This is a genomic window from Comamonas testosteroni TK102 (genome assembly GCF_000739375.1).
Lineage (GTDB): Bacteria > Pseudomonadota > Gammaproteobacteria > Burkholderiales > Burkholderiaceae_C > Comamonas > Comamonas brasiliensis.
The window spans coordinates 3,479,124-4,392,382 of record NZ_CP006704.1; the positions used below are offsets into that span (position 1 = coordinate 3,479,124).

At 62.0% G+C, this 913,259-nt stretch carries 818 protein-coding genes, 15 tRNA genes, 13 pseudogenes and 5 riboswitches (2 of these 851 cut by a window edge); of the genes and pseudogenes, 400 read left to right on the plus strand and 446 right to left on the minus strand.

Annotated features, from left to right (window positions below):
- From O987_RS15695 to O987_RS15715, 5 genes are all read right to left on the minus strand, one after another.
- Positions 1–478, minus strand: the beginning of a protein-coding gene (locus tag O987_RS15695) for an MFS transporter (protein ID WP_019042087.1). 920 nt of this gene lie to the left of the window's left edge; only the first 478 of its 1,398 coding nucleotides appear in the window; its start codon is at positions 476–478; the stop codon falls past the left edge of the window.
- A 161-nt stretch (positions 479–639) separates the two neighbouring features.
- Positions 640–1,332, minus strand: coding sequence for a substrate-binding domain-containing protein (locus O987_RS15700; RefSeq protein WP_080731538.1), 693 nt, complete (start codon positions 1,330–1,332; stop codon positions 640–642).
- A gap of 384 nt (positions 1,333–1,716) precedes the next feature.
- A complete protein-coding gene (locus tag O987_RS28175; RefSeq protein WP_080731539.1) occupies positions 1,717–2,226 on the minus strand; it encodes a hypothetical protein in 510 nt (169 codons plus the stop codon).
- A gap of 322 nt (positions 2,227–2,548) precedes the next feature.
- Positions 2,549–3,490 (minus strand): PDR/VanB family oxidoreductase, encoded by a 942-nt coding sequence (locus O987_RS15710; RefSeq protein WP_003054180.1) that lies wholly within the window; start codon positions 3,488–3,490, stop codon positions 2,549–2,551.
- Positions 3,491–3,498: 8 nt separating this feature from the next.
- Positions 3,499–4,464, minus strand: coding sequence for an IclR family transcriptional regulator (locus O987_RS15715; protein ID WP_235214159.1), 966 nt, complete (start codon positions 4,462–4,464; stop codon positions 3,499–3,501).
- Between O987_RS15715 and O987_RS15720 the strand changes: the two genes are divergently transcribed.
- Genes O987_RS15720 through O987_RS15735 form a run of 4 tightly spaced genes read left to right on the plus strand, consistent with a single transcriptional unit; the run spans position 4,453 to position 8,474 of the window.
- Complete coding sequence (locus O987_RS15720) at positions 4,453–5,766, plus strand: Rieske 2Fe-2S domain-containing protein (RefSeq protein ID WP_043373341.1); 1,314 nt, start codon at positions 4,453–4,455, stop codon at positions 5,764–5,766. The two genes, O987_RS15715 and O987_RS15720, sit on opposite strands and share 12 nt — an antisense overlap.
- Positions 5,763–6,545 carry an HpcH/HpaI aldolase family protein gene (locus tag O987_RS15725; RefSeq protein WP_003054174.1) on the plus strand — a complete coding sequence of 261 codons (783 nt, stop codon included), beginning with the start codon at positions 5,763–5,765 and terminating at the stop codon, positions 6,543–6,545. The genes O987_RS15720 and O987_RS15725 overlap by 4 nt, the downstream gene beginning before the upstream one ends.
- A gap of 2 nt (positions 6,546–6,547) precedes the next feature.
- Complete coding sequence (locus O987_RS15730) at positions 6,548–7,531, plus strand: thiamine pyrophosphate-dependent dehydrogenase E1 component subunit alpha (RefSeq protein WP_003054173.1); 984 nt, start codon at positions 6,548–6,550, stop codon at positions 7,529–7,531.
- Complete coding sequence (locus tag O987_RS15735) at positions 7,521–8,474, plus strand: alpha-ketoacid dehydrogenase subunit beta (protein ID WP_051962188.1); 954 nt, start codon at positions 7,521–7,523, stop codon at positions 8,472–8,474. The genes O987_RS15730 and O987_RS15735 overlap by 11 nt, the downstream gene beginning before the upstream one ends.
- Before the next feature lie 222 nt (positions 8,475–8,696).
- On the opposite strand, the gene O987_RS15740 is transcribed toward O987_RS15735, so the two are convergent.
- The 18 genes from O987_RS15740 to O987_RS15825 all read right to left on the minus strand — a co-directional run bounded on the left by O987_RS15740 (position 8,697) and on the right by O987_RS15825 (position 26,976).
- Positions 8,697–8,942, minus strand: a complete 246-nt coding sequence (locus O987_RS15740) for a DUF2274 domain-containing protein (protein ID WP_038212423.1) — start codon at positions 8,940–8,942, stop codon at positions 8,697–8,699.
- The gene (locus O987_RS15745; protein ID WP_043373346.1) at positions 8,939–10,198 is read right to left on the minus strand and encodes a TrbI/VirB10 family protein; all 1,260 of its coding nucleotides are present in this window, start codon (positions 10,196–10,198) and stop codon (positions 8,939–8,941) included. Before O987_RS15745 ends, O987_RS15740 begins: the two co-directional genes overlap by 4 nt.
- 2 nt (positions 10,199–10,200) lie before the next feature.
- Positions 10,201–11,214 (minus strand): P-type conjugative transfer protein TrbG, encoded by a 1,014-nt coding sequence (trbG, locus tag O987_RS15750; protein ID WP_043373349.1) that lies wholly within the window; start codon positions 11,212–11,214, stop codon positions 10,201–10,203.
- Positions 11,211–11,915: a conjugal transfer protein TrbF gene (trbF, locus tag O987_RS15755; protein WP_043373352.1), complete on the minus strand. Its 705-nt coding sequence runs from the start codon at positions 11,913–11,915 to the stop codon at positions 11,211–11,213. The genes trbG (O987_RS15750) and trbF (O987_RS15755) overlap by 4 nt, the downstream gene beginning before the upstream one ends.
- An 11-nt stretch (positions 11,916–11,926) precedes the next feature.
- Positions 11,927–13,294: a P-type conjugative transfer protein TrbL gene (trbL, locus tag O987_RS15760; protein WP_043373355.1), complete on the minus strand. Its 1,368-nt coding sequence runs from the start codon at positions 13,292–13,294 to the stop codon at positions 11,927–11,929.
- Between the two features lie 12 nt (positions 13,295–13,306).
- Positions 13,307–14,062, minus strand: a complete 756-nt coding sequence (gene trbJ, locus O987_RS15765; RefSeq protein WP_043373357.1) for a P-type conjugative transfer protein TrbJ — start codon at positions 14,060–14,062, stop codon at positions 13,307–13,309.
- Positions 14,059–16,524 (minus strand): conjugal transfer protein TrbE, encoded by a 2,466-nt coding sequence (gene trbE, locus O987_RS15770; RefSeq protein ID WP_043373360.1) that lies wholly within the window; start codon positions 16,522–16,524, stop codon positions 14,059–14,061. Before trbE (O987_RS15770) ends, trbJ (O987_RS15765) begins: the two co-directional genes overlap by 4 nt.
- A 9-nt stretch (positions 16,525–16,533) precedes the next feature.
- Positions 16,534–16,806 (minus strand): VirB3 family type IV secretion system protein, encoded by a 273-nt coding sequence (locus tag O987_RS15775; RefSeq protein ID WP_011806061.1) that lies wholly within the window; start codon positions 16,804–16,806, stop codon positions 16,534–16,536.
- A complete protein-coding gene (locus O987_RS15780) occupies positions 16,803–17,180 on the minus strand; it encodes a TrbC/VirB2 family protein (RefSeq protein ID WP_011806062.1) in 378 nt (125 codons plus the stop codon). The genes O987_RS15775 and O987_RS15780 overlap by 4 nt, the downstream gene beginning before the upstream one ends.
- Positions 17,177–18,214, minus strand: coding sequence for a P-type conjugative transfer ATPase TrbB (trbB, locus tag O987_RS15785; RefSeq protein WP_043373364.1), 1,038 nt, complete (start codon positions 18,212–18,214; stop codon positions 17,177–17,179). Before trbB (O987_RS15785) ends, O987_RS15780 begins: the two co-directional genes overlap by 4 nt.
- Entirely contained in the window at positions 18,211–18,675 is a 465-nt protein-coding gene (locus tag O987_RS15790; protein ID WP_012436232.1) for a CopG family transcriptional regulator, read from the minus strand. The genes trbB (O987_RS15785) and O987_RS15790 overlap by 4 nt, the downstream gene beginning before the upstream one ends.
- Positions 18,672–20,690, minus strand: a complete 2,019-nt coding sequence (locus O987_RS15795; protein WP_043373367.1) for a conjugal transfer protein TraG — start codon at positions 20,688–20,690, stop codon at positions 18,672–18,674. Before O987_RS15795 ends, O987_RS15790 begins: the two co-directional genes overlap by 4 nt.
- Positions 20,691–20,907: 217 nt before the next feature.
- A complete protein-coding gene (locus O987_RS15800) occupies positions 20,908–21,138 on the minus strand; it encodes an EexN family lipoprotein (protein ID WP_027015135.1) in 231 nt (76 codons plus the stop codon).
- A 25-nt stretch (positions 21,139–21,163) separates the two neighbouring features.
- A complete protein-coding gene (locus tag O987_RS15805; protein ID WP_027015136.1) occupies positions 21,164–22,078 on the minus strand; it encodes a LysR family transcriptional regulator in 915 nt (304 codons plus the stop codon).
- Between the two features lie 17 nt (positions 22,079–22,095).
- Positions 22,096–23,028 (minus strand): electron transfer flavoprotein subunit alpha/FixB family protein, encoded by a 933-nt coding sequence (locus O987_RS15810; protein WP_043373371.1) that lies wholly within the window; start codon positions 23,026–23,028, stop codon positions 22,096–22,098.
- On the minus strand, positions 23,029–23,778 hold the full coding sequence (locus O987_RS15815) for an electron transfer flavoprotein subunit beta/FixA family protein (protein WP_015014594.1): 750 nt from the start codon (positions 23,776–23,778) through the stop codon (positions 23,029–23,031).
- A gap of 24 nt (positions 23,779–23,802) precedes the next feature.
- Positions 23,803–25,584 carry an acyl-CoA dehydrogenase gene (locus tag O987_RS15820; RefSeq protein ID WP_043373373.1) on the minus strand — a complete coding sequence of 594 codons (1,782 nt, stop codon included), beginning with the start codon at positions 25,582–25,584 and terminating at the stop codon, positions 23,803–23,805.
- 24 nt (positions 25,585–25,608) lie between these two features.
- Positions 25,609–26,976 (minus strand): MFS transporter, encoded by a 1,368-nt coding sequence (locus tag O987_RS15825; RefSeq protein ID WP_043373375.1) that lies wholly within the window; start codon positions 26,974–26,976, stop codon positions 25,609–25,611.
- Positions 26,977–27,187: 211 nt separating this feature from the next.
- On the opposite strand from O987_RS15825, the gene O987_RS15830 reads away from it, so the two are divergent.
- On the plus strand, positions 27,188–27,523 hold the full coding sequence (locus O987_RS15830; protein WP_235214160.1) for a transposase: 336 nt from the start codon (positions 27,188–27,190) through the stop codon (positions 27,521–27,523).
- Between the two features lie 188 nt (positions 27,524–27,711).
- On the opposite strand, the gene O987_RS15835 is transcribed toward O987_RS15830, so the two are convergent.
- Complete coding sequence (locus tag O987_RS15835; RefSeq protein WP_172671677.1) at positions 27,712–28,761, minus strand: MBL fold metallo-hydrolase; 1,050 nt, start codon at positions 28,759–28,761, stop codon at positions 27,712–27,714.
- A gap of 331 nt (positions 28,762–29,092) precedes the next feature.
- Positions 29,093–30,133 (minus strand): AraC family transcriptional regulator, encoded by a 1,041-nt coding sequence (locus O987_RS15840; RefSeq protein WP_027015141.1) that lies wholly within the window; start codon positions 30,131–30,133, stop codon positions 29,093–29,095.
- Between the two features lie 194 nt (positions 30,134–30,327).
- On the opposite strand from O987_RS15840, the gene O987_RS15845 reads away from it, so the two are divergent.
- The 8 genes from O987_RS15845 (at position 30,328) to O987_RS29690 (ending at position 37,854) form a co-directional block, all read left to right on the plus strand.
- Positions 30,328–31,473, plus strand: coding sequence for an acyl-CoA dehydrogenase family protein (locus O987_RS15845; protein WP_012436220.1), 1,146 nt, complete (start codon positions 30,328–30,330; stop codon positions 31,471–31,473).
- 2 nt (positions 31,474–31,475) lie between these two features.
- Positions 31,476–32,543 (plus strand): CaiB/BaiF CoA transferase family protein, encoded by a 1,068-nt coding sequence (locus O987_RS15850; protein ID WP_043373378.1) that lies wholly within the window; start codon positions 31,476–31,478, stop codon positions 32,541–32,543.
- Positions 32,540–34,207 (plus strand): long-chain fatty acid--CoA ligase, encoded by a 1,668-nt coding sequence (locus O987_RS15855; protein WP_043373381.1) that lies wholly within the window; start codon positions 32,540–32,542, stop codon positions 34,205–34,207. The genes O987_RS15850 and O987_RS15855 overlap by 4 nt, the downstream gene beginning before the upstream one ends.
- A gap of 27 nt (positions 34,208–34,234) precedes the next feature.
- Positions 34,235–35,416 carry a thiolase family protein gene (locus O987_RS15860; protein ID WP_027015144.1) on the plus strand — a complete coding sequence of 394 codons (1,182 nt, stop codon included), beginning with the start codon at positions 34,235–34,237 and terminating at the stop codon, positions 35,414–35,416.
- Positions 35,413–36,213: an enoyl-CoA hydratase/isomerase family protein gene (locus tag O987_RS15865; RefSeq protein WP_034386985.1), complete on the plus strand. Its 801-nt coding sequence runs from the start codon at positions 35,413–35,415 to the stop codon at positions 36,211–36,213. The genes O987_RS15860 and O987_RS15865 overlap by 4 nt, the downstream gene beginning before the upstream one ends.
- Positions 36,214–36,243: 30 nt before the next feature.
- A complete protein-coding gene (locus O987_RS15870) occupies positions 36,244–37,026 on the plus strand; it encodes an SDR family NAD(P)-dependent oxidoreductase (RefSeq protein ID WP_015014604.1) in 783 nt (260 codons plus the stop codon).
- A 110-nt stretch (positions 37,027–37,136) separates the two neighbouring features.
- Positions 37,137–37,430 carry an enoyl-CoA hydratase/isomerase family protein gene (locus tag O987_RS29685; RefSeq protein ID WP_253279286.1) on the plus strand — a complete coding sequence of 98 codons (294 nt, stop codon included), beginning with the start codon at positions 37,137–37,139 and terminating at the stop codon, positions 37,428–37,430.
- A 31-nt stretch (positions 37,431–37,461) separates the two neighbouring features.
- Positions 37,462–37,854 (plus strand): enoyl-CoA hydratase/isomerase family protein, encoded by a 393-nt coding sequence (locus O987_RS29690; RefSeq protein WP_268746964.1) that lies wholly within the window; start codon positions 37,462–37,464, stop codon positions 37,852–37,854.
- A 47-nt stretch (positions 37,855–37,901) separates the two neighbouring features.
- Here the strand turns inward: O987_RS29690 and O987_RS15880 are convergent, their stop codons facing one another.
- The 9 genes from O987_RS15880 to O987_RS15920 all read right to left on the minus strand — a co-directional run bounded on the left by O987_RS15880 (position 37,902) and on the right by O987_RS15920 (position 45,326).
- The gene (locus tag O987_RS15880) at positions 37,902–39,884 is read right to left on the minus strand and encodes a relaxase/mobilization nuclease domain-containing protein (protein WP_043373384.1); all 1,983 of its coding nucleotides are present in this window, start codon (positions 39,882–39,884) and stop codon (positions 37,902–37,904) included.
- A gap of 448 nt (positions 39,885–40,332) precedes the next feature.
- Complete coding sequence (locus O987_RS15885) at positions 40,333–40,932, minus strand: S26 family signal peptidase (protein WP_023114176.1); 600 nt, start codon at positions 40,930–40,932, stop codon at positions 40,333–40,335.
- Entirely contained in the window at positions 40,929–41,474 is a 546-nt protein-coding gene (locus tag O987_RS15890; protein WP_043373386.1) for a DUF2840 domain-containing protein, read from the minus strand. The genes O987_RS15885 and O987_RS15890 overlap by 4 nt, the downstream gene beginning before the upstream one ends.
- Entirely contained in the window at positions 41,471–41,755 is a 285-nt protein-coding gene (locus tag O987_RS15895; RefSeq protein WP_043373393.1) for a hypothetical protein, read from the minus strand. Before O987_RS15895 ends, O987_RS15890 begins: the two co-directional genes overlap by 4 nt.
- A complete protein-coding gene (gene parA / locus O987_RS15900; protein WP_043373395.1) occupies positions 41,752–42,390 on the minus strand; it encodes a ParA family partition ATPase in 639 nt (212 codons plus the stop codon). The genes O987_RS15895 and parA (O987_RS15900) overlap by 4 nt, the downstream gene beginning before the upstream one ends.
- A 253-nt stretch (positions 42,391–42,643) precedes the next feature.
- On the minus strand, positions 42,644–43,501 hold the full coding sequence (locus tag O987_RS15905) for a replication initiator protein A (protein ID WP_051962306.1): 858 nt from the start codon (positions 43,499–43,501) through the stop codon (positions 42,644–42,646).
- 26 nt (positions 43,502–43,527) lie between these two features.
- On the minus strand, positions 43,528–43,812 hold the full coding sequence (locus O987_RS15910) for a helix-turn-helix transcriptional regulator (RefSeq protein ID WP_043376554.1): 285 nt from the start codon (positions 43,810–43,812) through the stop codon (positions 43,528–43,530).
- Between the two features lie 83 nt (positions 43,813–43,895).
- Positions 43,896–44,666 (minus strand): DUF2285 domain-containing protein, encoded by a 771-nt coding sequence (locus O987_RS15915; RefSeq protein ID WP_023114173.1) that lies wholly within the window; start codon positions 44,664–44,666, stop codon positions 43,896–43,898.
- Positions 44,667–44,975: 309 nt separating this feature from the next.
- Positions 44,976–45,326, minus strand: coding sequence for a DUF2958 domain-containing protein (locus tag O987_RS15920; RefSeq protein ID WP_023103962.1), 351 nt, complete (start codon positions 45,324–45,326; stop codon positions 44,976–44,978).
- A 240-nt stretch (positions 45,327–45,566) separates the two neighbouring features.
- Between O987_RS15920 and O987_RS15925 the strand changes: the two genes are divergently transcribed.
- Positions 45,567–45,872: a helix-turn-helix domain-containing protein gene (locus O987_RS15925; protein WP_023103963.1), complete on the plus strand. Its 306-nt coding sequence runs from the start codon at positions 45,567–45,569 to the stop codon at positions 45,870–45,872.
- A 63-nt stretch (positions 45,873–45,935) separates the two neighbouring features.
- Here the strand turns inward: O987_RS15925 and O987_RS15930 are convergent, their stop codons facing one another.
- The gene (locus tag O987_RS15930) at positions 45,936–46,250 is read right to left on the minus strand and encodes a DUF736 domain-containing protein (protein WP_023103964.1); all 315 of its coding nucleotides are present in this window, start codon (positions 46,248–46,250) and stop codon (positions 45,936–45,938) included.
- An 809-nt stretch (positions 46,251–47,059) separates the two neighbouring features.
- Between O987_RS15930 and O987_RS29100 the strand changes: the two genes are divergently transcribed.
- Entirely contained in the window at positions 47,060–47,221 is a 162-nt protein-coding gene (locus O987_RS29100) for a hypothetical protein (RefSeq protein ID WP_023114172.1), read from the plus strand.
- 129 nt (positions 47,222–47,350) lie between these two features.
- Here O987_RS29100 and O987_RS15935 read toward each other — a convergent pair whose 3' ends face one another.
- The 10 genes from O987_RS15935 to O987_RS15980 all read right to left on the minus strand — a co-directional run bounded on the left by O987_RS15935 (position 47,351) and on the right by O987_RS15980 (position 56,912).
- Positions 47,351–47,560 carry a hypothetical protein gene (locus O987_RS15935; RefSeq protein ID WP_023114171.1) on the minus strand — a complete coding sequence of 70 codons (210 nt, stop codon included), beginning with the start codon at positions 47,558–47,560 and terminating at the stop codon, positions 47,351–47,353.
- Between the two features lie 62 nt (positions 47,561–47,622).
- On the minus strand, positions 47,623–49,674 hold the full coding sequence (locus tag O987_RS15940) for a ParB/RepB/Spo0J family partition protein (protein WP_023114170.1): 2,052 nt from the start codon (positions 49,672–49,674) through the stop codon (positions 47,623–47,625).
- 78 nt (positions 49,675–49,752) lie between these two features.
- Entirely contained in the window at positions 49,753–50,577 is an 825-nt protein-coding gene (locus O987_RS15945; protein WP_017677013.1) for a DUF932 domain-containing protein, read from the minus strand.
- A 711-nt stretch (positions 50,578–51,288) separates the two neighbouring features.
- Complete coding sequence (locus O987_RS15950; protein ID WP_023114169.1) at positions 51,289–51,567, minus strand: hypothetical protein; 279 nt, start codon at positions 51,565–51,567, stop codon at positions 51,289–51,291.
- Between the two features lie 65 nt (positions 51,568–51,632).
- A complete protein-coding gene (locus O987_RS15955; RefSeq protein WP_023114168.1) occupies positions 51,633–51,983 on the minus strand; it encodes a DUF2958 domain-containing protein in 351 nt (116 codons plus the stop codon).
- Between the two features lie 268 nt (positions 51,984–52,251).
- Positions 52,252–53,556, minus strand: a complete 1,305-nt coding sequence (locus O987_RS15960) for an MFS transporter (protein WP_038206985.1) — start codon at positions 53,554–53,556, stop codon at positions 52,252–52,254.
- Between the two features lie 9 nt (positions 53,557–53,565).
- Positions 53,566–53,823 (minus strand): metal-sensing transcriptional repressor, encoded by a 258-nt coding sequence (locus O987_RS15965; protein ID WP_003111693.1) that lies wholly within the window; start codon positions 53,821–53,823, stop codon positions 53,566–53,568.
- 83 nt (positions 53,824–53,906) lie between these two features.
- Positions 53,907–54,299, minus strand: coding sequence for a hypothetical protein (locus tag O987_RS15970; protein ID WP_043373402.1), 393 nt, complete (start codon positions 54,297–54,299; stop codon positions 53,907–53,909).
- 352 nt (positions 54,300–54,651) lie between these two features.
- Complete coding sequence (locus O987_RS15975; RefSeq protein WP_023114165.1) at positions 54,652–55,716, minus strand: PDDEXK nuclease domain-containing protein; 1,065 nt, start codon at positions 55,714–55,716, stop codon at positions 54,652–54,654.
- Positions 55,713–56,912, minus strand: a complete 1,200-nt coding sequence (locus tag O987_RS15980) for a tyrosine-type recombinase/integrase (protein WP_023114164.1) — start codon at positions 56,910–56,912, stop codon at positions 55,713–55,715. The genes O987_RS15975 and O987_RS15980 overlap by 4 nt, the downstream gene beginning before the upstream one ends.
- Positions 56,913–57,413: 501 nt before the next feature.
- On the opposite strand from O987_RS15980, the gene O987_RS28200 reads away from it, so the two are divergent.
- Genes O987_RS28200 through O987_RS16005 form a run of 5 tightly spaced genes read left to right on the plus strand, consistent with a single transcriptional unit; the run spans position 57,414 to position 61,359 of the window.
- Positions 57,414–58,394, plus strand: coding sequence for a Bug family tripartite tricarboxylate transporter substrate binding protein (locus O987_RS28200; protein WP_003054169.1), 981 nt, complete (start codon positions 57,414–57,416; stop codon positions 58,392–58,394).
- Between the two features lie 8 nt (positions 58,395–58,402).
- On the plus strand, positions 58,403–59,089 hold the full coding sequence (locus tag O987_RS15990) for a 3-oxoacid CoA-transferase subunit A (protein WP_003054167.1): 687 nt from the start codon (positions 58,403–58,405) through the stop codon (positions 59,087–59,089).
- The gene (locus O987_RS15995) at positions 59,086–59,790 is read left to right on the plus strand and encodes a 3-oxoacid CoA-transferase subunit B (RefSeq protein ID WP_003054165.1); all 705 of its coding nucleotides are present in this window, start codon (positions 59,086–59,088) and stop codon (positions 59,788–59,790) included. Before O987_RS15990 ends, O987_RS15995 begins: the two co-directional genes overlap by 4 nt.
- Positions 59,787–60,185, plus strand: a complete 399-nt coding sequence (locus O987_RS16000) for a Zn-ribbon domain-containing OB-fold protein (protein WP_003054162.1) — start codon at positions 59,787–59,789, stop codon at positions 60,183–60,185. The genes O987_RS15995 and O987_RS16000 overlap by 4 nt, the downstream gene beginning before the upstream one ends.
- A gap of 1 nt (position 60,186) precedes the next feature.
- Positions 60,187–61,359 carry an acetyl-CoA acetyltransferase gene (locus O987_RS16005; RefSeq protein ID WP_003054160.1) on the plus strand — a complete coding sequence of 391 codons (1,173 nt, stop codon included), beginning with the start codon at positions 60,187–60,189 and terminating at the stop codon, positions 61,357–61,359.
- A 195-nt stretch (positions 61,360–61,554) separates the two neighbouring features.
- Here the strand turns inward: O987_RS16005 and O987_RS16010 are convergent, their stop codons facing one another.
- The 17 genes and pseudogenes from O987_RS16010 to O987_RS28210 form a co-directional block, all read right to left on the minus strand.
- Positions 61,555–61,902 (minus strand): hypothetical protein, encoded by a 348-nt coding sequence (locus O987_RS16010; protein WP_043373406.1) that lies wholly within the window; start codon positions 61,900–61,902, stop codon positions 61,555–61,557.
- Positions 61,899–63,284 (minus strand): cytochrome P450, encoded by a 1,386-nt coding sequence (locus O987_RS16015; RefSeq protein ID WP_043373407.1) that lies wholly within the window; start codon positions 63,282–63,284, stop codon positions 61,899–61,901. Before O987_RS16015 ends, O987_RS16010 begins: the two co-directional genes overlap by 4 nt.
- On the minus strand, positions 63,281–64,591 hold the full coding sequence (locus tag O987_RS16020; protein WP_043373410.1) for a hypothetical protein: 1,311 nt from the start codon (positions 64,589–64,591) through the stop codon (positions 63,281–63,283). Before O987_RS16020 ends, O987_RS16015 begins: the two co-directional genes overlap by 4 nt.
- A gap of 21 nt (positions 64,592–64,612) precedes the next feature.
- Positions 64,613–66,049 (minus strand): capsule biosynthesis protein, encoded by a 1,437-nt coding sequence (locus O987_RS16025; RefSeq protein WP_043373413.1) that lies wholly within the window; start codon positions 66,047–66,049, stop codon positions 64,613–64,615.
- 158 nt (positions 66,050–66,207) lie between these two features.
- A complete protein-coding gene (locus O987_RS16030) occupies positions 66,208–68,313 on the minus strand; it encodes a capsular polysaccharide biosynthesis protein (RefSeq protein WP_043373415.1) in 2,106 nt (701 codons plus the stop codon).
- Positions 68,314–68,520: 207 nt separating this feature from the next.
- Positions 68,521–69,576 carry a pseudaminic acid synthase gene (gene pseI, locus O987_RS16035; RefSeq protein WP_043373418.1) on the minus strand — a complete coding sequence of 352 codons (1,056 nt, stop codon included), beginning with the start codon at positions 69,574–69,576 and terminating at the stop codon, positions 68,521–68,523.
- 24 nt (positions 69,577–69,600) lie between these two features.
- Positions 69,601–70,101 (minus strand): annotated as a pseudogene (pseH, locus tag O987_RS29855) (UDP-4-amino-4,6-dideoxy-N-acetyl-beta-L-altrosamine N-acetyltransferase).
- Positions 70,094–71,212, minus strand: coding sequence for a UDP-2,4-diacetamido-2,4,6-trideoxy-beta-L-altropyranose hydrolase (pseG, locus tag O987_RS16045; RefSeq protein ID WP_200879560.1), 1,119 nt, complete (start codon positions 71,210–71,212; stop codon positions 70,094–70,096). Before pseG ends, pseH begins: the two are co-directional and overlap by 8 nt.
- Complete coding sequence (pseF, locus tag O987_RS16050) at positions 71,209–71,904, minus strand: pseudaminic acid cytidylyltransferase (RefSeq protein WP_043373421.1); 696 nt, start codon at positions 71,902–71,904, stop codon at positions 71,209–71,211. Before pseF ends, pseG begins: the two co-directional genes overlap by 4 nt.
- On the minus strand, positions 71,901–73,061 hold the full coding sequence (gene pseC, locus O987_RS16055; protein ID WP_043373424.1) for a UDP-4-amino-4,6-dideoxy-N-acetyl-beta-L-altrosamine transaminase: 1,161 nt from the start codon (positions 73,059–73,061) through the stop codon (positions 71,901–71,903). Before pseC ends, pseF begins: the two co-directional genes overlap by 4 nt.
- 3 nt (positions 73,062–73,064) lie before the next feature.
- Complete coding sequence (pseB, locus tag O987_RS16060) at positions 73,065–74,063, minus strand: UDP-N-acetylglucosamine 4,6-dehydratase (inverting) (RefSeq protein WP_043373426.1); 999 nt, start codon at positions 74,061–74,063, stop codon at positions 73,065–73,067.
- The gene (locus O987_RS28205; protein ID WP_080731541.1) at positions 74,056–77,499 is read right to left on the minus strand and encodes a hypothetical protein; all 3,444 of its coding nucleotides are present in this window, start codon (positions 77,497–77,499) and stop codon (positions 74,056–74,058) included. The genes pseB and O987_RS28205 overlap by 8 nt, the downstream gene beginning before the upstream one ends.
- A 14-nt stretch (positions 77,500–77,513) precedes the next feature.
- Positions 77,514–79,292 (minus strand): polysaccharide biosynthesis/export family protein, encoded by a 1,779-nt coding sequence (locus O987_RS16070; protein WP_043373430.1) that lies wholly within the window; start codon positions 79,290–79,292, stop codon positions 77,514–77,516.
- A gap of 26 nt (positions 79,293–79,318) precedes the next feature.
- Positions 79,319–79,648, minus strand: coding sequence for a hypothetical protein (locus tag O987_RS29515; RefSeq protein ID WP_235214161.1), 330 nt, complete (start codon positions 79,646–79,648; stop codon positions 79,319–79,321).
- A 9-nt stretch (positions 79,649–79,657) separates the two neighbouring features.
- Entirely contained in the window at positions 79,658–80,449 is a 792-nt protein-coding gene (locus O987_RS16075) for a hypothetical protein (RefSeq protein ID WP_235214162.1), read from the minus strand.
- Entirely contained in the window at positions 80,446–81,117 is a 672-nt protein-coding gene (locus tag O987_RS16080) for an ABC transporter ATP-binding protein (protein WP_043373431.1), read from the minus strand. The genes O987_RS16075 and O987_RS16080 overlap by 4 nt, the downstream gene beginning before the upstream one ends.
- Positions 81,114–81,926, minus strand: a complete 813-nt coding sequence (locus O987_RS28210; RefSeq protein ID WP_235214163.1) for an ABC transporter permease — start codon at positions 81,924–81,926, stop codon at positions 81,114–81,116. The genes O987_RS16080 and O987_RS28210 overlap by 4 nt, the downstream gene beginning before the upstream one ends.
- Before the next feature lie 556 nt (positions 81,927–82,482).
- On the opposite strand from O987_RS28210, the gene selD reads away from it, so the two are divergent.
- A complete protein-coding gene (gene selD / locus O987_RS16085; RefSeq protein WP_043373434.1) occupies positions 82,483–83,553 on the plus strand; it encodes a selenide, water dikinase SelD in 1,071 nt (356 codons plus the stop codon).
- 121 nt (positions 83,554–83,674) lie between these two features.
- Here selD and O987_RS16090 read toward each other — a convergent pair whose 3' ends face one another.
- The 5 genes from O987_RS16090 to O987_RS16110 form a co-directional block, all read right to left on the minus strand.
- Entirely contained in the window at positions 83,675–84,151 is a 477-nt protein-coding gene (locus O987_RS16090) for an Lrp/AsnC family transcriptional regulator (protein WP_043003769.1), read from the minus strand.
- A 767-nt stretch (positions 84,152–84,918) separates the two neighbouring features.
- Positions 84,919–84,995, minus strand: a tRNA-Gln gene (locus O987_RS16095).
- Positions 84,996–85,110: 115 nt separating this feature from the next.
- The gene (locus tag O987_RS16100; protein ID WP_043373436.1) at positions 85,111–85,431 is read right to left on the minus strand and encodes a heavy metal-binding domain-containing protein; all 321 of its coding nucleotides are present in this window, start codon (positions 85,429–85,431) and stop codon (positions 85,111–85,113) included.
- 270 nt (positions 85,432–85,701) lie between these two features.
- Positions 85,702–86,604, minus strand: coding sequence for a LysR family transcriptional regulator (locus tag O987_RS16105; RefSeq protein ID WP_043373439.1), 903 nt, complete (start codon positions 86,602–86,604; stop codon positions 85,702–85,704).
- Positions 86,605–86,627: 23 nt separating this feature from the next.
- Entirely contained in the window at positions 86,628–87,176 is a 549-nt protein-coding gene (locus O987_RS16110) for a MarR family winged helix-turn-helix transcriptional regulator (protein WP_043373441.1), read from the minus strand.
- A 272-nt stretch (positions 87,177–87,448) separates the two neighbouring features.
- Between O987_RS16110 and O987_RS16115 the strand changes: the two genes are divergently transcribed.
- The 15 genes and pseudogenes from O987_RS16115 (at position 87,449) to O987_RS16185 (ending at position 101,538) form a co-directional block, all read left to right on the plus strand.
- Positions 87,449–88,576 carry a cupin domain-containing protein gene (locus O987_RS16115; protein WP_043373443.1) on the plus strand — a complete coding sequence of 376 codons (1,128 nt, stop codon included), beginning with the start codon at positions 87,449–87,451 and terminating at the stop codon, positions 88,574–88,576.
- A 156-nt stretch (positions 88,577–88,732) separates the two neighbouring features.
- The gene (locus O987_RS16120) at positions 88,733–89,440 is read left to right on the plus strand and encodes a fumarylacetoacetate hydrolase family protein (RefSeq protein WP_043373445.1); all 708 of its coding nucleotides are present in this window, start codon (positions 88,733–88,735) and stop codon (positions 89,438–89,440) included.
- Positions 89,441–89,452: 12 nt separating this feature from the next.
- Positions 89,453–90,097 carry a maleylacetoacetate isomerase gene (maiA, locus tag O987_RS16125; RefSeq protein ID WP_043373447.1) on the plus strand — a complete coding sequence of 215 codons (645 nt, stop codon included), beginning with the start codon at positions 89,453–89,455 and terminating at the stop codon, positions 90,095–90,097.
- A gap of 137 nt (positions 90,098–90,234) precedes the next feature.
- Complete coding sequence (locus tag O987_RS16130; protein ID WP_051962307.1) at positions 90,235–91,209, plus strand: tripartite tricarboxylate transporter substrate binding protein; 975 nt, start codon at positions 90,235–90,237, stop codon at positions 91,207–91,209.
- Positions 91,210–91,593: 384 nt separating this feature from the next.
- Entirely contained in the window at positions 91,594–92,262 is a 669-nt protein-coding gene (locus tag O987_RS16135; protein WP_043373448.1) for a hypothetical protein, read from the plus strand.
- A gap of 292 nt (positions 92,263–92,554) precedes the next feature.
- Positions 92,555–94,078 carry a CoA-acylating methylmalonate-semialdehyde dehydrogenase gene (locus tag O987_RS16140; RefSeq protein ID WP_019042050.1) on the plus strand — a complete coding sequence of 508 codons (1,524 nt, stop codon included), beginning with the start codon at positions 92,555–92,557 and terminating at the stop codon, positions 94,076–94,078.
- An 82-nt stretch (positions 94,079–94,160) separates the two neighbouring features.
- Entirely contained in the window at positions 94,161–94,634 is a 474-nt protein-coding gene (locus O987_RS16145; RefSeq protein WP_235214164.1) for a lysozyme inhibitor LprI family protein, read from the plus strand.
- Positions 94,635–94,672: 38 nt separating this feature from the next.
- Complete coding sequence (locus O987_RS16150) at positions 94,673–95,122, plus strand: lysozyme inhibitor LprI family protein (protein WP_370458241.1); 450 nt, start codon at positions 94,673–94,675, stop codon at positions 95,120–95,122.
- A gap of 54 nt (positions 95,123–95,176) precedes the next feature.
- A complete protein-coding gene (locus tag O987_RS16155; RefSeq protein WP_043373456.1) occupies positions 95,177–96,343 on the plus strand; it encodes an acyl-CoA dehydrogenase family protein in 1,167 nt (388 codons plus the stop codon).
- Between the two features lie 31 nt (positions 96,344–96,374).
- Positions 96,375–96,878 carry a TfoX/Sxy family protein gene (locus O987_RS16160; RefSeq protein ID WP_043373458.1) on the plus strand — a complete coding sequence of 168 codons (504 nt, stop codon included), beginning with the start codon at positions 96,375–96,377 and terminating at the stop codon, positions 96,876–96,878.
- Positions 96,879–96,896: 18 nt separating this feature from the next.
- Positions 96,897–97,316, plus strand: coding sequence for a DUF488 domain-containing protein (locus O987_RS16165; protein ID WP_043373460.1), 420 nt, complete (start codon positions 96,897–96,899; stop codon positions 97,314–97,316).
- Between the two features lie 72 nt (positions 97,317–97,388).
- Positions 97,389–98,285 (plus strand): 3-hydroxyisobutyrate dehydrogenase, encoded by an 897-nt coding sequence (gene mmsB / locus O987_RS16170; protein WP_043373462.1) that lies wholly within the window; start codon positions 97,389–97,391, stop codon positions 98,283–98,285.
- Positions 98,286–98,289: 4 nt separating this feature from the next.
- A complete protein-coding gene (locus tag O987_RS16175; protein ID WP_043373465.1) occupies positions 98,290–98,622 on the plus strand; it encodes a cupin domain-containing protein in 333 nt (110 codons plus the stop codon).
- A 271-nt stretch (positions 98,623–98,893) separates the two neighbouring features.
- Entirely contained in the window at positions 98,894–99,982 is a 1,089-nt protein-coding gene (locus O987_RS16180) for a saccharopine dehydrogenase family protein (RefSeq protein WP_043373467.1), read from the plus strand.
- A 34-nt stretch (positions 99,983–100,016) separates the two neighbouring features.
- A pseudogene (locus O987_RS16185) lies at positions 100,017–101,538 on the plus strand (aldehyde dehydrogenase family protein).
- 57 nt (positions 101,539–101,595) lie between these two features.
- Here O987_RS16185 and O987_RS16190 read toward each other — a convergent pair.
- The 5 genes from O987_RS16190 to O987_RS16210 all read right to left on the minus strand — a co-directional run bounded on the left by O987_RS16190 (position 101,596) and on the right by O987_RS16210 (position 107,383).
- Positions 101,596–102,513, minus strand: coding sequence for a LysR family transcriptional regulator (locus O987_RS16190; RefSeq protein WP_043373470.1), 918 nt, complete (start codon positions 102,511–102,513; stop codon positions 101,596–101,598).
- A 972-nt stretch (positions 102,514–103,485) separates the two neighbouring features.
- Positions 103,486–104,649: an acyl-CoA dehydrogenase family protein gene (locus O987_RS16195; protein ID WP_043373472.1), complete on the minus strand. Its 1,164-nt coding sequence runs from the start codon at positions 104,647–104,649 to the stop codon at positions 103,486–103,488.
- Between the two features lie 82 nt (positions 104,650–104,731).
- On the minus strand, positions 104,732–105,124 hold the full coding sequence (locus O987_RS16200) for a cupin domain-containing protein (RefSeq protein WP_043373477.1): 393 nt from the start codon (positions 105,122–105,124) through the stop codon (positions 104,732–104,734).
- A complete protein-coding gene (locus O987_RS16205) occupies positions 105,109–106,395 on the minus strand; it encodes a CaiB/BaiF CoA transferase family protein (protein ID WP_080731542.1) in 1,287 nt (428 codons plus the stop codon). The genes O987_RS16200 and O987_RS16205 overlap by 16 nt, the downstream gene beginning before the upstream one ends.
- 1 nt (position 106,396) lies before the next feature.
- Positions 106,397–107,383 (minus strand): Bug family tripartite tricarboxylate transporter substrate binding protein, encoded by a 987-nt coding sequence (locus O987_RS16210; protein ID WP_043373481.1) that lies wholly within the window; start codon positions 107,381–107,383, stop codon positions 106,397–106,399.
- Between the two features lie 461 nt (positions 107,384–107,844).
- Here O987_RS16210 and O987_RS16215 point away from each other — a divergent pair, with 461 nt between their 5' ends.
- On the plus strand, positions 107,845–108,180 hold the full coding sequence (locus tag O987_RS16215; protein ID WP_043003822.1) for a cupin domain-containing protein: 336 nt from the start codon (positions 107,845–107,847) through the stop codon (positions 108,178–108,180).
- Between the two features lie 7 nt (positions 108,181–108,187).
- On the opposite strand, the gene O987_RS16220 is transcribed toward O987_RS16215, so the two are convergent.
- Together O987_RS16220 and O987_RS16225 are read right to left on the minus strand one after the other, a co-directional pair.
- A complete protein-coding gene (locus tag O987_RS16220) occupies positions 108,188–108,979 on the minus strand; it encodes a hypothetical protein (protein ID WP_043373484.1) in 792 nt (263 codons plus the stop codon).
- A gap of 101 nt (positions 108,980–109,080) precedes the next feature.
- A complete protein-coding gene (locus tag O987_RS16225; protein WP_043373486.1) occupies positions 109,081–110,568 on the minus strand; it encodes a PLP-dependent aminotransferase family protein in 1,488 nt (495 codons plus the stop codon).
- Between the two features lie 134 nt (positions 110,569–110,702).
- Here O987_RS16225 and O987_RS16230 point away from each other — a divergent pair, with 134 nt between their 5' ends.
- Both O987_RS16230 and O987_RS16235 read left to right on the plus strand, forming a co-directional pair.
- Positions 110,703–111,320 carry a LysE family translocator gene (locus O987_RS16230; RefSeq protein ID WP_043003791.1) on the plus strand — a complete coding sequence of 206 codons (618 nt, stop codon included), beginning with the start codon at positions 110,703–110,705 and terminating at the stop codon, positions 111,318–111,320.
- A gap of 322 nt (positions 111,321–111,642) precedes the next feature.
- Complete coding sequence (locus O987_RS16235; protein WP_043373490.1) at positions 111,643–112,170, plus strand: GNAT family N-acetyltransferase; 528 nt, start codon at positions 111,643–111,645, stop codon at positions 112,168–112,170.
- Positions 112,171–112,209: 39 nt separating this feature from the next.
- On the opposite strand, the gene mnmH is transcribed toward O987_RS16235, so the two are convergent.
- Complete coding sequence (gene mnmH, locus O987_RS16240; RefSeq protein WP_043373493.1) at positions 112,210–113,265, minus strand: tRNA 2-selenouridine(34) synthase MnmH; 1,056 nt, start codon at positions 113,263–113,265, stop codon at positions 112,210–112,212.
- A 329-nt stretch (positions 113,266–113,594) separates the two neighbouring features.
- Positions 113,595–114,055 (minus strand): annotated as a pseudogene (locus O987_RS29785) (retropepsin-like aspartic protease family protein).
- Between O987_RS29785 and O987_RS29525 the strand changes: the two are divergent.
- Together O987_RS29525 and O987_RS16250 are read left to right on the plus strand one after the other, a co-directional pair.
- Entirely contained in the window at positions 114,003–114,155 is a 153-nt protein-coding gene (locus tag O987_RS29525) for a hypothetical protein (RefSeq protein WP_235214426.1), read from the plus strand. The pseudogene O987_RS29785 and the gene O987_RS29525 overlap by 53 nt on opposite strands.
- Before the next feature lie 126 nt (positions 114,156–114,281).
- Positions 114,282–115,052 carry a DsbA family protein gene (locus O987_RS16250; RefSeq protein ID WP_043373496.1) on the plus strand — a complete coding sequence of 257 codons (771 nt, stop codon included), beginning with the start codon at positions 114,282–114,284 and terminating at the stop codon, positions 115,050–115,052.
- Positions 115,053–115,206: 154 nt separating this feature from the next.
- On the opposite strand, the gene O987_RS16255 is transcribed toward O987_RS16250, so the two are convergent.
- Together O987_RS16255 and icd are read right to left on the minus strand one after the other, a co-directional pair.
- Complete coding sequence (locus O987_RS16255) at positions 115,207–117,594, minus strand: membrane-bound PQQ-dependent dehydrogenase, glucose/quinate/shikimate family (protein ID WP_043373498.1); 2,388 nt, start codon at positions 117,592–117,594, stop codon at positions 115,207–115,209.
- A 203-nt stretch (positions 117,595–117,797) separates the two neighbouring features.
- Entirely contained in the window at positions 117,798–119,060 is a 1,263-nt protein-coding gene (icd, locus tag O987_RS16260) for an NADP-dependent isocitrate dehydrogenase (RefSeq protein WP_043373500.1), read from the minus strand.
- Between icd and O987_RS29860 the strand changes: the two genes are divergently transcribed.
- The 3 genes from O987_RS29860 (at position 119,059) to O987_RS16275 (ending at position 120,778) form a co-directional block, all read left to right on the plus strand.
- Positions 119,059–119,478, plus strand: a complete 420-nt coding sequence (locus tag O987_RS29860) for a hypothetical protein (RefSeq protein ID WP_419177845.1) — start codon at positions 119,059–119,061, stop codon at positions 119,476–119,478. The two genes, icd and O987_RS29860, sit on opposite strands and share 2 nt — an antisense overlap.
- A gap of 214 nt (positions 119,479–119,692) precedes the next feature.
- Positions 119,693–120,193 (plus strand): DUF192 domain-containing protein, encoded by a 501-nt coding sequence (locus O987_RS16270; protein WP_019042029.1) that lies wholly within the window; start codon positions 119,693–119,695, stop codon positions 120,191–120,193.
- Positions 120,194–120,217: 24 nt separating this feature from the next.
- Positions 120,218–120,778, plus strand: a complete 561-nt coding sequence (locus O987_RS16275; protein WP_043373502.1) for a hypothetical protein — start codon at positions 120,218–120,220, stop codon at positions 120,776–120,778.
- Here O987_RS16275 and O987_RS16280 read toward each other — a convergent pair.
- Positions 120,758–121,048 (minus strand): CPCC family cysteine-rich protein, encoded by a 291-nt coding sequence (locus O987_RS16280; protein WP_043373505.1) that lies wholly within the window; start codon positions 121,046–121,048, stop codon positions 120,758–120,760. The two genes, O987_RS16275 and O987_RS16280, sit on opposite strands and share 21 nt — an antisense overlap.
- A 188-nt stretch (positions 121,049–121,236) precedes the next feature.
- The gene (locus tag O987_RS16285) at positions 121,237–123,468 is read right to left on the minus strand and encodes an NADP-dependent isocitrate dehydrogenase (RefSeq protein ID WP_029158278.1); all 2,232 of its coding nucleotides are present in this window, start codon (positions 123,466–123,468) and stop codon (positions 121,237–121,239) included.
- Between the two features lie 587 nt (positions 123,469–124,055).
- Here O987_RS16285 and O987_RS16290 point away from each other — a divergent pair.
- Positions 124,056–124,352 (plus strand): hypothetical protein, encoded by a 297-nt coding sequence (locus tag O987_RS16290; protein WP_043373508.1) that lies wholly within the window; start codon positions 124,056–124,058, stop codon positions 124,350–124,352.
- Positions 124,353–124,540: 188 nt separating this feature from the next.
- Positions 124,541–125,377 (plus strand): hypothetical protein, encoded by an 837-nt coding sequence (locus O987_RS28845; RefSeq protein ID WP_144244934.1) that lies wholly within the window; start codon positions 124,541–124,543, stop codon positions 125,375–125,377.
- A 114-nt stretch (positions 125,378–125,491) separates the two neighbouring features.
- Here the strand turns inward: O987_RS28845 and O987_RS16295 are convergent, their stop codons facing one another.
- A complete protein-coding gene (locus O987_RS16295; RefSeq protein WP_051962193.1) occupies positions 125,492–125,893 on the minus strand; it encodes a GNAT family N-acetyltransferase in 402 nt (133 codons plus the stop codon).
- Between the two features lie 378 nt (positions 125,894–126,271).
- Here O987_RS16295 and O987_RS16300 point away from each other — a divergent pair, with 378 nt between their 5' ends.
- Positions 126,272–126,565: an H-NS family nucleoid-associated regulatory protein gene (locus tag O987_RS16300; protein ID WP_043373510.1), complete on the plus strand. Its 294-nt coding sequence runs from the start codon at positions 126,272–126,274 to the stop codon at positions 126,563–126,565.
- 58 nt (positions 126,566–126,623) lie between these two features.
- Here O987_RS16300 and O987_RS16305 read toward each other — a convergent pair whose 3' ends face one another.
- Together O987_RS16305 and O987_RS16310 are read right to left on the minus strand one after the other, a co-directional pair.
- Complete coding sequence (locus O987_RS16305) at positions 126,624–126,845, minus strand: hypothetical protein (protein ID WP_043373512.1); 222 nt, start codon at positions 126,843–126,845, stop codon at positions 126,624–126,626.
- Positions 126,838–128,709 carry a hypothetical protein gene (locus O987_RS16310; protein WP_043373514.1) on the minus strand — a complete coding sequence of 624 codons (1,872 nt, stop codon included), beginning with the start codon at positions 128,707–128,709 and terminating at the stop codon, positions 126,838–126,840. The genes O987_RS16305 and O987_RS16310 overlap by 8 nt, the downstream gene beginning before the upstream one ends.
- Positions 128,710–129,543: 834 nt before the next feature.
- Between O987_RS16310 and O987_RS16320 the strand changes: the two genes are divergently transcribed.
- On the plus strand, positions 129,544–131,394 hold the full coding sequence (locus tag O987_RS16320; RefSeq protein ID WP_158407678.1) for a diguanylate cyclase: 1,851 nt from the start codon (positions 129,544–129,546) through the stop codon (positions 131,392–131,394).
- Between the two features lie 295 nt (positions 131,395–131,689).
- On the opposite strand, the gene O987_RS29695 is transcribed toward O987_RS16320, so the two are convergent.
- A complete protein-coding gene (locus tag O987_RS29695) occupies positions 131,690–131,824 on the minus strand; it encodes a hypothetical protein (protein WP_019042470.1) in 135 nt (44 codons plus the stop codon).
- A gap of 157 nt (positions 131,825–131,981) precedes the next feature.
- Between O987_RS29695 and O987_RS28215 the strand changes: the two genes are divergently transcribed.
- On the plus strand, positions 131,982–132,542 hold the full coding sequence (locus O987_RS28215) for a GNAT family N-acetyltransferase (protein ID WP_080731543.1): 561 nt from the start codon (positions 131,982–131,984) through the stop codon (positions 132,540–132,542).
- 175 nt (positions 132,543–132,717) lie between these two features.
- Here the strand turns inward: O987_RS28215 and O987_RS16325 are convergent, their stop codons facing one another.
- The 4 genes from O987_RS16325 to O987_RS16340 form a co-directional block, all read right to left on the minus strand.
- Positions 132,718–133,140, minus strand: coding sequence for an Imm10 family immunity protein (locus O987_RS16325; RefSeq protein ID WP_043373517.1), 423 nt, complete (start codon positions 133,138–133,140; stop codon positions 132,718–132,720).
- A gap of 100 nt (positions 133,141–133,240) precedes the next feature.
- Complete coding sequence (locus O987_RS16330) at positions 133,241–133,915, minus strand: dihydrodipicolinate reductase C-terminal domain-containing protein (protein ID WP_043373521.1); 675 nt, start codon at positions 133,913–133,915, stop codon at positions 133,241–133,243.
- Between the two features lie 780 nt (positions 133,916–134,695).
- Complete coding sequence (locus tag O987_RS16335; protein WP_019042467.1) at positions 134,696–135,499, minus strand: anti-sigma factor; 804 nt, start codon at positions 135,497–135,499, stop codon at positions 134,696–134,698.
- Positions 135,500–135,517: 18 nt separating this feature from the next.
- Entirely contained in the window at positions 135,518–136,093 is a 576-nt protein-coding gene (locus O987_RS16340; RefSeq protein WP_043373523.1) for a sigma-70 family RNA polymerase sigma factor, read from the minus strand.
- Between the two features lie 425 nt (positions 136,094–136,518).
- On the opposite strand from O987_RS16340, the gene O987_RS16345 reads away from it, so the two are divergent.
- The 5 genes from O987_RS16345 (at position 136,519) to O987_RS16370 (ending at position 143,197) form a co-directional block, all read left to right on the plus strand.
- Complete coding sequence (locus O987_RS16345; RefSeq protein WP_019042465.1) at positions 136,519–137,082, plus strand: fasciclin domain-containing protein; 564 nt, start codon at positions 136,519–136,521, stop codon at positions 137,080–137,082.
- Between the two features lie 1,253 nt (positions 137,083–138,335).
- Positions 138,336–138,623, plus strand: a complete 288-nt coding sequence (locus O987_RS16355) for an H-NS family nucleoid-associated regulatory protein (protein WP_043373527.1) — start codon at positions 138,336–138,338, stop codon at positions 138,621–138,623.
- A gap of 410 nt (positions 138,624–139,033) precedes the next feature.
- Complete coding sequence (locus O987_RS16360; protein ID WP_043373530.1) at positions 139,034–139,393, plus strand: DUF2946 family protein; 360 nt, start codon at positions 139,034–139,036, stop codon at positions 139,391–139,393.
- An 88-nt stretch (positions 139,394–139,481) separates the two neighbouring features.
- The gene (locus O987_RS16365) at positions 139,482–141,668 is read left to right on the plus strand and encodes a TonB-dependent receptor (RefSeq protein ID WP_043373534.1); all 2,187 of its coding nucleotides are present in this window, start codon (positions 139,482–139,484) and stop codon (positions 141,666–141,668) included.
- An 11-nt stretch (positions 141,669–141,679) separates the two neighbouring features.
- The gene (locus O987_RS16370; protein WP_043373536.1) at positions 141,680–143,197 is read left to right on the plus strand and encodes a PepSY domain-containing protein; all 1,518 of its coding nucleotides are present in this window, start codon (positions 141,680–141,682) and stop codon (positions 143,195–143,197) included.
- Between the two features lie 198 nt (positions 143,198–143,395).
- Here O987_RS16370 and O987_RS16375 read toward each other — a convergent pair whose 3' ends face one another.
- Together O987_RS16375 and O987_RS16380 are read right to left on the minus strand one after the other, a co-directional pair.
- A complete protein-coding gene (locus O987_RS16375) occupies positions 143,396–143,764 on the minus strand; it encodes a DUF1428 domain-containing protein (protein WP_019042460.1) in 369 nt (122 codons plus the stop codon).
- 437 nt (positions 143,765–144,201) lie between these two features.
- On the minus strand, positions 144,202–145,437 hold the full coding sequence (locus O987_RS16380) for an MFS transporter (RefSeq protein WP_043373538.1): 1,236 nt from the start codon (positions 145,435–145,437) through the stop codon (positions 144,202–144,204).
- 175 nt (positions 145,438–145,612) lie between these two features.
- On the opposite strand from O987_RS16380, the gene O987_RS16385 reads away from it, so the two are divergent.
- Together O987_RS16385 and O987_RS16395 are read left to right on the plus strand one after the other, a co-directional pair.
- Complete coding sequence (locus O987_RS16385) at positions 145,613–146,386, plus strand: AraC family transcriptional regulator (RefSeq protein WP_043373541.1); 774 nt, start codon at positions 145,613–145,615, stop codon at positions 146,384–146,386.
- Between the two features lie 517 nt (positions 146,387–146,903).
- Positions 146,904–147,473: an SMI1/KNR4 family protein gene (locus tag O987_RS16395; protein ID WP_043373545.1), complete on the plus strand. Its 570-nt coding sequence runs from the start codon at positions 146,904–146,906 to the stop codon at positions 147,471–147,473.
- Between the two features lie 187 nt (positions 147,474–147,660).
- Here the strand turns inward: O987_RS16395 and O987_RS16400 are convergent, their stop codons facing one another.
- Both O987_RS16400 and xseA read right to left on the minus strand, forming a co-directional pair.
- Complete coding sequence (locus O987_RS16400) at positions 147,661–148,245, minus strand: superoxide dismutase (protein WP_043007846.1); 585 nt, start codon at positions 148,243–148,245, stop codon at positions 147,661–147,663.
- 325 nt (positions 148,246–148,570) lie between these two features.
- Positions 148,571–149,908, minus strand: coding sequence for an exodeoxyribonuclease VII large subunit (xseA, locus tag O987_RS16405; protein WP_043373549.1), 1,338 nt, complete (start codon positions 149,906–149,908; stop codon positions 148,571–148,573).
- Between the two features lie 446 nt (positions 149,909–150,354).
- Between xseA and O987_RS16410 the strand changes: the two genes are divergently transcribed.
- Both O987_RS16410 and O987_RS16415 read left to right on the plus strand, forming a co-directional pair.
- Complete coding sequence (locus O987_RS16410; RefSeq protein ID WP_019042941.1) at positions 150,355–150,987, plus strand: MotA/TolQ/ExbB proton channel family protein; 633 nt, start codon at positions 150,355–150,357, stop codon at positions 150,985–150,987.
- A gap of 19 nt (positions 150,988–151,006) precedes the next feature.
- Positions 151,007–151,438 (plus strand): ExbD/TolR family protein, encoded by a 432-nt coding sequence (locus tag O987_RS16415; RefSeq protein ID WP_019042942.1) that lies wholly within the window; start codon positions 151,007–151,009, stop codon positions 151,436–151,438.
- An 80-nt stretch (positions 151,439–151,518) separates the two neighbouring features.
- On the opposite strand, the gene O987_RS16420 is transcribed toward O987_RS16415, so the two are convergent.
- Entirely contained in the window at positions 151,519–152,439 is a 921-nt protein-coding gene (locus tag O987_RS16420) for a Dyp-type peroxidase (protein ID WP_043373552.1), read from the minus strand.
- A 174-nt stretch (positions 152,440–152,613) separates the two neighbouring features.
- Here O987_RS16420 and O987_RS16425 point away from each other — a divergent pair.
- The 3 genes and pseudogenes from O987_RS16425 (at position 152,614) to O987_RS16430 (ending at position 154,312) form a co-directional block, all read left to right on the plus strand.
- Positions 152,614–152,690, plus strand: a tRNA-Val gene (locus O987_RS16425).
- Between the two features lie 577 nt (positions 152,691–153,267).
- Positions 153,268–153,582 (plus strand): annotated as a pseudogene (locus O987_RS29865) (type VI secretion system ImpA family N-terminal domain-containing protein); the annotation flags it as partial.
- Between the two features lie 19 nt (positions 153,583–153,601).
- Positions 153,602–154,312, plus strand: coding sequence for a hypothetical protein (locus O987_RS16430; protein WP_235214165.1), 711 nt, complete (start codon positions 153,602–153,604; stop codon positions 154,310–154,312).
- 209 nt (positions 154,313–154,521) lie between these two features.
- Here the strand turns inward: O987_RS16430 and O987_RS16435 are convergent, their stop codons facing one another.
- Positions 154,522–155,739, minus strand: a complete 1,218-nt coding sequence (locus O987_RS16435) for an MFS transporter (protein ID WP_043373555.1) — start codon at positions 155,737–155,739, stop codon at positions 154,522–154,524.
- Between the two features lie 97 nt (positions 155,740–155,836).
- On the opposite strand from O987_RS16435, the gene O987_RS16440 reads away from it, so the two are divergent.
- Entirely contained in the window at positions 155,837–156,286 is a 450-nt protein-coding gene (locus O987_RS16440; protein ID WP_019042947.1) for a winged helix-turn-helix transcriptional regulator, read from the plus strand.
- A 228-nt stretch (positions 156,287–156,514) separates the two neighbouring features.
- Here O987_RS16440 and blaOXA read toward each other — a convergent pair whose 3' ends face one another.
- The 4 genes from blaOXA to O987_RS16460 all read right to left on the minus strand — a co-directional run bounded on the left by blaOXA (position 156,515) and on the right by O987_RS16460 (position 161,922).
- The gene (gene blaOXA / locus O987_RS16445; RefSeq protein ID WP_043373557.1) at positions 156,515–157,315 is read right to left on the minus strand and encodes a class D beta-lactamase; all 801 of its coding nucleotides are present in this window, start codon (positions 157,313–157,315) and stop codon (positions 156,515–156,517) included.
- A 229-nt stretch (positions 157,316–157,544) separates the two neighbouring features.
- Complete coding sequence (locus O987_RS16450) at positions 157,545–159,992, minus strand: TonB-dependent siderophore receptor (RefSeq protein WP_051962308.1); 2,448 nt, start codon at positions 159,990–159,992, stop codon at positions 157,545–157,547.
- A gap of 295 nt (positions 159,993–160,287) precedes the next feature.
- Positions 160,288–161,358 (minus strand): FecR domain-containing protein, encoded by a 1,071-nt coding sequence (locus O987_RS16455; RefSeq protein ID WP_043373562.1) that lies wholly within the window; start codon positions 161,356–161,358, stop codon positions 160,288–160,290.
- Between the two features lie 27 nt (positions 161,359–161,385).
- Positions 161,386–161,922, minus strand: coding sequence for a sigma-70 family RNA polymerase sigma factor (locus tag O987_RS16460; RefSeq protein ID WP_051962197.1), 537 nt, complete (start codon positions 161,920–161,922; stop codon positions 161,386–161,388).
- 493 nt (positions 161,923–162,415) lie between these two features.
- On the opposite strand from O987_RS16460, the gene O987_RS16465 reads away from it, so the two are divergent.
- A complete protein-coding gene (locus tag O987_RS16465; RefSeq protein WP_043373566.1) occupies positions 162,416–164,062 on the plus strand; it encodes a hypothetical protein in 1,647 nt (548 codons plus the stop codon).
- 289 nt (positions 164,063–164,351) lie between these two features.
- Here O987_RS16465 and O987_RS16470 read toward each other — a convergent pair whose 3' ends face one another.
- The 6 genes from O987_RS16470 to O987_RS16495 all read right to left on the minus strand — a co-directional run bounded on the left by O987_RS16470 (position 164,352) and on the right by O987_RS16495 (position 171,453).
- Complete coding sequence (locus O987_RS16470) at positions 164,352–164,807, minus strand: DUF4198 domain-containing protein (protein ID WP_235214166.1); 456 nt, start codon at positions 164,805–164,807, stop codon at positions 164,352–164,354.
- A gap of 581 nt (positions 164,808–165,388) precedes the next feature.
- Entirely contained in the window at positions 165,389–167,803 is a 2,415-nt protein-coding gene (locus tag O987_RS16475) for a TonB-dependent siderophore receptor (protein WP_043373570.1), read from the minus strand.
- Between the two features lie 130 nt (positions 167,804–167,933).
- Positions 167,934–169,094, minus strand: a complete 1,161-nt coding sequence (locus O987_RS16480) for a FecR family protein (protein WP_051962198.1) — start codon at positions 169,092–169,094, stop codon at positions 167,934–167,936.
- A gap of 80 nt (positions 169,095–169,174) precedes the next feature.
- The gene (locus O987_RS16485) at positions 169,175–169,672 is read right to left on the minus strand and encodes an RNA polymerase sigma factor (RefSeq protein WP_029158488.1); all 498 of its coding nucleotides are present in this window, start codon (positions 169,670–169,672) and stop codon (positions 169,175–169,177) included.
- Between the two features lie 436 nt (positions 169,673–170,108).
- The gene (locus O987_RS16490; RefSeq protein ID WP_029158489.1) at positions 170,109–170,591 is read right to left on the minus strand and encodes a GreA/GreB family elongation factor; all 483 of its coding nucleotides are present in this window, start codon (positions 170,589–170,591) and stop codon (positions 170,109–170,111) included.
- A 412-nt stretch (positions 170,592–171,003) separates the two neighbouring features.
- Positions 171,004–171,453 carry an SRPBCC family protein gene (locus tag O987_RS16495; protein ID WP_043373573.1) on the minus strand — a complete coding sequence of 150 codons (450 nt, stop codon included), beginning with the start codon at positions 171,451–171,453 and terminating at the stop codon, positions 171,004–171,006.
- Positions 171,454–171,606: 153 nt separating this feature from the next.
- Between O987_RS16495 and O987_RS16500 the strand changes: the two genes are divergently transcribed.
- Positions 171,607–172,077 carry a hypothetical protein gene (locus O987_RS16500; RefSeq protein ID WP_235214167.1) on the plus strand — a complete coding sequence of 157 codons (471 nt, stop codon included), beginning with the start codon at positions 171,607–171,609 and terminating at the stop codon, positions 172,075–172,077.
- A 202-nt stretch (positions 172,078–172,279) separates the two neighbouring features.
- The gene (locus O987_RS16505; protein WP_043376568.1) at positions 172,280–173,119 is read left to right on the plus strand and encodes a CHAD domain-containing protein; all 840 of its coding nucleotides are present in this window, start codon (positions 172,280–172,282) and stop codon (positions 173,117–173,119) included.
- A 21-nt stretch (positions 173,120–173,140) separates the two neighbouring features.
- On the opposite strand, the gene dkgB is transcribed toward O987_RS16505, so the two are convergent.
- On the minus strand, positions 173,141–173,947 hold the full coding sequence (gene dkgB / locus O987_RS16510) for a 2,5-didehydrogluconate reductase DkgB (protein ID WP_019042777.1): 807 nt from the start codon (positions 173,945–173,947) through the stop codon (positions 173,141–173,143).
- 432 nt (positions 173,948–174,379) lie between these two features.
- Between dkgB and O987_RS16515 the strand changes: the two genes are divergently transcribed.
- The 5 genes from O987_RS16515 to adk all read left to right on the plus strand — a co-directional run bounded on the left by O987_RS16515 (position 174,380) and on the right by adk (position 178,733).
- Positions 174,380–175,282 (plus strand): LysR family transcriptional regulator, encoded by a 903-nt coding sequence (locus tag O987_RS16515; protein ID WP_019042778.1) that lies wholly within the window; start codon positions 174,380–174,382, stop codon positions 175,280–175,282.
- 292 nt (positions 175,283–175,574) lie between these two features.
- Positions 175,575–176,618: a tetraacyldisaccharide 4'-kinase gene (gene lpxK, locus O987_RS16520; protein ID WP_043373579.1), complete on the plus strand. Its 1,044-nt coding sequence runs from the start codon at positions 175,575–175,577 to the stop codon at positions 176,616–176,618.
- A gap of 96 nt (positions 176,619–176,714) precedes the next feature.
- The gene (locus O987_RS16525) at positions 176,715–176,906 is read left to right on the plus strand and encodes a Trm112 family protein (protein ID WP_003054006.1); all 192 of its coding nucleotides are present in this window, start codon (positions 176,715–176,717) and stop codon (positions 176,904–176,906) included.
- 3 nt (positions 176,907–176,909) lie between these two features.
- Positions 176,910–177,686, plus strand: a complete 777-nt coding sequence (gene kdsB, locus O987_RS16530; protein WP_019042781.1) for a 3-deoxy-manno-octulosonate cytidylyltransferase — start codon at positions 176,910–176,912, stop codon at positions 177,684–177,686.
- Between the two features lie 390 nt (positions 177,687–178,076).
- Complete coding sequence (gene adk / locus O987_RS16535) at positions 178,077–178,733, plus strand: adenylate kinase (RefSeq protein WP_003054002.1); 657 nt, start codon at positions 178,077–178,079, stop codon at positions 178,731–178,733.
- A gap of 274 nt (positions 178,734–179,007) precedes the next feature.
- On the opposite strand, the gene O987_RS16540 is transcribed toward adk, so the two are convergent.
- Positions 179,008–179,991 carry an asparaginase gene (locus O987_RS16540; RefSeq protein ID WP_080731546.1) on the minus strand — a complete coding sequence of 328 codons (984 nt, stop codon included), beginning with the start codon at positions 179,989–179,991 and terminating at the stop codon, positions 179,008–179,010.
- 82 nt (positions 179,992–180,073) lie between these two features.
- On the opposite strand from O987_RS16540, the gene lexA reads away from it, so the two are divergent.
- From lexA to O987_RS16560, 4 genes are all read left to right on the plus strand, one after another.
- Positions 180,074–180,745 (plus strand): transcriptional repressor LexA, encoded by a 672-nt coding sequence (gene lexA, locus O987_RS16545; RefSeq protein ID WP_029158456.1) that lies wholly within the window; start codon positions 180,074–180,076, stop codon positions 180,743–180,745.
- 164 nt (positions 180,746–180,909) lie between these two features.
- Complete coding sequence (locus tag O987_RS16550) at positions 180,910–181,320, plus strand: hypothetical protein (RefSeq protein ID WP_029158457.1); 411 nt, start codon at positions 180,910–180,912, stop codon at positions 181,318–181,320.
- Positions 181,321–181,745: 425 nt separating this feature from the next.
- Positions 181,746–181,991: a hypothetical protein gene (locus O987_RS16555; protein WP_019042785.1), complete on the plus strand. Its 246-nt coding sequence runs from the start codon at positions 181,746–181,748 to the stop codon at positions 181,989–181,991.
- A 133-nt stretch (positions 181,992–182,124) separates the two neighbouring features.
- On the plus strand, positions 182,125–182,586 hold the full coding sequence (locus O987_RS16560; protein ID WP_019042786.1) for a universal stress protein: 462 nt from the start codon (positions 182,125–182,127) through the stop codon (positions 182,584–182,586).
- Positions 182,587–182,873: 287 nt separating this feature from the next.
- Here O987_RS16560 and O987_RS16565 read toward each other — a convergent pair whose 3' ends face one another.
- The gene (locus O987_RS16565; protein ID WP_019042787.1) at positions 182,874–183,257 is read right to left on the minus strand and encodes a hypothetical protein; all 384 of its coding nucleotides are present in this window, start codon (positions 183,255–183,257) and stop codon (positions 182,874–182,876) included.
- An 892-nt stretch (positions 183,258–184,149) separates the two neighbouring features.
- On the opposite strand from O987_RS16565, the gene O987_RS16570 reads away from it, so the two are divergent.
- The 3 genes from O987_RS16570 to O987_RS16580 all read left to right on the plus strand — a co-directional run bounded on the left by O987_RS16570 (position 184,150) and on the right by O987_RS16580 (position 185,715).
- On the plus strand, positions 184,150–184,458 hold the full coding sequence (locus O987_RS16570; RefSeq protein ID WP_019042789.1) for a hypothetical protein: 309 nt from the start codon (positions 184,150–184,152) through the stop codon (positions 184,456–184,458).
- 95 nt (positions 184,459–184,553) lie between these two features.
- Positions 184,554–184,958: a hypothetical protein gene (locus O987_RS16575; RefSeq protein ID WP_029158458.1), complete on the plus strand. Its 405-nt coding sequence runs from the start codon at positions 184,554–184,556 to the stop codon at positions 184,956–184,958.
- A gap of 115 nt (positions 184,959–185,073) precedes the next feature.
- Positions 185,074–185,715: an FABP family protein gene (locus tag O987_RS16580; RefSeq protein ID WP_043373585.1), complete on the plus strand. Its 642-nt coding sequence runs from the start codon at positions 185,074–185,076 to the stop codon at positions 185,713–185,715.
- 89 nt (positions 185,716–185,804) lie between these two features.
- Here the strand turns inward: O987_RS16580 and O987_RS16585 are convergent, their stop codons facing one another.
- Complete coding sequence (locus tag O987_RS16585; protein ID WP_043373587.1) at positions 185,805–187,610, minus strand: alpha/beta fold hydrolase; 1,806 nt, start codon at positions 187,608–187,610, stop codon at positions 185,805–185,807.
- Between the two features lie 329 nt (positions 187,611–187,939).
- Here O987_RS16585 and O987_RS16590 point away from each other — a divergent pair, with 329 nt between their 5' ends.
- Entirely contained in the window at positions 187,940–188,383 is a 444-nt protein-coding gene (locus O987_RS16590) for a universal stress protein (RefSeq protein ID WP_019042793.1), read from the plus strand.
- 232 nt (positions 188,384–188,615) lie between these two features.
- Here O987_RS16590 and O987_RS16595 read toward each other — a convergent pair whose 3' ends face one another.
- Complete coding sequence (locus O987_RS16595; RefSeq protein ID WP_080731547.1) at positions 188,616–190,442, minus strand: clostripain-related cysteine peptidase; 1,827 nt, start codon at positions 190,440–190,442, stop codon at positions 188,616–188,618.
- Between the two features lie 359 nt (positions 190,443–190,801).
- Here O987_RS16595 and O987_RS16600 point away from each other — a divergent pair, with 359 nt between their 5' ends.
- The 5 genes from O987_RS16600 to O987_RS16615 all read left to right on the plus strand — a co-directional run bounded on the left by O987_RS16600 (position 190,802) and on the right by O987_RS16615 (position 194,328).
- Positions 190,802–191,662, plus strand: a complete 861-nt coding sequence (locus O987_RS16600; RefSeq protein ID WP_019042795.1) for a hypothetical protein — start codon at positions 190,802–190,804, stop codon at positions 191,660–191,662.
- Positions 191,663–192,133: 471 nt separating this feature from the next.
- Entirely contained in the window at positions 192,134–192,328 is a 195-nt protein-coding gene (locus O987_RS16605) for a hypothetical protein (RefSeq protein WP_029158459.1), read from the plus strand.
- A gap of 68 nt (positions 192,329–192,396) precedes the next feature.
- Positions 192,397–192,744, plus strand: a complete 348-nt coding sequence (locus O987_RS16610) for a PRC-barrel domain-containing protein (protein WP_043373591.1) — start codon at positions 192,397–192,399, stop codon at positions 192,742–192,744.
- A gap of 1,151 nt (positions 192,745–193,895) precedes the next feature.
- Positions 193,896–194,066: a hypothetical protein gene (locus O987_RS29105; RefSeq protein WP_155496371.1), complete on the plus strand. Its 171-nt coding sequence runs from the start codon at positions 193,896–193,898 to the stop codon at positions 194,064–194,066.
- Between the two features lie 67 nt (positions 194,067–194,133).
- Positions 194,134–194,328, plus strand: coding sequence for a hypothetical protein (locus O987_RS16615; RefSeq protein WP_019042799.1), 195 nt, complete (start codon positions 194,134–194,136; stop codon positions 194,326–194,328).
- A gap of 390 nt (positions 194,329–194,718) precedes the next feature.
- On the opposite strand, the gene O987_RS16620 is transcribed toward O987_RS16615, so the two are convergent.
- Complete coding sequence (locus O987_RS16620) at positions 194,719–194,973, minus strand: DUF333 domain-containing protein (protein WP_043376572.1); 255 nt, start codon at positions 194,971–194,973, stop codon at positions 194,719–194,721.
- A gap of 320 nt (positions 194,974–195,293) precedes the next feature.
- On the opposite strand from O987_RS16620, the gene O987_RS16625 reads away from it, so the two are divergent.
- Complete coding sequence (locus O987_RS16625; RefSeq protein WP_043373594.1) at positions 195,294–196,511, plus strand: GGDEF domain-containing protein; 1,218 nt, start codon at positions 195,294–195,296, stop codon at positions 196,509–196,511.
- Positions 196,512–196,653: 142 nt separating this feature from the next.
- Entirely contained in the window at positions 196,654–197,433 is a 780-nt protein-coding gene (locus O987_RS16630) for a YoaK family protein (protein ID WP_029158460.1), read from the plus strand.
- Between the two features lie 11 nt (positions 197,434–197,444).
- On the opposite strand, the gene O987_RS16635 is transcribed toward O987_RS16630, so the two are convergent.
- Positions 197,445–198,611, minus strand: a complete 1,167-nt coding sequence (locus O987_RS16635; RefSeq protein WP_029158461.1) for a GGDEF domain-containing protein — start codon at positions 198,609–198,611, stop codon at positions 197,445–197,447.
- 213 nt (positions 198,612–198,824) lie between these two features.
- Positions 198,825–200,255, minus strand: coding sequence for a sensor domain-containing diguanylate cyclase (locus O987_RS16640; RefSeq protein ID WP_235214168.1), 1,431 nt, complete (start codon positions 200,253–200,255; stop codon positions 198,825–198,827).
- A 621-nt stretch (positions 200,256–200,876) separates the two neighbouring features.
- On the opposite strand from O987_RS16640, the gene O987_RS16645 reads away from it, so the two are divergent.
- Positions 200,877–201,896 carry a D-2-hydroxyacid dehydrogenase family protein gene (locus tag O987_RS16645; protein ID WP_029158462.1) on the plus strand — a complete coding sequence of 340 codons (1,020 nt, stop codon included), beginning with the start codon at positions 200,877–200,879 and terminating at the stop codon, positions 201,894–201,896.
- Between the two features lie 36 nt (positions 201,897–201,932).
- On the opposite strand, the gene O987_RS16650 is transcribed toward O987_RS16645, so the two are convergent.
- From O987_RS16650 to O987_RS16660, 3 genes are read right to left on the minus strand one after another with little or no spacing between them, the layout of a single operon-like run.
- Positions 201,933–202,739 carry a hypothetical protein gene (locus O987_RS16650; protein ID WP_043373598.1) on the minus strand — a complete coding sequence of 269 codons (807 nt, stop codon included), beginning with the start codon at positions 202,737–202,739 and terminating at the stop codon, positions 201,933–201,935.
- A gap of 3 nt (positions 202,740–202,742) precedes the next feature.
- On the minus strand, positions 202,743–203,174 hold the full coding sequence (locus O987_RS16655) for a DNA polymerase III subunit chi (protein ID WP_029158463.1): 432 nt from the start codon (positions 203,172–203,174) through the stop codon (positions 202,743–202,745).
- A gap of 52 nt (positions 203,175–203,226) precedes the next feature.
- On the minus strand, positions 203,227–204,783 hold the full coding sequence (locus O987_RS16660; RefSeq protein WP_019042808.1) for a leucyl aminopeptidase: 1,557 nt from the start codon (positions 204,781–204,783) through the stop codon (positions 203,227–203,229).
- A gap of 23 nt (positions 204,784–204,806) precedes the next feature.
- Between O987_RS16660 and lptF the strand changes: the two genes are divergently transcribed.
- Genes lptF through O987_RS16685 form a run of 5 tightly spaced genes read left to right on the plus strand, consistent with a single transcriptional unit; the run spans position 204,807 to position 209,655 of the window.
- Positions 204,807–205,916, plus strand: coding sequence for an LPS export ABC transporter permease LptF (lptF, locus tag O987_RS16665; RefSeq protein ID WP_019042809.1), 1,110 nt, complete (start codon positions 204,807–204,809; stop codon positions 205,914–205,916).
- Complete coding sequence (lptG, locus tag O987_RS16670) at positions 205,913–207,016, plus strand: LPS export ABC transporter permease LptG (protein WP_019042810.1); 1,104 nt, start codon at positions 205,913–205,915, stop codon at positions 207,014–207,016. Before lptF ends, lptG begins: the two co-directional genes overlap by 4 nt.
- 3 nt (positions 207,017–207,019) lie before the next feature.
- A complete protein-coding gene (locus O987_RS16675) occupies positions 207,020–207,448 on the plus strand; it encodes a sirohydrochlorin chelatase (protein ID WP_019042811.1) in 429 nt (142 codons plus the stop codon).
- A gap of 58 nt (positions 207,449–207,506) precedes the next feature.
- Complete coding sequence (locus tag O987_RS16680; RefSeq protein ID WP_019042812.1) at positions 207,507–208,448, plus strand: CysB family HTH-type transcriptional regulator; 942 nt, start codon at positions 207,507–207,509, stop codon at positions 208,446–208,448.
- 40 nt (positions 208,449–208,488) lie between these two features.
- Positions 208,489–209,655 (plus strand): pyridoxal phosphate-dependent aminotransferase, encoded by a 1,167-nt coding sequence (locus tag O987_RS16685; RefSeq protein ID WP_043373601.1) that lies wholly within the window; start codon positions 208,489–208,491, stop codon positions 209,653–209,655.
- Positions 209,656–209,771: 116 nt separating this feature from the next.
- Here O987_RS16685 and O987_RS16690 read toward each other — a convergent pair whose 3' ends face one another.
- The 11 genes from O987_RS16690 to O987_RS16740 all read right to left on the minus strand — a co-directional run bounded on the left by O987_RS16690 (position 209,772) and on the right by O987_RS16740 (position 219,777).
- On the minus strand, positions 209,772–210,881 hold the full coding sequence (locus O987_RS16690; RefSeq protein ID WP_043373603.1) for a YeeE/YedE family protein: 1,110 nt from the start codon (positions 210,879–210,881) through the stop codon (positions 209,772–209,774).
- Between the two features lie 96 nt (positions 210,882–210,977).
- Positions 210,978–212,711, minus strand: a complete 1,734-nt coding sequence (gene soxB / locus O987_RS16695; protein ID WP_043373605.1) for a thiosulfohydrolase SoxB — start codon at positions 212,709–212,711, stop codon at positions 210,978–210,980.
- 181 nt (positions 212,712–212,892) lie between these two features.
- Entirely contained in the window at positions 212,893–213,546 is a 654-nt protein-coding gene (soxX, locus tag O987_RS16700) for a sulfur oxidation c-type cytochrome SoxX (RefSeq protein WP_043373607.1), read from the minus strand.
- Between the two features lie 9 nt (positions 213,547–213,555).
- Positions 213,556–214,365: a sulfur oxidation c-type cytochrome SoxA gene (soxA, locus tag O987_RS16705; protein ID WP_019042817.1), complete on the minus strand. Its 810-nt coding sequence runs from the start codon at positions 214,363–214,365 to the stop codon at positions 213,556–213,558.
- A gap of 167 nt (positions 214,366–214,532) precedes the next feature.
- Positions 214,533–214,844, minus strand: a complete 312-nt coding sequence (soxZ, locus tag O987_RS16710) for a thiosulfate oxidation carrier complex protein SoxZ (protein ID WP_003053938.1) — start codon at positions 214,842–214,844, stop codon at positions 214,533–214,535.
- Positions 214,845–214,876: 32 nt separating this feature from the next.
- Positions 214,877–215,332: a thiosulfate oxidation carrier protein SoxY gene (gene soxY / locus O987_RS16715; protein ID WP_019042819.1), complete on the minus strand. Its 456-nt coding sequence runs from the start codon at positions 215,330–215,332 to the stop codon at positions 214,877–214,879.
- A gap of 36 nt (positions 215,333–215,368) precedes the next feature.
- Positions 215,369–216,439: a c-type cytochrome gene (locus O987_RS16720; RefSeq protein WP_043373611.1), complete on the minus strand. Its 1,071-nt coding sequence runs from the start codon at positions 216,437–216,439 to the stop codon at positions 215,369–215,371.
- Positions 216,423–217,775: a sulfite dehydrogenase gene (gene soxC, locus O987_RS16725; RefSeq protein WP_043373614.1), complete on the minus strand. Its 1,353-nt coding sequence runs from the start codon at positions 217,773–217,775 to the stop codon at positions 216,423–216,425. The genes O987_RS16720 and soxC overlap by 17 nt, the downstream gene beginning before the upstream one ends.
- Positions 217,776–217,830: 55 nt before the next feature.
- Positions 217,831–218,151: a c-type cytochrome gene (locus O987_RS16730; protein WP_019042822.1), complete on the minus strand. Its 321-nt coding sequence runs from the start codon at positions 218,149–218,151 to the stop codon at positions 217,831–217,833.
- Between the two features lie 115 nt (positions 218,152–218,266).
- Positions 218,267–218,761: a hypothetical protein gene (locus O987_RS16735; protein ID WP_043373615.1), complete on the minus strand. Its 495-nt coding sequence runs from the start codon at positions 218,759–218,761 to the stop codon at positions 218,267–218,269.
- The gene (locus O987_RS16740) at positions 218,758–219,777 is read right to left on the minus strand and encodes an MBL fold metallo-hydrolase (protein WP_043373617.1); all 1,020 of its coding nucleotides are present in this window, start codon (positions 219,775–219,777) and stop codon (positions 218,758–218,760) included. The genes O987_RS16735 and O987_RS16740 overlap by 4 nt, the downstream gene beginning before the upstream one ends.
- 160 nt (positions 219,778–219,937) lie before the next feature.
- Between O987_RS16740 and O987_RS16745 the strand changes: the two genes are divergently transcribed.
- The gene (locus O987_RS16745) at positions 219,938–220,351 is read left to right on the plus strand and encodes a DsrE family protein (protein ID WP_043373619.1); all 414 of its coding nucleotides are present in this window, start codon (positions 219,938–219,940) and stop codon (positions 220,349–220,351) included.
- 59 nt (positions 220,352–220,410) lie between these two features.
- On the opposite strand, the gene O987_RS16750 is transcribed toward O987_RS16745, so the two are convergent.
- Positions 220,411–220,719 carry an ArsR/SmtB family transcription factor gene (locus O987_RS16750; protein ID WP_003053925.1) on the minus strand — a complete coding sequence of 103 codons (309 nt, stop codon included), beginning with the start codon at positions 220,717–220,719 and terminating at the stop codon, positions 220,411–220,413.
- Positions 220,720–220,952: 233 nt separating this feature from the next.
- Positions 220,953–221,546 (minus strand): NUDIX domain-containing protein, encoded by a 594-nt coding sequence (locus tag O987_RS16755; protein ID WP_043373622.1) that lies wholly within the window; start codon positions 221,544–221,546, stop codon positions 220,953–220,955.
- 97 nt (positions 221,547–221,643) lie between these two features.
- On the opposite strand from O987_RS16755, the gene O987_RS16760 reads away from it, so the two are divergent.
- Positions 221,644–222,582: an MBL fold metallo-hydrolase gene (locus O987_RS16760; protein WP_019042827.1), complete on the plus strand. Its 939-nt coding sequence runs from the start codon at positions 221,644–221,646 to the stop codon at positions 222,580–222,582.
- A 143-nt stretch (positions 222,583–222,725) separates the two neighbouring features.
- Here the strand turns inward: O987_RS16760 and O987_RS16765 are convergent, their stop codons facing one another.
- Positions 222,726–223,796 (minus strand): 3-keto-5-aminohexanoate cleavage protein, encoded by a 1,071-nt coding sequence (locus tag O987_RS16765; protein WP_043373625.1) that lies wholly within the window; start codon positions 223,794–223,796, stop codon positions 222,726–222,728.
- A gap of 482 nt (positions 223,797–224,278) precedes the next feature.
- Here O987_RS16765 and O987_RS16770 point away from each other — a divergent pair, with 482 nt between their 5' ends.
- On the plus strand, positions 224,279–225,331 hold the full coding sequence (locus O987_RS16770; RefSeq protein WP_235214169.1) for a Bug family tripartite tricarboxylate transporter substrate binding protein: 1,053 nt from the start codon (positions 224,279–224,281) through the stop codon (positions 225,329–225,331).
- Between the two features lie 78 nt (positions 225,332–225,409).
- Here O987_RS16770 and O987_RS16775 read toward each other — a convergent pair whose 3' ends face one another.
- Positions 225,410–226,432, minus strand: coding sequence for an AraC family transcriptional regulator (locus O987_RS16775; protein WP_043373628.1), 1,023 nt, complete (start codon positions 226,430–226,432; stop codon positions 225,410–225,412).
- Positions 226,433–226,542: 110 nt separating this feature from the next.
- Here O987_RS16775 and O987_RS16780 point away from each other — a divergent pair, with 110 nt between their 5' ends.
- The 4 genes from O987_RS16780 to O987_RS16795 all read left to right on the plus strand — a co-directional run bounded on the left by O987_RS16780 (position 226,543) and on the right by O987_RS16795 (position 230,579).
- Positions 226,543–227,454: a TauD/TfdA dioxygenase family protein gene (locus O987_RS16780; protein WP_051962202.1), complete on the plus strand. Its 912-nt coding sequence runs from the start codon at positions 226,543–226,545 to the stop codon at positions 227,452–227,454.
- 15 nt (positions 227,455–227,469) lie between these two features.
- Entirely contained in the window at positions 227,470–228,072 is a 603-nt protein-coding gene (locus O987_RS16785; RefSeq protein WP_019042832.1) for an RBBP9/YdeN family alpha/beta hydrolase, read from the plus strand.
- 99 nt (positions 228,073–228,171) lie between these two features.
- Positions 228,172–229,224: a Bug family tripartite tricarboxylate transporter substrate binding protein gene (locus O987_RS16790; protein ID WP_043373631.1), complete on the plus strand. Its 1,053-nt coding sequence runs from the start codon at positions 228,172–228,174 to the stop codon at positions 229,222–229,224.
- A 242-nt stretch (positions 229,225–229,466) separates the two neighbouring features.
- Positions 229,467–230,579, plus strand: a complete 1,113-nt coding sequence (locus tag O987_RS16795; RefSeq protein WP_235214170.1) for a porin — start codon at positions 229,467–229,469, stop codon at positions 230,577–230,579.
- A gap of 138 nt (positions 230,580–230,717) precedes the next feature.
- Here the strand turns inward: O987_RS16795 and O987_RS16800 are convergent, their stop codons facing one another.
- The 3 genes from O987_RS16800 to O987_RS16810 form a co-directional block, all read right to left on the minus strand.
- Positions 230,718–231,071, minus strand: coding sequence for a Rieske (2Fe-2S) protein (locus O987_RS16800; protein ID WP_050874111.1), 354 nt, complete (start codon positions 231,069–231,071; stop codon positions 230,718–230,720).
- The gene (locus tag O987_RS16805) at positions 231,040–231,696 is read right to left on the minus strand and encodes a DsbA family protein (protein ID WP_043373633.1); all 657 of its coding nucleotides are present in this window, start codon (positions 231,694–231,696) and stop codon (positions 231,040–231,042) included. The genes O987_RS16800 and O987_RS16805 overlap by 32 nt, the downstream gene beginning before the upstream one ends.
- A gap of 92 nt (positions 231,697–231,788) precedes the next feature.
- Positions 231,789–232,769 (minus strand): quinone oxidoreductase family protein, encoded by a 981-nt coding sequence (locus tag O987_RS16810; RefSeq protein ID WP_043373636.1) that lies wholly within the window; start codon positions 232,767–232,769, stop codon positions 231,789–231,791.
- 484 nt (positions 232,770–233,253) lie between these two features.
- Here O987_RS16810 and O987_RS16815 point away from each other — a divergent pair, with 484 nt between their 5' ends.
- Positions 233,254–235,044 (plus strand): acyl-CoA dehydrogenase, encoded by a 1,791-nt coding sequence (locus O987_RS16815; protein ID WP_043373638.1) that lies wholly within the window; start codon positions 233,254–233,256, stop codon positions 235,042–235,044.
- 631 nt (positions 235,045–235,675) lie between these two features.
- Here the strand turns inward: O987_RS16815 and rng are convergent.
- From rng to O987_RS16850, 7 genes are all read right to left on the minus strand, one after another.
- Positions 235,676–237,163 carry a ribonuclease G gene (rng, locus tag O987_RS16820; protein WP_019042841.1) on the minus strand — a complete coding sequence of 496 codons (1,488 nt, stop codon included), beginning with the start codon at positions 237,161–237,163 and terminating at the stop codon, positions 235,676–235,678.
- A gap of 140 nt (positions 237,164–237,303) precedes the next feature.
- Complete coding sequence (locus O987_RS16825) at positions 237,304–237,918, minus strand: Maf family protein (RefSeq protein WP_043373641.1); 615 nt, start codon at positions 237,916–237,918, stop codon at positions 237,304–237,306.
- A gap of 110 nt (positions 237,919–238,028) precedes the next feature.
- Positions 238,029–238,496, minus strand: coding sequence for a 23S rRNA (pseudouridine(1915)-N(3))-methyltransferase RlmH (gene rlmH / locus O987_RS16830; RefSeq protein WP_003053899.1), 468 nt, complete (start codon positions 238,494–238,496; stop codon positions 238,029–238,031).
- Positions 238,497–239,174 carry a ribosome silencing factor gene (gene rsfS, locus O987_RS16835; protein ID WP_003053898.1) on the minus strand — a complete coding sequence of 226 codons (678 nt, stop codon included), beginning with the start codon at positions 239,172–239,174 and terminating at the stop codon, positions 238,497–238,499.
- A 250-nt stretch (positions 239,175–239,424) separates the two neighbouring features.
- Positions 239,425–240,378 carry an oxygen-dependent coproporphyrinogen oxidase gene (hemF, locus tag O987_RS16840; protein ID WP_003053896.1) on the minus strand — a complete coding sequence of 318 codons (954 nt, stop codon included), beginning with the start codon at positions 240,376–240,378 and terminating at the stop codon, positions 239,425–239,427.
- Positions 240,378–241,670, minus strand: coding sequence for a phosphoribosylamine--glycine ligase (purD, locus tag O987_RS16845; protein ID WP_019042844.1), 1,293 nt, complete (start codon positions 241,668–241,670; stop codon positions 240,378–240,380). Before purD ends, hemF begins: the two co-directional genes overlap by 1 nt.
- Positions 241,667–242,386, minus strand: a complete 720-nt coding sequence (locus O987_RS16850; RefSeq protein ID WP_043373644.1) for a YebC/PmpR family DNA-binding transcriptional regulator — start codon at positions 242,384–242,386, stop codon at positions 241,667–241,669. The genes purD and O987_RS16850 overlap by 4 nt, the downstream gene beginning before the upstream one ends.
- Positions 242,387–242,466: 80 nt before the next feature.
- Between O987_RS16850 and O987_RS16855 the strand changes: the two genes are divergently transcribed.
- The 5 genes from O987_RS16855 to upp all read left to right on the plus strand — a co-directional run bounded on the left by O987_RS16855 (position 242,467) and on the right by upp (position 248,718).
- Positions 242,467–243,993, plus strand: a complete 1,527-nt coding sequence (locus O987_RS16855) for a helicase HerA-like C-terminal domain-containing protein (RefSeq protein WP_019042846.1) — start codon at positions 242,467–242,469, stop codon at positions 243,991–243,993.
- Positions 243,994–244,253: 260 nt separating this feature from the next.
- Positions 244,254–245,828 (plus strand): methyl-accepting chemotaxis protein, encoded by a 1,575-nt coding sequence (locus O987_RS16860; protein WP_043373646.1) that lies wholly within the window; start codon positions 244,254–244,256, stop codon positions 245,826–245,828.
- 93 nt (positions 245,829–245,921) lie between these two features.
- Positions 245,922–246,818: an enoyl-CoA hydratase-related protein gene (locus O987_RS16865; RefSeq protein WP_043373648.1), complete on the plus strand. Its 897-nt coding sequence runs from the start codon at positions 245,922–245,924 to the stop codon at positions 246,816–246,818.
- A gap of 181 nt (positions 246,819–246,999) precedes the next feature.
- Entirely contained in the window at positions 247,000–247,974 is a 975-nt protein-coding gene (locus tag O987_RS16870) for a threo-3-hydroxy-L-aspartate ammonia-lyase (RefSeq protein ID WP_043373650.1), read from the plus strand.
- A gap of 111 nt (positions 247,975–248,085) precedes the next feature.
- Positions 248,086–248,718: a uracil phosphoribosyltransferase gene (upp, locus tag O987_RS16875; RefSeq protein ID WP_003053872.1), complete on the plus strand. Its 633-nt coding sequence runs from the start codon at positions 248,086–248,088 to the stop codon at positions 248,716–248,718.
- Between the two features lie 118 nt (positions 248,719–248,836).
- Here the strand turns inward: upp and O987_RS16880 are convergent, their stop codons facing one another.
- Positions 248,837–249,940, minus strand: coding sequence for a DUF6817 domain-containing protein (locus O987_RS16880; RefSeq protein ID WP_043373652.1), 1,104 nt, complete (start codon positions 249,938–249,940; stop codon positions 248,837–248,839).
- Positions 249,941–249,944: 4 nt separating this feature from the next.
- Positions 249,945–250,745 (minus strand): MetQ/NlpA family ABC transporter substrate-binding protein, encoded by an 801-nt coding sequence (locus O987_RS16885; protein WP_003075612.1) that lies wholly within the window; start codon positions 250,743–250,745, stop codon positions 249,945–249,947.
- A gap of 293 nt (positions 250,746–251,038) precedes the next feature.
- Here O987_RS16885 and O987_RS16890 point away from each other — a divergent pair, with 293 nt between their 5' ends.
- Entirely contained in the window at positions 251,039–251,725 is a 687-nt protein-coding gene (locus tag O987_RS16890; protein WP_043373656.1) for a type 1 glutamine amidotransferase domain-containing protein, read from the plus strand.
- Here O987_RS16890 and O987_RS16895 read toward each other — a convergent pair.
- Positions 251,710–252,159 carry a MerR family transcriptional regulator gene (locus O987_RS16895; RefSeq protein WP_043376586.1) on the minus strand — a complete coding sequence of 150 codons (450 nt, stop codon included), beginning with the start codon at positions 252,157–252,159 and terminating at the stop codon, positions 251,710–251,712. The two genes, O987_RS16890 and O987_RS16895, sit on opposite strands and share 16 nt — an antisense overlap.
- A 266-nt stretch (positions 252,160–252,425) precedes the next feature.
- Here O987_RS16895 and O987_RS16900 point away from each other — a divergent pair, with 266 nt between their 5' ends.
- On the plus strand, positions 252,426–252,821 hold the full coding sequence (locus O987_RS16900) for a hypothetical protein (protein WP_003053857.1): 396 nt from the start codon (positions 252,426–252,428) through the stop codon (positions 252,819–252,821).
- A gap of 34 nt (positions 252,822–252,855) precedes the next feature.
- Positions 252,856–253,854, plus strand: coding sequence for a catalase family peroxidase (locus O987_RS16905; RefSeq protein WP_003053854.1), 999 nt, complete (start codon positions 252,856–252,858; stop codon positions 253,852–253,854).
- 307 nt (positions 253,855–254,161) lie between these two features.
- On the opposite strand, the gene O987_RS16910 is transcribed toward O987_RS16905, so the two are convergent.
- The 3 genes from O987_RS16910 to argH form a co-directional block, all read right to left on the minus strand.
- Positions 254,162–254,599 carry a RidA family protein gene (locus O987_RS16910; protein ID WP_051962203.1) on the minus strand — a complete coding sequence of 146 codons (438 nt, stop codon included), beginning with the start codon at positions 254,597–254,599 and terminating at the stop codon, positions 254,162–254,164.
- 82 nt (positions 254,600–254,681) lie between these two features.
- Positions 254,682–255,641 (minus strand): Bug family tripartite tricarboxylate transporter substrate binding protein, encoded by a 960-nt coding sequence (locus O987_RS16915; RefSeq protein ID WP_043373658.1) that lies wholly within the window; start codon positions 255,639–255,641, stop codon positions 254,682–254,684.
- 144 nt (positions 255,642–255,785) lie between these two features.
- A complete protein-coding gene (gene argH / locus O987_RS16920) occupies positions 255,786–257,300 on the minus strand; it encodes an argininosuccinate lyase (protein WP_043373661.1) in 1,515 nt (504 codons plus the stop codon).
- Positions 257,301–257,443: 143 nt separating this feature from the next.
- Between argH and O987_RS16925 the strand changes: the two genes are divergently transcribed.
- Together O987_RS16925 and O987_RS16930 are read left to right on the plus strand one after the other, a co-directional pair.
- Entirely contained in the window at positions 257,444–258,337 is an 894-nt protein-coding gene (locus O987_RS16925) for a LysR substrate-binding domain-containing protein (RefSeq protein WP_034365755.1), read from the plus strand.
- Between the two features lie 215 nt (positions 258,338–258,552).
- Positions 258,553–259,347, plus strand: a complete 795-nt coding sequence (locus O987_RS16930) for a hypothetical protein (RefSeq protein ID WP_043373663.1) — start codon at positions 258,553–258,555, stop codon at positions 259,345–259,347.
- A 217-nt stretch (positions 259,348–259,564) separates the two neighbouring features.
- Here O987_RS16930 and O987_RS16935 read toward each other — a convergent pair whose 3' ends face one another.
- Complete coding sequence (locus O987_RS16935) at positions 259,565–260,545, minus strand: GlxA family transcriptional regulator (RefSeq protein WP_003053824.1); 981 nt, start codon at positions 260,543–260,545, stop codon at positions 259,565–259,567.
- A 108-nt stretch (positions 260,546–260,653) separates the two neighbouring features.
- Between O987_RS16935 and O987_RS16940 the strand changes: the two genes are divergently transcribed.
- Positions 260,654–261,247 carry an isochorismatase family protein gene (locus tag O987_RS16940; RefSeq protein WP_043373666.1) on the plus strand — a complete coding sequence of 198 codons (594 nt, stop codon included), beginning with the start codon at positions 260,654–260,656 and terminating at the stop codon, positions 261,245–261,247.
- Positions 261,248–261,476: 229 nt separating this feature from the next.
- On the opposite strand, the gene O987_RS16945 is transcribed toward O987_RS16940, so the two are convergent.
- The 4 genes from O987_RS16945 to O987_RS16960 are packed head-to-tail and all read right to left on the minus strand — an operon-like array spanning position 261,477 to position 265,453.
- Positions 261,477–262,358 carry an amidohydrolase family protein gene (locus O987_RS16945; protein ID WP_080731549.1) on the minus strand — a complete coding sequence of 294 codons (882 nt, stop codon included), beginning with the start codon at positions 262,356–262,358 and terminating at the stop codon, positions 261,477–261,479.
- Positions 262,359–262,377: 19 nt separating this feature from the next.
- Positions 262,378–263,445 (minus strand): isocitrate/isopropylmalate dehydrogenase family protein, encoded by a 1,068-nt coding sequence (locus tag O987_RS16950; RefSeq protein ID WP_043373668.1) that lies wholly within the window; start codon positions 263,443–263,445, stop codon positions 262,378–262,380.
- 23 nt (positions 263,446–263,468) lie between these two features.
- On the minus strand, positions 263,469–264,473 hold the full coding sequence (locus tag O987_RS16955; RefSeq protein ID WP_043373670.1) for a Bug family tripartite tricarboxylate transporter substrate binding protein: 1,005 nt from the start codon (positions 264,471–264,473) through the stop codon (positions 263,469–263,471).
- Positions 264,474–264,475: 2 nt separating this feature from the next.
- On the minus strand, positions 264,476–265,453 hold the full coding sequence (locus O987_RS16960; protein WP_043373672.1) for a tripartite tricarboxylate transporter substrate binding protein: 978 nt from the start codon (positions 265,451–265,453) through the stop codon (positions 264,476–264,478).
- A gap of 92 nt (positions 265,454–265,545) precedes the next feature.
- On the opposite strand from O987_RS16960, the gene O987_RS16965 reads away from it, so the two are divergent.
- Together O987_RS16965 and O987_RS16970 are read left to right on the plus strand one after the other, a co-directional pair.
- Positions 265,546–266,436, plus strand: coding sequence for a LysR family transcriptional regulator (locus O987_RS16965; RefSeq protein ID WP_003053812.1), 891 nt, complete (start codon positions 265,546–265,548; stop codon positions 266,434–266,436).
- A 206-nt stretch (positions 266,437–266,642) separates the two neighbouring features.
- On the plus strand, positions 266,643–267,617 hold the full coding sequence (locus O987_RS16970) for an NAD-dependent epimerase/dehydratase family protein (protein WP_043373675.1): 975 nt from the start codon (positions 266,643–266,645) through the stop codon (positions 267,615–267,617).
- 18 nt (positions 267,618–267,635) lie between these two features.
- Here O987_RS16970 and O987_RS16975 read toward each other — a convergent pair whose 3' ends face one another.
- Both O987_RS16975 and O987_RS16980 read right to left on the minus strand, forming a co-directional pair.
- Entirely contained in the window at positions 267,636–269,510 is a 1,875-nt protein-coding gene (locus tag O987_RS16975) for a hypothetical protein (protein ID WP_235214171.1), read from the minus strand.
- Positions 269,511–269,639: 129 nt separating this feature from the next.
- Positions 269,640–270,344 (minus strand): YebC/PmpR family DNA-binding transcriptional regulator, encoded by a 705-nt coding sequence (locus O987_RS16980; RefSeq protein ID WP_003053809.1) that lies wholly within the window; start codon positions 270,342–270,344, stop codon positions 269,640–269,642.
- Positions 270,345–270,532: 188 nt separating this feature from the next.
- On the opposite strand from O987_RS16980, the gene O987_RS16985 reads away from it, so the two are divergent.
- A complete protein-coding gene (locus tag O987_RS16985; protein ID WP_043373678.1) occupies positions 270,533–271,675 on the plus strand; it encodes a PQQ-dependent sugar dehydrogenase in 1,143 nt (380 codons plus the stop codon).
- A gap of 33 nt (positions 271,676–271,708) precedes the next feature.
- Here O987_RS16985 and O987_RS16990 read toward each other — a convergent pair whose 3' ends face one another.
- Together O987_RS16990 and O987_RS16995 are read right to left on the minus strand one after the other, a co-directional pair.
- Positions 271,709–272,134, minus strand: coding sequence for a hypothetical protein (locus tag O987_RS16990; protein WP_019042173.1), 426 nt, complete (start codon positions 272,132–272,134; stop codon positions 271,709–271,711).
- A 284-nt stretch (positions 272,135–272,418) separates the two neighbouring features.
- Complete coding sequence (locus O987_RS16995) at positions 272,419–274,506, minus strand: autotransporter-associated beta strand repeat-containing protein (protein ID WP_235214172.1); 2,088 nt, start codon at positions 274,504–274,506, stop codon at positions 272,419–272,421.
- Positions 274,507–274,925: 419 nt separating this feature from the next.
- Between O987_RS16995 and O987_RS17000 the strand changes: the two genes are divergently transcribed.
- Both O987_RS17000 and O987_RS17005 read left to right on the plus strand, forming a co-directional pair.
- Positions 274,926–276,155, plus strand: coding sequence for a nucleoside recognition domain-containing protein (locus tag O987_RS17000; RefSeq protein ID WP_019042175.1), 1,230 nt, complete (start codon positions 274,926–274,928; stop codon positions 276,153–276,155).
- A 62-nt stretch (positions 276,156–276,217) separates the two neighbouring features.
- Positions 276,218–276,835, plus strand: a complete 618-nt coding sequence (locus O987_RS17005; RefSeq protein WP_043373681.1) for an N-methyl-D-aspartate receptor NMDAR2C subunit — start codon at positions 276,218–276,220, stop codon at positions 276,833–276,835.
- A 6-nt stretch (positions 276,836–276,841) separates the two neighbouring features.
- On the opposite strand, the gene O987_RS17010 is transcribed toward O987_RS17005, so the two are convergent.
- Positions 276,842–277,495 (minus strand): flavin reductase family protein, encoded by a 654-nt coding sequence (locus O987_RS17010; RefSeq protein ID WP_019042177.1) that lies wholly within the window; start codon positions 277,493–277,495, stop codon positions 276,842–276,844.
- Between the two features lie 320 nt (positions 277,496–277,815).
- Between O987_RS17010 and O987_RS17015 the strand changes: the two genes are divergently transcribed.
- Positions 277,816–278,838: an ABC transporter substrate-binding protein gene (locus O987_RS17015; RefSeq protein WP_003053799.1), complete on the plus strand. Its 1,023-nt coding sequence runs from the start codon at positions 277,816–277,818 to the stop codon at positions 278,836–278,838.
- 36 nt (positions 278,839–278,874) lie between these two features.
- Here the strand turns inward: O987_RS17015 and sbcB are convergent, their stop codons facing one another.
- Complete coding sequence (gene sbcB / locus O987_RS17020; RefSeq protein WP_003053798.1) at positions 278,875–280,314, minus strand: exodeoxyribonuclease I; 1,440 nt, start codon at positions 280,312–280,314, stop codon at positions 278,875–278,877.
- Positions 280,315–280,416: 102 nt separating this feature from the next.
- Positions 280,417–282,027 (minus strand): RNA repair transcriptional activator RtcR, encoded by a 1,611-nt coding sequence (rtcR, locus tag O987_RS17025; RefSeq protein WP_043373683.1) that lies wholly within the window; start codon positions 282,025–282,027, stop codon positions 280,417–280,419.
- A 202-nt stretch (positions 282,028–282,229) separates the two neighbouring features.
- Here rtcR and O987_RS17030 point away from each other — a divergent pair, with 202 nt between their 5' ends.
- The 4 genes from O987_RS17030 (at position 282,230) to rtcA (ending at position 287,708) form a co-directional block, all read left to right on the plus strand.
- Positions 282,230–283,807: a vWA domain-containing protein gene (locus O987_RS17030; RefSeq protein WP_043373685.1), complete on the plus strand. Its 1,578-nt coding sequence runs from the start codon at positions 282,230–282,232 to the stop codon at positions 283,805–283,807.
- Between the two features lie 700 nt (positions 283,808–284,507).
- On the plus strand, positions 284,508–285,734 hold the full coding sequence (locus O987_RS17035; protein WP_043373687.1) for an RtcB family protein: 1,227 nt from the start codon (positions 284,508–284,510) through the stop codon (positions 285,732–285,734).
- A 53-nt stretch (positions 285,735–285,787) separates the two neighbouring features.
- On the plus strand, positions 285,788–286,666 hold the full coding sequence (locus tag O987_RS17040) for a nucleotidyltransferase domain-containing protein (RefSeq protein WP_043373689.1): 879 nt from the start codon (positions 285,788–285,790) through the stop codon (positions 286,664–286,666).
- Between the two features lie 4 nt (positions 286,667–286,670).
- Positions 286,671–287,708 (plus strand): RNA 3'-terminal phosphate cyclase, encoded by a 1,038-nt coding sequence (gene rtcA / locus O987_RS17045; RefSeq protein WP_043373692.1) that lies wholly within the window; start codon positions 286,671–286,673, stop codon positions 287,706–287,708.
- Positions 287,709–287,725: 17 nt separating this feature from the next.
- On the opposite strand, the gene O987_RS17050 is transcribed toward rtcA, so the two are convergent.
- The gene (locus tag O987_RS17050) at positions 287,726–288,571 is read right to left on the minus strand and encodes an NAD-dependent protein deacetylase (RefSeq protein ID WP_043373695.1); all 846 of its coding nucleotides are present in this window, start codon (positions 288,569–288,571) and stop codon (positions 287,726–287,728) included.
- Positions 288,571–290,010, minus strand: a complete 1,440-nt coding sequence (gene cls / locus O987_RS17055; RefSeq protein WP_003053784.1) for a cardiolipin synthase — start codon at positions 290,008–290,010, stop codon at positions 288,571–288,573. Before cls ends, O987_RS17050 begins: the two co-directional genes overlap by 1 nt.
- Positions 290,011–290,178: 168 nt before the next feature.
- Here cls and O987_RS17060 point away from each other — a divergent pair, with 168 nt between their 5' ends.
- On the plus strand, positions 290,179–290,433 hold the full coding sequence (locus O987_RS17060; protein WP_003053782.1) for a helix-turn-helix transcriptional regulator: 255 nt from the start codon (positions 290,179–290,181) through the stop codon (positions 290,431–290,433).
- Between the two features lie 84 nt (positions 290,434–290,517).
- Entirely contained in the window at positions 290,518–291,051 is a 534-nt protein-coding gene (locus O987_RS17065) for a GAF domain-containing protein (RefSeq protein WP_003053780.1), read from the plus strand.
- Positions 291,052–291,132: 81 nt separating this feature from the next.
- On the opposite strand, the gene O987_RS17070 is transcribed toward O987_RS17065, so the two are convergent.
- Complete coding sequence (locus tag O987_RS17070) at positions 291,133–291,981, minus strand: fumarylacetoacetate hydrolase family protein (RefSeq protein WP_043373697.1); 849 nt, start codon at positions 291,979–291,981, stop codon at positions 291,133–291,135.
- Between the two features lie 131 nt (positions 291,982–292,112).
- Positions 292,113–292,844 (minus strand): aspartate/glutamate racemase family protein, encoded by a 732-nt coding sequence (locus O987_RS17075; protein WP_003053777.1) that lies wholly within the window; start codon positions 292,842–292,844, stop codon positions 292,113–292,115.
- 273 nt (positions 292,845–293,117) lie between these two features.
- On the opposite strand from O987_RS17075, the gene O987_RS17080 reads away from it, so the two are divergent.
- The 6 genes from O987_RS17080 (at position 293,118) to O987_RS17105 (ending at position 298,911) form a co-directional block, all read left to right on the plus strand.
- Entirely contained in the window at positions 293,118–294,422 is a 1,305-nt protein-coding gene (locus tag O987_RS17080) for an MFS transporter (protein ID WP_003053774.1), read from the plus strand.
- Positions 294,423–294,581: 159 nt separating this feature from the next.
- The gene (gene hydA / locus O987_RS17085) at positions 294,582–296,015 is read left to right on the plus strand and encodes a dihydropyrimidinase (RefSeq protein ID WP_043373701.1); all 1,434 of its coding nucleotides are present in this window, start codon (positions 294,582–294,584) and stop codon (positions 296,013–296,015) included.
- A gap of 15 nt (positions 296,016–296,030) precedes the next feature.
- Positions 296,031–296,777 carry an aspartate/glutamate racemase family protein gene (locus tag O987_RS17090; protein ID WP_019042191.1) on the plus strand — a complete coding sequence of 249 codons (747 nt, stop codon included), beginning with the start codon at positions 296,031–296,033 and terminating at the stop codon, positions 296,775–296,777.
- Positions 296,778–296,922: 145 nt separating this feature from the next.
- Positions 296,923–297,570 (plus strand): GntR family transcriptional regulator, encoded by a 648-nt coding sequence (locus O987_RS17095; RefSeq protein WP_003053771.1) that lies wholly within the window; start codon positions 296,923–296,925, stop codon positions 297,568–297,570.
- 157 nt (positions 297,571–297,727) lie between these two features.
- Positions 297,728–298,315 (plus strand): chromate transporter, encoded by a 588-nt coding sequence (locus tag O987_RS17100; RefSeq protein WP_003053770.1) that lies wholly within the window; start codon positions 297,728–297,730, stop codon positions 298,313–298,315.
- Complete coding sequence (locus tag O987_RS17105; RefSeq protein ID WP_019042193.1) at positions 298,312–298,911, plus strand: chromate transporter; 600 nt, start codon at positions 298,312–298,314, stop codon at positions 298,909–298,911. The genes O987_RS17100 and O987_RS17105 overlap by 4 nt, the downstream gene beginning before the upstream one ends.
- 12 nt (positions 298,912–298,923) lie before the next feature.
- Here the strand turns inward: O987_RS17105 and O987_RS17110 are convergent, their stop codons facing one another.
- A complete protein-coding gene (locus O987_RS17110; protein ID WP_050874183.1) occupies positions 298,924–299,724 on the minus strand; it encodes an SIR2 family NAD-dependent protein deacylase in 801 nt (266 codons plus the stop codon).
- Positions 299,725–299,815: 91 nt separating this feature from the next.
- Between O987_RS17110 and O987_RS17115 the strand changes: the two genes are divergently transcribed.
- The gene (locus O987_RS17115; RefSeq protein ID WP_043373704.1) at positions 299,816–301,756 is read left to right on the plus strand and encodes a hybrid sensor histidine kinase/response regulator; all 1,941 of its coding nucleotides are present in this window, start codon (positions 299,816–299,818) and stop codon (positions 301,754–301,756) included.
- A gap of 84 nt (positions 301,757–301,840) precedes the next feature.
- Here O987_RS17115 and rlmB read toward each other — a convergent pair whose 3' ends face one another.
- Complete coding sequence (gene rlmB / locus O987_RS17120; protein ID WP_019042196.1) at positions 301,841–302,611, minus strand: 23S rRNA (guanosine(2251)-2'-O)-methyltransferase RlmB; 771 nt, start codon at positions 302,609–302,611, stop codon at positions 301,841–301,843.
- 306 nt (positions 302,612–302,917) lie between these two features.
- Between rlmB and sstT the strand changes: the two genes are divergently transcribed.
- Complete coding sequence (sstT, locus tag O987_RS17125; protein ID WP_043373707.1) at positions 302,918–304,150, plus strand: serine/threonine transporter SstT; 1,233 nt, start codon at positions 302,918–302,920, stop codon at positions 304,148–304,150.
- A gap of 99 nt (positions 304,151–304,249) precedes the next feature.
- On the opposite strand, the gene O987_RS17130 is transcribed toward sstT, so the two are convergent.
- Positions 304,250–304,930 (minus strand): ABC transporter ATP-binding protein, encoded by a 681-nt coding sequence (locus O987_RS17130; protein WP_029158317.1) that lies wholly within the window; start codon positions 304,928–304,930, stop codon positions 304,250–304,252.
- On the opposite strand from O987_RS17130, the gene O987_RS17135 reads away from it, so the two are divergent.
- On the plus strand, positions 304,929–305,627 hold the full coding sequence (locus tag O987_RS17135) for an arylesterase (protein WP_003053762.1): 699 nt from the start codon (positions 304,929–304,931) through the stop codon (positions 305,625–305,627). The two genes, O987_RS17130 and O987_RS17135, sit on opposite strands and share 2 nt — an antisense overlap.
- 17 nt (positions 305,628–305,644) lie before the next feature.
- Here the strand turns inward: O987_RS17135 and O987_RS17140 are convergent, their stop codons facing one another.
- The 5 genes from O987_RS17140 to O987_RS17160 all read right to left on the minus strand — a co-directional run bounded on the left by O987_RS17140 (position 305,645) and on the right by O987_RS17160 (position 310,164).
- Positions 305,645–305,866, minus strand: a complete 222-nt coding sequence (locus O987_RS17140) for a hypothetical protein (protein ID WP_019042199.1) — start codon at positions 305,864–305,866, stop codon at positions 305,645–305,647.
- Between the two features lie 20 nt (positions 305,867–305,886).
- Entirely contained in the window at positions 305,887–306,684 is a 798-nt protein-coding gene (locus tag O987_RS17145; RefSeq protein WP_043373710.1) for a DUF2189 domain-containing protein, read from the minus strand.
- Positions 306,685–306,907: 223 nt separating this feature from the next.
- Complete coding sequence (locus O987_RS17150; protein ID WP_043373713.1) at positions 306,908–308,131, minus strand: PLP-dependent transferase; 1,224 nt, start codon at positions 308,129–308,131, stop codon at positions 306,908–306,910.
- A gap of 84 nt (positions 308,132–308,215) precedes the next feature.
- The gene (locus tag O987_RS17155; RefSeq protein WP_003053758.1) at positions 308,216–308,722 is read right to left on the minus strand and encodes a BON domain-containing protein; all 507 of its coding nucleotides are present in this window, start codon (positions 308,720–308,722) and stop codon (positions 308,216–308,218) included.
- A 176-nt stretch (positions 308,723–308,898) separates the two neighbouring features.
- On the minus strand, positions 308,899–310,164 hold the full coding sequence (locus tag O987_RS17160; protein WP_051962205.1) for an MFS transporter: 1,266 nt from the start codon (positions 310,162–310,164) through the stop codon (positions 308,899–308,901).
- A gap of 274 nt (positions 310,165–310,438) precedes the next feature.
- Here O987_RS17160 and O987_RS17165 point away from each other — a divergent pair, with 274 nt between their 5' ends.
- From O987_RS17165 to O987_RS28235, 10 genes and pseudogenes are all read left to right on the plus strand, one after another.
- Positions 310,439–311,470, plus strand: coding sequence for a patatin-like phospholipase family protein (locus tag O987_RS17165; protein ID WP_003053755.1), 1,032 nt, complete (start codon positions 310,439–310,441; stop codon positions 311,468–311,470).
- 223 nt (positions 311,471–311,693) lie between these two features.
- The gene (locus tag O987_RS17170; RefSeq protein WP_028240170.1) at positions 311,694–312,893 is read left to right on the plus strand and encodes a tyrosine-type recombinase/integrase; all 1,200 of its coding nucleotides are present in this window, start codon (positions 311,694–311,696) and stop codon (positions 312,891–312,893) included.
- A complete protein-coding gene (locus tag O987_RS17175) occupies positions 312,890–313,189 on the plus strand; it encodes a hypothetical protein (protein ID WP_033045758.1) in 300 nt (99 codons plus the stop codon). The genes O987_RS17170 and O987_RS17175 overlap by 4 nt, the downstream gene beginning before the upstream one ends.
- A 13-nt stretch (positions 313,190–313,202) precedes the next feature.
- A complete protein-coding gene (locus O987_RS17180) occupies positions 313,203–313,586 on the plus strand; it encodes a type II toxin-antitoxin system RelE/ParE family toxin (RefSeq protein ID WP_028240169.1) in 384 nt (127 codons plus the stop codon).
- Positions 313,570–313,872 carry a helix-turn-helix domain-containing protein gene (locus O987_RS17185; RefSeq protein ID WP_028240168.1) on the plus strand — a complete coding sequence of 101 codons (303 nt, stop codon included), beginning with the start codon at positions 313,570–313,572 and terminating at the stop codon, positions 313,870–313,872. The genes O987_RS17180 and O987_RS17185 overlap by 17 nt, the downstream gene beginning before the upstream one ends.
- Positions 313,873–313,951: 79 nt before the next feature.
- Positions 313,952–314,419 carry a TIR domain-containing protein gene (locus O987_RS17190; RefSeq protein ID WP_028240167.1) on the plus strand — a complete coding sequence of 156 codons (468 nt, stop codon included), beginning with the start codon at positions 313,952–313,954 and terminating at the stop codon, positions 314,417–314,419.
- Complete coding sequence (locus tag O987_RS28225; RefSeq protein ID WP_033045760.1) at positions 314,419–315,045, plus strand: hypothetical protein; 627 nt, start codon at positions 314,419–314,421, stop codon at positions 315,043–315,045. Before O987_RS17190 ends, O987_RS28225 begins: the two co-directional genes overlap by 1 nt.
- 3 nt (positions 315,046–315,048) lie before the next feature.
- Positions 315,049–316,179 carry a nucleoside triphosphate pyrophosphohydrolase family protein gene (locus tag O987_RS17195; RefSeq protein WP_028240166.1) on the plus strand — a complete coding sequence of 377 codons (1,131 nt, stop codon included), beginning with the start codon at positions 315,049–315,051 and terminating at the stop codon, positions 316,177–316,179.
- A 2-nt stretch (positions 316,180–316,181) separates the two neighbouring features.
- On the plus strand, positions 316,182–316,844 hold the full coding sequence (locus O987_RS28230; protein WP_071534888.1) for a uracil-DNA glycosylase: 663 nt from the start codon (positions 316,182–316,184) through the stop codon (positions 316,842–316,844).
- Positions 316,845–316,904: 60 nt separating this feature from the next.
- Positions 316,905–317,018, plus strand: a pseudogene (locus O987_RS28235) (JAB domain-containing protein); the annotation flags it as partial.
- Between the two features lie 82 nt (positions 317,019–317,100).
- Here O987_RS28235 and O987_RS17200 read toward each other — a convergent pair.
- From O987_RS17200 to O987_RS17215, 4 genes are all read right to left on the minus strand, one after another.
- Positions 317,101–317,670, minus strand: a complete 570-nt coding sequence (locus O987_RS17200; protein WP_033041349.1) for a hypothetical protein — start codon at positions 317,668–317,670, stop codon at positions 317,101–317,103.
- The gene (locus O987_RS17205) at positions 317,667–318,836 is read right to left on the minus strand and encodes a toll/interleukin-1 receptor domain-containing protein (RefSeq protein ID WP_158407679.1); all 1,170 of its coding nucleotides are present in this window, start codon (positions 318,834–318,836) and stop codon (positions 317,667–317,669) included. The genes O987_RS17200 and O987_RS17205 overlap by 4 nt, the downstream gene beginning before the upstream one ends.
- 14 nt (positions 318,837–318,850) lie before the next feature.
- The gene (locus O987_RS17210) at positions 318,851–319,453 is read right to left on the minus strand and encodes a TIR domain-containing protein (RefSeq protein ID WP_033041352.1); all 603 of its coding nucleotides are present in this window, start codon (positions 319,451–319,453) and stop codon (positions 318,851–318,853) included.
- 105 nt (positions 319,454–319,558) lie between these two features.
- Entirely contained in the window at positions 319,559–320,035 is a 477-nt protein-coding gene (locus tag O987_RS17215) for a TIR domain-containing protein (protein WP_033041353.1), read from the minus strand.
- A gap of 625 nt (positions 320,036–320,660) precedes the next feature.
- On the opposite strand from O987_RS17215, the gene O987_RS17220 reads away from it, so the two are divergent.
- The 4 genes from O987_RS17220 (at position 320,661) to O987_RS17235 (ending at position 324,975) form a co-directional block, all read left to right on the plus strand.
- Complete coding sequence (locus O987_RS17220; protein ID WP_028240164.1) at positions 320,661–321,488, plus strand: DUF932 domain-containing protein; 828 nt, start codon at positions 320,661–320,663, stop codon at positions 321,486–321,488.
- 79 nt (positions 321,489–321,567) lie between these two features.
- Complete coding sequence (locus tag O987_RS17225) at positions 321,568–323,631, plus strand: ParB/RepB/Spo0J family partition protein (RefSeq protein ID WP_028240163.1); 2,064 nt, start codon at positions 321,568–321,570, stop codon at positions 323,629–323,631.
- 61 nt (positions 323,632–323,692) lie between these two features.
- Entirely contained in the window at positions 323,693–323,902 is a 210-nt protein-coding gene (locus O987_RS17230) for a hypothetical protein (protein WP_028240162.1), read from the plus strand.
- Between the two features lie 758 nt (positions 323,903–324,660).
- Positions 324,661–324,975 (plus strand): DUF736 domain-containing protein, encoded by a 315-nt coding sequence (locus O987_RS17235; RefSeq protein ID WP_014646114.1) that lies wholly within the window; start codon positions 324,661–324,663, stop codon positions 324,973–324,975.
- Between the two features lie 70 nt (positions 324,976–325,045).
- Here O987_RS17235 and O987_RS17240 read toward each other — a convergent pair whose 3' ends face one another.
- Positions 325,046–325,339, minus strand: coding sequence for a helix-turn-helix domain-containing protein (locus tag O987_RS17240; RefSeq protein WP_015476703.1), 294 nt, complete (start codon positions 325,337–325,339; stop codon positions 325,046–325,048).
- A gap of 318 nt (positions 325,340–325,657) precedes the next feature.
- Between O987_RS17240 and O987_RS17245 the strand changes: the two genes are divergently transcribed.
- The 9 genes from O987_RS17245 to O987_RS17285 all read left to right on the plus strand — a co-directional run bounded on the left by O987_RS17245 (position 325,658) and on the right by O987_RS17285 (position 333,118).
- Complete coding sequence (locus O987_RS17245; protein ID WP_015476702.1) at positions 325,658–326,008, plus strand: DUF2958 domain-containing protein; 351 nt, start codon at positions 325,658–325,660, stop codon at positions 326,006–326,008.
- Positions 326,009–326,343: 335 nt separating this feature from the next.
- Positions 326,344–327,141 carry a DUF2285 domain-containing protein gene (locus tag O987_RS17250; protein WP_028240160.1) on the plus strand — a complete coding sequence of 266 codons (798 nt, stop codon included), beginning with the start codon at positions 326,344–326,346 and terminating at the stop codon, positions 327,139–327,141.
- A 75-nt stretch (positions 327,142–327,216) separates the two neighbouring features.
- Positions 327,217–327,501 carry a helix-turn-helix transcriptional regulator gene (locus tag O987_RS17255; RefSeq protein WP_026069907.1) on the plus strand — a complete coding sequence of 95 codons (285 nt, stop codon included), beginning with the start codon at positions 327,217–327,219 and terminating at the stop codon, positions 327,499–327,501.
- Positions 327,502–327,527: 26 nt separating this feature from the next.
- Positions 327,528–328,385 carry a replication initiator protein A gene (locus tag O987_RS17260; RefSeq protein ID WP_051962309.1) on the plus strand — a complete coding sequence of 286 codons (858 nt, stop codon included), beginning with the start codon at positions 327,528–327,530 and terminating at the stop codon, positions 328,383–328,385.
- Positions 328,386–328,638: 253 nt separating this feature from the next.
- Positions 328,639–329,277, plus strand: coding sequence for a ParA family partition ATPase (gene parA / locus O987_RS17265; protein ID WP_043373395.1), 639 nt, complete (start codon positions 328,639–328,641; stop codon positions 329,275–329,277).
- Complete coding sequence (locus tag O987_RS17270) at positions 329,274–329,558, plus strand: hypothetical protein (RefSeq protein ID WP_043373393.1); 285 nt, start codon at positions 329,274–329,276, stop codon at positions 329,556–329,558. The genes parA (O987_RS17265) and O987_RS17270 overlap by 4 nt, the downstream gene beginning before the upstream one ends.
- Positions 329,555–330,100, plus strand: coding sequence for a DUF2840 domain-containing protein (locus O987_RS17275; RefSeq protein WP_043373725.1), 546 nt, complete (start codon positions 329,555–329,557; stop codon positions 330,098–330,100). Before O987_RS17270 ends, O987_RS17275 begins: the two co-directional genes overlap by 4 nt.
- Positions 330,097–330,684: a S26 family signal peptidase gene (locus O987_RS17280; RefSeq protein WP_043373728.1), complete on the plus strand. Its 588-nt coding sequence runs from the start codon at positions 330,097–330,099 to the stop codon at positions 330,682–330,684. Before O987_RS17275 ends, O987_RS17280 begins: the two co-directional genes overlap by 4 nt.
- Before the next feature lie 448 nt (positions 330,685–331,132).
- Entirely contained in the window at positions 331,133–333,118 is a 1,986-nt protein-coding gene (locus tag O987_RS17285) for a relaxase/mobilization nuclease and DUF3363 domain-containing protein (RefSeq protein WP_043373731.1), read from the plus strand.
- On the opposite strand, the gene O987_RS28265 is transcribed toward O987_RS17285, so the two are convergent.
- Together O987_RS28265 and O987_RS17290 are read right to left on the minus strand one after the other, a co-directional pair.
- Entirely contained in the window at positions 333,107–333,559 is a 453-nt protein-coding gene (locus O987_RS28265) for a MarR family winged helix-turn-helix transcriptional regulator (RefSeq protein WP_197026306.1), read from the minus strand. The two genes, O987_RS17285 and O987_RS28265, sit on opposite strands and share 12 nt — an antisense overlap.
- Positions 333,556–334,215, minus strand: coding sequence for a TetR/AcrR family transcriptional regulator (locus O987_RS17290; RefSeq protein WP_005304557.1), 660 nt, complete (start codon positions 334,213–334,215; stop codon positions 333,556–333,558). The genes O987_RS28265 and O987_RS17290 overlap by 4 nt, the downstream gene beginning before the upstream one ends.
- A 212-nt stretch (positions 334,216–334,427) precedes the next feature.
- Between O987_RS17290 and O987_RS17295 the strand changes: the two genes are divergently transcribed.
- The 19 genes from O987_RS17295 to O987_RS17385 all read left to right on the plus strand — a co-directional run bounded on the left by O987_RS17295 (position 334,428) and on the right by O987_RS17385 (position 352,714).
- Positions 334,428–335,963 (plus strand): efflux transporter outer membrane subunit, encoded by a 1,536-nt coding sequence (locus tag O987_RS17295; RefSeq protein ID WP_005304555.1) that lies wholly within the window; start codon positions 334,428–334,430, stop codon positions 335,961–335,963.
- A complete protein-coding gene (locus O987_RS17300; RefSeq protein WP_005304552.1) occupies positions 335,960–337,531 on the plus strand; it encodes an MFS transporter in 1,572 nt (523 codons plus the stop codon). Before O987_RS17295 ends, O987_RS17300 begins: the two co-directional genes overlap by 4 nt.
- Positions 337,532–337,538: 7 nt before the next feature.
- On the plus strand, positions 337,539–338,573 hold the full coding sequence (locus tag O987_RS17305) for an HlyD family secretion protein (protein ID WP_005304549.1): 1,035 nt from the start codon (positions 337,539–337,541) through the stop codon (positions 338,571–338,573).
- 30 nt (positions 338,574–338,603) lie between these two features.
- Positions 338,604–338,915, plus strand: coding sequence for a DUF3861 domain-containing protein (locus O987_RS17310; RefSeq protein WP_005304546.1), 312 nt, complete (start codon positions 338,604–338,606; stop codon positions 338,913–338,915).
- A 33-nt stretch (positions 338,916–338,948) separates the two neighbouring features.
- A complete protein-coding gene (locus O987_RS17315; RefSeq protein ID WP_005304543.1) occupies positions 338,949–339,893 on the plus strand; it encodes a LysR family transcriptional regulator in 945 nt (314 codons plus the stop codon).
- Positions 339,890–340,168, plus strand: coding sequence for an EexN family lipoprotein (locus tag O987_RS17320; protein ID WP_005304541.1), 279 nt, complete (start codon positions 339,890–339,892; stop codon positions 340,166–340,168). The genes O987_RS17315 and O987_RS17320 overlap by 4 nt, the downstream gene beginning before the upstream one ends.
- Before the next feature lie 235 nt (positions 340,169–340,403).
- Positions 340,404–342,404, plus strand: a complete 2,001-nt coding sequence (locus tag O987_RS17325; RefSeq protein ID WP_043373736.1) for a conjugal transfer protein TraG — start codon at positions 340,404–340,406, stop codon at positions 342,402–342,404.
- The gene (locus O987_RS17330; protein ID WP_043373739.1) at positions 342,401–342,865 is read left to right on the plus strand and encodes a ribbon-helix-helix protein, CopG family; all 465 of its coding nucleotides are present in this window, start codon (positions 342,401–342,403) and stop codon (positions 342,863–342,865) included. The genes O987_RS17325 and O987_RS17330 overlap by 4 nt, the downstream gene beginning before the upstream one ends.
- Entirely contained in the window at positions 342,862–343,914 is a 1,053-nt protein-coding gene (gene trbB, locus O987_RS17335) for a P-type conjugative transfer ATPase TrbB (protein ID WP_028240150.1), read from the plus strand. Before O987_RS17330 ends, trbB (O987_RS17335) begins: the two co-directional genes overlap by 4 nt.
- On the plus strand, positions 343,911–344,294 hold the full coding sequence (locus tag O987_RS17340) for a TrbC/VirB2 family protein (protein WP_003103996.1): 384 nt from the start codon (positions 343,911–343,913) through the stop codon (positions 344,292–344,294). Before trbB (O987_RS17335) ends, O987_RS17340 begins: the two co-directional genes overlap by 4 nt.
- Entirely contained in the window at positions 344,291–344,563 is a 273-nt protein-coding gene (locus O987_RS17345) for a VirB3 family type IV secretion system protein (protein ID WP_023083647.1), read from the plus strand. The genes O987_RS17340 and O987_RS17345 overlap by 4 nt, the downstream gene beginning before the upstream one ends.
- Before the next feature lie 15 nt (positions 344,564–344,578).
- A complete protein-coding gene (trbE, locus tag O987_RS17350; protein ID WP_028240149.1) occupies positions 344,579–347,032 on the plus strand; it encodes a conjugal transfer protein TrbE in 2,454 nt (817 codons plus the stop codon).
- Positions 347,029–347,754, plus strand: a complete 726-nt coding sequence (trbJ, locus tag O987_RS17355; protein ID WP_028240148.1) for a P-type conjugative transfer protein TrbJ — start codon at positions 347,029–347,031, stop codon at positions 347,752–347,754. Before trbE (O987_RS17350) ends, trbJ (O987_RS17355) begins: the two co-directional genes overlap by 4 nt.
- An 11-nt stretch (positions 347,755–347,765) precedes the next feature.
- Entirely contained in the window at positions 347,766–348,107 is a 342-nt protein-coding gene (locus O987_RS17360) for a hypothetical protein (RefSeq protein ID WP_028240147.1), read from the plus strand.
- Positions 348,104–349,480, plus strand: a complete 1,377-nt coding sequence (trbL, locus tag O987_RS17365; RefSeq protein ID WP_028240146.1) for a P-type conjugative transfer protein TrbL — start codon at positions 348,104–348,106, stop codon at positions 349,478–349,480. The genes O987_RS17360 and trbL (O987_RS17365) overlap by 4 nt, the downstream gene beginning before the upstream one ends.
- Positions 349,481–349,492: 12 nt before the next feature.
- Positions 349,493–350,197, plus strand: a complete 705-nt coding sequence (trbF, locus tag O987_RS17370; protein ID WP_028240145.1) for a conjugal transfer protein TrbF — start codon at positions 349,493–349,495, stop codon at positions 350,195–350,197.
- Complete coding sequence (gene trbG, locus O987_RS17375) at positions 350,194–351,186, plus strand: P-type conjugative transfer protein TrbG (protein ID WP_028240144.1); 993 nt, start codon at positions 350,194–350,196, stop codon at positions 351,184–351,186. The genes trbF (O987_RS17370) and trbG (O987_RS17375) overlap by 4 nt, the downstream gene beginning before the upstream one ends.
- A 2-nt stretch (positions 351,187–351,188) precedes the next feature.
- Positions 351,189–352,472, plus strand: coding sequence for a TrbI/VirB10 family protein (locus O987_RS17380; RefSeq protein WP_028240143.1), 1,284 nt, complete (start codon positions 351,189–351,191; stop codon positions 352,470–352,472).
- Complete coding sequence (locus tag O987_RS17385; RefSeq protein WP_028240142.1) at positions 352,469–352,714, plus strand: DUF2274 domain-containing protein; 246 nt, start codon at positions 352,469–352,471, stop codon at positions 352,712–352,714. Before O987_RS17380 ends, O987_RS17385 begins: the two co-directional genes overlap by 4 nt.
- A 310-nt stretch (positions 352,715–353,024) precedes the next feature.
- Here the strand turns inward: O987_RS17385 and O987_RS17390 are convergent, their stop codons facing one another.
- The 10 genes from O987_RS17390 to O987_RS17435 all read right to left on the minus strand — a co-directional run bounded on the left by O987_RS17390 (position 353,025) and on the right by O987_RS17435 (position 367,567).
- Positions 353,025–354,884 carry an acyl-CoA dehydrogenase gene (locus O987_RS17390; RefSeq protein WP_043373747.1) on the minus strand — a complete coding sequence of 620 codons (1,860 nt, stop codon included), beginning with the start codon at positions 354,882–354,884 and terminating at the stop codon, positions 353,025–353,027.
- Positions 354,885–355,023: 139 nt separating this feature from the next.
- Positions 355,024–356,199, minus strand: a complete 1,176-nt coding sequence (locus O987_RS17395; protein ID WP_043373749.1) for an acetyl-CoA C-acyltransferase — start codon at positions 356,197–356,199, stop codon at positions 355,024–355,026.
- Between the two features lie 157 nt (positions 356,200–356,356).
- Entirely contained in the window at positions 356,357–358,456 is a 2,100-nt protein-coding gene (locus tag O987_RS17400) for a 3-hydroxyacyl-CoA dehydrogenase NAD-binding domain-containing protein (RefSeq protein ID WP_043373752.1), read from the minus strand.
- 249 nt (positions 358,457–358,705) lie between these two features.
- Entirely contained in the window at positions 358,706–359,401 is a 696-nt protein-coding gene (locus tag O987_RS17405) for an ABC transporter ATP-binding protein (protein WP_003053748.1), read from the minus strand.
- Position 359,402: 1 nt separating this feature from the next.
- A complete protein-coding gene (locus O987_RS17410) occupies positions 359,403–360,221 on the minus strand; it encodes an ABC transporter ATP-binding protein (protein WP_051962206.1) in 819 nt (272 codons plus the stop codon).
- A 3-nt stretch (positions 360,222–360,224) separates the two neighbouring features.
- On the minus strand, positions 360,225–361,565 hold the full coding sequence (locus O987_RS17415) for a branched-chain amino acid ABC transporter permease (protein ID WP_043373754.1): 1,341 nt from the start codon (positions 361,563–361,565) through the stop codon (positions 360,225–360,227).
- 3 nt (positions 361,566–361,568) lie between these two features.
- Positions 361,569–362,522 (minus strand): branched-chain amino acid ABC transporter permease, encoded by a 954-nt coding sequence (locus tag O987_RS17420; RefSeq protein WP_043373756.1) that lies wholly within the window; start codon positions 362,520–362,522, stop codon positions 361,569–361,571.
- A 113-nt stretch (positions 362,523–362,635) separates the two neighbouring features.
- On the minus strand, positions 362,636–363,871 hold the full coding sequence (locus O987_RS17425; protein WP_043373759.1) for a branched-chain amino acid ABC transporter substrate-binding protein: 1,236 nt from the start codon (positions 363,869–363,871) through the stop codon (positions 362,636–362,638).
- Between the two features lie 230 nt (positions 363,872–364,101).
- Positions 364,102–365,337 carry a branched-chain amino acid ABC transporter substrate-binding protein gene (locus tag O987_RS17430; RefSeq protein ID WP_003053735.1) on the minus strand — a complete coding sequence of 412 codons (1,236 nt, stop codon included), beginning with the start codon at positions 365,335–365,337 and terminating at the stop codon, positions 364,102–364,104.
- A 586-nt stretch (positions 365,338–365,923) separates the two neighbouring features.
- Complete coding sequence (locus O987_RS17435; RefSeq protein WP_043373762.1) at positions 365,924–367,567, minus strand: 3-(methylthio)propionyl-CoA ligase; 1,644 nt, start codon at positions 367,565–367,567, stop codon at positions 365,924–365,926.
- Between the two features lie 204 nt (positions 367,568–367,771).
- Between O987_RS17435 and O987_RS17440 the strand changes: the two genes are divergently transcribed.
- The 5 genes from O987_RS17440 (at position 367,772) to O987_RS17460 (ending at position 371,649) form a co-directional block, all read left to right on the plus strand.
- Entirely contained in the window at positions 367,772–369,307 is a 1,536-nt protein-coding gene (locus O987_RS17440; RefSeq protein WP_043373764.1) for a protein adenylyltransferase SelO, read from the plus strand.
- Positions 369,304–369,720 (plus strand): peptide-methionine (R)-S-oxide reductase MsrB, encoded by a 417-nt coding sequence (msrB, locus tag O987_RS17445; protein ID WP_003053727.1) that lies wholly within the window; start codon positions 369,304–369,306, stop codon positions 369,718–369,720. The genes O987_RS17440 and msrB overlap by 4 nt, the downstream gene beginning before the upstream one ends.
- 217 nt (positions 369,721–369,937) lie before the next feature.
- Entirely contained in the window at positions 369,938–370,507 is a 570-nt protein-coding gene (locus O987_RS17450; protein WP_003053725.1) for a septation protein A, read from the plus strand.
- Positions 370,504–370,770, plus strand: a complete 267-nt coding sequence (locus O987_RS17455; protein ID WP_043373767.1) for a BolA family protein — start codon at positions 370,504–370,506, stop codon at positions 370,768–370,770. The genes O987_RS17450 and O987_RS17455 overlap by 4 nt, the downstream gene beginning before the upstream one ends.
- An 87-nt stretch (positions 370,771–370,857) precedes the next feature.
- Positions 370,858–371,649, plus strand: a complete 792-nt coding sequence (locus O987_RS17460; RefSeq protein WP_419177846.1) for a peptidylprolyl isomerase — start codon at positions 370,858–370,860, stop codon at positions 371,647–371,649.
- 75 nt (positions 371,650–371,724) lie between these two features.
- Here the strand turns inward: O987_RS17460 and O987_RS17465 are convergent, their stop codons facing one another.
- From O987_RS17465 to O987_RS17475, 3 genes are read right to left on the minus strand one after another with little or no spacing between them, the layout of a single operon-like run.
- On the minus strand, positions 371,725–372,609 hold the full coding sequence (locus O987_RS17465) for a hypothetical protein (RefSeq protein ID WP_043373770.1): 885 nt from the start codon (positions 372,607–372,609) through the stop codon (positions 371,725–371,727).
- Complete coding sequence (locus O987_RS17470; RefSeq protein ID WP_003053718.1) at positions 372,606–373,193, minus strand: RNA polymerase sigma factor; 588 nt, start codon at positions 373,191–373,193, stop codon at positions 372,606–372,608. The genes O987_RS17465 and O987_RS17470 overlap by 4 nt, the downstream gene beginning before the upstream one ends.
- A 35-nt stretch (positions 373,194–373,228) precedes the next feature.
- Positions 373,229–374,125: a hypothetical protein gene (locus tag O987_RS17475; protein WP_043376612.1), complete on the minus strand. Its 897-nt coding sequence runs from the start codon at positions 374,123–374,125 to the stop codon at positions 373,229–373,231.
- 415 nt (positions 374,126–374,540) lie between these two features.
- Between O987_RS17475 and O987_RS17480 the strand changes: the two genes are divergently transcribed.
- A complete protein-coding gene (locus tag O987_RS17480) occupies positions 374,541–375,833 on the plus strand; it encodes a purine-cytosine permease family protein (RefSeq protein ID WP_043373773.1) in 1,293 nt (430 codons plus the stop codon).
- Between the two features lie 66 nt (positions 375,834–375,899).
- Here the strand turns inward: O987_RS17480 and O987_RS17485 are convergent, their stop codons facing one another.
- Positions 375,900–376,667 (minus strand): ankyrin repeat domain-containing protein, encoded by a 768-nt coding sequence (locus O987_RS17485; RefSeq protein ID WP_043373776.1) that lies wholly within the window; start codon positions 376,665–376,667, stop codon positions 375,900–375,902.
- 124 nt (positions 376,668–376,791) lie between these two features.
- Between O987_RS17485 and O987_RS17490 the strand changes: the two genes are divergently transcribed.
- On the plus strand, positions 376,792–377,265 hold the full coding sequence (locus O987_RS17490) for an SH3 domain-containing protein (protein WP_043373781.1): 474 nt from the start codon (positions 376,792–376,794) through the stop codon (positions 377,263–377,265).
- A gap of 67 nt (positions 377,266–377,332) precedes the next feature.
- Here the strand turns inward: O987_RS17490 and thiD are convergent, their stop codons facing one another.
- A complete protein-coding gene (gene thiD / locus O987_RS17495) occupies positions 377,333–378,205 on the minus strand; it encodes a bifunctional hydroxymethylpyrimidine kinase/phosphomethylpyrimidine kinase (RefSeq protein WP_003053709.1) in 873 nt (290 codons plus the stop codon).
- A 65-nt stretch (positions 378,206–378,270) separates the two neighbouring features.
- A riboswitch (TPP riboswitch) is annotated at positions 378,271–378,432 on the plus strand.
- A gap of 63 nt (positions 378,433–378,495) precedes the next feature.
- Here thiD and O987_RS17500 point away from each other — a divergent pair.
- The 7 genes from O987_RS17500 to O987_RS17530 all read left to right on the plus strand — a co-directional run bounded on the left by O987_RS17500 (position 378,496) and on the right by O987_RS17530 (position 385,528).
- Positions 378,496–379,590 (plus strand): FAD-dependent oxidoreductase, encoded by a 1,095-nt coding sequence (locus O987_RS17500; protein ID WP_019042493.1) that lies wholly within the window; start codon positions 378,496–378,498, stop codon positions 379,588–379,590.
- A 105-nt stretch (positions 379,591–379,695) separates the two neighbouring features.
- Positions 379,696–379,893, plus strand: a complete 198-nt coding sequence (gene thiS / locus O987_RS17505; RefSeq protein WP_003053705.1) for a sulfur carrier protein ThiS — start codon at positions 379,696–379,698, stop codon at positions 379,891–379,893.
- A 135-nt stretch (positions 379,894–380,028) separates the two neighbouring features.
- Positions 380,029–380,832 (plus strand): thiazole synthase, encoded by an 804-nt coding sequence (locus O987_RS17510; RefSeq protein ID WP_003053704.1) that lies wholly within the window; start codon positions 380,029–380,031, stop codon positions 380,830–380,832.
- A 10-nt stretch (positions 380,833–380,842) separates the two neighbouring features.
- A complete protein-coding gene (gene thiE / locus O987_RS17515) occupies positions 380,843–381,784 on the plus strand; it encodes a thiamine phosphate synthase (protein ID WP_043373784.1) in 942 nt (313 codons plus the stop codon).
- A gap of 339 nt (positions 381,785–382,123) precedes the next feature.
- Complete coding sequence (locus tag O987_RS17520) at positions 382,124–382,843, plus strand: Crp/Fnr family transcriptional regulator (protein ID WP_029158393.1); 720 nt, start codon at positions 382,124–382,126, stop codon at positions 382,841–382,843.
- Positions 382,844–383,116: 273 nt separating this feature from the next.
- Complete coding sequence (locus tag O987_RS17525) at positions 383,117–384,202, plus strand: phosphotransferase (RefSeq protein ID WP_019042490.1); 1,086 nt, start codon at positions 383,117–383,119, stop codon at positions 384,200–384,202.
- Between the two features lie 51 nt (positions 384,203–384,253).
- Entirely contained in the window at positions 384,254–385,528 is a 1,275-nt protein-coding gene (locus O987_RS17530) for an acyl-CoA dehydrogenase family protein (RefSeq protein ID WP_003053697.1), read from the plus strand.
- Between the two features lie 258 nt (positions 385,529–385,786).
- Here the strand turns inward: O987_RS17530 and O987_RS17535 are convergent, their stop codons facing one another.
- Positions 385,787–387,565, minus strand: coding sequence for a methyl-accepting chemotaxis protein (locus O987_RS17535; RefSeq protein WP_029158392.1), 1,779 nt, complete (start codon positions 387,563–387,565; stop codon positions 385,787–385,789).
- 295 nt (positions 387,566–387,860) lie between these two features.
- On the opposite strand from O987_RS17535, the gene prfB reads away from it, so the two are divergent.
- The 7 genes and pseudogenes from prfB (at position 387,861) to O987_RS17570 (ending at position 396,112) form a co-directional block, all read left to right on the plus strand.
- Positions 387,861–388,965 (plus strand): peptide chain release factor 2 gene (gene prfB, locus O987_RS17540; RefSeq protein WP_141567813.1). Its coding sequence is split into 2 segments (ribosomal slippage): positions 387,861–387,941 and positions 387,943–388,965, totalling 1,104 coding nucleotides; the frame shifts between segments, so codons are not numbered across the junction.
- A gap of 18 nt (positions 388,966–388,983) precedes the next feature.
- The gene (gene pepN, locus O987_RS17545) at positions 388,984–391,686 is read left to right on the plus strand and encodes an aminopeptidase N (RefSeq protein WP_043373789.1); all 2,703 of its coding nucleotides are present in this window, start codon (positions 388,984–388,986) and stop codon (positions 391,684–391,686) included.
- 11 nt (positions 391,687–391,697) lie between these two features.
- Positions 391,698–392,678, plus strand: a complete 981-nt coding sequence (locus tag O987_RS17550) for a hypothetical protein (protein WP_235214175.1) — start codon at positions 391,698–391,700, stop codon at positions 392,676–392,678.
- A 65-nt stretch (positions 392,679–392,743) separates the two neighbouring features.
- Complete coding sequence (locus O987_RS17555) at positions 392,744–393,766, plus strand: class 1 fructose-bisphosphatase (protein ID WP_003053692.1); 1,023 nt, start codon at positions 392,744–392,746, stop codon at positions 393,764–393,766.
- Between the two features lie 13 nt (positions 393,767–393,779).
- Positions 393,780–393,855, plus strand: a tRNA-Thr gene (locus O987_RS17560).
- A gap of 239 nt (positions 393,856–394,094) precedes the next feature.
- A pseudogene (locus O987_RS17565) lies at positions 394,095–394,579 on the plus strand (thermonuclease family protein).
- 82 nt (positions 394,580–394,661) lie between these two features.
- Positions 394,662–396,112, plus strand: a pseudogene (locus O987_RS17570) (IS1182 family transposase).
- Positions 396,113–396,609: 497 nt separating this feature from the next.
- Here O987_RS17570 and O987_RS17575 read toward each other — a convergent pair.
- Both O987_RS17575 and O987_RS17580 read right to left on the minus strand, forming a co-directional pair.
- Positions 396,610–397,701, minus strand: a complete 1,092-nt coding sequence (locus tag O987_RS17575; RefSeq protein WP_043373795.1) for a porin — start codon at positions 397,699–397,701, stop codon at positions 396,610–396,612.
- A gap of 54 nt (positions 397,702–397,755) precedes the next feature.
- A complete protein-coding gene (locus O987_RS17580) occupies positions 397,756–399,054 on the minus strand; it encodes a gallate dioxygenase (RefSeq protein WP_003053683.1) in 1,299 nt (432 codons plus the stop codon).
- A 198-nt stretch (positions 399,055–399,252) separates the two neighbouring features.
- On the opposite strand from O987_RS17580, the gene O987_RS17585 reads away from it, so the two are divergent.
- Positions 399,253–400,152 carry a LysR family transcriptional regulator gene (locus O987_RS17585; RefSeq protein ID WP_034400441.1) on the plus strand — a complete coding sequence of 300 codons (900 nt, stop codon included), beginning with the start codon at positions 399,253–399,255 and terminating at the stop codon, positions 400,150–400,152.
- A gap of 107 nt (positions 400,153–400,259) precedes the next feature.
- Here the strand turns inward: O987_RS17585 and O987_RS17590 are convergent, their stop codons facing one another.
- The 3 genes from O987_RS17590 to O987_RS17595 are packed head-to-tail and all read right to left on the minus strand — an operon-like array spanning position 400,260 to position 403,723.
- Positions 400,260–401,369, minus strand: a complete 1,110-nt coding sequence (locus tag O987_RS17590; protein WP_003053679.1) for an aromatic ring-hydroxylating dioxygenase subunit alpha — start codon at positions 401,367–401,369, stop codon at positions 400,260–400,262.
- Positions 401,370–401,390: 21 nt separating this feature from the next.
- Entirely contained in the window at positions 401,391–402,368 is a 978-nt protein-coding gene (locus tag O987_RS28270; RefSeq protein WP_003053678.1) for a PDR/VanB family oxidoreductase, read from the minus strand.
- A 14-nt stretch (positions 402,369–402,382) separates the two neighbouring features.
- A complete protein-coding gene (locus O987_RS17595) occupies positions 402,383–403,723 on the minus strand; it encodes an MFS transporter (protein ID WP_034400438.1) in 1,341 nt (446 codons plus the stop codon).
- 155 nt (positions 403,724–403,878) lie between these two features.
- On the opposite strand from O987_RS17595, the gene O987_RS17600 reads away from it, so the two are divergent.
- Positions 403,879–404,757, plus strand: coding sequence for a LysR family transcriptional regulator (locus O987_RS17600; protein WP_003053676.1), 879 nt, complete (start codon positions 403,879–403,881; stop codon positions 404,755–404,757).
- Positions 404,758–404,920: 163 nt separating this feature from the next.
- Here O987_RS17600 and O987_RS17605 read toward each other — a convergent pair whose 3' ends face one another.
- Together O987_RS17605 and O987_RS17610 are read right to left on the minus strand one after the other, a co-directional pair.
- Positions 404,921–406,081, minus strand: coding sequence for an IS30 family transposase (locus O987_RS17605; protein WP_034400431.1), 1,161 nt, complete (start codon positions 406,079–406,081; stop codon positions 404,921–404,923).
- Positions 406,082–406,188: 107 nt separating this feature from the next.
- Positions 406,189–406,449 (minus strand): hypothetical protein, encoded by a 261-nt coding sequence (locus O987_RS17610; protein ID WP_003053674.1) that lies wholly within the window; start codon positions 406,447–406,449, stop codon positions 406,189–406,191.
- Between the two features lie 61 nt (positions 406,450–406,510).
- Here O987_RS17610 and O987_RS29015 point away from each other — a divergent pair.
- Positions 406,511–406,601: transfer RNA gene (locus O987_RS29015), tRNA-Leu, on the plus strand.
- A 763-nt stretch (positions 406,602–407,364) separates the two neighbouring features.
- On the opposite strand, the gene O987_RS17615 is transcribed toward O987_RS29015, so the two are convergent.
- Genes O987_RS17615 through O987_RS28860 form a run of 3 tightly spaced genes read right to left on the minus strand, consistent with a single transcriptional unit; the run spans position 407,365 to position 410,228 of the window.
- Positions 407,365–409,245: a PDZ domain-containing protein gene (locus O987_RS17615; protein ID WP_043376615.1), complete on the minus strand. Its 1,881-nt coding sequence runs from the start codon at positions 409,243–409,245 to the stop codon at positions 407,365–407,367.
- Positions 409,246–409,253: 8 nt separating this feature from the next.
- Complete coding sequence (locus O987_RS17620) at positions 409,254–409,988, minus strand: PDZ domain-containing protein (protein WP_043373798.1); 735 nt, start codon at positions 409,986–409,988, stop codon at positions 409,254–409,256.
- Positions 409,989–409,994: 6 nt separating this feature from the next.
- Entirely contained in the window at positions 409,995–410,228 is a 234-nt protein-coding gene (locus tag O987_RS28860; protein WP_144244936.1) for a hypothetical protein, read from the minus strand.
- A gap of 307 nt (positions 410,229–410,535) precedes the next feature.
- Between O987_RS28860 and O987_RS17625 the strand changes: the two genes are divergently transcribed.
- The 3 genes from O987_RS17625 to O987_RS17635 all read left to right on the plus strand — a co-directional run bounded on the left by O987_RS17625 (position 410,536) and on the right by O987_RS17635 (position 412,980).
- Positions 410,536–410,790, plus strand: a complete 255-nt coding sequence (locus O987_RS17625) for a hypothetical protein (protein ID WP_043373801.1) — start codon at positions 410,536–410,538, stop codon at positions 410,788–410,790.
- A 498-nt stretch (positions 410,791–411,288) separates the two neighbouring features.
- Positions 411,289–412,209 carry an MgtC/SapB family protein gene (locus O987_RS17630; RefSeq protein ID WP_232536024.1) on the plus strand — a complete coding sequence of 307 codons (921 nt, stop codon included), beginning with the start codon at positions 411,289–411,291 and terminating at the stop codon, positions 412,207–412,209.
- 132 nt (positions 412,210–412,341) lie between these two features.
- Positions 412,342–412,980, plus strand: a complete 639-nt coding sequence (locus O987_RS17635) for a DUF4136 domain-containing protein (protein ID WP_043373803.1) — start codon at positions 412,342–412,344, stop codon at positions 412,978–412,980.
- Between the two features lie 177 nt (positions 412,981–413,157).
- Here O987_RS17635 and O987_RS17640 read toward each other — a convergent pair whose 3' ends face one another.
- Positions 413,158–413,760 carry a hypothetical protein gene (locus O987_RS17640; protein ID WP_043373806.1) on the minus strand — a complete coding sequence of 201 codons (603 nt, stop codon included), beginning with the start codon at positions 413,758–413,760 and terminating at the stop codon, positions 413,158–413,160.
- Positions 413,761–413,940: 180 nt separating this feature from the next.
- On the opposite strand from O987_RS17640, the gene O987_RS17645 reads away from it, so the two are divergent.
- From O987_RS17645 to O987_RS17655, 3 genes are all read left to right on the plus strand, one after another.
- Positions 413,941–414,159, plus strand: a complete 219-nt coding sequence (locus O987_RS17645; RefSeq protein ID WP_003053657.1) for a hypothetical protein — start codon at positions 413,941–413,943, stop codon at positions 414,157–414,159.
- Positions 414,160–414,183: 24 nt separating this feature from the next.
- On the plus strand, positions 414,184–414,363 hold the full coding sequence (locus tag O987_RS28275) for a hypothetical protein (protein ID WP_003053654.1): 180 nt from the start codon (positions 414,184–414,186) through the stop codon (positions 414,361–414,363).
- 1,537 nt (positions 414,364–415,900) lie between these two features.
- The gene (locus tag O987_RS17655; RefSeq protein WP_019042093.1) at positions 415,901–416,098 is read left to right on the plus strand and encodes a hypothetical protein; all 198 of its coding nucleotides are present in this window, start codon (positions 415,901–415,903) and stop codon (positions 416,096–416,098) included.
- A gap of 141 nt (positions 416,099–416,239) precedes the next feature.
- On the opposite strand, the gene O987_RS17660 is transcribed toward O987_RS17655, so the two are convergent.
- Positions 416,240–416,542, minus strand: coding sequence for a hypothetical protein (locus O987_RS17660; RefSeq protein ID WP_019042094.1), 303 nt, complete (start codon positions 416,540–416,542; stop codon positions 416,240–416,242).
- 318 nt (positions 416,543–416,860) lie between these two features.
- Here O987_RS17660 and O987_RS29530 point away from each other — a divergent pair, with 318 nt between their 5' ends.
- Positions 416,861–417,658, plus strand: a complete 798-nt coding sequence (locus tag O987_RS29530; protein WP_235214176.1) for a phospholipase D-like domain-containing protein — start codon at positions 416,861–416,863, stop codon at positions 417,656–417,658.
- A 311-nt stretch (positions 417,659–417,969) separates the two neighbouring features.
- Positions 417,970–418,482 (plus strand): MgtC/SapB family protein, encoded by a 513-nt coding sequence (locus O987_RS17675; protein WP_003053647.1) that lies wholly within the window; start codon positions 417,970–417,972, stop codon positions 418,480–418,482.
- A gap of 115 nt (positions 418,483–418,597) precedes the next feature.
- Here O987_RS17675 and O987_RS17680 read toward each other — a convergent pair whose 3' ends face one another.
- Positions 418,598–419,053 carry a DUF5990 family protein gene (locus tag O987_RS17680; protein WP_003053646.1) on the minus strand — a complete coding sequence of 152 codons (456 nt, stop codon included), beginning with the start codon at positions 419,051–419,053 and terminating at the stop codon, positions 418,598–418,600.
- Here O987_RS17680 and O987_RS17685 point away from each other — a divergent pair.
- From O987_RS17685 to O987_RS17695, 3 genes and pseudogenes are all read left to right on the plus strand, one after another.
- Positions 419,052–419,921: pseudogene (locus O987_RS17685) on the plus strand (substrate binding domain-containing protein); the annotation flags it as partial. The gene O987_RS17680 and the pseudogene O987_RS17685 sit on opposite strands and share 2 nt — an antisense overlap.
- A gap of 173 nt (positions 419,922–420,094) precedes the next feature.
- A complete protein-coding gene (locus O987_RS17690) occupies positions 420,095–420,898 on the plus strand; it encodes a PhzF family phenazine biosynthesis protein (RefSeq protein WP_043376621.1) in 804 nt (267 codons plus the stop codon).
- Between the two features lie 184 nt (positions 420,899–421,082).
- The gene (locus tag O987_RS17695; RefSeq protein ID WP_043373811.1) at positions 421,083–421,529 is read left to right on the plus strand and encodes an SRPBCC family protein; all 447 of its coding nucleotides are present in this window, start codon (positions 421,083–421,085) and stop codon (positions 421,527–421,529) included.
- 268 nt (positions 421,530–421,797) lie between these two features.
- Here the strand turns inward: O987_RS17695 and O987_RS17700 are convergent, their stop codons facing one another.
- A complete protein-coding gene (locus O987_RS17700; RefSeq protein ID WP_043373812.1) occupies positions 421,798–422,697 on the minus strand; it encodes a LysR family transcriptional regulator in 900 nt (299 codons plus the stop codon).
- Positions 422,698–422,794: 97 nt separating this feature from the next.
- On the opposite strand from O987_RS17700, the gene O987_RS17705 reads away from it, so the two are divergent.
- A complete protein-coding gene (locus O987_RS17705) occupies positions 422,795–423,763 on the plus strand; it encodes a Bug family tripartite tricarboxylate transporter substrate binding protein (RefSeq protein ID WP_043373815.1) in 969 nt (322 codons plus the stop codon).
- A gap of 796 nt (positions 423,764–424,559) precedes the next feature.
- Here O987_RS17705 and O987_RS17710 read toward each other — a convergent pair.
- Both O987_RS17710 and O987_RS17715 read right to left on the minus strand, forming a co-directional pair.
- Positions 424,560–424,636 (minus strand) — tRNA-Met (locus tag O987_RS17710).
- Positions 424,637–424,820: 184 nt separating this feature from the next.
- Entirely contained in the window at positions 424,821–425,003 is a 183-nt protein-coding gene (locus tag O987_RS17715; RefSeq protein ID WP_003053637.1) for a CsbD family protein, read from the minus strand.
- 868 nt (positions 425,004–425,871) lie between these two features.
- Between O987_RS17715 and O987_RS17720 the strand changes: the two genes are divergently transcribed.
- The 3 genes from O987_RS17720 to O987_RS28865 all read left to right on the plus strand — a co-directional run bounded on the left by O987_RS17720 (position 425,872) and on the right by O987_RS28865 (position 427,794).
- Entirely contained in the window at positions 425,872–426,759 is an 888-nt protein-coding gene (locus O987_RS17720) for an SPFH domain-containing protein (protein ID WP_003053633.1), read from the plus strand.
- On the plus strand, positions 426,756–427,052 hold the full coding sequence (locus O987_RS17725) for a hypothetical protein (protein ID WP_043373818.1): 297 nt from the start codon (positions 426,756–426,758) through the stop codon (positions 427,050–427,052). The genes O987_RS17720 and O987_RS17725 overlap by 4 nt, the downstream gene beginning before the upstream one ends.
- 370 nt (positions 427,053–427,422) lie before the next feature.
- Positions 427,423–427,794, plus strand: a complete 372-nt coding sequence (locus O987_RS28865; protein ID WP_144244937.1) for a hypothetical protein — start codon at positions 427,423–427,425, stop codon at positions 427,792–427,794.
- Positions 427,795–427,946: 152 nt separating this feature from the next.
- Here O987_RS28865 and O987_RS17730 read toward each other — a convergent pair whose 3' ends face one another.
- The 3 genes from O987_RS17730 to O987_RS17740 all read right to left on the minus strand — a co-directional run bounded on the left by O987_RS17730 (position 427,947) and on the right by O987_RS17740 (position 431,723).
- Positions 427,947–429,716, minus strand: a complete 1,770-nt coding sequence (locus O987_RS17730) for a methyl-accepting chemotaxis protein (protein ID WP_144244938.1) — start codon at positions 429,714–429,716, stop codon at positions 427,947–427,949.
- 830 nt (positions 429,717–430,546) lie between these two features.
- A complete protein-coding gene (locus tag O987_RS29535; RefSeq protein ID WP_235214177.1) occupies positions 430,547–431,125 on the minus strand; it encodes a potassium channel family protein in 579 nt (192 codons plus the stop codon).
- A 355-nt stretch (positions 431,126–431,480) separates the two neighbouring features.
- Positions 431,481–431,723 (minus strand): hypothetical protein, encoded by a 243-nt coding sequence (locus O987_RS17740; RefSeq protein WP_043373825.1) that lies wholly within the window; start codon positions 431,721–431,723, stop codon positions 431,481–431,483.
- Positions 431,724–432,504: 781 nt separating this feature from the next.
- Between O987_RS17740 and O987_RS17745 the strand changes: the two genes are divergently transcribed.
- From O987_RS17745 to O987_RS17755, 3 genes are all read left to right on the plus strand, one after another.
- Positions 432,505–432,840, plus strand: coding sequence for a winged helix-turn-helix domain-containing protein (locus tag O987_RS17745; protein WP_043376623.1), 336 nt, complete (start codon positions 432,505–432,507; stop codon positions 432,838–432,840).
- A 357-nt stretch (positions 432,841–433,197) separates the two neighbouring features.
- Entirely contained in the window at positions 433,198–433,482 is a 285-nt protein-coding gene (locus O987_RS17750) for a hypothetical protein (protein WP_003053624.1), read from the plus strand.
- A gap of 189 nt (positions 433,483–433,671) precedes the next feature.
- Positions 433,672–434,580: a nitroreductase family protein gene (locus tag O987_RS17755; RefSeq protein WP_043373828.1), complete on the plus strand. Its 909-nt coding sequence runs from the start codon at positions 433,672–433,674 to the stop codon at positions 434,578–434,580.
- 102 nt (positions 434,581–434,682) lie between these two features.
- On the opposite strand, the gene modB is transcribed toward O987_RS17755, so the two are convergent.
- Together modB and modA are read right to left on the minus strand one after the other, a co-directional pair.
- Positions 434,683–435,363: a molybdate ABC transporter permease subunit gene (gene modB / locus O987_RS17760; RefSeq protein ID WP_268746915.1), complete on the minus strand. Its 681-nt coding sequence runs from the start codon at positions 435,361–435,363 to the stop codon at positions 434,683–434,685.
- Positions 435,364–435,380: 17 nt separating this feature from the next.
- Positions 435,381–436,184, minus strand: coding sequence for a molybdate ABC transporter substrate-binding protein (modA, locus tag O987_RS17765; RefSeq protein ID WP_019042108.1), 804 nt, complete (start codon positions 436,182–436,184; stop codon positions 435,381–435,383).
- Between the two features lie 90 nt (positions 436,185–436,274).
- Between modA and tsaA the strand changes: the two genes are divergently transcribed.
- Entirely contained in the window at positions 436,275–436,757 is a 483-nt protein-coding gene (tsaA, locus tag O987_RS17770) for a tRNA (N6-threonylcarbamoyladenosine(37)-N6)-methyltransferase TrmO (protein ID WP_043373834.1), read from the plus strand.
- Positions 436,758–437,066: 309 nt separating this feature from the next.
- On the opposite strand, the gene O987_RS17775 is transcribed toward tsaA, so the two are convergent.
- Entirely contained in the window at positions 437,067–438,002 is a 936-nt protein-coding gene (locus O987_RS17775) for a DMT family transporter (RefSeq protein WP_043373837.1), read from the minus strand.
- Between the two features lie 50 nt (positions 438,003–438,052).
- On the opposite strand from O987_RS17775, the pseudogene O987_RS17780 reads away from it, so the two are divergent.
- Positions 438,053–438,935, plus strand: a pseudogene (locus O987_RS17780) (LysR family transcriptional regulator).
- 181 nt (positions 438,936–439,116) lie between these two features.
- On the opposite strand, the gene O987_RS17785 reads toward O987_RS17780, so the two are convergent.
- The 5 genes from O987_RS17785 to O987_RS17805 all read right to left on the minus strand — a co-directional run bounded on the left by O987_RS17785 (position 439,117) and on the right by O987_RS17805 (position 444,241).
- A complete protein-coding gene (locus O987_RS17785; protein ID WP_003053617.1) occupies positions 439,117–439,977 on the minus strand; it encodes a DMT family transporter in 861 nt (286 codons plus the stop codon).
- A gap of 114 nt (positions 439,978–440,091) precedes the next feature.
- Positions 440,092–441,498 carry a PLP-dependent aminotransferase family protein gene (locus O987_RS17790; RefSeq protein ID WP_029158298.1) on the minus strand — a complete coding sequence of 469 codons (1,407 nt, stop codon included), beginning with the start codon at positions 441,496–441,498 and terminating at the stop codon, positions 440,092–440,094.
- Between the two features lie 482 nt (positions 441,499–441,980).
- The gene (locus O987_RS17795; RefSeq protein WP_003053614.1) at positions 441,981–442,364 is read right to left on the minus strand and encodes a Fur family transcriptional regulator; all 384 of its coding nucleotides are present in this window, start codon (positions 442,362–442,364) and stop codon (positions 441,981–441,983) included.
- A gap of 55 nt (positions 442,365–442,419) precedes the next feature.
- The gene (locus O987_RS17800; protein ID WP_080553870.1) at positions 442,420–443,589 is read right to left on the minus strand and encodes a DUF1624 domain-containing protein; all 1,170 of its coding nucleotides are present in this window, start codon (positions 443,587–443,589) and stop codon (positions 442,420–442,422) included.
- Between the two features lie 148 nt (positions 443,590–443,737).
- Entirely contained in the window at positions 443,738–444,241 is a 504-nt protein-coding gene (locus O987_RS17805) for a GNAT family N-acetyltransferase (RefSeq protein ID WP_043373841.1), read from the minus strand.
- 58 nt (positions 444,242–444,299) lie between these two features.
- Positions 444,300–444,526: riboswitch (cobalamin riboswitch) on the plus strand.
- Positions 444,527–444,728: 202 nt separating this feature from the next.
- Here O987_RS17805 and O987_RS17810 point away from each other — a divergent pair.
- The 8 genes from O987_RS17810 to O987_RS17850 all read left to right on the plus strand — a co-directional run bounded on the left by O987_RS17810 (position 444,729) and on the right by O987_RS17850 (position 451,971).
- Entirely contained in the window at positions 444,729–445,664 is a 936-nt protein-coding gene (locus O987_RS17810) for an ABC transporter substrate-binding protein (protein WP_235214178.1), read from the plus strand.
- Positions 445,665–445,718: 54 nt separating this feature from the next.
- Positions 445,719–446,795, plus strand: a complete 1,077-nt coding sequence (locus O987_RS17815) for a FecCD family ABC transporter permease (protein WP_200879562.1) — start codon at positions 445,719–445,721, stop codon at positions 446,793–446,795.
- Positions 446,792–447,595, plus strand: a complete 804-nt coding sequence (locus tag O987_RS17820; RefSeq protein WP_019042118.1) for an ABC transporter ATP-binding protein — start codon at positions 446,792–446,794, stop codon at positions 447,593–447,595. The genes O987_RS17815 and O987_RS17820 overlap by 4 nt, the downstream gene beginning before the upstream one ends.
- Positions 447,596–447,610: 15 nt before the next feature.
- Positions 447,611–448,090 carry a pseudoazurin gene (locus O987_RS17825; protein WP_043373845.1) on the plus strand — a complete coding sequence of 160 codons (480 nt, stop codon included), beginning with the start codon at positions 447,611–447,613 and terminating at the stop codon, positions 448,088–448,090.
- Between the two features lie 46 nt (positions 448,091–448,136).
- Complete coding sequence (locus tag O987_RS17830; RefSeq protein WP_051962310.1) at positions 448,137–449,468, plus strand: OprD family outer membrane porin; 1,332 nt, start codon at positions 448,137–448,139, stop codon at positions 449,466–449,468.
- A gap of 984 nt (positions 449,469–450,452) precedes the next feature.
- Entirely contained in the window at positions 450,453–450,671 is a 219-nt protein-coding gene (locus O987_RS17840) for a hypothetical protein (protein WP_003053604.1), read from the plus strand.
- Positions 450,672–450,694: 23 nt separating this feature from the next.
- Positions 450,695–450,958: a translation initiation factor IF-1 gene (infA, locus tag O987_RS17845; RefSeq protein ID WP_003053600.1), complete on the plus strand. Its 264-nt coding sequence runs from the start codon at positions 450,695–450,697 to the stop codon at positions 450,956–450,958.
- Positions 450,959–451,650: 692 nt separating this feature from the next.
- Positions 451,651–451,971, plus strand: a complete 321-nt coding sequence (locus O987_RS17850; RefSeq protein WP_043373851.1) for a hypothetical protein — start codon at positions 451,651–451,653, stop codon at positions 451,969–451,971.
- A 4-nt stretch (positions 451,972–451,975) separates the two neighbouring features.
- Here the strand turns inward: O987_RS17850 and O987_RS17855 are convergent, their stop codons facing one another.
- Positions 451,976–452,908: a LysR family transcriptional regulator gene (locus O987_RS17855; RefSeq protein WP_043373853.1), complete on the minus strand. Its 933-nt coding sequence runs from the start codon at positions 452,906–452,908 to the stop codon at positions 451,976–451,978.
- A 119-nt stretch (positions 452,909–453,027) separates the two neighbouring features.
- Between O987_RS17855 and O987_RS17860 the strand changes: the two genes are divergently transcribed.
- The gene (locus O987_RS17860) at positions 453,028–454,017 is read left to right on the plus strand and encodes a bile acid:sodium symporter family protein (protein WP_043373855.1); all 990 of its coding nucleotides are present in this window, start codon (positions 453,028–453,030) and stop codon (positions 454,015–454,017) included.
- Between the two features lie 68 nt (positions 454,018–454,085).
- Here O987_RS17860 and O987_RS17865 read toward each other — a convergent pair whose 3' ends face one another.
- The 9 genes from O987_RS17865 to O987_RS17905 all read right to left on the minus strand — a co-directional run bounded on the left by O987_RS17865 (position 454,086) and on the right by O987_RS17905 (position 488,797).
- Positions 454,086–456,071 (minus strand): LapD/MoxY N-terminal periplasmic domain-containing protein, encoded by a 1,986-nt coding sequence (locus tag O987_RS17865; RefSeq protein WP_029158303.1) that lies wholly within the window; start codon positions 456,069–456,071, stop codon positions 454,086–454,088.
- Between the two features lie 65 nt (positions 456,072–456,136).
- A complete protein-coding gene (locus O987_RS17870; RefSeq protein WP_235214408.1) occupies positions 456,137–456,796 on the minus strand; it encodes a transglutaminase-like cysteine peptidase in 660 nt (219 codons plus the stop codon).
- A gap of 300 nt (positions 456,797–457,096) precedes the next feature.
- Complete coding sequence (locus tag O987_RS28870) at positions 457,097–481,783, minus strand: VCBS domain-containing protein (RefSeq protein ID WP_158407680.1); 24,687 nt, start codon at positions 481,781–481,783, stop codon at positions 457,097–457,099.
- Positions 481,758–482,333: a retention module-containing protein gene (locus O987_RS28875; RefSeq protein WP_144244941.1), complete on the minus strand. Its 576-nt coding sequence runs from the start codon at positions 482,331–482,333 to the stop codon at positions 481,758–481,760. The genes O987_RS28870 and O987_RS28875 overlap by 26 nt, the downstream gene beginning before the upstream one ends.
- 264 nt (positions 482,334–482,597) lie before the next feature.
- A complete protein-coding gene (locus tag O987_RS17885) occupies positions 482,598–483,236 on the minus strand; it encodes a response regulator transcription factor (RefSeq protein WP_003053584.1) in 639 nt (212 codons plus the stop codon).
- A gap of 33 nt (positions 483,237–483,269) precedes the next feature.
- Complete coding sequence (locus tag O987_RS17890; protein WP_043373866.1) at positions 483,270–484,682, minus strand: HlyD family type I secretion periplasmic adaptor subunit; 1,413 nt, start codon at positions 484,680–484,682, stop codon at positions 483,270–483,272.
- On the minus strand, positions 484,679–486,817 hold the full coding sequence (locus tag O987_RS17895; RefSeq protein ID WP_051962311.1) for a type I secretion system permease/ATPase: 2,139 nt from the start codon (positions 486,815–486,817) through the stop codon (positions 484,679–484,681). Before O987_RS17895 ends, O987_RS17890 begins: the two co-directional genes overlap by 4 nt.
- A gap of 176 nt (positions 486,818–486,993) precedes the next feature.
- Entirely contained in the window at positions 486,994–487,230 is a 237-nt protein-coding gene (locus O987_RS17900; protein WP_003053579.1) for a hypothetical protein, read from the minus strand.
- A 43-nt stretch (positions 487,231–487,273) separates the two neighbouring features.
- Complete coding sequence (locus O987_RS17905; RefSeq protein WP_003053577.1) at positions 487,274–488,797, minus strand: TolC family outer membrane protein; 1,524 nt, start codon at positions 488,795–488,797, stop codon at positions 487,274–487,276.
- Between the two features lie 549 nt (positions 488,798–489,346).
- On the opposite strand from O987_RS17905, the gene O987_RS28880 reads away from it, so the two are divergent.
- Positions 489,347–489,589, plus strand: a complete 243-nt coding sequence (locus O987_RS28880) for a hypothetical protein (protein WP_144244942.1) — start codon at positions 489,347–489,349, stop codon at positions 489,587–489,589.
- A 22-nt stretch (positions 489,590–489,611) separates the two neighbouring features.
- Here O987_RS28880 and O987_RS17915 read toward each other — a convergent pair.
- The 10 genes from O987_RS17915 to aceA all read right to left on the minus strand — a co-directional run bounded on the left by O987_RS17915 (position 489,612) and on the right by aceA (position 499,707).
- Positions 489,612–489,688: transfer RNA gene (locus O987_RS17915), tRNA-Pro, on the minus strand.
- Positions 489,689–489,718: 30 nt separating this feature from the next.
- Positions 489,719–490,168 carry a MerR family transcriptional regulator gene (locus tag O987_RS17920; protein WP_043373871.1) on the minus strand — a complete coding sequence of 150 codons (450 nt, stop codon included), beginning with the start codon at positions 490,166–490,168 and terminating at the stop codon, positions 489,719–489,721.
- A gap of 240 nt (positions 490,169–490,408) precedes the next feature.
- Positions 490,409–490,735, minus strand: coding sequence for an integration host factor subunit alpha (locus O987_RS17925; RefSeq protein ID WP_003053575.1), 327 nt, complete (start codon positions 490,733–490,735; stop codon positions 490,409–490,411).
- Positions 490,736–490,763: 28 nt separating this feature from the next.
- A complete protein-coding gene (pheT, locus tag O987_RS17930) occupies positions 490,764–493,217 on the minus strand; it encodes a phenylalanine--tRNA ligase subunit beta (RefSeq protein WP_043373873.1) in 2,454 nt (817 codons plus the stop codon).
- A gap of 166 nt (positions 493,218–493,383) precedes the next feature.
- Positions 493,384–494,436 carry a phenylalanine--tRNA ligase subunit alpha gene (gene pheS, locus O987_RS17935; protein ID WP_003053573.1) on the minus strand — a complete coding sequence of 351 codons (1,053 nt, stop codon included), beginning with the start codon at positions 494,434–494,436 and terminating at the stop codon, positions 493,384–493,386.
- 201 nt (positions 494,437–494,637) lie between these two features.
- Positions 494,638–494,997, minus strand: coding sequence for a 50S ribosomal protein L20 (gene rplT / locus O987_RS17940; protein WP_003053572.1), 360 nt, complete (start codon positions 494,995–494,997; stop codon positions 494,638–494,640).
- 26 nt (positions 494,998–495,023) lie between these two features.
- Positions 495,024–495,227 (minus strand): 50S ribosomal protein L35, encoded by a 204-nt coding sequence (rpmI, locus tag O987_RS17945; protein ID WP_003053571.1) that lies wholly within the window; start codon positions 495,225–495,227, stop codon positions 495,024–495,026.
- A 192-nt stretch (positions 495,228–495,419) separates the two neighbouring features.
- Entirely contained in the window at positions 495,420–496,052 is a 633-nt protein-coding gene (gene infC, locus O987_RS17950; RefSeq protein ID WP_019044015.1) for a translation initiation factor IF-3, read from the minus strand.
- A gap of 82 nt (positions 496,053–496,134) precedes the next feature.
- Entirely contained in the window at positions 496,135–498,054 is a 1,920-nt protein-coding gene (gene thrS / locus O987_RS17955; RefSeq protein WP_043373875.1) for a threonine--tRNA ligase, read from the minus strand.
- A gap of 321 nt (positions 498,055–498,375) precedes the next feature.
- Positions 498,376–499,707 carry an isocitrate lyase gene (gene aceA, locus O987_RS17960; protein ID WP_003053566.1) on the minus strand — a complete coding sequence of 444 codons (1,332 nt, stop codon included), beginning with the start codon at positions 499,705–499,707 and terminating at the stop codon, positions 498,376–498,378.
- A 508-nt stretch (positions 499,708–500,215) separates the two neighbouring features.
- Between aceA and O987_RS17965 the strand changes: the two genes are divergently transcribed.
- On the plus strand, positions 500,216–501,127 hold the full coding sequence (locus O987_RS17965; RefSeq protein ID WP_043373877.1) for a DMT family transporter: 912 nt from the start codon (positions 500,216–500,218) through the stop codon (positions 501,125–501,127).
- A gap of 13 nt (positions 501,128–501,140) precedes the next feature.
- Here the strand turns inward: O987_RS17965 and rraA are convergent, their stop codons facing one another.
- Complete coding sequence (rraA, locus tag O987_RS17970; RefSeq protein ID WP_003053562.1) at positions 501,141–501,656, minus strand: ribonuclease E activity regulator RraA; 516 nt, start codon at positions 501,654–501,656, stop codon at positions 501,141–501,143.
- Positions 501,657–501,747: 91 nt separating this feature from the next.
- The gene (locus O987_RS29155; RefSeq protein ID WP_162473290.1) at positions 501,748–502,017 is read right to left on the minus strand and encodes a hypothetical protein; all 270 of its coding nucleotides are present in this window, start codon (positions 502,015–502,017) and stop codon (positions 501,748–501,750) included.
- Here O987_RS29155 and O987_RS17975 point away from each other — a divergent pair.
- A complete protein-coding gene (locus O987_RS17975; RefSeq protein WP_003053560.1) occupies positions 501,935–502,243 on the plus strand; it encodes an SWIB/MDM2 domain-containing protein in 309 nt (102 codons plus the stop codon). The genes O987_RS29155 and O987_RS17975 overlap by 83 nt on opposite strands.
- A 157-nt stretch (positions 502,244–502,400) precedes the next feature.
- On the opposite strand, the gene O987_RS17980 is transcribed toward O987_RS17975, so the two are convergent.
- The 5 genes from O987_RS17980 to O987_RS18000 form a co-directional block, all read right to left on the minus strand.
- On the minus strand, positions 502,401–503,804 hold the full coding sequence (locus O987_RS17980) for a sulfite reductase subunit alpha (RefSeq protein ID WP_043373880.1): 1,404 nt from the start codon (positions 503,802–503,804) through the stop codon (positions 502,401–502,403).
- Entirely contained in the window at positions 503,801–504,919 is a 1,119-nt protein-coding gene (locus tag O987_RS17985; protein WP_235214179.1) for an FAD:protein FMN transferase, read from the minus strand. The genes O987_RS17980 and O987_RS17985 overlap by 4 nt, the downstream gene beginning before the upstream one ends.
- 84 nt (positions 504,920–505,003) lie before the next feature.
- Positions 505,004–505,804 carry a DUF4198 domain-containing protein gene (locus O987_RS17990; RefSeq protein WP_003053554.1) on the minus strand — a complete coding sequence of 267 codons (801 nt, stop codon included), beginning with the start codon at positions 505,802–505,804 and terminating at the stop codon, positions 505,004–505,006.
- A gap of 164 nt (positions 505,805–505,968) precedes the next feature.
- Complete coding sequence (locus O987_RS17995; RefSeq protein ID WP_003053552.1) at positions 505,969–506,490, minus strand: DUF2271 domain-containing protein; 522 nt, start codon at positions 506,488–506,490, stop codon at positions 505,969–505,971.
- A 28-nt stretch (positions 506,491–506,518) separates the two neighbouring features.
- On the minus strand, positions 506,519–507,169 hold the full coding sequence (locus tag O987_RS18000) for a PepSY-associated TM helix domain-containing protein (protein WP_003053550.1): 651 nt from the start codon (positions 507,167–507,169) through the stop codon (positions 506,519–506,521).
- A 369-nt stretch (positions 507,170–507,538) separates the two neighbouring features.
- Here O987_RS18000 and O987_RS18005 point away from each other — a divergent pair, with 369 nt between their 5' ends.
- The 8 genes from O987_RS18005 to hemP all read left to right on the plus strand — a co-directional run bounded on the left by O987_RS18005 (position 507,539) and on the right by hemP (position 514,937).
- Positions 507,539–509,830: a TonB-dependent receptor gene (locus O987_RS18005; protein ID WP_051962208.1), complete on the plus strand. Its 2,292-nt coding sequence runs from the start codon at positions 507,539–507,541 to the stop codon at positions 509,828–509,830.
- A 289-nt stretch (positions 509,831–510,119) separates the two neighbouring features.
- Positions 510,120–510,800, plus strand: coding sequence for a Fe2+-dependent dioxygenase (locus tag O987_RS18010; RefSeq protein WP_019044007.1), 681 nt, complete (start codon positions 510,120–510,122; stop codon positions 510,798–510,800).
- A 118-nt stretch (positions 510,801–510,918) separates the two neighbouring features.
- Positions 510,919–512,046 carry an alpha-hydroxy acid oxidase gene (locus O987_RS18015; RefSeq protein ID WP_034400405.1) on the plus strand — a complete coding sequence of 376 codons (1,128 nt, stop codon included), beginning with the start codon at positions 510,919–510,921 and terminating at the stop codon, positions 512,044–512,046.
- Between the two features lie 95 nt (positions 512,047–512,141).
- Positions 512,142–512,435 (plus strand): (2Fe-2S)-binding protein, encoded by a 294-nt coding sequence (locus O987_RS18020; protein WP_029158775.1) that lies wholly within the window; start codon positions 512,142–512,144, stop codon positions 512,433–512,435.
- 144 nt (positions 512,436–512,579) lie between these two features.
- Positions 512,580–513,308 carry an energy transducer TonB gene (locus O987_RS18025; protein WP_019044004.1) on the plus strand — a complete coding sequence of 243 codons (729 nt, stop codon included), beginning with the start codon at positions 512,580–512,582 and terminating at the stop codon, positions 513,306–513,308.
- Positions 513,309–513,331: 23 nt separating this feature from the next.
- Positions 513,332–514,054, plus strand: coding sequence for a MotA/TolQ/ExbB proton channel family protein (locus O987_RS18030; protein ID WP_003053540.1), 723 nt, complete (start codon positions 513,332–513,334; stop codon positions 514,052–514,054).
- A 3-nt stretch (positions 514,055–514,057) separates the two neighbouring features.
- Positions 514,058–514,474, plus strand: a complete 417-nt coding sequence (locus O987_RS18035; RefSeq protein ID WP_003053538.1) for an ExbD/TolR family protein — start codon at positions 514,058–514,060, stop codon at positions 514,472–514,474.
- 253 nt (positions 514,475–514,727) lie between these two features.
- On the plus strand, positions 514,728–514,937 hold the full coding sequence (gene hemP, locus O987_RS18040; RefSeq protein WP_003053537.1) for a hemin uptake protein HemP: 210 nt from the start codon (positions 514,728–514,730) through the stop codon (positions 514,935–514,937).
- A gap of 205 nt (positions 514,938–515,142) precedes the next feature.
- Here hemP and O987_RS18045 read toward each other — a convergent pair whose 3' ends face one another.
- Positions 515,143–515,550 carry a GlcG/HbpS family heme-binding protein gene (locus tag O987_RS18045; RefSeq protein WP_003053536.1) on the minus strand — a complete coding sequence of 136 codons (408 nt, stop codon included), beginning with the start codon at positions 515,548–515,550 and terminating at the stop codon, positions 515,143–515,145.
- A 192-nt stretch (positions 515,551–515,742) separates the two neighbouring features.
- Between O987_RS18045 and O987_RS18050 the strand changes: the two genes are divergently transcribed.
- The 6 genes from O987_RS18050 (at position 515,743) to O987_RS18075 (ending at position 519,844) form a co-directional block, all read left to right on the plus strand.
- Complete coding sequence (locus O987_RS18050; protein WP_003053535.1) at positions 515,743–516,435, plus strand: Bax inhibitor-1/YccA family protein; 693 nt, start codon at positions 515,743–515,745, stop codon at positions 516,433–516,435.
- A gap of 144 nt (positions 516,436–516,579) precedes the next feature.
- Positions 516,580–516,933 (plus strand): hypothetical protein, encoded by a 354-nt coding sequence (locus tag O987_RS18055; RefSeq protein WP_043373883.1) that lies wholly within the window; start codon positions 516,580–516,582, stop codon positions 516,931–516,933.
- Between the two features lie 315 nt (positions 516,934–517,248).
- Entirely contained in the window at positions 517,249–517,746 is a 498-nt protein-coding gene (locus tag O987_RS18060; protein WP_043373885.1) for a DUF2325 domain-containing protein, read from the plus strand.
- The gene (locus O987_RS18065) at positions 517,743–518,258 is read left to right on the plus strand and encodes a hypothetical protein (RefSeq protein WP_019044001.1); all 516 of its coding nucleotides are present in this window, start codon (positions 517,743–517,745) and stop codon (positions 518,256–518,258) included. Before O987_RS18060 ends, O987_RS18065 begins: the two co-directional genes overlap by 4 nt.
- A gap of 29 nt (positions 518,259–518,287) precedes the next feature.
- A complete protein-coding gene (locus O987_RS18070; RefSeq protein ID WP_043373887.1) occupies positions 518,288–518,923 on the plus strand; it encodes a superoxide dismutase in 636 nt (211 codons plus the stop codon).
- A 3-nt stretch (positions 518,924–518,926) separates the two neighbouring features.
- Positions 518,927–519,844, plus strand: coding sequence for a ZIP family metal transporter (locus O987_RS18075; RefSeq protein ID WP_019043999.1), 918 nt, complete (start codon positions 518,927–518,929; stop codon positions 519,842–519,844).
- Positions 519,845–519,881: 37 nt separating this feature from the next.
- Here O987_RS18075 and rlmD read toward each other — a convergent pair whose 3' ends face one another.
- Together rlmD and O987_RS18085 are read right to left on the minus strand one after the other, a co-directional pair.
- The gene (gene rlmD, locus O987_RS18080; RefSeq protein WP_043373889.1) at positions 519,882–521,381 is read right to left on the minus strand and encodes a 23S rRNA (uracil(1939)-C(5))-methyltransferase RlmD; all 1,500 of its coding nucleotides are present in this window, start codon (positions 521,379–521,381) and stop codon (positions 519,882–519,884) included.
- A 163-nt stretch (positions 521,382–521,544) separates the two neighbouring features.
- A complete protein-coding gene (locus O987_RS18085; RefSeq protein WP_003053526.1) occupies positions 521,545–521,856 on the minus strand; it encodes a hypothetical protein in 312 nt (103 codons plus the stop codon).
- A 233-nt stretch (positions 521,857–522,089) separates the two neighbouring features.
- On the opposite strand from O987_RS18085, the gene O987_RS18090 reads away from it, so the two are divergent.
- The 4 genes from O987_RS18090 to O987_RS18105 are packed head-to-tail and all read left to right on the plus strand — an operon-like array spanning position 522,090 to position 524,470.
- Positions 522,090–522,641, plus strand: a complete 552-nt coding sequence (locus O987_RS18090; RefSeq protein ID WP_003053524.1) for a GbsR/MarR family transcriptional regulator — start codon at positions 522,090–522,092, stop codon at positions 522,639–522,641.
- 47 nt (positions 522,642–522,688) lie between these two features.
- Complete coding sequence (locus O987_RS18095) at positions 522,689–523,573, plus strand: NAD-dependent epimerase/dehydratase family protein (RefSeq protein WP_043373894.1); 885 nt, start codon at positions 522,689–522,691, stop codon at positions 523,571–523,573.
- Positions 523,566–523,997: a DoxX-like family protein gene (locus tag O987_RS18100; RefSeq protein WP_043373896.1), complete on the plus strand. Its 432-nt coding sequence runs from the start codon at positions 523,566–523,568 to the stop codon at positions 523,995–523,997. Before O987_RS18095 ends, O987_RS18100 begins: the two co-directional genes overlap by 8 nt.
- On the plus strand, positions 523,994–524,470 hold the full coding sequence (locus O987_RS18105) for a DUF2269 family protein (RefSeq protein WP_043373897.1): 477 nt from the start codon (positions 523,994–523,996) through the stop codon (positions 524,468–524,470). The genes O987_RS18100 and O987_RS18105 overlap by 4 nt, the downstream gene beginning before the upstream one ends.
- 90 nt (positions 524,471–524,560) lie before the next feature.
- On the opposite strand, the gene O987_RS18110 is transcribed toward O987_RS18105, so the two are convergent.
- On the minus strand, positions 524,561–526,105 hold the full coding sequence (locus O987_RS18110) for a PAS domain-containing methyl-accepting chemotaxis protein (RefSeq protein WP_043373901.1): 1,545 nt from the start codon (positions 526,103–526,105) through the stop codon (positions 524,561–524,563).
- Positions 526,106–526,302: 197 nt separating this feature from the next.
- Positions 526,303–526,779, minus strand: a complete 477-nt coding sequence (locus O987_RS18115) for an Lrp/AsnC ligand binding domain-containing protein (RefSeq protein WP_003053519.1) — start codon at positions 526,777–526,779, stop codon at positions 526,303–526,305.
- 115 nt (positions 526,780–526,894) lie between these two features.
- Here O987_RS18115 and putA point away from each other — a divergent pair, with 115 nt between their 5' ends.
- Positions 526,895–530,719, plus strand: coding sequence for a trifunctional transcriptional regulator/proline dehydrogenase/L-glutamate gamma-semialdehyde dehydrogenase (gene putA, locus O987_RS18120; RefSeq protein WP_043373902.1), 3,825 nt, complete (start codon positions 526,895–526,897; stop codon positions 530,717–530,719).
- A 93-nt stretch (positions 530,720–530,812) separates the two neighbouring features.
- On the opposite strand, the gene O987_RS18125 is transcribed toward putA, so the two are convergent.
- The 9 genes from O987_RS18125 to O987_RS18165 all read right to left on the minus strand — a co-directional run bounded on the left by O987_RS18125 (position 530,813) and on the right by O987_RS18165 (position 539,748).
- Complete coding sequence (locus tag O987_RS18125) at positions 530,813–531,028, minus strand: TOBE domain-containing protein (RefSeq protein ID WP_003053517.1); 216 nt, start codon at positions 531,026–531,028, stop codon at positions 530,813–530,815.
- Positions 531,029–531,492: 464 nt separating this feature from the next.
- Positions 531,493–532,425 (minus strand): CysB family HTH-type transcriptional regulator, encoded by a 933-nt coding sequence (locus tag O987_RS18130; RefSeq protein ID WP_043373903.1) that lies wholly within the window; start codon positions 532,423–532,425, stop codon positions 531,493–531,495.
- A 69-nt stretch (positions 532,426–532,494) separates the two neighbouring features.
- Positions 532,495–533,481, minus strand: coding sequence for an ATP-binding cassette domain-containing protein (locus O987_RS18135; protein WP_043373905.1), 987 nt, complete (start codon positions 533,479–533,481; stop codon positions 532,495–532,497).
- Positions 533,482–533,605: 124 nt separating this feature from the next.
- Positions 533,606–534,451 (minus strand): aliphatic sulfonate ABC transporter permease SsuC, encoded by an 846-nt coding sequence (gene ssuC, locus O987_RS18140; RefSeq protein ID WP_019043991.1) that lies wholly within the window; start codon positions 534,449–534,451, stop codon positions 533,606–533,608.
- 10 nt (positions 534,452–534,461) lie between these two features.
- Positions 534,462–535,685, minus strand: a complete 1,224-nt coding sequence (gene ssuD / locus O987_RS18145) for an FMNH2-dependent alkanesulfonate monooxygenase (RefSeq protein WP_043373906.1) — start codon at positions 535,683–535,685, stop codon at positions 534,462–534,464.
- A 23-nt stretch (positions 535,686–535,708) separates the two neighbouring features.
- Positions 535,709–536,791, minus strand: a complete 1,083-nt coding sequence (locus O987_RS18150; protein WP_003053509.1) for an aliphatic sulfonate ABC transporter substrate-binding protein — start codon at positions 536,789–536,791, stop codon at positions 535,709–535,711.
- Positions 536,792–536,808: 17 nt separating this feature from the next.
- Positions 536,809–537,831: a sulfonate ABC transporter substrate-binding protein gene (locus tag O987_RS18155; protein WP_043373907.1), complete on the minus strand. Its 1,023-nt coding sequence runs from the start codon at positions 537,829–537,831 to the stop codon at positions 536,809–536,811.
- 219 nt (positions 537,832–538,050) lie between these two features.
- Positions 538,051–538,647 (minus strand): NADPH-dependent FMN reductase, encoded by a 597-nt coding sequence (gene ssuE, locus O987_RS18160; RefSeq protein WP_003053505.1) that lies wholly within the window; start codon positions 538,645–538,647, stop codon positions 538,051–538,053.
- A gap of 69 nt (positions 538,648–538,716) precedes the next feature.
- The gene (locus O987_RS18165) at positions 538,717–539,748 is read right to left on the minus strand and encodes a sulfate ABC transporter substrate-binding protein (RefSeq protein ID WP_003053504.1); all 1,032 of its coding nucleotides are present in this window, start codon (positions 539,746–539,748) and stop codon (positions 538,717–538,719) included.
- Positions 539,749–539,891: 143 nt separating this feature from the next.
- Here O987_RS18165 and O987_RS18170 point away from each other — a divergent pair, with 143 nt between their 5' ends.
- From O987_RS18170 to mnmC, 3 genes are all read left to right on the plus strand, one after another.
- Positions 539,892–540,167, plus strand: coding sequence for an oxidative damage protection protein (locus tag O987_RS18170; RefSeq protein ID WP_003053502.1), 276 nt, complete (start codon positions 539,892–539,894; stop codon positions 540,165–540,167).
- A 200-nt stretch (positions 540,168–540,367) separates the two neighbouring features.
- Positions 540,368–540,460, plus strand: a riboswitch (glycine riboswitch).
- Between the two features lie 13 nt (positions 540,461–540,473).
- Positions 540,474–540,593: riboswitch (glycine riboswitch) on the plus strand.
- 52 nt (positions 540,594–540,645) lie between these two features.
- Positions 540,646–541,311, plus strand: coding sequence for a trimeric intracellular cation channel family protein (locus tag O987_RS18175; protein WP_003053501.1), 666 nt, complete (start codon positions 540,646–540,648; stop codon positions 541,309–541,311).
- 176 nt (positions 541,312–541,487) lie between these two features.
- Positions 541,488–543,434 (plus strand): FAD-dependent 5-carboxymethylaminomethyl-2-thiouridine(34) oxidoreductase MnmC, encoded by a 1,947-nt coding sequence (gene mnmC / locus O987_RS18180; protein WP_080731649.1) that lies wholly within the window; start codon positions 541,488–541,490, stop codon positions 543,432–543,434.
- 77 nt (positions 543,435–543,511) lie between these two features.
- Here the strand turns inward: mnmC and O987_RS18185 are convergent, their stop codons facing one another.
- The gene (locus O987_RS18185; RefSeq protein ID WP_003053499.1) at positions 543,512–544,831 is read right to left on the minus strand and encodes a hemolysin family protein; all 1,320 of its coding nucleotides are present in this window, start codon (positions 544,829–544,831) and stop codon (positions 543,512–543,514) included.
- A 285-nt stretch (positions 544,832–545,116) separates the two neighbouring features.
- Between O987_RS18185 and O987_RS18190 the strand changes: the two genes are divergently transcribed.
- The 7 genes from O987_RS18190 (at position 545,117) to O987_RS18220 (ending at position 552,067) form a co-directional block, all read left to right on the plus strand.
- The gene (locus O987_RS18190) at positions 545,117–546,901 is read left to right on the plus strand and encodes a nitrite/sulfite reductase (protein WP_003053498.1); all 1,785 of its coding nucleotides are present in this window, start codon (positions 545,117–545,119) and stop codon (positions 546,899–546,901) included.
- Between the two features lie 24 nt (positions 546,902–546,925).
- The gene (locus tag O987_RS18195; protein ID WP_003053497.1) at positions 546,926–547,312 is read left to right on the plus strand and encodes a DUF934 domain-containing protein; all 387 of its coding nucleotides are present in this window, start codon (positions 546,926–546,928) and stop codon (positions 547,310–547,312) included.
- Positions 547,309–547,956: a phosphoadenosine phosphosulfate reductase family protein gene (locus O987_RS18200; RefSeq protein ID WP_003053496.1), complete on the plus strand. Its 648-nt coding sequence runs from the start codon at positions 547,309–547,311 to the stop codon at positions 547,954–547,956. The genes O987_RS18195 and O987_RS18200 overlap by 4 nt, the downstream gene beginning before the upstream one ends.
- A gap of 62 nt (positions 547,957–548,018) precedes the next feature.
- The gene (cysD, locus tag O987_RS18205) at positions 548,019–548,951 is read left to right on the plus strand and encodes a sulfate adenylyltransferase subunit CysD (protein WP_003053495.1); all 933 of its coding nucleotides are present in this window, start codon (positions 548,019–548,021) and stop codon (positions 548,949–548,951) included.
- Positions 548,952–549,112: 161 nt separating this feature from the next.
- Positions 549,113–550,486, plus strand: a complete 1,374-nt coding sequence (locus tag O987_RS18210; protein ID WP_043373913.1) for a sulfate adenylyltransferase subunit 1 — start codon at positions 549,113–549,115, stop codon at positions 550,484–550,486.
- Between the two features lie 144 nt (positions 550,487–550,630).
- Positions 550,631–550,960 (plus strand): ferredoxin FdxA, encoded by a 330-nt coding sequence (gene fdxA, locus O987_RS18215; protein ID WP_003053491.1) that lies wholly within the window; start codon positions 550,631–550,633, stop codon positions 550,958–550,960.
- A gap of 36 nt (positions 550,961–550,996) precedes the next feature.
- Positions 550,997–552,067, plus strand: coding sequence for an NAD(P)/FAD-dependent oxidoreductase (locus O987_RS18220; RefSeq protein WP_051962209.1), 1,071 nt, complete (start codon positions 550,997–550,999; stop codon positions 552,065–552,067).
- 141 nt (positions 552,068–552,208) lie between these two features.
- On the opposite strand, the gene O987_RS18225 is transcribed toward O987_RS18220, so the two are convergent.
- Both O987_RS18225 and def read right to left on the minus strand, forming a co-directional pair.
- Positions 552,209–553,699: a nucleobase:cation symporter-2 family protein gene (locus O987_RS18225; RefSeq protein ID WP_019043982.1), complete on the minus strand. Its 1,491-nt coding sequence runs from the start codon at positions 553,697–553,699 to the stop codon at positions 552,209–552,211.
- A gap of 529 nt (positions 553,700–554,228) precedes the next feature.
- Positions 554,229–554,768 (minus strand): peptide deformylase, encoded by a 540-nt coding sequence (def, locus tag O987_RS18230; protein WP_003053486.1) that lies wholly within the window; start codon positions 554,766–554,768, stop codon positions 554,229–554,231.
- Between the two features lie 182 nt (positions 554,769–554,950).
- Here def and O987_RS18235 point away from each other — a divergent pair.
- From O987_RS18235 to O987_RS18255, 5 genes are all read left to right on the plus strand, one after another.
- Positions 554,951–555,026: transfer RNA gene (locus O987_RS18235), tRNA-Asn, on the plus strand.
- Between the two features lie 45 nt (positions 555,027–555,071).
- Positions 555,072–555,147, plus strand: a tRNA-Asn gene (locus tag O987_RS18240).
- A gap of 46 nt (positions 555,148–555,193) precedes the next feature.
- Positions 555,194–555,269, plus strand: a tRNA-Asn gene (locus O987_RS18245).
- A 46-nt stretch (positions 555,270–555,315) separates the two neighbouring features.
- Positions 555,316–555,391, plus strand: a tRNA-Asn gene (locus O987_RS18250).
- 46 nt (positions 555,392–555,437) lie between these two features.
- Positions 555,438–555,513 (plus strand) — tRNA-Asn (locus O987_RS18255).
- A gap of 44 nt (positions 555,514–555,557) precedes the next feature.
- Here O987_RS18255 and O987_RS18260 read toward each other — a convergent pair.
- Both O987_RS18260 and O987_RS18265 read right to left on the minus strand, forming a co-directional pair.
- Positions 555,558–555,875 carry a hypothetical protein gene (locus tag O987_RS18260; protein WP_003053484.1) on the minus strand — a complete coding sequence of 106 codons (318 nt, stop codon included), beginning with the start codon at positions 555,873–555,875 and terminating at the stop codon, positions 555,558–555,560.
- 472 nt (positions 555,876–556,347) lie between these two features.
- Positions 556,348–557,640, minus strand: coding sequence for an NAD(P)/FAD-dependent oxidoreductase (locus O987_RS18265; RefSeq protein WP_003053482.1), 1,293 nt, complete (start codon positions 557,638–557,640; stop codon positions 556,348–556,350).
- 214 nt (positions 557,641–557,854) lie between these two features.
- Here O987_RS18265 and trxA point away from each other — a divergent pair, with 214 nt between their 5' ends.
- The 7 genes from trxA (at position 557,855) to O987_RS18300 (ending at position 566,929) form a co-directional block, all read left to right on the plus strand.
- Positions 557,855–558,184, plus strand: coding sequence for a thioredoxin TrxA (gene trxA / locus O987_RS18270; RefSeq protein WP_003053480.1), 330 nt, complete (start codon positions 557,855–557,857; stop codon positions 558,182–558,184).
- Positions 558,185–558,460: 276 nt separating this feature from the next.
- Positions 558,461–559,723 (plus strand): transcription termination factor Rho, encoded by a 1,263-nt coding sequence (rho, locus tag O987_RS18275; protein ID WP_003053478.1) that lies wholly within the window; start codon positions 558,461–558,463, stop codon positions 559,721–559,723.
- Between the two features lie 227 nt (positions 559,724–559,950).
- Positions 559,951–561,378 carry an efflux transporter outer membrane subunit gene (locus O987_RS18280; RefSeq protein ID WP_003053476.1) on the plus strand — a complete coding sequence of 476 codons (1,428 nt, stop codon included), beginning with the start codon at positions 559,951–559,953 and terminating at the stop codon, positions 561,376–561,378.
- Positions 561,379–561,389: 11 nt separating this feature from the next.
- Positions 561,390–562,469: an HlyD family secretion protein gene (locus O987_RS18285; RefSeq protein ID WP_043373916.1), complete on the plus strand. Its 1,080-nt coding sequence runs from the start codon at positions 561,390–561,392 to the stop codon at positions 562,467–562,469.
- 20 nt (positions 562,470–562,489) lie between these two features.
- The gene (gene rbbA, locus O987_RS18290; protein ID WP_043376633.1) at positions 562,490–565,279 is read left to right on the plus strand and encodes a ribosome-associated ATPase/putative transporter RbbA; all 2,790 of its coding nucleotides are present in this window, start codon (positions 562,490–562,492) and stop codon (positions 565,277–565,279) included.
- 156 nt (positions 565,280–565,435) lie between these two features.
- The gene (locus tag O987_RS18295; protein ID WP_043373918.1) at positions 565,436–566,563 is read left to right on the plus strand and encodes an ABC transporter permease; all 1,128 of its coding nucleotides are present in this window, start codon (positions 565,436–565,438) and stop codon (positions 566,561–566,563) included.
- Between the two features lie 117 nt (positions 566,564–566,680).
- Entirely contained in the window at positions 566,681–566,929 is a 249-nt protein-coding gene (locus O987_RS18300; protein ID WP_003053468.1) for a hypothetical protein, read from the plus strand.
- Positions 566,930–567,016: 87 nt separating this feature from the next.
- Here the strand turns inward: O987_RS18300 and O987_RS18305 are convergent, their stop codons facing one another.
- From O987_RS18305 to O987_RS18325, 5 genes are all read right to left on the minus strand, one after another.
- On the minus strand, positions 567,017–568,222 hold the full coding sequence (locus tag O987_RS18305) for an acetate/propionate family kinase (RefSeq protein ID WP_043376636.1): 1,206 nt from the start codon (positions 568,220–568,222) through the stop codon (positions 567,017–567,019).
- A gap of 71 nt (positions 568,223–568,293) precedes the next feature.
- Complete coding sequence (locus O987_RS18310) at positions 568,294–569,421, minus strand: bifunctional enoyl-CoA hydratase/phosphate acetyltransferase (protein ID WP_080731553.1); 1,128 nt, start codon at positions 569,419–569,421, stop codon at positions 568,294–568,296.
- The gene (locus O987_RS18315) at positions 569,418–571,736 is read right to left on the minus strand and encodes a DUF3141 domain-containing protein (RefSeq protein ID WP_043373920.1); all 2,319 of its coding nucleotides are present in this window, start codon (positions 571,734–571,736) and stop codon (positions 569,418–569,420) included. Before O987_RS18315 ends, O987_RS18310 begins: the two co-directional genes overlap by 4 nt.
- A gap of 169 nt (positions 571,737–571,905) precedes the next feature.
- Positions 571,906–572,379, minus strand: a complete 474-nt coding sequence (locus O987_RS18320; protein ID WP_019044263.1) for a phasin family protein — start codon at positions 572,377–572,379, stop codon at positions 571,906–571,908.
- Positions 572,380–572,553: 174 nt separating this feature from the next.
- Entirely contained in the window at positions 572,554–574,257 is a 1,704-nt protein-coding gene (locus tag O987_RS18325) for a PHA/PHB synthase family protein (RefSeq protein ID WP_043373922.1), read from the minus strand.
- A gap of 433 nt (positions 574,258–574,690) precedes the next feature.
- On the opposite strand from O987_RS18325, the gene O987_RS18335 reads away from it, so the two are divergent.
- The 3 genes from O987_RS18335 to O987_RS18345 all read left to right on the plus strand — a co-directional run bounded on the left by O987_RS18335 (position 574,691) and on the right by O987_RS18345 (position 578,210).
- A complete protein-coding gene (locus O987_RS18335) occupies positions 574,691–574,936 on the plus strand; it encodes a type B 50S ribosomal protein L31 (protein ID WP_003053459.1) in 246 nt (81 codons plus the stop codon).
- 173 nt (positions 574,937–575,109) lie between these two features.
- Positions 575,110–576,837 (plus strand): hypothetical protein, encoded by a 1,728-nt coding sequence (locus O987_RS18340; RefSeq protein WP_003053458.1) that lies wholly within the window; start codon positions 575,110–575,112, stop codon positions 576,835–576,837.
- The gene (locus O987_RS18345) at positions 576,834–578,210 is read left to right on the plus strand and encodes an MATE family efflux transporter (RefSeq protein ID WP_043373925.1); all 1,377 of its coding nucleotides are present in this window, start codon (positions 576,834–576,836) and stop codon (positions 578,208–578,210) included. Before O987_RS18340 ends, O987_RS18345 begins: the two co-directional genes overlap by 4 nt.
- On the opposite strand, the gene phoR is transcribed toward O987_RS18345, so the two are convergent.
- The 7 genes from phoR to pstS form a co-directional block, all read right to left on the minus strand.
- Positions 578,204–579,580 (minus strand): phosphate regulon sensor histidine kinase PhoR, encoded by a 1,377-nt coding sequence (phoR, locus tag O987_RS18350; RefSeq protein WP_034400399.1) that lies wholly within the window; start codon positions 579,578–579,580, stop codon positions 578,204–578,206. The two genes, O987_RS18345 and phoR, sit on opposite strands and share 7 nt — an antisense overlap.
- Positions 579,581–579,667: 87 nt before the next feature.
- Positions 579,668–580,363 carry a phosphate regulon transcriptional regulator PhoB gene (phoB, locus tag O987_RS18355; protein ID WP_003053455.1) on the minus strand — a complete coding sequence of 232 codons (696 nt, stop codon included), beginning with the start codon at positions 580,361–580,363 and terminating at the stop codon, positions 579,668–579,670.
- A gap of 18 nt (positions 580,364–580,381) precedes the next feature.
- Entirely contained in the window at positions 580,382–581,083 is a 702-nt protein-coding gene (phoU, locus tag O987_RS18360; RefSeq protein ID WP_003053453.1) for a phosphate signaling complex protein PhoU, read from the minus strand.
- A gap of 10 nt (positions 581,084–581,093) precedes the next feature.
- Complete coding sequence (gene pstB, locus O987_RS18365; RefSeq protein WP_003053452.1) at positions 581,094–581,870, minus strand: phosphate ABC transporter ATP-binding protein PstB; 777 nt, start codon at positions 581,868–581,870, stop codon at positions 581,094–581,096.
- 17 nt (positions 581,871–581,887) lie between these two features.
- Complete coding sequence (pstA, locus tag O987_RS18370; RefSeq protein WP_003053451.1) at positions 581,888–582,778, minus strand: phosphate ABC transporter permease PstA; 891 nt, start codon at positions 582,776–582,778, stop codon at positions 581,888–581,890.
- Positions 582,775–583,713 (minus strand): phosphate ABC transporter permease subunit PstC, encoded by a 939-nt coding sequence (gene pstC / locus O987_RS18375; RefSeq protein WP_003053450.1) that lies wholly within the window; start codon positions 583,711–583,713, stop codon positions 582,775–582,777. Before pstC ends, pstA begins: the two co-directional genes overlap by 4 nt.
- Positions 583,714–583,886: 173 nt before the next feature.
- Entirely contained in the window at positions 583,887–584,918 is a 1,032-nt protein-coding gene (gene pstS, locus O987_RS18380; RefSeq protein WP_003053449.1) for a phosphate ABC transporter substrate-binding protein PstS, read from the minus strand.
- A gap of 456 nt (positions 584,919–585,374) precedes the next feature.
- On the opposite strand from pstS, the gene O987_RS18385 reads away from it, so the two are divergent.
- Positions 585,375–586,856 (plus strand): Ppx/GppA phosphatase family protein, encoded by a 1,482-nt coding sequence (locus tag O987_RS18385; protein WP_043373928.1) that lies wholly within the window; start codon positions 585,375–585,377, stop codon positions 586,854–586,856.
- 175 nt (positions 586,857–587,031) lie between these two features.
- Here O987_RS18385 and ppk1 read toward each other — a convergent pair whose 3' ends face one another.
- From ppk1 to O987_RS18410, 5 genes are all read right to left on the minus strand, one after another.
- Positions 587,032–589,098, minus strand: a complete 2,067-nt coding sequence (gene ppk1, locus O987_RS18390; RefSeq protein WP_043376641.1) for a polyphosphate kinase 1 — start codon at positions 589,096–589,098, stop codon at positions 587,032–587,034.
- Positions 589,099–589,573: 475 nt separating this feature from the next.
- Positions 589,574–590,908 (minus strand): phosphoglucosamine mutase, encoded by a 1,335-nt coding sequence (gene glmM, locus O987_RS18395; protein WP_003053446.1) that lies wholly within the window; start codon positions 590,906–590,908, stop codon positions 589,574–589,576.
- Positions 590,909–590,944: 36 nt separating this feature from the next.
- On the minus strand, positions 590,945–591,793 hold the full coding sequence (folP, locus tag O987_RS18400; protein WP_043373932.1) for a dihydropteroate synthase: 849 nt from the start codon (positions 591,791–591,793) through the stop codon (positions 590,945–590,947).
- Between the two features lie 71 nt (positions 591,794–591,864).
- Positions 591,865–593,787, minus strand: coding sequence for an ATP-dependent zinc metalloprotease FtsH (gene ftsH, locus O987_RS18405; protein WP_043376643.1), 1,923 nt, complete (start codon positions 593,785–593,787; stop codon positions 591,865–591,867).
- 246 nt (positions 593,788–594,033) lie between these two features.
- A complete protein-coding gene (locus tag O987_RS18410) occupies positions 594,034–594,696 on the minus strand; it encodes an RlmE family RNA methyltransferase (protein WP_003053442.1) in 663 nt (220 codons plus the stop codon).
- Between the two features lie 32 nt (positions 594,697–594,728).
- On the opposite strand from O987_RS18410, the gene O987_RS18415 reads away from it, so the two are divergent.
- On the plus strand, positions 594,729–595,199 hold the full coding sequence (locus O987_RS18415) for a YhbY family RNA-binding protein (RefSeq protein ID WP_003053441.1): 471 nt from the start codon (positions 594,729–594,731) through the stop codon (positions 595,197–595,199).
- A 62-nt stretch (positions 595,200–595,261) separates the two neighbouring features.
- Positions 595,262–596,020, plus strand: a complete 759-nt coding sequence (locus O987_RS18420) for a hypothetical protein (protein WP_019044272.1) — start codon at positions 595,262–595,264, stop codon at positions 596,018–596,020.
- A gap of 114 nt (positions 596,021–596,134) precedes the next feature.
- On the opposite strand, the gene O987_RS18425 is transcribed toward O987_RS18420, so the two are convergent.
- The 21 genes from O987_RS18425 to rpsB all read right to left on the minus strand — a co-directional run bounded on the left by O987_RS18425 (position 596,135) and on the right by rpsB (position 618,420).
- Positions 596,135–597,019: a Kdo hydroxylase family protein gene (locus O987_RS18425; protein ID WP_043376644.1), complete on the minus strand. Its 885-nt coding sequence runs from the start codon at positions 597,017–597,019 to the stop codon at positions 596,135–596,137.
- A gap of 46 nt (positions 597,020–597,065) precedes the next feature.
- Positions 597,066–597,485, minus strand: a complete 420-nt coding sequence (locus O987_RS18430) for a DUF4149 domain-containing protein (RefSeq protein WP_029158828.1) — start codon at positions 597,483–597,485, stop codon at positions 597,066–597,068.
- A 135-nt stretch (positions 597,486–597,620) separates the two neighbouring features.
- Positions 597,621–598,097 carry a transcription elongation factor GreA gene (gene greA / locus O987_RS18435; RefSeq protein WP_003053437.1) on the minus strand — a complete coding sequence of 159 codons (477 nt, stop codon included), beginning with the start codon at positions 598,095–598,097 and terminating at the stop codon, positions 597,621–597,623.
- A gap of 220 nt (positions 598,098–598,317) precedes the next feature.
- Positions 598,318–601,569, minus strand: a complete 3,252-nt coding sequence (gene carB / locus O987_RS18440) for a carbamoyl-phosphate synthase large subunit (RefSeq protein WP_043373934.1) — start codon at positions 601,567–601,569, stop codon at positions 598,318–598,320.
- Positions 601,562–602,734, minus strand: coding sequence for a glutamine-hydrolyzing carbamoyl-phosphate synthase small subunit (carA, locus tag O987_RS18445; protein WP_003053434.1), 1,173 nt, complete (start codon positions 602,732–602,734; stop codon positions 601,562–601,564). The genes carB and carA overlap by 8 nt, the downstream gene beginning before the upstream one ends.
- 172 nt (positions 602,735–602,906) lie before the next feature.
- Positions 602,907–603,698, minus strand: a complete 792-nt coding sequence (locus O987_RS18450) for a TrmH family RNA methyltransferase (protein WP_003053430.1) — start codon at positions 603,696–603,698, stop codon at positions 602,907–602,909.
- A 215-nt stretch (positions 603,699–603,913) separates the two neighbouring features.
- A complete protein-coding gene (gene rnhB / locus O987_RS18455) occupies positions 603,914–604,645 on the minus strand; it encodes a ribonuclease HII (RefSeq protein ID WP_043373937.1) in 732 nt (243 codons plus the stop codon).
- Entirely contained in the window at positions 604,608–605,804 is a 1,197-nt protein-coding gene (gene lpxB / locus O987_RS18460; RefSeq protein ID WP_003053427.1) for a lipid-A-disaccharide synthase, read from the minus strand. The genes rnhB and lpxB overlap by 38 nt, the downstream gene beginning before the upstream one ends.
- A 50-nt stretch (positions 605,805–605,854) precedes the next feature.
- Positions 605,855–606,652: an acyl-ACP--UDP-N-acetylglucosamine O-acyltransferase gene (gene lpxA, locus O987_RS18465; RefSeq protein ID WP_043373939.1), complete on the minus strand. Its 798-nt coding sequence runs from the start codon at positions 606,650–606,652 to the stop codon at positions 605,855–605,857.
- Between the two features lie 6 nt (positions 606,653–606,658).
- A complete protein-coding gene (fabZ, locus tag O987_RS18470) occupies positions 606,659–607,099 on the minus strand; it encodes a 3-hydroxyacyl-ACP dehydratase FabZ (protein ID WP_003053425.1) in 441 nt (146 codons plus the stop codon).
- Positions 607,099–608,100, minus strand: coding sequence for a UDP-3-O-(3-hydroxymyristoyl)glucosamine N-acyltransferase (gene lpxD / locus O987_RS18475; protein ID WP_003053424.1), 1,002 nt, complete (start codon positions 608,098–608,100; stop codon positions 607,099–607,101). Before lpxD ends, fabZ begins: the two co-directional genes overlap by 1 nt.
- Positions 608,101–608,116: 16 nt before the next feature.
- Positions 608,117–608,623 carry an OmpH family outer membrane protein gene (locus O987_RS18480; protein WP_003053423.1) on the minus strand — a complete coding sequence of 169 codons (507 nt, stop codon included), beginning with the start codon at positions 608,621–608,623 and terminating at the stop codon, positions 608,117–608,119.
- Positions 608,623–610,938 carry an outer membrane protein assembly factor BamA gene (bamA, locus tag O987_RS18485; RefSeq protein WP_003053422.1) on the minus strand — a complete coding sequence of 772 codons (2,316 nt, stop codon included), beginning with the start codon at positions 610,936–610,938 and terminating at the stop codon, positions 608,623–608,625. Before bamA ends, O987_RS18480 begins: the two co-directional genes overlap by 1 nt.
- Positions 610,939–610,981: 43 nt before the next feature.
- Positions 610,982–612,352 (minus strand): RIP metalloprotease RseP, encoded by a 1,371-nt coding sequence (rseP, locus tag O987_RS18490; RefSeq protein ID WP_003053421.1) that lies wholly within the window; start codon positions 612,350–612,352, stop codon positions 610,982–610,984.
- 91 nt (positions 612,353–612,443) lie between these two features.
- Entirely contained in the window at positions 612,444–613,622 is a 1,179-nt protein-coding gene (gene ispC / locus O987_RS18495; protein WP_003053419.1) for a 1-deoxy-D-xylulose-5-phosphate reductoisomerase, read from the minus strand.
- Complete coding sequence (locus O987_RS18500; protein WP_003053417.1) at positions 613,619–614,476, minus strand: phosphatidate cytidylyltransferase; 858 nt, start codon at positions 614,474–614,476, stop codon at positions 613,619–613,621. Before O987_RS18500 ends, ispC begins: the two co-directional genes overlap by 4 nt.
- 14 nt (positions 614,477–614,490) lie before the next feature.
- A complete protein-coding gene (gene uppS, locus O987_RS18505; RefSeq protein WP_003053415.1) occupies positions 614,491–615,228 on the minus strand; it encodes a polyprenyl diphosphate synthase in 738 nt (245 codons plus the stop codon).
- A 23-nt stretch (positions 615,229–615,251) separates the two neighbouring features.
- The gene (gene frr, locus O987_RS18510; protein WP_003053411.1) at positions 615,252–615,812 is read right to left on the minus strand and encodes a ribosome recycling factor; all 561 of its coding nucleotides are present in this window, start codon (positions 615,810–615,812) and stop codon (positions 615,252–615,254) included.
- A gap of 37 nt (positions 615,813–615,849) precedes the next feature.
- Positions 615,850–616,572: a UMP kinase gene (pyrH, locus tag O987_RS18515; protein ID WP_003053409.1), complete on the minus strand. Its 723-nt coding sequence runs from the start codon at positions 616,570–616,572 to the stop codon at positions 615,850–615,852.
- Positions 616,573–616,665: 93 nt separating this feature from the next.
- The gene (tsf, locus tag O987_RS18520; protein WP_003053404.1) at positions 616,666–617,559 is read right to left on the minus strand and encodes a translation elongation factor Ts; all 894 of its coding nucleotides are present in this window, start codon (positions 617,557–617,559) and stop codon (positions 616,666–616,668) included.
- A 108-nt stretch (positions 617,560–617,667) separates the two neighbouring features.
- Entirely contained in the window at positions 617,668–618,420 is a 753-nt protein-coding gene (gene rpsB, locus O987_RS18525) for a 30S ribosomal protein S2 (RefSeq protein WP_003053402.1), read from the minus strand.
- Between the two features lie 225 nt (positions 618,421–618,645).
- On the opposite strand from rpsB, the gene O987_RS18530 reads away from it, so the two are divergent.
- Together O987_RS18530 and O987_RS18535 are read left to right on the plus strand one after the other, a co-directional pair.
- The gene (locus O987_RS18530) at positions 618,646–620,034 is read left to right on the plus strand and encodes an amidase (protein WP_003053400.1); all 1,389 of its coding nucleotides are present in this window, start codon (positions 618,646–618,648) and stop codon (positions 620,032–620,034) included.
- Positions 620,035–620,131: 97 nt separating this feature from the next.
- Positions 620,132–621,715 (plus strand): NAD(P)H-hydrate dehydratase, encoded by a 1,584-nt coding sequence (locus O987_RS18535; RefSeq protein ID WP_043373943.1) that lies wholly within the window; start codon positions 620,132–620,134, stop codon positions 621,713–621,715.
- A 64-nt stretch (positions 621,716–621,779) separates the two neighbouring features.
- On the opposite strand, the gene rnr is transcribed toward O987_RS18535, so the two are convergent.
- The gene (rnr, locus tag O987_RS18540) at positions 621,780–624,392 is read right to left on the minus strand and encodes a ribonuclease R (protein ID WP_043373946.1); all 2,613 of its coding nucleotides are present in this window, start codon (positions 624,390–624,392) and stop codon (positions 621,780–621,782) included.
- A gap of 34 nt (positions 624,393–624,426) precedes the next feature.
- Between rnr and O987_RS18545 the strand changes: the two genes are divergently transcribed.
- The 5 genes from O987_RS18545 to O987_RS18565 all read left to right on the plus strand — a co-directional run bounded on the left by O987_RS18545 (position 624,427) and on the right by O987_RS18565 (position 627,137).
- Positions 624,427–624,511: transfer RNA gene (locus O987_RS18545), tRNA-Leu, on the plus strand.
- A gap of 144 nt (positions 624,512–624,655) precedes the next feature.
- Positions 624,656–624,740: transfer RNA gene (locus O987_RS18550), tRNA-Leu, on the plus strand.
- A 144-nt stretch (positions 624,741–624,884) separates the two neighbouring features.
- Positions 624,885–624,969, plus strand: a tRNA-Leu gene (locus tag O987_RS18555).
- A 653-nt stretch (positions 624,970–625,622) separates the two neighbouring features.
- Entirely contained in the window at positions 625,623–626,459 is an 837-nt protein-coding gene (locus O987_RS18560; RefSeq protein ID WP_144244945.1) for a hypothetical protein, read from the plus strand.
- Between the two features lie 593 nt (positions 626,460–627,052).
- Positions 627,053–627,137 (plus strand) — tRNA-Leu (locus tag O987_RS18565).
- A 148-nt stretch (positions 627,138–627,285) separates the two neighbouring features.
- On the opposite strand, the gene O987_RS18570 is transcribed toward O987_RS18565, so the two are convergent.
- Both O987_RS18570 and O987_RS18575 read right to left on the minus strand, forming a co-directional pair.
- Positions 627,286–629,937: a DUF349 domain-containing protein gene (locus tag O987_RS18570; protein ID WP_019043192.1), complete on the minus strand. Its 2,652-nt coding sequence runs from the start codon at positions 629,935–629,937 to the stop codon at positions 627,286–627,288.
- A gap of 215 nt (positions 629,938–630,152) precedes the next feature.
- On the minus strand, positions 630,153–634,046 hold the full coding sequence (locus tag O987_RS18575) for a DUF748 domain-containing protein (RefSeq protein WP_043373951.1): 3,894 nt from the start codon (positions 634,044–634,046) through the stop codon (positions 630,153–630,155).
- An 869-nt stretch (positions 634,047–634,915) separates the two neighbouring features.
- Here O987_RS18575 and O987_RS18580 point away from each other — a divergent pair.
- The 3 genes from O987_RS18580 (at position 634,916) to nrdR (ending at position 637,805) form a co-directional block, all read left to right on the plus strand.
- A complete protein-coding gene (locus O987_RS18580; RefSeq protein ID WP_003053391.1) occupies positions 634,916–635,749 on the plus strand; it encodes a lytic transglycosylase domain-containing protein in 834 nt (277 codons plus the stop codon).
- A gap of 114 nt (positions 635,750–635,863) precedes the next feature.
- Positions 635,864–636,018: riboswitch (ZMP/ZTP riboswitch) on the plus strand.
- A 35-nt stretch (positions 636,019–636,053) separates the two neighbouring features.
- Positions 636,054–637,301: a serine hydroxymethyltransferase gene (gene glyA / locus O987_RS18585; RefSeq protein ID WP_043373954.1), complete on the plus strand. Its 1,248-nt coding sequence runs from the start codon at positions 636,054–636,056 to the stop codon at positions 637,299–637,301.
- Between the two features lie 21 nt (positions 637,302–637,322).
- Complete coding sequence (gene nrdR / locus O987_RS18590; RefSeq protein WP_019043195.1) at positions 637,323–637,805, plus strand: transcriptional regulator NrdR; 483 nt, start codon at positions 637,323–637,325, stop codon at positions 637,803–637,805.
- Between the two features lie 131 nt (positions 637,806–637,936).
- Here nrdR and O987_RS18595 read toward each other — a convergent pair whose 3' ends face one another.
- From O987_RS18595 to O987_RS18605, 3 genes are read right to left on the minus strand one after another with little or no spacing between them, the layout of a single operon-like run.
- Positions 637,937–639,772, minus strand: a complete 1,836-nt coding sequence (locus O987_RS18595; RefSeq protein ID WP_043373958.1) for a bifunctional metallophosphatase/5'-nucleotidase — start codon at positions 639,770–639,772, stop codon at positions 637,937–637,939.
- Between the two features lie 50 nt (positions 639,773–639,822).
- Positions 639,823–640,920 (minus strand): chorismate synthase, encoded by a 1,098-nt coding sequence (gene aroC / locus O987_RS18600; RefSeq protein ID WP_019043197.1) that lies wholly within the window; start codon positions 640,918–640,920, stop codon positions 639,823–639,825.
- 29 nt (positions 640,921–640,949) lie between these two features.
- Positions 640,950–642,404 (minus strand): CoA transferase, encoded by a 1,455-nt coding sequence (locus O987_RS18605; protein ID WP_200879564.1) that lies wholly within the window; start codon positions 642,402–642,404, stop codon positions 640,950–640,952.
- 171 nt (positions 642,405–642,575) lie between these two features.
- Between O987_RS18605 and O987_RS18610 the strand changes: the two genes are divergently transcribed.
- The gene (locus O987_RS18610; protein ID WP_051962211.1) at positions 642,576–643,856 is read left to right on the plus strand and encodes a citrate synthase family protein; all 1,281 of its coding nucleotides are present in this window, start codon (positions 642,576–642,578) and stop codon (positions 643,854–643,856) included.
- 69 nt (positions 643,857–643,925) lie between these two features.
- Here O987_RS18610 and O987_RS18615 read toward each other — a convergent pair whose 3' ends face one another.
- Positions 643,926–644,378, minus strand: a complete 453-nt coding sequence (locus tag O987_RS18615) for a CBS domain-containing protein (protein WP_003053381.1) — start codon at positions 644,376–644,378, stop codon at positions 643,926–643,928.
- A 254-nt stretch (positions 644,379–644,632) separates the two neighbouring features.
- Between O987_RS18615 and O987_RS18620 the strand changes: the two genes are divergently transcribed.
- The 4 genes from O987_RS18620 (at position 644,633) to O987_RS18635 (ending at position 648,134) form a co-directional block, all read left to right on the plus strand.
- Positions 644,633–645,931 (plus strand): O-acetylhomoserine aminocarboxypropyltransferase, encoded by a 1,299-nt coding sequence (locus tag O987_RS18620; RefSeq protein WP_019043201.1) that lies wholly within the window; start codon positions 644,633–644,635, stop codon positions 645,929–645,931.
- Positions 645,931–646,353: a GNAT family acetyltransferase gene (locus O987_RS18625; RefSeq protein ID WP_019043202.1), complete on the plus strand. Its 423-nt coding sequence runs from the start codon at positions 645,931–645,933 to the stop codon at positions 646,351–646,353. The genes O987_RS18620 and O987_RS18625 overlap by 1 nt, the downstream gene beginning before the upstream one ends.
- A gap of 66 nt (positions 646,354–646,419) precedes the next feature.
- Complete coding sequence (locus O987_RS18630; protein ID WP_043373961.1) at positions 646,420–647,229, plus strand: alpha/beta fold hydrolase; 810 nt, start codon at positions 646,420–646,422, stop codon at positions 647,227–647,229.
- 17 nt (positions 647,230–647,246) lie between these two features.
- Positions 647,247–648,134 carry a PoNe immunity protein domain-containing protein gene (locus tag O987_RS18635; RefSeq protein WP_043373963.1) on the plus strand — a complete coding sequence of 296 codons (888 nt, stop codon included), beginning with the start codon at positions 647,247–647,249 and terminating at the stop codon, positions 648,132–648,134.
- On the opposite strand, the gene O987_RS18640 is transcribed toward O987_RS18635, so the two are convergent.
- Positions 648,120–648,932: an alpha/beta fold hydrolase gene (locus O987_RS18640; RefSeq protein ID WP_043373966.1), complete on the minus strand. Its 813-nt coding sequence runs from the start codon at positions 648,930–648,932 to the stop codon at positions 648,120–648,122. The two genes, O987_RS18635 and O987_RS18640, sit on opposite strands and share 15 nt — an antisense overlap.
- Before the next feature lie 252 nt (positions 648,933–649,184).
- Between O987_RS18640 and O987_RS18645 the strand changes: the two genes are divergently transcribed.
- Positions 649,185–649,541, plus strand: a complete 357-nt coding sequence (locus O987_RS18645; RefSeq protein ID WP_003053368.1) for a DUF962 domain-containing protein — start codon at positions 649,185–649,187, stop codon at positions 649,539–649,541.
- 129 nt (positions 649,542–649,670) lie between these two features.
- On the opposite strand, the gene O987_RS18650 is transcribed toward O987_RS18645, so the two are convergent.
- Complete coding sequence (locus tag O987_RS18650) at positions 649,671–650,954, minus strand: YihY family inner membrane protein (protein ID WP_232536356.1); 1,284 nt, start codon at positions 650,952–650,954, stop codon at positions 649,671–649,673.
- A gap of 533 nt (positions 650,955–651,487) precedes the next feature.
- Here O987_RS18650 and O987_RS18655 point away from each other — a divergent pair.
- Positions 651,488–652,003 carry a DUF2069 domain-containing protein gene (locus O987_RS18655; protein ID WP_003053364.1) on the plus strand — a complete coding sequence of 172 codons (516 nt, stop codon included), beginning with the start codon at positions 651,488–651,490 and terminating at the stop codon, positions 652,001–652,003.
- Here O987_RS18655 and O987_RS18660 read toward each other — a convergent pair.
- Positions 651,990–652,943 (minus strand): LysR family transcriptional regulator, encoded by a 954-nt coding sequence (locus O987_RS18660; protein ID WP_043373972.1) that lies wholly within the window; start codon positions 652,941–652,943, stop codon positions 651,990–651,992. The genes O987_RS18655 and O987_RS18660 overlap by 14 nt on opposite strands.
- A 143-nt stretch (positions 652,944–653,086) precedes the next feature.
- Here O987_RS18660 and O987_RS18665 point away from each other — a divergent pair, with 143 nt between their 5' ends.
- Positions 653,087–654,517, plus strand: a complete 1,431-nt coding sequence (locus O987_RS18665; RefSeq protein ID WP_043373974.1) for an FAD-binding oxidoreductase — start codon at positions 653,087–653,089, stop codon at positions 654,515–654,517.
- A gap of 64 nt (positions 654,518–654,581) precedes the next feature.
- Here O987_RS18665 and O987_RS18670 read toward each other — a convergent pair whose 3' ends face one another.
- Complete coding sequence (locus O987_RS18670; protein ID WP_043373977.1) at positions 654,582–655,202, minus strand: hypothetical protein; 621 nt, start codon at positions 655,200–655,202, stop codon at positions 654,582–654,584.
- 243 nt (positions 655,203–655,445) lie between these two features.
- Between O987_RS18670 and O987_RS18675 the strand changes: the two genes are divergently transcribed.
- The 3 genes from O987_RS18675 to O987_RS18685 all read left to right on the plus strand — a co-directional run bounded on the left by O987_RS18675 (position 655,446) and on the right by O987_RS18685 (position 658,173).
- Positions 655,446–656,276, plus strand: coding sequence for a thymidylate synthase (locus tag O987_RS18675; RefSeq protein WP_003053357.1), 831 nt, complete (start codon positions 655,446–655,448; stop codon positions 656,274–656,276).
- Between the two features lie 123 nt (positions 656,277–656,399).
- Positions 656,400–656,903, plus strand: a complete 504-nt coding sequence (locus tag O987_RS18680) for a dihydrofolate reductase (RefSeq protein WP_043373980.1) — start codon at positions 656,400–656,402, stop codon at positions 656,901–656,903.
- A gap of 187 nt (positions 656,904–657,090) precedes the next feature.
- Positions 657,091–658,173, plus strand: a complete 1,083-nt coding sequence (locus tag O987_RS18685; RefSeq protein WP_003053352.1) for a metallophosphoesterase — start codon at positions 657,091–657,093, stop codon at positions 658,171–658,173.
- A 109-nt stretch (positions 658,174–658,282) separates the two neighbouring features.
- Here the strand turns inward: O987_RS18685 and O987_RS18690 are convergent, their stop codons facing one another.
- Positions 658,283–658,489: a DUF333 domain-containing protein gene (locus O987_RS18690; protein WP_043373983.1), complete on the minus strand. Its 207-nt coding sequence runs from the start codon at positions 658,487–658,489 to the stop codon at positions 658,283–658,285.
- A gap of 274 nt (positions 658,490–658,763) precedes the next feature.
- Between O987_RS18690 and xth the strand changes: the two genes are divergently transcribed.
- A complete protein-coding gene (gene xth, locus O987_RS18695; protein WP_043376652.1) occupies positions 658,764–659,540 on the plus strand; it encodes an exodeoxyribonuclease III in 777 nt (258 codons plus the stop codon).
- An 11-nt stretch (positions 659,541–659,551) separates the two neighbouring features.
- On the opposite strand, the gene O987_RS18700 is transcribed toward xth, so the two are convergent.
- From O987_RS18700 to surE, 32 genes are all read right to left on the minus strand, one after another.
- Complete coding sequence (locus tag O987_RS18700) at positions 659,552–660,301, minus strand: hypothetical protein (RefSeq protein WP_235214180.1); 750 nt, start codon at positions 660,299–660,301, stop codon at positions 659,552–659,554.
- A 185-nt stretch (positions 660,302–660,486) separates the two neighbouring features.
- Positions 660,487–662,037 carry a nitrogen regulation protein NR(I) gene (ntrC, locus tag O987_RS18705; RefSeq protein ID WP_043373985.1) on the minus strand — a complete coding sequence of 517 codons (1,551 nt, stop codon included), beginning with the start codon at positions 662,035–662,037 and terminating at the stop codon, positions 660,487–660,489.
- Positions 662,038–662,083: 46 nt separating this feature from the next.
- Positions 662,084–663,193, minus strand: a complete 1,110-nt coding sequence (gene glnL / locus O987_RS18710; protein ID WP_003053347.1) for a nitrogen regulation protein NR(II) — start codon at positions 663,191–663,193, stop codon at positions 662,084–662,086.
- Between the two features lie 36 nt (positions 663,194–663,229).
- Positions 663,230–663,742, minus strand: coding sequence for a hypothetical protein (locus O987_RS18715; protein ID WP_043373987.1), 513 nt, complete (start codon positions 663,740–663,742; stop codon positions 663,230–663,232).
- A 179-nt stretch (positions 663,743–663,921) separates the two neighbouring features.
- Positions 663,922–665,337 carry a type I glutamate--ammonia ligase gene (glnA, locus tag O987_RS18720; protein WP_003053345.1) on the minus strand — a complete coding sequence of 472 codons (1,416 nt, stop codon included), beginning with the start codon at positions 665,335–665,337 and terminating at the stop codon, positions 663,922–663,924.
- 320 nt (positions 665,338–665,657) lie between these two features.
- Positions 665,658–666,536 (minus strand): EI24 domain-containing protein, encoded by an 879-nt coding sequence (locus O987_RS18725; protein ID WP_003053344.1) that lies wholly within the window; start codon positions 666,534–666,536, stop codon positions 665,658–665,660.
- A gap of 14 nt (positions 666,537–666,550) precedes the next feature.
- Positions 666,551–667,531, minus strand: a complete 981-nt coding sequence (locus tag O987_RS18730) for a sterol desaturase family protein (protein WP_043373991.1) — start codon at positions 667,529–667,531, stop codon at positions 666,551–666,553.
- A gap of 3 nt (positions 667,532–667,534) precedes the next feature.
- The gene (locus tag O987_RS18735) at positions 667,535–668,380 is read right to left on the minus strand and encodes a polysaccharide deacetylase family protein (RefSeq protein ID WP_043373993.1); all 846 of its coding nucleotides are present in this window, start codon (positions 668,378–668,380) and stop codon (positions 667,535–667,537) included.
- A 71-nt stretch (positions 668,381–668,451) separates the two neighbouring features.
- The gene (locus O987_RS18740; protein ID WP_003053338.1) at positions 668,452–669,633 is read right to left on the minus strand and encodes a YncE family protein; all 1,182 of its coding nucleotides are present in this window, start codon (positions 669,631–669,633) and stop codon (positions 668,452–668,454) included.
- Between the two features lie 281 nt (positions 669,634–669,914).
- Positions 669,915–670,439: a phosphoribosyltransferase gene (locus O987_RS18745; RefSeq protein ID WP_003053337.1), complete on the minus strand. Its 525-nt coding sequence runs from the start codon at positions 670,437–670,439 to the stop codon at positions 669,915–669,917.
- Positions 670,440–670,479: 40 nt separating this feature from the next.
- The gene (locus O987_RS18750; RefSeq protein WP_003053336.1) at positions 670,480–671,856 is read right to left on the minus strand and encodes an adenylosuccinate synthase; all 1,377 of its coding nucleotides are present in this window, start codon (positions 671,854–671,856) and stop codon (positions 670,480–670,482) included.
- Positions 671,857–671,893: 37 nt separating this feature from the next.
- A complete protein-coding gene (locus O987_RS18755) occupies positions 671,894–673,042 on the minus strand; it encodes an ATP phosphoribosyltransferase regulatory subunit (protein ID WP_003053335.1) in 1,149 nt (382 codons plus the stop codon).
- A gap of 93 nt (positions 673,043–673,135) precedes the next feature.
- Entirely contained in the window at positions 673,136–673,324 is a 189-nt protein-coding gene (locus O987_RS18760; RefSeq protein WP_003053334.1) for a DUF2065 family protein, read from the minus strand.
- Between the two features lie 150 nt (positions 673,325–673,474).
- Positions 673,475–674,365 carry a protease modulator HflC gene (gene hflC, locus O987_RS18765; protein WP_003053333.1) on the minus strand — a complete coding sequence of 297 codons (891 nt, stop codon included), beginning with the start codon at positions 674,363–674,365 and terminating at the stop codon, positions 673,475–673,477.
- A gap of 11 nt (positions 674,366–674,376) precedes the next feature.
- Positions 674,377–675,768, minus strand: a complete 1,392-nt coding sequence (hflK, locus tag O987_RS18770; RefSeq protein ID WP_043373995.1) for an FtsH protease activity modulator HflK — start codon at positions 675,766–675,768, stop codon at positions 674,377–674,379.
- Positions 675,769–675,839: 71 nt separating this feature from the next.
- On the minus strand, positions 675,840–677,003 hold the full coding sequence (gene hflX, locus O987_RS18775; protein ID WP_003053330.1) for a GTPase HflX: 1,164 nt from the start codon (positions 677,001–677,003) through the stop codon (positions 675,840–675,842).
- 101 nt (positions 677,004–677,104) lie between these two features.
- Entirely contained in the window at positions 677,105–677,359 is a 255-nt protein-coding gene (gene hfq, locus O987_RS18780; protein ID WP_003053328.1) for an RNA chaperone Hfq, read from the minus strand.
- A 103-nt stretch (positions 677,360–677,462) separates the two neighbouring features.
- Positions 677,463–678,803, minus strand: a complete 1,341-nt coding sequence (der, locus tag O987_RS18785) for a ribosome biogenesis GTPase Der (RefSeq protein WP_043373998.1) — start codon at positions 678,801–678,803, stop codon at positions 677,463–677,465.
- 15 nt (positions 678,804–678,818) lie between these two features.
- Positions 678,819–679,994 (minus strand): outer membrane protein assembly factor BamB, encoded by a 1,176-nt coding sequence (bamB, locus tag O987_RS18790; protein ID WP_003053324.1) that lies wholly within the window; start codon positions 679,992–679,994, stop codon positions 678,819–678,821.
- Between the two features lie 2 nt (positions 679,995–679,996).
- Complete coding sequence (locus O987_RS18795; protein ID WP_003053322.1) at positions 679,997–680,674, minus strand: YfgM family protein; 678 nt, start codon at positions 680,672–680,674, stop codon at positions 679,997–679,999.
- A gap of 49 nt (positions 680,675–680,723) precedes the next feature.
- Entirely contained in the window at positions 680,724–681,992 is a 1,269-nt protein-coding gene (gene hisS, locus O987_RS18800; protein WP_216594959.1) for a histidine--tRNA ligase, read from the minus strand.
- 235 nt (positions 681,993–682,227) lie between these two features.
- On the minus strand, positions 682,228–683,508 hold the full coding sequence (gene ispG / locus O987_RS18805; RefSeq protein ID WP_003053320.1) for a flavodoxin-dependent (E)-4-hydroxy-3-methylbut-2-enyl-diphosphate synthase: 1,281 nt from the start codon (positions 683,506–683,508) through the stop codon (positions 682,228–682,230).
- Between the two features lie 19 nt (positions 683,509–683,527).
- Positions 683,528–684,511: a helix-turn-helix domain-containing protein gene (locus O987_RS18810; protein WP_043374004.1), complete on the minus strand. Its 984-nt coding sequence runs from the start codon at positions 684,509–684,511 to the stop codon at positions 683,528–683,530.
- Entirely contained in the window at positions 684,504–685,355 is an 852-nt protein-coding gene (gene pilW / locus O987_RS18815) for a type IV pilus biogenesis/stability protein PilW (protein ID WP_003053318.1), read from the minus strand. The genes O987_RS18810 and pilW overlap by 8 nt, the downstream gene beginning before the upstream one ends.
- Before the next feature lie 25 nt (positions 685,356–685,380).
- Complete coding sequence (rlmN, locus tag O987_RS18820) at positions 685,381–686,502, minus strand: 23S rRNA (adenine(2503)-C(2))-methyltransferase RlmN (RefSeq protein ID WP_043374006.1); 1,122 nt, start codon at positions 686,500–686,502, stop codon at positions 685,381–685,383.
- Positions 686,503–686,632: 130 nt separating this feature from the next.
- Entirely contained in the window at positions 686,633–687,058 is a 426-nt protein-coding gene (gene ndk, locus O987_RS18825) for a nucleoside-diphosphate kinase (protein ID WP_003053316.1), read from the minus strand.
- 122 nt (positions 687,059–687,180) lie between these two features.
- Positions 687,181–688,782, minus strand: coding sequence for a pseudouridine synthase (locus O987_RS18830; RefSeq protein WP_043374008.1), 1,602 nt, complete (start codon positions 688,780–688,782; stop codon positions 687,181–687,183).
- Positions 688,779–689,933: an SMC-Scp complex subunit ScpB gene (gene scpB / locus O987_RS29870; RefSeq protein WP_003053313.1), complete on the minus strand. Its 1,155-nt coding sequence runs from the start codon at positions 689,931–689,933 to the stop codon at positions 688,779–688,781. The genes O987_RS18830 and scpB overlap by 4 nt, the downstream gene beginning before the upstream one ends.
- A gap of 99 nt (positions 689,934–690,032) precedes the next feature.
- Entirely contained in the window at positions 690,033–691,091 is a 1,059-nt protein-coding gene (locus O987_RS18840; RefSeq protein WP_043374011.1) for an RluA family pseudouridine synthase, read from the minus strand.
- A 2-nt stretch (positions 691,092–691,093) separates the two neighbouring features.
- Positions 691,094–691,960, minus strand: a complete 867-nt coding sequence (locus O987_RS18845; protein WP_043374014.1) for a peptidoglycan DD-metalloendopeptidase family protein — start codon at positions 691,958–691,960, stop codon at positions 691,094–691,096.
- 13 nt (positions 691,961–691,973) lie between these two features.
- Positions 691,974–692,759 (minus strand): protein-L-isoaspartate(D-aspartate) O-methyltransferase, encoded by a 786-nt coding sequence (locus O987_RS18850; RefSeq protein WP_003053306.1) that lies wholly within the window; start codon positions 692,757–692,759, stop codon positions 691,974–691,976.
- Positions 692,756–693,541, minus strand: coding sequence for a 5'/3'-nucleotidase SurE (surE, locus tag O987_RS18855; RefSeq protein ID WP_003053304.1), 786 nt, complete (start codon positions 693,539–693,541; stop codon positions 692,756–692,758). Before surE ends, O987_RS18850 begins: the two co-directional genes overlap by 4 nt.
- A 123-nt stretch (positions 693,542–693,664) precedes the next feature.
- On the opposite strand from surE, the gene O987_RS18860 reads away from it, so the two are divergent.
- The 3 genes from O987_RS18860 to O987_RS18870 all read left to right on the plus strand — a co-directional run bounded on the left by O987_RS18860 (position 693,665) and on the right by O987_RS18870 (position 698,029).
- The gene (locus O987_RS18860; protein WP_003053302.1) at positions 693,665–694,642 is read left to right on the plus strand and encodes an NADPH:quinone oxidoreductase family protein; all 978 of its coding nucleotides are present in this window, start codon (positions 693,665–693,667) and stop codon (positions 694,640–694,642) included.
- 86 nt (positions 694,643–694,728) lie between these two features.
- A complete protein-coding gene (locus O987_RS18865; RefSeq protein ID WP_043374018.1) occupies positions 694,729–696,336 on the plus strand; it encodes an alkaline phosphatase D family protein in 1,608 nt (535 codons plus the stop codon).
- Positions 696,337–696,358: 22 nt separating this feature from the next.
- Positions 696,359–698,029 carry a phospholipase D family protein gene (locus tag O987_RS18870; protein ID WP_003053298.1) on the plus strand — a complete coding sequence of 557 codons (1,671 nt, stop codon included), beginning with the start codon at positions 696,359–696,361 and terminating at the stop codon, positions 698,027–698,029.
- A 1-nt stretch (position 698,030) separates the two neighbouring features.
- Here the strand turns inward: O987_RS18870 and O987_RS18875 are convergent, their stop codons facing one another.
- A complete protein-coding gene (locus tag O987_RS18875; RefSeq protein ID WP_043374021.1) occupies positions 698,031–699,410 on the minus strand; it encodes an NAD(P)/FAD-dependent oxidoreductase in 1,380 nt (459 codons plus the stop codon).
- Between the two features lie 386 nt (positions 699,411–699,796).
- Between O987_RS18875 and O987_RS18880 the strand changes: the two genes are divergently transcribed.
- The 3 genes from O987_RS18880 to O987_RS18890 all read left to right on the plus strand — a co-directional run bounded on the left by O987_RS18880 (position 699,797) and on the right by O987_RS18890 (position 701,337).
- Complete coding sequence (locus O987_RS18880) at positions 699,797–700,060, plus strand: ParD-like family protein (protein ID WP_003053294.1); 264 nt, start codon at positions 699,797–699,799, stop codon at positions 700,058–700,060.
- Complete coding sequence (map, locus tag O987_RS18885; protein WP_003053293.1) at positions 700,057–700,863, plus strand: type I methionyl aminopeptidase; 807 nt, start codon at positions 700,057–700,059, stop codon at positions 700,861–700,863. Before O987_RS18880 ends, map begins: the two co-directional genes overlap by 4 nt.
- A gap of 141 nt (positions 700,864–701,004) precedes the next feature.
- Positions 701,005–701,337: an SMR family transporter gene (locus O987_RS18890; protein ID WP_003053292.1), complete on the plus strand. Its 333-nt coding sequence runs from the start codon at positions 701,005–701,007 to the stop codon at positions 701,335–701,337.
- On the opposite strand, the gene O987_RS18895 is transcribed toward O987_RS18890, so the two are convergent.
- From O987_RS18895 to O987_RS18915, 5 genes are all read right to left on the minus strand, one after another.
- A complete protein-coding gene (locus O987_RS18895) occupies positions 701,331–702,023 on the minus strand; it encodes an alpha/beta hydrolase (RefSeq protein ID WP_043374024.1) in 693 nt (230 codons plus the stop codon). The genes O987_RS18890 and O987_RS18895 overlap by 7 nt on opposite strands.
- Positions 702,024–702,218: 195 nt before the next feature.
- Entirely contained in the window at positions 702,219–702,629 is a 411-nt protein-coding gene (gene arfB / locus O987_RS18900) for an alternative ribosome rescue aminoacyl-tRNA hydrolase ArfB (RefSeq protein ID WP_003053290.1), read from the minus strand.
- Positions 702,626–703,564, minus strand: coding sequence for an alpha/beta fold hydrolase (locus tag O987_RS18905; protein WP_019043063.1), 939 nt, complete (start codon positions 703,562–703,564; stop codon positions 702,626–702,628). Before O987_RS18905 ends, arfB begins: the two co-directional genes overlap by 4 nt.
- Positions 703,558–704,001, minus strand: coding sequence for a type II 3-dehydroquinate dehydratase (gene aroQ / locus O987_RS18910; RefSeq protein ID WP_003053288.1), 444 nt, complete (start codon positions 703,999–704,001; stop codon positions 703,558–703,560). Before aroQ ends, O987_RS18905 begins: the two co-directional genes overlap by 7 nt.
- Before the next feature lie 134 nt (positions 704,002–704,135).
- On the minus strand, positions 704,136–704,471 hold the full coding sequence (locus O987_RS18915) for a hypothetical protein (RefSeq protein ID WP_043374028.1): 336 nt from the start codon (positions 704,469–704,471) through the stop codon (positions 704,136–704,138).
- 225 nt (positions 704,472–704,696) lie between these two features.
- On the opposite strand from O987_RS18915, the gene O987_RS18920 reads away from it, so the two are divergent.
- From O987_RS18920 to O987_RS18940, 5 genes are all read left to right on the plus strand, one after another.
- On the plus strand, positions 704,697–706,514 hold the full coding sequence (locus O987_RS18920; RefSeq protein ID WP_043374030.1) for a glutamine--tRNA ligase/YqeY domain fusion protein: 1,818 nt from the start codon (positions 704,697–704,699) through the stop codon (positions 706,512–706,514).
- A 309-nt stretch (positions 706,515–706,823) separates the two neighbouring features.
- Positions 706,824–708,245: a YdgA family protein gene (locus O987_RS18925; RefSeq protein WP_043374033.1), complete on the plus strand. Its 1,422-nt coding sequence runs from the start codon at positions 706,824–706,826 to the stop codon at positions 708,243–708,245.
- 325 nt (positions 708,246–708,570) lie between these two features.
- Positions 708,571–710,658, plus strand: coding sequence for a DUF3300 domain-containing protein (locus tag O987_RS18930; RefSeq protein WP_043374036.1), 2,088 nt, complete (start codon positions 708,571–708,573; stop codon positions 710,656–710,658).
- A gap of 118 nt (positions 710,659–710,776) precedes the next feature.
- Positions 710,777–711,403 carry an FMN-binding negative transcriptional regulator gene (locus O987_RS18935; RefSeq protein ID WP_043376657.1) on the plus strand — a complete coding sequence of 209 codons (627 nt, stop codon included), beginning with the start codon at positions 710,777–710,779 and terminating at the stop codon, positions 711,401–711,403.
- A 113-nt stretch (positions 711,404–711,516) separates the two neighbouring features.
- Positions 711,517–712,398, plus strand: a complete 882-nt coding sequence (locus O987_RS18940) for a M23 family metallopeptidase (RefSeq protein ID WP_003053281.1) — start codon at positions 711,517–711,519, stop codon at positions 712,396–712,398.
- 112 nt (positions 712,399–712,510) lie between these two features.
- On the opposite strand, the gene O987_RS18945 is transcribed toward O987_RS18940, so the two are convergent.
- The gene (locus O987_RS18945) at positions 712,511–713,017 is read right to left on the minus strand and encodes a DUF2242 domain-containing protein (RefSeq protein WP_050785711.1); all 507 of its coding nucleotides are present in this window, start codon (positions 713,015–713,017) and stop codon (positions 712,511–712,513) included.
- 380 nt (positions 713,018–713,397) lie between these two features.
- Here O987_RS18945 and O987_RS18950 point away from each other — a divergent pair, with 380 nt between their 5' ends.
- Positions 713,398–714,231 carry an META and DUF4377 domain-containing protein gene (locus O987_RS18950; RefSeq protein ID WP_003053279.1) on the plus strand — a complete coding sequence of 278 codons (834 nt, stop codon included), beginning with the start codon at positions 713,398–713,400 and terminating at the stop codon, positions 714,229–714,231.
- A 421-nt stretch (positions 714,232–714,652) separates the two neighbouring features.
- Here the strand turns inward: O987_RS18950 and O987_RS18955 are convergent, their stop codons facing one another.
- On the minus strand, positions 714,653–715,000 hold the full coding sequence (locus O987_RS18955) for a MoaF-related domain-containing protein (RefSeq protein WP_003053278.1): 348 nt from the start codon (positions 714,998–715,000) through the stop codon (positions 714,653–714,655).
- A 344-nt stretch (positions 715,001–715,344) separates the two neighbouring features.
- Here O987_RS18955 and O987_RS18960 point away from each other — a divergent pair, with 344 nt between their 5' ends.
- On the plus strand, positions 715,345–716,640 hold the full coding sequence (locus tag O987_RS18960) for an MFS transporter (RefSeq protein WP_043374039.1): 1,296 nt from the start codon (positions 715,345–715,347) through the stop codon (positions 716,638–716,640).
- A gap of 101 nt (positions 716,641–716,741) precedes the next feature.
- Here the strand turns inward: O987_RS18960 and O987_RS18965 are convergent, their stop codons facing one another.
- Together O987_RS18965 and rarD are read right to left on the minus strand one after the other, a co-directional pair.
- Positions 716,742–717,737: a diaminopimelate dehydrogenase gene (locus O987_RS18965; RefSeq protein WP_003053276.1), complete on the minus strand. Its 996-nt coding sequence runs from the start codon at positions 717,735–717,737 to the stop codon at positions 716,742–716,744.
- Between the two features lie 81 nt (positions 717,738–717,818).
- Complete coding sequence (rarD, locus tag O987_RS18970) at positions 717,819–718,709, minus strand: EamA family transporter RarD (RefSeq protein WP_003053275.1); 891 nt, start codon at positions 718,707–718,709, stop codon at positions 717,819–717,821.
- 200 nt (positions 718,710–718,909) lie between these two features.
- Between rarD and O987_RS18975 the strand changes: the two genes are divergently transcribed.
- Complete coding sequence (locus tag O987_RS18975; RefSeq protein ID WP_003053274.1) at positions 718,910–719,662, plus strand: pseudouridine synthase; 753 nt, start codon at positions 718,910–718,912, stop codon at positions 719,660–719,662.
- A 52-nt stretch (positions 719,663–719,714) separates the two neighbouring features.
- Here the strand turns inward: O987_RS18975 and O987_RS18980 are convergent, their stop codons facing one another.
- Positions 719,715–720,734 carry a DHH family phosphoesterase gene (locus O987_RS18980; RefSeq protein ID WP_043374042.1) on the minus strand — a complete coding sequence of 340 codons (1,020 nt, stop codon included), beginning with the start codon at positions 720,732–720,734 and terminating at the stop codon, positions 719,715–719,717.
- Between the two features lie 338 nt (positions 720,735–721,072).
- On the opposite strand from O987_RS18980, the gene O987_RS18985 reads away from it, so the two are divergent.
- Complete coding sequence (locus tag O987_RS18985; protein WP_043374045.1) at positions 721,073–722,272, plus strand: M20 aminoacylase family protein; 1,200 nt, start codon at positions 721,073–721,075, stop codon at positions 722,270–722,272.
- A gap of 61 nt (positions 722,273–722,333) precedes the next feature.
- Here O987_RS18985 and O987_RS18990 read toward each other — a convergent pair whose 3' ends face one another.
- The gene (locus tag O987_RS18990) at positions 722,334–724,619 is read right to left on the minus strand and encodes a putative bifunctional diguanylate cyclase/phosphodiesterase (protein ID WP_043374046.1); all 2,286 of its coding nucleotides are present in this window, start codon (positions 724,617–724,619) and stop codon (positions 722,334–722,336) included.
- 159 nt (positions 724,620–724,778) lie between these two features.
- Positions 724,779–725,726, minus strand: coding sequence for a ribosome biogenesis GTPase YlqF (gene ylqF / locus O987_RS18995; RefSeq protein ID WP_043374048.1), 948 nt, complete (start codon positions 725,724–725,726; stop codon positions 724,779–724,781).
- Between the two features lie 123 nt (positions 725,727–725,849).
- Here ylqF and O987_RS19000 point away from each other — a divergent pair, with 123 nt between their 5' ends.
- Positions 725,850–726,074, plus strand: coding sequence for a hypothetical protein (locus tag O987_RS19000; protein WP_003053269.1), 225 nt, complete (start codon positions 725,850–725,852; stop codon positions 726,072–726,074).
- Entirely contained in the window at positions 726,071–726,289 is a 219-nt protein-coding gene (locus tag O987_RS19005; protein WP_003053268.1) for an oxidoreductase-like domain-containing protein, read from the plus strand. The genes O987_RS19000 and O987_RS19005 overlap by 4 nt, the downstream gene beginning before the upstream one ends.
- Before the next feature lie 17 nt (positions 726,290–726,306).
- On the opposite strand, the gene O987_RS19010 is transcribed toward O987_RS19005, so the two are convergent.
- From O987_RS19010 to O987_RS19020, 3 genes are all read right to left on the minus strand, one after another.
- On the minus strand, positions 726,307–727,968 hold the full coding sequence (locus O987_RS19010; RefSeq protein WP_043376660.1) for a methyl-accepting chemotaxis protein: 1,662 nt from the start codon (positions 727,966–727,968) through the stop codon (positions 726,307–726,309).
- Positions 727,969–728,122: 154 nt separating this feature from the next.
- On the minus strand, positions 728,123–729,649 hold the full coding sequence (gene gshA / locus O987_RS19015; protein WP_003053266.1) for a glutamate--cysteine ligase: 1,527 nt from the start codon (positions 729,647–729,649) through the stop codon (positions 728,123–728,125).
- 317 nt (positions 729,650–729,966) lie between these two features.
- On the minus strand, positions 729,967–730,878 hold the full coding sequence (locus O987_RS19020; protein ID WP_043374050.1) for an SDR family NAD(P)-dependent oxidoreductase: 912 nt from the start codon (positions 730,876–730,878) through the stop codon (positions 729,967–729,969).
- Positions 730,879–731,430: 552 nt separating this feature from the next.
- Here O987_RS19020 and O987_RS19025 point away from each other — a divergent pair.
- The 11 genes from O987_RS19025 (at position 731,431) to prfH (ending at position 740,733) form a co-directional block, all read left to right on the plus strand.
- Positions 731,431–731,736 (plus strand): 2Fe-2S iron-sulfur cluster-binding protein, encoded by a 306-nt coding sequence (locus O987_RS19025; protein ID WP_043374053.1) that lies wholly within the window; start codon positions 731,431–731,433, stop codon positions 731,734–731,736.
- 358 nt (positions 731,737–732,094) lie between these two features.
- Positions 732,095–733,216, plus strand: coding sequence for a bifunctional 3,4-dihydroxy-2-butanone-4-phosphate synthase/GTP cyclohydrolase II (gene ribBA / locus O987_RS19030; protein WP_003053263.1), 1,122 nt, complete (start codon positions 732,095–732,097; stop codon positions 733,214–733,216).
- A 15-nt stretch (positions 733,217–733,231) separates the two neighbouring features.
- Positions 733,232–733,705, plus strand: a complete 474-nt coding sequence (gene ribH / locus O987_RS19035) for a 6,7-dimethyl-8-ribityllumazine synthase (RefSeq protein WP_003053262.1) — start codon at positions 733,232–733,234, stop codon at positions 733,703–733,705.
- Complete coding sequence (gene nusB / locus O987_RS19040) at positions 733,698–734,234, plus strand: transcription antitermination factor NusB (protein WP_003053261.1); 537 nt, start codon at positions 733,698–733,700, stop codon at positions 734,232–734,234. Before ribH ends, nusB begins: the two co-directional genes overlap by 8 nt.
- 206 nt (positions 734,235–734,440) lie before the next feature.
- Positions 734,441–735,634 (plus strand): pyridoxal phosphate-dependent aminotransferase, encoded by a 1,194-nt coding sequence (locus O987_RS19045; protein ID WP_200879565.1) that lies wholly within the window; start codon positions 734,441–734,443, stop codon positions 735,632–735,634.
- 7 nt (positions 735,635–735,641) lie between these two features.
- Positions 735,642–736,121, plus strand: a complete 480-nt coding sequence (gene ybgC, locus O987_RS19050; protein WP_003053259.1) for a tol-pal system-associated acyl-CoA thioesterase — start codon at positions 735,642–735,644, stop codon at positions 736,119–736,121.
- Entirely contained in the window at positions 736,118–736,822 is a 705-nt protein-coding gene (gene tolQ, locus O987_RS19055; RefSeq protein WP_003053258.1) for a protein TolQ, read from the plus strand. The genes ybgC and tolQ overlap by 4 nt, the downstream gene beginning before the upstream one ends.
- Positions 736,823–736,972: 150 nt before the next feature.
- On the plus strand, positions 736,973–737,404 hold the full coding sequence (locus tag O987_RS19060; RefSeq protein ID WP_003053257.1) for a biopolymer transporter ExbD: 432 nt from the start codon (positions 736,973–736,975) through the stop codon (positions 737,402–737,404).
- Between the two features lie 77 nt (positions 737,405–737,481).
- On the plus strand, positions 737,482–738,612 hold the full coding sequence (gene tolA / locus O987_RS19065; RefSeq protein ID WP_043374056.1) for a cell envelope integrity protein TolA: 1,131 nt from the start codon (positions 737,482–737,484) through the stop codon (positions 738,610–738,612).
- 388 nt (positions 738,613–739,000) lie between these two features.
- Entirely contained in the window at positions 739,001–740,155 is a 1,155-nt protein-coding gene (locus tag O987_RS19070; RefSeq protein ID WP_043374058.1) for an RNA ligase RtcB family protein, read from the plus strand.
- Positions 740,155–740,733: a peptide chain release factor H gene (gene prfH, locus O987_RS19075; protein ID WP_235214181.1), complete on the plus strand. Its 579-nt coding sequence runs from the start codon at positions 740,155–740,157 to the stop codon at positions 740,731–740,733. The genes O987_RS19070 and prfH overlap by 1 nt, the downstream gene beginning before the upstream one ends.
- A gap of 72 nt (positions 740,734–740,805) precedes the next feature.
- On the opposite strand, the gene O987_RS19080 is transcribed toward prfH, so the two are convergent.
- Complete coding sequence (locus O987_RS19080) at positions 740,806–741,564, minus strand: sulfite exporter TauE/SafE family protein (protein ID WP_043376664.1); 759 nt, start codon at positions 741,562–741,564, stop codon at positions 740,806–740,808.
- Between the two features lie 146 nt (positions 741,565–741,710).
- Between O987_RS19080 and O987_RS19085 the strand changes: the two genes are divergently transcribed.
- From O987_RS19085 to O987_RS19095, 3 genes are all read left to right on the plus strand, one after another.
- Positions 741,711–742,616, plus strand: a complete 906-nt coding sequence (locus tag O987_RS19085; RefSeq protein ID WP_043374063.1) for a LysR substrate-binding domain-containing protein — start codon at positions 741,711–741,713, stop codon at positions 742,614–742,616.
- A 27-nt stretch (positions 742,617–742,643) separates the two neighbouring features.
- On the plus strand, positions 742,644–744,032 hold the full coding sequence (gene yegQ, locus O987_RS19090; RefSeq protein WP_043374065.1) for a tRNA 5-hydroxyuridine modification protein YegQ: 1,389 nt from the start codon (positions 742,644–742,646) through the stop codon (positions 744,030–744,032).
- Positions 744,033–744,187: 155 nt separating this feature from the next.
- Positions 744,188–745,048, plus strand: coding sequence for a plasmid replication/partition related protein (locus O987_RS19095; protein ID WP_043374067.1), 861 nt, complete (start codon positions 744,188–744,190; stop codon positions 745,046–745,048).
- Between the two features lie 17 nt (positions 745,049–745,065).
- Here the strand turns inward: O987_RS19095 and O987_RS19100 are convergent, their stop codons facing one another.
- A complete protein-coding gene (locus tag O987_RS19100; RefSeq protein ID WP_051962212.1) occupies positions 745,066–745,869 on the minus strand; it encodes an IclR family transcriptional regulator in 804 nt (267 codons plus the stop codon).
- Positions 745,870–745,973: 104 nt separating this feature from the next.
- Between O987_RS19100 and O987_RS19105 the strand changes: the two genes are divergently transcribed.
- The 4 genes and pseudogenes from O987_RS19105 (at position 745,974) to O987_RS19120 (ending at position 750,134) form a co-directional block, all read left to right on the plus strand.
- Positions 745,974–746,963, plus strand: a complete 990-nt coding sequence (locus tag O987_RS19105; protein ID WP_043376669.1) for a Bug family tripartite tricarboxylate transporter substrate binding protein — start codon at positions 745,974–745,976, stop codon at positions 746,961–746,963.
- A 19-nt stretch (positions 746,964–746,982) separates the two neighbouring features.
- Positions 746,983–748,498: pseudogene (locus O987_RS19110) on the plus strand (class I adenylate-forming enzyme family protein).
- A gap of 12 nt (positions 748,499–748,510) precedes the next feature.
- Positions 748,511–749,296 carry a citryl-CoA lyase gene (locus O987_RS19115; RefSeq protein ID WP_043374069.1) on the plus strand — a complete coding sequence of 262 codons (786 nt, stop codon included), beginning with the start codon at positions 748,511–748,513 and terminating at the stop codon, positions 749,294–749,296.
- A 1-nt stretch (position 749,297) separates the two neighbouring features.
- Positions 749,298–750,134 carry an SDR family NAD(P)-dependent oxidoreductase gene (locus tag O987_RS19120; RefSeq protein ID WP_043374071.1) on the plus strand — a complete coding sequence of 279 codons (837 nt, stop codon included), beginning with the start codon at positions 749,298–749,300 and terminating at the stop codon, positions 750,132–750,134.
- 79 nt (positions 750,135–750,213) lie between these two features.
- Here O987_RS19120 and O987_RS19125 read toward each other — a convergent pair whose 3' ends face one another.
- Both O987_RS19125 and ilvD read right to left on the minus strand, forming a co-directional pair.
- On the minus strand, positions 750,214–751,209 hold the full coding sequence (locus O987_RS19125) for a Bug family tripartite tricarboxylate transporter substrate binding protein (RefSeq protein ID WP_043374074.1): 996 nt from the start codon (positions 751,207–751,209) through the stop codon (positions 750,214–750,216).
- Positions 751,210–751,306: 97 nt separating this feature from the next.
- On the minus strand, positions 751,307–753,121 hold the full coding sequence (gene ilvD / locus O987_RS19130; RefSeq protein WP_043374076.1) for a dihydroxy-acid dehydratase: 1,815 nt from the start codon (positions 753,119–753,121) through the stop codon (positions 751,307–751,309).
- A gap of 469 nt (positions 753,122–753,590) precedes the next feature.
- On the opposite strand from ilvD, the gene O987_RS19135 reads away from it, so the two are divergent.
- The 3 genes from O987_RS19135 (at position 753,591) to O987_RS19145 (ending at position 757,490) form a co-directional block, all read left to right on the plus strand.
- A complete protein-coding gene (locus tag O987_RS19135; protein ID WP_051962213.1) occupies positions 753,591–755,807 on the plus strand; it encodes a TonB-dependent receptor family protein in 2,217 nt (738 codons plus the stop codon).
- Positions 755,808–755,869: 62 nt separating this feature from the next.
- On the plus strand, positions 755,870–756,994 hold the full coding sequence (locus tag O987_RS19140; protein WP_003053245.1) for a PepSY-associated TM helix domain-containing protein: 1,125 nt from the start codon (positions 755,870–755,872) through the stop codon (positions 756,992–756,994).
- Positions 756,995–757,100: 106 nt separating this feature from the next.
- Positions 757,101–757,490 carry a VOC family protein gene (locus O987_RS19145; protein WP_043374078.1) on the plus strand — a complete coding sequence of 130 codons (390 nt, stop codon included), beginning with the start codon at positions 757,101–757,103 and terminating at the stop codon, positions 757,488–757,490.
- A gap of 72 nt (positions 757,491–757,562) precedes the next feature.
- On the opposite strand, the gene O987_RS19150 is transcribed toward O987_RS19145, so the two are convergent.
- From O987_RS19150 to O987_RS19175, 6 genes are all read right to left on the minus strand, one after another.
- Entirely contained in the window at positions 757,563–760,466 is a 2,904-nt protein-coding gene (locus tag O987_RS19150; protein WP_043374081.1) for an aconitate hydratase, read from the minus strand.
- A 204-nt stretch (positions 760,467–760,670) separates the two neighbouring features.
- Positions 760,671–761,771: a CaiB/BaiF CoA transferase family protein gene (locus O987_RS19155; RefSeq protein WP_043374084.1), complete on the minus strand. Its 1,101-nt coding sequence runs from the start codon at positions 761,769–761,771 to the stop codon at positions 760,671–760,673.
- 82 nt (positions 761,772–761,853) lie between these two features.
- Complete coding sequence (locus tag O987_RS19160) at positions 761,854–762,861, minus strand: tripartite tricarboxylate transporter substrate binding protein (RefSeq protein WP_043374087.1); 1,008 nt, start codon at positions 762,859–762,861, stop codon at positions 761,854–761,856.
- A 30-nt stretch (positions 762,862–762,891) separates the two neighbouring features.
- Positions 762,892–764,073 (minus strand): M20 aminoacylase family protein, encoded by a 1,182-nt coding sequence (locus O987_RS19165; protein WP_043374089.1) that lies wholly within the window; start codon positions 764,071–764,073, stop codon positions 762,892–762,894.
- Between the two features lie 168 nt (positions 764,074–764,241).
- Positions 764,242–765,237, minus strand: coding sequence for a Bug family tripartite tricarboxylate transporter substrate binding protein (locus O987_RS19170; RefSeq protein WP_043374092.1), 996 nt, complete (start codon positions 765,235–765,237; stop codon positions 764,242–764,244).
- 100 nt (positions 765,238–765,337) lie between these two features.
- Positions 765,338–767,044, minus strand: coding sequence for an acyl-CoA dehydrogenase family protein (locus O987_RS19175; RefSeq protein WP_051962214.1), 1,707 nt, complete (start codon positions 767,042–767,044; stop codon positions 765,338–765,340).
- Positions 767,045–767,297: 253 nt separating this feature from the next.
- On the opposite strand from O987_RS19175, the pseudogene O987_RS19180 reads away from it, so the two are divergent.
- Positions 767,298–768,207: pseudogene (locus O987_RS19180) on the plus strand (LysR family transcriptional regulator).
- 5 nt (positions 768,208–768,212) lie between these two features.
- Here the strand turns inward: O987_RS19180 and O987_RS19185 are convergent.
- Positions 768,213–768,863, minus strand: a complete 651-nt coding sequence (locus tag O987_RS19185) for an MSMEG_1061 family FMN-dependent PPOX-type flavoprotein (RefSeq protein ID WP_043374095.1) — start codon at positions 768,861–768,863, stop codon at positions 768,213–768,215.
- A 123-nt stretch (positions 768,864–768,986) separates the two neighbouring features.
- Between O987_RS19185 and O987_RS19190 the strand changes: the two genes are divergently transcribed.
- Positions 768,987–769,787, plus strand: a complete 801-nt coding sequence (locus tag O987_RS19190) for an AraC family transcriptional regulator (protein ID WP_043374097.1) — start codon at positions 768,987–768,989, stop codon at positions 769,785–769,787.
- 222 nt (positions 769,788–770,009) lie between these two features.
- Positions 770,010–770,957: a bifunctional helix-turn-helix transcriptional regulator/GNAT family N-acetyltransferase gene (locus O987_RS19195; protein ID WP_043374099.1), complete on the plus strand. Its 948-nt coding sequence runs from the start codon at positions 770,010–770,012 to the stop codon at positions 770,955–770,957.
- A gap of 142 nt (positions 770,958–771,099) precedes the next feature.
- On the opposite strand, the gene O987_RS19200 is transcribed toward O987_RS19195, so the two are convergent.
- From O987_RS19200 to O987_RS19215, 4 genes are all read right to left on the minus strand, one after another.
- Positions 771,100–772,428 carry a sensor domain-containing diguanylate cyclase gene (locus O987_RS19200; protein ID WP_043374101.1) on the minus strand — a complete coding sequence of 443 codons (1,329 nt, stop codon included), beginning with the start codon at positions 772,426–772,428 and terminating at the stop codon, positions 771,100–771,102.
- A gap of 211 nt (positions 772,429–772,639) precedes the next feature.
- Positions 772,640–773,038, minus strand: a complete 399-nt coding sequence (locus O987_RS19205; RefSeq protein WP_043374104.1) for a YkvA family protein — start codon at positions 773,036–773,038, stop codon at positions 772,640–772,642.
- Between the two features lie 122 nt (positions 773,039–773,160).
- Entirely contained in the window at positions 773,161–773,781 is a 621-nt protein-coding gene (locus O987_RS19210; RefSeq protein ID WP_051962215.1) for a sugar O-acetyltransferase, read from the minus strand.
- Between the two features lie 136 nt (positions 773,782–773,917).
- On the minus strand, positions 773,918–774,625 hold the full coding sequence (locus tag O987_RS19215) for a class I SAM-dependent methyltransferase (RefSeq protein ID WP_200879623.1): 708 nt from the start codon (positions 774,623–774,625) through the stop codon (positions 773,918–773,920).
- Between the two features lie 321 nt (positions 774,626–774,946).
- Between O987_RS19215 and bfr the strand changes: the two genes are divergently transcribed.
- On the plus strand, positions 774,947–775,411 hold the full coding sequence (bfr, locus tag O987_RS19220; RefSeq protein WP_003053228.1) for a bacterioferritin: 465 nt from the start codon (positions 774,947–774,949) through the stop codon (positions 775,409–775,411).
- A gap of 122 nt (positions 775,412–775,533) precedes the next feature.
- Here the strand turns inward: bfr and O987_RS19225 are convergent, their stop codons facing one another.
- The 3 genes from O987_RS19225 to O987_RS19235 form a co-directional block, all read right to left on the minus strand.
- Positions 775,534–776,553: a cytochrome-c peroxidase gene (locus O987_RS19225; protein WP_003053227.1), complete on the minus strand. Its 1,020-nt coding sequence runs from the start codon at positions 776,551–776,553 to the stop codon at positions 775,534–775,536.
- A 270-nt stretch (positions 776,554–776,823) separates the two neighbouring features.
- Positions 776,824–777,504, minus strand: coding sequence for a 7-cyano-7-deazaguanine/7-aminomethyl-7-deazaguanine transporter (locus O987_RS19230; RefSeq protein ID WP_003053226.1), 681 nt, complete (start codon positions 777,502–777,504; stop codon positions 776,824–776,826).
- Between the two features lie 248 nt (positions 777,505–777,752).
- The gene (locus O987_RS19235) at positions 777,753–778,175 is read right to left on the minus strand and encodes a hypothetical protein (RefSeq protein ID WP_043374106.1); all 423 of its coding nucleotides are present in this window, start codon (positions 778,173–778,175) and stop codon (positions 777,753–777,755) included.
- A 140-nt stretch (positions 778,176–778,315) separates the two neighbouring features.
- Between O987_RS19235 and O987_RS19240 the strand changes: the two genes are divergently transcribed.
- The gene (locus tag O987_RS19240; RefSeq protein WP_172671693.1) at positions 778,316–779,176 is read left to right on the plus strand and encodes a helix-turn-helix domain-containing protein; all 861 of its coding nucleotides are present in this window, start codon (positions 778,316–778,318) and stop codon (positions 779,174–779,176) included.
- 82 nt (positions 779,177–779,258) lie between these two features.
- Here O987_RS19240 and acnB read toward each other — a convergent pair whose 3' ends face one another.
- The 5 genes from acnB to O987_RS19265 form a co-directional block, all read right to left on the minus strand.
- Positions 779,259–781,844, minus strand: a complete 2,586-nt coding sequence (acnB, locus tag O987_RS19245) for a bifunctional aconitate hydratase 2/2-methylisocitrate dehydratase (protein WP_003053223.1) — start codon at positions 781,842–781,844, stop codon at positions 779,259–779,261.
- A gap of 97 nt (positions 781,845–781,941) precedes the next feature.
- The gene (locus O987_RS19250; RefSeq protein ID WP_003053222.1) at positions 781,942–782,499 is read right to left on the minus strand and encodes a hypothetical protein; all 558 of its coding nucleotides are present in this window, start codon (positions 782,497–782,499) and stop codon (positions 781,942–781,944) included.
- A 31-nt stretch (positions 782,500–782,530) separates the two neighbouring features.
- Entirely contained in the window at positions 782,531–783,535 is a 1,005-nt protein-coding gene (locus O987_RS19255; RefSeq protein ID WP_043374111.1) for an HpcH/HpaI aldolase/citrate lyase family protein, read from the minus strand.
- Positions 783,532–784,356, minus strand: coding sequence for a trans-aconitate 2-methyltransferase (gene tam / locus O987_RS19260; RefSeq protein WP_043374113.1), 825 nt, complete (start codon positions 784,354–784,356; stop codon positions 783,532–783,534). Before tam ends, O987_RS19255 begins: the two co-directional genes overlap by 4 nt.
- Positions 784,357–784,370: 14 nt before the next feature.
- Positions 784,371–785,360: a malate dehydrogenase gene (locus tag O987_RS19265; RefSeq protein WP_003053219.1), complete on the minus strand. Its 990-nt coding sequence runs from the start codon at positions 785,358–785,360 to the stop codon at positions 784,371–784,373.
- A 229-nt stretch (positions 785,361–785,589) separates the two neighbouring features.
- Here O987_RS19265 and O987_RS19270 point away from each other — a divergent pair, with 229 nt between their 5' ends.
- The 8 genes from O987_RS19270 (at position 785,590) to O987_RS19305 (ending at position 792,234) form a co-directional block, all read left to right on the plus strand.
- Complete coding sequence (locus O987_RS19270) at positions 785,590–786,381, plus strand: GntR family transcriptional regulator (protein ID WP_003053218.1); 792 nt, start codon at positions 785,590–785,592, stop codon at positions 786,379–786,381.
- Positions 786,382–786,527: 146 nt separating this feature from the next.
- Positions 786,528–786,953, plus strand: a complete 426-nt coding sequence (sdhC, locus tag O987_RS19275) for a succinate dehydrogenase, cytochrome b556 subunit (protein WP_003053216.1) — start codon at positions 786,528–786,530, stop codon at positions 786,951–786,953.
- 41 nt (positions 786,954–786,994) lie between these two features.
- Positions 786,995–787,360, plus strand: a complete 366-nt coding sequence (gene sdhD / locus O987_RS19280) for a succinate dehydrogenase, hydrophobic membrane anchor protein (protein ID WP_003053214.1) — start codon at positions 786,995–786,997, stop codon at positions 787,358–787,360.
- Between the two features lie 33 nt (positions 787,361–787,393).
- Positions 787,394–789,199, plus strand: coding sequence for a succinate dehydrogenase flavoprotein subunit (sdhA, locus tag O987_RS19285; RefSeq protein ID WP_003053213.1), 1,806 nt, complete (start codon positions 787,394–787,396; stop codon positions 789,197–789,199).
- Positions 789,200–789,226: 27 nt separating this feature from the next.
- On the plus strand, positions 789,227–789,931 hold the full coding sequence (locus O987_RS19290; RefSeq protein WP_003053210.1) for a succinate dehydrogenase iron-sulfur subunit: 705 nt from the start codon (positions 789,227–789,229) through the stop codon (positions 789,929–789,931).
- A complete protein-coding gene (locus O987_RS19295) occupies positions 789,931–790,224 on the plus strand; it encodes a succinate dehydrogenase assembly factor 2 (RefSeq protein WP_003053208.1) in 294 nt (97 codons plus the stop codon). The genes O987_RS19290 and O987_RS19295 overlap by 1 nt, the downstream gene beginning before the upstream one ends.
- A 30-nt stretch (positions 790,225–790,254) precedes the next feature.
- Positions 790,255–791,565, plus strand: a complete 1,311-nt coding sequence (locus O987_RS19300; RefSeq protein WP_003053203.1) for a citrate synthase — start codon at positions 790,255–790,257, stop codon at positions 791,563–791,565.
- A 264-nt stretch (positions 791,566–791,829) separates the two neighbouring features.
- Positions 791,830–792,234 (plus strand): nuclear transport factor 2 family protein, encoded by a 405-nt coding sequence (locus O987_RS19305; RefSeq protein ID WP_200879566.1) that lies wholly within the window; start codon positions 791,830–791,832, stop codon positions 792,232–792,234.
- A 31-nt stretch (positions 792,235–792,265) separates the two neighbouring features.
- Here O987_RS19305 and O987_RS19310 read toward each other — a convergent pair whose 3' ends face one another.
- A complete protein-coding gene (locus O987_RS19310) occupies positions 792,266–793,261 on the minus strand; it encodes a quinone oxidoreductase family protein (protein WP_043374116.1) in 996 nt (331 codons plus the stop codon).
- 124 nt (positions 793,262–793,385) lie between these two features.
- Between O987_RS19310 and O987_RS19315 the strand changes: the two genes are divergently transcribed.
- The 3 genes from O987_RS19315 (at position 793,386) to O987_RS19325 (ending at position 800,468) form a co-directional block, all read left to right on the plus strand.
- Positions 793,386–794,675 (plus strand): DEAD/DEAH box helicase, encoded by a 1,290-nt coding sequence (locus O987_RS19315; protein ID WP_043374119.1) that lies wholly within the window; start codon positions 793,386–793,388, stop codon positions 794,673–794,675.
- Positions 794,676–795,037: 362 nt separating this feature from the next.
- Positions 795,038–795,577 (plus strand): hypothetical protein, encoded by a 540-nt coding sequence (locus O987_RS19320; RefSeq protein WP_043374121.1) that lies wholly within the window; start codon positions 795,038–795,040, stop codon positions 795,575–795,577.
- 94 nt (positions 795,578–795,671) lie between these two features.
- The gene (locus tag O987_RS19325) at positions 795,672–800,468 is read left to right on the plus strand and encodes a DUF3320 domain-containing protein (RefSeq protein WP_043374123.1); all 4,797 of its coding nucleotides are present in this window, start codon (positions 795,672–795,674) and stop codon (positions 800,466–800,468) included.
- Positions 800,469–800,556: 88 nt separating this feature from the next.
- On the opposite strand, the gene O987_RS19330 is transcribed toward O987_RS19325, so the two are convergent.
- Complete coding sequence (locus O987_RS19330) at positions 800,557–801,066, minus strand: hypothetical protein (RefSeq protein WP_003053191.1); 510 nt, start codon at positions 801,064–801,066, stop codon at positions 800,557–800,559.
- A gap of 188 nt (positions 801,067–801,254) precedes the next feature.
- On the opposite strand from O987_RS19330, the gene O987_RS19335 reads away from it, so the two are divergent.
- Positions 801,255–801,725, plus strand: coding sequence for a helix-turn-helix domain-containing protein (locus O987_RS19335; protein ID WP_043374126.1), 471 nt, complete (start codon positions 801,255–801,257; stop codon positions 801,723–801,725).
- A gap of 51 nt (positions 801,726–801,776) precedes the next feature.
- On the opposite strand, the gene O987_RS19340 is transcribed toward O987_RS19335, so the two are convergent.
- Positions 801,777–802,799: a GlxA family transcriptional regulator gene (locus O987_RS19340; RefSeq protein WP_043374129.1), complete on the minus strand. Its 1,023-nt coding sequence runs from the start codon at positions 802,797–802,799 to the stop codon at positions 801,777–801,779.
- Between the two features lie 179 nt (positions 802,800–802,978).
- Here O987_RS19340 and O987_RS19345 point away from each other — a divergent pair, with 179 nt between their 5' ends.
- Positions 802,979–803,767, plus strand: a complete 789-nt coding sequence (locus O987_RS19345; RefSeq protein WP_043374132.1) for a hypothetical protein — start codon at positions 802,979–802,981, stop codon at positions 803,765–803,767.
- Positions 803,768–804,204: 437 nt separating this feature from the next.
- On the opposite strand, the gene O987_RS19350 is transcribed toward O987_RS19345, so the two are convergent.
- The 3 genes from O987_RS19350 to O987_RS19360 form a co-directional block, all read right to left on the minus strand.
- The gene (locus O987_RS19350; RefSeq protein ID WP_043376680.1) at positions 804,205–804,822 is read right to left on the minus strand and encodes a flavin reductase family protein; all 618 of its coding nucleotides are present in this window, start codon (positions 804,820–804,822) and stop codon (positions 804,205–804,207) included.
- Between the two features lie 304 nt (positions 804,823–805,126).
- A complete protein-coding gene (locus O987_RS19355; protein WP_003053182.1) occupies positions 805,127–805,846 on the minus strand; it encodes a FadR/GntR family transcriptional regulator in 720 nt (239 codons plus the stop codon).
- Between the two features lie 125 nt (positions 805,847–805,971).
- Positions 805,972–807,306, minus strand: a complete 1,335-nt coding sequence (locus tag O987_RS19360) for an MFS transporter (RefSeq protein ID WP_043374135.1) — start codon at positions 807,304–807,306, stop codon at positions 805,972–805,974.
- Positions 807,307–807,499: 193 nt separating this feature from the next.
- On the opposite strand from O987_RS19360, the gene O987_RS19365 reads away from it, so the two are divergent.
- Positions 807,500–808,057, plus strand: a complete 558-nt coding sequence (locus tag O987_RS19365; protein ID WP_043374138.1) for an ureidoglycolate lyase — start codon at positions 807,500–807,502, stop codon at positions 808,055–808,057.
- A 752-nt stretch (positions 808,058–808,809) separates the two neighbouring features.
- A complete protein-coding gene (locus O987_RS19370; RefSeq protein ID WP_043374141.1) occupies positions 808,810–809,784 on the plus strand; it encodes a Bug family tripartite tricarboxylate transporter substrate binding protein in 975 nt (324 codons plus the stop codon).
- A gap of 137 nt (positions 809,785–809,921) precedes the next feature.
- On the opposite strand, the gene O987_RS19375 is transcribed toward O987_RS19370, so the two are convergent.
- The 3 genes from O987_RS19375 to O987_RS19390 all read right to left on the minus strand — a co-directional run bounded on the left by O987_RS19375 (position 809,922) and on the right by O987_RS19390 (position 812,040).
- Positions 809,922–810,335 carry a GNAT family N-acetyltransferase gene (locus O987_RS19375; RefSeq protein WP_043374143.1) on the minus strand — a complete coding sequence of 138 codons (414 nt, stop codon included), beginning with the start codon at positions 810,333–810,335 and terminating at the stop codon, positions 809,922–809,924.
- A 26-nt stretch (positions 810,336–810,361) separates the two neighbouring features.
- A complete protein-coding gene (locus O987_RS28355; protein WP_080731554.1) occupies positions 810,362–810,913 on the minus strand; it encodes an NUDIX hydrolase in 552 nt (183 codons plus the stop codon).
- 206 nt (positions 810,914–811,119) lie between these two features.
- Positions 811,120–812,040: a LysR family transcriptional regulator gene (locus O987_RS19390; protein ID WP_043374150.1), complete on the minus strand. Its 921-nt coding sequence runs from the start codon at positions 812,038–812,040 to the stop codon at positions 811,120–811,122.
- Positions 812,041–812,137: 97 nt separating this feature from the next.
- Between O987_RS19390 and leuC the strand changes: the two genes are divergently transcribed.
- The 3 genes from leuC to O987_RS19405 are packed head-to-tail and all read left to right on the plus strand — an operon-like array spanning position 812,138 to position 815,110.
- A complete protein-coding gene (gene leuC / locus O987_RS19395) occupies positions 812,138–813,553 on the plus strand; it encodes a 3-isopropylmalate dehydratase large subunit (protein ID WP_043374152.1) in 1,416 nt (471 codons plus the stop codon).
- Complete coding sequence (gene leuD / locus O987_RS19400; protein ID WP_043374156.1) at positions 813,546–814,229, plus strand: 3-isopropylmalate dehydratase small subunit; 684 nt, start codon at positions 813,546–813,548, stop codon at positions 814,227–814,229. The genes leuC and leuD overlap by 8 nt, the downstream gene beginning before the upstream one ends.
- Positions 814,229–815,110, plus strand: coding sequence for an alpha/beta fold hydrolase (locus tag O987_RS19405; protein WP_043376682.1), 882 nt, complete (start codon positions 814,229–814,231; stop codon positions 815,108–815,110). The genes leuD and O987_RS19405 overlap by 1 nt, the downstream gene beginning before the upstream one ends.
- A 160-nt stretch (positions 815,111–815,270) precedes the next feature.
- On the opposite strand, the gene O987_RS19410 is transcribed toward O987_RS19405, so the two are convergent.
- From O987_RS19410 to O987_RS19420, 3 genes are read right to left on the minus strand one after another with little or no spacing between them, the layout of a single operon-like run.
- A complete protein-coding gene (locus tag O987_RS19410; protein ID WP_003053162.1) occupies positions 815,271–816,062 on the minus strand; it encodes an enoyl-CoA hydratase in 792 nt (263 codons plus the stop codon).
- Positions 816,059–817,204: a CaiB/BaiF CoA transferase family protein gene (locus O987_RS19415; RefSeq protein ID WP_043374159.1), complete on the minus strand. Its 1,146-nt coding sequence runs from the start codon at positions 817,202–817,204 to the stop codon at positions 816,059–816,061. Before O987_RS19415 ends, O987_RS19410 begins: the two co-directional genes overlap by 4 nt.
- The gene (locus O987_RS19420; RefSeq protein ID WP_043374162.1) at positions 817,201–818,187 is read right to left on the minus strand and encodes a Bug family tripartite tricarboxylate transporter substrate binding protein; all 987 of its coding nucleotides are present in this window, start codon (positions 818,185–818,187) and stop codon (positions 817,201–817,203) included. Before O987_RS19420 ends, O987_RS19415 begins: the two co-directional genes overlap by 4 nt.
- A 311-nt stretch (positions 818,188–818,498) precedes the next feature.
- On the opposite strand from O987_RS19420, the gene O987_RS19425 reads away from it, so the two are divergent.
- The 3 genes from O987_RS19425 (at position 818,499) to fghA (ending at position 821,910) form a co-directional block, all read left to right on the plus strand.
- Positions 818,499–819,422 (plus strand): LysR family transcriptional regulator, encoded by a 924-nt coding sequence (locus O987_RS19425; protein WP_144244946.1) that lies wholly within the window; start codon positions 818,499–818,501, stop codon positions 819,420–819,422.
- A 272-nt stretch (positions 819,423–819,694) separates the two neighbouring features.
- On the plus strand, positions 819,695–820,807 hold the full coding sequence (locus O987_RS19430) for an S-(hydroxymethyl)glutathione dehydrogenase/class III alcohol dehydrogenase (protein ID WP_003053153.1): 1,113 nt from the start codon (positions 819,695–819,697) through the stop codon (positions 820,805–820,807).
- A gap of 251 nt (positions 820,808–821,058) precedes the next feature.
- Positions 821,059–821,910: an S-formylglutathione hydrolase gene (fghA, locus tag O987_RS19435; protein WP_043374164.1), complete on the plus strand. Its 852-nt coding sequence runs from the start codon at positions 821,059–821,061 to the stop codon at positions 821,908–821,910.
- Between the two features lie 51 nt (positions 821,911–821,961).
- Here fghA and O987_RS19440 read toward each other — a convergent pair whose 3' ends face one another.
- Positions 821,962–822,909, minus strand: coding sequence for a GGDEF domain-containing protein (locus O987_RS19440; protein ID WP_235214182.1), 948 nt, complete (start codon positions 822,907–822,909; stop codon positions 821,962–821,964).
- A gap of 144 nt (positions 822,910–823,053) precedes the next feature.
- A complete protein-coding gene (locus O987_RS19445) occupies positions 823,054–823,329 on the minus strand; it encodes a VF530 family DNA-binding protein (RefSeq protein WP_003053147.1) in 276 nt (91 codons plus the stop codon).
- Positions 823,330–823,559: 230 nt separating this feature from the next.
- On the opposite strand from O987_RS19445, the gene O987_RS19450 reads away from it, so the two are divergent.
- Entirely contained in the window at positions 823,560–823,916 is a 357-nt protein-coding gene (locus tag O987_RS19450; protein WP_043374168.1) for a cupin domain-containing protein, read from the plus strand.
- Between the two features lie 53 nt (positions 823,917–823,969).
- On the opposite strand, the gene O987_RS19455 is transcribed toward O987_RS19450, so the two are convergent.
- A complete protein-coding gene (locus O987_RS19455; RefSeq protein WP_003053143.1) occupies positions 823,970–824,269 on the minus strand; it encodes a putative quinol monooxygenase in 300 nt (99 codons plus the stop codon).
- Between the two features lie 142 nt (positions 824,270–824,411).
- Positions 824,412–826,331: an FAD-binding monooxygenase gene (locus O987_RS19460; protein ID WP_043374171.1), complete on the minus strand. Its 1,920-nt coding sequence runs from the start codon at positions 826,329–826,331 to the stop codon at positions 824,412–824,414.
- A gap of 135 nt (positions 826,332–826,466) precedes the next feature.
- On the opposite strand from O987_RS19460, the gene O987_RS19465 reads away from it, so the two are divergent.
- Positions 826,467–826,985 (plus strand): MarR family winged helix-turn-helix transcriptional regulator, encoded by a 519-nt coding sequence (locus O987_RS19465; protein ID WP_003053140.1) that lies wholly within the window; start codon positions 826,467–826,469, stop codon positions 826,983–826,985.
- A 98-nt stretch (positions 826,986–827,083) separates the two neighbouring features.
- Here O987_RS19465 and phnX read toward each other — a convergent pair whose 3' ends face one another.
- From phnX to phnD, 5 genes are all read right to left on the minus strand, one after another.
- Complete coding sequence (phnX, locus tag O987_RS19470) at positions 827,084–827,947, minus strand: phosphonoacetaldehyde hydrolase (protein WP_043374173.1); 864 nt, start codon at positions 827,945–827,947, stop codon at positions 827,084–827,086.
- 60 nt (positions 827,948–828,007) lie between these two features.
- On the minus strand, positions 828,008–829,096 hold the full coding sequence (gene psrA / locus O987_RS19475) for an iron-containing alcohol dehydrogenase PsrA (protein ID WP_043374175.1): 1,089 nt from the start codon (positions 829,094–829,096) through the stop codon (positions 828,008–828,010).
- Between the two features lie 120 nt (positions 829,097–829,216).
- The gene (gene phnE / locus O987_RS19480; RefSeq protein ID WP_003053135.1) at positions 829,217–830,053 is read right to left on the minus strand and encodes a phosphonate ABC transporter, permease protein PhnE; all 837 of its coding nucleotides are present in this window, start codon (positions 830,051–830,053) and stop codon (positions 829,217–829,219) included.
- On the minus strand, positions 830,050–830,895 hold the full coding sequence (phnC, locus tag O987_RS19485) for a phosphonate ABC transporter ATP-binding protein (RefSeq protein WP_043374178.1): 846 nt from the start codon (positions 830,893–830,895) through the stop codon (positions 830,050–830,052). Before phnC ends, phnE begins: the two co-directional genes overlap by 4 nt.
- The gene (gene phnD, locus O987_RS19490) at positions 830,892–831,767 is read right to left on the minus strand and encodes a phosphonate ABC transporter substrate-binding protein (RefSeq protein ID WP_043374181.1); all 876 of its coding nucleotides are present in this window, start codon (positions 831,765–831,767) and stop codon (positions 830,892–830,894) included. Before phnD ends, phnC begins: the two co-directional genes overlap by 4 nt.
- A 169-nt stretch (positions 831,768–831,936) precedes the next feature.
- Between phnD and O987_RS19495 the strand changes: the two genes are divergently transcribed.
- Together O987_RS19495 and O987_RS19500 are read left to right on the plus strand one after the other, a co-directional pair.
- The gene (locus tag O987_RS19495) at positions 831,937–832,872 is read left to right on the plus strand and encodes a LysR substrate-binding domain-containing protein (RefSeq protein WP_043374184.1); all 936 of its coding nucleotides are present in this window, start codon (positions 831,937–831,939) and stop codon (positions 832,870–832,872) included.
- A 174-nt stretch (positions 832,873–833,046) separates the two neighbouring features.
- Complete coding sequence (locus tag O987_RS19500; protein WP_043374187.1) at positions 833,047–834,042, plus strand: Bug family tripartite tricarboxylate transporter substrate binding protein; 996 nt, start codon at positions 833,047–833,049, stop codon at positions 834,040–834,042.
- A 328-nt stretch (positions 834,043–834,370) separates the two neighbouring features.
- Here the strand turns inward: O987_RS19500 and O987_RS19505 are convergent, their stop codons facing one another.
- The 9 genes from O987_RS19505 to O987_RS29875 form a co-directional block, all read right to left on the minus strand.
- Positions 834,371–835,258 (minus strand): hypothetical protein, encoded by an 888-nt coding sequence (locus O987_RS19505; protein ID WP_043374191.1) that lies wholly within the window; start codon positions 835,256–835,258, stop codon positions 834,371–834,373.
- A 255-nt stretch (positions 835,259–835,513) separates the two neighbouring features.
- The gene (locus O987_RS19510) at positions 835,514–836,380 is read right to left on the minus strand and encodes a hypothetical protein (protein WP_043374194.1); all 867 of its coding nucleotides are present in this window, start codon (positions 836,378–836,380) and stop codon (positions 835,514–835,516) included.
- 46 nt (positions 836,381–836,426) lie between these two features.
- Positions 836,427–836,975: a fimbrial protein gene (locus O987_RS19515; protein ID WP_235214183.1), complete on the minus strand. Its 549-nt coding sequence runs from the start codon at positions 836,973–836,975 to the stop codon at positions 836,427–836,429.
- A 10-nt stretch (positions 836,976–836,985) separates the two neighbouring features.
- Positions 836,986–837,492, minus strand: coding sequence for a fimbrial protein (locus tag O987_RS19520; protein WP_043376689.1), 507 nt, complete (start codon positions 837,490–837,492; stop codon positions 836,986–836,988).
- Between the two features lie 10 nt (positions 837,493–837,502).
- Entirely contained in the window at positions 837,503–838,087 is a 585-nt protein-coding gene (locus O987_RS19525; protein WP_043374197.1) for a fimbrial protein, read from the minus strand.
- A 139-nt stretch (positions 838,088–838,226) separates the two neighbouring features.
- On the minus strand, positions 838,227–838,997 hold the full coding sequence (locus tag O987_RS19530) for a fimbria/pilus periplasmic chaperone (protein WP_043374200.1): 771 nt from the start codon (positions 838,995–838,997) through the stop codon (positions 838,227–838,229).
- A 43-nt stretch (positions 838,998–839,040) separates the two neighbouring features.
- On the minus strand, positions 839,041–841,539 hold the full coding sequence (locus O987_RS19535; protein WP_043374202.1) for a fimbria/pilus outer membrane usher protein: 2,499 nt from the start codon (positions 841,537–841,539) through the stop codon (positions 839,041–839,043).
- 233 nt (positions 841,540–841,772) lie between these two features.
- Entirely contained in the window at positions 841,773–842,306 is a 534-nt protein-coding gene (locus O987_RS19540; RefSeq protein ID WP_003053102.1) for a fimbrial protein, read from the minus strand.
- Positions 842,307–842,955: 649 nt separating this feature from the next.
- Positions 842,956–843,297 (minus strand): DDE-type integrase/transposase/recombinase, encoded by a 342-nt coding sequence (locus tag O987_RS29875; protein ID WP_367114414.1) that lies wholly within the window; start codon positions 843,295–843,297, stop codon positions 842,956–842,958.
- A 396-nt stretch (positions 843,298–843,693) separates the two neighbouring features.
- Here O987_RS29875 and O987_RS28895 point away from each other — a divergent pair, with 396 nt between their 5' ends.
- Both O987_RS28895 and O987_RS19545 read left to right on the plus strand, forming a co-directional pair.
- Positions 843,694–843,948 carry a hypothetical protein gene (locus tag O987_RS28895; RefSeq protein WP_144244950.1) on the plus strand — a complete coding sequence of 85 codons (255 nt, stop codon included), beginning with the start codon at positions 843,694–843,696 and terminating at the stop codon, positions 843,946–843,948.
- Between the two features lies 1 nt (position 843,949).
- Positions 843,950–844,216 carry a hypothetical protein gene (locus O987_RS19545; RefSeq protein WP_043374204.1) on the plus strand — a complete coding sequence of 89 codons (267 nt, stop codon included), beginning with the start codon at positions 843,950–843,952 and terminating at the stop codon, positions 844,214–844,216.
- 1,169 nt (positions 844,217–845,385) lie between these two features.
- Here the strand turns inward: O987_RS19545 and O987_RS29880 are convergent.
- Positions 845,386–845,511 (minus strand): hypothetical protein, encoded by a 126-nt coding sequence (locus O987_RS29880; protein WP_419177847.1) that lies wholly within the window; start codon positions 845,509–845,511, stop codon positions 845,386–845,388.
- A 250-nt stretch (positions 845,512–845,761) separates the two neighbouring features.
- On the opposite strand from O987_RS29880, the gene O987_RS19560 reads away from it, so the two are divergent.
- The 5 genes and pseudogenes from O987_RS19560 (at position 845,762) to rnk (ending at position 854,502) form a co-directional block, all read left to right on the plus strand.
- Positions 845,762–848,572, plus strand: a complete 2,811-nt coding sequence (locus O987_RS19560) for an ATP-binding protein (protein ID WP_043374210.1) — start codon at positions 845,762–845,764, stop codon at positions 848,570–848,572.
- Positions 848,573–848,577: 5 nt separating this feature from the next.
- Positions 848,578–849,807 (plus strand): EAL domain-containing protein, encoded by a 1,230-nt coding sequence (locus O987_RS19565; protein WP_003053090.1) that lies wholly within the window; start codon positions 848,578–848,580, stop codon positions 849,805–849,807.
- 5 nt (positions 849,808–849,812) lie between these two features.
- Positions 849,813–853,064 carry a response regulator gene (locus O987_RS19570; RefSeq protein ID WP_043374212.1) on the plus strand — a complete coding sequence of 1,084 codons (3,252 nt, stop codon included), beginning with the start codon at positions 849,813–849,815 and terminating at the stop codon, positions 853,062–853,064.
- Between the two features lie 32 nt (positions 853,065–853,096).
- Positions 853,097–853,760 (plus strand): annotated as a pseudogene (locus tag O987_RS19575) (response regulator).
- A gap of 334 nt (positions 853,761–854,094) precedes the next feature.
- Positions 854,095–854,502: a nucleoside diphosphate kinase regulator gene (gene rnk / locus O987_RS19580; RefSeq protein WP_003053084.1), complete on the plus strand. Its 408-nt coding sequence runs from the start codon at positions 854,095–854,097 to the stop codon at positions 854,500–854,502.
- Between the two features lie 61 nt (positions 854,503–854,563).
- Here rnk and O987_RS19585 read toward each other — a convergent pair whose 3' ends face one another.
- Complete coding sequence (locus O987_RS19585) at positions 854,564–855,736, minus strand: acyltransferase family protein (RefSeq protein ID WP_051962313.1); 1,173 nt, start codon at positions 855,734–855,736, stop codon at positions 854,564–854,566.
- A 248-nt stretch (positions 855,737–855,984) separates the two neighbouring features.
- Here O987_RS19585 and O987_RS19590 point away from each other — a divergent pair, with 248 nt between their 5' ends.
- Complete coding sequence (locus tag O987_RS19590) at positions 855,985–856,569, plus strand: GbsR/MarR family transcriptional regulator (protein WP_003053080.1); 585 nt, start codon at positions 855,985–855,987, stop codon at positions 856,567–856,569.
- 10 nt (positions 856,570–856,579) lie between these two features.
- Here O987_RS19590 and O987_RS19595 read toward each other — a convergent pair whose 3' ends face one another.
- Positions 856,580–857,653, minus strand: coding sequence for a LacI family DNA-binding transcriptional regulator (locus tag O987_RS19595; protein ID WP_043374215.1), 1,074 nt, complete (start codon positions 857,651–857,653; stop codon positions 856,580–856,582).
- Between the two features lie 182 nt (positions 857,654–857,835).
- Here O987_RS19595 and O987_RS19600 point away from each other — a divergent pair, with 182 nt between their 5' ends.
- The 6 genes from O987_RS19600 to eda all read left to right on the plus strand — a co-directional run bounded on the left by O987_RS19600 (position 857,836) and on the right by eda (position 863,903).
- Positions 857,836–858,372 (plus strand): gluconokinase, encoded by a 537-nt coding sequence (locus tag O987_RS19600; protein ID WP_080731558.1) that lies wholly within the window; start codon positions 857,836–857,838, stop codon positions 858,370–858,372.
- Between the two features lie 19 nt (positions 858,373–858,391).
- The gene (locus tag O987_RS19605; RefSeq protein ID WP_003053072.1) at positions 858,392–858,898 is read left to right on the plus strand and encodes a TRAP transporter small permease; all 507 of its coding nucleotides are present in this window, start codon (positions 858,392–858,394) and stop codon (positions 858,896–858,898) included.
- Positions 858,899–858,904: 6 nt separating this feature from the next.
- Entirely contained in the window at positions 858,905–860,185 is a 1,281-nt protein-coding gene (locus tag O987_RS19610) for a TRAP transporter large permease (RefSeq protein WP_043374217.1), read from the plus strand.
- A 124-nt stretch (positions 860,186–860,309) separates the two neighbouring features.
- Positions 860,310–861,317: a TRAP transporter substrate-binding protein gene (locus O987_RS19615; protein WP_019043869.1), complete on the plus strand. Its 1,008-nt coding sequence runs from the start codon at positions 860,310–860,312 to the stop codon at positions 861,315–861,317.
- Positions 861,318–861,423: 106 nt separating this feature from the next.
- The gene (gene edd, locus O987_RS19620; RefSeq protein WP_043374219.1) at positions 861,424–863,271 is read left to right on the plus strand and encodes a phosphogluconate dehydratase; all 1,848 of its coding nucleotides are present in this window, start codon (positions 861,424–861,426) and stop codon (positions 863,269–863,271) included.
- Positions 863,256–863,903, plus strand: coding sequence for a bifunctional 4-hydroxy-2-oxoglutarate aldolase/2-dehydro-3-deoxy-phosphogluconate aldolase (eda, locus tag O987_RS19625; protein WP_043374221.1), 648 nt, complete (start codon positions 863,256–863,258; stop codon positions 863,901–863,903). The genes edd and eda overlap by 16 nt, the downstream gene beginning before the upstream one ends.
- 72 nt (positions 863,904–863,975) lie before the next feature.
- Here eda and cydX read toward each other — a convergent pair whose 3' ends face one another.
- The 12 genes from cydX to O987_RS19680 all read right to left on the minus strand — a co-directional run bounded on the left by cydX (position 863,976) and on the right by O987_RS19680 (position 877,183).
- Positions 863,976–864,116 carry a cytochrome bd-I oxidase subunit CydX gene (gene cydX / locus O987_RS19630; RefSeq protein ID WP_019043872.1) on the minus strand — a complete coding sequence of 47 codons (141 nt, stop codon included), beginning with the start codon at positions 864,114–864,116 and terminating at the stop codon, positions 863,976–863,978.
- Positions 864,117–864,211: 95 nt separating this feature from the next.
- Complete coding sequence (gene cydB / locus O987_RS19635; protein WP_019043873.1) at positions 864,212–865,366, minus strand: cytochrome d ubiquinol oxidase subunit II; 1,155 nt, start codon at positions 865,364–865,366, stop codon at positions 864,212–864,214.
- A 13-nt stretch (positions 865,367–865,379) separates the two neighbouring features.
- Positions 865,380–866,969 (minus strand): cytochrome ubiquinol oxidase subunit I, encoded by a 1,590-nt coding sequence (locus tag O987_RS19640; protein WP_019043874.1) that lies wholly within the window; start codon positions 866,967–866,969, stop codon positions 865,380–865,382.
- A gap of 31 nt (positions 866,970–867,000) precedes the next feature.
- Positions 867,001–868,725 carry an amino acid ABC transporter ATP-binding/permease protein gene (locus O987_RS19645; protein WP_043374224.1) on the minus strand — a complete coding sequence of 575 codons (1,725 nt, stop codon included), beginning with the start codon at positions 868,723–868,725 and terminating at the stop codon, positions 867,001–867,003.
- A complete protein-coding gene (cydD, locus tag O987_RS19650; protein WP_200879567.1) occupies positions 868,722–870,452 on the minus strand; it encodes a thiol reductant ABC exporter subunit CydD in 1,731 nt (576 codons plus the stop codon). Before cydD ends, O987_RS19645 begins: the two co-directional genes overlap by 4 nt.
- A gap of 242 nt (positions 870,453–870,694) precedes the next feature.
- Positions 870,695–871,651 (minus strand): NAD(P)H-dependent flavin oxidoreductase, encoded by a 957-nt coding sequence (locus O987_RS19655; RefSeq protein ID WP_019043877.1) that lies wholly within the window; start codon positions 871,649–871,651, stop codon positions 870,695–870,697.
- A gap of 73 nt (positions 871,652–871,724) precedes the next feature.
- The gene (locus O987_RS29700) at positions 871,725–871,853 is read right to left on the minus strand and encodes a hypothetical protein (protein WP_255265059.1); all 129 of its coding nucleotides are present in this window, start codon (positions 871,851–871,853) and stop codon (positions 871,725–871,727) included.
- A gap of 79 nt (positions 871,854–871,932) precedes the next feature.
- Positions 871,933–873,063 carry an ABC transporter substrate-binding protein gene (locus O987_RS19660; RefSeq protein ID WP_043374226.1) on the minus strand — a complete coding sequence of 377 codons (1,131 nt, stop codon included), beginning with the start codon at positions 873,061–873,063 and terminating at the stop codon, positions 871,933–871,935.
- Between the two features lie 139 nt (positions 873,064–873,202).
- Positions 873,203–874,135 (minus strand): electron transfer flavoprotein subunit alpha/FixB family protein, encoded by a 933-nt coding sequence (locus tag O987_RS19665; protein WP_043374229.1) that lies wholly within the window; start codon positions 874,133–874,135, stop codon positions 873,203–873,205.
- Between the two features lie 154 nt (positions 874,136–874,289).
- Entirely contained in the window at positions 874,290–875,039 is a 750-nt protein-coding gene (locus tag O987_RS19670) for an electron transfer flavoprotein subunit beta/FixA family protein (protein WP_019043881.1), read from the minus strand.
- Between the two features lie 386 nt (positions 875,040–875,425).
- A complete protein-coding gene (locus O987_RS19675) occupies positions 875,426–876,202 on the minus strand; it encodes an enoyl-CoA hydratase (protein ID WP_043374231.1) in 777 nt (258 codons plus the stop codon).
- A gap of 21 nt (positions 876,203–876,223) precedes the next feature.
- Positions 876,224–877,183 (minus strand): histone deacetylase family protein, encoded by a 960-nt coding sequence (locus O987_RS19680; protein WP_043374234.1) that lies wholly within the window; start codon positions 877,181–877,183, stop codon positions 876,224–876,226.
- Between the two features lie 36 nt (positions 877,184–877,219).
- Here O987_RS19680 and O987_RS19685 point away from each other — a divergent pair, with 36 nt between their 5' ends.
- From O987_RS19685 to mltB, 4 genes and pseudogenes are all read left to right on the plus strand, one after another.
- Complete coding sequence (locus tag O987_RS19685) at positions 877,220–878,140, plus strand: AAA family ATPase (RefSeq protein ID WP_043374237.1); 921 nt, start codon at positions 877,220–877,222, stop codon at positions 878,138–878,140.
- Positions 878,141–878,171: 31 nt separating this feature from the next.
- Positions 878,172–879,233, plus strand: coding sequence for a DUF58 domain-containing protein (locus O987_RS19690; protein WP_043374239.1), 1,062 nt, complete (start codon positions 878,172–878,174; stop codon positions 879,231–879,233).
- Positions 879,234–879,315: 82 nt separating this feature from the next.
- Positions 879,316–881,437: pseudogene (locus O987_RS19695) on the plus strand (transglutaminaseTgpA domain-containing protein).
- Positions 881,434–882,576, plus strand: coding sequence for a lytic murein transglycosylase B (gene mltB / locus O987_RS19700; protein ID WP_043374240.1), 1,143 nt, complete (start codon positions 881,434–881,436; stop codon positions 882,574–882,576). Before O987_RS19695 ends, mltB begins: the two are co-directional and overlap by 4 nt.
- Positions 882,577–882,644: 68 nt before the next feature.
- Here the strand turns inward: mltB and O987_RS19705 are convergent, their stop codons facing one another.
- Positions 882,645–883,937: a branched-chain amino acid ABC transporter substrate-binding protein gene (locus O987_RS19705; protein ID WP_043374242.1), complete on the minus strand. Its 1,293-nt coding sequence runs from the start codon at positions 883,935–883,937 to the stop codon at positions 882,645–882,647.
- 91 nt (positions 883,938–884,028) lie between these two features.
- Between O987_RS19705 and O987_RS19710 the strand changes: the two genes are divergently transcribed.
- Complete coding sequence (locus O987_RS19710) at positions 884,029–884,412, plus strand: Hsp20/alpha crystallin family protein (protein WP_043374244.1); 384 nt, start codon at positions 884,029–884,031, stop codon at positions 884,410–884,412.
- A 274-nt stretch (positions 884,413–884,686) separates the two neighbouring features.
- Positions 884,687–885,289, plus strand: coding sequence for an NAD(P)H:quinone oxidoreductase (wrbA, locus tag O987_RS19715; RefSeq protein WP_043374246.1), 603 nt, complete (start codon positions 884,687–884,689; stop codon positions 885,287–885,289).
- 55 nt (positions 885,290–885,344) lie between these two features.
- On the opposite strand, the gene tsaD is transcribed toward wrbA, so the two are convergent.
- The 7 genes from tsaD to O987_RS19750 all read right to left on the minus strand — a co-directional run bounded on the left by tsaD (position 885,345) and on the right by O987_RS19750 (position 891,972).
- On the minus strand, positions 885,345–886,385 hold the full coding sequence (gene tsaD, locus O987_RS19720; RefSeq protein ID WP_043374248.1) for a tRNA (adenosine(37)-N6)-threonylcarbamoyltransferase complex transferase subunit TsaD: 1,041 nt from the start codon (positions 886,383–886,385) through the stop codon (positions 885,345–885,347).
- 174 nt (positions 886,386–886,559) lie between these two features.
- On the minus strand, positions 886,560–887,015 hold the full coding sequence (locus O987_RS19725; protein ID WP_043004812.1) for a CBS domain-containing protein: 456 nt from the start codon (positions 887,013–887,015) through the stop codon (positions 886,560–886,562).
- Between the two features lie 153 nt (positions 887,016–887,168).
- Entirely contained in the window at positions 887,169–887,879 is a 711-nt protein-coding gene (locus tag O987_RS19730; protein WP_043374252.1) for a DUF937 domain-containing protein, read from the minus strand.
- Positions 887,880–888,013: 134 nt separating this feature from the next.
- A complete protein-coding gene (locus O987_RS19735; RefSeq protein ID WP_043374254.1) occupies positions 888,014–889,060 on the minus strand; it encodes a porin in 1,047 nt (348 codons plus the stop codon).
- A gap of 133 nt (positions 889,061–889,193) precedes the next feature.
- Positions 889,194–890,162 (minus strand): Bug family tripartite tricarboxylate transporter substrate binding protein, encoded by a 969-nt coding sequence (locus tag O987_RS19740; protein ID WP_043374256.1) that lies wholly within the window; start codon positions 890,160–890,162, stop codon positions 889,194–889,196.
- A 44-nt stretch (positions 890,163–890,206) separates the two neighbouring features.
- Entirely contained in the window at positions 890,207–890,926 is a 720-nt protein-coding gene (locus O987_RS19745) for a hypothetical protein (RefSeq protein ID WP_043374258.1), read from the minus strand.
- Positions 890,923–891,972: a zinc-dependent alcohol dehydrogenase gene (locus O987_RS19750; protein WP_235214185.1), complete on the minus strand. Its 1,050-nt coding sequence runs from the start codon at positions 891,970–891,972 to the stop codon at positions 890,923–890,925. Before O987_RS19750 ends, O987_RS19745 begins: the two co-directional genes overlap by 4 nt.
- 131 nt (positions 891,973–892,103) lie before the next feature.
- Here O987_RS19750 and O987_RS19755 point away from each other — a divergent pair, with 131 nt between their 5' ends.
- From O987_RS19755 to cobA, 3 genes are read left to right on the plus strand one after another with little or no spacing between them, the layout of a single operon-like run.
- Positions 892,104–893,051, plus strand: coding sequence for a LysR substrate-binding domain-containing protein (locus O987_RS19755; RefSeq protein WP_043374261.1), 948 nt, complete (start codon positions 892,104–892,106; stop codon positions 893,049–893,051).
- 58 nt (positions 893,052–893,109) lie between these two features.
- On the plus strand, positions 893,110–894,126 hold the full coding sequence (gene ybiB / locus O987_RS19760; protein ID WP_043374263.1) for a DNA-binding protein YbiB: 1,017 nt from the start codon (positions 893,110–893,112) through the stop codon (positions 894,124–894,126).
- Positions 894,123–894,923 carry a uroporphyrinogen-III C-methyltransferase gene (gene cobA / locus O987_RS19765; protein ID WP_043374266.1) on the plus strand — a complete coding sequence of 267 codons (801 nt, stop codon included), beginning with the start codon at positions 894,123–894,125 and terminating at the stop codon, positions 894,921–894,923. Before ybiB ends, cobA begins: the two co-directional genes overlap by 4 nt.
- Positions 894,924–894,981: 58 nt before the next feature.
- Here cobA and O987_RS19770 read toward each other — a convergent pair whose 3' ends face one another.
- Complete coding sequence (locus O987_RS19770) at positions 894,982–895,461, minus strand: acyl-CoA thioesterase (RefSeq protein WP_003053005.1); 480 nt, start codon at positions 895,459–895,461, stop codon at positions 894,982–894,984.
- Between the two features lie 193 nt (positions 895,462–895,654).
- On the opposite strand from O987_RS19770, the gene O987_RS19775 reads away from it, so the two are divergent.
- Positions 895,655–896,929 (plus strand): NAD(P)/FAD-dependent oxidoreductase, encoded by a 1,275-nt coding sequence (locus tag O987_RS19775; protein ID WP_043374269.1) that lies wholly within the window; start codon positions 895,655–895,657, stop codon positions 896,927–896,929.
- A gap of 34 nt (positions 896,930–896,963) precedes the next feature.
- Here the strand turns inward: O987_RS19775 and O987_RS19780 are convergent, their stop codons facing one another.
- Positions 896,964–898,013: a BMP family protein gene (locus O987_RS19780; protein WP_235214186.1), complete on the minus strand. Its 1,050-nt coding sequence runs from the start codon at positions 898,011–898,013 to the stop codon at positions 896,964–896,966.
- A 478-nt stretch (positions 898,014–898,491) separates the two neighbouring features.
- On the opposite strand from O987_RS19780, the gene rpsU reads away from it, so the two are divergent.
- Both rpsU and O987_RS19790 read left to right on the plus strand, forming a co-directional pair.
- On the plus strand, positions 898,492–898,704 hold the full coding sequence (gene rpsU, locus O987_RS19785) for a 30S ribosomal protein S21 (RefSeq protein ID WP_003052999.1): 213 nt from the start codon (positions 898,492–898,494) through the stop codon (positions 898,702–898,704).
- Positions 898,705–898,886: 182 nt separating this feature from the next.
- On the plus strand, positions 898,887–899,333 hold the full coding sequence (locus O987_RS19790; protein ID WP_043374275.1) for a GatB/YqeY domain-containing protein: 447 nt from the start codon (positions 898,887–898,889) through the stop codon (positions 899,331–899,333).
- 107 nt (positions 899,334–899,440) lie between these two features.
- On the opposite strand, the gene O987_RS19795 is transcribed toward O987_RS19790, so the two are convergent.
- The gene (locus O987_RS19795; protein ID WP_003052995.1) at positions 899,441–900,376 is read right to left on the minus strand and encodes a LysR substrate-binding domain-containing protein; all 936 of its coding nucleotides are present in this window, start codon (positions 900,374–900,376) and stop codon (positions 899,441–899,443) included.
- Between the two features lie 128 nt (positions 900,377–900,504).
- On the opposite strand from O987_RS19795, the gene O987_RS19800 reads away from it, so the two are divergent.
- Complete coding sequence (locus O987_RS19800) at positions 900,505–901,593, plus strand: tartrate dehydrogenase (protein ID WP_043374277.1); 1,089 nt, start codon at positions 900,505–900,507, stop codon at positions 901,591–901,593.
- Between the two features lie 117 nt (positions 901,594–901,710).
- On the opposite strand, the gene O987_RS19805 is transcribed toward O987_RS19800, so the two are convergent.
- On the minus strand, positions 901,711–902,172 hold the full coding sequence (locus tag O987_RS19805) for a DUF1801 domain-containing protein (protein ID WP_043374279.1): 462 nt from the start codon (positions 902,170–902,172) through the stop codon (positions 901,711–901,713).
- Positions 902,173–902,263: 91 nt separating this feature from the next.
- Positions 902,264–903,199, minus strand: coding sequence for a LysR substrate-binding domain-containing protein (locus tag O987_RS19810; protein ID WP_003052989.1), 936 nt, complete (start codon positions 903,197–903,199; stop codon positions 902,264–902,266).
- A gap of 111 nt (positions 903,200–903,310) precedes the next feature.
- Between O987_RS19810 and O987_RS19815 the strand changes: the two genes are divergently transcribed.
- From O987_RS19815 to hpaI, 7 genes are all read left to right on the plus strand, one after another.
- Entirely contained in the window at positions 903,311–904,294 is a 984-nt protein-coding gene (locus O987_RS19815) for a Bug family tripartite tricarboxylate transporter substrate binding protein (RefSeq protein ID WP_043374280.1), read from the plus strand.
- 47 nt (positions 904,295–904,341) lie between these two features.
- Entirely contained in the window at positions 904,342–905,871 is a 1,530-nt protein-coding gene (locus tag O987_RS19820; protein WP_043374283.1) for a UxaA family hydrolase, read from the plus strand.
- Between the two features lie 62 nt (positions 905,872–905,933).
- Positions 905,934–907,415: an NAD-dependent succinate-semialdehyde dehydrogenase gene (locus tag O987_RS19825; RefSeq protein WP_043374286.1), complete on the plus strand. Its 1,482-nt coding sequence runs from the start codon at positions 905,934–905,936 to the stop codon at positions 907,413–907,415.
- Between the two features lie 42 nt (positions 907,416–907,457).
- Complete coding sequence (locus O987_RS19830; RefSeq protein ID WP_043374289.1) at positions 907,458–908,450, plus strand: Bug family tripartite tricarboxylate transporter substrate binding protein; 993 nt, start codon at positions 907,458–907,460, stop codon at positions 908,448–908,450.
- A 177-nt stretch (positions 908,451–908,627) separates the two neighbouring features.
- Positions 908,628–909,782 (plus strand): sialidase family protein, encoded by a 1,155-nt coding sequence (locus O987_RS19835; protein ID WP_144244951.1) that lies wholly within the window; start codon positions 908,628–908,630, stop codon positions 909,780–909,782.
- Positions 909,779–910,741 (plus strand): NAD(P)-dependent oxidoreductase, encoded by a 963-nt coding sequence (locus O987_RS19840; protein ID WP_043374293.1) that lies wholly within the window; start codon positions 909,779–909,781, stop codon positions 910,739–910,741. Before O987_RS19835 ends, O987_RS19840 begins: the two co-directional genes overlap by 4 nt.
- A gap of 63 nt (positions 910,742–910,804) precedes the next feature.
- On the plus strand, positions 910,805–911,608 hold the full coding sequence (gene hpaI, locus O987_RS19845; protein ID WP_043374296.1) for a 4-hydroxy-2-oxoheptanedioate aldolase: 804 nt from the start codon (positions 910,805–910,807) through the stop codon (positions 911,606–911,608).
- 147 nt (positions 911,609–911,755) lie between these two features.
- On the opposite strand, the gene O987_RS19850 is transcribed toward hpaI, so the two are convergent.
- A protein-coding gene (locus O987_RS19850; protein ID WP_003052973.1) for an EAL and GGDEF domain-containing protein crosses the window boundary here: on the minus strand, positions 911,756–913,259 show its 3' portion. Its footprint extends 1,103 nt past the window's final position; only the last 1,504 of its 2,607 coding nucleotides appear in the window; the start codon falls outside the window, past its right edge — the gene reads right to left on this strand; it ends in the stop codon at positions 911,756–911,758.

Genomic DNA, 913,259 nt, shown 5'->3' on the forward strand with positions numbered 1-913,259 from the left:
AGTTGGTGATGAAGGAACGCTTGCTGTCGGGGCAGTATTCGTTCATCAGCGTGATGGCGTTGGGCATGGCGGCGCCAAGACCCAGGCCGGTGATGAAGCGCCAGATGGTCAGGCCTTGCAGATCGTGCACCAGACCGGAGGCAATCGATGCACCGCCCATCACCACCGCAGCGATGATCAGCACGGTCTTGCGGCCCACGCGGTCCGCCAGCGGACCCGCGCCCAGCGCGCCGAACGCCAGGCCGAACAGGGCCGCGCTCAGCACCGGGCCCAGATGGGATTTGTCGATGCCCCATTCGCCGAGCAGCGAAGGCGCGATGAAGCCGATGGCGGCGGTATCAAAACCGTCGAGCAGAACAATCAAAAAACAGAGGAAGAAAATCCCCCACTGGAAGCCCGAGAACGGGCTCTCGTTGAGCACGGTCTGCACGTTGACGACCGTCGGGTCGGTGTTCTGTTTGCTAGTTTGCGAAGTCATAGTTGGAATCTCAGTTGCCTCTCTTTGTCGCCTCTATCTCCTGTCTCGCGGCTGGCGCCAAAGCCTCGAAGGCATCTGGTACGTCCGTCACGAAAGGGCTATGACTGCCCTTTTGCTGGATGGGGTGCAGTGCCCAGGCCCCCGCCTGGACACGAATCAATTCAAGCGGGTTCCATGCCCTGGCGGCGCTTGGCCGCTGCGGCCTCGGGCGAAGCCATGAAGGCCAGCAGACGCTGCACGGCATCGGCATGGGCCGAGCCTGCCACCAGGCCGGCCGAAAACACGGTGTCGATGGCAATCGCAGCAGGCAGGCCGCCCACGATCCTGATGCCCTCGACATGGATCAGCTCGCTCAGCTGCTGAAAGCCCAGGGCCACTTCGCCCGAAGCAATCATGGAGCCCACGGGAACGCCGGGCCTGGCCTGCACGATGCGGGACTGGATCTCGTCGGCAATGCCCCAGCGCTCGAACAGCTTTTGCAGCGCCACACCGCTGGGGCCGGTGGAGTAACCAATGCTGGGCGCCGCCAGCACGGCAGCGCGCACGGCCTCTTCCGAAGCGATATCGGGCTGGGCCGCAGCGGCAGGCACGGCCACGGCGGTGCTGGAGAGCACCAGATCCACCTTGCTGCCTGCAACCACACGGCCGGCGGCCTGCAGCTTGTCGATGGCGTTGGAGGCCAGGAAGACCACATCGAAGGCCTCTGCGCCGGACTGCACACGCTGCGCGGCATCCACACCGCCCACGGATTCGATCTGCACCGGCTCGCCGCCCTGCTCCTGCCAGGCTGCGGCCAGATCGGCGAGGACCTGGCGGGTTGCCATGGAAGAAATGCCCTTGAGTGCTGCGCTCATGCCGAAAGACTCCTGAAGTGGATGCAGTGGCTGCCCCGCCAGATTCCGCAACCCAGCCTTCCAGGCTTTGCGAGCCACTCCCTCATGCTGCGGGCACACTGCACCGGCAGGACAGGGACGCTCGACAGGGTTTGCGCAAGGGCAACCATCTAGTCAAAACGAATGAGACTATTGTCGATAGCCCCGAGCGCCCCTACTAGGCAAGCCCTCCGCTAGCAGCTATGCCAGGAAGGCATAGCAAAGTGCTTACTCATATCACGTATAAATACCTACAAACAAACCACAAATCCAATAAAGAGAAAAGGCTGAATGCTATTTTTTCAATAGCACCCAGCCTTCATTGCTGTGCACAAGCAACAGTAAATTTAGTGGTTAACCCCTAATTTAGTCGCCGTGGCGTCCATGTCCATGTCCACGGCCATGACCATGACCGTGCCCCCGGTCGTCGCGATCATGCCTGTCCCAGTCACGTCGGTCGTGGCGATCGCCTCGGTCCCAGTGGCGATGATCGCGGCGTTCGTCACGCCAGTCGCGCCTGTCATGATGGTGATGCGGCGGTGGTGCTGCACGCCAATGGGGTGGCGGATTGCGCAGGAAATAGACCGGCTGGCCGCAGGCATGGTAGCGACCGCAGTAACGGCGCCAGTTGCGCGAATGACCGGGTGGCACCCACATATAGATGGGCTGCACCTGCGGCACCACCGGGCCGCCCCACATCGGCTGGGCATAAAGCACCTGCGGCGGCGCATTGCCGATATTGACCTGACCGTAAACCCCGGGCGCCAGCTGCCCGGAAACGGAGCCACTGATATAGGCCTGGGCCTGGGCGGCACCCGCTGCGCAAACCAGCGCCAGAGCCGCCAGGCAGCGAGTGAGTGAAGTGCGATTGGACATATGTCTCCATGCTCGATTGAGATCACCGTGGGGCCGGCGAGATCGCGCTTCAACCCGGAAACGCTTAAGCCCTTAACGCGCCAGAGCCGGTTCCCGCTGACCTGTATCCATCTCGAAGCGTAAAGAGGCGTAATGCGCGGATTCGGCTCAATCGGCTGAACGGGCCGGCCAGCCTCTGACCTTATCGTCCGGCCCCACATCTCACCGCCCACAGATGCAGCGCAAGCTCGATTGCGCCATGCACCATCCTATGGCGGCGCCGGGCCTTGCCGACACGCCGCCAGAAGCCATCACGCTAAGGCAAAGGGCGATCGCCATGCGCTCAGAGCGCAATCACGAGCATGCTGGACTTGGCCCGCGAACAGCAAGGCAGGAAGACGCTGCAAGACTGCTTTTCATCGTCCGTGAGGTACATGTCGCGATGCTCGGGCTCCCCCTCGACCACCCTGGTCAGACAGGTCCCGCACACGCCTTGCTCGCACGAGACCGGAATCTGTATGCCTGCAGCGGCCAGCGCATTGACCACCGTGACCCCCTCTGGCACCCGCACGATCCGGCCCTGCCCTTGAATCTCGATGTCGAATCCGCTGGAGTCGGCCTGCGAGACCTGCGCAGCAAACAATTCGTAGTGCACGCGATCCGAAGCCCAGCCCAGGCTTTGGGCACAGTCCAGGACCGCGTCGATGAGACCTTTGGGGCCACACACATAAAGGTGGGCATCGGCGGCGGGATTCTCCAGCAAGGCTGCCAGCTCCAGCCCGCCTTGGTCGTCAAAGTGAAACTGCGCGTGCTCGCCCAGCTCTGCAGCCAACAGGTCATGGAACGCCATCTTGCTGCGGCTGCGTGCTGCGTAATGCAGACGAAAGCCGCGTCCCAGTGCCTGCAGACGACGCGCCATGCCCACCATCGGGGTGATGCCGATGCCGCCAGCTATCAGCAGCGAATGGGCGGCCTCCTCCCGCAGCGCAAAGTGGTTGCGCGGTTGGCTGATCCAGAGCTCGTCGCCCTGCTGCACCGCAGCGTGCATGTTCACCGACCCGCCACGGCCCTGCGGACTTCTGAGGACGGCAATCTGGTAATGCTCACCCGGCGTATTCATCAAAGAATACTGACGGATGAGGCCATTGGGCAGATGCACGTCAATATGCGATCCCGGTGAGAAATGCGGCAGCGGCTGCGGCCCGGCGGCTTCCAGCCGGTAGCTGGATATTTCATCGGTTTCCGCTGTTTTCCGCGTCACTTTGACCTTGATTTTTCCCACCATGGACTCCCTTACCTCATTGCAACACCCCCCGTCAAACTGCCAACCAGCGACAGCAATCGAGGGCCGTAATTGGACTCAAGCTCGCCTTTTGCCACCTGATATGACTGCAACACGCAATTCATGACGGCAATTTCCATATTCGGCTCCCGGATCAAGGGAACCGCCACCGCATAAATATCAGGCCTCAAATCACCATACGAATAACAAAAGCGCTTTACCCTGTATTCCGCCAAGCTACGCTCCACCGCCTCGCCAAATTTTTCCCAGAGCTCCGGGGTTTTCACCTTGGCCTCATTGAGCAAGGCGTCCCGCTCCACGGAAGTGCAGGCACATAAATAGGCTCGACCAATTGCACTCGAAATCATCGAATGTGCCATCCCTACTTCAGCCATATTGGCGGAGTACACAGAGCGAGCCCTTGCCGTCTCCACATAAACCATTTGCATGCGCTCCCGAAAACCGAGAGAGACCGAGCCTTGAACCGCATTGGCAAAATCATGCATGGCGGGCCTGGCCATTTGGCGTACCCCGAGATTCGCAAGCAAAGGGTAGGCCAGGGTCAGGATCGCCGGAGCCAGCAGATAGCGGCCCGTGTCCTTGTCAGAGCGCAAATAGCCCAATTGCATCAAGGTATAGGTGAAGCGGGACACCGTCGCTTTCGGCATACCCGTCAACCCCGAAAGCTCCTTGTTGCTCAGGCTTCCGCGCTCCGGCGAGAAACAACGCAGCACATCCATGCCTCTGGCAAGCGTGTAGGCGAACTGTCGATCCGAGGGATTTTTATCGTCTTGAGGGTAATCAACCATGGTTTGACTCGCTAAGCAGAACTTTGTTTCGACATGCGAAACAAAACATATTTTCTGTTCCGAATCGAAAAACAATATACGCATATTCCAGCTTTGTCCACCCTGCTGGATCAAACCAAGAACGTATCCAGCCGATTCCATCCCCACGGAGCGCCCATGTTGAACCATGAAGACAACCAGCTATTGACATCGACCCTGCCTCAAACCGGTATGGGTGATTATTTCAGGAGGTTTTGGCAGCCCGTTTTGCTATCGTGTGAACTTCCCGATGCCGATGGCCCTCCCAAGAAAGTAAAGATCCTCGGCGAAGATCTTCTGGCCTTCCGGGATACCGATGGCTTGGTGGGCCTGGTGGATCATATTTGTTCACATCGCGGTGCCAGCCTCTATTACGGCCGAAATGAAGAAAACGGCATTCGCTGCGTCTTTCATGGCCTCAAATTCGATCGCCATGGAAAATGCATCGATATTCCGATTGCCGCTCCAGGCACCTGCCGTGAAAAGCTCAATCTCAAGTCTTACCCCACGCACGAGGCCGGGGGATATATCTGGGCCTATATGGGCCCCAGGGAGGAAACTCCCGAGTTCCCGGCCATGGAATTCACCGCCGTTCCGGCGAATCATGTTTACGTCTCGAAAAAATGGCAGGACTGCAATTGGGCCCAGTGCCTGGAAGGCGCCATCGACACCGCCCATTTCTCGTTTCTTCACATGGTGATTGCCAAGGACGAAGAAGAGGCACTGAGCAAGCTGCAGCACGCGGCCATCGGCGCGCAATCCGCCCAGAACGCACGCATCCGCTGGGTCAAGGACGACCCGACGCCCAAGTTCGAAGTGCTCGAAACCGATGTCGGTCTGACGATTGGTGGCGCTCGCAAGGCCGACGGCGATGATCTGTACTGGCGCATTGCCCAGTTCCTGCACCCCAACCATGCGCTTGTGCCGAGTGCCTTTCCTGGAGAGAACTACCACGGCCAGACCTTTGTGCCCGTGGATGACCACTCCTGCTGGATCTACACCTACACATGGAACCCCGATCGCCCGCTCACGGATGAGGAAATCGCGCGCTGCAAGATAGGCCATACCGTGCACGCGCAGGTCGACGACAACTACGTTCCTCTGCGCACCAAGGGCAATGACTACCTGATTGACCGTGCCGCCCAAAAAAGCCACAGCTTCACGGGCATCGAGGGCGTCTCCGAGCAGGATGCCGCCATCCAGGACAGCCAAGGCCCGATTGCCGACCGCACCCGCGAGCACCTCTTCCCGACCGATGTGGGCGTTGCGCGCTTTCGTCGCCACATGCTGCAGGCGGTGCGTGCGCTGAAGGAAACACAGCAAGCCCCCAAGGCGGCAGCCCCTGCCGGGTCCTACAAGATGCGTTCCGGCGGCTGGGTGGCACACAAGGACAAGAAGCTGCACGAAGTGATGGTCGAGCGCTTCGGCCACCAACAGGGCATCGTGGCATGAGCACGATCGCCAGCAGCCTCAAGCAGAAGCTGCAATCGGGCCAGCAGGTCGTCGGCCTGTTTTGCTGCACCTACAGCCCACAGATCGCCGAGGCCCTGGGCGAAACAGGCCTCGACTTCCTGCTGTTCGACAACGAACACACCCCCAACAACTCCGTCAACCTGCATGCGCAGCTGTGCTCCTTGAAGGGCACCGGCACAGAAGCGGTGCTGCGCCTGCCCATGATCGACGAGTTCACGATCAAGCTCGCGCTGGACCTGGGCGTGCGTTCGCTGATGCTTCCCAACGTCAAAACCCCGGAAGAAGTGCAGCGCATGGTGCGCTACGCCTACTACCCGCCCCTGGGGCAGCGCGGGATTGCGGGCTCGGTGCGAGCTGCCCGATACGGCAGAAACCAGCAGTACCTGCAAGAGGCCAACCAACAGACTTCGCTGATCATTCAGATCGAATCGCTGCAGGGCGTGAAAAACCTCGAAGCAATTCTGCAAAGCACCAGTCATGTCGATGCCGTTTTTCTCGGTCCGCATGACCTGGCCGCAGACATCGGCCTGATGGGCCAGCCCCGGCATGAGCGCGTGGCGGCACTGTGCGTCCAGGCCATCCAGACCGCGACACGCCTGGGCAAGGCCTCGGGCATTTTGTGCACGCCGCAAGACATGCCCGTTTTCCAGGAGGCGGGGGTCCGCATGTTTGTGCTGGGCTCCGACATGGGCGTGCTGCTGAACTCCACAGCCCAACTGCTTCAACGATTCGAAGAGCTCGCCAATACAAGGAGATGACGATGCAATATTCAATAGAGCCGATCAGCGCCAGCGATGTCCTTGCGGCAAAGGAGTTGCTGGAGCAAATGATCCGCATACGTCTGCTGGAAGAGAAGATTGCAGACCTGCGCAAAAGTGGCGAGATTCAGGGTTCCGTTCACCTGTGCATAGGTCAGGAAGCCATCTACAGCGGCAGCTGCGCTGCCCGTCAACCCGGCGATCGGGTGTTTTCCACCTATCGAGGCCATGGCTGGGCCCATGCCTGCGGCGTGCCAGCCGAAGCCATTCTGGCGGAATTGCTGGCCCGTGAGACCGGGGTGTGCGCGGGCCGTGGCGGCTCTGCCTACTTCAGTGCGCCTGAATGGGGATTTTTTGGCGAAAACTCCATCGTCGGTGCCGGTGCCCCGATAGCCTGCGGTGCCGCATTGGCCAGCACGATGGCCAAGGACGGCAGCCTCGCCATCACCGCCTTCGGTGATGGGGCGATGAACCAGGGAGGCGTGTTCGAGGCGATGAACTTCGCCTCATATCTCAAATTGCCAGTGATTTTTCTGTGCGAGAACAACACCTATGCCGAGCTGACACCGATTGCCGACACCGTGCGCGATGCCGCACTTTTCAAGCGTGCCCGCGCCTTCGGCATGGATGGCGTACGCATCGATGGCAATGACATCCTGGGCGTCAGGCAATGCATGGAGCATTTCGGTCAGAAGGTGCGCAATGGCCACGGGCCTGTGCTCATCGAGATGATGACGCAGCGCCTGGTGGGCCACTACATCGGCGACATGCAGAGCTACCGCACAGCCCGTGAAATTGCCGAGGCCAAGCTGCATGAACCCATCGTGCGCCTGGGTCAACGCCTGCAACTCAGCGGCGTGTCCGATGCCGAGGTTCAGAACATCCACCTCAATGCTGCCGCCCATATCGAAGCGGCCACCGCCAAGGCACTGAACGCCCCCCTGGCCTCTGCCGACACCGTGATGGAGCACCTTTATGCAGAATGAACAAGCCACATCGACCCTAGCACTGAGCTACGCCAAGGCCATCAACGCGGCATTGAGCCGGGCCTTGACGCACATGCCTGAAACCTTGCTCTTCGGCGAGGATGTGGCCAAACCCGGTGGCGTTTTCGGGGTCACCAAGGATCTGCAAAAGGAGTTCGGCAGCGCACGCGTTTTTGACACGCCGATCAGCGAAACCGCGATGCTGGGCACCGCTGTGGGCGCTGCCATGTGCGGCATGAGGCCCATCGTCGAGATCATGTGGATCGACTTCAGCCTGGTCGCCATGGACCAGATCGTGAACCAGGCCGCCAATGTGCGCTATGTCTCGGCCGGCAAGCTGCAGGCCCCCATGACCATCCGCACGCAGCAAGGCGCCCTGCCCGGCTCCTGCGCCCAGCACTCGCAGAACCTCGAGGCCATGTTTGCCCATGTACCCGGCCTGCGGGTCGGGCTGCCGGCGACTGTGCAGGATGCCTACGACATGCTGCTGACTGGCATTGCCTGCAACGACCCGAGCCTGATCATCGAGAACCGGGGGCTTTATCACACCCTGACGGAGCCGGTCACCCTGAACGGCCCGGTGCAAAGCAGCTTTGACGCTCACATCACACGCAGCGGCCGCGACCTGACCATTGTGACCTGGGGCAGCATGCTGCACCGCGTGCATGAAGCAGCGCAGACCTTGCACGCCGAGCATGGCATCGATGCCGAGGTCATCAATGCACGCTGGATTGCGCCTTTCGACTGGCCCACACTACAGCAAAGCGTGCACAAAACCGGTCGCCTGCTGATCGTGCACGAAGCCAATCTGACCGGTGGCTTCGGCGCCGAGATCGCGGCCCGCATCCATGCCGAGTCCTTCGGCGCTCTCAAAAAATTGCTCATGTCAAGCCCTGGCCCGGAATTTCCAGGGTTTGAAATCATAAGCAGGGCAATAGGTTAGCTCTGTTTTGGGCCACTTGAAGTGACTGCTGCGTCGTGGGCTAGGTGCCACATAAGAGCGTCGGGAGAGAAAGCCGGATCGCACTTGGTCGTGCTGGATTGCCGGGAGGCGGCGGGCTTGTCGCACCATGATAGCCCAAGTGGCTTCGCAGCATCCAGAACGAAGAACGCGCAGCCGAAGGCTGCGCGTTCGATGAATGCCGTTGGATGGCACGCGACGCCATCAGGCCGGTTTCGTTGGCGCGCTCCGTATCGCCGAGCCCTTCCTGAATCCCCTGTCCCCCGCCATGAAGGCTTCCAGCATGTACGGAATCAGCGTCATGGCATCGACCACCTCGCCATACGCTTGAGCGTGCAGCGCGGCGTAGCAGTCGAGGTCGGCCTTGAGGCTGGCCGGGCACGAGAACGTGAGCTTCGTGCTCTCAGTCTTGGGAAGCGGCCCGAGCCGCAGCTTCTTGGTGGTGTTCATCGCATTGCTCCCCGGTTGAAGAACATTGGCTGGTACGGTCGCAGCACCAGATCGCGGTTGACGATGATCCGCACCGGCAGGCCCGGCCGCTCCGTCAAAGTCGGCTGGATGTTCATGTTGCGCCTGGTCATCTCCTGGCCCACCTGGTTGATGCTGTCTTGTGCGCTGTCGCGCCCAGCGATCACGATGCGGTTGCCGTTCTGCCGGTTCTCCGGCGCGGCCAGCTCGGCACCCACGCCCAGCAATGTGGTCAGCGCCGCACCGGCAAAGACGCGATCCCAGTGCCAATCGACACCATCCTCCAGGCCGGCATAGCCGGCCGGATCGGTGCCCGCGAGGTTGTCGAGCTTCAGCGAAGACGTGTCCGGCAGGATGATTCGGTTCCACACCACCTGCACGCGGCTTTGCCCGTAGCTCACCTGGCTGTTGTACTTGCCCAGGATGCGCGATCCCTGCGGGATCAGCAGGAACTTGCCCGTCGCCGTGTCGTAGACCGGCTCCGTCACCGTGGCGATCACGTCGCCCGGCAAATCAGACTTGATGCCCGTCACCAGCGCACCGGCGATCACCGTTCCCGCCATGACCTGATACGGCGAGGACGGCATTTGCAGACTGGTGGAATTACGGGTTTCCGTAGAGGCGCCTTTCAGGAAAGCCTCTTTCTGGTTTTGCCGGTTCTGCACGGCGGTTGGGTCGGCAGGCTGGGCCGCCGTCGAGGCCGGGCCAGCGGCCAGCGGGTCGAAGCCCGCCAAGGCCGATGCCGGGCCAGCTGCTTGCGCGGTCGCTGGCGCTGCGGTCTTGCCGGGAGTGCCTGAGCGGAAAAACACCGACGAGGCTGCGGCTGCTTCGGCCTCCTTGCGCCGCGCATCCTCCGGGTCATGACCCGGTGGCGCATAGGTCGGCGTCACCGGCTGCTGCGACTTCACGATGGCCGGGCCAAGGTCGCCGGGCAGCGGCGGCCCCAGCTCCGGCACCTTCGGCAGCTTGGAGTAGTCGGAGGGCAAGCCATCCAGCCCTTCAGACTTCGACACGCGATCGACGTTGTACAGCTCGGTCCGCTCGCCTGCGCCGCGCCGATGTGACTGCAATGACCAGATCGTGGCTCCCAGCACGGCGACCGACAGGCCGCCGGTGAGCATGGCCAAGGTGCGCCGGTTCAGGCGCGTGACCGGACGCGGCTGCGCGCGCAGCGCCACCGCCTCGGGTGCCACCTTGCCCGCCTGCGGCGCAAGGTCAGGAGAATCGTCCTGGCTCATGGTCAGTTCCTCCGCGTGCCACTCGAAGCGCCATCCGTGCGCTCAATCCGCACCACGTCGCCATCAGTGCCCTTGCCACCACCCAGGCGCAGCTCGGCCGCGCCGAACAGGCGGTCCACGATGTAGTACGGCGAGCGGAAGCGGTAGTTCACCAACTGCCCGTCACCCTGCGCGCCGATGACGAACAGCGGCGGCAACTCGCCTTGCGCGATGCCCGGCGGAAACTGGATGTAGACCTTCTCCCCGTCATCGAAGGCCCGCAGCGGCTTCCACGGCGGATTGCTGCCACTGACGGCGTAGCGGAAACGGATCTTCTCCAGCGACAGGCCAGCGTCCAACGGCGCAGCCGCATTCGCGACCTGTGCCTGGCGCTGCAAGGCCAGCATCTTGTCCTTCGGATACTCCCAGGACACCGAAGCCATCCACGTCTTCTCGGTCGAGGTCAGCTCCAGCAGATACGTCCTGCGACTGGTGGTGATGACGAGATTGGTTTTCAACCCCGAGCGGATCGGCTTGACCATCACGTTCACGCGCAACGCATCGCCGCTGGCGCTCGATGTGTCCCCAACGATCCAGCGCACCGTGTCGCCAGCGGCCACCGTCACCAGTTCCTCACCCGGCTGGAGCGCGATCACCGTCACGCGGCCCACGGCCGCATAGACCTGGTACAGCGCGCCATCGGTGAAGGGCCAGACCTGGATTGCGTTGACGTAGCCCTCGCGCGTCGGCGCGATGCGCGCCTCGGCGTTGGCGCGGGACACCCGCACGGTTTCATCGGCGGGCTCCGGCGTGGGCTTGGTATCCGGCACAGGTTTTATTTGCGCCGGCATCGGCAATACCTGCGGCACGGCCACCACCTCCACAGGCGCAGGCGGCTCCGGCAGCGGCTGGGCCTGTACCGGCTCATCGAGCGAGATGGCCGGCGGCGGCTTGCCCTGCGAAGCGCAGCCTGCAAACAGGACGGTGGATGCCAGCAGGATCACCGGCAAGGCGGATTTACGCAAAAGATAATTCATGGTTTTGCTCCTTCGCTTCCTTCCAGTTCGCGGCTCCACGACAGGCCGTTGACGTAGATACCCAGGGGGTTCTTGCGCAGCCGCTGCTCGGTGCGCGGCGTCTGCTGCACGATGGAAACCACTGCGTTCCAGCGTTCGGTGCGATCCAGCGCACCGTTCACAAAGCGCGTCTCCGTCCAGCGCACGTTGAACGACTGGTCGCTGGCGCGGGTCACGCTGCTGATCTGCACCGTCACCGACTCCTTGCCGATGCGCGCGAACGGATCGTTCACGCGGGCGTACTCGTTGAGCGCCACGGCACCCTTGTCCGTGGTGTAGTTGTAGGCATCGAGCCAGTTCTGTCGCACGACGATGGAGTCGATGGACAGCGAGCGCACCAGCCCGATGAAGCGGCCCAGGTGATAGGCCATCTGCGCATCGTTGGGTCGATATGGCGTGGCGGCCTCGCCGACCGCGCGCACCTGGCCCGCGTTGTCCACCTCCACCACGTAGGGCGTCACGATGGACTGCGCGGAACGCCAGACCAGGCCGCCCGCCATCAGCACGGCCAAGGTGAGGCAGCCCAGTGCCATGAAACGCCAGTTCTTTGCCTGCACGCGGGCCGAGCCGATACGTTCGTCCCACACCTGGCCTGCGGCTTGGTACGGAGTGGCAGGTTGCGGTGTGTCGGCGTAGCGCACCTGCGGTCGTTTGAATCGCATGGAAGTTCTCCTTATGAATCGGAATCGCGAAGGCTTGGGCCCTGGCTGGAGCTGCCGCCATCGCCGCCGCGCAGCGTGTGGGCGGCGGTGGTCGCGGCATGGGTGAGCTGCTGCCTGCGATGCAGGCGCTTGGCCCAGGCGGGCTGCTCGGTGGATGGGGGCGGTGCGGCGGCTTCGCTGCTGCTCTGCGTCCCAGCAGCTGCCCCCGACGTCGATTCGGCGTCATCGGGTCGGAAGGCGGCGGCGACGCGCTCCTTCATCGAGCGCGCTCCGTCGGCCACCTTCTGCCCGGCCGCGTGTGCGCCGGTCTTGGCGACATTGCCCACGCCAGCGGCGGCCCCCTTGAGGCCGCCACCGGCTGAGGCGGAGCCCGCCAGGTACGCCGACCGGGCGCCGCTGGCGGTCGATGCCATCGAGCGGACACCGTCCCCAGCCATCCTGGCGGCGGCAGGTGCCATGCGCGCTCCGGCCGCCACGGCGCTGCCGACGCCAGAGGCCGCGGCGCCGACCACCACGGCGGTTCCGGCCGCGCCGATGGCAGCACCGGCCATCGCACCCGCGCCGAGCTGCGGCCCGCCGGACACCAGCCCCGTCGCGATACCCGGCCCGAAGATGCCCAGGGCCAGCAGTGACAGCGAGGCCAGCATGATGACCAGTGCCTGGTCGATGGAGGGCTCGGAGCCAGGCGGTATCCGGAATTCGGCGAACAGCCCCGAGCCGATGCCCACGATGACGGCAAGCACCAGTACCTTGATGCCTGAGGACACCACGTTGCCCAAGACCTTCTCGGCGAGGAACGCCGTCTTGTTCCAGAGGGCGAACGGTACCAGCACGAAGCCCGCCAGCGTGGTCAGCTTGAACTCGATCAGCGTGACGAAGAGCTGCACCGCCAGCACGAAGAAGCTGACGATGACCACCAGCCACGCGAGGAACAGCACGACGATGGGCGCGATGTGGATGAACACCTCGGGGAAGCCCGCCATCTCCCGGATCTGGTCGAGGATGGGTGCCGCCGCGTCGATACCGGCCTTGGCCAGCCGTCCCGGCTGCAGGAAGTTGCCCATGCTCAAGGTCGAGCCGCTGGCCGTCAGGCCCAGCCCGGCGAAGGAACGGAACAGGATGCCCGCCAGGGTGTTGAAGTTGCCGATGATGTAGGCGAAGGCACCCACGTACAGCACCTTGCGGATCAGCTTGGCGATCACGTCCTCGCCCTGGCCGGTGGCATGCCCCATCGCCCAGAACAGCCCGGCCAACGTCATGTCGATGACGATCAACGTTGCGGTCAGGAACGCCACCTCGCCCTGCACCAGGCCGAATCCCGAGTCGATGTAGCGCGAAAAAACGTCGAGGAAGCGGTCAATGACCGAAACATCGTTCATGGCCCGGCTCCGTCAGCGGCTGTAGAAGTTCACGGGCTGCGGCGTGTACGGCGTACCAGTGCCCACGAAGCGCCGGTTCACCTCGCGGCCACGCTCCACGGCAGCGGCCTGCCGCGCCAGCTCCAGCGAGGCCGCGCGATCCTGCGTGATCTGCAGCCGCTGCGTCTGGATGGACTGCTTGGCCTGCAGGGCCAGCAACTGGTTCATGGCTTGCATCGCCTGCAGGGCGCCGACGGCCGACTGGCTCTTGCCCACGAGGTCGGCCAGCGCGCCTTCGTCGTCGCTCAGGTTCTGCGAGGCCTGGGCCTGCATCTGCATGGTGGTCTGCAGGCCATTGAGCGTATGCTTCCAGCGCTCCCGCGCATCGCGGTACATCTGATTGCCGCTCACCGTGGCGGCGTACTGCTCGGGATACAGGCGTGCGAATTCGCGGTCGATGCTCGTCACGTCGTAGGCCAGGCCCTTGGCCTGGGCGATCAGCCGTTGAGTGGTCGCCAGGTTCGCGCGCAACTGGCCCACCACGCTGGACGGCAGGCTGGCCAGATTGCGCGCCTGGTTGATGAGCATCTGCGCTTCGTTCTGGAGCTGGCGGATCTGGTTGTTGATCTGCTCCAGCGTGCGAACGGCGGTGAGCGTGTTCTGCACCAGATTGGTCGGATCGAACACGATGTCGCCAACGCCGAACAGTGCATGCGCGGGCTGCGCGATGCCGAAGGCGAGCACGCAGGCGGTGGTCAGCGCAGCGAGCTTGTGGGCATGGGGCTTCATGGCAGGTTCTCCTGGAGATGGCTGGGGATGGGGGCGGCACCCGGCGCGGGGCCGGGGAAATCGCGCAGCAGATCGGCCGCCCAATCGAGGCTGCGGTGGCGCAGCCATGCGGCTGCGAACGGGGTGGAGACGGATGAAGCGGCAGCGAGCACCGCGTCGATGTCACGCTGGTCTTGTTGCGTGGAGGCGCCCGCGAAGGCCAAAGTCGCGGCGCCCAGGTCGAGGTCGAACAGACGGTTGCCGAGGCGCGATTGGTAGTAGTAGTCGCGCTTGGGCTGCGCGGTAGTGACGATTTCGATCTGCCGCCTGTTAAGACCGAAGCCCTCGTAGATCGTGCGAATCTGCGGCTCGGTCGCCTGCGGGTTCGGCAGAAAGATGCGGCTCGCGCAGCTCTCGATGATCGCGGGCGCGATGCTCGAATCCTTGATGTCCGCCAGACTCTGCGTGGCGAAGATGACGCTCACGTTCTTCTTGCGCAGCGTCTTGAGCCATTGGCGGATGCGCGCCGCGAACACCGGGTCATCGAGGAACAGCCATGCTTCATCGAGGATCAGCAGCGTCGGTGCGCCGTCAAAGCGTTCATCGAACCGTGCAAAGAGGTAATGCAGCACGGCCATGACGGCGGCCTTGCTGTGCATCAGCTCTTCCATCTCAAAGCACTGCACGGAGCCGGAGCCCAGTCGATCCGAATCCGCGTCCAGCAGCTTGCCGTGGGCGCCGCCGAGCACATAGGGCGCGAGCGCCTGCCGCAGCGCGTTCGATTGCAACAGTACGGAAAGGCCCGTCATCGTGCGCTGCTCCACCGGAGCTCCGGCCAGGCTTCCCAGCGCCGACCAGATGGCCACCTTCTCCTCGGGGCCGACGGCCACGCCCTCATGCCGCAAACGGCCTTCGATCCATTCAGCCGCCCAGGTGCGGTAGCCCTCGCGGTCGATGCGCGCGAGTGGTTGGAAAGCGATCTCGCCATCCAGCCCAAGGTCGTAGTGCTCGCCGCCCAGGCCCAGGATCGTGGCGCGCATCGAGCGCCCCATGTCGAAGGCGAAGATGCGCGAGCCGCGATAGCGCCGAAACTGCATCGCCAAAGTGGCGAGCAGCACGGACTTGCCCATACCGGTTGGCCCAGCCACCAGCGTGTGGCCCACGTCGCCGATGTGCGTAACCAGCCGGAACGGCGTCGCGCCCTCAGTGCGCGTGACGATCAGCGGCGGGCCGTCGAGATGCGCGTTCTTCTCCGGCCCGGCCCATACCGCCGACACCGGCATCAGGTGCGCCAGGTTCAGCGTCGAGACGATGGGCTCGCGGACGTTGGCGTAGGCATGGCCCGGAATGGACGACAGCCACGCATCCACGGCGTTGAGCGTTTCGGGGATGGTGACGAAGCCACGCCCCTGGATGACGCGCTCCACCCTGCGCAGCTTCTCGTCGGCCACGGCGGCATCCGCGTCCATGACTGTGACGGTCGCCGTCACGTAGCCGAAGGCCACTTGATCGCTGCCCAGCTCTTGCAAGGCAGCATCCGCATCGGTGGCCTTGTTGCTGGCGTCGGTATCGACCAGCGGGCTTTCCTGCTGGAAGATCGTCTCGCGCAGCAGCGCGATGACGTTTTTGCGCTTGGCGAACCACTGGCGGCGTAGGCGGGAAAGCTCTTTTTCCGCATCGGCTTTGTCGAGGCAGAGAAAGCGCGTACTCCAGCGGTACGCAAAGCTGAGACGGTTGAGGTCATCCAGAATCCCCGGCCAAGTCGAAGTTGGAAATCCCCGCACCGTCGCCACGCGCAGGTGCTGGTCGCCCAGCATCGGTGCCAGTCCGCCGATCAGCGCGGAATCGGCCAGCAAGGCATCGAGGTGGAATGGCACCTCTGGCACGCCCACGCGGTAGCGCCGCGTGGAAATAGTCGAGTGCAGGTAGGTCAGCGTCTGGCTGTCATCGAGCCACGCAATCTCCGGCATCACACCATCGAGCAGGTCGAAAATCCGATCCGTCTCCGCGACGAACGCGGTCAGGCGCTCACGCCAGTCCACGCCCTCGGTCGGACGGTTCTCGTACAGCATTCCGACCGCACGGGCGCGGGCCTCCTCGGGCGGTAGATACACCAGCGTGAGGTGATAGCCGCTCTCGAAGTGGTTGCCCGAGTCCTCGAACGTAGCGCGGCGTTCCTCGTCCACCAGCCACGACAACGGCTCGGGAAACTCCGAGTGCGGATAGTCGGCTGCGGGCCGGCGCTCGGCTTCGATGAACAGCGCCCAGCCCGAACCCATACGACGCAGCGCGTTGTTCAAGCGCGCCGACGTGGCAATCAGTTCGCCTTGCGTTGCGCTATCGAGGTCAGGCCCGCGAAACCGGGCCGTGCGCTGGAAACTGCCGTCCTTGTTCAAGACGACGCCCGGTGCGATCAGCCCGGCCCAGGGCAACCAGTCGGCGAGCAAGGCCGGGCGCTGGCGATATTCGGCAAGGTTCAGCATGGCATCACCTCACACGTCCAGCAGCGGCCGGTGCTTGATGTGCCGCGCGAACACGGCCATGAACTGCGGATCGACACGCGCACCCCAGACCGCCAGCGAATGGCCGACGATCCAAAGCACCAGCCCAGGAATCCACATCTGCAAGCCCAGGCCCACGGCAGCGGCCAAGGTGCCGTTGGTGATGGCCACGGTGCGCGGAGCGCCGCCCATCAGGATCGGCTCGGTCAGAGACCGATGTAGCGGCACCTCGAAGCCGGGTATTCCATCGTGTGGGCCGTTCATACGACGGCCCCACCGGAGAAGCTGAAGAACGACAGGAAGAAGCTCGAAGCGGCGAACGCGATGGACAGGCCAAACACGATCTGGATCAGCTTGCGGAACCCGCCCGAGGTATCGCCGAAGGCCAGCGCCAAGCCCGTGGCGATGATGATGATGACCGCGACGATGCGCGCCACCGGCCCCTGGATGGATTCGAGGATGGATTGCAGCGGCCCTTCCCAGGGCATCGAGGAACCCGCGGCCTGCGCGGTGCCTGCGAGCAGCAACATCAGCGCCGCGAGCATCAAGCCCTGCATGGCCGGGCGAGCCAGGCCATCCAGCCGTGCGGGCCGAGGAAGCGGATTTGCGGAAATACGGAAAGCATCAGCGTGCGTCATGGAAGTTCTCCAGAGTGGTCAGGGGACAGGGAGGAAAGGTCGGACTGCGGCAGCAGCTCCGGGAATGGAGCCTCCAGCGCATCCGCCAGTTGGTAGCCCACGCCATCGAAGCCGACGACGCGGGCGATGCTCTCGATGCGGCGTTTGCGCCCGCGCCCGGCGATGTGGATGACCACGTTGACCGCTTCCGCGATCAGCGCACGGGGCGGGTTCACCGCCACTTCGAGAATCAGTTGCTCCAGGCGCAGCAGCGCACCCAGCGCGGAGCCGGCATGGATCGTGGCGATGCCGCCGGGGTGACCCGTGCCCCAGACCTTGATGAGATCCAGTGCCTCGGCGCCGCGCACCTCGCCGACGACGACGCGATCCGGGCGTAGGCGCATGGACGAGCGCACCAGCTCGGTCATGGACACGACGCCCTGGCGCGTGCGCAGCGGCACGTGGTCGCGCGCCGCGCATTGCAGCTCCACCGTGTCTTCGAGCACCAGCACGCGGTCGCCCGTGGCTGCGATCTCGGCGAGCAGCGCATTAGCTAAAGTCGTCTTGCCCGTGCTGGTGCCGCCGGCGATCAGGATGTTCTGGCGCTCGCGCACCGCACGCACCAGCAGGCCCGCCTGCGCGGCGGTCATCATTCCGTCCTCGATGTAGCGCGACAGCGGGATCACGCCCACGGCGCGCTTGCGCAACGCGAAGGCCGGCCCCGGCGCAGCGGGCGGCAGGATGCCCTCGAAGCGTTCGCCGGTTTCCGGCAGTTCGGCCGTCAACAGCGGCTGGCCGCGATGCACTTCGGCGCCGACATGGGCAGCGACGAGGCGGATGATGCGTTCGCCATCGGCCTCGGACAGCTCCACACCCATCGGCGCGCGGCCCGTGGACAGGCGATCCACCCAGAGCGTGCGATCCGGGTTGAGCATGATTTCCACCACGTCTGGGTCTTCGAGCGCGGCAGCGATCAGCGGCCCCATGGCCGTGCGCAGCATCTGGATGCGGCGATCCAGCGAGGTGGCCGTGAAGGAGGAAGGAACGGCGCTCATAAGGCACGCTCCTGGGCATCCGCGACGGCCGCAGCGCCCTCCGGTCGCGTCGGATCGGTGTGCAGTTCCTCCACCACATCCCGCACCAGGCTGCGCCCGCGCAGCAAATGCCGTCCGAGCTGTTCGACGAACTGCTCGAAGCGGGCCTTGCCCTGGGCGCGAGCGGCATCCTGATGGGCCTCGGGCACGGGTGTGCTCACCGTGAGGAAATAGCGGATGAACAGCGCCAATGTTTCGATGGCAATGTTCTGGTCGCGCTCCAGGCGCTCGGCGTGGCGCGACAGGCGGTCCAGCCGCTTGGCAATTGCCGCCTCGCGCTGGTCGGCCGCATCGGGCGACAGCCAGGAGGCCAGGGCCGCCGCGACGATGCTGGACTTGGACACGCCCTTCTTGGCGGCCAGTTCATCGAGCCGCTTGCTGTGCTCCGGCTGGATGAACACATTGAGGCGGTGTTGGGTCATAGGTCGATTCCGTCGTCAGGGTCGAGGGAAGCCAGCCGGGCCGTGCGCTGCAGGGCCGGATCGAGCTGGCGAGGAAGGGGATGCGGCATGTCGTCGTCATCGAGCAGCCCGAGGTCGGCTGCGGGCGCAACCAGGTCGGGGTCGTAGGTGACGGCTTCGGAAAGTTCGGGCTGGCGGCGTGGGCCGCTGTCGTCGGCCGAACCCAGGTTCTCCAGCCCATCGGCGGCGTCGGCCGTCGGTGCGACCGGCATGGCGGGAATCGCCAGCCCGCTCCAGTCGTCGGCGCGTTCCGGTGGCACATCGGCATAGCGCCCCTGCATGGACAGGGTTGCAAGCACCGGCGGCGGAAGCACGCGCCGCTTGAAATTGCTGTCCGCGTAGTAGCGCAGCTTCTTGGCCTTGATGGGCGCCACGCTGGACACCATCACCACGGCCTCGTCGGGCGGAAGCTGCATTACCTCGCCCGGCGTGAGCAGCGGACGTGCCGTCTCCTGGCGCGACACCATCAGATGCCCGAGCCATGGCGCGAGCCGGTGGCCGGCGTAGTTGCGCTGCGCGCGCAGCTCGGTCGCGGTGCCCAGCGTTTCGGAGATGCGCTTGGCGGTGCGCTCGTCGTTGGTGGCGAACGTCACCCGGACATGGCAGTTGTCCAGGATCGAATGGTTCTGGCCGTAGGCTTTGTCAATCTGGTTGAGCGACTGGGCGATGAGGAAGCTGCGGATACCGTAGCCGGCCATGAAGGCCAGGGCCGTCTCGAAGAAGTCGAGCCGTCCGAGCGCGGGGAACTCGTCGAGCATCAATAGCAGCTTGTGGCGGCGCGCGATGCCATCGCTGCCGTCGAGCGATTCCGTCAGCCGTCGCCCGATCTGGTTGAGGATCAGGCGAATGAGCGGTTTCGTCCGCGAAATGTCCGAAGGCGGCACCACCAGGTACAGCGACACCGGATGCTCGGCCGCGATCAGGTCGGCAATGCGCCAGTCGCAGCGCGAGGTGACTTCGGCCACCGTGGGGTCGCGGTACAGGCCGAGGAATGACATGGCGGTGCTCAACACGCCGGAACGCTCGTTGTCCGATTTGTTCAGGACTTCGCGCGCTGCCGATGCCACCACCAGATGCGGCCCACCACCGATGTGCGGCGTGGTCATCATCCGATGCAGGGTCAGCTCGAAGGGACAGGCCGGGTCGCTGAGGAAGTTGGCGACTCCGCGCAGCGTCTTGTCTTCGCCTGCGTAGAGCACGTGCAGGATGGCCCCAACCAGCAGCGCATGCGAGGTCTTCTCCCAATGGTTGCGCCGCTCCAGTGCTCCTTCGGGATCGACCAGAATGTCTGCGATGTTCTGCACGTCGCGCACTTCGTGCGCGCCGCGCCTCACCTCCAGCAGTGGGTTGTAGGCCGACGACTTCGCATCGGTCGGGTTGAACAGCAGGCAATGCGAGAAGCGCGAGCGCCAGCCGGCGGTGATGCTCCAGTTCTCGCCCTTGATGTCGTGAATGACGGCCGATGCAGGCCAGCTCAACAAGGTGGGAACCACCAGGCCCACGCCTTTGCCCGAGCGGGTAGGCGCGAAGGTCAGAACATGCTCTGGGCCTTCATGTCGCAGGTACTGCTGGCGATGCTGGCCGAGGAACACGCCCGCAGGCTGGTCAAGCCCCGCCTTGCAAATGTCCTCCGCGTTGGCCCAGCGAGCCGTCCCGTAGGTCGTGACCAGCTTGGACTGGCGCGAGCGCCAGATCGACATGCCGATGGCAACCACCACCGCGATCAGGCCGCTGCCTGCGGCAATGGCACCGCCCACGTCAAAGACATGCGGCGCGTAGGCGTCGAAGAAGAACCACCACTCGAACAGGCGCCAGGGGTGATAGACCGGCGTGCCGAAGAAATCGAACCACGGCGAGCCCAGGCGTAGCTGGTAGCCCAGGGCGGCGGCCGTCCATTGCGTAGCGCTCCATACGCCAGCGATCACGATGCCGAAGACAACGGCAATCTGACCGAACAGCACGTTCGTTCCTTGCATTGGTCAACCTCCCACTACGGCACAGGAACGTGCCGTAGTGCCGAGGATCAAGGCGAGCGTGCAGGTCGGTCAAAGACCGTTGTGGCGGGGATTCAGGCCAAAAGAGCCAGACTTATTGCTGTGGCGAAGACAATAAAAATGCCGCATGCGCGAGCGCGCTGCGGCGTGATGAGGTAACAGTGAGACCTTCGTCGCGGCGCCGCGACGGAGGGGTGCCCTATTGAGGCTTCTGCTCCGGCCGATCACCGAAGAAGCGGCGATTCGCGGCTTCGGCGGCACGTCGGCAGAGTTCTTCGCCGGCCTTCGCGCGCTCTTCCTTGCACAGGCGCTGGACTTCCTTGAGACGCTCAGGATGGGCCACGAGGAAGTCCACGGTTTCCGTCGGTTGGGATGGCCCACAGGAGGCTGTCAGTGCAGCGGCCATCAGCAGCGACAGGAATCGGGGCATGGCTTGGGTCCTTTCAGCAGGTGGATCAGGAGTCCTCGGCGGCGCTGGAGCCATCCGCCGAATCAATGGAGTCCACTCGTGCGATGAACCGAGCCAGCATTTCGGAGGGCTCCACGTCACGGTGCAGCAGATACGTGGCCAGCATCTGCGACTTGCCCGCCAAGCGCCGGGCCACAACACCTGGCCCACGGCCGGATGCAATGTGCGCGGCGCCCGCCAAACCAAGTGCCAATCCGGCGGAGACTAAGGTCATCATCACCTCATAGGACGCCACGCGCTGGGCGATCAGTGGCTGTTGCTCGTAGCGCTGCAAAACGCGATCAACTTGGCGTGCATGGCCTTCGCATATCGCCGGATCGCATAGCGCCAGCGGATAGCGCAGCACTTCTTCCAACGGAACGTGCTTGTGGGCCAGCACAGGATGGCGAGCTGGGACCGCCACCATCAGCTCGTCTTCCCACGCAGGCCTGACCACAATGCCGTCGCCCACCTCTTCGGCCATCGAAAAGCCGACGTCATACAGGTCATCGTGCAGACCCTTGATCTGTTGGTCCAACGGCACCTCAAATAACCGAATGTCAATCTCTGGATCTTCCTCTCGGCACCGTGCCAGCAGCGTCGGCATTCGCGAGGGCGTGATGCCATCGGACAAAGCGATGCGCAACTGTCCCTGAAACCCACTGGCGGCGGACTTGACGCCGTCACACGCCTGTTTCAGAGCTTCGAAGATTCGCGGCACCCGCTCCAGGAATGCCATTCCGGCAAAGGTCAGGCGGGTGCTTCGCGTGGTTCGCGTGAACAGTTGCGCCCCGAGCTCTTCCTCTATCTCCTTGATGGTGCGCGACAAAGGGGACTGATCGATGTGCAGCTTTTCCGCTGCGCGGCCAAAGTGAAGTTCTTCGGCCACCGCTATAAAGCAACGCAAATGCCGAAGCTCCATGGTGTATCTCATCCAAGTTAAAAGGCCTTGACGAGTTCCGGCACAGCCGCGAACAGGTCCGCCTCCAGCCCGTAGTCGGCCACGCTGAAGATCGGCGCCTCCGGGTCCTTGTTGATCGCCACGATCACCTTGGAGTCCTTCATGCCCGCCAGGTGCTGGATCGCCCCCGAGATGCCCGCCGCCACGTACAGCTGCGGCGCCACGATCTTGCCGGTCTGGCCCACCTGCAGGTCATTGGGCGCGTAGCCCGCATCCACCGCCGCGCGGCTCGCGCCGATGGCCGCGCCCAGCTTGTCGGCCAGCGGGGTGATGACTTCGTCGAATTTTTCCTTGCTGCCCAGCGCACGGCCGCCGGAGACGATGATCTTGGCCGCCGTCAGTTCGGGCCGGTCGCTCTTGGCGATTTCGCTGCCCACGTAGCTGCTCTTGCCGGTGTCTGCCGCTGCGGTTGCCGTTTCCACTGCTGCGTTGCCTCCGGTCGCCGCTGTGGCGTCGAAGCCGGTGGTGCGCACGGTGATGACTTTGGTGGCGTCGCTGCTTTGCACGGTGGCGATGGCATTGCCGGCGTAGATGGGGCGTTCGAAGGTGTCGGCGCTCACCACCTTGGTGATGTCGCTGATCTGGGCGACGTCGAGCTTGGCGGCCACGCGGGGGGCCACGTTCTTGCCGCCGGCCGTGGCCGGGAACAGGATGTGGCTGTAGTTGCCGGCGATGGCCAGCACCTGGGCGGCCACGTTCTCGGCCAGGCCGTGGGCCAAGCCTGCGGCGTCGGCGTGGATGACCTTGGCGACACCGGCGATCTGGGCGGCGGCTTGTGCGGCAGCGCCGACATTGTGGCCGGCCACCAGCACGTGCACGTCGCCACCGCAAGCGGCTGCAGCCGTCACGGTGTTCAGGGTTGCGCCCTTGATGGATGCGTTGTCGTGTTCAGCAATAACGAGTACCGACATTTAGATCACCTTCGCTTCGTTCTTGAGTTTTTCGACCAGGGCGGCCACGTCAGCCACCTTCACGCCGGCGCCGCGCTTGGCGGGTTCGGTCACCTTCAGGGTCTTCAGGCGCGGGGCGACTTGAACGCCGAGGTCTTCGGGCTTGATGGTGTCCAGCGGCTTTTTCTTGGCCTTCATGATGTTGGGCAAGGTGACGTAGCGCGGTTCGTTCAGACGCAGGTCGGCGGTGATGACCGCGGGCAGCGTGAGGCTAAGGGTTTCCAGGCCGCCGTCCACTTCGCGGGTCACGGCTGCCTTGTCGCCGGCGAGCTCGACCTTGGAGGCGAAGGTGGCTTGCGGCAGACCGGCCAGCGCCGCCAGCATCTGGCCGGTCTGGTTGCAGTCGTCGTCGATGGCCTGCTTGCCCAGGATCACGAGGCCGGGCTGTTCCTTGTCGATCAGGGCCTTGAGCAGCTTAGCCACGGCCAGCGGCTGCAGTTCTTCATTGGTCTCGACTAGGATGCCGCGGTCGGCACCGATGGCCATGGCGGTGCGCAGCGTCTCCTGGCATTGAGACACGCCGCACGAGACGGCGACGATCTCCGTTGCCGCGCCTTTCTCCCTGAGCCGCACAGCCTCTTCGACGGCAATCTCGTCGAAGGGGTTCATGCTCATCTTGACATTGGCGATGTCCACGCCGCTGCCATCGCTCTTGACGCGGACCTTGACGTTGTAGTCAACCACCCGCTTGACGGGAACCAGGATTTTCATGGGAGGGTTTCCTTTCAGGATCATTCAGAGTTGATCGTCCGCCAGGGCCAGCGTGCTGGCGGCGCCGCCCGTGACGATGTCGCGCAGCATCGGCGCCTGCACCAGGACATGCGCCGCGTAATGGCTGGCTGTGGCGCGCTTGGTACCGAGAAAGCCCGCATCGCCCGCGCCCGCCGCGAGTTGCGCGGTAGCGGCTTCGGCCATGCGCGCCGACAGCCAGCCGCCGATCACGGTGCCCGCCAGCCGCAGGAAGGGCACGGCGCCCGCCGCGCACTGCGCGGGTTGACCGTCGTGGGCCAGCAGCCAGTCGACCGCTTCGTCCAGCGCCTGGGCAGCGGCTGCCAACGCGCGGCCGATCTGCGCCAGCACTGCATCGGGCGATTCGACCAACCGGCGCGCATCGCCGTCGATGCGGCCCAGCAGCGCCTTCAGCGTGCGCCCGCCCTCGCGTGCCAGCTTGCGGCCGATCAGGTCGTTGGCCTGGATGCCCGTGGTGCCTTCGTAGATGGTCGTGATGCGCGCGTCGCGCATGTGCTGGGAGGCGCCGGTTTCCTCGACGTAGCCCATGCCGCCATGCACCTGCACGCCGTCGGACGTGATGCCCTGCGCGCTGTCGGTACACCAGCCTTTGACCACCGGTATCAGCAGGCCGACCAGGGCCTGCGCCTGCGCGCGCTCCTGCGCATCGGCGTGGCCCGCGGCGCGGTCCATCTGACCGGCGCAGAAGTAGGCCAGCGCGCGCATGGCCTCGGTGCGGGCCTTCATGTCCATCAGCATGCGCCGCACGTCCGGGTGGCCTGCGATGGCGGTGCTGCCGCTGATCAGCGGCTTGCCCTGCACCCGCTCCAGCGCATAGGCGCGTGCGCGCTGGTAGGCGCGCTCGGAAATGCCCACGCCTTCCAGGCCAACGTTCAGCCGCGCGTGGTTCATCATGGTGAACATGCAGGCCAGCCCCTGGTGCGGCTCGCCGACCAGGTAGCCGATAGCGCCGCCGCTGTCGCCAAAACTCATCGACGCCGTGGGGCTGCCGTGGATGCCCATCTTGTGCTCAATCGACGTGCAGGCCAAGTCGTTGCGTTCGCCCAGGGTGCCATCGTCGTTGACCAGGTACTTCGGGCACAGGAACAGCGAGATGCCTTTCACCCCCGGTGGCGCATCGGGTAGGCGCGCCAGCACCAGGTGCACGATGTTCTCGGCCATGTCGTGCTCGCCCCAGGTGATGAAGATCTTGTTGCCGCTGACGCGGTAGTGGTCGCCCTCGTGTACGGCACGGCTGCGCAGCGCGGCCAGGTCAGAGCCGGCCTGGGGCTCGGTGAGGTTCATGGTGCCCGTCCAGCGGCCCTCGACCATGGGTGCCAGGAAGCGGCGCTGGAGTGCGTCGCTGCCATGGTGCGCAATGGCCTCCACCGCGCCCAGCGTGAGCATCTGGCACAGGCTGAACGCGAGGTTGGACGACTTCCACATCTCCAGCACGGCGGTGGAGACCAGCGTGGGCAGGCCCTGGCCGCCCCATTCGGTGGCAGCGGGCATGCCGTTCCAGCCGTTCTCGCAGAAGCTGGCCCAGGCTTCGCGAAAGCCGTCGGCGGGCGTGACCCGACCATCGTGCCAGCGCGCGCCCTGCACGTCGCCGGGGCGGTTGAGCGGATCCAGCACGCCAGCGGCGTAATTAGCCGCCTCCTGCAGGATGGCCTCGACCAGGTCGGGCGTGGTTTCTTCATGGTCGGGCTGGGCGCAGATCGCGTCCAGGCCGCCGACCTCTTTCATGGCGAACAGCATTTCGCGCAGGGGGGCTATGTAGACAGACACAGCGAATTTCCTTGATGGCTACGATCAGGCGTTTTGCGGCGTCTGTTGCGACGGGCGCAACTCGCGTGCAGCCTCTTGCGGGCCCACCGACGCCGGGCCGCCATGCCTGATGAACGCCAGAGCGATCGAGCCGATGATTCCGAAAGCCCCGATCACCAGGAAGTTCTGCTCCAGCGGCAGCTCAAGCGCAACGATCTGGCCGATTAGCAGCGGCGCCGCGATCGCGCCCAGGCGCCCCACGCCGGAGGCCATGCCGATGCCGGTCGAGCGGATGGACATCGGGTAAAACTGCCCGCAGTAGGCATAGGCCACCAATTGCGCGCCGGTGGTGCAGGCGCCGACCGCGCCGATGATCAGATAACGCAGCTCGGTCGAGGTCTGGAACGTCATCAGGTACAGCAGCACGCCGCCCAGCGCATACATCCCCACCAGCACCCACTTGATGTTGAACTTGTCGGCGAGCCACCCGCCTCCCACGGCACCGATGATGGCGCCAACGTTCAGCGCGATCGCGAAGCTGAGGGCAGACCCCAGGCTGTAGCCAGCCATAGCCATCAGCTTGGTCAGCCAGCTGCTGAGCGCATAGACCATGAACAGGCCCGAGAAGAAGGCGATCCAGAACAGCACCGTGCTCGGGCCTCGCCCGTCCTGGAACAGCCGGGAGACCGGCGCACCCGCCACGCGGTCGGCGGTGGGCACGACGAACTGGGCGTCCGCCGGGTGCTTGACTCCCGGCTGGAGATTACGGGCCACTTCGGCCAGTTCGCCGTTGCGGCTGCGCGAGATCAGGTAGGTCATTGATTCCGGCACCAGCTTCAGGATGAACGGAATCAGCAGGACCGGCACACCCGCTGCGATGAAAACGACCTGCCAGCCGTACTCGCCGATCAGCTGCTTGCCGAGCACCGCGGCCAGGATGCCGCCCAGTGCGTAGCCCGAAGTCATCAGCGCCGTCATCAGGCTGCGGATCTTCTTGGGCGAGTACTCGACCATCTGTGCCACGATGACCGGCAGCACACCGCCAATCCCCAGGCCCGCGATGAAGCGCACCACGCTGAAGCTGATGGGATCCTTGGTGAATCCGGCGGCCGCGGTGAACACGCTGAACAGCATGACGCCAATGGAGAGGGCCCAGCGCCGACCAATCCGGTCGGACAGCGTGCCCAGAACCATGGCGCCGAACATCATGCCGAACAGGGCCGAACTGGCCATGAAACCGGCAGTCGATGCGTTCACGCCCATCTGCTGCATGATGGACGGCAGGGCGATGCCCACCACGGCGATGTCATAGCCGTCGATGATGAGAATCAACAGGCACCACAGAAGCACCTTGGCATGAAAGCGGTTAAAGCGAGCGTCGTCGGCGAGCTTCTGCATGTCGATTTGGCACACGTGTTTGTCTCCTTTGAGTTAGGCTCTGGATCGTGGGGCGGCGGTCATCGCCGCTCCGCTACATGTCGTCCAGCGCACACAAGGAATCCTAGGTGCCGGTGCTGCGAGCCGCGATGACGAAGCGCCCCGATCGAATGACAAACGGCCCCTTTCTGAGAGCACTGTTCAAGTGCGCCAAGAGGTCAGGCGTCAAGCTGAATATGGTCGCCGCGTGCGGCTGATATTCCAGCACGAAGGGCGCTTCTGCCTGCTGGGAACACCCCGGCAGTGTTGGGTGCCCAGGGGCTCGCGCCCCATCGTCGGCGCACGCCTCAACGCCAGACCCTGTACGGCCTTCGCCGCCGTCAGCACGCACGATGGCGTGATTGACTCTCTGGTGCTGCCCTGGGCCAACGCTGAGACGATGCAGGTGTTCCTGGCCGAGATGGCGCGACGCCATGCCGTCGATTTCATCATGATGGTCATGGATCAGGCGGGTTGGCACATCGCGGGTCACTTGGATGTGCCACAGAATATGCGCCTAGAGTTTCTGCCAGCCTTGAGCTGAACCCGGTCGAGCATCTGTGGAAGGTGCCGTGCCAGGATTGGTTTGCCAACACGGTGTTCAAAGAACTGGAGGCCGTACACGACGCGCTGGTGCAAGGACTCATTGCTCTCGAAACACATCAGCAAAGAACCCAGTCAATGACAGGCTTGATTGGGTTACTTCTATATCCTTGAGGGCAAATTAGTGCATCAGGCGAGCCGATAGCGCATTGCGCCGTCTTCGTCTTCTGCAGACACGATTTCCGCACGCTGGTCGAGATAGTTTAGGTGGGCGAGCGTCTCTCCGGTCGAGAGGTTGAGGTGCATTTGCTCCGCAACAATGGACGAACGGTACAGGGCGCGAACCAGGTCGATGACCCTCAGAGGCTGCGCAAGTTGTTGCCTGACGCGGTCGGTGCCTCTGACGGTGCTCGCACGCAGTTGCTCCAACCGTAGGTGCAGGCCATGGAAAGGTTCGTTGTGGGCAGGCAGAATCAGGGCGCTCCCAGGTACGCGTTGCATCAACCGGTCGATGGAATCGAGCCAGCCCTGCAGAGGATTCGCATGCGGCTCGGTGGCGTACACGGAGGTATTGGAACTGATCCTGGGAAGAACCTGATCCCCCGATATCAGCAAATCCAGTTCGCGCGAGTAGAAGCACGCGTGCTCGGGGGAATGTCCTGTGCCGACGATGACTTCCCATTCCTGGTCCCCGATCCGCAACATCTGGCCATCCGTGAGCCGCACAAAGCTGTCAGGCAATGGATGGATCATTTTACCGAAGTCACCGAACCGGGTGCGGTACTCATCCACCTCGGTGTCGCTCCATCCGGCCCTCCGATAGAAGCGAACGCCATCGACTGGCGCTTCCCGCCCCGTATCGGCAAGCATCACCCGACAGCTCAAATACTCGTCTCGTGTCATCCAAAGCGCGCATTCGAAGCGACGTGTCAACCATCCCGCCATGCCCACATGATCCGGGTGCATGTGCGTCGCTATCACACGGGAGATGGGTCGGCCGGCTAGCGGCCCCTGCGGAGCGAGCAAGGCGAGCCACGCGTTCCTGACGTCCACGCTGCGAATGCCCGTGTCCACGACCGCCCAACCAGGACCGTCGCTCAATGCCCAGAGGTTGATGTGATCCAGGGAAAACGGCAGCGGCATGCGCAGCCACAGCACACCAGGCTTGATTTCCGTGGCTTGGCCAGGGAGTGGGAGATCCGAGAACGGATACGAGAGTGCCGGGGCTGCGTGGGTCATGATGCTTGATTTACATTCTGGCAGTGCTGCTCCTAATGGCGCAGAGCCATCACTCCTATGCAGTGCGAGCTCAGTTTTAGCTTAGGAAGCTTAGAAGTCAGCCTCAACGGTGGCAATGACGAATGACCTCGATAGGCTGACGGAAAGCGTCTGCTTCCTGGCGCAGCCTGTCGCTGCGCTGCCGTCGGTGCAACTGCCAGGGCTGCAAACAGTCTCTTGAGCGCACGAAAGCCTCGCTCGATGTGGGCCAAGACCCGGCAGCTATGAAGGCGCCGATCTTCTCGGTGGTCGGCTACAGCCTCGTGGCCGTGCCGGAATTGGTCGAATGCCTCTATGTAGGGTGCTGCGGGCTACGCGAGCGGGCGCGGTAGGCTCCCGGCGCGCTGCCGGTCCAGACCTTGAAGGCGCGCTGGAAGGCGGTGCTGTCGGTGAAGCCCAGGTCGGCGGCGATGGCGATGAGCGAGGCTTCGCTGCTGGTTAGGCGCACGATCGCCATGTCGCGCCGCAGTTGGTCCTTCAGTGCCTGGAAGGAAGTGCCCTCGGTGGCCAGGTGCCGCTGCAACGCACTCACCGACATATGCAGGCGCTGCGCGGTGACGGGCAGGTCGGGCCATTCGGGGTTGGCCAGCTGCAGCACCATGCGGACCCGCGCGCTGGCGCTGCGCTCGTTCAGGTGCGGCCCCACCACGTTGCCCGGCGTGGCGCGCAGAAAGGACTGCAGCGCGTCCCGATCGCGCCGCACCGGCAGTTTGAAGGCGTCGGCGTCGAACCAGGCGGCCGTGCGCGGCTGCCCGAAGCACAGCGAACCGGAAAAGATGCGCCCGTAGCTCATCGCATGGAGCGGCAGCGCAAAATTGAAGTCGAATCGCTGCGGCACCAGCCGGCCGCCGTGCAGCCACAGCAACAAGCGCCAGAACACGCGCAGCAGATGTGCATGAAGGAATTCGGCATGTGCGCCCGGGCCGCCGCGCATCTCCAGCGCGAAGCCCCCCAGCGCGCCCTCGGTCACGGGCACCAGCGTCACGTCGTCCTGCAGCAGGGCGAAGGATTCGCTCAGGCGACGCAGGGCGCATGACAACGAATGGGCAGTGAACGCGCTGCGCACCATTAGCGCGAAGCTGCCCGGGCGCATGGGTCGCTCATGTAGGTAGCCCAGGCACTCGTCGTTCAGGCTGTCCTTGACAGCGATAAATAGCGCGTTGAACTGCTCCACGGTTACGCGCGAATCCTCGAGCTCCAGCAGCGATTCGCTGATGCCGGCGCGCCCCAGCACGCCCTTCAGCCATTCTTGCGTGGCCAGCCCCTTGCCGCGCGCGCCGTCCAGCAGGCCATGCACGGCAAAGATAGGAGCGGTGAAGACGGGTTGCAGCATTGCGTGTGATCGAAGGAGCCAACGCCGGTCGCGCGGGCCAAAAGAAGTTATTTGTCAGTTGATTGAGGCAATCCGCTATCGCCCTTGCAGGGGCCAATTATTACGATTGTCGCATCCCCAAAAACACTTCGGCAGTGGCGCTGTGCGGAACGCCCGGTGCGGGGTCAGAAGCCAACATACAAGGAGACATGCCCATGCTGCCACAGCTGTATCGCCACGCCTGGATGGACCACGAGATCGACGCTTTTCGCGAGCAGGTGCGTCGCTACGTTGCCGCCGAATTCACTCCCCGGCTCGACGAATGGCGCCGCCAGGGCTACATCCCGCGCGAGGTCTGGCGTCCGTTCGGCGGGATGAGCTTTCTGCTGCCCGAGATGCCCGAGACCTATGGTGGTGCCGGCGCCAGCCTCGCCTACCAGCTGGTGGTGCAGGACGAACTGGCCAAGGCCGAGATGCCGGTCAATATCGCGGTGCACACCATCGCTTCGCATTACATCCTGGACTTTGGCACCGAAGCGCAAAAGCAGCGCTGGCTGCCCAAGGTGACGAACGGCGAGATGCTGGCCGCAATCGCGATGACCGAGCCGGGCTGCGGCTCGGATCTGAAGGCCATCTCCACCCGGGCCCGGCGCGACGGCGACTACTACGTGATCGACGGCGCCAAGACCTTCATCACCAACGGCTTCACCGGAAACCTGCTGATCGTCGCGGCGCGCACCAGTGGCGCGGGCAGCAAAGGGGTGTCGCTGTTCGTACTGGAGACCGAGAACCTGCCAGGCTTTCGTGTGGGCCGCCTGCTTGAAAAGATTGGCATGCAGGCCTCGGACACGGCGGAGCTCTTCTTCGACAGCGTGCGCGTTCCAGCCGACCAACTGCTGGGGAGCGTTGAAGGCCAAGGCTTTGGGCAACTGATGGGCGCGCTGCCCTACGAGCGCATGGTCATTGCAGTGCCGGCGGCGGCCGTCATCGACCGGGCGTTGGAGCTCACCATCGAATACACGAAGCAGCGCAAGATATTCGGTGCGCCTCTGTTCGACATGCAGACAACGCGCCAAAAGCTGGCCGAGATGGCGACCATCGCGCATGTGGTGCGCAGCTTCGTCAACGACTGTACACAGAGACTGCTGGACGGCACACTCGACAACGAGGCCGCCTACATGGCCAAGTGGTGGTGCACCGAACAGCAGTGCCGCGTGGTGGACGAGTGTCTCCAATTGTTCGGCGGCTACGGCTACATGGCCGAGTATCCGATCGCGCGGATGTATGCCGCTTCGCGAGTGCAGAAGATCTACGGCGGCGCCAACGAGGTCCTGAAAGACCTGGTTTCGAGGAAGCTGTGAACATGCCGCACACGCTGCAGTTGCCTCTGCACGGCGTCCGTGTGGTGGAGTTTGAGGGCATCGGTCCAGGCCCTCTGGCCGCCAGGATGCTGGTCGACATGGGCGCCGAGGTGATCGCGCTGGCACGGGCCGAGCAGGCTGCTGGGGCGCAGCGGCTGGGCGGGGCGGTGGAGAACCCGCTGCACCGCGGCAAGAAGGTCGAGGTCATCGACCTGAAGTCGCCCGGTGGCAAGGCGCGCGCACTGGAACTGATTGCCCAGGCCGACGCTCTGATCGAAGGCTTTCGCCCAAGGGTGATGGAGCGGCTGGGCTTCGGCCCCGCAGATTGCGCGGCGCTCAATCCCCGGCTGGTCTATGGCCGGATGACGGGCTGGGGCCAGGACGGGCCACTTGCCCACGCCGCGGGCCACGACCTGAACTACGTCGCGCTGACGGGCCTGCTGTCGCTGTCGGCGCACAGGGGGCAGGCGCCCATCGTGCCGCCCTCGGTACTCGGGGACGGTGCCGGGGCGCTAGGCATGGCTTTTGGCATCGCCTGCGCGCTGGTCGATGCACGGGCCACCGGCCGTGGCCGGGTTGTGGACGCAGCCATCGTGGACATCGTGGCCATGCTGGGCACGCTGGTGCACTGGATTCGCGCCAACGGGCAGATCGACGGCGCACAGCCGAGCCCGTTCCACGATTCGCCGTTCTATGACGTGTACGTCTGCGCCGACGGCGGCTTCATCAGCCTCGGCGCGATCGAGCCGCCGTTCTACGCATTGCTGTTGTCCAAGTTGGGCCTGGCGGACGTGAACCCTGCAGACCAGTACGACACGGCGGCGTGGCCAGCGTTGAAGGAGCGCATCGCGGCCCTCATCCGCACCCAGCCCCAGGCGCACTGGTGCGCGCTGCTTGAAGGCAGCGACGCCTGCTTTGCACCCGTGCTCAGCCTGGCCGAGGCAGTGCGGCATCCGCACAACGCGGCACGGGGCATCTACCAGACCACCTCTTTCGGCGCCATCGAAGCGGCCTCGGCCCCACGGTTCCAGGCACTCAACGCAACCACCACCCAGGAGACAAAGAAATGACTGCTACCACCCACATCGTCCGCGGCTGCCCGTCCACCACGGGCAACGACCGCCAGCTCAACACCACGACGCTGATCCGGCACGCCGCGCGCACCCATGGGGACCAGGAGATCGTCTACCGCACACCCGATGGCGGCTGGGATCGCTACACCTACGCGGACTGCTACGCGCGCATCTGCCGCAGCGCCAATGCACTGCGCGCGCTCGGTGTCGAGCCCGGCGACCGGGTCGGCATCCTGGACTGGAACAGCCGACGTCACTTCGAGCTGTACTGGTCTATTCCCGGCCTGGGTGCTGTCATGTTGCAGATGAATCTGCGCCTGGGCCCAGAGGACCTGGGCTACGTGGTCGACCACAGCAAGGTGTCCTACGTTTGCGTAGACGAGTCATTGCTACCCCTTGCCGAATCCGTCGCAGCGAATTCGCCCCAGATCAAGGGCTGGATTGTCATGACCGACAAGCCGCTGGACCAGATCAAGACCACGCTGAAACCGCTGCTGCACTACGAAGACCTGCTGGCCGCCGCCGACACGAAGATCGACTGGCCCGAGATCGACGAAACCTCGGCCTACAGCGCCTGCTATACCACCGGCACCACAGGCAAGCCCAAGGGCGTGTACTACTCGCACCGCGGCATCTATCTGCACTCCACGGCCATGGCCACCAATCTGGGCATGACGCTGGACGACTGCGTCATGCTCATCACGCCCATGTTCCACGGGCAGTGCTGGGGCCTGCCACAGGCCGCCACGCTGCTGGCCGACAAGATCGTGCTGCCGGGCCGCTACGCTGCCGAAGACACCAAGCCGCTGGTTGACGCCATGATCGCTGAGGGTGTGACCATCACCAACGGCGCACCGGCCATCTTCCAGCCCATGCTGCAGTACATCGAGACGATGCAGGTCAAGCCGGACTTCAGCCGCATGCGCATGCTGTCTGGCGCCTCCGAGCCGCCGCTGTCGATGATGATCGGTTTCTACGACCTCACGGGTGCTGAGGTGGTGCACGCCTACGGCGCCACCGAAGCCACGACGCTGGTGACGATGAACCGCCTCAAGTCCACGCTCAAGAAGCGCTTGACCGAGGAAGAGAAGTGGAACCTCAAGCGCAAGCAGGGTCTGGTGCTGACCGGGGTGGATATTCGCATCCTCGATGCCGACGACAAGGACTTGCCGCACGACGGAAAGTCAGCGGGCGAGATTTGCGTGCGCGGCCCCTGGATCACGGCCAGATACCACGACATGCCTGATTCCGCAGACCGTTTCCTGGAAGACGGCTGGTGGCGCTCGGGCGATGTCGGAACGGTGGACGAGAACGGTTACCTCAAAGTTACCGACCGCATCAAGGACGTGATCAAGAGCGGCGGCGAATGGATTTCTTCCATCGACATGGAAAACCTGCTCATGGGCCACCCCGCCGTGCGCGACGCCGCCGTGGTCGGCGTTCCGCATTCGAAGTGGCAGGAACGGCCACTAGCCCTGGTGGTGCTCAAGCCCGACCAGCAGGCGACCCAGGAACAACTGAAGGAGTACCTGGGCAGCGCCTTCGCCAAGTGGCAGTGGCCGGATCAGGTCCTGTTCGTCGAAGCCATCCCCAAGACCAGCGTCGGCAAGCTCGACAAGAAGCGCATCCGCGCCGAGCATGCGGGCCGCTACGCCGAGTGAGCCAACCTTTTGAACCAGGAGAACAACATGAATGACCATGAACCCGTCATCGTCGGTGCGCTGCGCACCCCCGTGGGCAAGCGCGGCGGGCGCCTGCAGAAATGGCATCCCGTCGATTTGTTGGGCGAGACGCTGCGCCAACTGGTCGAGCACTCCGGCATCAACCCGGCCGATCTGGACGATGTGATCGTCGGCTGCGTGCTGCAGTGGGACCAGCAGCACGGCAACCTGGGCCGTCATGCCGTATTGGCGGCGGGGCTGCCCGAATCCGTGCCGGCGGTGACGGTCGATCGGCAATGCGGGTCGGGCCAGCAGGCGGTGAGCTTTGCCGTGCATGGCATCCGGGCGGGCGCTTACCAACTGGTCATCGGTGCCGGGGTCGAGTCGATGTCGCAGGCCCCCATGCCGCCGTCGTTCAAGCCCGGCGCGCCGCTGGGCTCGCAATACAGCCCGAGCGAACTGGCGCGCTACCAGGACAACCCGCTGATACCGCAGGGCGCTTCCTCGGAGTTGATGAACAAGCGCTTCGGTCTCACGCGCGAGGCCTTGGATGCCTTCGCCGTGCGTAGCCATCGGCGGGCCACCGAGGCCTCGCAGGCTGGCCGCGTCAGGGATCAACTGGTGCGGCTGACCGAGGATCCGGCTGATCCGGACAGCCCGATCGTCGCCGCCGACGAGGGCGTGCGCGCGGACCCCAACCCCGAGAAGATGGCCACGCTGAAAGCCGTGTTTGCCGCCGACGGCGCCACCACGGCCGCCAACTCATCGCAGATCAGCGACGGTGCCGCCGCGCTGCTGATCGCCAGCCGTGCCTACGCCAAGCAATACGGCCTGAAGCCGCGTGCGCGCTTCGTCAGCACCGCCGTGGCAGCCGCCGACCCGGTGATCCAGTTCACCGCCGTGCTCGACGCCACCCGCAAGGCACTGAAGGAATCGGGTCTGACCCTCGACGATATCGATCTGTTCGAAGTCAACGAGGCCTTCGGCGGCGTGCCGCTGATGTTTCAGCAGGAGTTCGGCATCCTGGACGACCGCCTCAACGTCAACGGCGGCTCGATAGCCATCGGCCATCCGCTGGGCTCTACCGGCGCGCGCATGCTCACTGACCTGCTGTGCGAGCTGGAGCGCCGGGGCGGCCGCTATGGCCTGCAGACGATTTGCGAGGCCTCGGGCACGGCCAACACCACCATCATCGAGCGGCTTGGATGAGCGGGGCCACCATGAGCGAAGCCAGCGAAGTGCTCGTCAGCCGCGATGGCGCCATCGCCACCTTGACCATCAACCGCCCGCGCGCGAAGAACAGCTTGAACCGCGCGGTATTCGATGGCCTGCGTGCGCAGCTTGTGCAACTGCGCGACGACGATACCGTGCGCGCGGTCATCATCACCGGCGCCGAGGGCGTGTTCTGCGCCGGGGCCGACATCACGGCCTTCGATGCGCTGCGCGCCGAGCCACTGCTGGGCGATCGTGCGGCAGCAGGCGGCCACTTTTGGTCGGAACTGGAGCGCTTCCCCAAGCCCGTCATCGCAGCGGTGGAAAAGCTCGCGCTGGGCGGCGGCACAGAATTAGCGCTGGCCTGCGACATCGCGATCGCTGGCGAGTCTGCCAATTTTGGTGTGCCGGAAGTCAAGCTGGGCGCCATTCCGGGTGCCGGGGGCACGCAGCGCCTGATCCACGCTATCGGTAAGTCCAAGGCCATGGCCCTGTTGCTGACCGGCGATTTCATCGACGCCCGCAAGGCTTGCGATGCAGGCATGGTCGCCGAAGTGACGGCTGATGGCCAGGCCCTGCCGACGGCGTTGGCGATGGCCAACCGGATTGCAGCCAATTCGCCGCTGGCCGTGGCGCTGGCGAAAGATGCGGCACTGGCCAGCTTTGAGACTCCGCTCGCGCAAGGCCTGGAGCATGAGAAGCGCAATTTCCTCGTCGCTTTGCGTTCGGCCGACAACCTGGAAGGGCAAGCGGCATTCCTAGGCAAGCGCACACCCAACTTTACCGGCCAATAACGCCTGTTTCTCACCCATCGAGGAAAAACCATGCAACTGAACTCCGACATCTCTGCCGTCATCACCGGGGGCGCTTCCGGCCTGGGAGCCGCCACGGCCCGGCGTTTGGCCAGCCATGGCGTCAAAGTCGCCATCTTCGACATGAACGAAACCGTCGGCCAGGCGTTGGCTAGCGAACTCGGCGGCGTTTACTGCAATGTGGACGTGATGTCCGAGGAGCAGGTGGACGCCGCCTTCGCCAAGGCCCGCGCGGCCATTGGGCAGGAACGCATTCTGGTCAACTGCGCCGGCACTGCCGATGCCGTCAAGACTGTCAGCCGCGACAAGAAAACCGGCGAAATCCGCCCATGCGCGGCAGATCGTTTCAATCGCATCATTCAGATCAACCTGGTGGGCACCTTCCGCTGCATCGCCAAGTCAGCTGCGGGCATGTTGACGCTCGCGCCGCTGGCCGATGGCGACCGCGGCGCCATCGTCAACACTGCTTCGGCCGCCGCGCAGGACGGCCAGGTCGGCCAGGCCAGCTATGCGGCCAGCAAGGCAGCCATCGTGGGCATGACCCTGCCAATCGCGCGCGACATGATGGACGAAGGGATCCGGATCAACACCATCATGCCGGGGATCTTCGGTACACCGTTGCTGCTGGGTCTGCCGGACAACGTCAAACAGGCGCTGGCGGCCAGCGTGCCCTTCCCCAAGCGTTTAGGCGACCCCGATGAATTCGCGCAGGCCGTCGAGTTTCTCGTTACTTGCGGCTACATGAATGCCGAGTCCATTCGTGTGGATGGTGCCATTCGCATGGCGCCGCGCTGACGCTGACGCTGAAATTTTGATCAATCAGGGAACGTCAGCATGCCTGGAAATCCGGTAATTCTCGAAAAGAATGGTGCCGTCGCGACCATAACACTCAACTCGCCAAAAAAATGAATGCGTTGAGCACGTCGGTCGTAAACGTGCTCGCTGGTGTCATTGCAGATGTCGAACGCGATGGCTCGATCCGAGCTTTGCCGCTGCGCGGCGAGGGCCGGATGTTCAGTTGCGGAGGCGACATCGAAGAAATGGTGGCCGCAGGCGATGCGTTGTCTACCTTGGTCGATGACGAACTGAGAGTGGCCGAAAGCATGATTCCTCAATTCGCCAGCCTGCCGTTCCCGGTAGTCTGCGCCGTACAAGGCGCGGTAGCCGGAGGCGGTCTCGGGCTTGCCTTGGCCTTCTGACTACCTGATTGCCGCAAGTGGGACGAAGTTTGTGGCGGCCCATACCGGCCTCGGATACGCGGGGGATTTCGGCATCAGCTGGCTACTTCCACGCGCAGTGGGTGGACGACGCGCACGAGACATGATCTTGACCAATCGCGTAGTCAGTTCGAACGAGGCCTTGGCCTGGGGATTGGTCGAGAAAGTGGTTCCTGGCGAGAGCCTGCTGGGCGAAGCGCGGCGTATGGCGGTGCAATTTTCGGTCGGACCAACGCAAGGTTATGCGGGCGCCAAGCGCCTGCAACTCGCTGCCTTCGAGAGTGATCTGGCGACCTCATTGAGGCTGGAGGCGGCCGAAATGAATCGAGCCTCGAAAACCACAGATTCGCTGGAAGCGGTTCACGCGTTCGTCGCAAAGCGAGTCCCGCAGTTTGCCGGACGCTGAACGGCTGTAGACGCATCCGGTCGGTAGGTGCTCAATCGCTGCTGGCGTCAGGTAACGGATAAACCCTGCTGCCGTCGGATTTGCCAGGATAGGGTGCCACCATGTACCTGCCCAGAAATCAGCATGCCGAGTCGTTGTTCGATGACCGGCGTCCATGGCACCAAGCTGAACCCCATACCATCATCGAGCATGGCAAAGCGGCCACTGGCGAGCATGAGGCTGCGCCGGTAGATGCCGGTCACGCGCTGGCCATCGGCCGCCAGACGGTGTTCCAGCCCGGTTTCGGTGGCAATATCCTTGGCAGCCCGAATCACATCCCGATCGCGTAGTGTCGCCAATAGATTGCGCGCGAGGATTACGCGCTGCCCGCGCCGCTCTGCCAGCCCCTGTTCGGCCAGGAATTCGGCGCGCTGCTGCATCGCCTGGTTGACCTCGCTGCCAAAGCCCAGGTTGCCCAGGCCCGAGCCGCCGCCGATCAACTGCTGGTCGAGCCAGGTGGCTCCGATCACGCGGGCCTGCCGCTCGATGGGCAGGTGCGATTTCAGCTCCACCGCCACGCCGCCCAGGCGCTGCGCATCGTAGCGACGGCCCTGCTCGGGCAGGTCGTCCGGCACCTTCCATAGCCCCTCGGCCACCCGTTCCACGATACCGGCACGGCGCAAGGCTTCCAGCCGGCGGACGTGGGACGCGACCACTTCCTGCGGATCGCGGCCGGGCACGGCCTGACCCTGCGCGATGGCAAGGTGGTGGTCGGTGCGGTACAGGCCATCGCTCGCCAACGCGGCGATGTTCTTGTCGGCCGCGCGCACGTCAGCCGATCTCCTTGCCTCCACCACGGCGCCGGTCGGATAGTTCGCCAGCTCGTCGCGGGCGTTGAGCGCAACGTAGTGGGCCTTGCCGTCCACGCCGTCGATGACCAGATAGCCCCGGTCGTGCAGTTCGTCGGCCAGCCCCTTCGCGGCCACGCGGCCGAGGATGGTTCGGCCATCGTCCCCAGGCTCGAACACCGCCAGTTCGCGCGGCTCGCCGCGCATGGCCCGCTGCATGGTGCGGATGATGTCGCCGCGCTCGCCCAGGGCGCGCAGGGTCTTTTCCGCATCGTTGTGGACGGTCCACGTGCCGGGCTGGGCCTCGTCGGCCAGGCCCAGGCGCTGCAAACGCTGCAACCTGCCGATCAGCAGCAGACGCTGGCGTTGCAGTCGGGGTTCGTTGAGCCGTTCGACATGCACCATGCCATCGTCGCCGGCCTCGCGCTTCAAGGTGCGATCCAGGCTCGTCCACCGCTCCTGATCCACCTCGCGCCGCAAGGTCTGCTGGATCTCCAGCTCGGTGCGTGGCCCCAGCCATTCGGTCGCCAGTTCGGCGGCGCGATGGCGGAACCCATCGGCGATGTAGTCGCCCGCGATGATGAGGTCTTTGCCGGTGTCGTCGCACCCGCGCACGACGATGTGCGTGTGCGGGTTGTCGGTGTTCCAGTGATTGACGGCCACCCAATCGAGGCCCGTGCCAAGGTCGGCCTCCATGCGACCCATGAGGTGCCGGGTATAGGTGCGCAGGTCTTCCAGCTCCGCGCCATCTTCGGGCGAAAGGATAAAGCGGAAGTGATGCCGGTCGTCGGCGCAGCGTTCCTTGAACGCATCGAGGTCGGCGGCATCGGTCTGCGGCCCGTAGGCTTGGCCCGACTCGCCATCGCGGCCCACACCATCGCGCTCGATATAGCGCAGGTGCTTGGCAAGCGACTGCGGGCTGGTTCGGTGCTGATTGAGCAGCAGCGTCTTGATGGTCACACGCCGCGACATGGACGTGAGCTTCGCCCCCGCGAAGCGCGCCGCCGTGTGGCCGCGTCCCAAGCGTGAGCCGGGCCGCTGGCCGGAGCCGGCACTCTTGCTACTGCCACCAGGACGGCGCACCGCCGACTTGCCGCTGCTGGCCTTGCCCGCCTGCTTGAGTACCTTGGAGACGAAGCTCTGGCCCCGGTTCTTCGGGGCGCTGGGACGGATGCGGAAATCGTCGTCGCGACGGTCGGTCATGGCTGTGCTCCTTGCAAGTTCTGGCGTGTCCGGGCGTGCGAAGCACGCGGACATGCCCGCATCGGCGCGGGCTTCGCGCCCCACGCGGCACGGTGGCGAAGCTGCTGCGTGTCGCGCCACCCCCATGTGCAGACTGGCTTTGCGGGCCGACAGGTGCCGAACCCTTTTGTCTTGCCTTCCGCCTTTGCCCCTCGCTGGCGCTCCGGGCAGCGGCGGCCCGGCGGTGCTGCTGCGCGAGCAGCCAGCGCGCCGGCGAACGCGGCGACGGCCATAGGCCGGGCGCGTTCGAGGCAAGACGCCTGCACGTTGGACGGCTGCGCCGAAGGCAGCGCGAAGTGCGGTGCGAATGCACCCGCACTGCACGCGCGACGACACGGCGACGGCCAGCAGAGCGACACGCCCGATGGCACGACAAGATGCACGGCAACGTGCAGCGAGTCGGCGGCCATCATGGGCGGGATTCCAGCCAGACTGGATGCGCGACCCCGATCACGGCGGATGCGCTGACCGGCCCGAAATACCGGCTGTCGAACGACGCCGGGTTGGTCACACTCAAGAGGAACAGTTCGCCGGATTCGAGGCGGCGGCATTGCTGCCAGGATGGCAGCGGCCGGCCCCAGCGGTCGGCAGGCAGCACGGCGGCCGAAGGCACGCCGTCGATGCGGACGACGCGGCCAGTGCTGCACACCTCCTGCGGCGCGACGGCGCCCACGCGCTTGAGCAGCGGCACGCGCGCCGGCAGGTAGCCGCGCTGCGCGGCCAGCGCGGCGGCGTCTGGCGGCAGCGTGGTCAGGACGATGCTGCCCACGGACAAGGGACGTGGCGGCGAGTCGGTGCCGTGGCCTTGCGGATCGACGCGATACCAGCCGACCGCCACGCTGTCGGACGGGTTGTAGATCAGGCGCGGCAGCGGATGCACGAAGGACGCCCAGGCGAGCGCAGCGAGGCCGCAGGCGGACAGGCCCGCCAACACGAGGCGAGCGCGCAGGCGCGAGCGAGGATGCGGCGGGATGCCGGTTGCGCTGGCAACGGCGGATGGAAGCGTCATGGCAGCGTCCTCCCGGTTAGCCAGGCAGCGTGCCGCTCGGCGGTGTATTCGGGCAGCGGCAGGCGGGCAGCGAGCCGGTTGGCGAGCGTGCGCCAGTACGCGGGCGAGACAGCGGCGGGGGCGATGTCCAGCGCCTCGATGGCGTCGATGCGCTCCAGCACGGCGCGCACCTGGTTCTCGCCCTCGGCGTGCAGCAGCAGGCGTGCGCCGGGCTGCACGCCGGGGATGCGCTGTGCCGCATCGAGCGGCGTACAAGCCTGCATCACCATGAGCTGCCAGCGAACGGTGCCGTAGTCGTTGGCCTGCCAGCGGATAAGGCACAACATGGCGCCTGGCAGGAACACCGCGCAGCGACGCCAGCGGTCGAGCTGGTGCGTGCGCGCAGGTTCACCGAAGCGCAGGTAGAGCTTGAAGCGCGGTTCGATGTAGGCCAGCGCCACGCGCGTCAGCGGCGCGCCGGCAGGCTGGTCGAAAGGTACTGCGAGCTCAGCCGTAGCCGCGAAGGCAACAGGCGCGGGAGCAGACGAAGCGGATGCAGTCATGGCGTGTTCTCCCTGCGGTGTTCTGGAAACTCCCGCTCCAGCAGGCCGCGCAGCAGGTCGGCTACGGTCACGCCTTGCGTGAAGGCGGAAACCTTGATGCGCGCCCGCATGGCGGGCGTGATGTCGAGGGTCAGGCGTGCCGTGTAGAGGTCGCCCTTGTTCAGCGCATCGGCGTCGCCCTGGCGAATCCACGCCTCGGCGTGCGGATTCGCGGGCGGACGCGCGCCGATGCCGACGCGCTTGGCCGTGCGTTTGCTGTTCGGTGGCGGCTTCGCTGTCATGTCGGCCACCGCAGCAGTTCGTCCGCCAGTGCGGTGATTTCGCGGGTGGCGGCGCTGTCCGGTGCCGTCTCGCGTGCAAGCCGGCCAGCGGCCACGCTGTCGGCGAACACGATGCGCTGATGCACTTCCGCGCGCAGCGCAGGAAGCGGCTGGTCAGCAAGCGCCTGGCGCGCTTCGCGCCCGATCACGGTGGTGCTGACGCGCCGATTGATGACGAAGGCCGCGCGCAGCGCAGGCCGAAAGACCTGCGCCTCGCGGATCAGCGCCACCATCTCGGCGCTGGCCCACAGGTCGTAAGGACTGGGCTGCACGGGGATCAGCACGCGCTCGGCCGCCAGCAGCGCGGAGCGCGCCAGTGCCGCGATGCGTGGCGGGCCGTCGATGATGACGTGATCGGCCCGCCTGGCGAGTTCTGGCGCTTCCTGATGCAGCGTTTCGCGTGCAAGGCCCACGGCGCTGAACAGCCGTGGCAAGCCTTGCTGGCTTCTGCGCTGTGTCCAGTCCAGCGATGAACCCTGCGGGTCGGCGTCCAGCAGGACGACGTGCTGTCCGCGCATCGCCAGCTCGCCGGCGATGTGCGTGGCGAGCGTGGTCTTGCCCACGCCACCTTTCTGGTTGAGCAGAGCGACGATCATGGCGCGGCCCTCCGTGTTGGAAAGCCGGGCTTTTGCTGCTGCGTTTTTGGCCGCGTGGTAGTTGTCCACCGCAGCGGCGCTTCCCTACTAAAAGTTAGAGAAATTAAGTTAGGGAAGTTAGAGGACGCGCAAACCCAGTGCTGGCGCGGGTTTGCAGCCGGTCGGCACGCCTGATAGCACGATAGTCCCACGCCCGATAGCACGATACCCCGCACGCCTGATAGCACGACACCATTTACAGGCTTTCCCGGAGTTATCCCCGTGCCGTCTGCGGCACGGGCCGGAATGTCAGCAGCTCCATGCCGTTGTCCGGCATCCGCTCGATGCCCAGGACGTAGCCGGGCAGCGACTGCCGCGCGACCAGCGCGCGCAGGTCGCAGGCGAAGTCGTAGGGCTTGGCGGTGCTGCCGGATTTCTGGTGCAGGTAGCGAAAGTCGAACTGCCAGCCGTATGACTGCTTGCCGCCGTGCTTGCGCACCAGGCGGTACAGCCACCGCTCGATGCCGCCCGTGAGCCGGAAATACGCCGGGTCGATGGTCAGCACCAGGGCGGCATCGAGCACGCCGGCATAGAACCAGTCCGGCAGGATCAGCTCGATGCCCAGCGGCGTGCCGCTGGCGTCGGCCAGCTCGCGCCATTCGTTCACCCACGAAAAGCGGTGCAAGCGCCTCCCGGTGGTTTCGCGGATGGAAGTCGCCACGCTGGTCGATTGCAGCCGGTCGAGCGCGGCTTTCAGGCGCTGGTAGTCGTTCAAGGACGTGCCGCGCCCGATGAAGCGCAGGATTTCGTAGGGCGTGGCGTGTATCCAGCGCGACGGGCGAATGCCTGCGTCGCGCGCCTCCACGATCTGCGAGGCCGCCCAAATCAACACGTCGGCATCCCATATCGTGGCGATGCCGTGCTCGGCCGTGCCTTCCACGCGGATGGTGATGTTCCCGCTGCGGAAGTCGATCGGCGCCGTGCGCCGCGACTTCGCCAGCGAGAAGAACGGAAAGGCCATCAAGTCCTGGCTGTCGCGCGGCGCCATGCCGTCGCCCGGCAGCGCGCGGAACAGGTCGAGCTGTTCCCGCTGCTGCGATCGCTGCCCCGACGGCAGCGATGGGCTGGACATGACGATGGCCACCGGCGAGCCGACGATCAGCGGCCATCACGGTAGTCGCCCGCGTGACGCTCGGCATATTCCGGGTCGGACGTGGCCTCGTAGCTGCGCTGGTCGGCCCAGGCATCGAGGTCGGCCACCGCGTACATGACGCGGCGGCCGAACTTGCGGAACTTCGGACCACCACCGATCACGCGCTGCTTTTCCAGCGTGCGCGGCGACAGCCGCAGGTACTCGGCGGCTTCGTCGTTGGTGAGATAGCGTTGGGGCTGCGCGGCAGCGGTCGAGACAGTGGCGGCAGGCCGCAAAGGAGCGGGACGCATGGTGTGAACCTCCATAGCTTTCAAAGCTCCGGCCACACAGCGCAACCGGATGGAGGCAGTCTCAGAAAACCAAGCTGTCCTGCTCAGGGCCGTTTTGCGTCGTCCTCAAAACGACCCTTCTCAAGCGGCGGAAGCTGTGCTAGGCGGCGATAGCCGCCGCGCATCAGCGCATCGCCGCGCCGTACCAAGCGGCGTACCTTGGAGCGCAGGCCGCCGTCGCTGTACCAATCGGCTGCGGCATCGCCGCCGAACAAGCCTTCGGCCACCTCGCGCAAGGACGCACCCGCTAGGGTTGCGTCGAGCGCCTGCAAGGTGTGTAGCTCAAGCAGCGCGGCGGGTGCCGGCCTGGGCTTCGCAGAAGCCAGGGCCGCGCCGAGCGCATGGTTGCGCGCAGGTGCGGCGGCGCCGCCGCGGCGGGCATAGGCGACAGCCATCCCGTCTTCCAGGCCGGGCGCCAGCGCGAAGCGCAGGCAATGACCTGGGCTGTGCGCCATCAGCGCCAGCCCTTTGCCGTCATGGAGCAGTTGCTTGTGCCCGGCAATGCGCCAAAACGTGAACGCGGGAGCATACTGCGGCGGATCGGCGTCGGGATAGAGCTGCACCACGGCCACATGGCCGGGCAACCAGGCTGGATGCGCGTCGCGCGCATCCAACGCCGGATCTTCCAGCAGGCGCAAGCCCCAGCGATGCGCCGCCTGCTGCGCGGCTTTCGGCCGGCGATGATGGCGCAGCCAGTCGAGCCGGTAATCGGGGTTTCTGCGCAGATATTCCCAGGCCGTCCCAAGGTCGTCCAAGTGCAGCACGTACAGATACGCGGCAGTCGGATACCAGTGCTCGGCGCTGCGATCGACCATGACGCAACCTCCCTGCGAACAGGACTGGCCGCGACGGAAGAACTACGTGCTACATCGGTGTCATCAGAACGAAATGGGTTAAGGGAATAGTTGGGCTGTCAAGTCCGACTGGCTCCGATGCGTTGCGGTATTCGTCTCAATGCTGCGGCGGCAGCGTCCCTCCCGTGGGACGCCGTACAGGCCAGCCTGCCGCAGTCCGCGTCAGGCATCATGTCCGTTTGGATCAGACTGGCGCGGCTACGCCGCAAGAATCTCGATTGAGACCTGCCCGGTATGACACCAGACTGAAAAAGTCACAGTAGGCTGTGTTCAGTCCGGGATAGCCCCGTCGCGCTCGGCCAGCCGGGTGTATTCCGACAGCGTGCGCGTGGGCCGGAAGTAGCGGTCGCGCATCACGGGCTGCTGATGCGGCCCGACGATGCCAGCCAGCTCGGACAGCTTGACGGTTCCTTGCGCCGGCATTCCGATTCCCAGGTCGATGAGGCCCCAGGCGGTGTCGCCATCGGCGGGATCGAGTGCGGCCAGCAGCCAGGTCACATGCGCGTCCGGCGTGAACAGCCGCACCACGGGCACCGGGTCGATGGCCTGGCCGGCGGCACGAGCCTCGCCGTTGGCGAGCAGTTGCGCGCGCTCCGGGACGGTGGCGAGTGGCTGGGGCATGGTTGGCAATCCCACAAATCCAATGATGCACGGATGCGGTTTCACGCCCAAGCGCAGAACCGCCAAACCGGATTTACGCCTTCGTGTGCAAGCACGGATGCGCTTGCGTGGCTTTGCTGGAACCAGCAAATGCGGATTTCCGTAAAGGCACGAAAACGTAGAACACCAAATGAACACTATAGATTGTAGCCCTATAGGGCGCAATGGGCTGTCATCTTGGTTTTTCGAGGGAAACCATAGGTGGCGGCTGGGAACTCATTGGCGAAGGCGTTGAAGACAGTCAGGAAGGCGCGTGGCTTGAGCCAGGAAGCCTTCTCTGACGTGTCCAGCCGCACCTATATGAGCACCCTCGAACGCGACCTGAAAAGCCCGACCCTGCATAAGCTGGCCGAGCTGTGCGAGGTGATGGAGATCCACCCGCTCACGCTGCTGACGCTGGCCTACGCGGGCGACAGCCCGCACAAGGCCGACGAGCTGCTGGCGCAGGTGCGCCGGGAGCTGGAGGCGGTGCTGAAGGAGCGCGGCGCGGCGAAGCCGCGCGCGTGACGTGGTGATGTGCTGCGAACAGCAGCACAGCGCCCCGCCGCGATGGGCGGGGCGCTGCGGCGGTCACGCCGCCTGGGGCTTGCTGCGCGACCAGATCAGGTCGTGCGTACCGTCCTCGCCTTCGATCAGGCGGGCATAGACCGGAGCCGGGAACGAAGGATCGTCGAGGGTCACGGACTTGTATTCCCGCCCGGCCTCGCTGGTCTTGTTCCACGCCGCGCCGATGTCGTGGCCGGCGGCTTGGAGGCGGAAGTCGGGGGCGTTCTCGCTGCTGCCCTTGTCGTTGGGAACCAGCTTGACCTTGACGTTGAGCGTCAGGGTGCGCAGCGTGCCGGTGAAGCCGTCTTTGTCTGCGGTGAAGGTGCCGATGTTGGCCATGATGATTTCTCCTTTCGGTTGAACAAGGTTCGCGCCCATCGCGTCCTTGTTGTGATCCGGCCGGCGGGGGACGGGCTGGCTGCACCGCTTGCGGTCGAAACGCAGTGGAGAGCCTGGAGGCGAAAAGAATTTGCTGCGCGAGGAAGCCGCGCAGCGGCGGGGAAATTGTTTTCGCCGGACGGTTGCAGCCATGAAGCCCGAGGCGCAGCCGCGCCCCGCCAGGATTCACAACGAGACAAGGACGCCTTGGGCCGAACCGCTCCGAAAGGAGATGGGGCCGACTCGGCATCCCCGCCCGAAGGCTTCGCCGGCTCGCCCGCTGACGCGGGCCAGGTCAACCACCCGACGACAGGCGAGAACGCCCCTGCCGCACCTTGCGGCGCCGCTCTTGAGGCGTGGCGTGGAAGCTCCATAGCGATGCCGGGCGGGTTGTCCGTGAACCTCCTTCGTGACGTGATGGGCAGGCACCGCCAGCGTTGAGGACGGCATGCACCTGCACAACCTGCCGCAGCAAGCGCCAGCGTGTTCGCCAGCGCCCCGTCCGTCGCGGCGGGGCGCGGGCCGGGCCGATCCGGCGCAGCCGGTTCGGCGGCATCGAGGGGCGCCAAGCATCGCGCGGCGGGGATAGCCCGCAGGGCTTTCCCCTGGAGGCAAGCGAAGCGCGCAGCGCCGCAGGCGCGAAGGCGTGAGGGATTGAAGCCGAATGGGCCGTGACGGCAAAGACGGCACGGGGCGTAGCCCGAAAGCCCGGCGGCGCTGCGCGCCGACACGCCCAGGCCGTTCCAGATTTCCAAGCAGGAAACGCGGACATGCCTCTGATGAAATGGGCGCGGCTTACGCTGCGGGGTATGCACGCGGCAAGCCGAAAACTGCGGGTGATTCCTGCGCACTGCGGGCGCTTCGGCTTGCAGGCCCATGCGGGCCTGCCATCGCCGGGCGGGAAGCCCGGTCACGTCAACGCCGCCGCCTGAACTGCCGTGATGGCGGCGGCGTTCCGATTCGGCTGTGGGCTTGGAACACCGGGCGCGGCCACTGCCGCGCCCGGATTTTGCGTCCACCGCGCCCAGGACGGTACGGCCTGGGCGCGGTGCTGATCGCGGTTATCCCTTCGTCTCGATGAGCCACCACACGGCACGCGGCAAGGCGCGGCCTGTGATGGGATGAATGTCGGTGAGGTCGGCGCGGGCTGTCCAGCCCGAGGGCGGACGGTAGCCGCGCACGTCGCCTGCGCCGTGCCAGCGGCGGGCGCGCACAGTGCCGGGGGCGTAGATCGCCGCCATGCGCGGGCGGCGGGTGGTGGTGCGGGTCATGGGGGCTTCTCCTTCCAGCGAAGCGCCCCGGTCGAGGCCGGGGCGCTTGCCTTCGGCGCGGGTCAAGCGGCCAGCGCCTCGGCGGGTTCATCCGCCATTGCTTCGGCATCTTCCGGGGCGTCCTGCTCCGGGCCTGCCTCCTGCGCGGCATCCTGCGGGCCTGCGGCCTTGAAGATGGCGGGCATCCAGCCCGTACCATCGGCCAGCCGCTCGGCCTCGCTGGCAATGTCGGCCTTCTTGAGCTTCGCCAGCCGGGTGACGGATTCCGGTGCGAACGCGCCCACGGCATCCAGAATCACGGCCTTCGGAACGTGCTTGAAGTAGCCTTCTGCGGTCGGCTTCCACCATGCGGCCATGTCGAGGCCCACGGCCTGCGCCAGTTCTGCGCCGGGCTGGTGCGGCGTGGCGCGAGGCGTCACCACGTCCACCGTGGAGGCCACGCACACGGCCAGCAGCCGCACCAGTTCGTCTTGCGACTTCGCCAGCAGCACGGCGAGCAGTTCGGCGCTGTCCTCCGGCAAGGCTTCACCTGCCACCTGTTGCAGTTCGCGCAGCGCCACGGCAGCAGGCGATTCCGGCCAGTCCGGGGCCATGCCTTCCAGCCGGTCTTGCGCCGTGAGGCGCACGCCGAGCGGCAGGCCATCGCCATAGGCGTCGGGCTGCAAGACGGTCTGCACCATGTCATGCACCAGCGCGGCCAGCGCGACGTGCGGATGCCGTGCGACTTCGATTTGCAGCGCCGCCGTGCGGTGGGCGCTCAATCGCTGCGCCAGCCGGTCGGACAGGCTCGCGGCCTTGGGCGCGTCGTCGGCGTCCTCGTGCTCGTCGTTGGCGGCTTCGCCTTCGGTGCTGCCGAAACCGCGCCGCAGCTTTTCCAGCGTGCGCAGCGCCTTGGCCTCGGCTTCGCGCAGCAGGCCGCGATGAATGACGGCCTCGCCGTTGCGGTCGATGGTGACGATGGCACCAGCCACCTCGCGCACCTCGGGCGCATAGCCTTGTAAGGCGTCCTCCGCGTCTTGCAGTTCCCCGACCACCTGATCGCGCCGCTGTTCCAGCTTCTCGGCCTTGGCCTCGTCCTCGGCGTCGCAGGCTTCTTCCAGTTCGGCGTCGATCTTTTCGAGGCGGGTTTCCAGCGAGGCGATGCGGCGGGCCTCGCGGGTGGTCGGCTCGCGGCGATGGCGCGGGGCGTTCTGGAACGCTTGCCGTTCCTCGTAGGCCAGATGCGGCACGGCCTCCACCCATGCCCAACCCTCGCCGCGCACGTCCTCGGCCAGCGTTGCCAGCTTGTCGCGCACCAGCGTTTCCAGCACTGCGGTATCGGTGAGGTAGGTTCCGGCATCGCCTTCCGCGAACAGGTCGCGGCGGATGCCGCCGCCTGCCTGCCGGTAGGTGTCCAGCCCGACGAAGCGCACCAGCGCGTGCGTGGCGTCGATTTCGCGCTCGGTCAGGCGCTCGCGCAGCTTGGACGGGCTGCGCTGCCATTCCGGCGCACCATAGAACGCGGCTTCCTGCGCGGCGTGGTCATCGGTGATGGTCAGGGCCATCAACTGTTCCAGCGTCACGCCACCGGCCCGGTAGTCGGCCATGAGACGCGGCGAGACGTTCGCCAGCTTCAAGCGGCGCTGCACCACCAGCGGGGACACGCCGAAGTCGGCGGCAATGTCCTCGACGGGCCGGCCTTCCTTGACCAGCGCGGCGAAGGCCGCGAACTGGTCGGCGGGGTGCATGTTCTCGCGCTGCACGTTCTCCGCGAGGCTGACGGTGCGGGCGGACGCATCGGCCACCAGCAGGCACGGCACTTCGTAGTCAGTGGGGATGCGCTTCTTCTTCGCCAGCAGCTTCAAGGCGGTCAGGCGGCGGTCGCCTGCCACCACCTCGTAAGCCTCGCCATCGGCGGATGCAATCACGATCAGGTTTTGCAGCAGGCCGATGCGGGCAATGCTCGCGGCCAGCTCGGGGATGGACTGGCGCGGGGTCGTGCGGACGTTGCGCTTGGAGCGGCGCGGCAACAGTTGCGACAGCGGAACCAAGATCAGGTTCTTGGTCGGATCGGCCACTTCCAGCGGTGCGGCGGCTTCGATGGCGACGGTTTCGGTTTTGAGTACAGCGTTCATGGTGATAACTCCTTGCGGTTGGGATGCAGCAGCGAGAGAAGCGGCAAGGGCTGCTGCCTGCCCCTGCCGCGTGGGGATTCAGGCTTTCAACTGGCGCAGGCCATCGGCCAGCAGCCACAGGGCGCGATTGAGGCGCACGCTTTGGTCGATGCCCTGCACGGGCCGGGTGGTCTGGCGGCGGCCATTCGCGGCGCGGGCGGACAGGCCGCCTTTGGTCAAGTTCTCCTGCGTGCGGTTGAACACGCTCCACAGGTCGCGGCGGTCGTCGTCGTGGCGGCGTGGCATCAGGATTTGCGATTCCGTGATGGGCGCGGGCTTGTCCTCGTCGTACTTCAACGCCAGCGCAGCGCGGGCGAACACTTCGGATTCCCCGGCGTCGAGCGTGATGGCGCGCATGGCATCGCGCGATTCCTGCGCCCGGTCGAAGCCGTGCAGGACTTCGTAAGCGCCTTCGATGACGTGCCCGGCTACGTCGCCCTTGTGCGGCACGCGCACGTCGGCCACGGTGTCGCCGCAGACAAGGCCATTGCTGCAAACGAAGCGGAACATCCCGGCCAGCATCTGATAGCTGCTGGTGCCGTCATGGGAGTTCAGCAGGATGATTTCGTTGGCCTCGCGGCCGTTGATCTGGCTGGCGTGGCGCAGCCGGATCATGTGCTTGGTGTAGTCGCGGCGGTCGTCGTGGCGCACGCGGGTTTGCGTCACCATGAAAGGCTCGAAGCCTTCCCCGCGCAGTTCTTGCAGCACGGTCGCGGTGGGGATGTAGCTGTACCGCTCAGAGCGGCTTTCGTGCGGGGCGTCCGCGAAGATGGACGGGGCCACGGCCCGGATTTGGTCGTCGGACAAGGGACGTTCCGAACGCAGCACCGGGGAACGGGAAGCGAAGCGGGATGCGAGTTGCATGGCATTTCTCCTGACAAAGAAAAAAGGGGTTGCTGTTCACCGCACACCGGATTCCTAGATTCGGAAGCCCAGCCTTTCGGCGGTTCGGTGCGGTCGGCACGAGGAACCCGGTTGGCCCTGTTGCCACCGTCTTTCCTGAGTTCATCGCCCGCGACGGTCAGGAGCGCGCGGACGGGGGCCGTCAAGGAGGCAAGCGCAGGGTTGGTGCGGCCCGCAGGCGCAGCCGAGGACACGGCCCTGCGCGCCTTGACGGCACACGGCCGCGGGCTACAGTCGCGGTGAAGGTGATGAAGTCAGGGGAGACGGTTGGACATGGCAACGGCCCCTCAGCACGCCGACAGCACGGCAAGCGAAGCGCGCAGGCCCGGATCTAGGAATCCGGGCCGGAGGCGTCAGCCGAGCGGAGCGAGGGAACGATGGAAGCCCGTCAGGGGCGAGACGCCGCAGGCGGCTCGATGCGCTACGCGCACGACAGCGCGACCGGCCATGTTTCTTGGCCGGGGACGCACGGACTCCAAGGCTCGATGTACAAGCTCATGCGCCAGTCATCGGGAAACAGGTTCGACAGCGGCTGCTGCGGTCTGGCCGATCCGGCGCAGCCGGTTCGGCGGCCTTTGAGGGGCGCCAAGCTCCGCGCGGCGGGGATAGCCCGCAGGGCTTTCCCCTGGAGGCAAGCGCAGCGCGCAGCGCCCCGTCAGGGGCACTTAGGCATCACGCCGAGTCGTCAGGACGCAGGCTGGATTCCGCAACCGGCATCCAAGGCGAAGTCGAGTTCAGGTAGTAGCGCCTGCCACGCGCATACAGCCCCGAAGGCTCGGTAGGCTGGTAGAACCCGGTGACGCGGCGCCGGAACTGCGCGCCAAACTCGTTGGTGTAGATCACCGCGTCGCCGATCTTGAAGCGCAAGGGCTGACCGTTCTCCGGCGCGAACGGCTTGAGCGCATCGTGTTGCGCCGTGATTTCGATGATGTAGTCGTGATGGCTGCTCATGGCATTGATCTCCTGCGAAGGTTGGGAAAGCGCAAGGAGCGCCTTGCGGCGCTCCAAGGGCTGGTTCAGACGACGACACGCCCGACCAACCGGGCATCGCGCGCGTAGGCGCTCAACCGCTTCTCGGCGCGGAAAGACAGGTCGCGCTCGATCGGCAGGCCCAGCCTGCCGCGCACGGTCGCCAGCTCGCCCAGGCTGACCCAGCCGATTTCCGGCATCCCCAGGCCCAGGTCGCAAAGACCAAAGGCGTGGTCGTGGTCATCGGGATCAATCTCGGTCAGCAGCCAGGTCGCGCCGGCATCCGGCGTGAACAGCTTGACGACGGGTGCCGGATCGAAGTCCGGGTTCTCCAAGGATTCGCGGCCGTTGGCCAGCAGCACGATGCGCTGCTCGTCAGTGATGAGTGCGTTGTTCATGGTGAACTCCTGAAAGGTTGCCGGGCGGAATTGCCCGACCCTTCCGGGGCACGGCGCAGCGCAAGCAGTCAGGGGTCAACGACGGCCGCCAGGACGCAAGCGCCATCGGCGCGCAGCCCTTGACGGCGAGAACGCCGTGGCACGATGAAGGGGACAGCAAGACCGCCTCCCTCGCACCTCCACGCACGCGGTTTTTGGCAAGCGAAGCGCGCAGGCCCGAATAGCAATCCGGGCCGGAGGCATCAGCGATGTGAAAGGCGGGCAGTTCTTAAATGCGCGCCCAGTCCCGGTGCAGATCGTCAACGATCATGGGATGACGGTGCCCGCCTCGGTCTGCTTGTTCGCGCAAGTGAGGATGATCTGGCGGTAGATGATCGTGGGCGATGTCGGAAGAATCACTAGCGGGCCAGAGCCACAGCGCCAGTCCCACTCCGACAAGACCAATCAGCGACATGATGATGAAGGTCGATTGCAGCCCAAAGGCAGCGCCGAAGCGACCGGCCAAGGGATAGCAAATGAGCCAACACGCATGGGACAGGGCGAATTGCGCGGCAAAGACCGCGGGGCGATCCTCGGGATGAGCGGAGCGGCGCAACAGCCGGCCGGAAGGTGTTTGCGCCACGCTGTAGCCGAAGCCGACCACCAACCAGATCACCACCAGAACGGCATAGGTCGGAATCATTGCCCCGGCTGCCGTTCCCACAACCAGCATCGTCGCTCCCGCAATCATGACAGGTCGATCAGCAATCTTGTCGAGCAGGCGAGGCAGCGCGAAGGCCGCAACCATCGACCCGCCTCCGAAGGCCGCCAGCGCCCACGCTACCTCGGATTCGCCCAGGCCAAAGCGTGCCTTCACGATGACCACCGTGTTCACGATCACCATTGACCCCGCTGCTGCCACAGCGAGGCTGATCGCCAGCAGACCCCGAAGGCGCGGCGTGGCGAGGTAAATGCGCGTGCCCCGCGTAGTACGATCCCATATGCCACGACACGGGCCGGGAACGGTTGTGGGAAGCCTCACGCTGACCACAAGCGCGGCTGACACGAGGAAGCCGAGAACCGTTCCGGCAAACAGGTTGTGGAAGCTGATGACCGTCAGTAGCGCGGCGGCCAGCATCGGGGAAATCAGGCTTTCCAAATCGTAGGCCAGCCGGGAAAGCGACAGTGCTTTCGTGTACTCGTCTTCGTCGGGAAGGATGTCCGGGATAGTGGCTTGAAAGGTCGGCGTGAAGCCTGCGGACGCCGCCTGCAAGACGAAGATCAGCAGATAGATTTGCCAGATTTCGCTGACAAAGGGCAGGCAGAGCGCAACGGATGCTCGTACTAGGTCAAGGGCAACGAGCAACGACCGTCGCGGCAGCCGGTCGGCGAACGCCTGCGCGACCGGGGCGACTCCGACATAGGCCAGCATCTTGATTGCGAGTGCCGTCCCGAGTACCGCGCCGGCATTCGCCCCGGCCAGATCGTAGGCAAGCAGGCCAAGGGCCACCGTCATCAGGCCGGTGCCGACAAGCGCAATCACCTGAGCGGCGAACAGGTGACGATAGGTACGGTTCTTCAGGACGGAGAGCATCGGCGGGCCTCAGAGCAGTTTGGTCAGTGCCTTCATTTCGGTCAAAACGGAGTCTTCGTCATGGGCCAGGCAATGGTCGATGTGGTCGTGGATCAGGACGCGCTTTGCGGCCGTCACCGCGCTTTCCACCGCCGCGAGCTGGCGGGCGATGTCGAGACAGGATTCGCCACTTTCGATCATCCCTATGACGTGCCGAAGATGACCATCGGCGCGTTTCAGCCGCTTCACGAGATCGGGATGGGTTGAGTGCTTGTGTGTCGCGTTCATGTGGCAATTGTATCCCCCCTGGGGGGATATGAAAAAGTGCGCCGCCCGCGAAGGAGCGACGCACCGAAGGCCGCACGACGCAATCAGCCCGCCGCCGGCGCTGTCATCGACTGCAACTGCTCGATCACGCCAGGCTCAACGAACACGCAAGCCTGCTCGTCCGCGATCGGCACGTTGAACACCTGCGCGAACACCGTGCGCCGCAGATGGGCCAGCCGGCCCGTCCGGTATGCCTGCTCGGGCTTCATGCGCCCGCCAGCATGCGACCCGCTGCGCTGCGGATCGCATTCGACCAGCGCGACAAAGCCATCGTCGGCCAGCTTCTGATGCTCGGGGCACAGGCCCCAGCCGGTCGCCGTGTGGCGCTCCATGCTCGCGCGCAGGCGCTTGTCCAGCAGGATCGCGCCGGTGTCGAACGCCGTGCCGCAGACCAGGCAAACGTGCTGTTCGAGGGAAACGTGTGATTTGTCGTTCATGACGGTTCTCCGGTTGCAAGGGCGGAATTGCCCGGAACCGTCGCCCTCACGGCGCAGCGCAGCAGTCAGGGGTCGCAGACGGCCGCCAGGACGCAAGCGCGCAAGGCGCGCGCAGCCCTTGCACGGCGAGAACGCCGTGATACGGTGAAGGGACACAGCAAGACCGCCCCCTCACACCACCCCACGCACGCGGGTTTTTGGCAAGCGAAGCGCGCAGGCGCGGATCAGCGAGCCGGGCCGGAGGCGTCAGTGATGGAAGCCCGACAGGGGCGAGACTCGCGCAGCGAGGCTCGATGCGCAGCACGACAGCGCGACGGCGGTACGCCGGGACGCCCGACTGCTTGGGACAGGACTATTCGTTGTCGGTCTTGCGCTGCTCGAGCTGCAACTGCGCCCGTTGCGTTGCTTGTTGCAGCCGCTCCACCAGCACGCCCCTCGGCGGCAAGGCGGTCAGGTACTCGGCGACGTGGATGCCCGACTTGTCCAACTCCAGCAATTCGATCTGCTCGCGCTTCTTGCCGGTGCAAAGGATGATCCCCAGCGGCGAGGCTTCCTCCGGCTCCCGTTCGTGCTTGTCCAGCCAGCGAAGATAAAGCTCCATCTGTCCCTTGAAAGCTGCCTTGAACTCGCCGACCTTCAACTCCACTGCCACCAGCCGCCGCAGCTTGCGGTTGTAAAACAGCAGGTCGAGGTGGAAATCCTCGCCGTCGATCTGGATGCGCTTCTGCCGGGCCACGAAGCTGAAACCCGCGCCCAGCTCCAACAAGAACGACTCCATTTCGCGGATGATCGCCGCCTCCAAGTCGCCTTCCTGCCAAGTGTCCCGCAGCCCCAGGAAGTCGAGGATGTACGGGTCGCGCATGACCAGGGCGGGCGACATGCGCTGCGCATCGCGCATCGTCGCCAGCTCGTGCGCGATCGTCTCGCCCGGCTTTTGAGACAGCGCCGTGCGCTCGTACAGCATCGAGTCGATGCGCTCGCGCAGCGTCCGGACGCTCCAGCGTTCGGCGCTCGCCATCTGCGCGTAATAGTCCCGCTGGAGCGGGTCTTTCAGCGGGATCAGGGCGATGAAGTGCGTCCAGCTCAATTCTCGTATCAGTGATACGAGAATCTGCTCGTCGGGGAAGGTGGCCGCGAACTGCACCATGCGGCGCAGGTTCTGCTCGGCAAAACTGCCGCCGTACTCCTTCACCAACTGCGCCGCCAGGGTGGGCAGGACTTCCTTGCCGTAGGCGCCCCGGCGTCCGTCCAAGACGTGCGTGCGGATGCGCTGGCCGATGCGCCAGTAGAGCATCGTCAGCTCGCTATTCACCGTCGAGGCGGCGCGCTTGCGCGCCGCCTCGATCAGTGCCCGAATGTCGCCCAGCAGCGCCGAAGGCGCTGCGGACGATGCTGCGGATGACCGGCGCGTGTTCATGCCGCCGCCTCCGCAAGCTGGCGCGCACCCGTGATGGCTTGGCGGCGGCTGGCCACCAGCTCGGCCGCATCGCGCACCGGCTTGTCCTCGGTGTGGACGTAGTGCATGAACATCGCCACGGTCTTGTGGCCCGTCAGCTTCATGCCCACTTTGGTCGGCACGCCCGAATTGGCAATGTCGGTGGTCGAGCGATGGCGGATGCCGTGCGTGCCGACGTGCGGGACGCCGGCGGCCTTGAGCACCCGGCACCAGCCGCCATAGTGCTCGCCAAAGGTCAGGTGCTTGGCCGGGTCGTTCGGCGATGGCAGGACGTAGGGGCAGCCCTCCCGGCGCGGCGCCGTCGAAAGCAGCCGATAGGCTTCCTCGCTCATGGGCTTGGAAATGCCGCCGACCTTGCTGTCGGGCCACACCACGCGCCGGTTCTCGAAGTCCAGCCAGCTCCATTCGAGCGGGCAGATTTCGGAGCGCCGGGCGGCGAACTCGAATTGCAGGCGGATCGCCAGCGGGATGACGTAGTTCTCCAGCCCCTCCGCCTCCAGCTTCTCCAACTGGCGGAAGATCCGCACCATTTCCTCGTCCACGATGAGCCGGGTTTCCTTGCCCGGCGGGTACATGGGGACGTGGCGGCACGGGTTCGTGCCGTCCGGGCGGTAGCCCCACACTTCGGCCAGGTTGAACATCTTGCGCAGCACGCCGAAGGTCTTGTTCGCCTCGGTCGGCTTGTAGGCCAGTTTCTCCATCAGCCCGGCAATGTCGGGCCGCTTCACGTCATGCACCTTCTTGCGGCCCAGCAGCGGGATGATGTTGCGGTCTATGACGCCCTGATAGCCGTCCTGCGTGCTGGGCTTGTTGCGCTTCTTGGAGTAGTCCTCCATGAACTTCTTGCACAACTCGGCCATCGTGGGCGCCTTGCGCGCCTCGGCCTTGGCGCCGCCGGGGTCGCCGCCCCGGCGAACCTCGGCCAGCCAGTCCTGTGCCTTGACTCGTGCCTGTTCGACGGTCAGCTCCCCGTACAGCCCCAGCGAGGGCTTGCGGGGCTGGCCGGAGTTCGTGCGGTACTGGAGCATGAACACCCGGCGGCCGGTCGGGGTAATCTTGCACAGGAAGCCGGGCACCACGGTATCTCGCAGTTCAACATCCTTGGCCTGGGGTTGGGCCGACTCCACGGCGGTCTTGGTGAGCTTGATCTTTGCCATGATGACTCCTCGGAACAACCCGGATTCCAGGAGCCAGATAGGAGCGGCGCGAGGGAAAACCGGGTCAAGTTTCAGAAAGCACCGGCATATGATGGACGCGCGTAAGTTATTGATAAACCTGCTGTATCTAGCTACGGCGCAGTCCAGCGAACTACCGGGCTGGAGTCATCGTGAAACAAAAAACCTGTGGCGCGCCTGGCAACACCGGATATTCGAATCCCCGCAGCGCCCCACTTGCAAACGGCTGTCATTCCTTGTGCAAGAAACATTATTCAAAAAGCGCGAGAGCTCGTCGGTTAGTTTCGAGTCACCGTCAATCAAGGAGGCGCCAAGAGCGACACATTGACCCAGGTATCTCTCAAGAACTGAAACCAGACAGAAAGTCAGCCCTTCAATCGGCAACCGTACAAAAAAGGCGCTGCACCCCGATTCACTCACTAACTCATGACATAGATCCATATTCCTGACAGCCATTAAAACACTTACAACGGAGACAGCCCCATGCGATTGAACATCAAACTCTGGTTCGCCACCCTTGCCACCTGCGCAATTGGAATGACCAGTGCTCACGCCAGCGACATATATCCAAGCAGGCCCATTCGGCTTATCGTTCCCTACCCTCCTGGCGGTCTGGCCGACACATTTTCGAGATCACTCGCAAAAAATATCGGTGACAAGCTCAAACAGCCGGTGATCATTGAAAACAAGCCGGGTGCCAATCAGGTCATAGGCGTGGAATCTGCTCTACGGGCACCCGCAGATGGATATACGCTGTTTCTAGGCTCCATGACCAGCCTGGCCACAAACATCGGGGTCTACCGACAATTACCTTACGACCCGATAAGGGATTTTTCTCCGGTCTCAAGCCTTTTTTCATCGCCACTCATTCTCACCGTTCGGGCCGATATTCCTGCGTATAACGTTGAAGACCTGGTGACAATCGCAAGAAAGAATCCCGGCAAGACGACCTATGCCTCACTGGGAGATGGCGGCAGTCTTCATCTCGCCAGCGAGCTGTTTTCTCAGGCCGCCGATATCAAACTCCTGCGCGTGCCCTACAAGGGCAGCGCTCAGGCCATCAACGATGTGATGGGCGGCAACATCACCATGATCTTCGATGCAGGATCGACGGTGATTCCGCAGGTCGAGGGCAAGCGGCTGCGTGCACTGGCCGTGACCGGAGACAAGCCAATCCCGGCGCTGCCGGGTATTCCGTCGATGAAGCAGGCTGGCTATCCTTCCGTGGATATCAGTGTGTGGTGGGGGCTGGTGGTACGCAGCGGAACTCCGAAACCCATTGTGGATACGCTCAACAAAGCCGTCAAAGCCACTCTCGCCAGTCCCGAATTCGCGCAACCGTTTGTGGGCTATGGCTTGACGATCGAGTCCAGCTCTCCCGAGCAATTCGGGAACTTCATGCGGGAAGAATCGAAACGCTGGCCGACTTTCATGGCAAAGATCGGCATTCAGGCTCAGCAGTAAAGCCCGCCATGCTTGACAAGATCCATACGGATATTCCTTCGGCCTTGGCCGACATCGTCGATGGGGCCACCGTCCTGGTGGGCGGCTTCGGAGGAGCCGGCCTGCCTTACGAGCTGGTTCATGGACTGATAGACCAAGGCGCCCGCGACCTGACCATCGTGAACAACAACTCGGGAACCGGACATGGCGGTCTGGCTGCACTGGTGGATGCCGGACGGGTCAGAAAAATGATCTGCTCCTTTCCCAAAGCGGCAAACCCCAAGTCCGATCCCAACATTTTTTCTCGCTGGTACAGGGAAGGACGCATCGAACTGGAGCTCGTGCCGCAAGGCACCATCGTGGAGCGCTTGCGAGCGGCTGCAGCCGGCCTGGGCGGTGTCTACTGCCCGACCGGAGTCGGCACACTGCTGGCCAAGGGCAAGGAAATGCGCATGATTGGCGGCAAACCCTATTTGCTGGAGTTGCCCTTGCACGGGGACTTCGCCCTGATCAAAGCGCATCAAGGTGACCGCTGGGGCAATCTCACCTACCGCAAAGCGGCACGCAATTTCAATCCGGTCATGGCCATGGCGGCGAAAGTCACCATTGCACAGGTTCACCAGACGCTGGATCTCGGCCAACTCGATCCGGAGCATGTTGTCACCCCGGGGATTTTCGTTCAACGCGTGGTGAATATTGCGGGAGCACAGTCATGAGCCTTTCTGCCAACAGGGGTCGCAGCCGCCAAAGCCTGGCGCGGCGTGTCGCCGATGACATCGAGAACGGCTGGTATGTCAATCTAGGAATTGGACTGCCCGAACTGGTTGCAGGCCATATCGGCGCAGGCAAGAGCGTGATCTTGCACAGCGAAAATGGCCTGCTGGGCATGGGTGGCCCCGCAGCCCCTGAAGCCGTCGATTGGGACCTGATCAATGCGGGCAAGAAGCCGGTAACCCTGTTGCCGGGCGGCTGCTATTTCGACCACCTCAGCTCATTCACCATGATGCGCGGAGGCCATCTCGACCTGTGCATTCTGGGTGCGTTTCAAGTCTCGGAGCAGGGAGACCTCGCCAATTGGTGGACTGGCGACCCGGACGAGTTACCCGCGGTGGGAGGAGCCATGGATCTTGTGACCGGAACTCGCAGGGTTTTCGCGATCATGGACCATGTGGATCGCGATGGCCGCCCCAAGCTGGTATCGACATGCACCTATCCTCTTACGGGAGCGTCAGTCGTCAACCGCGTCTACACCGACCTGGCGGTCATCGATATCACCCCGCAAGGCATGGTCGTGCAGGAAATGGTCGATTCCCTGGATCTGAAAATGCTTCAGGAAGTCACGCAAGCACCGCTGAGCGCAGCACCTGGCCTCACGCTGTTTGCCCGTTCTGACGAAGACAGGAGAAGCAGCTCATGAGCACTCTTGAACCAGAGGATCATGGCGTGCAGGCTCGCTATTTCGATTACCTGGCTTCTGGCCAATGGCGAATACCTGTTTGCACCGACTGCAGCAAGATCATTTTTTACCCGAGACAAATATGCCCCAACTGCGGGGGAGGCAAATTCCTATGGATAGCCCCCAAAGGCACGGGCACCATTTATTCCCAAAGCGTTATCCCGCGCTCTGAAAAAAATGGCGGCGCCTACTGCATTGTGCTTGTCGATATGGACGAGGGCTTTCGCATGATGAGCCGCATGCACAACCTTCCACCGGAAGAGACTTATATCGGAATGCGGGTGAAGTCACTGCTTGCGTGTCTTGATGGTATTGCACAGCCCCAGGTTTTGTTCGAACCGATAGTCGGCAATTGAAATGAGAGATATCAATCAACTGCGCGCCACGGCAGCAATTACCGGAATAGGTCTGGCGGGGATGGGAGATGCCACCGGTTTTACCGAGATGGAAATACTGGCAAAATCCGCACACACTGCCGTGCGTGATGCCGGCCTCAAGATGTCCGACATCGACGGACTTTTTACGGCAAGCTTCAACCGATTCTTGCCGGCACTCTCGGTCGCTGAATACCTTGGCATCAATCCAGCATACATGGACAGTACGAATATTGGCGGAAGCGCCTACGTCAGCTGCCTAAAAAATGCTGCCATGGCCTTGAACAGCGGTGCATGCAATGCGGTGCTGGTTGCCTACGGAAGCACCGCTTTTTCCGCTTCAGACTTTCGCCAGCAGATCGCTGCGCGCGCTCAGCTTGAGCCCCAACCCTTTGAGGCGCCTTATGCACCGTTCAACCCCGCGAGCTCCTATGCTTTGGCTGCGGCGAGGCATATGCATGAATATGGAACCAGCCGCGAGCAGTTGGCCGCTATTGCCGTCGCAGCCCGGCAATGGGCACAAGCCAACCCGCTGGCCTTTCGTCGCGGGCCATTGACTGTCGAAGATGTGCTCTCGGCTCGCATGATCAGTGACCCGCTGACCACCCTCGATTGCTGCTTGATCACGGACGGCGCAGGTGCCTTTGTCATGACCCGCTCGGATCTGGTTGGACCCAGCGCAGCGCAACCCGTCTATATCCTGGGCGTGGCTGCCTCACAGACACACCGGCAGATTTCCTGCATGCCAGACCTCACATCCACGGCGGCCCGCGAGTCGGGCGCTCGCGCATTCGCCATGGCCGGACTTTCCGCGAAAGACATACATGCAGCGCAGCTGTATGACGCCTTCACCATCAACGTTCTGCTCTTTCTCGAAGACCTGGGTTTTTGCGCGAAAGGCGAGGGAGGAGGCTTCATCACAGAAACGGGTATCGGTCCTGGCGGCGCGCTGCCCGTGAACACCAACGGAGGTGGCCTTTCTTGCGTGCATCCTGGCATGTACGGGATATTCACCGTCATCGAGGCCGTTGAGTTGCTTCGTACAGGTGGACAATCACGCGGGCTCAAGCAGATCGATGCCGTGCTTTGCCACGGCAATGGGGGAGTGCTCGCCAGCCAGTCCACGGCCATATTAGGTACGCAAGCCACGCTCTAGGTGCTGCGCTCAAAAGGCTCCACGCCCTCTCCATGCTTGACGACACCAATGCCAACCGCCTGTTGATGAGTTCTGCAAGCTACCTGCAGGGCTGCGCTGGCAGCCGAGATGAGGCCTCTTGATCACGCCCACTTCATAAGCCATTGCCCCAAAGAGATCAGTGCGCAATGAAAACTGGCAGGCCAGGCAAACCGCCTATTTGATGGTCTGGCCCTGCAGGCCTTTTTTCAGGATCAGGTCCACCACGGGCTGCTCGCGCTTGTTGGCGCGCATGCAGTGATCCTTCTGGAAGTGGTCTGTGACCCTGATCACCCAGCGCGCCCAGCGCTTGTTCTCGCGTTCGCGCCAGGCATGCGATGAGACGCTTTCCCAGGCATAGCCGTTGAGCACTGCGGCATTGACGAAATGGTCCAGGGCGCGCACTCCGGCCCTGCCTCGCTCCGTCTTGCCGAACAGGCCGACCCAGCAAAGAATCAGCCAGCCCAGGACCGCCAGCGGGACGACGGCGCACATCAACACAAAACCTGCCAGGCGCTCCTTCATGCATCCTTCCTCTTGCGCAACTTGATACGTACCCCATTTTCAGAGCGAATCGTCAACCGCCCCACGGGCTGCGGCACATGGCCCGGCGCGGGCAGGATTTCATAGCGCTGCAGCAGGCAGGCCAGAATCAGGACGGCTTCCTGCAGGGCAAATGCAGCGCCCAGACAGACGCGCGGGCCCATGCTGAAAGGCATGTAGGCGTGTTTGATGGCCTCCTTGTCCTCCTCACGGTCAAAGCGATCAGGGTCGAAGGCATCGGGGTTCTGCCACCATTTGCGGTGACGTTGCAGCAGCCAGGGTGCCACCACCACCGTGCTGCGCTCCTTCAATTGCTTGCCCCGTATGGGGCAGGACTGAACGTTCTCCCGGGCAAAGAAGCCCACTGGCGGGAACAGGCGCAAGGTTTCGCGAAAAATATTCCAGACCTGCGAGAAGCTCTTCATATCCGCCTGCTGCGGCAGACGGTCGCCGACCACCTCCAGCACCTGTTCATAGGCACGCTGCTGCACGTCGGAAGACTGGGACAGCAGATAGCTGGCCCAGGTCAGTGCGCTGGCAGAGGTTTCATGCCCCGCCAGAAACAGCATGGCAACCTGATTGACCAGCTCTTCCTCGTTGAAAGGCTCGCCCGTATTCGGATCCTTGGCCTGCATGAAGGCGGCAAGAATATCCTCCTGCTCCTCGGCCTCGCCCCTCAGGTGCGCTTCATAGCGCGGCTTGATCATGGCGTGCAGCAGGCCGCGAATTTCGCGGGCGGCCTGGTTGCTCTGCCAGCGATACCAGGGCATGGTCAGCCAGCGAACGCCGAACAGGGCCGGCAGCATGAGCTTGGGAGCCAGCGCCTGGTAGCGGGCAAAGGCTTCGAAGATGCGATGCGCATCTGGCCCCTGCAAGGGCGTGGAAAAGATCGTGCGGAAAATGATATCGGCAGTGACATGAGTCATCTCGATCTCGATGTCGTAGGGCTGGGCCTGGTCCACGGCATCCAGGCGCTCCAGCATGGCCTGCGCGGCACCGAGCATGCGCGGGAAGGCGACGTTCACGCGGGCCTGGGCAAACGCCGGGTTCATCATGGTGCGCTGACGCTGCCACTGCTCGCCATTGGTCGTGAAGATGCTGTCTCCCAGCAAGGGCTCCAGCGACTCGTGCAGCAGATGGCTCTTGGGAAACTGCTGCGCCTCGCTCTGCATGACTCTTTTGACTTCCGCGATGTCGTTGAGCATGTAGAGATCCACGCCAGGCAGATGGACCTCGCCCATCTGCATGCTGTAGCTGCGCTCGAACAGCGCATCCATCCAGGAGCGCCGTGCATGCCAGAACATGCGCAGCTTCGATGTCTGCTCGGGATGGGGTTTGGGATAGGCGGGGCAAAAACGACTCATCGCACCAATTTCCTCTCTATGTAGTCACGCATCGGACCGGCGCTGGTGAGCAACTCGAAATAGTCATAGGCACCGGCAACTTCGCCGGCCATCAGATACTGAAAATGCATGCGCATCTTGTTCCTGCGCAACCAACGGTAAGTTGCCGGCAAAAACAGCTTGTGAAAACGCGGTGAGCACACGGCTTGCGGATTAAGCCCCCACTGGGCCCGGCGCTTGCCAGCCTCGGTAAAGGAGCGGACGGCCTGGGTCTCATCCTTGCGCCCATCCTCGCGCAAGGACAGCCCCACCACATCGCACATGCCAAAGCACACGCTGTCGCCGGGGGAAGAGATATCGGCCCAGTACACCGCTTCGTCCATGGCGATCTCGCGCAAGGTCTGGCGCAAGGCACCGGCACCTGGAAACAGCCCGAACAGCGGAATGCAATTGCCCAGGGTGACCAGATTCACCAGCGGCCTGCGCGAAGGCTGCAAGGATAAGGGACTTTCTGCCAGCTTGCGGCGAAGTGCCTGAGTCAGCTTCAAAGCCTGCACACTGCCGACACTGAAACCGACCACCACCACTTCGCGCCAGCGCTGCTGCTGCAGGGCCTGCGCCACCTCGGCGGCCATGGCCTCGATGCGCGCATCCAGCACCGCAAAAGTCTTCCCGGAACTGACATGGGCAAAGTTCAGAATCCTCAGAAGCCAGCTGATATGCAGATAGCCATCCAGCACCAGACCGCCCCAGCCGACGACAGCGACCGCAGCCAGCATCAACGCGGCTGCGCCCGCCGGCGCCAAGCCGCCCCAGGCACTGACAAGCAGAGAGCCCAAGCCCAATCCGGCCAGCAACACCAGCAGCATGTAAAACAGCGGATACATCAGCGCCCACAAGGTAAAGCGCGCCTGCTCCCGCACGGGTTTGAGCCACTGCCTCAAGTTCCAGATGGAAACATAGGTGCCCACGGCCTGGCGAAAAACCTCTGCCCGGCTCGAAGGCCAGTGCAGACGGACCTGATCATGCCAGTCGAAAAAAACGAAATCGGCGCAGGCCGAGTCTCCGGAATCCGTCTGAGACACCCGCCAGCGAGCATGCAGCGATTTCTCCTGCCCATGCTCACCCACGCTCCATTTTTCCCTGCTGCCAATCGCGTATTTTCGATGCGCAGAAGCCACCGGCTGCTTTTGCGCCTCGGCACGCATCAGCTGGTGATAGTGTCTTGCACCGCGCGGATCAAAGCCGCCCATGAAGATCACCAGGCGCTCGCCATCCCCTGTCTTCTTTGAAGAATCGAATGAGATGTTCTTTTCGCTGCCAGTCATTGGTCCCCTCCATACCAAGGCTTATTCGACAGAGGCGACCCCCTGCAGCATGGAAGGCATGGCATCTTTCTGATTGGCCGGCCTGGAAACAAGGACTGGCTCCGCAGCCTCTTCGGGCCACAGCACAGGATCGACCGACGGGCCACCGCCCCACAGGCGCTGGGCCATCTGACCGTCCAGCGCAGCCCCGCAGCGCCAGGAGACCCCCGACAGCCGGCGATAGAAGCTGCCGTTGATCTGCGTGCACTCAATCAAGGCCTTGCGAAAGCGCGAGAGCATTTCCTGATCGGGAATCGCCTGATGGGCCCGAAACCAGAAGTCGCGCATCTTGCCCTGATAGGTCAAGCCTTCCAGGTCATACAAGGCATTGCCGCAGACCTTGACGGGAGCGCCATGACCCAAGGCCGAAAGCCCGGTCGTGCTGTTGACCAGCACCACCCCCTTGGCGCTCTTGAGCAAGGAAGGCAGATGCTGGTCATGGATATAGAGCACCTTGCCCTGCAGGCCATGGCGCCGCGCCAGCAGATGAATGATGTTGGCGTAGTTCCTGTGTCCGCGGTCCATGGGGTGGTGCTTGAAAACCACCACGTCATCCGCAATCGACTCTCCACCTTCGGGCACGCCACTCGTGCGCTCCAAGGCCTGGGCCCGGGAAAACGAATGCAGTACGTGGTTGATGAAATCCGTCACGAAATCATAGTTGGAGTGGACCACGATCTGGGCATCGTTATAAACCTGCAAGGGAGCCAGAAAGAACTTCTTGCGCAGGTCACCGAGCAGCCGATCTTCGATGTCCTTTTCAGTGCGCCGGTACCAGAATTTGCGCAGATAGCTCAGCCACCACCAGGGGGCATCGCGCACCGTCATGCTTCGGTGATGCAGGGCGTTATTCCAGAACCACTGGCCCAGCCAGGCCGCAAAAAAATACAGCATGCCCCACATGGCCGAATGCCAGAATGAGTTACCGACCTTCTTCCACGACTGCGTGGCCGGCCCGTTCGCATGAGAACGCGGTGGCACGTCTTCCTGGTGCGCCCTCTGTTTCAGCCATAAGGCCAGTCTCTTTTCGAAATGCGAATGCCCGTTGACGCCCATGGGCTCGAACGTGATGTGATCGGGCCGCAGATAGCCCTCTTCGAACACCCCGAAGGCACAACCCAGACGCTCCGTCATGGAGCGCACGCAAGCATGGACCGGCCGGCAATCGCCGAACAGCAGCACCGCATCGATACGGTGCCTGACGATAAAGGCCTCCAGCACCTCGGGCCACTGGGTCAGATCCCCCCGGAACGAATGGGCTTTGCGCGGATAGAACAGCCAGTCACCGGCATTGAAGTTGAATTTGAAGACAGTCGCCCCCACCGAGCGCAAGTCCTTGGCCAGGTTCCAGAAAAAAGGCCCTACCGGGCCTTGCAGCAACAAAACACGTTTAGACGCAAATCCACTCTTGTTCTTCATGCGTTCAGGACTGCGGACTGTCAGGCCGCTTGGTATTTCTATGGAGGCGTCATGAGGCATGACCCCTGCATTTTAGGGGTTTCACCGGACAACACCCTCGCACATCACTGCACGATGACAACAAATCGATGGAAAATAATTGCAAAAAAAGGTAAGTGTCACCAGTCCGACAAAATCGACCGCAGCAACACCCCGCTTTTGCGCCATTGCCGCCGCAACCAGCCGGACTTCAGGCGATGCAGGCCGCCAGACTGCTCCAGCGCCGTACGCTGCTCCAGCAAGCGCCTGAGCACCGCCTCGCAACTGGTGTAGCCCCGGAGCACCGGATCCCAGTACAAGGGGTAGTGCAGCAGCGCCCCTGCCACCAGTTCATCCAGACACAGCGGGCGGCTGCGGCGCGGCACGGGCAAGCGGTCCTGCGTCAGACCCCAGCCGGCGTAGAACGGGCGCCCATGCACAACCACCTGCTTGTTGCGCAGCAAGGCATCGAAGCCCGTCAACGAGGTCATGGTCACCACCACATCGCAAGCCTCGATGCAGCTGACCACCGAAGCGCCCTGTTCAATGCAGTCGGCATGCTGCAAAGCCTGGGCCGGCTCGACATGGCCCTTGCGATTGCCGCTGCTCACATCGGGGTGCGGCTTGAAGACAATGAATGCATGAGGAAACGCAGCGCGCGCGGCCTGGATCAGACCCAGATTCGTGCAGACGCCATCGGTATCGCAACCAAAGCGAATGGAGGCATCGTCTTCCACCTGACCCGGCACCAGCACCACCTGCCGACCGGCCTGCGGACGATCCGTGCTGAACCAGTCCACCGGGCGATTGGGCTCGAGGTTGTACTTGGTGATGCCATGCTCGACGATAAACGCACGCACATTGCGCGCACGCTGCAAATCCTGCTTCGTGAATGCCCGGGTGTTGAGCAGGTCCTCCAGCTCCGACGGCTGACCCGGGTCGAAATAAATGCCCTTGGCGTCCAGCACAAAGGACTGCGGCGGGATCAGGTCGGAGCCCAGGCCCACGGAGCGGACAAAGCCATCCTCCATGCGAAGCAGGCGCACGCCCGATGCATCCGCCAACTGCTGCACACCTGCCGGCGGCACGCGACCCCAGCAGACCAGGCAATCGTCACCGCCAGGCTGCAAAGCCCTGGCCGCAGCGGCATTCTTGACGAAGACCACCTTGCCCGGATGCAGGGACAACATGGCCTTCACGTTCGCAGCCTTCCAGCGCCGAAAGCCCACCACGATCATGCGCCCGCCAAAGCGCCCGGCCACCATGCGTTGACGCTGCAGCCAGTTGGTCACGTCCAATACATTACCGCGTTGGCGTGTCTCCGGATTCAGATAACGGCTGTAATGCACATAGCCCGCGGCGAACAACTCGTCCACCGAGCGTCGGCGACCAGCGCGACGCAGCATGGCCGGGTGCTGCGGCTGGCGATCATCCGTCACACCCCAGCCCGCATACCAGGGCACGCCAAAACAGACCACCGGTTTGCCGGCCAGCAAGGCCTCGAAGCCCATCGTCGAACTGACCACATAGACCTTGTCCATCTGCGCAATCAGGCTCATCGGATTGACGGCGTCGCGCAGCACCACCGTGCGGGCATCAGGCTGCACGCCCGTCAAATAGCCGCCCTTGCGGCCCGAAGTCACCTCGGGGTGGGTCTTGACATAGACCGTGGCCTGCGGATTCTCGGCCAGCGCAGCGGCCAGCATGGCGTCGAAGGTCCCGGCATCCGCCCCGCCCTTTGCCACGCTCATATCGCCCGCCGTCTGGTCAATCACCAGTACCCGCTGAACATCATCGCTGCGCAGCATGCCCTCCGGCAGGTCAGGAGCATGGTTGTATTTGCTCAGCCCTGCGGAGAGCAGCTTCTCTCGGGCCTGCTGCACCAGCACGGCATCTGCAGCCAGCAGATCGACATCGCTGCAAAGCAAGCGCTCCAGCGCACTGGGCCGCGTGCAGTCGTAGTAGATGCCTTCGTCATCGACCACCAGCGACAGCGGCGGGAAATGTTCGCCGGTGCCGAAAGAGCGAAGAAAGCCATCTTCGAATGAGAAATAAGAATACCTACAAAAAACTGCGTACTTTTTCAGCAATCTGGTATTCGGCCGGCATCCCCACCCTGCCAAAATAAACTTACCGGCTCTCCACCAGGGGCGAAAAAAATATACGTGGAGGCCTACTAACTGGGGAAGAAAAGGAATCCTCAGGATCCCAAAAGAAACTACACACAGTCTTACTTTGTTAACCATGAAAATGGAAGATCCTCAAATACTGCTATGCGTATTTCAAAATATATGTACTTTTAATAAAAAACTAACAAATTACAATAACAAATACACTCTTAATCACAAAAATTCACAAAAAGGCGGCATTCAAAAGGTAAATTACCCAATAAATGGCCGCCAAAAATTTAATAGTTAGTCATCACACTTCCCTCTGATTCTTCGAAATCTACTTCAGGGGTTTCTTTCAATAGCCTCCCACTGGACAGGTGAATTCTCACTCACGTCAACTGTTATTTTCCTGCCTATGACTTGTGGCAAAAATTTTGGTGCCAGACCAAAGCCAGGTCGAACGCTTCGAACGGAGTCTTCTGTCACAATGTCGCCAGCCTTCAAAGCTTTGACAAAATATAGCGAACGTCGGAACTTCGCGTTGCCTTGCTCACTGCTTGTCCGGGCATAATTGACTTTTCCTGCCGCATACCAAGCCGTCTTCGCATCTCTGCATAATGCCGCCATTTCCTCAGGCTCAAGTGAGAAGCTATCATCTGGACCACCACCATTGCGATCCAAAGTGAAATGCTTTTCGATGATGGCAGCCCCCAAGACAACACTAGCTATAGCAGTTGTATTGTCCAATGTGTGATCCGACAAGCCAGTGACCAAGCCAAATCGTGCAATCATGTCAGGAATTGTACGAAGGTTGTAATCTTCTGATGCCGCCGGATAGCCACTTACGCAATGAAGAATTGCCAACTCCCGACATCCCCCCTCTCGAGCCGCGTCAATGGCCTCCTGAATTTCGTTCGCGTCAGCCATACCCGTCGAGATAATCAATGGTTTACCAGTGCTGGCTGCATATCTTATTAATGGCAAATCGACCGCTTCAAAGGAAGCGATCTTATAAGCCGGTGCATTCAGATCCTCCAGCAGGTCAATGGCTGTATTATCAAAAGGGGAGCTAAATATGGTGATCCCCAACTCACGTGCATAATCGAAAAGTGGCTTATGCCACTCCCATGGCATATGAGCCTCTTCATACAAGTCATAAAGTGTACGACCATCCCAAAGACCACCACGGATACGAAACTCTTCTCCATCGCTCTTCAGAGTTATCGTGTCAGGCTTATAGGTTTGCAGCTTAATTGCATCTGCTCCGGCCTTCTTGGCTTCTTCAATAATTCTCAGAGCAGTTTCGATCTTCCCATTATGGTTAGCGGAAAGCTCGGCAATAATATACGGAGGGAAGTCGTAACCAATGCTTCTTCCAGCAATCTGAATGTTCTTCATGTTGATTTCCTAATATCTTAAGAACTATTTCCATTCACTCTTCAAAAGGCCAAAGCAAAATAAATCCGAGCGTTTTCCAGCTATTTTTGACTGTTCGCGTAAAACACCTTCTTGAACAAATCCAAGGCGTTGATGAAACGAGATAGACGCGATATTTTCTGCGATAGCTTGGCCACACACTTTGTGCAAATTCCAGGCTTGGAAAGCATGAGTCAACGCCGCTTCTCCCAGCTTTCTTCCACTGCCTTTCGGAGCATTTGGTCTGACATAGAAGCCCTAGTCTGAAACTTCATCAACGCCGACGTTAGAGAATTGAACAAAGCCAAGCGGTTGACTATCTTCCTCAACAAGCATTAGCCTACGCGTTGGATCAGTGCTGGCCCTCTTGAACCACATCGTGTGTTCTTCAAGAGAAATTTCATGCTGGGTAAGCATGAAGCGACGAATATCAATGTGATTTCGCCAATGCAAAACCAGCTCAACATCTTGCTCAGTCATTGCACGAATCAAAAATGAATCACTCATAAACACTTAGTACTTCCATTATGATGCGTGGTATTCCTTGCCCATCAGTAACTGCACCTGCTGCACGACTAAGCTCGCCAAGCAACTTGAACAGGTCTTCCGAAGCAAAGAGTCGTCGCAAATAGTCTTTCACTTCAGCGATATCCTCGACATAAACTGCAGCGCCCTGGGCCTTAAATGCCTTTGCGCCTTCAAGCTGATTTTCCGCTAGGACCAGCACCACACTCGGTACCCCAAGACAACAACGCTCCCAAGCCGTACCCCCTGCTGCGCCAATCGCCAGGTCACTCTCAGACATTAGTTGTGCCATATCACTGACTCCCACTAATACCTGCGTGGAACAGTGCATGCGACCAGCTTGTTCTCGCACCTTCTCGAGCCATGGAGAATATGGTCCCATGACCACGCTGACTCGAAGGTCCTTAGGCAGGTCACATAAGTTCAATGCTTGCAACACATGCTCGGTAGCATTGTCCTTGTCCACCCCTCCCATCGTGATGAGCAAGTGCTTCATTTCAACGACGTTGCGTCGAGCCAGACTCACACAGCGCAACTGCGCGAATTCCGGCCGCAGCATTGCATACTGTGGTCCGATCAATAGAGTCGCCTCAGCTGGAACCAGATCACAATAGTCTTCCACAAGACGACCTAGATTCTGATCCACAAGCAAATCACAGCTATGCCTACGGTCCGCTAGGTCATCTATCACCAGCAGCCGCTGGTAACAAGGACGGAGAGCCTCCTCCCATTGCTGCTCTATAGCGTAGTGATCGACAACCAGCCAATCCACCGTATCGCCACCTAATGCAGATCGTGTCTGGTCTGCGTCGTTGGCCCAGTCCGTACCCAACCACGCCGAATGCGCCGTGATCATGGGTAACGGATCTAAAGGAACATCCAACTTAGGGAGAGGCACAGCGCTGTGCCCCCGTTGACGTATCAGCTCTAACAAGTGCCCATCATGGGGACGGCAAATGAATAGGCACTCGGCACCATTTTCACGCAATGCGTCAGCCAAAGTCAGGCAGCGCATTACATGACCGGTTCCAATTTGCACAGATGCATCAGTGCGAAATGCAACACGTAAACGCGGATGATCAAACTTCATCATTCGCGACCTTGCTGCATAGCCCTAAACATCCACTCTGCGCGCTCCCAATCCTCCGGCGTATCAATATCTTGCACACGATATCGCGGAAGGATCAATGGAGCCGAACGCGAACCAAAAATAATACGCTCCTCGCACCAAGCTTCGCCCCGGCCCCAATAGAACTGACCAGCATCATGAAAAGCTTCGGTCAAATCCTGAGATCGGGTATTGAAATGCTCAGGATTGAACATTTCAATATGCCCATCTGCCTTCAGGCATATTGCACGTTGGATGGGGAAAGCATAGCTGGTGACCGAGAAAACGTAATCGGCACCTGTTTTCTGCAGCAACTCCTGACCACGTCGCAGATCGTCGGCACTCACAAATGGAGCAGTTGCATACAGGCAACATGCCTGCACCACAGTCTGCCCATGAGCACTGATGGTTTCGACAGCATGGCGAATCACAGGAATGGTGCCAACATGGTCATTCGATAACTCGGCCGGACGTATGAATGGGACCTCCGCGCCATGCAGGCGTGCAACCTCAGCGATCTCTTCATCATCGGTGGAAACAATAATGCGATCAAAGCTACCGCTTTGATGCGCGGCCTCAATCGACCACGCAATCATTGGTTTTCCACAGAACTGCTTGATATTCTTGCGTGGAATGCGTTTGCTGCCGCCGCGCGCAGGAATGACCGCCAGTCTCATATTTGCAGCGCCTTACGTAAAGCCGCAACCACTTCGTCCTGCTGTGCGTCACTCATGGCCTGAAACATCGGCAGGCTGATCGCTTCACTGTAATAACTCTCAGCCTCAGGAAAATCACCCACCTTGAAACCCATGTTGAGATAGTAGGGCTGAGTGTGTACAGGAATGTAGTGTAGGTTAACCCCAATGCCCAGCTGGCGCAAAGACTCGAAGACTTGGCGGTGAGTCTGCCCAATCTTGTCCAACTGAAGGCGAATTACATACAAGTGCAAACCGGAATAGCTATCAGGATGCTGCCAAGGTGTCGAAACCGGCAGGCACGATAGCAGGTCATCGTAGCGACGGGCTAATTCATGGCGACGTGCCACGTATTGGTCAAGACGCTCCATTTGCTTCACACCCAACGCTGCCTGCATCTCAGTCATGCGATAGTTAAAGCCAAGATCGACCTGTTGGTAATACCAAGATCCATCTGACTCATGCGTCATCTCCGACTGATCGCGAGTAATGCCATGACTGCGCAACAAACCCATCTTTTTTGCAAGTTTGGGGTCATTGGTCAGCGCCATACCACCTTCGGCGGTGGTGATGATCTTCACGGGGTGAAAGCTAAACACAGTAATGTCACTGTAACGGCAGTTACCAATGAACTCACCCTTGTATTTGCCACCGATAGCATGAGAAGCATCCTCGATGACCTTGAAACCGTAGCGCTGAGATAGTGCATGGATTGCCTGCATGTCGCAAGGCTGACCACACAAATGAACCGGCACAACAACTTTAGGCAATTTTCCTTCACGCTCTGCCTGTGCTAGCTTTCTTGCAAGGGCGTCCGGGCAGAGGTTATAGGTACGTGGATCAATGTCCACAAAATCGACATCTGCACCGCAATATAGGCCGCAGTTAGCCGAAGCCACAAATGTTATGGGTGTGGTCCATAAACGGTCGCCAGGACCAAGACCAAGAGCCAGACATGCAATGTGCAGTGCTGACGTTGCGCTATTGACAGCCAAGGCGTGTTCACAGCCAACATGCTCAGCCACACTTTTTTCAAAACGTGGCGCCATCGGCCCTTGGGTCAAAAAATCTGAACGAAGAACGGCAATGACTGCGTCGATGTCTTCTTGAGTAATATCCTGACGTCCGTATGGAATCATGGTTTAAATGCTCCCGATCTTTTCGCGGTTCTTTTCAATCCAAGCCTGCAGGTCGCGATCAGACATCCACTCGCTATTGTTATCACTGGCGTAGACAAAGCCTTCAGGAACAGTCTTGCCATTCTTGATGCGCTTGGGATCAGCTGCCCAACCATTAATATTCGGCAAAATTTTGTAATGCTCAGGGTAGTCAAAGGTGTAGTGAGCATCTTCAGCACCAATCATCTGCTCATGCAGCTTCTCACCAGGTCGGATACCAACCACTTCTTGCTTCGCTTCAGGCGCAACAACCCGTGCCAGATCCGTGACTTTCATCGAAGGAATCTTTTTCACATAAATTTCGCCGCCTTCCATATCCTCGAAAGCATGCCAAACCAACTCGACTCCATCTTCCAGAGAGATCATGAAGCGAGTCATCCGATCATCAGTGATCGGCAAAACACCCTTCTCCTTGATGGACATAAAGAAAGGAATTACAGAACCTCGGGAACCCATGACGTTGCCATAGCGGACCACCGCGAAGCGCGTATCATGGCTACCGGAATAGGAGTTGCCAGCTACAAATAGTTTGTCTGATGCAAGCTTCGTTGCACCGTATAGATTAATGGGACTGCTGGCTTTGTCGGTTGACAAGGCCGCCACGCGCTTTACACCCTTATCAATGCAAGCATCAATAAGATTCATTGCTCCATTGATATTGGTCTTGACGCACTCGAAAGGGTTGTATTCCGCAGTAGGGACAATCTTCGTGGCTGCAGCATGTACCACGTAATCTACGCCATCGAGCGCGCGATACAAACGCTCTTTATCACGAACATCACCGATGAAAAAGCGCACACGGGAGTCACCGACGAATTTCTTCGCCATTTCCCATTGTTTCATTTCATCACGAGAGTAAATGATAATTTTCTTGGGGTTAAATTTTTCCAGGGTCATTGGCACAAACGTATTACCAAATGAACCGGTCCCACCAGTTACTAGAATTGTTGAGTTCTTAAGCATAAATCACCTCTTTACTAATCAAATTTTCTCTTGCAAACAACTCAAGGCTCTGAGCAAGATTCCTAACCAATCCAAGCTTATCGCCCAGATTATCACTTTCGATGTGTCTCACGGAGTTATGCCACACATCTGTCTTATTGGCATCAATTTTACGCCACTTCAACTCCGCGGAGTTTGAGATCATCCAGGTTTCACAACCCAAAGCACCTGCAAGCTCCACAACAGTTGTAGCAGGAGATATCACCAAGTCTAAACTCGACATCAAAGATGCCACAGAATCCAAATCATTGAACTGATCTAACTCTGAAAAATTAATTAGTTTTCCAGGGAAATACCTCTCAATTTTTTCCAACTCAGCCCGACAATCATCATATTGCAAATTAACAAACCTGACACCTTCAACCTCGAATAAAGGCATCAAATCTTCAACACTCAGATAATGCTCGTTCCGCGAGAAATTCTGCAAACTGCTTCGCCAACTAATGCCTACCAGCAACTCCCCCTTAGGGAGCCTATTTTTAAAAGACGCCGTAACAACATCATCAGAAATCAGATATGCCCGCCCTGGAAAGCAAGAATAACTCTTTCGATAACGAGATATTAAATCAGTTACGCAAACAATCTTTTCAGCCCTATCAATATGGGGTAACGCTGAATTATCAAGAACTACGCAAAGCTCCGAACCCGGAAGCTCATTATATAGTTTCATCGGATAATTCTTACTAAACTCCCTGTTCCGTCTGACAGGCAAAAATTTCAGATTGGGAAAAGACCTGCTCAGAATTTTCTCAAGGCGATAGTCACAAGTTATTTGCAATGAATTTATGGAGTCATCCCGCTCAAAATCAGAATACAAAGATGCAAATCTTATTTCATCACCCGGCCCATATACAGCCATAATAAGCAAATTTTCACAATCCAATTCCTCATCAACAAAATATTTATCTTTAAAATAATTAATTAAATCATTTCGGAAAGAGGATTTTAAGTACTGAGAGTAACCTTTCTCGATCTGACCAAGCCCCAGATAAACAGGAATTGAAATTGTTTCACTTATTGCCATACCTCGATATTTCGCTTCAGCAATAACTGCAAGGGCCTCTCCAAAATCACCAACATGAACCAGTTGTCGAACCAATTCACGACAGACCAAATCGGAGCACTTTAAATCTTTAGCTACCCTTAATATTCTCAAAGATTCTTCACTTTCCCCCAAGGCAAAAAGCGCTTTCGCATACGCAATATTAGCTTTATCCGATAAATCCCCTGAAACTATGACATTTTTTGCGACACGTAACGCAAGGTCGTAGCTGCCGACCTCCAAATAGGCTTGTGACTTTTTTACTGTTTTTTCATTATCCAAAAAGATACTGGATTTAATAATATTTATATACTTCTCAGATAATCCATACTTCTTTAATAGAACAGCAAAAGCACTAATTCTCTCAGGATTTAGATCAATACTCAGAAAAATACTTTTTATCAGCTCAATTTCATCAATCAACCCCTCTTCCAAGGGAAGATTTTTAAACTCAAGCAGCAATGCTTTCCGATTATCCCCAAACAAATCGATTTGTTTGCAAAGCTTTGAAAATGCAAGAGCCGATTCAGCATCAAAAAGCATTTCCGACAAATTACCAAGCTTAATCAAAAATGAGTATCCGGAATAACCATTCAATAATAGCTTTTCGGATATCAATAAAGCATCATGGTAATTTTTATTATCAAAAAAAACCAAGAATAATCCATAAAGATTAATCTTTTCAGAATCTGCCATAGCAGCACTCTCGAAATTCCGCCCCTCCTCTTGAATATCTCCTATTTTCTCCACAGTAAATCTTGATTTAGATAAATAATCCAAATATTCCAACTCACCACATTCATTCAAGAGCCAAGAGAAATGCTTCCTCAAATACTCTCCAGGAAAATATTTTGAAACAAGACTGAGTACATCTCCAAAATCTGAAAGACTCAATACAAGTCTGTACTTTAGAATAAAAGCATCACGATCCTCATCTTTATTCGCCTTCCCAAGTATGGCCAAAAATACAGACTTCTTATAGATCTCCGATTTTTTCATCGAGAAGTATTGGGAAAAATCTATACCATTAATTCCAATTGGGCTTTTATTTGCACCCAAAACAAATTTGGGCCAAAAAATAGATTTTTGCTTCGCATCAAAAATCTCAAAATCTGATACTGCAATCTTCTTATAAAAAGCACATTCTCTCTCTGCTGCAATTTTATAGCAGGTCGCAATAAAACCTTCTTTTGCTTCATTGATATTTGCCAAGTACCGCGGATACTTTAGATAAATAGCATAAAACAATTCTTCCAATTTGAGAGAACGATTTCTTCGAGGAACCTCCACTCGATCATCTGTCAGCCCCCAACCTGCATAAAAAGGCTGCCCAACAACTGTTACTTTTTTTCCAAGTAATAGCGCCTCCAGACCTGACAAAGATGTAATCGTATAAACGTGATCAACAGAATTCAGAAATTCAATTTGATTCGAGGTTGGAGAGACTATTGTGCAATATTTTGCTACTCTTCTCTTTTTTAGTATACTTTTCTGAAATCCATTATATACATCTGGATGCGGTCGATAAATTATTTCTGCATCAGGATTTTCAAATTTCGCCAATTTAATTAGCTGCTCAATGCTCCACCGATTTATATTCCCCAATCGAATGGACTGATCCCCATCTACCTGACCTATAACAGCAACCCTTCGAGAAAACTTGTAATCCACCTCATCTCTTTGAATTATTCCTTGCGAATTATATTTCGACAACTTCAAATCATGAAGCAGCTTTAGGCATTCTCTTGAATCGTCAATATTTTTCTTCGTAAATTCGTAACTATTCAAGAGCCGCTCAATCTCAGACTCACTTCTAGGATCGAAATATAAACCAACGCCATCTACGATTAAAGAATAGGGAGTTGCATGCGATGCACCCAAATCAAATGATCTTAGAAATCCATCCTCCATACGGAGGACATTTAATTTCATTTTCTTTATGAAAAAAGAAAAAAATCTCGGATCATTATATCCCCATACAACTATTTTCTTAACAGGCACAGGGAAATTTTGAATGCTTTGATATATTTCATAGGAGCTTGCCTTCCTTTTAAAGAAAATAGCCTTAGATCCCTCGAAATATTTACTAACAAAACCCCATTTCCAATCATTGAATCCCACAAATGCAATTACTTCTGCACTTACAGAATTTTCCCAAGAATCACCAACCAAAAAACACTTAATCCGCTTACTTAAATCACCAAAAATTTTTTCTGGGTTTATTAACTCATAATCATATTTAAATTTTTTTCTCTTAAAAAGATTGAATAATTTTTTTCTCGAAAAATAGGACTCCAAATCATTTATTGTTTTTTTATGATTACTGAAATAGTTATTTTTTAAAAAGAATTTCATTTTAATATATTAATTTACAAGCCAAACACGACTTTCGCGCCAATCGCGATCTGGTACATGATCTGAGTGATGTCCTTCCAGAACTGGCGTTTTTTCTCATCCACCTTGGGCAATACCAGCACCTGATCGCCCGCCTTGAGTCGGGTATTCTCAAAAAGCTTGCCGGTATCCACCTGCTCAAACGCGCCATCTCGGTGTGCGACAACGACGCGAGCCGCATCTGCAGTCTGGGTAAAGCCGCCTGCTCGATCGATATAGTCCTTGAGGCTCAAAGAGCCATCGAATGCCACGGCATTGGGAAAGAGAACTTCACCACTGACCAGCACCAGTCCATCCTTGCGCGGTATTCGAATGACATCGCCGTTTTCCAGCAGCATGTTGTCGCGCTGTGCCGCCTGGGCAATCTGCACCTGCCCGGTGGGCTCCACCTTCTTGGCACGCTCCACCCATTGCAGGGTCAGGTCAGCTTCATCTTTACGAAGTCTGGCTTCTTCGCTGCTGCCACTGCGAGCGGTGAGCAGTGCCGTTTCCAGGCTGCGCAAGCTGGTAGCGAGCATCTCTTTCTGGCGATCCTTGACGCTCTGGCGGAAGAGCTGGATGCTTTCAGGCTCGGCGTCTGCCGAGGTCTGAATGCTCTGCATCAGCGCCCCCAGGCGTGTGCCATAGGGCAGCACATACTCCTGCGAATTCATATGCTCGCCTTCGACGCGCACGGTAATGGTGCCGGGCTTCTTGTCCGCAGTGAATTCGAGTTCATCGCCGTTTTGCAGCACTAAAGTATTGGCTTCCTGCAGCGGGTAGTACTCGGTGTTCTTCACGGTTCCGGTATTGCGAGCAATACGCACATGCGTGGCCTGAGCCTGTGGCTTGGCCAGTTGCATCAACTGGGCAACAGTCTCAGAGCCCTGGGCAAACTCAAAGCGCTTGGCGTTATTCACAAGGCCCGATACCCGCACCCGGTTGGCAATGGGGGGGACAAAAATCACATCTCCATCATTGAGCTGCAGCAGCGGCAACTGCCCTTTGAGCAAAAAGTCATAGAGATTGAAAGTGCCACGCACGGAGTTGCCGCGCTTGACCTGCACAGTCAAAAAGCTGCCCCGCTCCGGGTCAATGCCACCCGCCTGGTCCAGATAGTTCAACAAGCTGTCCATGCTGGTGCCGTTGTACAGGCCCGGGCGCATGACATTGCCGCCCACAAAAATGCGCACCGGCTGGGCGGCGGCCAGGCTGGCATAGCTGTAGACATTGGCGCGGAACACGCGCCGCACAGCAGCCTCTACCTGCAGCTGCAGATTCTTGTTGGCAATACCCAATACCTTGATAGGCCCGACCTGGGGCAGGAAGATATTGCCCTGCGGGTCAACAGAAGCCACGCTGTCAAAGGTATAGCCGCCCCAGAGGCGCAGATGAACGCGGTCGCCGACTGCTACCAGATAGTCGGGGTTGAACTGCGTTGCCCCGGCGCGCGCAAAGTTGCCGGTAAACAGGTTCGCCCCAAAGACATCGCTATTGAGGTTGGCCGTGTAATCAGCGGTCTGTGGGGCTTGCGGCAACACAGGGGACTGCATGGGGACGGCAGCACCAGAGCGACTTACCGAAGCATCGCTAGATCCACCAGAAGGAACCAGCCCCAGCGCCTGATTGATCTGGAAAGGATCAATACTGGATGCCGATGTATCTTGGCTGGACCGGGCTTGAGAGGTCTGGGTCTGGGCCAGAGCCGGTACCAAACCAGTCAGCAGCACCGCGACTGCCGAACTGATACAGGTACGCGCGATAAAACATTGCATGATGAGACTCGAAAAATTCAGAACAATCAGTCGCGGTGATCGCGTACGATGGATGCCAGCAATTGCACCAGCCCGGCCAGCAGCAAGGACCCCAGAATAAAGGTGGCGATGTTATAGAGGCGACGGGGGCGCAGGGGGTATTCAGGCATCGACGGGCTTTGCAGCACCAGCACCTTCTTCAGAGTACGCGTTGCTTCCACCCGGCCTTTTTCCAGCGCCACCAGAGCGCTCTTATAGGCATCCTGCTGAAACTGGGCCTCCAGCTCCAGGCGCTGGTACTCTTCTACCGTCTTGTTCAGCGACTGCCCCTTGGCACTGGTCAATCGGGCCTTTTCTGTCTTGATCTGCTTTTCCACGGCCTGTATCTACAGATCGACCTCTACAACCGCGGGAGCGGTAGGAGCCAGATAGCCCAGCAACGCAGTCTTGCGCGCGCTAAGTTCGGTCAACTGCTCATCCAGCTTGTTGACCACACCGGCCAGATTTTCGGCAGCAGACTGTGGCGAGATCAGTCCCTTGGCATTCTGGAAGGCCAGCACGCGCTGACGCGCGTTCAGCGCATGCTCACCACGCTCCTTGACCTGCTTTTCCAGAAAGTTCACCTGCTCCTGGGCCAACTGGTGGCCCAGTGTATTCATGTAACGCTCGCCTTCATGTACCAGTGCGCTGGTGATCTTCTTGGCCATTTCTGCGTCGTAGGCCTGGGCCTGAATGACCAGTACACCGGCATATTCGTCATATTCCACACTGATGCGCGAGAGAAAGTGCCGGTGAAAAAATTCCAGAGACGCATCATGGAAGAACATGCGCGAAAGAATGTCGTGATCATGGCTGCTGTAGTGCTCGCGCAGGTTCAGGTCTTTATCCAGTTGCAGCAGCATATCGACAGATAGCAATCTATCGCGCAGCAGCATCTGATCTGCACGCGAGATTCCATCGCCACCGGCCAGCAGCGCGCTGAAATCCATGGCCTGCGATGCAGCCATGTCAGTACGTTGAATCAGCACACGGGCTTCAGACACATATCGATCAGAAGCAATAAACCCCCAATAGATAATCGCCAATACAGATACGCACAATGCAATGGCAAGAGCCTTCATCCGCCATATGGCTTGGCAATAGCCCTTAAGGCATTTTCTTTTAAAGAAATCGGTCATTTGGAAATACTGTCTTTGTAATTCTGTAAAGCATCTTCAATACTGTCGAACCAATAGGCTTGGCCTTCATGCAGCCAAATACCGGCTTGACAAAACTCGCGTAAGGTGCCGTTGCTGTGCGACACCATAATGAGCCCGGAGCGATCCGCAATACGCTTGAATGCATCAGATGCTTTCTTTCGAAATGAAGCATCCCCGGCCGAAGTGGCTTCATCCGAAATATACACATCAAAATCAAATGCCAGAGATAGTCCGAACTGCAGGCGAGACTTCATGCCCGAAGAATAAGTACGAACGGGCTCATCAAAGGATGAGCCCAACTCAGCAAATTTTTCAATATAGCCAATCCTATCCGTCATGGCACATGCGTCGCCGAACCCATGTAAACGGCAGACAAATTTGGCATTCTGGCGTCCGGTCAACGAGCCTTGCAGCCCACCGCCATAGCCCATAGGCCAGGAGACCCTGCTGCGCCGCTCAACTACACCGCGCGTGGGTGTGTCGACTCCTCCAATCAGATTGAGCAACGTCGATTTGCCCGCGCCATTGCGCCCCACCAAACCTACACTAACCTTGGAAGGAATGGTGATATTGACACCTTTGAGTATCCAACGCCCAGCCCCATGTGGTGTCTGATAGCGTTTATGCACGTCATTAACAATTATCATTGTGCTCTCAACCGTTGAGAAAAACGTACTTGCAGCGCGAGTCCTAGAAATACCGAAATAACAGCAAAGCTGTAGAGATAATTAAAATTAGCCTCGGGGGCAGCATGATAATTTGGAAAAAAGCTGCTTCTTAAGAGCTCTAAGCCATGTGCAAACGGATTTAAAAAGGCCCATTCCCTGAATTTTATAGGTATTGCAGAAAGTGGAAAAATAACACCCGATAGCAAATAAAGAGGTCGAAACAAGAAACTCACTAGATTTGCAACTTCCGGAATCAAATCGCTAAAAACCGATAGAATAAGCCCTATCCCAAGTGCGCAAGAAATCAATCCAATAAATGCAAGTAGTGACTCCATAGGAGCCTCAGGAATAACTGATCGACCAAAAAATGCCAAAACCACCAACAAAACCGTTAATATAATTAGGCCCATCAGTGTTTCAAGCGCTGCACGAACAATGACGGTGTCGATAGGACGCACCTGTCGGTAAGCAAACAACGCCTTATTAGCATCGACCGCCCCCATTGACCGCTGAAACACGTTTTGCACTGTGAAATAGCCGGTCAGGCCGAGCGCCAGCCAGACAGCAACGTCAGCCCCAGCCACTGTGCGAGCACGCAACACTGTGTACAGAAGCAACATGAAGCATGTGTGCAAGACAGGCTCCAACACAATGAGTACCCAGGCGCCGCGCGTGGCGCTCAGACGCGCGACCGCTTCGCGCAGGAAAAGTGCGTTCCATACCGCAAAGGTGACGGAAAGTGAACTACGTGGCGCAGAGATCGCACCAGAAGACGGGGCTGAGTCCAAGATAAATCCTCGTTCTTTTGGACTCAAGACGCACTGAAATCCAATCGGCTGATTGTAAATGAAAACATAAGCAAAACCTTATTACAGGCAGCCACTGCCTCCCACTTCACATTCAATTACATTACTAATAAACTATCAAATACAATGAATTGATATATTTTATCTATTAGATAATCTTAATTCAATGAAAAATCAATTAGGATTTTTCAATCACAAGAAGAAAATTAGCATATCAATATCAGAATCATTTCTCATATATATTTTCAAAGTAAACATTCAATAATAAAAATCGAAGAAACATAATCTCAATTATTTACCTCATATTTAAAACATTGAATAGTTGAAAACATATTTCACGTCTCCAGGCACACCACCGCACCTTCTTCATGCCTCGCCCGAGCAGATCTCCGATGGAATCGACCACAAGACGGCAGATCCACACCCCGGGCAGTCAATAATGAGAGCCTACTGTGCGTTCAGGATGAACTTCTGACCGAGCACAAACATCGCTACCGTCACCGCAGCAACATCGGAGCTGCTTGCCGTCTGGATTGATATGAATACCACTCAAGAAACCGCCTCCCCCGCGACCCCGCGCCTGACCTCTCTGTCTCACGGCGGCGGCTGTGGCTGCAAGATTGCGCCCGGCGTGCTGTCGGAGCTGCTGGCCAAAAGCAATCTGCCCAAGCAGTTTTTCCCCGACCTGCTGGTAGGCACGGAAACCGCAGACGATGCCGCCGTCTACAAGATCAATGACGAGCAGGCCATCGTGGCGACGACGGACTTTTTCATGCCCATCGTCGACGACCCCTATGACTTTGGCCGAATTGCCGCCACCAACGCGCTGTCCGATATCTACGCCATGGGCGGCACGCCGCTGATGGCGCTGGCCATTGTGGGCATGCCCATCAATGTCTTGCCCCACGATGTCATTGCCAAGATTCTCGAAGGCGGCGAATCGGTCTGCCGCGACGCCGGCATTCCGCTGGCGGGCGGCCACTCGATTGATTCGGTCGAGCCCATCTACGGCCTGGTCGGCATCGGCATCGTCAACCCCAGGCAGATGAAGCGCAATGCCGATGCCAAGGATGGCGATGTGCTGATTCTGGGCAAGCCCCTGGGCGTGGGCATTCTCTCGGCGGCGCTCAAGAAGAACTTGCTCGACGATGCAGGCTACCGCGCCATGGTGGATGCAACCACCAAGCTCAACCGCCCCGGCACCGAACTTGCCAAGCTTGACGGCGTGCACGCGCTGACCGATGTGACGGGCTTCGGCCTGCTGGGCCACGGCCTGGAACTGGCCCGTGGCGCCCAGCTCAGCGCACGCATTGACAGCGCCCGGCTGCCTGTGCTCCCGGGTGTCCAGGCGCTTGCAGAGCAGGGCATTTTCACGGGCGCTTCGGGACGCAACTGGGCGTCTTATGGAGAACATGTCCAGCTGGCTTCGTCCCTGAGCGATGCCCAGAAGGCGCTGCTGACCGACCCTCAGACCTCCGGCGGCCTGCTGGTTTCCTGTACCGCCGATGCCGTGCAGCAGGTGCTCAAGGTCTTTGCCGATAGCGGGTTTGCCGATGCCGCCGTGATTGGGCGCATGGAAGCAGGTGCACCCAAGGTCTTTGTGGACTGAGAGCGGCTGGAAGTCAAAAAAAACGGGACGAAGAGGCATGAGCCCCCTGCTCCCATCTTCCCGCCTCATGCAAAAACGCCCGGCATAGACCGGGCGTTTTTGCATGAGGCGCCTGATGAATTCAGGGGGCCGAAGTCTCACCGACCACCTCGGCCGTAGTGCGGCGGTCGATCTTGCGGCTCAGCACCACCGAGGTATAGGTCTGCTGGATACCGTCGATCAGGCCGATGCGGTCTAGCAGCGCATCCAGTTTTTCATTGCTCTCGCAGCGCACAAACACCATGTAGTCGTACTGTCCGCTAACGGCCGACACCTCTTCCACCTCGGTGAAGCGGTTGAGTGCCTGCATCACCGAAGTGGCCGTCTTGGGCTGGACACGGATGCCGCAGTAGGCACGCACGGCGGACTGCTCCATGCGAGAGCCAAGGCGAACGCCATACCCGGCGATCACGCCTTCCTGCTCCAGCTTGGCGATGCGGGCGACCACCGTGGTGCGTGCCAGATTCATCTGCCGGGCCAAGTGCGCGGTCGAGGCGCGCGCATTGGTCTGCAGCAGGCGCAGCAGCTGGCGGTCCGTTTCATCCAGTCGATATTCCATACCTTGTCTATCCAAATCTTGCCGTGCTCTTACGCAAACGCTGCGCCAGACACTCATCCCCAAGAACTCTCTGCCAGCAACTGCAGTCATTCATTTGCCAAGTGGCTTGTGTTCCTGTTTGCTATCGGCCAAACGCTTGGCGCGAGCATCAACTGCACCCAACTGCCAGTGATTGTGTCAGCTAACCCAGTTTGGTAGCGAGCTTGTCTTTTCAGATGGCAAATCTGTATACATTTGTTTCATCCAGGCAAGAAATTCAACCTATCTGCACTTGCCTGTGCTTGTGGCCAGGGCAAGAGCGCGCTGCGATACCTTCAGCCGGGATTACTGCCAAAGTCAGGCTTCTGCAGCGAGCATTCCAGCTCGTTCACAAAGACCCGGGAGCGCTCATTGAATAACAGCGACACAAAAGAGCGAAGAGTCTACCGGCTGTTTTCCCGCACCCATTCAAACCACCGACGATACGGCGAAATCGCTCGGTAAGTTTGGCTGGTTTAGCACAACTATCTGCAAATGGTAAGTACTTACCCTAGGCGATTCATTGAGCCTACGCGTCGTTTTCTCTCATTCACGACTCCGCCAGACAACACGGCTGCCCTCAATCGTTGCAACCCTGTACCCGGCAGTGCAGTCGCCCACCGGAAGACGCACCTGCATGCCCAAGGCAGAGGCCACAAACTCGGGGCTCGCTACCAACGCACAGCACACATCGCTTGGCCCGCAAACAAAAAAACCCTGCTCACGGTGATGAGCAGGGTTTTGAATTTTGGCAGGGGAAGAAGGATTCGAACCTTCGCATGCTGGAATCAAAATCCAGTGCCTTAACCAGCTTGGCGACTCCCCTACGATGGGTCGAATTCTACAACGACTTTTCGCTACAAATTTCGAAGTGGTCCAAAAATGTGCAATTGCACATGGAACAGGTTTGCAGCCATCCAGCAGGCTCAGGCCCAGGCCGCCTATTCCACCACGACAGCCGTGCCGCTGGCCGAGACCATGAGCATGCCGTTGCCCTGGCCCAGCACCTCAAAATCAAGATCCACGCCGACCACGGCATTGGCTCCGGCCTCGGCAGCACGCTGCTCCAGTTCCCTGAGGGCAATCTCGCGCGCCTTCTGCAACTCGCGCTCGTAGGTTCCCGAACGCCCGCCCACGATATCGCGGATGCCGGCAAAGAAGTCCTTGAACACATTGGCGCCCAGAATGGCCTCGCCCGCCACCACGCCGCAATAACGGGTGATGCGCTTGCCTTCGATGGAGGGAGTGGTGGTGACAATCATGTTGGGCTTTCAAAAAAACAGCACACCGAGATCGGTGCGCGTCCGCACTGCCGGGAATCGCTCAGCGCTCCTGATGCAGCAGATGCAGACGGGATCGGTGCAATCCGCCAGGCCCAGTATAGGCATGCAAACCATGCGTCATGACTAGCCACGACCCTGGACTGCAAAACGTCAATGCAGCAATGCCGAACTGCATCTGTCTCGCATCGATATTCAACATCAAATACCGCTCAACCCCGATACCATCAAGCGAAAGGCGCTATCAAATATTCATGAGTCCGGCAGCAGCAGCTTCTGCATGCCTTGCACGGCGTCGCGCAGAAAGCTCCAGGTCGTGGCTATGCGTGGAATCTGGCGCGACTCCACGGGCATGCTCATCCAGAAAGTGCGCGTAAAACATGCCTGCTCGGGCAATACACGGCTCAGTATCGGGTCCTTGTCGGCCACAAATGCGGGCAGCACGGCAAGACCGGCGCCGGCGCGCACGGCCTCATATTGCGCGGTGATGCTGGTGCTGCGCAGCGCAAAACGTTCGGGCCGGTGCAAGGTGTCCAGCAATTGCAGCTCGCGTGTGAACAGCAGATCATCCACGTAGTGCACAAAGCTGTGGTGGCGCAGATCCTCGGTTCTGGCCACCAGTGGCTTGCGCGCCAGATATTCACGCTGGCCGTACAGATACAGCCGGTAGTCGGTCAGCTTGGTCACCACCACCGAACCTCGCTTGGGCCGCTCCAGCGAGATGACGATATCGGCCTCGCGGCTGGACAGATGCAGCATGCGCGGCAGCGCCAGCAGATCCACGCTAAGCAGCGGGTAGCGCATTGTGAGCCTGGCGAGTTCGGAGGCCAGCATCTGCGTGCCGAAGCCTTCGGTGGCCCCCACCCGCACCAGCCCGGCCGGGCCCTCAGCGGCGGCGGCATGTGCCAGCGGTCCTCGCTCCAGGCCATCGACTGCGCTTTGCATGGTATTGGTCACGCCCTGCAACTGGCGCCCGGCCTCGGTCAGCCGCCACTGCCCGCCTTCACGCGCGAACAGCACGGCACCGAGCTGCTTTTCCAGCGCCTGAATGCGCCGCGAGACCGTGGTGTGCTCGACTCCCATGCGCCGCGCAGCAGCGGCCATGCTGCCGCTGCGGGCCAGTTCGCCAAAAAAACGCAGATGGTCCCAGTCCAATGTCTTTCCTTGCGATCAGTGATTCAGTCGTTCACGCTGTCCTGCGCGTTGCCCGCGAGGCCCTTGACCGCCTTGACCGCCGCACTGCGCTTGCGCTCGGCACTGCGCTGGGCAACTGCGCTGGGCGCGCGCGCGAACTCGTCGTTCTCGTGAATCAGCAGCGACAGCATTTCCATGAACTGTGCCCGTTTGTCGTCGGCAAGAGGCTCCAGCATGCGGCGCTGGGCACGCAGCACCGAAGGCTCGGCAGCGACCAGCAGATCGCGCCCCTCTTCGGTCAGGCTCAGCAAACGCACGCGTCGGTCCGCAGGGCTGGCGTTGCGCGCCATCAGGCCACGCGCTTCCAGACGGTCGATCACGCTGCCTATGGTGGAGGTGTCGAAGCCGATATTGCGTGCCAGCGTGCGCTGGTCAATGCCCGGCTGACGCAGCACGGCCGACAGGGCTGCGTACTGCACGGGCGTCACGCCGAACTCCTCGGTTTCTTCCATGAACACGGCCACCGCGATCTGCTGCAGCCTGCGGATGTGATAGCCGGGATAGTTTTCTAGTTCTGCGGGTTGGTATTGCATGTCTTGAGGGCCGACGCCGGGCCCGCCCTGCCGCGCGGCAGTTGAAGGGCCATGACTGAAAGACCCCGATATTCGCACGAGTGCCGCCCTGATTCGCGTTAAGCCTGCTACCGGGTTTCACCCAATCAACGCTGACACAGATCAACATTATGCTAATCATCAGTGTGCTGTTTATTTGATTCGCAGCCTTTCCTGGCCCAACTCAAGGCCACCAGAGCCTGACTCAAGGCAGCAACGCACTGCCCGGCAGATACCAAAGAAAGAGACAAACCATGAGCCTTGTGCAAGCCCAGCCCTCACCGGTCAAGCTCACGGCCCGCAACACACCCGGCCAACCCGAACCCACCGCTGCGCTGGAGCAGTTGTACCGAGGCTTCGAGCAGGAAATGCTGGTGCCGCTGTGGACGGAGATCGGCGGCCTGATGCCCGCCCACCCCAAAAGCCAGGCTGCCGCGCATCTGTGGCGCTGGGAGAATCTGCTCAAGCTCGCTGATGAGGCCGGTCGCATCGTGCCCGTGGGCCGGGGCGGCGAGCGCCGCGCGATTGCCCTGGCCAATCCGGCGCTGGGCGGCCGTCCCTTTGCCACGCCCACGCTGTGGGCTGCCATCCAATACCTGATGCCCGGGGAAGATGCCCCCGAGCACCGTCACACCCAGCATGCCTTCCGATTTGTGGTCGAAGGCGAAGGCGTGTGGACTGTGGTCAACGGCGACTCGATCCGCATGTCGCGCGGCGACTTCCTGCCCCAGGGCGGCTGGAACTGGCACGCCCACCACAATGCGGCCAGCCAGCCCATGGCCTGGATAGACGGGCTGGATATTCCGTTTGCTTACACCACCGAATCCCAGTTCTTCGAGCATGGCCGCCTGCATCTGGACCCGCAGGAGCGCATCACGCCCGAGTTCTCGCGCTCCGAGCGCCTCTGGGGCCATCCCGGGTTGAGCCCAGTGGCACATCTGCAGGACCGCCCGACCACGCCTTTGCTAGCCTACCGATGGGTGGATACCGACCGCGCGCTGACCGAGCAGCTGGCGCTCGAAGCCGAAGGCCATGCCGCCACAGTCAGCCCCGGCCATGCCGCCGTGCGCTACACCAATCCCGCCAATGGCCGCGACGTGCTGCCCACCATACGCTGCGAAATGCACCGCGTGGCTTGCGGCGCCAGCACCCGACCGAAGCGCGAAGTGGGCTCTGCCGTCTTCCAGGTCTTCGACGGCCAGGGCACGGTGACCGTGGGCGAGCGCCAATGGCAGGTGCGGCGCGGCGACATGTTCGTCGTGCCCTCCTGGCAGCTGTTCAGCGCGCAATGCGATGCCGACCAGCCGCAGCTGGACCTGTTCCGCTTTGCCGATACGCCGATCTTCGAGGCCGTCCACGCGTACAGGGCAGAAACCCTCTGAGGCGCTTTGCGTCTTCCCCGTGCCCGTCACCCCCTTGAGGGACGACAACCTTTACTGCGGGGCGGCGGAGCCGCCTAGGCCCTTGCTGGCTGCCTCACACATAGAACGTGTCTTTTTCAAGCACCTAGTCACCAATACCCCCATCAGGAATCACACATGACCCAAGCCAACTATCTCTGGGCGCCGCCCCCCGTGCAATCTCTGCCCGTGCGCGGCAGCGAGCAGCGCCTGCCCGTCAACCGCCTGTTCTTTGTGGGCCGCAACTACCACGCCCATGCGGTGGAGATGGGCCGCCCCGTGGACAAAAGCGTCGAGCGCCCCTTCTACTTCACCAAGGCCCCGCAGACACTGACCGAATCGGGTGCCTGCGTGGCCTATCCCCCCGAAACCGCCAACTACCACTTCGAGATGGAGCTGGTCGTGGCCATCGGCAAAGCGGGCTTTCGCATTCCTGCCAGCCAGGCCCATGAGCACATCTACGGCTATGCCTGCGGCCTCGACATGACACGCCGCGATCTCCAGCTGGTGGCACGCGACAAGGGCCGCCCCTGGGATCTGGGCAAGGATGTGGAGCAGTCCTCCGTCTCCAGCGAAATCGTGCCCATGGCCGGCAAGGTGATCGAGTCCGGCCTGATCGAGCTGAGCGTCAACGGTCAGATCAAACAGCAGTCCGATGTGAACAAGCTGATCTGGAACATCCGCGAAATCATTGCCGACCTGTCCCTGTTCTATCACCTGCAAGCCGGCGACCTGATCTACACGGGTACGCCCGAGGGCGTGGGGGCAGTAGTGCCCGGCGACCAGATCACGGGCCGCGTGGAAGGCGTGGGCGAGATTGCACTGAGCGTGGGCCAGCCCGAGTAAGGCGCACAGACCATGAAGCTCTACAGTTTTTTTCGCAGCGGCACCTCGCACCGTCTGCGCATCGCCCTCAGGCTCAAGGGCCTCACGCCCGACTACCTCCCTGTCGATCTGCGCGTGGACGAGCAGGCCGAAGCGCCGTTCAAGCAAATCAACCCGCAAGGCCTGGTGCCCGCGCTGACGCTGGACAGCGGAGAGACGCTGATCCAGTCGCCGGCCATCATCGAATGGCTGGAAGAGCGCTACCCCACGCCTGCCCTGCTGCCGACCGACCCCGAGGCACGCGCCCATGTGCGCGCCCTGGCGGCCATCGTGGGCTGTGATGTGCACCCGATCAACAACCGCCGCATCCTACAGACCCTGCGCCAGCAGTTCGGTGCCGACGAGGCCGCCATCAACGCCTGGTGCGCCACCTGGATCACGGCCGGCTTTGACGCCATCGAAGCCTTGCTGGCACAGGACGGCACACGTGGGCGCTTCTGCTTCGGCAAGGCCCCCGGCCTGGCCGATGTCTATCTGATTCCGCAGGTCGAGAGCGCACGCCGCTTTGGCGTGGATCTCGCCCGCTGGCCGCTGATCAGCGCCGTCGATGCAGCCTGCAGCGCCCTGCCCGCCTTTGCCCAGGCAGCGCCACTGGCCCAGCCCGACGCCCCGCAATAGACCTTTCCCCCTGCAGCCGTGCCCTGGCCCGGCTGCCCACCAACGCTCTGCAGTCCCTAAAAAATATCCACCGGAGACAAACTGTGAAATACGAGCAAAATCAGCCCAAAAGCCAATCCACACATACCCAAACAGCTATCAAGACCATAGTTGCCGCAGCCGCTCTGCTGGCTGCAGCCGGGCCTGCGCTGGCCCAGGGCGATGCGCCCGGCTATCCCAACCGCCCGGTGACCGTGGTCACGGCCTTTGCCGTGGGCAGCGGCCCCGATGCCGTGCTGCGCATCGTGGGCGAAAAACTGGCCCAGCGCTGGAAACAGGGCGTGACCGTGGACAACCGCCCCGGCGGCGGCGGCTTTGTAGCCATCGAGTACGCGCGCCGCGCCAAGGCCGACGGCTATACCCTGCTGCAGCTGGACAGCGAGCATATCTCCGCCCTGCCCTATCTCTACAAGAACAAGAACTTCAACACGCTCAGCCACTTCGACCCCGTGGCCCCACTGTTCCTGACGCCCTTCTTTGTGGCCGTCCCCACGACTTCGCCGTGGAAGAACATGGGTGAGCTGATCAAGTCCGCCAAGGCCGAGCCCGGCAAGATCAGCTATGGCTCCTGGGGCGTGGGCAGCCCCGGCCATCTGGGCGGCGAATGGCTGGACTATCTGACCGGCAGCAAGATGACCCATGTGCCTTACCGCGAGGTCAGCCAGTTGTTCACCTCGGTCGCCAATGGCGACCCGACCTGGAGCTTTGCCAGCCTGCCCTCCAGCCAGGGCATCTACAAAAGCGGCAAGATCCGCTATCTGGCCGTGGCCGCACCCAAGCGCATTGCGCAAATGCCGGACGTGCCCACGGTCGCCGAAGCCGGCGGCCCTGCCGAGCTGGATGTGAACTCCTTTGTCTCCCTGCTCAGCCCCAAGGGCGTGGACGCCGCCGTGCGCGACAAGATCCGCAACGATGTGGTGGCCGTGCTGCAGGACCCACAGGTCCGCGAGAAGTTCTCCACCTTTGCCTTCCAGCCTATGAGCTTTACCGTGCCCGAAATGCAGCAATTTGCCAGGAAGAAGTCCGAGCAATACAAGCTGCTGATCGAGAAGGCCCAGATCAGCCTCGACTGAGAGCTGGCTGCAGCCATCCCGAAAGCGCGGCCCGGACACATCCCCAGCCCTCAAAAAGCCCCGTCAGCACTGGCTGCACGGGGCTTTTTGCCTGCCGCACCGACACTGGGCAACAGGTGCTGCGCAGGGGCTGCAGTTCTCGATCCCGTTGCAGCGCGCTTCCTGCAGGCCTGCAAAAATGCTAGCAAGCCAGGGTTACACTTGTTGCGAGGCGCTCCCACGGACTTGCATCCAGACTCTGGAGCGCCCCCATGCCAAGAGGCTGCTGCCGATCCGCGGCAGGCCTTCTCTCAAGGCCGCTTACCGCCCAGGCTGCAGCGCCGGGCTTCCTTCTGTTTTCACGTGACTCCACGCGATTCAGCCCCTTCAAATCGTTATAAAAAGATGAACAATTCCATCAAGACAGCCATCGCCTTTTTGCTGCTGCCCCTGGCTGCAGCCTCACAGGCGGCCGAGCCGCCCTCGCCCATTGCTGCGGCCGAGCTGTACATCCGCACCTTGGTCAATCACGACGAGCAGGCCATCAGCCAGCTCAATGACTATCTGCGCCCCGACCGCCTGCGCTCGGGCCGCAGCGCGGACTACGCCAATGCAGCCGAGTTGAAAGAGGCTGACAAGGACTTCCCGCGCGAAATCGCCGATGTGGCCCTGCCCCTGTTCCCCGAAGCACAACGCAATGCCCTGCGCGCGCCCGTGGAAAGCCTGATGAGCACGGTGCAAAAGACGCGCCAGCAATCGCAGTGCAAGACCGTCTCCGCCAGCAAGCCCAAGCTCGACAAGCATGGCGTGCTCAATACCGAAGTCAAGTTCAGCTGCCAACTGGTCAAGACTCCCGAAACCTGGGCTGAAGGCATTCAGCGCATGGTTCGCAACAAGCTCAGCGTGGATCAGGTGCAGGGCGAGCTCAAGAAGCTGCAGGCCGCCTACTCGGCTCCTGCCAACCACACCTACGAAGGCACGCTGTCTCTGGGCATGGTGCCCAAGGACAAGGACAAGGCATGGCGCAACGACTTCGCGCGCGAAACCTTTGACGAGATGTTCAGCGAACTCTAAGAGCGTCTGAGCCCTGCGAAAGGGCCCAGCGTGATACGGCCCGGCCTCCGCGGCTCGGCTTCTGCGGCCCAGCCCGCCCACAGGCATTGCAGCAATGCCTGGGTCGCAGCCGGGCCGTTTCGCCTTGTGCCGCCGCAGGTACTGCAGCCATGCCTGCGGCACGAGCTCCAAACCGCTGGCAGACATAGCATCCACTCGTGCACATTTGCACACCCTATGTGCAGTGTTTGCTATTGCTAGAGCAAATCCGCACACATACCATGAGGAACAAATTCACCAACGGAGACACCTCATGAACGCACCGACTTCCGCCAAGGTTCTGGCGCCCACGGTCAAGCTGCTCATCAACGGGCAGATGGTCGAATCCAAAACCACTCAGTGGCGCGATGTGGTCAACCCTGCGACCCAGGAAGTGCTGGCGCGCGTGCCTTTCGCCACGCCCGACGAGGTCAACGCTGCCGTGGCCAATGCCAAGCAGGCGTTCAAGACCTGGAAGAAGACCCCCATCGGTGCACGTGCGCGCATCTTTCTGAAGCTGCAGCAGCTGATCCGCGAGAACATGAAGGAGCTGGCCGCCCTGCTGACGGCCGAACAGGGCAAGACCCTGCCCGACGCCGAAGGCGATGTCTTCCGCGGCCTGGAAGTCGTGGAACATGCGGCCAATATCGGTACGCTGCAACTGGGCGAGCTGGCCAACAATGTGGCCAACGGCGTCGATACCTATACGCTGAACCAGCCGCTGGGCGTGTGCGCAGGCATCACCCCCTTCAACTTCCCGGCCATGATTCCGCTGTGGATGTTCCCCATGGCCATCGCCACGGGCAATACCTTCATCCTCAAGCCCTCCGAGCAGGACCCCATCGTCACCATGCGCCTGGCCGAACTGGCACTGGAAGCCGGCGTGCCTCCCGGCGTGCTCAATGTGATCCACGGTGGCGAGGACGTGGTCAACGCCATCTGCGACCACCCCGATATCAAGGCCATCAGCTTCGTGGGCTCCACCAAGGTCGGCACCCATGTCTACAACCGCGCCAGCCTCAACGGCAAGCGTGTGCAATGCATGATGGGCGCCAAGAACCACGCCATCGTCATGCCCGACGCCAACAAGGAGCAGTCGCTCAATGCACTGCTGGGCGCGGCCTTCGGTGCGGCCGGTCAGCGCTGCATGGCGGTCTCCGTGGCGGTGCTGGTGGGAGAAGCCCGCAACTGGATTCCCGATCTGGTGGCAAAGTCCAAGACCCTCAAGGTCAATGGCGGCACCGAGCCCGGCACCGATGTCGGCCCGCTGGTGAGCTGCGCGGCCCTGTCGCGGGTCGAAGGCCTGATCGAGCGCGGCCTGGCCGACGGTGCCACGCTGGAGCTGGACGGTCGCAAACCCGAGGTGGCCGGCTATGCCAAGGGCAATTTCGTCGGCCCCACCATCTTCAGCGGCGTCAAGCCCGGCATGAGCATCTACGAGCAGGAAATCTTCGGCCCCGTGCTGTGCCTGGTCGCGGCCGAGGACATCGATCAGGCCATCGAGTTCATCAATGCCAACCCCAATGGCAACGGCACGGCCATCTTCACCCAGTCGGGTGCGGCCGCGCGCAAGTTCCAGGAAGACATCGATGTGGGCCAGGTCGGTATCAATGTGCCCATTCCCGTGCCGGTGCCGCTGTTCTCGTTCACGGGCAGCCGGGCCTCCAAGCTGGGCGACCTGGGCCCCTACGGCAAGCAGGTGGTGATGTTCTACACCCAGACCAAGACCATCACGGCGCGCTGGTTCGACGACAGCACCACCAGCCACGGCGTGAACACCACCATCAGCCTGAAGTAAGCCGGCCATGAAACCCGACAGTGCCGCCCTGCCTCTTGCAAGGCACGGGCCGCACTGCCTGGCTTTGCTCATGATGGCTGGCATGTACGCTCAAGAATTGTCCCGTTGCCCATCTCAGCGCCCTGCCACCGGCACAGCCGGCATTGCTGCCCGGCCGCTGGCCCGACTCTGCGCCCTGGCCGTCAGCGGCCTGCTGCTCATCCCTCTGCCTGCAACTGCAGCCCAGGAGGGCGATCAGGACCCGCCGCATTGCCCGTCCGGCCAGCCGCTGTCGCTTGCCTGCCTGCAGCAGCAGGCCCAGGTCATAGAACGCAGCATGCAGGTGCTCTATCTGTCGTTGCAGCGCCGGCTGCCGCAGGCCAGCGCCCGGGCTCTGCAGACCGAGCAGCAAGAGTGGACACAGGAGCGCGACCGGCGCTGCCAGCCCAATGGCTATGTCCATGAAGCCGAGGACATGGCTGCCTGCCGCATCGGCATGGCCCTGAGCCGGGTCGTGGTCTTCAAGAACCAGTGGCATCCGCTGGCCTGGAACGAGCAAGGCGGCGAACAGCCATGAACCGGGCAATTGCACACCGACAGCGCCTGCAGCCCACCATGGGCTGCGATGATGCGGGCATGACGATCCGCAATCCCCAAAGCAGGCGCACATGGCCTGCAGCCGTTGCCAGCCAATCGCTTGCAGCTCTTTTGATGACAGCCAGCTTGAGCCAGCATGCACTGGCACAGGCCGGTGCCGACTGCGTGCCCGGCGGCACCACGGCCCAGACCAATGCCTGCGCCATCAAGGATTTCCAGCAGGCCGACACCGACCACCAGATTCTCTACGGCGATGTGATGCGTGCGCTATCGGCCCATGAGCGCCCCGCCCTGCGCAAGGAGCAAGGCGAATGGAGCCGCCATCGCGTCACCCATTGCAAGCAGGCCACGAAGGCCTTTGAAGCGCAGCCCGACTGGCCCAGCCGCTACCACGGCTGTCTGGTGCAGCAGATCACGGCCCGCGATGCGGTGCTCAAGCGCTGGCTGCACCAAGGGCCGCCGGACTGAACTGCAAAGCCGTCAGGGGCCAGAAGACGAGTAGAACAAAAAAGGAGACATGAAATGGACTTTGAACTCAGCGAAGATCAACGCGCTTTTGCCGATACCGCCCGTGCTTTTGCGCAGGCCGAGCTGGCGCCGTATGCGGCAGAGTGGGACCGCGAGCATATCTTCCCGCGCGAGGCCATTGCCAAGGCCGGCGAGCTGGGCTTCTGCGGCCTCTATGCTCCGGAAAGCATTGGCGGCCTGGCCCTGCCACGACTCGATGCGACCCTGGTCTTCGAGGAAATGGCAGCCGTCGACCCATCGACCACGGCCTTCATCACCATCCACAACATGGCGACCTGGATGCTGGGCACCTGGGCCACCGATGCCGTGCGCGCCGAATGGGGCGAGCAGCTCACCAGCGGCAGCAAGCTGGCCAGCTACTGCCTGACCGAGCCCGGCGCGGGATCGGATGCAGCCTCGCTCAAGACCCGGGCCGAGCTGGTGGGCAACGAGTACATCGTCAACGGCAGCAAGGCCTTCATCAGCGGCGCGGGCAGCACCGATGTACTGGTGCTGATGGCAAGAACCGGTGATGCCGGCTCCGGGGCTTCGGGCATCTCGGCCTTTGCCGTGCCTGCCGATGCGGCCGGCGTGAGCTATGGCAAGAAGGAAGAGAAGATGGGCTGGAACAGCCAGCCCACGCGCGTCATCAGCTTCGACAATGTGCGCATTCCTGCGCACAACCTGCTGGGCCGCGAGGGCGAAGGCTTCAAGATCGCCATGAGGGGGCTGGATGGCGGTCGCATCAATATCGCCACCTGCTCGGTGGGCGCGGCCCAGGGGGCGCTGACCCAGGCCCAGCACTACATGCAGGAGCGCAAGCAGTTCGGCAAGACCATTGCGAGCTTCCAGGCCCTGCAGTTCAAGCTCGCCGACATGGCAACCGAGCTGGTCGCGGCACGTCAGATGGTGCGCCTGGCTGCATCCAAGCTGGATGCCGGGGCGCGCGACGCATCGACCTATTGCGCCATGGCCAAGCGCTTTGCCACCGATGCCGGCTTCATGGTCTGCAACGAGGCCCTGCAGCTGCATGGCGGCTATGGCTACATCCGCGAGTACCCGCTGGAGCGCCTGATGCGCGACGCCCGCGTGCACCAGATTCTGGAAGGCACGAACGAAATCATGCGCGTCATCATTGCCAGGCGCATGCTGGAAGGCGATGCGCCGGAGCTCATTCGCTAAGCTGCTGCCTTCCTACCAAGCAAGGACTGCCATGCCCGCCAAACCCATCGCCCCTGAAACCCTGCAGCTCATAGACGCCGTGCGCGATGCGCTGCAGGATTGCACAGCCGTGGAAGAGAAGACCATGTTCGGCTGCCATGTGTTCATGGTCGACGGCAAGATGTGCCTGGGCGTGGAAAACGACGAGTTGCTGGTGCGCCTGCCGCCGGCCGGCCACGCGCAGATTGCGGAGATGCCGGGCGTGCGCCCGCTGTCCTCGCGCGGTCTGATGGACGGCTACTTTCTCGTCGGCCCCACGGCCTATGCCAGGCGTGATCAATGGCTGTACTGGATAGGCGAGGCCCTGGCCTTCAACCCGCTGGCAAAGGCCACGCCAAAACGCAAGACCGCCAGCAAGGCCGATATCAGAAAGCCGGCCGCCGAAGAAAGCCCCGACGCTCCAAGCACAAGCAGCGCACGCAAGCGCTCAAAGCCGTCGCCCAAGCCGCTGGATACCGACGCCCCCCGCAAGCACCCCATTTTCGACAGCGAATAAGCACCAAGGACTGAACTCATGGCCATACGCATAGTCCAGCTAGGCAGCGAACGTGCCCCCGACGAGGGCCTGCGCATAGGCACGGTGCGCAGACCGCCGCGCGGCGTGCCCAAGGCCGAGTTCGCAAGCCGCAACTACTACGACTGCTGGTATCCCGAGCTCTCGCCCGAGGTGGAGCTGATGCAGCAGGCCCTGGAGTCCATCAAGCTGCGCAAGGCAGGCCAGGAGGCACAGGCCGACAAGCTCTGGAAGCAGTTTGAAAAGCAGTTTCGCAAGCAACTGGCCGAGCCCGCCGCCGATCGCACACTGGGTCTGCTTGCGGCCCTGTCGCATAGCTCCGCCTTTTCTCTGGGCTGCTACTGCGACGACGAGGCGCATTGCCACCGAAGCATCCTGCGCAGCCTGCTCGCGGACAGAGGGGCAACTCTCAAGGATTAAGCGAAATATCGATCAATCGCTTATGGATAAAGCGTTAGACGCTATCAATTCAATAACAGCAAGGAGACAGACATGCAAATCGCTTTTATCGGCCTGGGCAATATGGGAGCCCCCATGGCCATCAATCTGGCCAAGGCCGGCCACAGCGTCAAGGCCTTTGATCTGAGCCAGGAGGCCATCGCCAAGGTCGTGGCCGCAGGAGCCCAGCAAGCCTCCAGTGCCCAGGATGCCGTACAGGGCGCCGAAGCCGTCATCACCATGCTGCCTGCCAGCCAGCATGTGGAGAGCCTGTTCCTGGGCCGCGAGGGCGCGGCCGGCCTGCTCGCACATATCGCCAAGGGCACGCTGGTCATCGATAGCTCCACCATCGCCGCAGCCACCAGCCAGAAGGTGGCACAGGCGGCCCAGGCGGCAGGCATCGACTTTATCGACGCCCCGGTCTCGGGCGGCACCGGCGGTGCGATTGCCGGCACGCTGACCTTCATGGTGGGCGGCAGCGATGCGCAGCTGGCACGCGCCCAGCCTCTGCTTGAAAAAATGGGCGCCAATATCTTCCACGCCGGCGCTGTGGGTGCGGGCCAGACGGCCAAGATCTGCAACAACATGCTGCTGGGCATTCTGATGGTGGGCACCAGCGAAGCGATTGCACTGGGCGTGGCCAACGGCCTGGACCCCAAGGTGCTGTCCGAAATCATGCGCCGTAGCTCGGGCGGCAACTGGGCCCTGGAAAAATACAACCCCTTCCCCGGCGTGCATGAGAACGCACCGGCCAGCAAGGGCTATGCAGGCGGCTTTGGCACGGACCTGATGCTCAAGGACCTGGGACTGGCGCAGGACAACGCCACGGCCAATCGCGCCAGCACGCCGCTGGGCGGCATGGCGCGCTCCATCTATGCGGCGCACAGCCTGTCGGGCCATGGTGGTGAAGACTTTTCCAGCGTCATCAAGATGCTGCAGAAAAAGGCCTGAGGCCATGGCCTTGCCCCATGCCCAACCCGGGGTTCCCGTCGACGTGCTGCCCTACGGCACTTCGCTGGGAAGCCAGGTGTCCACGGCACTGTTCAAGTCCGACACCCTGGAAGTGATCCGTCTGGTGCTCACGGCAGGCAAACGCCTGCCTGAACACGAGGTGCCGGGCGAGCTGACGATGCAATGCATGGAGGGCCGGCTCGCCGTCATCCAGGGCGCAAGTCGCCAGACGTTGAGCGCGGGGCAATTGCTGTTTCTGCCCGCCCAGGTCCGATACGAGATCGAGGCCGAGCTCGACTCCTCGGCCTTGCTCACCATCGTGCTGCACAGCCACTAACCACCAGACCCGGTCACCGGCCAGCCGACCCCGCTTTGCTGCAGCGGGTATCACGACTGACCTCCGGGACTGAAGCCTGCCAAGCTGTCAGCTCTGATTTTTCAAGCGCTGACAGCTATTGTTTCTGAAGTCAGACAGCCGCCAGAAGACTTCTTGTCTGCCCACGCAAATCGACTCCTGCTGACGCTTGCCACGGTGGTGCAAATCGCTGCCCTGTGTTTAAGATGGCCCCAGAGGAAGTGATCGCTGCGTTGCTCTCAAGGAGTTCTCCATGATGAAGCTGACTGGACACAACATTCTCATCCTCGGCGCCGGCAAGATCGGCTCAACGATCGCCGACATGGCTGCCGAGCTGCATGAAGCCACCGTCACGCTGGCCGATATGCAGCCCCCGCCCGGCAGCGACCCGCAGATCCACCCACTGCAGCTGGACATCCACGACGATGCGGCGCTGACCCGCACGCTGCAGCAGCACTCGCTGGTCATCAATGCCCTGCCTTTCTTCTGTGCCGAGCGCGTAGCCCGGGCTGCGGCGCGGCAGGGCGTGCATTACTTCGACCTGACCGAGGATGTGGCGGCCATGCGCGCCATACAGGAGATGGCGGCGCAGGCACGCTCGGTGCTGATGCCGCAGTGCGGACTGGCGCCGGGTCTGATCGGCATGCTGGGTGGCCATCTGGCCCAGCAGTTCGACGAGCTGTTCGATCTGCAGCTGCGCGTGGGCGCACTCACGCGCCATGCGACGAATGCGCTGCGCTACCACTTCACCTGGAGCGTGGACGGCGTCATCAACGAGTACTGCAAGCCCTGCAACACCATCGTCAACGGACAGCCCATGCTGGTGCCGCCGCTGGAGGGGGTCGAAGCCCTGATTCTGGACGGTGAGAACTTCGAGGCCTTCAACACCTCGGGCGGCCTGGGCACGCTGTGCGAGACGCTGCAGGGCCGGGTGCGCAACCTCAACTACAAGACCATACGCCATCCCGGACATCGCGATGCCATGCATTTGCTGCTGCATGGACTGCGCCTGATCGAGCGACGCGATCTACTGCGCCAGGTGCTCGAAGGCGCGGTGCCCCACAGCCGCGAAGACATGGTGGTGATTGCCGCCATGGCCAGCGGCATGCGCGCGGGCCGGCTGGAGCAGCTGACGCGCGGCGCCCGTGTCTTTGGCGCTGCACTGCGCGGCAAGCAGCGCACGGCCATAGAGCTGACGACCTCGGCAGGCATGCTGGCCGCGGTGGAGCTGTTCGCCACGGGCCAGTTGCCCCGGCATGGCTTTGTGCGCCAGGAGCAATGCACGCTGGCCGCACTCTCTGGCACCCGCGTGGCCCATTACTTTGCAGGCCTGCTCGACTGAGGCCTGTATCTCACACCCATCAGGAGGCAACGCCATGACTGCCATCTCCGCCGCCGACTTCCAGACCGTACTGAGCCGCTGCGGCATTGCGCTGCAGGCCCTTGAAGGCAAGGACATCAGAGTGCACTCGCCCATCGACGGCACGGAACTGGCTGGCCTGGCCGCCCTGCCAGGTGCCCAGATCCCGCCGGTCATAGACCACGCGGTGCAGGCTTTCAAGCAATGGCGCCTGATGCCCGCCCCGGTGCGCGGCGAGCTGGTCCGGCTCTGGGGCGAGGAGCTGCGCCGCGCCAAGGCCGATATAGGCCATGTGATTTCCTGCGAGGTCGGCAAGATCGTGCAGGAAGGCCTGGGCGAGGTGCAGGAAGGCGTGGACATCTGCGAATTTGCGCTGGGCCTGTCGCGTCAGCTGCATGGCAAGACCATTGTCTCCGAGCGTCCCGGCCACCGCATCATGGAGCAATACCACCCGCTGGGGCCGGTGGCCGTCATCACGGCCTTCAACTTTCCCAGCGCCGTATTTGCCTGGAACGCGGCGATTGCCCTGGTCTGCGGCAATCCGGTGATCTTCAAGCCCTCCGACAAGGCACCGCTATCGGGCCTCGCCACCTTCAAGGCGCTGGAACGCGCCATTGCCCGGTTTGGCGACCGGGCTCCGGCAGGTCTGGCGCAGATCGTGCTGGGCGGCGCAGCTGTCGCCGAGGCCCTGGTGGACAGCCCCCCGGATTGCGCTGGTTTCGGCCACGGGATCGAGCCGCATGGGCCGTACCGTGGGCCCCAAGGTGGCGGCGCGCTTTGGCAAGCGCATTCTGGAGCTGGGCGGCAACAACGCCATGGTGGTCACGCCGGCAGCCGACCTGGATCTGGCCGTGCGCGCCATCGTCTTCAGCGCCGTGGGCACGGCCGGCCAGCGCTGCACCTCGCTGCGCCGCCTGATCGTGCACCGCGATATCAAACAGCCGCTGCTGGACAGGCTGCTGCCGGCCTACCGCAGCCTGCGCATCGGCAACCCGCTGCAGCCGGATACCCTGGTCGGCCCCTTGATCAACCAGGCATCATTCGAGGCACTGCAGCACTCGCTGAGTCAGGCTCTGAAAGACGGAGGTCATTTGCTGACGGGCGGCCAGCGCCAGCTGGAGCAGCAGTTTCCTCAGGGCTTCTATGTGGCACCGGCGATCGTGGACATGCCGGCCCAGACCGGCATCGTGCGCCACGAGACCTTTGCCCCGCTGCTCTTTGTGCTGAGCTACGACGAGCTGGAGCAGGCCATTGCGCTCAACAACGATGTGCCTCAAGGCCTGTCCTCCTGCATTTTCTCCAACGATCTGCGCGAGGTGGAGCTGTTCCTGAGCGCGGCCGGCTCGGACTGCGGCATGGCCAATGTCAACATCGGGCCCAGCGGTGCCGAGATCGGCGGCGCCTTTGGCGGCGAAAAAGAGACCGGTGGCGACCGCGAGAGCGGCTCGGACGCCTGGAAGCAGTACATGCGCCGCACGACCAACACCATCAACTATTCGCGCGAGCTGCCGCTGGCCCAGGGCATTCAATTCGGGTGAACCACAGGTACCGCAGCCCGTGACTGCCAGGGAAGCCATGCAACGCGGATTCCGGGGTTAACGGACTCCATCCAGGAGTCCTGGCTGCCCGGCTTCCACCAGGTTCTGCACGCTGGCCACAAAGGCCTCGAGCACGGCCGGCATGCCCTGTGGCCGCCAGGCCAGCACGGCCGGCGTGGTCACCCGGCTGCCGCGCAGCGCCGCAAAGCGCACGCCGTTCATGCCCACGGTCTGCATGCAAGCAGGCACCAGGGCTACCCCCTGCCCGGCCGAAACCAGTGCCATGACGGTCAGCCACTGGCGAGCGGCATGGCGTGTATGGGGATGGATGCCGGCCTGCTGCAGACAGGCGATGACGTTGTCGTAGTTGGCCGGCGCCACCTCGCGCGCAAACATGACAAAAGTGTCCTGGGCCAGTTCGCGCAGATCGATTTCGCCGCGCTGGGCCAGCGCATGGTCACTGGGCAGGCAGCAGACAAAAGGCTCCTCGCCTATGGACAGCGTGCGTATATCGTCCTGCGGCGTGCCGATATTGAGAAAGCCGCAGTCGATCTGCCCGCTGGCGATGGCCTGCAGCTGGTCGCGCGTGGACATCTCGTGCAGGCAGAGCTCGACCAGCGGGCGCTCGGCGCGAAAGGCCCGGCAGAACCCGGGCACCTGCCGGTAGACCATGGACCCGGTGATGCCGATGTCCAGCCGCCCCTGCAACCCCTGGGCCACGCCGCGCACCACCTCGGCCGCATGCTGGAGCTGGGCCAGCACCTTGCGTGCCTCATGCAAGAAGGCCTCGCCTGCCGCAGTGAGCTTCACGTTCTTGGCGTCGCGCTCCATGAGTACCGTGCCCAGATCCTGCTCCAGCGCCTTGAGCGCCATGCTCAGCGGCGGCTGGGTGATGCACAGGCGCTGGGCGGCCCGGCCGAAGTGCAGCTCCTCGGCCAGGACCACAAAGTAACGCAGCAAATGGGTTTTCATCATGATTCGCAAAGTTTGGCCAAGACCTTACCTGATGCAGCAAGACAGTAGCTATCAAAACAGCTAGCAGATTTGTCGCCAACGACAGAGACCTTGCCGGCCACGCCGGGTTTTCGCCCCGGCGGGCGACTCACTTTCTGACGCGTCAGAAAGTAAGCAAAGAACGCCTCCCTACCGTCTACGTCCCTGCGCTTCGCTGCGGGCAAACCTGCATCACGCCATTCGAGCTGCGCTGCCGCCCAACTCGCTGCGCGGCAAGCCGCTTCGCTCAAACAGACGGCGGCAAGCCAGTTCACGATGCAACGCTGTCCTGCGGCAGCGTTGCCCGCATCCCGAACCCCGTGCCGCAGGCGCAGACACACGGGTAGGTACGGGCGGCCTGCAAGAATTGGGACGAAGCCGGTTGTTGGTCTCACCCCTTGTGCCCACGCCTGTGACGGCAAGCTCTTGCGGCGTGCAGCTGCTCCGCAGAGTGCAGCTGCATCGTCATCAAATCTGCGGCCGTGTGTCTGAGCGAAGCGGCTTGCCGCGAAGTGAGTTGGGCCGCATAGCCGCAAGAGCTTGACGGCGCAGGTTGCCCGCAGGCGAAGCCGCAGGGACGGGGGCAGCGGGGTCGCCTTCTTTTGCCTACTTTTCTTGGCGAAGCAAGAAAAGTAGGTCGGCATGGCGGGCCGAGACCCGCCGGGGGCGCCCCGCCCTCTGTCTAAAGATCCGGCATGTTGCCGAAGCAGAAATCCAAGCAAAATCACCCTCTAACCCACTTACAGCAAACGCAAGCAGCTATCAAAACAGCATGGCTTGATCGCGGGCGACAGAGGCCTTGCCGGCCGGGCCGAGATTTCGCCGCGGCGGGCGACTCACTTTCTGTTGCCAGAAAGTAAGGCGGCTGGCGGGCCGAGACCCGCCCTCTGACCTTGGCGAAGAAAGGTCAATCAGGTCATTGGCTCGACCCTCCATCCCCTGCACCTCGGCCAGTCAATACGACTTGGGCAAGCCCAGCACCTTCTCGGCGATAAAGCACATGATGAGCTGCGGGCTCACGGGCGCCAGGCGCGGAATCCACGACTCGCGCATATAGCGCTCCACATGGAACTCCTTGGCATAGCCCATGCCACCGTGCGTGAAGATGGCGGTCTCGCAGGCCTTGGCGCAGGCTTCTGCGGCCAGGTACTTGGCGGCATTGGCCTCGGCGCCGCAGGGCAGGCCCTTGTCGTAGAGGAAGGCGGCCTTCTGCACCATCAGATGTGCGGCCTCCAGGCCCATCCAGGCCTGGGCCAGTGGGTGCTGCACGCCCTGGTTCTGGCCTATGGGCCGGTCGAAGACCACGCGCTCGTTCGCATACTGGGTGGCGCGCGCCAGGGCCGCACGGCCCAGGCCCACGGCTTCGGCCGCGATCAGGATGCGCTCGGGGTTGAGGCCGTGCAAGATGTACGAAAAGCCCTTGCCCTCCTCGCCGATGCGGTCCTGCACCGGGATGCGCAGCCCGTCGATGAAGAGCTGGTTGGTGTCCACGCATTTGCGGCCCATCTTCTCGATCTCGGTCACGGCGATGCGGCTGCGGTCCAGGTCGGTATAGAACAGCGACAGGCCCTCGGTGCCCTGGCACTCCTCCACGGGCCTGGTGCGAGCCAGCAGCAATATCTTGTTGGCCACCTGGGCCGTGGAGATGAAGACCTTCTGCCCGTGCACCACATAGACATCGCCGTCGCGCACGGCACGGGTCTGCAGCTTGAGGGTGTTGAGCCCGGCATTGGGTTCGGTCACGCCGAAGCAGGCCTTGTCCCGGCCAGCGATCAGCGGCGGCAGCCAGCGCTGTCTTTGCTCGTCGGTGCCGAAGACCACGGCCGGGTGAAGGCCGAAGATGTTCATGTGCACGGCCGATGCGCCCGACAGGCCTGCCCCCGTGGCCGAGATGGTGTGCATCATCAGTGCCGCTTCGGTGATGCCAAGACCCGCACCGCCGAACTCCTCGGGCATGGCAATGCCCAGCCAGCCGGCTTCTGCCAGGGCCTGGTGGAAATCGTGCGGAAAGCCGCCGTCCCTGTCCTTCTTGAGCCAGTAGTCATCGTCGAAAGGCGCGCAGGCCCGCTGCACGGCATCCCGGATCTGTTCCTGCTCGGGGCTCCATAAAAAATCCATGGCGGCTTCTCTCTATCGGTTGAATTTCAATGAAATCCGCCTCAAACGCCCGTCTTACAAGCGCTATCAGCTATTATTTTTATCAATCAGGTCGACGCACGCGTGCCGGATTCTCGCCATAGGGCGGGCTGTAGATGACCAGCAGACGCACGGGTGTGTCGCTGGTGACGCGAAACACATGCATGCAGTCCTCCGGGAAGAAGCAGGTATCGCCCGGCTGCATGGCAAAGCGCTCGGTCTGGCCCTGGCTTTGCACTTCCACCTCGGCCGTGCCGTCCAGCAGATAGCAGGCCTGCTCCATGCCCGGGTGGGCATGCGGCAGCGCACCGCCGCCTTTTTCCAGCGTTCCGAGCACCACTTCCATATGCTGCGCGCCGACATTGCCCTGGCTGACGAGGCGCCGGTTCACCGTGCCGTGGTGGTTGGCGGGGCTGTATCCCTGTACGTCCTGCTCGCGGATCAGATAGCGGGGCATATGTCTGTCTCTCTTTTATCGTTGGATGATGAAGCCTGCATGCAGCCACCGCTGGCCTGCAGCGCGGCGATCTGCGCCTCGCCAAGACCCGCCTCGCGCAGCACCTGCAGCGTGTGCTGGCCCAGCTGCGGCGCCGCGCTGGCTTCGCGGCCCGGGGGTGTTGCGCTCCACTGCGTGGGATTGGCCGTGGTGCGCAGTCGCCCCTCGCTGGGATGCTCGATCTCGCGCACGAATCCCGTGACCGCATGGTGGGGGTCGGCCAGCAAGTCCTCTGGAGAGGCCATGGGCATATTCGGCACGTCGGCCGCATCGAGCAGCGCACGCCACTCGGCCGTGCTGCGCTCGCGCATCAGGCTCGCCACCTCGGCATAGACGGCATCGATATTCGCTGCGCGCTGGCCGTGGGTGGCAAACATGGGCTCATGCATGCGCTCGCCCTGCCCTATGGCGTTGAAGAAGCTGTGCCAGTGCTTGTCGTTGTAGATCAGCACACAGAGATGGCCATCGCTGGTGCGGTAGGGCTTGCGATGGCGCGTCAGCAGCCGCGCATACCCGGCATCGCCCAGCGGCGGCTCGAAGCTCAGCCCGGCCATGTGATCGCCGAGGATGAACTGCGTCATGGCCTCAAACATGGGCACGACCACCGCCTGGCCCCGGCCGCTCTTCTCGCGCGCATACAGCGCAGCCGTGACCGCATAGACCGCATGCAGGCCCGTGACCCGGTCGCCCAGCGTCATGGGCGCATAGGACGGCTCGCCCCCGCCGTACTGCTGGGCCAGCCAGGGCACGCCTGTCGCCCCTTGTATCAGGTCGTCGTAGGCCGGCTTGGCCGCATAGGGGCCGGCCTGATCGAAGCCGCAGCAGCTCACATGGATCAGGCGTGGATGGCTCGGCTCCAGCGTCTGCCAGTCCAGGCCGAGTCTGACCATGGCCTGAGGCCGCACATTGCTGATGAAGACATCGGCATCGGCCAGCAGCTGCAGCAGCGCCTGGCGCGCTGCGGCCTGCTTGAGATCCAGCACCACCGAGCGCTTGCCCTGGTTGGCCTGGAGAAAAATGGGGCCCATGCCGGGGTTGCGCATGGGGCCTACATGGCGCATGTTGTCGCCCTCGGGGGACTCCACCTTGATCACATCGGCACCCAGGGCAGCCAGAATCTGCGTGGCAAACGGCCCCATGATCACCGAGGTCATGTCCACGACCCTGACGCCTGCCAATGGTCCGGCTGAGGTACCTACAGCCTGACGGCTATCGCTGTGCATGCTCGTCATCTCACTGCGCCTCGATGCCGGCCTGCTTGACCAGTTGCCCCCATTTGGCCAGCTGCTCCTTCACATAGAGTGCGAACTCGTCGGGCGTGGCCGTGGGCCAGACTTCAAAGCCGACCTGGGCCAGTTGCTCCTGCACGGCCTTGTCCTTGAGGATGAGCTGCAGCTCGCCGTTGATGCGCTCGGCTATGGCCTTGGGCATGCCGGCCGGGCCGAAGATGCCATTCCACGAGGTGATGTCGAAGCCCGGCAGCGTCTTGCCGATGGCCGGCACGTTGGGCAGCAGCTGCGATCCCTTGGCCGCCGTCACGGCCAGCGTGCGCACGCGCTCGGTCTTGAGCGTGCCCCAGGCCGAACCCAGGTCGGCCACATACATCTGGATCTGGTTGCCCATCACATCGGTCAATGCCTGCGGACTGGATTTGTAGGGCACGCCGGTGATCTGCGTACCCGTGATGTATTTGAAGGTTTCCGAAGCCACCAGCGAGGTACTGTTGGGCGTGCCGTAGGAGAGCTTGTCCGGATGCGACTTGGCATAGGCAATCAGCTCGGCCACGGTCCTGGCCGGCACCGAGGGATGGACCACCAGCGCAAACGGCAGCTCGCCCACGCGCGCCACGGGCGTGAAGTCCTTGATGGGGTCGTACTTGAGGCCCTTGACCAGCCAGGGGTTGGCCGAATGCGAGGTGTTGGTGGTCATGAACAGCGTATAGCCGTCCGGCTTGGCCTTGACCACATGCGCGGCCGCAATCTGGGCATTGGCCCCGGCCCGGTTGTCCACCACCACGGCTTGCTTGAGCCGCTCGCCCAGCTTGTTGGCCACCACGCGGGCCACCGCATCGGTGCCGCTGCCCGCAGCAAACGGCACCACCAGCGTGATGGGGGCCGCTGGATAGCCCTCCTGCGCCAGCGCTGTCCCCGCAAGGCCAATGCCCATGGTGGCAGCCAGGCCTGCGCTCGCACAGGCACGCAGTAAGAATCGCTTGTTCATGCTTGTCTCCTTGTTCAGGCTGCGGCACCTGTAACCGGTGCCTGCACTGCATGCTGAAGCGTTCAAGCATTCAAGTCCAATTGTTTAAGAAGAGTGAACGATTCGATTTTCCAATCATTAAATCCAGCTAGACATTTGCGGCCGCTGCGCACGGCGCCTCGCCACCCCCTCTGAGGCCAAATGAGCCGGATCTGTACCTGCGTCATTCGATCTTGCTGATACGCTGGGCTGGAGCATTCTCTACAGCGGGCTTCAGCCCCATGCCTGCCGAGAATCTACGGCAGTTTGCATGATCGCAGCCAGCGCACCCGGACCTGAGTGATACGCGCTGACCAGCGCTGATGAGCAACGAAGCGAGGCGATAAGGCCTGATGCCCTACAGCGCTGTCACAAAACGGTGATTGAACTTGGGCCACGCTCGGGGGAGAATGCGTTATTACCGCTTTCGCTCAGGTGCTGTCATGGACCATATCCACTCCACGCCCACCCACCAAGCTCTGGATGTCGCTCCTTACGGAGCCAGGCTTTCAGCCGCTCACTCGAGCGTGCTCTTCAAGGCGGAAGATCTGGAAGTCATTCGCGTCGTGCTGCGCTCGGGCCAGTCGCTGCCGCCGCATCGCGTACCTGGCAGCGTCAGCCTGCAATGCCTGGAAGGTCGGCTCGAGGTTCTCATCGGTCAGACCGTACATGAACTGGGCCCCAAGCAGCTCATGCATCTGCCAGCCAATATGCCCCACGCCGTGCGTGCCATGGAAGACTCGTCTGCGATTGCCACCATCGTGCTCTGTGAGGCCTGAAGCATTTCTATCGAACAGGCAAAAACTGCATGAAAGGGCCGGCAAGCAGGCCCTGGGCATAGCCGATGACGGAGCGCCGGTAGCGCTCGGTGGTGTAGTCCGCCACCAGATCCAGCCGGCCGATGATCTTGCCCATCTCGCGCTCGAAGCTCAGATTGCGGCCTTCCTCTGCTATCTGGTTCGATAGCAGCAAGGGCTTTCCACCGGGCGCCTTGCGCGAGTTGAGAATCCAGTTGGCAATCTCCAGATTGCGCGCCGCATTGAAGACATGCTGCGGGTCCAGCCCGTCGATCAGCGTGAAGCTGGTTCGCCCGCCATGCGCGGTGATCAGCATATCTGCCGCAGCATGTACGAAGGCCGCGACCCGGTCCCCGGCGAACTCGGGCTGCAAGGCCAGGGACAGCGCCGCCACGTCGCGCTTGTCCTGCAGCTCATGCCAGGGCTGGCGCTCCATGACGGCAATGCGCACATAGGTCATGGCCGCTTCCCGGCTGGAGGCGGTCTTTTTCCATTCGGCGGGATTGCGGCGGTAGAGCTTGTCCATGATGAGAAACAGGCTCTCCAGGTTCTCCTTCATGGCCAGCGTCGCCATGCGGTTGCTGTCGGACTGCAGCAGCTCGCGCGAGTGAAAGTTCTCGCCCTTTACTTCGCCATGATTCGTGGGGGCGCTGGAACAGGCGGCCAGACTGCACAGCACCAGCCCTGGCAGCAGCCACAGCCCCATGCGCAAGCCGCCGCGCAGAGGATCGCGCGTGCAGTGGCCTGCGGCGGCAAGGGGCAAAGCTCGTGCTGCTGTCATGCTACAAACATAACAGCAGATGCTGCCGGGTCAGTCACGCCAAAGGCGCGCGATTGTTATCAATCGTGAACAAAGCCCGGGCCCGCTCACCGGCCAGGACGCTATTTGCGCAGCTGCCTGAGGATCTGCTCCAGCACCCGCCACGGCTCGGCCTGGTCGGCCATCGCCACGGGCACGCGCAGCTTGCTGCTCGTTGCCTGCTGCGGCGAAAACAGCAGGCCCGGCGCCAGCAGCAGATTGCTCAGCGCCGCCTGACGCGCCAGTACCTCGGTATCCACGCCGCAGTCCACCCAGGCAAAGGTGCCGGCCACGGGTTCGTACTCCGCATGGCAGCCCAGCGCTTCGAGCTTGCGCAGACAGCGCCCGCGCGCCCTGTCCACCCGCTCGCGCAACCGGTCCACATGCTTGCGAAAGGAACCGTCGGCCAGAATATGGTGGACGATCTGCTCCGCCGGCAGCGAAGAGGTCAGCCCCGCCAGCAGCTTCATGTCGGTGAGACGGTGGACATATTCGGGCTTGGTCGCGATATAGCCCACGCGCAGGCCGCCCGACAAGCTCTTGGAATAGCCGCCCACCAGAATCACACGCTGCAATCTGTCCATGGCCGCCAGCCGCAGCGGCATGGCGCCCAGGAATTCGGCATAGGTATCGTCCTCGACGAGCAGGAAATCATGGCGCTCGGCAATGCGCAGCACCTCGTGGGCGACACCGGCAGACAGGCTCAGCCCCGTGGGGTTGTGCACCGCCGTGTTGAGGATGAAGAGCTTTGGCTTGTGGCTCTGGGCCAGCGATGCCAGGGCCGCCACATCGGGGCCGCCGGGCAGGCGCGGCACACCGACCACATTCACGCCCATGTATTTGAGCCGCCCGAAGATCAGGAACCAGGCTGGGTCTTCGACCAGCACGGTATCGCCGGGCTTGAGAAAACAGCGCACGACCAGATCCAGGCCATGGGTCACCCCGCCCACCGTCATGAGATTGGCCTCGGGATGGGCCGGCACCTCATGGGCCTGCAGATTCGAGGCGATCTGCTGGCGCAGCGGCAAAAAGCCCTGGGGATGACCATAGCTGAGAAAGCTCTGCTCGGCGCGCGCATTGTTGCGGGTGATGGCGCGCATGGCACCGGTGATCAGGCCCTGGTCCATCCAGCTCGAAGGCAGGCAGCCCGCACCTCCGGTGCCCGCACTGTCGTCGCGAAAAATGCCGCGCAGCAGATAGGCGGTGTCAAAGTCCGCTGGCTGCGCCGAGGCTGCAGCGGCGGCCGCAGGCTCCATCACGCGGCGCTGGGCCGCCACATAAAAGCCGCTGCCGCGCCGCGACTGCAGCAGACCCTGGGCCGCCAGCTTGTCATAGGCCTGGACCACGGTGTCGCGGCTGACACCGGCGTTTTCCGCCAGCGCCCGCACCGAAGGCAGGCGCACGCCCACACGCAGGCCATGGTTGCGGATCAGGCCGCCGAAATGCTCGACCAGCTGATCCACCAGTCCCACCGCACTGGAGCGCATGGGCTGCCATCCCATGGATCCCGTCCCGGCCAAGGGCAATGTTGCCGGGGCCGCTGCCCCGCCGTCGATCTGTGCATCCAGCATCGGGCGCTTTCTCAAAGTGTCAGGTCAATTAGAGCAGGCCAGCTCATCAACTGGCCTGCAAAAGTGTACTGATGGTGTACTGATATCCAAGCTTAGCATAGAGGCACAACGCTTATGTCGCCCCAAGGTTCACCATGTCATTCCTGCCTGAATCCTCAGCCTTCATCCTGCCACTGGCCATGTTTGCCTTTGTCAGTTCCGTGACGCCCGGCCCCAACAATGTGATGCTGACAGCCTCGGGGGCCACTTTCGGCTACCGCCGCAGCGTGCCGCATATGCTGGGCATCTGTCTGGGCGTGGTCATCATGGTGCTGCTGATCGGCGCGGGTCTGGGCAAGCTGTTCGAGGCCGAGCCGCGCATCTACACCCTGCTCAAATATGTGGGCGCCGCCTATCTGATCTGGCTGGCCTGGAAAATCGCCCGTGCCGGCGGCGTGGATCAGGGACAGTCGGGCAACCGTCCGTTCGGCTTCTGGCAGGCCGCTGCCTTCCAGTGGGTCAACCCCAAGGCCTGGATCATGGCCGTGGGTGTGGTAGCAACCTACACGCCGCGTGAAGGCTTTTTTGTCAATCTGATGCTGTCGGCCCTGGTGCTGGGCCTGGTCAACTACCCCAGCATCAGCGTCTGGACCCTGTTCGGCAGCACCGTGGGGCGCGCACTGCGCACGCCACAGGCGCTGCGCATGTTCAACGGCGTGATGGCCGGCCTGCTGCTGCTGTCGCTGGTGCCCATCTTTGCCGAGCATGTCTAAGAACCTGTCTGCGAGCTCTACGCAGCCGCGTTGGAGCGCCATCGGGATGAGTTCGAAGCGATGGCTCGCCGCTTGCACCGGGGTGCAAGCAAGAGACAGGGCGCAGCAGATCGCCCGATTTCGCGCCAACCTTGCGGGACAGGTGCCTTGCGCACGCCCGGTCAGGGGCGGTCTGCGGCGTTGCCTCGCCGGCCGCGCGAATCCTCGCATTAGCGCGGCTGTTGCTGCGGTATCGCGCGCGGGGGGGCCGCCCCCTGGCATCCCATCCCGCAAAGCCTGTGTCGCGGTGCGAGAAGATCGTCAGCACGTTCTAGACTCACCCATGTCCTATGCCATACGCCAGCTGAACAAGTCCGATCTTTGCAGTTATCGAGCCCTGCGCCTGCAGGCCCTGACCGAATGCCCCGCCGCCTTCGGCGCCACGCCCGCGACCGAGCAGGCACTCGGCGAGGCACAGCTGCTGAGCCGCTTCAGCGGCGCCCTGGGCCAGGCCATGTGGGGAGGCTTTGATGCAGACGGCAGACTCTGCGCCAGCCTGGGCCTGTATCGCGACCAGGGAGAGAAGACCGCGCACAAAGGCCATCTCTTTGCCATGTATGTGGCTGCACCGGCGCGCGGCCAGGGCCTGGCCCGCGCCCTGCTGGAGACGGCGGTGGCCCACGGCAGAGTGCTGAAGTTGCGCCAGCTGATGCTGGGCTGCAATGCCGGCAACGACAAGGCGCTGCGCCTGTATGAACAAGCAGGCTTTCGCGCCTACGGGCTGGAGCCGGCGGCCCTCTATGTGGGCGGCGAGTACTTTGACGAAGTGCTGATGGTGCAGGAGCTGGGCCGGCCTCTGGCCAGCCCCTGACGGCTGGTCAAGCCGCTCGCAGTGAATAGGCGGCCCGACTCAGCGCGCCTGCATCGCAATGATCTGCTGCGCCAGACCGGTGATGGCCTCGTCCGAGAGCTGGTCTGTCTCCAGAATCTGGCGCCGGGGCCATTGCTCGAAGTGATTCGACTGGGAGCGCTCGTAGTGCGGGTCGTAGTGGCGCAGCATCAGCTCTTCGAACAGCGCAGGCAGCTCCCCTTCCCGAGCCCATTGCTGCCAGCGGCTCACGGTCTCCTTGCCCTGCAACTCCTTGAGCCAGCCCAGCTTGGTGGCCAGCACTTCAGGGTCGTCGCCCAGATAGGCATAGTCGCGCAACAGATAGGACAGACGTGCGGCAGCCGTGGCGCGTACCTCGATGACCGGAGCCTTGTGCAGATGCTGGACCAGCACCAGCGGCAAGCCGACACGGCCGATCTTGGCGCTCTCGCCCTCCACATAGACGGGGCGGGAGAGATCGAAGCTCTCCAACTGCTCGGCAATCAGGGTCTCGAAACGCTTCTGGCTGGGCTGCTCGATACCGGGCAGACCGCCCAGCAAGGAACCCTTGTGGCTGGCATAGCCCTCCAGATCCAGCACCTGCTCGCCGCTCTGGGCCAGCGCATGCAGCACGCGCGTCTTGGCCGAGCCGGTGGCGCCGCACAGCACCCGCATCTGCAGCTGCGGCACCAGGCTTTCGAGCTGCGCGATCACATGGCCGCGAAACGCCTTGTAGCCGCCGGCCAGTTGCTGGGCATCCCAGCCGACCAGACGCAGCCAGGTCACCATGGAGCCGCTGCGCAGGCCGCCGCGCCAGCAATAGACCAGGGGCTTCCAGTTGGCGGGCTTGTCGGCAAAGGTTTCCCGCAGATGGCGCGCCAGATTGGCCGACACATAGGCAGCGCCCAGACGCTTGGCTTCGAAGGGGCTGACCTGCTTGTAGATGGTGCCGATCTCGGCGCGCTCGGCATTGCTCAGCACGGGGCAGTTGATGGAGCCCGGAATATGGTCGAGCGCAAACTCGGCGGGCGAGCGGGCATCGATCAGGGCATCGAACTGGTGGCGTTCAGGAACGCGAACGGGCTGGCGGTGGGACACGGCAGACTATCCATGGCTGGGCCTGACGGCCTGCAGGGCCGCCGGGCAAATGGCGTGTGCTCGGGCGTGAAGCGGCAATCGCGATGGGCTGCGATTCGACTTGAGGCTCGGCAACATGAAAAACCTGCCGCCTCCTCCAACGATGGAGCCCGGCAGGTCACGAAGCATGGGCGTGGATCGAGCCTCGATACGCACCACCGCTGCGGCAAGCTTGCCCGCAGCGGTCATTCCCTGTGTGCTGCATTTTCGCAGATGTGGCGGCCTGCTTCAGCGCCGGCAGCCAAAACCCGGCACACCCGGGCCCAGACCGAATCAAGCTCTGGCACTACTCACTTGCGCGGACGCAGCAGCATTTCGTCGCCGCTCATCTGCACATCGAAGAAGCGCAGAAAGTTCTGGCCCAGCAAGGCGTCTTCGCTGTCGTCGCCGGTATAGCCCGTGCCCACGCGCACATCGCGCACACGCAGGCTGGCAATGCGCACCTCGTCGGCCGTGACGATGCGGCCATCACGCTCGCCGTTGGCCGTGCGAAAACGCACTTTCTCGCCCCCTCCAGGCCGGCACGCTCGGCCAGCGCATCGGTCACGCTGACCGAGGTGGCCCCGGTATCGACCATAAAGGTGACTGGCTGATCGTTGACATAGCCCTTGGCGCGGAAGTGCCCGTCCATGCCGCGCTCGATGCGCACCGTGCCATCGGCCAGGACCTTGGCCTGGGCCGGCTTGAGGAAATGCTGCATGACCAGATACATCGCTGCCATGACCACCAGCCAGAACAGCAGAAACAGCATGGTGCTGCGCCGTGCCACGGATTGCGGGGAAGGCTCGGACTCTGGCGAGGACTGGGGCGGCGGCGTGACATTCAGGCGCATGGACAGGCAAAGAAGCTGAGGACAATGCAGCCATTTTGCCAAGACCGGCGCCAAGGTCATCCCCCGCATCACGGCACTGCGGCCCCGGCAGCGCTTACATTGAAGCTTGTCTGCAAAATCCACCGGCCTTGCCGGTCGTCCAACCATGAACACATCCCAGCTGCCCGCTCTGGTGCTGCACTATATTTTCGATCCCCTGTGCGGCTGGTGCTATGCCGCCGCCCCGCTGGTCAAGGCCGCGCGCGAAGTGCCCGGCATCGCCGTGCAGTGGCATGCCGGCGGCATGCTGACCGGCGCCCACACGCGCACCATCACCGCAGACTGGCGTGACAAAGTCATGCCCAGCGACCAGCGCATTGCCGAGATGACGGGCCAGCCTTTTGGCGATGCCTATCTCAACGGCCTACTCAATGACATCGGCGCGCCGCTGGATTCCGAACCCCCGACCACGGCCCTGCTGGCCGCCGAAGCGCTGGCCGGCAAGGGCCTGGAAATGCTGGCTGCCGAGCAGAAAGCCCATTACGTGGAGGGCCGCCGCATCAGCGAGCCCGCCGTGCTGCGCGAGCTGGCGGCCGGCATCGGTCTGGACAGCGCGGCCTATGACGCAGCCTGCGCCGAGCAAAGCGGCGCGGCCACGCAAAAGCATATCGCCGAAAGCCGCGAATGGCTGGGCATGGTGCAGGGCCAGGGCTTCCCCACCCTGGCGCTGGAGTTCGACCACCCCGAGCAGGCTGGCCAACGCGCCGTGCAGCGCATCGAGATCGGCGAATGGCTGGGCGATGTCGACGGCTGGAAGCAGCAGCTGGCCGCCTGGGCCGAGCAGATTGCCGAACTCAATCAGCAGCAGGCCGGCGACACCGACACCAGTGGCGACCCCAGTTGCGGCCCCGACGGCTGCGAGCTGCCAGCGCGCTGAGCGGCATGGCTTGCGCGGTAGATACTCTTTTATTTATAGCTTACAGCGCTTGTTATTTAAAGATTTCAGGCATTATTCAATCTGAATTCCTTATCTATAAAGCGCAAGCAGCTATCTTTTTTAATCCATCTACCGACGGCTCCGCACCCTGCCGCTACTGCGGCAGGGCATAGGCGATCACATAGTCACCGCGCTTGGGCGACTGGCGTGCGCCACCGGCGGTGATCACCACATACTGCCTGCCGGTTCTGGGCGAGACATAGCTCATCGGCCCTCCCTGGCTGCCCACGGGCAGGCGCGAGCGCCAGATCTCCTTGCCGTTGGCGCTGTCGAAGGCACGCAGATAGAAGTCCTGCGTGCCTGCGAAGAACACCAGCCCCGACTTGGTGACCATGGAAGGCCCCAGCGTGGGCATGCCGATGGGAATCGTCAGCCACATGGGAATGCCCAGAGGACCGGTATCGCGCACCGTGCCCACGGGCACCTGCCACTTGATCTGGCGCGATTTCAGATCCACGGCCGTCATGGTGCCGAAAGGCGGCTTCTGGCAGGGAATGCCCAGCGGCGACAGAAAGCGCTGGCGCATGGCACCAAACGGCGTGCCTTCCTGGGGCACGGCCCCCATCTCGATACCGCTGGCGCCGGGCTTCATATCGGCGCGTGCAATCATGTAATTCGCCAGGCCCAGACGCATATCGTTGACGAACATGGTCTGGGTGATCGGGTCTATGGAGACGCCGCCCCAGTTCATGCCGCCCAGCGAGCCCGGGAACTGCAGTGTCGGCCCCATGCCCGGCGGCGTGAACACGCCCTGATGATCCATGTCCTTGAAGGCAATCCGGCAAAGCAGCTGGTCGAAGGGCGTGGCGCCCCACATGTCCGACTCCTTCAGGGTCTGGTTGCCGATATTGGGCATGCCCGTGGAATGCGGCTGGGTCGGCGCATAGCGCTCGCCGGGTACATGGCCTTGCGGCACGGGCAGCTCCTGCACCTCTGCCAGAGGCTCGCCGGTCTCGCGGTTGAGCATGAAGATCATGCCCTGCTTGGTCACCTGCAGCAGCGCGGGGTCCACCCCGCCCTGGGCATTGGTCACATCGACCAGAGCGGGCTGGGACGGAATGTCGAAGTCCCACAGATCGTGGTGCACGGTCTGGTAGAGCCAGCGCGGCTTGCCGGTCCTGATGTCCATGGCCACGATGGCGGAGCTGTTCTTCTCCATCTCCGGCGTGCGCTGGGCCGCATAGAAGTCCGGCGTCGCATTGCCCGTACCCAGATAGGCCAGGCCCAGTCTGGCGTCATAGGACATGCCGCCCCAGACATTGGGCGAGTTGCGCGTATAGGTCTGCCCCTGCGGCGGCTGCCCGGTGATGCCGGCATTGCCCGGGTCCCAGGCCCAGACCAGCTTGCCGCTGAGCACATCAAAAGCGCGCACCACGCCCGATGGCTCGTCGGTCGAGAAATTGTCGGCCACGCGGCCGCCCACGATCACCAGGTTCTCGGCCACCAGCGGTGCCGAGGTCTGCTGATACCAGCCCTGCTTGACCTCACCCATGCCCTGGGTCAGATCCACCACACCGTCCTTGCCAAAGTCGGTGCATGGCTTGCCCGAATCGGGATCGAGCGCGATCAATCGCGCATCGATGGTGGGCAGAAACAGCCGGCGTCGGCAGCCCGGTGCGACATCACCGGACCTGCCGGACGCGCCCGACGCCCTGAGCGCGGCCTCGTTGCCGTCAAAGTAGGCCAGGCCCCGGCAGCGCTGCCAGTTGGGCGACTTGGCCTCGGGGTCGAATTTCCACTTCTCCTCGCCCGTGTCCACATCCAGCGCCAGCACCTTGCCGTAGGCCGTGCAGACATACAGGCGGTCCCCGATCTGCTGCGGCGTGTTCTGGTCTTCGGCGCCCGAGCCGGTGCTCTGGGGCACATCGCCGGTGCGTGCCGTCCAGGCCACGGCCAGCTTGTCGACGTTGTTGCGGCTGATCTGCTCGACGGCCGCAAAGCGCTGGCCTGCGGGTCCCTGTCCCCAGTCGGTCCAGTCCGAGGCCTTGATCTCCATGGAGCCGAGCGATGGCAGCTCGGTGACCTCGGGGGCGATCACTCCCTTGGGCGAGAAGGCGCTGACGGCTGTCGCGACGATGGCCAGGCCCAGCACCACCACCGACACTGCGGCGCCCAGGCGGCCATAGTCGTTCATGACCAGCTTGCCCGCTTCAAGCTGTGCATAGCCCAGGGCCACCAGCAGGCCCAGCACGGCAAACACCATCAGGCGCGAAACCAGCGGCCAGAACTCCCAGCCTGCATCCCACCAGGCCCATACCAGGGTCAGCACAAAGGCCAGCGCATAGAGATGGGCACCGGCTCTGCGCCGCGCCAGCAGCAATGCCGCCGAGACCAGCAGCGCCAGCCCCATCAACACAAAGTACCAGCTGCCTCCCTTGCCGAGCAGAATGCCGCCGCCTATGGTCATGTACAGACCCATCAGCAGCATCAGCAGCCCCACCACAAGCCAGTACCAGCGCCCGTCATTGGATGAAGGAGCCATAGCCTCACCTGAAATTAATTGCCATTTGTGTATTGCACGCCTTAACGCCGATACACATCGACATACTTTCGAGGGTTTGCACGCCAGCCTCAGGACTACAAGCGACAGGTCTCGGGCGCAAAAAAAGCCGCACCGTAGGGACGGTGCGGCCGCTCAGATCGCAGTGCCGGCAACTATTGCAGCTGCCGGGCAGGCAGCGCAGCTCAGTCCATCATCGAGATCACCACATCCCCGAAGCCCGAGCAGGACACCTGGGTCGCACCGTCCATCAGACGGGCGAAGTCATAGGTCACGTGCTTGCTCTGAATGGCTTTTTCCAGCGACTCGACGATCAGGTCCGCAGCCTCGCGCCAGCCGATGTGGCGCAGCATCATCTCGGCACACAGAATCATGGAGCCCGGATTCACATAATCCTTGCCCGCATAGCGCGGCGCCGTGCCGTGGGTGGCTTCGAAGCAGGCAATGCTCTCCGAGAGGTTGGCACCGGGAGCAATGCCGATGCCGCCCACCTGCGCGGCCAGCGCATCGGAGATGTAGTCGCCATTGAGGTTGAGCGTGGCCACCACCGAATACTCGGCCGGACGCATCAGAATCTGCTGCAAAAAGGCGTCGGTGATCGAGTCCTTGATGATGATGTCCTTGCCCGTCTTCGGGTGCTTGATGCGGCACCAGGGGCCGCCGTCGATCAGCTCGGCACCGAACTCCCGCTGCGCCAGCGCGTAACCCCAGTCACGGAAAGCGCCTTCCGTGTACTTCATGATGTTGCCCTTGTGAACCAGGGTCACGCTGGGCTTGTTGTTGTCGATGGCGTACTGGATGGCCTTGCGCACCAGGCGCTCCGTGCCCTCGCGCGAGACGGGCTTGATGCCGATGCCCGAGGTTTCGGGAAAGCGGATCTTGTTGGCGCCCATTTCCTTGGCCAGGAAGTCGATGAGCTTCTTCGCCTTCTCGCTGCCGGCCGCGTATTCGATGCCCGCGTAGATGTCCTCCGAGTTCTCGCGGAAGATCACCATATTCGTCTTCTCGGGCTCCTTGAGTGGCGAAGGCACGCCCTTGAAGTACTGCACGGGGCGCAGGCAGACATACAGGTCCAGTTCCTGGCGCAGCGCCACGTTCAGCGAACGGATGCCGCCGCCCACGGGCGTGGTCAGCGGGCCCTTGATGGACACGGCATAGTCGCGCACGGCGGCCACGGTTTCCTCGGGCAGCCAGACATCGGGGCCGTAGATGCGCGTGGCCTTCTCGCCTGCATACACCTCCATCCAGGCGATCTTGCGCTGGCTGCCATAGACCTTGGCCACGGCAGCGTCAGCCACCTTGCGCATCACCGGCGTCACATCGACGCCGACACCGTCGCCCTCGATGAAAGGAATGATGGGTTGATTCGGAACATTCAGTGTCTTGTCCGCATTGATGCTGATCTTCTCACCCTGCGGCGGAACCTGGATGTGCTGGGACTTGCTCATGCTGTGGAATCTCCTAGTCTTGAATACTGCGCGGCGGCGCACCTTTTTGGTGCTGCTTCTTGCCCCCGATTTTGGCACCTTGAACTCAGCAAATTTTAAGAAATGCCGCATAAAAATCTGTCAACGGCGGCACAGGGCTGCCGTTGAGAGGCTGTGGCAGCAGATGGGCTGCTCCACACTTCAACCTGAAGCCTGGCATTGCCGCATATTTGGGAAATTGGCATCCATGAAAAAACTACTCGCTGTCCTGATTGCTGGTTCGTTCGCTGCTGGCGCCTTTGCTCAAACCGCCACGCCGGCGCAGCCTGCCACCCCTGCCGCTGCAGCAGCGGCGCCTACCGTCAAGCATATGAAGGCCCAGCCAGCCCAAAAGCATCATATGCAGCACAGCACCAAAAAGATGCACAAGCCCGCCTGATCGCTCACTGAGAGCAGCCCGGTGACATCGAGGGGCCCATGGCCCTGACAACCGGATCTGACTCGCCCCCGGGCCTGCCGGACCGCAAGTCCTGCGGGCTCTGCATTTTGCAGACCGGCTACGGCCGCATCCCCATGACGCTGATTTGCACCGCAACCTGCCCGGATTGCTATAGGCTTGCGACTTCCGACTTCCTGTTTGGCAAGCAAGGCTCATGAAGACCCTCTCCACCAAGACACCCCAACAATCCGGCTGGCGCGCTCCGCTGCTGGCCCTGGCCTGTACCGCCCTGCTGGGCCTGTTCGGCAGCCCCGCGATGGCCCGCGACGAAGGTCAGCCACAGATGAATCTGCGCCGCATCGACCTGACGGCCGGCATGTACCGCATCGACACCCAGCTGGCCGTCACGCCGCAGCAGCGCGAGATCGGCCTGATGTTCCGCAAGGAGATGCCGCAGCAGGAAGGCATGCTCTTTGTCTTCGAGGTGCCCGGCGTGCAGTGCTTCTGGATGCGCAACACCATCCTGCCGCTGACGGCGGCCTTTGTGGCCGATGACGGCACCATCGTCAATCTGGCCGACATGAAGCCCATGAGCGAAGACTCCCACTGCTCGGCCAAGCCCGTGCGCTATGTGCTGGAGATGAACCAGGGCTGGTTCACCAAGCGCGGCATCAAGGCCGGCACCAAACTGGGCGGCGCTCCCTTCAATCGCTAAGCACCGCCAGAGTCAGCATCCTTCATGCTCTACCGGCCCCAGTTTCCGCAAGCGCTGAGCGATACCGCCGCTGCGCTGCTGCAGAAACTGGGCAAGTCGCAGGCGCTTGAGCCCTGCCCCGGCTTCACGGTAAGGATTGATGGCGAATTGCTGCATGCTCCCTACCGCGTGTACTACGACGAACGTGAGCTGCAGCAATGCATTCAAAAAAGCACCGGCCCCGCACATCCACTGGCCCTGTGCCTGGGCAGCCGCCACGCCAACGGCCATGTGCGCGAAACCTGTCTGCGCCAGTTGCTGGCGCATGACTGCGACTGGGTGCTACCGTTTGTAGTCCGCGCGGCTGGCGAGTATGTGCTGGAAATTGCCGAGCATCTGCCAGCCCAGACCCATAGGCTATCGCCACACAACTACGGGCGTTTTGCTGCCGAAAACCCCGAGTTTGTGACTGCCTGCAAGCAGCAGGCCGCCAGTTACTGGGATTGCTACCACCGCCAACGCTATCCGCTGCTGCACCAGCATCCAGGCATGCGATTTCTGCGCTGGGTTGAAGAGGCACGCCAATCACTGCCCCACGCGGATTGATGCCACTTTACTCAGAACGCGCGGCCCATGCCGATAGCGGTTGCGCGCTGCCAGTGGGAGCACGCTCTTGAGCATTCGGTAGTCGCAGGCACCAAAGTACTGAAAGTTGCGCCGACCATCGCGCAGCGTCATATGGTTGGGGCCGGAGTATTCATCCGGGCAGTCCACATCCCAGCCACTGTCTTCCCAGAAGCAGACGCTGCAGATGCTGTACTCGCCACGCTCATCCAGCGAGAAATAGTCGCAGCACGGACACTGATACAGCGGCATGGAGCGCCTTTCATAAATTCGAATCAATCAAGCTACAGCGCTCATACATCAAGCACAGGCAGCTTCTATTTATATAGCAACCACTGAGACCGGACACAAAAAAGCCGGAGACCTTTTCAGGCTCACCGGCTTTTATGGGGCACTGCCTGCACGCAGGCGGGGCAACCCGCTCTGCGAGGCAGGCTGGCTTACACCGACGCGATGGCGGCGTTGAAGGTGGCGCTGGGGCGCATCACGGCGTCCAGCTTGGCCACGTCGGGCATGTAGTAGCCGCCGATATCGGCAGCCTTGCCTTGCACTTCCTTCATCTCGGCCACGATCTTGGCTTCGTTCTCGGCCAGGGTTTTAGCCAGAGTGGCGAACTTGGCCGCCAGTTCTGCATCTTCGGTCTGAGCAGCCAGAGCCTGGGCCCAGTACAGAGCGATGTAGAACTGCGAACCACGGTTGTCCAGCTCGCCGGTGCGACGCGAAGGCGACTTGTCTTCGTCCAGCAGCTTGCCGGTGGCTTCGTCCAGAGTCTTGGCCAGCAGCTTGGCGCGGGCATTGTTTTCCTTGATGCCCAGGTCTTCGAATGAGACGGCCAGGGCCAGGAATTCACCCAGCGAGTCCCAGCGCAGGTGGTTTTCTTCCACCAGCTGCTGCACATGCTTGGGAGCGGAGCCGCCAGCACCCGTTTCGTACATGCCGCCACCAGCCATCAGAGGCACGATGGACAGCATCTTGGCCGAGGTGCCCAGCTCCAGAATCGGGAACAGGTCGGTCAGGTAGTCACGCAGAATATTGCCGGTCACCGAAATGGTGTCCAGACCACGGGCCACGCGCTCCAGCGTGTAGCGCATGGCGCGCACTTGCGAGAGGATGTGGATTTCCAGGCCGTTGGTGTCGTATTCCTTCAAGTAGGTCTGCACCTTCTTGATCAGCTCGGCTTCGTGGGGACGATAGGGGTCCAGCCAGAACACGGCAGGCATGCCGGAGTTGCGGGCACGGGTCACAGCCAGCTTCACCCAGTCACGGATAGGAGCATCCTTGACCTGGCACATGCGCCAGATGTCACCGGCTTCCACGTTCTGGCTCAGCAGTACTTCGCCGGTGGCAATGTCCACGATGTTGGCCACGCCGTCTTCAGCGATCTCGAACGTCTTGTCGTGCGAGCCGTACTCTTCGGCCTTTTGAGCCATCAGACCCACGTTGGGTACGGTGCCCATGGTCTTGGGGTCAAAGTTGCCGTGCCATTTGCAGAAGTTGATCACTTCCTGGTAGATACGGGCAAAGGTGGACTCAGGCATCACGGCCTTGCAGTCGTAAGGCTTGCCGTCAGCCGCCCACATCTTGCCGCCTACGCGGATCATGGCGGGCATGGAAGCATCCACGATCACGTCGTTGGGCGAGTGGAAATTGGTGATGCCCTTGGCGGAGTCGACCATGGCCAGACGCGGACGGTGCTCCTGGCACTTGTGCAGGTCACGGATGATTTCTTCGCGCTGCGAAGCAGGCAGGGTCTCGATCTTCTCGTACAGATTGGCCATGCCGTTGTTCACGTTCACGCCCAGTTGATCAAACAGCTTGCCGTGCTTTTCGAAGGCTTCCTTGTAGAAAATCTTCACGCAGTGACCGAACACGATGGGGTGGGACACCTTCATCATGGTGGCCTTCACGTGCAGCGAGAACAGGATGCCCGACTCGCGGCAGTCTTCGATTTCCTTTTCATAGAAAGCGCACAAGGCCTTCTTGCTCATGAACATGGAATCGATCACTTCTGCAGCCTGCAGCTTGACCTTGTCCTTCAGAACGATGCTGTTGCCGGACTGGGTCTCCAGCACCATCTTCACTTCGCGGGCCTTGTCCAGCGTCATGGACTTTTCGCCATGGTAGAAATCGCCCTCTTCCATGTGCGACACATGGGTTTGCGACCACTGCTTCCACTCACCCATGGAATGGGGGTGCTTCTTGGCGTAGTTCTTCACGGCAGCAGGTGCGCGGCGATCCGAGTTGCCTTCGCGCAGCACGGGGTTCACGGCAGAGCCGATGCACCTGTTGTAGCGTGCCTTGATGTCCTTTTCGGCATCGGTCGTGGCGGTTTCAGGATAGTCGGGGATGGCGTAGCCCTTGCCCTGCAATTCCTTGATCGCGTCTTGCAGCTGGCCCACGGATGCGGAGATATTGGGCAGCTTGATGATATTGGCTTCAGGCGTCAGCGTCAGCTTGCCCAGTTCAGCCAGATTGTTCGGAGCGCGTTGGGCTTCGGTCAAAAAGTCGGGAAACTCGCCCAGGATACGGCCTGCCAGCGAGATATCGCTGGTCTCCACATTGATGCCGGCCGGCGCTGCGAAAGCACGGATCACGGGCAGGAATGCGCTGGTAGCCAGGCGGGGAGCCTCGTCAGTCAATGTGTAGATGATGGTGGGTTGCTGCGTACTCATCTCTTGTCTCAGGTTGTGAAAAAAGGGGGAAAGGTGCCTTGGGCCTGCATCCCGGGCTTGCGCAATGGGGCCTGACACAGCGGGACGACACTTTCTTGATGCAATGCGTTCCCACAATACAAAATTCTACGCGCAACCGGGCCGGTTTTTTTAAGTCTTGTACAAGACTCAGGGATTTAGCTCAACTTTCATCAGCTGTTTTCATAGGGAAACCGGCCTTTTCGCCGTGTTTTCGACCATGTAAAAATATCGCATCCTGCAGTCATTCTGCGGCCATCGCCGCCATGAAAGTTGCGAGTTAAAGTTGCGTGGCGCGGCCTTTGGCACAAATTTGCGCGATCTTTGGCACAAAGTAGCACAGGCTTTGGCACCAAGGCTGACAAATCGGCAAGCATTACTTCACCACAAGTGTTGCTTTGCTGCATATCAATAGCTCGCTGATCCATATAAGACTTCGGATCTCTGCTCATCACTCTTAGTCATCGACAAAGTTCTTCTGAGACAAGCGTCGTGCTTTTGACGTATGCCTGCTAGCGAAAGCATCTACTAACAAGCTGCGCCCAAAGATACTGTATAAATATACAGCCATGGAAGCTAAAATTTTGATCCTGCGCGAGCTCGGCCACCTCAAAGTGCCGGTGGGAATCGCCAACAAAGCGTCTGGCTCGATCACGCTTTATCACGAGCGCCCCAGCTCATCCGACGAGCGCACCGTGCCTGTTCTACACATTCTTGATGGCAGCAGCGCCTTGCCTGCAAAGCGCAGAAAGCTCTTTGAGCCGCGCATAACGTACATGGGTTCAGGAACCATCAAATTCAGCGGCCTGGAATATGTAGACGGCGGCTGGTATGCGCAGGAATGGCGCTGTGACTTCGACTACTGACAGCCACCCCACTCTGCTGCGCACGCCAAAATCGACTTTGGGCAATTTTTCCTAGGCTTGACATTTAACCACCGCTAAAATTCAAGGCCATTCGAGCTTAGATCGTTAATCACTGTCTAGAGGAATTTTTTCAGATTCATTTGAAAAGATAGCCTCAGAATTTTCTACATAAAAAAGAAGGGAGGAGCATGTCAGATGCCGAAATGTCAGCTTTAGCTACTGTACTTCTGGTAGTTGTTGGTGCAGCACAGGTAGTAATTCTTTTTGGGCAACGGCTTCAGCAACGACTAGATTGGTCCGAGATGTACCGACGCAGATGGATTGAGCTTCAAGCAGATTGGGCTACGGTGGTATTTCTGGGCAGAAGGGTCACGGACTATTACCAAATTGCTCATCATGAGTCTCTTCAGGAACTACGCAGAGCATCAATGACGACATCAAATGAGTTTGCTTCCTCATGGGCACAAGCATCGGTTAGAAATGTCTGCGGTATGTTTAGTGACCTCTGCTCAAGAATATTGCAGGGGCAAATTAAAGTACATGAAATTTATCCGATATTTGGCACAGAGCTGCTTCGCCAAGGGGCACCATTGCGCACATTGCTAGACGGTACCAGTGAGCACCTCAGATGTTATGGGTCTATGGGCCCCACAGAAGAGGAAGCCAAGCATGACAATCTGCGCCGCGAGATGTCAGTCTGGTTAGCTTGCCATGATGGAATCAGGCGGCGCTGTCTGATCTTGATTGATCTTCTATGGGCCGAAGCCGCCAGACTTGAAGATTTACCTCCTTACGAATTAGCCACTGCAGCAGATGCCAAGGCCTTGACCGGACATTTAAATCGAGACCGAGTTCGAGCCGAAACATTTAGGTTAAATGGTTGGCGGGCATGGGGTAGATCAATATTCCTTGCATATCATTTACGCCATGCCGAATGGAAAAAATTTAGATGGTTCCGTGGATTATCAAAAGAGAGGGTTGAATATCTAGACGATGAGTGGTCTAAGAGGTATTTAAATTCCTAGCTTAGCCCTCGCTTAGCCACTAAGCTCCGAGAGCTGCCAAAAATACAAGACAGCTCTCGACTCAAAAGCAAACCATTAATCCCCCATTCTAAACCAACACCCCTACCTTATGAATTAGCAGGCAAGATGCTTCAGCATCCCACTAGACTCGCTGGTATCTCGAATAAAGCCTTTGCGCCCGTACCAAGACATTAGAGTATCATCCTTGATGAACTGCTGATCGAGTGAGCGCGCTGTGAGACGCAGTGTCTTACACGCAGAATCACGAGCTACATTTTCTGCATGTGACAAAATCAGGTTACCAATGCCCAAGCCCCTGAATTCATTTAGCACATAGATCTCGTATATCAATCCCCAAGAGTCCCTGGGAAAGTGCTCAAAAATCAAAAGGCCAGCCTCAACACCTTCGATTAACGCAACAAACTCCCTAGTTCCAGATCGCTTACCCTCTCTAACTCTCTCGCAAAGGAATGGGTGGTTTATCACGTTTGTCTCTACAATAGCAACGGAATTCATACTGGATTTCCAAAGACAATGTTTCACTTAAAAATCAATTTCTCAATGATTTGAATTATTTTTATAGTTTAATATTCAATCACCAGATCATTATTCAGGCACATTGAGTGGCTATTTCTGATCGAACATAGCCTATCACGCCCCAGCTTGCAATCAGAAATTTCTCAGACTAAAAATCTCACCCTCAACGAGTAAAGCATCTCCACCAAAGAGCTTGCTTTTTGGGTCCTATTTTTACATCTAACACATCCAAAACTAGGACACAATGTGCGTGGTCGCTTTCGATTGAAAGTGAACTAACTGCATAAGCGATGTATCTCATGTATGAGTGCACCAATTTAGTGCTATCTCAAACATTTACAGAGGATGTCTTTTTAAATGAGTACACATTCGTACAAGGAATTGTTGGCGCAACGCGAAGCTCTTGAGCAGCAGATTGCAGCCGCTCGAAAGGCCGAAGTCGCAGGCGCGGTGCAAAAAATCAAGGACTTGGTCGAGGCTTTCGGCCTGACACAGGACGATGTCTTCCCTCCCGCCAAGCAAAAACAAAAGCGTGAGACTGGCTCCGTCGCCCCTAAATACCGCGACCCCGCCACAGGTCAAACATGGACTGGCCGAGGAAAGCCTCCAAACTGGATCAAAGATCAAGACCGTTCCAAGTTCGCAATCTAAAAGTGGCCCCAGTGGCCACTTTTTATTTCTTACCGTAGCCACCGCCTCGATTAGGCTGCTACACCTCCCCTTCTGTATAGGTGAGGCTCGGAGCCTCCCCCTCGATCGCTCCATCACGCACAAACACGCGCTGGCCAGCCTGAGCCGGTCCTCTCGCCTGCAGGCGACCACCGCCTGGCAGGTTGACCGTGGCCACACCGTTGATCACAAAGGCCACCGTGCCCACTAGCAAGGGCTTGGGCGACTGCAGATCCATAAACTGCTTGTAGAGGTTAGGCATGGGTTTCGACCTCCAGCGTCTGACGCAGCTTGGGGGTCGCCCAGTTGATCGACGTCGACCGCACAATCCCCATCACGGTCTCCGGCCCCAGATAGCGAATAAATTGCCCAGGCAGAATCACACCGGTCTCGGGCAGCACCTGCATGGATAGCGACACCCGCGCCTGGCGGCCAGTATCGGCAAGTTCAGCCAGGCCGCGCAGCCTGTGCACCGTGGAGTCGGTGGTCAAGGCATGCGTGACCTGAGGCGCAATCAGGTCGCCAGCAGTTCCAGCCCGAGTGATCGGACCAAACACACCCGCGCTCATGCCACCGACAAACACCCGGTTGTAGTCCGGCTTGTCCAGGAACTCCGTGCCGTCGACCTCTGCCGCTGCCCCTGGAATTTCAAAATCCGGCACCACATCACCCCAATGCCAAGGTGCGGCGGGGTACTTGGGCAGGATGCGCAGCACTTGGTCGGTGTTATGGGGCTGCACATAGCCGCCAGCCGCAGCCGCGATATCGTTGATGGCGTCGATATAGCTGCCCTGCAGCGTCCAGGCTCCGGCAGGCACCTGCCAGTCCACCAACTGCCAGTCGATACCCCAGCCAATGGAGACGCCATTGACCTTGAGCACCTCAGCCGCCAGTTGCTGGGCCGTCAGCGTCTGCGCCGTGCTGCCAAAGGACATGGACTTTGCCCAAGGCTCAGCCAGCACTGCAGCCAGGCCCCGGCCCGAGACAGACCAGCGCTCCTGCGGCAAAAACCTACGGTCGCGGCTGGTGCGCTCCAGGCGCAGCTTGAAGGGCACGCCATTGACGCTGGCCAGGAACTGCGCAGGGTCGCCATCCACATCACGGCCAAGGTGCAAAGCCGCATCCTTATGCAGTGATGCCGTCCAATTCCACGTCCAGCTCTGAAAGTCCAAGGACATACTGAAGGCCAGAGCAGGCAGCTCGACGCCGGTATCCAGGCGCGTGAGCATGATCTGATTGAGCACGATGTAAACCTTTCGAACGGGAACGATGACCTTGCCGGGTTGCGGCCCTCCATCCCTGCAGCACGCAAAGACCAGCGCGGTCGACGCGGCCCAGGGCTTGCAGAACAGCAATCGGATGGGGCCGCCCACCAGTTGCTCATAGCAACCGGGCTTCTCCGGCTCTGGCGGTTTGGTCTGTGACTTGCCTGCAGGCGGCTTCATGGCCTGCTGATAGCGGCCCTCAAATCCCCGGTACAGCGGCACCGATGGGCCTGCGCCCGTAGTGAAGAGGTATTGCAGGCCCATCGCGTCCTGGGCAGTGGCCTCGACCATGCGGCGACGGTCGCGCAGGCTTTCCTGAAACCGCACTGACCAGCCCGCCCGCACGGGCGCGGCATCCTGGGCCGTGGCCTGCAGGCCCACGCGAACGCTCTGGGCCTCTTGCCAACGGGCCTGGGTTGTTGCTCCAGTTAGAGGCCGGGCCTGTTGAAACCGCCCCTGCTGGGCCGCCCCTTGCCGCTGGCCTTCCTGCCAGGCGACGCCGAACTGCTCTTGCATGCTCATGGCGTCTTGCGCGGTCGACACCCAACCCGCAGGCAGTGCATCCGTGTCCTGCCAGCCGGAGATCCAGCCCTCTGTCACAGGCTGCGCCTGCTGGGCACTGGCGGCCACCTCGGCCACCACAGACCGGGGCGTGTCGGTGTGGTAGCGCACGAGCGCACTGCAGCGCAGGCCCGGCATGCGGCCCGCTGCGACCAGATCCTTGCGTACATGCACCAGGGATCTGACCCGCAGACCTGGCATGCGCGCGGCAACGGCCAGGGTTGCATTGGGCACCTGAGCGCCGCCGCCATCGTCGCCAAACACCAGCTCGACAGGGTTGCCGGTCGTGTCAGGCAGCATTGAAATGAATCAGGCCTTCCCATCCCCATTGACCTGCTACCACCGCTGCTGCAGGAGTTTGAGCGCCTGGTGGGTCTACAGGCCACCATGGCTCTGATGCGCAGATGGGGCGGGCTGCGGGTGTACTTCCCCACCCCAGAGCGCGTCACCGAACATCACCCCTATGCCGCGGTGATTGGCGTCGACGCGCTTTTAAAGCTGGCAAAGGAGTATGGAGGCCTGCCTCATTTCCAGCTGTCCAAAGCGGAAAGAGCGCTCCAGGCCGTGCGCAATGCACGGATTGCGGCAGAGTATGCGACGAACAAGACCGCTCGGGAGATCGCTGCCGAATATGGTCTTACTGAGGGGCAAGTCGTTCGCATCGTGGCCAGCATGGGAGTGACGGCCCCGCTTGACCAGAGGCAAGGAGCGCTCTTTCAAGCCCGCCATACACCTCGCTTAACATATGCCCGACCATGCTTGGTTGGGCGTCTTTCATTCAACAAAGCTGTGCCAGTTTGCTGGCCTATCAGGTCCACAGCGTATTCAACGAAATGAGCTGCCATGTCCCCCGACGGCCAGAAGCTGCCGGTGACTCTTGCAGAAAGCAGACATCTATCAAAACTCTACGTTTCTTCGCAACAAACTCACGTGTCAGAGCATTGATGTGGGGCAGAAAAGTTGCTTAGATCGGCTGAGACAGTTGCTGGAGCCTGTGCTCTACTCGCTGAGTGAGCTTCTCCTGACACAACGGAATTCATGTTGAGCATTCGCGCCCCGCACAAGAAGGGAGTCAGCTCCATTGATCAGCTGATAGATGGCTTAGTTAGAAGTCTTATCCAGTCTAGATGTCTTTTGCTGAAAACCATTGTAGGAGTTGTCTTTATTGCTTCTATATTGATAGCAACTACTTGGCACAATCTGAACGAGTCGTATGACTATCACGTTCAGCGGGGAGTGGATGCATCGGTTAACCAAGCTCGCCTGTTGAGCTATGAGCTAAACACCGAGATGCGGCTTATCGATAACGCTCTAGCGACGATTGCTCAAGAATTCCAAGAGACAGGACTCACCGCACCTCAGTTTGAAAACGCCGTTATCAATCAGCAGGCCTTGCTGCCTTTTTCCAAGGCCGTACGCGTGGCTGATGAATCCGGCATGGTTCGACTTGGCCTTTTATCTGGCGAGCGCCCCTTCTCAATCAAGGATAGGGGCTACTTCGACGCTTTGAAGCACTCAAACCAGATGGTGATCTCCGAGCCACTGATCAGCCATTCTTTTAGACAATGGAGTCTTGTCTTGGGCCGCAAGCTGGAGTCCCGTGATGGGGCATTCAAGGGGGCCGTCTTTGTTGTTTTGGAGGTGGAACATTTCCGCAAATTGTTTGAGACGCTGACACCAGGTGAAGACAGCGCCACCACCTTGCGCTCTGCCGAGGGCCGGGTAGTGGCTCGTTACTCCGCTGCTGACCCAACGTCGACGAAAGGTATCGGCGGAACCTTGACATCCTCGGCGCTCAAAGAAACCCGGCGGCTCAACCCAGAGCATGGCTGGTACATCACGCCTACGGCATTGGACGGCATCGAGCGCATTACCGCCTATCAACGCCTTTCAGCCCCCTATCCATTGACGGTGTATACAGGTCTGGGCACTGCAAGCTACCTTCAGCCTTGGCGCAGTGAAGCGGTGTCCGCGTGGAGCTTGACCGCGTTTTGCGTGCTGCTTATGGCGTTTGGTGCTGGGAACTTGTTCTTGCACCAGCAGCGGGAGCTCGCTGCCAAACTCCAGAACGCACAGCTGCTTAAGGAGCAAAACTTCTTTGTGGAAAATGAGCTGATCGGCATGATCAAGGTACGCGACCGCAAAATACTCTGGGCTAACAAAGCCATGGCACGCATGGTGGGCAAGCGCGTTTCCGAGTTACTCCAGCAATCCAAGCGCTGCATTTATCCCAACGATGAAACATATGAGCGGATGGGGAGACTTTCCAGCGAGGCACTCAACCACAATAGGCGCTTTCGCACCGAGGTGCAGCTGCAAAACAGCAGTGGTCAAATCTTCTGGGTCGATGCCAATGCTGCACAGATCACTGATACCGATTCAGTGTGGATTTTTGTGGATGTGGAAGCTCATAAAAAGCGCCAGAAAGAGATTGAATATCAAGCCACTCATGATGCTCTGACGGGGCTGCCTAACCGCCGTCTCGTCATCGCGCAAATGAAACAGTCCATCGCGCTTGCTGATCGAGACCAAGGCACTGTTGCCGTGTGTTTTATCGATCTGGATGGTTTTAAGAGCGTGAACGACACGCACGGACACGACGCAGGCGACATTGTGCTGCAGACAATTGCCGAGAGGTTGAACAGTGCAGTGCGTTCGCATGACTGTGTAGCCCGTCTGGGTGGCGACGAGTTCGTGGTGGTGTTGACGGGGAAAAACAATCGCGAGAATGCGGTGGGCATCATGCAGCGCTGTTTGGACATGGTGCAGATTCCCATCGTGGTAGAGGATGGACATGCCGCCACGGTGGGTTGCAGCATCGGCATTGCCTACTATGCGGGCGACAACGAGTCCTGCGACTCATTATTGGAGCGTGCCGATGAGGCCATGTACATGGCAAAGCACGCCGGCAAAGGCCGCATCATCGAGTCTGTTCGGACGCAGGCTAGTGGATCCACATTCGAGCATTCGCCAGTCGCAGCTTAACCCGCGAATGATGCAATATGAAAAGTGCCTTTTTATTCGGATGAACTCTACGTCTGCTTTGTGTGAATGTTTCAGTGGCTGATCTGGGCCGATCTGTGACTGGCGCAGTCCGGCCAGAAGCAGTCGGTCTCGGCAGATGAAAGCGACGCTCAACGTCCCAGTTACACCACCTAAAACATCGGGCCACCGGGCCCGGGATAACGGTGCCGTCATGCATCCAATGGGATGAAAATTGAGTCGGAGCATCCAAGGATGTGACAACCATATGGCGTGGAACGCATTATTGCGGGCTACATCAAAAGAGATTTACAAAGCTGAGCAACATCGACCAAGCCAGCTCCAGCAAAGCCCAAGCAGAAAATAATCCATTCACCACAAGAAAAATCGCGCCAACGACAATCACTAAAACGATGAGTTGCACAGCCTTCATACTATGAAGTCTCCCGAAAAAACCAATTCTATGGCTCATCTTTGGTTGGTCATGCACTGCCCCCTCTGGGTCTAACTGCGACTGTCGTTGTCAGGCCGGGAACAGTCGCACATGGTGAGAATTTGGTCATAGACACGTTGACGCGAAAGGATTAGTGATGCGCATTCAGGAAATAGAGACCAAGCGCTTGCGTCTCAGGCAATGGCGAGACCCTGACTACCCTGTATTTGCTAGCATCAATGCAGACGTGGAGGGTATGCGCTTTTTTCCCGCGACACTTACTGTTGAACAGAGTAATGACTTGGCGAGGTATTGTCGTAGCCTCATCGAGCAGCAAGGTTGGGGGGTCTGGGCTGTGGAGGAAAAGACGACGGCCAAATTCATCGGCTTTACCGGATTGCACAAGCCTACGGATGAACTTCCGTTTACTCCATGTGTTGAAATTGCTTGGCGCCTTGACAGAGCATCATGGGGAAATGGTTTTGCAACAGAGGCGGCCAGCGCAGCACTCTCCTTTGCATTTGATAAGTTAGCCCTGCCTGAAGTAGTTTCCTTTACAACTTTGGATAACACACCCTCCGAACGCGTTATGCAGCGCCTAGGCATGAAGCGAGAGCCTAGAACATTTGAACACCCGTCCTTGCCTACGGGGCACCCGTTGCGTGAACACCTTCTGTATCGAGCTCACCCAGGCGAAAGGGCATCAGATTCCGTATAACGATACTTGGAATGAGAAAGCAGCTAACGTCTACTAAGGGGCCTTCGGCGGCCGGCTGCTACCGGCCACCGCGCCAACTGGGCCGGTAAAAATACTCACTGAAGCACAGGCACAATCGACCATAATTGGCTGCGCTCCATCCGAACTAAAGACCCCTAGTACTCTACCGCCATGCCTATGAGGTCCTGGTAGCTTGACTATCGGTCATTTCAAAGCAGCCATCTCCAGCAAAAATATCCGTCAAGGCTGCTTTCAGCTCCTCGTATTCGCTGGCCGAAAGATCGAAGTCGATGGACATGTGCTCCAGACTATTCATGCCCTGCGCCCCCTCGCGTTTGAACGTGACCTCCACACCAGAACGTTTCAGCACAAACTCCGCGATGCCGCCATAGCAAGGACTTTGCGGGCCGCTCCACTCGACATGGTAGGTGTCCATGCCCAGCACTTCATCCTGTTCGTCTTTGTCCTCTGCGAAGGAGCGTTGGAGCATCAGGTAGTGCTCCGTGCCGTGCTTTTTGTCGGCGAAGCCGACAAGGTGGCAGAAGCCTTCAGGGTCTTTTGTGACTATGCAAGCAGCGGTGAACGAGAGGCTGTTCATGTTGGTGGTTTGAGAGGGCAAAGCAGCGACAGGAGTATGGTACGTCCTGCCGCTCACTAGCGGCCAGAAGCGGTCGTCGGAAGCTCGTGACTGAGCTTGTTCAGAGCCATCGCTTCTCAATGAACTCAGTAATCGAGTAAATCCGATTTAGTAGCTTTTGCCCTATCACTGCACTTACGATTTGCTGTACGCCATGAACGTAAGGAGAGTCGCCAACTACTCTCGATTCCATCTCGATTTGGCACGAGCCGTCATTGATTCTGATTTGATGAAGGGCATGCCGCCCCAGATGCTCTTCGTGAATGTTTAACTCATCTTTTTGGATCGCTGTATCACGAACTGAAGCAATCTTGTCTAAAGGAATGTTCAATGCGTTGGCAATAGAAACAGCAGTGCCTGGAACAGACTTCTTAGATGCTTGGTGAGATTCCGTTAGCTTTATGTCATAGCCGCTGAACAAGCTGCCTGAGCATTCCAACATATGCATAAATTTAAGCATGAGGATGTTGGTGTTTGGGCATAGCACAACTGGAAAGCAGACATCAACGGACTCAATTGCGGAACCCGTGGACAGTTCAATCAGTACGGAGGATGTGCGGGAGCAGAAAGTGGAAATTGTTTGCAGCTCACGTCCAGAGCCCGCATGAATGACGATGCTCTTTTCATTCGAAATCGGCCCGCCATGCCAGGGAAGAATTGCCTGTCCCTCTTTAGAAGTGAGAGATTTCAACAATTCAGAACCAAGTTTTCCTGTACCGGCCACAAAGACTTGCATGAAATAGATCTACCCGTTCAACCACTATTGATGTACTGCATCGTATCGTGAAAATGATGCCGCGAATGACCGCAAGGGGTAGAACAGCGACAGCCGCAGATTGTCTGGCCACGAGATATTTGCAATGCCTCGCCACACCTACAGCCAGGAGCGCAGAACTGCGGCCTGCTTGCGTGTAACCGTCTCTCCGACGCTAGGGCAATGAGCCTTGTTTTAAGCCCTTTACCAATTTCAAGACGCATAAACAGCGTCCGACCTCCACGCAGGTCGGACGTCGCTGCATTGAGCCGATCTTGCGCCTATGTCACTGATATACATAGAGAAGATGAGGTTGGACATAAATGCATGTCCAACCTCATCTTGTCCGACCTCGGTGAACTGACAGGAACCCGGCCCTATCGGCGCTGATACCCGCTAAGCGCCCGCCATACAAGGGAAATAGGAAATCCCAGCACCTGCCCTATTCAGCAAGCTATCGGCCCATTCCGGCCGTTTGTGCCCCTGATCGGCCCATTCGGTGCCAAAGCGCCCAAGATGCCCCGCAGACACCAAATCGCACGCAAACCCGCACCAACATTAGCGATCCCAGAATTTGCTTGGACAAGCCTCTGTGCCAAAACGGTCACTCCCCCACACGTGGCCGCGAGCGGCTGATTCACAGATGGCTGTAGTCGTTCAAGTATCAAGTGTCAATGACTGAAAGCAGTCAGGGCACCAGGACTTGTGCTTTGCATTGAGTTAATTAAGTGCAGCTTGCCTCAGAGCTGGCGCAGACATAGTTCAAAGATCTCGACGAATGAGTGCCCCTTTGAACAGCACTGGGCCAGTCGGCCCCGCTGAGCTGGGTACGCCGCCTTTGGGCTCCAGACTGATGGCCAGTGCAGGAATCGCTCTCATCTCGGATTCTTGTGCCGTGAGCTGCTCGAGCTTTCCATCACCCATGATCCCGAGGGAACGTGGCGCGCCTTGCTGAGGCAAGGCCCACAATTGCAGCGACTTGTTGTCCGCCTCCTTGAAGCCGCTCACGCGCTGCAAAACCAGTTGCTGGTGTTGGGGATCAAAGGTCACCAGCATGGATGCATCAGCCTTGCCATCGGCCAGTACCGCCACATATTGAATTTGGGGTACTGCCTGCAATTCAGCCTGCGCCATCTGGAGCTGAGTCTGCAGCGCAGACAATTTCTGTTGCGAGGCTTCCCTGAGACCTTGATGCGACCAAAGCCCTACCGAGATAGCCGCCACCGTGGCCAAGCCGCCTGCCAGGGCCAGTCCGCGCCACCATGCCAGCGCTCCTGAAGGCGACTTCGATGCAGCGGCTTCACGCTGCCGTGCCAGCCTGGCGCCGGACTTCTCTGCCTGCAGCAAGTTGGCGATGCGTGTCCAGACTACTGCGTCGGGCTGCACCGGAGCCTGCACCTCGGAAAAGGCTGACCAGCGACCTTGCCAGAGCAAGGCCGCCGCACGAACCTGGGGAAACTCACGAGCCATCTGCTCAAAACGCCTGCGCGCTCCGCCGTGCAAGGTACCTAGCGAATAGGAGGCTGCCAGGCGATCGAGCAATTCAGGGTTTCGGATCAGATTCATGATGTGGACTCCTGGCACTCAGACATGGCGCGCCATGCATTTGCGCAGTTGCTCAAGGCTGCGGCGTACCCATGTTTTGACGGTCCCCAGCGGCAGCTTCAGGCTGCTGGCCAGCTCGCTATGGCTCAAATCCCTCAGATAGGCCAGGCTCACCACTTGGCGCTGGGGCGGCTCCAGCTTTTCTAGACACTGATGCAAAACGACGGCTTGTTCACTGGCCTCCACCAATTGCATTGGCCCTCGCGTGTCCTTGTCCTGCGGCAACGCATCGGCATCCTCAATAGGCACATTGAGATGCAGGCGTTCGGCTCTGCGGCGGCGCAAAAAATCCAATGCCCGGCTGCGCACCAGCATGCCCATCCAGGCCAGGGGTGGGCTGAGCGAGTCCCGGTAAGTCCCCGCACTGCGCCAGATGGCCAGAAAGCTCTCTTGCAGCACATCCTCGGCCCACTCCTTGTTGCCGAGGATGCGCAAAGCCAGACCATACAACCGGGAAGCAGTCTGATCGTATAGAAGCTTGAGAGCAACCTCATCCCGGGTTGCTACGCGATCGAGTAAGTCCATCAGTTCGTGGTCCGGTGTATTGGCGCTCATGTAGCCATTGTGATCAGAAGCACATCCTTCATGCGGCGCTGTTGGATAACTGCCAAGGCATGTTGCTGACCTTGGGTATTTACCTATACGCAGCAACTGAGCTGCTGGATGTGGGCAGCGCACGAATTAACAGAAAAATATTCTCAGAATCTTGAATGCATCTTGCCAAAGGCTGCATGCTCCAAGCGTCGGACATCGCAGCGCCACAAATTGCAGGGCGTGACCAGACGAACCGCCCGAATAGCTCGCAGACGGGGCACTGACTTCTACCGCTGAAATAAAGTCAGAGGCAACCTTGCTGTATGTCCGCGCATCCGTCTCATCGCCAACAAAGAATGAATAGCAAAAATCAATGAATCCAGACAGGAATTGGCTGCGTATTCCTTACAGCCGGCATTTTTCGGCTTGTACATCAAGGAGCATCCATGTACTCGATTCAATCTGCACGCAAGTTGGCTTCGTTCGGTCTGGCTATCTCGATGACTGCGGCCTCCGTCGCAGCGATGGCTGATGTGATGGTTGGTGGTGCACCCATGCTGCCTACCAAGGACATCATCGACAACGCGGTCAACTCCAAGGATCACACCACGTTGGTTGCAGCGGTCAAAGCCGCTGGTCTCGTCGACACGCTCAAGGGACCTGGTCCGTTTACTGTCTTTGCGCCTACCAATGCGGCGTTTGATGCGCTTCCTGCTGGCACCGTAGACACGCTGCTCAAGCCTGAAAACAAGGGGATGCTGACAACGATCCTCACATACCACGTTGTACCGGGCAAGTGGGATGCCGCAGCACTGAGCAAGATGATCAAGGATGGAAACGGCAAGGCCATGATCAAAACCGTCAGTGGCGGCACTCTTACGGCCAAGTCGAGTGGACAGAAAATTATGCTGATGGATGAAAAAGGTGGCGCAGCCACGGTGACCATTCCCAACGTATACCAATCCAATGGCGTGATTCATGTGATCGATAAAGTACTACTGCCCAATTAACGGAAGGGTTGTCACAAGGGTATCGTCTCGATCACTGACCACAAATTTGAGTGGTCAAAATGCAGTATCAGGACAACCAAATAGGATTGGATGCTCAATTTTCCTAAGTCCAAGAGGCGTGAATTCGAGCAAAAAATCAGAGAGTCTTGATTGAGACGAGGCGCGAAGCCGAATCGAGTGTGAAAGGCTTCGCGCCAATGCATCAGTGGTAGTACCGCCAGGCGGTCCTGGTGAGTCAGAACAGTTGCCGCACCGAGCAATGGGTCGATCGCAGGCTCTCACAAACGACCGCTAACCGGCATGCAAACTTGCGGCCAAACCTCGTCCAGATTGCCCAGTGTCGAGTGACTGCTCCCGCCGAGAGCAGACGCTGGCTGGCGATCTTGCGAGCGACCGCAATGGATCGTGTTGCGATGTTCAAGATACGCTCAAGGCCTTCGACAAGCCAGACTGGCCGTGAGCTCTCCTGACGGCATTTGCTTCCCGAAGATATGTGGGAAGCTTGCGGGGTGACTGAACCACCAAAGCGAAGGCAACGATCCTTGTTTTAAAGGTCACCTTCGGCAAGCTGGGCACACTACTTTGAGATGCGCCTTTAAGGGCTAATTCTTCCACTTCCGACGTTCGCGACGTGGGAAGTTCAGGTGCTCCGGGGCATCTCCAGATAACTATCTGATTTTCATAGGCTTCCAAGGTTGGAAGCAACAGATCTTCCGACCTAAAAACTTCCGACCCTGGCGCATTGAAAAATTCCAAGCTTTGCAGCCAATCATGCCTGTAAACGCTCGAGGCACAGGAAAAACCGGCAGTCGCGTGCCAGCCCTCTCCCGGGCACTATCTGCCCATTCTGGCCGATTTGTGCGCTGGGCCGGCCCAGTTCGAGCCAAAGCTGACAACACCCCGCGCTCGGCCCAAATCGCCCGCAAACCCGCGCCAGCATTAGCGAATCCAGAATTCCCCTGGACCAGCCCCTGTGCCAAAACGGTCACTCCCCCACATGAACTCAGCCAGGCATTCCATCGCTTGCGATGGAATATGAGCCCTGCGAGATGACTGAGCGCAGATCAGCGCAACCCACGAGAATCGTTTTTTTGTGTCGCGCCTGAGTTTTTGAAGTTGACCCGCCTCAAACCAAGACACAATGTACGCGGTCACTTTCCACTGAAAGTGAACCAACTGCATAAACGACGTATCTCATGTATGGGTGCATCCCTTTAGTGCTGGTTCATAACTTTACATAGGACCTCTTTTAGATGAGTACACATTCTTATAAGGATTTGTTGGCGCAACGCGAGGCTCTTGAGCAACAGATTGCTGCGGCCCGAAAGACTGAAGTCGCAGACGCGGTGCAAAAGATCAAGAATTTGATTGAGGCTTTCGGCCTGACACAGGACGATGTCTTTCCTCCAGCCAAGCAAAAGCGCGAGGCAGGCACTGTGGCTCCCAAATACCGCGACCCCGTGACTGGCCAGACCTGGACCGGCCGAGGAAAGCCGCCGAACTGGATCAAGGATCAAGACCGTTCGCAGTTTGCGATTTAAAAGTGGCCCTAGTGGCCACTTTTTCTTTATGGAGACATTCACGACCGACGGCCTGTCGGCGACACCTTTTCTGGTGCATCACTGAGGCTCCTGGTCTCTCTCGCTATCACTTCGTCAAATACTGGCTGCACCGGCTTGCTAACCCTGCTCCTGGCCACTCGGCCATCGCAAAATTATTGACCGCAGAGACTTGGACGATGCTGCCCCGGAAACCGCTTGCCGCGGTCAGGAGCAAAGGCATACCCGGCCTCTGGAAGACCAATCGTTTTTATCGCAGGCTTTTGAGAGTCAGGCCTGGGCAAGAATGCTGGATTCGATTGCAGAAAGATTAGGGTGACTCGACTCTGCTCAAACGCGGTAAACGCAGGTCTTTGCTCAGTTCCCGCGCGAAGGCTTCATAATGCGCGACCATGCAAGCGCTGCGTAACTCACTGTCACTGACCCGCCTGGTTTTGGCGTGGTTCATACTGACTTTGGCAATTGCAGTCGCGTCACCCATCGTGCATCCCAAAGTCATCGAGGTTGTTTGTACCTCGAGCGGCAGCATGCAGGTGATCATGCTGGATGACGATGGGCAAGCCACACCCGGTCTGCATCATTCGCTGGACTGCCCCCTGTGCCTGACCATCACAGCACCTCCGGCCTACTCCTCCCAGCATCTTGAACAGCCACAGCCGCTTGGCCTGGCACTGCATCCTGTGGTTTCGGCGCGCATTGCCGCGCTGGTGGGGGCCGCTTTGCCCCCGCGAGGACCACCAGCACTCGTGTAAGTCCGCTGTGCCCGTCTACTGAGACGGCCGCACCTTAGCCGTCGGGCTCAGCCCTGCACGGCCGATTCCACTTGCACGCAGTTTTTCCATGACCTCTTACTCTTCTGGTGCGATGCCTGATGGCAGCGCTCGCTCTTTTTCGTCCCTACCGCTCCAACGCCAGCATGTGGCGCTGACGGTTGCCCAGCTATCGCTAGCCGCGCCTCTTCTCGCGGCCTCTTCAGCGGGTTGGGCGCAGGCCGATGTCACCCTGGACACGGTCACCGTTCACTCTTCGGGCAATACCTCTTTGGAGCGTGCGGTAAGCACCGGCAGCCGGCTTGACCTCAGTGCACGCGATACACCGGCCAGTGTCGAGGTCACCACGCGCGAGCAACTGGAGGCTCGCGGCGACACGGCTCTCGTCGACGCCATCACGCGATCTACCGGCATCACCAGCCTCGGACATCCGGGCAATAGCGGCAGTTCTCTTTCGGCCAGAGGTTTCACGGACACCACCTCGGTCATGCGTCTATACGACGGCACGCGTCAGTACGGCGGCGTCGGAGTGAGCTTTCCTTTCGACACCTGGTCCATCGAGCGTATTGAGGTTCTGCGTGGACCGGCATCCGTGATCTATGGTGACGGCGCCATTGGCGGCGTGGTCAACGTGATCCCCAAAAAGCCGGCACGCGGGCCTGTTCAGAACGAAATCCAGGCCACCGCAGGAACCAATGGCAGGCGTGCGCTGGCCTTTGGCAGCGGCGGCGCAATCAACGACCAGTGGTCCTACCGCCTGGATGTCAGCGGTGATCAATCAGAGGGCTGGGTGGATCGCGGGGACTCCAGCAACCGCACAGTCTCTGGCGCATTGCGCTGGGATGTGACACCTGATCTCAACCTGCAGCTGTCGCATGCGCAGGGCCGGCAAAAGCCCATGCGCTACTTCGGCACACCGCTGATCAATGGGGTCCAGGATCCAGCCATCCGTGAGCGCAACTACAACGTCGCGGACAGCCGCATTCAGTACAAGGACCGCTGGACCGAGCTGCTCGCCCAATGGGCCCCCAGCAGCAAGGTGGTGGTGCGCAGCAAGCTCTACCACATCGGCAGTGATCGCTATTGGCGCAATGCGGAAGCCTATCGATACAACATGGCCACAGGGCTGATCGACCGCTCGGACAATACGGAAATCGGTCACGACCAGACCCAGACAGGCAACACGACGGATGTGAGCTTCAGCGGCAGTCTGTTCGGGCGCGCCAATCAGGTCTCCCTGGGGTTCGACGTCAATAGGGCATCGTTTCAGCACACCAACAACACCTACACAGGCAGCTCGGGCTCCGTGGATCCCTACAACCCGGTCCCCGGCAACTACAACAGCTCTGTCCCTTTCATTCCCCGCTATGAGAACAAGGCCGAGCAGTATGCGCTGTTCGCGGAAGACAGGCTGGAACTGACCGATCGCTGGTCTGTCGTGGCGGGCGCGCGCTTCGACCACACGGACCTCTCGCGCCAGGATCTGGTCGCCGGCAATCAAGCCTTCAAGCGAAGCTATTCCAATACCGGATGGCGCCTTGGCACCGTCTACAAGCTGAACCCGGATCTGTCACTCTATGCGCAAGCTTCCAGGGCGGCAGATCCCGTCAGCGGCCTGCTTCTACTGTCGGCGGCCAACTCCACCTTCGATGTATCGACCGGCAGACAGTTCGAGATCGGCGTCAAGCAATCGTTCTGGGAGGGCAAGGGAGACTGGACGCTTGCCGCATATTCCATCACCAAGAACAATCTGCTGACACGAGATCCTGCCAACCCTGCCTTGCGCGTGCAGGTCGGCGAGCGTTCGTCCAGGGGGATTGAAGGCACGCTATCGATGCCGCTTGGCAAGACGGTGCAGATCGATGCCAACATCGCCTTGCTCAAGGCTCGCTATGACGATTTCAGCGAGTCGGCAGGCGGCGTTACGGTCTCGCGTAACGGCAATGTGCCGACGGACGTACCGGAACGTGTTGCCAATGTCTGGGTCAGCTGGAAGCTCGTGCCTGACTGGACACTGTCCGGCGGTCTGCGCCATGTGGGCAAGCGCTATGCAGATAACGCAAACACCTTGAAGCTGCCGGCATACACCACCGCTGGCCTGGCGCTGCAATGGAAGGCAGCCAAGGCCACCACGCTCACACTGCGCGGGTTCAACCTCTTCGACAAGCACTATTTCACGACTTCCTACTACACCAATACCCAGTGGTTTGTCGGGGAAGGACGACGTGTCGAGCTGACCTTGAACCATCGTTTCTGATCGGGCTGCTGATGTGGACTTACGCCCATGCCAAACGCTTGGTGTTCCTGGTGCATCGATGGACAGCAGTGGCTGCCTGTGTACTGATGGCCCTCTGGGTCTTCAGCGGAGTGGTCATGCTCTTTGTCGGCTACCCCAAGCTGCTGCCGTCCGAGCACCTGCGCGCACTGCCCTCTCTGAGCACTGGTCAGTGCTGCCTGCCGGTTGAGGTAGCGCTGAACCACAGCCCATCGCCGGACAAGGTGCAGCAGATCACCCTCACCACGATTGCAGGCCGTCCCAGCTACCGGCTCAAGGAGGCTGACGGCACGCTGCGAGTCGTTGATGCCGGGACGGGAGCTGTTGCTCCGCCACCCGATGACGCAACCGCACTGCATAGCGCCCGAGCATTCACGTCTGGAGCGAATGGCGTTCTACAAGGTCGAACCCAGGACGATCGCTGGACGCACTCGGCCCTGCTGAATCCCCATAGGCCTCTCATCAAGGTCCGGATGGATGATTCCGCATCAAGCCTGCTGTACATCTCCTCAAGCACCGGTGAGGTGGTCATGGATGTGCCGCGTCATCAACGCTACTGGAACTACGTGGGGGCTTGGCTCCACTGGGTATACATGTTCCGCGATGGCTCCAGGGATCCCCTATGGAGCTGGTTGGTCATCGGCCTTTCCGCTTGGGGCACCTTGTGTGCCATCACTGGCACCTTCGTGGGCATCTGGCGATGGCGCTTCCATGGCCGCTACAAATCTGGCTCCAAGACTCCTTACCGGGAGTTCCAGATGCGCTGGCACCACATCACGGGCCTCGTATTCGGGGCAGTGATGACCTGCTGGATTTTCAGCGGCCTGATGTCCATGAATCCACTGGGACTCTTCAGCCCGCAGGGAACCCGTCCCGACCTGCACACCTATCAGCATGCAGGCCCTGGTGCCACGAGCGCTGGACTCACCACGCACCAGGCACTGGCCCTGCTCGATGCCCAGGGCTTTGACACGCGCGAGGTCACATGGAAATGGCTGAACGGGCAGCCCTATCTGCTGGCCTTTGGCGGAGCGGGCGACACCCGCGTGCTGCCCGCAAATGCTGTTGCGCCCAAGGTGGAGCGCACATTTGAGCAGTCTCTGCTGGAGCAGGCAGCGCAGAGGTTGCTGCCCTTTGCCATACGCTCCACCGCCTGGTTGCACGAATTCGACGCCTACTACTACCGTCGGGGCGAGGCTTCCATGTATGCTGCAGCGGCGCGCGAGCTACCCGTACTCAGGGTCCAGTTCGAGGATCCGGGCAACACCATCGTCTACATCAGCCCGTACTCCGGTGATGTGGTGCTGAGCCTGGACCGTAGCCAGCGTACAGGCAGATGGTTGTTCAATTTCCTGCACAGCTGGGACTTGCCGTGGATGCTGCGCAGCGCTTGGCCGCGAGATGTCATGCTGGTCCTGCTCAGCCTGGGTGCGTTTGCGCTGGCATTCACAGGCATCGTGCTGGGCTACAGACGGCTCAAGCTATTCATCAGCCACAAGCTCGGCAGCTGACCTGGGCCGCAAGGGCTACGGCCCAGCCTCGCGTGCTATCGCCATGAAAAGACACCCGACCTTGTTCCGGGTCGGGCGTTGCACATTCCCGGCTGCACTTGCGCCAGGGATTGGCGCAAGCCGATGCCGCAGTCACATGTGAAGTGAGACCGTTGGCGAGCCAATCAGCAAGCCGCAATCAGTGGCACGGCGCAGGGTTCATGCCTTCACTTCGACGACCTGCTCAAAGCCACCAAAGATCATGCGCTTGCCGTCGAAGGGCATGGGCGGGTTGCCGGGAGCTGACGGGTCCATGCGCGGGTCTTCCATCATCTTCTTCATTGCGGCGTCGCGCGTGGCCTTGTCCGGCCATTCAACCCAGGAGAAAGCCACCGTCTCTTCGGACGTGGCCAGCACCGAGCGCCGGAAATCCGTGACCTTGCCCTCGGGGACATCATCGCCCCATCCCTCGATCACGCGGATTGCACCCAGTTCGAGGAATATCGGATCGAGCTTGCGTGCGTGCTCGATGAATTTTTCCTTGTTGGCGGTGGGGACTGCGATCACGAAACCATCGATATATGACATGTTTTCACTCCTGCCAAGTTGGCCCGTCGGTGCTTGAACAGCACCGCTACAGAATGCCCGCCGGGTTCACCGCTGCATTGCTTTCAACATGGACCCTTTGGGCTCGCAGCTCAGGCTCGGGCAATAGGAGCCGAGCCTGAGCATTCAACATTGTCTTTGGCGAACAGCAACCAGACCAATGCCCAAGTACGCTGGCCCTGGACCTGATTGGCAGGATCGCCGGGAAGGTGGTGATGACTAGGGGTTCGATGGTACTGCTGCTCCTGTGCACAAAGGCTGACGTTTGTGACCGACGGCTTCTGGCCGGATCGCCCCCAGCAGACCTTGACTCTGCCTGCGCGAAGCAGGAGGCCATCGGCGGACTTGCATTGCGGGCATCTGGAAGCCACGCGCCTTTGCAGGGCATGGCCCGGAAGTGATCGTCACAGGCCTGAAGATCACGCCTTGGGGTGCGTGCTGGGGAGAAAGGCGGTGGCCAGCCCCAGCAAAGGCAGGAACGATGTGACGCCGTAAACCCAGACGATGCCCTTTATATCTGCCAGTTCGCCAAGGCCGGCGGCGCCGATGCCACCAATGCCGAACATCAGACCAAACATCAGGCCAGATACCAGTCCCACGCGGCCGGGAACAGCCTCCTGTGCGTAGACAACGAGTGCTGCGAAGGCCGATGACATCACCAGACCCACGGTGATGGCCAGTACCGCCGTCCAGAACAGGTTTGCGTAGGGAAGCGCGAGAGCGAACGGAGCAACGCCGAGAAAGGAAATCCAGATGACGGCCTTACGCCCTATGCGATCACCCACCGGGCCGCCCACGAACGTTCCAGCAGCGACGGCAGCGAGGAACAGGAAAAGAAACATCTGGCTTTGCTGCACGCTGAGGTCGAAGCGCTCGATCAAGTAGAAGGTGAAGTAATTCGTGAACGATGCGATGTAGACAAATTTCGCAAACATCAGAATACAGATGACGATCACGGCTTGGATCACATGAGCCCGGCTGAGGCCGGCTCCATGGCTTCTGGCCAGACTCTTGGCCTTGGCCTGACCATGGTGCTGCACCCACACCGTAAGGCGATACAGCACAAAAATGGCGACCAGCGCCACGAGCATGAACCAGGCTACTCCGCCCTGGCCGAGCGGTATGACGATGGCGGCCGTGAGAAGCGGTCCGATGGCGCTTCCGGTATTGCCACCGACCTGGAAGGTGGACTGCGCCGTGCCGAAGCGGCCACCCGACGCCAGACGCGCTATGCGCGATGCTTCGGGGTGGAAAGTGGCAGAGCCCACTCCGATGACAGCCGAGGCAATCAGCAGCATGGGAAAGGAATTTGCCGTGGCGATCAGTGCAATGCCAATCAAGGTCATCACCATGCCAGAAGGCAGCAGGTAGGGCTTGGGATGCTTGTCGGTGTACATACCGATCCAGGGTTGCAGCAGGGAGGCTGTGACCTGATAAACAAGGGCAATGATGCCGATCTGCCCGAAGCTGAGCGAGAAATTCGACTTGAGCAGAGGATAGATCGACGGCAGCATGGCCTGGATCAGGTCATTGAGCAGGTGGGCAAAGGCCGCACCTCCGACGATGGGCAGCAAAAAGCCGTGTGGCTTTTGCTCCGCCACTGATCCAGAAGATGACACGGTCGGCGCGTCGAGCGTTGCAGATTTCGCAGACATGAAAAGGCTTGTAGAGCAGAAGCCTGCGGACGAGAAGTTCGACAGGCCCAGTGGACAAAATGGATTCGGGCATCTAGGCCTTGAGGATGATCAAGGTCACAGCCAGCACTGGAGCGTACCGAGAAGCTGCACGGCAGTCGCACGCTGATCTGCCAACTTCTGTAGAGTTTCTGCCATGCACGCCCATCCATCAGACAAGCACAAGCACTTCGACAACCTGCCGCGCCCTTTGGTGGTAATGGAGAACGCCTGGCCGACGGGAAGCTCTACCGGATGGCACTCACACCCGAGGGGGCAGCTGCTCTACGCCACCGATGGTGTGATGGTGGTGCACTCGGACATCGGCTCATGGGTGGTTCCGCCCAACCGGGCTCTGTGGATGCTCGCGGGGCTGCGACATAATGTGACCATGTCCGGTGATGTGCTGATGCGCACCGCGTACATCGACGAGACAAAGATCGCGAATCTGCCAGCCGAAAGTTGCGTCATCAACGTATCGCCGTTATTGCGCGAACTGCTGGTCGAAGCCGTCAGAATTGCGCCAACCGCGCAAGTCGAAGGCCGCGAAGCCTTGCTGTTGGACCTGCTGGTCTGCGAGCTTCGAGTCTCCAGCAGCATACCGCTGCACCTGCCCATGCCGGTCGACACGCGGATACGCTCGATATGCGATGCCTTGTCCAAACGCCCCTCGGATACATCCAGTGCCGCCGACTGGGCGCAATCCATAGGCGTGGCCGAGCGAACATTGCACCGGCTTTTTGCCAAGGAAACCGGTATGACTTTCGCGCAGTGGCGTGAACAGGCGCGCTTGCTCCACGCCTTGCGCCGGATCGCCGAGGGCGACAAGCTCATCGAAGTGGCCATGGACTGCGGCTACTCAAGCCCAAGCGCGTTTGCAGCGATGTTCAGGCGCCACTTCAAGACCCCGCCGTCCAGTTTCTACCAATGACGCTGCGCCTCATCTGGCTGCTACAGCTCGTCGGACGCGATCAATATCGAGTGGCCAGCCATAGTCCATCTGTGCGCATCCTCTGAGTCCGGGACGAGCTGCCCCAAGCTGAATCTCCTCGCATCCCGCCAAATGATTGCCAGCCGGGTGCTCTTGCGCGCGGGTACGAGCCTGCGTGCATGCCCAGCCCTCCTGATTTCAGCAACGGGAGCAGCCGGCCATGTCCCGCTTCACAGTGACCCGCTCACGAAAAGCCGATCGATGCGCCACTGCGTCCACCGAACTAGCTGCAAGACCTCGCCAAAAACATGCGGCATCACTGGCGTCGGCCCATTCAGCGCAGAAATGTCCCCCTGACTGGCGTACCTCTGGAAGCTCTCCCGTCGCGAGGTCTCCCAAGCCACGATCGGTCGCAGTTTCCTGCGAACATTGGTCACTCCCTGAATTTCCGCCCTCCGATCTCCAACGGCCCCCTCGCTCCAACCCATCCACCTCCGATGAAGGCGCTCCAATCACCATGAGACCTGATCAGTATCTTGCGCATTTGCAGGCCGTGTATGCCGCATTCCAGTTGCCCTTCGATCCGATGCCTCCGGCCGGCGAGCAAGAGCTGGCCGCTCTGGTGGCAGAGCTCGGGCCGCTGGATCCCGATCTCGCCGCCCTCTGGCGTCTGACGGCGAGCAGCAGTTCCGACCGCACCCAGCCCTTGTTCCAGCGGCCGGGCTTTGTGGATGCGCTGGACCTTCTCACGCCAGCGCAGGCCAAGGCCCGGGCAGCCGGCATGGAAAAGCGGGCCCAGCGCATGTGGGATCTGGCCGGTCCTGCGTCGCAGGACCCGCGCCTTAGCGGGCGCTGGTGGCAGGCCGGCTGGCAGCCATTTGCCAGCTTTTACGGAGATATCGTGCTGCTGGTCGATCAACACCCCGGTCCTGAAGGCCAGCGTGGCCAGATCATTGCCTACGTACACGACCCCGACCAGATCCAGTGGATTGCGCCCAGCTTCGGTGCCTACCTGCAGGCGGCAGCCGATTCCATCGACTCCGACAGAGAGGAGTTCTTGAACGGCCCACTTGACGAGCTTGAATGAAGCCAGGCAATGCAGATCGGAGCTGCCGGCGGGCATTGGCGGCGAGGCATGGCCGGGCACTGTCTGGCTACCCTCACCGCCGCCCCCCTGCGCACCAACGCAAAAAACAATGGGCCCACGATCGCAATCTCGTGGGCCCATTGATCATTGCAGACGGCCTGCAGTCAGCGACCGCAGCTGTGCAGCATCAAGCGAAGTTGGCTTCAGCGAACTTCCAGTTCACCAGCTTTTCCAGGAAGGTCTCGACAAACTTGGGACGCAGGTTGCGGTAGTCGATGTAGTAAGCGTGTTCCCACACGTCCACGGTCAGCAGCGCCTTGTCGGCGGTGGTCAGGGGGGTGCCAGCAGCGCCCATGTTGACGATGTCCACGGAACCGTCGGCCTTCTTCACCAGCCAGGTCCAGCCGGAACCGAAGTTGCCCGCAGCGGAAGCCACGAAAGCCTTCTTGAACTCGGCGTAGGAGCCCCACTTCTTGTTGATGGCATCGGCCAGCGCGCCTGTAGGTTCTGCACCGCCGTTGGGAGTCATGCAGTTCCAGAAGAAGGTGTGGTTCCAGATCTGGGCAGCGTTGTTGTAAATGCCACCGGAAGACTTCTTGACGACCTCTTCCAGATCCATGTTTTCGAACTCGGTACCCTTTTGCAGGTTGTTCAGGTTCACCACATAGGCGTTATGGTGCTTGCCGTGATGGAATTCCAGCGTTTCCTGGCTGTAGCCGAACGGAGCCAGTGCATCAATAGCGTATGGCAGGGGGGGCAGGGTGCGTTCCATGATGGTTTTCCTCGTGGTTGAAATTTTTGGGAGCCGTCCAGTGCCATGGCGCCTGAGCGGTGACCGTTGTGCCGGCCAGGGCGGCAAGCACATTGCTGTACTGCAGACGTCAAGTATTGCACTAACCGAACCATTGTAGAAAGAACTGAGAGGCTGCGCGCCATTCATCAGGACTATTGCTCACGCGGGAAAAAGCATGCGCTAACGGCTTACAGCGCATGAACGCTGGACCCTGCTGCATTGCCTGCGCCGATTGCAAAAGAGTTCTGATGAAGAACCCGGTGAGCGTGGAGGTGTTTTGTGACCCGCCTGTGGCTGGCGAGCCTCAAAGCAGACGCGGCTGAGTGACCACCACATCCACCGCTCCGTCCGACAACTGGGCCTTCAGCGCCGCTCCCGGCACGGCCTGTCCAACCTGAGTCACAGGCCTGCCCTGCTCATCCGTCAGCAAGGCATAGCCGCGCTGCAGCACCAGGCGAGGGTCCAGCAACTGCATGCGCAGGTCGATACGATCGAGCTTGTGCCTTTGCTGCTCCAGGCTGCGTCGGAGAATATTGGGAAAATTAGCCTGAAACGCTTTCTGGTTCTGCGATAGATGCTGTAATTTAAGTAGCATCGCATGGCGCAGACGCTGCGCTTGCCGGCTGAGCTGCAACTGGTTGCGTGTCAGCTGCTCACTGGGCCGGCCCAGGCGCTGGGCCGCCATATCCAGGCGCTGGGCCTGGCGATCCATCACCCGCTGCACGGCGTTGTCCAGACGGTCCCCCATCAGGCCCAACGCGCCCAACCAGACCTCGCGCGGCTGGGTCACCAGCTCGGCCGCTGCCGTGGGCGTGGGCGCGCGCAGATCGGCGCAGAAATCGGCAATCGTGAAATCAGTCTCATGGCCCACGCCACTGATCAGTGGCACCGGGCTTTGCACAATGGTGCGCGCCAGCTGTTCGTCGTTGAAGGCCCAGAGGTCTTCCAGCGAGCCGCCACCGCGCACCAGCAAGATGGTGTCAATCACCGGCTGCCGTGCGGAGTCAGCAGGCAAATTGCCGCTTGAGCCTTGACCGTCTTGTGCCAGCCGATACAGTTTTGACAATGCCTGCACCAGTGACTGCGGCGCCTGTGCGCCTTGTACCAGAGCAGGCACGATCACCACCGGAATATGCGGCACCCGACGGCGCAGCGCCGTCACCACGTCGTGCAAGGCGGCTGCGCCCAGGGACGTGACCAAGCCGATGCCGCGCGGCAAGGGGGGCAGCGGCCTCTTGCGCGCAGCGTCGAACAGCCCCTCTGACTCCAGTTGGGCCTTGAGGCGCAAAAACTGCTCGAACAGAGCCCCCTGCCCGGCTCGCTGCATGGTATCCACCACCAGTTGCAAATCACCGCGCTGCTCGTAGACGCCTAGACGCCCTCTGACTTCGACCAGCTCGCCATCACGTGGCGAGAAACCGACCTGCTCGGCCGCACGGCGGAACATGGCGCAGCGAATCTGCCCGCTCGCATCCTTGAGATTGAAATAACAATGCCCGCTGGCGGCGCGCGAAAAGCCACTGAGTTCGCCACGCACCGCGACTGGATTGAAGCGCGCCTGCAAGGCATCACCGATGGCGTGGCATAGCGCGCCAACTTCCCATACATGCTGCGTGGCTGTTGGGTTTGATCGTTCAAACATTGAATTCATGCGGTGTCAGCGAGGTCATACGCGGGCCGGATTCTCCACAGATGTCGGCGTCCAGCCTTGTCGGCGACAAATCCGGAACGACTCTAAAAATCACCTTAAGAACAAAACCCATCTCATTGATTTAAAACAATTTATTGCCATTCACACAGCTGTCAAACTCGTAACAAGCCTTCACTGCAACGCCGACAGACTGCCGACACGGCGACTAGATCACAAAGTTATCCACAGATTTCTGTGCTATACGCGAAAACATTCGCAAAGAAACGCAAGTTCTGCGTGCCCTGCTGCCTGAACAAGCTCCATCGCTCAAGCCTCGCTTGGCGATCTTGCTGCACTGACTCAAGTCAACATATCAGGCCCGCAAAAACGGCTCGCAACAGCACGACAGTGGGTGATAATCATCGGCTGCAATTTCAGAACGACGAGGGAGAGCAACGTTGCTGTCGATCATACAAGCCGCAGGATGGCCTATCTGGCCTTTGATTGCCTGCTCGATTCTGGCTCTGGCCCTGATTTTTGAGCGCTTTGCCTCGCTGAAAGCCAGCAAGGTTGCGCCAGCCAATTTGCTCAACGAAGCGATTTCGGTCTCCAACAAAAACCTGCCCAGTGCAGAAACCACCCAGCAACTGGCGCAAAGCTCGGTACTGGGTGAGGTGCTGGCCACCGGCCTGCGCACCCGCCAGGCACACCCCGAAAGCAGCGAGGAAGAGCTGCGCTCGGCCATGGAAGGCGCAGGACGCGCCGCCGCCCACAAGCTGGAAAGGTATTTGAGCGCCCTGGCTACCATCGCCTCGGCGGCGCCGCTGCTGGGCCTGCTGGGCACGGTGATCGGCATGATCGAGATTTTCGGCTCCCAGCCCGGTGCCAGCTCCGGCGCTGGCAACCCCGCCCAGCTCGCTCATGGCATCTCGATCGCGCTCTACAACACGGCATTCGGTCTGATGGTGGCCATTCCCTCGCTGATCTTCTGGCGCTATTTCCGCGCGCGGGTGGATGGCTATCTGCTGGGCATGGAACTGGCATCCGAGCAGTTCGTGCGCCATCTGGGCCGCCTCAAGCCTGCCAAGTAAGAAGCGGAACGCATCCACCATGAACTTCCGTCCTCGTCACCGCGATGAGCCCGAGATCAATCTGATCGCCTTCATCGACGTGCTGCTGGTGGTGCTGATCTTTTTGATGCTTTCCACCACTTACAGCAAGTTCACCGAGCTGCAACTGACCCTGCCCGTGGCAGATGCCGATCAGCAACGCGACCGGCCCAAGGAAATCATTGTCGGCGTCTCTGCCGACGGGCGCTACTCCGTCAACAAGCAAGGCGTGGATGACCGTAGCGTCTCCTCCGTCGCCGCCGCTCTTTCCGGCGCGGCAACGGCAGGCCGTGACAGCGTGGTCATCATCAGCGCCGATGCCAACTCCCCGCACCAGTCGGTCGTGACCGTCATGGAGGCGGCCCGCCACGCCGGAATGTCGCAGATCACGTTTGCGACCCAGTCATCGGCCAGCGCAGGCAAGGCCAACTAGCCCCCGCCTCCATCCCCTTATGGGTGAAATACAAAAAAACGGGCCATCTGGCCCGTTTTTCTTTACCCTCGCGTCCTGACTCAGGCCTGCAGGCCCAGCGCCGTCAGATCGAGCTTGCCGCCAGACAGCGGCGGGCACCAGAAATAGCAGCCCGTCAGCGGCCTGGAGAAACGAAACAGCCCGTCGCTGATACCGTCATCCATGCCCAGCATGCGGCGCATCTGGGCCTCGAACGCGTCAAAGCTGCAACCAAAGGCAGAGAACATCAATCCGCTGCGATCGCTGCCCTGCGGACTGACGCTCCACCAGGGCATGGAGCGGCGCACCACAAAGGCTTCAGGTTCAAAGCTCTCCTGCGCCGTGCGCTTGACATGGGCCGACTCCGGAGCATCGTCCAGCTCCTCGTTGTCGCTGCGGCGGCGACCCACGGCATGGTCCTGCTGAGTGGTGCTCATGCTTTCAAAGGCCGAATAGTCGTGTTCCCACTGCTGCAAAGCCCAGTAGCTGCAGCCATCCAGCCCAGCCCCCTGCTCTGCAGCAATGCCGGCAGCCACGGCTTCATCCTCCTCGGGGTTCTCGGTGCCGTCTTCATAGCCAGTCAGATCTCGGCCGTGGCCGTTATCCGAGCGCTGGTGCACAAAGGCATCCACCACATGATCAAGCTTGAAGGCCGGCGCCAACAAGGTCGCCAGCCTGGCCGTCAAAGTGATCAGTTCACCGCGCTGGTCGCCACGCAGCCACAGACACAGCGCATAAGGTGTGCTGGGCACTGCGAACTCAGGGCCCTTGAGCGGGGGAAACTCGCGCATCAGCGGCAGCTTCCTGTCCAGTTGCTGCAGCACCTGCAGGCCCAGACCCACCACTACCTGCTGACCGTCAACATTTGCCTGCAATTTCCTCAGGCTGTCCTGCAAATCCGTACTTGCACCGGCCAGGGTGAAAAAAACATAGCGTCCCTGCTCAGGAAGAGACGCCAGAATACCTGCTTGTGCTTTTGTCATGGGGTTGCCGATTCATTGGATGGAAAACACATCAAAGTTTAGTAGCGAATCAGCCGTCCCCAGCCAAGCCTTGAGCGGGTAGCAGAATGAGAAAAATGGGGCTCGAACGCAAAAAAGTCGCGACTTTGCCCAAACCACCATTTTTCCGCTGCTAGAATTCATCCCATCGACGACAGGCGCGTAGCTCAGCTGGTTAGAGCACCACCTTGACATGGTGGGGGTCGTTGGTTCGAGTCCAATCGCGCCTACCAAATATCGCAAGCAAAACCAGAGCTTGCAAACAAGACAGCCCGCTTCACAGCGGGCTTTTTTGTTTTTGCGTTTCGCAACAGGCACGTCAAAACGCGATGCATGGATGGCACGCAAGAACTTGCTCATCCCGCCCTGCAACTTCAGTCCGGCTATGACTATATCGGTGCCGGTCGAACCAAAGAAACAGTACCCGCAATGACGGGAACTGGGAGCATCTGACACTGAAGACTTCATCGAGGTCTCAAGCACCGGTAGACCAGTGACTCCTGAGGCCCGTCTTTGTCGTTTCCCTCGGGCCCCAACCAACCCTGCTTCGTGAAGCATGATCTCCTGGAAAACAGTCAATCGCCGGACTGACGGCTGCCGCGAGGCAGCACATCGGTTACCAGAAATACTGCACAGCGAGGAAGTCACCTGCCCGCAGGCGGGCGGCATTGGTGAGCCCGTGAAATCTTGCAGACTCTGGATATTCCTCAATGCTTTCAGAGTTCATTGCATATGCGCTTCATTTTTTGCTCTGACACACATCAACCCCAGCCCATGTAGTCCATCACACTCTTTGACCTCAACGATCTTCTGCGGCCCGTCACCAGCGAGGACCCTCGTGGAACAGACATGCTGCTGAGCACGGAGTTCGACGAAATACAGAGTGCGCTCCAACAGGAAGATCCGTCACTCGATCAAGGCGAATGGATCACGGCCCGCAAGGAAGCTGACCTGCCATTTGTCACGCGGCGCTGCATCCAGTTGCTTCAGGAGCAAACCAAAGACCTTCGACTCGCGATATGGCTCACTGACGCCGTGGCCAGCCAGCACGGCCTACCGGGTCTGACGCAAGGCTATGCCTTGCTCGACGCCTTGGCCGCTCGCTATGGGGACAGCCTTCACCCGCAGCCGGAAGATTGGCGATATGGGGGCTCGTATTGGCAATATCAGCTGGTTTCTCAAACGCTCCGTAGAGCAGCTGGGAAATGCACCTCTGCTGCAGTCTGGCAGCATTCGCATCAATATGCTGGCCTGGCAAGCCGCAGTGGCGCTGGATCAAGCAGTACGGCGCCATCCTTGCGAAGCGCATGAAATTGTGAAGGGCAGGACAACTCTTGAAGAGCTGGAGAGACAGCGATCCTCGGTTCCCGACAGCAGTCTGAAAGTGCTGGCCGCGCAGCTGGCTCAATTCTGTGCAGCGTCGAAGTCCTTGGAGGATACGCTGAATGACAGACTGGGCGATGATGCCCCCAGCTTTGCAGCCATATGGGCGGCATTGGAAGATCTTCAGCATCTGGCTCGGCGTTGGGGCGCCAATGATGAACCCGTTCAGCTGCCCACAGCTGATGAGGCAGCTGCCGATTCCGCACCTTTCGAGAATGCCGCTCGGATGCCTGCGCCAACCGGATCGGAGCACGGGCCTCACTCCGACACGCTTGTCCGCACTCGTGCAGATGCGATTGCACTTCTCGAGCAGGTCGCCGCCTCTCTTGAACACACCGAGCCATCCAGCCCGGCCGCCTATATGGCCCAGAGGGCCGCATGCTGGGCCCGATGGCCACTGCTTGAGTGGCTCAAGCATGTCATCAAAAACGATGATGAGCTGGCTCAACTCTCGAAGAGATGCTTGGCGTGAGCAGCCACGCACGAGTGAACAACAATGGCTAACGCGGTCCGGGCCCACCAAAAAGCAGCACAGCCGTGCCTCTGCATATTCCGGCTGAATCTACCGCCTGCTCCGGTTGTGGCTGAGCCGTCGGCCCACAGCGGATCTTGCGGCTTGCCAAGGAGATGCGTGCGGCGCTGCGCCGGTAGTGAAACCGGCCCAGGTATGGGCAAGCATCTTCATGACTGAACGCAGACACTGCGAGCGCCGCTTCGTTGCACGCTCGCTGCCCAGACCATGAACGCAACCATACTCACGCAGGCGCCCAATATGCAGACGCCAATCCAGCCGCCCCGCGCATAGACCGCGGTGGAAGCCAGTGCACCGGCGCCGCTGCCCATCGCGTAGAACAGCATGTAGCAAGCGACCAACCGGCTATGCGCCTGTGTCGAACTTTGAAAAATCATGGCCTGGTTGGTGACATGCAGTGCCTGGCAGCCCAGGTCGAGCAGCAGGATGCCGACAGCCAGCCACCACAGCGATACGTCCAGAAAACTCAGCGGTATCCACGCAAGCAGTAACAACACCAGGGCCGCCGCGCTGACTCTGTGGCTCCAGCCCCGGTCGGCCCATCGGCCGGCTCGGCCTGCAATGAAGGCCCCTGCTGCGCCGATCAGCCCGAATGCGCCAATCGCCGAATGCGGCAGCGACAACGGTGGAGCACTCAGTGGCAGAGCCAGCGCGCTCCAGAAGATGCTGAACACGGCGAACATCAGCAGCGCCAGCAAGCCTCGAACCTGAAGCACCCGGTTCGTCCGCAACTGTGCGAGCATCGAGCCGACGAGTTCGAAATACGAAAGACGCTGAACAGGCGCTATCTGAGGCGGCAAGTTTCGCCAGATCAGCGCGGCCAGCATGCACATGAGCACCGCCGAGCCGGCATACACGCCGCGCCAACTGCTCAGATCCGCAATCACTCCGGACCAGACTCTGGCGAGCAACAGCCCCACGACCACACCCGCCTGAGCGGCCCCCACCACCCGTCCTCGCTCCCAAGGCGCTGCAACGCTTGCCGCGTAGGCAATCATCCCCTGTGTCATCGCAGTGCCAAGCAGTCCCACGAACAGCATGCCCGTCATCAGGCCGACGGCGTTCTGGACCATCGCCAGCCAGACAAGAGCAAGAACGAGGCTTACCAGCTGCCATCGGGCGAGCCGGCGACGATCAAGCTGGTCCCCCAGAGGCACCAGGAATAGCAAGGCAAGCACTGAGCCAGCCTGCGTGGCAGTAACCACACCACCAATCGCGCCGAGCGAGACACCAAAGTCCGCCGCCAATCGGTCGAGCAACGGCTGCGCAAAGTAAACGTTGGCGACACTTGCACCGCTGGTACAGGAAAAAAGAGCCACGAGCTTTCGGGGCATGGCCGCTGCAGCATGGGAAGAATTCTGAGACATTGCCAAATCTGGTTTCAATATAAAACCAGATTGAGCATAGTGAAGTAAGTTTTAAAATGCAACCAGAAAAGACGGAAAACTTGATGGAGCTGGTCTGATGGCAGAACGCAAACGCATGGATACCGCGACTTGCCCGGTGGCGCGGGCACTTGATGTCATTGGTGACCGCTGGTCACTGCTGATCGTGCGAGACGCCTTTGACGGCATCAGCCGGTTTAGCGACTTCCAGAAAAATCTGGGTGTGGCGCGCAATATCCTGGCCGGCAGACTCAAGGCATTGGTGGAAGCAGGCATCCTGGAGGCACAACCCGCAGCCGACGGTACGGCTTATCAGCAGTACATGCTCACGGCGAAAGGGCAGACCCTGTTTCCTATCGTCGTCGGGCTGCGCCAGTGGGGTGAGGACAACCTTTTTCACCACAATGAACATCATTCGAGGCTTGTGGAGACAGCCAGCGGTCAACCCATTGCCCGCCTGCAAGTGCAAAGTGCTGACGGACGAAGCCTGGCGTTCAAGGATGTGGTTGTGATTGAGAAATCGAAATAGCTTGCCGGGAGGCGAACTTTTCTCGTCGCTCCCTCATCGCCGCAGTGGCTCCACCTCGTGGTTTGAAGGCCGGCTGAAGAGGATGGGAAGATCGGAGCTTGCAAGCCCGTCCTCCATGTTCGCGTTGGTGTCTGCGTGGAGCTAGCGGAGCTGGCGGACCTGGCAGCAAGCCAGCGCAGGCTCTGCTGCACGCAAGCCTGGCGGCATGTTGCGAATCGTGAGCCGGAATCAGGGCACAGTCGGCAGCGCGTTCATGGAACGCAGAACCTTGCGGGCAATGCTCTGGCGTTTGGCAAGGTCGCCGAGCCTGTTCGGAGTATCCATGTTCAACGCGAAGAAGACGGGGCCGCCGGGCCACTCGACCCAGCCCACCCACCATCCGATTTGGCCGGTCCAGCCCGTTTTTGCACGCAGTATCCAGTCAGGGCCGGCTTCATTGACCATCACATCCTTCACAAGTCGTTGGTGTTCGAGCTGGAAAGGCAGTTGATTGAGGTACAGCCGCTGCAGGAAAGCAATCTGCTCGAAGGATGAGATGGCAAGTTCTCCCTCAACCCAGAACGGCTTGTCGCCCGTGGCGATGGCATTGCCATACCCTATCTTTCGCAGGTACCCGGTCTCGCGCACATCGCCGAGTTCCTTGGCAAAGCGCTCATACACCCAGACGGTGGAATTCCTCATCGCCGAGCGCAGGTTCTGGTCCATGTTCCATGCGGGCGTGGGACGCTTCATGCCATCCCAGGGGATGACCTGAAATTCGTCACGCAGCAGCCCCGCATCAAGCGCGAACAGGCTGTGCGGGATCTTGAAAGTAGAGGCCGGCGAGTAACGGCGATGGGCGCGCGAGACGTTGTAGACCAGAGTCGTTTCGGCTGGAGCTCGCGCATCAAGTACAACAATGCTGCCTTGAGCATCGGCTTCCGTGAAAAACCGGGACCATTCCGTCATTTCCTGAAATGGCTGACCCGCCACTGCTATTTGAGCAAACCCTGCAGCCAAGGCCGATAAGACCAAACTTCGTCGATTCATGCGAACAGTTTAAAGGTCAACGGAACCTACCCGAGGGGACCTGAGCGGCGATAGCACCGGCTAGGGCGAGGATGGACGTCTTCTGCGGTTCCTGTGCAGTGGTTGCTTTCGGCCATACACGAACATTTGCGGCCTTCCCTGCATGGCAGCGGCGGACACCCCGAAGATCAATGACGATGCCAAACAGCCAGTCGACGTTTAGCATCGCCGAGTGCTGCGCGCCCTGCCCTCAGAACCGATAGCGCGCTGTCACCAGTACATTGCGCGGATCGCCATAGACGCCCGTACCGTAAGAGCCCAGACCCGGCATATAGGTCTTGTCGAACAGATTGTTCACGTTGATCGACATTGACCAGTGCTTGTCCATCTCATAACGTGCCATCAGCCCCACCACGGCGTATGACGGCTGGGTAGCACGCCAGTATGGGGCGCTGGGTTGCTGGTAATAGGTTTCGGTTTGCCAGGTGACATTGCCACCCACGGTCCAGCGCGACCAGTCACCGCGCAGGCGGTAGGTGCTGCCCAGCTTGAGCAGATGGCGGGGCTGATTGGTATTCACCGCTGGCGTGACCACATCAGGCTGTGCCGGTGCCTTGGACGTGCGGTAGGTATACCCCCCGAACAGGTTCCAGCCCGGCGCGATACTGCCGGACAACTCGGCCTCCAGGCCCTGGCTGGTGATGCCATCGATGGCGGTGTAGATCTCTTCACCGCTGGCCCCGTTCATGCCCTGGTACTGCGCCGCATTCTTTTGCTTGATGTGGAACAGCGCAACGCTGGTGTTGAGCTTGCCATCCAGCAACTCGCCCTTCACGCCCACCTCTTTGCTCAGCCCCGTCAGCGGCGACAAAGGGTTGCCGCTTGCATCCTTGTAATAGGTCTGCGGGTTGAAAATATTGGTCACGCTGCCGTACACGGACCACTGCGGGTTCAGGTCATAGACCAGGCCTGCATAGGGCGTGATCTTGCGGTTCACCTGCAGGTCATTGCCCACAGAGCTCTTTCCCGTGGCCAGGACCGTGGTGGCGTCCAGCATGTCGTACCAGCTTGCGCGGGCACCCAGAATCACCGACAGGTCATCCGTGGGCCGCAGGCGGGTGGCCGCCGAAAGGCCTTTTTCCAGCACCACGATCTCGCGGTCCGAGCTGCGCGTGAACGTGGGCTGAGCAATGTTGCCGTCCCAGGCAAAGTAATTGGGGATGTTCGTCCAGACCGTATTCGACAACTGGGCTGCCCGGTGTTGACGCGAATAGCCCGCACCCAGCATCACATCATGGCTGCGGCCCAGCAGCTGAAACTTGCCGTTCAATGCAGCGTTGAAGGTGTTGACGTCGGTCTGCGTGGGAATGGTGCCCGCGATCATGCGGATACCCGCCCCCGTCACCCTGTTCACGGTGCCGTTATAGGCCGCACCGTAGACCACGTCACGCGACTGCGTGAGATGGCTGGCCGATGCATCCAGCACCCAGCCGCCACCAAAATCATGCTTAATACTGCCAAACAGGTTGCGACTGTCGTTGTCCCAGTAGGACCAGCGCGCAGCCGGATTGACCGAGCGGCTGAAGTCGGTGCGTGTGCCATCGCTGTAGAACAACGGCAAATGGCCGAAGGTCGAGCCATCGGCCTTGGACTGCATGTAGTCAAAGCCCAGGCTCAGCAGCGTGTTGGGCGTGAGATCTGCCTCGACGATGGCGTAGAAGTTGCGGGTGTCCCGGCTGTAGTAGTCCACATTGGACTCGGCATTCTGTCCAGCCACCACGACACGGCCGCGCACCGTCCCTGCCGCATTCAGCGGGCCGGAAACATCGGCGGTGGAGCGGTAACGGTTCCATGAACCTGCGCCCACCTCCACCGAGGCTGCAAGCTCCTTGGTGGGCTTTTTGCGCACCAGATTGACCACTGCCGATGGGTTGCCCGCCCCGGTCAACAGGCCGGTGGCGCCTTTGACAACCTCCACACGCTCGTAAATGGCGCTGTCGGCCAGCGAGGTCGTGTACTGGTTGGCCGAGTCCATGGTGTTGGGCACGCCATCGAACTGGAAGTTCTCGATGGTGAAGCCACGCGAATAAAAGGTGTAGCGCTCGCTATCGTTGCGGCCCACGGTGATGCCAGGGGTTTTCTCCAGCACGTCGGGCATGGCCGTCAACGCCATATCGTCCATCAGTTGGCGCGTAACGACGCTCACGGATTGCGGCGTTTCACGCAGCGTCATACCCATGCGTGTGGCCGTGGCCACAGTTCCTGTGGGGGTGTATGCACCCTCTGCCACAACCGGGCGCTCTGCAGCTGCAGTCACCGTGACCGCAGCCATCTCTGTTTCCCCCGCAGTTGATCCGGCAGCGGTCTGGCTTATCTGCGGCACACGGCGCAACGCCCAGCCGCCATTGCTCTGGCGCACGGCTTGCCAGTCAGTGCCCTTGAGCAGCGCTCCAAAAGCCCCTTCTACGGTGTAGCTGCCGCGCAGCCCGCTGCTGCTTCGACCTGCCGTCTGTTCCGGCGTAAAGATCAGTGCCACACCTGCTTGGCCGGCTGCGCTGCGCAAAGCCGTATCCAACGGTCCGGCGGGAATATCGTAGCTGTGCTGCTGTGAGGTTTGGGCATGAGCGGTGGTCACGGCCAGCGGCAATGTGGCAATGACACCTGCACACAAAGCCCAGTGCACGGAATGAGCGAGCATGGATGGAGCGAAAAGGCGGCGCGCCGGCCGCTGGAAAGTTTGAAAGTGCATGACGTTGGACAGTCTTTGAAATCCGATGGCAATGAATGAAAGCTTTCGGAAATAAAGAAGCCTGAGAGTTCGTATCGGGTCACCTCCCGTGCAAATATTTTTCGGACGCTTGGAAAGCTATCGCTGCAAGCCGCATCTGGATGGGGTTAACAGAAGAGGTCAGGAAACAGGCCGGGCCAGCCAGGCACTCAATCGGCCGAAGTCCTAGGCGGCAAGACAGCTAAGAAGCAGTACCACCGTTGCCTCAATGACCGCTGGCCTGGGATGCCTCCACTCTCACCCACCACTGTGAGCGCCAGCGCACCTGCACCGGCAATGAACTCGGGAGCATTGCCAGAACCGCATCGGTATTGGCGACACCTCCTTCTGCCCCCAGAGGGAAGGCGCCCGAAAAACGCAGCCCGGCCACCGCTGGGTCTACGCGTAGCCAGCCACTGCGGTAGCGTCCCAGCTCGATCAGAAAATCATCAAGGCGCTGGTTGTCCACCCACAACTGCCCTTGGCTCCAGGCCAGCTCGCGCTCACCGGCGGCGCCCGGATCATGCGCGTGCGTGCGTTCAAAAACGACGACCTGCCCTGCATCCAGTCGCAAAGGTGGGCTGCCCGGGGAAGCATCGACGGGGTGTATCTCCACGGCGCCCTGGAACACCGCCACCTGCGTCATGCCGCTGTTCTGCCGCACTGTAAAACGCGTACCTATGGCACGTACAAGTCCTTCGGCGGTTTCAACCACAAAAGGCAACTCGCCCAGCTCGCCAGGCGGATGACCGGTGGTGAACAGCGCTTCGCCCTGCAGCAAACGCACACGGCGCTCAGGGCGTGCGAAGTTCAGTGCCACCGCACTGCGCGTACCCAGCAGCAGCTCCGTGCCGTCGGGCAATGTGTGACGCTGGCGTTCGCCGGTACCGCTGCGGTAGTCCGCCGCCAGTTGCTTCCATTGCGGTGTGCGCGTGACCATCCAGCCTGTGCCTGCGGCCGCTCCCACGCCCACGAACAAGCCCAGCAAATGGCGACGTGACGCGGATGTGGGTGCAGTGTGCAAGGTTCGATAGCCCACACCGTCCGCATTCAAACCGTGCAGCGCACCGGTAATGGACTGCAAATGCTGCCATGCACGGGCATGGTCTGGGTGAGCGTCATGCCACTGACGCCAGCTCTTTTTCTCTGCTGCCGTAGCGGTGCAGCCATGCAGACGCGTAAACCAGTCTGCGGCAGCTTCGGCAACGGCAGCATCCAAGGGGGCACCACCGGCGCGCAGTTGCACACCAGTGCCCGGTGTAGGGGCCGCCAGGCGGCAGGCAGAGCGATTGGTCATGACGAAACAGAAGCGGTGCTCAAGGGATCAGGAAAGCGCCAGGAGAAAGCATTGACGATGCGCCTGCATCAGATAGCGTTTCACCGAAGTCATGGAGACACCGAGCCGCTCTGCAATGGCAGCGTAAGTCAGGCCTTCCAGATGAGCCAGCAAGAATGCTTCGCGTGCCTTTGGAGCCAGGGCATCCAGTACTTGATCGACTGCCTGCAACGACTCAAGAGCAATCAAGCGCTCCTCTGGCGGTGGCACCAGATCTTCTGCCAATAGCGCCAGCGCATCCAGATAGGCTTGTTCCAGCACACGACGGCGGTAGCGACGAATGACCAGGTTCTTGGCCACCGTGACCAGGAAAGGCCGTGGCTGCTCGATGCGCGTCGCCATCCCGGAGACGATGACGTTGACAAAGGTGTCGTGAGCAATATCTGATGCCTCGAAGGCATTGCCCAGCTTGCGCCGCAGCCAATGCTGTAGCCAGCCATGATGTTCAACGTACAGCGCGTGAACGGGATCAGCAGGAGCAGAGGAAGATGCGGTCACAGACGGTAGACCGCGATGACGCGGCATTATTTGATAGTGAGAACTATTCTCATTCTAGCGTCTAATCAAATTGCTCTTTGCGAGCCCGCCTGGCCAATGGCCCTGCCCGGTTGCTTGTTTCGCAACGAGGCCTGGCATCAGCGTCATGGCTCGACCACCACCGCAGCTTTGTCAGCAGTGAGCCCATTTTCGAGCTAAGCAGCGAATGCCTGCGGCAGCCCGCATGCCGCGCGCTCAACGCTCAAGTTGATCACGAGCAGTGCAGCAAGAGCAACGCGTGTCCAATCTGCGGGCATCCTTGAATGGCCTACTGCGTTACCCAGCGAATTATTGGCATCTTCAGATTGAAGGTGGGATAGCTTGCGACCATATAGCCAAACAACCCACCCTGGATCGGATGAAGCATTCCGATCCTCCGCTGTCATTGGGTTGTCACGACACAGGCGGAGACTGCGGGTTTTCACCAATCCACATGCCATGTGGATGGGCCGCAAAGCCTTGCCTCCTTGTATTCGCTGTCATGAAAACTGCATCCCCCGGCTTCGCCCCCAAACGCGTTGCCTATGCCGCTGCCACACTCTTCCTCAGCACTGCCGTGCTGGTGGCATGCGGAGGCTCCGACGATTCTGATCCTCCCCCCACCACGCCCCAGCCACCGGTCGTACAAGGCCGCTGGACCACGGGTGACCTGCATGTGCACACCATGCAGTCCGACGATGCGCAGCAAGTAAACACCTTGGACAAAGTGCTGGCCTCCGCTTTTGACCGCTTTGGTCTGGACTGGGCTACGCTGTCCGATCATCTGCGCCTGAGCAGTTGGGACAATGACGGCAACCGTCTGAATCCGCAGATTCCGATGTCGGAAGCCATGGCCAAATTCCAGGTGCCGCGCATCAAGGAACTCCAGGCCCAGGGCAAGTACGCCGACAAGGTGATCTTCTCGTCCTTTGAATGGGATATGCCTTCGCACGACCACGGCAACGTCGGCATCTTGACCGACAACCCCATGTCGGCAGGTGCGCTCAAGGCCGCCAGCCAGTTCGAGTATCTGTTCACCAACCGCGACGCGGCATTGTTCAAGCCCGAAGATGTGGCGGTCTGGGGCCCCAAGGCCGGCACCGGCTACAACACCCATGCCGAAGCCATGGCCGCCATTGCCTGGCTCAAGCAGAACTACCCCAGCACAAGCTATCTGCAGATCAACCACCCATCTCGCAACCCTGGCAAATACACGATTGCCCAACTGCGTGAGATGAATGATCTGGCCCCCAATATTGTCTTTACCCTCGAAGGCATGGTGGGCAACCAGATGGAGCCGGACCGCGGTGGCTACACCAGCGACTACATCGAAGCCAATCTGCCTTCGCGCACCTATGGCGGCGTGGACTATATGGTGGCCAAGCTCGGAGGGACCTGGGATGCGCTGCTGTCCGAAGGACGCCGCATCTGGAACGTGGCCGACTCCGACTACCACTTCACCATGTCGCAAGGCAAATACAGCAGCGGCTACGCGCCGGGCGAATATGCCAGGAACTACCTGTGGGGCGACGTCAAGGACCCGCAATCGCTGCTGGCCACGCTGCGCACCGGCAAGCTGTTTGCCGTGTATGGCGATCTGATCAATGCGCTGGACTTCAAGGTGAAGAGCGCCAGGGCCACGGGCGAAATGGGCTCCGAAGTAGCGGCACAAAGCGGCGAAGACCTGAGCATCACCATCCGCTTCAAGAGCCCTGATCGCAACAATTTCGAATACCAGCTGGGCAGCGGGCTGTATGCCAACGTCAAGCCCATGGTGGACCATATCGACCTGATCGCGGGCAATGTCACCGGCCGCAAGACCCCGGGCACGTCTGGCTACGATGAAGCCACCAGCCCATCGACCCGTGTGCTCAAGCGCTTTACCCGTGCGGACTGGACGCTCGACTCCGAGGGCTACTACACCGTGACCACCACGGTCAAAGCCACTGGCGACCAGTACTTCCGTCTGCGCGGCACCAACCTGGGCACCGATGTGGCCGGAGAGACAGCGAATGGCGAACCGCTGCCCGATCTGAAGACCGATGACGGCACCGACCATGTGGCGCGCTTCAACAAGATCAATGCACGCAACTACGGCGACCTGTGGTTCTATTCGAATCCGGTGTTTGTGAAGACGGCAGCCCAGTAATTTCTGCACTGTCCCCTGAACTGCCCGGCTCACTGCCGGGCATTTTTGTTCCACGAACTGGTGCCGCGGCAGAGTGCTGCGCCTCATCCGTCCCGGGAATCGCAGCAATTCCGGGTGACCGCCTTTTTGCATGTCTGGACTTGGTGCAATAGACCCTTAGCAGCCATGCGCGAAGTTCATGCCGATGGCAGCTTCGCAGCAGACGCCGTCCTTTCCCCTCAGCTATTGCGATGACTGGCCTACGCTTCTTGGCAGAGTCGATAGAGGTGCGCCTTCACCGCGGGACAACTCACCTCCCCTCTGGCTGAGGGACGGTAAAGCTGAGCGTCGCCGTGTAGCGCACATCGTGATACTTCCTAGCGCCCACAGTCACCGCTGCATCATTGACGCGCGCCGATACCTCAAGCACATACAGGCCAGGGAAGGACGGCGTAAAGCTCACCGTACCATCCTTTGACGGAGCCAGTGAACGCCGCCACCCCTCCCCCGTTTCGACGTTCACCTGACTGGCGGCGACGGGCCGTCCCTTGAACATCAATCGAAAGGTGTTTCCATCAGGGTGGGTCGGAACCAGTTCCAGGTCGTTCAGGGCCTGAATGCCCTGGCGACCGTAGCGGGCTTGATAGTAGGTAAGAACGCCATCATCGAACCCGGTAGCAGTGAAGCGCAGATCGCTGACGGGTTGGGGAACAACGAGATGGTTGATCGCAGCCTGCACTGGCAGTGCCTTGCCATCCGCTTGCATTGCCCTGGGCTCCAGCAAGGCAGGCCACTTTTCCAAAGGGCGGTGCAGCTCTCCCGCGTAGGCACGGACCTCCGCCCCTTCGGGCTGCACCCAGAGATACTCCGCTTGCGCCTTTGCCGAACACCCTAGGACGCTGCTGCTTAACAGGCACAGAGCCGTTCGATGGAATACATCAGGTAAATGCACTAGGTAATCCTTGTCCTCAAACTTGCATCCAATGCGCTCGGCCTATTGGCGCCGCTTGGATTTCTTCCAGCCCGACACCGGCCTGCAACCCAGACCCGGTGTCGAGCAGCACATCACAAAGGCTGGGCGGGCTACGACGATCAGGCCCTGCCTCCACTATCTGCTACCTGCTCGCATCAGATAGTGGCGATCAGCATCCGTGGCCGTTCGCACTGCATTCAGCGCGTGACGCCTTGCGGGGAACCGCTGGGCTTCCGTTGACGCGGATGAAGAACCGCACCGAACCGACCCTAAGTCCGGTCCAGATATGCAGCCAGGCCCTGCTTCACCTTGGCGTCTGATCTGCCATCGAAGCTGGCTCAGGCCGTCCTCTGGATGACCTTGAATGTCGGCGTTCAAAAGTCATAACGCATCCCTACATTGACGCTGCGCGGAGCACCCCAGGTATAGAACAAGCCTGCCGCCGTAAAGTTGGTGAGACCGGCCATGTACTTCTTGTCCAGTGCATTGTTCACGTTCAGGCTGAACGACAGGTGCTTGTCGACTTGATAGCGCGCCATCAGGTCCAGCACCGCGTAACCCCTCTGCGACAAAGTGGCGGCGCTATTGCTCATAGACGTCTTGCCTTGCCAACGTGTGGCGGCTCCCACAGTCAGCCCACGCAAGAAGCCTGCGTCGAAACGATAGGTCGTGCCCAGCTTGAACTGGTATTTGGGATATTGACTGGCGCTGGTGAGTGAGCTGCTTTGCTGCACCAGGCTGCCCTGTGCCTGCCAGCCGCGCGCAAGCTCGCCCGCCAACTCCAGCTCCCAGCCACGCCGCGTGGCAGAAGAGACCGCACGATAGGCCGTATTGCCTGCAGGAGTGAGATCACCACTTTCCTCTGCAGTGTTTTCCGTCTTCATCCAGAAATGCGCAATGCTGGCGTTCAAGCGCTTGTCGAAAAACTCCCCCTTGGCGCCGATCTCATAGGTATTGCCCTGTTCCGGTGCCAGTGTTGCACCCCGTGCATCCTGAGCCGTTTGCGGCTGGAAAATATTGGCATAGCTTGCGTACAGCGACATGTTCGGCTGCACCTCGTAGACCAACCCGGCATAGGGGGTGATCACGCCGTTTTCCTTCATGTCATAGTTCCACCAGTAAGGTGTGATGTCACGCTCTTCAAACCGCGTAACGCGCAACCCCGTGATCATTTGCAGAGGATCCGCCAGCCGGAAGCGCCCCGCTGCATAGGCATAACGCTGCTTCTGACTGAACTTGTTGTTGCCGTAGTTCAAGACACTGAAGTCGGGCTGAGGCAGCACAGCGCCTCCTTGTGCCATGTTGATGCCGAGATTGCCCAGCGGCACCAGGTTCAACGCATTCAGCGGCAATTGCACATTGCTGTGAAAACGCGATACACCCGCACCTGCCAGGAGCTCATGCGAACGCCCCAACAGCTCGAATGTCCCCTTCACATCCAGATTGACGCTCCAGTTATCGGTCTCCATATTGCGCCATCGACCAAAGCTTGCGCGGTCCTGGTCGTAGAAGTAGCCAGCCTTCATATCGTCCATGGAGACGTTCTGATGTGAGAACTTGAGCGTGGCGGCCCAGTTATCCGCCAGTCTTTGCTCCAGGCTGCCGAAGATATTGAGGCCTTTTTGCGTATATCCCCCCCAGGGGGCGCCGGTGTTGAAAGAGCGTGGCAACCACGCCACCTCACCGCCTGTGCGCGTGTATCGCTGGATCGGTTGCGTGGTGCCAATGCCTTGCGCATCGCGTTCGCGATAGGTCATGCCAAGGTTGAGGACTGTGCCAGGGGCGATGTCCGCTTCAAGTGCCCCAAACAGCATCTTGCTGCGGCTCTTTTCATGGTCACGGAAACCACCGGCGTCCATGGCGGAGGCAACCAGACGCCCCCGAACCGTGCCCGCTTCGTTCAGTGGGCCGCTCACATCGGCCTGTGTTCGATAAGTATCCCAACTCCCCACATTGGCGCGCACGCTGGCCTGAAATTCGCGGGTCGGTCGTTTGCGGATCATGTTGACCGTGGCGCCGTAGTCACCCTTGCCCACAACCAGACCGGATGAACCTTTGAGGACCTCGATCCGGTCAATCTCCGCCATGTCGTCGAGCGAAAACATGGTGCTGGTCAGGTAATACCAGCCGCTGCTCAGTTGTGCCATGCCGTCGGTCTGCAGGTTGACCTTCGCCCCGCGCGCTTGAAAATCGGTAGCGTTGTTCTGCCTGTACACGGCGATGCCGGGTGTCTGCTCCATCACATCGGTCAGGGTCTCCAGCTTGAAGTCATCCATGCGCTGACGCGTCATCACGGTCACGGACTGAGGTGTCTCGCGCAGCGAGAGATTCAGTCCCGTTGCTGTCCTGCTGGGACCGGTCTGGGTGTAACTGCCCGTACCCTCGGTCACGCCGTCCCTCTCGAGCTGGGCAGTCACAGTGACGGTGGCCAGGGATGAGGAGTCATCGTTTGGCGCGATGGCTTTGATGACCAGGCCTCCTCCTTGGGGGACCGCGACCAGACCACTTCCGGCCAGCATCTGCTGCGCCGCCTGCCTGAGCGTGAGCGCTCCATGCACGGGACGCGCTGTCTTGCCGGCTACCAGCGCGGGAGCAAACCCAATGGAAGTGCCAGAGGCTGCTGCCAGTTCGTTAAGTGCGCTCCCCAAGGGCTGGGAAGTGATCGTGAAACTGATGTTTTTTGCATTCTCAGCCGCGGATTGCGCCTGCGCAATCACCGGAGAGAGGACGGCCAGGGCTGCGGCCAGAGCAAGAGGAGCGGGCTGAAAATGAGGCTGCGTGAAGCGCATGGAGAGGGATTCCGAACGTCGAGTAATGAATGAAAATAAGACTCACTACTCTTTAAGACGCATCAGATCACCAGAAATACACCCCTAGTCCGAAGAAAATTTGAAATTCCCGCATCGAGCCTGAAAGTGCTCAAGGCGCGCTGACGATTTCGGTCTTCCCAGATGGCTCGCTGACCAGCTTCACAGGCAGGATCTGAGTCAGCATGCGCGCAAATTCCCCGGGTCTATCAATCTGGTAGCTGCCGCCGATGGTCATTGCAGCGACCGCCGGGTCGCGAATCTCCAGACCCGTAGACCCGTAGCGCTCCAGTTCAAACAATGCATCCGCCAAGGCGGTGTTATCAAAACGCACCAAGCCCTTGCGCCATAGGGCGACACTGCCGGGAGCAACACCGGCCACCTGGCCTAATACGCCGTCCGATGACACCCTCAGGCCTTGCCCTGCCAGCAATTCGACATGCAGATCAGCCTTCTCGTTGGCGCTGCTGTAGGAACCGGCGACCTGCACACGGCCCTTCTCCACCGAAACATTGACCGCCCCGGCATCGGCCCCCTGGTTGCGATAGCGAACGGAAAACCGTGTCCCCAGCACCGTGACACGCGCAGGCCCAGCGAGAACATGGAATGGCTTCTTGGGATCGGCGGCAACCGAGAACATGATCTGCCCATCAGCAATCCGCACTTCTCGGCGGTCGCGGTACATGGTGACCTGTGCCTGCGTGTCGGTGTCCATGGCGAGCTCGGTGCCATCTGGCAAGGTGACAAGCTTTTGCTGCCCCTTCTGCGCAACATAGCTGCTCTCGAATGTCGGCTGCAGCATCCATTGGTGCCATCCAATCCCTGCCGCAAAGAGCGCAGCACAACAGGCAGCGACCAAGGCAGAGCGCGGCTGCATCCAGTTCAACAGCGCGCCTGCGCGCGCCCGTCCCTCCATCGCCTCCGGTTTCGCAGGCCCACCGGCAGACTGCGCAGAAGATCCACCACTGGCAATGGTTTCGCGCTCGAACGAGGACCGTGCTTTTGCAACCATGTCGGAAGGAGCAGAACGCAGCACCGCCATGTCTTGCGTCAGACGACGAAATGCCGCGTCATGTGCCGCATCCTCAGCCAACCACTGACGCAGGGCTTCATGCTCGCTCTCGCTCAAGCCTTGCTCCCAGCGAGAGTGCCATTCGACGGCCGCCACCTCTACCGGATTCTGTCGACTGAAAAAATCCGCAAGCTCGCGCGCTTCCTCTGCCTCGTCAAAGGAGGCTGGCACTTTGCGCTGGGATGCAAAAGAGTGACTCATCTTATGGATAGGGATGCGCGGGGCGCGGCAAGAATTCACCCTCGGCGAAGCAGCTACGCAAAACGAACGCAAATTTGCGATCACTCGACATTATCAAGTTCCATTCTGCGCGCAGCACATGCAAGTTTTCCACGGCTGATGTACTGATTCACCATGCTCAGCGACACTCCCAGACGCTCTGCGATCTCCTTGTTGGGCAACTCATCGAAGATGTACATGCAGAAGGCATCACGACACCGAGGCGGCAGCCCCTCGATAGTGTCAAGATACGCTTGAATGCTCTGAGACGATGCATAGGCATGCTCGGGCTGCAGATGCAGAGGGCTCGCAGGCTGGTCCAGCTCCTCCAAGGAATCGATACTTTGATGCTGGCGCACCTCAGCCCGTCTATCCATATCGATTTTGGCGCGCAAGGCCACCTGTCTCAACAGTGCACCTGGCTCAAGAATGACCTGCCCCTTCTGCTGCATGGAAAGCACACGGGCATAGCTTTCCTGCGCCAAGTCGGCCGCAGTATCGCGGTCTCTCACTTTGCGCATGCAGAAATTCAACAGATCTCTGTAGTAGCGGGTCAGCACGATCCAAAAAGCCAGTAGCAATAAGTGAGGCCGAACATGCGCGGCGATAAGACAGCCTTGGAGCCCTGGCGCAAAGAGTTGCAATCAACTACACGGCAAAATTATAGATTGCTAATGCGACTTATTCTCAATGAATCCATGCAATATGATGCGAGTCATAGGTACGGATCAGCCACGGCCCCATTCGACCCAGCGTTGACCGGCATGTCTGTGACGACTGTCGACAGCAAGTAGCCAGAAACAGCCGTCAGGGTCGATGAGCAGAAATTCAGCCCATGGCCGAAAACTCCATCTCGCTTGCGAGTCCGAAATCAGGCGCAGGCTGAGGCAGCGCGCATGTCGAACGCTTGCTGGCCACCGCCTCCCCGCCAGGGGCCATGCCAGGCGGCTTGGAACGAATCACTGCTGATCATTTCAGCGTGAACTCGCTCGCGGCTTAGTGAACCCACAGCACCTCAAACTGCTGGCGGGTTGAAGTGATCTGTATCGACACCTCATCCCCTTCGCTCCTACCCAGCACCGCCCTGCCCAAAGGCGCTTTGCTGCTGATGACCTGAATGGGATCTGCGCCGTTGACCAGCTTCATATTCCCTCCATCCGGTCCGAGAAAGAACTGTTGTTGCTTGTCGTCTGAATCCACCAGACAGAACAGCGCGCCGAGCTGAATCCCTTTGCTGGCGTCGTAAGGTTGCGAGCGGAACTGGCGCCAATCAGCCATCGCCTGGCGGATGGCTTCTGCGCGACGAGCCTGGCCGGTAGCCAGGTAGGCAGCTTCGAGACCCAATGTGTCGTACTTGTTCTCGGCGATGTTTTCCTCATGAGTCGCCGTTTCATGAGCAGCCATAGCGGCCTTCTCGGCCTGCAGAAGGTCCTCCGCGAGCCGTTCCAGCACCTGCTGCTGCAACAACAATTTATCCATAGCGAAAAGAGGCATCTCGAACAAGTTGAGGGGCCCCGATTATGAAGGGCCTGTTCACCGCTCGACGCTTCCCATTGGCTACGTCAGCGCCTGTTCACTGGCCGATAAGCCGCAATGCACCATAGGCCTCTTAGACTCTAAATTTATAGCTGGCTGCGCTTCTATATATTGATTTCAAATACATTTGATATTGAAATCAATGCTAGACATACGCAACCAGCTCCACTATTGATAGCTTTTGTCGATCTTCAGACCATGGCACGAGGCGCAAAACAACTTGCGGCAGGCTTCTTTTTGAACCGCTCTCAGTGCTGAATATTTGCCAATGCAGACAACAGATGGCGCTTGTGGTTGTGGGCCCCAAGGCATGATCCTGAGGCCCCATATTCCACTTCCAGAGGCACGGCCGCACTCACGCTCCATCAGGGATGGTTGGCTCCACCAAGAGGGCAAGCAATTGCAGTGATTCCTGCCAGCCCAGATAGCAGGCCTGCTCTGGAATCATGTCGGGAACGCCTTCCTGCACCACATGCAGCTCGGTACCGCAAAAGACCTCCTTCAGATCGACGGTGGTGATCATCTCGCCGGGCAGATTGGCGTCCTCGAATCGATCGGTATGACGTATGCGCCTGCCCGGCACCAGTTCCAGAAACTCACCGCCAAAGCTGTTTTTGCTGTTGGCGGAAAAATTGATGAAGCTCATGCGGTAGCGGCCCCACACGCGTGCGTCAAATTCATGCACCTGCGCCGCGAAACCATGCGGAGGCAGCCACTTGACCATGGCCTCGGGGGTCGTGAAGGCCCGGTAGACGCGTTCGGGCGGAGCTTTGATCACACGGTGCAGTCGAATGGTCTGTGGCATGCGAGACTCCTGAGATAGAGGCCAGCAAGCTTAGCCCTCATCACCGCAGCTGGCTACCAGGCTTTCTTGGATGTATTCATCAGTCGCCTCTTCGGCACAACGCCATCACACCTATCCCGCGGACAGGCCGCTTCGGCTCCGCACCCAAACCCCATGCAAGATTCGCCGACATTAAGCAGATGGTTAACCATGGCGCGCGATGACGAAATCGTCGTCGATGCCACCGACATCAACCACGAAGCATCGTCCAATCCATGGTGCTTTTCTCCAGACGATGAGGAGTCTCTGGGCATCAGCGCTGAAGCCCTTGCCGATTTCATCGGGCAGGTCGTGGCAGCCAGACAGGAGCAATTGGGTGGAAATGCACCCATGCTTTTCTATTGCTGGCATGAGGCACAGACCAGGCAGCTGCGCTTCAGCCTTGTATCCGCCGCGCATGGCCGGCTGCCTTTCGGCTGCGCCGTCGACCCCGCAGCGAAGCTTGCATCCATTGCCGCAGATATTGTCGAAAAGGACTGGCTCAATGCCGAGTGGGGCCAGCCTGGGCCAGACCAGGCTGCGCCCGATGACCTCTGTGAGGAGCCGGCGTTGAGCTTGGCGGTGTTCGTCGCCCATCTGCCATAGCCTGATCTTCAGGCGCATGTTCAGGCTCTTCGCAACCCGAGCCGCTGCCGATCTGCACACACAGCTGCCGGAATTCAGGCAGCGTTCCCCATACGGCCAGAGGCACGGAACATGGCACACTGTGGCGAACATCGGCGATTACCGCACCGCATTGCGCGTCGCCGCCTGTCGCAGCCCCATGACAACAGCCCGGGGAGTTCGTATGGGCAAAGGCAAAACCGGCGCCAAAGCGGCGTTTTCAGCTCTCGCAACCCCGCTCGTCGACTCGGCAGTCGAACAGGCCCGGGACATTGCACGGGTACCTGACGTCGAGGGGATCCACCAATTGCGCGTCACTTTGCGCAGCCTGCTGACGCTGTGGTGGTTTTACCGGCCTCTGATGGAGGCAAGAGAGTATGCACGGCAGCGCAGCAGCCTGAAATCGATTGCCAACGCAGCAGGCATGGCCCGCGATTACGACATTTTGATCGAGCTGCTGAGACGTAACGACAAATGCAGCGCAGCCGGCATTGCGGCCCTATCGACCGCCCGCGAATCCGCTCTGCAGGCTGGCCGGGAAAACCTTTCGCCCCCCCATATACAGACACGATTGCAGGAAGCTCTGGCGCAAACGTCGGCCAGCTTGGGCCCTGGGTCCGGCCAGCCGCGACTGCGAGCTCTTGCACAGGCCCGGGTTGCGCAGGCAGCGAGGCAGCTGCGCCGACGCACCAAGCGGGCGATCACCGCCGGCAGGCCAGACCTTGAAGCCTTTCACGATGTCAGAAAGGCCGGCAAGAAAACACGTTATCTGCTGGAGCTGTTCGGGCCCTTGCTGCCCGCAGACCATCGCCACTTGCTCAAGCGGCTGCAGAAAATCCAGCAGCCGCTTGGCGAGCTGAATGACCTTGCTGTCAGCGAAAGCCTGCTCAGGCAGAACCCGCACCTGATCCCTTCTGCGCATCAGGCGAAACAAATAAGACGCTGGCTCAGAAAGAAACGCAAGAACCGCCTGAGCGCCCTCTCCTGCCTGCTGCGCAAGGATCGGACGCTCAAGCAGGCTTGAGCGTTCACGACGGCGCCGCTATCAGTCCCAGACAGGAGCCAGTCCCTCGGGGCTGACTTCGCGGCCGTTGCGCTCCAGCGCCGCGATCAGCGCCATATCATCGGCGTCCAGCTTCAGATCGCGCGCCAGCAGGTTGCTCGCAAGGTTCTCACGCTTGGTGGACGACGGAATCACCGCATAACCCAGCTGCAGCGCCCAGGCCAGCGCCACCTGCGCCACCGTGGCCTGATGCTTGGCCGCGATCTGCGCCAGCACCGGGTCCTTGAGCACCTTGCCGTAGGCCAGGGTCATGTAGGAAGTGACCTGAATGCCCTGCTGCTGGAGGAAGGCCGTCAGCTTGCGGCCTTGCAGATAGGGGCTCAGCTCGATCTGGTTGGTGGCAATCTCGCCCTGGCCCACGGCGGCGATGGCCTGGCGGGTCAGCTCGATATTGAAGTTGGAGATACCGATCTGGCGGGTCAGGCCCCGGGCCTTGGCTTCGGCCAGGGCTTCCATGTACTCGGACAGCTCCACGCCGTTTCCGGGTGCGGGCCAGTGGATCAGGGTCAGGTCCACATAATCGCAACGCAGTTTCTTGAGGCTGTCCTGCAGGCTGGGGATCAGCTTGGCGCGGCTGTAGTTGTCGGTCCAGATCTTGGTGGTCACAAACAGATCGCTGCGCGCCACACCGCTGTCGGCAATCGCCTGACCGACTTCAGCTTCGTTGCCATAGATCTGGGCTGTGTCGACCGCGCGGTAACCCACATCGAGTGCGTTGCGCACGGAATCGATCACGACCTGACCGTTGAGGCGGAAAGTACCGACGCCGAAGGAAGGAATAGGGCTCATGAAATCACTCCTGAATGAGATTGAGGGCAGCAGCCCGTCCGGAGCCTGCATGTCTGCTGGCCGTACCGGCTTTCCCGATGCCTGAAGTTTGCCGCGTTCATATTCGCGGATTAAGCCTTGTATTTCACAAATACTCTTGAAATCAAATCAAATATAGAACCAGAATCTTGCAGCAGCCGCCGCCAATTTTCATGATCTGTGATTACCGCACGCACCCGGCCCGACTTGAGCCCCATGCCCGCTGCGGGAAGCTGCGGAACACGGGTCTGAGCGCCATCGGCAATCACTGGCGCTGTTCAATGGAAGTGAATTCCGCAACACGCCGTTGACCAGGGCGAACAGAACCACGGACAGGTTTGCGGCGCGGTGTCCTCGATTAACATTTGCAGATCAAGCTTGGCATTCCCCATTTTTCTTGAACCGAATTCAACAATGAAGACCACGCTCGACGAACTGCAGGCCTTTGTGGCTGTCGTGGACACGGGGTCCATCACGGCCGCGTCGGAACTGCTGGGCCTGACGATTTCAGCCACCAGCCGTACGCTGGGGCGGCTGGAAGAAAAGCTCCAGACCACGCTGCTGCGCCGCACCACCAGACGCCTGGCGCTGACCGAGGAAGGCACCACTTTCTTGCAGCACGCCCGCGCCATTCTTGCATCGGTCGACGAAGCGGAGGAGTTGATGGCCGCGCGACGCATGCGTCCGGCGGGAAGGTTGCGTGTCGATGCAGCCACGCCCTTCATGCTGCATGTGCTGGTGCCGCTGATTGCAGGATTTCGTGCGCGCTACCCCGAGGTGGAGCTGGAGCTGAACTCCAACGAAGGCATCATCGACCTGCTCGAAAGGCGCACCGACGTGGCATTCCGCATCGGCGTGCTCAAGGACTCCACCCTCCATGCCCGCCCTGTGGGCATCAGCCGCATACGCGTGCTGGCCAGCCCGGCCTATCTCAAGCGCCACGGCATGCCCGCCAGTGCGGCACAGCTCAGCCAGCACAGCCTGCTGGGCTTTACCCAGCCCGAATCGCTCAATGACTGGCCGCTGCGCGACGCCGACGGCAACGCCGTGCACATTCGCCCGGACATTGCATCTTCCAGCGGCGAGACGCTGAGGCACATGGCGCTGGCCGGCCTGGGCATCGTCTGCCTGTCGGACTTCATGACCCGCGCAGACCGCGAGCAAGGAAATCTGGTGCAGCTGTTCGGCAAGCAGACGCTGGACATCTGCCAGCCCGTCAATGCGGTCTACTATCGAAACACCGCACTAGCGGCGCGCATCACCTGCTTTGTGGACCATGTGGTGGAAACGCTGGGCAGCCGCCCGTTCGAGACCTGAGCGGCCCGAGCCGGCGCGGTGGCTGCCGTACCTGTATCGCGGTGAGGCTGCGCTATGGGCCGGCAGCGCAGCACTTGCAGCGAGGCTGTAACGCCGCAGCAGGGCACTCCATGGCTGGACGGCAGAATCAGGCCTTCCGCCTTGCCCTGCAGCCCTTGCCGTCATCGAGGCGCTGGGTAGCCTCTTTGGCAGCTTCTGACCTCAGACTGCCAGGATCAAGGCCCAGGTATTTGCGCATCCCAGGCCGGTTGGCTGCGGGAACTCCGGTCGCGCCCGTATGATCCGAACCCCTATGCCTCAAAACACCGTCCAAGCTTCCTCCTCGCAACATGGCTTGCGCGCCCTCTGGCGCCAGCGTGGAGTGGGTGCCTGGCTGCTGTGGCCGCTGTCGCGACTCTATGGATTGCTGCAGGCCTGGAACGCACGGCGCATGCGCAGCCGCCAGCAAAGCACGGGGCTGCCGGTCATCGTCGTCGGCAATGTGATTGCAGGCGGCGCGGGCAAGACCCCCGTGACGCAGGCCGTGGTGGCCCACCTCAAAGCCAGGGGCTGGCAGCCGGCGATCATCTCGCGCGGTTATGGCCGCAGGATCGAGAGCGGGCAGGATTGCCGCGAGGCCCTGCCGGACAGCCCCGCCAGCGAAGTCGGCGACGAGCCCGCCCTGCTGGCGCGCAGCACCGGCGTGCCGGTCTTTGTCGCCTCCAGACGTCTGGAGGCAGCGCAAGCGCTGCGCCAGCGCTACCCGCAGGTCGATGTGATCGTGAGCGACGACGGCCTGCAACATCTGGCCCTGGCACGCGATGTGGAGCTGTGCGTCTTCAATGATGAAGGTGTCGGAAACGGCTTTCTGCTGCCCGCAGGCCCATTGCGCGAGCCCTGGCCCCGCCCGGTGACGGCCACACTGCATGCGGGCCAGCCGCCCAGGCCGCCGGGCACAGCCCCGACGTTCGCGTTGCAGCGCAACCTGGCCGATACCGCCTACAACGGCCATGGCCAGAGCATCCCGCTGCGCAGCCTGGCTGACCAGAACCCGGAGGCCGTGGCCGCCGTGGCACGCCCCGAGTCCTTTTTTGCCATGCTGGCCGCCCAGGGCATCACTGCGGCAGCAACCCAGGCCTTGCCCGATCACTATGATTTCGAGAGCTTCTCGCGCAAGCTGGAAAACGACAAGCCCTTGATTTGCACCGAAAAAGACGCCGTCAAGCTCTGGCGCAGGCATCCCGAAGCCTGGGCCATACCCCTGCAGCTACAGCTGCCGCAGGCCTTCTGGGAACTGCTGGATGCGCAGCTGACCAAGGCCAACGCCAATATTCGCCGCGATGGCAAGCCAGCCTGACTATCATTGAGCCTATGGATCGGCCCCGGCTGATCACCCCTTTTTTGCAGCGCCAGCCCCTGCTGGCGCCCTCATCCCGTTTTGCAGGAATATTCCATGGACGCCAAACTTCTCGAACTGCTGGTCTGCCCCGTCACCAAGGGCCCGCTGCGCTTTGACCGCGAGCATCAGGAACTGATCAGCCACAGCGCGCGTCTGGCCTACCCGGTGCGCGACGGCATCCCGGTGCTGCTGGAAAACGAAGCCCGCACCCTGTCCGACGACGAGCTGGAAGAAGAAAAGCAATAAGCCATGAGCTATACGGTACTGATCCCGGCCCGTCTGTCCTCGACCCGTCTGCCCGGCAAGCCGCTGGCCGATATTGCCGGCCTGCCCATGGTGGTACGCGTGGCCCGACGTGCGGCTCTGGCCGGCGCAGCCCGCTGCGTGGTGGCGGCCGACGACGAAAGCATTGTGGCGGCCTGCGCCCGGCATGGCGTCCAGGCCATCCTGACACGCAAGAATCATCCCAGCGGCAGCGACCGTCTGGCCGAAGCCTGTGCGCAACTGGGCCTGTCCGGCGATGATGTGGTCGTCAATGTGCAGGGCGATGAGCCGCTGATCGACCCCAAGCTCATCGAGGCCGTGGCGCAACTGCTGCTGGCCCGCCCCGAAGCCAGCATGGGCACGGCCGCCCATCCCATTGATAGCCTGACGGATTACCGCAACCCCAATGTGGTGAAAGTGGTCTGTGACGCCAAGGGTCTGGCCAGCTATTTCAGCCGCGCGCCCATCCCTTTCTCGCGCGACCACGGCGATGAAGCCTGGTGGCAGACGGCGGCCCCCAAGGCCGGTCACACGGGTTTCACACCGCTGCGCCATATTGGCATCTATAGCTACAAGGCCGGTTTTCTGCGCGAGTTCCCACAACTGGCACCCGCGCCGACCGAAGCCATGGAACAGCTGGAGCAGTTGCGCGCCCTCTGGCACGGCCACCGCATTGCCGTGCATATCACGCCCGATGCACCGGGTGCCGGCGTAGACACGCCCGAAGACCTTGAGCGCGTGCGCGCTGTTTTTGCTGTCTGAGTAAAAGACCTGCGCACCTTGGCGACACCGGTGCGCAGGCCGTCTTCGTCCAGGGCTGCTCACGCATCAAGCCGGCAGCAGCCCTGTCGGCGTGCGCCATCCCAAAGGGCCCTGGGCCAGTCCAGGAAAGCGCCGATCGCTATACTTTCCGCATAGTCCGAATAGCATATGTAACGGCTTCGGCATCTGGATTACAACTACAGCAATCGCGTTTGCAGCGGATACATGCCTTCAATTGGCCGCGCTTGTGACAGCCTTGACTGAATTGTGTAAGCCTGTGTTGGTCTTGTGCGTGCTATCCTTGCCCGCGAAAAAATACGGCCCGGGGACTACGGACGACCACCCGTCTGCCTGGGCCAGCAAGAATTTCTACTCTCCTCAAGGATTTCCATGAAACTGATTTTGTTGGGTGCACCCGGCGCCGGCAAAGGCACTCAGGCGGCCTTCATTTGCCAAAAGTACGGTATCCCTCAAATCTCCACGGGCGACATGCTGCGCGCCGCCGTCAAGGCTGGCACCCCTCTGGGTCTGCAAGCCAAGGCCGTGATGGACGCCGGCCAGCTGGTCAGTGACGATCTGATCATCAACCTGGTCAAGGAACGCATTGCCCAGCCCGACTGCGCCAAGGGTTTCCTGTTTGACGGCTTCCCCCGCACCATCCCCCAGGCCGACGCCATGAAGGCCGCCGGCGTGAAGCTGGACTATGTGCTGGAAATCGATGTGCCCTTCGACGCCATCATCGAACGCATGAGCGGCCGCCGCAGCCACCCCGCCTCGGGCCGCACCTACCACGTCAAGTTCAACCCTCCCAAGGTGGAAGGCAAGGACGATGTGACCGGTGAAGACCTGGTGCAGCGCGAAGACGACAAAGAAGAAACCGTCAAGAAGCGCCTGGACGTCTACAGCAACCAGACCCGTCCTCTGGTGGACTACTACAGCAACTGGGCCAAGGCCGACGCAGCAGCGGCCCCCAAGTACCGTGCCATCAGCGGCACAGGTAGCGTGGAAGAAATCACCGAGCGCGCTCTGGCCGCCCTGGCTTCCTGATCGCCCTGATCACTCGCTCATGGAGCCTTGCCGACTTTTCGCGGTCGGGCATCTCTGGGCAAAAAGGCCGGTGTCTTCACCGGCCTTTTTTGTTCTCGAGCCTCAAGGCCCCTGCCGTTCGGCCGGAATCCATCCGATGCGGGCAAACTGCACCGTGGTGGAGTTGCTGCCATCAATATTCATAGCTATCTACGCTCATATTCATTGATTCTTAGGCAAAAAACATCCAAGATTCCAGGTATCACGAAGGATAGAAGCTCTCAGAATAAGAGCATCAACCCAATGCGCGAGGCCAGCCCATCAACTCCAGCATCAGGCTGATTCTGGCCTTGGCCGCCGGCAGGCTGCCCGCACGGTCATCCGGTGCACCCTGAGCCTGCACCACCTGCCCCTCCTCGCACCGGGTCGTGATGCGCAAAACCATGCCCTGCGCCTGCGCCCAGTCCAGGGCTGGCCCAAATGCCTGATGGACCGTGCCGTTGCCCGTGCCCACCACCACCACGCCACGCACGCCCGCCGCATGCCAGGCCTGCATCACCGCCAGCGCCACGGCACTGTTGCAGCCCGCATGGCTGTGCAGCAGCTCCACCTGGGGCCATTGACCTGCGGGCGGTAAAGCGATTGCAGACGAGCCAGCCGCAGCAGCCCTCGGCAGCCCGCCCGTTGCCCAGCGCAGTCGCCCCTCTTCCACCCAGCCCTGCGGACCCGCGCCGCTTCCGTCAAAGGCATCCACACGGTAAGGATGCACCTTGCGCACCTGGCGTGCGCTGAACACCCTGCCCGCCACCACCGCCAGCACGCCCCGGCCAGCGGCCTGTGCATCGGCCGCACAGGCCACGGCATCACGCAGATTGCCAGGGCCGTCAGCCGAGATGGCTGTGGCCGGGCGCATGGCACAGGTCAGCACCACGGGCTTTGCCGGGCACAGAACACACTGCAGAAACCAGGCGGTTTCCTCCAGGGTGTCGGTGCCGTGGGTGATCACGATGCCGCTCACATCATCACGCGCGAGCAGCTCGGCACAGCGCAGCGCGAGCGCATGCCAGGTGGCGTGATCCATATCCTTGCTGTCCAGCTGCGCCAGCTGCTCCGCCTGCAGCGACGCGGCAGCAACGCGCTCCAGGTCCGGCACGGCCTGCAGCAGCTGAGCCACGCCCAGCTGGGCCGCGCGGTAGCCCACGCTGGTGCCAGCCTGCTCGGCGACACCGGCAATCGTGCCGCCCGTGCCCAGGATGACGATTTTTTTGTCACGTTCCACTTGCAGTCCTCTTTAAACTGATTAAAAATACAGGTACTGGATGAACACACAGTATTCATCATCGATCGATCAAGGAATGCCCATGGACCACCCCAAGCTCACTCCCCGCCAGCAGCAGATTCTGGACCTCATCCAGTCCACCATCGCTCGCACGGGTGCGCCCCCTACCCGGGCCGAGATTGCCAGCACCTTCGGCTTCAAGTCGGCCAATGCTGCAGAAGAGCATTTGCAGGCACTGGCCCGCAAGGGCGTCATCGATCTGGTCAGCGGCACATCGCGCGGCATTCGCCTGCGCGCCGACACCGTGCGCACCATCAATGCGGCACGCGGTGCCAGCTTTGCGCTGCCGCTCACGGCCCTGGCTCCGCTGGTGCTACCCCTGGTCGGCCGCGTCGCGGCCGGCTCGCCTATTCTGGCCCAGGAACATATCGATCAAAGCTATTCGGTCGAGCCCAGCCTGTTTGCCGCCAAGCCCGACTACCTGCTCAAGGTGCGCGGCATGTCCATGCGTGATGCCGGCATCATGGACGGCGACCTGCTGGCGGTACAGGCCACGCATGAAGCGCGCAACGGCCAGATTGTGGTGGCCCGTCTCGGTGATGACGTGACCGTCAAGCGCTTCAAGCGTACGCCGCAGGGCATCGAGCTGCTGCCCGAAAACCCCGACTACAAGATCATTCACGTCTCGCCTGAAGAGCCATTCGCCATCGAAGGCCTGGCCGTAGGCCTGATCCGCAACAGCATGTTCATGTAGCGGCCAGGCGGCCTGCCGACATCTCCGTCTGCGTACAGGAGGTGCCCCTCTCGAGCCCAGGTGGTAGGCGCGAGGCTGCCTAGCCTCGCCCTGGGCGGAGCTTTGCCTGAAGCACGCAATCCTGCCCTTATTCATGCCGCAAGGTCATCAAGAGGAGTTGTCAAATGGGATTCGCCACATCACTGCAGTCTTTGACTCGCCGGACACTGAAAAGCCTGTCGTCCTTGCATCCGCTCACCCCGGACTTCCATTCCGGCAAAGCAAGCGCGACCGCCACAGAGACTGCCTCCTGCAAGGCCCATCGCCCCAAGGCGGCGCAGATCAGCATTCCGGTCATGCGCGCCAATCGCGGCCGCAGCCGCCTTGGCAACCGCGTGCTTCATCCTCGGACCTTGGTCACCACCTCGCCCATCACCGCCGAGGCGGTGCAGCCCCCCTCTGCACGGCTGCTCAAAATCGTTCAGCGTGAACCACGCAAGCAACCCGAATGCCTGCTGATCTCCGGGCGCATGGCCGATGTCTGCGCAGCGTTGGAACGCATGGTTCTCAATGAGCAGGCAGCCCGGCAGGCCTGAAAGCACGACGAGCTTGGGCTCACTGCGCTCATGCAGCGCAGCGCGAGTCGCGACAGACTTGCAACTGATGCAGCAAGGCTTCCATATGCCCGCCTGACTGGCTGACTCGCTGACTCGCTGTGGGCCGCAGGCGCTCTCTGAAGTTTCTGCCCCGTTGATCGACCGATGGCGCGAGATGCCACTGCCGCCAGTACCGCGACGAAAAACTTCATTTCGTCGGCGCCAAACGATCTGGATCGCCATGTAAATTTCTTGCCGGACGTTCAGGCTGCTCCTGCCTGCAGAAACGCCTTTTGCAGCAGCCCGCAAGCGACAAAACTCCTTGTCAGGCGCGAATATCCGCGATCGCAGTACCCGGATCAGGGTATTGCGGCACCTTCTCGACAGTGGAAACATTCATACACACATGTCAACGAGGGCGTCCTATGAGTGCCTACCGCAAGCTCTTGCAGCACATACAGGCCAAGGACGCCAACGGCAACCTGCGTCTGATTCTGGTCTATCAGAGTTTTGACGAAGTCGACATGCCGCATGGCGTCTCCATACGCCCGTCTGCCATTTACTTCGAAACCTCCGATCACCAGAAGGTCAACTGGCTCAATCCCCAGCAGTTCGAGATGGAAGCCACTGGCGAGATCCTCAATCGCGTTCCGGCTTCACCGGAGGAATAAGCCATGCCTTGGCCTGGGCAGAATTCCCCTGCGTTCATCGCCCTGCTCCAGACAAGGTTCTGAACATTGCGCAGCCTGAAATATTGGAATAAATTGGCATTCTGGGACATCTTCCGGTATCAGGAGATTGAACATGTTCAAGCACCTGCTCATTCCCACCGATGGCACCAAACTGTCCGAGGCAGCCGTGCGCGCAGGCGTTCTGCTGGCGCGTGAGCAAGGCGCCAAGGTGACCGGCCTGTATGTCATGCCCGATTACCGCGCCATCATCTATGGCGCGGATGCCCTGCTGACCTATAACAGTGCGGAATTCGAGCGCAGTGCCAACAGCGATGCCGATGCGGCCCTGCAGTTTGTCGACCAGATCGCCAGGCCTGAAGGCGTGCCCTGCAACTTCGTGCGAGTCACTCACGCTTCTGTTTACCAAGCCATTGTTCAGCAGGCCCAGGAACTGCAATGCGACCTGATCTGCATGGCCTCCCATGGCCGCAAAGGCATAGGCGGAATCTTGCTGGGCAGCGAAACCCAGCGCGTTCTGACGCACAGCCATGTCCCGGTGCTGGTGCACCGGCCCGCCTCAACCGGCAATCACTAAGGAGCACAAAATATCAGGCAGCGGATCTATCGTTGCACGCATGGACGCCGACCACCGATAGACCATGACTGCTTAGCAATGCAGGCCAGCCAGCCCAAGCTGCCGGCCGCACCCGATGGGGCAACCTGTCGACCGTTCAAACGCGTCAGCAACAGTGCAAGAGCGATAAACGGCAACCGAGGCTGGAGCCTCTGCCAACTATTCAAATGCATTGACTGTGTGAGCTGCAGAACGGAATCGAAGGGACCCCGAAACTTGCCCGCCTTGCGCGGGCATTTTTTTGGGTGCTAGGCACATCGTGCCGATGTCTCACCCAAGCGCTCTCGATGCCCGGGCAAGGTGAACAGGATCTGGAGATTCTGCGAATCCATTTGCTGCACCACGATGGAGCCGTCTTCGTGCAGATAGATCCGCACCGTCCGGTCATCGTCCAGATCCCAATGTGCCACGCTGGTATTCACGCCCCGCCAGCCATGCTCCTCGCACAGGCGGCGCCGACGCAAAGCCCTCAGGAACTCCGGTGAAGCGCCGAGCTCCGCGTTGACATGCACCCAGCTGTCGATCACCAGCTCATAGGCCATCTGCTGCGTATGGCACGGCTTAGCCATCTTCATATGCCTGATCCAGGCATCCAGACGGGAGGCAAAGGTGTATTGCAGGTGGTGAGGCATGAGTTTTCTTGAATTCAATAGCGCACCAGGCTAAATCGCCATTTGCACATCACTTTCAGAATTTTCCTACGCACAATTTACCTAAAACTTCGTCTGAAACAAAATACACATCACCAATAGGCTCAGGGTTTAAGGCTGTCAATAGCTGGATCAAGAGAGCCGGCCCGGTGAAACCCTAGGAATCTGCGGTCTCGGGCTGCCGTATCCGTCATGTCAATGCCTCGATGGACGCATCGACCAGGCCTAACTCTGCGCCCTGATCGGTAGTGGCTGTACCGGCTCAGTCGTGCCAACCGGAGTGCTCCAAGGCAATCAGCTTGCGCGCGGTGGCTTCCTGGATGGGCGATCCGGCAATGCGAGCCGATTCAGCGGCCCATGCCGACACTGCCCCCACGACTCAGGACAGCGGCATGAGCAGAAAACAGCTGGATGAAGCCAGCGTCCCCTGCTTCGAAGTCCTATGTCGCAGCACCCGGGGCCAGCGCAGCCCAGCCACGTTTTTCTTGCTCGAATCGAGACAGGCAACCAAGCGATTCAAGCCGCGAATTCTGTTCGCGGACATCGACATACCCCCCGTTCGGGTTCGCTTCTCGGCCCTGGAATGCAGAGCGGATTTCCACATCTGCACAGGCTTCACTCAATTAATAAAAACTATCTTTTCACTCCGTTACTTAGCACGCTTACTTCATCAAGAAAAGATGACAGCCGCACCGGCAAAGTGCTGCCTCCGAGCTTCCTGCAAGCTCACAAACGGGATCAGAGCTATCCATCGGCGCGATCTGTAAGTGCCTACATACTTACTTACATCCGCTTGATACAACATCACTCAAATGCAAAGAAATGTCAGCTCGCAGGTTCTGCGGCATGTGGTTGAGCAACTGGGAGTGTGAACATGAGAAAAGTTAATCCTGCCGCCAAGAACGCGAATCGCGCCTTTGTCCGGCTGCACACCTATGTGACCAAGCAATTCGACTGGGATATCTTCACCAAGGACTACCGGGTCGTTCTCAACACCGACGAAGACGGCGGCGTCACGCTCTTCATCGTCAAGGTCTTCGACAAGAACGGCCAGCCCGCTGCGCTGGGGCCGAAGATCCCTAACCAGATTACGTTTTCTTACCGCCAGGCTCCCATCATGTCGGTATGGACAGAGTTCTTCAATGACGGCAAATTCAGCTGGCGCAATGTCTCCTGCCGCTAGGGCGCAGCAGTGGGGGATGGCGGCCCGGCTGTCGGCATGGACACCTGCCGCAGCGCCAGGGGCGCCATCCTGTCCAGCACCTTCAGGAGAGTTGCATGACCCGCTTCCAACCGATGCTTGCAACTGCTGCCCTGCTCAGTCTGATGACCCTACACCTCAGCAGCAGCTCGATGGCCCAGGCCGCCTTCACGACGCCGGGCGGCTACACCAACTCCTACAGTGGCCAGATCACGGGCAATGGGGTTGTGCAATACGGACTGGAAACGCGGCCCTTCCAGCGCATGACCGTCACGCTCGACACCAACAATCCGTCCAGCCAGATGAACGTCTTCAAGGACGGCAATGCCCAGCCGCTTTGCGCAGGCTCGGCCAGGCAAAACGTCTGTACCTTCCGCGTCGAACGGGGTGCGAGCTACCGCGTGCTGATCTATCTCACACGTGATGCCGCCCAGCGCGGCGAGAGTGCACGTTTCACGCTCACGACCGAAGAAAGCACCTGACTGCTCTCACCGGCAGCCCTGGTGCGCCCGGCGTCTTGACTACCCTCAATTTGACCTTGGCCAACGGCTTGTAAACTGGCTTCACCAGATTCAAAGTGAAAGCTCGTTACACGATATGGAAAACTTTCCCAAGGACATCTACACCGAGCCCACACCCGATGCGAACACCCTGGCCAACCTCGGCCCCTTCACCGGCATGGCCGGCATCTGGACCGGCAGGCGTGGCCTGGACATCAATCCCAAGGCTGACGGGCCCGAAAAACAGGCCTTCATCGAGCACATGGAGCTGCAACCCATTGATGCGCAGACCAATGGTCCACAACTCTTCTACGGGCTGCGCTATCACACGCGCATCGTCAAGCCCGACGACGTGGAAACCTTTCACGACCAGGTCGGCTACTGGCTGTGGGAGCCTGCCACCGGCAACATCATCCAGACCCTGAGCATCCCGCGCGGGCAGACGGCCATGGCCACGGGAAACACCACGGCCGATGCCACCAGCTTCACCCTCAAGGCCGTGCGCGGCTCCACGGTCAACGGCATCTCCAGCAACCCGTTTCTGGAGCACGCCTTCAGAACCGACGCCTACACCATCACCGTCACCAAGCACGCCGACGGCACCTGGTCGTATGAGCAGGAAACCACGCTCACCATCCCCGGTCAGGGCGAGCCCTTTGCCCATACCGACCGCAATACCCTGCACAAGATCGGCGAGCCCACGCCCAACCCCACGGCAAGAGCCGCAGTCGAGATCTGATGGCGAATAGCCAGGACGTTGTCGTAAGCATCGCGCACTCCCCGACCCCGGCAGCGAGGGGTTGAGCTCAATGCTTGCGCAGCGCTGCATCAATGCAATGAGGCAGAGCTGATGGCCTTGCGCAGGCGTTCAAGCAGCGTCCGAGCCAGTTCCGGATCTTCGAAATTGCTGGGCTCCTGCCCTGAGGTCGACAGGGACCTGATGCTGCGTGCCTGCAATGTCTGCACCTGGGCATCCAGCGGCAAGGGCTTGCCCTGGCATTGCGTCAAGCGCTGCGCTGGTGCCTGGCCCAGCAGATAGTTCATGACCGTCAGGTCCACGCACTCTGTCTGATAGACCATCAGGCCATGGCTGCCTTCGTTCATGACGTAAACCATGCTGGTGGCCGGCAACTGCTCGAAGGTCTCCATGGCACCGGCCAGCGGTGTGGGCACGTCGTACTCGCTTTGCACCATGAGCATCCTGGCGGTCTTCAGACTGGCCATCGACGGCTTGGAGAACTGCAACTGTCGTTTCCAGTACAGGCAGGGCTGGCCCGCAATACGGTTGTTGGCGATGGGCAGCGTTCGCGCCAGCTCGAAGCCCTTGTTGACCCAGTAGACCGGATCTCGCTCCAACAAGAGTTCGTCGTTGCAAACCACCGTATTGAAGACCGAGTCGGAGTTGTCCGCAGAAAACGGCACGGCCGCTGTCCAGTACTGCGGATCGTTCAACATCGATATCCCGCTGCCGATGCTGGATGCCTTGTCTGGAATGCTCGCATCCACATCAGGATCACCGGTGCTGACCTGAATGTTCTGCAGCCGGTTGGCAATGTCGGAAGGCTGCATGCCATTGCGCAGATAGCCGCTGGCATCCATGAGCATGCGGGCATAGAGAAGCTCGTTGGCAATCGTGTCGGGCTCGGCCCGGAAGCTGCTCTGCACCAGCATTTGATTCAAAGGTGGCGCGAGCCTTTTCAGCCTGTCCACAATCTCCTGCGTGCTGGTGCCCATGCCCAGGCTGCTGTTGTGGCGCGCGGCATAGGGAGCAATATGGTTGGCAAAGCTGTGTATCTTGCCGACTTCGTAGCTGATGCTGGCCGCATGAATGCTCTGGCTGAAGTTCATATTGCTGTCGACGACCATAGGGCCGACGCGCTCGGGGAACAGACCCGCGTACCAGAAGCCCAGCCAGGTTCCATACGAGATGCCGTAGTAATGCATTTTCTCGTCGCCGAACAGATGGCGCATCAGATCCATGTCACGCGCCGTGGCATCGGTATTGATGAAATCGGAGATCGGGTTCTTCTGGCAGTTGACGGCCATGTATCTGGCTGAATCAGTGATTCTGCGGATGTTCTCTGCGTTCTCCCCGTCGGCCGAGGAGTCCTGCGCATAGACCTGCTCGTTGCCGCTGCACTGCAAATTGGTGCTGGCCCCGACCCCTCTGGGCGAGAACCCGACGAAGTTGAAGCTTTCACTGACCTTTTTGTAGATCGCGCCGAGGGCGGTATTCGGGTTGCCGCCGGCAAGCATCTGGGAATATGCCAGCGACAAGTTGAGACCATCGCCACCGGGCCCGCCGGGATTGAAGAACAGATGAGGCTTTTTCTCGGGGGCATCGGCGGCCTGCACCCTGAGGGCCGAGACCTTGATCTTCAGTCCATCGGGATGCTTGTAATCCAGCGGAGCCTCGATATCTGCACACTGCAAACGACTGCCGAGCTTGCTGATGTAGCGCTCGGCCCCCTCCGAGGAGTACTTCGAAAAATACGCATCGCAGCTGCCCCAGCTCAGCTTCTGGTTCTTGTATGCCGCCAGCGGATCTTTGGTTTCAGGCTCGGCATCGGAGCCGCCACAAGCCACCAGCAGCACGGCCAGCGTTACCAGCCCCAACCATTGCATCGATTTCATTGCTCCCCCTCTTACTTTTTGAAAAACTCAGGCAAGAGCAATTACATATTTCGGGCTAGACAAGGACAATCACTGGAATCAGGTATTTGCCGAAAGCAATCCAATGCCACAACTATTCTTTTAATAGCTATCAGCGATTCAACTACAGATGATTAATCCGCTTTCCAATCATTTTTTTACTTCTTGATTTTGATCAAGATACTGCATGAACCGACACTCCCAAGCTTGCATTAACTGCTTCCGAGTGTGAGTATGGGGACGGAAATCGGCCTGAAGCGGTCCATTTCATCTGGCAACCAATATGCGCACTGGCGCGCAAGGAGGCAGACATGTTCAAGCATATTTTGATTCCCACGGATGGCTCGAAACTCTCCGAAGCAGCGCTGCACGCAGGCATACAGCTGGCCAAGGAGCAAGGCGCGCAGGTAACCGCGCTGTATGTGATGCCGGACTACTCCGCCATCATCTACGGCGCCGAGGCACTGATGTCGTACAACTCCGCCGAGTTTGACAAGAGTGCCCAGAAGGAAGCCGAAAAGGTACTGCAGACTGCGGCCGACATTGCCGCAGCCGCGGGCGTGGAGTGCAAGACGCTGCGGGCGACCAGCATCTCCGTCAACCAGGCCATCATCAAGACAGCCCAGGAAAGCCATTGCGATCTGATCTGCATGGCATCGCATGGCCGCAAGGGCATCGCCGGCATTTTGCTGGGTAGCGAAACCCAGCGCGTGCTGATCAACAGCAGTATCCCGGTGCTGGTGCACCGCCCCTGAGGGGGCTACGCGGCAAAGACTCGCGGCGGCACTCGGCAGACCAGCAACGCTCCCGACGCCTTCGTGCGTCGGGGCGCTTTTCAAGCATGCCAGCCAGACCTGCCTCGGGAACACGGAGCATTGCCAGCTGGCCCACGAAGAGAGCACCGGGATGCGCGACGAAGGAGTATGGCAAAGCTCAGGCACGGAATGAAAAGGCCATCTGTCGATGGCCTTTTGCGTTGGGCGAGCTTCAGTTCGCCGTGACCAGATCCACCGAAGTGGGCGAAATCCTGAGGCGCCCGACCAGATCGGAGGCTGCGGCATAGAGCCTGTAGCCGCTTCCACTGACTGCCTGCATCTCGATGATCCAGTCGCCTTCGGGGGCGATCAGCTCGACGCCGGAATCCACCAACTGCCCTTGCGCGTTCATGACGAGCGGATGGAATTCTTCGTCTTCTTCAATCTCGGCCATGGCCAGGCCGATACCGGCAAGCCCCTGCGAGGAAAGCTTGTACTTCACGACCAAGCGGCCCTGCTCGTCCTGCAGCGCATAAAGCATGCCGTCAGCTTCGCTACCATATTCGTCAAGCATCCTGACAGGGATCATGAACACCGTGTCCTCATCGTTTTCGGGCAGCATGGTGATCACCTGCCCATCGAGATGCGGCCAGACCTGGGACTGAGGTAGACGAACTTCATTGCCGTTCACATCCAGCTGCTGCATGGCCAGTGCCACGCCGTTTTGTGTGAGCACGGCATAGCCCCGGTCAAATACACGGCCCAGGCCCGGCATATTGCTGTTGACCAGCGCGCTGAAGGCATTGCCGCTGAGCACCGGGCTGGTCACAGTGATTTGCGGCATCAGCGAACTGCCCGCAAAAGCGGCATAGGCCTGCACAAAGCCTTTGATAGGGGCGGAGAAGCCCAGCTCCGCGTACTGCGCCAGCAGGCGAGAGTTCAGCGTGGAATAGCGCGGGAAGTACATCATCAGTCCGTAGGCTTCGTCCTCGCCGCCATCCTTGTGAATCACCGCACGGTCGAATGCAGTGCGAATGTCCTGCTGCATCGAGCTGCTCAGCAGATTGCGCGCGGCAAGCTCATTGACCCAGGAGAGCACGTCCACCAGATCAAACTGCGTGTTGAAGATATTGGTCTGGAAATCCTCGGCATTGCGCCGTGCCGCAGCCAGTTGCACCCAGACGTCGAGCCCGCCGCTCTGCAGTGACTGATGCAGGCGGGCAGCAGCCTTTTCCAGCACGGCAATCAGCGCCGGAATCTGCTGGAGGTCGGTCACCGCATAGGCCGTGAAGTCGAGCGAGCCATTCTGTTGCTTGTAGGTGTCCACGATGGTCTTGCCCAGGGCATCGCCCCTGGCCAGGGGGTTGTCCACCATGTACTGCACCAGTCTGGTCCAGTCCCAGCCGGTGGTCACCTCTTCGGAAGCCACCAGATAGTTGACATAGGGCTGTAGCGACGCAGCCACTTCCAGGCTGGACATCAGGCAGGCGTCAAAGCCCAGCAGCTCCAGCCTGACATCGGCCTGCTGGATTGCGCTGGTGATGTCTTTCACGCTCATGGATTTACCACCGCCATATGCCTCGTCCCAGCCGAATCCCGCGACCGGGCCGCCACCATGGTTCCAGAGCGTCAGCGCATATTGCTGCGCGGGGTACTGGCGTGCTCCCCACTGAATGAAGTTGCGCAAGGTATCGGCCTTGTTCATGGCCACCTGGGCTCCTGGCTGCTCTGCCTGAGGCAGTCGCTCCAGAGTCCAGCCCCTGCCATTCGAAGGGGCTGCGGCAGGAGTCAGCCGGTAGCGCACCGTCTGCGTCAGATCGACACCAGCCACCGAGCCTGCAGCCGAGCCGCCGCCGACCTGCAGAACCACGTTGATGTCCTTGCTGCTGGCCGCTGCCAGCATATGGGTGAGATCGCCCTCCGCGCTGGCAATCAGATCCGAGGCCACCAGATAGACCAGCATCGTGGTTTTTGCGCGCGGCCTGTCACCATCGCCTCCGCCGCAGGCGATCAGCAGCATCGTGAGCAACAACATCCCCCACCATCGAATCCATCGCATAGCTGCCTCCCATTACTTTTTGAAATATTCAATGAATAGGAATTACAACTTTTGAGGTAGACAGAAACAATCACTGGAATCAGGTATTTAGCAGCGCAAACGGATCCATCGATCACTCCATCCAGGCCCCGCCCCATGAATCGACTTTTATCGGCTTTTTCAGGGTGCGCACACATTCCTTGCCGCCCGTCCCTGCAAGCAGGATTCACACGCCTATTCCCCGGAGAAGGAGCAGGTCAAAGCACTGATGAATAAAGCACCTGCAGCTATCAAAATTGATTCCACAGGCGCCATAATCATCGCGCTGGGCAAAAGCGCGAATGAGCCTTTCCAGCCATCCAACCGGCCCCAAGACCCCCATGAATCGCACCGAATTTCTGCAACAGCCCGAAGTGGCTGGCTTCACCGACTGGCTCGCAGCCACACTGCCGCAGCGACAGATTCGGCTGGACATTCGCTCCTCCACCTATGTACCCAAAGGCTTGAACGCCACTACCTGCTTTGCCGACCTGGTGCCCGACCACTACCGCTGGCGGGCGACCGGCCTGACAACGGGCGACTGGGCAGAGTCGTGCGCCAAGACCGGTGCCCTGTCTGCCGGGCTGCGCGCCGCCGTGCAGGCCGGCGATGCCGCAGCCACGCTGGCCGCCTGCAGCGATGTGCTGGACTGGGGCGGCGAGCGCAACCCCAGGGAAGGTGCACGGCCCTTTCTCGTGGGCCTTGGCAACCACATCAGCCAGTACATTGCCCAGACCCACCAGGAGATGGCGCTGGGCACGGCCAATCTGCGCAGCGGCTTTCCGGCGGTACAGCTCATGAACTCCATGCTCACCAAGGTGCATGCGTTCTATTCGGCAGAAGGTCTGCCCATCTATGATTCGCGCGTCAGCGCCGCAGCGGCTGCGCTGGTGGAGTTCTGGCGTCGCCACAGCCGCACACGCCAGTTGCCAGACACGCTGAGCTTTCCCCTTGCCGGCGGCAGCCAGAAGCCCCAGCACAAACTGGCTTGCCTGTTTGACCAGCCCCCATCGCCGGGCACCCTGCTCTACACCAGCCAAGGCACTCCCCAACGCTGGGCCGGCGCCAAGGTCCGGCTGGCCTGGGTCATGGCCGAAACCCTGCGCAAGAGCCCGGGCCTGTTTGCCGCCCAGCCCGATCGCATGCGCGCCATGGAAGCCTCGCTCTTCATGGTCGGCTACGACCTGAACTGCCTGGCCTGAACAGCAAAGCCCTACCGGTCAGTCACTGCAGCGGAATTTGACGACGCCCAGCCTCTATCGCTTATCCCAAAAGCGCTGGCAGCGATCAAAATTGGAGATTCAAAGCCTGCATCTGCAGGCCTGGCTGCTGACGTCCGCGCCAGCAGCTGCGTGCCATATCGACACACGGAGCTGCTCACCCTTCACACCGTGCGCATTGCAGAGACTGCGGCAGGAGCGCCTGCGCAGACTGCAGGCATGGCCAGATCCGGCGGGAATCGCGGCAACACCCCCCGCCTGCCGGATTAATCCTGTTAGGAATATCGAGAGTTCCGCCTCAAACGTAAACCAAATGCTACGTAATGGCGGCTCACTCACAGTTTTCAGGTTTGCGCCCCGTTCTCCTACAGAAGGGTTTTTCCTGAGTCGGTGACCATGGACCCTCAGCAAGCCAACCGGTTTGCTGATCGCCAACCTGAAGGAGTGAAGGAAATGACGCAACAAGCCAACCAGCAGCACAGCCCCAACCAGCAGGACAAGCAGCAACAGCAGCAGCAAAGCCCTGGGCAACGCCAGCCAGGCCAGAACACCAGCCAGCCCGGCCAGCAACAGCAGCAGAGCCCGGGCCAGCAAAAGAATCCCGCCCAGCAGCAGCATGGGCAGCAGCACAAGACGCCCCAGCACTGAAAGTGCACGCCTCAGCGCTGGCCCTGTGCGGCAGCGCTGTTCTGAACCACGCAAAGAAAGGAGCAGGAATGCAATCAGCCTCACCTGTCATCTCATCCGATCGTGTCAACGGCACCAATGTCTACAACCCCAACGGCGACAAGCTGGGGTCCATCGACTCACTGATGATCGACAAGCTCACCGGCAAGGTTCGATACGCAGTGATGCAATTTGGCGGTTTCCTGGGCATAGGCACGGATCTCTATCCCCTGCCGTGGGACAGCCTCAAATACGAGCCCAGTCAAGGCGGTTACGTGGTTTCCGTCACCAAGGAACGGCTTGAAAACGCCCCTCACTACGCAGGTGGCGCATTGCCCGAATACACCGACGACTACGGCCGCCGCGTCTACGATCACTACGGTGTGCCCTTTGTCTAAGCCCGGCGCGCAGCCGCGCAAGCGCTAGCGCCCGATCCGAAGAAGAACTGCAGGCCGGTGAGCGCCGGCCGCCATCCTGTTGGAGTTCAGCCCACCTCGCGGTAGGCTTTTTTTTGCCCGGAGATGTTCAAATCTAGCTTCCCGGCCCTGCGGGTCGCAAGAACGTGTTGACGATCTCCTCGCGCCGCGACACAGGCTTTGCGGGCTGGGATGCAAGGATGCAAGGGGGCGCCCCTCCCGCACGCGATACCGCAGCAATAGCCGCGCTATTGCGAGGATTCGCGCGGCCGGCGAGGCAACGCCGCAGACCGCCCCTGACCGGGCGTGCGCAAAGCACCTGTCCCGAAGGGTTGGCGCGAAATCGGGCGGTGTGCTGCGCGCTGACTCCTGCTTGCACCCCGGTACAAGCGGCGAGCCATCGCTTCGAACTCATCCCGATGGCGCTCCAACGCGGCTGCCTAGAGATTGTCAACACGTTCTCAGCGCGGCCTCCACGCAGGGCCAAGCGGGGCCATCCGGTGTGATCGTCCGGGCAGACGGTCTTGCTCAAGATCAAGGCCTGAAATACGCTTTGCGGATACTGCAGTGCACCAACCATGGGCTGCGCCGGATCGCCGGATCGCCGGATTGCCGGATCGCCGCAGTCGTCACACCCGATGGTGAAGACGCCCATCGTTTTCTGCCGAGCCTGAGGTTCTCTGACCCTCCCTCCGCTTCCTCAGGCACGCCGCAAGGCATCGGCCTTTATTCAAAAGCCCACCCGCGAAAGCCGGTGGGCTTTTCTTTGCCCGCAGACATCCGCTGCAGCCACGCAACACCCTGCGTTCACGCCTGTTGACGCGCTATGCAGCTCAGCCCTAAACTACTGTACAAACAAACAGCACTGATAAAAATAACAGTAAAATCCGATGCAATCGCTGCTTGCAGATCCGTGCCTCAGCCCTCGTTTTCCCCGCCAGAGCGCGAAGCGCATTCACTCCGCACCTTCGTTGGTTTCGCCTGCTCGCAAGAGCACTGGCCTTTTTATTCGCCCCCGCCCATGCAGCGGGCCTGCCTCTCGCCAAAAGGAAATTCCATGCTGTACAGCACCGTGCCTCAGCCCGTTGATGAAGACCTCGTGCAGCGCCTGCGCGAGAAGGGAGGCCTGTGAAATGGCCACACATCCCCACCGCCCTGCTCGCACTGCTCCTGGCGGTCCTGCTCCTGCTCGCCCCGGCCTTGGAGCAAAGCTTCTGAGTGCCGCGCAATGGATGCTTGCGCTGCTGGGCCTCATCAGCGCCGTTGCCGTCATTGCCACCACGCCCGAAGCCTGGCCGCTTTGACCGCTTAATCCATCAATTCTGATAGCTATATGCGCTTGATTGATAAGCGCCAGACCGGAGAAACATCATGGAAAAGATCATCGAATCCCTGATCCTCGTCGCCGCCATCGGCATGGGTGCCCTGTGGCTGGCAACTCCCAGCGCCCAGGCGGACGAACCCACCACCCTCACCAAATCCGTGCGCGATGATTTCGCCTGCCCGGGCATGCACGCCGAATGGCTGGATGCCCATACCGTCCAATGCCTGCGCGAAAAGCCCTGACCTGCCGCCACGCACATCGCCCATCCACGGCGGCAGCGTTATGCTCATCAATCTGCCCGCCTTCCGCTATAAAAATCAAAGCATACAACGCAATCTATACTTAGGTTTCATGATAAAAACACCTTGAAATTCATATATATAAAGCGCAAAGCGCTCACAAATTCAGCGAGTATTCAGTCAATTCGACATGTAAATCAAGGCCCGCAAGGTTTGCTACCCGGCGGGCCTTTGCCATTCCTGGTCGCAGCAGCGAGCTTGCGCAGGCCGCAGCGGCAGCCTTGACCCCGACCAGATGCAGGTCAGACCTGCCGGCACGCAGCACATGCGCAGCATGAGCTGCACCGTCTCGCCCCGGTGGCCAGGCCCGCCCAATGCCAGGTCAGGGCGTCGTTACCGGGAGGGGTGGTCGCGGCGGAACAGTTCCCACTCGTCAATTTCCTTACCGTCGGGCAGCACGCAGATGCCGCGCTCGCCAGCGCCCGTCTTCTCGATACGGGTCTTGCCACCCAGCTGGGCGCAGTAGACCGAGGCCGGGTTGGCCATGCCGACCATGGGCGCGGCAGGCGCTGTGGCCCGAGGCTGTGCACAGCCGCTGATGGCAATCGCGCTAAGAACGGCGCCGGTGGTTTCAAGTGCTTTTTTCATGGGCCCAATGTAGCAAATGCCCACCCTCTCGCTGGGGCTCATAAAGTCATGCTTCAGAGCCATTTCATCAGGGCTTCACCCATTGGGGCCAAGGGTTTGCGCCAACCACCCCCGCGCACGCTGTCAGCGAATGTCACTTTTAGTCATTTCCCCTCAAAAAAAGGAAAAAGGGAACTGTCAGAAATCGCAAGAAGTTGTTAATTTCTGATCCGGAAGATCAGCGACTGACACATTGCCGATCGCCATGGCATTTAGATTCCATGAGGGATATGGCCAGTCTGGCCTGTCTGTTGGTAATCACTAGCAGAAGGGCTGCGTGTATGCATACGAGCAACGACTACATCTATGTGCTGATGCCATCGCTGTCCCTGCTGTTTCTCGCGGGCTTGCTCGGTGTGTGCTGGGTGACCCAGCCACGGCAACGCTTTCTGCTCTGGCTGTGCGCCGCCTTCATGCTGACGGCAGTGTCCGTCAGCATTCGCAGCGTGCTGAAGTTCGAGGTCCTCAACCACTATGTCATTCTCGTCAACGGGCTGTTTCTGGCGGGAGCATGGTGTCTGTCCAAGAGTTTTTCAGAGCGCCGGCGTGTGCCGATGCATCCGCTCGCCGTCCTTGTCCTGTGCTCCATCACCCTGGCTTCGCTGTACTACTTCGCCAATCTGACGCAGAACCCTGAAGGCCGGCTGCATGCATTCAGCATAGGCGTCGCTCTGATTCTTCTGCTGCCGGTGCCCGCAGTCCTCAGGCGGGGCCTCTCCAGTGACTGGCTGGACAGGACTTTGCTGTGGTCCTATCTGTCCTATGCCGTCCTCACCATGCTGCGCCCGACGCTGGTGGCGACTTTCGCGCATAACGGCCTCAGCGATGCCATGCAGGCCAACTCGACCTACTGGCTGACCACGCTGATGAGCATTCTGTTTTTTGCGCTTCTCTTCACCGTGCTGATCTGCGCCGTCACCATCCGCGACACCGTGCGCCAGCTGCGCACCGAGCGCGATCTGGATGCTCTGACCCAGGTACTGAATCGCCGCGCCTTTGGAGAAACGGCACAGCACCGCCTGGCCGACAAGCGCCTGTATCCCATGGCGCTGGTAGCCAGCGACATTGATCACTTCAAGCGCATCAACGACAACTGGGGACATGACAAGGGCGACGAGGTGCTGCAACTGGTCTCCAGAGCCATGCAGCACAATGTGCGCAGCAATGATCTGGTGGCACGCTTTGGCGGCGAGGAATTCATGGTGCTGCTGACCCGCATCGATTTGCCGGGCGCCGAGCAGGTCGCCAGGCGCATAGGCCTGGAACTGAGAAGCGACCAGAAGGTGCTGCCCGACGGGCCGGCCGTGACGCTGAGCTTTGGCATCACCGCCATCCACAATGCCAACCAGCTCGAAGGAGCGCTGCGCCAGGCTGACCAACTGCTCTACAGCGCCAAGAATGCAGGGCGTGATCGCGTGCATGTGGAGGGCCGCCTCTACCCGGACATCAGCTTCGAGCAGACCATGCCGGCAGACCATCCCATGGCCCTGCTGATGTAGGCTAGGCATCCGGCCATCACGCACCGGACAGCTCGTTGATCCAATTTGGCCCACAATCAAGGATTGACCATGGGTTGCCGGCGCCCGGCTCGCCGGCATTGCTGCATCCGCCATGGCTGCACTTTTGTCAGTGGAATCCTTGATGCGCAGACTTCGCCATCTCACCAACCGGCACCGCACGCCGTCCACCAATGTCGCCCTGGGTCTGCTGCTGGCCTTCAACGCCGGCGCGGTCAATGCAGGCGGATTTCTGGTGCTGCGCATGTATACCTCGCACATGACGGGCTTCGCCTCGCAGGTGGCCGACGGCATGGTGCTGGAAAACGCCACGCTGCTGTTGAACGCACTGGGCGCCATCATCGCCTTCACGACCGGCGCGGCCGTTTGCGCAGTGCTGGTCAACTGGGGGCGCAAACGGCATCTATACAGCGTCTATGCCCTGCCCCTGATGCTGGAAGCGCTGATGCTGATCGCCTTCGGCCTGATGGGCGCCGTCACCCTGACGTGGAACACCCCGTTCGCGGTGCCGCTGACCGTGCTGCTGCTGTCATTCATGATGGGGCTGCAAAATGCCGTGGGTTCCAAGACTTCAGGCGGCAGCACGCGCACCACGCACATGACCGGCAATTTCACGGATCTGGGGATGGAACTGGGCAAGATGTTCTTCTGGAAGCGCCACGCCCAGGCCGGCCTGCCCCTGCCGTCCCTGGTCCGGCATGACTGGCGCCGCATGCAGGTTTCGGCAGGACTGATCCTGATGTTCGTGCTGGGCGGCATTACCGGCGCCCTGGGCTTCAAGCATATCGGCTTTATCTGCGTGGTGCCGCTGGCCGCTCTCTTGCTCGCCCTGTCCGTACCGCCCTTTCTGCGCGATGCCGCGCAAGCGACGGAGCGGCCCTCCCTCTTCAGCAAGAAGGGCTGAGCGCCCGCGGCTCAAGCCGCTGCTGCGGAACCCGTCGGATCGTGCACGACAACCTGGTCGCGCCCCTGCTCCTTGGCCTTGTAGAGTTGCCGGTCAGCCTGCATCACGGCCTCGCGCAAGTCGCTGCCCAAGGGACATGCCACGATGCCCAGGCTCAAGGTCACGCGCTGACCGTCGGGCAAAGCGTCTATGGCTTCGCTGATTCCAACACGGATGCGCTGGGCCACCCGTCCTGCGGTATCGATGTCGGCATGGGTCAGCAACAGCACGAACTCCTCGCCGCCAAAGCGGGCAACCAGATCGGTGCCACGCACCCCTGCCTGTATGACTTGCGCGGCGGCCTTGAGCACCTTGTCGCCAAACTCGTGCCCCCAGCTGTCGTTGACCCGCTTGAAGTGGTCCAGATCGGCCACGACCACCGAGATCGGCTGCGCTTTTCGATCGCGGACCAGCGGCTCTGCAAGCTCCCAGAAGCTGCGACGGTTCAATACCCCGGTGAGCGCGTCGTGGTTGCGCTCTTCCCTGAGCTTGGACATGGCATCCGCCATGGAAACAATGAGCATCAGTCCCGAGAAGACCAGACTGAACAGCAGCGAGCCCAGCATGGTGACCAGCCAGTAGATCGAGCTGAGCATGTCCTGAAGCTCGCTGAAGCCCAGATACAACACCATGACCGGTCGCAGCACCGTATAGATGGCAAACACGCCGTAAGACCAGTACAGCAGCTTTTCCAGCCCGTCACGCTTGACCTTTTTCAGCGCGATCGCAGGAAAGGGAATGAAGTGAATGATGCCCAGCCCGGTATTGAGCCAAAGCACCCGCGCCGCAATATTGTTCTGCACGACGCTGTATTCATAGAGCGCAGCGACAACGATGATGGACACCAGGGCCGAGGTCTTGGGATAGGAGGAAACGGAGAATTTCTGGGCAACTCCCCAGGTGCAGAGCCAGGCCCCCAGCAGATATACAGGCCCGGTGTAAACAGCCCATTTCACCAGCTCACCGGCAGGCATCAAACATTGCAGTCCCAGGGCAATCCCGGTCAGCGTCAGGCCGCAGGCCGTCGAGAGCAGGAATACGGAACGGCGCTGCGCCAGCCAGCAAAAAGCCATGAGCGCGCCCAGCGCGGTAATGCACACCGGCGCGACCAACAAATAGAGCTGCAAATTGCTAGGCATGAATCAGCCGTTCAGTAAAGCTCATTCGCGCGGCTACACATTGGTGGCTACCCATGCTCTGAGGTTAGGAAGAAGGAGTCCGTTTGATCAGTGGACTGTTGAATTCGGGGCGATGTTAGCAAGTGTCCAAAAATCGGTGAATTTATTTCCTGAGAAATCTCTGCTCCCATAGACCGACATCGAGCTGTCGCAGGCAACGGCAAACATGGCTGGCTAAGCATCGGAGCTCCGCGAAAGCGCCTGCACAGGGGTCTGTGGGCCGGAGGCCACCTGATTGCGGCCCGAGTTCTTGGCACGGTACAAGGCCTGGTCGGTGCGGCGCAGCACATCCACACCGGCCTCTCCGGCCTGCCAGCCGCCCACGCCGAACGACATGGTGATGGTTCCTGCCCCTGCGTAGCTGTGCGATGCGATGCTGCGGCGCAGCCGCTCGGCCAGCTCCAGGGCCGCCTGCAGGCCGACGCCCGGTACGATGATCAGGAATTCCTCGCCACCCCAGCGCGCAACATGCTCCGAGGACCGTACGGTGCTCCTGAGGACTTTGGCGATCTGCTGCAGAACCCGGTCGCCGGCTTCATGGCCGAACTGATCGTTGACCTGCTTGAACAGATCGACGTCGCACATGATCAGTGCATAGGGAACGCCTTGACGCTCGGCAATTCGCTGGCAATTTTCCAGCTCATAGCTTCCGGCGCTGCGGTTGGGCAAGCCCGTCAGATCATCCCGGTAGGCCCGTACCAGCAGTTCCTGTTCACGCTGAACCAGGTCGCTGATGTCTTTGGAAATGCTCACATAGTGCGTTATCCGCTGCCTGGCATCGCGCAGCGCCGAAATGCTCTGGGAGGCATGGTAGAGCTCGCCATCCTTGCGCCGATTGATGAAAGTCCGGCTGAAGTTTTCTCCGCGCGCCAAGGCATCGCTCAACTCGGCATAAAACTGTGCCGTATGTGAGCCGGAGTGCAGCATGGCCGGCGTGCGACCCATTACTTCAGCGGCGCAATAACCCGTCTGACGCTCAAATGCATCATTGACAAACACAAGATAGCCGTTGCGATCGGTAATGAATACCGGCGCATTGGCCGAGTTCAATGCCTGGATCATCAAATCCCGCTGCCTTTCGCTTTCCACCTGCCGCGTCACATCCTGCTGCACGGATACAAAATGCGCGATCTTCCCGTCTGCATCCCGCACTGCAGAGATATTCCAGGACACATGGTATGGCGTTCCATCCTTGCGGTAATTGACTGCACTGCCTTCGAAAAAGCGTCCCTCGGCAAGGCATTGGCGCAATTGCTCAATCACCTGCGGGTCCGTCTCGGGGCCCTGCAATATACGCGGAGACCGGCCCAGCAGCTCCTCTGTGGAGTAACCGCTCATGCTGGTAAATGCCTTGTTGCAATAGCGAATGAACGGGCCGCCGCCGGTCATTTCAGCATCGGTTATCACCACGGCATTAAATGCCTGGGCCACAGCCACCTCAAGCAATTGCGTTTGGGCCTCCAGGCGAGAATCAGAAAGTGACGAAATATAACTATTATTCTCCATCGCCACATTCTCACCTTGATTGGGAACGCAGCGACATATTAATTTCTGACCGGCCCTGACACCCGCACGGTCACCGCTATCTGCACCGGTATTGAGCAAGCGGCCAGCAGAGGTGTTAATGATTGGACATATATGAAATGCTTGACAGGCGTTTTGCCTCTATGGACCGGTTTGCGAACCGGTTTGCGAACCGGTTCGCATTTGGCAGCGCACCGACAACGACTGCCTGGTCAACAGACCGGACGCGCAAGCCTTGGCCTCTGAATCAAGCAGAAGATACTACCAAGCGACTGCACATCGGCAAGGCTAGAACGGTCGGCCTGAAGCGGCCATGCCGCAGATACCGCGCAAGCCCGGCAGTACGGCGTTTGGGGATCGTGCTGTCTCGATGCGCAGACGCACAGGTCCGTCTACCGGTAAACCCCAGTTTTGCCGGTCACAGCCACTGCAAGCCACGGACCGTCTCCGGCCTGGATCACAATGGCATTCGCAACCCGGAACTTCGTGCGGCATGGTCATCAAGCAGCTGCAAATGCCGTGCGTCAGCCTGGCTTTGAAATCCGGTGCCAAACCTGAGCTAAGCTCTGGTATGTGTAGGGTGTGCACGCAGGGAATCTGGTGGCGTCGATTTGGCGTAAGTTTTCACGAGAGCAATCCTAAGCCTTTGATCGCATTGAATTTCATTCAATAAACTCAGCCACTTACTTAAGGATGCCAGTGGTGAACATCGTTATCCTGGACGATTACCAAGACGCGGTTCGCAAGCTCGATTGCGCCAAGCTGCTCGATGCCTTCAACGCCAAGGTCTACACCAACACCATCAAGGGTGTGGGGCAGCTATCGGTCCGGCTGCGCGATGCGGATGTCATTGTCCTGATTCGCGAGCGCACCCAGATCTCGCGCCAGCTGCTCGATAAATTGCCCCGGCTCAAGCTGATCGCGCAGACAGGCAAGGCGGGCGCGCATATCGATGTGCAGGCCTGCAGCGAGCGTGGCGTGGCGATTGCGGAAGGCGTGGGCTCTCCGATTGCGCCGGCAGAGCTGACATGGTCGCTGATCATGTCAGCCATGCGCCGCCTGCCGCAATACATCGCCAATCTCAAACATGGTGCCTGGCAGCAGTCGGGACTCAAGGCAGCATCCATGCCGCCCAACTTCGGGCTGGGCAGCGTGCTGCGCGGACGCATGCTGGGCATCTGGGGCTACGGCCGCATCGGCCAGTTGCTGGCGGGCTATGGCAGGGCTTTCGGCATGCAGGTCTGTGTCTGGGGCAGCGAAGCCTCGCGCCACAAGGCCGAGGCCGACGGCTATCTGAGCGCCCCCTCCAAGGAAGCCTTTTTCGAGCAATGCGATGTGCTGTCGCTGCATCTGCGTCTGAACGACGCAACGCGGGGCATCGTGACGGCACAGGATCTGGCGCGGATGAAACCGACCGCCCTGTTCGTCAACACATCGCGCGCCGAGCTGGTGGAGCCCGAAGCCTTGCTATGCGCCCTGAACCGCGGCCACCCAGGTCTGGCTGCCATCGATGTCTTCGAAAGCGAGCCGATACTGCAAGGCCATGCCTTGCTGAGGCTGGAGAACTGCATCTGCACCCCCCATATCGGCTATGTGGAGCAGGACAGCTATGAGCTGTATTTCCGCGCGGCGTTCGAGAACGTGGTGAACTTTGCCAACGGCCAGCCCAGCAATATCCTGAACCCCGAGGTTTTCAACGGTCCGCTGCGCCTGAACCGCTAGGCTGGGATGCCGCGGCCAGCGGCCCGCGGCTATCGGCTATTGCCGGGTCTGCTGCGCAAGCTCGGCCTCCACCGCCTCGTAGACCGACTGACGCACCACGGTCTCCACCTCTTCACGCAGGCGCAGCACCATGGATCGGGTCTGCGCCTCCACGACCTGCGCTATCGCTTCCCTGAGCTTTTGCTCCAGCACCAGGTCCACCCGCTGCATGAGTCTGTGGACCAGATACTCTTCGGTCACCACGGCTCCGTGCGCATCCAGCGCCTGCTGCAGCCCGGCTACCTCGAAGACCGGTGCGGGCTCAACGGCCTGCTCCAGATCCTGTGCCTGGATAAGTGGCTCGGCGGCTTCCTCATCGAGTGCTTCAGACCCGGGTTGAAGCTCTTCATCCTGGGGTTGGCCGGCGTCCGTAACGGCTGGCTGCTCCGCCGGGTCTGCGAGCGGTAGTGCCTCCACGACTTCGGCAGCTGCCAACCCAGTCTCAGGCTCCGCCTTCCCGGCCGATATGGCTTCCACCACCTCCTCCGCCATGCTTTGCGCAAATGACTGCTGCGGCGGCAAGGATTCGGGCAAAGGGGGCAACTGATGCGGAATGCCTGCAGGCCGGCCGCGACCGTAGAGACCATCGGCCAGCCAAGAGGCGTGAAACGACGGCCGCGCCAGAGCGACGACGCTGTCTCCCAGCGTCCGCGGGCCTGGCACCTGCTGCACAGCTCCCTGGGACGACTCGGGCGCCGCCGGCTGAGCGCTGTCTGCAATGCCTTCGGGCGCGGCAGCTTCGGGCTGGACCACCTCAGTCAGGGTGGGAACAAAGCGTGGCGGAACCTTGGATGAGGAGTTCATGACCTAGCCCTTGAGATTCAGGTCGTGCCGGACGATGGAAAAACCACGCGCAGCATAGTCGCGCCAGCGGACACGCGCATCCTGGCGATCCATTTCATCGCCCGAGGACACGATCTCCACCACACGCGCAAAGCGCTCGAACTCGGCAGGCACCTGCGGCGTGAGGTTGACCAGCACATCGTGATGGGGCAGGCCCTGCAGGTGTTCGGCCAGGATGATGGGGGAAGCCGCAAGCATCTGCGCACCCTCGGACTCGCAGGCATGGGCCAGAAAGTCCGTGGCCGAGACGCTCCACAGGCGAGGCGAAAGCCGGCTCAGCGCGGCGCCGTCTCCCAGTACCACGAGGCGCGCACCATGACGCAAAGCCTTGCGTGCGAAGCGGCACACATAGCCCAGCTTGTCCGGTGCGTTGAAATGAAAGGCAATTTCTGTCACAGCTATTGGCGGCAGCAGCAATCCGAAACCAGGCTGCTCCTGCCGGCTTTCCTTAAGTCGAGGCCTTGGCGGTCGTACGCGTGCGGCGCGAGGCCACAGGCTTGGCCGTGCTCTTGCGCGACGCCGGGGTCTTGGCCGTTGCGGGTGCAGCGGCAACCTTGCCTTGCTGGCCCAGCAGATATTGCACCAGCAGACCGACGGGGCGGCCGGTGGCGCCCTTGGCAGCACCGCTCTTCCAGGCGGTGCCGGCGATGTCCAGATGCGCCCAGGGAATATCGCCCACGAACTTCTGCAGGAACTTGGCGGCCGTCACAGCACCCGCAGCGCGCCCTGCCACATTGCCCATGTCCGCAAAATTGCTCTTGAGGCCATCGGCGTACTCCTCGTCCAGAGGCATGCGCCAGCAAGGGTCGAGCGCCGCATCACCCGCAGTCTGCAGGGCCGCTGCCAGCTCGTCGCTGGTCGAGAACAGGCCGCTGCGCAAGCCGCCCAGGGCGATCACGCAGGCACCGGTCAGCGTGGCCATATCGACCAGTGCCGCAGGCTTGAAGCGTGCCGCGTAGTGCAGCACATCGCACAGCACCAGACGGCCCTCGGCGTCGGTGTTGAGAATCTCGATGGTCTGGCCGCTCATGCTGGTCACCACATCGCCGGGCTTGACGGCCGCGCCGTCGGGCATGTTCTCGCAGGCGGGGATCAGGCCCACGACGTTGATGGCGGGCTGCAGCCTGGCCAATGCCTGGAACACGCCCAGCACGCTGGCAGCGCCGCCCATGTCGAACTTCATCTCGTCCATCTCGGCCGCAGGCTTGAGCGAGATGCCGCCGGTGTCGAAAGTGATGCCCTTGCCCACCAGCACGATGGGGGCCTCGCTCTTGGCCCCACCGTTGTAGTGCAGCTCGATGAAGCGCAGGGGCTCGCGCGAGCCCTGGGCCACCGCCATGAAGGCGCCCATGCCCAGCTTGGCCACTTCGGCAGGGCCGTGGATCTTGCAGCTCATGCGTGCGGCCTTGGCAATGCTCTTGGCCGCATTGGCCAGCAAGGTGGGCGTTGCATGGTTGGCCGGACGGTTGGCCCATTCGCGGGCCGTGTTCACGCCTTCCTGCTGCGCCACGGCCGTATTGAAAGCAGCGGTAACCGCAGCGGCCTTGGACGACACGCCGAGCACGACCTTGGTCAGTGCAATGGGCTTGGCCTGGGATTTGGTGTGGGTATAGAGATAGGTCGCATCGGCCACTGCCTGCACGGCAGCCGCCACCGCCTGGGCGCTGGCCTCAAAGGCAAAGCTCACCACGGCCTTGGCAATGCCGTCGGTCTTGAGCACCGCGCCACAGCCGGTCAGCGCATTGCGCACATCCCTGGCCGAGCCGGATCCCGCGCCCAGCAGCACCACACGGCGTGCGGCAATGGCGGGCACTTGGTACAAAGGCAATTGCTTGCCGCAAGACAGGGCAAAATCCCCCTGTTTCACCGCGTGAGCCACCATGGCTCCGATGGCGTCGCTGCCGAATGTGCCCGAAGCTGCCTGCTCGGAAACCAGCACCAGCAACAGATCACATTTTTCACGCGCTGCGGCAGCAGCGGTCAGAGCCTTCAGTTCAAAGTTCATAATCGGTGTTTTCCTTTTAGCCAATGTTATTCGATTCATCCATACGCAAAGAGCTGGCCCGCAGCTTTGGCGCGACGGCCGTGGTTCTGATCACTGTGGTGATGACCATGATGCTGATCCGCACCCTGGGTCAGGCTTACAAGGGCAGTGTCAGCCCTTCCGACGTGATGCTGGTCATGGGTTTCACCGTGCTCGGACAACTCCCCACCATTTTGGGCCTGAGTCTGTTTGTTGCCATTGTGGGCTCTCTGTCCCGCATGTATCGCGACAGCGAGATGGTCATCTGGTTTGCTGCCGGCCAGGGTCTGGCCAGCCTGCTCAAACCCTTGCTGCGCTTTGCCTGGCCGGTGATTCTCATCACTGCAGTCCTGGCCCTCGGCGTGCTGCCCTGGTCCTATCAGCAAATCGAGCAGATCAAGACCCAGTTCCAGCAGCGCAGCGACTTGGATCGCATCGCACCCGGCGAGTTCCAGGAATCGGCAGGCGGCACACGCGTGTTCTTCGTGGACAAGGACTCCCCCTCCGACCTGGCAGCCAGCAATGTCTTCGTGGTCTCGCGCGACCCGGGCAAGGAGTCCGTGACCTCGGCCAAGGGCGCGCATCTGGCCGTCATCAAGGGCCAGCGCATGGTGATTCTAGAAGACGGCCAGCGCATGGAGACACGCAGCGACGACGGCTCGGTGCGCATCACCGAATTCAAGGAATACGGTGTGCAGGTCGACAACGACAACCCCGTTGCCATCGAGGAGATGGCGGCACGCAGCATGCCCACCAAGGACTTGATCGGCAAGGATGAACCGATTGCCCGCTCGGTGCTCGCATGGCGCCTGGGCCTGCCCTTTGCCGCGCTCAACTTCGTCATCCTGGGCCTGGCCATCTCCAGCGTGAACCCGCGTGCGGGCAATAGCAGCAGCCTGATGATCGCCCTCTTCGCCTTCATCGTTTACTACAACCTCATGACCCTGGGCGAGAGCTGGGTCAGCGCCAACAAGATAGGCATGTGGGGCCTGCTGGGCCTGCTGCATGGCAGCATCCTCACGGTCAGCGTGCTGGTGCTGCTGGCGCGCCATTTCCGCTGGTCGCCGCGCGATCTGCTGCAGCGCTCGGGCACCCGCAAGGAGGCCGCACGATGAAAGTCCTGCGCAACCTGATCTATCGCGAGGTCATACAGGCCGTCCTGTATGTCTCGCTGGCCTTTCTGGCGCTGTTCTTCTTCTTTGACCTGGTCGATGAAATGCGCTGGGTGGGCAGCGGCAACGCCGGCTATACCGCCACGCGCGCCCTGCTGTTCGTGGCCCTGTCCATTCCGGGCCACCTCTACGAGCTGATGCCGATTGCGGTGCTGATCGGCGCCATCTTCGTGATGGCCAAGTTCGCTCAGAGCTCGGAGTTCACCATCATGCGCACCAGCGGCATGGGCCCCTGGCTGGCACTGCGCACGCTGCTGATTCTGGGCATGAGCTTTGTGCTGCTCACGGTGCTGGTGGGCGACTACATTGCCCCTGCTGCCGACAACTTCAGCCAGAAACTGCGCGTGGTCAGCAAAGGCCAGATCTCCCGAGGCGCCACCGGCGCCTGGCTCAAGGAAAAACAGGGCAATCACTCGGTTGCCATCAACGTCGGCGCAGTCAAGAGCCCTGGCGACTTCGTCAATGTGCGCATCTTCGAGTTCGACAGCAAGGGCCGTATCGCCGCGCAGATCAACGCCAAGTCGGCACAGGTCGATGAAGACAAGGAGCAGTGGACGCTGCAGGGCGTGCAAGGCAGCAAGGTGGCCCAGGATGGCGATGTCACCCAACTCAGCCAGATCAACGAAGCCAGCATGAACTGGCCCACCAAGGTCACGGCGGCCATGGTCTCGGGCGCGCTGCTCAAGCCCGATCGCATGACCACGATTGCGCTGTTCCAGTTCATACGCCATCTGCAGGACAACGGCCAGGCCGCGCAGAAGTACGAAATCGAGTTCTGGCGCAAGGTCTTCTACCCGCTGAGCTGCCTGGTGATGGTGGTGCTCGCCCTGCCTTTTGCCTATCTGCATTTCCGCTCGGGCGGCATCACGGCCTATGTGTTTGGCGGGGTGATGGCCGGCATCAGCTTCTTCCTGCTCAACAACGTGTTCGGCTATATCGGCACCCTGCAGTCCTGGTGGCCCTGGCTGGCCGCCGCAGCACCCGGTCTGCTCTACACCGCACTATCGCTCTCGGCCTTCGGCTGGCTGGTATTGAGACGCTAAACCATGGTTGACAAGCAAGCTACTTTTCCTGCCCCATCCGGCCTGATCCTGCTGGCCCATGGCTCCAGAGACCCGCTCTGGCGCCAGCCCATAGAAGCCGTGCACCAACTGCTGCAGGCAATGCAGCCCGGCCTGCCCTGCATCTGCGCCTATCTGGACGCCTGCGCCCCGGATCTGCCTGCCGCCACGCAGAGCCTGATTGCCCAGGGCGTCCAGCATCTGATCGTGCTGCCGCTGTTCCTCGGTACCGGCAAACATGCGCGCGAAGACATTCCGTGCCTGCTGGACGAACTGCGCCGCCAGCATCCCGGCTGCCAGTTCGATCTGCAGACCGCAGCCGGCGAGAATCCGCGCGTCACGGCCCTGCTGGCACAGCTGGCGATAGAGGCAGTCGGCGGGACCGAAGCACTCAAACATACAGATTTCAAATAAAAAATGGCTTCTTTAGATATTTGAAGCATAATGATGCAAGTTCTTAGTCCATGCCGTCATGAACCTGCATCAATTCCGCTTCGTCCAGGAAGCCGCCCGCCGCAATCTCAACCTCACCGAGGCGGCCAAGGCCCTGCACACCTCCCAGCCCGGAGTCTCCAAAGCCATCATCGAGCTTGAGGAAGAGCTGGGCATCGATATCTTTGCGCGCCACGGCAAGCGTCTCAAGCGCATCACCGAGCCTGGACAGGAAGTCCTCAAGAGCATAGAGCTGATCATGCGCGAGGTGGGCAACCTCAAGCGCATCGGCGAGCAATACAGCGCCCAGGACAGCGGCACGCTGAGCATCGCCACCACCCACACCCAGGCACGCTATGTGCTGCCGCCCGCCGTGGCACGCCTGCGCGAGCTCTATCCCAAGGTCACCATCAGCCTGCACCAGGCCACGCCCGCCGAAGTCGCGCGCATGGTGATCGACGAAGTGGCCGAGATCGGCATGGCCACCGAATCGCTGGCCGACTACCCCGACCTGGTGACCCTGCCCTGCTACGAATGGCAGCATGTGCTGGTCATCCCCACTGGCCATCCGCTGGCGCAGAAAGAGCGCATCACGCTCGAGGACATCGCCCAGGAGGCCCTGATCACCTACCACCCGTCCTTTACCGGACGCGGCAAGATCGACCATGCCTTCGAGATGCGCCGCCTGCATCCGCATATCGTGCTGGAAGCCATCGATGCCGACGTGATCAAGACCTATGTGCGACTGGGCCTGGGCATCGGCATCGTGGCCGAGATGGCCATGCGCGACGACACCGTCAATGACCTGGTGATTCGTCCCGTCGGCCATCTGTTCGGCACCAGCGTGGCCCGTGTGGCCATCAAGCGCGGCGCATACCTGCGCAACTTCGTCTACCGGTTTGCCGAGCTGCTCAGCGACCGTCTCTCGCGAGACCTCATCATGCGCGCCATGAACGGCAGCGTGGACGACTTCGGGCTCTGATCCGGCCCGCCTCAAGGGCCGGTGCCTGTGCGCCCGGCCCATGCATTGCAAGACTATCGTGACTCCCAACTTCCCCAGCAAGCTGCCCAATGTGGGCACCACCATTTTCACCGTCATGTCGGCGCTGGCTGCCGAGCACAAGGCCGTCAATCTGGGCCAGGGCTTCCCCGACTTCGGTTGCGACCCCAGGCTGCTCGACGCTGTCAACGACGCCATGCGCGCCGGTCACAACCAGTACCCGCCCATGACGGGCTGGCCCGCGCTGCGCGAGGCCGTGGCCGCCAAGATCGAAACGCTGCACGGCCGCCGCTATGACGCGGGCAGCGAAATCACCATCACCGCCGGCGCCACCCAGGCCATTCTCACGGCCATTCTGGCCACCGTGCATGCGGGCGACGAAGTCATCGTGCTCGACCCCTGCTACGACAGCTATGTGCCCAATATCGAGATGGCCGGCGGCGTGGCCGTGCGGGTGCCGCTGACGCCCGGCAGCTTCCGCCCCGACTTTGCCTCGATCGCGGCCGCCATCACGCCGCGCACGCGCCTGCTGATCATCAACAGCCCGCACAACCCCAGCGCCACCCTCTGGACCGATGCGGAAATGCGCCAGCTCGAAGCCCTGCTGGCACCCACCAATGTGCTGCTGATCAGCGACGAGGTCTATGAGCACATGGTCTTCGACGGCGCCCAGCATCTGAGCAGCGCCCGCTACCCGGGCCTGGCCGAGCGCGCCTTCATCGTCTCCAGCTTTGGCAAGACCTACCATGTCACGGGCTGGAAGGTCGGCACCGTGGCCGCGCCCGCTGCCCTCAGCGCCGAATTCCGCAAGGTGCACCAGTTCAATGTGTTCACCGTGAACACGCCCATGCAGGCGGGTCTGGCGCAGTACATGCAGGACCCGGCGCCCTATCTGGAGCTGTCGGCCTTCTATCAGGCCAAGCGCGACCTGTTCCTCGGCGGCCTGCAGGGCTCGCGCCTGAAGCTGCTGCCCACGGCCGGCACCTATTTCCTGTGTGCCGACATCTCCTCCGTCTCGGATCTCAACGAGGCCGAGTTCTGCCAGTGGCTGGTCAAGGAAATCGGCGTGGCCGCGATTCCGCTGTCGGCTTTCTACGGTGACGGCTTCGATCAGCGCGTGGTGCGTTTTTGCTTTGCCAAGAAGGACGAAACCCTGATCGAGGCAGCCGCGCGCCTGCGCAAGCTCTGAAACGCTGCGGCCCTTAAAAAAGGAGCGCCTATCGCGCTCCTTTTCTCATTTTCAGCATGTTTTCATGCTGAATCTGTTTATCAGCAGGCGCAAGCAGCTATCGAATTTACTTTGCTTCATGCCGTCTCCGCCAGATGGCGCAGCATCAGCACCGCCCCCAGCACAATGCCGGCCAGCGCCAGAAAGCTGCCCAGGCTGAGCATGGAAATCGCACTGATGCCCTGGCCCACGGTGCAGCCCATGGCCGTCACCCCGCCCACGCCCATCAGCAGCCCGCCCAGCAGATGGCGGGCCAGGTCCCGGCGGTCGGCAAAGCCCTGCCACTGAAAGTCCCTGCGCCACAGCGCATGGGCAAAGCTGCCCAGAACCACGCCTGCCACCGAGGCAATGCCCCAGGTCAGCACCTTGTTGCGATCGCTGAAGAACATCAGCCAGTCCAGCGTGTGCGCCACCGGCGTGACAAAGCTGAAGGCCTCGATGCGGCCACTGTAGGTCGCGGCATAGACCTGCTCCAGCGTCTCGGGGTGCTCGGCCACCCGCGCCAGATGGCCGCCTAGCCACCAGGCCGCCGTCACGCACAAGCCGACCAGCAGCCCGCCCAGCAGCAGGGCCCGGCTGCGCTGGGCGCCGGGCCGGGGATCGAAGGCCAGCAGCAACAGCATGCCCCCCAGCCCGAGGCCCAGCAGGCCGCGCAGCAGCGTCAAGGGCCAGTCGACATGACCGGCCAGCCACTCGGGCAGCAGGGCCGGGCCCGCGAATTCAAGATGCACGCTGTCCAGCCAGCGCACCCGCGCCACGGCGGTAATGCCCTTGAGTGTGGCAAAGGCGGCCACGCCCATGACCAGCAGCACCACCAGCGCCTTGAGGCTGCCGCTGCCCAGCCGGGTCAGATTCCTGGCCCCGCAACCCGATGCCAGCACCATGCCTGCGCCAAACAGCAGCCCTCCGGCCAGGGCCGACAGCCACAGCAGGCGGCGGCTGGCATACAGGGCATCGCCCACCTGCAACTGGCCCCACAGCGCCAGCGCCGTGAAGCCCAGCATGCTCACGGCGATGGCCATGCACCACTGGCGCGCCCGCCCCCAGTCCTGCAGATAGACCACATCGCTGATGGCGCCCATGGTGCAAAAGCGGGTCTCGCGCATCACAAAGCCCAGCACGGCGGCCAGCAACAAAATGGCCACCAGAACGGTGGCCGTCAGGGATTCAAACTCGGCAGGACTCATGCGGGCATTGGACGGCGCGGCCCGGCTTCAAGGCATTGGCATATACCCCAGCCCGCGCGCTAACACTGTCTTAATCGGCTTTCGAATCGGCTTTCATCAGGCCTTGGCCAGCCCCTGGTTGCCGCCGACATTGATCAGTCGGGGCTCGTCGAGCCGGCGCGGCCCCAGCGTCTTGCGGTCCTTGAGCCAGGGCTCGACCAGCTCCCAGATCGGCTTGTTGCTGGCCGTCCTGGCTTCCTCGGCCACCGGCGCCCAGCCGGCCACCTTGTATTTCTTGTCCGCCTCCAGCCACTGGCCGTTCAGGCGCATGTCGCTGATGCGCCGACCCGCGCCAGCCGCCGGGTCGCACTGGTATTGCAGACCGCCCACGCGCACCATGTCGCCGCCCTGCTGATAGTAGGGATCGGGGTTGAAGAGATTGTCGGCCACGTCTTCGAGCACCGTCTTGATCGTGGCACCCGTCATCTCGGTCACCGTGGCGTAGGAATAGGTGGTGGCCGTCATGTCCATCAGCCATTCGCGCGTGATGTCCTGCCCGGCCAGCAGCGAGGTTCCCCAGCGAAAGCCCGGCGAGAAGGCAATCGGCGCATTCTGCACCTCCATCATGGCATCCAGCAGCAGCTGGTCGCCCGTGCCGTTGAAGTTGCCGCGGCGGTACAGCGTGCCGTCGGTGCGCGCCAGCACTTCGCCCAGCCGGCTTTCATAGGGCGCACGCACCCGGGTGATCAGTGCCTGCATCTGGGCATCGGCAGGCAGGATGTTGGCGAATACCGGCAGCAGCCGGTACTGGAAGCCGCGCACCTGGCCGTCCCTGACATCGAAGTCCAGCACCCCGAGAAACTTGCCGTTCGAGCCCGCGTTGGTGACGATGGTCTTGCCGCCTGCATTCTGCACCAGGGTGGGCACGGGCATGCCGTCATGCGTATGGCCGCCCAGGATGGCGTCTATGCCGCGCACGCGCCCGGCCATCTTGAGGTCCACGTCCATGCCGTTGTGCGAGAGCACCACCACCACCTTGGCGCCCTTGGCGCGCGTCTCGTCCACCATCTTCTGCAGATGCTCGTCCTGGATGCCGAAGCTCCAGTCCGCCACCATATAGCGCGGGTTGGCGATCGGCGTGTACGGAAAGGCCTGACCGATGATGGCCACGGGCACGCCGTTGATCTCGCGGATCACATAGGGCTTGAACACCGGGTCGCCAAAATCGGCCGTCTTGACGTTCTGTGCCACAAAGTCGAGCTGCGAGCCAAAGTCCTTGTCGATGATCTCCTGCACACGCTGCATGCCGTAGGTGAACTCCCAGTGGCCCGTCATCACGTCCACGCCCAGCAGCTTGCAGGCATCGACCATGTCCTGGGCATTGGTCCACAGCGAAGTGGCCGAGCCCTGCCAGGTATCGCCGCCGTCCAGCAGCAATGCGCCCGGGCGCGAGGCACGCATGCGCTTGACCAGCGTGGACAGATGGGCAAACCCGCCCACCTTGCCATAGCGCCTGGCTGCCGCCTCGAAGTCCAGATAGCTGAATGCATGGGCCGATGGCGTGCCGGGCTTGATCCCCACGGAGCGCAGCAGATGCTCGCCCACCAGATGCGGGCGCTGATTCTTCATGGCCCCGATGCCGAGATTGACGCTGGGCTCGCGGAAGTGCACCGGATTGAGCTGGGCATGGCAGTCCGTCATGTGCAGCAGCGACACATTGCCGTAGGGCTTCACGTCATACAAAGCCTTATCGGCCTGCTTCTGATCGGCATAGGCATGGCGCTGCAAGCCCATGCCCGAGACACTGGCCGCCGCCAGCACCTGCAGAAATTCACGTTTGGAAAGACTCATGGTGATATCCGTTGGTACTTGTTCCAACCAGGGACAAGCACGGGCCTTTGCGTCAACAGAACGCCCCGCGCTACCCCAACTGGCACAAGCCATTTCCGCAATGCTGCGTCGCCCGGTCTCGTCCCCCTGCCGAATGGCTAGGCATTGCGAGACGGGCAAACAGCGGCGCCGCTTGAAAAAGCTATTTGTTGACGGGAGAGGCTGGATCGACCAGCAGCGCGACAAGGTCTCGCGTCTGCGCTTCAGTGAGGATGCCGGAGTGACCGAAACGCGGCATGCCCGAGCAGGCGTTGTAGGCCTTGGCATTCCAGATCTTGCCCCAGGTGTACTCGACGATGGCTCTGGATTCGGGGCTGGACGGATCCTTGATGCCGCGAATCTTGCCGTAGTTGTAGAGACTGGGGCCCAGCGTGCCAAAGGAGATTTCTTCCTTGCTGATCTGGTGGCAGTTGTAGCAGTTGCCGCCATTGGCACTGCCCGCCTTGTCACTCCAGGTCATGCCCCGGCCGTTCTGGGCTATTTTTTCGCCCTCTTTCCAGTCTCCGACCAGCTTGCCGTCCTGAGGCCATTTGACGGTCTTGAGATTGGCCGCCTCTATGCCCTGTGCACGCTCAGGCGCCAGCGGCTTGCCGGAAGCATCGGCAGCGCTGCAGGCCGCATTCGATTCGTCCTGCTGCAGGCGATCGACCTTGGCGATGCCCTGATCGCGAAAAGAGGTCTGCACCATCTTGGCCGTCAAGGCATCGATGTCCGCAGCCCCGTCGACGGAGGCACAGCCCAGCACCAGCAGCGATGCGGCCACGGCCAGGTACGACATGTATTTTTGCTTGCGCATAGGGCCTCCTTATCGCTTGATGGCCGGTGCAGTCGATGCCCCGCCCTTGCCGTTGACGCCCATGAACACTTCCAGCGCCACCGTCACGTCACTGGCGTAACCGGGATAGGGAAAGCGCTGCTGACGGAAGCAGTCGTTGAGGCGGCGCTGCATGCTCCACAGCTCGCCCGACGAGACGCGATAGGCGGGCCAGGCGCCAAAGCCTTCCGCAGCGCCTGGGTTCTTGGTCAGATTGGGCAGATCCTGCATGCGGATGCGCTTGCCGTCCGCACCATGGCAGGAGGCACAGGCAAAGTCATGCGGGCCGCCGCGCATATAGAACAGGCGCTTGCCCGCCTCATACATCTGCCCTTCCTGCGCATGGCTCTGGGGCAGGTTGAACTTCATGCCTTTGGACTGCGATGAAATCCAGGCCACCAGCCCTTCCATGTTCTTTTGCTCGTCCTTGCCGAACGGTGTTGCCGCAATCTTTTGCACGTCCAGCCCCTGCAGCCTGTCCATGCAGGTCAGCAGGCGCGACTCCAGATCCTGCACCTTGCCCGTGTCGGCAAAATAGCGCGGCAGCTCTACAAATACGCCCTTGACCACGCCCGGCCCCTTGCCCAGATCGCACTGCTCCATGGACGCCTTGCGGGGGCCGCGCCTTTGCTTCCACAGCGCCTCGCCCTTCATCTCGAACAGCTCGGCAGGGTTGCCGTCCTGCAGCATCTCGCGGTACTCGGCAATGCCGTCGGCCGTGGACTTTTGCGCCAGCACCGGCGCGGCCATACACAAGGCCAGCACGGCGGCAGCCGCCTGGCCCGGGGAGGAATGTCTCATGGGGCACCTCTCTGTTTTTTGGATCTAGGACTTACGCAAACAAGAATGCAACAACGGCCTGCCTTCTGAGGCATTCGCCTTGCCTGAACCCGTTTTGCGTAAGTCGTGGGATTGATTCTGGTCCAGGGTGAAGGCTGGCCGCCGGCCAGCCGCTGTCTGCGCCGTGCTCAGCTCACGGTCGCTTCATCGGTGCGGGTCTCGCCCTTGTTGTCCTTCCAGCTCACCGAGATCTTGTCCCCCGCCTTGGCCCCCTTGACCACGAACTGCAGAAACGGGTTCTTGGAAACCGCAGGCCCCCATTCGGCCTGCAGCACCTGCTTGCCGTTGTGCGCTGCCGTCACCTCCTGAATAAACCATGCGGGCACGGTCTTGCCTTCCGCATCCTTGCGCTGGCCAGTCTCCATCTCATGGGACATCAGCACGCGCACGGTAGTCTTGTCACCTGCAGCCTGGGCACGAATACGCATTGGATCAGCCATGTTCTTCTCCTGTTTCAGAGGATTGGTTGCCATCAGCCGCCGCAGCCACCGAGGGTGACCTTGACTTCCTTCTTGGCGTAGAAGGCCTTGCCATCGTTGGTGATGGCCACGGCATACACATCCGAGGACTGGCCCAGCTTTGCGCGGGTCAGGAAATTGGCGTCCAGCGCCTCGTTGACGGTGAAGGCCGCCACCAGCGTATTGGGGTTCTTTTCCACCAGCACCAGCATCTGCTTCACATTGGGCAGGCTGGTGGCCGCGCCCAGGGGCACGACGGCCCCGTTTTCGGCGATGTCGGGCGCCGTCAGCGTCACGTCCTTGCTCTCGGCGGGCGCAGCAGCCCCCATGGCCTTGAGCACATCGGCCACGGTCTTGGCGTCGAAGGCGGTCTTGTTATAGGCCGCCTGCGCAGCCTGCGGCAGCAGGCCGGCGGCCATCAGCATGCCGAGCACGGCCGCGCTGTTCCTGAGGGCGTCTCTACGTTTCATCGTTGTCTCCTTTTCATTCACATCACACAAGCGGGCTCAGGGCTTGGCCCCGGCAGCCAGCCACTGGGCAATCACCCTGGCATCAGCATCGCTGAGATTGGGCTGAGGCGGCATGGGTGTTGATCCCCAGACGCCGGAGCCTCCGACCCTGATCTTGTTTGCCAGATAGTCCGACTGGCCGCCGTGCTTGCCGGCAATGTCGCTGAAGGCCGGGCCGACGAGTTTCTGCGCCATGCCATGGCACGCCATGCAGGCGTTCTTTTCCAGCAAGGCCGTCGGCGCCGCACTGGCCGATTTCCCGGTGGCTGCGGGCGGCCCTGCCTTGCTGGCACCGCCATCGGTGGTTATGCCGCGCTGGGCACCGACCAGCCGGTTCTGCTGGGCCAGATTGCCGTGGTTGTTGCCGGCATGCTCGGGCAAGGCCGAGCGCAGCGTGGGCGCGGGGCCGCAGTTGCTCATGCAGGCAGTAGCCAGCACATCGGGCCTGGCGCCTTTGCCGAACTCGTTGCCGGGCCACAGCGCATGCCGAGTCGTCATGCCGTTGCGGTTGGGCAGCTTCTGCTGTACCTCGGCGATATTGCTGTCGCTGAGTGTGAAGTTCTCGGGCACCACGCCGCCGAGGTTGAGCAGATAGGCGGTGACGGCATACACCTCTTCGGTGGACAGCGACTTGGGCGCATTCCAGGGCATGGCACGGTTGATGTAATCCCACAGCGTGGAGACCGTGGCCACCTTCATCAGGGTCGTGCGCCCCGGAAAGGCCGGATCCTTGAGCCGCGCCACATGGCCGGTCCTGATGTCCTCGGCCGTGGTGCCGCCGACCAGCGGGCTGAACACCTCGTTGGATTCGCCGAACACCCCGTGGCAGGACGCGCACTTCGCCTCCCACACATCCATGCCTTTTTGCACGGACCCCGAGCCCGGGGGCAGCCCCTTGAAATCCGGGCGCACATCGATATCCCAGGCCAGAACCTCCTTGCCCGTGGCATTGCGACCCACGCCGGGATAGCGGTCTTCGCCAGACTTGCCCTGTGCCGCAGCGGGCCCGGCAGCCACGCCCATGGCCAGCAGCGCCAGCAGCACCAGCGGTTTACGCAAGCTGAACATTGGCGACCTCCCCGTTGGCTCGTACCACCCAGGACTGGATGGAGTTGTTGTGATAGATGGAGCGCGTTCCGCGTGCGGCACGCAGTTGCTGGTTGCTGGGCTGCACATAGCCGGTTTCATCCATGGCGCGGCTCTGGATGATGCATTCCTCGCCATTCCAGACCCAGTCCAGATGAAAGCGCGTCAGGCACTTGTCCATCACCGGCCCTTCGAGCCGGGCCGTGCGCCAGTTGCGGCCGCCGTCCACGCTCACATCCACGCGCCTGACCTTGCCGCGCCCCGACCAGGCCAGGCCCGTGATGTTGTAGAAGCCCTTGTCCAGCAGCATCTGCCCGCCGGACGGCGTGGTGACCACGCTCTTGCACTCCTGAATGCTGGAGTACTGGCGGTGCTGCCCATCGGGCATCAGGTCCACATAGTGGATGGCCTCGTCCTTGGCCGCATAAGGCATGTCGCCCACTTCGATGCGGCGCAGGTATTTCACCCAGCTCACGCCCTGTACGCCGGGCACCACCAGGCGCAGCGGATAGCCCTGCTCGGGCCGCAGCATCTCGCCGTTCTGGCCGTAGGCGACCAGCACCTCGCCGGAAGTGATCAGCTCCACGGGAATGGTGCGCGTCATCGACGAGCCGTCCGCCCCCTCGGCCAGGATGAAACGGCCTTTCTTCAGATCGGCGCCGGCCATCTCCAGCAGGGTGATCAGGGGCACGCCTGTGAACTCGCTGCACGACAGCATGCCGTGCGTGTACTGCACCGTGGGCACGGCCACATTGCCCCACTCCATGCCGGTATTGGCGCCGCATTCGATGAAATGAAAGCGCGACACCGAAGGCAGACGCATGATCTCGTCCATGGTGAAGACCTTGGAGTGCTTCACCAGACCATTGATCATCAGCCTGTGCTTGGAGGGGTCGATATCCCACCAGCCCTGGTGGTGCCGCTCGAAATGCAGACCGCTGGGCGTGACGATGCCGAACAGCGACTGCAGCGGTGCAAACGATACCGAAGCCTGCTTGGTCTGGGTCAGCCCCGGGCTCTGGCGACGCTGCACATTGGCCTCGTACCTGGAAGGCTTGCCGTAGCCGTCGGTGACCACCGGCTGGCCCAGGCCCTTGCTGTGCGCGGGCAGCTCCAGAATATTCGGGTCTCCCTCGCCGCTCACGGCCTGCCGGCGCTGCGCATGGACAGCTGCAGCGCCGGCCGCTGCGGCCGCGAAAGCCCCGCGGATGAAGTCCCGCCGGCCGGCCCTGCCCTCGGCAAACACGGTGCCGACATCGCCTGAGCGCACGAAATTCTCGGGTGCCTTGCGCACCTTGCCCATCAACTGGCTTTGCATAAGCTCTCTCTTTGATCGCTGGTGGTGCTTGCCGGGAAAGCGTGAAGCGCCTGTCTCATCTGGCACCCTTGAGAATCCAGGCCGCCAGTGTCTGGGTGTCGGCATCGCTGAGTGCGGGCTGGGCAGGCATGGGCACCGGCCCCCATTTGCCGGAGCCGCCGGCCTTGATGCTCTTGACCAGGTAGGCCTGTGCATCGGCCTGGGCCGCATATTTGCTGGCCACGTCCTGAAACGCCGGGCCTACCAGTTTCTGCTGCGCCGCATGGCAGGCCATGCAGGCGTTCTTCTGCGCCAGCGCCTGATCCGCCTGCGCCAGCGCAGGAACAGCCAGCCCCAGAAGCACCGTCAAGCCACCCAGCCAGAATGCAGTCTTCATCGCTTGGTCTCCTTATATTTATATATAAGCATGTTGTTATTTAAAGTATCGACCAGGATGCCCAATTTGAAATCCCGCGCTAACCCTCGTTATTCCTGAACAGGAACAACGAGGCTCAGCGCCCCTGCAGCGCCGCGCGGGCCGTCTGCATGCGCTCATCCAGATAAGCGCCATAGAAGTCGGGGATGGAGCTGCCGCTCAAGCGCTCGGCCACCTCCTTGTGAGCGGCTCCATAGAAGAGCACGGTCGGCGCGACCTCGATGCCCAGTTGCCTGACCATGTCGCCATGCGTGGTCGCCGCGCCATTCCAGTCCTGCAAAGCCTCACGCGACAGAAAATGAATCTGGGTCACCAAGGCCCCGGAGCGCTGCAGCGGCAGCAGATGATGCTCGCGCACCAGCTTGCAGAACGGACAGCCATGCAGGCTGGCCATCACCACCAGCGGCTGCTTGCGGGCCAGCGCCAAGGCCAGGTCATGCCGCAGACTCTGGCTGGTGGGCAGCAGACGCTCCGAAGCATCGAGCGCCGCCCACGCCGGTGCCGCGCCCGCCAGCAGCAACTGCAAGCACAGTCTTCTGCGGGCATCAAGGAAGCGGGCCGTGGCCGTCACGGCTTTTCCTGCTCCATCAGCAAAAAGGTGTTGTAGGCATTCATGCGATTGGCTTCCTTGAACAGCGGGTAGGCCGAAAACCTGGACCAGTCCGTCGCCTGATAGGCCTCGTCAAACGGGTCGAGATTGGCGGCGGCCTTGCCCATGGCTTCGCGCAGATAGTGCAGATAGTCACGCGTCAGCTGCATGTCCTGGCGTGGTTGCTCGGAGGCCGGGCCGTGGCCCGGCACCATGACCTTGACGGGCAGCCTGAGCAATTCGTCCAGCGCGGCAATCCAGTGCCGGCTGTCGGCCTGGCCCACATAGGGAATGCGGTTGCGAAACACCACATCGCCGATGAAGAGCACGCCGCTTTGCGGCAGGAAGATGGCCGTATCCTCCGGCGTATGCGAGGGCCCCATGTGCTGCAGCACAAGGTCCACGCCCCCGACCCTGAGCGTGGAGCTGTCGCCCGACACCCATTGACTCGCCGGCACCAGGCGCGTGCTCCGGTCGACCCAGGGAGCCAGATCCTTGCGCGAAGCCTCAAGCCGCAGATGCGCGGTCTCGGAGTTGATGTATTCACGCGCCTGGGCATGGGCCACGATTTTGGCGCCCAGTGCCTCGAACACCTGCAGGCCATAGATGTGGTCGGCGTGATAGTGGGTCAGCAGCACATGGCTGATGGGCTTGGGCGTCAGCGTGCGGATTTTCTGCACCAGCTCCTCGGCCAGCGCGGGCGAGCCCAGCGCATCGATCACGACCACGCTGTCTGCGGTGATGACAAAGCCCGCGTTGGAGATGAAATTGCGATTGGCCGCACTGCCCAGTGCCGATACACCCTGCACGAAAAACACATTGGGCGCCACCTGCTGCAGCGCCATGACGGGTGCGCTGGCCGCCACGGGAGTGCCCGCCACGGGGGTGCCCGCCACGGGGTGCCCATCATGCGCAGCCGCTGCACCCGGCGCTGCGATGGTCGCTGCGATTGCCATTCCTGCAAAGCTCCCCAGCGCAGCTCCTGCCCAGCTTGTCATCGCGGTGTCTCCCTTGCGTGTGCAGCGACCGGCGCCATCGAAGCCGCCACTAGCGCTTGCCCTATTTTTGAATGCCTGCCTCCCCATTAATATAAGCAAGTGGCAATATTTAACCAGCAGCATCTTCCCTGATGCCCACAGACACCACAGGAGACCTTCGATGAAGCGCCAACTTGTTGCCCTGAGCTTTGCCCTGTGCACGGCGATTGCCGCTGCACAGGATGTGAAAGTGGTCTATCACGTCAACACCGGCGTGGAGACGGCGGCCGCCATACTCGGCAATATCACCAACGAACTCAATGCCTCGCCCACCGACAAGATCGTGGTGGTCACCCACGGGCCCGGCATAGACTTTCTGCTGAGCAACGCCAAGGACAGCAGGGGCCGCGAGTTCAGCGGCCAGGTCAGCGCGCTGGCGGGGCGCGGCGTGGAGTTCAAGGTCTGCAACAACACGCTGCAGACACGCGAGCTCGAAGCCTCCAGCCTGCTCATGGAAGCGTCGGTCGTCCCCTCGGGCGTGGCCGAAGTGGCGCGCCTGCAGGCCAGGGAAGGCTTTGTCTATCTCAAGCCCTGAGCTGGAAGCGGGCATGAAAAAAGGCGCCGCAGGCGCCTTTGCTTCGAGGGCTCCAGCCCTCAGTTCTGTTCGATGGCAATCTGCACGCAGATGGTGCGGCACATATGGACGACCTTCTCGTTGGCGATGAAGTAGTAGATGCTGACCCCTTCGCGCCTGCGGCCCAGAATGCCGGACTGGTACAGCGTGTTCAGATGCTGCGACATATTGGGCTGGGTGGTGTCTATGGAAGCCAGCAGCTCGGAGACGTTTTTTTCTCCGTTGCACAACGCGCTGATGATCTTCAGCCGCATGGGCGCGGCCATGGCCTTGAACAGCTCGGCCGCACTCTCGAACACGCTGTCATCCTCAAGCTCTGACGATTCCATGAAACACTCCTGGGCACCTTGGCGGCCTGCAAGCGTCCCGTCTGGATTGCGTGCCGTGGTGCATGGCGCCAGTTTATAGGAAGGTCATGCAGCGTCTGCCATCGCCCGACGACAAACAATGACGGGCATCAGGCAATCCCAAAAAAAGAAGCAGCTAGCGCTTGATTGACAATGATTTTAGGAACTTTCCTATCTGAAATCCATTGTTGATGTGCAAAAGCAGCTATCAAAAATCAGGTGGGCTTCCAGTCCAGAGACCAGGCACCGCTTTGCACGTTCTGCAGCCACAGGCAGCAGCTCAGGGTCTTGGCGTCCGTGACCTGGCCGGTGCGCACGCCTTCCAGCAGTTCGGCAGCCGTCATGCTGCAGACATCCAGAAACTCGTCGGCGTCGAGCTGGCGCTCGCCCGCAGTCAGGCCGCGCGCGAAGAAGATGTGAATGATCTCGTCGGAGTAGCCGATCGCCAGATGCATGGGCCCGGCATAGGCCCATTCGCGCGCGCTGTAGCCGGTTTCCTCCAGCAGCTCGCGCTGGGCGCAGATCAGCGGCAGCTCGCCCTCATCCAGCTTGCCTGCGGGGAACTCGGTCATGACCCGCCCCACGGGGTAGCGAAACTGCCGCTCCAGCAGCACGCGGCCATCGTCGAGCAGCCCGATCACCACCACGGCACCGGGGTGCACCACATACTCGCGCGTGGCCTGCCCGCCATGGGGCAGGCGCACGGTATCGAGCCTGACCTGCAGAAAACTGCCCTGGTGTACCAGCTCGCTCTTGATGGGATGCTCAATCAGATGGGCTTCCTGAATTTCGGGGTCTTGTCGTGTCATCGCTGACTCATCCTTCACACGCGCCGTGGCGACAGCGCAAAAACATGCATGGGCTCAATCTTCGCAGAAGCGGGCTTCACTTTGCTGCACTCAGACCATGACACTCCCCAGCCTTACCAGCCAGATGGAAATACAGCGCCACCAGTTCGGCCGCGTGGCGGTGTTTCGCGGTGCCAAGGGCGGCAAATACCCGGATGGCAACCAGATCATGATCCGCGGCAGCGACACGCTGGCGGTACTGGACACGCCTATCGTGGCCAACCATATCGGAGCCGAGTTCGATGCCGCCGAGCTGGTGGTGATGGGCCATGTGCATGAGGACCATATGGCCGGCCTGCACCGCCTGCCAGACGCACAGGTCTTTGCTCACCTGAGCGATCTGGCGGCGCTGCAAAGCTGGGAGGGCCTGGTAGCCACCTTTGGCTGGGCCGATTCGACTCAGGCCGACATCATGCGCAGCAAGCTGGAGAGCGAATTCTTCTACGCGCCCAGACCCGATGCCAGGGGCTACGAAGATGGAGCCGTCTGGGGGCTGGGCCAGTCGCAGATTCGCGCCATTCATATGCCGGGCCATACGGCGGGCCACAGCGTGCTGCTGATCGAGCCCGAAGGTGTTGCCTTTATCGGCGATATCGACCTGACGGGCTTCGGGCCCTATTACGGCGACGCCTGCTCCTGTCTGGCGGACTTTCGCCGCAGCCTGGCGCGGCTGCCCGAGATCGAGGCCAGGATCTGGGTGACTTCGCACCACAAGGGCATTTACACCGAGCGCGAGACGTTTGTGCGAGACCTCAAGCGCTTTGCTGCGGTCATTGACGAGCGCGGTGCACGCATTCTCGAATGGCTGGCGCAGCGGCCCATGACGCTCGCCCAGATGGTCGAGCAGCGCCTGCTCTACCCGCCGGGCTTTGATGCGCCATGGGTACGGGGGGCCGAGGCGCGCAGCATTTCCCAGCATCTGGACGAACTGCTGGCGGCCGGAGAAATCCTGCAGCAGCGCAACGCGCAGGGCGAAGACCTTTATCTGAGGGCTTGAATCCAGAGAGATAAAAAAGCCGACTTCTCAGGGAAGTCGGCGTGGCCGGGCGCCCGGCCACGCATCCACCAGGCAAGCGTGACAAACGCACAGCGGCTACCCCTTGGCTGATGAGCCGGTCCCCGTCACCCGGGCTTTGAGATTCAGGCCACAGCGTCCATGGGCTTGCGCAGAAAGCCCTGATTGGCGCCCTTGCGGTTGGGCGCAAAGCCGTTCCTGGCCAGGGTTTCGTCGGCAGTTTCGTAGAACACGCCGATCTGCTTGATATCGCGCGCCTGCCGGGCCGTGGCAATCGGGCGCCCGAACTCGCCCGCAATGCGCACCAGCTGCCTGATCTGCTCCACGGTGCTCATCTTGCCCGTGCGGGTCTGGTTCCACAGCACGTCTTCGATACCGCAGCGCACATGCAGGCCCAGGGCCATGCCGATCATATTGATGGGCAGCACGTTCAGCACCGAGCTCTCCACGGTCACGATGGCGTTGTCAGGCACGGCGCGCAGCATATTGGCCAGGTTGTAGATATTGGCCTGGTCCATGCCGCCGCTGATGGCGACCCAGTTCATGACCAGCGGGCCTTTGTAGACGCCGCGGCGGATCATGCGCTCTATCGTTTCGAAGCTGTTGATGTTGTAGACCTGGAAGGCGCTCTGGATGCCTTTTTCGGACAGGCGGCGGATATGTTCCTCGATGAAGCTGGGGTTCGAAGGAACAATCATGTCCTTGTAGGTCTTGTGCAGATGCGGGAAGCCGCGCGAGACACCGCGGAAGTCGTCTTCGCCGGCATGCTCGGTCACGTTCATCTGCGTGGTGTTGACGGTCACCGTCACCTGATCGGGCACGGGAGTCAGCTCGGCCAGCATGTGGCGGGTGTCGTCGGAGAGCCACTTGGCCTGGCCATCCGGGCCTTCGGGCGCAAAGCTGATGGAGCCGCCGACCTGGATGATCATCTCGGGCACCCGCTCGCGCACGCCGGCGATCAGCTCGTTGAACTTGGACAGGCGCTTGCTGCCCTTGCCATCGTCTTCACGCACATGCAGGTGCAGCACGGTGGCACCGGCCTCATAGCAGTCCACAGCCTTCTGGATCTGCTCTTCCATGGTGACGGGAATGTCCTCGGGGAAGTCCGAGGGAATCCAGCCCGGAGCGTAGGGGGCGGCCGTGATGATCAGCGGCTGCTGATTTTCGGGATACAGGTGACCGTCAAGAAAGTTCATGGTTGTCGTCTCCGGTTTGAGTGCGGGAAATCAGTGTCTGGACCAGCGGCAGCAGGGCATTTCAGCCCCTTGCCGATGCGTGAGGCCAGTATCAAGCGCGGTGCGGGATGCCACTTTGCATTTCAGGACACGCACTTTCTCAATCACGACAGGGCCGGCAAGCCACGCCTGAAAGCGAGACAGGCAGCAAAGCTGCGCCAAGCGCTTTGCGGGCCGCAGACTCAAGCTGCCGCAGCCTGCGAACGACATCACCCGCATCGGGTAAGTGCGGGGTACTGCAGTCATCAAATGCGAAGTCGCAGGCATGAAACGTCAAGTCCGGCGACTGGCCGCCAGCCATGATGAATTGCTGCATTCCTCCACACGGGCACCTGCACGCAAGGACATGCCAGCCGATTCAGCGCCGTATCTGCACTCTGCCAGGAGCGAGATCGGCAGCTTGACGAATGCCAGACCCCATGACAAAACGACAGGAGACCTCCATGACAAGCGCCGTGAATTTCGCAGAACCCGCCACGCCATCACGCAAGCAACATAGGCGCAGCATGGTTCAAAGCCTGCGCTGTTGCGCCGCCGTGCTTTGTACCGGCCTGCTAGCGGGTACGGCTGCGCAGGCCCAGACCCCGGCCCCCGCCTGGCCCAGCAAGCCCATACGTATCGTCATTCCTGCACCTCCGGGCGGCATCACTGACGGCGTGGCGCGTCTGGTGGCCGATCATCTGCAGACCAATCTGGGCCAGCCCGTGGTGGTGGACAACAAGCCCGGCGGCTCGGCCGTGATTGCCGAGCGCGCCGTGATGAATGCACCTGCCGACTGGCACACGCTGATGATTGCGCCCTCCAGCGTCTGGACCGACTTTCCGCTCACCGTGAAGACGCCGTTCGATGTACACAAGACCTTCACCTATGTCTCGGATGTGGCGTCCATGGTGCACATGCTGGTGGCCAACAACAGCTTCCCGCCCAACAGGATTCAGGAAGTGCTGGACTACGCGCAAAAGAGCAGCAGCCCGGTCAATATCGCCAACCTGAGTCCCGGCACCCGCTCCGACATGCTGGGCGAGCTGCTGAGCGAGAAAAGCGGCGGCAGGATCACCGCCGTGCCTTACAAGGGATCGGCCCCGGCCATCGTCGACCTGATCGGCAATCAGGTGCAGCTGACCTTTGAGGTGGTGACCAATGCCGCCCCGCTGATCAAGGCCGGCAAGATCAAGGCCCTGGGCGTGGTTTCACCCAGCCGCTCGCGGCTGCTGCCCGATGTGCCCAGCTTTGCCGAACAGAACATGCCCGACTTCGTGCTGCCCGATGCCAGCGTGGGTCTGTTCGTGCTGAGCAGCACGCCTGCGTCCTTGGTCCAGAAGGTGCGCCAGGAAATGGACAAGGTGACCCAATCCCCCAAATTCCAGGCGCAGCTCAGGAGCCAGGGCTTTGATGCGCCCCAGCCGAGCACCATGCCGCAGCTGCAGCAAAAAATGCTGAGCACGGTGGAGCAGAACCGCAAAATTCTGAGCAAGCTCAGAGTCGCCGGCAACTGAAGGAAGCTGGCGTCGCCGTCCTCATCTCACGGGCGGCATCTTGGTAGTGTGTTTGGCGGGCCCTTGCGGCCCGCCTTTTTATGCGCCGCCCTGGCCTTCGTGTTGCGCCCTGGCGCGGCTGTCCTTGGCACTGCAGCCAAACTGGCTCTGATACCAGCGCGAAAAACTGCTGGGGGCCGTAAAGCCCAGCAACTCGGCCACTTCGGTCAGCGAGCGGCTGCTCTCGAACACATAGCGCACGGCCAGCTCCTTGCGGATATCGTTCATCAGCGAGGAAAAGCTCTGACCCTTTTCCGTCAGCCGCCGCTGAATGGTGCGTGGCACCACACCCAGGTGCTCGCTGACCTTCTCAATGCTGCAGCGGCCGCTGGGCAAGAGCAGCAAGATGGTGCGGCGCACATCGTCCAGCACCGCATCGTCGCTCACGGGTGCCACGGACTCCAGCAGCTTTTGCGCATAACGCACCATGGCGGGGTCGGCGAACTCGTTGCGCGTATCGAGATCGGCCTTGGCGCAGACAATGCAGTTGAACTCCTGGTTGAACTCCACGCGCTGGCCGAACATCAGGTGGTGCATGCTCAGGTCCTTGGGCGCGGCATGCTCGAAACACACCATGCGAGGCTGCCAGTCGCGACCTATCAGCTGCCGAATGGCGCGCACCATCACGCCCAGCGCCAGCTCCACGCGCTGGCGCGTAGGCTCATGGGCACGGCCGGCCAGCAACAGCTCACGGATCAACACCGTGTCGGCCTGCTCGTCCAGCTCCAGCGTCATGGCGCCGTTGAGCAGGGCCAGATGACGCACCAGCAGGTTCAGCGAATCGCGCAGCGTGGCCTGATCGCGGATCAGCAGGCCCACCGGCCCCATATTGGACAGCAGGCGCGAGCGCGCCATGCACAGACCAAAGCTTTCATTGCCCGACTGCGTGGCCGAGGCCTGCAGCAAACGCCCCACCTTGTCCACCGGGATCATCAGATCCGGCTCGTCGAGCACCGCAGGGCTGAGACCAGCATCGAGCAGCATGCGCACGCCATTCAACCCCGAAGCCTGGGCGACTTCGGCGTAATTGGTCAAGCAGGCTGCGCGAACGAGAGAGGCCATGGGGTTTCACTAACTTGGCACTAATTGCAAAGCACCAGTCATGTAATGACAAGCGCCGATCGAGGGGAGTTTTCACACTGGCGACATTGATTCTATAAGGAGACTTCCCAATGAAAAACGAGGTTGGCGCAGCACCCGCCCTTATCCGCTCCAGCTCTTTGACCCGCTCTCTGGAAGTCAATCCTCTGACCTGTTCCATCGGTGCGGAGCTGGCCAACGTTCATCTGGGTGCGGCCGCCGAGGACGAAGGCCTGATGGCCGAGATCCGCCAGGCGCTGCTCAGGCACCGCGTGATCTTTTTCCGCGACCAGGACATCACACGCGCCGAGCATGTGGCGTTTGCGCGCAAGTTTGGCGAACTGGAAGACCACCCGGTGGTGGGCAGCCACCCCGAGCACCCAGGCCTGGTGCAGATCTACAAGACCCCCGACAGCCCTCTGGACCGCAACGAGAACTCCTGGCACACCGACGCGACATGGCGCGAGCAGCCACCCATGGGCTGCGTGCTGCGCTGCGTTGAGTGCCCGTCCGTCGGCGGCGACACCATGTGGGTGAACATGGTGATGGCCTATGAGAACCTGCCAGCCGACATCAAGGTCAAGATCGAGCACCTGCGTGCCCGCCACAGCATCGAAGCGAGCTTTGGTGCCGTCATGCCTATCGAAAAGCGCCTGGCACTCAAGGCCCAATACCCCGACGCGGAGCACCCCGTGGTGCGCATCCACCCCGAAACCGGCGAGAAGATTCTGTTCGTCAACAGCAGCTTCACCACCCATTTCACCAACTACAACACACCCGCCAATGTGCGCTTCGGCCTGGACAAATCGCCCGGCTCCTCGCAACTGCTCAATTACCTCACCAGCCAGGCAATGATTCCCGAGTACCAGGTGCGCTTCAAGTGGCGCAGGAACAGCGTAGCCTTCTGGGACAACCGCTCCACCCAGCACTACGCAGTGATGGACTACCAGCCCTGCCACCGCAAGATGGAACGCACGGCCATCATCGGCGGCCCCACGGACTGAGCCAGGAGACAGAAGATGACCTTGAACCACACGATTCTCATCATCCCCGGCCTGCGCGACCATGTGCAAGAGCACTGGCAGACGCTGCTGGCCAAGGAGCTGGCTGCGCAGTCCATCCCCTGCGTTACCGTGCCGCCGCTGGAGCAGGACAAGCTCAGCTGCCAGGCCCGCCTGGACGCGATCGACCGTGCACTGGACGGCATCGCCGGCCCCGTCATCATCGTGGCGCACAGCGCCGGCTGCATGATGGTCGCGCACTGGGCGCTGCGCCGAGCCCGTCCCATTCTCGGAGCCTTGCTTGCTGCCCCCGCCGATGTGGAAACCCAGATGCCTGCCGGCTACCCGCCCAAGGATGTGCTGGCAGCCCACGGCTGGACGCCCATCCCGCGCCAGCGCCTGCCGTTTCCCACACTGCTGGCAGCCAGCAGCAATGACCCGCTGACCCAGTTGGAGCGCGCGCGCAGCTTTGCGCGCGACTGGGGAAGCGAGCTGGTGGAGCTGGGCCCCCAGGGCCACCTGAACCCGGCCTCGGGCCATGGCCCCTGGCCGCAGGCAAAACAGCTGATCGAGGATTTGCAGGCGCGGATCGAAGCCCGTCAGCCCGAACCAACGGCCTGAGCCGCCAGACGACCATCACGATGAATGCGCAGCCACCCACAAACTATAAAAGGTGCGCGCAGATGGGGAGCCAGATCTCCCCGTTGAAGGAGACAAGCAATGAAGGCAACGACACCCGCCTCGCGCAAATCAGTGGACACCGCAGCTTCTCGCACCGCGACAGCCAGCGCACTGCGCCGGAAATCAGGCCTGGCCGTCATGGCCGTGGCCGCCAGCCTGGCCTTGCCCGCACAGGCCGAGCAGACCGCAGACTGGCCGACCAGGCCCATACGCCTGATCGTCACCGGGCCTGCCGGCGGCACGGCCGACACCCTGGCCCGTCTGCTGGCAGAGGGCATGACGCAGGAGCTCAAGCAGCCCGTGATCGTGGAGTCCAAGCCCGGAGCTTCGGGAGCCATCGGCATCCAGGACCTCAAGTCGCATGGAAAGAGCGGCTATACCTTCCTGGTGATTCAGGACGGAGCGCTGAGCGAGGCACCGCAGGCCCAGAAAGTCAGCTTCGACCCCTTCAAGGACCTGACGCCGCTGGCCCAGCTCACACGCACCGGCCTGGTCATGGTTGCCAACAAGGACCTGCCTTTTCAGACGCTGCCCGAGTTCATCAGCTACGCCAGGCAGCAACGCGACGGCGTGGACTTTGCCTCCTACGCCACGGGCCTGAAGGGCCACACCTCGGGCATGCTGCTGGGCCAGTTGGCCAAGATCAATATGCGCCATGTGGGCTACAAGGGCTCGCCCCCTGCTCTGGTGGACCTCATGGGCGGCCATGTCCCGGTGATGTTCGATGGAGTCACCACTTCGCTGCCCCTGATTCACAGCGGCAAGATCAGGGCGCTGGCAGTCGTCTACCCGAGCCGCCTGCAGACTTTGCCCGAGGTGCCGACCTTCTCGGAGCTGGGCTACCCCCAACTTTCCAAACCAGGCTGGTTTGCCGTGTGGTCCCATCCGCAAACCCCGGCAGCCATCCAGCAGAAGCTGCGGGATGTGGCGCTGGCGCATTTCCGCAAGGAGGCCGTTCTCAAACAGCTCGCTTCGCTGGGCATGGAGCCCGGCCAGCCGCTGAGCACAGCCGAGATGACGACCGACCTCCAAGAAGCCAGCCGCAAGCAGGCGGCCCTGCTCAAGTCCCTAGGCTACAAGCCCGAGAACTGAAGCCCGGGTCCTTGAGCAATTGCTCTCAAGCGGCCCCATTACTTATCTGATTCAAGCCCTCTGCCCGGTGCCCCCTTGGCACCGTGGGCGGCTGCACCCGGCTCAAGTCCTTTGGCGGGATTCGAGCCGGGGCTTGTCTGCGCCTTCAGCCCATCCCCAAGGCCCGGGTCCGGCCTTGCGCTGCTGTGTTTCTCGTCGGTTTGCCTTCAGGCATCTTTTTTCAACGGTTCAAGGAGACATGAATGACTACAAGAAAAATGGCTTTCAATGCGCTGAGCGCTCTCGCATGCACGCTGGCGCCGCTGGCGGCTTCGGCGCAATCGTCGGTGCAGATCTACGGCGTGGTGGATATGGCCGTATCCAACTACCGAGGCGCGGGCGCGGGCTCGCGCCAGATGCTGACCTCCAGTGGCAACCAGGCCAGCCGTCTGGGCTTTCGGGGCCGCGAAGATCTCGGCAGCGGTCTGGCCGCCGGCTTTGATCTGGAAGCGGGCCTCAATACCGACAACGGTACCGGCCAGGCCTCCAACACCAACAACCAGCCCTCAGGGGCAGGCAGCGGCAACGGCCTGAGCTTCAACCGCAAGTCCCTGGTCTATCTGCAGAGCAAGCAATGGGGTGAGGTGCGCCTGGGCCGCGACTATGTGCCCGCCTTCTGGAACATGTTCAACTACGACCCCTTTCGCCTGGGCGTAGGCATGAGCCTGCATGTGCTGCACGGCACGACGGTGACGGGCTTTCGCGCGTCGAACAGCATTGGCTACCTCTCGCCCGGCTGCTCCAGCTCCAGCTGCAAGGGCCTGTTCTATCAATTGATGACGGCATTCGGCGAAAACGATGCCGGCCCCAACCGCCAGGACGGCCGCGTCTATGGTGCACGCCTGGGTTATGGAGGTGATAACTGGGATGCAGCCGTCGCCATCACGACCACCAAGAACCGCGCCGCCGACGATTACAGGCAGATCAATGCCGCCGCCTCCTACCTCTGGGAGGGCCACCGCCTCATGGTTCTGGCTGCCGATCACCGCACCGGCAACCGCCTGGCAGGCCTGGACAACGCCAACCATGTGCGCTACTGGCAGCTGGGCGCCATCTGGAAGGTCGGCAACGACAACATCCCCATGAGCTTCATGCGCCTGAGCCGCAACGACAACAGCGGCAGCAGCTCCAACAAGTACGCCGTGGGCTATGTGCACAACCTCTCCAAACGCACTGCCCTCTACGGCACCTATGCCTATGTGGACAACCGCGGCAGCATCAACCTGCCGGTGGCCACGGGCGCTCTGCAGGGCCCGATCCCGGTCGCTGGCGGCAATGCCTCGGGCTTTGACATCGGCATTCGCCACACGTTCTGAGTCCAATCCATGGCAACCGGCGTCTGCCGGTTGCCGATTTCCGGACTCTGGCCAGAGGGCATCAATCCTGTAACCATAAAAAAAGGCCCGCAGAGAAAATCTGCGGGCCTTTTTCATCGCACACAAGCGCTCGATGGTTTACCAGCAGTTGTCAGGCGGTTTGAGCCAGAGCAGTCCCTCCCTGACCAGGACTTCGTGCAGAGGAATCGTCATCTGCGGCGATGCCGTGCACTTGCCGCTGCGGATATCGAACTTGAGTCCATGCGCGGGGCAACTGAGCACATGAGCATCGCAATTTCCGCCTGCCATGGAGGCACCCGCATGCGGGCAGCTGTTCTCCAAGGCATAGAACTCGCCTTCGACATTCAGCAGCAAGATGCTCTGACCACCAGGCGTGAAGACCAGCTTTCGCCCGCCAGGCGGCAAATCCCGCACGGCGCCGGCAGCCAGCAATGCAGTATCAGGCGAAGATGCTGTCGGCAACACGGGCATGCTCCATGGCGCGCAGCAGCTCCGCAGGCGCCACCGCGCCCGTCACCTGCAGACGCCGGTTGAACACCATATGCGGCACGCCGCCGGTATGGCTGGCCTCGCTTTGGTAGCGCAGCGCATCAAAGCGGGAAGGATTCCAGTCCAGTGCTGCCGAGTACGCCAGCTGCTGCAACACCATGACCGAGCCTATATCGCGGCCCTGCACAAAGTAGGCGGCAAAGATGGACTCCACAAAGCGGATCATGGACTCACCATCGAGCAGAGTCTGGGCGTAGTTGACCAACGCGCAAACCAGGCGCGTGCTGGGGAAGGTCTCAATCAGCGCATGATTGATCTGCAGGCCCGCCGCGTGGGCCGCCGAGCGCACCTGGGCACGGCGAACCTCCACGGCCCTGGGGCCGCCGAGCCGGGCTTCGTAGAAGGCCTGATAAGGCACTCCATGCTCCGGGATCTGGGGCTGCAGAGTGTCGGCATGCCAATGGATTGCAAGCTGCTGGTCGGGATATCTGGCCAGCAGCATCTCACGGGCGGCCAGCAGATTGCGCAGACCGATCCAGCACCAGGGGCAGATCAGGTCCAGCGAAAAGTCGACCTGCAGTGTCGTTGCAGCAGAGCTTTGAGTCATGACATTTATTTCTTTGGGCAATCATCGGAGTTGATGCAAAAAAGGGCTGAATGGCTCAGCCCTTTTCATACCGAAGTGCTGCCTTCGATATCTCAGAGCGTGAAGATGGCCGATCCCACAATCTTGCGGGCTTCCAGGTCGCGATGAGCCTGCGCGGCGTCTTCCAGCGCATAGCGCTTGCTGATGTCCACCTTGATACGGCCTTCGGCCACATGGGCGAACAGCTCGTTGGCCAGCTCTGCACGCTCCGTGGGGTCGGCGATGTAATGCGCCGATGCGGGACGGGTCAGGAAGAGCGAGCCCTTGCCTGCCAGAATCTGTGGGTTGAATGGCGCAATGGAGCCTGAAGCCGTGCCCAGACAGACCATCAGACCGCGCACCTTCAGGCTGTTGAGCGAGCCCTCGAAAGTGTCCTTGCCCACGCTGTCGAAGACGGCATTCACGCCCACGCCATCGGTCAGCTCACGCACGCGCTTGGCCACGTCTTCATGGCTGTAGTTGATGGTGTGAACGCAGCCGTTGGCCTTGGCCACTTCGGCCTTGGCATCGCTGGAGACGGTGCCGATCACGTTCAGGCCTTCCAGCTTTGCCCACTGCGACACCAGCAGACCCACGCCACCGGCTGCAGCATGCAGCAAGATGGTATCGCCCTGCTTGAAGTCCCAGATGCGGCGCATCAGGTAAGCCGCGGTCAGTCCACGCATGGTGATGGCTGCTGCGGTTTCAAAGCTGATGTTGTCAGGCAGACGGATCAGGGGGGCAGCAGAAATCAGGCGCTCCGTGGCGTAAGCGCCGATGGTGTTGAGTGCGCCGGTATAGGTCACGCGGTCGCCGACCTTGAAATCCGTCACGCCGTCGCCCACGGCCGTGATCGTGCCGCAAGCCTCGCTGCCCACGCCTGCGGGCAAAGGAGCGGGATACAGACCGGAGCGGAAATAGGTATCGGCAAAGTTCAAGGCCACAGCGCCCTGCTTGAGGCGGACCTGACCCGGACCGGGTTGGCCGACTTCAATGTCTTCCTGTCGCAACACCTCGGGGCCGCCAACTTCGTGATAACGGATTACTTTAGCCATACAAACTCCCAGTCAGATACCAATCGAAAGGTGATACGGCACACGCCCTCACCTCGAACAGAATCGATACAAATCAATGGCTTAGACCATATCTCCGCTATCTCTCCATTCAGACTGGACTGAATTTATGGGAGTTCGTCTCCAGGACATTTCCCGAGAGCGCCGCTCTCTTGTCTTTACGCGACACCACGGGTAAATACCAGGCGCAAAAAGTTAACTACAAAGTTTCTCTTTGATTGAAAGCTTGCCGCAAGCGTTGGCCACCATATTGCGCGTCTGCGACTGCGGCAAGCCCGTCCCAGCCTCTAGAATCATTCCGTTTACGTAAACGTCAAACCAATGCGAGGGCCTGGCATTCTTGCCAGGCGCCGGACATGAAGTCGAGGGAAGCCCCTGCCATCCGTGGCAGGCAACTTCCCCAACAATCCAAGGCACAACCCAGGTCTGGCAGCCAGCCGGGCCAGCATTCGAGGAAACAGAGACGATGACCTATAAAGCGCCCATCAAAGACATGCTGTTCGACATGGAGCATCTGGCCCAGATCGAGCAAGTCGCCCAGATTCCCGGCTTTGAAGACGCGGGGCTGGAGACCGCGCAGGCCGTTCTCGAAGAATGCGCCAAGCTTTGCGAAGGCGTGGTCGCTCCCCTGAATGTGCCAGGCGATGTCAACCCCTCGTCCTTCAAGGACGGCGTCGTCACCACCACGCCCGGCTTTGCCGATGCCTTCAAGCAGTACGCCGAAGGCGGCTGGCAGGGCCTGCAGCACCCAGCCGACTTTGGCGGCCAGGGCCTGCCCAAGACCATTGGTGCGGCCTGCATCGAGATGCTCAACAGCGCCAACCTGAGCTTTGCGCTGTGCCCGCTGCTGACCGACGGTGCCATCGAGGCACTGCTCACTGCAGGCAGCGATGCACTCAAGTCCACCTACCTGGAAAAGCTGGTGACCGGTGAGTGGACCGGCACCATGAATCTGACCGAGCCCCAGGCCGGCTCCGACCTGGCCCTGGTGCGCACCAGGGCCGAGCCTCAGGGTGATGGCAGCTACAAGGTCTTCGGCACCAAGATCTTCATCACCTATGGCGAGCACGATATGGCGGACAACATCGTCCACCTGGTCCTGGCCCGCGTGGCCGGCGCCCCCGAAGGCGTCAAGGGGATCAGCCTGTTTGTCGTGCCCAAGTTCCTGGTGAACCAGGACGGCTCCTTGGGCAAGCGCAACGATGTGCACTGCGTCAGCATCGAGCACAAGATGGGCATCAAGGCCTCGCCCACGGCCGTGCTGCAATTTGGCGACAACGGGGGAGCCAGCGGCTACCTCGTGGGCGAAGAGAACCGCGGTCTCGAATACATGTTCATCATGATGAACGCCGCCCGCTATGCCGTGGGCCTGCAGGGCCTGGCCGTGGCCGAGCGGGCCTACCAGCACGCCGTGGCCTATGCCAAGGAACGCGTTCAAAGCCGCCCCGTCGACGGCTCGGTCAAGGCCAGCGCCACCATCATCCACCACCCCGATGTGCGCCGCATGCTGATGACCATGCGTGCCAGCAACGAAGGCTGTCGCGCCATGGCCACCGCGGCCGCTGCCGCCTACGATGCCGCCCACCACCACCCGGACGCCGAAGTGCGCCAGGCCAACCAGACCTTCTATGAATTCATGGTGCCGCTGGTCAAGGGCTACAGCACCGAAATGAGCCTGGAAGTCACCAGCCTGGGGGTGCAGGTGCATGGCGGCATGGGCTTCATCGAGGAAACCGGCGCCGCCCAGTACTACCGCGACGCCAAGATCCTGACCATCTATGAGGGCACGACCGCCATCCAGGCCAATGACCTGGTCGGCCGCAAGACCGCACGTGATGGCGGCCTGACCGCCAAGGCGATTGCCGCCCAGATCGAAAAGACCGAAGCCGCCCTCCATGCCAGCGGCACCGATACGGCCAAGGCGGTCGCCAGGAATCTGGCCCAGGCCCGTCAGGCCTTTGTGCAGGTGGTGGACTTCATCGTGGCCCAGGCCAAGGCCGACCCCAATGCGGCCTATGCGGGCAGCGTCCCCTATCTGATGCTCACCGGCAATCTGGTCGCCGGCTGGCAGCTGGGCCGCTCGGTGCTGGCTGCGCAGGAGCTGCTGGCCAAGGGCCAGGACACGGCCTTCATGCAGGCCAAGCTGGCCACGGCCCGGTTCTATGCCGAACATATCCTGACCCGGGTACCCGGCCAGGCCGATGCCGTGATCAACGGCGCGGCCAGCGTGATGGCATTGTCCATGGATCTGTTCTGATCCTGCACCTGAGGGCGGGGCGGCAACGCCCTGCCTCATCATGAAATGCATGGAAATAGCGGCTGGTACTTATGGATAAAGCGCTAGCCGCTATGTTTTTTAATCCCTGAGGCGCACCAAGACCAGCCACTCGGCAGACTCTGGTGCCATCACTTAGGCTTGCACTGCCGGCGCAGGCCGCCGAGGGCTATTGATGGAATGAGTTTTCCAGGCAGAGCAGTCTGCCCAGGCAAGGCATTGCGGCGATGGCTACGGCTGCGCAATCAGGATGGAGCGCAGACGGTCCCGTTCTCGGCGATTGCCCGCCAGTCCCTCGTCCAGAAGCGACTTCAGGGCATCGATATGCGCAATCATCAGCTGCTCGGCCTTGGCGTTATCGCCTTCGGCCAGCGCCTCGACGATGGCCGCAGGACTGGGGGCCTTCTTCTACTGGATGGTCGCCCCCAAGGGCCTGACCTACACCGACCGGGATGGCGAAGCCATCGCTGTGGCAGCGGCCAAGCACCAATCCACTGCACCTGTTTTAGGCAGGCATATGGAACGAGGCGCCCAAGCGCCTCGTTTTGCTTCAAGCCGCAGCGTGCCAGCTCAGCAGCAGCGCGGTCGGTGTCTCACGCCGTCTCAGCGCTCCTCACAACAGCACGATATCGTATTGCTCCTGCGCCATCGCGGTCTCGGCCTGCAGCGAAATGGGCTTGCCGATGAAGTCGGAGAGGCTGGCCAGATGCTGGCTTTCCTCGTCGAGGAACATCTCCACCACCTTGGGCGATGCCACGACGCGGAACTCATGGGGATTGAACTGGCGCGCTTCGCGCAGGATTTCGCGCAGCACCTCGTAGCAGATGCTGCGCGCGGTCTTGACATCGCCCTTGCCGGAGCAGGCCGCACAGGGCTCGCACAGCATATGGGCCAGCGACTCGCGCGTACGCTTGCGCGTCATCTCCACCAGGCCCAGCTGCGAGAAGCCGCCGGCCATGGTCTTGACGCGGTCGCGTGCCAGCTGGCGGCGGAATTCGGAGAGAACCTCGCCCTGATGCTCCTCGCGCACCATGTCGATGAAGTCCACGATGATGATGCCGCCCAGATTGCGCAGGCGCAGCTGACGCGCGATGGCGTGCGCCGCTTCCAGATTGGTCTTGAAGATGGTGTCGTCAAAATTGCGCGCACCGACATAGCCGCCCGTGTTGACATCGATGGTGGTCAGGGCTTCGGTCTGATCGACGATCAGATAGCCGCCCGACTTCAGATCCACACGCCGCCCGAGAGCGCGCGCGATTTCCTCGTCGATGTTGTAGAGGTCGAAGATCGGACGCTCGCCCTTGTACAACGCAAGCTTTGGCACGGCCGCCGGCATGTATTCCTGGCCAAAGCTCTTGAGCAGCGCAAACTGTTCGCGCGAATCGATGCGAATGCTCTGGGTGTTCTCGCCGACCAGGTCCCGCAGCACACGCTGCAGCAGGTTCAGATCCTGGTGCAGCACCGACATGACGGGCAGCTTCTGTGCCGTATCCTTGATGCGCGCCCAGGTCTTGCGCAGATAGCGGATGTCATCGGCCAGCTCGGCATCGCTGGACTCCTCGCCATTGGTGCGCAGTATGAATCCGCCGCCACCGCCCCCCTCCTTGGTGCCGACCAGCTCCTGCAGACGAGCCCGCAAGGCATCGCGCTCGTTCTGGGGAATTTTCTGGGAGATGCCTATATGGTCGTCCTGGGGCAGAAACACCAGCAGACGCCCGGCAATGCTGATCTGCGTGGACAGACGGGCACCCTTGGTCCCTATGGGGTCCTTGATGACCTGCACCATGATGGACTGGCCTTCGAACACCTGCTTTTCGATGGGTGTCAGCGGCTGGTCCTTGCGCGCGAACATCGGGGCTTCGCCGCTGTCCTGACGCTGCCAGACATCGGCCACATGCAAGAAGGCAGCACGCTCCAGACCGATATCGATGAAGGCGGACTGCATGCCGGGCAGCACGCGCGAGACCTTGCCCAGATAGATGTTGCCGACGAGTCCCCGCTCCAGCGGGCGCTCCATGTGCAGCTCCTGCACGGCGCCATTCTCGACAATCGCCACCCGCGTTTCCTGCGGCGACCAGTTGATCAAAATATCTTGCTGCATTGACTGTCGTTCTTTCTTTATATGTCCTGGCTTTTGCTGCGCCCAGTGTGCGACGCGCGCATGGCTGGCGCAAGACAGCTGCCATGCAGAACTTCCCTCGGGGCAAGCCTCAAGAACAGAGTGCCGATTGCGCCAAAGGTTCAGAGCGGCCAGCCCAGCTGGCGCAAAAGCTCGGCAGTTTCGTAAACGGGCAGGCCCATGATGGCCGAATAGCTGCCGCGGATCTCTGCGATATGTGCGGCCGCCCTGCCCTGTATGCCATAGGCTCCGGCCTTGCCCATGGGCTCGCCCGTGACCACATAAGCCTCGATCTGTGCCTCGGTCATGGGAGCAAAGCGCACGGTGGACACCGACAGGGCCTGCAGACGCCGCGCGCCGCTTTGCAGCGCCACGGCGGTCAGCACCTCATGTTCGGCCCCGGAGAGCAGACGCAGGATGCGTCGCGCGTCTTCGGCATCGGCGGGCTTGCCCAGAATCTGCTTGCCCAGCGCAACGGTGGTGTCGGAGCACAGAATGGGCGCTGCCGGCAGACCACGCCGCGCATGGCGGGCCACGGCGGCATCGAGCTTGCCGGCCGTCACGCGCTGCACATAGTCATGGGGATCTTCACCGGCCAGCTCGGCCTCTATGGCCTCGGCATCCTCGGCGATATCGTCGGCTGCATTGGGCAGCAGCAATTCATGCGCCACGCCCAGTTGCTCGAGCAGCTGACGACGGCGGGGACTTTGGGATGCAAGATAGAGAATGGGCGCCATGATTTTGATTAAAAATGGCCTCTAGCGCCCATATATAAAGCGCAACAGGCTATCAAAATCATAGTATCACGCACTGCGTGAAATTGCACGCAGAGTCCGATCACAAGCGCTTATTCGCGGTGATAGGGATGACCGGCATTGACCGACCAGGCTCGATAGAGCTGTTCAATCAGCAGCACGCGCACCATGGCATGCGGCAGGGTCAGGTCGGAGAGACGGATGCGCTCATGGGCTGCGGCCTTGAACTCGGGGTCCAGACCGTCGGGCCCGCCAATGACCAGGGCCACATCGTCGCTCTCGAGCTGCCAGCCCTTGAGGCGCTGCGCCAGTGCCTTGGTGGTCAGATTGGTGCCGCGCTCGTCGAGCACCACGATGCGGGTGCCCCTGGGGATGGCGGCTTCGATACGCTTGCGCTCTGCCGCATACAGGGTCTCCAGCGTCTTGGAGCCGCGCGGCTCGGTCTTGACGGCCTTGAGTTCGACCTTGAGTTCGGGCGGAAAGCGCTTGGCGTAATCGTCGTAGGCCGTCTGCGCCCAGTCGGGCACATGCAGGCCTACGGCCACGATGGTCAGCTTCATTTAGGCCTTGGCGCGGGGAGCACGCTTGGCTGCGGGTTTGGCAGCAGCCGGCTTGGCAGTACGAGGAGTGCTGGGCTTGACGACCACGGTCTTGACCGTCTTGGCGGCGGCGGACTTGGCAGCGGGCTTCTTGGCTGCAGGCTTGGCACCGGCAGCTGTCTTGGTGGCTGGCTTCTTGGCCGCAGCCTTCCTGGCAGCAGGCTTTTTCTCGACCACGGTGTTTTCCGCAGCGGCCTTGTCCACGGCCTGCCTGGCGGCCAGCTTCTTGGCGGCCACTTCGGCAGGCTTGGGCTTGGCGGCACCGATCTTCATGCGCACCGGTGTCTCGCCCCAGATTTCTTCCAGGCGGTAGTACTGACGAATGGCCGGCTGCATGATGTGGCAGACCACCGAGCCGCAGTCCACGATGATCCATTCGCCGTTTTGCTCACCTTCCTGACGAGGCACGGGAAAGCCTGCTTCCTTGACGGCTTCGCGCACGCTGGAGGCAAGTGCCTTGGTCTGGCGATTGGAGGTACCCGAGGCCACGATCACGCGCTCGAACAGCGGGGACAGCGCTTCGGTGTTGAACACCTGGATGTCGTGGGCCTTGACGTCTTCGAGGCCGTCAACAATGGCTCGCTGGAGTTTGGTGACGTCGCGCTTGGCTGCGGAATCCGATTTGGTGGAGGTGGTCATCAGGCGATGGAATCAGTAAATGATGGGATCAATATAGCGTGTGCCGCGCCACACCCGTATCAGGGTTGGGTTGGCATAGGCGTCCAGACCGCCAGGGGCCTGTGCTCTTCACGCATTGAAAAAGGTTGACGCGCCAGTCAATAGCGCGCATCCAGCTATGGAAATTATAGTTTTCTAAAAATTTCCCTGCTGACAGGGCTTTATGCCCGATCAACAGGGGAATCCGGCCTACCGGACAAAGGCCTGTGCCTCAGAGCCAGTCACGGCGAATCAGGTATTTTTCAAGCAGATCGCGCTCGGGCGTACCGGGTGCATCCTCACGCTGATAGCTCCAGTCCGCATGAGGAGGCATGGACAGCAGGATGGACTCCGTGCGGCCGCCGGACTGCAGGCCGAAATGCGTGCCTCGGTCCCAGACCAGGTTGAATTCCACATAGCGGCCACGGCGGTAGCGCTGGAAATCCACCTGCTGCTGAGTGTACTGCGCCTCCCGGCGTCGCTCCACGATGGGCAGATAGGCCTTCAGAAAGGCATCGCCAACCGAGCGCAGCATGGCAAAGCTCTGCTGCTGGCCCAGTTCGCTGAAATCATCGAAGAAGATACCGCCAATGCCGCGCTGCTCGTTGCGATGCTTGAGAAAGAAGTACTCATCGCACCATTGCTTGAAGCGCGGATAGAGCTGATCGCCAAATGGCTCCAGCGCATCACGGCAGCTCTGGTGGAAATGCACGGCATCCTCCTCGAAGCCGTAGACCGGCGTCAAATCCATGCCGCCGCCAAACCAGCAGGTCTTGGGCTGACCCTCATGGCCGGCCGAGATCATGCGCACATTCATGTGCACCGTGGGGACCAGGGGGTTGCGCGGATGAAACACCAGCGACACGCCCATGGCCTCGAACGGCGCCCCTGCCAGCTCGGGCCGGTGCTGTGTGGCCGAAGGCGGCAGCTGTGGCCCGCGCACATGCGAGAAACCGCAGCCTGCGCGCTCGAACACGCGCCCGCCCTCCATGATCCTGGTGACGCCGTTGCCTTGCAGCTTCTCGCCCGGCTCCTTGTGCCAGGCATCTGCCAGAAACCGCGCACCACCCTCGCCTTCGATCGCTTCCAGCGCCTCGGTGATGCGGGTCTGCAGACCCATCAGGTACTCACGCACCTCGGCCGCAGGCAGCTGATCAGCCACAGAAGATGAGGATGTCTGGGTCATCAGTCGGCTTTCTTGACAGCGCGGAAGCCGATGTCGCGGCGATACTGGGCACCATCGAAATGGATGCCACGTGCCACGTCATATACCTTCTGCTGCGCCTGCTTGACACTGTCGGCCAGCACGGTCACACACAGCACGCGGCCACCGCTGGTCACGGGCTGGCCGTCGTCGCCCAGCTGGGTGCCGGCATGGAAGACCATGGCATCGTCGGCTGCGGCGGGCAGGCCCGTGATGACATCGCCCTTGCGCGGATCTTCGGGGTAGCCGGCAGCAGCCATGACCACGCCCAATGCAGTGCGGCGGTCCCATTGCAGCTCCAGCTGATCCAGCTTGCCTTCGCAGGCAGCCAGCATCACATCCACCAGATCGCTCTTCAGGCGCATCATGATGGGCTGGGTTTCCGGATCGCCCATGCGGCAGTTGAATTCCAGCGTCTTGAGATGGCCTGCCTTGTCGATCATCAGGCCCGCGTACAGGAAGCCGGTGTAGGGCACGCCGTCCTTTTCCATGCCGCGGATGGTGGGCAGGATGATCTCGCGCATGGCGCGGGCATGCACATCGGCCGTCACCACGGGCGCAGGCGAATAAGCGCCCATGCCCCCGGTATTGGGACCCTGGTCGCCATCCTTGAGGCGCTTGTGGTCCTGGCTGGTTGCCAGCGCCAGCACGTTCTTGCCGTCGCACAGCACGATGAAGCTGGCTTCCTCGCCTTCGAGGAACTCCTCGATCACGACGCGTGCACCGCCTTCGTTGTGCTGAACACCGTACTTGTTGTCCACCAGCATGAAGTCCACGGCATCATGGGCTTCCTGCAGCGACATGGCCACCACCACGCCCTTGCCGGCAGCCAGGCCGTCAGCCTTGATGACGATGGGAGCGCCCAGACGATCCACATAGGCGTGGGCCGCGACGGCGTCGGTAAAGGTTTCATATTGCGCCGTGGGAATGCTGTGGCGCGCCATGAAGTCCTTGGAAAAGGCCTTGGAAGACTCCAGCTGGGCTGCAGTCTTGGTCGGGCCGAAGACCTTGAGTCCGTGGGCACGGAACTCATCGACCACACCAGCCGCCAGCGGAGCCTCGGGCCCCACCACCGTCACGGCAATCTTTTCGGCCTGGGCCCATTCGCGCAGAGCCTTCACATCGGTGATGTCGAGGTTCTCCAGCTTGCCGCCAGCCAGGGCTGTGCCACCGTTGCCGGGAGCCACATAGACCTTGGTCGCCTTGGGCGATTCGGCCAACTTCCACGCCAGAGCGTGCTCACGGCCACCGCCGCCAATCACAAGAATTTTCATATTTCTGCGTTGTGGTAGACGTCCTGAACGTCATCCAAGTCTTCAATCATGTCCAGCAGCTTCTGCATGCGAGCTGCATCATCGCCTTCGAGAGCGATTGTATTTTCGGGGCGCATGGTCACCTCGGCCATGTCGGCGGTAAAGCCGGCGGCCTGCAGTGCGTCACGCACGGCTTCAAAGTCGCCGGGAGCCGTCAGCACCTCGATGCCACCTTCGTCATCGGTGATCACATCCTCGGCACCAGCTTCCAGCGCGATCTCCATGACTTTTTCTTCGTCCGTACCGGGGGCAAACATGATTTGACCCACATGCTTGAACTGGAAGGCCACCGAGCCTTCGGTACCCATATTGCCGCCGTACTTGCTGAATGCGTGGCGAACATCGGCCACCGTACGCACGCGATTGTCCGTCATTGTGTCCACAATGATGGCCGCGCCGCCGATGCCATAGCCTTCGTAACGGATTTCCTCGTAGGTCACGCCGTCGAGGTTGCCCGTGGCCTTGTCGATATTGCGCTTGATATTGTCGGCCGGCATATTGGCTGCCTTGGCCTTGTCCACCGCCAGACGCAGACGCGGGTTGGCGCTCAGATCGCCCCCACCCTGGCGGGCGGCAACCATGATTTCACGAATGATGCGCGTCCAGATGCGGCCACGTTTTTCATCCTGACGACCCTTGCGGTGCTGGATGTTGGCCCATTTGCTGTGTCCTGCCACAGGGAATCCTTTGATATTTGATTTAACCTAGCGGGAGCGATTTTACTTTTGACTGCATGCCCCCCCAGAGGAAACCCGAAATGGCTTCACCCCTTTTGATTGCCCAGCACTCTGCCACAGAATGTGTACTGCTGCCCGGACTGGCCAATCGGCATGGCCTGATCACAGGCGCAACCGGCACCGGCAAGACCGTCACGCTGCAAAAACTGGCCGAAAGCTTCTCGCAGATCGGCGTGCCGGTTTTCATGGCCGACGTCAAAGGAGACCTGAGCGGCATCAGCCAGGCCGGCAAGATCGAAGGCAAGCTGGCAGCCTCGCTCAAGGATCGCGGCCTGGCCCTGCCCCAGCCCCTGGCCTGCCCGGCAACGCTATGGGATGTGTTCGGCGAGCAGGGCCACCCCGTACGCGCCACCATCTCGGACATGGGCCCTCTGCTCATCGGCCGCATGCTGAATCTGAACGAGACCCAGATGGGCGTGCTCAATCTGGTGTTCAAGATTGCCGACGACAACGGCATGCTGCTGCTGGACCTCAAGGATCTGCGCGCCATGCTGAACTTTGTGGGCGACAACGCCAAGCAGTTCACCACCCAGTACGGCAATATCAGCTCGGCCAGCGTGGGTGCCATACAGCGCGGCCTGCTGACCATCGAAAGCCAGGGCGGCGACCGCTTCTTCGGCGAGCCCATGCTCGACATCAACGACCTGATGCAGACCGATGCCAGCGGCATGGGCGTGATCAACGTGCTGGCGGCCGACAAGCTGATGAATGCCCCGCGCCTGTACTCGACCTTTTTGCTCTGGCTTCTGTCCGAACTGTTCGAGCAGTTGCCGGAAATCGGCGACCCCGAGAAGCCCAAGCTGGTGTTTTTCTTTGACGAGGCCCACCTGCTGTTCAACGATGCGCCCAAGGTGCTGATCGAGCGCATCGAGCTGGTCGTGCGCCTGGTGCGCTCCAAGGGCGTGGGCGTGTACTTCGTCACCCAGAACCCGCTGGACGTTCCCGACAGCGTGCTCGGCCAGTTGGGCAACCGTGTGCAGCACGCCTTGCGCGCCTTCACGCCGCGCGACCAGAAGGCCGTGGCCTCGGCCGCCTCCACCATGCGCCCCAATCCGGGCCTGGATATTGCCGCCGCCATCACCGAGCTGGCCGTGGGCGAAGCCCTGATCAGCTTCCTCGACGAAAAAGGCCGCCCCAGCGTGACCGAGCGTGTGTTCGTGATTCCGCCCGGCAGCCAGCTCGGCCCCATCACGGCCGAGCAGCGCAAGGCGCTGATCGAGGGCTCCCTGGTTGCCGGCGTCTATGAGAAAGCCGTGGACCGCGAATCGGCCTTCGAGATATTGCGCGGCCGTACTGCCAGCGCCGTGCCCGCCAAGCCCGGCGATGCGCCTGCTGCGGCCGGAGCGGCCGCGCAAGGCGGCGCCACGGACTCCATGATGGACGGACTCAAGGAGCTGCTGTTCGGCCGTACCGGCCCGCGCGGCGGCCAGCACGACGGTCTGGTGCAGACCATGGCCAAGTCCACGGTGCGCACCGTGGGCAACAGCCTGGGCAAGGAGATTCTGCGCGGCGTGCTGGGCGGCATTCTGGGCAACAAGAAGCGCTGATTCCAGGGTGTGCACTCGCCCCAAGGGCCTGCGTCAGCAGGCCTTTTTTTGTAGCCGTCGGACAGAAAGCGCTCAAGGCGGCAGTCATTATGACGATACATAATAAATCCATCCCCTGGTGCCAGCCGCCAGTCTCTTGGACATGTGCTGCTGCCTGCAGGCACAGCCGCTTCTTTCCTCAACGCTAACCACGCTGCCCAGTCTTGCCGCAGACCACCAGTTCGCTCGGGCCGGGCAGTGCTTTTGCAAATTTTCAGCCAATGCAATTCAATCAATGGCGTGTATCCACCAAGCTGTGGTGCACTTTGGGCGGGCTTCTGACCATGATGCTGGCCGTCTCGCTATGGAACCAGCACTCGTCCACCCAGGCCCTGCAGGCCGGCATGCAGACCCTGACCGACTATGACAATCGCATCAATCTCGCCCTTCAGTGGAAAGGTGCCACCGAGACTACGGGCGAACGCGTGCTCACCAGCAATATGACCACCGACGAAGCGCTGACCCTGCGCATGGACGAGCGTGTCAGCGAAGGCGTGGCCGTCAATGGGGCGCTGCAGGCACAGGTCATCAAACTGGCTCAAAGCGATGCCGACAAGGCCGCCCTGCAGAAGATCGCAGCCGTGCGCGCCGAAGTTCTGGCGCTGAACAAGAAGGCGCGGGAGATCAAGCTGAGCGGCGATATCGAAGCCATGCGCGACTTCATCCGCCTGCAGTATCTGGGCGCCATCGGCCGTTATGTAGCTTCCCTGCAGGACTTTGTGAAGCTGCAGGAGCAGCAGCGCGACGCCGCCAGCCTTCACCTGCAGCAAGACCAGCAAAAAGCGATCTGGCTGTCCTGGGCGGTGCAGGCCCTGGTGCTGACTGCCGCACTGGGCCTGGCGCTGGCGCTGACCCGCTCGATTACCCACCCCCTGAATGAAGCCGTGGAGCTGACCCAGGCCATTGCACAGGGCGATCTCACGGTGACCGCCAGCAACAACCGCCATGACGAGTTCGGCCGCCTGCTGAGCTCCGTCTCGACCATGGCAGCCCAGCTACGCAGCCTGGTGAGCGATGTACGCACCAGCGTGCACTCCATCAGCACCGCCTCGGCCGAAATCGCCACCGGCAACCATGACCTGTCTGCACGCACCGAGCAGACCGCCGCCAATCTTGAGGAAACCGCGGCCAGCATGGAACAGCTGACCGCCACCGTCGCCCAGGCCTCGGACACCGCCCGCCAGGCCAACCATCTGGCAGGCAATGCCGCGCAGGTCGCTCAGCGCGGCGGCCATGTGGTGCAGTCCGTGGTCAGCAGCATGGGACGCATCAGCGACAGCGCACACCGCATCTCCGACATCATCGGCGTGATCGACTCCATCGCCTTCCAGACCAATATCCTGGCCCTCAACGCGGCGGTCGAGGCCGCGCGCGCCGGCGAACAAGGCCGAGGCTTTGCCGTGGTCGCCGGCGAAGTGCGCGCCCTGGCCCACCGCAGTGCCGAGGCGGCCAAGGAGATCAAGGCCCTCATCACCACCTCCGTGGACGCCGCCCAGGAAGGCGCAGACCAGGTCTCCCAGGCGGGGCGCGTGATGGAGGAAATCGTCAGCAGCGTCGGCAAGGTCTCGGACATGATTGGCGAGATCAGTGCCTCGGCCATGGAGCAGCATGACGGTATCAGCCAGGTCAACCAGGCCGTGACCAACCTGGACCAGATGACGCAGCAAAATGCCGCCCTGGTCGAGGAATCCACGGCGGCCGCTGTCTCGCTGAGCGACCAGGCCCAGCGCCTGACCGGCATGGTGTCCGTGTTCAAGGTCCAGGCTGCGGACAGGGCGCCGGCGCTGACGGCCTGAACCGGCAGGGGCATGCCGGCTGTCCACCCCGGTTTGCCCGGGGCAGTCACGCTTGTGACTGGCCCGCTCGGCGCCGCAAGACACCATGCCGGCATGCCCCATACCTCTGACGACACCTTGCTGACCGCCGGTCTGAGCAGCTTTCGCCTGGACCTGGTCGACCATATCGCCCATCTGGTGCTCAACCGCCCCGATGCCTTCAACACCCTGAACCCCAGGTTCTGGCAGGAGCTGGACCTGGTGCTGGATACGCTGCAGCGCAGCGGCCAGTCGCGCGCGCTGGTGATCAGCAGCACGGGCAGGCATTTTTGCGCCGGCATGGCACTCGAGACCTTCGCCGACCCCGCCTTTGCGCCCAATGACCGCACGCCCGAGGGCCGCGCCGCCATCATCGACACCCTGGCCCAGCTGCAGTCCACCTTCAACAAGATCGAAGCCCTGCGCATGCCCGTGATCTGCGCCATCCAGGGCGCCTGCGTGGGAGGCGGTCTGGATCTGGTGGCCACGGCCTGCATACGCTATGCCAGCGCCGAGTCCTTTTTCTGCGTGCAGGAGATCAATATCGGCATGACCGCCGACCTGGGCAGCCTGCAGCGCCTGCCCAAGCTGATGCCGCTGGGCATCGTCAAGGAGCTGGCCTATACCGGCCGCCGCATGACTGCGCAGGAGGCAGCCAGTCACGGTCTGGTCAACGCTGTCTGCGACACGCCCGAAGCCACCGTCACGGCAGCTCTCGCCTGCGCGCGCGAAATTGCGGCCAAGCCGCCCGTGGCCATCTGGGGCAGCAAGCAGGTGATCAATTACGCGCGCGACCACAGCGTGAGCGACTCGCTGCAGCAAATGGGCTGGGTGCAGAGCGGCATCTGGAGCAACCGCCATGTCATGGAGGCCGTGAGTGCCATGCAGGCCAAGCGCGCCGGCGATTTCCCCCCGCTGGAGCCGCTGCAGGCGTTTGCACCAGCACTGCCTCCAGCGGGCAATTACTCCTGATTAAATAGCTATCAGTACTTACCAGCAAAGGTTTATGTGCCTTTTCTTCTCGTATTCCTCTATCTGCTCGATGGCCCGCTGAGCGCCATCGACAGGTAGCCGAACCGCAACGCAGCAAATCGGCTTGAAGTGGGCGAGGCGCCGTTATCATGGATTCAGTACCACCCCAGCCTGTCTTGCCATGAGCACAAACAACGCCCCCCTGCCCACTTATGACGATGTCGTGGCCGCTGCCCAGCGCCTGCAGGGCGTCGCCCACCGCACGCCGGTGCTGACCAGCCGCACCATGGACGAACAGCTGGGTGCGCGCCTGTTCTTCAAATGCGAGAACCTGCAGCGCATAGGCGCCTTCAAGTTTCGCGGCGCCTACAACGCTCTGGCGCAGTTCACGCCCGAGCAGCGCAAGGGCGGCGCCCTGGCCTTTTCCTCCGGCAACCATGCCCAGGCCATTGCCCAGGCGGCCCAGTTGCTGGACATGCCGGCCCTGATCGTCATGCCCGAGGATGCACCAGCTTCCAAGATGGCGGCCACGCGCGGCTATGGCGCCCAGGTCGTCACCTACAACCGCTTCACCGAAGACCGCGAAGCCATCGCCGACAAGCTGGCGACCGAGCGCGGCATGACCCTGATCCCGCCCTACAACCACCGCGACGTGATCGCCGGCCAGGGCACGGCCGTCAAGGAACTGCTGGAGGAAGTGCCGGACCTGGACTATCTGTTTGTCTGCCTGGGCGGCGGCGGTCTGCTCTCGGGCAGTCTGCTGGCCGCCAACGCCCTGGCTCCGCAATGCAAGGTGATCGGCGTCGAGCCCGAAGCCGGCAACGATGTGCAGCAGTCGCTGCGTGCCGGCCATATCGTCAAGATTGCCACGCCGCGTACCATTGCCGACGGCGCCCAGACCCAGGCAGCGGGAGATCTGACCTTTGCCATCATCCAGCAGCGCGTGAACGAGGTGCTGACCGTTAACGACGAGCAATTGGTCCAGGCCATGCGCTTTTATGCCGAGCGTATGAAAATCGTGGTCGAACCCACGGGCGCGCTCTCGCTGGCTGCCGCCATCAACGGCGGTCTGCCGCTCAAGGGCAAGCGCGCGGGCATCGTGATCAGTGGCGGCAATGTGGATTTAGAGCGTTTTGCCAGCCTGCTGTCCGAGTGACAGCGAAAATAGCGTCCGTTGCGGCCCGGCCCGCATCCTCCTGATCTCCATTTTGCAAGCACGAGCCCGCCACAAGCGGGCCTGCCTGCCTTCACCACAAAGACCAAGAACATGAGCACTTTGCATTTGATCGACCACCCTCTGGTCCAGCACAAACTGACACTGATGCGCCGCAAGGAAGCATCGACCAACAGCTTTCGCCGCATGCTGGGCGAGCTGTCCACCCTGATGGCCTATGAGCTGACGCGCGACTTCCCGCTGCAGGACATCGAGATCGAGACGCCCATGGAAAAAATGACGGGCAAGGTCATCGACGGCAAGAAGCTGGCCCTGGTCTCCATCCTGCGCGCCGGCAACGGCTTCCTGGATGGCATGCTCAACGTGGTGCCCGGCGCCCGTATCGGCCACATTGGCCTGTACCGCGACCCGGAGACGCTCAAGCCCGTCGAGTACTACTACAAGATGCCCGAAAACATGGGCGAGCGCGACGTGATTGTGGTCGACCCCATGCTGGCCACCGGCAACTCGGCCGTGGCGGCCGTGCAGCAGCTCAAGGACAAGAGCGCGCCCAAGTCCATCAAGTTCATGTGCCTGCTGGCCGCCCCCGAAGGTGTGAAGACCATGCAGGCCGCCCACCCCGACGTGGACATCTACACCGCCGCCGTGGACCGCGAACTGGACAGCCATGGCTACATCCTGCCCGGCCTGGGTGATGCGGGCGACCGTATCTTCGGCACCAAGTAAGCACGGCTGCTTGCCAACAAAAAGCCCCAGGCGCAAGGCGTTGGGGCTTTTTTCATGCTCAAAACAGCCTGCAGCGCTTATGTATCAAGCGCTGACAGCTATCAATATGAGATCCGGTTCAACTCTGATTCAGCGCCAGATTGTTGAGCTTGTCCAGCCGGGCAGGCCAGCTGTCCTGCCGGGCCGACTGCAGCAAGATACGCGTCCAGGCAATCCAGGCATCCCACTGCACGCGCTTGTCCCAGGCATTGCCCCAGCTGCAAAAGCACTGCAGCGCGCTCTCGGCGGCCCGGGCGGCATCGGCACTGCGGCCCGCACTCAGATAGAGCTGGGCCAGCACCATCTGCGGCTCGCCCACCCAGGGGTTGAGGGCCACGGCCTGCTCCAGCGTGGCGGTGGCAGCGTCCAGATCGACCAGCGGCTGATCGAGCTGAATCACCGACCAGTAAAGTGCCACGGCCGCAGCCTCGTTGCCAGCGCTCAGCAGCTGGCTGCAGTTCGCAAACACAGGCGGCAGCGGCAGCCGGGTCTTGAGCGCAGGATGCTGCAGCGCCCGGCCCAGGCCGCTGATCTGGCTGAGCATGCGGCTGCTGGGGCGCATGGGGCCGGGCCACAGCGACGCCGCCCAGTGCACGGCCTGCTGACGACTGTGGTCCACGGCCGGGAAGCGCGAATAGATGTCTTCCTGCCAGCTGAACCACTGCTCCATGCTGTCGGCCATGCTGACAATCGCGAACACAGCCACTTCATAGGCGGTGAGCCTGATGGTCTCGCGCGGCTCGGGGCCGTTGCGCTCGATCTGCAGGCTGCCGTCGGCTCCCAGCTCGCCCGCCAGCAGTTTTTGCACAAACTGGGTACGGCTCATGGTGCAGAACAGATAGACCAGATGCTCGGCCTGCTCCCCGACCAGGCTCTTGAGCTGCTCACGCTCGTTGCCGGCATCGAACTTGACCAGATCGACAAAGGCATTGCCATAGACACTGTGCAGCAGACCCAGCTGGCGCACCTGCCTGGGTTGCTGCCACAGCGCCAGAGAGCGCGCCACACCTGCCAGATGGTGGCGAAAAGTGCCGGCCTTGTGCCAATCCTGGCCCACACCGCGCTCCAGCACCACAGGCAGCAGCGGCGCCAGATCGGCGTCACGGCTCAGCCATTCCTCGTCCAGCAAGGTCTTGGCGCGTTCGAACAGCGCCTCATCCAGTTGATTCCAGGGCTGATTCATGCGCTCACCATGCAGTTGTGTAGGCACCCTTGAAGGTCTTTTCCACAAAGGCCTTGACCTCGGGTGACTGGTAGGCCTTCACAAAGGCCTGCAAGCCTTTGCTGTTTTCGTGGCCGGCACGCGTGACGATGAGCACGGTCACATAAGGCGTGTTCACATCTTCCAGCGCCAGCGAGTCGCCCTGGGGGGACAGGCCGGCTGCCACGGCATAGCTGCTGTTGACGGCCGCGGCATCCAGATCATCAAGGGCGCGGGCCAGCTGGGCGGCTTCGAGCTCGACAAACCTGAGCTTTCTGGGGTTGGCCGTGATGTCCAGCACCGAGGCGCGCGCACCGGCATCGGCCTTGAGCGTGATCAATCCCTGCTTGGCCAGCACCATCAGGGCACGCGAGCCATTGGTGGGATCGTTGGGAATGCCCACGCGCGCGCCACTCTTGAGATCGGCCAGCTTCCTGACCTTTCTGGAGTACACGCCCATTTGCTGGTTCACGGCCTTGGCCACGGGCACCAGCTTGTAGCCACGGTCCTTGTTCTGGGCATCGAGGAAGGGCTGGTGCTGGTAGATGTTGGCGTCGAGATCGCCGGTGGACAGCGCCGCATTGGGCTGGATGAAGTCGCCAAATTCCACCAGCCTGACCTTCAGGCCCTGCCTGGCCGCAACCTGCTTGGCCACTTCGGCAATCTGGGCGTGGGGGCCGGCCGTCACGCCGACGGTCACGGCCAGATCCTGGGCCTGGGCCAGCAATGCGGCAGGTACCAGGGCGGCAACTGCCAGGGCTTTTACGAGAGAACGCTTGTGCACCATGGGCACCTTTCAAGACAAATCCGGGAAACTCGGGTCCGCCAAGCATGTGCACGCTCAGGGACAGCAGCTTGAAACTTAACGCATAAAGCAAACCTCGGCAGCCAGGCTGAGGCCTGCCACCATCACAAAGCAGGATGGCTGGCAGCGCGGCTCGGAAAATATCTATAAAGACCGGATCAATCCCTTACCTAACAAGCGATTAAAGCTATCAAAACAGGAATACCTCCAGCACACCGCATGCTTGACATTGAACTGAACTTCAAGCTTAAGTTGGGAGCCACAGGAGACTCCCCATGCCTCGTCGCATTCTTCACGTTGTCAGCAACGTCGCCCATTACAATGACCCTGCCGAGCCCACCGGACTGTGGCTGTCGGAACTCAGCCATGCCTGGGAAGTCTTTGCCAGGCAGGGTTATGCGCAGCAACTGGTCAGCCCGCTGGGCGGCCGCTCGCCGCTGGAGCCGCGCTCGCTGAAATGGCCGAACCGGGATGCCACGGCCAGGGCATGGCTCGCGGATGCAGCGCGCATGGCCCTGCTCTCCAAAACGGCCGCCCCTGATGCCTTGGACGCGCAAGACTTTGATGCCATTTATTTCACCGGCGGCCATGCCGTGATGTGGGACTTTCCATCCTCGCAGGGACTGCAGCGCATCACGCGCGACATCCATGAGCGCGGTGGCGTCGTTGCCTCGGTCTGCCACGGCTATTGCGGTCTGCTCGAAACCCGCCTGTCCGACGGCTCGCTGCTGGTCGCCGGACCCAGGCTGACAGGCTTTTCCTGGCTGGAGGAAAGGCTCGCCGGTGTGGCCGGCAAAGTGCCGTACAACGCCGAAGCGCTGATGCGCCAGCGCGGCGCCCAGTATGAGAAAGCCTGCCTGCCTTTTGTCTCCAAGGTCGTGACGGACGGCAGGTTGGTGACTGGGCAGAACCCGCAGTCGGCCCGGGCCACTGCCCTGCAGGTGGCTCAGTTGCCGGGCTGAGCGGGCCGGCCCGCCGCCTCCTCGTCCCGCCCCAGCAAGCGCATCTGCGACAGCACACGCCGAGCGTTGCCGGCGCAGTCCATGTCTTCGGGTCTGGCCTCGATCTGGGCGATCAGCTCGCCCAGTTCGGCGCGATTTTGCGTCAGCTGTGCCAGCATCAGATCGATGCTTTGCAGCTTGCGATGCAGCGTGGCCAGCAACTCGTCATGCTGCCACTTCTCCAGATCCTCGGGCAGCAGCTGGCGCAGCTCCTGCAGGCTGAAGCCGGCCCGCTGCGCCGTGGCAATCAGCCTGAGCGCCAGCACCGCCTCTTCGGGATAGCTGCGATAGCCATTGGCCTGGCGCTGGGCAACGCCCAGCAGGCCGATGCGCTCGTAAAAACGAATGCGCGATGCGGCAAGACCTGTGCGCTGGGCGAGTTCTCCGATCTTCATGTGCGCCATTCTCGCGCAATCCGCGCTTGACCTTGAACCGAGCTTCAAGCTCACGCCTACACCATTCCCGGTCGTTGAGGCCGGCGAAGCCTGTGCTTCAAGGAGTTGAAGCGCCGATTCATATCGAGCACCAATGGTCAGATCGCCTTGCGCGGAGTACGGCGATTCCTGCCTGGGCAGTCTCGGAGGATGAACGGCCAGAGATTCCAATGGAATAAACAACGTCCTTGAACTGTTTACAGCAGGTCAACCTCAAGGAGATCTCAATGACCCGTCTCGCTTCCTTCGCCCCCCTCACCTCGGTGTTCCTGGCGGCCTGTGCCGTGACAACTGCCGCCCAGGCGCAGGCGCAGGCGCCCGCTTCTGCCATGAATGGCGTGCTCGTGGGCCCCAACCAGATGACGCTGTATGTCTTCGACAAAGACGCCGCCGGATCCGGCAAGAGCGTATGCAACGGTGGCTGCGCCACGAACTGGCCGCCTCTGACGATGGCCCCGGGTGCGACGGCTACCGGTGACTGGAGCTTGATTGTCCGCGACAACGGTGATCAGCAATGGGCCTACAAGGGCCGTCCTCTCTATTACTGGGCCAAGGATGCCAAGCCCGGAGACAGAACGGGAGATGGATTGCTCAACAACAGCTGGCACATCGCCAAGCCCTGAGAACTCAAGCCTGGATCATCAAGAGGAAGAAGCAATGAAGCTCCGAAAAATGAAGCTCGCGCTAAGCTGTGTCATGGTGGTGTCGCCGGTTTTCACCCTGGCAGCCGAGCAGGAAGTGACGGCACCGCGGGTGGTCCAGGCCCTGGAAGCGACCTTTGGCGTTCATCAGGGAGAGCGCCGCAATCACATCAAGGGGACCTGCGCGGTGGGCGAGTTCACCGCTACCGCCGAGGCCGCCAGCTACTCGCGCTCTGCACTGTTTTCCGGCCAAGCCGTTCCGGTGATTGCGCGCTTCTCGCTGGCAGGAGGAAACCCCAAGGTTCCAGATGTTGCCCAAAGCGCGCGTGGAATGGCCCTGCAATTCAAGCTCTCAAAGGGACAGTTGCACCAGATGACCATGTTGAACACCCCCATGTTCGGCGCCGCCCACCCCGGAACGTTTCTGGACCTGACCGAAGCTCAGCGCCCCGATCCAGCCACCGGCAAACCGGACCCGGAAAAGCTCAAAGCATTCAGGGCCTCCCATCCTGACAGCTTGGCTCAGGCGCAATATCTGGCCAGCCACAACCCTCCCGACAGCTACACCCGCAGCGCATTCTTTGGCATTCACACCTTCAAGTTCATCAATGCACAGGACAAGGTGACTCTGGTGCGCTGGCGCTTCGTACCGCAGGAAGGGGAGAAGCCGCTGAGCAACGAGGCGCTGAAGACGGCTGGGACGGACTTTCTGGAAACCGCATTGATCAGCAGTACATCGAAAAAACCGGCTCGCTGGGACATGCTGGTGACGGTCGGGCAGCCGGGTGATCCGCAGGATGACCCCACGCAATCATGGCCCGCACAGCGACCTGAGTTCAAGGCTGGCACCTTGACGATCACGAGCGCTTCGACTCAGAAAGGAGGCTTGTGCGAGCCGATCAACTTTGATCCGATGGTGATGGCCGACGGCATTGCGCCCACCAATGATCCGGTGCTCCGCTTTCGCTCCCAGGCCTATGCGGTGTCATTTGGCAAGCGCTTGAGTGGTCAATGAACTCCGAGGATCAAGCTCGGTACATTCCTCCTTAGGTTCCAGCAAGGCCAGGTCCACGCCAGGGCAAACCAGGAAAGCAAGCTACCGGCCGATCTTCGACTGTCGATGATCGGCCATTGAGGAAATCGGACTATGCGACTGTTTTCGCCTGCAGCCGCCAGTAGCGTCATCCAAGCAATTCGCTTGCGATGTATGTCAGCGTTCACCAAGACACCCAATGCCATTGCTTGATCGGCGGCTGTGACATCGAGTGCCTGATGAGCCTGAAGTCCTGGCTGCCATCTTCGCCAGTTCAATACTTCAAGCCTCAGGCAGAGGTCCGCACTGCAGCGAAGGGAGCTGCTGGCTCCCACTCTCGCTTTACCGCCACGCACTTGATCTCGGCGAGCAAGCCCGGATGTGCGAGTTCTGCAACGCCTATTGACGTCCATGCGCAGGTGCCGCGTGGAAAAACCCTATTCTTCACCTCGCGAAACACGGGCATATGTTTGCTCATCTGCACATGGTAGGTGGTCATATCGACCAGATCCTCAAATGTGCATCCTGCAGCTTCCAGCACTGCGCGCAGATTCTCCCAGCAGGCCAGGAATTGCGCCTCGGGATCACCAATCACTTCTAGATCGACGGTGCGCCCAACCTGCCCGGCGCAGAAAACGGTAGCGCCGACCTTCACGGCCGGCACATACCCCGCACGCTCCACTATAGATTGCATCGTCGGTGGAACAATTAATTCACGGTCTGCCATATCCAGTTGTACCCGTCTACCTCCACACCCGCCAGCTTGCGCCGTCAGACTGACGGGCCTGGAGGGCATGACTGAGGCTTGGTTAGTCCATTGAGATCTTCGCGCTCTGGATGATTCCGGTCCAGCGCCTTACTTCCATATCCATCAGCTTGGCGAAGTCAGCCGCACTGTTGGGATAGGGATAAGCACCCTGCTCAGCCAGATGAGCCACAAAATCCTTCTCATGTGCAATGGTCAGGATCGTATCTTGTAGCTTTTTGACGATGGCAGGCGAAGTTCCAGCCGGAGCCATGATTCCATACCAGGATTCAACAACCACATCCTTCACACCACCCTCGGCAAATGTGGGAACTTCTGGAATAGCGGCTGCGCGCTTGTCCGAAGCGATTCCCAGCAAGCGCACCTTGCCACTCTTGGCGAACGGCAAAACATTGGGCAGGTTCGCAAATAGAACGTTGACCTGCCCTGCTTGCAGATCTGTGGTGGCTGGCGACGCCCCCTTGTAAGGAATATGGGTCAACTTGATGTTCGCACGACTCTCGAACATCTCACCTGTCAGGTGATTGATGGAGCCGATACCTGCGGACGCCATGTTCAGGCCGCCCGGGTGGGCCTTTGCATAGGCCACGAACTCGGAGAGATTCTTCGCGGGAGTGTTCGTGGATATGGCCAGAACATTTGGCACCGTGGCAAAGGTTGCTACCGGCGTAAAAGCCTTGTTGCCGTTGAAAGACAGCTTCTTGTACAGCAGCGGCTGCACAGCTTGCCCCATGGAGCCCATCAGCAAGGTGTATCCATCTGCCTGGGCTTTCGCAGCGTAGGCTGCACCAATCGTACCGCCGGCCCCCGCACGGTTGTCCACCACCACTGGTTGTCCCAAAAGTGATCCCATGCGATCTGCGATGAGGCGACCCATCAAATTAACGGTTCCACCTGGAGGAAACGGCACCACCAAGGTAATAGCCTTGGAGGGATAGGTGTCTGCGGCTGCATTGAACGAAAGAGTCAGTACGGCCGCGAGAGCTGCAAGGTGCTTAATCATCGGAGTATCCAGTGGGTCAGGAAATGGTGTTTTCAACTGAGGTTTAAGGCATTTGCCATTGAGGGTATGGCAGGGCTGTTTTTGTCTTCTTTATTCGAAAATCTCGGCACAGGGCAGGCTGTTGGCGCACTGCCCGACAAGTGGTCATGCGTGAAACGAGGCCTGAACAATCTCGTTGACGGCATGCTCCAGCTCATCATTGGCAGCATCCAGCTTCAACCTAGTGCTATGCAGCCAATCAATATCACCTGCGTTGTCCGTCAGCGCTTGGCCGAGCAGCTTGGCCACCTGGGCAGGGCCCACACTCCCATCCGTTATGCGAGTCTCCACAAAACGGCGCGGGTTCAATGCCGCCTGAATAAATTCGTCGCTCAGACCCAGCGGTTTCCCTCCGATATCCACGGCGGCCTTGTCAAGCATCGCACCAGTCAGTTCATAGGGCGGAACACCTGCTGCCAAGCTGTCGCGAACAAGGCGCGCAACAATGTGGTGGACTTGGCGGAAAGACAGCTTGCATTCACGCACGATGAGGTCTGCGAGGTTGCTGGACGTACACCAGCTGTTCTTAAGCGATTGGGACATGCGCCCCTCGTGGACGATGAGCGTTTCCATGACACCGGTGAACAGGTCCAGCATCGCCCCGGTCGTCGTTAATGCTTCATCAAGCACTGGTAACTCACGCATTGCCTGGTCACCCGTACCCTCCCCTCGAAAAGTTGCCAGCGCGGTTGCGACCCAGGTCACCGACCCTCCGGCCGCACGGCGGATGGTTTCCAGCGCGGAAGGATTCTTCTTTTGCGGAAAGATACTGCTTGTCCCACAGTAGCTGTCATCGCACTCCACGAGACCAAACTCGCTACTTGACCAGATGTGCAGGTCTGTCGCCAGATCATTGAGATCAGCCATCACGAACGACAGTGCACTCAATGCGTCAACACCGTAGAAGGCTTCACGACCCAGCTTCGAATTCTCGATCAGACCATCAAAACCCAGCAATTGCGTAGTGCGCCTGCGGTTCAAAGGCCAGGAAGTTCCCGCCAGCCCGACAGCGCCCAACGGGTTGCGATTGACCCGTGCAAACGCCTGGGTGAGGCGCTCGAAGCTATCGTGCAGCCGAGAACTGAAACTGAGCAGGTAGTGGCCGAAAACCCAGGGCTGTGCCTGCTGCATATGGGTGTATCCGGGCATGATGGTGCCCGCATGTCTGCCGGCTTTCTCGGCAATCACCGCCTGAAATGAGACCAACTGCGCAATCACCTCAAGCATGCGATTGCGCTGATAGAGCCTGCGAACGGTTGCACCTTGGTCAATGCGACTGCGGCCGGTATGCATTTGACCACCGATATCTTCGCCAACTTCCGAAAATAGAAAAGATTCAATCTGCAGTAAAAAGCTGCCTTTTCGGACATCGACAGGAAAATCCTCTTCCCCCAATTTCCTAGCGGAGAGTAACTGCTCCAATATTGCACGCCCGGCGTCGAAAGAAATAATCTCCTGCTCTACCAGCATTGTGGTGTGAGCCAAATCCACCGCCAGAAACTCATCGAATTTCCTCTTCTCTCCTTCAAGCTTTGGTAATTCGTTGTATTTCAAATGTCGTGCAGCAGCAGGAGACTTGAGACGGGCATCCGTCAAAAGGGTTTCGGTACTTGATGTCATTTTTCTACAGCAGATGTATCTGTTGTTCCGTGAATGACTAAATGATGAATGGCACGAACACATAACACAACCCCATATTCACTTTGACGCACATAACAAAATGTTATGAACTTAAAAGCACGCAACAACTTACAGTAGGAGGCATGGAACTCAATCCAAGACAGCTAGATGCCTTCCGAAAAGTGATGCTCACAGGCAGCATGACCGTTGCGGCAGAGCGATTACAGGTGAGCCAGCCAGCAGTTAGCAGACTTATCAAGGACCTGGAAAAGACTATTGGAATACGTCTGTTCCGCAGGGAGGGCAATCGCCTCATTCCGGGAGCTGAGGCGCAAGTGCTGTTCCGGGAGGTCGACCTGTTCTATCGAGGCATCGAACAGGTCGAGCGTGTTGCGAGGGATCTCAAGTCAGTACGCATTGGCCGACTTCGAATTGCATCGCTCAGCGCCCTGGCCCTCAATGTCTTGTGCGAGTGCATCAACCAGTATTCGGCGTCGCGACCAGGCGTTGAGGTTTCACTCGACGTCAGGAACTCACTCAGTGTTTTAGAGTTGGCGGCCGCAAATCAGATTGATGTGGGATTCGTACACCAACTCAAAGCGGAATATCCAGGAGTCGACACCTTTCCTTTGAAAAGTGTCCCTGCCGTTTGTGTCATGCAAGCGAGCCATCGATTGGCTGCACAGGACTCGGTTCATCTCCACGACCTGAGCGGCGAACAGATCATCTCGTTGGGCCAGAACAACCCACTGCGAGTTCGGCTGGAGTCCGCTCTGAGTGATGCAGGTGTCGATTATCAAAGGCCGATTGAGACAACTCTTGCCTATTCGGCCTGCAATTTTGTCCGAGGTAACTTGGGGATCACTGTCGTGGATCCATTCACTGCAGCGAACTTCAAAGATCCCCTGGTGGTCAGCCGCCCTTTGTTTCCGATGATTCCGTTTGAATGCTCCTACGTTCTTCCGTCCCACCAGCACCGCCCCAAAGCCGTGGAGGATTTCATTCATACAGTCAAGGAGCATTTTGAAGCGGTTTGATGCTGGCGCAATGTGTGACGGCAACCGCTGAACAGAAAGCGCTGACCGCTAAGACTCAAACGGCCGCAACAGGTCGAAACCCGCAGCAGGTCAATCACAACTCTCGGTCAGGCACAGATGCTGACAAGGTGTGGAGCTGGGGTGGCTCGCCAGACTGCGGCCCTTGAAGGCAAAGTCTCTGAGATACTGCCCGGAGTCTCATCGAGCGGCATGCCATGAACCTTATAGACCTTTCGCAACTGAACGCTGAGCAGGTGCGTGCCATTTGGGCACTCGTCGACACGCCCTGCCAACCTCTGCAGCGCAAGGTGGCCTGGTCGTTTGAAGGCAACGGTATTCGCACTCGCACAAGCTTCATCCAGGCGTTTCAAGAGCTTGGCTTATCATTTGTCGAGCTGCCCAATTTGCTCAAAACACCCGAGAGAGCTGCCGATCTGGCCGGCTATCTCGACCCTTTTTACGATGCTTATGTCGTGAGGGAATCGAATCATCAGCGCCTCGCTGAGTTTGCCTTTGCATCACAACGCCCGGTAATCAATGCCATGTCCGGCATGGGGCACCCATGTGAGGTGCTAACTGACGCTTTCTACATTGACAGGTCGATAGCGCCCATTGAGCAAGCCCGCATCTGTTTGTGGGGCCCGACGACCAATGTGCTGCGGTCGTGGCACGAGCTGGCTTTCTCGCTGCAACTGCCAATCATGCATATCTGCGATGAACGGCTGCATGAGACCCTGCCATACGTTGAATTTGCATCAGCTCCATCCCAAGCCGCTGACATTGTCATTACCGATGGCTGGCCAAGCGGTGCCGAAGCAATGGCTAAGTCACTCACTGTGGCAGATCTGGATTGCATGGGCATGCCCATGCTGCTTGCGACACCGCCATTTTCCATTGGGCGCGAGATTGCATTTGACCCGGTGCAATATCCCCGCTTCTCCGGCTACAGTCAAAAGTCGTTATTGCTGCCCGTGCAAAAAGCAATTCTGCGATACCTGCTCGCCCGCTGAGCTTCCGTATCGATGCAGAGATTGATGCCAGTCTCTGACAGAGACAGCCACTATGCCTGACCTGGCATCCGATGTCCGTTTCAACTGGAAGCTTGCCAGAGCAAAGCAAGCAAGAAAATCTGAGCGGCAGCGCCTGCAAGCTGCGAGCCGGTGATGCCTGGTCTGATCGCTTGGGCAGTAGCTACGCATGAGTTGCCCGGTTCTGTGGCCAGCCTCTTTATTCATGGGTGCGAAATCGGCTGCGGTATTCGGCAGGCGTGGTGTTCAGTTGCCTGCGGAACGCGCGAGTCAGCGTATCGGTAGTGCCCAGGCCGCAGGCAGTGGCGATGCGCACCAATGACTCATCAGACGTTTCAAGGCGGTTGCGTGCCATCTCCACACGCACGGATTCTATGTACGCGGCAGGTGTGGTGCACAACTCGGTCTTGAACAGGCGGGCCAGTTGTCGCTCGCTGACATGGATTCGCTCGGCCAAAACCGGCAGCGTGAGCGGTCTAGCAACGTTCTGCGCTATGTAATGGCGTAGCGCGTCCATGCGACGTGTGGTCGAAGGCTGGGCTATGGCGACACTGAACTGGCTCTGCCCGCCGGGCCGCTTCAGGAACATGACAAGCTGCCGGGCCACACGCTGTGCTGCTGCCTCACCGAAGTCGTCTGCCACCAGGGCCAGAGCCAGATCAAGACAGGCGGTCAGACCCGCCCCCGTCCACAGATTGCCCTCGCGGATAAAGATCGGCTCGGCATCCACAGTAACGGCCGGGTACTCTGCCGCCAGCTGCTGCGCGGTGGACCAGTGCGTGGTGACACGCTTGCCATCCAGCAGCCCTGCCGCGGCGAGCACATGTGCGCCCACGCAGACAGAGGTAACGCGGCGGGTACGGGCAGCCAGCTTCTTCACCCAAGAGACGACCTGCGGGTCGACCACGGCGCGCAACTCGCGCGCCGCATTCCTTTGCACCGCACCAGGCACTACCAGCGTGTCGATGCGCTTGCGCGCCAACTGGGCAAAGGTGATGTCGGGCAGCACACGCACACCCGCGGAGGTCTGCACCGCCTCCAATGTCTCGGCCGCCAGCACCACACGATAGCCTGTGGGCTGATCCATCTCACGCTCGAGTAGCGAGAACACTTCGGCGGGACCGGTCATGTCCAGCAGATCCACCTGGTTGAACAGGACGATGACGATGAGGCGTTCCATGTGCTGCCTGCAGAGAATGTCTGAATCTGCATGTTATATGACATTGCAGACATTCCCCCGCATTCCTACCATTCCTTCATCGCTCAACATTGACAAGGAAGCCGGACCATGACGCCCTCCAAGACCCTGAGAGAACTCAACGCTCTCGACGCCTCGCCTGCCAACCTGGCCAACGCCACCTTGGTGCTGGTGGACTACCAGAACACCTACACACACGGCGTGATGGAACTCACGGGCTGGAAGCCTGCGCTGGAAGCAGCCTCAGCCCTGCTTGCCCGCGCACGTGCAGCGGGAACAAAGATCATTCATGTGATGCATGACGGCGGCGCGGGCTCTGCCTACGACATCAGGAAGGACATCGGGCAGATTCACGCCAGCGTGGCGCCCATCACCGGCGAAGCCGTGGTGGTGAAACAGGCCCCCAACAGCTTTGTAGGAACCAATCTCGGCGAGCTGGTGGACGCAGCAGGCCGCCAGCCACTCATCATCATCGGCTTCATGACACATATGTGCGTGACATTCACGGCCGAGGGAGCCTTTCTGCGCGGCAACCAGCCAACCATCGTGGCCGATGCCTGCGCCACGCGCCCGCTGCGCAGTGCCGTGGCAGACGTAGAGGCAAAGCAGTTGCATCATTGCGCGCTGGCGACCATTGCCGATTTGTACGGTGTCGTCGTCCCCTCGGGGGCCGCGCTGCACTGAAGTTTGGTCGATTCGGGAAGCTCCGGTGGACTGCTTCTACCGACCTGGGCCCAAGAGATTGAGCCCTTTGTCGACCTAGTGATGCCAAGCGCGTATGTCCACGCAGAATCACCCCGGTAGCGCTGGGCATGTTCTGGGCAAATGCCGCGGCACGCTCAGCCACCTTTGTCTTTGAGCAGCCAGGCGGTTGCGCCCTGGTGTGCTGGACACTTTCAGCCCAATTGAGCACTCAACCTGAAGCCCAGCCAAACAGGCGCGCAGGATTTTTCACCAGCACCTGTTGCTGATCATCGTCATCCATCAGCCAATGAGCGATGTCCTGTTGGATGGTCTGGGTAGGCACCGTGCGAAACTGACTAGGCTCCAAGGCGGGGACGCCAGCATCCCTGGCTGTATGCGGCCAGTCACTGCCCCACAGCACTCCGTGTGGTGCATGGCTCACCAGATGTCTTGCCCAGGCGCGGGCCCATTGCGCATCAGCCAGACGATAAGGCGCGGAAAGCTTGACAAATATGCAGCCACTTTCAGCAAGCCGCAGCAGCAATCCGTCATCTTGAGAGGCTGTAGCCGAGAACGGCACCATTGCGAAATGGTCCAGGACAAAAGACCCCGGCAACCGACTCAGGTGCGTGCTCACGGCTTGCAGCACCGGATAAGCCATGTACAGCTGGATACTCCAGCCCAGGTGACAGACGCGTTCACTCCAGTAAGAGAGTTCGTTGCAAGCCGAGGCGACGTCTTCGTTGCCCGAGCTTTGCAGGTTCACGCGGATTGCTCGCACACCTGCTGCATGCCAGACCTTCAGCTGAGCTTCGCTGACGTCGCGCGGTGCGACTGCCACGCCACGCGCACTGTCGCCGAGCTCGGTCAGGGCATCCAGCAGGCACTGGTTGTCAAACCCGTAAACGCTTGGCTGCACCAGCACCACGCGCTGCATGCCGATAGCCTGCAAATGTTGCCGCAGCGCCTGCACAGATGCCTGATGCGGTGTGTAGTGCCGCATCGGATCCATGGAATATTGATGCTGCGGCCCGAATACATGGGTGTGCGTGTCGCAGCGGAAAGCCGGAGGCCCGGCCTCCGTCCTTGAACTTCGTTCAACTACCTCCATGACTTCGCCTTTCCCGGCTTCACAGCGTCAACGCAGCGATACGCTGTGCCAGCTTGCTGCCTGTGGCGGCCGTGCCGAGCTGACCGCCCACATCGCGTGTGGCCTCGCCATGCTCGACAGCCTGGCCTGCACAGGTGACGATGGCCTCGCTGGCCCGCACAAAACGCATGTCATTGCTGCGCTGACCGTACCAGTTCAGCAACTGGCTGGCCGACAAGATCAGCGAAAACGGATTGGCGATGTCCTGGCCTGCGATGTCCGGCGCAGATCCATGAGCCGCTTGCCCCATCGCATATTGCTGGCCGGCGTTGACGGAGCCTCCCAGGCCCAGACTGCCGGACAGCTCGGCCGTCAGATCAGAGAGGATGTCGCCGAACATATTGGTCGTGACGATGACGTCGAAGCGTTGAGGCGCACGCACCACATGGGCCATCATCGCGTCGACGATGAACTCGTCAACTTCGATCTCCGGGAAATCCTTGGCGACACGCTGACATTCTTCAATGAACATGCCGTCGCCCAGCTTGAGCACATTGGCCTTGTGGACGATGCTGACATGATTGCGCCGGCGCTGGGCCAGCTCGAAGGCCGAACGCGCCACGCGTGCGCAGCATTCGCGGGTGATCCGGCGAAGAGAGACGACCACGTCAGGCGTGATCAGCATTTCACTGCCGCCCGATGCGATGTTGCGATCTGCGTAAAAGCCTTCGGTGTTCTCACGAACCACGACCAGATCGAAATCATTCACCTTGTGTGGCACGCCAGCCCAGGTTCGCGCAGGCCGGATGTTGGCAAACAAGTCCAGCTCCTTGCGAAAGAACTTGGAGGGGTTGATCTCCCCCTTGGCTTCGTCCTTGAAGTCATAGGTGGCCATAGGGCCGAGCATCAGGCCGTCGGCGGCCTTGACCTTGGCCAGAAGTTCCGGCGTGACCGTCGCACCATATTTACGCAGACTTTCGTGGCCCGCGATATCGTGGTCCAGGGCCAGATTCAGATCAAATTTATGAGATACAGCCTCCAGCACCTCCACTGTGGCGGCCATGGTTTCCGGGCCGATTCCATCGCCAGGCAATACAACCAGTTTCATACTCAACTCTCTTTTCTCAACGCTTAGTCAATCAATACGGAAGTGCTTCGGACCAGTTGCCGGTATTTGGTGATTTCCTTGCGGACAAAAGCATCCACCTCCTGCGGCGTATAGCTTTTGACCAAAGTGCCCTCTGTCTCGAAGCGTGCCTTCAACGCGGGCTGCTGCACGATCTGGTTGATTCTTTGCGACAGCAGTTGCACCACCGACGCCGGGGTCTGCCTGGGAGCGAAGTAACCACCCCAGAGGCTGAATTCGAAGCCCGGAAATTTCTCTGCAACCGTGGGCACCCCAGGCATGGCCGCAATGGGCTCCAGACCGGTGACCGCCAATGCCCGCACCTTGCCGCCTTTGATATGTGACAGGATGGATGGCGTGCTGGCCATGAAGAACTGCACCTGCGCTCCAATGAGGTCGGTGATCGCCTGACCGGCTCCCTTGTAGGGAATATGAACCATTTGCACTTTGGCGGCCTCTGCAAGGGCTGCTGCGGCCAGGTGCCCGGGCGTTGCCGTACCGGACGAAGCGTATGCCACCTTGCCTGGCGCCGCCTTGGCTGCGGCGATCAGGTCGTCCAGCGATTTCCATGGTGCGCTGGCAGGAACCGCCAGCACCAGCGGAGAGTCACCAACCAGGGCCACACCTTGCAGATCCTTCAGGCTGTCATAGCCTGGGCTCTTCATGGCCGCACCGTTGATGGCGATCTCTCCGGTCTGGCCCAGCAGCAGTGTCAGGCCATCAGCGGCAGCGCGCACCACCATGCGTGTACCCAGCGCTCCACTGGCGCCAGGACGGTTGTCAACGATCACGGATTGCCCAAGTGCCTTGCCCAGATCGTTGGAAATCAGTCGTGCGAATACATCGCCCTGTCCTCCTGGCGCATACGGAACGACGACTGTAACTGGCCGCCCGGGAAAGCCTGCCTGCGCTCTTGCCATACTCGCGGCCGCCGCTGCAGAGCCAGCGCAGATGGCAGCCAGCACCTGTCTTCTCGACACCAGGCCTGATGGGTCGTGGGATGGCAACATGCTCAGAGCTCCATGCCGGGCTTGCTTGCCACAGCTTTCCATTTGCCCAACTCATCGTGAAGTTCCGCGGCAAAGGCTTTCGGGCTCAGGGAAATAGGCGTTGCGCCTTCATGCTTGAGACGCAAGCGCACTGGCTCAGCAGCGGCGGCTGCATTAACGGCTTGATTGAGCTGATTCACGATCTCTGGTGACGCCCCGGCGGGCGCAAGCACACCCCACCATGTGGTCACGTCATAGCCCTTGATCCCGGCTTCTGCCATGGTGGGCACCTGCGGAAACAGGCTGGAGCGCTGAGCACTGGTGACGGCCAGAAGCTCCAGCTTGCCGGTCTTGAGGTGCGGAAGAATGGTCGGCACCGTGGCAAAGAATGCATCCACACGACCTGCCAGCAGTTCCAGCGCAGCAGGGCCGCTGCCTTTGAAAGGGACATGCGTCATTGGAAGCGTCGCCTGCTGCCTGAAAAGTTCGCCAGACAGGTGGTTGATGCTGCCTGCGCCAGCTGAACAGTAATTGATGCCGCCTTCGCGTGTTCTGGCAATCCTTGGCAGATCCGCGACCGACTTCGCTCCCAGAGCCTTGTTGGTTACCAAAAGCAGAGGCCCACGACCGATCATTGCCACCGGAGCAAAGTCAGTTTCCGGCTTGTAGGGCAGCTTTGGATCAATGGCTGCGTTCGTCGCGAAAGTGGATGTTGCAAACAGCAGCGTATAGCCATCGGCCTTGGCTTTTGCCACAAAGTTCGCACCTATGGAGCCACCTGCCCCACCCTTGTTGTCAACGACAACTGGTTGACCAAAGCGATTTGACAACTGGCTGGCAATGTCACGTGCGATGCTGTCTGTACCACCACCTGCCACAAAAGGAACAACCAGTGTGATGGGACGCTCGGGCCACTTTCCCTGCGCTGCTGCCGAGTTCACCAGCATCAATCCAGCGGCAGCGGCGAGCCACGCTTTTCTGAAATCACCCAAGCCTTGCATTTCGTCTCCGTTTCTTATGTTCTGGACGAATGATCAGTGATTTAATTAATGCAGTAAATTGCAAAAAAACTTCTCATTGATGCGTTTTTCAAATGAATTTCGACATTGCTGATCTCAAAGCCTTTGTGGCTGTGGCAGAGCTGGCCAGTTTCAAGCGCGCAGCCGAGTTGCTGCACATCTCCCAACCGGCCTTATCGAGACGAGTCGAAAAACTGGAGCAAGCCCTGTCGCTCAAGCTCCTGGAGCGCACCACTCGCAAAGTGGAACTCAATGCCATGGGACGTGTGTTCTTGCCTCGTGCCCAGCATGTGCTGGCCGAACTGGAGGCCTCTCTGATTGGGATGACCGAACTCAACGAACGGCTGCACGGTCTGGTGACCATTGCCTGCATCCCTTCTGTCGTGGATACAGTGGTGGCGAGCGCCATCCATCAGATCAAGAAGCAGTTCCCTCGCATTCGGCTGCGCATCCTGGATCAACCCGCTGCAGACATCCTGCTGACCGTGGCGCGCTCCGAAGTGGATTTCGGAATCGGCTATCTCGGAGCCAGCGAGCCTGACCTCGACTTCGAAGAACTGGCTTCGGAGTCTTTTGTGCTGGCCTGCCGCAAAGACCATCCTCTGGCCACCCGCAGCAGCATTTGCTGGAGTGAGCTGGCACATCAGGACTGTGTCACTCAAGCGCAAGGCAGCGGCAATCGCCTGCTCATCGACCAGGCTCTGTCAAACACCGTCACCCGACCCCATTGGGTATGCGAAGTTCAACATGTCCCCAGCCTGCTCAGCCTGGTTCGGCGCGGGGTGGGCGTGGGCGCGGTCCCTCAGCACGCAATCAGCGGGACCGATCTCTGCGGCATCCCGTTGGTAGAGCCGCAGGTATTGCGCAGCATCGGTTTGATCTCGCGACGGGGCAAGGCTCTTTCTGCCATGGCTCAGGAACTCCAGAGGGCATTGCGACTGGTTCATATCCAGCAGTTGAACTGAGCGCAAAGCTGTGAGTAGACGGCTGCCTGATGGGAGCTGCTGGTGAAGCGCGCTATGCCTCGCTCAAGCCTGCTCTCCCTCCGGACTGAGCGGGAGAGCCCGTCATTCCTGCGTAATTTGCGCTTGACCTTGAACCAAGCTTCAAGCTTACGCTTGCACCATTCCCGGCCATCAAGGCTGGTGAAGCTATTCATCAAGGAGCAGGAATGCAGACCATATTGGGCGCCAACGGGCAGATCGCCACCGAGCTGGCGCGCGAACTCAAGCGCCACTACACCGATGAGCTCAAGCTGGTGAGCCGCAGGCCACGCAAGATACATGACTCGGACCTGCTCGAAGCCGCCGACCTACTCGATGCCGCGCAAACAGCCAGAGCCGTTCAGGGCAGCAGTGTGGTCTATTTCACCGCAGGCCTGCCTCCCGATACCCAGCTTTGGGAGCAGCAGTTTCCAGGCATGCTGCGCAACGCCCTGGCGGCCAGCCGCGCTGCGGGTGCCCCGTTTGTCTACTTCGACAACACCTATATGTACCCGCAGGACGCACAGCTGCAGACCGAGCAGACGGTATTCGCCCCCTTGGGACGCAAAGGCCGGGTGCGCGCCGCCATGGCCGAGATGGTGCTGTCCGAAATCGCACGCGGGGAGATTCCCGTGCTGATCGCACGGGCGCCCGAGTTCTACGGCCCTGCCCAGACGCAGAGCATTACCAACACTCTGGTGATTGACAGACTCAGGGCCGGCAAGACACCGCTGGCCCCGGTGCGAGACGACCGTCTGCGCACCCTGATCTGGACCCCCGATGCCAGCCGCTCACTGGCTTTGCTGGGCAACACACCCGATGCTTACGGCCAGACCTGGCATCTGCCATGCGACGATGCACGCCCCAACTACAAGCAGTTGATCGACTGGGCCAGCCAGAGCTTTGGCCGCTCTTCCCGCCTTCACAGACTGCCCCGCTGGGCACTGGGCGTAGCCGGCCTGATCTCGAAACCCGTGGCCGAGCTGCAAGAGCTACTGACCCGCTATGCCCACGACAATCTGTTTGACTCCAGCAAGTTCAAGCAGGCATTTCCGGGGTTTGCCGTCACCAGCTACCGGCAGGGGCTGGCGCTGATTGCCGATGAATTTCAGAGAAACAAGCAGCAATCCCTTGCCCAGCCTTCGAAAGCAGCTATCAAATGAGTATCAATAGTTAAAAGGCTACCAACTCAGCGCCTGGGCCAGTTGCTCGGCCCGGGTTTGCTCGCGCGGGCTCGCCACCGGAGCCCGCAGGATGGCGCGGCTTGCGCCCTGGTCAACGATCCAGAAGACGACGCGCTTGACGGAAGCTGCGCCCGGCCTGCTCTCCTGCAGGCTCACTTCAAACGTCCATTGCCGGCCTTCAGGCCGACGGTCCCTGGAGCGCGTCTGCGCAGTGAAGCTGCGCTTCTTCAAGCTCCCCGTTGTCAAGCGGAACTGCTTTTCCAGCGCGGTGCGCAACAGCTTCTCCTGCGCTTCGTCGGACTCGGGGATCTTCAGCCCCGTGGTCAGGCCCAGCAGTTGTCCCGTCATCAGATCACGGTACATCATGCGCTGCGAATCCTGCGACTCCTGCAGATGAAAGCCGGCCGCACGCATGGGCAGCACCATGCCGGTATGCCGATTTTCCAGGTCGGCCACCTTCGGGTCCCGGGCCTGCACCCAGATGTTCTGCAGCCCGCCGGCATTGCGCAGGTACTGGCGCATCAGTCGCGCGGCATCGGCGTCACGACCCTGCTGCGCCGCCAGCTCGGCCCCATATTGCTGGGCCAGGTCCACCAGCTCGGACTCCAGCCTGAACAGGCTGACATAGGGCCAGGCCTGCAGTGCCTGCTCCAGATAGCGGCCGGCCTCGGCTTGCTGAGCGGCCTTGAAGGCCGAGATGCCAGCCACCGTATTCAGGCGTGCCAGCTCGGCGGGGAACTGGGCATCGGCCAAGGCCGCGCGGGCCAGTTGACCGGCCCTGGACCAATCGTCATCGACCCGCCAGGCATGGCTCACCTCGCGCTCCTGGCGCGGCAGCTCGGGCGGCAGCTCGGGCGCTTTGGGCCATTGCATGGCCTGCCACAGCTGGGGCAACTGCTGCAGCGCGCTGTCACTCTCGCTGTCCATCTGCTCGGCGTGCAGGCTCAGTTTCCAGTTACCGCGCACCAGCCCCCAGTCCAGATGCAGGACATCGGGCCTCCCCTCTTCTCTTTTCTCGCGGCTGGCCTGCTGGCTTTGCACGACGTCAGCGAACGGCAGGGCCGTCAGCCTCAGCCCAGGCTCTGGCGTCTGCTCGCTGGCAAAAAAGCTGCGTTCCTGCTGCAACGACTTCTGCCTGGCTGCTGCGTCCATGTCTTTCAGACCAACGTCATAGCCGAGCCGCATGCGGACCCGCAGGCGCCTGCCATCGGGTTTCAGATAGACATACTCCAGATTCGCGGCCTCCTTGCGATCCCTGGCCGGCTCCAGCTGGACCAGTACCCAGCGCCCCTGCACCAGCGGCACCGTGAGCTGCGCGGCCTGGTAGCGCAGCTGCTGGTCTGCCGTATTCCACTGCCACAGTGGTGCAAAAGCCTTGGACTCCTGCTGGAGCGCCTGCAGATAGCGAGCCAGTGCGCCCTGATCGCCGGCCATCATGGCGGCCGTCAGACCGCGCTGTATCAGCGCCTGCATCTGCCCGCTGACCGGGTCGTAGCCGTCGGCGGCGGCCAGAGCCATCATCTGGTCGGTCTGCAACACGGCCTGCGGGTACTGCCCTTGCTGATAGAGCAAGGCGTAGAGCAAACCCGAAGCATCGAGCTGTTCGTAAGGATTGCCACGCGGCAGCGTCATGTCCAGCAGCTTGCGCGCCTGCGCGGTCGCATCGTCCCAGCGCCTGGCCTGTGCGGCCTCGACCACGGCACGGCGCAGCCTCAAAAAAGGCGAATCCTGTTCGGCGGGCAAATCCGCCTGTCCGGCAGCCCCCGTCTGCCTTGCAGGTTCAGCCGCCTGCGGCGCAGGGCCCGCCAGCAGCAAGGCCACCGCCATGGCGGTCAGGGAAACAGGCGCGGGGATGCGCGGCAAAAAAACCATGAAGTCGATCCACAAGACAGTTCAGCAGACTTGCAGTATAGAAAGCTGCTGCCTGCCCGCAGGCCCGGGACGACTCAGGGCAAAAAAAGAGCGGCCCAGGGCCGCCCTCTTTGACATGCTGCAATGGCCTCAGTCCACCAGACCGGCGTAGACATGCTGCACGTCGTCGTCGTTTTCCAGACCGGCCAGGAATTCCTGAACTTCTTCCTGCTGCTCGGCAGACAGGCTGCTCATGCTGATGGGGTTCTTGGCCTTGTAGCCCAGCTTGACCGACAGCACCTTGATACCTTGCGCGGGCAAAGCCTTGCTCACGGCGTCCAGATCGGCAATATCGGTAATGAACAGGGTGGTGCCTTCTTCTTCGCCAGCTTCGAAGTCTTGCGCGCCAGCTTCGATGGCGGCCATTTCGACGTCGGCGCCGTTTTCAGGCTCGCCTTCGATCATGCCTACATGGTCAAAATCCCAGGCCACGGCGCTCATCTGGCCCTTGCGGAAGCAGACACGCATATTGGGAGCCGTGCGATTGGGATTGTCGGTCAGGCACTCCACCATCACGGGCACGCGATGGGGGGCATAGCCTTCAAACAGCACGCTGGAGTAGTTCACGGCGTCGGCGCCAACGCCGGCCCCCTTCTTGATGGCACGATCCAGCGTGTCCTTGGGCATGGAAGCCTTGCGGGCCGCTTCCACCGCCATGCGCAGACGCGAATTGGCTGCAGGATCACCGCCGCCCAGGCGCGCAGCAACCATGATTTCCTTGACCAGCTTGCCAAACAGCTTACCCTTGGCATCGGCGACCAGCGCCTTGCCCTTTGCTTTCCATTGCGCGCCCATGGCTGCGTTCCTTGTTGAATATGGTCCAAGCCTGCGTTGTGCACACACAGGCCGCTCGCCAAACTGTGGCGAGCAAAAGCCGGATTTATACACCTGCGCGCAATCTTTTGTTGGCAAACTGCATCAAGCCCGGGTCATAAGCACAGGCAAACAGCACATTGCCACCCAGCCACCCAAGAGGAGAAAACATGCATCGCACCACCATTCAAGCCCTGAGTTGCAGCGTGCTGGCCCTGCTCGGTTCGCACGCCCTGGCTGCCGCCGAGCTGGGCACGCAAGCCGTGGCAGCAGGACTGGAGCACCCCTGGGCACTGGCCTTTTTGCCGGACGGACGCTATCTGGTGACAGAGCGCCCTGGCCGCATGCGCATTGTGGAGGCCGGGGGCAGGCTCAACGCCCCTCTCAAAGGCCTTCCTGCCATCGCCACAGCCGGGCAAGGCGGCCTGCTGGACGTGGTGCTTGACAGCGACTTTGCCAGCAACCGTCAGCTCTATTTCTGCTTCTCGGAGCCGGGGCAAGGACCAGACCGAGGCAAGAACAGCACGGCCATGGCCAAAGCCCGACTTTCAGCCGACTCCGGCACCCTGGAAAACGTGCAGATTCTGTTCAGCCAGCGCCCCAAGATCGATTCGGCCCTGCACTTCGGCTGCCGCATCGTGGAACGCAAGGTGAACGGCAAACCCGACGGCTCGCTGTTTCTGACGCTCGGAGAGCGCTACAAGGCCATGCAGGAGGCCCAGAACCTGCAGACCCATCTGGGCAAGATCGTACGCGTCAACAAGGATGGCAGCGTGCCTCGCGACAACCCCTTTGCGGGCAGGTCCGATGCGCTGGCCGAGATCTGGAGCTATGGCCACCGCAACAGCCAGGGTGCCGCACTGGGGCCAGGAGACGAGCTCTGGATGACAGAACATGGCCCGCAGGGCGGTGACGAGCTCAACCGTATCGAGCCGGGCAAGAACTACGGCTGGCCCGTCATCACCTATGGCGAAAACTATGGGGGCGGCAAGATTGGTGCCGGCATCACCGAAAAAACAGGCATGGAGCAACCCCGGCATTATTGGGTACCGTCCATCGCCGCCTCGGGGCTCGCCTATCTGAGCAGCGAGCGCTATGGCGTGGCCTGGAAAGGCTCCTTCATCACGGGTGCGCTCAAGGCCATGCAACTGCAGCGCCTGCAGATTGCCGATGGCAGGGTCACCGCCACCGAAGTGCTGCTGCCGCGCCTGGGCCAGCGCGTACGCGATGTGCGCCAGGGTCCGGACGGTCTGCTGTACCTGCTCACCGATTCATCCGATGGTCAATTGCTGCGCGTGCTGGCAAAGCCCTGAGCAGCCCTCGCCTCCCTGCAGCTGCGACGACGCTCAGCACAGCACAGCCCGTCGCCGCAGCCAGTACAGATAAGCCACAATGGCCGACCAGAACAAGGCCTCGGCAAGCCAGAAGCCGATGGACAACGCATCGACACGGCTGCCCAGCCTGGAGACATACCAGGACATGGCGCCCTGGCTGGCAATGCCAAGAGCCACATAAAGAGCGCCCACCAACACCGCTGCGCGATTGCGAGTCCACAGCAGCCACACCAGCGTGAAGCACAAAGCCGAGTTCAGCGCCAACAGGGCCTGCAGCAACAGCGCCCACCAGGCTCGTCCTGAAGACTGCCAGCCGTCGGAAAAATCCGCCTCCAGCAGCATCCAGCCGCTCATCAGACCCAGAATTCCGAACAGGCACATCAGCAGCGACAGGCCTTTGCCGTGTGGCTGCTCCCAAAGCGTCTTCGTTGTTTTCATCAATGCAAGGCTTCCCGTCTGATCCTGCGAATCGGCGTGACCGCCGTGACGGCGCGCAGCCGTCCCTCGACATAGGCTGCCAGACCGCCGATATCCTACTGCGGCCAGCTTCGCGGTCCAATGCCGGGCGACGGTACTCAAAGACGCCCATGCTCAGGTCGGGCGATATCTGGCCATCGAGGCTGGCCAGTGAGAGCATGCATGCGCCCCGGCACCATCAGGCACCCCGAAAGCAAAAAGGCCTGCGCGGTCGAACCGCGCAGGCCCTTGACTGGCATGCCGGCTCAGCTGGCCAGCGTGATGGTCACCTTGGTATCGCCATAGCTCACGGTGGATTTGGCAAAGCCATCCACGGCAACGCTATCGAACCTGTTGTGTACGCCCTTGGCGGTTAGCACAACGATCTGGTCGCCAGCCTTGGGAACGTAGCCCTGGGTAAAGCTCACCTTCAGCGCACCGGCCAGCGCTGCGTGCTCGCTCACCACCAGCGTACCGGCGCTGCTTGCGGACAGAGCCAGATTCAGCGTACCGGATTTCTGGGTGTAGCTGCTTGCCACATTGACCTGGAGGCCGTTGGTGGCCAGCGTGCCGCCATCGACATAGACCGCCCCCTTGCCCATCGCGGACGAAGAGTCGGCGCGCAATGTGCCCGCAGCAATGACGGTGCCACCGCTGTAGGTATTGGCACCTGTCAATGCCAGCGTGCCGTCTCCGCGCTTGGTCAGCTTGCCTCCGCCGCTGATGTCGTTGCGCCAGCGATCAAAGGAGCAGAAACCTGAGACGCAGAAGCCGTCGGTACGGTTGTTCATGGTGACGCTGACGTCGGCCTCAAACCGGCCATAGCCGCTGGCCGCATCGAACAGGTTCAGGCGGCCAAAGCCTTCCTCGTCATCCAGCACCGGATAGCCCGAATCGATGGCAGTGGTCTTGAGCACTGCGCGTCGCTGGTCGGCACTCAGATAGGGGAAGCGGGTCTCCAGCAGAGTTTCCATTCCCTTTGGCACGACGGCAGGCTTGCCTGCCTTGGCACTGTCCTTGGCAAAGCCAAAGGTCAGGCGGCGCAGATAATCGGCTCTGGCGGCCTGGAAATCCGCAAAACGGTCTTCGCTGACACTGGCCGAGTGGGCGATATTCCAAAGCTCGACCCCGGTCTTCGCGCCGAGCTTGGTCCGCAGCTGATCCTGGGCCTGCTGGAAAACGACCGCACGCTGGGCTTCGGTATAGGCCAGGCCTCGATCCCCGGCACCTTTGAGGAATGGCATCCAGACGGAGGAGCCAAGCATGCGCCCACCCATGACGCCCAATGCCGAGTGCATGCCTGCGCGGATGCGGTTCTCTCCGGCCTCCAGTCCACGGGCGACCGCTTCATGGAAGCGCTGCGGTGCCACATAAGCAACGGCCATGGAGTAGCGCACGAATTCGGCGGTGTGACCACTGGGGAAATCGGAGTCCTGCTGTGCTTTCGTCTGGGCTGCCGCCGCGTCATCGCCTGCCGCGCGGCGCGCCAGCAGTTCAGGCAGCACCTTGACCACCGGAAGGCTGCTGTCTGCAGCAGACCAGCGATAGGGACGGGCAAACTTGTAGAAGCCCTTGGGCCCGTTGTCCGAAGCAATGTTGCCCACCGTGGCATTGTCCACAAACTGAAGCACCGCGCCGAATTCGGGATTGGTCTGCGTGCTGGTGTCGCCCCATCCCGATTTGGGATTCTTCGCAAGATCGTCCCAGGCCTGGCCCAGCGGGCCCAGCGAGCCGCCCATGACGGTGCGAGTGACCTTGTTGCCGGTATCGTCCAGCTTGATATCTTCCTTCTGCGCATCGGTGTAGCTGGTCTGCGTGGTCAGCTTGGAGGAATACGCCATGTTCTGCAGGAACAGATCGTTCCTCTTGACCGATCCCGTAGTCCCGGCCGTTGGCGCCTGACCTGGCGTGCCATTGGTATTGTCGGCAGTCAGCACATGCCAGACGCCATTCCAGCTGGTCAAGGCGAACGCATCACAGCCTTCCCTGCCGGCCACGTTCTTGTCCGGCGTGGTCGCATCGGCGGCAAAAATGCCGGCATAGTCGGAGGCCTTGAAGCCGTTCATCTTCCTCTCGGAAGGCTCCCAGATGTCGAGAAAGCCCGACAGGATGCGCAGCGTGCTGTTGGTGGTGTGATCGGCGTAGCAGGAGTTGTTGCCGTCGGCCGTTGCATCGTGTCTGCCGGAGTTGTAGACCGTGGCATCTTCCCGGTACTTGGGCACATCCGTGCGCGACGCAGGCATGCTGGTGGCGGCTTGCGGTGTGGTGTTGAACGTCTGCGAGCCCAGTCCTGCGGGCGGGCCGGGAATGACATAGCCTTCGGCGGTCTCTTCGCCCCCCCGCCGCCACCGCATGCTGCCAGGGTCAGGAGAGTTGCCAGGGCGACGGCGCGGAGCGCGAAGCTTGTCCTGGGCGCCGAAAAATGAACGAAAGTTTGCATACGCTAACGGATCTCTATGGGCGAAAGCTCGCCATGTTCAAGACCAACCATGAAACCCTAGTGACATAACAAGTCGGTACGGTACGGTTATTGCTCTATCGCGGCTTGTGCCGATTGCTGCCTGAACTGGCCGCAACCGGCGTGCCACGCAAGGTTCGAGCGACTGCGGCTGCAGGCCGCCATTGAACGTCTGCAGCAGCCGGACTCAGGCCGGAGCAGCGCTCTATGCTTCCCGCAAACCGGCCTTCGCATCTGCGATGGATAGCGGACATCCAGCACTATTCCCCCCTGGTTTCGCGCCACAATCGGCAGCAGTACAGAACAGGCGCTCATATGCTCAATGCCTTGTGGCTCGGTTTTTTCTTGGTGGCGGCCGTGGCGGCTCTCGCGCAATGGCTGCTCGGCGGTCAGGCCCAGGTGTTCTCGGCCATGGTGCAGGCCCTGTTTGCCATGGCCAGGCTGTCGGTCGAAGTGATGGTGCTGCTGTTTGGCACGCTCACGCTGTGGCTGGGCTTTCTGCGCATCGCAGAAAAGGCGGGTGTGGTCGAATGGCTGGCAAAAATGCTGGGCCCGCTGTTTGCCAAGCTCATGCCCGAGGTACCGCGCGGCCACCCCGCGCTCGGTCTGATCACGCTGAACTTTGCCGCCAACGGCCTGGGGCTGGACAATGCGGCCACGCCCATGGGGCTCAAGGCCATGCGCGCGCTGCAGGAGTTGAACCCCCAGCCCGACAGCGCGACCAACGCGCAGATTCTGTTTCTCGTGCTCAATGCCTCGTCGCTGACGCTGCTGCCGGTCACCATCTTCATGTACCGCATGCAGCAGGGCGCGGCCGATCCGACGCTGGTCTTCCTGCCGATTCTGCTGGCCACTTCCGCCTCCACGCTGGTGGGCCTGCTCAGCGTCGCACTCGTGCAGCGGCTGCCTCTCTTCAGCCCCGTGGTGCTGGCCTATCTGCTGCCGGTGGGGCTGGCGCTGGCAGCCTTCATGGCCTTTCTGGCCACGCTCAGCGCGGCGGCGCTGGCCCAGCTTTCCGCGCTCATGGGCAATCTCACGCTGTTTGCGCTGATCGTGCTGTTCGTGGGTCTGGGCGCATTGCGCAAGGTGGCCGTGTACGACAGCTTTATCGAGGGCGCCAAGGAGGGCTTTGATGTAGCCAAGAACCTGCTGCCCTATCTGGTCGCCATGCTTTGCGCCGTTGGCGTGTTTCGCGCCTCGGGGGCACTGGAATATGCGCTGTCGGCCATCCGCTGGACGGTGGACGTTCTGGGCATGGATGCCCGCTTTGTCGATGCCCTGCCCACGGCGCTGGTCAAGCCCTTTTCCGGCAGCGCAGCGCGCGCCATGCTGATCGAGACCATGCAAAGCCAGGGCGTGGACAGTTTTGCGGCTCTGGCTGCAGCCACGATTCAGGGCAGCACCGAAACCACGTTCTATGTGCTGGCCGTGTACTTTGGAGCCGTGGGCATTCAGCGCGCGCGCCATGCCGTGCCCTGCGCGCTGGTGGCCGAGCTGGCCGGCGTGGTCGCCGCCATCGTGGTTTGCTATCAGTTTTTTGGATGAATCCCTGAACTGGCGGTCGTTGCAAGCCATTTTTCATCAAGTCAACCGGAAAGAGCAATGCCATGGACACCGCAGCTTCCCTGTTCCAGACCTCCTGGCAGCGCACATGGCAGGCCCTGGGGCTGACGCCGCCCGCAGATCTGCTGCAACGCCTGCTCGCGGCCTGGGCCGAACCCCAGCGCCACTATCACACCCAGCAGCATCTGGCCGAATGCCTGGGCCAACTCGACTGCGTCTGGGCACAGGCGCAGCGGCCCGGCGAAGTGGCTGTGGCACTCTGGTTTCACGATGCTGTCTACGACATCAAGGCCAGCGACAACGAGCTGCGCAGCGCCGACTGGGCAGCTCAGGCACTGCAGGACAGTGGCGCGCCTGAGGCCTGCTGGCGCCGGGTGCATGAGCTGATCATGGCGACCTGCCACACCGCCACACCCACGCAGGCCGATGCCAGGTTGCTGGTCGATATCGATCTGGCGATTCTGGGTGCCGACCCTGTACGTTTTGCCGAGTACGACCGCCAGGTCGCCGCCGAATATGCCTGGGTGCCGCCGCTGGTCTATGGCTTCAAGCGCAAGCAGGTGCTGCGCGGCTTTCTGGATCAGGCCTTCATCTATGCCACACCGCACTTTCGGCAACTGCTGGAGGCCCGGGCCCGCAGCAATCTGCGGCGGATCACCTGAACAGGTCTACATCTCGTCAATGACCGTGCTGGCCGTGGCGCTCAGCGCAGGCGCCCTGCCCTCATGGGCCTCGACGGCAAAGCGGTCGCGGCAGTTGACGTAGAAGCTGGCCCCGAAACGCCCCACGGGGAAGAACTCCTGCAGACGCACCCGCCATTTCTCGGTGTCCACCAGCCCTTCGCGCACGGCCAGCCATTGAACGCGGCCGATAAAGACATAGCGGCTCTCGGTCTCCAGCGTCTCGTGCAACACGCATTCAAAGGCCACTGGCGCCTGGGCAATGCGCGGCGGCTGCACGCTCTGCGACGGGGTCGCTGTCAGGCCGGTGTGCTGCAGCTCGCTGTGCTCGGGCGGCAGGCTGTCGCCGCAGCGGTGCATGGCGGCGGCCATGGCCTCGTCGGTGATGTGCACCACGAACTCGCCCGTGCGCAGGATATTGGTGGCCGTATCCTTCTGCGCCATATCCTGGCGCTTGTTGACGCTGAGCATGACCACCGGCGGGTCCTCGCCCATCATGTTGAACATGCTGAAAGGCGCCGCGTTCACCGTGCCATCGACACCCAGCGTGGTCACGAGTGCGATCGGGCGCGGCACGATCAGGCTGGCCATCAGCTTGTAGCGGGCATAGGTGTCCAGTTGCGCAAAATCAATTTCGGTCATTGCAGTCTCTCCCGGCCCTTGTAGCCGTTCTCGCCCTGGCGGCGGATCTGGTATGGATTCGATAGCAGGCTGCGCAATCAGCAGCAGCCCTGAAGCTGTACAGGAGTGCAATATTCATGCCGGACGCCTCCAGCTGATCCGCGCTCGATCTGCGCACGGCCACGCACCATCGCAGGCGCCCCATGCACCAGAGCCGGACATGCAGGTCCGGGACGCACCGTCGCAGTGCCCTCTCCAGCGGTTCACGCTTTGTATACACATTGGCATCGATCTTGCGCACAGGCAGCAGTCCCTTCGCCATCGATAAACCAAGGAGTCATATGCGCAAACGAACCTTTCTTCAGGCCGCCACGGTCGCTGCAGCCCTGAGCTGGGGCACTGCCCAGGCAGCGGACACGCCGCTCAAGTTCCAGCTGGACTGGCGCTTCGAAGGACCTGCAGCCCTGTTCGTCCATCCCGAGCAAAAAGGCTATTTCAAACAGGCCGGTCTGGATGTGAATGTGGAGGCCGCCAGCGGCGCAGGCGCCATCCAGCGCGTGGCCTCAGGCACCCATGATCTGGGCTTTGCCGACCTCGCCGCACTGATGGAATTCCACGCCAACAACCCCGACGCGCCCATCAAGCCCGTGGCGATCATGGTGATCTACAACACCACGCCGGCCTCGGTGATGGCACTCAGGAAGTCGGGCATCACCAAGGCCGCCGACCTGACGGGCAAGAAAATGGGAGCCCCCATCTTTGACGCCGGCCGCCGCACCTTCCCCATCTTCGCCCAGGCCAATGGCGTGGGCGAGGTGCAATGGAGCACCATGGAGCCGCAGCTGCGAGAAACCATGCTGGCGCGCGGCGACCTGGATGCCGTCACCGGCTATACCTTCACCAGCTTGCTCAATCTGGAGGCCCGCGGCATCAAGCGCGAGGATGTGGTGGTCCTGCCCTACGCCACGCACGGCGTTCAGCTCTACGGCAATGTGATCATCGCCAGCCCCAGGCTGATTGCCGAAAAGCCGGAAGCGGTGCGTGCCTTCCTCAAGGCCTTTGCGCGGGGTGCCAGGGAAGGGATTGCCAATCCCGAAGCCGCCATTGCATCCATGAAAGCCAAGGACGGACTGGTCAACGTGCCACAGGAGGTCAAACGCCTGAAGCTGACGATCGAGACCGCCATCGACAGCAAGGGCGCACGTGAAGAAGGCTTTGGCCAGTTGCGCACCGAGCGCCTGGCCAGGATGGCCGAGCAGGTCGCCAAGGCCTATGCCACCAAGAACCCGGTGCCGGCCAACGCCGTATGGAACGGCAGCTTCCTGCCCACCGCAGCAGAGCTGGACATCCTGCCCAAACGCTAGGCCTGCATAGAGTCAGCGAGCGCCACCGCCGAGGCCTCAGGCCTCGGGCACCATGGCGTCGGCATAGTCGTAGAGCTCGCCCAGAATCTCCTCGGCGCGCTCGTCGGCGGCTTCGGACAGGCTGTCGATCATGGCGAACATCTGCTCGGCCGTGCGTGCCCCGCCCTGGCCTTCGATCAGGCAGGCAGCACGGTGCTGCTCCCAGCGCTGCTGCTCGCCGGCATCAAGCGTCTGCGGGAAGTTGCGCGCACGGTAGCGCCAGACCAGCTCGGTCAGGCGCGCGTCATCAAAGCCGGTCTTGTCCAGCGCCAGCTCCTGAGGCGAGAGGCGCTTGATGCGCTCCAGACGGCGGCGGTCCTCGTTGCCTACAAAGCCGCCATACAGATCCTGGTCGGCGTCCAGCGGCTCACCCGCCTCGCGCGTGAAGACGGCCTTCCATTGCGCGCTCATATCGGGCAGGTCGCGGGCCATCGCCGCATGCCGCATCGCCAGCTCCATGTCCACGCCCCATTTTTCGGCCATGGCCGGGCTCAGGGTCTTGAGGCTGCCCACCACCATGGGCGACTTGTTGACGTGGATGCTCTTGATGGGCAGACGGCTCACGCCCTCGGGTAGCTCGGCCTGACGCGTGAACAGACGCAGGCGCAGGTCCTCGATGCTGATGCCCGAAAGCTCGGTCGGGTCGGCCGCCAGATCCCAGCAGATGACTTCGTTCTTGTTGGTGGGGTGGGTAGCCAGCGGCCACATCACGGCCAGGCAGCCGCGCGCGGGGCTGATCATGCCGGTCACATGCAGAAAGGGGCGCGCGTGCTCCTGCGTGGCAGGCAGACCCATCTCACGCAGAGCGCCATCCTTTTTATGCAGGCCAAAGGCAAAGTCAAACAGGCGCGGCTGCTTTTCGCGGATCAGCCGGGCCAGGGCAATCGTGGCGCGCACATCGCTCAGCGCATCGTGTGCCTGCTCGTGCAGCAGACCATTGGCGCGGGCCAGGTCCTCGAGTTTGAAGCTGGGCGTGCCGTCCTCCTTGGTCGGCCACTGAATGCCGTCGGGACGCAGCGCATAGACCATGCGCACCACATCCAGCAAATCCCAGCGGCCGCAGCCGTTCTGCCACTCACGCGCATAAGGGTCGGTAAGATTGCGCCAGAACATGAAGCGCGTGATCTCGTCGTCGAACCGAATCGTGTTGTAGCCCACGCCCACCGTACCGGCCTGGGCCAGCTCGGCCTCGATCAGCGCTGCAAACTCATGCTCGGCAACGCCTTCCTGCAGTGCACGCTGGGGCGTGATGCCCGTGATCAGGCAGGATTGCGGGTCGGGCAGATAGTCATTGGCCGGCTGGCAATACCACATCACGGGCTCGCCGATTTCATTGAGCTGGTCATCCGTGCGTATGCCCGCAAACTGCGCGGGACGGTCATAGCGCGGCTGAGCGCCAAAGGTTTCGTAGTCGTGCCAGAAGAAGGTATGAGCCATGGGCCCGAAGTATGCCTGCGAACCGGCACAGCTTACGACTCAGCCCTATCAACTTAAAGCATTTTTGGCCTTTACCCCTTATGGATAAAGCGTAGGCAGCTATCAATATGATTGTTTGAACTGCTCCCAATTCAAACCAAATTTGTGCAGAAATTTGCGCAGCCGGTCTGCATCGTTGACCACGGCCTTCTGCTGGCGTGACTGGTCAAACAGCTTGCGCCCCGCATCGGACAGCGTGGTCGATGCGCGGCACACGGCAATCACGGACTGCAGTTGCAAGCGGTCAAACAGATCGATCTGGGCGATGGCGTCTTCGGACAGATAGTCGCCCAGATCCACTTCGGCCTTGGGCAGGACATGGTTTTGCGCATGCTGCCACAGCCAGTCCAGGCGCTTGATCTCGGCCTGCACCTGCGCGGTGGTGATGCGGCCGCTGTCGGCCAGCGTGGCCAGTCGCGTGATGCTGGCCGCAAGGTCACGGAAGTTGCCGCTCCAGAGAGCCTGGGCAGACTTGGCGAACTGCAGATACAGCGCCCTGGCCTCGGCGTTGAAGCGCACGGAGCTGCCGGTCTCGGCAACTGTGCGTAGCAGCAGGTGGTCGATATTGGGCTCCAGATCCTCGGGCCGCTGGGCCAGGCCCGGCAAGGTATAGGACCAGAGATTGATACGCGCAAACAGGTCTTCGCGAAAGCGCCCCTCGGCCACATCGACGCGCAGGTCGCGATGGGTGCCGGCTATGAGCTGGAAGTCGCTGCTGACCTCCTTGTCGCTGCCCATGGGGAAAAAGCGCTTTTCCTCCACGGCCTTGAGCAGCATGGCCTGCTCGTCCAGACCGAGCTCGCCGATCTCGTCGAGAAACAGCACGCCTTCATGCGCCGTGCGCAGCAGGCCGGCACGGTCTGCCGCCGCCCCGGTGAACGCGCCCTTTCTGTGGCCGAACAAGGTGGAGGCCGCGCCGTCGCCACGCAAGGTGGCGCAGTTGACCTCGACAAACTCGCCGGCCACCTGGTGGCGCGATTTCTTGAGCTCGAAGATGCGCCGCGCCAGATGCGACTTGCCCGCACCCGTGGGCCCGGTGAAAAGAATCGGTGCGCGCGAACGAATCGCCACGCGCTCTACCTCTTCAATCAACTGGTTGAACTGCGGGTTGCGCGTGGCAATACCGTTCTTGAGGAAGTCCAGCGCCTCGGTCTGGGCCTGATGGAAGCGCTGGGCCAGGGCTTCGTAGCGCGTGAGGTCCAGATCGATCAGGATCATGCTGCCCGGCGAGCCCGCCTGCTGCTTGCGCGGTGGCGAGGTCTGCAGCAGCACGCCCGGTATCTGGCGCGACTCCACCAGCAGGAACATGCAGATCTGGGCCACATGGGTGCCCGTGGTGATGTGCACCCAGTAATTCTCGCGCTCGGTATCAAAGCGGTAATTGCGCGCCCAGTCGTAAAGCACGGCATACATCTCGCCAAAGTCCCAGGGGTCCTGGACTTCGGACTCCACCAGATTGACCCGGGTTTCGGGTGAGACATTGGCAATGTCCTGCACCAGGGTCTGCGCCAGCTTGTCGTAGCGGCTGGAGTACAGCAGCTCCAGCCGGTCTATCACCTGGTCCTCATGCTGGGTCAGAGACACCGTGGGCCGCCACTTGTTCCAGCGCCCCGCTCCCTGCCCTGAATCGAGCTGCGTGCCCATGAAGCCAATCACCACATTCTTTTTGGACATATCTTTCCAGATAAATATCTATCTTTGATTCTAATAATCTTTCAATACCTCATCCCTCTCAACTACCACCAAAAGCAATGGATATGGAATTTATTCAATCAATTCAATGACTTGTAATTTAATCACTTGATCTTCGAGAAGTTGGCACACCGCTTGCAATAACCAGAGCATCTGCAAGTTGAATGCAAACAGGAGAAGAAGAATGGTCAACACGCAATTGTTTCAAACCAGCCGCGGTGCACTGACTGCAGCGGCCAACACGATCAATCAGGAAGGCGCCGCAGCCTATGCCTTCAGCCCCCGCCACCAGTTGGCCCAGATGGCCGTGACCGGCTGCCTGAGCCAGACTTTCTATGCCAGCGGTCAGGATCAGCTGGAGCAGCTGGGCAATCTGGTGCTTGAAGTGGACACGCGTTTTACAGCCCAGACGGCCATCTACGCCCGTCAACGCGGCTATATGAAGGACGTGCCAGCTACCTTGGCTGCCGCGCTGGCTGTCTGGGATACCGCGCTGCTGAGCCAGGTGTTCGGCCGCGTGATCGACAACGGCAAGATGCTGCGCAACTTTGTGCAGATCGTGCGCAGCGGCGCCATGGGTCGCAAGTCCCTGGGCTCGGCACCCAAGAAGCTGGTGCAGAACTGGCTGCTGAACGCGAGCGAGAAGCAGTTGCTCAGCGCTGCCGTGGGCAATACCCCTTCGCTGGCCGACGTGGTGAAGATGGTCCACCCCAAGCCCCGGGAGGCCTGGCGTTCCGCATGGTTTGCCTGGTTGATCGGCAAGCCTTTTGATGAGGCAGCGCTGCCGCCCATCACCCAGGCCTTCGAGCGCTTCAAGCGCGATGCGGCCCAGGGCCTGTTGAGTGCCGAGCTGCCTGATGTGCCGTTTCAGATGCTGACCGCGCTGGAGCTGAACGCCCAGCAATGGGCGCAGATCGCCCGCAACGGCTCATGGCAGATGGTGCGCCAGAACCTGAACACCTTTGCACGCCATGGCGTGTTCGAGATCCAGGGGATGGCGGCGCTGATTGCCCGCAAGCTGGCGGATGCCGGCGCCGTGGCCAGGGCCCGCGCCATGCCCTACCAGCTGCTGTCGGCCTACCAGGCTGCCGGCGAGCAGGTACCGGCCCAGGTGCGCGATGCGCTGCAGGATGCTATGGAGCATGCGATTGCCAACGTGCCCTGCTTTGCAGGAGCGGTGGTGGTCTGCCCCGATGTATCGGGCTCCATGCACAGCCCTGTGACGGGTTATCGCGCCGGAGCCACCTCGGCGGTGCGCTGCATCGATGTGACCGGCCTGATGGCCGCCGCCGTGCTGCGCAAGAACAGGACGGCCCGCGTGCTGCCCTTCGAGCAGAAGGTGGTGAAGCTGGAGCTCAACGGCCGCGACTCGGTGATGACCAATGCGACCAGGCTGGCAAAGATCGGCGGCGGCGGCACCAACTGCAGTGCACCACTGAAGCAGCTGGCCGATGAAAAGGCCCGGGTGGATATGGTGATCATGGTCTCGGACAACGAGTCCTGGGTCGATGGCGTGCGCCGCGGTGCTACCGAGACCATGCAGCAGTGGGAGCGCATCAAGCAGCGCAACCCCGACGCCCGGCTGGTCTGCATAGACATCCAGCCCTATGGCACGACGCAGGCCATGGAGCGTGACGACATTCTGAATGTCGGCGGCTTCAGCGATGCGGTATTCGATGTGGTGGCAAGTTTTGCCGAAGGCAGGCTTGGTGCCGAGCACTGGGTGGGCGAGATCGAGAAGATCGCTCTCGAACCTCAGTGATTTGAAGTGATCATCTGTTGCTGGCGAATGCTGGTGGGACTACATCTCCAAACTGTCCCGTCTCACCACCCCCTTGTCGCCTGCGGCGGATGTCCTGAATGAAGTTAAGCGGTTTGAATGACTGGCTGCGAATGCCGGTGGAACTACATGGGTGCCCGGATTGCAGGTTCGATTCCTGCCCGCCTCGTCGGATCGGAAGATCAACGAGCGGTAGCCAAAGGTACAGCACGGGTTATGTTTCACCCAAACCTTGTCGCAGCCAGACATTCATCACCATGGTTTGCGTTTGGCGCGAATGCCAGCAGGACTACATCGGTTGCCACGGGTTCGACTCCCAAGCCGGGAAACCGGTCACGGCTATGTCTTGCTTCTCTGGTCGCGCCGCCTTTTTTTGAACGCGACTTGCGCAAGCGTGAGTCCAAATGAATTATCGGTTTGGCTGCCTTGTAGCGAATGCCGGTGGAACTACAGACTTTTAATCTCGTGGTCGCGGGTTCGAATCCCGCCAGCAGTTGCAAAGCTGTTGTAGCTCAGCCTGGTAGAGCACGATGTTTCACCACCCCTTGTCGCTGCAGGGCCGTCATCCATGACAGGAACAACAAGGAAACGACTTGCGCAAAACGGGTTCAGGCAAGACGACTGCCTCAGTCGGCAGTCAGCTGTTGCCTTCCTGTTTGCGCAAGTCCTAAAGGAAATCAAGATGTCCGAACAGAATTACCAACTGCTGGAAGTCGCTGGCGGCGTGCCCGTCAAGATGTGGACCAAGGGCGTGCCCGTGGAAGCCGAGGCCCGGCAACAACTGGCCAACGCCGCTCGCCTGCCCATTGTCTTCAAACATATTGCCGCCATGCCCGATGTGCATCTGGGCATTGGTGCCACCATCGGCTCGGTGATTCCCACCGTCAAGGCCATCATCCCCGCAGCCGTCGGCGTGGATATCGGCTGCGGCATGATGGCCGCCAAGACCACACTGCGCGCCGAAGACCTGCCCGACAGCCTGGCCACGCTGCGCTCGGCCATTGAAAAAGCCGTGCCCCATGGCTCGGCACCCAAAAGCCGTGGCCGCGACCCTGGTGCCTGGGAGAACCCTCCCGATCTGGTGGACCAGAAATGGGCCACGCTGGCCGACGAGTTCGACGCGCTGTGCGAGCTGCACCCGCGCCTGGAAAAGACCAATAACCGCAAGCACCTGGGAACTCTGGGTAGCGGCAATCACTTTGTGGAAGTGTGCCTGGACGAGGTGGGCTTTGTCTGGTTCATGCTGCACTCGGGCTCGCGTGGCGTGGGCAATGCCATCGGCAACCATTTCATCGAGCTGGCCAGAAAAGACGCCGAGCTGCATCAGCGCAATCTGCCCGACCGGGACCTGGCCTACCTTGAAGAAGGAGCCCGCTACTTTGGCGACTATGTGCGCGCAGTTTCGTGGGCGCAGAAGTTCGCCATAAGCAACCGCGAGGTGATGATGGCCAACCTGATCGCCACCGTGCGCCAGGTGATTGCCAAGCCTTTCGAGTCCCATGTGGAGGCCGTGAACTGCCACCACAACTATGTGCAAAAGGAACACCACTTTGGCGAGGATGTGTTCGTCACCCGCAAGGGTGCCGTGAGCGCCAGGCGCGGCGAGATGGGCATCATCCCCGGCAGCATGGGCGCGCGCAGCTATATCGTGCGCGGCCTGGGCAACCCCGAGAGCTTTGAAAGCTGCAGCCACGGCGCGGGCCGCGTAATGAGCCGCACCAAGGCCAAGAAGCTGTACTCGGTGGCTGACCAGATCAAGGCCACCGAAGGCGTGGAATGCCGCAAGGACGAGGGCGTGATCGACGAGATCCCCATGGCCTACAAGGACATCGACGCCGTCATGGCCGCCCAGAAAGACCTGGTGGAAGTGGTCCATACCCTCAAGCAGGTGATCTGCGTCAAGGGTTAGCAAATGCAGCGGGAGCATGGGTTCTCGCTGCCGGTAAAAGAACGAGAACCATCATGCAAACCGTTGAACAAGCATTCAAACCCCAAGAGAGCGTGCTGAGCGCGCACCCGATATCCGGCGCCATGCGCAGTGCCGTGCTAGCCCAGCTCAAGGCACTCGAGCGCGAACACGATGTGAAGGTGCTGTTTGCCTGCGAATCAGGCAGCCGCGGCTGGGGCTTTGCTTCGCCCGACAGCGACTATGACGTGCGCTTTGTCTATGTGCCACGCCTGCCCTGGTATCTGCGCACCCGCGCGGGCCGCGATGTGATCGAGCTGCCTGTGAGCGCCGAGCTGGACGTGAGCGGCTGGGAACTGCGCAAGGCGCTGCAGCTGATGCAGGCGTCCAACCCGGTGCTGCTGGAGTGGCTGCGCTCGCCCGTGGTCTATTGCAGCGAGACCGCCTGGGTCAAGCGCCTGCACGAGCTGGCGCTGCAGAGCTTTTCGCCCGTGCGCGGCTATCACCACTATCTGTCCATGGCGCGCAAGACCATGAAGAACCACTTGCGCCCGGACAACGAGCTCGTGAAGTACAAAAAATACTTTTACGCGCTGCGCCCCCTGCTGGCCGCACGCTGGATACGAGAGATCGGCGGCGTGCCGCCGATGCGCTTTGCCGAGCTCGCGACGGCGCTGCTGCATGATGCCGAGCTGCTCAGCGAACTCAATGCCTTGCTGACGGTCAAGATGCGCGCCGGCGAAGCGGCCACCAGCGCCCCCTGGTCTCGCATACAGGAATTTCTGCGGACCGAGCTGGACCTGGCCGAGCAATATGCGCCGCAGGCCAAGCCATTGAGTGCCGAAACGGTGCAAGCCGCCGATGCGTTTTTGCTGGAGGCCGTAACGCACTTCAACACCCAATCATCAAGAAAAAATCAAGAACAAGAGGAATAGAACCATGATAGAAATCGACGGCTCCCAGGGTGAAGGCGGCGGCCAGATACTGCGCAGCGCCTTGGCCCTGTCCATGTGCACGGGCCAGGCTTTTGCCTTGACCCGGATCCGTGCGGGCCGCTCCAAGCCCGGGCTGATGCGCCAGCACCTCACCTGCGTTCACGCAGCCACCGAAATCAGCAGCGCCCGGGTGGAAGGTGCAGCGCTGCATTCGCAAACACTGCACTTCACGCCCGGCACCGTGCGCTGCGGCAGCTATACGTTCAATGTGGGCTCGGCCGGCAGCTGCACCTTGGTGCTGCAGACCGTGTGGCCCGCGCTGATGCTGGCCGCTGGCGACAGCCGTGTCCAGCTCAGGGGCGGCACGCACAACCCCATGGCTCCGCCCTTTCATTTTCTGGAGCGCAGTTATGCACCGCTGCTGCGCCGCCTTGGTGCGCCTGTGCAACTGAGCCTGCAGCGCCACGGCTTCTACCCCGCCGGAGGCGGCGAGTTCGAGGCCGTGATCGGCGGCGCCAGAGAGGTGCTGACTCCTTTTGACCTTAACGAACGAGGCAGCGCTCTAGAGGCTTATGCGGACTGCCTGGCCCCGGCCCTGCCTTCGTCGATTGCCCGGCGCGAGCTCAACAAGCTGGCCACCCTCATGGCCTGGCAGCCCGGGCAGCTGCGCCAAGCCGGCGTGCGCCAGAACGAGGGCCCTGGCAATGCGCTGCTGGGCACGCTGGTGCACGAGCAGGTGACCGAGGTCTTTACCGAATTCGGCGAAAAAGGCGTAACCGCCGAAGCCGTGGCCACCCAGCTGGCACAGCAAATGCGCCGCTACCAAAGCAGCGATGGCGCTCTGGGCCCGCACCTGGCTGACCAGTGGGTGCTGCCGCTGGCGCTGGCCGTGCATTTGCGCGGCCAGCCCGCCAGCTATAGCTGCACGCAGTTGACGCCCCACGCATTGAGCAACTTCGCGGTGATTCAGCGCTTTCTGCCTGTGCGGATCACAACAGAGTCCGGGGCGCATGCCCATCAGGTGCAGATCGCCCCGGGCTGATCCAACTCCGGGACCAGCTATAGACTCAGGCTCGTCAAGACCTGCCCCACATCGGCCTCAAGCTTGAAATCCAGCAGTGCATCGGCTCGCGTCACCCCCTGATTGATGGCCACGACGGACTTGCCCTGCGCATGCGCTGCCAGCACAAAGCGGTAGCCCGAATACACCATCAACGAAGAGCCGGCGATCAGCAGTGCATCGGCCCTGGCGACGGCAGCCATGCAGGCCTGCACACGCTCACGCGGCACGGTTTCACCGAAGAACACCACATCGGGCTTGATCAGGCCCGTACCGCAATGCGGGCACGCCGGCACGGCAAAGCGGCTGAAGTCCTGCCCTTGCAGATCGGCATCGCCATCAGGGGCAGGAGCCGCATACAGTTCGGCCCAGGCGGGGTTCAGCGCCAGCAGCCGCACTTGCAGATCGGCGCGGGCAGAGCTCTTGCCGCAGTCCATGCAGCGCACAGTGTCGATGCGACCGTGCAGGTCCACGATGTTCAGGCTGCCGGCCGCATCATGCAGGCCATCGACGTTCTGGGTAATCAGCAACTCCAGCCGGCCTTGCTGCTCCAGCCGCGCCAGCGCCTGATGGGCGGCACCGGGCCGCGCCTGGCCCATCACGCGCCAGCCCAGCATGGATCGCGCCCAGTACCGCTGACGCACCAGCGCATCGCCCATGAAGGCCTGATAGGTCACGGGCTGCGGACGTTTCCACTGCCCGTTGCGGTCACGGTAGTCGGGAATGCCGACTTCGGTGCTGCAGCCGGCACCACCAATGACCACCACGCGCGGATGCGCATGCAGCCAGTCCTGCAGGCGCCACAGCGCCAGAGCGTCCACACAATGATTCACGGTTTCACGCATTACAGCAGCGGCGATGTCAGCCGGGCCATGGAGCCGAACAACCGTCGCCGCAGACCTTTCTCGCTGCGATATTGCACCATTCGAGCCTGGCCCAGGTCGGCCTCGAACTGGGCAGCGATGGCCTGATTGAGCTCCGGCCCATAGCCGATCACGCAGACCTCGTAATTGAGGAAAAAGCTGCGATAGTCAAAATTGGCCGTGCCAATCATGGCCATATTGTCATCGACCGCCAGCGTCTTGGAGTGCAACATGCTGGCCGCATATTCATAGATATGCACACCGCAGCGAATCAGCTCGTCAAAATAGGAGCGCGCAGCGGCCGTCACCAATAGCGAATCCGACTTCTTGGGCACGAGGATGCGGACCTCCACACCGCGCAGCGCGGCATTGGTGAGAGCCGTCAGTGCGCCTTCGGTCGGCACAAAATACGGTGTGGTCAGCAAGATGCGCTGCTGGGCTGCATTGATGGCCGCCAGATAGGCACGGTAGATGGCGTCCAGCTGGTCGTCAGGCCCCGAGGTCACGACCTGCATGGGGATGGGGCCGTCTTCGCAGTCGGGCAGCAGGTCATCGAGATCGTCGGGCAGGCGGTACGGATCATCGCTGCGGGTGTAGGTCCAGTCCTCGAGAAACACCGTCTGCAGCCAGTTGACGACGGAGCCTTCGACCCGGAGATGCACGTCGTGATAGGCATCGTCGCAGATGCGCTCGTTCTCTTCATCGGTGACGTTCACGCCGCCGGTAAAGCCCACCTTGCCATCGCAGACCAGAATCTTGCGGTGGGTGCGGAAATTGACCACAGGCCGCAGCCGCCGCCCTATCTTGGCGTCGTGAAAGCGCAGCACCTCGGCCCCGGCCTGCAGCAGCGGCTCCAGAAATTTGCGCCCCAGCTTCTTGGAGCCCAGAGCATCCACCAGCAGACGCACCTGCACACCTGCACGTGCTTTATCGATCAGCAAATCACGCAAGGCCGTGCCGGTCTGATCGGGCTCGTAGATGTAGTACTCCAGATGAACATGGTGACGTGCGGCGCTGACAGCCTCCGCAATCGCATCAAAGGTCGCGGCTCCGCCCACCAGCAACTGCATGGAGGTGGCCGTGCTTACCGGGAAGTCGCTGGTCATGCCGACCAGCCGCGCCACCTGGCGCAGGCGCTCCTGCTGGGCCGGAATGCGCTCCCGGAGCTTTTGCATGCTGTTGCGCACACGCGAGCGCTTTCGCGAGCGCAGCCGCTTGATGCGCTGGCGCTTCATGCGTTGCGGGCCGAAGTAGTAATAGACCAGCAGACCCACCACGGGCAGCGCTGCCATGGACAGCAGCCAGCTCAGTGTGGCAATCGGTTGGCTGCGCTGCAGCAAGATCCAGATGCCCACCACGATGACATACAGCGACCAGCCCACGGACAGCCAGAGCTTGACGCTCTCGTGGCTCAGCTGCATTGCTATCCAGTCCAATTGCGCACTCCTGTTGTTCCGTGAACCATCGCCACCATGCCCTCGCAGTATGGCAGTGGCGTGGCAGACTGCGGCGCCCGGCCTGCCCCGGGGAAACACCCTCCAGCCGGCGCCACGCTTTTGCACCGCGCTACAAAGAGTATATTGATACGCATGACTTCCGAACTCATCACGACTTTGGCCCAGGCCCGCAAGGCCGCCCGCATCACCCAGGCCGATCTGGCCGAACGCGCCGGTCTGTCGCGCATGGCAGTGCAACGCACGGAAACCGGCGATGTCGACCCGCGCTTTTCCACCCTGCAGGAAATGGCCCGTGTGCTGAATATGGAGCTGATCGCCGTGCCCGCCGAGCTGCATGCCCAGGTGCTGGCGCTCATCCAGACTCAAGCCGGCCAGGATTCACTTTGAAGTCTTACGTATTGTTAGCTTGAGAACCCTGTTGGCTCGGCCAAAATGGACCGAGTTTTTGCGCGATATGCAGAGGTTTGAGAGATGGCGATTCACAACTGGGACTACGCACCCGAGGCACTGGAGGTACAGGTCAGCGAATTATTGCTGGCCACGGCAGATCAAAGCGACGAACTGGTCGATGAAAACGTGCGCCTGGTCCTGCAGGAGCTGCGCCAGCACCTGCATATGGAGGTGATTTTTGTCTCCGAGATCCGCAACGGCCAACGCATGTTCCAGCATGTCGATACTGCCCCCGGCAAGGAATTGATTGCCACCGGCGGCGGCGGCTCTCTGGAAGAGTCGTTTTGCCAGTGCGTGCTCGACGGCGTTCTGCCCGGCCTGGTCCATGACGCTGCCACCCATCCGGCCTTTTCCAAGCTGCCGGCAACGCCTTTTCGCGTAGGTGCCCATCTGAGCACACCTATCGTGCTGGCCAGCGGCAAGGTCTACGGCACACTGTGCTGCTTCAGTCAGGCCGCCGATGAAAGCCTGACAGCCAAGGATCTGCAAAAGCTCGAATGCGTGGCCAAGATCACGGCCAGGCGAATCGACATCAAGCAGGCCCAGCATCCGTAGCGGGCCAAAGAAAGGCGCGCGCCTTCCGCTCCGGTTTCTCCAGGAAAGCTCTGAAAGCCAGCTCTCCGGAAGGAATGCAGCTCAGCTCACGGCCACGCAGACCTGGCGCTGCTCGCCCAGTCCGTCGGCACCCAGCCGCACCACGTCGCCGGGCTTGAGAAAGACAGGCTGCGGCTTTTGCCCCAGACCCACGCCTGCAGGCGTGCCGGTAAGAATCACATCGCCCGGCTCCAGGGTCATGAACTGGCTGATATAGCTGATGACCTTGGGCACGCCAAAGATGAAATTGCGGGTATTGCCGCTTTGCATGCGCTGGCCGTTCACTTCCAGCCACAGCGCAATGCAGTGCGGATCGGCCACCTCGTCGGCCGTCAGCAGCCAGGGCCCCAGGGGCGCAAAACTGTCATGGCTCTTGCCCTTGCCCCAGGTGCCGCCGCGCTCCATCTGCCAGGCACGCTCGGACACATCGTTGCCCAGCACATAGCCGGCCACATGCCCCAGCGCGGCCTGCTCGCTCACCCGCGTGGCGCGGCTGCCGATGACCACACCCAGCTCCACCTCCCAGTCCACCTTGGTCGCAGCCGGCACGATCTGTATGTCGTCATTGGGCCCGCTGATGGCCGTAACCGCCTTCATGAACAGCACCGGCTCGGCCGGTGGCGCGGCCCCGGCCTCTGCCGCATGGTCTGCATAATTCAAGCCCACGCAGACGATCTTGCCTACCTGCGCCACCGGGCAGCCCAGTCGGGGGGCTCCTGACACGGCCGGCAGCTCCTCCGCTTGTCGGTCGCGCCATAGCGCCAGCTTTTCAGGCTGCAGCTCGGCGCCGCGCCAGTCGGCCACCCAGCTCGAAGCATCGCGCAACACCCCTTGCGCATCCAGCAGACCGGGCTTTTCCTCTCCGGCAGCTCCAAATCGAACCAGTTTCATAGTCTCTCCATTCCTCGGACATCACTTTCGGGCGCACGGCGCAAGCCCGGGTCTTTCTTCACCAAGCGCCGCCATCCCCGACTCGTCTTTCACCACAGCCTGCCGGCAGCCCTTGCTTGAGCCACCGGCTGTCACGCCACTTCAAACAAGCGCCCCCATCCCTTGATATCTGCCGGACTGCGTCCTGCCGCACGCAGCATCCCCCACACCGTGGTGCTGACCGTATCGAGCAGCGGCACATTCCAGCGCCGCTCCACCTGATCCGCCAGCTGCGCTGCATGCAGATTGGTGCAGTAAGTCACCACCGCATCGGGGGCTCCCTCCTCGATCACCTCTTCGATCAGCCCCAGCAACTGCTCCGGCTCCACGAGCGCAAAGCGGTGATTGACCGAAATGTTCAGATGTCGATGAGCCGTGGTTTCCACGCCGGCTGCGCGGTAATTGTTGACGATACATTGCTGCACATCCGCGGTATAGGGGCTCACGATGGCCAGCTTTTTGACGGAAAGCTTTTGCATCAGCTCATTGAGCGCCAGGATGGCCGTCGTTGCCTTGATGCCCGTACGCTGCTCGATGCGCTCGCATAGCTGCCGATCGCATTCAAAGCCGCGCCAGCCAGCAGCGGTACCACTCCAGCCGATCACATCCACTTTGGCATCCGCCAACAGCTCTGCGGCCGCAAGAATCTTGCTGTCATCAAACTGATTGAGCGCGGCCTGCGCCAACGAAATCTCCGTCACCGTGAAGCGCGAAAAATGTGCCGAGCATCGACCCGCGCTGGCGGCCAGCGCACTGGTCAGAGGCTCCAGCGCCGTATTCGAAGAAGGCGTCAGCACGCCCAGGCATGTCTTGGTTGCAGTCATCTCTTGTGTTTCTCCGTGAAGGGCTGGCCGTCTCGGCAGCCAGATCACATTGTTCTCAGTCCACCACAAAACGTCAACAACACTGTCAACAACAATAAAAGCATCAATTCTCAAAGTTGCCAGAAAATACATTCCACTTCGTCTGTAGCACTGCGGAAACGCAGATATTTCAACGCGAATTTAGTCACATAGGTGTTTTCTATATTGTTTACAACATTGTCGACATTTAAATTTTCATCACATCAACCAACCCTGGATGGAGTGACCCCGAAGATGCATATCCCGACCACAGCCGCAGCGGAGCACACGCAGGCTCCGACCAAAGTCCGATGGAAGATCTTCCTGATGATGTTGTTCCTCATCTCGATCAACTACATCGACCGAGCTTCCCTATCGGTGGCCATGCCGATGATTGCCAAGGAATTCGATCTGAGTCCTGCCATGCAGGGTTTGCTGCTGAGTTCGTTTTTCTGGACCTATGCCTTCATGCAGATCCCGGGAGGCATGCTTGCCGACAAATACGGCCCACGCTCCGTCATCGCCGGCGCCACCCTGGGCTGGGGTCTGTTTCAAACCATCGCCGCCTTCACCACGGGCTGGTTCTCTCTGCTGCTGACACGCCTGGGGCTGGGAGCCGCCGAAGCCCCCATCTACCCGGCCGGAGGCAAGCTCAACGGCATCTGGATGTCCCAGAACGAGCGCGGCCGCGGCGCCACGCTGCTTGACGGTGGCGCACCGCTGGGAGCCGCCCTGGGAGCCATCATCATTGCGGGCCTGATCGCCTTCTTCGGCTCCTGGCGCATCTCCTTCGTGGTCGCCGGCGTCGGCACCATGATCGCGGGCTACTTTGCCTGGTCCTATATCCGCAACCACCCTCGCGAGCATTCCGGTGTGAACGAGGCCGAAGCCCGTCACATCGAAGCAGCACATGCCGAAGATGCCAGGGCCGACGCCGGAACCAGCAAGGGCAAGCTGCTGGACTTCTTCAAGTACCGCTCGGTATGGGGCATGTTCTTTGGCTGGATGTGCTTCAACGCACTCTTTTACGGCCTGCTGACCTGGATGCCCACCTACCTGTCCAAGGTGCACGGCATGGACATCAAGGCCATGGGCGGTGCGCTTTTCGCCATGTTCTTCTCCGGCTTCGTGGGAGAAATGATCGGCGGCTGGATCGCCGACAAATGGCGTGAGAAAGGTGGCAACCAGGCCACCGTGCTGCGCACCCTGTTCGGCATTGCATCCATCATCGCCACCATCGCCATCTATGGCGTCTCGCAGATCACCGACCCCGTCACCGTCGTCATCCTGCTGTCGATCACCCTGTTCTTCCTGCGCTGGTGCGGCCTGTTCTGGTGCATCCCGTCCCTGATCGGCACCCGCAATCGCGTCGGCTTTCTGGGCGGCGTCATGAACCTCGGCGGCAATTGCGCCGGCATCGGCGTGCCCATCATCGTGGGGCTGATCGTGCAGGCCACAGGCTCCTACTTCATGGCGCTGATGATGTTCACCGGCGCAGGCCTGGGCTTGTTCATCTGCTCGGCCCTGCTAATCGACTACAGCAAGAAAGTACCCGTGTAGACCTGGGACCCGAAGACGGCAGGAGCGGCACGCTCCTGCCCGCCCGGCACCAGGCACCCCCTCGCTGGAAGCGATGACACCTCATCGTTCTGCAAACCTCGCCACAGTCATGCCAGCTGCGACTGGCCTCTCACACTCACCGTAAAACCGATCCCGAACATGAACCCCTGCGAATTCGATATCGTGGTGCGCAATGCACAAGTCGCGACTGCCAGTGACATCTTTGAAGCCGACATCGGTATCCGCAACGGCAAGATCGCCCAGTTGGGCAAGCAGTTGCCCGCCGGCACTCACGAATACGACGCTCAAGGCCAGATCGTCACGCCGGGCGGCATCGACGCCCACTGCCACCTGGATCAGCCCATGGAGCCGCCGGTGCGCATGGCAGACGACTTCGAAAGCGGCACCCGTGCGGCGGCCTGCGGCGGCACCACCACGATCATTCCCTTCGCCGCCCAGGCCAAAGGCCAGTCCTTGCGCGCTGCCGTGGCCGATTACCACCGCCGCGCAGAAGGCAAGGCCTATGTGGACTACGGCTTTCACATGATCGTCAGCGACCCCACGCCCGAAGTGCTGGCAAACGAGCTGCCCGCGCTGATTCGGGAAGGCTATACCTCCTTCAAGATCTACATGACCTATGACGATCTGAAGCTCGATGACGGTCAGATTCTCGATGTCCTGGACGTGGCCCGCAAATACGATGCCACGGCCATGATCCATGCCGAGAATGCCGACTGCATCCAATGGCTGACCAAGCGCCTGGAAGCCAGCGGCCGCACCGCCCCTCGCTACCACGCGGTCTCTCGCCCCATGCTGGTGGAGCGCGAGGCCACGCACCGCGCCATCGCGCTCTCGGAGCTGGCCGATGTGCCTATCCTCATCGTCCATGTCTCGGGCCGCGAGGCCGTCGAGCAGATCCGCTGGGCGCGCTCCCATGGCATGAACATCATGGCCGAAACCTGCCCTCAATACCTGTTCCTGAGCGCAGAAGACCTGGGCCTGGACGACAGCTACCAAGGCGCAAAGTGCGTATGCAGCCCGCCGCCACGCGACAAGGCCAACCAGGAGGTCATCTGGAACGGTCTCAACGACGGGCTCTTCACCGTATTCTCATCCGACCATGCGCCATTCAACTACGACGCCCCGGAAGGCAAAAAGCCGGGTGGCCAGGAAGTGTCCTTCAGCCATATTCCAAACGGCATCCCGGGCATCGAGACCCGCCTGTCCCTGCTCTACACCCATGGCGTGCTGGCGGGACGCATGACACTCAACCGCTTCGTGGAGCTGACCTCCACCAACCCGGCCAAGGTCTATGGGTTGCACCCGCGCAAGGGCAGCATCGCCATAGGTGCCGATGCCGACCTGGTCGTCTGGCAGGAGGGCGAGCGCACCATCCGCAACCGCGACCTGCATCACAACGTGGACCATACTCCCTACGAAGGCCAGCTGCTCAAGGCCTGGCCCTGCCTGACCCTGTCGGGCGGCCAGATCGTCTGGGATGGCGAGAGATTCCAGGCCAGAGCCGGCCAGGGACGATTCCTGCAGCGTGGCGCCCCCACCTTGCTGCCCAAGCGACCCGCACCCCGCTTCTGAACCGGAGCACACACCATGAAACTGCTGATCATCAATCCCAATATCTCCGAGAGCGTCACTTGCTTGATAGAGAAAGAGGCCAGGCTGGCCGCTGCTCCGGGTACGGAAATCACCATGCTGACCGCCCCCATGGGTGTGGCCTATATAGAGACGCGCTTCGAGGCCATGATTGCCGCCTACGCGGTGGCCGAGCTGGCAGCCACCCATGCCGCGCGGCATGACGCCGTCATCCTGGCGGCCTTTGGCGACCCCGGTCTCGAAGGCCTGCGCGAGGCCCTGGACATTCCCGTGCTGGGCATGACCGAGTCCGCGCTCATGAGCGCATGCATGCTGGGCAAGCGCTTTTCCATCATTGCCATCTCCAGGCGCATCACCGCCTGGTACCGAGACATGGTCGAGCGCAACGGACTCATGGACCGGCTGGCCAGCATTCGCTGCCTGGACGAGCCTCTGCGGGACATTGCCAGCGTACAGGACGATCATGCAGCACGCCTGCAGGCCTTGTGCGAAGCAGCGGTCAGCGAAGATGGCGCCGACGTCCTGATCATTGCCGGCGCACCGCTGGCCGGCCTGGCACGCTCCATCAAGCAGCGCTTGCCGGTGCCGGCCGTCGATGGCGTCTCCAGCGCCGTCAACCACGCGCAAAGCCTGGTCTCGCTGGCACCCGCAGCGGCACGCGCCGGCAGCTTTGCCAAGCCGCCGCGCAAGGAGTTCAGGAATCTTCCCCCGGGCCTCACCCAGCTCTTTAGCCAGCTACCCTGAACACGCGGCTGCGGGATAACCTCCATCGAGATGATGCAAGCCGGCATGCTGTGTGACACTAGAATTCAGCAGCATGTCGACAAAAAACACTACAAAAGTGAACAATCGAAGCAATACATCTCGATCCGAAATTACCGTGGATGAAATGGCCGCCCGCATTGCCACAGCCATCCATGAGCATCGCCTGTTGCCGGGAACCAAACTCGGCGAAGACCGGCTGGCCAATATCTTCAACACCAGCCGGGCTCGCGTACGCGAGGTGCTGGCCCGCATGGCACGCGACCAGATGGTGGAGCTGTTCCCGCAACGTGGAGCCTTTGTCGCCAAACCCAGCATCGAACAGGCACTGGACGTCTTCGAAGCACGCCGGCTGATAGAGCCGGGCATTGTGCGCCGCCTCGTCCTGCACATGGACAATGGCAAGATCCGTCGTCTGCAAGCCCATCTGAAGCAGGAGCGCGATGCTCGCGCCAACTCCGACAAGCGAGCCACGGTGCGGCTGTCCGGCGAGTTTCATGTGCTGCTGGCGGAGCTGGCCGGCAACTCCGCGCTTCTGCGCAGCATGCGTGAACTGTCCACGCTGACCTGCCTGACGATCTCGCTGTATGAGTCGGCAGTCAACACCTGCTGCCTGGTGGACGAGCACGAAGCCGTGGTCGATGCCATTGTCGCGGGCAATGGCGAGCTGGCAGAACAGCTGATGCTCAGCCATCTGGATCACATACAGGGCAGCCTGCGCCTGGAGGCCGATGCCGACGACGCCGATCTGGAACAGATACTGGGCGACCTCTGATCACAGCCGGCGTCGCGATACGGCAACGGGAGCCATCAAAGTGGTCGATACGCCCTTCTCGACTGGAGATGGCTGGCAGCTATCCGGGCAGAGGCGCCCGCATTAGCATCCACGGCTGATCGCCATCACTTTCTCCAGAGGCCTCAAGGCCGTTTCAATGAGCGCACCCGCCCCACCATCCTTGCCGCAAGCCCAGCGGCCACGCCCAGCCCATCTGAGCGAACTTTTCTGGTCGCTGACCTTTCTGGCCTTGCAGGGTTTTGGCGGCGTGCTGGCCGTGGTGCAGCGCGAACTGGTCGAAAAGCGCCAATGGCTGAGCAATGAGGAGTTCATGGAGGACTGGGCCGTGGCGCAGATCATGCCCGGCCCCAATGTGGTGAATCTTTCCATCATGCTGGGCGAACGCTACTTCGGCTGGCGCGGTGCCCTCGTGGGGCTGTGCGGCATGCTGACCTTTCCCATGCTAGTGGTCATCAGCCTCACTCTGGTCTATTCCCAGTTCGCGGCCAATCCGGCCGTGGCCGGCGCCCTGCGCGGCATGGGTGCCGTGGCGGCGGGACTGGTCGCAGGCATGGGCCTCAAGCTGGCCGGCACGCTGCGCAAACACCCGCTGGGCAAATGGTATTGCGCAGGGCTGGCCATTGCCGCCTTTGTGCTGGTTGCCGTGCTGCGCCTGCCGCTGTTCTGGGCCTTGCTGCTGGTGGGCGCGACCGGCTGCGTGCTGACCTATCGGAGCCTGGAATGAACACCCTGGTGATCGATCTGCAGACCGTGGACTGGCTGCATCTGCTTGTCTACTTCCTGACGCTGTCGTTGATGGCCGTGGGTGGCGCCATCACGGCCGCGCCCGATATGCACCGCTATCTGGTCGACGGCAACCACTGGCTGTCGGAAACCCAGTTCACCAGTTCCATCGCCATTGCCCAGGCAGCCCCCGGCCCCAACGTGCTGTTCATCGCCCTGCTGGGCTGGAACGTGGGACTGAATGCAGGTGGAGGCACCGGCCCTGCTGCCTGGGGCCTGGGTGCACTCGGTGTTGCCGTATGCATGGTGGGCATTCTGCTGCCCAGTTCGCTGCTGACCTGGCAGGCTTCGCGCTGGGGCCAGCGCAACCGTGACAAGCGCGGCGTGCGTGCCTTCAAGCAAGGCATGGCTCCGCTGGTGATCGGACTGCTGCTGGCGACTGGCTGGCTGCTGGGCAGCGCCAGCGGCAGCCCAGGCAAGGACTGGAAGCTATGGCTGCTGAGCCTTGCGTGCACCCTGCTGGTATGGCGCACCCGCATTCATCTGCTGTGGCTGCTGGCTGCCGGTGCGGCGCTGGGTGCGCTGGGCTGGGTCTAGTAGAGGCAGGAGTCAGCAGGGCTGTCCCGGCTGCAAGCCATCCTCGGGACTTGCCAGCAGCAAGGGCAGCGCCAGCGCCGACGGCATCGCGATCATCTGATCAGCCACCGAGTCCAGCTCGCTGGCATGCGGGTTGACAATGACCACGCGGGCCCGGTTGCGCCTGGCAATCTTGGCCAGACCTGCGGCCGGGTAGACGGCGCCCGATGTGCCTATCACCAGCATCAGCTGACATTGCTCTGCCGCCTGCTCTGCCCTGGCCCAGGTCTGACCAGGCAAAGACTCGCCGAACCAGACGACCGCAGGCCGCAGCAAATTGCCGCAGGCGGCACAATGCGGCGGCTCGCCAGGGACAGCATGCTCGAGATCGCATGACGCACAGCGGCGATTCAGCCAGCGATTCCTGCTCAGCTCACCATGCAGACTCAGCACCTCTTCGCTGCCCGCCTGCTGGTGCAGCCCATCCACGTTCTGCGTGACGAGCGTCATCTGCCCGGGATGCTGCCTTGCCCAGCGCGCCAGCGCCAGATGTCCCTCGTTGGGAGCCGCCCTGGCAAGCAGGGATCGCCGGTGCTGGTACCAACGCCAGACATGAGCCGGATCGCGGCGATACCCCGCCTCGCTGGCCATTTCCTCGGGCTTGAACCGGGACCAGTAAGAGTTTTCCGTGTCCCTGAAAGTAGGTACTCCCGATTCGGCACTGACGCCGGCCCCGGTAAGCACGGTCAGCCGCTGCGCCTCGCCCAGCCAGCGGCGCACGCAGGCAATCGCACCCAAGGAGGCCGAAGAATTGTCAATAAGTGCTTGAACCAAGGCAATGACCCCAAAAATCAAGTTGCAACGTGGAATACTTGAATCACTGTGCAGAGCGTTTGCCCTGCCTGATATTGCACCACACCAGCACATGAACGAATCGGGCCGATTGTTCGCACTTCAGCAAGCCATGCTGCCTGCAGCATTGGCATGGGCTGTTGTTGATGCCAGAACGCTGGAACTTCGCTTTGCCAACCCCGCAATGCAGCGGCTGCTGCAAGCCGGCATTCAATCCCCTGCCACGCAGGGGCTGGCGATGTTCGATTCGGCCAGGAAGGCTGTCGGCCAGTGCATGGAAACAGGCCGGGAAACCACGACCCATTTGCCCGGTCTCGCCGGGCTCTGGCATTTCTCACCGATTCCGGACGATGGAATGCGCCCCGCAGTGCAGTGCTATGTATTGCAGGCCGAGACCGCATCGCATGAGCCCGATGACGAACTCGGGCTGGGCCATGTCAACCGCTTCGAGGCCTTTCTGGATCACCTCCCCTATCAGATCTGGATGGCCACCCCCCATGGAGAAGTGACCTGGTTCAACCAGGCCCTGCAGGAGTATGCCTACCGGGAGGTACGCCCGCTGAGCCTGCGCGAAGGCATCTGGATCGACATCGTGCATCCCGACGATCTGGCCGCCGTCAACACCGGGCTGTCGCGTGCCCTGATCACCGAAAAGCCGACGGGATACCGGCTGCGCATCAAGCGCCATGACGGCCAGTTCCACTGGTTTTTTTCGTCGCTGTCTCCGGTCAAGAATGTGCAGGGCAGAATTCTCTACTGGGTCGGCGCCAATCTGGGCATAGACAGCATCCGGCAGTCCGAGAACCAGTTGCGCGACCAGATCACCACGCTGAGCCACCAGCTGAGGCTCAAACAGCAAGCGCTGGATCAGGCTGAAACCTACCTCGCACAGGCCCAGAAAATGGGCATGGTGAACCAGCTGTCTGCCGGTGTTGCGCACGACATGAAGAACCTGCTTTTCATCACCGGCCTGCATGCCGGCATGCTGGAAAAGCAGCTGGGCGAGCCCGAGCAGCTCGAGCATGTGGACGTGATCCTCAACACGATTCAGAAAGCGGGCAGCCTGGCATCGCATCTGACCGGGTTCAGCAGCCGCAAATCCATGCAGCTGGCCGCTGCCGACCCCCGTGCGCTGGTACAGGATCTGGAGCCTCTGCTGAGCAAGGCCGTCGGCCAGAACGCTGAACTGCAGCTGCACATGGCGTCCAGCATCTGGCCCATCAGCGTGGACAAGCTGTATTTCGAGAACTCGCTGATCAATCTCTGCATCAATGCGCGCGATGCCACCGAAGAACATGGCCAGATCACGCTGACCGCAGAAAACGTGCTGCTCAAGCGTGCCGGCCATGCGGGCGACTATGTCATGGTCAGCGTGGCAGACAACGGCATGGGCATGAGTGAAGAGATCAAGGCCCGCATCTTCGACATGTTCTTCACCACCAAGCCCGAGGGCAAGGGCGCGGGCCTGGGCCTGCCCATGGTCAAGAACTTCATGGACCATGTCCAGGGCCTGATCGAAGTCGAAAGCACCCAGGGCCTGGGCACCATCGTGAGCCTGTACTTCCCGCGTGCACAGCCGGCTGCTGCGCAGGTCCCGCAAGCGGCTACCCCGGCAGGCCGGCAGGAAACGATCTTGCTCATCGAGCCGGACCTGGCCGCGCGCAATGCCATGGCCCAGGTGCTGTACGGACTGGACTACCAGGTCGTGACCGCCTACCTGCCCGAAGTCGCGCTGCGCTATATCAACAGCGGCATGAAGGTGGACCTCATCATTGCCGCCGATGAATTCCCGGCCCCTTTGAACATTGCGAACATGCAGCAGGAGCTGGCCCGCAAGCAGATTCTCATTCCGCTCGTCCTCATGACCAGCAGCGAAGAGGCCGAACTGCCGCAGGCCCGGGAATGCCGCTATGTCGTACTGAGCAAGCCCATGGATATTGGCGAGCTGGCACGCACCGTACAGCGCATGCTGCACCCGGGCTGCACGACCCCGGCCGATCTGCCGGCCGCCTGAGAACGGATCGGCCGCCCGCAAAAAAGGCGCCACCGCTGTCGCAGTCGCGCCTTGCTTTCGCTTTCAGCGGCCTGGCTAGCCTGCTCAGGCCTTGATCGCCACGGCTGCTGCCAGACGCTGGCGCAATGCCTCATACAGGCACACACCACTGGCAACGGACACATTCAGGCTTTCCACCGCACCTTGCATGGGGATGCCGACCAGTGCATCGCAGGTCTTGCGGGTCAGCTGGCGCATGCCATCGCCCTCGGCCCCCAGCACCAGCGCCGTCGGGCCGGTCAGATCCATCTGGTAGAGATGCCTGTCGGCATCGCCGCTGGTGCCGATGATCCAGATGCCGCGCTCCTTGAGTTCCTTGAGCGTGCGCGCCAGATTGGTGACCATGAAGTAGGGCACGGTCTCTGCCGCACCGCTGGCCACCTTGGCCACGGTGGCGTTGATGCCGGCCGCATGGTCCTTGGGGGCGATCACGGCGTGCACGCCTGCACCATCGGCCACACGCAGGCAGGCGCCCAGATTGTGAGGGTCGGTCACGCCGTCGAGCACCAGCAGCAGCGGGGCCTTCACGCCTTCATCTTCCAGGTCATCGAGCAGCTCGTCGAGCGTACGTGTGTCCTTGACCTCTTCCACACGAGCTGCCACACCCTGGTGACCGTGCGAGCCGACGAGCTTGGCAATGCGCAGGGCATCGGCCTCGATCAGACGCACCCCGGCCTCCTTGGCGCGCTCCAGAAACTGGCGCATGCGCGCATCGCGGCGCGAAGCCTCGAAATAGACTTCGATGATGGATTGAGGGGCGGTCTTCAGACGCACGCCGACGGCGTGAAAGCCGAAAAGAACTTTGGGGGACGACATGGGGCCGTATTATCCCGGCGTTTGCGGCAGACCTGGGACTCGCAGGGCCATGTCTGGGCTGGCAGCTGAGGTTTTTCATTGCCGCTACACTGCGCCCCCAACGGGCGGCACCCGCTTCATCAAGCAGAACCGGCATGGCTTGTGCCGAGTGCAAGTCTTTACATGAAGCCGCGCAGCCGCCCAGAAAGACTGGCAGCAGGCCTGCCCTGCAGCTCCCCCTGCATTCGCGCACAGGGTCTCTTCATGCCCGGCATGACGAGATTGGCGCGCCTGCATCCCCTTCCAATCCCCTAACGAATACCCAGCATGCTCAAAGCCTTGCTCGATTGGTTCAACCGCACCAGCCTGGTGCTGCAGATTGTGATTGCCCTGATTCTGGGCGGCCTGGTGGCCTGGCTATGGCCAGCTGCCGCCCAGCCCTCAGCCTTGCTGGGCGGCCTGTTCATTGCCGCCCTCAAGGCCGTGGCACCGGTGCTGGTGCTGCTGCTGGTCATGGCGGCCATCAGCAGCCACCGCCCGGGCCAGGAAACGCAGATCAAGCCCGTGCTCTGGCTCTACGTGATCGGCACGCTGGCGGCGGCCTGCGTGGCCGTGGCGGCCAGCGCCATCTTCCCCTCGGTGATTCACTTTCGTGAAGCGCCCAAAGTCCAGAGCGTGCCCGGCGAGATCAGCCAGGTGCTGAGCACTGTCGTCCAGAGCCTGTTCGACAATCCCGTCAATGCCTTGCTGAATGCCAACTACATCGGCATTCTGGCCTGGGCCATCGCACTGGGCATTGCACTGCGCCACGCCAGCCCCAGCACCCGCACCATGGTGGAGGACTTCGGCGACGCCATCACCCGCGTGATTCAAGGCGTGATCCGTCTGGCCCCCTTTGGCATATTCGGACTGGTGGTCGCCACCTTCTCCTCGGGCGGACTGGATGCACTCAAGGACTATGCCCATCTGCTGGCCGTGCTGGTCGGCTGCATGGTGTTTGTGGCCCTGGTGGTCAACCCCGCCATTGTCTGGACCCAGACTCGCCGCAACCCCTACCCGCTGGTGCTGACCTGCCTGCGCGAGAGCGCGGTAACCGCCTTTTTCACGCGCAGCTCGGGCGCCAACATTCCCGTCAATCTGGCCCTGGCCCAGAAGCTCGGGCTCGACGAGAACACCTACACCATCTCGATTCCGCTGGGCGCCACCATCAATATGGCCGGTGCGGCCGTGACCATCAGCGTGCTGACGCTGGCCGCAGCCCATACGCTGGGCATCAGCGCGGACATCCCCACAGCCATATTGCTGTGCGTGGTCTCCGCAGTCTGCGCCTGCGGTGCCTCGGGCGTTCCAGGCGGCTCGCTGCTGCTGATTCCGCTGGCCTGCAGCCTGTTCAACATCCCCAACGATGTGGCCATGCAGGTGGTGGGTGTCGGCTATGTCATCGGCGTGATTCAGGACTCTACCGAGACGGCTCTCAACTCCTCGACCGACGTGCTGTTCACCGCCGCCGCCTGCCGCGCCGCCGAACGCAAGGCCGGACTGGAAGTGGCACGCATATGAGGCCTGCCTCTCGAAAGCCATTGATTTGATAGCTGCAAGCGCTTTTCTGATAAGCGCCAGATGAAAGAAGGCCTGTGATCACACAGGCCTTTTTGCTTCCTAGACTGCGCGACCGGCCTCGATGGTGATGCTGCGCTCGCATTGCGCCGCTATCTCGCGGTCATGCGTGACCAGGATCAGTGTCGTGCCGCGCTCGCGGTTGAGCGCAAACATCAGCTCCATGATGGTCTGGCCCGTGGCGAAATCCAGGCTGCCCGTGGGCTCGTCGGCCAGCAGCACGGCAGGCTCCACCACAAAGGCGCGCGCCAGGGCCACGCGCTGCTGCTCGCCGCCCGACATCAGCCTGGGATAGTGATTGAGGCGCTGGCCCAGGCCCACGCGCTCCAGCATCTGCGCGGCGCGCGCCCTCGCATCGCGCTGCCCCGCCAGCTCCAGCGGCAGCATGACGTTTTCCAGTGCCGTGAGATTGCCCAGCAACTGAAAGCTCTGGAATACAAAACCCATCTTCTGGGCCCGCACCGCCGCCCTGTCGTCCTCGCTGAGTGCAAACAAATCCTGGCCCAGCAGCCGGACCGTGCCGTGACTGGGGGTATCGAGGCCGGCCAGAATCGACAGCAAAGTGCTTTTACCCGAGCCCGAGGCACCGACAATGGCAACAGTTTCACCGGCCGTGAAGCTCAGATTGATATCCCGCAAAATATCCAGCACGCCTGTGGAATCGCTCACCGATTTGGACAGTTGCTCAACGGCAATCAAAGGAATGGCAAGAGTTGTGGACATGAATCAATTGGATAGCAAAAACGTCAAGGATCGCAGCCCGCAGTTTGCACTGCAGCGTCGTCACTGTATCGCTGTTGCCCTGACGCTCGCCATTTCGGGGGCTTGCGGCATTGCAGCGGCGGCCGCGCCCGGAGCTAAATCCGGCCCGGTGCTGGTGCTGGGCGATTCGCTGAGTGCCGAGTACGGACTGACGCGCGGCAAGGGCTGGGTTCAGTTGCTGCAGCAGCGCATGAATGATGAAAAAAACCCGCGCAAGGTGGTCAATGCCAGCATCAGCGGCGAGACCACGGCTGGCGGCAGAGCGCGCCTGGCGTCGCTGCTCAGGCAGCATGAACCCGGCATCGTGATTCTGGAGCTGGGCGGCAACGACGCATTGCGCGGTCTGGCGCTGCAGAGCACGCAGCAGAATCTGGAAGTCATGATCAAGGCCGCCAAGGAAGCCGGAGCCCAGGTACTGCTGGTGGGAATGCAGGTGCCTCCCAACTATGGAGCAACCTACACCGAGCAGTTCGCCGGCATGTTCAAGAAGGTTGCCGACACGCAAAAGCTGCCGCTGGTGCCGTTTCTGCTGTCGGGAATCGGCGATGCGGCGGATGCCGAGCAGTGGTTTCAGAGCGACCGGATTCACCCCAATGCCCAGGCGCAGCCCCAGATGCTGGCCAATGTCTGGCCCAAGCTCAGGCCGCTGCTGAAATAGGCGGTGCCCGCGCGGCCTCAGTCGCTGCCGCCGCCTCCGCCATCACCGCCGGAATCGCCGCCATCCGTGCTGCAGGCCCCCTCGCTGCTGCCCGCGCCACAAAAATAGCTGTCGTTGAAGACGTCGCTGCCGTCTTCGCGGCTGCTCGCCGAAGTCCATGCCAGCTGCGAGTCGGCGCTGCGCCCCGGCACGCCGGACTGAGACGAGAAGACTTTTTTCAACCAGTTCCAGAACTCCATGGCATCCCCCTCATTGCGCCTCAGGCAGCGCCCTCCTTGCTTTCGGCGCGGACGCTGGCTTTATACGCATGCCAGCTGGCACAGCCCAGCAGCGGCCCGATGACGATCAGACCCACACTGTAGAACAGCAGCGAGGCCGCGATCAACACGGTGATGATCAGCCCCCACAGCAGCATCACGCCCGTGTTGGCGCCCACCACACGCATGCTGGTGATACAGGCCGTCAACGCATCGGTATCCAGATCGAGAATCGTGGGCAGCGAAACCACCATGCTGGCAAACACCAGGGCCGCAAATATCCCGCCAACCGCGCTGTAGCCCAGCAGAAACTCCCAGTTCTCGGGGCGCAGCAGGGTCTGCAGCAAGGTTGCCGTGCTGGGCATGCCGGTGTCGAACGAGATGGCGAACACCACCATGGCGGCGCGCCCCCAGAGCATCTCCAGCACCATCAACACCATGACCAGCATGCCCATGCTGGCCAGGTGTCGGTCCCAGCAGGTCAGCGACTCCGACAGCAGCACGGGCTTGCCCTGCTCCTGCTGCTTGCTGACGTAGTACAGGCCCATGGCCATGAAGGGTCCGACCAGCAGACAGCCGCTGGCCATGGACATCACATATTCGGGACTGGAGCGGAACACCCAGGCCAGCAGCCGCGCCATGCCCCAGAAGCACAGGCCGTAGAACAGCGCAATGATGGGTGCGCGCCGCACATCGCGCAAACCGAGCAGCAGCCACTGCCAGGGCTCGCTCCAGCGCAGCTGCAGAATCTGCAGATTGCCGGACTCGGCCTTGACTTCGGAAACAGGGGAAGCTTGCATGCGAGACCCTCCTTGTCGCCCGTGCCGCGCCTGGGTGGCGGCAGCTGACAGGAACAAGTTACCCGCTCGACCCTGAATCTGCATTGCGGAAAGCCCGCATGCCCAAACATAGGTCTTCACTATAAAAATAAGAGCTTATAGCAGCCATCCATACTTGATTTCAATAAAAAACAACCTTGAAATCAATGATCAGCAGGCGCTAGAAGCTCTCATCTCAATAGCATCAACCAAAAGCCTTGAGCAGCGCCTGGGCCAGATCGGCCTGCAGATCGGTCGCGTCTTCGAGGCCGATGGCAAAGCGCACCACGGTCCCCGCCTTGATATGCGGTGTGGCACGGCTGCGCATCTCGGGCAGCTCGTAGGGCACGACCAGACTCACCGGCCCGCCCCAGCTGTAGCCCAGCTTGAACAGGCGCAGGCTGTCGCAGAAGCGGTCCACGGCCGCCTGGTCAAAACGTTCGTCGATGACCACGCTGAACAAACCGGCAGCCACGCCATCCTGGCCCTGGCCTTGTGCGCACAGCTGCTTCCAGTAAGCATGGCCCGGGGCGTCAGGCATGGCGGGGTGCAAGACCTGCGCCACCGCACTGTGGGTGGCCAGCCACTGTGCCAGCCGGCGTGCCGAGCGATCCTGTGCGTGATAGCGCAGGCCGATGCTGGGCAGGCTGCGCAGCACGGCCTCGGCATCGTTGCCACTCACGCCCAGGCCCAGGCGCATGTGCGCGAGCTTGATGCGCATATGCAGGGGCTGGTTGCGCGTGATGATGCTGCCCATCAGCACATCGCCGCCGCCGCTGGGGTACTTGGTCAGTGCATGGGCCGTGACATCGACGCCCAGACTGCCATCGCCCAGCAGGTCGAAGGGGCGAAACGCCAGGCCCGCGCCCCAGGTGTTGTCCAGCACCATGGTCACGCCCCTGGCCCGGCACAGGCGCACCTGCTCGACGAGATTCGGGAACTCCATGGTCACCGAGCCCGGAGCTTCCAGCCAGACCAGCTTGGTGGCGGGCGTGATCTTGGCCGCAAGATCTTCGACACTCATGGGGTCGTAGTACTGGTGGCCGATGCCGAAATGGGCCAGCTCGCCTTCGGTCAGGGTCTTGTTGGGGCCGTAGACGTTGTCGGGAACCAGTACCTCGTCGCCCGTCCTCAGCAGCGCCAGCGACACCGTGGCAATCGCGGCCAGTCCACTGGGCACCAGCAGGCATTGCAGGCCCCCCTCCAGCGAAGCCAGACGCTCTTCCAGGGCATAGGTCGTGGGCGTGCCATGCAGGCCGTAGGTGTAGCTGCTCTTGTCCAGCCAGCGGCGTTCGCGCATGGCCTGCACGTTCTCGAAGTACACGGTCGAAGCCTTGTGCACGGCCGGCTGCGGGCCTTCGAAGTCCGTGGGAGCCTTGTAGGGATGGTGAATCAGATGGGTGGAAAGCTTGTGGTCGGCTTGGGTCATGCCCTGATCTTAGTGCCATGCGAGCACAAAAAAGCCAGAGGGCTTGCGCGCTCTGGCTTCATGCGAGATGCAGGCCGAAAGGGATCAACCAGCCTTCACGGTCAGATTGTTGTTGACCGAGGTCACACCCTTGGCGGCCTTGGCGATATCGCCGGCCTGGGTCTTGACGGCTTCGCTGGGCACGGTACCGGTCAGGGTCACTGCGCCGGCCTTGGTGTCCACATTGATCTGCAGCGCACTGATTTCCGGGGCCTTGATCAGGTCGGTCTTGACGGCGGCGGTGATGCCTGCGTCATCCAGGGCAGCACCTGCCTTGGCAGCGCCCTCTTCCATCTTCTCGCCAGCCTTGTCCACAGCAGCGCCAGCAGCTTCACCAGCCTTGGCCAGTGCATCGGCAGCCGCATCGCCGGCCTTGGCCGTGCCTTCTTCAATCTTGGTGCCTGCATTTTCCGCAGCCTTCTCGGTCTGGGAAATGGCGGAATCGAGCTTCTGGCCAGCGGTCTTGTCTTCGGACTTGCCGCAGGCAGCCAAGCCAAAGGCCAAGGCGGTAATGGCCAGAACTTGAGCGGAGCGCTTGAACATAGTGGTCATATCGATTTCTCCCTTAATGCTTGCAAAAACATGACTATTAACTGTAACCAGTCCCCATTTTGGCCCGGATACGAACTTTTCCCGCATCCCTGTAGGACAAATTTATCCAAATTTGTGACATTTAATTAATGAATGTTATTTTCTGTTATTTACAGAAACTATCTGCAAGCCCCGCCTCAGTCCGCAGCCTCCCGTATGCGCGGGTGTCGCGCGAATGCCAGTCCCAACAGGGTAGCCAACAGCATGACAAAACAGGCAAACAGGCTCACGGCCAGCGTGATGCTCCAGCGGTCGGCAATCCAGCCCACGACCAGCATGGGCAGCATGGAGCCGAGCAAGCCTATGGTCTGATAGGTGGACAGCAGCCCTGCCCGGTTGTCAGGCCCCGCAAGACGGCCGACCATGCTCATGCCGGCAAGCATGCACATGCCATGCCCGAGCGCCGTCAGACACACTCCCAGGACAAACAGCAGCATCGATCGGGCCTGCAGGTTCAATATCAGCACGGCGTTGCTGAGCGCCAGCAGCGCCATTGCGGCAAAGCCGCAGCGATGCAGTGGCAGACTGGCAGCCAAGAGCTGAATGCCCGCAGAGACGAGCAGGATCAGCGCAATGGCCGTGCCGCTGACCACTGGGCCGCTCCAGGCAATCATCTGCTGCAGAAACAGCGGCGCCATGGAGGCATAGAGCCCGAACACGCCAAACGCCACGAACGGATAGCCGCAGGTCAGCGCAAAAGCCAGGGAGTCCTCGCGCCCAGGCCAGGTCAGCCGCGGCAGACAGTCCTGCCAGCGCAGGCAAGCCGCCGCCTGGGCGGGCCGCCCTGGATTCAGCTGCGCCGACTCAGGCAGCTTGAGCATGAGGACGCCGGCCACGCCAATGCAGCCCAGTACCAGCGGCACCAGATAGGCCGTCGCCAAGGGCCGGGGCAGCCACTGCCCGGCCACACCGCCGATCAGCGGCCCCAGGCCGAAGCCCAGCACATTGAGAAAACTGGCCACCATGGCCACACGCCGAGGCTGCAGACGGGTGGCACCGCTGGCCGCCAGCAGCGTCAGTCCCGTGGTGGCGCTGATGGTGATGAGGCTTGAGGACAGCCCCACCACAAAACGCCCGACCATCAGGCTGGGCAGATTCCAGGCCAGCATCGAGATCAGCGTGCCCACCAGCGTCAGACACAGAAAGCACAGCATCACGCGCTGGAAACCAATGCGATCGGGCAAACGCCCCAGAAACAGCAGGGCGCACAGCCCGCCGCACATATAGAGCACATAGATCAGCGAGATATCGCTGGGCCGCAACTGCCAGTCCTGCTGGTAGAGCGCATACAGCGGGCTGATCAGCGCTGCCCCCAGCACTCCCACCACCAGGCCGAAGCCCACCCACCAGACTGCGGCCTGTGCCTTTTCGACTTCCACCTGCCATGTATTGCCTTGCGACATCTGCTGCCTCTTCATGGTGCCGCTCCCGCATCAGGGACAGAACGCACAGGCGTTCATCCTGCCGCGCCGTCAGAGCGGACCAGCCACTTGCTTGCGATGAGAACATTGTCGGCAGCACGGCTTGCTCGCGCATAGGCCAAACAAGGGATACATGCCTCAAACGATTTACAGGCAAGCGATGACGGCTATGCTTTTTGACAAGCAAAACCGCACATCACCGACTCCGGCACCCATCGCTATACTTTGCGCCCTAATGACAGCAGGATTTCCCGGCATGCGCCCGAACGTTTTTTTGCGCCCTTTGCTCTGTTTGAGTCTGCTTGGCCTTGCCGCCTGCGGCAGCAATCCGCCCAGCCCCGCAGCGACACCCGAGCCGCCTACCGCCACCACCTCGGCCCCCGCGATCAAGATCGGACTGGCCCTGGGCGGCGGTGCGGCCAAGGGCTTTGCCCATATCGGGGTCATCAAGATGCTCGAGGCCAATGGCCTGACGCCCTCGTTCGTGGCCGGCACCAGTGCCGGCAGCGTGGTGGGCGCGCTCTATGCGAGCGGCATGAACGCCTTCGAGCTGCAGGAAAAAGCCGTGGCGCTGGACGAGGCCAAGATCCGCGACCTGCAACTGTCCTCCGGCGGCCTGGTACTGGGCCAGAAGCTCGAAGACTATGTGAATGAACAGGTGCACCGCAAGCCGCTGGAGCAGATGGCCAAGCCCTTTGTCGCCATCTCCACGCGCCTGGAAGACGGCGAGCGCACGGTGTTTGCCCGTGGCAACGTGGGCCAGGCCGTGCGCGCCTCCAGCAGCGTGCCCGGCGTGTTCCAGCCCGTCACCATCGGCAAGTACCACTATGTGGACGGCGGCATTGTCAGCCCCGTGCCCGTGGATGCCGTGCGCAATCTGGGGGCCGACATCGTGATTGCCGTGGACATCTCCAACAAGGCCAGCGGCAAGACCCCAGCCAATATGCTGGGCGCGCTCAACCAGTCGATTGCCATCATGGGCCAGAAGCTGGGACAGGCCGAGCTGGCACGCGCAGACATCATCATCCGCCCCAAGGTTCTGGACATCGGCCCGGCCGACTTCGCTCAGCGCAGCCATGCGATTGTGGAAGGCGAGAAGGCCGCGACGGCGCTGATGCCGCAGATTCGTGAACGCATCGCCCAGCTGCGCGCCGAACGTGCCAAGGCCACCCAGGTGGCGCAGCAAAAAGCCGCCGAAGCCAGCTATCAGGAATGTCTGAAACAGCGCTCCAGCCTCCAGAAGATCTCCGGCATGGTGGGCATGAGCGATAACTGCGCAAAGCCCTGAGCCGAGCCCTCGCCAATAAAAAGGCCCGCTGACGCGGGCCTTTTTTGTTTGACGATGACTCCAGCCCGGTACTTCGCTGGACTGCGCCGTAGCTCGATGAAGCAGGTTTATCAAGGACTTACGCGCGTCCATCATATGCCGGTGCTTTCTGAAACTTGACCCGGTTTTCCCTCGCGCCGCTCCTATCTGGCTCTTGGAATTCGGGTCGTTCCAAGGAGTCATCATGGCGAAGATCAAGCTCACCAAGACCGCCGTAGAGTCGGCGCAACCCCAGGCCAAGGACATCGAACTACGGGATACCGTGGTGCCGGGTTTCCTCTGCAAGATTACCCCGAAGGGCCGTCGGGTGTTCATGCTCCAGTACCGCACGAACTCCGGGCAGCCCCGCAAGCCCTCGCTGGGCCTGTTCGGGGAACTGACCGTGGAGCAGGCCCGCGTCATGGCGCAGGACTGGCTGGCCGAGGTTCGCCGAGGCGGCGACCCCGGCGGCGCCAAGGCCGAGGCGCGCAAGGCGCCCACGGTCGAAGCGCTGTGCAAGAAGTTCATGGAGGACTACTCCAAGAAGCGCAACAAGCCGAGCACGCAGCGCGGCTATCAGGCCGTCATCGACCGCTGCATCGTCCCGCTGATCGGCCGCAAGAAGGTGCAGGACGTGAAGCGGCCCGACATTGCCGGGCTGATGGAGAAACTGGCCTACAAGCCCGCCGAGGCGAACAACGCCTTCGGCGTGCTGCGCAAGATGTTCAACCTGGCCGAAGTGTGGGGCTACCGCCCGGACGGCACGAACCCGTGCCGCCACGTCCCGATGTACCCGCCCGGCGAGGAAACCCGGCTCATCGTGGACGACGAACTGGCGCTGATCTTCCGCCAGTTGGAGAAGCTGGAGGCGGAAGGACTGGAGAACTACGTCATCCCGCTGGCGATTCGCCTGCAATTCGAGTTCGCCGGCCGCCGCTCCGAAATCTGCATGCTTGAATGGGATTGGGTCGATCTGGAGAACCGGCGCGTGGTCTGGCCCGACAGCAAGACCGGCGGCCTCTCCAAGCCCATGAGCGCGGAAGCCTATCGACTGTTCTCGACGGCACCGCGCCGAGAAGGTTGCCCCTACGTCCTGCCTTCGCCCAACGACCCGACCAAGCACCTGACCTTTGGCGAGCACTATGGCGGATGGTGCCGGGTGCTCAAGGCAGCCGGCGTCCCACACGTCGGCACGCACGGCATCCGCCACCGCTCCACGACCGACATTGCCAATTCGGGAGTGCCGACCAAGGTAGGCATGAAGCTGACGGGCCACAAGACCGTGGCGATGTTCATGCACTACGTCCACACCGAGGACAAGCCGGTGCGGGATGCTGCCGAACTGGTGGCGAGTCGGCGGCAGGCCATCACGGGCGCGCGGCGCCCTGCGGAGGCCACGGCATGAGCAAGAGGACGCTTTCGGTGGCGCCCCCCGCCGCCTTGGCGGCCGACTATCCCCGTTCCGCAATTTCCGAGACAGTGTCTGGGAAATTCGGCCTCGCCGAGCTGGCCAAGGTCTTCACGCTGCCGTGGTCGGCCTATGCGCTGCTGATTTCGGTCAAGGATGCCCGCGGATCGGTGGCCGGCATCCCGTCCAGTCGGCTCCGATTGTCGTGCCGGCGTCACGACAATCGGGCGGGCCATCCCTTCTATCTAGGTGCTACACCGGAGACTGGAAAAGTATGCCCGTTTCGGGTATAGTTTGGAGGTCGAAATGACGGTCATCCTCAAGCGCAAGGACTTTGCACGCTGGCAGTCGGGCGAGAAGCTGTCCGATGCCGCGTTGTGCAAGGCGGTTCAGGAGATGGAAAGCGGTCTGATCGACGCGGACTTGGGCGGCTCCCTCTACAAGAAGCGGGTGGCCCGCCCCGGTGGTGGTAAAAGCGGCGGCTACCGCACACTGGTATCGGCCAGGATCGGCAGCCGCTACGTGTTCCTGCATGGGTTCCCGAAGAACGACAAGGCGAACATCACGCAGGACGAGAAGAAGGCGCTGCAATTCGCCGGCAAAGCGTTCTTGCAACTGTCCGGGGAAACGTTATCGAAGGCGTTGCAGTCGGGCGTGTTATTGGAGGTGCATTGTGAGCAAGATCATTGAATCCCTGCGTGACGACCTGGCCACGCTTCATGAAGTGGGTGCGATCAGCAAGGTGACGATGCGCGAGTTCGACGCGATCTGCCCGCCGCCAGTGCGGGAGTTTGGCGCCGAGGACATTAGGCGCCTACGGGAGACGCTGAAATTCAGCCAGCCGGTGTTCGCGCATCACCTGCACACCTCGGCCTCGACCGTGCGCAAGTGGGAGCAAGGTGAAACCCGACCCGCTGGCCCGGCGCTGAAGCTGCTCAACATCATCGCCGACAAGGGGCTCCGGGCGATCCTTTGATTGATCTGCGTTTTCTGCCATAACCACCTAATTTCAGTTACGATCTTTTACGCTATCAAAACGTCGATGGAGGTGACAGATGGCAGAGAAAAGGAACGTGTTTATCAGCCATGTCCATAAGGACGATCATGGGCTCCAAAAGCTCAAAGATCTGCTGGCTCCGAAAGGGATGGATGTAAGGGACTCCTCCATCCATACAGGAAAGTTCAACAACGCCACGGATGAGCATTACATCAAGACGCAGATTCTGGCCCCAGCGATAAACTGGGCGGGCGTATTTATTTGCTACGTCTCACCCCAGACGAAAGATAGCGACTGGGTGACCTGGGAAATCGAATATGCAGCCAAGCAAGGCAAACGTATTGTTGGCATCTGGGAGCATGGTGAGAAGGAATGCGACATTCCTGAGGCACTGAAAGAATACGCCGATGCCTTGGTCGGCTGGAATGGTGACTCAATCATTGATGCGATCAACGGAAAAGATACATGGGAAAAACCCGACGGTGGCGCCTGTGATCCGGTTCCTCTGAAAAGGCATCCCTGCTGATGGCACGTGTCCACTCCTACGTGGTGCGGTACGACAGTGGTTTCGCACCCAATCCCTTTTACGAATACTGCACGCTTGCAACCTGCAAGCCAAATATCCGCAAGGGCGCTGACATCGGTGATTGGGTGGTAGGCAGTGGCAGCAATGATCGAAGTGTTCGGCGAGGCGGGTATCTGGTTTATGCGATGCAAGTCACCGAAACGATGACATTTGATGAATATGGGGCAGATCCACGGTTTGAATCTAAAAAGCCCTATCGCAACGGTAGTCGGAAGCAAAGTTGCGGGGACAATATCTACTTCAGAGCCGCACCAGCGGCCGTCTGGCAGCAACGAGATTCCTTTCACTCTCGCCCCGATGGTTCACTTAATCCTGATCACGTCACTCGCGACACGGGTGTAAACAGGGTTCTCATCAGCAATGACTTCGTGTACTTCGGAGGAGAGGGGCCGGAGTTCCCGGAAGAGCTAAAAGACCAGCAAGGCCGGTCTCTATGCAAAACAGGAATAGGTCTAACTACTTTTGACGATCCAAAACTGATTGCGAACCTAGAGCAATGGGTTCGTAGCTTTGGGCTGAATGGATATCAGGGCGCTCCATTCGAATGGCTGACGCTTCGGAGGTAACCGATGCACAAGGAAGGTTCTCTGCTGCTTTCGGACTACGCTTCGGAAATTGCAGCTACGGATGTACTCAGTCCAACCGATTTCAATCCTGTCCTTCAAGGGCTTTATGGGGAAGTCGGTGGAATAATGTCTACTGTCAAAAAACATGTCCGGGAAAAATCTGCGTACCCTGGTTTCAGAAGGGCGGCGGAAGAAGAATTCGGTGATACGCTTTGGTATTTGGCTGCGATCTGCCGGCGCATGCAAGCTCCACTTGAAGATATCTTTGCCGAGGCGGCGAATCACGGGAACTTCAAGAACATAGGGGCAGCAAGCGACATAGCCGAAGGTGCATTCGCTTACATCGCCATGCCTGTGGCGGCCCCTGCGTCGTTGGACATTACCTTGGTACGCTTGGGGCAGGCGGCCGCAGCTCTGCTGGGAAGTGGGCCTGCGCGCAATGACGTGGTCACCTTCGCGCGAGCCTATCTCGATGCAATCCATGCCGCAGAGTTGGCGTTCTCGGACGTAGCGCGGGGGAACCTCCGGAAAGCTAGGGGTGCATTCTTGGAGCCACAGGCGGTTGACCTGATTGGCCTTGATTTCGATAGCGAGTTTGGAATAGAAGAGCAGCTCCCTAGAGAGTTCAAGATCCGAGTCAATCAACGCGGTAGCGGCAAAAGCTATCTCCAATGGAATGGCGTATTCATAGGTGATCCCCTGACCGACAACATCGCTGACCGAGATGGCTACCGATTTCATGATGTTTTCCATTTTGCATATGCAGCCATCTTGCATTGGTCACCTGTAATACGGGCATTGATCAAGCACAAGCGAAAGAGCCAGTCCAAATATGATGAAGAGCAAGACAGCGGCCGGGCAATCGTCGTTGAGGAAGGGCTTACGGCATGGATTTTCTCTAGAGCCAAGGAATTAAACTATTTTGAGAATCAAGAAAAGGTTTCCCTTGGGATTCTCAAAACCATTGAAGAGTTTGTGAGTGGCTATGAGGTTGAGAAGTGCCCGCTAAAGCTTTGGGAAAAAGCCATCATGGACGGATATTCCGTATTCCGTCAAATCAAGAAAAATCAAGGCGGCTGGATCATCGGCAACCGAAAAGAACGCACCCTACAATATATGCCGCTTGAGTCTTAAGAATGAAAATCCACCCCTTTGTTGAATCAGTTTCCTCGCTGCAATTTGAGGACTGCTTCAATCCTTATTCTGATCGCTGTGAAGTTCATGATCGTCGAGACGCGCCCCGCCGCCGCGCCGCCGCACTTTCCGCATTATTGCGTCGCGCTTCAGAGGAGCCTGTAGATGCGATTTGGATCGGTCGAGATTTGGGGTATCGCGGAGGCCGCCGAACTGGGTTGGCCCTGACTGACGATGTTCACATGAGCCAACATGCCAAACGTTGGAATGTCGATCTGGCTCCAGAACGGCCCACAGTCGGCAATGCCGTAGCCGAGCGAACCGCTGCGGTTATATGGGGAATGCTAGAGCACATTGATGCTCGCATCTTTCTCTGGAATGTTTTCCCACTTCACCCTCATGAATCAGGGGATCCGTTCACCAACCGGCAACACAACGCCCGTGAAAGGCGAGCCGGCGAAGAGCTACTACAACAGCTCATCGTTCTGCTTCGTCCCTCGCGCATCGTCGCCATCGGCAACGATGCTGCCGCAGCCGCTCATCGAATCACGGATAGCGTGCCTGTTATCTGCGTGAGGCATCCGAGCTATGGCGGACAGACGCAGTTTCAAGGGCAAATCTCTGAACTGTATGGACATCCAATGAAGACTGGATCGCTGTTCTGACGAATTGCTCCAGCATTTTAGCGAGCGGATACCGCCCCTTCTATCCAACTCGCCAGGTTTTCACTGATGCAGCGACTGAAAGAGGCTCTGACGCTGGTGGAGGTGCGCACACTGGATCACGTCGTTGTGGCCGGGCAGGAAACAACTTCATTTGCAGAGCGAGGGCTATTGTGAACCGAGGGGGCTGCACAGGCGGCCCCATTTTTTTATTCGCTCCATCAAGCTTACTGAACGCAGTTACTGCAAAATTTCCCGGCTAATCCACAGGCAGAAGCTTTCGACGAAATAAGCTGGAATAGGTTCGGTCGCGTGAAAAAATTGGATCATATTCTCCCTGTTGATAAATTATTTTGGCGGCGGCCCCTGTTGTTGAAAGCGGGAGCACTGTAGCTTTGGGATGGTGTTCGACGAACAATTTATGCTCCTCATAGATCCCCTCCATGCCGCCGACGAACACCGCTGCGCTGAAACGGCGGCTTTCGATCATTGCTTGCCTCATGGCCGTCAAACTGGCTTCTCTGTTGCCATCAACCGCTGGCACCATATGCACGTCGACGAACTCCGCTAGCTCAGGAGGCAATCGACCCTCAAAAAGCTTACTTTGGTAAATCGCCACCCTGTTGCGGTCAAGGTTTGCCTCGCGGGAAAAGAGAGCCAATAGCGGCGTTATCGCCGGATGGCCGCCGCACGTGATTCGTCCAATCGGCAACACTACTTCAACCAAAGCCTTGATTGCTTCCCGTATAGCAAGAACATCGGCGGTGTCGAAAAATACCCGATTGCGATCAGGCAAAGGCACGCTGGCAGATAGAAATATATCTATCATGCGGTGAGCTCCTTCAGAAGTTGTGGCGCCTTCGACATTTGCACGGCCCGGATCGGCAAATACGAGTCAAGCCAATCTAGGTGAGAGAGCCACGTTCTCAGTACACCTCTATTGTCGTAAATCACCCATATTTCTCTCGTCTCAACAGTGGGGTTGGTAATGGCTTCGAACACTTCGTTGATGCGATCAGCGGTTGGTATTCCCACTGCCGGTACGATCGCCAGCGTTCGATTGGACTCGGTTTTGAGAGAAATCCAGCCTTCAATCTGAACACTTGGATCAAGTCCCTCGTCGCGGGCGGCGTCGCAAAAGTTATCGACCAAATATCGGTGGCGGGCGGCAATTGCTGGTGCGCGTAGCCGTTCGACCTCGTCGCAAATTCTCGTCACCAATCCCTTCGTGGCCCAACGCCCCCGCATTGGAATAAATCCAAAGAAGTCCCGACGCCTAAGCTTCATGAAGTGGCTGAAGGACGATGCAGGGTCTTCCTTTTGCCCCGGCCATAGTAGGTGCAAGATTTGCACATTGGTCGCGTTTGCGCGCGCCAATTCTTCAGCCGTCCAACGACCTTCTCTGAAGCCAGGTGTGTCGATCAGCACCACGACATCGGAATCCGACATCCTGTGCCAGAGTTGTGATTGGAAATCTGCGGCTGGAGGCACTGACCTCACGTCGATGAAAACGTCAAAGCCACGAGCATCGAGCGCATCGTACAACCGATCGGCCAGCGGCTGAGACCCTGTTCGTTTGTAACTGATGAAAAGTCGTCGCTCACGTCGCAACAGCCTAAATGTCTCAAGGACTAGCGTAACGAGGCGGGTGATGCCTTCATCGTTGGTGCCCAATACAATAGCATTGACATGTCTGAGCTGCGGCGGAATTTCTGCATGAACCTGGGACAAATCCGAAACGACCGGAGCGATAACGATCGAGTCATCAATCAACTCCGTCACAAGTGCGGTATCGGCAGTGCTTTCCGACGAGCCGAAAAATACTGCCATCACCGGCGATTTTAAGCTGCGGTTAGAGGCGTTGGCATCGCTGAGAAACGTAATTGCGTTGCTCGGAATCCCGAGCCCCTGAAGCGCCAGATCAACGCTACGGCGGAGGCGAGTGTCATGCCCATGGACCGCACCCAGCAGGATAAGCTGGTAGGGTGATCTCATGCTTGAGTTCTCGCTCATCGGCCAGCCATTCCCGCAGCAGTTTCAATCCATCCGCCAATATTTTTCCTGCCATCCTGGCCTATGAAATCGTAACTCAGGCAGTGATTTGACAGTTGGACTACGCTATTCGTTTTTGGTGCTGTGAACCACAGATCACCCTCAGGAATCGCAAGCGTGTAATCTGCGTAGGCCACCCACTTTCCGTCCTTCCACTCGGCGAGATATATGCCGCGATCGGTTCTATAAAGTCCCATCTGCGCCAATGGATCAGCACCCTTTGTAGATGTCGCTTTGTCTTTATTCTGGACACCGTGAATGAAAACGGTTAGCAAGCCGTTTCCCTTGATAACACTGCGAGCAATTTCGTAGCGCACCCATCGCCGTGACCATGTATGGGTTCCAGCAAGGACACAAGTTACCGAAGTATTCTCCAACCCCTTGCGGAGAAAAGTCTTTAGTGCATCGTCACTCTCTTTTTTCGATGCCTCAAACACGCTGCTGTCAAAGAAGCCCCGGCTTTCCTCATCGGATTCCTTCACAACCCAACTGTTGCGGACATTCCAGGCGCGCCATACATCAGGCTCATAGTGAAAAGAAAAGAATGTTCTGCGTGGCATTTTGACTCCATCTATTACACTAAACCCAGGCAAATTTGGATGTAGGTGACCCGCATCCTCCACAGCAAACGACACCTCGCAGGATGCAATTCAGATATTGCCGGTTCATCGTGCCTTTATAGCGTCGCTGACCCAAGTTTCAATATTCGACTTGATGTAGTCATACACATTGGTGCTGGTGGTGTATGGCGGATCGTAGACTTTACCCGTGACAGCTTCTCCATCAACGGTGAGGCCTGTAAACGGATTAGATCCTTTCGACGACTGATTTCCGTCTGAGTCTTTCAGATTGTGGACATGGATGGCGAGTACACCCAGCCCGTCCTTCCAGGCTTTCTTTATCTCGTGTTTGACCCAGCGGCGGCTGGCAGTCTTCTCGCCCACAAGTACGACAAGGCATTCTTTGCCTTTCATGTTGTCGGCGATCCATTTTTTGATGGCATCATCGCCTGCTTTCTTGATTTCTTCCCATTTGTTCGAATCCAGTAGAGGCTGTTTTTCGATAGCTCCGATTTGCCGAACTTGCGACACGCGCCAACTATCCTGTTTATAGTGAAAGCTCAGAAAGCATTTATTCGCCATGACTTATCTCCATTTGTCGTTGGTGCTTCGATGAAGCAAATCTCGAATTGAGGATTGCGATAGTTATTTAACTGAAGTCGTAATTAATCGCTGGCTTGAAATACTTTCTTGTAAATTTCCTTACAAATGATAGCTGAAAGTGTGCGCCTGCGTCTCCGCTTCGCGGACCGCGCTGCTCCAGGTTCGCTATTCGCTCATCCCTGACGGGACTGGCATTCGCCAGCCTTCCACATCCCTGACGCCTCCGGCCCGGCTTCCAGCTTCGGGCCTGCGCGCTTCGCTTGCGTGCGGTCAGCACAAAGGGATGGCCGTTGCCTTGTCCAGCCGTCTCCCCTGACTTCATCACCTTACCCGCGACCGTAGCCCGCTCCCGTGTGCCGTCAAGGCGCGCAGGGCCGTGTCCTCGGCTGCGCCTGCGGGCCGCACCAACCCTGCGCTTGTCTCCTTGACGGCCCCCGTCCGCGCGCTCCTTTGGCCGCGGGCGATGAACTCAGGAAAGACGGTGGCAACAGGGCCAACCGGGTTCCTCGTGCCGACCGCACCGAACAGCCGAAAGGCTGGGCTCCGAATCTAGGAATCCGGTGTGCGGTTTGAACAGCAAACCCTTTTCGTCAGGAGAAATGCAATGCAACTCGCATCCCGATTCGCTTCCCGTTCCCCGTCGCTGCGCAGCGATTACCCGCTGTCCGATGACCAAATCCGCCGTGTGGCCCCGTCCATCTTCGCGGACGCGCCGCACGAAAGCCGTTCCGAACGGTACGCCTATATCCCCACCGCCGCCGTGCTGGCGGAACTACGCAAGGAAGGGTTTGAACCCTTCATGGCAGCGCAAACCCGCGTGCGCCACGACGACCGCCGCGACTACACCAAACACATGCTGCGCCTGCGCCACGCCAGCCAGATCAACGGCGCGGAGGCTAACGAAATCGTGCTGCTGAACTCGCATGACGGCACGAGCAGCTATCAGATGCTGGCCGGAATGTTCCGGTTCGTGTGCAGCAATGGCCTTGTCTGCGGCGACACGGTGGCGGACGTGCGCGTGCCCCACAAAGGCGACGTGGCCGGTTCCGTCATCGAAGGCGCTTACGAAGTCTTGCGCGGCTTCGACCGCGTGCAGGAATCCCGCGATTCCATGCGCGCCATCACCTTGAACGATGGCGAATCCGAAGTGTTCGCCCGCGCCGCGCTGGCCCTCAAGTACGACGACCCCGACAAGCCCGCGCCCATCACGGAATCGCAAATCCTGATGCCGCGCCGCTTTGATGACCGCCGCCCGGACTTGTGGAGCGTGTTCAACCGCACGCAAGAGAACCTGACCCAAGGCGGCCTGCGCGGGCGCAGCGCCAACGGACGCCGCCAGCAAACCCGCCCGGTACAGGGCATCGACCAGAACATCCGCCTCAACCGTGCGCTTTGGCTGCTGGCCGATGGCATGCGCCAGTTGAAAGCCTGAACCCCCACGCGGCAGGGGCAGGCAGCAGCCCTTGCCGCTTCTCTCGCTGCTGCATCCCTAACCGCAAGGAGTTATCACCATGAACGCCGTTACCCAAACCGAAACCCGCGCCATCGAAACTGCCGCGCCGCTGGAAGTGGCCGACCCGAGCAAGAACCTGATTTTGGTTCCACTCTCGCAGTTGCTGCCGCGCCGCTCCAAGCGCAACGCACGCAAGACCCCGCGCCTGTCCATTCCCGAACTGGCCGCGAGCATCGCCCGCATCGGCCTGCTGCAAAATCTCGTCGTCATCCTCGCCGCCGATGGCGAGCAGTACGAAGTGGTGGCCGGCGACCGCCGACTGACCGCGTTGAAGCTGCTGGCGAAGAAGAAGCGCATCCCTGCCGACTACGAAGTGGCGTGCCTGCTGGTGCCCGATGCTTCGGCCCGTACCGTCAGCCTCGCGGAAAACCTGCTGCGCGAGCAGATGCACCCGGCCGACCAGTTCGAGGCGTTCGCCGCACTGGTCAAGGAAGGCCGCCCCATCGAAGACATTGCCGCCGACTTCGGCGTGACCCCGCTGGTGGTGCAGCGCCGTCTCAAACTCGCCAACGTCTCGCCGCGCCTGCTGGCCGACTACCGCGCCGGAGCCGTCACCCTGGAACAGTTGATGGCCCTGACCATCACCGACGACCACGCCGCGCAGGAAAGTGCGTTCTACGGTGCGCCAGAATGGCAGCGTGGCGCGTCCGCGCTGCGCGAACGCCTGACCGAACGCGAAATCGACGCCACGCATCCGCTGGTGCGCTTCGCCGGGCTGGACGCCTACACGGCGGCGGGCGGCGGCATCCGCCGCGACCTGTTCGCGGAAGGCGATGCCGGAACCTACCTGACCGACGCCACGCTGCTGGAAACGCTGGTGCGCGGCAAGCTGGATGCGCTGGCTGGGGACGTGCGCGCCGAGGGTTGGGCGTGGGTCGAAGCCGTGCCGCACATGAGCTACGCCGAGCGGCAGGCGTTCCAGAACGCACCGCGCCAGCGCCGCGAACCGAGCGCCCGCGAAGCCCGCCGCATCGCCTCGCTGCAAACCCGCCTCGACAAGATCGACACCGAACTGGAAGAAGCCTACGACGCCGAGGACGAGGACAAGACCGAAGCGCTGGAACCGCGCCGCGAACAGGTTGCCGGGGAACTGCAAGCCGTGGAGGAAGCCTTGCAGGGCTACGCCCCGGATGTGCGCGCCGTGGCCGGCGCCATCGTCACCCTCGACCGCAGCGGCGAAGCCGTGATTCATCGCGGGCTGCTGCGCGAGGCAGAAGCCAAGGCGCTGCGCACGCTGGAACGCTTGCGGCAGGGTTTCGGCAGCGCGGAAGGCGAGGCCGGGAACGACGACGAAGGCGAGGACACCGAGCAGCCCAAGGCCGCGAGCCTGTCCGACCGGCTGGCGCAGCGGTTGAGCGCGCACCGCACCGCCGCGCTGCAAATCGAAGTCGCCCGGCATCCGCAAGTCGCGCTGGCCGCGCTGGTGCATGGCATGGTGCAGAGCGTCTTGCAGGACAACCACTACGGCCACGACTTGCCGCTGGGCGTGAGCCTGAAAGTGCAAGACCGGCTGGAAGGCATGGCCCCCGACTGGCCCGAGTCGCCCGCCGCCGTCGCCCAGCGCGAGTTGCAGCAGGTCGCGGGCGAAGCGCTGCCGCAGGACAGCGCCGAACTGTTCGTCGCGCTGCTGGCGATGGAGCAAGGCGAACTGGTGCGGCTGCTGGCGGTATGCGTAGCGGCGACCGTGGACGTGGTGACGCCTCGCGCCACTGCGCACCAGCCGGGCGCGGAACTGGCGCAGGCTGTGGGGCTGGACATGGCCGCATGGTGGCAGCCCACCGCAGACGGGTATTTCCAGCATGTGCCGAAGGCCGCGATTCTGGAAGCCGTGGGCGAGTTCGCACCGTCGCACGCTGCACGGCTGGCGAAGTTGAAGAAGGCCGACATTGCCAGCGAAGCGGAACGGCTGGCCGATGGTACGGGCTGGATGCCCGCCATCTTCCGCACCGAAAGCCCGCAACAGGACGCGCAGGCCGTGGCAGTGGATGCGGGCGCCGAAGCGCCGGAGGAAGTCGCCGCCGTGGCGGATGAGCTGCCGCAGGCCGAGGCACTGGCCGCGTGATCCTGCACCGCAGATAGCGCCCCGGTTCCGGCCGGGGCGCTTCACGCCAAGGATTCCTATCATGAGCCGCAACACCACGGACCGCCCGCGCATGGCGGCGATCTATGCCCCCGGTACGGTACGCGCCCGCCGCTGGCACGGCGATGGCGACGTGCGCGGCTACCGTCCGCCGCGTGGCTGGACGGCCCGCGCCGACCTGACCGACCTACATCCCATTACCGGCCACACCTTGCCGCGTGCCGCGTGGTGGATTGTCGAAACCAAGGAATAACGAGCAGCACCGGCCCCAAGCCGTTCCGCCTTGGGGCCGGTGGTCAAAAATCCGGGGCGTCGGTGGCCGCGCCCGGTTCCAACGTCGAAGTCAAAATCGCCCCGTTGCCGCCTTCGTCCAGGCGGCAACGGGGCGGACGTGCAAGTGCCTTGCACGCGACACGTCCATCGGTGCCCGCTGGCGCGGGCAAGGTTTCGATGGCGCCCCGCCGCAATGGGCGGGGCTTGTAGGGCTACGCCCCGGCTTGCTGCGGCAGGTTGTGCGATAGCGTGCCGTCCCCGACGCTGGCGATTCGCGCCTGTACGTCACGAAGGGCGATTCACCGACACGCCACCCGGCCTCGCTATGGAGCATCCACACCACGCCTCAAGCATGTGGTCGCGCGCTGCGGCAGGGGCGCTCTGGCCTTGTCGTCGGGGCTTTGACCTGGTTCGCGTCAGGGCGCAAGCCGGTGCAGCCGTCACGCGGGGATGCCGAGTCGGCCATGTCTCCTTTCGGGGGCGGGCGGCCCGTGCGTCCTTGGCTTGTCGTGAATCCTGGCGAGGGAACGGCTACGCCTTGGGCTTCATGGCCGCAACCTTCCAGCGAAAACAATTTCCCCGCCGCTGCGCGGCTTCCTCGCGCGGCAAATTCTTTTCGCTTCCAGGTTCTCCACGGTGTTGCGACCGCTGCGCGGTGCGGCCAGCCCATCCCCCGCCGGCCGGATCACAACAAGGACGCACTGGCGCGACCTTGTTCAACCCGAAAGGAGAAACATCATGGCTAACATCGGCACCTTCACCGCAGAGAAAGACGGCTTCACCGGCCAGCTCCGCACCCTGACCCTGAACGTCAAGGTCAAGCTGGTTCCCAACGACAAGGGCGACAGCGAGAACGCCCCCGACTTCCACCTTCAGGCGGCCGGCCACGAGATCGGCGCGGCGTGGAAGAAGACCAGTGAGGCCGGGCGCGAGTACCTGTCCGTGAGCATCGACGACCCTTCGTTCCCGGCGACGGTCTATGCCCGCCTGATCGAGAACGAGGACGGCACGCACGACCTGATCTGGTCGCGCAGCAAGCCCAAGGCAGCCTGACGGCCGCCCACCGCGCCCCGTCCATTGCGGCGGGGCGCCGTGCTGCTGGCGCAGCACGTCACGCACGCGCCTACGGCGTGTCGCGTTCCTTCAACACCGCCTCCAGCTCCTGGCGCACCTGCGCCAGAAGCTGATCGGCCCTGCGCGTGCTGTCGCCGGCATAGGCCAGCGTCAGCAACGTGAGCGGATGCACGTCCATGACCTCGCACAGCTCGGTCAGCTTGTGCATGGTCGGGCTCTTCAGGTCGCGCTCCAGCAAACTCAGGTAGGTACGGCTGGACACGTCGGAGAACGCTTCCTGGCTCAAGCCGCGCGCTTTCCTGACCGTCCGTATTGCTGTCGCCAATGAGTCTTTCGCCGCCACCTATGGTTTTCCTTAGAAAACCAAGATGACAGCCGATTGCGCACTATAGGGCTACAAACTATAGTGCGCATTTGGTGTCGTTGATTTCCGTATTCGTGCCTTTGCAGAAATCCGCATGGGCGGATTCCGACAGAATCTGGGAACCGCATCTGTGTCTTTCCTGGCCTGCGCAATTCCGCTTCCGCGTTTCCGTGCATGTACGGATTCGATGGCTTGCGCCTTCGTGCTTTCCCGCCAAAGCACGCATCCGCTTCGGCGGTTCCGCGCTTCGGTGGAAAATCGTATCCGTGCATCCTCGGATGCGTGGGGATTCGGGCCATGACCCAGCCGCTCGTCACCGCTGAACAGCGGGCGCAACTGCTCGCCGTCGGCGCGGCACGCGCCGCTGGCCGAAGCATCGACCCAATGCCGGCGGTGCGACTGTTCACCCCCGACGCGCACGCCACCTGGCTGCTGGCCGCGCTCGACCCGGCCGATGGCGATACGGCATGGGGGCTGATCGACCTGGGAATAGGCATGCCCGGCCTGGGCCATGTGAAGCTGTCCGATCTGGCGTCCATCGTCGGGCCGCACAAGCAACCTGTGATGCGCGATCGCTACTTCCAGCCCGTGCGGCGGCTGTCGGAGTACCTGCGGCTGGCCGAGGAAAACGGTTCGATCACCGACTGAGCAGTCCCAGCCAACGACGGCGCATTCTGACTATTTCAGTCTTACCCAAGACCTGATTGGTCTGAATCCGCACTCTTGCACCGAAGCGGTGCGCTTCTGATGCAAACAGTCATGATCTATGGCGCGGGCTGCTGCACGGTGCTCCATGCTGCGCACCATTTTTGTGGCGCGCAACCGTCGCATTCAGACGATTTCCGCAATGCCCTGGAGCCAATCGGTCTTGACACCGCAGTTACAGAGTACCCCGATTTCGATGACGACTTGATGGCGACTCGATAGCTCCCGCACAGCGGAATCCGTGGCGACGTTCCTGCTGAATGACAGGAGGCTGCGTCATGGCTGACCCGAGCGCCGAACACTGGTATCCGACCGCCGCGTATCTCTACATGCTGCACCTCGACGGCCCCGCGCTGGCGTGGGAATACCTGCGTCGCCACCCCGACTACCGCCGCGACTGGCTGCGCCGCCGCCGCCGGCCAGAGGCCGCCGCGCGCTGGGGACTGCGCCTGCTGGAAGATCCCGCCCTGGATGCGCGCGACGCGCACCCGGCCTGGTTCCCCGATCACGATGCGGTAGTGCAGCTCTACCCGGACGCCGACCCGCCGCCCGACGCGGTGGCTTTCGCGTTCTGGTGCCTTCCCGGCCAGAAGCACCTGATCCACGACGGCAAGCGCCTGGTGCTGCTGACACGCTGGCTGGGCTGCTGCCTGCGGCTGGTGATCGCTCCCGGCCTGGCCGACGGCATGGCTTACGCCTATGCCATTCGCGCCTGCGCCGCATCCTGCGGACGCTATCAGGCGCTGGCGGCCGAACTGGACAAGCTGGCCGCCGCTGGCGATGCAGCGCCAGCGGGAACGGCACGGTCGCGGCCGGCACCCGCTGCGCTGCTGGAGTTGAACACGCTCCAGGCGCTCGACGGCACCCTCGCGGGCGCGTCCCTGCGCGACGTGGCCGAAGGGCTGTTCGGCGTCGATGCTGTCGCCGCCGACTGGTACGCCGATAGCGCCTTGCGCGCCCGCGTGCGGCGACTGGTGCACCGGGGCGATGCGCTGATGCGCGGCGGCTATCGCCGCCTGGCACAGCTTCCGCCCGTTGCACAGGGACGCGCTGCATCCCCTGCAAAACGTCCCTGAGCAGGAAGCCTTGCTTTCTTGAAAGTGCCTCTATCCGGCCGCGTGGTGTGGCCGGGCTTGATGGAGGTACATCCCATGCGACCCGCTCCCTTGCGGCCTGCCGCCGCTGCTGTCGCTGCGCCCGTGCAGCCCCAACGCTACCTGACCAACGACGAAGCCGCCGAATACCTGCGTCTGTCGCCGCGCACGCTGGAGAAACAGCGCGTGATCGGCGGCGGCCCGAAGTTCCGCAAGTTCGGCCGCCGCGTCATGTACGCGGTGGCCGACCTCGATGCCTGGGCCGACCAGCGCAGCTACGAGGCCACGTCCGACCCGGAATATGCCGAGCGTCACGCGGGCGACTACCGTGATGGCCGCTGATCGTCGGCTCGCCGGTGGCCATCGTCATGTCCAGCCCATCGCTGCCGTCGGGGCAGCGATCGCAGCAGCGGGAACAGCTCGACCTGTTCCGCGCGCTGCCGGGCGACGGCATGGCGCCGCGCGACAGCCAGGACTTGATGGCCTTTCCGTTCTTCTCGCTGGCGAAGTCGCGGCGCACGGCGCCGATCGACTTCCGCAGCGGGAACATCACCATCCGCGTGGAAGGCACGGCCGAGCACGGCATCGCCACGATATGGGATGCCGACGTGTTGATTTGGGCGGCCTCGCAGATCGTGGAGGCGCGCGACGCAGGCATTCGCCCGTCGCGCTGGATACACGCCACGCCCTACGAAATCCTGCGCTTCATCGGGCGCGGCACGTCCTTGAACGACTACCAGCGCCTGAAAGCCGCGCTCGACCGGCTGCAATCGACCAGCGTGGCGACTTCCATCCACGAAACCACCGGGAGGCGCTTGCACCGCTTTTCGTGGGTGAACGAATGGCGCGAGCTGGCCGACGCCAGCGGCACGCCGCTGGGCATCGAGCTGATCCTGCCGGACTGGTTCTATGCCGGCGTGCTCGATGCCGCCCTGGTGCTGACCATCGACCCGGCGTATTTCCGGCTCACGGGCGGCATCGAGCGGTGGCTGTACCGCCTGGTGCGCAAGCACGGCGGCAAGCAGTCATACGGCTGGCAGTTCGACTTTCGCTACCTGCACCAGAAATCCGGCAGCACCGCCAAGCCCTACGACTTCGCCTGCGACCTGCGCGCGCTGGTCGCGCGGCAGTCGCTGCCCGGCTACGTCCTGGGCATCGAGCGGATGCCGGACAACGGCATGGAGCTGCTGACATTCCGGCCCGTGCCGCAGACGGCACGGGGATAACTCCGGGAAAGCCTGTAAATGGTGTCGTGCTATCAGGCGTGCGGGGTATCGTGCTATCGGGCGTGGGACTATCGTGCTATCAGGCGTGCCGACCGGCTGCAAACCCGCGCCAGCACTGGGTTTGCGCGTCCTCTAACTTCCCTAACTTAATTTCTCTAACTTTTAGTAGGGAAGCGCCGCTGCGGTGGACAACTACCACGCGGCCAAAAACGCAGCAGCAAAAGCCCGGCTTTCCAACACGGAGGGCCGCGCCATGATCGTCGCTCTGCTCAACCAGAAAGGTGGCGTGGGCAAGACCACGCTCGCCACGCACATCGCCGGCGAGCTGGCGATGCGCGGACAGCACGTCGTCCTGCTGGACGCCGACCCGCAGGGTTCATCGCTGGACTGGACACAGCGCAGAAGCCAGCAAGGCTTGCCACGGCTGTTCAGCGCCGTGGGCCTTGCACGCGAAACGCTGCATCAGGAAGCGCCAGAACTCGCCAGGCGGGCCGATCACGTCATCATCGACGGCCCGCCACGCATCGCGGCACTGGCGCGCTCCGCGCTGCTGGCGGCCGAGCGCGTGCTGATCCCCGTGCAGCCCAGTCCTTACGACCTGTGGGCCAGCGCCGAGATGGTGGCGCTGATCCGCGAGGCGCAGGTCTTTCGGCCTGCGCTGCGCGCGGCCTTCGTCATCAATCGGCGCGTCAGCACCACCGTGATCGGGCGCGAAGCGCGCCAGGCGCTTGCTGACCAGCCGCTTCCTGCGCTGCGCGCGGAAGTGCATCAGCGCATCGTGTTCGCCGACAGCGTGGCCGCTGGCCGGCTTGCACGCGAGACGGCACCGGACAGCGCCGCCACCCGCGAAATCACCGCACTGGCGGACGAACTGCTGCGGTGGCCGACATGACAGCGAAGCCGCCACCGAACAGCAAACGCACGGCCAAGCGCGTCGGCATCGGCGCGCGTCCGCCCGCGAATCCGCACGCCGAGGCGTGGATTCGCCAGGGCGACGCCGATGCGCTGAACAAGGGCGACCTCTACACGGCACGCCTGACCCTCGACATCACGCCCGCCATGCGGGCGCGCATCAAGGTTTCCGCCTTCACGCAAGGCGTGACCGTAGCCGACCTGCTGCGCGGCCTGCTGGAGCGGGAGTTTCCAGAACACCGCAGGGAGAACACGCCATGACTGCATCCGCTTCGTCTGCTCCCGCGCCTGTTGCCTTCGCGGCTACGGCTGAGCTCGCAGTACCTTTCGACCAGCCTGCCGGCGCGCCGCTGACGCGCGTGGCGCTGGCCTACATCGAACCGCGCTTCAAGCTCTACCTGCGCTTCGGTGAACCTGCGCGCACGCACCAGCTCGACCGCTGGCGTCGCTGCGCGGTGTTCCTGCCAGGCGCCATGTTGTGCCTTATCCGCTGGCAGGCCAACGACTACGGCACCGTTCGCTGGCAGCTCATGGTGATGCAGGCTTGTACGCCGCTCGATGCGGCACAGCGCATCCCCGGCGTGCAGCCCGGCGCACGCCTGCTGCTGCACGCCGAGGGCGAGAACCAGGTGCGCGCCGTGCTGGAGCGCATCGACGCCATCGAGGCGCTGGACATCGCCCCCGCCGCTGTCTCGCCCGCGTACTGGCGCACGCTCGCCAACCGGCTCGCTGCCCGCCTGCCGCTGCCCGAATACACCGCCGAGCGGCACGCCGCCTGGCTGACCGCGAGGGCACTGCCATGACCGCCGTTTCCACTGCCGGCACCGCGCCGCGTCCTCGCTCGCGCCTGCGCGCTCGTATCGTGCTGACGGGTCTGTCCGCCTGCGGCCTCGCTGCGCTGGCCTGGGCGTCCTTCGTGCATCCGCTGCCGCGCCTGATCTACAACCCATCCGACAGCGTGGCGGTCGGCTGGTATCGCGTCGATCCGCAAGGCCACGGCACCGACTCGCCGCCACGTCCCTTGTCCGTGGGCAGCATCGTCCTGACCACGCTGCCGCCAGACGCCGCCGCGCTGGCCGCGCAGCGCGGCTACCTGCCGGCGCGCGTGCCGCTGCTCAAGCGCGTGGGCGCCGTCGCGCCGCAGGAGGTGTGCATCACTGGCCGCATCGTCCGCATCGACGGCGTGCCTTCGGCCGCCGTGCTGCCTGCCGACCGCTGGGGCCGGCCGCTGCCATCCTGGCAGCAATGCCGTCGCCTTGAACCCGGCGAACTGTTCCTGCTCAGTGTGACCAACCCGGCGTCGTTCGATAGCAGGTACTTCGGGCCGATCAATGCGGGCGCCGTGATCGGCATCGCGCATCCGGTCTGGCTGGAATCTCGCCCATGATGGCCTTCGATTCGCTGCACGTCGCCGTGCATCTCATCGTGCCATCGGGCGTGTCGTTCTGCTGCTCGTCGCCGTGTCGTCGCGCATGCAGTGCGGGTGCATTCGCACCGCACTTCGCGCTGCCTTCGGCGCAGCCGTCCAACGTGCAGGCGTCTTGCCTCGAACGCGCCCGGCCTGTGGCCGTCGCCGCGTTCGCCGGCGCGCTGGCCGCTCGCGCAGCAGCGCCGCCGGGCCGCCGCTGCCCGGAGCGCCAGCGAGGGGCAAAGGCGGAAGGCAAGACAAAAGGACGCGGCACCGGGCCGCGTCGAAAGCCAGTCTGCACATGGGGGTGGCGCGGCACGCAGCGGCTTCGCCACCGTGCCGCTTGGGGCGCGAGGCCCGCGCCAATGCAGGCATGTCCGCGTGCTTCGCACGACCGGACACGCCAGAGCTTGCAGGGAGCGCAGCCATGACCGACCGCCGCGACGATGATTTCCGCATCCGCCCCAGCGCCCCAAAGAACCGGGGCCAGGGCTTCGTCTCCAAGGTGCTCAAGCAGGCAGGCAAGGCCAGCAGCGGCAAGTCCACTGTGCGCCGTCTTGGCACTGCGAGCGGCACCGGGAGGGGCACCGGCCAGCGGCCCGGCTCGCGCCTGGGGCGCGGCCACACGGCGGCGCGCTTCGCCGGAGCGAAGCTCACGCCCATGTCGCGGCGCGTGACCATCAAGACGCTGCTGGTCAACCAGCGCCAAGCCAGCCCGCAGTCGCTCGCCAAGCACCTGCGCTACATCGAGCGCGACGGTGTGGGCCGCGATGGCGAGCCGGGCCAAGCCTATGGGCCGCAGACCGATGCTGCCGACCTCGACGCCTTCAAGGAACACTGCGCCGACGACCGACACCATTTCCGCTTCATCCTCTCGCCCGAGGATGGCGCGGAACTGGAAGACCTGCGCACCTACACGCGGCACCTCATGGGCCGCATGGAGGCCGACCTGGGCACGGGCCTCGATTGGGTGGCCGTCACTCACTGGAACACCGACAACCCGCACACGCACATCGTCGTGCGCGGGCGCGATGACACCGGCAAAGACCTCATCATCGCGGGCGACTACATCGCCGATGGCTTCCGCCATCGCGCCGCCGAACTGGCGACCGAATGGCTGGGGCCGCGCACCGAACTGGAGATCCAGCAGACTTTGCAGCGCGAGGTCGAGCAAGAGCGATGGACGAGCCTCGACCGCACGCTGCAACGTGAGGCCGGCGATGATGGCCGAGTGCATGTCGAACGCCTCAACGAACCGCGGTTGCAACGTCAGCGCCTGCTGCTGATCGGCCGCCTGCAACGCTTGCAGCGCCTTGGCCTGGCCGACGAGCTGCGGCCGGGCACCTTGGCCTTCCATGCCGACGCCGAGAAGACCTTGCGTGCCCTGGGCGAGCGTGGCGACATCATCCGCACCATGCAGCGGGCCATGCGTGGCGAGCCGCGCGAGTTGGCGGTGTTCGAGCCGGGGGACGATGGCCGAACCATCGTCGGTCGCGTGGCCGCGAAGGGGCTGGCCGACGAGCTGCGCGACCGGGGCTATCTGGTCATCGACGGCGTGGACGGCAAAGCCCATTACGTCGCGCTCAATGCCCGCGACGAACTGGCGAACTATCCGACCGGCGCGGTGGTGGAGGTGAAGGGATCGGCTGACGTGCGCGCTGCCGACAAGAACATCACCGCACTGGCGAGCGGCGGCCTATACCGCACCGACCATCACCTGGCCGTTGCGCAGGGTCAAGCCGTGCCCGGCCGCGATCCGCAGGAAGTCGTCGCGGCCCACGTCCGCCGGCTGGAAGCCCTGCGCCGCGCAGGCATCGTGGAGCGCGTGGCCGAGGGGCTATGGAAGGTGCCGGACGACCTGGCCGAACAGGGCCGCCGCTATGACGCACAGCGCCTGGGCGGCGTGGCCGTGGAACTGAAATCGCACCTGCCCATCGAGCGGCAGGCCCGCGTGATCGGAGCCACCTGGCTCGACCAGCAACTGATCGCTGGTGGCTCGGGCTTGGGCGACCTGGGTTTTGGTGGCGAGGCCAGACAGGCGATGCAGCAACGCGCCGACTTTCTGGCCGAACAGGGGCTGGCCGAGCGGCACGGGCAGCGTGTGATCCTCGCGCGCAATCTGCTGGGCACGCTGCGCAACCAGGACCTGGCGCAGGTCGCCAAAGACATTGCGGCCGACACCGGCTTAGAGCATCGCCCGGTGGCCGACGGGCAGCGCGTGGCTGGCATCTACCGGCGCTCCGTCATGCTCGCCAGTGGGCGCTACGCGATGCTCGATGACGGCATGGGGTTCTCACTGGTGCCGTGGAAACCCGTGATCGAACAACGCTTGGGGCAGCAACTTGCCGCCACGGTGCGCGGCGGCGGGGTGTCGTGGGAGATTGGGCGGCAGCGTGGGCCGTCAATCAGCTAGTGCTAACCCATGTATTTCGCTTTGTTTGAAAGCCTCGGTCAATTCCGAGCGAGCGGACTGCCAATGTGACTTCAACTCACGTATCGCGTTGCATCCATGTTCAGTCAGAATAATCTCGACAACTCTGCGGTCATGCGTGCGATCCATGCGCTCTTGTGCTGCTCTTTGGAGCATGCCCTTGTTTTCAAGACGGTCCAATAGCCTTGTCACAGAGGCTGAGTCGACTGCCAGACTGCGGGCCAAAGTGCTAGGCGTACATGCTGGAGTGGCTGAAATATGGTGTAGCGCCATCACCTGCACAGCGGTCAAACCGAACGGAGCAGCCACGCGATTCAGCACTTGATTCCTTGCTGTGCAAAGCCGCGTGATGGCCGTAGAAAGCTCCATCACCCGAAGGGCGTCGTCTGATTTCTCCGTGCCGATTGACCCATTCGGCATCATGACCGGGAACGCTTATTGGGCGAGTCCTCGCCGCAACCATAGGCACGCATGAATGTCATTACGGCTGCATTCGCCCACTGGTCAATCTGCGCCGAGGAAGGCGCGGCATCCGGATGAGTCAGGCACTGAAGCTGGGGTTCACCCCGAACCAGGTTGATGAACAGACTGGCGGCCGTCTCGCGGCCAATCTCGCCAAGATCGACCTCGCCGGATGCTGCCGCATTGGCCAGTTGTTCGGCCACCATCGCCGTCATGACCTGCGGGCCGGCCAGATAGAACGTCCGTGCGAGCTGGGGAAAGCGTGGGCCTTCGGCGATCACGACGCGGAAGACAGCCAGCCCGCCCGGAGACAGCACGATGTTCAAGTAGGCCCGAGCCAACAGGGTCAACGTTTCTCGCAGCTTCCCCGGGCGGAACTCGATGCCCTGCACCGTGTTCGTGAACGCTGCACATTCGGCTTCGATTACCGCGGTGAAGAGTGCTTCCTTGTTCGCGTAGTGCGCGTAAACCGTGGACTTGGACACGCCAGCCTCGCGCTGGATCATGTCGGTTGTTGCCGCGCTGAACCCATGGGTCAGGAAGACGTTTCGCGCAGCGCGCAGAACGGTGAGAGCCTTGGCGTTCAGCTCGCCGCTGCTCGGCGGCGGGGCGGTCATGACTTGGTTGGTTCGTCGCATCTGCTTGGGTCGGAAGTTTTGACACGGTGGCCAGGATTCTATATAGTACCAAACCGCTCGGTACGCATCAACCTAACCATTCGTCTCACAGGCATCTGCACCTAAGCAGGTTTCTTGTGAGCCGTCGGCTTAACTTTTATCGTAAATCACACCGAGCGGTTCGGTACTATTCGCGCATTGGATAAACCTTCATGACGTCACAACCGCTGCTCTCACAACTGCTGCGACAAGCAGGCACGGCGCTCTGCACGATCTCACTGGTCGGCTGTGCGGTGGGTCCTGACTTCGTGAAACCCGACGACAGGCTTGCAGCCGTTCAACTGTCGCCCAGGGCGGATTACGCGCAGGCTCAGGAAACATCCGCTGCGAACTTCCCATCGTCATGGTGGACGCTGTTCAACGATGACGTGTTAGCGGATCTGCAAGCCCGTGCGCAGGCGGGCAACCTGAACCTGCAGATCGCTTCCGAGCGCATTGAGCAAAGCCGGGCGCAGTTGGGGATTGCTTCCTCGCTGCTGCTGCCCAGCGTGGGCGCATCGGCAGGCTATTCCCGCGAGGCCCTCAGCGAGCACGGCAAGTTTGCCGCGTTGGGTGCACCGACGAGCGCGAGCGATTTCTGGCAGTTGGGATTCGACGCCAGTTGGGAACTCGATCTGTGGGGCCGCGCGCGGCGATCGCGCGAAGGCGCCGCAGCCGCCTTCGAGGCCACTGTGTATGAGCGCGAGGCGGCACGGGTGGCCTTGTCCGCCGAAGTGGCCCGCACCTACCTCCAATTGCGAGGAACGCAGGCGCAACTGGACATCACCCGGCAGAACCTGGAGGTCGCCGATCGCACCCTGCGCCTTGCCGAAAGCCGTGAGCGCAACGGTGTCGCCACGCGCTTTGAAACCGCTTCGGCGCGCGCGCAACTGGCAACGGTGGAGGCGCTGGTGCCAGAACTGGTCCAGCGCCGCAACACGCTGATGAACGCCTTGGCACTGCTGCAGGGGGAGGAGCCGCGCGCCCTCGATGCGCAGTTGCTTGAGGCGATGCCCTTGCCTTCGCTTCCTTCCAATGTGCCGGTGGGCCTGCCCTCCGAATTGGCGCACAGGCGGCCGGACATACAGCGCGCCGAAGCCCAGCTCCATGCCGCGACGGCGGCCATCGGCGTCGCCAAGGCCGATTTCTACCCGCGGATCGGCTTGCGGGGAAGAGTCGGCGTCGAGGCCTTCGAGTTCAACGACCTCGACAGTTGGGATTCCCGGTTCTTCTCCGTTGGCCCGACAGTCTATCTCCCGATCTTTCAGGGCGGTCGTTTGAAGCAGCGCCTGGCGCTGAACGAGGCACGGCAAAGAACAGCCGCCATTGCCTATCGGCAGACGGTGCTGCAAGCCTGGCATGAAGTGGACAACGCCCTGGACGCCTGGGCAGCCCAGCAGCACCGACATGCCGAATTGCTGGTTTCGTATGAACAGAACAAGCAGGCGCTGCATGCTGCCGAGCGCGGCTATCAGGAAGGCGCTGCCGACTACCTGAATGTCCTGGCCGCGCAGCGTGGCGTCCTTGCCAGCCAGACCAGCCTCAATGCCAGCGCCACCAACGCCGCGCTCACCCTGGTCAATCTCTACAAGTCGCTGGGCGGTGGCTGGGACCCTGACGCACTCACATCCGACCGGCAGGCCGGCGGCGATGCGCCCCTGACGACCACTGCGTCGTCTGCCACCTCGCCATCAAAGGCCGGCCAATGAGTGCCGCAGCATTGCAGCCGACAGCGGCGCCACCCGCACCCGCTGCTGCGGTAGCCCCTCCGAAGCGGGCGATCGCCGGGCTGGTCGGCATCCTCATCGCGGCCATGATGGCCGGACTGAACAACCGCGTGGGCGCGTTGGCGCTGGCGGACGTGCGTGGCGCGCTGGGCTTCGGCCTGGACGACGCCTCCTGGCTCACGACCGTCTATAGCGCCGGCGAAGTGATCGCCATGCCGTTTGCGGCATGGTTCGCCATCACGCTCTCAGTGCGCCGCTTCGAGCTGTGGATGATCGGCGCATGCACCTTGCTGGCGGTGTGCATTCCCTTCATCCATGACCTCGATCTGCTGCTGGCCATGCGCTTCCTGCAAGGCATCGCCAGCGGCACGATGATTCCCGTGCTGATGATGGCGGCGTTGAAGTTCCTGCCACCCCACATACGGCTGCACGGACTGGCGCTGTATGCACTGACGGCCACCTTCGCCCCCAACCTCTCGATCTGGCTGGCGGGGCAATGGACGGATGGCCTGTTCGATTGGCGCTGGGTGTACTGGCAAATCCTTCCGCTCGCGGCCATTGCCGCCTTGTTGATCGGATGGGGCCTGCCGAAAGACCCGATCCAGACAGACCGCTTCCCGCAGGCCAACTGGCCGGGCATGGCTTTCGGCATGCCGGCATTTGCCCTGATTACCGTCGCCCTGGATCAGGGCGTGCGGCTGGACTGGTTCAACTCCCCCCTCATCGTCGTCTCATTGGTGGCCGGGCTGACGCTGCTGGCGGCCTATCTGCTGACGGAGTGGTATCACCCGGCGCCGTTCATCAAATTGCAGATGCTCAGCCGCCGCAACCTGGCGTTGGGCTTCACCTTGTTCATCTGCCTTCTGGTCGTGCTGACCTCTGGCGTGATGTTGCCGATGACCTATCTCGGGCCGCTCCAAAGCTACCGACCGCTTCAGATGGCACCAATCGGGCTCATCGTCGCGCTGCCTCAACTGGTCCTGGGTTCCGTGGTGGCGCTGTTCCTGTACCGGAAATGGGTCGATGCCCGATTCGTGTTCGCGGGCGGCCTGCTGCTGATCGCCCTGGCGTGCTTCTTTGGTGCGCAATTGACTTCCGATTGGAACCGCGACCAGTTCGTTATGACGCAGACGCTGCAAGCCTTTGGCCAGCCCATGGCTGTCGTCTCGATGCTGTTCCTGTGTACCAGCGTCGTACATCCCAGCGAAGGCCCGTATGTGTCGGGGAACATCAACACGCTGCGCGCCCTGGGGTCGGTACTCGGGGGCGCGGTGGTTGGGCAACTCGTGACCGTGAGACAGCGGTTCCACGCGGAAATGCTGCTGGACCACGCTGCGTTGGTAGGCAACTCCGTCCCGCTTGCTCCGGAGCCCGCTCAACTGATGGGAATCATCGGCCAGCAGGCGCTGGTGCTGTCAGTCGCGGATGCCTATCGCGTACTCGGCGTTCTGGCGCTGGTGATGGTCCCCTTCGTATTGCGGCTGACCTGCATTCCCGCCCCCGACTTGCAGGCCGCTGCTCCTCAATCCAAACCTTTGCCCCAAGGATAGTTTCACCATGGCCATGCCGAAGAAAGCCAAGATTACCAGTGCCGTGCTGCTGCTCGCAGTCGCAGTGGGCTGTGTCATTTATCTGAATCGTCCCGAGTCCAGCGCATCGACCCAATCTACGGACGATGCCTACGTCCAAGCCGATTTCACCCTCGTCGCGCCGCAGGTGTCCGGCGTGATCGGAAAGGTACTGGTCGAAGAAAACCAGCCAGTGAAGGCTGGGGATTTGCTCGTCGCCATCGACGACCGGGATTTCATCGTTGCGGTGAACACGGCAAAGGCACAGGTCGCCGCTGCCGAGGCCAGTGTCGAGGGGCTTGCCGCGCGTGTGGTGCAGCAGGAAACCGCGATACGTCAGGCGCAGGCGGCCGTTGCGGTGGACGATGCAGAACTCAAATTGGCAGAGGCCAACCAGAAACGCTACCGGAACCTGGCCTCCGATGGATCAGGTTCGATCCAGGCACAGCAACAGGCCGAGGCGCAGTTGGCCATTCGGCTGGCCAGCCGGGACAAGAATCGCGCGGGCCTGCAAGCGGCGCGGCAGCAGACGGACATCCTGAAAGCCGATCTTGAAAAGGCCAAGGCTGCGCTTTCTCAAGCGCAAGCCGCACAGGCCGCAGCGGAGTTGAAGCTCTCCTATACCCAAATCACGGCGCCCATCAGTGGCGTGATCGGCCAGAAGTCAGTGCGCGTCGGATCGTTCGTGAATGCCGGCAAACCATTGGCGGCCGTCGTTCCGCTGGATGCGGTCTACATCACGGCCAACTTCCGCGAAACGCAGTTGGCGCGCGTGCGGCCTGGGCAGCCGGTGGACATCAAGGTGGATGCCTTGCCGGGTACCGAGTTGAAGGGAACCGTGGAGAGCCTGGGGCCGGCCAGTGGCGTCAGCTATTCGGCCGTCGCGCCACACAACGCCACGGGCAACTTCACCAAGATCGTCCAGCGCCTGCCTGTGCGTATTCGCATCGACTCCGACCAGCCTGATGCGGCGAATCTGCGCGTCGGTATGTCCGTAACGCCGAAGATCCGCATCGGCGACTAGGTCATCACTCCAACATGAGGAGCCACACAAATGAGGCAATACCTTTATCGCGTAACTCTGGAGCAATTGACGGATTCACATGGCGTCCCCAGTGAACGCAAGCCTCTGCAGTTTAAGGTTGGGAATCATGACGACATCATCTCTGTCGTGACGTGGATTCGCAGCAGAGGTGATTTCAGCAGCCAGGCAGATGCGGCGGCATTTGCGGTTGGCCTGAAGCTGTTTGGCGGAGCCATCCTGGCGAACAAAGACAACCCGCTTCTATTTTCATTCCTGCCGCAGCTATATCAGTTTGTCAAGGATTTGAAAGCAGGATCAACCGACAGCCAAAGAAAAGACTGATTGTTCTCTTTGCGAAATGGGATGTGAATCGCCATGGAGCTTCGTCACCTTCGATACTTCCTGGCCGTGGCCGAAGAACTCCGTTTCGCTCGTGCGGCGGAGAAGCTGCATATTGAACAATCGCCGCTGTCGCGGGCCATCAAGGAACTGGAGGAAGAACTCGGTGTGGCGCTGTTTGCCCGTACCACGCGCAGTACGCGGCTAACCCATGCCGGAACATTGTTCTTGGAGCATGTGCGTCGCGTGTTTGCCGCCTTGGAACAAGCGCGTGATAGCGTGAAAGCGGCAGCTAATGGCTTTCATGGACAATTGCGAGTGGCCTTGTCGGATGGCATTACACCGTCGCGCTTGCCGACCTTGTTGGCGTTATGTCGTCAGGAAGAACCCGAGGTCGAAATCCGCTTCTTCGAGGTGCCGCTGTCGCAGCAGATTAAAGGGTTGCACGATGATCTATACGACGTGGGGTTTGCTCAGTCCGACGAGGTGGGCGATGGCATCGTCGCGTTGCCAGCTTGGAGTGATGCGCTAATGGTGGCGGTCCCCGCTCGCCATCCTCTACTGGCCCACAAGCGTATCCCCTTGGACGAACTGCTGCGCTATCCGCTGGTTTTGTGCGATCCGCAAGTGTGTGAAGGCCATGCCAAACACGTGGAACGAGTGCTGCGTCGTGCTGACATGGAACCGTTGATCGCAGAGCGAGTTGCCACATGCGATCTGATGATGGCGCTGGTATCAGCCGGCTTCGCGCTCGGGCTGGCGGGCGCTGCGCATATTTCCGCCAGCCGTGAACCGGGAGTGGTAGCGCGGCCACTTGCGTCGCGTGTACCTCCGCTGACGACTTACTTGCTTCGTCTTGACGGTGATCCGTCCGACGAACTTGCACGGTTCATCGAACGGGTACAGACAATTGAAACGCCGGAGACTCCCAGGCCCATCCGAGGCCGCAGTTCTGATCCACCGGAGGAATTGATGCCATGAAGAAAATCATTCCGTTCTTGCTCGTGACCGCCTTGTCTGCTTGCGGCCAATCCGAGGCACCTCAGAAGGCCGCCGATTCGGAGACGAATATTCCGACGGTGGAAGAGCTGGCGGCCAACCCTGACCAGCTTAAAGGACTGCGCCAACAGTGCAAGACCGATCGCCCCAAGCTGGGCGACATGCTGTGCAACCGGGTGGCCGAAGCCACGCGCAAGCGATTCTATGGCGACGGCGAAACGCCCTATACACCGCCGAAAGAGTCGCCAAAGTTCTGATTGTTGGCCGCTCGCCGATTCGCCTTCACTTTTTTTTCGACACGCCGCAATGCGCTCGCGCTTGCGGCGTTTTTCTTTGGTTCGCCGTCGCACTCATTCTGTCTTTTTGCTCGACCTTTCTTCTGAAAACGGTCTTTGACCGGCACTGACCCGGCACCGATCCTGACGCCTGCGGCACGCCTTTGTGCCGCTCTTTCCATGAGGAATCAGCTCAGGAGAAATCGGAGGCCAGGTCATGCAAGGGACGAACGTGCTGTTCGGTCAGATCGCCGTGGTATTCGGCATCGTGATCGCCGGCGTGTGGGGCGCCACACAATGGACAGCAGCGGCCCTTGGCTACCAACTACGCCTTGGCTCGCCCTGGTTTGATTTCTTCGGCACGCCGGTCTATCACCCGTGGCGGCTGTTCGAGTGGTGGTTCTTCTTCGACGCCTACGCGCCGCGCGTGTTCGACACCGGCGGCGCCATCGCGGGCGGCAGCGGTCTTGTTGCCGTGCTGGTGGCGATTGGCATGTCGATCTGGCGCTCGCGGCAATCGCGCCTGGTCACGACCTACGGCTCGGCCCGCTGGGCGAACGCGGATGACATTCGCAAGGCCGGCCTCACACAGCCGGCCGGCGTGTTCCTCGGCCAGCACGATCGCCAGTACCTGCGTCACGAAGGCCCGGAACACGTCCTGACCTTCGCGCCCACGCGCTCGGGCAAAGGTGTCGGCCTGGTGGTGCCGACGCTGCTGTCCTGGCCGGCCTCGGCCGTCATCCATGACATCAAGGGCGAGAACTGGCAGATCACCGCCGGCTGGCGCAGCCGATTCAGCCATTGCCTTCTGTTCAACCCGACCGATGCGAAGTCGGCGGCATACAACCCGCTGCTGGAGGTGCGGCGTGGCGCGCATGAAGTGCGCGACGTGCAGAACATCGCGGACATTCTGGTCGATCCCGAAGGCGCGTTGGAGAAGCGAAACCATTGGGAAAAGACCTCGCACGCGCTGCTGGTCGGGGCCATCCTGCATGTGCTCTACGCCGGCGAGGACAAGACGCTGCGCGGCGTCGCCAACTTTCTCTCCGATCCGGCCAGCCCGTTCGAGCTGACCTTGCACCGGATGATGACCACGCCGCACCTCGGCGACGGGCCGCATCCGGTCGTCGCATCGGCGGCGCGTGAAGTCCTCAACAAGAGCGACAACGAACGCTCGGGCGTGCTGTCCACGGCCATGTCGTTCCTCGGCCTTTACCGCGATCCCACGGTGGCCGAAGTCACCTCGCGCTGCGACTGGCGCATCGCCGACCTGATCGCTGCGGAACATCCGGTGTCGCTGTATCTGGTGGTGCCGCCTTCGGACATTTCGCGGACGAAGCCCCTCATTCGCCTGATCCTCAACCAGATCGGGCGGCGGCTCACCGAATCGCTCGACGGTTCCGATGGCATCGCGCGCCGCCACAAGCTGCTGTTGATGCTCGACGAGTTCCCGGCGCTGGGGCGCCTGGACTTCTTCGAGACGGCGCTGGCCTTCATGGCGGGCTACGGCATCCGCAGCTTCCTCATCGCGCAGTCGCTCAACCAGATCGACAAGGCGTATGGGCAAAACCACTCCATCCTCGACAACTGCCATGTGCGCGTGACGTTCGCCACGAACGACGAGCGCACCGCCAAGCGGATTTCCGAGACGCTGGGCACGGCCACCGAGCTGCGCGCGCAGCGCAACTATGCCGGCCACCGGCTCGCGCCGTGGCTAGACCACCTGATGGTGTCGCGCCAGGAAACCGCGCGCCCGCTGCTGACGCCGGGCGAAGTCATGCAGCTTCCACCTGACGAGGCCGTGGTGATGGTGTCCAGCGTGGCACCGATCAAGGCCAAGAAGCTGCGCTACTACGCGGACGCCAATTTCAAGCGTCGCGTGCTGCCACCGCCCGCGCTGGCGGATGGGCAGTACGCCGACGCGCCGCCATTGCGGCCCGACGACTGGAGCGGGTTGGCGATTCCCGCCGTGCCCACCGCACCCGCCGCGGCATCCGCTGATGGCCTGGGTTCCGCCGATGACGGTGGCCCACGCCGTCAGCCCGAACTCTCCGAAACCGTCGCCTACGACCCCGAGCTTGCCGCGCCTGCGGCCGACCTTGGGCTGCTCGATGACGACGACGACCTGCCGCTTCCCCTTCCTCGCCAGTTCGATCCAGCCATGCAGCGCACGGCCCGGCTGGCTTCCCTCGACCCCAACGACGGAATCGAGCTATGAGCCAATATCGCCTGAATCTCTTTATCCAGCCGGAGCACGCCAAGCGCCTGGACGAGCTGGCCGCCAAGAAAGGCGTGTCCAAGTCGTCCATCGTCGCGGCGGCGCTCGCATCGTGGCTGTCGCCCGATGCCGCCGACCAGCGCGAAGCGGCTATCGCCAAGCGGCTGGATCGCCTGTCGCGCCAAACCGAACGCCTGGAGCGCGACCAGAACATCCAGATCGAGACGCTGGCGCTGTTCATTCGCTACTACCTCACGGTCAGCACGCCAGTCCCCGAGGCACACCAAGAGGCCGCCCGCGCCCAAGGCAAAGCGCGCTTCGAGCAGTTCGTTGAACAGTTGGGCCGGCACCTGCTGCGCGGGCGCAGCCTGGTGCGCGACGTGGTGGAAGAACTGCATCCCGACCCGATGCGGATGGAAGACGCGGCGGCAGCCGCGCAAGCGCAGGAGCGTGCGTCATGAGCGCCGTTCCGCAGTCCATGAGCGCCACGTCGCTCGACCGCCGCTTCCAGATGCTGCGCACGGCGATGGGGCCGCTGATCGCCGCGGCACTCGAAGACCCGGACGTGGTGGAGGTGATGCTGAATCCCGATCGCACCCTCTGGGTGGATCGGCTTTCCAGTGGTCGGGCGCCGATGGGCGTGGAACTGTCCGAAGCGGACGGTGAGCGAATCATCCGCCTCGTGGCAGCCCATGTCGGAGCGGAGGTGCATCGCGGCCAACCGCTGCTGTCGGCCGAGTTGCCGGAAACGGGAGAACGCTTCGAGGGCATCTTGCCGCCTGCCGCGCCGGGGCCAGCCTTCGCGCTGCGCAAGCGCGCCATCGGCGTCATTCCGCTGGAGCGGTACGTCATCGACGGGATGATGACCAGCGCGCAAGCGGGCTTTCTCGTTCGCGCCGTGCGCGAGCGGCAGAACGTCTTGATCGCCGGCGCTACCAGCAGCGGCAAGACGACCCTGGCCAATGCGCTGCTGGCCGAGATTGCCGCCACGGGCGACCGCGTGCTGGTGCTCGAAGACACGGTGGAGCTGCAATGCGCGGCCCGTGACCACGTTCCCCTGCGCACGCGCGCAGGCGTGGTGTCGATGACCGAGCTGGTTCGCTCGTCCATGCGCCTGCGGCCTGATCGCGTCGTCGTTGGCGAAGTGCGCGGCGCCGAGGCGCTGGATCTCATCAAGGTATGGGGCACGGGCCACCCCGGCGGCATCGCCACGATCCATGCCGGCTCCGCGCTCGGCGCGCTGCTGCGCCTGGAGCAACTGATTCTCGAAGTGGCGGTGAATCCGCCCCGTGCGCTGATCGCCGAGGCGGTCAACGTGGTGATCCACATCGCCGGACGCGGGCGCAAGCGCCGCATCGAGAGCATCGCCCGTGTCGTCGGCTTCGACGCAGTGGGCTACCAACTGGCGGACGCGCTGGAAACGCCGTTTCCCGAGCTTCAGCCACTTCCCGATGCCGCACCCGCTGCGGCGACTTCCCCACCCCCTGACTCACTTGGAGAACTGCCATGACGCAGATGACCATTCCTGCTTTCCGTTTTTCTGCAAATCCGGCTTTGCGTCTTGCGCGGCTGCGCTGCCTGGCCCGTCCTGCGGGACAAGGGCTGCTGCTGGCCGCGCTGCTGTTGTTCCTGGCCGGAACCGCGCAGGCCGCCGGTTCCTCGATGCCGTGGGAAGGCCCGCTGCAATCCATCCTCGAATCCATCCAGGGGCCGGTGGCGCGCATCGTGGCCGTCATCATCATCATCGCCACGGGCCTCGCGCTCGCCTTCGGCGATACGTCGGGCGGATTCCGCAAGCTGATCCAGATCGTCTTCGGCCTGTCCATCGCGTTCGCCGCTTCGAGCTTCTTCCTGTCGTTCTTCAGCTTCTCCGGCGGGGCCGTCGTATGAGTGCCCCGGACACCTTCGCCGCCGGCTTCGAGGTGCCGCTGCATCGCTCGCTGACCGAGCCGATTCTGCTGGGCGGTGCGCCGCGCACCGTGGCGATCGCCAACGGCACGCTGGCCGCCGCTGTCGGGCTGGGCCTGCAATTGTGGATACCGGGCGTGGTGCTCTGGATCGTCGGCCATTCGCTGGCGGTCTGGGGCGCGCGCCTTGATCCGCAGTTCATGGCCGTGTTCGCCCGCCACATCAAACACAAGCCGCTGCTGGATGTTTGAGGGGAGGACGCCGCGATGCTGAATCTCGCCGAATACCGCCAGCGCCCGGCCTTGCTGGCCGACTGGCTGCCCTGGGCCGGACTGGTCGCGCCGGGCGTCGTCTTGAACAAGGACGGCAGTTTCCAGCGCACGGCCCGGTTTCGCGGGCCTGACCTCGACAGCGCGACGCAAGGCGAACTGATCGCCACGTCGGCGCGACTGAACAACGCGCTGCGCCGCATGGGATCGGGCTGGGCGCTATTCATCGAAGCCGAGCGCCATGCGGCCGCCGACTATCCGCGCTCGGAGTTTCCCGAGCCGCTTTCGTGGCTGGTGGAGGAAGAACGCCGGGCCGCGTTTGAGGAATCCGGCCATCACTTCGAGAGCGGCTATCACCTGACGCTGGTGTACCTGCCGCCGGAGGAATCCCGTGCTCGTGCAGCCAAGATGCTCTACGAGAACACGCCGACAAATGGCGTGGACTGGCGCGAGCGGCTGCAAGCCTTCGTCGCGGAAACGGATCGCGTCTTTGACCTGCTCGACGGCGTGATGCCGGAAATTGACTGGCTCGATGACGCGCAGACGCTGACCTACCTGCACGCGACCATCTCGACGCGGCGCTACCGCGTCGGCGTGCCCGAAGTGCCGTTCCACATCGACGCGCTGCTCACCGATTCCGCACTGATCGGCGGCCTGGCGCCCATGCTAGGCGATCAGCACCTGCGGCTGGTGTCGGTGCGGGGCTTCCCGACCTCGACCTGGCCGGGGATTCTGGACGACCTCAACCGCCTCGGTTTTGCGTACCGCTGGAGCACGCGCTTTCTCTGCCTCGACAAAGCCGAGGCGGAAAAAGAACTTTCCCGCCTGCGCCGCCAGTGGTTCGCCAAGCGCAAGAACGTCATCGCGCTGCTGCGCGAAACGATCTTCCAGCAGGAAAGCCCGCTGGTCGATACCGACGCCAACAACAAGGCCGCCGATGCCGACGCCGCCTTGCAGGAGTTGGGCAGCGATCAAGTCGCCTTCGGCTATCTGACGGCGACCGTCACCGTCATGGACGAGGACGCCGCCGTCGCAGACGAGAAGCTGCGCATGGTGGAGCGCGTCATCCAGGGTCGGGGCTTCGTCACCATCCCTGAAACGCTCAATGCCGTGGATGCCTGGCTGTCCTCGCTCCCCGGCAATGCTTACGCCAACGTGCGCCAGCCCATCGTCTCGACGCTGAATCTGGCGCACATGATGCCGGTGTCGGCGGTATGGGCCGGGCCGGAGAAGAACGAACACCTCGACGGCCCCCCGCTGATCGTGACACGCACCGACGGCGCCACGCCGTTCCGGCTGGTGACGCACATCGGCGACGTGGGTCATACGCTGGTCGCGGGGCCGACCGGCATGGGCAAGTCGGTCTTGCTCGCCACGCTGGCGATGCAATTTCGCCGCTATCGCGGCTCGCGCATCTTCGCCTTCGACATGGGCCGCTCCATGCGGGCCGCCATCCTCGGCCTGGGCGGCGAACACTACGACCTGGGCACGGATGGCGAAATCGCCTTCCAGCCACTCGCGCGCATCGACCGTGAGGGCTACCGCACCTGGGCCGCCGAATGGATCGAAGGCCGCTTGCTGCACGAAGGCGTGGCGATCGGCCCCGACGAGAAGGCGGCTATCTGGTCGGCGCTGGGAAGTCTCGCCGGTGCGCCGGTGGAGCAGCGCACGATGACGGGACTTTCCGTGCTGCTGCAATCGAACACGCTGCGACAAGCGCTGTCGCCCTATGTGCTGGGTGGCGCCCACGGCAAGCTGCTGGACGCCGACCACGACCGGCTGGGCATGGCCGACGTGCAGTGCTTCGAGATGGAGGAGCTGATGCACAGCAAGGCCGCCGTCATGGCCGTGCTGCATTACCTCTTTGCGCGTTTCGATGAACGCTTCGACGGGGCGCCCACGCTGCTGATCCTTGATGAAGCGTGGCTGTTCCTCGATGACCCGGTGTTTGCCGCGCGTATCCGCCAGTGGCTCAAGACACTGCGCAAGAAGAACGTCAGCGTCATCTTCGCCACGCAGAGCCTCGCCGACATCAAGGATTCGAGCATCGCGCCCGCGATCATCGAGAGCTGCGCGAGTCGGATTTTCTTGCCCAACCCGCAGGCCACCGAGCCGCAGATTCGCACGATCTACGAGGGCTTCGGCCTCAACAGGCGGCAGATCGAGATCGTCGCCACCGCGCAGCCCAAGCGCGACTACTACTACCAATCCCGCCTCGGCAACCGCCTGTTCGAACTCGACCTGGGGCCGGCGGCTCTGGCGTTTGCGGGCGCTTCCACGCCGCAAGACCAGCGCGACATAGACCGCGTGCTGCTGGACGCCGGCGTGCCCGGCTTCGCGGGCGCCTGGCTGCGCCATCGCGGCCTCGATTGGGCGGCCGACCTGCTGCCCTCGTTCCCCGGCCTCGCGCCGGGTTCCCTCGCTGACCAACCTCTGGAGAACCTGCCATGAATAAGCGCCTTATCGCCGCCGCCATCGCGGCCATGCTTTGCACCGCCACCGCCCATGCGCAATGGGTCGTGGTCGATCCCACGAACCTCGTGCAGAACACGCTGACCGCGATCCGCACGTTGCAACAGATCAACAACCAGATCCAGCAGCTTCAGAACGAAGCGCAGATGTTGATGAACCAGGCGCGCAACCTCGCCAGCCTGCCGTCCAGCGTGGTGAACCAGTTGCGCGCCAATTTGGCGACGACCGAGCGGCTAATCGCCCAGGCGCGCGGCCTGGCCTACGACGTGACGAATCTGGATCGGGAGTTCGCGCGCCTGTATCCCGAGCAGTACGCCGCCACCGTCAGCGGCGACCAGATGTACCGCGACGCGCAGGAGCGTTGGAGGAACACGCTCCACGGCTTGCAGACCACCATGCAGATGCAAGCGCAGGTATCGCAGAACCTGGGCGAAGACGAAAGCGTGCTGGCCGACCTCGTGGGCAAGAGCCAGTCGGCCGAAGGCGCGTTGCAGGCGATGCAGGCCATGAACCAGTTGCTGGCTTTGCAGGCCAAGCAGTCGATCCAGTCGCAGCGGCTCCAGATCACGCAAGACCGGGCCGCCTCGCTGGAGCTGGCGCGGCAGGCGGCGGCCACCGAACGCGCCCGCGAGGTGCGGCGGCGCTTCCTGGGTGAAGGCACGCCGTACACGCCGCAGCGCGTGGACTTCTACGGCAACTGACGGAGGCCGCCATGCGATGCGTCCTCGCCCTGTCGGTTTCGCTGCTTGTGGCGCTGCTGGCCGCTTGCAGCGAGCAGCCGACCGACAACCTTGCCGATGCCCTGACCGCCGATCCCGTGCGGCTCAAGGCATTGCGCGCGCAATGCGCGGCCGACCGGCAGGCCACGGGCGAGGACGCTTGCCGCGCCGCCGCCGAAGCCTTCCGGCGGCGCTTCTTCTCCGGCCAGGCCGGGCCGGATGAGTACCAGACGCTGGCCGACCTGCCGCCGATCCCGCCAAGTTTCGATGCACCGGCCGAATCGGACGACGGCAGCGAATCGCCGGCCGCATCCGATCAAGAGGACGCGCCATGAATGACGTGACCATCATCGACCGCTTCCTCAGTATCTTCGCCGCCTACATCGACTCGGGTTTCGGGCTGTTGCAGGGCGAAGTGGCCTTCCTCACCGCAACGCTGATCGTCATCGACATGACGATCGCCGGACTGTATTGGGCGATGAGCCACGCCACCGGCCAGGGCGAGGACGTCATCGCCAAGCTGCTGCGCAAGGTGCTCTACGTCGGTGCCTTCGCCTACATCATCGGCAACTTCAACTGGCTGGCCGGCATCGTGTTCCGCTCCTTCGCCGGGCTGGGCATCACCGCCACCGGCTCGGCCATCACGATGGAGAACTTCTTGCAGCCGGGCCGGCTGGCGAAAACCGGCATCGACGCAGGAGCGCCGATTCTGGAGCAAGTCGGCGAGATGGCCGGCTTCCCCGAGGTGTTCGTCAATCTTGACGCCATCACGGTGATGTTCCTCGCCTGGCTGATTGTGGTCTTGAGCTTCTTCGTGCTGGCGATCCAGCTATTCATCACGTTGATCGAGTTCAAGCTGACCACGCTCGCAGGCTTCGTGCTGGTGCCTTTCGCGCTCTGGAATAAGACGAGCTTCTTGGCGGAAAAGGTGCTTGGCAACGTGGTGTCGTCTGGCGTCAAGGTCTTGGTGCTGGCTGTCATCGTCGGCATCGGTTCGGGCGTGTTCGCGGAGTTCCAAGTCCATCCCGCCGAGCCTTCCATCGACCATGCGCTGGTCATCATGCTGGCCTCGCTCACCTTGCTGGCGCTCGGGATCTTCGGCCCCGGTATCGCCACGGGCCTGGTGTCCGGTGCGCCGCAACTCGGCGCGGGCGCGATGGCCGGGGCCGCTGTCGGCGCCGCCGGCACGGCCGTTGCCGTCGGCGCTGCCGCGACGGGCGTAGGCGGCGCCGTCATGGCCGGGGCGCGCATGGCGCCTGCCGCCGCCAAGCTCGCTGGCAGCGGCGCGCGTGCTGCCGCCTCGACGGCCAGCAGCGCACGCTCGGCGTTTCAGGCCGGTTCCGCCGCCGCAGGCGGTGGCGCGAAGGGCGCGATGGCCGGCTTGGGCAACGTCGCCAAGACCGGCGCGCAGTCCGCCGGGCGCGGCATCGCATCCCGTGCTTCCGCTGCTGGGCAACGCATGGCAGCTCCCTTCCGCTCTGGTTGGAACGGCCAGGCGGCTGACGGCGACTCGGCAGCCGGAGCATCCGGCCAGGCCGCCGCAGGCGAGGCCACGTCCGGCGCAGCCAATACACAGCCCGCTTGGGCCAAGCGGCTGCATCGCCGCCAGCAACTCACCCATGCCGCGACCACCACCGCCCATGCGCTGCGCGGCGGCGACGGCGGCGGCTCCGGCCAGGGGCCGAGCCTGCGCGATTCCGATTCATAAGGAGAACTGACAATGCGATTCAAGAAACCGCAGGTGCGCTATGCCGACACGCCGCAGCCTGCCACGCCGTACCAAGCTGCCGGCCAGGTATGGGACGAGCGTATCGGCTCGCCGCGCGTGCAGGCGAAGAACTGGCGGCTGATGGCCTTCGGTTGCCTGACACTCGCGCTGCTGATGGCTGGCGGCCTGGTGTGGCGCTCGGCGCAGTCCATCGTGACGCCCTACGTGGTGGAGGTGGACAGCGCGGGCCAGGTGCGCGCCGTCGGCGAAGCCGCCACGCCTTACCGGCCCAACGATGCGCAGACCGCGCACCACATTGCGCGCTTCGTGACGCTGGTGCGCTCGCTGTCCATCGACCCCATCGTCGTCCGCCAAAACTGGCTGGACGCCTACGACTATACGACCGACAAGGGCGCAGCCGTGCTCAACGACTACGCGCGGGTCAACGACCCATTCGCACGCATCGGCAGGGAGTCGGTGACAGTGCAGATCGCCAGCGTCGTGCGCGCCAGCGACACGTCTTTCAACGTGCGCTGGACGGAACGCCGCTACGTCAACGGCGCCGCGGCTGGCCTAGAGCGGTGGACGGCCGTGGTGTCCATCGTGCTCCAGCCGCCGCGCACCGAAGAACGCCTGCGCAAGAACCCCCTGGGCATCTACGTCAACGGCTTGTCGTGGAGCCGAGAACTGGATTCTTCCGAAGGAGCCAAGCCATGAACCTGTCTTTCCGTATTTACGTTTCCGTGCTGATGCTTGCGGCCCTGGCGGGCTGCGCCACGCAGGGCAAACCGCCGCCGGTGATTTCGCTCGATGAGCCGGTGCAGGCTCAGCCGCTGCCCGAGCCGCCCGCGCCGGTGGAGGTGGTGGCCGTACCCGAGGTGTTGCCGATGCCGGCGCAGTTGAAGCCAGCGCCCGAAGCAGAAGACGCCAAACCCACGCCGGAACCGGCCGACGAGAAGGTGCGCGTCTCGCGCGCCAATGCCGAGGCCCGCGTCGCACCCACGCGCGAGGGCTACGTCAACGCGATTCAAGTCTGGCCCTTCACCGATGGCGCGCTGTATCAGGTCTATGCCGCCGTGGGTCGCGTGACCGTGATTTCGCTCCAGCCGGGCGAAGAACTGGTGACGGTAGCCGCCGGCGATACCGTGCGCTGGATCGTGGGTGACACGTCCAGCGGCAGCGGCGCCGAGTTGCGCGTGAACGTGCTGGTCAAGCCGATTCGCTCGAGCCTCAAGACCAACCTCGTCATCACTACCAGCCGCCGCACCTATTTGCTTGAGCTGACCTCGACGGAAAAGACGTGGATGGCGTCGGCGTCATGGGAGTACCCGCGCGACCGGATGCTGGCATTGCAGCGCCAGGCGCAGGCGGCCAGTGCCGCCGCCCCGGTCGATACCGGACTGTCGCTGGAGAAGCTGCGGTTCCGCTACGCGATCAGCGGCAGCAATCCGCCGTGGAAGCCGCTGCGCGCCTTCGATGACGGCGAGAAGGTCTATATCCAGTTTCCGCCGGGCATCGCGCAAGGCGAGCTGCCACCGCTGTTCGTCATCGGCGCGCAGGGCGATGGACAACTGGTGAACTACCGCTTCCGCTCGCCGTACTACATCGTGGATCGGCTGTTCGGCGCGGCCGAACTGCGCCTGGGCAGTGACAAGGGCGACGTGGTGCGAATCGAGCGCACGGACGGCGTTGCGCGGAGGAACTGACCATGAGCCAAGACGACGCCCCTGACCTTGCCACGCCGCAGGCGGGCAAGGTAGCGCCCGAGGCGGTGGCGCTGCGCGCCCAGCCGCGCCCGGTCACGCGCCTGAATCGGCGCACGCTGGCCATCCTTGCCGGCGGCCTGTCGGTCGCCGTGTTCGGGGCCACGATCTGGTCATTGCAGCCGCAGCGGCGCGGAGCCAGCGAGCAGGCCGAGCTTTACAACGTCGATCGCGTGTCGAAGTCCGAAGGGCTGGACGCGCTGCCAACCGATTACTCGAAGCTGCCGGCCTTGCCGCCCGCCGCACCCGAACTGGGGCCGCCACTACCGGGCGATCTTGGCCCGGCCATCGTGAACTCGCAGCAGCCGGTGACACCGGCCTATACGCCTCCGGGTCACGATCCCGAGGATGCCTTGCGCAAGGAAGCTGATGCGGCGGCGGCTTCGTCGGTGTTCTTCCGCTCGGGCGGCCAAGGCCAGGCCGCCGCCACGGTGGCGCAGGCGGCGCCGGGGGTGCCTGGCGCTGCCAGCGCGCTCGCGGCCTTCGACCCACTCGCTGCCGGGCCGGCCTCTGTGGCTGCACAGCCAGCCGATCCGACCGCCGTGCAGAACCGGCAAGACCAGAAAGAGGCATTCCTGAAAGGCGGCTCTACGGAAACCCGCAATTCCGGCAACCTGGCGCTGCCGGCATCGCCTTATCAGGTGATGGCGAGCACGGTGATCGCCGGCGCGCTGGTGACAGGTATCAAGTCGGACTTGCCGGGCGACGTGATCGCCACGGTGACAGAGCCGGTCTATGACACGGCCACGGGCAAGTTCCTGCTGATCCCGCAGGGATCGCGCATCCTCGGGCGCTACAACAGCCAGGTCAGCTACGGGCAGAGCCGCGTGCAGGTGGTGTGGAACCGGATCATCCTGCCCGATACGTCCTCGCTGACGCTCGACAACCTCGTGGGCACCGACCCGGCCGGCTACGCCGGCCTGGAAGACGACGTGGACTGGCATTGGGATCGCATCGTCGCCGGTGCTGTGCTGACGACGCTGCTGGGCGTTGGCGCCGAGCTGGCCGCGCCGGAGAACCGCCAGGACGGCAACCGCATCGTCATCGCCGGACGCGACAGCGCACAGGACAGCATCAATCAGGTCGGCCAGGAGATGACCCGGCGCAACATGAACATCCAACCCACGCTGACCAGCCGGCCCGGCCTGCCGGTGCGGATCATCGTCAACCGGGATCTTGTGCTGCGGCCGTACCAGCCGCTGTTCTTCAACCGGGGGGCTTCGCAATGAGCACGACCAAGAAGCTGCGGCTCGGGCCGCTGCCCAAGACCGAAAGCGTCAAGCTGACCTTCGCCTGTCCGGCCAGCCTGAAAGCCGACCTCGATCGCTACGCCGCGCTGCACGCGCAGGCGTATGGCGAGGCGGTAGATGCCATGACGCTGATCCCGCACATGCTGGAAGCCTTCATGGCGGGAGACAGGGGATTCAGGAAGGGCACGGCCACGCGGAGCGCGCCATCGAAGCCGGCATGATGGTGTCGTACATCGCCCGCCGCATCCATCGAACGCGCAGCCCCAAGGCTGCGCGTTCTTCGTTCTGGATGCCGCCAAGCCTCTTGGGCTATGATGATGCGGCAGGCCCGCCGTTCCTCGGCAATCAAGCACGACACAGTGCGATGCGGCTTCCCCTCCCGACGCTCTTATGTGGCTCCTAGCCCACGAAGCCGCAGTGCTGCAAAGCGGCCCCGAAAAGAGCTAACCTACTGCCCCACATACGGTTTCAAGCCCTTCGTGATTTACACGAAAGACTTGACACCGGCACTTTTTTGTTGCGCTGCGCGGATTAGAACGCCTCTTCCTCCATACCTGCACAGGTCATGTCGCGCGCCTTGACCACCTGGAGCCAGGCACCGATGCGCGGCAGCTCGTAGTGGAAGAAATAGCGCTGCGCCGCCAGGCTGCCGCGATGGGCAGCAATCGCCAGATCCCTGTCCATGGCCAGCACGGCCAGCGCCACATCCAGCCAGATCCAGGCCAGCACCATATGGCCGAAGGCCTGCATATAGGGCACGGCATTGGCCAGGGCCTCCTGGGGATTGCCGCTCGCCCAGGCCGCCTTGGTGGCGGCGCCTACATCGGCCAGCGCGCGCGCCAGCTGGTTGGCATGGCTCGCCAGCTTTTCATGCTGCATGGCACGCTGGATGGTGGCGTTGATGCGGGCCGCCAGCAGCTGCAGCCCCTTGCCACCGTCCATGACGACCTTGCGGCCCAGCAGATCCAACGCCTGGATGCCATGCGTTCCCTCGTGAATCATGTTCAGACGGTTGTCGCGCCAGTACTGCTCGACCGCGAAGTCCCGCGTATAGCCATAGCCGCCATGGATCTGGATGGCCAGCGAATTGGCTTCCAGGCAGAACTCGCTGGGCCAGCTCTTGGCAACCGGCGTCAACACCTCCAGCAGCAGCCTGGCTTCTGCCGCCTCCTGACTCTGGCCGGTGTACTGCTCGTCCACCAGCCTCGCGCACAGCAGGTTCAGGGCCAGCGCGCCTTCGCAATAGGCCTTCTGCGCCAGCAGCATGCGCTTGACGTCGGCATGCTCGATGATGCGCGACTGTGGCCGGCTCGCATCCTTGCCGCCCTCGCCTATGGGCCGGCCCTGAGGGCGGCTTTGCGCATATTCGAGACTGGCGTGGTAGCCCGCCATGCCCAGCATGGAAGCCGCCATGCCGATGGAGATACGCGCCTCGTTCATCATGTGGAACATGCATTTGAGGCCCTCGCCGGGCTGGCCGACCAGGTAGCCGATCGCACCCGCGCCGCGGCCATCCAGGCCCCCGCCATGCTGGCCGCGCACCGGGTATCTGCCTTCGCCGAAATTGAGCAAGGTATTGGTCGTGCCGCGCCAACCCAGCTTGTGGTTGAGGCCCGCCAGGGCCACGTCGTTGCGCTCGCCAGTCAGCCGCCCCTCAGCATCGACCAGCTTCTTGGGCACGATGAACAGCGAAATGCCCTTCACGCCGGCAATGGTCTTGCCATCGGCCCCGGGAATCTTGGCCAGCACCAGGTGCACGATGTTCTCGGTCATCTCGTGGTCGCCCGAGCTGATCCACATCTTGTTGCCCTTGAGCCGATAACGCGGCCCCAGCGCATCGCTCTCGTACTCGACGCCATCGGGCTCGGCGCGCGTGGCGATGTCCGACAGCGAGGAGCCCGCCTGCGGCTCGGACAAGGCCATGGTGCCGGCCCAGCGGCCGTTGAACTCATTGGCGGCAAAGACTTTTTTCTGCCGCTCGGTGCCATGGGCCATGATGGCGTTGGCATTGCCCGAGGTCAGCATGTTCGAACCAATGCTGATCGAGGCCGCTGCGAAAAAGCAGTTGGCCGCTGCCTCCACGGTATAGGGCAGCTGCATGCCGCCCATCTCGTAGTCCTGGGCCGCGCTGAGCATGCCCGATTCGGCATAGGCCTCGCGGGCTTCATAGGTGCATTGAGGCAGGATGACTTTTTCGCCATCGAACTGCGGCTCATGCAGATCCACCGTGCGGTTGAAGGGCGCGTATTTCTCGCGCGCGATGCGCTCGCAGGTATCCATCACCGCATCAAAGGTATCACGCGAATGATCGGCAAAGCGTGAGCGACTGGTCAGGCCTTCGGCCTGCAGCCAGTCGTAGAGCAGAAAGTCAATGGTGGAACGCAGGCGCATAGATTACCTATCAGAACAGGCTTCACCGCTTATGAATAAAGCGATCAAAGCTATCAATTTCATAAATCCAGAGGAGAAAAAAGCCGCCTCCAGCCCCCCATCCCAAGGTGGCCAGAAGACGGCTTGACCCAAGCCCTGCTTACAGGACTTCAAACACGCCTGCCGCGCCCATGCCGCCGCCAATGCACATGGTCACGCAGACACGCTTGGCGCCGCGGCGCTTGCCCTCGATCAATGCATGGCCCGTCAGGCGCTGGCCCGAAACGCCATAGGGGTGGCCCACGGCAATCGCGCCACCGTTGACATTGAGCCTGTCGGCCGGAATGCCCAGCTTGTCACGGCAGTAGATGACCTGCACGGCAAAGGCTTCGTTGAGCTCCCACAGGTCAATGTCCTGCACCGACAGACCCAGCTTCTTGAGCACCTTGGGAATGGCGTAGATGGGGCCGATGCCCATTTCGTCGGGCTCGCAGCCGGCCACGGCAAAGCCCAGGAAGCGGCCCAGGGGCTTGAGGCCCTTGCGCGAGGCGTATTCCTCGCTGACCACGGCGCAGGCGCCGGCCCCGTCGGAGAACTGGCTCGCATTGCCGGCGGTAATCACCCCGCCGGGCAGCGCGCTGCGCAGACCGCTGATGCCTTCCTTGGTCGTGCCCTCGCGAATGCCCTCATCCTTGCTGACGGTCACCTCCTTGGTGATCAGGCCGCGCACCTTGTCGGCCACGCCCATGACGGTCTTCATGGGAGCAATTTCCGCTTCGAACAGGCCAGCCGCCTGTGCCGCAGCCGCTTTTTGCTGGCTGGAGGCGCCGTACTCGTCCTGGGCATCGCGGCTGATGTTGTAGCGCTTGGCCACCTGCTCGGCAGTCTGCAGCATGCTCCAGTAGATCTCGGGCTTCATGGCTGTCAGCTCGGGATCGAAAGCCATGTGCGGGTTCAGATGGGGTTGCACGCAGGAGATGCTCTCCAGACCGCCGGCCACCAGCACATCGTTCTCGCCCGCGATGATGCGCTGGGCAGCCAGCGCAATCGCCTGCAGGCCCGAGGAGCAGAAGCGGTTGATGGTCAGGCCCGAGGTCGTGACAGGTAGACCTGCACGCATGGCGATCAGACGGGCGACATTGCCGCCTGTCGTGCCTTCGGGCAGGGACATGCCCATGATCACGTCCTCGACCTCGGCGCCCTCAATGCCTGCGCGCTCCACAGCCGCCTTGACGGCGTGGGCACCCAGGGTGGGGCCATAAGTCATGTTGAAAGCGCCCTTCCAGCTCTTGGCCAGCGGGGTGCGCGCGGTAGAAACAATCACTGCGGATGTCATGTTCTGTCCTTTGATTCTGGGTATTTCGTGGCAGATCGCCGTTCACACAGGCCCGCAAATCGACGATTTGCGTTGGAGACGGGGAGCGAAGCCGCAAGCAGTACGAGTAGTACGACAAGGCTTCGCTACGACGTCTCAAGGTCTGTGTGCGCGGCGCTTAGCTGAACTGCTTGCCTTCGGCGGCCAGCTTGGCCAGCAGCGGAGCAGGCTGCCAGAACTTGGCATCGTCGTTGGGGTTCTGGGCAAAGCGACCCATGGCCTGAACCACATTGAACAGGCCGACTTCGCCCGCATAGTGCATGGGACCGCCGCGCCACAGCGGAAAGCCGTAGCCGGTCAGATACACCATGTCGATATCGCCGGACTTGCTGGCAATGCCGTCCTCCAGAATGTGCGCGCCTTCGTTGACCAGCGCAAAGACCAGGCGCTGCACGATTTCCTCGTCGGAGATCTTGCGCGGCGTCAGCCCCAGGCTCTTGCGATGCTCGTCGATCATCTTGGTCACCACCTCCGAAGGGATGGCGTCGCGCTTGCCGGGCACATAGTCATACCAGCCCGCACCGGTCTTCTGACCAAAGCGGCCCAGCTCGCACAGACGGTCCGCGCTGGCGCTGTACTTCATGTCGGGTTGCTCGACATGGCGACGCTTGCGGATGGCCCAGCCGATATCGTTGCCGGCCAGATCGCCCATGCGGAACGGGCCCATGGCAAAGCCGAACTTCTCGATGGCCTTGTCCACCTGCTGTGGCGATGCACCTTCGTCCAGCAGGAAGCCGGCCTGGCGCGAGTACTGCTCGATCATGCGATTGCCGATAAAGCCGTCGCAGACGCCGGAGACCACGGCCGTCTTCTTGATCTTCTTGGCCACCTTCATCACCGTGGCCAGCACATCCTTGGCCGTGGCCTTGCCACGCACCACTTCCAGCAGCTTCATCACATTGGCGGGACTGAAGAAATGCATGCCCACCACGTCCTGCGGACGCTTGGTGAAGGCTGCGATCTTGTCCACATCGAGCGTAGAGGTGTTGGATGCCAGAATTGCGCCGGGCTTGGCCACTTCATCAAGCTGCTTGAAGACCTGCTCCTTCACGCCCAGTTCCTCGAACACGGCCTCGATGATGAGGTCGGCATTCTTCAGATCGCCATAGTTGAGCGTGGTGGACAGCAGGCCCATGCGCTGCTCGTACTTCTGCTCGGAGAGCTTACCCTTCTTGACCTGCGCTTCGTAGTTCTTGCGGATGGTCGCCACGCCACGGTCCAGGGCTTCCTGCTTGGTCTCCAGAATCGTGACGGGAATGCCCGCATTCAGGAAGTTCATGGAGATGCCGCCGCCCATGGTGCCGGCACCGATCACGCCCACAGTGCGGATTTCGCGAACTGGCGTGTCTGCGGGCACGTCGGGGATCTTGGAGGCGGCACGCTCGGCCATGAACAGATGGCGCAGCGAACGCGACTCGGGCGTCATCATCAGCTGCATGAAGGCTTCGCGCTCAGCCACCATACCGTCATCGAACTTCTTGGTCGTGGCGTTCTTGACGGCTTCCAGGCAGCGCAGGGGCGCAGGGAAGTTCTTGGACATGCCCTGCACCATGGTGGCGGCAAACTCGAAATAGGCCTCGCCCTGGGGATGCTTGCAGGACAGGTCGCGCACACGCGGCAGCGGGCGGACATCGGCGACCTCCAGCGCCAAGGCCCTAGCCTCGGCCAGCAGCGTCTCGGCCGAGGCCGACATCTTGTTGAACAGCTTCTGGCCGGGCAGCGTGGCCAGCATTTCGCTCATCACGGCCTCGCCGCTGACGATCATGTTGAGCGCGGCTTCCACACCCAAGACGCGCGGCAGGCGCTGGGTGCCGCCGGCGCCTGGCAGCAGGCCGAGCTTGACCTCGGGCAGCGCCACGGCCGTGCCGGGAGCCGCAATGCGGTAATGGCAGCCCAGCGCCAGTTCCAGCCCGCCCCCCATGCAGACGCTGTGGATCGCAGCAATCACAGGCTTGGTCGACAGGTCCAGTTGCTGGATGACCGAAATCAGATGCGGCTCACGGTAGGCATCTTCCTTGCCGAATTCGGTGATATCGGCTCCGCCCGAGAAGGCCTTGCCGGCCCCGGTGATCACAATGGCCTTGACGGCATTGTCCGCCAGAGCCTGGCGCAAACCTTCGACCACACCTCGTCTAGTGGCCAGACCCAGGCCGTTGACCGGCGGGTTGTTCAAGGTAATGACGGCGATGGCTCCGTCGACTTTGTATTCAGCAGTCATGCTGTTGTCCCCTGTTCAATAAATAGAAAAGAACGGTCGTGCGTTTTTTATTTTCCGAGTTTTGCTGCGTTGCGCAACTGATGCTTGTCCTCAATGAGACATCCCTGGGAAACAACCACTGACGCCATCCCCGTCAGAGATGCCATGCAAGCCGCGGCGCGGCGAGGCCGCCCGGGCGATGGCATCCTCCCCCTCCCGCAAGGCGAGGCAGGGGAAAGGCGCGAGAGGCGCCCCAGGGCGAGATTCACCTCAAACTTCCAGCCACTCCTTGCGAACCTTTTCGTTCGCCCTGAGGGTCTCGGGAGTGCCGTCGAACACGATATGTCCATGGCCCATGACCAGGGCCCGATCCGAGATATTCATGGCAATGGTCAGCTTTTGCTCGATCAGCAGCACGGACACGCCGCGATCCTTGATCTTCTTGAGGTATTCGCCCACCAGCTCCACGATCTTGGGTGCCAGCCCTTCCGTGGGTTCGTCGATGATGATGAGATCCGGGTCGCCCATCAACGTGCGGCAGAGCGTGAGCATCTGCTGCTCTCCGCCCGACATCACGCCGGCCTCGGTGTGCTGGCGCTCCTTGAGGCGAGGAAACATGGCATACATATCGTCAAAACCCCAGCGGCTGCTTTTGCCCTTGCCTTTCTGGCCCAGCATCAGGTTCTGATGCACGGTCAGATTGGGGAACACATCGCGGCTCTCCGGCACATAGCCGATACCCAGATGGGCCACCTCATAGGCTTTTTTGCCGTTCAGGTTCTTGCCTTTCCAGTCCAGCGCCCCCTCCCAGTGCACCAGGCCCATGATGGCCTTGGCCGTGGTGGAGCGGCCCGAACCGTTGCGCCCCAGCAAGGCCACGATTTCGCCCGCATGGACCTCGAAGTCCACGCCATGCAGCACATGGCTTTTGCCGTAGTAGGCATGCAAATCGTTGATCTTCAGCATCTCAATGCGCTCCTGCCTGTTGGTCTGCGACGGAAGATCCCAGATATGCTTCCTGCACTCTGGCGTTGGCACGCACGGCTTCGGGCGTGTCATAGGCGATGACCTCGCCATAGACCACCACGGCAATCTTGTCCGCGAGCCCGAAGACCACGCCCATGTCGTGCTCCACGGTCAGCAGCGTCTTGCCTTCGGTGACCTTCTTGATCAGCTGGATGAAATGCGCGGTTTCGCTGTTGCTCATGCCGGCCGTGGGCTCGTCCAGCAGGATGACGCTGGCACCGCCGCCGATGGTGATGCCGATCTCCAGCGCACGCTGCTCGGCATAGGTCAGGTTCACCGCCAGCGTGTCGCGCTTGCGGTGCAGGCCGATCATCTCCATCAGCTCGTTGGCGCGCTCGTTGGCGTCATGCAGATTGGAGAGAAAGCGCCAGAAGCTGTAGCGATAGCCCAGGCTCCAGAGCACGCTGCAGCGCAGGTTTTCAAACACCGAGAGCTTGGGAAAGATGTTCGTGATCTGAAAGCTGCGCGACAAGCCCATGCGATTGATTTCGAAGGGCTTCTTGCCGTTGATGCGCTGGCCGTGCAGCAGCACCTCGCCGCTGCTGGGCTCGAAGCGACCGCTGATCAGATTGAACAGCGTGCTCTTGCCGGCACCGTTGGGGCCGATGATGGCGATACGTTCGCCGGCATTGACCGCCAGGTTGGCGCCGCGAATGATTTCGGTCTTGCCGAAGCTCTTGCGCAGATCACGCAGCTCCAGCGCATGAGAGGACTGCTGCACCACTTGCGCAGCCGGTTGATGGATGGCGATGCTGGACATGGTTCAGCCCTCCCCTTTCTTGATGCTTTCTTCGATCGCTTCCTGTATGCGTCCCCAGCGGCGGGCCGTCAGGCGGCGCACGCCCTCCAGCAGGCCCAGGCCCACCACGAACACCACAATCGCCACGGTCCACGTGGAGGCTGCGCTGGTGTCCAGCTCGGCGCCCATGAAGGGCACCTTGGGGCCCAGCGCCGCGTTGAGCTGCATGTGATAGATCATCTCGATCAGCGACGCGGCACCTACCACCGTCACGATTCCGGCCGCCAGAATGCCCAGATAGGGCATCAGCAGGCGCTTGAAATGACCGAACTTGGCCACGCGCAGATTCATCATGATCAGGCTGGCCACACCGCCGGGCGCATACATGACCATGAGCAGGAACACCAGGCCCAGGTACAGCAGCCAGGCCTTGGTCAGCTCGGACAGCAACACCGAAGCCAGCACCAGCAGCACCGCACCGATGATGGGACCGAAGAAGAAGGTGGCGCCGCCCAGGAAGGTGAACAGCAGATAGCCGCCCGAGCGCACCACGCTGACACTGTCCATTGCCGTGATGATCTCGAAATTGATGGCCGTCAGCCCGCCACCGATACCCGCAAAAAAGCCTGCAATGATGAAGGCGAAGTAGCGCACGCGCTGGGTGTTGTAGCCCACGAACTCGACACGCTCGGGGTTGTCGCGCACGGCATTCAGCATGCGCCCCAGCGGCGTGCCGGTGAAGGCGAACATGGCTGCCGTGCAGACGAAGCAGTACACGGCAATCAGGTAATACACCTGCAGACCCGAGCCGAAGTCCAGCCCGAAGAACTTGCTGTAGACACGGTCCGTGGTGATGCCGCCCTCGCCGCCGAAGAACTCGGGGAACATCAGCGCCATGGAGGCCACCAGCTCTCCCAGCCCCATGGTGATCATGGCAAAGGTGGTGCCCGATTTCTTGGTCGTCACATAGCCGAAGAGCGCCGCAAAGAACATGCCCGCCAGGCCGCCCACGATGGGAATCAGCACCAGCGGAATGGCCATCTCGCCTGCGGCGGCCTTGTTCATGGCATGGATGGCCAGGAACGAGCCCAGGCCGGTATAGACCGCATGTCCGAAGCTCAGCATGCCGCCCTGTCCCAGCAGGATGTTGTAGGACAGGCAGATGATGATCAGATAGCCGATCTGGCTCAGCATGGTCAGCGCCAGCGAGCTGGTGAAGATCAGCGGTGCCACGATCAGCGCCAGCGCGAACAAACCCCAGACCAGAATGCGCCCTATGTTCAGGGGCTTGAAGCGGTAATGTGCCTGCGCCCGAGCTTTGTCTGCAGCAGAAGAATTCATGGGTGTTTTTGCAATCGAAGACATGGCTCAATCTCCTCTGGTACCCAGCAGGCCCTTGGGCCGGAAGATCAGAATCAGCACCAGAAACAGGTAAGGCAGAATCGGCGCGACCTGCGACAGCGTCAGCCGCAGCACGGGCCAGCCGAAGGTGGATTCATTGACCTGATGCCCCATGGAACTGAACAGGCCGGCCAGCGACCAGTCCAGCGCCACGGCAAAGGTCTGTACCACGCCGATCAGCAGCGAAGCCACGAAAGCCCCGGCCAGCGAGCCCATGCCGCCGACCACCACCACCACGAAAATGATGGAGCCCACGGAGGCCGCCATGGCGGGCTCGGTCACATAGGTGTTGCCACCGATCACACCGGCCAGACCTGCCAGCGCGCAGCCGCCGCCAAACACCAGCATGAAGACGCGCGGCACGTTGTGGCCCAGCGCCTCCACCATTTCGGGGTTCTTGAGCGCGGCCTGGATCACCAGGCCGATGCGTGTGCGCGTCAGCAACAGCCAGACGGCCACCAGCATCAGCAGCGCCACCAGCATCACAAAGGAGCGCGACTTGGGGAACTGCGTGCCGTACAAGGTAAACAGCGGCCCCTGCAGAGCCGCAGGCAGCGCATAGGGCACAGTGCCGCGCCCCCAGACGAGCTGCACCACTTCCAGAATCAGATAGGACAGGCCAAAGGTCACCAGCAGCTCGGGCACATGGCCGTACTTGTGCACGCGGCGCAGGCTGTAGCGCTCGAACAGCGCCCCCAGCACGCCCACCAGCACCGGGCTGAAAAAGAGCGCGGGCCAGAACCCGATGATGCCGCTGAGCGTGTATGCGAAATACGCGCCCAGCATATAGAAGCTGGTGTGGGCGAAATTCAGCACGCCCATCATGCTGAAGATCAGCGTCAGGCCCGAGCTGAGCATGAAGAGCAGCAGCCCGTAGCTCACACCGTTGAGCATGGATATGGTGAAAAATTCAGGCGTCATCGACTTGCCTTGTTCTCATGAGCGAAAAGACCGCTGCAGCACTGCACCTGTTATGCGTTCTGGTCGGTGCGGATGCTGCAGCACGAGGGAGGGTGAGAATATTCGGGCCCGGCTCAGGACGGACGCTTCATCTGGCAGCTGGTGGGCGTGCTCGCCACATAGGGCTCGTAGTACTTCACGGGCGCGAAGGTGTAGCCGGTGTTTTCGGCGTCATAGGGGAACTTGCCACCCGCCTTCTGCCACTTCGAGATGTACAGGCCCTGCTGCAACTGGTGGTCGCTCTTGCGCATTTCGACTTCGCCATTGAAGCTTTTGATCTTCATGCCCTCGAGAGCCGCCGCCACCTTGACCGGGTCGGTGGAGCCCGTCTTGACAAAGGCCGCATCCAGCAAGGCGAACACATGGTAGATCGAGCTTTGCGTCAGGTCGTCGTTGAACTTCTTCTTGAAGCTCTCCATGCTGGCCTGAATCGGCGCTCCCATGTTGTAGTGCCCGTAAGTCACGGTATAGACCTTGCCGTCGGAGGCCGCACCCATGGCGGTGGGAGCGCCGGCTCCAAACGCGTAATAGGTATAGAACTTGACGTTGTTCAGGCCGGCGTCATTGGCGGCCTTGAGCAGCAGCGACAGATCGGCCCCCCAGTTGCCGGTGATCACCGTATCGGCACCCGACTGCTTGATCTTGGCCACATAGGGCGCGAAGTCGCGTACCTGGGCCAGCGGAGAAAAGTCATCGCCCACGATCTGCACATCGGGACGCTTTCTCTTGAGCAGGTCCTTGGCGTACTTGGACACCTGCTGACCGTGCCCGTAGTTCTGGTTGATCAGATAGACCTTCTTGACCTCGGCATCGTCCTTCATGTAAGTGGTCAGCGCCTCCATCTTCATGGAGGTATCGGCATCGAGACGGAAATGCCAGTAGCTGCATTTGCTGTTGGTCAGGTCCGGGTCCACGGCCGCGTAGTTGAGATAGAGCAGCTCCTTGCCCTTATTGCGGCTGTTGTGCTTTTCCAGCGCATCCATGATGGCCAGCGCCGGGCCCGAGCCATTGCCCTGCGTCACATAGCGCACGCCCTGATCCATGGCCGAGCGCAGCGCGGCCGTGGTTTCCTGCGGGCTGAGCTTGTTGTCCAGCGCCACGATCTCGAACTTCACGCCCGAGGCATTTTTCTTGTTGAACTCCTCCGCCAGCAGCTGAAAGGTCTTGAGCTGATTCGTTCCCACAGCGGCCATCAGACCTGACAAGGGATCAATCCAGGCGATCTTGACGGTTTCGCCCTTCTGAGCCCAGGCTCCACCTGCACTCACGGCCATGGCCGAGACGGCCACTGCTCGCATAACCCATTTCATACTTGTCTCCTTTCACCATTTTTGCTAGCGACTGACGCCAATCTACCGGTCGGTAGACTTTTTCCCGCTGGGGAAAGCCTTAGGAACTATCACGCATGCGACTTGCCGGGCCGATTCGCAGTAGTTGGCGACACTTGCGCGACAGCTGCTCGCACTTGCAGACGAATGAAACCCGCGATCAAAAAAGGGCGCCACCAGGGCGCCCCGAAATCCGCTTCTCTCGCATCGCCTCAGGAGGGACGCTTCATCTGGCAGCTGGTGGGAGTGCTGGCCACATAGGGTTCGAAGTACTTCACGGGTGCAAAGGTATAGCCCGTGTTCTCGGAGTCCATGGGGTATTTGCCGCCGGCCTTTTCCCAGCGCGCGATGTACAGACCCTGCTGCAGCTGGTGATCGCTCTTGCGCATCTCGACCTCGCCGTTGTAGTTCTGGAACTTCATGCCCTCCATGGTCGCCGCGACCTTGACGGGATCGGTGGTCTTGGCCTTGGCAAAAGCCTGATCGAGCATGTTCAGCCCCGTGTACACGGTGCCGGTGTACATATCCTCGTTGACCTTGGCCTTGAAGCCCTTGACGATCTTGTCCATGGCGCCGGGCATGTTCAAGTGGCCGTAGCCCACCATATAGACCTTGCCTGCCGCCGCCGCACCCATGGCCGTGGGAGCTCCCGTGGCAATGGCGTAATAGGTGTAGAACTTGACGTTGTTCAGGCCCGCATCGTTGGCAGCCTTGATCAGCAGTGCCAGGTCCGAGCCCCAGTTGCCCGTGATCACCGTGTCTGCGCCCGACTGCTTGATCTTGGCCACATAGGGCGCGAAGTCGCGCACCTGGGCCAGCGGCGAGAAGTCGTCACCCACGACTTCCACATCGGGGCGCTTGCGCTTGAGCATCTCCTTGGCGTACTTGGACACCTGCTGGCCATGCGAGTAGTTCTGGTTGATCAGATAGACCTTCTTGATCTCTGGCACGTCCTTCATATACGTGGTCAAGGCCTCCATCTTCATGGAGGTATCGGCATCGAGACGGAAATGCCAGTAGCTGCACTTGCTGTTGGTCAGATCGGGGTCCACGGCCGCATAGTTGAGGAACACGACCTCCTTGCCCTTGTTGCGCGCATTGTGCTTTTCCAGCGCATCCATGATGGCCAGCGCCGGTCCCGAGCCGTTGCCCTGGAACACATAGCGCACGCCCTGGTCCATGGCCGAACGCAGCGCGGCCGTGGTCTCCTGCGGGCTGAGCTTGTTGTCGATGCCGATGATCTCGAACTTCACCCCCGAAGCATTGCCCTTGTTGAGTTCCTCTGCCACGTACTGCAGGCTTTTGAGCTGGTTGGAACCCAGCGCTGCCATCAGGCCCGAGAGCGGGTCAATCCAGGCGACCTTGACGGTCTCTCCCTTCTGGGCCATCGCGCTCCCCGCGCACGCCAGGATCACCGATGCTGTCAAAGCCTTGATTGCAAACTTCATAGAGCGTCTCCGTTGGTGTTTATGAGCGACACCCAGACTAAAGGGCAAGCCAGCGCCTGCGGCCTGGGGGTTGCCCTAGCGCATATCACATTGGCGACTGCAGGGTTTACCTTAGGCCACAACTTCAAAAACCATAGCTGCATTCTCCTACCCATTAAGGGCCAGAGGCACTTGAGACTTCAACAGTCTGGAGCGGCAACTGGCTTCCGTCAGCCGCTGGCCGCCCAAGCTGCTCAACACCTGGGCTTGGGCAATCTCCTCTCCTCCAGATGCGGTCGCATCTGCAGCGTCAACGGGCCGAAGCTCAACCTGCCGGCCTTGACCCTGGCCTGCTGCTCCACCCCACCGGGTAGAGCTTTTCAAAGCGTGCTTCCTCCATCGGCGCCAAAGCAGATAGTGGAACAGGCCACGCGCTCCCTCAAGCCCATGGGGACGAGCAAACACCGGTTGCTGACGCACCCACCATTGCATGGCCAACGGCGGCAGTTTGTCGCCCAGATCGATCCAAATGGCCCAGCCGCCCAGACAAAAAAGCCATCATCTCGCGATGATGGCTTTGGTCGGGCCGCGTCAGGCCTAAGGCGGTTCAGGCTGCCGTGGGCAGCTTGTAGTCCTTGAGCTCCTCACGCAAACGGGTCTTGAGCATCTTGCCCGTGGCGCCAATCGGAATCGCCTCCACAAACACCACATCATCTGGAATCTGCCACTTGGCCGTCTTGCCCTCGTAGAACTTCAGCAGCTCCTCGCGCGTGATTTCCGCGCCGGGCTTCTTGACCACCGCCACGATGGGGCGCTCGTCCCACTTGGGATGCGGCATGCCTATGCAGGCTGCCATGGCCACGGCCGGGTTGGCCATGGCGATGTTCTCTATATCGATGGAGCTGATCCACTCGCCGCCGGACTTGATCACGTCCTTGCTGCGGTCGGTGATCTGCATGTAGCCATCGGGGTCGATCGTTGCCACATCCCCCGTCGGGAACCAGCCATAGCCGTCAGCCCCGCGCACCAGGGGGTTGCCACTGCCTTTGTAGTAGCTGTCGATGATCCAGGGGCCGCGCACCAGCAGGTCGCCATAGCTCTTGCCATCCCAGGGCTGCTCGTCGCCGGCGTCGTTGACGATCTTCATCTCCACGCCATAGATCGCGCGCCCCTGCTTCTGCCGGATCTTCATCTGCTCGTCCTTGGGCAGGTCCAGATGCTTGTTCTTGAGCGTGCACAGCGTGCCCAGGGGACTCATCTCCGTCATGCCCCAGGCGTGCAGAACCTCCACGCCATAGTCATCCTGGAAGGCCGTGATCATGGCTGGCGGGCAGGCGGAGCCGCCGATCACCGTGCGATTGAGCTTGGAAAAACGCAGGCCGCCCGGCTTCATGTAGCCAAGCAGCATCTGCCAGACGGTGGGCACGCCGGCAGCAAAGGTGACGCCTTCAGACTCGATGAGTTCGTACACCGACTTGCCATCGAGCGCCGGGCCCGGGAAGACCATCTTGCAGCCGGTGAGCGCCGCCGAATAAGGCAAGCCCCAGGCATTGACGTGAAACATGGGAACCACGGGCAGCACCGAATCACGGGCCGACAGGCACATCACGTCCGGCAGCGCGGCAGCATAGGCGTGCAAGGTACTGGAGCGGTGGCTGTAGAGCACGGCCTTGGGATTGCCCGTGGTGCCGCTGGTGTAGCACATGCTGGATGCGGTGTTTTCGTCGAACTGCGGCCAGCGGTATTGATCGGACTGGCCCGCAATCCAGCTCTCGTAGCTGATGAGGCCGGGAATGCCGCTGTCTGCCGGCAGGCGGTCCGCATCGCAGAGCACCACCCATTGCCGCACCTCTGGGCATTTGGCATGCACCGCCTGGATGATGGGCAAAAAGGTCAGGTCAAAGCACAGCACCTTGTCTTCGGCGTGGTTGACGATCCAGGCAATCTGCTCGGGATGCAGGCGCGGGTTGACGGTGTGCAGCACCCGGCCCGAGCCGCTGACGCCGAAATACATCTCCATGTGCCGATAGCCATTCCAGGCCAGGCTGGCCACCCTGTCGCCATGGGCCAGGCCCATAGCATCGAGCTTGTTGGCCAGCTGACGCGAGCGGGCCGCCAGTTCCTTGTAGGTATAGCGGTGGATATCGCCCTCCACACGGCGGGAGACGATCTCCCCGTCGGCATGGTTGCGCGCGGCAAACTCGATCAGGGAAGAAATCAACAGCGGCTGGCTTTGCATCAGACCCAACATTGGCAGTCTCCTGGATAGCGTTGTGATGATCGGCAAGCATCCTATCTCGGGCTTCCCTGCCGTCATCCGAGGACTGTCACCAATGCGTAACCGTGGCGACGTTTGTCTGCATCCTCCCTCTGAACGACAAACAAGCACTCAGGGAAAAACCTAGGACGATCTCCAGCGTCAACCGGCTCAACAACCCTGCAAGCCCTGTCCCTGATGCCGCTCAAGCACAATGCCTGCATGAGCGAATCCCCTGCCCCGCAATGGCGCAAGCCCGGCCGCTTCGAAGCCCTGGGCCCGGCTTTTTTCACCTATCTGCAACCCACGCCCGTACCCGAGCCGCAATGGATTGCCACCAGCACCAGCGCGGCACGCTGGATGGATCTGGACCCCGAATGGCTGCACAGCGCCGAAGCGCTGCAAATCCTCAGCGGCAATGCCGTCTCCGACCAAGGCAGCGGCGGCAGCAAGCCGCTGGCCACGGTCTATAGCGGCCACCAGTTCGGCGTCTGGGCCGGCCAGCTCGGCGACGGCCGCGCCATCCTGCTGGGCGAAACCGAGCAGGGCTTTGAAATCCAGCTCAAGGGAGCAGGCCGCACGCCCTATTCGCGCATGGGCGACGGCCGGGCCGTGCTGCGCTCGTCGATTCGCGAGTTTCTCTGCAGCGAAGCCATGGCGGCCCTGGGCATTCCCACCACGCGTGCGCTGGCGCTGACGGGCTCGCCCCTGCCCGTGGCGCGCGAGACCATGGAAACCGCCGCCGTCGTGACGCGTGTGGCCGAGAGCTTCATCCGCTTCGGCCATTTCGAGCATTTCGCCGCACGCGATATGCAGGCCGAGCTGCGCGCCCTGGCCGATCTGGTCATAGACCAGCACTATCCCGAGTGCCGCACGGCCACCGCGCTGAACGGCAACCACTACGCCAATTTGCTGCAGGCCGTGAGCGAGCGCACGGCCCAATTGCTGGCCCGGTGGCAGGGTGTGGGCTTCTGCCACGGCGTGATGAATACCGACAATATGAGCATTCTGGGCCTGACCATCGATTACGGCCCCTTCCAGTTTCTCGACGCCTTCGACCCCGGCCATATCTGCAACCACAGCGACAGCCAGGGCCGCTATGCCTTCAACCGCCAGCCCCAGGTGGCCTACTGGAATCTGTATTGCCTGGGCCAGGCCCTGCTGCCGCTGATCGGCGACGAAGAGCTGACGATTGCGGCGCTTGAGTCGTACAAGACCGTCTTTCCCGCCGCCTATGCGCGCCAGATGCTGGCCAAGCTGGGCCTGCCCGAGAACGAGGCCGGCACGCCGGCCACCGAAGGCCGCTTTGCACTGCTGGTCAACCCGCTGCTGCAGATCCTGGCCGACAACAAGGTGGACTACACCATCTTCTTCAGTCGCCTGACCGATGCCGTCGCACAGGGGCAGGCAAGACCGATCGACTTCGAGCCGCTGCGTAACATCATTCTTGACCGGGCCAGCTTCGATGCCTGGTCGCTCACTTATTCAGAGCAGCTGGCGCAAGTGGATAGCGTGCAGGCCATGGCTTTGATGCAAGAATCCAATCCGCGCTTTGTGCTGCGCAACCATCTGGGCGAAACCGTGATCCGCGCCGCCCAGGACGGTGACTTCGCGCCGGTGCAGCAGATGCTGGCCGTGCTGCAAGCGCCTTGTGACTCGCATCCGGACCACGCTGACTGGGCCGGCTTCCCGCCCGACTGGGCTTCCTCGATTGAAATCAGCTGTTCATCATGAGCTTTCCCATCCAGAAATCCGACCAAGAATGGCAAGCCCTGCTGCAGGACAAGGGGGCTGAAACCGCGGCCTTCCAGGTCACGCGCCATGCGGCCACCGAGCGCCCCTTCACCGGCAAATACGAGCAGTTCTGGGCCGACGGCAGCTACCACTGCGTCTGCTGCGGCAACAAGCTGTTCGACTCGCACACCAAGTTCGATGCGGGCTGCGGCTGGCCCAGCTTTGACCAGGCCGTGCCCGGCGCCATCACCAATATCGTGGATCGCAGCCACGGCATGGTGCGCACCGAGACGGTGTGCAGCAACTGCGGCGCTCATCTGGGCCATGTCTTTCCCGACGGTCCCACCGACACCGGACTGCGCTACTGCATGAATTCAGCCTCGCTGGATTTCCAGGGTGAACACCAAAAATAAGAGCTGACAAGGCTTGAGCAGCAAGGCCTCAGCCATGCCGGCACGGGCGCGCTGCGCAGGCCCTGGCTATCAGCTTTGATAGCTGAATCCGTCCGGCTCACAAGGCTTTGCTGGCGGTACGGCCCGAGCTTTGGTGCATGATGCGGATTTGCTCGCTGCGCCGGGAACCTTGCCGGTGCTGCGCAGTCTGAATTTCAGAACGACTACCATTTCGCGCATGAAGCTGCTGATTGATTTCTTCCCCATCATCCTGTTTTTCGTGGCCTTCAAGGTCTGGGGCATCTACACCGCCACGGCCGTGGCCATTGTCGCCACCGTGGCGCAGATTGCCTATCTGCGCTTGAAGACCGGCAAGATCGAACCCATGCAATGGATGAGCCTCGGTGTCATCGTGCTGTTCGGCGGCGCCACTTTGCTGGCCCATGACGACAATTTCATCAAATGGAAGCCCACGGTGCTGTACTGGCTCATGGGCGGCGCGCTGCTGATCGGCCAGCTGGTGTTCAAGAAGAACCTGCTGCGCTCCGTCATGGGTGCGCAGCTGCAGCTGCCCGATGCCATCTGGCTCAAGCTCAACTGGGCCTGGACCGCGTTCTTCGCGGCCATGGGCGCGCTCAACATCTGGGTGGCCTATAACTTCGACACCGACACCTGGGTCAACTTCAAGCTGTTTGGAGGCATGGGACTGATGGTGGTGTTCGTGATTGCGCAAGCCATCTACATGAGCCGCTACCTGCCCCAGGACGGCGCGCCCAGCGCCGCCGAAGCCAAGGACAAGCAGCCATGAACCTGACCATCAGTGCCCAGGCCATGGACGCCGCCCTGCGCCAGCGTCTGGCCCCGACCCAGCTCGAAGTCATCGACGAGAGCTATCAGCATGCTGGCCATGCCGGTGCCAATGACAGCGGCGTGGGCACGCATTTTCGCGTACGCATTGCTTGCCCAGCCTTTGATGGCAAAAGCCGCGTGGCACGCCATCGCCTTGTGTATGATGCACTGCAAGACTTCATTGACCAGGGTGCTCATGCCATCGCCATTGAAGTACTTTGAGAACCCACGGTTCTGACCACAGGCTCCTTGACGGGAGCCTGTTGTGTATGGACTGAACTTCATTCACTTTTCTCGATCTCAACTCGAATGAGCATGAAACAAAAGCAACTGGCCCGCATCGTGGGCGCCACAGTTCTGGGCTTTGCCGCCCTGTCCGCCTCGGCCCAGAATGTGGCCATCGTCAATGGCAAGGCCGTGCCCATGGCCCGCGTCAACGCCCTGAAGGCCCAGATCGAAGCCAGCGGCCAGCCCGTTGCCCCCGAGATGGACAAGATGATCAAGGACGAGGTCATCGCACGTGAAGTCTTCATGCAGGAAGCCAACCGCCGCGGTCTGGCCGCCTCCGAGGCCTACAAGCAGCAGATGGACATGGCCCGCCAGACCGTGCTGATCCGTGCGCTGTTCGAAGACTTCCAGAAGAAGAACCCCGTGACCGATGCCGAAGCCAAGGCCGAATACGACAAGTTCGTCGAGGCCAATGGCGGCAAGGAATACAAGGCCAGCCACATCCTGGTGGAATCCGAGGACCGCGCCAAGGCCATCATCGCCGAAGTGAAGGCCGGCAAGAAGTTCGAAGACATCGCCAAGAAGGAATCCAAGGACCCCGGATCGGGTGCCCGCGGCGGCGATCTGGACTGGGCCAACCCCAACAACTACGTGCCCGAGTTCACAGAGGCACTGATCAAGCTCAAGAAGGGCGAGATGACCGACACGCCCGTCAAGAGCCAGTTTGGCTGGCACATCATCCGCATGGATGACGAGCGCCAGGCCGAAATGCCCAAGTTCGAGGACGTCAAGCCCCAGATCACCCAGCAGCTGCAACAGCAAAAGCTGCAGCAATTCCAGGATCAGCTGCGCAAAAGCGCAAAAATCCAGTAACATGCTCTTACGCCAGACCTGAAAAGGACTGGCCAGACCATCACCCAAGCCCGCGTCAAGCGGGCTTTTTTTGTCTCATCGCTGCGGTTTTGCTACATCTTCCGCAGCACCCTGACCAGACTCAGACTTGGCTGGCGGCAATTGCTCGGGCTTTCTTGGACGGCAATGCGGGGGCTTTCGTGCCGCGCCAGAGCCTTCTTCCGCCCCCTCTTTGGCGGCTCGCCGACGACCCTGGTCCTCGGTCTGCAAAGGACACAGCGGCAATTGCGCCGACAAACGAGAGTTTTGTGGCGCCATCGCATCGGCCACCGTGGCGTCGGCCACCGTGGCATCGGCTGCCGGGGCAACAGGCTGCACAGCGTCCGTGCTCCGAGAAGACGCCTTGGCTGCCGGAGCCCCGCGCGCAGCCGGTGCCGCACTGGGAGCGGGAGCAGCTTGGAATGGCGGCATGGGCGCCGACGCAGATACGGCAGCCTCCATGCCCAAGGCCTCCGGTGCTTTCTCTGTCTGCACTGACGCCCGGCTCCCCCTGGATTCCGGGGTCTGCGCAGCCGCGCGTTCAGCGCTGGCGGCCGAAGCAGCTGGCTCAGGCGTTGCCCGCTGTGCATCGACGGCCTGCGACGCAGCGTCCCCCTCAGGCCGGGCCACGGCTTCGGCCCTGGAATCCGGTTCGCCCCCCCTGCCCTGGTCCGGGCCACTCCACCAGGCCGCATGCTGCAGCATCAGCCAGCCCACCAGTCCGACGGCCGCCAGCCCACCCAGCGCATGCCGCAGCCAGTAGCGGTCGTTGGCCGCAGGCTGGTCCGCCGGTGCCCCGGCCGCACGCTGGCGTGCGCACTCGAGAATGGCGGCGCTGCTTTGCGCACTGGGGCCACGGTCCTCTGCCACGGCCTCGTGGTAGAGCTCGCGCAGCACATCGGGCTTGCCGTTGCCGGGCGGGGTTTCGGGGTGCATATTCATGCCAGTTCCTCCAGCGCGGCACGCAGTTTGGCACGCGCATAGCGCAAGCGGCTTTTAGCTGTTTCCTCGGCAACACCGGTGGCCTGGGCAATTTCGGCCAGTGTCAGATCAGCCTCGACCTGCAGCAGAAAGCACTCGCGCTGCTCACAAGGAAGCCGCGCCAATGCCGCCAGAATGGCCTGGGCCATGAGTTGGCGATCGAGTTGCTGCTCAGGCTCGAAGCCCGATGCCGCAAACAGGCTTTCGGCCAGCCGCAGGGACTCTTGCGTGTCTGCCGACAGGCTGATGCCCGGCCTTTGCCTACGCCAGTGATCGACCAGGCGGTTGTGTGCCATGGTGAACAGCCAGGTCGTGAACTTGCTGCGCACCTCATAGCGGGAGGCACTGTCCACCACGGCAAACCAGAGGTCCTGCGCCAGATCGTCGGCCAGTGCCGCATCGCCCGTGTTGCGATAGAAATAGCGCCACATACGCAGGCTGTGCCGGGCATAAAGCGTCTCGAACGCCGTGGCCTGCCCTGCGGCATAGCTGCGCATCAGGGCTTCGTCGGCGGGTGTGTCTGGTGCAGGCTGCGGTGCGAGCATGCCCGCGATTATGCAAACTCCGCAGCCCACCTTGCTCAGTTGCGCGGCGGGTCCGGGACAAAGCCATCGTCCCCGGGAAAGGGATTGGGCGCGCGCGGCTGCGACGGCCGTGGGCGAGGCTCGCGGATCACACCTCTGGCGACCAGATTGGCATAGCTGTCGTAGCGGATACGCACCATCTGCCGCGGCTGGTCGGTATCGGCCTCGAACTCCACCTGGGTGACTTGCGAGCGCTCCACCGCGCCATGGCCCGTGCCCAGCGAAGGGGCCGGCGAAGCCGATGGAGCCCGGCGTTCGGCACTGCGGCTCTTGCTGGCGGCCTGCGGCACGGCGACATCCGCCGTCGCAGATTCAGCCGCGGAGGCACTGGCTGGCGCTTGCGGCTCATAGAGCGGCCCCTGGTAGGCGGCAGGCTCGGGCAGTTTTTCACGGTACAGCGCAACCCCGATCACGCCCACATCCTGCGGCCGGCCGGTCCTGGCGGCATAGGACATATCGCTTTCGGAGAAATAGAACGCGGCCACGTTGTCATTGCTCTTGCGCCAGCCCCGCACGTCATAGCTGTCGCCCGCATCCAGCACGTAGCCGCCTTCGGCGCGGGAGCTCGCCGCCCGGCCGTTGATGGCATTGACCCCGTCGACGCTGATGACGCCCATGATGCGACGGCTCTCGAGGTTGCGGATGCGCACCGCATAATTGGCACCGGGACGGCCCACCACCCACAGCTCGCCCTCGTGGCTGTACTGGGGCAGTACCCGCCCCGTGGCACGTTCGACGATGCTGATCTGGGCCAGCTTTGGGTTGCCGCGCGTCCAGGCCGAAGCCGGCGCGGCGACCACCATTGCGGCAGCGCAGAGCAGCGAAGCGCGCAGCAGACGGCCGCGCGACAGCAAGAAACCAGGAACCGGGGGTTCGGTACGGACAGACAGCATGGACAAGGCCTCCTCAAGACACAGCCACAGCGGCTGAAACAAACTTGTCGGAGGCTCAAACGCAGCAGCAGACGCAACGGGGTCAGGACAGGCGCTCTGATTTGCAAGCATTTGCAACACCATTTGCAACACCGCTTGGCATCGCAGTCGTGCTCCGGCCCGGCATGTCTGGCACAATCGCGCTCGCTGCAGCCCAAGGCAGGCAGCAATGCTGGGGGTGTCCTGACTATGACCGGTCAGGGCTGAGAGAGTCCCTTTGAACCTGATTGCGCAAGCGGTGTCTTGACCACCGCTTGCCCGAGATCATCCTCGCGCAGGGAAGCTGTCCAAGGTGTCAGACCGCGACTCGCCATGTCTTTCATGGCCCGCCGCGCAAACCATGCGGCCCCTGCTTCGTTTTTCTGGCGGAGCATTCATGAAGTCATCTTCTTCCACATCGGCCAATCGGGCCCTGGTCCCGGTGACGGCGCAGGAGCGCGTCTTTGCCTGGCGCGACCATGCCTCGCTGTGGTTCAGTCTGGGCGTAGGCCTGCTGGTCATGCAGATGGGAGCCTTTCTGCTGCCAGCGCTCAGCCCGCTGCATGCGCTGATCGCGATCGGCATCGGTTCCCTGATCGGCGCCGGCCTGCTGGGCTGGGTGGGCAAGCTGGGCTGCGACAGCGGCCTGTCCAGCGCCGGGCTTATGCACAGCGTCTACGGCCGCCGCTTCGCACGACTGCCTATCGTGCTCAACATCATCCAGTTGCTGGGCTGGGGCAGCTTCGAGCTGGTGGTGATGCGCGACGCCACCGTGGCGCTGGGCAGGCAAAGCGGCATCATGGGCGCGCCCTACTGGCCCTGGCTCGCCACGCTGCTCTGGGGTGGCGTGATCCTGCTGCTGATGAGCGGCTCCATGACCACCCTGGTGCGCCGCATCATCTCGCGCGTGGCCTTGCCTCTGGTGATTGCCTCGCTGCTGTGGCTGAGCTGGCAATTCCTGAAAATGGCCGGAGCCACCGGCCTCGGGCCCCTGCTGGCCCGCGAGGGTGCGGGCGGCATGAGCATGCTCAGCGCCGTCGATCTGGTGATCGCCATGCCCATCAGCTGGCTGCCGCTGGTGGCCGACTATGCGCGCCACGGCAAAAGCGGCAAATCCGCGCTGACCGGAGCCTGGACCGGCTTTGCCGTGGCCAATATCTGGTGCTACTCCCTGGGCGTGCTGGTGGCCCTGACGCTGCCCAGCGAAGACCTGGTCACGGCCCTGCTGCTGGCCCAGGGCGGGCTGATTGCCCTGTCACTGATTCTGATCGACGAAGTGGACAACGCCTATGGCGATGCCTACTCTGGCGCCATGTCGGCCCACAGCCTGCAACCGGGCTGGAGTGTTCGCCGCTGGGGCCTGCTGATCGCGTCCCTGTGCACCGCGTTGGCCATGGTGCTGCCCATGCACAGCCTGGAGCCGTTTCTGCTGTTGCTCAGCTCCTGCTTTGTGCCGCTGTTCGGCGTGATGCTGGGCCGCCTGGCCTTTGGCACCGATGCCGTGGAGCTGATGCAGAAAGCGCCCGCCGTGCGTTGGGATGCCGTGGCCATCTGGGTGCTGGGCATTGCCTTCTATCACCTGCTGCCCTATGCCAGCACGGCCCTGGGCTCGGCCCTGCCCACGCTGGCGCTGACCTTTGTGGTGGCTCTCGCCACACGCCAGCTGCAGCCGCGCTCCGTTGCCGCCTGAGCAAAAAACAAATTCAATAGCAGCCAATTCCCTTCAACTGGGCAACTCAGCCATTTTCTCTGTTTTTCATCTGGCGCCCGCCGCCCGCAGCAGCTGCACGACGGCCTGCTGCCCGCGCTGGCGTGCATGGGCCAGGGCCGTCACCCCATCCTTGTCGGGCAGGTTCAGATCCGCTTTCGCTTCGATCAAGGCCTGGATGATGGCCTGATGGCGCGGCCCGCCATCGCTGAGCACCACAGCTTCCATCAGACAGGTCCAGCCCAGCCGGTTGACATGGTTCACATCCACACCTGCCGTGATCAGCGCATGGGCTGTTTCCAGATGGCCGCGCTCGCAGGCCGGAATCAGGGCCGTGCCGCCATAGCGGTTGGTGCTCTTGAGATCGGCGCCATAGGAAATCGTCATGCGCACAATCTCCAGCCGGCCCTGCGCGCCGGCCAACAGATAGGCGCTGTCCTGCATCTGGTTCTGGATATTGGGACTGGCACCATGCATCAGCAGCGAGCGTGCCACCTCGATATGGTTGGCTGCCGTGGCCAGCAGCAACGGGGTATTGCCTCGGGCGTCCTGCACGTCGACGGGCGCGTTGCCAGCCAGCAGATTGCGCACCGCCACGGCATCGCCCTGCGCGGCAGCGGCCAGCAATTGCTGGCCTAGCATCTGCGGGTCCCCGGCTTTTGCCGCCGTAGCAGCGGCAGGTGTTGCAGCGGCAGCATTCGCCGACGTGCCGCTCTGGCAGGCCGTGAGCAGCGTCACTGCGGCCGAAGCCGTCAATGCAATCGTCAATCGGGTAGTCAACGAGGCGCTCCCACGGGCGCGGACTGGCTGGTTCATGGCATTCCTTGATGGCTGGCTGGGTGTTCAGCCCCTGTCAGCTTTCTACAGGAACTATAGCTAACCACGCAAGTCCGATGAGGGTTACAGCATGTTTTCAATCGATAAAAGGAGAATCTGCCCCGTGTCTTGCAACCGCTGGATCCGCACCGCCGCCACTTCAAGTCTGATCGCGCTGGGTGCGCTCACCGCCGGCCTGCTGCCGGCCCTCGCACAAGCCCAGGAATTCGTCAGCATCAAGGGCAAGACCGTGAATGTGCGCGAGCAGCCCAACACCCGCTCCGCCACCCTCTGGGAACTGAGCAAGGGCTACCCACTGCAAGTCACCCAGCGCAAAGGCCAGTGGCTGCGTGTGAAGGACTATGAGTCCACACTGGGCTGGGTCCACGCCCCGCTGACCAGCAAGAGCCCGCATATGGTGGTGACGGCACGCACGGCCAATCTGCGCTCCGGCCCCGGCCAGAAGCACAACCGGGTCGGCAAGCTGGAGCAATATGAGGTATTGCAGACGCTGAAAAAGCAAGGTAGCTGGGCCCAGGTCCAGCGCAGCAACGGCCAGAGCGGCTGGGTAGCCAAGAATCTGGTCTGGGGCTGGTAAGTGCGGCAACAGGCGCCCCAAAAGGCAAAGGCCTGCAACTGCAGGCCTTTTTTGCGAGTGTCGGCAATCAGCCTTCGACGATCAGCTGCGCGCGCGGCGCATAGCCGTGGTTGAGGGGGCCGTGGCCCTGGCCGGTGTAGACCTCGGCTCCCGCCTCGATGGCGCCCAGGATATAGCGCCGCGCCTCGGTCACTGCGGCCTCCAGTGCCAGCCCCTGGGCCAGGAAGGAGGCAATCGCCGACGAAAGCGTGCAGCCCGTGCCATGGCCGTTATGGGTGACGATGCGCTGCGACTGCAGACGCAGATAGTCGCTGGCTTGCTGGCCTTGCCGACCCAGCACATCCATGACCAGATCGCCGCTCAGATGCCCGCCCTTGAGCAGCACCGCAGGCGCCCCCATGGCCAGCAGATCGGCCACGGCCGCATCCAGCGCGGCAATGCCGTCGATGCTGCGACCCAGCAGCAAAGCTGCTTCATCCAGATTGGGGGTAATCACCGTCGCCAGCGGGAACAGCTCCCGCACCAGCGCCTGGGCCGTCTCGGGAACGATCAGGCGATCGCCGCTGGTGGCCACCATCACGGGGTCCAGCACCACATTCCTGATCTGGTGGCGACGGATCGCATCCGCCACCACGCTCACCACATCGGGGGTTGCCAGCATGCCGATCTTGACCGCATCGACGCCTATGTCTTGCACAACGGCATCGATCTGGCCGCGCACGGTATCCAGCGGAATGCCGTGAATGCCCGTCACGCCCAGCGTGTTCTGCACGGTGATGGCCGTGATCGCCGTCATGCCATAGCAGCCCAGGGCCGCACAGGTCTTGAGATCGGCCTGGATGCCGGCGCCACCGCCGCTGTCCGAGCCGGCGATGGAGAGCACGCGTGCATAGCGCTTTTTTGCGGCGCCAGAGATAGAGGAAGGAGCAATCACTGTCATGGCAAAAATTATCGCCCATGCGCATGGTCAATGCGTGCTGTTTGCGGTTGTGCTGTAATGTCCAACGGACGAAACAGGGGTGTCCCGCAGGCAAGCAGCCTGTGCGGACTGAGAAACACCCTGGGGCTGCGCCAGCTGCCGGCTGCGCACCAGAGCACCATCCGTGCCCTGTGCCCCCTGCACCCGATCCAGGTCATGCTGGCGTGGGGAGTTTCACAAGCCGCAAGGCATGCCGCGTTTTGTCCTGCACATGGCCCTGTTCCTGTGTCCGGATGGAAAACGATTTGCACATGTCATTGCTACAAGCTTCTTCAAAGATCGCAATTCTCGGCGGCGGCCTCATGGGCCGTCTGCTGTCGCTGGCCCTGGCCCAGCGCGGTCACGCCATCGACCTCTATGACGCCCATGGCCCGCAAGGCGATGGCGCAGCCGCGCGCGTGGCGGCCGCCATGCTGGCGCCGCTGGCCGAGTCGGCCATTACCGAGCCCGGCGTGGTGCGCATGGGCCAGCATGGGCTCAAGCGCTGGCCCGAACTCATAGCCCAACTTGAGCAGCATGTGTTTCTGCAGCAGAACGGCACGCTGATTCTCTGGCACCGCCAGGATCAGGGCGACGCGGCACGCTTTTTCGGCCTGCTGGAAAAAAACCGGCGCATCAACCCCAGCCTGCCAGCCATGCAGGAGAAGACCGGCGCGGCGCTGCAGGACTGCGAGCCCGCACTGCAGGGACGCTTCAACCAGGCCGTCTACCTGCCCGGCGAAGGCCAGCTGGACAACCGCCAGCTGCTGACGGCGCTGGTCGACAAGCTCACCGCACTGGGCGTACAGCAGCACTGGGAGAGCCCGCGCGAAGTTGGCGACTTCCGCCCCGGCGAGGCTGGCCAGCCCGACTTCGTGTTCGACTGCCGGGGCCTGGGTGCCCGCACCCAATGGAAGCAGCTGCGCGGCATTCGCGGCGAAGTGGTGCGCATCCATGCGCCCGAAGTCACGCTGCAGCGCCCTACACGCCTGATCCATCCACGCTACCCCATCTATATCGCGCCCAAGGAAGACCATCTGTTCGTGATCGGCGCGACCGAGATCGAGTCCGACGATATGTCGCCGGCCAGCGTGCGCTCCACGCTGGAGCTGCTGAGCGCGGCCTATACCGTGCACTCCGGCTTTGCCGAAGGGCGGATTGTGGAAATCGCCACCCAGTGCCGCCCCACCCTGCCCGATAATCTGCCCGCCGTGCGTCTGCTGACTCCACGCGTCATGGAAGTCAACGGCCTCTACCGTCACGGCTTCATGATCTCGCCCGCCATGCTGGACGTGGTGCTGGAGCTGCTGGACCACGACGACTCGCCGCTGGCGCGCGAGTTCGATGTCGCCGTGCATCGTGGCTGAACTGCGAGCCCGAACTTTGACGCACAGCACTTGCACCCCTGGCGCACGCAAGCGCCGCCGTGCAGAGGTTTAACTTAGCACCCGCTTTATTTTCCGTTTCATGCCATGAAGATCACTCTCAACCAGCAAGCCGCCGAGCTGCCAGCCCATGCCACCGTGGCCGATGCGCTGGCGCAGATGCAGGCCAAGCCCCCGTTTGCCGTGGCGGTCAACACGGTGTTTGTGCCCAAGACCCAATATGCCGCCCATGCACTCAACGAGGGCGACAGGATGGAAGTCATCTCTCCCGTCACCGGCGGATGAGATGAATCCCCCTGAGTCGCTACGCGCCTTCCCCCAAGGGGGGCGACACCTGCGCTGCGAGGCGGCTCTTGCTGGGTGTCTCTCACTTGGGTCGTGCCTGTGCAATGGCTTGCTGATCAAAGATAAAGACCAATCATGAATACAAAAACTAACGACGACGCCCTGGTTCTCTACGGCCAGCGTTTTGAAAGCCGCTTGCTGCTGGGCACCTCGCGCTATCCCTCGCCCGCGATTCTCGAAGCGGCCGTGGAGCGCTCCAGGCCCGCCATGGTCACGGCCTCGCTGCGCCGCCAGGGCAGCAATGCCGCCGAGACCGGTGCCAGCTTCTGGGAGCTGCTGCGCAAGCTCAACGTGCCCGTGCTGCCCAACACGGCAGGCTGCATGACCATCCAGGAGGCGGTGACCACGGCCCAGATGGCGCGTGAAGTCTTCGACACACCCTGGATCAAGCTGGAGCTGATCGGTGACGACTACACGCTGCAGCCCGACACGCTCAATCTGGTGGAAGCGGCTTCCATCCTCATCAAGGACGGCTTCCAGGTCCTGCCCTACACCACCTACGACCTGGTGCTGTGCCAAAAGCTTGTCGACGTCGGCTGCCAGGCCGTCATGCCCTGGGCCGCGCCCATCGGCACCGGCCGCGGCCCCATCAACCCCTATGCCATGCAGATGCTGCGCGAGCGCCTGAAGGTGCCGCTGATCGTCGATGCCGGCCTGGGCCGTCCCTCCCACGCCTGCACCGTGATGGAGTGGGGCTATGACGCCGTGCTGCTGAACACCGCCGTGGCACTGTCCGAAGACCCCGTGGCCATGGCCGGCGCATTCACCGATGCCGTCAATGCCGGTCACGCCGCCTGGCGCGCTGGCGCCATGGCAGAGCAAAATGCCGCCCAGCCCAGCACTCCCGTGCTGGGCACCCCTTTCTGGCATCAGGAATAAAGGTCGGCCCATGGACTCCGCAGAAATCAAGGCTCTGGCGCAAGCCATCGTCCACCAGCACAGTGCCAACTTTGGCGCCCAGCTGCACCATGATGCCAACTCGGTCGAGCTGACGCCACAGCCCGTGCCGCCCGCACTGCGCCAGGAACCCGCCTATCTGGCCGCGCTGGAGGCCTGCAGCCAGCTGGGCTTTATCGCCGTGGATGCGCAGACTCTGGCCCAGGCCTGGCAGTGCCAGAGCGAGCGCAACAATCACTTCGATGCCACCCACTGGCCTGACGACCCACGCGACTTCGGTCTCGGCAAGGCCGACCCGGCCCAGGCTTTTGCCCATTGCCCGCGCGAGCTGGGCCTGTATGGCGTGCTGCCCACGGCCGAATGGGTGGGCCGCATGGCCCGTGCTGGCGTGCCCACGGTGCAGCTGCGCTTCAAATCCGGCGACCAGGCCGCCGTGGCCCGTGAGGTCAAGGCGGCTGTTGAAGCCGTCAAGGGCACGCACGCACGCCTTTTCATCAACGACCACTGGCAGGCCGCGCTGGACGCAGGCGCCTACGGCATCCATGTGGGTCAGGAAGATCTGGACGTCATCGGCCAGCGCGATCTGGAGACCATCCGCACCTCGGGCACACGCTTGGGCGTCTCTACCCATGGCTACGCCGAGATGGTGCGCGCCCATGCTGTCCAGCCCAGCTATATCGCCCTGGGAGCGGTGTTCCCGACCACGCTCAAGAAGATGGCGACGGCCCCGCAAGGCCTGGCTCGTCTGGCGGCCTACGTGCGACTGATGCAGCAGTACCCGCTGGTGGCGATTGGCGGTATTTCCGAAGACCTGTTCCCCGCCGTGCGCGCCACGGGCGTGGGCTCGGTGGCCGTGGTACGTGCCCTGGTCAACGCCCCCGACCCAGAAGCAGCAGCCCAGCATCTGCTGCAGCGCATGCAGGCTGCGGCCTGAGCGCATCGAAGCGCATCGGCTTCCCATTCAATAGCCGCCGGCGCTTGATACACAGGCGCCGGCGGCTATTTTCATTGAGAGACTCAAAACTCCCGCCGCGCCAGACCTGACTGGCACAGAAAACACCGGAAACGACCAGAAAAAATGCCCGCAGCCAGCGGGCTTTTTTTCTGGAGCCCCGCTGCACAGGCCGCATGGCTGCTGGGTTTTCTTGATTGGCGCAAGCCCTCTTCGCCGTAAAAGCGGACACACAGGTGACAACCCTGAGTCCATCAGCTTCGGCATGGCCGGTCCCACACGCGACAATGGGGCGGTTACCAGTCACGCATAAGACAGAACATGGACGAGCCAATTCTTAGTATGGAAGAACGTGAGGCGATCAACTCTGGTCGCTGGTTTTCATCCCTTTCGCCCTCTTTGCGGCACGACATTCTTCGATGCGCTTACGTCAAACGATACAAAGATGGCATGCTCATCTGCGCTCGCGGCGAACCGCCCGAGGAGTGGATTGCCTGTGCGCGTGGCGCGGTGCGGGTCAGCTCCACCTCCATCACGGGCAAGCAGATCACGCTGACCTATGTGGAGCCGGGCATCTGGTTCGGGGATGTGGCGATTCTGGATGGCGACAAGCGCACACACGACGCCTATGCACATGGCGAGACCACGCTGCTGTGCCTGACCAAGGCAGACTTCAGGCGCATTCTGGCCGAACATGTGGAGTTTTCCGAGGCGATCCTGCGCCTCAATGCGCGCCGTGTGCGCCAGCTCTACGGTCTGGTGGAAGATCTCAATACCTTGCCGCTGCGCGCGCGCCTGGCCAAGCAACTGCTGCACCTGACGCGCAGCTATGGCGTGATGAGCCTGTCGGACAGCAACGAGATCCGCATCGGCCTGCATCTGGCGCAGGAAGAGCTGGCGCAGTTGCTGGGTGCCTCGCGTCAGCGGGTCAACCAGGAGCTCAAGTCCATGGAGCGCGAGGAAGTCATTCGCATCGAGCCGGGTGGCCTCATCGTGCGCGACCGGGTGACGCTGCTGCGTATTGCCGACACCGACCACTGATTCACCCCCTGAGCGGCTTTGCCGGGGGCGCCCCCGCCGCTTCCCCCTCTCTCGCTTCGCTGCGCTTGCGGGAGGGGGACGATGCCATCGCCGCGAGGCGGCTCTTGCTCGGCATCTCTGGCTGGGATCGCGCCAGTTTTCACCTTCGTTTCTCGCTTCATTGCCGCGTTCTGCGGCAACTCTCCCCTTTCACGCATTCGCTCGCTGCGCCTTCGGCGCAGGGTGGCGGGCTGCGCCTTGCGCATCACAAATCGAACACAGGACTGAGACAGCATGAGCACTTATGACCATTTCGTCGGCACCCGCGCGGTTTCCGATCAGCATGCTTTTGACACCGATGCCATGGGTGCCTGGATGAGCGGGCATGTCCAGGGCTTTGAAGGTCCGCTGCAGGTGGAGATGTTCAAGGGCGGCCAGTCCAACCCCACCTACAAGCTGATCACGCCCGGCAAAAGCTATGTGATGCGTGCCAAGCCCGGGCCCGTGGCCAAGCTGCTGCCCTCTGCGCATGCGATCGAGCGCGAGTACCGCGTGATGAAAGGCCTGGCCGGCACCGATGTGCCCGTGCCGCATATGTATGCGCTGTGCGAAGACGAGTCCGTCATCGGCCGCGCCTTCTACATCATGGAATTCATGGAAGGCCGTGTGCTCTGGGACCAGTCCCTGCCCGGCATGACGCCCGCCGAACGCGCAGCAATCTACGACGAGATGAACCGCGTGATCGCGGCCCTGCACAGCGTGAAGTTTGCCGAGCGCGGTCTGGCCGACTACGGCAAGAGCGGCAATTACTTCGAGCGCCAGATCGGTCGCTGGAGCAAGCAGTATGTGGCCTCCGTGACCCAGCCCATCCCCGAGATGGACAAGCTGATGGAGTGGCTGCCCGCCCATATGCCGGCCAGTGCGCGCGACGAGGGCCGCGTCTCCATCGTGCATGGCGACTACCGCCTGGACAACCTGATGTTCCACCCCACAGAGCCGCGCGTGATCGCCGTGCTGGACTGGGAGCTGTCCACGCTGGGTCACCCGCTGGCCGATTTCAGCTACCACTGCATGAGCTGGCATATCCCGGCCGAGCTGGGCCGCGGCATCGCGGGCCTGGACATCGCGGGCCTGGGCATCCCCGCCGAGCACGATTACATGCAGCGCTACTGCCAGCGCACCGGCATTGCCGATGTGGCCACGCTGCAGCGCGACTGGAACTTCTACCTGGCCTACAACATGTTCCGCATCGCGGCCATCCTGCAAGGCATTGCCAAACGTGTCGAGGCCGGCACGGCCTCCAGCGCCCAGGCCAAGGCCTCGGGCGACACCGCCCGCCCCATGGCCGAGCTGGCTTGGTCCTTCGCTCAGCGCGCCTGACTTTCATCCACCACCACGCAATCAGCCCGTCCCACAACAAAAGGAGCACTCATGGACTTCGACTACTCGCCCAAAACCAAGGACCTGCAGCAGCGCCTGCTCAAGTTCATGGAAGAACACATCTACCCGGCGGAAAAGGAATATGCCGAGGAGATGCAGGCCAACACGGCCGCCGGCAAACGCTGGACGCCGCTGCAAACCATCGAAAAGCTCAAGCCCAAGGCCCAGGCCGCAGGCCTGTGGAATCTGTTCCTGCCCGTGGACAGCGCCGAGGCCTCGGGCTACCACGGCGCGGGCCTGACCAACCAGGAATACGCACCGCTGGCCGAAATCATGGGCCGCGTGCCATGGGCTTCCGAAGTCTTCAACTGCTCCGCGCCTGACACCGGCAATATGGAGACCATTGCCCGCTACGGCAGTGCCGAACTCAAGGAGCGCTGGCTCAAGCCCTTGCTGGAAGGCAAGATCCGCTCGGCCTTCGCCATGACCGAGCCCGAAGTCGCCTCCTCCGACGCCACCAACATCTGCACGCGCATCGAGCGCCAGGGCGACGAATACGTGATCAACGGCCACAAGTGGTGGATCTCGGGTGCCGGCGATCCACGCTGCCAGGTCTTCATCACCATGGGCAAGACCGACCCCGAAGCGGCCAAGCATTCGCAGCAGAGCATGATCATCATCCCGGCCGATGCCAAGGGCATCCGCATCGCGCGTCCGCTGAACGTGATGGGCTATGACGATGCGCCCCACGGCCACATGGAGATGTATTTCGAGAACGTGCGCGTTCCCGTCGGCAATATCTTGCTGGGCGAAGGGCGCGGCTTCGAGATCGCCCAGGGCCGCCTGGGCCCGGGCCGCATTCACCACTGCATGCGACTGATCGGCCTGGCCGAGCGCGCGCTGGAGCTGATGTGCAAGCGCGCCAGCAGCCGCGTGGCCTTCGGCAAGAGCGTGGCCCAGCAGACCGTGACGCAGGAGCGCATTGCCGAAGCGCGCTGCAAGATCGACATGGCGCGCCTGCTCACGCTCAAGGCCGCCTGGCTGATGGATGTGGCCGGCAACAAGGTGGCCAGGACCGAGATCGCCATGATCAAGGTCGTCGCCCCCAGCATGGCCTGCCAGGTCATCGACTGGGCGATGCAGGTCCACGGTGGCGGCGGCATGTGCGACGACTTCCCGCTGGCCTATGCCTATGCCGCAGCCCGCACGCTGCGCTTTGCCGACGGCCCCGACGAGGTGCACCGCAACGCGATTGCCAAGTGGGAGCTGGGCAAATACGGCAGCTACGGCAAGAACGCCGAAGTGCCCATCACGCGCGGCGGCTGATGCGGGACAGCGGTAGCACATCGCGCCGCTGCTGCTCCCCGGAAACAAAAACACCCCGTCAGCCACGGCTGCGGGGTGTTCTTGTTTCGAAGGCAGACTTGCTATTCGCTATCAATAAAGAAGCTTATATCTCCCTGCATCAAACGATTTCAGATATAAAACATCTTGAAACTCAATGAATACGTGCGATAAATGCTTCTTAATCAATAGCAGCATGGCTAGCAGCACCGGGACCGGCACCGCATGCCCGTACCGTGCTTAGAAGCTCTCCCACTCTCCATCGTCTGCCGTTGCGGCTTTTTGCGGCTGGGGCGCTGCTGCGCTTTTCGCCGAGCTCAGGACCGGCGGCTTGCTCGCCGCCGACATCACGGGGCGCTTGAGCGCAGTCGACTGGGCCCTGACCGGAGCCGAGACCTTGATGGCGGCCCTGGCAGGCGCGGGCTTGAACGTGGCTGGCGCCATGGCCGGCGCGGCCTGCAGGCCGGACTGGGCGCCGAGCTTGAAGAAGCTCACCGTCTCGGCCAGCGCGGCGGCCTGGCCGCGCAGTGCGTCGGTCGCGGCTGCGGCCTCCTCCACCAGGGCGGCGTTCTGCTGGGTCATCTGATCCATCTGCGTCACGGCCTGGTTGACCTGCTCGATGCCCGAGGTCTGCTGGTGGCTGGCCACCGAGATCTCACCCATGATGTCGGTGACACGGCGCACGCTCATCACGATCTCGTCCATGGTCTTGCCGGCCTCGTCGACCTGGGTGCTGCCTTCCTGCACCTTGCTCACGGAGTCGTCGATCAGCTGCTTGATCTGCTTGGCCGCCTCGGCCGAGCGCTGGGCCAGGGTGCGCACTTCGGAGGCCACTACGGCAAAGCCGCGGCCCTGGTCGCCCGCACGGGCCGCTTCCACCGCTGCGTTCAGCGCCAGAATATTGGTCTGGAAGGCGATGGAGTCGATCACGCCGATGATGTCCACGATCTTGCGCGAGGACTCGTTGATGGCCGACATGGTCTGCACCACCTGGGCCACGGTGGCACCGCCGCGCACGGCCACCTGCGATGCGGCAGAGGCCATCTGGTTGGCCTGCTGGGCGTTGCCGGCATTTTGCTGCACGGTGGCGGTCAGCTCTTCCATCGAGGCCGCCGTCTGCTCCAGCGAGCTGGCCTGCTCTTCGGTGCGCGAGGACAGATCCTGGTTGCCGCTGGCAATCTGGCTGCTGGCCGAGGCGATCGAGTCCGTGCCCTGGCGCACCTGGCCCACGATGCGCTGCAGGCTTGTGTTCATGCCCTTGAGCGCCTGCAGCAGCTGGCCCACTTCATCGCGGCTTTGCACGGTGATGCTGGCGCTCAGATCGCCTGCGGCCACGGACTGCGCCAACTGCACTGCCGACTGCAGCGGAAGCGAGATGGAGCGCGCGATCAGCACTGCCAGCGCCACGCCGATGGCGATGGAGCCCAGCAGCAGCGCCATCACCCACCAGCGGGCAGCGGCATACAGGTCGTCGCCCGCCTGGTTGGTTTCCTCGGTGGCCTGGTAGTTGATCTCGCTGAGCGCATCCAGACGGGTGTTGATGCCGCGGCTGATCTTCAGCGACTCGCCGCGCAAAATCTCGCTGGCGTCATCGTTGAGCAACTGATGGGACAGATCCACCACCTTGGCCGTCTGCACGGCATAGGCCTTGAGATCCTCGCCGATCTCGGCCAGCAGTGCCCGCTCCTTGTCGGTCTTCACATACTTGGCATAGGACTGCTGGTTCTGGACCAGTTCGTCCCAGAGCTTGGGCATGCTCTTGTCATACACCGCCATTTCCTCGGACGACTGCGCCATCACATGCTGCATGGTCTGCGAGCGATAGCGCTGCAGCTGATAGCGCATGTCCTGCAGGTTGCGCGCCGCCGGCAGCCACTGGCGCGCCAGATCGGTGGCCGTGGCATTGACACGCTCCATCTGTACCAGGCCGTACAGACCCGATACCGCGCTGATCAGCAGGATCAGCACAAAAGACACCAGCAGCTTGTTGGCCAGCTTGAGGTTGCGAAAGAAGTTCATGGGGGATGGGGGGCCTGGGCGACCTGGAAGGTCTGGCACCTGCGAGATGGGAAGTAGGAAGAACGGTCAGAAAAGCGCGTGCACACTGCGCGCGCCTGCGAATTCTATGCAGTATTTGTTACCTCGAGTAACGGCATCCATGAATAAAACCGATGGGGGTATCAGGGACATAGCGGGGATCAAAAAGACACCCCGATGACGCACGCAAAAGCCCTGTCAAAGGCCATTGCATCCCCACAGCCGTTTGGCATGAGAAAATCACCCGTTATTTATCAGCAAGAACAACGGATTCACCATGGAAGCAGAACGCGTCAACTCTATCGGCAACACCCTCCAAGATCTGTCCGAGCGCACGGCAGATCTCCGGAGGTATCTTTGACTACGATGCCAAGTACGAACGTCTGCGCACGGTAAACGCCTCGCTGGAAGACCCGGCCGTCTGGAACGACCCCAAGAAGGCGCAGGAGCTGGGCAAGGAAAAGAAGTCGCTCGACTCCGTCGTGCTGACGCTGGAGAAGCTCACCACCGAGTTGGCCGACAACGTCGAGCTGTTCGAGATGAGCAAGGAAGAAGGCGATGATGCCGGCCTCGAGACCATCGAAGCCGAAACCGCCAAGCTCAAGCCGCTGATCGAGGAGCTCGAGTTCCGCCGCATGTTCGGCGGCGAAGCCGACCCGCTCAACTGCTTCATCGACATCCAGGCCGGCGCCGGCGGCACCGAGGCCTGCGACTGGGCCAGCATGCTGCTGCGCCAGTACCTGAAGTACGCCGAACGCAAGGGCTTCAAGGCCACGGTCGAAGAAGAGACTCCGGGCGACGTAGCCGGCATCAAGAGCGCCACCATCAAGGTCGAAGGCGAGTATGCCTATGGCCTGCTGCGCACCGAAACCGGCGTTCACCGCCTGGTGCGCAAGTCGCCCTTCGACAGCTCGGGCGGCCGTCACACCAGCTTTTCCTCGCTGTTCGTCTATCCCGAGATCGATGACTCCATCGAGATCAACATCAATCCGTCGGACGTGCGCACCGACACCTACCGCGCCTCGGGCGCCGGCGGTCAGCACATCAACAAGACTGACTCGGCCGTGCGCCTGACCCACATCCCCACGGGCATCGTGGTGCAGTGCCAGGACGGCCGCTCGCAGCACAGCAACCGTGACGTGGCATGGCAGCGCCTGCGCTCCAGGCTGTACGACTTCGAGATGCGCAAGCGCATGGAAGAGCAGCAAAAGCTCGAGGACACCAAGACCGATGTGGGCTGGGGTCACCAGATCCGCTCCTATGTGCTGGACAACAGCCGCATCAAGGACTTGCGCACCAACGTTGAAGTCTCGGCCACCCAGAAGGTGCTGGACGGCGACCTGGACGTGTTTATCGAAGCCTCGCTCAAGCAAGGCCTCTGATCCTAGAAAGGAATCGATATGCTGCAACTGCGTGACGGGCAAGCCCCGGCCACCGCGATTTATCGTGCCGACTACGAGGCCCCGGCCTGGTGGATCGACACGGTGGACCTGACTTTTGACCTGGACCCGGCCAAGACGCGCGTGCTCAGCAAGATGCGCGTGCGCCGCAACCCCGAGGTGCCGGCACAGGCGCTGCGCCTGGACGGTGACGAGCTGAATCTGGCGCGGGTGATGGTCAACGGCGGTGGTACCTCCTTCAAGATGGATGGCGACCAGCTGGTGCTGGAGAACCTGCCCGAGGGCAACGAGCCCGTGGAGCTGGAGATCTTCACCACCTGCGCCCCCATCAAGAACACCAAGCTCATGGGCTTGTATGTGAGCGAGGACACGTTCTTCACGCAGTGCGAGGCAGAAGGTTTCCGCCGCATCACCTACTTCCTGGACCGCCCTGACGTGATGGCCATGTACACCGTCACGCTGCGCGCCAGCAAGGCCCAGTACCCGGTGCTGCTGTCCAACGGCAATCTGGTGGAGTCCGGCGATCTGGAGGACGGCCGCCACTTTGCCAAGTGGGTCGATCCGCACAAGAAGCCCAGCTATCTGTTTGCACTGGTGGCCGGCAATCTGGTGGCCCGCGAGCAGAAGATCAAGAGCCGTGCCGGCCGCGATCACCTGCTGCAGGTCTATGTGCGCCCCGGCGACCTCGAAAAGACCGAGCACGCCATGAACTCCCTCATGCACTCCGTTGCATGGGACGAGGCCCGCTTTGGCCTGAGCCTGGATCTGGACCGCTTCATGATCGTCGCCACCAGCGACTTCAACATGGGCGCCATGGAGAACAAGGGTCTGAACATCTTCAATACCAAGTATGTTCTGGCCAGCCAGGCCACCGCCACCGACACCGATTACGCCAATATCGAATCCGTCGTCGGACACGAATACTTCCATAACTGGACCGGTGACCGCGTCACCTGCCGCGACTGGTTCCAGCTGAGTCTCAAGGAAGGCCTGACGGTATTCCGCGATCAGGAGTTCAGCATGGACATGGCGGGCACGGCTTCGGCCCGCGCCGTCAAGCGCATCGACGATGTGCGCGTGCTGCGCACCGTGCAGTTCCCCGAGGATGCCGGCCCCATGGCCCACCCCGTGCGCCCCGACAGCTATATCGAAATCAACAACTTCTACACGGTCACGATCTACGAAAAAGGTGCGGAAGTCGTGCGCATGCAGCACAACCTGGTCGGCCGCGAAGGCTTTGCCAAGGGCATGAAGCTGTACTTCGAGCGCCATGACGGCCAAGCCGTGACCTGCGACGACTTCTCGCAAGCCATTGCCGACGCCAACCCCGACTCTCCCCTGGCCCTGCATCTGCAGCAGTTCCGCCGCTGGTACAGCCAGGCCGGCACGCCCGTGCTCAAGGCCGTGGGCCAGTACGATGCCGACGCCCGGACCTATACGCTGACGCTGTCGCAAAGCTGCGCGCCCACCGTGGGTCAGGCCGAGAAACTGCCGTTCGTCATTCCCGTGCAAATGGGTCTGCTCACGGCCAGCGGCCAGCCCATCGCCCTGCAATTGCAAGGCGAGGATGCGGACCAGGCAGTCGCCAGCCGCATGCTGGTGCTAACCGAAGCCGAACAGCGCTTTGTCTTCAGCAATGTGAGCGAAGCTCCCGTGCCCTCGCTGCTGCGCAGCTTCAGTGCCCCCGTGGTGCTGGAGCATGAATTCAGCGATGCCGATCTGCTGACCCTGCTGGCCCATGACAGCGACCCGTTCAACCAATGGGAAGCCAGCCAGCGCCTGGGCCTGCGCTATGCACTCAAGGCGATCGCTGCCAGCGGCGACGCCAACGCCGAGATCTTGCCGGCAGACTTCATCGAAGCCATGCGCCGCGTGCTGCGTGACGACAAGCTGGATGCCGCGTTCAAGGACCTGGTGCTCACGCTGCCGTCCGAGAGCTATATCGCCGAGCAACTGGCCGAGGTTGATCCGCAGCGCGTTCATGCCGTGCGCGAAGCCATGATCTTGCAGCTGGCGAGTGCCCTGCAGCCCGAGTGGGAAGCGGCTTGGGAGGCCAACCGCGACACCGGCGCCTACCGCCCCGACCATGTCAGCGCCGGCCGCCGTGCTCTTGCAGGCCGCGCCCTGTCCATGCTGTGCCTGCAGGCCGCCCGGACTGGCGACACGGTCTGGCCCGGCAAGGCCTACCAGCGCTGCAAGGACGCCGGCAATATGACGGACCGCATGGCGGCCCTCTCCGCCCTGGTCTACAGCGCCAGCCCCCTGGCCGAGCAGGCGTTGCAGCGTTTCCACGCCCTGTTCAAGCAGGATGCACTGGTGCTGGACAAATGGTTTGCACTGCAGGGCGCAGCCAGCGACCGCGGCGGCGATGTGCTTCCGGCCGTCAAGGCGCTGATGAAGCATGCCGACTTCCAGATCAAGAATCCCAACCGCGCACGCAGCCTGATCTTCAGCTACTGCAACAATGCTGGCGCCTTCCATCGCGCCGATGCGGCGGGCTATGTGTTCTGGGCCGATCGCGTAATCGAGATCGACGGTATCAACCCCCAGGTGGCCTCCCGCCTGGCCCGGGTCATGGACCGCTGGAAAAAACTGGCCGAGCCCTACCGCTCTGCAGCCCGCGAAGCCATTGCCCGCGTGGCAGCCAAGCCCGATCTGTCCAACGATGTGCGCGAGGTCATCACCCGCGCCCTGGCGGACTGATGGACCTGCACATGCTTGCCCGACGCACGGCCCGGGGCTTCCAGGCCCTTGCCGTCGCTGCGGCGAGCATGTCGCTGGGCGCGGCAGCCAAACCCGATGCAGGATTCCAAACCCGTTTCGCGCCCTTGTACGCCACCGTCTTCAGCGAAGGCGGCAGCTTCAGCGGACGTGCCATGAGTGCCGATCTGCAGGCACTGGAGCCGTTGTTGAAAAAGCCCGGAGTCGTTGCTCGCGACGCCTTCCGGCTCTACTACACACAGGCCAGCGTCTATGCGCGCCGCGGCATGTCCAAGGAGGCCGCCAAGGCAGCCAGCACAGCGCTGACCGCTTTGCCCGCCCCCCAGACAGACCCTGAGCTGTCCTATGCACAGTTCTTCCTGCGCTATTCCAGCATCCGCTGGCTGGCGGATGCTGGACAGCACGCGGCAGCGCTCAAGCAGGTCAAGGCCCTTCAGGCTCAATACCCGCTGCAGCAGATTGCCGGCCTGCCCGCCGAGATGCGCTGGGATGAAAGCGCGAAACCCGCACGGGCTCTGGATTTTCCGAGCCAGATGCAGATTCTCGGCATCTACGAGGACGAAGGCTATCTGCTGCATGAGTTGGGGCGATTCCGCGAAGCCAGGCAGGCCAATGAGCGGCTGCTGCCCGTGGCGCGCGAACGCCTCAACGACATGGGCAAGCTGCAGCAGATACGTGGTGTGCTCACCAATATTGCGCAAAATTGCTATGAGCTGGGCGACCTGAAGCAGGCTGGTGCCTACCTTCAGGAGCGCCTGCAGATTGCGCAAACGGCACAAGACCATGCCTCCGTCTACGACAGCTATTTCCAGCTCATGGTACTTGCCCATGAGCAAAAGCAGGAACCGCAGGCCCGCCAATGGCTGGCCCGCTATGAACAATACGCGCTAGACCAGAAAGACAGCGAGCAGCAAACCCGCGCCAGGGAGCTGCTGACGGAACTGGAGCAGCGCACCACGGGGCATCGTCCGTGAATGCGGACGCCCTGCCCTGTTTTCTGTCCATTTCAGACTTGCATCGAATTTCAAGGAGTTGAAACATGAAGAAAAACATCAGCCTGACCCGCTATCTGGTCGAGCAGCAACGCGTGGACGGGCTCATCCCCGGCCAGCTGCGTCTGCTGCTGGAAGTGGTGGCCCGCGCCTGCAAGCGCATCAGCTTTGCCGTGAACAAGGGTGAACTCGGCGACGTCATGGGCACGGCCGGCAGCGAGAATGTGCAGGGTGAAGTGCAGAAAAAGCTGGACATCATCGCCAACGAAACCCTGATCGAAGCCAATGAGTGGGGCGGCCACCTGGCAGCCATGGCTTCGGAAGAAATGGAAGGCATCTATGTGGTGCCCAACCGCTATCCCCAAGGCGAGTACCTGCTGATGTTCGATCCCCTGGACGGCTCGTCCAACATCGACATCAACATGTCCATCGGTACCATCTTCAGCGTGCTCAAGAAGCCCGAAGGCCACCCCGGCGTGCATGACAGCGACTTCATGCAGCCCGGCACCCAGCAAGTGGCGGCCGGCTACTGCATCTACGGCCCCCAGACCACCCTCGTGCTGACCGTGGGCGACGGCGTCTCCATGTTCACGCTGGACCGAGAGCAAGGCTCGTTCGTGCTCATCGAGGAAAACGTCAAGATCCCCGAAGACACCAAGGAATTCGCCATCAACATGTCCAATATGCGTCACTGGGACGCCCCCGTGAAGCGCTATGTGGACGAATGCCTGGCCGGCGCCGACGGCCCGCGCGGCAAGAACTTCAATATGCGCTGGGTGGCGGCCATGGTGGCCGACGTGCACCGCATCCTGTGCCGCGGCGGCATCTTCATGTACCCCTGGGACAAGCGCGAGCCGCAAAAGGCCGGCAAGCTGCGCCTGATGTACGAAGCCAACCCCATGAGCTGGCTGGTCGAACAGGCCGGCGGCATGGCTACCAACGGCCGCCAGCGCATCCTCGACATCCAGCCCACACAACTGCACGAGCGTGTGAGCGTCGTCCTCGGCTCCAAGAACGAAGTGGAACGCGTGACCGGCTACCACCTTGAGGCCGACGAAAAAGCGCTATAATTTGCAGCTTATCGCCGGTGTAGCTCAGTCGGTAGAGCAGCTCATTCGTAATGAGAAGGTCGCGTGTTCGATTCATGTCTCCGGCACCAAAATACTACCAATTCATTGGGTTTCAGGCAAAAAGTGGGCGCTAATTGGGCGCTGCGAAAAAGCAGCGTCAAACAGCTCCCACACAAAGCCGCCCTGAAGAGGAACACAAAAAAGCCTGCAATCGCAGGCTTTTTTGCCTTGCTCCGGCAATGCCATAACAAACGGCTATCCCGCAAGTTCAAAAATCGGCATCCGCACACTGCAAAGCGGAAGAGGCATACTTGGCTACACTCAGCCCATGCTCACAGCCACCCTGCCCTGCCTTGTCGTCTGCATTTCAGACGGTGACACCCTGACCGCTCGATGCGGCGTCCGGGGCAATACGAACAGGTCAAAGTGAGGCTGCAGGGCATCGACGTCCCTGAGCGCAAGCAGCCCGCCCGGCAGGCACTGGCCGAGCTGACCTTTCAGAAAGAGGGCGAGCTGCGCTGCACCAAGACAGACCGTTACAAGCGACAGGTGTGCTCTGTCTGGGTTGCGCCCGCATCATCGCCTGCCGGGCCTCGCACACTAGATGCAGGCTTGGCAATGGTCACACAAGGCATGGCCTGGTGGTATTGCGCCTACGCCCGCGAACAGTCAGCGCAGGAGCGCGGGCAATACGCGTTTGCTGAGCAAGAAGCCGCGCCGCACAAAGTGGGTCTCTGGCGTGATTCGCAGCCATTAGCGCCATGGGATTGGCGCAAGGCCTCACGCAAGCTTCGACAAAGCCTAAGTCCGTAAACGACCGAGGCTGTGTGGAAACGCTTGGCTGACCACGCTTCAAAAATTAAAATCACAGCACCCGTTTTGAGCGAAGTGACCCATGAAGCGATTCATTGAAGGCCAGACCCGCGAGCAAGTGACCTTGCTGCCCGAGTGTCTCGATGACTTTGTGGGTGCAGACAATCCGGTGCGTATTGTCGATGCGTTCGTTGAAGAACTGGACTTGCTCTCACTGGGCTTTGATGGGTCAACACCCGCAGCCACAGGCCGCCCGGCTTACCACCCTGCGGTACTACTCAAGGTCTACATCTACGGGTATCTCAATCGCATCCAATCCAGTCGACGCTTGGAGCGTGAAGCGCAGCTCAATGTGGAGTTGATGTGGCTTACAGGGCGCTTGGCGCCAGACTTCAAAACGATCGCTGACTTCCGCCGAGACAATGGCTCGGGCATTCGCAATGTATGCCGACGATTTGTTGTTCTGTGTCGTGATCTGAAGCTATTCAGCCAAGCGCTGGTTGCGATTGATGGCAGCAAGTTCAAAGCCGTCAACACCCGTGACAAGAACTTCACCATGGGCAAGATCGACAAGCGCCAACAGCAGATCGAAGAAAGCATCCAACGCTATCTGACCGCTTTGGATACAGCGGACCGTACGCAGCCTGTGGAACTGGAAGCCAAGACCACCAGGCTCCAAGACAAGATCACAATGCTGCGCAAACAAATGCAGGCTCTCGATGAAGTGAAAGAACAGCTCAAAGAGCAACCAGACAAGCCAAGCAACTTTCAACGACAGACCCTGATGCCAGATCCATGGCCACCAGTGGCCGAGGCTCAGGCATGGTGGCCTATAACGTTCAAGTGGCAGTGGATGCCAAACATCACTTGATCGTTGCCCATGAAGTGATCAACCAAGGGCATGACAGAAGTGCTTTGGCCTCCATAACGCTGGCTGCACGCAGGGCCATGGGCAAACGTAAGCTGCAAGCCATTGCAGATCGAGGCTACTACAGCAGCGAGCAGATCAAAGCATGTGAAGACACTGACGTCGCAGCCATTCTTCCCAAACCCAATTCCTCCAACGCTCGCTTCCAAGGACGCTTCGATCATTCGGACTTCATCTAGATCCCGAAGGATGATGAATACCAGTGCCCTGCAGGGCAGCGTGCCATTTACCGCTTTACCCGCGAGGAAGGCGGTTTGCAAATGCGGCGCTACTGGAGCAGCGCGTGTACGCAATGTGCGATCAAATCCAAGTGCACGTCCAGCGATTACCGACGTATTAGCCGATGGGCGCATGAAGGTGTTGTGGAACGTGCGCAGCAGCGTTTAGATCAAATGCCAGACGCCATGATGGTGAGAAGGCGAACAGTGGAGCATGTGTTCGGCACGCTCAAGCACTGGATGGGGTACACGCACTTCTTGACCAAGCGGTTGCCCAATGTCAGCACCGAGATGAGCTTGAATGTACTGGCCTACAACCTCAAGCGAGTGCTTAGCATTCTTGGGTTTGAGAGAACAATGGCCGCGATGCGTCTGGTGGGCAGATGAGCCTTTTTACGCGGTGAAATTAGAGCAAAAAGGCCTGAATGCCCGATTGGGAGGGGGCAGATTGTTCTTGGCTGGAAAAATCTTCGACACCATGAAAGGCTGGAAATCTATCGATTCGTTGGCTGAGATGCTGATGAAGTTTTTGAGTTTCCACACAGCCTCGACCCCAAGCAGCCGACCGCAAAGCCTCGATCAATGCCGGCTGCGTAGCGAGTGCTGCGGCTCCTAGCGGCCCCGTCACTTGTTGGCCGCAGCCGCATAGCGGTCGTCTGATCACCAGAGCTGGCGATTGGTCAAGGACAGTTTCTAGGCTATCAGCTGACAAGGCGGTATGAAGCTGCTTGAGTTCGGCCAACTCCAGACGCCACGGCTCTACTTTTAAAGGCGATTACAAGCAAAGAGTTCGCTACAAATTTACCTATTGGGGCGCACGCATCAACCTGGGAGCCGTTGAATACCCAACTACATGCTATGCAGACGCCCCTGTTTACAACTACTTAGAACGAGTGCCTAATGCCCACCGCTACGCCAGTCTGCGAACCTCCGGCAGTGGTTCCTCCACCAGCAGCAGCGCCACTGACTGACAAGGCCAACGTACCATCATTGGCGATGTGACCCGCCGTGGCGAACAACGCCGTACGCTTGGACAAGTGATACGTACCGCGGACGGCATACAACAGTGCCTGATTATCACTATGCTTGTAATCGAGCTTGAAGACTTGGCCATCCAGGACAAGTGCCTGCGTGATGGGGTAAGAAGCGCCCAAGTACCAAAGGTTGCTTCGTCGTGTCGCAGGCGTTGCGTCATTGCTGCGAGCTATCACACCTCCTCCAACTTTTAGCGCTGCAAACTCGGCCCAGCCAGCCACGGTTGTACGGCGATCCTTCTTGTCACTAGAGTTCAGACCCGCGAAGGCGCCAGCGCCACCGCGGATTTCATCTACGGCAGCAGATGCTCCCCAAGTGGGCGCGTCATACTTTACCATAGCGGACCATTGGCGGCAAGCCGACTTGTCAGTTGCGCTCTCGCCAGCGCAGTTGGTCCCTGACGGGCTATTCGCATTGACGGTATCGCGCCCAAAGCTATATGTGGCACCAACTGTCAAGCCATTGAATGTGCCGCGATAGGCGATGGAGTTATCTACGCGAGCATTTGGAAGATAACTATCCAGCGATCCCGCTCCATAAGCGTTGGGACCCAATATGTCCGCGTCGATCTGCGACCAGAACAACATGGAATATTGACGGCCAAGCGTCAAACTTCCCCAATCCCCAGACAACCCTACGAAAGCTTGGCGCCCAAAGAAGCGACCTCCTTGATTGAGAGTGCCACTGTCCGTGCCGAAGCCAGATTCCAACGTAAAAATTGCCTTGAGCCCGCCGCCCAGATCCTCGGTGCCGCGAAAACCAAGGCGCGAAGGAACGCTTACACCCAGGCCAGGCATACGGGTCAGGCTGCCGTTGCCGCCGACGTTGCTCAGATGCTCAACACCTGCATCCAGTACGCCGTAAATGGTCACGTTGGTCTGAGCCTGCGCGGCTCCGCAGGCTGTGGCCAGCAGCGCGCAAGCGAGTGCTACATGTTTCATTCGAATGTCTCCTCTTTCCTCTTTGTGGCTAACAAAAAAATTGGCCGCGAAGACTCAGGCTTCGCTTCGGCCGTTTGCATCCCAGTCCAATGGGCCGGCGCTATTGCCGGCCACTGAATACAGGGCCTGGGTATTACGGGTTTTCTGGAACTCCTGTAGTGATTGACCACGCATTGCCGCGTAGATGTGCAGGTTTGATACGCCGATGACGGCGCCCAGCTTTTCCAGCATGAAAAAGATCACGCCGTAATGAATGAGTCCGCGCCAATCGCGGCGGCGCAGCAGGTCGCGCTCTGTAGCGCTGAGGTTTGCGCGCTCATAAGAGGCTTCTTCATCGGCCAGGAACGCTGTGCGCGCATCGGGCTCGATCAGCGTATGTAGAAAACCGTTCAGGCGGAACGCTTTAACACTGCGCTCGAGATTGAACGGATACGTGCCCTGAAGCGATTCAGCACCTGCCAGTTGCGTTGCCATACGCGAAAGGTGGCGCTGCATTGCTGCTTGAGGCAATCCACTCTCGGTTGGCTCATAGATGGCGGTGGCTATGCCGGTCATCGACGGCAGGTAATAGCTCCGATGCAGACACTGGACCTGGGCCGCCAGAGCACCACGCATGGCCAGCCACATGATGACTTCGGCACCTTCCAGTCCGCCCAGGGTGGCGTACTCGGCCTGCGTCATCTCAGCCAGTTGTTCTGGATCCTTCTCTAGTAGATCGAGAAAGCGAGCATCCCACTCAGGGTTGTTGAAGCCGGCGCGCTCTCCATGTACTTGGTGGGACAGGCCGCCGGTGGCCACTATGGCAACGCGAAGCTCCTCGGGATAGCTCTCAATGGCACGGCGCAAGGCCTGACCGAGCTTGAAGCACCGCCGTGCACTGGGAATAGGAAACTGCAGCACACCCATCTGCAGCGGCACCAGCTTGACCGGCCACTCTGGTTGATGCGGGCACATGACGGAGAGTGGTGAGAAACAGCCGTGATCCAAGGCCTTACCCTGGAAAAACGACATGTCGAACTCCTCGCTCATCAGTGATTGGCCGATGTGCGCCGCCAGGCCTGGATGTCCTGCAACAGGTGGCAGCTCACGTGCTCCACCGCCCTCATCCGCAACGGCCCATTGTTCGCCTACGCCAAGCGTGAACGCCGAGTAGTGGTCGAAGAAAAATGAAGTGACATGATCGTTGTAGATGAACAGCAGAACATCTGGCTGCTTCTCGGTCAGCCAAGCTTGTACAGGCTCGAAAGCCTTGAAGATCGGAGCCCAATCAGGGTCTTCGCGCTTGTCGCGGTCAAAGGCAAAACCAATCGTGGGAGTGTGCGATGCGGCAATGCCGCCAATGATCTTGGCCATGGTTTTGTGGCCCTCCTGAAGCCACAAGGGTATTTCGTCGATGGATGCAGGCGCGATAACTTGCCCGTGCGAATCACAGATTCGCGTTCAGCTTGAATTGAACTGCTTCAAATACAGGGCGAAAGTCTAGAAATCGGAGGAGTGTTTGAGGAGATGTTGTGCTGCCTGGCGCGATAACCGGGAGCTATCATCTCCAACATGAAACTGACGAACCTGCGAGCGTTGATTGCCGCTATTGAGGAAGGCAGCCTGAGAGCAGCTGGCAAGCGGCTTGGCGTTTCGCAGCCTGCGCTGACAAAGCTGATCCGAGAGTTAGAAAGGGAACTGTCAACGACTCTACTGGTGAGATCGACGACTGGAGTTATCGCGACTGCGCAGGGTTTGGTGATGTACGAGCGGGCCGTGGCGGCCGAGCGTGAACTGACACAGGCTGTGGAGCAGGTGCGCCAACTCGATGGCAACATGAGTGGTGTACTCAATATAGGTGCAGTGCCGCTGGCTGTAATGCTGTTGATACCGGAGACTTTGCGCACATTCGGCAGTGCATTCCCAGCAATTCAATTGCGCATTGTCGAGGAGCTCTATATCGCCCAGCTCACCAGGCTACGCAAAGGAGAAGTCGACATTGCTCTGGGGCCCCTGCCTCCTGAACTACCGCCAGGTGAGTTCGTCGTGGAGAAGCTGATGCCTATTGCCATGGTTGCCGTAGCACGCAAAGGCAGTCCCATGGGACAGGCGCGCTGTCTGCGCGATCTCGCTGAAGCACCTTGGGTCTATACAGGGGCCACGTCGGATGCGGGCTACGCAAAGACCTTGTTCGCCCAGCACGGCCTTCCACCCCCACCGGCAGGGGCTATTGTCAATTCAACGCTTGGCCTACTGTCTATCGTTGCAAGCGGAAAGTGCGTAGGCCTGTTGCCAAGGCAAATCGCCGCCCATCCCATGGCCATGCAACATTTGGATGTCATCAAGCTGGAAGAAGGTCCGCTAATCGCCGAGCTCTGTGTGCTCACACGCACGGAAACACACCTCAAACCAAGTGTGCGTCACTTCATGGCGCATCTGCATAGGGCTGCACATCAAATTGCCGAGCAATGATCTTGGCTTGCGCGGCTGATGAACGTCGTTCTTGGAGAAGAAATGAAATAGCTCCACGCAAGTGCTGCAGACACCGGCGTAGAGCTATTTAAGGTATTCAGTTGTTGTCAAATATCGGCACCGGCTTCTGCCGCGGCGAGCCGGTATAGGACTTGTCGCATGAGTAAACCAGGTTTGTCAGGGGCAAAGTTCAAATCAAACTGAGGCTCGCTGTCGTTCCGAACGACATCCAGTATCCATTCCAGTGCGTCAACGTCCTCTTGATAAGCCTTCGTTGATGCAGCCAACAAGTGTTCGTCTGCGGCCTCGTCATCGAGGTTGAAGTTGCGGCTGCAAAACCACCAGTAATGAATGCCGCCGTTTGTCTCCGGTGTGAAGATGTGGCTGATGTTGAAGCGATAGGTGCGAGGCTGCCCACCGGGGTCGTTGTTGTCCACGATACGCGCGTATGCCGTATGCAGCGCAGGAGAGACGAAACGCGCATCGGAAAAACGGTCAACCGGCTTGCCAGTGAGGCCTGTAGGCACCCCATACACGCCCGGTGGCGGCGAGTTGCGAAGCTCGCGGTCGATGATGACGGTGTTGTTCTCCTCACGAACCTTCAGCCTGGAGCGGGCGTACTCGGGGGTTCCGATGGCGCCTGGGTGCAAGAAGGGAAAGTGGGTTTGGTCCAGTAGGTTCTCATGCATTGCCACATAGTCAGAAGCAATGTGGAAGCTGCCACTGACGGTTTTCCAATCGTCGCTGGCCAGCCATGTGGTGTCCGGCACGAGGCTTTCATCGGCATGATCCGGATCACCCATCCAGATCCAGATTAGAGGTCCTCGTTCAACCGTCGGGAAACTACGCACATTGGCATTTGTCGGAACAATTGGCATGGCGGGCATGTTGACGCAGCGGCCCGATGGGTCGAACTGCATGCCGTGGTACCCGCAGACGAGTGTGTCACCGATGAGTTTGCCTTTTGCCAAGGGAAATGATCTGTGCGGGCATCTATTCCGAACGGCTACTGGCTCCCCCGCCAGGGTTCGGTACAGCGCGACATCGATACCAAGCAGACGCCGGCTAATAATTTCACGCGATACCTCGCTGGCCAAAGCTGCAACGTACCAGCAGTTTCGAATTAGGGGTGTTGAGTGATCAGCAAATCCACCTGGCACAAATTCACGCTGCTCATGTACTTCGATCTCAATGGGGCGTTCAACAATCAGTTCCATTTATCTCTCCGGCAATAGCCATTAGGCGTCGAGCACGAGGCGAGAACCTCGAGTTCGCGAGACACAGATGCATAGCGTCTCATCTGATTCTTTTTCTTCTGCTGTCAGGTAGTGGTCGTGATGTTCGATGCCGCCTTGAGCCTCTATCACGGGAAGTGGGCACAGTCCGCATTCGCCGCGGCGGCAGTCCCAGAGGACAGACACGCCATCTGCTATCAATGCATCAAGGATGCTCACATCGCTGCCGACTTGTACGGTCTTACCAGATCGTTGTAGATGGACTGTGAATGGGCTTGCGTCACCGGAAATGGCCGCGGTGAACTTTTCACTGCGTACTCGCTCCGGAGCCCAACCCAGTTGGGCTGCAGCAGCATGTGTTGCATCAATCATCGGCCGAGGACCACAGACATAAACGCGAGTCCCCTCCGGTTGGTTGCGCAATAACGCTTCGATATCAGGGGGGCCTTCAGAATCGCTATGGTGAAAACTCACCCGGTCACCAGCAAGCCTGGCTAGTTCGGAACGGTAAGCCAAGGTCTTGGCACTTCGACCTGCATAAAACACTCGATAGTTGCAATGGCGGCGATGTAGGCTGCGGGCCATCGAAAAGATGGGCGTGATGCCGATACCTCCGGCAATCAACAAAACATTTTGGTCACGCCTATCGAGGGGAAAGTTATTGATAGGTGGCCCAATTTGCAGCTTGGTACCTACCTCAAATGTCGCGTGAATATGCGCGGATCCTCGGGCATGATCCTCTCGCAGGACTGCAATTCGATATGTGTTCCGAGCATCGTCCTCGAGGTTGTCTCCTCCCACAAGAGAGTAGTGACGGACGATTAGACCTCGTTCCGGAGAGATGGTATGCAGTGCGATGTGTGAACCAGCTGAGTAGGTTGGTAGTTGATGACCATCTGCCGAGGTCAAAAGATACTCGCGAACTCGATCCGTCAATTGACGCACCGACGCGACTTGAACATTGAAGTTGGGTCTTGCCATAACGATTTCCTTGATCAGGAATGAGCCAGCGACTTTGTTTGCCCTTGGCTACGCTTGCCTTCTGCCCAACTGGCCAACATGGCAAAGGCTGCGATCCCTGCCGGGATGGCCAGCGTGGAAACGATGCCCGTAAATCCCCACCCCATTCCGAGCAGAATGCCTCCGACGGCTGAGCCGAGAATGCTCCCGAATCGGCCCATGCCTTGCATCCAGCTCACGCCAGTGGCTCTCGCCATGGTCGGATAGCACGCCGGTGCAAAAGCATTGAGTCCCGTTTGGGCGCCGTTCATGAAGAAACCGGCAGCGAGCATCCACAGCGGCAATGTCGATGCAGTCGCACCGGCACCACCAACACCCAGCACGCATATAGCACCACCCAGGTAAGCAACCGAAATGACTAAGGCAGGCTTGAGTCGGTCCATCATCCAGCCAGTGAGAACGGCGCCGAGAATGCCTCCGGTCTGGAACATGGCCGTGATATTTGCAGCCTCAGTGATTGGCAAACCCGCATCCTTCATCAAGGTTGGAAGCCATCCAGTGATGAGATAGATGACCAGGAGACCCATGAAGTAGGTCACCCACAAACTCACGGTCGTGAGTGCATAGCCTTGTGAAAAGAGAACACCGATAGGCTTCTTCGTATGCACAGGAGGCTCCGGAGCAAAGAAGGTGGTCCCTGGGGCAAACTCCGTCTTGCAGACAGTTGCCAGAGTGCAGGCAATGCGCGTCGTTGGATAGTTACGCACAAGCATGAATCGGACTGATTCCGGTAAAAGGAAGAACAGGAAAGGCAACAAGGCCAAGGGAAGAACGCCACCAGCGATCAAGACTGAGCGCCATCCCCAATGCGGAATCATCCAGCCAGCTGCGAATCCGACTATTGCCGAGCCAACGCCAAAGCCGATAAACATGATCGTGATCAGCAAGGAACGGCGACGTTCGGGCACATACTCGGATAGCAGCGTTGTCGTGTTAGGCATGGCCGCACCTAGGCCGATGCCTGTGAGGAAGCGCATGACAACCATTTGGGAAATGTCATGGGTAAAAGCGGTCAGGACTGTGCAGACTCCGAAAGCCAAGACAGATGCCAGTAAGACGGTCTTTCGTCCCAGGCGGTCTGATGAAGGACCCGCTGCAAGTGCTCCAATGACCAAGCCCACGGGGGCTGCGCTCATCACCAGTCCAAAGCCTGCTCGTGAAATTCCCCATTCTTGAATGATCGAAGGGGCAAGGAACCCCATGATTGCTACGTCGATACCGTCCGCTGCGACTATCAAAAAGCATAGCAACACCAACAGCCATTGCCGGCCTGTGATGTGTCGTTGATCAATAAAGGACTTGACGTCCACCGACATTGGCAAATTACTCACTTTTGTCTCCTGTGCACCGCCTGAACCGACGGTTTATGAGCAAGTAAGTTTATTGATTCCAATCGAAGTCAATTAAACTCAATTCTGGAAATCATTTGACGATTTATTGAATAAATAAAGACCTACATAGAGGTCAAAGAATGGACATAGTCACCCACGTTCAAACCTTTGTAGCGGTCGTGCGCTATGGGAACTTCTCCGAAGCTGCTCGGCATCTGGGGGTAGTCCCCTCTGTCATTGCCAAACGTGTGAGCCAGCTCGAGACAGAACTCAATACCAAGCTCTTTGAACGAACCACGAGGCGTGTCACAGTGACCGAACAAGGCGAGAAGCTCTACGCAAGGGCTACCAATGTCGTCGCAGAGTTCGAGGATCTGGTGCGTTCGGTTGAGCGAGATGAAGGCAAACCAGAAGGGCACTTGAAGGTGATGGCCCCGACAACTTTGACCATGACGGAGCTTGGACAAGTGTTCTGCGGATTCCTGCAAAAGAATCCCGGCATTACCTTGGAGCTGACTTTAGAAGATCGCTCCACCAATCCATCTGAAGGCGGCTTCGACATGGCCATCAGCGGACGAGCCGCCAGCTATGAAGGTGTCGTCGACGTACCGCTACGTCCAGTCAAGCCTCTACTGTGTGCTTCACCGTTTTATCTGCGTGCACACACGCAGATCAATCATCCACGAGACTTGGCTGACTGCGCTTGCCTGGTTTTTTCTGCGACAGGACGGAATTGGACTTTCCAAAGTAATAGAGGAACTCTATCCATTGACGTTCACCCTCGACTTATGGCGGATGACAATCGCACGCTTTTGCAAGCTGCAGTCGCGGGACTTGGGGTGGCGCTGCTCCCTACCTACATCGCGTCTGAGGCAATCGCGGCCGGTGAGCTGGAGATCCTACTGCCAGGCTACGCGCCGCAGGAAAACTGGTTTAAGGCCTATGTTCCTCGACGGCGGATGGGCGTGCAGCGGGTTAAAGCGTTGCTAACGTATCTTCAGGATTACTGGGTGACCTAGTTATTCAATTTGAGCCCTGTGCACATGATCGACGAGCCGCACGATCAAGTCGCTGACTCTGCAGGTTAATCTGTCAATTAAGGCTGGCGACATTCAGCAATCGCTGTTGACGATTGATGTCACCCAGATACTGCAACATGAATGACTCTGATTAGCTGTGGATTCAACCGATGGATGCAACACATTCGTTAAACATCTCAGCCGGGGTTCTGTACCCCAAGGTCTTCCTGGGCCGCTCGTTTAATTTTCTCGCAATCGCATCCAATTCATCTTGCGAGTAGCCAGAGATGTCGATGCCCTTGGGCAGGTACTGCCTCAGTAGCCCATTGGTGTTCTCGTTCGTTCCGCGCTGCCATGGGTTTTGTGGATCGCAGAAGTAGACCTGGATGTCGGTGGCCACAGTGAATCGTTTGTGCCCCGCCATTTCCGATCCTCGATCCCAGGTCAAGGAACGATAGAGCTCTTGTGGCAAGGTCTGCGCATGCTTGGCCAGCGCCGCCGCCACGGTGTACGAGTCCTTGTCCACTAGTTTGACCAACATTACGTAGCGGGTGTGCCGCTCTACTAGCGTTGCCACCTGGCTGTAGGCATCGCCAAACAACAGATCGCCCTCCCAATGGCCCGGCACTGCCCGATCCTCTATGCAGGCTGGGCGCTCGCTAATGGGCACTGCATCGACGATTCGGCCATGGATCGGCGTCTTCTGGGTGTAATGGCGTGAGCGACGCATTCCTCTGGTGCGCCGCAAATGCTCCAGAAGCTCTTTCTTCAAGGCTCCGCGTGTTTGGACGAAGAGCGTGCGATAGATGGCTTCGTGAGACACCTGCATATCCTTTGCGCCCGGGTAAGTTCGTTTGAGCCACCCTGCTATTTGCTCGGGCGACCATTGACTCTGCAATTTACCCGCCACGATCTGTGCCAGCGCAGGATTGCAGGCCAACTTGCACATCTTTGGGCGGTGCGCTCGCTGCCAGGCTGCCTCATCTGCATTTGTAGCTCGGTAGCAAGTCTTGCCGCCATTGCGTAGGAGTTCTCGGCTGATGGTGGATGCTGCTCGTTTCAAGCGCCTGGCAACGCAGCGGATGGATTCACCTGCGGCCAACGCCCTGGAGATTTCTTCTCGCTCAGAAATGGTCAATGCCCAGCGAGACCGACGCCTCGCTGGTGGCCGGATGCCCCCCGTCGCACTCAAGATGGTGTGAATGGACGAGTGTGGTCGGTCAAACAGCTTGCCGATCTCGTGCAGGGTATCGCCCGCTTTCCAGCGATCCCACATCAGGGCCTTCTGAGCTTCGGTGTAGTAAAACCGCGGTCTTTGCTTCATGCCAACACTCCATCCGCCAGAGGCAGTCATTGTGTTGCATTGACCAGTTGAATTCACAGCCTGAAGCAGTCGCTGGCGGAAACACATCAGAGGACGGCTCCTGGCCGCTAGCAGGCATCTGGAACAAGGCCGGGCCAGCATCGAATACGCCGACCGGCAGACGCCTCTTGCTGGGTCCCCGCCAGCCACTGATCCAGATCCTCCATCTCGATCGGGATCACGCTGCGCTTGTCCTGCTGGTCAGTCGGCAGCCTGGGGTCTGGCTTGTGCATGCGGCTCATCAGGGGATGCGAGTCGGCATTGATGGTCAGAATGGTGTAGCCCTCCGCCAGCGCACCGGGCGTCAGATCCTTCCAGCGATTCCACAACTCGGCCAGCCCACACGGTGCGCCATCGCGCCTGGCGAAATCTACACCACATGTTTTACCTGCCCCTAGCTCGGCTCATCGAGCGCCCAACCCAGGGGACTCAAAATCCCCCGCTGCAAGGCGTGCCGGGTCGATTCCGGTTCGGGGCACCAAAGAAATAATGCTATAACTTTTAAAGACTTTCCGGGAAATGTTCCGGCATGTGTTCCGGTTTTAGCAAAAAGATTGCCTGCACGATGACTCATCTTGCAGGCAACCTTTTTCCAGCACCCAAAGTTCGAGACTGCAGACACCCAGGCACCATTGATCATGCGTTGGTAAGCCGCTGCTCGAAGTGCCGACGAGGTTCTTTTAAGACTCTCAAAAGTCGCACCGACACAAAGCCTATCCCTTACCTACTTGTTCTCAACCGGTGCCTCAGAATTCAGGACTGGCGCAACTGTTTCGGACCCTGTAGCTTTGCGCTGAGCCTTCTCAGCCTTCTTTTTCCTCTTCTCGAGCTCCCGCTGCCTTTTTTCGAATTGGTAGTTGGGTTTTGGCATCAGGCGATTCCTTAGTGGTTTAAGTTACCCACCATAACCGATGCACCGTCCTGGGGGGTCTTCATTCGCCCGGAAGTGTTTTTGTTTTGCTTCCAGCTCAGCTCAATGGCCTACAAGCCGTAGCTACTGCCCCGGCAGATGTTGTGCGCTCCCCTGCGCTTTTTTTAGTGCCGTGCGCAGGTTCACACCGACATGAAGCGGTCAGCCGCAGGCAAATTCGGCCTGACAACCATTGACCGAAAATGCCAGTTCGTCACTTAGCAAGGAACCTGCCGTCCGGCGCCGCCCGTGAACGGGTCCTGAACCGGGTCAGTCAAGGCGACCCAGGGTGGGGGCTGGGCATTGGCAAGACCAGGGCCAGTGACTCGACCGACTACTTCGGATTGAATTCGATGCGCGGCAATGACTTTCCGCGTTCGGAAGCGATCAGCATATCGTCCGCCTGTTGCCGGTCGGCCGAGCAGAACGAGGTCATCATGTGATGACGCTGAGTACTTATGCCGCTGCAGTGGGAAGCTTCGCAATAGACCCGTGCAGGGCTGTCCCACCGAGCCGGTTCCGCCTCGTTAGCTCGGGCGATAAAGGCGGTCATCACACGCAAGGCGGTTTTCTCACTTTCGTCCGCATTCAACTCGAAGACGTTTGACCGCACACCCTTGTCGAAGAAGTCCTGCGTCGTTTGCACGTGCATATGGCAAAAACGCTTGACGACAGGCGGCGGCACGATCTTGGCAGCGAAGGCATAGGTCCGTCCGACCGGCAGCGCTGGCGTATCGCTGCGGATCGGGCCGACTGGAAGGTCCAGGTCGCGGCCGCCCCGCAGAATACGCAGCATGACCGTCTGGCCGTCAGGCACCTGCCCGAGAATGGTGGCCAGATCGTTCAGGTCGCGCACCGGCTGGTCGAGCGCCTGCAGAATGACGTCTCCGCTGCGGATACCCGACTCCTCAGCTGCTTTGCCGGGTACGGTGTTCGTTACCATGACTCCATCGGTCGAAGCGGCGCTCAGCGCCTGCTGCAGCGCAGGGGTCAGCTTCGTGACTTGCGCGCCAATCAGCCCGCGCGGTAGCGGGCGCGCGGGGCCGGACGGAGTCAGTGCCGGCATAGCCACAGGTACAGGCACCTGCACGCTTGCCGACAAGGTGATCGAGATGTTCAGCAATGCCTGTTTGCGCCATACCTGCAGCGGGGCGCGGTAACCGGCCCGTGTGCTAGCGACGATGGTTTGCAGCTCAACCGGTCCGGACACCTTCTGCCCGGCGAACTCCAGAATGACGTCCAGCGGCTTCAAGCCGGCTGCTGCGGCAGCTCCACCCGGCGTCACATCCACCACCATCACACCCTTGCGTTGACCCAGTTGCAGGGCTTCCGACAAGGAAGGTGTCAGTGCACCGAAAGTGGCGCCCAGACCGTCGGCGGAAATCGGTGTGGCGACTGTGCCCGGCCCCTGCTTTCCGGCGGTGGATGCCGGCACGGGTCTGGTCGATGAGCGCCGCACCGGCGCAGCCGAGGCGGCGTCGGGCAAACGCGCAGTCGGCCGCCAGCTCAGATCGACGAAGGTGAGGTTGAAACCATCGAATACCTTCTTGTGCACTGCGCGTCCGTGCTGGGCCTCCGCCATCGATTCAAACGAAAGGCAGCTCGGATAGACCGCCGACAGCCTCAGGCCCGGGAGCACATCGCGGGTGAATTCCTCCGTGTAAAGCTCGGCCAGGGTGAAGGCGGCGGACGGGTTGGCCGCCGGAACCTCAACCGGGAAGACGCTGGTGGCGGCCCCCTTGCGTAGGTCTGGGTCGCCGACAGCGCAGAAGAAATAGCGAGTCCGGTTGCCGGAAAGGGACCGCTGCGCGGGATCCCAGGGCCTGGGGGTGAAGGCGAGGTCCTGCCATTTCTGCAGGAAGGTACTAGTTCCCAGTCGCTTAACTTCCGCCCGCTCGGAATCGGCTACCGCTTTGGACTCGTTTGGCGGATAGCAATTCTTCTGACCGGTGCCGCCAACGGCGGTGACTACGGCCAAGAACTCAGTCGCCAAGGCTTCCGCCCGAGGAAGTTCTTCACCTGGCTTCCACGACACCGGGAACACCGGCGAGGCATAGGTCTTAAAGCTGGTTAAATCCTGCACATAGCAGAAGCCGAAACCTGTCTTGGCCTGAGCCTGAGCCTGAGCCTGAGCCTGCGCAGAAGCAGCCAAGCCAAGCAGGGTCAGTGCCGCCAGGGTCCGGAAGAAAGAGATCGACGGCGATTTCGATTGCATGGCGAACCTCACTTCGCGGCCGATGCCGGCGTCGCCACCTTGGGTGCAGGAGCGGCGACCGCTCCGATGCGCGCCAACGACACCGTTACCTCGCGCTCGCCTGTATCGCCCCGGACGACCAGAGGCAAGGGATAGCCATCGCGCATGCGCTTGACGATTGCATCGAGCTGGGCAGGCGACTCCAGCACCTGGCCGGAAGCCTCCAGCACCACCTCGGTCGGCTTCAGGCCGGCGCGGTCTGCGGGACGCCCTTTTTGCAGTGACACCACTAGAACACCGCGCCCCGTCGGCAACTGCATGGCAGCGGCCAGCGCCGGAGGTACCGCATCGACCTTCACTCCAAGCCGCTGAAGGTTGAGCGGGCCTGCCGCCATGGCAGCGTTCGACTTGGCGGTCGGAACCGGTGGCATCGCCGGTTTAGCCTCCGCCGCGGAGACCGGCCTAGCGGCCGCACAGTTCTTCTCCACCTGCACCCGCTGGATCGCGGCGACGTTGATCCGGCGGCCGTAGGACTGGCCGGTCGATTCGTTGGCCGTGTTTCCCTGCATTCCTTTCAATGAATTCGCCAAGCCGTCGCAGTCGAGACCCCGGTAGGACTGCTGCATCATGACGATCCCGCTCTCGTCCGAATCATCGTAGGCGCCGGTGTAATACTGCACCGCAGCGCAACCACTCATTAAGACCACGGGCGATAGTTTCAATAGCCGGAAAATGAAGGAATGGGGCATGGTGATTTCTGGCATAGATTTTTATTGAACAGGCAAACGTTCGTCCGCAGCGTATCGCGCATTGCGCTCAGCTCTTGCTCTGTCTGCTGCTACAGAGCTACCACGTGAAGCAGTTTCAACATTGGCCAGCTGCTGGCGCAAGTTCGTCGATAGATTTGACAAGTCGCGTTGAAAATTTGCTGAGCTTTGTGCTTTTCGGCGCTTGGTTTCAACCAACGTTTCACCTGTGTCGGGATTGATCCCTTTGTTGAGCATTCCGAGACGCCAATGCAGCCCTCAAGTCAGGAAACCCGCCCGGGTGCGCAGCCTGGAGCAAAAACTGCCGCAAACACTAATAGAAGTCGCATATCGCCTATTCATTGACTGGGAAGCAATATTTTTCATGCCTTGGCTCGCCAAGTCTTCACCCAAACTGGCTAAAGGAAAACCCAGCCTAGAAGACTGGACCACATTGCCGTTCACGAGACTCACTCCAAACGACAACTGCCTACAAACATCTGGTCCCAGACGAAGGCTTCCACGGGATTGGTGTCACGGCAACATGCTCTGACACAATCGCACCATGACCGATGAATCGCCGATCCACATCGCCCACAAGCGCGTCTGCCAAGCCTTCCTGAGGCACTGGAAGGCCCACGACAACGCCTACCCCAAGCTGATCAAGATGCCGCCGGAAGCATTGCGGCAGTTCAACATCGTCAACTCCTTGGGCAAGCCCAATGAGCTGTGGGGCGTCCCAATAGAAATCGCCCCCAACACCACGGGCGTGATGATTGCGGTCGATGGGACGGCAATGCCTTTGGTCGAGGGCTATTGAGGGAGCGTGCAGGCTTGACCCCTCCTCCGTCACGCGGAGGCCTTAGATAGAGATTTAGGCGTCTTACGATCCAGCTCTTATTGCTTTCGGCGTCATCTCGTACTCAACTATGCTGCGTAGTAGTAGCTGAGGCGCAGTCCCATCAATCGGACGAGCCTTACTCACATCGAGAGGTTGAGACTTATGCAGCTGAGTTGGGCCGGTGTCGATCATTGGGTAGTCTCCTTAGGCTGTGGTCTGCTTATCGGGCTCGTGAGTGAGCGTCGCGGGAGTGAGCACGAGAGCATCGCTGGAACTCGTACCCATGCCATAGCAGCGTTGCTTGGCTGCGCGGCCTGGTGGTTAGGCGTGCTGCCCTTTGCCGTTGTACTTCTGTTGGTCGGTGCTCTGACCGTTGCAGCCTACTGGCACTCAGCCCCCAAAGACCCAGGGTTGACCAGTGAAGTGACTCTACTTTTTACATTAACTCTGGGTGCCCTATCGCACAAGAGTCCTACCTTGACTGCAGCCCTGGGCATCCTTTGCGCCTTGCTGGTGCATTCCAAAGGCCCCATACAACGCTGGAGTCGTGAGTTACTCACAGAGAATGAACTGAGGGATGGCCTTCTGCTGGGTGCTGCAGCGCTGGTCGTGATGCCACTTTTGCCGCACGCGCCTGTAGATCCATGGGGTGTACTAAGCCTCGCAGCCCTTTGGAAAGTGGTTGTGCTGTTCATGGCTGTCGGCATGCTGGGCCACATACTTACCCGAGTGCTCGGCCCACATTGGGGACTGCCTGTTACCGGATTCTTTTCTGGGTTTGTGTCATCTACTGCGGCTATCGCCAGCCTTGGCAACTTGGCCAAGTCAGACGAACATCAGCAAGCGCAAGCCTTCGGCAGTGCAATGCTGGCTCAGTTGGCCTCGCTATGTCTGTTCATAGCCATTCTCTCTGCCACATCCCTTGCGCTAATGCTATCCATGGCAGTGCCTCTTATCGTTGCAGCAGCCTGCCTTGTGCTGGCTGCTGCCACAGGATTGCTGAATCGACCAAAAATTGCCACGCAAACTGCGTTTGAGACCGAACGGGTATTTAAGCTTTCAACTGCATTGCTGATTGCCGGCACCATTGCGCTGATGTTAGTTCTAGGCGCCTGGCTCCAGCATGCCTTTGGCAGCACTGGCGTCCTGGTCGCGGCGGCATTTGCAGCTTTGGCCGAACTGCATGCCGCGGCTGCTAGCTTAGGGCAGCTTTTTGCATCAGGTAGTCTGCCCCTGTCCACCGCTCAATGGGGGTTGGTTGTGATTCTTGCTTCCAGCGCAATCGCCAAATCCGTACTGGCGTTCGCCGTCGGGGGAGCCAAATATGGAACACGAGTCAGTCTGGGACTGGCCTCTATGGTGACAGGGGCAGGTCTGTCACTGCTGTGGATTGGCTAATGCGGACTGATCATCAGCGATGTGGTGCGTGATGATTGCGGTCAATGGGACGGAAATGCCTTGGGTCGAGGGCTACTGACAGACCGCAGTTGCTCCTCTGCTACATGCCTTCACATAGGAGGAATGAGAAAGATGAGAGCTTTTCAGATCGCGGCCATTACCGGCGCATGCATTGTTCTTGTAGGGTGCGGCAGCACGGTTCGCTCGCAGGTGTCCGCGTTTCATGAGCTCGATGCGGTCAAAGGCTCAACCTTTGCCATGATTCCCTACCCGGAACAAAAAGCTGATCTGGAATACAGGACATATGCAAAGGCCCTGGCTTCTGGCTTGACCAAAGCTGGGTTGCTTGAGACAAACCTGTCAAATGCTAAATACGCGGTGCTGATGAACTACAGCATCGACAACGGCAAATCCGAAATCTCGTCTGTACCCATCATTGGCCAGACTGGTGTCGCCTCATCAACCACCTACGGGCAAGTGAACCGCTCCGGCAGTTTCTCGGCAACAACATACAACACACCAACCTACGGCATCGTTGGTGCGACAACCAGATCAGACACAGTATTCACACGCCAGCTCACTGTAGACATCGTTGACGCCAACGAGAAGGACGCCGATGGAAAGTATCGCCGTCTCTATTTAGGCAAAGTGCAAAGTCGTGGTGCTGGTGGTCAGATCGCGCCCGTCATGCCGTACATGATTGAGGCTTTACTGCAGGACTTTCCAGGGAAAAGTGGACAAACCAAAACTGTAGATCTCACAGTGCACTGAGACTTCAAACAGGCTTACGCCCCACATAAGCTGCGCCGATCATCCCTGCAGCGCGCTCCCCAAACCTCCCCCACAGCGAATTGCTCGAGGAATTGGCTGCGATCTGGTTCTGATTGATCTGGCTGTATGTATTCGCAGCCCCAGCTAGCCCGGCCTGGGCGCCCGCGTATCCTGAATTCAGAATCCCCTGCCCGCGCTCGTAGCCGCGCCCAGTCCAGCATTGGCGCTGCCCACAGCGCCGGCGCCCAGTTGGGATGCGATAGAGGCATTCGTGCCCTGCGCGCTGGCAATATTGCGCCCAAGGTTGGCAGCGTCCATGCGTCGAGCGTAGCCCTGCTGCTCCACCGCTTTCATGGCGGCATTCGCCGCGCCGGCCTTGGCCTTGGCTTTGGCCGCGCCAATGTCCATGGAGCCCTGTAGCGCCATCGCCTTGCCGCTGGCTGGATTCACACCAGAGCGTTCCATCGCGCGCATCGTGGCGCCGCGCTGGGCCGCGATGCAGGTTTCCACATCGGCGCTCGCGGCTGCCGCCTCGGCTGCGCGGCGCTCCGGGGTGTCATAGGCCTGAGCATCTGCCACCAGCTTCTGCTCGAGCAGCCGATAGGTGCTTGTGTAGTCCTCGTAGCCCGCCTGCGCCACCTTGTTCTGCAGGTTCTGCGCTTCCAGCTGCGAGCGGGATACCTTGTCGGCAATCGCCGTGGCCGCAGCGCGTTCATCGGCTGTCTCGCCGTAAATCTGCTTGGCCCAGTCCAACTGCTCCTTGGACAGCTGCGCCTGCATCAGCGCGGCCGCGTTTTGCCAGATCCTGAGCCACCTTTCAAGGTGGCTTTTTCGTTGGAAAAACGGCTGCGAATGACGCCCCGCAGTTCATTGCTGACGTGATCCGTTTAAGGGCATTAAAAGGAGTACTGTGGTGTGAGACGGCCTATCTTGGACCGCCAGCATAGACCGGAGGTCTATATGTCTTTCATCGACAAAACCATCTTCAACATCCGCTCCCGGCTTCCCGCCGTGAAACAGGAAGTCGATTCCCGGACGGTGCCGGATGACGACCGAATCTTTCACACGCCATTTCAAACGGATGCACAGCTGCAGGAGGAATCTCCTGAGCAGATGCTGCGCAAAAAAACGAACCGTCTTTTGCTGCAAGCGGTCCTCAACAAAATCTCTGCCGCTTGAGCAAGCATCTGACCGGAGGTCTATATGTTTTCATTACTTGGCTACAAGCGTCAGTCCGAGTTCTGGCGTGATATGTGGGTGATGCTCCTCGAGCCGATTTCACAGATTCAACCCATCGAATCCAGTCTCGATCCACCACTCGCACCGACACCAAAAGCCCCACAGCCCAGCTCCGAAGCACCTGCTGTCAACGACAAGGTGTGACAGTACCACACGGAGACGCAGCGAGCCCGTAGCCCGCGCGTGTCAGTCCGGAGGTCTATATGTCAGTAAACCGCATCCCATCTTCATTCCTGAAGGTTTGGAGAACAGTCAGACGAGTCTTCGCCAGAGGCGAGCCACTCCCCAGTCCACCCAACATCGAGCAGTGCGGACCTCCTGAAAAAAACAAGCGGAGGCAAAAAGAGAAGCAATCGCGCATGCACCATAGCTATCGTTACTGGTAGCTACAGTGCTCGACAGTCCTCCCACGATTTCGTGGTTTCATTTTCAACAGCCACCTTCCGAGGTGGCTTTTTGGTGCACGGAGATCTCGAGATGTGAGCGTTCGGCCAGCATGCGACATGCATGTGCCTTCCCCCGCAGGGCTCTAACGGGGCCATCCGGTGTGACCACTCGATCAGGTACGGCAGTTCAGGAATGGGCCTGGGCTGGCGGCAATCAGGAGCACGGCGCTTGCGTCTTGGCAACAGTGACCACACCAGATGGTTCTACCTCCTTTGGTGTAAGACGAGCTCCTATTGATCGCCCTAAACGCGTCATGCAGAATTCGACCCCATCTACCTGTTACGCCGGGCCTGGGATATCTCCCCCTCCCTTTCTGACCTCTCCCCAGGCGCGACCCGAAAGGTCACCGGCTCTTTATTCAAGCCCGCAGCAAACGCCAGCGGGCTTTCTTTTGTCATCACCAGCGCTTGCGAAAGACACTGAGTGTTGATCAGTGAAATGCCTAGAGTGCGCCCCACACTTCAACGAGGCCAACCAAGTGAAACAGCCCAATCACAAGACAGATGCCAGATGACACCAGCCAGAAAGTCTGCGTGTTTGCAGGGAACACCGGTTTGAGAAGTGGAAAAGCAACCGCCCGCGCCAGATACACGGCACAGATAGCTGTGAGAGCGAGTTTGGTTAGCGGCAAGGGCTCAATGATGCCAGCTCCGGCCAATGCGTAACCCGCGCAAATGAACCAAATCATTGCGATGAAAAGCGTTATCAGTGCTGGCCTAGGCTTTCCTTGCTCGGCAGCTCGGACCATCCGCTCACTCGCTCCCATCACCCGGTAGGCGGGAGCGCCCATTGCGATACACGCCAAGTGTGCTACTGCGGCAAACGCGCTCAGTGCACCGCCAACGACTAGCGCCGCGATCCCAAACTCGACATGGCTCCCCCATTAACTCTGATGATCTGTCAGCATAACAAGTCGCCATTGCCGAATGAGCACCACAGTTTCAGCGATGCGATGAAGACTTGATCGCCAGATCTCCACAAAACACACTGCTTCTCACCTAACGCCCGCAGCAATCGCTTGCGGGCTTTTTCTTTGCCTACAGGAGACCAAGCATTCGACTCCATCCAGATCCCACACCACAAAGCTGCTGCTCGCCGCGCAATGGGCTCTCACCGGCTTCGGCCTCTTCTGCCTAGTCGGTGCGGCCGTGATCATGGCGCTCACACCCGAAGCCTGGCCCCTCTATGCATTCAGCTTTGATAGCTGCGCGCGATTATTGAACAGGAGATCCTCATGCTCAAGACGATTGTTGACTCCGCGCTAGTCATCGTTGGCGCCCTGCTTATCGTGGCCTGGCTGACTGTGCCTGATGCCCAAGCCGATGACCCCCAAAGCATCACCCCAAGCCTGCGCGACGAGTTCGCCTTCCCGGGCATGCACACCGAGTGGCTGGACGGCAAGACTGTGCAATGCCTGAAAGTGCCGCCGTGACTTCGGCACCCACCTGTTTCCATCCGCCACCGATTCGGTGGCTTTTTCTTTTCTGGAGCTATGCCGCTCAAGGGCAACCGCACGACCGATAGCCGCCAACATCGTGTTAAGTCACAGTCTGTCGGCGCGAGCACTGCGCAATCACAGCCAGGAAGCTAGCAGTACTTCGAGATTCGACCGTATTTTCCCAAGCGCCTCTCTGAAGCGCGCCCCTTCCTCGGCCAGCTTCTCGTGGTCAGGCTCTTGCTGGCTTCTTAGGGCCGTCAAATGTTGATCCAACTTTGCGTGCTGCTTGGCGGCCTGCTCTAAAAGCATCTCGGCTTCTGCTTGATCTGCGGCGTTTGCACTCGCCTTCTGCGCACGCTTCATCAGCACATCGATGTGATTCAGATCAGCTTCGGACTCGCGTATGTGTCTTTCAGCCATTTGCTCAATCGTTTCCATGACCAGCTCCTAGCTGGGGACCAGTGCGTTGAGAACCACGTCAATTTGACCGAAATCTCGCTCCTAAAAGAGCAAAGTAGTCAGATCTACCGTGCCGGCGCCATCACCCCAATATGTAAAGTACCGCATGTCCTCAACCCACAACAAGCTGCACGTTATCCATGACATGAGCCGCAACGCTCAAGCCCCAGTACTCAGCGGCCGCAACCGCCAACTTTTAAATCTGAACGGCCCGTCATTGAGCGGGCTTCGTCATTTCAGGAGTCCATAGGTTCACGAGAATGACCATTTGGCCTACGCATTTCAGGCGCCGACATCATGCAAGCACTAGTGGCGGCCAAGAACCGCAGCGTCAAGGGCAGAGTTGTGGTCGACAAGAAGCGCAACAAAGGCAAGACCAGCAAAAAGGCCATGGTCTTTGCCACCAGCAACGGCGTCGATTCAAGAACCAACGACCACTTTCACATTCATCACGACAAAGTCATCATCGTTGACGGCTCTACCGCAGAAACAGGCTCATTCAACTTTGCACCGTCTGCTGAAACAGCCAACTCAGAGAAAGTCGTTGTCATTCGCGACATGCCTGAAGTTGCGAAGCAGTACATCGCTCACTGGCAGTCACGCGGGGATCTCGGAAAGCCCTATCCGCCCATCGACTTGCTGCCACCTACCCATCTTTACCTGAAGCCCGCACCTGCGGGCTTTTTCTATTTCTGGAGTCTCAATGTTCAAGAGCATGAATATTTCCCACCTGAGCACCAACACCCCAGCCCGCCGCCGCGGGCTTTTTCATTCCGAATGACCTCATGCCAGGAGGGAAGAAGCGTAAGCTGGAGGCCATGTCACGGAGGAGCGAACATGACGAGCAATGCTTCAGTAACCGTACAGACATATCGCTACGAACTGTTGCCCAGCAACCTTCACGCTGATTGGAAAATCATCGTTGACAGGGTTCGCGCAGCCTATGACAAGAAGCCGGAATCGGCGATACAGCTGGAAAACGCTCGACAGCATGGGTTCGGCTTTGTGCGCGCACTCGCGGCAGCTGGACTAGTGACGGTAGCTGGCAAGGCAGACCTGATGGAGCTATTGCTATACCCCAGGTCATCCTGTTGAGTACCGGGATTCCCGGTCCGTAGACGGCTCTGCCCTTTGGCACCTGAGCTCATCCAATGCACATAGCTTTTCGGGCGGGCCAGCGCCCCCGTGCGCAATACGGCTCGCGGCTCACTACTAACTGAGCTGAAGCTGGCCGGCACGACCAGTCACGACCTATCCACCCATCAACAGCCCGCCAATAAGCAGGCTTTTTGCTATCTGGAGCCCTATGCCTACTCCTCAATTCCTACAGCACAACCAAAATGGCTTTGCATGCCTGCCTGCACCTCGCTTCATCGCCGGTTGTTCACCGATCGAAGGACCCATCAATGAATGACACGCTCAACACCATCACCAGCACCATTGCCAGTGAGTTTTCAGATGTCCCAGACGCTGCCCAAGCGACAAGAATCGTGGTTCGCCTGTTTCTGGCGGCCGTCCTGGGTGGGCTCCTCGGCTGGCAACGCGAGGCCAACGGAAAAGCTGCTGGCTTGCGCACCCATATGCTGGTGGCAATGGGATCATCTTTGGTCGTGCTGGTGTCGCTACAGTCTGGTGTGGATACAGCGAATGCTGCACGAGTAGTGCAAGGGGTCATCACTGGCGTCGGCTTTCTCGGTGCCGGGGCGATCCTTAAATCTGATGGAGAGAATTCAGCACCTCATGTAAAGGGCCTGACTACTGCTGCCGGACTTTGGCTCACGGCTGCCATCGGCGTATGCGCAGGACTCGGTGAAGAGGCAACAGCAGTCATCAGCACAATCTTTGCGCTTCTTATCCTGAGCGTGATTCCCATGCTGACAAAAAACAGCCAATCCAGACAGACGACGAAATCAGAATAGTCTCCAAAGGAGGTGCAGGCCGCACATCGGCCTCGCCAGCCACCAAAACTCACAGCCCGCAATAGCGGGCTTTTCTCATTCCGCGGAGAACATGTACCAACAGATGTATCGGAGACTAAGCCGCATCGTGCGCAACGCCCCAGACGACTGCATGCGGCTTCAGCGAAGCGCAAACAGGGCCGCCGTCTCCCATCGTCCCTTGAACGCGTGCCTCAATGACTCCTCCAGAGGAGAGCACGGCGTCGACGACTTCCTGGGGAATAGACGCCAGCTTCAGCTTGGCGCGACGAGTCCAGGGCGAGCCCGCCTGCCCCGCAAGGGTGCCGGAATTGATGTAAACGAAACGTTCGGAAGATGGGCCCTGCGCGAACTCACCCAGGAAATTGACTGCGCCCGTTGCGAGGGGCGATCCCAAGCGAAGCGAGAACTCGAATCGAAGAGGCTCCTGCTGGCCGTCCAATGGATCGAGCAAGTCCGACTTGCCGCGCTGCACGGCGAACCAAACTTCAGGTGGGGCATCGACCACCAGTATTCGTATACGAACGGACTGCGCGGAGTTTGCTTTGCTCATGACGACAAACTGCTTTCACTGCTGGATTTCAACGGTCTCCAAAGGCTCTGACTGTACATGCGTAAAGATGTCATGCAACTGCCAGTTGGAGCAGGCCGTCCGGATACCGCTTATCGAACTGCAGCACTCTCAGTTGCATAACGGACATCTGCGCATGACGGAAGCCGGCCGACTGCTCTACGAGCGCACCGTGCCCTTTCTCGACACTTTGCTCTCCACGCAGGATGAACTTGGTGCGGTACAGTGCGAACTGCGTAGTCCTTTGAGGATGTGCATGCCGGGCTAGGCGCCTAGGCTGCTTGCTCCCGTCATCGCCGAATTCTGTAGCCTCCATCCGGGGATCAAGCTCGAATGCGATACCCGAATGACCGGATTGGAAGTGCTTCGAGAAGACCTCGACCTTTCTATCGTCTTCCACCGAGGTCACCAGGAGGACCGCGCTTTCATCACACGCGAAGTCGCCACACTGCCCAGCATCGTGGTTGCCGCCGCATCCCTGCTGGCCAAGACAGGTATGCCACGCCATGTGCGTGGACTGAAGTCTCTGCCCTGCATCATCACCCTCAGTGCGCTGAAGGGGCAGCCCTGGCAGTTTCAGGATGCTGCGGGCGACATCGTCAAGGTACCGGTTCGCAGCCGCTACCGCGTCAAAAGCGGAGAACTGGCCGTGGCAGGCGCACGGCAAGGCATAGGATTTGCGATTGTGGCGGCCTATCCCTGCCAGGAAGACCTCGCTGCAGGCCGATTGCAGTAGTTGCCACTGAACCTGCGCCCCGCGCCACTGCAATTGCAGGGAGCGTACAGCCATCGCCATTCCGTGACGGGGCGTGTCAGGGCGCTGCTGAAACGGATACAAGTGCGCCTGGCTGCCTCGGCAAAAGTACTGATGACCGGCCTAATCCACGCCATTGACGGCTGGCAGCGGCCTCGCCCGGCCCGACTATCATGCTCAGCGTGGGAATGGCAGTGCGAAGGCAGCAAGCGCAGCTGCAGGTTCATGCACCAGCCAAAGTCCCAAAATTCCCCCTCGGCCTGTTCACCATGCAACTTCCCATCCACATCGTTGACGCATTCACATCCGTCCAGTTCAAAGGCAACCAAGCTGCGGTTGTCTTGCTGGAAGATTGGCTCGCGGAGCCCACACTCCAGGCCATCGCAACGGAAAACAACCTCTCCGAAACCTCCTTCCTGGTTTGGAGCCCTGCGCGAAATGCCTTTGAGATCCGGTGGTTCTCTCCGCTCAAGGAAATCGCATTTTGTGGCCACGCAACGCTGGCCAGTGCATTTGTTCTCTTTGAGGCCGACCGACAACTGCGCAACATAACGTTCTGGGCCGCGGCAGTCGGCGATGTCACAGCAGCAAGAGAGCACACTGGGCGTATCGTCATGACCTTCCCACGCCGAGATGCACGCCCCTTGGGCGAGGTTCCAGCGGCCCTTCTTGAGGGTCTAAGCCCCTCACCCGACCATGTCTGGGTGAATCAACAGGCTTATATGGCTGTCTATACGTCCGAAGCTGGCGTGCGGTCGGTCAAACCCAACCTAGAACTGCTCGAATCTTTGGGCCCATTGGACGTGGTGGTTACGGCACCTGCGGACGTTGGTGCTCCCTACGATTTTGTCAGCCGCTATTTCTGGCCTGCAAACGGCGGGGATGAAGATCCGGTGACCGGCTCCATACACGCAGCACTTGCTCCATACTGGTCCGAGAAACTCCATAAGAAGGTCCTGATTGCGCACCAGGCATCACAGCGCACAGGCACCCTGTTTTGCGAGGTGACCGATTCAAACGTCAAAGTGGCCGGTCACTGTGCTCGTTATTTGACAGGCACTATCACAATCTAGGTGCGCCAGTTTGGAGTGGCGGCTTGGCAACTCGCCTGTGGACATAGGTTGAAGCAGTTGATCTCCAACTTCTGCTCGCGGTCAGAAGCCGCCGCTGGGACTGAATTCCAAACTCAAGTCCACTCAAGTATTGGGAGGCATCGCCAGCGACAGCTTTCGTCTGAATTTAACTGTCCCTCAAAATATGCGCATCTCCGTCTCCTCCATCATCGCAAAGCCAACTGCTGTGCTTTTCTGGCTTTCTCAGGACTACGCACGCAGACTCGAATGGGATAGATATCTTTGCGAGGCATACCTCATTGGGGGCCATCAAACTGCGGCGGTTGGCATCAAGTCTCATTGCAAGAATCGAAGTGGCTCAGTGATTGAGTCGAAGTACATATCGTTTTCTCCCCCTACGCACGCAGCGGTCCTAATGACCAAGGGGCCATGGATCCTTAGCAATTTCGGTGGGACGTGGCGCTTTAAACCACTGCAGGACGGAAAGACAGAAGTTTGCTTCATCTACAACTTTAAGGCCCGTCCTGCGCTTCCAGGATGGATCATTGAACCATTGATCGCTGTGTTCTACCGCAGAGATATGCAGCGTCGTTTGGATGCTTTCACGAAGTGGGCTCAAGCTATAGAGTAGCCCCCATTTGACGTACTCCAGTATCCCCCACTTCACTTGTATTCGGAGTCCGACCTCAATGATTGCTCAGGGTCGAACCAGTCCGTCGCTGCAATCAAAAGCGGCCACGGCGTTCAACGGCTGGTGTCAGTGATTACCGCCATTCAGGTCCTGGCTCCTGAATGACTCAGTTCAGCCAGATTCGCAATTGAGAGTTTCTGGCAAATTGCAGGCCAGTGTGTTTGCACCTGACGCATCTCTTCTGAGTGGAAATCAACAGCGTGGGGATTCAGAGATCCACATGGGCAGCGAGCAAGCGAGTCTTCAGAGATTCAGCGGCAGGACTAAGCACACGCCCTCGCTTCTTTATCAAGCCCAAAGTGCGCCACAGCTGAGGCTCGGTCAGCGGCACACCACGGATCTTCGGATGACTCTCTGGCAGCGCAAGCTGCGGAATGGCTGCCATGCCCAACCCGGCCTCTACAAGAGCGAGTGCGCCGGTGACATGGTTGCATTCGTACCAGGCCATTGGCTGATCCGGCAAGCCCGCCATGACTTGGTCCAAAAGCAGGCGGTTACTGCTCTGATGCGATACCGATACGAGGCGCTCTCCGGCGAGTTCGGTCCATGCAATCTCTGAGCGACATGCCCATGCATGACTGTGCAGCATCGCCAACACGTATCGCTCACGCGTCCAGGTCTCGAATTGGATTCCGGGCTCCTGGCTTCCAGTAAAGCTCACGCCGAAATCTGCTCGACCGCGTACTACGGCATCCAGGACATGGCTTGCATTCTCATCAATGACATGGACTTGAACTTCCGGGTACTCGGCAGCAAAGGCACGCAGTGCATTAGGCAGGAGATGGTTTGCAACCGATGGGATGCAAGCCACCGTCACCGATCCCCGACGAGGCAGGGTCTGATCGTTAACCCGCTGCACTGCAGTCTCAAGGCCCTCTAACGCAGCACGCGCTTCAGTGAGGAACTCCTGGCCAATTGCGGTCAGCTGAACGTGTCTGGTTGTGCGCTCAAGCAGCTTGGTTCCCAAAGCATCTTCCAGGCGCTCAATTCTTCGACTCAACGCCGGCGCTGATAGGCAAAGACGCTCTGCAGCGATGCGAAAGCTTGAATTCTCAGCAGTGGCTACAAAGGCCTGCAGCTCGGAGATGTCGAATTTAATGCGCTCCATGCAATAGTCTACCCATATCTTGCAATTTACAGAATAGTCCCTGAAATTTACGATGGCCGCTTGCACAGAGTTGATTACGACTCGACCAGGAGACAACATGCAAAGACGCCCTCTCGTCCTGGCTGCCGCATTGGCAGCCTGTCTGCCGCCTGCCGGCGCCTACGCCCAGGAATTCCCACCCAAACGGCCCGTCACCATGGTGGTCGGCTTTGCCGCCGGTGGCTCAGCGGACATCGCGGCACGCATCATTGCCAAGAAACTCGGCGAAAACATCGGCCAAAGCGTGGTCGTAGATAACAAACCTGGCGCAGGTGGCAACCTGGCACATGCCCAGGTAGCTCATGGGGCCACAGATGGCTCCGTCTTGTTGTTTGGCTCCATCGGCCCCTTGAGCATCTCACCTCACTTCATGAAAGTGAGCTACGACCCTCTCAAAGATCTCGCCCCCATCACCATGGGCGTGACCTTTCCCAATGTTCTTGTCGTGCCTGCAAGCAAAGGCATCAAAACCTTGGGAGAGTTTGTCGCTGCGGCCAAACGCGAACCGGGCAAGTTGGACTTTGCCTCCACGGGCCCCGGCTCTGCAGCTCACCTGGCGGGAGAATTGCTGAACGACATTGCCAAGATCGATACGGTTCACATTCCCTACAAGGGCGGAGCACCGGCTTTGCAGGACGTGCTGGGAGGGCGCGTGGGCTCTTTCTATGCTGCGCCGCCTACGGCACTGCCGCATATCGAGTCCGGCAAGCTCATTCCGCTCGCGACCACCGGTCTGACACGCCCAGCCTACCTGCCCAATGTACCCACCGTTGCAGAGTCCTATCCCGGCTTCAATGCCACCAATTGGTATGCGTTCGTTGCGCCTGGAAAAACACCCAAACCATTGCTGGACAGATGGAACATTGAACTCGTAAGGGTGCTGAATGCGCCTGAGGTTCGGGCGAACCTGCTCAAGCACGGTCAAACTGCGGCCCCTACCTCGCGTGAAGAACTAGCCAAATTCATTTCGACAGAGAATGAAAAGTGGAGCCGCATCATCCGTGAACGAAAAATCACGGCAGATTGACTGAGCTGCCAGCCGACTGAGATTGCCAAGGCCCATCGCAAACAAGGGGTCTGCGGAGTCGGCCACTGAACTCAGAGGCTGCCGCTCAGTTCCGTCGCAAGGCGGCTTGCAGGACTGGATAGCTTCGATGCTAGTGCCACTGGCCCTTGATCCAGAACCAGTTGCCCAGCTCTCCGCGCCATATCCAACGACCAGGAACCCAAACAATGGGTCGGGCTCGGTGCCGGCGGTCTGTTTTCAACGATGCTCTGCAGCATGGGAGGCACTGTACTCGCCAAGCAGTGGCCTTTATGCCAAACCCACTGGTCTCACTCCCAGCGCCAGCACCGGTTCACCCAATGCCACCGAAGCGACGGCGGTGCGCCTCGCTCTTCGATGATGACTCAGGCATCACGCGCTCTTGGACATGAACCACCGCTAGCCGTGAATGTCGCTCGGGAGCCACGACGCCCCCGATCAACCGAGTACCGACATCAGTCCCAGAGAGAGCAATCCAACCGAGAAGACCTTCTTGAGCCTCTTTCGCCGACCTCACTTGCTGTAGAACAGTCACGCCTATTCTGCAGGTTGCTTGACGCGTCGGCGGCAAGTAAAGCGGCCGTCGCGACAGCCACACCTGCAAGCGCACCAGGCCAACCAAAAAAGCCTCGGCACGGTGACCGAGGCTTGGGAATTAGCGCCAGGGATCAAGCCATCTTTCAGTGCTTCAGCCTGAACCCAGCGACACGCACCTTGCGCTCGAGATATGACAGCCAGATGGCAAAAAGCCCCGACCGTTTCCGATCAGGGCTTTAAGTGGTTGCGAGGGCCGGATTTGAACCAACGACCTTCGGGTTATGAGCCCGACGAGCTACCAGACTGCTCCACCTCGCGATATTCCGCGTCGGGGGCCGACCACCATTCCTAGGCGCCAGCTTCTTTCCCCGACCAAGGCATTCTAGCACATATGTATAAATTCACAGCATGAATCTTCATTCAGTGGCCTACACCATGACCAGAAAATGAACACAGCCCGCTGGCGTACCAAGCGGGCTGTGTTCATTGCAACCTGAGAAGCTTACTTTTTGGCCGCGTCGTGAATCGCTTCCTTCAAGTCACCGGCTTTCTTCTGGGCAGTGCCTTGAACCTGTTTCGCGATGCCCTTGGCTTCCTGTTCAGGGCTGTCAACGAGTTCACCAAACTTCTGCTGAACCTTACCTGCTGCGTCCTTCAACGTGCCCTTGACTTGATCAGTATTCATGATGTTCTCCTTATGAACAAGGCCACGAACTGCGGCCTTGGTTCAAAGGTAAACGCTATGAAGGTTGACTGCCGTGGGACTAGTTTGGGCATCTTTGTGGTAGATACCCTTACACGTTATCAATTGCTCACAACGGTAATTCCAAACCAAAGTTCCGCGGTACACGCGGGCCAGAGCACTGCTGAATCGATGCCAGCGAGAGCATCGCGACCAGGCAGCCACACGTTGCGAAAAAGATCACGCACGAAATGGCGAGATGAACAGGCTGGATGACCAGGACCGAGCGCAACCATCCGCAGGCAAGCGTGGGAGCCACGGGAAAGACGGTAGGGGCTCAAAGCTGACCGATGATTTGAGGAGTGAGCCACGCGCATATGACCGATATAACCGCGAAAGCAGCGCCAGCTCCTGGACGAGATCAGCGCTCAAACCAGCGCCTGGCGCGCAGAGCATTGGTTTGAGTAGAGCGAGCCAATGACACGCATCAACATCACCGAAATATGGGAGCGGCACGGCTACAAGGTCGAACACATTGAACGGGCATGGGTGCACCCCAGCGCAATGTTTATGGGCCTGACGGCGTGCTGCCGATTGAAGATGCTGAGTACATTCAGGAAACAGAAGCGCTGCGCGACCTCGGCCTCATCGATTAACCCATGCCCGCCCTGAGCGGGCTTTTTATAGCCACCCTTTAGCTAGCTTTATTGTGTCTGCAGATTCTGAAACGTGAGCGTTTGGGCAGCCTGCGGCATGCTTATACCCTGCCCGCCCGGCCAGACGGACCATTCGTAATATCCTGGGCGCCTTGCATACAGAGCTGCAGTTTGTTTCAATCTCGGCTTGATAGCTCCGAAGGAGGCGGCTCGATTTGAATTTATTGAAGAAGCACAGAATCAGTTTGTCAGCGGTGACTGCCGCCTTTGTGTTAGGAGCATGCGGTCAAAAAGTGGAGGTTCCACCTGCACATGTTGGCAAGATCATGACCAAAGATGGCTATCAGGAAAGCTTGATCCCCACGTCCAAATTTCGCTTAGGCCAGTGCTGGGCATACTGTGACCGCCTGGTCTTGCTGGATGTATCAGACAAGGCCTATCAGGAGAGCATGAACATCTTCATACCTGAAGATAAGCTGAATCTGGAAGTGACCATCCGCGCGACCTTAAGCATTAATCCAAAGAAAACGGCGGAGCTGTTCAATGCTGTCGCACCGACAGAGGTGACGGGAGATATCTCCACTATTGCAAACGAGCAGGTGTATCGCACCTATGCCAGTCAAATCATTCAAGCCGAGGTACGCGAATACCTGAGCAAGCTCTCTATCAGTGAAATCGCTTCGAGCAATGAAAAGATCAACTCTGACTTGCGGGCACAACTTGGCAAGGCCATCGAATCGTTGACCCCCTTCTCTGTTCGCTTTGTGGGCATCACCAATCTGAAGTACCCCAAAATCATCACGGATGCGCAGGAGTCCGCTGCAGAGCGCCGCGAAGCGATCCAAAAAGAAGAAGCTCAATTGGCGATCTCCAAAGCGCAGTTAGAGCGCGAATTGCAGGAAGCCCGTCTGCAGCGAGCGATTGACAAGGAAAAGGCGGAAACGGAAGCCATGTCTCAAACAGTGCTGGCTCAATCCGTAGACAGTCGGGTTCTTCAGTTGCGCAAGCTGGAAAATGATCGTGCCTGGATCGAAAAGTGGAATGGTCAATTACCCACCACAACGTTGGGTGATGCGGTTCCCATGGTGAGTATTGGCAAATGACGCTGCTCTTCAACCTTCTGCCTTTCATGATCGTGGCAGCAGGTCTTGGCTTGAGTTGGAGGCTAAAGAAGGTTTGGATCCTGCCGGCAACAGTAGCGATCCTGTTTGTGTATTTCCAGGCACAGCCCTCATACCTGCCCAAAGGCGCTACCACTCGCTCAGAGCTTCCTGCATTCCCTGAGTCCGAAGCAAAAATTGAGGACCGCCTCAGCAAGCCTGTTTCTGGCGACGAGCGGGACCAGCGCATGAGGGATGCTGTACAGAAAGGCTTGGATTTCAAGCAGCAGCACTGACCCAGTCACTCGCTCAGCAAAAGCGCCTCAAATGAGGCGCTTTTTTTATCAACCAAAGATGGCACTCACCTCGAAGACGAGAACGTGGGCAATTGGCCAGCATCCGGCAACTATGGCGCGCCTCCGCAAAGCGGAGTGGGGCCATCCTGCGAGACGACTGGAGCAGGTGGGGCCGCTCAGGAGTACGCCAAGGCGACGGCCGATTGAGAGCGCGCGTCGTGAGCGACAGCGGCCACGCCAGACAGCGCATCACCACTTTTAGGTAAGCCGAACTCGTCTTGTTTGCCCCAGAGGCCTCAAGCAGAATTCGACGCAATCCAACAGTTTTGCCGAGCCTGGGCCTTCCCTCCCTCAACCAAATTCCCCAGGCATGACCCGCAAGGTCGTCGGCGCTCTATCCAAGTCCGCAGCAGCCGCTCGCGGGCTTTTTCTTTGTCCAAATGAAATTCCACGCACGCCACTCGCAACCACCAACAATTCATGGCCCTTGCAGCACAGCCTGGGTCATAGAGATGGTTGCTTGCTATTGATGGATATGTGCCACGAAGCGATTCATGACACATCGCGCAAAGGCAAGAAGGAGAAACGGGAGTTCAAGGACGCGGCCAAACCGGGCCGCGCCGACTGGATCGGCACGGTGCCGAGAAGGCCTGTCCATCTTTGCCGGCTCTGCTGGTCACTCAGGCCAAGCCATAGCGCATGGTTGGATCACCCTGGAGCCGTCGGCGGGCTTCTCCTTTGAGCCAAGCCCTGAACCAGAACTGAAAACCAGGACCAAGGCGCCTTGCTGCACGCTGTTGCAGATCGGATATCACTTGACGCATTCCAACCTGACATCCTGGCAGCACTCCTTGGCCGCTCCACGGCCTTCATCCAGCCCAGTCAGCCCGTGATTCAGAACCTCTCCCAGTCGTCCAATGAACCGCTCAACGCTACGGGCTCCTTGGGCGCCCGGGCAGGTGCCGCGGCAGGCGCCAGCATCGTGGCCTTGGTGACAGCGCGTGGCATGGCAGATGTACGAGCTGACGCAGCAGGTGCCTTCGCCTGTCGCTGCGTCACCGTCACGGACGCGCTTGGGCGAACGGGAGCAGCAGTGTCAACGACTGCCCCACCCAAACGAAAGACCCTGACCAGCTCGACCAGACGCGCTGCCTGGCTGCTGAGACTGTCGGCAGCGGCAGAGGATTCCTCTACCAAGGCAGCATTCTGCTGCGTGACCTGGTCCAACTGGTTCACTGCAACATTGACCTGGGAGATGCCCTGTACCTGCTCTTGCGTGGCCGCGCCCACCTCGTCCAGGAGTTCGGCGACGCGCCGAGCCTGCTCGACGACTTCCTGCATGGTTGCGCCAGCCTGATCCACCTGATGGGCGCCGGCGTCAACTTTGGACACGCTTTCACCGATCAGGTCCTTGATTTCCCTGGCAGCCTGCGCCGAGCGATGGGCCAGGGTGCGAACCTCACTGGCGACCACGGCAAAACCACGCCCCTGCTCACCGGCCCGGGCCGCTTCCACTGCAGCATTGAGGGCCAGAATATTGGTCTGAAAGGCAATGGAGTCGATGACACCGATGATGTCGCTAATGCGGCGCGAACTGGCAGTGATGTCTTCCATGGTGCGCACGACCTGACGCACCACCTCACCACCACGGCCTGCCGTCGAGCTGGCGGCATTTGCGAGCTGAGCGGCCGTGCGCACGGTGTCGGCATTCTGGCGCACCGTGGAATTCATCTCTTCCATCGACGCCGCAGTCTCCTCAAGGTTGGACGCTTGCTCTTCGGTTCGCTGGCTCAGGTCTGTGTTGCCTGTCGCAATCTGGTTTGCACCTGTTGCAATGGATTCGCTGCTGGCCCGTACCTCGCCCACGATCTGAGCCAAACGGCCGCGCATCTGGTCCATGGCAGCCAGCACACTGGTTTCGTCGCCCATGCGGCGCTCCACATTCACAGCCAAATTGCCCTGAGCCACCTGTTGCGCGATCTGCACGGCATACGCCGGCTCGCCGCCAAGCTGCCCCCTGACACGGCGCGTGATAGCCCAGGCCACCGTCACACCCAACACAGCTGAAAGCAGGGACAGAATCAGCAATGCGGCGCTGGCAGCCATCACATCCTTGGCTGAGGACTCGGCTGTTGCGGAGGTCATTCGCCGCTGGTAGGCGATCATTTCATCCAGGGCTTCGAGATACTGGCGCTGCAGCTGACGCTGCTCGCCCAGGATCAGGTCGCGTGCGCCCTCCTGATCATTGTCCAGGCCCATCTGTGCCGACTTGTCCAGGGCCGCAATATAGGCGGGACGCAATTGCTCCACTTTTTGCATGTGGACACGCAACTCAGCCGATTTCAGGTTGGTACGCAGTCGCTCAATCACTCCCGCGGCATGCTTGCGCACACTGGTGTAGCGTGCGTGTTCTTCGGCAACCTGAGCTGGGTCTGTCAGCAGGGCCAAGTTGCGCACTTGGCGCTCGATAAGGCCGATATCGTCTCGCAACTCCTGCAACAGCAGCATATTGGCCACACGCTCCTGCGAAAGCACCTGGACTTCCTCGCCGACCTGTACCAACTCCAGCCGAGCATAAGCAGCGACCAGGAAGCCAATCAAGATCACAGTTGCAAATCCAAAGGCAAGCATGCTGCTCAGTTTCATATCTTTCAAAAAGCCCATAGCCATCCTTTATTAACAATAGAAAACAATCTACGTTATTTAAAATAACGTGTCTTTATGTATCTTTTGTAACCAAATAGAGATAGTACATCTTGTCTCATAGGTGATACATCAACCGTCCATGGTGACGGTGGGCTCTTTCCCATTTCAGACAATGTCAAGCGCAGGATGCGGCTTGCAACGCATCGGCTTATGCCAAGACGGCAGCCGGTCTTTGGGCGCAAGGGCCTGTTGAGCCCCTCAAAAAGGGGAGTCAGATGAAGAAGGCGCAGTGCTCCTACAGACCGAGGCAGGCCCAGCCCTCGCCTCGCTGCCGATCCTGGCTGACCCTTAGGCAGAGTCATGTGACTGGATACGCAAGCAAGCACCATGTCACCACACATGGAATTCGGAGCAGCTACACAGCCCGGCCAGAATCAAGTTCGCTTTCTCGATAAGCAGCTGCAAGCCACCAGGCAGTACCTCGGAGCCCGCCCCTGTGCGGGGTTCATCATCTCAGTAGCCCATAGAGGCAAGAACCCGCTCGAGACTCTAGACGCCCCGGGTGTCCACCATCCAGAGCGGCCAGAAAGCAAGACGCGCCGATTGGCGAAGCCACAGCCGGCCCGGCGTCAAGGAATGAGGAATTCCTACGGCTCTGGCTCAAGGTAACCGGCGTGCATGGACAGCGCCTTCATTCCATCAATGAGATAGATGCGTCGTGCGAGATGCCTGGAGTGCAGCACCGGAGCACGGGGCTACTCCTTGCCTGGCACACGTACGGTCTGGCCATGCCTGCGCTGGCCTGGAACTGCCCCCGAGCCTTGCTCCTCACAGACAGGGCAAATGCTCTATCGGCTTTGATTCATACGCTGCGCGAGGGAGGTGATGTAGACCGTGAATATGGGAAAGATCGTCATTCCACAGGTCGCCAGCAGCGCAGTACAGACTTTGCCCAGAGTTGTCTCGGGAACGATGCTGGAGCCCACGGAGGTGACCGTCATGGAAGCCCACCACAGCGCGTGCTCGATCATCGGCGCATGCGAATGCCGGCCAGCCAGGGCCCGTTTCCACAGCGCCGGATCGCCCGTTGCTTCCACATCTCTAGTGACGGATTGGGCCTGGCACACCCAAGCTGGTATATCTTTCACGCCCGATTCACACAGGAGGATGGCCTGCAAATGTCCAAACTCACGAGGCAGCCCCATGGCGTGTCCTGTGTGGAATGCGCCATGACCGCTCGGAGATGGCAATGCGTTACGCACTGCGGATTCCTTCAGTCTTGCCGAGTTGCGGCCAGGGATACCAGTCTTGCGGAACAGACGCCAAGATGCACATGAAAAAGCAGGATTGGCCGAGGCGGCGACTGAGGCGTACTTTACCCACGCCACTGCCTCTCGTGCCTTGTGCCGCTGGATGACCGATTCCATGAGCAATCGCGCACTCGCATATCGCGCCGGATGCAACCACAGTCAGCACACAATCGGACACCGATTTGAGTATGTGATTATTTGATCACTCCAAATGTGAAGAGCGTTTTCCTCAAACGATCCCAGAAAGTAGAGCAGTCATGAAAATCTGTCTGCCAATGCTTGCTGTTGCAATTCCAATATCTGTTCCCCCCTTGACCCAGGCAGCCAGTGGAAGCATCCATTTCGTCGGCCCGATCTCGGCCACTTTGCATTAGGCCGTGTGAGACATGGAAGCTCTCCAGAGATTACAAGCAATGTCCAAGACTAAAGCCTGGAGGGTTCATGGCAAGCAGCCGGTGCAAGCGCTTGAGCCCTATGCAACTGTAATGACCACCGTTTTTTCTACGCCCTCCTCCGTCACCGCAACCGAAGAGCGATATGACGTGCCCTGTTGTTTGGCATGGAGAATGCCCTGGAGGTCTATGCCCCGACCTGCAAGCTCTTTGCTGGCGGAAGCGGGTAGAAGCTGAGCCAGAATATTCACCGCGAATAAAGGGACTCCAAAGCTGTTTTCCAAGGTTCCGGCCACGTATTTTTCCACCGTGATTTTTGACACAAGACGCTTCCTAAAGATGGTGAGTAAACCAGCGTAATATTTTCAGCGGGAAGTCGTCGCCCCTGTTGAATGCTTGCTGACTTAAGTCAACACAGCCATGCATCTCCTCGAAATCAGCGCGTTGAACTGTTCGGCGATATTGGTGCTGACCCATCTTCATGGTTCCTCCCACCTTGATCGAGAGTGTTTAGACACATGCTTGTCATCTGGCGGTGAAGCGAGCCATGCCATGCAAGAGTCAGTTGCAGTCTGAGGCTTTGTGCCTGGCTACTCTCATTAAAAAGTGAGCTTCTCACGTATTGTTTATATGCATTTCACTATGAAAAGTACCTGAAGTCTTTTCTGGTCATACGCTACGCGCTCACTTTTTGATGTCCATGGCCTTGCGGCGAGTGTAGATTTCCTGTCTGCTCTATCAAGGCGCCGTTGACGCCTGGCGTCACGCGCGCAATTGCTCCAGCGTGACCAATGCGGCGAAGACAGGCCTCGCGTGCACCGAACAGCAAGGCTGACTCGCTAGATGCTCTTTCAAGTTCACCCGAAGACAGCCACTCTGTCCGAGTCCCCAACGCCTTGAAAAGTGAGTCATCGCACGTCCCCCTTTTCGGCAGGAATTTGCGCAGCTGCATCCCCTCCCGATCATTCATGCTGCGCTGCAGTAGCCCCGCTTAGGCGGCATGGTTAGACTGCGTGTCCAGTCACTTCTCGGTTCTCGATTTCAAACCACATGTCCCACACACCCTCAAGCTCCAATCTTGCTGCACCAGTGGTGAAGCTTCGCATGCGTGTGATGGCAGATGACATCATTGCCATTGGCCCCGGAAAGATCGAGCTCCTGGAAGCCATCAACGACACCAAATCCATCGCTGCGGCGGCCAAATCCCTGAGCATGTCCTACCGCCGGGCCTGGCTGCTGGTCGATGGCATCAATCAGGCGCTGAAGACCCCCGCAGTGGTCACATCAACCGGCGGCTCTCATGGCGGCGGTACCGCGCTCACCGAAACAGGCCATCAGGTCGTCGCCTTGTATCGGCGCATCGAGCAGCATGCTCTCAAGGCCTGTGAAGCCGATTTGGACCAGCTAGTCGCCATGGTCCGCAGCAGCCAGGCGGGCTGACAACGCCGTCGCCGGCATGCCGCGGCATCGTGCACAACCCGGACGGGCCTCATGCAAAGCATGCGCCCATTGCATTGGGCCCGATCACTTCAGCATGAACTTCACAGCACAGCGCCGCCCCTGCAGCACGGCAACAGGACGCTGAACGCATCGAACCATGCTCGGCGGCCCCGGTAGCAAACCGCATCACAAGTGTTCATCCCGGCATTGGGAGCAAAGCTCAACGCTTCGTAATATATACTGAGATATAGCGAAAGCCGACCTGGCAGATTGCATCTGCCGGGCGTGCAGCGACTTGTTCTGCACTCCGCTGCTCCAGCCTCCCGAACCCTTGCGCTTACGTGAATTGAGATCCATATGGGCAGCGAAAAACTCAGCCTCGAAGAGCGACTGCAGGTGCTGGAAATACTGTTGGAGGAGTCCATATGGGGACTTCACCTCGACCGACCGGAGCAACGCAAGGCCATTGCATCGGCGCTCTACACGCGCCTTGAAGTGGCCAGCCGGCATCAGGCGTACCCTGCAGGCGTGGCCGCTGCCTTGTATGAGCATGCCGATGCGCTGTCCGAGCTGGACAATACGCCTGACCCGCTCAAGCCTCTGTTACGTCCCTTGATCCGATATTCAGGGGCTGATGACTGAATGCTGCCTCCTGAAAGATATGCGCCAGCCGTCACAGCCCTGCGAAGGCAGACATCCGTTCGAGAAGATGCGCGCTCCATGCGCCAGGACATGATCAACCCGCTGGCACCAATCACCGTTCATGGGCTGGTTCGACCACCCCGTTCCTTGTTCGTATTCCACAACGATCATGTCGAGTAGAGGGCTCTAGTGCAGCAAGATCAGATTTCCTACCTGCTGGCCCTCCATCGGCAGCAGGACTGGGCGGCCGCAGCCGCCGCATGTCAACTCTCTCAAGCCCAGCTGAAAAAAGCAGTGGCAGGCGTCGAACGCGAATACGGCTGTGCCCTGGTCAAGACAGGGGCAGTTTTTCGCGGGTTCACGGTGGAAGGCGAGAAGGTTGTTGCCTGGGCGCAAAACTTGTCCGAAGCGCTTTCCACGCTCAAGCAGGTATTTGCCGCTTCAAATAGCAGGAAGGCGATTGCCCCTCTCCTGGAGCGACGCTCCATTTCGCCGAAGCGGCTTGAGGCACCGGGACCAGATCGCCAAGAGATCGATCTGATGATCGAAGCTGCACTCAGCGCACCAGATCATGGCGGCTTGCACCCTTGGCGTGTGCTTGTATTTCCCGCTGATTCCCGCGCGAAGCTGGCAGATTTGTTTGAACAGGAGAAGCTCAGGCGCGACCCTCTGGCGTCCCCTGAGGATATCAAGCGTGCCCGCGAGCACGCCACGCGCAGCCCAGCCTTGCTGGCTTTCGTCATATCGCCCAAGCTGCGCATGCGAGTGCCGGAGCGTGAGCAATGCCTGGCAGCCGGCTGCGCACTGAGTAACCTCCTGAATGCAGCACATCAGCTCGGCTATGGCGCCATCATGCTCAGCGGTGAACGCTGCTTCGACTCCTTGCTCTGCACGGAACTGGGGGTCGAGTCCACGGAGTATCTGGCAGGATTCATCAGCCTGGGCAGTGTTGCTGTGACCCCGCCGCCGCGAAAGCCTGCCATGCTCGATGCGGTAAGAGCCGTCTGGGGCCCGGGCGTGCCAGAGCCGGCCCAGCGCAACGGCTGCCGCGATTCAATGCCCAGCACAGCAGTTACCGAGTCGCAAAAGCCTCACTGAGCGTTGTGCACGCCTCCCCGAAAGTACATGCCGCAAACAGGTTTCCAAGCGAAGTAAACGCGGCCATGCGAGCAACGCTGGCAGGAGAAATGAAAACAGGCCTCAACCTGTTTTCGCAATTGGCCGCTCGAACTTCCGGAGCAAGAAGAACGCCAGCGCGGCCAGCCCGGCCAGCACCAGGGACAGCGCATTCGCACAGTCTGCTTCCGACCCCAGTACATGGTTGTAGACAGCCAGCGACAGTGTTTCGGTGCGCCCGCTGATATTGCCTCCCAGCATCAGCGAAATACCGACCTCTCCCATCGACCGCCCGGCGGCCAGCACCAGGCCAGCCAAGATGCCAAGCCTGCCCAGCGGCAACTCGATCTTGATGATCACTTGCCAAGGTCGTGCCCCCAGCGTCGCAGCCACCTCACGCAATGAGTCATCCAGTTCGGCGAAGGCAGCTTGAGCAGGTTTGACCATCAGCGGCAGGCCAGCGACCACCGCAGCGATGACCAGGCCTGTTTCACTGAAGACCCAATGTGGTCTCCAATCCTGCGGCAACCAGGCCAGCAGCCAGCCCTCTCTCCCGAGCAATAGCAGCAGTACATAGCCAATGACGATCGGCGGAAAGACGAGGGGCAAGGTCACCAGTGCATCGAGCAAGGCCTTGCCGCGAAAGCTGCAACGGGCCAGAACCCAGGCCAGCGGGACGCCAAGCGCCAGTTGCAGCAGCACGCTCCAACCCATCACTTTCAGAGTGAGCGGAAAGGACGTCCAGGCACAAGTCTCGGGGAGCAAATCAGTCCGCCAAAAGCTCAGAGGCCATTGGCGGTCATGATGCGCCGGGCAGTGTCGCCTTGCATAAAGGCCTGAAACCGGCTCTGCGACTCGGTAAGTGCACGATCCCTGACGGTGCCGAGCGATATTTCTATGGGGTCGTAGCAACTCTGGGGCAGTTCGAGCATGGGGCCTGCGCGACCGGCAAGCGCCAACGCCTCGGTCTTGTTCACAAACCCTGCATCGACCTCGCCGGAGCTTAAGTAGCTCCCCACCTGAGGCACACCTTCAACCTCGAGCAGCTTGGACGACAGCGCATCGGCGAGGTGAAGTCGCTTCACGCAAGCATCGGCTGCGCCGCCAAATACCGTCCGGGTGCGATGAGGAAGTGCAACCCGGCCGAAGGCTGCGTCTTTCAGATCCTCAGGGCTGCTTAGCGACTTGCCCTTGCGGGCCACCAGAACCAGCCGGCCTGTCCCGAGACGGTCGAAGCGGCTGAAAAGTCCGGTGGGCTCCAGCAGACTCTTGTCACCAATCAGAAAGGCGACTTCCCGGTTCTGCCGAGCCTGGGTCTCGATCTGCTTGATATGCCCGAAGGCAGCCTGCGCTTCAACTCCCGTTTGCTTGCGAAACGCCTCAATCAGTTCAAGCACCGGCTTGCGATAGCCTCCCATCGCGGCAACCAGTACGGTCTCGGCGGCCCTTGCGGGCGTGCTGGCAAGCAGCGTGGCCACGCAGGCCAGCCCCAGAAGGTTGCGAGCGAAGACGCGTCGCGAAAAATGGAGCCCTCGATTTCGATTCAGATCAAGGGGGCCGGCGTTATCGGTAATAGCAATCGACATTCAGAACTTCGGTAGAAGATGGCATCTGTGTTGCAACGCACACGTTATATTCGACGGAATATAACACTAGGAAACAAGAGATCACCGCCTATGACCGACACCATCACCCTACGCCCCATTGGCATCATCCATAGCCCTTTTCAAAGCACGCAGGGCATGCCGATACAGACCGTGGCGGCGGCCGATGCGGAAGGCGAGCTGGAGATCCTCGAAGAATTCACCGCAGGATTGCGTGATATCGAAGGCTTTGAATTTCTCATCCTGCTCACCCATCTGCACCAAGCCGTGGAGAAGCTGGAAGTCGTGCCGTTTATGGATACCGTGAGCCACGGGGTGTTTGCCACGCGCGCTCCGGCCCGGCCCAACCGGATTGGTCTGTCCATCGTGAAGCTGGTGCACCTGAATGAGCGCATATTGCGCTTTCGCGGCAACGACATGCTGGACGGCACCCCCGTGATAGACATCAAGCCTTACGTTCCCCAGCTGGATGTGCGCCAGACGGAGCGCATTGGCTGGTTTGGTCATGGCCTGCAACGTCTACCTGCCACGGTCTCGGATGACCGCATGTCCTGATCCGGTTGGGAGCCTGCAATCCGCTGCTGACTCCCGTCGTGACGCCTAATCTGCCGCGTCGAGGGTCAAGCGATTCGCCGCAGCCGGCGACATTCGGATTCGCTTCTGCAATTCGCTGCGCCTGGCTGCACGAAACGAACGAGAGCAGCAAGGGGCCGCTGAGGTGGGGCCCTGGCATCTGGGGTCACTCGCAGAGCAATTGGCTCGACTGCGAGAAAACATGAACAGCCCAACGAGCATCAGGATATAGACCCCTGGCGGAGGGGCATTGGCGAATGGGCTGCATCGAGTGCCTGAACCCATGGCAAGTCAGACATTCGTCGCAGGGACTTCTCTCCCCATCCTCATACGCCCCGCATTCATCAACAACATACCCAGAATGGAAGCCGCGCCGCCCTCCAGCAACGATCTGGTGACGGGCTCCTGCAGCCAGAGGCTGGACCACAGCATGCCAAACAGTGGCACCAGTGCCATATATGCGGCAGCCACTCCGGCACCCAGCTGTTGTACGCCTTTCAGATACCAGACGTTTGCCAGCGCCGTGGCCCCCAGCGCCAGTGCCACCAGGCTGTACCAGGCTGCAGCAGTCGCCTTCAACAGGCCGGCCCATGCAGAGCCCCCCTCCTGCACGAAACTCGCCACCAACAGCAGCACCGCCCCCATGCAGGCAGTCACCGTTGTCGCGGTGAGCGCATCCACGCTGGTCAGCACGACGCGTCCAATCAAGGTGTACGCGACCCAGCAAGCAGCGCAGCCCAGCAGCAGCCACTCTCCGGCACCAGAAGAAGACATCAGAGCGGCTGGAGCACCATCACTGAGCGCATACAAAGTGCCCATCACGGCCAAACCCAGGCCCAGGCACATGACGGTGTTCACGCGTTCACGAAACAGCAGCACCGCAAAAAGCATGGTCAACACCGGATTAAGCGCCACCACCGTAGCCGCCTTGCCTGCAGGCACTGTCTTGAGTGCCAGCAAAAAGAACACCGAGTAGCCCAGCACCCCTACGGCGCAAGCACAGGCCAGGCCCGCCCATTGGCTCCCCCCAAGGGTGCGCAATGCACTCATGCGGCCGCTGCGATACAGCCACAACAGCAGCAACAGGCTGGCCAGCCAGAAGCGCAGGCTGGCTGCAGCCAGCGGGGGCATGGCCTGGGCGACGATGCGCCCCCATGGCCAGGAAGCGCCCCACAGGGCAGCCATGGCAATCAGTCCCATATGGGTTGAGGTTCGTGAGGTGTTCATGCCAGCTACTATCTGCTAATCGGAACTCATCGTCGAATGAGCAAAAACTCATGACATTCACGCAACTCGAAGTCTTTGCCGCACTCGCCCGGATGGGCAGTTTCTCGCGCGCAGCGGCCGTACTCGGTATTTCTCAAAGTGGCGTCAGCCATGCCATCAAACAGCTGGAAACAGCGCTGGGCGTCACGCTTGTCAAGCGGGAAGGCGCTGCCGCAACATTGACCGAGGTGGGCGCCCGGCTACTGATCCGTGCCAACGACGTCCTCCAGCAGAAAGAGGCCTTGCAGCAGGAAGCCGATGCAGAAACACGGCATTGCCCGGGGCCGCTTGCGCATTGCGTCCTTTGGTGCCACTTCGTCGCTGCAGCTGCTGCCAAAGCTACTGGCACGCTTTCAGAATGAGCACCCCTTGGTCGAGGTGCACATTGAGGAAGCCACCGACAGCGTGGTCGTTCAATGGCTGCTGGAGCGGCGCGTGGAACTGGGCTTTGTCACCTTGCCCGATGAGCGCTTCGACACCCTGACCCTGGCCAAAGACGAACTGGTGGCAGTGATGCCTGCTACGCATTTCCTGGCGTCCCGATCCGCCATCGGCGCCATGGACCTGCATGGACAGCCCTTTATCCGAACCAGCGCTGGCTCAGGCCCCCACATCGATGCATTTCTGGCCAGCCACGGGGCCGAACCCAGAACGCTATTCAGGTTTGAGCAGCTCACCTCCATGATGGGCTTTGTCGCACAAGGCAGTGCCGTCACTATTGCCGCGCGTCTGGCTCTGCCTGTCCCACCTGCAGGTGTGGTCTATCGCCCGCTGAAGCCTCGTTGCCGCCGTGAAATAGCATTGGCCGCATTGCGCTTTGACAAACTCTCGCCGGCTGCCCTCGCCTTCGTCGAACTGGCCCGCAAAAGCCGAAGCAGCCTGAAGCTCGAATAGTCGTATCCGACCAGGCTTTGCCTGACAGTGGCTGAGCCCGCTGCGGTCTTGAGCAAGCATGAATCAGCAACGGCTTTGCTGCTCCTCAAATCGCTGCAGGGCTCGTATCGGCGCCTGCCATGGCTTCCCGATCTGCTCACGCAATCGACAGTCCCGGAATGCCATGGTCGCGGCATGCCCATCAGGCATACTTTTTGGCGCCAGAGACACAGACCACCGCAAGCAAAGTCACGACAAGCATCGACCAGCTCACGGACTCGTTCAGCAGCAGAGCCGCAAGGCCCAGGCCCATAAAAGGCTGCAGCAGCTGCAGCTGGCCGACTGCCGCTATGCCGCCCTGGGCCAGGCCGCGATACCAGAACACAAAACCGATAAGCTGACTGAAGAGTGCCACATAGGCAAAGCTGAGCCAAGCGTGCATGCCGACATTCGCCAAGGCCGGCGGAGTCGTCCACAGCGCAATAGGCAGCATCACAGGCAAGGACAGGATGAGTGCCCAGCTGATGACCTGCCAGCCCCCTAGCTTGCGCGAAAGACGAGCGCCCTCCGCATAGCCCATGCCGCAAACGACGACGGCGGCGAGCATCAGCAAATCACCGGTGAGGGATGCCTGCGCCCCTCCCATTGCCGCATAACCTGCAACCACCGCAGCGCCCGCTGCCGAGAAGACCCAGAACAGCGGCCGAGGACGCTCGCCACCGCGCAGCACGGCAAAGGCCGCGGTACACAGCGGCAACAAGCCGACAAATACGATGGAGTGCGCCGAAGTCACGTGCTGCAGCGCCAGCGCTGTAAACAATGGAAATCCGACGACCACGCCCGCTGCGGTAATTGCCAGTGATGGCAGATCGGCCAACGATGGTCGGCGCTCCCGTTGCAAAAGCAGCAGCAGCCAGGCCAAAAGCGCTGCAACTGCAGCGCGTGCGCATGTCAGAAATGTGGGATTCAAATCTGCGACGGCCACGCGAGTGGCAGGCAACGATCCGGCAAAGATGGCGACGCCAATCATCCCGTTGACCCATCCGCCAGTACTTTTCTCCATTCAAGGCTCCTCAATCGAGCCTTGAGTACATCATGATGCCTGTGCGTCAACCATGCACAAAACAGCACAGTTTAAAGAAACTGTATTCAATAAAAACCAGTACAGAACGTAAGCCTAGTCCTGAATCCGGCCCAGAGCCGGGCGCTTCAATGCTCGAGCCAGGACGGAAAAAACACGCTCGTCGGAGCACTGTGAAACGTTGAAGCGCAGAAAATCTCCGGCCGACTGGGACTGGCTAAAGGAATTGCCTGGTGCAAGCACCACGCCCTCGTGAAGACAGGTGCGCGCAAGCGCTGCGGCATCGATGCCTTGCGGCAGCCGGCACCAAAGAAACATGCCTGCCTGCGGTATCAGGGCGGGCCTGACCCCCATCTTCTGCAAACGACCGGCCACCTTTTCCATCTCCTGCGACAGCCGCTGACGCACGGTTTCCATGTGCTTTCTGTAACCGCCATCCGTCAGCGTCTTCAGAATAAGTGCCTCCGCCAAACGGCCTCCACCGAAGCTCGTGGCAATTTTGAGGTCGACCAGCGCATCAATCCACTCGGGCCTGGCAGCCACGAATCCGCAACGTATGGATGCCGACACCGTCTTTGAAAAGCTGCCGATGTGGATGACGCGTGCAAGCCCGTCAAATGCAGCCAGTCTGGGCGCGTGGGTGCTCTCGAAATCCGCGAAGATGTCGTCCTCCACGATCACCAGCTCGGAGCTGTCAACGAGCTTGAGGAGTCTGTGGGCAACGAGTGGAGACAGGGCTGCTCCCGTCGGGTTGTGAATCCCCGAATTGGTGATGTATAGCCTCGGTGAATGCTCTTGAAGAGCCTTTTCGAACAAGGGCAGATCCGGCCCCTGGGCCGTGTAGGGCACTCCAATCGCCTGGACCTGATGGGCTTTGAGCAGGGCATGGAAATTGAAATAGCAGGGATCATCAACCAGAACCTTGTCCCCGGGCTTCAGCAGAAAACGGAAAATCAAGTCGATTGCTTGCGTTCCTGATTCCGTCAGCATCACCTGCTCGGGTGACGCATCGATACCCGTGGCAGCCATGCGACGGACCAGAAGCTGGCGCAAGGCCGGGTTCCCGAGAGGTGTCGAATATTCCGTCAGCTCCGACAGCGAGCCTCGCGCCTGTGCCCGCAGTGCTCGCCTCAGTCCGTCCTCGAACATCCATGTGGGCGGCAGCCAGCCACAACCGGGCCGCAGCGATGCAGGGTCGCTCTCCAACGACTGACGCGACACCCACAAGGGGTCGACAACACGGTCGAGCCTGGGCCCCAACTTCATCAAGGCAAGCGGCGCCACGGGCCCGTTGACATAGAAACCGGCACCGGGGCGCGATACGACAGTGCCTTCTGCCGCCAGTCGCTCATACGCTTCCACCACGGTGGAAACCGACATTTTCAGCAGTCGGGCCTGCTGCCGGATCGAGGGCAGCCGCGTTCCGGGCAAGATGCTTCGAGAAGCAATGCCCGCCCGAATATGCGACATGACCTGGTTGATGAGAGTACCGCTGCGCGCCATCAGAATGTCCACCGTGTTGGCAAGCACTCCACTACAGTGTGGAGTAATTGTGATTGATTGTGCCCCATGACTTGCCTGCAGAACCTCCAGACTCCCGCAAGGACAACGCACCCACTTTGCCGAAAGCGATGGGGCTATCCGGCAGGAGCCGACTCAAGGCAGGCTCTGCACCTGTTCGTCACCCATAGATTGGCAGTGCGGGACGCCAGTCATTTGCCACGCCTGTGCCTGCCAGAAGATCACCGAACAATTGGTTCACGAGCCGGAGCAAAGACCTGCCTGATGCACAAGGCGCAGGCCATGCACCGAATGCCAACAAAGCGCTCTCGACATTGGAAGTATCAAGCGTTGTCAACGCCATCCAACTGCTCTTTGCCGCCACCGGAAATCCACCTGCGAACGGCAGCCTTGAAGCAGTAGGCAGCGGTCAAGTCGCCCGCTGCGCTCCTCAGGTACCGACACCGCAAGCAGGCCATGCTAGTTCAGGCTGCGCAGTCACGGCAACGGCCATACAGCGTGATTTCATGGCTGTCGACCAGAAATCCCGCTGGCGCCAAGCTCGCCAGATTGCCGGGGCAGGCATGCACATCGAACACCCGCTGGCAGACCGTGCATTGGAAATGATGATGGTGGCCGTGCCCTGCCACCTCATACATGGGGGTGCGCTCGGGCAGGTGCACCTCATGAAGGAATCCCTCTTCGGCCATCGCCTTGAGTGCCCGGTACACGGTTGCAATGCCGAGCCCGGGTAAGCTTGCCTGCGCCAACTCCAGCACCTCCTGTGGCGCAAGCGGCCTGTCGGCCTCTGCCATGGCCTGCTCAATGGCCGCGCGCTGCTTGGTGGATCGTTGCTTGGAGGTGTTCATCGTGGCGAGGCGGGGTCAATAGCGACAGGAGGCCGTATTGTGCCGTGGCTCGATCCTAGAGGTACTTGAGCCAGGTAATGTCGCGCCGGCGCTGCTTGAGTGCGGCAAACCAGCTTGCTGCGGGATACAGAGCCACGGCCAGCAGCGCTGCGATCGCCCACAGCCAAAGCAGGCTGCTCAGTCCGAACAACTGTCCCTGGTTGGCCCCCCAGAACGCCACCGCCGCCAGGTACATGAACTTGAGCACGTACAGGTGCAGCACATAAAAGAACATGGGTGCGGCCCCCAAGGTGGCCAGCATTTGCAGCCCGGTGCGGCCTGCGGCGTTCTCGAAGGCGCATAGCAGCAGCAAGCCGATACCGAGCGTCAACATCAGGAACAACAGCGAGGGCGGATACTTGGTGACGTTGAACCAGGACATCAGTGTCTGCAGCGCATTCGTACCGGCCAGCCAGGGCGCATCACCATAGACATTGAGCGTGCGCAGCATCGCAAAGCCCAGCAGGGAGGCAATGCCTGCCATCAGCAGACAACGGCTGCGCTGCGCCGAATCACAGGCTTTGCCAAACCACGGACCGATGCCGTAGCCCAGAGCAATCACGCCGATCCAGGGCAGCAGAGGATAGGACGTGCGCAGTTGCACTCCAGCCAGCTCCAGCCAGCCACGGTCATGCAGGATCGCCCAGGGCATATGCATCACGTGGCCCGCAGGAAAATGCAGACCATCGAGCAGGTTGTGCCCCGCAATCAGCACCAGCCCCAGCAGCAGCAATGCCTTGCGTGGCAGCCATACCAGCACCGACAGGGCCAGCATGGAGAGACCGATCGCCCAGATCACCTGCAGAAAGATCTTGGCGGGAGGAAATTGGAAGGTCCAGGCAAAGTTGACGACCGTCACCTCCAGCAGCACCAAGAACAGGCCGCGCCGCCACAAAAAGCCGGATGCGGTGCGCGCCTGAGCAGCCCCGGCATGCCGGCTGGCATACAGATACGCCCCCAGGCCCGTCAAAAACACGAATACCGGCGCACACAAATGGGCCAGCATGCGCGGGAAAAACAGGCCGGGCGGAGTGTCAGCCACGACCATGGGGTCGGGAACCTGCAGATGCAGATAAAAGGTTTCACGGACATGGTCGAGCAACATGAACAGCATGACCAGACCACGCAGCGCATCGATCGATTGCAGACGGCCAGCACTTGCTGATGGAGAAGACAGAGAGGACAAGTTGTTGGCTTTATTGATATCGAATTATCAATATCATAACAATTCATACCCGGTGTCTGGCGCAGACATGCTCGATTTCACCTCCGCTTCCAATGCGCAGGTCGAGGACCCGGTCGACAGCCCGAGCCTTGGACAGCTCTTCCAAGCTTCACATGAGACGCTGCATATGAACGGTCTGCCATAGCGGGTCTTCTTCGCGCTCGATCACCGCAAAGCCCTGTCTTTGCCAGAACTCAAGAGCTCCCTGCAGGAATGGATGGGTGTGCAGATAAAGCACTTGCACCTGCTGGGCCAGAGCATGGCGCATCAGCACATCCAGCATCGCCTGCCCCACGCCTGAGCGCCGGAATTGCGGCGCGACAAACAGGCGCACGACCTCGACCACCTTCTGCGGTCCGAAATCCAGTTGCGCAAATCTGCCGTCATAGTCCCGGCAGGCAATCGTGGCCTGCATGCTTTGGTCAGCATCGAGAGCCGCCAGCATGCAGCCGCTGCCCGACAGATAGGTCTCTTCGAAATGGCGAAGATCCTCGGGAATTTCCAGTGAAGCGATGCGCCCTCCGAACATGGAAACACGTGCGCTTTGCAGAAAGCTGTGAACCTGATGCAATTCACGAACGCGCTGGATGGAAACGTCTTGCAAGCGGGGCATGGAGAGGCAATCCGAGCTCATTCGTCGTCTTGGCTTGGGACTGTTGCTACAAAATCAGCTACATTACCGCAACTTTGGTTTCACAAGAACATGCGTGCGCTGCGGCGAATGCATGAGGGAATCCAGTGGTCAGGCACCTTCGGGGCCGGCCCGTGAAATGGAACTGCCCCCGCAACTGTAGGCAATGAGCCAGCCATCACACAGCCACTGAACATCTGTTTGGGAAGGCGATGAGCCAGCGATGATTTGCCAGTCAGGAGACCTGCCAGAGCACCAACAATTCATTGCCGGCGGGGTGTCCGGGAAGTGAGCATTTCATCGCTCCGCTAACGTGCTGCCACTCAAGGCAAAGTTCAGGCGCGTGTCCTGCTATGTCTTCCAAGGTGCTTTTCGCCGCTTCTGGAAAGATATTCCGATGCTGCTTCGAAGCCTTGCCAGCACTGCCCTGCTCGCTACCGCATTTTCCGCTCATGCAACCGACTTTCCTGTGCAACTGCAAAACTGCGGCTACACCCTCACTCTCGACAAGGCGCCCACCTCGGTGGTCACCATAGGTCAGGCCGGCACTGAAATGCTTTATGCCCTCGGCCTGGGCGACAAGGTTGTCGGAACAGCGCTCTGGTTCAACCCGGTACAGCCCCGCTTCAAGGCTGTCAACGACAAGGTGCCACGCCTGTCCGACAACATTCCCAGCTTCGAGTCGGTCCTCGGCAAGCGCCCCGCCTTGGTGGTTTCGCAGTTTGAATGGATGGTGGGCAAGGATGGCGTGGTGGGCACGCGCGAGCAATTCCATGATCTGCGCATCGCCACCTATGCCATGCCTGCCGACTGCGAAGGCAAGAACAATCTTGTGGGATCGGACGGCACGCGTACTGCCAGCTACGACGTGAAAGCCCTGTACAAAGGCATTCGCCAGCTGGCCCAGGCTTTTGATGTCGAGGCCCGCGGCGAAAGCCTGGTCAAAGCGCTGAGCGATCGCCAGACCCAGGCCGTGGCCAAGGTCAAATCCTCGGGGCTCCAGAACCTGTCTGCCGCACTGTGGTTCTCCAGCGCAGACCTGGCCGCCGACCCCTATATGGCCGGCAAGAACGGCGTGGCCGGCTACATGATGCAAGCTCTGGGCTTGCGCAACGTCATCACATCCGCAGAGGAGTGGCCGACCGTAGGCTGGGAGACGATTGCCAGGGCCAATCCCTCGATTTTGATCGTTGCCCGCATGGACCGTCGCCGCTTCCCTGCAGACGACTACCAGAAAAAGCTGGACTTCCTCAAGAAGGATCCCGTCACCCAGCACATGGATGCCGTCAAGAACGGCCGCATCGTGATCGTCGACGCCGATGCCCTGCAGGGATCCATCCGCCAGGTGGACGGCATGGAGCAGATTGCCAATGCGGTGCTGAAGATCGAAGGCCTCTCCAAATAAGCCAGGCATCAACGAAGTCCGCATGCCGGCGCACCTTGCCCCGGCCGCTGAGCCATGAATACCTACACGCCGAGCCTTTCCAGACCGCATCTACCGGCCGGCCGGTTGCTGCGCGCCGCCCTACTCGGGGCCGCAGCAGCGGCCTTGCTGCTGCTGGCCGTCGTGTCCGGCATAGCGATTGGCGAGACCGATATCTCCGCCCGCATCGTATACGAGGTGCTCGCAAATCAAATGCTGGGCACCAGCTACGTCATAGACCCCATCAATGCGGGCATTGTCTGGAATTACCGCCTGAGCAGAGCCCTGGTCGCAGCCAGCTGCGGGGCCGGGCTGGCCGTCTGCGGCGTTGTTCTGCAGTCCCTGCTGCGCAATGCCTTGGCCGAGCCCTACCTGCTGGGCATTTCAGCAGGCGCTTCCACGGGGGCCGTGCTGGTTTCGGTCGCCGGCCTGGGTGCGGGCTTGGTATCGATGAGCACCGGGGCTTTCCTCGGAGCAGTTTGCGCATTTGCCCTGGTGGCCTTGCTGGCCCATGCCGCTGGCAATGGCGGCCTGCGTAACGGCGGGCAAATCGTGCTGGCCGGCATTGCCGGCTCGCAGCTGTTCAATGCGCTGACCTCGTTAATCATCACCAAGTCCGGCAGTGCCGAGCAGGCGCGCGGCATCATGTTCTGGCTGCTCGGCAACCTGAGCGGCGTGCGCTGGCCCGATACGGTTTTGACGGCATCGGTGACTATGGCAGGAGTGCTGGTGTGTCTGATGCATGCCCGCTCTCTGGACGCGTTCACCTTCGGCAGCGAATCGGCCGCCGCGCTGGGAGTGCCCGTGCGCCGCGTGCAGCTGACCCTGCTGCTGGCAGCTGCCTTGATGACAGCCGTCATGGTTTCCGTGGTCGGAGCGATAGGCTTCGTGGGCTTGGTGATTCCTCATGCGGCCCGTCTGCTGGTTGGCGTGCGCCATGGGCGCCTGATCCCGGCCAGCGCCTTGATCGGAGCCATCTTCCTGATTGCCGCCGATGTGGTTTCACGCACCCTGATCAAGGGACAGGTTCTGCCCATTGGCGTCATCACCGCCCTGGTCGGCGCGCCGATGTTTGCCGGCATTTTGCTCAGAGGCCGAAGAGGTCATGCATGACGCCTGACCCCCTCGCCAAGCCGGACATTGTCGCGCTTGAAGCATGTGATATCAGCTGGAAGGCGCGTGGCACAGCCATTGTCCAGCAGGTCTGCCTGCAAGTGCAGCCGGGTGAAATGCTGGGACTCATAGGGCCGAACGGCTCGGGTAAATCCAGCCTGCTGCGACTGCTATCCGGTGTGCTCAAGCCCAGCTCGGGCGAGGTGCTGCTGGGGGGACAGGCACTGCGGCGCCTGCCAAGGCGTGCCGTGGCGCGCCGGCTGGCCTTGGTGGCGCAGGACGCCGACACCCTCGATGCCATCACCGTGGCCGAGGCCGTGGAGCTCGGGCGAACGCCCTGGCTGTCCGCGTTGGCTCCTTTGTCGGCCGCCGACCAGAACATCGTCAAAGATGCGCTGCGCGATGTCGGCCTGCTATCCAAGGCAGGCAGCCGCTGGAACACCTTGTCGGGCGGCGAGCGCCAGAGAGCACATATTGCACGGGCTCTGGCGCAACAGCCCCAGTTGATGCTGCTCGACGAACCCTGCAACCACCTCGATATCCACCAACAACTGTCGCTGATGCAGCTGATCCGGAAGCTTCCCATCACCAAGGTGATCGCGCTGCACGACCTCAACCAAGCCATGGCCTGCGACCGTCTGGCCGTCATGCATCAGGGCCGCCTGGTTCAGCTGGGCAAGCCCCTGGAGGTGCTGAGTCCGGATTTGCTGCAGCAAGTCTTTCAGGTTCAGGTGCGCGCCTTGCTGGATCCGGAAGACGGCAGCCACGTGCTGCGCTTTCAAGCGATGGCCAGTCACTAAAACCGAAAGTTCCTCATGCCTGCTCCCAGCGCCATCCGTATTGCCGCCTTGCTTGCCTGCAGTTTGTCAGGGCACTTCGCCACAGCAGAAACCGTCGAAATCAAGATGCTCAACCGAGGTCCTCACGCAGCCATGGCGTACGAGCCCGAGTTCGTCAGGATCGCAGCAGGCGACAGCGTCAAATTCCTCGCGACCAGCAGCGGGCACGATGCGGTATCCATCGCGGGGATGGCGCCGGCAGGCGCGACGCCCTTCAGAGGCAAGACCAATCAGGAAATCACGGTCACCATGACCGAGCCAGGTCTTTACGGCGTCAAGTGCCAGCCCCACTATGCAATGGGCATGGTGATGCTGATCCAGGTCGGCGACAGCCCCTTGTCCCAGCTATCCGTACCGGATGACGTGCCTGAACAGGCGAGGCAGCGCTTCCAGGACATCGCTGCACGCGCCCAGACCGCAGCCCGAACATCCAGAGAGCCACACCATGGCCAATGAAATCCGGCCCATCGGGCCTGCAGCCGCCACTGAAAAGATCCATTCGATGAGAGTCCGTGTTTGTCGTCTTTGGGCACTGCGCACCGTCATGCTATGCGCCAGTGGTGGCGCTGTTGCCGGTGCACAAGATGACGCCAAAGGCTTTGTCGAGGGCGCTGCACTCCATATGCAAAACCGCATGCTGCTTGAACAGCTCGACTACCAGAAAGGAAGCAGCTTTCGTGCGGCCAGCGGACAAAGAGGTCAGACACTGGCCCGAGAATCGGCTTACGGCCTGATGCTCAATTACGAATCGGGCTACACGCAGGGCGTTCTCGGCCTGGGGCTCGATGCACATGCCTATGGCGCCGTCAATCTGGGGACACAGGCCGAGCATGCACGGGCAACGCCTCGCTACGTGGCCAAGGATGGGCAAGAGATTGCGGATAGCTTCGGTCGTGCCGGCGCTGCACTGAAAGCCCGAATCTCTTCCACGGAACTGAAAGTGGGCGAGATGCGGACCAAGACACCGATCTTCAGTTCGTCCGATACCCGATTGCTGCCTGAAAGCAATCGGGGCTGGCAAGTCACCAGCAGAGACATCCCCACACTCACGCTGCAGGCCGGGCGATTTACCGGCTGGGCCGACCGCAATGCGCGCAAGAACGGTGCCGACCTGCTGGGCAACTATTCGGGCGTAACCAGCGGCTCCTTCAGCTTTGTAGGCGCAGCATGGGACACTCCCGTTCCACATCTGACGCTGAGCAGCTACTACGGACAATACGCGGATAACTGGAACACCGCGTACCTGGGAAGTTTTTACAAGCTTCCTCTGTCAGACAAGCGTGCGCTGTCGTTCAACCTGAACCTCTATCGCAGCACCGATACCGGCAGGGCCAGGTCTGGCGAGATTGACACCACCACCTGGAGCCTGATGAGCAGCTACGTCGCAGGCGCTCACAGATTCGGCCTCGGCTACCAGAAGGTCAACGGCAACAATCCGTTTGACTATGTGAACCGCGGCTCCATCTGGTTGGAGAACGCCATGCAGCTGTCCGACTTCAACGGCCCGCGCGAAGCGTCCTGGCAACTCAAATACGATGTGGACCTGGGTTCCATCGCCACCCCGGGGTTGAGCGCGGGCGTTGCCTACACCAGAGGCTCCGGAATCGACAATAGCCGCCTCAATGCCGTGTATGCCAGCTACCTCGGCTATTCGGGAACCCAGGGCAAGCACTGGGAACGCGACCTTCTGCTCAGATACACGGTGCAGCATGGGGCGGCGAAGCATCTGAATTTGCAGCTGCGCTACGGCGTGCATCGCACCAACAAGGCCCAAGGCGAGGCCAATATGAATCAGCTTCGACTGCAGGCGGAATTGCCGTTCAAGATCCTGTAGACCTGGACAAGTCCGGCAATCCAGCGATTCGTTGGGACTGCGTTTTCGGGCCAGCAAAAAGCCCCGGCACTGGGGCCGAGGCTTTGGAATTGGCGCCAGGGGTCAAGCCATCTTTCAGTGCTACAACCAGAACCCAGCGCTACGCATCTTGCCTTTGAAATGTGACAGCCAGATGGCAAAAGTCTCAACCCGTTAGCGGCAACCCGCACAAGCCGCCCTCTTGCAGGGCACCCACAATATTGATCGCCGCCGGCCTGACTCTGGCTGTCTGGCCTTCTGCCGCGTTCCCGTCTGTGGTCCTCTCTCTTGCCGGCCTGCATGCCTTGGTCTCGGCGTTCATGGCCGGCTCTTTGGCCGCCGCTTCCTCAACCCTTAGTCCTCAACGTCAAAGGGTTATTTGTGAACGATTCTCAATTGCGTTTATGATTCATCCCATGGTGCAGCAAATCGCTGTACCGCCTCTTCATCGTGGGGCGCTGACAAGCAGGGGCTTGCAGCGTTTTAGCTAGCCAGCGGCCCTCTCCTATTAGCCAAGCCTTTTTTCCACGATCGAGCCTCTCAGCTCTGCAGCAAGCGCTGCTGCGGTCTTGCAGTCCTTGCATGACAACTTCCACCTGGATGCCAAGAGCGCTTTAACCTCCACACCCATCACCCTGCGCAGCCTATCAGCCGCGCGATGCGCAAGGGCCGGCCACCCGGCGACCATCTCTGCCAGCACCGCTGGCTCATTACGATTTGCGCATAAAAGAGCAATGCTTTATAATATCTGCGTTGCTGCGCGGCACTTGCCCTGCGCAGCATCTCTCAGGCAGATCTCACGTTGCCCACGCTCGGCTACATACAGCCGGAGCATTCCCTGGCAAGAAGCATGAGCCACCCGCAAGCGGGCTGGCTTATTTGATCCCGACTCGTCAGAGCCGGATTCCTTCATTTTTCATTGGACGGCATGCCCTGCCCAGGGTTGGTGCCGCCCGTTGACTCGATATGCACACAGAACAAATCACAGAGCGTGTCGGCAACTACATTGTGACTGCCCTCACCCAAATGACTCACTCCGGCAAGGTTGCTGCAGCGGTTTCCATCCGTCGCGGAACCTATGACCGGATTTTCAGATTTATCCGCCAGTTCGACACCCCGGACATGGCCAGCAAATATGCACTCGCCGAAGGGCGCAGTATGGTGCTGGACAACCAGTTGAACTGACCTTTTTGTTGAAAGGAAATGTTTTGGCCAAAGAAGAATTGATTGAAATGCAAGGCAGAGTGGACGAAGTTTTGCCGGACGCCCGTTTTCGTGTAACGCTGGACAACGGCCACCAGCTGATTGCCTACTCCGGCGGCAAGATGCGCAAGCACCGCATTCGCGTGCTGGCAGGCGACAAGGTAACGCTGGAGATGTCTCCCTACGATCTGAACAAGGGTCGCCTGACCTTCCGTCACATCGAGCGCTCCAACAACAGCCATCCCGCGCCGCAGCAGCGCCGCCACTAAGCATCAGCAGTGGATCTGGTGGACGGCCCCCGACCACCAGCTTCGGCGCTGCGCAAGCGCCCGCTCAGCAGCATCGTGCCAACATCAGGGCTCTGGCACCGGAATTCGCTTGAGGCAGGCTCGCGCCACTTGGCGCCAGATGCTGCATCACCTCCGAAGTCGGCAGTCAGCCTTGACCGACATCCCTTAGGCATGCGGAAGCCGGAGCAGCAAGGCTGCAACCGGCCTCACCCCAACTATCCCTCCAAGAACTCTGCGCCCCATGGCATGGCTGCTATCGCCCTGCTGATGGTGCCGCACTGTCAGGCAGGCCATCATCGAACTGGCCTTGCAGGCATCCCGGCGCCGCGGCCCGGGAGGAATGCCTGGACCCGGAAGCCATGGCATTCACGGGTTCGTGTCTACCGAAGTCCACGTCAAAACAGCCCTCGAAGAAAAGCTACTTAATACATAGCTTCTTCCGCTGTCCAATTCTCCATTTCAGATGGAAAATAGTCTGAAGTTCCCGTATTTACTGCGTAAGGCGCTCATATTTTTTATGAGCATGGAACAACAACCCACGCACAAGCCACAGCCACAGCGCGAATTGCGCTCATGAATTGATACAGTCTCCTCGGTGCATTGCGCTTATGCTCGCAGCGTTTTGAACACCGATGCAGCCATGGCTCCGGCCTTTGACTGCCCCATCCAGAATGAAGAAAACCCTTGCTCTCGTTTCCATCTGCCTGCCCATGGCGCTGATTGCCACACCTCTGACCAGCCTGGCACATGACCGCCATCATCATCACCATCACCACAAGCGCGAGCACAAGGAAGAGTACTGGGATGGCCAATGCAAGGTGGAGCGCAAGTGGAAGAGCAACGGCGAGTACAAGGAAAAGCGCAAGTGCAGGAGCCGTCCCGCGGCCTACCATGTACCCCAGCCCGTGTACATGGCCCCGCCCCAGCCGGTCTATGTCGCGCCGCAACCGCAGGGGCTGGTGATTGATTCGCGCATCGTGCTCAGGCCCTGAGCCGCTATCCGTCCAGCAGGCTGACGGCCTCTGCCGCAATCAGATCCCAGACCAGATGCGCGACGGGCGATAGTTCACGCTGCTGGCGCTTGACCAGCATGATGCTGCGCTGCACCCGGGGCACCAGGGGACGACTGACCAGGAGCGCACCGCCAGCCGCCGCGACAGTGGCGGTCTGCGCAGCCCAGGCCGAAGGAATAGCGAGACGCGGCACCACGCTCAGACCCAGACCCTGCTGCACCATGCTGTAGATGGTGGTCGTATGCCCCACCTCCTGAACCACCGATGCCGCCGCGCCATGGGCCTGCAGCGCGGCATCGATCAGGCGGCGACTGCCCGATGCATGGTCCAGCAGCACCAGGGATTCGCCCGCCAGCTGTGCCCAGTGCACCTCTTTCTTGCGCGCCAGGTCATGCGAGGAAAGACAGACCAGACAAAAGGGCTCGGCCAGAATGGTCTGAGCATGCAGATCCTGTTTCTCGGAAGGGTCGATCACCACGCCAAAATCCACCTCGCCGCTGCGCACGCTGAGCAGCACATCGCTTTGAATGCGATCGAGCAGCTGGATATTGACGCCCGGCGACTGCTGCCTGCCGCGCGCAATGCATTGCGGCATCAGGTGGGCGGAAAGCGTGGGACTGCTGGCCACCTTGACCCGGCCCTTGCGCTGTGTCGCCAGGCCCTGCACCTCCAGCAGACAGGCATCCAGATCCTCCAGCACGCGCGAGAGATTGCCCAGCAGCAGACGCCCGGCTTCGGTCAGCTCCACCTCACGCGTGGTGCGATGCAGCAGCAGCAAACCCATGGCTTGCTCCAGATCCGTCACATTGCGGCTGACGGCAGGCTGCGTCAAGGCCAGGGCGTCGGCGGCGCGGCTGAAACTGCTGCTTTGGGCCACTGCCACAAAGGCTCGCAGTTGACGCAGACTGATATTCATATCGAAAAATTATAGGTCTATCGAATAAATCCATTTCTCTTTTAAATGGATTGCGTGTCCAATACGCAGCCATCGCGCACCGACCCGGTGCCTTGCATGGATGGCTTCAGCTCAAGAATATGTCTCGCCCCCGCTTTCTCCCCGATAACTTCACGCTGGCACTGATTGCCACCGTCATCCTCGCCAGCTTTCTGCCCGCATCGGGCCAGGTGGCTGAATATGTGGAACTTGTCACCACCGGCATCGTCAGCCTGCTGTTCTTTCTGCACGGCGCCAAGCTCTCGCGCCAGGCCATCCTGGCGGGCATAGGCCACTGGCGCCTGCATGTCTGGATCTTCATCGCCACCTTTGTGCTGTTCCCCGTGCTGGGGCTGGCACTGCGCCCGGTGCTTTCGCCCCTGGTCACCACCGAGATGTATATCGGCGTGCTGTTTCTCTGCACCCTGCCCGCCACCGTGCAATCGGCGATTGCCTTCACCTCCATGGCGCGCGGCAATGTGCCTGCGGCCGTGTGCAGCGCATCGGCCTCCACCTTGCTGGGCATTCTGGTCACGCCGATTCTGGTGAGTCTGGTCCTGCACAAGAATGCGGAAGGCGGCGATGCATTGCATGCCATTGGAAAGATTGCCATGACGCTGCTGCTGCCCTTTGTCATCGGCCATCTGATGCGCCCCGTGATCGGCGGCTTCCTGCAGCGTCGCGCTTCCATCATCAAGCTGGTGGACCAGGGCTCCATCCTGTTTGTGGTCTATGCCGCCTTCAGCGCCGCAGTCATCAGCGGCCTGTGGAAGCAGACGCCGATTCCCTCACTGCTGGGCTTGATCGTGCTGTGCTCCATCCTGCTGGCCGCCGTGCTCTTCATCACCACCTGGGGCGCACGTCGCCTGGGCTTCAGCAAGGAAGACGAGATCACGCTGGTCTTCTGCGGCTCCAAGAAAAGCATGGTCAGCGGTATTCCCATGGCCAATGTGCTCTTTCCTGCCGCATCCGTGGGCGCGATCGTGCTGCCGCTGATGCTGTTCCACCAGATCCAGCTCATGGTCTGTGCGGTGCTGGCGCAGCGCTATGCCAGGCGGGTCCAGATTGCCGATCAGACCACGACCCATTAGGATCCCATGACCCACCAAAAAGGGGCGCCTCATGCGCCCCTTTTTGGTGGGTTGGAGAATTCGCCGTTTCAGACGGCCAGCGTCAACGCGTTTTGCCGATGCAGCAGTTGCGCGGTCTCCGCATTGACGGAGTCGCTCACCATCACCTGGATTCCCAGTGCTGTCGCGGTCTCGGCGATGGCTTGCAGCAGATGCAGGGCACCCGGGCTCTGGGCGGCCTGCTCCGAGAACTCGCTGCCCAGCTTCACATAGCGCAGCGGCAAGGTGTGGAGCTTGGTCAGGCCCATGGGCTGCTGATCCAGACGGCGCAACCCCACGCCGACACCGGCCAATGCCATGGCCCGGCAGAATTCGGCCACCTCATCGGGATAGGCCGTCAGTCCATGCGCATCCAGCTCCAGACAGAGCAGGGACAGGCGATGCTCCCACTTCTGTGCACTCAGCTCTTCACGCAGACGGCCCAGGAAGTCGGGCTGAGCCAGCGAGGGCAAGGAGATTCGAATGACCAGCTCGCAATCGTTCTGCTCAAGCCACGCAGCCCCAAGGGCCACCGCTCGCAAATCGAACTCTGCCGACAGGCCCAGGCGCACGGCAACCGGCAGGAACAGAGAACCCATCAAGGTCTCGCCGGAAGCAGTGCGCAGCGAGAGCGACGCTTCGCCGCGCTCCTGCATCCCGTTGCTGCCCTTGAATTGCAGCGGCTGAACGGACAGGGAAAGCGCATCCTGCGCCTCCAGGGCCGCAATCAGCATCTGACGCCACAAGGTTTCTCCGGCCAGATCGGAAACCACCTCATCATCGCCGTAGGCCACATATTCCACTTCGGCCTGTCCCGAGCTCTCGGCACGCATCAGACCGTAGTCCAGCCGTGCAAGCACACCGGTTACCGAGCTCGATGCCGAGTAATCGGTCAGGGCAAAGCTCCAGCGGCACCACTGACCACTGCTCAGGGTCACACGCATGGACAACAGCACCTGACGGATCTGCTGCACCAGTGACATGGCCTGAGGCCCCGCCAGGGCCGGCATGAGCACCACAAAGTCCGAGCCATTGAGGCGGGCCAGCTGAGCCTTGCAGTCAGCATGACTCTTCAACACCTGATTGACCTGCTCACCCATCGCCGCGAGCCAGGCATCGGCGCTGGCTCGCGACATCTGGGCATTCAGGGCCAGCAGATCGCGCTGGCGAAACAGCATCACATGGCCATGCGCTGCCAGACCATCGGCACCGCTGAGCGCGCGACGCAGCTCGTTGACGAAATACTTGCGGTTAGGCAGCTGGGTGACCGGATCACGATTGACCTCGATCTCCAGCGATTCGATACGTGCCATTTGCTCCAGCGCCGTTGCCTGCACCCGCTCACGGGTATCCGCAATAGCGCTGAGCACCGGTACCAGCTCGGCCACTGCAGCCCTGGCAGGCTGCGCCGATTCCGCCTCATCCGGCTGGCGGCCAATCGCCTGAACCTGTGCCGAGATTTCCTGCTGCAAGACCTTGCGGAACCAACGAAACAGCAAGACCACGAAGAAAGCCCAGGCCAACCCGGCCAGCACAACCACTCCGGCCAGACGCACGCTGCTGCCCCAGAGCGCCTGGCTGGCATAGCTGTCGTCCACCACCAGCGTCAGCTGCCCGACCTGCTTCCAGCCATCGCTGATCACACGCTCGGCCTTGGGCGAGCGCAGCGGCAGCATCTCGACAAACCACCGTGGAGCAGCACTTTGCCTGGGCTTGGCTGCAGCGGCAGAACTCTCGGTCGTGCCGTTGTCGCGCCGGCGCTCGAACAAGGTCTCGCCCTGGGGCGAGGCCAGTCGAATCAGCTTGAACTGTCCGCCGTCGAACAAGGCCATCATCAGCAGCTCCTGCGTGACCGGGTCCTGATTGGCCGGCTGCGACAGTGACAAGGCCAGCGACGATGCCGCGTTCTCGCTTTCGGACTGCAACTGTCCATCCAGATACTGGCGCGCGGCACCAATGCTGAACGCCAGGGTGCCGATCAAGATGGCCACAATGGCCACCGTCACGCTGATCAAAAGTTGTTTCAACAACGACATCTTGCTGCCTTATTTGTGTCTACCATTCAATAGGGCTTCGCTGCCTGCACCGCGGAACATGGCATTCATGGCAAAAAACCTTCCTGCTTCATGCGCGCCAACAAATCGCGCCAACGCGTAATTCGATCCACTGACGTTGTCTGTGCACCCGCGACATAGACACCCTGGGCATTGAAGCTGAACACGGGAGTCAAGTCCTTGCGCTGGCTGGCCAGCATGATGTTGTCCAGCAAGCTGTCCAGCACCAGCGGCTCGGCAGCAGGTGTCTCGTAATAGCCCAGCACCATATGCGCAATGCTCTGCGTACTGCCCACGCCACCCAGGCGCGCGCGTACATAGATCAGGCGCAGTTTCTCTACCGCCACCCCCAAGCGCTGCAGCGAGAAATACTTGCCAATCACATAGTCCTCGCAGTCTCCCGCTCCCTTGCCCAGCGTCTCCAGCGGCGTGGCCCAATAGTCGGGCTGAGACCAGAGCGTGCTGTCCTCCGATTGCAGCACCGCGCGGTTCCAGAAGGTATTGACGGCCGACAACTGCTGTTGCAGCGGCCTGTCTTTCTGGGCCTGCAGCATCGCCAGCCACTGCCCCAGTCTCTGCACCCCGGCACTGCCATAGCGCGACTGCATGGTGCTCTGCAGCCGTTCGCTGTCGAAATCCAACGCAGCGGCTTCAAAGCCTTTTTGCAGCGCCCAGCCCCCGACAATCGCCGAGCCATACAAAAGCATGCCTCTGCGCGACAGACGCTGGGTTCTTTCCACGGGATGTGGAAACAGTAGGCTGGGCGAGGTGCTCAATCGAGTTGCAGGAAGAGCAAGCGTCCAAGACAGAATCTGCTTAGAACGCCTGTAGATATTGTGATAACCGCTATGAATCTTGATAGTTCCGAAAGAACACGACCAAGACTCGACGCTCACAAATGTAACCAATCATGCAAGCTCTGAAAACGACCTGGCGATCGCCACCGGGCAAGGCGGCAGAAGACTTGATATTTCAAGACTTCTGCCGGCCCTCGCCGGGCCCTTCTATCAGCTGTGGTCGATCTTGAGCTTGCCCTGATCGATCAATTGCTTGATCAGCGCATTCTGATCATGGCTCGTGCCCACCAGATCCACGCCCTCGACCAAGATCTTCTGGTTGAAGCCATTGCCATTCGCATCGAGTGCACCAGCCGTCGAGACCTTGATCACCGTATCGATGGTCTTACCATCGGCTTCGGTGCGGGTCTCAAGGTGCAGGAACTTGCTCAGATCACTCGAAGTCTCTTCGCCTTGCAGCAAATCGCCCAGATCAAGTGCGTCGTTACCCGAAGCACCGAAGTTCTTCACCACATCGGTGACTGGACTCGACACAGTACCCGCATCGCCCTGGTGCCAGATGAACAAGTCGTCTTCGGCCGTGCCCAGCAGCGAGTCGCCGGACGAGGTGCTGTGCACTTCATGGCTGCCGGTATCGCTAGCCATGCGCGAAGCAGCCAGCGTCGTGGCACCCGGTCCGGTCGCGTCGATGCTTATGTCCAGGCTTGCCGTATCGGTATCGCCATCGGCCTGAGTCAGCTTGTAGTCGAAATGTTCGACCTTGCCTGCTCCGGCTGCGCTCGCGGTCGGTGTGTAGGTGTAGGAGCCGTCGGCCTTGATCAGCAACGTGCCGTAGCTGCCGGTGATTGTCGTGCCGCCCGATGCCGCATTGACCCAGGTCGAACCATTGAACACCGAAAGCGTCGATGTCTCGCCCAGAGTGCCCAGCGTGTCATTGGACGTGACAGAGCCGGTGACGGCCGTGCTGCTCCAGACAATAGTGTCCGGGTTGGGAACGTTGGCCGTGAAGTCATCGAACGTCACCGCAGCATCCGTGCTGTTGCTGTTTCCCTCATGCACTGTCAAGAGAATGCGATAGGTCGCGTCCGCTTCAAGTGCCGTCGTGGTGTAGGTGCCCGTTCCGGTAATGACGCCGGAGTTGGCTTGCCCGGGAACAGCAGACCAGGTTACCCCGCCATCGGTGCTCTTGTAGAGCGTCCAGTTCACAGAATCACTTGAGTTGCTCGCATTGCTGAAGCCTGTCACCTTGAACTGCAGCGTGGTCCCCGCCACGGTCGAGGTGTAGATGGGCGTCACCGCCTTGGCATCACCGCTCGCCCGACCGTTATTGTCTGTCAGCACCAAGCCGCCGCCGGTGGAGATGCCATCCCATGTCGTGCCATTGACGGAACTGACCAGCCATTTGCCCTTGTCGCTGTTCAGCGTGTCCGTGCTCGACAGCTCGGAGTTGCTCTTGTAGACGCGAGTGCTGCTTGAATTGTCAAGCTTCCACGCGTTGGCTTCACCACTGGTGAAAGTCGCCAGCGCAGTAATCGACGGTGCGGTAGCCACGCTCTTCGATGTCAATGTTGCGCTGTTCGTATCGTCGACTGCATCCGGCTTGCTGGTGAAGCTCGCGCTCCCGTCCGCCGTACTGCTGCCGTCGGCAACTACTGCAACGACCTTGATCTCATTGACCTGCACATTCTCAGGAACGGTCATATTCAGACCGGTGATGGTGACAGCCTTGGTAATGGGATCAATGCTCACCGAGTAACTGCCGTTGCTGACCAATGGCAAGGACCAGTGAGTCGCATCAATCTGGGTTCCAGCGGACAGCGTGACGCCCTTTGGTACTTCCACAGTCACCTTCGTGACCGCCTCGGAGTAGTCCACATCCTGAGGAGTAGCCGTGATCGTGACCGGATAAGTCGTTGCCGTCGTGTAAGTTACCTTGTTGATCAGATAGTCATCATCCACACGCGGTGCGTCAAAGACGATCTGACTGATCGTGTTTCCTGCGGGCACACTCAGTTTGAACTGCGTATCCACCTTGTCGGTGCCGCCCTTGACGAATCCATAAAGACCGCTGGCCGCATTGACAGTGCCGTCTGCGTTGTATCCCAGAACAACGGGCTTTTTCGCCTCGTCAAACATTTGATAACGCGCCCACTCTCCCGAAGCCAACCAGGCAAACTGCACCGTGATGGCCGTCACAGGTACATTGAATTGAATAGCCAAAGATTCAGAACCTGACGAACTGCGTCCAATTTCAGTGGAATCGCCGGACGCGGCGCCAACCACACCAAAACCATCGTGATCCGTTCCGGTCACGACACTCACCGCCCCCTTCGAGCCATTGATGTTGTAAGCCGTCACGGTGTGGCCCGCATTTGAGCTGTTCACGCTGGTAGCAGTGATCGAAGTCGTAACCGGCGTCGATCCTGCACCCACATTCACCGTCACCAAGGGAGTATCCGCAACTGGCGTCACATCAATATCCAGCGTGCTGGTGACTCCTGTATTGGTGGTGTAGGTCACGGTCGGAACCTTGCCGCTCCAATCGCTGCTTGGCGTAAAGACATAACCGCCATTCGCAGCCAAAGAAATCGTTCCGACGACCTTGCCCGCATCCATCACGTTCACGGCACTAGCACCCACGCTGTAGGTCGAGCCGTTGACACTAAAGCTTGTAATGGCAAGAGTTCCACCCGAGACATAGCCCTCATCGTTGAGCAGCACATTCCCTGAAACAGCGTGATCCTCGGTCGTCGTGTTTTTATCAGGGAAAGCGTCGTTTACCCCGTTGATCTGGAAGGTGACATTGTTGCTGCGCTGGTCGCCGTCCTTGTCGGTAAGCGTATAGCCCATCGTCACGATGATGCTCTGACCGGTGGTCAGCGCCTGGGTGGCAGGCTTGCTGTTGTCCAGCTCGAACTTCCAGGTCCCGTCGGAGTTTTGCGTGAGCTTGCCATAGTCGCCGAGGTTGACCGTGGTGGCTCCCAGCTTGGCGCTGACGCTGCCCCAGCCGGTGGCTCCCGTGGTCGCCGCACCGTCGCCGCCAAAGCTATTGCTGTTGCCTGCTGCCGGTGCCACCGTGCCGCTCAGAGAAGTCTGCGCCGCATCTTCGGTCAGCGAGCCAGCATTGATGCTGGCCGCCACCGGGGTGTCGTCCACGATGGTGACCGTGACGGTGTTGGTGACGGTGTTGCCGTTGGCGTCCTTCGCGGTGTACGTGAAGCTATTGGTCTCTGCCTGGCCGGCCACGTCCGTGGTCGCCGAGGTCAGCGTGAAGGTGTAAGTGCCGTCCGCCTTGACCGTGTAGGTGCCGTTGGCCGTCGTGCCCGAGGCCGCCTGCGCCGTCCAACCCGACTGAAGGCTCAGGCTGCCGCTGTAGACGTTGCCTTGCCCGGCGCTCGTGCCGCCGGCCAGGCCTGCTTCGGTGACCGATCCGCCCGTGGTGGTCACGGGGGTGCCGGTCACGTCGGCCACGTTGATCGTCAGGGTGGCGGTGCTCAGGTCACCGTCGCCGTCCTTGACGGTGTAGGTGAACACGTCTGCCTCGCCCTTGGTGACGGCATTGGGGTTGGAGGTGTAGCTGTAGCTTCCGTCCTTGTTCAGGCTCAGGGTGCCGTACTGGCCCACGATCGTGAAGCCGGTGGCGTTGGCTGTGCCCTGCACGCTGCTGCTGTTGCTCACGCCCACCACAGCGCCGCCCGCATTCCAGCCGTCGGCACCGGCCTTGTCGTTGGCCAGAACGCCTGCGGCGGCTGCCACGGTCAGGGTCGAGCCTTCGCTGACGTTGCCCGAGTCGTTGGCCGCCACCGGGGTGTCGTCCACGATGGTGACCGTGACGGTGTTGGTGACGGTGTTGCCGTTGGCGTCCTTCGCGGTGTACGTGAAGCTATTGGTCTCTGCCTGGCCGGCCACGTCCGTGGTCGCCGAGGTCAGCGTGAAGGTGTAAGTGCCGTCCGCCTTGACCGTGTAGGTGCCGTTGGCCGTCGTGCCCGAGGCCGCCTGCGCCGTCCAGCCCGACTGAAGGCTCAGGCTGCCGCTGTAGACGTTGCCTTGTCCGGCGCTCGTGCCGCCGGCCAGGCCTGCTTCGGTGACCGATCCGCCCGTGGTGGTCACGGAGGTGCCGGTCACGTCGGCCACGTTGATCGTCAAGGTGGCGGTGCTCAGGTCACCGTCGCCGTCCTTGACGGTGTAGGTGAACACGTCTGCCTCGCCCTTGGTGACGGCATTGGGGTTGGAGGTGTAGCTGTAGCTTCCGTCCTTGTTCAGGCTCAGGGTGCCGTACTGGCCCACGATCGTGAAGCCGGTGGCGTTGGCGGTGCCCTGCACGCTGCTGCTGTTGCTCACGCCCACCACGGCGCCGCCCGCATTCCAGCCGTCGGCACCGGCCTTGTCGTTGGCCAGCACGCCTGCGGCGGCTGCCACGGTCAGGGTCGAGCCTTCGCTGACGTTGCCCGAGTCGTTGGCCGCCACCGGGGTGTCGTCCACGATGGTGACCGTGACGGTGTTGGTGACGGTGTTGCCGTTGGCGTCCTTGGCGGTGTACGTGAAGCTGTTGGTCTCTGCCTGGCCGGCCACGTCCGTGGTCGCCGAGGTCAGCGTGAAGGTGTAAGTGCCGTCCGCCTTGACCGTGTAGGTGCCGTTGGCCGTCGTGCCCGAGGCCGCCTGCGCCGTCCAGCCCGACTGAAGGCTCAGGCTGCCGCTGTAGACGTTGCCTTGTCCGGCGCTCGTGCCGCCGGCCAGGCCTGCTTCGGTGACCGATCCGCCCGTGGTGGTCACGGGGGTGCCGGTCACGTCGGCCACGTTGATCGTCAGGGTGGCGGTGCTCAGGTCACCGTCGCCGTCCTTGACGGTGTAGGTGAACACGTCTGCCTCGCCCTTGGTGACGGCATTGGGGTTGGAGGTGTAGCTGTAGCTTCCGTCCTTGTTCAGGCTCAGGGTGCCGTACTGGCCCACGATCGTGAAGCCGCTGGCGTTGGCGGTGCCCTGCACGCTGCTGCTGTTGCTCACGCCCACCACGGCGCCGCCCGCATTCCAGCCGTCGGCACCGGCCTTGTCGTTGGCCAGCACGCCTGCGGCGGCTGCCACGGTCAGGGTCGAGCCTTCGCTGACGTTGCCCGAGTCGTTGGCCGCCACCGGGGTGTCGTCCACGATGGTGACCGTGACGGTGTTGGTGACGGTGTTGCCGTTGGCGTCCTTGGCGGTGTACGTGAAGCTGTTGGTCTCTGCCTGGCCGGCCACGTCCGTGGTCGCCGAGGTCAGCGTGAAGGTGTAAGTGCCGTCCGCCTTGACCGTGTAGGTGCCGTTGGCCGTCGTGCCCGAGGCCGCCTGCGCCGTCCAGCCCGACTGAAGGCTCAGGCTGCCGCTGTAGACGTTGCCTTGTCCGGCGCTCGTGCCGCCGGCCAGGCCTGCTTCGGTGACCGATCCGCCCGTGGTGGTCACGGGGGTGCCGGTCACGTCGGCCACGTTGATCGTCAAGGTGGCGGTGCTCAGGTCACCGTCGCCGTCCTTGACGGTGTAGGTGAACACGTCTGCCTCGCCCTTGGTGACGGCATTGGGGTTGGAGGTGTAGCTGTAGCTTCCGTCCTTGTTCAGGCTCAGGGTGCCGTACTGGCCCACGATCGTGAAGCCGCTGGCGTTGGCGGTACCCTGCGCGCTGCTGCTGTTGCTCACGCCCACCACGGCGCCGCCCGCATTCCAGCCGTCGGCACCGGCCTTGTCGTTGGCCAGAACGCCTGCGGCGGCTGCCACGGTCAGAGTCGAGCCTTCGCTGACGTTGCCCGAGTCGTTGGCCGCCACCGGGGTGTCGTCCACGATGGTGACCGTGACGGTGTTGGTGACGGTGTTGCCGTTGGCGTCCTTCGCGGTGTACGTGAAGCTATTGGTCTCTGCCTGGCCGGCCACGTCCGTGGTCGCCGAAGTCAGCGTGAAGGTGTAAGTGCCGTCCGCCTTGACCGTGTAGGTGCCGTTGGCCGTCGTGCCCGAGGCCGCCTGCGCCGTCCAGCCCGACTGAAGGCTCAGGCTGCCGCTGTAGACGTTGCCTTGTCCGGCGCTCGTGCCGCCGGCCAGGCCTGCTTCGGTGACCGATCCGCCCGTGGTGGTCACGGGGGTGCCGGTCACGTCGGCCACGTTGATCGTCAGGGTGGCGGTGCTCAGGTCACCGTCGCCGTCCTTGACGGTGTAGGTGAACACGTCTGCCTCGCCCTTGGTGACGGCATTGGGGTTGGAGGTGTAGCTGTAGCTTCCGTCCTTGTTCAGGCTCAGGGTGCCGTACTGGCCCACGATCGTGAAGCCGCTGGCGTTGGCGGTACCCTGCGCGCTGCTGCTGTTGCTCACGCCCACCACGGCGCCGCCCGCATTCCAGCCGTCGGCACCGGCCTTGTCGTTGGCCAGAACGCCTGCGGCGGCTGCCACGGTCAGAGTCGAGCCTTCGCTGACGTTGCCCGAGTCGTTGGCCGCCACCGGGGTGTCGTCCACGATGGTGACCGTGACGGTGTTGGTGACGGTGTTGCCGTTGGCGTCCTTCGCGGTGTACGTGAAGCTATTGGTCTCTGCCTGGCCGGCCACGTCCGTGGTCGCCGAAGTCAGCGTGAAGGTGTAAGTGCCGTCCGCCTTGACCGTGTAGGTGCCGTTGGCCGTCGTGCCCGAGGCCGCCTGCGCCGTCCAGCCCGACTGAAGGCTCAGGCTGCCGCTGTAGACGTTGCCTTGTCCGGCGCTCGTGCCGCCGGCCAGGCCTGCTTCGGTGACCGATCCGCCCGTGGTGGTCACGGGGGTGCCGGTCACGTCGGCCACGTTGATCATCAGGGTGGCGGTGCTCAGGTCACCGTCGCCGTCCTTGACGGTGTAGGTGAACACGTCTGCCTCGCCCTTGGTGACGGCATTGGGGTTGGAGGTGTAGCTGTAGCTTCCGTCCTTGTTCAGGCTCAGGGTGCCGTACTGGCCCACGATCGTGAAGCCGCTGGCGTTGGCGGTACCCTGCACGCTGCTGCTGTTGCTCACGCCCACCACGGCGCCGCCCGCATTCCAGTCGTCGGCACCGGCCTTGTCGTTGGCCAGAACGCCTGCGGCGGCTGCCACGGTCAGGGTCGAGCCTTCGCTGACGTTGCCCGTGTCGGGCTTGGCTTCGGGAGCCGTGTCGGTGATGAGCACGACCAGGTTGTCGGACTTGCTCTGGTTGGCCGCATCGGTGACGGTGACCGTGAAGCTGTCCTTGACGGAGTCGTCGCCAGCGGTGTGGTCCTTGGCCGTGCCGTCTTGCTGGTAGCTATAGCTGATCTTGCCGGTGCTGGCGTCGTAGCCAGTCAGCGTGAGCTTGCCTTCGGTGCCGGTGATGACACGCGGGGTGGTGCCCAGCGCTTGCAGCTCGGCCACGGTGAGTGTGACGTTGCCGATCTGGACGCTGGCCAGGCCTTCGGGAGCGGAGACGCTCAGCTCGCCGGTGACCGGCTGGGTGGCGTTCTCGGCGATGCTGACGTTGCCGGCTGCGGCTCCGTTGGCGTCAGGGATGGTCACGCCCGGCACACCATCGGTGTGGCCGTTGATGGTGACCGTGATGGTGGTGGTGCTGAGGTCGCCGTCGGCGTCCCGGATCGTGTAGCTGAAGGTGTCCTCGAGCTTTTGGCCATCGAGCAACGCGTTCACGCGTGGGTCGTTGTTGTTGAGCTCGTAGGTGTAGCTGCCGTCGGCCTTGAGCACGATCGTGCCGTACTCGCCGCTGACTGTGGTGTTGACGCTGCCGCTGACGTTCTGGCCGCCAGTGACGGTGCCCTTGGCCACGCCCACGACGTTGGTGGCATCCGCTCCCAGGCTGTCGGCGCCGGTGCCGCTGATGACGTTGCCGCTGGCGCTCAGCCCGGTGTCTTCCGTGACGGAGGCCGTGTCGGGCTTGGCTTCGGGAGCCGTGTCGGTGATGAGCACGACCAGGTTGTCGGACTTGCTCTGGTTGGCCGCATCGGTGACGGTGACCGTGAAGCTGTCCTTGACGGAGTCGTCGCCAGCGGTGTGGTCCTTGGCCGTGCCGTCTTGCTGGTAGCTATAGCTGATCTTGCCGGTGCTGGCGTCGTAGCCAGTCAGCGTGAGCTTGCCTTCGGTGCCGGTGATGACACGCGGGGTGGTGCCCAGCGCTTGCAGCTCGGCCACGGTGAGTGTGACGTTGCCGATCTGGACGCTGGCCAGGCCTTCGGGAGCGGAGACGCTCAGCTCGCCGGTGACCGGCTGGGTGGCGTTCTCGGCGATGCTGACGTTGCCGGCTGCGGCTCCGTTGGCGTCAGGGATGGTCACGCCCGGCACACCATCGGTGTGGCCGTTGATGGTGACCGTGATGGTGGTGGTGCTGAGGTCGCCGTCGGCGTCCCGGATCGTGTAGCTGAAGGTGTCCTCGAGCTTTTGGCCATCGAGCAACGCGTTCACGCGTGGGTCGTTGTTGTTGAGCTCGTAGGTGTAGCTGCCGTCGGCCTTGAGCACGATCGTGCCGTACTCGCCGCTGACTGTGGTGTTGACGCTGCCGCTGACGTTCTGGCCGCCAGTGACGGTGCCCTTGGCCACGCCCACGACGTTGGTGGCATCCGCTCCCAGGCTGTCGGCGCCGGTGCCGCTGATGACGTTGCCGCTGGCGCTCAGCCCGGTGTCTTCCGTGACGGAGGCCGTGTCGGGCTTGGCTTCGGGAGCCGTGTCGGTGATGAGCACGACCAGGTTGTCGGACTTGCTCTGGTTGGCCGCATCGGTGACGGTGACCGTGAAGCTGTCCTTGACGGAGTCGTCGCCAGCGGTGTGGTCCTTGGCCGTGCCGTCTTGCTGGTAGCTATAGCTGATCTTGCCGGTGCTGGCGTCGTAGCCAGTCAGCGTGAGCTTGCCTTCGGTGCCGGTGATGACACGCGGGGTGGTGCCCAGCGCTTGCAGCTCGGCCACGGTGAGTGTGACGTTGCCGATCTGGACGCTGGCCAGGCCTTCGGGAGCGGAGACGCTCAGCTCGCCGGTGACCGGCTGGGTGGCGTTCTCGGCGATGCTGACGTTGCCGGCTGCGGCTCCGTTGGCGTCAGGGATGGTCACGCCCGGCACACCATCGGTGTGGCCGTTGATGGTGACCGTGATGGTGGTGGTGCTGAGGTCGCCGTCGGCGTCCCGGATCGTGTAGCTGAAGGTGTCCTCGAGCTTTTGGCCATCGAGCAACGCGTTCACGCGTGGGTCGTTGTTGTTGAGCTCGTAGGTGTAGCTGCCGTCGGCCTTGAGCACGATCGTGCCGTACTCGCCGCTGACTGTGGTGTTGACGCTGCCGCTGACGTTCTGGCCGCCAGTGACGGTGCCCTTGGCCACGCCCACGACGTTGGTGGCATCCGCTCCCAGGCTGTCGGCGCCGGTGCCGCTGATGACGTTGCCGCTGGCGCTCAGCCCGGTGTCTTCCGTGACGGAGGCCGTGTCGGGCTTGGCTTCGGGAGCCGTGTCGGTGATGAGCACGACCAGGTTGTCGGACTTGCTCTGGTTGGCCGCATCGGTGACGGTGACCGTGAAGCTGTCCTTGACGGAGTCGTCGCCAGCGGTGTGGTCCTTGGCCGTGCCGTCTTGCTGGTAGCTATAGCTGATCTTGCCGGTGCTGGCGTCGTAGCCAGTCAGCGTGAGCTTGCCTTCGGTGCCGGTGATGACACGCGGGGTGGTGCCCAGCGCTTGCAGCTCGGCCACGGTGAGTGTGACGTTGCCGATCTGGACGCTGGCCAGGCCTTCGGGAGCGGAGACGCTCAGCTCGCCGGTGACCGGCTGGGTGGCGTTCTCGGCGATGCTGACGTTGCCGGCTGCGGCTCCGTTGGCGTCAGGGATGGTCACGCCCGGCACACCATCGGTGTGGCCGTTGATGGTGACCGTGATGGTGGTGGTGCTGAGGTCGCCGTCGGCGTCCCGGATCGTGTAGCTGAAGGTGTCCTCGAGCTTTTGGCCATCGAGCAACGCGTTCACGCGTGGGTCGTTGTTGTTGAGCTCGTAGGTGTAGCTGCCGTCGGCCTTGAGCACGATCGTGCCGTACTCGCCGCTGACTGTGGTGTTGACGCTGCCGCTGACGTTCTGGCCGCCAGTGACGGTGCCCTTGGCCACGCCCACGACGTTGGTGGCATCCGCTCCCAGGCTGTCGGCGCCGGTGCCGCTGATGACGTTGCCGCTGGCGCTCAGCCCGGTGTCTTCCGTGACGGAGGCCGTGTCGGGCTTGGCTTCGGGAGCCGTGTCGGTGATGAGCACGACCAGGTTGTCGGACTTGCTCTGGTTGGCCGCATCGGTGACGGTGACCGTGAAGCTGTCCTTGACGGAGTCGTCGCCAGCGGTGTGGTCCTTGGCCGTGCCGTCTTGCTGGTAGCTATAGCTGATCTTGCCGGTGCTGGCGTCGTAGCCAGTCAGCGTGAGCTTGCCTTCGGTGCCGGTGATGACACGCGGGGTGGTGCCCAGCGCTTGCAGCTCGGCCACGGTGAGTGTGACGTTGCCGATCTGGACGCTGGCCAGGCCTTCGGGAGCGGAGACGCTCAGCTCGCCGGTGACCGGCTGGGTGGCGTTCTCGGCGATGCTGACGTTGCCGGCTGCGGCTCCGTTGGCGTCAGGGATGGTCACGCCCGGCACACCATCGGTGTGGCCGTTGATGGTGACCGTGATGGTGGTGGTGCTGAGGTCGCCGTCGGCGTCCCGGATCGTGTAGCTGAAGGTGTCCTCGAGCTTTTGGCCATCGAGCAACGCGTTCACGCGTGGGTCGTTGTTGTTGAGCTCGTAGGTGTAGCTGCCGTCGGCCTTGAGCACGATCGTGCCGTACTCGCCGCTGACTGTGGTGTTGACGCTGCCGCTGACGTTCTGGCCGCCAGTGACGGTGCCCTTGGCCACGCCCACGACGTTGGTGGCATCCGCTCCCAGGCTGTCGGCGCCGGTGCCGCTGATGACGTTGCCGCTGGCGCTCAGCCCGGTGTCTTCCGTGACGGAGGCCGTGTCGGGCTTGGCTTCGGGAGCCGTGTCGGTGATGAGCACGACCAGGTTGTCGGACTTGCTCTGGTTGGCCGCATCGGTGACGGTGACCGTGAAGCTGTCCTTGACGGAGTCGTCGCCAGCGGTGTGGTCCTTGGCCGTGCCGTCTTGCTGGTAGCTATAGCTGATCTTGCCGGTGCTGGCGTCGTAGCCAGTCAGCGTGAGCTTGCCTTCGGTGCCGGTGATGACACGCGGGGTGGTGCCCAGCGCTTGCAGCTCGGCCACGGTGAGTGTGACGTTGCCGATCTGGACGCTGGCCAGGCCTTCGGGAGCGGAGACGCTCAGCTCGCCGGTGACCGGCTGGGTGGCGTTCTCGGCGATGCTGACGTTGCCGGCTGCGGCTCCGTTGGCGTCAGGGATGGTCACGCCCGGCACACCATCGGTGTGGCCGTTGATGGTGACCGTGATGGTGGTGGTGCTGAGGTCGCCGTCGGCGTCCCGGATCGTGTAGCTGAAGGTGTCCTCGAGCTTTTGGCCATCGAGCAACGCGTTCACGCGTGGGTCGTTGTTGTTGAGCTCGTAGGTGTAGCTGCCGTCGGCCTTGAGCACGATCGTGCCGTACTCGCCGCTGACTGTGGTGTTGACGCTGCCGCTGACGTTCTGGCCGCCAGTGACGGTGCCCTTGGCCACGCCCACGACGTTGGTGGCATCCGCTCCCAGGCTGTCGGCGCCGGTGCCGCTGATGACGTTGCCGCTGGCGCTCAGCCCGGTGTCTTCCGTGACGGAGGCCGTGTCGGGCTTGGCTTCGGGAGCCGTGTCGGTGATGAGCACGACCAGGTTGTCGGACTTGCTCTGGTTGGCCGCATCGGTGACGGTGACCGTGAAGCTGTCCTTGACGGAGTCGTCGCCAGCGGTGTGGTCCTTGGCCGTGCCGTCTTGCTGGTAGCTATAGCTGATCTTGCCGGTGCTGGCGTCGTAGCCAGTCAGCGTGAGCTTGCCTTCGGTGCCGGTGATGACACGCGGGGTGGTGCCCAGCGCTTGCAGCTCGGCCACGGTGAGTGTGACGTTGCCGATCTGGACGCTGGCCAGGCCTTCGGGAGCGGAGACGCTCAGCTCGCCGGTGACCGGCTGGGTGGCGTTCTCGGCGATGCTGACGTTGCCGGCTGCGGCTCCGTTGGCGTCAGGGATGGTCACGCCCGGCACACCATCGGTGTGGCCGTTGATGGTGACCGTGATGGTGGTGGTGCTGAGGTCGCCGTCGGCGTCCCGGATCGTGTAGCTGAAGGTGTCCTCGAGCTTTTGGCCATCGAGCAACGCGTTCACGCGTGGGTCGTTGTTGTTGAGCTCGTAGGTGTAGCTGCCGTCGGCCTTGAGCACGATCGTGCCGTACTCGCCGCTGACTGTGGTGTTGACGCTGCCGCTGACGTTCTGGCCGCCAGTGACGGTGCCCTTGGCCACGCCCACGACGTTGGTGGCATCCGCTCCCAGGCTGTCGGCGCCGGTGCCGCTGATGACGTTGCCGCTGGCGCTCAGCCCGGTGTCTTCCGTGACGGAGGCCGTGTCGGGCTTGGCTTCGGGAGCCGTGTCGGTGATGAGCACGACCAGGTTGTCGGACTTGCTCTGGTTGGCCGCATCGGTGACGGTGACCGTGAAGCTGTCCTTGACGGAGTCGTCGCCAGCGGTGTGGTCCTTGGCCGTGCCGTCTTGCTGGTAGCTATAGCTGATCTTGCCGGTGCTGGCGTCGTAGCCAGTCAGCGTGAGCTTGCCTTCGGTGCCGGTGATGACACGCGGGGTGGTGCCCAGCGCTTGCAGCTCGGCCACGGTGAGTGTGACGTTGCCGATCTGGACGCTGGCCAGGCCTTCGGGAGCGGAGACGCTCAGCTCGCCGGTGACCGGCTGGGTGGCGTTCTCGGCGATGCTGACGTTGCCGGCTGCGGCTCCGTTGGCGTCAGGGATGGTCACGCCCGGCACACCATCGGTGTGGCCGTTGATGGTGACCGTGATGGTGGTGGTGCTGAGGTCGCCGTCGGCGTCCCGGATCGTGTAGCTGAAGGTGTCCTCGAGCTTTTGGCCATCGAGCAACGCGTTCACGCGTGGGTCGTTGTTGTTGAGCTCGTAGGTGTAGCTGCCGTCGGCCTTGAGCACGATCGTGCCGTACTCGCCGCTGACTGTGGTGTTGACGCTGCCGCTGACGTTCTGGCCGCCAGTGACGGTGCCCTTGGCCACGCCCACGACGTTGGTGGCATCCGCTCCCAGGCTGTCGGCGCCGGTGCCGCTGATGACGTTGCCGCTGGCGCTCAGCCCGGTGTCTTCCGTGACGGAGGCCGTGTCGGGCTTGGCTTCGGGAGCCGTGTCGGTGATGAGCACGACCAGGTTGTCGGACTTGCTCTGGTTGGCCGCATCGGTGACGGTGACCGTGAAGCTGTCCTTGACGGAGTCGTCGCCAGCGGTGTGGTCCTTGGCCGTGCCGTCTTGCTGGTAGCTATAGCTGATCTTGCCGGTGCTGGCGTCGTAGCCAGTCAGCGTGAGCCTGCCTTCGGTGCCGGTGATGACACGCGGGGTGGTGCCCAGCGCTTGCAGCTCGGCCACGGTGAGTGTGACGTTGCCGATCTGGACGCTGGCCAGGCCTTCGGGAGCGGAGACGCTCAGCTCGCCGGTGACCGGCTGGGTGGCGTTCTCGGCGATGCTGACGTTGCCGGCTGCGGCTCCGTTGGCGTCAGGGATGGTCACGCCCGGCACACCATCGGTGTGGCCGTTGATGGTGACCGTGATGGTGGTGGTGCTGAGGTCGCCGTCGGCGTCCCGGATCGTGTAGCTGAAGGTGTCCTCGAGCTTTTGGCCATCGAGCAACGCGTTCACGCGTGGGTCGTTGTTGTTGAGCTCGTAGGTGTAGCTGCCGTCGGCCTTGAGCACGATCGTGCCGTACTCGCCGCTGACTGTGGTGTTGACGCTGCCGCTGACGTTCTGGCCGCCAGTGACGGTGCCCTTGGCCACGCCCACGACGTTGGTGGCATCCGCTCCCAGGCTGTCGGCGCCGGTGCCGCTGATGACGTTGCCGCTGGCGCTCAGCCCGGTGTCTTCCGTGACGGAGGCCGTGTCGGGCTTGGCTTCGGGAGCCGTGTCGGTGATGAGCACGACCAGGTTGTCGGACTTGCTCTGGTTGGCCGCATCGGTGACGGTGACCGTGAAGCTGTCCTTGACGGAGTCGTCGCCAGCGGTGTGGTCCTTGGCCGTGCCGTCTTGCTGGTAGCTATAGCTGATCTTGCCGGTGCTGGCGTCGTAGCCAGTCAGCGTGAGCTTGCCTTCGGTGCCGGTGATGACACGCGGGGTGGTGCCCAGCGCTTGCAGCTCGGCCACGGTGAGTGTGACGTTGCCGATCTGGACGCTGGCCAGGCCTTCGGGAGCGGAGACGCTCAGCTCGCCGGTGACCGGCTGGGTGGCGTTCTCGGCGATGCTGACGTTGCCGGCTGCGGCTCCGTTGGCGTCAGGGATGGTCACGCCCGGCACACCATCGGTGTGGCCGTTGATGGTGACCGTGATGGTGGTGGTGCTGAGGTCGCCGTCGGCGTCCCGGATCGTGTAGCTGAAGGTGTCCTCGAGCTTTTGGCCATCGAGCAACGCGTTCACGCGTGGGTCGTTGTTGTTGAGCTCGTAGGTGTAGCTGCCGTCGGCCTTGAGCACGATCGTGCCGTACTCGCCGCTGACTGTGGTGTTGACGCTGCCGCTGACGTTCTGGCCGCCAGTGACGGTGCCCTTGGCCACGCCCACGACGTTGGTGGCATCCGCTCCCAGGCTGTCGGCGCCGGTGCCGCTGATGACGTTGCCGCTGGCGCTCAGCCCGGTGTCTTCCGTGACGGAGGCCGTGTCGGGCTTGGCTTCGGGAGCCGTGTCGGTGATGAGCACGACCAGGTTGTCGGACTTGCTCTGGTTGGCCGCATCGGTGACGGTGACCGTGAAGCTGTCCTTGACGGAGTCGTCGCCAGCGGTGTGGTCCTTGGCCGTGCCGTCTTGCTGGTAGCTATAGCTGATCTTGCCGGTGCTGGCGTCGTAGCCAGTCAGCGTGAGCTTGCCTTCGGTGCCGGTGATGACACGCGGGGTGGTGCCCAGCGCTTGCAGCTCGGCCACGGTGAGTGTGACGTTGCCGATCTGGACGCTGGCCAGGCCTTCGGGAGCGGAGACGCTCAGCTCGCCGGTGACCGGCTGGGTGGCGTTCTCGGCGATGCTGACGTTGCCGGCTGCGGCTCCGTTGGCGTCAGGGATGGTCACGCCCGGCACACCATCGGTGTGGCCGTTGATGGTGACCGTGATGGTGGTGGTGCTGAGGTCGCCGTCGGCGTCCCGGATCGTGTAGCTGAAGGTGTCCTCGAGCTTTTGGCCATCGAGCAACGCGTTCACGCGTGGGTCGTTGTTGTTGAGCTCGTAGGTGTAGCTGCCGTCGGCCTTGAGCACGATCGTGCCGTACTCGCCGCTGACTGTGGTGTTGACGCTGCCGCTGACGTTCTGGCCGCCAGTGACGGTGCCCTTGGCCACGCCCACGACGTTGGTGGCATCCGCTCCCAGGCTGTCGGCGCCGGTGCCGCTGATGACGTTGCCGCTGGCGCTCAGCCCGGTGTCTTCCGTGACGGAGGCCGTGTCGGGCTTGGCTTCGGGAGCCGTGTCGGTGATGAGCACGACCAGGTTGTCGGACTTGCTCTGGTTGGCCGCATCGGTGACGGTGACCGTGAAGCTGTCCTTGACGGAGTCGTCGCCAGCGGTGTGGTCCTTGGCCGTGCCGTCTTGCTGGTAGCTATAGCTGATCTTGCCGGTGCTGGCGTCGTAGCCAGTCAGCGTGAGCTTGCCTTCGGTGCCGGTGATGACACGCGGGGTGGTGCCCAGCGCTTGCAGCTCGGCCACGGTGAGTGTGACGTTGCCGATCTGGACGCTGGCCAGGCCTTCGGGAGCGGAGACGCTCAGCTCGCCGGTGACCGGCTGGGTGGCGTTCTCGGCGATGCTGACGTTGCCGGCTGCGGCTCCGTTGGCGTCAGGGATGGTCACGCCCGGCACACCATCGGTGTGGCCGTTGATGGTGACCGTGATGGTGGTGGTGCTGAGGTCGCCGTCGGCGTCCCGGATCGTGTAGCTGAAGGTGTCCTCGAGCTTTTGGCCATCGAGCAACGCGTTCACGCGTGGGTCGTTGTTGTTGAGCTCGTAGGTGTAGCTGCCGTCGGCCTTGAGCACGATCGTGCCGTACTCGCCGCTGACTGTGGTGTTGACGCTGCCGCTGACGTTCTGGCCGCCAGTGACGGTGCCCTTGGCCACGCCCACGACGTTGGTGGCATCCGCTCCCAGGCTGTCGGCGCCGGTGCCGCTGATGACGTTGCCGCTGGCGCTCAGCCCGGTGTCTTCCGTGACGGAGGCCGTGTCGGGCTTGGCTTCGGGAGCCGTGTCGGTGATGAGCACGACCAGGTTGTCGGACTTGCTCTGGTTGGCCGCATCGGTGACGGTGACCGTGAAGCTGTCCTTGACGGAGTCGTCGCCAGCGGTGTGGTCCTTGGCCGTGCCGTCTTGCTGGTAGCTATAGCTGATCTTGCCGGTGCTGGCGTCGTAGCCAGTCAGCGTGAGCTTGCCTTCGGTGCCGGTGATGACACGCGGGGTGGTGCCCAGCGCTTGCAGCTCGGCCACGGTGAGTGTGACGTTGCCGATCTGGACGCTGGCCAGGCCTTCGGGAGCGGAGACGCTCAGCTCGCCGGTGACCGGCTGGGTGGCGTTCTCGGCGATGCTGACGTTGCCGGCTGCGGCTCCGTTGGCGTCAGGGATGGTCACGCCCGGCACACCATCGGTGTGGCCGTTGATGGTGACCGTGATGGTGGTGGTGCTGAGGTCGCCGTCGGCGTCCCGGATCGTGTAGCTGAAGGTGTCCTCGAGCTTTTGGCCATCGAGCAACGCGTTCACGCGTGGGTCGTTGTTGTTGAGCTCGTAGGTGTAGCTGCCGTCGGCCTTGAGCACGATCGTGCCGTACTCGCCGCTGACTGTGGTGTTGACGCTGCCGCTGACGTTCTGGCCGCCAGTGACGGTGCCCTTGGCCACGCCCACGACGTTGGTGGCATCCGCTCCCAGGCTGTCGGCGCCGGTGCCGCTGATGACGTTGCCGCTGGCGCTCAGCCCGGTGTCTTCCGTGACGGAGGCCGTGTCGGGCTTGGCTTCGGGAGCCGTGTCGGTGATGAGCACGACCAGGTTGTCGGACTTGCTCTGGTTGGCCGCATCGGTGACGGTGACCGTGAAGCTGTCCTTGACGGAGTCGTCGCCAGCGGTGTGGTCCTTGGCCGTGCCGTCTTGCTGGTAGCTATAGCTGATCTTGCCGGTGCTGGCGTCGTAGCCAGTCAGCGTGAGCTTGCCTTCGGTGCCGGTGATGACACGCGGGGTGGTGCCCAGCGCTTGCAGCTCGGCCACGGTGAGTGTGACGTTGCCGATCTGGACGCTGGCCAGGCCTTCGGGAGCGGAGACGCTCAGCTCGCCGGTGACCGGCTGGGTGGCGTTCTCGGCGATGCTGACGTTGCCGGCTGCGGCTCCGTTGGCGTCAGGGATGGTCACGCCCGGCACACCATCGGTGTGGCCGTTGATGGTGACCGTGATGGTGGTGGTGCTGAGGTCGCCGTCGGCGTCCCGGATCGTGTAGCTGAAGGTGTCCTCGAGCTTTTGGCCATCGAGCAACGCGTTCACGCGTGGGTCGTTGTTGTTGAGCTCGTAGGTGTAGCTGCCGTCGGCCTTGAGCACGATCGTGCCGTACTCGCCGCTGACTGTGGTGTTGACGCTGCCGCTGACGTTCTGGCCGCCAGTGACGGTGCCCTTGGCCACGCCCACGACGTTGGTGGCATCCGCTCCCAGGCTGTCGGCGCCGGTGCCGCTGATGACGTTGCCGCTGGCGCTCAGCCCGGTGTCTTCCGTGACGGAGGCCGTGTCGGGCTTGGCTTCGGGAGCCGTGTCGGTGATGAGCACGACCAGGTTGTCGGACTTGCTCTGGTTGGCCGCATCGGTGACGGTGACCGTGAAGCTGTCCTTGACGGAGTCGTCGCCAGCGGTGTGGTCCTTGGCCGTGCCGTCTTGCTGGTAGCTATAGCTGATCTTGCCGGTGCTGGCGTCGTAGCCAGTCAGCGTGAGCTTGCCTTCGGTGCCGGTGATGACACGCGGGGTGGTGCCCAGCGCTTGCAGCTCGGCCACGGTGAGTGTGACGTTGCCGATCTGGACGCTGGCCAGGCCTTCGGGAGCGGAGACGCTCAGCTCGCCGGTGACCGGCTGGGTGGCGTTCTCGGCGATGCTGACGTTGCCGGCTGCGGCTCCGTTGGCGTCAGGGATGGTCACGCCCGGCACACCATCGGTGTGGCCGTTGATGGTGACCGTGATGGTGGTGGTGCTGAGGTCGCCGTCGGCGTCCCGGATCGTGTAGCTGAAGGTGTCCTCGAGCTTTTGGCCATCGAGCAACGCGTTCACGCGTGGGTCGTTGTTGTTGAGCTCGTAGGTGTAGCTGCCGTCGGCCTTGAGCACGATCGTGCCGTACTCGCCGCTGACTGTGGTGTTGACGCTGCCGCTGACGTTCTGGCCGCCAGTGACGGTGCCCTTGGCCACGCCCACGACGTTGGTGGCATCCGCTCCCAGGCTGTCGGCGCCGGTGCCGCTGATGACGTTGCCGCTGGCGCTCAGCCCGGTGTCTTCCGTGACGGAGGCCGTGTCGGGCTTGGCTTCGGGAGCCGTGTCGGTGATGAGCACGACCAGGTTGTCGGACTTGCTCTGGTTGGCCGCATCGGTGACGGTGACCGTGAAGCTGTCCTTGACGGAGTCGTCGCCAGCGGTGTGGTCCTTGGCCGTGCCGTCTTGCTGGTAGCTATAGCTGATCTTGCCGGTGCTGGCGTCGTAGCCAGTCAGCGTGAGCCTGCCTTCGGTGCCGGTGATGACACGCGGGGTGGTGCCCAGCGCTTGCAGCTCGGCCACGGTGAGTGTGACGTTGCCGATCTGGACGCTGGCCAGGCCTTCGGGAGCGGAGACGCTCAGCTCGCCGGTGACCGGCTGGGTGGCGTTCTCGGCGATGCTGACGTTGCCGGCTGCGGCTCCGTTGGCGTCAGGGATGGTCACGCCCGGCACACCATCGGTGTGGCCGTTGATGGTGACCGTGATGGTGGTGGTGCTGAGGTCGCCGTCGGCGTCCCGGATCGTGTAGCTGAAGGTGTCCTCGAGCTTTTGGCCATCGAGCAACGCGTTCACGCGTGGGTCGTTGTTGTTGAGCTCGTAGGTGTAGCTGCCGTCGGCCTTGAGCACGATCGTGCCGTACTCGCCGCTGACTGTGGTGTTGACGCTGCCGCTGACGTTCTGGCCGCCAGTGACGGTGCCCTTGGCCACGCCCACGACGTTGGTGGCATCCGCTCCCAGGCTGTCGGCGCCGGTGCCGCTGATGACGTTGCCGCTGGCGCTCAGCCCGGTGTCTTCCGTGACGGAGGCCGTGTCGGGCTTGGCTTCGGGAGCCGTGTCGGTGATGAGCACGACCAGGTTGTCGGACTTGCTCTGGTTGGCCGCATCGGTGACGGTGACCGTGAAGCTGTCCTTGACGGAGTCGTCGCCAGCGGTGTGGTCCTTGGCCGTGCCGTCTTGCTGGTAGCTATAGCTGATCTTGCCGGTGCTGGCGTCGTAGCCAGTCAGCGTGAGCTTGCCTTCGGTGCCGGTGATGACACGCGGGGTGGTGCCCAGCGCTTGCAGCTCGGCCACGGTGAGTGTGACGTTGCCGATCTGGACGCTGGCCAGGCCTTCGGGAGCGGAGACGCTCAGCTCGCCGGTGACCGGCTGGGTGGCGTTCTCGGCGATGCTGACGTTGCCGGCTGCGGCTCCGTTGGCGTCAGGGATGGTCACGCCCGGCACACCATCGGTGTGGCCGTTGATGGTGACCGTGATGGTGGTGGTGCTGAGGTCGCCGTCGGCGTCCCGGATCGTGTAGCTGAAGGTGTCCTCGAGCTTTTGGCCATCGAGCAACGCGTTCACGCGTGGGTCGTTGTTGTTGAGCTCGTAGGTGTAGCTGCCGTCGGCCTTGAGCACGATCGTGCCGTACTCGCCGCTGACTGTGGTGTTGACGCTGCCGCTGACGTTCTGGCCGCCAGTGACGGTGCCCTTGGCCACGCCCACGACGTTGGTGGCATCCGCTCCCAGGCTGTCGGCGCCGGTGCCGCTGATGACGTTGCCGCTGGCGCTCAGCCCGGTGTCTTCCGTGACGGAGGCCGTGTCGGGCTTGGCTTCGGGAGCCGTGTCGGTGATGAGCACGACCAGGTTGTCGGACTTGCTCTGGTTGGCCGCATCGGTGACGGTGACCGTGAAGCTGTCCTTGACGGAGTCGTCGCCAGCGGTGTGGTCCTTGGCCGTGCCGTCTTGCTGGTAGCTATAGCTGATCTTGCCGGTGCTGGCGTCGTAGCCAGTCAGCGTGAGCTTGCCTTCGGTGCCGGTGATGACACGCGGGGTGGTGCCCAGCGCTTGCAGCTCGGCCACGGTGAGTGTGACGTTGCCGATCTGGACGCTGGCCAGGCCTTCGGGAGCGGAGACGCTCAGCTCGCCGGTGACCGGCTGGGTGGCGTTCTCGGCGATGCTGACGTTGCCGGCTGCGGCTCCGTTGGCGTCAGGGATGGTCACGCCCGGCACACCATCGGTGTGGCCGTTGATGGTGACCGTGATGGTGGTGGTGCTGAGGTCGCCGTCGGCGTCCCGGATCGTGTAGCTGAAGGTGTCCTCGAGCTTTTGGCCATCGAGCAACGCGTTCACGCGTGGGTCGTTGTTGTTGAGCTCGTAGGTGTAGCTGCCGTCGGCCTTGAGCACGATCGTGCCGTACTCGCCGCTGACTGTGGTGTTGACGCTGCCGCTGACGTTCTGGCCGCCAGTGACGGTGCCCTTGGCCACGCCCACGACGTTGGTGGCATCCGCTCCCAGGCTGTCGGCGCCGGTGCCGCTGATGACGTTGCCGCTGGCGCTCAGCCCGGTGTCTTCCGTGACGGAGGCCGTGTCGGGCTTGGCTTCGGGAGCCGTGTCGGTGATGAGCACGACCAGGTTGTCGGACTTGCTCTGGTTGGCCGCATCGGTGACGGTGACCGTGAAGCTGTCCTTGACGGAGTCGTCGCCAGCGGTGTGGTCCTTGGCCGTGCCGTCTTGCTGGTAGCTATAGCTGATCTTGCCGGTGCTGGCGTCGTAGCCAGTCAGCGTGAGCTTGCCTTCGGTGCCGGTGATGACACGCGGGGTGGTGCCCAGCGCTTGCAGCTCGGCCACGGTGAGTGTGACGTTGCCGATCTGGACGCTGGCCAGGCCTTCGGGAGCGGAGACGCTCAGCTCGCCGGTGACCGGCTGGGTGGCGTTCTCGGCGATGCTGACGTTGCCGGCTGCGGCTCCGTTGGCGTCAGGGATGGTCACGCCCGGCACACCATCGGTGTGGCCGTTGATGGTGACCGTGATGGTGGTGGTGCTGAGGTCGCCGTCGGCGTCCCGGATCGTGTAGCTGAAGGTGTCCTCGAGCTTTTGGCCATCGAGCAACGCGTTCACGCGTGGGTCGTTGTTGTTGAGCTCGTAGGTGTAGCTGCCGTCGGCCTTGAGCACGATCGTGCCGTACTCGCCGCTGACTGTGGTGTTGACGCTGCCGCTGACGTTCTGGCCGCCAGTGACGGTGCCCTTGGCCACGCCCACGACGTTGGTGGCATCCGCTCCCAGGCTGTCGGCGCCGGTGCCGCTGATGACGTTGCCGCTGGCGCTCAGCCCGGTGTCTTCCGTGACGGAGGCCGTGTCGGGCTTGGCTTCGGGAGCCGTGTCGGTGATGAGCACGACCAGGTTGTCGGACTTGCTCTGGTTGGCCGCATCGGTGACGGTGACCGTGAAGCTGTCCTTGACGGAGTCGTCGCCAGCGGTGTGGTCCTTGGCCGTGCCGTCTTGCTGGTAGCTATAGCTGATCTTGCCGGTGCTGGCGTCGTAGCCAGTCAGCGTGAGCTTGCCTTCGGTGCCGGTGATGACACGCGGGGTGGTGCCCAGCGCTTGCAGCTCGGCCACGGTGAGTGTGACGTTGCCGATCTGGACGCTGGCCAGGCCTTCGGGAGCGGAGACGCTCAGCTCGCCGGTGACCGGCTGGGTGGCGTTCTCGGCGATGCTGACGTTGCCGGCTGCGGCTCCGTTGGCGTCAGGGATGGTCACGCCCGGCACACCATCGGTGTGGCCGTTGATGGTGACCGTGATGGTGGTGGTGCTGAGGTCGCCGTCGGCGTCCCGGATCGTGTAGCTGAAGGTGTCCTCGAGCTTTTGGCCATCGAGCAACGCGTTCACGCGTGGGTCGTTGTTGTTGAGCTCGTAGGTGTAGCTGCCGTCGGCCTTGAGCACGATCGTGCCGTACTCGCCGCTGACTGTGGTGTTGACGCTGCCGCTGACGTTCTGGCCGCCAGTGACGGTGCCCTTGGCCACGCCCACGACGTTGGTGGCATCCGCTCCCAGGCTGTCGGCGCCGGTGCCGCTGATGACGTTGCCGCTGGCGCTCAGCCCGGTGTCTTCCGTGACGGAGGCCGTGTCGGGCTTGGCTTCGGGAGCCGTGTCGGTGATGAGCACGACCAGGTTGTCGGACTTGCTCTGGTTGGCCGCATCGGTGACGGTGACCGTGAAGCTGTCCTTGACGGAGTCGTCGCCAGCGGTGTGGTCCTTGGCCGTGCCGTCTTGCTGGTAGCTATAGCTGATCTTGCCGGTGCTGGCGTCGTAGCCAGTCAGCGTGAGCTTGCCTTCGGTGCCGGTGATGACACGCGGGGTGGTGCCCAGCGCTTGCAGCTCGGCCACGGTGAGTGTGACGTTGCCGATCTGGACGCTGGCCAGGCCTTCGGGAGCGGAGACGCTCAGCTCGCCGGTGACCGGCTGGGTGGCGTTCTCGGCGATGCTGACGTTGCCGGCTGCGGCTCCGTTGGCGTCAGGGATGGTCACGCCCGGCACACCATCGGTGTGGCCGTTGATGGTGACCGTGATGGTGGTGGTGCTGAGGTCGCCGTCGGCGTCCCGGATCGTGTAGCTGAAGGTGTCCTCGAGCTTTTGGCCATCGAGCAACGCGTTCACGCGTGGGTCGTTGTTGTTGAGCTCGTAGGTGTAGCTGCCGTCGGCCTTGAGCACGATCGTGCCGTACTCGCCGCTGACTGTGGTGTTGACGCTGCCGCTGACGTTCTGGCCGCCAGTGACGGTGCCCTTGGCCACGCCCACGACGTTGGTGGCATCCGCTCCCAGGCTGTCGGCGCCGGTGCCGCTGATGACGTTGCCGCTGGCGCTCAGCCCGGTGTCTTCCGTGACGGAGGCCGTGTCGGGCTTGGCTTCGGGAGCCGTGTCGGTGATCTGGATGACCAAGTCATTGCTGCGAGTCTCGCCGGCAAAATCCTTGACGGAAACTTGGAATAGGTCGCGGACCGAGTCATCACCAGCACCGTGGTCAGCGGCGCCGCCAGTCTCCTGGTAGGCGTAGGTGATCTTGCCGGTGGCAGCGTCGTAGCCGCTGACGGTCAGGATGCCCTTGTCAGTGGTGATGACTACCGGGCTGGTGGCGGTGGCGCCGGTGATGTCCTTGCCGCCGACGGTGACGCCGGCGATGCCGGCTTCGGCGATGACCGTCACGGAACCGGTGACGGTATTGCCCGTGCCTTCGACCACGCTGTTGTGGGCAGTGCTCACGCCGCCGTCGCTGTCCTCGGGCGTGATGACCGGAAGCGCATCGGTCTGACCGGTGATGGTGATGGTCAGCGTGGCGGTGCTGGTACCGCCTTCACTGTCCGTGACGGTATAGGTGATCGAGCTGGTTGCCGTCTGGCCGGTAGCTAGGTACTGGAAGGCATTGCCGGGGTTGAACGAGTACGAACCGTCGGCATTAAGGATGAACGTACCGCCGTTGGAGCCAGCCGTCGGCGTGCCTACGCTGGCGGTGGCACCATTGACTTGCGAGACAGTCAGGGTGTCGCCGTCCGGGTCAACGTCATTGGCCAAGACGCCGTTCTGAGCGTCGACATTGAGCGTGGTGTCCTCGTCCGTGGTACCTGTATCGTCGGCGGCAGAGGGGGCCGGGTTGGTGACGTCCCAGTTGAAATTCTGGGAGGTCGTAGCGCCGGATGGGTCGGTCGCAGTCACAGTGACCGTGTAGACACCGTTGTTGCCGCCCTGCGAAGCGGAATGATCGATGCTGCCAGTGATTAGGCCGGTGTTCGGATCGATGCTCAGGCCTGGCGGCAAGCCGGCTGCGGTGTAGGTGAGTTTGTCGCTGGTGTCCGGGTCCGAGAAATGGCTGGATACGTCATAGCTCACACCGGCTTGAGCATCGATGCCCGAAGTGTCGGAAATGGAAGTGGAAACCGGACCGTCGTTGGTACCAGTGATGGTAACGATGATGGTCTGGGTCGCTGTGCCGCCGTGACCGTCGTCGACGGTCACGGTGATGGTATCGGTGACCTTCTGACCTTCGGCCAGGCCCTGCACGTCCTTGTTGGCATTGTCCAGGTTGTAGGTCCAGTTGCCCGAGCCGTCCACGGAGAAGGAGCCGTAGCTGCCCTTGCCGCCGTTGTTCACGCTCCAGGTGTGTGTGTCGGTGGTGTCGACGTCGCTGACGTCGAGCTTGCCGGTGGCGGTGGTAGCACCGTCCTCGACCACAGCGCCGTCCGTGTTGCCACTGAGAACGGGGGCATCGTTGGTGCCGACGATGGTGATAGTCAATGTCGCAGTAGAGCTGGCACCGTCTTTATCGACCAGGGTGTAGGTAAAGGTCTCGACCAGGGACTCACCCTCAGCCAATGCCTGCACAGTCTTCAAACCGCTGTCGAGCTGATAGCTATAGCTGCCGTCGGTATTGAGGATGATCTTGCCGTACAGCCCTTGATCTGCGCCAACCAGAGCCACACGATGTTCTGTGATGCTACCTTCACCCAGCTTGTCGTTGCTCAGAACATTGCCTTGCAAGTCAGATACGGCATCCTCGAAGGTCACGCCCGAGTCCGCACTGGCCTGGGGAATGCTCGCAGGCTGGGTCGGCGTCCCTTGATCGGTGCCTTCCGGCAAAGCGCCCCCCCCCACTGAAAAGCGGAAGCACTGTAGTCACTGGAGCAGAACGTCCGTATTCCAGCGCCAGCGGCGACACGGCCTCAATGATGCTGGAAAGACGCACAAAAGTGCTGCCGCCTTCGCTACCGCCGGACAAGGTGGCCGCCGTGGGATCCAGCTCATCGAATGGGTCCCCTCCTGCATTGATGGCCGCAATGATCTGGTCGATCTCGGTGCTCGCAGGACTCGCTACAGCAGCCTCTTCCACTGTAGGCGGCTGAACCAGGTCAGCGGTGAGATGCACATCCTGGTTCTCGCCCACCATCAGCGGTGGCTGACCATCCGCCTGCAGCTGCACGGTGCTGCCGGACGCCGTAACGATCTCGGCATCGGCGGGGATACGCATGCCTTCATGGAGTACCGTCAGATTGCCATCAGGACCACGCATCCAAGCCTGGCCAGTGAGTTTGGTAACGAGAACGGTTTGAGCTGCCATGAGGGTCTGCCTATCCAGTCAGATTAAAAAGTGAAGGTGCACAAAGGCACCTGTCCAATAATTCAACTGACATAGTAGAAGCCAACACCCCGCCGCACTATTGGCGTCAAAGCCAATCAGGATCGGTTTTATTCGGTGTCTGCTGCCGAACATCAAAAAAGCCTGAAGCCTGCAATATGCAGGCTTCAGGCTTTTCAGCAACTGGCACTCCAGCGGCAAACACCGCAGATGATCAGGTCTGCATCAGCAGCGCCAAGGTCAGGTTCAGGCCAGTTGCCTGCGTCCGATACCGTGAACCTTCAACGTCAGCATCAATCGATCCTGCACCTGCAGTTTCTCAAAGACAGCCGACAGATGGGCACGCACGGTACGCTCGCTGATCGACATGCGTTCGGCAATCTCCGCATTGCTGTCACCCAGCGATGCATAGCGGGCAACCTCCTGCTCGCGTGCGGACAACGGTTCAGCCCAGTCCGATTCCTGCTCGGGCAGGCGGGCGTCCACATCGCGCAACAAGCGCTGCAGCAGAGAACGTCCGAGCCAGATGTTGCCACCAGCCATGCTTTGCAGCATCCTCGACAGCACTTCCGAGCTCGATTGCGCGTGGGCATAGCCACATGCTCCACGGGACAGCAAGTTCCGGCCCTCCTCATCGCTGGGACGGTTGCTGAGAACCAGAACCTGAAGATCCTTCAGCAGCTCATTCCAGCGTGAAGCCGTCGGCTCGGGCAAGGATGGCAGGGCTGCATCCAGCACCACCACGGTACGGCCTTGCTGCTTCCAGCGTTGCAAATCGGCCAGAGTCTGGCCGCGCGCAGGCATCCACTGAGGGCCTGCGATCTGCTGCCATTCCTGCCACAGCGTGGCATCCTGGGTCAGCATCAATACAGGCAAGGCATTCATAGAGGTCCTTTTTAATTGTTGGTGATCCATGAACTAACGTTCGATCAAGGCATTGGACTTGGCACGCAGAATCGGCTTGAGCAAATACTGCATCAAGGTGCGCTTGCCCGTGAGGATGTGCACTTCCGCCTGCATGCCGGGAATGATGGGGCGCGAGTCATCGCCCACATGAGCCTTGTCCGTGCGCACCTTCACGACATAGAAGGAATTCCCTTTCTCGTCCGTCACGGTGTTGGCACCGATCTGCTCCAATTTCCCCTGCAAACCTCCGTAGATGGCAAAGTCATAGGCCGTGAACTTCACCTCTGCCTGCTGACCGAAATGCAAGAAGCCGATGTCGCGTGGATTGACCTGCACTTCCATCAGCAAGGTGTCATCCAGCGGCACGATGTCCAGGATGTCCTTGCCAGGCTGCACGACACCGCCCACGGTATTGGCCATCAGGGTATTGACCGTGCCGCGCACGGGCGAGCGCACCTCGGCCAGCTTGACCCTGTCCTCCAGTGCCACCTTGCCTTGCTCCAGAGTCCCCAGTTTGACCTGGGTGTCTGAGAGATCGGAGCGGGACTGGTTACGCATATTCAGCTCGGACTCCTGGATCTTGCGTTCCGCCTCCTGAATCGCCGCCTGAATACGCCCGATCTGCGCGCCGGCTGCCTTGGCCTCGCCACAGAAGCGAGCCACATCCCGTTGCAGGCGCAGCAAATCCACTTCGGACACCGCACCGCTCTTGAGCAAAGGCCGGGTCACCGAAAGCTCTTCGGACGTCAAACTGCAACTGGACGAGGCCTGGTCCCGGTTGGCCTGGGTTTCGCGCAGCTCCTGCTGACGTTGACGCAGCTGGTCACGCGCAATATTGACATTGGTGTTGAGCTCCTGGGAGCGGCTCTCCCACATGCGCCGCTCCATCTCCACCAGCTGAGGCGCCAGCGCCTGCACATCCTCCGGAGCCTTGAAGGGCTCACCCGATGCCAGGGCCTGAAGGCGTGCAGCCTTGGCCTTCAATGCCAGCAGTTCGGCCTTGTTCTCCCCCAAGGACGAACTGTAGCGCGTTGGATCGATACGCAAGATGACCTGACCCTGCTCCACATGTTCGCCGGGATGCACCAGAATTTCCTTGACGATGCCGCCATCCAGGCTCTGCACCACCTGAACCTGACGCGAGGGAACCACCTTGCCCTGGCCTCGAACCACTTCGTCGATGCGGCCCAGACAGGCCCAGAGCACCAGAACCAGCACGGTGACCAAGGCCACCCATATCAGCAGACGAGAGCCGCGCGCCTGCTGCTGCCCTGCCGCCCACTGCGCATCGGCCTTGAGATCTCCAGGCTGATGCGTTCCCACCACCTCGCTACCGTCAAGCAGCCATCGCTCCAGCCGCGACCAGCGCGCCTTGAGTGCATTGCTGAAGCGCGAGGGCTTCTTCTCTGCCTTGGACTCGCTCATGCTCGCCCTCCTACTCCGCCAATCCGTCCTTGTTTCAAGGCTTCGATGACCTGCTCCTTGCCACCATCGGCAACGATTTTGCCGCCATCGATCACGATCAACCGGTCAACCAGGGTCAACAAGGCCGTGCGATGCGTGACCAGCAAAATGGTCTTGTCCCGGGCAGCCTCTTCCAGCCGCCGCTTGAGCTGGGCTTCGCTTTGATTGTCCAGATTGCTGCTGGGCTCATCCAGCAACAATATGGCCGGGTCGTTGATCAGCGCACGGGCGACCGCAATGGATTGGCGCTGGCCGCCAGAGAGCGACTCGCCACGCTCGCCCACCAGCATGTCATAGCCCTTGGGGTTGCGCGCCACGAACTCATCCACGCCGGCAATGCGCGCCGCATGCAACATATCGGACTCGCCCGCGAACGGCGCCCCCACCAGCAGGTTGTGCTTCAGGCTGCCATAGAACAGCATAGGATCCTGCGGCACATGTCCGATGGCCCGGCGCAGGTCCACGGGATCTATCTGACGAGCATCCACTCCATCGATCAGCACCGAGCCCTCAGTGGGCTGATACAGACCCAGAACCAGCTTTTCCAGCGTGGTCTTGCCCGAGCCGATACGCCCGATGATGCCGACCCGCTCCCCGGGCCGGACCGAAAAGCTCACGCCTGAAAGACTGGCCTGCTCGCTGCCCGGGTAGCTGAAGCTGACATTGCGAAATTCGATGGCGCCACGCAGATCCGGACGCGAGACGAACTCCCGGTCCGCTTCGTGCTCGACCGGCATCTTCATATAGTTGTCGATGGAATTCAGCGAGGTGCGCGCATTGTGGAACTGCATCATCAGCCCTGCGACCTGACCGAAAGGCGCCAGGCAGCGCCCCGCAATCATGGAGGCGGCAATGATGCCGCCCATGGACAGCGCCGAATCCTGCACCTGGTACACGCCGACGATGACCACCGCCACGGTGACCAGTTGCTGCAGGGTCTGAACGAAGTTCACCGTGCCCGACGAAATGAACTTGATCTTGCCGCCCATATAGGCGATGTACTGGGTGGAGCTCTCCCACAGACGCTGCACGCCGCCTTGGGCGTTGAGCGTCTTGACGGCCTCCAGGTTGGTCAGCGACTCCACGAGCAACGCGTTGCGCTGAGACGAGGCCTGGAAGGTCTTGAGCGTCAGACTCTCCATGCGCGCCTGGGCCCAGAAGGAGACCAGCAAGATCGCGGCAATCGCGACCACGGGAGGGATCAGCATCCAGGGCGAAATCCAGGCAATCGCCACCAGGAACAGCAGCACAAAGGGCAGATCCACCAGGGTCGTCAAGCTGGCAGACGCAATGAAGTCCCGAACCGACTCAAACGAGCGCAGATTGGCCGCAAACGAACCGACGGATGCAGGCCGGCTTTCCATGCGCAAGTCCAGGACACGCTCCATGATCTGTGCGGACAGCTGCACATCCACACGCTTGCTCGCAGCATCCACGACATAGGCGCGCGTCGTCGTCAGCACGAAGTTGAAGATCAGCACCAGGGAAATGCCGATCGCCAGCACCCACAATGTTTCCACCGCGTTGTTGGGCACCACGCGGTCATACACATTCATGCTGAACAAGGGCATGGCCAGCGCAAAGACATTGATGAGCACGGCAGCCAGCAGGGCATCGCGATACAGGCGCCGATTCTCCAGAATCACGGCCCAGAACCAGTGACTGCTGCGTGGCTCCATGCCTTGCTGCACGGAGCGCGGCTCGAAACGGAACTGGGGACGCACAAAGCACATCAGCCCCGCATAGTCCTGCAGCAAAGCCTGGGCCTCGACCTCGACCGGACTCTCCGACTCCGGGTACTGCACGAGGAAGCGACCGCTCTCCTGGGGCCTGAGCAGCAGACAGGCACGGCCGCCATGGAGAATCAAAATGGCCGGCAGCAAACCCTGGGGGACATCATCAAGACCGCGCTGCACGATGCGCGTGCTGAACTGCGCGCGAGCCGCGGCCCGAGCCAGCAACGAAGGCGTCAGACGCTGGTCCACCAGCGGCAGACCATTGCTCAGGGCCTGCGCGGTATAGGGCTTGCCATGCAGGTTGGTGAGCTGAACCAGGCAGTCCAGCAAGGGGTCGGCATGGGTCTCGTGGGCAGGCATGCGCCAGTCTCCAGCCGGCGCATGCCCTGAGCCGCGCGCCCCCAGAAAAGCCGGGCCGGCCTGCTCCGCCGCCGTGTCCGGCGAAGCACCATGCCCTCGCTTCTGGGTCGCATCCGTACCGCTGACCGATGCCATAGTAGGTTCAACGTCTGGTTTGGTCATCTTCAACAATCAACCTATAAAAGCTCTTCGTCATCATCAATCAAGTCCAGCGAATTGCGCATGCGCTGGCGCGCCTGCTTGCGTTGGCTCAGCTTCTCCAGCGCCTGTGGCGGAAGATCCGTCAAGCGCAAGGTTCCATTGGCAAGCAAGGCATCAATCAAGTCCTCCAGAACGCGAATGAAATCCGCATCCAGTGCCGACAGTTCCTGCCGGGAAGACCGCTCTGAAGGTGGTGAATCGCTTTTATCCATCTTGTTCAACTCCCACTAAAGATGCGCCAGACGCCGGCAGCCATCACTGGCGGACAGCTGCGGCAGGTGCAGACACAGGAGCTGGAGCTTGCACAGGAACGCCCTGATCGGTCTCCATGCTGGCAGGCACCGGCGTCAGATTGTTGGTGTCCGGCACCGAAGATTTGCAGCTGCGCAGCAAGTCATCGGGCAAGGCCAGTGCCTGTTGCTCCTCCGGACGGCTATCGTCATGCGGCTGTGCGAGGCCCAGCACCGGCAGAATCTGGCTGGACAAGGTCAGCCACTGGTACTCGGCCTTTTTCAGGTCATATTGGGCATTGACCAGGGCGCGCTGCGCATCGAACAACTCGTTTTCCGTATTCAGCAGGTCCAGCAGCGAACGCTGACCGATCTTGAACTGCTGCTGATACGCCACGCGCACCTTGGCAGTGGAAAGAACATGCTCACGCAGGAACGGCGTTTGCTGACGCAGACGGGCCATGGTGTTCCAGGTAATCGACAGCTCCTGCTGAAGATTGCGGCAGGTGTAATCGCGCACGTCCTGGGCCGCATAGCCCTGGGCGATCGTCTGGCGCAGACGTGCCTCGTCCGCGCCGCCGCGATACAGGTTGTAGGTCAGCATCAGCTGCACCCGCGAGCTCTGCACATCCCAGTAGGCCGGCGAATTCTGGTCACGGTCACGCCCGGTGGATGCCAGCAGCTCCAGCTTGGGCATATGCGCCCCCTTGGCGGCCTTCTGACCTGCCTCGGCCGCTTGCACCAGGGCCTGTTTCGACAGCAGCAGCGGGCTCGCGCGCAGCGAATCGCCAAAATCCTTGGCAACCCCGGATACCGGCAGCTTGCCAGTCACCTCGGGCACGGGATCCAGCGTGGCCGCCGGATACTCGCCCACCACACGACGGTAGCGCTGCATCACATCGTTGAGGTTGTTGCTCTCGGTCATCAGATTGGTCTGTGCCAGCGACAGACGACCGCTGGCCTGCTCCAGGTCCACGCCACGCCCCACGCCGGACTGCTGGCGCTCGCGCAACTGGCCCAGCGTCACCTGGTGGGTGCCGAAGTTTTCGCGCGCCAGCTTTTCCATTTCACGGTAGCGCTGCACATCCAGATAGGCCGCGACCACATCATTGGCCAGGCTTTCCGTGGTGGCACGCAGATCGTAGAACTTTGAAAGCTTCTCAAAGCCCAGCTGACGGATATTGCTGCTGGTGGTGAAACCATCAAAGATCAGCTGACGCAGCTGCAGATTCCAGCCTGGACGGTTCCAGTTCTGCGATGGCGAATCCTGAATATGGCTGCGCCACTCGCGCCCGACCCAACCTTGCGCTGTGACTTGTGGACGCCAGCCGCCCCGGGCCACGTTCTGACCTTCGGCGGACGAAGTGAAATCCTGAAATCGCGCCTGCACTTCCGGATGCGTCATCAGTGCCTGCTCCACCACTTTTTGCAGTGCGACACCTTGCTCGTTGGCTTGCTGTGCATTCATGGTTGTCTGGGCCATGCCTCCCATGGCCCACGAGGCCACGCCCAAAGTGGCAACCACTTGTGCAATCTGACTGAATTTCATTGTTATCCCTCTTGTTTGATTCCGACCGGGCAATGCGATGTCTGGCCCGCCAACGAATGAGCGAGAGCAATCGGTGCGACCTCTGCAAGTCGCTCCCCGCGGAAGCTGGTGTTGATGTGGACGGGCTCGCTGCTGCCCGGCAAGGCATAGCAGACGGCCTCAGAACTCGCAAAATGGAACTCTGTAACTCTCTTGCTCACAACCTTTGGCGTCATGCCAGCGCCGCGCAGGAGACTGAAGTTCAGGCCAAGCTTGTTGCCTGATCGACAAGACTCATCACATTTGCCTGACGAGCGACCGCAAGGCGGTGCTGAAGGGATGGCGTCACCAATCCCCAGGCCAAACAAATCACGCGGACAGGCTGTGAAGCGGCGATAGGCTAGACACAGCGCATTTGGAGATTTTCCTTTCCACGATAGCAAGGCGGAGCCTCCGGTTTCCGGCCGGTGTTCTTGACGCATAACCTTGCATGCGAAGCCGTGCGTTGATGGCTGATCTCCTGGCAACACCATCAAACAATTGGATTCGAATGCAAATCTAGCACAACGCATGCAAGAATTTGTTTCAAAAATCACTCAAACAGCCGAACTTCGAATTTTTTGCCCGGAATTGGCAATTCTTTTCATTCGTTCTTTATATCAAAGAAACCAAGAATCAATACCGCATCCGCTCTCGTTATTCCCGCTGGGGTTAACGCAATCGGACGAAATCAGACCCGTTCCTACAGGGAAGCCGTCATCAAATGCTTCACGCCGTATCGCTGCGGCAATAGAAAAAGGGCTTCTGACTTGATAGTCAGAAGCCCTTGTCTAATTGGTCGGAATGGCGGGATTCGAACTCGCGACCCCTTGCACCCCATGCAAGTGCGCTACCAGGCTGCGCTACATTCCGAAGACCTCAATTATACACAGAAATCCGACATCAAAGAGAAAGAAGCGCCCTGATCTGCAAAAGCTCTTCTTTGACCTCTTCCATGCCCATGACACCGGCAGGCTCTGAGAGGCCCTGTTGCAGCATTGCGCTCAGCAGATGGCTCTGCGCCAGGTCCTCTCCCGGCACAGGCAGTGCCGACTGCGCAAGCGCCGCCTGCGGCTCGACTGCCCTGCCGTGGCCCGTCACCAGTTCGCGCAGACGATTTCTTGCACCGCTGATGGTGAAGCCCTGCTCGTACAGCAGCTCCCGGATGCGGCGCACCATCAATACCTCGTGGTGCTGGTAGTAGCGGCGGTTGCCGCGCCGCTTCATGGGCTTGAGCTGCACAAACTCCTGCTCCCAGTAACGCAGCACATGAGGCTTGACGTCGCACAGATCCGCCACTTCACCGATGGTGAAATAGCGCTTGGCAGGAATTGCCGGCAAAGATGAAGCCATGGCTGGTTGCAAGCAGTCGGTGAAGGGACGAGTGAAAGATAGGCCATCACGGCTTGTGCAAATCAGGATCGGGCACGGTGCTTTGCCGATAGCAAAGCCCGTTGCGCCTCCCTCTTTGTACAAGTCCTTGCAATATAGCGCGAAGAGCTGACAGGACCTTGCACCGCGCGCGACGCAAGACTGTCAGCTCTTCAGTGACCGATGCTCCGCTTGACAGTGCATCAGCCGTGTGCAAGTCGCTTAAGACCCCGAACTCTCGCCCTGGATCAGCTCCTTGAGCTTGCTGCTGGCATGGAAGGTCACCACGCGGCGAGCAGCGATGGGAATCAGCTCACCGGTGCGCGGGTTGCGTCCGGGACGTGGTGCCTTGGTGCGGATCTGGAAGTTGCCGAAGCCCGAAAGCTTGACATCTTCGCCTTCCACCAGCTTTTGCGAGATCAGGTCGAAAAACGCATCCACCATGTCCTTGGCTTCGCGCTTGTTCAGACCGATTTCGTCAAACAGCAGATCGGCCAGCTGCGCCTTGGTCAGCGCGGGGCTGTCGATGCTCTCTACGGCAAGCTCCATGGGTCGATCTCCTTGTGGATTGAACATATCAGCGCAGACGAGCCGCAACGCGTTCAACCAGCGCCGCAATGGTGCCCTGCATGGCGGCCTCGATTTCCGCATCGGTCAGCGACGCGGTGTCGCTGCCCAGCGTCAGGCGCACGGCCAGGCTCTTCTCGTCCTGGGCCAGACTGCCCGGCGCCGCTTCCTCGCCAGCCTTGAGCTTCTTGGGACGGAAGACGTCGAACAGCACGGCCGAGCGCAGAATGCCGCCCTGCACACCTTGCTGCACGGCCTCCATCACCTGGGCGTGGGTCACGGCTTCCTTGACGACCACGGCAATGTCGCGCTCCACGGCCTGGTGCTTGGTCACGGGCTTGAAGACCGGCACCTGGCGGGCCAGCACGGCATCGAGCTCGAGCTCGAACATCACGGGAGCCTGGGCCAGATCCCATTCCTGGCGCCACTGGGGATGCAGCTCGCCGACAAAGCCGATGGCCTTGCCGTCCAGCAGCACGCGCGCGCAGCGGCCGGGGTGCATGGCCGGATGCTCGGCGGGCTCGAACACCGGCTTGGCCGGAGCCAGCAGTGCTTCCACATCTCCCTTGACGTCATAGAAGTCGACCTTGGCTTCTGCCCTGCCCCACTGCAGCTGGTCGGCTGCGCCGTAGGCGAGACCCGCCACGCGCATGGGCTGATAAAAGCCCTTGACGGTGGTGTCGGAGTCGGCCACGGACTCGTCCTTGAAGAACACGCGACCCAGCTCGAACACGCGCACGCGCTGAGCCTTGCGGTCCACGTTGAACTTGAGCACCTGCAGCAGCGAACCCAGCAGGGACGAGCGCATCACGCTCAGATGGCTGGCAATGGGGTTGAGCAGCTTGATGGCGTTGCTGTTGCCGGCCAGCTCCTGCTCCCACTTTTCTTCGACAAAGCTGAAGTTGATGGTTTCCTGGTAGCCCAGGCCCGCCAGCTCGTGGCGCACGGCATAGGGGCTGCGCTCGTTCTCGGCGCGCAGCTTGGGCGAGATCGGGGCCAGCGGCTTGGTGGTCGGCAGGTTTTCGTAGCCGATCATGCGGGCCACTTCCTCGATCAGATCTTCTTCCAGATTGATGTCGAAGCGGAAGGTCGGAGCAGTCACCGAAATCACGCCTTCCGAAGCCACGGTGGCAGGCAGACCCAGGCCGTTCAGGGCATCCAGGCATTGCTGCTGCGTCACGGCCATGCCGATGACCTTGGCCGCACGCGCCACGCGCAGTTGCACGGCCTTGGAGGCGGGCATATTGGGCTTCTGGTCGTCCATGGCACCGACTTGCGTCTCGGGCGTGCCGCAGATTTCCAGCACCAGCGCGGTGATGCGCTCGATGTGCTCGGTGGTGAACTCGGGGTCCACGCCGCGCTCGAAGCGGTGACCGGCGTCGGTCGAGAAGTTGAAGTGGCGCGAACGGCCGGCCACGGCCTTGGGGAACCAGAACGCGGCTTCGATGTAGATGTTCCTGGTGTCGTCGGACACGGCCGTGGCGTCGCCGCCCATGATGCCGGCCAGCGACTCGACCTGCTTGTCATCGGCAATCACGCCGACCTTGAGGAAATCGTCGATCTTGATGGTGTTGCCATTGAGCAGCTTGAGCGTTTCGCCCTCCTTGCCCCAGCGCACATTCAGGCCGCCGCTGATCTTGTCCAGATCGAAGATATGGCTGGGACGGCCCAGCTCGAACATCACGTAGTTCGAGATGTCCACCAGAGGGCTGACCGAGCGCTGGCCGCAGCGTGCCAGGCGGTCCACCATCCACTGGGGCGTCTTCACCCGGGTGTTGACATTGCGCACGATGCGGCCCGAGAAGCGGCCGCACAGGTCGGTGGCTTCAATCTTGACCGGCAGCTTGTCTTGCAAGGCCACGGCCGCAGCGGGGAAGGACAGGGCTTTGAGCGGCGTGCCGGTCAGCGCCGACAGCTCGCGCGCCACGCCGTAGACGCTCAGGCAATGCGCCAGATTGGGCGTCAACTTCAGCGTGAACAGCGTGTCGTCCAGATTCAGGTACTCGCGCACGTTCTGGCCCAGAGGCGCATCGGCGGGAAACTCCAGCAAGCCGCTGGCGTCTTCGTCGATGCCCAGCTCCTTGGCCGAACACAGCATGCCAAAGCTCTGCACGCCGCGCAGCTTGCCGATCTTGATCTTGAAGGGCTTGCCATCGGCACCGGGCGGCAGCTCGGCGCCCACGGTGGCGCAGGGAATGCGGATGCCCACGCGCGCATTGGGCGCGCCGCAGACGATGTTCAGCAGCTCGGGGCCGCCCACGTCGACCTGGCAGATGCGCAAGCGGTCGGCGTCGGGGTGCTGCACGGCTTCCTTGATTTCACCGACCACGATACCGGTGAAGGGAGGCGCCACAGGATCCAGCTCTTCCACCTCCAGACCGGCCATGGTCAGGGTATCGGCCAGTTGCTGGGTGGTCAGATTGGGGTTGCAGTATTCGCGCAACCAGGATTCAGGAAATTGCATAGTCAGACTCTTTGGCGTTCATGCCAGTCGCACCGCAGGCGGTCTGCAACTGGCTGGGCATGCGTATTTCAAAAAGATGAGCTATTAGCGCTCGGCTCACAACGATCTCAGCATCAAAACTATCTGAAATTGTTTCATATCATGCGCTAGCAGCTCACTTTTTTAATTACTGAAACTGCGACAGGAAACGGATGTCGCCGTCGAAGAACAGGCGCAGGTCGTTGACGCCATAACGCAGCATGGTCAGGCGGTCGGGGCCCATGCCAAAGGCAAAGCCGATGTATTTTTCGGGGTCCAGGCCCATGTTGCGCACCACATTGGGGTGCACCTGGCCGGCGCCCGAGACCTCCAGCCAGCGACCGGCCAGCGGGCCGCTCTGGAACTGGATGTCGATTTCGGCCGAAGGCTCGGTGAACGGGAAGAAGCTGGGACGAAAGCGCAGCACCAGATCATCCTGCTCGAAGAAGGTCTTGCAGAAATCGGTGAACACCACCTTCAGGTCCTTGAAGCTCACGTTCTCGCCGATCCACAGGCCTTCGCACTGGTGGAACATGGGCGAGTGGGTGGCATCCGAGTCCACACGGTAAGTGCGGCCGGGGGCAATCACGCGGATTTCGGGCATGGTCTGGCCGGCGTCGAGCGCGTTGCGGTAATTCTTCACATGCTGCACGGCATGACGCACCTGCATGGGGCTGGTGTGTGTGCGCAGCAGATTGGGCGCGTGCTGGGTGCCGCCTTCGACATAGAAGGTGTCGTGCATGGAACGCGCGGGATGGTCTTCGGGCGTGTTCAGCGCCGTGAAGTTGAACCAGTCGGATTCGATCTCGGGGCCCTGGGCCACATCAAAGCCCATGGAGCCGAAGATGCCCTCGATACGCTCCATGGTGATGGAGACGGGGTGCAGCCCTCCCGCGCCACGACGGCGACCGGGCAGAGTCACATCCAGCACCTCGGCTTTCAGATGGGCCTGCAGCTCGGCATCCGCCAAGGCCTTGCGGCGGGCGGTCAGAGCCGCTTCGATCGCCTGCTTGGCCACGTTGATGGCAGCGCCGCGCGACTTTTTCTCTTCGACGGAAAGCTGCGCCATGCCCTTCATGAGCTCGGTCATCTTGCCCGACTTGCCCAGAAACTGCGCCTTGGCATTTTCCAGATCAGCGGGGGTGTGGGCTTGCGCAAACAGTTGCTGTGCGCTTTCGACCAGAGAATCCAACTCGTTCATATCGACTCTTTATCGACTTGTAAAAATAAACAAGGGCTAGTGCCTTTTCAAGCCCTAGCCCTTGCTGTTTGTGCATCAGCAGCTACTGAACAAGACACGACTTCTGCAATCAAGTTCAAGCAAGATGCTCGCCCATCGGCAAATGCCTTTGAGGATCCTTGTCTGCAAAAGTCCTACAAGAAGTAACTACCGATCGTGACCTCAGGCAGCCAGCTTGGCCTTGACTTGGTCGACGATAGCTGCAAAAGCAGCCTTGTCGTGCACGGCGATATCGGCCAGCATCTTGCGGTCGATTTCGATGGCAGCCTTCTTCAGGCCGTTGGCGAATTGGCTGTAAGTCAGACCCAGTTCACGTGCAGCAGCGTTGATACGAGCGATCCACAGCTGACGGAACACGCGCTTCTTGGTACGACGGTCACGGTAGGCATATTGACCAGCCTTCATGACCGCTTGCTTGGCAACGCGGAAGACGTTACCACGGCGACCGCGGAAACCCTTGGCCAGATTCAGAACTTTTTTGTGACGGGCGCGAGCCGTTACACCACGTTTGACGCGAGGCATGTGTTTTCTCCTAGTTCGTCAGTGAATTACAGGCCTGCGGAAGGCAACATCTTTGCGATGGAGCCCATATCGCCGGAATGCACGTTGACAATGCCACGCAGGTGACGCTTGTTCTTCGTGGTCTTCTTGGTCAAGATGTGACGCTTGAAGGCTTGACCGCGCTTGACGGTACCACCGGGACGAACGCGAAAACGCTTCTTCGCGCTGCTCTTGGTCTTCATTTTGGGCATGTGAATGCTCCTATTGAATTTGTGCTCGCAAGGCGGTGTGCAACCCGCACACACTTCGCTGGCCTCCGAGGCACTTGTTTGTCAGTCCGGCCAGGCCGGACTGACTATTGCAGGCAAGCCTGCAAATTCTTTGTCTGCCGCACAAAACAAAAGTGGGCCAAGCCCACTCTTGCCCGAAAGGCAAAACCGCAATTATGCCTTATCTGCAGCCTCAGGTGCAGCAGCGACACCATCGCCTTGTGGTTTTGCACCACCAGCGGGCTTCTTGCCACCTGCACGAGCCGGCGCAACCATCATGATCATCTGACGGCCTTCCAGCTTGGGGAACTGCTCCACCTGGATGGAATCGGCCAGATCGTCACGCAGACGGTTGAGCAGATTCAGACCCAGCTGCTGGTGCGTGATTTCACGGCCGCGGAAACGCAGCGTGATCTTGCACTTGTCGCCTTCCGCCAGAAAACGGCGGATATTGCGCAGCTTGATGTTGTAGTCACCATCATCCGTACCAGGGCGGAACTTCACTTCCTTGATTTCGATGACGGTCTGCTTGGCCTTGGCTTCGGCAGCCTTCTTCTGTTCCTGGTACTTGAACTTGCCGTAATCCATCAAACGGCAGACCGGAGGAGATGCGTTGGCCGCGATTTCCACCAGGTCGACATCCAGCTCGCCGGCCATGCGCAGCGCTTCTTGCAGCGGCACGATGCCCAGAGGCTCGTTCTCAGGACCAGACAGACGCACTTCAGGCGCCATGATTTCTCGGTTCAGTCGATGCTTGCGCTCTTCACGGTGGCGCCGATCGCGAAATTCAGTAGCTATGGTTTTCACCCTTGGATTGAAATGGCTACAACAGCGTAGCCGGCTAGCGTGCCTTGCACGCTGACCGACCCGCCACAAAAATTAATCTGCTTCAGGCCTTGGCCGTGATGTCCTTGGCGAGCAATTCAATGAATGCATCAACCGACATCACTCCGAGGTCTTTGTTACCCCGGGCGCGCACTGCAACCGCACCAGCGGCCTTCTCCTTGTCGCCCGCGACAAGGATGTAGGGCAGCTTCTGCATGGAATGCTCGCGTATTTTATACGTAATCTTTTCATTGCGCAGATCTGTCACTACCCTAAGGCTTTGATTCGGCAATGCTTTTTGCAGCTTCTGCGCAACTTCCTGCGCATAGTCGGCCTGAGCGTCCGTAATATTGAGCACGGCAGCCTGCACGGGAGCCAGCCAGGCAGGCAGCGCGCCCGAGTGATGCTCGACCAAAATGCCGATGAAACGCTCGAGCGAACCCAGAATCGCGCGGTGCAGCATGATGGGACGATGGCGCTCGCCATCCTCGCCCACGAATTCCGCATCAAGACGCTCGGGCATGTTCGGGTCCACCTGGATGGTGCCGCACTGCCATTCGCGGCCCAGCGCATCCTTCAGGGTGTACTCGATCTTCGGGCCGTAGAAAGCGCCCTCGCCAGGCAGATACTCGAACTCGCAACCCGATGCGCGCAGACCCTCGGCCAGCGCGTTCTCCGCCTTGTCCCAGGCTTCATCGGTGCCGATGCGCTTCTCGGGACGGGTAGACAGGCGATACAGGATATTGGTGAAGCCGAAGTCGGCATACACCTTCTGCAGCAGCGAAGTGAAAGCCGTCACCTCAGCCTGGATCTGGTCTTCGGTACAGAAGATGTGACCATCGTCCTGGGTGAAGGCACGCACGCGCATGATGCCGTGCAGCGAACCGGTGGGCTCGTTGCGATGGCAGTTGCCGAACTCGCCAAAGCGCAACGGCAGATCGCGATAGCTCTTGATGCCTTGCTTGAAGATGATGATGTGGCCCGGGCAGTTCATGGGCTTCAGGGCATATTCACGCTTTTCCGAATCGGTGGTGAACATGTTTTCGCGATACTTGTCCCAGTGGCCGGTCTTCTCCCACAGGCCCTTGTCCAGAATCTGCGGAGCCTTGACTTCCTGGTAGCCGTTGTCCTGATAGACGCGGCGCATGTACTGCTCGACCTGCTGCCAGACCGCCCAACCCTTGGGGTGCCAGAACACGGTGCCGGGCGAATGCTCATCGATGTGGAACAGATCCAGCTCGCGCCCCAGCTTGCGGTGATCGCGCTTTTCGGCTTCTTCCAACCTGAACAGATAGTCCTTAAGCTCGTCTTTGGTCGCCCAAGCGGTACCGTAGATGCGCTGCAGCATCTCGTTGCGGTGGTCGCCACGCCAGTAGGCACCGGCCACCTTCATCAACTTGAAGTGCTTGAGCTTGCCAGTGCTGGGCACGTGAGGGCCGCGGCACAGATCCTCGAAAGCGCCTTCGCGGTAAAGGCTCACGTCCTCGTTGCTGGAAATGGAGGCAATGATCTCGGCCTTGTAGGCTTCGCCGAGACCCTTGAAGTACTGCACGGCCTCGTCGCGAGGCAGCACGCGGCGCACCACCTGCTCGTCCTTGTTGGCCAGCTCGGTCATCTTCTTTTCGATGGCAGCCAGATCTTCGGGAGTGAAGGGGCGCTTGTACGAGAAGTCGTAGTAGAAACCGTTCTCGATCACGGGGCCGATGGTGACCTGGGCATCGGGAAACAGCTCCTTGACAGCATACGCCAGCAAGTGAGCGGTGGAGTGACGAATCACTTCCAGACCATCGGCATCCTTGGCGGTGATGATGGACAGCGGCGAATCCTGCTCGATCACAAAGCTGGTGTCCACGACCTTGCCGTTGATCTTGCCGGCCAGTGCGGCCTTGGCCAGGCCGGAGCCGATCGAAGCAGCGACTTCAGCGACCGAAACCGGACCTGGATATTCGCGCTTGGAGCCATCGGGGAGCGTGATGTTGATCATGAAATTCCTTGTCAAACCAAATTTGTGTGGGGGAAAGCCAGCGCCAGAGCTTTGGAATCGCCTGAAAGCAAAAAGCGCGGAACCAGTCCGCGCTTTGATGAGGATGTCGAGAAATCTCGGGCAGGCGCGAACCGCCAGCTGCCATCAGCAGCTGAAATACATCTCCGATGTAGTTCGCGGTGTCATAACCGTTGATGCCTTTCTCGCCCTTGTGAATTGAAGTCGTGGCATTTTAACCCGGCAATCAAAAAAGCGCCCGAGACTTTCGCCCCGGGCGCATAACCCCTTTTTTACCTAGACAGAATCACGATTGATCGCAACTCAATGGAACTGCTCTTCCTCGGTGGAGCCGGTCAGCGCCTTGACGCTGGACGAGCCGCCCTGGATCACGGTGGTCACGTCGTCGAAGTAACCTGCGCCCACTTCCTGCTGGTGCGAGACAAAGGTGTAGCCCTTGTCACGTGCCGCGAATTCGGGCTCCTGGATCATTTCCACGTAGTGCTTCATGCCCTCGCCGCGAGCGTACTCGTGGGCGAACTTGAAGGTGTTGTACCAGTTGCTGTGGATGCCGGCCAGCGTGATGAACTGGAACTTGTAGCCGAGCGCGGACAGGTCTTCCTGGAAGGAGGCGATCTGGCTGTCGTTGAGATTCTTCTTCCAGTTGAACGAAGGCGAGCAGTTGTAGCTCAGCAGCTTGCCTGGGCAGGCGGCATGCACGGCCTGGGCGAATTCGCGGGCAAAGCCGATATCGGGCACACCGGTTTCGCACCACACCAGATCCGCGTAGGGAGCGTAGGCCACGCCACGGCTGATGGATTGCTCCAGGCCGTTCTTGACGCGGTAGAAGCCTTCTTGCGTACGCTCGCCGGTCAGGAACGGAATGTCGTTCTCGTCGTGGTTGCTGGTGATCAGATTGGCCGCTTCGGCATCGGTACGGGCCAGCACGATGGTGGGCACGCCCATCACGTCGGCGGCAAAGCGAGCCGCGATCAGCTTCTCGACCGCTTCACGGGTGGGCACCAGCACCTTGCCGCCCATATGACCACACTTCTTGACTGCAGCCAGCTGGTCTTCAAAGTGCACGCCGGCAGCGCCCGCCTGAATCATGTTCTTCATCAGCTCGAACGCGTTGAGCACGCCGCCAAAACCGGCTTCCGCATCAGCCACGATGGGCAGGAAGTAGTCGATGAACTCCTTGTCGCCGGGGTTGATGCCCTTGCCCCACTGGATTTCGTCGGCACGCTTGAAGGTGTTGTTGATGCGGCGCACCATGGTGGGCACGGAATCGTAGGCGTACAGAGACTGGTCGGGATACATGGTCTCCGAGGTGTTGCCGTCGGCAGCCACTTGCCAGCCCGACAGGTACACAGCTTCCAGACCGGCCTTGGCCTGCTGCATGGCCTGGCCCGCAGAGATGGCACCGAAGGCGTTCACATAGCCCTTCTTCGAGCTGCCGTTGATCTTGTCCCACAGCACTTCGGCTCCGCGCTGGGCCAGGGTGTACTCGGGCTGCAGGCTGCCACGCAGACGCACCACATCGGCGGCGCTGTAGCCGCGCTTGACGCTCTTCCAGCGTGGGTTCTGTGCCCAGTCTTTTTCGAGGGCTGCGATTTGCTGTTCACGGCTCAGTTGCTGGGTCAGGGATTGGGGCATGGTGCACTCCTTAGCGGTTAAACAAGATGGGTTGGTGTTCGTCCTTGGGATTTACTTTATGTCTGCAACGCTTTTTCTCAGAGTCTTATGTCTTATAAAAGACTGAAATTTATTTCAACAAAATCAACATCTTATTTTTATTTTTCACAATAAGAAAACACATTTCTCATATCGAGAAATTTTGCGGCAGCGCAGCATTTCGTTTTTTCATAATACGGAATCGAATTCTTGCTTCATGAAAATTTGGCGCATTCCTGGCCATCAGAACCGGAATCTCTCCGGTGCGGCACGAAACAAGCCGTGCCGTATGCACTGAAGCGCTCATTTGCCAGCCACCTTGCCCGGTTCAACGCACTTGAACCCAAACAGGTGACACGGCAAAGACAGGGCGCCAGTCGCGCGAGAACCAAAAAACAACAGTTCCCTGCGTCCGAGCCAAAAGCATGCAACAGCCCTGCCACACTGCCTTGCCACCTTCTTCTCCCTCTGACCTTCATCCCGCCACCTCATGCACACGCCCAGCCGCCCACTTGCCTATCTCTGCCTGGCGCTCAGCATGTCTCTGGTGGGCAGCTATGTGGCCCTGTCCAAGCCTCTGGCAGCCATCTTTCCGGTCATGTTGCTGGCATGGCTGCGCTTTGGCATCGGCGCCGTGGCCATGCTCGGCTGGCTCAAGGCCCCCGCACATGAGACGGCCCTGACCCGGCAGACCAAGTGGCTGCTGTTCTTTGAATCCCTCTTCGGCAATTTCCTGTTCACGCTCTGCATGATCAGTGGCGTGGCCATGACCAGCGCCGTCACTGCCGGAGTGACCATGGCCGCGATTCCCGCCGCCGTCGCCATCATGAGCTGGCTTTTTCTGCGTGAGGCCGTGGGTGCACGTACGTGGACAGCGATTGTTTTCGCGGTGGCCGGAATAGGACTGAACGCCTTGAGCAAAACCGATGGCAGCAACGTTGCCCCCGCCACTCAGCAAGGCCTGGGCCAGTTGCTGTTGATTGCCGCCGTGCTCTGCGAAGCCGCATATGCCGTGATCGGCAAAAAACTCACCGCCAGCGTAAGCCCCAAGCGCATTACCGCTCTGATCAATCTCTGGGGCTTTGCGCTCTCCGCCCCGGCCGGGCTCTATCTGGCCTGGCAGTTTGATTTTTCCCAGGTCTCTGCGCCTGCATGGGGCCTGCTGCTGTTCTACGCGCTGGCCGCCTGCGTCTGGACGGTGTGGTTGTGGATGACGGGACTACGCGCCGTGCCCGCATCGCAGGCCGGCATTTTTACCGTGCTGCTGCCTGTCAGCGCGGCGCTGGTGGGCATGCTGGCCCTTGGGGAGCGCATCAGCACCGTGCAGCTGCTGGCCTTCGGTATCGCCCTGAGCAGCGTGGTGATTGCCACCTGGCCCCGCCCGCTGCAGATCAGGCGCTAGGCTGCACAGCCCATCAGGCAAGCAGGTTGCGGCGGCTGAGCACAATGCCGTCGGCATCGGCATATAGCCAGTCGCCCGGACGAATCCACAGGCCCGCGATCTGAACATAGACATCGCGCAGTCCCTGACCCTGCTTGACCGTGGGCATGGGGTTGAGCGCCAGTGCATAAAGCCCCACGGAAGCGGCTTTCAACTCGGCCAGGTCGCGCACGCAACCGTAGACCAGCACCCCGGCCCAGCCGTTCTGGGCCGCCGATGCAGCCACATTGCCGCCCACCAGGGCACGACGCAGCGAACCGCCGCCATCGACCACCAGCACACGGCCGTCACCGGGCTCGGCCAGCGCCGCCCGTACCAGGCTGTTGTCGTCAAGGCATTGCACGGTGCTGACCTCGCCCATGAAGCCGACATTCGCTCCATAGCTGTGGAACACGGGTGGCAGGACGCGGAAATCGCTGCTGTCGTCGCTGATATGCGCATCGCAAAGATCGCAGGTGCTGAAGGGCAGAGAAGCCGGGGAATCGCTCATGAAAATCTCCACAGGGTCAGGTTTCGCCCATCTTGCCTCCAGCGCGGGCACTAGCACAAGCACAAGCGAGCACCCACGGAGAGCAACTTTTTCACAACACTATCGAGGAAAAACCCATGAAAACAGGCGCTAAAAGGCCCGAGATCAACAAATCGAGGCAAAAAAACAGCTGACGAGCTTGGAAGAGAGATTTTTTGCCATTAGCATCAGACTCAGCCAGTGGATTGCAGCTGTATTTCGCTGGTGATAAGTCCACTACCCAATTAGGAATAAGCAAAATGGCAACTGCAAAGAAGGCACCCGCTGCAGCACCGGCAGCAGCTCCCGCCGCTAAGAAGCGCACTCCCAACGCTGCCTTCATGAAACCCCTGACACCCAGCGCTGCTCTGGCCGCAGTGGTTGGCAAGGACCCCCTGCCCCGTACCGAAATCATCAGCAAGCTGTGGGTCTACATCAAGGCCAACAACCTGCAAGACGCCGCCAACAAGCGCATGATCAACGCCGACGCCAAGCTCAAGGAAGTCTTCGGCAAGCCCCAAGTCTCCATGTTCGAGATGGCCGGCCTGATCGGCAAGCACGTCAAGTAAGCACTGCGCTTGCGCTGACCACAAAAAAGCTGGCACGAGCCAGCTTTTTGTGTTTCTGGAGATGGCTGATGGCCCTGCCCAACGTCAGGCCTGCCGCAAAGCCACCGTGCGACATGCCTATGCCTGCACGGCAATGAAAGTGGTGTATCTCAGGAGCTCAATACACATCGCGCCGGTAGCGACCCGAGCCCAGCAACTCCGCCACCTTGGCCTCGCCCAGGATAGCCTGCAGCGTCAGATGCACGCCCTGTCCCATGCCATTGAGGCTGCCGCAGACATAGATGGCCGCGCCACGCTCCACCCACTGCCGGACTTCCTCGGCATGGCTGCGCAGCAAATCCTGCACATAGCGCGAGTCCTTGCCGTTGCGCGACCAGGCCTGATCCAGCCGCGCCAATCGCCCCTGCTCTACCCACGCCGCCAACTGCTCGGCACAGAAGGCATCATGCTGTGGGCTGCGCTCCCCGAACAACAGCCATTGATCATTTCGGTCTTGCTGCACACGCGCCTTGATGTGGCTGAGAAGGCCTGCCAGGCCCGAGCCATTGCCGATCAGGATCAGCGGCCGACCAGCGTTGTCCCCGAGCCTGAAGCCACGGTGCTCGCGCAGCGTCAGCGACAGTACATCTCCCTCTGCCATGCCGCAGCACAGCCAGTGAGAGGCCAGCCCCGGCGAGCCGTCGGCACGCGTGCTCTCGCGCACCAGCAACTGCAGACTGCCGTCGGCCGTGATCGAGGCGATCGAATAGTCTCGTGCGCGCTCCGGATCGGCGGGCACGCACAGGGACACCAGATCGCCCGACTCCCACGGCGGCAGCTCGCCAGACTGCGGTGTCCATTCCAGCTGATACAGCGCCCCGCCCTGGCTGCCGGGATTGAGCAAATGCCGCCGGCTGAGCACAAAAGCTACGCTTGCCGGTGCCTGCAACCAGTCTGCATCCAGCTCCTGAGCCGATGCAGACTCGCCCAGCAGGCTCTGCCTTATCTGCCCGACCTGGGCCTGCCAGCTCTGCAAACTCGGCCCATCCATATTGTCGACACAGACGAGATCGCTGCGCGCGCCGCTGGTCTGCAGCCATTCGTGCACCTGCACACCAAAAGCACAGAACTCCTGATACTCGCGATCACCCAGCGCCAGCACCAGGCTTTGGTGCCGGGTCAGCACGGGCTGCGCAGCCATAAGTTGCTGCACAAAGCCCAGCGCATGGTCGGGCGCATCGCCTTCGCCCGTGGTGGACAGCATCCACAGGCTATGCGCATATTCCTGCAGCAGCTCGGTCGTCAGCTTCTCCACGGGCAGCAGGCGCACCTGAAGCCCGCCTTCGACCAGCATCTTGGCCGTGGCACGGGCCAGAGCCTCGGCCTGCCCCGTCTGACTGGCATAGGCGACCAGGACGGCAGGCGCCTGGGCATCGCCCTGCGATAACTGGCTCTGGGCTTCGTCGACCAGGCGCTGCCTGCGTACCCTGGAGCCGATACCCCAGCACATGCCGGCGTACGCTGCAACCAGGCCCATGGCGCCATAGATGCGCTCGGGCGTCAAAATCCATTCCACTGTCATGCCTCAAATTGGTTGATCCAGGCGGGTGTCTTGATCACCTGCCTGCGGGTCTCATTGCCATCGGATGCAAGATGCGATGTCAGCACGGCTGCAATCCCATGCTGAAGGGCAAAGTCCATGCCTTGCTGAGGCCCCAGCACCGTGAGCACGGTGGCCAGGGCATCGGCATGCATGCACTCCTCATGAAACACCGTGACGCTGGCCAGATCATGCGCCACCGGCCAGCCGGTGCGCGGATCCAGCGTGTGCGAATAGCGCTTGCCGGCATGCGTGAACTGGTGCCAGAAGTCGCCCGATGTGGCAAAAGCGCCCTCGCGGCAGGCCACGATCAGGGACTCCGCCTCGGTAGTGCCGCCCGTGCCCAGCTGCACCTGCCAGGGCCGGCCATCGGGCCTCTGCCCCCAGCTGCGCAGCTCGCCGCCGATTTCGAACAGGCCCCCAGCCCAGCCTGCTGCCTGCAGCTTCTGCACCGCCCAGTCCACGGCAAAGCCCTTGGCAATGCCGCAAAAATCCAGCTCCAGGCCACCGCTCTGCTGCAATTGCCGGGTCTGCGCATTCCAGTGCAGATGACGACAGCCGCTGGTCTGCAGCAGGCGCTGGATCTCATCACCAGGCGGCGTTTGCCCGTGATGCGGCTGCAAGGGGTTCTGACGTGGGCCGAACCCCCATAGCGAGACCAGCGCCCCCATGCAGGGATCCATGGCTGCGCCAGACAATCGGGCCCAGTGCAAGGCCGCCTCCAGAACATGCGCAAACTCTGCCGGCATCACATGCATTTCACCGGGTCTTGAACGATTGAACCGGGTGATCAGCGAATCGGTCTCCCAGTTGCTCATCTGGGCGACGACATCCTCAAAGACCTGCTGCAACAGCGCCTGCACCGGCGCCATGGGCAGGTAATCCGGGTTGACCAGTCGCAGCGACCAGTGCGTGCCCATGGTCTGGCCGGACAGGCGGTGAATGCGCCCATCCTGCTGGTGCTGCAGGCTTGCCGGCCTCCAGCGCTGCACGCCGAAGTCCGGCGCCGGCGTCCGCTCATGCACCTGGCTCTGCCCCTCGGATGAGGGCAGTTGCCAGAGGCTGGCATCGAAGCGTACGCGGACAGAAGTGGTCATGGGCATGCGGACAAGGGCACAACAGCAGTGAAAACAACGACGCGCCCGGATCGGGCGCGTATTCAGTCCATCAAGCGACAGCGCTTAAGGCAGCACTTCCAGAGTCGCGATATAGCCCAGGCGGCGCTCCGTGGCCTTGGCGATGCTGGTCTTCTTGTCCGTGGCATCGGCGTTCAGCCAGAACAGTCCTGCGCGAGGGAACTTGATCTTGACCTGGCCCTTGGCATCGGTCTTGAGCTTCGTGGCATCCACACCGTCGCGGTAGCGAATGCCGTCGGCCACCAGCTCCAGCTCCAGATCCACAGCAGGCTTGCCGTCGATCTGAAATTCGAAAGTCGCCTCTTCGCTGGCCACCAGATCATTGGGGTGGGTCACGGGCTTGAGTTCCAGGCCCTTGCCGGTCAGCGCCAGTGCCGAGGGCTTGCCCAGGGACACAAAGGTTTCCATGCGACGCAGGTTCTCGGTCACGCGCACTTCCTTGGCATCGGCAGGAATCTGCTTGAGCACTTCTTCCACCGAGCCACGCAGGCGCTTGGGCTGGCCGTTGGCATCCTTGTAGCCGCCCATCACGCCGGTCATCAGCATGGTGACGCGGTAGGTACCTGTCTTCTCGGGCTTGAAGTCGAACATGCTGCGCAGCTCGCCCTTGGCCACATTCTTCATTTCCACCGCCGCACCATCGGGCGCGGTCACCTTGACGGCCTCCAGACCCAACGGACGATGGTTGAAGAAGAACACATCGTTGGACACGGCGGCATCCACCGTGACCCAGTCAGACTTGGACAGCACGGTGCTGGAAGGCTTGAACCACAGATCATGCGCCTGAGCGCCCAGGGCAGCCAGAGCCAGAGTTGCAGCGACGATGGCGCGAGTTTGGAACTTCATATCAGGTCCTTGAAAACAGAAAGGGTGACAAATCCGAAAATGAGGCGATGCCCAGGCCAGGAACACCGAACAAGAGCCGCCTCGCAGCGAAGGTGCTGCCCCTCTCCGCGAAGCAGAGAGGGGGAAGGCGCGGGGCCGCCTAGGCCAAGCGCCTCAGAGGGCGATCAAGGCTTCAATTCCAGCTTGATCGCGCCCAGCTCGGTGCTGCCATTGGCGCTCAGGCTGGTGGCCTGCTTGACGGGCCACTCGAAGGGAATGGATACCAGCTCGCGGCCGCCGACTTCACGGGCGGCTTCCACCATCAGCTTGTACTGACCGGGAGCCAGCTGGGGCAGCGGGTTCTTGCCTTCGGCAAAGGACAGCGCATGGCTGCCCACGGGCTTGGTCGGCTGGGTCACACCGTCGATGGGGAAGCTCAGCTCACGGCCCGTACGGCGCCACCACTGGCGCATGTCCTTGAGCCACTTGGTGCCCTCGGCATTCTTCATCTTTGCGTCGTACCAGACGGACAGATTGGCGGCCACGCCGCCATCGGCCTTTTCCAGCCACACAGCAACATAGGGCTTGTGGTATTCGGCCACCTGCAACTGGGGCACGGTCACCGCCACATTCATGCCGCCCGCGAGTGCCGGCAGGCCCACCACGGCGCTCAATGCCACCGAGGTTTTGAAAATCCGCTTAGCCATTTTCTCTTCCTTCACAAAATTCTTGGACTCAGTGCACGAGCAGCAGAACCAGCAGGGCCGGCAGCACCAGCCCCAGACCCACCATGGGCCAGGTCATCGGCCGGCGCTGTGCATGCATCTTCAGAATCAGCAGACCCGTGATGCAGAACACCAGGCAACCGACCGCAAAGATGTCGATGAACAAGCTCCAGGCACCGCCGGTATTACGCCCCTTGTGCAAGTCGTTGAGGTAGGAGATCCAGCCCCGGTCGGTCTTCTCGTACTCGACCGAGCCCTCCTTCAGGTCCACGCGCAGCCAGGCATCGCCGCCCGGGCGCGGCATGGGCACATAGGCCTCGTCCTCGCTCCATTCCACGGCAAAGCCCTTGGCACTGACCTTGATCTGCTGAGCCAGCCAACCATCCACATCGGCAGGCATACCCACCGCATCCTTGCCGGCAGCCAGCAAGCCCTGCTTCTGGGCTTGCTGGAGCTTTTCGAGCAATTCCGGGGGCAGCTGTGCGTCACGCGATTCGACCTTGGGCTTGGACTCGATCTGCCCGGCGTGATTCAGGGTGAACCCCGTCACGGCAAACAGCAGCATGCCGATCAGACAGATGGCGGAGCTGATCCAGTGCCACTCATGTAATTTTTTGAGCCAATACGCCCGCTGCGGAGCGTTGGAGGAAGCCGCGGTCATTCAGAACTTTCTGGGATTGCATCGCCGCCGGGCCGAACCGGCCTGCGCGACATCGCGCCACAAGGCCCGGCCTTGGGTACACGGCAAGGCGGCATTCTAGTTGCGCAAAATTCTAAATGCATATCACTTCTATTTACTTTACCTGGCGTAAACAAAGCGCCCGGTCATGACCAGGGTCATTGAGCCGTCCCGAGAACCCACGGCGGCGCGGGTCCCACGCCCTCGCATAGCCGCCTCGCATCCTATTCTGTTGCCCTGCTGCAACAAAACGTAGGGTATCCGCAGCCATTATTGAATGGTATCGAGAATTATTATCAATATCACCTAGAATCCGCACGCTTTTTCAAAAATCGACTCTTCATCAAAAGCATGTCCAACCACTATCTGACCCCCACTGACTCCAACGGCTTGCGCTGCGAGCTCAAGCAAATCGTGATTGCCGCAGGCCTGTGCCTGATTGGTGCCAGCGCGATGGCTCAGCAGGAAACCACCTTGTCCACCGTGAATGTGGAAGCCGCGGCCGACGCCAGCTTCAAGACCGAAGCCAGCCCCCAGGGCAAGTTCACCGCGCCCCTGCTGGACACGCCCAAGACCGTTCAGGTCATCAATGAAGAGATCATCAAGCAGACCGGTGCCACCAGCCTGCAGGATGCTCTGCGCTCCACCCCCGGCATCACCTTCGGCAACGGCGAAGGTGGCAACCCCACCGGCGACCAGCCCTTCATCCGCGGCATGGACGCCCAGTCCAGCACCTTTGTGGACGGCATGCGTGACATCGCTTCCGGCACGCGCGAGTTGTTCAACGTGGAATCCGTGGAAGTCATCAAGGGCGCGGACTCGGCCTACGCCGGTCGTGGCGGCGCCGGCGGCTCCATCAACATCACCACCAAGAAGGCCAAGAACGAGAATTTCATCTCCGGCGATGTGGGCCTGGGCACCGACAACTACCTGCGCGGCACCCTGGACATCAACCGCAAGATCAACGAGGCCACCGGCATTCGTCTGAACGCCATGGGTCACAGCGCCGACGTTCCGGGTCGCAACGGCCCCGACAACAAGCGCTGGGGCATTGCCCCCACCGTGACCTTCGGCATGGGCACCCCCACCGAAGTGACCCTGTCCTGGCAGCATCTGCAGACCGACAGCATGCCCGATGGCGGCGTGCCTTATCTGTACAGCAATGCCGCCATGGCCAAGCTGGCCGGCGGCTCGACGGTTCGCCCCAGCTATGGCAGCAACAGCGCCAACTGGTACGGCATGAACAACCGTGACTACCAGAAGGAAAAGAGCGATCTGTTCACGGCCTCGGTGGAACACAAGTTCACCGACACCAACAAGATCCGCAACAGCCTGCGCTACAGCAAGAGCAAGCAGGACTATGTCTGGACCCAGCCCGACGACTCCAAGGGCAACGTTCTCAACGGCTATGTCTGGCGCCGCGGCAACTTCCGCTTCTCCGATGTGGAAACCCTGCAGAACGTGACCGAGTTCACCGGCAAGGAGCAGACCGGCTCCATCGGCCACAGCTATGCCTTCGGCCTGGAGCTGTCCAAGGAAAAGTCCGATGCCCAGTCCGGCGCCATACAAGACGGCACCACCAGCACTTGCACATCACTCAATATGTGGTGCACCTCGCTGAACAATCCCGATGCCTCCACGCCCTGGAACTACGCCTGGGACAAGGGTCGCACCACCCGCAACAAGATCGACACCGTTGCGATCTATGGCTTCGACACCTTGAAGTTCAATGAGCAATGGCTGCTCAATGCGGGCCTGCGCGTCGACCACTACAAGACATCGACTGCGGCTCCTGACTACACCAACCCCATCACCAACGCCAAGTCTGCCGCCTTCGACTACTCTCGCAGCGACACCTTGTTCAACTACCAGCTGGGTCTGGTCTACAAGCCCGCCGCCAATGGCAGCATCTACGCCAATATCGGCACCTCCTCGCGTCCCGGCGGCTCGACCCTGGGCAACGGCAGCGAAGATCTGGCCATCACCTCCGATGCGCTGGCCAATCTGAAGCCCGAGAAAACCCGCTCCATGGAGCTGGGCACCAAGTGGGATCTGCTGGACAAGAACCTGGGCCTGACTGCCGCCATCTTCCGCAACAACGTCACCAATGTCCGTATCACCGATGGCACTGGTGCCGTCTTCATGGGTGGCGACAAGGTGGTCAACGGTCTGGAGCTGGGCTTCACCGGCCGCATCCTGTCCAACCTGAGCGTCTTCGGCGGCTATACCTATATGGATAGCGAGCAGAAGAACGCTGGACAGACCTGCTCCGGCACGCCTCTCAAATGCGTCACCTCGGCCGCCAACGGTCAGGCCTTCATCAACACGCCCAAGCACAGCTTCAGCCTGTGGACCAGCTACAAGCCCATGCCCAAGCTGACCCTGGGTCTGGGCGTCTATGCGCAAAGCAGCGTCAATGCAGCCTATGCATACAGCAATTCTGGCGGCATCGTGACCAAGGGCGTCGGCGGCTACACCCGCTTTGACGCGATGATGGCCTACCAGATCGACAAGAATCTGGCCTTCCAGCTGAATGTCTTCAACCTGGGCGACAAGGTCTACTACAGCGGCGTGCGTTCACCCCACTACGCCACCATGGCTGCCGGCCGCTCTGCCGTGGCTTCGCTCAAGTTCACGTACTGATGCAAGCCCTGCCTGCGCTTGATCTGGCGCAGGCTTGCTGCAAACCATGCCCCGAAGCCCCGCAGGCTCCTGATGCCAGCGGGGCTTTTTACATGCACACTTGGCGGGTCAAGCGCATTGCCGCTGGCTCGCAAAGTCTGATTTGCCATCAAAACCATAGCTTCTTGCGCCCGCCTACAAACGTTTTCAAGTCAAAAATCCACTGAAAACAATAATTAACAAGCGCTACCAGCTATGGTTATTGATGTAACCACGATCATCCACAGATAGATATCGCCTCACTCCTGCCATGCTGCTACGCATCCCCAGCCTGCTCACTCCCGATGAAGTACGCCACTGCCGCCAGGCGCTGGAAGCCGCCAGCTGGCAGGACGGCAAGGCCACAGCCGGTCATGTGGCGGCTCAGGTCAAGAGCAATCTGCAGCTGCCGCTGGACAGCAAGACCGGCCAGCAGATCGGCGACCTGATCCTGGACCGGCTGGGCCGCAACCCCCTGTTCATGTCGGCAGCCCTGCCGCTCAAGGTCTTGCCGCCGCGCTTCAATCGCTACGAGGGCGGAGGCACTTATGGCAACCATATCGACAATGCATTCTTCACCATTCCGGGTACCGCCATCAAGGTCAGAACCGATGTCTCCACCACGGTCTTCTTCAGCGATCCCGACGAATACGAAGGCGGCGAGCTGATGGTGGAAGATACCTTCGGCCAGCAAGGCGTGAAACTGGCGGCCGGCGATGCCATCGTCTACCCCGGCACCAGCCTGCACCGCGTCAACCCCGTCACGCGCGGCACGCGCTATGCATCGTTCTTCTGGACGCACAGCCTGGTCAAGTCGGCGGAGCAGCGCCGTCTGCTGTTCGATCTGGACCAGAGCATTCAGCAACTCACCCAGGAGCAGCCCGAACACCCGCGCGTCGCCGCCCTCTCGGGCACTTATCACAATCTGTTGCGCATGTGGTCTGAAAGCTAGCCCCCGGGGGACGACAGCCTGCGCTGCTGGGCAGGCCTTGCCAGCTGCCCCCCCTGCACCGTGCCTGCTCTGCCGCCCCATCCCCCTCCAACCGGCTTGATTTATGACTGTTGAACGTTTGAATGCCGCAGGCCAGCCCGTCAAACCGCCACTGCCGCAGATTTCCGCGCAGATAGGCTCCCTGGCGGACTACGCCCGGCTGGCGCGCGAGCATATGGAAGCCCACTCCTGGGCGCATATCGAAAGCGGCGCCGATCAGGGGCTGACGCTGGCACATAACAGGCAGGCGTTTGACCGCTTTCGCCTCTGCCCGGAACCGCTGGCCGATCTGTCAGATGCCCATACGCGGCAAAGCCTGCTGGGCCGGAGTCTGGACTGGCCGTTGCTGCTGGCACCTGTAGCCTATCAACAGCTGGCGCATCCCGAAGGCGAACTCGCCACGGCACGCGCGGCCATGGCCATGCGCACCGGCATGGTGGTCAGCACCCTGTCCAGTTACACCCTGGAAGCCATTGCCCAGGCCGCACAAGCCGCAGCCCAGGAGCTGGGGCGCAGCGGCCCGCTCTGGTTTCAGCTCTACCAGCAGGCGGCACGCGAGCACACGCTGCAGCTGATCCGGCGTGCCGAAGACGCCGGTTATCAGGCACTGGTCTGGACGGTGGACGCCCATATCAAACGCTCCAGCTACCCGCTGCCGCCAGGCGTAGAGGCCGTCAATCTGCACGGCATGCCCAGGCAGAGCCAGAGTGGCGATCTGATGAGCGAGCATATTCTGTTCGGCTCCGAGCTGGCCCGAGGCGCCCCCACCTGGGACGACCTGGTCTGGCTGCGCCAGCAAACCCGGCTGCCGCTGATCGTCAAGGGCCTGCTCTCGGCCCGCGCCGCCGCGAAAGCCGTGGAACTGGGGGCCGATGCCATTGTGGTCTCCAACCATGGCGGGCGCGTGCTGGACAGCGCCGTCTCCGCCCTGGAAGTGCTGCCTGCCATACGCGAGGCCACGCCTGCCCATATCCCGCTGCTGATGGATGGCGGCGTGCGTCAGGGAACCGATGTGCTCAAGGCCATCGCCCTGGGCGCCAGTGCCGTGCTGCTGGGACGGCCCCAGATGCATGCCCTGGCAGTGGCCGGGATGCTGGGCGTGGCCCATATGCTGTATTTGCTGCGCGCCGAGCTGGAACTGGCCATGGCGCAGACAGGCTGCGCCAGCCTCGATCAGATCGGGCCCGGGCTCTTAACCACTTGCTGAATGTGCGTAATTTGGCGGCATGCATTGCAAATGCGATGGATTCTCATTTATACTCCGCCTATTGCATCAATAGCCAGCAACAACTGCCTGTAGCCATGATCGTCTGTGTATGCCGCCGGGTTTCTGACCGAGAAATAGCACGCCACGCGCATGCGGGGATGAGCTTTGACGAAATCCAGTTTGAATTGGGCGTTGCCACACAATGCGGGCGCTGCGAAGGCTGCGCACGCGATGTCGTCGCCCAGTGCAGTGCCAGTCATCCGATCGCGGCCATCCACAACGAAGCGCAATCCCGCGCGTCGATGCAGACGGTTCAGCTTGCCACCAATATCCTGGAAAGCAAAGCATGGCCCACCTCTCCGTCCTCTCAGCCGTCTTCGGCAGTCTGATCCTCGTGATGGTATGCACCTGGTGGATCCTGCGTGAATGATGCGTTCCTGTCTGCGTGCCCTGTTTCCTGTGCCTGCTATTGCCGGTTGACCAGCGCTTCTCCTTTCTGATTCCAGCCTGCGCTGGTTGCTCTTCTCGCTCTTATGTCCCAGTCTGATCGATTTGCACCTGCCAGCGGCCCAAGCCGCAATATGGCAGTTGCTGGTGCTGTGGTGGTTGCGCATGCTGCTGCCCTGTGGGCCATGCAACATGGTCTGGCACAGCAAAAGCTGCCAGAGGTAGTGATTCCCGCCAGCGTGATTGCCCAGTTTGTGGCACCGCCTGCCGCCGAACCCACCCCGCCGGCTCCGCCTCCGCCCCCCAAGCCTCCTGCACCAGCGCCCAAACCCGTACCCAAGCCACAGCCCAAGCCCGAGATCAAGAAGGCTCCGCTGCCCAAGGCCATCAAGGATCCAACGCCGGCACCGGCCGCGCCTCAGGGCGCCCTGGAGAACAGCGACAGCAAACCGGACAAGACGCCGCCAGCGCCACCCGCGCCCCCGGCTCCTCCAGCCCCGCCCGCACCTCCGGCACCACCAGCTCCGCCCAAGATCGAGCAGCCATCGAGCAATGCGGCCTATCTGAACAACCCCGCTCCCGCTTATCCTTCGGTCAGCAAGCGCATGGGTGAACAAGGCAAGGTGCTGCTGCGCGTCTATATCAACGAGCAGGGCCAGCCCGAGAAAATCGAAATCAAGCAGTCCAGCGGCTTTGACCGTCTGGATGAAGCGGCCGTCAATACCGTGCGCCAGTGGAAGTTTGTCCCCGGCAAGCGCAACGGCGTGGCCGAACCCATGTGGCACATCGTGCCCATCAACTTTGTTCTCAAATAAATCTGCAGTTCTCAGGAGTACCCATGGAATCCCAATTCGGCATTGCCCACGTCTGGACACAGGGCGACTTCGTGACCAAAGGCGTGGCCATCATCTTGCTGGTCATGTCGGTGGCCTCTTGGCTGGTCATCGTTCTCAAGGCCCTGGATATCGTGAAATTCAAGAAGTTCGCCACCCAGGCGCAGGACTTCTGGCACAGCCCCGATCTGGCCACCGGCCTGGAAAAGCTCGGTGACGACAAGCAGAACCCCTTCCGCTTCATGGTGCTCGAAGGCCGTGAAGCCTCGGCTCACCACCGCAAGACCAGCGTCCATCTGCATGACACACTGGACATCAGCGACTGGGTGACACGCTGCCTGCGCAACGGCATCAACGAATTCACTGCCCGCCTGCAATCCGGTCTGGCGATTCTGGCTTCCGTGGGCTCCACCGCCCCCTTCATCGGCCTGTTCGGTACCGTCTGGGGCATCTACCACGCACTGGTGGCCATCGGCATGTCGGGTCAGTCCTCCATCGACAAGGTGGCCGGCCCCATCGGCGAAGCGCTGATCATGACCGCACTGGGTCTGGCCGTCGCCATCCCTGCCGTGCTGGGCTACAACGCCCTGGTACGCGGCAACAAGGGCATTCTGAATGCACTGAACAGCTTTGCCCACGACGTGCACGCCTATTTCGTGACCGGTGCCCGCGTTTCCGTGGACGGTCAGATTTCCGGCAATGTGCTGCCCCTGAAGAAAGGCGCCTAAGCCATGTCGTTCGGAACCATGGATGATGGGGACAGCGATGATGTGATGAACGAAATCAACATGACCCCTCTGGTGGACGTCATGTTGGTGCTGCTCATCATCTTCATCATCACCGTGCCCGTGATGAAGCACTCGGTCAACGTGGACCTGCCCCGCGCCACCAACCAGCCCGAGGACACCAAGCCTGCCACCGTGCAGCTGGGCATCACGGCCGACGGCAAGTATTCCTGGAACGGCCAGGACATCAGCGACGAGCAGCTGGAGACCAATCTCCAGGCCGAAGCCGTCAAGGAGCCTCAGCCCGACCTGCACATCCGCGGCGACAAGGACGTGCGCTACGAACGTGTGGCTCAGGCCATGGCCGCCGCCCAGCGCGCTGGCGTCAAGAAAATCGGCTTTGTGACCGACCCCACCCAGTAAGCGCATGCTTATTCAAAAAACGGCCCTCCGGGGCCGTTTTTTATGACTCGAATGACATCGAGCAATGGCATCCGCATCCCGCCCGCCCAGCTCTTGCACACCATCGCAAGGCAGAAATCCCGGGCTGGCGCACGGACGGACAGATTCCGCCAGAAAATAAACAATGTTTTTTCGCAAATGAGACTAAGTATCACTTGCGTTTCAATTGAGAATTGTTATCATTACACCAGTTTTGAACTTAAGGAATCACGGCATGTCTGCACCGCTTGTTGCGACCTCACAGCCCAACAACCGCAGCTCTTCCTCCATGGCTGCTGCAAATCCCTCAGCCGCTGCCGGCTCCAGCCTGGGCCTGGACAGCGCCCTGCTGCTCAACGGCCAGAAGGCCGTCACCATCCTGCACAATGGCACGCCCTATCGTCTGCAGGCCACCAAGCTGGGCAAGCTCATCCTGACCAAATAGACCGTTTCATCGTGGGGCGACACCGCAAGTGTCGATTCGCCAGCCATAGTCGTTGCAGAGCACCTGCCCTCTCTTGTGCCCACACTTCACATAGCCACGCGTTTTTTCCTCATTCGCAACCCGCCAAAACAAAACCCCTGCGCGCATCAAGCGGCAGGGGTTTTGTTTTGGCCTCTGCCACCGCAGTGGCAGAAATCAAGCGCGATTACAGACCCAGGGCCGCAATGCCGGCCTTGGCAACCTGTGCGTCTTCATTGGCCTTCACGCCGGAGACACCCACGGCGCCCAGCACCTGGCCGTCCTTGACGATGGCCACGCCACCTTCGAGCAGACCGTCCACAAAGGGAGCGCTCAGAAAAGCGGTACGACCGTTGTTGATCATGTCTTCGAAAGCCTTGGTGTCCTTGCGGCCCACGGCTGCAGAGCGCGCCTTGGCGGGCGCGATATGGGAAGAAATGGGAGCAGCACCATCCATGCGCTGCAACAGCAGCAGATGGCCGCCGTCGTCCACGATGGAGATCGTCACGGGCCAGTTGTTCTTCAGTGCTTCAGCTTCGGCAGCCGCAGCGATGGCTTTCACATCGGCCAGTTCGAGTTCGTGCTTGGTTTTCATGAGATAAAAAGCTCCGTTGGATTGTCAATGCAGCAAGCATATTCTGTACCTTGCAGGCAAAAGTAGATGCGATGTGAAAAACATTCCATCCTAAAACTGCCGCATTGCAACGGGGTATTGCAAAGGCTTCTCAAGACCCCCACCTAGAATGACAATGTTTCAACCCACAATTCCTGAAGGAGGAATGGCTACATGAACGAACAAGTCACCACACTGGGCTCTGCGGGCTACGGTGTCTCGCAGCAAGAGCGCAACCGTGTCTTGCGCAATACCTACTGGCTGCTGGCACTCAGCCTGATCCCCACCGTGCTGGGCGCTTGGCTGGGCGTAGCCACTGGCATGACTCGCGCGCTGACGGGCGGCGTGGGCCTGATCGTGTTCATGGTCGGCGCCTTCGGCTTCATGTTCGCGATCGAGAAGACCAAGCACAGCGCCGCCGGCGTGCCCGTGCTGCTGGCCTTCACCTTCTTCATGGGCCTGATGCTCTCGCGCCTGATCGGCATGATCCTGGGCTTCTCCAACGGCACCCAGCTGATCATGACGGCATTTGCGGGCACCGCTGGCGTGTTCTTCGTGATGGCCATGCTGGCCACCGTGATCAAGCGCGACCTGTCGGGCATGGGCAAGTTCCTGTTCGTGGGCGCTCTGGTGCTGATGGTGGGTGCCATCATCAACGTCTTCGTGGGCTCCACGGCAGGCATGATGGCCATCTCCATGCTGGCTATCGGCATCTTCTCCGCCTATATGCTGTATGACCTCAAGCAGATCATCGATGGCGGCGAGACCAACTACATCAGCGCCACCCTGGCCCTGTACCTGGACCTGTTCAACGTGTTCCAGAGCCTGCTGGCCCTGCTCGGCATCATGGGCGGCGATCGCGACTAAGCCTCGCTGCTGCTCGGTCAAGAAGGAGTGCCTTGCGCACTCCTTTTTGTTTGCAGTAATCTGATGCCGGGCGCGGCCATCGCCGCAATGGAAATTTCAGCCATGGCCTAAATTCCCGGCTGCCGCTGCCGATAAGCAAACAAGATGAAGCCAAACCACCTTCCCCGCGCACTTGCCATTGCCCTGCTGCCTCTGGTACTGGCAGGCTGCAAGATCGAAGACATTCCGGGCCTGGGCCCTGATCCACGCACCGTGGCGCGCGAATCCGAAGCCAAGGCCATTGGCGGCGCCTGTCGGCATGCCATGCGCGGACTGGAAGACTGCTACGTCCTCAACCCCAAGGCACCCAAGGCGCTGGTGTTTGCGGGCTGGAAGGACATGGATGAATACATGCGCTCCAACAAGATCGAAGGCGTGCCTTCCGTGCTGGGACAGAGTGCCGCCGAAAAGCGCGGTGCTGCAGAGCCCGACAACGGCAGCAGCCGTAACCGCAGCTGAAATCGCTGATGGCAGGCCCGGAGCATGAGCTCCTGGCACTGTCACTGAACATCGATCGGCACTGGCCGTAGCAACACTGCTACGGCTTTTTTCATATCCGGCAACCGCCCTGTCCACGCACTCCCGGATGGCATATTTTCTTTGCGTGTATTGAATACAAACAATTCTCATTTATATTCATGAATTATTGATTCCATTCTTAGCTGCACATACGCGCATCCCAGCGACGAGTTCTGTTGTGCTCTCAACCATGGGGACAAGACTGCCGTGCCAGATGATGACTTCAACCAACTACGCCTTGAGCATGAGGCCCTCATGCTGACCTACATGGAAGTGCAGACCCGCTGCACGGCACAGATGCAATCGCTGGCTCGCGAAGTGGAGGCGCTCAAGCGGCAGCTGGTGCACCTCAGGGCCAAAGTCATTGTCCGTGACAGCGCTCTGGCCTGGGAGCGTGAGCAGCGCCACGCGCTGGCCCAGGCCATGGCACTGAATCTGGTGCAAGCCCCGCTTCAAGTACCCCCAGCATCTCAGGCAGCCACGGCAGCCGGCATTGACTGGCCTTTGGTCGAGGCGGCCGACAGCCAGCAGCAGTTGCTGGAGGACAGCCTGCACGCTGCCGATCTGGTGATCTGCCAGACGGGCTGCATCAGTGATGGCGCCTACTGGCGCGTGAAGGATCACTGCAAGCGCACCGGCAAGACCTGCCTGCTGGTGGATCAGCCGAACGCCTTGCGGGTGGTGCGCATTCATCCATCGGGAGAGGACGGAAAAGTCGTGGCAGCCCAAGCCTGCATCGAGGGCGCCTCATGAAAGTCCGCACGACAAACGCCTCGGCTGCCGATTTGCTGTCCGCATGGAAGCGGCACACCCGCACGGCGCTGGCGGCAACGCTGGAGCATCGCCATCTCTCGGCGCAAAAGCACTATCGCCATGCGCAGCAGCTGGGTCTGCAGCTACTCAACGCGGAACCCGGAGACATTGCCGACGATGACCGCGTTGCAGCCTTTGTCGTGGCCCACCTGAATCTGGCGGATGCCTTTGCTGCCGCAGGCCAGCCGGGTTCGTCCTCCGAATGTCTGCATGAAGTGCAGCAGACCCTGATGTCACTGCTGCAGCAGGGCTGTGCCAGCCCTTCCCTGAGTCTGGCGATATACCGTCATCTGCCCCAGCTGCTGGCCGCACGGGCCGGGCACGGTGCAGCAGCCCCTCATGCCGCCGCGGGCGTCTGCGCCTCGACATCCGCTTTCCCTCTCACTCACCCCGCCAGCGACAGGCAGTCCTGCCTTGCCAGCTTCGAGTCCGTGCATTCATCACTGCACTGACCTCTCTCTCACTGCCAAGGCATTCAATCATGAGCTATACCCTGCCCCCACTGGCCTACGACTACGCGGCACTGGAGCCGCATATCGATGCGCAAACCATGGAGATCCACTACTGCAGGCACCATCAGACCTACGTCAACAACCTCAATGCGGCACTCGAAGGCAGCGAGTACGCGCAATGGTCGCTGGACGATCTGCTCGCCAAGGTCGAATCGCTGCCGCAAGCGCTGCGGCAGGCCGTGCGCAACAACGGCGGCGGCCATGCCAATCACAGCCTGTTCTGGCAAGTCATGTCTCCCGGCGGCGGAGGTCTTCCGCAGAACGCTCTTGCAGCAGCCATTGACAAGGACCTTGGCGGCTTCGAGAACTTCAAGACCGAATTCACCAAGGCTGCCATCAGCCGCTTTGGCAGCGGCTGGGCCTGGCTCAGCGTGGACCGCAGCGGCAAGCTGCATGTGGAAAGCAGCGCCAACCAGGACAACCCTCTGATGCTGGGCATTGGCAGCGGCAACACGCCGATTCTGGGCCTGGACGTCTGGGAGCATGCCTATTACCTGAAATACCAGAACCGCCGCCCCGAATACATCGCCGCCTTCTACAACGTGGTGGACTGGAATGAAGTGGCGCGCCGCTTTGCTGCCGCCACCCAGGCTGTCAGGAGCTGAACCATGGGCCCGGACGGACTGCAGACCGCCTCCTCCAGCCAGACGCCCCTGCCGCTCAGGACCAGGCTCGGGCTGCTGATCTCTGCGGCCGGTGCTCTGGTGCTGGCATCCATGGTCTGGAAGCAGCTGCAGACCAATCCCGCAGCACTGAATGCACTGCTAGGCGGAAGCGTAGCGGCACTGGCGACCGCGCTGGGCGCTTTGCCGGTGCTGCTGACCCAACATCCATCCGAGCGCACACAGGACACGCTGTTTGGCTTTGGCGCAGGCGTGATGCTGGCTGCCTGCGCCTTTTCATTGATCCTCCCCGGACTGGAAGCCGCCAAGGCAGCGACCTCGCCCGCCAGCAGCGAATGGCTGAGCGGTGCCTTGATCGGCGCAGCCATCTTGCTCGGAGGTGCAGCCCTGCTGGTCATGGATCGCCTGCTGCCGCACGAGCACTTCATCAAAGGCCGTGAAGGCGCCGATGCCAAGCAGCTGCGGCGCACCTGGCTGTTTGTCATTGCCATCACCCTGCACAATCTTCCGGAGGGTCTGGCCATAGGCGTGGGTTATGCCGCCAATGAGGGGCTGCGTGCCAGCTCGCTGACGCTGGGCATTGCCATCCAGGATGTGCCCGAGGGTTTTGTCGTCGCGGCCTCTTTGCTGGCAGCCGGCTATACCCGCGGTTTTGCAGTGGTGCTGGGGGCTCTGACAGGGTTGATCGAGCCCCTGGGCGCCGTGATCGGCGCCATCGTGGTCAGCAGCTCCACCATGCTGCTGCCCTGGGGTCTTGGCTTCGCCGCTGGTGCCATGCTGTTTGTCATCAGCCACGAAATCATTCCCGAATCGCATCGCAAAGGCCATGAAGCCTGGGCCACCACAGGGCTCATGCTGGGCTTTGTCTTGATGATGATTCTGGACACCACCCTGGGCGGCTGAACTGCGCCATGCCGGCGCAGTTCATGCGCTTGCGCTCTTATGCGCGCTCGAAAACGGCCATGGACTCCACATGCGCCGTATGCGGGAACATATTCACCACACCCGCTGCCACGCAGCGATAGCCCGCCTGATGCACCAGCAAGCCCGCATCACGCGCCAGCGTGGCCGGGTTGCAGCTCACATAGACAATGCGCTTGGGGAACTGCCAGTTTTCCTGCCCCTCGGGCAGCGGCGGCAGCAAATCGGGCTGCTCTTCGGAAGCCACACCAGTCTGCTTGGCGCCGATGCGGATCTGGTGAATATCGGCCAGTGCCTTGGAAAGCGCAAACGCACCTTCACGCGGGGGATCGACCAGCCATTTGTCGGAGTTGCCGTCGGCAATCAGCATGGCAGGCGTCATCTCGAACAGATTGCGCGCCACGAAGCTGGTGGGAGCCAGCTTGTCATCTTCGCTGCGCGTGGCATTGTTGCCAGCGTAGTTTTCGTGCGAGCGCTTGACCAGGGTTTCCGAGCCTTCGATGCCCAGCACCTCGCGGGCCATGGTGGCGATCGGCAGCGTGAAATTGCCCAGGCCGCAGAACCAGTCGATGACGCGCTCGTCTTCTTTCGCATCGAGCAGGCGCAGCGAGCGCGTGACCAGCACGCGGTTGATATGCGGATTGACCTGGGTGAAGTCGGTAGGCTTGAAAGGCATGGTGATGCCGAAGTCCGGCAGACCATAAGACAGCTGTGTGCCGCCTTCCTCCATCAGATGCACGGTATCCGGGCCCTTGGGCTGCAGCCACCATTGCACGTTCTGCGCAGCAGCGAAGTCGCGCAGGCGCTGCTTGTCGGCATCCGACAGAGGCTCCAGATGGCGCAGCACCAGGGCGGTGACATGGTCACCGCAAGCCACTTCGATCTGCGGGCAGGTTTCGCGGGCATCCATGCTGGCGATCAAAGCCCGCATGGGCATGAGCATGGCATCCACATGGGGCGGCAAAATCTTGCAGACCTCCATGTCGGCGATGTAGCGGCTCTTGCGCTCGTGAAAGCCCACCAGCACCTTGCCCTTCTTGGCCACATAGCGCACCGACAGGCGCGAGCGGAAGCGATAGCCCCAGGCCGGTCCTTCGATGGGGCGCAGCAGCGTCTCGGGTTTGACCTTGGCCAGATGCCAGAGGTTGTCCTCCAGCACACGCTGCTTGATCGCGACCTGGGCCGCCACATGCAGATGCTGCATCTTGCAGCCGCCGCAGGCACCGGCGTGCAGGCCGAAATTAGGGCAGCCAGGCGTAACGCGCTGCGAGGATTCGCGATGGATTTCGGTCAGCGTGGCTGCTTCCCAGTTGTTCTTCTTGCGATGGGTGTTGGCGCTGACGATTTCACCGGTCAGGGCGCCGTCGATGAAGACGACCTTGCCATCAGGCTTGCGGGCTACACCCTGGGCATCCATGTCCATGGACAGCACTTCCAGCCAACCCTCGGGCAACGCCGGGGCATCAGATGGGACTTCGGGCAGGTTCTCGGGAATTTTGTTGTCGCGGGATTCACTCATGGTGGCCGATTGTCTCAGGCCACCCCATACCCGAGGGCAGACCACGGCAAAAAACTGTACGGGCTGCGGGATGACGCCCTGGCCCCTGCATCTGCCGTGAATCAGATAGCAAGCATAAAAAGTGCCTCAAACGCTTATTGAAAAAGCGCTGGAAGCTATGTAATCAGAAGCGCTGCTCTTCGCGCAGGCGACGCTCGCGGTTGTTGCGCGCCGCGGCAATCTGGGCACGCTCGGCAATCAGATTGACCTCGGTAGCGCAGTTGTACTCGTCGAGCGAGAAAAACATGCGCGCTCCGGGGGAGAGTTGCGACACCGTCTGGTGCAGGGGCAAGGAGAGATCGACTGGCGCCACATTGGAGCGATAGATCAGCTCGTTATTGGGCGCATAGACAAAATAGCAGGCGGCCGACGCGGCCTGTGCCAAGGCGCAGGCCGACAAAATCAAGGCGGCACGCAAGGCGGATGCAGCGGTCATGAACTCTCCCTTCCCTGACGGGGCTCCATGCCCCCTGTAATGCGGCTATTTTACGAGTACGGACACCGTGAGCGAATCTGCTCGAATTTTCTTCAGCCCAAGAAAATCCGCTTCCAATCCTCCCCGCCGGAGTGCGCTGATCACATGAGCATTGCCCTAAGCAGAAAAGCGGCTGCTCAAAAATTCAAATTTCTGTATTGACAGAAATTTCGAGCAAGACCACACTGCATCTCATGCAACTGAGTCCTATCGCTGAACGCTTTGTGCACCACTGGGGAGACATGGGGAACGCCTGGGGCGTGAATCGCACGGTGGCGCAAATTCATGCACTCCTGTTCTTTCATGGCCGCCCCCTCAATGCCGATGAGATCTGCGAAACCCTGGGCGCGGCCCGCTCCAACGTCAGCAACAGCCTCAAGGAGCTGCTGAACTGGAACCTGATTCGCACCAGCCGCAGGAGCGGCGATCGGCGTGAATATTTCGAGACCTCGGCCGATGTCTGGGAGTTGCTGCGCACCATTGTGCGAGAGCGCAAGCAGCGCGAGTTCGATCCCACCAGCGCGCTGCTGCGCGAGCTGATCGCCAGGCCCGAATTCGAGCAGGAGACAGCCGATACCCAGGACCGCGTGCACGAGACCCTGCGCCTCATGGATTCGCTGGGCATCTGGACCGACGAGATGCTGCGCCTGTCCCCTGCCACGCTGGACAAGATCCTGCGCCTGGGTGCCAGCGTCCAGCGCTTTGTCCGCGGCAGGGACGGCGGCCAGGGCAAGGACAACGACTGAAACCGAGCTGAATTCTGTCAAGGCAGAAAACTGAAAAGGAGTAGCGTATGCGAGTTCTGATCTGCGGCGGCACCGGTTTTCTGGGCCGACATATCGTGAATGCCCTGGCCCTGCTGGGCCACGACCCCGTGGTGCGCAGCCGCCACAGCCAGCCGCCTCTGGATTTCAGCGTCTGCACGACAGCCGAGGCGTGGCTTGAGCATCTGCATGGCATCGACGCCGTCATCAATGCAGTAGGCGCTCTGCGCGACAAGCCCGGCCAGGATCTGCAGACCCTGCACGCCCTGGCACCCATGGCGCTGTTCGATGCCTGTGCGCAGGCCGGCGTGCGCCGCGTGGTTCAGGTCTCGGCACTGGGCGCGGGACTGAGCGGCACCCAGTACGCCACGACCAAGCGCGCTGCCGACGAACACCTGCTGGCGCTGGGCAGGCAGGGCCTGCTCAATCCCGTCGTCGTGCGCCCCAGCATCATCTTCGGTGCGGGGGGCGCCAGCAGCCAGCTGTTCATGAATCTGGCCAGGCTGCCCCTGTTGCTGCTGCCCGAGCTCATGCGCAGCAGCCAGATACAGCCCGTGGCCGTGCGTGATCTGGCCGATGTGCTCGCGCATATGGCGACATCGGATGCCCCCGAAGGCATGGTCGAAATCGGTGGCCCCGAGCCGCTTTCGACAGAGGCCTTCATCGCCAGCCTGCGCAGCCAGATGGGTTATGGCCCGGCATCGGTATACGCGCTGCCCGACTGGATGAGCAAGGGCAGTGCCAGAGTCGGCGACCAGATTCCCACCCTGCCCTGGTGCAGCGAAACCATGGCCTTGCTGGAAAACGACAACGTCACCGATCCCCGGACCCTGGCCACGTTGCTGGGGCGTGCGCCCGTGGCTCCGGGTGCCATGCTGGGTACCGTGCCCAGGGAAGGCCGCCGCCATGCCTGATCTGCAGAACAGAAGCCACGCCAGCGAACAGGCAGCCAGATACATGCACGCCAGCCTGGTCGTCGTCTGGCTGGGCACGGCCCTCGTCAGCGCACTGGACTATTTCGGACTCTCGGGACTCAGGCACGAAGGTGCAAGCCTGCTGGCCGAAGGCGGCATCGTCGATGCGCGCTGGCAGGCACTGCTGATCTGGTCCGGGCTGCTGGCCGATTTGGCGCTGGGCCTGGCCTTGCTGCTGCGCCCGGGGCGGGCCAGCTATCTGACAGCCCTGTTGCTGATGACGGCCATGACCGTGATCGGCACGGCGCTTCAACCCGCGCTGTGGCTGCATCCGCTCGGGCCGCTGCTCAAGAACCTGCCCATCGCCGCCATGTTGTGGTTTTTGCTGCAGGCACACAACTCTTCCCACAGGCTTGAATCATGAATACCTATCTGCTGCTCAAGACGCTGCACATCCTCTCCAGTGTGCTGCTGGTCGGCACCGGCCTGGGGTCGGCCTTCTATATGTTCTTTGCCAACCGCAGTGGTTCGGTCGCGGCCCAGGCCGTGGTCAGCCGCCTGGTGGTTCGGGCCGACTGGTGGTTCACCACTCCCTGCGTCTTTATCCAGCCCATCACGGGCATTGCCATGGCCTATCTCGCAGGCTGGCCGCTGACCACGCCCTGGCTCGCGCTTTCGCTGGGCTTGTATGCGCTGGCCGGCATTTGCTGGCTTCCCGTGGTCTGGCTGCAGATCCGCATGGCGGCGATGGCGACTCAGGCCCATAGCCAGAGCCAAGCCCTGCCGCCGCTTTTCCGGCAGTATCAGTTGCGCTGGGAGGCCCTGGGCTACCCCGCCTTTGTAGCCATGGCCGGCACCTATTATTTGATGGTGAACAAGCCAGCGCTCTGGGGCTGAGGTACTTGTCACGGGCTGATCGCCCACATCCTGCCCAAGCAGGGCAGCCCGCAGCCCATCGCAGCCATCGGACTGCCCTGAATTCGCCAGCTACCGGAACACGCCAATCGCTTCCACGAGATTCTTCACCTGCCATTGCATGCTGCTGGAGGCCTGCGCGCCCTGAGTCACCAGTTGCGCGTTCTGCTGCGTCAGATAGTCCATGTCCGCCACCGACTTGCCGACCTGGGTGATCTCCTCGCTCTGCTCGCGCGTGGCCTTGCTGATCTCGGCAATGAAGTCCGCAACGCTGCGGGCCTGGGAAACGATATCGCCGATGTTGCGCCCCGCATCGTTCACGACGAGAGAGCCGGCTTCGATATTGGCGGTGCTGGCCTGAATGAGTGTCTTGATCTCCTTGGCTGCATCTGCGCTGCGCTGAGCCAGTGCCCGTACCTCGCCGGCAACCACCGCAAAGCCCCTGCCGTGCTCGCCCGCACGAGCTGCCTCCACGGCTGCATTCAGGGCCAGCAAATTGGTTTGAAACGCAATGCTGTCAATCACGCCGACGATGTCGGCAATGCGGCGGGAGTTGGCCGTAATGGACTCCATGGTGGCGACGATCTGATCCATGGACTGCCCCCCGCGCAAGGCCGCCGCGCTGGCTTCGCTGGCCAGCACACCGGCTTTTTGCGCCGTATCAGCGCTGGACTGAACCCGGGCCGTGATCTGCTCCATGGACGCCGAGGTCTGGGCCACATTCACCGCCAGTTGCTCCGTCTGCCCGTGCAGATAGCTGTTGCCCTGCTCGATCTCGTTACAGGCCTGCTGGACATTCAGGGCCTGCTGATTCACATCGTCCACCAGCCAGCGAAACATGAGACCGATCTGGTTGACCGTACGCAGCGTGGTGCCGATTTCATCCGTGCGCTGCAGATATTCCGTCTGCCGGTTGTTGCCGGTTGCCACGTTCAGCGACTGACGCTTGAGCAGCTCCAGCGGCGTGGCGAACTGGCTCTCGAGCAATAGCGTCATGACCATCAGGGCGACCGTCATGAAGGCCGCCATCGACAGAAACTGCATCTGGCTTTGGCCCAGCAGCCAGGCGCCGAGCACCAGGGCGCCCCACAAGGCCAGCGAGTTCAGCCGGATACGCCGGCGCACCCCCATGTGCCGCCAGATCGAAAGCACCTTCCCCAGCCCCTTCCTGGAGACGATGCCCTTGTGCAGCTCGGGGGCGGCAGCGCCCTTGTCATGCATGGTTTCATACAGCTTTTGTGCCGCTTCCACCTCTTTGCGCTCGGGCTGCGTGCGCACCGACATATAGCCCTTGGCCCGGTCATTGCGGATGATGGGAATGGCATTCGCGCGAACCCAGTAGTGGTCCCCGTTCTTGCGCCGGTTCTTGACCAGTGCGCTCCAGGGCTCGCCGCTTTTGAGCGTGGCCCACATGTCGGCAAAGGCAGCCGGGGGCATGTCCGGGTGGCGCACCAGATTGTGCGTCTGGCCAAGAACCTCTTGCGGCTCGAAGCCGCTGACCTCCATGAATGCCTGATTGGCATATTTGATGTAGCTCTCCGTGTCCGTGGTGGACATCAGAGTGGCATTTTCATCAAAGCTGTACTCACGCTGTGTCACTGGTGCATTGACTCGCATAGATGCCGCTTTCTGGTCATTGATCGAGAAAGACTGCACAGCCTTGTGCCGCAGTCTGCGCTGCAGCAGCCACCTCTGTGTGTATCAATTATTTACATGTTTTTTGCGCCCCATCCATTCCTGAAAAATCAGTTGTTGCTAGCCCGCATCAACGCAGACACAGAGCCCTGATCCCTTCATTCAAACGCGCTCCTCTCCTACAAAGGCAGCCGCGCATCGTCCTTGATCTCCTCCATCACCGCATAGGTTCTGGTCTCGCGCACACCCGGAAGCTGCCATAGCACCCGGCCCGCAAAGTCGCGGTAGGCGGCCATATCGGCCATGCGGGTCTTGAGCAGATAGTCAAAGCCGCCTGCCACCATATGGCATTCCATGATGGCGGGATAGGCCAGCACGGCGGCCTTGAACTCATCAAACACATGGGGAGTGGTGCGATCCAGCAGCACCTCGACAAACACCGTCATGCCCACGCCCAGCTTCTGCGGATTCAGACGCGCCTCGTAGCCCAGGATGTAGGCGTCGCGCGTGAGCCGGGCCACGCGAGCCTGTACGGCCGTGGGTGAAAGCGCCACCTGTTCAGCCAGACGCAGATTGGAGATACGCCCGTCGGTTTGCAGAATTGCCAGTATTTTTCGATCAATCCTGTCGATATCCACTTCTGAAGCGTCATTCATTGGTGAATTCCTCTTTCTAATTCACTCAATATAGTGATTCATTCTTCAGCAAACCAGCAATGATTTTCCCTATGTAGACAGCCGCGTCCGCGCCGCTTGCAATGCAGCTGTGAACATGGTGAAGGCCGCGCACCCGCTCGCGTCCAGGCTCTTTGACACCTGCACCGACATGCCGACCTTCACTGTGCTGCCTGACAGCAAACGCCCTGCCGACGCACTGCGCCAGGCCATTACCGCCGCTACCCGCATGGCCGAGACCGATGCCGTGGCCCGGCTGCTGCCCGCCGCCACCCTGCCCCCAGCACAGGCGGCCCAGGTTGCCGTTCATGCGCAAAGGCTGGTCGAGCAGTTGCGTGCCCAGCCTGCCAGCGCGGGACGCCAGGGACTGGTGCAAGGCTTGCTGCAGGAGTTCTCTCTGTCCTCGCAGGAAGGCGTGGCGCTGATGTGTCTTGCCGAGGCCTTGCTGCGCATACCCGATGCCGCCACGCGCGACGCACTGATCCGCGACAAGCTGCGCGGCGGCGACTGGCAGGCGCATCTGGGCAAAAGCCCTTCGCTCTTTGTCAATGCCGCCGCCTGGGGGCTGGTGGTCACTGGCAAGCTGGTCGATACGCATAGCGAACCGGGCCTGCTCGCGGCGCTCAAGCGTGTCACGACCAGAGGGGGCGAGCCGCTGGTGCGCAAGGCCGTGGATATGGCCATGCGCCTGATGGGCGAGCAGTTTGTGATGGGCGAGACCATTGCCCAGGCCCTGGAGCGCGCGCGAGAGTTGCAGGCCCGAGGCTTTCGCTATTCCTACGACATGCTGGGGGAGGCGGCTCTCACAGCCCAGGACGCGCAGCGCTATCTGCAATCCTATGTGGATGCGATTCATGCCATTGGCAAGGCCGCTGGCGGCATGGGCCTCTATGAAGGACCGGGTATTTCCATCAAGCTCAGCGCCCTGCATCCACGCTATAGCCGCACCCAATGGCAGCGCGTGATGAGCGAGTTGCTGCCGCGCGTGCTGCAGTTGTGCGAGCTGGCGCGCAGCTACGGCATAGGTCTCAATATCGACGCCGAAGAAGCCGATCGGCTGGAGCTGTCGCTGGACCTGCTGGAGCAACTGGCCCATGGCCCCAGCCTGGCGGGCTGGAACGGCCTGGGCTTTGTGATTCAGGCCTATCAGAAACGCTGTCCCTATGTGATCGACTATCTGATCGATCTGGCCCGGCGCAGCAGACGGCGCCTGATGGTACGTCTGGTCAAGGGCGCTTACTGGGACAGCGAGATCAAGCGTGCCCAGATAGACGGCCTGCGCGACTATCCCGTCTATACCCGCAAACACCACACCGATGTGGCTTACATCGCTTGCGCGCGCAAGCTGCTGGCCGCGCCCGATGCCATCTACCCGCAATTCGCCACCCACAATGCTCAGACGGTAGCAAGCATCGAATCACTCGCCAGCGCCCTTCCCTACAGCGTAGGCAGCTATGAATTTCAATGTCTGCATGGCATGGGCGAGCCTCTCTACCGCCATGTGGTCGAAGCCGAGGACAAGGCCGCGCGCCGCCCCTGCCGCATCTATGCACCTGTGGGCACGCACGAGACGCTGCTGGCCTATCTGGTGCGCCGCTTGCTGGAGAACGGCGCCAACAGCTCGTTCGTGCACCGCATTGCCAACCCCGACTGGCCGGTCTCCGACCTGATAGCAGCCCCCGCAGATCAGGTGCTGGCCCAAAGCCAGTTCGATGCTCAGGCTGCGCAGGATGCGGCGCAAGACATAGGCCTGCCCCATCCTCGCATAGGACTGCCGCGCGACCTGCTGGGTGCGCAGCGCATCAACTCGACAGGCCTGGATCTGAGCGATGACGGTGTGCTGGGCGCCTTGTCTCAGGCGCTTGTGCAGACCCGGCAGGCACTCCGGCCCCAGGACGGCCATGCCGCCGATGCCGTCGGCACCATCATCACCAACCCGGCCAATCATCAGGAGCTGCTGGGCCATATCAGCGATGCCACGCCCGCGCAGATTCAACAGGCACTGCAGACAGCCGTGCAGGCCCAGCCCTCATGGGGGGCAAGCCCGGCCGAACAACGCGCCTGCCTGCTGGAGAGCGCCGCCGACAGCTTCGAGACCCAGATGCTGCCGCTGATGACCCTGCTGATGCGCGAAGCTGGCAAGACCGCCGCCAATGCCGTAGCCGAGGTGCGCGAGGCCACCGATTTTCTGCGCTATTACGCGGCCCAGATTCGGCGACAGGCAGCTGCGGATCTGCTCGCCCCCGGCATTGGCCCGGTAGTCTGCATCAGCCCCTGGAATTTTCCGCTGGCCATCTTCACCGGGCAGGTCGCCGCCGCCCTTTCAGCCGGCAACGCAGTACTTGCCAAGCCCGCCGAGCAGACCCCGCTGATCGCCCAGGAAGCCGTGCGCCTGCTGCATCAGGCCGGCATCGGGCCTGGTGTGCTGCAACTGCTGCCCGGCCGGGGCGAAACTGTGGGGGCAGCGCTGGTGGCCGATGCGCGTGTGGCAGGCGTGCTGTTCACGGGCTCCACCGAGGTTGCGCGGCTGCTGAATCTGCAGACCGCCGCCAGGCTGCGGCCCGACGGCCAGCCCGTGGTGCTGGTGGCCGAAACCGGCGGCCAGAACGCCATGCTGGTGGACTCATCCGCACTGGTCGAGCAAGCCGTGCAGGACATTGCTGCATCCGCCTTCGACAGCGCCGGCCAGCGCTGCTCGGCTCTGCGCCTGCTGTGCGTGCAAAGCGACTGCGCCGACCGGCTGCTGGCCATGCTGCGCGGCGCCATGCAGGAGCTGCATTGCGGCGACCCGGCCGAGCTGGCCACCGATGTGGGCCCCGTGATCGATGCCGATGCCAAGGCAGCCATCGAGCGGCACATCGCCAGGCTGGGAGCTCTGGGCCTGCGCATCCATCAATCGCCGCTGAGCCCGGAAACTGCCGTACAAGGGCATTTTGTGGCCCCCACGCTGATCGAGCTGCCCGATCTGCAGCCGCTCGAGCGCGAAGTCTTCGGCCCCGTACTCCATGTGCTGCGGTATCAAAGGCGTGAGCTGCCGCAGCTGCTGGAGCACATCAACGCCCTGGGCTATGGCCTGACCATGGGCTTGCACACGCGCATCGACGAGACCGTGCAGCAGGTCGCCCAGGCTGCACATGTAGGCAATCTGTATGTGAATCGCAATATGGTGGGAGCCGTGGTCGGTGTTCAGCCCTTTGGCGGCGAAGGGCTGTCGGGCACCGGCCCCAAGGCCGGCGGGCCGCTGTATCTGCCGCGCCTGCAGCAGGCACCCGGCTCGCCGCTACAGCTGCTGAACCTGCTGCTGCACCAGTGCGGCGAGGCTCAGCTCACTGCCGCCCCCGCCACCTCTGCTGCCACAGTCGCCTTGCAGCAGCTGGGTCACTGGGCCAGGCAGCATGGTGAGGCCATCGTCAGCCGTCATTGCGAGGGCCTGCAATCGGCCCTGCCCGATCTGCATGCCGCACGCCTGCTGCCAGGCCCCACCGGCGAGCGCAATCTCTACCAACTGCTTGGCAAGCCGCACACCCTGTGTCTGGCGCAGGACAGGACCATGCTGCTGCTGCAACTGGCCGCCGCACTGGCCTGCGGCTCACAAGCCCTGTGGCCAGCCAGCCCGCTCGGCACCGCCGTGCACCACAAGCTGCCTGAGGCACTGCGCCACCATGTGCGGCTGTTGCCTGACAAGCTGAGCATCGAGGAAATTGCGCAGACCGAGGCCATGGACGCTGCACTGCTGGAATGCGACGACGCAGGCTTTCTGCAATGGTCGCAGGCATTGGCAGGACGGCCCGGCCCGCTGGTTCTGCCCATACGCTGCCAAGCAGGCCAGCTCGTGCGACTGGAGCGGCTCTGGCACGAGCGTGCGCTGTCGCACAACACGGCGGCCGCCGGCGGCAACGCCGCCTTGATGACCCTGGAGTAAGGCCTGGGCACTGCGCGACAGCGCATTGCCCGCCAAAAAGAAAACCCCCGGCGCAGGCAGCTGCGCGGGGGTTGTGTGGAAAAGGTTTGAGGATTACAGCTTGGCGATGGACACCTCGGTGGACTTGACCAGGGCCACGACCTCGGAGCCCACGGCCAGACCCAGATCATTGACCGAACGCGTGGTGATCACGGAAGTGACGATGCCCCAAGGCGTCTCCACATCCACTTCCGAAACCACATCACCGCGGATGATTTCCTTGACCTTGCCCTTGAACTGATTGCGCACGTTGATGGCTTGAATGGACATGCAAAATTCTCCTGAGAACTCGTGAAGGTTATGACAACAGTGTTTGCTGCACTGCATGAAAACAATTCTGAAACCTTCTCCACAAAACTCAAAAGAATAAAAACAAAAATTTTTATACCAAAAACATCTTATGCAGATCATCAGCTCGCGAGTCTGCGCAATCGCAGCGGTTCAAAAAGACCTTCACCAGGATTTGACTGGAGCAAAGAGGCAGGGCCTAAAACAGCATCAGGCCCTGCTGGGGCCAGTGGTATGGCCCAGTCCCGTCGCAGTCCAGAACCACGCGCATGGCTGAGCCGCGCCAGGCACCCGCAACAGACCCGAGGATGTGCAAGCATGTTCAGGCCTTGCCAAGTCCCTCAAGGCTGGGAGCGGCAGGCTTGGGGCGGCGATCCAGGCCAAGCAGCCCGCAGCACTGTGACAGCCAGCGCTCGGGCCTTTGCCGATGGAATTCGCCTCAGACTTCAACCTTCTGCAGACTGCAGTGCAGCGCGTACCACCTCAGGCTTCAGCGTGGGCACAAAGCTCTCGATAAAAGCATAGGCATAGCCTCGCAACCAGGCATCGCGGCGCAGGGCCAGCCGTGTGAGATTGACTTCGAACAGGTGGCGCGCATCGATGGCACGCAGATGGCGGTCACGCTCAGCATCGAAAGCGATGGAGGCGATGATGCCCACGCCCATGCCCAACTCCGCATAGGTCTTGATCACGTCGGCATCCATGGCGGTCAGCACCACTTCGGGCACCAGTGCAGCGGCAGCAAACGCCTTGTCGATATGGGCACGCCCGGTGTAGCCCTGTTCGTAAGTGATGATGGGGTGGCGCGCCAGATCCTCCAGCGTCAGCGGTCCGCAGGCATCGAGCAGCGCATGGCCAGGCGGCACGACCACACTGTGGGACCAGCGATAGCAAGGCAGGGTCACCAGATTCTCGTAACTGCCCAGCGCCTCGGTGGCCACACCGATATCGGCCTCGCCCGAGAGCAGCATCTCGGCCACCTGCCGCGGCGAGCCCTGATGCAGATGCAGCGAAACCTGGGGGTAAAGCCTGCGGAAATCACGCACCACCTGGGGCAAGGCATAGCGTGCCTGAGAGTGCGTGGCGGCAATCGACAGGCCTCCGCGCTCGCTGGCATGGAAGTCCTCACCCGCGCGGCGCAGATTGTCGGCCTCAAGCAGCATGCGCTCGACAATGGGCAGCAAGGCTGTGCCGGGCGGCGTCAGCCCCGTCAGGCGCTTTCCTGCGCGCACGAATATATCGATGCCCAACTCCTCCTCGAGCTCACGAATCTGCCGGCTCACACCAGGCTGCGAGGTGTGGAGCATGGCCGCCACTTCGGTCAGATTGAAGCCACGCCTTGCCGTTTCCCGGACCGAACGCAGTTGCTGAAAATTCATATCTTGATGGCAGGCGGCACAGCTTGCGGCTGCGCCCGCCGCCTGTTTCTCTTTGTTTTCGTTGGAAGCTCAAATCGCCCAGCGCAGGCCCGTAGCCGGCACGCCAGGCCAATCCTGCAATCCGGCGTCCTGTTCTGGCTCGGGCTTTTGCAGCACGCGGTCCAGAATGCGTGTCTCCAGCGCGGCAAAGCGGGCATCTCCATGTACACGCGGACGTGGCAAGTCGATGCGCTCGTCAAGCGCAATGCGTCCGTCCTCGATCAGCACCACGCGATCGGCAAGAGCCACGGCCTCCTGTACATCGTGAGTGACCAGCAAGGCCGTGAAGCCATGGCTGCGCCACAGACCTTCGATGAGGCGGTGCATCTCAATGCGCGTGAGCGCATCGAGAGCACCCAGCGGCTCATCGAGCAGCAGCAGCCGTGGCTGGTGCACCAGGGCGCGCGCCAGGGCCACACGCTGGCGCTGGCCGCCCGACAGCCTTGCCGGCCATTCGTTTTCACGGTCGGCCAATCCCACCTGCGCCAGCACCTTGCGGCCCTGCTCGCGCGCTGAATCGGGCAGACCCAGAATCACGTTGTCCAGCACCCGCTTCCAGGGCAACAAACGCGCATCCTGAAACATGATGCGCGTGTCCCCGCTCTGCTGGCCCTCGCCCCCATCGATCAGCAACTGCCCGGCGCTGGCCTTCTCCAGCCCCGCGACAAGGCGCAGCAAGGTGGATTTTCCGCAGCCGCTGCGCCCCACAATGGCGATGAACTCACCGGGCCGGACATCGAGCTGCACCTGCTTGAGCACTTCACGCTCGCCATAGCGCTTGGTCAGCTGCAGCGTCTGCAAATGCACACCCTGGGCCATTTTCTGCGGCACATCCGGCTGCTTGCTGCTGCCCTGCTGATCTGCTTCCTCATCCTTGGTCCGCTGCCACAGCTTCCCACTCGCCTGCAAGGCCTCGGCCTCGTCCCAGGAGGCCTCCCAGGCCACCAGCGGCTGACGCGCATTCAGCGCACCTGCACCCACCAGCGACTGGGCCAAACGACTCCACAAACTACTCATCGCAAGCTCCTCTCATTCTTGAAACCGACACGCACCAACCCAGAGACGCCTAGCAAGGGCCTAGGCGGCCCCGCCGCCCCGCAGCGAAGGCGTCGTCCCCCTCCGGGGGAGGCCGCGAAGCAGCTCAGGGGGCTCCATAGCTCGGATGCCAGCGCAGCCACCAGCGCTCCAGGGAACGGGCAAACACATCGGCCAGCTTGCCCAGAATCGCGTAGAGCAGAATGCCCACCAGCACCACATCGGTCTGCAGAAATTCGCGTGCATTCATGGTCAGGTAGCCGATGCCGGCCTGCGCCGAAATCGTCTCGGCCACGATCAGAATCACCCACATCAGTCCCAGCGAAAAGCGCAGGCCCACGAGGATGGAGGACAGAGCCCCCGGCAACACGATGTCGCGGTACAGCTGCCAGCGTGTGAGGCCGTAGCTGCGCCCCATCTCGATCAGACCCGGGTCCACATTGCGGATGCCGTGGAAGGTGTTGAGGTAGATGGGGAAGAACACTGAAATGCTGATCAGGAACAGCTTGGCCGACTCGTCGATGCCGAACCACAGAATGACCAGCGGAATCAGCGCCAGCGCAGGGATGTTGCGCACCATCTGGATCGTGGAATCAAGCAGCGTCTCGGCCCAGCGCAGCGAACCCGTGAGCAGGCCCAGCAGCAGGCCCAGGCTGCCGCCTATGGCCAGCCCTGCCAGCGCGCGCCCGGCACTGACCTTGACATGCGTCCAGAGCTCGCCCGACTCGGCCAGCGTCCAGGCCGCGCGCAGCACATCCAGCGGTGCGGGCAGCACCCGCGTGGACAGCCAGCCCCAGGCCGATGCAGCCTGCCAGAGCGCGATCAGCGCGACCGGCAGCAGCCAGGGCAACAGCCGCAAGGCGAACTGGCGTGCCAGCAGCTCCAGGCGCGGCACCGGCGGGCGTGCAGGCTGGACCGCAGCCTGCAACGTCAGCGTTTGAACATCACTCATGCTCTCTCCTTCAGCTTTGCGATACCCGGATCTGCTCGCGCTCTGCAGCAGCGGCTCCCGAAGCAGCGGCTCCCGAAGCAGCGGCTCGCGGCGAGTACAGATTGGCCACGGTCTCGCCAAACGGACCGCCGGGGTTGCCGCCGCCGAGCTTTTGCTGCACGTTGACGGGCAGCAGCGGGAAGACCAGCTCGGCGAAGCGATAGGCTTCCTCGAGATGCGGGTAGCCCGAGAGCACAAAAGTGTCTATGCCCAGATCGGCATATTCCTTGATGCGATCGGCCACGGTCTGGGCACTGCCCACCAGAGCCGTCCCTGCACCGCCACGCACCAGACCCACACCGGCCCAGAGATTGGGGCTGATTTCCAGATCCTTGCGGCTGCGCTTGGTACCGCCCGCGTGCAGCTGGGCCATGCGGCGCTGGCCTTCGGAGTCCATGCGCGCAAACGCGGCCTGGGCCTGGATCACGGTCTCGTCCTGCAGACGGCTGATCAGTCGCTCGGCATCGGCCCAGGCCTCTTCATCGGTCTCGCGCACGATCACATGCAGACGAATGCCGAACTTGACCTGGCGGCCATGGCGCTCGGCCTTCTCGCGCACATCGGCAATCTTTTTGGCGACTTCGGCTGGCGGCTCGCCCCAGGTCAGATAGGCATCGACCTGCTCTGCCGCCAGCTCATGGGCAGCGGGCGAAGAGCCACCGAAATAAACAGGTGGATAAGGCTTTTGCAGCGGCGGAAACAGCAGCTTGGCGCCCTTGACCTGCAGATGCCGGCCTTCGAAATCCAGCGACTGACCCTCATGGCTGCGCGCCAGAATTTCGCGCCAGATCTCGATGAACTCGGCCGATTGCTCGTAGCGCGTCGCATGGTCGAGAAACACGCCATCGCCCTCCAGCTCGGCCTGATCGCCGCCTGTGACCAGGTTGATCAGCAGACGTCCACCCGAGAGGCGGTCAAAGCTGGCCGCCATGCGCGCAGCCAGGCTGGGCTGATGCAGTCCGGGACGCACGGCCACCAGGAACTTGAGGCGCTTGGTGACGGGCAGCAGGCTGGACGCCACTACCCAGGGGTCTTCGCAGGAGCGGCCCGTGGGAATCAGCACGCCTTCGTAACCCAGGCTGTCGGCCGCCACGGCCACCTGCTTGACATAGTCATGGCTCAGCTGGCGTGCGCCTTCACTGCTGCCCAGGTAGCGGGCATCACCATGGGTGGGAATGAACCAGAACACTTGCATGACGAAATCTCCTTGAACCTGATTTAGAGCCTGGATGCCACGGCGGGCGTGATGGATGAAGCGGCTGGGCTTGTCTGGCCATGGATGGCGTATTCCGCCGCCATGGGCTGCCAGACGATGTCAGCCACCTTCACCTGGCGCGGAATCACGCCCAGGCGAAAAAAGGCGTCGGCCACGCGCTGCTGCTCGACCACCATGGCGGGATTGAGCAGCGTGGTCGGCGAGCTGGGCCTGCGGCCGATGAAGCGGCTGACCACATTCGCGTCCAGACCGCTGAAGGCGGCCAGCAGCTGCACGGCCTCCTTGCGCGAGGCCTGCACCAGCTGGTCGGCACGCGTAAGCTCGTCGAACAAGGCCTTGATGAGCTGGGGATGGTGCTCGACCAGGCCACGCGAGGCCAGATAGAACGAGTTGTTGCCCGTCAGCCCCTCTCCGCTGCTGAGCACGCGTGCTCGGATGCTCTGCTCGGTGGCCGCGTAAAACGGGTCCCAAATGGCCCAGGCATCGACACTGCCGCGCTCGAACGCCGCGCGCGCGTCGGCCGGAGCCAGGTAAACGGGCTGGATGTCGGCCCAGGCAATACCGGCCTTGTCCAGCGCGCGCACCAGCAGGTAGTGGGCGCTCGAGCCTTTTTGCAGTGCCACACGCCGGCCCTTGAGGTCGGACAGTGACTTCAGCGGCGAGTCGGCCAGCACCAGAATGGCCGAGCTTTCGGGCTTGGGAGGCTCAGCCCCGACATAGCGCAGGTCCTTGCCGGCAGCCTGGGCAAACACGGGCGGCGAATCGCCGGTCAGGCCGAAGTCCAGGCTGCCGGCCGACAGCGCCTCCAGCAGCTGCGGCCCCGCCGGAAACTCCAGCCAGCTGATCCTGGTGGCCGGAAAGCGCTTTTCCAGCACGCCATGCTGCTTGAGCACGACCAGATTGACGGCCGACTTCTGATAGCCGATGCGCAGCTGGGCCGGTGCCGCCACGGCCGGCGTAGGCTGGGCCAGCGCATCGTCGGCGTAATAGGCAGCCAGGGTCCAGCTGAAGGCCGTGGTGCCCAGCAGCTGCAGCGCCTGACGGCGACCGCGCCGGAAACGGGGTGGAGTGGATGCAGAACTCATGGCGGTGGCGGCCTGTCTCAGCGGCTGGCCAGCAGATCCACGGGAGCTGCATGCAGCAGATTGAGCTTCTTGGGGATCAGCTTGAGATCGAAGAAGGTATCGGCAATCTTTTGCTGCTCGCCCAGGATTTCGGCATTCACGGCCTTGGTGCCGAATTCGGTACGGTTCAGATACAGCTCGGTCACGGCGGTGTCCAGGCCCAGGATCTGCGACAGCTCTGCCGCTGCTGCGCTCTTGTTCTTGCTGGCCCAGGCATCGATGGCGGCGATTTCCTCGATCGCGATGCGCAGCACATCGGCATTGCGGCTTGCATAGTCGCGCGAGGTGAAGTAGTAGGCACGGTTGTTGACCACGCCCCTGGCATCGGCCAGCAAGCGCGCATCCAGGGTCTTCTGGGCCGAGGCCAGGAACGGATCCCAGATCACCCAGGCATCGACCGAGCCCTTCTCGAAGGCGGCCCGCGCATCGGGCGGCGCCAGAAAGACCGACTGCACATCGCCGTACTTGAGACCATGCTTTTCCACCAGCTTGACCAGGAAGTAATGGACGTTGGAGCCCTTGTTGTAGGCAATGCGCTTGCCCTTGAGGTCGGCCACGCTGCGGATCGGCGAGCCCTTGGGCACGATCACGGCTTCCAGACCGGGCCGCGCCACGGTGGCACCGGCATAGACCAGGGGTGCACCGGCGGCCTGGGCAAAGATCGGCGGAGCCTCGCCCACATCGCCGAAGTCGATGGAGCCCACATTGAGCGCCTCCAGCTGTACGGGGCCAGCGTTGAACTCGACCCAGCGCACGGCCACGCCCAGCGGACTCAAGCGCTTTTCCAGCGTGCCGCGATTCTTGAGAATCGACAACCAGCCTTTTTGATGGCCCACGCGCAGCACGCGCGGGGCGCCTGCCGTGCCATTGCCCTGCTGCGCATGCAGACGCCCCGAAGCCAGGGCCAGGGCAGAAACAGCCGTCCCCGCCAGCCACTGGCGGCGCGAGGCACTTGGCAGTTGCGACGAAATAGCCGATGAAGTGTTGTTGCGATCGGTCATGAGAAATCAATCCTTGGAGTTCCCAGTCCACACACTTCAGGCATCTCTTGGGCCTGATTTCAGGCGCAGCTCGGCCTTCTCAGTGCGGGGACTGCTATCAAAAAAAGAGACATGGGGAAATGGGCACCGCCCCATCAAAGGACAGCAAGCAAGGGCCCCCGCAGCGAGGCTGTCGTCCCCCTCGGGGGAAGCCGCGTGGCAGCTCAGGGGGGCGTTAATTCAAACGCTACATCGCACATCGGCGAAGGCGATGCTCTCAAAGTCATTGGCGGCTGCCCACTGGGCACTGCGGCGCAGGTCGGTGGCCAGCAGCTGGGCGGCATCCTCGACGCGCTCGGCAATCTCGGGAGCCAGGCCGTAACCGCCCTCGGGCAGCAGCGGCACGCCCTGGTCGGTGGCATAGATACCCGGCAGGATATGCCGCGCTCCCAGCGACTGCAGCACCGGGCGCAGTGCGTAGTCCAGCGCCAGCATATGGTGGGGGCTGCCGCCCGTGGCCAGGGGCAGGACCAGCTTGCCCTTGAGCGCGGTCTGCGGCAGCACATCGAGAAAGACCTTGAGCAGACCGCTATAGGCTGCCTTGTAGACGGGGGTGGCCACCACCACCGCATCGGCCCGGGCCACGCGCTCGGTCACGGCACGAATCTCGGCATGATCGAAGCGGGCATGCAGCAGGGCTGCGGGGTCCAGCTGGTTGAGCTGCAGCACGGACTCGGTGTTCAGACCCTGGGCCTGGAGACGCACGGCCACGGCATTGAGCAGGGCACTGGAGCGCGAGGGCTGCGAGGGACTACCGGCAATCAGCAAAATCGACATGGGCTTGGCTCTATCTTTTTGTCATTGCAAAGACAGGAGCACTCATCGCTCTCCCGTCCTGCGTTTCTCTTATTTCTTGGTGTAGATCTGATCAAAGCTGCCGCCATCGGCGAAGTGGGCCTTGTCTGCCGCTGCCCAGCCGCCAAAAGCCTTGTCGATGGTGAACAGCTCCAGCTTGGGGAACTGGCTCGCGAACTCGGCGGCCACCTTGGCATCGGTCGGACGGTAGAAGTTCTTGCCGGCGATGCGCTGGGCCTCTTCGGAGTACAGATACTTCAGATAGGCCTCGGCCACGGTGCGCGTGCCCTTTTTATCGACCACCTTGTCGACCACGGCCACCGAAGGCTCGGCCAGGATGGACAGCGAAGGTGCGACGATCTGGAACTTTTCTGGGCCGAACTCCTTGAGCGCCAGATAGGCCTCGTTCTCCCAGGCCAGCAGCACATCGCCCAGACCCCGCTGCACAAAGGTCACCGTGGAGCCGCGCGCGCCGGTGTCCAACACGGGCACGTTCTTGTAGAGCTTGGTGATGAAGTCCTTGGCCTGTGCATCGCCGCCGTATTTGCGCTTGGCAAATTCCCAGGCCGCCAGATAGTTCCAGCGTGCACCACCCGAGGTCTTGGGGTTGGGCGTGATCACCTGGATGCCGGGCTTGACCAGATCGTCCCAGTCCTTGATACCCTTGGGATTGCCCTTTTTGACCAGGAACACGATGGTGGAGCTGTAGGGCGCGCTGTTGTGCGGCAGGCGCTTTTGCCAGTCGGCCTTGACATTGCCGTTCTTGACCAGGGCGTCGATATCGCCGGCCAGGGCCAGCGTGGCCACGTCGGCCTCGATGCCGTCGATGATGGAGCGTGCCTGCTTGCCCGAGCCGCCATGCGACTGCTTGATGGTCACATCCTGATTCTGCGTGGCCTTCCAGTGCTTGGCGAACGCCTGGTTGTAGTTCACATAGAGCTCGCGTGTCGGGTCGTAGGAGACGTTGAGCAGTTGCACGCCAGTCTGCGCAAAAGCGGGCAATGTGGGCAGAGCCGAGAGGGTCAAGCCAGCAATCAGACCGGCAGCCAGAGGAAACTTGATAAAGTTGCGACGATTTTTCATTGGACTGTGTTCTTGGAGTGAATGGATAACGGGCTTCTGCCCCGTTGCTACGCATTCTTGAGCCGCATTCTTAAAACTCAAACTACTAAGATTTCAGTTTGTTATTACCCAAACATCTGAGATCAACCAAGAGGACCCTACACATGGCACGTACCGTTCACTGCATCAAGCTTGGTCAAGACGCTGAAGGCCTGGATTTCCCTCCTGCCCCCGGCGAACTGGGCAAGCGCATCTATGAAAGCGTGAGCAAGCAGGCCTGGGCCGACTGGCTCAAGCACCAGACCATGCTGATCAATGAAAACCGCCTGAACCTGGCCGATGCCCGTGCCCGCCAATACCTGGCCCGCCAGATGGAAAACCATTTCTTTGGCGGCGGCGCAGATGCCGCAGCAGGCTATGTGCCTCCCAGCGCCGAGTAAGTTCGGTCGACCTGGACACCAAGCCCCCTGGCCCAGGCCTCGGGGCTTTTTTCTTGCGGGCTGCCGAACAGCCAACCGGTGAGAGCAAGGGCGCGCCCAGGCAGCCCAGGGGCACCCGAGGCTGACAGCCGCAAGACCGCTCAAACCCAATTGATACAGGTATTAACCCGAATAAAGTCGTTGGAACTGGCTAGAATCGCGCCCATCCCGCGGGAGAGCGGAACCTGTCAACGGTTCCCGCCGAAGGCGCAAACTCCCATAATCGCTCAGGCAATAAGTACCGCAGGTGGGTCTGACAGGACCCGGATATCGCCAACTGGAGAGCAGCCCGCGACCACAAGTCTGCAGGGCTCACCGAAGGGGCAAGCATGCGCACCGCGAAGGCGCCCATGTGCAACTCTCAGGTAAAAGGACAGCGGGAGAGGCAAGCCGGACACTCCCGCTGATGCGAGTGGCTGGCCTATTTTCAAGTGCCTTCATGCTTCCCTCCATCTCTTTGCTGGACTCGTTCCAGGCCTCCAACTTCACCGTCATGCTGGTCATCTATCTGGTGGCCATTACCGCCGAAGCCATGTCCGGCGCCCTTGCTGCAGGCCGGCGCAATATGGATATCTTTGGCGTCGTGGTCATCGCCTTCGTCACCGCGCTGGGGGGTGGCACCATCCGCGACATGGTGCTGGGCCATTACCCCATAGGCTGGACTCAGCACCCCGAATATGTGTATCTGGTCATCAGCTTCGGCCTGCTGACCACGGTGATCGCCCGCCATATGCACCGCCTCAAGCAGGTGTTTCTGCTGCTGGACGCCATGGGCCTGATCGCCTTTTCGCTGATCGGCTGCAATACCGCGCTGGAACTGGGCTACCCGACCATCGTCATCATCATGGCCGGCATGATTACCGGCATCAGCGGCGGCATTTTGCGTGACGTGCTCTGCAACCAGGTCCCCGTGGTGTTCCGCCGCGAGCTGTATGCCAGCGTGTCGCTGTCCGTATGCCTGATGTTCCTGGGCCTGCGCTATCTGGAGGTAAGCTCCAATATCAGCACCCTTGTCTGTTTTGCAGGCGGTCTGGCCTTCCGTCTGGCCGCGATTCGTTTCAAGTGGCGCCTGCCAGTTTTCTCTTACCAGCAGCGCTGGGAGTGATCGAGACTCCCCCTGTGGCGCTGTGCGCCTTCCCCCTCTCTTGCTGCGCAGAAGGGGGACGCAGCCATCGCTGCGGGGCGGCGGGGCCGCTAGGCCCTTGCTTGGCTGCTCTGACCTAGACTGCGCCATGCATTACCCATGTAGTTTCACTTTCCATGTCTGAACCCATCACATGGATGCCGGATGGCACCCCCTACAACACCCGATTTGGCGACCGCTATCACAGCGAGCTGGGCGGCCTTGACCAGGCCCGACAGGTCTTTCTCGGCGGCTGCGGTCTGCCTGCGGCCTGGGCCGATGCGGCTCAGTGGCGCATTCTGGAAACCGGCTTCGGCTTGGGCCTGAACTTTCTCGTCACCTGGGCGGCATGGAAAGCCGACCCGAAACGCCCGCGCATGCTGCATTTTGTCTCGGTGGAAGCCCACCCGGTCTCGCGCGAGGATCTGCTCAAGTCCTTGCCCGCCGGCGAGACACTGCGTCCGCTTGGCGAGCAGCTGGCCGCGCAATGGTGGGGGCTGCTGCCCGGCGTGCACCGCCTTTCGTTCGACGACGGCCAGGTGCTGCTGACGCTCTATATAGGCGACGCCAAGACCATGTTGCGCAAGCAGCAGCTGACGGCAGACAGCGTGTACCTGGATGGCTTTTCTCCCCAGCTCAACCCCGAGATGTGGGACGAAGACGCCATGAAGAACATTGCCCGCCATTGCCGCCGGGGCACCCGGCTGGCCACCTGGTGCGTAGCCGGACATGTGCGCCAGGCGCTCAAGGCTCAGGGTTTTGAAGTCAAGAAGCGCGCCGGCGTGCCACCCAAGCGCCATAACCTGCATGCGGCCTACAACCCGGCCTGGGAACCGCGCCATCGCAGCGACGGCCTGCCTGCGCCGGTGAGCCAGGCCGGTCGCTGTCTGGTGCTGGGTGCGGGTCTGGCCGGTGCCGCCGCCGCCGCCAGCCTGGCCAGGCGTGGCTGGGAAGTGACCGTACTGGATGCGGCGGCCGCGCCTGCTGCAGGGGCCTCGGGCCTGCCTGCCGGCCTGTTCTGCCCGCATATTTCGCCCGACGACAGCGTCCTGTCACGCCTGTCCAGAAGCGGCGTGCGCACAACGCTACAGAATCTGCAGCAACTGAGCCAGGCAAACAAACTGCAGCCTGCCCGAGACTGGGCTCATGGCGGGGTGCTCGAACACGACCTGAACGAGCCTTCCCATCTGCCCAGGTCATGGCTGCAGCCCGGAAGCGATACCTACCCCTGGGGTCTGCACTGGAGCGCGCCCGTGCAGCCGGACCAGCTGGCTGCGGCCCATCTGCCCGCAGACAGTCAGGCTGTCTGGCATGAGCAGGCGGGCTGGGTGCGCCCTGCACAACTGGTGCAGGCGCTGCTGCAATCCCCCGGAATTCATTGGCAAGGTCATGCTTCGGCCTCAAGGCTGCTGCGCGATCCGCTGCGCCAGCTCTGGCAAGTGCAGGATGCCCAGGGCCAGACCCTGGCCGAAGCCCCGATGCTGGTGCTGGCCCTGGGCCCGGATACCAGGCCCTTGCTGCAGGCTAGCGGGCTGGCGGCAGGCGAATGGGAGCTGCAAGCCATACGCGGCCAGGTCAGCGTGGCCGAGCATGATGCCGGGACGCTGGCAGCCATGCCGCCCTTCCCCGTCAACGGTCACGGCAATCTGGTGCCGGACTTTCCCTCGGCCGACCGGGCCGGCGCGCACCAGTGGATCATGGGATCGACCTTCGAGCGCGATGTGACCGAGCTGCCGCCCACCGCCGACGACCAGCAGGCCGCCCATGCCAGCAATGGCGAAAAGCTGGCCGCTTTGCTGCCCGGCTGCAGGCAGGCGCTGCGCTCCTTCTTCGATGCTGAGCAGCGACCCGCCACCTGGGCGCGCCTGCGTTGCGCGGCCTATGACCGTCTGCCGCTGGCAGGCCCTGCCGGGCAGTCGGCAGCCGATCTACCGGGCCTATGGGTGCTGACGGGGCTGGGCTCACGCGGGCTGACGCTGTCCATGCTTTGCGGCGAGCTGCTGGCGGCGCGCCTGCATGGCGAGCCGCTGCCGCTGGATGCCAGACTGGCGCAGGCCCTGGGTACGCAGCGCCTGTGGAGCCGCTCCCTGCAGCAGCCCAGGTAAGCCACTCACAAAAAAAAGCACGCAGCGCTTACGGAGAAGTGCTGCGTGCCGTTTCGGCCCTGATTCTGAAGCCGGGTTTATTCGCTGCTTAACGATGCCACGGTGACCAGGGGCTCCAGTCTGGTCGCCAGCACCTTGTCCAGCGTCTTGCCATCCATGTCAACGACTTCAAAGCGCCAGTCTTCCCACTCCACCACGTCGGCTTCGGTGGGCACGCGGCCCAGCAGCAGCATGATCATGCCGCTCAGGGTGTGATAGCGGCCGCGCTCTTCCTCGGGCACGGCATGCAGGCCCAGCCGGTCCTTGAGCTCGGGCACGGGAATATGGCCGTCCAGCAACCAGCTGCCGTCTTCGCGCTGCACGGCCCAGCTGGTCTCAGGGTCGCGCGGCTGGAATTCGCCGGTAATCGCCTCGATCAGGTCCTGCAGCGTGACAATGCCCTGCACCTCGCCGTACTCGTCGATCACAAAAGCCATATGCAGATCGGAGGTGCGGAAGTTGTCCAGCAGCTCCATGCCGGTAATGGTCTCGGGCACATAGAGGGCCGCCTGCAAAGGCTGGTCCTTGAGCGCCTGCCTGCCCTTGTTGAGCAAGGCCTGCGTCAGCCACTGGCGGGCATTGAGCACGCCCACGATATTGTTCATATCGCCGCGCACGACCGGGAAGCGCGCATGGTCGGCCTGTTCGACACGGGCCAGAGTCTCTTCCAGGCTCTCGTCGATATCGAGACAGATGACATCGCTGCGCGGCACCATCAGCGAGCCGATCTGGCGATCGTCCAGACGGAACACGTTGCGCACCATGGTGTGCTCCTGCGACTCGATCACGCCGGCCGTGTGGCCCTCCACCAAAATGGCCTGGATTTCCTCTTCGGTCACCACGCTGCCATTGCTTTCCTTGACGCCCAGCACCTTGAGCAGGCCGCGCGTCGATGCCGACAGCAACCAGACAAAGGGTTTGGTGGCCAGGGCCAGGAAGTTGATGGGACGCGAGATCAGGCGCGCCAGGGCCTCGGGATGGGTCTGGCCCAGGCGCTTGGGAACCAGCTCGCCCACGACGATGGAGAAGTAGGTGATCAGCACCACCACCAGGCCGGTGGAGAGGTAGTCGGCATATTTCTGGGTCATGCCCATGGTGATCAGCCAGTTCTCCAGCGGGCCGGCCAGAGCCGCCTCGCCGACGATGCCGTTGAGCACGCCGATGGAGGTGATACCGATCTGGATGGTGGAGAGGAAACGCGTCGGATCCTCTCCCAGTTTGATAGCAGCTGCCGCGCCGCTGTCGCCCTCATCCACCAGTTTCTGCATGCGGCTCTTGCGGGCGGTGACCAGCGCGATTTCCGACATGGCGAACACGCCGTTCAGACAGATGAGAGCGAAAAGTATGGCTATTTCCATAGTCAGGCACCCGCTTTCAATCCAGGCGCCTCAATCATTGAACAAGCCCCGATTCTAGAGAATGCGCGGCGCAGGGCCGCTCACAAAATGCAAGCGCGCAGAAAGGAAATTCGCCGAGGCACCCTGTTCGACCTGTGAACCAGCCCTCTCACATATTCAATCAGATATATATGAAGCACTAAATAATCGTTTGTTTTTATATAAAGCCTCTCTACAGTTCAGTCCAACGATCCAAGTGCAATGCTACGCGTGGCAGGGCATACGCTCCACGGAAGAACTGAAGACATGTATCAATACACCGATTTCGACAAAGCGTTCGTCAAGCAACGCGCCGACCAGTTCCGTGACCAGCTCCAGCGCTGGCAGGCAGGCAAGCTCACGGAAGACGACTTCCGCCCGCTGCGTCTGCAAAACGGCTGGTACGTGCAGCGCTATGCGCCCATGCTGCGTGTGGCCGTGCCCTACGGTGAAATCAATTCCGCCCAGATCCGCGTACTGGCCAGGGTGGCGCGCGAGTATGACGAGCCCGAGGCCGAAGTCTTCAAACAGGCTCTGGAAGGCCAGGGCAAACTGGGCACCACCTATCTGCCCAAGAACTGCGCCCATTTCACCACCCGCACCAATGTGCAGTTCAACTGGATTCCGCTGAGCAAGTCTGCCGATGTGATGGATCTGCTGGCATCGGTGAACCTGCACGGCATCCAGACCAGCGGCAACTGCATCCGCAACACCACCACCGATGCACTGGCCGGTATCGCACCCGACGAGATCGTCGACCCCCGTCCCTATGCAGAAATTCTGCGTCAGTGGACCACGCTGCACCCCGAGTTCGCGTTTCTGCCACGCAAGTTCAAGATCGCCATCACCGGCGCCAGCGAAGACCGCGCCGCCACGGGCTGGCATGACGTGGGCCTGCACATGGTCAAGAACGAAGCCGGCGAGATCGGCTTCAAGGTCTTCGTGGGCGGCGGCATGGGCCGCACACCCGTGATCGGCACCGTGATCCGCGAGTTCCTGCCCTGGAACCAGATCATGAACTACATCGAGGCCATCGTCCGCGTCTACAACGAGCTGGGCCGCCGCGACAACAAGTACAAGGCACGCATCAAGATTCTGGTCAAGGCCGAAGGCCAGGCCTATATCGATGCCGTCGAAGAGGAATTCCGCCAGATCGTCGAAGTGGACGGCGGCCCTCACACCGTGCCCCAGGCAGAGTTCGATCGCGTGTCTGCCATGTTCACCACGCCCGCTCTGCCCGTGGTGGCCGATGCCGCAGGCGATGAGCAGGCCCTGATTGCCCAGACCGCCAAGGAACCCGCTTTTGCACGCTGGATTGCCCGCAACGTCCACGCCCACCGTGTGGCCGGTCTGCGCGCCGTGACCCTGTCCTTCAAGCGTGTGGGCCAGGCCCCCGGCGATGCACAGAGCGAACAGCTCGACGCACTGGCTCATCTGGTGGACAAGTTCTCTGCCGGCGAAGCCCGCGTGACGCACGACCAGAACGTGATGCTGCCCTGGGTGCAGGTCGGCCAGCTGCATGCGCTGTGGACCGAGGCCAAGGCCCTGGGCCTGGCCAGCACCAATGTGGCGCTGCTCACCGACATGATCGCCTGCCCCGGCGGTGACTTCTGCGCGCTGGCCAATGCCCGCAGCCTGCCGATTGCCGACGCCATCACGGCCCGCTACCAGGATCTGGACGAGCTGGACGACATCGGCGAGATCGATCTGCATATCAGCGGTTGCATCAACAGCTGTGGCCACCACCACAGCGGCCATATCGGCATCCTGGGCGTGGATAAGGACGGCAAGGAGTGGTATCAGGTCACGCTGGGCGGCTCCGACGGCTCGACCCTGTCCGGCCAGGCCGTGGCCGGCAAGGTCATCGGCCCCTCGTTCAGCGCCGCCGAAGTGCCCGATGTGATCGAAGCCGTGCTCAGCACCTATCGCGACCTGCGCCAGCCCGGCGAGCACTTCATCGACGCTGTGCGCCGCATCGGCCTGGATCCCTTCAAGGAGGCCGGCAAGGCCGCCCGCCACCCTGTGGAAACCGAAGAAGAAGCGCTGGCCTGAAGCCATAAGAACAAGGATAAAGTCATGAAAATTCTGGCAAGCAACGAATACCAGGCCCCCACCGAAAGCACCGGCAATGTGCTGGTGCTGGCGAACGATGTGAACGCCCTCGAAGCCAATCTCGACGGCATCATCCAGGTGGATCTGCATTTCCCCAACTTCACCGACGGCCGCGCCTTCAGCCAGGCCTATCTGCTGCGTCGCCGCCTGAAGTTTGCGGGCGACATCCGCGCCACCGGCGATGTGCTGATCGACCAGCTGGTTCAGATGGAGCGCACAGGCTTCAGCAGCGCCGTGCTGCGCGAAGGCGTGGACGCCGCCGATGCCCAGCGCCAGTTCGAGCGCTTTGGCGGTTTCTACCAGGCCGATGCCGTGCACACCCAGCCTCATTTCGCCGAGGTGCAAGCATGAGCCAGCTCGCCCCCGCAAGCACCCTCGACCTGGATCTGGCACGAATCAATGCCGAGCTGGGCCGCGACGCCCAGGCGCTGGTGGACTGGGCCGTGGGCCTGGGTCAGTCCACCATCGTCACCACCAACTTCCGTCCCTTCGAGGCGGTGATCCTGCACATGGTGACGCGCGCCAACCCCGACGTGCCCGTGGTCTGGATGGACAACGGCTACAACACCGAAGCCACCTATCAGTTTGCCGATGCGGTGACCAAGCAGCTTGGGCTCAAGCTCAAGATCTACCTGCCGCTGCGCTCACGCGCCCACCGCGAGGCCGTGGAAGGCGCCACGCCGGCATTGGACGACCCGCGCCATGCGGCCTTCACCGAAGAGGTGAAGCTGGAGCCCTTTGCCCGCGCCCTGCGCGAGACCGCACCCAAGGTCTGGTTCACCGCTCTGCGCGCCACCGACACCGCCGTGCGTGCGCAGATGGACCCCGTGAGCATCAACCCCGACGGTCTGGTCAAGGTTGCGCCGCTGCTGCACTGGTCGTCCAAGGAGCTGTACGAATACTGCGAAAAGCACGGCCTGCCCAACAACTTTGACTATGTGGACCCCACCAAGGGCGAAGACAACCGCGAGTGCGGCCTCCACATTGCTCACTAAAAAATAGCAACCAGCGCTTGCTAGATATGCGCTAGAGAACTGTTTCGCTTGAAAGTGTATTTATGAACGCCCGTGTGGATACTTCCGTGTTGAGCCATCTCAGCAATCGCCACCTGGATGCGCTGGAAGAAGAAACCATCTTCATCCTGCGCGAAGTGGCCGCCGCTTTTGAACGCCCCACCCTGCTGTTTTCGGGCGGCAAGGATTCGCTGGTCATGCTTCGCTGCGCCGAAAAAGCCTTTGGCGCAGGCCGCATCCCCTACCCTCTGCTGATGATCGACACCGGCCACAACTTCCCAGAAGTGACCGATTTCCGCGACCAGCGAGCCAGGGAACTGGGCGCCGAGCTCATCGTGCGCAGTGTGGAAGACTCGATGGCACGCGGCACCGTGCGCCTGGCCCACCCCGGCGAATCGCGCAATGTGCACCAGTCCGTGACGCTGCTGGAGGCGATTGACGAGTTCCGCTTCGATGCCCTGATCGGCGGCGCGCGCCGCGACGAGGAAAAGGCCCGCGCCAAGGAACGCATCTTCAGCCACCGCGACAGCTTCGGCCAGTGGCAGCCCAAGGCCCAGCGCCCCGAACTGTGGACGCTGTTCAACACCCGTATTGCGCAGGGAGAGCATTTCCGCGTCTTCCCCATCAGCAACTGGACCGAGCTGGACGTGTGGCAGTACATCGCCCGAGAAAACATCGCCCTGCCATCGATCTACTACACCCACAAGCGCGATGTGGTGGAGCGCAAGGGCCTGCTGGTGCCCGTGACCGAGCTGACGCCTCCCAGGGATGGCGAAGAAGTGGTGGTACGTGATGTGCGTTTCCGCACCGTGGGTGACATCACCTGCACCTGCCCCGTGGAAAGCACGGCAGCAACGGCCGAAGACATCGTGATCGAAACCCTGGCCGCCGAGGTCAGCGAACGTGGCGCGACGCGCATGGATGACAAGACCAGCGAAGCGTCCATGGAAAAGCGCAAGAAAGACGGTTACTTCTAACGCTCCCCCTGTGGCGCTATCGCGCCTTCCCCCTCTCTCGTCAGGCTTCGCCTTCGGGAGGGGGACGACACCAGCGCAGCGGGACGGCCCTTGCGCGGTGTCCGGGGTTGGGCCATGCCTGTTCAAGGATCACGCCCAGGCCTGATCGAAGAAAGAATGCGATGACTGAAACTATTAATTCCATAGCTGCTAGCGCAAGTCCATCAAGCGTTACAGACCAATTTGATGCACATACCAGCAGCGCGCTGCGCTTTATCACCTGCGGCTCGGTCGATGACGGCAAGAGCACGCTGATCGGCCGCCTGCTGGTGGACACCCGCGCCGTGCTGCAGGATCAGCTGGCCGGCGTCACCAAGTCCGGCGAAACCGATCTGGCCCTGCTGACCGACGGCTTGGCCGCCGAGCGCGAGCAAGGCATCACGATCGACGTGGCCTACCGCTACTTCGCCACCGAGTCGCGCAAGTTCATCATTGGCGATGCACCTGGTCACGAGCAGTACACCCGCAATATGGTGACGGCCGCATCAAGCGCCGATGCCGCCGTGGTGCTGGTCGACGCCACCAAGCTGGACTGGAAGAATGCCGATCTGGAGCTGCTGCCCCAGACCCGCCGTCACAGCCTGCTGGCCCACCTTCTACGCGTGAACTCGCTGGTGTTTGCCGTCAACAAGCTCGATGCCGTTCAGGACCCGGCCCTGGCCTTTGCCCATATCAGCGCCGCGCTGCAGAAGTTCACGGCCTCCGCAGACATCAAGATCACGGCCACCGTGCCTGTGTCCGCGCTCAAGGGCTACAACGTGGTCAACAGCGCCGACGGCTGGGCCGGCTACCAAGGCCCCAGCTTGCTGCAGCTGCTGGAGCAACTACCCAACACACCCACCGACAGCGATCTGGCATTGGCCTTCCCCGTGCAGTGGGTGGAGAAGTTCTCCTCCTCGTCCGACACCAGCCAGGGTCGCCGCGTGTTCTGGGGCCGTGTCGCCACGGGCCTGGCCCAGGTCGGTGCCCAGGTGCAGATTCTGCCCAGTGGCCAGCTCGCCACCGTGGCCCAGGTCATAGATCACGCCCGCGCCCCCAAGGAAGTGGCTGCCGGCCTGTCCGCCGGCATCACGCTGGACCGTGAGGTCGACGTCTCGCGCGGCGACTGGATCATTGCTGCACCCGTGCAAGCAGAAGTGGCCGACGATGACTTCGATGCCCCTGCTGCCGCAAGCCCCTGGCCCAGCAGCCGCGAGATCACCGCCACCGTGGCCTGGATGGACAACGAGCCCCTGGTGCCCGGCCGTGTCTACTGGGCGCTGCACGGCCACCGCTGGGTCAAGGCCAAGGCCCGCCGCCTGGTTCACCGCCTCAACATCAACACGCTGGACAAGGAAGATGCCCAGCAGCTCGAAGCCAACGCCATAGGCCAGGTGGAACTGGTGCTGCAGGAAGCGATTCCGGCGGCTCCCTTCACCCAGGCTCGCCAGCTGGGCTCGCTGATTCTGGTGGACACCGCCAGCAACGCCACAGCCGGCGCCGCGCTGGTGAACTGAGGCAACCGAAGGCAGGGCCGTACCCCGATCTGGCCGTCAAACCGGATCTCCATACGGCCTTATCCGGCCAGGCACTGGCGCTGCGCGGGAAAAAACCTAAAATCAAGGGGTTTTACCAATCCCCACCCAAGAAGAAGATTCTCAATGACTCACGTCGTTACCGAAAACTGCATCAAGTGCAAGTACACCGATTGCGTGGACGTATGCCCCGTGGACTGCTTCCGTGAAGGCCCCAACTTTCTGGTGATTGATCCCGATGAATGCATTGACTGCGCCGTCTGCATTCCTGAATGCCCGGCCAATGCCATCTTTGCCGAAGAAGATGTGCCGGCCGATCAACTGGCCTTTATCAAGCTGAACGTGGATCTGTCCCAGCTCAAGAGCTGGAAGAGCATCACCAAGCGCAAGGCCTCGCTGCCCGACGCCGACGAGTGGAATGGCAAGCCGAACAAAGTGGATTTGCTGGAGCGCTGAGCCAGTCTGGGCGCTGACTGCGCTACGCTTGCCCGCATGAGCCTGTCCAACGCAACGACCAACGCTTTTCTCACTCAACAACAACCCGCCGTGGAAACCGACGCCATCATCATTGGCGCAGGTCCGGCGGGTTTGTTTCAGGCCTTCCAGCTCGGCCTTCAGGGCATTCAAGCCCATCTGATCGACGCCCTGCCCCATGTCGGCGGCCAGTGCAGCCAGCTCTATGCGCACAAGCCCATCTACGACATTCCCGGCATTCCTGTCTGCACGGGTCTGGAGCTGGTGCAACTGCTGGAAAAGCAGATCGCGCCCATGCAGGTAACGCGCCATCTTTCACAGCAAGTACAGGCCCTGCAGGCCCTTGAGGACGGGCGCTGGCAGGTCGGCACCACGGCTGGAGCCGTCTTTCACACGCGCACCGTTTTCATCGCCGCAGGAGTCGGCGCCTTTGTTCCCAAGGCCCTCAAGGCGCCGGGAGTGGATGGACTCGAACCAGGCCAGCTGCACTATCACCCGCAGCAGCCGGACATGGCTGCAGGCCGCCAGGCGCTGGTCTATGGCGGCGATGAGGAAGCCGTGGCCGCAGCCATTGCCTGCACTGCCAATGCAGCCAGAACCGTTCTCATGCACCGCCGCGACAGCTTCAATGCCGAGCCCGCGCAACTGGCCCAGCTGCAGCAGCTGCGCGAATCTGGCGCCGTAGAAGTCCTGATTGGCCAGATCACCGAAGTGCGGCACGGCAATGGCCGGCTGCAGGCCGTGCAATGGATGGATGGCGAAGGCGATGAACATACGCTGCACGTCGAGCTGCTGCTGGTTTATCAGGGCATCTCGCCCAAGCTGGGCCCTTTGACGGACTGGGGCCTGGCGCTGGAGCGCAAGCAGCTGGCGGTGGATCCGGCAACGCTTGCCACCAGTGCCCCGGGAATCTATGCCGTCGGCGACATCGTCAGCTACAGCGGCAAGAAGCGGCTGATCCTCTGCGCATTTCATGAGGCCACCATGGCCGCGTTCGCGGCCGCCGAATACCTGCAGGGCAGCAAGCCTTTGCTGGAATACACGACGACCAGCGCCCGCCTGCACGCCATCCTGGGCGTGTCGCACTGAAGCGCTTGCGGCGCATTTCTCCCACGCTCTAGGCACCGCCGCCTTTCAGACAGGCATAAAAAAACCGCTATCCCTCGTATGCGGGATAGCGGTGTAAATCACGACGGGGTCAGACCCCACCGCGCGCACTTTGATCTCGAGTCAATGACCATGAGCCGGCTTGACCGGAATGATGGGAACTTCCTTGCCTTCCTTGTCGTAGATCTTGCCACCTTCGACGCGGTCGCCATCGGCCAGGGCTTCCAGTACATGCTGGCTCAGGGCACGGCCATAGCCGGCTTCAAAGACGGAAGGCTGATCGGAATTGCCTTGCTTGAAGTGGTTGTAGAGCAGGTTCAGGGTCACAGCAACCAGAGCGGTTGCGCTGATGCCCGAGTGGAAAATCGTGGCAAACCATGCGGGGAACTGGTCATAGAACTTGGGAGCCACCACCGGCAGCAGACCCGCGCTCACCGAGGTGGCAACAATGATCAGATTCATATTGTTGTTGTACTCCACCTTGGCCAGGGTACGGATGCCGCTCGCAGCCACGGTACCGAACAGCACCAGGCCGGCGCCGCCCAGCACGGAGGGAGGCACGCAGGCCACGATACGCCCCATCACCGGCAGCACGCCAAATACGATCAGGATCAGGCCGGAGAAAGCCACCACAAAACGGCTCTTGATTCCAGTCACGGCCACCAGACCCACGTTCTGCGCAAAAGCGCTTTGCGTGAAGCCGCCGAAGATGGGAGCCACGATGCTGGACAGCATGTCGGCGCGCAGACCGTCACCGAGTCGACGACCGTCCACGGGGCTGTCCACGATTTCGCCCACGGCCAGCACGTCGGCCGAGGTTTCCACCAGAATCACGAGAATCACGATGAACATGGAGATGGTTGCCGCCATGTCAAAAGTGGGCCAGCCGAAATGCAAAGGCGTCGGTACCGCAAAGATGGGGCCGTTGAACACCTGGGAGAAATCGGCCTTGCCGATGAACACCGCCGTGATGGTGCCCACCACGATCGCCACCAGAATCGACAGGCGCGACAACATGGCATTGCCCAGCTTGCTGAACAGCAGCACCATGAACAGCGACAGCCCGGCCAGACCGATATTGCCCATGCTGCCGTAATCAGCCGACTTGGCATTGCCGCCCATGGCCCAATGCGCAGCCACTGGCATCAGCGACATGCCGATCACCGTGATCACGCAGCCATTGACCAGCGGCGGGAAGAATTTGGTGATGCGCGAAAAAACCGGCGCAATGATCAGGCCCAGTACCGAGGCGTACATGACAGCCCCCAGCACGCCCTGCATGCCGCCGCCGGTATGCAGAATGCTGACCATGGTGGCCACACCTGCGAATGAAACGCCTTGAACCAGAGGCAGGCGGCAGCCGAAGAAAGGGATGCCCAGGGTCTGCAGCAAGGTTGCCACACCACCCATGAACAGGCAGGCGGTCACCAGCAGGCCGGCGTCGGCAGCGGACATGCCAGCCGCTTCGGCCACGATCAGAGGCACTGCCACGATGCCGCCGTACATGGTCAACACATGTTGCAAGCCGTACATGAGGTTGGCGGTGACGCCAAGATTCTCATCTTCGGGGCGCTTGACGGTCGCATCCCTGGATGCTCCGGTCTGATCGTTCATCTTTGTCTCCTAAATTACCAACTCACCAAGGCTCTTGAGGCCTTTTGCTCTGTCCAGTCGACTTGCAGCGACTGCCCTTGGCAGCGATCTGTCTTCCGATCGCCCCAGCGAGGCCTTGTGCTGCCGCCAGTCGCTCTTCTGCGAGAGCGATCCGACCTATAGAAAAGAGCAAACCACTCTTTCATTCACCCAAGTCAGTCTTTCAATCTCCTTTGATTGCATGACATCCGCCGGACGGACTATTCCATTGCGCAATCAAAGCCATACCCAGCAGGGCATGAGTCGAGACTGTACGTCGCCAGGACACCAAAATTGTCTACAGTTTTGTATACAAAGTGCTGACCAGAACCTTTCCAAAGCTCAACAGCAGGCCAATTGCCTGCTGTTGAGCGCGAAAAAATTGACTTATGTCACGGACACCCGGACCCCAAGGCCCGGCAAGAAACAAAAAGATGCAAGCTCCACTTCCATGGAGGCTTGCACCTGATGTAGGTCAGAGAAGGAATCGAGAGCGCCTGTCCGCTCAGGCTCAGTCGTCTTCGGCCTGCGCGATGCCGGGAAACAGCACATCGGTAAAGCCGAACTGGCTGAAATCGCGTACGCGCATCGGATAGAGCTTGCCCCAGAGGTGGTCACACTCATGCTGAACCACGCGTGCGTGGAAACCATCGACCGTGCGGTCGATCGGATCGCCATAGAGGTCAAAGCCGGTATAGCGCACCTTGCTCCAGCGCGGCACCATGGCTCGCAGACCGGGTACAGACAGACAACCTTCCCAATCCAGTTGCTCCTCTTCACCGATTGGAGTGATGACCGGATTGATCAGCACGGTGCGGGGCACTATGGGGGCGTCGGGGTAGCGAGGATTGGGCTCGCCCGAGCCGAACACCACCATCTGCAGATCCTCACCGATCTGCGGCGCCGCCAGACCTGCGCCGTTGGCGGCATGCATGGTGTCCAGCAAATCCTTGAGCAATAGATGCAGCGCATCGGTATCAAATTCAGTCACCGGCTTAGCAAGCCGCAACAGACGGGGATCACCCATCTTCAAAATGGCACGTACGGTCATAGATCAATATAGCGCGCAGCAGCCACCGGGCCACCGCACTGTTTCATTCTTCAAAAGCATAGCGTCAGCCCCAATCAACCTGAACCCTGCGACCTGTTTGGGGCATCAGGCACAGAGAATTTGATGAAATTGCGATGAACTTCCTGCGAGCCTATTTTTACACCCTATAATCTAGGTCTTCTTCCTCAATAGCTCAGTCGGTAGAGCGCCGGACTGTTAATCCGTAGGTCCCTGGTTCGAGCCCAGGTTGAGGAGCCAAGAATTCCGATGCTTTGCGGATATCAAAGCATCAAACCGACATATTCCTCAATAGCTCAGTCGGTAGAGCGCCGGACTGTTAATCCGTAGGTCCCTGGTTCGAGCCCAGGTTGAGGAGCCAAAATCCAATCGCCTTGCAATCGTTCAAGGCAGTCACACCGACACATTCCTCAATAGCTCAGTCGGTAGAGCGCCGGACTGTTAATCCGTAGGTCCCTGGTTCGAGCCCAGGTTGAGGAGCCAAATTCAATCGCCTTGCAATCGTTCAAGGCATGTCACACCGACACATTCCTCAATAGCTCAGTCGGTAGAGCGCCGGACTGTTAATCCGTAGGTCCCTGGTTCGAGCCCAGGTTGAGGAGCCAAAATTCAATCGCCTTGCAATCGTTCAAGGCAGTCACGCCGACACATTCCTCAATAGCTCAGTCGGTAGAGCGCCGGACTGTTAATCCGTAGGTCCCTGGTTCGAGCCCAGGTTGAGGAGCCATCAAAAAGCCTGTATGCACGCATACAGGCTTTTCTTTTATCCGCTCAGGCTGCCCTAACCACGCCCACGGACGCCCCCACGGGCGGCGCATCTACGGCGACGGCCTTGTGTGCCGAGTGTGGGACATAGGGATAGTGGTGCGGCACGGCCGGAATATGGTGCTGCTCGCCCTCCTCCCAGGCCCGCAACTCATCTTCCAGCCGCGCAGCGCGTTCGGCATACATCTGCGCAGAGGACTGGTAGTACTCCGCCGCGATGGAGTGCTCAAGAATGGCCATGCGAGCTTCCTGCAGATAGGCACGCGTGCGGCGGATATAGCGTGGTTCGGAACGTCCAAAACCGAAGATCTTGCCGAAAAACATGTCCAACCTCCTTTTCCGGTAACAACGCAAATCCGTCATACCCATCATCCGATGAGGTGCTGCTGTCAGCGTACTGTCTCTGGCCCATGGCATCTGTCCCACAGCAAGAGTTCGCCTCGTAGGATGGAGACCCGCTCCCCACGGCAAGCCGCCCGAAGCCAGCTCGCCGCCGCGCGCCGAAGGCTTTCTGCATCACAAAGACACTGTCCAGAAATCAAAGAGACACATTGCCAGGGACTTTTGCAGTGTCTTTCGGTAAGCCCCCAACCTTCCGGCCGATGTCTTGCGACTCCTGTGAAACACCAAAGCGCAATGGCGTTTCCACCTATACCCATGGGCTTGTGCGGCACCTGGAACAGGCCTTTGCAGCTTGAGACAGCCTCCACTCGCAAGCCTTACAGGCCAAGGGCCGCCGCCACGCCGCGAAACTCCTTAGAAATCAATGCAGCGCGCCTGCTGCCCAGGCCATCTCTCAGGCCTCGCCGGCCTGCAGGAAGTCCAGGATACCTTGAGCCACATGAACGCCTGATGACAGGCAGGCCGTCAGCAGGTAGCCGCCCGTCGGAGCTTCCCAGTCCAGCATCTCCCCGGCACAGAAGACACCGGGAAGTGCCGCACACATGCCGCGCGCGTCCAGAGCTTCCAGACGGACCCCGCCAGCCGTGCTGATAGCCTCATCAATGGGGCGTGGCGCGATGGCGGTCAGGGGCACCGCCTTGATCGTCGATGCCAGACGCTTCATGTCCGCCATGCCATCCTTGCCGAGCACCTCATACAGCAAGCCCGTCTTGATGCCGTCCAGCCCCAGACGTCCCTTGAGATGACTGCTGAGGCTGCGCGAGCCGCGCGGCCGCATCACTTCCTGCTGCACACGCTCCGCACTCCACTGCGGCAGCAGATCCAGCTCGAAGCAGGCTGCGCCCTGGCGGGAAATGCTGTCTCGCAGCAGGGATGAAACTGCATAGACAAGACTGCCTTCCACCCCGCTTTGCGTCGCCACAAACTCCCCCTGGCGCTCAAAGCGGACCCCTTGATCATCCACAAACCTCAGAACCACCGACTTGAATGGCTGGCCCGCATAACGCTGCGCAAACACCTCGCTCCACCCTGCTTCACGCCCCTGCGGCCAACCCACATCAAAGCCGCAATTGGCCGCCTGCAAGGGAGCAATGTCCACACCCTTGTCCTGCAACAGCGCAACCCAGGCGCCATCCGAGCCCAGACGCGCCCAGCTGCCTCCGCCGGTCGCCAGCACCAGGGCCTTGCAGCCGATCTTGACCCTGGCTCCCCCTGTCTGGAAAACCGGCTGACCATCCTCCGACCAGCCTGTCCAGCGGTGACGCATATGGAATTGCACTCCCAGCGACTTCATGCGCACAAGCCAGGCCCGCAGCAGCGGCGCAGCCTTCATATCCGCCGGAAACACGCGCCCGGATGTACCCACAAAGGTATCAAAGCCCAGCTCCTTGACCCAGGCCCGAAGTTCGTCCGCACCCCATTTTTCGAGCCAAGGGGCCAGATCGCCAGCGCGGGAGCCATAACGGGTCACAAAACCGGAGAACTCTTCGGAATGCGTGAGATTGAGGCCGCCCTTGCCGGCCATGAGGAACTTTCGGGCCGCCGAGGCCTTCGCCTCGAAGACCCTGACCGACAGGCCGGCCTTTGCCAGTTGCTCGGCCACCATCAGGCCTGCAGGCCCGGCGCCGACCACAGCCACATCACAGGCCGATTCAACATCGGTCATCAACGGTTCCGGGACACTCATAGTTCTACCACCTCAATCAGCTCGCGGCCAGAGGCCGCCAAAGGGTGCGCAGAATACCATCGACGGCATTTCTGCAATACTGCGGGCACTATTAGCGCGATAGCAGCAAACAACCACCCACACACCATGACGGGAGATGAGTTTCTGTCACAATCAGTTCACTAGGCGAATAGACCGCCGACCTTTTTTGATTCAAGAAAATCCAGGACTACAAATGGCCAGCGAATTGATCAAGCACATCACGGATGCCAGCTTTGAATCCGACGTACTGCAACCCGGCACGACCGTGCTGGTGGATTACTGGGCTGAGTGGTGCGGCCCTTGCAAGATGATCGCCCCCATCTTGGACGATGTGGCCGAAGGCTACAAAGGCAAGGTGCAGATCGCCAAGATGAATGTGGATGAAAACCGTGAAATCCCCGCCAAGTTCGGCATTCGCGGCATCCCCACGCTGATGCTGTTCAAGGACGGCCAACTGGCCGCCACCAAGGTTGGCGCACTGAACAAGACCCAGCTGTCCGCCTTCCTCGATCAGCACATCTGATGTATTTGACAAACAGGGCTCCGGATGGAGCTCTGTTTGCTTTCGGGGCTCCCTCTTTCACATCTGCAACAGACCTTGCGCAGGCCGCAGATGACAAGTCCTCGATAAATAGCTTGCAAGCTGCGCCAGTTTTCCTGTCATAATGTACGAACCGCCGGCCACCGCATGGGACCGCGCTGGATTTTCTTCAGGCAAGCCTGCCCACTACTACAGTGTTTCGTTAGGCTCTACGCCTCTCCCCCCTGGTTATTCTCACTCCACGCTTGGAGTCATTTCATGCACCTTAATGAACTCAAGGCACTGCACGTGTCTGAAGTCTTGAAGCAGGCCGAAGCGCTTGAGATCGAAAACGTCGGTCGCATGCGCAAGCAGGAACTGATGTTCGCCATCATCAAAAAGCGCGCGAAAGCCGGTGAACAGGTTTTCGCCGACGGCGTGCTGGAAATCCTGCCCGATGGCTTCGGCTTCCTGCGTAGCCCCGATACCAGCTACACCGCAAGCACCGACGACATCTATATCTCGCCCAGTCAGGTGCGCCGCTTCAACCTGCACACCGGCGACATGATCGAAGGCGAAGTGCGCATCCCCAAGGATGGCGAGCGCTACTTTGCCCTGACCAAGCTCGACAAGGTCAACGGCGGCCCACCCGAGCAAAACAAGCACAAGGTTCTGTTTGAGAACCTGACCCCTCTGTTCCCCAAGGAGCAGATGCGCCTTGAGCGCGACATCAAGGGCGAAGAAAACATCACCGGCCGCATCATCGACATCATCGCCCCCATCGGCCGCGGCCAGCGCGCGCTGATCGTGGCACCGCCCAAGAGCGGCAAGACCATGATGATGCAAAGCATTGCGCACGCCATCACCGCCAACCACCCCGATGTGCACCTGATGGTGCTGCTGGTGGACGAGCGCCCTGAAGAAGTGACGGAAATGCAGCGCTCGGTCAAGGGCGAGATCATCGCCTCCACCTTCGACGAGCCAGCTACCCGTCACGTGCACGTGGCCGAAATGGTGATCGAGCGCGCCAAGCGCTTGGTGGAACTGGGCAAGGATGTGGTCATCCTGCTGGACTCCATCACCCGCCTGGCCCGCGCCTACAACAACGTCGTGCCCTCGTCGGGCAAGGTGCTGTCGGGCGGTGTGGACTCCAACGCACTGCAGCGCCCCAAGCGCTTCTTCGGTGCGGCCCGCAACGTGGAAGAAGGCGGCTCGCTGACCATCATCGCCACGGCACTGGTCGACACCGGCAGCCGCATGGACGAAGTGATCTTTGAAGAATTCAAGGGCACCGGCAACAGCGAACTGCACCTGAACCGTCGCCTGTATGAAAAGCGCGTGTTCCCAGCCATCGAACTCACCAAGAGCGGTACACGCCGCGAAGAGCTGCTGCTGGCTCCCGAGATTCTGCAAAAGACTCGTATCCTGCGCCAGTTCATGTACAACATGGACGAGATCGAGTCCATGGAGCTGATGATCAAGAACATGAAGGCCACCAAGAACAATGTGGAGTTCTTCGACATGATGCGCCGCGGCGGCTAAGCTGCTGCGCCATGCAAGACAAAGCCCCGCTTCGCGGGGCTTTGTTGTTTCTGGAGCTCGACCGCCTTACTTGACATAGCTCAAACTGATTTGCGAGCCGCCCCCCAATACTGGGGTTCACATCTATACAAATCTTGCGCCAAGCGGAAGCCAAAAGCTTTCAAGTCGCAGGTTCTGCATTCATGCCCCCATCAGCGAATCGCCAATCACCTCCTATCCCCACATCGATGCGCCTGCTGGCATCAGCCGCCTTGCTGGCCGCTGTGGCTGCCTGCAGCACCAGCGTGCAGATGCTGCAGCCACAGGCGCAGGCCAGGCTGCCGGGCCTGTGGCCCCAGGCCTGGACGCAGCAGAACAGCGCCGCAGCGCCGCTTGCCTGGCAGGACTTCTATGCAGACCCGGTATTGCAGCAGCTGATAGAAGCGGCTCTCGCCCACAATCAGGACCAGCGCCTGGCGCTGCTGCGCGTACAGGAGGCCCAGGCTGCCTACGGCATCCAGAGCGCGGCCAGGCTGCCAACCATCGGGCTTGGCAGCAGCCATGCCAGAGCACGCGTACCCGCCGACCTCAATGCCAGCGGCCGCTCCGTGGTTGCCGGCGATCAGGAGGTCTTTGTGGGCCTCAACAGCTGGGAGCTCGACCTCTGGGGCCGTGTCAAAAGCCTCAGCGATGCCGCCTTGGGCAACTATCTGGCGCTGGATGCCACGCAGCATGCCGTTCAATCCAGTCTCATCAAACAGGTGGCGCTGAACTATCTGGCCCTGAGCAGCCTCGATGAGCGCCTGGCCCTGACCGAGCGCACGATTGCCAGCCGCGAGGAATCGCTGCGCATCTTCAAGCGGCGCACCGAGGTGGGTTCCACCTCGCGCTATGCGCTCACGCAGGTACAGACGCTGGTCCACCAGGCCAAGCTCATAGGCACTCAACTTGCGCAGCAGCGCGCGCTGCAGGCCAATGCGCTGCAGCAGCTCACGGGTCTGGATGCAGAGCGCTTGCCGCAGCGGCTGTCCACACCGGTCAACCTCAAACCCGTTGCCGAAGGCCTGCCCTCGGCTCTGCTCACGCAGCGTCCCGACATCATTGCCGCCGAGTACGGCCTGCAGGCCGCCAAGGCCAATGTGGCCGCCGCGCGCGCAGCGTTCCTGCCCCGTATCGCGCTGACCGGCAGCTGGGGCACGGCCAGCGCCGAACTCGACGGCCTGTTCAAAGGCGGCAGTCGTGCCTGGCAGTTCGTCCCTTCGATCTCGCTGCCGATCCTTGACGGCGGCCAGCGCCAGGCCAACCTGGATCTGCAGGCCGTGCGACAGAACATCGCGGTGGTCCAGTACGAGAAAACCATAGAGACGGCGATGCGCGAGGTGCTGGACGCACTGTCCAGCCGCAGCACGCTGGAGCAGCAGCAGCTGGTGCTGACCGAGCAGCGCGCAGCCCTCAAGGAGCGTGCCCGGCTGGCGCGGCTGCGCTATGACCAGGGAGCCTCGCCCTATCTCGATGTGCTGGATGCCGAACGCGACCTGCTGAGCGCAGAGCAGCAACTGGTCCAGGGCCGCGAAGCCCTGCTGTCCACCCAGGTCGCGCTCTACGCGGCCCTGGGCGGAGGCTACACCACCCAAGGCCAGAGCAGCGCCTCCGCCCCTGCCGCCCTCCAACCCTGATCTGCAAATCCATGCCCATGAACAAGAAACTGACCCTCGCCGCGCTCATCGTTGCCGCAGCCGCCCTGGGTGCCTATGGCTGGCAGCAATGGCGCAGCGCCCAGGCTTCCGAAGGCCTGGTCAGCGGCAACGGCCGCATCGAGGCCACCGAGATCGACGTCGCCACCAAATACGCCGGCCGCATTGCCGAAGTCCTGGTGCAGGAAGGCGAGTTCGTCAAAGCCGGCCAGCCCCTGGCCCGCATGCAGATCGAGAGCCTGCAGGCTCAGCAGCGCGAAGCCATCGCCGGCCGCGAGCGCGCCTCTCATGCAGTGACCTCGGCACGCGCCGAAATCGCGCTGCGCGAAAGCCAGTATGCGGCCACCATCGCCACGGTTGCGCAACGCGAGGCAGAGCTGGATGCAGCGCTGCGCCGCGTCAATCGCTCCGAAACACTGGCGCGCGAAGGTGCGTCCTCGGAGCAGGAGCTGGACGACGACCGGGCGCGCGTGCGTGGTGCCCGGGCCGCGCTCAAGGCCGCCAAGGCCCAGGCCACGGCCGCCAAGGCAGCCATCGACGCAGCCAAGGCCCAGAGCATCGGTGCGGAGTCGGCGGTGACGGCCGCCGCCGCCACCGTCCAGCGCATCGATGCCGACGTCAAGGACAGCGAACTCACCGCCCCGCGCGATGGCCGCGTGCAATACCGGCTGGCCCAACCCGGCGAGGTGATCGGCGCGGGCGGCAAGGTGCTCAATATGGTGGATGTCTCGGATGTCTACATCAGCTTCTTCCTGCCCGAGACCGTGGCTGGCCGCGTGGCCCTGGGTACCGAGGTGCGCATCGTGCTGGATGCGGCACCGCAATATGTGATCCCGGCCCAGGTGTCCTTTGTCGCCAGCACCGCCCAGTTCACGCCCAAGACCGTGGAGACGGCCAGCGAAAGACAGAAGCTGATGTTCCGCGTCAAGGCCCGCATCGCCCCGGATCTGCTGCAAAAGCATTTGACACAGGTCAAGACAGGCCTGCCTGGCGTGGCCTGGATCAAGCTCGACAAGGAGCGCGAATGGCCGGCCCGACTGGAGCTGCGCACCGGCGACGCTTCGGCCTCGTGAATACCGGGACCCGGTTTGCCATGACCCAGCATGTAGCCACCTTGCGTGAAGTGACGCTCGCCTACGGCAAGACGCAGGCGCTGCGCGGCCTGAGCCTGGAAATTCCGGCAGGCTTCATGGTCGGCCTGATCGGCCCCGACGGCGTGGGCAAGTCCAGCCTGCTGTCGCTGATTGCGGGAGCGCGCGCGCTGCAAGGCGGCGAGATACAGGCGCTGGGTGGCGATATGCGCAGCAAAAAGCACCGCGATGCAGTCTGCCCGCGCATTGCCTACATGCCTCAGGGCCTGGGCAAGAACCTCTACCCCACGCTGTCGGTGGAAGAGAATCTGCAGTTCTTCGGGCGCCTTTTCGGGCATGACGCGGCCGAGCGCCGGGCGCGCATCGACGATCTGACCCAGAGCACCGGACTGCAGAAATTCCTCTCCCGCCCAGCGGGCAAGCTCTCGGGCGGCATGAAGCAGAAGCTGGCGCTGTGCTGCGCCCTGATCCACGACCCCGACCTGCTGATTCTCGACGAGCCCACGACCGGCGTGGACCCGCTGGCGCGCGCGCAGTTCTGGGATCTGATCAACCGCATCCGTGGCCAGCGCCCGCAGATGAGCGTGATCGTGGCCACAGCCTATATGGACGAGGCCCAGCGCTTCGACTGGCTGGCCGCCATGGATGACGGCCGGATTCTGGCCACCGGCACGCCCGCCGAGCTGCTGGCACGCACCGGCATGCCGGCGCTGGAGGCCGCCTTCATCGCCCTGCTGCCCGAGGAGAAAAAACGCGGCCATGCCGCCGTGGTGATCCCGCCGCTGCAGACCCGCGATGACGACATCGCCATCGAGGCGCGCGATCTCACCATGCGCTTTGGCGATTTCGTGGCCGTGGACCATGTGAACTTCCGCATCCGGCGCGGCGAGATCTTCGGCTTTCTGGGCTCCAACGGCTGCGGCAAGTCGACCACCATGAAGATGCTGACCGGGCTGCTGCCCGCCAGCGAGGGAGATGCCTGGCTGTTCGGCAAGAGGCTCGATCCGCATGATGTGGCCACGCGCCAGCGAGTGGGCTACATGTCCCAGGCCTTTTCGCTCTACGGCGAGCTGACCGTGCTGCAGAACCTGGTGCTGCACGCCGAACTCTTCCATGTGGACGCGGCCCAGATCCCCGCGCGGGTCGAGGAGATGATCACCCGCTTCGGCCTCACCGAGGTGCGCGAGACCCTGCCCGGCAATATGCCGCTGGGCATGCGCCAGCGCCTGTCGCTGGCCGTGGCCATGGTGCACAAGCCGGAGCTGCTGATTCTCGACGAGCCCACCTCGGGCGTGGACCCCGTGGCGCGCGACCAGTTCTGGCGCCTGCTGATCGAGCTCTCGCGCCGCGACCGCGTGACCATCTTCATCTCCACGCACTTCATGAACGAGGCCGAGCGCTGCGACCGCATGTCCATGATGCATGCGGGCAAGGTGCTGGACAGCGACCGGCCGGCAGCCCTGACCGCCAAGCGCGGTGCGGCCACACTGGAAGAGGCCTTCATCGGCTATCTGGTGGAGGCCTCGGGCGAGGCCGCACCCGTGCTCGATATCAAAAAAGAAGCTACTACCGCTCGCTCTGCTTCATTTTCAGACTTAAATCATGCTGAATCCCAAGTGGATGACGCGCAAAAAGCTCCTTTTTCAGAAGCACATTTCAGCGGCCCCGGCTTCAGCCTGCAACGCCTGTGGAGCTATCTGTGGCGCGAGTCGCTGGAGCTGCAGCGCGATCCCGTGCGCGCCACGCTGGCCCTGGTGGGTTCGCTGGTGCTGATGGTGGTGATCGGCTTCGGCATCAGCATGGACGTCGAAGACCTGCGTTTCGCGGTGCTGGACCGCGACCAGAGCACCATCAGCCAGAACTATGTGAACAATCTCGCGGGCTCGCGCTATTTCATTGAAATGCCTGCCATCCGGGACTACGCCGACCTGGACCGGCGCATGAAAAGCGGCGAGCTGGCACTGGCCATCGAGATTCCACCCGGTTTTGGCCGTGATGTGCTGCGCGGCTCGAAAGTAGCCGTGGGCGCCTGGTTCGACGGCGCCATGCCCCAGCGCGGCGAGACCGTCAAAGGCTATGTCCAGGCCATGCACCAGCTCTGGCTGGCGCAGCAGGCACGCGAGCGCCTGGGCGTGCAGCTGGCCAGCCAGGTCAGCCTGGAGACCCGCTTTCGCTACAACCCTGATGTGAAAAGCCTGCCCGCCATGGTGCCGGCCGTGATTCCGCTGCTGCTGATGATGCTGCCGGCCATGCTCACGGCCCTGGCCGTGGTGCGCGAAAAAGAGCTGGGCTCCATCGTGAACCTGTACGTCACCCCCGTGACCCGCACCGAGTTTCTGCTGGGCAAGCAGCTGCCCTATGTGGTGCTGGCCATGCTGAACTTCTTTCTGATGTGCGCCATGGCGGTCTTCGTCTTCGGCGTGCCCATGACCGGCAGCTTCCCGCTGCTCGTCTTGGCCGCCCTGCTCTTCAGCGTCATTGCCACGGGCATGGGCCTGCTGGCCTCGGCCGTCACCAGCAGCCAGATTGCCGCCATGTTCTTTGCCATGCTGGGCACGCTGATTCCGGCCACGCAGTTCTCGGGGCTGACCGACCCGGTGTCCTCGCTGGAAGGCGCCGGCCGCTGGATCGGCGAGATCTATCCGGCCACCTATATGTTCGCCATCAGCCGCGGCGTCTTCAACAAGGCGCTGGGCCTGCACGATCTGGCACCGACCTTGCTGCCGCTGCTGATCGCCGTTCCCGTGATCATGGGCATCGCCATCTGGGCCCTGCCCAAGCAGGAGAAGTGATGAAGCTCCCCCTGAGCTGCTGCGCAGCTTCCCCCTCTCTCGCTAACGCGGGAGGGGGACGACAGCCTCGCTGCGGGGCGGCCCTTGCTCGCTGTCCTGGCGGTAGGCCAGCGCCAGTTTCAGCAGCAGCCCTCGTTTTCGTCATGGAGACACACCATGTGGCATAGCCTGAAGAACATCTGGCGCCTGGGCATCAAGGAGCTGTGGAGCCTGTGGCGCGATCCCGTGATGCTGGTGCTCATCGTCTATACCTTCACGGCCTCGGTGTACACGGCGGCCACGGCCATGCCCGATACGCTGCACAAGGCGCCGATCGCCATCGTCGACGAAGACCAGTCACCGCTGTCGGCACGCATCGCCTCGGCCTTCTACCCGCCTCAGTTCATGCCGCCGCAGATGGTTGATTTCAGCCATGTGGACCCCGGGCTGGATGCGGGCGACTTCACCTTCTCGCTGACCATTCCTCCCAACTTCCAGCGCGACGTGCTGGCCGGCAAAAAGGCCGAGCTGCAGCTGAACGTGGATGCCACCCGCATGAGCCAGGCCTTCTCGGGCAGCGGCTATGTGCAGCAGATCGTGCTAGCCGAGATCAACGAGTTCGTCCAGCGTTACCGGGGCGCGAGCGCCCTGCCCGTGGATCTGGAGCTACGCGCGCGCTTCAACCCCGGGCTGGACAAGATCTGGTTCGGCGGACTGATGCAGATCATCAACAACGTCACCATGCTCTCCATCATCCTCACGGGAGCGGCGCTGATCCGCGAGCGCGAGCACGGCACCATCGAGCACCTGCTGGTCATGCCGGTAACGCCCACCGAGATCATGCTGGCCAAGGTCTGGTCCATGGGCGCCGTGGTGCTGCTGGCGGCTGCCGTCTCGCTCAATCTGGTCGTGCGCGGCGCACTCAAGGTGCCCATAGAAGGCAGTCTGCTGCTGTTCATGGCAGGCTCGGCCCTGTGCCTGTTCGCCACCACGGCCATGGGCATCTTTCTGGCCACCGTGGCGCGCAGCATGCCGCAGTTCGGTCTGCTGATGGTGTTGACGCTGCTGCCGCTGCAGCTGCTGTCGGGCGGAATGACGCCACGCGAGTCCATGCCCCAACTGGTGCAGGACGTGATGCTGTTCGCCCCCACCACGCATTTTGTGGAGCTTGGTCAGGCGATTCTGTATCGCGGTGCCGGCATAGAAACCGTGTGGAAGCCCTTCCTGTGGCTGGCGGGCATAGGCGCCGTGCTGTTCTGGCTGTCGCTGATGCGGTTCAGAAAAACCTTGTCCAGCATGGCCTGATATCGTCCTCATGCCGCCATCCAGCGGCCTGCCACGCCAGCAACAAGGCGCAAACCGCCTGCATAAGCCAAAGATCTATCCAGTTCCAGTTCCAGCTCTAGCCCCAGGATTTCGCCCATGCCATTCACCACCGAAGAACGACAATCGCTGCTTGCACTCAAGGGCGTGGGCCCCACAGTGCTGAGCCGGCTCGAATCCCTGGGCTATGGCTCGTTCGCGCATTTGCGTGAGGCCAATGCCCTGGACATCGTCGCCAAGGCCTCTGCGCTCACGGGCTCCAGCTGCTGGAAGAACAGCCCGCAGGCACGCGCCGCCATCCAGGCCACCATCGACGCAGCCAGGCGGCAGGCAGTGCAGGAGGGCTAAGCACTCGCCGGAACCCGCGCTGTCCCCGGCCTGCGCCCTCACGCATATCTCTGCAGCAGCGCAGGCCTGAGCGGCAGCCGGCCTATCTCAAGAAGACGGTTGCACGCCAAGAATGCACAGCGTATCGCGGGCAGCCACCCACTCCTCGTTGGTGGGCTCCACGCCCACCAGCACCCGGCTGCCGGCCGCTGAGATCACGGGCGCATGCGCCGCATTGGCCCGGGCATCGAGTTCCAGACCCAGCCAGGCCAGATCGGTGCAGACGCGGGCACGAATCTCCTCGCTGTGCTCGCCTATGCCTGCCGTGAAGACCAGCATGTCCAGGCCGCCCAGTGCCGCAGCCAGCGAACCGATCTCACGCACGATGCGGCGCACAAAGAGTTCCAGCGCAATGCGTGCGCGCTCGCCGGCCTCGCCCGGCTCCTCGATATGGCGCAGGATCACGCGCGGCTCGGACGAGATGCCCGATACGCCCAGCAGCCCCGAGTCGTGATAGAGCAGACGCCCCACCTCTTGAAGCGTCAGTTTCTCGATCTCCATCAGATAGAGCACGGCCCCCGGGTCCAGCGCACCGGTACGGGTGCCCATCATCAATCCGTCCAGAGCCGAGAAGCCCATGGTGGTCGCCATGCTCTGCAGCTGCTGCATGCCGCAGAGGCTGGCGCCGCTGCCCAGATGGGCGACGATGGTTCGCCCCCTGGCCCTGTCGCCATGACGCTCGGCCAGCGCGGTCGCCATATAGGCATACGAGAGCCCGTGAAAGCCATAGCGGCGCACGCCGCGCTGCCACCATTCGTATGGCAGCGGCAATATCTGCTCCACCTTGGGCAGGCTGTGATGAAAGCCGGTATCGAAGCAGGCGATCTGCACGATATCGGGTCGCTCGCGCAGCAGGATCTCTATGGCCTCCAGCGCAAACGGCTGGTGCAGCGGTGCCAGCGGCACATAGCTGCGCAAGTCCAGCAACACGCCTGCATCGATGCGGGTGGACTCGAAATACTTGCTGCCGCCATGCACCACCCGGTGAGCGATCGCGGCCACGGGCCGGTCCTCCAGCCGCGCCGTGATGCGCTCCCGGATGATGCGCAGCGCATCGCGATAGGGGTGCTCGGCGCCCAGTCCGATGGCAAAGGGCGGGATGCCGGTTTCGCCGAAGTCGGGAGCGGGCCCGCCAATGCCCTGCACCTTGCCGTTCCACAGGGGTTTGCGCGGCAGCGGCCTGGCGGCCTCGAAGACGGCGAACTTGATGCTCGAGGAGCCACAGTTCAGGACGATGATGACGGAATTGCTCATGGCAGTACCTTTGTCTGCCGACAGGGCACAGACTGCAGCAACGGCCAGCCTGGCGCCATCGACCATGCTTTTCAGGGCGGCGTCTGCCGGTAGTGATGTGCGAGCAGCAGCGCAATCGCGCAGGATGCAATGCGGGATTCGCGCGAATCGGCGCGGCTGGTCAGCACGATGGGCACCTTGGCTCCGAGCACGATGCCTGCGCTGGCGGCGCCGCCCAGGTACATCAGCTGCTTGGCCAGCATATTGCCGCTTTCCAGATCGGGCACCAGCAGGATGTCGGCCTGACCGGCCACGGGCGACGTGATGCCCTTGGTGCGTGCGGCCTCGATGGAGACCGCATTGTCGAAAGCCAGCGGGCCGTCCAGCACGCCCCCGGTGATCTGGCCCCGGTCGGCCATCTTGCACAGCGCGGCCGCATCCAGGGTTGCGGGCATGCTGGGGTTGACCGTCTCGACGGCAGCGAGGATGGCCAGCTTGGGCCTGGCCACGCCCAGGACCTGCGCGAGCTCGATGGCATTGCGTGCGATATCGGCCTTCTGCAAGAGATCGGGGGCCAGATTGATGGCCGCGTCGGTGACGATGAAGGGGCGTGGATAGCTGGCCGTCTGCAGCACAAAGCAATGGCTGACACGCCTCTTGGTGCGCAGCCCGGCACTGCCGGCAACGACAGCTGCCATCAGCTCGTCGGTGTGCAGACTGCCTTTCATCAAGCCCTCCAACTCGCCGCTGGCGGCAAGCCTGGCGCCATGCTCGGCAGCGGCGTGGCTGTGCGGCACGTCCTCGATGCGCAGGCCCTGCAGCTCGAACCCCTGCGCCAGCGCAATCGCCTCCAGCCTGGCGCGCGGAGCGATCAGGACCGGCTCGATCAGCCCCAGCCGATGCGCGTCGAGCGCCGCGGACAGACTGATCGCATCGCAGGGATGAACCACGCCCATGCGCACCGGCGGCAGCTCCTTGACGGCCGCCAGCAGCCGGATCAGGCCATGATGGGTGGCCACGTCCAGCGGCTGCTCCGCCCCGCCCGAAGACAGGTCGGTCGCCGGAGGTGACGCTGTGGTGAAAGCCTGGGCCTGTGCCTCGCGGGCGCAGCGCAGGGTCAACGTGCTCGCATCACGGGCGGCAACGGTGACATGCAGGCTGTCGCCGACAGCCAGGCCCTCGAACGGCTCCCGCATCCCCTCTGGACTCGATTGACTCATCGCACTCCTTTCTTGCCGCGGCTTGCGGCCGGTTGACGTCGCGCAGCAGGCTTGGGCCGCGTGGCGGTGGCGGAAGCCCGGGCCGGCGCCAGCTGCGGCACCTGAGCCTCGTCCATCGGGGCCTGCTGCGCCAGGGCGGCCTGCTCGAACAAGGCCTGCACCTGCTGCAGAGCGCTTTTCACGGCCTGCTGCTCGGCCTTCGCTCCCGTATCGATGGCCGCCATGCTGGCAATCGCCTGGCTGGCCTTGCGTATGGTGTCGGCAGGCGTGTTCTTGAGCAGGCCTGGAATGGCATCGATGGCGGCGCTACCGCATTGCCTGATCACCAGGGTCTGCTCGCGGATGGCGGCGCGCAGCTCGGCCAGGCTCCAGCGCCCCGGCGCCTCCTGCTCCAGCAATTGCGCGGCCAGATGGTAGTAGCGCTCGTCCACGGAGCGGCGCAGCGACAGCACGCTCAGCAAGCCGCGCAACGTGGCTTCGAGCACGCCGCCCTGACCCACACTGTCCTCGATCTGGCGCTGCCTGCCCGCCATCAGGGCCAGATGCTCGGGCGTGGTGCCCGGATGCTGGCGCACCGGCCCGCTTTCGCCATAGGCATGTCCGGCCAGTGCCTGCATCAGGGGCGAGCCGTAGAACATGTCGAACCACAGGGCATAGATATGGTCGCGCCGGTCGCGAAAGTCATCGAGGGAGCGCTCCAGCGCGGCCGAGCCCTGCTGCTGCATCTGCAGCCAGGGATTGGCCTCGTCCACGGGCCGGCGATGTTCGCGTATGTATCCGGCACTGCCGCGTATCAGGGCGGCCAGCGGGTGCTGGCTGCTCCAGGCCTCGAACTGCAGGCGCATGGGGTGCAGGGCCTGCAGCCAGCGCGCCGACTCGGAGGTGCTGAATGCGCGCACCCAGGGTTGCCAGAGGCTGCGGTACAGCGCCAGGTTGATGTCGGAGACCCTGGCCGCCGCGTCGAAGCGGCGTTCGGCCTGGGCATCGGGCTTGACGATGTCGCGCACCTCATCAAGACCGCTGGCACGGATGCTCAGCAGATAAGGATCGTGGAGCAGCTTCTGCTCCTGTGCCGTGGCGTCGTCCACGCTGGCGCGGTAGATGCCTGCGGGCAGCAGATTGATCTGCTCTATGGCGCTGGCGAACTTGCGGTGCTGCTTGCTGCCGACCGCACCCGACACAAAGATGCCCAGGTGGCCGATGCTGTCATGCGTGCTGAAGATGATGGTCTGGTCATGGGCACGCACGTCGTCGTCGCTGGCGTAAAGGTCGGTGATCCAGCCCAGGGCCTGGGCCGGCGGTGTGATGTTGTCGCCATAGGAACAGAACACCAGGATGGGGGAGCGGATATTGCGCAGATCGATGCGCACCCCGTCCGAGGTCAGCAGCCGGGCCGTCGAAAGCTTGTTGCCGATGAACAGGTTGTCGACGATGTACTGCATCTCCACATCGTTGAGAAAGACATAGCCGCCCCAGTATTTCTCGAAGCCTATATAACGCTCGGCCTCGGTGTCGACATTGGCATAGACCTTGTACTGCTTGCTCCACAGCGTATTGGCCGGATCGAGCTGCTCGAAGTTCTGCACCAGATGGGCACCGTCGAAGCGGCCGTTGCCCAGATCGCTGGCCAGAGCCGTCATCCAGCTTCCCCCGAGAAGCCCGCCCGAATAACGCATAGGATTGTCACCGGCCCAGTACGACAGGGGCGCTCCAGCAACGATGATGGGCCCGAACAGCTCGGGCCAGACAGCGGCCGTCATCAGGATCTGCCAGCCCGCCTGGCAGTTGCCGATGACCGCGGGTTTGCCCTCGCTCTCGGGATGCAGCTCGGCCACGCGACGCATGAAGGCCGCCTCGGCACGCATCACATCCTCCACCGTCTGACCCGGCACCGGATCGGGCAGAAAGCCGACGAAGTAGCAAGGGTGGCCGGCCTCCAGTGCCGCCCCGATCTCGCTGTGCGGCTTGAAGCCGCCGATGCCGGGCCCATGGCCGGCGCGTGGATCGACCACGACGAACGGTCGCTTGCCCGGATCGGCCGGCCGATTCTCAGGCGCCTGAATGCGCACCAGGCCATAGTTGACGGGCCTGGGAAGCTCCAGTCCCGACATCACCAGCTCGGCAGGGAAATGCAGCACATTGGGCATCCTGGCCTCGCGCTGCATCCGGTACTGATCGCCGACCTGGCGCTCGATATCGGCATACAGCACGCTGCGCTGGGCAGCATCCAGCGCATAGGCTGCGGCGGCGCGCCACCATGCCAAAGGATCGACAGCCCCCTGAGTCGATGGGCCGGCCTCGCTGGGTTTGCTCATATCGTGCTCCCGAAGTCACAAGCTTCTCTCAAAAAGACTCAAAAACAATAGCTGTCGGCGCTTTATGGATCAGCCAAGCGCCGAAAAGCCGGAGTTCCTGCCATGACAAGACCGCAGATCATCCGGCAACGAAGCGGCAGCCATGCTGCGGCCCCGCCCCTCTTTCTCCCTATTTCTGTGCCGTCTTGCCGCCCTTGGCCTGAGCCTCGTCCTGACCCGGCGGCGTCCAGACGGACAGCCACTGCTTGAAGATGTCCTGCAGCGGCAAAGCGGGCAGATTGGACGAGCCGTCTGCACGCATGGCGTCGGCCACGGCCTTCTGCCAGGCCTCCAGGGCTTGCTGCAGACCGCTGGCAAAAGCCTGCTGGTTCCGGATCGCGATATCGCTGGCGCTCCTGGCATCGCTCATGCGGTCTTCAATCCTGCGCATGAAAGCCTCGGCGGGCAGGCTGGCCAGTGACTGCCAGTCCTCGGCCTTCAGCAGGCTTTGCAGCTCCGACGTGGTTTCGCTGATGCCAGTAGCACTGCTGTGCTGCGCCGCTTCCAGCCAGCGATGGCCACTCTCACGCATCAGCTGAGCGATGCGCAGTTGCAGCTCGGCATTGGCCTTGAACAGACTCAGGGGGGTCGCTTGGATGCTCATATCGGTCTCCCTATGGTGATGGTGGTGCCTATCGAGAGGCTGGCGGACCGTCCGGCCTATCACCGTGACCAGACGGCCTATGAAAACTCCGTGACTTGCGCAAACCCGGATGGCGCATGGCGTTTCGTGCAGAGAAATGCCCGTCGTGCATCCTGGTCGGAGCAGGTCTTCAACTCAATGCTCGAGCACGTACCGGCCCGGAGCGTCATACAAGGGCTTGCCACTCTTGCCGCCCATGCGCGGCGCAGCCAGCGGCGTGCCGGATCTGGTTTGAAGCCAGGCACTCCATGCCGGCCACCAGGAGCCCTGGTGCCGCTCGGCTTCCTGCTGCCACTGCGCGGCAGGCATGTCCTGAGCACCGGCGGGACGCATGCGCAGCTGGTAACTGCGGCGCGGATGGCCGGGCTCGCTGACAATGCCGGCGTTATGGCCACCGCTCGTCAGCGCAAAGGTGATTTCGGCCGGGGTGCGATGGTGCAGCTTGTATACCGATGGCCAGGGCGCCACATGATCGGTAAGCGTTCCCACGCAGAAGATAGGCACTCTGAGATCGAGCAACGAGACCGGCCTGTCGTCAACCGGATAACGGTTTTCGCTGAGATCGTTGTTCAGAAACAGACGGCGCAGGTATTGCGAGTGCATCCTCGCAGGCATGCGCGTGGCATCGGCATTCCAGGCCATGAGATCGCTCATCGGCGCACGCTCGCCCAGCAGGTAGTGATCGACCATGCGCGACCACAGCAGATCCTGGGAGCGCAGCATCAGGAATGCGCCGGCCATCTGCTCGGCGCGCAGATAGCCTTGCCGGGCCATCTGGGCCTCAAGCAGGCTGATCTGCGCTTCGTCGATGAACAGCCCCAGCTCGCCGGGCTCGGTGAAATCGGTCTGTGCGGCCAGCAGGCTCATCGATGCCAGACGGTCGTCGCCGTCGCGCGCCATCGCTGCTGCAGCCATGGCCAGCAGGGTTCCGCCCAGGCAATAGCCGGCCGCATGCACTTTCCTGCCCGGGACGATACCGGTGACGGCATCCAGCGCAGCACGCCAGCCCAGCGCGACATAGTCGTCCATGCCCAGCTCCCGGTCATCGGCATCGGGGTTCTTCCAGGAAACGCAGAACACCGTATACCCCTGGTCGACCAGATACTTGATCAGCGAATTGCCTGGCGAAAGATCCAGGACATAGTACTTCATGATCCAGGCCGGCAGGATCAATACCGGCTCGGGGTGGACCTTGTCGGTGGTGGGCGTGTACTGGATCAGCTCCATCAGCCGGTTGCGCAGCACCACCTTGCCAGCCGTGACGGCCACATCGCGCCCTGGCTGGAATGCTTCGGAACCTGCAGGCGGCTGGTTTGCGATCTGGGCCTGCAGGTCTTCCATCAGGTACTGCAAGCCGCGCACCAGATTCGCCCCGCCCTCTTTGAGGGTACGCTCCTGAACAATCGGGTTGGTGGCAAAGAAGTTCGCGGGCGAACACATATCCAGCCACTGCTTGCCCCAGAACCCGACCAGGCGTGCGTGATGCGGTTCAACCCCGGCAACGCCCTGGCTGGCAGCCCGCCACCAGCGTTGCTGAGCGGCGAAGCCCGCACTGATGGCATTGAACGGCCATTGCTGCCATTGAGCCGCCCTGAAGAGGCGATCGGGCTCTGCGTTCCTCGGCCCGCCATAGCAAAGACTGGCCCATTCTTCCAGCGCCAGCCGCGCAAGATCCAGACGCTTTCCGGGGCTGATGGCAAGATGGCCAGCCCAGTCCAGCCAGGCCTGCCATTGAGACTCGGGGGAAACCGACAGCCACTGCTGCGCCCACATCGCACGCACAGCCTGATCAAGCTGCCGGCTGGAACTGAACTGCGTCTCGGCCTCGCGGTCAACCATAGCGGCCCCTTTTTGCTGCATGGCAATAACGCAACATCTTATGTGCTGAAGAAGTGGTTGCATAGCCACCGCCCACGGAGGCTTGAGCTTCATCAAATCCAGGCCAGCAAGCAATGCGGCGCCAGATGCCAGATGCCAGATGCCAGATGCCAGATGCCAGATGCCAGATGCCAGATGCCAGATGCCAGATGCCAGATGCCAGATGCCGGATGCCGGATGCCGGATGGCGCAGGCTGCAGCGCTGCAGGCGAAAGAACTCGGCGTCCAGACCTGCAGGCAATATCGGCAATGGCCTGCAAGCGGCGGGCTCCGACCAAAGTCGGCCTGCGCGCCAGACACCGATTACCCATTGTGTGCAATAATGGAGAGCTTTTATGCGGAAAGTACACCGGACAGGCTGGTGCGGCTCCCGCACTTGACCAAAGGAAAGATCATGAAAGAAGGCATTCACCCCAATTACCGCGAAGTTCTGTTCGTTGACATGTCCAACGGCTTCAAGTTCGTGACACGTTCTTGCGTTTCCACCAAGGAAACCGAAAACTTCGAAGGTAAAGAGTACCCTCTGTTCAAGCTGGATACCACTTCTGAATCGCACCCCTTCTACACTGGCACACAAAAGTCGGTGGACAACATGGGTGGCCGCGTGGAGAAGTTCCGCAACCGCTTCGGCAAGAAGTAAATCTTACTTTTTTGCTGAAAAGGCAGCTCGGGCAACCGTGCTGCCTTTTCTTTTTGGGAGCTGCCCTGCGGCATCCCAATGCTCCTATCATCGGAGCACCAAGCGCTCCGAACCCGGGCGCTCTCGCCTGATCAGGCCGTGCAGACTCGCACCGCCGCTACCGGATTGATTGCGTGAACCAGCCCACACCTGCCATTGTTGCCCAAAGCGCCGTGCGCCGACTGCCGCGCTGGGCCCTGCTTTTGCTGTGCCTGGCCTATGTGATTCCCGGCTTTGTCATGCGTGGCCCCTGGCGCTCCAACGACATGGAGGCCTTTGGCTATATGCGCGAGCTGGCGCTAGGTCATACCGACTGGCTGTCTCCCACGCTTTCGGGCCTGGCTCCCAGCATCGATGGTCTGCTGCCCTACTGGCTGGGCGCCTTGTCCCTGTTGGGCTTCGAGTGGCTGCTCGGCGCTGAAATGGCGGCGCGCCTGCCGTTCATCGCCTTGCTGATCCTGACCCTGGCAGCCACCTGGTGGGGCGCCTACTATCTGGCACGCACGCCTGGCGCGCAGCCCGTAGCCTTCGCCTTTGGCGGAGAGGCGCAACTGATCGACTACGCCCGCGCCATGGCCGATGCGGCCTTGCTGGCGCTGGTTGCCTGCCTGGGTCTGGCCCAGCTCTCGCATGAAACCACCAGCTACGTCACCCAGCTGGGCTGCACGACGCTGCTGTTCTTTGCAGCGGCAGCCATGGCCTATCACCCGAGGAAGTCAGTGGCAGCACTGATATTCGGCCTGCTGGGATTGGCCCTGAGCGGCGCCCCCACGCTTGCCGTGCTGTTCGGACTGGGCGGCAGCGTGATCGCCTTCACCCAGCGCAGCTGGGGCGACAATCCGGGCCGCTCACACCGCCAGGCACGCATCTGGGCCGCAGCCTGGATGGCCGCCACCGTGCTGGCCGCCAGCCTGACCACCGCACTGGATCAATGGGTCTGGCATCTCGTGGACTCGCTCAAGGACTGGAGCGCGCTGCTGCAGCTGCTGTTGTGGTTCTGCTGGCCTGCCTGGCCCCTGGCTTTGTGGACTCTGTGGGTCTGGCGCCGCCAGATTGCCTACCCCGGCCACAACCCGCATCTGTCCATCGCCCTGCTGTTTGCCACCGTCCCGGTAGCCGCCTGCCTGAGCAGCACCCCGGCCGATCGCGCCCTGCTGCTGGGACTTCCTGCCATCGCCACACTGGCCGCCTTCGCCCTGCCCACCTTTAGGCGCAGCATCAGCGCGCTGATCGACTGGTTCACACTGCTGTTCTTTACGGCATCCGCGATTGCCATCTGGGTGGTCTGGCTGGCATTTCAGACCGGATTTCCGCCCAAGATCGCCGCCAATATTGCACGCCTTGCTCCGCAGTTTGAAGCCAGCATCTCCTGGCCCACGGTCATCGTGGCACTCGTCGCCACTGCCGGCTGGTTTGCGCTGGTGGTCTGGCGCACCTCGCGCAACCGCGCAGCCATCTGGAAGAGCCTGGTGCTGCCGGCCGGTGGAGCCACGCTGAGCTGGGTGTTGTTGTCCACGCTCTGGATGGAGCCGCTGGACCATGCTCGCAGCTATCAGTTCCAGATGACACAGCTGGACGGCGAGCTCAGGCAAAGCGGCGCCACAAGCTGCGTGCTGACCTATGGCCTGGGCCGCTCGCAGATTGCGGCCGTGCGCTACTACACCCATGTGGATACGGCACTGCTGCGCCGCAGCGATCCCCGCGACTGCGGCTGGGCACTGGTCGATGCAGACCGCTGGGCGGGCGACCACAATCGCAAGCTGCGCCAGGGCTGGAGCGAGGTCAGCCGCATCACCCGTCTGGCCGGTCAGAAGGAGGTTCTGGTTCTGCTCAAGTACACCGGCCCCAAAGCCGCGCCATGAAGGGCGAGCTGCAGTACATAGGCCGCCATGCCGGTACCGTGCTGGCCGGCCAGCTGGCCGTCATGGCCTTCGGCACCACCGATACCATCGTCGCCAGTCGTTATTCCAACGAGGCCGTCGCAGCCCTGTCCGTGGGCTCGGCCATTTTCATCAGCGTCTATGCCTCGCTGATGGGCATTTTTCAGGCTCTTTTGCCCCTGTGGTCCGAGCAGCGTGGCGCCGGCCGGCCCCGGGCCATAGGGCATTCGCTGCGCCAGTCCATGTATCTGTGTGCCACGGCCTGCGTGCTGGGGATGGCAGTGCTGCTCATGCCTGACGCGCTGCTGCGCTGGACCGATGTGCCCGATGCGCTGCAGCTGGAGGTCAAGCGCTATCTCGCCGTGCTGGCCTGGGGGCTGCCTCCGGCGCTGCTGTTTCGCATCTACAGTGCACTCAATCAGGCGCTGGGCCACCCCAAGCTGGTCACCTGGCTGCAGCTCATCTCGCTGCTGATCAAAATCCCCTTGTCCGTCTGGTTCACCTTTGGCGGCCTGGGCCTCGCTCCCCTTGGAGCCGTGGGCTGCGCCCTGGCCACGCTGCTGGTCAACTACACCATGTTTGCCGTGGCCCTGTGGCTGATGCGTACCCAGGATTTCTATGCGCCGCTGGCGCTGTGGCAGAAGCTGGAGCCCCCTGACTGGCGGCAGCTGGGCCGTTTCTGCCGCCTTGGCATTCCTGCGGGTCTGGCCATTCTGATGGAAGTCACCTCCTTTACGCTCATGGCCCTGTATGTGGCAAGACAGGGCCCGCTCTCGTCCGCCAGCCACCAGATTGCCGCCAATCTGGCCGCCATCTGCTATATGGTGCCGCTGTCCCTGGCCATTGCCACCAGTGCCCGCGTCAGCTACTGGCGCGGCGCAGGCGATGAAGCCCAGGCCAGAACGCTGATTCAGCAGTGTTTCAAGCTTGCGCTGATGATAGGCATGGCGACAGCTGCCACCTTGTTCGTTGCTCGCAGCTGGATTGCAGACATCTATACCGACTCCCCGCAGGTACTGGCCATGACGTCCTGGCTGCTGATCTGCGTGGCCGCATACCATGTGGCGGACTGCGTGCAGACCTACTGCATTTTCGTGCTGCGCTGCTACCGCGTGACCGTGGCGCCTCTGGTGCTTTATTGCCTGCTGCTCTGGGGCGGCGGCCTGGGCCTTGGCTACTGGCTGACCTACCGGTGGCAGGCCGCTCCCGGCTGGCAGGACTGGCAGGCCACGCCCATGCCCTTGTGGATCTGCAGCGCGGCCGCCCTGCTGGTCACGGCCCTGGCATTCAGCACCATCCTGCACAAAACCATACGACCTCCCAAGCCCCAGACCAGCCCCCGAAGCGCTCAATGAGACAGCGTCTTGACCGGCACCTCGGTCACGGCCCGCACACGGCCAGGCGGAAAAGTCACAGCGAACTCCGAGCCCTTGCCCAGCTCGCTCTCGATGCTGAGCTTGGCACCATGGCGCTGCAGCACATGCTTGACGATGGCCAGTCCCAGGCCGGTGCCGCCAGTGTCGCGTGAGCGGCTGCGGTCCACGCGATAGAAGCGCTCCGTCAGGCGCGACACATGCCTTTCATCGATGCCGGGGCCGGAGTCCTTGACGGCAAAGCGGGCCGAACCGTCGGGCAGCAATTGCCAGCGCACATCGATCTGCCCACCGGCAGGCGTGTAGCGCATGGCATTGGCCAGCAGATTGGAGAACGCGCTGTGCAGCTCCGCGCTGGCGCCTGCCAGCTCTCCGGCCTGCCTGAGCACCTGCTCGTCGGGAAAGTTCAGCACATGGGGCTTGGACTGCTTGCGCGTCAAGGCATTGGAGAGACCGCGCGCCTCGTTCTCGCAGCGAGTGAGCAACTGCGCCACCGAGACCCAGTCGTTGTTGCCGGGCAGCGGGCTGCCCTCCAGACGCGACAAGGTCAGCAAGTCCTCCACCAGATGCTGCATGCGCTCGGCCTGCTGGGCCATCAGCTCCAGATAGCGATTGCGCTCGGCCTCCTCCAGCGGCAGGTTCTGCAGCGTTTCCACAAAACCGGCCAGCACCGTCAGCGGCGTGCGGATTTCATGCGAGACATTGGCCACGAAGTCGCGGCGCATGGCTTCGGCCTGCTCCAGCGCCGTCACATCGCGCGCCAGCAGCAGCTTGCGTCCCTCGCCGTAACCGTAGAGCTGAACCGACAGCTTGACCGGTCGCGAAGGCGTGCTTTCGCGCCCCTGCATGACCAGATCGTGGGTGAAGTCCTGCGCCACGAAATAGGCACTGAACTGGGGATTGCGCACCAGGTTGCCTATGCTTTGCAGCACGTCGCGCTCGGCGTCGAAGCCGAACTGCTTGGCCGCAATCTGGTTGCACCATTCGATGCGCCCCTGTGCATCGAGCAGCACCACGCCATTGGGACTGGCCTGCAGGGCCGACAAGATATCGTTGAGCCGCTGATCGCCCTGCTGCACCTGCTGCACGCTCTGGCGAATCCAGCGGCGCATGCGTACACCGGCCTCCCCCCAGATGCCCGCCAGGTTGGGCACGGCACCCAGCTCCGACTGGCGCAGCCAGCGCAGCAGGCGCGCGCCATTCCAGCTATCCACCAGCCACCAGATCCAGCCGCCTATCAAGGCACCTGCCATGGCCGCCACAGTTTGCTGCCCCACCGTCGCATCGGGTGCGACCAGATAGGCCCACAGCAGCCATAGCACCATGGCTGCCGCGATCTGAGAGGCCAACAATCGAAAACCACGCCACCCCATATTTGCTTTCAGTTGTGATTTTTGTCGACCCAGCCAGACCGGGCCGAGGTTTTGGGGGAAGTGCTGTCAGGCCATGGCCTGAGCGCTGAAACGGTAACCTGCGCCGCGAACGGTTTCAATCAGAACACCGGCCACGCCCAGCGATTCGCGCAGGCGCTTGACGTGCACATCCACCGTGCGCTCTTCGATGAAGACATGGTCGCCCCAGACCTTGTCGAGCAGCTGCGCACGGCTGTGCACGCGCTCGGGATGCTTCATCAGATAGTTCAGCAGCTTGAACTCGGTGGGTCCGATCTTGAGCAGATCGCCCTGCCAGCTCACACGATGGGCTGCGGCATCCAGCACCAGCTCGCCGATGCTGACCTTGTCCTGCACCTGTTCCGGCGCGCGACGGCGCAGCACGGCGCGAATGCGGGCCAGCAGCTCCTGGGTGGAGAAAGGCTTGGTGATGTAGTCGTCCGCTCCGGCATCCAGGCCCGCCACCTTGTCGGGCTCGTCGCCACGCGCCGTCAGCATGAGAATGGGCACGGCCTTGGTGCGGCTGTCGGCACGCCATTTGCGGGCCAGCGACAGGCCGCTGGCTCCGGGCAGCATCCAGTCGAGCAAGATCACATCGGGCAGCACGGCATCAAGCTCGCGCTGCGCCGACACACCGTCTTCCGCCCAGACGGGCTGGAAGCCGTTATGCCTCAAATTGACCGCGATCAACTCTGCAATCGCAGGTTCGTCCTCCACGATGAGGACCATGGGCATCTTCTTCATCCCTGGCTAGCCTCCGTCTTACAACACCGCAGATTCGATTTCAGCCATGGTCTGATGGCGCACGTCCTTGCCCTCGACCAGGTAGATGATCAGCTCGGCCACGTTCTTGGAGTGGTCGCCGATACGCTCGATGGCCTTGGCCAGGAACAGCAGGTCCAGGCTGGCGGAGATGGTGCGCGGATCTTCCATCATGTAGGTGATGAGCTTGCGCACAAAGCCGTCGAACTCTTCGTCGATCAGATCGTCTTCGCGCAAGATGGCCACCGCCGCCTTGGTGTCCAGGCGGGCAAAGGCATCCAGGGTCTTGCGCAGCAGCTCGGAAGCCATCTGGGCAGCCATGCGCAGCTCGCCGCTGGGCAGCGAACGGGCCGCACCGCTTTCGATGATGGACTTGACCATGCGGGCCATCTTGCAGGCCTCGTCGCCCATGCGCTCCAGATTGGCCGTGGCCTTGGAGAAGGCGATCAGCAGGCGCAGGTCGCGGGCCGTGGGTTGGCGGCGCGCAATGATGGACGACAGCTCATGGTCGATCTCCACTTCCATGGCATTGACGCGCTGCTCGGTGCTGATGACCTGCTCCACGGCGTCGGTGCTGAAGCTGGTCAGTGCATAGACGGCATTGCTGATCTGAGACTCGACCAGACCGCCCAGCTCCATGACGCGGGCGGAGACGCGATTGAGTTCGGAATCGAACTGTGTGGACAAATGTTTTTCTGTCATTTTTGAGTCCTTAGCCGAAGCGGCCTGTGATGTAGTCTTCCGTTTCCTTGCGCTGGGGCTTGAAGAACATTTTTTCGGTGTCGCCGAACTCCACCAGGTCCCCCAGGTACATATAGGCCGTGTAGTCGCTGCAACGGGCGGCCTGCTGCATGTTGTGGGTCACGATGACCACGGTGTAGTCGTTCTTCAGTTCCGCAATCAGCTCTTCGATCTTGGCCGTGGAGATGGGGTCCAGCGCCGAGCAGGGCTCGTCCAGCAGCAGCACCTCGGGCTTGATGGCAATGCCGCGCGCGATGCACAGACGCTGCTGCTGGCCGCCCGACAGACCCGAGCCGCTTTGCTGCAGCTTGTCCTTGACTTCATTCCACAGCGCCGCCTTGCGCAGGGCCCACTCCACGCGGTCGTCCATGTCGGAGGCATTGAGATTCTCGAACAGCTTCACGCCGAAGGCGATGTTGTCATAGATGGACATGGGAAACGGCGTGGGCTTCTGGAACACCATGCCGACCTTGGCGCGGATCAGGGCCACATCCTGCTTGCTGGTCAGCAGATTGTCGCCGTCCAGCATGATCTGGCCTTCGGCGCGCTGCTCGGGATAGAGCTCGAACATGCGGTTGAAGGTGCGCAGCAGCGTGGACTTGCCGCAGCCAGAGGGGCCGATGAAGGCCGTGACCTTCTTCTCGGGAATATCGAGATTGATGTTTTTCAGCGCGTGAAACTTGCCGTAATAGAAGTTCAGGTCGCGCACGGCCAGCTTGACGTTGGCGGGAGCAATGGTTGCAGTCATGATCTTGAACCTTGGAATTATTTCTGGCGGGTGATGAAACGCGCCAGGATATTCAGACCCAGCACAGCCACCGTGATGAGGAACACACCGGCCCAGGCCAGTTGCTGCCAGTTCTCATAGGGGCTCATGGCAAATTTGAAGATGGTCACCGGCAGGCTGGCCATGGGCTTGCTCATGTCGGCATTCCAGAACTGGTTGTTCAGCGCCGTGAACAGCAGCGGAGCGGTCTCGCCCGCGATACGGGCCACGGCCAGCAGCACACCGGTGATCACGCCGGCACGGGCCGCACGCAGGGTCACCATGATGATGACCTTCCACTTGGGTGTGCCCAGTGCATACGCCGCTTCACGCAGGCTGGCGGGCACCAGCACCAGCATGTTTTCCGTAGTCCGGATGACCACGGGAATCACGATCAGCGCCAGCGCGATCACGCCGGCCATGCCGGAAAAGCTCTTGAAGCGCACCACCACCACAGTGTAGACAAACAGACCGATGACGATGGAGGGGGCCGACAGCAGAATGTCGTTGACGAAGCGCGTGGTGGAAGCCAGCCAGCTCTTCTTGTCGTACTCGGCCAGATAGACGCCGGCCATCACGCCGATCGGAGTGCCGACAAAAGTGGCCAGCGTCACGATCATCAGCGAGCCCCAGATGGCGTTGGCAATGCCGCCCTCTTCGTTGGGCGGAGGCGTCATCTGCGTAAACAGGGCGAAGTTCAGACCGCCCACGCCCTGGCGAATGGTTTCCCAGAGAATCCAGACCAGCCAGAAGACACCGAACAGCATGGCGGCCATGGACAGCGTCAGCGCAAGCTGATTGAGGCGCTTACGCCTGTCGTACTTGGCCTGACGCACCGCAGCCAGGTCGGCCGCATCAAGCATCTTGGCGGAGGTAGAGGTCGAGCTCATGAGCGGGCTCCTTCGTTCTTCTGCAGGCGGTTGAGCAGCACCTTGGACAGGGCCAGCACCACGAAGGTGATGAAGAACAGCACCAGACCCAGATAGATCAGCGACGCCTGATGCAGGCCTTCGCCGGCTTCGGCAAACTCATTGGCCAGGGCCGAGGTGATGCTGTTCGCAGCCTCGAACACGGACAGCGAGTTGAGCTGGTTCATATTGCCGATCACAAAGGTCACGGCCATGGTCTCGCCCAGCGCACGGCCCAGGCCCAGCATGACGCCGCCCAGCACACCGGTCTTGGTATAGGGCAGCACCACCTTCCAGACCACTTCCCAGGTCGTGGAGCCCAGGCCGTAGGCCGACTCCTTGAGCAGCGCCGGCGTGACCTCGAACACATCGCGCATCACCGAGGCGATGAAGGGGATGATCATGATGGCCAGGATGATGCCGGCCGACAGAATGCCGATACCGACGGGAGGCCCGGAGACAAAAGCCCCCAGATAGGGCACGCCGCTCAGCAGGTTCTGCAACGGCTGCTGCACATAGGTGGCCAGCACGGGGCCGAACACCATCAGACCCCACATGCCGTAGACGATGGAGGGAACTGCGGCCAGCAGCTCGATGGCGGTGCCCAGGGGGCGCTTGAGCCAGGCGGGCGAGAGTTCCGTCAGAAACAGGGCAATGCCGAAGCTCACGGGCACGGCAATGAGGAGCGCGATGGCCGACGTGGCCAGCGTGCCGTAAATCATGACCAGGCCGCCGTACTGATTCTGGACGGGGTCCCAGACACTGCTGGTCAGAAAGCCCAGGCCATATTCCGCAATGGCGGGCCAGGCACCGACGATCAGCGAACCCATGATGGCCACCAGCAGCGCCAGCGTCAGAATCGCTGCACCGCATGCCAGGCCACCAAACAAACGATCCGCCATACGTCCCGAGATCATCGGAGCACGTGGCGGAGAAGGAGAGCGTCGCTTGGCGGCATCGGTGGAGGCAGCAGCCAGCGAACTGGAGGGCGACGTAGTGGACACGTGAGCGCCTTTATTCGCAAAGGGTTGAAACAAGCAGCGGAGATGCCGTCCGGCACGGCAGTCCGCTGCTCACTGATTACACGAGATTACTTGGCAACAACCTTGCCCGAAGTGTCCTTGATGTCGTTCCAGGACTTGTAGATCACGTTCTTGACGGAGTCGGGCATGGGCACGTAGTCCAGATCGGCAGCAGTCTTGTCACCTTGCTTGTAGGCCCACTCGAAGAACTTCAGCGAAGTGGCGGCCTGGGCGGGCTTATCCTGGGTCTTGTGCATCAGGATGAAGGTGGCCGAGGTGATGGGCCAGGCGCTCTTGCCGGGCTGGTTGGTCAGGATCTGGTAGAAGCTCTTGGCCCAGTCGGCGCCAGCAGCGGCAGCCTTGAAGGTATCGTCGTCAGGAGAAACGAAAGCGCCTTCCTTGTTCTGCAGCTGTGTGTAGGTCAGCTTGTTCTGCTTGACATAGGCGTACTCGACGTAGCCGATGGAGTTGGGCAGACGGCCCACAAAGGCGGCAACGCCTTCGTTGCCCTTGCCGCCGGCACCGGTGGGCCAGTTCACGGCCGTGCCTTCGCCGACCTTGTCCTTCCACTCGGCGTTGACCTTGGAGAGGTAGTTGGTGAAGCCGAAGGTGGTGCCGGAGCCGTCGGCGCGGCGCACGGGAGCGATGGCGGCATCAGGCAGCGCCACGCCGGGGTTCAGAGCGACAACGGCGGGATCGCTCCACTTGGTGATCTTGCCCAGGTAGATGTCGCCCAGCACCTGGCCCGACAGCTTCAGCTGACCGGGAGCCACGCCCTTGATGTTGACCACGGGAACAATGCCGCCGATCACGGTGGGGAACTGCAGCAGGCCCTTCTTCTTCAGCTCTTCATCGGTCAGGGGAGCGTCCGAGGCGCCGAAGTCCACGGTCTTGGCATCGATCTGCTTGACGCCGGCACTGGAGCCAACGGACTGATAGTTAATCTTGACGCCAGTGGCCTTGTTATAGTCAGCAGCCCACTTGGAATACAGAGGAGCCGGGAAGCTCGCACCGGCACCCGTAGCTTCCTGGCTGGCGTTGGCAATACCCGCTGCAGACAGAGCACCAGCTACCAGAACGTGAATCAAGGACAACTTCATGAAACGACCTCTTAGGGTTGAAAGATTCGATGGAGTGGACTTTAAAAACCTTTTATGACAGCGTCGTGACATGAAAATTTCAAGGCGCAACCGAGTGAAAGACGCTCGATCCGGTCATGTGATTGTCATATTTCATTCGCAAACTGCTGAGCCTTGACCTGCATACCCGGTCCCCGAGTGAAACCACAGGTAACAGCTTGTCGCAAGGCCGATGCCGGGGCGCTGGCAATGTATGACATAGTCTGTCACACAGCGTGAGCACCCCTCAGCGGTGGCAAGGGCCGGCAATACCTGCAAATACCTGACTTGGCATAGGCTGAACTTTGCCCCCTGATAGCCCGATGACGGCGCATATTGCATATTCCACTGCCCGATGCATGTGTCGTAAGCTCCTTCACGCTCATGCTCCACTCGTGCCCCAACCCGCATAACAACAACGCATTGATTGGCTCAGAAATGGCTCCAGAATCGCTGCTTGCCGCCGTAGACCTTGGCTCCAACAGTTTTCGCCTTGAAATAGGCCGCATCGGCTCGCATCAACGCATAGAGCGTGTGGAATACCTCAAGGAAACCGTGCGCCAGGGCAACGGTCTGAACTCGCGCCAGGAACTCTCGCGCGAAGCCATGGAGCGAGGCTGGGACTGCCTGGCGCGCTTCGGCGAGCGCCTCAGAGGCTTCGATGCATCACATGTCCGCGCCGTCGCCACCCAGACCCTGCGCGAGGCCCTGAACGCCGACGAATTCGTGACGCATGGCAGCCAGCTGCTGGGCTTTCCCATCGAAGTCATTGCCGGCGAGGAAGAAGCCCGGCTGATCTATCGCGGCGTGGCCAGCTCGTTGCCGCCAAGCCAGCAAAAACGCCTGGTCATCGACATTGGCGGGCGCTCCACCGAGATCATCATCGGCCAGCACAGCCAGCCGCTGCAGGTGGCATCGTATGCGCTGGGCAGCGTCTCCTGGAGCAGCCGCTTCTTCAGCGATGGGGCCTTGAACAAGGCCAACTTCCAGGCCGCCGTTACTGCCGCCAAGCAATGCCTGGCCCAGGCCCAGTTCGCCTACCCGGGCACGGCCTGGGACTGCGCCTACGCCTCTTCCGGCACGGCCAATGCCGTGGCCGACGCCCTCACGGCCCAGGGCCTGGACGGACAGGTGATTACTCCCGCCAAGCTGCGCCACCTCTACGAGATGCTGCTGGACATCGGCCATGTGGACCGCCTGCGCATGCCGGGCCTTAAGGAAGATCGCCGCCCCGTGGTCGCGGGCGGCATCAGCGTGATGATGGCCGTAGTCGACCTGCTCGGCATCACCGAGCTCGAAGTCGCCCAGGGAGCGCTGCGCCAGGGGGCCCTGCACGACCTGCTCGATCACGAGCCTCCTGCCGACAAGGAGGCCGCAGAAATCAGCGCCCTGCAACTGGACTTCGGCGTGGATGCCCCTCATGCCTTGCGCGTGCAGCGTATTGCCACCGAGCTGTATCAGCAGATCCTGCCTGCCGAAACGGCGGCGCAGAGCGCGCAGGCCCTGGCCATTGCTGCGCAGCTGCATGAGGTCGGCATGCGTGTGGCCCTGAGCAACTACCACCGCCACGGTGCCTACATCGTCGAGCATTGCGGCCTGGCCACCTGGGAGCCGGAGCTGCGCCAGCGCATCTGCCAGCTGGTGCTGGGCCACCAGGGCAAGCTGCGCAAGCTGGAGGACGCCATCGAGGAGCCTCAGCTGGCCCTGCCGCTGATGGCGCTGCGCATTGCCGTGCAGCTGTGCCACACCCGCCGCGAGCCGGACATGAAGGGCATGCAGATCAAGCGCTCGGGTTCGGAATGCAAGTTCTCCACCCCTTCGGGCTGGATGCTGACCTATCCGCAATCCGCGCGCCTGCTGGAAGAGGAAGCCATGGCCTGGAGCAAGACGCCCTGGAGCCTCAAGCTGCAGCTGCGTTGACGCGGCCGGCCATGCGGCCGCCGCACGGCAAAGGCAAAGGGACTGCGAGGCAGTCCCTTTTTTTGCATTCGTTCTTCAAAAAGAGAGCTGCAAGCGCTTGCCAGATAATGATCTCAGCATGAAAAGTATCTGAAATCCTTGACTGTCAAGCGCAATAAGCTCCTTATTTGATAACTCAGAGGCTCTTGCCGCCGTAGCGCACCATCAGCGCCTGCTGGGCCCCCTTGCCTTCCAGGGGACGCTCTGGCTTCTGGTAAGCGCCCGAAGCATCCAGCGTCCAGGCATCGCGGTCATCGCCCAGATAGGCCACCAGGCACTCGTCAATCACGCGCTGGCGCAGCTTTTTGTCCAGCACCGGCCAGGCCAGCTCCACGCGGCTGAGCATATTGCGATTCATCCAGTCGGCGCTGGACAGCAGCACCTCTTCTTCCTGGCCCCAGGCAAAGTAGAAGACGCGCGAATGCTCCAGGAAACGGCCGATGATGGAGCGCACGCGGATATTGTCCGTCACGCCCGGGCGCTGGGCCGGCAGCATGCAGGAGCCGCGCACGATGAGATCGATCTGCGCACCCTTGCGACCGGCTTCGACCAGAGCGCGAATCAACGGCTCGTCGGTCAGTGCATTCATCTTGAGCACCATGCGCGCCTTCTCGCCCCGCGCCGCCGCGGCGGCCACCAGGCCGATCAGCTCCAGCATGCGGTTTTGCAGATGGAAGGGTGCCATGACCAGCTTTTGCAGCTTGGGCATGGTGTTGTGGCTGGAGAGGTGGCGGAACACCGCATCCATATCGGCCGTGATCTCGTCATTGCAGGTCAGCTGGCTGATGTCGGTGTACAGACGCGCGCTGCGAGCGTTGTAGTTGCCCGTGGACAGATGGGCATAGCGCTTGAGCTGGTTGTTGCGCTTTTCGCGCCGCGTGATCAGCAGCATCTTGGCGTGGGTCTTGAGACCGACCACGCCATACACCACCTGCACGCCCAGCGATTCCAGCTTTTCCGCCCAGTTGATGTTGGCCTCTTCGTCAAAGCGCGCCTTGAGCTCCAGCACGGCCAGCACTTCCTTGCCCCGGCTCACGGCCTCGGCCAGCAGGCTCATGATCTCGGAGTCGGTACCCGTGCGGTAGATGGTCTGCTTGATGGCCAGTACCTGCGGGTCGTTGACGGCCTCGCGCAGCAGCTCCAGCACGCCGTCGAAACTCTCGAAGGGCTGATGGATGATGATGTCGCTCTTGCGCATCTGCGCGAGGATGGAGCGGCCCGGCACGAGCTGGGTGGGCCAGGCCGGCTTCCACTTGGGAAACAGCAGGGCCGGGTCGTCGACCAGATCGATCAGCTGCATCTGGCGCACCAGATTGACCGGTCCCTTGACGCGGAACAGCGCCTCGGCAGGCAGGCCGTATTGCTCCAGCAGCAGGTCAGAGAGCACCACGGAGCATGAGGAAGACACTTCCAGGCGCACGGCCTGGCCGTAATGGCGGTGGTGCAGGCCCTGGCGCAAGGCCATGCGCAGATCCACCACATCGTCCTCATCCACGGCCAGATCGGAGTGGCGGGTGACGCGGAACTGGGAGAACTCGGACACCTCCCGGCCGGGGAACAGCTCGGCCAGGTGGGCACGCACCACGCTGGAGATGCTGACGAACAGCTTTTGCTTGCCCGAGATCTTCTCGGGCAGGCGGATCAGGCGCGGCAAGGCGCGCGGCACCTTGACGATGGCCACCTCGTTGGCGCGCCCGAAGGCATCCACGCCGTTGAGGCGCACAATGAAATTCAGCGCCTTGTTGGCGACCTGCGGAAAGGGGTGCGACGGATCCAGGCCCACCGGCATCAGCAGGGGCTGGACCTCGCGCATGAAGTACTCGCGCACCCATTTGCGCTGCGCCACGCTGCGCTCGCCATGCGAGACCAGGCGGATCGCATGCTTGTCGAACGCAGGAATGATGGCCTGGTTGTAGAGCTGATACTGCTTGGCCACCAGGCCATGGGCCGTGGTCATCAGTCGCTGGAAGCTGGCACGCGAGTAGGTGCCCTGCTCGTCGCCCACCTTGGCGGCCGAGACATGAGGGGCGCAGCGCACCTCGAACCACTCGTCGAGATTGGAGGACACGATGCACAGATAGCGCAGGCGCTCGAGCAGCGGCACATCCTCGCGCTCGGCCCAGCTCAGCACGCGCTCGTTGAAGACCAGAATGCTTTGATCGCGGTCCAGCAGCTCCAGAGTCGGCTCGATCACAGGCGGCATGGCAACCTCGTTCTTGGACGCCGCCCGGCGTCGGCGCGGCGCTTTGGCAGGGACGGAAGATGCCGCAGGGGCCGCGTCGGAAACGGCACCGGGCACCTCATGGTGCCCGGTGCCGGCGGCTTGCGCAACTGCAGGCGGCTCGCCTGCAGCGCCCTTCACGCAACCGCCCTGCTCCGCTGTTGCCGCTGCTGACACCAGCGAGAGATGCACCAGCCCCAGGGATGCGGGCCCCGCCTCCTGCGACTGACTGCCGGCCTGCGAGGCTGCGGCGCAATCCTGCCCTGAAGAAGAAGTGATGGAAGCGGAAAAGAAAGAATCGGAACCAGGTACGGATTGGGACATGTGGCAGCAGCCTGCGAAAGCTTGAAGCGCCCCTGAGGGCATGCCCGCAGTCTGCCGGTGGTTTATGACAATTGCATGACCAAAATATGACTGTCATCGTTGTTCATGACAGCCACCCCGGGCTTGAACAGCGTCAGCTGGTCCTGACCACCTCGGCCAGACGCTCGGCACAGTTGCTGGCCATGTCCGCACTTCTGGCCTCGACCATGACGCGCACCAGGGGCTCGGTACCGCTGGGACGGATCAGCACGCGGCCGTCGCTGCCCAGCAGTTTCTCGACAGCCGCCTGCTCGCCGGGGAGCTTGGCGTTGCTTTTCCAGTCCTGTCCCGGCTGCAGGCGCACATTGATCATGACCTGGGGGAACAGCTTCACGGACTCCAGCCACTGGGCCATGGTCTTTTTGGAGCGCACGCAGGCCTGCAGCACCTGCAGCGCACTGACCAGGCCGTCGCCGGTGGTGTGCTTGTCCAGCGCCAGCAGATGGCCCGAGCTTTCGCCACCCAGCTGCCAGCCCTTGGCAATGAGTGCTTCCAGCACATAGCGGTCTCCGACCTTGGCGCGCACAAAGCCCACGCCCTGCGCCTTGAGCGCCTGCTCCACCGCCATATTGGTCATCAGGGTTCCGGCCACGCCGCTCACCGCATCGCCGCGCGCCAGACGGTCGGCCGCCATGAGATAGAGCAGCTCGTCGCCGTTGTAGAGACGGCCCTGCGCATCGACCAGCTGCAGCCGGTCGGCGTCGCCGTCCAGTGCCACGCCATAGTCGGCATTGTTGGCACGCACGGCCCTGACCAGCGCCTCGGGATGGGTCGCACCCACGCCCTCGTTGATGTTCAGGCCATCCGGGGAGCAGCCGATCTCCACCACGCTGGCACCAAGCTCATGAAAGACCTTGGGAGCGATCTGATAGGCCGCGCCATGGGCCCCGTCCACCACGATCTTCAGACCGCGCAGCGACAGGCTGTGATCGAAGGTGCTTTTGCAGAACTCGATGTAGCGACCGGCTGCATCGGCCAGGCGCCGTGCCTTGCCCAGAGAGGCGGAGTCCACCCAGACGGGGTCTTCCTTGAGAGCGGCTTCCACATCCTCTTCCCAGGAATCGGGCAGCTTGGTGCCTTCGGCACTGAAGAACTTGATGCCGTTGTCGTAGAACGGGTTGTGGCTGGCACTGATCACCACTCCCAGGCTGGCGCGCTGGGCACGCGTCAGATAGGCGACGCCCGGTGTCGGCAGGGGGCCAAGCAGCATGACATCGACACCGGCGGAGTTGAAGCCCGATTCGAGTGCGCTCTCCAGCATATAGCCGGAGATGCGGGTGTCCTTGCCGATCAGCACCAGAGGACGCTCTTGCGTACGGCGCAGCACACGCCCGACGGCATGCGCCAGGCGCAGGGCAAAGTCAGGCGTGATGGGCGACTTGCCCACCGTGCCGCGAATCCCGTCGGTGCCGAAGTACTGTCTTGCCATAATTTCGTTGTCCTTTTTAGATTCAATACTCTGTCATCAGGCCTGCAGTGCTTGCGCATCATGCATGGCCTGCCAGACTGCCAGCGCGGCCACCGTGTCCTTCACGTCGTGGACACGCACAATTCTGGCCCCTCGCTCGACCGCCAGCAATGCCGCCGCCACACTGGGCACCATGCGCTGATCCACGGGCAGGCCGCTGACCTGCCCCAGAGAACCCTTGCGCGACCAGCCTGCCAGCAGCGGGAAGTCTAGGCCCAGCAGCTCACGCTGATGTGCAAGCAAGGCAAAATTTTGTACCACGCTCTTGCCGAAGCCAATACCGTAGTCCCAGGCGATGCGCGAGCGTGCGACGCCTGCGTCGAGCAAGGGCTGCGTCGCCTGCAGCAGAAAGTCCCGCACCTGCGCCACGGCGTTGCCCTGCATATGCTCCAGATGCATGTCCTGCGGGGTCTTGTGCATATGCATCAGACATACCCCACAGCTGTCGTGCCGGCTCACCACTTCGAAGGCGCCGGGCTGGCGCAGCGCCCAGATGTCATTGATGATGTCGGCCCCGAGATCCAGGGCTGCCACCATGACTTCGGGCTTGTAGGTATCGATGGAGATGGGCACATCGAGCTTGACGGCCTCGCGCAGCACGGGCAGAACACGAGCCAGCTCGTCCTCCAGGCTGACTGCGGGTGAGCCCGGCCTGGTGGATTCGCCGCCTATGTCCAGAATATGCGCGCCCTGTGCCAGCAGCAGCTCTGCATGGGCCATGGCCTGGGATACCCCGGCATGCTTGCCGCCGTCAGAAAAGGAATCCGGGGTCACATTCACGATGCCCATGACCTGGGGCTTGTCGAGCTGCAAGAGAAAACGCGAGGTTTGCCACTGTTGCGACATAGATCTTCCGATATCTGAGAGTACAAAAACAAAAGGCCCCTGAGGGACCTTATGTTGCGGAGACTTGGCGCTTAAGCCGTAGTCGGTGAAGGCTCGGCATTCGATGCGGGATTGCCTCCAGAGGAGTTGCCGCCATCCGACGAGGGCGGATTGCGAGGCGTCCAGTCCTTGGGAGGACGAGGCTCCTTGCCAGCCATGATGTCGTTGAGCTGTTCGGAGTCGATCGTCTCCCAGTCCAGCATGGCCTTGGCCATGGCGTGCATCTTGTCGCTGTTGTCTTCGATCAGCTTGCGCGCCAGCGCATATTGCTCGTCGATGATGCGACGCACTTCGTCGTCCACCTTCTGCATGGTGGACTCGGACAGATTGGAGCCTCGGCTGAAGGTACGACCCAGGAAGGGCTCGCCTTCCTGTTCGGAGTAGACCATGGTGCCCAGCGCATCGCTCATGCCGTAGCGCGTCACCATGTCACGGGCGATCTGGGTCGCACGCTCGAAGTCGTTCGAGGCACCAGTCGTCATCTGGTTCATGAACACTTCTTCGGCGATACGTCCGCCGAACAGCATGGCGATCTGGTTGAGCATGTACTCCTTGTCGTAGGAGTAGCGGTCCTTCTCGGGCAGGCTCATGGTCACGCCCAGCGCACGACCGCGCGGGATGATGGTGACCTTGTGCACGGGATCGCACTTGGGCAGCAGCTTGCCGATGAGGGCGTGGCCCGCCTCATGGTAGGCCGTATTGCGGCGCTCTTCCTCGGGCATGACCATGGACTTGCGCTCGGGGCCCATGATGATCTTGTCCTTGGCCTTCTCGAAGTCCTGCATCTCCACTGTGCGAGCATTGCGGCGTGCCGCCATCAGAGCCGCTTCGTTGCAGAGATTGGCCAGATCGGCACCCGACATGCCTGGCGTGCCGCGCGCGATGATGGCGGGGTTCACGTCCTGGCCCACGGGAATCTTGCGCATGTGCACGTTCAGGATCTGCTCGCGGCCACGGATATCGGGCAGCGTCACATAGACCTGGCGGTCGAAGCGGCCGGGGCGCAGCAAGGCTGCGTCGAGAATGTCGGGACGGTTGGTTGCCGCCACCACGATCACGCCGAGGTTGGTCTCGAAACCATCCATCTCGACCAGCATCTGGTTCAGAGTCTGCTCGCGCTCGTCGTTGCCGCCGCCCATGCCGGCGCCGCGCTGACGACCGACGGCGTCGATTTCGTCGATGAAGATGATGCAGGGTGCATTCTTCTTGGCGTTTTCGAACATGTCGCGCACGCGGGCCGCGCCCACGCCGACGAACATTTCAACGAAATCGGAACCCGAGATCGAGAAGAAAGGCACCTTGGCCTCGCCCGCAATCGACTTGGCCAGCAGCGTCTTGCCGGTGCCGGGAGGACCGACCAGCAGCAGACCACGGGGAATACGACCGCCGAGCTTCTGGAACTTGTTGGGGTCCTTGAGGAAGTCCACGACTTCCTTGACCTCTTCCTTGGCCTCATCGGCACCCGCCACGTCGGCAAAGGTGACGGTGTTGCTGTTCTCGTCGAGCATGCGTGCCTTGGACTTGCCGAAGCTGAAGGCGCCGCCCTTGCCGCCGCCCTGCATCTGGCGCATGAAGTACACCCATACGCCGATCAACAGCAGCATGGGGCCCCAGCTCACGAGCAGCGTCATGAGCAGCGAGCCTTCTTCACGTGGCTTGACGTCGAACTTGACGTTGTTGTTGATCAGGTCGCCCACCAGGCCACGATCCAGATAGGTGGCTGTAGTGCGGATCTTGCGATCATCGGTGGTGGTGGCTACGACCTCGGTACCGCCGGCACCTTCCTGAATGGTGGCGCTCTTGATACGGTTGTTGCGCACTTGCTCCAGGAATTCCGAGTAGCCAACATGAGAGGCACCGCCAGTACCTCGGGTGTCAAACTGTTTGAACACCGTAAACAGCACCATGGCGATGACCAGCCAGACGGCGACTTTTGAAAACCACTGATTGTTCAAGCGGGGCTCCAATGGAATATTCAGACGTAAAGGCCCGGAGGGGACTCCAGACCTAGTTGAGGTTCATTTTAGGTGTTTCAAGCGCCCAGGACGCCTATTTCCCCCTATAGCGGCCATAGGCAAGCCATGGTCCGACAGCCAATCGGCTCTAAGCCTGTGTTTTATCAGGGCTTTGCGCTATCAGTTTCACTGACTTGCTGCAGCAAGGCATGAGGTCAAATGCCCCTATGCAAGCAGGCAACTGCATCAGGAGCCCTGCTTCAGCCCCATCCCCACCAGGAAAATCTCGGCAGACCGGTCGCGCGAGGCCTTGGGCTTGATGGGCTTAACCACCTTGAAGGTCTGCTTGAACAGATCCACCAGCTCGTTGTAGCCGCTGCCGTGGAAAAGCTTGACCACCAGCGCACCCTCAGGCTTCATGTTGTTGATCGCGAAATCGACGGCCATCTCGATGAGCACCGCGACCCGCGCCCCGTCCGTGGCGCCATGGCCCGACAGATTGGGCGCCATGTCCGAGACCACCACGTCGGCCTTGCCGCCGCCCATGGCTTCCTCCAGCTGCGCCAGCACCGCCTCCTCACGGAAGTCGCCCTGGATGTAATGCACGCCCTCTATGGGCTCCATGGGCAACAGGTCCAGCGAGATGATGCGGCCGTTGAGCTCGCCCACGGCCGCACCGCTGGGCGAGAGACGACGGCGCACATACTGGCTCCAGGCACCGGGCGCGCAGCCCAGGTCCACCACGGTGTGACCGGGCTGAATCAGCTTGAGCGACTCGTCAATTTCCTTGAGCTTGTAGGCCGCGCGGGCACGATAACCGTCCTTCTGGGCGGCTTTCACATACGGGTCATTGATGTGATCGTGCAGCCAATTCTTATTGACCTTCTTGCTTTTGGTTTTGGTTTTCATGCCTGAATTCTCGCAGCCTTGATAATACGGGTATGCCCCAAATTGAATTAACTCCCGCGCAGCGCCGGGAACACCGCGCCGAAGCCCACCATCTGGACCCCGTCGTCCTCATCGGTGGCGATGGTCTGACCACTGCCGTTCAGAAGGAAGTGGACGCCGCACTCAATGCCCATGGTCTGATCAAGGTCCGCGTTTTCGGCGACGACCGTGCAGTCCGCGAGCAGATCTATCAACAACTTTGTGACGAGCTGAACGCGGCTCCCATCCAGCACATCGGCAAGCTGCTGGTGCTGTGGCGCCCTATTCCCGAAAAGGAAAAGGCCTTTGACGAAGACCGCATGCCCGGTCCTCGCGACGTCAAGGTGCTCAAGTTCGGCCGCGCCGGCCAGAAGCCCGAAGTCAAGCAACTGCGCGTGCTCGGCAACCAGCGCCTGACCGCCGGCGGCACCATCAAGCGCGCCAAGCCCAAGCAGAAGTCGGTCAAAAAAGGCCGTCAGGACTGATCTGCCGATCAGCCCAGTCTGCCCGTCCATCCGCCTTATTTCCTCGCCGAGACCGCCAATCCATGGTTCAGACCACACAGCAGCCACGCCATATTCTTTGCATGAAATGGGGCACCAAATACGGCCCGGAGTACGTCAACCGACTCTATGCCATGGTGCGCCGCCATCTCAGCGGAGATTTTCGCTTTGTCTGCCTGACCGACAGCACAGAGGGGATTCGCTCCGAAGTGGAGTGCTTTCCCATTCCCGACCTGAACATTCATCTGGCTCCCGGCCAGCGTGACGGCGCCTGGAAGAAGCTGACCACCTTCGAGCGCGACCTGCATGGCCTAAAGGGTCAGGCTCTGTTCCTGGACCTGGATGTGGTGATCGTGGGCAGCCTCGATGAGTTCTTCACGCTGCCTGGCGAGTTCCGCATCATTCACGACTATCCGCGCTTCTGGCGCTTTGGCGAGCGCATTGTCGGCAACTCCTCGGTCTACCGCTTCGAGCTGGGCGCCCATGCCGATGTGCTGGAGCATTTCCGGGCGCACACCGAAGAAATGCGTGCCAAGTACCGCAACGAGCAGGAGTACCTGTCGCACTTTCTGCACAAGCAGGGCAAGCTGGACTACTGGCCTGCCGCTTGGTGCCCCAGCTTCAAGTACTACTGCATTCCGACCTGGCCCAGCAATTACTGGAAGGAGCCGCTGCCGCCCGCCGATGCGCGCATCGTGATCTTCCACGGCGAAGTGAACCCGCCCGACGCCCTGGAAGGCCGTCGCAACAAGCGCTTTCGCCATATCGAGCCGGCTAGGTGGATCGAGAAGGCCTGGGGCTGAAGGACGGCTGCAGTTGCAGCCTCAAAAACAGAAGGCGTTGACCGCGAGGTTCAACGCCTTTTTTTGTGCCCGCCTGACCGGTGGATCAGCGCGAGCCCGGCCTTGTCAGCGGTGTCAGCGATACTTGGCATCGACCAGCGGATGCCCCTTCATGCGCGAGAGAATCGACAGCGGGCTGGCCGCCGGGTTGTATTCGCTGCCGGGCGGCAGGAACAAGGTCTGCTCCAGCATGTACTGCCCCGACATGACGGCATGCACGGCCTGATCGGAAAAGCACACCCAGGAGGAGCCTGCCGCGAAAGGCACGGTCTCCTGCGGCGCATTCTTCTGGTAGTCGGCGTCGCCCTTCATGCCGTCGTGCAGCTGCAGCATCAGATGATCGTATTCGCTGCGATAGGACTTGGTCACATGCAGCAGCTCCAGTGCCTTGGCCTGCCAGGCGCTGTAGGGCTTGGCACGCGGCACGAAACGCTTGGCCACATCGGTGAAAGGCTCGCCCACACGCCACACGCGCGGCTGGCCCTCCGGATTGACATTGGTGAACACGCGCAGAATGCGCTCGCCATAGTTGGGCCGCGAAGGAAAGGCATCCACATGCATGCGCTTGTCGTCGGCACGCCAGGACTGCGCCCGCGTTTCCACCTGCGAGGGGCGGTAGCTGGTGGGCGCCATGCGCACCAGCGGCATATAGGCGGGGAACAGCCCTGCGATCAGCGCCGTGGCCTGCTCGCGAAAGCGTCGGACCATGGCCGCCACCTGGGCCTGCGTGGCCTCGTCGCCCGCCACGCCCTTGATCGAGCCATCCACGTTGAGGCTGATATTGCGCGTCTTGGGATCGCGCACATCGGGACGCAGCAGGGTTTTTTCCTGCTCGGAGAGCTGAAAGCTCAGCTGCGGAAAGTACAGCACCTTGCCAGCCTCGACGGCAGCAGTCCATTCATCGCACCCCTGGACCTTGCTCCAGTCGGTCGCGTCGATTTTTACGATTTGAGATTCCATGGCCTGGGCAGTGTACTCCCCGCAGCTGGCGCGGGCTTGCACTGGATCAAGCCGGCTTGCGCGCGCCCGCCACACGCCACAGCACGATGGCGGCGCACAGCCACTGCAGCGCATACATGCCGGTGCCCACGCTGTGCCAGAGCCTGAGGTTCTCGCGCGCCACGATCTTGGGTGACACGCCGTACTGCACCAGCAGCGCCAGCAACATGCCGGCGATCACAAAACCGATAGCTGCTTGCGCCCATTGCTCAAGCTTTTCAGCATGCTTTCGCTTTGAAAACACCAGCAGAAAAGCGCAACATGCTATGGAAATCCAAGTCTGCGCGGCGAACAACTTGGCCGCCATAAAACCCGCCAGAGCCGGCGTGGGCAGATGGGCAAACAGCATGGGCACGGCCACAAAGCCGATGGCGCTCAGGCTGCCCCACCACAGAGCCGCAAAGAAAACGGGAAAGCGTTCAAACATCATGGCGAAATTTCAGCATGGCAGAGCGCAAACCAGAGATGCCGAGCAAGAGCCGCCTCGCAGCAAGGGCATCGTCCCCTCCCGCAGTGCGAAGCGCGTAGAGAGAGGGGAAGGCGCGCAGCGCCTCAGGGGTGATTAGATGTACTTTACGCCTACGATCTCGTAGCGGCGCTCGCCGCCCGGTGCCTGCACCACGGCGGTATCGCCCTCTTCCTTGCCGATCAAGGCGCGGGCAATCGGGCTGGACACATTGATCAGGCCGTGCTTGAGATCGGCCTCGTCCTCGCCCACGATCTGGTAGGTCACGGCCGAGCCGCTGTCTTCATCTTCCAGATCCACGGTCGCGCCGAACACCACGCGGCCGCCGGCATCCAGCTCGGTAGGATCGATCACCTGCGCGGCGGACAGCTTGCCTTCGACCTCGATGATGCGGCCTTCGATGAAGCCCTGCTGCTCCTTTGCGGATTCGTATTCGGCGTTTTCGCTCAGGTCACCCTGGGCACGGGCCTCTGCAATGGCTTGAATGACCGCGGGACGATCCACCGTCTTCAGGCGTTGCAGTTCCACCTTGAGCTTTTCTGCTCCGCGCTTGGTGATTGGGATGGTGGCCATGATCAAGTCTCCAAATTCAGCAAACGCCGCGCCCAGCGCGGCACCTCTCGCACAGGCCTGAGTGACAACGTCAAACAGGGGCCTGTGCCCCAAAAGCAAACCGCCGCACGTTGCCGCGCGGCGGTTCAAATACATTACCGGAGATTATGCCGTGTTTGCCGCGGCACAAGTGCGGTAAAAACCCGGCAGCCCTTGCGGGCTGCCTCGGGCGTCAGCCTTTTCAGGCCTTGGTCAGCATGGCATGCAGCTCTTGCACCGAGTGCACGTCCAGGCTGCCGCGCATGGCCTTCATGCCTTCCACGGCCGCTTCCGCGCCGAAGATGGTGGTGAAGGTGGTCACGCGTGCCAGCAGCGCGCTGGTACGGATCTGGCGCGAGTCGGCGATGGCGTTGCGGCGCTCTTCCACGGTGTTGATGACCAGGGCGATTTCGCCGTTCTTGATCATGTCCACGATGTGGGGGCGACCCTCGGTGACCTTGTTCACGGTCTGCACCTCGATGCCGGCCTCGGCAATCGCCGTGGCCGTGCCGCGTGTGGCGCACAGGCTGTAACCCATGGCGGCCAGTTCCTTGGCCACGGCCACGGCACGGGTCTTGTCGTTGTTCTTCACCGACAGGAAGACCTTGCCTTCGGCAGGCAGGTGCACGCCGGCACCCATCTGGCTCTTGACAAAGGCTTCGCCAAAGGTCTTGCCCACGCCCATGACTTCACCGGTGGACTTCATCTCGGGGCCGAGGATGGTGTCCACACCGGGGAACTTCACGAACGGAAACACGGCTTCCTTGACGCTGAAGTAAGGCGGCGTGACTTCCTTGGTGATGCCCTGCTCGGCCAGAGTCTGGCCGGCCATGCAGCGTGCGGCCACCTTGGCCAGTTGCACGCCGGTGGCCTTGGAGACGAAGGGCACGGTGCGAGAGGCGCGGGGATTCACTTCCAGCACGTAGATCACGTCCTGGCCGTCCGCTTCCTTGATGGCGAACTGCACGTTCATCAGGCCCACCACATGCAGGCCTTCGGCCATGGCTGCGGTCTGGCGCTTGATTTCAGCGACGGTTTCGGCCTTCAGGTAGTAAGGAGGCAGCGAGCAGGCGGAGTCACCGGAGTGAACGCCGGCTTGCTCGATGTGCTCCATCACGCCGCCGATGTACACGGCGCCGGTCTTGTCGCGCACGCAGTCCACGTCGCACTCGATGGCGTTGGACAGGAAGTGGTCCAGCAGCACGGGAGAGTCGTTGGAGACCTTCACGGCTTCGCGCATGTAGCGCTCGAGGTCGCGCTGCTCGTGCACGATTTCCATGGCACGGCCGCCCAGCACATAGGAAGGACGCACCACCAGGGGGTAACCCAGGCCGGCAGCCTTTTCCAGGGCTTCGGCTTCGGTACGCGCAGTGGCGTTGGGAGGCTGACGCAGACCCAGTTCGTTGAGCAGCTTCTGGAAGCGCTCGCGGTCTTCGGCGGCATCGATCATGTCGGGCGTGGTGCCGATGATCTTCACGCCTTCGCGCTCCAGGCCCAGGGCCAGCTTCAGAGGCGTCTGACCACCGTACTGCACGATCACGCCTTCGGGCTGCTCCACATCCACGATTTCCAGCACGTCTTCCAGCGTCAGGGGCTCGAAGTACAGGCGATCGGAAGTGTCGTAGTCGGTGGACACGGTTTCGGGGTTGCAGTTGACCATGATGGTTTCGTAACCATCTTCGCGCATGGCCATGGCGGCGTGCACGCAGCAATAGTCGAACTCGATGCCCTGGCCGATACGGTTCGGGCCACCGCCCAGCACCATGATCTTCTTCTTGTCCGTGGGAGCGGCTTCGCACTCTTCGTCATACGTGGAGTACATGTATGCGGTGTTGGAAGAGAACTCTGCCGCGCAGGTGTCCACGCGCTTGAACACGGGACGCACCTTCAGCGCCTTGCGCGCTTCGCGCACGGCCTTGTCGCTGGTGTGCAGCAGCTTGGCCAGGCGGCGATCGGAGAAGCCCTTTTGCTTGAGGCTGCGCAGGGTCTGCGCATCCAGAGCCGCCAGAGCGCCTTCGCCCTTTTCTTCGTACAGCTTGTCCAGCTCGAGTTCGATCTTGACGATCTCTTCGATCTGCACCAGGAACCACTTGTCGATCTTGGTGATGTTGTGCACTTCGTCCAGCGACCAACCGGCAGCGAAAGCGTCGCCCACATACCAGATGCGGTCGGGACCGGGCTCGCCCAGTTCCTTTTCCAGGATTTCGCGGTCCTGGGTCTTTTCGTTCATGCCGTCCACGCCCACTTCCAGGCCGCGCAAGGCCTTCTGGAAGGATTCCTGGAAGGTACGGCCGATGGCCATCACTTCGCCCACGGACTTCATCTGCGTGGTCAGCCGGTTGTCGGCAGCAGGGAACTTCTCGAAGGCGAAACGCGGGATCTTGGTGACCACGTAGTCGATCGAAGGCTCGAACGAAGCGGGGGTCTTGCCACCGGTGATTTCGTTCTTGAGCTCGTCCAGCGTGAAGCCCACGGCCAGCTTGGCCGCGATCTTGGCGATGGGGAAGCCCGTGGCCTTGGAAGCCAGTGCCGAGGAACGCGAGACGCGGGGGTTCATCTCGATGACGATCATGCGACCGTCCTTGGGATTCACCGAGAACTGCACGTTGGAGCCACCCGTGTCCACACCGATTTCGCGCAGAACGGCCAGAGATGCATTACGCATGATCTGGTATTCCTTGTCGGTCAGTGTCTGGGCCGGCGCTACGGTGATGGAGTCACCGGTGTGCACGCCCATGGGGTCCAGGTTTTCGATGGAGCAGACGATGATGCAGTTGTCGGCGGTGTCGCGCACCACTTCCATCTCGTACTCTTTCCAGCCCAGCAGGGATTCTTCGATCAGCAGCTCGTTGGTGGGCGAAGCCTCCAGACCGCGCTTGCAGATGGTTTCGAATTCCTCGGGGTTGTAGGCAATGCCGCCGCCGGTGCCGCCCAGCGTGAAGCTGGGGCGGATGACGGTGGGGAAGCCCATCTGCTTTTGCACGGCCCAGGCTTCGTCCATGGAGTGGGCGATGCCGGAGCGCGCGGAGCCCAGACCGATCTTGGTCATGGCGTCCTTGAACTTCAGACGGTCTTCGGCCTTGTCGATAGCTTCGGGCTTGGCACCGATCAGCTCGACCTTGTACTTGTCCAGCACGCCGTTCTTCCACAGGTCCAGCGCGCAGTTCAGCGCGGTCTGGCCGCCCATGGTGGGCAGGATGGCATCGGGACGTTCCTTGGCAATGATCTTCTCGACCGTCTGCCAGGTGATGGGCTCGATGTAGGTGACGTCGGCCGTGGCCGGGTCCGTCATGATCGTGGCAGGGTTGCTGTTGATCAGGATGACCTTGTAACCCTCTTCGCGCAGGGCCTTGCAGGCCTGCACGCCGGAGTAGTCAAACTCGCAGGCCTGACCGATCACGATGGGACCGGCGCCAATGATCAGAATGCTTTTAAGGTCGTTGCGCTTAGGCATTGTTGTGTTTCTCCATCAGCGCTGTGAAGCGGTCAAACAGATAGCCGATATCGTTGGGGCCGGGCGATGCTTCGGGGTGACCCTGGAAGCAGAAGGCAGGCACATCGGTGCGCTCCAGACCTTGCAGCGTGCCGTCAAACAGGCTGATGTGCGTGGCGCGGGCATTGGCGGGCAGCGACTCGATCTCCACCGCAAAACCGTGGTTCTGGCTGGTGATGCTGACGCGACCGGAGTCCAGGTCCTTCACGGGGTGGTTGGCGCCGTGATGGCTGTTCTGCATCTTGAAGGTCTTGGCGCCGGAGGCCAGAGCCATGATCTGGTGACCCAGGCAGATGCCGAACAGAGGCTTCTTGGCGGCCATGATCTCTTGCGCAGCGGCAATGGCGTAGTCGCAAGGCTCGGGGTCGCCAGGGCCGTTGGACAGGAACACGCCGTCGGGGTTCAGGGCCAGTACGTCCTTGGCAGGCGTCTGGGCAGGCACCACGGTCACGTCGCAGCCGCGCTCGGCCAGCATGCGCAGAATGTTCTTCTTCACGCCGAAGTCGTAGGCCACGACCTTGAACCTGGGCGCTTCGAGCTGGCCGTAGCCTTCGCCCAGCTTCCACTCGGTTTCAGCCCAGGGATAGGACTTGTCGGTGGTCACGACCTTGGCCAGATCCAGACCCTTCATGCTGGGTGCGGCCTTGGCTGCGGCGATGGCCTCGTCGATCTTGGCCTGGGTGACTTCTTCACCAGCGGCCAGACCCACGATTGCGCCGTTCTGCGCGCCGTGATCACGCAGCAGTCGCGTGAGCTTGCGGGTGTCGATATTGGCGATGGCGACGGTCTTACCTTCGGTCAGGTACTCGGACAGCGTCTGCGTGCTTCGGAAGTTGCTGGCCAGCAGGGGCAGGTTCTTGATGATGAGACCTGCGGCATGGATCTTGTCAGCTTCGACGTCTTCAGGATTGACACCGTAGTTGCCGATGTGCGGATACGTGAGTGTCACGATCTGCTGGCAATAGCTGGGGTCGGTGAGGATTTCCTGGTAGCCGGTCAGCGAGGTGTTGAAAACGACTTCGCCAACAGTGGTGCCTTGCGCACCAATCGAGTTGCCAATAAAGACCGTGCCGTCTGCGAGCGCCAGAATGGCGGATGGGAAATTTCCCTTGAGAGACAAAAGCACTGGGTTCTCCGGTTTTTTAATTACGGTTACGCCCAACGAAGCCCCGGCGTGTGCGCTGGGACATTTGTGTCTGCAGGGAATGGCGAGGAAGCGTCGCTAGGCGTATGAAGGAATGCTTGAAAGCCGCCCATTATAGGCTCTGTCCGCTTCACCCCTTTGAAGCGCCCCGGGATTACCCTCTACGGCGTAGCATGCTTACGCTGCTCGCATGCAGGCAGATCGCGGCCGCAGCGGCCACATTGAGTGACTCCTCACCTCCGGGCTGCGCAATGCTGATGCGGCGCTGCGCCATCTCCATCAGCGCCTCGCCCACACCCTGCCCTTCGTGACCCATGGCCCAGGCACAGGGCCAGGGCAGATCAGCCTCATGAATCAATGTCCCCTGATGGGAACTGGTCACTACCAGGGGCACTTGCAGGGCTTTCACATCCTCGACCGAGGCCGCCTCGACCAGATGCAGACCGAAGTGAGCGCCCATTCCTGCGCGCAGCACCTTCTGACTCCACAGCGCGGCCGTGCCCTTGAGCGCCACAATCTGGGTGAAACCGAAGGCCGACGCGCTGCGCAGGATACTGCCCACGTTGCCGGCATCCTGCACGCGGTCCAGCACCACGGTGGCGATGCCGGACTGCGCCTGCAAGGCCGCGTCCCAGTCCATCACATAGCCCATGCGGGCGGGAGATTCCAGACTGCTGATCTCGTCGAACAAGGCATCGGCCAGCACCACGACCTTGCTGGCAGCCTGCACCCACTCTTCGGGCGCCTGGGGCCAGAAAGACTGCGCAAAAACGGCAACCTTTGGTTTCAGATCCCGCACCAGGGCCGCACGGCAAAGATGATCGCCTTCCAGCCAGACCTGCCCCTGTTTGCGGTAGGCCGTGCTGTCCTGGGACAGGCGGCGCAGTTCCTTGACGAAAGCGTTGTCGCGCGAATGAATGTCCGTGACCTGGGGGCGTGCAGCCATGTCGACCTCTGAGAAAAAACAAAAACCCGGCATGCAAGCGCCTGGCCGGGCCTGAAAAAAGAACACGACTTACGCAAAACGGGTTCAGGCCGGGCGACTGCCTCAGAAGGCAGGCCGTCGTGGCATTCTTGTTCGCGTAAGTCCCAAAGAAGATAGAGCGCCCGAGCAGCCCCTGCGCCCCACTCGGGAATGCAGGCCCGACCATCAGGCGCGCATCAGACGTAGAGCAAAGCCTGCGACATCTGCAGGCTGGAAGTCACCCCCGACAGCCCGGTCTCGCACAGCACGGGCTGGGCCGCTGCGCCAGCGCACACCTGGCCGGCCTGCAGCACCTGGGCCACGGGGGCAAAAGAGCGCCTGTGCTCGGCCGTCGCACCGTGGGCACGCAAGGCCTGCAGATGCGCGGCCGTGCCATAGCCCTTGTGTCCTGCAAAGCCGTACTGCGGATACTGGGCGTCCAGGCGTTCGCACCAGCGGTCGCGCGTGACCTTGGCCAAGATGGAGGCCGCCGAAATGGCCTGCACCAGCGAGTCACCCTTGACGATGGCCTCTGCCTGCACATCGATCTGAGGCAGCTGGTTGCCATCCACCAGCACCAGCACGGGCTTGAGGCGCAAACCCATCACCGCGCGGCGCATGGCCAGCAGCGTGGCCTTGAGGATGTTGATCTCGTCGATCTCCTGCACCGAGGCCTGCGCTATGCAAAAGCACAGCGCCTTGGCGCGGATCTCGTCGTAGAGCACCTCGCGACGGTTGGCCGTGAGCTTCTTGGAATCGTTCAGCCCGGCAATGGGCTTCATGTCGTCCAGAATGACGGCAGCAGCCACCACCGGGCCGGCCAGGGGGCCGCGCCCTGCCTCATCCACCCCGGCAACCAGCCCGGGCGGATGCCAGGGCAGGCAGCCTTGCTCAAGCAGCGGGGGTGGCAATGATTTTTTGGATCGCATGGGCAGCCAGTTCGGCGGTATCGCGGCGCAGTTCGTGATGTAGCGCGGTGAAGCGCTCAACCAGCGCTTCAATGGTGACAGGAGAATCCTGGCTGGCTCTGAGCCAGCCCAGCGCGGCCTGGGCCAGTGCCTCGGGCGTTGCCGCATCCTGCAGCAGCTCGGGCACGACGAAGTCGCCGCACAGAATATTGGGCAGTCCCACCCAGGGCTGCAGTTGCTTGCGCTTCATGAGGCGCCAGCTCCAGGGGTGCATGCTGTAGCTGATGACCATGGGACGCTTGTAGAGCGCGGCCTCCAGCGTGGCGGTGCCGCTGGCAATCAGCGTGCAGTCGCAGGCCGCCAGCACATCGTGGGACTGGCCCTTGACGATCAGGCATCGGTCCTGCATGCCGGCCTCGGCCGCAATGCGCTGCACTTCCTCGTAGAGCGAAGGCACGGCCGGCACCACGATCCGGGTCTGCGGCAACGCCTTCTGGACCAGCGCCGCAGCCTTGAAAAAGCCCGAGGCGATATAACGCACCTCGGAGCGGCGGCTGCCGGGCAGCAGGGCCAGCACCAGACCCTCTTCGGCCAGGCCCAGGCGCGCACGCGCGGCCGCCCTGTCGGGATGCAACGGAATCACCTGCGCCAGCGGATGGCCGACGTAGGTGGCTTCGATGCCATGCTGGGCCAGCAGCTCGGGCTCGAACGGAAAGATGCACAGCACATGGTCAGCCGCGCGCCGGATTTTCTCCACGCGATCGGCACGCCAGGCCCAGATCGAAGGGCAGACAAAATGCACGGTCTTGATGCCGGCTTCGCGCAAGCCCGTTTCCAGCCCCAGGTTGAAGTCGGGCGCATCCACGCCCACGAACACCGAGGGCGGATGCGCAATCAGGCGCTGGCGCAGCTTTTTGCGAATTCCGAGCAGTTCGGCCACGCGGGCCAGCACTTCCCAGCTGTAGCCGTGCACGGCCAGACGCTCGGACTGCCACCAGGCGTCAAAGCCGCGCTCCTGCATCCTGTCGCCGCCGATCCCCATGGAGCTTGCATCGGGCCAGCGCTGACGCAGACCGTCCAGCAACAGCGAAGCCAGCAGATCGCCCGAGGCCTCGCCTGCCACCATGGCGATGCGGGGCGCTACGGAATCCGCAGCAGCTTGCGCTTGCTTATTAGGCATTTCAGAGCTATTCACGACTCAAATCCAGATGGAGACAGCGCAAGCTGCTATCAACGTGTGATGCCACTGGTCGCCGATGACAGAAAGGACTGCATGAAGTCCACATCCTGCACGGCTTCGGGCGTTGCCAACTTGATCGCATCCATGGCCGCAATGGCCTGCTCCAGCGTCAGGCCCTGGCGGTACAGCAGCTTGTGCATCTCGCGCACCGCGGCAATACGCGCATCCGAGAAACCGCGGCGCTTGAGACCGATCAGATTCACGCTGCGCGCGGCCAGCGGATTGCCATCCACCGTCATGAAGGGCGGCACATCCTTGTTCACATGGGCCTGAAAGCCCACCATGGCGTGCGCGCCGATGCGCATGCGTTGCAGCACGCCGGTCAGCCCACCGATGGTCACCCAGTCGCCGACATGCACATGGCCTGCCAGCGTTGTGTTGTTGGCCAGCGTGGTCTGGTTGCCGATGACGCAGTCATGCGCGATGTGCACATAGGCCATGATCCAGTTGTCATTGCCGATGATGGTCTCGCCGCGGTCCTGCATGGTGCCGGTGTTGAAGGTACAGAACTCGCGCACGGTGTTGCGGTCACCCATCACCAGACGCGTGAGCTCGCCCGCGTACTTCTTGTCCTGGGGCTGCGCACCCAGCGATGCGAACTGGAAGATGTGGTTGTCTTCACCAATCGTGGTGTCGCCCTCGATCACGCAATGCGCGCCCACCTTGCTGCGGGCGCCAATGCGCACCCTGGGGCCGATGACGGCATACGGCCCCACCGACACCGAGGTGTCGAGCTGGGCCGCGGGGTCCACCAGGGCGGTGGGATGAATCAAGCTCACAGCCGCCATCAATGCTTATCCCACGTGGCGCATGGTGCACATCAGCTGGGCTTCGGCAGCCACTTCGCCATCCACGCTGGCGACGGCATTGAACTTCCAGATGCCGCCGCGCACGCGGTCGATGGTGATCTCCAGGGCCAGCTGGTCTCCCGGCACCACGGGGCGCTTGAAGCGCGCCGAGTCGATACCCACGAAGTAGTAGATATTGTTTTCGTCGGGCACCTGACCCATGGCATCGAAAGCCAGCAGGCCGGCGGCCTGGGCCAGAGCTTCAAGAATCAGCACGCCGGGCATGACGGGACGGCCGGGGAAGTGCCCGGTGAAGAACGGCTCGTTGAAGGTGACGTTCTTGATCGCCTTGATGCGTGTGTTGCGCTCAAGCTCCAGCACCCGGTCCACCAGAAGAAAGGGATAGCGGTGAGGCAGTTGCTTGAGAATTTCTTGAATATCCATCATCAATTTCCGTTGTTGCTTTGCCGGCCCTCAGCCAGCGCTTGTTCAAGCTTCTTGACCCGCTCCCGGAGCGTGTACAGCTGCCTGAAGGTTGCAGCGTTCTTTTCCCATTGCTCGTTTTCTTGCAGCGGAAAGATGCCTGTATAAAAACCTGCCTTGGGCAAGGAGCGAGTGACCATGGAGGTCGGCGAAATCACCGTACCGTCCGCAATCGTCAAATGCCCCAGGATATTGGCCGCGCCACCGATCTGGCAGTGCCTGCCAATGCGCGCACTGCCCGCAATACCGGTATTGCCGGCAATCACCGTATGCGCGCCAATATGAACATTGTGGGCAATCTGCACGAGATTATCGATCTTGACACCGTCTTCGATGATGGTGTCGTCGAGTGCCCCACGATCCACGCAGGTGTTGGCGCCGATTTCCACATCGTTGCCGATGCGCACGGCCCCCAGCTGCTCGATCTTCTCCCATCGGCCTGCCGATGGCGCAAAGCCGAAACCGTCGGCTCCGATGACCACGCCCGGATGCACGATGCAGCGCTCGCCCACCACACAGCCCTGGCCTATGGTGACGCGCGACTTCAGTACCGTATCGGCACCGATGACGGCGCCCGCCTCCACCACGCACTGCGGCCCCACACAGGCGCTGGCATGCACCTGGGCCGTGGCATCCACCACGGCGCTGGCATGAATGCCGCTGGGCCTGCCGCCTTGCTGATGCGCCTTCCACCACTGGGTGGCTCGCGCGAAATAGGCATAGGGATCGGCCGTGACAATGCAGGCACCGCGCTGCGCCGCTTCATCGCGCAGCGCCGGCGCCACAATGACACAGGCCGCCTGTGAGGCGGCCAGTTGCTGGCGATAGCGGGGATTGCTTAAAAAGCTCAGATCACCGTGACCCGCAGAGTCCAGCGGAGCGATGCGCGAGATGGTCATCTCGCGCTCGCCGCCGATCAGTTCTCCACCGAGCGCATCGAGAATCTGTCCCAATAGAACGCTCACAAAGGTATCCCTGGGATTACTTTGCGCCGTTCAGGGCCTTGATGACCTTGTCGGTGATATCGAACTTGGGGTTGATATACACGGCCTCTTGCAGGATGACGTCGTACTTTTCAGCCTCGGCCACTTGCTTGACAACCTTGTTGGCACGGTCGAGCACCGTGGCCAGCTCTTCGTTCTTGCGGGCATTCAGGTCTTCCTGGAATTCGCGGCGCTTGCGCTGGAATTCGCGGTCCTGATCCACCAGCTGACGCTGGCGCGAAGCGCGCTGGCTCTCGGACATGGTGGTGGCTTCACGCTCGAACTTGTCCGAAGCAGTCTTCAAGGAATTGCCCTGATCGACCAAATCCTTTTCACGCTTAGAAAACTCCTGCTCAAGCTTGGCTTGGGCAGCCTTGGCAGCGGATGCCTCACGGAAGATGCGATCCGTGTTCACAAAACCTGCCTTGAATTCCTGTGCATGCGCAGAGACGGCCATGGCGCCAAGCAGCACAGCCAGAGAAAGATGGCTAGAGAGAGATTTCATTAGAAAGATGTTCCGATTTGGAATTGCAGTTTCTGGATTCTATCGCCGGTTTCCTTACGGATTGGCTGAGCATACGCCAAACGCAGAGGACCCAGCGGCGAAATCCAGCTGATACCGATACCGGTGGAAGCACGCAGGGTCCCCAGATCCATGCTTTCACCTTCCGCCCACACATTACCCACGTCCACGAAGCCGAACAGACGCAAGGTCCTGTCGTTGCCCGCTCCGGGGAATGGAACCATGAATTCGCCATTCAGGGTTAGCTTGCGGGTACCGCCCAGGGCCAGATTGGTGTTCACGGAATCGTGCTTGCCCAGAGAGCCTTGCTCGAAGCCGCGCACCGAGCCGAGACCGCCCGAGTAGAAGTTCTTGAAGATGGGATAGGGATTACCGCCCAGGCCCTTGCCCCAGCCCAGCTCGCCGTTCAGGGCGATCGTGTACTTCTTGTTCAGCGGGATGTATTGCTGAATCTGGTAGTTGGCCTTCGCATAGCGCATATCGCTCATGAACGAGGCTTCCAGATTCACGCGCTGATAGCGGCCTGCATTCGGAGCCAGGGCACTGTCGCGGTTATCGCGAGACCAGCCCAGCGTCAGGGGAATGCCGGTCTTGGAGCAGCCGACATTCGCACCGACAGCGCCGCCGCAATATTCGTTGTAGACCTCGGGCATATAGGTGCCCGGCTTGATTTCATTGCCTTCGACACCGGCACCGAAGAAGATGGTATCCACTTCGCTGAAAGGCACGCCGAAACGCACGCTGGCACCCTTGGTGATGATCTTGTAGGCGCCATCGTCATAGTAGGGACGGATGGTGCGGTAGTACAGGTCATAGGTGCGCGAAATACCCGTATCCGTGAAATAGGGATTCGTGGTCGACACCACCATGGTGCGGTTGTACTTGCTGGTGTTGATGTCCAGGCCCAGATAGTTGCCCGAGCCGAAAACGTTTTCCTGCTTGATACCGAAGGACAGCGAGACCTTTTCGGCGCTGGAGAAACCGGCACCCAGCTGGATCGAGCCCGTGGGCTTTTCCACCACGTTGATCATCAGATCGACCTGGTCGGGAGAGCCCGGCACTTCCTGGGTTTCGATCTCAACCTGGGTGAAGAAGCCCAGACGGTCGACACGGTCGCGCGACAGCTTGATCTTCTGGCCGTCATACCAGGAGGCTTCGAACTGGCGGAACTCGCGGCGGATCACTTCGTCGCGGGTCTTGTTGTTGCCGCTGACGCTGATGCGACGGATATAGGCACGGCGCGAAGGCTGAGCCTGCAGCACCAGGGACACACGGTTGTTGGTACGGTCGATTTCGGGCACGGCTTCCACCTTGGCGAAAGCAAAACCGAAATTGCTGTAATAGTCGGTAAAAGCCTTGATGGTCTCGGAAACCTGGTCGGCGTTATAGGGCTCTCCGGGCTTGATCTTGACCAGCGACTTGAACTCGTCGTCACGATCCAGGTAGTTGCCTTCGAGCTTCACGCCCGAGACCACATACTGGTTGCCTTCGTGAATGTTCACGGTCAGGCCGATGCTCTGCTTGTCGGGAGAAATGGCGACCTGCGTGGACTCCACGCGGAACTCCAGATAGCCGCGCTGCAGATAGTAGGAGCGCAGCGACTCCAGATCGGCATTGAGCTTGTTGCGCGCGTAGCGGTCGGACTTGGTGTACCAGCTCATCCAGTTGCCCGTGTCCTGATCGAACAGGTCCTTGAGCGTGGATTCCTTGAAGGCCTTGTTGCCCACAATGTGGATTTCGTTGATCTTCGCGGGCTCGCCTTCAGAGACGGTGAAGGTCAGGTTCACACGGTTGCGCTCGATAGGCGTCACCGTGGTCACAACCTCCGCGCCGTACAGGCTGCGGTTGATGTACTGGCGCTTGAGCTCCTGCTCGGCACGGTCGGCCAAGGCCTTGTCGAAAGGACGACCGTCGGCCAGACCCACATCGCGCATGGCCTTGAGCAAGGTGTCCTTGTCGAACTCCTTGGTGCCGGCAAAGTTCACCTCGGCAATGGTGGGACGCTCTTCCACGACCACCACCAGCACATTGCCATTGGCCTCCAGACGCACGTCCTTGAACAGGCCCAGTGCAAACAGCGAGCGGATGGCCGCTGCGCCCTTCTCGTCGTTGTAGTCATCACCCACGCGCAAAGGCATGGAAGCGAACACCGTACCGGGCTCCACTCGCTGCAAACCCTCGACGCGGATATCTTGAACCTTGAAGGGCTCCAGCGCCCATGCCGCTTGCGCAGCTAAAACCATAGCAGCCAGGGCAGTTGCAGAGCGCACGCCCAAGCGATTGAAATGTTTTTTCATGAGTGGAAATCGCCGCGAATGCGGCCTACCGTAGCGATAAAAATTAGCCCCAGAGCCGGTTGATATCGTTGAAAAAGGCGACTGACATCATCAGCAGTATGACTGCGATGCCTGCACGCTGCAGTCTTTCAGCCCAGACATCGGAGACACTACGTCCCGTCAGACCTTCCCAAAGATAATACATCAGGTGCCCACCGTCCAGAACGGGCAATGGTAGCAGGTTGAGAACGCCCAGGCTGATGCTGATCAAGGCGAGAAACGACAGGTATTGCACCAACCCCATGCTCGCGGACTTGCCCGCGTAATCGGCGATCGTCAGAGGGCCGCTGATATTCTTGAGCGAGGCCTGGCCGATCAGCATGCGCCCCATCATGCGCAGCGTCATGGAAGACAGCTCCCAGGTCCTGTGCACACCGGCACTCAGGCCATCGAGAAAGCCGCGGCGCACCAGCACCATTTCCGGCTGGCTGCCAATGAAGGCATTCACGCGTGCCGCAGGCGCCTGACCGTCCTTGCCAGGTACTACTTCCGGTTGCACCTGCAGATTCAGACGCTGGCCCGCGCGCTCCACAACCCATGCCTGGGGCTGCACCTCGCCGGACTGCCCCGAGGCACGGATCAGGGCACGCGCCTGCGCGCCATCCTGGACTGCCTGAGCATTGATGCTGAGCAGCACATCGCCTTTTTGCAGGCCCGCCTTGTCTGCCGGACCGCCTGCGACAATCTCGTCCATGACTGCACGACTCCAGGCTCCCTGCAGCCCTACCTTGTCAAAGAAAGCTGCATCTGGTTCCTTTTGTTGCAAAGAAGCGAGATCCAGCGGCACGATGCGCGCCGCGCCATGTGCCTGGTCAGCCACTTCCAGCTGCAAGGACTCGCCTTCAATGGCCGCCGTCGTCACCAGCCAGCGCAAATCACCCAGGGCACGCACAGGCTGCCACTCCTGGCCTCCCACGGAGGCACGCTGCACCCAGTCGCCACTTTGAATACCGGCCTGCTGCAGCAAGCTGCCAGCCGCGGGCGCGGCAAGCCGTGCTGCAGGCTCGTTCGTTCCCACCCAGTTGACCACGGTCAGCAGCGCCACGGCCAGCACCAGATTGGCTGCCGGCCCCGCCGCAACAATGGCTGCGCGTGAACGCAGAGGCTGGTTGTTGAAGGCCAGATGCTTTTCCTCAGGCCTGACCGCGCCCTCGCGCTCGTCAAGCATGCGCACATAGCCACCCAGAGGCAGCGCCGCGATCACATACTCGGTGCCCGACTTCTTGCCGACCCAGCGCAACAGCGGCTTGCCAAAGCCCACGGAGTAACGCAGCACCTTGACACCGCAGGCCACGGCAACGCGATAGTGGCCCCACTCATGCACCGCAATCAGAACGCCGAGCGCCACGACGAAAGCCACAACTGTCAGCAACACCTGAAACTCCTTTTTGCCAATCGATGCTTGGAGTGCGCGCCAGGCCGCAAGTTCAACCGCCGCCCGGCAAGCACCCGCACTTCGCGCCCGTTCAGCGCGCCCACTGGCCGGCTATGGCGACCGCGCTCTCGCGTGCTCGCGCATCGAGCGCCATCAGATCTTCAAGACTGCTCACGGCGCCCGGTTGCACGGATTCCAGCGTCTGCAGGTTGACGGCATGAATGCGGTCAAACGACAGGCGACGCGCCAGGAAGGCGGCGACTGCCACTTCGTTCGCGGCGTTGAGCACCGTGGTTGTACCCTCGGGCGCGCGCAGTGCCTGCCAGGACAGATGCAGGCCGGGAAAGCGATGCGCATCCGCCTCCTCGAAGGTCAGCGCCGCCAGCTTGGCAAAATCCAGCACCGGCGCGCCGCTCTCGATGCGCTCGGGCCAGGCCAGACCGCAGGCAATCGGCACCCGCATATCGGGCGTTCCCAGCTGAGCGAGCACCGACGAATCCTTGAACTGCACCATGGAGTGCACGATCTGCTGCGGATGAATTACCACCTTGATCTTCTCGGGCGCCATATCGAACAGCCAGCGCGCCTCGATCACCTCCAGCGCCTTGTTCATCATGGTGGCCGAGTCCACCGAGATCTTGCGCCCCATGGAGAAGTTGGGGTGCGAGCAGGCCTGCTCGGGAGTGATTGCAGACAGTGTCGCCGGGTCGCGTTGGCGGAACGGACCGCCCGAGGCCGTCAGCAGCAAGGAGTCGACGCGCTCGGCCCAGGTGCTGCTGTCTTCGGGCAGGCACTGGAAGATGGCGGAGTGCTCGCTATCGATGGGCAGCAAGGTGGCGCCATGACGCTTGACGGTGTCCATGAACAGCGCACCGCCCACCACCAGGGCTTCCTTGTTGGCCAGCAGCAGGCGCTTGCCCGCTCTGGCCGCTGCCAGACAGGGGGACAGCCCGGCCGCACCGACAATCGCCCCCATGACCGCATCGACATCAGGATGAGATGCTATCGCTTCAAGAGCATTCCGCTCTTGAAGGACCTGCGTCTGAAGTCCGTGCAACTGGATCTTCTCGGCCAGCTGCTGTGCATGGGGCGCACTGGCCATCACGGCGAACTGCGGCTTGAACTGCGCGCATTGACTGAGCATCAGATCCACTTGCGTGGCAGCACTCAGCGCGAAGATTTCGTATTGATCAGGGTGGCGTGCCACCACATCCAGGGTATTGGTTCCGATGGAACCGGTAGAACCCAGAACCGTGATTTTCTGCTTCATGGATGCACAAAGGATGAGAGCATCATCGCCAACGGCAGTGTGGGCAGGAGGGCATCAATGCGATCCAGGACACCACCATGGCCGGGCAGCAAGCCGCTGCTGTCCTTGACACCGACGCTGCGCTTGATGAGGGATTCGACCAGGTCGCCCACCACACTCATCGCAGCCATAAACACCGCAGCCAGCAACAGGAACCAGAGCCCTCGTGACTGCAGCACCGAATAGAAACTGGGAACACCGGCGCCGTAGTGGCGATCTGCCCAGCTCCAGACCAGAGCCAGAACAACCACTCCCAGCATGCCCCCCCAGACACCTTCCCAGCTCTTGCCGGGACTGATGGAAGGAGCCAGCTTGTTCCTGGTGAACTTCAGGCCGAAAGTGCGGCCTGCAAAATAGGCAAATACATCGGCCACCCAGACCAGCACCAGGACCGAAAGCAGGAAGTTGATGCCGATATTGCGCGCCTGCACCACGGCCAGCCAGGCCAGCCACAATGCCAGCACGCCGCCAACCAGACGGACTGCAGCCGGAATATGCGGCCAGCCCGTCACGCCAGCACGCAGCAGCAGCACGCCCCCCAGCACCCAGAGGCAACCCGCAATCAGCCACACCATGGACAGAGGCTGGTCAACCCAGCCGGCCCACCAGGAGCCCGCGCATAGCGCCGTACAGACAGCCCCCAGACCCAGCGAGCCTGCCTGCCCGAAGCCGTTGAGACGCCCCCACTCCCAGGCACCAGCCGCCATGAACAACAGCATCAGTGCCGAAAAAGGCACGGTGCTGGCCGTATAAAACAATGCAGGCAGCAAAATGGCCAGCAAAATCAAGGCGGTAATGACGCGCTGCTTGAGCATGGCACCTCTTATGGTTATGCCGTCAGGGTGACGGCAGATGATGGTTGAATCTGCTCTGAAGTCTGGCCGAAACGGCGCTCCCGACCGCCAAACACGGCAATGGCCTCGTCAAGAGCGGCCTCGTCGAAATCAGGCCACAGGGCATTGCTGAAGAACAGCTCGGTGTAGGCAGCCTGCCAAAGCAGAAAATTGCTGATGCGGGTTTCGCCGCCTGTGCGGATCATCAGATCAGGATCAGGCACATGCGCCAGGGCCATGGCCCTATCCAGATTCTCCGGACTCAGTTCCAGCCCCTGGGCCACCAGCTTCTGCGCTGCTTGCGCGATGTCCCAGCGGCCACCGTAGTTGAAGCAGACATTGAGAACCAGGCGCGTGTTGTGCGCAGTGATGCGCTCGGCCTCGGCCAGGCCCTCACGGACCTTGTCGCTCAGACCCTGACGGTCTCCGACAAAGTACAGGCGCACGCCGTCGCGGCTGAGTTGCGCAACTTCCTTGGCCAGGGCATTGGCCAGCAGGCTCATGAGGCCTGAGACCTCTTCCTGAGGCCGGTTCCAGTTCTCGGAGGAAAACGCAAATACCGTGAGCACCTGCACGCCACGCTCTACGCAGGCACGAGCGCAGCGGCGCAGGGACTCCACGCCCTGCTTGTGACCTGCAAGACGTGGAAGCAGACGGCGCTTGGCCCACCGCCCGTTGCCGTCCATGATGACGGCGATATGGCGCGGAACCGCGCCGTTTTTCTTGGATGTCAAAAGTGCAGGTCCTTTGGCAAGACTCAGACCGCCATGATGTCCTGCTCCTTGGCCGCCACCAGCGTGTCGACCTCGGCAATGTGCTTGTCGGTGATCTTCTGGATTTCGGCTTCGGAGCGCTTCTGATCGTCTTCAGAGGCCTCTTTGTCCTTGACCAGCTTCTTCACGCTTTCATTGGCATCGCGGCGCAGGTTGCGGATGGCAATCTTGCCGTTCTCACCTTCGTTGCGGGCGAGCTTGGTCATTTCCTTGCGGCGCTCTTCACTCATGGGAGGCATGGGCACGCGGATCAGGTCACCCATGGAGGCGGGATTCAGACCCAGATCGCTTTCGCGAATGGCCTTTTCCACCTTGGCGGCCATGTTCTTTTCCCAGGGCTGCACGCTGATGGTGCGGGAGTCCAGCAGGGACACATTGGCCACCTGGGACAGGGGCACCATGGAGCCGTAGTACTCGACGTGAATGGCGTCCAGCAGCGCGGGGTTTGCACGGCCGGTGCGCACGCGCGCCAGGTTGTTCTTCAAAGCCTCGATGGACTGGCCCATCTTGGTTTCGGTGTTCTTTTTGATTTCAGCGATCGTCATGTTCTTGTTCCTTTGCGAGCATTGGGCGGCAAAACGCTCAAGCGTACACCAGAGTGCCTTCGTCTTCACCCATGACCACGCGCTTGAGTGCGCCGGGCTTGACGATGGAGAACACGCGGATCGGCAGCTTCTGGTCGCGGCACAGCGCGAAAGCCGTGGCATCCATGATGCCCAGGTTGCGCGAGATGGCTTCATCGAAAGCCAGCTTGTCGTAGCGCGTGGCCGAGGGATCCTTGACCGGGTCGGCCGTGTACACGCCGTCCACCTTGGTGGCCTTGAGCACGACTTCGGCGCCGATTTCAGCACCACGCAGCGCAGCTGCGGTGTCGGTGGTGAAGAAGGGGTTGCCCGTACCGGCAGCGAACACCACGACCTTGCCCTCTTCAAGGTACTGCAGCGCCTTGGGGCGCACATAGGGCTCCACCACCTGCTCGATACCGATGGCCGACATCACGCGCGCCGTCAGGCCCTGCTTGTCCATGGCGTCGGCCAGGGCCAGGGCATTCATCACCGTGGCCAGCATGCCCATATAGTCGGCAGTCGCACGATCCATGCCGACTGAGCCACCTGCCACGCCACGGAAGATATTGCCGCCGCCGATCACCACGGCAACCTGCACACCCACCTTGGTCACTTCCACGATCTCGGCAACCATGCGCTCAATGGTTGCACGGTTGATGCCGAACTGGTCATCTCCCATTAACGCCTCCCCCGACAGCTTGAGCAAGATGCGCTTGTGTGCTGGAATGGCGTTGGACATGGTGTTTCTCCGGTGGAAGTTGAATAAGTATGAAAACGGGAGGGGAATAAATCAATCGCGGCTCTAGGCCGCGATTGTTGCTAAGGCTTAGGTTTAAGCACCAGCCTTGGCTGCTGCCACCTGGGCAGCCACTTCAGCGGCGAAGTCATCGGTCTTCTTCTCGATGCCTTCACCCACGACAAACATCGTGAACGCCTTCACATTGGTATTGGCAGCCTTGAGCATCTGGGCCACGGTTTGCTTGCCGTCGGCAGCCTTCACGAAGACCTGGTCGGCCAGGGACACTTCCTTCAGGTACTTCTGAACGGAACCTTCCACCATCTTGGCGACGATGTCGGCGGGCTTGCCGGATTCGGCAGCCTTGCCTTCGGCCACTGCGCGTTCCTTGGCGATCAGCTCGGCAGGCACGTCAGCGGAAGTCAGGGCCACGGGCTTCATGGCAGCCACATGCATGGCCACGTCCTTGGCAGCAGCAGCGTCGCCGTCGAACTCGACCACCACGCCGATGCGGGTGCCGTGCACGTAGGCAGCCAGGCCAGCGCCGTTGAAAGCCTTGAAGCGACGGAAAGACATGTTCTCGCCGATCTTGCCGATCAGGCCCTTGCGCACATCTTCCAGAGTGGGGCCGTAGCCGTCTTGTTCGTAGGCCAGGGCGCCCAGGGCGTCCAGGTCAGCGGGGTTGTGCTCGGCGACCAGCTTGGCAGCGGCGTTGGCCATGGCCAGGAAGCTGTCGTTCTTGGACACGAAGTCGGTTTCGCTGTTCACTTCGATCAGGCCGCCCTTGCCGCCTTCGATGAAAGCAGCCACAACGCCTTCAGCAGTCACGCGGGAAGCGGCCTTGCCAGCCTTGGTACCCAGCTTGACGCGCAGCAGCTCTTCAGCCTTGGCCATATCGCCATCAGCTTCGGTCAGAGCCTTCTTGCATTCCATCATGGGAGCGTCGGTCTTGGCGCGCAGTTCGGCGACCATGCTTGCAGTAATTGCCATCGTATTTCTCCAGTATCAGTTCGATTCGTTACAGGATTCCGGCTAAAAAAACGGGGCTACCTAGAGCCCCGCTTTTTCTCGCGATGCGGTCGCGCAGCCGGACTTCGCTTAGGCGGCGGACTCTTCCACTTCCACGAACTCGTCGCCGTTCTCACCGGCAGCAGCCTTCACCACGTCGTTCAGACGGGCTTCGCGGCCTTCCAGGATAGCGTCGGCGATGCCTTGGGCGTACAGCTGCACGGCCTTGGCGGAGTCATCGTTACCAGGGATCACGTAGTCGATGCCTTCGGGGTTGTGGTTGGTATCAACCACGCCGATCAGAGGAATGCCCAGCTTCTTGGCTTCAGCGATAGCGATCTTGTGGAAGCCCACATCGATCACGAAGATGGCGTCGGGCAGGCCGTTCATGTCCTGAATGCCGCCGATGTCCTTTTCCAGCTTTTCCAGTTCGCGAACGAACATCAGCTGTTCCTTCTTGGACATGGATTCCAGACCAGCTTCTTGCTGAGCCTTCATGTCCTTCAGACGCTTGATGGAGGTCTTGACGGTCTTGAAGTTGGTCAGCATGCCGCCCAGCCAGCGCTGGTCGACGAAGGGCACGCCAGCGCGCTTGGCTTCTTCGGCCACCAGCTCGCGGGCTTGACGCTTTGTACCCACCATCAGGATGGTGCCGCCGTTAGCAGTCAGCTGCTTGGCGAACTTCTGGGCTTCCTGGAACATCGGCAGGGACTTTTCCAGGTTGATGATGTGGATCTTGTTACGGGCGCCGAAGATGAACGGAGCCATCTTGGGATTCCAGAAACGGGTTTGGTGACCGAAGTGGACGCCGGCTTCCAGCATCTCGCGCATTGTTACTGCCATGTTAATTACCTCAAAGGTTGGGTCTAAAATCCGGCCCAACGATTGCAGCCGCCTTGAAAAAGCGATCGCAACACCTTGGATAGGCCGGTTTGCTATTTGCCTTGCCGACTTGAAAGCAGGTGCTGCAAGGTGCAAAACGCCATCGCATCAACCACTTTCAGAGCTTTTCAAGTCAATCCTCACGGAATAACCCTTAGCAAAGCCGCAAGATTTTAGCACATCGCCATGCAACTCGACCTCAGTCACCTCACTCTCGAGATCCGCGAAGGCCGCCAAAGCGCCGCAAACCTCATGCAAATGAGCATTGCTGCCGCGCAAAGTCCCTTGTGCGCCAACGTTTTCAGCCAGACTTTCTTTGACGAGGCACGCTGGGCCGCTGCAGAAACACCAACGACTGCCCCCCTGGCCGGCCTGGCCATCTCGGTCAAGGATTTGTTTGACACCCGAGGCGCACGCAGTGCCGCCAGCTCCCTGGTGCTGCAGGATGCTCCTGTCGCCCGGGCAGACGCCGCGGCCGTCGCCCGCCTGCGCGCGGCAGGTGCCGCCATCATCGGCCGCACCCATATGGTCGAGTTCGCTTTTTCCGGCGTGGGTGTGAATCCGCATTTCGGTACCCCTGCCGCGCTGGATGCCCGCCACCCCGCCAATCCTCAGCTGGCCCCCACATGGCCGGCCCGCATTCCAGGCGGCTCCTCGTCAGGAGCAGCTGTATCCGTCGCCAGCGGCGCCGCCTGGGCGGCTCTGGGCTCGGACACCGGGGGCTCCATCCGCATTCCCGCTGCGCTCAATGGACTGGTGGGCTTCAAAAGCACGGCCAGGCTGGTGCCCACCGAAGGAACCGTGCCACTCTCGCCCACACTGGACACTGCCTGCGCCATTACGCGCAGCGTGCGCGATGCCGTGCTGCTGCACGAGATCCTGGCCGAGCGCAAAGTCACCAAGGACGAACGCAGCCTGAGCCAGTGGCGTCTGGCAGTGCCGCGCCCCCTGTTCTTCGAACAGATCGAACCCGCCGTGCGCAGCGCCTTCGAACGCAGCATCGCCAAGCTGCAAGCCGGCGGCGCGCAGATCGAATGGATTGACCTGCCCGAGCTGGAAGAGCTGGACGCCATCAACATCATCGGCGGCTTCTCGCCCACCGAAAGCTATGCCTGGCACCGGCACCATCTGCAGGATCCTGCCAAGGCCGCGCTCTACGATCCCCGGGTGCGCTCGCGCATAGAGCGCGGCGCGAGCATGAGCGCTGCCGACTATCTGGATCTGCTGGCCGCGCGCAAGCGCTGGATTGCCAGGATGGAGAGCGCCATTGCCGACTATGACGCCCTGCTCTCGCCGACCACGCCGATCACCGCCCCCACCATTGCATCCGTCGCCCCGGCCAACGGCTTCGATGCTGCGGCCGACCTCAGGCGTGACGAAGAATTTTTCCGCGTCAACGGCCTGCTGCTGCGCAATACCAGCGTGGTCAATATGCTGGATGGCTGCGCGCTGTCACTGCCGTGCCACAACCCGAACGAACTCCCCATGGGCCTGATGATCTGGCATGCCGCCCTGCATGACGACGCCATCCTGAATATCAGCGCGGGCATAGAAGCCGCGCTCCATCGCGTCTGACTTCCATTCTTGTAGCTACAACCGCTTATGGTCATTGGGCTACATGGCAAAAATCGTCAAAAACCACAAATGCGCGGCCTGAGGCTATCCTCGGACCATGCTGCGCATTTCTCCAACCGACACCCCGCCCGCTTCCATGGCTGCCGGCCAGGGCTGGCCGCTATTCAGCGCCGCCGCCACGCGCCAGATCGAGCAGGATTGCGCCAGACGCCTGCCTCCCCACCGACTGATGGAGCGTGCAGGCCTTGCCATCGCCAAACTGGCGCTGGCAATAGCCCCCCATGCACAACGAATCTGGATTGCCTGCGGCCCGGGCAACAACGGCGGCGACGGCTTTGAGGCGGCGGCGCAGCTCAGAACCATGCTGCCCCACGTGCGAATCATGGTCAGCGAGGTGCGCGCGCCTGCCGAGCTACCTTCCGACGCACAGATCTCCCGGGACAAGGCCAGGCAGGCTGGCGCGCAGTGGCTGCATGACGCGCCCGCCGATCTGGGGCCACAAGACCTGTGTATCGATGCACTGCTGGGCATCGGACTGAGCCCGCGCCCCTCTGGCAAGGCCTCGACTGAAAAGCAGCGCTTGCTGCAACTGCTGGCCCAGGTTCGGCAGTGCGCCTGCGCCGTACTCTGTGTCGACCTTGCCTCCGGCCTCGATGGCGATACCGGCCAGTATCTGAGGGAATTCGCGCCCGGCCATATCGCCGCCAGTCAACCGCGCCACACGCTTGCCTTGCTGACCCTGCAGCCCGGCCTGTTCACCGGCCAGGGACGCGATGCCTGCGGACAGATCTGGTGGGACGACCTGGGCTGCGGCATTGCCGGCACTCCCGGCATGACCACCCCCGCTGCAGCGCGGCCCACGGCGCATCTGAGCCCCCCCTCCTCCGCTTCCTCGAGTGCGCGCCCGCACGCCAGTCACAAAGGCAGTTTTGGCGATGTAGCCGTGCTTGGCGGCGAAGGCCTGGGCTTGCGCGGCCTGTCGATGACCGGCGCGGCCTGGCTGGCGGCACTGGCCGCACTGCACGCCGGAGCCGGCCGCGTCATGCTGGCCTTGCTGGACGAAGCACTACCGCAAGGCATTGCCCACTGGCCGGAAATCATGCTGCGACGGCCTGCAGCCCAGGACTGGAGCCAGGCCACCGTGGTCTGCGGCTGCGGTGGTGGCGAAGCCGTGCAGGCCTGGCTGCCCCACATACTGAGCCAGGCGCCACAGCTGGTACTGGATGCCGATGCACTCAATGCCGTCGCAGCCAGCCCAGTGCTAGCACAGCAGTTGAGCCAGCGTGCCATGCAGCAGCTGAGCACGGTCTTGACCCCCCACCCGCTGGAGGCCGCGCGCCTGCTGCAGACCACTACCACCCAAGTGCAAGCCGACCGCCTGCAGTCCTGCCTGCAGCTGGCCCGCAAATTTCAGTGCACGGTGCTGCTCAAGGGCTCGGGCACGGTTGTTGCCAACCCACAGCAGCAAGTCTGGATCAATGCCAGCGGCAATGCCCGCCTGGCCACGGGCGGCACGGGCGATGTGCTGGCCGGACTGATCGCCGCGCTATGGGCACAGGGTCGCAGTGCCGATATGGCTGCCATGGAGGGGGCCTTCCGCCACGGCCAGCTCGCGGATCGCTGGCCCGCAGACCGCCCGTTCAGCGCCAGTGCCCTGGCAATGCACCTGGGCAAGCAGTAACCAGCGCAAGAAAAAAGGCCTTACCGGTATCCGGCAAGGCCTTCAGTGCTTCGCAAGCGAGCAATCAGCGTTCGGTCTTGCGCTTGCTGGTTTTGCTTGCCGGCGCGGGCTTGGTACGCGCTGCGGGCTTGGCTACCGCCTTTGGAGCCTTGGGCGCCGATTTCGCCACAGACTTCGCCGCCACCTTGGCCACAGCCTTGGATTCGGGCTTGGCCGCTGGCTTGGCAACGGAGACAGGTTGCGCATCAGGCGCAAGCAAGGCGGCAACCTGCTTCCTGCCTGCCGCCTTGCGCGGCTTGGCAACCACGGCCACAGCAACGGGCTCCGCTACAGGCTCGGGCTTGGGAGCCTGCGCGTATTCCGCCTCCAGCGCCGCCAGATTCACGCTTTTCAGCATGGCCTTCTTGGCTGCCTTACGACCTTGCCTGGAGCGATCGGGCTCCGGCGCAGCAGCAGGCTCTGCAGCAGCATTGCGCTGCGCACGACTGGCCTTGGCGTCACGACGACTCCACTTGTCGGAATAGCCGCCCGCACTGCGCTCGTCACGCGAATCACGGCGACCACGCCCCTCATCCTTGGCCTGACCGCGGCCGCTGCGGGACGACTGCACCAGACCGTCCTCGCCGTCGCGCACCAGACGGAAGTCGATGCGACGTCCATCCAGATCAACGCGACTGACTTGCACGCGCACTCGTGCACCGATGCCATAGCGAACACCCGAGCGCTCGCCGCGCAGTTCCTGCCGGGCTTCGTCGAAGCGGAAGTAATCGCCGCCCAGTTCGGTGATATGCACCAGACCTTCCACATACATGGCATCCAGCGTCACAAAGACACCGAAGGTCGTCACCGAGGACACCGTGCCCGCGAACTCCTCGCCCAGATGCTCGCGCATGTACTTGCACTTGAGCCAGGCTTCCACATCGCGGCTGGCCTCGTCGGCGCGGCGCTCGTTGGCACTGCAGTGCAGGCCGGCGGCTTCCCAGGCCTGAAACTCCTTGGCCGCCGAACGCTTGCGCGGCTTCTGACCCGGCGCAACCACCCGCGAAGCCAGACGCTTGGCCATCTTCGCTTCAGCCTCACCCGGCGTGGGCAGGCTGGGCAGCTTGTAATGCGTGCCGTTCAGCTCCGCCTTGATCACGCGGTGCACCAGCAAGTCGGGGTAACGGCGAATCGGGCTGGTGAAGTGGGTATACGCCTCAAAGGCCAAGCCGAAGTGACCCGAGCCCTCCGGCGTGTAGAAGGCCTGCATCATGGAGCGCAGCAGCATGGTGTGAATCTGCTGCGAGTCAGGTCTGTCCTTGGTGGCACTGGCAATCTGCTGGAACTCCTTGGTCGAAGGGTTCTCGCTGATGCTCATGCTCACGCCCATGGCCTTGAGGTAGTTGCGCAGGATTTCCTGCTTCTCCAGCGAAGGCTTGTCGTGCACACGGAACAGCCCCAGCTGCCCGCTCTGGTCGATGAAATCAGCGCTGCAGACATTGGCCGCCAGCATGGCCTCCTCAATCAGCTTGTGCGCATCGTTGCGGGTGCGCGGCACGATCTTCTCTATGCGACCGTTGTCGTCGCAGACGATCTGCGTCTCGGTCGTCTCGAAGTCCACCGCACCACGCGCCTCGCGCGCCTTGAGCAGGGACTGGAAGACGCCATACAGATTCAGCAAGTCCTGCACGCGATCCTTGCGCTTGGCCGCTTCCGCCCCCCGCGTATTGGCCAGGATTGCCGCCACCTCGGTATAGGTGAAGCGCGCATGGCTGTGCATGACTGCCGGGTAGAACTGATAGGCGTGAATCTCGCCTTGCGCCGTGATCAGCATGTCGCAGACCATGCACAGCCGATCCACGTCGGGATTCAGCGAGCACAGGCCGTTGCTGAGCTTTTCCGGCAGCATGGGAATCACCCTACGCGGAAAGTACACGCTGGTGGCGCGGTCGTAGGCATCGATATCGATGGCGCTGCCCGTGGTCACATAGTGGCTCACGTCGGCAATTGCCACCAGCAGGCGCCAGCCCTTGCTGCGCCCCACCTTGGCAGGCTCGCAATACACGGCATCGTCAAAGTCGCGCGCATCTTCGCCGTCGATGGTGACCAGGGGAATATCGGTCAGGTCGATGCGGTGCTTGCAGTCTGCGGGGCGGACTTTTTCAGGCAGCGCTTTGGCCTGCTCCAGGCAGGCGTCGGAGAAGATATGCGGCACGCCATACTTGCGCACCGCAATCTCGATCTCCATGCCGGGGTCATCCACTTCGCCCAGCACTTCGACGATGCGCCCCACTGGCTGACCAAACAGGGCCGGAGCCTCTGTCAATTTCACCACCACCACCTGCCCCGGTTTGGCAGCACCCGTGGCATTGGAAGGAATCAGAATGTCCTGGCCGTAGCGTTTGTCTTCGGGAGCCACAAGCCACACACCGCTTTCCTGCAGAAAGCGACCAATGATGGGCTGATCGGGACGCTCCACGATTTCCACCACGCGCCCTTCGGGGCGACCGCGATGATCATGGCGAGCAATGCGCACCTGGACCCGGTCCTTGTGCAGCACCGCACGCATTTCATTGGGGGGAAGGTAGATGTCACGCTCACCATCGTCGCGGACGACGAAGCCGTGACCGTCGCGGTGGCCCTGCACTGTGCCCAAAATTTCTTCGTTCATATCGGCAACTTTTGCGCGAGGGTTCATTTTTTTGATATACAATCTATGTCTTTCCTGAGATGCCCAGGTGGCGGAATTGGTAGACGCACTAGTTTCAGGTACTAGCGGGTAACTCCGTGGAGGTTCGAGTCCTCTCCTGGGCACCAAGTTTAACGACAACCTGCAAGGGTTGAAACAAACTTGGAAAACATTCCCCCAAAGGAATGCTTTCAAGCCAAGTGGCATCTTAGAGAATTTGAAGATTCGGGTTGAACGCAAGAAATTGCATTACAATACGAGCTTCCCTGAAAGCCCAGATGGCGGAATTGGTAGACGCACTAGTTTCAGGTACTAGCGGGTAACTCCGTGGAGGTTCGAGTCCTCTTCTGGGCACCAAACACGACAAGCCGCTGCATGCAAATGCAGCGGCTTTTTCGTTTTCGACCCAACCCGATCGGTCGTGCTGATTTGTTTCAAAAAACATGCGCAAGCCGTTATCTGCGCTAGATCAGCTGCTATATAATTCGATAACTCTGAAATGCCCAGGTGGCGGAATTGGTAGACGCACTAGTTTCAGGTACTAGCGGGTAACTCCGTGGAGGTTCGAGTCCTCTCCTGGGCACCAAACACGACAAGCCGCTGCATGCAAATGCAGCGGCTTTTTTGTTTCCACACTACGCCCTTGAAGTCACGCACACCAGGAGCAGGACGCAGGTGCAAGCTAGCTCCCACCTGAGTCTGCGGCACGTCCGATCCATCGAGTCGAGGAGGATCGCCCAAGCCGTGGAACGCCCTGCAGACAACATGTGCGTATTCCGGTCGAACTGACCGCCTGCGCCGGCTATGGCTGACCAGGCTGCTGGTCGTGACCGACTGAGTTCGGCCATAAGCGGTCACCGGCGAACGGCAGCAATAGAGCGATCGAGGTGAGACTCGACTGTATCCACTGGCCCCGGGTCGATTCAAAGTGCCACATCTAGACGTGCGCACAGTTACGAGCTGACCATCACCCAGTGAAAGCGAGCACATATCGATAGTCAGTGAGCTGTGCGCAAAGTTCGGCCGCGGCGCGTCTTACCAGCGCGGGGGGATCGAATCTTGCCGGGAGCATTCCACTTCGGTTGTCGATTTAGGCTTTTCACTTCGGGGCGAAGGCGCTAAACCTGCCTGCCATTGGCACGCTGTTGGATCGGCGCCAATCGACAGCCATCAAGCGATGAGGTCCTTGCCATAACCCCGATCTCTGGTTCTACTCCAATGTCAACTTATAGGCGCGACATGAACACTGCATTCTTTGCTGCTGCAGGCCTATGCCTTCTGCTTGGTGGATGTGCTTCGACCGTCGAGGTGAACAAAGGTCAAGTGGTCCAGCCCGCTGACGCTCCAACCGCTTTCGACGTGGCCACTATGAAGTCCGGCGGCGGCGCGGCTTGGACGCCACCCGGCATAACGCTGATCGACAAGACGTTGAATACGCTGAGCGGTCGTCAATACTTCACCCCGACCCCAGCGGACAAAGTTAAGATATTCGACTCTGTTACCCGTCAGCCCAAAGATGTCTATTGGGCGGGACTCACTCAGGCTGAAATCGTTAAGCTTTACGATGGCACCGATGAGCAGGTGGAACTTGAGCAGATCGATGTAAACGGCACCGTGTCCGCTCTCCCACTTACGGCCGACATCAAGAAGTCCTCATATCGGGTCAAGTATTACTATTATCGGTTTCGGACTCAGCCGTGCGCAGCGGGAACGCCTGGCTCCGGCGGGATCGCGATTGGCACGGGACTCCGCATCACGGCCGACGTCGCGGTCCTGAAGGCAAATGCAAACATCACTGGCCTGATGGGCTTGTCGAGCGCCGTTGAGGGTGGGCGGGTCAAAGGCAAAATTAGAATTCAAACCTTCGGGCTGGCTTCCGGCACTCAGTCCGTCAACACGTATCTGAGCGCCAGCGCCACCGACCTCAGTCCAGAGGCTATTCGCAAAGCTATAGAGTCCTTCGGCGTAGTTAAGGCCGTCAGCGACACTGGAAACGTCACCCTTTCTCCGAACTACCTGTTCGTGGAATCTGATGACATTACGAAGTGTTTGGCTGACCTGAAGCCAACGACCTAGCGCACTGAGCGCCTGGGATACTGGTAGCTACTAACCCAAGCTCCGAGGCGTCGGCAAACTGATCTGGCTCCCATCACCCTAGTCCTTGGCACTAATGAACGCGGCCACACGCTTCGTGGAGTTGTTCGGATTTCCTCTAGTGCTGGGGAATCTACTCAAGCCCCTGTTCGACGCATTGTGCAACGTGCCTTGCTTGACTCGCCTCAATACATGAGAGAGTAGGACGTCCGCCGCAGAACTCATACGAGCCCTTTTGGTAGAGCCCACGGGCACTGCGGCCTAACAGATTGTTCGTTCGACACGGACACGCAACGGCATGGCGTTGCGAGGCATGCGGATAAACGTGCGTCTCGCAACGCAATGCCGCTGCGCGCCGGTCAACTCCAACGTTGAATGGCCGCTTTCCGCTCACGTTTTCTGCGATATGGATGTCTGCTGGGGGTCGTTTGCTGCCGGTGGTCAGAACAAGCAAGCCGGTCATCGCGTATCGGAATGATGGTCAATTAAGGCCAGCGCCCGCAACATGCACAAAAAAGTGCCTCAACTCCCCTGAATGCAGCTTTTCACGCTATATAATTCGCTTACTCTGAAATGCCCAGGTGGCGGAATTGGTAGACGCACTAGTTTCAGGTACTAGCGGGTAACTCCGTGGAGGTTCGAGTCCTCTCCTGGGCACCAAACACGACAAGCCGTTGCATGCAAATGCAGCGGCTTTTTTGTTTGTCAGTGCACCTACCAAGGGTGCAAGAGACAGATGCAAGAAAGGGAGCTCTCAAGCTCCCTTTCTTGCGACCGCCACCCCTTATCGAGGCGGCATGCCCATCACTTACTTGCGCAGCAATTGCTTGAGTGCGGTCTGCAGGCGACGGGCAGACGCCTCATCGCTCGCACTTCCCAGCACCGTGGCCACATCCTGGCCCCAGGTCTGCTGGGGCGCTGGATCGTTGCGGCGAGTCAGCATCTGCAGCTGCAGCGCACGGCGTGCAGCCAGCTGATCGGCCGGGGTGTGCACGTCAGCAGCCATTTCCAGGCGCAGCAGAGCTTCTGCAGCATTGCCCTTGGGCGCAGCGGCCACGGCGCCGGACCAGGAGGTACGCACAGGAGCCGTCACCTTGCCACCCAGCTGCTGAGCCGATGGCAGCTGCGCCGCATCACGTGCCTGCCAGGCACCCAGCAACTGGGTCAGCGCTTCGCCATGGGCCTGGGCCGCCAGCTTGCGCAAGGCCTCCTGGGCATGCTCCACGGCATCACGCTGGGCACGGAAGGCGGGATCGGCCAGACGAGGACCGCGCTCTTCACGCGCGAACTCGCGACGACCACGACCGGCATCGCGGCTGTCGCGGCCATCACGGCCACCGCGCTCACCACGGGCTGCATCTCGGCCACGGCCTCCATCCTTGCGATCGCCAGGACGGCCACCGACGGCAGCTGCGGCCTCCTTCTTCATGCCAGGGCGGTCATCACCACGCACGGCGACCACGGGACGTGCCGGCTTGGCCACTGCCGCAGCTTCTGCCGCATCGGCTTCAGCTGCTGGCTCCGTCTGGGCTTGAGGCTGATTGTCGCCAGTCTTGGCAGGCTGGGCCTTGATGGCAGCCTCCAGCTCGGCCAGCGCTGCGTGAATCTTCTGCGCATCGCCGCTGGCATTGGCCGCTTCGACCGCCTTGGATGCATCCAGCACGCGACGATCATGCTCGGACAGCTCGACCGCTGCCTGGCTGCGACCACCACGCTCCACGCTCTTGCGATTGAAGGCATCATCCAGCGGCTTGCGGAATGCATCCCAGAGCTTTTGCTCATGCTTGCGATCCAGCGGCACCACCTGAGCCTCGGCCTGCCAGCGTTGCTGCAGCGCCTTTACGGCATCGATGCGCAGGCTGGGCGCAGTGCCCAGGGCCGTGGCTTCGTCGATCATGGCATGGCGACGCTCCAGGCTGGCCTTCTGCGCCGCCTGCAAGGGTGCTTCAGCGGCAGCCATGGCCTGCTTGAACAGGGGTTGCAGCTCGGCAAACAGCTTTTCGCCGATATGTCCGCTTTCGCGCCAGCGTTCGCCAAACTGGCGCAATGCGCGCAGCATGTTCTTCCAGTCCTGGCTCGCGGAATGCTCTGCGGCCCAGGCCTTGATTTCTTCGATCAGCGCCAGACGCTGGGCCTTGGCCTGCGTGCTGTCCTGGCGAATCTTGTCGTGCCAGGACTCGACCACCTTGTAGGCGGCATTGCAGGCCTCGTCGAACTTCTTCCACAGCGCATGATTGGCCGCAGCACCCTGGTCGGCCTGCTTCCACTGCTCGCGCAGGCTGCGCAGGGTTTCCTGGATCTTGCGGCCACCCAGAACCTGACCGTCGGGGCGGTTGAGCAAGGCCTCGGCCTTGGCCACCAGATCTTCGCGCAGCTTGTCGGCCAGCTGACGCTGCCAGCCATCGGCCTCACCGGCAGCCAGCAGAGCGTCGTGCACTTCGCTCACGGTCGCTTCATCCACAAAGCGGCCATGGGTCTTGATGGCAGCGCGCATGGCTTGCACGGCTTCGGAGCCTGCCTTGCTGTTGCCGGCTGCGGTCTCGGCCTTCAGCGCCTCCAGAGCCTGGCCCAGGCCGGCCTTGGCAGCTTCGACCTGCTCGGAGGTGGGCTTGCCACGGCCACCGGCTGCTGCGCGTGGCGCGGCAGGCTTGGCCACTTCCACAGCAGCGGCCTCAGGCGGCAAACCACGAGCTACACGGATTTCGTCAGCCCAGACCGGCACGGTGGGCAGAGGTGCAGCCTCGTCGGCGGCAGCCGCTTCGGTAAGCGCAAGCGCAGACTGGAAGGCATCCCAAACCAGCGCCAGCTGTGCCGACGCGGCTTCCAGCTGAGGCGGGAAGCGGCCGTCCACGCTGCTCCAGCTGGCGTCACCGGTCAGTTCCTTGGCCTGTTCTTGCCAACGGGCCACATCAGCGCCGAGAGCCTCCAGAACGGCCTTGGCATCCTTCCAGGACTTGGTGGACAGCACTTCAATGCGCTGGGCCAGGAGCAGCGCCACTTCGCGCTGCACCTGGGTGCGGTGTTGCAGGTCTTCCACAGCCTTCACACGCTCGACCAGCTGGGCCTTGAATTGCGACAGCGGCTCGCGCGACAGTGCGGCACCGGCCTTGGCGGCATCACGCTGCCAGGCGGCTGCAGCTGCGGCGTCAAAGGGCACGGCTGCCAGCAGCGCCTCTGCCTTCTCGGCCCATTCCACCGAAATCTTTTCCTGATTTGCGGTGCGGCGGATTTCATCAAGGCGCTCACGCACGGCACGGGCAGCACTCTTGTCGCCCTTGCTCAGTTCCTTGTGAACGTCCTGGAGTTGCTCGACCGTCGGCTGGGTCGCCAGCCAGTCGCGAATGCGCGCGGCGCGATCACCCGAGGTCTCGGCGGAGAAAGCACCACCCGTCAATGCATCCAGCGGATGTTGCTCAGAATTCTTGGCAGAGGCCGGGTTCACTTCAGATGCATCAGACATGGTGCTGCTAGGAGAAATAGATGTCATGTAAGGGTCAGAAAATGCTTGGCAGCCACCGCAGTCAACGCTGCAACAGGCCAGAGCCAACCCACATGAGGGCAGACTTTCCAAGCGCAAGCCCAGGCACTTGAGTGCCTAGGCAAACCGGTATTTTCGCCTTTATTTAAAGGCAAGCCAAAAAATGCGAAATCGCAAGGTATTTCGCGGCGATTTCATCACTGGGCCGACAGGCTCAGCTGGGCACGCGGAGTCCAGTCCTTGTCCTTCAGATCCAGCTTGGGAGCGCCCAGGAACAGGCGCTCCAGCGGCAGCTGCTGGGTGGCCAGATAGTCCCGCACAGCCACGCCGCGCGCCAGTGCTAGCTCACGCATGGCATCGTCGGGCACCTTGATGCTGGCCACCAGCAGGGCCTTCATCTGATCGGCCGGCAGATCCTTGGCCATCCCGACCATGTTACGGGGCTTTTTGATGTCGGCACGGCCGTAGACAGCCTTGAGCAAGGCCAGGCGCTCGGTTTCGCTGAACTCCGTCACCTCATCGCCACTCTTGCCTGCGCGAATCACGCTGCGGCGCTTCTGGGCCAGCAGCAGTCGATCCAGCTCCTCCGACTTCCAGGCCTCCTGGTCTTCGGCTTCGCGCGACTCGCCCACCACCGTCATCTTGAGTGCCGGGCGGTCGTTGAGTGCCTTGACGATCTTGGCCAGCTGCTCTTTTGCCTGGTCATCGAGCTTGGCACTGCCCGGCGCAAAATTGACAGCACCCGATTCGTCGCCACCCGAGAATGCGCCTGACAACAGCGCAAACGGTGCGGTCACGGCTTTCATGATGATGTTGCCGATCACCTTGAAGATGATGGGGGCCAGACGGAACTGCGGGTCGTTGAGCGAGCCGCTCAGCGGCACATCCAGATCGATCACGCCGTTGCGGTCGGACAGCAGGGCCACGGCCAGCTTGACGGGCAGCGACGCGGGCGCGCCTTCGACCTTGTCACCAAAAGTCAGCTGACGCAGCACCAGCTTGTTCGAGGCCGTGAGCTGTCCATCGGGCTGCACCTTGTAGTTCACATCCATATAGAGCTTGCCGCGCTCTATGCCATAGCCCGCGTACTTGATGGAATATGGCGACAGCGGCGACAGCTCCAGGTCATTCATCTGGGCGCGCACATCCAGCGCCAGAGGCTTGGCCAGCGGATTGATCTTGCCGCTGATATCGAGCTTCGCAGTGCCCTGGGCCCGGCCCTTGATTTCAAGATCGGCCATTTGCGGTCCGGCCTGGCCTGCAGGGGCCTGTGAAGAGAAAGCACTCAGACGGCCGGTCAGCTCACTCAGATCGGCCGAGTAGTTGGGCTGGATGAAGTAGTCTGAGAACTGCACCTTGCCGCCCGTCAGCACAATCGGCCCGACCTTGATGATGGGCGCAGGCCCGCTGTCCTCGGGCTTTGCCGGCTCTTCCACAGGCTTGCTGGCTTCGGGCTTCTGGCCCGCCGCCACCTTGGCGTTCGCCTCTTCGTTCTGCGCGACGGACTGTTCGGACTTTTCGGTCTTCACAATGTCCTGCAGATTGATGCGGCCGTTGCGCTGCACGATGACGCGCGCAAAAAAATCGCTCAATGCCGTCTCGCGCACGCTCACGCGCAGCGGCTGGGCCGGCTGCATGCTCAGATCCAGCCCGCGCACGGCCAGTGTCTTCCAGGCCAGCAGATCATCGCCCAGGCCCAGGCCGGTACGCGCTGCCAGCGCCTTGGCGCGGTCCGCCGTGGAGTCATTGAGCACCGCCGTCAGCGCGCCCTTGGCGGTGCTGGGCTTGCCAGCCTCCTCCTGCACCGGAGCAGCCAGCGTGGAGCGCACGCGCAGGTCGTTGAGTTCCACATCCCCCGACACGGACACTTGCGGCCCCTTGGCATGGGCCAGATAGTTGAGCCGGCCGCGGAAGTTGCCATCGGCACGCACCAGATCCACATTGAGCTTGTGAGCGAAATACGGCTCCAGTGCATGCAGCGGCACGGCACGAGCCTGCAGTTGACCCTGAGCCGAAACCGGCGTCAGGCCCAGCAGCCCCTTGAACTGAATTTGGCCAGCCTGCACCCGGCGATTGGCCGAGAGCTGCGCCGAGACCTCCAGCGGGGTCGGCGCAGCCTTGGCCGCCAGCGGCTCGAAAGCGCCCAGGCGCACGCGCAAGGCGCTGACATCCAGCTGTACCGGCTGTGCACTGCGGCCTTGCACAGGTGCGGCATCGCGGAACTGCAGCGCACCGCCATCCACGGCAATCGCTGCGAGCTTGACCGACCAGGGCTGGCCTGGCTCCGTCTTAGCCCCCTGGCTTGTCGATCTGGCTGCCGGCACTGCGGCAGGCAGCCAGCGCTCGTACATCCAGCGCCCTTGTGCGTCGCGCAGCGCCGCAAGCTGAGGTTTCTGGACGGCGATGGCCTCCACCTGCACCTGGCGGGCAGCGAGATCGACCTGAACGCCGCTGACCTTGATCTGCTCGATATTGACGGGAGCCTGCTTGTCCTGCAGCTGCAGCTTGTCGGCAGTCAGCTCGGTCACTTCCGCCACCACCCCGCCCTCGCCCCAGGAAATCCGGGCATCGGTATTGAGCATGGCGCTGAGCTGCGGCGTGAAGTGCGCTTGCACATAGGGCTGCAGCCATTGCAGCGGCAACTGCTCCAGCTTGAGGCTGAGCTTGCCGGCCTTGAGCGTGGCCTCACCCTCCACAGCCAGGCTGACTTCCTCTTGCGCCTGTGGCTGGCCGCCTGCTTGCACTCCTGCGGAGGCCTTCAGGTGCAAAGCTTCATTCATGGGCCAGGCCAGGCTTCTGGCCTGCAGGGTCAACGGAGCCAGCGTCAGCGCCGCAGGTGCCGCACCTGTTGCAGCATCCTGCCAATGCACGATGCCGCCTTCAATATCGAACTGCTGCACGCCAACGACCAAGGGGTTGGGCTTCTGAGCCTTCGCATTTGCCTGGGCCGGATTGCTGGCCTCGACGGAAGCGGGCTCAGGCCCTGCCTTCTCAAGCGGCGCTGCGGGAGCAACGGCCGGCGCATTCAGCCCCAGCCAGTTGATCACGCCTTGCGCGTTGCGGCTGACATGTACCTCCGGCTTGACCCAGCGCACCGTCTCCAGCGCCATCTGGTTCTGCAGCGGTTGAACATTCTGGAGCTGCACTTCCAGCGCATCAAAGCTCAGCAGCGGCGCGCCCTGGCGGTCCTGCAAAGCGACCTCGCTCAAGGCCAGCTTGCCGCTGATGCGAACCACCGGCCGGTCTTTTTCCTCGAAGCTGACCTGCAGATCCGTATCAAGCATTCCCGAGAGAGGCTGCACCGGAACGCTGGCAGGCACATAGCCCAGATAAGGAGTCAGATCGATGTGCTCCCATTTGAGATGCATCGCCGTCTGGCGGCTGTCCGTGAACGGCGTGCTCTCGCCCGATGTATCGAACTTGCTGCCGTTGAGGTCGAAAGCCAGATGCGGCAACACCTTGATCTCGCGCTTGGACGCCAGATTGCTGATGAAGGGAATGCTCAGCTGCAAGTCCTTGAGCTCATGCTTGCGCTGCACCGACTCGTCATTGAGTTCGACACGGCCGTCGCGCAAGGCAATGTTGTAGAGCGCAAAGCTCACGGGCTTGGCTGGCTCTTCGTCATCGGGCTCCATGAGCCTGGCAATCACATCGTCGATATCGAGCTTGCCCAACGAATGCTGAGTCAGGCGCACCACGGGCGCATCGACCTCGATGGCATCCAGCACAGGCGCGAGCCTGAACAGTGATTGCGCACTGGCATTGATGAAGATGCGCTTGATCTCCAGCTGGGGCTCTGCGGCAGAATTCAGGTCTTTATGAGCTGAAACGCCTTCTGCATCAGCGGTTTCAGCTACTTTTTTAATAGCCTTATCCATCACCAGATCATGCAGGGTGATGGACATCGCCCAGGGCGCAAACTCGATCTTGCCCACATGGACGCCGCGCCCCAGCTTCTCGGCAGCCCGTTTTTCCAGCTGGCTCTTAGCCACCCAGGGCACCAGCGCCCAGAGCAGCAGCCATAACAGCAAAAGAGCAAGAACAGACCAGATCAGCCGGCGAAGCCAGCGATTCGATGTGAGCAAGGACATGAGGATTTGTTATTGATGCAGGGATTGAAAGCCTTTCAAGACTCTCAGGGCCGGGACCCGCCACGCGCCCGGAACACCACTGTACCTTGAGCGCATACAGGTGTATCCAGATTGCGCTCTATATATAGATAGAGGCAAGAGGCGTTTCCAGAGAGAAGTTTGCGTCATCGACATGCCCGGCAGAGACAGATGAGCGCGAAAAAATGCAAACAATGCGCTGCAGCACGAGACCTCGCCAGAAACGACAAAGCCCGGAAGTGGCGAAACCGACTTCCGGGCTTCACGGCCGGTACCAGACCGGGCCGTTTTCGCGGTTCAAGGAGGGTGTGGTCCTTGCCGCTGGAAGCAACGATTGCTCCCTTTAGTGCCTCAAGCGAAGATAAAGAGCAAGTGCCAACAGCCCATGGAATCAAAGGCCTCGGCGGAGTTTGCTTTTCCTTTCCTTTGGCAAGCACCTGCAACTTGCAGGCAGATTCACTATATCTGTGCTCGCGTAGGGCTACCAGGCTTTTTGCACTTTATTTCGCCTTGATGACAAATAAAACGATGTGAGCGTATACACCTCTTGAATCCGTGATTTTTTGCTGTAATTTTTTGAGCAAACTGTACATTCATACAGTTTTTATATAATTTTAAAATCTAAAAAGTATTTTTGTTAGTGTTGACTGAATATTTAGGACGCTTCTAGAATCCGCCAGCGCTCGAAATGAGCGTTTTTTGTTTCCGCTGCCTCACGACTGAGCAGACCGATCGGCGCCCCGAGGGGCGCTTTTAATCGGCCCGCAGCAAACCTCATCGGCCAGTTGTCCTGGTTGCACCGCGAGATTGATCCGGTGCGACCTCGGGCGATAGCCAAGAAAGGACAAGCTATGCCAGCGTCAGGAAAATTAATCGCCTCTGCGCGAACGTTGGGCCATAAGACGGCCCACGGTTTTCTTGCTCTTACTCACAACGGTTTCGCCCTGCTGGGCTTGGCCGTGGCCATTTCGGCCCTGATTTTGATCTCTCGTCCGGACCTGCGTCTGGCCGGCGCCACCGAGCTGCGCGAGTGGCTCGACACACGCCTGCCCGCCAGCACCATTGTGGCTGCCGCCGAAGTGGAGGAAGCTCCTGCTTCCGCCAACATCGTCGTCGCCAGCGACCGTGCCACGGCCGTCAACCCCAAGAACCTGCCCAAGGAGCAGGCGGCTGTCGCCTACTGGCTCAGCAAAAAATACCGGGTGGCGCCCGAACCGATTGCCGCCCTGGTCAGCGAAGCCTATGCCCAGGGCAAGGCCAACAAGCTCGATCCGACGCTGATTCTGGCCATCATGGCGATTGAATCGAGCTTCAACCCGTTTGCCCAAAGCTCGGTCGGTGCCCAGGGCCTGATGCAGGTGATGACGTCCGTGCACACCGACAAGTATGAAAGCTTTGGCGGCCAGCATGCGGCCTTCGACCCTGTGACCAACCTCAAGGTCGGCGTCAAGGTGCTCAAGGAATGCATTGCCCGCGCCGGCTCCATCGAGGGCGGCCTGCGCTACTACGTGGGCGCAGCCAATCTTCCTTCGGACGGCGGCTATGCGGCCAAGGTGCTTGCCGAACACCAGCGCCTGCGCCAGGGCGTGGGCCTGCAGGCCAGCCCGCTGATGACGGCCAAGTCCGAAGCCGCCACCAAGGTCTCCCACGCCCAGCAGGTGGCCCTGGCCGACTCCAATCTCTAAGCGACAGATCCCCGTATTTCTCAAGCTGGCTGCGGCCAGCTTTTTTTATGCCTGGCACGGCTCTGAGGGAAAAACGGGCATAGGCCTTGGAGCCATGCCGGCTCAGCTACACTAGCGGGTGTACGCAACTGGCGATAGGCGCAGAGTTTTCTGCCGCTGACGTGGAAACCGGCAGACTGCAAGGTCTGTGAACCACCGGGGAGCGTACCGCCCAGAGCCGCAGCGACTGCAGCCTGCAAGCGTTTCAGCCGTTCGCCTGGGCAGCCCTTGGCCTCAAGGGAATATCTAAGTTCATAGGACTGCCATGTTTCAACGCACCGATACCGTCGCGAAAGTCGACCCCGAACTGTTTGCAGCTATTGAAGCTGAAAACCATCGCCAGCAAGAGCACATCGAGCTGATCGCCAGCGAGAACTACTGCTCGCCCGCCGTGATGGAAGCCCAGGGCTCCCAGCTGACCAACAAGTACGCCGAAGGCTATCCCGGCAAGCGCTACTACGGTGGCTGCGAGCATGTGGACGTGGTCGAGCAGCTGGCCATTGACCGCATCAAGCAGATCTTTGGCGCGGACGCCGCCAACGTGCAACCCAATTCCGGCTCTCAGGCCAACCAGGCTGTGCTGATGGCTTTCGCCAAGCCCGGCGACACCATTTTGGGCATGAGCCTGGCCGAAGGCGGTCACCTGACCCACGGCATGGCGCTGAACATGTCCGGCAAATGGTTCAAGGCCGTCTCCTACGGTCTGAATGCCGACGAAGCCATCGACTACGACAAGCTCGAAGAGCTGGCCCGTGAGCACAAGCCCCGCATCATCGTGGCCGGCGCTTCCGCCTATGCCCTGCGCATCGATTTCGAGCGCTTCGCAAGAATAGCCAAGGAAGTCGGCGCCATCTTCTGGGTGGACATGGCCCACTACGCCGGCCTGATTGCCGCCGGCGTGTACCCCAACCCCGTGCCCCACGCCGACGTGGTCACCACCACCACTCACAAGAGCCTGCGCGGTCCTCGTGGCGGCGTGATCCTGATGAAGGCCGAGCACGAGAAGGCCATCAACAGCGCCATCTTCCCTGGCCTGCAAGGCGGCCCCCTGATGCACGTCATCGCCGGCAAGGCCGTGGCCTTCAAGGAAGCCCTGACTCCCGAGTTCAAGGCTTACCAGGAACAGGTCGTGAAGAATGCCAAGGTGTTTGCCGAAACGCTGACCGAGCGCGGTCTGCGCATCGTCTCCGGCCGCACCGAAAGCCACGTGATGCTGGTGGACCTGCGCGCCAAGGGCATTACCGGCAAGGCTGCCGAAGCGGCTCTGGGTCTGGCTCACATCACCGTGAACAAGAACGCCATCCCCAACGACCCCGAGAAGCCTTTCGTGACCAGCGGTATCCGTATCGGCACGCCCGCCATGACCACGCGTGGCTTCGGTGAGGAAGAAGCCCGCATCACCGCCAATCTGGTGGCTGACGTGCTGGACAAGCCCGAAGACGAAGCCAATCTGGCCGCCGTGCGCGCCAAGGTGGCCGAGCTGACTGCCAAGTTCCCTGTCTACAGCAAGTAAATTCTGCTGCACTGAGCTGTCATGAAGTGCCCCTTCTGCAACCATCCAGACACGCAAGTGGTTGAGACCCGCGAGTCCGAGGACGGGGGCTTCATCCGCCGCCGCCGCCGCTGCGGCGGCTGCGACAAGCGCTTCACGACCTACGAGCGCCCCGAGGTCAGCTTTCCGACCGTGGTCAAGAGAGACGGCCGCCGTATCGAGTACGAGCGCGCCAAGCTGCAAGGCTCTTTTCAGATCGCGCTGCGCAAGCGCCCCGTGAGCACCGAACTCATCGATGCGGCCATAGAGCGCATCGAGGACAGGCTGCTCAATCTGGGCCAGCGTGAAATCGATTCCAGCCGCCTTGGCGAGCTGGTGATGGATGAACTCAAGGGCCTGGACAAGGTCGGCTATATCCGGTTTGCCAGCGTATACCGCAGCTTCGAGGATGTGGACGATTTCAAGAACATCATGGATGAGGTTCGCAGTCCCAAGGCCAAGGCCGCCAGAAAGCCCCAGCCCTGACCACCGCCATGACAAAAGCCACCCTCGGGTGGCTTTTGTTTTGTGCACTTGACGGCAGGCATTTGCTATTAATTAATGAGCATATATCGCATGATTTCAAAGGATATCAGATAGTTTTTTATCTAATTTCCTTAATGCACGCGCGTAATGCGCTCCATTAAAGGTAGCGCCATCGGACCGCTGCGGCTTTGCTCGCGCACATGCTCGGCCAGGGCATCCAGATCCAGCATGCCGCCCACCACATCGATGCCTTGCGCGAAGATGCTGAAGTTGTCGCCGCCGCTGCCCAGATAGCTCTGCAGTCCCACGCGGTAGCGCTGCGATATCTCGAGCCGCCGGCCGTTCAGACGCAGCTCGCTCACGCGCCGGCCCGCGGGCTGGCGACGGTCGAAGCGGTAGCTGAAGCCCTCGGACACCTGCAGGATGCGCGGCGCATTCACGGTGTTGCTGCCGCTGTCGAATTGCTGCTCCAGCGCCTGTCGTATCTGCTCGCCCGTCAGGCTCATCACCATCAGCGTATTGCCGAACGGCTGAACGCTGAACAGCTGGCCATAGTTCACGCTGCCGTCGGCCGCGGGCAGCAGGTCGGCGCGCACACCGCCGGGGTTCACAAAAGCCAGTTGCGCTCCGCCCGCGGCGGCATCGCGCGTGGCCGCAAGTATGGCGTCGGCCACGATGCGCCCCATTACGCTTTCGCCATTGGCTTGCGGCATGCGGCTGACAGGTCCGGCCAGCCGCCCTGCAACGGCCTCGGCCAGCGGCCGCGCCGCAGCCTTGTAGCGAGCCACCAGCGCCGCCACTTCAGCATCGGCGTCAAAGACCGGAAACTCGGGCTGCAAGCCCACCTGGCCACCAGCGCTGCGATAGGCCTCGCCCTGCACGATGGTCTGGTGCGCCGACTTGCGGCTGACGCGGCGTTTGCGCGCATCCACCGTCAGTCTGACTTCGGTCAGCAGCGTGCCGTAGTGACCCGCGCTGGTCAGCAAGAACGGCTTGCGGGCATTCACCCTGGCGTAATCGCACACGTAGGAACGATGGGTGTGACCGGAGATCACCACATCGACCTCGCTGGAGAGCTGCTCCAGAATCGGCACGATAGCGCCGGACAGACCCTGGCAGCTATCGTCCTGCAGGCCCGACGTGGTGGCTCCACCCTCATGGATCAGCACCACGATCACATCGGCCCCCTGCGCACGCAGCTGGGGGATCAGCGCATTGGCCGTCTGTGCCTCGTCGGCGAATGTCAGCCCTCTGACCCCGCTGGGCCGCACCATATGCGGCGTGTTCCTGAGCGTCATGCCGATGAAGCCCACGCCTATGCGCAGACCGTCCTGCTCGAAGAACTTCAGCCCCGTCGCGGGAAACAGCGGCCGGCCGTCGCCGCGCAGCGTATTGGCCGCGAGAAACGGGAACTCCGCGCCCCTGAAGGGCTGGCTGATCTGGCATGGCTGCTTGCTGGTGAACTTCTCGCAGCCACCGTTTTGCATGCGCTGCAACTCGGCTACGCCCTGGTCGTATTCGTGATTGCCAGTGGCCGCAAAGTCCACCCGCATGAGATTGAGCACCTCTATCGTCGGCTCATCGAGAAACAGCGCCGAGACCATGGGCGAAGCCCCGATCATGTCCCCTGCCGTGACCAGCGCCACATGGCGACTGGCCCGGCGGCGCTGGGCGATGGCCCGGGCCATGTAGGCCACGCCGCCCGCAGGCACGACAACGTTGCGGCCCTGCGCGTTCTGCGCCGTCACCGCCAGTCCGGGCGGCTCCAGATGCCCGTGCAGGTCGTTGAAGCCCAGCACGATGATCTCCATGCTGGCAGGCCTGGGCACACCACCGCTGCATGCGCTCAAGCCCAATGCGAGCAGCGCAGCGCAGAGGGGGGCGGAGACCTTGTAAAAAGCACAACGCCAGCCTGGCGACAGGGCGCGAGACTGGCGTTGATCCGGTTTTTTGTCAGTTGCAACCATCGGACTCTCCTGAGTCAGAGCTTGTAACGCACAAAAAGGTCTGGGTGATGTCAGCTGGCCGAGGCCGGAATCGGAGCCAGACCGGAATCCACATCGGCATTCTGCGCGCGGTGGCGCAGCGCATGGTCCATCACCACCAGCGCCAGCAGCGCCTCGGCAATCGGGGCGGCACGAATGCCCACGCAAGGGTCGTGGCGCCCCTTGGTGATGACTTCGGTGCTCTGGCCGTGCACGTCGATGGATTCACGCGGCGTGATGATGGAGCTGGTGGGCTTGATGCCGATGCGCACTTCCAGATCCTGGCCGGTGCTGATGCCGCCCACGATGCCGCCCGCATTATTGCTGCGGAAACCCTCGGGGCTCAGCGAATCGCCGTGCGTGGTGCCGCGCTGGGCAACGCTGTCAAAGCCTGCGCCGATCTCCACGGCCTTGACCGCATTCAGGCCCATCATGGCGTAGGCGATGTCGGCGTCCAGGCGGTCATACAAAGGCTGGCCCAGGCCGACCGGCATATTGCTGGCGTTCACTCGCAGCGCCGCACCACAGGAATCGCCACTCTTGCGCAGCTGCTCCATGTATTCCTCGAAACGGCTCACATCGGCCACGGGTGCGAAGAAGGGGTTGTGAGGCACATGCTCCCAGCTCTCGAAGCCTATGGACAGCTCGCCGATCTGCGTCATGCAGGCGCGGAACTCGGTGCCGAATTTTTCCTTGAGCCATTTCTTGGCCACGGCACCCGCGGCCACGGTGGGCGCTGTCAGGCGTGCCGAGGAGCGACCGCCGCCGCGCGGGTCGCGGATGCCGTACTTCTGGAAGTAGGCATAGTCGGCATGACCGGGGCGAAAGCTCTGCGCAATATTGGAGTAATCCTTGCTGCGCTGATCGGTGTTGCGGATCAGCAGGGCGATCGGCGTGCCCGTGGTCTTGCCCTCGTACACGCCGGAGAGAATCTCCACTGCATCGGGCTCGTTGCGCTGGGTGACGAACTTGCTGGTGCCTGGGCGGCGCCGATCCAGATCATGCTGGATATCCGCCTCGCTCAAGGCCATGCCCGGGGGGCAGCCGTCAATCACACAGCCAATGGCCGGACCGTGGGACTCACCGAAATTGGTGACCGTGAAAATTGTGCCGAAGGTATTGCCGCTCATAGACCGTCAATTATGCCTGCAGCGCCTGCTCACCACCGCGGCTGACTGCTGCCGGGTGGCATGGATGCATGGTCCCAGGCCACCGGCGTGTGCGAGAACCGGGCGCTGTGACGCACGGCCTGCAACTTGCCAAAGCCGCTGTCCAATGTCTGCAGATAGGGCGCGATATCAGGCCTGGCCTCTGTCCAGGCATGGCCCGCTACCTGCACCCGCCCCAAGCCACGCAACCAGTGCGCCACACCGGCCAGGGTGACACGCACACGCCAGCTGCCCCCCTGCTGCGCTTGACGAAGCAAGGCGGCCTCTACGCCAAAGGCCAGCCAGAACCCTGCACCATAGTCCAGCGCCTGCATGGGCAGCGCGCGAGGCTGCGCCGAGCCATGCGCGGCGGCCTCGTCCTCGTTGATGCCACTGGCCGTCTGCACCAGAGAATCAAAGCCGCGCCGCCCGGCCCATGGCCCCTCCCATCCATAGGCGCAGAGTTCGGCCACCACCAGCCCGGGCCGCATCTGCAGCAGTTGCTCTGTGCCAAAGCCCTTGGCCTGCAAAGCCCCGGGGCGGTAGGCCTGCATGAAGACATGAGCACCCCTTACCAGCATGCTCAGGGCATCGTGTCCTGCGGCCTCATTCATATCCGCATGTGTGGACCGCTTGCCCCGGCTGGTATCGGCAATAGCGTCGATATTGGGCAAATGCGGGCTGTTGACCAGCATCACATCCGCGCCATAGGCGGCCAAAGTACGCCCTGCAACCGGCCCGGCCAGAATGCGCGTGAGATCCAGCACCCTCAGCCCCGCCAGCGGCCGCTGCCCGTTCTGCAGTCCCGGCCAGGGCAATGCTGGAGCATCGCCCACTCGCTCTATCTGCACCAGCGCAGCCCCGGCCACCCTCTCCTCCTGGCCCAATGACTGCCACTGGGCATGGCTGCGCGATGCGGCCACCGGCAAGCCACGGACGGCTGCCTGTGTCTCGACGTCCTGCGCACGCCAATGGGCCAGCGCCTGAGCCACGGCCTCGCGTGGAGTGGCTGCGCCCTCGGGCAGCCCCAGCAAGGCCAGCACCCCGTCGCGGTGATGATCGAAATTGGCATGAATACGAACCCAGCCTGGTTCGCCCACCGCCTGGCCGCAGGCATACAGTCCGGAGACTGGCGCCCATGGGTCAGGCCTTCTTCCATCCAGGGTGAAATAGCCGCTGGACTCGAATGCCGCATGTTGGGCATCTACCGTCACCATTTGCACAGGGCGACGGGGCTGACGCAGCTGCTCTACCTGCGTGGCCGCAAGCGCTGCCGCTGCCACGCTGGCCTGCACTGCATCCACCACGGCAAAGCTGCTGACAAAGCCGCGGGCCCTGCCCGTCAACCGCAGCTGCGATAAGGCCTGTGCAGGCAAACCGGCCAATTCCCATTGCTGCTGCAGCGCGGCACGAGCCCGCTGTGCGGACGCTGCGGAAGAAGAAAAGCAAAGACTGGCAGTAGACATCGAAACTCCTGGCAAGCGCCGTAAACCCATGTCTTGCATTGCACGCGCCATGATCCATGGCCGTCAATCTTGATTGGGCCAATCGACTGCGGACAGCACACACTCGCCATCAACCCATCTGCAGGCGCTACGATGCAGGGCCACCACCTCTCATCGCCTGATCGACTGCCCATGTCCGCTGATATGCCCTCCTCCTCCCCATGGCTGCAGGCGGCAGAAGCTGCAGCCATGCTGGGGGTGCAGCGCGCCAGCCTCTACAGCTATGTCAGCCGCGGCCTGTTGAAGGCTCAACGACTCGTCGGCAGGCGCGGCAACGTCTACCTGCTGTCGGATGTGCAGCGTCTCGTGCGCCAGCGGCAGGCCGTGCGCAACCCCGCACAACTGGCCCAGTCCACCCTGGACTGGGGTCAGGCCGTGCTGGACTCAGCCATCACCCTGGTGCGCGACGGACAGCTTTACTACCGCGGCCACAGCGCCGTACAACTGGCACAAAGCGCCACTTTGGAAGAAACCGCAATGCTGCTCTGGCAGCAAAGCAGCGCAGGCCCCACCGGGGTCGATGAGGCACCGGCAAGGCAGGGGGCTCGTCACATGCCCCGCAGCGCGGCACAGGCGCTGGCCACATGGTTTGGCATGGCAACGGTGCCGCGCAATCATCTGGCACTGCTGCACTGCATGGGAGATGTGTTGCTGGGTCTGCCGCCACCAGCCAGCGCCTCCAGTTCAAGGCCATCTGCGCAAACTGTGACGCTTGCGCCACTGCATCAGCGCCTGGCCGCCAGCTGGCAGATCGCTGCAGATTCTGACGCCAAGGTCGATGCCACCAATGTGCTGCGTAGCGCCCTGGTACTGTGCGCCGACCATGAGCTCAATGCGTCCAGTTTTGCCACACGCGTGGTTGCATCCACCGGCGCCAGCCTGCATGCCAGCGTCGGAGCAGGGCTGGCCGCATTGTCCGGCCCACTGCATGGCGGCATGACCCGGCACATCAGCGCTCATTGGGACGAATGGCATGGCAGACCGCCCAAGGCAGCCCTGGCCGCCTCGTTGCAGGCCTTGCTGGAAGCCAGGCAGACCGGTCAGACACCGCACTACATGGCAGGATTTGGCCACCCGCTCTACCCTTCAGGCGACCCGCGCAGCGCCTACCTGCTGGCCCTGCTGCCATTTGACTCCCGGCGCGAAAACCTGATTGACCAGGTCCATGCGACCACTGGACTGCACCCAAGTCTGGACTACAGCCTGGTGGCCATTGAACGCGCCCTGCACCTGCCGCCAGGTGCGGCCTTTGTGCTGTTTGCCCTGGGCCGCACCGTGGGCTGGATTGCCCATGCGCTGGAGCAGCAGGCTACGGGCCAATTGATACGCCCGCGCGCGCAATACACCGGCGCCCAGCCCGCTACAGACATGGAGGCCGCGCCCACACAGCTCGGCCGCATCATCCGCTTCTAAGCGGCTTACCGGGCCGCAAAAAACGGCCCGAAGGCCGCCTGACTCAGATGCAGAACTGCTGCGCAGTCATTACTCCGCACCCTGGCGCTCGCCTTCGGGCCAGTCGCGGATATAGGCCTTGAGCATGCGGTTCTCGAAGTTCTGGCTGTCCACCACGGCCTTGGCCACGTCATACAGCGAGATCACGCCCATCAGCATGCGCTTGTCCATCACCGGCATATAGCGCGCATGGCGATCCAGCATCATGCGGCGCACCTCGTCCATATCGGTTTCCATGGTGCAGGTCATGGGCGCGTCGTCCATGGCGCCGCGCACGGAAATGTTCTCCACGCCGCCGGTCTTCACAAAGCCCTGGATCACTTCGCGGAAGGTGAGCATGCCCACCACATCGCCGTGATCCATCACGACCAGCGAGCCGATGTCCTTCTCCGACATCACCTGCACCGCCGCGGCCAGGCTTTCATCGGGCGACACCGTGTACAGGGTATTGCCTTTGACGCGCAGGATGTCACTAACTTTCATTGCTGTTCTCCGAAGTCTGTTTGGCACGCTGTGGCAGCTTTTGTCCTGCATGTGTCAGCACATGCGGCATCGCTTTGCACAGAATGCAGGTGCGTGCACAAATATAGCCCACAATGGCTTGCATTCAGAAAAACTAAAACAATGACGAAACATATGAATTTCTACATATTTAATCGTCTATCCGACCAAATTGATATTTGATTGCCTGATCAATCACACATTGCGTCAATCAATACCAGCCATGGAGACACAACATGCCCGGTTACTCTGACCCCGGCTTCGACACCCTGAGCCTGCATGCAGGCGCCCAGCCCGACCCCGCCACCGGCGCACGCGCCGTGCCCATCCATCTGACGACGTCCTTCGTCTTCGAATCCAGCGACCACGCGGCCAGCCTGTTCAATCTGGAACGCCCCGGCCATGTCTACAGCCGCATCTCCAACCCCACCAATGCGGTGCTTGAGCAACGCGTCTCGGCCCTGGAAGGCGGCGTGGGTGCGATTGCCGTGGCCAGCGGCCAGGCGGCGCTGCACCTGTCCATTGCCACGCTGATGGGCTCGGGCAGCCATATCGTGGCCAGCACGGCCCTGTATGGCGGATCGCAAAACCTGCTGCACTACACGCTGGCGCGCTTTGGCATAGAGACCACCTTCGTCAAGCCAGGCGACATCGATGGCTGGAAGGCTGCGGTGCGCCCCAACACCAAGCTGTTCTTCGGCGAAACCGTGGGCAACCCCGGACTCGATGTGCTGGACATCCCCACGGTCAGCCAGATCGCCCACGAAGCCGGCGTGCCGCTGCTGGTGGACTCGACTCTGACCTCGCCCTGGCTGATCAAGCCTTTCGAGCATGGCGCGGACATCGTCTACCACTCGGCCACCAAGTTCCTGTCCGGCCACGGCACGGTGATCGGCGGCATCGTCGTCGATGGCGGCAGCTTCGACTGGGAAAAATCGGGGCGCTTTCCCGAGCTGACCCAGCCCTATGACGGCTTTCACAACATGGTGTTCAGCGAGGAGTCCACCACCGGCGCCTTCTTGCTGCGCGCCCGCCGCGAAGGCCTGCGTGACTTCGGCGCCTGCATGAGCCCGCACAGTGCCTGGCTGATCCTGCAAGGCATAGAGACCCTGCCGCTGCGCATGGAGCGCCATATGCGCAACACCGAAAAAGTGGTGCAGTTCCTCGCCAGCCACCCTCTGGTCAGTCGCGTGGGCCACCCCATGCTGGAGACCCACCCCTCTCACGTTCTGGCCAGGAAGCTGCTGCCGCGCGGCGCCGGCTCGGTGTTCAGCTTTGACATTGCGGGCAACCGCAACCAGGGCAAGAAGTTCATTGAAACACTGAAGGTCTTCAGCCATCTGGCCAATGTGGGCGACTGCCGCTCTCTTGTGATCCATCCCGCCAGCACCACGCATTTCCGCATGAGCGACGAAGCGCTGGCCCAGGCCGGCATAGGCCAGGGAACGATCCGGCTGTCGATCGGACTGGAAGACGCCGACGACCTGATCGACGACCTCAGGCGTGCGCTCAAGGCGGCCGAGAAAGCCGCCTGATGCAGGTTCGAGCCTTCACGCCGGCAGATACCGAGGCCGTCGTCCAGCTATGGCAGGACTGCGAGCTGACCCGCCCCTGGAACGATCCGCACAAGGACATTGCACGCAAGCTCAGCGTCTCGCCCGATCTCTTCTGGCTGGGCTGCGACGCGGATGGCCGCATCATCGCCAGCATCATGGTCGGCTATGACGGTCACCGCGGCTGGATCAACTACCTGGCCGTTCACCCCGCGCATCAGCGACGGGGTCATGCACGCCAGCTGATGCAGCGCGCCGAGCGCGCGCTGAGCGAACTGGGCTGTCCCAAGCTCAACCTGCAGGTGCGTGCGGGCAATGAAGCGGTGCTCGCCTTCTACGAAAGCCTGGGCTATGCCGACGACCGGACGCTGAGCCTGGGCAAGCGGCTGATTCCCGATCTTTGAGCCACTTGCATCACCAATCCATATAAAAAACAGCCTCTAGCGCTTACCCATACTGCGGAGACAGCTATGTTTTTAGAAGTCAACAACGCCTCCATCTACGCCTACACCGGCGGCAAGGCCTTCGACGCGGCCAAGCCCACGGCCATTTTCATTCACGGTGTGCTCTGCGATCACAGCGTCTGGGCGCTGCAAAGCCGCTATATGGCCAATCACGGCTGGAGCGTCCTGGCCATCGATTTGCCCGGCCATTGCAAAAGCGGCGGTCAGGCCCCGCAAACCGTGGAAGAGGCCGCGAGCTTCATGGTCGCGCTGATGGATGCGGCCGGATTGCGCAGCGCTGCCCTGATAGGCCATAGCTGGGGCAGCCTGATTGCCATGGAGACTGCGGCCAGGCTGCGGGAACGCATCAGCCATCTGGTCTTGGTGGGCACGGCCTTTCCCATGAAGGTCTCTCCAGCGCTGCTGGAGTCGGCGCTGAATACGCCCGAAAAAGCCATACAGATGGTCAACACCTTCTCGCGCGCCACGCTGGCACCGCCCAATGGCGCGGGCAGCTGGGTATTCGGCGCCGGCATGGCCCTGGGGCGCCGCGTGCTGGCCAGCAACACGGACACGAATCTGCTGCATGCGGGCTTCAAGGCCTGCGACAGCTATGCAGGCGGCGAAGCCGCGATGACACAGGTCAGCTGCCCGCTTCTGTTTGTGCTGGGCGAGCAAGACCAGATGACCCCGCCCAAGGCCGCCAAGGGACTGATAGATGCAGCCAGGGGCGCTGGCAAGACCACCAAGGTTCAGATCATCCCCAACGGCCACAACCAGATGACGGAGTCACCCGACGCGACGCTGTTTGCGATTCGGGATTTTCTGGCTGCGTAGGCCATTAAGCTTGGGCCATGAGCCAAACCTTCCAGCACCACGGCCAACTGGCTGACGCCTGCGCCGAATGGGCCAAGATTTCACTGAACGGCCTGCAGCCCCGGCGCAATCTCCATCTGAGCGACAAAAAAGCCGACTGGAAGGAGGCACTGGGCGCGCTCAGGCGCTTTGCCGACAGCGATAGCTATCAAGCGCCCCTGGATTTCAAGGCACATGCCGCGCTGGAAAACTACTGGAAATGGAAGGAAGTGGGCGCGCAAGCGCGCTGGCTGCTGATCTACGGCATCGATCTGGGCCTGAGCGGCGATGTGCTGCGCCCCATCTACCAGGAAGTGGCCGCGCTGTGGATTGATGCTGCCTCGGCGGCCGAGCATGCACGCGCCAGCATGGCGCAGGAAACCGGCGCGGACTATGGCGTCGCTGCGCCCATCAACACGCGCACTGACGAGTACGCCATTGCCGTGACCCTGCTGTCACTGGCCACACTGCTGGACGCACAGGACGACGTGCCGGCGCTGGATGAGCATGTGCTGGCCTTCGATACCGACCAGTTGCTGGATTATCTGTGCGCAGGCGGTCTGCAGCTGCAGCAGGTCAGCGAGGAACTTCTCCACAAGCGCCCTTACGGCGCCATGAAGCCTTTTTTCGAACAGCTCGAAGCCCTGCCTGACCCACTGTTGCCCTATCTGCAAACCCAGTACCAGGAGTTCCTCAAGCTCTCGCCCAAGCAGCAGAAAAAAGGCGCTCCATGGCTGGGCACGGGCTACTGGGCACTCGAGGTCGCCGCCCTGACCGTGCTCTACGGCTGGGAGGACAGCGCCCTGCGCGCCAGCCCCCACTACCCGGCCGATCTGGTCGATTACGCCCGCGGGCGCCTGGCTCAAGCAGAGTCAGGCGATTCTTGACAGAAAAGCCGCGATGCGGCCGCTGATGCGATCGGGCAGCTCGCGGTGCGGCACATGGCCGCCGCCGGCAATGATTTCCGCTTCGCAAGGGCCTTGCGCCCAGGTACAGATGTTCTCCGGATGCACCAGGGAGCCGAATTCATCGAGCTCGCCGTGGATCGCCAGCACCGGGCAATGCACCTGCTTCAAGGCCGCATCCAGCCGGTAATGCGCAAAAGGCGGGCTCAGCCAGGTGTCGACCCAGGCCGACAGCACCCAGGCCGCCTTGTCGCCATGGTAGCGAGCGAGTCGTTCCAGCTGGCCGGGCTGGGCAAAGTTGTCGCGCGCCGCCCGGATGCCCTGCAGCGTGCGGTCTTCGACAAAGCTCTGCGCCGACTCGGTAATCAGCGCCTGGCATTGCCGTCCATACGCAGCTGCCACCATGGCCGCCATGCCGCCACCCACGCTGTGTCCCAGCATCACGAAATCGCCCAGGCCCAACGCCCGGTGAAGCGGCGCGAAACCGGCCTCGACCTCGCTTTCCACAAAACTCGGTTCAAGCCGGTGCGGATTGGGGTCCGAATGGCCGAAGCCCAGGCGGTCATAGGCAATGACTTCACGCCCGGTGGCCGCGGCCAGCTGAGCGGGAAACTCGCGCCACAGATCGACACTGCCCAGCGAGTCGTGCATCAGCACCAGTGGCGCCTTGGCTGCCCCGCCCTGCGCTTGCCAGCGCTTGACATGCAACTGCCCGTCGGGCGTCTGAACACGGGTTTCACTGGAGCTGATCACAACGGGCGGCATGGTGTCGTCAAACATGGGCAGTGTCTGGGTTGAAGAGCTAGGGACGGTGCTGCCACCTTAGCAAGAGTGCGCGGACAGAAGCTGGACCGGTGGCGAGAGTGGCCGCAAAAGTGGCGGATCTGGCCGATTTTGCGCAGTCTTGCCGTATGCAGCCTGTCGTTCAGGTGACGAAGCGCGCTTGCGGCAACTTGGCAGCACTCGCTAACCCGCTGGCCCGCGCGGGCTGTCGGCAGTATAAAAACAGCATCCACTTCACCGGGGTTCGCCATGTCACAGACCACGACCTCAGAACCGGACGGCGCTGCCAAAGCCAGTGTCGATCCGCGCCAGTTCAGGAGCTTTGCCGAGTTCTACCCCTTCTACCTGGGCGAGCACAGCAACGCCACCTGCAGACGGCTGCACTTCATAGGCACCAGCCTGTCGCTGGTGTTTTTGCTGGCGCTGTTCCTGAGGGGCGACTGGTGGTATTTGCTCGCAGGCCTGATCTGCGGCTATGCCTTTGCCTGGGTGGGGCATTTCGGCTTCGAGAAAAACAAACCCGCCAGCTTCAAGCGCCCGCTCTACAGCTTTCTGGGCGACTGGATGATGTGGCGCGACATCCTCCTGGGCCGCATCAAGATCTAGCGCCCCTCCCCGGGCACGTCCATTGGGCTCTTTTGTAGACAGCCAGTCGCTGCGCATGGGATCACGCATCGCCGCCCATCGGCGGCCCGGTCGCCCGCCCAGATATTCATAGATATCCGTTTTCAGCCTTCAAACTCTATGAATATTTCCGCCAGGAACGGCAATCAGCTCCGCCACGGTCATGGCATCGAGCTGGGCGCGCTGCCACAGCGGCCGCACCGCCTCGGACGGTTCAAGCAACAGGCTCTGCACCAGAGGCTCTACTCGCGTGGCCTGCGGATCGACCAGCAACACATAGCGCGGCTCGGTGCTCTCCAGCGATACATAGGCATCGGGCGGCTGTACGGCCCCCACCCAGTCCAGCTTGGCCAGCGCCTGCAGCACGGGCTGAATCTGGGAGGCTTCCACACGCAGGCGCCGCGACAGCTGGTGCACATACAGCCCCTTGTGTGGCAGCTCGCGCTCCTTGGCCAGACATTGCAGCACCTCGACGGCCAGCTCGAACTGCCAGCCGCGATGCCCCGTCATGCGCTCCACGCCGGTGAGCACAGTGGGCAGATAGGCCGTGACCAGAGCCCCCAGCAAGACAATGCTCCAGGCCACATACATCCAGATCAGCAGGATCGGCAGCGTGGCAAACGCGCCGTAGATCACCGAGTAGGTCGGCACGGACGACAGATAGAGACCCAGCACCTTCTTGGCCACTTCCATGAACACGGCCACAAACACGCCCCCTACCAGCGCATGGCGCCAGCGCACCGGTGTGTTGGGCACATAGTGGTAGAGCCCGGCCATGCCGGCCGCGAGCACCACGAACTCTATGGAGTCAAATACAAAACGCAGGCTGCCCGGCAGCGCATTGACCAGACCCTTGGATGCCGACATCACATAGGACGACAGCACCAGGCTCAGGCCCAGCAGCAGCGGCCCCAGCGTGATGGCGGCCCAGTAAATCAGCACCCGCTGGCCCAGCGGCCTGAGCTGGCGCACGCGCCAGATGTTGTTGAGCGTGCGGTCTATGGTCAGGATCAGCGCAATCGCGGTAACCATGAGAATGGAGAAGCCGACCAGGCCCAGCTGGCTGGCCTTGGAAGCGAACTGGGTGAGATAGCCCAGCACCTGGCGCGCAATGGTCTCGGGAATCAGGCTGTCCATCAGCCAGCGCTCCAGCACCTTCTGCGCCTTGCCAAAGATCGGGAAGGCCGTGAACAGGGCCAGCGCCACGGTAAAGAACGGCACCAGCGCCAGCAGCGAGGTAAAGGTCAGGCTGCTGGCGGTCACGCCCAGCCGGTCTTCCTTGAAGCGTGCCAGCAGCACCTGGGCCGTGTTGTGCCAGGGGAAGGTGCGCAGGCGCTGCTGCGCCCGGCGACTTCTGCGGCGCAGCGCAGTCCTGAGCTCCTGCTGGCTGGGCATCTGGGGCTTTGGGATACGCCCGGCCAGATCCTTGCAGCCAGCCGCCAGCGCCCTGGCCTTGTCGAGTCTGCTGCTGCGCTCGGCAACGCGTTCCGGGCGCGGGTCAGGACTGTCGGTCGCTCCTGAAGCAGAAGCATGCACCGCTTTCTGAGCCTGGGCTGGCGTTGCATTCGGCGTGGAATAGCTGGTCCAGCCCTGAGCTCCCGTGCTGAATGCCGCCGCAGGCGATACCGCCGGAGCTGGAACGGGCTCGGGCAGGCCCATGCTGCGGCCAGGTTCGCCCATGGGTTCGAACACCGGCTCCAGCGGTATGCCCGGACCATCGAGGCTGGGCTCCTGGCGCTGATCAAGCGGCCCTGCACCCGCTGCCTGCGCTGATGCAGGCGCGTGCGCCGAAGCCGGTTGCTCCAGACTGTTCGTATTCTCCGTCACCGGCCTGGCTTGCTGCGTCTTGCCTTCCAGTGCGGCCCAGAAGCCGGCACGCTCGTTTTTCTTCATGACGGCACTCCTTCTCGAACGCAAAAGGAGGACGAGTGCTGCGCAACATCAAGCGCAGAACGCAAAACAAAACGACCGGATTCAAACAGGGCTGGCATGACCGATATGATGCCACTGCTATGACCGACGCCCTCTCGCCCCAAGCCACCGAAAACACTTCTTCACCAATCCAGCAGCCAGGTTCCGACGTGGCCGCCACGCGCTGGTTGGCCGTGGGCAGCCTGCTGGCACTGATGCTGCTGTGCGTGGCCTGGGAGCTGTGGCTGGCCCCGCTGCGCGAAGGCGGCACCTGGCTGTTTCTCAAAGCCCTGCCGCTGGCCTTTGCCGTGATCGGCCTGCTCAAGCGCCGCATGTACACCTACCGCTGGCTCAGCCTGCTGGTGTGGCTCTACTTCACCGAGGGCGTGGTGCGGGCCTGGAGCGATGCCGCGCCCAGCCGCTGGCTGGCGCTGGGCGAGGTGGCGCTTTGCGTGCTGCTCTTCATCGCCTGCGCAGCCCATGTGCGCCTGCGCCAGCGTGCCGCCAGGGCGGCCCGGCTCAATCAGGCGTGATGCCTTCGAACTGCGCCAGCGTCTGCACCTGCGCCGCCAGCGCATCGAACAGCAACTGCGCGGCCGGCGACAGCGCGCGGCGCGGGCGCTGAATCAGCAGCGTACGGCGCAAGATGCGCGGCTCGTCCAGCAGGCGAAAGCGCAGATTGCCCTGCAAGCCCAGCGAAGGGTGACGCGCCGTCAGCGCCGGAACAATGCTGACTCCCAGACCCAGGCTCACGGCCTCGAACAGCAATTGCGGATTGGACAGGCGCAGCGGTGTCTGCAGCAGGTTCTGCGGCATGCCCGGTGCCGAAGCCAGCAGCTGGCTGATGGCAGTGTCGGTGGTCAGGCCCACAAAAGCCAGATGGGGCAGTTGGGCCAGATCGACCGCCGTCAGCCGCCCCGCCTGCAGCAGAGGTTCATCGAGCTTGGCCACCAGCCCCATGGCATCGCTGATCAGCGGCTGGGTCAGCAAATCGCCGCCGGCCGGGTGTGCCGCGCCCACGCCGAAATCCACGCTGCCAGCCTGCACGCGCTGGGCGATGCCTTCGGCGCTGTCCTCGATCAGATCCACCTCGATGCCCGGATGCCTGGCCCGCAAGGCCGGCAGCACCGGCAGCAGCAACACCGCCAGCACCGACGGAGCGGCAGCAATGCGCACCTTGCCGCGGCGCAGCGCGGCCAGATCGCCCAGGTTCTGAAAGCCCTGCTCCAGGGTCTCGAAGGCCTGGCGCACATCGAGCAAGAAGGCCTGGCCGGCGGCCGTCAGCCCCACGGTGCGCGTGGTGCGGTCAAACAGCCGCAGGCCCAGGGCCTCTTCCAGCTGGCGAATGGATTCGGACAGGGCCAACTGCGTCAGGCACAGCTCGCGGGCCGCCGGGGCAAATGCGCCCTGGCGCGCCACCTCGTCAAAGGCGCGCAGCTGGCGCAGGCTGATATTGTTCGGAAAAACCGGCATAACCAAGCAATTTATTTCGATTGCCCCGTAGTCTGCCATGCTCTACGCTTGCGGCTTCATGGTTTTCCGGCTGCGCCCCTGTGCCTGGCTTAGGATTTCCGTCTGTTCTCCCTCTCTGCCGCCCATGCTGCGGCCTGCTTGCCATGACTTCCACCGCTTTGCTTGAATCCCTGCGCCAGATTGTGGGCGCCACCCATGTGCTGACCGACGGCGATCTGACCGCCTACGAGCAGGACTGGCGCAAGCGCGTACACGGCAAGTCCCTGGCCGTGGTGCGCCCCGGCAACACGGCCGAAGTGGCCGGCGTGGTCAAGGCCTGCGCCGCAGCCGGCGTGCAGATCGTGCCCCAGGGCGGCAATACCGGGCTTTCCGTAGGCTCCACCCCCGACGACAGCGGCCAGCAGGTCGTGATCAGCCTGACGCGCCTGAACGCCGTGCGCCATATCGACAAGGACAATCTGACCTTCACCATCGAAGCCGGCTGCATTTTGCAGAACCTGCAGGATCTGGCTGACCAGCAGGGCCTGCTGTTCCCGCTGTCGCTGGCCGCCGAAGGCAGCTGCACGATCGGCGGCAATCTGGGCACCAACGCCGGCGGCACGCAGGTGGTGCGCTATGGCAATACCCGCGACCTGTGCCTGGGCCTGGAAGTGGTGACGCCCCAGGGCGAGATCTGGGACGGCCTCAAGGGCCTGCGCAAGGACAACACCGGCTATGACCTGCGCGATCTGTTCATCGGCAGCGAAGGCACGCTGGGCATCATCACCGCCGCCACCATGAAGCTGTTCCCGCAGCCCGCCGCCCAGCTCACGGCCTTTGCCGCCGTGCCCTCCATGGAGGCTGCCGTGCGCCTGCTGGGTCTGGCGCACCAGCATCTGGGCGCGGGTCTGACGGGCTTTGAAGTCATGGGCCAGTTTGCGCTGAGCCTGGTCGTCAAGCACATGCCGCAGCTGCGCGTGCCATTTGCCGACATGGGCGACGAAGCACCCTACTGCGTGCTGCTGGAAAACAGCGACAGCGAGTCCGAACAGCATGCACGCCTGCGCTTCGAGCACCTGCTGGAGCTGGCCTTTGAAGATGGCTGCGTAGTCAACGCCGTAGTGGCGGAGAACCTGACCCAGGCCCATGACCTGTGGCATATCCGCGAGAGCATTCCCCTGGCACAGGCCGAGGAAGGCCTGAACATCAAGCATGATATCTCGGTCGCCGCATCGCGCATTCCCGCCTTTGTCGAGCATGCCGACGCCGTGCTCAAGCGCGAGATTCCCGGCGTGCGGCTGGTCAACTTCGGCCATCTGGGCGACGGCAATCTGCACTACAACGTGCAGGTACCCGAAGGCGAGGACGGCAAGGCCTTTCTGCGCGACAAGGAGGCCCTGGTCAACCACCTGGTCTACGAGGCCGTGGATGCCTTCGGCGGCTCGTTCTCGGCCGAGCATGGCGTGGGGGCGCTCAAGACGGACAAGCTCGAAAAATACCAGTCCCCCGTTGCGCTGCAGATGATGCGCGCCATCAAGCAGGCACTGGACCCGCAGGGCATCATGAATCCCGGCGTGGTGCTGACGCGCGGCTGATCCCGCCGCCGATAAAAAGCCCTGCCATGGCCGGCAGGGCTTTTTTCTGGCTGCAGCCAGGGCTTCAATGAGTGGCCACGATATTGCGCAGCATGCTCTGCACCGCACTGGGCCAGGGAATGTCTGCACCGTCCACATCGGTGAACACGGTCTGCTTGCCCTCGCTGAGCAGCCAGACGCGCAGGCCGTTGCGCACCGGGTCTATCACCACGGCAGCCATTTCCTCGCCGCCCTGATGCTGGCGGTTGCCCATTACGTACAACAGGCCTGCGGAAGGCTCCAGCGGACCCAGCGTCTGCAGGTTCTTGAGCAGCGTGTCGTACTGATGGCCCATCAGCGTCTTCAGCCGCTCGGCCAGCACGCCGTCCTGCACATAGTCCACGCTGTCCCAGCGGTACTTGCCCTGCAGTGGCGTGAGGCTGTCCAGACTCTTCTCGCCCTCCTTGACCACATGCGGGGCGCGCACTTCCTGCAGGGAGTTCGCGGCCGCCTCCTCGATCTGTGCCGTCGCGGCGGGCTCCTGGGTCTGGGCCAAGGCATCGGGCGGGGCGGCCGCGGCCGCAGCGGCGGCCTGGGCATCCACGGCGGCGGTGCTGGGAGATGGGGCCTTGGTCTTGTCGCAGGCGACCAGCAAGGCCGCAGCAGCCAGCGCAAAAGCCGCAGTGCTCACAAATTTGCGTGACATGAACTCGCTCTCCTTGTTTCAGCTCAGTGGTCTTCCATGACATTGTGAAGCCAGCGGCAGCGGCTATGGGACAGACAGGGCCTCGGGCCGGGTCATTGACAGCCACCAAGCCGGCACGCTCGCGCACGTGGCACACTCGGGCTATCGTGGCCCCTGCGGGCCCACCCTCTTCAAGAGCAGCGACACCTTGTGTACGCTGACGGCACAGCCAGTCTTTGCAAGTCTTTGACCGCTTTTTGCACCATGAACTCCACCACCTGCACCCTGCGCCCCGTGCGCTGCCAGTACGAAACCTTCATGCGCCATGTGTACGAGCACGGCGCCTCCAAGACCGACCGCACGGGCACGGGCACGCGCAGCGTGTTCGGCTACCAGATGCGCTTCAACCTCAATGAAGGCTTCCCCCTGGTCACCACCAAGAAGGTGCACCTGAAGTCCATCATCCTGGAGCTGCTGTGGTTTCTGCGCGGCGACAGCAATGTGAAATGGCTGCAGGAGCGCGGCTGCACCATCTGGGACGAATGGGCCGACAAGCAAACCGGCGACCTGGGCCCGGTCTACGGCGTGCAATGGCGCAGCTGGCCCAAGGCCGACGGCACGCATGTCGACCAGATTGCCGAAGTCGTCAAGCAGCTCCAGAGCAATCCCGACAGCCGCCGCATCATCGTCAGCGCCTGGAACGTGGCCGAGCTGGACCAGATGGCCCTCATGCCCTGCCACTCCTTCTTCCAGTTCTATGTGGCCGACGGCAAGCTCAGTTGCCAGCTCTACCAGCGCAGCGCCGACATCTTCCTGGGCGTGCCCTTCAACATCGCCAGCTACGCGCTGCTGACCCATATGCTGGCCCAGCAATGCGGCCTGGAGGTGGGCGACTTCATCTGGACCGGCGGCGACTGCCATATCTACAACAACCACTTCGAGCAGGTGCAGACCCAGCTGTCGCGACAGCCCTTCGCCTATCCGACGCTGAACATCAAGCGCAAGCCCGACTCCATCTTCGGCTACGAATACGAAGACTTCGAAGTGCTGGACTACCAGCACCATGCCGGCATCAAGGCGCCGGTGGCGGTCTAAGCTGCCGCTATTCGAATCACTATAAAAATCAAAGCTGCTATCGCTTGATTGAAAAGGGTTTCAAGTATTTTCATACCTGAAACTCATAGCTGACAAGCGCCAGCAGCTTCTTTATTGATAGCTATGGCCATTCAACTCATCTACGCCCGCGCAGCCAACGGCGTTATCGGCAAGGACAACACCATGCCCTGGCACCTGCCCGAGGACATGGCGCATTTCAAGGAGCTGACCCGGGGCTGCGCTGTCATCATGGGCCGCAAGACCTGGGACTCGCTGCCTGCGCGCTTCCGTCCGCTGCCGGGCCGCAGCAATATCGTCGTCACCCGCCAGGCCGACTGGCAAGCCGAGCCTGCATCCGACCAGGTCCTGCGCGCTGCCAGCCTGCCCGAAGCGCTGGAGCTGGGCCGCAAGCTCTCGCCAGACGTCTGGGTCATCGGCGGCGCGCAGATCTATGCCCAGGCCCTGCCGCTGGCCGATGCCGTGGAAGTGACCGAAATCGGCCGCGACTTCGAAGGTGATGCCTTCGCCCCGGAACTGGGCGCGCAGTGGCAGGCCGTGAGCCGCAGCGAGCATGTCTCCGCCAATGGCCTGCCCTACCGTTTTGTGCGCTTCGAGCGCCGGGGCTGAGCCTTGTCCCTGGCGCGTGCCGTGCGGCACCGGTCGGCCGGCAGTCCGGCACGAGACAAAACTCTCTTGCCCTCGCGGTGCTGCGTTGCAACAATTGTCAGCTTCACTGCATGACTGCCGTATGACAATGGCAAGGCAGCCTGCTGCAGCCTGAGCCCTCCAATCCCGCAAGCTATCGCCCTTCATCATGAGCCTAGTCCAGCCCCTGCCTCCTGGCGCCCTCGATATCGTTGGCGATATCCACGGCGAATACGCCGCGCTGGTGCAATTGCTGGGCCATCTGGGCTACGACCTGCAGGGCAATCACCCCGAAGGACGGCGACTGGTGTTTGTCGGCGACTTCTGCGACCGCGGACCGGACAGCCCTTCGGTGCTCGCGCTGGTCGGCGCCATGCTGGCCTCGGGCACGGCCCATGCGGTGCTGGGCAACCACGAAATCAATCTGCTGCGCGAAGATGCCAAGGATGGATCGGGCTGGTTCTTCGACAGCCGCATCGACTCCGATCAGCCCAAGTACGCGCCTTTCGCGCGCATGCCGGCCGAGCAGACTCCCGCCATGCTCGAGCAGCTCGGCCAGTTGCCGATCGCGCTGGAGCGCGAGGATCTGCGCATTGTTCATGCGGCATGGCGGCCCGAGCAGATTGCCATGATTCGCCAGCTGCCCAGCGGCAGCGCACGCGCCGCCTATGACCACTTCGAGACGATTGCCGACGAGCAGGCCATCGCCCAATGCGTGGCCGAGCGCATGCGCCAGGAAGCGCTGAGCTGGCCCTACAGCCTGGAAGACTATCGCCACGAGCCGCCGTTTCTGCCCGCTCACAGCGAGAACGAACTCAACAAGGCCATGGTCAACCCTCTGAAGGTGCTGACGGCCGGCGTGGAACGCGAATGCCGCAATCCCTTCTATGCGGGCGGCAAATGGCGCTTTGTCGAACGCGTGGGCTGGTGGAATGAATATGAGGAAGCGCCTGCCGTCATCGTCGGCCACTACTGGCGCCGCCTGCGCCCGGCCGATGCACCCGCGCACGGCTCGCAGTTTGAAAACCTGTTCGGCGGCACGCCCCCGCTGTCCTGGCACGGTCTGCGCGGCAATGTGTTCTGCGTGGACTACTCGGTGGGTGCCCGCTGGCTGGACCGCCTGCGCGGCGACAACCCCGTGCAGCGCAGCAAGCTCGCCGCCATGCGCTGGCCCGAGCGCGTGCTGGTCTTTGACGACGGCACCCAGGCCGCATCGGAGAATTTCGAGCAGGCTGTGGTGCTAAGGGACTGAGGCTGACCGCCACACCGGCCACGCTGGCCAGGCGGCTCCGCTCCCCAGCCCCTGCGGTCAATCTGCGCTTGAAAGGCGCGCTGCCGATGCCCGAGGCCTGCCTCCCTGGCTATTTGGCGGGCGGCTGCCGCCCATGCTGCACCCACTCCTCAAAGGCCGATCCGTCGGGCAGCACACAGGTGTTCTTGTCGGCGACGGCCCCTTTTTCCGTGCGCAGCACCCCGCCCTGCTTTTTGCAATTGGCTTGCGAAGGATTGCCAAAATTGATGGAAACAGATTGCGCGCAGCCGCTGACTGCCGCAACGACGACCACCATCCCGGCCAAGCTTGAAACATGTTTCATGGGGCCAATGTAGCAAACCCCCGAACGCCGGCACAGGAACATTGGACTTCAGGCCTGCGTCGCCGCACGAGGGATACGGTGGACAGCCTTGTCGGTTTCAGAGAGGGCCAGGCTTGCTATGCTGTCAGTCACTGCGAGAACGATGCCCGCCAGGGGCTCTGCCTGGGTAGCCAGGCTGGTAGCTGGAGGCCTTTTTTAGAGCTAGCCATCCCCTGGAACCCGCATGAAATAAGGAAAGTTGAAGAAGATGAAAATTGCCACCTGGAATGTGAACTCTTTGTCCGTGCGACTGCCGCAGGTACTGGAATGGCTTGCCGCCAACCCTGTCGATGCGCTGGGACTGCAGGAGCTCAAGCTCACCGATGACAAGTTCCCGCACATGGCTTTCCAGGAAGCCGGCTACAAGGCCGTCAGCCATGGACAAAAGACCTATAACGGCGTGGCCTGGATCACGCGCGAGACGGGCCGTGATGTGGTGCGCAACATCCCGGGGCTTGACGACGAGCAGGCACGCATCATTGCCACCACGATTGACTCGCCAGCCGGCGAGGTTCGCCTCATCAACGGCTACTTCGTCAACGGCCAGGAGCCCGGATCGGAAAAATTTGCCTACAAGATGCGCTGGCTGCAGGCGCTGCAAGACTGGGTCAAGGAACAGATGGCCTTGCATCCGCGTTTGGTGCTGGTGGGGGACTTCAACGTGGCCCCCGAAGATCGCGACTCCTACGACCCCGTCGGCCTCAAGGACACGATCCACCATACGGTGCAAGAGCGTGACCATTTCCAGCGCCTGCTGCAGCTGGGCCTGAGCGATGCCTTCCGCATGTTCGAGCAGCCGGAAAAAAGCTACTCCTGGTGGGACTACCGCATGCTGGGCTTTCAGAAGAATCGCGGCCTGCGCATCGACCACATTCTGGTCAGCGAAGCGCTCAGGAGCAAGGTCAGCGCCTGCAGCGTGGACCGCGCTCCGCGCAAGAACAAGCAGCCCAGCGACCATGCTCCCGTGATCGTCACACTGGACTGAAGCCGCACGGCTCAGGCCGCGCCGTGGCTGAGCCACTGCAAGGCCTGCACCTGACCGCGCAGCAGCATCACATGCCGCTTGAGCAGCTTGGCGGCCTTGGCAGGCAGGTCCAGCTGCGCCGAGCGCTCGGCGCATTCCAGCCAGGCCTGCAGACGCCGCAACACATCCAGCCAGGTCACGCCCAGATAGTCAAGCCATGTCTTGCGTACTCGCTCAAGCAGCCCGCTGTCGCTGTCATCCGCGGCCTCGGGTGGCACTTCCACGGCAGGGCCGCCGAGCAGCTCCGCCACCTCGGAGACCAGCTTGTGCGAGTCCTTCGAAAAGCGGCGCAGCGCATCGACCGCCATGCTGGAGTCCGCAGTCGTCAGAAACTGCCTGGAGCTCTGCGCAAAGCGCTGTCCTGCCTGCAGCACCAGGGCAAGGCTGCTCTTCGCCCTCTGGCCCAGCACGACCTCCGCGACAGGCTTGGCCAAGGGGGGAGCGATCGCCCGGCGCCATGCCGCCTTGACGGCAGCCCTGACCTGAGACCAGTCCAGCAGACTGCCCCCGCAATGTGCCGACCAATGCTGGCGCAGCTCCGGCTCCAGGGACTCAAAGCTCCTGGCCGCCTGCCGAGGTCGATAGCAGCCAGCCTGCCAGCCCAGCAGATAGGCAGGATAGTACTGATCGAAGCCACGCCCGGGTACAAAGTAAGGTTCGTACATGTAGCGCTCGTGCCAGAAGGCCTCTTCGGCCTCCGGCATCTGCAGCAAGGGCGACAAGGCGCTCGACCCCGGCTCAGGCGGGAAAGAGATGGATAAGGGCAAGGCAGACAACGCAAACAGTCCAATCAACAAAAAGCCTGTTGATTTTTACCCCTGCGTCATCTGCTCCATGTCGTCAACCGTGATTGCACCATGTAGGACGAATAAAACCCGCGCCGAAAGCGAGTGGGCACTGCGGCGCTTCAGTCGAAGTTTTCGTTCTCCAGCCCCAGCTCCTGCAGCTTGCGGGTGATGGTGTTGCGGCCGATCCCGAGCCGGCTGGCCGCTTCCACACGCCTGCCATGCGTGGCGGCCAGGGCCGTTCGCAGCAGCTGTGCCTCGAACTGGTGGGACAGCTGATCCCAGACGTCATGATGGCCTTGCGACAGCAGCTCCTCGGCCTGCTTGCCCAGCCCCTGCAACCAGCCTCCGGAAGGCGCTGCGGCCTCGGGCGCAGACATCGCCGCAGTCCCGGGCGAGGACAGCGCAAGCGGCTCGGGCGGACTGGTCTTGGACGGCTCCAGGCCCACGCCGGTGCTCAGGGCGCCGGCAAAGATCGCGGCACTGCCCGGTGCCGCGCTGCCCAGCACTTCTGGCGGCAAGTCCTTGAGGGCAATCTGCTGGGCCGGCGCCATGACGGTCAGCCAATGGCAGATGTTCTCCAGCTGGCGCACATTGCCGGGAAAGTTGAAGGCCTGCAGGCGGCTCATGGCGGCCGTGCTCATCCGCTTGGGCTCCACCCCCAGCTGGCGCGCGCTCTGCTGCAGAAAATGCTGGGTCAGCATGGGCACGTCCTCCTTGCGCTCGCGCAGCGCGGGCAGGCGCAGACGGATCACATTCAGACGGTGGAACAAGTCCTCGCGGAAAGCGCCATCCTTGACGCGCAGCTCCAGGTCCTGGTGGGTCGCGGCAATCACGCGGACATGGGCCTTGACGGCCTGGTGTCCGCCCACCCTGTAGAAGTGGCCGTCGGAGAGCACGCGCAGCAGACGCGTCTGCAGCTCGAACGGCATGTCGCCGATCTCATCGAGAAACAGCGTGCCGCCCTCGGCCTGCTCGAAACGCCCCCGGCGCTGGGTCTGCGCGCCGGTAAAGGCACCGCGCTCGTGACCGAACAGTTCGGACTCCAGCAGGTCTTTCGGAATGGCCGCGGTATTGATGGCCACGAACGGTCCGCCGGCAACGGGAGAATGCTTGTGCAGCGCCCGGGCCACCAGCTCCTTGCCGGCACCGGACTCTCCGGTGATCAGCACCGTGACATGACTCTGGCTGAGTCTGCCGATGGCACGGAACACGTCCTGCATGGCCGGGGCCTGGCCCAGCATTTCCGCCTGCACCGGCGCCTGGATATCGGCCACCTCCTCGCGCTGGCTCTCCTCCACGGCACGCCGGATCAGCTCCACCGCCTTGGGGACGTCAAAGGGCTTGGGCAGATACTCGAAGGCTCCGCGCTGGAAGGCCGAGACCGCGCTGTCCAGATCGGAATAGGCGGTCATGATGATCATCGGCAGGCCGGGCTGCTGTGCCCTGACCTGCTCCAGCAGCTCAAGGCCCGAGCCGCCGGGCATGCGGATATCGCTGACCAGCGCCTGAGGAGCCTGACGCTCGGGATCGCTGTTGTCCACATCAGCCAGGGCCTTGAGCACATCGCGCGGCTGGGTAAAGCTGCGAATGGGCCAGCCTTCGCGCCCCAGTGCTTTTTCAAGCACAAAGCGGATGGAAGGGTCGTCGTCCACAATCCAGATTGGCTTCATTCGTGCAACATCCTTCCCTTCTTCTGCATATTGATAATGTCAGGCTTTATGGCAGCGGAATCAGGATCCGGAAATCCGTCCTCCCCGGCTGGCTCTCGCATTCGATCAAGCCATGGTGACGCTGCACAAAGGTCTGAGCCAGCGTCAGCCCCAGGCCGGATCCACCATCTCGGCCCGAGACCAAAGGATAGAAAATTCGCTCCTTGATGGCATCCGGCACGCCTGACCCGTTGTCGATTACATGCAATTCCAGTGCCAATCTGTAGCGCTCACGCCCCAAAGTGACCTGTCTGGCCACACGCGTCCTCAGGATGATCTCGGCATCGCCTTCTGCAATGCGCCGCCCCAGCGCCTGGGCCGCGTTCTGAACGATATTGAGCAGGGCCTGGATCAGCTGCGCGCTGTCGCCTCTGAATTCCGGTATGGAGATGTCATAGTCACGCGTGATCCTCAGTCCCTGGGGATGTTCGACCAGCACCAGTGAACGCACGCGCTCGCAGACCTCGTGGATGTTGACGTCGCCGACCTCGTGGGGGTGGCGATGCGGGGCCAGCAGTCTGTCCACCAGTGCCTGCAGGCGATCGGCCTCGTGAATGATGACCGTGGTGTACTCCAGCAGCTCGGGCATGACCAGATCCATCTGCAGCAGCTGGGCTGCCCCGCGAATGCCGCCCAGCGGATTCTTGATCTCGTGGGCCAGATTGCGAATCAGCTCCTTGTTTGCCTGGGCCTGTTCGCGGATGCGCTCCTCGCGATCCTGGCGGGCCTGCTGTTCCAGCGGCCACATCTCCACCATGACGTGGCCGGCCTTCTCGGCCAGCGAGACGGCAGCGTGAATCGGCAGGGGCTCCTGACCCAGGCGCAGCAGGCTGGCCTCGAAGCGCAGCGCCGCAAAGTCGTTGGAACGGGCTCCGCTGAGCGCCTTGTCCAGCAGGGCTGGCTCGGCAAAGCAGGTGGCGAAGTCACTGCCGACCATGATGCGGCGCGACTGGCCCAGGGCATTTTCCAGCGCCGCATTGACGAAGCGCACCATGCCGTACTCGTCAAGCACGGCAATCAAGGTGCAAAGCCAGTCCAGCGACTGGTAGCCATGACCGTTGGCCTGATCCGGATCAGGCGTGGAGATATCGGGAATCGGGGCTGCAGTGGAACTCATGCGATTGACCAAAAATGACCAGCCCCAGGGGGCGGATTAGTTGACCGCAGGCAGCCGGTCCAGCTCTCGCTTGATGCCTGCGATATCACTTTCCTGGCGGGTGATATCGGCCTTGAGCTTGGCCACCCGCTCCGGGTAGCCCTGAGGATTGCGCAGCTCCAGCGCAGTACGCACGGGATTGCCATCGTTGTACTCCGCCTTGAGCTCGGCCAGTCTGGCCTGGGCCTTGTTCAGCTCGCCTTGCAAAATCGCGCGGGCATCGGAGTCGCGCGCCTTCTGCGCTGCACTGTCGGCGCGGGCAGGGGCCGCCTGGCTCGATGCAGAGCTGCCTGCCGGCCTGGGATTGGCCGGCGCCGCACCGGCATTGCCGCCCGAGGGACGGGTGCCGTGAATCACCGTCACGCCACTGCCATCGACCGGCTTGCACCCCTTGGCCTTGGCCTGCGAAACATTGTTGGTGTACTCATTGCCGCAGCGGTAGATCACATCCTGGGCAGAAACCAGCCCGGATGCAAGACACAGCAACGACAACACATAAATCTTCTTCATTCGGTCCTCTCAGGCAGACGGCGGCCGCAAGTCCGCAATACCCTGAGTATCGCTCCAAGCCTGCAGCTTTTATTGACTACTTGACCGCCACCAACCCGTTTGGTTCCTTTGCTGCCATGTCCGGCGCAGCGCCCGTGCAATAAAAAAGGCGGCTTGCGCCGCCTTTGAGAACCTCTGCTTTACAGCGAGAAGTACATATCGTATTCGACAGGGTGCACCGACTGGCGATAGCGAGTCACTTCGGTCATCTTCAGCTCGATGTAGGCATCCAGCATGCTGTCGGAGAACACACCGCCCTTGGTCAGGAACGCACGGTCGGCGTCCAGGGCTTCCAGAGCCTGATCCAGGCTGTGGCAGACGGTAGGCACCAGCTTGTCTTCCTCGGGAGGCAGATGGTAGAGATCCTTGGTCGCGGCTTCGCCGGGATGGATCTTGTTTTCCACGCCGTCCAGACCGGCCATCAGCAGGGCTGCGAAACCCAGGTAGGGGTTCATCAGAGGATCGGGGAAGCGGGCTTCCACGCGACGTGCCTTGGGGTTGCTGACGTAAGGAATACGGATGGAAGCGGAGCGGTTCTTGGCCGAGTAAGCCAGCTTCACGGGCGCTTCGAAGCCGGGAACCAGACGCTTGTAGCTGTTGGTGCCGGGGTTGGTGATGGCGTTCAGGGCACGAGCGTGCTTGATGATGCCGCCGATGTAGTACAGGGCGAAGTCGGACAGACCTGCATAGCCGTCGCCGGCGAACAGGTTCTTGCCATCCTTCCACACGGACTGGTGCACGTGCATGCCGGAGCCGTTATCGCCAGCATAGGGCTTGGGCATGAAGGTTGCCGTCTTGCCGTAGGTGTTGGCCACGTTCCAGATGATGTACTTCTGCAGCTGCGTCCAGTCGGCACGCTCGACCAGGGTCGAGAAGCGTGTGCCGATTTCGTTCTGACCGGCACCGGCCACTTCGTGGTGGAACACTTCGACGGGGATGCCGACGGCTTCCAGCAGCAGCGACATCTCTGCGCGCATGTCCTGGGTGCTGTCAACGGGAGGCACGGGGAAGTAGCCACCCTTGACGCGAGGACGGTGACCGCGGTTGCCGCTCTCGAACTTGGTGCCGGTGTTCCAGGGAGCCTCGTATTCCTCGATTTCGAAGAAGGGGTTGTGAGGCTCGGTGCCCCAGCGCACGCCGTCGAAGATGAAGAATTCGGGTTCGGGACCGAAGTAGGCAGTATCGCCCAGGCCGGAAGCCTTCAGATAGGCTTCTGCGCGCTTGGCGATGGAGCGGGGATCGCGGTCGTAGGCCTTGCCGTCACCGGGTTCGATCACGTCGCACTGCAGAATCAGGGTGGTCTCTTCGAAGAAGGGATCGATGTTGGCAGTGTTTGGATCGGGAACCAGCTGCATGTCCGAGGCTTCGATACCTTTCCAGCCGGCAACGGAAGAACCGTCGAAAGCATGGCCCGAGGCGAACTTGTCCTCGTCGAAGTGCGACACGGGCACGGTCACGTGCTGTTCCTTGCCGCGGGTATCGGTAAAGCGCAGGTCCACGAACTTGACCTCGTTATCCTGCACCATCTGCATCACGTCTGCAACGGTCTTCGCCATTAGATCTCTCCTGCCAACTTGGCTGATCAAATAAAGAATGAATAGTATCTAGCAGTTTGCGTGCCAACTCTGCTTCAGCACCTCATCCCAGCATCCGTGCACTGAAATCGAGCTCTTGCAGCAAGCTACTCGCCACAAGACATAAGCATTTAGCAGAGCCGCATCGGCAAACTGCACCAAACCGACGCGCATTGTCTCACTGCCGGCACGCATTTCCCAGATGCACCATCTTGGTGAAAATAAACGCACCAATGTGGTGCATTTCATGAGCAGGGTTGTTTTTGGTGCACGGGGCACGATTGGCCCGGCGGCAAGCGCTCTCAGCGAGCAACCGAAGCGGCATCATCTGCACCAGGTGCGAACGGTACCTGGGGATCGGCAGTACTCGGCATGGTTTGCGCCCTCATCTGCTCCAGCGCCGCCAGACAGAAGTGAGCGAACCACAGCGCAGAGAAGGCAAACACCAGCGCATAGATCCAGATGGCAATGGGCACCAGAATCCAGAAAGCAGCCAGAAACAGCAGCCCGGAAATCCAGACCACACCGGGCGCTGCGCCCAGATAGCCGCAGATCACCCCCATGAGAATGAGCGACATGCGGTGGCGGGCAAACAGGGCCCGGCGCTCATCCTTGCTGGCATGCTCGGACAAGGCATCAAACGCCATGACCCGGTAAGTGAGCCAACCCCAGATCAAGGGTGCGACCACCAGCATTAGCGGCGGAAACACCCATAGCGGCAGGGTGACGAAAAGGGCCAGCAGCGCAATCAGCGTGGAGCCGCCCGACCAGAGCAGGCTGGCGACGGTGGAGCCGCCATGCTTTTTCTCCAGCCCGGCAAAGCGCTTCTCGGCCACCAGTTGCGTCAGCACGGGCGCCATGAACAGGCCCACCAGCAGCAAAACAAGCACCACGAGAACCGGCGTGGCCCCCAGCACCACAAACATGGAGGCCACCACCTCCGAGGCATAGCCCACGCCACGCTCCTGCAGCCACAGCCACAGGGAGTGCAGCCAGCCCACCCCATCCAGCAGGCTTTGCACCTTGAGGACCGCATCGGCCCAGAAGAAGTAGCCCAGAAGCCAGGCCATCAAGGCCATGGCCAGCAGCGGCAAGAGTGACCAGACAATGACCCGCTTATGCAGGCAATACGCCAAGGCACGCCAAAAAGAGTCGAGTAGCAAGCTCATGCTGGCAAGCATACTCAAGGATTGGCTTATGCGCGACCCATCAGTCGTAGGACAGCCAGCCACTGTTGCGCCCAGAAGCCGCGGCCATAGTCGCGCAGCTGCCCTTTCGCATTGGCCTGCACCTGATCGCGAATGCCCGTAGGGTCATAGCGCAGATCGAAATTGGCCGTACCGAACAACATGTCCCACCAGGGCAGGAGCACGCCAAAGTTGTTGCCGTGGACCTTTTGGTTGCGCACCGGCGCCATGGGCTCGTGACCGATACCGATGGCGTGATGGCGGCGATGAAAGCGCGGGCTGATCCACAGGCGCTCGCCCAGCTGGCCAAACCAGATGCGCACATTGGCGTGCTGAAAGCTCTCGCTGAGCTGGGTCAGGGCCACGATGGCCACGAACTGCCCGGGAGCCACGCCGATCAGCTGCGCCACCAGCACGATGATGGCGTCATGGATCACATCGTCGAGCAGGTGATTGCGGTTGTCGCTCCACACTGTCATCTGACGTTGCGAGTGGTGCACGGCATGCAGCTTCCACCACCAGGTAAAGCCGTGCTGGCCGCGATGAATCCAGTACTCGACCAGATCGAAGACGACCAGATACATCAGCAGGCTGACCCAGGCGTTGTCCGTCACGCCCGGCCAGATGTCGTCAAGGTGAAAGCCCGGCAAGCCCCAGACATGAAGCGTACCCAAAAGGGAATCCCACAGTGGATCAATCGTGAAGAACAGGGCCAGCCGGAAAAGTCCCAGCCGATGAATCAGCGTATAGAGGATGTCCACACGGATCGCCTGGCGGTCGACCACGGGCTCGACCGGCCTCCAGCGCTGCAGCGGCACGATCACCGCGACCATGACGGCAATCTGCAGCAAGCCCACCAGCAGCCAGCCTGTGGCGGTATAGCCATCCTCCAGCAGATTCGCCATGCCGAAATGAAACAGAAAAGGCTGCACCACGCCTTCAAACAAGCGTTGCTGCGCCTCTCCAAAAATCTGTACCAACCAATCCACGACTCACTCCTCTTGCAGCACTCGGCGCTGCTGCGCGATCCAGCCCTGATACACCGGGTGCTCGGCCAGCGTACGGAAGCAAAAACCCCTGTCCAGCAAGCCCAGAATCAAGGGCTCCAGCACCGCCGGAGCCCATGGATCCTGACGCGACCAGATCCCCAGGTGCGCCAGCAAGATATCGCCGCTGCCTATGTTTTTGAGTGCCTGGGCCAGCAAGCGTTCATTCGGATATTTGTCGCTGGGCAGCTCGTCGCCCAGAAAGCCCGCCGGCGCCCAGCCCACATGCTGAAAACCGCCCTGCCGGGCCGCAGCAATCAACGCCGGCGATGTCTTGCCACCCGGCGCACGATAGAGCGGCAAGGTCTTGCGGCCCGTGATCTGGGCCAGCCGCTGGGCGGAGCGCGCAATCTCCTGCCGGTACTCTTCGGCAGACACCACATAGGTCTGACCAGCCCTGGGACCGGCCGAGGGCCTGACCCTGAAATGCGTGACCTGCCCGCTGGCCTTGTCGCGAATATCGGCCAGCCAGTACATATGGTCAAAGGTATGGGACGCGAGCTGGTGACCTTCGTCGGCACGCGCCTTCCACCAGGGTGCCCAGAAGTCGCCCAGACTGCTGCCCCCCTCTTTCGTGTCCTCATTGGCCGCAAAGAAGGTGACGGGAACCTTGTGCTTCTGCAGCACCTGGGCGACCCACTGGGCTATGCCCATGTGCCCAGTGTCAAAAGTCAGGTAAACCGCCTTGGAGCATGTACCTGAAGCTATCTTTTTTGAAACTTCGGAAGCGAAGGCAGGAACGGCAGACAGGCCGCCGGCCAGCGAGCCGAGCATGAAACAACGTCTTTGCATCCACCCTCCTTGAGGTGGTCAACACGAACACCGGGCATCCCGGCCACTCCGGTGCGGCCGGGACAGGCGCTTCAACGCGCAGCGTGGGACAGCGTCCAGACCCCGTGGGGCGACTTGCCCACATTGACCTGATTGACCACCTTCTTCTCTAGCGTGTCGATCACCGACAGCTTGCGTGCCCAGCGCGAGGCCACAAAGATGTAGCGACCGTCGGCCGACACATCCATGCAGTCAGGGCCGCCCGGTGCCGGGTAGTTGGCCACAACCTGGCTGCTGAGCATATCGATCTTGCTGATGGTATTGGCCACGCGGTTACTCACGTACAGGTGGCGATCATCGCCGGCAGCGCGGAAGGCGTGTGCACCGGCAGCCGTCTTGATCTGGCCCAGGCTGCGGGGCTCGGCGCCGGTGATGTCGAACACCTCGACGCCATCGCCGCCGGTCAGGCCGACAAACAGCTTCTTGCCGTCAGGGCTGCCGTAGACGTCCGCAGGCATGGGGCCGGTGGGCACGCGAGCCTTGATGGTCTGGGTGGCGATATCGATGGCCACCAGGGCATCGCTGTCCTGCATGGTGGAGTACAGCGTCTTGCTCTGCGCGTCGATGAACAGATGGCTGGGCGTCTTGCCGGTGGAGACACGCTTGACCAGTGTCGGCGTCTGCGTGGCCGCGTCCCAGCGGTAAAAATCGATGTGGTTGAGGCGGTTGGCTGCCGTGACGAACCACTTCATGTCCGGCGAAAAGCGCAGATGGTACGGATCCACGATGTCGCGGATCACGCGCTGCACGGCACCCGTGCGCGGATCCACCAGGGTCAGCGAATCGCCCAGTGCATTGGCCACCACCAGCGACCTCTCGTCCGGCGTCAGGTACAGGTGATGAGGCTCCTTGCCCGTTGGAATGCGCGACTGCTCCTTCCAGCTGAGCGGATCGATCACGCTGATGGACGCATCCAGGGAGTTCAGCACAAAGATGGGCGTGGGGCCTTGCACGGCACGCGCTGCCTGTGCCGGCTTGACGGCAGCAGGCGACGCAGGCGCAGCGCTGCTTGCAAGCGGCGCTGCGGGCGTGGCTGTCGGAGCGACCGCAGAAGCGGCAGCGGCCGCCGGTGCAGCTGCCTTGGCAGACTTGAAACCGGGCAATGCCGAAGCCCCCAACCATGCCGCGGCGCCCACACCCACGACCAATGCCACAGCAGCGCCAGTGCGCCCAATAGAAAGACGTCCCACAACCACCACCTTCTCAGAATCCATGCAGTGTAGCTGCGCCAATGCAGCCGCTGCCAACACAAGCCTTCTGGTTTACAAAGCTTGCTGAAATGCCACGCGAACCTTGCCTGACCGGCGCAGGCCGCATCATGACAACAATTCAAAAACAGGAGCAGTTAGCGCCTGTTTTTCTTACGATACAGCTTTAAAAAAACCTGAAATCGTTGGAATAAAGGCACATGCTGCTCATCTATTGATGAACATCACTGCTCTATAAAAAAAGGAGCCCCAAACGGGGCTCCTTTGCCAACATCGGTGCCAGGTCCTCAGACCTTCCACTTCTCCGCCAGCTTTTCAGGATTCAGCGTGTCATAGCCTTCGAAAGGCTGGTGAATCCAGGGATTGGTGCCCAGGAAGTCCACCGAGTAGTCGGGCTCGAAGGTCGACACGCCCTTAGTCCAGATCACGGCGCTGCGCAGCTCCGTAATCGGTGCGTAGTTGGTCTTGAGCATGGCGATCACGGCCTTGAGCGTGGCGCCCGAGTCCGCCAGATCGTCCACCAGCAGAACGCGGCCGGAAATATCGCCCTTGGGCGTGGCGATGAAACGACCGATGTCCAGATGGCCCTGCACCGTGCCGGCCTCGGCGCGGTAGGAGCTGGTGGACATGATGGCCAGAGGCTTGTCGAAAATGCGGCTCAGGATGTCGCCGGGACGCAGACCACCGCGTGCCAGGCACAGGATGGTGTCGAATTCCCAGCCAGACTGGTGGATCTTGATGGCGAGCTTTTCGATGAGACCGTGGTACTCGTCGTAGCTCACATACAGGTGCTTACCGTCTTCTGTCAGCATGGGCACAGTTCCTTTGAAAGTTCAGTAAAACCCAGCCCGATCAGGCGGCGCTGTACGGGTTGTGCATCAGGATGGTGTGATCGCGGTCGGGGCTGGTGGACACCATGGCGATGGGCACACCGGTCACTTCGGCGATACGGTCCAGATAGCGGCGGGCATTCACGGGCAGCTTGTCGTAATCGGTCACACCCACGGTGGAGTCGGTCCAGCCGGGAATGGATTCGTAGATCGGCTTGCAGCGCTCGATATCGTCCGCCCCCAGAGGCAGCAGGTCGATCGTCTCGCCGTCGAGTTCGTAGCCCACGCACAGTTGCAGCTCTTCGATGCCGTCGAGCACGTCCAGCTTGGTGATGCACAGGCCGGACAGACCATTGATCTGGGCCGAGCGCTTGAGCAGCGCAGCATCAAACCAGCCGCAGCGGCGCGAACGGCCGGTGGTCACGCCCTTTTCGGCGCCCACGGTGGACATGACCCAGCCGGGAGTGCCTTCCTTTTCCCATTCCAGCTCGGTAGGGAAAGGACCGCCGCCCACACGGGTGCAGTAGGCCTTGGTGATGCCCAGGATGTAGTGCAGCAGACCAGGGCCCACGCCGGCGCCTGCGGCGGCATTGCCGGCCACGCAGTTGGACGATGTGACATAGGGGTAGGTGCCGTGATCCACGTCCAGCAGCGTGCCTTGCGCGCCTTCGAACAGCAGGTTGCCGCCTTCGGCGTGCACCGCGTTGAGCTCGCGCGAGACATCGGCAATCATGGGCCCCAGCAGCTCGGCATGACGCATGGCTTCTTCGTACACGGCGTCGAACTGCACTTCGCCGTCCTTCATGTAGGGAGCCAGGCCAGCGCCGAAGTCGAAGTTCTTGGAACCCAGCACATTCACCAGAATGTGGTTGTGCAGGCTCAGCAGCTCGCGCAGCTTGGTGGCAAAGCGCTCGGGGTGCTTCAGATCCTGCACGCGCAGGGCGCGGCGGGCGATCTTGTCTTCGTAGGAAGGGCCAATGCCCTTGCCGGTGGTGCCGATCTTCTGCACGCCACCCTTTTCACGGGCCGCTTCACGGGCCACGTCCAGAGCCTGGTGGAAAGGCAGGATCAGCGGGCAGGCTTCGGACACGCGCAGGCGGTCACGCACTTGCACGCCGGCCTTCTCCAGGCCTTCGATTTCTTCAAACAGCTTGCCCACGGAGAGCACCACACCGTTGCCGATGTAACACTTCACGCCGGGGCGCATGATGCCGCTGGGAATCAGGTGCAGAGCCGTCTTCACGCCGTTGATGACCAGTGTGTGACCCGCGTTGTGGCCGCCCTGGAAACGCACGACGCCGTTGGCGCTTTCGGTCAGCCAGTCGACCAGCTTGCCCTTGCCCTCGTCACCCCACTGGGTGCCGACGACGACCACATTGCGACCTTTGGATGTATTCATATTCCAATCCGATAAATCGAAGAATTAGTCAAATGCCTTAAATGGCTTGCACGACCCATTGCCCGCCAACATTGGCAAGCTCACGGTCGCAGTGGAACTCGTCCACTTCGCTTTCATGCCCTGGCAGCACGCAGACCACCGTCTCGCCCTGCTGGCGCAATGCGGCAATGGCGGCAGCCACTTGCACGTCATCGCCCCAGGGAGCGCGAATGGCAGCCTTGAGCGGACGCTCGGGCACGACAGCCACCAGTTGTTTGATATCAAGACTGAAGCCGGCAGCGGGACGGTTGCGCCCGAACACTGCACCGACTTCGTCGTAACGGCCACCGCGCACCAGCGCATCGCTGCCGCCGGGCACATAGATGGCAAAGCGCGTACCGCTGTAGTAGGAGTAGCCACGCAGATCGGCCAGGTCGAAACTGACCTTGACGCCATCGAGTCGCTGCACCAGCCAGCGCAGATGTGACAGCACATTGCGCACGCCGGCAGTGCGATCCAGCAGCTTTTCAGCTTGATCGAGCACTTCCATGCCGCCGTACAGCTGCAGCAGCGCCATCAGGCCTTCACGCGAGGCCTCGGGGAAATCGCGGGTCAGCTGGGCTAGCTCGGTTGCGTCCTTGGAGGCCAGGGCCGCATGCACGCCTCGCAGCACCTGCTCGTCCACCATCACGCCGGCCAGCAGGCTGCGCACGATGCGCACGTCGGCCAGATCCACGATGACGTCCTTGACGCCCGCGCCCTTGAGGCAGTCCAGGGCCAGATGCAGGGCTTCGAGGTCGGCTTCCAGGCCTTCGTGACCATAGAGCTCGGCACCGAACTGGAACGGCTCACGCGTGGCACGCGGACGGTCGGGGCGTGCATGGACGACGGGGCCGCAGTAGCACAGACGGGTCACGCCCTTGCGATTGAGCAGATGCGCATCGATACGGGCCACCTGCTGCGTCATGTCGGCGCGCAGACCCATGGTGCGACCGGAGAGCTGGTCAATCAGTTTGGAGGTTTGAAGGGCAAGAGCTTCGCCTGTACCCGTCAGCAAGGACTCCAGATACTCCAGCATGGGTGGCATGACAAGTTCATAGCCATAGCTGCGCGCAGTATCGAGCAATCCTCGACGCAATTCTTCGATGTGCCGTGCCTCTGAGGGCAAAACATCGGCAATGTGATCCGGCAGGACCCAAGCAGACATGGAGAAATGGGGAGGCTGTTAAAAATGCGATTCTACCGGCTTTGCCAGCCCTGCCCAATTTGACCGCTAAGGCCTAGCCAGTATCGGCAGTATTCATAGCAGCATCAGCATGATGGCGCCTGCTGCGATACAGAGCAGTCCGCAAAAGCGCAGTTGTCCATCCCTGAGCTGCATCAGCTGGGTAAACAGCTGCCGCCACAACCCGGGCGCGAACAGCGGCAGCAAGCCTTCCAGCACCAGCAACAGGGCCAGCGCCAGGCCCAGTGTCTCCAGCCAATCCATTGCCATCCCCCCCAATAGGCAATGGCCCTCGAGGGGCCATTGCTTTCGTCGTTGTCAAAGCTATCGGAACTTGCGCAAAAGAGGAGGCGCAGCAGGCATTGCTATCGACAGAAAACCATGCCTGATCCGAACCTGCGCAAGCCTGGGCTTTTATTTGCCAGCGGCACCGCCATTGCGGTAGGTCTTGAAGAAGTCGCTTTGCGACGGGTCAAGCACCATCACGTCGCTCTTCTTGGAGAAGCTCTCCTTGTAAGCGTCCAGGCTGCGATAGAACTGCGCAAACTGCGGGTCCTTGCCAAAGGATTCTGCATAGACCCGTGCGGCTTCGGCATCGCCCTCGCCCTTGACCTTCTGGGCATCGCGGTAAGCATTGGCAATGATGACGTCGCGCTGACGATCGGCCTCGGCGCGGATCTTCTCACCTTCGGCGGCGCCCGTGGAGCGCAGTTCGTTGGCCACGCGCTTGCGCTCTGCCTCCATACGGCGGTAGACGGACTCGGTGATGGTCTCGGCGTAGTCCACGCGGGTGATACGCACATCGACGATGTCCACGCCCCAGGGCTTGGAGCCGCGCACGGTTTCCAGAACCTCACGCTTGACATCAGTCATCAGCCCTTCGCGCTTGGAAGACAGCAGCTCGCGCACGGTGCGGCGATTGATCTCTTCCTGGAAGGCATTGCGCACCACGCGGTTGAGCTGCATGGCACCGGCAGATTCATCCAGGCCCACGTTACGGATGTATTCCGAGGGCTCGGAAATGCGCCAGCGCACATACCAGTCAATGACCACACGCTGCTTCTCGGCGGTGAGCATGGGCTCGGTATCGGTGCTGTCGAGCGTCAGCAGACGCTTGTCGATATAGCGCACGTTCTGCAGCGGAGGCGGCAGCTTGAAGTTGAGCCCCGGCTCGGTGATCACTTCCTTGATCTGCCCCAGCGCATAGACCACACCGAACTGACGCTGATCAACCACGAACAGGGTGGAGCTCAGCAAGGCCAGCACCACGAGAATGCTGGTGACAAAAAATCCGATTCGATTCACTGCATTCTCTCCTAGCGTGCGTCACGGTCACGGCTGCGCGCATCGCGGCTGCGGGCGTCACCGGCGGGATTGGGAACTACACGTACGTTGGCTGGAGCCGAAGCGGCGCCGCCGGCAGCTGCATCACCCGACGCAGCAGGAGCAGCCGCATTGCCGGTCATGTTCTGCATGATCTTGTCCAGCGGCAGATACAGCAGATTGGAGCCCTGGCGCGACTCAACCAGAACCTTGGTCACATTGGTATAGACCTGCTGCATCGCGTCGATGTAGAGGCGGTCACGCGTGACCTGAGGGGCCTTCTGGTATTCGGAATACAGCGAGCTGAAGCGTCCTGCATCGCCCTGTGCCTGGGCCACGATCTTGGACTTGTAGCCCGCAGCCTCTTCACCCAGACGTGCGGCAGCACCCGCAGCACGCGGCACCACATCGTTGGCATAGGCCTGGGCTTCGTTCTTGGCGCGCTCGCGCTCCTGACCGGCCTTGAGCACATCGTCGAACGAGGCCTGCACCTGCTCGGGCGGACGCACGCCGCCCTGCTGCATATTGATGCCCACCACTTCAACGCCGATCTGGTAGCGGTCCAGAATGGTCTGCATCAGATCACGCACGCGTGGGGCAATCTGGTCGCGCTCCTCGGACAGGGCCGCATCCATCTTCATCTTGCCGACGACTTCGCGCACGGCGGACTCCGCCACCTGAACCACGGCCTCGGAGGGATTGCGGCTCTCGAACAGCCAGTCGCGCGCATTGCTCAGGCGGTACTGCACGGCAAACTTGATCTCGACGATGTTCTCGTCCTCGGTCAACATGGCCGATGCCCGCAATCCCGTGCCACGCACGATATTGTCGCTACCCACTTCGGCCGAGCGAATCTGCGAAACGTAGACCAGCTCATGCTTCTGGATGGGATAAGGCAGGCGCCAGTTGAAGCCGGCGCCCACGGTGCCCTTGTACTTGCCGAACTGCGTGATGACGGCCTGCTGGCCTTCCTGCACGATGAAGAAGCCCGTACCCAGCCAGATCAGCACGGCCACGCCGGCGATCAGGAAAATGCCCTTGCCGGGATTGAAAGGCTCGCCGGGCTGGCCGCCGCTGCGGCTCGGAGGCACGCCGCGGCCATTGCCGGAGCCTCCGCCGAACAGGCCGGAAAGCTTGCGGTTGAGGTCGCGCCACACCTCTTCCAGATCAGGCGGCTGGCCTTGCTGGGAAGAGGAAGGACGGGGACGTTGCTCGGGCGCGGGCGGCACCGGAGGACGCTCCCCTTCAGGTGCCGAGCTGTCCGGCTTGGAGCTATCTTCGTTGTTGTTGTCGCCACGACCCCAGCGCGGATCGTTCAAATTGAACATCCCGCGAATGCGTTGCGGCAGCATCGCCAGGCGATGGACGCGTTGTGAAAAATTCATGCGAGACGTCTCTGTGTTTTCAAAAAGACATGGACCATGGCAAGCATTGTGCCCAATAGGGACGCAAGCCCCTAGTATTGCGCGTCGTCATCAGGGGACATCCAGTACGTATCGTCCTGCCCCTCGACTTCTTCGCGTGCCGCCTCTTCACGTACCTGCAAAACCCGGTCAGCCAACATCTGCCGCAGCTGCGCAAGCCCCTGCCCCGAGCGAGCACTGACAAACACACGCGGCACCGGCACGCCATCGAGCTCATACATATCCTGCAGCACGGCAGGCTGACGCTCGGGCTCAATGGCATCCAGCTTGTTGAAAACCAGAATCTGGGGCACATCATCGGCCCCGATTTCACCCAGAACTTTTTGGACTTGTTGTATTTGTTCCGGGAATCCGGGGTTCGATGCATCCACGACATGCAGCAGCAGATCGGCGTCAATCGCCTCCTGCAAGGTGGCCTGGAAGGCATCCACCAGACCGTGCGGCAAGTCACGAATAAAACCGACGGTATCCGACAGGGAAACCGACTCCTCGGCCTCCGTGAGGTACATCTGCCGGGTGGTCGTATCCAGCGTGGCAAACAGCTGATCTGCGGCATAGGCGCGAGCCTTCACCATGGCATTGAACAGCGTGGATTTGCCGGCATTGGTATAGCCGACCAGGGAAATATTGAAAACTTCGCGACGCGAGCGCTGGCGTCTTTGCGTGGAACGCTGCTTCTTGACCTTTTTCAGGCGCTCCTTGGTGCGCTTGATGGCATCATCAATCATGCGGCGATCCAGCTCGATCTGCTTTTCACCGGGGCCGCCACGGCCACCGATACCGCCGGCCTGACGCTCCAGGTGGCTCCAGCGGCGCACCAGGCGCGTGCTGATGTACTGCAGACGAGCCAGCTCCACCTGCAGCTTGCCTTCATGGCTGCGCGCACGCTGGGCGAAGATTTCGAGAATCAGCATGGTCCGGTCGTTGACCGGCATCTGGATATGGCGCTCCAGATTGCGCTGCTGCGCCGGGCTCAGGGCCTGGTCGAACCAGACTTCCTTGGCGCCATGCATCTGGGCCAGCATGCGGATTTCATCCGCCTTGCCGCTGCCCACGAACAGCGCGGGATCGGGGGCTTTGCGCTTGCAGGTCAAGCGCGCCACGGGGTGCAAGCCAGCGGTCTGGGCCAGCAAGCCCAGCTCTTCCAGCTCGTCGTCGAAATGGGGAACACCAAAATCCACGCCCACCAGCAGCACTGGCGCAGACGCGGAACGTTCAAAGGATTCAGAACTCAAATACCTGTCCCGTAGGGTAAGAGCCGCGCCGGGCTGGCCGGCGGGCGTTGACGCAAGAAAGCTTAGGCAGCGGGGGCGTCGTTGTCAGCCGGCGTAGCGGCCGAGAAGTTCACGGCACGGCCGGGAACGATGGTGGAGATGGCGTGCTTGTAAACCATCTGGGTCACGGTGTTGCGCAGAAGCACCACGTATTGGTCGAACGACTCGATTTGGCCCTGCAGCTTGATGCCGTTGACCAGGTAGATGGAAACGGGCACATGTTCACGACGCAGTGCGTTCAGGAACGGATCTTGGAGGAGTTGACCTTTATTGCTCACGATATTCTCCGTGTTCGAAGAGTGTTGTTGTAAACCGACACATTACCACAGAGCCCGGGGGAAACAGCGAAAAGGGTTTTCCCCAGGCGCAAGCAGACTGCAATTAATCCTTGTCGGCGTAAGGATTATGAGAGGTTTTCAAGTCGATGCGCAACGGGGTGCCGACCAAATTGAACTCCTTGCGGAAACGACCTTCCAGGAAGCGCTTGTAGGCATCGGTGACCAGCTCCAGCGAATTGCCGTGGATCACGATGATGGGCGGGTTCATGCCGCCCTGGTGGGCATAGCGCATCTTGGGACGATAGGCCCCCACCTTCTTGGGCGTCTGGAACTGGATCGATTCCATCAGGATGCGTGTCAGCACCGGCGTAGGCATCTTGCAGGTGGCTGCACGATGGGCCTGGATGATGGATTTCCACAGCGGCTCGAGACCCTGGCGCTTCTGTGCCGAGATGAAGTGCAGCGGCGCGAACTTCAGAAAGGACAGGCGTGTCTCGATGGAGCGCTCCAGCATCTGGCGCTGGTAGTCATCGACGGCATCCCATTTGTTGATGGCCAGCACCACAGAGCGGCCGCTCTCCAGGATATAGCCGGCGATATGGGCGTCCTGGTCGGTCACGCCCTGCGTGGCATCGATCAGCAGCAGCACCACGTTGGCGCCTTCGATGGCCTGCAGCGTCTTGACCACCGAGAACTTCTCGATGGCTTCAAACACCTTGCCCTTGCGACGCAGGCCGGCGGTGTCGATCAGTTCGAACTTCTGGCCGTTGCGTTCGAAAGGCACGGTGATCGCATCGCGCGTGGTGCCGGGCATGTCGAAAGCCACCAGGCGCTCTTCACCCAGCCAGGTGTTGATCAGCGTGGACTTGCCGGCGTTGGGACGGCCCGCCACCGCCAGACGCACGGGCTTCTGGTCTTCCTCGCCAAAAGCTTCCTCTTCGGGCTCGGGCAGGTTCAGCAGACCCAGGGCTGCATCGACCAGGCTGCGCACACCCTGACCATGGGCTGCAGACACGGGCACGACCTCGCCAAGGCCCAGCTCATAGAACTCGGACAGCTGCGCACCATCCTTCATGCCTTCGGCCTTGTTGGCCACCAGCATGGTGGGCTTGCCCAGACGGCGCAGGTAGTTGCCGATCTCGTGATCCTGACCGGACAGACCGGCGCGCGCATCCAGCACGAAGATCACGACATCGGCTTCCGCCACGGCTTGCTGCGTCTGCTTGGCCATCTCCTTGAAGATGCCGCGCGACGCGTCCGGCTCGAAACCGCCCGTGTCGATGACGATGTACTCATGCTTGCCCTGACGGCCCTGGCCGTAATGGCGGTCACGCGTCAGCCCTGCAAAGTCGGCGACGATGGCATCCCTCGACTTCGTGAGTCGATTGAACAGCGTCGACTTGCCCACATTCGGGCGCCCTACCAGGGCAATAACTGGCTTCATTCCAAAAACAACCTATCAATCCGGCTTGAAGCCATACACAGTTCCGCTTCGGCTGACGACCACCAGAGTATTGGCGGCAACAACCGGGGAAGTGGCAACTCCTGCCTTGTCAGTTTCCAAACGGGCCAGTGCAGAGCCATCTTCACGCGAGAGCATATGCACCGTCCCCAAATCATCGGCCAGCACCACGGAGCGGCCCAGCACCAGAGGTGCCGTCAGCTTGCGGTACTGCAGCTTGTCGATGGACCACAGACGCTGACCGTCTGCACGATTCCATGCCTGTACCGTGCCATTGCTTTCGGCGCCGAACACAGCCTGCTCGTCACCGGCCACGCCATCGCTGCCCTTGGAGGTCTGCGTCCAGCGCACATTGGCCGTGCTCACATCCACGCAACCCACCGAGGCCTGGAAGGCACGTGCGCAGACGCTGCTGTCCACACGGCTTACGGGACCGACCAGATCCACCAGTCGCTCCACATCGTTGGTGCCGCGCGGTGCGGCCAGAGGCGCCATCCAGCGCACCGAGCCATTGTCGGGATCGACACCGGCCAGACGTCCGGACACGCCCACGACCAGATTATTACCAACGGCCTGCAAAACGCCGGGCTGGCGCAGAATAAGCGGTTCATTGCTGGGGCCTTCGACAGACCACAGCTCACGACCGGTGTTGGCATCGAAGGCCGCCAGCGAGCGGTCAGCGGCCATCACGAACACACGCCCACCGGCCACCAGGGGCGGTGTGTAGACGGCGGCGTTCAGATTGTTCTTCCACAGCTGCTTGCCTTCGGCAAACACCATGAGCTGGTTGCTGCGCGTGACCACCGCCGTGCGCTGGCCGTCGCTGCCCACACCGGTGGTCAGCGGCTCGCCCGCACTGAACTTGCCCAGCTGGCTGCCGGTATTGCCGTCCAGCGTGGTGACGCTGCCGTCCTTGGTGACCACGGTGACGGTATTGCCCTGCACCAGCGCAGGCATGGCCAGAGGCACTTCGCTGCCCAGCTTGGCGGACCAGGCCTGGTGCACGGCGATCTTGGCGGGGTTGGGCCCCAGATCCTGTGGCTTGGGCTTGTCCTTGCCGCCGAACATGGAGCAGGCAGCCAGCGACGCGGCCACTGCGGTCAGCACCAGCACGCGGGCTGCGGATTGCGCTGCGGGAGCAGCGGACTTCACTTGATGGGCAAAAGTCTTCAAGATTATTTCTCCGACGGCGTTGTCTTGACCAGGGTTGCGGTTTCAGGAGCCGCACCCAGCGCGTTCAGCTTGAACTCCACCAGGTGGCGGTAGTCCAGATCCTTGTCCAGTGCCTTGTAGGCCGCCTGGTACTGGGCAATCGCCTCAGCCGGCTTGCCCAGCGCGCCATACAGATCGCCGCGGCGGTCGGCCTGCAGACCGGCGTAGGACTCGGGCATGGACGCTTCCAGCACCTTCAGGCCTTCGTCATAGCTTTTTTGCTGCTCCAGCACCGAAGACAGGCGAATGCGGGCCAGGGCCTTGAAGCCTTCGTCGCCCTTCTCCGCCACCCAGCTCAGTTGCGCCTTGGCGTCATCGAACTTGCCGGCATCCACCGAGGCCTTGGCCATCAGCAAAGCCGTCTGGGCAGCCTGCGCAGTGCCTGCGTACTTGTCACGCAGCTCGCCGAAAGCCTGGTCGGCTCGGGCCGCATCCTTGGCCGTCAGGGCTTCGTCCACCGCGAACTCCAGGGCCGAGGCCTGAGTCGCCTGACGCTTTTGCCAGTACTGCCAGCCGTTCCAGCCAGCCAGTCCGAGAAAGACCACGACCAGCACGCTGGTGATCAGAGTCCCCCAGGAATTCCAGAAATGCTTGAGCTGCTCAATTTGCTCTTGTTCTTCAAGATCGAGATGGTTTGCCATGGCTACTTAGATTGAGTGGAACGCTGGTCAGAAAACGAGAAGCGGAAAATCAAACCGCCGATTTTAGGCTGCCGGCCCACAGGGCCACGTCCGCCAGAGCCTGCTGCAGCTGCTGGCCTTCGCCGTCGCGCAGCGACTTCACGGTCACCTTGCCCTGTGCCAGTTCGTCAGCGCCGAAGATCAGGGCGAAGCGCGCACCCGAGCCATCGGCCTTCTTGAACTGGGACTTCATCGAGCCCATGCCTTCGGCAGACCCGCCTGCGGCTGCGTGCATCTGCACCGCCACACCGGCGGCGCGCAGCTGCTGCACGGTCTTGAAGACCTGGGGCAGTGCCGAGGCATCGGGAATGATGGCGTAGACATCGGCTGCGGGCTGAGGAATCTCGGCACCCACCTCCTTGAGCACTTCGAGCACGCGCTCGACACCCATGCCCCAGCCCACGGCCGGTGCGGGCTTGCCGCCGATTTCCTCGATCAGGTAGTCGTAGCGACCGCCGCCGCAGATGGTGCCTTGCGAGCCCAGCTTGTCGGTAATGAACTCGAACACCGTGAGGTTGTAGTAGTCCATGCCGCGCACCAGGCGCGGGTTCAGGCTCCATGCCACACCGTTGGCATCCAGAATCTCCTGCACGGCCTTCAGATGCGCCTTGGAGGCATCCCCGAGATAGTCCATCAGCTTGGGCGCTGCGTTGACCATGTCCTGCATGGCCGGATTCTTGGTATCCAGCACGCGCAGCGGATTGCTGTACATGCGGCGCTTGGCCTCCTCGTCCATCACCTCGGTGTGCTGCTCGAAGTAGGCGATCAGGGCCGCGCGATGCGCCTTGCGTTCCTCGGGCTGGCCCAGGCTGTTGAGCTCCAGGCGCACGCCATCGATGCCCAGCTCCTTCCACAGCTGCGCAGCCAGCAGAATCACCTCGGCATCCAGCTCGGGGCCGGCAAAGCCCATGGCTTCCACACCGACCTGATGGAACTGGCGATAGCGGCCGCGCTGGGGACGTTCGTGGCGGAACATCTGCCCGATGTAGAACAGGCGCTTGCCGCCTTCGTAGAGCAGATTGTTTTCCACCACCGAGCGCACCACGCCGGCCGTGCCTTCGGGGCGCAGGGTCAGGTGCTCGCCGTTGAGCTTGTCTTCGAAGGAGTACATCTCCTTCTCGACGATATCGGTCACCTCGCCCAGGCCGCGCACAAACAAGGCCGTGGGCTCGACGATGGGAGTGCGGATATTGCGATAGGCAAAGCGCCCCATCAGATCGCGCACCTTGGCTTCAAACCATTCCCAGCGCGCCGAGTCGGGAGGGAGGATGTCGTTCATGCCTTTGACGGCAGTCAGTTTTTCGTTCTTGGCCACGTGAAGTCTCACACTTGGGCTACTAGCAAAACAAGAGCAAATTGCGCTTGGCAACTATGCCTTTTAACTAGAAACCTAATTCAAATCCATACAGATAGTGCGCAAGCAGCTATCAATTCCAAAGTACCGGCTCGCCGGCATTGTGCCAGCAAGCGCAATCACCACCCGCATGACGGGACGCTGCGAGCGCCTGAGCCGCTCAGGCCTTCTGGCCGTAGCGGCGCTGCACATATTCCAGCACCAGGGTCTGGAACTCCTCGGCGATATGTTCGCCGCGCAGCGTCAAGGCTTTCTCGCCGTCGATGAACACCGGCGCCGCAGGCGCTTCGCCATTGCCGGGCAGGCTGATGCCGATATCGGCATGCTTGCTCTCGCCGGGGCCGTTGACGATGCAACCCATCACGGCCACCTTCATGGCTTCCACGCCGGGGAACTGGGTACGCCAGACCGGCATTTCGCCACGCAGGAAATCGTCGATCTTCTTGGCCAGCTCCTGGAAGGTGGTGCTGGTGGTGCGGCCGCAGCCCGGGCAGGCAGTGACGCTGGGCACGAACACGCGCAGACCCAGGGCCTGCAGAATTTCGGAGGCCACCACGACTTCCTGCGTGCGTGCTTCACCGGGCTGGGGCGTGAGCGAGACGCGAATCGTGTCGCCAATGCCCTCCTGCAGCAGCACCGACAGCGCAGCGGTGGATGCCACCGTGCCCTTGGTGCCCATGCCGGCCTCGGTCAGGCCCAGATGCAGCGCATAGTCGCAGCGGCGCGCCAGCTCGCGATAGACCGAGATCAGATCCTGCACACCGCTGACCTTGCAGGACAGGATGATGTTGTCGGGGTTCAGGCCGATATTCCTGGCCAGCTCGGCCGAGCTGATGGCCGAGGTGATCAGCGCCTCGTACATGACCTGGCGCGTCTCCCAGGGCCTCTCGCGACGGCTGTTCTGATCCATCAGATCGGCCATGATTTCCTGGTCCAGCGAGCCCCAGTTCACGCCGATGCGCACGGCCTTGTCGTATTTGGCCGCAATCTCGATCATCTGACCGAACTGCTTGTCCTTCTTGTCGCCCTTGCCCACGTTGCCGGGGTTGATGCGGTACTTGGACAGCGCCTGGGCGCAGTCGGGGTAGTCGGTCAGCAGACGGTGGCCGTTGTAGTGGAAGTCCCCGACCAACGGCACATACTCGCCCATGCGATCGAGCTGCTCGCGGATATAGGGCACGGCTGCCGCCGCCTCGGGCGTGTTCACCGTGATGCGCACCATCTCCGAGCCGGCCTGGGCCAGCTGACGCACCTGGATGGCAGTCTCCACCGCATCCACGGTGTCGGTATTGGTCATGGACTGCACGCGCACGGGCGCATCGCCCCCCACGGTGACCACGTTGTTGCGCCACACCACACGGGCCTGGCGCGATTTGCGCGGCAGCGGGCTGGCGATGGCTATCGCCTGGCTGAGCTGCTGCGAACTTTGAGAATCTTGCACTCTTGTTTACCTCGAACGGTTACTTCACCTCGAAGCGAGCCACATTGTCGCGTGTGCTCGAGATATCGAAGGGTTCGCCACGAACCGTCACCTGCGTGCCCTTGGCGTTGCCCACAATCACCGACAGGGGCAACTGGCCTTCGGCAGTCGCAGATTCATCCTTGGACAGGGTCTTTTCCAGCACCACCTTGCCGGCCGCGTCCTTGACCTTGACCCAGGACTGACCGGTATTCACCTTCAGCACCAGCAGGCCGCCAGCGCCGGATGCGGGCGTGGCTGCCTCGGCAGCCGGTGTGGCTGCCTGGGCCGCAGCGGCAGGGGCGGCCCCGGCAGCCGCGCCCGTCACGCCGGCAGTCGCAGCAGCCGTCACGGACTCGGTCGACGCAGCCGCTGTCGCGGCCGATCCGCCTTGCGCAGCCTCCTCGGCCTGGGCCGCGGGCTCCGTCACAGGAGCGCCCATCACGGCCGCCTCGCCAGACTCCGCCTGGGCGGGCATCTGGGCCTGGACATCTGCCGTATCGGCGCCGTCAATCACCTGATGAAAGGGAACAAAGTACACGGCAGCCGCTGCCGCCAGCAGAATCAACACACCTGCCGCGATCTTGCGCGAGCTGCTGTTGCCGGAGTCCAGCGATGTCCCCGTGACCTTGAAGCTGCTGCGCACCTTCACGGCCTCGTTGATGCCGGGGCCCGTGTTGGCCAGGCTTTTGATCTCGGTGCGCGGCAGCAGGGCCAGCACCGGATCGGCCTCGATATGCAAAGTCCGGCACATGCCCATGGCCAGGGCACGCATGAACACATGATCGGGAAAGGCCGCGTAGTCATCAGCCTCCAGCGCTTCCAGCTTGCGCTGCGGCACCTTCAATGTTGCCGCCATCACGGGCAGCTGCATGCGGGCCGCTTCCCGCGCCTGACGCAACAAGGCCCCCGCCGTGGTCTGTGCCGGAGTTGGCGCCTGCTCTTCGCTTTGCATAGTTTCCTCTTCCACCGCAGCCTCACTCATTGAAAGCTCCGCGCTCATAGGCCAGCCACTGACGCGATTGAGGAAAACGCTCGCGCAGCTGATCGGCCTGTTGACGCGCTCCAATGTCGTCGTGCAATGCCCTGTCTATTTTGATTGCCAGCCAGAGGCTTTCTGCGCTGGCCTGATTGCTATTGTTATTCAAGCGCCGGATGTAGAACTGCGCTTTTTTCAGATCACCCTTGAGCCAGAGCACATTCGCCAGGTTGTAGCCCGTAGCGGCGTTGCCCACGTCCATCTCGTAGGCGCGGAACATGTTCTGGTAGGCCTGCTCCAGCTGGCCTGCCTGCTGGTAGCACATGCCCTTGGCCAGCAGGGTCTTGGGCTGCTCGCGATAGCCCGGCGCCTGCAAGGCCCTGTCAAACCATTGCTGGGCTACATCGAAATGCTTTTGCTGACATTGCATCCAGCCGTAGTTGTGAATCTGGTTGCCGTCGCGCGGATTGAGGTCCACGGCCTTGCGCATGGCGACCTCGGCCTGTGCCCAGTCCTGGTTCTGCATGAGGATCAGGCCCAGCAGACCGTATGCATCGGCGTAATCGGGCTTGGCAGCCAAGGCCTGGCCGACCTCATCCATGGCCACGTCCAGGCGCCCGGCCTGAAAGTAGTTGGCTGCCAGTTCCAGACGGATCTGCGCACGGCGATTGGCATCTGCGACCTGGGTTGCCCCCGTGCTGACCACGGAAGCCTGGGGAACGGACGTAGAGGAAGTGGTGGTGGTCGTCGTCGAGGTACAGCCCACAAGTGCCGCGACCGCAACCGGTACCCCCCACCGGGCCAACAAGCCCCAATGTCGCCAAACCGGTCGCTGTGCCACTGCCCTCATTGATTGTCCTTTATTCAAAGCTCCGTCAAGACACCTGCTTGAGCGGGATGGTGCGCTGCTTGGCCATACGCTCGGCAGCGCGGGTTCTATCCTTGACGTCACCAGCCAGCTGACCGCAGGCCGCGTCGATATCGTCGCCACGGGTCTTGCGCACCGTGGTCACGATGCCGGCATTGCTGAGCATGGCGGCAAATTCGGTCACGCGCGCCGCCGACGAGCGCAGCAGCCCCGAGGCCGGGAAGGGATTGAATGGAATCAGATTGAACTTGCACCAGCTCTTGCCGTCGCCGCGCGCGCGCACCAACTCTATCAGCTGACGCGCATGCTCCGGCTGATCATTAACGCCGTCGAGCATGCAATATTCAAAGGTGATGAAGTCGCGCGGTGCAAACTCCAGATAGCGCTCGCAGGCATCCAGCAGCTCGGCAATCGGGTATTTCCTGTTCAGCGGCACCAGGTTGTCGCGCAGCGGATCGTTGGGCGCATGCAGGGAAACGGCCAGCGCCACGGCGCAGTCCTGCGACAGGCGGTCCATCATGGGCACCACGCCGGAGGTGGACACCGTTACGCGGCGGCGCGACAGGCCGTAGCCATGGTCGTCCAGCATCACGCGCAGGGCGGGCACCAGCGCACTGTAGTTCTGCAGCGGCTCGCCCATGCCCATCATCACCACGTTGGAGATGATGCGATCTTCGGTACCGAAACGCTTGCGCAGCGAATGCTCGGCATACCAGAGCTGGGCAAGGATTTCGCCAGTATCGAGGTTGCGGCTGAAGCCCTGATGCCCCGTCGAGCAAAAGCGGCAGCCCACGGCGCAACCGGCCTGGGACGAGACACACAGCGTGCCACGGTCGTCCTCGGGAATGAAAACGGATTCGACGGCATTGCCGTCACCCACATCGAACAGCCACTTCACGGTGCCATCGGCAGAGACATGCTCGGTCACCACAGGCAAAGCGGTAATGTGGGCCCGGCTCTTGAGCTTTTCGCGCAGGGACTTGGCCAGATCGGTCATCTGGTCGAAATCGGATGCGCCACGCTGGTGAATCCAGCGGAACAGCTGCGTCGCACGGAAACGCTTCTCCCCGAGCTGCTCGCAATAAGCGGTCAGTCCTTCGAGGTCAAAATCAAGCAAATTAGTAGTCATATCGGCATGTGGCGAGGCGTCTTGCGAACGGTGTTTGCCACGCCGTGGCCAGCATCTTCAAGTGCTGACACCGGCTTCGCCCAGGCGAAGCGCTGGCGTCAGCGAGAGCATGCTGTAAAGCTAGCGTGGATTAACGCGAGTACACGTTCATGCCGGGGAAGAAGAAGGCAACTTCCACAGCAGCGGTTTCAGCAGCGTCGGAGCCGTGCACGGCGTTGGCGTCGATGCTGTCGGCGAAGTCGGCGCGGATGGTGCCCTTCTCGGCCTTCTTGGGGTCGGTGGCGCCCATCAGTTCACGGTTCTTCAGGATGGCGTTCTCGCCTTCCAGAGCTTGAATCATCACGGGGCCGGAGACCATGAAGTCCACCAGATCCTTGAAGAAAGGACGGGCAGCGTGCACAGCGTAGAACTGCTCGGCTTCGCCGCGCGACAGGTGCACCAGCTTGGCAGCCACGATCTTCAGGCCAGCAGCTTCGAAGCGGGCGTAGATTTGGCCGATCACGTTCTTGGCAACTGCGTCGGGCTTGATGATGGAGAGGGTACGTTCGATAGCCATGATGATTATTTCCTAATCAGGGTTACTATGGGTTTTTGCCGAAAAAGCAAAACAGTTGATTTTAGCGGTGCCACCATAGACCTTGAAGTCCAGACAGCACTCAAATCCTTACGGACGCCTTTTTAGCGACCGCCGCGGCGACCGCCACCACCGCCGCCACCAGGGCGACGCTTGGCGTTCTGACGGGCACGCGACAGGCTGTCGCTGCCGATATAGCCCACCGAGGTGCGCATGGGGTCGGGCTGACCGCCCCCCTGCGAGCGGCCCGCGCCACCGGAGCGGCCGCCGGACTTGTTGCGTGGGTTGTCACCCAGCATGCCGCTAGGTGCCGGACGATTGCCGTCCCACTCGCCACGGCGCTGACCACCGCCTTCACGACGACCCTGGGGTGCGCGATCGGCATTCATGCCATTGCCGCGACCGCCGCTGCGGTTGTTGCGGCCGCCACGGTTGTTGGCACCACGGGCGCCACTGTTGTTGCGCTCGACGGGAGCACGCTCCTTGACGCCGGCTGCCGACATCAGCGCCTGGATATCGGCCTGATCGAGCTCCACCCAGGCGCCGCGCTTGAGACCGCGCGGCAGCATCATGGCGCCATAGCGAATGCGGATCAGACGGCTGACGGCATGGCCCACGGCCTCGAACATGCGACGCACTTCGCGGTTGCGACCTTCGGAGATGGTCACGCGGTACCAGCAGTTGGCACCTTCGCCGCCGCCATCTTCCACGGCACCAAAGCTGGCTTCGCCGTCCTCGAGCTGCACGCCGTCCAGCAGACGCTGCTTTTCTTCCTTGCTCAGCGCGCCCAGCACGCGGGCCGCGTATTCACGCTCCAGGCCGAAGCGGGGGTGCATCAGCGAGTTCGCCAGCTCTCCCGAGCTGGTGAACAGCAGCAGACCTTCGGTGTTCAGGTCCAGGCGCCCCACCGACTGCCACTTGCCATGCTGCAGCTTGGGCAGCTTGCGGAACACCGTGGGGCGGTTCTGCGGATCGTCATGCGTCACCACTTCGCCCACGGGCTTGTGATAGGCAATCACGCGTGCGGGAGGCGGGTCGATACGGAAGCGAATGGGCTGGCCATTGACCTTGACGATATCGCCGAACTGAATGCGCTGGCCGACGTGGGCAGGCTCGTTGTTGACCGAGATGCGCCCTTCCAGGATCAGCTGTTCCATCTCCAGGCGCGAACCCATGCCGGCCTGGGCCAGCACCTTGTGGAGCTTGGGAGAATCAACCTGGGGCGCAAGCACGCGCTTGGCGGGCATGGCGCTGCCGTTCTCTTCCTCGTCGTCGAAGTCGCCCGAGATCACATCGGCAAAGTCGATGTTCTGACCCTTGCGCCCCTTGGACCCATGAGGAGTTGCAACGCTCTCCACAGCCACTTCGGCAACGACGGCATCTGCTGCGTCATGGTCATGGTCATGGTCATGGTCATGGTCCTGGGACTGCGCCTCCTGCTCGGCCACGGGCTGAACCAGCTCCTCGACGGCCACGGCTTCTTCGGCACGCGGCTTGGTCACACGCTTGCGCGCTGGCTTGGCCTCGGCAGCAGCGTCCTTTTTGACGCCGGCACGCTTGCGCGGTGCAGCTGGCTTCTTGGCCTCGGCGGCATCCTTGGCACCATCGGCCTTGGCTGCGCGGGGCTTGCGAGTCTTCTTGACCGGCTCGGCTTCGGGCGAAGCGGCTGCGGACTCGGGCATCGGGTTCGATGTCTCGTTGTTCATTCCAGTTTTCCTTCGGGGATGACGCCATCGTCACCCTCCACAATTCGTTGTTCTGCCGACCCGACAGCATCGTCGGCCCGCGCTTTCGTCTTTGCGTCCTCGGCCTCGTCGTCGTCGCTGCCGTAGTCATCCTCGAGAAACGCCTTCAGGCCCACCCACTCGGTACGTCCGGTTTTCTTGGCCGCCGGTTTGGGCTCCGGCTCTGCCGCCTTGGCAGTCCTGGCGGGCCTGGCCGCCTTGGGCTTGCTCACGGACGGCGGCTCCTCGGTCGGCCCTGGCTCCGAATCCGGCAACTCAGTCGCTATCTCTTCAGTAGCAGCTTGCGCAATACCAACCTGCGTTTGCTCCGGATATGACTCCAACTCCGGTGCATCAGCCTCGGGCTGAAGCTCCGACACAAGCGCTGCAGGCGCTTGCGCCACGGGGTCGACATCGGTATCCGGCAGCTCCTGCGCGCCATCCTCCTCATCCGGGGCACGCAGGATCTCACTCTCCGCCGCATCGGACTCTGTCACCGCGTCTGCCGGCTCTGCGGCCTCCACGCCCTCCTGGAGCTTGGGCTCCTCGGCACCGGCCTCCGGCACCGCGGCTGGTTCACCCTCATCCCCATCCAGCGCCTTGAACAGGCTTTGCTGGGCCTGGGTTTCCTCCAGCATGGGCAGCTGATCCAGCGACTGCAGACCCAGATCATCGAGAAACTGGCGCGTGGTGGCGAACAGCGCGGGCCGCCCCACGGTTTCACGGTGGCCGATGACCTCGATCCAGCCCCGGTCTTCCAGCTGCTTGATGATCAGGCTGTTCACGGTAACGCCGCGAATATCCTCGATATCACCCCGCGTGACCGGCTGACGGTAGGCAATGATGGCCAGCGTCTCCAGCGTCGCCCGCGTGTACTTGGGCGGCTTCTCGGGGTGAAGCTTGTCCAGGTAGACGCGCATTTCGGGCCGGCTCTGAAAACGCCAGCCAGAAGCCACCTGCACCAGTTCCACGCCCTTGAGGGCCCAGTCCTTTTGCAGGTCCAGCAGCAAATCCTTCACCGTGTCCGAGCCCAGCACATCATCAAAAAGTGAGCGCAATTCCCGCAGCGTCACAGGCTGTGGGGCACAAATCAATGCTGTTTCAAGAACCCGCTTGGCATCTACCGTATTCATGGGCGCAGCGTTTCGGGAGCGGCTGTCGCACCGACTGCGGTGGGACGCCTGATTCTAAGAAGAGAGGGAAGCGCCCCAAAGATGCCATGCGAGTGATGGTCAGAGGCTTTCCGGCAGATTGTAACGCAGACCCCATAAATCCAGTGCACCGGCCATGTCTTGTGGCAGCGGTGCATGGTGGACCAGCGGCTTTTTCGTCACAGGGTGCTCGAAGGCCAGTCTGAAGGCATGCAGCGCCTGGCGCTCCAGCCCGCCCTCGGGCTGACCACCATACAGCGTATCGGCAATCAGCGGATGGCCTAGCGAAGCCATATGCACCCGGATCTGGTGCGTGCGACCGGTGTGCAACGTGCAGCGCACCAGGCTGTGCGCGGCATCGCCATCGAGCAGATCGAAATCGGTACGCGCCTGCTTGCCAGGGTGCAGATTCAGGTCCACCACCGCCATGCGCAGGCGGTTGCGCGGATCGCGGCCGATCGGCGCATCGACCTCGCGGCGCTTGCGGCTGCCCCATTGCTTGTGGGCAAGCGCCAGATACTGGCGGCTCACCTCACGTGCAGCGATCATCTTGATGAGCGCATCCATGGTGCTGCGATTGCGCGCCACCACCATCAAGCCGCTGGTGTCCTTGTCCAGCCGGTGAACAATGCCGGCACGCGGCACCTGACGCGCTTTCTCGTCACGCGCCAGCAGGCCGTTGAGCAGTGTGCCGGTCCAGTTGCCGGGTGCCGGATGCACCACCAGACCCGCAGGCTTGTTGATGACCAGCAGATCCTCGTCCTCATAGACCACCTGCAGATCCATGGCCTCGGGCTGAAAGGCCATGCTCTGCTGGGTGGGCCGCATTTCCACGCGCAGGCGGTCGCCCACGGCCACCTTGACCGAGGGCTTGAGCAGAACCTTGCCGTTGAGCGTGACCGCACCATCGGCCAGCAACTGCTGCAGATAGCTGCGCGAAAACTCGGACACCCCCAGCGCCAGCACCTTGTCCACACGCTGGCCATGATGCTCGGCGGCGACCGTGAGTTCGCGGTTCTCGATCTCGGCTGAGGCAATGCCGTCTTCGGCTGCCTCGTCCCAGCTCTGCTCGACCGCGTCAGAAGGCACAAGCCCCTGCGGGGCAGGGGCTTGTGCGGCTTGCTTGCGTTGCGAGGCCATGCTCAACGCGAGGGCAGATAGCGCGAGGGATCGACAGGCTTGCCCTGGCGACGCACCTCGAAGTGCAGCTTGACACGATCGGCATCGGTGCTGCCCATCTCGGCGATCTTCTGACCCTTCTTCACGGCCTGATCTTCCTTGACCAGCAGCGACTGGTTGTGGGCGTAAGCGGTCAGATAGGTGTTGTTGTGCTTGAGGATGATGAGGTTGCCATAGCCACGCAGGCCGGCACCGGCATACACCACACGACCATCGGCCGCAGCCAGCACGGGATCTCCGGCCTTGCCGCTGATGTCGTAGCCCTTGTTGCGCTGCTCGTCAAAGCCGGCAATCAGCGAGCCGCTGGCGGGCCAGATGAAGTTCACATCATCGGCTCCCTTGGCAACAGGCGCAGGGCTGGTTGCAGGTGTGGGCGGTGTAGCAGGCGCGGGCGTTGCGGTCGCCGCCGGGGCAGTCACGGGTGCAGTCGTCGCGGCGCTGCCACCACCCACGAAGACGGGCGCGACACCGCGGCCCGAGCCGGACGATGCGGCGGGCGTGTCACGTCCTGGCGGCACCACGCGCACCACCTGGCCGACTTCGATCACGTTGGGATTGTCCAGATTGCTCCAGCGAGCAATGTCCTTCCAGCTCTGGCCGTGCTCCAGACCAATCCTGATCAGAGTGTCGCCAGGCTTGATGGTGTAGTAACCGGGTTTGCCGGCATTTTCAGCGCCGGGCAGCGACTTGACGTCCACAGTTGAAGACGAGGAGGCCGACTGTCCGCGATCCTCCACAGGAGCCCTGTTTGCCTGGGCAGCACAACCGGCCAGGATGACACCTGCCAGCACAGCCGTTCCCCATGCACCAAGACTTCGCGATACCAACATAAGCTATTCCCTTCTAGGCGATCCCCGATTTTAGAGGGACAAAGTTGACTGCTTCCAAAACTGTCTGCGTAAAACCGTGTGAACTCTTGTCAATCACCAACAGTGCCTGCTTACCCGCGCCAACCACGACCGGAGCCACCAGACGTCCGCCCACTGCCAGCTGATCGCACCACTCCTGCGGCACCACATCGCCGCCGGCAGCGGAGATGATGCCCGCATAGGGCGCGCCACTGGCAAAACCCACCATGCCGTCACCGAGGATCAGATGCACATTGGACAGGCGCATGGGACGCAGATGGCTGCGCGCCTTCTCGTGCAGGCCACGCAGCCGCTCTATCGAATAAACCTCTTTGGTGAGCATGGACAGCACGGCGGCCTGATAGCCGCAACCGGTGCCGATCTCCAGCACGCGACCTTGTCCGTTGCGGGCCGCGTCGGAGTCGAGCAGCAGCTCGATCATGCGGGCCACGATGCTGGGCTTGGAGATGGTCTGACCCAGGCCGATAGGCAGGCTGGTGTCTTCATAGGCCTGGTTGACCAGAGCACTGTCGACAAAGCGATGACGCTCCACCGTGGCCATGGCCTGCAGCACGGCGGGGTTGCTGACGCCGGCCGCACCGATGCGCTGTGCCATGCGGGAGCGCACCGTGGAGGAATCCAGACCCACCCCCACGGGCGAAGCGGCCACACGCAAGGGATTGAGGGGCTTGGGAGCAACAGGCGGCCGCGCCGCGCTGGCACCCGTCTGCACGGAACGTGCAATCCAGCCCGGCACCTGAGGCGGACGACGCTCGCTCACGATGCCGCCGTCGGTGTGGTGGACGAGCCTGCCAGCTTGCTGGCTGTCTGCGCCCAATAGCCCAGGTTTTCATGATCGGTCAGATCGACCTTGAGCGGCGTCATGGACACATGGCCATGGGCCGTGGCATGAAAATCCGTGCCTTCGGAATCATCCTTGGCAGCGCCGGCGCTGCCGATCCAGTACATGGTCTCGCCGCGCGGGCTTTGCTGCCGAATGGCCTGCTCGGCCGCATGGCGGCGCCCCAGGCGGCACAGCTTGACGCTTTTGAGTGCATCGAGCGGCATATTGGGGATGTTCACATTGAGCAGCCATGGCAGGACACCAATCAGTTGCTGGGACTGCATCTCCTGGACCATCTGACGCGCCGTGGCAGCCGCCGCCTCGAGCTCTGCCCAGCCCTTGTCCACCTGCGAGAAGGCAATCGACGGAATGCCGAACAGATAGCCTTCCATGGCCGCTCCCACGGTGCCCGAGTAAATCGTGTCGTCGCCCATATTGGCGCCGTTGTTGATGCCAGAGACGACCAGATCAGGCCGGTAGCCCAGCAAGCCGGTCAGCGCGATATGCACGCAGTCTGCGGGCGTGCCGTTCACGTAGCGAAAGCCGTTATAGGCCTGGTGCACATACAGCGGCGCGTTCAGCGTCAACGCATTGGACTTGGCGCTGTTGTTGTGCTCGGGCGCCACCACTTCGACGTCTGCCACGGTGCGCAGCGCATCGTGCAAAGCCACGATGCCTGGGGCCTGGAAGCCGTCGTCATTGCAAATAAGAATCTTCATGGATGAGGCGGATTGTAGGCGGCTCCAGGGTCACGACAGAGACACGCGGCATTCGTACCACACTTCTATCATCTGCAAGCCGATTCCCCCCAATCTCACCTCAAGAAGATCAGGAGACAAGATATGCACGCATGGCTTTGCACCACCCCCACCGGCGTCGAGACCCTGAAATGGACCGAACAGCCCACACCGCAGCCCGGTCCCGGCCAGGTGCTGCTGGAAGTCAAGGCTGCCAGCCTGAATTTTCCCGATCTGCTGATCGTGCAGAACAAATACCAGATCAAGCCGGCCCTGCCCTTTGTGCCGGGCTCGGAATACGCCGGCGTGGTGCAGGCCGTGGGCGAAGGCGTCAAACATCTCAAGGTGGGCCAGCATGTGGCCTGTCTTTCGGGCACGGGCGGGTTCGCCACGCATACGCTGGCACCTGCCGCCATGTGCATGCCGCTTCCGGTCGACTTCCCCTTTGTCGATGCCGCCGCCTTCATCATGACCTATGCCACCTCCCACCATGCGCTGATCGACCGCGGCCAGCTCAAGGCCGGCGAGACCGTGCTCGTGCTGGGCGCCGCGGGCGGCGTTGGCACGGCAGCCATACAGATTGCCAAGGCGGCCGGTGCACGGGTGATTGCAGCGGCCTCCACCGACGACAAATGCGCGCTGTGCAAGGCGCAAGGTGCGGACCTCACCATCAACTACAGCCAGGGCGATCTGCGGGAAGCCATCAAGGCCGCGACCGACGGCAAGGGTCCCGACGTGATCTACGATCCCGTGGGAGGCGAGTTCGCCGAGCCTGCCTTCCGCTCCATTGCCTGGCGCGGCCGCTATCTGATCATCGGCTTTGCCTCCGGCCCCATCCCCTCGCTGCCGCTGAACCTGCCTTTGCTCAAGGGCGCTTCCCTGGTCGGCGTGTTCTGGGGCGACTTCGCCAAGCGCGAGCCTCAGAACAATGCAGCCATGATGCAGGAGCTGTCTCAATGGTGGGCCCAAGGCAGGATCAAGCCCGTGATCGACCGCACCATGCCCATGAGCGAGCTCTTCGCCGCCTACGAGCGCATGGGCTCGCGCCAGGTACAGGGCAAGCTGGTGCTGGTCAACGCGTAAAGCTGCGGTAAACCGCGGCGATGCCTGTGGAGTCGGGGAGATACTTCCAGCCCACTGGCTACAAAACCCCACACCACAGCATCGCCATGTTTTCTCGTCTCTACACGCCCGCCCCGGAGCGCCGGCGCTTTCTGATTGCCTCCAGCCTTGCCACGGCCGTGGGCGCCCTGCCAGCCTGGGCCCGTGCCACGGAATCGCTGGCCCACAACCCGTTCACCCTGGGGGTGGCCAGTGGCGATCCGGAGCCCGACAACATCCTGATCTGGACGCGGCTGACAGCGCCTCTGGACTATCTGGGCACAGCGGCCGCGCCAGACCTGGCAGCACAGACCGTGCATTGGGAAGTGGCCCATGATGCCCAGTTCCGCCAGGCCGTGGCCCATGGGCAGATCCAGGCCAGGGCCGAATGGGGTCATGCCGTCCATGTGCAGGTCAACGGCCTCAACCCTGACCGCTGGTATTTCTACCGCTTCCGCTGTGGCGACGCCTTCAGCACCACCGCACGCTGCCGCACCGCCCCGGCGGCCGGAGCCGATGTGCGCAAGCTGCGCCTGGCCGTGGCCTCCTGCCAGCGCTGGGAGCATGGCTTCTACAGCGCCTGGGCCGATGCCGCCCAGGCCTCGCCCGATCTGGTGCTGTTTGTCGGCGACTACATCTATGAATATGCGCAACCGGCCAAGCCCGATGGACTGGCGCGTGCGCAGCCGCTGCGTACCGCCCAGACCTTGCAGGACTACCGCGACCGCTATGCACTGCACAAGAGCGACCCCCACCTGCAGGCCGCCCATGCCGTGTGCAACTGGTCGGTCATCTGGGACGATCACGAGGTTGAGAACGACTATGTGGCCCAGTACGGACGTGGGGACAGCGCTCACTTTTTAGCAAGACGCATGGCGGCCTGGCAGGCTTTTTACGAAAACATGCCGCTGCGTGACGGCGCATTGCAGCGCAACTTTCAAGGCCTGGCGCTGTACCGCAGTCTGCAGTGGGGCAAGCTGGCCAGGCTGCATCTGCTGGACGGCCGCCAATACCGCGATCTGCAGGCCTGCCGCCCCGAGGGCAAGGCCAGCACCGGCACCGTGGATCCGGCCGAATGCCCTGCCCTGCAAGATCCGGCACGCAGCTTCCTGGGCTGGGATCAGGAGCGCTGGCTGGCCCGGCAGTTGCAGGATGATGCTCGCCAGAGAGCCGAGGCCACCCGCTGGAGCACCGTGGTGCAGACCACCTTGTTCGCGGCCCGCAAGCATCCCAATGGCCGGCAGTCGACCGACAGCTGGGACGGCTACCCTCAGGCCCGCCAGCGCCTGGTGCGCCAGATTGCCGAGAGCCAGCCACGCAACAGCGTGCTGCTCGGCGGAGACATTCACCAGAACTATGTCTGCGCCATTGCAGCCCAGGCCGACCAGGCTCCGGACAAGGCCAATCCGGTGATTGCCAGCGAATTCTGCGGCACCTCCATCAGCTCGCACAGCGGCACGACACAGGCCAGGGTCGATGCCATCGTGGCCCACAACCCCCAGGTGGTTTTCGCACGCTGCGAGGAGCGCGGCTACAGCCTCGTGGAGATCACGCCACAGTCCATGAGCACGGAGCTGCGCGCCGTGAGCAACCCGCTCCAGGCCGACAGCAGTCTCTATACGCTGGCACGCTTTGTGGTGGGAGATCGCCGCCCCGGCCCTGTGAAGATCGCCTGATGCGCTGCGGCATACTCGGGTCATGCAAAACACACAGGCCTCGAGACCCGAAATTCCCCTGTGGCGCGGTACGGCGGCAACCCTGCTGATTGCGGGATTGCTCGCAGGCTGCGGCCTGCCGCCCATGCCGGATCGCACTGCCACACAGGCGCTGAGTGCCGAACAGGCCTTGCAAACCCGGCTCGGCCAGGCTCTGGAGCCGCTGCAGCAGGCACATCCGGGGCAAAGCGGCATTCACATGCTGGCCGATGCCCATGACGCCTATGCGGCCCGCGCCCTGCTGGCCCGAGCCGCGCAGCGCACCCTCGATGTGCAGTACTACATCTGGCGCAACGACACCACAGGCCATTTGCTGCTCGATGAACTGCTGCTCGCGGCAGACCGAGGCGTGCGCGTGCGCCTGCTGCTTGACGATGGCGGCACCGGCGGCATGGACGCCATGCTGGCAGCCCTGGACCAGCATCCGCAGATCGAGGTGAGGCTGTTCAACCCCTTCGCTTTGCGCACACCCAAGGTGATCGGCTATGTGACGGACTTCGCGCGCACCCAGCGGCGCATGCACAACAAGAGCTACACGGCCGACTCCGTCGCCACCATCGTGGGCGGACGCAATATCGGCGACGAGTACTTTGCCGCCTCCGATGGCGTGCTGTTCGCCGACCTCGATGTGGTGGCCACAGGCTCGGTGGTGAGCGAGGTGGCAGCGGAATTCGACCGTTACTGGAACAGCCCCTCGGCCTACCCGGCAGCCAGCCTGCTGCCCGCCATGCCGCAGCAGGCCGTGGACAAGGTCTATGCAGGCCTGCACGCCGATGTGAACCGCCCGGAATCCCAGGCCTATGTGCAGGCCGTGGGCCGCAGCCGCTTCAGCACCGACTTGCTGGCGGGTCGACTGCCGCTGCAATGGGCCGAGACCACCCTGGTCAGCGACGACCCGGCCAAGGTCCTGCGCGAAGCCGCGCCCGAGGACTTGCTGCTGTCCCAGCTCCAGCCGGTGATTGGCAAGCCGCAGCAGTTGCTGGAAGTGGTATCGCCCTATTTCGTGCCCACCCGGGCCGGAGTCGACGCCTTTGGACTGCTGCGCCAGCAAGGCGTGCGGGTGCGCATTCTGACCAACAGTCTGGAGGCCACCGATGTGGCCGTAGTGCACGCAGGCTACGAGAAATACCGCAAGCCGCTGCTGAAAATGGGCGTGGAACTCTACGAGATGCGCCGCCAGATCGATCTGCGCAGCCAGCCCGCAGCCAGCGGGCCGGACAGGACGCCAAGGAGCGAGCCTGCTGAAAAGACGCCCAAGCGCGAAGCCCCGTCACCTGCCGCACTGAGCGGCAGCTCTGCCACCACGGGCAGCTCGGGCGCCAGCCTGCATGCCAAGACCTTCGCGGTGGACGGCCAGCAGCTCTTTGTCGGCTCCTTCAACTTCGATCCGCGCTCGGCCATGCTCAATACCGAAATGGGCGTGGTCATCAAAGACCCGGCCCTGAGCCAGCAGGTCAGCACCAGCCTGGATCAGCATCTGCCGCGCATGGCCTACAAGGTGCAACTGGACGCACAGGGCAGGCTGAGCTGGACGGGCCAGAATCCGCAGCCGCCCCATGAAACCCAGGTCTTCAGTGCGGACCCCGGCACCAGTTGGTGGCAACGCTTCATGGTGCGGGTGCTGAGCTGGCTGCCCATCGAAGGGCTTTTGTAGCTCAGTCCAGACGGATGGAGGGACGCAGCCGCGCATTCATCAGGTCGATCAGCCACAGCAGGCCACCGCGCCAGAAGCCGTAGAGCCGTGCCTGGTGCGAGCGGTACAGCATGATGTGGCTGAGCATGGCCATGCGGCCACGGATCACCCCGCCGTTGAACAGGCCGAACTTTCCCAGCGAGCCATAGGCGTCGTAATGCGCGAGGGACACCAGTGCGCCGAAGTCGCGGTAGGCAAAGCCTACGGGTTTGGCACCGGGACGCTCCAGCACATGGGGCAGGGTCTCGATCAGATAGCGGGCCTGCTGGTGGGCCACCTGGGCCGTCGGCGGCAAGGCCTCCTGCTTGCCCGGCAAGGTATAGCTGGCGCAGTCGCCCAGGGCATAGATATCGGGATCGCTGGTCTGCATCTCGTCATTGACCAGCAGCTGATTGCTGCGCGTTGTCTGCAAACCCAGCTGCATCAGAAATTCCGGCGCCTTGACCCCGGCAGCCCAGACACGCAGGCTGGCGGGAATCAGCTCACCATTGGCCAGCTCGAACCCTTGCTCCGTCGCACGGCTGACACGGCCGCCGACGACTACGGAAACGCCCAGGGCCTGCAGCCGCACGCGCGTGGCTTCGGAGATTTCTTCGGGAAAGCTGGGCAGCAGGCGCGAGCCTGCCTCGATCAGCACGATGCGGAACTTGGCCGCCTCGCCCAATGCGCCGTAGGCCGTGGCACTTTCTGCAAGCTGGACAAGCTCCGCCGCCAGCTCAACCCCCGTGGCACCGCCGCCCACGATCGCGACCTGCAGCTGCTCGCCGCTGGTCATGCAGCGCACCATGCGCAGCCGGATTTCCTGGTTGAAGGCATCGGCCTTGCGGCGCGAGTCGATCATGAAGCAATGCTCATGCACGCCGGGCGTGCCGAAGTCGTTGGCACCGCTGCCCACGGCGATCACCAGCTTGTCATAGGCCAGGCGCCGTCCCGCCACGAGCTCGCGACCATCGGGAGCATAGATGGGGGCCAGCAGAATTTCGCGCGCCTTGCGGTCAAGGCCGCACATTTCGCCGGGTTGGTAGGCAAAGTCGGCATCGCTGGCCTGGGCCAGATACGTGGTCTGCTGCTGGGCCAGATCGCGGGTGCCCGCGGCAATCGTGTGCAGCATGGGCTTCCAGACATGGGCGGAGTCGCTATCCACCAGCGTCACCGTGTCAATGCTTTCGCTTTTGAGCTTGCCCAGGGCAGTGGCCACCTCCAGCCCCGCCACGCCACCGCCCACGACCACGATGCGGGCCCCATGTCCATGGTGTGGAGGCTGAGGCTTTCGAGCTTGCCGCTCCTGGGATTCGGTGACGGGCTGCTCGCCCTGCTCTGCTTGATTGACTGCGTTTTCCATGAACGACCCTGACTCTGCGTCTGTTGTGACCGGAGGCCAGAACATCTCAAGATGTCTGGCACGCATTGATTGTTCTTCAATTTTTATAGCATGAAACTCAATATGGACAAGGCAAATACTGATGATATATATCTTTTATAAGACTTGAGCAACATGGCCGCAAGCCTGGTTTTAAAAGCTTTCAGTTTTCTGAACCACCCTCGCTGCAAGCAATGCCGATCAAGCATGGCGCGCTATCAACTTCTTGAGCACCATGTCATTCGGCAGAGGCTTGAAAACCTGAGCGATGAACCGCGCCTGTCAAGCAGCGGCAAAACCGCTGCTTCAACCATGCAATTTGAGTTTGTCAATATACGAAACGTATACCGGCCTTATGATGCTCGGCCATGGGAATCGTCAAAATTTCAGACCAGTTGCACGACCAGATTCGTGTCTCCAGCGCGGCCCTCGGCCGCTCCATCAATGCCCAGGCCGAGCACTGGCTGCGGGTAGGCCAGTTGGCCGAGCATCACCCCCAGCTCAATTACGAAGGCATCTGCGCCCTGCTGCTGCAGCAAGCCGAGCGTGAGCTGCAGCCTGTCCGCGCGCATGAAGCCGACGCCGCCGTGCGCCGTCCCCGTCCGGTGCGCCTGGTGGGAGGCATGCAATGAAGCGCGGCAAGCAGAAAGTCGTGCCCATTCATGACGCTACCGACATCTATCTCTCGCGCAAGGCCGGCGGCCTGGCCGCCAAGGTGCTGGCCATGCTCACGCCTCATGTGCAGCCCGGCGTGAGTACCGAAGAACTGGACAAGATCTGTCACGACTACATCGTCAACGAGCTGAAATGCACGCCCACCAATGTGGGCTATTACGGTTTTCCCAAGACCGTCTGCACTTCCGTCAACCACGTGGTCTGCCATGGCATCCCCGATGCCAAGCAAGTCCTCAAGGACGCAGACATCATCAATGTCGACGTCGCAGTGACCACGCCCGAAGGCTGGATCGGCGACACCAGCCGCATGTACTACGTGGGCCAGCCCAGCAATCTGGCCAGGCGCCTGGTCAATACCACCTATGAGGCCCTGGTGGCCGGCATTCGCGCAGTCAAGCCCGGAGCCACACTGGGCGACGTGGGCCATGCCATCCAGACCGTGGCCCAGCGCGAGCGCTTTTCCATAGTGCGCGAGTACTGCGGTCACGGCATCGGCAAGGTCTATCACGACGAGCCTCAGGTGCTGCACTACGGCACGCCCGGCCAGGGGCTGGTGCTGCAGCCCGGCATGATCTTCACCATCGAGCCCATGCTCAACGCCGGCAAGGCCGCCACACGTGAGCTGTCTGACGGCTGGACCGTGATTACCAACGACAAATCGCTGTCCGCCCAGTGGGAGCATATGGTGCTGGTGACGGAGACCGGGTTCGAGGTGCTGACGCCCTGGCCCGAAGGTACGGGCGAGTACCCCGCCATCTGATCCGGCGAGCACTGGCCTTGCACAGCGCCCCAGGCGATGTGCGCATAGCCGCTGGATTTTGGCAATAGCGGCCAGAAGCCTCCCGGGGTCTTGGAGCCGGTCTGGAAACAGCCCGGCTCCGGCCGCACTACAGTGCCCGGAATGACAAATTACCTGTATCTGGGCCTGGCCATCATCTGCGAGGTGATTGCCACCTCCTTTCTCGCCAGGTCGGAGGGCTTCTCCAAGCTCGGCCCCACCGCTGTGGCCCTGGTGGGCTATGCGATTTCGTTCTATCTGCTGTCGCTGACGCTGCGCACCGTCCCCACGGGCGTGGCCTATGCAATCTGGTCCGGCGTGGGCATCGTGCTGGTCTCGGCCGTCGCCTATTTCTGGCAGGGTCAGAAGCTCGATGCCCCGGCTCTGGCCGGCATGGCCATGATTGTGGGCGGCGTGCTGGTGATCAATCTGTTTTCAAAGACCGCCGGTCACTGATCGTCATCGCTGCCGAAGTCATCTGCCGACTGCGTCAGATCCTGCAGCCACTGCATGCTGGCACGCAGCTCCTCGGGCCGGATCTCATGGGCGCCCGGATACTCGTGATAGCTCAGTTGCAGCGGCAAGGAGGCCAGGCGGTCACGCACCGCATGGGCGCTGGTCAGCGGAATCACATTGTCATAAGTGCCGTGGCTGACCCAGGCCGACTTGCCCTCAAAAGCGGCAGCGGGCGCGTGCAGCGAAGCGATCTCGGGCAATAGACGGCTGTGCCAGACCAGTGCGGCACGCAAGGTCTGGGGCTGCGTCAGCAACTGGCTCAGGCTCATGATGCCGCCCTGGCTGAAGCCTCCCAGCACCACCCGCTCGGGCGGGATGTCCAGCTGCTGCGCGGCCTGCTCCACCGTCTGCTGCAGCAAGATGCGCGCCTGCTGCTCCTGCGGCACATTGATATGGCGCGTGCCATCGGCATCCACGGTGAACTGGAACCAGGCGTAGGCGCCCATGCCCATGGCAAAGGGCGCGCGCAGACTGAGCACATGAAACTGCGGCGGCACATAGGGCACCAGACCGAACAGGTCCTGCTCATTGCTGCCCACGCCATGCATGAGCACCAGCAGCCAGGCAGGCCGACCGGCGGCAAGCTGCGCGGGCCGCTCCAGATAAGTCAAAGGCAATGTGCTCATGGATAACTCCTGAAGCCAGCACAGAATTAGGTAAGAAAACAGGCTGTAGCGCTTTTGCATTCTGCGACTGCAGCTATCAAAAACAATATAGCGCAGACCCGCAGGCGACGACGGTGCCGCCTCTGCCCGAGACACTGCGCACAGGCTTTTTGATACAACTGAGCGACGCAGGCGTGGCTTTGCCGCTACACAGGCTCAGTCCTGCACCCTCCCGCGCAGGGCCTTGATGCCGGAGCGCAGATTTTTTCCCTGCAAGCGCCTTTGCTGCGAGCCCCAGGTCGGCTTGGTCGGCTTGCGTGGACGTGGCGGCCTCGCAACCGTGGCCACCAGCGCATTGAGGCGCTGCAGTGCATCCCAGAGGTTGTGCTCCTGCGTGCGGTATTTCTGAGCCTTGATGACCACCACCCCATCGGTGGTGATGCGCGAATCGCCGAGAGCCAGCAGGCGCTGCTGCACATCGGGCGGCAGACGCGAGGCCCGGACATCAAAGCGCAGATGCACGGCGCTGGCGACCTTGTTGACATTCTGGCCGCCCGGCCCTTGAGAGCGCACGGCGCTCCATTGCACATCGGCCTCGCTCAGCTCGAAGGTGGCAGCCTGGCTCACGACAAGACCTCCTGCAGCGCGGCGCAGAATGCGGTCGGGTCCTCGTGCTGGGCCCAATGGCCCACGCCTCGCATCACCTGCCAGTCCAGCGCCCCCTGGCACTGGCGCTGCATCAGCAGATGCAGCTCGGCCAGGCAGCCGGCATACAGAGGGTCATGCTCGCCATAGATCGCCGCCACCGGCACTTTGACACGGGTCAGAGCCCGAGCCAGCACATCGGTGCGCGACAGCCGTCTGCGCGGCAGCCGGTCACGCGCCACATTGAGTGCATGCAGAGCCAGCGTCTCTTCATCGATCAGCGCCGCGTCATGCAGCATGAGGGCCGCGATATTGTGGCGATGGGCCTGCATCTGCGCCTCCAGCCCCGGCAGATGACGCCAGCCCAGCAGACGCACGCTGCGTCCTTCGGTCATTCCCATGCCTGGAGCGCCGACCACCACCAGCTTGCGGGCCAGTTCAGTATGCTCGGCGGCCAGCAGACCGGCAGTCATGCCGCCAAAGGAAAAACCGACCAGGTCACAGACAGGGCCCGCGCCGGCATTGCCCAGCAGTTGCCGGATGCCATAGGCCAGGGGCTCCAGCATGGTGTCCACATCCATGCCCCCGGGCACGCCATCGGATTCGCCAAAACCCGGCAGATCGGCCAGCCATAGACTGTAACCAGCCTCGGTCAAGGGCTGAATCACGCGCAACCAATGCGTCCAGCTGCCGCTGCCGCCATGCAGCAGCACCAGCGGCAGGCCGCGCTGCGCCACCCCGGCCGGGGGCTGCCAGCCATGCCAGACCATCGAGCCGCTGTCGGCGGCTTCGCAAAGCCGGGTCTGCACGCGCTGCGCCGTGGCCTGCAGCCGGGCAATCGCAGGCGGTACGTCGACACCCAGCTCCTGCGAGACCTGGTCCAGGGAGCAGGCTGCTTCAACCGCCGATGTCACCACTGCGCCACCGCATCGATGGCCAGGCCGTAGCCGGCCACGCCAAAACCGCACATCACGGCGCGCGCCGTGGCCGACAGATAGGAATGATGGCGAAAGCTTTCGCGCGCATGGACATTGCTGATGTGCAGTTCCACCAGCGGCACGGCCGTGCCCTTGACGGCATCGAGAATCGCCACACTGGTATGGGTATAGGCGGCGGCGTTCATGATCAGGGCCTGCAACTCCCCCTTGGCGTGCAGCCGGCCTGCCTCGTGAATCCAGTCCACCAGCTCGCCCTCATGGTTGCTCTGGCGGAACTCCAGCTTCATGCCATGGCGCAGGCAAGCCTCCTCGCAGAGCTTCTGCACATCGGCCAGCGTGGCCGAGCCATAGATGGCGGGTTCGCGCATGCCCAGCAGATTGAGATTCGGGCCATTGAGGATATAGACGGTTTTCACGGAAGCACTCTCCTGATTCTTGGGGACTGCCCCGGATTATGCGAGCGCGGCACCCGGCCTGCTGGCATAAAAAACGGCTGCCTGGGCAGCCGTCTGTGATGCAGAGTCTTTCAGAGACTCTGCGATCGATGCCATCAACGATAGTGATGATGATGGCGATGACCACGCCAGCGCGGGCCGCCACCGTAGTAGACCGGGCCGGGCACGACCATCACGGGTGCGGGGCGATACACGGGGGGCGGCGGCGCATAGTAGACCGGTGCCGGAGGCGCATAGTAGACGGGGCGTGGCGGCATGTAGACCGGAGCCGGCGCCACATAGGGCGTGGCGTACACGGGAGCGCCGACACCCACGGCCACGCCGGGCACGCCGATGCCGACCGACAGGCTGACGCCGCCATGCGCCTGGGCGGCTGCGGCAGCCATCAGGCCGGCAATAGCGATAGAGCCAGCGGCAAGCAGCCTGGCCATGCGGGGGGAAGTTGTTCTGGACATCACAATCTCTCCTCTGTTTATGAGTCACCGAGGGCAGACCTGCAGATCTGTGCAGCGCCTTCGGCCCTTGGGGATATAACGTTTCAGAGTCCCGTCAGGATGGCATGGTTCCTCCAAAACATTGTGTCCAAATGCACACGAGGCAAGCTGCAGTGTCCGCAGATCGACATGAGGTCATGGCAGCCGGCCTAAAATGGTGCGATGAGCTCTGCTGACGCCTCCAAATCCAACAACTCCGCCCCTGAAGCGGTCAAGCCCACCAACTTCCTGCGCCAGATTATCGAATCGGATCTGGACAAGGGCACTTATGCCACCCGTCACTGGGGCGGCGCGCCTGGCGATGCCCAGCATCACCAGAGCGGCCAGGTCGACGAAGCCAAGATCCGCACCCGCTTTCCGCCAGAGCCCAACGGCTATCTCCACGTGGGCCATGCCAAGTCCATCTGCCTGAACTTCGGTCTGGCACGCGACTTCGGCGGCGTCTGCCATCTGCGCTTCGACGACACCAATCCGGAAAAGGAAGATCAGGAATATGTGGACGGCATCATCGATGCCGTGCGCTGGCTGGGCTTTGACTGGAAGGATGCCGACGGGCATGAGAACCTCTATTTCGCCAGCAATTACTTCGACTTCATGTACCGCTGCGCGGTCTACCTGATCGAGCAAGGTCTGGCCTATGTGGACGAGCAATCGGCCGACGAAATGAAGGCCAATCGCGGCGACTTCACGCGTCCCGGTGTGAACAGCCCCTTCCGTGACCGCTCCGTGGCCGAAAACCTGCAGCGCTTTGCCGACATGAAGGACGGCAAGCTGGCCGATGGCGCCGCCGTGCTGCGCGCCAAGATCGACATGGCCGCGCCCAATATCAATCTGCGCGACCCGGCCATCTATCGTGTGCGCCATGCCGAGCACCACAACACCGGCAACCAGTGGTGCATCTACCCGATGTATACCTTTGCGCACCCCATCGAGGATGCCTACGAGCACATCACCCACTCCATCTGCACGCTGGAGTTCGAGGATCAGCGCCCCTTCTATGACTGGCTGCTGAACCATCTGCGCGAAGGCGGTCTGATCGATGCCCCCCAGCCCCGCCAGTACGAGTTCTCGCGCCTGAACCTGACCTATGTGATCACCAGCAAGCGCAAGCTCAAGCATCTGGTGGACAACCAGTTCGTCACCGGCTGGGACGACCCGCGCATGCCCACCGCGGTCGGCCTGCGCCGCCGCGGCTACACGCCTGAGTCCATCCGCAACTTCTGCGAACGCATCGGCGTGACCAAGGACTACGCCTGGATCGACTACGGCACGCTGGACGGCTGCCTGCGCGAAGACCTGGAAAACAAGGCCCACCGCGCCATGGTCGTGCTGGATCCGGTCAAGCTCGAACTCAGCAACTGGGCCGAGGTGTTTGGCAGCGCCGAACATCTGGAGGACTGCCACCTGCCCGCCCTGCCCCACGCAGCAGAAGGTGAAACCGTGCCGGAGCGCCGTTTCACCCTTGGCCGCGAAGTGTGGATCGAGCGCGAAGACTTTGCCGAAGTGCCGCCCAAGGGCTACAAGCGCCTGTTCCCCGGCAACAAGGTCCGCCTCAAGGGCGGCTATGTGATCGAATGCACGGGCGCCGAAAAGGATGCCGACGGCAATGTAACCAGGGTGCTGGCCACCGTGGTACCCGACACCAAGAGCGGCACACCGGGCGCCGACAGCGTCAAGGTCAAGGCCGCCATCACCTGGGTGGGCGTGGCCGACGGCCTGCAGGCCGAAGTGCGCATGTACGACCGTCTGTTCACCGACCCGCAACCCGATGCCGGCGGCAAGGATTTCCTGAGTCTGCTGAACCCCGACAGCCTGAAGGTGGTCACCGCCTATGTGGAGCCTTCGCTCAAGGCCGCCCAGGCTGATGACAAGTTCCAGTTCGAGCGTTTTGGCTATTTTGTGGCCGACCGCAAGGATCACCGTAGCGACAAGCCCGTGTTCAACAAGATCACCGGGCTCAAGGACAGCTGGGGCAAGTAAACGCGCCAGCCAGTTTCAGCAAGGCTGCCAGGATTCACTGGCAGCCTTTTTTATTGCGCAAACCGCTGCGGCATTTATCCCGAGAACAGCCATTCGGTTCTCCGACCAGGAAATGGATGGCACCCCTAAACCCTGGTTACATATTGAAATAAATACCGTCGGTATTGATTTTCAATACTCGATAAACATTTGCATAAAATGTTCTGAAATTCAGAGCATTTGATTATTTTCTTTCTAGAATCCTGCTCACCGCAACATTACCAATCCGCAATTCATTCGCGGATTTTTTATTTTCATCAAAGGTCAAGAATGAACAGAAAAGCAGGAGCAGGCATTGCAGCGGCCGTCGCCGTGATCGTGGCAGGAACACTGGGCACCAGCTATTACATGGGCGGCAAGCTGCAGCAAAGCTTTACCGAAGGCCTGGACAAGTGGAGCGAGCATGGCGTGAAGATTCAGGTCACCAGCTATGACCGCGGCGCTTTTTCTTCCACCGCCAATACGGTATGGACCCTGGACAGCGGCGACGAGCCTGTCCAGTTCACCGCCGAGCACAAGATCAGCCACGGACCGCTCCCCCTGGGCCATGCCGCCGAGATTCACACCAGCTTCAATCTGCCCGAGAATGCAGACCCGGAGCTGAAGACTGCGCTCAATGGACGCTCTCCGCTGGAAGTCGACACCAAGGTCGGCTGGGGCCGCAGCAGCTCCAACGTCATGACATCGCCGGCCGTGAGCAGCAAGATCAAGGACAGCGAAATGAACTGGGGCGGCATGAGGATCGTCTGGGACATGCCCGCCGACATGAAGGCCGCCAGGGGTACGGGCAGCTTCGCCGGCCTGCAGTTCAAGGACGAGGAAGGCAGCGTGACGCTGGACAAGGCCGATATGCGCTTCGACATGAAGCAGCCCCCGGGCCAGCAGTTCTGGACCGGCCCGTTTGCCATGACGATTGCCAAGATTGCCGCCACCAAGCAGGAAGAGGAAGGCAAGAGCTCTGCCAGCCACTTTGAAGGCATCACCATGGATTCGGACACCATCCTCAAAGGCGAGGTGGTGGAAATGACGCTCAAGACCGGCATCAAGACCGCCAAACTCGAAGACAAACAGGCTGATGACCTGGTGCTGGACATGGCGTTCAACAATGTCGATGCCAACTGGATCAACCAGGTCGTGGAAATGAGCAAGCGCAAGAACCCGCTGCTCGGTGCCGCTGGCGAAGCCGGGGACGATGAAGACGCTGACGAACAGCAAAGCGGCGATCTGCGCGAGAAAATGCTCAAGTCGCTGACACAGGCGCTGGCACGCCAGCCCGTGATCGAACTCAAACGCCTGTCCATGCGCACCCCCGACGGCGTAAGCGAGTTCGCGGCTGCCGTTCAGTATCTGGGCGATGGCGAGAAGATGGGCACTCTGCTGCAGGACCTGAAGGTCAGCCTCAAGGCCGATATGCCCAAGCCCTTCATGGAAAACATGATGCTCTCGCGCAGGCGCTCCAGCCTGCTGGCCGTGTTTGAAGGCGAGAGCGAGTACAAGCCCGAAGATATCGAGGAAGCCGCCAAAGCCCAGACTCAAGCCAGCCTGGAAATGCTCAAGGAGCAAGGCATCTTCGAAGACAAGGACGGCAAGATGCGCACCGAGATCGTCTATGCCAAGGGTGAATTCCAGGTCAACGGCAAGCCGCTGGACGCCATGGGCACGAGCACACTCATGGGCACCATGACCGAATGATGTGACCGGCGTGCTGCTTCGCGGATCGCTCCAGGGCCTGCCTCGCGCAGGCCTTTTTCATGGAGAAAAAATCGCCCCGGGCGTGGAGATACAGGCGAGAAACCGCCCTCTGCATGCTTTGCCCAAAGTTTTTGTTATTTCAGCCTTTAAGCCTTACCTACACTACGGAAGAAGCTATCAAAATCTACATTTTCTCTTGGAGCATGGCCTGCCGTCATTCGCTTTATTTGCTTACAACACTCTGTCAACAACGGCTCAATACTGGCGTTAAAACAGCATCCGCCAAAGCACCGTGATTTGCACGGTGCGGCGCAAGGAGCGTCAGATGTCGCATTTTCCCAGGACCCGGCCCGAGCAGCCGGGACTGCAGCCAAACATGGCCGCCCGCCTATGGCATCCGGGCATGATTGCCCTGGCCGCTGCCATGGCGCTGAGCGCCTGCAACGACAAGGACTCGCCGATCAAGGCGGACAGCACGCCGTCGGCCTCGGCACCGGCCGCCATGTCCGATGCCCCACAGCCTCAGCCCGCAGCCTATGTGCCACCCGGTGTTGACGCGCTCTACCGGATGGTGGCGCCGATTGCGCTGTACCCGGACAAGCTGGTGGCCCAGATCCTGGCCGGTGCCACCTATCCAGACCAGATCAGCGCCGCCGAAACCTGGCTGGGGCAGAACCCCGGACTGCAGAAGACGGCGCTGAGCAATGCCGTCAACGCCCAGAACTGGGACCCTTCCGTCAAATCATTGACCCAGTTTCCCAACGTGCTGGAACAGCTGGCTTCCAACCTGCCCTGGGCCACGGCGCTGGGCAAGGCCTATTACAACGATCCCTCGGATGTGATGAACGCCATACAGGTCATGCGCAACCGGGCCTACAAGGCCGGCACGCTCAAGACCTCCAGCCAGCTCAAGGTCAACCGGACATCCGCGCCTGCCGCACTGGCCTATACGCCTGGAGCCGTGGTCACACCGCTGCCCGACCCGGTCATAGAGCCACCGGAGCAGTTCATTGAAATCAGCCCCTCCCAGATGGATACGGTCTACGTTCCTCAGTACGACCCCGCTGCGGTCTATGGCCAGCCGCTGCCCGTATATGGCGGCTACCGCCATGTGGAGGTGCCGCCTGCGGCTGCCGTGGCCGGCGTGCCCGTGATGGCCGGCCTGCTGGGCTTTGGTGCCGGAATCGTGCTGGCCGGGTCCATGGACAGGCATCCGTCCTGGGGCTGGAATGCCTGGAATATGCATTGGGGCGATCCTGAAAGGCCCTGGCGCCACGGCGAGCGCCCCCCGCCCCCGCAGGCCCGTCCGGCCGTGGTCTACAACAACACCACCTACATATCGCAGTCGCGAACCGTGGTGCAGAACATCCATCGCACGGACAACACCTACATCAACAACATCCATGAAAATGCCGCAGGCGAGCGCCGCGAGCCGGCCGGGCAGCCCCAGACTGCAGGCCTCGTTGCAGCGCCGGGCACGATGGCTGCGGGCGCAGCAGCCGGAGCTGCCGTCGGTGCCGCCGCCATGGCAGCCGGTGGCCATGGCCTGAACCAGCGCCAGCCAGCACAGAGCCCACTGGCTACACAGCTACAGGGCAGGCCGGGCTTTGCCCTGGGACCCAGCCAGGCTCCAGGCGGGCCACGCGCGTCCAATGACAATGCCTTGATGCCGCCGCAAGACCCGCATGATCGCCAAGCTGCCATGGCGGAGAAAGCCATGCAGCAACGCCCACAGGAGCCAACCCGGCGCCAGCAGGCAATGCAGCAGCAGCCTCCTGTGCAGGAGCAACCGCAACGCGCCCAGGAGCAGGCCCAGCGCCAGCAGCCAATGCAGCAAGCCCGTGAACAGCAAGAGCATCGGCAACAGGCACAGATGCAGCAGATGCAACAGCAGCACGCCCGGGAGCAGGCTCAACGCCAGCAGCCAATGCAGCAAGCCCGTGATCAGCAAGAGCATCGGCAACAGGCACAGATGCAGCAGATGCAACAGCAGCAAGCCCGAGAGCAGCAGGAGCGCCAGCAGCAAGCCCAGATGCAACAGATGCAACAGCAGCACGCCCGGGAGCAGGCTCAACGCCAGCAGCCAATGCAGCAAGCCCGAGAGCAGCAGGAGCGCCAGCAGCAAGCCCAGATGCAACAGCAGCGCGCCCGGGAGCAGGCCCAGCGCCAGCAGCAAATGCAGCAAGCCCGTGAACAGCAAGAGCATCGGCAACAGGCACAAATGCAGCAGATGCAACAGCAGCGTGCCCAGGAGCAGGCTCAGCGTCAGCAGCAAATGCAGCAAGAGCGCCAACAGCAGGCCCAGATGCAGGCTCAACAGCACCAGGCCGAGCAGCAGGCGCGCATGCAGGCGACGCGCATGCAGGCGGCGCGCGCCGAAGGCCGCTCGCGCGGGGATCGCGAGCACCGCTGAAACGCCGCTCGCCCTCATGCCAGGCCGCCTGCCACACAGGCGGCTTGTGAGTGCGCGGCCTGCACGGCTGTATAAACAAGGCCATGCGCTTTTGCGCCACTCACTGCAGCAGGTCTTCATGTACAACCCCAGCCATTTCAAGGTCGACGACCCCACCGCCCTGCATGCCCTGATCCAGGCTCACCCGCTGGGTTGCCTGGTCACCCAGTCCGACGCGGGACTGGATGCCAATCACCTGCCGTTCGAGTTGCTGCAGGACGAGGATGGCTTGCTGCGCCTGATCGCCCACGTGGCACGCGCCAATCCTGTGTGGCAGCAGATCCGGGACGACAGCTCGGTGCTGGTGATCTTCCGTGCCGAGCAGGCCTATATCTCTCCCAGCTGGTATCCCAGCAAGCACGAGACCCACGAGCAGGTCCCGACCTGGAACTACCGTGTGGTCCATGCCCATGGCCGCATCAGCGTGCGCGATGATGAGAAGTTCGTGCGCGGCGTGGTGGGCCGGCTCACCCGCCGCCACGAGGCCAGCAACAATGCCCAGACCCCATGGAAGATGAGCGACGCTCCGCCCGACTATCTGCAGCGCATGCTCGGCGCCATCGTGGGCCTGGAAATTAGCGTCGACCGCCTGGAAGCCAAGTTCAAGCTGAGCCAGAACAAGCAGCAGCGCGACCGGCTCGGTGCAGTCCAGGCCCTGGAGCAGCGGGGACAGCTGGACCTGGCCCGGAACATGCGCCAGCCCTGATCGCGCTGCCGGTCTTCAAGGCATAGCCAGCGTAAAGCTCACATGCCTGTATCGCCATTAGCTCCGCTATCGATAGCAATACAGCACAATGCCTGCACAACCCGATAAGCACCATGCCGACCGAAAAACTTACCAGCCCCTCTCTCCCGCCCGAACGCCGTCGCCTGCTGCAAAGGATGGCGCAAACAGCGCTGTTTGCCGCCGCACCGGCCTGGGCAGCACGCAGCGCCAGCTCGGACAGCGCGCTCTGGCCTCAGGACAGCCGGGTTCCCGGCGGCGTCGCGCGCCTGTCGCTGGGCCCGGCTTCCGCACGTCCCCTGGTCACGGCCGCTGAGGCCGAGGTTCTGGTGGTGGGCGACATGATCGAGTGGACCGCACTCGTGGGCATACCGCTTGCAATCACACCGGGTGAGCAAAGCGTTGGCGTGAAGACCGATGGCCGTTTGCGCACCATGAGCTTTACGGTGCGCGACAAACAGTATGTGGAGCAACGCCTCAAGGTCTCACCCAAGACGGTGGATCTGTCTGCCGAAGACAATGCCCGCTACGAACGCGAGGCCGCCCACCTGAAGACCGTGATGGCCACCTTCACCGAGCCGCCGCCTTCCGGCAGCCTGCACATGCGCGTACCGGTGCCGGGCCGCCGCTCCAGCAGCTTCGGCCTGCGCCGCGTCTTCAACGGCCAGTCACGCAATCCACACAGCGGCATGGACATTGCAGCCCCCACGGGCACGCCGGTGCGTGCACCGCTGCCCGGCAAGGTGATCGATGTGGGCGACTATTTCTTCAACGGCGGCACGGTCTGGCTGGACCATGGCGGTGGCCTGCTCACCATGTACTGCCACCTGAGCCAGGTGGATTGCAAACCGGGCGACCAATTGCAGACAGGCGATGCCTTCTGCAAGGTCGGAGCCACCGGCCGCGTGACCGGTCCCCACCTGCACTGGAGCGTGATGCTGAACCGCGCCATGGTGGATCCGGCGCTGTTCATCTGAACGGATCTCGCCGACAAAAAAGCGGCTCCCGGAGCCGCTTTTGACTATTTTGCTATCAAATCAGGACATAAAACGCTTACCTACAAAGCGCTACAGACCGATTTAATCGAAACTATGGCGCATCCTGATCCTGCTTCAGATAGTTCTCCACCAGCTCGAAAAAACTGTCGTAGAAGCTGCGCTTGGAAATGGTCTCGCTGCCTACCTTGACCAGTGAATCGTTGCTGGAAGAAAACGGCAGCGAAAGCGACCCCAGAGCGCTTACGCCCACGCTGGCCGAGGTTGCGCTCTTCTTGAGCGAATAGCGATCCTGCAGCGCTGTCGCGAAACCCAGGCTGACCAGACCGTCGCTGGTCTGCGGCACGCAGACCACACGGAAATTGATTTCCAGGTTGGTCTCTGTATTGGGCTGGAAGTTCTTGCGCCCTTCGATTAGCTCCTGCGTCCTGGCCGTGGCGATATAGCCCTGGCTCAGCAAGGCGCGGCGCGCAGCCTCGCAGGTCTGTGCCGGTGTCGCATCAAAGCCGCGGGAGAAGGTAGAACTGGAGTCGAAAGTCTCCTGCACCGGCATCTGCTGCGGTGCAGTGGCCGAGCAGGCGCCCAGCAGTCCCGCCAACATGCCAACAGCACCCAACCGCCCCCAATTCAGACCGAACAAAGCAACACCACCTAAGCGCACAGAAACTCCTTGATGCCCGGACCATATTCTCTTCAACAGCCCAAGCTTCGAAGCGTAGCAGCTTGGCAAAGGCTAATTTGACGAAGCGCTGTCTAGCCGTACGGATTTTTGCGATCTTTACCGGGCTTTCATCCTTCTGGTTTTGCCACTCCCGTCAGCGAGCTGCATTTGTTGACACTCTGAGGCCATGGAACCTCCAAACAATGACCAAGGTTGGGTTAAGGTCAGATACAACCCGCAGGGAACTGATATGGTCAGCCAGACTCTTTAAGTGCTGACACGGTTTGCCGTATTCCTCCATTCCCCAAAAAGGAAACCCTATGAAATTTCGCTGGACCTGGTGCCTTCCCCTTGTTGCTTCCATGACGCTCGCCGCCTGCGGTACGACAGGCGGCGGCGGTGCAGGCAAACCCGGCCCCTCCGGCCCTACAGGCCCCGCAGGTGATGCCACATCGCTGACCGCCTATCACTGGAAGCTGCAGCAGGCCTACACGCCTGCCGGCAATGAGGACCAGAGCTGGTTCCTGAGCTCCAGCCAGGCCCCCATCGAGCTGGACTTTGTGGACCAGCGCGTCGTCGTCAAGAATCTGTGCAACGTCATCTCGTCGGCCTACAGCATCGAAGGCCAGCGCATCAATCTGCAACGCGGCATGAGCACCTTGCGTGCCTGCAACGACAACCAGCTGATGATGCTGGAGCAGCAGGTCGCGCGCATTCTGCCCACGGCCAAGCAGTGGAACGTGCAGCTCGGCGGCTCCGCCGCAGAGCAGCCTCGCCTGACGCTGCAGTTCATCGACGGCACGCGCTGGCAGCTCAACGGCAAGCCCACCGCCCAGACCCAATACGGCAGCGCGCCCGAGCGCATCTTTCTGGAAGTGGCCCCCGAGCGCAAGGCCTGCAGCCATGGCGTGATCAAGGACTACCAATGCCTGCAGGTGCGTGAAATCCGCTATGGCGACAACGGCGTCAAGACCTATACCGGTCAGTGGGAAAACTTCTACAGCGAGATCGAAGGCTACAAGCATGAAGCCGGCGTGAGCAATGTGCTGCGCATCAACCGCTTCAAGCGCCAGAACGTGCCCGCCGACGCATCGAGCTATGTCTATGTGCTGGACATGGTGGTGTCTTCGGCCATCGCCGACAAGCGCAAATAAGCCAGAACTCTGGCACCGAAAAGCCGGCCATGGTGCCGGCTTTTTTGCATTCTCATGCGCCGATGTTTCACGCCCCACGCGCATCCATCACGGTTTGCTGCCGGATGCGATTTTCGTTTGGCCATAGCCACTTAGAGTGGCATTGCCTGAACGCAACCGCTCGGCAAGCACGATGGCAGGTTATGCCCAGCGACTGTGGAGCCGCCTGTGGACAAACCTCGGGAAAACGGGGCAAAGCCGCACCGGCGCTAGCTTGGGCCGCAGCGATCAAAAAATACGCAGCGTCCGGTGGTCCTTTGATGTTTCACGGACAAAAAACCGACATCGTTCGGATGTCGGCAAGAGAGGAAGACACTGACCTCTCACACACTCTTCGAGCTGAGCCCTGCCTGCGCTGCATGCCGGGCAGGAGCCGGCAGATTCAACGCAGGCGGAAGCGGCCTTCGACAAACATGGAGGAACGATGACCGGATTCGCACTGGTTGTCGGCATAGGACCAGAAGGCCTGCACCGTGCCTTTGGCCGAATCGATGACCTGGCTTACCGTGAAGCCGGTTTTCTCGATCCAGTTCAGAAAATGCAGATGGTCGCTGAGTTGCAGATAGCTGAGATTCTCGCAACCCTCGGAGATATGCCCCTGCGAGTCCACCACGCGCCAGCGCATCTGCCCGCTGGCGGTGTAGCGGACCTGGGCCTGACTGTCCGGGAATTCAATGACTGCTTCGCGGCCCAGAAGAGTTCCTGCGTATTGCATCGAAAGCATGGACATGATGTCACTCCTTGAGAGAAAGCTTCGCTATTCATAAAGCAAAACCGTTTGCGTGAAGCTATGATGACTCCGCGCCGTTTTTTTGCGTGTGGGAAAGTGACTCATGCCTTCGTCGGTAAACATTTTTTGACAAACAAGGCTTCTCTCCTGCACGGCTTGACGGCCAATCCGCAGCCTGATTGCCGGATACGAACTGCAGCAGGGGTGAATGCTCATGGCGGGCACAAGTTGTGCAGAAAACAAGGCGATCGCGCATACTCGGCCCTCTGACCTTTCTGGTCGCCGAGGCAGGAAGCCCGCCCAGGCCGTCCCCAGCCTCCCCGGCCGCATTCACGGATCTCACCTTGTCCAGCCCCGTCCCACCCTGCGTCCCCCAGGCCTCCACCGTTGCGCCCTTGCGCGACCCCGCTTTTGTCAATTTCGTGCTGGCACGCATGCTGGCCATGTTTGCCCAGCAGATGCAGGCCGTGGTGGTGGCCTGGCAGGTCTACGACATCACACGCGAGCCGCTGTCTCTGGCCTATGTGGGGCTGGCGCAGTTCCTGCCCATGGCGGGCCTGCTGATTCCCGCCGGTGACCTCAGCGACCGCATGAGCCGCAAACGCCTGCTCGGCATCAGCTGGCTGGTGGCTGCGGTGTGCTCGGGACTGCTGTGGCTGCTGGCCGAGAGCGGAGCGCACGATGTGCACTGGATCTACGCCGTGCTGGTGCTGTTTGGCTGCAGCCGGGCGTTCAGCGGACCAGCGCTGCAAAGCCTGCTGCCGCAGATCGTCGCCCGCGAGCAGCTGGCCAAGGCCCTGGCCACCAACAGCATGCTGATGCGCATCTCGGCGATTGCCGCTCCCGTGCTGGGCGGCCTGCTCTATGCACTCGGTGGCGGCGTGCTGACCTATGCGGTCTGCGGCATCGCCCTGATTCTGGGCGCGGTCCTGCTGAGCCAGGTCCCCGTGCGCTTTGCCAGCCCCAGGATCGGCATCGACGGGCAAACCACCATGTGGCAGCGCTTTGCCGAAGGCCTGCATTTCATGCGCACCCGCCCCATCATTCTGGGCACCATCTCGCTTGATCTGTTTGCCGTGCTACTGGGCGGCGTGGTGGCATTACTGCCCGTCTATGCACACGAGGTGCTGCAGGTCGGCCCGCAAGGTCTGGGCCTGCTGCGCTCCTCGATGGCCGCGGGCGAGGTCTGCATGGGCCTGTGGCTGGCGTCTCGTCCCATCAACCGCCGCGTGGGCAAGGTGATGTTTGCGGCCGTGGCCGTGTTCGGACTGGCCAATCTGGTGTTTGCGCTCTCGCACTGGTTTGTGCTGTCCATGCTGGCCCTGGCCGTGGCCGGTGCAGCCGATATGGTCAGCGTCTATATCCGAGGCGCACTGGTGCAGTTTTCCACGCCCGACCATATGCGCGGCCGCGTGAATGCGGTGAACATGCTGTTCATCGGCTCGTCCAACGAACTCGGCGAGTTCCGCGCGGGCAGCAGCGCCTCCTGGTTCGGCGCCGTTCCTGCCGCCATTCTGGGCAGTCTGTGCACGCTGGGCGTGGTGGGCGGCTGGATGACGCTGTTCAAGCCGCTGCGCGATGTGGACAGGCTAGAGGATGCCGCACGCGTGAGCGGTGTCGCCGGCCCCGCAGCCACTTGAACCAGACTGGCTGACGGCGATTCATTGATCGGCGTTGCAGCCTGTTCCCATCAAAAAAGCCTCGCCGATGTCGCGAGGCTTTTTTTCAGGGCTGCAGGGGTTTACAGCAGCTCGGCGCGCAGCTGGTCGGCGCTCTTGGGCGAGAGCAGACCGGGGGCCACGTCAAACACGGTCTTGCCGCCGTGCTGGCCGCTCTGGGCCATGCGGTGCACGGCACGGGCATAGGCCACCAGCACGCTGGAAGTGAACTCGGGGTTGCTGTCCAGCTGAAGACGGTATTCGATGACCTGCCTGTTCTCGGCACTGGTGTTGCCGCTGCGGATCACAAAGCCGCCATGGGGCATGCGGGCATGGTCGCGGGCCAGTTCCTCCGCACTGATGAAGTGGACCGTGGTGTCGTACTGGTCGAAGTAGTGAGGCATTTCCACGATGGTCTTGCGCACGGCCTCGGCATCGGCCCCCTGCTTGAGCACCACATGGCATTCACGCTGGTGCTTTTCGCGGGTGGACAGTTCGGGGCGCACGCCGGAGCGCACCTTGTCGACCGCCTCCTGCACGGGGATGGTGTACTGCACGCCACCGGCCACGCCTTCCACGCGGCGGATGGCATCGGAATGGCCCTGGCTCAGGCCCTTGCCCCAGAAGGTGTAGGTGGCGCCGTCAGGCAGCAGGGCTTCGCCGAGCACACGGTTGATGGAGAACATGCCCGGGTCCCAGCCGGCCGAGATCAGGGCCGTGCACTGTCCGCCCCGGGCAGCCTTGTCCACATTGGCAAAGTGCTCGGGGATGCGGGCATGGGTGTCAAAGCTGTCGACCAGATTGAAATGGGCTGCCAGCTCGGGCGCCTGCGTGGGCAGATCGTCCTTGGAGCCGCCGCAGAGAATCAGCACGTCGACCTGGCCTTTGTGCGACAGCAAGGCGTCCATGGAGTGCACGGACGTGCCTGCATCCAGGGGCTTGAGTCCGGAAGGGTCGCGTCGGGTGTAAATCCCCTTGAGCTGCATATCGGGGTTCCTGGCGACAGCAGCTTCCACGCCGCGGCCCAGATTGCCGTAACCGACGATAGCAACGCGGATAGGGGATGGGGTCGATGCCATGACGAGCAGTTCCTTCAAAGAAAACAAAGCTTCCATTATTGCCCTGCGATGCACCAATCTGGGGCAACAACTCCGGCACTCTCAGTCCGATGTGTGTGAACGCCCACGCCATGAATGCAGCAGGCCGTCGAGGATCAGCAGGCCCACGGCGGCAAAGATCAGCGCGTAGCTGGTCTGCTGCTGCGGCTCCATGCTCTCGCCCAGCAGCCAGGCCACCACGACCAGCAGGACGGGTTCCACATAGGACAGCAGTCCGAACAGACCCAGCGGCAGCCAGCGACTGGCAATCATGTACAGCGCCAGCGCCACGGCGCTGACCATGCCCAGCAAGGGCAGCAGGGCCCATAGCATCGGATGGCCCGCCACCAGCGGCCAGCTGCCGGGCGCACGCAACGTGAAGCCGACGGCCACCGGCACCAGCAGGGCCATGTCGATCCAATGACCGGCCAAGGTATCGGTCTGCAGCCAGCGACGCAGCGAGAAATACACCGTGTAACCCAGCGCCACCACCCAGGTCTCCCAGGACATGCCGCCCGCCTGCCAGAACTCGTGTGCCACGCCCGCAGCCGCCACCAGCGTGGCAAGGCCCTGGCCGGGCGTCAGGCGCTCGGCAAACAGCAAGCGCCCGGCCACGACCATCACCAGCGGCAGCAGGAAATAGCCCAGCGACACCGGCAGCGCACGCCCGTTCATGGGTGCCCACATGAAAATCCAGAGCTGCACGCCCAGCAGCGCCGAGCTCAGCACCAGCAGCAGTCCAAAGCGGGGCTGGGCCAGGGCTCGCGCCAGCAAGGCGCGTACCGCCGCCACCTCCTTGAGAGCGAACAGCAGGGCCGTGGTGAAGGGCAGCGTCACCAGCACGCGCCAGCCAAAGATCTGCTCGCCATCGAGCGGGGCGAGAAAAGGCGAGAGGTAATACAGCGAAGCGAACAGCACGGACGCGAGTACCGAAACCACCACGCCCTTGAACATCACAGACACAAGATCAAGCCTCCAATTGGCTGCCAGCCCTGATCCGTCATGCGCTGGCAGCAGTCCCCAAAAATGGGCCGGCGTCGAGCGGCCCGCACCGATTCTCGGCCAAGGCGCGGCCTGCCTTCAGGCAGACCCTCGTCAGCAAAGCTTTGCGCTGTGCGCTAGAGTGCGGCTCGCCCTGTACTGCTGCCCTCTTCATGCCCGACGCCGCCCACAATCCCTTTTTGCATATCCTCTGGCAGGACGAGCATCTGGTCGCGGTCTACAAACCCGCCGGCTGGCTGGTGCACCGCACAGGGCTGGATGCGCACGAGACCCGCTTTGTCATGCAGACGCTGCGTGACCAGCTGGGCCGCCATGTCTGGCCCGTGCACCGGCTGGACAAGGGCACTTGCGGCGTGCTGCTCATGGCGCTGAACAAGGAAGCGGCCCAGGCCCTGGCGGCCCGCTTTGCAGCCCATGAAACCCGCAAGGAATATCGGGCCCTGGTGCGCGGCTGGCTGCCCGAAGTGGTGGAAGTCGATCATCCCCTCAAGCCCGACGATGCGCCCGAGGATGCTCCTGTGCAGGAGGCGCACACGCGCCTGCGCTGTCTGGCACGCCTGTCCTGGCCCGAAAGCTGGGACGGCCGGCACCCCGAGACCCGCATCAGTCTGGTCGAGGCCCTGCCCACCACGGGCCGCCGACACCAGATCCGCCGCCACCTCAAGCATGTGGCCCACCCCATCATCGGCGACGCCACCCACGGCAAGGGTCCGCTGAACCGCTGGTGGGCCGAACGCCTGGGTCAGCAGCGGCTGTGGCTGCATGCCAGGGCACTGGAGATCGCCCACCCTGTGAGCGGCCAGCTCCTGCGCTTCGAGGCCGACTGGTCCGCCCTGCCCCAGGTACAGGAAGCGCAGGACTGGCAAAAGCTGCTGGCCCTGCCGGGCTGGCAGCCAAGGCCATAAAAATAGCTTTCAGCCCTTATATATCAATCACTGACAGCTATTATTTTTGCAATCACTCAGACTTGGGCGTGGCACGAACCCACTTGCCTTCCTCGTCGAACTGCAGGCTGGGTGCGGCCACAAACTCGTATTGCGCCTCGGGATCGGCCTTGAGCTCGCCCTGCAGCAACTCCACCAGACGCTCGTTGCCCATCTTGAAGCCACAGGCCTGGGCGTGACCACCACCGCCTAAGCTCTCGGCCAGAGGAATGCAGTTGAACTCCGAGCGCGAGCGCAGGCCCACCTTGGTGCCCTTGTGATTGGCATGCCACATCAGCGCAAAGCTGCCGCTCTGGCGCGCCAGCAGGTCGCCCACCTGGCTATGGAACATGCCGGGGCAGTTGACCATCAGGCCCTGCCTGCCGTTGAACACCAGTACCTGGGCGCCGTCGGCGATATCGGCGCAGAGCTTCTGGAATTTCTCGTCCATGGCACCGCCGCGGGCCATGTAGACGGCTTCCTGCTCGGGCGTGAAGGCCGCGATCTCGGCCCAGCGCTCGAAGCTGCGCACGGGCTCCATGTCCAGGGCGGCCAGAAAGGCCGCACTTTCGGGGAACTCCCATTTCCAGATGTCGCGGTCCTCAATGTAGCGGATCAGGCCGGGCACGGGCTTGTCGGCCTGGAAAAACTCCCAGGCCAGGCGTGCGCCGGACTTGTTCATATCGAAATGGATCACGCCGCACTGGCACTGGTAGCCGCTGAGCTTCTCGGCCGCGCTCTTGTGGTGGTCCAGCACCACGAGCTTGGCCACGCGCGACTCGATATCGGCCATCAGTGCGGGCTCGAAGGCGAAGTCCAGCACATAGACGGCGCGGCCGGCCAGCTCGCCCAGGTCGTCGGCCGTCTGAATCTCGCCGTGGTCCAGGCCGCGAAACTCGGCCTGACCTTCATAGAACAGCCAGGCCGCCAGCGCCGCGCCAAAACCGTCGGGGCAGCGACGGCCATGGTAGAGGATGAGGGGATTGGGATCGTTGCGATCGGGACGCACCAGCAGCTGCTGGAACAGGGAGATTTTGGCGTTCTGTGCGGTCATAAGCCCGTATTTTCGCCGTTTGCGCCCGGGCAGGCTGCTGCGCAGGACATTGCCGCTGCATCAGACCGCTGCTAGAGCCGCTGCCCGGGCCCGCCAAAACAGGTCTGACGGGACATTCGCCCCCGAGCGCCACAGAGATCGGGCCTGGTGAGTCACCGCTTGCTTTTTTCTCGGTTAGCACAAACGCTGAAATCCCTGATTTCGGTATCTACCTAAGCCCCCACTCCTCGCGTACGCCTATGATGGGGGTCTTGCTATTGAAATGCTGCGGTCACCGGCAGGCCCGCGACGCTTGCCTGCCACGACAGTTACAGCGCTGGGTGCTCCGCGGCCCCTGTATGCGATCTACACCCGATATCACTCCTCACCTCGGTACGCTGCTCAGTTTTCGCCGCGACCTGCATGCCAATCCTGAGCTCAAGTACGAAGAGCACCGCACCGGCGACAAGGTCGCGGCATACCTCACGGCCCTGGGCCTGACCGTGCATCGTGGCCTGGGCCAGACTGGCGTCGTCGCCAGCATCTACGGCAAGGGCCGCAGCAAGGACAACCCCGGTCGCAGCATCGGCATCCGCGCCGACATGGATGCCCTGCCCGTCACGGAAATCAACTCCTTCGAGCACATCAGCCAGAACAAGGGCCGCATGCATGCCTGCGGCCACGACGGTCACACCACCATGCTGCTGGGAGCCGCCACCACGCTGTCGCAGCAGCCCGACTTTGACGGCACGGTGCACCTGATCTTCCAGCCCGGCGAAGAAGGCGGTGCCGGCGCCAAGGCCATGATGGATGACGGCCTGTTCGAGAAATTCCCCTGCGAGGCCGTGTTTGCGCTGCACAACTGGCCCTCGCTGCCGGCCGGCCAGATGGCCGTGCGTGTCGGCCCCATCATGGCCTCCACCCTGCGCTTCCAGATCAAGGTGCACGGCAAGGGCGGCCACGCCGCCATGCCCCACACCACGCTGGACCCGATTCCCGTGGCCTGCGCCATCGTCAGCCAGCTGCAGACCCTGGTCTCACGCAGCACCGACCCCCTGGATTCGGCCGTGCTCACCGTAGGCAAGATCACCAGCGGCACCGTGGAAAACATCATTCCCGATGACGCCATCATCGCCGGCACCGTGCGCACCCTGAAGAAGGAAACGCGCGAGATGTTCATTGAAGGCATCAAGCGCATCAGCGAGCATGTGGCCGCTGCCCACCAGTGCAGCGCCGAGTTCACGCTGCGCCCCGGCTCCTATCCCAACACCACCAACCATGCCCGCGAAGCCAAGTTCATGGCCACCGTGATGCGCGAGGCAGTGGGTGAGGACAAGGCCTTTGACGACGTCTTGCCCGCCATGACCTCGGAGGACTTCGGCTTCATGCTCGAGGCCGTGCCCGGTGCCTATGGCTGGATCGGCAACGGTCCTGCCAACGGCCAACCCGGCGTGAGCCTGCACAATCCGGCCTACGACTTCAACGATGACAACATCGGCCGCGGCTCCCGGTTCTGGGATCTGCTGGCGCGTCGCTACTTCGAGCAGCCGGCAGCCTGATCACGGCCAGCCACGCCATTCATCGCTGAAAGCCCTCAACCAGCAATGGTTGCGGGCTTTTTCACGTCTTGACATCCGTATCGGGCTCACCCAGTACCTCGACCTGCCAGCGCTGCTGCGGCATGGGCATCCCGAGCAGCATGCCCTGCAGCACGATGTCCGGGTTCCATCGCGTCAGCTGCAGCGCCTGCTCGGACAGCTCCACGCCTTCGGCCACCACGCGCAGCTGCAAGCGGTGCGCCACCAGCAGCATGGCCTCCACCAGAGCTGCGTCCTTTTCGGAGCGATGGCTGCCGCTGACGAAGCTCCTGTCGATCTTGAGCTCCTGGATCGGCAGATGCTGCAGGCTGTACATGCTGGAATAGCCGGTGCCGAAGTCATCGAGAGAGATCTCTATGCCCAGGCCGCGCAAGGCCAGCATGCGCCGGCGCGCCTGGTCCAGATCCCGCAGCAAGGTGCCTTCGGTGATCTCCAGCGTCAGCTGGCGCGCATTGGCACCGGTCTCCCTCAGTATCTTGTCCAGCGTGGCCATGAAGTCCTCATGCCCGAACTGCTGGGCGCTGACGTTGACCGACAGACGCAGACCGCGCTCTGCCATTGCCGGTCTCGCCAGCAGCGTACAGGCCTGACGCAGCACCCAGTCACCCAGACGCACGATGAGCTCGGACTCCTCGGCCACCGGAATGAACTCTCCCGGACTGACCAGCCCCCACTCAGGATGCTGCCAGCGCACCAGCGCCTCGGCGCCCACACAGCGGCCGCGCGCATCGGTCTGGCTCTGCAGATAAAGGCGCAGCTCGCCCTGGGAGATGCCGTGGTACAGATCCTTGGCAATGCGCACGCGCCGGTAAACATCCTGAGCCATGCGCGGCTCGAACAGGACCACGCTGCCCGGCCCGCCCTGCTTGGCCTCATGCAGAGCCACGCTGGCAAAGCGCAGCACGTCATGGCTGTTGCCGCCCTTGAGGGCCGGCTCCAGCACCGCGCCGCCTATGCAGCAGCTGACAAACTCGGTCTCGATCCAGCTGTTGAGGGAAAACGGCTTCTGCAAGGCCTTCTTCAAGGTCAGCGCGTACTGCTGCAGCTGCTCCTCCACGCCCTGGGCATGCTTGTGCAGGCTATCGAAAACGATGGCGAATTCCGCAGCCGCGATACGCGCAATCCAGGCATCGTCAGGCAGCGCCTCGACCAGTCTGGCCCCCATGGCCTGCACCAGCTCGTCGCTGTGCTGCATGCCATGCACATCGTTGAAAACGGAAAAGCGATCCACATCCAGAAGCAGCAGGCCATGGCAGGCATCCTGGCGGGCCAGGTTCAGCTCGCGCAGATGCAAGGTCAGCGAATGGCGGTTGGGCAGGCCCGTGAGCGGGTCCAGATAGACCAGGTCATGGATGCGGCGCTCGGCCAGCACGCGCTCGGAGAGATCGCGCTTGAGCTCCACATAGTTGACGACCTCGCCCTGCGGCGTACGAATCGGTGTCACCAGCACCGATTCGCGCAAGGCCTCGCCCTTGCTCGTGCGATTGGTCATCTCGCCGCGCCACAGCGTGCCCGTGGCCAGTTGCTTGAGCGCGCGCTGACGATGACTGCGGTCCATGCCCATGGTAGAGACCAGCTCGGTCGACTGGCCGAGGACCTGTTCGCGCGCATAGCCCGAGCGGCTCAGAAAGGCCTCGTTGACATACACGACCTTCAACTGGGGATCGGTGATGACGATGCTCTCCGGGTTCTGCTCGACCGCCCGGTAGAACTTGCGCAGCTCGTTCTGGCTGGCCTCCAGTGCCGCCAGCGTTTCCATGCTTTTCTGCACGCGTCGTCCCAGGCTGGCCCTGGCCTGCAGGCAAATGATGAGCACCAGCATCATCATGCCCACCACATGGATCAGTGCCAGCAGGTGCTCGGTTGCCGACAGCGCCGCAGCCGGCATGCCGATCTGGGGCGCCAGCCACCACAGGGCGGCGACGACCAAGGTGGACAGGCCCAGCATCGCCAGGGCGGCACGCGTGCCCTGCACCCAGACCGCGACCACCAGCCAGGCTGGGAAAGCCATCACGGCGGGCCCGTAAAGCCCTCCCGCGTGCCAGGCCCAGAGCAGGCTCAGCAGCCAGTTTCCCCAGACAAAACAGGACACGGCCCAGGCCCATTTCCTGGTCTTGGCCAGCCCCATGCACAGCAGCGACAGCAGCATGACGCCGCCGGACAGCACCAGATCCACGTCATCCACCGCGGGTGCCAGCAACCAGACCAGACTCATCATGGCGCCCAGGACCCACATCCAGAGACAGCCCAGCCACACCATGCGACGCATGGGCAACCGGTATCTGGTCTCGACAAAATGACGCCGCATGCAAGCCCTTTAGCATTCAGACTGGATGATGAATGCTAGGGGCAGTTGCCAATTAGTTCAATCGCCCTGGCAAGTCTGATTCAGAAAATCTGTACGCTAGGCCAGCCTGCCCAATGCCATCTGCCTGCGCCGCCCGGGGGCCGGGCGTTAGCCGCAAGCTCAGGGCTGCCGGCGGCGCGCGCTTCGGCGCGCCTTGGTCTGGGCGTCCTTTCTGGCCTGGCGCTCCGCATCCTTTTGCTGGCCCTCGGCAAGCCAGGCCTCAAATTCGGCTGGTGTCTCCAGCGTGATGCGGCCAATGCTCACATCGCGGAAGTCCGTCAGCACCAGCTCGGCCGCCTTTTGCAGATTCACGCGGCCGCCGCTCATCACGGCACCGCGCTTCTTGCCGATCAGCGTCAGCAACTCATCGTCGTGCAGTGCAGCGATCTCCTGGGCCGAAATGCCCAGCTTGTAGCGCGCCTCCAGCATGGGGGCATAGTGCTTCTGCAGATACAGCAGCAGCTCCAGCGCCACCAGGTCTTCGTCATAGGCATTGCGCCCCACGGCACCGCTGGCAGCCAGGTTGTAGCCGCTTTTCTCCACGATGATGCGCGGCCACAGCATGCCCGGCGTGTCCCAGAGGTAGAAATCGTCGGCCAGCACGATGCGCTGCTCCAGCTTGGTCACACCGGCCTCGTTGCCGGTCTTGGCCTGGGTCTTGCCGCTCATGGAGTTGATCAGCGTGGACTTGCCCACATTGGGCACGCCGCAGATCAGCACGCGCATGGGCTTGGCCAGACCGCCGCGCGCGGGCGCCAGCAGCTTGCACTGCTCGATCAGGCGCTTGGTGGGCGCCGGCTCCGAGGCGTCCAGCCCAATGGCGCGGGTCTCGCTCTGGGCGTTGTACCAGTCCATCCAGGCCTTGGTCTGTACCGGATCGGCCATGTCCTGCTTGTTGAGTATCTTCAGGCGCGGCTTGTGGCCCGTCATCTCCTGCAGCAGGGGATTGGCGCTGGAGCCAGGCAGGCGCGCATCCAGAACCTCGATGACCACATCGATTTCCTTGACGCGCTCCGTGATGGCCTGACGCGTCAGATGCATGTGACCGGGAAACCATTGGATGGCCATAGCGCAGATCTTTCTTGTTGTGCGGGGTGTGGGCACGCAATCGGCACAAACACCCTTTTATGTCGGTGAATTCAGGCGCGCAAGGATAATCTGCCTCTGCCTTTCTGACCTGTCCGCTCGCTTATGCCCCTGCCATCCGCCCCCCAAAAGCCCAAATCGCGCAACGAAATCCTGATCAAAGGCCTGACGATTGCGCTGATCGGCATCATCATCTTGCTGGCTCCGGTGTTCAAGCCCGAAAGCGGCATCGCCCAGCTGTTTGCCCAGTCCCACATCGTGGGCTGGTTCGCCCTGGTGCTGGGTCTGGCATTCATAGCCCAGTTTCTCTGGGTTCGCTTCAGGAAATGAGCGATGCGGCCCTGCTGCAGCCGCTGACCCAGGCTCGCAGCCAGATCGCGCTCTGGCAGCAGCGCGCCGCGGCAGCGGAGGTGACGCTGCGCCAGCCGCCACCCGAGCCCACGAGCTGCTGCGGGCGCGGTTGCAACGGCTGCGTCTGGGAAGGCTATTACGGTGCGCTGTCTTTCTGGCTGGAGGATGCGTCCGAAGCCCTGAGCGCAGGCTGAAACCAGGCTGCCGGAACTTATGCCGTTTCGGCTTCCAGCGCAGGCAGGGTGCGCGGATGAGCCTCATCTTTCATAGCATCATCATCGAAATCGATATCGACGATCTCGTTGCCCAGCGACTGGTAGCTGACCCGGAAACGCCCTGCCCCGGCCTCCAGTCGCTGCGCCTGATGGAATAGCTCGCGCGCCGCCGCACTGGACTCCGCCACCAGACCCGCGTTCTGGCTGGTCATATGGTCCAGGGCCTGCACCGCCTCGCTGATCCGGGCAATGCCCTGGTTCTGCGCCTGGGCCGCCTCAGTGATCGATGCGATCAGACCGCTGACCGTGCGCACATCGCGCACGATATGCTCCATGCGCTGACCGGCCTGCAGCGCCAGTGTCTGGCCCGACTTCATCTGCCGGGTGGAATGGTCCATCAGCTGGCGGATCTGCTTGGCCGCTTCGGCACTGCGCTGGGCCAGCTCGCGCACCTCGGCTGCCACCACGGCAAAGCCGCGGCCCTGGGTTCCGGCCCGCGCCGCCTCCACTGCAGCGTTCAGCGCCAGGATATTGGTCTGGAAGGCAATTCCGTCTATCACTCCCACAATGGCGGCCACCTGCTGGCTGCTCTGGGCCATGTGCTCCATGTTGCGCACCACCTCCTGCACCACGCTGCCGCCGCTGGCCGCCGCCTCGGCAGCGCTGCGCGCACTCTGGTCGGCATGGCGCGCACTGTCGGCAGAATGGGTGACCAGGGTGACCATGTTTTCTATGCTGCTGACCGTGGCCTTGAGCTGCTCTGCCGCATGGGCCGTGCGATCGGAGAGGTCGCTATTGTCCTGCGCCATCTGGCTGGATGCAGCGGCCACGGCTTCCACGCCGCCCTGCACCTCGCCCACCAGACCCCGTAGCTGACGCGTCATCAGCGCCAGCGACTGCATGAGCCGACCCAGCTCGTCGCTGCGCCCCGTTGACGGTGGCGTAAAACTCAGATCGCCTGCCGCAATGGTCTGCGCCAGCTGTACGGCCTCGCTCAGGGGAGTGGTGATGGAGCGAATCGTCGCCAGCGACAGCAGTGCTCCTACCAGACCCATGAACAGGCCCACACCCATGGCCATGCGCTTGGCGACAGCGGTTTGCTCGCGCCCCTGCTGCTCGGCATCCAGGCGCTGCTGCTGCTGGGCCTCGACAAAGGCATCCTGGGCCTGGACATAGCGCCTGGAGGCCGGGATCAGTTGCTCGTCCACCAGCTTCTGCGCCTCCCAGGCCTTGCCCAGGTCGCGCGCCTGATAGGCCTCTTCATAGATATCGAGCACGGCCTTGCGCTCCTGCTCCACCTTGGTCAGCCCGCCCCGATCCACCTCGGTCTGCGCATCGGCCCGCACCTGCTGCTGCAGACCTGCGGCCTGCTGCATCAACCCGCGCGCTTTCTGCGAGAGCTGAGCGATCAGATGCTCTTCCGACGAGAGCACGCTGGCCAGCGCTGCCTCCACACTCTGCAGTGTCAGCGCCTGCCAGCGCAGTGCTAGATTGATGCGCTTGTCCGTGGCCTGAACGGCTGCGCTGACCCGCTGCTCCACATTCTGCAAATAGCCGAACAGGCCGCCTGCCACCAGCACATTGCACAGCAACAGCCCCAGGAACAAGGCCCACATCTTGCGAGCCACCGAAAGGTTCTGGAATTTCTTCAACAACATGAGCACACCGCCGATCAAGCGCGGAGCGCAGCGCCCCGCCGACCGTTACGATATGAAACAAAGATGACAAGGCTGTGACATCGCCGCTGCAGCAAGAAGAAAAGCGCTTGCAGCCCAAAGGCCACAAGCGCTTTCAGCTATCGAATTCAGAGAGTCAGCGCAGGCTGGCCGGGTCCATATAGCGCTGGCGCCACTCTTCGAACGTCATGGTGTCGGCGGCCTCGATGGCCTGCTGTGCAATCACCGACTCCTGGCTCATCTGCTCGTAGCGCGCCTGCTGCTCGGCCGTCCAGGGCATGGCCAGCAAGGCATCGCGCGCCTTGGCGGACTGCGTGGTCATGAAGTCGATGAAATGGTTGTCATAGGCACCGGTGAGCTCCTGCAGCACATGGGCCGAGGGCGTGGACTGCGCGTCCTGCACGCGGGCCAGGGCCTGCTCCAGAGCGGCGCTGTAGTCGCCCGTGCCATGCGCGGCATCCAGCGCCTGGGCATAGGGACGGCATTGCTCCAGCACTTCCTGCGCCCATTCGGTCAGCAGCACCTGCTGGCCGTTGCGCACCAGCGTCAGGCCCGGCTCCCGGCCCTGCTCGGCAGCCAGATGCTGGTTGTGCTTGAGGTCGGCTATTTCCTGGGGCGTGTCATCGGGGCTGTCACTGTGCAGGCAGTGCAGGAGGAAGACGTCGATCATGCGCATGGTGGCCGGGGCGATGCCCACGGTTTCATAAGGATCGATGTCCATGAGCCGCACTTCCACATATTCCACGCCACGCTCGCGCAGCGCATGCAGCGGGCGCTCGCCGCTCTTGACGGTGCGCTTGGGGCGGATGGTGCCGTAGAACTCGTTCTCGATCTGCAACAGACCCGTACCCAGCTGGTTGTAGTCGCCCCCGGGGTTTCTCACGCCCAGTTGCTCGTAGGCCGGGTAGGGACGGGTCAGTGCCTCATGCAGCGAGTCCGCATAGCCCTCGAGTCCGTTGTAGCTGACATTGATGCTGGACTGCGCATCGCTCTGATAGCCCAGTCGCCCCATGCGCAGCGATGTGGCATAGGGCAGATACAGTGCGTTCCTGCCGTCGCCCAGCGGCTGCAGGCGATGCTCGCGCCCTTCCACAAAGCAGGGACACAGCGCAGGAGAGGCCCCGTACAGGTACAGCAGCACAAAGGCGTTGCGGCGGAAGTTGCGGATCAGCGCAAAGTACTGGTCGCTGCTCACGCCGGGCAGCGACCAGTTGTAATGAATCCCCGAGATGGTCTGCATGCGGCGGCCATAGCGGTGCCCCAGCCCCATGCGGTAGACGCTCTTGGAGCGACCCGAGTGCGAGCCGCCATAGCGGCCCAGCGGAATCGTCTCGTCCGTGGGCAGCCGGCAGGGCATGCTGGCGTTCCACATCAGCTCGCCGCTTTCGCTGAGGTTGCGCAGCACGAACTGATGGACTTCGGTCAGCTCGTCCAGGCATTCCTCGACCCCCAGGCGCGCGCCGGTGATGAGTTCCAGCTGGGACTCGCTGTAATCGGTGGTGATGTGCGGGTGCGTGAGAGCCGAGCCCAGTTCCGCGGGGTGCGGCGTCAGGGCCAGCGAGCCCGTGGCCAGTGCCCGCAGTCCCTCTTTCTCGATGCCGCGACGAATGCCCAGCAGCCTATCGGCGGTGGGCATATTCACGGCGGCCTGCGATGTCTTCATTGTTTTTACCTTCTTAGTGAAGACGCTGACGACAAACCTCGTCTGCCCAATCGCGCCCAGACGGCGAATGATAGAGAAACAAGGCGCAACGCGAAGGCGGCTGGCCGCTTAACCACGTTTTTCGGCCTGTTGAGCTGCTACAAGCCCGTGGCTGCTCCAGAAATTTGTCAGGTTAACCGAAGCCCTGGCATGAGCACATGCTCACTCCCAAACGGAAAAAGCCCTCGCGGGAGGGCTTTTTTCAGCTGTGCTAATCGCAGCTGGCAGCCGTCGCCGCCACCGGCACGGGGTAAAAAATGCCGCGAGCTTGGCTTTGATCAATGTCCATGCGCTTTCATGGCCTTGCCCACTTCCACCTGCCCCTGGACGGCACCGCTGGCCGGCACCTGCTGGCCCTCGCTGGCCGTGACTTCGGCCAGGCGCGCGGCCAGCTCCTCGGGAACGGTCTCGCCCATGCCCAGATAAATGCCCTCGGTCATGGTGATGTGCGCGGCCTCGAAACCGCCGGCACCGGCGCAGACAATGGTGCGCGTGGGTGCGCCCTCGTGCGCCAGCACCAGCATGGCGGGCACCACGGCCTCCGGCTTCAAGGCTTCCAGCACCGGCTCGGGCAGCAGGCCCGCCGTCATGCGTGTGGCCGCCGTGGGGGCCAGCGCGTTGACCCGGATATTGTGCTTGGCGCCTTCGATGGCCAGCGTCTGCATCAGCCCCACCTGGGCCAGCTTGGCCGCGCCATAGTTGGCCTGGCCGAAATTGCCATAGAGACCCGTCGACGAGGTCGTCATCACGATGCGGCCATAGCTCTGCTCCTGCATATAGGGCCAGACGGCCTTGCAGCAGTTGGCCGCGCCCATCAGGTGCACGTCGACCACCAGGCGGAAGTCCGCCATGTCCATCTTGGCAAAGCTCTTGTCACGCAGAATGCCGGCGTTGTTGACCAGAATGTCCACGCGCCCCCAGGCCGTGATGGCCTGCTTGACCATGGCCTGCACGGCTTCGAAGTCGGTCACGGAGGCCGCGTTGGCAATCGCCTCGCCGCCAGCCGCACGGATTTCATCCACCACCTGCTGCGCCGCCGTATCCGAGCCGCCCGAGCCGTCCACCGCGCCGCCCAGATCGTTGACCACCACCTTGGCGCCGCGCCTGGCCAGGGCCAGCGCGTGCAGACGCCCCAGACCGCCGCCCGCTCCCGTCACGATGGCCACACGACCTTGAAAATCCATTGCCATGATGTCTAGCTCCTTGCTTGTGCATTGATGCAATCACTTTAAGCGCCCATGCTGCAGCGCAACGTAGCGTTTGCGACTGCCTGCGGGTAAGTCTGGAGAATGCTATCAATCCGGAAGCTTTTACCGCAATCAGTCAATTGGTTTCAATATTAAAACTATTCAAACTTCAACATTTGTATGCGCTACAAGCTCTTTTATCAATAGCAAACATAGGTCATCCACAAGCGACGGGCTTTTCCCCAATTTTTCTCAACAAGCCTGTGGACAAGCCTGAATAGCTTTTGCAGCAATGTTTCAAGCACTTGATTTGCATGGAGTTTTGCAAACTGCCTGTTTTTTGATCAGACCACCGCCGACAGATGGCCACTTATCCCGTCCTACGCTGGACATCCTTGTGAACAACTGCACCTTCCCCATGAATAAGTCAGGCAAGTCGTTGATTTCTAACGGCACATTATCCAGCGCTGAAAAAACAGGCAATCCGCACCGGGCCCACGGCCTTGGCAAACCGGCTACAACAACGGGTTTTGCAAAGAATCACCACAGCGCCTCATGTCCAACGCCTCTGCTTTTGCCCCTCCCTTCTTCATCGCCAAGTGCGAGCCCAGCGGCCAGCAGGTCGACGCCTGGGCCGATCAGTCCCTGCTGGACTCGCTGGAGAGCGGCGGCGTGAACTGGCCCAGCTCCTGCCGCAACGGCACCTGCCGCACCTGCATGGGACAGCTGGTATCGGGCAGCGTGCACTACGACATCGAATGGCCGGGCGTGACGAGCGAGGAGCAGGCCGAAGGCTACGTACTGCCCTGCTGCGCCTATCCCGACAGCGATGTGGTGCTCAAGGATCATGAGTATCTGTAAGCCACTCTGAGCCGCCTCGCCGCTTCCCCCGAGGGGGACGGCATCATTGCTGGGGCAGGCATCCTCCGGGGCGGCTCTCGCTGGACGCCACGCATTGGAACTGCGTCCGGTTCTTGCACTGCATCATGGTTTCAGGGTCGGCTCGCGCGCTCAAAGCCCGCTCTGCAATAGAATGAGCGCTTTCCGCAAGGCCTTGCCCTGCAGAAAGCGGCTCCGCCCAGGCGGCCCCCGCCTCACACGTTCTTTGGAAGTCCTGCCTGCGCCCGTGGCGGCGTCGGCAATGCCTCACTGGTGCGTGTCATGCGCCAGCCGCCGACTGCAGTGCATCGCATCCAGTTCACGTCCAAGAAGGCATTCCATGAACAGCTCCCTCCAACCCGTGCCCATCTCGCCCGTCGAAGAAATCGTGGCGGAAATGCGTGCCGGCCGCATGGTCGTGCTCGTTGACGAAGAGGACCGTGAGAACGAAGGCGATCTGGTTCTGGCGTCCGACCATGTCACAGCGGAGGCCATCAACTTCATGGCCCGCTTCGGCCGTGGCCTGATCTGCCTGACGCTGACCCGCGAGCGCTGCGAATTCCTCAAGCTGCCGCCCATGGCCGCGCGCAACGGCACCGTGTACAGCACGGCCTTCACCATCTCCATCGAAGCCGCCGAAGGCGTGACCACCGGCATCTCGGCCGCCGACCGCGCGCGCACCATCCAGGTGGCCGTGAACAAGAACAGCCAGCCCAGCGATCTGGTGCAACCCGGCCATATCTTCCCGCTGCAGGCCGTGGACGGCGGCGTACTCATGCGCGCCGGCCATACCGAAGCCGGTTGCGATCTGGCCGCGCTGGCAGGCTGCACGCCCTCGGCCGTGATCTGCGAGATCATGAAGGACGACGGCACCATGGCCCGCCTGCCCGATCTGCAGCTGTTCTGCGCCGAGCATGGCATCAAGATCGGCACGATTGCCGACCTCATCGAATACCGCAGCCGCAACGAATCCCTGCTGCAGAAAGTGGGCAGCCGCCCCATGCAGACGGCCCATGGCGAATTCATCGCCCATGCCTTCCGCGACGTGCCCAGCGGCTCCGTGCACCTGGCACTGGTCAAGGGCGAATGGCAGCCAGACACCACCGTGCCCGTGCGCGTGCACGAGCCGCTGTCAGTGCTCGATGCGCTCGAAACCGGCCGCAACCAGCATTCCTGGTGCCTGGACGAAAGCCTCAAGTACATCAACGGCAATGGCCAGGGCGTGGCCGTGCTGCTCAACTGCAGCGAATCCGGCGAGCAGTTGCTGACCCAGTTCGAAGGCAAGGCCCGTTCGGCCCAGGCGCCGGAGCGCGGCCGCATGGACCTGCGCACCTATGGCGTGGGCGCGCAAATCCTGCGCGAGCTGGGCGTGAGCAAGATGCAGCTCATGGGCCAGCCCCGCCGCATGCCCAGCATGGCGGGCTACGGCCTGGAAATCACGGGTTACATCCCCAAGGAATAAGAGACGGAACACCAGATGCAAAACGCAGAAAAAGGCCAAGGCCAAAACCTGAACGGCGCCGGACTGAAGATCGGCATCGTGCAGGCACGCTTCAACGAAAGCATTACCAACACCCTGTTTGCCTCCTGCCGCGACGAGCTGCTGGCACTGGGTGTGAAGACCGAGAACATCGACCATGTCACCGTCCCCGGCGCACTCGAAGTGCCCGTGGCGCTGCAGACACTGGCCGACACCGATCAGTACGACGCCCTGGTGGCGCTGGGCTGCATCATCCGTGGGGAGACATACCACTTCGAGCTGGTAGCCAACGAATCGGGTGCAGGCGTGACACGCCTGAGCCTGGACTACCGGCTGCCGATCGCCAACGCGATCATCACCACTGAAAACATGGAGCAGGCCATCGCCCGCCAAGTCGAGAAGGGCCGCGACGCAGCCCGCGTCGCCGTGGAAATGGCCAATCTGCTCAACTCCTACGACGATCATGAGTGAAGAACAATCCAGCGAGTCCGGCTCGCGCCGCCCACCCCAGAAGCGCACCGGCCTGACCAGCACCGGCGCACGCAAGGCGGGCTCCAAGTCCAACCGCAGCCGCGCACGCGAATTCGCACTGCAAGGTCTGTATCAGCACATCGTGGGCCGCAATGCGGTGCTCGACATCGATCGCTTCACGCGCGATCTGGCCGGCTTTCACAAGGCCGACGTGGTGCACTACGACGCGCTGCTGCGCGGCTGCGTGGAAAACGAGGTCTCCCTGGATGCGCTGATCACGCCCAAGCTCGATCGCGGTCTGACCGAGATCTCGCCCATCGAACATGCCTGCATGTGGATTGGCGTGTACGAGTTCCAGAACTGCCCTGACGTGCCCTGGCGCGTGGTGCTCAACGAGTGCATCGAGCTGGCCAAGGAATTTGGCGGCACCGACGGTCACAAGTATGTCAACGCGGTGCTCAACGGGCTGGCTCCCGACCTGCGTGCCACCGAAGTGGCGCATGACCGCGCCAACAAGTCTGCCAGCTGAAGCGCTTGACCTGCAGGGCCGCGCCTGCACGGCCCTGCTGCCGCTGCATGCATAGTCAAAGCAAACACTGCAACAGGGCCGCTGGTGCTATCGTGCACCCGCTGGCTGGTTGCAGTTTTTTTATGGGCGCAAAGCTGCTGCAGCGCACGCCCTGCAGTTGCCCGATTGCTCCCGAACGCTGATTGATTGAAAGAATAACGTCGTCCATGTCCGTCATCGAGCTTTCCCGCCGCGCCCAACGCATCGAGCCTTTCTACGTCATGGAAATGGCCAAGCACGCGCAGGAAGTGGCCCGCCAGTCCAGCGCCAGCGGCACGCCCATGATCTACCTGAACATCGGCGAGCCGGACTTCAGCGCCCCGCCCCTGGTTCAGGAAGCGGCTGAGCGCGCCATCCGCGGCGGCCGCACGCAATACACCCAGGCTCCGGGCCTGCCCGAGCTGCGCGAGCGCATCAGCGCCTGGTACGCCAGCCGCTTCGGCGTGGACGTGCCGGCGCGCCGCATCATCATCACGGCCGGCGCCTCGGCTGCGCTGCAGCTGGCCTGCCTGGCGCTGATCGACGAGGGCGACGAGGTGCTGATGCCCGATCCCAGCTACCCCTGCAACCGCCACTTTGTCTCGGCGGCCGAAGGCAAGCCGGTGCTGATCCCCTCCTCGGCTGCGGAGCGCTTCCAGCTCAGCGCCGCCAAGGTCGAAGCGGCCTGGGGCGAGCGCACACGCGGCGTGATGCTGGCTTCGCCTTCCAACCCTACGGGCACCTCGATTGCTCCCGATGAGCTGCGCCGTATCCACGACGTCGTGCGCGCCAAAGGCGGGTTGACCATCGTCGATGAAATCTATCTGGGCCTGTCCTACGACGAAGCCTTCGGCCAATCGGCCCTGAAGCTGGGCGATGACATCATCTCCATCAACAGCTTCAGCAAATACTTCAACATGACGGGCTGGCGCCTGGGCTGGATGGTGGTGCCGGAGTCCCTGGTCGCGCCGATCGAGATGCTGGCCCAGCATCTGTTCATCTGCGCCAGCACCGTGTCGCAATATGCGGCCCTGGCCTGCTTCGAGCCTGAAAGCATCGCCGAATACGAGCGTCGCCGCGCCGAGTTCAAGGCCCGCCGCGACTACTTCATCCCGGCTCTCGAATCGATTGGCCTGCCCGTGCCCGTCAAGCCCGACGGCGCCTTCTACGCCTGGGCCGACTGCCGCGCTGCCGCCGAAAAGCTCGGCGTCAGGGGCAGCTGGGACTTTGCCTATGCGCTGATGAACCAGGCTCACCTGGCCATCACCCCCGGCCGCGACTTCGGTCAGGCCGAGACGGCAAACTATGTGCGCTTTTCCACTGCCAACTCCATGGAGCAGCTGCAGGAAGCCATTGCTCGCATGAAAAAGCTCTTCTGCTGAATCCGTGATGATGCAGAGCCAACCAGCGCCTTTGCCTGACGGTGCCGATGCCATGCAAGCCGCCGCAGCCGGGGTGTTCACATTCCCAATGCGCGTTTACTGGGAAGACACCGACGCCGGCGGCGTCGTGTTCTATGCCAACTACCTCAAGTTCTTCGAGCGTGCCCGCACCGAGTGGTTGCGCTCGCTGGGCATCGCCCAGCAAAAGCTGCGGGAACAAACCGGCGGCATCTTTGTCGTAACGTCTGCGCAGCTTGAATATCTGCACCCGGCGCGACTCGATGACCAACTCTTTGTTACCGCTAGCTTGAAAAGTGCCGGCCGTGCTTCGCTCACAATCGAGCAGCAGGCGCGGCTGGTGCATTCCGACAGTCAGTCCCAAGAGTCCACGCCGCTGTGCACGGGCTCGATCCGAATTGGGTGGGTGGATGGCACGACCATGCGCCCCGCGAGAATTCCGAACCATATCCTGGAGCAACTTTCATGAACTCCCAAGACATGTCCATCCTCAGCCTCATCATGCAGGCCAGCTGGGTGGTGCAACTGGTCATGCTGATCCTGGTGATCGCATCCATAGCGAGCTGGGCCACCATTTTCCGCAAGGCCCAGACCCTGAAGCGCGTGCGCACGCTCAACGACAACTTCGAGCAGGACTTCTGGTCGGGCACCAGCCTCAACGACCTCTACGCCTCTGCGGCGCAGAACGCCAAGACCGGCGGCCCCATGGAGCGCATCTTTGCCAGCGGCATGCGTGAATACCAGAAGCTGCGCGAGCGCCGTATCGGCGATGTCGCCACGCTGCTGGACGGCACGCGCCGTGCCATGCGCGCGAGCTTCCAACGCGAACTCGACGAAATCGAATCCGGCCTGTCCTTCCTGGGCACAGTGGCCTCGGTATCGCCCTATGTCGGCCTGTTCGGTACCGTGTGGGGCGTGATGCACGCCTTCACCGGCTTTGCCAATATGGAGCAGATCACGCTGGCCACCGTGGCCCCCGGCATTGCCGAAGCCCTGGTCGCCACTGCCATGGGTCTGTTTGCAGCCATCCCCGCCGTGACGGCCTACAACCGCTACGCCCACCACATCGACCGCATCGCCAGCCAGGAAGAGACCTTCATCGAGGAGTTCTCCAATATCCTGCAGCGCAATGTCGGTGCCACCGCCAGCGGCTCCGCCTCCGGCCATTGAGATGAAGCAGGCCCTGAGTCGCTTCGCGCCTGCCCCCTCCGTCTTCGGCAGGGGGACGACAGCTTCGCCGGGGCAGCCCCTGCTGCGCGGCAGCCATTGCCCGGTGTCTTCGGCCTGCGCTGAGCAGTCTATTTGTAAGGAGTGTGATCCATGCCAGCCATGAGTTCACGCGGTCGCAATCGCCGCACCGTCAACGAAATCAATATGGTGCCCTTCATCGACGTGATGCTGGTGCTGCTCATCATCTTCATGGTGACGGCGCCCATGCTCACGCCGGGCTCCATCAACGTGCCCAGCGCGGGCAAGTCCTCGCGCCCGCCGACCAAGAACATTGCCTATGTGCTGCTCGACAAGGACGGCAGCATCCAGTTCAAGAACGGCAGCAACACCCAGACCATCAAGCCAGGCGACCTCAAGGGTCTGGCCCAGTCCTGGCAGCAAGGCCAGGGCGAGGACAGCGCCATCCAGATCATCGCCGACAAGGGTCTGCCTTTTGACGACGTCATGAAGGCGCACACCACGCTGTCCAAGGCCGGCGTCAAGCGCATAGCCTTCGGCGTCGTTTCCTCTTCCAGCAATTGATCCCCTACAGGAAGCTCTGCCGCCAGCCGCGACTTTGACGCCTTGAAGCCGCAGCCCGCGCAGACCACCCATTCACCATGCCTAACCAGCAAGATCGCGATCAGTTTGCCCCGCCCCGCCCCAAAGGCCGGGCGCGCTCATGGTCGCTCGCCCTGGCCGCGCACGGGTTGCTGATCGCGGCCCTGCTGTGGACGGTGCGCCCCCCCAAAGAAGCCGACGAAGCCATGGTCGAAGCCGAGGTCTGGAGCAGTTCCGCGCCAGCCTCTGCCGCCGCCGTGACACCGCCGCCCCCTGCCCCGGAGCCCACTCCGGAACCGCCCCCGGCACCCGAGCCGCCGCCACCTCCACCGGAGCCCGTGGTGGCACCGCTGCCTCCTCCTGCTCCTGCCCCCAAGGTCCAGGCCCCTGACGACGATCATGAGGCCGAGATCGCCCTGGCCAGGAAGAAAAAGCAGGAGCAGCTGAAGAAGGAAAAGGCGGAGCAGGAAGCCCGTGAACAGCGGGAAAAAGAGCGCAAGGAAAAAGCAGAGAAGGAAAAGGCCGAAAAGGCTCAGCTGGAAAAGCAGAAGGCTGAAAAGGCGGAGAAGGAACGCAAGGAAAAGCTCGAGCACGAGAAAAAGGAAAAGGCCGACAAGGCTGCCAAGGACAAGGCCGAGAAGGAAAAAGCGGAAAAGGCCGAAAAGGAAAAGGCCGACAAAGCCGCCAAGGACAAGGCTGCCAGGGAAAAAGCCGAGAAGGACAAGGCCGAGAAGGAAAAGGCAGCCAAGGAAGCCAAGGAGAAGGCGGCCAGGGACGCCAAGGATGCCAAGGCAGCCGATGACCGTCGCAAGGCCGAGCTGGCACGCCTGCAAGGGCTGGCTGGCGGCTCCGGCGGCAGCGATCAGGCCGGCAGTGGCGGCAGCCGCACGGGCGGAGCGGGCAGCAGTGCCAGTGGCGGCCCCTCGGCGGGTTATGCGGCCAAGGTGGCAGCGCGCGTCAAGCCCAACATCGTCTACCCCGATGCGGTCAGCGGCAATCCGCGTGCCGAGGTTCGCGTGCGCACGGCACCGGACGGCACCATCACCAGCGCCACGATCTCCAAGTCCAGCGGCAACGCGGCCTGGGACGAAGCCGTGGTCCGCGCCCTGCACAAGACCGACAAGCTGCCGCGCGATATCGACGGCAAGGTACCGTCGGATCTGGTCATAGGTTTCAGACCCCAGGACTGACGCGGAACTGCGCGCAGCTGTCCCCCAAGCCCCGCAGGCATGGCCTACGGGGCTTTTCTCTATCTGTGGTCAATCCACAACGCACCGAGCTGCACGGCTTGCGCCGCCGCCTGCCAGTCCATAGCATGCCTTTCTTTGCCGCAATACACGACGTATTGCGCGCTTTCCCGCTCACGCAAAGGAGAGAGCCATGTCCCAGACGACAAATCCCTTTGCAGTCGTGCCCGCCTAAAGCCTTCTAGCGCTTCCCGCCACGCTGCAGACCTCGCCCGGCCCATCAACGGTATGGAGTCAGGCCTTGCGCTGCGCGTGAATTCCCGGATGCCTCTCGGTCGAGCATGTCGCGACTGCCTATCGCTGATTTCATGCATTCGACCAAGGGCCATTCATGGGCAATTCTTTTTCGGACACCTATATCCAGGTGTTCGCCAACCGCAGCGTCTGGATCGAGGACGCTGCCATCCAGCAACTTCACACCACCGCCGCCAATCTGGACGGCATCCGCGCCGCCGTGGGTCTTCCCGACCTGCATCCGGGCCGGGGCTATCCGGTAGGTGCGGCATTCTTCTCGACAGGACGCCTGTACCCGGCCCTGGTCGGCGGCGACATAGGCTGCGGCATGGCCCTGTACGCAACCGACCTGGCCGTGCACAAGACCTCGGGCGCCAGGCTCGAAAAAGCCGTGGGCAATATCGACGGCCCTCTGCCTCAGGAGCTGCTGGAGACCGTGGACATGGGGCAGCTGCAGCAGATTGCGCAGACCAGCGGTGTCGCCGCTCTTACCTATCTGCAGGAGAGCCTGGGCACCATCGGCGGCGGCAACCACTTTGCCGAACTGCAGCAGGTCGAGACCCTCTACGAGGAAGGCGCGCTCGACAAAAAGCGCGTGCACCTCATGGTGCACAGCGGCTCGCGCGGCCTTGGCGGCGCCATACTGCGCGAGCATGTGCAGCGCTTCAGCCACGACGGCCTGGCCGCCGGCACCGAAGCCGCAAGGCAATACCTGCTGCAGCACGATTCAGCCATCGACTATGCGCGGCTCAACCGCAGCAGCATCGCCGAGCGCCTGCTGCGCGCGATCCGCACCCAGGGCAAGGCCCTGCTCGACATCACGCACAACCATGTGCTGCCCCACCACTGGCAGGGGCAGGACGGCTTTCTGCACCGCAAGGGCGCCACGCCGGCAGACCGGGGTCTGGTCGTCATTCCGGGCTCGCGCGGCGACTACAGCTATCTGGTGCGGCCCGTTGCGGGCCGGCACGAGGCGCTGGATTCGCTGGCCCACGGCGCCGGCCGCAAATGGGCGCGCACGGACTGCGCGGGCCGGCTGCGGCCCCGCTTCACGCTGGACGAGCTGCTGCGCACGCGCTTTGGCAGCGCCGTGGTCTGCGCCGACCGCGAGCTGGTCTACGAGGAGGCCCCCCAGGCCTACAAGGATGTGGACTCCGTGGTTGCCAGCCTGCAGCAAGCCGGCCTGGTGGAGCTGGTCGCGCGCCTCAAGCCCCTGCTGACCTACAAGAAGGGATCCCTGCAATGCTGCTGATGCAACTGAGCTCCGCCCACGGTCCCGCCGAGTGCGAATACGCACTGCAGCTGACCCTGCGCAAGCTGCTGCAGGCCTGCGCCGCCGAGGATCTCGCGGTCGAGGTGCTGGAGGAGTTCCGCACCCCGGCCGGCTACAGGTCGGTGCTGCTGCGCTGCGAGCGCGAGACGCCCGCACTGCGCGAATGGCTGGGCACCATCCAGTGGATCTTCGCCAGCCCCTTCCGGCCCCGGCATCCGCGCAAGAACTGGTTCGTCGCCGTGCAGCGCTGCGAGCCGCCGCGCCAGCTGACCATGGACGGCGAGATCCAGTTCCAGTCCTGCAAGGCTTCAGGCAAGGGCGGCCAGCATGTCAACACCACGGACTCGGCCGTCCATGCCCTGCATGTGCCCAGCGGGATGGCCGTCAAGGTCATGAGCGAACGCAGCCAGCATGCCAACAAGCAGCTGGCGCGCGAGCTGCTGGCCATCAAGCTGGCCCGGCACAATGCGCGCAGCCAGGGGCAGGCCCAGCGCCTGCGCAGCCAGCAGCACTGGGAAGTCGAGCGCGGTCAGGCCGTCAAGGTCTTCCGCCTGTAACTGCCCCGTGACAATATTGCCGCCTGCCTCGCGAACGCCGGGGCGGCGGCAATGTCGCTACGGCCCGGCCACTCAGAAGCACAGGTAGACCCCCAGGGCCAGCAGGCTGAGCATCAGCAGCTTCCGGAAAAGCTCGGGCGAGAGTTTTTCGCGCAGCAACTCGCCCCAGTGCATGCCGGCCAGCGCCGGAATCAGCATCAGGGCCGAAGCCAGCAGTCCCAGTCCCATCTCCTGCGCCTGCGCGCCCAGGCCTTGGCCCTTCCAGAGCAAGCCGCCCCCCAGGGCCAGCGTGGAGGTGGTAAAGCACAGGCCCATGGCCTGCATGAGCGCGGGGCGGGACAGGCCCAGCGACTGCAAAAAGGCCACAGCTGGCACGACAAAGACACCGGTCACGGCCGTGATGGCGCCCGTCAGCAGGCCGCATACCGCCCCCAGCCAGGCCTGGTGCGGCACCGGCGTCTGCCAGCGCAGGCCCGACAGCCCCCACAGGGCGTACAGCACCAGCGCCAGGCCCAGTGCCGGCCTGGCTGCGGGCAGGCTGCCGACTCCGCCCCAGAGGGCCACACCTCCCAGCGTGCCCAGCACAATGCCCAGCTGCATCCAGCCCAGTCTCTGCAGCAAGGGCTGCAAGCCGGCCACGGGCCGCATCTGCACCAGATTCGTCACCAGCGACGGCAAAAGCAGCAAGGCCGCCGCCTGCGCGGGCGGCATGAACACCGCCAGCAAGGCCATGGAAACCGTGGGCAGGCCCAGACCCACCACGCCCTTGACACAACCCGCCAGTCCAAACACGGCAATGGCTGCCGCAGCCATCCAGCCTTCATTCCACATCATCAATCCTTCGTATCATCCGAACCTTTAAACACTGGCAAGATCCATCTTTCTCTTGCACGGCGCTGATAATCCTTCGACACAGAACTCTTTACCAACGGGATTATTCAAATCCAGACTTCGTATAAACCTTAGGCTTGAATTCCATGCGCTTTGACCTGACCGACCTCCAGCTGTTTGTGCACATCCTCGACAGCGGCACGCTGACGGCAGCGGCACAGCGCAGCCATCTCACGCTGGCCTCGGCCAGCGAGCGCGTGCGCGGCATGGAGGCGCTGCTGGGCACGGCGCTGCTCATTCGCCAGGCTCGCGGCGTGCAGCCCACGGCTGCGGGTCACACCCTGGGCCAGCATGCGCGCCAGGTGCTCAGCCAGATGCAGCTCCTGCGCGGAGCCATGGGCGAATTCGGCGCCGGCCTGGCCGGGCAGATCCGGCTGCGCGGCAATACCTCGGCCGTGCGCGAGCATCTGCCGCTGGCCGTCAGCCGCTTTCTGCGACAGCACCCGCAGATTGCGCTGGAGCTGCAGGAATGTCCCAGCAGCGAAGTGCTGGCCGGACTGCGCCAGGGCCTGTGCGATATCGGCGTGGCTGCCTGGGATGCCGAAGACAGCAGCGCCCTGGCAGGCCTGCACTGCCAGCCCTGGAGGGCGGACCCGCTGGCCGCCGCATTGCCGCTGAGCCACGCGCTGGCCGGACGCCCGCAACTGAAACTGGCCGAGCTGCTGCACGAGAACTGGGTCGGCCTGCCACGCGACTCCGCCTTGCAGCAGCTGCTGCAGAAACAGGCCTTGCGGATCAATGACCGGCTGCTGCGCATCCAGGTCCAGCTGCAGCATTTCGAGGGACTGTGCCAGCTCGTGGGCCAGGGCGTCGGCATTGCCGTGCTGCCGCTGGCCGCCGTGCAGCGCCACGCCGCCGCCACCGGCGTGGTGGCCGTGCCGCTGTCCGACGCCTGGGCGCAGCGCCAGCTGCTGCTGTGCACGCCCGCCGCGACGGCCTCCCTGTCATTGCCTGCGCGGCAGCTGCACGCGCAACTGCTACAGACCACGTAGCCTTAGCAAGCCACGGTGAAAAGCGCTATGCGGGACAATAGCGCCATCATGACCCTCAAAGCCCCCGAACTGCTGCTGCCTGCCGGCTCGCTCGACAAGATGCGCGCCGCCTACGACTTTGGTGCCGACGCCGTCTACGCCGGCCAGCCGCGCTACAGCTTGCGCGCGCGCAACAACGAATTCCGCCTGGAGCAGATCGGCCAGGGCATTGCCGAGGCGCATGCACGCGGCAAGAAGTTCTTCCTGACCAGCAATCTGATTGCGCACAACGACAAGGTCCGCACCTATCTGCGCGACATCGAGCCCATCATCGCCATGAAGCCCGACGCCATGATCATGGCCGACCCCGGGCTCATCATGATGGTCAAGGAAAAGTGGCCCGAGCAGGAAATCCACCTGTCCGTGCAGGCCAACACCACCAACCACGCCACCGTGAAGTTCTGGCAGAAGATGGGCGTCTCGCGCATCATCCTGTCGCGCGAGCTCAGCCTGGACGAGATCGAGAAGATCCGCCAGGAATGCCCCGACATGGAGCTGGAAGTGTTTGTGCACGGCGCCCTGTGCATCGCCTACTCGGGCCGCTGCCTGCTGTCGGGCTACTTCAACCGCCGCGACCCCAACCAGGGCACCTGCACCAACGCCTGCCGCTGGGACTACAAGACGCATGACGCGGCCGTGGACCCCAACACCGGCGAGGCGCTGGGCCAGACCATGGAAAATGGCTTCAACTTCGAAGAAGCCAAGAACGATCTGGACAACCAGTTCACCAGTACCTGCGGCGACCAGCAGCGCCATCCCAAGGCCGATGCCATCTATCTGCTCGAGGAAAAAGGCCGCCCCGGCGAGATGATGCCCATCATGGAAGATGAGCATGGCACCTACATCATGAACTCCAAGGACCTGCGCGCCGTGGAGCATGTGGAGCGCCTGACCAGGATCGGCGTGGACTCGCTCAAGATCGAAGGCCGCACCAAGAGCCTGTACTACGTGGCCCGCACCGCCCAGACCTACCGCCGCGCCATCGACGACGCCGTGGCCGGTCGCCCGTTCAACCCGCATCTGATCACCGAACTCGAAGGCCTGGCCAACCGCGGCTATACCGGCGGCCTGCTGGAGCGCCGCCCTGCCAACGACTACCAGAACTACGAAACCGGCCACAGCGTGCTGCAGCGCAGCCACTTCGTGGGCGCGGTGCGCGGTTATGCCGACGGCATGGCCGAGATTGAAACCATGAACCGTTTCGCCGTGGGCGACACCATCGAAGTGATTCACCCCCAGGGCAACCGGCAGGTTTTGCTGGAGAAGATGTTCAACCTCGAAGGCCAGCCCGTGGAAGTCGCACAAGGCAACCCCGTGCGCGTGCGCATTCCGCTGGAAGGCCCTGTGGAAGGTGCGCTGATTTCGCGACTGCTGTAAGCTCGACCGGCTTTGCTTTTCCAACGCCCCATTCGCTGGGGCGTTGCTCTTTTTTCTATAGCTGCTTTCGCTCGCCCTATATTGAATTCACATTGATTTCATGCTGAAAACGAATGCCAACAAGCGCAAGCAGCTCCTCAATTTAAAGAACACACATGGAACTGAAGATTGACGAAGGCCTGAAGGCCTATATCGACCCTCTGACCCCGGACGAGCACGAATCGCTGGAGCGCAGCATCCTCGCCGAAGGCTGCCGCGACTCCCTGGTGGTCTGGGGCGATCTGCTCATCGACGGCCACAACCGCTACGGCATCTGCCGCAAGCACGGCCTGCCCTACAACACCGTGCAGGCCACGCAGTTCAAGAACATGGACGACGTGCATCTGTGGATGATCGACCAGCATCTGGGCCGCCGCTCGGTCTCCGACTTCCAGCGCGGTGTGCTGGCGCTGCGCAAGCGCGAGATCATTGCCGAGCGACGCGCTGCAGCAGCCGCTGCCGTGAACGCCGCCAAGGCCGCACAGCCGGCCAGCGAGGAAGCCCCCTGGGAAGGCGATACCGACCCCGTGGTGGCCCAGGCCCTGGCCAGCGTGGCCAAGGTGCCCGACGAAGCACTGGACGCGCGTGAAGCCCTGGCCCGCGCCGCCCGCCTGTCGGCCGGTCAGGTCAAGATGATCGAGACCATCCAGGAAAAGGCCGCACCCGAAGTCGTGGCAGCGGTCAAGGCCGGCGAACTCTCGCTCAATGCCGCAGCCGTGGTCGCCACCCTGCCCGAGGAAGAGCAGCAAGCCGTGGCCGCCGAAGGCGCCGATGCGCTCAAGCAGGCCGCCAAGCGCGTGCGTGACGCCAAGAAAAAGCCCAAGGCCGCCAAGCCCGAAGCCGAAGAATCGGCAGAAGCCGCGCCAGCCGCCAGCCCCGAAGAGTTGCAGGCCCGCGTCACCGAGCTGGAGGCCGAGAACGAGCGCCTGCGCCTGCAGGTCAAGACCTTGCAGGACCTGCTGGCCGAACAGGGTTAAGTCGCCCCGCCTGCCGCTCAGAACGCGTCGAAACCATGGGCGCGCAGGCTTTTGCGCATGAGCTGCACGACCCGGCGCTGGCGTTCGCGCGGCATGCGGTTTTCGGCGGCGGCCACGCTGATCCCTGCAAGCACATCGCCGCTGGCATCGCAGACCGGCATGCCTACCGCCAGCACATTCTGGGTCGCATGGTTGCCCACCAGTGACCAGCCCCGCTCCCGCGTGGCCTGCACCAGCAGCCTCAGGCGCTGCAGGGTCATGCCGCCGTACAAGGCGAGCGCCGGGGCGTTGACGTCGAGCACCGCTTCCACTTCGCGGTCTGCCAGTGCCGAGAGCAGCGCCAGCCCGGCGGCACCGACTCCCAGGGGCTGGCGCGTGCCCACCTGTATCACCAGAATCTGGATGGGATAGCTGCCCACATGCCGCGCAATGCAGTGGGACAGACCACCGTCGCGCACCACGGCAAATGCGGCATCCCCACACCCTTCGCTGATGGCGGCCAGCACCGGCGCAAGCCGCTGCGCCAGATCCTCGCGTTGCCTGCTGCTGGGCACCAGCGCCCTCCAGCGCTCGCCGGGCCCGTAGCGATAACGTGAGACCAGCGCCACATAGCGCGCCTCCTGCAATGCCGCCAGCAGGCGATAGATGGTGGCCCGCTCGAGACCGGTCTGGCGACACAGCTCGGCCACGCGCATTCCCTCCTGCGGCCCAGCAAGCACGGCATCCATCACCGCCAGACCACGGCTCAAGGTCTTGCTCTCCTCTCCTGCAGAGGGTTTTCGCCTAGTGATTTCGTCCGGCAGGCAGACGTTTTCATTCATTCATTTCCCCGCTTCATTGAAACAATCGCCGACAAGCCATGGCTCTTGGCATATGGGGTTCGACAGCGCTGAAGAACCCCCATAACCCTTTCAAGGAGACAATGATGAAGCAGGAAAGGCATCGCAGAAACATCTGCATCGCCATCGCCGCAACGCTAGGTTCATGCCTGACATCAGCGGCACCGGCCGTGGAAAGCAACTGGCCCACCAAGCCCCTCAAGCTCGTCGTCGGCTATGCGGCCGGCGGCGCCACAGATGTCGTTGCGCGCCTCGTGGCCAACCGGATGGGCATGGAGCTGGGGCAGTCCATCATCGTGGACAACCGTACCGGCGCCAACAGCAATGTGGGCGCAGAAATCGTCGCCCGCGCTCCTGCCGACGGGTACAGCCTGTACGTCTACACGATCGCCAACACCATCAATGCATCGCTGTACAACAAGCTCGGCTACGACCCCGTCAAGGACTTCGAGCCCGTTGGCCTGATCGCCAAGATTCCCAATCTGCTGGTGGTCAATCCGGGCCTTCCGATCCACTCGGTGCAGGACTACGTCAGGTTCGCGAAGAATTCCAGCGACGGCCTGACATTCGCCTCCTCGGGCAGTGGCTCCTCCATCCATCTCTCCGGCGAGATGTTCAAGATGAAGACCGGGCTGAACATGCTGCATGTACCCTACCGGGGCAGTGCGCCAGCCGTCTCCGACCTGCTTGGCGGGCAGGTGCAGTCCATGTTCGACAACTCGCCCTCGTCCATGCCGCATGTGAAGGCAGGAAAGCTGCGCGCACTGGCCATCACCAGCAAGGAGCGCTCCCCCCTGCTGCCCGATGTGCCGACCTTGGCCGAATCCGGCTTCCCCGGCTTCGAAGTGCAGTCCTGGTTTGGCATTTCAGCTCCAGCTGGCACGCCGGAAGCCGTCATCAAGCGCCTGAACACTGCACTCAACCAGGCACTGAAAGACCCCGGCATCAAGCAAAGACTTGCTGAACTGGTCGCGACCACGGCACCAGGAACGCCCGACGACATGCGCAAATTCGTCGCCGGCGAACTCAAGAGCTGGAGCGAGGTCGTGAAGGCATCGGGCGCCAAGACGAACTGACTCACCAGGACAAGGCTTTATGTATCCCATCGATTTCTTCTGGCGCGCGGTGCAGCGCTGGCCGCAGCGCGTCGCCATCGACACGCCGAGTGAGCAGTTGAGCTTCGAACAGCTGGCACAGCAGGTCTGCGCCACGGCCAGCGGATTGCTGGCGCTGGACCCCAGGCCACAGTCGCGCGTGGCCATCTGCGCCACCAACAGTGCCGAGCATATCGTTGCACTCCTGGCCGTGCTGGCCTGCGGCAAGGTTTGGGTGCCCCTGAACCCCAAGAGCACACAATCCGAGATCCGCCGCATCACCGACATCGTCGACGCCAGCATCCTGATTGTCGAGGCGGATTACGGGGATCTGGTCACCGATGCACGGGCTCGGCGCATCCTGATCGGCACGGCCGAGGCAGAGCAGCCCACTCTCGCACAGCTGATATCCCGGCACGCAGGCGCACCGATTCCAAGCTTCGATCTGCACGAAGACGCAACGCAAGCCATCAAGTTCACGGGAGGCACCACCGGAGCGCCCAAGGGGGTGATGCAGCCCTACCGCGCGTGGATGGCGAACATCGTCAATCAGATCCATGCCTGGTCATTCGATGAGCAGGACCGCTATGTCATGGCCGCCCCCATCACCCACGGCACCTCGACCTATGTGCTTCCGATTCTTGCGCAGGGCGGCTGCCACGTGATCATGGACGGTGCCGGCGCGCAGGCGGTGCGCGACACGTTCCGCCACCGTGGTGGCACGGTGTGCTTCATGCCGCCAACCTTGGTGTACATGCTGATGGGACTGCAAGGCACGACGCGCGCCGACTTCCCTCACCTCAAGCGTCTGATCTACGGCGGCGCACCGATGCCCCCCGGAGAAGATCCGCGAGGTCAGGAATTTCTTCGGCCCCGTGCTCGGCACCACCTACGGACAGACCGAGGCTCCCCAGATTCTGACCGTGATGCGGCCCGAGGACTTCGAGCACGAGGCCAACTGGGCCGCCATCGGACGACGCACCTGGTACAGCGACCTGGCCATCATGTCTCCCGAGGGCCGCTTGCTCGGAACCGGCGAGGTGGGCGAGGTCGTCGCGCGCGGGCCACTGGTGATGACCGGGTACTGGAACTTGCCCGAGAAGACGGCAGAGACGCTGGTCGACGGCTGGTTGCACACCGGTGACCGCGGCATGTTCGACGAACGCGGCTACCTCTATCTGAAGGATCGCCTGAAAGACATGGTGATCACGGGCGGCTTCAACGTCTACCCGATCGAGGTCGAGAACGCCCTCGCCCAGCACCCTGCCGTGCATGAATGCGCCGTCTTCGGCATTCCTGACGACAAATGGGGCGAAAGCGTCCAAGCAGCAGTGCAGCTGCGGCCGCACCAACAGGCCACCGAGGCCGATCTCGCGGCCTTTCTGCGCGAACGGCTCGGCCCCGTCCAGACCCCGAAACGCATCCACTTCATGAGCGAACTGCCGCGCTCTCCCGTGGGCAAGGTTCTCAAGAATGCCGTGCGCGACCTGGCCATTGCCTGCGGCAGCAACACCTGAAGAAAGCAAGCCATGAACCCAAGGAATAAGCCCCCCACCACCAGCCTGTGCACGCATACGCTCACCAGCCTGACTTACGGCGATGCCGATCTCGTGCACGACCTCATGGGCAAGAAGACCTTCACGGAGGTGATGCTCATGCAGATCCTCGGACGCAGCCCACGCCCCGTGGACCTGCGCATCACCGATGTGGTGCTGATCGTGCTGATGGAGCATGGCCTCACCCCCAGCGCCATTGCCACCCGCGTCGTCTACATGAGCGCACCCGAGAATCTGCAGGGAGCCGTTTCTGCGGGCCTGCTGGCCGTGGGCAGCTCGTTTGTCGGCACCATGGAGAACTGCTCGGGACTGCTCGACCGCATCATCGCGGCCTCCAGTCCCATGGAGGAAGCCCGCAGCATCGCCAGTCACCATCAGTCGCAGAAATCACCCGTCCCCGGATTCGGGCACCACCTTCACAAGCCGGTCGACCCCCGCGCCTACAAGCTGCTGGAGATGGGACGCGAGGAGGCGGATCTGAAAGGTGACAGGATTCGCGCCCTGGAAATGCTGTCGAAGGCCGTGGACGAAAGTGCCGGCCGCGCGATCACCATCAATGCCACGGGTGCCGTGGCTGCCCTGCTGGGGGAGATCGGTGTGCCCACCCGCATCATGCGCGGGTTTGCCGTGATCTCGCGCGCGGCAGGACTGGTTGCACATATCGCCGAAGAGCAACAGAACCCTTCGGGCCGATTCATCTGGGAAACCGTCGAGAACGCCATTGCGTACACTAGCCCCGCTGCGGCAGGGGAGCAGTGAAATGTCCTGCACAACTCCCGATGTCGCACCGCCTTTGCGCGCACTGCTTGATCTGACCGGCCGAACGGTCGCCGTCGCCGGTGGCGGCTCCATCGCTGCGGGCTGGAGCATCGGCCGCGCCTCGTGCATCACCTATGCACGACAGGGAGCGACGGTATGTGTGATCGACCGCGATCTTGACTCTGCCAAGGAGACCGTGCGCCTGATCGAGGCCGAAGGTGGCAGCGCCTTTGCCTATCAGGCCGACATGGCGCGCGAAGAGGACATCTTCTCGGCCTTCAGAGACATGGCTGCCAGGCACCAGGCCATCGACGTGCTCCATCACAACGTGGGCATAGGCAAGACGGGCGGACCGCTGGAAACCAGCGCAGAGGACCTGGACCGCATTCACAGCGTGAACGTGAAAAGCCTCATGCTGAGCTGCCAGGCCGTGCTGCCGGCGATGGTGCAGCGCGGCTGCGGCACGATCATCTCGATCGCATCGGTTGCGGGACTGCGCTATCTCGGCTATCCGCATCTGGCCTATTGCACGACCAAGGCCGCCGTGATCCAGATGACGCGCATGATTGCGCAGCAATATGCGCCGCACGGAATTCGGGCCAATACGGTCGTGCCTGGCCTGATCGATACGCCGCGCGTGAGCGCCAATGTCGCACATATGTTCTCCGACAGCCTCGACGAGGCCAAGGCTGCGCGGGCGCGGCAGGTGCCGCTGCAACGCATGGGGACTGCGTGGGAGGTGGCGAACGTCTGCGCCTTCCTGGCTTCGGATGCCGCCAGCTACATCACGGGCACGGAAATCGTCGCCGACGGCGGCTTGACCGGAAAGTACGTCTGAGCCCCTGCCATGCGGCGCGGCGGGGCCGCGTCGGCCGCCAGGTCAGCGGCAAGGCCCCGAGACCACCGAACACGGTTGATCAGGCTTCGGCGGTGAAGCCCACCTGCTTGACGATGGGCGCCCACTTGGCCAGGTCTTCCTTGATCAGCGCCGCCAGCTCGGCGGGCGAGGACGACATGGCTTCCAGGCCGAACACAGCCAGGCTGTCAACCACATCGCGACTGGCCAGGGCCTGACGCATCTGTGCGTTGAGCCGCTCCACCTGATCGGGCTTGGCCTTGGCCGGCAGGAAGAAGCCGAACCACTCGCTGTGGGCCATGTTCTTGTAGCCCTGCTCGGTATAGGTAGGCACCTTGGGCATGAAGCGGTTGCGCTTGGAGCCGCTCACGCCCAGCAGGCGCATCTTGCCGCTGGCCGCGTGCTGCATGGCATCGCCCACGGGGCAGCTCACCGCGGCGATGCTGCCGCCCATCATGTCCAAGAGCGCAGGCTGCGAGCCGCGATAGCCCACGTGCTTGAAGTCGACGCCCGCCTGCTGGCCCAGCAGGGCGCCGACGAAGTGCGGCGTGGAGCCCGCGGCGGGCGAACCGAAGCTGGCACCGTCGGGATGGGTCTTGGCCCAGGCAAAGAACTCGGACACGGTGGTCACGCTGGCCGGCACCATGGGGCCGACGGCAAAGCCGAAGTCGAAGATGCAGCCCACGGTCACGGGCGTGAGATCGGCCACGGGGTCGTAGCCCAGCTTCTTGTAGATGTGCGGGTAGATGGTGAGCATGGAGGTGGGCGTCTGCAGCATCACCGAGCCATCGGCCGGGCGGCCCCTGACGTAGTTGATGGCGATCTGCCCGCCCGCGCCCGTGCGGTTCTCCACCACCACGCTCTTGGCATAGGCGGCGAGCTTGGTGCCCACTCGGCGGCAGATGGCGTCCGAGGTACCACCGGCCGCGAAGCCGGTGATGATGTTCAGATTCTCGAGCGGCGCCTGGGCCAGTGCCGGCAGGCCCAGGCCCGAAAGCAGCGCTCCCGCGCTGCCGGCGCCAGCGGCCTGCAGCCATTCACGGCGGTTGAAGTTCATATGGGTCTCCTTGGTGTTTTGAGTCGTCGTTGATTCTGTCCTTCAGGCCCTGGAGCGGTTTCACCCGCCCGGGTCCCTGCCTTTGCCTCTGTGCGCATCACTTGCTGTCGCGCAGCCAGGTCACCGCCCCCGAATGCGTGACCGCGCCCTGGTGGGCGGGACGCACGGTCAGCGCGTATTTCTCCAGCAGCCCGCCCAGGGGGCGCTTCTGCGCACGGCTGGCCCGGGCGGCTTCCAGCCGCGCGGCAATGACGGCGGGCTCCAGCTCCACCGTGATGCTGCGCGCGCCGGCCCTCGCATCGATGGCGATGATGTCGCCGTCCTGCAGTGCGGCAATCGGACCACCGTCAGCGGCCTCCGGCCCCGCGTAGCCTATGCACAGGCCGCGCGTGGCGCCCGAGAAGCGCCCGTCGGTGAGCAGTGCCACCTTGTCGCCCATGCCCTGGCCATAGAGCAAGGCAGTGATGCCCAGCATCTCGCGCATGCCGGGGCTGCCCTTGGGGCCTTCGTTGCGTATCACCAGCACATCGCCGCTCCGGTAGGCCATGGCCTGCACGGCGTCCTGCGCCTGTTCCTCGGAGTCGAAGACGCGGGCCGGACCGCGGTGCACCAGGGTCTTGAGCCCCGCCGTCTTGAGCAGGGCACCGTCAGGGCACAGATTGCCCTTGAGCACCGTGAGCCCACCGTCGGCCGAGATCGGGTTGCCGGCCTTGCGCACCACTTCGCCGTCGGGCTCGGCAGCATCGGCCACCTCCTCGGCCAGCGTGCGGCCCGTGAAGGTGAGTGCATCGCCATGCAGCAGGCCCTGCTCCAGCAGGGTGCGCAGGATGACAGCCGCACCGCCGATGTAGTAGACATCACGTGCCAGGAAGCGGCCGCCGGGCTTGAGGTCTGCGATCAGCGGCGTGCGCGCAAAGATCTCGGCCACGTCGTCGAGGTGAAAGCGTATGCCGGCCTCGTGCGCGATCGCCGGCAGGTGCAGGGCCGCATTCGTGGAGCCACCCGTGGCGCAGACCACGGCACAGGCATTTTCCAGGGCCTTGCGCGTGACGATGTCGCGCGGCAGCACGGCCTCTCCCCTGGCGCTGGCCCACACCATTTCCATGAGCTGACGGCCCGCGCGGCGCATCAGCGGCGCGCGTTCGCTGAACACGGCCGGCACCATGCTGGAGCCTATGGGCGCCAGGCCCAGGGCCTCGCTGACCATGCCCATGGTGTTGGCCGTGAACTGCCCGGCACAGGCCCCGGCCGAGGGCAGGCAGGAGCGCGTGACGGTGTCCAGCTCCTGCATGGTGGAGGTGCCGGCCAGCACCTTGCCTATGGTCTCGTAGGTGTCGACCACGTTAAGGGCGCGCCCCGATACGCTGCCCGGCATCTGCCCGGGCAGGGCCGAGCCGCCATGCACGAAGACGCTGGGCACATTGCAGCGCACCATGGCCATCATCAGGCCCGGCAGGTTCTTGTCGCAGGCACCCACGGCAAAGATACCGTCCCACTGGTGGCCGCGCACCGAGGCCTCCACGCTGTCGGCGATGAGCTCGCGCGAGATCAGCGAAAAGCGCATGCCCGAATGCGCCATGGTCAGGCCGTCGCTGACCGAGACCACGGGGCACTCGTGCGGCATGCCGCCTCCCGCGTAGATGCCGGTCTTGGCATGCTGGGCCTGGTCGCGGAGATTCATATTGCAGGGGCTCATCTCCCCGCCCGTATGGAACACGCCCACATGCGGGCGTGCAATCTCCTCATCGTCCTGGCCCAGCGCATGCAGAAAGCTGCGCGCGCTGGCGCGCAAGGTGCCGCGGTGCACGATGGCCGAGCGCAGGCCCGGGGCGGAGGATGACACAGAGGAGTCGGAGGGTTCAGCGTGGCCGCTGACAGCGGCCTGGGGATCGGTGGAGCGGGAATCGTTCATGGGGCGCGAAGCGGAAGCGGGATGAAGTCCAGCGGCTGCAGGAATGTGCCGGAACTTCGCCGCATGTTTATGAACGATAACGGTCAGACCCCGGTCCTGAACATTGGCGTTTCACCTTGCCGCCGCCCGCCTTGCCACAAGAAAAAGCCCGCTGGCGCAGCATTGCGCAAGGGACATGCACCGAACGCCCGCAGACCACAGGCTCCACTGCGGCCAGGCATGTCAGGCCGGCAACTGCACGCAGCGGCCCCGACCGGCCAGATTGCCGAACGGGGAGACTGCTATTTGTGTATCAACATAACCACAAACAGCCAAATGACAGCCATTCTCATTAATATCTGCGCCTGCCAATAAACGCCACATAGCCCCCTCCGGCTCCGACTGAAGACAAGAGATGCCGCCAGCGCAAGGCTGGCGCAGCGCGCTGTTCATGCCAGCCAGGTGCTGTGTGCCCTCCCCTACAACACCTATGGCTAACCTCCATCGTTCCGACTCCCCCGCTTTTTGCCTGAGCAGCGCTGCCGCTGCCGTTGCCGCAGCCCTTGGCGTGCTCGCCAGCCCCGTTCATGCACAGACGGCCAACGCCGCCGCTACCGAAGCCGCCCTGGACTCGGTCACCGTCACCGGCAACTGGCTGGACGGCGACATGTCTAGCGCCGAGAAGGTGCTGGAGCATCCTGGCGCACGCACCATCGTCGAGCGCGAGCGCATTCAGGAAAGCGGCGCAGCCACCTTGCGCGAAGCGCTGCGTCTGGTGCCCGGTGTGCAGGTTCAGGACAGCAACGGCACGGGCGGCAGCGATATCTCTCTGAACCTGAGCGTGCGCGGTCTGACCGCGCGCCTGTCGCCACGTTCCTATGTGCTGCAGGACGGCGTGCCCGTTTCCTACGCCCCCTACGGTCAGCCTCAGCTGTCGCTGGCGCCCCTGGCGCTGGGCAATCTGGACTCCATCGACGTGGTGCGCGGCGCAGGCTCGGTGCGCTACGGCCCGCAGAACGTGGGCGGCATCATCAACTTCACGACGCGCGCCATTCCCAAGACCTTTGCGGCCGAAGCCTCCATCGGCACCGAGATCTACAGCCACGGCGGCAATGTGAAGTCCACGCCAAGCTTCTTTGTGGGCGGCACCAACGAGGCGGGCCTGGGCCTGGCCGTGCTGTATTCGGGCACGCACGGCAAGGGCTGGCGCAGCAGCAACGACAAGACCGACATCGACGACCTGCTGGTCAAGGGCAGCTACAAGCTCGGCAACAACAGCAGCATCTCCGCTTCGCTGCACCACTTCGAGGGCAAGGGCCAGATGCCCGGCGGCCTGACCACGGCGCAGTACGCCGCCGACCCGTTCCAGAGCACGCGCAACTACGACCAGTTCACGGGCCGCCGCACCGACGGTTCGCTCAAGTACAGCTACAAGGACGGTCGCAACAATTTCGAAGTGCTCAGCTACTACGTGGACTCTTTTCGCGGCAGCTATATCGAACGCGACGCCACTGGCGCCAATGCCGGCAAGCGCAGCCTCACGGCCGCACCGCGCGACTACAGCTACTACGGCGTGGAGCCGCGCTACTCGCGCATTTTCGAGACCGGCTCCGTGGTGCAGGAAGTCAGCGTGGGCTATCGCTACCTGAAGGAAAAGAGCTCCGAAACGGCGCTGGCCACTTCGGGCTTGTATGTACCCGGCCAGGTCGATGCCATGGCTCTGCCGCTGAACACCACCCAGACCAGCCAGGGCGGCACCACGGCCAATGCCTTCTATATCGACAACCGCATCGATGTGGGCAACTGGACCATCACGCCCGGCGTGCGCTACGAGCGCATCCGCTCCTTCAACAATGTGGTGGACTACAAGGGCGCGACCGCAGCGGCCATCTACCCGACGGCGGCCGCCAACGAACTGCTGCCCACGCTGTCGGTGCTCTACCGCGTCGACAGCCACTGGTCGGTGTTCGCCAATGCCGGCAAGTCCTTCGGGCCCCAGCAGTACGCACAGCTGGCCCAGTCGTCCAACAACCAGCTCTATCCCGAATCGGCCAAGACCTATGAGCTGGGCACGCACTACAAGAGCGACACCTGGAACGGCGAGCTGACGCTGTTCAACATCGACTTCAACAAGGAGCTGTTCCTGGACCGCCCGGGTGACGGCACCGGCAACGGCATCTGGACCGATCTGGGCGCGACGCGCCACCGTGGTCTGGAATCGGCGCTGCGCTATGACTTCGGCAAGAACTACCCGGCACTCAAGGGCCTGTCGCTGGGCATGAGCTATACCTTCACCCAGGCCACCAGCCAGGCCGGCCCCTTCGCAGGCCGCGACCTGCCGCTATATTCGCGCCACACGGCCGGCCTGTCGGCACGTTATGCAATGGAGCGCTGGACCTTCAATGCCGACCTGAACGCCCAGTCCAAGCAGCGCTCGCCCGGCACGCCCGGCACCAGTGCCAATCCCAACTCCTACATCACGCAGGAAGATGCCAACGGCAATCTGGGCGATATCCCGGGCTTTGCCATCCTGGGCCTGCGCACCAGCTACCAGGCAGGCAAGGAGCTGAACAATCTGCGCCTGACCGTGGGAATGAAGAACGTGTTTGACCGCCGCTACTTCACCCGCTCCACCGACAACAACGGCGGCGGCAAATACGTGGGCATGCCACGCACCCTGTACGTTCAGGCCACCCTGCCGTTCTAAGCGGCGCCCCCGCGAGTCCACCCTCAAGGGCGGTCTCGCGGGACATCACACCATCACACGCAATGACTTCGCTCCGTTCCCTGTGGCTGCGCTTGCATCGCTGGTTCGCCCTGGGCCTGGGCTGGATTCTGATTCTGGCCGGGCTCACCGGCACCCTGCTCATCATCGGCCAGCCGCTGGACCGCATGGCACACCCCGAACTGTTCCAGGCCCGCACGACGCATGCGCAGCAGGCCCAGCAGGCCGCCGCGCTGACGCCGATACTGGCAAGAGCCCATGAGGAATTCGGCAGCAAGGCCACTTTGCGCTTCAGGCTGCCGCAGCAGGCACGGGACAGCCTGTGGCTGCGTGTTCAGGCGGCCAACTGGCGCGGCACCATTTACCTGGACCCCGTGACCGGCCAGGAGCAGGGCCGGCGCGGCGAGACCGAGGGCTTTGTCAACACACTGTTCAGGCTGCACAGCACCTTGCTCCTCGACGCCAACGGCAAGGCCATACTGGCCTGGACCACGCTGGCCTATGTGCTACTGCTGCTGACGGGCGTCATTCTCTGGTGGCCCAAGCGCTGGCCGGGCAACTGGCGCATAGAACTCAACAAGAGTCTGGTGCGCGCCCTGTTCGACATGCACCGCATCGGCGGCGTGATCATGGGCCTGCTGATCGCGGTCTCGGTCGTCACCGGGGCCTATATGGCATGGCGGCCGCTGGGCGACTGGCTCAATGTGCTCGTCAGCAGCACGGCAGTCAAGCCGCCCAAGCTGCCCACACTGGCTGCGCAAGGCTCCGCCCAACCGCTGCCCGCCGATGTGGACGCCATGCTGGCCTCGGCCCGCGCGGCCATGCCCGATGCCCAGGCCAGCTTCGTGCAGCTGCCGCCCAATGCCAAACAGGCCGTACGCATCCGCTTTCGCGCCCCCGGCGAACCGCACCCCAACGGCATCAGCTCGGTATGGCTGGACCCGCGCAACGGGGCGGTGCTGGACGTCAGGCGCTGGAATGAACTCGACCCCGGCGCTGCGGCGGTGGCCGTGGCCTATCCACTGCACACGGGCGAGCTGGGTGGCGTGCTGATGGAAGTCCTGGCCGGTCTCAACGGCCTGGTGCTGGGCGGCTTGGGCATCAGCGGAATCTGGCTCTGGTGGCACCGCCGCAAGGCCAGAAAGCTTGCTGCCCGGAGAAAATCCTGAGGGAGCCGGACTCGGATATCCCCGTTCAGGGCCGGGTCTGCTTGCATCACAGCCTCTACGGCGTCAGCATCTGGACTTCCACCGATGAGCAGACAAGGAGCTGAAGATGGCTATGAATCCCGTTGGCTGGTTCGAGATCTACGTGCAGGACATGTCGCGCGCCAGGAGCTTCTACGAAGCCGTGCTGGGCTGTCAGCTGCAAGCGCTGGCCATGCCGGAAGGCGGCGAGCACCCCGATATGGAAATGTGGGCCTTTCCCGGGAAGCCGGATAACGCTGGCGCCACCGGAGCGCTGGTCCGCATGCCGGAATGTCCCTCTGGCGGCGGCGGCACGCTGGTCTATTTCGTCTGTGAAGACTGCGCCGAGCAGGCCGCACGCGTCGCACGCAACGGCGGCCGCCTGCACCGCGACAAAGTCTCCATAGGCCCTTATGGCTTTATTGCCCTGGCCATCGACACCGAAGGCAATATGTTTGGCCTCCACTCGATGAAATAGGGCTCGCGCCGGTCCACGAAAAAGGCCCGCCTCCGAGGAGAGCAGGCCTTTTGACTTGGCAAGCTGGCGCAATCAGGCCAGCAGCTGCCTCAGCACATAGGGCAGGATGCCGCCATGGCGGTAGTAGTCCACCTCGATGGGGGTGTCGATGCGCAGCTTCACGGTCACGGTTTTCTTGCTGCCATCGGCCCTGGTGATTACCAGCTGGGCATCGCTTTGCGGCGCCAGGTCGGCGGCCGGGATCACATCGATGAACTCCTCGCCCGTCAGGTCCAGGCTTTGCCAGCTGTCATTGCCCTTGAACTGCAGCGGCAACACGCCCATGCCCACCAGATTGGAGCGGTGAATGCGCTCGAAGCTGCGCGCCACCACGGCCTTGATGCCCAGCAGCTGCGTGCCCTTGGCCGCCCAGTCGCGGCTCGATCCCGTGCCGTACTCTTCGCCGGCCAGCACCACGGTGGCTCGGCCCGCAGCCTGGTACTTCATGGCCGCGTCGTAAATGGCCATCTTCTCGGCCCTGCCGTTGTCGTCACGGTACAGCGTGATGCCGCCCTCCTCGCGCGAGCCGTCGGCCCGGGCGGGAATCATGAGATTCTTGATACGCACATTGGCAAACGTGCCGCGCATCATCACCTCGTGGTTGCCCCGGCGCGAGCCATAGCTGTTGAAGTCGGCCTTTTGCACACCATGCTCGAGCAACCACTTGCCGGCGGGTGAGGACTCCTTGATGGAGCCTGCGGGCGAGATATGGTCGGTGGTGATGGAGTCTCCGAACAAGGCCATGATGCGGGCACCATGCACCGCGCTGGGATTGGAGGTTCTGTCTGTCGTTGCGGGCGGCGCTTTCAGCTCCAGAGCAAAGTCGGCAAAGAACGGCGGCTCGGCGATATAGGTGCTCTCGGGCCAGGTATAGGTGGAACCCGTCACGCCCTGGATCTTTTCCCAGAGCTTGCCCGGCTCGCTGGCCACCTGCTCGTAATTGCTGCGGAAAGCCTTGCCGTTCATGGCGAACTTGAGCAGGTCCTGGATCTCCTCGCTGCTGGGCCAGATATCGCCCAGATACACCTCCTTGCCACCCTTGCCCCGGCCCACGGGCTCGGTCATCAGGTCCTTGCGCACCGTCCCGGCAATCGCGTAGGCCACCACCAGCGGAGGACTGGCCAGGAAGTTGGCCTTGATATTGGGGTGGATGCGTGCTTCGAAATTGCGGTTGCCCGACAGGACGGCCGCGCAGACCAGCTCATTGCGGGTGATGACATCGTTGAGCTCGGGCGTCAGATCGCCGGCATTGCCGATGCAGGTGGTGCAGCCATAGCCTGCCAGCGCAAAGCCCAGCTTCTCCAGATAGGGCAGCAAGCCCGCCTCGGTCAGATAACGGGTCACCAGGCGAGAGCCCGGCGCCAGCGAAGTCTTGATATGCGGCTGGACCTTGAGTCCCGCCTGCACCGCCTTCTTGGCCAACAGGCCCGCCGCCAGCATGACGCTGGGGTTGGAGGTGTTGGTGCAGCTCGTGATGGCCGCAATCAGCACATCGCCATTGCCGACATGCAGCACCGGCTCGTCGCTACCCGGCAGATCGCACACGGACTTGGCCGTCGCATCGTCGTGAGCGGTTTCCAAGGTAGGCCGGTTGCCGACCATCTCCACCACTGCCCGCTCCGCTCCTGCCTTGGGCGGCGGTGCATCGGTCGCCTGCTCACCTTCGCCGCAGCCCACGCGATAGCGCTGATCGAGCTTCTGCGGCGGCTGATTGAAGCCGTTGACCGCTGCCGATGCCGTGAACAGCTCGGTGAACTTGCGCGCCACATCGCCGATTTCGATACGGTCCTGCGGACGCTTGGGCCCGGCCAGACTCGGGGCCACAGTACCGAGATCGAGCTTGACCACATGCGAGTAGTCGATCTCGCCGGCCTGGGGCACGCCGAACAGCTGCTGGGCCTTGAAATAGGCTTCGAAGGCCTGGATCTCGCTCTTGGTGCGCCCGGTTCCCTTGAAGTACTCGATGGTCTTTTCGTCGACCGGGAAGAAACCCATGGTCGCCCCATATTCAGGAGCCATATTGCCGATGGTGGCGCGGTCCGGCAGCGAAAGGCTGCGCGTGCCTTCGCCGAAGAACTCGACGAACTTCCCGACCACTTTTTCCTTGCGCAGCAGCTCGGTGACCGTGAGCACCAGATCGGTGGCCGTCACGCCCTCGCGCAGCTGGCCGGTCAGCTCGAAGCCCACCACATCGGGTGTGAGGAAGTACACAGGCTGGCCCAGCATGGCCGCCTCGGCCTCGATGCCGCCTACACCCCAGGCCACCACGCCGATGCCGTTGATCATGGTGGTATGACTGTCGGTGCCGACGAGGGTGTCAGGGTAGTACACCGCCTCGCCCTTGCCGCTCCTGGCCTTGTGCACGCCCCGCGCCAGATACTCCAGATTGACCTGGTGCACGATGCCGAAGCCCGGCGGCACGACGCCGAAGGTGTCGAAGGCCTGCATGCCCCATTTCATGAACTGGTAGCGCTCCTGGTTGCGCTGGAACTCCAGCTTCATGTTCAGGTCCAGCGCCTTCTTGGTGCCGAAGTAGTCCACCATGATGGAGTGGTCCACCACCAGGTCCACGGGCACCAGCGGCTCGATGGACTTGGGCTTCTTGCCCAGCTTGGCAGCCGTGCTGCGCATGGCGGCCAGGTCGGCCAGCAAGGGCACGCCGGTGAAATCCTGCAGCACCACGCGCGCGACGACAAACGGAATCTCGTCAACACGCTCGGCCTTGGGCTGCCAGCGCGCCAGCTGCGCCACATGCTCCTCGGTGATCTTGTTGCCATCGCAGTTGCGCAGCACCGACTCCAGCACGATGCGGATCGAGACCGGCAGTCGCTTGATTTCGGGAAACTGCTTGGCAAGTGCAGGCAGCGAGTAGAACTTGGCTTTCTTGCCTTCGGCCAGCTCAAAGGACTTCAGGGTTTTGGCAAAAGCATGCGACATCGTGAGACTCTCCATGGACAGAACACAGGGGTAACGCTTTTACATTCCATTGTGCACACAATGCCCGTGAAAAGGGTGAGACAGGGCGCCGGCAACGCGAACCCTGCCCACATCGGTGCAAAAGGAAAGCGCTCTACGGGCGGGCTGGGATCTCGGCGCAGACTGCTCAGGAGCCTCCGTCAGGCAGAAAATCCTGTCCCTCGCTCAGGGGGCAAAGCGATAGCTGGCCGGCGTGCGGCCGAGCTTGACCGGAGCGCCCAGCCCCTGGTACTGGTCCATGGTCACTACCATCTCGCGGTGCGCTGTATGCGGATGCTCAAGCGCCTGGGCGACATCCAGCACCGGCGCGGCGGGCACGCCGATGGCCATCAGCTCGTCGGCCAGCTGCACACCATCGAGCGATGCAAACGCCTGTTCGAGCAGGGGCTTGAGCTCGGCGCGATGGACGGAGCGCTGGCCTGCGCTGGCAAAGCGCTCGTCCTGCGCCAGCTCGGGTCGGCCGACATGGTTGCACAGCAGCCGGAACTGCCGGTCGTTGCCCACCGCCAGGAAGATGGGGGCAGCGCCAGTGCTGATCACGTCATAGGGATAGATATTGGGATGGGCATTGCCCGAGCGTTGCGGCACCTTGCGCCCCATGAACCAGTTGGCGGCATGGGGATGGAGCAGCGACAGGCCGGAGTCGTAAAGCGAGGCATCCACCAACTGGCCCTGCCCGCTGCGCCCCCGCTCGTGCAGGGCCAGCAGAACGCCTATGGTGGCGTTCAGCCCGGTCACCATGTCCACCACCGGCAGGCCCACGCGCAGCGGGTCTCCGTCGGCCTCGCCATTGATGCTCATGATGCCGGCCATGGCCTGGATGGCGGCGTCATAGCCGGGCAGGCTGCCCAGAGGGCCGTCGGCACCGAAGCCCGTGACGCGGCACCAGATCAGCTGCGGCAGCTGCTCGCGCATCTGCTCAAAGCCTATGCCCCATTTCTCCATGGTGCCGACCTTGAAGTTCTCCACCACCACATCGGCCTGGGCCATCAGCTCGCGCACGCGCTGCTGGCCTTCGGGCGAGGACAGATCGAGAAACTGGATGCGCTTGTTGCGGTTCAGGCCGAAGTAGTAGGAAGCCACGCCGTCGCGAAACGGAGGCCCCCAGGTGCGCGTGTCGTCGCCCTGCGGCGGCTCCACCTTGAGCACATCGGCGCCATGGTCGCCCAGTATCTGCCCGCAGAGCGGCCCGCCGAGGATGCGTGACAGATCGAGAACCTTGATGCCCTGCAAGGCTCCGGCGCCGATCGTGACTGGATTGTGCATGTTTCAATTCCCTACAGAATACGGACCCTGGCCCGCATAACACTCAAAATGTGGCTCAAAAATTCTTTGCGGCTGACCGCAATCAGGCCAGGGGCGTGCGGCCCACGCTGCGCACCAGCGCACTCAGGCGCTGATGGATGGCAGCAAAGCTCCGGTCTGCCTCGGCCTGCGAGGTCACGGGCTGCCGGATATGCTTGCCCTCCAGCTCCAGTCGGCTGCGGATGTCCTGGTGCACCAGCGCCTGCCCTATGGCGCCGCGCAGAACTGCCACGCGGTCGGCGGGCGTGCCCTTCTTCACGAAGTAGCCTGCGCTGACCGTGTATTCGAAGTCCGGACTGAGGCGGCTTTGCGATATCAGCGGCACATGGGCCAGCTCCTTGGGCAGGGTCTTGGAAAAGCTGGTCAGGATCTTCAACCGTCCCTGCCTGGCCATGCCTTCGAAGCTGGCCTGATAAGGCAGGATGGCGAAGTCCACCTGCCCGCCTGCCAGGTCCTGCAGGGCCGGCGCGGCGCCCTTGTAAGGCACGTGCAGAAACGGCAGCTTCAGTCTGGCTGCCAGGGCATCGCCCATCAGGTTGTACATGGAATCCACGCCCACCGTGCCATAGGTCAGCGGGCCGTTCTTGCCGGCGCGTGCATATTCGATGAAGGCGTCATAGCTGTCGACCGGCAAGCCGCTCTTGACCATGAGCACGATGGGCGACTCCGTCGTGGGAGCCGCCAGTGTGAAGTCGCCCGGCTTGTAGCGCGCTGCCGTATTGAGCATGGGCGCCAGGAAGATCTCGTTAGCCGAGCCGTGGAAGAACATATAGCCGTCGGCCGGTGTGTTGAGCACTTTGGCCGCAGCAATCAGACCCGTACCGCCCCCCAGGTTCTCCACCACCACCTGCTGCCCGAGGCTGCGGCCAATGGATTCGGCAAAGATGCGTGCCGCCACATCGCTGGCTCCGCCGGCGGGAAAAGGCACCATGAGAATCAGAGGCTTGGCCGGAAAGCTTTCTGCAGCCCGGACCCAGCTCGAACCTGCCGCCAAGGCAGCCGTCTGCCACAGTGTGTGCCGCATAAAGCCGCGGCGGTTCCATATACCCATCTCCTGCCTCCCATTTCAGCAAGCGGCCGCTCAGGCCAGATAGCTTTGCACCAGTTGCGTCCAGAAGGCCGCACCGATGTGCAAGGCCTTGTCATTGAAGTCGTACAGCGGGTTGTGCACCATGCAACCGCCATCCTCGCCCACGCCGTTGCCCAGCCGGATATAGGCGCCGGGACGCTTTTGCAGCATGTAGGCAAAGTCCTCGCTGCCCATGGTGGGCGTGCGCTCGCCCACCTTGTCCTCGCCCAGCAGGCTGATTGCCACCTGACGCGCGTACTCGGTCTGGGCTGCGCAGTTCACGAGCACCGGGTATTTGTGCACATAGTCGATCTCGCAACCGAGCTGGTAACTCTCGGCCTGGGCCTGCACAAAGGCCTTGATGCGCTTCTCCACCCAGCTACGCACATCGGGATGCAGGGCACGCACGCCGATCTTGAGCACTGCGCTCTCGGGCACGATGTTGAAGACCTCGCCAGCCTGGATGGAGCCCACCGTGATCACGGCTGCCTGCTGGGCATCGAGCTCGCGCGTGATGATGGACTGCAGGCCCAGCACGATGCTGGCTGCACACTGCATGCTGTCTATGCCATGGTGCGGCATGGCGCCATGGGCGCTGCGCCCGCGCAGCGTGACGGTCACGCGATCGAACGAGGCCATGGCCGGCCCCGGGCTGATCGCCATCCTGCCCACGGGCAGGCCCGGCGCGTTGTGCAGCGCGTAGATCTCGTCGCAGGGAAACAGCTCGAACAGGCCTTCGTCCACCATGCGCATGGCACCACCCTCGTTTTCCTCAGCCGGCTGGAAGATCAGGTTCAGCGTGCCGTCGAAATCGAGCTTCTCGGCAATGTACTTTGCCGCGCACAGCAGGATGGCGGTATGTCCGTCATGGCCGCAGGCATGCATTTTCCCGGGCAGGCGGCTGGCGTAGTCCAGACCTGTTCTTTCGAGAATGGGCAAGGCGTCCATGTCGGCGCGTATGCCCAGCGACTTGCTGCCCGAGCCTTTCTTGAGCACCCCGACCACGCCGGTCACACCCAGGCCGCGATGCACCTCATAACCCCAGCGGGCCAGGGACTCGGCCACCATGTCGCTGGTGCGCGTCTCTTCGAAAGCAAGTTCGGGATGGGCATGGATGCTGCGGCGGACATCGACGAACTCGGCAGCGACCGCCTGCAGTTGCGCAAGCAAAGGGGATGGGCTTGAAATTGTCATGGCGATGGATAGTTGAAGAGCCTGGGCCCATGTCTTTCATGGGCCCGCAGGCAGTGGCTGGTGGTGCTGAACAGTGTCCCCTCGCAACCCATGCAAGAGGTTTCGAAAAGTTCTAACACGACCAGCCTGCAATGGCACGCGTTTGCTTGCATCCAAGCAACTGCAGCGTCAGTCCAGCGTGACACCGGCCTTTTGCACCACCTCGCTCCATTTGCCGAGTTCGCTCTTCACAAAGCCGGCCAGATAGGCGGGTTTGGTATCCACACCGCGCTCCAGACCCTGGGCCGCAAAGGCCTTCTTCACATTGTCGGAATCCAGCGCCTTGGCATAGGCCTGGTTGAGCAGCGCGACCCGATCAGCGGCCATGCCCTTGGGGCCGACCACGCCGAAGAACACGCTCACGTCATAGTCGGGCAGGCCCTGCTCGGCGATGGTGGGAATCAGGGGCATGGCGCTGGAGCGCTTGGCCGTGGCCACGCCCAGGGCCTTGACCTTGCCGGCCTTGATATAGGGCATGGCCGTGAGGATGTCGGTGAAGGTCATCTCCACCTGACCGGCCAGCAGGTCGTTGAGAGCCGGCCCCGTGCCCTTGTAGGGCACATGTTGCAGCTCGGTACCGGCCATGCCGTTGAACAGCACCCCCGCCAGATGGGACGAGGCGCCATTGCCGGAGGAAGCAAAATTGAGCCGCCCAGGCTTGCTCTTGTCCAGCTCGATCAGTTCCTTGACGTTGCTCACCCCCAGGTTGGGCCGCACCACCAGCACATTGGGCAGATAGCCTACATAGATGATGGGCGAAAAGCTGGTGCGTGGGTCGTAGTTGATGGACCTGTACAGCGGCTTGTTGATGGCCAGCGGGCCCGATGTACCGAACATCAGCGTGTAGCCATCGGGCTTGGCGCGGGCCACGAAATCGGCACCGATATTGCCCCCTGCTCCGGCCTTGTTCTCCACGATCACGCTCTGGCCCAGTTCCTTGGTCAGCTCGGTGGCCAGAATGCGAGCCATGGCATCGGTGGGGCCGCCAGGCGGAAACGGCACGATGAAACTGATGGGTCGCTCGGGAAATTTCTCGGCGGCCTGGACATTCAAAGAGAGGCCCAGGCACAGAGCGGCACTGGCGAGCGCGGCCGGTCCGACCAGCAAACGGCGATTGATATTCATGACTTGTCTCCTTGGGTTGTTCGCCAATCGGTGTTGGCTTTCAAAATGCATAGCTGCCGGCGCTTGCCTGTATTGCGCCAGCGCTGCTTTGTGTGTCAATTCACTTTTGCCATTCCGGCGGCACTTCGGCCGCCGCCAGCGGATCGCGCGGCAGCACGCGGTGCATCAACACCAGTTGCGACAGGCGCAAGCGCTCGGCCGAGCCCGTCTGCCTGGCTTCCCAGGCCATGGCGATGGCCGTGGTGCAGTTGTAGAGCGCGGTGGCCGCCTGACGGGCCAGCACGTCGCCTCCGTCCTGGGCAGCTCTCTCGGCCAAGGCGCTGGCGCGCTCCAATGCCTGCTCCAGCGCCTGGCGGTAGCCGGACACCAGCAGGGCCTTATCCAGTAAGGCGTGCAGATACTGCTGCAGCACCGGCAGCGAGCCCTCGCGCTTGATGGCGCGGATCACGTCCAGCGCCACGATATTGCTCGTGCCTTCCCAGATCGAGCCCAGATGCGCATCGCGCACCAGCCGTGGGTCGCTCCACTCCTCGATATAGCCACAGCCGCCACGCACCTCCATCGCGTCGCCGGTAACCTTGCGTGCATCGCGGCAGGCACGGAACTTGATCAGCGGCGTGAGAATGCGCAGCAGCGGGTAGGCCCCCTCTTCGCCCGCGTCCGAACGCATCAGCGTCTGTGCGGTCTGGAACACCATGGTGCGCGCCTGCTCGGCGGGCACGCGCAGCTTGTCGAGCTGGCGCTGCATCAGCGGCATGTCTTCAAGGCGCTTGCCGAAGGCGATGCGCTCGTGGGCAATGAACTCGGCTTCGGCCACGGCGCGGCGCATCATGCCGGCCGAGCGCACACCATTGGAGAGGCGCGAGTTGTTCACCATGTCGGCGATCTGCACAAAGCCCCGGCCCTGCTCGCCCACCAGATAGGCGGTGGCGCCTTCCATGCGGATCTCCCCACTGGCCATGGACTTGGTGCCCATCTTGTCCTTGAGACGGACGATTCGGTAGAGGTTGTCGCTGCCATCGTCCAGAGTGCGCGGCAGCAGGAACAGGGAGATGCCTTTCATACCCGCCGGCGCCCCGTCCACGCGGGCCAGCGCCATGGCGAACTCGGCATCGGGGTTGGAGCAGAACCACTTGTCGCCGGTCAGACGCCAGGAACCGTCGATCTGCGGATAGGCCACGGTCTGCGTGTTGGCGATGTCGGAGCCCGCAGCCTGTTCGGTCATGAACATGGCGCCCTGGGCTTGGTTGTCCCAGTCCAGCGACAGCAGCTGCGGCAGGTATTTGTCCACCAGCTCGGACGTGCCGAACTTCTTGAGCGTGCGTGTCAGTGAATCGGTCATTGACAGCGGACAGCACAGACCGAACTCGGACTGCACGAACAGATAGGTCAGCGCGTACTTGACCGCTGGCGGCATCTTGCCCTGCCAGCCCAGCATGTCGTCGCGGTGCGATATGGCCTGCAGGCCGAACTCGCCGTAAGCGATGCGCTCTAGCTCTTCATAGGCAGGGTGCTTGATGATGCGCTGGCTGTCCTGACCGGAGCGGCTGCGATGCTCAAGTGTTGGTGGATTCCTGTCGGCAATGCCGGCCAGTTCGTCGATGCGCCCGCCGGCCAGCTCACCCATGCGCTGCAGATAGGGCTGCAGGTGGGTCAGCAGATCCTCCGGCAGATAGAGTCTGAGCAGCGACTGCAGCTCAGGGTCGGTGCTGTAGAAATTGGCACCGTGGCGGTCTGGAACGGGATGGGCTGCAGCGCTGGCAGCCAGGGCCACGGCATGCATCTGGCTCTTGTCGTTGGCGGACATGAAGGTCTCCTGCTGAATTCGAATACACCCTGGGGACGCGGTGCGCCTTCCTCCTGGATGGGGATGACAGCCGCGCTGCGGGACGGCGCGGCCGCCTGGACCCTTGCTCTCGGTCTCCGGGAAGGCGGCGATGGGTTCATGCGCCGTGCATCGCACAAAGAGCCTGGGACTGCTGCGAATTTCAGCACCCTGATATATTCACGTCAAATATTATTAAAATCTTTTCCAATACTTTTTATATATAGATAACAGCATGGAACTGCGGCTGCTGCATTACTTCGTCACCCTGGCCGAGGAACTCCACTTCAGCCGTGCGGCCCAGCGGCTATCCATCTCCCAGCCCCCTCTGTCGGTGGCCATCAAGCAGCTGGAGCAGGAACTGCAGGCCCAGCTGTTCGAGCGCAGCAGCAAGGGAGTACGGCTTACGGCTGCCGGCGAACATCTGCTGGGCAAGGCGCGCCAGCTGCTGGCTCTGAGTCAGCAGGCCGCACAGGAAACACGCGATGTGGCCCAGGGCACGCGCGGCCATCTGCGTCTGGGTTTCGTGGGGTCTAGCCTGTACCGCGGCCTGCCGCAGGCGCTGGAACAGTTCCAGCACAGCCACCCCCAGGTGCGCGTGGACATGCTGGAAGCCAATAGCGCGGAACAGATCCTCGGTCTGCAGCAGATGCGGCTGGACATGGCCCTGGTCCACTCCATACAGCCCCCCCGAAGGCATTGACAGTCAGCTGCTGGTGGAAGAGCCTTTCGTGGTCTGCCTGCCCGAGCAGCACCCGCTTCACGACCGTGCCTCCATCGATCTGGCCGAACTCAGGAACGACCGCCTGATCCTGTTCTCCAGCCTGGTTTCGCCGACTTATCACCAGCGCATCTACGAGATGTGCCTTGCCCATGGCTTTGCCCCCGAGGTGCGCCACGAGGTAAGACACTGGCTGTCGGTGATCTCCCTGGTTTCGTTGGGCCAGGGCGTGGCCCTGGTGCCCGAGGCGCTGGCTCGCGTGGGCATGCCGCGCCTGGTGTTCCGAGTGCTCAAGGGCAGCCATCCGTCATCGGAGATGCTGGCCATGTGGCGTCGCGCGCCCGCCAATCCGCTGGTGGCCCGCCTGCTCGCCTGCCTGCGCGCGGCCGCCGAGTCGCTGAACACCCCTGCCGACTCCACCTGACTGTTTCAGCCATACAGATCACTGCGCACCGCCTGCTGATAATGCGCATCGAGCTCCTCAATGCTGGCATGCTCGCCGTCCGTAGCCTCAGGGCCCGCCTGCAGCGCGGCGAAGCCGACCAGCATCTGTCCGATGCTGGGCAGCTCACTGCGCTGCGACCGGGCCGCCGGCTCCCACAACCGTGCCCGATTGACGGCCTTGCCGCAGTGAAACAGCACTTCGTCAACGCGCACCACCGTGGCGGTTTTCGGCGTTTTCTCGCCTTCATGCAGCTCCTGCAGCAGCTCGGCGGCCGCACTGACGCGAGCGCGGCCGTTGATGCGCAGAAACACCTCCAGGCCGGGGAACAGGAACAGCATGGCGACCCGCTCGTCGTGCTGAAGATTGCGCAGCGATTCGATGCGGTTGTTGCCCGGCCAATCGGCGAAGACGAGGGTTTTGTCATCCAGCACATGGACAAAGCCGGGCGGCCCGCCGCGCGGCGAAGCATCCATGCCGGCAGGGCCGGCAGTAGCCAGACAGAAAAAACTCGCCTGCTGCAGATACTGCCGATGGAAATCGACCAAACGGTCGAGCACCGCCTTCTGTATGCGCTCGCTCGGCTGCGCATACAGGGCGTCAAGTTCCACCTGCTTCGGTTTCCGGGTCTCTGACATCTGGACTACTCCTTCTAAAGAGCAGCGAGCCTAAGGCAGAGCCCTCTGGCGGCTATAGAATTGTTCAGCCATTGAATAGCGGAAATCCGCCAAACTGATTGACTGCCTGCCATCCATCTCGCAATGTCCGACCTGCTGGAATTACTGCAACCTCATCTGGATGACGACGCCGGCCCGGTCATCCTCGCGGCCACTCGCTGGCAGGCGCAGGAGCTGTCCTCCGAAACGCATCAACATGCGCGCGGCCAGCTGTTTGGCTCGCTGCGCGGCCTGATCTCTGTGACTGTGGAAGACGGCGTCTGGATCGTGCCCGCCATCCACGCCGTCTGGCTGCCGCCCCACCATCGGCATTCGGGCCGCTCGTTCGGACCCTACCATGGCTGGAGCGCCTATATCGCTGAGCATGCCTGCGCCGATCTGCCCGCCAGGCCTTGCACCTTGCGCGTCTCTGGCCTGCTGCGCGAAGCGGTGTTGCGCCTGGCGGCCGGCTGGACTCACCCGGCACAGCCATTGCGCTCGCCCGAGCTCGACAATGTGTCCAGTGTGGTGCTCGACGAAATCCGCCACCTGCCAAGGCAGGCCCTCCTGGGCCTGCCCTTGCCTAGCGATTGGCGCGTGCAGCGCATTGCCCAGGCAATGATCCAGAACCCGGCCGATACCCGTGATCTGACGGCCTGGGCCGACTGGGGAGCGCTGAGCACCCGCACGCTGAGCCGCCGCTTTGTGGCAGAAACCGGCTACAGCTTCAGCGCCTGGCGCCAGCGCATGCGCCTGCTGCGCTCCCTGGAACTGCTGGCTGAAGGCGTGCCGGTCAGCCATATCGCACTCGATCTGGGCTGGGCCAGCCCCAGTGCCTTTATCCAGTTGTTCAAGCGCGAGTTCGGAGAAACACCGGGCATTTACCGCGCACGGCTGGGATCCTGAACCCCGGAAAGCGGCGCGTGCGTCACGGTTGCGCCACTGGCAACGCAGCCACCGGGGGTTCAGACACTTCATGACGAAAGAGCTTCGCGAAACCGGGCTCTTGCCATGAGCGTCCCCGCCATCCGCCTTGCAGGATTCAGCGCCCTGCGTATTGCCTGCGCAACTTCTACAAAACTGCCCGTCGATCAAATGGTTGTATCATACAACCATTTGAGGAAATCTATGTCAAACGAACCGTCTCTAGTCGAGCAGATACGCGCTTACTCACGCTCCATGGCGCGTGATTGGGGCTTCATGGGCGAAAGCATTGCAGGCGCAGACCTCTCCCCGTCCGCCGTGCATGCGCTTCTTGAAATTGAAGAAGGCAATGTCAACGCCAAGGACCTTGGGACAATGCTTCGACTGGAAAAATCCAGCGTCAGCCGGATGCTGCGCAAACTGGTGGAAGCCGGCGATGTCAGTGAGTCACCTGACCTCCACGACAGCCGGCTCAAGCAGCTGTCGCTGACTCCTGCGGGCAGGTTGCGCGTCGAATCCATTCATGCACATGCTCGCGCACAGGTCACGCATGCCCTGGAACGCTTGAACCCGGGACAGAAGCACACCGTCTCGAAGGGCTTGCAGCTTTACAGCGCTGCACTGTCGTCCCGGATTCAAGGCGACAAGGAAAAGCCGGTCGTGGAGCTCGTGAGCGGCTATCAGCCGGGAATCATTGCTCGCATCACCCAGATGCATGCGCAGTACTACTCTCGCGAAGCCGGGCTGGGCCAGCGTTTTGAATCCGTTGTTGCCGCGGGCCTGGCCGAGTTCTCAGATCGCCTGAATCACTCCCAAAACCGGATCTGGACCGCCATGCATGAAGGAGAAATCATTGGCTCGGTTGCCATTGATGGCGAAGACCTCGAGCCCGGCATTGCACACCTGAGGTGGTTTATCGTCGATGACAGCGTGAGGGGAAGCGGTGCAGGGAGACGGCTGCTGAGTGCAGCACTCGAATTTGTCGACCAGCAGAAGTTTCGAGAGACACAGCTTTGGACATTTAGCGGGCTCTCTGCGGCTCGCCATCTGTACGAGTCATATGGCTTCAAGTGTGTTGAAGAGTGGGTTGGCGATCAGTGGGGCAAACAGATGCTGGAGCAGCGATTCTCCAGAGTCGGCTCCGGCAGCTAGGACTGTTTTCCTGATCAGCGCGCTTTTTGGCCAGCCACTTCGACACCTCAACTGAGGCCGCGATCATGCCGATGGCTGAAATGGACAGCTGCGAACCTCGTGAGCCTATCCAAAGCCGCCAGCACAGCCCACCGATTGGAGATTAGACACCGGCCAGGCAGACGCTGTTGCGGCCTTTTCGCTTGGCTTCGTACAAGGCCCTGTCCGCCATGTCGATGAGGCTAGCGCAGGAGGAATCCAGCGCAGCACCACTTGCGCAGGCGACTCCCACGCTGATGGTGATCTGCACCAATCCGGTTTGCTCATTGCCTAGCGACAGGGCCTCGACCTGTTGCCGGATGAATTCGGCGAGCCTGGCCGCGCCAGACAGACCGGTGCCTGGCAACAGAATGGCGAATTCCTCGCCCCCATAGCGGGAAACCAGACTACCTGCGCGCTGGACGCAGTGCGCCAGCAGGCCTGCGAAACACTTGAGCACCTCGTCGCCGAACGGGTGCCCAAAGCTGTCGTTGAGCTGCTTGAAATGATCGACATCCAACAGAAGCAGCGAAAGTGCGCTCTCCGACCGGTGTGCTCTGCGCCACTCCGACTCCAGCACCTCATCGAACCGTCTGCGGTTCACCAAGCCTGTCAACGCATCCTTCACGGCCAGGGACTCCAGGTGCAGGGTCAGCTGCCTCAGCTCTTCCTGTTGCCGCCGTGACGCGGTGATGTCGACATGCGAAAAAAAGCTGCAACCGTTGGTTTGGGTTCCGCGCAGCTCCACCACGCGCACCCAGCGATCCTGAGGCAGAGCCAGCACATAAGGAGCCCCTGAAAACCGTTGCCGCTCCGTGAGCACCGAAAGTCCTGTTGCATAGTCCGTGGTCGGCTGCTCCTGCGCCCACGACTGCGCATAGATTTCTTCGAACAGGCGCGCGCCAAGACACTCGATGTCCGGCATGCCATAGAGCACCATAAAGGAGTGATTGGCCCAGACCGCCCTGTCCTGCTCATCGACCATCAGGATGCCGTCTGCCAGACTTTCCAGGGCCAGCGCCGTATCCTCCGAGATCTGCCGAGGCCGTCGTACCTGCCTGGGGTTGATCCGGTCCTGCATCCCCGTGAGCAAGGGAGCTGTCTTGCGCCACAGTCTGATCCGGCCCAGAGGCCCCAAGGGAAGAGAGGCGGCCCGGACGCGATAGTCATAGTGGTCGAACTCGAACGCACGCTGCTGGTTGTGATGCCGCTGGATGCCCTCTTCGATGTAGCGCTCCATGCATGGCAGCTCCTGCGCCGAAAGCCTTTGCAGATAGAAACGCCGCAGATTCTCGCTATAGGCTTCACCGGCATAGACATGCCCGGCATGCTCGGGGAAGAACTGCAGAAAGGTATCGTTCCACAGCTGGGTTCTGTCGTTCGCATCAAAGACGCAAACCGCCACTTCCAGCTGGTCCAGGGCCAGCGCCACGACGCGGAGAATCGAGATCAAGATTCGCTACACAGACAAAGTTGACCGAGCAGGTTTGTCATCTCGGGCCCGGAACAGCCCCCTGCAAACCCAGGTAAGAGTGAGATCTGAACGCAGCGAGGCAACTGCCGGTCTCTCGATGCAGGCTTTGGCAAGACAGCCAGACTGGAGCAGCCGCTGCGGCCGCCAGCAGTGACCAGAGCCATGGACGCAGACGCCACGATGCAGTCCTTCATGAGCGAACCTCGGGAGTCAGGCAGTACCAGGCTGCGATCCCCAGGGCCATCCAGAGCACGATGATCATGATGGCTCCAGAGCGGCTTCCGGGCCTGGCCCCGTTGTCAGCCATCCATGCGTCGGCTTGAACACGGCATTCGGCGAGAACCGATGTCGGCAACAGCTTGACCGTGAGCCAGATCAGCCCCGGTAGCAGCAGAGCATCGTCCACGAATCCGAGAACGGGGATGAAGTCCGGTATCAGATCAATCGGACTGAGCGCATAGGCAACCACAAACAGGCCCAGGGCCTTTGCGAACCAAGGCGTCGCGGGGTGCTTTCCTGCGAACCAGAGCGTCACCCCGTCGCGCTTGATTCGCTTTGCCCAAGCCTTCAGGCTGTCTCTGATATTCATTGGAAATCCTGGCCAAGAGCCCGGATTTTCTCATTATTTCAAATAACGACCGCCAGCCGCCAGTACTGGGCCAACTCGACCATCTCCAGCCGCCAGCGCCAGCGATCGCAGGCACGTATCACCTAGAAGGCCTGGCCAGAATGCGGGGCCGCGTTGACAAAGCCCGTCTTGTCCTTTGGGGAAATGACCCGAAGAACCTTGCAGGGAACGCCTGCGGCAACAACCCCTGCAGGAATATCGGAGGTCAGCACACTGCCCGACCCGATGATGGAGTCGTCGCCGATCGTCACGCCGGGATTGATATGCACGCCAGCACCTATCCACACGCGGTTGCCGATCCTCACGGGCTTGGCGAAGCAGCCGCCCGCCGCACGCTCGGCCGGATCGATGGCATGGTTGGAGGTGTAGATGCCAACACGTGGGGCCAGCAGAACATCGTTGCCGATGAAGATTCCTCCGCCATCCAGCATGATGCAATCGAAGTTGGCATAGAAGTTATTGCCAATGTGGATGTTCCGGCCAAACTCGCAACGAAAGCGGGGTTCGAAGTGCACGTTCTGGCCTACGGAGCCCAGCAGGCGGCGAAGTATCGCCTCACGCACGGGCGCTGGTTCCGAAAAGGAGTCGTTGTACTCGTTGCTCAGCAGCACCGCATGCTGACGCGCGCCCACCAGCTCCGGCGTCAGATCGTTGTACATCTTTCCGGTGCGAATGTGATCGAGCTGGATTTCGAGATTGGACATGAGGGCAGGCTTTGCAAAGTCGACAACCTTACCCCATTGCTGATGCCGTGGACGGCTTGGGACGGCTCGCGTTGCCAGGAGCCTGGCAATGGGCAGACGACCTCGGGCGGAAGCTGCCTGCTTTCCAAGCAGGTTCCTATTGCGCCTTGAAGGTGATCCATGCACTCCAGAACAGGCTTGAGAAAAAGCGCAGCGGATTGACGAAGCCCGCGTTGGCCAGCATCGTTTCCACCGCGGCCTCGGAAAGCGGCGGCACGGCTCCGTGGCGGATTTTGCCCAGCTTTGCGACGACCTCCGCCTCATCGGCACCGGCCATGCGCCAGCGTGAAGCCCAGGCTTCAAGGAACAGCGGCTGGGATTCGTAGGGGCACCGGTTGCAGGCCAGGATCAGCGGCCCGCCCGGTTTCAAGCGGCGGCCGAGCTCTCGCAAGAGCGCGTCCTTGCGATCCTGCTCGGGAATGTGATGCAGGACTCCGACCAGGGTTGCAGCATCGAAGCCATCGCCATCGGGAAGCTCCTCGACCGTACCGTGGAAGACTGCGGTGCGTCCGGACAGGCCTGCGGCCTCGATACCTGTCATCGCCTGATCGAGCATTGCGACAGCCGGATCGGCGGCCACAAAGGTCCAGGCCGGCTCCAGTTTTGCGGCGCACAGGATTTCCTGACCGGTTCCCCCGGCTCCCGCGACAAGAACCGACTTTGCATCGTGGCCCAGGTGGGCCGAAAGCAGGCAGGCGGCAAGCTCGTGGCAGGCGTCGTAGCCGGCAAGGGCAATACGACTTTGCGTTGCATATTCAATGGATCTGGAGAGATCAAACTTGGCGCTGGCGCTTGTGGAAGTCATGTCGGCCATTGTGGGGAGTGTGCACTGGCGCCAGAAGCACTCCTTTGCGCAGGCCATCGTCTGCTTTGGCGGCATATTGAAAATGCAGGTCTGGCCTTCTCGTCGGTGACCCGGGGCGGAGATCACGCACAAGGGCTTGCGGGAAAAAGGGGCCTGCAGCCGCGCAGCGATCTGCATGCCTGCACGGTGCCAGCAATGCGAATGCATCTGCTTACAGCCCGCATCCAGAGCGCTTGCGCTCGGGAATTGATAGCTGACTTTGATTCCCGAAGCTGGTCGCGGGATACTTCAGGCTTCGCAAATTCACCGAGAACAACAAATATGCAAGGCCATCCCGACGTCGTCGACTACCTCAAGGACCTGCTGCGCGGCGAGCTCGCAGCGCGCGACCAGTACTTCGCCCACTCGCGCATCTATGAAGACCAGGGCTTTGCCAAGCTGTTCACGCGTCTGGACCATGAGATGCAGGAGGAAACCCAGCACGCCGATGCGCTGCTGCGCCGCATCCTGATGCTGGGCGGCCGCCCCGACATGCGCCCCAAGGAATTCACGCCTGGCGAAACCGTGCCCGAGATGCTGCGCAAGGATCTGGACACCGAATACGAGGTCCGCGCCGGCCTGCAGCAAGGCGTGGCGCTGTGCGAGCAGCACCGCGACTATGTGAGCCGCGACATCCTGCTGACCCAGTTGCACGATACCGAGGAAGACCACGCCTACTGGCTGGAAAAGCAGTTGGGTCTGATCGACAAGATCGGTCTGCAGAACTATCTGCAGAGCCAGACCTGAGCCTCTGCGGCGCAGTGCGGAGAAAGACAAAGGCCGTCCTTGAAGACGGCCTTTTTCATGGGCAGGAGACGAACTCGGCGGCCATCACCATCGCCGCCCATGACGGGCGGCGGCAAGTTGGCTCACTCGAAGGGCTGGGGCCGCTTGGTGGCATCGCTGGAAGGCGGCAGTATGGGCAGCACCAGCTTGGGCTGCTCGCCGGTCAGCGTCTTCAGGAACGCGACGATGTCGGCGTTCTCGCTCTTGCTGAACTTCTTGCCCAACTGGATGCGGCCCATGGTGTCCACTGCCTGCGCCAGGGTGTCAGCCGCACCGTCGTGGAAGTAGGGATAGGTCAGCTCCACATTGCGCAGCGTCGGAACCTTGAAGCTGAAGCGCTCCGCATCGTTGCCCGTGACGGCAGCGCGCCCTTCTGCCGGATTGTCGGTCTTGTAGGGTTCGACCAGACCCATCTTCTGGAACGAGGCCCCGCCAAAGTTCACGCCGTTGTGGCAGGCCACGCAACCCGAGTTCTTGAACAGCTGATAGCCGCGCAGCTCCTGGGCGCTGATGGCTTTCGTATCGCCCTCAAGCCATCGGTCGAAGCGCGCATGGGGCGTGACCAGCGTTTCCTCGAAGGCCGCAATCGCCGCTGTCACTTCCTCTATGGTCAGCTTGTTGCTGCCGAACACGCTCTTGAATTCGGCCACATATTGCGGAATGGAGCGCAGCATGTCCACGGCCAGATCGTGCGTGAAGGCCATTTCGCCGGGGTTGGCGATAGGGCCGCCCGCCTGCTCGCGCAGGTTCCTGGCACGCCCGTCCCAGAACTGGGCAAGGTTCAGACTGGAGTTGAGCACCGTCGGCGAATTGATGGGGCCTTTTTGCCATTTGTCGCCGATCGAGGTCTTGAGATTGTCCGAACCGCCCATGCTCAGGTTGTGGCATGAGTTGCAGGAGATGAAGCCGGAGCGGGACAACCGCGGATCGAAGAAGAGCTTCTTGCCGAGTTCGACCTTGGCGGGCTCCGTGACACTGTGCGCCTTGATGGGCTGCACGGGTTCCTGAGCCGATGCGAGAGCGGCGGCCATCATGGCGGCAGCGGATACGGCACCCAGCACGAATCTCCTGAAGTGCTGGCTGGAGGTGGGCTTGTTTTTCATCGGGAACTCCTTTTCTTGCGCAGCCTGCTGAGGAACGCGATACCGCTGAGCCCTCAGCACCGGCACATCACAGACATGCACCAATGCCGGCTGCATGGTTATTCTTAAGGAGTACCCCTATTGACTCGTTGACCAAACACAAGATCCGGGTCCAAGTGGCAACGGATAGGTCAACCCCGGTTGGGTCGAGACTCTTGCGGGGCGCAAGATGCGGCCCTGTGTCAAACAGGGCGATGGACAGCCGACCAAGGCCGACTGCCCGCAGCCCGCTCAGCGCATCGCCGCTGCGGGTGCGACCTGCACCTTCATGCTTCGCACGATGGCCGCCAGCACCACGCCATAGGCGGGAACAAACAGCAGCAGGCTCACGCCCAGCTTGATGACATAGTCGACCATGGCGATTTCCACCCAGTTGGCCGCCATGAAGGCATCGGAGCTATTCCAGAAGGCGATGGAGAAAAAGGCCGCGGTGTCCAGCACCTGGCCGAACACCGACGCGGCCGCCGGAGCCAGCCACCAGGAATGGCTTTTCTGGCGGATGCGGTCGAAGACCTGAATATCCAGCAACTGACCCAGCACATAGGCAGCAAAGCTGGCCAGTGCGATGCGGAACACAAAGCCGTTGAAGCTTTGCAGCGCCTCCCAGCCATTGAAGCGGCCCTCGTGGAACAGCACGCCCACCACATAGGACACCACCAGCGCGGGCAGCATGGCACGCATGATGACGCGCCGTGCCGCGGTCTTGCCGATCAGGCGTACCGTCAGGTCGGTGGCCAGAAAGATGAAGGGGAAGCTGAAGGCGCCCCAGGTGCTGTGAAAGCCCAGCAGCGTGATGGGCAGTTGTACCAGGTAGTTGCTGGCGATGACCAGCGCGATATGGAACGCGACGAGAACGGAGAGGTAAAACGGCACGCGCGACGCTTGCGTCTGCACGGCATGAGCGGATGTCATGACAGTCCTTTTTGGTCGATGGGGGCGAGGGAACCCATGGTTGCGAAGAGTACGCCAGCGCGGCGCAACCGTGAATTTTACGCGGTACGGAATTATCTCTGCCTCCCTCGGCCCGCTTATCCGCCCGGACACATGGCGGATATAAGAAAAATCATAGCTTGTAGCGCCTGCCAATCCATGTTTTCAACACCGAATCAGCCTACATTCAATAGATGGCAGTCGCTAGGCGCTATCCTTTTCTGTATCACTCAAAGCGCGAGCTGCGCCTCCTGCCGGGCCTGATGGCGCGTGGCACGCAGCCCTGCCCACTGCAGATCGGCCAGGACCAGCACCACGACCGCCTGCGCCGCCACCCAGGCCAGACCCCAGGCACTGAGCGCCAGGCCGGAGCCAAAGACCAGGACCGCGCAGCCCAGTGCCCAGCCCAGATTGCCGAGAGCCACCAGACCGATCAGCGTGCGCGGCAGGGGCCGGCGACGCGCCATCCAGGCAGCGGCCGATGCATAGGCCAGCAAGAAAAGGCCTGTTGCCGTCAGCAGCAAGGCTGGCAGGCCTGTCAGATCTGCCAGCGGCTGCGTGACAACCAGTTGCAGCGCGCCCGTGGCGGCGCAGGAGGCCGCATCGGCCCACATCACATGGCGCAGAAACCGTGGAGAAGCAAAAATGGACATGGAAGACTCCTGTTCTGAAAGCAAGTTCTTGCGGCCGGCCCTGTGCCGGCTGCTGGGGTCCATGATTGCCAGCCGCGCGCACAGCGTCGATAACCTCGCAGGTCATGGCCGCATATGCGGCCTGCCACTACGATGCGACCATGACTTCCAGCACCGCCCCCTCTTCTTCTCATGCCGCTCACCTGCCGCCCGGCGCGCGCGCGCCGTTCGGCGAACACCTGCGCCACTGGCGCCAGCACCGTCGGCTGAGCCAGCAAGGGCTGGCACTGGAGGCCGAGATCTCGACACGCCACCTGAGCTATGTGGAAACAGGGCGCGCCCAGCCCAGCCGCGAGATGGTGCTGCGCCTGGCCGAGCGCCTGTCGGTGCCGCTGCGCGAGCGCAATGCATTGCTGGTGGCGGCGGGCTTTGCCCCCATGTACCAGGCCCGCCCGCTGGACCATCCCGATCTGGCCGCCGCGCGCCAGGCCGTAGAGCTGGTGCTCAAGGGCCACGAGCCCAGCCCGGCGCTGGCCGTGGACAGACACTGGAACCTGGTGGCCGCCAATGCCGTCGTGCCGCTGCTGCTGGACGGCGTGGCGCCCTGGCTGCTGGAGCCGCCCGTGAATGTGCTGCGCCTGAGCCTGCACCCCGAGGGACTGGGGCCTCGTCTGGCCAATGCCGGCCAATGGCGTACCCATCTGCTGCATCGCCTGCAGCAGCAGATATCGGCCTCTGCGGACGGCGAGCTGCAGGCGCTTCATGACGAGATTGCGGCCTACCCGTTCGCAGCCCATGGCGCGCCAGCCACCAGCGCTGTTGCCAGCACGGTCGCCAGCCATATCGCCGTGCCTTTCGAGCTGCACACCGATCTGGGCACTCTGAGCTTCATCAGCACCATCACCATCTTCGGCACGCCCGTGGACGTGACACTGCAGGAGCTGGCCGTCGAATCGTTCTTTCCCGCAAATGCCGAGACACAGCAGGCGCTGCGACGGTTGCAGGCCCGGCGCACGGCCTGAAAAGCAAAAAGCCCGCAGGACTTGCATCCTGCGGGCTTCGGGGCCGGGCCCTTGAGGGCCCTGTCATGTGGCGCCTGAGCGCTTAGATCTTGGCCGCCACTTCAGCGTACTCGGCGATTTCGTTGAAGTTCATGTAGCGGTAGACGGAGGCCTTGTCGGCATCGATCACGCCCATTTCCTTCAGGTACTCTTCCTTGGAAGGCAGGTAGCCCAGACGAGAGGCAATCGCGGCCAGTTCGGCCGAGCCCAGATACACGTTGGTGTTCTTGCCCAGACGGTTGGGGAAGTTACGAGTGGAAGTCGAGATGACAGTCGCACCTTCACGCACTTGAGCCTGGTTACCCATGCACAGCGAGCAGCCGGGCATTTCGGTACGTGCACCAGCAGTACCGAAGGCAGAGTAGTGACCTTCCTTGATCAGCTCGTCCTGGTCCATCTTGGTGGGAGGAGCCACCCACAGCTTGACGGGGATGTCACGCTGGCCGCCCAGCAGCTTGGCTGCAGCGCGGAAGTGACCGATGTTGGTCATGCAGGAACCGATGAAGGCTTCGTCGATCTTGGCGCCGGCCACGTCGGACAGGGTCTTGGCATCATCAGGATCGTTCGGGCAGCAAACGATGGGTTCCTTGATGTCGGACATGTCGATTTCGATGACGTGAGCGTACTCAGCGTTCTTGTCGGCTTCCAGCAGGTCGGGCTTGGCCAGCCAGGCTTCGACCTTTTCGATACGGCGCTGCAGAGTCTTGGCGTCGGCGTAACCGTCAGCGATCATGTTCTTCATCAGAACGATGTTCGATGTCAGGTATTCCTTGATGGGCTCAGGGTTCAGCTTAATCGTGCAACCAGCGGCAGAGCGCTCGGCGGAAGCGTCAGACAGCTCAAACGCTTGTTCGACCTTCAGATCTGGCAGGCCTTCGATTTCCAGGATGCGACCCGAGAACTCGTTGATCTTGCCGGCCTTGGCCACAGTCAGCAGACCTTGCTTGATACCGTACAGAGGAATTGCGTGCACCAGATCGCGCAGGGTCACGCCAGGCTGCATCTCGCCCTTGAAGCGCACCAGCACGGATTCGGGCATGTCCAGAGGCATCACGCCGGTAGCGGCGCCGAAGGCCACCAGACCGGAGCCTGCGGGAAAGGAGATGCCGATGGGGAAACGGGTGTGCGAGTCGCCACCGGTACCCACGGTGTCGGGCAGCAGCAGACGGTTGAGCCAGCTGTGGATCACGCCGTCACCAGGACGCAGGGCCACGCCGCCGCGGTTGCTGATGAAGTTGGGCAGTTCGCGGTGGGTCTTCACGTCCACGGGCTTGGGATAAGCCGCTGTGTGGCAGAAGGACTGCATCACCATATCGGCGGAGAAGCCCAGGCAGGCCAGATCCTTGAGCTCGTCGCGGGTCATGGGGCCGGTGGTGTCCTGCGAACCGACGGTGGTCATGCGAGGTTCGCAGTAAGTACCGGGGCGCACGCCCTGGCCTTCGGGCAGACCGCAGGCGCGGCCGACCATCTTCTGAGCCAGCGTGAAGCCAGCGTTAGAAGCAGCAGGAGCCTGGGGCAGGCGGAACTCGGTGGATGCGGGCAGACCCAGGGCTTCGCGAGCCTTGGCGGTCAGCGAACGGCCGATGATCAGGTTGATACGGCCGCCGGCTTGCACTTCGTCCAGCAGCACGTCGGACTTGAGCTGGAACTCAGCCACAGTTTCGCCGTTCTTGACGATCTTGCCGGCGTAGGGCAGCACGTCGATCACGTCGCCCATTTCCAGCTTGGAAACATCGACTTCGATGGGCAGAGCGCCGGAGTCTTCCTGCGTGTTGAAGAAGATGGGAGCGATCTTGCCGCCCAGCGTCACGCCGCCAAAGCGCTTGTTGGGAACAAAGGGAATGTCCACGCCCGTGCCCCAGATGATGGAGTTGGTGGCGGACTTGCGCGAAGAACCGGTACCGACCACGTCACCCACGTAGGCAACCAGGTGGCCCTTCTTCTTCAGGTCTTCGATGAACTGCATGGGGCCGCGCTTGCCGTCTTCTTCGGGCTTGAACGCCGCGTCGGGACGCGTGTTCTTGAGCATGGCCAGGTAGTGCAGAGGAATGTCGGGACGGCTCCAGGCATCGGGAGCGGGCGACAGATCGTCGGTGTTGGTCTCGCCAGGCACCTTGAAGACGGTGACGGTGATCTTTTCCTCGACCTTGGGACGCGAAGTGAACCACTCGGCATCGGCCCAGCTTTGCATCACTTCCTTGGCCTTGGCATTGCCGGCCTTGGCCTTGTCGGCCACGTCGTTGAAGAAGTCGAACATCAGCAGTGTCTTCTTCAGCGCATCGGCAGCCACACCAGCCACTTCGGCATCGTCCAGCAGCTCGATCAGGGGGTGCACGTTGTAGCCACCCACCATGGTGCCCAGCAGCTCGGTGGCCTTGGCCTTGGAGATGAGACCCACCTTCAGGTCGCCGTGAGCCACGGCAGCCAGGAAGGAAGCCTTGACCTTGGCTGCATCATCCACGCCGGGCGGCACGCGATGGGTCAGCAGATCCATCAGGAACGCGTCTTCACCAGCGGGTGGGTTCTTGATCAGCTCGATCAGCTCGGCGACCTGCTTGGCATCCAGAGGCAGCGGGGGGATGCCCAATGCGGCGCGTTCTGCCACATGGTCACGGTAGGCTTTCAACATGGGTTCTCTCCAATGGTTTTTTAAAAAAGGCTGCGCGTGGAGCGCGAATTACAGGGCTGGCGCATGTGCGATACGCCAGCCCTCAGCCTCGCCAGACTTATTTGCTGTCCAGCAGGCTGGGAGGTGGGTTCTTGCGGATCGCTTCGGCCACTTGCTGCTGCTCGGGGCTCATGCATTCATCCGCAAGACGCTGACCGGCCTTCTGGTTCATCAGCATGGACTTGTTGGCGATCTGCAGCCACACGGCGCCGGCCGCCTTGTCTTCCAGGCGCACCGTGCCCGTGGAAGTCTTGACGGGAGCCATGTGGTACTTGAAGCCGCGGCCGTCCACGATGAAGTAACCGGGGTTGGCGGTGTCGGCGTTCACATTCACATAGGCACCGAGCTCGCAGGCAATGCGGCCCTTGTGCACGCGCTCGGCCACGGCCAGCTCTTCCGTGCCCAGGGCTGCGGAAGCCGGGCCGGCGGCCACGGCAGCAGCACCCGCGCCAGCGGCAGCCGCAGCGGCGGCCTTGCCCTTGGCGGGAGCCTTCTTGACAGCGGGAGCCTTCTTGGCAGCGGCAGTCTTGGCCTTGGGAGCGGTTTGTGCCACGGCGGAGTGGCTGATTGCGACCAGGGGAGCGGCAATCATCAAAGTGGCGATCAGGGTCTTCATAGGATTTAGCTCCTGCAGACTTGTTATGAGTTCAATGGGTTGGAGCCAGGGCAAACCAGGGTTGAACCTCAACCGGCAAGACCTGCCCCGTCTGGTGAGCGCGCTCCAGCAACTGCCAGAAATAGCGGTAGCTCGCGCGGTCGTGTAGTACACCACCAAAACTGATGGGCGCCCAATTCTGCACCGCTGCAGAGGTAAGTATTTGTGCCGCCTGCCTGACTTCATCCTCGGCAGGAGAAAAAGCACGCAGGATCGGTCGAATCTGGTCGGGATGAATGCTCCACATGCGTGTGTAGCCAAGCTCCCGCGAGGCTTTTTGCGCGCAAGCCTGCAAAGCTTCAGGATTCTTGAATTCGGTGACCACGCAGTGCGACGGCACCTTGCCGTGGGCATGGCAGGCCGCCGCAATCTCGAGCTTGGCGCGCACCACCAGCGGATGCTCGAACTGGCCCTGGGCTGTCATGGCGGAGGCCGGAATCGCGCCGCCATGGGCCGAGACAAAGTCCATCAGGCCGAAGGAGATGCTCTGCACGGCCGGGTGGGCCGCAATGTCGAAGGCCTGCTGCACGGCAGCGGGCGACTCTATCAGGACATGCAGCGGCACAGGCTTGTCTGTCGCACGCTGCAGGGCTGCTTGGGCCTTGATGACGTCATCCACCGATTCCACCTTGGGAATCATGATGTGGCAGAGCCGGCCTGCGGCTGCACCGGCGATGATGTCCATGTCGGCCTGGAAATGTGCATGGTCCACCGCATGCACCCGGGCTGCCACGCGTGCGCCTGCAGCGGCGCCGTTGGCCAGCTCGACGACCAGACGTGCATGCTCGGCCTCCTGGCCGACGGGAGCGCCATCCTCGCAGTCCAGCGTCACGTCGAACACGCAGGTGCCGAACTCCTGCATCATCTCGGCCTGCAGCTGCAGGCTTTTGCGCATGCGTGCTTCCACGCCGCTGTAGTGGTCGCAGATCGGCAGACGCTGAGCGCCACCCTGAGCGTCAAGCAGCACGGTGGCGGGATGAACCAGTTCTTTCGTCATGACTTGCGCTGAGCCACCATGAAAAGTCGGGGGAAAGCCAGCAGACGCTTGCCGTCGGCTCGCTCCGGATAAGCCGCATCGATGCGGTTTTGATACTCGCTCAGATACTCGGCCTGCAGCTCCTGGGGCAAACCTTCCACGAAAGGCTTGAGGCCCGTGCTGCTGAGCCACTGCACAATCGCTGCAGCCGAGTCCATGGGATGCTGGTAGATGGTGTGCCACACATCGACGCTCGCAGCCTCTTTGGCGGGAGCCGCCGGCTGGGGCGCCGCCAGCAGGTCGTAATAGACCCCTATGGGCAAAATCTCGGTACGCACCTTGCTCGCATTCCCGATATGCGCCGCAAACCGGGGCAGCTGCGCGACTTCGCGCATGTTTCGGTGCGAGGGTTCCTGACGGTTGTCAGGCATCTGCACTGCCAGCACGCCACCGGGCGCCAGCAGCGAAAACAGACGGGGAATCAGGCTCTCATGCCCGCCCACCCACTGGATGGAGGCATTCGCATAAATCAGATCAGGCGCTGGCTCACCTTCAGCAGGTGCCCAGGAGGCAATGTCACCGGCCTCGAACCTTGCCTGCGGCAACTGCTTGCGTGCAGTCTCCAGCATGGCTTCGGAATTGTCGACACCGAGCACATCGGCGCCGGGAAAACGCTCCACCAGAAGCTCGGTGGAGTTGCCCGGCCCGCAGCCCAGATCCACGATGTGGAGGCTGCGAGCGGGTGAATGCAAGCTGGAAGGTACTCTTGCCAGCAGTTCTGCCGCAGGGCGGGTGCGCTCATTGGCAAAGCGCAGATACAGCGCAGGGTTCCAGTCTTGCATAGGCTTTGCGCTGATTACAGCAGGTGCTTGACGCCGTCTTGCTCGCCTTGCAGCTCAGCCAGAGTCTTGTTGATGCACTCTTGCGAGAAGGCATCGATTTCCAGACCTTCGACGATCTTGTATTCGCCGTCAGCCGTGGTGGTCACGGGGAAACCGAACACGATACCGGCGGGGATGCCGTACTCGCCGTTGGAAGGCACGCCCATGGTGACCCATTCGCCGTTGGAGCCCAGGGCCCAGTCACGCATGTGGTCGATGGCAGCGTTGGCAGCCGAAGCAGCCGACGACAGACCGCGAGCAGCGATGATGGCGGCGCCACGCTTGCCCACGGTGGGCAGGAACACGTTGGCATTCCATTCCTGGTCGTTGATGGCTTCCTTCACGGACTTGCCGTCCACGGTGGCGAAGCGGTAGTCGGCGTACATGGTGGGCGAGTGGTTGCCCCACACGGTCAGCTTCCTGATGTCGCCAACCTTGAAGCCGCCCTTGGCAGCCAGCTGGGAAGCAGCGCGGTTGTGGTCCAGGCGCAGCATGGCGGTGAAGTTCTTGGCGGGCAGATCGGGAGCCGACTTCATGGCGATGTAGGCATTGGTGTTGGCGGGGTTGCCCACCACCAGAACCTTGACATTGCGCGAAGCCACGGCGTTCAGAGCCTTGCCCTGGGCGGTGAAGATCTGGGCGTTGGCAGCCAGCAGGTCAGCACGTTCCATGCCGGGGCCACGAGGACGGGCGCCCACCAGCAGAGCGTAGTCGGTGTCCTTGAAGGCGGTCATGGGATCGGCGTGGGCTTCGATGCCGGCCAGCAGGGGGAAGGCGCAGTCTTCCAGCTCCATGATCACGCCCTTCAGAGCGTTTTGAGCCTTTTCGTCGGGGATTTCCAGCAGTTGCAGAATAACGGGCTGATCTTTACCCAGCATTTCGCCGGAGGCGATGCGGAACAACAGGGCGTAACCGATTTGGCCAGCTGCGCCGGTAACGGCGACACGGACGGGCTTCTTGCTCATGGTGAAACTCCAAGATTGGAAAAAAGTGAGATGTTATGGGCGCCAGGCGGCACCAGCGTAACCACCAGTAGCGCAAGCTCCGCAAACATGCGGCAAGTGTACTGCCGAAATCAAAGCCCGGTCAATTTGTCTTATGTCTTATATAAGATATGATCTTCACTTAGCGACCAGAGTCAAATCGACTGTTTTTGTGCATCGCATCGCGGAGGCGATACCTTCAAAACCAACTATGCCGACCCCTCACAACACAGCCCCGGACAACAACGCCAGCCATAGCGGTGGCGCCGGCGTCTCCACCCCAGCCTTCAGCCCTCTGTACCAGCAGATCAAGGGCCTGATCCTGCAAAGCCTGGAAGCTGGCGAATGGCGCCCCGGAGAACTGATTCCCAGTGAAATGGAGCTGGCAGCCCGCTTCAAGGTCAGCCAGGGCACGGTGCGCAAAGCAATCGATGAACTGGCCGCTGAAAATCTGGTCATGCGCCGCCAGGGCAAGGGCACGTTTGTGGCCACTCACGCCGCCCAGCAGGTGCAGTACCGCTTTCTGAATCTGCGCCCCGATGCCGGCGACCTGCAGGGCGAAGGCCGCGCCGAGCGCCACATCCTTGAGTGCCGCCGCCTGCGCGCGCCCGCCGAAGTGGCCCGGGCCCTGGCCCTGCGCACCGGCGACGCCGTGATGCATGTGCGCCGCACCCTTTCCTTTGCCGCAATCCCGACTATTTTGGAGGACATCTGGCTGCCTGGCAACGCCTTCAAGGGGCTGACGGCCGAGCAGATGTCCAGCTACCAGGGCCCCACCTACGCCATGTTCGAGCTGGTCTATGGCGTTCGCATGGTGCGGGCCGACGAGAAAATTCGCGCCGTTCTGCCGGATGCGGAGCAAGCCCAGCTGCTGAACATTCCCAGCACCACGCCGCTGCTCAGCGTGGAGCGAACTGCTTACACATACAACGATGTTCCCATGGAGTTACGGCGCGGCCTGTATCGCACCGACACCCATCATTACCGCAATGCATTGAACTGAATCCCCCCGTAAAAGCGTTGATTGCAACAGAGCCCAATCCTCTGCTATGCAAATTCGGCTAACGGATTCTGCTGCATTGCAATAGAATTTTGTGTCGCTTCGCACTAGCGATTACAACGCAGTTACATCCACGAAAGTACCCTGCCATGACAGAGCAAAAAGCAAAACAGCGGCCAGAGTTCCGCAATATCAACTTCTTCTCGGACCTACCGACCTATCGCCTGCCCCTGGCAGGCATCGTGTCCATCCTGCACCGCGTCAGCGGTCTGCTGATGGCGATCCTGCTGCCGTTCATCATCTGGATGTTCGACCACTCGATCTCGTCGGAAATTTCGTTTGATTCCTTCACGTCGGTATTCGCAGGTCCCTTTGGCTGGTTTGCCAAGCTCGTCTGCCTGGCTCTGATCTGGGCCTATCTGCACCACTTCTGCGCAGGTGTCCGCCATCTGGTGATGGACGTGAACCACCATGCCGTGAACAAGCAGACCGGCAAGTCCACCGCCGCAGTCGTGCTGTGCATCAGCGTTGCCCTGACCGTGGTGCTTGGCGCCAAGCTGTTTGGTCTGTACTGATCAGCGCCCAGTCAATAACACCTCACGATAAGGAAACAACCATGTCCGTGAATTACGGCTCCAAGCGCACCGTTGTCGGCGCGCACTATGGCACCCGCGACTTTCTGGCCCAACGCTCCACCGCCGTCCTGATGGCGCTGTACACCGTTGTGCTGCTGGTTCGCTTTCTGACGGTCAGCGGCCCCGTGGGCTACGAGCAGTGGGCCGGCATTTTTTCGCCCCAGTGGATGAAGTTCCTGACCCTGGCCCTCTTCGTGGCTCTGGGCTGGCATGCCTGGATCGGCGTGCGTGACATCTGGATGGACTACGTCAAGCCCGTGGGCCTGCGCCTTGCACTGCAAGTGGTCACCATTGTCTGGCTGGTCGGCTGCATCGGCTGGGGCATCCAGGTTCTGTGGCGTCTCTGATTGAGACACAGTCTCCACGATTGAAGGTTAAGAATGAGCTACTCCAAAGCAAATATCACCAAGCGCAAGTTTGACGTCGTGATCGTCGGTGCCGGCGGCTCCGGCCTGCGCGCTGCGCTGGAACTGTCGCGCGCCGGTCTGTCCGTCGCCTCGCTGTCCAAGGTTTTCCCCACTCGCTCGCACACAGTGGCTGCTCAAGGCGGCGTGTCCGCATCGCTGGGCAACATGAGCGAAGACAACTGGCACTACCACTTCTACGACACCATCAAGGGCTCCGACTGGCTGGGCGACCAGGACGCCATCGAGTTCATGTGCCGTGAAGCGCCAAACGTCGTGATCGAACTCGAGCACTTCGGCATGCCTTTCGACCGCAATGCCGACGGCACCATCTACCAGCGTCCCTTCGGCGGCCACACCGCCAACTATGGCGAAAAGCCCGTGCAGCGCGCCTGCGCCGCTGCCGACCGTACCGGTCACGCCATGCTGCACACGCTGTACCAGCAGAACGTCAAGTCCAAGACCAACTTCTTCGTGGAGTGGATGGCGCTGGACCTGATCCGCAACACCCAGGGCGATGTGGTCGGCGTGACCGCACTGGAACTGGAAACCGGCGATCTGTACGAGCTGCATGCCAAGGCCGTGCTGCTGGCCACCGGTGGTGCCGGCCGTATCTTCCAGGCGTCGACCAACGCCTTCATCAACACCGGTGACGGCCTGGGCATGGCTGCTCGCGCCGGCATTCCTCTGCAGGACATGGAGTTCTGGCAGTTCCACCCCACCGGCGTGGCCGGTGCCGGCGTGCTGCTGACCGAAGGCTGCCGCGGCGAAGGCGCCATTCTCTTGAACAGCGAAGGCGAGCGCTTCATGGAGCGTTACGCTCCCACGCTGAAGGATCTGGCCCCCCGTGACTTCGTGTCGCGCTCCATGGACCAGGAAATCAAGGAAGGTCGCGGCTGCGGTCCCAACAAGGACTACATCCTCATGAAGCTGGACCACCTGGGTGCCGAAACCATCCGCAAGCGTCTGCCTTCCGTGGAGGAAATCGGCCACAACTTCGCCAACGTGGACATCACCAAGGAACCCATCCCCGTGGTTCCCACCATCCACTACCAGATGGGCGGCATCCCGACCAACATCAACGGTCAGGTCGTGGTCTGGGACGGTCAGCAGAACAATGTGGTGGGCGGCCTCTACGCCGTGGGCGAATGCTCGTGCGTGTCCGTGCACGGCGCCAACCGCCTGGGCACCAACTCGCTGCTGGACCTGCTGGTCTTCGGCAAGTCTGCCGGCAAGCACATCGTGGAATTCGTCAACGGCTTCGGCGCTCACCACGAAGTGCCCGCCGACGGCGCCGAGCGCACCCTGGCCCGCCTCAACCAGTTGCAGGACTCCAAGGACGGCACCTACGCCCAGGACGTCGCCGGCGAGATCCGCCAATCCATGCAGACGCATGCTGGCGTGTTCCGCACGCAAAAGAGCATGGACGAAGGCGTGGAGAAGATCAACGCGATCCGCGACAAGGTCGGCTCCGTGACCCTGAAGGACAAGTCCATGGTGTGGAACACCGCCCGCATGGAAGCCCTGGAAGTGGACAACCTGATCGAAGTGGCGCAAGCCACCATGACCTCGGCCGCAGCCCGCAAGGAATGCCGTGGCGCACACACCGTGTACGACTACGAGCACCCTGCCGACCACGCCGAATTCCCGCTGGGCCGCAACGACAAGGAATGGCTCAAGCACACCCTGTGGGACAGCGCCACCAACAGCCTGACCTACAAGCCTGTGAACCTCAAGCCCCTGACCGTTGCCAGCGTTCCTCCCAAGGTCCGCACGTTCTAATTCAGCAGCCCACGAGAGAAGATCAAAATGAAGCGCACATTCAAAATCTACCGCTACGATCCGGACAAAGACGCCAAGCCCTACATGCAAACCGTGCAAGTGGAGCTGGACGGTCACGAGCGCATGCTGCTGGACGCCCTGGTCAAGCTCAAGGCCATGGATCCCTCCATTGCCTTCCGTCGCTCCTGCCGTGAAGGCGTGTGCGGCTCCGACGCGATGAACATCAACGGCAAGAACGGCCTGGCCTGCCTGACGAACATGAACACCCTCAAGGGCGACATCGTTCTCAAGCCCCTGCCCGGCCTGCCGGTCATCCGCGATCTGATCGTGGACATGACCCAGTTCTTCAAGCAGTACCACTCGATCAAGCCCTACCTGCAAAGCGATGTCTACGCATCGCCCAGCAAGGAGCGCCTGCAGTCGCCCGAAGAGCGCGAAGAGCTCAACGGCCTGTACGAGTGCATTCTGTGCGCCAGCTGCTCCACCAGCTGCCCCTCGTTCTGGTGGAACCCCGACAAGTTCGTGGGCCCGGCCGGTCTGCTGCAGGCTTACCGCTTCATCGCGGACAGCCGCGACACAGCCACGGGCGAGCGCCTTGACAATCTGGAAGATCCTTACCGTCTCTTCCGCTGCCACACCATCATGAACTGCGTGGACGTGTGCCCCAAGCACCTGAACCCCACTGCAGCCATTGGCAAGATCAAGGAGCTGATGGTTCGTCGAACCGTCTGATGCTGATGACGAATACTCTGCTCGACGAACGTGAGCGCGACCTGCTGAGGTGGCGCAGCCGCCGTGGTCTGGTTGAGAACGATCTGTTCATCGAGCAGTTCTTCGCCACCTACGGAAGCCAGCTCACGCGGAGACACGCGACTGGCCTGTCTGCCTTGATGGATCTGGCAGACAACGACCTGATGGATCTTTTCTTGCGTCGCAAGGAACCTGAAGGACAACTCGATACCCAAGAAGTCAGGGAAGTGCTGGAGATGGTGCGCAAGCGCCAGCCCGGTAACTGTCCCCAGTAGGCTAGGCAAACTAGAGAAGGAAGTTTGGAAATGAAACTCGCTGACAACAAAGCAACGCTGTCTTTCAGCAATGGCGCTCCCAGTGTGGAAATGCCGGTGTACCAGGGCAATATCGGCCCGGATGTGATCGACATCCGCAAGCTCTACGCCCAGACTGGCATGTTCACGTATGACCCGGGCTTCCTCTCTACCGCTGCCTGCCAATCCGCCATCACCTACATCGATGGCGACAAGGGCGAGCTGCTGTACCGCGGCTACCCCATCGAACAACTGGCCAAGAACTGCAACTTCCTGGAAACCTGCTACCTGCTGCTGTACGGGGAGCTGCCCAACGAGAAGGAAAAGGCCGACTTCGAAGAGCTGGTGACCAAGCACACCATGGTCAACGAGCAGATGCAGTTCTTCCTGCGCGGCTTCCGTCGTGATGCTCACCCCATGGCCGTGCTGACCGGTCTGGTGGGCGGCATGTCGGCCTTCTACCACGACAGCACCGACATCACCAACCCAGAGCACCGCAACATCGCCGCGATCCGTCTGATCGCCAAGATGCCTACGCTGGTCGCCATGGCATACAAGTACGGTATGGGCCAGCCCTACATGTACCCCAAGAACGACCTGTCGTATGCCGGCAACTTCATGCGCATGATGTTCGGCAACCCTTGCGAAGAGTACAAGGTCAACCCCGTGGTTGAGCGCGCTCTGGACCGCATCTTCATCCTGCACGCCGACCACGAGCAGAACGCTTCGACCTCCACCGTGCGTCTGTGCGGTTCGTCCGGCACCAACCCCTTCGCGGCCATCTCCGCTGGCGTGGCCTGTCTGTGGGGCCCTGCCCACGGCGGCGCCAACGAAGCCTGCCTGAACATGCTGGAAGGCATCCAGGCCAACGGCGGCATCGAAAAGGTCGGCGAGTTCATGGAACAGGTCAAGGACAAGACCAGCGGCGTGAAGCTGATGGGCTTTGGCCACCGCGTCTACAAGAACTACGACCCCCGCGCCAAGCTGATGCAGGAAACCTGCAACGAAATCCTGGCCGAACTGGGTCTGGAAAACGATCCCCTGTTCGCCCTGGCCAAGAAGCTGGAAAAGATTGCCCTGGAAGACGACTACTTCGTCCAGCGCAAGCTCTACCCCAACGTGGACTTCTACTCCGGCATCGTGCAGCGCGCCATCGGCATCCCCGTCAACCTGTTCACCGGCATCTTCGCTCTGGCCCGCACCGTGGGCTGGATCGCTCAGCTCAACGAACAGATGGCCGACCCCGAGTACAAGATCGGTCGTCCCCGCCAGCTGTTCACCGGCTCCGTGTCGCGCGACGTCAAGCCTATCGCTCAGCGTTGATCGGCACGCCCAGGCCCGGATTTCCGGGTCTCAGGGTGGCAAAAAGCCCGCAGACTGCAAAGTCCGCGGGCTTTTTCACGTGAGCTTGCAATCTCGGTATTTGAAAAAAAAGCATAGCTGCTTGCGCATTACCCATATCGATTTCAGATTGAAATCACCATGAAATCCTTTGTTGACATGCGCTATCAGCTATAAAAATTCATTAATCAATCCGAGTCAGAAATTCCGAGCAGACCCGGAATCGGCTCTTCTATACTGCTCTTCATGCATGCAAAACGACAACGCAATCTGGAACTGGCCCACGCCGTGCTGGACTGGAACCAGCGCCACCTGAACCGCCACACCACGCTGAGCCGCGAGCAGGTCGCCGAGTGCTTTGCCGAGCAATTCGTGGTCGAGCCCAACGGCCGCCACTATGCGGCCGACCTCGAGAGCTATCGCGAGTTTCTCGAAGGCATGAAGCAGGACATGCAAGGCATTCGCTACGCCATCCAGCACGCCACAGCCGACGAGGACTCGGTGGTCTTTTCCATGGATGTCTGCATCACCAAGACCGATGACAGCACCCAGCACTTTGTCGCCATGCTGCTCATGCGCTTTGACGAACACGAAAAAGTCAGCCTGTGGCGCGAGGTCTATCTGCCCCGCCCCCAAGCCGGCGCGCAATAGGACCTCTACCTCTAGCGCAGGCAGCCCCCCGTCAGGGCACAAGCAAGATGGGCTGCTGGGCGCCATGCGCCTCCAGTTGCCGGTGGGCCTGCGCGGCATCGGCCAGCGCAAACTCCTGCGGCTCGCCCATGCGGAAATGCTTTTTGCGCAGCGCCTCGAACAGGCGCGCGGCCATGGCATCGCGCTCTCTGGGCTTTTTGACGAAGTGAAACACCATGGGCCGGCACACGCTGTTCGACTTGGCGGCCAGACGCGCAATCTCCAGCGGCGGCACCGGGCCGGAAGACTGTCCGTACATCACCAGCTGGCCGCCGATGCCCAGACTGGCCAGCGAACCATCAAAGCTGTCCCTGCCCACGCCGTCATAGGCCACATCCACGCCTTCGCCGCCGGTCAGCTGCTGCACTCGCGCGGCCACATCCTGGGCGCCCGCACCGCGATAGCGGATCACCTCCACACAACCGGCCTGATCGGCTTTCCTGGCCGTGGCATCGCTGCCTGCCGTGCCGATCACCATGGCTCCCAGCTGCGTGGCCCACTGGCTCAGAATCTGCCCCATGCCGCCACCGGCGGCCTGGACCAGAATCCGCGATCCCTGGCCTACCCGGGCCACCCGGTGCAGCAGCACATCGGCCGTCAGCCCACGCAGCAGGCTGGATGCGACCAGCGCGTCGCTGAGGTCATCGGGCACGGCAATCAGCTCGTCGCCCGCAATCACGCGCTCGGCAGCGTAGATGGAATAGGCGGCAGAGACATAGCAGACCCGGTCGCCGGGCCTGAAGCGAGTCACGCCCTCCCCCACTTCGGCCACCACCCCCACGGCTTCGATACCGGGCGTGCCTGGCAGCGCCAGCGTCTTGTACAGCCCGGAGCGCACATAGATATCGTGAAAGTTCACGCCAATGCGCGTGTGCCGCACGCGCACCTGTCCAGCCGTCAGCGGCGGCGAAGCGACCGAGGCGATCTGCAGGACCTCGGGGCCTCCGTATTCCGTCATGACAATGGCTTGATGCGTGATCTGACTCATGGCTGGTGCTCCTTGCGGGTTGTAATCCTGCGAATGTAGCCTGCGCCGCGCTTGTCCCTGCGCCTCGCTGCGACGCGGCAATTCCCGCACAATGCGCCTCCTGCACACCGCTATTGATTCTTCTATGTCTTTTGCCCCCCTAGGCCTGCGCGCCGAGCTTCTGGATGCCACACTCGATCTGGGTCTGCGCGACGCGACGCCGATTCAGACCGAGGCCATCCCCGCCGTGCTGGCCGGGCGCGATCTCTGGGCCTGCGCGCCCACAGGCTCGGGCAAGACCATGGCCTACCTGTTGCCTCTGCTGCAGGCCTGGCTGGCGCAAAAGCGCGGCCAGACCGGCTTTGTACGACCGCTGGCCACCCTGATTCTGGTGCCCACGCGCGAGCTGGCCCTGCAGGTTCACGAAAGCCTGAGCGACATCACGCGCCAGTTGCGCGAGCAGCCACGCAGCCGCGTGGTCTATGGCGGTGTCTCCATCAACCCGCAGATGATGCAGTTGCGCGGCAGCGCCGACTTTCTGGTCGCCACGCCGGGCCGCCTGCTGGATCTGGTGGAGAACAACGCCGTGCGCCTGAATACCGTGCAGCATCTGGTGCTGGACGAAGCCGACCGCCTGCTGGACCAGGGCTTTGCCGAAGAACTCAACCGCGTGCTGGCCCTGCTGCCCGCGAAGCGCCAGACCCTGCTGTTCTCGGCCACCTTCCCGCAGAACGTGGAAGCGCTGGCGGCCCGTCTGCTGCACGACCCCGTTCGCGTGCAGGTCGATGCCGACCAGGCCGCCGAGCATTCGGCCAGCCCAGAGAACATCAGCCAGCGCGCCATTGCCGTGGACAGCAACCGCCGCACCCAGCTGCTGCGCCAGCTCGTCAAGCAAGGCGAGAACCAACCCGAATGGGAGCGAGCCCTGGTCTTTGTCGCCAAGCGCCACACCGCCGAAATGCTGGCCGACAAGCTCTACAAGGCGGGCATCTACGCCACCACCTTCCACGGCGATATGAGCCAGGGTGCGCGCAAGGAGGTGCTCGATCAGTTCAAGGCCAAGCGCTGGCAGCTGCTCATCACCACCGATCTGGCCGCGCGCGGCATCGACATCGCACAGCTGCCCACGGTCATCAACTACGACCTGCCTCGCTCGCCCGCCGACTATATTCATAGAATTGGCCGCACGGGTCGCGCAGGACATGCGGGTTGCGCCATCACGTTTGTAAGCCCCGCCGACACCGTCCACTGGCAACTGATCTGCAAGCGCAATCAGCTGGAGATCGCCCTGGAGCAACTGCAGGGTTTTGAGCCCACCGAAGCCCTGCCGCCGCCACCGGTTGCGCAGGATGGCAATGGCGGCATCAAGGGTCGCAGACCCAGCAAGAAGGACAAGCTGCGCGCCGCAGCCGCAAAGCAGCAGCCTGCAGACTAAGCTCCGCCAACGAGGCCAGGATTGCCTCGCCTCAGCGCATCAAAAGGCCGCCCATGCGGCCTTTTTTGCGCCTGACGGAGAGCGCCTTCAACCAGGCCGGACGCAGCCGCGCCCCCTCCTTCCGCTTTTTCGACAGAGAAAACTCCAATTTTATATAAATCAAATTGGAATCTATTAACCAATAGATAAGAACTATTCCTACACCAGCCAAATTGATAGTCAGAGACATTGAGAAACATGGCTTACATGAATTTTTTAAATAGAAATCGGTAAGCCAGGTCCCTTGGCAACACGGTGAACGCCAGCCAAGGATGTCACTGACCTGTCTGCATGCGCCTGAGAAGCGACGCGGGGGAACGGCAATGAAATCGTTAAAAGCACTGGCAGGACTGACCATCGTCATTACCTGTTCCGCAGCCCTGGCCGACGAATCCAACCCGACTGCCGAGGCCAATCCGCCTGCCGAAGCCACTCAGCCCGTCGAGGTCAATCAACCTGTCCAGGCCAGCCAGTCTTCGGGGGCCTGGCATATCAATCTGCACACCGTCAGCCACCACTTCAGCGAACGCAAACATGGCAAGACATGGAACGAGGAAAACCTGGGCCTCGGTATCAGACGCGAGTTCTCCAGCGATTTTTCCGTGCAGGCCGGCTTCTATCGCAACAGCATCGACCGCTGGAGCACCTACGCCATAGGCGAATACACGCCACTGGCCTTTGGAAATTTCCACTCCGGTGTGTATGCCGGCTTGCGCACCAACTACTCTCGCCCCGTCATGGCGGCCGCAGGGGCCCTGGTGCGCTGGCAGGGGGAGCGCTATAGCGTCACCGTGCGCGCTGCACCCAAGATCTGCGGCCAGTGCTCGGCATTCATTGCGCTGGAGTTTGGCTGGAAACTGTGATCCCTGTGTAAAACGGCACGGATTCGCAGTTTCTGCAGGGTCAATCAGCATCATCAGCGCTAAAGTGCCAGCTCACTGTGCTTTTTGATGCCCCATGCACGCAGAATCGAATTCAGCCCCCATCGCCCGCCAACTCGAAAAAAGCCGCCAGGCACTGCTGGACCTGTCCACGCGCAACCGGCTGCTGAGCCTGCCTCAGGCCGCCACGGCACGCGTGCTGCATTTCGCGGATGAGCGCACGGACGAGGTCTATCGCCTGCTGGCGGGCGAAAGCAAGTCCATGAGCTTTGCGCCGGCCAGGGCCGAGGAGGAGCAAGTAGCCGCCGACCCGGCCGAGGAACAAGAGACACCGGCCACCCCCGCCCTGCCCCAGCCCGAGGAAGGCGTCGATGAGCAGCTCGATGCGCGCGGTGTGGCCCAGCGCCATCGTGACCTGAAGCTGCAGACGCGCTTGTCCAGCGAGAAGCTGCAGCGCCGCCTGCTGGACATGTATTCCGATGCCCGCACCTTCATCGAGGAACAGGGCGTCAACATCCTGTTTCTGGCCCTGGGTCAGCTGCAATGGTTTGACCGCAATGCGCCCGACAAGCCCCGTTTTGCGCCGCTGATTCTGCTGCCCGTGGCACTGGAGCGCAAAAGCGCAGCCGAGCGCTTCACCCTGTCATGGCTACAGGAGGATGCGGCGGAGAACCTGTCGCTGGCGGCCAAGCTCAAGGCCGACTTCGGCCTCGAGCTGCCAGAATTCAATGCCGGCGACGACTTCGACCCCGGCGCCTATCTGGCCGCTGTCGCCACCATGGCTGCCGCCCAGCCCGGCTGGCAGGTGCTGCCCGATGCCATGACGCTGGGCTTCTTCAGCTTTGCCAAATTCCTGATGTACCGCGATCTGGATGCTGCGACCTGGCCGCCGCAAAAGCGGCTCGACCGCCAGGCACTGATTGCCGCCACGCTGCAGGACGGCTTCGAAGCCCGCGAACATCTGTTCCCCGAGGACGCCGATGTCGACCAGTTGATCCCCGTGGACAGCCAGCGCCATGTGGTCGATGCGGACAGCTCCCAGTCACTGGCCATAGAAGCCGTGCGCCGAGGCGAGAACCTCGTCATCCAGGGCCCGCCAGGCACGGGCAAGTCCCAGACCATCACGAACGTGATTGCGGCGGCGATTGCCGATGGCAAGAAAGTGCTGTTCATCTCCGAGAAGATGGCCGCCCTGGAGGTGGTGAACCGGCGCCTGAAATCCGTAGGCCTGGGGCCCGCCTGCCTGGAACTGCACAGTCACCACACCCACAAGCGCAAGGTGCTGGAAGAGCTCAAGGCAACGCGCGATCTGGGCAAGCCGCGTGTGGAGCACCGCGAGCAGATCATCCACGAGCTGAGCAACGTGCAGCAGCAGCTCAACGCGCACAGCCGGACCATGCATCAGGCGCTGGCGCCCTGCGCACTCACGCCCTACCAGATCCTGGGCCAGCTGGCACGGCTGGATGCGGTGCAGATCGCGCATCTGCCCGATCTGCTGCAGGACGCACAGCACTGGTCGCCCGAGGACTTTCGTTCACGCCAGCAGATTGGCGAAGCGCTGCGCCAGGCGGTGTCCAAGGTAAGCCCGGTGACCGGGCACGCATGGCGCGGCGTTTGCCACCCGGCACTGCTCAAGCTCGACGCACAACGTTTCGCCCAGCAACTGCCGACGCTGCAAGCAATGCTGGCCCGGTTGCAGCAGGATAGTGCGCTGCTGGCGCAATCCCTGAGCACGCCGGCGGCACAGACCCTGCAGACTCTGCATGGGCAGATCACGCTGGCGCAGCAGCTCGCCAGTGCCCCGGCCATAGACCGGCAGGCCGTCGCCAGCAGCATCTGGGATCAGGGCCTGGGCCCGCTGCACAAGCTGGTCGAATGCGGCAGCCAGTTCAGCCGGCAGGCACAGAGCCTGCGCGGCAGCTTTGCAGAATCCGCCTGGACGGCGGACTGGAGCGCCCCACGCCAGAGCATCGCCGCACATGGCGACTCGCTGTTTCGCATTTTCAACAGCGGCTACCGCGCAGCCATGGCCAGCCTCAAGGGCCAGCTGAAAACGACATTGCCGAGCTCACGGGCAGAGCGCGTGAACCTGCTCGACAGCCTGATCGAAGCCCAGCAACTGCGCCAGAGCCTGGGCCAGCAGCAGACCCTGGGGGCAGATGCCTTTGGCAGCCTGTGGCTGGGCGAGCAAAGCGACTGGGCGCAATTGCAGGCCGTGCTGGGCTGGATGGCCGGCCCCGACGGGCAGGGCCGCAGCGCTGCCTTTCGCCAGCTCTATGCCCGGCTGTCATCACCCGCACATTGCGCGAAGCTGGCCGCCAAGGCCGATGCATCGCGGCAGGCATTCGAGGATGCTGCGCAAAGCGTGCTGAGCGGCTACCAGCTCGATACGCAGGAGGCTTTTGACGCCGCCGACCTGGCCCGCATCCCGCTGACGGATTTCGGCGAGCGACTTGGGCAATGGCTCGCCGAGCCGGACGCCTTGCTGGACTGGACCTCATACCACGCCACCCGGGAGCAGGCGCGCACAGCCGGCATGGCCGCCCTGGTGCAGCAGCTCGAGAATGCATCCATTGCACAAGATGCCCTGCCCGCCAGCCTGGAGCGAGCCTACTACGAGTCTCTGCTGCGTCAGGCCACCCAGGTTCACCCCGAGCTGGTCGCCTTCAACGGCGATCAGCACAGCCAGAAGGTGCGACAGTTCCGGGCGCTGGACCTCGAGCGCATCGAACTCGCTCGCGCCCAGTCGGCACTCTCGCATTACGAGCAGGTGCCCCGCAGCGCATCCGGCATGGGCCCACTTGGCGTGCTCAATGGCGAGATTGCGCGCAAGCGCGGCCATATGCCGCTGCGCAAGCTGTTCAAGCTCGCGGGCGAGGCCGTCCAGGCCATCAAGCCCGTGTTCATGATGAGCCCGCTTTCCGTGGCCCAGTTTCTGGAGCCTGGTGCGGTCGAGTTCGACCTGCTGGTGATTGACGAGGCCAGCCAGATAGAGCCCGTGGATGCGCTGGGCGCCATCGCCCGCTGCAGGCAGCTGGTGGTGGTGGGCGATGACCGGCAGTTGCCGCCCACGCGATTCTTCTCGCGCATGACCAGCGAGCAGGAGGACTTCGACGACGAGAACGAGAACGGCGACGCCAGCCAGCTCATCGCCGGAGCCGCCGATGTGGAGAGCATTCTGAGCCTGTGCCTGGCCAAGGGCATGCCCCAGCTCATGCTGCGCTGGCACTACCGCAGCCGCCACCAGTCGCTGATAGCGGTGTCCAACCAGCAGTTCTACAACAGCGGCCTTTACGTCGTGCCCAGCCCCTATACCACCCGCTCGGGCATGGGGCTGCGCTTTCACCATCTGCCCGAAGGCCGCTTTGACAGCGGCGCCAGCCGCATCAACCGCGTCGAGGCACAGACCATTGCGCGCGCCATCATGCAGCACGCACTGCAGTCGCCACAGCTCAGCCTGGGCGTGGCCGCTTTCTCGCTGCAGCAGAAAGTCGCCATCCAGGACGAGCTGGAACTGCTGCGTCGCCAGCAACCCGAGGCCGAGTCCTTTTTTGTTGCCCATCCCAACGAACCCTTTTTCATCAAGAACCTGGAAAACGTGCAGGGCGACGAGCGCGATGTGATCTTCATTTCTGTGGCCTATGCGCGCAACGCGCAGGGCTATCTGCCAATGCGCTTCGGCCCGGTGAGCGCCGATGGAGGCGAGCGCCGGCTGAACGTGCTGATCTCGCGCGCCAAGCAGCGCTGTGAGGTGTTTTCATCCATCACCTCCGACGACATCGATCTGGAACGCGGCAAAGGCAAGGGCGTGGCTGCGCTCAAGGTATTCCTGCAATACGCGGCCACAGGCCAGCTGGCCCTGGCCAGTGTCAGCGGACGCGATCTGGAGTCGCCGCTTGAAGAAGATGTGTACGAAGCGCTGACGGCCCAGGGTCTGCAGCTGCAGACGCAGATCGGCATTGCGGGCTTTTTCATCGACCTGGCCGTGGTCGACCCCGAGCAGCCAGGGCGCTATCTGCTCGGCATCGAGTGCGACGGCATGAGCTATCACCACAGCCGCAGCGCGCGCGACCGTGACCGCTTGCGCCAGTCGGTGCTGGAGAGCCAGGGCTGGACACTGCTGCGCATCTGGGGCTGCGACTGGTTCCGCCAGCCGCGCGCCCAGACCGAGCGCGTGCTGGCTGCCGTCGAAGCGGCCAGACAATCCAGGGATTTTGCAGAAAATCAGCCTCCATCCCTTATGCACCAATCGCGGGCTGCTTCAGAAGTCATAGAGCGTGCAGCACTGTCTGATGCCGGCAGCGCCGACACCGAGCCGGTCGCAGTCCCTGACGACAGCCTTTATCAGGAAGCCCGCTTTGCCGTTCCGCCCGGAGAGCTGCATCAGCAATCCACCACGCAGCTGGCTCAGCTGATGCGCCGCGCGGTGGAGCTGGAAGGACCGATTCATTTTGACGAGCTGGTCACCCGCATGCGTACGCTCTGGGGTCTGCAACGCGCCGGCAGCCGTGTGCGCGATGCGCTGGAGCAGGCGCGGCAATCGCTGCTGGCCGATGAGGCGCTGGCCGTCGATGGGGAGTTTCTCGACCTGCCGGGGCGAGCGGTGCGGGTGCGCAATCGCGCCGAGGTCGGCTCGGCCAATCTGCGCCGCATCGACTGCCTGCCGCCAGCCGAGATCCGTGCAGCGATTGCCCAGGCCCTCAGATCCAGCCTGGGTGGCCAGCGCGACGAGTTGCCCGCCGCCGTGGCCCGGCTGCTGGGCCTGAGCGCCGTTACTGCGCCCGTGCGCGAGCTGGTGCTGACGCAGCTCGATGCACTGCATGGCAGCGGCGCCGTGGCATTCAACGGAACGCTGTACCGGCTGCCGGCCTGAGTCCTGGGCCAGCCTCGAAAACGCCCTGAAGCAGTTCAGGGCGTTTTTCGTTTCGCAGCGCCGCCTCTGGCCGCCCGGCACATTCCTGTCAGTGCTCGTCGCTGACCTTGTGGTCTTCGCTCTTGGCCTGCTGCATCGCTTCAGGCTCCAGCTCTTCCGCCGAGCGGTTCAGGTGCACGAACACGCCCCATCCCGCGAGCAGGACGCCCACGGAAACCAGCAAGGCTGCAGGGTAGAGCAATTGCTCAGGCGTCTCCTGTGCCTTGAAGGTCGCCACCAGGCCCTCGATCGCCAAGGCCACCACCAGCACCACCATGAAACGTGACAGAAAGCGGCGCACCCGCGTCGGCCCGCTGATATGGGCCTCGCGCACCACTTCCTCCTCCACCATGGTCTGCGAGATCTGCAATGCCACCACGCCCGAGGCCAGAATTCCCAGCGCCTCCACCGCATGCAGCGTGGACTCCGGCTGCAAGCCTCCCACGATGACGCCCCAGGCCTTGGTCACGGCAATCCACACCAGGCTCAGCGCAGCAAAACCGAACAGCAGGGCAATCAGGGAATGGGTGACGGCGTAAATCAGGTGAACAAGCTTCATGGTGCAACCTCCGGATATGCCGCCAATGCTCGCAGACCTCGGGTGGGCGCCCCGTAGGACAGACATGGAACAGGTCCGCGCTACGTACCCGGCACGCCCGTCGCGAACACTCTTGCTGCTGGTCATCGGTTACAGGCCAGCACCCGGTTTTGCTCATTTCGAGCGCCAAATCGAAATACCATTGCGCAATGCCCCGCCAGAACACCAGTCCCGCAGACTTTCCGCCAGCCATCCTGGCACAGATCGAAGAACTTGCCCAAGGCATCGCGGCGCAGCGCAAGCAACGGGGCGAAACACAGGCTCAGTGGGCGGCCAAGCTCGGCATCTCCCAACCGACCATGGCGCGCATTGAGCGCGGCGACCCCTCCGTGGCCATGGCAACCTATGTGTCCTGCCTGTGGCAGCTCAACCCTGCGCTGGATCTGACCCGGCTGCTCGCCCCGGCGGCAACGCAGGCCAAGACGCCAGCACTGGCACCGGCATGCCGTGTGGAGCCGCCCAGCCTCGACAGGAAAAGAAATGCCGTGCCAAAGAAGGCGAAACCCGCCGCCGAGCCTGTCATCAAGACCGTGAACCACGATGAGCAGCAGGCGCAGATCGAGCGCAATTTTGCGGCCGCCAAGGCTGCTCTGGATTTCTTCAAGAGCCCTCTGTTCTGATCGGCTGGCCGAAAAACAGGCTGCTTCCGACAACAGGATGCCGCAAGCCCATCAGTCTCCGAACCGCTCCCGATAGGCCACGGGTGTGATGCCCAGCTTGCGCACGAACAGATGCCGCAGCGCCTGCTCTGAGCCGAGGCCGACCTTGGCGGCCACGGTCTTGAGCGGCAGGGAGCCCAGATTCTCCAGCAACTGCTTGGCCCGCTCCAGGCGGGCGTTTTCCACAAAGCTGCTGGGGCTGAAACCGGTCTCCTGCTGAAAGACGCGGCGAAAGTTGCGCTCGCTCATCGCCGCCTTGTCCGCCAGCAGCGCCAGCGGCATGGGCTGGTCCAGATGCTCCAGCACCCACTGCTGGGCGGCCTGCACGGCGCTGTGCTGCGTGGCCTGTGCGGCCAGGGATACGCTGAATTGCGACTGACCGCCGGGCCGCTTGAGATACATGACCAGATCGCGCGCCACCTGCAGTGCCAGTGCATGGCCGAAGTCATGCTCCACCACCGCCAGCGCCAGATCGATACCGGCAGTGACGCCGGCCGAAGTCCAGAGCTGGCGCATGCCGTCGCTGTCCTTGATTTCGTCGCACACATAGATCGCATCGGCATCCACCTGCACCCGTGGATAACGCTGGGCAAGCGCCCCGGCCACACTCCAGTGCGTGGCCGCGCGGCGGTCATCGAGCAGACCAGCAGCGGCCAGGAAAAAGCTGCCGCTGCACAGCGCAATCATGCGCCCGACCCCTGGCGCCACCCGCGCCACCCAGTCCACCAGCTCGGGCGAGGCCGCCAGCACCTGCTCGATATGGCGCGCCCCCACCAGCAGCACCGTGCACCCCGTGCCCTCGGCCTCGACCTGCGCCAGGGTATGGCTGGCCTGCAAGCCCATCAAGGTGTCCGAGGGCACCAGACCAGCCTGTGACGCCACCACCCGCACCATATATCCGTCAGGCAGGCCTTTGTGCCGCAGATGCACATTGGCATAGTCAAACACGGACATGGGACCAATGGCTTCCAGCGCCTTGAAGCCGGGGTAGACAACCAGATCGACGCGGTGGGCGCCGGCGTGATGGTGTTCCATACAAAAATCAGAGCAGTTCGAGCATATAAAACCAGCACTGCAGGCACTCGCAGCGCACAAGCCTCGACTATACGCAAGCCCTCTCGGCACCTCGGAGCGGCCGCCTCATCCACTGCTAAAGTCCGGGGCTTCTACCCCTTTGCCCGCCCATGATTCCTGGACCACTTTTCACCCTGCCCATGCTGTTGCTGCTGCTCGCCCCCCTGGTGGCAGCCGGCCTGAGCCTGTGGCTGCTGCTGCACGGGCTGTTCTGGTGGCAGCGCCATAGGCGCACACCCGCCTCCGGGCGCCCGCCGTTCTGGCACTGGCCCGTCGTGATGGTGGCGATACTGGCCCTGGCCGGCGACCTCTGGGGCCTGGTGCTGGCACGCAAGCTGGTGCAGATTGAAGAGGCCGTGACGCTGCGGGCCCACTATCGCGAGAGCCGACAGCGCTTTGTGCTGCCCGAGGACTTCCGCTATGGCGAGCAGCTATTCCCCAAAGGCACCCTGATCAATCGCTACGACGCCTTTGACAACGGCGAGCGCCAGCGCCCGCTTGGTCTGCGAGGACTGAGCGCGGCGCGCTTCGCGCAGCCGGTGCCAATCGCAGGTGCCTGGGTCAGCGCCATCGGCAACCAAACGGTGGAACTGGCCCGCGACCAGCGCCTCGGCCCGGTGTTCCACTTCGATCCCAATGCCGAGCAGGGGTATGGTGACTGGGTCATCGACCCGAAGCGACCTTATCTGGAATGCCGCGAGGGCGATATCGCCAGCCTGCATGTGCCCTTGATCGACTATGACATCCAGGCCGAGTTTCTGGTCGGAGCCCCCGATGGCCCCGAGGCACGCTACCGCCCCAGTCAATGGGGGTTCATAGACTGCCAAGCGGGCAAGCCCGCGATTGAGGTGCAGCCGGCCTATGATGGCCCGGCACCTCCAGGCGCACAACTGCCGGTATGGGGCACGCTGATACCGAATGAGGATTGAGCTGGCGACGCCAGGCTCGCCGGTGCTCTCTGCGTGGCGCGGGATGCTCCGACTTGGGTGTGGCGACCAGACCTCCCCAGATCATTGGCGCGCCTTGCCGCTCCGGCCTCTCCATTCGCCTGGGACGAGGCAAACCGCAGGCTGCCAAGGTGGATGCGAGCCACTTTGCAGGGGCAGTTGACTCGCGCTCCACGACGACGGTCAACGCGCCATAAGTCTTGCGAACAACTGCCCGGCGCCAAAATTGCAGCGACCGGATGGGAGGACAACGACCTGTTAAGGCTGCTTGAATTTTTCCAGTCTGTGACTGCCATGCGGCGATTGTTGCCTGTCGTAGCGAAGTCCTGACCTCACGGTGTCGGTCATATTGCAGACACCCAGGCAACCGATATGGGGCTCAATCTGAGCTTGCGAGGGTAGGCTAATGCCATCTGCTACTAGGGTCGATACATGCGGAACTTCTGCTCATCGCCAATCGAGAAATAGTCTGCCGGGCCCCCCGCGCGGAGAATCACCCCGGAACTGGCCGTGTCGAACACTCCGTCCTTGAGCAGCCGACGATCGATGTAGACCTTTACCACCTCCCCAAGCACGAGCCAGGACGGAATCGACTCATGGCTGGCGGTACGCAACTGGTGGATGTCGGTCAACCGGCATTCGAAACTCACCGGGCTCTGTGCCACTCTTGGCACCCGTATCAGTTCCGAATCCACGGCTTCCAGCCCTGCCAGCTCGAACTCATTCACCTCCGCAGGGACGGCGGCACAGGTCTGGTTCATGGCATTGGCTAGCTCACGCGTGGCCAGATTCCACGCGAACTCGCCAGTCTCCTGGATATTGCGCACCGTGTCTTTCCAGCCGATGCTGGAGAAGCCGATGATGGGAGGGACGTAGTTGAAGGCGTTAAAGAAGCTGTAGGGTGCCAGATTGACCTGCCCGCTCGCGCCCTTGCTCGAAATCCATCCTATGGGCCGCGGGCCGACGATGGCGTTGAAGGGATCATGTGGCAGTCCGTGCCCTTTGCGGGGCTCATAGGTATGCGAGTCAGTTTTCATCGCTGGTGGTTCTAGCGTCTGGCCTGTCGGGAAGTGCCCCATTGCATTCATGGGCGATAGTGCAAGTCTAACGGTGCGCTGGAGGAGATCGGGCTGTTCGGGACTGCACCAAGCATGGGGTCCAACCCATCGCTATAGCCGTCTCGCACTGGTGATGTGCTCGCGCCTCAGGACAAACGATGAGCGCCTGATTCTGCGCAGAAAAGCCGTGCTTTGAAGCGGGAGAGCAGCGCCTATCCCGAGCAAGCAGTCGCTCCTGCGGCTGCACGTGGCAGTCTACCCAGCTCCAGCCAGCTTTCTTTGACTACAGACCGGTTGGAAAGTGCACGCCAGCGCGCTGAGCCGCCTGCACGATGTGCGCTGCCATGGCCTGCTGTGCCAGCTCCGGCCGGCCCTGGGCCAGACCATCGATGATGGCCGCATGCTCCTCGCAGGTTGCATGGCGCGCACCACGCTTGTAGAACGGCAGGCGCTGGCTCTCTTGCATGACTTCGCCGCTGCCGCGCAGCACGTCTGCAATCGCGTGATTGCCCGAGATGGTGGCGATCTGCATGTGGAAATCGAAATCCAGGTGGCTGGCCTGCAGGAAGTCCGAGGCATCTATGCATTGCTGCATGCCCTGCAGATTGGCCTGCAGCAGCGTCAGGTCTTCAGGCTGCACCACCAGGGCCGCAAGGCGCGCCGCAAATCCTTCCAACGCGAAGCGCAACTGATAAACATCGGTGAGCGCATGCGAATCGGCAAAGCGCCAGGCTTCGCTGGCTGGCGCCTCGGGTGCCTCGGTCACATACATGCCCTTGCCGGGCCTCGCTACGACCAGCCCCAGCCCCTGAAGCGTGGACAAGGCCTCGCGCAATGACGTCCGGCTGATGCCCAGCTGTTCCGATAGATCGCGCTGCGAGGGTAGAAGCGAGCCCACCGGATAGGTGCCGGCTTCGATCCAGTCCCGGATCAAGCGGGCGGCTTGGCTGGCAACGGCGACATTGGAGGAGACAGAAGGTTCCATTCGGAGGTAATCGTACATCGCAAAAAGGGGTTGCGCGCCATCTTAACGACTGCGCAGCACATCCCGCCTCGAACACCGCCCCTGACACCGCTCCAGACCACACTACGGCAGTGCTTCCGGGCGGTGCCTGCCGCGATGCGAGGCTATTTGTTGACCAGCTTAGCCGGCACGGTATAGGTCAGAAAGGCGCCGAACAGCAGCACACCGGCCAGCACGAACATGGCCGCATTGGTGCTCTGAGTCGCATCCTTGATCAGGCCGATCATGTAAGGGCTGATGAAGCCAGCCAAATTGGCGAAGGAGTTGATCAGCGCAATGCCTGCTGCCGCCCCTGCACTGGACAGGATGGCCGTGGGCAGGCTCCAGAACAGCGGCGAAGTGGCAAGGCTGCCGCCCGCAGCCAGCGCCAGCGCCGCGAGGGACAGATAGACATTGCCGCTGAAAACGGCTGACAGCGTCAGCCCCAGCGCACCAACGCAGAACGGCACGATCAGATGCCAGCGGCGCTCGCGCATGCGGTCCGAGCTGCGGCTGACCAGGTTCATGGACACTACGGCCACCGAGAACGGCACGGCCGTCAGCAGGCCGATCTGGAAAGCGCCTTCCACGCCCGACTGGCGGATCAGCGAGGGCAGCCAGAAGGTCAGGCCGTACTGGCCCATCACCGTGCAAAAGCAGATCATGGCCATCTTGATGATGCGCGGATCGGCGAACAGCGCGCGCAGCGTCATGTGGCTGTCGGCCTTGCTGGCGTTCTCGCGGGCGATGTTGCGCTCGAGCAGCGTCTTTTCCGATTCACTGAGCCAGTTCGCACTGCGGATGTTGTTGTCCAGGTACCAGAGCACGGCCAGGCCCAGCAACAGCGAGGGAACGGCCTCGATCAGGAACAGCCACTGCCAGCCGCGCAGACCGGCCACCCCCTGCATCAGCTCCATGATGCCGCCCGACAGGGGCCCTCCCAGGATGCCCGAGACCGGAATCGCGCACATGAACAACGCCACCATGCGTGCGCGTCGGTACGACGGAAACCAGTAGGTCATGTACAGGATCATGCCGGGGTAGAAGCCCGCCTCGGCCGCGCCCAGCAGGAAGCGCAGTACATAGAACTGCGTGGGCGTGGTCACGAACATCATGGCTGCCGAGATCAGGCTCCACATGATCATGATGCGGGCAATTGTGGCCTTGGCGCCTATGCGGTGCATCAGCATGTTGCTCGGCACTTCGAAGAAGAAGTAGCCGATGAAGAACAATCCTGCACCGAGGCCGTACATGGCCTCGCTGAACTGCAGGTCCGCCAGCATGTGCAGCTTGGCAAAGCCAACGTTGACACGGTCCAGGTAGGCCGCCACGTAGCAGGCCATGATGAAGGGCAGCAGGCGCCAGGCGACCTTGCGGTAGACCGCGGCTTCTGCGGCGGTTTCGCCGGCCAGTGTTGCCGCCGGCGCAGCGGCGTCAGGGGTGGAGGAAAGGGATGACATCTTGGATCCTTGTTGGCGGTGATTTTTGCAACTGGTATTACCGGTATGAATTAACGATCGCAACCATAATCAAGATCAAGACATTACGCACTCGCAATTACCCTAGCCCGTCTTTCGAATTGCGATTTGACAAAGCCTCTGAGGCAAAACATACTGGTATTACCAGTTAGACCAACTCACACAACACCCTTTTATGACCACTGTCCTGGCAACCACGCCCGCCTCCGGCGGCACCCCTGTCCTCCACCGCCTTAGCATTCAGCCCCTGACTGCCGAAGCCTTTGCCCGCTTTGGTGACGTGATCGAAAGCGCGGGACATGCCCCCATACAGATCAACCATGGCATGACCGAGCGCTACCACGCACTGGCGCAGGTGGACACAGGCGGTGCCGAAGGCCATGCGCTGATCAACCTGTTCCACGCTCTGCCTTACGAACTGCCGCTGCGGCTGGAGGAGATGGAGCGCCACCCGCTGGGCAGCCAGGCCTTCGTCCCCTTGCAGGAGACCCCTTTCATCGTCGTGGTTGCGGCTGCGGGCGAGAGCGTGCAACCCTGCGACCTGCAGGCCTTCGTGACCAATGGCCGCCAGGGGGTGAACTACCACCGCGGAATCTGGCATCACTCCCTGATCGCCCTACAGGCCTCTGCACGTTTTATCGTTGTGGATCGCGGCGGTCCCGGCCACAACTGCGATGTGGTGGCCATTGGCGATGGCTGCGGCGTATTGCTGGAGTTGCCGGACGCCGGCTAAAGCCTCGGCAAGCGGCCCTATCGTCCTTCCTTGCAGGCGTGATTACCTCCATATGTTCACGCTTTGGGCTCTAGAGCCCAATCACTGGACTTGACCGCGCCTGCTGGGAGCATCGTCGAACGAGCACAGGTACGCTGCGGTGCTTGCGCTGCGCACACGTCAAGTAAGTGTCCAAGCCTGTTGTTTCCCAGCCAGAAGTGCCCCATTGATCCCGGGCGGTCGATTCCAGTGAAATACGCCGACAGGTTCAAGTTTGTGCTTCAACTTGCCGCTCAGCACCACTGAGTTTGGAGACGCAGTCACGACGCACCTGTGTGGGTGCATTTGGATCAGGGCAGGCAATGGGGTGGTGTCGACTCCTGGTGGGTCTGCCAGACCCGCATTAGCTGTCATTGGCATCTTTGAGTTGAGTGACTTCAGACCAATTGAAGCAGGCCGCCAGGTGAAGGGGTGACCGATGGCTGCTAACCGAACGCAGCCGCTCACTGCCACCGGACTGGTCAGTCATAACAGGCACAGATAGTCAGGTCAGCGGGAACATGCCGTCGGAGGCAGTGCTGCATGGAGGTGTATTCGCACCTGCCCCCAGCCCTTGGTCGGCAGCAGCCAGATTTAGCTCCCACTGACTATATTGAACAAATACACTGCCTCTCAATCTGCTTCGGGCGCCAACGGCCTCCAAGACCTTGCTTCAAGCAGATTCCGGATATCGACTTCAAACGCCACTCAATAGAACTACCAAGGAGACCCCCGTGAACCGTCGACAGATACTTGCTTCCATTGCCGCCGTAGGTACGCTCACCACTATGGCAACCGTCCATGCGGAATCTGCTTTCCCGCAAAAGCCAATTACTTTTGTCGTTCCGTATCTGGCTGGTGGAACCACCGATCTTGTGGCGCGAGTCGTGGGTGAACACATGGCACGCACGCTGGACCAGGCGGTGGTGATCGAGAACAAGCCCGGGGCCGGAGGCAATATCGGCATGGATGTCGTGGCCAAGTCCAAGCCCGACGGTTACACGATCGGTTTCGGAGCCATCTCCACCAATGCACTCAACCCGCACATCTACAAATCGATGGCGTTTGATCCCCGCAAGGACTTCACTGCAGTCTCCATGCTGGGCTACTCCACCATCGTGCTGGAAGTAGGCAGGAGCTTCCCGGCAAACAATGTGCAGGAGTTCATCGCCTACATCAAAGCGAACCCAGGCTTTCAGTACGGTACTGCCGGCGCCGGAACCAGCATGCACCTGGCTGGCGTGATGTTCACGCAAATGACAGGCCTGGATACCGTCCATGTGCCCTATAAAGGCAGCGTACCGGGTATTACCGACATGCTTGGTGGCCACCTGCCCGCCATGTTCGACAACCTGCCCGCTTCCCTGCCACACATCCAGGCAGGCAAGCTCAAAGCACTGGCCGTGGCTGGTAGCGAGCGCAGTCCATCGTTGCCCAATGTTCCGACAATCGCGGAGAGCGGCCTCAAGGGCTACGCAGTCGATCCATGGTTCGGCGTATATGGCCCAGCCAAGCTAGATCCAGCGATCACAGCCAAACTCAATACTGCCATCAACCAGGCCCTGAGCGATCCAGCCGTCAAGGACAAGCTGGTGCAGGCCGGATTCACCCCCAAGGGCTCTACAGTCCAAGGCTTCGAAGCGCTGACACAGTCCGAATACAAACGACTGGGTGACGTGGCACGTAAGGCCCAGATGCAGGTCAACTGACGACCGCCTCTGGCGGTCGAAGGGAAAGCCCAAGGGCTGGTAAAGGTGGTAGCGGTCATCGGTCCAATAGAACGGGATGTCGGCCGCCAGCCTAATGCCGTCGCAGATCGACCCGTCGCCACCTTTGACGCCAACTTCTAGCTTGTGCGTTTGCGCACGCGCTCCATCGCATCGGATGACGACGCAAACCCAAGCTTTTCAAAAAACTCCGGAGCCTGAGAGCGCGAGGCTCTGAGCATCCAAGTGATGCCCGCCTCGTTACTCACGACCTCCTTCACCAAGCTCTTGCCAATTCCCTGGCCTCGCCATTCCGGAGTGACCACAACCATTGACAGGTAGCCATTGGATAGCCCGTCGGTGATGGTGCGAGCAAATCCGATCACCTTGTCCTGTGAAACAGCGACAACCACTCGTTGAGATGCAGCGATGAGGCGTTCAAGAAATAGATGATCCGGAATGCGGTGAGACCAACCATTGGAGGTCAGGAGCTGAAATGCACTGTCAAGATCAGTAGTTGAATATCTACGGATATGCGGTGTGCGGACTTCCATGTTGGAGCACTCGTTCAAGGGGAAATTTATGACGGTGAGAGGTCAGAACACGGTCTCTTTCCAGGACTCAAAGAGAGTGCAGCACCTGGCCCCCTGGTGGCAGCTCTTGATTGGCAATCATACTTTTCTTGAAGAGCGCTCTTGAGCCCCACAGGGAAAAGCGCGGGCCCCTCAGGCAGGTCGAGCTCAGCCAGATCAAACCATCTTGCAACGCATTGCATTCCACTGTCTTCTTGAAATTCAATCCTGCTCCGGTTCTCAAAAATCTCGATATCGAACAGCACTTCACCAATGAAAAGTACTTCGTGTCCGAGCACCCCTTCATGGGTATACAGGTTCTCCATGACGAGTGGGGAACCCATTATCTGAACGTCAACGTTCAGTTCTTCTTTGAATTCACGTATCAGCGCTGAGTGCCATGTCTCGCCGAACTCGATGCTGCCACCAAGAGGTCGAACACCTTTCAGACGCCCCTGATCATCCAATACCTCCACAGCCAATAACTTGCCTTCTCGCCAATGAAGTCCAATCGCCTTGACTTTGATGGATGCTGCAGGCCTCCACTTGGTTATGACCATAATTTGTCTCCGAGCAGGGGTTACCTGCCTTTATTGTGAATGCCTAAACAGGCTGGCCCTTGATCCTAATCTGCACCACCTGCGCTTGCTGCAATTGCGCGAGGGCGCGAAGGCGCGACCGAACACGCACGACTTCGCCCAACGACTCAAGCGCATGTAGATCATGTGTCGTTGCCAATTCGCGTTAGCAGGCCCCGGCACGGGCATCACCAAGTGGCATCTGCTCTTCCTGGCGGGCGTTGCGGCGCAAACACGTCAACCAGATGATCAACCAGCGCCTTGGTTTTGGCCGGCAGATGGGCTCCGCCATGGAACTGGACATACACATCAGCCGGAGGCAGTCGCCATTCAGGCAAGACCACCTTGAGGAGCCCTTCCCGAATGAGGGCCCCGACCTCCCACTCCGATCGCATCAGAATGCCGTGCCCGGCCATGGCCCATGCGGATGCCGACTCCCCGTCGTTCGCACTCAGAGGGCCTCGGACCTTGACAGTCTCTGTCTGTGAACCGTTGCGCAAATGCCAGGTGCCAAATGCCTCATCGCCCTCACGGATGAAAAGGCAGGCGTGCCGGGCCAATTCCTGCGGAGTGGACGGCTCCCCAGCCTCTTTCAAATACAGCGCAGAAGCGCAGAGCACCCGCCGGTTGCGTGCCAATACCCTGGCCGTCCAGCGTGAGTCCGGCATATCACCCAGCCGGATGACCACGTCGAAGTTGTCTTCGATGAGGTTGGCAGGACGGTCACTCAAGTGGAGCTGCACTTCGACCTCCGGGAAACGGCGTGCAAACACTCCCAGGGCGGGTGCGATGTGCTTGCGACCGAAGCCGAAGCTGGCGTTGACACGTATCAGGCCTTGCGGAACGGCTGCCACACCGCCGATGGCTCGTTCAAGGGCGCCCAGCTCGGTCAGAAGACGCCCCCCTTCCACCAGGTATCGCTCCCCCTCGGGCGTGAGGCTCATACGGCGAGTAGTACGGTGCATGAGGCGTGCGCCCAGCCTGGCTTCAAGTCCCGCAAGCCGTTTGCTGACCGCAGGGCCTGTGACACCCAGTTGCTGAGCGGCGCCCCGCATGCTGCCTTCCTTGCTGAGCATGGCAAAAAAGGCAAGGTCTGAAAATCCGTCCATTGATAACTCCAGCGACCGAAAGCGATTCCTTCACAGATATTGTATGTTTTTGACTCACCTGTGAAACTGCCAGCACTCCACGACATAGAGCGCGCACATGAATCGCACCCTTTATCGCAAGTTGGTCGACGCACATACCGTCGCCCAGCTCGACGAGCAGAACGTCTTGCTGTTCTGCGACCTGCATCTGATGAATGAGTACACCAGCCCTCAAGCCTTCGCAGGCCTGGATGAGCACGGGCGCCGGGTGCTCATGCCCGGCCAGAACGTGGCCGTTGTAAGCCATGTCATTCCAACGGAGCCGGGCGCGATCCGGGTCATCCGAGAGGCTGCACCAGCGCTACAGGCCAGCAACCTGCGCAAGAATTGCGAGCAGCATGACATCCCGCTCTTCGACACCCAGGACGCCCTGCAGGGAATCGAGCATGTTGTGGCGCCTGAGCACGGCATGATCCGCCCGGGCATGGTCGTGATTTGCGGGGACTCGCACACCACCACCTATGGCGCGCTGGGCGCCTTGGGCTTCGGCATCGGCACCTCGGAAGTCGAGCATGTGCTGGCGACGCAGACGCTTGTCTACCGGCTGGCCAAGGACATGCGCATCCAAGTCGACGGCGTGCTGCCAGTGGGCACGACCGCCAAAGACCTTATCCTCATGGTCATAGGGCATATCGGGGCCCAGGGCGCCCGAGGCCACGTCATCGAGTTCTGCGGCACGGCGTTCGAAGCGATGTCGATCGAGTCACGCTTCACCGTCTGCAACATGGCGGTCGAAGCCGGAGCTCGCGGCGCTCTGATTGCGCCAGACCGCAAGGCGGTCGAGTATGTGCTTGAGCGTGCGACGGACTTGCACGGTGTGGCGCGCGACGCAGCGCTTCAACATTGGGAAACCCTGCACAGCGATGAAGCTGCGGAGTTCCATATCGAACATCGCTTCGATGCAAGCGATGCAGCACCCCACGTGACCTGGGGCACCAGCCCTGACCAAGTGATACCGATTGGCGGCGCGATTCCCGACCCGGCTACGCAGACCTCGGCGCCGATGCGCCGCAGTACGGAGCAAGCGCTGCGCTATACCGGTCTGGCAGCAGGCGCTCCCCTTGAAGGCACAGCCATCCAGCATGTCTTCATCGGTTCATGCACCAACGCTCGCATCGAAGACCTGCGCGCCGTCGCGGAAGTGGTGCGCGGCCGCCGCGTTGCCAAGGGAGTGCGTGCCATGGTGGTACCAGGCTCCGGCGCGGTCAAGCGGCAGGCCGAAGCCGAAGGCATTGCCAGCCTGCTCATGGATGCAGGCTTCGAATGGCGGGAGCCGGGATGCTCGATGTGCCTGGCCATGAACGGAGACATCCTGGCGGACGGCGTCCGCTGTGCGTCAACGACCAATCGCAACTTCGAGGGAAGACAGGGGCGCGGCGCCATCACCCACCTCATGAGCCCTGCCATGGCGGCAGCCGCAGCCGTCACTGGCACGATTACCGACGTTCGGCGTCTGGAGACCCATCATGCGTGAGCAACACATTCTGTCCGGAAAGATGGCGCCCTTGGCCATCGAGAATCTGGACACCGACCAGATCATGCCCAAGCAGTTCCTGCACGGCATCGACAAGGCCGGGCTCGACAAAGGCCTGCTGTACGACCTGCGGTTTGATGCCGAAGGTCGCAAGCGCTCAGACTTTGTGCTCAACAGACCTGAACGCGCAGACGTCGAAGTATTGGTGGCAGGTGCGAACTTTGGCTGCGGCTCAAGCCGTGAGCACGCGGTCTGGGGATTGCAGCAATACGGCATACAAGCAGTCGTCGCCCCCAGTTTCGGGGAAATCTTCTACTCCAACGCGATGAACAACCAGCTGCTGCTGGTGATGCTTCCAGAAGAGGAAATCACCAGACTCATGGCCGATGCCGACAGCCCGGAGACCTCGCACATCCATATTGACCTTGAGACGCTTCGAGTCAGAAGCTGCAATGTGGATGCATTCTTTACGCTGTCCGAGCGGCACCACCGCATGCAGCTGGAGCGCCGGGACCTCATTGGCATGTCTCTGACCTACCAGGCCCAGATCGAACACTTTGCGCGCCTTCACTGGGAAGCCCATCCCTGGATGAAAAACGTGGCCTCGCGCACTCGCCAGCAACTGGGCCATACTCCGCGAGCGCAGGGCATTGCCCACCTTGGGGGGATCGCATGATGTTCGAAGGCTTCACTGCACAAGATGTACCGGTCAACGGCACGGTACTTCGTTGCCGCGTAGGAGGCTCCGGGCCTGCCTTGCTGCTGCTGCATGGACATCCTCAGACCCACGTCATGTGGCACCGGGTGGCGCCTGCTCTTGCCGAAAGATTCACTGTGGTTTGCGCAGACCTACGGGGTTATGGCGATTCTGCAAGGCCCGATGCCGGCCCCGAAAGCCACGCCTACAGCAAGCGCACGATGGCGGCAGATATGGTGGAGCTGATGTCCGCACTGGGCTTTGCACAGTTTCGCATCGCTGCGCATGACCGGGGCGCCCGCGTGGCCCACCGGCTGCTGCTTGACCATCCAGGCCGGGTCCTGCGTGCGATGCTGCTGGACATTGCACCAACGCTCGACATGTATGAGCAGACAGGTGAAGCGTTCGCCAGGGCGTACTGGCACTGGTTCTTTCTTATCCAACCTGCACCGCTGCCCGAGAGGCTTATCGAAGCGGACCCTTGCGCGTACATCCGGGACGTGATGGGCCGACGCCACGCCGGGCTCGGTGCCTTTGCGCCTGAAGCACTGCAGGAGTACCTGCGCTGCATTGCCATCCCGGGTACCGCTGCATCCATCTGTGCGGACTACAGGGCCTCCGCGGGCATCGACCTGGAGCACGACCGCGCGGATCGGGCCAAGGGGCAAAAGGTGATGCTGCCACTGAGAGTGCTGTGGGGCGCGGAAGGCGCGGTTGGCCGCTGCTTTCCGGTGCTGGACCTGTGGCGCAAGGCTGCCGTCCACGTCACGGGAAAAGCGCTCGACTGCGGGCACTACATCGCCGAAGAACAGCCTGCAGATCTATTGGAAGAGATGCTGGATTTCTTCGCCACCCGATGACCCTGTGTTGAAAAGAGGCCCGCAACTGACCGGGCCATGCCGCCGCTGCGGCATTCCAGCTCTGCCGATAGGCCTCACTTTCCTCTCATCTCAGTCCTCTAACTTGTGCGCCACATGCGATCAGCACACCAAGCCGGCTGCGGCTTGATGACAGAGCCGACTAGCGGCCCTTCCTGGACAGGAACTCCCCCATCAGGTTCGCGGGATCGGCCGATTCATAGGCCGTGCCGAAGATTTCAATGCTGTGACGTATGCTGCCGTCCAGATGCGGCGCCTCGCCGGTGCGCAGCACTCTTTTCTGAGCCCGCATGCCACTGGCGGACAGAGCGGCCAGACTTGTTGCCAACGCCTGGGCTGCGGCCTCCAGCTGCGCTCTGGGCACCACGTCGCTGACCAGGCCCCAGGCTTGCGCCTTCTGCGCATCGATCGCCTCCCCGGTCAGCATGAGCCAGCGCGCCTGACCCTCCCCGATCAGGCGACTCAGAAATGCGCCCTGAATGACCGAAGGGATGCCGATTTTCACCTCGGGCATCACAAACCGGGCGTCATCCGCAGCGATACGCAGATCGCAGGAGGCCGCGAACTCCAGCCCGACACCGATGCACCACCCCTGCAATGCACAAATGCTGGGCACGGGAAGATCCCGGGCTGCCTCGCACATTTCGGACAGGGCTGCGATGAACCGGCGCGCGGACTGCGGGGCCAGCGCCGCCAGCTCCCTGATATCCGCCCCTCCGACAAAGGTCTTGGTGCCGGCCCCCTTGAATACCACGACGCGCACCGCATCGTTGCCGGCCAGCGCCCTCAGCTGAGCCGCCAGCGAGAGCGCGGTCGAGCTGCTGATGATGTTCAAGGGCCCACCTGCGGCAAACTGGACGGTGGCTATGCCGTCTGCCGATATCTCGATGGTGGCGGCCTCGGCCGGATTGCAAAGCGATTGATCAGGATTCATGGTGTCGATGATTTGGAAAGGTATTCGTCCGTGTGCTGCCCCGCCCTTGGCGCCAGCCCGCTGCGCACAACCGCAGACATGCTCGCCGCCCACTCGGGCTGCCCGTCTCTGGCATTGCGCTGGAAAAAGCCCGTGCTGCGCAGATGCTCATCGTCAAACAGGTCTTCGACGCTGTTGACCGGAGCGCAGGGAATTTCCGCAGCGCCGAGTATTTGCAGCCACTGCTTGGTCGTCCTGGATGCGAGAACCTCGGAGACAAAGCGGTAGATCGTGTCGTAATGCTCGGCTCTTGCCGCGGCCGAGTTGAAGCGCTCATCCTGGTGATAGCGCTGCGGCTCACCGATGACCTCGAAGAAGCTCTTCCAATGCTTGTCGTTGTAGGCAATCACGGCGATATGTCCGTCGGCCGTCCGGTAAGGCTTGCGATGCGCAGTCAGCAGGCGGCTGTAGCCGGTCTGCCCCGTTGAAAGATCGAAGGTGCGCTGCCCCATGTGATCGGACAGCACGAACTCCGCCATCGTCTCGAACATCGCCACGTTGAGGTAGCCGCCCTGCCCGGTTCGCTCGCGCCGCATCAGGGCCGCCAGGATCTGATGCGCTGCCGTAATCCCCGTCATCCGGTCGGCAATCAGGCCGGGCAGATAGCCGGGCTCCGTGCCCATCTGCCGTGCAAACAGAGAAGCCAGTCCGGACTCGGCTTGAATCACGTCATCGAAGGCCGGGCGATCTGCGTAAGGCCCGGATGCGCCGTAGCCGGTCAGCTCCGCGTAGACGATATCGGGGTGCAGCAAGCGCACGCTTTCGTAGTCCAGACCGATTCTGGCGATGGCTGCAGCGCGGATGTTATGCACAAACATGTCAAATTTCGGAATGGCGCTGCGGATCCACTGTTGTCCTTCGACGGATTTCAGATCGACCACGACCGAGCGCTTGTTTCTGTTCGCATGCAGGAACATGGCACCCATGCCCGGCTCCAGCTTGGCGCCCGCATGGCGCATGATGTCGCCCTCCGGGGGCTCCACCTTGACCACTTCCGCGCCATACCCCGCGAGAATCTGCGTGCAGACCGGCCCCATGATGACCGAAGTGAGGTCAAGCACCCGCAGACCACTGAGGGGGCCATTCATTGGTACGGCGCTCATTCCGGCTTGACTCCAGCGGCCTCGGCACGCTTCATCCAGATCTGCTTTTGCTCGGCAGCGAACTTGCGATGTTCATCCAGGGAGTTGGGCGACACGCTCATCCCCGCTGCCGACAACTTGCTCACGGTGAGCGGATCGCGCAAAACCTCGTTGGCCTCGGCTGCCAGCTTCTCGATCACGCCAGCTGGCGTTCCTCTGGGCGCCGCGAGCCCGACCCAGACGACCAGGTCGAAGTTTCGATAGCCCAGCTCGGGCAGCGTCGGGACATTCGGAAACTCCTTGAGGCGCCCTGGCGCAGACACCGCAAGCCCTCTGAGTCGCTCGCTGTGTACAAAGGACTTCACCACGGAGAGATCGGCGAAAAGAAAGTCCACCTGTCCACCAAGCAGATCGGTCACCGCCGGAGGCTGGCTTTTGTAGGGTACGCCCAGTGCCTTCACGCCTGCCAGCGCATTGAAGGTTGCTGCGGCGATTCGGGCGGCCGCAGAGCCGTAGGCATAGCTCAGAGGCTGCTGCTTCGACAGCTCCTGCAATGCGGCTACGCTGTCGACCTTCAGGCCAGGCCGCGCCACCAGCATCATCGGGATGGAGGCAATCCTGGTGATATGAACAAAGTCTTCAGTGCCGTCATAAGGCACCTTGGCAATCAAGGCGCCAGCGGCCGAATGGGTCGAGCTGCTGGTCAGCACCAGCGTGTATCCATCGGGTGCGGCTGCCGCCACGCTTGCCGAAGCGATGGTGCCGCCTGCTCCTGCCTTGTTATCGATGACCACGGGCACGCCCAGCCGGGCGGACAGGCCATGGGCCAGCACACGACCTGCCGTGTCCGTGGCACTGCCCGCGGTGAACGGGACGACGATCTTGATCTGCCTGCCCGGATAGCTATCGGCCTGCGCCGCTGCAGCCAGGCTCAATACGGCCAGACAGAAGGCTGCGACGGCCCCCAGGCGTCGGCTTGCGCGGCCGGTTGCATGAATGCTCAAGGTAATTCCTCCAAAAATCGCTCCGTCCTGGAAGCGCTGAGGCAATGATCAGCCGTAGAGACTCATTCAACAATCGACTAATTTTCATCAACAGATTCCTGTTCAGAATGAGTGGCGAAGCCCTCCCGCGAGCGTCGGCAAGTTCACCCATGCAGCAGCGCAAAGGGCCGCAAACCAGCACGCTGCGCTTCGGGCAGGCTGGTCATAATGCAGGCAGATCGCAGCCGCTTCGGCAACGCATCGGGTATGCAGCATCGCCTCCGCTATCGGCCAGTGCTCTGTCCGGAGCCACCCTCTCCAGCGAGATCCCCATGAGAATGAACGTGACTTTGCGCCAGTTGCGCGTTTTCTGTGCAGTCTATGAACGCCGCAGCTTCACCTCGGCTGCCGACGACATGCACATGACGCAATCGGCAGTGAGCAAACTCTGTGCGGAGCTGGAGTCCGAGATCGGGCTGCCGCTTTTCGAGCGCACCACACGCCGTGTCACCCCGTGTGATGGAGCCGCAGAGCTCTATGAGTACGCGCAGGAGGTTCTCAACACCATGCGGCTGGCCGGCCGGCGTCTGTCGGCACTCCGCACGCTGGACCAGGGCAACCTCAGCATCGCTGCATCGCCCATGATGATGTCCGGGCTTCTGGCGCCCGTCATCGAGGCGTTCGCACGCGATCACCCCCAAGTCCGCATCGACCTGCATGAACTGACCACGGATGAATCCGTGGACTATGTCCGAACCGGACGATGCGATTTCGGACTGGTATCCATTGCCGAGCACGATCCGCAACTGGAGCCCAAGGTGGTTTGCGCGGAGCTGTTGTGCCTGGCCTGTACACCTTCCCATCCGTTGGCGGCGAAGCAGAGGATCACCTGGGGCGAAGCTTCGGACTACCCCCATATCACGCTGCGCAGCGTGTACAGCACGAGAAAGACCATCGACAGAATTCTCAAGGCTCAGGGGCTTGAGCTGCGTTCAACGATACAGGCAGGCACCTTGGCAACTTCGCTCAGACTGGTGAAGGCCAATCTGGGCGTGACCTTGATCCCCAGCTATGCCAGGGAGTTTGCGCAGGAGCTGGGACTGAAGGTCATGGAGATCTACGACAAAAAGCCCTATCCCCATGAACTGTCCTTGCTGACGCGCCGCGGCCTCAAACCCTCGATCGCCGCCACCGCCTTCATGGATGCGCTGCAAGTGCATCTGCAAGGGCGAGCAAGGCGCAGGCAGCACCCGTGAGGCCTTGTACCTGCGGGTTCGGGCCTACAAACAAGCCAACATCGACAGATGTGTCCATCTCATCCACACATGACTGACGAAGACGCTCGGCTGCGCATCGCCAGCCAGCGGACCATGTGACATTCGGCCAAAGAGCCGCCATCTGCGGCCACGAATTTCCAGAGGGCAGCGGGATCGCCTACATTCACACTTCACAACCGGTGCGCCCGGCCCGGCTCAGACGCCGCCTCGGGCAACCACCGCATCCTCAGCCTTCCAAGAAAGACCTGCCCATGAAATCCCGCGCCGCCGTAGCCTTCAAAGCCGGAGAACCCCTGCAAATCGTCGAAATCGACGTCGCGCCGCCCAAGGCTGGCGAGGTGCTGGTCAAGATCACCCATACCGGCGTCTGTCATACCGACGCTTTCACCCTGAGCGGTGACGACCCCGAAGGCATCTTCCCTGCCGTGCTGGGCCACGAAGGCGCGGGCATCGTGGTGGAAGTGGGCGAAGGCGTGACCAGCGTCCAGCCCGGCGACCATGTGATTCCGCTGTACACCGCCGAATGCGGCGAATGCCTGTTCTGCAAGAGCGGCAAGACCAATCTGTGCGTAGCCGTGCGCGCCACCCAGGGCAAGGGCGTGATGCCCGACGGCACGACACGCTTCAGCTACCAGGGCGAGCCCATCTATCACTACATGGGCTGCTCGACCTTCAGCGAATACACCGTGGTTGCCGCCGTCTCGCTGGCCAAGGTCAACCCCGATGCCAACCCCGAGCAGGTCTGCCTGCTGGGCTGCGGCGTGACCACCGGTCTGGGCGCGGTCAAGAACACCGCCAAGGTGCAGGAAGGTGACACCGTGGCCGTGTTCGGCCTGGGCGGCATCGGCCTGGCCGTTATCCAGGGTGCCAAGCTGGCCAAGGCCGGCCGCATCATCGCCGTCGACACCAACCCCGGCAAGTTCGACCTGGCCAGGACCTTCGGCGCCACCGACTGCGTGAACCCCAAGGACTTCGACAAGCCCATCCAGCAAGTGATCGTCGAGATGACTGGCTGGGGCGTGGATCACAGCTTTGAATGCATCGGCAATGTGGAAGTCATGCGCGCAGCGCTGGAATGCGCCCACCGCGGCTGGGGCCAGTCGGTCATCATCGGCGTGGCCGGCGCCGGCCAGGAGATCAAGACCCGCCCCTTCCAGCTGGTGACAGGCCGCAAGTGGCTGGGTACGGCCTTTGGCGGCGTCAAGGGCCGCAGCGAGCTGCCCGGCATGGTGGAAGACGCCATGGCCGGCAAGATTCAGCTCGAACCCTTTGTCACCCACACCATGGGCCTGAAGCACATCAACGAAGCCTTCGAGCTGATGCACGAGGGCAAGTCGATTCGTAGCGTTGTCAACTACAAGTAACACCCCCTGAGGCGCTTTGCGCCTTCCCCCTCTCTCTACGCGCTGCGCGCTATGGGAGGGGGACGATGCCTTCGCTGCGAGGCGGCTCTTGCTCGGCATCTCTCACCGAGGCTGTGCCAGTTTTTGATGCCTCGTCCTGCGCTTTCAATTTCAGAGCTGCTTGCGCATGCTTTGATTCATATTTAGATATAAAACAGCTGAAAACGCTTGATTGACGAGCGCAAGCAGCTTTTCTTTTAGGAGTAAGCGCCATGGAACTCAAGAACGCCCACGCCTGCTTTGGTGGCGCCCAGCGCTACTACGAACACCATGGTTCCGAGACCGGCCTCGCCATGAAGTTCTCGGTCTATCTGCCGCCCAAGGCCGTGATGGGCGAGAAGGTACCGGCCCTGCTCTATCTGGCCGGCCTGACCTGTACCGAAGAAACCTTCATGATCAAGGCCGGAGCCCAGCGCCTGGCCTCCGAACTCAATATCGCCCTGATCTGCCCCGATACCAGCCCGCGCGGCGCTGGCCTGGCGGGCGAGGCCGACAGCTGGGACTTTGGCGTGGGCGCCGGCTTCTACCTGGACGCGACCACCCGGCCCTGGGCGCTGCACTGGCGCATGGAGAGCTACATCCTCAATGACCTGCTGCCCCTGGTCGGCAGCAAGCTGCCCGTGGACCTGCAGCGTCTGGGCATCTTCGGCCACAGCATGGGCGGCCACGGCGCGCTGACCCTGGCATTGCGCCACCCGAGCCGGTTCAGGTCGGTCTCGGCCTTTGCGCCGATTGCCAACCCCATCAACTGCCCCTGGGGCCACAAGGCTTTCAGCGGCTATCTGGGCGAAGACAAGGCCGAATGGGCCAGGCATGACGCCAGCGAGCTGATGAGCGCGCAGACCGCAGCCCCCTACCCCGCAGGCATCCTCGTCGACCAGGGCCTGGCCGACAAGTTCCTGATCGAAAAGCAATTGCTGCCCGAGGCCTTCGAAGCCGCCTGCGCCAGGGCTGGCCAGCCGCTCACGCTGCGCCGGCATGCGGGCTACGACCATGGCTACTATTTCATTCAGAGCTTTGTCGACGACCATCTGCGCCACCATGCGCAGCAGCTGGGCGCCTGATTCTGCGGGCGTGGCCCGGCCAATGGCGCTGCTGGGCCCTTCTGCCAGGCCTCAGGCCAGGCCGTAGTTCGATTGGGTTCCATCCGCCACGACCGCCCTGTGTCCGGCCTGCCGCTTGGCGGCGTACAAGGCCTGATCCGCACGGCGCATGATGTCCTCCAGGCTGCTGTCGGTCGGCATGAAATGCGCAATCCCGACGCTGAGCGAGGGCACGGGATCGGTCGTGGCATACAGTTGCAGCGCCTGTCGCCCCACATCCAGCAGCCCTCGCGCCAGGGTGGTGATCTCGGCAATGCTGCGGCCGCCGCACAGCACGGCGAATTCATTGGCGCCCAGGCGACCGAACACATGCTCCGGAGCCAGCAGAAGACTCACGGCGGCCGCCAGATCGCGCAGCGCCTGATCCCCTGCGGTATGGCCCAACCCTTCATTGATGGCTCTGAAGTAATCCACATCAAAGCTCAGGAGACAGGCCGGCAAGCCTTGCTGCCTGTGGACCGTATAGGCCTGGGCCAGCTCGCGCATAAAGCCCCGGCGATTGCGCAGCCCCGTCAACTCGTCGGTCAGGGTCTGCTCCTGCAGCTGATGCTGCAGGCGCTTGTGATCCGTGATATTGCGGGCCACCCAGAGCACGGCCTTCTCGCCCCGGAACAGCTCCTCCAGGGCAAGGATGCGGGCTTCAAACCAAGTCGTCTCGGCAGGCCCGCGCCCGGGCTGGCCCAGCATATCGGCTACGCTGAGCTCGTACTCCACCACCTGCATCTGCTGGCTGCCCAGCGCCTCCCGGATCTGCTGCAGAAACCAGAGCGCCTTGGCGGGAGCCAGCACATCGGCAATGAACCGGCCCACCAGCGAGCTTGCGTCATGCGGGTAACGTGGATCCCTGCCGCCCACAACGGCCGCATAACGCCCCGACTCGGTCAGAACAAAGGTAGGGTCCGGCAGGCGGTTGCAGAGGCTTTGGAACTGGCGGGCTGTGAGAGTGGGATGGTCGGGCATGGGCGCAAGCAGGGCAGGATCGGAAAATTCGGGAAAAATCGCTTTTTCGACCGCCGGCATTGATACGGGCGCGCCTCATGCAAAGATAACCGCCTATTGGCGCTTACTCTTTCATCTAGCTGAAACCATGTTGGAAGCGCTCACTCAGTCCTCGGAGCTCTCCGCTCTTTTCGCGCGCCGCTGCTGCTCGCGCTCATCGGCACGCCGGGTCTGCACATACAACTGCTCCACCTGTTCGCGCGCCCAGGGCGTCTTGCGCAGAAACTTCAAGCTCGAGGAGATGCTGGGGTCCAGATTGAAGCAGCGCACAGGCACGCGGCGCCCTAGCTCTCGCCAGCCGTAATAATCCACCAGATCGGTAACGATGCGCTCAAGCGTCAGCCCATGCAGCGGGTTGCGCGGTTGTTCTTGGGAAGTCATGGGCGCATTGTCGGGGAATCACCCTCCAAGCGTCTGCTCCGGGGACAAGCGCCAGGCGGCACAAGCCACAGCGCCCTTCCCCCGCCCGACCGGGGACATGGGAAAGGCGCCACGCCGAAGACATGGGTTTGGCTTTCCTGGGCAACGACAAGAGATCACACTTTTGCCAATCGGTCCGAGCGAAGACAGGTTCGCTTCAACGGCCGTGACGAGGCGCGAAGGAGCAAAGAATGTCCAACCAACAGCAAGTCCCCGAAACCCGGGGGGTGGCAGTGCAAATGCTGGCCACGCTCGACCTGGGCCCCGAGATCGAAGGCATGGCGGGACGCCAGCTTCGCATGCGCCTGGTGACCATGGCGCCAGGCGGCGTCTTCGGCCCGGTTCACGACCACAAAGACAGACCCGGCATGGTCTACATCCTCGAAGGATGCATCACCGACCATAGAAATGGCGTGGCCACCGACTATGGCCCGGGCGTGGGCTGGCCCGAAGACAGAAACACCACGCACTGGCTGGAAAACCGTTGCGCCGTGACGGCGGTGGAGATTTCGGTCGACATCATCAAGCTGCAGCAGGCTCCAAGCTAGTGCCGTCAATCGAAGTGCCTTCAAGCGAAGGCCACAGCCGAGCGCCAGACCGCTCAGGTGGCGCGTGGCGCCTGCACCTCGTAGAGCCGCAGATCCCGCTGCCCGATCCCCAGCTCCGGCCATGCGGCACGCCAGGCCTGGATATGCGCAGATGCGAAATGTGCATCCAGCGCCGCCTGATCCGACCACAGCTCCTTCACATGGATCAGCCCCGGCACCAGCACATCTTCGGCATAGCCGTACTCGAGACAGCCTGGCTCCGCGCGCGAGGCCTCTACCATGGCACGCATGGCAGGTCGGGCAAGCGCCAGGTTTTCGGATGGCAAACGCACCGTCCCCACGATCAACAGCATGTCTTCTCCTCTTGAGCACAAGCAAACATCGTAGCAAGCAGCGCTCACTCGCTCTACCCGGGCGCAAAAAAGGGAGGGCAATGCCCTCCCTGAAACACCTTACAGGCGTTGATGCCGATCGGCAGTCCTTGGCCAGGGACTCTCAGGCCCGCATGAAGGACTCGAAATAGGCGCTCAGTGCAGCATGGTCGCCCAGGGGCAGAACCTGGGCCACATACTGGTCGGGACGCACCACCACCAGAGCGCCCTGCTGGCGGTCGATGCCGCGCAGCTCGAAGATGTCCTGACCGGCATTCTTCAGATCGGGGCTGAACACCTTTTCATAGTCGATCATTCCCAGCTGGCCCTTGGGGGGCAGCAGCAAGGCAGGCAGCGTCTCCAGCGCCACCTCGGTATAGGCCTGCGGAAAGACGGCACGCAGATCAAAGATGCTGTCGATATCCTGGCCGGCCGGCGTGAAGCGGCGCAGCGGCGATGCGGCATCGCTCTCCAGGAAACGACACAGCGCCAGCAGGCCGGACTCGGGCTGCGCCAGGTCGTTCTGCCCTGCAAACGCATACAGGCGCCAGCGGCCATCGGCCTTGCCGCAGTGGCCCAGCTGCAAGGGCTTGGCGTCGGAAACGCGCACTACCGGTGCGGAATGAAAACGCATGCCCACCGTGAAGCCGCTGGCCAGTGCCTGATGCGTGGCCTGTCCCGTCAGCACGGAGGGCGCATAGTGCGTGCCCACGCCAGCCGTGAAGCGGCCATGCTGCTCGAAGTACTTCTGGAACTCCTTGGGGTCCACACCGCCCTGGCCGCCTTCCTTGGCCGGGTCGCTGAACATCTTGGCCCATTCGCGGTCGAAGTCGATCAGTTGCTGGGCCACGACCTGGCGCTCGGACGAATAGGTGTGCAGCAACTCGGGCGCACATTGCTTGCGCAGCACGGCGGCCAGCTTCCAGCCCAGGTTGAAGCTGTCCTGCATGGAAAAATTCATGCCCTGGCCAGCCTTGGGGCTATGGGTGTGGCAGGCATCGCCGGCGATGAAGACGCGCGGCAGGGGCGAGTCCGGTGTGGCCACGCCATCGGCCACATCGTCATATTTGGCGCAGATGCGCTGGCCGATCTCGTACACCGACCACCAGGGCACATTCTTGACGTCAAGCTTGTAGGGATGGAGCACGCGCTGGGCGGTTGCTATCAGCTGCTCCACCGTGATGTTGCGGCTGGCCACACGCTCGTCGGCATCGAGCTTGTCCATCTCCACATAAAAGCGCACCAGGTGACCGCCTTCGCGCGGAATGATGAGCACATTGCCCTGCTCGGACTGAATGGCCACTTTGTAGCGCACATCGGGGAAGTCCGTCACGGCCAGCACATCCATCACGCCCCAGGCCTGATTGGCCGAATCGCCGACCAGCTGGCGGCCAATGGCCCGGCGCACATTGCTGCGCGCGCCGTCGCAGCCCACCACATAGCGGGCCTGCACGGTTTCGATCTGAGCGGCATGGGCGGCATCGCAGCGCTCCAGCGTCACGGTAACCGGATAGTCCGCTGCGCCGTGGTCGATCTTCACATCCAGCACGCGGCGGGCGTAGTGCGGCTCCAGACGGCTGGGCGAGTTGCGCATGCGCTCCAGATAGTGGTCATGCACGCGCGCCTGGTTCAGGATGACGTGCGGGAACTCGGACAGACCGTCTTCCGTATCCTGCACACGGCCATGGCGGGCGATCCGGCCGGGCTCGGCGGGATCAGGCTTCCAGAAGGTGACGTCGTTGATCCAGCAGGCCTCCTTGAGGATGGAATCCGCGAACTCGAAGGCTTCGAACATCTCCATGGTGCGGCAGGCGATGCCGTCGGCCTGTCCCAGCTCCATGGGGCCTTCCTTTTGCTCCACGATGCAGGTACGGATATCCGGGAAGGCCGCCAGTTGCGCGGCCAGCGTCAGACCGGCGGGGCCGCAGCCCACGATCAGCACATCGACCTGCGAGGGCACGGCCTCGGTATGGGCAGGGGCCAGCGGCGAAGCCGGAGCGATCAAGGGGTTGCCGGGACGAAAACCGTTCAAATGAAATTGCATGGAGGCCTCAAGTTCTTCAAGTGCGCAGACGCCAGTGTCTGCCAATCAGTCCGCACACAGATAGTATGTATGCATACCAAATGCATGCATCGTATTATCCGAGCCTTGAAATGCCAACCCCACCTAGGGAAAACCATGACTAACTCTGCACTGCCAAACGCTGCCTCAGACAGCGCCAGCAGCCCCCCCTTCTTTCCACGCCTGGAGGTGGAAACCTTTCCGGGCCACGGCATACGCCGCCTGCAGCAAGTGGCCGTGGCCGTGTTCAGCCAGGCCACGGAAGCCTGGGGCGTGACGCCGCTGCAATTTGCCGTGCTGCAAAAACTGGTGCATCTGCCGGGCATAGACCAGCGCACGCTGAGCATGGAGGTGGGCTTTGACAAATCCACCATCGGCGGCGTGATCGACCGCCTGGAAGCACGCGGCCTGCTGTTGCGCCAGCACACGGCCAAGGATAGACGCGTGCGTCTGCTGTCCCTGACGCCCGAGGGCCAGGCCCTGCTGGCCGATGCAGGGCCGTCCGTGCTGCAAGCCCAGCAGCAGATGCTGGACCCGCTGAGCGAGACCGAACGCGAGCTCTTCACACAGCTGATGCGCAAGGTCATCGAGCATCACGAGCAGCTCGATCCCGAGGCGCAGACACCCGCAGGCTAAGCCCCCCCCCGCAGAAAAAAGCCCCGGGCCGTCAGGCCTGGGGCTTGGCTTTTCCGGGCCGGGCTTGCGACCGGGTCTGCAAGCTCCAGAAGCGAGTCCTAGAACGGCATTTTTCCGGCGCGCATCTCGGTCGCGATCTGCACCAGCACAGCTGGCAGATCGGCCACGCTGCGCACCACGTAATGGGCTCCGGCCTTTTTGAGCTTGGCTTCGGCCACGGCGACACGGGCCTCGACCTCTTGCTCGGGCGCCCTGGCAAACTCCTGCACGCTATAGCCGACCTCGTTGCCCGACAGGCTCAGGCCCACGGTCCACATGCCTGCGCGCAGCCCCTCCTCGATGCCCGGCACGGTGTCGTCCACCTTCACGCAGGCACGCACATCGCCAACGCCCAGCGCCAGCACATTGGCCAGTGCCATGAAGGGGCCGGGGCGGCCACCGGCCTCCAGTTCGTCGCCTGCCACCACATAGTCGGGCTTGAGGCCTGCGCCTTCAGCCTGCGGCAGCAACTGGTTGAGCACCTCGCGCGGGTAACCCGAGCAGGAGCCGACCTTCAGGCCCTGGGCGCGCAGCCATTGCAGCGTCTGCACAGCGCCTGCTATGGGGGCCGAGAACTCGCCCACCTTGGCAATCTGCAGCGGCATGAAGCGTGCGTAGATAGCATCCACATCCTCGTTGGTCGGTGCCCGGCCAAAAGCGCTGTGCCACTGCGCGGCAATGCTTTCCTCCTGCAGCAGCTGGTGGATATGGTCCCATTTGGACAGGCCCATGGGGCCGCGTGCCTGGGCCAGGGTGATGGTGATGCCGAAGCTGGCAAAGGCTTCGACAAAAATCTGCGTAGGTGCGAGCGAACCAAAGTCCACCAGCGTGCCGGCCCAGTCGAAGATGACGGCTTGCAGCGGTGACAGATCGGCGGCGGGCTGGGACAGCACCAGAGTTTCAGCTTGAGCGATGGAGTTCATGATTTTTTCAGCGGTGGCTTAAAGAGGATGGAAAGCGGAAACCGGTTCAGGTTCCGGGACTCAGCTCAGAGAGCGAATGAAGTTGCGCCCGCGCGGACCGCTGGCGGCTTTCTGCACCATGGCGCTCCAGGCCTCGGGCGGCACGCCATAGTGGGCCGGATCGGTGGCAACGCCCAGCCCTTGCAGAACGCTGCGCAGACGCTCGACGGCCGCTGCAGGCGTGCCGGCATCGAAGATGGAGAGCAAGGCGGCATCGGCCACCGCGTCTGCGCCCAGCGCCATCTCCAGCACCATGGGCAGGCTGAACGAGCAGGCCAGGCCATGCGGCACGCCATGCTGCAGCGTGATGTCGTAGGACAGCGAATGCGCGAGCGCAGTCTTGGTGTTGGAAAAAGCCAGGCCGGCCATCAGCGCCGCCTCGGCCATCTCGTTGCGCAGCTGCGCGCTGCCCAGATCCTGCATCAGCGCGGGCAGCGTGGCCAGGGTGCGGCGCGCCGACTGCACGGCCAGTGCCATGGAGACCGGGTTGCGGTTCACGTTCCAGATGGATTCCAGTGCATGCGACAGCGCATCCAGCCCCGAGGCCAGGGTGGAGCCGGCCGGCAGGCTGGTCATCAGCTCGGCATCGATCACCGCGGCCTCAGGCCAGGTACAGGACTGGTGCAGCGAATACTTCTGGCCGGCGGCCTGATCCCAGATCGTGGCCCATGGCGTGACTTCGCTGCCTGTTCCGGCCGTGGTGGGGATGGCGATCAAGGCCTTGTGCCCTCCCGCCTCCAGCTGGCCACCGTGCTTGAGCAGCGCCAGCAGGTCGGCAAACCGGCCTGAAGGCGTGTGGCAGATCAAGGCCTTGGCCGAGTCGATGGCGCTGCCGCCCCCCAGGGCCACGATCACGGGCACCTCGGCATGGTCACGCTGCACCTGCCCGTACAGCGGCGCCAGCCACTGCACATCGGGATTGGGAGCAATGCTGTCGATCACGCCGCGCAGTTGGGCTCCCAGCAGTTGGCGCATGCGCCGCACCAGGCCCAGGCTTTCGGCTTCGGGAAAAGTGACCAGCAGGCAGCTGCGCCCGGCCAGCAGGGCCGGCAGTTGATCGAGACTGTTGCGACCCACGCTGATATGCACGGGGTTGTGATAGGTCCACACGAGAAAGCCTTTTGACGTTTTTTGAGCGAAATCAGCCCTTGGCGCTCATGCAACAAGCGCTGACAGCTCATATTTTTGATTGATATAAGGACTGCGGCGCACACCGGCACCGCGGCGCAATCAGTGGCGAGCGCCCTGCTGTATGCGGCTGCGCAGCCAGTTCGATGCCATGTCGGCGGCAATCACCATCACCGTGATGACGATGATGCAGGTCGCGGTCTCCTGGTAGCGGAACAGCTTGAGACTGCTGACCAGCTCGAAGCCCAGACCGCCCGCCCCCACCATGCCGAGCACCGTGGCCGAACGCAGATTGACTTCGAAGCGATAGAGCACCACGGCGATCCAGGCGGTGATGACCTGGGGCACCACGCCAAAGGCGATGATCTGCAGCTGGCTGGCACCGGCGCTGCGTAGCGCCTGCAGCGGGCCGTCGTCGATCTCCTCGATCGCCTCGGCAAAGAACTTGGCCAGCATGCCCATGCCGTGCAGGGCCAGGGCCAGCACGCCGGGAAAGGGCCCCAGGCCCACGGCCGAGACAAACACCAGCGCCAGAATCAGCTCGTTGATGCTGCGGATCACATTGAGAAACTGGCGCGTGATGCGACGCAGCCAATGCCAGCCGTGCAGATTGCCGGCCGCAACAAAGGACAGCGGCAGCGCCAGGATCACGCTGAGCAAAGTACCCCAGATGGCGATCTGTATCGTCTCCAGCGCCGGTGCCCACAGGCGCGGCAGCATGCTCCAGTCCGGCGGCACCGAGCGCGAGAGAAAGTCGCCGATCTGCGGCATGCCGCCCGCCAGCTCGCTCCAGCTCATCTGCGCGCCCGCAGCGCTCCAGTGCAGCACCCAGCCGATGGCCAGGGCCAGCGCGGCATAGCCCAGCCAGCCGCCCTTGCCTTGCGGGCCTGCGCCCGTCCATTGCCAGCGGTCTGGCTGTTTCAGGCTCTGACTGTTCATGGCAGACCTCCTGCGACCGCAGCGGGAGACATCGCCCCGGGCAGCCAGTTGCCGGCTGCGGTGCTGCTGACATGCAGCGCACCGCCCTGCTCTGGCGCATGTCCGGTGGGTTGCGGCTCGCCGCTGTAGATGGCGTTGAGCGCGGCCTCGTCCAGCATGGCCGGCACGCCGTCGAACACCATGCGTCCCTGCGACAGGCCGACGATGCGATCGCCAAACTCCCGGGCATAGTCGACCTGGTGCAGATTGCAGACCACGGCAATGCCCAGCTCGCGTGTGGCATCGCGCAGATACTGCAGCACGCTGCGCGCGGTCTTGGGGTCCAGGCTGGCCACGGGCTCGTCGGCCAGAATCAGCTGCGGCTGCTGCGCCAGGGCACGGGCAATGCCCACGCGCTGCATCTGCCCGCCCGAGAGCGCCTCGGTGCGCTCATCGGCCTTGTGGGCCAGACCCACGCGCTGCAGGCATGCGTCGGCCAGCGCGATATCGCTTTGCCTGAACAGCTGCAGCACCGAGGCCAGCGTGCCGACCTGGCCCAGCCGCCCCGTGAGCACGTTCTTGCGCACCGACAGGCGCTGCACCAGGTTGTGGTGCTGGAAGACCATGGCCACATGGCGGGCCAGCTCACGGCGCGAGTGCCTGCGCATCAGATCGATGCCGCCCACCTGCAGCTGGCCGCTGTCGGGCTGGTTCAGCCCGTTCATGCAGCGCAGCAAGGTGGACTTGCCCGCGCCCGACAGGCCCAGCATGACCACGAACTCGCCGGCCTTCACATCCATGTCGATGCCATGCAGCACATGGTTGCTGCCATAGCTTTTGCGCAGATTGCGGATGCTGATCATTTCATCTTCCCGAGGTCCAGGTTCAACGCCTTGGCGGTCTGGCGCACCACGTCATAGGCCTGATCGTTGGTGGGCGCAAAACCATTGAGCTCGCCACGGTCGCCCCAGGGCAGACCCTTGATCTCGGCCAGTGCCGCAGCCACTTTCTTCTTGGTGGCTTCGTCCAGATTCCTGCGCCAGGCCATGGGCGACTCGGGGATGTCCTTGGAGCGCCAGATGACCTGGAAATCCTCGGCCTTCACATGGCCCTTGGCGACGGCCGTCTGGAAGATGGGATCGGCCACGGCCGCCGCATCCACCTTGCCGTTGGCCACGGCCATGATGCTGGCGTCATGCGAGCCCGAGAAGATCACGCGCGAGAAATACTTGTCGGTATCGATGCCCTCGCCCTTGAGGCCGGCCTTGGGAAACAGATGGCCCGATGCCGAGCTGGGATCGACAAAGGCAAAGGTCTTGCCCTGCAGCTGGGGCACGGTGCCCAGGCCCTTGTCCTTTTTGCTGATGATGATGCTGTTGTACGAGCTCTTGCCGGAATTCCTGGCCACGGGAATGGCGAAGGCCTCGGCATTGGCCAGCTGGCTGGCCAGCACATAGGAGAAGGGGCCGAAATAGGCCACGTCGATCTTGCCCGAGCGCATGGCCTCGATCACGCCGTTGTAGTCATTGGCCACAAAGGGCTTGATCTTCAGGCCGGTCTTGGCGGCCAGCTGGTCCATCACCTGCTGGCTGGCGCGCATCATGGCCTGGGCATCCTCGGAAGGGATCAGGCCCACGCGCAGCTCGGTGGGCTGCTGCGCCATGACGCCGGTGGTGGCGGCAAGCGTCAGGCTGGCGGCTGCGGCCTGCAGCCAGGTTTTGCGGGTCATCGTCATGGATTTCATCCTTTGCAAGTGCGTCTGTAGAGTGCGGCTGGGCTTCCGCCATCGCACCGTCATTGCAGTGCGTTGACGCAAATGTTAGGGACGACATATGACTGTCATGTGAAGGTTTCAGAATCAGTTTTGACAGCTTCCATAGATCAAACCTTGAGATGACATTTGCATGAGCACCGCCCGCTACCGAGCTTTTATCGCCGTGGCCCAGCAAGGCAGCCTGAGCGCCGCCGCCCGCGCTTTGGGCCTGAGCCAGCCCACGATCTCCAGCCAGATCGCCACGCTGGAGCGGCAAAGCCAGATCGAGCTCTTTCATCGCCAGGGCTATCGCATGACGCTCACCGGTGCCGGCCACAGGCTCATGACGCTGGCACAGAAACTGCTCGCGCTGGAGGCCGAAACCGAGTTCTTTCTGCGCGACTCGGGCCAGCTCAACCAGGGCGAACTCAAGATCGGCGCCGTGGGGCCGTTTCATGTGATCGAGATGGTGGCGGCCTACAGCGCCCGCCATCCCGGCATGAAGCTGTCGATTCGCATGGGCAACTCGCAGCAGGTGCTGCACGATCTGGAGAACTACACCACCGATGTGGCGGTGCTGGCCGGTCTCTATGACAGGCCCGAGCTGCTGGCGCGCGAATATGCGCGCCACGCCATCATCCTGTTTGCCCACGTCGATCACCCCCTGGCAAGGCGCGAACAGGTCGAACTGGCCGAGCTGCACGGCCTGCCGCTCTTGCTGCGCGAGCAAGGCTCGACCACGCGTACCGCCATCGAAAAAGCGCTGCAGGCAGCCGGCGTGAAGCCCCGCACCCAGCTGGAGATCGGCAGCCGCGAAGCCATACGCGAGGCCGTTGCGCGCGGCCTGGGCATCGGCGCCGTGTCCGAGGCCGAGTTCATTGCCGACCCGCGCTTTCGGCCCGTGCGCATTGCCGGAGACCCGGCCAGCACCACCACCTACGTGTATTGCATGAAGGAACGCAGTGAAAGCCTGCTGGTGCGCTCCTTTCTCAAGGCCATTGAAGATAGCGGGGGCCCCGATCTGCCCGCTGTCCGGCAGACCGCTCCAAAACCCTTGATAGCCCCAACAGCCAAGAAGCTGGCGTAATCCGTCAAACCCTCTGCCCGCCTTGCGCCGAGAATTTTTGACAGTGCAGCGGAGAAACTGAGTCCCTGGCCGGTGACAGGGCTGCAGATTCGCCCCAGGCAAGGCGCTCTGCACAGAGCCTGCATGGACGCGGAAAATCGGCTGCCGGGCAGTCAAAAAAAAGAGGAGACAAAGATGAAGCAAACCCTGCAATGGAGGGCTGTGGCCCTGGCAACCAGCCTGAGCCTGAGTGCAGCCGCCATGCCGCTGACAGCCCATGCTCAGCCAACGGCCTGGCCGGCCAAACCCATACGCCTGGTGGTGGGCGGCCCGGCCGGCGGCAATGCCGACTCGCTGGCGCGCCTGCTGGCCGACGGCATGCAAAAACAGCTGGGCAAGCCGGTGATTGTCGAATCCAAGCCCGGTGCCGCCGGGGTGCTGGCCGTCAACGACCTGCTCGCCAACGGCAAGGACGCCCACACGTTCTTGCTGATCCAGGGCGGCATCGTCAGCGAGACGCCCCTGGCCTACAAGGTCAGCTACCAGCCTTTCAAGGATCTGAAGCCCCTGGCCCAGCTCAGCCGCAACGGCCTGGTGCTGATTGCCAACAAGGACTTTCCGGCCAGCAATCTGCAGCAGCTGGCCGACTACGGCAAAAAACAGGCCGACGGGCTGGACTTTGCCTCCTATGCCACGGGCATGCGCGGCCATACCTCGGGCATGCTGCTGGGACAGTTGCTCAACATCAAGATGAAACACCTGGGCTACAAGGGCTCTCCTCCGGCGCTCAGCGACCTCATGGGCGGCCATGTGCCGCTGATGATGGACGGGCTCACCACCGCCCTGCCCCTGATCAAGGCCGGCAAGGTCAAGCCGCTGGCCGTGAACTACCCCACGCGCATGGTGCAGCTGCCCGACGTACCCACCTTCAAGGAGCTGGGCTACCCGCAGCTGTCAGAGGTGAGCTGGTTCGGCGTCTGGTCTCGCCCCGATATTCCTGCCGATGTGCAGGCAAGGGTCAGAGAGATTGCGCTGCAGTATTTCAGGCAGCCGCAGGTCGAGAGCAGGCTCAGGGAGATGGGCATGGAGCCGGGCACCGACGCCAGCTCGCAGGCACTGATGGACGAGTTGCAAAAGGCCTTCCAGCGCCAGCAGGCCTTGCTCAGGTCCATCGATTACCAGCCCCAGTAATCCGTCCAGACCATAAAAATGCCGCAGTCAACCCCGACTGCGGCATTCAGAGCCGCCAACACCCCCTTTGATACATGCTTGCTTCGCCTTGCCGTACCTCTGGACGACCTGCGGCCTTGCGCTTCGTCTCGAGCAAAAACCCACGGTTTGCGCTCCGCATCGGCGAGTCTGGTGCCAATAGGAAATGCAGTTTGCTGCCACGCTCCATGCGTGGAAAGCAGTGGTGTGGATGCCCCCCACCAAGGCGGAACATTGAGAGCATGTCAGGCAGACTGTGCGCAGCTGCAACAGGCTGTCCCAATCTCACATGCCCGCCGGGCCCGCGCAATTACTCAATATTAATCAACAAGGTCGTCGAATTGCCGTAATTCGAAGGCATCGGGGTGCCCGACGCACTCAGCGTCGACCTCAGCTTGAAGGTACGAGATCCGTTGATTGTGGCTCGCCTCGGGTTCTGCCCGTCGATGGTAATCAGGGAAGAAATCGATCCATTGCCAAAGAAGATGACATTTCCACCGCCGGTATACACCGAGACCGTTACATCTGGCGAGCATGAAATATCCACGTCCATCTCTTTCACATTGCCGTTCACCTCAAGAGGATTCAGACTTCCATGATCGAGCAGGAGTTCCGGCGTGTCTATGCTGCAGGTTGCATTCACGGTCGTCGGAAAACCCGTGTAGCAGGTCCCAGGAACAATCCCGAGAGCTGTCGCAGGTCCTGTCTGAGTCTGCTGAATTGCTGTGCACATTTGCAGACGCCTTATATTTTTGCCAAGGTTAGACTGAGTATTAATATAAAAGTCCGCCGTTCCAGAAGTGCCTTTTTTCTGTATCCATACATTCCCAAGACAGGAAAGCCGCCATTGGTTGCCCTCCAAGCATTGGCGATAGTCATTCTGGCTTGTAATACTTGCGACGGGAAGCGCTACTCCGACATAGCTGTCGCTCATGTTGACCTTCATCTGAGGATCATCAGTATCGCGAAAGCCGATTCCGAGGTTGAATGTGCCTGTGCTCGACAGGTCATCCGCCACTGGCATCATTCCCCAATTTATTTTGAATCTATGCGTATTGTCGGGGGCCACCCCGAGGTATAGTACGCTGGTTACGGCTGGCATATATGCAGTTGCGGCTTGCGCCGCAGCCGCGCCAAAGAGCAAGCCCACCACAAGCAATCTACTGATGACCCAAGTCCAAATAGATGACTTTTTCATATTAATTCCTGTATAGAGGCGCAAGGCCTCACTGAATGCTTCGAATCTATTGATATTCGAAAGTAAACGACCGCAAAAACACGGTTTGCAGACCGCATTGGGGAATCTTGTGCCAATAGGAAATGCAGTTTTCTGCCACGCTCCATGCGTGGAAAGCAGTGGTGTGGACGCCCGGACCATTGAGAGCATGTCAGACAGACTATGCGCAGCTGCAACAGGCTGTCCCAATCTCTCATGCCCGCCGGGCCCGCGCAATTACTCGATATTAATCAGCAAGGTCGTCGAATTGCCGTAATTCGAAGGCATCGGGGTACCCGACGCACCCAGCACCGACTTCAGCTTGAAGGTACGAGATCCGCTAATTAAAGCCCGCCTCGGGTTCTGCCCGTCAATGGTAATGGTGGAGGAAATCGATCCATTGCCAAAGAGGAGGACATTTCCACCTGCGGTAAACACCGAGACCGTTACATCTGGCGAACATGAAATATCCACGTCCATCTCTTTCACATTGCCGTTCACCTCAAGAGGGTTCAGACTTCCATGATCGAGCAGGAGTTCCGGCGTGTCTATGCTGCAGGTTGCATTGACCGCAGTGGGAAAGCCGGAGTAACAGGTCCCAGGAATAGGTCCGAAGGCGACACCAGGGCCTGACTCTGAATTCTGCGCCACCGCACACATTTCTATATTCTCTATCGACTGGCCAAGCGGGGACGCTGTAGTAATGGTAGTTCTTGCCGTACCGGAGTTGCCAAACTGGTTGACAAACATGTTTCCCACACAGGCCAGATTATAAGAACCATTGATAAAGCACGAATTGCCATTTGAATTGCAAACATACTGATCAGGAAGGTCGCCGGCGAAGTTGTAAAGAGTACCACCTTTGCGTTTGTCTTTCGTCCCTATACTCAAGTGGCATATACCTGGACTGAGCTGAATATCAGGTACTTCAATAATCGACCAGGTAATATCAAAAGCCCAGGATCCACCACTATTTCCACGATTCACCACACTGGTCACCGCTGGCACCTTGGCCGTCGCGGCTTGCGCCGCAGCAGCGCAAAAGAGCAAGCCCACCACCACCAATCTGCTGATGACCCAACTCCAAATAGATGAATTCTTCATATTAATTCCTGCATAGAGGCGCAAGACCTCACATAATTATTCGAATCTATGGATACTGGAAAGTAAATGTTGCCGTCGCCACAAAGGGGCCTGGAACAATCGTCTTGTTCAACACCGCCAGGCTCTCCCCCTGGACATAGGCAGTGAAATGGAGATCGTTGCTGCCAGCATTCAGCGGCAATGCCGAGGTTTGCGTATTGATGGGCAGCACCCCGGCTGCATTTTCAATGGCGATGGCCACTCCGCGTGTGCCCCCTCCGGTATCCAATGCAAGCAGGCCCGGCAGGGATGTATTTTCGCTGCCGCTGAATTTCACTTTCACGGATGAAGCCAGCGCACCATCGCAATCGTCGAGATGAATCGTAAAAGGCTTGGGATCACTGCGACCGGTCTGATAAAAATCGTTCTGGAATATCTGCCCCAAATCGACTTTCAGATCCTCGTCAGCGGGGCGAAGCGTACAGGGCGCATTGATCAAGTTGCCTTTAAAGGTCGCACCTATGCCGTCCAGAGCCGACGCTGGCAGCGCCATGCCGGCCATCAGCAACCCGAGTGCAAACGCCGCCAGTGAATGGATGTATTTCAATCTTTGCATTTGAATCTCACTACTCATAGGTGGCCAGAATCTGAGCCGAGGCACTGAATGCCTGGGCCGGAACGGCCGACAAAGCGACAGCGGGATCAAGCACCGGGGTCGCAAAAAACTCCAATCTCCCAGTGGCCGCACTGCTGGTCGCCACCACGCCCGAGTTCAACGGCAACGGCGCTCCCGCGAACTCCAGGGCAATGCCCAGCGCAGGAACATCGGTCTTCAGCGCGCCATTGGAGAATGAGCTTGGCAGTCCGGTGACCTCAAATTTCACATTGGTATTGTTATCGCAAAGGATATCTAATTGAACGTTCTTTCTGCCATAGCTGGTTCCGTTGATATTGCGAATGATCAGATCCTGGAAATCGACGACCAGCGGACTTCCGTTATTGAGCTCGCAAGGTGTCGCGGCCGACAGGCTTCCTGAGAATTTGACATAGGCAGCAGGCGCGGCATGCAAACTTGCCAAAGGAGACATCACGATGGCTGCACAAAGACTTGCAAATATCTTTCTTGAATTCATCTTTGGCCCCTTAGACATATTCCAAAACCAGTGTCGCATTGGCGTTGAACTGGCCTGCTGTCAGGTTAGATCCCGCTCTTCTGACCGGAACTGCCGTAAAAGACGGCCCGGTAGTCACATACTGCCCTGCGCCCCCAGCATACTGAGGATCGAACACAATCCCCGTGCCTACCGGCAGCGCCACGCCACCCTGACGGATCTCAATGGCCAGGTTATCCTGGTCAGTCGCCAGCAATCTATCTCCGAAACCGGCATTGGCACCAATGAACCGGATTTTCAATTGGGTATAGCCAGTGGGGTTTTCGCAATATATCTGATAGGGGATCGGCTTTTCATGCTGCGACCCGTCAATTTGCGACATAGGCAAAGAGGTACCAAAGTCCACCTTGATTTCGTCCGACCCCGTCAGGTCGGTCACGTCGCAATACGGCGTTGCATTGACTTTAAATCTCACCGTAACGGTTTGAAAACTGGGTCCGGCCGAAGCATTTTCGATACCAGAAAAGACAAGTAGCGACACCACCAACGCATTGAGGCAGGAAATCCCTAACCAGGACCACCGCTTGGGTTTCGTCGATTTTCGGAACTGAGTCATATATATACGCCTAGAAAGGGAATTGCTGTTCAATGTGGCAACGAGGGGCGATAGCCATGATTTTCAACATAGACCGCCATCGCCACTCCGGATGTTGGTTGGTCAGATCAATACGAAAGTGCCCCGCACATTGCTCGAATCAATCCTTGGATTTTTCGGTATTGACCTTGCAATCCTCACCATCACAATCAAAAACCAGCGCAACCTGCCCGCCAAAATCGTTCACATAGCTCAGTACCGGGTTGGCACCCAAGGCCTGCATATTGGCCTTCAAGTCTGCGGAGCTTTTGGGAGACACCATCAACGATTCAAAACCCTCAACGGAATCGCCACCTTTTTTATTGCTGGCGCCAATAATGGTCACGTAGTAAGGCGTCGGGTTATGGATGGTGTATCCCTTGGCCTGCTTTTTCAGCGTGATCTGCTCCTGGAATGGAGTAGCCTGCAATTTAGCGGCGGCAGCTGCCAGATCCGCGGGGCGATAGAACATCTTGATGCGGGTCTGCAAAGCGATCTGGAGTGCATTTTCCTTGTCGGACTTCGGGGGAATCTCGCGAAGATTGAAGTAAAACACGGACTCGCGATCCTTCGGCAACTCCTGGGCCGCAGGCAATGCCTGGACCTTCACCTGAGTCTGCTCGGAGGGCTCCACACGTTGCAGAGGGGGCAATACCGCGAAAGCTGCCTTGGCCCCTTCCAGCTTGGTCCCGCTCTCATCTTCCAGCCAGCCCTGTGCAAGATAGGGCAGCTTGTCGTTCTTGTTCATCACGACAAGACTGACCGATTTCTCGTTAGCAGGGTACACCAGTCGGGTGCGATCCAGGCTGATGGCAGCGTTGGCAGGTGCAAACGAAATCGCAATCATCATTCCGAGAGCGACACGCACGGCAGAGAGAATCTTCGAGTTCATGAATTATCCTTTTCTATGTATACAAGATATGCTTGAGGAGGCCTTATTCTTGGCACTGCACCGTCAAGCTATCGGACAGGTCGCCAGGCAGCGTATCCGACAATTGAACCTGGCACTGACCGGTATCACCCCACTTCACCTGCAGCTGTTCTCCGGCAACGATGCCATTGACATAAGTGACGCCCTGCTCACCGACAAGACCCAGCTCCTGCTGCTTCTCGTTGAAAACCCGTGCACCAAAGGGAGGGAAGCTGCCGTCCTTTGTCTGAAGGGACAGCATTGCCTTTTCGCCGACGAGCATGTCGAATTTTCTATAGCCGATCGCGCCCTCGGTAAAGGTTCCCGTGGAAATCGAGTTATTCGCCTGCACGTTGTCCGGCATGCCGTTCACATCGATATCGATGGAGTTGCGGTTGTAACTACCCACGTTGGAGACCACCGCCTTGCCAAACATATTGCTCTTGATCTTCGATCCGAATCGACCCACGGGCACACCTGCGACGCCATTCGTATCCACCAGAACCCGAGTGCCACCGCTGGCGCCAACGGGATGCAGCGCGCCGCCTTCGGGCGTGACCGTCAGCCCGCCTCGCACCGAAACGTTCAGGGACGAGTAGTCCTGCGCCCTGTAGCTGGCCATGGCATCCACCTTGGCCAGAGAAGTGTCTCGCGAGTAGTAGGCACTGCCCTCGGCACGGCCACCGGTCTCACCCCCACGCAGCGTGTAGTAGTCATTCGGCGAGGTCCGATCCGAGTAGCTCACCGACTGAGATTTCGACGATCCATAGGCGCCGCTGTAGCCCAGCGTCCCCGAGTTGCCCCATGGTATGGACATCGACAGAAAAACCCCGTTGTCTTTTTTCCCGTTGAACTCGCTAGAGTACGCATTCATCGATACCGATACATTTCTGAAATTCCCGAAATTAAAGTAGGTCGATGCTGAGAGGTTGTAACGCAGGCTCTCTGCATTGTTCCAATAGGTCAGTCGGTTAATGCTCAGGTAGGCACTCACCTTGTCGAACTGCTGGTTGAGCGCAACCGTGTACATCTGCTTGGGGCGCATCGCGGAGTAGTCTTGCGACAACCGCAGATAGTCAGACATCGACAAGAAGTTCTGATCGGAAAAGCGATAGCCGGCGAACGTGACCTGACTTCTCGTCGCGTCAAACACCTTGGAATAACTCAGGCGGTATGAATTCCCGCCTCTCCAGCTCTCCATATCCCTCAGTTGCGCCCTGGAATGCGTGACGTCGAATGACAGCGCACCAAATTGCGCCAGGTCGCGGCCAATGCCGGCCGAGAATGCCTGATACTTCCCGCTAAGAATCGAGCCTCCGTAGAGGGATACATTGTTGCTGGCACCCCAGGAGACTTCGCCACCGGCGAAGACAGGACCGTTCATGCGATGGTTCATCTCCGAGGGCTTGCCCGCCATGGCCTTGTAGCGCAACTGACCAGGACGGGTCAGGTACGGAATCGAGGCCGTGTTGACCTGGAAGGTCTGCACGCGACCATCAGACTCCTCGACACGCACGTCAAGTTGCCCGGAAGTGGAGCGATCCAGATCCTGGATGCGGAACGGGCCGGCGGGAACCAGTATTTCCTTGATCACACGACCTTGCTGGCTGATCGTCACCTTGGCGTTGGTCTGCGCCACGCCAGACACTTCAGGCGCATATCCCCGCAAATTCGGGGGCAGCATCGCGTCGTCCGACTTCAGGCCCACACCGGTATAGCGGAAGGTGTCAAACAGATTCGACTCTAGATAGCTTTCACCAATAGCCAGGCGCGCCTTGTATTGGGGCAGCGGGCGATACAGCGTGACATCCGTCCAGGAGAACTTCGACTGCGACGGGTTCGAAGCTGCGCCCGAATTCGAGTTTGATTGTGAGTTCGCCTGCCAGCCCGCGCGCAGACGCCAAGCCCCCAGATTCGCCCCGACGACGCCGTTGCCGGTAAATCGGGTCGAGCTGCCGCCCGATGTTTGATCCATGTGCTGAGCAGCCAGGTAGTAATCGAAGACTGCGCCGGAGATGCCATCTTCCCATCGGCTTGGAGGATCCCAGTATGGAGCGTTGTATTCGAGGTTGACCTGGGGAATATTGAGGTACAGCAGGTTCTTGCTGACATCGGGACGCACCTCCATGCCGTTGACGCTATCAACGATAAGGCACTCGCCGTCATTCCACCATTTGACCTTCACCATGGCGTCTTCGGTCAAGCCGAGCTTCTCGACCAGGCTTTGATCGATACAGACGCGGCTTTCCTTCTTGTCACCTTCAGGGGAGATAAATCTCACCGGAACCGTCTTCAGCGCCTGACCATTAATATTCACCAGCAAGTCGTAAACACCCGGCAGCACATATCCCTTGGTGGAAAATGCGCTCAAGTCAATATTATCCCGGTCCTTGACATCCAGAAGATCGGCGTTGAACTCCACCGTATCCGCATAAGCGAAACCAGGGGAAGCACATAACACTGTGGCGCCCAGAAACGTGGACATCAACAATGCGCGAGAAGGGCCAAAATAACGGAACGACATGGAGTATTTCGCTGATCGAGGTTGAATACGCGCGAGAGCTTTATGTCTTATGGCGTATCGCTGATGGTTCTAAACTTGCTGGCATTACAAGGTGGATACCTATCGGCAACAGTTCGGAACAAGCGGCTCAAAAAAATAATAGGCCTGTGAATTGGTGCTCCACAGGCCTTCGTCTAAACCAGTCCCGGGAATTGATAATTCCCGAGACTTAGCCTAAGTAACCAGCTGGCAACTTATTGGTAAGCGAGCACAAAGTTGGCAGGCACGCTGAATGCGCCAGGAACCAGTTCGCCGGGGGTGGTGCTGCCCTTCAGGCGTGCATTGAATGTCAGCTGGGGGTTGCTGACCAGGGGGCTCAGCGTGATGGGAGCAGTGGCTTCACCCAGCTTCACTTGCTGCAGGTTGGTGGTCAGCAGTTCGATGGAAGCACCGGCAGCGCCACCCAGCAGGCCCAGGGAGTACTGGTCATAGGGCGACTGCATGCCTGTGAAGGTCACCGACAGCTTGTCCTTGGTGCCGGCGGTGATCACGCAACCCTGCAGGTTGATGTGGAAAGGGACTTCAGCAGAGGTGCCACCATTTTCCAGAGCGGCTGTAGCGATGGCACCCAGGCTAACGGCTTGGTCCAGCGAATCAGCGGCGATCGAGCAAGGTGCATCGATAATGGAGCCGTTGAAAGTGACCTTGCCGGAACCTTGGTCGGCAGCGTTGGCAGCTGTCACGCCGAAAGCCAGAATGGAAGCGATTGCGAGCGTAGAGATTTTCATGTTTGTCCTAAGTTAAGAATATCGAAATGCAATAAGCAGCTTTAAGAAAAAATGCTTGGCTTGCAGTTGCGAGATAAGCAACAGGACGAATGATGCTTTCGCCGCCCCCTGCCAGGCTTAGGAACATTCCTAATCGGCTATCACAGAAGCATCGCAATAGTCAATGAATGTTAATCACATTGATTTCACCGAATTTATCGGTGGCAGACACTTGGAGAGTCGCCCTTCTCCACTCGATTTTTGGATCCTGGACGTGCGGGAACATCGCAACTGTCGTTATCACTGCGGCCTTGAGCGGCGTTGTCGAGCACAGCACGGGAAAATGCGCAGCGAGTGCACGCAAAAGATGAACGAGATGAATTTCGATTAGCTGCCGCGGCCGTCCAGCGCAGCAAGTTCCTGGTGGGATGTGCGCAATTACCTGCGGAATGCCGAGTCTGCGCTGAGGCTCGTGGCGGCGCTCGCCGTCGTTGCATAAATCCGTTTGAGGACGGATTGCCCACGGCCCCGGGCAAGTACCGCCTTATCAACGAGCGCCGTTGCGCGTCTCTTGCGGGGTGTCATCGGTTTGCCTGCACACCGTACTCACACTCTCGGCAAAAGCGCTATCGCGGCAGTTGCAGGCCCTCTCATACGGGGCCTCCCGTTGTCACCAGGCAATGCGGCCACTGGTGGCTTGTAGGCTTGTACATTGGCAGCCTTGACCACAATGCACGATGATCGCCCTGCGCGGCCTTCTGAAGCAGACAGGTATGTGCACGGCATTCTCTTCACATTGCGACTCCAAGCGATTGCCCATTGCACAGCCCGGCACTTGATGTGAGAACAAGTCAAGGGCCGCATGCAGATACAGCCAGCCTTCATGCGTGGGCGTGGCGATGAAGCTGATGTCTGTGCCCCAGGGTATTGAGTGCTCCGATCTTGAACTGCTGCGCCAATAGATGCGGGACCAGGATAGATCGCGCCAATGCGTCGGCAATGCGGCACCCATGCGGCTTTACCAATCCATGGCGGCGGCTGCACCCGCCCGATCTGGTGCCTGTCAGAACAGGTCAGAACAGGAGCAATTGCCGAATCAAAGCTGGAGCGTTCTGCAGCGCATGCTCCACGGCAAGGCTGTCTCTACAGGCTGTGTGCTTTGGGAATCCGTCGCGACAAGCGCCTGGCGCGCTCTAATGTGCCGGGCAGGTATGGACTTGCCGCCTCACGCAGCGCGCAACGCTCAATCGGCAGCCGCGAGCCGATGCCTACAAGTCAACGCTGACCCATGCCCAAATTGACATTGCTTGACAACATTGAGCGCCCGGAGTCTTGGAATAGGAACTATCTGAAGCTGGCGCCCGATCCAGCTATCTAGACTGCCGCCCTGTATGACACGCATTCGCTCATGGCCACCACATTGGTGCGCGAGCAACTGCGCATCAATCAAGAACCGCCGCGGCATAAACCTATCGTCATGGAGGCCGACATCAAAGACCCTCGTTACCAAAGAATGCGCACCAACCAGCCACACGCATCCCGCCTTCTTGCCGGCTGGCCATGGGATCTGCTCTCCGGCGCATTGGTTCAAGTGTCGACTCGTGCAAGTAGCTGCCACTGCCATTTTGTGTGCTGGCACAGCGCACCCATACTGAAGTACTGACATGAAGAAAATCAATGTCAAACCCTTTGCCGCAGACAAGGCTTCTGCAGTTGATTCTGATGCCTGCCCCGCTTCGGTGCCGAAGGCTCAGGTCGCCAGCCTTGAAGCACAGCTGATTGGCCATGGCCTGAGTCGCCATGTACCAGCCATGCAGGGTGGCTTTGACGTCATCACCAACTACGGCTCCTGGCACGTGGATGGCGAACTCGCTGCGCAAATGGCAGAAGTGATGCGCCTACACCTGATGAAGCAGTTGGAGACGGTATAGACCTCCTATAGGCGATCTTGAGCACCAGTTGGCGAACTAGGCCACGGCGTCGTGATCAATCTGCCATTCGCAGTTTTTTCATGGACATGCCAGACACGCCAACTTCGCCGTTCATGGACAGGCTGACATTGAGAATGCCGGAGTGCAGACCCCGAGCCCGCATGCACCCATTGCCTGGAAGCTCTCGCTGCAGATGGCTCAGTATTTCGCCGGGCAAGCCTTGGTGCGGCACATGTCGGCCGTGTGCCAAAGTCAGAAGCATCCCGCAAGGCTATGCCTCTTGCAGCCGCACACTGCCGCGCGGCAGTGGCAGAAGATGGAGGATGCCTCTGAACTCGGTGCGAGTGGTGAACATGCAGGCTGCGAATGATCGGGGTTACCGCTGACACTCAGCCATCCATGGGAACGCGTACCAGGCCAAGGCACTCAGATCGACCAGGAATGGGCGGCATGCGTCGAGTCCAAGCGTGGTGAAGGCTGGATGGGACGCCTGTCACCCGCTGCCCAACACCAAGGATGCCCGCGTTTCGCGGGCATCCTGCCTTTTGAGGTAGCCATCAGTGACTTGGATAGGCTGCTCGCCAACCAACAGGCACGAGCCATCCAGCAATTCCCAAAGGCTAACAAGGTGTGAAGTACAGGGTATCTTTCCTCAAGCCTCGGCAGCAAATTTTGGCGGCAGCAGACTGGCCCGTGATCACTCCGAATGGGCGCTCTACCTTGAGCTGAATCATTGGCAGCAGGTGCATGCACGGTGTGTACCAGGCGCGACCCGGCCTCCCACCGACGTACGCCTTCATGCCGAAGTACCGCTGATTGCCTTTCTCGGCATCTGGTGCATTTCTGGATCATGCGACTTGGCGCTGTGCTTGTCGGAGCTGGACGCGCCGATCAACGTCGCGCATCCACAATGGTGCTCACAAGCAGCCGCTTTTTACTCACCAGCAGGTCGGTGGCCGTCTTCGGAATTTGCTCGGCCAGTTGGTGCGCTTCCCGTCAATGTCGCAAACGCAGATTGTGGCTCTCATCGTTTGTGGCACTGTCGCATGGCAGGCAGGCGAAGTCCCGAGACAGTGGCGTGGCGCGCTGTGCGGCGCGTCTTTCATGGCTGGGTCGCTGGGCGTGAGCCTGCATGTAGCGAATGCGCAGCAGCAGGCGACCTGGACCCTTCAGCACCATGGCGCAATCAATGCGCCCCAATCTTTCCACGGCACGACTTGCTGCACCTGCTTGAGGAATTCGCGTTTGCGTGTCTTTTGGGTGGAAAGGTTCAGACCCAGATCAGATTGCGGCATGGGCCGGGATGCTGCCGCACCCGGCACGCATATGCGGGAGATCTATGCAGAGGCTACCGAACGCCGCAGCTTCTCCTTTTCGAGAAGCTTGACCACCTGCTCACCGCGTTGACCAAATTAGCCCAGCACAGCTGACATGCCGCGGTTGTGTGAACAAGCCATGGGCTGAGAGACTCCCTGTCGATTTGGTACTCGTCAGATTCAGATTTATCTGAACCGCAAGCAGGCGCTCGCTCAATAGCATTTGCCTATGCACCGACTGCCCCTCAGGCCCATTACAAAAAATGCCACGATCGCCACGCGCCTGCCTGCGGCATTGCTGTATGCGCTTGCAGTGTCTGTGCTGCTATGTGCCGTCACCATGGCATTGCTTTATTGCTTCTGGTCGATCAACGACAGTGTGTCGAGATACCGGCGCCAGATGAACGCTGCGGCCTACAACGCCCAGCTTTTCTTTGATCAGCGCGAGCAATTGCTGCGCGCCACGGCAACGTCTGCGGTCCGCAACCTCAAGCCATTTGCGACTTCCCAAATGCTCGGCCTATCGAGCCACATCAGGCAGCTCGAGACTTACCCGTTGCCGGAGGGCGAGAATCGCCACGAGTGGACATTGGTCCTGACCCCGCGGGACGTGCATGACAACAGCCGTATCAAGACAACGCTTGTCTACACGTCCATGCGCAGTGGCACCACACTGCCGGTATTGGGCGACAGCGCCTCGAAAGCGCCTGATATCTCTGCGCAAACCCAGAAGTGGATCGCCAACGCGCTATCGAGCGAAAACCCGAAGGTGGACATCTCAGGCAGCCCCCCGCTGGTATGGTTGAATCCGCCCAACGACGACGCAGAAAGGCTGTTTCTTTACACGCCCATCGACAGCACCGAGGCCACCAGCGGTTGGCTGGGCATCACGTTCGACGATATCGGCTCGGCCCTGGACCTGACCAGCATGGCTGGAGGCAGCTATGTCCTCTACGACCCCCATGGTCACGCGACGCTGCGGGGCGCCAACGCTCCCAACATTGACGGCGACTCCCTGACCGACAACTTCGGCATTGTCTGGCAGGGCAGCATCCCCAGATATCTGGCGCTGAGCAAGTCCGTAGGACATGCCGGCTGGCGCCTGCAGTACTACATGCCCGTCAAGCAACTGCTCAAGAACAACGCCGCAAAGCTCTACGGCGCGCTGGCTCTTTGCATGGCACTCGCGGTCATCCTGCTTCTGGTCTCCCGCTACATCCACCGCAAACTGCTGACTCCCGCGAGATCCAACTTCCTGGCCTTGGTGGACAGCGTGACCCTGAACCGAAAGCTGCTGAAAACCGCGCCGGTCGGTCTGGCGCTGCTGCGGCACAACGAGAACGAACCATTGCTATCCAACGATCTGGCGCACGCCTGGCTGAAGACCGAGCGGGACTGGAGGCATATTGCCGCGTCCACCAATCTGAACGGCATTGGCGGGGATCTCGAACTTGAAGATGGCCGCGTGGTCCAGCGCACCTTCACCCCGATGACATATTGCGGCGGACCCGCTGTTCTGTGCACTATCAACGACGTTACCAAACTCAAGCAGACGGAGTTGTCGCTGCTCAATGCCATGCAGGCGGCTGAAGCGGCGAACCAGGCCAAGACGCTGTTCCTGACGACCATGAGCCATGAGATCCGCACACCGCTGTACGGGATTCTCGGCACGCTGGAGCTGCTGTCACTGACCGGCGCGACCGAGCAGCAACAGCAATATCTGGACACTTTGCGTCACTCGTCCACCGTCCTGCTATCGACCTTGAACGACACCCTGGATCTGTCGCGCATCGAAGCGGGCTATATGACGCTGGAGCGGCGCCCCCTGGCTCTGCTCGAGGTACTGGACAACGTGGTTTCCACCTTCTGCGTGCGCGCAGAACGCAAAAACCTGAGGCTCTATTGCACGGCCTCCGTCAACACGCCACTGCTGGTGCTGGGTGACGTCACGCGGCTGCGCCAGATCCTGGACAACCTGGTCAGCAACGCCATCAAGTTCACGGTGAGCGGGCACATCGTGCTGCGCCTGCGCTCGACACCGGTCGAAAAATCCCATGTGCAGCTGGAATTCGAGGTTGCCGACACTGGCATCGGCATTGCCGCCGAGCATTTGCCACAGCTGTTCGACCCCTATTTTCGTACCGACTCCGACATTGACCAGCTCATACAGGGCACAGGCCTGGGCTTGTCCATCTGCTCGCGCCTGTCGCAAATGATGGGCGGCGAGCTGGCCGCCACCAGCGAACTGGGCATCGGCACGCGAATCTCATTCAAGGTGACGCTGCCCATTGCGGCGGAATCGATACCCGGCAATCTGCCCATGCTGTCGCCCAAAAAGATCTACGTCCGCGGGGCCGTACCCGAGGTCGTGAAAAACCTGTGCGGCTGGCTGCGCCTGTGGGGTGCAATGGCAATGCCATACCGCGAGCATCGCTCCTCCATGGATACGCAGGCACTGCTGATCGAGGCCTGGCCCTGGGCGATGCCTCTTGCGCATTGGCAGCACCAGCGCATCGTCATGCATCCGCCCGGCGCCCGGCACGGCATCACCGCAGACCGCAACACCCTGCTGATCAGCGCCCACGGCATCCTGGGTCTGGGCCGCGCCATACAGCAGTTGCGGGAAGGCCAAGGCCTAGCGGCCCCCATCGGACAAGCCGATCGCGACCTGATCAACATGAATTTGCTGGTGGTGGAAGACAACCCGATCAGCCAGCTGATACTGCGCGAACAATTGCAGCACCTGGGCTGCAAAGTGGCGATTGCGACGAATGGGCAGACCGCCCTGAACCGGCCTGACATCCAGGAATTCGATGCCATTCTGACCGATCTGCACATGCCGGTGCTGAACGGGTATGAGCTGGCGTTTGCGCTGCGCGAACGCGGCTACGCGCGCCCGATTCTCGGGCTGACCGCCAACGCGTTTCCAGAGGAACAGCGGCGCGGCCTCACCTCCGGCATCAGCATATTGCTGATCAAGCCGCTCTCGATAGCCCAGTTGCGCAAAATCCTGAACTCGATCAAAGCCGAGGGGAGTTAATCACCATGCTTTCCAAATACAGAATCCTTGTCCTGGACGACCACGAGTTTTCCTGCGCCCGAATCTGCGCCATCCTCGCAGATGCCGGATTCGTTCACGTCAGGGCGGCACAAACTGCCGAGCAGGCATTGGAGCTGATGCATGCGGAGCACTATGACATCGTCATCATGGACATCAGGATGCCCGATATGGATGGCGTGCAGTTCATCCGCCGACTCGCCCTGGAGAACCTGACACCCATGCTTGCGATCTCCAGCTCCTGCTCGCGCCGCATCATGAACAGCGTCAGCCTGATGGCCAAGGAAATCGGATTGTTCGTGCTGGACGCCTTCTCCAAGCCGTTCGACCCCAGCTATGCCCAGACCATCATCAGCAAGCTGCGGCACCGTGTAGCGACGCAGACCTCAAGCCCTGCTCTTCGCTTTGGCCAGCCCCTGGTGTTCGACAAAGCGGCCATAGAGACCGCACTGAGCGCCCGCAAGATACAGGCGTGGTTTCAACCCAAGATGGCACTGCGCACCGGTGAGATCGTAGGCGCTGAGGCGCTCGCCCGCTGGGATCATCCCGAACACGGCTTCATGTTGCCCGGCTCGTTTCTGGCCGCCATCCACCATTGCAAACTCGAGCGGCAGCTGCTCCAGCGCATGCTCGAGGATGCGCTGACCGCGCATCGACAGTGGCGCGACATCGGCTATACGATTCCCGTATCCGTCAATCTGCCGGTCCCCCTTCTGGAGAACCCGGATCTGCCGGACGAACTGGAGCAAACCGCTCGCCAATGGGAGGTCCCCCCAGGCAACATCAATTTTGAGCTGCTTGAAGACGAGACAACCGCTGCGCCTGCGCACTACTACATGGGCGCAAGTCGATTGAGGCTGAAAGGCTTTGGCCTTTCTCAGGATGATTTCGGCAAAGGATACAGCTCCATGTACAACCTGATCTCGATGCCGTTCACGGAACTCAAGATCGATCGCGCCTTCGTGACCGGAGCCACCGTTGATGCGGCCCGAGGTACGGCGCTGACCTCAGCGGTGCAGCTGGGCAAACAGCTTGGCCTGACCGTCACCGCAGAAGGCGTAGAAACCCTCGCGGACCTGGAATTTTTGCGCCGCATCGGCTGCGACTGCGCACAAGGTTTTCTGATATCGTCCGCACTGAAATCCAGCGACTTTGCCCTGCTGCTAAATAACGATCAACGCAGGCAATTGTTTCCTCCGGAGGCTGCGCAGTTATAGCGGATATGCAGAACACGCCCATCCAACAAATCAAGCGCACATCGCGCCGGCAAAACTGGCTGCTGTTTGGCATACTGCCCATCGCTGTCGCCCTGGTGAGCGCGCTGCTCTGGGGTGGACAGCGCATCGTTGACCGAGAGCGCGACCGGCTGCTCGTCGACTTCAGCACCTTGGTAGGCTACATCAAGGAGCAAGAAATATTCCTGCGCCAGCTACGTGCCCAAAGCCAGGATCTCGAAGCCATCCCTTATTCCCGGGTCACCAGTTTCCATGAAGTGGATACGCCAGCCGATTGGAGGGCTCGCCTGTTCCTCGGCCAGGAATCAGTGGTGGATATGCCGTTTTCGCTGGCCTGTGCCCTGCCCGCCCAGTGCTCCGCGGCTCCCGGAACCCTGTTCCAGCTGGGCAGCTATCTGTCCGATTTCTACTCGACGTTCTGGGCATCTTCCTACTTCCCTGCAGCTGCCGTCTTTTTCGTGAATCCAGCGGACAGCACCAGCATCAGTGTCCCGGCGATCAATACCTATGCCGGCTATGAAGCCATCAGCACGGACATGTTCCGGACCACGGTTTATGCCATCCGGGAAAATCTGGCCACGCAGTCCGGCTCTGCCGTGCAGGCGCTCGGCAAACGGCTGCCGACACAAAATCCCAACGAAGTGCACTGGTTCAAGGCTGCTGCCTTGCCTGACAAGATGATCGGCTGGGTTCCTGCCGGATTTCCATCCGGCCTGTGGGGGCCGTCCGGTCCCTCCCAGAATATTTATGCAGCCACGCTGCTCAGCCGCGAGCGCATCAACGTGCTCGAGAGAAACACCGCCAGCGGACTGCCCTACCAGTTCTGGCTGACGCATCAGGGCGTCTCTCTGATGGGAGACACTTCGGCGCCGGCGGTCACCAAGCTGGGCCTATCCTATACCAGCGACGGACTGGTGTGGAAGGCGCTGGACCCAACTGGCGCCTGGAGCGGCACTTATCTGATCAGCTACGCCAGCTTTTTCAAGGGCCACATGGCCCTGCTCATTGGAGCCGCCTTCTTTGTGGTCCTGAGCATGCTCGCTGGCCTGAGCTATACGCATTGGTACAGGCGCCGGGTCATGGAGCCTGCCGTGGAGGCCCAGCGCATGATCGACGAACGCGACGCCTTCAATCGCACGCTGATCCAGACAGCCCCCGTCGCGCTGTGCGTGATCAGCAAGGCCAGCGGAGACATATTGTTCAGCAACTCCATTGCCCTGGAGTGGTTGGGCAGTCAGTCCGACCCGCCACAGCCGTTGCAGTCCAACGCCATTCAGATCCTGCGTTCGCTGCGCTCTGTGGACAGGCCCGGCAGCATGGACAACCTGCACATCGACAACGAACGCACGCTGTCGGTGTCCTACACTCCGGCACGCTATATGGACGGGGACGCAGTCTTGTGCGCTTTTACCGATATCAGCACGCGCGTAGAAATCGAGCGCGCGCTGGAGCGCGCACGCAGCGCAGCGGACGAGGCCAGCGAAGCGAAATCCACCTTTCTGTCCACGATGAGCCACGAGATCCGTACGCCTCTGTATGGCGTGCTGGGCACGCTGGAACTTTTGACCGCCACACGGCTGGACAGCCAGCAGCGTCAATACGTCAACCGGATTGAAGGCTCGTCGCAAATCCTGCTGCAGCTGATCAGCGACATTCTGGATGTCAGCAAGATAGAGGCCGGACAGCTCAAGCTGGAACGCCTGGCATTCAGCCCACGCGAACTGGTGCAAGATTGCACAGGCTCCTATGCAGCCATGGCGCAACAGAAAGGACTGCTGTTTTTCTCCGCTGTCGACACCGGGATTCCCGATTCGGTATTCGGCGACCCCGTGCGCGTACGCCAGATTCTCAGCAATTTGATCAGCAACGCCATCAAGTTCACCAATGTCGGCAGCGTCATCGTCCGGTGCCTGGTGGTGGATCAGCCCCCCGGCCACGTGACACTTCAGATTGAAGTGGCCGACAGCGGGGTGGGTATTGACCGTGAGGAGCAGAATCGCCTTTTCACGCCGTTCTATATCGTCGATGGCAGCCGGCATGTCGTGCGAGGTGCCGGCCTGGGTCTGTCGATCTGTGCGCGGCTGGCCGAACTCATGGGCTCATCCATGCAGGTCAAGAGTGAAAAACAGGTGGGCAGCGTCTTTTCCATCGCGCTGACACTGGATGTGGACCATCAGACCGTCACCGATTACCCCGACCTTACAGACGCTCATATCTGCGTGCGGACACCTCACCCGGAGCTGACGGAGAACATCTGCGCCTGGCTGACCCGCTGGAACGCGCAGGCCGAGCTGCTGGCCCAGCCCAGCCCTGCTCACACCTCGCATGCACTGCTGCTGGATGTGCTGTCAAGCAGCACCACCCCGCCTCCGGAATGGAAGGGACACTACGTCAGCATCTCCCCTCTGCTGCAAGAGTCCACCCATCCTGATATCGATGCACAAGATGTTCTGAGCATCGGCCGGGGAATCCAGCGCATCCTGCACAACCAGCAACTGATAGCCTCGCCTGAACCCGTCATTCCCCGGTTCTCGATACGCATTCTGGTCGCCGAGGACAACCCCATCAACCAGACCACCATCCTCGACCAGCTTGAGCGGCTTGGATGTCAGGTCACCTTGGCGGAAGACGGCGAGGACGCTCTGGCGCTATGGGATGTACAGCCGCATGACTTCGTTCTGACCGATGTGAACATGCCGCTCATGAACGGCTATGAGCTGGCCCGCACGCTCCGCTCGGAAGGTGTGATGTGCCCCATCATCGGAATTACCGCCAACGCCATGCTCGACGAGCAGCGACGTTGCATCAATGCGGGCATGAATGCCTGGATGGTCAAGCCGATCGGCCTGAATACGCTGATACAGATGCTGCGCGAATACGCGCCTCACTCGGAAATTGGAGCCCATGACACGGCGGCCCCCAGTCTGCCCGAGATTGCACCCGTGCATATCCCCGAAGGCCCTCCACAAGTACCGGCCAAATATCGGGATCTGTTCCTACGCACCATGCACGAGGACGTCATCAAGCTGGAGCAGTCGAGGCAGGACAGGCGCGTGGATGACATCATCCTCACCCTGCACCGCATCAGCGGCGCCCTGGTTGACGTCAATCATTTTCCCCTGGCGAAAAGAATGCAGCAACTAGAGAATCACTTGCACTTCGATAGCTTGAACGGCGAAACTGACGCCGCACTGAATTCTATTCTTGAGGATCTGAAGATATTCCTGGCGGGAGTGTAGTTCCTGGAGCCGTTGTCAGACTCGACCACTTAATGATCAATGCCATGGAAAAAATCCGCATCGTGCTGGCCGACGACCACCCTTTGACACTCGTCGGCATTCAGGATCTGCTTGAACGCGATATGAACATCGTCGTGACCGCATCCGTTTCCACCTCTACCGCTTTGGTGGAGCAATTGAATTCGTCATTGCCGGACATCATCATCACCGACTACACCATGCCCGGCGACAGCGTGTATGGCGATGGCATCCGATTCGTCGACTATCTGATCCGCACCTACCCCGCCCCCAAGCTGCTGGTTCTGACGATGATCTCGAATCCGATGATCATCTCCTCTCTGTACGACGCTGGCGTGTGGGGGGGTGGTCCTCAAGCATGACAAGCTGACGGAGATTCTTTCGGCCATCAACTGCCTGCGGCTGGGAAACAAATATTTCCCCACCAACTACCAGCAGAACGTCAGCCGTGAACAGAGAAACACATCGGTCGCCGATCGCGTCAAGCTGCTGTCTCCGCGCGAGTTCGAAGTGCTTCGCCATTTCGTGCGCGGCGACAGCGTGGTGCAGATCGCGGCCAATCTCAAACGCAGCGTCAAGACGGTCAGCACGCAAAAGACATCGGCGATGGAAAAACTGAACGTTCAATCCAACCAGGAACTCATCACTTTCTGTGTCGAGAACGGTCTGTTCGAATAGCCTCAGCCTGTTGGCGCCCTGGCAGTTCCAGCACATGCGTGCCTTCGGGCTCATAGGCTGCGAGCGCGTAACTTGAGACTCAGATCAACAGTGATTTACCTTTGCCCAATGCTCGTAACACGCCCTCCTGACCAGGGCAAGTGCGGTGTCAATCCGCACTGACGGAGTGCGAGATGACTTGGCAGTTTGCGGCGCTGCACTGACAATACCTGAAACGCACCAACTTGGTGCCTCTTCTCGAATGCCTTGGCCCGGACAACACCGTTGCCCGGGCTTTTGTCCGTTTGCGCAACGCCAAAGCACCAACCACACCATCTCTCAAGGGAGTTACTACATGGAGCGCAAGCCCAATATCACTCTGTCCTCCTTGGACCTGGATCGCATTGAATCGCTGCTGGAGAAGAACAATAGCCAGTTTCCCGGCCGCGATGCCCTGGAGGCGGAGCTGGACCGTGCGGATGTACTCGATCCCGCAGAAATGCCGGCCAACGTGGTGACGATGAACTCCACCGTGCGTTTCACCATGCTCGAGATCGGCAAGAGCAGCACGCTGACGCTGGTCTACCCCAAGGATATGGATGGCAGCGCCGACAAGGTTTCCATCTTCGCACCAGTGGGCATCGCCTTGCTGGGCCTGTCCGTGGGCGACGAGTTCAAGATGCCCAGCCCTACCGGCCAGGTAACCGTGCGCGTGGATGCCATCGAGTTCCAGCCCGAAAGCGCGGGCGAGTTCCATCGCTGAACCTGTTCGCCTCATAAAAAAGCAGCTCACCGGAGCTGCTTTTTTGTTGCCGGGCACCGACTCAGCGCAAGCCTGCCACCATGGTGGTCAGCAGACCTGCCCCGATGAGGCCAGCCTGCCAGCGCAAAGCCTGACTCCAGGAGGAGACATGGCGCTCCACCAGTTGATACAGGGCATAGCCAGCGGTCAGTGACAGCACGAAGGCCAAGGGGATGCCCACCAAAGCAGCAGTGACCGAGCCATGCCAGAAATGGTTGACCACCGCATTGACCAGCAGGCAGATCGAAAAGTGAATCAGGAACACCGAGTAGGAGATCTCTCCCAGGCGACGCAGTGGAGCCAGGCCCTGCCAGCGGGCAATAGCCTCGGTACGCATGCAGAAGATCAGCAGCATCGCGGTCACGCCGGCGAGAAAAATGCGGTCGCGCCACTCATAGACCAGCGCGCCGATGATCAGTGCAGCAATCAGCATGCCCCAGCTCCAGGCCGCCAGGCGCTTGTCTGCCGCCACCGCCCAGAAGGCCATCATGCCGACGCCATAGGCGCCCATGAAGTAAATCGCCCAGACATCAAGCTCTGCCTCAAGGTTGAAGCTCAGCAGCGAAGCCGCCGTCCCCAGAACCACCAGCGCCTGCATGCCGCTCACAGCCCACGGCCACCAACGCTTCATGGCCGCGTCGCCCCAGCGCGCTACCGCCCATTGCTGCAGCCAGCGCACACCGGCCAACAGCAGCACGGTGCCCGCAAACAGCTGAAAGTCTATGGACACATACCAGACGCCAGCCGACAGCGACTCTTCGCCCACGATGCCTTGCAACAGCAAGGCATGGGCCATGAGCTGCCATAGATCGGGGTCGGCGGACACGGACTCGTGATCGAACCACGGGCGAATCGCGGCAGACACCACAATCGTCACCACCAGCGCCACGGCATAAGGCACGACCAGGCGTACAAAGCGCTTGCCGATCTTGGACCATGGCGAGTCAAAACGCGCCAGACCTTGCGGGGCCAGACTGGCAGCAGCCAGAAAACCACCGATCACCAGGAATATCTGCACGGCCATGCGAGCGTACTCATAGAGCCAGTCCAGCAGATCAGGCATGACGGGATGAGCCACATCGGACATGGGACCGTAAAACGCCAGGTGATGCCAGACGATGGCTGCGCAAGCCAGGCCTTTGGTGCAGTCGATCAGCGCGCTGCGGGAATGAGAGGAAATAGAACTTTGAGCCATCTGATCACGGCCACCCGCAGCCCATGGGCTGCCCAGCGGCAGGGTGAGTTTGCCCGGCAACAGGCAACGTAAAAAAACCGACTTAAAACAGGATGGCGATTTTGCGCTCATTCCCAACAATTTGCTGACAGCATTGCAAGTTTTACGAAACATATCTGCGCGAACCGCTCGCGGCCATGCCTGAAAACCGGGGCCATTGCAGTCCGGCTTGATTCCTCAGCCCCACTGAGAACCCCGGCAAAGGCACAATGGAGGCCATGACGCAAGCCAAACCACTGTCGGAGCTGAGCCGACAATTTGTTTCGCATTTCGGCGAGATGGGCAGCCGCTGGGGCATCAATCGCACCGTGGGGCAGATCTACGCCCTGCTGTTCATTTCGCCCGAACCGCTGAACGCAGACCAGATTGCCGACACGCTGGAGTTCTCACGTTCCAATGTGAGCATGGGACTCAAGGAGCTGCAGGCCTGGCGGCTGGTTCAGCTGCGCCACCAGCCCGGCGACCGGCGCGAATACTTCCAGGCGCCCGAGGATGTCTGGGAAATCTTCAAGCGACTGGCCGAAGAGCGACGCCGCCGCGAGATCGAGCCCACGCAATCCATGCTGCGAGCAGCCATGATGGAGGAAGCCAGCACCGACGAAGAGCGCTACGCCCAGCAGCGCATGCGCGACATGCACGAACTCATCGACAAGCTGATGAGCTGGTTTGATGATGTACAGCGTCTGTCCCCCGAGACCGCCATGCAGCTCATGGGCATGGGCTCGGCCGTGACGCGACTGCTGGACCTGAAGGACAAGATTACAGGGCGAGGCAAGTCGGGCTCGGAGGCCTGACGCCGACGACTCAGGTGCTGGCCCTGGGCACCAGCCTGAAGCCCAGATCGACACTGGCTTGCCTGACGCTATCGCCAGCCAGCAATTGCAGCAGCATGCCGGCAGCTTTGCTGCCCACTTCATCCCTCGGTGTATGGATGGTGGTCAAGGGCGGCACCATCTGATCACTGCCTGGAAGGTCGTTGAACCCTGCGATCGCCACCTGCTGCGGCACTTTGACTCCCATGCGGTTGGCCTCCAGCAATGCACCTTGTGCAATGTCGTCATTGCAGAAAAAGATGGCATCAACCGTGGTCTTGGCTTTGAGCAGCGTCTCAAACTGCCTTGCACCCAGCGCCAGCGATGAGCGCTCGGGATTGAGAATCTCCAGGCTCTGGTCATACAGGCCGGCCTGTTTGAGCACCTGCCGATAACCTTCCAGGCGCTGCATGACACGTGCGTCGAGCTGGGCTCCGCAAAATGCGATGCGCCGGTATCCCTTGTCCAGCAAATGGCGGGTCATTTCGGCACCCGCAGCAATCTGCGAGAAGCCCACGCTGTAGCAATCGGGGCCGCTACCAGGTGCGCGCAACTCCATGAGATGCACGCGCGGCACGGGATTGGCGGCCAGCAGTTTCCGCGACTCTTCACTATGGTCGAACCCGGTCAGCAGCAGACCGGCAGGCCGCATGGGCAGATAGGCCCGCAACAACTGCTCCTCTTCCGCCGGGTCGTAGTGAGTCACGCCGATCAGCATGTGATAGCCCTGGGCAAACAATACCTTGTGCACCGCCTCCAGGACCTCCACGAACAAGGTGTTGGAGAGCATGGGCACGAGCACCAGCACCTGGGTGCTTTTTTGCGAGGCCAGCGCGCGGGCTGCCAGATCGGGCACATAGCCCAGAGAAGCCGCAACCTCGCGCACTTTGTCTACCAGGGCCGGAGCTACTCTGCGCTCTCCGCGCAAGGCTCTGGAGACCGTCATCGGGCTCACGCCCGCAGCCTGTGCCACATCGCTGAGGGTGACACGCCCGCTGGCGCGAGATCGCCTTGAAGAAGCACTGTCTGCCGGGGTTTCGCTCTTGGTACGGGTCTCGGTAGGCAAGGGAATCTCCTAATCAGATGCCTGAGGTTTTTTGATTATGATAGCGCTATCCGGACTTGAAATGAAGTCTGTACAAGCAGCTTGATGAAAGCACTGACTTGCCTTCGACCGAGGTCTGAAGCCATCTCAGAAAGCAGCAGGCTGCTCATTTTTTAACCACATCGGATAGCGCTATCCAAAAAATGATTCAAAGCAAGATCCAGCCTCCTGGCACCATGTCGGCACTCGTCGTCATGGGAGTTTCCGGCTGCGGCAAATCAAGCGCAGGAGAAGCCATCGCCAGGCAGCTGGGGTGGACCCTGGTGGAAGGAGACAGCTACCACTCCCCCCAGAGCGTGGCCAAGATGCAGGCCGGCATTGCCCTGACGGATGGCGACCGCGAAGGCTGGCTCGAACGCCTGGCGCAGCGACTGGCTCAGGCAGATGCCGAACACGGCCTGGTGCTGACCTGCTCGGCGCTCAAGCGCAAGTACCGCGACCAGTTGCGCAGCGCCCAGCAGCTGGGCTTTGTATTTCTCGACCTCGACTACGCCACGGCCCTGGAACGCGTCCAGACCCGACCCGGGCATTTCTTCTCGCCCGACCTGGTGGCCAATCAGTTCACGACACTGGAAGACCCGCGTCAGGAGCCCGATGTCCTGACCGTCAGCGCCACCATGAACCTCAACGATATCGCGCTCGCGGCCCGGCAATGGGCAAGGCGCGAATCCCAAGCATAAAAACAGCAGGAGACAGCCAATGTCTGAAGATCGCAAAGAGGCACAGGGCCGCAAGCCATGGCTCAAGCGCCTGGCCGAAGGCCTGATGGTGCTGGCTCTGGCCGGCATGGTGATTGCCGTTTTCGTCAACGTGGTGCTGCGCTACGTTTTCCACACCAGCATCGTCTCCTATGAGGAGATCTCGCGCCTGCTGTTTGTGTGGCTGGTGGCCATCGGCGCCATCGTGGCTGCTTTTGAAGGCGCCCACCTGGGCTTCGACATGGTGACATCGCGGGTCGGCCCGGCCACCCGCAAAGTCCTGTTCTGGGTCTCGCAGCTGCTGATCGGCACCTGCATGGCCTTGCTGCTGTGGGGCTCCTGGGAGCAGGTCGTTGCCGGCTGGAGCAGCTACAGCACCGTGCTGGGCTATCCCCTGGCCCTGGGCGCAGCGGCGACGCTGGTGCTGGCCATAGGCATGTTGCTGGTGGTGGTGCGCGACATGTTGCGCGGCACCCCGACCGAGACTTCTGAAACCAGCGTGGAGTAAGGCGCCATGATCGTCACCCTGATTTTTCTCGCCGTGCTGATCGGCGGCATGGTGATCGGCATGCCGATTGCCCATGCACTGATACTCACCGGCGTCGCCCTGATGTGGCACCTGGACTTTTTCGACACCCAGCTGCTCGCCCAGAATCTGCAGGCCGGGTTCGACAATTTCCCGCTGCTGGCCGTGCCCTTCTTCATCCTCGCGGGTGAGCTGATGAATGCCGGCGGCCTGTCGCGCCGCATCATCGATCTGGCCCGCGCCTTTGTCGGCCATATTCCGGGCGGCCTGGGTTATGTGGCCATCGGTGCAGCCGTGCTGCTGGCCTCGATGAGCGGATCGGCCATTGCCGACACTGCCGCGCTGGCCACCATCCTGCTGCCGATGATGCGCGACCAGAAGTATCCCGACAGCTACAGCGCCGGCCTGCTGGCTTCGGGCGGCATCATCGCCCCCATCATTCCGCCTTCGATGCCGTTCGTGATCTACGGCGTCACCACCAACACCTCCATCAGCAAGCTGTTTCTCTCGGGCGTCGTGCCCGGCTTGTTCATGGGCAGCTTTCTGATTGCCGCCTGGTGGTTCATCGCGCGCAAATACCAGCTGACCTCGGGTGAGCGCGTGAGCTGGGGCCAGCGCCTCAAGGCTCTGGCCAAGAGCTTCTGGGCCATGATGATGCCGGTCATCATCCTGGGCGGCCTCAAGGGTGGCGTGTTCACGCCGACCGAAGCCGCCGTGGTGGCCGCGGTCTACGCGCTGTTTGTCTCCATGGTGGTCTACAGGGAGATGAGCTGGACCCGGCTCTACGAGGTCTTCCTGGGCGCCTCCAAGACCACCGCCGTGGTGATGTTCCTCTGCGGCGCAGCCACCGTGACCGCCTACATGATCACGCTCGCCGACCTGCCCAATATGCTGGCCGACAGTTTCTCGGGCCTGTTGGATCAGCCCCTGCTCTTCATGGCCGTGATGATGCTCTTCCTGCTCGTGGTCGGTACCGCCATGGATCTGACCCCCACCATCCTGATCTTCGGTCCGGTCTGCGCACCGCTGGCCGTCAAGGCTGGCATCGATCCGGTGTACTTCGGCTTCATGTTCATCTATGTGGGCTGTATCGGTCTGATCACCCCTCCGGTGGGAACGGTGCAGAACGTGGTGGCCGGCGTGGGCAGACTGCGCATGGAGACCGTGATCAAGGGCACCAATCCCTTCCTGATGGTCTATGTGCTGCTGGCCACCCTGTTCGTGCTCTTCCCGCAGCTGGTGACCGCGCCGCTCAAATGGATGCATTGAGGGCCAGGCCATGACGACCTCGAAAACTCTCAGATCAATAGCTGTCAACGCTTACCACGTAAGCGCTAAAGGCCAATTTCACTTCAACCAAAGGGCCCAGGCCCAAACAAGCAAGGAGACGGGTATGCGTATCAAATTTGCAGTCGCAGGACTCACGGCAATGCTGCTGGCCGCCGGCGCCGTTCAGGCGCAGGACTTCAAACCCCGCCTGGTGCGGTTCGGCTACGGCCTGGTGGAAGACTCCAACCAGGGTCGTGCGGTTCGCATGTTCGCCAAGGAAGTGGAAAAGGCCAGCGGCGGCAAGATGAAGGTCCGCGCCATCGGCAACGCTTCCCTGGGCTCGGACACCCAGATGCAGCAGGCCCTGATCGGCGGCGCCCAGGAAATGATGGTCGGCTCCACCGCCACGCTGGTGGGCCTGTCGCCCGAAATGGCGATCTGGGACACCCCTTTTCTGTTTGCCAACACCAAGGAGGCCGATGCCGTGCTGGACGGCCCCGTGGGAGAGAAGGTCAAGGCCACTCTGGAGCCCAAGGGCATGGTGGGTCTGGTCTATTGGGAAAACGGCTTTCGCAATCTGACCAACAACAAGCGCCCCATCACCAAGCTGGAAGATCTGCAGGATGTGAAGCTGCGCGTGATGCAGAACAACGTCTTCCTGGACAGCTTCAAGACACTGGGCGCCAATGCCGTTCCCCTGCCCTTCTCCGAGCTGTTCACGGCGCTGGAAACCAAGGCCGTGGACGGTCAGGAAAACCCCTTCAACACGGTGCTGTCCAGCAAGTTCTATGAAGTGCAGAAGTACCTGACCGTCTCCAACCATGTCTACAGCCCCTGGATCGTGACGGTCAGCAAGAAGTGGTGGGACACGCTGAGCCCTGCCGAGAAGAAGGTGCTGCAGGACGCGGCGATCAAGAGCCGAGAATTCGAGCGCAAGGACACGCGCGAAGAAGCCGCCAAGGCTTTGGCCGAGATCAAGACCAAAGGCATGCAGGTCAACGAACTGCCGGCCGCCGAAGCAAGCCGCATGCGCGACAAGCTCGGCGCCGTCAATGCCGGCATTGCCAAATCCGTGGGTCAAGGCACCTGGGATTCTGTGCAGACCGCCGTCAAGCAAGCTCGCGCCAAATAAGCCTAAGCGCGCAATCATGGAGCCATGCCCCCGGGCATGGCTCTCACTCATTCCAAGACAATGCCTGCGCCCGAAGCACAGGCATTGCTGCCCAAGGACTTTCATCATGGCACTTCACCCCGTTCTGGACCAGGTGACGCGGCGCATCCAGGAGCGCAGCCGCGCCAGCCGCTCCGACTATCTGGCACAGGTCGATGCCATGGCCGCGCGCCCTCCACAAGTACGCACCATGGGCTGCGCCAATGTGGCCCATGCCTTTGCGGCTCTGCCCGGCACGGACAAGATTCGCATAGTCGAGGAAAAAGGCCCCAATGTCGGCATTGTCACGGCCTATAACGATGTGCTCTCCGCCCATGCGCCGTTTGCGCACTACCCCGATATTCTGAAAGACGAGGCCAGACGCAACGGCGCCACGGCCCAGGTCGCCGGCGGTGTGCCCGCCATGTGCGACGGCGTGACCCAGGGCATGCCGGGCATGGAGCTGAGCCTGTTCAGCCGCGACACGATTGCCATGTCCACCGCCGTGGCTCTCACGCATGACACTTTCGATGCGGCCCTGATGCTGGGTGTCTGCGACAAGATCGTTCCCGGCCTGCTCATCGGCGCCCTGCACTTCGGCCACCTGCCCATGGTGTTCGTGCCTGCTGGCCCCATGACTTCGGGCCTGTCCAACAGCGACAAGGCCAAGGTGCGCGAGCAGGCGGCGCAGGGCCTGGTCGGCCGCCAGGAGCTGCTGGCGGCAGAAAACGCGGCCTACCATGACCAGGGCACCTGCACCTTCTACGGCACGGCCAACAGCAATCAGATGCTGCTCGAAGCCATGGGCCTGCATGTTCCCGGCACAGCCTTCATCAACCCCGCCGACGCGGAGCGTGAACTGCTCACGCGCGAAGCCATGCGTACCGTGCTGTCCATCACCCGAGGCCGGCGCTTTGCCCCCATCGGGCATGTCGTGGACGAGCGCTGCATCGTCAACGCCATGGTGGCCCTGCTGGCCACCGGCGGCTCCACCAATCACCTGATCCACTGGGTTGCCGTGGCCCGTGCCGCCGGCATCGTCATCGACTGGGATGATTTCGAGCAGCTGTCCGCGGTGGTTCCGCTGCTGGCCCGCGTCTACCCCAATGGCAGCGCCGATGTGAATCAGTTCCAGGCCGCAGGCGGCCCCGGCTACGTGATCGCCCAGCTGCTGCAGGCCGGACTCATGCATGGCGATGTGCTTACGGTTAGGCCCGAGGGGCTGGCTGCCTTTGGGCGCATCCCCCATGTCGAAAACCATCAGCTGCAATGGCAGGATGCGGGCATCTCCGGCGATGACACTGTTCTGCGCCCTGCCAGCCGCCCCTTCAGCCCTACGGGCGGCTTGAAGCTGCTCAAAGGCAATCTGGGCCGCAGCGTCATCAAGATCAGCGCCGTACCCGAAGATCGCCACGCACTGCGAGCACCGGCATGGGTCTTTGATTCGCAGGATGAGCTGCAGGCTGCCTTCAAATCCGGTGCGCTTGAGCAGGCCTGCCAGACCAACGGCTTCAACGGCGTCGTCTGCGTAGTGCGCTGGCAGGGTCCGCAGGCCAATGGCATGCCCGAGCTGCACAAGCTCACCCCTCCGCTGGCCGTTCTGCAAGGCAAGGGCTATGTCGTGGCCCTGGTCACCGACGGCCGCATGAGCGGTGCCTCGGGCAAGGTTCCAGCCGCCATCCATGTCAGTCCCGAAGCACTGGCAGGCGGCCCGCTGGCCAAGGTGCAAAGCGGCGACATCATCGTGCTCGATGCCCCCTCCGGTCTGCTGCAGGCCGAACTGACAGATGCCGAATGGCAGGCCAGACCGCTGGCCATCATGCCCGCCGAGCTGCAGCAGGCCAATCATCGCGGCATGGGCCGTGAACTGTTTGCCGGATTCCGGCGCAATGCGCTGAGCGCAGAAGAAGGAGCTTGCACATGGCTGCTCAAATGACCGCCTTGTCCATCATGCAGGATGCACCTGTGATTCCGGTCATCGTGCTGCACAGCACGGAACATGCAGTGCCCATGGCCGAAGCACTGCTGGCAGGCGGCATCAGGGTTCTGGAGGTCACGCTGCGTACGCCTCAGGGTCTGGCCTGCATAGAGGCCATCGCCAAACAGCTGCCCGAGGCCATCATCGGTGCGGGCACCGTGCGCAATGCGGCCGATGCCGCAGCGGCAGCTCGGGCCGGCGCGAGGTTTGCCGTCAGCCCCGGCTACACCGGCAAGCTGGGCCAGGCCTGCCGCGATCTGGACCTGCCGCTGCTGCCCGGCGTCGCAACCAGCAGCGAAATCATGATGGCTCAGGAAGACGGTTTTACCGAGCTCAAGTTCTTCCCCGCCGTGCAGTCGGGCGGCATCCAGATGCTGAAGGCCTGGCAAGGTCCGTTCGGGGAGCTGCGTTTCTGCCCCACGGGTGGCATCTCGCCTGCGAACGCGGCGGAGTTTCTCGCGCTGTCCAATGTGGTCTGCGTGGGCGGTTCCTGGCTGGTCCCCGCCAGTGCCGTGGAGAGTGGTAACTGGTCGCTCATCACCGAGCTGGCTCAGGCCACGCAGGCATTGAGAAGCTCCCGCACGGCCTGAGCAGGCCAACGCCTGATCCATGAAAAAGCCCGGTCAGCTCAAGCCGACCGGGCTTTTCCACGTCTTCGCGACTCAGGCGTCCGGCAGCGAATTGGTTCGCTCCAGAAGCTTGCGACGAGTTGCCTCGTCATCCATCAACTCAAACCAGATCGCATTGAGCACGGCAAAGGCTGCGGCAAGCGGCAGACCCAGCAACCAGGAGAAATACCACATAAATTTCCTTTCATTCAGCCCATCCATGGGATGAGCCCACCAGTTTTAGACTGCCCACGCAGGTCGCAGCACAGCGTCCCGGGGGGCACCCCGTCTCAATACGAATGGCCCTGGCCGGTCACGATGGCCTTCACGTCCACCTTGCCGCGCAGCACCGAGTACACCCAACTGGTATAGGCCAGGATCAAGGGCAGGAAGATCAGCACGCAGACCAGCATGATGAACAGCACCACATGGCTGGAGGAGGAGTCCCAGACCGTCAGGCTGAAGCGTGGATCGATGCTGGAGGGCAGGATCATGGGGAACATGGCTGCGCCCACGGTCAGGATGATGCCCGCGATCGCCAGGCCGCTGGCCAGCAGCGCCAGCCATTCGCGACGGCTGCGCAGGCCGATGGCCACGATCAGCGGCATGAGCAAGCCGATACCGGGCACCAGCCAGAGCCAGGGATAGGACTTGAAGTTGGCCATCCATGCACCGGCAGCCACGGCTGCGGTCTTGTTCAAGGGGTTGGAGGGACCGACGGGGTTGATCTCGCTGGTAATCACATAGCCGTTGATGCCCGTAGCCAGCCAGAGGCCGGCGGCCGCAAACAGCAAGGTGGTCAGCACGGCAAACAGGCTGCCATAGCGGGCCGCGCGGCTCGCGACTTCGCCATCGGTCTTGAACATCAGCCAGGCCGCACCATGCATGAGCAGCATGGACAGCGAGACCAGACCGCAGAGCAGGGCAAAAGGCGTCAGCAGGCCGAAGAAGCTGCCGTCGTAGTAAATGCGCATATCGTCGCCCAGACGAAATGGCACGCCGAGAATCACATTGCCCACGGCCACGCCGAACAGCAGTGCAGGCACCAGACCCGTAATGCACAGTACCCAGTCCCAGCGGTTGCGCCAGGAAGCATCTTCATGTTTGCTGCGAAACTTGAATGCCACGGGACGCAGGATCAACGGCACCAGCACGGCAAACATGGCCAGGTAAAAGCCCGAGAAGGACACGGCGTAAAGCTGGGGCCAGGCCGCAAAGATGGCGCCACCGCCCAGAATCAGCCACACCTGATTGCCTTCCCATACGGGGCCGACGGAGTTGATGGCCGTGCGGCGCTCGACATCGGTCTTGGCCGTGGCCCGCAACAGGCCCATGGCGCCGAGGTCAAAGCCGTCGGTGACGGCAAAGCCCACCAGCAGCACGCCGAGCAGCAGCCACCAGATGAGGCGCAGCACGTCATATGAAATCAGTTCATGCAAGATCATTTGGTTGCTCCTCTCAGCTTTGGCCGCGTGCCAGCTTCTTGATCATGGGTTCGTAGAGGCTGAGGTGAGGTTCGCTCTCATGCTCGGGGCCCTTCTTGATGGCCTTGACCATCAGCTTGAGCTCGATCACCAGCAGTACGGTATAGATCAGCACGAAGCCGGCAATGGTCAGCAACAGCGTCTTCGCACCCAGATTGGAAACCGCCATGGCTGTGGGCAGCACACCTTCGATGATCCAGGGCTGACGACCCAGCTCGGCAACCACCCAGCCGCATTCAGCGGCAATCCAGGGCAGCGGAATCGAGAACACGGCGACCTTGAGCAGCCAGGGGTAGGCATCAAGCTTGTGGCGGGCAGCCAGCCAGAAGAAGGTGCCGGTCAGCACGATGAAGAACATGCCCAGGGCCACCATGATGCGGAAGGTCCAGAACAGCGGCCCTACCGGCGGCACGGTATCCATTGCCGCCTGGTGGATCTGCGCTTCGGTGGCCTTGCGGGGATCATCCACGTAGCGCATCAGCAGCAGGGCGTAGCCCAGATTGGCGCCATTGTTCTCAAACCGCAGGCGTGCCTCGGCAGGAATCTCGGCATCGGTCTTGGCCTTGCGAATGGTCTGCAACGCGTCGTAGGCGTCGATACCGTTGCGGATATTGCCCTCGGCGCTCTTGACCAATTCGTTGATGCCGGGAATCGGGGTATCCAGCGAACGCGTGCCGATCAGGCCCATGACCCATGGGATGTGCACGGCAAAGTGGGTCTCGCGTGCCTCGCTGTCTGGGAAGCCAAAGGCCGTGAAGGAAGCCGGTGCGGGCTCGGTCTCCCACATGGCTTCAATCGACGCCAGCTTCATCTTCTGGTGTTCTGAGGACAGATAGCCGGACTCGTCGCCCAGCACCACCACCGACAGCGAAGCGGCCAGACCAAAGGATGCGGCCACCGTCATCGAGCGCTTGGCCAGATGGATGTGACGGCCCTTGAGCAAATACCAGGCCGAAATGCCCAGCACGAACAGCGAGGCCATGACGTAGCCCGCCGACACCGTGTGCACGAACTTGGCCTGCGCCACGGGATTGGTGAGCACGGCAAAGAAGTCATTCACTTCCATGCGCATGGTCTGAGGGTTGAAGCTCGCCCCCACGGGGTTCTGCATCCAGCCATTGGCCACCAGAATCCACAGCGCCGAGAAGTTGGTGCCTATGGCCATCAGGCAGGTGACGATCAGGTGCTTGACCTTGGAGAGACGATCCCAGCCAAAGAAGAACAGGCCGACAAAGGTCGCTTCCAGGAAGAAGGCCATCAAACCCTCGATCGCCAGCGGCGCACCAAAGATGTCGCCCACATAGTGGCTGTAGTAGCTCCAGTTCATGCCGAACTGAAACTCCATCACCACGCCGGTGGCCACACCCATGGCGAAGTTGATGCCGAACAGCACGCCCCAGAACTTGGTCATGTCGCGCCAGATGGCACGGCCGGTCATCACATACACCGTCTCCATGATGGCGATGAGTATGGACAGGCCCAGTGTCAGCGGCACAAACAGAAAGTGGTAGAGCGCCGTTATCGCAAACTGCAGTCGCGATAAATCGACGATATCGAGGTCCATGGTCAGGTCCTTTCTCTCGGTACTTCAAAAATCAATCGGAAAAACATATGTCCTGCGGTGCAACAGCCCCCAAGGCATCGGGTCTCAGCCTCGCCATCAGCTGATCGAACTCGGGTGTGCCGCGCAGGGCCTGCGCTCTCACCTGTCCGGCCTGCAGATACACGATGCGATCAGCAAGGCGCGCCTCGCGCTGCCAATGCGTAGCAAAAATCAGCGTTCGCGCGCCGCACTCGGCAGCCTGTGCCAGGCGCTGCAAAACGTCGGCAGCAGTGACGGCATCCAGTCCCTCGCACACCTCGTCGAGCAGCCAGCAACGGTCGGGGCTCAGCAGCAGCCTGGCCAGTGCCAGCCGGCGCGACTGGCCTCCGGACAGGCCCAGGCCGCCCTCACCCAGCATGGTGTCCAGCCCCTGCGGCAAGGCCATGACGTCGCTTCTGAGGCCCGCAGCCTGCAGGGCGGCCCACAATTGCTCGTCGCCGGCCTTAGCATCGGCAAGCCTCAGGTTGTTGCGCAGACTGTCCTGGAAAAGCTCGGTTCTCTGTGTCATCCAGCTGCAACTGCGGGCCTGAACCACGCCCTCGTCCGGCTGCTGCTCACCCGCCATCAAATGCAGCAAACTGGTCTTGCCTGCACCACTGCTGCCAATCAGTGCCACGTGCTCGCCCTGGCGTACGTTCAGATCGACAGGGCCCAATTGACGAAGCCGGACAGACTGCAGGCTGACGGCCATCGTCTGCATGGGCTGCGGCAGGCTCTCTGCCGCTTCGGCCTCCACCATCAGCGCGGGAGCCAGCCTGCGCAGCGCCAGCCAGGTACGCCCGGCCTGCTCAGCCCCTCTGCGCAGGGCGGCAAACGGCTCAAGGGCAGATAGTGCCAGCAAAATACCCAGCGCAGCAACCGCAGCGTTGATACGGCCCTGCTCCATCAGCCAGGCCATCAGCATCACGGATGCGCTCAAGGTCATGGCAGACACCACACCATAAGCCTTGGCTGCAGCCGCCTCGGATTGATAAAGCCGCTCATCGGCCCCAGCACAGCGCGCATCGCTGTGCAGCACCTGTTGCAGCTGGGCAGGCAACTGACCAGCCATCAGCAGCTCGGTCTGGCCGGCAACCAGATCCACGGTCTGGGCACGCATGGCCTCCAGTGCCATGGCACGGCGTACGGCGGCCTTGCGGCTGCGCAAACCATGCCACAGGGCAATGCCCCAGCCAGTCAGCAGCAGCCACGCCAGCGTCAACAGGCCCAGCCACCAGCGCATGAATCCGTAGGCCAGAGCTGCCAGCAAGGCCGCGCCCAGCGCCGCTACGGCCGGCACCAGCAGGCGTAGATAGAGATTGTCCAGGGCGTCCACGTCGGAGGTCAGGCGCTGCAACAGCCTGACCGGGCGCTGCAGCAGCAGACGGGCGGCCTGTGGGCGAGCCCAGCTCAGAAACAGTCTCTGGCGCAGAGCGGCCAGCACGGCCAGCGTGGCGTCGTGGGTCACCAGACGCTCTGCATAGCGGGCGCCGGTGCGGCCCACGGCCAGCAGGCGAATGCCCGCCGACGGCATGAACACATCGAACACCAAAGCGGTGGCCGGCACCAGACCGGCCAGCGCCGTGGCCGTGATGAACCAGCCGGACAGGCCCAGCAAGGCCATGCCCATCAGCACCGTGAGCGCTGCCAGCGCGGCGCCGCCCAGCCAGAGCTTGCGCGGCGCCATCCGGCCCAGCAGCTTGAGCATCTCGCGCATTGAAATGGCTCGCGTCTTCATGACTGCAGCTCCTGCGCCCGTCGCAGCAGCGGCAGTTCGATCACGCGATCCATGGCCGCGGCCAGTTGCGCGTCGTGGGTGGCGACCAACATGGTGCGCCCCTTGGCCAGATGGCGCAGGGACTGCGTGATCTGGGCCGCTGTTTCGGGATCCAGATGGGCAGTAGGTTCATCGACCAGCAGCAATCCGGCCTCCGTCTGCGCAGCCATGCGCGCCAGGGCCAGCCTCACCACCTCGCCTCCGGAAAGTCCTGCACCACCCTCGCCCAGGCTAGCGCCGGGGCGATGCGCCAGGGTCTCGTCGAGTGCCGCCTGCCGCGTGGCTTGGGCAATCTGCTCGGGCCCTACCGAGCTGCGCCCCAGCGCGATATTGCGTGCGACCGAACCGGCAAAGACATGCGGTAGCTGACCCAGCCAGGCCATGCGCCGACGCAGCTGCGTTGCGCTGCTGGCATCGAGCGCTTGCCGATCGAGTTCGATGCGGCCTTGCTGTACCGGCAAAAGGCCGGCAATCTGCGCAAGCAGCACGGACTTGCCACTGCCACTGGGACTCCACAGCGCCACATGTTCGCCAGCCTGTATGTGCAAGGACAGCGGCGCGAGGCTGGAGTCACTGCCCGGTGCCTGAACCTCGAGCCCGCAAACGCTTACGGACACAGGCCGCCCAGGCGATAGCCGTTCATTGGCCGAAGGTGCTTCGGCGGCATGCTGCGCCCCAACAATCCGCACGGACTGGGTCTGCATGCTCTGCAAGGTCTGCAGCGCTGCCTCGCCAGCCGCTCTGTCATGCCAGACGGCCGAGAGATCGCGCAAAGGCTCGAAGAAAGCCGGCGCCAGCAGCAACACGAACATGGCCTGACCCAGACCGAGCTTGTCGCCCCAGGCGCCAAAGTTCAGCGTGCCGAGCAGGTGAAAGCCTATATAGACGGCCACCATGGCCACGCCCAGTGCAGAGAAAAGCTCCAGCACCGCAGAAGACAGAAAGGCAATTCGCAGCACGCGCATGGTGCGAGCGCGCAGACCTTCGGCATGGTCACGCAGTCGCTGGCCTGTCAGATCCACGGCATGCAGAGCGCGCAGCGTGCTCAGACCGCGCAGACGGTCCAGCAAGAAAGCGTTCATATGGCCCAGTTGCAGCATCTGCTCTTCACTGGCCGCCTTGGCACGCCAGCCCACTATCGCCATGAAGAGCGGAATCAGCGGCGCGGCCACCATCAGAATCAGGGCCACCACCCAAGACTGCCAGGCCACGGTTGCCAGAATCACCAAAGGCAGCAGACGCACACGCCACATCGCACTCTGATAACGCGCCAGCCAGGGAACAATGGCTTCGGCCTGCTCGACCATGGCGCTGGCAGCCTGACCCGAGGCAGGGCGACTCTTGTCCAGCGGGGATGCCTGGGCCAGCGACTGCAGCACCAGAGCGCGCAGGCTGCTCAGTTGCATGCGCGCGGCACGGTTGGCCAGCAAGCCGCCATGACCCTCTGCCCAGGCACGCAACAGCCCCAGCATGAGCACACCCGCCGCCATGGGCCAGACGGCCGCCACGCCCTGCCCGTTGGCCATGAGCTGCACAGCCCAGGCCAGCAAGGCAGCCTGCGGCAGCCAGATCAGCCCGGCAAACACCTGCCATACCGCGCCCGCACTGGGGCGGCGGATGACGCTCGCCAGTGCGGTACGCGTCGCATCGGTCTGATTGTCGGCTGAGGAAGAAGGTGTTTGCTGCATTTCTTAATTTTCAGTATTTACTGAAATTAACGGAATACTACTCTTCTTTTGACAATCATCATGACTTGATATGCAAAAGCCAATTGCAGGACCAGGCCTACATTGATGTCCATCAACTTCGCGACAATTTATTAAGGGTTGACCCTTGTTTTAGTCGTGCTTGAGCAACATCAAACGAGCAAGTCGCCCATGAAAAACGGCGTCCGAAGACGCCGTTGGCACAGGAGAGTCGCAAACCTGTTTCAGGCTGCCAGCAAGCTGGCCTTGGCTTCGGCATATTCATGCTTGAGGCGGGCGACCAGCTCGGCCGTGGGCTGAACCTTGTCGACGGCGCCGATGCCCTGGCCACAACCCCAGATGTCCTTCCAGGCTTTTTGCGCACCTCCGCCAAAATTCATTTTGCTGGGGTCGGACTCGGGCAGGTTCTCCGGATCCAGACCGGCCGCACGAATCGAGGGTGCCAGATAGTTTCCATGCACGCCGGTGAAGAGATTGCTGTAGACCACATCATCGGAGTTGCCCTCGACAATCGCCTGCTTGTAGGCTTCCACGGCACGCGCCTCGTCGGTGGCGATGAAGGCCGAGCCGATATAGGCAAAGTCCGCACCCATCGCCTGGGCCGCGAGAACCGCTCCCCCCGTGGCAATCGAGCCGGACAAGGCCAGCGGGCCGTCAAACCATTGACGAATTTCCTGCACCAGGGCAAACGGACTCTTCACACCTGCATGGCCGCCTGCGCCGGCTGCCACGGCAATCAGGCCATCGGCACCTTTTTCAATGGCCTTGCGCGCAAACTTGTTGTTGATGATGTCGTGCAGCACCACGCCACCCCAGCTATGCACGGCCTGGTTCACATCCTCACGTGCACCCAGGCTGGTGATGATGATGGGCACTTTGTACTTGGCACAGACCTGCATGTCGTGCTCAAGACGGTCATTGCTCTTGTGCACGATCTGGTTGATGGCGAATGGTGCCGAAGGACGATCGGGATGAGCCTTGTCCCAGGCTGCCAAAGTCTCGGTGATCTCGGCCAGCCAGTCCTCCAGCTGCTCGGCTGGACGGGCGTTGAGCGAAGGCATGGAGCCGACGATGCCGGCCTTGCACTGCTCGATGACAAGCTTGGGATTGCTGATGATGAAAAGCGGCGAGCCGATGACAGGCAAAGCCAGCTTTTTAAGAACGGGTGGTAGCTTGGACATATGTTGTCTCCTTCTTCGTTTTGTATGTAAAAGGGCTGTAGCGCCTGTTCCAGATACGTTGACAGCTCTTATTTCAGAAGCAGTTCGATGAACGATCCACTTTTTGCACTCCTGTGCCGACAGCGGCCTCGTCCGACTGGCCAGCGGCCAGTTTCGCCTGCCATTGCGCCACTTCCTGTCCCCTGGGCAACAGCTTCTGCATCTGTTTTGCACGGCGGATCATCGTGATGGAAGTGACTGCAAAAAAGGCCTGAACGCGATGCGTGTCAGGCCTTGGTTTCTTACTGCGTCACACGTCCTGCGGCGTTGACGATGGACAGGTCCACATATTTGGAACCCACTTGCCCAGACTTGAAGTTCACCCAGTAGCCGCCCAGGTCAAAAGACTCCAGTCCGCGCAGGGCGGCGCTCATCTTTTCAGGCGTTACCGGCTGGCTGCGACGCATGGCCTCCACGATGACCTTGGCATTCACATAGCCTTCCATCATGGCAAAGCTCACCGGCACGTCCAGCGACTTGCCGGCTGCAATCGTCGCATCGCGGAACTCCTTGTTGAGCTTGCCCGAGACCTTGTAAGGACTGGGCACTACCTGGGCGATCGACAGACCGCTCATGTACTCCACAGGCAGGCGCTTGGCCAACTGCTCGATATCCGCCTCGGCCGTGGCATAGATCTGGGCCGTACCGCCCTCCATGCGATAAGCCTCGACAAAGGCCGCAGTGGCGGGGCTGGAAGCCACCAGCAAAATGGCCTGGGGCGAAGCCTTGGAAGCCTGCAGTTCCTGCACGGCTTTGTCCGAGCCGCTTCGGCTCTTGAGCATGGCCGAGGTCACCAGCTTGGCTCCACTGGGATTCACGGCCTTGGTGACCAGGGCCGTCAGTTCCTGGGCGTCGGGACGCTCCTCAAACACCAGGGCCAGGCGCGTGATGCCGACAGTGGCCAGATGGGTGGAAATCTTTGCAACCTGCTCTACCAATCCTGCCCGCGTGGAGAACATATGCGACGACGCCAGCACACGGGTGTCCGTGCTCTGATAGCCCACCAGCGGAATCTGCGAGCCATCCAGTGACTTGCTCTCCAGCAAGGCCGAAAGATTGCGATTGCCGAAATAGCCGGCCAGCACCACGGGCTTGGACTCGCTCAGCAGCTTGCGGGTCTTTGCTACGGTCTCTTCGGGATGACCCAGATCATCCAGCGAAGCCAGCTCCACAGGCTGGCCCTGCACACCACCAGCCTTGTTGACCTGGTCAAAGTACAGACGCATGCCCTGCGCATAGGCGCGCCCCTGACTGGCTTCAGCCCCCGACATCGGAGCCACCTGCCCCACCGTCCAGGCCTGCGCCGCCAAAGCGGCACCCGCACACAACGCGACCAAACCGGCTCGCGCCAACACCCAATGCTTGCGATTCATCAGAGTCTCCCTCTCCATCAATGCAGTGGGTCTGAAACGCCCATGCAGCTGCCGAATTATTGTTGATGTCCTGATCTGTGCGAGCCAGACTCTCATGGAAAAAGAGGGGCTTGAAGCCCCTCTTTTGATGTGCGCCAAATTACAGCGCCTTGACCAATTCGGGCACGGCGGTGAACAGATCGGCTTCCAGCCCGTAATCGGCCACCGAGAAGATCGGTGCCTCGGGGTCCTTGTTGATCGCCACGATCACCTTGGAGTCCTTCATGCCCGCCAGATGCTGGATCGCTCCCGAGATGCCGCAGGCAATGTACAGCTGCGGCGCCACGATCTTGCCCGTCTGGCCCACCTGCAGGTCGTTGGGCGCATAGCCCGCATCCACCGCAGCGCGCGAAGCGCCGATGGCAGCTCCCAGCTTGTCGGCCAGCGGCGACATGACTTCCTGGAATTTCTCGGCCGAGCCCAGCGCGCGACCGCCGGAGACGATGATCTTGGCGGCCGTCAGCTCGGGACGCTCGCTCTTGGTCACTTCGCGGCCCACAAAGCTGCTCTTGCCGCTGTCGGCCACGGCTGCGGCTGTTTCCACGGCCGCAGAGCCGCCTGTGGCAGCTGCTGCGTCAAAGCCCGTGGTACGCACGGTGATGACCTTGACGGCATCGGCGGACTGCACGGTGGCAATGGCGTTGCCCGCGTAGATGGGGCGCTCGAAGGTGTCGGCGGAGTCGACCTTGGTGATGTCGCTGAGCTGGGCCACGTCCAGCTTGGCGGCCACGCGGGGCGCCACGTTCTTGCCCGAGGCGGTCGAGGGGAACAGGATGTGGCTGTAGTTGCTGGCAATGCTCAGCACCTGGGCCGCCACGTTCTCGGCCAGGCCGTCCTTGAGGCTGGCGCCGTCGGCATGGATGACCTTGGAGACACCGGTGATCTGGGCGGCCGCAGCGGCCGCAGCGGCAGCGCCTTCGCCGGCCACCAGCACATGTACATCACCGCCGCAGGCCTTGGCAGCCGTCACGGTGTTCAGGGTCGCAGTCTTGATCGAAGCGTTGTCGTGTTCTGCAATAACGAGAGAGGTCATTTCAGTCGTCTTTCTCTAGAATTTTTCATGGTGCCTGCATCACCCGCAGCCGGCCCATCTGGCACGACTCAGGCGCGGGACACCGAGGAAGGGCCGCCCCGCACCGAGGGTGTCGTCCCCCTGCGGGGGATGACGCGAAGCGGCTCAGGGGGCCTTAGATGACCTTCGCTTCGTTTTTCAGCTTGTCGACCAGAGCGGCCACATCGGCCACCTTGACGCCAGCGCCACGCTTGGCAGGCTCGGAGACCTTCACGGTCTTCAGGCGAGGCGTCACGTCCACGCCCAGGTCTTCGGGCTTGAAGGTGTCCAGCTGCTTTTTCTTGGCCTTCATGATGTTGGGCAAGGTGACGTAGCGGGGCTCGTTCAGGCGCAGGTCGGTGGTGATGACGGCGGGCGTGGCCAGAGCCACGGTTTCCAGGCCACCGTCGACTTCGCGGGTCACGTTGACTTTGTCGCCGGCGACTTCAACCTTGGAGGCGAAGGTGGCCTGGGGCAGATCGGCCAGGGCCGCCAGCATCTGGCCGGTCTGGTTGGCATCGTCGTCGATGGCCTGCTTGCCGCAGATGACCAGACCGGGTTGCTCCTTGTCCACCAGGGCCTTGAGCAGCTTGGCCACGGCCAGGGGCTGCAGCTCGACATCGGTCTCGACCAGGATGCCGCGATCGGCACCGATGGCCATGGCCGTGCGCAGGGTTTCCTGGCACTGGGCCACGCCGCAGGAGACGGCGATGACTTCGGTGACCACGCCTTTTTCCTTCAGGCGCACGGCTTCTTCGACGGCGATTTCGTCAAAGGGGTTCATGCTCATCTTGACGTTGGCGATGTCCACACCCGTGCCGTCCGACTTCACGCGGACCTTGACGTTGTAGTCCACCACGCGCTTGACAGGGACCAATACCTTCATTGCTGCGGCTCCTTAATGATTACTGCATTGACGTTTACGTAAACTGGATTCATTTTATGCGGCACTGCAACACTCTCTGCACAATTTTCCAGACAATCTGCCTGGAGAACTGCGCAGCAACCTTCGCAAGCGGACTGGCATAAAAAGAACGACCGTTCTATTTTATGCACAAGCCATGCGAAATCATGGGTATCAGATGAGCCCAATCAGGGTAATACCTAGGAATTGAGCCCATCAACGCCATGCCTGCATTCAGACAAGTCTCACGGTAACACCGCCTGAAAGCAGCCTCGTCGTTCAAATGGACGGGCCTGAAGCACAAGACCGCGATGCGTGGCTGCAGCATCCGCCCGGATCAGCCAGCCCGGCAGGCGATGGCCGAGGTTTCAAGACCAGCCAGGCTTGCGCTTCTCGAGAAAAGCCTGGGCACCTTCCTGTGCGTCGGCATCCAGCATATTCGTGGCCATGGTCTGGCCCGCCAGCTGATAGGCCGACTCCAGTCCCATCTCCCGCTGACGATAGACCAGCTCCTTGCCCATCCTGATGGCCGTACGAGGCTTGCTCACAATCGCCGCCACCAGCTCCTCCACGGCGGCATCGAGCCGCTCAGGCTCGGCCACACGATTGAGCAGACCGAAGTGCAGAGCCGTCTGCGCATCGATGAACTCGCCCGTCAGCAGCATCTCCATGGACTGTTTGATGGGCATGTTGCGCACCAGCGGCACACTGGGCGTGGAGCAGAACAGGCCGTACTGAATACCGCTGGTGGCGAAGCGAGCATCGCTGCTGGCCACGGCCAGATCACATTGCGCCACCAGCTGGCAGCCTGCAGCCGTTGCAATACCCTGCACTCTTGCAATGACGGGCACCGGCAGCTTCTGAATCGACAGCATCATGCGGCTGCACTGGGCAAACAGTTGCTGGTAGTAAGCCAGTTCCGTGTTCTTGGCCATATCCTTGAGGTTGTGCCCTGCGCAAAAGGCCCGCCCCTCGGCCGCCAGCACCACCACACGCACCTGCTCGTCCCTGGCCACGGCATCCAGCGCCGACTGCAGGGCCGCAAGCATTTCACTGCTCAAGGCATTGAAGCGCTGCGGATCGCTCAGCGTGATGCGCGCCACGCCGCGCTCGTCCTGGCTCAGCTGCACTAAGGAATCGCTCATCGCTGTCTCCCTGCTTTCGGACTAGATATCGGCCAATACGCGCAGATGCGCCTCCACACTGCGCGCCAGCGGATCCATCACATAACCGCCTTCGAGGCAGGAAACAATGCGGCCCCTGGAAAAGCGCCGTGCAATGTCCTTGATGCGCGTGGTGATCCAGGCAAAGTCGTTTTCCGTCATGCCAAGCTGCCCCATATCGTCTTCGCGGTGTGCATCAAAGCCGGCACTGATGAAGATCATCTCGGGCTTGAATGCTTCGAGGCGCGGAATCCACATCATCTCGATGATCTCGCGAATGTCCATGCCCTTGGTGTACGCGGCCACAGGCACATTCAGCATGTTCGATGCCGGATCCTTGTCGCCGCTGAACGGATAGAACGGGTGCTGGAAAATGCCGCACATCAACACGCGCGGATCTCCGGCCAGGATGTCTTCCGTGCCATTGCCGTGATGCACATCAAAGTCGATCACGGCCACGCGCTTGAGATGGTGACGCTCCAGCGCATACTTGACGCCCACGGCCACATTGTTGAAAAAGCAAAAGCCCATGGCCTGGTTGCGCGTGGCATGGTGTCCGGGCGGACGCACGCTGCAAAAAGCGTTTTCCAGTTCACCGGCCAGCACTGCATCGGTAGCAGCAAGCGTGGCGCCCGCAGCGCGCAATGCGGCCTTGAAGGTGTGGCGGTTGATGGAGGTATCGGTGTCGAGCTGCCTGTACTCAGGCCCGCCGGCGGCCAGCTCCTGCTCCAGTCTGTCTGTCAGACCCTGCAGGGCAGCAATATGCATGGGGTCATGCGCCAGCTCAATCTCGGCCAATGAGGCCAGCGGCACATTGCAGCGCTCCAGCGCGTCGCCCACGCCACTGACCAGCAGCCTGTCTTCTATCGCATCCAGCCGCGCCGGGCATTCTGGGTGGCCCGGCCCCATCTCGTGCAACCAGCAATCCCGGTGGGTGAAATAACCTGTCTTGCCCACAGTCATGTCTCCGCTATCGCTTATTTAGGATATGTTTCTGCCATGCATGCACAGAACACAATTAATGCGCTTTTGAGTCAGCTTAACACGGTGATGGAGGGCAAACCGGATCAGGTCAGAGACGGTGTCGCCTGTTTGCTGGCAGGCGGTCACTTGCTGATCGAAGACGTTCCCGGTGTAGGCAAGACCACCCTGGCCCATGCGCTGGCACGCAGTTTCGGGCTGCAGTTCTCGCGTGTGCAGTTCACTGCCGACCTCATGCCCAGCGACCTCACGGGCGTCTCCATCTACGACCGTGGCCAGGAGGCTTTTGTGTTCCACCCCGGGCCGGTGTTTGCCCAGGTGTTGCTGGCCGATGAAATCAACCGGGCCAGCCCCAAGACCCAGAGCGCACTGCTGGAAGCCATGGAGGAGCGCCAGGTCACCACCGAGGGCAAGACCCACAGCCTGCCCGCCCCCTTCTTTGTGATTGCCACCCAGAACCCGCTGGAACAACTGGGCACCTTTGCGCTGCCCGAAAGCCAGCTGGACCGATTTCTCATGCGCATCAACCTTGGCTATCCCTCGCGCGATGCCGAGCGCAAGCTGCTCGCGGGCAATGGCCGCCGCGCCGCTGCCGATGCGCTGCTGCCCGTCATCTCCGAGCAGGAGCTGCAGCAGTTGCAGGCCGCGGCACTGGCCGTGCATGCCAGCGACGCCCTGCTCGACTATGTACAGGACCTGATTGCTGCCACACGCAACGGCCAGTGGTTTGCCCAGGGCCTGTCGCCACGCGCAGGCATCGCGCTGCTGCGTGCGGCCAAGACCATCGCGCTGATGGAGGGCCGCGACTATGTGGCGCCCGACGATGTACAAGCCATACTGCCCCAGGTGATTGCCCACCGTCTGGTTCCCGTGGGCCATGCCGGCCGTGGTGCCGTGGAGCAGGTGCGCGCCATGATGCAGGCCGTTGCGCTGTCTTGATGCCGATGGACTTCGCCATGAATTTCATAGCATGAAGCGCCCGGCATCAAAGGGCAAACAGCCAGAAGCATCCAATACCCTCCGGCGGTTCTCTCCCCGTGCCAGGGTGCGCGAGTGGATGTTTGCGCGTCTGCCGCGCAGCGACCAACTCACGCTGACCCAGGGCAATGTCTACATCCTTCCCTCACGCGCGGGCTGGGCCATGCTGGCCACGCTGATCGTGCTACTGATCGCAGCCATCAACTACCAGCTCAATCTGGGCTATCTGCTCACGTTTCTGCTAGCAGGCAGCGCCGCCGCCAGCATGGTTGTGGGCCATGGCAATCTGCGCGGTCTGCAACTGAGCCTCGGCGGCGCAGGTTCGCAAGGCAATGCATCGGGCGGCTGTTTTGCCCATGCGCCCTGCCCTATGCATATCAGTCTGCACAATGCCCGCCGCTCGCGCCGCTGGGGCATAGGCCTCGCCTTGCACCAGGCCCGGCAAAGCGCTGATCACTCTGATGCCTGGACCTGGGTCGATATCCCCGAGCAGGGCAGCACCGCCGTGCAGCTGAGCTTCATGCCCACGCGCCGCGGCCGGCAGGAGCTGCCCGCCGTCTCCATACTCACTCGCTACCCGCTGGGCGCATTTCGCGTCTGGGCTCTATGGCGGCCCCACACCGAAGTCTGGGTCTATCCCGCACCTGAAACCCATGCCCCGCCGCTGCCAGCCGCCAGTCCCGGAGCCGGCGGCCAAAGCAGTGCCCAGGTGCGCAGCGGTGACGAATTCGATGGCGTGCGCAGCTATCAGAATGGCGACCCGCTCAAGCTGGTGGTGTGGAAGAAAGCGGCTCAGTCCTTTGCAACAGGCGGTCACCAGTTGGTCAGCCGCGACCGGCCCATGGCCCACCATCACCGGCTCTGGCTTGATGTACGCCATACCGGCCTGGCCGACCATGAGGCGCGTCTGTCCCGCCTTGCCGCCTGGGTGCTGATGGCTCAGCAGCAAGGCCGCACCTGGGGCCTGCGCCTGCCGGGCGGCCAGGAGATCGCACCGGCCAGCGGTGCACAGCACACCACGCGCTGCCTCGAAGCATTGGCCGCCTGCCCATGAAAAAACACAGCACACACGTTCTCCGCAGCGAGTGGTCACTGCCCGTCCGCAAGACGAATCCTCATCCCGGGGGAGCCCGGCGATGAACAACACCGCAACCTTCGGAAGGCCCATACAGGGCAGCTGGCGACAGCGCCTGACGGCCCTGCCGCGCGATGCACGAGACACCCTGTTTCTGCTCGCCGTCATCGCCTGGATCATGCTGCCGCAGATCCAGCACACTGCCTGGTGGACCTGCACCTTTGCCGCAGCCCTGTTGCTATGGCGCGCGCGCCTGGCACTGACGGGTGCCCCCCTACCCGGCCGCTGGGTGCTGGCGGGCACACTGGCTGTTGCCATTGCAGCCACCTGGGCTACGCACAAGACCATTGTGGGCCGCGATGCCGGTGTGACCCTGATCGTCATGCTGCTGGCGCTCAAGACACTGGAACTGCGCGCCCGGCGCGATGCCATGGTGGTGTTCTTTCTGGGCTTCTTCGTGTTGCTCAGCAATTTTTTCTATTCCCAGTCCCTGCCCACCGCCGTGGCCATGGTCCTGGGACTGATGGGCCTGCTCACGGCCCTGGTCAATGCCCATATGACGGCGGGCAAGCCGCCATTGATGCAGGCACTGCGCACCGCGAGCGGGCTTGCACTCTGGGGCGCGCCCGTGATGGTGGCGCTGTTTCTGTTCTTTCCGCGCATGGCGCCGCTATGGGGCGTACCGTCCGACGATATGGCCGGTCGCTCGGGCCTGTCCGAAAACATGCGCGTGGGCGAAGTCGCCGCGCTGGCTCTGGACGATAGCGTAGCCCTGCGCATCCGATTCGATACTCCCGGAGGCCAGGAGCCGCCCGCCAACACCCTGTACTTTCGCGGCCCCGTGCTCAGCCAGTTCGATGGTCGCAACTGGCAGGCCGACCCTGTGCTTGACGCCATGGCGATGCCTCAGCTGCGCGTGAGCGGAGAGCCCGTTCGCTATCAGATGCTGATCGAGCCCAGCAAGCGCCGCTGGCTGACGCTGCTGGACGCCGCCAGGGCCGAACCCCAGATTCCGCCGGGCGCCTCGGTAGGCAGGCTGCGCATGAGCTCCAGCCTCCAGTGGCTGAGCTGGCGCCCGATTACCGATGTGCTGCGTGTCGATGCCCAAAGCTATCTCGACTTCAGCCATGGACCACTGCAGCTCACGCCCGAGCTCAGGCGCTATCTGCAACTGCCAGCCGGCAGCAACCCGCGCACACGGGCTTTGGGCGAACAATTGCGGGCCGAATTGCGCGCTCAACCGGGCACCGATGCGGATACGGACAGGCTGATCGCTGCCGCCATGCAGCGCCTGAAAACCGGCGGCTACACCTACACACTGGATCCCGGCGTGGTGGACAGCGTCCACACCGCCGATGACTTCTGGTTCGACAGCAAGCAAGGCTTTTGTGAGCACATCGCCTCAGCCTTTGCCGTGCTCATGCGCGGCATGGGAGTCCCCGCCCGCATCGTGACCGGCTACCAGGGCGGCGACCGCAACAGCGTGGACAACTACTGGACCGTGCGCAACAGCGATGCCCATGCCTGGACCGAAGTCTGGATTGCCGGCCGGGGCTGGGTCCGTGTGGACCCGACGGGCGCTGTTGCACCCAGCCGGGTCGGCCAGTTCCAGCGCCTGAGTGCCCCCCCCCGGCGCCTTTGCCAGCGCCGTTGGCAACTTCGTCGATACCGGCACGCTGGAGAAGCTGCGTGCCGTCTGGGAGGCCGTCAACAACCGCTGGAACCAGTGGGTGATCAACTACACCCAAAGCCGTCAGCTCAATCTGTTGCAGAGCCTGGGCTTCGAGTCGCCGAGCTGGACGGATCTGCTGCGCCTGCTGGCGGGCAGCTTGAGCGCTCTGGCGCTGCTGTGGCTGATCTGGGCCCGCGCCACACGACCGCAGCGCGATGGCTGGGCTCAGCTCATGCACACTGCCAGGCTGCGGCTGAAGCGCGCCGGCATAGCAAGTAGCGCCAGCGATTCTGCACGCAGCCTCTCGCGCCGCGTGCAGGAGCGCTGGGCCGAGGAATCAGCATCCGCCTCCATGGCTGCGGCCTTATCCGACTGGCTGCTGGACATGGAGAGGCTACGCTATGCACCATCCTCCAGCACCGAAGCCAACGAACTGAAGATCTTGCGCCGGCGCTGGCAGTCCATCCTGAAGCAGCGCTGGCCCCAAAACCATCAAGAATTAAAAACATGAGCATTCACCCTAATCAGAGCAATCGTTTCAGGACTAGAACATTGAGCACTCTGGCCCTGTGCCTGCTGACCGCCGGCGCCATCGCCGCACCGGCCAAAAAGGCCGTCCGCAAGGCGGCACCGGCAGCAGCAGTCACGGCTGCAGCCGCTACGGCCGTGGCCTATGCCGGTCGGAGCGATGCCATGCAACTGGCCGACGAAATCGCTGCCCGCCGCGATCTGCCTGTCGACTGGGTGCGCGCACAACTGAGCGAGGCACGCAATATGCCCGTGGTCACACGCCTGGTGACCCCGGCTGGCAAGACCTTTGTGAAGAACTGGACGGTGTACCGCAGCCGCTTCATCGACCCTGTGCGCATACGCGCCGGCGTGCAATTCTGGCAGGCCAACCGCCAGGCACTCGCGCGTGCCGAGCAGCAGTTCGGTGTGCCCGCAGAGATCATCGTCGGCATCATCGGCGTGGAAACCATTTACGGCCGCAACATGGGCAACTTTCGCGTGATGGATGCACTGGCGACGCTGGCACTGGATTTTCCGCAGGCCCACCCCCGGGCACAGGCCCGCAGCGACTACTTCCGTGGCGAGCTCGAGCAGGTGCTGGTCACGGCCAGCCGCACGGGCAGCGACCCGTTTGCCCTGCGCGGCAGCTATGCCGGCGCCATGGGCCTGGGTCAGTTCATGCCCACCAGCTGGGACAAATACGCAGTCGACTTTGACGGTGACGGTCGCATTGACCTGTTCAACAGCGCCACCGACGCCATTGGCTCGGTCGCCAACTACTTCGTCGGCCACGGCTGGAAGCCGGGCCTGCCGACGGCGTTTACCGTGGACATGCGCGCCCAGGGAGAGAATCTGGCAACCCTGCTGGCGCCCGATATCAACCCCACGTTCACGGCCGCGCAGATGGCAGAACGCGAAGTGCGGGTGCTCGGCGCCGACAGCTATGAGCGTCCACTGGCGCTCATAGAGCTGAAGAACGGCAGCTCCGGCCCCACGGAGTACATCGCGGGTACCGAGAATTTCTACGTCATCACGCGCTATAACTGGTCAGCGTTCTATGCGCTGTCGGTGATAGAGCTGGGACGTGAGGTACATGAAGCCTATCTGGCCAGCCAGACCGCCTCTGCTAAACGCAACTAGATTAATTCGGGCGCCAGCGCTTTCCCAATAAGCGCTGGCAGCTATTGATTCGATAGTTATCCAGCCACTCAAAAGCGCTTCATCTGGCACTGGCCGGGCATCTCGGCCCTGGCCGCCGCAATCTCTCGCACGACCTTGAAGCCGTAGCCCGAGCCTTCTACATCGAAGTCCACGCCAGCACTGCCTCTTTTTTCCATCATGCCCACCACCAGCGATTGCTGAAACTGGTGGTCTGTCGCCCGCATGCTGCCCGAGCGTCCCGCCATCTGCACCCTGGCATGCTCCATGGCGTGGGCCACGGCGACGGTGTCCGTGCTGCCGGCTTTTTCGAGGCTCTGTGCCAGAGCCTCGATCATGAGCTGCATGCGCATATGCACATAGTCGTCCTGAGGCCTGGGAAAGCGCTGGCGGAAGGACTGGTAGAAGGCCCGGCTCTCTGCCGTGGGCACATTCGGCAGCCAGTCGGCCACGGCCAGCACCTTGCCCACACCGGCATCACCCAAGGCCGCCGGGGCGCCCAGGGCATTGCCGTAGAAGGTGTAGAAACGCCCTTCGTAGCCTGCCTCGCGCGCTGCCTTGACCAGCAGCATCAAATCGTTGCCCCAGTTGCCGGTGATCACGGCCTGGGCGCCGCTTTGCTTGATCTTGACCGCATAAGGCGCAAAGTCCTTGACGCGCCCCACAGGGTGCAGCTCGTCGCCCACGATGCGCACATCGGGGCGCTGCGCGGCAAGCTGGCGCCTGGCCTCGCGCAGCACGGCCTGGCCAAAGCTGTAGTCCTGTCCGATCAGATAGGCGCTGTCCACGGCCTTATCGTCCTTGATGACCTCCATCAACGCGGCCATGCGCATATCGGCATGGGCATCAAAACGGAAATGCCAGAAGCTGCAGCGCTCGTTGGTCAGTGCCGGATCCACCGCCGAGTAGTTCAGGTACAGCACGCGGCGCGAAGGGTCGCGGCTGTTGTGCTTGTCGATGGCGTCGAGAAGCGCTGCCGCCGTGGCCGATGAATTGCCCTGCATGATGATGCGCGCACCATTGTCTATGGCTGAGCGCAACGCCGACAGCGCCTCTTCATTCTGGCCTTTGCTGTCATAGCGCTCTATCACGAGCTCATGCAGACCGTCGGCCAGGCGCACACCACCACGCGCGTTCACCCGCTCGGTCGCCCACAGCAGGTTGCGGAACACGGCCTCGCCCGTGTTCGCAAACGGACCCGAAAGGCTCTCCACCAATGCCAGCTTGACGGGCTGCGCAAGCCCGGCCCTGGCTGCCGCCACCGCAGCGCCAGCAATGCCGAACGGCGCGCATAGTAGTGGCAACTGCAGGTATTTCAAGGCATCACGGCGCAATTTATTCATCAAAAAAACCTCTTGAAATGCGCTTGCCACCACCTACCTATGAGTCAAGCGGCAACAACGCAAGCCGCGCAGTTTAAAGGAGTTAAACACCATGTTCTTCGCCCCTGTGATGAGCCGTAATACCTTTGTATCCCCTCGCGCCGCCGACTTGGCCCTGCAACGTTTTCTGCAGGAAACCCTGGGCTCTGCAAGCCCTGTACAACGCCAGGTTCAGGTCAGCCGCGATGAAAAATTCACCACACTGACCCTGGATGTGCCTGGCCTGGCACGCGAGCAGCTCAAACTCTCGCTGGAAGGGACTGTCGCCAAGCTCGAGAGCGTGGAAGGCGCAGCCCGCCAGGTCAGATACAGCTGGGATCTGGGCCATGAAATCGATGCAGCCAACAGCAAGGCCAAGCTCGAGCATGGAGTGCTCACGCTGACCCTGGCCAAGCTCGAGCCCCAGAGCAAGGCCGTGACGCTGAGCATCGAATAAGCGCTGCTTTTCGCCTACCGGTCTGCCTCATCCTTTCTTCCATCTCCTCTTAGCGGGGCCGACCGGAGGGCACAAGCCCGCAATGCCAAAGCGTTGCGGGCTTTTTTCATGTCAATGGCATGGCCGATTCCGACAGGTGAGCCGATTCGGCGCCTTGGCCTACAGGCGCCGGCTGCTGGCACATGTCGCGCTGCCATCTTCGATTCCTACACTGTGGGTTCAGTCGGGTGCATCACTGCCGCACCGCTTTCCAACCCGTTTGAGGAATTCACCCATGGCAAAAGTGCTGGTTCTCTACTATTCCATGTACGGTCATATCGAAACCATGGCTCAGGCCGTGGCCGAAGGCGCACGCAGCGTCAGCGGTGCCGAGGTCACCATCAAGCGCGTGCCCGAAACCATGCCCGAGGATGTCTTCAAGAACGCAGGCGGCAAGGCCAATCAGGCCGCAGAGGTCGCCAGCCCCGCCGAGCTGGCCAACTACGATGCCATCCTGTTTGGCGTGCCCACGCGCTTTGGCAATATGCCGGGCCAGATGCGCAGCTTTCTCGACCAGACTGGCGGTCTCTGGGTCAAGGGGGCCTTGATCAACAAGATCGGCAGTGTCTTCACTTCGACCGGCACCGGCGGCGGCCAGGAAATGACGGCCACGACCACCTGGGCGACGCTGGCCCATCACGGCATGATCATCGTGCCGCTGGGCTATCCGCTGCCCGAGCAGATCAATCTGAGCGCGGTCAAGGGCGGCAATTCGCCCTATGGGGCCTCCACCATTGCGGGCGCCGACGGTTCGCGCCAGCCTCATCCCGACGAGCTGAGCATTGCCCGCTACCAGGGCCAGAACGTAGCAAAACTGGCCGTGAAGCTTGCCGGATAAGCGCAGGCAGCCATGAAAAAAGCAGCCACCTGGGCTGCTTTTTTGCGGTACGGACTCACTTGAGCGAATCCAGCGGCCAGCGCGGCTTCACATCGAACGCATATTCATGCTGTGCCTGCTCGCGTCCCGCCTGTATGCGCATGGCGGCAGCCATGGCAATCATGGCGCCGTTGTCGGTGCACAAATGCAGCTCGGGGTAATGCACGCGGATCTTGTGCTTGGCGCAGGCCTCATTGAGCTGTTCGCGCAACTGCTTGTTGGCTCCCACACCTCCCGCCACCACCACCCGCTTCATGCCGGTCTGCTTGAGTGCAGCCATGGTTTTCCTGACCAGCACATCCACAATCGCGGCCTGCGTGCTGGCGGCCAGATCGGCCTTGCGCGCTTCCAGCTCGTCACCCAACTTCTTGGCCTGGGTCAATACGGCCGTCTTGAGGCCGGCAAACGAGAAGTCCAGATCGCCCGAATGCAGCAGGGGACGAGGCAGCTTGAAGGCTTGGGGATCGCCGCCCTCCGCCAGCTTGGAGAGCACAGGACCGCCCGGATAGGGCAAGCCCATGAGCTTGGCCGATTTGTCGAAAGCCTCGCCCGCCGCATCGTCGATGGTTTCACCCAGGATTTCATATTCGCCCACGCCGTCCACACGCATGAGCTGGGTGTGGCCACCCGAGACCAGCAAGGCCACGAACGGGAACTCCGGCGGGTCGGCACTGAGAAAGGGCGAGAGCAGATGGCCTTCGAGGTGGTGCACGCCCAGCACGGGCTTGTCCAGCGCTGCCGCCATGGCACAAGCCGCACCGGAGCCGACCAGCAGAGCCCCGGCAAGGCCTGGGCCGCGTGTAAAGGCAATCACATCGACATTGTCGAGTTGCTCCCCGGATTCGACCAGCACCTTCTCGGTCAGCGGCAACACGCGGCGAATATGGTCACGGCTGGCCAGCTCGGGCACCACGCCGCCATAGGCGCGATGCATTTCAATCTGGCTGTGCAGCGCATGACTCAGCAAGGTGGGCACACCTTGGCCGTCCGGCGTGCGCACCAGGGCCACACCGGTTTCATCACAAGAGGATTCGATTCCCAGGATCAGCAAACTCATGGCCGCAAGTGTAGAACTTGCGCCCTCCAGATGCAGGAAAGGCGGACATTAGCCCTGTCCGCCTTCACTATTCCACGACTTACGCAAAACGGGTTCAGACCGAGCGACTGCTTCAGAAGGCAGGCCGTTGTTACATTCTTGTTTGCGTAAGTCCCATATTCAATTCACAGCAGCCTAGGGCTGATTCACATTGGGTGTCCCGGAAATATAGTGCTCCAGCTGATGGATCGTGAACTGCTGGGCCGAGATGATTTCCTTGACGATGTCGCCAATCGAAATCAGCCCCTGCAGTTCGCGGGTCTCGTTGATCACGGGCAGATGGCGCATGCGATTGCTGGTCATCAGCGACATGCACTCCTCGCTGGTCTGGCGCGGCAGCACGCAATGCACCTTGCGCGTCATGACCTCGTCCACGCGTGTGCTGGCCGAGCTTCGACCCTGCAGCGCGATCTTGCGAGCGTAGTCGCGCTCGGTCACGATACCGGCGATATCGCCACCTTCGAGCACCAGCAGCGCGCCAATGCTTTTTTCCGCCATGAGCTGCAGCGCAGCCAGCATGGTGTCGGAGGGAGAAACGCTGTAGATAGTACTGTTGCCCTTGGCGCGCAGAATTTCGGCGACGGTCGTCATCTGGTTCTCCTTTCTGGATCGGCCCGTCATGCAAAACGCATGACGACATGACCAGTGTGAGAATCCTGCTGCATTGCGGCAATCAGGCTATGCCCGTATACAAAAACAAAAAAGGCAGCCAAAGCTGCCTTGATACTGTCACCCAATCGCGGCTCAGCGCCGGCCGCCCAGCAGACCCGCGCCCAGCTTGAACAAATCTCCGGCATCCAGCTTGCCGTCGCCATTCTGATCGAGCAGGCTGCCGAGGATACCGCCCGCCATGCCGCCTTGCGACTGGATCTGGCCACGCTCCTGATCCAGAGCATTGCCCAGGTCGCCAGCCCCCATGCCCTGCGACTGGACCCGATTGGCCAGGAAAGACATCACCAGCGGAGCCAGCAGGGCCAGCAACTGGCCTGCATTGCCCCCCAGACCCGTGGCCTGACCCAGCCGGGACTCGGCCTGCTGCTGCTGACCGCCAAAGATATTGCCCAGAATGGCGCCCGCATCCAGCTGCGAGTTGCCGGCACCGGAGCCGCCTCCCAGCACCGAACCCAGAATGCTGCCCAGCCCACCCAGGCCGCCAGCCGCACCGGCGCCACCGCCCGCTCCGCCGAGCAGGCCACCAAGCCCGCCCAGCAGACCGCCCATATCCATCGCGCCATTGGCACTGCTGTGATCGCGCTGCAGCGCACCGAACAGATCGGCAGCTCCCTGAGGCTCGGCCGTGTTCTGGCCCAGCGCACCAAACAGCATGGGCAGCGCCACACCCACGGCCTGCTCGGCCTGCACGGAGTCGATGCCCAGCTGCTGGGCCATGCCCTGCATGGGAGCGCCCTGCAGCTGGCCCATGAGCTCGTCGGTCAAAGATGCGTTAGCGGTCATTTCAACACTCCTCAAAAACAGCGCACATGGTACGCGCGCCCTTTGTCCCGAAATGTGATCAATGTTCATTCACTACGCAAGCCCCTCCCGGGCTATAGACCATTGAGGCGGCCAGCGCCTGGTGACGACTCGGCTCAGAAGGAGTGCGAGATGCCGACCAGCAGCGAGCGCGGCTTGCTGCCCTTGGGAACCGAAGGCCCGGCATTGCTGGCACTGTTGATGGTGAATGCTGCGTCGGCCTCGTTGCGGATTGCGGAGATGCCCGCATACAGCTTGGTGCGCTTGGACAGCGCATGGTCGTAGCGCACGCTCAGGGCACGGGCATCGCTGTTCGCGCGCGCACGCCCCTGGAACTGCCCATAGGACAGCAGCACCTGCCCTGCCGTGCTGACCGGTATGGTCATGCTGACTTCAAAGAAGCGCCCGCGCTTGCTGGCGGCATCCGGCAGATCATCCTCCCGGGTGGAAAGCAGCAAGGCCGCCCGAGCCACCTTGAAGTCATAGGAGCCGCCCAGCAAGCGATAGCGGTCGGTGTTCTGGGCCGTGGTGCGACGCTCCCACAGCGAGGCCCCCAGGCTCCAGGGGCCACGCGTGTAGTCCAGCGAGCCGCCGAACTGGCGCCCCACATTGGTGCCGGCGTTCTCCCCGAACGAGTACATGCCCCGCACCACCAGCCCCGCCATGGAAGCCGACTGAAAGCGCAGCGAGTTGTCAGCGCGCAGCACCGTGCCGTCACGGAAATAGTTGGCGGCATTGCCCCAGATCAGGCCCGTCAGGGCATAGGAAGCCAGCGAGGTATGAAACGTGGTGTAGTGGCGGCCCACCGTCAGCTGACCCCAGTCGCCGCCCATGCCGACAAAGACCTGCCGGCCAAAGGCGAGCCCGCCCTGACCGCGCTCGCCGGTATCGGCATTCAGTCCGGCCTCCATCACGTACAGTGCACGCAGGCCGCCGCCCAGATCCTCGGTTCCGCGAACGCCCCAGCGCGAGCCCGCCAGGACACCGCTTTCCGCACGCAGGGTGCGGCCCGCGCCGGTGGACACCGACTCGGCGGCCATGTCCACCACGCCGTACAGAGTGACCTGGGATGTGGCGGGCCCAGCGGTCTGGGCCTGAGCCAGCGAGCATGCGGAGATGAAGGCAGCGGCCACGGCCAAGCCTCCCGATTGCAAGGATGTCATGAAGTCTCTCTTTTTAATAATGGATGGGCCTCGCAGCAGATTCCTGCCGCTGTCGAGCCGCTGACAGCGGCATCCACCGCAGCTGCGGGGATGCCGTGTGGGAGTCCGGCGCCTCAGATGGCGCCGGCCGCGCTCATTCGAGGCGGATGTTCTTTTGCGTGATCAGGCTGCCGTAGATGCGTGCATCGTTTTCGATGCGCCTGGCCAGCGAGGCGGCGCTGGTGTCGTCGATACGCCAGCCCTGAGCCAGCAGCTTGCTGCGGATATCGGGAGCATGAAGAATCTTTTCCAGGGCCGCGGCCAGCTTGGCGCGATGCTCGGCGGGCATGGAAGCCGGTGCCATGACCGCATTCCAGACTTCGATGTCCACATTGCCGGCACCAATCTCCGGCATGGCCGGGACGCCGGGCGCCAGCGGACTGCGCTTGCTGGAACTCACGGCCAGGGCGGCCAGCTTGCCAGACTGGACCAGCGGCATGACGGTGGAGGCCGGCAGCAAGGCCATCTGCACCTGATCGCCCATCAAGGCGTTGACCACCGCCGGGCCACCGTTATAGGGCACATGCTGCAGATTCAGGCCCATGGCTTCCTTGATCAGCTCCACGCCCAGATGGCCACCGGACCCCGTGCCCACCGAGCCGTAGTTGCCCTGGGTCCCGGTCTTGAGCGCCTTGAAATAAGCCCCTGCATTCGCGGCCATGGACTTGGGAGCCACCAGTACCAGAGGGGCCGATCCGATCATGGCCAGCGGTGCGAGATCCTTGATCGGATCGTAGGGCAGCTTGCTGTAGAGAAACTTGGAACTGGTCAGCGGGCCATTGCCGATCACGCCTATGGTGTGGCCGTCGCCGGCCTTGGCCACGGCATCAGCGCCGATATTGCCGCTGGCCCCACCCTTGTTCTCCACCACCACAGGCTGCCCCAGAGCCTTGGTCAGGGGCTCGGCCAGCAGGCGGGCCTGCACATCGGGCGAAGAGCCGCTGGCATAGCCGACGATCAGACGTATGGGGCGGGTGGGCCAGTCAGTCTTGCCCTGGGCCTGAGCCGCCAAGGGCAGGCACGCAGCGGCGCACAGCAGCAGGGCAGCCCGGCGCACGGGCATCGATTTTCTTGTCATCTTTATGTCTCCAGAATCTCAGTCTCGGATCAACAATCGGCGTATCCAGCCATCAGTTCCATCAAGGGTGGCAGGCGTCCACTGGCGGGCAGGGCCAGCTGCGAACGGTACACCCGGGTTTGCAGGCTAAAAGCCTGCTGTGCAGGCGTTTCGAGGTGATGTGCCTGCATTTGGTCGGCCCACCATTGGGCCCCCTGGGTGCATGCCGTTCCGTCCAGATGCTCGGCCAGCATGACCACCGTGAATTCCCCCTGGGCCTGCTCGGCAATGCACTCCCCGCCAACGGGGTAGTGCAAGGAACGCTCCACAGGCACCACACCCGCCATGACCCGCAGCAGACGCCCTTGCTGCACCGCCTGCTCCGCCCAGCGGGCTGCCTGCGCGGCCCAGGCCTGTACATCGGCGGTGACGGCCTTGAGCGTCGTCAGCGCCGCACCGCTGGATGCTCCAGCCTGGACCTGCAATATGCAGGGCCTGCGCATGAAAGCACTCAGGCGCGGCCTCATGCGTGCCGACCAGGGCGTGGGGTTGGCGATCACATCCGCATACTCGGCCGAGTCCAGGGCCGCCAGAGACTCCAGACCGTAGAGCGTGAAGTATCCGCAGGCGCCGACATAGCGATGGCCGTAGACAAAGCCCGGCAAACCCACGCGCTCGGGAACATGCTCGAGGGCATGCCAAGCCTCGTATTCTGCGCGAGCCTCGGGCCGGTCAATGTCGTTCCACAGGGCCAGGAAGGCGCAGCTCATGATGCAGAACCCGCGCCGGGTTGAATCAGCACCTTGCTCGCCAGCCGCGCGCGCGCCAGGTCAAAACCCCGCCCGGCCTGCGCAAGCGGCACGCGGTGGGTGATCATGAGGCGCAGCTTATCCTGATGGGTCTGCATGAATTCAACGACCTCCAGCCAGCAGCGTTCCGGCGTGCGATAGGAGCCGCGCAGCTGCTGATGACGCCGCACCAGGGCCGTCAGATCCAGCGGCACGGGGGCTGAATGAATGCCTGCAATCACAAGCACACCATGGGTCTTGAGTGCGCGCAGGGCCGGCGCCAGCACGGCCGCCGCCCCGGTGGCTTCGATCACCACGTCAAAGAAAGCTTCCTGCGTATACGCGGCAAGGGCTTCGTCGATGTCCTGCCCCTCGAAGTCCAGCAAATCCTCGAACCCCATGGAGCGCAGGACCTCCAGCCGCGCGGCATCGCCATGGCCGGCAACCACCACCTGGGCCGCCCCTGCGGCACGCGCAAACAGCGCAATGCCCTGACCGATATTGCCAGGTCCCAGGATCAGCACGCGATCGCCGGGCTGGACATTGCCCGTGCGCACGGCTTCGAAGCTCACCGACAGCGGCTCGGCCAATGCGGCAACCTCGGGGTCCACGCCGTGTGGAATCGCCACGCAATTGCGCAGGGGCACGGCCACATACTCGGCAAAGCCGCCATGGCGCATGACACCGATGCCGCGGCGGGTAGTGCAGGCATCGAAGTCGCCGGCACTGCAACTGGGGCATCTGCCGCAGGTGACCGAAGGCCGCACGGCCACCAGCTGGCCCAGGGGCAGATGCTCGGCCCCCTCGCCTCTGGCCACAATCTCGCCGCTGAACTCGTGACCCACGGTCACCGGCAGCGCGGCCTGCAAAAAGTGATAGCTCGCCGTCCAGGCATCGATATGCAGATCCGTGCCACAGACACCAGTGGAATGAACCCGCAGCAGCACCTCGCCTGCGGCAGGCGACGGCATGTCGACCTCGTTGAGCTTCAGTCCCTTGGCGGACTCGGTTTTTTGCAAGGCTTGCATGAGACAGGCAATGCATGCGTGGACATGCATCTCAAAACGAACAGGATCGGCAGTGTTGCCGCCCTTCACTCATATGTCCAACACTGATTTAATATAAAAATCATACTTTTTAAATATGGATTGATTCAGGCATGGAACTGAGACATCTGCGCTACTTCGTGGCGGTTGCCGAGCAGGGCAACGTCAGCAGGGCAGCCCGCAAGCTATTCATCGCCCAGCCGCCGCTGTCACAGCAACTCAAGCAACTTGAGGACGAGGTCGGCACGCAGCTCTTCACCCGCCTGCCGCGCGGCATGCAGCTCACCGCTGCGGGCGAATCGCTGCTGGAAGATGCACGCGTCATATTGGCGCGCGCCGAGCAAGCCCCCTTGCGAGCGCGCGAACGAGAGCGCAGCAGCCAGACCGTGCTGCGCCTGGGGCTGGTTCCCTCGGCCCTGCAGTCCCTGCTGCCCGGCTTGCTGCTGGCTGTGGCACAGGCCGGCTGTGACGTGCAGATCGAAGCCCGCGAAATGATTTCCTCCCAGCAACAGCGGGCCTTGCGCCAGGGCGAGCTGGAACTCGGCTTTGCCCGCCCCGGGCACAGGGAAGCCGACGAGCTTGAGCTGGCCAGCATTGACGACCCCTATTGCCTGGCAGTTCCGGCCTCGCACCCGCTGGCCGGAGGCAGAGGAATGCTGGATCTTCAAGCCGCCGTGCATCAGCCCTTTGTGGGCTTCACCCGCTATCAGGACACCGACTACTTCGACCGCACGGTCGCGCTGTGCGCCGAGGCCGGCTTCACTCCGCTGATACGCCACGAAGCCGGTCAGCTGGTGAATGTGCTGGCGCTCGTGGCCTGCGGTCTTGGCGTGGCCATCGTGCCGGCATCCTTCGCGATGTTCCACCGCGAGCAGATCGTGTTCCGGCCGCTTCGGGCTTCGCGCCAGGCCAGTCGGCTCGCCGTTCTGGCATCTGCCGAAGCGCTCAGGCGCAACCCCATGCTGGACCTTGTCGCCCAGCTCGCGCAATCCCAGCTACAGGCCCTGGCTGCACAGCTGGCGCAACAGGGAGCGACGGTTTTCCGACCACGGCCGGTTTGATTTATATAACCAAATCGTCTGACAACTCATGGTTTTTATAGCGACAATTACGTTAATCATGAGCATCAGCCACTACATCAAGGAAATCGGTCGCGGCACCAAGGGCGCGCGCTCTCTTTCGCGGGCCCAGGCCTGCGATCTGATGGGGCAGGTGCTGGACGGCAAGGTCAGCGATCTGGAGCTGGGCGGCTTTTGCATTGCCATGCGATTCAAGGGCGAAAGCGCCGAAGAGCTGGCAGGCTTTCTCGACGCCACCCAGCAACGTCTGCCTGTGTGGCCGCAGGCTCACAAAGCCCTGCCCGTAGTCGTCATCCCCAGCTATAACGGCTCGCGCAAGCTGGCCAACCTCACCCCGCTGCTGGCAGGTCTGCTAGCGCAAAAAGGACTGCCCGTGCTCGTGCACGGCAGCCATACCGAGGACAAGCGCCTGGGCACGGCCGAGGTATGGCGGCAACTGGGCTGGACGGCCATCGAGCGCCCCGTCGCCCTGGAGCCTGGCGACAAGGTCTGGATGCAGACCCGTCACCTGCTGGCACCGCTGGATCGGCTGCTGCAGATTCGCCGCCAGATGGGCCTGCGCAACCCCTCGCACAGCATCGTCAAACTGCTGGACCCCATCCATGGCAACAGCACCGCGCAGTCCGGGCTGGTGCTGGCCAGCTACACCCACCCGGCCTATGCCCAGCCCATGCTCCAGACGCTGGCCATGCGCGCGACCAGTGCGCTGCTGGTGCGCGGCACGGAAGGCGAGGCCGTGGCCGCCCCCCACCGCGAACCCGTGAGTACGGGTGTGATTGCCGGAGAAATCTGCTTTGAGCGTTCTTCCCTGCACAGCAGCCAGCTCGCATCCGGCACCGAGATCAGTGCCCCGGAACAAGATCTGAATGCCGAGCAGACAGCCCGGCTGACGCTGGACATCCTGAACGGCCAGCAGCCTGCGCCGGCGCCGATCGCGCAACAATTGGAACAGATACAAGCCCTGCACCAGGCCATGCAGGTCACCGATGCCGGCGCTGCCGCCAGCCGCGCCGCACTGCAAGCCTATAACCGCAGCCCGACTGAGACCCCACAATGACTGCCATTTCCCACAACCCCAATCAGCGCGGCTCGTGCACCCTGGTGGGTGCAGGCCCCGGCGACCCCGAGCTGCTGACCATCAAGGCCGCCAAGGCCATTGCCGCAGCCAGCGTGCTGTTTGTCGACGATCTGGTCAGCGACGGTGTGATGAGCCACGCCTCGCCCACTGCCCGCGTGGTCTATGTGGGCAAGCGCGGCGGCTGCAAGAGCACCCCCCAGGCCTTTATCGAAAAGCTCATGATTGCGGCCGTGCAGGACGGCGAACGCGTGGTGCGCCTCAAGGGCGGCGACCCCTTCATCTTTGGCCGTGGCGGCGAAGAGGTCGAACATCTGCGTCAGGCCGGCATCGAGGTGGATGTCATCAACGGCATCACCTCCGGCCTTGCGGGCCTGACCAGCCTGGGCGCCCCGCTGACCCACCGCGACCGCGCGCATGGCGTGCTTTTCATGACCGGCCATGCCAAGCCCGGCGACAGCGGCCCCGACTGGCGCCAGATCGCCGCCACGGCCCATGCGGCCAAGCTGACGCTGGTGATCTATATGGGAGTGAGCAGCGTCGAGCGCATCAGCAGCGAGCTGCTCAGCGGTCTGCCCGGCAGCACGCCCGTGGCCGTGATCCAGCATGCCAGCCTGCCGCAGCAGCGCCATGCGCTGACCTTTCTGAAGGATTTGCCGCAGTGCATTGCCGACCATCAGCTGGGCAGCCCCAGCATCATCGTCGTCGGCGATGTGGTCCAGGGTATTGCCGCCTGGCAGAACCAGCCCCAGGACTTGCCGCAATCAGCGGCGGCCTGAGCCAGGACCGCCCCCGGGCTGTCCTGCAGCCCGGGCGGGCGGCAAGCGCCGCCCCGACTCAGGGAGTACGAGTCTCGGCGAAGCGCTCGGCCAGCTCCTTGCGCAGCTCCTTGCGAACGATGGCGGCGTCCCAGCGGCGCTTTTCCTCGTCGGTTTCGAGCTGCAGCGGTGGCACGGGGGCAGGCTTCTTGTCATCGTCCACGGCCACCATGGTGAAGAAGCAGCTGTTCACGTGGCGCACCACCTGGCTGCGAATCTCCTCGGCAATCACCTTGATGCCGATTTCCATGGACGACTTGCCGGTGTGGTTCACGCTGGCCAGAAAAGTCACCAGCTCGCCCACATGGATGGGCTGCAGAAACATCACCTGATCCACGCTCAGCGTCACGACATAGCGGCCCGCATAGCGGCTGGCGCAGGCATAGGCAACCTGATCCAGCAGTTTCAAAATGGCGCCGCCGTGCACATTGCCGGAGAAGTTGGCCATGTCGGGCGACATGAGCACGGTCATGCTCAGCTGGTGGGATGGTGTATTCATGGGGCGCGATTCTAGAAGTGATCCATGGCACATGCAGAGGCTTGCCGCATATCCCAACAGGACAACGGGCTGGCGACTGCACAGGCATCACGACCCGCGCATTTCGGGACTTTGTCAGCCCATCCAACTCCAGTGACCGGCCATCTGGGACAATGACCGGCTTTGTTGTTCGTGCTTCAGCGCCCTGCCCGCCGTGTCCTCCACCCCACAGGTCCCCTTCCAGATTTTTGACGCCATCATCATCGGCGCCGGTGCCGCCGGCCTGTTCTGCGCGGCCCAGGCCGGCCAGCAGGGCCTGAAGGTGCTGCTGATCGATCATGCGCCCAAGGTGGCCGAGAAGATCCGCATCTCGGGCGGCGGACGCTGCAACTTCACCAACCGCGATCTGGACGTGCGTGCGCCGCACAAGCATTTTGTGGGACAGAACCCCCAGTTCTGCCGCTCGGCCCTGTCGCGCTTCACACCCGCCGACTTCATCACGTTGATGGACAGACACGGCATTGCCCACCACGAAAAGCACAAGGGCCAGCTGTTTGCCGACCATTCGGCCGAGGACATCATCGCCATGCTGCTGGCCGAGTGCACAGCGGGCGGCGTGCAGCGCTGGCAGCCTTGCCAGGTCAAGAAAGCAGTGCTTTCACCGGAAAACCCAGACACAGAAAGCGATTGCAGCTATCAGATTGAAACCGATCGTGGCCTGGTACAGGCTGCCAATCTGGTCATTGCCACCGGCGGCCTGAGCATTCCCAAGATAGGCGCCACCGACTTCGGCTACCGGCTGGCCCAGCAGTTCGATCTGCCGCTGATCGAGCGCACGCCCGGCCTGGTACCCATGACCTTCGATGGCGAAGGCTGGCAGCCCTACGCAGGCCTGGCCGGTCTGGCCCTGCCCGTGGAAATCAGCACCGGCAGCAAAAAGGAGCGCATGAGCTTCCACGAGGATTTGCTGTTCACCCATCGCGGCCTCTCCGGTCCTGCGGTGCTGCAGATCTCCAGCTACTGGAAGCCCGGCACCCCGCTGCAGATCAATCTGCTTCCTGGCGTGGATCTGGCCGAGGTGCTTGCCCAGGCCAAGCTTCACTCGCGCAAGCTGGTAGCCAACGAGCTGGCCGCCCACCTGCCCGCGCGTCTGGCCGATGCCTGGGTCAGCCGCATGCCCGAGCTGCAGCGCCCCATCAACGAGGCCGGCGACAAGGCCCTGGCCAGACTGGCGGAACAGCTGTCGCGCTGGGAAATCACCCCCACGGGCACCGAAGGCTACAAAAAAGCCGAGGTCACGCTGGGCGGCGTGGACACCAAGGTGCTGTCCCAGCAAACCATGGAGTGCAAGAGCCGCCCGGGCCTGTACTTTATCGGGGAGGTGGTGGACATCACCGGCTGGCTGGGCGGCTACAACTTCCAGTGGGCCTGGGCCAGTGCCGCTGCCTGCGCCCAGGCCATGGCGGAAAAGCAGTCGCTACAGGCTTGAGCAACTGAAATCGGAGCGGCGGCCCACCATGCGCTCAGACCGTAAACTCCGGGCCTTCGTAGTGCTCGGCAACCTTGAGCTGCCCCGAGGAGATGGCTGCGGACGCCCTGGCCACGCGCTCGCGCACAGCGGGCGCCACTGCCTCTCCCATGGTCAGGCGTACGGCAGCCGGATCGCTCAGACCGATCTTGCGAATACCCGGGCCGGGTGCACCGCGCTCCTGCATGTCCTTGACGGCCAAGAACGCGCCAATGCCCACATCGGCCCAGGCGGAAGCGACGAACACCTGCGGATCCACCGTAGTCCAGTCGATCACATTGCCGATCTGGCGCGTGCCCGCCTCACGGCAGGCCTGGGTCACGCCATCGCGGCCGGAGTTGAGCATGGTGAAGATCACATCGGCACCGGCTGCCATCTGGGCCCTGGCAATGCGGTGCGACAAGGCGTTGTCGTCCTGATCGCCAGAGAAGTTCGTCAGCAGCTTGACCTTGGGATCGGTATCGCGCACGCCGGCCGCATAGGCGGCACGTCCCTTGAGTCCTGGGAGCACCCGAATGCCCGACATATGACCGACCACACCGGTCCTGGTGGTCAGCGCCGCCAGCACTCCGGCCAGATAGGCCGACTCTTCCTGCAGCACGTCATAGCTGCAAAGATTGCGCCCCTGCACCGCGCCCTGGGTCACGACGAACTGGGTCCTGGGAAAGCGCGCCGCAACGTCGGCTGCGGCCTGATTGTTCTGCCCGCCATGGGCAATCACCAGTTGTGCGCCCTGGCCCGCGAGTTGCGCGAGAGCCGGCTCCAGCAACTCCTTCCTGGGCGCCATGCCGTCGAGAAAACGGGTCTGCACGCCCAGCTCCTGGCGCGCTTTTTCCAGGCCGCGCCATCCGGCCTCCATAAAGCCCTTGTCGCTGCGTGAGCCCGCAAACAGACCGCCCACCACCAGAGAATTGCCGGCCGCAGCAGCGCCCGGAGCCTGGGCCTTGCCGGCACAGGCCGTCAGCGCCAGCAGGCCGGGGACGGCGATGGCCGAAGCCATCCATTGACGACGCGAAACCGATGAGGAATGAGAAGCGCTGGACAAGATGAAAGCTCCTTGGACACGGAAAAGACAGCGATGCGCACAGGCACCAGGTCACTCGCCTCCTGACTTGAATCAAGAAACAGAGCTCTTAAACTGTATGCAATTTCCGTGCACAAGATGCTCCACACAAACCCCAGATCCCAGCGACACCGGCGTGGGCTTGGGCAGCCCGGCTAGGGCCTGCACCTTGCGCGCAGCAAAGGCATAAAGACAGTCACAAGCGCACAATGGCGGCGCCTGGATCGGGGCATTGGCAACGCCAGCCTGCTGCGGCAAAGCCCTGTCATCCCGGCCAGCGCAAGATTGCTTGGCTGCGCTATGCAGACGCAGCCCAAGTCTTGGTCTATAATGCTCGACTTTGCTGGCATTACCCCGTCGGCCATACTAGTTAAAAAGTGGCGGGGAAACCGCTGTACACGGCTCTCAGGCCCGATCTTCCCGAGAACCCTCTGTCAGCACAGATATATCTGGAAATTAAATGACTACCATCCGCGTCAAAGAAAACGAGCCCTATGAAGTTGCCCTGCGCCGCTTCAAGCGCACCATCGAAAAGCTGGGTCTGCTGACCGATCTGCGTGCTCGCGAGTTCTACGAAAAGCCCACAGCCGAGCGCAAGCGCAAGAAGGCTGCTGCCGTGAAGCGTCACTACAAGCGCGTTCGCAGCATGCAACTGCCTAAGAAGCTGTACTAATCGTTGATTAGGACCAGTCGGCCTTAAAACAGCCGCAAACCCGCGCTCGGGACGCCAGGCGCGGGTTTTTTGTTTTCTGGCCACTGCCAAGCCTGCCCGGCTGCGCAGTGACCTCCCAGCGCATGGACAGTCGGCGCCATTCACATCGCGGACTGCCATTCGCCCACCCCAAGGAGAAAGCCATGAGCCTGAAAGCCCAGATTATCGAAGACATGAAGACCGCCATGCGTGCCAAGGACAGTGCACGCCTGGGCACCATCCGCCTGCTGCAGGCCGCGATGAAGCAAAAGGAAGTGGACGAGCGCATCGAGCTCGACGACGCGGCCGTCATCGCCATCGTCGACAAGCTGATCAAGCAGCGCAAGGACTCCATCGCCGCCTTCGAAGCCGCCAATCGCAGCGATCTGGCCGATGTGGAAAAGGCCGAAATGGAAGTGCTCAAGGTCTATCTGCCCGAACGCATGGGCGAAGCCGAGATCACCGCGGCCGTGCAGGCCATCGTGGCCGAACTGGGCGCCTCCGGCCCCGGCGACATGGGCAAGGTGATGGGCGCCGTCAAGACCCAGCTGGCCGGCAAGGCCGATATGGGCCTGGTGTCCGCTGCCGTGAAGGCCGCGCTGACCCAATAATTGGCAACCGGCCTGAGCCGCCATGCGGTATCAGGCTCAAAAACAGAAGCTGCTTGCGCTTGCTGTGCATATTTTTCAGATTCAAAAGACTCTGAAATTTATGTATATCAATCGATAGCAGCTTCTTTTTTCATAGCACTCCTGAATCCCGTGGGCGCCTGTTTGCTGAAGAACTCCTGCAGGAACTCGACGCAGACCCGCACCTTGGCCGAGCGCTCCAGCCGCGTCGGATAGACCGCCCAGATATTCGCCTGCTGCTGCCACTCGGGCAGCAGCTGCAGCAGGTGCCCGGCCTGCAGATCGGCCGCCACATCCCAGAGCGAGCGCAGCACGATGCCATGGCCGTCGCGCGCCCATTGCACGGCCATCTCGCCATGATTGGTGGACAGCGGCCCGGTCACTTTCACGCTGCGCTCCTGACTGCCCGAGCGCAGTTTCCAGACACCGAAGGGATGGTCACGCTCCTTGATGACCAGGCAGTCATGCGCAGCCAGCTCGTCGAGCGTGCGCGGACTGCCACGCCGCTGCACATAGGCCGGGGCCGCGCACAGCACGCGATGGTTGTCGGCCAGATGGCGGGCAATCAGATGCGGCGCGATCTCGTCGCCCACGCGCACATCGAGATCGAAGCCTTCGGCCGCGACATCGACGATGCGGTCAAACACCTCCAGGCGCAGTTGCAGCGCCGGATATTGCGCAATCAGCTGCGACAGCGCAGGCGCCACCACATGGCGGCCAAAGCCGAAGCTGGTGGACACCCGCAGCAGGCCGCGCGGCTGGCGACGCGTCACATCCACCTCCTGCAGCAGATGCTCGACCTCGTCCAGAATGCGCTGCGCCCAGTGGTAGACGCGCTCGCCCTGCTCCGTGACAGCGACCCGCCGTGTGGTGCGATGCAGCAGCTTCACGCCCAGCTCCTGCTCCAGCAGGCGGATGCGCTTGCTGACAAAGGCCGGCGAAGCATTGTGCGCGGCCGCAGCCTCGGCAAAGCTGGCTTTGCGCACCACGGTGGTGAAGACACGCAGGTCTTCGGGCGAGGGCATTTTCTGCACGATCTGTAAACAATCAGGCCACGATCAGTCAATTGTATTCAGTTATGCAGGGTGCAGAATACCGCCAGGCACAGGCTGAGCCGCTGCCTCGCCACCCAACACATTCATGAGAGAGCACCATGTCCACTCCCAAAAAGATTGCAGTCATCGCCGGCGACGGCATCGGCAAGGAAGTCATGCCCGAAGGCCTGCGCGCGCTGGAAGCCGCAGCCAGGCGCTTCGACCTGCCGCTGGAGTTCCACCATTTCGACTGGGCCCACTGCGACTACTACGCCGAACACGGCCAGATGATGCCCGACGACTGGAAGGCCCAGCTCTCGGACATGGATGCCATCTTCTTCGGCGCCGTGGGCTGGCCCGCCACCGTGCCCGACCATATCTCGCTGTGGGGCTCGCTGCTCAAGTTCCGCCGCGAATTCGACCAGTACATCAACCTGCGCCCGGTGCGCCTGTTCGAAGGCGTGCCCTGCCCCCTGGCCGGCCGCAAGCCCGGTGACATCGACTACTACGTGGTGCGCGAGAACACCGAGGGCGAGTACACCGCCCTGGGCGGCATCATGTTTGAAGGCACGGACCGCGAGATCTGCATCCAGGAATCGGTCTATAGCAAGCATGGCGCCGACCGTCTGCTCAAGTACGCCTTCGATCTGGCCCAGAGCCGCGCCAAGAAGCACGTGACGCTGGCCACCAAGAGCAACGGCATCGCCATCAGCATGCCCTGGTGGGACAAGCGCGCCGACGATGTGGCCAAGGACTACCCCGAAGTCACGCTGGACAAGCAGCACATCGACATCCTGACCGCCCGCTTCGTGCTGCAGCCCGGCCGCTTCGACGTGGTGGCCGCCACCAATCTGTTTGGCGACATCCTGTCCGACCTGGGGCCTGCCACCACGGGCACCATCGGCCTGGCACCATCGGCCAACCTCAACCCCGACCGCACCTTCCCCTCGCTGTTCGAGCCCGTGCACGGCTCGGCACCCGACATCTACGGCAAGAACATCGCCAACCCCATTGCCATGGTCTGGTCGGGCGCGCTGATGCTGGACTTCCTGGGCCGCAGCGAAGGTGCCTGGCGCCAGGCCCACGACACCATCGTGGCCGCCATCGAGCACACGATCAAGGCCGGTCCGCTGACGCCCGATCTGGGCGGCAAGGCCAACACCACCGAGGTGGGCGAAGCCATCGCCGCGGCCATCGCCAACGCCTGATGACTCCGGGCTGGCCCCAGCCGGCCTGATTCAAGATGAGAAGCGCCCTGCGCAGGCTGAACCTGCACCGGGGTGCTTTTGCACGCCTGCACGCCCAGGGCCACCGGCTGCGGCGACCTAGGCTTCAGACCGCGGTCTGGCTTTGGCTTGTGAAGCCGATTTGCTGGCCGACCGGGCCCGGGCATTGCGCTGCGCAGCGGCCTGCACCAGCGCCTGGAACGCTGCGCCGTCGAGCGCTTCGCCGACATGCAGGTCTATGGCCCGGCGCGTGGTGCCTTCAAGACTGGCATTGAACAGGCCGGCCGGATCGGCCAGGGCCGCGCCATGCGCGAAGGTCAGCTTGACCACGGCCTTGTAGGTCTCGCCCGTGCACAGAATGCCGTCCTGCGACCATACAGGCGTTCCGCGCCATTTCAGCTCTTCCACCACGGCGGGCAGAGCCTCGTGGATCAGCGCGCGCACGCGAGCCAGCATGGCGCCGCGCCAGTCGTCCAGGCTGGCAATCCTGGCATCGATCAGAGCCGACGCCTCGGGACCGCTGACGGGCCCGGTGGAGGACGCGGGTAGCGAGGTGCTCATGGACAGCTCTCCTTCATCAATTTGGTCCCATGCGCAGGGCCCGGCACGGCAGGTGAAACGCCGCCCTGCGGACTTGCCGATGGTGCCGGGCTCAGCCCTGTCCCCTGGCCACCTCGCGCAGGCATTCGACCAGCAAGCCCGTGGTCGGCGTCAGCGGCTGGCCGCGCAAGGTGATCAGCCCCACGGGTGGCAGATCGATGGGCACGGCCAGATCCAGCATGGCCAGTGTACCCAGGGCCGCATGGCAGCGGGCCACGCCACGCGCCATGAAGGCCACAGCGCCGCGCTGGTGCACAAAGGTCAGCTGCGAGAGAAAGGACGCGGTCTCCACGATGTCGGCCGGCGGATGCAGGCCGTGGGCATAGAACTGCTGCTCCAGCTTCACGCGCAGCGAGGCCCAGGGCGGCGGCAGCACGCAGGGCTGGTCCGCCAGGGCCTGCCAGCTGGCCGCGCCCGGCGCCAGCAGCGCATGACCGGGCCGCACCACGGCCACCATGGGATCGTCGTACAGCGCCTCGGTCTCCAGGTCGGGCGCGGCATAGCCGGGCTCCAGCCGCCCCACGAACAGATCCAGCTCCCCCAGGCGCAGCTTGGGCAGCAGGCGCGTCAGATCCCCCTCCTCCACCATTACCGTGGTCTGGTCCGAACGCGCCTTGAGCCGCTCCACGGCACTCGCCAGCAGTACCGGCGTGGCCACCACCATGGCACCCACGCTGGTGCGCCCGCGCGCGCCGCTGGCCTCGGCGGCCATCTCGTCGCGCGTCCGCTCGAAACCGGCCAGCACCGAGCGCGCAAACCGCACCATGCTGACGCCGGCTGCCGTGGGCTCGGTGCCGCGCGTGGAGCGCTCGAACAGCGCCATGCCCAGCATGCGTTCGACCTCGGCCAGGGTCTTGGAGACGGCGGGCTGGGTCACGGCCAGAAACTCGGCCGCGCGGCCCAGGTGACGAAACTGGTCCAGTGCCACCAGCAGCTGCAGATGGCGCAGCTTGAGGTTGGAGCGCAGCACACGATCGATCTTGCTCATGGGGCTTCATTACTTATTAGTTATGAAGAGAGTCTATCTTTTCATTGGATTGTCATGGAGCAGTTTTGAACAATCGGGGCTAGCAGTTCAAATAACGACAGGAGACACGCGATGATCCCCCCACGCAGCAGCCGGCGCAGCTTTGTGCTCGGCGCCCTCGGCGCAGCCACGCTCGGAACTTCCTCCCGCCTGCTGGCCCAGACCTGGCCCGAGCGCCCCATCACCTTCATCTGCCCCTGGCCTGCCGGCGGCACGGCCGACCAGTCCATGCGCGCGCTGTGCACCGTGGCCGGCCGTATCCTGGGCCAGGCGATTGCCGTGGAAAACCGCGCCGGAGCCTCCGGCATGATCGGCTCCAAGGCTCTGTCCTCGGCCAAGCCCGACGGCTACACCATCGGCCAGATCCCGATCTCGGTCACGCGCTTTTCCCAGCTGGGCACGCTGCAGGCCGATCCGCGCAAGGATTACACCTATATCGCGCGCACCTCGGGCCAGACCTTCGGCATCGCCGTGCCGGCCAACTCGCGCTTCAAGACCCTGCAGGACTTCGTCGCCGCCGCCAAGGCCAAGCCCGGCAGCATCACCTACGCCCACGCCGGCGTGGGCGGCGCCACCCATGTGGGCATGGAGGAATTTGCGGCCGCAGCCGGCATCCAGCTCAGCCATGTGCCCTACAAGGGCGGCGCCGAGGCGCTGCAGGGCGTGCTGGGCGGCCATGTCGATGCGCTGGCCGACTCCAGCTCCTGGGCCCCGCATGTCGAAGCCGGCAAGCTGCGCCTTCTTGCCACCTGGGGCGAGCAGCGCACGCCGCGCTTCAAGGACGTGCCCACGCTCAAGGACCTGGGCTACAACGTGGTCGTCGATGCGCCCAACGGCATCGGCGCGCCCAAGGGCCTGCCGCCCGCCGTCGAAGCCAAGCTGCGCGATGCCTTCCGCCAGGCCGTGGCCAGCCCCGAGTTCAAGTCCGTGGCCGAAAGGCTGGACGCGCCCTTGCTCTACCTGGATGGCCCCGACTACGCCAGGTATGTGAGCACGGTCTACCAGAAGGAAACCGTGCTCATCGACAAACTCAAACTGCGCGACCTGATGCGCTGACGCGCCGCGTCCCCACCGCCTCAGGCCCGCCATCCCCGGACTCCAAGATGCTCTCCTCCTCTTCCTCCCTGCTGCACCTGCACCCCAACGACAACGTGCTGGTGGCCAAGACCGCCCTGGCCCTGGGCCAGGACATTCCCGAGCTGGGAGTGCGAACGCGCGCCCAGGTGCCGGCCGGACACAAGATCGCGGCACGCCGCATCGCCGAGGGCGAGCAGGTCAAGAAGTACGACACGGTGATCGGTGTCGCCACACGCGACCTGGAGCCTGGCGACTATGTGCACAGCCACAACCTCAAGCTGGTGGACTACTACCGCGACCCGTCGTTCGGTGCCGACGTACGGCCCGTGGACTACGTGCCCGAGGAAGAGCGCGCCACTTTCCAGGGGTTTGTGCGAGCAGGTGGCGGCGTGGGCACGCGCAACTTCATCGGCATCCTGTCCTCGGTCAACTGCTCGGCCACCGTGATCAAGCGCATCGCCGCCCACTTCACGCCCGAGCGGCTGGCAGCCTTTCCCAATGTGGATGGCGTGGCCGCCTTTGCCCAGAGCAGCGGCTGCGGCATGTCCTCGCCCAGCGAGCACTTCGACGTGCTGCGCCGTACCCTCGCCGGCTATGCGCGCCACCCCAACCTGGCGGGCGTGCTCATCGTGGGTCTTGGCTGCGAGCGCAACCAGGTCGATGCCTTGGTGGATTCGCAAGGCCTCAAGGAAGGTCAGTTGCTGCGCACTCTGGTGATGCAGGAAGTGGGTGGCACGCGCGCCACCATCGAGGCAGGTATTGCCGCCATCGAGGAAATGCTGCCCATCGCCGACCAGGCCCAGCGCAGCACCGTCAGCGCCGCCCACCTCAAGATCGGCCTGGAATGCGGCGGCTCGGACGGCTTTTCGGGCATCACGGCCAACCCCGGCCTGGGCGCAGCCATGGACATTCTGGTGCGCCACGGCGGCACGGCCATTCTGTCCGAGACCCCCGAGATCCACGGCGTGGAGTTCATGCTCACGCGCCGCGCCATCAGTCCCGAAGTCGGCCAGAAGCTGCTGGACCGCCTGGCCTGGTGGGAACGCTACGCAGCCGGCCAGAACGCCCAGTTCAACGGTGTGGTCGGCCACGGCAACCAGGCCGGCGGCCTGGCCAACATCTTTGAAAAATCTCTGGGCAGTGCCATGAAGGGCGGCACCACACCGCTGCGCGCTGTCTATGAATATGCCGAGCCCATCACCGAACACGGCTTCGTCTTCATGGACTCGCCGGGCTACGACCCGGTGGCCTCCACTGGCCAGATCGCCAGCGGCGCCCAGCTGATCTGCTTCACCACGGGCCGCGGCTCCATGTTCGGCAGCAAGCCCGCACCCACCATCAAGCTGGCCAGCAACACGCCGATGTACCAGCGCCTGCAGGAAGACATGGACATCAACTGCGGCGTGGTCGTCGACGGAGAGCTGACCGTGCCCGAGCTGGGCCAGCAGATCTTCGAGCAGATCCTGCGCCATGCCAGCGGCGAACAGACCAAGAGCGAAGTCCTGGGACTGGGTGACCATGAATTCGTGCCCTGGCACCTGGGCATCGTGAGCTGAGGAAAACGCATCTTCCAGAGCTTTGCGCCCTTATCCGATCTTCACTTTCTGCGATTTTCACCATGAACGCCACGCCACTCAGACTGCAACGCACCGAACTGCAGCGCAGCGCCAACTTCATCGCCGGCGCCTGGACACCCGCTGCCAGCGGCGCCAGCTTTGCCGTGACCGATCCGGCCACGGGCAGCACCATTACCGACGTACCCGATTCCGGTGCGGTCGACGCGCGCGCCGCCGTGGATGCCGCCCAGGCGGCGCTGCCAGCCTGGCGCAAGCTGCCGGCCAAGCAACGCGCCGCCATCATCAAGCGCTGGAACGACCTGGTGCTGGCCCATCAGGACGATCTGGGCACGCTGATCTCGCTGGAGCAGGGCAAGCCGCTGGCCGAAGGCAAGGGCGAAGTGGCCTATGCCGCCAGCTACATCGAATGGTTCGGCGAGGCCGCCACGCGCATGAACGGCGAAGTCATTCCCGCGCCCGTGCCGGGCCGGCGCATGCTCGCCCTGCGCGAGCCCGTGGGCGTGGTCGCCGCCATCACGCCCTGGAACTTCCCGGCCGCCATGATCGCGCGCAAGATCGCGCCGGCACTGGCTGCGGGCTGCACCGTGGTCTGCAAGCCGGCCGAGGACACGCCGCTGACTTCACTGGCCCTGGTGCTGCTGGCGCACGAAGCCGGAGTGCCGGCCGGGGTGCTCAACATCGTCACGGCCTCGCGCGAGCGCACGCCCGGGGTGGTGGACCAGTGGCTGGACGACAGCCGTGTGCGCAAGATCACCTTCACCGGCTCCACGCCCGTGGGCAAGCACCTGGCGCGCCGCAGCGCCGACACACTGAAAAAGCTCTCGCTGGAGCTGGGCGGCAATGCGCCCTTCATCGTTTTCGAGGATGCCGATGTGGCAGCCGCCGTGGACGGCTTCATGGCCGCCAAGTTCCGCAACGGCGGCCAGACCTGCGTCTGCCCCAATCGCGTCTTTGTGCACCGCTCGGTGTACGAGGCCTTTGCCCAGCAGCTCAGCGCCCGCGTGGCAGCCTTGCACGTGGGCCCGGCCAGTGACCCGGCCTCGCAGATCGGCCCCATGATCAACGACCGCGCCGTCGAGAAGATCGCCCGCCATGTGGAGGACGCGGTGGCCAAGGGCGCCAAGGTACTCACCGGCGGCAAGCGCCTGACGGATCTGGGCCCCACCTACTTCGCCCCCACCGTGCTCTCGGGCGCCACTGCCTCCATGGCCTGCGCCTGCGAAGAAACCTTCGGGCCCGTGGCTCCGCTGACCGTGTTTGACGACGAGGCCGAGGTCATCGCCGCCGCCAACGACACGCCGTTCGGTCTGGCCGCCTATTTCTACAGCCAGGACATGCGCCGCATCTGGCGTGTCGCCGATGCCCTGGAATCGGGCATCGTGGGCGTCAACGAAGGCGCGCTGGCCGCAGAGGCCGCCCCCTTTGGCGGCGTCAAGGAGTCGGGCTACGGCCGCGAAGGCTCCACTCACGGGCTCGACGATTACCTGCATATCAAATACGTCTGCCAGGGACAACTGGATTGACGCAACACGGTCGCTAGAACCATTCACAACAGGAGACAAACCATGAGCAAATCCCGATACATCACCCGCAGGCCCGTACTGGGCGCGCTGGCAGCACTGGCCCTGGCCGGTGCCATGCCGCTGGCACAGGCCCAGGGAAACTTCCCGAGCAAGCCCATCACCTTTGTGGTGCCCTATCCTGCGGGCGGCGCCAATGACATGCTGGGGCGGCTGGTCGGCCAGAAGATGGGGGAGGTACTGGGAACCGCCAGCGTGGTGGACAACCGGCCTGGTGCCGGGGCCTTGCTGGGCGCGGGCATCGTGGCGCGCGCGCCGGCCGACGGCTACACGCTGCTTGTCGGCGGCCTGGCCACGCACGCCGCCAGCCCGCATCTGATCAAGACCGAGTACGACCCCGTCAAGGACTTCGAGCCCATCGGCATGATCGGCAGCGCCCCCATCATCGCCATCACCGCCAACGACTCGCCCTACAAATCGCTCAAGGATGTGGTGGAAGCGGCCCGCAAGGACCCGCAGGCCGTGATGTACGGCTCCTCGGGCAACGGCTCGCCGCTGCACCTGGCCGGCGAACTGTTCGTGTCCATTGCCAAGGTCCCCATGACCCACGTGCCCTACAAGGGCGGCAATGCCCACATCGTGGATCTGATCGGCGGGCGCATTCCGGTCATCTTCGATACCGCGACCAACTCCATGCCCCTGCTGCGCGGCGGCAAGGTGCGCGCCCTGGCCGTGGGCTCCACCACCCGTCTGCCCGAGCTGCCCAATGTGCCGACCTTCGCCGAAGCCGGCTACCCGCAGTTCGAGTTCTCGGCCTGGTACGCACTGTTTGCTCCGTCCAAGACCAGCGCCGATGTCAGCGCCAAGCTCTCCGGTGCACTGGCCAAGGCCCTGAAGCAGCCAGAGGTGGTCTCCAAGCTGCGCGATCTGGGCGTGACCCCGGGCAGCGGCGATGCCACAGAGCTGCGTGCCTTCGTGCCCCGTGAATACCAGCGCGTGGGCGGTCTCATCAAGACAGCGAAGATCAAGGCCGATTGACATGCCCGAGCGGCTATGCCGCTTCCCCGCAGCAGGTGAGACTCCCACGTCTACTCGCTGCGGGGCGGCACGGGCTGCATGGGCGGCACTGGCTATTGCCAGGCCCCATCCATCGGCCCGCACCGCAAACAGGAACATTGAAGACAGCACACTGTCATGACAAACCAAGGAAAACCAATGCTTGATGGATTGCTGCGCCCACATGCCGAGGACCCGGACCGCCTGGTGGCGGACCTGCCTTCGCCCTGTGTGCAGGCCCATGCCGCCAATCTGATGGTGCTGGACGACGGCACCCTGGGCTGCGTGTGGTTCGGCGGCTCCATGGAAGGCCGCTCCGACATCTCGGTCTTCATGTCGCGCCTTGCCCCCGGTGCCGCGCAGTGGTCCGAGCCCACCCAGCTCTCCCACGATGCCGAACGCTCGGAACAGAACCCCGTGCTGTTTCCCGCACCGGGCGGCGAACTGTGGCTGCTGCACACGGCCCAGCACTCGGGGCATCAGAACACCTCGGTGGTGCGCCGGCGCCTGTCTCGCGACCAGGGCCTGAGCTGGGAGCCCACCGAGACGCTGGCCGATGCCCCAGCCGGCACCTTCGTGCGCCAACCCATCCATGTACATACGGACGGCAGCTGGCTGCTGCCGGTCTTCCACTGCCGCGCCCAGCCGGGCCAGGCCTGGGACGGCAGCCTCGACGACAGCGGCGTGCTGCGCTCGGCAGATCAGGGACGCAGCTGGCAGCGCATTGCCGTGCCCGGCAGCCTGGGCTGCGTTCACATGAACATCGTGCAGGCTTCGGACGGCGGCCTGCTGGCGTTCTTTCGCAGCCGCTGGGCCGACCATGTCTACCGCAGCCGCAGCGACGACGGCGGCCTGAGCTGGCAGGAGCCCGAGGCCACGGAGCTGCCGAACAACAACTCATCCATCCAGGCCCTGCGCCTGGCCGACGGGCGTCTGGCCATGATCTTCAACGCCAGCAGCGCCGCCGATGCCACGCAGCGGCGCGAGTCGCTGTATGACGAGCTGGGCGACAGCTCGGCAACGCCGGCCAAGGCTGCAGCCGGCGAGCGCCGCGCGTTCTGGGGTGCTCCGCGTGCGCCCATGACGCTGGCCCTGTCGGCCGACGACGGTCTGAGCTGGCCCTGGCAGCGCAACCTCGAGGTGGGCGACGGCTGGTGCATGAGCAATGATTCCGAGCGCGGCCGCAACCGCGAATATTCCTACCCCTCCATCCGCCAGGGCGCCGACGGCGCGCTGCATCTGGCCTATACCGTGTTCCGCCAGCATATCCGCCATGTGCGCGTGCAGCCGGACTGGGTGAACGAACAAGCATGACCACAACCTCCACTTCATTCAATGTTCTCGTCACCGCCGAGCACTGGGCGCCCGAAGCCCAGGCCGTGGTGCAGCAAGCCGGCGGACAGATCCATTTCATGGCCGAGCCCATCACTGCGCAAAGCCTGGCCCAGCAGCTGGCGCAGACCGGCGCCCAGGCCCTGGTGCTGCGCGGCTCCAAGCCTGTGAGCGCCGCCGTGCTGCGGGCGGCCCCCGCCTTGCGCATCGTGGCCAAGAACGGAGCCGGCGTGGACAGCGTGGACATGGAAGCTGCGCGTACCCAAGGCGTGGCCGTGGCCGTGGCACAGGCCGCCAATGCCCCTGCTGTTGCCGAGCATGCACTGGCGCTGATGCTGGCGCTGGTGCGCCAGTTGCCCCAGCTGGACCAGCAGGTGCGCGCCGGCGGTTGGGCCGGCAGCAACTGGCAGGGCCGCGACTTCCGCGGCTCCACGGTGGGCATCGTCGGCTATGGCGCCATCGGCCGCGCCACCGCGCAGCTGGCTGCGGCCCTGGGCGCCAAGGTGCTGGTGCTGCGCCCCGCAGGCCAGGCAGACGACTTTGACTGCGAACCCGACCTGCGCCGGCTGCTGCCCCGCGTGGACATACTGAGCCTGCACTGCCCGCTGACCGAGCAGACACGCGGCCTGATAGGCGCGAACGAACTGGCGCTGCTGCGCCCGGGCAGCCTGCTGATCAACACGGCACGCGGCCCCGTGGTCGACGAGGCCGCACTGCTGGCGGCACTGGAAAGCGGCCATCTGGGTGGCGCCGGACTCGACACCTTCGACATCGAGCCGCTGCCCCAGGGCCATCCGCTGGCCCGGTTGCCGCAGGTGCTGCTGACGCCGCATGTGGCCGGCGTGACGCGCCAGGCGGCGCTGCGCGTGGCGACGCTGACCGCCGCCAATATCGTCGACCACCTGGCAGGCAGGCCACTGCCCGCCGGCCACCTGCTGTGAACCAGTGCCTCCTGCATCGCCGTGGCCCCATGCCACGCCATGAATAGTCAAACCGAGAAAAGCATGCCTGCATACAACCCGTTCAAGACCGCCCTCTGCGCCCGCCAGCCCCAGATCGGACTATGGCTGTCCATGGCCGACCCCTATCTGGCCGAAGCCGCCGCCACCACGGGCTATGACTGGCTGCTGATCGACGGCGAGCATGCGCCCAACGATCTGCGCAGCACCCTGGGCGCCCTGCAGGCAGCAGCCCCGCACCCGGCCCAGCCCGTGGTGCGCGTGGTGGAAGGCAGCACGGCCCTGATCAAGCAGATGCTGGACATCGGCGTCAAGACGCTGCTCGTGCCCATGGTGGACACGGCAGACCAGGCCCGGGCCATCGTGGCCGCCACGCAATACCCGCCCCTGGGCGTGCGCGGCGTCGGCAGTGCCGTGGGACGCGCCTCTCAATGGAGCAGCCGCACCGACTATCTGAATGTGGCCGACGACGAGGTCTGCCTGCTGGTGCAGGCCGAGACCACCACAGCCCTGCAGAATCTCGAAGCCATCTGCGCCGTGGATGGCGTGCATGGCGTCTTCATAGGCCCGGCCGACCTGGCCGCCTCCATGGGCCACCGCGGCAACCCCGGCCACCCTGAAGTGCAGGCTGCCATCGAGGCGGCGATGCGGACCATCATTGCCAGCGGCAAGGCGGCAGGTACGCTGACCTCTGACCCCGCGCTGGCACAGCGTTACCTGGATCTGGGCTGCAGCTTTGTGGCCGTGGGCGTGGACCTGCTGATGTTCGTGAACGCCGCGCGCAGGCTGCGCAGCCAGTTTGCCGGCGCAACCGTCGCCGCTCCGGCTCGGCCTGGTGCGGCCTACTAAAGCCAGGTAACCGGCGCAGCAGCCTCGGCCGGGCCCGCACCGGCCTGCAGGCTGCGTTGTCGTCAATCATCAAGTCAGCCAGATGTGAGACTGCCAAGCCCCACATCCCAGCTGACGCGCCTCATGCACCTGCCAGCAGCGGCAAGTTCATGCGGCCATGGCACCGTAGGCCGTCTGCACCGGGGAGGCTGCGTTGGCAGCCAGCCAATGCTCGAACTCCTGCGGCGCCAGCGGCCTGGCGAACAGAAAGCCCTGTGCCACCGGATAGCCCTGCTCGCACAGCATCACGCTCTGCGTCGGCGTCTCCACGCCTTCGGCCACCACGGTCAGGTGCAGGCTCTTGCCGATGCCCAGGATGGCACTGCTCAGTGCCCGGGCCGCTTCGTCGTGCTCAAGATCGGCCACAAAGCTGCGATCGAGCTTGAGTTCGCTGACCGGCAGTCGGCGCAGATAGCTGAGGCTGGAATAGCCGGTGCCGAAATCGTCCATGGACAGACGCACGCCATGTGCATGCACCTCGTTGATGGTCTTCATGGTGCTGGGATTGGTGTCCAGCAGAATGCTTTCCGTCAGCTCCAGGGTCAGATCCTGCGGCACCAGGTCGTTGCGGTCCAGCGTGTCGGCGATCATCCGCGGCAGGTCCAGGTTGTGAAAACTCGATGGCGACAGATTGACCGACACCGCAGGGACTTCCAGCCCCTTGGCACGCCACTGCGACAGCTGGCGGCAGGCCTCCTCCAGCGCCCAGCTTCCCAGGTCGGCAATCAGCCCGCATTCTTCGGCCAGCGGGATAAAGCGGGCAGGCGAAATCTCGCCCAGCTCCGCATGGCTCCAGCGCGCCAGGGCCTCCACGCCATACAGACGGCCGGTGGCCATCTCGATCTGGGGCTGATAGTGCAGGCGCAGGCCACCGCTTTTGAGCGCCTTGCGCAGTGCAGTCTCCAAGGCCAGTCGCTCCTGCGCCAGACGGTTCATTTCGCTGCTGAAGAAGCAGAAACGGCCCCGCCCCTTGCTCTTGGCCTGGTACATGGCCATGTCGGCCCTGTGCACCAGGGTCTCCATATCCCGGCCATCCGAGGGGAACATGGCTATGCCGATGCTGGCGGAAATGGCCAGCGAGGTATCGGCAATGTTCAGGGGCTCGGCCAGCAGCTCCTGCAGGCGTTCGATGGTATTGGCCACATATTCCGCATCGCAGTGCGGCAGCACGGCCACGAATTCGTCGCCCGACAGGCGCCCGGCAATATCGGAGCTGCGCAGCACGCGCTGCAGTCGCGCCGCGACACTGCGCAGCAGTTCATCCCCCACAGGATGGCCCAGAGAGTCATTGACCTGCTTGAAGCGGTCCAGATCGATGAACAGCACGGCCAGTTGCGCATCGTGGGTCGCGGCCGAGGCAATCGCCTGATCGGCCTTGGCCTGCAGCAGGCTGCGGTTGGGCAATCCGGTCAGGCCGTCGTAGAAAGCCAGCTGGCGGATGCGTGCGCGCGACAGTTCGCGCTCCAGGGCCAGGGCACAAAGGTGGATGCAGGCATCCACGAGCTGCTGGTGAAACGCCGAGGCGCCGCCCGTCAGCGGCTCCCGGTAATAGAACGCGAAAGTGCCTATCGGCTTGCCCTCGCTGTTGCAGATAGGCGTGGACCAGCAGGCC

What these genes read in the sequence shown, in the direction of transcription:
- O987_RS15700 (WP_080731538.1), bottom strand. Translation starts at nt 1,332, where the DNA reads ATGAGCGCAGCACTCAAGGGCATTTCTTCCATGGCAACCCGCCAGGTC.
- O987_RS28175 (WP_080731539.1), bottom strand. Translation starts at nt 2,226, where the DNA reads ATGTCCAATCGCACTTCACTCACTCGCTGCCTGGCGGCTCTGGCGCTG.
- O987_RS15710 (WP_003054180.1), bottom strand. Translation starts at nt 3,490, where the DNA reads ATGGTGGGAAAAATCAAGGTCAAAGTGACGCGGAAAACAGCGGAAACC.
- O987_RS15720 (WP_043373341.1), top strand. Translation starts at nt 4,453, where the DNA reads ATGTTGAACCATGAAGACAACCAGCTATTGACATCGACCCTGCCTCAA.
- O987_RS15715 (WP_235214159.1), bottom strand. Translation starts at nt 4,464, where the DNA reads ATGGTTCAACATGGGCGCTCCGTGGGGATGGAATCGGCTGGATACGTT.
- O987_RS15725 (WP_003054174.1), top strand. Translation starts at nt 5,763, where the DNA reads ATGAGCACGATCGCCAGCAGCCTCAAGCAGAAGCTGCAATCGGGCCAG.
- O987_RS15730 (WP_003054173.1), top strand. Translation starts at nt 6,548, where the DNA reads ATGCAATATTCAATAGAGCCGATCAGCGCCAGCGATGTCCTTGCGGCA.
- O987_RS15735 (WP_051962188.1), top strand. Translation starts at nt 7,521, where the DNA reads ATGCAGAATGAACAAGCCACATCGACCCTAGCACTGAGCTACGCCAAG.
- O987_RS15740 (WP_038212423.1), bottom strand. Translation starts at nt 8,942, where the DNA reads ATGAACACCACCAAGAAGCTGCGGCTCGGGCCGCTTCCCAAGACTGAG.
- O987_RS15745 (WP_043373346.1), bottom strand. Translation starts at nt 10,198, where the DNA reads ATGAGCCAGGACGATTCTCCTGACCTTGCGCCGCAGGCGGGCAAGGTG.
- trbG (WP_043373349.1), bottom strand. Translation starts at nt 11,214, where the DNA reads ATGAATTATCTTTTGCGTAAATCCGCCTTGCCGGTGATCCTGCTGGCA.
- trbF (WP_043373352.1), bottom strand. Translation starts at nt 11,915, where the DNA reads ATGCGATTCAAACGACCGCAGGTGCGCTACGCCGACACACCGCAACCT.
- trbL (WP_043373355.1), bottom strand. Translation starts at nt 13,294, where the DNA reads ATGAACGATGTTTCGGTCATTGACCGCTTCCTCGACGTTTTTTCGCGC.
- trbJ (WP_043373357.1), bottom strand. Translation starts at nt 14,062, where the DNA reads ATGAAGCCCCATGCCCACAAGCTCGCTGCGCTGACCACCGCCTGCGTG.
- trbE (WP_043373360.1), bottom strand. Translation starts at nt 16,524, where the DNA reads ATGCTGAACCTTGCCGAATATCGCCAGCGCCCGGCCTTGCTCGCCGAC.
- O987_RS15775 (WP_011806061.1), bottom strand. Translation starts at nt 16,806, where the DNA reads ATGAACGGCCCACACGATGGAATACCCGGCTTCGAGGTGCCGCTACAT.
- O987_RS15780 (WP_011806062.1), bottom strand. Translation starts at nt 17,180, where the DNA reads ATGACGCACGCTGATGCTTTCCGTATTTCCGCAAATCCGCTTCCTCGG.
- trbB (WP_043373364.1), bottom strand. Translation starts at nt 18,214, where the DNA reads ATGAGCGCCGTTCCTTCCTCCTTCACGGCCACCTCGCTGGATCGCCGC.
- O987_RS15790 (WP_012436232.1), bottom strand. Translation starts at nt 18,675, where the DNA reads ATGACCCAACACCGCCTCAATGTGTTCATCCAGCCGGAGCACAGCAAG.
- O987_RS15795 (WP_043373367.1), bottom strand. Translation starts at nt 20,690, where the DNA reads ATGCAAGGAACGAACGTGCTGTTCGGTCAGATTGCCGTTGTCTTCGGC.
- O987_RS15800 (WP_027015135.1), bottom strand. Translation starts at nt 21,138, where the DNA reads ATGCCCCGATTCCTGTCGCTGCTGATGGCCGCTGCACTGACAGCCTCC.
- O987_RS15805 (WP_027015136.1), bottom strand. Translation starts at nt 22,078, where the DNA reads ATGGAGCTTCGGCATTTGCGTTGCTTTATAGCGGTGGCCGAAGAACTT.
- O987_RS15810 (WP_043373371.1), bottom strand. Translation starts at nt 23,028, where the DNA reads ATGTCGGTACTCGTTATTGCTGAACACGACAACGCATCCATCAAGGGC.
- O987_RS15815 (WP_015014594.1), bottom strand. Translation starts at nt 23,778, where the DNA reads ATGAAAATCCTGGTTCCCGTCAAGCGGGTGGTTGACTACAACGTCAAG.
- O987_RS15835 (WP_172671677.1), bottom strand. Translation starts at nt 28,761, where the DNA reads ATGACCCACGCAGCCCCGGCACTCTCGTATCCGTTCTCGGATCTCCCA.
- O987_RS15840 (WP_027015141.1), bottom strand. Translation starts at nt 30,133, where the DNA reads ATGCTGCAACCCGTCTTCACCGCTCCTATCTTTGCCGTGCATGGCCTG.
- O987_RS15845 (WP_012436220.1), top strand. Translation starts at nt 30,328, where the DNA reads ATGCTGCCACAGCTGTATCGCCACGCCTGGATGGACCACGAGATCGAC.
- O987_RS15850 (WP_043373378.1), top strand. Translation starts at nt 31,476, where the DNA reads ATGCCGCACACGCTGCAGTTGCCTCTGCACGGCGTCCGTGTGGTGGAG.
- O987_RS15855 (WP_043373381.1), top strand. Translation starts at nt 32,540, where the DNA reads ATGACTGCTACCACCCACATCGTCCGCGGCTGCCCGTCCACCACGGGC.
- O987_RS15860 (WP_027015144.1), top strand. Translation starts at nt 34,235, where the DNA reads ATGAATGACCATGAACCCGTCATCGTCGGTGCGCTGCGCACCCCCGTG.
- O987_RS15865 (WP_034386985.1), top strand. Translation starts at nt 35,413, where the DNA reads ATGAGCGGGGCCACCATGAGCGAAGCCAGCGAAGTGCTCGTCAGCCGC.
- O987_RS15870 (WP_015014604.1), top strand. Translation starts at nt 36,244, where the DNA reads ATGCAACTGAACTCCGACATCTCTGCCGTCATCACCGGGGGCGCTTCC.
- O987_RS29685 (WP_253279286.1), top strand. Translation starts at nt 37,137, where the DNA reads ATGAATGCGTTGAGCACGTCGGTCGTAAACGTGCTCGCTGGTGTCATT.
- O987_RS15880 (WP_043373384.1), bottom strand. Translation starts at nt 39,884, where the DNA reads ATGACCGACCGTCGCGACGACGATTTCCGCATCCGTCCCAGCGCCCCG.
- O987_RS15885 (WP_023114176.1), bottom strand. Translation starts at nt 40,932, where the DNA reads ATGACGCTTCCATCCGCCGTTGCCAGCGCAACCGGCATCCCGCCGCAT.
- O987_RS15890 (WP_043373386.1), bottom strand. Translation starts at nt 41,474, where the DNA reads ATGACTGCATCCGCTTCGTCTGCTCCCGCGCCTGTTGCCTTCGCGGCT.
- O987_RS15895 (WP_043373393.1), bottom strand. Translation starts at nt 41,755, where the DNA reads ATGACAGCGAAGCCGCCACCGAACAGCAAACGCACGGCCAAGCGCGTC.
- parA (WP_043373395.1), bottom strand. Translation starts at nt 42,390, where the DNA reads ATGATCGTCGCTCTGCTCAACCAGAAAGGTGGCGTGGGCAAGACCACG.
- O987_RS15905 (WP_051962306.1), bottom strand. Translation starts at nt 43,501, where the DNA reads ATGTCCAGCCCATCGCTGCCGTCGGGGCAGCGATCGCAGCAGCGGGAA.
- O987_RS15910 (WP_043376554.1), bottom strand. Translation starts at nt 43,812, where the DNA reads ATGCGTCCCGCTCCTTTGCGGCCTGCCGCCACTGTCTCGACCGCTGCC.
- O987_RS15915 (WP_023114173.1), bottom strand. Translation starts at nt 44,666, where the DNA reads ATGGTCGATCGCAGCGCCGAGCACTGGTATCCGACTGCCGCGTATCTG.
- O987_RS15920 (WP_023103962.1), bottom strand. Translation starts at nt 45,326, where the DNA reads ATGCCCCAGCCACTCGCCACCGTCCCGGAGCGCGCGCAACTGCTCGCC.
- O987_RS15930 (WP_023103964.1), bottom strand. Translation starts at nt 46,250, where the DNA reads ATGGCCAACATCGGCACCTTCACCGCAGACAAAGACGGCTTCACCGGC.
- O987_RS29100 (WP_023114172.1), top strand. Translation starts at nt 47,060, where the DNA reads ATGCCTCTGATGAAATGGGCGCGGCTTACGCTGCGGGGTATGCACGCG.
- O987_RS15935 (WP_023114171.1), bottom strand. Translation starts at nt 47,560, where the DNA reads ATGACCCGCACCACCACCCGCCGCCCGCGCATGGCGGCGATCTACGCC.
- O987_RS15940 (WP_023114170.1), bottom strand. Translation starts at nt 49,674, where the DNA reads ATGAACGCTGTACTCAAAACCGAAACCGTCGCCATCGAAGCCGCCGCA.
- O987_RS15945 (WP_017677013.1), bottom strand. Translation starts at nt 50,577, where the DNA reads ATGCAACTCGCATCCCGCTTCGCTTCCCGTTCCCCGGTGCTGCGTTCG.
- O987_RS15950 (WP_023114169.1), bottom strand. Translation starts at nt 51,567, where the DNA reads ATGAGCAGCCATCACGACTACATCATCGAAATCACGGCGCAACACGAT.
- O987_RS15955 (WP_023114168.1), bottom strand. Translation starts at nt 51,983, where the DNA reads ATGAACAACGCACTCATCACTGACGAGCAGCGCATCGTGCTGCTGGCC.
- O987_RS15960 (WP_038206985.1), bottom strand. Translation starts at nt 53,556, where the DNA reads ATGCTCTCCGTCCTGAAGAACCGTACCTATCGTCACCTGTTCGCCGCT.
- O987_RS15965 (WP_003111693.1), bottom strand. Translation starts at nt 53,823, where the DNA reads ATGAACGCGACACACAAGCACTCAACCCATCCCGATCTCGTGAAGCGG.
- O987_RS15970 (WP_043373402.1), bottom strand. Translation starts at nt 54,299, where the DNA reads ATGAACGACAAATCACACGTTTCCCTCGAACAGCACGTTTGCCTGGTC.
- O987_RS15975 (WP_023114165.1), bottom strand. Translation starts at nt 55,716, where the DNA reads ATGAACACGCGCCGGTCATCCGCAGCATCGTCCGCAGCGCCTTCGGCG.
- O987_RS15980 (WP_023114164.1), bottom strand. Translation starts at nt 56,912, where the DNA reads ATGGCAAAGATCAAGCTCACCAAGACCGCCGTGGAGTCGGCCCAACCC.
- O987_RS28200 (WP_003054169.1), top strand. Translation starts at nt 57,414, where the DNA reads ATGCGATTGAACATCAAACTCTGGTTCGCCACCCTTGCCACCTGCGCA.
- O987_RS15990 (WP_003054167.1), top strand. Translation starts at nt 58,403, where the DNA reads ATGCTTGACAAGATCCATACGGATATTCCTTCGGCCTTGGCCGACATC.
- O987_RS15995 (WP_003054165.1), top strand. Translation starts at nt 59,086, where the DNA reads ATGAGCCTTTCTGCCAACAGGGGTCGCAGCCGCCAAAGCCTGGCGCGG.
- O987_RS16000 (WP_003054162.1), top strand. Translation starts at nt 59,787, where the DNA reads ATGAGCACTCTTGAACCAGAGGATCATGGCGTGCAGGCTCGCTATTTC.
- O987_RS16005 (WP_003054160.1), top strand. Translation starts at nt 60,187, where the DNA reads ATGAGAGATATCAATCAACTGCGCGCCACGGCAGCAATTACCGGAATA.
- O987_RS16010 (WP_043373406.1), bottom strand. Translation starts at nt 61,902, where the DNA reads ATGAAGGAGCGCCTGGCAGGTTTTGTGTTGATGTGCGCCGTCGTCCCG.
- O987_RS16015 (WP_043373407.1), bottom strand. Translation starts at nt 63,284, where the DNA reads ATGAGTCGTTTTTGCCCCGCCTATCCCAAACCCCATCCCGAGCAGACA.
- O987_RS16020 (WP_043373410.1), bottom strand. Translation starts at nt 64,591, where the DNA reads ATGACTGGCAGCGAAAAGAACATCTCATTCGATTCTTCAAAGAAGACA.
- O987_RS16025 (WP_043373413.1), bottom strand. Translation starts at nt 66,049, where the DNA reads ATGAAGAACAAGAGTGGATTTGCGTCTAAACGTGTTTTGTTGCTGCAA.
- O987_RS16030 (WP_043373415.1), bottom strand. Translation starts at nt 68,313, where the DNA reads ATGGTTAACAAAGTAAGACTGTGTGTAGTTTCTTTTGGGATCCTGAGG.
- pseI (WP_043373418.1), bottom strand. Translation starts at nt 69,576, where the DNA reads ATGAAGAACATTCAGATTGCTGGAAGAAGCATTGGTTACGACTTCCCT.
- pseG (WP_200879560.1), bottom strand. Translation starts at nt 71,212, where the DNA reads ATGATGAAGTTTGATCATCCGCGTTTACGTGTTGCATTTCGCACTGAT.
- pseF (WP_043373421.1), bottom strand. Translation starts at nt 71,904, where the DNA reads ATGAGACTGGCGGTCATTCCTGCGCGCGGCGGCAGCAAACGCATTCCA.
- pseC (WP_043373424.1), bottom strand. Translation starts at nt 73,061, where the DNA reads ATGATTCCATACGGACGTCAGGATATTACTCAAGAAGACATCGACGCA.
- pseB (WP_043373426.1), bottom strand. Translation starts at nt 74,063, where the DNA reads ATGCTTAAGAACTCAACAATTCTAGTAACTGGTGGGACCGGTTCATTT.
- O987_RS28205 (WP_080731541.1), bottom strand. Translation starts at nt 77,499, where the DNA reads ATGAAATTCTTTTTAAAAAATAACTATTTCAGTAATCATAAAAAAACA.
- O987_RS16070 (WP_043373430.1), bottom strand. Translation starts at nt 79,292, where the DNA reads ATGCAATGTTTTATCGCGCGTACCTGTATCAGTTCGGCAGTCGCGGTG.
- O987_RS16075 (WP_235214162.1), bottom strand. Translation starts at nt 80,449, where the DNA reads ATGACCGATTTCTTTAAAAGAAAATGCCTTAAGGGCTATTGCCAAGCC.
- O987_RS16080 (WP_043373431.1), bottom strand. Translation starts at nt 81,117, where the DNA reads ATGATAATTGTTAATGACGTGCATAAACGCTATCAGACACCACATGGG.
- selD (WP_043373434.1), top strand. Translation starts at nt 82,483, where the DNA reads ATGAATACCACTCAAGAAACCGCCTCCCCCGCGACCCCGCGCCTGACC.
- O987_RS16090 (WP_043003769.1), bottom strand. Translation starts at nt 84,151, where the DNA reads ATGGAATATCGACTGGATGAAACGGACCGCCAGCTGCTGCGCCTGCTG.
- O987_RS16100 (WP_043373436.1), bottom strand. Translation starts at nt 85,431, where the DNA reads ATGATTGTCACCACCACTCCCTCCATCGAAGGCAAGCGCATCACCCGT.
- O987_RS16110 (WP_043373441.1), bottom strand. Translation starts at nt 87,176, where the DNA reads ATGCAATACCAACCCGCAGAACTAGAAAACTATCCCGGCTATCACATC.
- O987_RS16115 (WP_043373443.1), top strand. Translation starts at nt 87,449, where the DNA reads ATGAGCCTTGTGCAAGCCCAGCCCTCACCGGTCAAGCTCACGGCCCGC.
- O987_RS16120 (WP_043373445.1), top strand. Translation starts at nt 88,733, where the DNA reads ATGACCCAAGCCAACTATCTCTGGGCGCCGCCCCCCGTGCAATCTCTG.
- maiA (WP_043373447.1), top strand. Translation starts at nt 89,453, where the DNA reads ATGAAGCTCTACAGTTTTTTTCGCAGCGGCACCTCGCACCGTCTGCGC.
- O987_RS16135 (WP_043373448.1), top strand. Translation starts at nt 91,594, where the DNA reads ATGAACAATTCCATCAAGACAGCCATCGCCTTTTTGCTGCTGCCCCTG.
- O987_RS16140 (WP_019042050.1), top strand. Translation starts at nt 92,555, where the DNA reads ATGAACGCACCGACTTCCGCCAAGGTTCTGGCGCCCACGGTCAAGCTG.
- O987_RS16145 (WP_235214164.1), top strand. Translation starts at nt 94,161, where the DNA reads ATGTACGCTCAAGAATTGTCCCGTTGCCCATCTCAGCGCCCTGCCACC.
- O987_RS16150 (WP_370458241.1), top strand. Translation starts at nt 94,673, where the DNA reads ATGGGCTGCGATGATGCGGGCATGACGATCCGCAATCCCCAAAGCAGG.
- O987_RS16155 (WP_043373456.1), top strand. Translation starts at nt 95,177, where the DNA reads ATGGACTTTGAACTCAGCGAAGATCAACGCGCTTTTGCCGATACCGCC.
- O987_RS16160 (WP_043373458.1), top strand. Translation starts at nt 96,375, where the DNA reads ATGCCCGCCAAACCCATCGCCCCTGAAACCCTGCAGCTCATAGACGCC.
- O987_RS16165 (WP_043373460.1), top strand. Translation starts at nt 96,897, where the DNA reads ATGGCCATACGCATAGTCCAGCTAGGCAGCGAACGTGCCCCCGACGAG.
- mmsB (WP_043373462.1), top strand. Translation starts at nt 97,389, where the DNA reads ATGCAAATCGCTTTTATCGGCCTGGGCAATATGGGAGCCCCCATGGCC.
- O987_RS16175 (WP_043373465.1), top strand. Translation starts at nt 98,290, where the DNA reads ATGGCCTTGCCCCATGCCCAACCCGGGGTTCCCGTCGACGTGCTGCCC.
- O987_RS16180 (WP_043373467.1), top strand. Translation starts at nt 98,894, where the DNA reads ATGATGAAGCTGACTGGACACAACATTCTCATCCTCGGCGCCGGCAAG.
- O987_RS16190 (WP_043373470.1), bottom strand. Translation starts at nt 102,513, where the DNA reads ATGATGAAAACCCATTTGCTGCGTTACTTTGTGGTCCTGGCCGAGGAG.
- O987_RS16195 (WP_043373472.1), bottom strand. Translation starts at nt 104,649, where the DNA reads ATGGATTTTTTATGGAGCCCCGAGCAGGAACAGATCCGGGATGCCGTG.
- O987_RS16200 (WP_043373477.1), bottom strand. Translation starts at nt 105,124, where the DNA reads ATGCCCCGCTATCTGATCCGCGAGCAGGACGTACAGGGATACAGCCCC.
- O987_RS16205 (WP_080731542.1), bottom strand. Translation starts at nt 106,395, where the DNA reads ATGACGAGCATGCACAGCGATAGCCGTCAGGCTGTAGGTACCTCAGCC.
- O987_RS16210 (WP_043373481.1), bottom strand. Translation starts at nt 107,383, where the DNA reads ATGAACAAGCGATTCTTACTGCGTGCCTGTGCGAGCGCAGGCCTGGCT.
- O987_RS16215 (WP_043003822.1), top strand. Translation starts at nt 107,845, where the DNA reads ATGGACCATATCCACTCCACGCCCACCCACCAAGCTCTGGATGTCGCT.
- O987_RS16220 (WP_043373484.1), bottom strand. Translation starts at nt 108,979, where the DNA reads ATGACAGCAGCACGAGCTTTGCCCCTTGCCGCCGCAGGCCACTGCACG.
- O987_RS16225 (WP_043373486.1), bottom strand. Translation starts at nt 110,568, where the DNA reads ATGCTGGATGCACAGATCGACGGCGGGGCAGCGGCCCCGGCAACATTG.
- O987_RS16230 (WP_043003791.1), top strand. Translation starts at nt 110,703, where the DNA reads ATGTCATTCCTGCCTGAATCCTCAGCCTTCATCCTGCCACTGGCCATG.
- O987_RS16235 (WP_043373490.1), top strand. Translation starts at nt 111,643, where the DNA reads ATGTCCTATGCCATACGCCAGCTGAACAAGTCCGATCTTTGCAGTTAT.
- O987_RS29525 (WP_235214426.1), top strand. Translation starts at nt 114,003, where the DNA reads ATGACCAGATACATCGCTGCCATGACCACCAGCCAGAACAGCAGAAAC.
- O987_RS16250 (WP_043373496.1), top strand. Translation starts at nt 114,282, where the DNA reads ATGAACACATCCCAGCTGCCCGCTCTGGTGCTGCACTATATTTTCGAT.
- O987_RS16255 (WP_043373498.1), bottom strand. Translation starts at nt 117,594, where the DNA reads ATGGCTCCTTCATCCAATGACGGGCGCTGGTACTGGCTTGTGGTGGGG.
- O987_RS29860 (WP_419177845.1), top strand. Translation starts at nt 119,059, where the DNA reads ATGCTGTGGAATCTCCTAGTCTTGAATACTGCGCGGCGGCGCACCTTT.
- icd (WP_043373500.1), bottom strand. Translation starts at nt 119,060, where the DNA reads ATGAGCAAGTCCCAGCACATCCAGGTTCCGCCGCAGGGTGAGAAGATC.
- O987_RS16270 (WP_019042029.1), top strand. Translation starts at nt 119,693, where the DNA reads ATGAAGACCCTCTCCACCAAGACACCCCAACAATCCGGCTGGCGCGCT.
- O987_RS16275 (WP_043373502.1), top strand. Translation starts at nt 120,218, where the DNA reads ATGCTCTACCGGCCCCAGTTTCCGCAAGCGCTGAGCGATACCGCCGCT.
- O987_RS16280 (WP_043373505.1), bottom strand. Translation starts at nt 121,048, where the DNA reads ATGCCGCTGTATCAGTGTCCGTGCTGCGACTATTTCTCGCTGGATGAG.
- O987_RS16285 (WP_029158278.1), bottom strand. Translation starts at nt 123,468, where the DNA reads ATGAGTACGCAGCAACCCACCATCATCTACACATTGACTGACGAGGCT.
- O987_RS16290 (WP_043373508.1), top strand. Translation starts at nt 124,056, where the DNA reads ATGGAAGCTAAAATTTTGATCCTGCGCGAGCTCGGCCACCTCAAAGTG.
- O987_RS28845 (WP_144244934.1), top strand. Translation starts at nt 124,541, where the DNA reads ATGTCAGATGCCGAAATGTCAGCTTTAGCTACTGTACTTCTGGTAGTT.
- O987_RS16295 (WP_051962193.1), bottom strand. Translation starts at nt 125,893, where the DNA reads ATGAATTCCGTTGCTATTGTAGAGACAAACGTGATAAACCACCCATTC.
- O987_RS16300 (WP_043373510.1), top strand. Translation starts at nt 126,272, where the DNA reads ATGAGTACACATTCGTACAAGGAATTGTTGGCGCAACGCGAAGCTCTT.
- O987_RS16305 (WP_043373512.1), bottom strand. Translation starts at nt 126,845, where the DNA reads ATGCCTAACCTCTACAAGCAGTTTATGGATCTGCAGTCGCCCAAGCCC.
- O987_RS16310 (WP_043373514.1), bottom strand. Translation starts at nt 128,709, where the DNA reads ATGCTGCCTGACACGACCGGCAACCCTGTCGAGCTGGTGTTTGGCGAC.
- O987_RS29695 (WP_019042470.1), bottom strand. Translation starts at nt 131,824, where the DNA reads ATGAAGGCTGTGCAACTCATCGTTTTAGTGATTGTCGTTGGCGCGATT.
- O987_RS28215 (WP_080731543.1), top strand. Translation starts at nt 131,982, where the DNA reads ATGCGCATTCAGGAAATAGAGACCAAGCGCTTGCGTCTCAGGCAATGG.
- O987_RS16325 (WP_043373517.1), bottom strand. Translation starts at nt 133,140, where the DNA reads ATGAACAGCCTCTCGTTCACCGCTGCTTGCATAGTCACAAAAGACCCT.
- O987_RS16330 (WP_043373521.1), bottom strand. Translation starts at nt 133,915, where the DNA reads ATGCAAGTCTTTGTGGCCGGTACAGGAAAACTTGGTTCTGAATTGTTG.
- O987_RS16335 (WP_019042467.1), bottom strand. Translation starts at nt 135,499, where the DNA reads ATGAATCTGATCCGAAACCCTGAATTGCTCGATCGCCTGGCAGCCTCC.
- O987_RS16340 (WP_043373523.1), bottom strand. Translation starts at nt 136,093, where the DNA reads ATGAGCGCCAATACACCGGACCACGAACTGATGGACTTACTCGATCGC.
- O987_RS16345 (WP_019042465.1), top strand. Translation starts at nt 136,519, where the DNA reads ATGTACTCGATTCAATCTGCACGCAAGTTGGCTTCGTTCGGTCTGGCT.
- O987_RS16355 (WP_043373527.1), top strand. Translation starts at nt 138,336, where the DNA reads ATGAGTACACATTCTTATAAGGATTTGTTGGCGCAACGCGAGGCTCTT.
- O987_RS16360 (WP_043373530.1), top strand. Translation starts at nt 139,034, where the DNA reads ATGCAAGCGCTGCGTAACTCACTGTCACTGACCCGCCTGGTTTTGGCG.
- O987_RS16365 (WP_043373534.1), top strand. Translation starts at nt 139,482, where the DNA reads ATGACCTCTTACTCTTCTGGTGCGATGCCTGATGGCAGCGCTCGCTCT.
- O987_RS16370 (WP_043373536.1), top strand. Translation starts at nt 141,680, where the DNA reads ATGTGGACTTACGCCCATGCCAAACGCTTGGTGTTCCTGGTGCATCGA.
- O987_RS16375 (WP_019042460.1), bottom strand. Translation starts at nt 143,764, where the DNA reads ATGTCATATATCGATGGTTTCGTGATCGCAGTCCCCACCGCCAACAAG.
- O987_RS16380 (WP_043373538.1), bottom strand. Translation starts at nt 145,437, where the DNA reads ATGTCTGCGAAATCTGCAACGCTCGACGCGCCGACCGTGTCATCTTCT.
- O987_RS16385 (WP_043373541.1), top strand. Translation starts at nt 145,613, where the DNA reads ATGCACGCCCATCCATCAGACAAGCACAAGCACTTCGACAACCTGCCG.
- O987_RS16395 (WP_043373545.1), top strand. Translation starts at nt 146,904, where the DNA reads ATGAGACCTGATCAGTATCTTGCGCATTTGCAGGCCGTGTATGCCGCA.
- O987_RS16400 (WP_043007846.1), bottom strand. Translation starts at nt 148,245, where the DNA reads ATGGAACGCACCCTGCCCCCCCTGCCATACGCTATTGATGCACTGGCT.
- xseA (WP_043373549.1), bottom strand. Translation starts at nt 149,908, where the DNA reads ATGTTTGAACGATCAAACCCAACAGCCACGCAGCATGTATGGGAAGTT.
- O987_RS16415 (WP_019042942.1), top strand. Translation starts at nt 151,007, where the DNA reads ATGAACTTCCGTCCTCGTCACCGCGATGAGCCCGAGATCAATCTGATC.
- O987_RS16420 (WP_043373552.1), bottom strand. Translation starts at nt 152,439, where the DNA reads ATGACAAAAGCACAAGCAGGTATTCTGGCGTCTCTTCCTGAGCAGGGA.
- O987_RS16430 (WP_235214165.1), top strand. Translation starts at nt 153,602, where the DNA reads ATGGGGGCTCGTATTGGCAATATCAGCTGGTTTCTCAAACGCTCCGTA.
- O987_RS16435 (WP_043373555.1), bottom strand. Translation starts at nt 155,739, where the DNA reads ATGTCTCAGAATTCTTCCCATGCTGCAGCGGCCATGCCCCGAAAGCTC.
- O987_RS16440 (WP_019042947.1), top strand. Translation starts at nt 155,837, where the DNA reads ATGGCAGAACGCAAACGCATGGATACCGCGACTTGCCCGGTGGCGCGG.
- blaOXA (WP_043373557.1), bottom strand. Translation starts at nt 157,315, where the DNA reads ATGAATCGACGAAGTTTGGTCTTATCGGCCTTGGCTGCAGGGTTTGCT.
- O987_RS16450 (WP_051962308.1), bottom strand. Translation starts at nt 159,992, where the DNA reads ATGCTCGCTCATTCCGTGCACTGGGCTTTGTGTGCAGGTGTCATTGCC.
- O987_RS16455 (WP_043373562.1), bottom strand. Translation starts at nt 161,358, where the DNA reads ATGACCAATCGCTCTGCCTGCCGCCTGGCGGCCCCTACACCGGGCACT.
- O987_RS16460 (WP_051962197.1), bottom strand. Translation starts at nt 161,922, where the DNA reads ATGCCGCGTCATCGCGGTCTACCGTCTGTGACCGCATCTTCCTCTGCT.
- O987_RS16465 (WP_043373566.1), top strand. Translation starts at nt 162,416, where the DNA reads ATGAAAACTGCATCCCCCGGCTTCGCCCCCAAACGCGTTGCCTATGCC.
- O987_RS16470 (WP_235214166.1), bottom strand. Translation starts at nt 164,807, where the DNA reads ATGCAAGCGGATGGCAAGGCACTGCCAGTGCAGGCTGCGATCAACCAT.
- O987_RS16475 (WP_043373570.1), bottom strand. Translation starts at nt 167,803, where the DNA reads ATGCGCTTCACGCAGCCTCATTTTCAGCCCGCTCCTCTTGCTCTGGCC.
- O987_RS16480 (WP_051962198.1), bottom strand. Translation starts at nt 169,094, where the DNA reads ATGAGTCACTCTTTTGCATCCCAGCGCAAAGTGCCAGCCTCCTTTGAC.
- O987_RS16490 (WP_029158489.1), bottom strand. Translation starts at nt 170,591, where the DNA reads ATGGATAAATTGTTGTTGCAGCAGCAGGTGCTGGAACGGCTCGCGGAG.
- O987_RS16495 (WP_043373573.1), bottom strand. Translation starts at nt 171,453, where the DNA reads ATGCCACAGACCATTCGACTGCACCGTGTGATCAAAGCTCCGCCCGAA.
- O987_RS16500 (WP_235214167.1), top strand. Translation starts at nt 171,607, where the DNA reads ATGCAAGATTCGCCGACATTAAGCAGATGGTTAACCATGGCGCGCGAT.
- O987_RS16505 (WP_043376568.1), top strand. Translation starts at nt 172,280, where the DNA reads ATGGGCAAAGGCAAAACCGGCGCCAAAGCGGCGTTTTCAGCTCTCGCA.
- dkgB (WP_019042777.1), bottom strand. Translation starts at nt 173,947, where the DNA reads ATGAGCCCTATTCCTTCCTTCGGCGTCGGTACTTTCCGCCTCAACGGT.
- O987_RS16515 (WP_019042778.1), top strand. Translation starts at nt 174,380, where the DNA reads ATGAAGACCACGCTCGACGAACTGCAGGCCTTTGTGGCTGTCGTGGAC.
- lpxK (WP_043373579.1), top strand. Translation starts at nt 175,575, where the DNA reads ATGCCTCAAAACACCGTCCAAGCTTCCTCCTCGCAACATGGCTTGCGC.
- O987_RS16525 (WP_003054006.1), top strand. Translation starts at nt 176,715, where the DNA reads ATGGACGCCAAACTTCTCGAACTGCTGGTCTGCCCCGTCACCAAGGGC.
- kdsB (WP_019042781.1), top strand. Translation starts at nt 176,910, where the DNA reads ATGAGCTATACGGTACTGATCCCGGCCCGTCTGTCCTCGACCCGTCTG.
- adk (WP_003054002.1), top strand. Translation starts at nt 178,077, where the DNA reads ATGAAACTGATTTTGTTGGGTGCACCCGGCGCCGGCAAAGGCACTCAG.
- lexA (WP_029158456.1), top strand. Translation starts at nt 180,074, where the DNA reads ATGGACCACCCCAAGCTCACTCCCCGCCAGCAGCAGATTCTGGACCTC.
- O987_RS16550 (WP_029158457.1), top strand. Translation starts at nt 180,910, where the DNA reads ATGGGATTCGCCACATCACTGCAGTCTTTGACTCGCCGGACACTGAAA.
- O987_RS16555 (WP_019042785.1), top strand. Translation starts at nt 181,746, where the DNA reads ATGAGTGCCTACCGCAAGCTCTTGCAGCACATACAGGCCAAGGACGCC.
- O987_RS16560 (WP_019042786.1), top strand. Translation starts at nt 182,125, where the DNA reads ATGTTCAAGCACCTGCTCATTCCCACCGATGGCACCAAACTGTCCGAG.
- O987_RS16565 (WP_019042787.1), bottom strand. Translation starts at nt 183,257, where the DNA reads ATGCCTCACCACCTGCAATACACCTTTGCCTCCCGTCTGGATGCCTGG.
- O987_RS16570 (WP_019042789.1), top strand. Translation starts at nt 184,150, where the DNA reads ATGAGAAAAGTTAATCCTGCCGCCAAGAACGCGAATCGCGCCTTTGTC.
- O987_RS16575 (WP_029158458.1), top strand. Translation starts at nt 184,554, where the DNA reads ATGACCCGCTTCCAACCGATGCTTGCAACTGCTGCCCTGCTCAGTCTG.
- O987_RS16580 (WP_043373585.1), top strand. Translation starts at nt 185,074, where the DNA reads ATGGAAAACTTTCCCAAGGACATCTACACCGAGCCCACACCCGATGCG.
- O987_RS16585 (WP_043373587.1), bottom strand. Translation starts at nt 187,610, where the DNA reads ATGAAATCGATGCAATGGTTGGGGCTGGTAACGCTGGCCGTGCTGCTG.
- O987_RS16590 (WP_019042793.1), top strand. Translation starts at nt 187,940, where the DNA reads ATGTTCAAGCATATTTTGATTCCCACGGATGGCTCGAAACTCTCCGAA.
- O987_RS16595 (WP_080731547.1), bottom strand. Translation starts at nt 190,442, where the DNA reads ATGCGATGGATTCGATGGTGGGGGATGTTGTTGCTCACGATGCTGCTG.
- O987_RS16600 (WP_019042795.1), top strand. Translation starts at nt 190,802, where the DNA reads ATGAATCGCACCGAATTTCTGCAACAGCCCGAAGTGGCTGGCTTCACC.
- O987_RS16605 (WP_029158459.1), top strand. Translation starts at nt 192,134, where the DNA reads ATGACGCAACAAGCCAACCAGCAGCACAGCCCCAACCAGCAGGACAAG.
- O987_RS16610 (WP_043373591.1), top strand. Translation starts at nt 192,397, where the DNA reads ATGCAATCAGCCTCACCTGTCATCTCATCCGATCGTGTCAACGGCACC.
- O987_RS29105 (WP_155496371.1), top strand. Translation starts at nt 193,896, where the DNA reads ATGGCCACACATCCCCACCGCCCTGCTCGCACTGCTCCTGGCGGTCCT.
- O987_RS16615 (WP_019042799.1), top strand. Translation starts at nt 194,134, where the DNA reads ATGGAAAAGATCATCGAATCCCTGATCCTCGTCGCCGCCATCGGCATG.
- O987_RS16620 (WP_043376572.1), bottom strand. Translation starts at nt 194,973, where the DNA reads ATGAAAAAAGCACTTGAAACCACCGGCGCCGTTCTTAGCGCGATTGCC.
- O987_RS16625 (WP_043373594.1), top strand. Translation starts at nt 195,294, where the DNA reads ATGCATACGAGCAACGACTACATCTATGTGCTGATGCCATCGCTGTCC.
- O987_RS16630 (WP_029158460.1), top strand. Translation starts at nt 196,654, where the DNA reads ATGCGCAGACTTCGCCATCTCACCAACCGGCACCGCACGCCGTCCACC.
- O987_RS16635 (WP_029158461.1), bottom strand. Translation starts at nt 198,611, where the DNA reads ATGCCTAGCAATTTGCAGCTCTATTTGTTGGTCGCGCCGGTGTGCATT.
- O987_RS16650 (WP_043373598.1), bottom strand. Translation starts at nt 202,739, where the DNA reads ATGAACTCCTCATCCAAGGTTCCGCCACGCTTTGTTCCCACCCTGACT.
- O987_RS16660 (WP_019042808.1), bottom strand. Translation starts at nt 204,783, where the DNA reads ATGAACTTTGAACTGAAGGCTCTGACCGCTGCTGCCGCAGCGCGTGAA.
- lptF (WP_019042809.1), top strand. Translation starts at nt 204,807, where the DNA reads ATGTTATTCGATTCATCCATACGCAAAGAGCTGGCCCGCAGCTTTGGC.
- lptG (WP_019042810.1), top strand. Translation starts at nt 205,913, where the DNA reads ATGAAAGTCCTGCGCAACCTGATCTATCGCGAGGTCATACAGGCCGTC.
- O987_RS16675 (WP_019042811.1), top strand. Translation starts at nt 207,020, where the DNA reads ATGGTTGACAAGCAAGCTACTTTTCCTGCCCCATCCGGCCTGATCCTG.
- O987_RS16680 (WP_019042812.1), top strand. Translation starts at nt 207,507, where the DNA reads ATGAACCTGCATCAATTCCGCTTCGTCCAGGAAGCCGCCCGCCGCAAT.
- O987_RS16685 (WP_043373601.1), top strand. Translation starts at nt 208,489, where the DNA reads ATGCATTGCAAGACTATCGTGACTCCCAACTTCCCCAGCAAGCTGCCC.
- O987_RS16690 (WP_043373603.1), bottom strand. Translation starts at nt 210,881, where the DNA reads ATGAGTCCTGCCGAGTTTGAATCCCTGACGGCCACCGTTCTGGTGGCC.
- soxB (WP_043373605.1), bottom strand. Translation starts at nt 212,711, where the DNA reads ATGAGTCTTTCCAAACGTGAATTTCTGCAGGTGCTGGCGGCGGCCAGT.
- soxX (WP_043373607.1), bottom strand. Translation starts at nt 213,546, where the DNA reads ATGCGCAAGCAAAAATACATGTCGTACCTGGCCGTGGCCGCATCGCTG.
- soxA (WP_019042817.1), bottom strand. Translation starts at nt 214,365, where the DNA reads ATGAGACATTCCTCCCCGGGCCAGGCGGCTGCCGCCGTGCTGGCCTTG.
- soxZ (WP_003053938.1), bottom strand. Translation starts at nt 214,844, where the DNA reads ATGGCTGATCCAATGCGTATTCGTGCCCAGGCTGCAGGTGACAAGACT.
- soxY (WP_019042819.1), bottom strand. Translation starts at nt 215,332, where the DNA reads ATGAAACGTAGAGACGCCCTCAGGAACAGCGCGGCCGTGCTCGGCATG.
- O987_RS16720 (WP_043373611.1), bottom strand. Translation starts at nt 216,439, where the DNA reads ATGTTCAGCTTGCGTAAACCGCTGGTGCTGCTGGCGCTGCTGGCCATG.
- soxC (WP_043373614.1), bottom strand. Translation starts at nt 217,775, where the DNA reads ATGCAAAGCCAGTTGATGGGCAAGGTGCGCAAGGCACCCGAGAATTTC.
- O987_RS16730 (WP_019042822.1), bottom strand. Translation starts at nt 218,151, where the DNA reads ATGAAGACTGCATTCTGGCTGGGTGGCTTGACGGTGCTTCTGGGGCTG.
- O987_RS16740 (WP_043373617.1), bottom strand. Translation starts at nt 219,777, where the DNA reads ATGACAAGCTGGGCAGGAGCTGCGCTGGGGAGCTTTGCAGGAATGGCA.
- O987_RS16745 (WP_043373619.1), top strand. Translation starts at nt 219,938, where the DNA reads ATGAAGCGCCAACTTGTTGCCCTGAGCTTTGCCCTGTGCACGGCGATT.
- O987_RS16750 (WP_003053925.1), bottom strand. Translation starts at nt 220,719, where the DNA reads ATGGAATCGTCAGAGCTTGAGGATGACAGCGTGTTCGAGAGTGCGGCC.
- O987_RS16755 (WP_043373622.1), bottom strand. Translation starts at nt 221,546, where the DNA reads ATGACACGACAAGACCCCGAAATTCAGGAAGCCCATCTGATTGAGCAT.
- O987_RS16760 (WP_019042827.1), top strand. Translation starts at nt 221,644, where the DNA reads ATGACACTCCCCAGCCTTACCAGCCAGATGGAAATACAGCGCCACCAG.
- O987_RS16765 (WP_043373625.1), bottom strand. Translation starts at nt 223,796, where the DNA reads ATGAACTTTCTTGACGGTCACCTGTATCCCGAAAATCAGCAGCCGCTG.
- O987_RS16770 (WP_235214169.1), top strand. Translation starts at nt 224,279, where the DNA reads ATGACAAGCGCCGTGAATTTCGCAGAACCCGCCACGCCATCACGCAAG.
- O987_RS16775 (WP_043373628.1), bottom strand. Translation starts at nt 226,432, where the DNA reads ATGGCCTCTCTCGTTCGCGCAGCCTGCTTGACCAATTACGCCGAAGTC.
- O987_RS16780 (WP_051962202.1), top strand. Translation starts at nt 226,543, where the DNA reads ATGAAAAACGAGGTTGGCGCAGCACCCGCCCTTATCCGCTCCAGCTCT.
- O987_RS16785 (WP_019042832.1), top strand. Translation starts at nt 227,470, where the DNA reads ATGACCTTGAACCACACGATTCTCATCATCCCCGGCCTGCGCGACCAT.
- O987_RS16790 (WP_043373631.1), top strand. Translation starts at nt 228,172, where the DNA reads ATGAAGGCAACGACACCCGCCTCGCGCAAATCAGTGGACACCGCAGCT.
- O987_RS16795 (WP_235214170.1), top strand. Translation starts at nt 229,467, where the DNA reads ATGACTACAAGAAAAATGGCTTTCAATGCGCTGAGCGCTCTCGCATGC.
- O987_RS16800 (WP_050874111.1), bottom strand. Translation starts at nt 231,071, where the DNA reads ATGCCCGTGTTGCCGACAGCATCTTCGCCTGATACTGCATTGCTGGCT.
- O987_RS16805 (WP_043373633.1), bottom strand. Translation starts at nt 231,696, where the DNA reads ATGACTCAAAGCTCTGCTGCAACGACACTGCAGGTCGACTTTTCGCTG.
- O987_RS16810 (WP_043373636.1), bottom strand. Translation starts at nt 232,769, where the DNA reads ATGGCTAAAGTAATCCGTTATCACGAAGTTGGCGGCCCCGAGGTGTTG.
- O987_RS16815 (WP_043373638.1), top strand. Translation starts at nt 233,254, where the DNA reads ATGACCTATAAAGCGCCCATCAAAGACATGCTGTTCGACATGGAGCAT.
- rng (WP_019042841.1), bottom strand. Translation starts at nt 237,163, where the DNA reads ATGCAGCAAGATATTTTGATCAACTGGTCGCCGCAGGAAACGCGGGTG.
- O987_RS16825 (WP_043373641.1), bottom strand. Translation starts at nt 237,918, where the DNA reads ATGGCGCCCATTCTCTATCTTGCATCCCAAAGTCCCCGCCGTCGTCAG.
- rlmH (WP_003053899.1), bottom strand. Translation starts at nt 238,496, where the DNA reads ATGAAGCTGACCATCGTGGCCGTAGGCCTGCATGTGCCCGACTGGGCG.
- rsfS (WP_003053898.1), bottom strand. Translation starts at nt 239,174, where the DNA reads ATGACCACCTCCACCAAATCGGATTCCGCAGCCAAGCGCGACGTCACC.
- hemF (WP_003053896.1), bottom strand. Translation starts at nt 240,378, where the DNA reads ATGACCCAGACATCCTCATCTTCTGTGGCTGATCAGCTGCCTGCGGCC.
- purD (WP_019042844.1), bottom strand. Translation starts at nt 241,670, where the DNA reads ATGAAAATTCTTGTGATTGGCGGCGGTGGCCGTGAGCACGCTCTGGCG.
- O987_RS16855 (WP_019042846.1), top strand. Translation starts at nt 242,467, where the DNA reads ATGGCTTCACCCCTTTTGATTGCCCAGCACTCTGCCACAGAATGTGTA.
- O987_RS16860 (WP_043373646.1), top strand. Translation starts at nt 244,254, where the DNA reads ATGCAATTCAATCAATGGCGTGTATCCACCAAGCTGTGGTGCACTTTG.
- O987_RS16865 (WP_043373648.1), top strand. Translation starts at nt 245,922, where the DNA reads ATGCCCCATACCTCTGACGACACCTTGCTGACCGCCGGTCTGAGCAGC.
- O987_RS16870 (WP_043373650.1), top strand. Translation starts at nt 247,000, where the DNA reads ATGAGCACAAACAACGCCCCCCTGCCCACTTATGACGATGTCGTGGCC.
- upp (WP_003053872.1), top strand. Translation starts at nt 248,086, where the DNA reads ATGAGCACTTTGCATTTGATCGACCACCCTCTGGTCCAGCACAAACTG.
- O987_RS16880 (WP_043373652.1), bottom strand. Translation starts at nt 249,940, where the DNA reads ATGAATCAGCCCTGGAATCAACTGGATGAGGCGCTGTTCGAACGCGCC.
- O987_RS16885 (WP_003075612.1), bottom strand. Translation starts at nt 250,745, where the DNA reads ATGGTGCACAAGCGTTCTCTCGTAAAAGCCCTGGCAGTTGCCGCCCTG.
- O987_RS16890 (WP_043373656.1), top strand. Translation starts at nt 251,039, where the DNA reads ATGCCTCGTCGCATTCTTCACGTTGTCAGCAACGTCGCCCATTACAAT.
- O987_RS16895 (WP_043376586.1), bottom strand. Translation starts at nt 252,159, where the DNA reads ATGAAGATCGGAGAACTCGCCCAGCGCACAGGTCTTGCCGCATCGCGC.
- O987_RS16900 (WP_003053857.1), top strand. Translation starts at nt 252,426, where the DNA reads ATGACCCGTCTCGCTTCCTTCGCCCCCCTCACCTCGGTGTTCCTGGCG.
- O987_RS16905 (WP_003053854.1), top strand. Translation starts at nt 252,856, where the DNA reads ATGAAGCTCCGAAAAATGAAGCTCGCGCTAAGCTGTGTCATGGTGGTG.
- O987_RS16910 (WP_051962203.1), bottom strand. Translation starts at nt 254,599, where the DNA reads ATGGCAGACCGTGAATTAATTGTTCCACCGACGATGCAATCTATAGTG.
- O987_RS16915 (WP_043373658.1), bottom strand. Translation starts at nt 255,641, where the DNA reads ATGATTAAGCACCTTGCAGCTCTCGCGGCCGTACTGACTCTTTCGTTC.
- argH (WP_043373661.1), bottom strand. Translation starts at nt 257,300, where the DNA reads ATGACATCAAGTACCGAAACCCTTTTGACGGATGCCCGTCTCAAGTCT.
- O987_RS16925 (WP_034365755.1), top strand. Translation starts at nt 257,444, where the DNA reads ATGGAACTCAATCCAAGACAGCTAGATGCCTTCCGAAAAGTGATGCTC.
- O987_RS16930 (WP_043373663.1), top strand. Translation starts at nt 258,553, where the DNA reads ATGAACCTTATAGACCTTTCGCAACTGAACGCTGAGCAGGTGCGTGCC.
- O987_RS16935 (WP_003053824.1), bottom strand. Translation starts at nt 260,545, where the DNA reads ATGGAACGCCTCATCGTCATCGTCCTGTTCAACCAGGTGGATCTGCTG.
- O987_RS16940 (WP_043373666.1), top strand. Translation starts at nt 260,654, where the DNA reads ATGACGCCCTCCAAGACCCTGAGAGAACTCAACGCTCTCGACGCCTCG.
- O987_RS16945 (WP_080731549.1), bottom strand. Translation starts at nt 262,358, where the DNA reads ATGGAGGTAGTTGAACGAAGTTCAAGGACGGAGGCCGGGCCTCCGGCT.
- O987_RS16950 (WP_043373668.1), bottom strand. Translation starts at nt 263,445, where the DNA reads ATGAAACTGGTTGTATTGCCTGGCGATGGAATCGGCCCGGAAACCATG.
- O987_RS16955 (WP_043373670.1), bottom strand. Translation starts at nt 264,473, where the DNA reads ATGTTGCCATCCCACGACCCATCAGGCCTGGTGTCGAGAAGACAGGTG.
- O987_RS16960 (WP_043373672.1), bottom strand. Translation starts at nt 265,453, where the DNA reads ATGCAAGGCTTGGGTGATTTCAGAAAAGCGTGGCTCGCCGCTGCCGCT.
- O987_RS16965 (WP_003053812.1), top strand. Translation starts at nt 265,546, where the DNA reads ATGAATTTCGACATTGCTGATCTCAAAGCCTTTGTGGCTGTGGCAGAG.
- O987_RS16970 (WP_043373675.1), top strand. Translation starts at nt 266,643, where the DNA reads ATGCAGACCATATTGGGCGCCAACGGGCAGATCGCCACCGAGCTGGCG.
- O987_RS16975 (WP_235214171.1), bottom strand. Translation starts at nt 269,510, where the DNA reads ATGGTTTTTTTGCCGCGCATCCCCGCGCCTGTTTCCCTGACCGCCATG.
- O987_RS16980 (WP_003053809.1), bottom strand. Translation starts at nt 270,344, where the DNA reads ATGGGCGCGCAATGGAAAGCAAAGGGCAAGGCGCTGGTCGCCGATGCC.
- O987_RS16985 (WP_043373678.1), top strand. Translation starts at nt 270,533, where the DNA reads ATGCATCGCACCACCATTCAAGCCCTGAGTTGCAGCGTGCTGGCCCTG.
- O987_RS16990 (WP_019042173.1), bottom strand. Translation starts at nt 272,134, where the DNA reads ATGAAAACAACGAAGACGCTTTGGGAGCAGCCACACGGCAAAGGCCTG.
- O987_RS16995 (WP_235214172.1), bottom strand. Translation starts at nt 274,506, where the DNA reads ATGCGGTGGCGGCGGGGGGGCGAAGAGACCGCCGAAGGCTATGTCATT.
- O987_RS17000 (WP_019042175.1), top strand. Translation starts at nt 274,926, where the DNA reads ATGCTCAATGCCTTGTGGCTCGGTTTTTTCTTGGTGGCGGCCGTGGCG.
- O987_RS17005 (WP_043373681.1), top strand. Translation starts at nt 276,218, where the DNA reads ATGGACACCGCAGCTTCCCTGTTCCAGACCTCCTGGCAGCGCACATGG.
- O987_RS17010 (WP_019042177.1), bottom strand. Translation starts at nt 277,495, where the DNA reads ATGACCGAAATTGATTTTGCGCAACTGGACACCTATGCCCGCTACAAG.
- O987_RS17015 (WP_003053799.1), top strand. Translation starts at nt 277,816, where the DNA reads ATGCGCAAACGAACCTTTCTTCAGGCCGCCACGGTCGCTGCAGCCCTG.
- sbcB (WP_003053798.1), bottom strand. Translation starts at nt 280,314, where the DNA reads ATGGCTCATACCTTCTTCTGGCACGACTACGAAACCTTTGGCGCTCAG.
- rtcR (WP_043373683.1), bottom strand. Translation starts at nt 282,027, where the DNA reads ATGTCCAAAAAGAATGTGGTGATTGGCTTCATGGGCACGCAGCTCGAT.
- O987_RS17030 (WP_043373685.1), top strand. Translation starts at nt 282,230, where the DNA reads ATGGTCAACACGCAATTGTTTCAAACCAGCCGCGGTGCACTGACTGCA.
- O987_RS17035 (WP_043373687.1), top strand. Translation starts at nt 284,508, where the DNA reads ATGTCCGAACAGAATTACCAACTGCTGGAAGTCGCTGGCGGCGTGCCC.
- O987_RS17040 (WP_043373689.1), top strand. Translation starts at nt 285,788, where the DNA reads ATGCAAACCGTTGAACAAGCATTCAAACCCCAAGAGAGCGTGCTGAGC.
- rtcA (WP_043373692.1), top strand. Translation starts at nt 286,671, where the DNA reads ATGATAGAAATCGACGGCTCCCAGGGTGAAGGCGGCGGCCAGATACTG.
- O987_RS17050 (WP_043373695.1), bottom strand. Translation starts at nt 288,571, where the DNA reads ATGCGTGAAACCGTGAATCATTGTGTGGACGCTCTGGCGCTGTGGCGC.
- cls (WP_003053784.1), bottom strand. Translation starts at nt 290,010, where the DNA reads ATGCAGCTGAGCCACGAGAGCGTCAAGCTCTGGCTGTCCGTGGGCTGG.
- O987_RS17060 (WP_003053782.1), top strand. Translation starts at nt 290,179, where the DNA reads ATGACTTCCGAACTCATCACGACTTTGGCCCAGGCCCGCAAGGCCGCC.
- O987_RS17065 (WP_003053780.1), top strand. Translation starts at nt 290,518, where the DNA reads ATGGCGATTCACAACTGGGACTACGCACCCGAGGCACTGGAGGTACAG.
- O987_RS17070 (WP_043373697.1), bottom strand. Translation starts at nt 291,981, where the DNA reads ATGAAACTGGTTCGATTTGGAGCTGCCGGAGAGGAAAAGCCCGGTCTG.
- O987_RS17075 (WP_003053777.1), bottom strand. Translation starts at nt 292,844, where the DNA reads ATGACTGCAACCAAGACATGCCTGGGCGTGCTGACGCCTTCTTCGAAT.
- O987_RS17080 (WP_003053774.1), top strand. Translation starts at nt 293,118, where the DNA reads ATGCATATCCCGACCACAGCCGCAGCGGAGCACACGCAGGCTCCGACC.
- hydA (WP_043373701.1), top strand. Translation starts at nt 294,582, where the DNA reads ATGAACCCCTGCGAATTCGATATCGTGGTGCGCAATGCACAAGTCGCG.
- O987_RS17090 (WP_019042191.1), top strand. Translation starts at nt 296,031, where the DNA reads ATGAAACTGCTGATCATCAATCCCAATATCTCCGAGAGCGTCACTTGC.
- O987_RS17095 (WP_003053771.1), top strand. Translation starts at nt 296,923, where the DNA reads ATGGCCGCCCGCATTGCCACAGCCATCCATGAGCATCGCCTGTTGCCG.
- O987_RS17100 (WP_003053770.1), top strand. Translation starts at nt 297,728, where the DNA reads ATGAGCGCACCCGCCCCACCATCCTTGCCGCAAGCCCAGCGGCCACGC.
- O987_RS17105 (WP_019042193.1), top strand. Translation starts at nt 298,312, where the DNA reads ATGAACACCCTGGTGATCGATCTGCAGACCGTGGACTGGCTGCATCTG.
- O987_RS17115 (WP_043373704.1), top strand. Translation starts at nt 299,816, where the DNA reads ATGAACGAATCGGGCCGATTGTTCGCACTTCAGCAAGCCATGCTGCCT.
- rlmB (WP_019042196.1), bottom strand. Translation starts at nt 302,611, where the DNA reads ATGTCGTCCCCCAAAGTTCTTTTCGGCTTTCACGCCGTCGGCGTGCGT.
- sstT (WP_043373707.1), top strand. Translation starts at nt 302,918, where the DNA reads ATGCTCAAAGCCTTGCTCGATTGGTTCAACCGCACCAGCCTGGTGCTG.
- O987_RS17135 (WP_003053762.1), top strand. Translation starts at nt 304,929, where the DNA reads ATGAATCAATTGGATAGCAAAAACGTCAAGGATCGCAGCCCGCAGTTT.
- O987_RS17130 (WP_029158317.1), bottom strand. Translation starts at nt 304,930, where the DNA reads ATGTCCACAACTCTTGCCATTCCTTTGATTGCCGTTGAGCAACTGTCC.
- O987_RS17140 (WP_019042199.1), bottom strand. Translation starts at nt 305,866, where the DNA reads ATGGAGTTCTGGAACTGGTTGAAAAAAGTCTTCTCGTCTCAGTCCGGC.
- O987_RS17145 (WP_043373710.1), bottom strand. Translation starts at nt 306,684, where the DNA reads ATGCAAGCTTCCCCTGTTTCCGAAGTCAAGGCCGAGTCCGGCAATCTG.
- O987_RS17150 (WP_043373713.1), bottom strand. Translation starts at nt 308,131, where the DNA reads ATGACCCAAGCCGACCACAAGCTTTCCACCCATCTGATTCACCATCCC.
- O987_RS17155 (WP_003053758.1), bottom strand. Translation starts at nt 308,722, where the DNA reads ATGACCACTATGTTCAAGCGCTCCGCTCAAGTTCTGGCCATTACCGCC.
- O987_RS17160 (WP_051962205.1), bottom strand. Translation starts at nt 310,164, where the DNA reads ATGTCGCAAGGCAATACATGGCAGGTGGAAGTCGAAAAGGCACAGGCC.
- O987_RS17165 (WP_003053755.1), top strand. Translation starts at nt 310,439, where the DNA reads ATGCGCCCGAACGTTTTTTTGCGCCCTTTGCTCTGTTTGAGTCTGCTT.
- O987_RS17170 (WP_028240170.1), top strand. Translation starts at nt 311,694, where the DNA reads ATGGCGAAGATCAAGCTCACCAAGACCGCCGTAGAGTCGGCGCAACCC.
- O987_RS17175 (WP_033045758.1), top strand. Translation starts at nt 312,890, where the DNA reads ATGAGCAAGAGGACGCTTTCGGTGGCGCCCCCCGCCGCCTTGGCGGCC.
- O987_RS17180 (WP_028240169.1), top strand. Translation starts at nt 313,203, where the DNA reads ATGACGGTCATCCTCAAGCGCAAGGACTTTGCACGCTGGCAGTCGGGC.
- O987_RS17190 (WP_028240167.1), top strand. Translation starts at nt 313,952, where the DNA reads ATGGCAGAGAAAAGGAACGTGTTTATCAGCCATGTCCATAAGGACGAT.
- O987_RS28225 (WP_033045760.1), top strand. Translation starts at nt 314,419, where the DNA reads ATGGCACGTGTCCACTCCTACGTGGTGCGGTACGACAGTGGTTTCGCA.
- O987_RS17195 (WP_028240166.1), top strand. Translation starts at nt 315,049, where the DNA reads ATGCACAAGGAAGGTTCTCTGCTGCTTTCGGACTACGCTTCGGAAATT.
- O987_RS28230 (WP_071534888.1), top strand. Translation starts at nt 316,182, where the DNA reads ATGAAAATCCACCCCTTTGTTGAATCAGTTTCCTCGCTGCAATTTGAG.
- O987_RS17200 (WP_033041349.1), bottom strand. Translation starts at nt 317,670, where the DNA reads ATGATAGATATATTTCTATCTGCCAGCGTGCCTTTGCCTGATCGCAAT.
- O987_RS17205 (WP_158407679.1), bottom strand. Translation starts at nt 318,836, where the DNA reads ATGAGATCACCCTACCAGCTTATCCTGCTGGGTGCGGTCCATGGGCAT.
- O987_RS17210 (WP_033041352.1), bottom strand. Translation starts at nt 319,453, where the DNA reads ATGCCACGCAGAACATTCTTTTCTTTTCACTATGAGCCTGATGTATGG.
- O987_RS17215 (WP_033041353.1), bottom strand. Translation starts at nt 320,035, where the DNA reads ATGGCGAATAAATGCTTTCTGAGCTTTCACTATAAACAGGATAGTTGG.
- O987_RS17220 (WP_028240164.1), top strand. Translation starts at nt 320,661, where the DNA reads ATGCAACTCGCATCCCGATTCGCTTCCCGTTCCCCGTCGCTGCGCAGC.
- O987_RS17225 (WP_028240163.1), top strand. Translation starts at nt 321,568, where the DNA reads ATGAACGCCGTTACCCAAACCGAAACCCGCGCCATCGAAACTGCCGCG.
- O987_RS17230 (WP_028240162.1), top strand. Translation starts at nt 323,693, where the DNA reads ATGAGCCGCAACACCACGGACCGCCCGCGCATGGCGGCGATCTATGCC.
- O987_RS17235 (WP_014646114.1), top strand. Translation starts at nt 324,661, where the DNA reads ATGGCTAACATCGGCACCTTCACCGCAGAGAAAGACGGCTTCACCGGC.
- O987_RS17245 (WP_015476702.1), top strand. Translation starts at nt 325,658, where the DNA reads ATGACCCAGCCGCTCGTCACCGCTGAACAGCGGGCGCAACTGCTCGCC.
- O987_RS17250 (WP_028240160.1), top strand. Translation starts at nt 326,344, where the DNA reads ATGGCTGACCCGAGCGCCGAACACTGGTATCCGACCGCCGCGTATCTC.
- O987_RS17255 (WP_026069907.1), top strand. Translation starts at nt 327,217, where the DNA reads ATGCGACCCGCTCCCTTGCGGCCTGCCGCCGCTGCTGTCGCTGCGCCC.
- O987_RS17260 (WP_051962309.1), top strand. Translation starts at nt 327,528, where the DNA reads ATGTCCAGCCCATCGCTGCCGTCGGGGCAGCGATCGCAGCAGCGGGAA.
- parA (WP_043373395.1), top strand. Translation starts at nt 328,639, where the DNA reads ATGATCGTCGCTCTGCTCAACCAGAAAGGTGGCGTGGGCAAGACCACG.
- O987_RS17270 (WP_043373393.1), top strand. Translation starts at nt 329,274, where the DNA reads ATGACAGCGAAGCCGCCACCGAACAGCAAACGCACGGCCAAGCGCGTC.
- O987_RS17275 (WP_043373725.1), top strand. Translation starts at nt 329,555, where the DNA reads ATGACTGCATCCGCTTCGTCTGCTCCCGCGCCTGTTGCCTTCGCGGCT.
- O987_RS17280 (WP_043373728.1), top strand. Translation starts at nt 330,097, where the DNA reads ATGACCGCCGTTTCCACTGCCGGCACCGCGCCGCGTCCTCGCTCGCGC.
- O987_RS17285 (WP_043373731.1), top strand. Translation starts at nt 331,133, where the DNA reads ATGACCGACCGCCGCGACGATGATTTCCGCATCCGCCCCAGCGCCCCA.
- O987_RS28265 (WP_197026306.1), bottom strand. Translation starts at nt 333,559, where the DNA reads ATGATGCCGAATGGGTCAATCGGCACGGAGAAATCAGACGACGCCCTT.
- O987_RS17290 (WP_005304557.1), bottom strand. Translation starts at nt 334,215, where the DNA reads ATGACCGCCCCGCCGCCGAGCAGCGGCGAGCTGAACGCCAAGGCTCTC.
- O987_RS17295 (WP_005304555.1), top strand. Translation starts at nt 334,428, where the DNA reads ATGACGTCACAACCGCTGCTCTCACAACTGCTGCGACAAGCAGGCACG.
- O987_RS17300 (WP_005304552.1), top strand. Translation starts at nt 335,960, where the DNA reads ATGAGTGCCGCAGCATTGCAGCCGACAGCGGCGCCACCCGCACCCGCT.
- O987_RS17305 (WP_005304549.1), top strand. Translation starts at nt 337,539, where the DNA reads ATGGCCATGCCGAAGAAAGCCAAGATTACCAGTGCCGTGCTGCTGCTC.
- O987_RS17310 (WP_005304546.1), top strand. Translation starts at nt 338,604, where the DNA reads ATGAGGCAATACCTTTATCGCGTAACTCTGGAGCAATTGACGGATTCA.
- O987_RS17315 (WP_005304543.1), top strand. Translation starts at nt 338,949, where the DNA reads ATGGAGCTTCGTCACCTTCGATACTTCCTGGCCGTGGCCGAAGAACTC.
- O987_RS17320 (WP_005304541.1), top strand. Translation starts at nt 339,890, where the DNA reads ATGAAGAAAATCATTCCGTTCTTGCTCGTGACCGCCTTGTCTGCTTGC.
- O987_RS17325 (WP_043373736.1), top strand. Translation starts at nt 340,404, where the DNA reads ATGCAAGGGACGAACGTGCTGTTCGGTCAGATCGCCGTGGTATTCGGC.
- O987_RS17330 (WP_043373739.1), top strand. Translation starts at nt 342,401, where the DNA reads ATGAGCCAATATCGCCTGAATCTCTTTATCCAGCCGGAGCACGCCAAG.
- trbB (WP_028240150.1), top strand. Translation starts at nt 342,862, where the DNA reads ATGAGCGCCGTTCCGCAGTCCATGAGCGCCACGTCGCTCGACCGCCGC.
- O987_RS17340 (WP_003103996.1), top strand. Translation starts at nt 343,911, where the DNA reads ATGACGCAGATGACCATTCCTGCTTTCCGTTTTTCTGCAAATCCGGCT.
- O987_RS17345 (WP_023083647.1), top strand. Translation starts at nt 344,291, where the DNA reads ATGAGTGCCCCGGACACCTTCGCCGCCGGCTTCGAGGTGCCGCTGCAT.
- trbE (WP_028240149.1), top strand. Translation starts at nt 344,579, where the DNA reads ATGCTGAATCTCGCCGAATACCGCCAGCGCCCGGCCTTGCTGGCCGAC.
- trbJ (WP_028240148.1), top strand. Translation starts at nt 347,029, where the DNA reads ATGAATAAGCGCCTTATCGCCGCCGCCATCGCGGCCATGCTTTGCACC.
- O987_RS17360 (WP_028240147.1), top strand. Translation starts at nt 347,766, where the DNA reads ATGCGATGCGTCCTCGCCCTGTCGGTTTCGCTGCTTGTGGCGCTGCTG.
- trbL (WP_028240146.1), top strand. Translation starts at nt 348,104, where the DNA reads ATGAATGACGTGACCATCATCGACCGCTTCCTCAGTATCTTCGCCGCC.
- trbF (WP_028240145.1), top strand. Translation starts at nt 349,493, where the DNA reads ATGCGATTCAAGAAACCGCAGGTGCGCTATGCCGACACGCCGCAGCCT.
- trbG (WP_028240144.1), top strand. Translation starts at nt 350,194, where the DNA reads ATGAACCTGTCTTTCCGTATTTACGTTTCCGTGCTGATGCTTGCGGCC.
- O987_RS17380 (WP_028240143.1), top strand. Translation starts at nt 351,189, where the DNA reads ATGAGCCAAGACGACGCCCCTGACCTTGCCACGCCGCAGGCGGGCAAG.
- O987_RS17385 (WP_028240142.1), top strand. Translation starts at nt 352,469, where the DNA reads ATGAGCACGACCAAGAAGCTGCGGCTCGGGCCGCTGCCCAAGACCGAA.
- O987_RS17390 (WP_043373747.1), bottom strand. Translation starts at nt 354,884, where the DNA reads ATGCGCCTGCGTTCCACCATTGACTTTCTGCTCTACGACTGGCTGCAG.
- O987_RS17395 (WP_043373749.1), bottom strand. Translation starts at nt 356,199, where the DNA reads ATGACATCCGCAGTGATTGTTTCTACCGCGCGCACCCCGCTGGCCAAG.
- O987_RS17400 (WP_043373752.1), bottom strand. Translation starts at nt 358,456, where the DNA reads ATGACTGCTGAATACAAAGTCGACGGAGCCATCGCCGTCATTACCTTG.
- O987_RS17405 (WP_003053748.1), bottom strand. Translation starts at nt 359,401, where the DNA reads ATGCTGAAGATCAACGATTTGCATGCCTACTACGGCAAAAGCCATGTG.
- O987_RS17410 (WP_051962206.1), bottom strand. Translation starts at nt 360,221, where the DNA reads ATGTCCAGCATCGCCATCCATCAACCGGCTGCGCAAGTGGTGCAGCAG.
- O987_RS17415 (WP_043373754.1), bottom strand. Translation starts at nt 361,565, where the DNA reads ATGTCTTCGATTGCAAAAACACCCATGAATTCTTCTGCTGCAGACAAA.
- O987_RS17420 (WP_043373756.1), bottom strand. Translation starts at nt 362,522, where the DNA reads ATGACGCCTGAATTTTTCACCATATCCATGCTCAACGGTGTGAGCTAC.
- O987_RS17425 (WP_043373759.1), bottom strand. Translation starts at nt 363,871, where the DNA reads ATGAAATGGGTTATGCGAGCAGTGGCCGTCTCGGCCATGGCCGTGAGT.
- O987_RS17430 (WP_003053735.1), bottom strand. Translation starts at nt 365,337, where the DNA reads ATGAAGTTTGCAATCAAGGCTTTGACAGCATCGGTGATCCTGGCGTGC.
- O987_RS17435 (WP_043373762.1), bottom strand. Translation starts at nt 367,567, where the DNA reads ATGTTGGGTCTGATGCAAAGCCAGCCGCTGTTGATTTCTTCCCTGATC.
- O987_RS17440 (WP_043373764.1), top strand. Translation starts at nt 367,772, where the DNA reads ATGCCGCTCAAGCACAATGCCTGCATGAGCGAATCCCCTGCCCCGCAA.
- msrB (WP_003053727.1), top strand. Translation starts at nt 369,304, where the DNA reads ATGAGCTTTCCCATCCAGAAATCCGACCAAGAATGGCAAGCCCTGCTG.
- O987_RS17450 (WP_003053725.1), top strand. Translation starts at nt 369,938, where the DNA reads ATGAAGCTGCTGATTGATTTCTTCCCCATCATCCTGTTTTTCGTGGCC.
- O987_RS17455 (WP_043373767.1), top strand. Translation starts at nt 370,504, where the DNA reads ATGAACCTGACCATCAGTGCCCAGGCCATGGACGCCGCCCTGCGCCAG.
- O987_RS17460 (WP_419177846.1), top strand. Translation starts at nt 370,858, where the DNA reads ATGAGCATGAAACAAAAGCAACTGGCCCGCATCGTGGGCGCCACAGTT.
- O987_RS17465 (WP_043373770.1), bottom strand. Translation starts at nt 372,609, where the DNA reads ATGAATATGCACCCCGAAACCCCGCCCGGCAACGGCAAGCCCGATGTG.
- O987_RS17470 (WP_003053718.1), bottom strand. Translation starts at nt 373,193, where the DNA reads ATGCTCGCACCGCAGCCTGCACCAGACACACCCGCCGACGAAGCCCTG.
- O987_RS17475 (WP_043376612.1), bottom strand. Translation starts at nt 374,125, where the DNA reads ATGCTGTCTGTCCGTACCGAACCCCCGGTTCCTGGTTTCTTGCTGTCG.
- O987_RS17480 (WP_043373773.1), top strand. Translation starts at nt 374,541, where the DNA reads ATGAAGTCATCTTCTTCCACATCGGCCAATCGGGCCCTGGTCCCGGTG.
- O987_RS17485 (WP_043373776.1), bottom strand. Translation starts at nt 376,667, where the DNA reads ATGAACCAGCCAGTCCGCGCCCGTGGGAGCGCCTCGTTGACTACCCGA.
- thiD (WP_003053709.1), bottom strand. Translation starts at nt 378,205, where the DNA reads ATGACAGTGATTGCTCCTTCCTCTATCTCTGGCGCCGCAAAAAAGCGC.
- O987_RS17500 (WP_019042493.1), top strand. Translation starts at nt 378,496, where the DNA reads ATGTCATTGCTACAAGCTTCTTCAAAGATCGCAATTCTCGGCGGCGGC.
- thiS (WP_003053705.1), top strand. Translation starts at nt 379,696, where the DNA reads ATGAAGATCACTCTCAACCAGCAAGCCGCCGAGCTGCCAGCCCATGCC.
- O987_RS17510 (WP_003053704.1), top strand. Translation starts at nt 380,029, where the DNA reads ATGAATACAAAAACTAACGACGACGCCCTGGTTCTCTACGGCCAGCGT.
- thiE (WP_043373784.1), top strand. Translation starts at nt 380,843, where the DNA reads ATGGACTCCGCAGAAATCAAGGCTCTGGCGCAAGCCATCGTCCACCAG.
- O987_RS17520 (WP_029158393.1), top strand. Translation starts at nt 382,124, where the DNA reads ATGGACGAGCCAATTCTTAGTATGGAAGAACGTGAGGCGATCAACTCT.
- O987_RS17525 (WP_019042490.1), top strand. Translation starts at nt 383,117, where the DNA reads ATGAGCACTTATGACCATTTCGTCGGCACCCGCGCGGTTTCCGATCAG.
- O987_RS17530 (WP_003053697.1), top strand. Translation starts at nt 384,254, where the DNA reads ATGGACTTCGACTACTCGCCCAAAACCAAGGACCTGCAGCAGCGCCTG.
- O987_RS17535 (WP_029158392.1), bottom strand. Translation starts at nt 387,565, where the DNA reads ATGAACTTCTTTCGCAACCTCAAGCTGGCCAACAAGCTGCTGGTGTCT.
- pepN (WP_043373789.1), top strand. Translation starts at nt 388,984, where the DNA reads ATGCTGCAACTGCGTGACGGGCAAGCCCCGGCCACCGCGATTTATCGT.
- O987_RS17550 (WP_235214175.1), top strand. Translation starts at nt 391,698, where the DNA reads ATGCTTGCCCGACGCACGGCCCGGGGCTTCCAGGCCCTTGCCGTCGCT.
- O987_RS17555 (WP_003053692.1), top strand. Translation starts at nt 392,744, where the DNA reads ATGAAGAAAAACATCAGCCTGACCCGCTATCTGGTCGAGCAGCAACGC.
- O987_RS17575 (WP_043373795.1), bottom strand. Translation starts at nt 397,701, where the DNA reads ATGAAACATGTAGCACTCGCTTGCGCGCTGCTGGCCACAGCCTGCGGA.
- O987_RS17580 (WP_003053683.1), bottom strand. Translation starts at nt 399,054, where the DNA reads ATGGCCAAGATCATTGGCGGCATTGCCGCATCGCACACTCCCACGATT.
- O987_RS17585 (WP_034400441.1), top strand. Translation starts at nt 399,253, where the DNA reads ATGAAACTGACGAACCTGCGAGCGTTGATTGCCGCTATTGAGGAAGGC.
- O987_RS17590 (WP_003053679.1), bottom strand. Translation starts at nt 401,369, where the DNA reads ATGGAACTGATTGTTGAACGCCCCATTGAGATCGAAGTACATGAGCAG.
- O987_RS28270 (WP_003053678.1), bottom strand. Translation starts at nt 402,368, where the DNA reads ATGGCAAGACCCAACTTCAATGTTCAAGTCGCGTCGGTGCGTCAATTG.
- O987_RS17595 (WP_034400438.1), bottom strand. Translation starts at nt 403,723, where the DNA reads ATGTCGGTGGACGTCAAGTCCTTTATTGATCAACGACACATCACAGGC.
- O987_RS17600 (WP_003053676.1), top strand. Translation starts at nt 403,879, where the DNA reads ATGGACATAGTCACCCACGTTCAAACCTTTGTAGCGGTCGTGCGCTAT.
- O987_RS17605 (WP_034400431.1), bottom strand. Translation starts at nt 406,081, where the DNA reads ATGAAGCAAAGACCGCGGTTTTACTACACCGAAGCTCAGAAGGCCCTG.
- O987_RS17615 (WP_043376615.1), bottom strand. Translation starts at nt 409,245, where the DNA reads ATGCAATCGAAATCGCCGTCGATCTCTTTCTTCCGGACCCTGGCGGCA.
- O987_RS17620 (WP_043373798.1), bottom strand. Translation starts at nt 409,988, where the DNA reads ATGCCAGAAATCACCATGCCCCATTCCTTCATTTTCCGGCTATTGAAA.
- O987_RS28860 (WP_144244936.1), bottom strand. Translation starts at nt 410,228, where the DNA reads ATGCTCAACAAAGGGATCAATCCCGACACAGGTGAAACGTTGGTTGAA.
- O987_RS17625 (WP_043373801.1), top strand. Translation starts at nt 410,536, where the DNA reads ATGACCGATGAATCGCCGATCCACATCGCCCACAAGCGCGTCTGCCAA.
- O987_RS17635 (WP_043373803.1), top strand. Translation starts at nt 412,342, where the DNA reads ATGAGAGCTTTTCAGATCGCGGCCATTACCGGCGCATGCATTGTTCTT.
- O987_RS17640 (WP_043373806.1), bottom strand. Translation starts at nt 413,760, where the DNA reads ATGCAGGCGCAGCTGTCCAAGGAGCAGTTGGACTGGGCCAAGCAGATT.
- O987_RS17645 (WP_003053657.1), top strand. Translation starts at nt 413,941, where the DNA reads ATGTCTTTCATCGACAAAACCATCTTCAACATCCGCTCCCGGCTTCCC.
- O987_RS28275 (WP_003053654.1), top strand. Translation starts at nt 414,184, where the DNA reads ATGTTTTCATTACTTGGCTACAAGCGTCAGTCCGAGTTCTGGCGTGAT.
- O987_RS17655 (WP_019042093.1), top strand. Translation starts at nt 415,901, where the DNA reads ATGCTCAAGACGATTGTTGACTCCGCGCTAGTCATCGTTGGCGCCCTG.
- O987_RS17660 (WP_019042094.1), bottom strand. Translation starts at nt 416,542, where the DNA reads ATGGAAACGATTGAGCAAATGGCTGAAAGACACATACGCGAGTCCGAA.
- O987_RS29530 (WP_235214176.1), top strand. Translation starts at nt 416,861, where the DNA reads ATGCAAGCACTAGTGGCGGCCAAGAACCGCAGCGTCAAGGGCAGAGTT.
- O987_RS17675 (WP_003053647.1), top strand. Translation starts at nt 417,970, where the DNA reads ATGAATGACACGCTCAACACCATCACCAGCACCATTGCCAGTGAGTTT.
- O987_RS17680 (WP_003053646.1), bottom strand. Translation starts at nt 419,053, where the DNA reads ATGAGCAAAGCAAACTCCGCGCAGTCCGTTCGTATACGAATACTGGTG.
- O987_RS17690 (WP_043376621.1), top strand. Translation starts at nt 420,095, where the DNA reads ATGCAACTTCCCATCCACATCGTTGACGCATTCACATCCGTCCAGTTC.
- O987_RS17695 (WP_043373811.1), top strand. Translation starts at nt 421,083, where the DNA reads ATGCGCATCTCCGTCTCCTCCATCATCGCAAAGCCAACTGCTGTGCTT.
- O987_RS17700 (WP_043373812.1), bottom strand. Translation starts at nt 422,697, where the DNA reads ATGGAGCGCATTAAATTCGACATCTCCGAGCTGCAGGCCTTTGTAGCC.
- O987_RS17705 (WP_043373815.1), top strand. Translation starts at nt 422,795, where the DNA reads ATGCAAAGACGCCCTCTCGTCCTGGCTGCCGCATTGGCAGCCTGTCTG.
- O987_RS17715 (WP_003053637.1), bottom strand. Translation starts at nt 425,003, where the DNA reads ATGAATACTGATCAAGTCAAGGGCACGTTGAAGGACGCAGCAGGTAAG.
- O987_RS17725 (WP_043373818.1), top strand. Translation starts at nt 426,756, where the DNA reads ATGACGCTGCTCTTCAACCTTCTGCCTTTCATGATCGTGGCAGCAGGT.
- O987_RS28865 (WP_144244937.1), top strand. Translation starts at nt 427,423, where the DNA reads ATGACCCGCAAGGTCGTCGGCGCTCTATCCAAGTCCGCAGCAGCCGCT.
- O987_RS17730 (WP_144244938.1), bottom strand. Translation starts at nt 429,716, where the DNA reads ATGGGCTTTTTGAAAGATATGAAACTGAGCAGCATGCTTGCCTTTGGA.
- O987_RS29535 (WP_235214177.1), bottom strand. Translation starts at nt 431,125, where the DNA reads ATGGAATCGGTCATCCAGCGGCACAAGGCACGAGAGGCAGTGGCGTGG.
- O987_RS17745 (WP_043376623.1), top strand. Translation starts at nt 432,505, where the DNA reads ATGCGTGTGATGGCAGATGACATCATTGCCATTGGCCCCGGAAAGATC.
- O987_RS17750 (WP_003053624.1), top strand. Translation starts at nt 433,198, where the DNA reads ATGGGCAGCGAAAAACTCAGCCTCGAAGAGCGACTGCAGGTGCTGGAA.
- modA (WP_019042108.1), bottom strand. Translation starts at nt 436,184, where the DNA reads ATGTCGATTGCTATTACCGATAACGCCGGCCCCCTTGATCTGAATCGA.
- tsaA (WP_043373834.1), top strand. Translation starts at nt 436,275, where the DNA reads ATGACCGACACCATCACCCTACGCCCCATTGGCATCATCCATAGCCCT.
- O987_RS17775 (WP_043373837.1), bottom strand. Translation starts at nt 438,002, where the DNA reads ATGAACACCTCACGAACCTCAACCCATATGGGACTGATTGCCATGGCT.
- O987_RS17785 (WP_003053617.1), bottom strand. Translation starts at nt 439,977, where the DNA reads ATGGAGAAAAGTACTGGCGGATGGGTCAACGGGATGATTGGCGTCGCC.
- O987_RS17790 (WP_029158298.1), bottom strand. Translation starts at nt 441,498, where the DNA reads ATGGCGCGCAGCGGTACTCTCATCAACCAGGTCATGTCGCATATTCGG.
- O987_RS17795 (WP_003053614.1), bottom strand. Translation starts at nt 442,364, where the DNA reads ATGAACACCTCCAAGCAACGATCCACCAAGCAGCGCGCGGCCATTGAG.
- O987_RS17805 (WP_043373841.1), bottom strand. Translation starts at nt 444,241, where the DNA reads ATGCCCCGCTTGCAAGACGTTTCCATCCAGCGCGTTCGTGAATTGCAT.
- O987_RS17815 (WP_200879562.1), top strand. Translation starts at nt 445,719, where the DNA reads ATGAATACCTACACGCCGAGCCTTTCCAGACCGCATCTACCGGCCGGC.
- O987_RS17820 (WP_019042118.1), top strand. Translation starts at nt 446,792, where the DNA reads ATGACGCCTGACCCCCTCGCCAAGCCGGACATTGTCGCGCTTGAAGCA.
- O987_RS17825 (WP_043373845.1), top strand. Translation starts at nt 447,611, where the DNA reads ATGCCTGCTCCCAGCGCCATCCGTATTGCCGCCTTGCTTGCCTGCAGT.
- O987_RS17830 (WP_051962310.1), top strand. Translation starts at nt 448,137, where the DNA reads ATGAGAGTCCGTGTTTGTCGTCTTTGGGCACTGCGCACCGTCATGCTA.
- O987_RS17840 (WP_003053604.1), top strand. Translation starts at nt 450,453, where the DNA reads ATGCACACAGAACAAATCACAGAGCGTGTCGGCAACTACATTGTGACT.
- O987_RS17850 (WP_043373851.1), top strand. Translation starts at nt 451,651, where the DNA reads ATGAAGAAAACCCTTGCTCTCGTTTCCATCTGCCTGCCCATGGCGCTG.
- O987_RS17855 (WP_043373853.1), bottom strand. Translation starts at nt 452,908, where the DNA reads ATGAATATCAGTCTGCGTCAACTGCGAGCCTTTGTGGCAGTGGCCCAA.
- O987_RS17860 (WP_043373855.1), top strand. Translation starts at nt 453,028, where the DNA reads ATGTCTCGCCCCCGCTTTCTCCCCGATAACTTCACGCTGGCACTGATT.
- O987_RS17865 (WP_029158303.1), bottom strand. Translation starts at nt 456,071, where the DNA reads ATGTCGTTGTTGAAACAACTTTTGATCAGCGTGACGGTGGCCATTGTG.
- O987_RS17870 (WP_235214408.1), bottom strand. Translation starts at nt 456,796, where the DNA reads ATGCTTTTGTATGGCTCGGCGATTGTCGGGGGCTGGGCGCTGCAAAAA.
- O987_RS28875 (WP_144244941.1), bottom strand. Translation starts at nt 482,333, where the DNA reads ATGGCAGCTCAAACCGTTCTCGTTACCAAACTCACTGGCCAGGCTTGG.
- O987_RS17885 (WP_003053584.1), bottom strand. Translation starts at nt 483,236, where the DNA reads ATGAATGCCTTGCCTGTATTGATGCTGACCCAGGATGCCACGCTGTGG.
- O987_RS17890 (WP_043373866.1), bottom strand. Translation starts at nt 484,682, where the DNA reads ATGAGCGAGTCCAAGGCAGAGAAGAAGCCCTCGCGCTTCAGCAATGCA.
- O987_RS17895 (WP_051962311.1), bottom strand. Translation starts at nt 486,817, where the DNA reads ATGCCTGCCCACGAGACCCATGCCGACCCCTTGCTGGACTGCCTGGTT.
- O987_RS17900 (WP_003053579.1), bottom strand. Translation starts at nt 487,230, where the DNA reads ATGGATAAAAGCGATTCACCACCTTCAGAGCGGTCTTCCCGGCAGGAA.
- O987_RS17905 (WP_003053577.1), bottom strand. Translation starts at nt 488,797, where the DNA reads ATGAAATTCAGTCAGATTGCACAAGTGGTTGCCACTTTGGGCGTGGCC.
- O987_RS28880 (WP_144244942.1), top strand. Translation starts at nt 489,347, where the DNA reads ATGCAAGAATTTGTTTCAAAAATCACTCAAACAGCCGAACTTCGAATT.
- O987_RS17920 (WP_043373871.1), bottom strand. Translation starts at nt 490,168, where the DNA reads ATGGCTTCATCTTTGCCGGCAATTCCTGCCAAGCGCTATTTCACCATC.
- O987_RS17925 (WP_003053575.1), bottom strand. Translation starts at nt 490,735, where the DNA reads ATGGAGCTTGCCGTAGAGAGCATCGACAGCCCCGCGCTGACCAAGGCG.
- pheT (WP_043373873.1), bottom strand. Translation starts at nt 493,217, where the DNA reads ATGCAATTTCCTGAATCCTGGTTGCGCGAATACTGCAACCCCAATCTG.
- pheS (WP_003053573.1), bottom strand. Translation starts at nt 494,436, where the DNA reads ATGAACGAGTTGGATTCTCTGGTCGAAAGCGCACAGCAACTGTTTGCG.
- rplT (WP_003053572.1), bottom strand. Translation starts at nt 494,997, where the DNA reads ATGCCTCGCGTCAAACGTGGTGTAACGGCTCGCGCCCGTCACAAAAAA.
- rpmI (WP_003053571.1), bottom strand. Translation starts at nt 495,227, where the DNA reads ATGCCCAAAATGAAGACCAAGAGCAGCGCGAAGAAGCGTTTTCGCGTT.
- thrS (WP_043373875.1), bottom strand. Translation starts at nt 498,054, where the DNA reads ATGATCAACATCACGCTCCCCGATGGCTCCAAGCGCGAATATCCAGGT.
- aceA (WP_003053566.1), bottom strand. Translation starts at nt 499,707, where the DNA reads ATGCCCCAATCCCTGACCCAGCAACTGAGCCGTGAACAGCAAATCGCA.
- O987_RS17965 (WP_043373877.1), top strand. Translation starts at nt 500,216, where the DNA reads ATGCACACGCCCAGCCGCCCACTTGCCTATCTCTGCCTGGCGCTCAGC.
- rraA (WP_003053562.1), bottom strand. Translation starts at nt 501,656, where the DNA reads ATGAGCGATTCCCCGGCTTCTCTGCCCTTCAGCACCTGCGATCTTTGC.
- O987_RS17975 (WP_003053560.1), top strand. Translation starts at nt 501,935, where the DNA reads ATGGCAACTGCAAAGAAGGCACCCGCTGCAGCACCGGCAGCAGCTCCC.
- O987_RS29155 (WP_162473290.1), bottom strand. Translation starts at nt 502,017, where the DNA reads ATGAAGGCAGCGTTGGGAGTGCGCTTCTTAGCGGCGGGAGCTGCTGCC.
- O987_RS17980 (WP_043373880.1), bottom strand. Translation starts at nt 503,804, where the DNA reads ATGACAGTGGAATGGATTTTGACGCCCGAGCGCATCTATGGCGCCATG.
- O987_RS17985 (WP_235214179.1), bottom strand. Translation starts at nt 504,919, where the DNA reads ATGACCACTTCTGTCCGCGTACGCTTCGATGCCAGCCTCTGGCAACTG.
- O987_RS17990 (WP_003053554.1), bottom strand. Translation starts at nt 505,804, where the DNA reads ATGAAGTTCCAAACTCGCGCCATCGTCGCTGCAACTCTGGCTCTGGCT.
- O987_RS17995 (WP_003053552.1), bottom strand. Translation starts at nt 506,490, where the DNA reads ATGGCTAAGCGGATTTTCAAAACCTCGGTGGCATTGAGCGCCGTGGTG.
- O987_RS18000 (WP_003053550.1), bottom strand. Translation starts at nt 507,169, where the DNA reads ATGACCGCGGCTTCCTCCAACGCTCCGCAGCGGGCGTATTGGCTCAAA.
- O987_RS18005 (WP_051962208.1), top strand. Translation starts at nt 507,539, where the DNA reads ATGTCCAACCACTATCTGACCCCCACTGACTCCAACGGCTTGCGCTGC.
- O987_RS18010 (WP_019044007.1), top strand. Translation starts at nt 510,120, where the DNA reads ATGCTGCTACGCATCCCCAGCCTGCTCACTCCCGATGAAGTACGCCAC.
- O987_RS18020 (WP_029158775.1), top strand. Translation starts at nt 512,142, where the DNA reads ATGATCGTCTGTGTATGCCGCCGGGTTTCTGACCGAGAAATAGCACGC.
- O987_RS18025 (WP_019044004.1), top strand. Translation starts at nt 512,580, where the DNA reads ATGTCCCAGTCTGATCGATTTGCACCTGCCAGCGGCCCAAGCCGCAAT.
- O987_RS18030 (WP_003053540.1), top strand. Translation starts at nt 513,332, where the DNA reads ATGGAATCCCAATTCGGCATTGCCCACGTCTGGACACAGGGCGACTTC.
- O987_RS18035 (WP_003053538.1), top strand. Translation starts at nt 514,058, where the DNA reads ATGTCGTTCGGAACCATGGATGATGGGGACAGCGATGATGTGATGAAC.
- hemP (WP_003053537.1), top strand. Translation starts at nt 514,728, where the DNA reads ATGTCTGCACCGCTTGTTGCGACCTCACAGCCCAACAACCGCAGCTCT.
- O987_RS18045 (WP_003053536.1), bottom strand. Translation starts at nt 515,550, where the DNA reads ATGAAAACCAAGCACGAACTCGAACTGGCCGATGTGAAAGCCATCGCT.
- O987_RS18050 (WP_003053535.1), top strand. Translation starts at nt 515,743, where the DNA reads ATGAACGAACAAGTCACCACACTGGGCTCTGCGGGCTACGGTGTCTCG.
- O987_RS18055 (WP_043373883.1), top strand. Translation starts at nt 516,580, where the DNA reads ATGAAGCCAAACCACCTTCCCCGCGCACTTGCCATTGCCCTGCTGCCT.
- O987_RS18060 (WP_043373885.1), top strand. Translation starts at nt 517,249, where the DNA reads ATGCTGACCTACATGGAAGTGCAGACCCGCTGCACGGCACAGATGCAA.
- O987_RS18065 (WP_019044001.1), top strand. Translation starts at nt 517,743, where the DNA reads ATGAAAGTCCGCACGACAAACGCCTCGGCTGCCGATTTGCTGTCCGCA.
- O987_RS18070 (WP_043373887.1), top strand. Translation starts at nt 518,288, where the DNA reads ATGAGCTATACCCTGCCCCCACTGGCCTACGACTACGCGGCACTGGAG.
- O987_RS18075 (WP_019043999.1), top strand. Translation starts at nt 518,927, where the DNA reads ATGGGCCCGGACGGACTGCAGACCGCCTCCTCCAGCCAGACGCCCCTG.
- rlmD (WP_043373889.1), bottom strand. Translation starts at nt 521,381, where the DNA reads ATGAGTGAATCCCGCGACAACAAAATTCCCGAGAACCTGCCCGAAGTC.
- O987_RS18085 (WP_003053526.1), bottom strand. Translation starts at nt 521,856, where the DNA reads ATGACCGCTGCATCCGCCTTGCGTGCCGCCTTGATTTTGTCGGCCTGC.
- O987_RS18090 (WP_003053524.1), top strand. Translation starts at nt 522,090, where the DNA reads ATGCAACTGAGTCCTATCGCTGAACGCTTTGTGCACCACTGGGGAGAC.
- O987_RS18095 (WP_043373894.1), top strand. Translation starts at nt 522,689, where the DNA reads ATGCGAGTTCTGATCTGCGGCGGCACCGGTTTTCTGGGCCGACATATC.
- O987_RS18100 (WP_043373896.1), top strand. Translation starts at nt 523,566, where the DNA reads ATGCCTGATCTGCAGAACAGAAGCCACGCCAGCGAACAGGCAGCCAGA.
- O987_RS18105 (WP_043373897.1), top strand. Translation starts at nt 523,994, where the DNA reads ATGAATACCTATCTGCTGCTCAAGACGCTGCACATCCTCTCCAGTGTG.
- O987_RS18110 (WP_043373901.1), bottom strand. Translation starts at nt 526,105, where the DNA reads ATGCGAGTCAATGCACCAGTGACACAGCGTGAGTACAGCTTTGATGAA.
- O987_RS18115 (WP_003053519.1), bottom strand. Translation starts at nt 526,779, where the DNA reads ATGAATGACGCTTCAGAAGTGGATATCGACAGGATTGATCGAAAAATA.
- putA (WP_043373902.1), top strand. Translation starts at nt 526,895, where the DNA reads ATGGTGAAGGCCGCGCACCCGCTCGCGTCCAGGCTCTTTGACACCTGC.
- O987_RS18125 (WP_003053517.1), bottom strand. Translation starts at nt 531,028, where the DNA reads ATGTCCATTCAAGCCATCAACGTGCGCAATCAGTTCAAGGGCAAGGTC.
- O987_RS18130 (WP_043373903.1), bottom strand. Translation starts at nt 532,425, where the DNA reads ATGAATTTTCAGCAACTGCGTTCGGTCCGGGAAACGGCAAGGCGTGGC.
- O987_RS18135 (WP_043373905.1), bottom strand. Translation starts at nt 533,481, where the DNA reads ATGAGTAGTTTGTGGAGTCGTTTGGCCCAGTCGCTGGTGGGTGCAGGT.
- ssuC (WP_019043991.1), bottom strand. Translation starts at nt 534,451, where the DNA reads ATGAGTGATGTTCAAACGCTGACGTTGCAGGCTGCGGTCCAGCCTGCA.
- ssuD (WP_043373906.1), bottom strand. Translation starts at nt 535,685, where the DNA reads ATGCAAGTGTTCTGGTTCATTCCCACCCATGGTGATGCCCGCTACCTG.
- O987_RS18150 (WP_003053509.1), bottom strand. Translation starts at nt 536,791, where the DNA reads ATGAGTTCTGCATCCACTCCACCCCGTTTCCGGCGCGGTCGCCGTCAG.
- O987_RS18155 (WP_043373907.1), bottom strand. Translation starts at nt 537,831, where the DNA reads ATGACCGATCGCAACAACACTTCATCGGCTATTTCGTCGCAACTGCCA.
- ssuE (WP_003053505.1), bottom strand. Translation starts at nt 538,647, where the DNA reads ATGTCGATTTTGCTGATTGCCGGTAGTCCCTCGCAGCCCTCGCGCTCC.
- O987_RS18165 (WP_003053504.1), bottom strand. Translation starts at nt 539,748, where the DNA reads ATGAAAAATCGTCGCAACTTTATCAAGTTTCCTCTGGCTGCCGGTCTG.
- O987_RS18170 (WP_003053502.1), top strand. Translation starts at nt 539,892, where the DNA reads ATGGCACGTACCGTTCACTGCATCAAGCTTGGTCAAGACGCTGAAGGC.
- O987_RS18175 (WP_003053501.1), top strand. Translation starts at nt 540,646, where the DNA reads ATGCTTCCCTCCATCTCTTTGCTGGACTCGTTCCAGGCCTCCAACTTC.
- mnmC (WP_080731649.1), top strand. Translation starts at nt 541,488, where the DNA reads ATGCCGGATGGCACCCCCTACAACACCCGATTTGGCGACCGCTATCAC.
- O987_RS18185 (WP_003053499.1), bottom strand. Translation starts at nt 544,831, where the DNA reads ATGGAAATAGCCATACTTTTCGCTCTCATCTGTCTGAACGGCGTGTTC.
- O987_RS18190 (WP_003053498.1), top strand. Translation starts at nt 545,117, where the DNA reads ATGTATCAATACACCGATTTCGACAAAGCGTTCGTCAAGCAACGCGCC.
- O987_RS18195 (WP_003053497.1), top strand. Translation starts at nt 546,926, where the DNA reads ATGAAAATTCTGGCAAGCAACGAATACCAGGCCCCCACCGAAAGCACC.
- O987_RS18200 (WP_003053496.1), top strand. Translation starts at nt 547,309, where the DNA reads ATGAGCCAGCTCGCCCCCGCAAGCACCCTCGACCTGGATCTGGCACGA.
- cysD (WP_003053495.1), top strand. Translation starts at nt 548,019, where the DNA reads ATGAACGCCCGTGTGGATACTTCCGTGTTGAGCCATCTCAGCAATCGC.
- O987_RS18210 (WP_043373913.1), top strand. Translation starts at nt 549,113, where the DNA reads ATGACTGAAACTATTAATTCCATAGCTGCTAGCGCAAGTCCATCAAGC.
- fdxA (WP_003053491.1), top strand. Translation starts at nt 550,631, where the DNA reads ATGACTCACGTCGTTACCGAAAACTGCATCAAGTGCAAGTACACCGAT.
- O987_RS18220 (WP_051962209.1), top strand. Translation starts at nt 550,997, where the DNA reads ATGAGCCTGTCCAACGCAACGACCAACGCTTTTCTCACTCAACAACAA.
- O987_RS18225 (WP_019043982.1), bottom strand. Translation starts at nt 553,699, where the DNA reads ATGAACGATCAGACCGGAGCATCCAGGGATGCGACCGTCAAGCGCCCC.
- def (WP_003053486.1), bottom strand. Translation starts at nt 554,768, where the DNA reads ATGACCGTACGTGCCATTTTGAAGATGGGTGATCCCCGTCTGTTGCGG.
- O987_RS18260 (WP_003053484.1), bottom strand. Translation starts at nt 555,875, where the DNA reads ATGTTTTTCGGCAAGATCTTCGGTTTTGGACGTTCCGAACCACGCTAT.
- O987_RS18265 (WP_003053482.1), bottom strand. Translation starts at nt 557,640, where the DNA reads ATGAGTGTCCCGGAACCGTTGATGACCGATGTTGAATCGGCCTGTGAT.
- trxA (WP_003053480.1), top strand. Translation starts at nt 557,855, where the DNA reads ATGGCCAGCGAATTGATCAAGCACATCACGGATGCCAGCTTTGAATCC.
- rho (WP_003053478.1), top strand. Translation starts at nt 558,461, where the DNA reads ATGCACCTTAATGAACTCAAGGCACTGCACGTGTCTGAAGTCTTGAAG.
- O987_RS18280 (WP_003053476.1), top strand. Translation starts at nt 559,951, where the DNA reads ATGCGCCTGCTGGCATCAGCCGCCTTGCTGGCCGCTGTGGCTGCCTGC.
- O987_RS18285 (WP_043373916.1), top strand. Translation starts at nt 561,390, where the DNA reads ATGCCCATGAACAAGAAACTGACCCTCGCCGCGCTCATCGTTGCCGCA.
- rbbA (WP_043376633.1), top strand. Translation starts at nt 562,490, where the DNA reads ATGACCCAGCATGTAGCCACCTTGCGTGAAGTGACGCTCGCCTACGGC.
- O987_RS18295 (WP_043373918.1), top strand. Translation starts at nt 565,436, where the DNA reads ATGTGGCATAGCCTGAAGAACATCTGGCGCCTGGGCATCAAGGAGCTG.
- O987_RS18300 (WP_003053468.1), top strand. Translation starts at nt 566,681, where the DNA reads ATGCCATTCACCACCGAAGAACGACAATCGCTGCTTGCACTCAAGGGC.
- O987_RS18305 (WP_043376636.1), bottom strand. Translation starts at nt 568,222, where the DNA reads ATGAGCAATTCCGTCATCATCGTCCTGAACTGTGGCTCCTCGAGCATC.
- O987_RS18310 (WP_080731553.1), bottom strand. Translation starts at nt 569,421, where the DNA reads ATGAGTCAATCGAGTCCAGAGGGGATGCGGGAGCCGTTCGAGGGCCTG.
- O987_RS18315 (WP_043373920.1), bottom strand. Translation starts at nt 571,736, where the DNA reads ATGAGCAAACCCAGCGAGGCCGGCCCATCGACTCAGGGGGCTGTCGAT.
- O987_RS18320 (WP_019044263.1), bottom strand. Translation starts at nt 572,379, where the DNA reads ATGAGCATCCAAGCGACCCCCCTGAGTCTGTTCAAGGCCAATGCCGAG.
- O987_RS18325 (WP_043373922.1), bottom strand. Translation starts at nt 574,257, where the DNA reads ATGGTTGACCGCGAGGCCGAGACGCAGTTCAGTTCCAGCCGGCAGCTT.
- O987_RS18335 (WP_003053459.1), top strand. Translation starts at nt 574,691, where the DNA reads ATGAAAGAAGGCATTCACCCCAATTACCGCGAAGTTCTGTTCGTTGAC.
- O987_RS18345 (WP_043373925.1), top strand. Translation starts at nt 576,834, where the DNA reads ATGAAGGGCGAGCTGCAGTACATAGGCCGCCATGCCGGTACCGTGCTG.
- phoB (WP_003053455.1), bottom strand. Translation starts at nt 580,363, where the DNA reads ATGAAGAAGATGCCCATGGTCCTCATCGTGGAGGACGAACCTGCGATT.
- phoU (WP_003053453.1), bottom strand. Translation starts at nt 581,083, where the DNA reads ATGACAGAAAAACATTTGTCCACACAGTTCGATTCCGAACTCAATCGC.
- pstB (WP_003053452.1), bottom strand. Translation starts at nt 581,870, where the DNA reads ATGACTGCAACCATTGCTCCCGCCAACGTCAAGCTGGCCGTGCGCGAC.
- pstA (WP_003053451.1), bottom strand. Translation starts at nt 582,778, where the DNA reads ATGAGCTCGACCTCTACCTCCGCCAAGATGCTTGATGCGGCCGACCTG.
- pstC (WP_003053450.1), bottom strand. Translation starts at nt 583,713, where the DNA reads ATGATCTCGGGACGTATGGCGGATCGTTTGTTTGGTGGCCTGGCATGC.
- pstS (WP_003053449.1), bottom strand. Translation starts at nt 584,918, where the DNA reads ATGAAGTTGTCCTTGATTCACGTTCTGGTAGCTGGTGCTCTGTCTGCA.
- O987_RS18385 (WP_043373928.1), top strand. Translation starts at nt 585,375, where the DNA reads ATGGCTCCAGAATCGCTGCTTGCCGCCGTAGACCTTGGCTCCAACAGT.
- ppk1 (WP_043376641.1), bottom strand. Translation starts at nt 589,098, where the DNA reads ATGCCGCCTGTGATCGAGCCGACTCTGGAGCTGCTGGACCGCGATCAA.
- glmM (WP_003053446.1), bottom strand. Translation starts at nt 590,908, where the DNA reads ATGGCAAGACAGTACTTCGGCACCGACGGGATTCGCGGCACGGTGGGC.
- folP (WP_043373932.1), bottom strand. Translation starts at nt 591,793, where the DNA reads ATGTCGCAACAGTGGCAAACCTCGCGTTTTCTCTTGCAGCTCGACAAG.
- O987_RS18410 (WP_003053442.1), bottom strand. Translation starts at nt 594,696, where the DNA reads ATGAAAACCAAAACCAAAAGCAAGAAGGTCAATAAGAATTGGCTGCAC.
- O987_RS18415 (WP_003053441.1), top strand. Translation starts at nt 594,729, where the DNA reads ATGCCCCAAATTGAATTAACTCCCGCGCAGCGCCGGGAACACCGCGCC.
- O987_RS18420 (WP_019044272.1), top strand. Translation starts at nt 595,262, where the DNA reads ATGGTTCAGACCACACAGCAGCCACGCCATATTCTTTGCATGAAATGG.
- O987_RS18425 (WP_043376644.1), bottom strand. Translation starts at nt 597,019, where the DNA reads ATGGAATCTCAAATCGTAAAAATCGACGCGACCGACTGGAGCAAGGTC.
- O987_RS18430 (WP_029158828.1), bottom strand. Translation starts at nt 597,485, where the DNA reads ATGTTTGAACGCTTTCCCGTTTTCTTTGCGGCTCTGTGGTGGGGCAGC.
- greA (WP_003053437.1), bottom strand. Translation starts at nt 598,097, where the DNA reads ATGGCCACCATCCCAATCACCAAGCGCGGAGCAGAAAAGCTCAAGGTG.
- carB (WP_043373934.1), bottom strand. Translation starts at nt 601,569, where the DNA reads ATGCCTAAGCGCAACGACCTTAAAAGCATTCTGATCATTGGCGCCGGT.
- O987_RS18450 (WP_003053430.1), bottom strand. Translation starts at nt 603,698, where the DNA reads ATGGCTGCACGCCCCCAGGTCACGGACATTCATTCGCGCGACAACGCT.
- rnhB (WP_043373937.1), bottom strand. Translation starts at nt 604,645, where the DNA reads ATGCGATCCAAAAAATCATTGCCACCCCCGCTGCTTGAGCAAGGCTGC.
- lpxB (WP_003053427.1), bottom strand. Translation starts at nt 605,804, where the DNA reads ATGCCTAATAAGCAAGCGCAAGCTGCTGCGGATTCCGTAGCGCCCCGC.
- lpxA (WP_043373939.1), bottom strand. Translation starts at nt 606,652, where the DNA reads ATGGCGGCTGTGAGCTTGATTCATCCCACCGCCCTGGTGGACCCCGCG.
- fabZ (WP_003053425.1), bottom strand. Translation starts at nt 607,099, where the DNA reads ATGATGGATATTCAAGAAATTCTCAAGCAACTGCCTCACCGCTATCCC.
- O987_RS18480 (WP_003053423.1), bottom strand. Translation starts at nt 608,623, where the DNA reads ATGAAATCTCTCTCTAGCCATCTTTCTCTGGCTGTGCTGCTTGGCGCC.
- bamA (WP_003053422.1), bottom strand. Translation starts at nt 610,938, where the DNA reads ATGAAAAAACATTTCAATCGCTTGGGCGTGCGCTCTGCAACTGCCCTG.
- ispC (WP_003053419.1), bottom strand. Translation starts at nt 613,622, where the DNA reads ATGAAGCAGAAAATCACGGTTCTGGGTTCTACCGGTTCCATCGGAACC.
- O987_RS18500 (WP_003053417.1), bottom strand. Translation starts at nt 614,476, where the DNA reads ATGCTCAAGCAGCGCGTCATTACCGCCTTGATTTTGCTGGCCATTTTG.
- frr (WP_003053411.1), bottom strand. Translation starts at nt 615,812, where the DNA reads ATGACGATCGCTGAAATCAAAAAGAACACCGAAACCAAGATGGGCCAG.
- pyrH (WP_003053409.1), bottom strand. Translation starts at nt 616,572, where the DNA reads ATGTCCAACGCCATTCCAGCACACAAGCGCATCTTGCTCAAGCTGTCG.
- tsf (WP_003053404.1), bottom strand. Translation starts at nt 617,559, where the DNA reads ATGGCAATTACTGCAAGCATGGTCGCCGAACTGCGCGCCAAGACCGAC.
- rpsB (WP_003053402.1), bottom strand. Translation starts at nt 618,420, where the DNA reads ATGGCAGTAACAATGCGCGAGATGCTGGAAGCCGGCGTCCACTTCGGT.
- O987_RS18530 (WP_003053400.1), top strand. Translation starts at nt 618,646, where the DNA reads ATGCAACTCGACCTCAGTCACCTCACTCTCGAGATCCGCGAAGGCCGC.
- O987_RS18535 (WP_043373943.1), top strand. Translation starts at nt 620,132, where the DNA reads ATGCTGCGCATTTCTCCAACCGACACCCCGCCCGCTTCCATGGCTGCC.
- rnr (WP_043373946.1), bottom strand. Translation starts at nt 624,392, where the DNA reads ATGAACCCTCGCGCAAAAGTTGCCGATATGAACGAAGAAATTTTGGGC.
- O987_RS18560 (WP_144244945.1), top strand. Translation starts at nt 625,623, where the DNA reads ATGAACACTGCATTCTTTGCTGCTGCAGGCCTATGCCTTCTGCTTGGT.
- O987_RS18570 (WP_019043192.1), bottom strand. Translation starts at nt 629,937, where the DNA reads ATGTCTGATGCATCTGAAGTGAACCCGGCCTCTGCCAAGAATTCTGAG.
- O987_RS18575 (WP_043373951.1), bottom strand. Translation starts at nt 634,046, where the DNA reads ATGTCCTTGCTCACATCGAATCGCTGGCTTCGCCGGCTGATCTGGTCT.
- O987_RS18580 (WP_003053391.1), top strand. Translation starts at nt 634,916, where the DNA reads ATGCCAGCGTCAGGAAAATTAATCGCCTCTGCGCGAACGTTGGGCCAT.
- glyA (WP_043373954.1), top strand. Translation starts at nt 636,054, where the DNA reads ATGTTTCAACGCACCGATACCGTCGCGAAAGTCGACCCCGAACTGTTT.
- nrdR (WP_019043195.1), top strand. Translation starts at nt 637,323, where the DNA reads ATGAAGTGCCCCTTCTGCAACCATCCAGACACGCAAGTGGTTGAGACC.
- O987_RS18595 (WP_043373958.1), bottom strand. Translation starts at nt 639,772, where the DNA reads ATGGTTGCAACTGACAAAAAACCGGATCAACGCCAGTCTCGCGCCCTG.
- aroC (WP_019043197.1), bottom strand. Translation starts at nt 640,920, where the DNA reads ATGAGCGGCAATACCTTCGGCACAATTTTCACGGTCACCAATTTCGGT.
- O987_RS18605 (WP_200879564.1), bottom strand. Translation starts at nt 642,404, where the DNA reads ATGTCTACTGCCAGTCTTTGCTTTTCTTCTTCCGCAGCGTCCGCACAG.
- O987_RS18610 (WP_051962211.1), top strand. Translation starts at nt 642,576, where the DNA reads ATGTCCGCTGATATGCCCTCCTCCTCCCCATGGCTGCAGGCGGCAGAA.
- O987_RS18615 (WP_003053381.1), bottom strand. Translation starts at nt 644,378, where the DNA reads ATGAAAGTTAGTGACATCCTGCGCGTCAAAGGCAATACCCTGTACACG.
- O987_RS18620 (WP_019043201.1), top strand. Translation starts at nt 644,633, where the DNA reads ATGCCCGGTTACTCTGACCCCGGCTTCGACACCCTGAGCCTGCATGCA.
- O987_RS18625 (WP_019043202.1), top strand. Translation starts at nt 645,931, where the DNA reads ATGCAGGTTCGAGCCTTCACGCCGGCAGATACCGAGGCCGTCGTCCAG.
- O987_RS18630 (WP_043373961.1), top strand. Translation starts at nt 646,420, where the DNA reads ATGTTTTTAGAAGTCAACAACGCCTCCATCTACGCCTACACCGGCGGC.
- O987_RS18635 (WP_043373963.1), top strand. Translation starts at nt 647,247, where the DNA reads ATGAGCCAAACCTTCCAGCACCACGGCCAACTGGCTGACGCCTGCGCC.
- O987_RS18640 (WP_043373966.1), bottom strand. Translation starts at nt 648,932, where the DNA reads ATGTTTGACGACACCATGCCGCCCGTTGTGATCAGCTCCAGTGAAACC.
- O987_RS18645 (WP_003053368.1), top strand. Translation starts at nt 649,185, where the DNA reads ATGTCACAGACCACGACCTCAGAACCGGACGGCGCTGCCAAAGCCAGT.
- O987_RS18650 (WP_232536356.1), bottom strand. Translation starts at nt 650,954, where the DNA reads ATGCCCAGCCAGCAGGAGCTCAGGACTGCGCTGCGCCGCAGAAGTCGC.
- O987_RS18660 (WP_043373972.1), bottom strand. Translation starts at nt 652,943, where the DNA reads ATGCCGGTTTTTCCGAACAATATCAGCCTGCGCCAGCTGCGCGCCTTT.
- O987_RS18665 (WP_043373974.1), top strand. Translation starts at nt 653,087, where the DNA reads ATGACTTCCACCGCTTTGCTTGAATCCCTGCGCCAGATTGTGGGCGCC.
- O987_RS18670 (WP_043373977.1), bottom strand. Translation starts at nt 655,202, where the DNA reads ATGTCACGCAAATTTGTGAGCACTGCGGCTTTTGCGCTGGCTGCTGCG.
- O987_RS18675 (WP_003053357.1), top strand. Translation starts at nt 655,446, where the DNA reads ATGAACTCCACCACCTGCACCCTGCGCCCCGTGCGCTGCCAGTACGAA.
- O987_RS18680 (WP_043373980.1), top strand. Translation starts at nt 656,400, where the DNA reads ATGGCCATTCAACTCATCTACGCCCGCGCAGCCAACGGCGTTATCGGC.
- O987_RS18685 (WP_003053352.1), top strand. Translation starts at nt 657,091, where the DNA reads ATGAGCCTAGTCCAGCCCCTGCCTCCTGGCGCCCTCGATATCGTTGGC.
- O987_RS18690 (WP_043373983.1), bottom strand. Translation starts at nt 658,489, where the DNA reads ATGGTGGTCGTCGTTGCGGCAGTCAGCGGCTGCGCGCAATCTGTTTCC.
- xth (WP_043376652.1), top strand. Translation starts at nt 658,764, where the DNA reads ATGAAAATTGCCACCTGGAATGTGAACTCTTTGTCCGTGCGACTGCCG.
- ntrC (WP_043373985.1), bottom strand. Translation starts at nt 662,037, where the DNA reads ATGAAGCCAATCTGGATTGTGGACGACGACCCTTCCATCCGCTTTGTG.
- glnL (WP_003053347.1), bottom strand. Translation starts at nt 663,193, where the DNA reads ATGAGTTCCACTGCAGCCCCGATTCCCGATATCTCCACGCCTGATCCG.
- O987_RS18715 (WP_043373987.1), bottom strand. Translation starts at nt 663,742, where the DNA reads ATGAAGAAGATTTATGTGTTGTCGTTGCTGTGTCTTGCATCCGGGCTG.
- glnA (WP_003053345.1), bottom strand. Translation starts at nt 665,337, where the DNA reads ATGGCGAAGACCGTTGCAGACGTGATGCAGATGGTGCAGGATAACGAG.
- O987_RS18725 (WP_003053344.1), bottom strand. Translation starts at nt 666,536, where the DNA reads ATGCTTGCCAGCATGAGCTTGCTACTCGACTCTTTTTGGCGTGCCTTG.
- O987_RS18735 (WP_043373993.1), bottom strand. Translation starts at nt 668,380, where the DNA reads ATGCAAAGACGTTGTTTCATGCTCGGCTCGCTGGCCGGCGGCCTGTCT.
- O987_RS18740 (WP_003053338.1), bottom strand. Translation starts at nt 669,633, where the DNA reads ATGGATTCTGAGAAGGTGGTGGTTGTGGGACGTCTTTCTATTGGGCGC.
- O987_RS18745 (WP_003053337.1), bottom strand. Translation starts at nt 670,439, where the DNA reads ATGCTGACAGAAGACGGTAAGCACCTGTATGTGAGCTACGACGAGTAC.
- O987_RS18750 (WP_003053336.1), bottom strand. Translation starts at nt 671,856, where the DNA reads ATGAATACATCCAAAGGTCGCAATGTGGTCGTCGTCGGCACCCAGTGG.
- O987_RS18755 (WP_003053335.1), bottom strand. Translation starts at nt 673,042, where the DNA reads ATGTCTGCTTGGGTCCTGCCGGATCACATTGCCGATGTTTTGCCCTCA.
- O987_RS18760 (WP_003053334.1), bottom strand. Translation starts at nt 673,324, where the DNA reads ATGGATTGGCTGGAGACACTGGGCCTGGCGCTGGCCCTGTTGCTGGTG.
- hflK (WP_043373995.1), bottom strand. Translation starts at nt 675,768, where the DNA reads ATGAATTTTTCACAACGCGTCCATCGCCTGGCGATGCTGCCGCAACGC.
- der (WP_043373998.1), bottom strand. Translation starts at nt 678,803, where the DNA reads ATGAAGCCAGTTATTGCCCTGGTAGGGCGCCCGAATGTGGGCAAGTCG.
- O987_RS18795 (WP_003053322.1), bottom strand. Translation starts at nt 680,674, where the DNA reads ATGGCAAACCATCTCGATCTTGAAGAACAAGAGCAAATTGAGCAGCTC.
- hisS (WP_216594959.1), bottom strand. Translation starts at nt 681,992, where the DNA reads ATGAACGACATCCTCCCTCCCGACTCGGCGCGCTGGGAATGGTTTGAA.
- O987_RS18810 (WP_043374004.1), bottom strand. Translation starts at nt 684,511, where the DNA reads ATGAGTGAGGCTGCGGTGGAAGAGGAAACTATGCAAAGCGAAGAGCAG.
- pilW (WP_003053318.1), bottom strand. Translation starts at nt 685,355, where the DNA reads ATGAGGGCAGTGGCACAGCGACCGGTTTGGCGACATTGGGGCTTGTTG.
- rlmN (WP_043374006.1), bottom strand. Translation starts at nt 686,502, where the DNA reads ATGACTACTAATTTGCTTGATTTTGACCTCGAAGGACTGACCGCTTAT.
- ndk (WP_003053316.1), bottom strand. Translation starts at nt 687,058, where the DNA reads ATGGCTATCGAACGTACCCTCTCCATCATCAAGCCCGACGCAGTTGCC.
- O987_RS18830 (WP_043374008.1), bottom strand. Translation starts at nt 688,782, where the DNA reads ATGAACAACGAGACATCGAACCCGATGCCCGAGTCCGCAGCCGCTTCG.
- scpB (WP_003053313.1), bottom strand. Translation starts at nt 689,933, where the DNA reads ATGAATACGGTAGATGCCAAGCGGGTTCTTGAAACAGCATTGATTTGT.
- O987_RS18840 (WP_043374011.1), bottom strand. Translation starts at nt 691,091, where the DNA reads ATGGCCTCGCAACGCAAGCAAGCCGCACAAGCCCCTGCCCCGCAGGGG.
- O987_RS18845 (WP_043374014.1), bottom strand. Translation starts at nt 691,960, where the DNA reads ATGTTGGTATCGCGAAGTCTTGGTGCATGGGGAACGGCTGTGCTGGCA.
- surE (WP_003053304.1), bottom strand. Translation starts at nt 693,541, where the DNA reads ATGAAGATTCTTATTTGCAATGACGACGGCTTCCAGGCCCCAGGCATC.
- O987_RS18860 (WP_003053302.1), top strand. Translation starts at nt 693,665, where the DNA reads ATGCACGCATGGCTTTGCACCACCCCCACCGGCGTCGAGACCCTGAAA.
- O987_RS18865 (WP_043374018.1), top strand. Translation starts at nt 694,729, where the DNA reads ATGTTTTCTCGTCTCTACACGCCCGCCCCGGAGCGCCGGCGCTTTCTG.
- O987_RS18870 (WP_003053298.1), top strand. Translation starts at nt 696,359, where the DNA reads ATGCAAAACACACAGGCCTCGAGACCCGAAATTCCCCTGTGGCGCGGT.
- O987_RS18875 (WP_043374021.1), bottom strand. Translation starts at nt 699,410, where the DNA reads ATGGAAAACGCAGTCAATCAAGCAGAGCAGGGCGAGCAGCCCGTCACC.
- O987_RS18880 (WP_003053294.1), top strand. Translation starts at nt 699,797, where the DNA reads ATGGGAATCGTCAAAATTTCAGACCAGTTGCACGACCAGATTCGTGTC.
- map (WP_003053293.1), top strand. Translation starts at nt 700,057, where the DNA reads ATGAAGCGCGGCAAGCAGAAAGTCGTGCCCATTCATGACGCTACCGAC.
- O987_RS18890 (WP_003053292.1), top strand. Translation starts at nt 701,005, where the DNA reads ATGACAAATTACCTGTATCTGGGCCTGGCCATCATCTGCGAGGTGATT.
- O987_RS18895 (WP_043374024.1), bottom strand. Translation starts at nt 702,023, where the DNA reads ATGAGCACATTGCCTTTGACTTATCTGGAGCGGCCCGCGCAGCTTGCC.
- O987_RS18915 (WP_043374028.1), bottom strand. Translation starts at nt 704,471, where the DNA reads ATGGCCAGGCTGCTTGCCGCTGGCTCTATCGCTATTGCCGGCCTGATG.
- O987_RS18920 (WP_043374030.1), top strand. Translation starts at nt 704,697, where the DNA reads ATGAGCTCTGCTGACGCCTCCAAATCCAACAACTCCGCCCCTGAAGCG.
- O987_RS18925 (WP_043374033.1), top strand. Translation starts at nt 706,824, where the DNA reads ATGAACAGAAAAGCAGGAGCAGGCATTGCAGCGGCCGTCGCCGTGATC.
- O987_RS18930 (WP_043374036.1), top strand. Translation starts at nt 708,571, where the DNA reads ATGTCGCATTTTCCCAGGACCCGGCCCGAGCAGCCGGGACTGCAGCCA.
- O987_RS18935 (WP_043376657.1), top strand. Translation starts at nt 710,777, where the DNA reads ATGTACAACCCCAGCCATTTCAAGGTCGACGACCCCACCGCCCTGCAT.
- O987_RS18940 (WP_003053281.1), top strand. Translation starts at nt 711,517, where the DNA reads ATGCCGACCGAAAAACTTACCAGCCCCTCTCTCCCGCCCGAACGCCGT.
- O987_RS18945 (WP_050785711.1), bottom strand. Translation starts at nt 713,017, where the DNA reads ATGTTGGCGGGACTGCTGGGCGCCTGCTCGGCCACTGCACCGCAGCAG.
- O987_RS18950 (WP_003053279.1), top strand. Translation starts at nt 713,398, where the DNA reads ATGAAATTTCGCTGGACCTGGTGCCTTCCCCTTGTTGCTTCCATGACG.
- O987_RS18955 (WP_003053278.1), bottom strand. Translation starts at nt 715,000, where the DNA reads ATGTCCATGCTTTCGATGCAATACGCAGGAACTCTTCTGGGCCGCGAA.
- O987_RS18965 (WP_003053276.1), bottom strand. Translation starts at nt 717,737, where the DNA reads ATGGCATCGACCCCATCCCCTATCCGCGTTGCTATCGTCGGTTACGGC.
- rarD (WP_003053275.1), bottom strand. Translation starts at nt 718,709, where the DNA reads ATGTTCAAGGGCGTGGTGGTTTCGGTACTCGCGTCCGTGCTGTTCGCT.
- O987_RS18975 (WP_003053274.1), top strand. Translation starts at nt 718,910, where the DNA reads ATGCCCGACGCCGCCCACAATCCCTTTTTGCATATCCTCTGGCAGGAC.
- O987_RS18980 (WP_043374042.1), bottom strand. Translation starts at nt 720,734, where the DNA reads ATGACCGCACAGAACGCCAAAATCTCCCTGTTCCAGCAGCTGCTGGTG.
- O987_RS18985 (WP_043374045.1), top strand. Translation starts at nt 721,073, where the DNA reads ATGCGATCTACACCCGATATCACTCCTCACCTCGGTACGCTGCTCAGT.
- O987_RS18990 (WP_043374046.1), bottom strand. Translation starts at nt 724,619, where the DNA reads ATGCGGCGTCATTTTGTCGAGACCAGATACCGGTTGCCCATGCGTCGC.
- ylqF (WP_043374048.1), bottom strand. Translation starts at nt 725,726, where the DNA reads ATGGCCATCCAATGGTTTCCCGGTCACATGCATCTGACGCGTCAGGCC.
- O987_RS19000 (WP_003053269.1), top strand. Translation starts at nt 725,850, where the DNA reads ATGCCCCTGCCATCCGCCCCCCAAAAGCCCAAATCGCGCAACGAAATC.
- O987_RS19005 (WP_003053268.1), top strand. Translation starts at nt 726,071, where the DNA reads ATGAGCGATGCGGCCCTGCTGCAGCCGCTGACCCAGGCTCGCAGCCAG.
- O987_RS19010 (WP_043376660.1), bottom strand. Translation starts at nt 727,968, where the DNA reads ATGTTGTTGAAGAAATTCCAGAACCTTTCGGTGGCTCGCAAGATGTGG.
- gshA (WP_003053266.1), bottom strand. Translation starts at nt 729,649, where the DNA reads ATGAAGACATCGCAGGCCGCCGTGAATATGCCCACCGCCGATAGGCTG.
- O987_RS19020 (WP_043374050.1), bottom strand. Translation starts at nt 730,878, where the DNA reads ATGGCAATGGATTTTCAAGGTCGTGTGGCCATCGTGACGGGAGCGGGC.
- O987_RS19025 (WP_043374053.1), top strand. Translation starts at nt 731,431, where the DNA reads ATGTCCAACGCCTCTGCTTTTGCCCCTCCCTTCTTCATCGCCAAGTGC.
- ribBA (WP_003053263.1), top strand. Translation starts at nt 732,095, where the DNA reads ATGAACAGCTCCCTCCAACCCGTGCCCATCTCGCCCGTCGAAGAAATC.
- ribH (WP_003053262.1), top strand. Translation starts at nt 733,232, where the DNA reads ATGCAAAACGCAGAAAAAGGCCAAGGCCAAAACCTGAACGGCGCCGGA.
- nusB (WP_003053261.1), top strand. Translation starts at nt 733,698, where the DNA reads ATGAGTGAAGAACAATCCAGCGAGTCCGGCTCGCGCCGCCCACCCCAG.
- O987_RS19045 (WP_200879565.1), top strand. Translation starts at nt 734,441, where the DNA reads ATGTCCGTCATCGAGCTTTCCCGCCGCGCCCAACGCATCGAGCCTTTC.
- ybgC (WP_003053259.1), top strand. Translation starts at nt 735,642, where the DNA reads ATGATGCAGAGCCAACCAGCGCCTTTGCCTGACGGTGCCGATGCCATG.
- tolQ (WP_003053258.1), top strand. Translation starts at nt 736,118, where the DNA reads ATGAACTCCCAAGACATGTCCATCCTCAGCCTCATCATGCAGGCCAGC.
- O987_RS19060 (WP_003053257.1), top strand. Translation starts at nt 736,973, where the DNA reads ATGCCAGCCATGAGTTCACGCGGTCGCAATCGCCGCACCGTCAACGAA.
- tolA (WP_043374056.1), top strand. Translation starts at nt 737,482, where the DNA reads ATGCCTAACCAGCAAGATCGCGATCAGTTTGCCCCGCCCCGCCCCAAA.
- O987_RS19070 (WP_043374058.1), top strand. Translation starts at nt 739,001, where the DNA reads ATGGGCAATTCTTTTTCGGACACCTATATCCAGGTGTTCGCCAACCGC.
- prfH (WP_235214181.1), top strand. Translation starts at nt 740,155, where the DNA reads ATGCAACTGAGCTCCGCCCACGGTCCCGCCGAGTGCGAATACGCACTG.
- O987_RS19080 (WP_043376664.1), bottom strand. Translation starts at nt 741,564, where the DNA reads ATGTGGAATGAAGGCTGGATGGCTGCGGCAGCCATTGCCGTGTTTGGA.
- O987_RS19085 (WP_043374063.1), top strand. Translation starts at nt 741,711, where the DNA reads ATGCGCTTTGACCTGACCGACCTCCAGCTGTTTGTGCACATCCTCGAC.
- yegQ (WP_043374065.1), top strand. Translation starts at nt 742,644, where the DNA reads ATGCGGGACAATAGCGCCATCATGACCCTCAAAGCCCCCGAACTGCTG.
- O987_RS19095 (WP_043374067.1), top strand. Translation starts at nt 744,188, where the DNA reads ATGGAACTGAAGATTGACGAAGGCCTGAAGGCCTATATCGACCCTCTG.
- O987_RS19100 (WP_051962212.1), bottom strand. Translation starts at nt 745,869, where the DNA reads ATGAATGAAAACGTCTGCCTGCCGGACGAAATCACTAGGCGAAAACCC.
- O987_RS19105 (WP_043376669.1), top strand. Translation starts at nt 745,974, where the DNA reads ATGAAGCAGGAAAGGCATCGCAGAAACATCTGCATCGCCATCGCCGCA.
- O987_RS19115 (WP_043374069.1), top strand. Translation starts at nt 748,511, where the DNA reads ATGAACCCAAGGAATAAGCCCCCCACCACCAGCCTGTGCACGCATACG.
- O987_RS19120 (WP_043374071.1), top strand. Translation starts at nt 749,298, where the DNA reads ATGTCCTGCACAACTCCCGATGTCGCACCGCCTTTGCGCGCACTGCTT.
- O987_RS19125 (WP_043374074.1), bottom strand. Translation starts at nt 751,209, where the DNA reads ATGAACTTCAACCGCCGTGAATGGCTGCAGGCCGCTGGCGCCGGCAGC.
- ilvD (WP_043374076.1), bottom strand. Translation starts at nt 753,121, where the DNA reads ATGAACGATTCCCGCTCCACCGATCCCCAGGCCGCTGTCAGCGGCCAC.
- O987_RS19135 (WP_051962213.1), top strand. Translation starts at nt 753,591, where the DNA reads ATGGCTAACCTCCATCGTTCCGACTCCCCCGCTTTTTGCCTGAGCAGC.
- O987_RS19140 (WP_003053245.1), top strand. Translation starts at nt 755,870, where the DNA reads ATGACTTCGCTCCGTTCCCTGTGGCTGCGCTTGCATCGCTGGTTCGCC.
- O987_RS19145 (WP_043374078.1), top strand. Translation starts at nt 757,101, where the DNA reads ATGGCTATGAATCCCGTTGGCTGGTTCGAGATCTACGTGCAGGACATG.
- O987_RS19150 (WP_043374081.1), bottom strand. Translation starts at nt 760,466, where the DNA reads ATGTCGCATGCTTTTGCCAAAACCCTGAAGTCCTTTGAGCTGGCCGAA.
- O987_RS19155 (WP_043374084.1), bottom strand. Translation starts at nt 761,771, where the DNA reads ATGCACAATCCAGTCACGATCGGCGCCGGAGCCTTGCAGGGCATCAAG.
- O987_RS19160 (WP_043374087.1), bottom strand. Translation starts at nt 762,861, where the DNA reads ATGGGTATATGGAACCGCCGCGGCTTTATGCGGCACACACTGTGGCAG.
- O987_RS19165 (WP_043374089.1), bottom strand. Translation starts at nt 764,073, where the DNA reads ATGACAATTTCAAGCCCATCCCCTTTGCTTGCGCAACTGCAGGCGGTC.
- O987_RS19170 (WP_043374092.1), bottom strand. Translation starts at nt 765,237, where the DNA reads ATGAATATCAATCGCCGTTTGCTGGTCGGACCGGCCGCGCTCGCCAGT.
- O987_RS19175 (WP_051962214.1), bottom strand. Translation starts at nt 767,044, where the DNA reads ATGTCCGCCAACGACAAGAGCCAGATGCATGCCGTGGCCCTGGCTGCC.
- O987_RS19185 (WP_043374095.1), bottom strand. Translation starts at nt 768,863, where the DNA reads ATGTCAGAGACCCGGAAACCGAAGCAGGTGGAACTTGACGCCCTGTAT.
- O987_RS19190 (WP_043374097.1), top strand. Translation starts at nt 768,987, where the DNA reads ATGTCCGACCTGCTGGAATTACTGCAACCTCATCTGGATGACGACGCC.
- O987_RS19195 (WP_043374099.1), top strand. Translation starts at nt 770,010, where the DNA reads ATGTCAAACGAACCGTCTCTAGTCGAGCAGATACGCGCTTACTCACGC.
- O987_RS19205 (WP_043374104.1), bottom strand. Translation starts at nt 773,038, where the DNA reads ATGAATATCAGAGACAGCCTGAAGGCTTGGGCAAAGCGAATCAAGCGC.
- O987_RS19210 (WP_051962215.1), bottom strand. Translation starts at nt 773,781, where the DNA reads ATGTCCAATCTCGAAATCCAGCTCGATCACATTCGCACCGGAAAGATG.
- O987_RS19215 (WP_200879623.1), bottom strand. Translation starts at nt 774,625, where the DNA reads ATGACTTCCACAAGCGCCAGCGCCAAGTTTGATCTCTCCAGATCCATT.
- bfr (WP_003053228.1), top strand. Translation starts at nt 774,947, where the DNA reads ATGCAAGGCCATCCCGACGTCGTCGACTACCTCAAGGACCTGCTGCGC.
- O987_RS19225 (WP_003053227.1), bottom strand. Translation starts at nt 776,553, where the DNA reads ATGAAAAACAAGCCCACCTCCAGCCAGCACTTCAGGAGATTCGTGCTG.
- O987_RS19230 (WP_003053226.1), bottom strand. Translation starts at nt 777,504, where the DNA reads ATGACATCCGCTCATGCCGTGCAGACGCAAGCGTCGCGCGTGCCGTTT.
- O987_RS19235 (WP_043374106.1), bottom strand. Translation starts at nt 778,175, where the DNA reads ATGTCCATTTTTGCTTCTCCACGGTTTCTGCGCCATGTGATGTGGGCC.
- O987_RS19240 (WP_172671693.1), top strand. Translation starts at nt 778,316, where the DNA reads ATGACTTCCAGCACCGCCCCCTCTTCTTCTCATGCCGCTCACCTGCCG.
- acnB (WP_003053223.1), bottom strand. Translation starts at nt 781,844, where the DNA reads ATGTTGAAAGCCTACCGTGACCATGTGGCAGAACGCGCCGCATTGGGC.
- O987_RS19250 (WP_003053222.1), bottom strand. Translation starts at nt 782,499, where the DNA reads ATGAAGACCCTGATCGCCACTTTGATGATTGCCGCTCCCCTGGTCGCA.
- O987_RS19255 (WP_043374111.1), bottom strand. Translation starts at nt 783,535, where the DNA reads ATGACGAAAGAACTGGTTCATCCCGCCACCGTGCTGCTTGACGCTCAG.
- tam (WP_043374113.1), bottom strand. Translation starts at nt 784,356, where the DNA reads ATGCAAGACTGGAACCCTGCGCTGTATCTGCGCTTTGCCAATGAGCGC.
- O987_RS19265 (WP_003053219.1), bottom strand. Translation starts at nt 785,360, where the DNA reads ATGAGCAAGAAGCCCGTCCGTGTCGCCGTTACCGGCGCAGCTGGCCAA.
- O987_RS19270 (WP_003053218.1), top strand. Translation starts at nt 785,590, where the DNA reads ATGCCGACCCCTCACAACACAGCCCCGGACAACAACGCCAGCCATAGC.
- sdhC (WP_003053216.1), top strand. Translation starts at nt 786,528, where the DNA reads ATGACAGAGCAAAAAGCAAAACAGCGGCCAGAGTTCCGCAATATCAAC.
- sdhD (WP_003053214.1), top strand. Translation starts at nt 786,995, where the DNA reads ATGTCCGTGAATTACGGCTCCAAGCGCACCGTTGTCGGCGCGCACTAT.
- sdhA (WP_003053213.1), top strand. Translation starts at nt 787,394, where the DNA reads ATGAGCTACTCCAAAGCAAATATCACCAAGCGCAAGTTTGACGTCGTG.
- O987_RS19290 (WP_003053210.1), top strand. Translation starts at nt 789,227, where the DNA reads ATGAAGCGCACATTCAAAATCTACCGCTACGATCCGGACAAAGACGCC.
- O987_RS19295 (WP_003053208.1), top strand. Translation starts at nt 789,931, where the DNA reads ATGCTGATGACGAATACTCTGCTCGACGAACGTGAGCGCGACCTGCTG.
- O987_RS19300 (WP_003053203.1), top strand. Translation starts at nt 790,255, where the DNA reads ATGAAACTCGCTGACAACAAAGCAACGCTGTCTTTCAGCAATGGCGCT.
- O987_RS19305 (WP_200879566.1), top strand. Translation starts at nt 791,830, where the DNA reads ATGCATGCAAAACGACAACGCAATCTGGAACTGGCCCACGCCGTGCTG.
- O987_RS19310 (WP_043374116.1), bottom strand. Translation starts at nt 793,261, where the DNA reads ATGAGTCAGATCACGCATCAAGCCATTGTCATGACGGAATACGGAGGC.
- O987_RS19315 (WP_043374119.1), top strand. Translation starts at nt 793,386, where the DNA reads ATGTCTTTTGCCCCCCTAGGCCTGCGCGCCGAGCTTCTGGATGCCACA.
- O987_RS19320 (WP_043374121.1), top strand. Translation starts at nt 795,038, where the DNA reads ATGAAATCGTTAAAAGCACTGGCAGGACTGACCATCGTCATTACCTGT.
- O987_RS19325 (WP_043374123.1), top strand. Translation starts at nt 795,672, where the DNA reads ATGCACGCAGAATCGAATTCAGCCCCCATCGCCCGCCAACTCGAAAAA.
- O987_RS19330 (WP_003053191.1), bottom strand. Translation starts at nt 801,066, where the DNA reads ATGAAGCTTGTTCACCTGATTTACGCCGTCACCCATTCCCTGATTGCC.
- O987_RS19335 (WP_043374126.1), top strand. Translation starts at nt 801,255, where the DNA reads ATGCCCCGCCAGAACACCAGTCCCGCAGACTTTCCGCCAGCCATCCTG.
- O987_RS19340 (WP_043374129.1), bottom strand. Translation starts at nt 802,799, where the DNA reads ATGGAACACCATCACGCCGGCGCCCACCGCGTCGATCTGGTTGTCTAC.
- O987_RS19345 (WP_043374132.1), top strand. Translation starts at nt 802,979, where the DNA reads ATGCTGTTGCTGCTGCTCGCCCCCCTGGTGGCAGCCGGCCTGAGCCTG.
- O987_RS19350 (WP_043376680.1), bottom strand. Translation starts at nt 804,822, where the DNA reads ATGAAAACTGACTCGCATACCTATGAGCCCCGCAAAGGGCACGGACTG.
- O987_RS19355 (WP_003053182.1), bottom strand. Translation starts at nt 805,846, where the DNA reads ATGTACGATTACCTCCGAATGGAACCTTCTGTCTCCTCCAATGTCGCC.
- O987_RS19360 (WP_043374135.1), bottom strand. Translation starts at nt 807,306, where the DNA reads ATGTCATCCCTTTCCTCCACCCCTGACGCCGCTGCGCCGGCGGCAACA.
- O987_RS19365 (WP_043374138.1), top strand. Translation starts at nt 807,500, where the DNA reads ATGACCACTGTCCTGGCAACCACGCCCGCCTCCGGCGGCACCCCTGTC.
- O987_RS19375 (WP_043374143.1), bottom strand. Translation starts at nt 810,335, where the DNA reads ATGGAAGTCCGCACACCGCATATCCGTAGATATTCAACTACTGATCTT.
- O987_RS28355 (WP_080731554.1), bottom strand. Translation starts at nt 810,913, where the DNA reads ATGGTCATAACCAAGTGGAGGCCTGCAGCATCCATCAAAGTCAAGGCG.
- O987_RS19390 (WP_043374150.1), bottom strand. Translation starts at nt 812,040, where the DNA reads ATGGACGGATTTTCAGACCTTGCCTTTTTTGCCATGCTCAGCAAGGAA.
- leuC (WP_043374152.1), top strand. Translation starts at nt 812,138, where the DNA reads ATGAATCGCACCCTTTATCGCAAGTTGGTCGACGCACATACCGTCGCC.
- leuD (WP_043374156.1), top strand. Translation starts at nt 813,546, where the DNA reads ATGCGTGAGCAACACATTCTGTCCGGAAAGATGGCGCCCTTGGCCATC.
- O987_RS19405 (WP_043376682.1), top strand. Translation starts at nt 814,229, where the DNA reads ATGTTCGAAGGCTTCACTGCACAAGATGTACCGGTCAACGGCACGGTA.
- O987_RS19410 (WP_003053162.1), bottom strand. Translation starts at nt 816,062, where the DNA reads ATGAATCCTGATCAATCGCTTTGCAATCCGGCCGAGGCCGCCACCATC.
- O987_RS19415 (WP_043374159.1), bottom strand. Translation starts at nt 817,204, where the DNA reads ATGAGCGCCGTACCAATGAATGGCCCCCTCAGTGGTCTGCGGGTGCTT.
- O987_RS19425 (WP_144244946.1), top strand. Translation starts at nt 818,499, where the DNA reads ATGAGAATGAACGTGACTTTGCGCCAGTTGCGCGTTTTCTGTGCAGTC.
- O987_RS19430 (WP_003053153.1), top strand. Translation starts at nt 819,695, where the DNA reads ATGAAATCCCGCGCCGCCGTAGCCTTCAAAGCCGGAGAACCCCTGCAA.
- fghA (WP_043374164.1), top strand. Translation starts at nt 821,059, where the DNA reads ATGGAACTCAAGAACGCCCACGCCTGCTTTGGTGGCGCCCAGCGCTAC.
- O987_RS19440 (WP_235214182.1), bottom strand. Translation starts at nt 822,909, where the DNA reads ATGCCCGACCATCCCACTCTCACAGCCCGCCAGTTCCAAAGCCTCTGC.
- O987_RS19445 (WP_003053147.1), bottom strand. Translation starts at nt 823,329, where the DNA reads ATGACTTCCCAAGAACAACCGCGCAACCCGCTGCATGGGCTGACGCTT.
- O987_RS19450 (WP_043374168.1), top strand. Translation starts at nt 823,560, where the DNA reads ATGTCCAACCAACAGCAAGTCCCCGAAACCCGGGGGGTGGCAGTGCAA.
- O987_RS19455 (WP_003053143.1), bottom strand. Translation starts at nt 824,269, where the DNA reads ATGCTGTTGATCGTGGGGACGGTGCGTTTGCCATCCGAAAACCTGGCG.
- O987_RS19460 (WP_043374171.1), bottom strand. Translation starts at nt 826,331, where the DNA reads ATGCAATTTCATTTGAACGGTTTTCGTCCCGGCAACCCCTTGATCGCT.
- O987_RS19465 (WP_003053140.1), top strand. Translation starts at nt 826,467, where the DNA reads ATGACTAACTCTGCACTGCCAAACGCTGCCTCAGACAGCGCCAGCAGC.
- phnX (WP_043374173.1), bottom strand. Translation starts at nt 827,947, where the DNA reads ATGAACTCCATCGCTCAAGCTGAAACTCTGGTGCTGTCCCAGCCCGCC.
- phnE (WP_003053135.1), bottom strand. Translation starts at nt 830,053, where the DNA reads ATGAACAGTCAGAGCCTGAAACAGCCAGACCGCTGGCAATGGACGGGC.
- phnC (WP_043374178.1), bottom strand. Translation starts at nt 830,895, where the DNA reads ATGATCAGCATCCGCAATCTGCGCAAAAGCTATGGCAGCAACCATGTG.
- phnD (WP_043374181.1), bottom strand. Translation starts at nt 831,767, where the DNA reads ATGACGATGACCCGCAAAACCTGGCTGCAGGCCGCAGCCGCCAGCCTG.
- O987_RS19495 (WP_043374184.1), top strand. Translation starts at nt 831,937, where the DNA reads ATGAGCACCGCCCGCTACCGAGCTTTTATCGCCGTGGCCCAGCAAGGC.
- O987_RS19500 (WP_043374187.1), top strand. Translation starts at nt 833,047, where the DNA reads ATGAAGCAAACCCTGCAATGGAGGGCTGTGGCCCTGGCAACCAGCCTG.
- O987_RS19505 (WP_043374191.1), bottom strand. Translation starts at nt 835,258, where the DNA reads ATGAAAAAGTCATCTATTTGGACTTGGGTCATCAGTAGATTGCTTGTG.
- O987_RS19510 (WP_043374194.1), bottom strand. Translation starts at nt 836,380, where the DNA reads ATGAAGAATTCATCTATTTGGAGTTGGGTCATCAGCAGATTGGTGGTG.
- O987_RS19515 (WP_235214183.1), bottom strand. Translation starts at nt 836,975, where the DNA reads ATGCAAAGATTGAAATACATCCATTCACTGGCGGCGTTTGCACTCGGG.
- O987_RS19520 (WP_043376689.1), bottom strand. Translation starts at nt 837,492, where the DNA reads ATGAATTCAAGAAAGATATTTGCAAGTCTTTGTGCAGCCATCGTGATG.
- O987_RS19525 (WP_043374197.1), bottom strand. Translation starts at nt 838,087, where the DNA reads ATGACTCAGTTCCGAAAATCGACGAAACCCAAGCGGTGGTCCTGGTTA.
- O987_RS19530 (WP_043374200.1), bottom strand. Translation starts at nt 838,997, where the DNA reads ATGAACTCGAAGATTCTCTCTGCCGTGCGTGTCGCTCTCGGAATGATG.
- O987_RS19535 (WP_043374202.1), bottom strand. Translation starts at nt 841,539, where the DNA reads ATGTCGTTCCGTTATTTTGGCCCTTCTCGCGCATTGTTGATGTCCACG.
- O987_RS19540 (WP_003053102.1), bottom strand. Translation starts at nt 842,306, where the DNA reads ATGAAAATCTCTACGCTCGCAATCGCTTCCATTCTGGCTTTCGGCGTG.
- O987_RS29875 (WP_367114414.1), bottom strand. Translation starts at nt 843,297, where the DNA reads ATGGGTGCCGCATTGCCGACGCATTGGCGCGATCTATCCTGGTCCCGC.
- O987_RS28895 (WP_144244950.1), top strand. Translation starts at nt 843,694, where the DNA reads ATGGCCACCACATTGGTGCGCGAGCAACTGCGCATCAATCAAGAACCG.
- O987_RS19545 (WP_043374204.1), top strand. Translation starts at nt 843,950, where the DNA reads ATGAAGAAAATCAATGTCAAACCCTTTGCCGCAGACAAGGCTTCTGCA.
- O987_RS29880 (WP_419177847.1), bottom strand. Translation starts at nt 845,511, where the DNA reads ATGCCGCAATCTGATCTGGGTCTGAACCTTTCCACCCAAAAGACACGC.
- O987_RS19560 (WP_043374210.1), top strand. Translation starts at nt 845,762, where the DNA reads ATGCACCGACTGCCCCTCAGGCCCATTACAAAAAATGCCACGATCGCC.
- O987_RS19565 (WP_003053090.1), top strand. Translation starts at nt 848,578, where the DNA reads ATGCTTTCCAAATACAGAATCCTTGTCCTGGACGACCACGAGTTTTCC.
- O987_RS19570 (WP_043374212.1), top strand. Translation starts at nt 849,813, where the DNA reads ATGCAGAACACGCCCATCCAACAAATCAAGCGCACATCGCGCCGGCAA.
- rnk (WP_003053084.1), top strand. Translation starts at nt 854,095, where the DNA reads ATGGAGCGCAAGCCCAATATCACTCTGTCCTCCTTGGACCTGGATCGC.
- O987_RS19585 (WP_051962313.1), bottom strand. Translation starts at nt 855,736, where the DNA reads ATGGCTCAAAGTTCTATTTCCTCTCATTCCCGCAGCGCGCTGATCGAC.
- O987_RS19590 (WP_003053080.1), top strand. Translation starts at nt 855,985, where the DNA reads ATGGAGGCCATGACGCAAGCCAAACCACTGTCGGAGCTGAGCCGACAA.
- O987_RS19600 (WP_080731558.1), top strand. Translation starts at nt 857,836, where the DNA reads ATGATTCAAAGCAAGATCCAGCCTCCTGGCACCATGTCGGCACTCGTC.
- O987_RS19605 (WP_003053072.1), top strand. Translation starts at nt 858,392, where the DNA reads ATGTCTGAAGATCGCAAAGAGGCACAGGGCCGCAAGCCATGGCTCAAG.
- O987_RS19610 (WP_043374217.1), top strand. Translation starts at nt 858,905, where the DNA reads ATGATCGTCACCCTGATTTTTCTCGCCGTGCTGATCGGCGGCATGGTG.
- O987_RS19615 (WP_019043869.1), top strand. Translation starts at nt 860,310, where the DNA reads ATGCGTATCAAATTTGCAGTCGCAGGACTCACGGCAATGCTGCTGGCC.
- edd (WP_043374219.1), top strand. Translation starts at nt 861,424, where the DNA reads ATGGCACTTCACCCCGTTCTGGACCAGGTGACGCGGCGCATCCAGGAG.
- eda (WP_043374221.1), top strand. Translation starts at nt 863,256, where the DNA reads ATGGCTGCTCAAATGACCGCCTTGTCCATCATGCAGGATGCACCTGTG.
- cydX (WP_019043872.1), bottom strand. Translation starts at nt 864,116, where the DNA reads ATGTGGTATTTCTCCTGGTTGCTGGGTCTGCCGCTTGCCGCAGCCTTT.
- cydB (WP_019043873.1), bottom strand. Translation starts at nt 865,366, where the DNA reads ATGATCTTGCATGAACTGATTTCATATGACGTGCTGCGCCTCATCTGG.
- O987_RS19640 (WP_019043874.1), bottom strand. Translation starts at nt 866,969, where the DNA reads ATGGACCTCGATATCGTCGATTTATCGCGACTGCAGTTTGCGATAACG.
- O987_RS19645 (WP_043374224.1), bottom strand. Translation starts at nt 868,725, where the DNA reads ATGAAGACGCGAGCCATTTCAATGCGCGAGATGCTCAAGCTGCTGGGC.
- cydD (WP_200879567.1), bottom strand. Translation starts at nt 870,452, where the DNA reads ATGCAGCAAACACCTTCTTCCTCAGCCGACAATCAGACCGATGCGACG.
- O987_RS19655 (WP_019043877.1), bottom strand. Translation starts at nt 871,651, where the DNA reads ATGTCCAAGCTACCACCCGTTCTTAAAAAGCTGGCTTTGCCTGTCATC.
- O987_RS29700 (WP_255265059.1), bottom strand. Translation starts at nt 871,853, where the DNA reads ATGCAGAAGCTGTTGCCCAGGGGACAGGAAGTGGCGCAATGGCAGGCG.
- O987_RS19660 (WP_043374226.1), bottom strand. Translation starts at nt 873,063, where the DNA reads ATGAATCGCAAGCATTGGGTGTTGGCGCGAGCCGGTTTGGTCGCGTTG.
- O987_RS19665 (WP_043374229.1), bottom strand. Translation starts at nt 874,135, where the DNA reads ATGACCTCTCTCGTTATTGCAGAACACGACAACGCTTCGATCAAGACT.
- O987_RS19670 (WP_019043881.1), bottom strand. Translation starts at nt 875,039, where the DNA reads ATGAAGGTATTGGTCCCTGTCAAGCGCGTGGTGGACTACAACGTCAAG.
- O987_RS19675 (WP_043374231.1), bottom strand. Translation starts at nt 876,202, where the DNA reads ATGAGCGATTCCTTAGTGCAGCTGAGCCAGGACGAGCGCGGCGTGGCG.
- O987_RS19680 (WP_043374234.1), bottom strand. Translation starts at nt 877,183, where the DNA reads ATGACTGTGGGCAAGACAGGTTATTTCACCCACCGGGATTGCTGGTTG.
- O987_RS19685 (WP_043374237.1), top strand. Translation starts at nt 877,220, where the DNA reads ATGCATGCACAGAACACAATTAATGCGCTTTTGAGTCAGCTTAACACG.
- O987_RS19690 (WP_043374239.1), top strand. Translation starts at nt 878,172, where the DNA reads ATGAAGCGCCCGGCATCAAAGGGCAAACAGCCAGAAGCATCCAATACC.
- mltB (WP_043374240.1), top strand. Translation starts at nt 881,434, where the DNA reads ATGAGCATTCACCCTAATCAGAGCAATCGTTTCAGGACTAGAACATTG.
- O987_RS19705 (WP_043374242.1), bottom strand. Translation starts at nt 883,937, where the DNA reads ATGAATAAATTGCGCCGTGATGCCTTGAAATACCTGCAGTTGCCACTA.
- O987_RS19710 (WP_043374244.1), top strand. Translation starts at nt 884,029, where the DNA reads ATGTTCTTCGCCCCTGTGATGAGCCGTAATACCTTTGTATCCCCTCGC.
- wrbA (WP_043374246.1), top strand. Translation starts at nt 884,687, where the DNA reads ATGGCAAAAGTGCTGGTTCTCTACTATTCCATGTACGGTCATATCGAA.
- tsaD (WP_043374248.1), bottom strand. Translation starts at nt 886,385, where the DNA reads ATGAGTTTGCTGATCCTGGGAATCGAATCCTCTTGTGATGAAACCGGT.
- O987_RS19725 (WP_043004812.1), bottom strand. Translation starts at nt 887,015, where the DNA reads ATGACGACCGTCGCCGAAATTCTGCGCGCCAAGGGCAACAGTACTATC.
- O987_RS19730 (WP_043374252.1), bottom strand. Translation starts at nt 887,879, where the DNA reads ATGACCGCTAACGCATCTTTGACCGACGAGCTCATGGGCCAGCTGCAG.
- O987_RS19735 (WP_043374254.1), bottom strand. Translation starts at nt 889,060, where the DNA reads ATGACATCCTTGCAATCGGGAGGCTTGGCCGTGGCCGCTGCCTTCATC.
- O987_RS19740 (WP_043374256.1), bottom strand. Translation starts at nt 890,162, where the DNA reads ATGCCCGTGCGCCGGGCTGCCCTGCTGCTGTGCGCCGCTGCGTGCCTG.
- O987_RS19745 (WP_043374258.1), bottom strand. Translation starts at nt 890,926, where the DNA reads ATGAGCTGCGCCTTCCTGGCCCTGTGGAACGACATTGACCGGCCCGAG.
- O987_RS19750 (WP_235214185.1), bottom strand. Translation starts at nt 891,972, where the DNA reads ATGCAAGCCTTGCAAAAAACCGAGTCCGCCAAGGGACTGAAGCTCAAC.
- O987_RS19755 (WP_043374261.1), top strand. Translation starts at nt 892,104, where the DNA reads ATGGAACTGAGACATCTGCGCTACTTCGTGGCGGTTGCCGAGCAGGGC.
- ybiB (WP_043374263.1), top strand. Translation starts at nt 893,110, where the DNA reads ATGAGCATCAGCCACTACATCAAGGAAATCGGTCGCGGCACCAAGGGC.
- cobA (WP_043374266.1), top strand. Translation starts at nt 894,123, where the DNA reads ATGACTGCCATTTCCCACAACCCCAATCAGCGCGGCTCGTGCACCCTG.
- O987_RS19770 (WP_003053005.1), bottom strand. Translation starts at nt 895,461, where the DNA reads ATGAATACACCATCCCACCAGCTGAGCATGACCGTGCTCATGTCGCCC.
- rpsU (WP_003052999.1), top strand. Translation starts at nt 898,492, where the DNA reads ATGACTACCATCCGCGTCAAAGAAAACGAGCCCTATGAAGTTGCCCTG.
- O987_RS19790 (WP_043374275.1), top strand. Translation starts at nt 898,887, where the DNA reads ATGAGCCTGAAAGCCCAGATTATCGAAGACATGAAGACCGCCATGCGT.
- O987_RS19795 (WP_003052995.1), bottom strand. Translation starts at nt 900,376, where the DNA reads ATGCCCTCGCCCGAAGACCTGCGTGTCTTCACCACCGTGGTGCGCAAA.
- O987_RS19800 (WP_043374277.1), top strand. Translation starts at nt 900,505, where the DNA reads ATGTCCACTCCCAAAAAGATTGCAGTCATCGCCGGCGACGGCATCGGC.
- O987_RS19805 (WP_043374279.1), bottom strand. Translation starts at nt 902,172, where the DNA reads ATGAGCACCTCGCTACCCGCGTCCTCCACCGGGCCCGTCAGCGGTCCC.
- O987_RS19810 (WP_003052989.1), bottom strand. Translation starts at nt 903,199, where the DNA reads ATGAGCAAGATCGATCGTGTGCTGCGCTCCAACCTCAAGCTGCGCCAT.
- O987_RS19815 (WP_043374280.1), top strand. Translation starts at nt 903,311, where the DNA reads ATGATCCCCCCACGCAGCAGCCGGCGCAGCTTTGTGCTCGGCGCCCTC.
- O987_RS19820 (WP_043374283.1), top strand. Translation starts at nt 904,342, where the DNA reads ATGCTCTCCTCCTCTTCCTCCCTGCTGCACCTGCACCCCAACGACAAC.
- O987_RS19825 (WP_043374286.1), top strand. Translation starts at nt 905,934, where the DNA reads ATGAACGCCACGCCACTCAGACTGCAACGCACCGAACTGCAGCGCAGC.
- O987_RS19830 (WP_043374289.1), top strand. Translation starts at nt 907,458, where the DNA reads ATGAGCAAATCCCGATACATCACCCGCAGGCCCGTACTGGGCGCGCTG.
- O987_RS19835 (WP_144244951.1), top strand. Translation starts at nt 908,628, where the DNA reads ATGCTTGATGGATTGCTGCGCCCACATGCCGAGGACCCGGACCGCCTG.
- O987_RS19840 (WP_043374293.1), top strand. Translation starts at nt 909,779, where the DNA reads ATGACCACAACCTCCACTTCATTCAATGTTCTCGTCACCGCCGAGCAC.
- hpaI (WP_043374296.1), top strand. Translation starts at nt 910,805, where the DNA reads ATGCCTGCATACAACCCGTTCAAGACCGCCCTCTGCGCCCGCCAGCCC.